The organism is Pseudomonas sp. COR18, assembly GCF_048568395.1.
Lineage (GTDB): Bacteria > Pseudomonadota > Gammaproteobacteria > Pseudomonadales > Pseudomonadaceae > Aquipseudomonas > Aquipseudomonas fuscovaginae_B.
Map to the genome: position 1 here is coordinate 115,344 of NZ_CP183808.1, position 909,199 is coordinate 1,024,542.

Below are 909,199 nucleotides of genomic sequence, written 5' to 3' on the forward strand. Positions count from 1 at the left end.
CTTTGATTTATAACGGGAGCATCACAATGGACGAAGAAACGATTCGGCTCACGGCTTATCGCATCTGGGAGCAGCAAGGCAAACCTGATGGCCGGGACTTTGTACACTGGCTACAAGCCAGGGATGAGCTGGGAGCGGCTGGCACTGACGAGTTGTCGGGCTCTGTAGAGAGCCGCGTCGCGCCACCTGAACCGGAACACTCAAAAAGCAAGGCACCCTCCTCGTCGCCCCCGCGCAAAGTACGCAGCAAAAAGACCGCAACCTGAACCCGCCTATCCGGGCATGGCGCGCTTGTTCAAGAACCTCCACCATCCGTCGGCAACCTGGAAAAACAATCGAGAAAGCTCAGGTTTTTTTAAATCTCAATAGTGAGTCTGGTCACTCCAGGCTGCTCATAAGCACTCCTGTCTTGCCCGTACTCAGTGCGGGCTTTTTTATGGATTTTATCTGGCCAATGCGCCCAGGCTGGCTCGGGCAAACGCCTGAGCCCATGCCCCCACACCTCAATACGCAAGGGCAGTATAGGGAGGTGGATTTCAGAGGTCTGTGCCGGTGTACGCTTTGCCTGACAACGACGGGATTTTCACCTGCCCTGGGTAGCCCTCTCCCAGGTTCACCGACCAGCGCGGTCTTGCGCCGGTGTCACTGAGCGTCAAGCACGGCACGTATCTTTCGGGGTAGATCAGCAGGCTGATAAGGCTTGGGAAGCACCTCGAACTCATGCACCTGGATATTGGCCCGCTCGAGCGCGTCTTTCGCGTAGCCTGTGGTAAGCAGGATCCTCGTGCGCGGATACAGGCGGGATATCTCACGCGCCAGTGCCGCGCCGTCCATGTCCCCCGGCATGATCAAATCGCTGAACACCAGGTCGTAGGCCTTGTTCTGGAGCAGGGCCAATGCCTGGGCGGCATCGTGCGCGGTGTCTATCTGATAGCCGTAATCCGACAGAATCACCTGGGCCAGCTCGGCCACCTCGGGCCGGTCCTCCACAATCAGGATGCTTTCACGACCTTGCAGCGACAGAGGCGCTGTCGGCGCCTGCTCGTCGCAGTACTCGCTGTCATCTGCAGGAAAATACAGGCGTATCGTGGTGCCGACACCGGGGTATGAATGGATGCGGGCCGTGCCCCCCGATTGCCTGGCAAAGCCGTACACCATCGACAACCCCAGGCCAGAACCCTTGCCCTCTTCCTTGGTGGTGAAGAACGGCTGCACGACTTTGTCCTGCAGCTCCGCCGCTATTCCCTTGCCATTGTCACTCACCGAAAGGCTGACATAGCGCCCCTCTGCCAACCCCTCCCGCTGAAGCTTGGCGTCGCCTGGAATCCGCACGTTGCAGGTTTTGACGGTCACTGTCGGATCGACGCGGCCCTCCAGCGCCTCCTGGGCGTTCGTCAGCAACTGCAGGACCGCCAGCTCAGCCTGACCAGGATCAATCAGGCAGTTCCACAGATCGTCGGCCAGATCAACCTGCAGGTGGACGTCATGCAGCGCACGCGCCATGACGCCGGGGCGGCTCAACAAGGTGTTCAGGTTGAACACACGACTCTCCAGCCGTTGCTTGCGCGAAAACGCCAGTAACTGCTGAGTCAGGGTTTGCGCCTTTTCGGCGGCGGCCCTGGCACGATTGGCGCTATTGAAAATACGCTGCGGATCGCTGCCAGGACGCTTTGCGCTCAGCTGAATCAATTCCAGATAGCCCACCATCACCTGGAGGAGATTATTGAAATCGTGGGCAATACCGCCGGTGAGCTGCCCCAGTGCCTCGAGGTCCTGGGCCCGACGCCTGCGCAGCGCCACATCGTGACGCTGGCTCACATCCAACTGGGAGGCGAAAAAATACGTCAGTCGGCCACGTTCATCGAAGAGCGGGAAAATAAAGAGCTCGTTCCAGAAGGAGGAGCCGTCCTTGCGGTAATTGATCACCTCCACACACACTTCATGGTGCCGCCCGACCGCCAACTGCACCTGCCGTCGGGTGTCCTTGCAGGTCTGCGGGCCCTGCAGGAACCTGCAATTGCGTCCGATGACCTCGTCGTGCTCATACCCGGTCAGGGTCAGGAATGCCTGATTGGCAAAAATGATCGGATTATCCGGCTGCGCCGGATCGGTCACGATCATCGCGCTGTGGCTGGCGTCCATGGCTGCGAAGAAGCGGTCCTTGCGGTTGGAAGAAAGCGTCGTCAAATGCATGCCATCGACGACGGGCTTTTTCTGTCTTGCCAAGGTTCACCTCCCACTCAACGATGCGTTTTACATGGACCGTGAAAATGCTTCGGAGTGCAGCTTGATTCGTTTCTCGGCCTGTTGCGCCATCGCAGGAGCATGGCGTAGGCCGTCGAGCAGGTTGCCGTGAGGGTCGATCCAGCGCTTTCGAAGCGCTCCCGGATGCCTCTCGACTTGGCCTGCTCACCCCCTCGGAAAAAAATTCTCCCGGTGTCGCTTGACCAGGGAGAACGATCGTTCTACATTAAACTCATGAACCCACCCATGACGGATCGCGTGCTTAATCCGTTCACGGCCGGTTCGAGTCGGAGGGTCTTTCTGGCTGTGGATGATCAACACTGCGGGAGAAGTTTGGGGATCCAGATGATCCCCATCCGCAAGTTTGCGAAAGTGCGCAGGCAGAAACGACTGAATTATACGCTTGGGCTGACCGGGCACTGAATATCGAGCAAACGCTGAGTTTAAGCCGGGCAGTCAATAATATTAATGGAAGGCGCAATCACTATGGCACCCGTGCTGGATGATTATCGCGCAGCCGACCATGCAAGGGAATTTGCATAGTTGTTGTTAGAGGCCTCCTCATAAGGGCCTGAGTTTCAAAAGACGTTACCCATACCGATTTATCCAACCAGACTGGAGGCACTACCATGTCCAATGCCCAAACTCGCCCGCCACTTCCTCCCTTCACTCGCGAATCGGCGATTGAGAAAGTCCGACTCGCCGAAGACGGCTGGAACAGCCGCGATGCCGAGAAGGTCTCGCTCGCCTATACGCTGGATACCCAATGGCGTAACCGTGCTGAATTCGCGACCAATCGCGAAGAGGCCAAGGGCTTTCTCACCCGCAAATGGAAGAAAGAGCTGGACTATCGCCTGATCAAGGAACTCTGGGCCTTTACCGATAACCGCATCGCCGTCCGTTACGCCTACGAGTGGCATGATGATTCCGGTAACTGGTTCCGCTCCTACGGTAACGAAAACTGGGAATTTGAAGCGGATGGTCTGATGCGCCGCCGATTCGCCTGCATCAACGACATGCCGATCAAGGAAAGCGAACGCAAGTTCCACTGGCCACTGGGGCGCCGTCCGGATGATCATCCAGGCCTGACAGAACTTGGGCTGTAAGTTGTCCCATCAATCCAGATCCATCTTTATATCTCAAGTTGGTCAACTGGATAGGGCGTGACGAAAACCATTCGTTCAATATGAACGCTCTATAACGCAAGTACGGCTCCAACCGTGATGACACTGCGCGGCGAAACTTCAGTTTCGAGGAGCCGTACGCCTGCACCATAGAGTTTTGATACTACTGGCGAGCGCGTTATTTACGACGTCAGCGTTGGGTAACAGCCGCGTCGTCAACGCAAGTAAAGTTGCGCCAATATCGCTTCAACGCGCCTTTCTCCAAGGCCGGCCATTCAATACAAGCCAGATTGACTTGAACATCCCGTTAACCCCCGCCAAGCATCCAGCAGACCTGACCCTTCTCAAGAAGGATCAGGTCTGCTGATAAGGCCGATCCCTGCCTCTGCGTCGCCCACTCGCTCACAGATACCGCAGCCGCACCCGCCCCAAGCAGGCTCCATGACTGCCGAACTCATCCTGTTCAACGGCAAAACCGCGAAACGCCTGGCGCCACTGCCGTTGCCAGCAAGGAAGGCCACGGGCAACGATGGCCGCTGCGCCTGCACCCCACTGATCCCACATCGATCACACGCCTGCCAGAACCTCATCCAGCATCTGCGGCCAGAAACTGATCCAAGGCTTGTTTATGATTGAGTCGAAGCGTGCCAGAAAAACGAGGAAGTCAACCGCGAGCATGCGGTCGAATGTGGACTTGGCGGAACTGATTCACACGGGGCGCAACGACCGCGTTGAAACGTCAGAACGCGGAATGAGGAAGGGTTGGCTCACGAGAACCGGGCCCCGCGACTGCGGCCAAGGTCCCCCGCCGCTGGCGCCGCATGATCGGGCGCCAGACAGGCTGACGAGCGGCATGATCAGTGGGTACAGCCAGTCCCCATGACGTGGTACGCGATGGTGTGCCGAATGCCCTTGGAGTCGTCATAGGTCATCTGCACAGGCACTACGCCGCAGACGTCCGGTATTTCGGTACTGGCGACCACGTGGGCGATATCCAGGTCCTGAGCGTCACGATAGGACTCGACGGTAACCTGCGGGGTTTGGGCAGTGAGCTCATCGGCTACTGCAACGGAGCAAAGACCACCCAGGAATAAAGCGAATAAATATTTCATGGCAACTCACCTGTATTGAGGGCGAAAAAAGGCCTGGCTTCACGCCGGGGTGGCGCAGCCTGAGATAAGGGGTTGGGGGGTAGCCCGGTCGCCGTCAGACGCCGGGCAGACTCACAGCAGGGTCAGAAAGGCTTGGTCGGCAGATACTTGCCATCCAGGGTGATCACGGCACGGGAACCGCCTTCCGGATCTTCGACCTTCTTGATGTCCAGCTTGAAGTTGATGGCGCTGATGATGCCGTCGCCAAACTTCTCGTGGACCAGAGCCTTGAGGGTGGTGCCGTAGACCTGCAGCATTTCGTAGAAGCGATAGAGGGTGGGGTCGGTCGGTACGCTGTTCTCGAAGCAGCCACGAACAGGGACGGTCTGCAGCAAGGCGATGCCGTCGGCGTCAAGGTCCAGCTTTTCGCCCACGACCTTCGCGGCGTTGGCAGGCAGCGGGTGCTGACCCAGCAGGGCTGCCGTGACGAAGGCTTCGGACAGGCCGGTACCCTCGGTGAGTTGCGCGTAGGACAGGCCTTTGCGGGCCTTGGCCATCACGATAATTTCGGTCAGGGCCTGGCGGAGGCTTTTGGTGGCTTGTGTCTGGATCATGGGGTTATCTCCTCGGTTGATATCGGGTTCAGGCAACTTGCCTGGCTGGTTGGGAAACGGCGTGGACTTGCGGGTGGTCGGCGAGGGACACAAAGGTCCCGGTGCTGCCATCGAAGGCGTCGATACGCCCGCTCTCGATGTCGTAGATCCAGCCGTGCAGGGTGACGCGGCCCTCTTCAAGGGCCAGGCGCACCGACGGGTGAGTCTGGATATTGGCCAATTGCGCAATCACGTTTTCGCGCACCATGGCCGCGACCTTGGTCGGCTGGTCCGGGTGTTGGCGGGCTTCATTCACTACCCGGGCGGAATCGGCGTAGCGCAACCAGCCCGCCACAGCGGGCATGTGGTCCAGGCACTTGCAGGTGGCAATGGCGGTCATCGCCCCGCAGTCGGAGTGGCCGCAGATGACAATGTCGGCAACCTGCAGCGCGGCGACGGCATATTCGACCGAGGCCGACACACCGCCCGGCTCAGGGCCATAGGAAGGCACGATGTTGCCCGCGTTGCGGATCACGAACAGATCGCCTGGTTCGCGCTGGGTGACCAGCTCAGGCACCAGTCGACTGTCAGAGCATGAGATGAACAACGCCCTTGGGCTCTGCTGCGTGGCCAGATCCTGGAACAGCTTGATCCGCTCGGGAAAGGCGTCCCTTTGGAATTTCAGAAAACCGTCAATGATGTCTTTCATGGCTTCGTCCTCGATGTCGCGGGTTGTTGAAGCCAAGATTAGGGGCGCTCTTACATAAGGTAAAAGTCTCATTTATTATGTGATTGATCAGATTATCTTATGGATAAATCCATGCTTGCCCGACATATCCAGTATTTCCTCGCCGTGGCGGAGCACCACAGCTTCACGCGGGCCGCTGCGGCGTTGCATGTCTCCCAGCCTGCGCTGTCCCAGCAGGTCAAGCTCCTGGAAGAAAGTCTCGGCGCCCAGCTGTTCGATCGCTCTGGACGCACGACCTGTCTGACCGATGCCGGGGAGGTCTATTTACAGTATGCGCGCCGGGCCTCACAGGAACTGCGCGAAGCCAAGCGAGCCATCCATGATGTGAGCGACCTCAGTCGCGGGTCGTTGCGGGTGGCGGTGACACCGACCTTCACGACCTACCTGGTGGGCCCCCTGGTCCAGGCATTCCACTCGCGTTACCCACAGATCACCCTGAACGTGCAGGAGATCTCCCAGGAGCGCATGGAGGACCTGCTCATCGCTGGAGCGTTGGACGTGGGGATCGCGTTCGATGAAATACACACCCCGGACATCGATTCCCTGCCCTTGCTGATCGAAACCCTCGCCCTGGTGGTGAACCGCACCCACCCCCTGGCGCAGGAAAGGTCCATTGGCCCTCAGGCCCTGAGCGGCGAGTCGCTGGTTCTACTCAGCACGGAATTCGCGACCCGCGAACAGATCGATCGCTACTGCCGCGAGCACGGAATACGCCCTGAAGTGCGGATGGAGGCCAATGCACTCGGTGCAGTGATCGAAATCGTTCGCAGGACCACGCTGTCGACGTTGTTGCCCGCCAACACCGCCTTCGCCCATGGCGACCTGGTGGCGATCGCACTCGAGCCCGAACGCTTGCAGCGCACCGCCGTCCTCATGCAACGCAAAGGCGCCTACCAGAGCGCTGCGGCTCGGGTTTTCATCGAGCTGGCGAAAGAAGTTTCTGCTCAACTGAACGAATGAGGGTCTAGAAGCCGCTGACCGGCTGGAGACGGCAGCCACGACAGGTCGGTTGAAGTCGAGGGTTCAGTCCCGAAAAATCAGGGTGCATTCAGGCGACCACCGGCCAGGGCTGCACATCTATCTGAAATCCACACTACTAGGCTCTGTCTGAAAAAAGCCGTCGCATACACCGCAAGACACAAGCCAGCGAGACCATCGCTGCATAACTTTTTGCGAGCTTGTCGAAGCGCGTGACGATTCGGCGGTTCTCTTTCAGCCAGCCAAACATGCGTTCGATGATGTTGCGCTGTCGGTATTTGGGCCGGTCGAACAGTCTGGGTAAGCCAGGCTTGGGCTTGCGCTTCATCGAACGCAGTGGGATGACGGGTTGCATTCGATATTGGTCGCAGTAGCGGCGTAGCGCTTCGGCGTCGTAGCCCTTATCGGCAAGCAGCCATTTACAGCGCTTGCGCGGGCGCCCACGTTGGCTCGATGGAATGCTGACTCCGTCCAACAGTGGTTGTGCGTAGCTGGTGTCACTGGCTTGACCGCCAGAGAGGAGAAAGCGCAACGGTATCCCGTTGGCGTCGCAGAGCATGTGGATTTTGGTTGTCAGGCCGCCACGACTGCGGCCTAGAGCGTGATCGGTAGGCTCGTCAGCCCCCCTTTTTTCCGCGCTCCAGATGAAGCACGGGTTGCTCTAACAGCGGTCGAATCGATCATCCAGGTGCGGGGGTCGATCAAGCCTTTGTCATTAAGTCTGAGGTGCAATCGTCTGAGCATCTGATCGAATGTTCCGCGGTTTCGCCAGACTCGGAAGCGGTGATAGACCGTCGCCCAAGACCCGAAACGCTCGGGCATATCTCGCCAGGCTGCTCCTGAACAAAGTACCCAGAGCACACCATCGAGCATCAAGCGATCACTGCTGCGGGGCCGGCCCCTGACGTGAGCTGCCGTAAAGAGATCGGCGACCACCGCCCACGCTTCATCCGAGAGCTCATAACGCTTTGCCATCACAGAATTCCTTTCCGTAGATGGTCGGCGACTGTACAGAGCCCAGGCTGTTCTGAGGCCACATTTCAGTTTCTTGGGATTTCAGACAGAGCCTAGGGTCTGTATGACAAAGCCTCTTCCGGGCCCTTACCCGAAGTGCTGTATCCGCTCCGATACATGAACCCCGTCCACCAACTAAAGCTCATTGGCGTCAATCAAGAACCCGGTTAGCCAGTCCAATTTTCCCACAAGAGAAATTGGCAAAAACCAAAAACCAGAATCCATGATGCTAGACAAAACACGACAGACATGATGGCATACAGGAGCATGTCACGTGATCAGTTGAGGTGAACCTTGGATCGAATAAAGCACGGCAAACGGTTCACCAAGAGAATCTACTACCCACGAATACTGGGTACGATATTGTGTGCGCCCATCATTTTAGAATCCATCATCCACCAACAGAATTTCCTGATCCTGGCGTCATTGCTTTTTATAAATGTTGCAATATGGCCCCATGTAGCCTATAGAATTTCCAACCGCTCAAAAAACCCTTACATGGCAGAAATACGAAATCTGGACGTCGACTCACTGCTGTGTGGCTTATGGATTGGCGCCATCGGATTAAACCCGATCTCTTCAATAAGCCTATCCGCAATGGTGGCAATGAACGCCATCAACACGGGCGGCTTGAAGAATCTGAAAAAAGGACTAACCCTGCAAGCATCAGGCATACTCGCGTGGCAGATTCTCGTCGGAATAGACTTACAACAAAGCTCAATTCTGTCGGCTTGGTCAAGCCTGCCACTGTTGACGCTATACCCTATCTCGGTAAGCTTTACCTCATATAAGCTTGCCTCAGAGCTATACAAGATAAAAAACACCCTGAACAGCCTTAGCATAACAGACGAACTAACCGGGCTTTTAAACAGGAGATACCTGGACGAAGAGCTGAAGAACATCGCCAGCTCCAACAACAGAAAAAACAACACGTTTCTCATAGTGCTTGATCTGGACAACTTCAAAGAAGTGAATGACCGTTACGGCCACCCGACTGGCGACTCCATTCTTTGCCTGCTGAGCAAAACACTCAGGTCCTCCTTACGCTCTGCCGACCTTATTGCCAGGTTCGGCGGCGATGAGTTCTGCATAATCATGGAGGGCGTTTCCCTGGAGCAGGCTGCAACGATAATCGAGCGCGCCTGTCAAAATTTCAAAATCAACAGCGCTCATATCGTAGCCCCTTCATTGAGCGTCAGCGTAGGCATAGCCAGTTGGCATGACGAGTTCGAAAGTGCAAAACAGTGGTTCGCCCACGCAGACAGCCTTCTCTATAAAGCCAAGAAAAGCGGGCGCAACCGGATTGTCACGGACAGCCCCCACTGCGCCCCGACGGTCGTTCAATAAAAGCGCCGGAAACAGCAGAACACGAGCCGCCGCCAGCACATCCGCGAACTCACCACGCGCCGCCACTACAGCGGCCACCATGCAGTGCACCTGCTGATCAATGGCGAGCGGCTGTGCAGCAGCGGTTTCGACATCCTCGACTGAGCCACGCGCGCCGTTGGGCGCTGGCGTCGTGAGAGCGGGCATGTCGAACCCGTTCCCACAGATAGTGCTTCACGCCCCAGGTCGTTGCAGTAGAATCGCCGCTCATTTTTGCCAGGGCACTTGCCATGACCTCTCACCAGACCCCGCCCAGCGCCCCCCAGGCCAATGAACTGATCCTTGGCCTTGAGGACCGCCCTCGCCTGCTGATCGGCCTGCTCGCCGCGCTGCAACACCTGCTGGCGATCATCGTGCCGATCGTCACCCCCGGCCTGCTGATCTGCCAGGCCCTGGGCGTGTCGGCCCGTGACACCAACCTGATCGTCTCGATGTCACTGGTGATCTCCGGCCTCGCCACCTTCGTCCAGTGCCGTCGTTTCGGGCCGTTCGGCGCCGGCCTGCTGATCGTCCAGGGCACCAGCTTCAACTTCGTCGGCCCACTGATCGCCGGCGGCGCCCTGATGGTCAAGCAAGGCACACCGGTGGAAGCCGTCATGGCGGCAATCTTCGGCGTGGTCATCGCCGGTTCCTTCGTCGAAATGGGCATCTCGCGCATCCTGCCCTTCGTCAAACGCATGATCACCCCGCTGGTGACCGGCATCGTCGTGCTGATGATCGGCCTGACCCTGATCAAGGTCGGCCTGATCAGCATGGGCGGCGGCTTCAGCGCCATGGGCAACGGCACCTTCGCCAACGGCGAGAACCTGCTGCTGTCCGGCGTGGTGCTGGCGATCATCGTCGTGCTCAACCGCATCCCGCTGGTGTGGATGCGCAGTTGCGCCATCGTCATCGCCCTGGCCGTCGGCTACGCTCTGGCCGGCTACCTGGGTCGCCTGAACTTCACCGGCATGCACGAAGCGCCTCTGTTCCAGGTGCCAACGCCGCTACACTTCGGCCTGGGCTTCTCCTGGTCGCTGTTCATCCCGATGCTGGTGATCTATCTGGTGACCTCGCTGGAAGCCATCGGTGACGTCACCGCCACCAGCAAGGTCTCGCGCCAGCCGGTCGAAGGCCCGCTGTGGATGCAACGGATCAAGGGCGGTGTGCTGGTCAACGGCGCCAACTCGCTACTGGCCGGGGTGTTCAACACCTTCCCCAGCTCGATCTTCGCCCAGAACAACGGCGTGATTCAGCTCACCGGCATCGCCAGTCGCCACATCGGCCAGTGGATCGCCCTGATGCTGATCCTGCTCGGCCTGTTCCCCTCCGTGGCCGGCGCGATCCAGGCGGTCCCGGAGCCGGTGCTGGGCGGCGCGGCCATGGTCATGTTCGGCGCCGTCGCGGCATCGGGCATCAACATCCTGGCGAGCATCACCCTCGACCGCCGGGCGCTGCTGATCATTGCCGTGTCCCTGGCCCTGGGCCTGGGGGTGTCGCAGGTGCCGGAGTTCCTCGCGCACATGCCGGCGGCGCTGCGCAACGTGCTCGAATCCGGTGTCGCCACCGGCGGTATTTGCGCCCTGGTACTGAACTGGTTCCTGCCGCCATCGCCGCAACACGGATGATTGCACGGGGCAACGCAAGGTTGCCCCACGTCCGGCCCGGCAGGCGCTGACGACCGCCCGGGCCCGGATGGACCGGCCCGGCCGTCGGGTCCGCACACCCCCTCTCAGGGCGAAAGCGTCAGCCGGCACTACACTCAGGGAAGACCCGGTAGTGCACAGGACGTCCGCCATGATGCAATGGAGCAGGTACAGAGGTACCGCGCTGATCACCCTGTTCGTCATTCTCGCCAGCCTCCTGGCATTCCTTCTGGTCAAGGCCTTCTCGGGCGAGACCTCAACCTACGTCGAATCCCGCGACCTGATTCGCCAGCTCAAGCAACTGGACGCCCGGCTCGATGCCAGGATTCTCAAGACCCGCATCAGCGACGAATACAACTACAACCTGCTGGCCGGCCCCGCCGCGGAATCGGGCAGGCGCTGGGAACAACTGGTCACGCTGAACAGCGCCCTGGACAGTTCCCCCATCTGGCAGGCCCGCAAGAAAGCCTACCTCGATGCCTCGGGGGAAAAGAGCAAACTGATCGAACAGTTCCAGGCGCACAACACCACGCTGCGTGATGACCTGGAAAGCCTGTCGGCGATCGAGGACGCGATCCAGGCCGACCTGCAGCCGTTGAGCACCAGCCACCCGGTGGAAACCCTCAGCGTGCTCTACAGCGCCTCGAAACTGACCCTGAGCACGATGGAATATGCCCACCACGTGACCAACGGCAGGGCCGAAAAGATCGAGCGCCAGATCCAGTACCTGACCTCGCAGAAAAACACCCTTCCCCCCGCCTTCGCCGCACCCATCGACAAACTGATCGAACAGGTCAACGTGGTGGTCAGCGAACAGCCCCAGACCAATGACCTGCTGGAACGCATCGGCTTCATTCCGGTGGCGGCGAACCTCGACGCCATCAACGAACTGCTCAATGAAAACCAGCGGCGCGCCGACCTGCAAAACCGCCAGTACCTGGTCTATCTGAGCCTGTGCGCGGCGCTCATGGTGCTGTGGGTGTTCTACCTGATCATCCGCCAGTTGCGCAGCCATGCCCTGATCAACCAGATGAACAGCGCGTTGCAGGCGGCCAACGAACGCCTTGAACAGCGGGTGGAAGAGCGCACCCGTGAACTGCGCGAGGCGCAGAGCGAGCTGATGAGCACGGCCCGGGCGGCAGGCATGGCGGAGATCGCCACCAACGTGCTGCACAACGTCGGCAACGTACTCAACAGCGTGAACATCTCGGCCGACCTGGTGACACGCCGGGTGCGTGGCAGCAAGGCACAGGGGCTCGGCAAGGCCGTGCAACTGATCAACGAGCGGGCCGATGACCTGGGCCATTTCTTCAGCCAGGACGAAAAGGGCAAGCTGCTGCCCGCCTACCTCAACCAGTTGGTCACCGCCATTGGCGCCGAACAGACGGAGATCGTCCAGGAGTTGGGACAACTGAGCAAAAGCGTCGACCACATCAAGGAAATCGTCAGCACCCAGCAATCCTACGCCGGCGCCCCCAAGCTGCTCGAACCCCTGAATATCGCCGATCTGATCGAGGATGCCCTGCGCATGAACACCGGTTCGCTGATCCGGCATCACGTCAAGGTCGTCCGGGACTACCAGCCGGTACCGATCTTCCTCGGCGACAAGCACCGGCTGTTGCTGATCCTGATCAACCTGCTCAGCAACGCCAAGCAGGCCGTGTCCGACCTGACGAACCGCGAACGCGAAATCACCGTGAGCGTGCGGGTGGTCGACGGCACGACCTTGCGTATCGGCGTGCAGGACGATGGCGAAGGCATCTCGCCGGAAAACCTGCCCCGAATCTTCACCCACGGTTTCACCACCCGCAAGAACGGCCACGGCTTTGGCCTGCACAGTTGCGCCCTGGCGGCGGTCGAGATGAAGGGGCGCATGAGTGTGCACAGCGACGGGCCGGGCAAGGGTGCGCTGTTCACCCTGGAGGTGCCCCTGGACGAACCGCCCCGCAGACCTGCCGACGTCAATGCTGCCGCCCCCACGAACCCGCAGTAGGCCGGCCCCTCGGCATGCCACCCGCCCAAGGCCGGAAGCACTGCAACACACCGAAAAAAGGCTGATAAATCAAGGCTGTAGACTGGGTGAAAGGTGCCTTTTCTAAATTTAATTTCATCCGCTGCACGCCGCATTTGACTCGGAACTGTCACATGGCCACCGCTTAATTGTTTCAAGAGTTTTCAGCTCTTATTTCAATTTCGTGACCAGGATCCGAACCAATGAACAAGCTGTACAGTCCCGTGATGGGGGCCGCCCTGGCGAGTATCATGATGTCTGCCCACGCCGACTTCATCGATGACAGCCACGCCGACGTGACCCTTCTCAACCGCTACCTGAACCAGCAGGGGCGCGACATCAGCGGCAGCAGTGCCAAGGCCCACAGCATTCGCGACTGGGGCCAGGGTTTTCAGTTCGACTTCAAGTCCGGCTACACCGAAGGCACCATCGGCCTGGGCCTGGACCTGCAGGCCTTCTACGGCCTGAAGCTGGATTCGGGCGGCGACCTCAACGACAAGAGCCACCAGGGCCGCTACCCCGGCAGCATGTTCCCTCTGGATGACGGCAAGTCCGCCGACCAGTTCGGCGTACTCAGCCCGACCTTCAAGGCACGTTTCCTCAAGGACGAGCTGCGCATCGGCACCCTGTACCAGAACAACCCGATGCTGGCCAATACCGACGGCCGCCTGTACCGCCAGACCAACACCGGCGCGCAACTGGTCTCCAGGGACCTGGACAACTTCACCTTCACCGTCGGCGACATCAACCAGACCAAGATCCGCAACGAAACCGGCGACACCGGCATGATCACCGCCGGCGGCACCCAAAAGAGCGACCGCTTCCTCTATGGCGGCGCGGACTACGCGGGCATTCCCGGCACCACCCTGAGCGCCTGGTACTCGAGCCTGCAGGACTACTACCAGCAGGCTTTCCTCGGTGCCAAACGCCATGATGCCCTGCCTGTCGGCGCCATCGACAGCGACTTGCGGGCCTACCGCAGCCTCGGCATCGGAGGCAACGGCGACGGTGACAGCGAGTACGCGGCGGCCGGCTACTACGGCAACGGTATCAGCAAGGGCCGGATCAACCAGTCGACCATCAGCCTGATGGAAAGCTACAGCCTGGCCGGCCATACCGTGGGCCTGGGCATTCAGAAAAACAGTGGCGACAGCGACTTCCCGTACCTGGACTCGGGCCTCAACAGCGGCGACAACCGCCAGGGCCCGGGCTCCGGTGCCGACACCCCGGCGCTGACCAACCTGCAATTGAACAAATTCCAGCACGCCGGCGAGCGGACCTGGATGGCCCAGTACAAGTACGACTTCGCCCAACTGGGCATCGACGGCCTGAAGTTCGCCGCCACCTACGCCCACGGCGACCAGATCCGCACCGCCGCCAACAGCGATGCCAGCGAATGGGAACGCGACCTGGCGCTGACCTATGAAGTGCAGACCGGCCAGCTCAAGGGCCTCGGGGTGAAATGGCAGAACGCCCACGCCGCCCCGGAAATCACCGGCCAGACCCTTCAGGACGAAAACCGCTTCTACGTGAGCTACGTCATTCCACTGTGGTAATCCACGCCCTGCTCCCAGGCCTCCGATCGTTCCCACGCTCTGCGTGGGAACGATCGGACAACACCACTGCCTCTCACCCGCCTTGCGCCAGCCCAAACCTGTAGGAGCGTGGCTTGTCGGGGCGCCGAACCGCCGCGAAAGGGCCCTCAAGTCCAACGGCTGATTCAGATACAATCTGTTCCCCCTCCCGCCGCACCGAGACCCCAAGCAACGTGGCCAAGCTCAACTTCAGGCACATGGAAATCTTCTGGGCCGTGATGACCACCGGCAGCGCCACCGCCGCCGCCGAACTGCTGCACACCTCGCAACCCACCGTGAGCCGCGAGCTGAGCCGCCTGGAGTCGATCACCCAGTTGGTGCTGTTCAAGCGGGCCAACGCCAAGCTGATTCCCACCGAACAGGCGCTGCGACTGTTCGAGGAGGTCGAGCGCGCCTATTTCGGCATGGAACGGATCGAACGCACCGCCGAAGCCATCCGCCAACACAAGAACGGCCAGATCGCCCTGGTGACCTTGCCGGCCTTCTCCCAGGCCCTGCTGCCGATGGTCTGCAAGCGCTTTCTGCGGCAATTCCCGGGTGTCGCGCTGACCATCACCCCGCAGGAACAGCCGCTGCTCAATGAATGGTTGTCCTCGCAACGCTACGACCTGGGGCTGATCGAAGACGCCACCCTTGCCCTCGGCACCGAAAGCGACTGCGTGTTCACCTCGGACATGGTCTGCGTACTGCCACCGGATCACCCCTTGGCAGCCAAGTCGGTGCTCGCCCCCGAGGACTTCGAAGGCGAGCCGTTCATCTCGTTTGCCGCCAACGACCCCTACCGCAAGAAAATCGATGCGTTGTTCGAGGAGCATGGCGTCAGCCGCCGGCTGCAGGTGGAAACCCATAGCGCGGCTGCGGTGTGCAGCACCGTCGCCCACGGTGTCGGGGTGTCGACCCTCAACCCGCTGACGGCGCTCTCCTATGTCAACCTGGGGCTGACCATTCGGCGCTTTGCCCTGTCGATCCCCTACTCCATCCGCGTGGTGCGTCCACTGCATCGTCCCCACTCCGTACTGGTCGATCGGTTCGTCGACGCCTTGCGCGATTGCTGTCGAGATCTCGAAGCCCAGCTCGCCGAGATTCCCTAGCCAGTGCACGGCCCACCAGCCATATCAGGAATGAATGGACACCCCGAAAACTGATATTTTTTATCCGGACACGGCAATGCTAAAAAGGCGTACCCACACCGGTACACCTCCTGACAACACTCGCGAGCCCCGGCGTGGCCTTATCCGACCTGGGAAACCCCAGGGAACATCGCCTTTCAGCCCGAGCTTGCCCCATGACCCTCGAACAGCATGCCGCACACGTCGCCAAGGAACATGGCACCCCCGTCTGGATCTATGATGCCGCCGTCATTCGCGAGCGTATCCGCACGCTGAAAACCTTCGACACCGTGCGCTTCGCCCAGAAGGCCCTGTCGAACCTGTCGATCCTCAGCCTCATGCGCGAGGAAGGCGTGAAACTCGACGCCGTGTCCCTGGGCGAAATCGAGCGGGCGATCAAGGCCGGCTTCAACCCGCGCAGCAACGTCGATGGCCCCTCGGACCTGGTCTACACCTCGGACGTGTTCGATCGCCCGACCCTGGCGCGTATCGTCGAGCTTGGCGTCGAGGCCAACCTCGGCTCGCTGGACATGATCGAGCAGTTGGGCGAGCTGTCGCCCGGGCACCGCGTGTGGCTGCGGATCAACCCGGGCTTCGGCCATGGCCACAGCCCCAAGACCAACACCGGCGGCCCCAACAGCAAGCACGGCATCTGGCATGAACAACTGGCCGAAGCCCTTGAGCTGCTGAGCCGCTACGACCTGCACCTGGTGGGTGTACACGTGCACATCGGCTCGGGTGTCGACTACGGTCACCTGGGCCAGGTCTGCGACGCCGTTGCCCAACTGCTGGAGCAGATCGATCGGCCGATCGAGGCGCTGTCGGCCGGCGGCGGACTCTCGGTGCCCTACCGCGAAGGTGAGGAACCGATCGATGTGGAGCACTACTTCTCGCTGTGGGACGCGGTGCGCCGTAATGCACAGACCCGCTATGGTCGTCCGGTACGTTTGGAGCTGGAGCCTGGCCGCTTCCTGGTGGCCGAGTCGGGCACGCTGGTCTGCGAAGTGCGTGCGGTCAAGCAACAGGGCGCCAACCCCTTCACGCTGGTCGACGCCGGCTTCAACGAACTGATCCGCCCGACGCTCTACGGCAGCTACCACCGCGTGTCGCTGGTGGCTCAGGCCCCGGAGCGGCCCTCGATCAGCACCCTCATCGCCGGCCCCCTGTGCGAATCCGGTGACGTCTTCACCCTCGCCGGCGACGGCGCCCTGCGCTTCGAAACCATGAGCCGGCCAACCACCGGCGACCTCATCCTGTTCCACAACGCCGGGGCCTATGGCTCGACCATGTCCTCGAACTACAACTCGCGGCCGCTGGTGCCGGAATACCTGCTCGATGGCGAGCACTCCCGCCTGATTCGGCGGCGGCAGACCTTCGATGAACTGCTGGGCCCGGAACTGGCCTGCCTGGGCTGATCCCCAAAAACCTCGCGGCGTCACCTTTTGCAGGGTGACGCCGCGTTGGCGTTACAGGATTCAGTGGGCTTCGCTACACGACGTTCCCGCCCCGCGCGTCCCCTCAATCCCCGGCACAACCGTTGCCCCAGGTCTTGTAGTCATATTCCTTGATCTGCCCGTCTGGCGTCTTGTAGGTCATCCTGGCGTTGGAAATCCCGCAGGCATACGGCTTGGAGTCCACGCGGATCACTTCGGCGACATCCTTCCGGTCCAGGGCAAACGCCTGGGCACTGAAAAGAACAGCGGCAACGGTCAAGCCCTTTACATAGATATTCATGGCAACTCTCTCACTAGGAAAAACACAAGCCGACCCGGCAAATCCGGTAGAAGACGCTGGGTGCAGACTCGCAACCGTTCGTTATCCGAGGATTAAGAAAGTTATGAAAAAGTTTAAATAAAACGTTATTAATCAATTAAACCAAAGTTAACCATTTAAAACTGCAAGTTGCATTTTATTCCATTAAAAATCATGACAAAAAGTTCATGAAACCTGTCATCATCCGGCTACCCGGAACAGCGGCCTGCTCTGGCTGATCAGCCGCTTGCCGTCCACCGTCCAGTCAGGAGCCCAGCGGATGCTTCCATCAGCCCCTCTTCTTTCCGGCAACCGTTTGCACCTGCGCCGTCTGCGCGGCCGGGTCGGACTGGCCCTGGTGGCCTGCCTGTCCTTTCTCGCCGGCATGACCGACGCCATCGGCTTTCTCGCCACGGGCGACTTCGTCTCGTTCATGAGCGGCAACACCACGCGCCTGGCGGTGGCCGTCAGCGAGGGGGACCTGTCGATGGTGCTGCGTCTGGTCGCGGCGGTGATGGCGTTCATCGCCGGCAACGTGCTGGGCGTGCTGGCCGGACGCGTCGGCGGCAGGCGCTCGCTGCCGTTGCTGCTGTGCGTTTCCACCCTGCTCTGCATCGCCGCGATACTGCCGTTCAACACTCGCGTGCCGGCCTTGCTGACCGCGATCATTGCCATGGGCATGCTCAATGCCGCCGTCGAACAGGTCAACGGCCTGCCGATCGGCCTGACCTACGTGACCGGCGCCCTGTCCCGCTTCGGCCGCGGCCTGGGGCGCCGGCTGCTCGGCGAAAAGCGCGATGGCTGGCGGGTGCAGCTGGTGCCCTGGAGCGGCATGCTGGTGGGTGCAGTGTTTGGCGCCATGCTGGAGCGCCAGATGGGCGTGCAGGCGCTGGTGGTCAGTGCCGCGATCGCCGCGGTGCTGGGGCTGATCGCGCTGAGGATTCCACATCAGTGGCAGAAGGATTTCATGCCGCGCTGAGGGCAGTCCGTAGACAATGAATGGCGGGTACGCTACAGCTATGCACTCACGGTCGAAATCATATTCCTGCCGGATGGGAAATCAGCGATCAAAGATGAGGCGAAGTTCTCGAATCTTGCGTCGGGAGAAGTCGATGAGTACTTCTCGCTGCTGCAATCTCACAGGGACGCCCTGTTCGAGCGCAACGGCCTGATCGACGACGAATCGACCTACGCCGCCCTCAACTCCCGCTCAACCAACGAAAGGCTCCATCAAGAGTTCCTGGAGAGCCTGAGGAACGACCCGCGAATGGCCGAGTTGACCGGCCGACTCGGCATCGCCCTTTCCTGACTTCATCGCCGCCAATCATCCAGCCATGCTCCGCGAGCCTGGCTGGAACTCCTTCACCGGGTTTCATCCCCTCACCGATCATCTTCGTGGATCGACGACGGATGCCGGCACAGGCCGTCAACCTCGATATCCATGTACGGGAACAACGGCAGCTGCATCAGCGTGTCATGCAGTGCCTCGACGCTGGGCACGTCGAACACGCTGTAGTTGGCGTAGTGCCCGGCGATACGCCAGAGGTGGCGCCAGGTGCCCTCGCGCTGCAGGCGCTGGGCCAGTGCCTTTTCGTCGGCCTTCAGTTGCGCGGCCCTGGCCGGGTCCATGTCCTGCGGCAGTTTTACGGTCATCTTCACGTGGAACAGCATGGTCGTTTCCTTCTTGTCTTAGCGGCGGGCAAAGCGCGACAGTTGCGTCTCGTCGAGGGTCAGGCCGAGGCCGGGGGTACGCGGTACGTGCAACTGGAAATCGCGATAGACCGGCGCTTCGCGGACGATTTCCTCGGTCAGCAGCAAGGGGCCGAACAGCTCGGTGCCCCAGGTCAAGTGGCGCAGGGTGAGGAAGGCGTGAGCCGAAGCCAGGGTGCCGACCGAGCCTTCGAGCATGGTCCCGCCATACAGGGCGATACCCGCCGCCTCGGCGATCTGCGCGGTGCGTAGCACGGCACGGGGTCCGCCGTTCTTGGCGATCTTCAGGGCGAAGATACTGGCGGCGCCGTCGGCGGCGAGGCTGAAGGCGTCCTCGACGCTTTCGATGGATTCGTCGGCCATGATCGGTGCCGGGCTGCGCTGGTTCAGGCGTACCTGGCCGGAGCGGTTGACCCGGGAGATCGGCTGCTCGATCAGGTCGATGCCGTTGTCGCCCAGCACCTGGCAGCCGCGGATGGCCTGGGACTCGTCCCAATACTGGTTGACGTCGACGCGCACGCTGGCGCAATCGCCCAGGGCCCGCTTGATCGCGATCACATGCCTGAGGTCCTGTTCCAACGGGTTGGCGCCGATCTTCAGCTTGAAGATGCGGTGCCGGCGCCGTTCCAGCATCTGCTCGGCTTCACCGATATCCCGGGCGGTGTCGCCGCTGGCCAGGGTCCAGGCCACTTCCAGGCTGTCGCGCACGCGACCACCGAGCAGTTCGCTGACCGGCAGGCCGAGGCGCTTGCCCTGGGCATCGAGCAAGGCACTTTCCAGGCCGGACTTGGCGAAGGTGTTGCCCTTGGCGATCTTGTCCAGCTTGAGCATGGCGGCGTTGATATTGTCCGCGGCCAGGCCGATCAGGGCCGGGGCCAGGTGGCTGTCGATATTGGCCTTGATGCTTTCCGGGCTTTCATAGCCGTAGGACAGGCCGCCGATGGTGGTGGCTTCGCCGATACCCTCGATGCCATCGCTGCAGCGCAGGCGCAGGATCACCAGGGTCTGCTGCTGCATGGTGTGCATCGCCAGCTTGTGGGGGCGGATGGTGGGCAGGTCGACGATGACCGCCTGTACCTGTTCGATCACTGCATTGCTCATTTGCCTGGGCACCTTGTGGCCGGCGGCGCCCCTGCGCCGCCGTTGTCGTTCAATGGGTGGGCAAAGGATTGCCTGTTGGCGGCGAGCAATCCAATATCGATTACCTCTGCCACCATACCCAGGAAGTCTGATGGAGCTTCGCCACCTGCGTTACTTCAAGGCGCTCGCCGAAACCCTGAACTTCACCCGCGCCGCCGAACGCCTGCATATGGCCCAGCCGCCGCTGAGCCGGCAGATCGGCCAACTGGAAGAAGAACTCGGCACCCTGCTGCTCGAGCGCGGGCGGCCACTGCGCCTGACCGAGGCCGGACGCTATTTCTATGAACAGACTGGCACCCTGCTCCAGCAACTGGAACAGATCGGCGCCACCACCCGGCGCATCGGCCAGGGGCAGCGACACTGGCTGGGAATCGGCTTTGCGCCCTCGACTCTGTATGGACTGTTGCCAGAGCTGACCCGAGCGCTGCGCAGCGACGCCGAGTTGCAACTGGACCTGGTCGAGATGACCACGCTGCAGCAGGTCGAAGCGCTCAAGGCCGGGCGTATCGATATCGGCTTCGGGCGCATTCGCATCGATGATCCGGCCATTGAGCAGCGGGTGCTGTACGAGGATCCGCTGGTCGCGGTGCTGCCGCGCGGGCATGCGCTGGGTGGCACGACGCCGAGCCTGGCGCAACTGGCCGGGGAGGCCTTCGTGCTGTATCCGGCCACGCCACGCCCCAGCTATGCCGACCATGTCCTGGCGCTGTTCGCCCACCATGGCTTGAGCGTGAAGGTCGGGCAGTGGAGCAATGAACTGCAGACGGCGCTGGGGCTGGTGTCTGCCGGGCTGGGGGTGACCCTGGCCCCGGCGTCGGTGCGCCAGCAGCATCGGGCGGATCTGGAATACACCGGGGTGAGCGATCGGGATGCGGTGAGCCCGATCATCCTCAGTCGACGCAAGGACGAAGCAAATCCTGTGTTGCAGCGTTGCCTGGAATTGATCGAGGCACTGCTCGCGGAACGGGCGCCATAACCTCGTCGTCACCTGCGTTCAATCCCCGCTCGCGCGACGATCAACATCCAGGTTGGTCTGTTCCTTGCTGAGAGAGGGATAAGCCGACGGTGATCGGCACCAAGGATCACACTGCCGCCCGGGCATTATCCGGACACTGCAACGACTATCCGGTTACTGCAGAAGCCGGTGCCCGAAAGCGTGCAGACGTGGTTGCCTGTGTAACGAGAGGTGACAATGATCTCCATCGAAGCAAGCCTTGCGAGCGGTGAGTGCTTCAGTGATTTGCAGCTTTTCACTGAACAGAACCAGTTGTTCCTGCATTACGACCTGGACAGCGTGCGGACCAGTGTCGGGCGCATCTTCAAGCCGCACGAGCTGGTTGCGGTGCACACCAGCGAGGCGGTTGGCGCCTGCATGCACCATGTGACCCGCGGCGGCCTGGCACTGAGCCGGCTGGAGTACGCCACGGAAGTGGATATCGACCCCGGACGCCTGGAGGATTTCTACCTGATCCAGATCCCCATCCAGGGCGGCGCGCTGATCCGCTGCGAGGGGCTGGAATTCGAATCCTCGCCGCTGGTGGCCTCGCTGCTATCGCCGACCCTGCCGGCGCGGATGCGCTGGCAGGGGCACTCGCCGCAGCTGACCCTGCGCATCGAGCAGGCCGACATGGCCTACCACTGCCGCCAGCACATCCCCCAGGCCAGCCAGCGCCTGCCGCAATTCGATCCGCGCCTGGATTTCTCGCGGCCCGGGGCCGCCTATTTCCTGCAGTTGCTCAACACCCTGGTCCACGCCATCGGCAGCGCGGAGCACCCGCTGCACCAGCCGCTGGTGCTCAAGCAGTTCGAATCGGCGCTGCTCAATTCCCTGCTCTACGGGCAGCCCCACAGCGCCCTGGACAATCTGGAGCGCCCGGCGGAAAAGAACATCTCGCCCTACTTCATCAAGCGCACCGAGGCCTACATCCGCGAGCACCTGCACGAGCCCCTCAGCGTCGAATCGCTGGCCGAGCAGGCCGGGGTCAGCGTGCGCACGCTGTTTGCCGGCTTCCGCAGTTTTCGCAATACCAGTCCGATGGCCTACATGCGCGAGCTGCGCCTGGAGCGGGTGCATGAAGAACTGACGCGCAATGAACAGGCGTCAGTGACGGATGTGGCGTTCAAATGGGGATTTGCCCACCTGGGGCGGTTCGCCCAGGAGTACAAGCGGCGGTATGGGGAGCTGCCTTCGGCGACGCGGCGGTTTCGGGTGTCTTGACCACCCGATGCTCTGGCGACCATCTTGAGAGCCTCCCTGCGAGGGCTCTCAAGACGGTCTGAAAGAGGGGCCTCAGCGCAAGCGCGCCAGGGTGCCGGACGGCGACTCCCCGAACGCCTTGCGGTAATCACTGGCAAACCGCCCCAGGTGCCCGAATCCCCACTCCAGCGCCAGACTCGACACACTCGCCGCCGCCCCGCCACTCAACAACGCGCTGCGCACCGCGGTCAGTCGGTAATGCTTGAGATAGGCCATCGGCGTCAGCCCGTGATGACGGCGAAACGCATCGTAGAGTTTCTCCCGCGAGACCCCGGCCACCTGCTCCAGATCGTCCAGGCGCAGCGCCTCGCGGGCATGGTCCTGAAGAAACTGCCGGGCACGCACAAGGTAGTGCGGAATCCGCTCCTGCCCGCCCTGCTCCAGTTCATCGGAGTAGTTGTTCGGCTGCGCCAGCAGCAGCGCGCGGATCAGCAGGCCTTCCATGTCCCGGGCCAGACGCGGCTGGGCGTACAGCGCGCTGAGCTGCGGCCAGTTGTCCAGCAACTGGCGCACGCTCAGCCACCAGGCCGCCACTTCCTCGCGGCCAATATCCATTTGCGCCCGAAAGCGGATCGGCTCGCGCAACGGCCGCTGCAGCATTTCCTCGGCCACTTCCTCCAGCGCCCGCCGATGCACCACCACCTGAAGCTTCTCGCAGTCGCCGCCCAGCTCCAGCGAGTGGGCTTCCAGCGGTGACACCACCAGCCCGCAGCCCGCATCGGAACGCACCTGGTCGCGACCGCTGCGCAAACGCTGCCGCCCGCGCAGCGGCAGGCTGATGCTGTAGGCGTCGAGCGAGCGGATACCGATATTCACCGCCGTGCCGTAGGCGATGCGCCCCAGCACCGTGCCCAGCGCCGGCAGGCGCGTGCCGAGGTGGCTGAAGCAGAGCTGTTCGGGGTGCCGGGAACGCAACTGGTGCGGGCCACAGATGGCGCTCATCCATTGCTGCGCCTGGGTCAGTTCGGCGCAGCGGTTATGCAGGGTGGCAATGGCGCGGTGCATGGGCGTCTCCTCGGCTCGGTGGACTGGCTCGATTGTCCGGCGACAACGCCCCGTCCCACTATCCATTTTGTGCAGCTATTTGCCCCGCCGTCATCCGCGCCCTGCAAGGGCGGAAGAAATGGCTGGTCAACGCCCACTAAACGGCTAGAGCGACCTCGCCGCCAGCGCTTCAATCCGGCACAGAACTCCAACAACGAGGACACGCCCGATGAGCGCCCGCACCCCGAGCCAATGGCAAGACTACGTCCAGGGCTGCCTGGACTTTCGCCCCGTCGAGGGCATCTACCGCGTCGCCCGCGATATCTTCACCGAGCCGCAACTGTTCGACCTGGAGATGGAGCTGATTTTCGAGAAGCAGTGGATCTACGCCTGTCACGAAAGCGAAATCGCCAACCCCAACGACTTCATCACCCTGCGCGCCGGGCGCCAGCCGATGATCATCACCCGCGATGGCAACGGCGAGCTGCATGCGCTGATCAACGCCTGCCAGCACCGCGGCGCCACCCTGACCCGCCAGGGCGCGGGCAACCAGTCCACCTTCACCTGTCCGTTCCACGCCTGGTGCTACAAGAGCGACGGCCGCCTGGTGAAGGTCAAAGCCCCCGGCGAATACCCGGAAGGCTTCGACAAGGCCACCCGCGGCCTGCGCAAGGCACGGATCGAGAGCTACAAGGGCTTCGTCTTCATCAGCCTGGACACCCACGCCAGCGACTCGCTGGAGGACTTCCTGGGCGATGCGCGGATCTTCTTCGACATGATGGTGGCCCAGTCGCCCACCGGTGAACTCGAAGTGCTGGCAGGCAAGTCCACCTACACCTACGACGGCAACTGGAAGCTGCAGAACGAGAACGGCCTGGACGGCTACCACGTGTCCACCGTGCACTACAACTACGTGTCCACGGTGCAGCACCGCCAGCAGGTCAACGCGCAAAAGGGCCAGGGTGACAGCACCCTGGACTACAGCAAGCTGGGCGCGGGCGATGCGGAAACCGACGACGGCTGGTTCAGTTTCCACAACGGCCACAGCGTGCTGTTCAGCGATATGCCCAACCCCACCGTGCGCCCCGGCTATGCCAGCGTCATGCCAAGGCTGGTGGAGGAATACGGGCAGGTCCGCGCCGAGTGGATGATGCACCGCCTGCGCAACCTGAACATCTACCCCAGCCTGTTCTTCATGGACCAGATCAGCTCGCAGTTGCGCATCGTGCGCCCGGTGGCCTGGAACAAGACCGAAGTGATCAGCCAGTGCATCGGGGTCAAGGGCGAGTCCGCGGCCGACCGGCGCAATCGCATCCGCCAGTTCGAGGATTTCTTCAACGTCTCGGGCATGGGCACGCCGGACGACCTGGTGGAGTTCCGCGAACAGCAGCGCGGCTTCCAGGCCCGCCTGGAACGCTGGAGCGATATCTCCCGTGGCCATCACCGCTGGACCGAGGGCGCCACGCCCAACAGCGAAGCCCTGGGTATCCGGCCGGTGCTGACCGGTCGCGAATTCACCCACGAAGGCCTCTACGTCAACCAGCACGGCACCTGGCAGCGCCTGCTGCTCGAAGGCCTGGCCCGTCGCGCCCTGCAACCGAAGGAAGTCCAAGCATGAACCTCTCCCTGCACTACACCATCGAGCAGTTTCTGTTGCGCAAGGCCGAGCTTTGCGATGCCCAGGACTGGGACGCCTACCTGGAGCTGTTCGACCCGGACAGCGTGTTCCACCTGCCGCAGTGGGAAAGCGAGCACCGCTACGTCGAAGACCCCAACCAGGGCCTCTCGTACATCTACTACGAGGACCGTTCCGGCCTCGAAGACCGGGTGTTCCGCCTGCGCACCGGCAAGTCCGCGGCGTCCACGCCGCACCCGCGCACCCTGCACCAGATCAGCAACCTGCGGGTGCGCGAGCTGGAAGACGGGCAGTTCGAGGCCCGCGTCGCCTGGCAGACCCTGTACGCCCGCCAGGGGCGCCAGGGCAGTTTCTTCGGCCACTGCTCCTACCTGCTGCGCCAGGACGGTACGGACTTGCGCATCCGCCGCAAGCACGTGCTGCTGCTCAACGACACCATCGATTCCGTGCTGGACTTCTATCACCTCTGAGGGCTGCCGCCATGACCCATAACGTTGCCCTCAGCTTTGCCGACGGCAAGACCTTCTTCATCGCCGTCAAGCCTGGCGAGCTGCTGCTGGACGCCGCCCTGCGCCAGGGCATCAGCCTGCCGCTGGACTGCCGCGAAGGGGTCTGCGGCACCTGCCAGGGCCGCTGCGAATCCGGGCGCTACGAGCAGGAATACGTCGACGACGAAGCCCTCAGCGCCCGCGACCTGGCCCAGCGCAAGATGCTCGCCTGCCAGACCCGCGTGCAGTCCGACGCCACGTTCTATTTCGACCACGACTCCAGCCACTGCCATGCCGGCGAGCCGCTGCGCTTGCAGAGCACGGTGCTGCGTGTCGAACAGGTTTCGGCCAGCACCGCCATCCTCCACCTGGACGCCAGCGCCCAGGCCGACACCCTGCAGTTCCTGCCAGGCCAGTACGCCCGCCTGCAGGTACCGGGCACCGACCAGTGGCGCGCCTATTCCTTCGCCAACCGGCCGAATGCCGGCAACCAGTTGCAGTTCCTGATCCGCCTGCTGCCGGACGGGGTGATGAGCAACTTCCTGCGCGAACACTGCGTGCCCGGTATGGCGATGCAACTGGAGGCGCCACTGGGCAGCTTCTACCTGCGTCAGGTGGAGCGGCCGCTGGTGATGGTGGCGGGCGGCACCGGCCTGTCGGCCTTCCTCGGCATGCTCGACGAGATCGCCGAGCGCGGCGACTGCTCGTACCCGATCCAACTGTTCTACGGGGTCAACCAGGAAGCCGACCTGTGCGAGACCGCGCGTCTGGAAGCGCTGTGCCAGCGCATTCCCGGCTTCGAGTTCACCCCGGTGGTGAGCCAGCCCGGCACGGACTGGAACGGCCGCCGCGGCTATATCCACGAGCACTTCGACGCCGCGCGCCTGAACGCCGAACCCTTCGACATGTACCTGTGCGGCCCGCCGCCGATGGTGGAGGCGGTGAAAGGCTGGGTCGCCGACCAGGCACCGGGCGAGGTGCAGATCTACGCCGAGAAATTCCTGCAAAGCGCAACGACCCGACGTTAACCCGAACAATCACAACAACAGAGGCAAACATCATGACCGTAGCCATTTCCCAGAACGCCGACGTGCAGCGCTTTTTCGAAGAAGCCGCCGGCTACCGCAACGACAACGGCAACCCGCGGATCAAGCGCATCATTCTGCGGGTGCTGCAGGACGCCGCGCGGTTGATCGAGGACCTGCAGATCAGCGATGACGAATTCTGGACCGCCGTGGACTACCTCAACCGCCTCGGCGGGAAGAACGAGGCCGGGCTGCTGGTGGCCGGGCTGGGCCTGGAGCACTTCCTCGACCTGCTCGCTGATGCCCGCGACGCCCAGGCCGGCAAGGTCGGTGGCACGCCGCGGACCATCGAAGGGCCGCTGTACGTGGCCGGTGCGCCGATTGCCGAAGGTGAAACGCGCATGGACGACGGCAGCGAGGACGGCCAGGCCACGGTGATGTTCCTCGAGGGCCGGGTGCTGGACCTGAACGGCGCGCCGATCGCCGGGGCCACCGTCGACTTGTGGCATGCCAATACCCAGGGCAACTACTCGTACTTCGACCAGAGCCAGTCGGAGTACAACCTGCGCCGGCGCATCATCACCGACGCCGAGGGCCGCTACCGCGCCCGCAGCATCGTGCCCAGCGGCTATGGCTGCAACCCGCAGGGCCCGACCCAGGAATGCCTGAACCAGTTGGGCCGTCACGGCCAGCGGCCGGCCCATGTGCACTTCTTCATCTCGGCACCGGGTTACCGGCACCTGACCACCCAGATCAACCTCTCGGGTGACCAGTACCTGTGGGATGACTTTGCCTATGCCACCCGGGACGGGCTGGTGGGGGAAGTGACGTTCAGCGAGAACGGCGTGCACGGCGTGAACGGGCGCTGTGCGCAGATGACCTTCGACTTCGCCCTGCAGGCGGCCACCCATGCCGATGACCAGGAGCGCAGCCAGCGGCCTCGGGCGTTGCAGGGGCATTGAGTCGCGGCACCGGTCCTCACAGCAGCGCGGCGGTTCGGCGGCCCGAAACGCCGCGCTCTACACAAGGGCGTCAGCGATCGAAGTAATGCGCCAGGCTCAACAGGCTCTCCGACTGCCGCGTCAACTCCCCGCTCACCCCCTCCACCCTCCTCGCCTGCTCCACGCTGCGCCCGATGGCCTCGACATTGCCCTGCAACTGTTCATCCAGCAGTTGCACCACCTGCTCCTGCTCATGCATGGCCACGGCGATCTGCTGCCCGAGGCTGTCCACACTCTGCAATTGCCCGGCGACCGCGCTCAGGGCGCTGGCCACCGCCTGCACCCGGCCGGCGCCGGCCCGGGCCAGTTCCTCGCACTGCCGGGCGACCTCGCGGTTGCGGCCGTTGGCCTGCTCCAGGCGCTCGAGCAACGGCCGGATGCGTGCCGTGGCCTCCTGGGTCCGCGCCGCCAGTTGCCGCACCTCATCGGCCACCACACTGAAGCCGCGCCCCGCCTCACCCGCACGGGCGGCTTCGATGGCGGCATTGAGCGCCAGCAGATTGGTCTGGCTGGCAATGGCATCGATCAGGCTGGTGAACCCGCCGATGGCTTCCACCTCCTGCGCCACCTCCCGGGCCGCGCGGGCGCTGGTACCGATCGCCTGCTCCAGCGTGCCCAGCGCCTCGCCCGCCTCCCGCGCCTGTCGCTCACCGCCGCTGGCCAGGCTGCTGGCCTCGCTGGTGGACTGGCTGGCGAACTGAACATTGCGCGTCACTTCCTGGATGGTCGCCGCCAGCTCATGCAGCGCCGTGGCCACCTGCTGGTTGGCCTCGCGCTGGCGATCCAATTGCAGCGCCTCCTCGCGGATCATCCCGGCCATGTCCCGGGCCTGTCCGCCCAGCCCGGCCCCGGAGCCAGCGATACGCACCAGCGCCGCCTGCAGGCGCCGCTCTTCGCTACGCAGGCCCCAGGCGACCCGGGCCAGGCTGCTCTCGCCGCAGAGAAAACCGGCCAACCAGGGATCGGCGCAGACTTTGCCGTGATCATCCAGCAGACCGGCAAGGCGTCGTCGCAGCAACCCCTGCGGCAGCAAGCCGCCAGCCGCCGCGGACAACCAGCGCCACCAGGACGCGCCGCCCGGCGCGCCATGCCGGGCGATACGCCGATAACCCCGACGCGCCTGCCCGATGCCCGCCTCGTCCAGGGGCAGGAAGACCGCCCCGTAACCACTGATACCCGTGGCCCCATGCACCGGCTTGATGTACAGCTCCAGCCATAGCTCGCCAGCGTCGCCGCGCCGGTGGCACAACGGCCCCAGCCAGGGCCGGCCGCGGCCAAGGGTCTGGTACAGGTGCTCGACCAGGCGCCGCGGCACCTGCGGATGCAGAAGGTCATCGAGGGACGCCTGCTGCACGGCGGTCAGGGTGAGCCCATGGGCCTGGCAGAAAGCCTCGTTGAAAAACACCAGCCGCCCCTGCAGGTCAGTCCGGCAGATCAATGCATCGAAATCCATGGCACTCCCTCAAACTCAAAAAAAAGGCCTGCCACTCAGGGCAGGCCAAACGCTGATGAAGACTGACGCCCAGGAGCCGATCAGAAGTGGTGGATATAACGCACCTGCAGCCGCGAGCCGTCGGGGCGGTTTTCCACGTCCTGTTCGAAATAGGCGTTGAACACCAGGTGATCGTCCTTGGAGAAGCTGTACATCGCCCCCGGCCCGATGGCCCAGACCTTTTCCCGGCGCCCGGAGACTTCGTGGCCGTCGACCCGGGTGTCGCTGATCTGCTTGAGCCAGTAGCCGTTGATGCCCAGGCGCAGTTGCGGGGTGACCGCGTAGTCGGTGGCGAAGTTGGCGTGCAGGGCCTGGCCGGCCTGGATATCGCTGGCATCGCCGAAGCCGTAGCCGGGGTCGTGGTTCTTGAAGTTGTACAGGTAGTGGGCACGCACCGAGGCCGTCCAGTTCGGGGTGAACCAGTAGGTCGCCGCCCAGTAGGGGTTGAACGACACCGCGTTGTTGCCGGGGTTGATGTCCTTCTTGTCGCTGTACTCGCCGGTGGGCAGGTTGACCTGCAGTTCGATGCGGTGCACGAACAGCGGACCGTCCTTGCCCATGATCGGGTCGAACTGGATGAACGGGCCGATCAGCCAGTCGCCGACCCCGCCCTGGTCCTTCAGGGCCGCGTTGTCGAGACCATCGTCGACCTTCATTTTGGTCACGATGGGCAACACGGTGTTCAGGCCGAGGCTGGCGTTGCCCAGGCGCAGGTCCGAGAGGTAGCTGACCTGGGTGACCGCGACCTGGTAATCCAGCTCGGTCCTGGGCAAGCCCAGCTTGTCGCCGTTCTTGTCCACCAGGCGGTTGGCGCTGTAGTTCTGGAAGTACTGCTGCAGGTACCAGCCCGGCCCCGCCGGCAGACCGCCGTCGAGAAAGCTGGTGAGGCCGAGGTTGACCACCGGCAGGTCATAGGCCTGGGCGGCACCACTGCCGAGCGCGAGGGCACAGGCCAGGTTACGGATGTTGTTCATGCAAGGCTCCTTGGCTCTGTAGGAAATGCATCTGCGCTCGCCCAGGCGGCGTTGAAGACATTTCGTACAGACCCGAATGTTGTTGTAAGAGGCAGGAGACTCAACGGCCGAGTTCGGGGTGCGCGACGGCGACCCGGTACTGCCCGGCGTGGAAGACCAGCGGTTCTCCGCCGCTGTGTCGGTAGTGCTCGATTTCACCGAGGAAGATCAGGTGGTCGCCGCCCTCGTACTGGGTCAGGTTGCGACACACCAGGGTGGCGATGGCGCCGTCCAGCAGCGGCACGCCCGCCGTGGCCTCGACATGCTCGATGCCGGCGAACTTGTCCGCCGCCGGCCGCGCAAAGTGCCCGGACAGGCCGTGCTGGTCGCTGCCCAGCACGTTGATGGCGAAGTGGCTGGCAGCGAGGAAGTCGCTCACGCTCGGCGCCGTACGCGCCAGGCTCCAGAGCACCAGCGGCGGGTCCAGGGACACCGAGGAAAACGAGTTGGCGGTCATGCCGACCTTGCGCCCGTCGGCGCCACGGGTGGTGATCACGGTGACCCCGGTGGCGAACTGGCCGAGCAGGTTGCGCAGGGCGCGTGGCTCGCTGCTGTCGGCGGCGATCAGGTCCAGAGGCAGGTGCATTGCGTTCATATCCATCACTCCTCAGGCGGCCACGGGCGAAAGCTTGGCGATGAAGGCCTGGCAGGCCTGGGCATCGAACCACCACGGGGCGAAGCGGCGCGGATCGTCGAAGTTGTTGGCGATGACCGAAGCCAGGGCCTGCGACTGCCCGGCGGCGCCGAGCAACTGCAACAGATGCTCAGGCGGTGGCAGCAGCATGCTGTTGGTCCAGCCGACCACGTGCTGGGCGTAGTCCCAGTAGCGCTCGAAGGTCTGCACCATCCACTGCGGGGTGAACGGCTGGTCACCGTGGGCGAGGATGGCGTCGAGGTAGACCTTGCTGCACTTGGCGGCGTTGTTGGACCCCTGCCCGGTGATCGGGTCGTTGACCACCAGGGCATCGGCCATGCCAAACACCGGCAGGCCCGAGGGCAGCTCCAGCACCGGCTTGCGCACCATCGGCGTGAAGCGCCCGGCCAGCACGCCGCCGGCATCGGTCAGCTCGACATGACGGCAGCGCTCGGCTTCCCACGGCACATAACGGCGCACGATCTCCAGGCTGCGTTGCAGATGCTGCTCGGGGGTCTGCACGTCCTGCCAGCAGTCCATCGGACCGCCGGGGACGCCTTCGAAAACCATGATTTCACACGGCCCGCTCAGGGTCAGCGCCGGGAACACGAAGTACTCGCCCACCCCGGGAATCAGGTTGAAGGCCACCCGCGAGTACGGCGACATCGGCGTCATGCCCTTCACATAGGTCAGGGCCAGGGCCCGTTGCGGCTGGTTGAAGCGGGTGCGCTCGGCGTCCTTGGGGAACTGGTTGACGATCTCGCCCTTGCCGGCGGCCAGCAGCACCAGGTCGTGGCTGGCGGCCAGGCGTTCCAGTTCGGCGATGCCGACGTCCTCGATCTGCAACTCGCCGCCACGGCGGACGAACTCGTCCATCCACGCCGGCATCTTCAGGCGCTGGTCCACCGCCTGGGCGTAACGCTCCAGGCGCGCGCTCCAGTCGATCAGCTTGCTGCCCGACTGCTGCGGGTTGGGCACGGTCAGGCCGATGCCTTCCACGGCGGGGCACTGTTCTTCCCAGAAGTTCAGGCCCAGGTCGCGTTCGGTCTGCAAGGCGGTGTTGAACATGCACTGGCTGGACATGACCTTGCCGGCGCGGATCTGCTCGGCGGTGCGGTTGGTGGTGATGCTCACCTGGTAGCCCTGGGCAAGCAGCCCGAGGCCCAGTTGCAGGCCGGCTTGTCCGGCCCCGACGATAGCGATGCGACGCATGGAGTGTCTCCTGTTGTTCGAATGTCTTGAAGAAAAAGCCCGCGCACCCGGCGCGAGCAAAACGGCTCTATTCGGCCAGCCGCGCAATGGCGGGCTGGTTGCGCTCCGGTCCCATCACCGAGTAGCCGCCATCCACCGCGTAGTCCGCGCCAGTGACGAAGCTGGCCGCCGGCGAACAGAGGAAGGCCACCACCTGGGCCACTTCGGCCGGATCGCCGAGGCGTCCGAGCAGGTGATAGTCGGCGGCCACCCGGTCGGCCTTGGCACGGTCGCCGCCGCTGACTTCGGCGATCACCCGCGACCAGGTCCAGCCCGGCGACACCGAGTTGACCCGGATGCCATCGGCGGCCAGGTCCATGGCCATGCACCGGGTCAGCTGCTGCAAGGCGGCCTTGGACACCGGGTAGAGCCAGCGCCCGGTCTGGGCACAGCCGGCGGAAATCGAGGTGAAATTGATCACCACGCCGCCGTTGGCCTTGAGGTCGGCATGCACCGCACGCACCAGTTGCACCGCCGACACCAGGTTGATGTCCAGGGCGCGCAGCCACTCGCCGCGGTCGGAGGCGATGCCCTGGTCGAGGTAGGTGCACGCCAGGTTGATCACCAGGTCGATCCGCCCCCAGCGTTGCCGGACCTGCCCCACCGCGTCGTCGAGGGCGGCATCGTCGGTCAGGTCCACTGCCACGAACAGGCCGTTGTCGGCCAGGCCCGCCGCGACCTCGGCGCCCCTGGGATCGATATCCAGCAGCGCCACCCGGGCACCGGCGGCGACCAGCGCCTCGGCGACGGCGGCACCGATCAGGGTCGCGCCGCCACTGATCAGCGCCACCTTGTCCTGCAGGTTCATGGACATGGCTCAACCCTCGATCGGCAGGTCGGCGCTGGCGGCCCAGCCGGGCATCAGCGTGTTCGACGGCAGGCTTTCATCGAGCAGCTTGTGCGCGGTCACCGCCCCGGCCACCGGCAGGCCGGTGGGGTCGAGCAGGCCGATCTGCACCAGCACGCTGGCCTGGTCCCAGTAGATGTGCTCGTGATAGAGCTTCGGCCCGCGGAACTTGACCACGCCCAGCATGGGGATCTCGACGAAGCGCCCGGTGGGGGCCACGCCCGGCAGCAGCCAGTCGATCTCGCGGTCGTGGGTGAAGCTCATGATGAACTCGTCGACGATCTGCGAGGCGCCCACGGTGCGCGAGATCGGCGTCAGGCTCATGTCCTGCGGGTTGCCATGCACGAAGTGGTAGCGATAGAAACGCGCCAGCTCGCGGTAGCCGACGCCACCGGTCATGGTCGGGATATGGTTGACGTAAGGCTGGGGCACCATGGTCGCCATGGTCGCGGGCACGTCACGGGTATCGAACTCGTGGCGGATATGTTCTTCCCACAGCGCCGAGAGGTTGTAGTCCGGGCCGATGGTACGGCGCAGCGCGGCGATGGTGCGCTCGTGGGCGAGCAGTGCCGAAGGCTTGTGAAAGTGATCGCCGGCAGGACGGGCGAAGGCATGATCGACATTCGGGTAGACATAGGCTTCGGTGCCCGGCGTCTGCTGCAACGCGGCGATGATCGACTCGCGGGCGCCGGCCTGGCAGAACTGATCTAGTTCGGCGAAGTGCAGGACCAGGCGACCACTCAGGCCTTCGAGTTCATTCAGGGCCTGCTCGATGCCCACCCCGTAGTAGCCGACGGCACAGGCCACTTCCGGCAGGCGACAGGCGGCGAGGTAGGCAAGCTTGCCACCCAGGCAGTAGCCGACCACGCCGAGACCGTCCGCGCTGCAGGCGTCCAGGCCACGCAAATGGCGCAGGCTGGCGGCGATGTCGCGGATGCCGTGGCCTTCGTCAAAGGCCTGGTAAAGGGCGAAGGCGCGTTGGAAATCGGCCTCGTTGTAGCCCAGATCCACCCCAGCCTCCTGGCGCCAGTACAGGTCCGGCACCAGCACCGTGTAGCCTTCCTCGGCCAACTGGTCCGCCACTTCGCGCATGGCGGCGTTGACCCCGAAGATCTCCTGGCAGAGCACCACGCCCGGGCCGCGGCCATCGATGGATGTGGCCAGGTAGGCCTGGAACTGCTCGCCGGAATCCGAGCGGACGTTGACGTAATGTCCCTTCATTGCGATGTCTCCAGTCGTTGACGTGGGGACATCTTCGGGCGGTTGCGCGAATGGGGCTGTCCGTTGGGTGCGTGAAAAGTCCGCTGGCTGCGAAAAGTTTTCGGCGGGTGCCATTCATCACGACGCGGTCGTGTGGGAGTGGGTTTAACCGCGAATGGGCACGTCAGCACACTGCAAGCACTTCAGGTTCGCCCCCTCCTCACTTTGAACTGAACCGCCCAGGTTGAGTTAAAGGACAAACCTGCCGTTAAAAACAGCAGGGCGCGGTGGCTTTTGACCTTGACGCGAGACCGGCTAATGGGCGTCCCCGTTTCTCCGCGCGTCGTGAACGCGCGGCGACGTTGGCGTGGAGCACATCGGTGGGGCTGTCAGCATCGATCAGCAGACTGAGGATCAGGCAGTCGATAGCTCTGCAAGCATGGGTACGAACCTAATAGTTCTGCCAGTAGGCAATGACCCGGAAAAAGCCCACACTCGGCACAGCAGTTTCGACCCTGCCTGGAGTCTGGCCAATGCTGACGCTCCCCCGCGAAACCCTACTGTGTCGCTATCACTACGATCCACTGGATCGCCTGATCGACTGCGCTGTATCAAACCAAGCCAATCTCCTGCGTTTCTACTGCGAAAGCCGCTTGGCCAACGAGATTCAGGGCGCTAAACAGACCCGTTTTTTTCAACACGACAACCAGCTACTGGCTCAGCAACAGCGCCAGGATAATGCCCAGAACACCTGGCTACTGGCCACAGACTCGCAACGCTCGGTGCTGAAAACCCTCCGAGGCGCCATTGACCACCCCATCGCCTATACCCCCTATGGTCATGGCAAGATAACAAGTCACCTGGGCAGCTTGCTGGGCTTCAAGGGTGAAAGAGCCGATCCGATCACTGGGCACTATCCGCTGGGTAATGGCTATCGTGTCTTCAATCCGGTATTGATGCGTTTCAATAGCCCGGACAGCTGGAGCCCTTTTGGTGCTGGCGGCATAAACAGCTATCTGTATTGCCTGGCTGACCCCGTCAATCGAGTAGATCGCGATGGACACATTTCAACTCCAAGCCCCCGCACGGTGCTTCCTGATCTCTGGCGAATAAAAAGCGCTAACAGCACAACAAAGTTCTACACCTCCAGACTGGGCGTCAATGCCTCCAACGAGAAGACGCTGAAGAAAACGATAATGCGCAACGAGACAGGCAGTGGCTGGACTGAGTTGACAAGTTGGCCCCAAAAAAATGGCGATGCAAGAACCAGAATGGCCGAAGGCAGTTGGCTAAAACCAGAAATCACCGTTACCGACAATAAAAGCATCCGGACAATAAAAAACAACAACCCGACCCTGCTGGAGCTGGCCTTCAATCAAACCCCCGGAAAACTATTGATAAAACGTAAGATACACAGAATCCCTTACGACGTCGACGACAGAAACTTGGAAAACTACAAACGTGCGCAAGTAGCAAAACTGCTGTCCAACTGGCCCAGCGCAGAGGAGCGCGAGGCCCTTTCAGCCCGCATCACTGAGCACATGGAAAAAGGCTTGGTTCTCGGTGTTCGCCCCAAGTCATCAAGAGATAACATCAGAGCCGACTGAACAACAGGAACACTTCCAGCAGCACAATCTTTAAACACTATTAAAAACGAAAAATGGGAACGGATTTATTTCCCGAGCCTCGCTTCTGCCGCTCCGGACCTCGGAAAAACGGGGACCGAAAAACGGGGACGGATTTATTTTCCTGACTCCGAGCCGGCCGCCCCGGACCTCGTTTCTCTATCCGTAAGCCAATAATCCTTTCCACCTCGTCCACGAAACGATCCGTCCCGGTCAACTGACTTCTTTGCAAAGCATCGCGGATCAGACTGATTTCATCAGTTGCAACAGCTTGTCGAACAAATGCCTCGTAACGCTGGCCACGTTCTTTCGCAGTATCACCCAAAGCAGCGAAGCAAGGATCAACATCCAGCAAACAGTCGTTTTCTACACCACTCATCCGAGCCTGATAGCTCGACCATGGGTAATCTACCGGATCAGCGACCATTCGAGCACGCACAGGATTCAGTTCGATGTAGCGACAACACGCCAGCAGATAAGCATCCGATTGCACGACACTGGACTTGTATCGGCTTTCCCACAAGGTGCCCGAACGACCCTCCAGCCGATTGCGATAACGTGTCGTCCGTGCTGCCAGCGCCTTCATCAACTGGCCCAACCCTGCAACCGCGTCACCGGGGGCCAGCAAAAGATGAACATGATTGGTCATCAGGCAATAGGCGTAGACCTTCACGCCGAATACTTCCTTGAGCTCCCGCAGATTTTCGAGATAACGGTGATAATCTTCCGCATCCGCAAACACTATCTGACGGTTATGACCGCGTTGTACTACATGGTGCGGGTAGTTTGGTAAAACAATACGTCCCATCCTGGGCATACCTGAAGCCTCCTTCCGTTGAAGGTTTCAGAGTAGCAGACGGTTCAGAAAATAAATCCGTCCCCGTTTTTGCTCGTCCCCGTTTTTGCTGAAGAGAAACAGCCTTTCGATGCCAAGCGCTGTTTCGTCTAAAGGACGAGTTAAGGTGATGGCCGGCCAACCAAAACGGGACTGGGCGTGAACCACAAAATCTGAGTGGAAGCCGGCTGTCACCGCCTGAGTGTGTTGTAACCGGGTCGTCTGCCAAGTGATCCCGTTGGGACTGGACATGTATTAGCACGAACCACAGTTCTGTGACACGTTTTGGACATCTTGGCGGCACCAACGTTTCTCTGGGGCAGTTAGCTGCCAGGGCGGCGCGCGCAGTATCGCGACCGCTTGATCCAAATGGGTGTCAGGCACGACTCGGTCGTAGCCAGACCATGAGAAAACGGGTTCGACGGGTTCAACCGATCAGGTTGAGTTGGAGGACAAACCCTGCCGTTAAAAACAGCAGGGCGAGGTGGCATTTGACCTTGACGCGAGACCGGCTAATGGGCGTCCCCGTTTCTGCAGACGCCCGTTTCTACGTCCCCGTTTCTACGTCCCCGTTTCTACGTCCCCGTTTCTACGTCCCCGTTTCTACTGCCGTTTCTATTGCAGAAAATAAACCCTAAAACAATCTGCCCCAGCTCCTCCGCCCTTCCCGGCCAGCCTAATTTGATTTTCCGCCAGACATTCGCTCGCTATTTACTCTAGCAATATCCATTTTCTCCTCAGCCGATAACTTACCCCACTCGCTATGCCACAACCTTTCTCTATATAAGTCATCTGCAACAAAAGGAATATTTTCATCCAACGCATCAATTGCAGAAATATATTCTACAGGAGGAAGATAACCATGAACCTCAATATAATGGAGAATCATCACAGGAGACGCATAGACAACTTCACGCCCAGGAATCCAAAGCCCAGAATCAGGTATTAATCTCCCAGAAGACCCAAACAGCTTAATCTCACCACATAATTCACAAACAGGAAATTCCCGAAGCGGCTCCACAAGAGGCTTAACACAACCAGCGCCATCGACAAGAGACTTCAATTTATTAAAAGTCGAAATCGGCATGTCTCCCGTCGAAAACTCAGATTCAACATCAATCCAACCAACATTTTTCACCCCTTTCAAAATATAAGGCGCTATCCCATAAGAATAGTCAGTCAAGTCTGGAAAAACATTGAATTTATTCATAATCACTACTTCGACGGTATGTATGGAACGGACAAAAACGGGACAAAAACGGGGACGGATTTATTTCCCGAGTCTCGCTTCGGCCGCTTCGGAATTCGTGTCAACAATACTCTCCACCTCGCCCACGAAACGATCTGTTCCTGTCAACTGGCCTCGTTGCAGAGCATTATCGGAGAAAATAAATCCGTCCCCGTTTCTGAAAATAAATCCGTCCCCGTTTCTGTTTTCACACCTTGAATTTTGCGCCACCTCCGTGAGGTGCGGAGGCCGGCCAGATGATCCTCAGATTCATTCCCCTAAAAATCAAAGGAGATCTTTCACCTCTATATTCACAGAAAAAATTAAAGGCAACACATGAATAACATCATTAATATTCCCAGGCAAATCACAAACCTTTCTATTTTTCTTAGGCCTAGCTATTAAATTGTACCCCCCATCATAATTAGCATCATAACTAAATAAACCTCTCCTGGCCATACCAACAAATGACCGTAAGTAGCGCTCACGCTGAGCACTATCACTAAACTCAGGGAGATTACCCTCAACAACCTCAACGTCAACATTATCTTCTATAGAAAAAAGTAATCATAAACATACTCATACACGGATATTGATTCCCTTACTGCCACTGGGACAAAACCTCGACCGCCCGTCGCAAAATGTGCGAGCCGGCCATCTTGACAAGAAGCAAACCAATCCAAATCATTGACTTCTAAAAACTCCTCATCCATTTCCAATTCCATTACTCAGCTCCAAATATGTTAGTGCAATTCTCACAACGAGGAACTACATCTCCCGTCCTCGGGCGAATCGCCGACGTGAACTTAATATCGCCCAGCTTGAGGCCAGGATTATTCAAAAGCAATTCATTAGCAGCCCTAAATTCAGCGCAGCGCCCCAACGTATTACCACACGCAGTTTTTACTCCCAACCCACCCAAACTCTCAGCATACGCCTTTAACTCAGGAGCAATTACATCCGGAATTGCTCCGCTGGATGCAGTTACGATCCTTCCTGTTAAAGGATCCACAGCACCAATAACAGTTGGCGGCTTATACTTACCAAAAGTCGCAATATACTCTTCCAACTGCCGACTTGCGTCTTCAAGAAGCTTACCGGCTTCCTCCGTCCCCTTTGCACCTTCCTTTAAGGCAACGCCAGCACCACCAAAAACCCCAAAAGCGGTACCACCTAACGCAGCATCCCCACCAGCAATCTCTGCCGCAATGATACCCACCTCATTGCACAACGCAGGAGAAAGCCCACACCCCATGGCTAACTCTGGGAGAGCCAAAGCAGCGCCAGCAGCTCCAGAAGCATACGCCCAGCCTTCAACAAAATCGTGGCCTGGCCCTCTGTAACCATCACCTCTCGCAAGCGCTCGTTGAGCTTCGCTTCTTTCCTCCGGAGTCGCTCCCTGCTGAACCAGATAGGTGTCCCAACTAGCTGCGGCCGCACCGAAGCTATCACTCAGAGGGAAAGATATTTCATTGTTCTCAACAGCGTTCTTCGCCGTGTTGCCTGCCACGACGGCACTGGCCGAGTCGCCACCAATCAGGCCCCCCACCAAACCACCGGCCAGCGTCGACAACGCCGAGATTTTCTGCTTTTCAACTTCACTCAGCTCACTGGCTTTCTTGCCTGGATAAAGCTGAGCTGCAAGCAATTCCCCTATACTGGCGCCAGCGGCTCCAGCCAACGCCGAACCATCCTGAGACTTAGCCAATACTGCGCCAAGAACCGCGTGGGCCATGATTCTGGCTTCGAGATTATCCCCCGTACTCTCCTTGATAATGCCGGCCAGATAGGGCGCCGATGCCCCCGCCAAAGCTTGAGCAATGTTGCCACCAGCCAGCCCCTGAATCGCGGCCGTAACAGCCTGCGCGGCACGTTGGTAGTTACCCCCCGTGCCGTAATCACGCATGACAACGTTGGTAATCTGGTTGGCAATTTGCTCGTTGGTGGGATTGGTGTTGCCCTTCTCGGCCAATTGCTGACGAGCCGCTTCGATCTTCTGAGGATCCTTCAGCGCCTTGGCTGTCTCAATTGCTCCTTGGGTTCGAATAATGTCTGCTGCCTGGGTACCGATCTCTCCGATCAGTTGTGCCTGGCGCAAACGTTTCTGCTCTTTTTCCTTGTCAAAAATCGGGCTCAGAGCATTGTTCGCGTGCTCGACATCACGGCTCAGCGTGGCGACATCCTGCTGCTGCTTGTCCTTGTCACGGATGTTGATCTCACCCGCCGAGACCGCCGAGTAGGTTGTACTACTGTCATGACCACTGTGGTTCGCTCCAGCCAACAGCATGCTGCCCATGTTGCCCATGAACATCGAACCGGTGTTGCCACCTGTCCCGCCGCTGATTCCTTGGTGCTGGCTGGTAAAGTCAGCCTTGTTACCGATATCGGTCCAACCCAGTGTTCCAGTGCTCAGCTTGTTTTGATCGGCAGTGGATGTACTCGCGATTGCCGCACCATTAAGCTGGGTATGCTCCCCAACAGAGACCTGATAGCCATCCTTACCGGCAAAAAGGCCGGTTTGCTCCTGAACGCTGTCGAAGTTCGACTTGATCTTGTCCTGGCTGATACTGAGCGATGCGCTGCCCGACATGGTGCCGAAAGTAAAGCTGGCACCGCCGCTGACGTTGGTCTGCTTGGAATCAAAACGATCGGAGTCTTGCAGACTGGTCAATGCCAGATTACGGCCAACATCGGCAACCACCTTCTGGGCTGTAGCCTGCGCGCCTTCCAACGTAGTATCCCGGCCACTTTTCAGGGTCAGTTGATTACCAGCGGTGACAGTGGTTTCTGTCCAGGCAGTCCCATTGCCGTTCTCCTTGCCGACACCACTGTTTCCGCTAGCAAAGATACTTAGCCCCGCACCACTGGAACTCACCCCCAGACTGATGCCAACCGCTCCACCACCACTCTTGTTGGAGCCTTCCTGCTTCTGGACATTACTTCCCGCACTCAGCTCAATGTCCCGAGCGGCAGTCATCGATACATCATGACTGGCCTGCAGCTTGCTGCCGACGACAGAAATATCTCCAGCAGTGGAACCCGGCTGCCCATTACCCGTCGCAATGATGGTCAGGTCTTTACCAGCCGTCAGGCTGCTTCCTTGACTGACGCTTTGCTCCTGAAGCTGCTTGGAGCTGGACTTCTGGGTTCCCAGTGACAAGGAGATACCCACAAAGCTACCAGTCTGTGCACCAGACTCCAGTGCCTGAGCGCCCTGCCAAGCCTGATACCCGGACAAGCCAGCCTTGATGCCCTGCAATGCCGCAAGACGGGAGTCGTCCTCCTGCTTGGCGGCCTGAACAGTTTGTACTGCGGTATTGACCGCTTCACCAACGACACCGGACAACGCTAACGTCAAACCGCTCTTGCTGCTGGTCTGAGCGGAACGAGTTGAGTTGGTATTGGCAGCATCAGTGATATGAACATTTTGCCCAGCGAGGTTGATATCTTTATCAGCGACCACATCGCTGGCCTTGATAGTCAGATCCTTGCCAGCAGTGATATTCACGCTGCCCAGCACACTGCCAACGGTACTGGCCTTTTCTGTTTTGGTTTCAGTGCTTTGCGTATAGGTATTCTTGGAGGAACCCAAGGTCACACCTATGCCACCAGAACTCATCAAGCCAGACTTCTTGGTCGACTGGCTATGTTGTGCACTGAAGCTTTCGGTATCACTCTCAATGCGGATGTCGTTGCGGGCTTGCAAATCGGTTTGTTCTGTAGAAACCACGTTGCTGGCGGAAACGACAAGATCATGCCCTGCCTGAATCAGCGTCGTATCCGCGCTAAGCGTTGCCCCTGTCAGCGATGTGCTGCTGGAAGAGTCACTGCTTTTCTTGCTCGTACTGGAGAATCCGAAACCACCCGACTTCGACTTGGCCGAAGCGTTGAACTGGCTGTTTTGCGCTGCGCTCAAGTTGACGTCGTTGCCAGCTTGAACAACCAGAGCACCCTTTTCACTATTAACGGTTGAGCCCGTGATATTTACGTCATTAACAGCGGCAATCGTGGTCTTCCCTTGCGCCTCGATAACCGAAGAAACAACCTGTTCACTACCGCTTTCCGTCATCGTCGATGACTTCTTGCCCCAAGAGCCTTTTTTGGTCTTGGAGTAGTAGGAGTAATCACTGTTTGCTGCCGTTTCCAGCGTCAGATCATTACCTGCGTAAACATAAGCATCATTACCCGATGTCACTCGGCTGGCCACCAACCTCAGATCGTTGCCCGCCGTCAGCATCAGGCTGCCGCCAGCATTGACCGAGCTGGAAACCTGGCTGCTATGGTTCTCCTCCCCCCGATACTTCTTATTCCAACCGCTGTAGCTACTTTCATTCACGGCTGAATGCAGTGTGAGATCATTGAGCGCGCCCATGGCAATATCGCGCTTGGCATCAATCTGGCTGGCAGTGCTCCTCAGATCGCGCCCGGCGCTGATGGACACATCCCGCCCGGAACTCAGCGTCGAACTCAACTGAGTCACCTGGGCACTGGCGTAGTTGTCATAGCGGACACTGCTGGCCTGCTCGGTCGAGGCGATGCTGACATCCCGCCCGCCCGTGATCTGTGTGTCGCGCCCGCTTTGCAGGACACTGCCCTGGCTGACGACATCACGACCCGCCTTGACGCTCAGGTCATTGCCCGCCTCGATACGCGCAGCACTGTCCGCAAAATCCTTGCGATCGCTGATCAGGCCGTCATGGCTCTGATGCGTGGTCACCGTCCGCTCGTTGCGCACATCGCCCGTGACGGCCGTCACGCTCACGTCGCGCCCGGCGATAATCCCGCCGGCCTTGTTGCTGAGGTTGTTGTTCGCCAAGGCGTCGAGACGATTGCCCGCCTCCAGCAGACCGCTGTTCACAAGGTCATTGTTGGCGGTCGCCTTCAGGTTGTTGCTGGCCCGCAGGGTGCCGGCGTTTTCCAGGTCCTTGCCGGCGATCAGGCTTACATCTGCGCCCTGGATCAGCGCGCCATTGTCCGCCAGGCGGTTATTGGCATTGGCCAGGTAAAGCACCGGAACCAGGACCTGCTCACCATTGATCGTCTGGTTTTCCATCCAGACGATGTCGTGGGTCAGCGCCGCGACCTGTTCGGAGGTCAGGGTTACGCCCAGTTGCAGATTCAGTTGCTGCTTGCTGGCGACGGCGTTGTTCATCAGGTACTTGAACATCGCGTCATCGGAGGTCTGCCCATCGATGAAACGCTGCCCGGTACGAGCCGTCACGGCCTGCTGGATCAGTTTCTGCTCATAGAAACCATCACCCAGGCGCTTGGCACTGGCGTCCGGGTCGTAGCCCAGGTTGGACAGCAGGTAGTCCGAACTCATGAACTGCTTGAGGTCGGTGAGCACCGGGTTGGTTTCGATCAGGTATTTCTGCGGGCTGGAGCGCCCCGAGGTATCCGGCAAGCCCGGTACATGCGGCGGGTTGGCGGCCTGGGCCGTACTGCCCTGCCCGCTCAGGCGGAACAGACCGTTCTGGCCTGTCGGCAAGCTGAAGCCGGGCAAGGTCACCGGGTTGATCTGCTGCTGGGCCAGGTCGGGCGGGAGCTGCGCGTTGATGTACACCGCCGTCGAAAAACCGTTACCCGTCCCCGTGTCGGCGGCGGTGCGGCCTGCTGCGACATACTCATAAAAAGGCCGGATGACGCTGTTGCTGATCTTGTTATCGGCATCGAGCGTGACATTGCCACCGGCCTGGATGATGGCGTCGTAGGACTTGTCACTGATGTTGGTGGTGACTGAAGTCCCCCCAGGTCGACGGTCGCCCAGCGGAAGAACGCACTCAGGTCCGAACCGTAGGAAGCCGAGGGCGTCGGGTTGTTTCTGGCGTTGAACGTCGCGGCAGCGCCGGCCGCGGCGCCGGTTTCGTTGACGAAACTCCAGTAGCGGCGCGTGGTTTTGATTTCCTGCGGTTGCAAGCCCTTGTTGTTGATCGTGCTGGCGTTGACCTGCACATTGCCCGTCGCGGCAATGATACTGCTGGTGTTGTTCAGCGTTTGCGTGTCGATCTGCAGGTCGGCGCCACTGGTCAGGCTGGCGGCCGCGGTGCTGCGGGTGACATTCAGGCGATCGGTTTCCGCCAGTTCCCACAGGCCGTTGATACGGCCACCACCCCGATCATCGCAGCCGGCCACGGGGATCAGCGTGCAGGAAAGCCGGGTAATGCCCGTGGCACTCTTTTCATGCTCGGTGTATTCCAGCACATCCATGATGTTGTTGACGGTCATCGCCGCAATCGTCAGCTTGCCGAGGCTCTCGATGTCCCCCGAGCGGTTATCCAGCAGATCGGCCTGGGTCCCCGCCCCGTCGCGGGCAATCAACGCCGTCCCCAGGCTGTAGACCTGCGCATAGCTATTGGTGAAGCGGCTGGCCAGCAACTGCAGGTCGCCGCCGCTGGAGATCAGGCCCTGGTCGTTGACCAGCGCCCCGGTGGTGACCAGCAGGTCCTTGCCGCTGCCCAGGGTGCCGGTGTTGGTCACACCGGCTGCGGTCAGTTTCAGGTTGTTGCTGGAGGTCACGCGCCCGGCGTTGTTGAGCAAGGCATCGAGGTTGATCGTGGTGTCGCCACCGCCGGCGATGCTCGCCGTACTCTCCAGATCGGCCTGCGCCGCGTGGAAGTCCAGGGTGCCGAGGCTGCTCAGGCGGCCCTTGCCGCTGTAGTGGCCGCTCAGGTCGATATCCAGGGCACCGTCGGTGCCGAACAGCCCATCGTTGCTCCAGTCGATCCCGCGGCCCTTCAAGTCCGACGTCGACAGAAGCTGGCCGCTGGCGGTCTGGGTCAGGCGGTTGACGTTGACGGTCAGGTGCTCGGCCTGAATCGAGGTGCTGTTGGTCCAGCTGTCGCCGTCGAGCGTCAGGTCGCCATGGGTGACCAGTCGGCCGCCGACGTCCTCGAGGTTGGCCATGGAGAGGCCGAAGATCCCGGTACCGACGTGCAGCAGGCTGCCGCCCTGGTTGCGGAAGCTACCGGCGTCGAGCGCAATATCGGTATTGGCGGTTTCCAGGGTGCCGTTGCTGTTGTCGAGCAAACCGCCGATGGCGAAGACGGTCTTGAGGCTACGGCCCAGCGAGCGCAGCTGGCCATTCTGGTTGTCCAGGCTGGCCGCCGTGGTCGACAGGGTGCTGCCACTTTCGATGATGCCCTGGCGGTTGTTCAGCTTGCCCAGCAGGGAGAAACTGATTTCGCTGGCGCTGATCTTGCCGCCCTGGTCACCGCTGTTGTCCAGGTCGTTGCCGCTGACCTGTACCAGGTTAGAGGCGTAGAGGCCGCCATTGCGGTTGTCGAGGTTGCCGTTGCGGGCATCGAGCACCGCGTCGCCGGCCTGGGCGGCGATGCGGCCACCGTTGTTGTCGATGCCGCCGAAGGCATTGAGGGCCAGGCGCTGCGCCTGGATCGTGCCGCCCTGGTTGTTGTCGCTCAGGTCATAGCCGTTTTTCAGTACGCCGACGATGTGGCTTTCGAACGCGCCCTTGACGCTGGACAGCAGGCCGCCGCGGCTGTCGAGGTTGGCGGCGGTGACGGTCAGGTCACCGTCCTGGGCGATGACCTTGCCGCTCTGGTTGTCGATATCGCCCGTGGCGGTCAGGCTAACCGCGCCCTTGCCCTGCAGCGAGCCCTTGGCATTGCCCAGGCTGTCGGCAGTGAGTTGCAGGTCGGCGTTACGGCTGGCGATCAGGCCGTCGGCGCTGTTGTCGACGTGGCCGCTGGCAGTGATCAGCAGGGTGTCGGTGGCGCCGATGGTGCCCTGCTGGCTGTTGTCCAGGCTGCCGGTGAGCAGGGTCAGCAGGCCCTGGCTGTTGATGCCGCCGTGCTGGTTGTTGATCTGTGCACTGCGCTGCACCCGCAGCGGTCCGGCGCTGGAGAGCTTGCCGTAGTGATTGGTCAGGGTGCCGAGCAGGTCGAGAGTGACCCCGGCATTGCCGGTGAAGGTGCCGTGGCTGTTGTCCAGATCGGTGCCGGTGAAGCTCAGTGCGTCATCGGCGCTGATCGTGCCGGCGTTGTTCAGGGTCATCGCCTGCAGGGTCAAGACGGCCGAGCTGGTGATGGCGCCGCCCAGGGTGTTGTCGAGCAGGCCAGTGATGGTGAGCTTCTGGGCATCGCCGCTGGAGAGGACGCCCAGGTCGCTGTTGTCGAGGCTGTCGGCCTTGACGGTCAGGGTTTTCTGGCTGACCACCGCACCGGCCTGGCTGTTGAGCAGCGCACCGCTGAGGGTGACTGCGACATCACCGTTGCGGCTGGAGACGGTACCGCTGTTGCGGTTGTCCAGGCGGGTGCCGGTGACGGTCAGGCCCTGCCAGCCGGAGATCACACCGTTCTGGTTGTTGAGCGCGCCGGTGGCGGTGAGGTTCAGGGTGTTCTCAGCCATCACCAGGCCGGTGAGGTTGTCCATCGTGCCGAGGATCAGCGTGCTGCTGGCCTTGCTGGAAACTTCACCGCCGTTGTTGTTCAGATGGCCGAGAGTCGCGGTCAGTTGGCCGACGCTGTTGATCAGGCCGCCCTGCCCGTTCAACGTCGTGTCGGCGGTCAGGTTCAGGCTGTCCGAACTCAGGACCCGGCCCTGGTTCTGGTTGTCGAGGGTGCCGGCGATGACCGTGACCTGGCGCTTGCCGCTCAGGGTACCGCCCTGGTTGGTCAGGGTCTGGGTGGTGGTGACCGTCAGGTCGCGGCTGGCGATGACGCTCTTGCCGGTGTTGCTGAAGTTCTGCGCGGTGACTTCAACGTCGCCTTCAGTATTGCGGCTGTTATCGGCATTGACCCCGGCTTCGATGATGCCGTTGTTGGTCAGTTGGCCGCCGCTGTTCACGGTGATGCGGTCCTTGGCCACCAGGTTGTTCTGGCTGGTCAGGTCGCCGGCGGTCTTCACGTCCAGGGTGGTGCCGGCATAGACCGGGCCCTTGGCTTCCAGGCTCTGGGCCTTGATATTGACCGCCCCGGTCGCGGCGGTATCGACCAGGCTCAGGTGGCCGTTGGCATCGAGCTGAATGTCACCGCCGCTGGCGACCATCTTGCCGTCGAGCTTCACCCCGACACCGGCTTCGGTGCCCACCAGTTTGATCGCGCCGGCGTACATGCCGCCCAGGGCCGAGGAGTCGATCGCCAGTTGCGGTGCAGTGGCCGGATCGGCTGCGCGCGCGGTCGCCTGCAGGGTCTTGGCATCAACGTCGTTGGCCCCGGCGACGAGGGTCAGGTTCTTCGCCTGGATCTCGGCATTGAGCTTGGCCGAGCGGGTGATGATCTCGAAGCGGTCGAGATTGTTGGCGTTCAGGCCCGCGCCTTCGATAGACACACTGCCCTTGTCCACTTGGTAACGGCTGACCTCACCGTTCTCGATCACCGGTTTGCCGGTGGTCAGCGTCGCCTGCGGCGTGTTGATGAAGCCGCAACCGTTGCAACTGATGCCATAGGGGTTGGCGACGATCACATGGGCCGACTGACCCGCCACTTCGGTGTAGCCGCGCAGTTGGCTCGGGCTACCACCGTTGACCTCGTTGAGAATGGTCGACGCGGCGCGACCGTTGAGGTTGCTGTTGCCGAGAATGATCCCGCCCAGTTGCGTCGACTGGGTGCGGCCGGTGGCGTTGTTGAGGATGACGCCGTTGCTGCCGACGTTGTAGTCCTGGAACTGGTTGTGCGACAGGCCGCTGGCATTGGGTGCGGCGATGTTGACGATGGGCACGCCATTGCCCGCCTGCCCCAGCGTCGTCCCCGGCGCACTGACCACGATGCCGTCGGCCTGGGCCCACAGGGGTTGCCAGAACATGACGTTCGCCAGCAGGAAGGCAATCCCGCGCTTGGGCAGCCCCAGGCAATGGTCACGGTTTTTCAGGGATGCAGAAGGCTGGCGCGCAAGGAAGGCGAACTGGCGAACGTCCATGTCAAAAATCTCGGCGTTCCACACAAAAAACGGGCCGCCTGATCTCTCTACAAAGAGACAGGCAGCCCGTTTTCTGCACGAATGATATTAATATGATGTCACAATATTAATTTGCCACTATCTTGACGTCAACGATCTCTCTGCTACGCGGGAGAGAACGGAGATCAGCAAAATCGCCTCCCCGCCCCACCTCACGGCTCTCCACTCACCGTCTAATGTTGTGGTATCCCGCCCAGGCCAGAGAGGGACCCGCTCATGAAAACCCGAGTCGAACAGGTGGTGCTGCTTGCGGACCTGGTCGGTACCGCCGTGTTCGCCGTTGAAGGTGCGATCAGTGCCATGCGCGCGGGCCTGGATCTGCTGGGGGTGATGGTGATTGCCTTCATCGTGGCCCTGGGTGGCGGCGTCACCCGCGACCTGCTGATCGGCGCCACGCCCCCCAACGCGATACGCGACTGGCGCTATCCGGCCCTGGCGTTTGCCATGGGGCTGCTGGCCTTTGTCTTTCATACCCAGGTGTTCAGCCTGTCGGAGTCGCTGCTGACCCTGCTGGATACCGCAGGCCTGGCCCTGTTCGCCATCGCCGGTGCACAGAAGGCACTGAACTTCGGCATCTCGCCCTTCGTCTCGATGCTGATGGGCACCATCACCGGCGTCGGTGGCGGGGTCATTCGCGATATCGTGCTGGCGCGCATTCCGATGGTGCTGCAGGCCGACCTGTATGCCAGCTCTGCCTTCACCGGCGCCGCCGCGCTGATCATCGCCCGGCGCCTGGGTGTACCGCCGGTGAGCGCCGCACTGCTGGCCGCAGCCGCCTGCATCGCACTGCGCCTGGCTTCGGTGAGCTGGGGATGGCAGTTGCCGAAGATCACGGTTTGAAACAGAAGGTGCGTGCATCCCAGCGACCAAAGCGGGACAACTCCCTTTCCCCTGAGTGAAATTTCCTAGAAAATCCCAAGCGCTTGTTTGCGCCTGATCCCGTGGCTAGGCTTCGGCTCGTCACTGCTCATCAGTGACCGGGTTTAGTCGCCCGCGAAACTAAGGCGCATAGCGTCATCCTTGAGACAGGCATTTTTGCCTGAGCTATATGGTGGCCGTGCGCAGGGCACCCTCGGGTGCGCCGGTTCCCTAGTTTCCGGTCGACTAACCTGCGTACGGCCGCCACCTTATCGTTTAGTCGCGGGCAGTGGCGGCTCCAGCCAAACTAGGGAGTCATGCTGCATGTTCAAGATTACCCCCAATCCCCCGGCCTCATCTCACGCAGAAACCGTCGCCCCGCACATCGCCGACCGAGCCTTGTCTCATTACGATCTCGGACCGTTACGCAATAGCCCGCCCGAATCCAGACATCAGGAAGACGCGCTGGTGACCGTCTACTCCATCCTGCAATCGGCAGCGGCCACCGCCTATGAGAACGCGGACAACCAGACCGGCTCGAACCGCAAGGTCGCCATGGGCGTGGTGCATCTGATCGAAATGGCTCAGATGTGGGTGGATTCCGTGCTGGATAAATCGGCACTGACAACTGATAGAGCTGAGGTAGTGACAACGGGAAGCCCGGCTTACCGTTGTCACTACCTCAAGCAGTATCTACCGATGATTTTGGCTTTGCTGGGCCTGCATGTACTGACGCAGCAGTTGGTTGATCCGAGTCTGATAGCCCGCACCTTGTCCCTTGAACCACTCGAGCACATCAGCATCCAGACGGATAGTCACCGCCTGCTTTACCGGCACGCGCAGTTCGGCACGACGAAAGAAGTCTTCACCCAACTCCGGCATATCATGGGTGTCGATGTCTTGATCTTCCTGTTTAGCCAGACGCTCCCAATCAGTTTTCGACATAGCGTTTAGCCTCCTGTTTAGTGGCTTTTCGGGCGGACAGGATACGAATCACATCCCCTCGTCGCTCGGTGTATACGACCACGCCCACCAGCGCCTTGATCCAGCCAAGGCCAATCCAGCGCTCCTCGCCATAGCCGTAGCGGTCATCGCGCAGGGCCAACATGGGGTGCTGGAACATGTCCGTGACATCATTGAAGTCGATGCCATGTTTGTGAATGTTCAGTTGGTTCTTGTCTTCGTCCCATTCAAACTGCATAGGACGCCCTGTATTTACGTACGTACATACACAATACGCTCCTGAGTAAAAAATCACAGCACCCATAGTGAGAATCTGACCGACACCTTTACCCCGCTTAATTGTCGGATAGCACTGAGACAAGCGTCCTGGCTACCTAATCTGCTGGTTCAGATGCAGCGGATAAACCTCAATGAGCCAGATGGGAAACAGTGGCAGACATGACCTTCCCATGATCCGAACGGTCAGTCAGGGAGGGTGTCGTCAAGCTTCAGATGGCAAAGGCGATTGCCTGTAGGGATCAGAGGCTAAAGAAAAAGCCCCCCCACTGGCATCCGAAATTCTGTGATCAATCTTTACTGCCTGGCGCACTAGCGCTGACGCTTGCGTCGTTGCCATCTGAGACTCCAGAGGCACTGGGATCAAGGCCGAATGACGCGCTGTGCTCGTCCCAATCGATGTGATAATTTTTAAAAACAGATAGCCGCTTCACCCAGGAAAAAATCAAAAAGGAAAGGATGAACACTAAAAAACTCACCGAAACCAGCAAGTTCCTCAGCTACGTTCTACGACACGAGCCCCAGTCCATCGGCCTTCAACTGGACAGCGAAGGCTGGGCGGATATCGACGCCCTGATCGCTGGCGCCGCCCAGTCAGGCCGTACTCTGGACCGCGAACTGATCCAGGCGGTGGTCAGCAGCAACGACAAAAAGCGCTTTGCTCTTTGCGAAGACGCACGCCGCATCCGTGCCGTGCAGGGGCACTCCACCGAAACGGTCAGCATCCAGCACATCGAGAAAGTGCCGCCCGAGGTCCTGTACCACGGCACAGCCACCCGCTTCCTGGAGTCGATCCAACAGAAGGGATTGATCCCGGGCTCTCGCCATCATGTGCACCTCTCCCAGGAAGTGAACACCGCCGTCGCGGTCGGACAGCGATACGGCAAGCCTGTGGTACTGGAAATCGATGCGCTGAAAATGCATCAGCAGGGCTTCAAGTTCTTCCAGGCCGACAATGGCGTCTGGTTGACGAACCATGTCCCGACCTCCTTCATCACCCAGCAATAGCCGCTGTTTTCGGACCACGCCGTTCTCCAGCGGCCAACTTGCGCAGCAGGCTTCCCGCCTCGGCTCAAACTGCGGCTCCTAGCCCTTCAGCCGCAACACCATCGCACACCGCAACCCCGCGTCATGGCCTAAGCCCACTTCATGCTGCAACTGCGCCACATGTTCCTCGCCCAGACTCGCCGCCTCGACCTCGACAAACCCCAGCCGCGCATAGAACGGCGCATTCCAGCGCAAATGCCGGTAGGTGGTCAGGCTCGCCGTTGCGAACAGTTCGGCCCGCGCATGGGCGAGCGCCGCGGCCATAAGAGCGGTACCCAACCCCAGTTTCTGATGCACAGCATGCACCGACAGCTCGACGATGAAGAACGAGCGATCCATGGTTTCCGCTGCCAGAAAGCCCACCGGCTGATCGTCGGCATCGGTTGCCACCCACAAGGTACGGTGACGACACAACTGCTCCAGATAATCCGCCGGCAACGGCTCGCCCTCGGCCACCCAGCCCAGTCCGACTTCGCGAAAAATGGACGCGGCGGAACGCTCGACCGCCGCCAGGGCGGGAATATCGTCAGGACGTGCGGGGCGAATGACAGGCATCGGGATCTCGGGCTCGCGAATAAAACGCTCACCATAACAAAACCCCACCCGACTTGACCCCCTACCCACCCGCCCCTGCAATCAACCTCGGCCCATCGTGGTAACCTCAGCCCCTCAAACTGTCTGCCGCCAAGGAGGCCCACTTGCCCGACTCCATTCACCTGGACGCCCTGCGCGCTCGCTTCAACGCCGGCGAAACCCTGAAGTACGTGTTCTTCTGGGGCCACCAGCGCAGCAAGGACACCCTCACCGCCAGTTGCTTCAGCCAGTGGTATAACGCCGAATTCACCGTCGACGGGCAACGCTACCTCACCGCCGAGCATTTCATGATGGCCGAGAAGGCCGCACTGTTCGATGATCAGGACATTCGCACCCAGGTGCTGCACGCCCCGACACCCGGCGCGGCCAAGGCCCTGGGTCGCAAGGTACGCGGCTTCGATGATCAGAAATGGCTGCAGCATCGCTACGGGATTGTCGTGAAAGCCAACCAGGCCAAGTTCTCACAGAACCCGGCGCTGGGCGACTTCCTGCGCGGCACCGGCTCACGCATCCTCGTCGAGGCCAGCCCGGTCGACAGCATCTGGGGCATCGGCCTGGCCCAGGACGATGCGCGGGTGAACGATCCCAACACCTGGCAAGGCCTGAACCTGCTGGGCTTTGCGCTGATGCAGGTCCGCGACGGACTGAACCCGGCGCAATAGCCCTATCGCTCAGCCCTGGCTGCCCGCCGCCAGGGCCGAACGCTCCAGCCCCCGCTGCACGACCCACACCAGCGGCAACGTCAGCAGCAGGATCGCCGCCAGGGTGATCACCGCCACCGGTATGCCGGTGAGATCGCCCAGTCGTCCAGACAGCATCGGCGCCAGCGCCCCCCCGCCGATCGTACCGGTGTAGAACAGGGCGAACGCCTGCTCGCGACGCCCCGCTGGCGAGACATCCGGCACCGCGCCATACAGCACCGAGGAGGTGCCGTTCAGGGCCAGCCCCAGCAGCGGCAACATCAGCATCAGGCCCGCCAACGGCAGGTACACCGCCAGGATGATCAGCAGTGCCGTGGCCGACTCCGTCAGCCAGACCGTCCTCACCATGCCGATGCGCGCCCCCAGGTAACCGCAGAGCAGCTTGCCGAAGGCACCGCCGACGAACAGCAGCGCCAACGCCACGCCGATGCCCGCCGTCCCGGCCCCCTTACTGGTCAGCAGGAACGGCAGGAAAGTGAGAAACCCCATGCGCACCGCACTGTCCAGCACGCCGGTCGCCAGCAGCGCCCGCAACCCGCTGACGGAGCCGCTACCGACACCGGCCTTGGCCTGTTTCTCCTGAGCAACTGCGCGATGCTCCCGCCTCGGAATCAGCCACCACAGCAGCGCAGCAGCCGCCAAGCCCAGCAGCCCGACCAGGCTGACACTGGTACGCCAGCTGATCAGTGTCAGCAGCAGACCGACCAGCGCCGGGATCAGCATCTTGCCGATGTCGCCGGCGAAGTTGTATTGCGACAGCGCCTCCTTCACGCCCCCTCCGGCCTCATGGCTGTCGGTGACCATCGAGGACGCCAAGGGGTGCTGGGTACTGGCGCCCAGTCCGCCCAACATCAGCGCCAGCAACAGTACCATCAGCCCACCGGCCTGCCCGGCCAGCAGATAGGCCACTCCCGCCAGCGCGGTCCCGCCGATCAGCAGGCGCTCGCGCCCCCAGCGCCGCGCAGCCCGGCTCGCCAGCAACTGCAAGCCGGCCATCACCCCGGAATAGGCGCCGCGCAGCAAACCGACCTGGGCGTAGCTCAAGCCGAACTGCACTTGCCAGATCGGCAGCAGGACATAGATCACATCAGTCAGGCCATCGTGCACTGCATGGGCGCCGCAAGCCGCCAGCAGCGAGCGGCGGCGCACCGAGGTCGCAGCGGTTGGGGGTTCGTTGAGGACAGCGTCTTCGTTCATGGTTTTCATTATTGGGAACGCCAGGCAGCAGGGTTGAAAACATCAGGCGTGGCTTGGACAAGCCCTGGGTCGGCGCCAGCCGACCAGGGCAAGCAGCAGCGACAGCAGTTGGAAGGCAATGATCAGCGCCACGCAGCCCGGCCAGCCCCACGGGCTCCAGATCAGCGCCGGCACGACGGCACCGCCACTGCCGCCCAGGTAATAACCGCTCAGGTACCAGCCGACCGCGCCGGCCTTGTTGTGGCGGGCAGTGGCCGTGATGAAGGCATTGGCGGCGGCCTGCGCCAGGAACACACCCGTGGAGCTCAGGGCCAGGCCCAGCACGATCAGCCACAACGACGGCAACAAGGTCAGCAGCGAACCCGCGCCCCCGAGCAGCGCCGCCCCCAGCAGCAGCTCGGACTGCGGCCGGGATCGGCTCAGGCGCCCCGCCAGCGGGATCACCACCAGCGCCAGCAGGAACACCATGTAGAGCGTGCCCAACGCCGCGCTGCCCAGTTCGAACGGTGCCTGGCCCAGATACAGGCCGGCATAGGTGAAGGTCGCCACCTGGGAGAACAGCACGCAGAAACCCACGCCATAGGCCGCCAGCAGCGGCCGACTGCGCAACTCGCGCCGGGCCGGCAGGCCATCCACAGCCTGGCGCACCGCCGGCCGCGGCTGGGCCGGCAACAGATAATGGATCGCCACCGCCACCAGCAGGCTGATCGCCGCCAGCAGCTCGAAGCCTTCACGCCAACCGATGTACTCGCTTATCACCCCGCTGACGAAGCGCCCGGCGAACCCGCCCAGCACCGTCCCGGCAACGTACAGGCTGGTGACCTCGGTCACGCTGCCACCGCTCCAGCGCTCGCCGATGTAGGCCACGCTGCTGGCGAACACCAGCGGAATCAGCATGCCCTCGGCGAACCGCCAGGCCAGCAATTCGGCAAAGCTGCCGGCATGGGCGGCCAGCCAGGCCGGCCCGCTGGACAGCAGCGCGGCCGCGACGATCACCGTGCGCCGCTCGAAGCGGGCGGTCAGCCGGCTGACGAAGGGCGCGGTGAGCGCCACCGCCAGGGTGGTCACCGTGATGCTCCAGCCGGCCTGCCGCGCGCTCACCTGAAAATCCACGGCCAACACCGACAGGATGCTCTGGGTGGCATAGAGGTTGAGAAAGGCCACGCAGCCGCAGAGAAACAGCGCGACACGGGCGGACAACGGACGGGAATGCATGGAGCCTCTCGTTTTCTGGCGTGAGGACTTTATAAGATAGGCGCATCGTCCAAGACCAATACCGAATTCGGACCGATCAATACCCAAGGATCAGGATGCTCGACCTCCGCCGATTGCGTTACTTTCTGACCGTGGCCCAGGAGCTGCACTTCGGCCGCGCGGCGCAACGCCTGCACCTGGCCCAGCCACCGCTGACCCGGCAGATCTCGGCGCTGGAAGCCGAGCTGGGCTTTCGCCTGTTCGACCGCACCAGCCGCTCGGTGACCCTCACCGCCCAGGGCCGGCATTTCCTGCCCTATGCCCGCGCCGCGCTGGAGCAGGTCGACCTGGCCGAAGTGATCGCCGGCAAGCTGGCCAAGGGCCTGGCCGGCCAGTTGAGCATCGGCTACGCCAGCTCCATCGCCCTCTCGGACCTCTTCAGCCAGGCGATCCAGGTGTTTGCCCAGCGTTTTCCAGAGGTGCAACTGGCCCTGGTGGAAGAGCCTTCCGGCGCCCACTGGTCGCAGATCGTCGATGGGCGCCTGGACATCGGCATGAGCCGCAAGGCCCTGCCCACCGGGCAGCGCGCGGTACAGTCATTGTCCCTGGGCGATGAACCGCTGGTGGCCGCCCTGCCCAGCGACAACCCGCTGGCAAGCATGAACACGGTGACGCTGGAACAACTGGGCGCCCACCCGCTCATTCTGTTTCCGGCCGACTACGGGTCGGGACTCAACGAAACCATCGAGCAGCTCTACCAGCGACACGGCGTGTCATTGCAACGCGGCCCGGCCGGACGTCAGATCACCTCGATCATCGCCCTGGTCGCCGCCGGCCGGGGTGTGGCCCTGGTGCCCGCCTGTGCCCAGGCCCTGGCGAAAAAGGGCGTGACCTACCGGCCGCTGTCCGATCCCCAGGCCTGCGCCCCACTGCTGGTACTGACCCGCACCCAGGAGCGCGGCCTGCTGGTGGAAGCATTCATGGGCGTCATCGACGAGTTGAGGCCGGTAGGCAAGTAGCGCACGGCGCGCAGGAAAGCTTTAACGCTACGGCGCGAAACCGTATTCGCATTGACGGTCGTGGCGCGGAGATTCATAGGTCTTTACCTGACGCACCGTTACGCGATAATAGCGCTTAGCTATCATCCTCCAGATTCTCCCCCTCGTAAGAATGCCCCGGCTAACAAGGAGTTGGCACCGTTGATGCCCCCAGCAGATTCACTTGCACCCCTGACCCGCACCCAGAAACTCGCTTCGCTGATCACCCGTGCCGTCGCCGGCCTCAGTGTGATCCTGGCCGCCCTGTGGGCCCTGATCACCTACGTGGTGCCCGACCCGAGCGTCTTCGGTTTCAGTTTCATCAGTTGGAAGAACGTGGTGCTGCTGGTCAGCACCTTCATCTACCTCGGCTCGCTGTCGCTCGCCTGGCAAATCCGCAACCGCAGGCCACTGCTGCGCGGCATCTTCCAGTTCTGCCTGATCAGCGTGCTGTCTTTCGGTTTCTTCATCCTCGGTACCGAATACGCCAAGCCTTCGTTCGAATTTGCCAAGGTGCAATCGAAGGTCGTCGAAAATGACAGCAGCAACCTGCTGGGCAAACGCCTGGAAGTCATCGATAACGTGCGCTTCGAACTGGAAGGCTGCGAAAACATCGGGCGCCTGCCCACCTGCACCTTCGAGTTGACCAACCTGAATGTGGACCGCCAGTTCCGCTTCAGCAGCGACACCCGCCTGTTCGACGAGATCGGCGGACCGCTGCGTTTCGAATCCCTGCGGGTCGGTCAGTCCGAAGGCTCCACCTGGCAAGCATTTCAATTGATTCGCAACGTGCCCACCCGGGTCACCCTGGTCTTCCAGCAGAGCAGCAGCAAGCTGAGCAGGACGCCGGCGATCCGCCTGCTGTTCAACGATGAACGTGGCGAAACCCATACGCTGAAATTCAGCGACATCGCCATGCAGTAGCCAAGCCGCCACACCATTGCCGCCAGCACGATGCTACTTAGAGTCAGGAAGCCCACGACATGCTACAGGCCTTCAGCCGCGGAAAGTCGCACCTTTACAGACGCTATCTCGGTCACCGGGAAGCTGATGAAGCCCGGGTGTGCGAAGAGGACGAGATCACCGCATTGATCATGGGGCCGCTGGATTACCTGCCCGCTGCCACCACCAGCCGGTTCTGGCGGGCCATGGTCGAGCAGGATAGCCGGAGCACCGCCCATGGATTTCCCGAGGGCCCCGCCCAGCACGTCGAAATGCACTTCTGGCCACGGCGGGCAATAGAACCGGACCTTCTGGTCGAGCTGCACTGGCCCGGCGGAACACGGCGCCTGCTGCTGATCGAATTCAAGTGGAACGCCGCCCTGAGCGGCAGCGATCAGTTGCATCGCCAGTGGGATGAGTTCCTCACACCGGGCGAGCGCGAAGATGCCTGGCACCTGTTCATTGCCCCGGAAATCAGCGCCGGCCTCAATGCGCTGGCCGAAGGCGATATCTGGGACGGTCGCCTGTTGCTGCGCACCTGGGCCGATGTCCTGGAGGTGCTCAGGCACCTGCGCGACCCCGATGTCCCTGGCCTGCAGAAATGGAAAAAACAGGTCAGGTCTTTCCTGGTAAAACTGGGGATCAATCGTTTCCGGGGTTTCAGGCACCTTACCCCACCCCGAACCGTCGATGATCCGGTCATTTTCTACAGCCCCATGAACGGCTTCACAAAGCTGGTGGCGCCACCCACCTTTCCCGAGGCGGATTCGCCCGCCTTTATCTGGAGTACCACACCGTGAACACCTCAGCCGATATTGGCAAGTCGATCAGGGACAGCTTCCACTTCGTGTCCAGGGTCGGCGCCGAATGCGATCACCTGGCAAAACTGATCCGGGAAGAGTTCAGTCGGCTGCTGTTGACCGCGGAAATCGCGAAACGCTACCGGGTGGCAGGCAAATGGATCGACAAATCCATCAATGACGCACATGGCTGGGTCTGCCTGGAGATGGGCTCTTCACTGCCCTTGATCATCAGGCCCAAGCAAAAAATTGGCGGCTATCTGTTCGTCCAGATCAGCCTGGCCGGACATGGCACCGATGCCAAAGATCCACAAGGCCCCTTGCTGCACGTTGGCTGGTGGCATGAACCCATTGACTTTGACGAGTACCATATGGGCTTCCCACTCGTAGCCAGCCCCTGCCTCACACTTGAGGAACAGCGTTTGTTCAAGTGGACCTACTCGGCCTCCGAGACCGAATGGTGCTACAGCCTGCGCCTGACAGACATCAACAGTCCGGCAGACGTACAGACCCACATCATCAGGCCGATGAAAGCTCTGCTGCTCGGCAAAGCGCCCGCGGACGCACTGTCAGGGACAGCAGCGGTGCGTTATGAATCGGTGAATGACAACACGGGGTACTACCGGATACTGGCTGAGTCGTAACGCCCCTCGCCTCATACCCGCCTTGAGGAAGGCACGCGCCCTACTCGTACACCGTCACACAATTACGCCCCGCCTTCTTCGACTGATACAACGCCTGGTCCGCCCAGGCGATCAGGTCGGCGTGGGTCACCGAGGGGCGGCTGAGGTCGGCCACGCCCAGGCTGATGGTGAAACGGATGGCCACGCCCTCGTGCACCACTTGCTGCGCCTCGATCGCCTTGCGCAGGCGCTCGGCAAAGAACCGTGCACTGGCCTTGTCGGTGTCCGAGAGCACCACACCGAACTCCTCGCCGCCATAACGCCCGGCCACGTCGCTGTCGCGCACATGCTCGCGCACCACCTCGGCCACCCGCTCGATCACCTTGTCGCCCGCCTGGTGCCCGTAGGTGTCGTTGACCCGCTTGAAGTGGTCGATATCGAACATCACCAGGCTGGTCGGGTTGCCATGGCGCTGGTTGCGCGCATAGGCCACCTTCAGGCTCTCCTCCCAATGCCCGCGGTTGTACAGCCCGGTCAGCCGGTCGGTGCTGGAGAGCTTCTGCAGTTGCGCGTTGACCGCCTGCAACTGGTTGCGGTTGGTGGCCACGTCGGTCACGTCGTAGATCACCAGGCAGATATGGTGGATCGCACTGTCGGTCGAGCGCAGCGCCAGCAAGGTGGTGTTCTGGTACATGAAATCTTCCTGGCCGGTGATCGGCTGGTAGTTCTTGAACCGTACCAGGTAGGGGCGCTGCTCCCAGATGGTGAAGCCCGGCGTGCCGAGGGTCGCGACACTTTCCACCTTGCGGCTGAACCACTCGCGGTCGACCTCGGGAAACAGCTCGAAGAACGAGCGGTTGTGCGCCTCGCCCGGCTGCACCCCGGAGCGGTTCTCCATGAAGGTGTTCCACACCTGCACGCGGTAGTCGCGGTCGAGCACCACCACGCCCACATCGATGCTCTGGACGATCGCCAGCAACCAGTGAAACTCGTTCAGATCGATGTGGTCGCTCATGGCTCAGCTCATCAGGTAGGCGAGTTTATGGGTCAGGCGCTCGATCGAGTCCTCGGTGAACAGCAACAGCAGGTCGAAGTGGATATCGTGACCTTCCAGGCTGTAGCTGATCTCCACCGCCAGGGTCTTCTTCCAGCGCTGGCTGTTGATCCGGATCAGGTCCTCGATGGCCGCGTGCTGCCCGAGAATCTGCGGGTGGCCCTGGGAGAACACCACGTCGATCTGCTCGGCGATGCTGCTCAGGCAGGCGCCGATCAGCACGCTGGACAGGTCCAGGAGCATTTCTAGGTCCGAATAGTCCGGACCCTGGCGCTTCATCAACTGGGCCATGTCGGCGATTTCCGAATCATGGAACATCAGCAGCGCCTCACCGGCGATACCGCCACCGATAAAGCCCTGGCAGATGGCGGTGAGCCGCTGGCAACTGCCGGCATCCGCCAGGGCCATGTGCAGCTCGCCGACTTCGAGGATGTTGACGTTCGGCACCGGCAACTGCACGAACACCCCGAGCACCTTGGCAATCAGCGCGGCCGCACGGCCAATGGCGACGTTGACCGTCTCGCGGAAGGCATCGCGAAAGCTGATCTGCGCGTCCGAGGTCGGGCGCAGCGGTGCCTCGTCCGGTGCATCGAGCAGGCCCAGTTCGCCCAGGATGCGCTGCAACTCCTGCTGGTCGAACGGTTTTTTCAGGAACGCCAGCGCACCCAGGGCGCGGACGCGGCGCACCGCCTCTTCCTGGACGTCGCCGGAGATCACGATGACCTGGGCCTGGAGCCCTTCGGCACGGATAGCCGCCAGTACCTGGTAGCCGTCCATTTCCGGCATGGTCAGGTCGAGCAGCACCACCTGCCCCAACCCCTGGCGAATCGCCTCCAACCCCTGGCGTCCGTCACTGGCCTGCGTGATCGAGACCGGCCAGTTCGCTGGCAGAGCGCGCAATATCTGCTTGCGCGCCATGCTGGAGTCATCACACACAAGTAGGGGAATCACTGACACAGACCGGCGCTCACGTGTTGGGCATCAGGGAAAACATTAGTGGCATGATGCCATAAAATTGACATAAAACACTGATCGCCGAGGAATTATTGAGAACCACGTCGAATAATCCGCCAGGGTATCGCCGATACGCAACTCAGGGAATGCCCTAGATCAAGGATACACCTGCCGGCTCCGGGCAGAGGGCCGACGACGCGGATTACACTCTTTGACATTTTTTCGACAAACCACTCACAGACCGGCAAGGCACTCGAGCCTAGGATAGGTGGCCCATTCGCCAGTTCGCCGGGTGCTCCATGTTCCGCTCGCTCTGCACGCTCCTCCTGATCGGCTTCCTGCTGGGCAGCACGGGGTGCAACGGCCAGCCGCCGGTGCCGCCGCCCACCCTGGAAAAGGGCGACTACAGCGGCATCATCCGCTATTTGCAGGAGCGGATTCCCGAGGAGATGGCCGAGCAGAACGTCCCCGGCCTGTCGATCGCCCTGGTCGCCGGCCAGGAGGTGATCTGGGCCCGTGGCTTCGGCTATGCCGACAAGGCCGGCGGTGTCAGGGTCACCAACCACACGGCGTTTCGCGCCGATGCCCTTTCCAAGCTGCTGACCGCCAGCGCCACCCTGCAACTGGTCGAGCAGCAGCGGCTGAAGCTGGACGCACCGCTACAGGACACCCTCCCGGAGTTCCATGTCCGCTCGCGTTTTCATGAGCGCCAGCAGGAGGCGGACCAGGCCGTCACCCTGCGTCGCCTGCTCAGCCATCAGGCCGGCCTGCCCGGCGAATACCTGCGCGACCTGCGTACGCCGTCGGCGCTCGACCAACTGCCGCAACGGGTTTCCGGCCTGTGGTTGAGCAATCCACCGGGCCGGCAGGTGGCCTATTCCAACCTGGGCTACGCCCTGGTCGGCGCAGCCATCGAACGCAGCAGCGGCGAAACCTTCGAGAACCAGTTGCAGAAAACCCTGCTGCAACCGCTGGGCATGACCCAGTCGAGCTTCATCGGCGACAGCGAGCTGCTGCCCTTCCGGGCCCAGGGCTACCGCAACGGCTCGCCCCAACCCGACAGCGCGATTCGCGACCTGTCCGCCGGCGGCCTGTGGACCAGCCCGCAGGACCTGAGCCACTACGTGCAGATGCTCTTCGCCGAGGGCACCTACAAGGGGCGGCGGATCATGGCGGCGCAGTCGGTGCGGGAGATGTTCCGCCAGCAGAACCGCGGCAACGCCCTGGATTTCGATTGCCCGATGGGCCTGGGCTGGTTCCTCGCGCCGTGCGGTGACGAGATGATCAGCCCGGGGGTGCGGACCTTCCAGCACAGCGGCTTCAGCGGCGACTTCGTCTCGCAGATCAGCCTGCTACCGGACCCGCAGTTGGCGGTGATCATCATGGCCAACTCCGACACCAGCGCCGACCTGGTCGCCTCGCTGACCACCCGTTCGCTGCGCATGATGCTCCAGGCCAGCGCCGGGCAGGCCGCCTGCACCGAGGCTTGCGAGGACGAGCCGCTGGCCGCCGGCGAGAGCCGCCGCCAGGTGCCCAGTGCCATCGACCGGCAGCGCCTGGCGGGGTTCTACGCCACCTATGCCGGCGTGCTGCGCATTCGCGACGAGAACCAGCGCCTCTACGCCGAGCTGGGCGGCGAACGCTTCGAGCTGCTGCGTGATGAACAGGGCTGGCTGCGCGCCGAACAGAAGCGCCTGGGCTTCTGGCCGGTGGACCTGGGCGAGTTGGGCCGGCTGCAACTGGACCTGACCACGGTGCAGGGCCGGCAGATCCTGCTGGCCCGCAGCCATGGGCAGTTGATTCCACTGGGGGAACGGATCGACCCGGTGCCCCTGCCCAAGGGCTGGCTGAAGACCGTCGGGGACTACCAGGTGATCAACTCCGACGAGCCGCAGACGGCCCTGAGCGGCGTGAGCATCCGCATCGAGGAGGGTTTCCTGCTGATTCGTGGACGGATCGAGGAAGAGGAACTGACGGAGTTCATCCTGCTGCCGGTCGACAATGCCCACGCGGTGGTCGCCGGTAGCGGGCTCGGCCTGGGTGACACCATCAGCCGCCAGGTGCTGGGCATCACGGCCTTGGGCTATCGCTTCAAGCGCGCCAGCAAGGCGCCACCCAACCTGGTCTTCTAGCCCAGGTGGCGGCGATCGCCCCCAGGTCTGGCGGTGCTATGAAGCGGCCTCGGCATGGGCCCAGGTCATGCGGAACGACGCCCCTCCCCACTGCGAATCGCGGACCTCGACCTGCCCGCCATGCCATTGGGAAACCCGCCGCACCAGCGCCAGCCCCAGGCCGAAGCCGCCGGTGCGACGGTCGCGGCTGGCATCCAGGCGCAGGAACGGTTCGAAGATCTTCAGGCGCCCCTCCGGCGGCACCCCGGGACCGTCGTCACAGACCACCACCTGGTAATCGTCGCCCTGGCGCGTCAGCGACACCTGCACCCGCCCCTGCGCATAACGGATCGCATTGCGCAGCAGGTTGATCACCGCCCGGGCCATGAAGCGCGGCTCGATGCAAACGGTTTCGACTTCGCAGGCCGCAATCATCAACTGCACACCCGCGGCCTCCGCCTCCAGAGCCACGCTGCCCACCACGCTGTCGAGCCAGCTCTGGGCCTGGATGATCTGCCGCCGGCTCTCCCCCGCGCCGTGTTCCAGGCTGGCGTAAGTCAGCAGTTCCGAGACCATGTCTTCCAGCTCGCCAAGGTCGGCATACATGTCGCCGATCAGTTCGCCGCTGAACTGCGGATCGACATGCTGGCGCAACTGGTCCAGCTCGAACGACAATCGCGCGATCGGCGTGCGCAACTCATGGGACACCGCATTGGTCAACTCGCGCTGATTGGCGATCAAGCCCTCGATACGCGCCGCCATCTGGTTGAAGTGCTCGGCCAACTCGTAGATGTTCGACCGTCGCGGCAGATGCAGCCGGGCGCCCAGATCGTTGTTGCCGAAGCGCTGCGCGGCCAGGCGCAGCCGCTCCAGGTCACGCCAGTGCGGCCGGACCCAGAAGAACAGCGTGATCCCCACCATCAGCCCGAGCAGGATGTAGGCCGCGATGGTGTACGGCACCGTCAGGCTGGGCTCGGGCGGCAGCTTGATCATCAACAGTTGCGAACCGTCGTCGATCCGCGAGATGAACTCGGTGAACTCGTCGCGCACCACCAGCTGGTTGGACGCCAGCAACGCCTGCTCCCGCGGGCTGAGATCGAGCGTATCGGTGTCCACCAGGCTCAGGGTCAAACCATAGTGCGGCTTCCACTCCAGCAGTTGCCGCTCCCGGCCTGCCCGATCCAACGGGCGCAGGTCCTTGACCAGTGCATAGGCCTGGCCACGCACCGACTCGCGGTTGAGCGCTTCGGTCGGGCCGTCGAGCAACTCGGTGAACATGTAGTCGACCGCGTAGATGGCCGCGCCGAAGCCCAGGGCCAACAGGAAGTAAAGACGCAGGAACAGGCGCAGCATCTACAGCTCCCAGCCAAACGGATTGAACAGGTAGCCCTTGCCCCAGATGGTCTTGATGCACACCGGTTCGCGGGGGTTGTCATGCAACTTGCTGCGCAGCTTGCTGACATAAACGTCGACGCTGCGGTTCAGGCCGTCGAAGGCGATCCCGCGCAGGCGGTTGAGGATGTCATCACGCGACAGCGTCTCGCCGGCGGCATTGGCCAGCAGCCAGAGCAGTTCGAACTCCATGGTGGTCAGTTCGATCACCTCGTCGGCCAGGCGCACCTCACGACAACTGCGGTCGATGCTCAGGCGGCCGAACTCCAGCGTACCGCGCGCCAGCGGGTCCGGCACCTGGCGCCGCAGCAGCGCACGCAGCCGGGCCAGCAGCACCGGCGGCTTGATCGGCTTGACCACATAGTCGTCGGCCCCCGACTCCAGGCCGAGGATGTGATCGAGGTCATCCTCCCGGGCCGTCAGGATCACGATCGGCGTATCGGCGATCGCGCGGATATCGCGACAGACCTGCAGGCCGCTCTGCCCCGGCAACATCAGGTCGAGCACGACGATCCGCGGCCGCCATTCCTGGAAAGCCGCCAACGCCACATCGCCGCGATGCACCGTGCGCACCTCGAAACCATGCTGTGACAAAAATTGCGCGACCAACGCGGCCAGCTTGAGGTCGTCTTCAACAAGCAAGACTTTGCTCAATGTCGAACTTTCCATAAGTGACAATCTGTAGATATATAAAGTGCGCGCATTATAAGCGCGCCATTGTGAATAAATTCCAGTTCCGCAACAAATAAATCGCTCAGCCAAAGTACCGCTATACAAACTTTTACAATCTGCAAACTTTTTAACAATTAGTCGGCTGATTCAATTAACGCCCCTCTCTGCAAAGCCTCGGCGAGACTTGCATCGGTGAGAAAAAATTGTTCAAATCCGCCCTCCTTCAATCCGGCAAGCCCTGTTGTCGTGTCGCCCAGGCGTTGATTCGCGCGGCGTCCGGCCCGGTGGCGCCAACTCGACCCGTCGTCGCCGGCTCTTGCGCACGCGCCGACTCCCCGTCTCCCGACCCCGATTGAATGACCATGACTATTCGACAAAGAGTCCCTCGCGACAACCTTGCCCTGAGCGAACTGTGGTTACGCTCGGTGCGCGCCACCCACACTTTCCTCGAAGAAGCCGATATACAGGCCCTGTATCCACAAGTACGCGATCTTTACTTGCCGGCGGTGCAAGTCTGGGTCGAAGAAAACCCCGACCGCAGCCCGGCCGGATTTATCGGCATCGACGGTGACAAGGTCGAAATGCTGTTCATCGAACCGGACCAGCGTGGCCAGGGTATCGGCACCCGGCTGCTCGATTTCGTGCGCCAGCGTGGCGGCCCGTTGAGCGTCGACGTCAACGAGCAGAACCCCGCGGCCCATGGTTTCTATCGGCACTATGGCTTTCGCGATATCGGCCGCTCGCAGACCGATGGCCAGGGGCGCCCCTTCCCCCTGATCCACATGGCCCTCGAGCCGCAATCGAAGCCCTGAAGCCCCTGACCGTTCTCCCGCTGCGCGGGGGGCGGTCATCAGGCCGGTTGCGCACGCACCGAAAAGCGCTCGCGATAGGCCTGCGGCGTGACCCCCACGGCCCGCAGGAAACTGCGGCGCAGGGTCTCCTCGCTGCCGAATCCGCAACGGGCGGCAATCCGCTTGATCGGCGTGGCGGTATCGCTGAGCAGCCGGCGGGCACTTTCCACCCGGATATTCTCCACCGCCCGGGCCGGCGTCTGGCCGGTTTCCTGGCGATAATGACGGACGAAACTGCGCTCGCTCATCCCGGCCTGCTGGGCCAGGATCGGGATCGACAGGTCCAGTGCCAGGTGCTCGGCGATCCACGCATGCAGGTCGCCAAAGCGGCTGGTGCTCTTTTGCAGCGACAGCGTGGCGCTGAACTGTGATTGCCCGCCCGGACGCTTGAGAAACACCACCAGGTGCCGGGCGACCTCCAGGGCCATCGGCCGGCCAAGGTCCTGCTCCACCAGTGCCAGGGACAGATCGATGCCGGCGGTCACCCCCGCCGAGGTCCAGACCGGCCCGTCATTGATGAAAATCGGATTGGGCTCGACCTGCAACTGCGGATAACGCTCGGCCAGTTGCTCGCAGCGGGTCCAGTGGGTCGCCACCCGCCGGCCATCCAGCCAGCCGCTGGCCGCCAGCAGAAACGCCCCGGTGCACACCGACGCGACCCGCCGCGCACACGCCGCCTGCTGGCGCACCCACGCCACCAGTTCCACGTCCTCGGCCGCCGCATAGGTGCCCCAGCCACCGGCAATGATCAGGCTGTCACAGGGGGTTCCCGCTGCGGGCAGCGGCTCGGCGAGCATGGCCAGGCCGGCCGAACTCATCACCGGCCCGCCCTCGGCGGCGATCACCCGGGGCGCATAGGGAGGCGGCAGGCCCTGGGAACGGGCCAGATCGTTGGCCGAGGCGAATACCTGCAGCGGCCCGGTGACATCGAGCAACTGCACGTTGGGAAAAGCCAGTATGTCGATACTGCGGGGCGTATTCATGGCGATTGGCGTAAAACGTGGGTGGTATGGCGTATTCGCCAGATCCTACGAAACTACAGTGAAGCCGTCTACAGACACCGCCCCGTCTTCTCAAAGGAGCTTCGCCATGACCCTGCACATCGGTTTCCTGCTGTTCCCCAACGTCCAGCAACTGGACCTGACCGGCCCCTATGATGTTCTCGCGTCGTTGCCAGGGGCCAGGCTGCACCTGATCTGGAAGGACCTGGAACCGGTGAAGTCGAGCACCGGCCTGGTGTTGACCCCGACCACCCGCTTCGACGATTGCCCGCCACTGGATGTGATCTGCGTGCCCGGTGGCGCGGGGGTTGGAGCATTGATGGAAGATCTCGAAACCCTGGGCTTCCTCGGGGAACAGGCGGCGCAGGCACGCTATGTCACCTCGGTCTGCACCGGCTCGCTGGTGCTGGGCGCCGCCGGTCTGCTGCGTGGCCGCAAGGCCACCACCCACTGGGCCTATCACGACCTGTTGGCCACCCTCGGGGCGATCCCCGTGCAGGACCGCGTGGTGCGCGACGGCAACCTGCTGACCGGCGGCGGCATCACCGCCGGGATCGACTTTGCCCTGACCCTGGCCAGCGAGCTGTTCGGCGCCGACGAGGCCCAACTGATCCAGTTGCAGCTTGAGTACGCCCCCGCGCCACCGTTCAACGCCGGCAGCCCGGACACCGCGCCCCAGGCCATACTCGACGTGGCCCGCGAGCGGGTGGTGGAATCGCGTCGCCTGCGCAGTGAAATCACCGCCCGCGCCGCCAAACGCCTGGGCCTGAACTGATCCTGTACTCCCATGGGAGCCGGCTTGCTGGCTCCTACCAGAGGGCTGCGCAACCGGGGCCCGCGTGTTGACAGGAAAAATGCCAAGGCGCATTGTCTGACAACCTGACTTTTGAGCCCGCACCGATGTTAGAACTCCAACGCCCCGATTCCCTGGTCGAACGGGTCGTCGCCGCCATTCGCAACGAAATCGACACCGGTCGCCTGGCGGCCGAGGCGCGCCTGCCCACCGAGCAGCAACTGGCCGACCAACTCAATGTCAGCCGTTCCGTGGTCCGCGAAGCCATTGCCCAGCTCAAGGCCGACGGCGTGCTGGTCGCCCGTCGCGGGCTCGGTTCCTATATTTCCAGCACACCGGCCGGCACGGTCTTCCGCTTCCCCAGGAGCGAAGGTCGCCACACCGACCTGGCGCAGATGTTCGAGATGCGCCTGTGGATCGAAACCCAGGCCGCCTCCATCGCCGCCCAGCGCCGCGACGCCGCCGACCTGCAGCGCATGCAGGAGGCCCTGCGGGAGATGCACGAAAAGCGCAGCGACTTCACGGCCGCCGCCAATGCCGACGTGGCCTTTCACCGGGCCATTGCCCAGGCCAGCAAGAATGACTACTTCGTCGCCTTTCACGATTTCCTGCGTGGCCAGTTGGCCGAGGCCCGCCGTACCGCCTGGGAGAACTCGGCGGTGCATTCGGTGGGTGGCCCGGCGGATGCCGGCCGCGAGCACCAGGCGCTGTTCCAGGCTATCGCCGATGGCGACCGTCAGGCCGCCGCGGCGTGTGCCGAAGCGCACCTGCGCGCGGCAGCCCGACGCCTGCAACTGGAGCTGCCGGCCATGAGTTGACCCGCAGCCAGCGTCCGAACCGTGTTTGCGCAAGGCTTGAGGGCCTTTCGCAGGCAAGCCGAGGGCCTACCGGGGCGTGTCGGGCGCAGTGGTGAGTGAGCACGAAGGGAAGGTTGCCCATGACATTCTTCAGGCACCTTAGGCTATGTACGAAATCGCTTGAAACTTGGTTATGCGGCGTTAAAAACCGGCTCGGAATGCTCATTTACTCCAGTAAACTCCGCTTCCTCGCCGGTTTTTGCCTTGCCTAACCTGCGTTTCAAACAATTTCGTACACAGCCTAGTCTGACAACCTGATAACAAGACACCGCAAAGACAGGGATAATCGAACCATGCTCTACGACTTCTGCATCATCGGCGGCGGTATCGTCGGTCTGGCCACCGCCATGGAACTGCTCAAGCGCCAACCCGGCGCCAGCCTGGTGATCCTGGAAAAGGAGGCCAGCCTCGCCCGCCACCAGACCGGGCACAACAGCGGCGTCATCCATGCCGGGATCTACTACGCGCCGGGCAGCCTCAAGGCCGACCTGTGCAAGCGCGGTGCCCAGGCCACCAAGGACTTCTGTCGCGAGCACGGCATTGCCTACGAGGTCTGCGGCAAGATGCTGGTGGCTTCCACCCCGCTGGAGATGCAGCGGATGAACGCACTGTACGAACGCTCGCAGCTTAATGGCCTGAAGGTCGAGCGCCTGGACGCCGAGGAACTGCGGCGCCGCGAGCCGAACATCGTCGGTCTCGGTGCGCTGTTTCTCGATGCGACGGGGATCGTCGATTACCGCCAGGTCTGCGAAGCGATGGCCCGGGTGATCACCGGCAGCGGCGGCGAAATCCGCCTGCAGCAGACCGTCACCGCGATCCGGGAAAACACCGACAGCGTCACCGTCAGCACCGAAGACGGTGTCTGGCAGGCACGCCGGCTGGTGGCCTGCGCCGGCTTGCAGTCCGACCGCCTGGCCACCCTGGCCGGGGTGCCCATCGACCACCAGATCATCCCGTTTCGCGGCGAGTACTTCCGTCTGCCGGCGTCGAAGAACGACATCGTCAACCACCTGATCTACCCGATCCCCGACCCCGAGCTGCCATTCCTCGGCGTGCACCTGACCCGCATGATCGACGGCAGCGTCACCGTCGGCCCGAACGCGGTGCTGGGGCTGGGCCGGGAGAACTACCGCAAGTTCTCGGTCAACTGGCGGGATGTCGCGCAGTACGCCCGCTTCCCCGGCTTCTGGAAAACCATTCGGCAGAACCTGCGCTCCGGCACCCAGGAGTTGAAGAACTCGCTGAGCAGGCGCGGCTATCTGGAACTGTGCCGCAAGTACTGCCCGTCGCTGGTGGTCGAGGACCTGCTGCCCTACGAGGCCGGCATCCGCGCCCAGGCGGTCATGCGCGACGGCAGCCTGGTGCATGACTTCCTGTTCGCCGAAACCGCGCGCATGGTCCACGTCTGCAACGCGCCCTCGCCCGCCGCGACCTCGGCGATGCCGATCGGCGAGATGATCGCCGAGCGGATTCTCGGGCCGCGTTGACCCTACTCGTCCAGCGGCATGTCCAGCAGTGCCGAACCCAGGCTCTTGCCATGGGCATCCAGCGCCAGGGAGCGGGTCACGCCACCGCGCAGGATGCCCGGCAGCACGAAGTTCAGCGCCTGCACACCGGGCAGTTCGTAGCGCCGCACCGGCGCGGCGGCCGGGTCACGCAGCTCGGCGAACCAGGCCGCGACCCGCTCCGCGGTCAGCCACGCGCACAGCCGCGGATAGTCTTCGGCGCGATAGGCGATCACCGAGATGTTCGAGGTGTCGCCCTTGTCGCCAGTACGCGAATGGGCCAGGGACCGCAGCTTCAAGGTACTCATTGCAGATCCTCCAGATGAACCCGGGCAACCAGGCTTTCGCGCGGCAGCAGCAACGACGCCACCGCCACCACCTGCCGTACGCCCTTGCTGGCACCACCGCCGCCGGAGGGGCCATTGGTGTACAGGGTTTCCACTTCATTGCCGACGCGCACCGCATCGGCCCGCCGGGCGCAACGGGCGGCCACCCGCAGGCGGACTTCCCAGGGCTCGGCCGCCGCGCGCTCGCCCAGGCGCTCGCCATGCAGCGAATCGACACCCATCAGTTCGGCCCGCACCTCCTCCATTTCAACGCCGATGATCCGCAGGCGCTCCAGCACCACCTCCCGCGCCAGCCGGGCACGGGCCAGTGCCCCGGGGCCGCCGTAGGACATCTGCCCCTCGCCGATCCAGCCGTCCAGGTAACCGACCGAGACCTTCAGCGACTGCGGCCGCGGCAGCCCGCTGGCGCCCTGTACCTGCACCCGGTCCGGGCCCTGCCCGGCAAAGCTCACCCGGGAAAAATCGGCGGTGACATCCGGGGTCAGGTAGGCCGCCGGGTCATGCACCTCGTAGATCAGCTGTTCGGCGCAGGTGGCACGATCCACCCGCCCGCCGCTGCCGGCGACCTTGGTGATGATCGCCCCGCCCTGCTCGTCGACCTCGGCCAACGGGAAGCCCAGGTAGGCCAGGCCCGGTACGTCCTTGATGCCTGGGTCGGCGAAGTAGCCGCCGGTGATCTGCCCGGCGCATTCGAGCAGGTGGCCGATCAGCGTGCCGCGCCCCAGGCGCGGCCAATCGTCCGCCGCCCAGCCGAACTCGAACAGTTGCGGGGCAAGGAACAGCGACGGGTCGGCGACCCGGCCGGTGATCACCACATCGGCATCCGCCGCCAGGGCCTGGACGATGCCCTCGGCGCCCAGGTAGGCATTGGCCGAAATCAGCCGCTCACCCAGTTGCGCCAGCCGCAGGCCATTGTCCAACTGCCGCTCGGGCTCGGCCTGCAGGGCCGCCAGCACGTCATCGCCGGTCACCGCCGCCACCTTCAGCGCCGGCAGGCCCAGCTCGACGGCGATCCGCCGCACCTCCCGGGCCGCGGCCAGCGGGTTGGCCGCGCCCATGTTGGTGATGATCCGCAGCCGCCGCGCATTGCCGGCCACATAGGGCAGCACCCGCTGCATGCGCTCGCGCAGCAACGGATCGTAGCCCGCCGCAGGGTCGCTCAGGCGGGCCTGCTGGGCCAGCGCGATGGTGCGCTCGGCCAGGCATTCGAACACCAGATAATCCAGCTCGCCCTTGGCCGCCAGTTCCACGGCCGGCTCGATACGGTCGCCGGAGTAACCGGCACCGGAGCCGATACGCAAGGTTTTCATCGCAAAGCCCTTCATTTCAAAAGACGCCCAGAAGCAACGCCGTCAGGGTCATCAGCACCGAGGCGGCAAACAGGAATGGAATGGTGAAACGCTGGTGGTCGGCCAGTTCGATCTTGCACAGGCCCACCAGCAGGAAGGTCGCCGGGGTCAGCGGGCTGACCGGAAACCCGGTGGTGTGCACCCCGAGCAGCGAGGCCTGGGCCACCTGCAGCGGTTCGACCCCCAGGGCCTTGCCGACCTCGGCGATCACCGGCATCACGCCGAAGTAGAACGAGTCCGGGTCGAACAGCAGGCTCAGCGGCATCGACAGCAGCCCGACCACCGTCGGGATCAGCTTGCCGTGCCCGGCGGGAATCTGCGCCACCGCCACTTCGGCCATGGCCTTGAGCATGCCGGTGCCCTGCATGATGCCGGTGAACACCCCGGCCGCCAGGAGAATGCTGGCCATGGTCAGCGCGGTCCTGGCGTGGGCATCGATGCGCTCGCGCTGGGCGTCGACGTTCGGGTAGTTCAGGCACAGGGCAACCACGGTGCCGAGCATGAACATCACCACCGGGTCGACCCAGCCGGCGATCATCACCACCATCACCAGCACGGTCAGCAGCAGGTTGGCCCAGAACAGCCGCGGACGCCGCAGACGCTCCTCTTCGGCGCTGATCACCCGGGTTGGCACGCTGTCCACCGCCGCCCCGCCCCCCAGACCGAGGCGACGCTCTTCACGCCGGCCCAGCCACCAGGCGCTGGCGAACACAAACAGCAGGCCGACGATCTGCACCGGGATCAGCGGCTGGAACAACTGCGCCACCGGCACGTGCAAGGCCGCCGAAGAGCGCAGCACCGGCCCGGTCCACGGCAGGAAGTTGACCCCGGCGGCCATCGCCGCGACGCAGGCCAGGATGCGCCGGTCGATGCCCAGGCGGGTATACAGCGGCAGCATCGCCGGCACCGTGACCAGAAATGTCACCGCCCCCGAACCGTCCAGGTGCACCAGCAGCGCCAGCAGGGCGGTGCCGACGACGATCCGGCTCGGCCGGGTACCGACGGTACGCAGAATGCGATCGATGATCGGGTCGAGCATGCCGGCATCGGTCATCACGCCGAAGAACAGGATGGCGAAGACGAACATGCCGACCACCGGGGCGACGTTCTTGATACCGGTAATAATGAAGCCACTGGTCTGCAGACCGAAGCCGCCGAGCAAGGCGGCAATGATCGGCAGGGCGATCAGGGCAACCAGGGGAGAGAGGCGCTTGCTCATGACAGCCGCAAGCAGACAGAGAATGGTGATGACACCCAGCGTGGCAAGCATGGGAAGACTCCAGTGAGCCGCTTCTTCAGGGAGCGGGCGGTTATTGTTTTCCCCGGAGTATTGAAAGGCGGTTAAGCTTTGTAAATTGGAATGTTCGCCGCCTTGTATTCGGAAAAACAGAATGAAGAATTCCATCCAGCATATTCGCGCCTTCCTCACCGTCGTGCGCGCCGGCAGCTTCACCCGGGCGGCGGATGAACTGCACCTGTCGCCGTCGGCGCTGACCGTGCAAGTGCAGCAGTTGGAAGACTGGCTCGGCGTCGCGCTGCTCGAGCGCAGCCCGCGTCAGGTCAGCCTGACCAGCGCCGGCCAGCAGGCCCGCGGGCCGATGGAGAAGCTGTTGCTGGACCTGGACAACATCGTCAACGGCTCCCGCGGCCTGGCCAGCCTGCAGCGCGGCGTGGTGACCATCGCCGCCCTGCCGTCGATCTGCTCCGGCGCCCTGCCGCCGGTGCTGCGAGCCTTTCGCGAAGCCTATCCGGGCGTCGAAGTGCGCCTGCGCGACGTGGTCGCCCAGCGCATCGATGCCCTGGTGCGCGACAACGAGGTCGATTTCGGCCTCGGCGTGCGGGCGCGGCTCAGTCATGGCCTGGACTTCGAGGTGGTGATGGTCGACCGGCTCTGCCTGTTCGTGCCCGAGCAGCATCCGCTGGCGCGCAGGAAACGGGTACGGCTGGCAGACCTCAGCGGCCAGCCGATGATCCTCACCGGGCGCGACAGCAGCGTGCGCGAGCGGGTCGAGCAATTGTTCGACGAGCAGCGCCTGACCCTGGTCCCGGGGCTGGAGGCCAACTACATGTCCACGGTGCTGGCATTGGTGCGCCAGGGGCTGGGCATGACCCTGTTGCCGGAGTCGGCGGACGACCGCCTCAGCGGCCTGATCCGCCTGCCGGTGGAACACGCCGGCGTCAGCCGCGAGATCGGCCTGATCACCCGCGCCGGGCAGACCCTGGGGCCGGCGGCGGCCCGCTTCAGCGCGCTGGTGCGCGAACGCTTCGCCCTCGGCTCAGAGCCGAGTGACGTTGTCGCCGAAGGTCCGGATCAGTTCCAGTAGCATCTTCACCCGCAGCGGCAGGTTGCCGGCCGGGTACACCGCATGCATCTGCGGGTTCTCGCCGCCGCTGGAGGTCAGTCGATACTCGGGAAACACCCGCACCAGCCGCCCCTGCTCGACCTCCGGCTCCGCCAGCCAGTCGGCCAGGCGGGCAATCCCCACCCCGGCCAACGCGGCCTGAAACACCGCGGCGCCCGAACTGAAGCGAAATTTCGGATGCACTCGGTAGCTGATGGCCTGCTGCTCATTGCGAAAATTCCACTCCTTAAGAATCCGCGGGGCGGTGTGCAGAATCAGCGAATGACGGTCCAATGCCTCGATCGAGTCGGGCGTGCCGCACCGCTCCAGGTAGGCGAGGCTGGCATACAGGTAGCGGGCATAGCTCCATAGCGGAAAACCGATCAGGTCGCTGGATTGCGGAAAGGCACCGCGGATCGAGAAGTCCAGCTTGCTCCTGGCCGGGTCGATGGTTTCGTCGGTGAAGATCACGTCGATGTTCACCTGCGGATAACGCTCGCAGTACTGGGCGATCAGCCTGGGCATGACCCCGTGACCGAGAAACTCCGGCGCCGAAAAGCGGATCCAGCCGTTGGCCAGGCCGCTGATACCGGCCAGGTCTTCGTCGGCCTCACGTTGCAGATCCAGCATTTTGTAGGCGTGGGGCAACAGCCGCTCGCCGGCCTCGGTCAGGCTCACCGCATTGGCCGAACGATTGAACAGCTTGACCCCGGCGCTCTCTTCGAGGGCCTGAACGGCACGGGTCACAGAGCTTGGCGAACGCCCCAGAGTCCGCGCCGCGGCGATGAAGCTGCGCTTGCGCGCCACCGTCGCGAAGGCTTCGAGTTCACCCAACAGATCCAGTGCCATCACTCACCTCGTTGCACTTTTCGCAACGTGGTATTGCAACACAAAAAGGTCCCTTCCGTTAGCCTTCGCGCTTAACCCACAGGGACGTAGGAATAGAGGAGCAAAGGACGTGTCAAAACTGGATGAGGCTGTCAGGCATTCGGCTAGCCGAATCAGCGAGCAAAGCCCGCACTGGCTGGTTCGAAATGCCCCGGCGCCCACTCTGCAGGCCCTGCCCGAAATCCATCTATCATTCACCGAGCAACGACAATTGCAGGCAGCGCTCACGCCCCTGGCCATCCGCGACAGCGCCTCGGGCATCGACCGGATGCCGGTGCTGCAACGTCTGCTGGAAAACGTCCTGAGTACCGAAAAACACCAGGTGCTGCGCGACTTCCCCCAGTCGGATGCGGTGGCGCTGATCGTCCGCGGCCTGCCGGTCGACCCGCAGTTGCCGGCCACACCCTACGACGACGAACCCGGCATCGAAGAGCTGCCGGTGCTGGCCGGTGCGATCCTGTCCGTGCTGGCGGCGTTGGGCACCCGCCCCGTGGGCTATGCCGGGGAGAGCGACAACACGGTGTTCCGCCACGTCTCGCCCAAGCAGGAGTGCGAGACCGAAGCCAGCTCCTTCGGCTCGCGCCTGGGCCTGGGCATGCACGTCGACAACCCGCACCTGCCGCTGACCTGCGAACCGGTCGACGGCCTCTCGGCCTGCCCCGAGTACCTGACCCTGACCGGCCTGCGTTGCGAACTGGACGTGCCCACGCGCATCGTCGCCATCCGCGACGTGCTGGACATCCTGCCGGACTTCGTCGAACAGGAACTGCAGCGGCCGAACTTCAGCGTTCGCCGGCCGGACTCGTTCGGCCAGGAGGGCAACGTGCTGGAAAACGTTCCGCTGCTCTACCAGCCGCCAGCCGGCGGCCTGCATTGCCGCTACAACAAGGCGGCGGTCAGCGCGACCACCGCCAACGCCGACTTTGCCATGCAACTGTTCTCGGCCACCGCCAACCACCCCGATGTCATCCGGCACATCCTGCTGCAGCCCGGCGACATGCTGATTTTCAAGAACCAGCAGACCCTGCACGCCCGGGATGGTTTCACCCCGCGCTACGACGGCCGCGACCGCTGGATGATCCGGGTGTTCGGGGTCGACGATCCGGCGCGCGTGGTACCGCTGGACCCGAACCAACCCTTTATCGTCAGAGCCTGATTTCATGTTTGATATCGTCATCCTTTGCTGCTTCGCCTTCGCCGCCGGCCTCATCGACGCGGCGGTCGGCGGCGGCGGACTGATCCAGATCCCCGCGCTGTTCAACGTGCTGCCCTCCGCCCCACCAGCCGCCCTGCTGGGCACCAACAAGGTCGCGGCCGCCTGCGGCACGACCTTCGCGGCGCGCTCGTTCGTGCGCAAGGTGGTGATCGACTGGAGCCTGGTGATCCCGGCGGCCGGGGCGGCATTCGTCATGTCGTTCTTCGGCGCGGCCACCGTCTCGGCGGTGCCGCAGTCGGTGGTACGCCCGGCGGTGCTGGTGATGATCGTGGTGATGGCGCTCTACACCTTCTGGAAAAAGGACTTCGGCGCCCTGCACAAGCCGATGCGGATCGGCACCCGGGAAAAACTGCTGGCGGTGCTGATCGGCGGCGCCATCGGTTTCTACGACGGCCTGTTCGGCCCCGGTACCGGCAGCTTCCTGATCTTCCTCTTCATCCGCTGCTTCGCCTTCGACTTCCTGCACGCCTCGGCCTCGGCCAAACTGGTGAACATCGCCACCAACGTCGCCGCGCTGGTGTTCTTCATCCCCACCGGCAACGTCCTGTACCTGGTGGCGCTGCCGATGGCGCTGTTCAACATCCTCGGCGCCCTGACCGGCACCTGGCTCGCGGTGCGCCGGGGCGTGCCGTTCGTGCGCGCGCTGTTCCTGGTCTTGCTGGTGATTCTGATCAGCAAGCTTTCGTACGACCTGATCAAGCCCTTCTGAGGAAAAGCCCATGCCTGCCGTTTTCGATCGACTGGTCAGCCTGCTGGACAGCCACGGCGCCCGCTACCGCGTCATGCAGCACGATGCCGAAGGGCAGTCGATGCGGGTCTCGCAAATCCGTGGCACCGAACCGGGCCAGGGGGCCAAGGCCATGCTCTGCGCCCTCAAGGGCCAGGGCGAACGCTATGCCCTGGCGATCCTGCCGGGCGACCACCGGCTCGACATGAAAAAGCTCGGTGCCGCCCTGGGGGGCAAGAAGGCCGAACTGGTGAAGGCCGAGACCGCCATGGCCCTGACCGGCTGCCGGATCGGCGCGATTCCGCCGTTCGTGTTCGACGAGCGGATCGAACTGATCGTCGACCCGAGCCTGACCCGGCGCTACGCCGAGATCGCTTTCAATGCCGGGCGCCTGGACACCTCGATGATTCTCGCCAGCGATGACTACCTGGCGATCACCCGGCCGCAACTGGTCGATATCAGCCAGGCCTAGGGCCGGGCGATTGGTACGGGTGTTTTCCCTGCAAATGGCCCTTGCCAAGGCGTGGCGGGCTGACTGTAATGCGCAGGGAACCACCGCCTGAGCCCTCGCCGTGAAAAACCTCCTGCTGACCCGTAGCCTGGAAGGCCAGCGCCTGCTACTGCGCCCGCTGCAAGCCGATGACGCCGACGCCCTGGTACGGGCCGCGCAAGACGGCGAATTGTGGAACCTGCCCTTCACCGTGGTGCCGTCGCAGGCCACCGTCGCGGCTTACATCGGCACGGCCCTCGCCGGCCGCGAAGCCGGCACGGTGATGCCCTTCGCCATCGTGCTCAAGGACACCGGTGAAGTCATCGGCTCCACCCGGTTCTGGAAGATCGACCGCCACTACCGCAAGCTGGAAATCGGCAGCACCTGGATCTCGACGCGCTGGCAGAAGAGCTTCGTCAACACCGAGGCCAAGTACCTGATGCTGCGCCATGCCTTCGAGGACCTGGCGTGCGTGCGGGTGCAGTTCACCACCGACGAAATCAACGCCCGCTCGCGCGCGGCGATCCTGCGCCTGGGCGCCCAGCAGGAAGGCATCGTGCGCAACGAGCGGATCATGCCGGACGGGCGCAAGCGCAACTCCGTGCGTTTCAGCATCATCGACGAGGAATGGCCGCAGGTGCGCGATCGGTTGCAGGCACGCCTGCTGCGCGACTAAGGGAGCAAATCACCTCCGGCCCGGTCTGATGAACACCGAGGCACACCCGAACAGCAGGCACCCGCATGAAGAAATCTTTAGGGGCATTGGCCGCCCTCCCCCTGTTTATCGCCACGGCCCAGGCCGCCAGCTTCGACTGCGGGCGGGCCAAGCAACCCACTGAAATCGCCATCTGCAGCGACCGCCAACTGAACGACCTCGACGTCGAGATGGCCACCACCTACCGCCTGCTGCGTGGCCTGTTCGCCATGGGAAACCGTGGCGCGATGCAGGATGAACAGGTGGCCTGGCTGCAGGAACGCAACGCCTGCGGCAGCGACAGCGCGTGTCTCCAGCGTCAGTACGATAAGCGCCTGACGCAGTTGAAAGCGCGTTATGACCGCATCGAAAAACCGCTCTGAAGCCTTGCCGGACGTGGCTTTGAGGTAAAACATCTTTCACTGTGCCAGATAGCCTGCCTGTTTATAGTGAACCCGCTCCTTTGATGAACCTCCCATTGAGCCCGCCCGCATGCGGGCTTTTTTTTCAGCGGTGCTGCCACTTCCGGCAACGTACCGCCAAGGCGAAACCAATCCGCCAGCGCAACGCTCAAACGCTCAACTCCCAGCCAGAGAGCGCCCCCTTGAAAGCACCCCGCGACGCCCTGTCCTGGTCATGGACCCGCGTGGTGCAACGGGTGGACAGTCACGCACAGGGGTATCTGGAGCATTGCCGGCGCTATGCGCTGGGAACGGGCCAATGACCCGGCGTCGCCTCAGGGCGGCGCCGGGGCATTGAATCAGGAGAGGAAACCCTGCTGGACGGCGACGATCAGGAAGATCCCGAGGGCCGCGCGGTAGATCACGAACGGCCAGGTGGAGAAACGCTCGAGGAAACGCATCAGGCCCCAGATCGCCACGAAGGCCGAGACGCTGGCGACCACGATGCCGAACAGCAGGTGGCCCCAGGCCTCGGCCGGAATCTGCGCGTGGTGCAGCACCCACAGCTCCTTCAAGCCGGCCAGGGCGATTGCCGGCAAGCCGAGCAGGAACGAGAAGCGCGCCGCCTCTTCGCGCTTGAAGTTGAGAAACAGCGCCGCCGTCAGGGTCGAGCCGGAGCGCGAAACGCCCGGGATCAGCGCGCCGATCTGGGCGATGCCGACGATCAGCGCATCACGCAGGCGCATTTCACCGACCACCCGCTGGTGCCGACAGGTGAACTCCGACACCGCCAGCAGCAGTGCCATCACCAGGCAGGACACGCCGATCACGGTCAGACCACGCAGGGGCGAATCGCAGGCGTTGAGCGTGGAAGACAGGGCCAGGCCGGCGATACCGATCGGAAGGGTCGCCAGGATGATCGCCACCGCCAGCTTGAACCACTGGCTGTCGAAGTCGCCCTGGCGAACCGCCGTGACACTGCCGCCCACCACGTCGCGCACATCGCGCCAGAAATAGCTGACCACCGCCGCCAGCGCCGCCAGTTGCATGGCCGCCGAGAACGCCGAGCCCGGGTCCTGCCAGCCGAGCACCGCCGGAACGACACGCATGTGGGCAGTGGAGGAAATCGGCAGCAGTTCGGTGATGCCCTGGATGATGCCGAGAATGCCGATCTGTAGGTAGTTCAGGGAAGCGAAGCCGATATCGAGGCCGGCGGAGCAGACGTTAGACAAGATGAGTTCCTGAAAAGGGCGAGGGGTTCACGGTCTTCGCACAGGCGCTCAGCAGAGCCTTGAAGCGCAGACACAGTGCGGCGAATGATGGGCCGGTTCTCGCCGAATTTCCAGTTAAAACAAAAGCAAAAAGGCAAGCAGTAAACTAATTCTATTTATGTCAAAGCCAACCCCAGGCGCTCCGCACCCTGGGGCCGGGACGTCCGGTCAGACCGCCGCCTCCTGCGTCGAATGGGCGACAGCGCCGTAGTAGCGCCAGCAGCAATGGTCCCGGTGCCCCGGCAGAATCACACAGCCGCTGAGGCTCAGCAGCAGGACCGCGGCAACGAGCAGCGAGAAACGACGAGACATGGTGGTATTCCTCAGGGTGCGGTGGATAGAGCCGCTGCACGGACGACGCCACAGCGCCTGTCGATGGTCAACGGTTACCGGTTGAACGCGGGCACCTGGAGAAATCCGTCGCACCCCTCGTACGATTTCATCAACGCCGTGGCCACCCTGGGTAATACTTCTTCCCGACACGGCGGAAAAGCCCGCGAAAAATTTTCGGTTTTGCCGCGACGGATTTTTTCGGCGTCCTGCGTTCAACCCATCAGCAGCGTTCACTTTCGTCCGCCGCATGAAGGAGTTGTCATGAGACCTGCACGACCTCTGGCCACATTTCGCCTTGCCCTGCTCATTCCCCTGGCATTCGCGGCCCTGACCAGCACCCCGACCTTCGCCCAGCCCGAGATCATTATTCGCGAGGCACCGCCGCCCATGCGCGTGGAAGCCATTCCTGTCGAACGCCCCGGCTACGCCTGGGATCGCGGGCACTGGCGCTGGGAAGGCCGCGGCTACGTCTGGGAGCCGGGCCACTGGCAGCGCATGCGCTACAACGCCCGCTGGGAACCGGGCCACTGGGCGCCGCGCGGGCCGAACTGGGTGTGGGTCGAAGGCCACTGGATCCGCTGAATGCAAGCCCCCGGCGGCGCGCACCGCAGCCGGGCCATCCGATCAATCCGAAGCTGAGCCACCGGACCGGGATTTGCCATATTGAAAGAAACTGATCCGGACGTTGAATTGCTGGCCCGCATCGGCAACAACGAACCGGCGGCCGTCAACGAGATGGTGTCGCGCAAGCTGCCCCGTCTGCTGGCGCTCGCCGCGCGGATCCTCGGCGATGCCGAAGAGGCGCGGGATGTGGCCCAGGAGAGCTTCCTGCGCATCTGGAGGCAGGCGGCGAACTGGCGCAGCGGCGAGGCGCGCTTCGACACCTGGCTGCACCGGGTCGCGCTGAACCTCTGTCACGACCGCCTGCGTCGGCGCCGGGAACGCCCTCTGGCCGACAATGAGGAGCCGATCGAGGTGCCCGACAGCACGCCGGCGCCCGACGAACAACTGGAAGCGGCCGCCCGCAGCGAACAGATGGCCGCGGCGTTGGCGGCGTTGCCCGAACGGCAGCGCGAAGCCATTGTGCTGCAGTATTACCAGGAGCTGTCGAACATCGAAGCCGCGGCCCTGATGAACATCAGCGTCGAGGCACTGGAGAGCCTGCTGTCGCGGGCCCGGCGCAACCTGCGCGGCCACCTTGCCGAGACGCTCGGCGATGCCGGACTGGGGAGGGAAAGACGATGACGCCCGAACGATTCGCCCAACTGGCCGAGGCCTACGGCGCAGACCTGCGGCGCTGGCCGGCTACCGAGCGGGCCGGCGCCGAGGTATTGCTCGAACAGCGCGACAGCAGCGCCCTCGCCGCCCTCGATCAGGCGCGCCTGCTCGACAACCTGCTGGACAGCCACCAACTGCCGGCACCGGACCCGGCCCTGATCCGCCGGATCCGTCTCTTGGCCGGCCAGAACCGCGCGCCCTCCTTCTGGCAGCGCTATGCCGGCTGGCTGTCTCCGGCCGGCGTCGTCGGCGTCGGCGTGGCCGGGATCGCCGCCGGCATCCTGGTGGCCTCCCTGAGCCTGCCGCTGCCCCTGCATTCCGCCGAAGTGCTGCCCAGTGTCTTCGACCACGGCGATGCCGACATCGTCTTTACCGTCAACGCCGAGGAAACCGAGCAATGACCCCACCCAAGTACCTGAAGCCGCTGCTGGCCGTGTCATTGCTGCTCAATGTGTTCCTGATCGGCGGCGTCGGCGGCGGCCTGTATCACTGGCTGGTCAACGCCCGGCCGGCCGAGGTCGCGGTCAACCAGCATGGCTTGCGTCAGGCGCTGATGCAGTTGCCCGAGCCGCGGCGCAAGCAACTGCGCCAACTGCTCAGGCAGAACCAGGCGAACAGCCAGCCGCTGGTCCTGGCCGGGCGTGAAGCGCGCCAGGACGTGATCCGCCAGCTGGAAGCCCCGACCCTGGACCGCAACGCGCTGCTGGCCGACCTGGCCCGGGCCCGGGAAGCGGACAACTCGCTGCGGGTGCTGATCGACAACACCCTGGCGGACTTCGCCGACAGCCTGCCGCTGGATGAACGCCAGGAACTGGGCAAGGCCTTGTACCAGCACGGGCAGGCCAAGGCGAAAATCGCCCGAAAGGAGTGATGACCGCGACGGATTGCGCAGGCCCATGCGTTTAACCGACAGAAGCCCGCCAACCGGGCGTCGGCCCTATCGTCACCCAGGAATCACGCCATGTCCCGAATACTCAAGAGCACCCTCGCCGCCGCCCTAGTGGCGGCCACCCTGTCCGGTTGCGTCGTCGAGCCGGTTCATCCACGCCGCCCGCCACCGATCGTCGAGGTCGTCCCGGTGGCCCCGGCGCCGGGCTACCACTGGGTTGCCGGGCACTACCGCTGGGGTCGCGGCCAGTGGGTCTGGGTGCCGGGGTATTGGCGGTACTGACAAGAGCTGGTGATCTAAAAACGAACAGCAAGACCTGACGACCAATGAGCGCAAGGCACTGCGAGCAATCATCGAACAGGGGAGAACGCCAGCCGGCACCGGGCCGCGTGGCTGCCGGCTAGAGGTCGTCCTGGCCCCCATCCCTGTGACCCGCTTCCAGGGCGGCGACCTCCTCCACCCGGTCCATCTCGCTGCGCACCACATCGCACAGGTCCTCGCAACAACGGAAGTAGGCACGCTCGGCAATCTTGACCGCCTTGAAGCCCTCCTCCAGCGCTTGCGGTTGCGTCTTGCTCAGGGAGGCCACCGTCAACCGCCAGGCTGCGCGGGCACTGTCCCTGGCCGCCAGATAGGGCTTCAAGCGTTCCGAGTCGATCATCGTCATGGGTGGCTCCTGCCGGGGGCGCTCAACTGTTGTCTGTCTGCAATCAATGTAGTGCGGATCAGGATTATTGCCTCCCTATTTGCGCCCCACCGCCGTCACCGCCAGGCGATCGACCGCACTGCCAATGTCTTACCAGAACCAGTACGGCAGAAACTTCGGCGTCGGCTCGTTCGCCAACTCCAGGTGATAGGTGATGGAGTTGAAGAAGAAGGCATCCAGCGCCAGGAACGTGGCGACACCGAACGACAGGATGATCAGTTCACGATGCCGATGTTCGGCGCAGTGTTTGCCAAGCAGATGACGGGCGACCAGCAGCACGGCCAGACTGCCGAGCACGGCGGGATAGTTGGGCAGGAGTGGATGCACCGCGAAGAAGTTATAGGCAAAGACAAACGCAACCAGTCCCAGGCCAATCCACGGCAGCCTCAGGCAAAAACGCAGCAAGCCGTTCTTCGCCCCCTCGAACAGACCGCTCCTGTCGACGAAGATATACGCCGCCAACAGGGAAATCGCTGGCGTGATCGACAGGATATAGCGGGCCTTCTTCGCGTTCGGGATGGTGAAAAACAGGATCAGCGCCATGAACCACGCCGCCAGGTAAAACAGCAAGGCGGTATCGCTCTTGCCAGGCGCGCGAAAGAACGTCTTGTACTTGCGCGCGACGACATACAGCGTGAAAAACACCGTCACGCCATAAGTCACCAGGCCGCTGCTGAAGTAGAAGTAATAGCGCGGCGCATGGCCGCCGGCGAGGCGATCCAGCCCCTGCATCATCAGCACGTCGTGCAGGAAATCCATTCCCCCCTGCACATAGGCGGCCCACGACAGCAAGGCGACTGCGGCGACCAAAATCAGCCCGGACAGCAGCGAAAACAGCCCCAGCGCACGCCACTGCCGGCTCAGCAGGTAGTAGCAGCCGACCACGATCGACGGCCCGATCAGGCCGATAGGCCCGCGAAACGCAAAGCCCAGCGCCAGCCCGAGAAACACCAGGGGCAGCCGTGAAGGGTCCTGTTTCACATCACCGCGATACACCAGGTAAAAGCAGATCAGCGTAAACAACGCCGGATAGACATCCAGTGCCAGCGAGTTGACGCTGTCGAGGAACGACCAGGTGAATAATGAAAAAAGTGCCCCGTACAGTCCCCACTTGCGGTCGTGCAATGCACCCAACTTGTAGATGAACACCAGTATCAGGGCGGCCGTGATGCAATAAGGCAGGCCCATCGACAACACCGAGACCCGACCGAAAGGCAGGGACACCAGATACATCAGCAGCGTATTGGCAATCGTGTAGTCGGGATAAGGCTTCAAGTCGTCGGCAATGGGAAACAGCGTCACGCCGTGATACAGCATGTATTCGGCGAAATCGACGAAGCGGGTGGTGTAATTGAGAATGGCGGGCTTGTACTGCAGGCCCATGAACACCATCAGCGAGAGCAGGAAAATACTCAGACAGGGCTTCTTCATGACCCGTCCGGTCAAGGCGTCCATAGCGTCAGGGCTTCCAGAAAAAGGCGGATGTTACAGCGGCCCTGGATGGAACACCATGAACATCCGCAGCGCCGGGCGCTGTCGCCATCATTCGACAGCCTGCTCAAGTGGCGGCGCCTGGGCAATGCGGCGTCCAGGCGTGCTGGCGCTCCAGCACGGCGTCGGCGGTTTCACCCAGCAACTCGGCGTACACCCCGGGAGCGGTGGCGCCTTCGGTGTTGATGATCAGCACCCGTGAGTTCGCATCGAGACCGACCGCCGCCGCACCACCCTCCTTGACCAGGCGTACGAGCCCGGCCAACCCGGCGACACCGGACTCGCCCGCTACCAGCGGGATGTCGCCGACACTGCCAGCCGCCAGCCGCCCCATGGCCGCCACCGCTTCGTCGTCCTCGATGGTCATGAAGAAATCGACACAAGGCTCAAGGAACCGCCAGGCCAGCGGCGAGGTTTCCCCGCAGGCCAGGCCCGCCATCACCGAGTCCACCGAGCCGGTGGCTTTCGCCGGCTTGCCCTGCAACGCGCTCTGGTACAGGCAGTCGGCCTGCTCCGGCTCGACCATGACAAAGCTCGGGCGCTGCGCGCCATACTGCTGCCACAGGTAGCTGGCGATGCCGGCGGCCAGGCCACCGACACCGCCCTGCAGGAACACATGGGTAAACGCCGGAACCTGCGCATCGGCGGTGGCCTCGACGATTTCCGCAGCGATGGTGCCGTAGCCCTGCATCACATCGCGGGGGATCACTTCATAACCTTCGTAGGAGGTATCGGAGACCACGGTCCAGCCATGGGCTCGCGCCAGTGCCGCAGCCTCCTGCACCGACTCGTCGTAGTTGCCGGCGATGCGCACGATGGTCGCGCCATAGGCGGCAATCGCCTGTTCGCGCTCGATGCTGACATGGGCATGCAGGACGATCACACAGCGGCAACCGATACTCTGCGCCGCAGCCGCCAGGCCCTTGCCATGGTTGCCGTCGGTGGCGCTGATCACGGTGAAGTCCGCCAGTGCCTCGGCGTACCGGCCGTCGAGCAGTTTGTGCGGTTCCAGGCGCCGTTCGGGAAAGGTGCCCAGGATCAGCCGCAGCAAGGCGACCGGCGCCCCCAGCGCCTTGAAGCTGCCCAGCGGCGACCGCACCGACTCGTCCTTGACCGACAGGTGCGCAATGCCCAGTTCCCGGGCCAGGTCGGGCAGCGAATACAACGGCGTGGCGCCGGCATTCAGGCGCTTCCAGGGCGCCAGCCACTGGCGACTCTCCCGGGCCTTGGCGATGCTCATGAGCGACTGGAGCGAATCGGGGTACGGCTGGCGGGTGGCCTTGGGGTTGGCGATCAACATCAGGAGCTCCTGTTGAGAGACAAAGGGGGACCGATACCGCTGGACGCGATGTTCAGCGGCTCGGCGTGACCGGGTGAAATCAGGCAGCGCCAAGGCGGCGACGGACGACGTCGAGCAGCACCTGGGCGCCCTGGATCAGTTGTTCGTCGTCGGTGTGCTCGCGCGGGTTGTGGCTGATGCCGCCACGGCTGGGGACGAAGATCATCGCCGCCGGCGCGATGCGCGCGATCATCTGCGCATCGTGGCCGGCACCGGAAGTCATGCGCCGATGGCTGAAGCCGAAGCGTTTGGCGCTGGCCTCGATCTCGTCGGCCAGCTCGGCGTTGAAGACCACCGGCTCGAACCGCACCAGGCGCTCGGTGGTGATGCTGACCCCTTCGCGTTCGGCAATCTGTTCGAGGCAGCGGCTCAGGCGCTGTTCGGCACGGACCAGGCGGGCTTCGTCGGGGTCGCGCAGGTCGACGGTGAAGGTCGCCCGGCGCGGGATGACGTTGATCACATCGGGCTCGAATTTCATGCAGCCGACCGTGGCCAGGGTCGAGCCGGCCTCCACGGCGATGTTGCGCAGCTCGGCGACGATAGAGCAGGCGACGAACCCGGCATCATGGCGCAGACGGGTTGGCGTGGTGCCGGCATGGTTGGCGTTGCCCCGGACCTCGACCTGCTGCCAGGAAATGCCCTGCAGGTTCTCGACCACGCCGATCAGGGTGTTCTCGGCTTCGAGGATCGGCCCCTGCTCGATGTGCAACTCGAGGTATTCATGGGGCACGATGGCACCCGGCTCCAGCGAACCGGCATAACCGATGCGCTGCAACTCGTCGCCCAGGCGCGTGCCGTCGGTGCCGATGCTGTCCAGTGCTTCCTCCACCGACAGGCCGCCGGCATGCACCAGCGAGCCCAGCATGTCCGGCTGGTAGCGCACGCCCTCTTCATTGGTGAAGGCGCCGACGCTGATCGAGCGCTGCGGCAGCAGGCCGGCCTCGCGAAAGGCGCGGATCACCGCCAGGCCGGCCAGCACGCCATAGCAGCCATCCAGGGCACCGGCGTTGGTCACGGTGTCGATATGCGAGCCCATCATCAGCGGGCGCTGATCGCCGCTGTCCTGGGCCGAACGCAGGGTGCCGAAGATATTGCCGATGCGATCGACCTGAACCTCCAGGTCGAGCTCACGCATCCAGCCGACCAACAGATCGCGGCCGGCCTTTTCCGCGTCGGTCAGGGCGATCCGGGTGCGCCCGCCCTGCTCGGCATCGACGCCGACCTGGCCCAGTTCCCGGATCTGCCGCAGCAGCCGCCGGCCATCGAGTTGCAGGGTTGTACTCGCCTTCATCCACCATATCCTCCGGGGCCGCGCGCGTCGGTGCGCCGCCCCCTGTTATCGATCATGGGAGAATCTTATTCGTTGCCGGCGTACGAAAAGCTTGATTTTCAGGTGATGAATGCAATTTTATTGCGCCACCACGGCACCACTCGCCGTTTGCCTACGGAGCGCTCCCCATGGACCTCGATCACTTCGACCTGGCCCTGCTCGATGCGGTGCAACGCGATGCCGACACCTCGCAACTGGACCTCGGCGCCCAGGTCAACCTGTCCAGCGCCGCCGTCAACCGGCGCCTGAAGAAACTCTGCGCACAGGGGGTGATCCAGGGCACGGTGGCCCAGGTCGATGCACGGGCGCTGGGTTACCCACTCACGGTCATTACCGAGGTGGAGGTGGAGAACGAGCGTCTGGACCTGCTCGACGACATGAAGAAGACCTTCCTCGCCTGCCCGCAGGTGCAGCAGTGCTACTACGTCGCCGGCGAGTGCGACTTCGTGCTGATCATGCTGGTGCGGGACATGGAGCAGTACACCCAACTGACCCGGCAGCTGTTCTTCGAGAGCAACAACGTCAAGCGCTTCAAGACGCTGGTGGCGATGAGCAACGTCAAGACCGGGCTGTTCGTGCCGACGCTGAGCGAGTGACCGCCGGATCGGGGAAAACAGCACAGGAGTCCAATCACGGATAGTTCTCACTCTCTATCCTGCGCTCATGTTTTCCCTGTGCGAGATTGCCTGATGCCGACCCAGACCGCCCCCCATGACATCGTGACACTCGTGGTCCGGCACCGCGTGCGTGCGCAGTACCTCACCGAGTACGAGGCCTGGCTCAAGACCTCGGTCCGCGCGGCCATGTCCCAGGACGGCCACCTGGGCGTCAACGTCATCCGCCCCGGCGAAGCCGACAACACCTTCACCACCATCGTCCGCTTCATCGACGCCGCACGCCTGCAGGCCTGGATCAACTCGCAACTGCGCGAGCAACTGATCCGCGAAGTCGCGCCGCTGCTGGAAGAGGAAGACCGCCCGGAAATCGAGACCCAGGCCGAGTTCTGGTTCACCCCCAACCACGCCGATTCCAAACAGCCGCCCAAGTGGAAACAGGCGCTGCTCAGCTACGGGGTGATCGCGCCGCTGTCCATGCTCATTCCGCAGCTGTGGGGCCCGGTGTTCCAGGCCAATCCCGTGCTGGGCGGGATCGTGCCCAGCAACCTGATCATCACCGCCTGCATCGTCGGCCTGGTCACCTACCTGATCATGCCCAAGGTGACCCGCTGGCTGGCGCCGTGGCTGGCCGCCAAATAAGCGATCCCCCTCGACGGACGGAGCGCTGCGCGCTCCGTCCCCGTCCCGAACTACCGCAACCCGATAGCCCTGACTCTCAAGCCATCCGAAACGTCGTGGCGCCCGCTACCCGACGAGGGCGCCCTTACTGTTCACCTCCAATTGAAAGGGTATTCAATGAAACATTCATTCAAGCCGCTCTCCCTGGCCCTGGCGCTGGGCCTCACCGCCTCGCTCCCGGCCCACGCCGCCACCTCCGCCAGCGTGGCCGTCGCGCCGCAATACGACACCAGCCACGTGTATGTCGCCCCGGGCGACGTCGATGCCTTCGTCAAGAGCTTCCTCGCCACCTTCGGCGGCAAGAGCACCCCGCAGGTGGTGGTCAACGTGCTGCCGGTGCCGAGCAGCACCACCTCGCAGTTGCTGCAGACGCCGGTCGGCACCGTGTCGCTGTTCGGTTTCACCACGCCGGTGCCGTACCCGTTCGGCGCCGAACGTAACGGCTACCTGGTCAAGGACCTCGATGTCGCCCTGGCCGAAGCCAAGAAGCATGGCGCCGACGTCATCGTCCACGACTTCCCCGATCCGATCGGCCGCGATGCCGTGGTGCAATGGCCGGGCGGCGTGAACATGCAGCTCTACTGGCACACCAAGACCCCGGATTACGCCCCGTTCCAGACCGTGCCGGAGAACCGCGTGTACCTCTCCGAGCAGCGCGCCGACGCCTTCATCAAGGGCTTCGTCGGGTTCTCCCACGGCAAGGTCGTGGCCGATGAAAAACGCCTGGACGGCGCCGTGGTCGGCGAGCCGGGCAAGCCGATCCGCCGGGTCAGGCTGGAGTCCGACTTCGGCAAGATGGTGGTATTCGTCACCGACGGCCACCTGCCCTACCCGTACGGTCGGGAAACCACCGGTTACGAGGTGAACGACCTGGCCGCGACCCTGGCCAAGGCCGAAAGCTCGGGCGCCCATCTGGTGGTCGAACCCAAGGCCGAGCCGGGCCGCCAGTCGGCCATCGTCGAGTTCCCGGGCGGCTACGTCGCCGAGATCCACCAGCCCGTCGCGGCCAAGTGATTGAAGAGAGGTGAACCATGAGCCGACGCCCTTCGCATAGTCGTTATGCCTGGGCTCTGGCCGTGCTGTGGCCGCTGGGAGTTTCCAGCGGCCATGCCGCCGAACCCGCCGAACGCCCCGTGCTGAAAACCAACCGCTGGCAGGAAGACTGGTCGGTGCTGCAGAACCCGGCCCTCAAGACCGCGCCGCTGGACGATCTCAAGTACATCCCCTTGTCCGCGGACAATCCGGACAGTTACCTGTCGTTCGGCGCCACCCTGCGCGAGCGTTTCGAACTCAACGATGCCGCCGGTTTCGGCATTGGCGGGCGCTCGCGCGACTCCTGGCTGATCCAGCGCCTGCAGGCGCATGCGGATCTGCACCTGAACGAACACTGGCGCGTGTTCACCCAACTGGAAGACGCCCGTGCCTTCGGCAAGGACGCCATCGGCGGCGCCGACCAGAACCACCTCGACCTGCGCCTGGCGTTTGCCGAGTACGTCGACCAGACGGCCGACCACACCTTCAAGGCGCGGGTCGGCCGCCAGGATTTCGCCTTCGACCTGCAGCGTTTCATTTCCTCGCGCGACGGCCCGAACGTGCGCCAGTCGTTCGATGCGCTGTGGGGCGACTGGGAAACCGAGAACTGGCGCTTCATCGGCCTGGCCAGCCACCCGGTGCAGTACCTGGACGGCCGCCACTTCGACGACAAGTCCAACGCGGACGTGGCGTTCCACATGCTGCGGGTCGAACGGCTGATCGGCGGCAAGAACGAGCTGTCCGCCTACTACGGCCTTTATGAAGAACGCGACGCGCGCTACCTCGACGCCCAGGGCGACGAACACCGCAACCTCTTCGACCTGCGCCTGGGCGGATCGTCCGGCCCCTACGACTGGGACGTGGAAGCGATGGTCCAGAGCGGCTCGGTCGGCTCCAAGGACATTCGTGCCTGGGGTGGCGGCAGCCGCCTGGGCTACACCTGGCAATCGACCCCATGGAAGCCGCGCCTGGGCCTGCAACTGGATGCGGCCTCGGGTGACCGGCACCCCGGCGACGGCACGCTGAACACCTTCAACCCGCTGTTCCCCAACGGCTACTACTTCTCCCTGGCGGGCTACACCGGCTACAGCAACCTGATCCACGTCAAGCCGTCGATCACCGTCAAGCCGGTCACCGACCTGTCGGTCCAGGCGGCGGTCGGCCTGCTGTGGCGCCAGACCACCGAGGATGCCGTCTACACCCAGCCCAACCTGCCGGTGGCCGGCACCGCCAGACAGGGTGGACGCTGGACCGGTTACTACGACCAGCTACGGCTGGACTACGCGTTCAACCGCAATCTGAGTGGGGCCATCGAGGCAGTGCATTACGAAGTCGGCCAGGCACTGCGCGATGCCGGTGGGGATGACAGCAACTACCTGGGGGTCGAGCTGAAGTTCATGTGGTAGGCCGGGCATGCTCGGGTATCCGCAAGTCTTCTGGTGAAGCCGGGGGCCTCTTCGCGGGCAAGCCCTGCTCCTACAGGTCTGCGTCGCACACAGAAGCTGCATACGACACACGTCCCTAGGAGCAGGGCTTGTCGGAACGCCGCACCGCCACACCACCGCGAAGCTCTTGCTTGTGATCTTGCTTTTGATCTACCCGCCCCGTTCCCAGCCGGCTGAGTGGAGGTTCTGTTTCGAGAGTCGCCCGGCAGGGATGCCGGGCGAGCCGTGTTGGGCCATGGATGGCCCGTCACGGCGTGCTCTCGAAACAGAACCGGAGCGAAGGAACCCTCGCGCAGCGAGGGCCAATGGAGGGGCAAGCGTTTTTTGGTTACTTTTTTTCGCGCCTGAAAAAAAGTGACTCGCCGTAAGGGCGAAACCCATACATCATCAAAACGCGCCACCGGATATACACACCATCCCCCGACAAAAAACGGCGCACTCGTGCTGCGCCGTCACTAAGCCAGTCATCTATCTTAGGGACGCTGTCTATACCCAGCCGAACCTGATGGTGGCCGGCACAATCACGATGAGAATGGGGATGACAGCACTACCTGGGGGTTGAACTGAAGTTCATGTAATCGGCTGCACCTAAAAGTGACTAAACCGCATTATCAGATTGATATTTCAGTGGAGTATCAAACCTGTTTTTCCACTTCACGAGCTCTATAGGAAACATGCCAGGCTTTGTTTAGAGACTGAAAGCCATTTCTCAACAACTGCTGTTGCTCTTCCTGCCCCTCCAACTCCGAGAAAAGTTCATTGATTGAGGAGCGAGTATCATTGAACATCGAGTTAAAGAAAGCATATTCACTCAGTTTGCCAACCTCATGCTTCGAGCTAAACAACTTGTCCAGTGGGCGGCAGATCTTTTCAAACGCAGCACTGCGTAAAGCGCGCGGCAGTTGCAGGAATTCACCATAGAACTGCTCCAGTTCGACAAGGCCCGGCGCGGTTTTCCGCACGAGGTAGGAGTTCTCCGAAAAACGAACCCCCAGCGTTTCAGCAACCATCGCGCGCCGCAGGACCAGGTCATTGAGAATCCCGTAGAAGGGCTCCACCTCCTTGTTCCCCGAGTAGAACAGGATCGAGTTCACCGTCAGCAAGATGACCTCCAGCGACTCCCTCAACGCATAGAGATTGATGCCGAGATTCACGCCCCTCAGCGAAATGTCCCCATCCACCGCATCGGGAAGATAAGCAACGTGCAGTTGCTGGCGAATCCGCCACATCATGTCGATGATTGAGAACCCCTGCCCATCCTGCAAAGGCCTGGCACGCAACAAGTCCCTGAGTTCAAGCAGATTGTCGTGCAACTGGCCCAATCCGGCTGCCTGCCCCTGTTCCGACGACAGATCGACGTCATAGCTGCAATGTGTGGGGCAGTTCCGAGGGAAGATCCACTGGTACAAGGCATCCTTGTTGGTGAAGCGCACGGTGTGGTTGAAGGTGGCTTCGAGGCTTTCCAACCGGTCGAAAAACACCTCGCGGTGCTTGAGGTACTGCTCGAAGGTCTGCGCCTCAAGCTGCCGGGAAATCACCTTGTCATGCTTGTCCTGAGCCTCCTGCCGTTGAGTCTCCTGCGCCCGCTGGCTCTCTTCGTTCCTGCGCTGCTGGATCAGCAGAAAAACCAGGGTGCCGAACGTTGTCACCGAGCCCAGCAAGGTGAATGCACCGGATAACACCGAACCGAAATTGCCCCAGTCGGCCGCTGACGAAGAAATCGCTCCCAGGTTCATGCCATAGGCCACCAGCACCCCCACGGTCACGGCCACACCCACAGCCAACGAGCCAACCATGAAGTAGGTAATCCACTTGTAATCCTTCAACGACATCTCCTTGGGGGTGAAATGAGCCGGCGACGATCGCAGCGGCGCACAAGCATAACGTGCTTCGGTGCGGGTACGTAGGCTGTTGGCGCAGCAACCGGCCCGGAAAAAAACGGCGCACTCGTGGTGCACCGTCACTGCAATCAGCCAGTCATCTATCGTGGGAGGCCGACAAGGCGCTTGTGACGCCCCACCGGATACGCCAGGCCGAACAGTGATCACTGCCCGACCCACGCATGCGTGCCCCGGGCGACTCTCCGGCCGCCCAGGCGTATTCAAATCAGTGCTGCGCAGCCAGTTGCCCACCCCCGGCGTCACGCCCCTTCACGGCAACCACAACCACCAGCCCACCGACCGCACAGACCACCGCCGCGACACCGAACGCCCCGCTGTACCCCCCGCCGTACTGCACCAGCAGCCCGGTCAGCGACGGCGCGATGATGCCCGCGATATTCGCCAGCAGGTGCACGAAGCCACCGGTACCCCCCACACGATTGCTCGGCACGATGTCCTGGATCAGCGCCCAGCAGATCTGCGGGGTGACGAACAGGAACACACTGGACACGGTGATGCAGGCCACCGCCATGTGCAGCGAGGTCACCCGCGTGGTCAGCAGCACGCAGGTGGCCGCCACCCCCAGCCCGACCACCAGCATGATCTTGCGGGCCCGAATGACGCTGCCCAGTTTCTTGCTCAACACATCGGTCAACACGCCGCCCCCGAGGAAGCCCACGGCCGCCCCCAGCCAGGGAATGACGCTGACGATACTCATGCTCTTGATGTCCAGGTGCTGATAGTCCATCAGGTAGCTGGGCAGCCAGGTCAGGAAAAAGTACAGCACATAGTTGAAGCAGAAAAACGCGGTGGCCACCGCCAGTACCGGTGCCGAGAAGATGCACGAGACCAGGCTGCGCTGCTCCTGCACACCTTCGACGGCGGAAGTGGCGCGGCTGCTGCGAATCAGCTCGCGCTCGGCTGCTGACACCTTCGGATGCTGGTCCGGCGTGTCCTTGAAGAACATCAGCCAGGCCGCCAGCCAGACCATGCCCAGCAGGGCAATCACCACGAACGAAATGCGCCAGCCGAAGTTCAGCGCCACGATCCCGACAATCGGACCAGCCAGCGCCGCCCCCAGCGGCTGGCCGCAGTTGGTCAGGCCCAGCGCGCGTCCCGCCTCTTCCCGTGGGAACCAGTTGGAAATCGCCTTGTTGGTCGTGGTGCCCATCGGCCCCTCGCCCATGCCGAACAGCACCCGGAACACCAGCAACTGGAAGTAGCCGGTGATCAGCGCAGTGGCGCCACAGAACGCCGACCAGGTGCCGGCCGCCAGCGCAAAAACCCGCTTGGGCCCGAACCGGTCAGCCGCCCAGCCGCCGATGAAGCAGAAGGCACAGTAGCCGATGAAGAAACTGCTGAAGATGAAGCCCATCTGGGCGTCGTCAATGTGCAACTCGGTCTTGAGCAGTGGCGCGACCACCGACAGCGCGGCTCGGTCCAGGTAGTTGAGGATGCCGGCGAAAAACAGCAGCCCGGCGATCTTCCAGCGGTAATTGCCCATCATGGTTGTAGTGCCTTTTATAGTTATTCGGACAGGTGATGCGGTGGCTCAGTCGATGACGGCCCTATCGATGCAGTAGGTTTCCAGTACTTCGAGGTCAGGTTTGAAGCCCAAGCCCGGGGTGGTGCCCAGGCGCAGACGCGGTTGGAACGCCAAGGCAGGGAACAACAGGCGTTCGAACTCGATGAAGGGCACTTCCACCGCCACCTCTTCCGGCAGCAGCGTGCACAGGTGGGCCACCGCCAGCAGTCCGGGCCCGTAGTAGAAACAATGCGGCACGGCTTTCACGCCGTATTGCTGGGCCAGCTCGAAGACCTCGAGCATGGCGCCGATGCCACCGATCTTGGCGACACTCGGCTGCACCACATCGATCGCATCCTGGTCGAGCAAGGCGCGCACGCCGTTGACGCCGGCGGCGTTCTCGCCCGCCGACAGCGGCACGCCCCTGGCGCGCACGGTCGCCAGGCCACGGGCATCATCGGGCGGCCACACCGGCTCTTCCAGCCAGGTCAGATCCAGCTCGCGCAGGCGGTCAGCCATGGCCCCGGCCTCCTCCACCGTCCACGGGCAATTGACGTCGACCATCAGCTCGCCCTCCGCAGCCGGCAGCGCCTCACGGGCGGCCGCGATGGAGGCGTAGGTGGTCTCGTGCAGCTTGATCTTGCGAAAGCCCAGGTCGCGGGCGCGACGGACCTGGCGAAAGACTTCCTCAGGGTCGCCCCCGTAGCTGACCAGGCTGGCGTACAGCTCCAGCTCGCGGGGCGTGCCGCCCAGGTAGTCGTAGAGCGGCTTTCCAGCGGCCTGGGCGGCCAGGTCCCAGAGGGCGATATCGATACCCGAGAGGGCGTAGAAGATCGGGCCGGTGCTGCCGAAACCATGCAGGGCGCGGCGGGCCTTCTCCATCTGCGCCCGGTGGTCGGCCACCGCACTGCCGATGAACTGCGGGGCGACCACATCGGTCAGCGCCTTGAAAGTGGCAGGGTTCGAGCCGTGGCCGAAGGCTTCGCCCCAGCCTACCCGGCCATCGTCGGTGGTGACCTTGATCGCCAGGCATTCCATGCGCCGATGGCGGGGCGAGGCGGCATTGAAGGCATCGTCATCCTTGGCCTGGCCCCGGGACTGGCGTTCGACCGTCCCGGCGCTGAAGGGAATACTCAGGCGGATGATCTCGATACGGCGGACTTTCACAAACACACGCTCCGGTAGCACTTATTGGGGATTTATTGGCTCGGCTTTGAGGTACGTTATCGTACAACTAAAGCAAGAGCTAGTCCCGAGTGCGGCATTCTAACGCACCTGCCCCGTTCTCCCGCCCACCAGAACCTCGTCGAGCCATCGCGACACTACCTTGAAAATGTCGTCGCAATTGCGCTCGTAGATCAGGCCGTGGCCGTTGCCATGGATGCCCAGTGCGGGCAGATCCAGGTGATCGACCCGCGCGCCGGCGGTACGCAGGAACGGCACGATGCTGCTGGCGAAAGAGGCGAACACCGACGTTTCGCCAGTCAGCAGCGCCACCGGCAGCCCCTCGAATGCCGGGACCCGCAACGTCGCCGGGTCGGCTGCACGCACCTCGTCAGCCGTCGCCCGGGGCGGGTCGAAGGTGATCGGCGCCGCGGTCAGCCCCCAGTCCAGGGCGCCGATACCTGGCGTTTCGCCGAACACCGGGCCCATCGGCTCGACCGTGACGATGGCCGCCACCCGTTCCGGCCGTCGATCCGCCAGCAACCAGCCATCAGGGCCCGAGGCGGAATGGGTGACGATGATGGCCTTGCCGATGCGGTCCAGCAATTGCGCCAGGCGATCCGCGTCGAGGGTCTGTGACGCCGCCAGGTCCGCCGGCATGGGGCCGTAGGCGGCGATGAAGGCATCGAAGGCGGCTTCGTCATCGGCCGCGAACGGCCACTGGGTTTCCTGCCCGCCCTCGGGAAAGTACACCTCCCGGGCCCGCTCGTAGGAAAACGCCGGGCCCATCGGCCCCATGATCTGCGAATGATAGGGCGAGCGCCCATGGCCCGGCCGGTCGACGCAGAACACCACATGGCCGGCCTCGACGAAACGCTGGGCCCAGCCCGGGCGCCCATCGGGGGTATCGAGCCATTCGGTGCCCTGCAATGTGCCGCCGTGCACCAGCACCACCGGGTATGGCTGGGTGATGTGCTCGGGTGCTTCCCAGGCAACGAACATCGGGCCCTTCTGGAAGTGCCTGCCCGCCTGGGCCACCCGCGGCCCGGTGACCCAGAAATGCCCACGCCGTGAAGTGGTGGGCGCGGCGCTGTACCAGGGGGCCCGGCGCGGATCGGCGGCGCCGGGTTGCAGGGGCACACTGGCGAAGGCTGACCAGTCCCGATCGCCCAGCCCCCCGGCCATGGCCGCCGACATCCTCGAACGCACGACGCTCGCCGCCGGCAACGACAGGCCCTGGTCGGCAGCGGCCGCCAACGCCAGATTGACATCCTTGAGGCCCAGGGCCAGCTTGAAACCCGGCTCGTACTGCTCGTGGACGATGTTCTGCCCGTAGCGTTGATAGCTGGGGCAGGCAAACAGCGTCTGGGTCATGAGTTCGATGAAGGCAGCGGCCTCCAGCCCATGGCAACGGGCCAACGCGCTGGCTTCGGCCAGGGACTCGATGGCCTGGGTGATCATCAGGTTGCCGGCGATTTTCGCGATACAGGCCTGCACCGGCTGTTCGCCGAGCCTCCAGGTTTTCTTCCCGAGCACATCGAACAGCGGCTGTACCCGTGCGATCGCCGCCTCGGCCCCTGCCGCCAGGATGTTCAACTCCCCCCTGGCCGCCACGGCCGGCACGCCGAACACCGGCGCGGCCACCAGCGCCAGGCCCAACTCGGCATGGCGGGCCTGCAAGCGCTCCACGAGCCGAGGCGACAGGGTCGACATCAGCACATGCGTGCAGCGTCCATCGGCCGCCTCCAATACCCCGGCGGCCAGCAGCACGTCCTCCACCGCCCGGTCATCCGCCAGCAGGCTGATCACCACGTCCACCTGGAACGCCGCCGCTGGCGAAGCCAATTCCACCACCCCTTCCAGCCCCTCCAGGGCCTGGGGGCTGCGGTTCCAGGCCGCCACCCGATGCCCCGCCCGAACCAGCCGCGGGATGATCGCCCGCCCCATGCTGCCCACGCCAATAAAGCCAATGTTCATCGCAGTGCTCTCGATTAGGTGCCTGGGCCTATTGTGCGAAGCGCGGGGTTGCGACGGGACTGCCATTGCTGCATCTTCGCCGTTCATTTTTGTACGAGGTGCGCCGTGGACTGGAACGACTTGCGCGTTTTTCTGGCGATTGCCCGCAGCGGCTCGCTGGGCGCGGCCGCCCGGCAACTGGGCGTCAGCCACCCGACCGTCGGCCGGCGCCTGCAGGTGCTGGAGCAGGCCAACGGCCAGGTGTTCTTCCGCCGTACCGGCCAGGGGCTGGTGCTGACCGCCGCCGGTGAGAGCATCCTGCACCTGGCCGAAGAGATGGAGCGCAGCGCCCTGGCCATCGAGCGACGCATCGCCGGCGACAGCGACCAGCCCGAAGGCCTGCTGCGGATCTCCTGCGCGGACTGGTTCGCCGGCTATGTCCTGGCGCCGGTCCTGGCCGAGCTGCAACAGCGCTACCCGTTGATCGTCGCCGAAGTGATCGCCGGCCACCGCCTGTTCGACCTGGCCCGGCGGGACGCCGACCTGGCCTTTCGGATCGTGCCATTCACCGAACCCGACATCGTGCAACGGCGCCTGACGACCCTGCGCTACGGGCTCTACAGCGCCCACCTGCCCGCTCCCACTGCCGCGCAGGGCGAGCAGCCCGGCCTGATCCTGATGAACACCGCGCAGGCGCATTATCCCGACGTGCTCTGGCTACAGAGCCGCTATCCCAGGGCGAAAACCGTCTTCACCAGCAGCAGCCGCACCGTGCAGGCACGGATGTGCGCCATGGGGCTGGGCCTGGCGGTGCTGCCGCGGGCGCTCGGCGACCAGTCGCCGTTGCTCAGGCGCCTGGATGTCGACGAAGAGCCGCCCACCCGCGATATCTGGATGGGCTACCACCGGGACATGCGCCAGATGGACCGACTGCGTGCTCTCGCCGACCTGGCCGTGGAGCGGCTCGGCGACGACTGACACGGCCGCTGATAGGCCATCGCGTACCACACCGCCGGTGTTCGCGGCGCCGTTGCAAAAGCCCCCAGCCGTGCTTCAGGGCTGGAGCGCCGCCAGTTCGGCCATGAGCACCTGGACCAGCGCGGCAGCGGGCAGCTCCCGGGCCAGCGGTGCCGCCTGCCCCGCCCATTGCGCCGCGAAGTCGTGACAGCCTTTCGCGGTGGCGGCGGCGTTCAGTTGCTTGTTCGCATCATAGGCATAGGGATAGGCGGCCACCGCCACCTCCCGTCCTTCCAACAGGGTGAAATTGCGGTTGACCAGTCCCCTGGCCGGCCGCCCGGAAATCACGTGGGTGACTTCGGTACGCTCGGCCGCGCTGCCCTTCAAGGCAGCACGGTAGGCCGCATTGGCCGACGACTCCGGGCAAAGAATGAAGGCCGTGCCCAATTGGACGGCCGACGCGCCCAAGGTCAATGCGGCACGGATACCGGCCCCGTCCATGATCCCGCCAGCGGCGATCACCGGCAGCGTGCTGCGGGCCACCAGCAGCCTCGTCAGCGCCAGGGTGCCCATCTTCGTATCCTCGCCGGGGTCGAAGAGGCCGCGATGACCGCCGGCCTCGTAACCTTGTGCCACCAGCGCATCGACGCCCGCCTGCTCGGCCAGCCTCGCTTCGGCCAGGCTGGTCACCGAGCAGAGCAGCGTCGCGCCGATGCCCTTCAATGCCGCGATAGTGGCCTGGGGCGGCAGCCCGAAATGAAAGCTGACCACGGCCGGCTTCTCCTCCAGCAGCATCTGCAACATCGGCGCATCGTCCAGGAACGAGCGATAGATCTCGCGCAGCGCCGTGGGTGGCTCGGCGCCAAACTCACGAAACAGCGGGCCCATGACCTGCAGCCAGCCCGTGTCCCTGGCCGGGTCGGGCAACGCGGGCTGGTGACAGAACACATTGACGTTGAACGGCTTGTCCGTGAGCGCCGCCGTCTCGCGGATCGCCTGGCGCGCCTGCTCGACACTGGAGGCGCCGATTCCCAGGGAGCCCAGCCCGCCGGCATTGGACACCGCCGCCGCCAACTGCGGTGTCGAGACACCGGCCATGGGCGCCTGGATGAGGGGAAGGTGCACATTCAGCAAGGACAGCAGCGTATTCGACATGGCATCACCTGAACGACTGGATGAAAAGAACCTGCATGACGCGCCTCACTCGCGCGTGACCGGGCCGACGGTCAAGGCCGCCGCCAGCCAAAGCGCCAGGGTCGCGGTCCACAGGGAGGGGTTGAAGGAATGGGTCCGCGCATAGAGGGCGCCAGCGATCAGCGGTCCGAGGATCTGGCCGATGCCGTGCGCGGCGGTCATCACCGCCATGATGTTCATCCGGAAGTCAGCCGAGACCCGCTTGGCCGCCGGCATCGCGATGGTCACCGTGCCCATGAACGTCGCCCCCACCACCAGGGCACTGGCGATATAGGCCGCGGGCGTCTGGCTGATGGCCGGAAGCAGCACACCGATGCCCTGCAGCAACAGGTTGCCGCGCAACGCCGCGCGCGTCCCGAAACGCCCGTGGGCCCGATGCCAGAGGTAACAGGACGGCGCCGCGCCGAGCCCGAACACCGCCCACAGGTGCACCGGGTTGATCGAACCCAATGCATCCTTGACCAGCAACGGCAGGTAGGTCGCGGTGATGATGTAGCCGAGCCCCGACAGGCCATAGAGGCCGATCAGGCGCCAGGCGGCCAGGGGCAGGTGATCGAGTCGCAACGTCGCTGCCTGCGTCGGTCGCGACGCCAGCGGTCGCCCGTCGAGCAGGAGCGCCCCGCCGCCGCCCAGGATCAGCGACGCGACCGCGAGCACGCCCCACAACTGGTAGGCATCGAGGGCAAACCGCTCGCCGACCGCCAGCAGCTCGGCGGACAAGGCAATCCCGACGCCCACCCCCGCATACAGAATCGGCGCGCCCTCCGGATGAGCCCGGTGCTGCAACAGCCAGAGCGAGGCGGCAATCATCGACAAGGCACTGAACACCCCCGCCGCGCCTCGGATCAGGATGATTGCCCAGGGACTGGAAACCCCACCCAGCAACCCCAGCGATATCACCGTCGCCACCACCGACACCAGTCCCCAGTGACGGGCACTCGGCGCCTGCAGCCGGGCCGCCAGCAAGGCGCCGATCAGGTAGCCCAGGTAATTGGCCGAGGCGGCGAGCGTGCCATCACTGACCGAAAGCACGCCCTCCCCGACCATGACCGGATACACGCCGGTAAAGGCAAAACGACCGAAGCCCATGCCCACCGCGATCACCGCGGCGGCAGCCAGGGCGGAGGTGAAAGGGCGATTCAGCGAAGCAGACGTGTCGAGCGGCGAAGCGAGCATGGCGCCCCCTTTATCTACGAGGCCAGGGCGAGATCCGTGAAGGCGCCGATAGCGGCGGTCCGGCTGCCCTTGCGGTACACCAGCCAGGTCGCCACGTTGGCGATCGGCCGGGTGGTGACCGCCGGCGACGGCGGCTGCAGGGCCAGCAGGCTGGTCGGCGCGATGCACAGGCTCTGCCCGGCCACCACGCAGGCGAACATGGCGTGATAGGAGGCCACTTCATGGGTCATGGACACGGCCAGCTCGCCCTGCTCGGCCAGCCATTGCTGACCGACACGACGATAGGTGCAGCCTGCGGCGAAGGCCGCCAGCGTCAACGGCGCCTTGCCCTGCCCCACCGGCATGACGGCCACCAACTGTTCCTCGAAGACCGGCACACCGGCCAAACCGCGATGGGCCAGATCCTCCTCGATGGGGGTGCCCTCCTCGCCCGTCAGCGCCACCAGGGCGCAATCGACCAGGCCATCACCGAGCAAGTCCAGCAGCGCCTGACTGGTACCGGTCCTCACCGCCAGGCGCACATTCGGCCAGCGTTGCTGGAAGGCCGTCAGCACCCCGGGCAAGCGGGCGGCCGCCGTGCTCTCCATGCTGCCGATGCGCAACGTGCCTTGCGGCTGCGCGGGATGCAGCACCTGCACCGCCTCCTCCGCCAAGGCCAGCAGGCGCTGGCTGTAGTCCAGGAACAGCTTGCCCTGGTCGGTCAACGACAAGCGCCGGCCTTCGCGAACTAAAAGGTCGACGCCCAGTTGCTGCTCCAGTGCCTGGATACGGGTGGTGACGTTCGATTGCGCACGGCCCAGGACGACGGCGGCCTTGGTCACGCTCAGTTCGGCGGCTACGGTCTGGAAGATTTCGAGGGAGGTTAGGTCCATTTCAATTCTCTAAAAGAGATTATTAAAAATACTATATTCTCAAATAAAGATTTAATGAAGACCAATCGTCGCAATCACTGCGCAGGTGCGGGATAGGGTGGCGGGGATAGTTGAAGCCATACCCGCATGGGTATACATTCTCTAGACCCGTATACTTTGTATACACCTACCAATGAGGACGCCACCATGGCATCGCCTGTGCTGTCATTCCGCGTGGAGGATGAGCTGGTTGAGCAACTCGATCGCTTGTCTGAAGCAACAGACCGTGATCGCCAATATCACCTGAAGCGCGCCTTGGCCCGCTACATTGAGTCCGAATCCTGGCATATGAACGCCATTGCCGAAGGCATCGCCGACGCAGATGCGGGCAACCTGACAGATCTGAAAGCCATCAAGGCCAAATGGGTGAACCGTGCCAAACATCGCGTTGACGGACAAAGCGGACAGTGATCTTGAAGCCATTCATGAGTACTACGAAGCGCGCCTAGGTACGGCATCAGCCGATGCGGTTATCGCCGAGATGATCGAGGCGCTTGAACGATTGGAAACGTTCACCGGTTTGGGCAGGCCCTCCCAGACGCCAGATGTCAGGGAGCTGATCTTCGCTCGCTATCCTTTCATCGCGCCTTACCGGTTGCGCTATGACGAGGTGCAAGTGCTTCGTATCCTGCACCAGAGGACGGAGCGGGCTGAGGAGTGGTGAGTCAGTTCTGATCAGTGTTGACGCCACAATGCGCCGGACTGGAATGCTGCCCAGCGCGACCAGCGTCACGTCCCTGCCCCGAGCAGAAAATAAATCTATTCCGTTTTCTCGACAGTTTTATTTTCTCGGTATGTCCATAGACAGGATAGTGGCTCATTAGTAGCATCCATGTTCAAGACCGGGGTCACCTACCGGGCAGCTTTACAAAACAAAGTCCATGGAGGCGCTATGCAGTACAGGTTATCCGTCGTTCTTATGACCATGCTGGCTTCAGGCTGTACTGCGACTTACGTTCAAAAGGATGTGACTACAAACCCTGGGAAGCTTGCCAGCAACCAAGCTGTCAGCATTGCTACCCCTGTTGATGGTCGCTACGAAACCACTACCTATAAAGCGTCAGGAATCATGACAGCAAGTGCTGTCCGTGCCGCGTTCGCCCAGTACTCCAACAAAGTAACAGTTTACGACTCGTGCGCTGACTTGGTCTGCATCCGAAAACAAGGCGGTGCTGGTTACTATGTCGTCCCGGAGATTCTGCATTGGGAGGACCGTGCTACTGAATGGTCCGGAATTCCAGACCGAATTGAGGTCAAGTTGGCCATCTACGGCCAAGAGGGTGAGGAGCCATTGGCATCGACCATTGTGTCAGGCAAAAGCAAGTGGGCTACCTTTGGTGGCGACCATCCGCAGGACCTATTGCAGAAGCCCATAGATGTATATTTGAGGGAGCAATATTGATATACAACAGGGGGACTTGCAGAAGTTTACTGCTTCGCCTCCAGTACGTGCCATGGTGCTATCTAGGGACCCATTAGTCACTCACGATTCACGAAAAGTTATTATGTTTTGGCTATCACCAGAATGATACCTTGGAGTAGTCACCCATTGAGCACAAGGGAAAAAATTTCAAAAAATCCGACTCATAAAAAACTATCAAGGACGCGCCCGGCATGGCAGTAGATATTTTAGTCACAACAGAAAGACTACAAGAAGACCCGCTCGGAAGAGATCTTATCGAGTCACTTAAAAGCTCAGACAGCGCTATCAGCTCTTCTCCCTCAGCACTCTACTATGATTTCCCCGTTTACTCAGACTATGATGGCGTAGATCATAAACCAGATATTCTGGTACTCAGTCGCAGCTGTGGAATTCTTGCCATCCGGGTAATCACTGCGGTGCAGGCAGATAGAGACAGTACCAATAGCCTCTTAGCAGTTGACGAGTCTCTTAATCAATTTTGTAGTATTCTCATAGGCCGACTACTAAAAAGCAAAACATTAAGAAAATCTCGCTCACAGCTTTCCCTGAGCGTCACCCCTGTAATATTTTGCGATAGTAATTTAGCAGGAAGAATTTTCGACCAAAGCGACTCAGAAATTGTCTCCTCAATGGACTCACTGAGAGATTTGATTCAGGATCTGGAAGATGAGCTTATAGATCCTGAAGCATATGATGAAGCTCGATCCGTAATTGAGGGTGCAAAGGCACTAACCAGATCAAACAAGCGTCTCGTTGAAAACCCTGAACAACAGCGCGCAGCTAGCGCATTGGCCGAGCTAGAATCTGAAATCGCAAACTTTGATCAAAAGCAGCGCTCCGCTGCTTTAATTACGATTAACGGCCCCCAACGAATTCGAGGTTTGGCAGGCTCAGGAAAGACTATCATTTTGGCTATGAAGGCAGCACACCTCCATATGAATCGGCCAAATGATAAAATCTTATTAACTTTTTATACTAAAAGTCTGAAGTCATCTATTAAAAACCTAGTCACAAAGTTCTACAGGCACTATAAAGAGGTTGATCCTAACTGGAACAACATTCAAATTTTACACGGCTGGGGTGGATCCAACACCAGCGGGGCTTATTCCGACGCCTGCCTGCGTGCTGGAAGATCACCTCTAACTTTTGGTACAGCTCGTTCCTCAGCACCTAACGGAATCGATCCGTTCGAGTTTGCATGCCAAGACCTGATGCTAAAAAGTGAAATTGAAGAGTATTATGATCACATCCTTATCGATGAAGGCCAGGATTTCCCTGCTGCGTTTTACGAACTAAGCTTTCGCCTTGCGAAAGGCCAACGTGACAAAAAAAATATTGTGTGGGCATATGATGACCTGCAGAATATTATGAAAATCAGAATGCGCAGCGCAGCTGAGCTTTTTGGCATAGATCAAGATGGCGAACCGCGCATATCACTTGAACGAGCAGCAAAAGGGCTCCCTTTCAAGTTCACTAACGACACTGTCCTTAGCAAATGCTATCGCAACCAAAGAGAAGTTCTCATAACTGCGCACGCACTTGGTTTTGGTATCTACTCAAATATAGTTCAATTACTCGAAAGCTCTGATCACTGGAAAGACGTTGGCTATGAGGTAACCTCAACTGACTATTCGACTAATGCTAAAATAGAGGTAGTACGCCCCGTCGAGAATAGCCCTGTTAGCCTCAGTGGGGAAAAGCTCCCCGAATTGATTGAGCATTACAACGCTCAATCCTTAAACGACGAGACAGACTGGGTCATAGCTTCGGTTTCTGACTTCTTGGAGCAAGGCCTAAACCCTGAGGACATAATAATTGTCGCTCTAGATGATCGCCACATGAAGGGCTATTTCAAAACCTTGTCTTCAAAGCTAGCAGACATAGGTATCGCCTCAAACAACATACATGCAGATCCATATTCGGACCCTCCCTTTACAATTGCCAACAAGGTAACTCTTTCCACAATTTATCGCGCCAAAGGAAATGAAGCTGCAGTGGTATTCGTCGTTGGTGTCGATGCGATCTCACTCAGAACGCGAGGAGACCGCAACAAGCTATTCACAGCCTTCACGCGAACTAAAGCATGGCTTCGCGTTTCAGGAATGCAAGGATCGACCGCTAAAATTGTTAAGGAAATGTCTGAGGCTGAGAAGAACTTCCCTGCCTTACGTTTCATCATGCCGGATCTATCAAAAATGGACATGATCCAGAGAGATCTAAGCCAACGATCAATTAAAGCTAAAAAGCTGAAAGCCGAGTATCTTGAACGTCTCGCTCGCGAAGGTCTTTCAGAAGAAGATGCAGAATGGGACGGTGACGATGAATAGGCACGACGTTCAGTCAGGCATCAATAAAAGCTGGGACTTAGCTGACAAACTTGGATTGGCTGCCGCTTTCAGCAATCCGAACCTCCTTCCATTGAGCATTGAATTTCGGAACAAAATTCTTTCGCCAGACAGCACGTATATCGAGGTCTATCTCAGCGCTATGAATTTGTCCCATCACAACATAATCCTATCTGATTACTCATACTTTCAATTCAGTATGGAGCGAGATGAATATGTACGCTACGCCTACTATCCTAACCCCTTCATCTCAGGGAAAGAGTCAGAGACCGAATCTTTCAAAAAGCTCACCGAGCTTCTTGAAAACGAATTTATTTCACACGAACAGTATTTAAGCCTACTTGACAGCAAGAAAAGCTTGAATGGTAAGCCCATGTGGAGATACGAGAACGCACCTGATCAACGCAAACGATTCTTCCACCCCTGCTCCCACTTTCATATCGGTTTTCACTCAGAAAATCGCTGGCCACTGAAGAGAACACTGACTCCACTCGCCTTCTCGATGTTAGTTTTTAAACAATATTATGGTGAGCAGTGGAGAGCATTCGGTGACGACGACAACCCCGAAATTGGGAATTCTTTTGAGCGTGCATTAATCCGGGAACGCCAAAACTGCCATGTCGTACCAGATGACTTATTTGAAAAAATAGAAGAACAGGCGTTCCACTTTTTATAAGCAAAACCTTGACTTTCTTCTACTCAGACACAGATCAAGGTGCTTCAGCAGATCGGATTTATATACTTACAATCCAAGATATTAAGGACGATTATGAGTTTACAGAAAGCGACCCCAGCAAAGCAGATTCCGCTAGATTTGGGGGTTGAGGTGCAAAAGGACATCAACGGCGTAGAAATGGGAATTCTGGAAAATGGAATCCCATATCTAACACAACGAGGCTTATCACTAATCACAGGAGTTGCCCGTAATGTTCTGCAGACCATCACTCAAGAATGGGAAGAGCACTACAACGACATCATTCTCGGAAAAGACAGGATCTCGTTCATAATAGAATATCTTCGAAAAAACGGTTACAACGACCCGAAGCTCTTCATTGAAACAAACAAAGACGGAAGAACTTATTACTGCTACCCAGACATTGTCTGCATGGCGCTATTAGAGTACTACGCCTTCGAATCGAAGAGCAACAACGACACCGCCCTCGAAAATTATAGAAAATTCGCAGCCTACGGACTGAGAAAATTCATCTATGAAGCCCTTGAATACACCCCAGGTGACAAGTGGAAATTTTATAATGACAGGGTTTCACTTCTAAAAAATTCCTGCCCCAACGGATACTTCGGCATCTTCAACGAAATCACAGGCCTTATCGTTGACTTAATTAACGCAGACGTATCCGTAAATCACAAAACCATCCCTGACATCAGTGTCGGAAAGCTCTGGAGCACCTACTGGACAGAGAATAATCTTGACGCAAAGTATGGAAATCGAACTCTATATGAGCACAACTATCCAAGCTATTACCCACAGGCAGCAAGCAACCCTCAAAAACCGAATGCCTACCCCGACGCAGCGCTACCAATATTTAGAGAATGGTTCAAGTCAGAATATCTTCCAACCAGATTCCCAAAATACATTCTGACGAAAGCGAACATGCTCCCCGGCGGTAGAGAGGAAGCGCTGACGATAGCTCACATGTACCAAGGACTATCTCTACCAAAAAAATAAAAGAAAACCATCTCACTTCTCCCTATGACATAAGAGCCTGCCCCAGCGGCGGGCTTTTTATTCCTCTCGGCCTTACCACTGCCTTGACCTGATCACTATCTGAGTAAAAATTTAAATTTGCGGATTAGACCACGATTTTTCTGCTACAAAAAATATGTTAAGCCTTGGTAATTGCAGGCCGCGATTAGCTAGAACGTTCCGCGCTGCTGGAAATGAGAGTTGCACCCCAAAAAAAACCTTCGTTGTACAGATTTTTTCGGCCTCTCACATCGAAGCGGAGACAGAACAGATTTATTTTTACGTCTGGCTTGTGAGAAAATAAGTCCGTCTCCTTAACCCTACACTACCACCTTAGCAAGCATCCCCTGCGTGAGATCATCGATGATCGCCTTCCCCATCTCACTCAAGTAATGCGCAGCCCAGGCATAGCGTTCACCATCGTTTTCCAGAGCGGCATCAAGAGCGAGCGCTTTGGCGCAATGGAGCAAGACAGAGGCATGCTCCATGGCTTCCAGCATGGGCACATCCGGGTTCACCCGAAATAACTCACGGCCCTGTGAGCCGCACTGGGAAAAAGTGGTGACACCGAGGGTTTTCAAGTGTTCGCTCATTGCACACCTCCCATGCCAGTCATGAGAAAGCTGTAGGGCTGAGAGGTATTGGCGATCGAGAGAAAAGCGGGATTGTTGCGTGTACTGAAAGCGTGCATGGATAAACGTCCCTATCAAATGAGGTCTGACTTCTCCTGTACCCATTCGAGTTTCCAAGCCCGGTCGCTGAATTGGCAGCGACGGGGAAAAGGTAACGCGCACCATCAGTCGCTGCAATGCAACTGGCCCGACGTATTTGAGTCGAGAGATTTCAACCATCGTAGGGACGCAATTGATAAACCAGGGAAACCTGCAAGTAAGTATCGTCAGGGAGAGAGCTACCGTTTCTGCACGGTTCTTGGTAGTTCGCTCGATAAATCCTGATTTCTGAGGAAATCGCCCAGTTTTTCTTAAGCACACCAAGAAAATCTTCAGAATCACTGGTTTCCTCAATTTTTTCTTAACCAGTCTGCTCTACCTAGCCGTTCATGAAGGCTCAATGCCCACCGACAACTAAATGGTCGCAAGATCTCCACATGGCCGTTCCTGCCAGTGCGGGGTACGCGGCCATTGCCGATCTGCGTCACAAAAGCAGACGCCGAGCGTCCTGAGAGGCATTCCCACGCGGAGCGTGGGAACGATCGGAGGGCGTGGGGTCTGCAACAAGCCGAATTGCCCCCTGCCCCGAATGCCTTCCGCAAACCACCTTCCATTGACCCACATCAATCCTCGACGCCCCCACCCCCCATTGTCTAAGATCGGACCTTTAACGTTTCAGCGTATTTCAACAAGGATCCCGATGTCTGTTCATGAGGCGCCACCCGCCACCTACTCGAAAAGCACCGTCGCCAAGATGGAGGCGGCCATGGCGCTGGGAAGCTTTGCCATTGGTACCGGCGAATTCGCCATCATGGGGCTGATGCCGGACATCGCCCACAACCTGCAATTGACCGAACCCCAGGTCGGCCATGCGATCAGCGCCTATGCCCTGGGCGTGATGGTCGGCGCACCGACCCTGGCGATCCTCGGCGCCAAGCTGCTGCGCAAGCACATGCTGCTCCTGCTGATGGCGCTGTATGCGCTGGGCAACCTGGCGACCGCGTTCGCGCCGTCGTTCAGCAGCCTGGTGGCCTTCCGGTTCATCAGTGGCCTGCCCCATGGCGCCTACTTCGGTATCGCCGCGGTCATCGCGTCGAGCATGGTGGCGAGCAATCAGCGCGCCGGAGCCGTGGCCCGGGTGATGATGGGCCTCACCCTGGCGATGCTGCTGGGCAACCCGATTGCCACCTTCCTCGGACAGTTCTTCGGCTGGCGCTCGGCGTTCGTGCTGGTGGGGGCGATTGCGCTGTGCACCATCGCGCTGGTCTGGCGCTTCGTGCCCCAGCCGCACGACGAGCCCCGTAGCGATCCGCGCAAGGAACTCCAGGCCTTTCGCCTGCCACAGGTGTGGATGGCCCTGGGCATCGCGTCCATCGGCTTTGCCGGGATGTTCTGCGTGTTCAGTTACCTGGCGCCGACCATGCTGGAGGTGACCCAAGTCTCGCCGCAGTGGATTCCGTTCGGCCTGGCGGCCTTCGGGGTGGGCGGCATCATCGGCAACATCGCCGGCGGCAAGCTGTTCGACCGCCTGCAGTTCCGCGCCGTCGGGCTGGTACTGCTGTGGTCGATCGGGGTGCTGCTGTTTTTCCCCTTCGCCGCCAGCTCGCTGTGGTCGCTTCTGCTGGGCATCGGCCTGGTCGGCACCATGGTCGCCCTGGCCGCGCCGCTGCAGATCCGCCTGATGGACATCGCCCACGAAGCGCCGAGCCTGGCCGCCGCCTCGAACCATGCCGCGTTCAACCTGGCCAACGCCCTGGGCCCATGGCTGGGCGGGATGGCGATCACCGCCGGCCTGGGCTGGACCAGCACCGGCTATATCGGCGCCGCCACGGCGCTGATCGGCCTGGGCCTCTACGGGGTGGCCCGGCGGATGAAGGGCGGGCACTGAGCCCGGACGGCGCCCTCCTCCGGGCGCTGCCGACAACCACCGACGAGCCGCCACAGTGCGGCCCGTCGGGGTCTCGCGGCGCCTCCAGGCGCGCCGCTCAGTCCGGGTTCACTTCCAGTACGAGCTTGCCCTGGGCCCGGCCACTCTCGATGAGGGCGTGAGCCCGACGCAGGTTGTCGGCGTTCAGCGGGCCGAAGTGCTCGCCCACCGTGGTGCGCAGGATGCCGTCATCCACCAGCAGGGCCACCCGTGTCAGCAGCGCCTGTTGCAGGGCCTGGTCCTCGGTGCGGTACATCGAGCGGGTGAACATGAACTCCCAGTGCAGCGAGATCGACTTGCGCTTGAGCGGCATGGCATCCAGCGACGCCGGGTCATCGATCAGCGCCAGCTTGCCCTGGGGCTTCAGCACTTCGATCAACTGCGGGTAGTAGTGCTCGGTATGGGTCAGGCTGATCACGTAGTCGACCTGGGCCACGCCCAATGCCTTCAGTTGGGCCTGCAAGGGCTGACCATGATCGATCACATGATGGGCCCCCAGCTCGCTCACCCAGTCGCGGGTCTGCGGGCGCGAGGCCGTGCCGATGACGGTGAGCCGGGTCAGCCGGCGTGCCAACTGCACGAGAATCGAGCCGACGCCACCGCCTGCGCCGATCACCAGCAGCGACTGGCCCAGCCCGCCCCCTTCCGCCACCCGCAGGCGATCGAAGAGCAGTTCCCAGGCGGTGATCGCGGTCAACGGCAGTGCCGCGGCCTCGGTCGCGCTGATGGATAACGGACGCCGGGCAGCGATGCGCTCGTCGACCAGCCCGTAGTCGGCATAGCAGCCCGGCCGGGTGATGTCGCCCGCATACCAGACCGGGTCACCGACCACGAAACCGCTGACCTCGACACCCACGCCCTCCACCACGCCGACGGCGTCCCAGCCGAGGATGCGCGGCGCAGCGGGCTGCACGCCCAGACGCAACTTGCTGTCCACCGGGTTGACGGCAATCGCCTGGATTTTCACCAGCAGGTCCCGCGGCCCGGGCACGGGCTTTTCCAGTTCGATTTCGTACAGCGCGCGGGGGTCGGCCAGGGGCAACCCGGCCTGATCGTAGACAAAGGCTTTCATTGACGTACTCCTGCGTTGGGCTCGCGGCTCATGAGCCGCAGGCGGCTGTTGGCTGATTCCTGGCCATCATCGTGCCGTCCGTTGACCCGAAAACAAATGACATATAGGGTCATGATTCTAGACATCAGGCGATTACGGACATGCATCGAATAGGCTACCTGCTGAGCGAGGGTTTTCAGGTGATGGCGCTGGGCACCCAGACGGTGTTCGAGTTCGCCAACGTGGTGGCCCAGGAGCCCATCTACCAACTGACCAATTATTCGATGGAGGGCGGCCAGGTCCGCTCCTCGATCGGCGCCGTCGTCGACACCGAACGCGCTGACGGCCAGGCCGCCGATACGTGGATGGTCTCCGGGGTGGTCGACCCGCTGGCGCATGAGGTCAGCGAGGCCCAGCTGCAATTCGTGCGCGAGTCCGCCGAACACTGCCGACGCACCGTGGGGCTCTGCACGGGTTCGTTCGTGCTGGCCGAAGCCGGGCTGCTCGATGGTCGGCGGGTCACCACCCACTGGGCGTATGCCGATGCGCTGCGCCAGCGCTACCCGGCGGCACGGGTGGAAGTCGACCGGATCTTCATCGAGGACAAGGGTGTCTGGACCTCGGCCGGCCTCACCGCGGCCATGGACCTGGCGCTGGGCATCGTCGAAAACGACCTGGGCCCGGAGTTGGCCACCCAGGTGGCGCGGGTGCTGGTGATGTATCACCGGCGCAGCGGCGGCCAGTCGCAGCATTCGCGCATGCTGGCGCTGGCGCCCAAGTCCGACCGCGTGCAGGCGGCCCTGGAGCACGCCCGCGCCAACCTGGCCGGCGACCTGACCCTCGAAACCCTGGCCGCTACCGTGCACCTGAGCCCGCGCCAGTTCAGCCGGGTGTTCCTCGCCGAAACCGGGCTGTCCCCGGCCAAGGCGGTGGAACAACTGCGGGTGGAGTCGGCCCGCCACATGATCGAGCGGGGCCGGCATTCACTGGAGGTCATTGCCCGGGAGAATGGTTTCCGTGACCGCCGACACCTGCGCGAGGTGTTCGTGCGCACGCTGGGCGTTTCACCCCTGTCGCTGCGGCGCGAGAAGGCCTGAACAGGGTTGCGGCGACCGCGGCCCCGCGTCAGAAATCGAAGCCGTGTCCCAGCTCCTTCTCCATCCACTGCAGGAAACGCCGCACCCGGGAGAAGTTCGAATGGGCTTTGGGGAACACCAGATGATGAGCCGCCACCGGGGCGCTCAGCGATTCGGGTGACACCTTCACCAGTTCGCCGGAGTCGAGGTACTTGCGCGCCAGCAAAGCGCTCTCCAACGCAAAACCCAGACCATGGCTGGCCGCTTCCAGGGTCATGTAGGAACGGTCGAAACTCAACGCGTAGGGTTTCTCCGGACGGGCCAGGCCGTGCTGGGCAAACCAGGCCGGCCATCTGAGCAAGGTGGCCTCGGAGAGAATCAGCTCGCGGTCCAGCAGGTCCATTGCACTGCTCACCGGGTGTCGCGCCAGCAGTTTCGGCGCCGCCAGCACCTCGAAGGTTTCGTTGCGCACCGTGCGCACTTCGTAGCTGGGCCAGTTGGGCTCGCCATGGCGGATGTCCACGTCGATCTTGTCGCGACTGAAATGCAGGGACTCGTAGGAGCACGACAGGTTGATCTGGATATCCGGATGCTCATCCCGGAACGCCTCCAGACGCGGCATCAACCAGAGCAGGCCGAAGCTCGGCGAGGAATGCAGGCGCAGGCAGTCCAGGCTGACATCGCTGCTGGCCCGTTCGGTCGCCACGGCCAGGCTGTGCAGCAGGCCGGACACCTCCTTCAGGTACTGTTCGCCCACCGGCGTCAGGGTCACGCCACGTGCCCCGCGCACGAACAGTTGGCGGCCGATCATGGCTTCCAGTTTGGCCAGTTGATGGCTGACCGCAGAGGGCGTGAGGTCCAGCACCTCGGCCGCGCGGGCGACGTTGCCGAAGCGCGCAGCCTGCTCGAAGGCCTGAATAGCCCTCAGCGGTGGAAGGGGCGGCGCCGTATCGTCGAGAGAGCGCATGGCAAGGGGTCCGCATGTTTTGTGGCTTTCCATTCAACCACCAAGCCGATCGGCTGACGAGTGCTGAATTTTCTTCAGCACTCAATGATTTTTGCGTTATTGCTCACGCTTCGGCCGAGGACCAAGCTGCGCCCATCGATCTCGCGGATCGACTCCATAAAAACAATCAGGGGTTCTCCTCATGCTGCTGCAAGACAAAGTCATCCTCATCACCGGTGCCGCCTCTGCCCGCGGTATCGGCCGGGCCACTGCCAAAACCTTCGCCGCCCACGGCGCCCGTGTCGTCATCCTCGATCTGGACGAAGCCGCCGCCCGCGATGCCGCCGCGCAACTGGGCGAAGGCCATCTCGGCCTGGCCGCCAACGTGGCCGACGAAGCCCAGGTGAACAAGGCCGTAGGCCGGGTCATCGAGCACTACGGCCGCATCGATGGCCTGGTCAACAACGCCGGCATCACCCAGCCGCTGAAAATCATGGACATCCGCCACAGCGACTACGACAAGGTGCTCGACGTCAGCCTGCGCGGCACCCTGCTGATGTCCCAGGCGGTCATTCCGCTGATGCGCGAACAGGGGTTCGGCAGCATCGTCTGCATGTCGTCGGTGTCGGCGCAACGCGGCGGCGGCATCTTCGGCGGCCCGCACTACAGTGCCGCGAAAGCCGGCGTGCTCGGCCTGGCCAAGGCCATGGCCCGCGAACTGGGGCCACACAACGTGCGCGTCAATTCGATCGCCCCGGGGCTGATTCACACCGACATCACCGGCGGCCTGATGCAGGACGAGCGCCGCCACGCGATCATCGAAGGCATTCCGCTGGGCCGCCTCGGCGAAGCCGGGGACGTGGCCAATGCCGCCCTCTTCCTGGTCAGCGACCTGTCGTCCTACCTGACCGGTATTACGCTGGATGTGAACGGCGGCATGTTGATTCACTGATGAGCCTCACGCCGGCCCGACGGCTGGCGTTGTTCTGAATCCAGGGCAGCCCCTCGCGGCCCATAACAACAAGAGATCAGACCCTCATGAGTACCCTCTCCCTGGAGGCGGCCGTGTCCGTCCGCTCCACTGCCTATCGCAAGACCGCCTGGCGGCTCATGCCGTTTCTCATGCTGTGCTACCTGTGCGCCTACCTCGACCGCGTCAACGTCGGGTTCGCCAAGCTGCAGATGATGAACGACCTGGCCCTGAGCGAAACGGTCTACGGCCTCGGTGCCGGCATCTTCTTCCTCGGTTATTTTCTCTGCGAAGTGCCCAGCAACCTGATCCTGCACCGTGTCGGCGCCCGCCGCTGGATCGCCCGGATCATGATCTCCTGGGGCCTCATTTCCGCCCTGTTCGCCTTCGTCGAAACCGCCTGGCAGTTCTACGCCCTGCGCTTTCTCCTCGGTGTCGCCGAAGCCGGCCTGGCCCCCGGTCTGCTGCTGTACCTGACCTATTGGTTCCCCTCCTACCGCCGGGCCAGGATGACCGTGCTGTGGTTCGTCGCCATCCCCCTGTCGGGCATGATCGGTGGCCCGCTGTCGGGCTGGATCATGAACCACTTCGCCGGCGTGCACGGCTGGGCCGGATGGCAATGGATGTTCGTCATCGAGGCGCTGCCGACCGTGATCGTCGGCCTGCTGGTGCTGAGCTACCTCAAGGACGGCGTGCACCAGGCGACCTGGCTCACCGACGAGGAAAAGGCCCTGGTCAACCGCGAACTGGCCGAGGACAACAGCCGTAAGGTCACCCACGCCTCGGCCCGGGAGTTCATTCGCGACCGCCGCCTGTGGCTGCTCGCGGGCATCTACTTCTGCGTGGTCATGGGCCAGTACGCGATTACCTTCTGGCTGCCGACGCTGGTGCGCAACGCCGGGGTTTCCGATCCCCTGCACATCGGCCTGCTGACCAGCCTGCCGTACCTCTGCGCCATTGTCGCGATGCTGCTGATGGGGCGTAGCGGCGACCGTCACCAGGAACGTCGCTGGCACCTGGTGCTGCCGATGATTGCCGGCGCCCTCGGGCTGACCCTCGCGGCCCTGCTGGGCGGCAACCTGCCGCTCTCGATGCTCAGCCTGTGCCTGGCCGCCGCGGGCGTGCTGTCGGCGTCCTCGCTGTTCTGGATGCTGCCCACCACGCTGCTGGGCGGAGTCTCGGCCGCCGCCGGTATTGCCGGCATCAACAGCTTCGCCAACCTCGCGGGCTTCTGCTCACCCTATCTGATCGGCTGGATTACCACCTCGACCGGGTCCAGCGCCCTTGGCATGTACCTGATCACCGGTGTGCTGCTGTTCGGCGCCACGCTGGTCCTGCGCATCCCGGCCGCCCAGGTCAACCGTTAAGTTCCCGGAGTCATCACCATGAGTGTGCATTCATCCTCTACCACGGCGCCCTCGCTTGCCGAACGCGCCTACAACATCCGTCGCCATGCCCTGCGCATGGGCCAGGTCCAGGGCCAGGGCTATGTCGGCCAGGCCCTGGGCGCTGCCGACCTGCTGGCCGTGTCCTACTTTCATGCCCTGCGCTATCAGCCCCAGGACCCCGAGTGGGAGCAGCGCGACCGTTTCTACCTGTCGATCGGCCATTACGCCATCGCCCTCTACGCGGCGCTGATCGAGGCCGAGGTGATTCCCCTGGACGAGCTGGAAACCTACGGTTCGGACGACAGCCGCCTGCCGATGTCGGGCATGGCGGCCTACACGCCGGGTATGGAAATCACCGGCGGTTCCCTCGGTCACGGCCTGGGCATCGCGGTCGGTGCCTGCCTGGGCCTCAAGCGCAAAGGGTCCGACGCGTTCGTCTACAACCTGCTGTCCGACGGCGAACTGAACGAAGGTTCGACCTGGGAAGCGGCCATGTCGGCCTCGCACTGGAAGCTGGACAATCTGATCGCGATCATCGACGTCAACAACCAGCAGGCCGATGGGCACTCCAGCGAAGTGCTGGCCTTCGAACCCATCGTCGATCGCTGGCAGGCCTTCGGCTGGTTCACCCAGCGGGTCGACGGCAACGATATCCCGGCGCTGGTCGCCGCCTTCGATGCCGCCCGCCAGCACACCGGGCCACAGCCGCGGGTGATCATCTGCGATACGCGCATGGGCAAGGGCGTGGACTTCCTCGAATCCCGGGAGAAAACCCACTTCATCCGCGTCGACGAAAACGAATGGGATCTGGCACTGCACAACCTTCAGGTCGGGAGAACCGCATGAGCACCGCAAACACCCCTCAAACCGGCAAGAAGCGCCTGACCACCTCGGCGATGATCGCGTCCATCGCCGCCGAAGGCCAGGCCACCCGCTCGGCGCCGTTCGGTCACGCGCTGGCGGCCCTGGCCGAGCAGCGCCCGGAGATCGTCGGCCTGTCGGCGGACCTGTCCAAGTACACCGACCTGCACATTTTCGCCAAGGCCCACCCGGAGCGTTTCTACCAGATGGGCATGGCCGAACAGTTGCTGATGAGTGCCGCCGCCGGCATGGCCCGCGAAGGCTGCATACCGTTCGCGACCACCTATGCGGTGTTCGCCTCGCGGCGGGCCTATGACTTCATCTGCATGGCGATTGCCGAGGAGAACCTCAACGTCAAGATCGTCTGTGGCCTGCCGGGGCTGACCACCGGCTACGGGCCAAGCCACCAGGCTACGGACGATCTGGCGATTTTCCGGGCCATGCCGAACCTGATGATCATCGACCCCTGCGACGCCCTGGAAATCGAACAGGCGGTACCAGCCATCGCCGCCCACCAGGGCCCGGTGTACATGCGTCTGTTGCGCGGCAACGTGCCGCTGGTACTGGACGAGTACGGCTACCGGTTCGAGATCGGCAAGGCCAAGACCCTGCGCACCGGCAACGATGTGCTGATCATTTCCACCGGGCTGATGACCATGCGTTCGCTGGAAGCGGCGCAAAAGCTGCAGGCCGACGGTGTCGACGTGGCCGTACTGCACGTGCCAACCATCAAGCCTCTCGACGAGCAGACCATTCTCGCCGAAGCGCGCAAGCCGGGGCGGCTGGTGGTGACGGCGGAGAACCATTCGATCATCGGTGGGCTGGGTGAAGCCGTGGCCGGCCTGCTACTGCGCAATGGCGTCACCCCGACCTTCCGGCAGATCGCCCTGCCGGATGCCTTCCTCGATGCCGGGGCCTTGCCGACGCTGCATGATCGCTATGGTATTTCCACTGACGCGGTGAGTGCCCAGATCAAGGCCTGGCTGTAGTCGTAAAGGCTTGCCCAAGGCTGCCTGAACCGGCGGCCTTGGGTGGCAAAACCATCCTCCCCGCCAGCGTCACGGCCTGTTCAGCGCCGACTCACCTGCGCCAGCGCGTCCCTTGCTCTCGCACCGGCCTCGACGCCGACGCGCTCGGCCAATACCTGGGTCAGTTGTGGTGCTGGAGCGGTTGCGCCTGCGCTGATGCGCGCTGCGGCGCTACGCCGAGGACAGGCGCTCGTGCACCTGCTTGGCCCGGGCGACGGTGACGGTATCGGGCAGCTCGATGCCATTCTTGGCGGCCAGAATCTCCGCCATCACGCTCACCGCGATCTCCGCCGGCGTCTTGCTGCCGATGTACAGGCCGATGGGCCCATGCAGGCGTTGGAGGCTGGCCTCGGTCTCGCCGAAATGCTCGATCAGGCGCTCCCGGCGCAACTGGCTGTTGCGCCGCGAACCGATGGCGCCGATGTAGAACGCCGGGCTGTGCAAGGCTTCGAGCAAGGCCAGGTCATCGAGCTTGGGGTCGTGACTGAGGGCGACGATGCCGGTGCGCAGGTCCACGGAGAAATCCCGCACGACATCGTCCGGCATGCCGACGAGGTGTTCCACACCCGGCACGGCCCAGGTCTCGATGTATTCCGGACGCGGGTCGCAGACCGCGACCTTGAAGCCGTTGAACAGCGCCATGGTCGCCAGGTACTCGGCCAGCGCACCGGCCCCGATCATCAGCAGCCGATAACCGGGGCCAAGGGTATTGAGCATCCGCTGGCCATCGAAGCTGAACTGCTCCGGCGTCGCGGTGGCGGCAAGGGTCACCGCGTTGGAAGCTACTGTCAGGCAGCGGCGCACCAGGCGACCGGCGTCGAGCTGCACCAGCAGTTCGTCCAGCGCCTGCCGGCTCGGCCGCAATTCCAGGACCAGTTCCAGCGTACCGCCACAGGGCAGGCCGAAGCGATGGGCCTCATCGGCCGTGACGCCGTAGCGCACCACCTCGACCGGCCCCTCGCCCATACCGCTGCCGCCATGGGCCGTGGTGTAGCGGTGGATCAGGTCGTCCTCGATACAGCCACCGGACACGCTGCCCACCACCCGCCCATCGTTGCGCAGCGCCATCATCGAGCCCACCGGCCGTGGCGACGAACCCCAGGTGCGCGCCACGGTGGCGAGCAACACGCGCTCGCCGGCGGCAAGCCAGTCCCGCGCCGTGCGCAGGACCAGCAGGTCGATGCTTTCCATCCGGGCCTCCTTCAGCGCATGTGCAGAATGATCGGGCTGCTGCTGGCCGGATCGGTGTGCCCGCGCAGCTTGCCCACCGCCTGCGCATCCACCGCCCCGGCCTGGTTGCCCCAGGTGCTGCGCACGAAGCTCAGCACCTCGGCGATCTGCTGGTCCGACAGTTGCTCGCGGAACGCCGGCATGCGGTAGGCGTCCGGCACACCGGCGGCGACCACCCGTTGCGAACCGTTGAGGGTGATGTTGATCGCCGAGGCGCTCTCCCCGGCCAACACGGATGTCGCGCCGGCCAGCGGCGGCATCGACTCGGGCTGCCCCTTGCCGTCCAGGCCGTGGCAGGACGCGCAGCGGGTCACGTAGGTCTGGGCCCCCGGTTTCTGTGGGGACGCCGCCGCCGAGGTCGCCTGGTACTGCCAGGGCTCGCCATCGCGCTGGCGGTCGCCGGGCAGCGAGTGGAGGTAACGGGCGATCGCCGCCAGGTCGTCATCGCTCATGAACTGCGTGGAGTTGTTGAACGCCTCGGTCATCGAGCCGAACACCACCGCGTGCCGGTTGCGACCGGTCTTGAGGAACTGCACGATCTCCGGTTCGCTCCAGCGGCCCAGGCCGGTGTTGTGATCGGCACGCAGGCTCGGCGCGTACCAGCCATCGAGCAAGGCGCCGGCGAGGAACGGCGCGCCGGACTCGTCCAGGGCCTTCTCGTTGAAGGCCAGGCCCCGTGGCGTGTGGCAACTGCCGCAGTGGCCGGCACCCTGGACAATGTAGGCACCGCGGTTCCACAGCGGGTCCTGGGCCGGTTTGTCGCTGTAGGGGGCTGAGTCGGTAAACACCGCGTTCCACAGCGCAATCGGCCAACGCAGGTTCAAAGGCCAGGGAATCGAGCTCTCGGCATTGGCCTGCTGCACCGGAGCCACGCCCTTCATGAAGAACGCGTACAGCGCACGCACATCGTCATCGCTGAGCTTGGCGTAGGACGGATAGGGCATCGCCGGGTACAGGCGCCGGCCGCCGGGCGCGACACCGTGGCGTACGGCGCGGTCGAAGTCCGCCAGGCTGTAGTTGCCGATGCCGGTGTCCCGGTCCGGGGTGACGTTGGTGGCATGGATCGCCCCCAGCGGCGTGGCCATTTCCAGGCCGCCGGCGAACGGCGCACCACCCGGCACGCTGTGGCAGGCCACGCAGTCGCCGAGGCGGGCGACATACTCGCCGCGGCTGACCAGCGCCGGGTCGATGTCGGCCACGGCCAGTGGCTGATGTTCCAGGGGCGAGGCGGGCTCGCGGGTGACGTACCAGGCCAGCAGGCCTGCCGCGACCAGGCACGGCACAGCCAGCCAGGCAGCGGTTCTTGCGAATCGACTGTTGTTCATGAAGGCTCCGCGCAGGTCAGGTGAAGGTGTAGCGGCTCAACGGCAGGCTACGGATGCGCTGCCCCGTCAACCTGGCCACCGCGTTGGCCACGGCGGGCGCCACCGCCGGCAATGGCGGCTCGCCAATGCCGCCCATCTTCTCCCCGCTCTCGACCACCCGTACGTGCACCCGGGCCATGCGCGAAGGCGACAGGATCGGGTACAGGTCGTAGTTGCGGGCCCTGGGCTTGCCGTCGAGCCACACCGCTTCCTCGACCAGCGTCTGCGACAGCCCCAGCGCCACGGCGCCGTTGACCTGCGCCTCGACGATGGCCGGGTTGACGATGTTGCCCGGGTCGATGGCCTGCCAGATGTCATGCACCTTGACCTGCCCGTTGTCGATCGAGACCTCGGCGATCACCGCCGTCTGGGTGCCGAACGGCGAGGCCATGGCGACTCCGCGGGCGCGCCTGCTGCCATCCTCGGCGGTGAACGGGCCACGCTTCCAGCCGCCGGACAACTCGCCCACCGCGTTGAGCAGCGTGGTCAGCCGCGGGTTGTCGCGCAGCAGGTGCAGACGCAGTTCGAAGGGGTCCTTGCCGCCCTTGTCCGCCAGCTCGTCGAGGAACGCCTCGTAGAAGAAGTCGTTGAGCGAGTTGCCCACCGAGCGCCAGTAGCCGAGCATGGCCGGGCCCTTGACGTAGATCTGCGCAATGCGCTTGTTGGCGATCGCATAGGACTTGCCCGCCAACCCTTCGACGGCGGTGGGGTCGATCTTGTCGCCCTGCTTGCCGGCCAGGGCCTCGGTCGGCCCTTCGGTCGCGCTGATCGCCTCGATGGCGACGGGGAAGCCGTTGTCGTCCAGTGCGCCACGGAACCTGACCGCTGCCACGGGCCGCAGCACATCGCGCAGGAACTCTTCCTCGCGGCTCCAGATCAGCTTGATCGGCCGCCCGACCGCCTTGGCCAGGGCAATCGCCTGGGGATAGGGGTTGGCCGAGCCATAGAGGAAATGCCGGCCGAAGAAACCGCCCAGCAGCGGCGAATGCAGGGTGATGCGCGAAGCCTCGAGCCCGGTCAGCTTGGCGATGTCGTTGCGGAACATGTCCGGTGCCTGGTTGGGCAGCCAGACCTCCAGCGAGCCGTCGGCGTTGAAGCGCGCCAGGGCCGAAGGCGGCTCCAGTTGGGCATGGTTGAGGTACTGGTTGTGGTAGCTGGCCTCGACGACATGCTTGGCGCCAGCCAATACCTTGGCGACATCGCCTTCGTTCTCGGCATCACGGGCTGGTCCCTGTTCGTTGGCCAGGCGCTGCACGTAGGCTTCGCTGGAAAAGTCCGCCGGCATCACCCGCAGCGGTGAATCGGCGGCCGCCTCCTTCCAGTCGACCTGGAGGGCTTCCACCGCACGCTTGGCGTGCCACCAGCGCTCGGCGACCACCGCCACCGCGCCCGGCAACTGATGCACCGAATGCACGCCCTTCATCGCCTTGACCTGTTCTTCGTTGCGCAGGCTGCCGACGCTCATGCCCAGGCGTGGCGCGTGCTGCACCGCGGCGTGGAGCATGCCGTCGACCTTAAGATCGATGCTGTAGAGCGCACGTCCCGTGGACTTGTCGTAGGCATCGACGCGCTTGACCGGCTTGCCGATCCAGCGGAACTGGCTGGGGTCACGCAGCTTGACGCTGCCCGGATCCGGTACCGGCAGGTCCATGGCGCGTTCCGCCAGTTCGCCATAGGCGAGCGAACGCCCGGAGGCTGCATGCAGCACCTTGCCCGGCTCGGTCGACAGCTCCGTGACCGGCACGCCGAGCTGCTGCGCAGCGGCCTGCAGCAACATCGCCCGGGCCAGGGCGCCCAGGCGGCGCATGGTCGGGTAGCTCATGCGCACCGACATGCTGCCGCCGGTGATGCGCATGCCGTTGTCCATGACCACATAGGCCTCGCCGGGCGGCGCGCTGTCGACCACGAAGGTCGCCGGATCGGCGTCCAGTTCCTCGCCGACGATCTGCGCCATGGCGGTGTAGGTGCCCTGCCCGCCTTCCATGAAGGGGCACAGCAGGCGCACGCTGTTGTCCGGACGAATCTCCAGGAACGCCGGCACCTGGGTGCCGCGTTCGACCGCCGCCGCAGCCGCCTGCAGCCGCGCCGAGCCCAGCGGCAGGCCGAAACCGAGGACCAGGGAGCCCACCGCCGTGCCAATCAGGAAGCGGCGCCGGGACAGGTTGACCGGGTCGGCCGACAGTTGGCTGAGGACCTCTTCGGCCCCTCGATACGACTGTTCATCAGGCTTCTCCCTTCTGCGCAACCAACTCGTGCACGGCGCTATGGATGGCGTTGTAGGTGCCGCAGCGGCACAGGTTGACCATCGCGGCCTCGATCTGCGCATCGCTGGGCTTGGGGTTCTGCTTGAGCAACGCGGTGGCGGCCATCACCTGCCCGGACTGGCAGTAGCCACACTGGGCGACCTGGTGCTCGACCCAGGCGGCCACCACACGCTTGCCCACGTCATCGGCCTCGATCGCCTCGATGGTGGTCACCTCCCGGCCGACCACGCCGGCCACCGGGGTGACGCAGGCCCGCACCACATTGCCGTCCACCAGCACCGAGCAGGCGCCGCACTGGGCCAGGCCACAGCCGTACTTGGTGCCGGTCATGCCCAGGTCATCGCGGATCACCCACAGCAGCGGCGTGTCGGCGTCGGCATCGACCTGATAGGTCTTCTGGTTGATTCGTAGTTCCATGGCTCACCCGCTCATCATCGGTTGATGTTTCTTCGTTATAGGCGGTGAGGCGCCGCAAGACGCTTCACCGGTCGGAACGCCCGCTCGCCAGCCGGGTCGTTCAGTAGGCCGGGGCCGCTTCGCCGGAGGGCGCGGTGTCGGGCACCTGGCCACGCAATAGCGCAATGTCCTGCCGAGGTGCGGCCCCGAACAGCCGGCCGTATTCACGGCTGAACTGCGAAGGGCTCTCATAGCCCACCGCAAACGCCGCCCGCGACACATCCAGCCGCTCGTTGAGCATCAGCCGCCGCGCCTCATTCAAGCGCAGCCACTTCTGATACTGCAGCGGACTCATGGCGGTGAGCTGGCGGAAATGGTGGTGAAAGGTCGGCGCGCTCATCTGCACCCGGGCCGCCAGTTCATCGATACGCAGGGGCATGGAGAAGTTCAACTTGAGCCAGTCGATGGCCTTGGCGATCCGGTAGCCCTGGCCATCGACGGCGGTGATCTGGCGCAACCGGGCCGACTGGTCGCTGTGCAATAGACGATAGTGGATTTCGCGCAGCACCAGCGGCGCCAGCACCGGGATCGCCTCCGGTTCATCGAGCAACGCCAGCAGGCGCCCGACGGCCATTTCCAGTGCCTCGGTCATGCTACCGATGCCGGCCCCCTTGCCCTGTACGCGGTCACGGGCCGGTGGCAGGCCAACCTTGGCAATCAGCTCGGCGAGGATCGAGACGTCGAGCTTGAGCACCAGCCCGATGCAGGGTTGCTCGGCACTGGCCACCACCACTTCGGAGTTGGCCGGCAGATCCAGCGACGTGACCAGAAAGCGCGAAGGGTCATAGGCATAGCCCTCCCCGCCGATCCACAGGCTCTTCTCCCCACGGGCGACCAGGATCAGGCTCGGCTCGACCATGCACACCGAGGGCGGCGCCACCTGATCGCGACGAAACAGCACCAGGCCGGGAATGGCGGTCGCACAATCACCCGGCTCACCGACATGTTGATCGATGACGGCGGCCAGGGGCGATGGGGGTTGGATATGGGCTGGGTTCATGGTCACGGACTCCTTCCACCAGACTCTAGCCCGCGCGCGAGGGCTTTCCTATCCGTGGCCCTGCAACTCCAGAGGATTAGGCAAGTATTCGATTGGATTGAGCTACGACGGCGGGGTGTCCGCCCAGAAAATGGGCCGCCCTCAGACAGGAGAGCCCTATGCAAGCCTTTGCCCATGGAGCCCGTATGGGCGCCCGCCACCTCGAACCGACCCCGTTTCACGTCCCCGCCAGCTCCACGACGCAGGCGACACGATGACTGACCGATCGACAGAGAGAAACCACTGGGGCGCGGTGCTGGCCATGTCTCTGGCCGCCTTCGCCCTGGTGGCCTCCGAGTTCATGCCGGTCAGCCTGCTGACCCCGATCGCGACCGACCTGCACATCAGCGAAGGTCAGGCCGGCCAGGGGATTTCCGTGTCCGGCGCGTTTGCCTTGGTCACCAGCCTGGTGATCGCCGCGATGGCCGCACGGGTCGAACGCAAGCGCCTGCTGCTGGGCCTGACGCTGCTGATGGTCCTCTCCGGCAGTGTCGTGGCCTTCGCCCCGGGCTATCCCTCGTTCATGCTCGGCCGCGCGCTGATCGGCATCGCCATCGGCGGCTTCTGGTCGCTGTCGGCCGCCACCGCCATGCGTCTGGTGGCACCGGCCCAGGTGCCGCGGGCGCTGGCCATCGTCAACGGCGGCAACGCCCTGGCCACGGTGATTGCGGCGCCACTGGGCAGTTTCCTCGGCGCGCTGATCGGCTGGCGCGCGGCGTTCTTCTGCGTGGTGCCGGTGGCCGCCCTCGCCGCGCTCTGGCTGTTACTGAGCCTGCCCTCGCTGCCGGCCGAACGGCACGGCCAGCGTGCCAGTGCGCTGGGCCTGATGAAGCAGGCGCCGATCGCGCTGGGCATGCTGGCGGTGAGCGTGTTCTTCATGGGCCAGTTCATGTTGTTCACCTACCTGCGGCCATTTCTGGAGGCGGTCACCCACGTTGACGCCACCCTGCTCTCGCTGATGCTGCTGGGCCTGGGCGCTGCCGGCTTCATCGGGACCTTCCTGATCGAGCTCTTCATCGGCCGGGGCCTGTACCGCACGCTGGCGCTGATTCCCCTGCTGATGGCGTTGATCGCCGTGGCGCTGGTGCAGTTCGGCGCCTCGCCCAGCCTGACGGCCATGCTGCTGGGCCTCTGGGGCCTGGTCGCGACCGCCGCGCCGGTGGGCTGGTGGACCTGGCTGGCGCGCACGCTGCCCCACGATGCCGAAGCCGGTGGCGGCTTGCTGGTAGCGATCGTGCAGTTGGCGATCAGCGCCGGCGCGATCGTCGGTGGCCTGGCCTTCGACCTGAGCGGCTATCGGGCGACCTTCGAACTCAGCGCACTGGTCCTGTTGCTCGCCGCCGTGCTCGCCGACCTCGCCGGGCGCGCGGCACGCCCGGCGGTGGAGTCGAACGTCGCGGCGTAGTCAGGCAGCGCCGCCCAGCAATACCGTGCGCTGGGCAGAGCGCTTTGGTAGATTCGCGCTACGAGCGGCAGCGGGCCGCCGATCGAACCTGTACGCGGAACCGGCATGGCGAAAAAATCTGGCGAGTCTTCCTCCAACCAACAGTCCGGCGTTGCGCCAAGGCCGCTCAACCCGACCCTCATTGATGTCGCCAAGGTCGCCGGTGTCTCGCCGATCACCGTCTCGCGGGCCCTGAACCGCCCGGAGGTGGTGAGCAAGGCCGCGCGCGAGAAGGTGCTGGCTGCGGTCCGCGAGGTCGGCTACGTATCGAACATGCTCGCCGGCAGCCTGGCGAGCAACCGCAGCCGGCTGGTGGCGATCCTGCTGCCGACCATCGCCAACTCGATCTTCGCCGACACCGTCCAGGCGCTGATGGACCGCCTGACCGCCGCCGGCTACCAGACCCTGCTGGGCCTGACCGGCTACTCGGCCGAGCAGGAGGAAAAGCTCATCGAAGCCCTGCTCGGGCGCCGCCCCGACGGTATTGTCCTGACCGGTACCCTGCACACCGAGGCCAGCCGCCAGCGCCTGGCGCAATCGGGCATCCCGGTGGTCGAGTCGTGGGACCTGGGCGACGACCCGCTGGACATGCTGGTGGGGTTTTCCCATGAGGCGGTCGGCGAAGCGATCGCCCGCCATCTGCTGGGCAAGGGGTACCAGCGCTTTGCCGTGGTCGGTATCGGCGACCCGCGCGGCATGCGCCGCTGCAACAGCCTGCTGGCCGAGCTGGCCCGGCACGGCCACCAGGACATCCCGACCCGCCTGCTGACCCCACCCGCCACCTTGGAAGTCGGGCGCACCGGCCTGTGCCAATTGCTCGACGAGGGGCACCAGCCGGACGTGGTGGTCTGCAGCTCCGACACCATCGCCCAGGGTGTGCTGGCCGAAGCCGCCAGCCGCGGCCTGCGCGTACCCGCGGACCTGGCGGTCATGGGCTTTGGCGACCTGAGCAGCGCGGCCCAGGTCCACCCGCCGCTGTCGACCGTGCGCGTGGACGGTACGCGCATCGGCGAGCAGATCGCCAAGGCCCTGCTCGAACGCTTCAACGCCCCCGCCGGCAGCGCCGATCCCGTGCGCATCGACACCGGTTTCAGCCTCATCGACCGCCAGAGCACCTGAGGTTTTTCCCGGCAGGCGACGAATGAACTCTTGAATGATTGCGCAATCATTGTAAGATCAACCCCACAGTCATCCACCCTGATCGGTGCATGGCTGTTTTTTCGAGCCGAAATGATTGCGCAATCATCCCAGCATTCAGCCTCGGCACCGAACATCACAACAAGGAAAACAACAGTGATCACTCCAGCCTCCGAGGTGGCCCGGACCAACGTCCGCTACCTGATCCTGGCGATGATTTTCATCGTCACCGTGTTCAACTACGTCGACCGCGCCACCCTGTCGATCGCCGCCCCGAGCCTGCGCGCCGACCTGGGTTTCGATGCCGTGACCATGGGCATCGCCTTCTCCGCGTTCGGCTGGGCCTACACCGGCATGCAACTGCCCGGCGGGGTGATCCTCGACCGCTTCGGCTCGCGCCTGGTGCTGGGCCTGAGCCTGGTCGTCTGGTCGACCTTCACCTTCCTGCAGGGCTTCGTCGACCTGTTCAGCTCGGCGTTCCTGGCGCTGTTCGTACTGCGCTTCCTGATGGGCGTGGCCGAGTCGCCGGCCTTTCCGGCCAACAACCGCCTGACCGTGATGTGGTTTCCGCGTCACGAACGCGGCCTGGCCACGGCGATCTTCCAGTCGGCGCAGTACTTCGCCCTGGCGGCGTTCACGCCGCTGATGGTGCTGCTGCTCAACAGTTTCGGCTGGCAGCACGTGTTTTTCTGGACCGGCGGCGCCGGCATCCTGATCGGCCTGCTGTGGTTCCGCTTCGTACACGAGCCACGTCGCGACAAGCGGGTCAACCAGGCGGAACTGGAGTACATCGAGTCCGGCGGCGGCCTGCCCGACATGGGCGAGATCAAGACCCCGTTCCACTGGGCCTCGCTGCGCAGCATCGGCGGCAACCGCATGATGAGCGGCATCTACCTCGGCCAGTTCTGCCTGACCTCGATCACCTGGTTCTTCCTCACCTGGTTCCCCACCTACCTGATCGAGGCCAAGGGCATGCCCCTGCTCAAGGTCGGCCTGGTCGCGGCGATCCCGCCGGTGGCCGGCTGCCTGGGCGGGATGATCGGCGGCGTGTGGTCGGACTGGATGCTCAAGAAGGGTTTCAGCCTCACCGCCGCCCGCAAGACCCCGATCATCTGCGGCCTGCTGGCCTCCAGCAGCATCGTCATTGCCAACTACACCCAGTCCACGGCGTTGGTGATCCTGGTGATGTCGGTCGCCTTCTTCGCCAAGGGCGTCGGCAACCTCGGCTGGTGCATCGTCGGCGACGTGTCGCCCAAGCACGCCATGGGCATCAGCGGCGCGATGTTCAACTTCTGCGGCAACATCGCCAGCATCGTCACGCCGATCGCCATCGGCCTGCTGGTCAAGCAGGCCTCGTTCGACGCCGCCCTGGTCTACGTCGCCGCCATGGGCCTGCTCGGCGCCTTCGCCTACCTGGTCATCGTCGGGCCGCTCAAGCGCCTGGACGTCGATGCCCCGCAGGCCCCGCCCTCTCCGGTCGAAACGGCCCCGACTGCGCCTTCCAACCCGGTTCGCTGACCCTTCATACCTCTTCAGACACAAGGAAAAACCCATGCACGCTCAAGCACCACAACGCCCCAGCGCCGACAACGACCGCATCGCCCACGTCAAGGTGTCCTCGGTGTTCCTGCCGCTGACCAACCCGATCAGCGACGCCAAGGTGCTGACCGGCCGGCAGAAACCGATGACCGAGATCGCCATCCTGTTCGCCGAGATCGCAACCGAGGACGGCCACAAGGGCCTCGGCTTCAGCTACTCCAAGCGTGCCGGTGGCCCGGGCCAGTTCGCCCACGCCCAGGAAATCGCCCCGGCGTTGCTCGGGGAAAATCCCAGCGACATCGCCAAGCTGTGGACCAAGCTGTGCTGGGCCGGTGCCTCGGTCGGCCGCAGTGGCCTGTCGACCCAGGCGATCGGCGCCTTCGACGTCGCCCTGTGGGACCTCAAGGCCAAGCGCGCCAACCTGTCCCTGGCCCGCCTGCTCGGCGCCCAGCGTGACTCGGTGCGCTGCTACAACACCTCCGGAGGCTTCCTGCACACACCACTCGACCAGTTGCTGAAGAACACCGACCTGTCCCGGGAAAAAGGCATTGGCGGGATCAAGCTCAAGGTCGGCCAGCCCGATTGCGCGATCGACCTGCAGCGGGTCAGCACCGTGCGCCAGCACCTGGGCGACAGCTTCCCGCTGATGGTCGACGCCAACCAGCAGTGGGACCGCCCCACCGCCCAGCGCATGTGCCGGCGCTTCGAAGAGTTCAACCTGGTGTGGATCGAGGAGCCGCTGGACTGCTACGACGCCGAGGGCCACGCCGACCTGGCCCGGCAGTTCGACACGCCGATAGCCACCGGCGAGATGCTCACCAGCGTCGCCGAGCACGCCGAGTTCATCCGCCTGCGCGGCGCCGACTACCTGATGCCGGATGCGCCGCGGGTCGGCGGCATCACGCCGTACCTGAAGGTGGCGGCCATGGCCGAACAGGCCGGCGTGATGATCGCCCCGCACTTCGCCATGGAACTGCACGTGCACCTGGCGGCGACCTACCCGACCGAGCCGTGGGTCGAGCACTTCGAGTGGCTGGAACCGCTGTTCAACGAACGCCTGGAAACCCGCGACGGTCGCATGCTGGTGCCGACGCGCCCGGGCCTGGGGCTGTCGTTGAGCGAGCGCGTCCAGGGCTGGACCGCGCAGGTCGCCGAGTTCGGCAAGCGGCCTTGAGCCAGGCCCGGCGAAACGTGATCAGCCGATGACTCTGCGCCGTTGGCGAGCCGTAAAAGCGCTCGTCGACGGCGTTGACACGCGCGGCAGGTGGCAAACGTAGTACAGCAGCCCAGCCAGCAGCAACCCGGCCATCCAGGTGATGTCCGCGCCAATCAAGCGCGCACCGTACCCCTCGAAAAACGAGAACTGCATGAACGGCACGGTGCCCAGGACCGAGACGGCATAGACGATCATGGTTTTGCGATTCCAGCGCCCGTACCGGCCCTGCGCATCGTAGAGATCGTCAATGTGGTACTCGCCTCGCCGCACCAGGTAGTAGTCCACCAGGTTGATCGCGCTCCAAGGAATCAACAGGTAGAGCTGGCCGATCAGGATGTCCGCGAAGAACGTGTCGAAATGGTATTGGGTCCGTACGGCGACGAGGCACGCCAGGATGGACAGCACCGCCATCACCAGGGTCTTGGTGCCCGGACGCACCCGCTGCAGCTTCGCAAAGCCGCTGAAGATGGTGGTGCAGGACATGTAGGCGCTGTACAGGCACAACACGTTGTACTGGATGACGCCGAGCACCACCACGATCAGGGCCGCCTTCGCCCAGGGGCCGAACAATTGCGCAATGGCATTGCCCGGGTCCAGGTTGAGCGCCGAAGGCACCACCACGGCGAGCAACGCGCCCAGGGCCATCATCCCCAACGAGCCCAACGCACAACCGAAATAGGTGGTCCAGAAGGTATCGCGGGTGCGCACGTCGGCCGGCAGGTAGCGCGAATAATCCGCCACGTATGGCCCATAGCCCAGGGTCCAGGACGCCGCCTGGGCGATCACCAGGTTGAACACCGGCATCGAGAAGCCGCCAGTCCCCGCGCCCAGGGCCCCCAGAGAGCTGGGACGCATCAGAATCAGCACCAGCGCGGTGCCGAACACCAGGCTCGACAGCAGTGTCATCCACGCGCCCATCCGGTGGATCAGCTCGTACCCGACCACGCCGATCAGGAATGTGCCGAGACCGATGATCAGGATCGCCTGGTCGTCCGTCACCGGTAGCAGCGCCTTGAGCGTGTCACGCATCAGCACCCCGCTGGCGGCCATGAACAATACCGCCGCCGTGACCATCACCAGCAACGGGATGGCCGCGCCGAACACGCCAAACTGCGCGCGACTCTGGATCATCTGCGGCACGCCCAGGTGCGGCCCCTGGGCCGAGTGCGCGGCCATGAACACCGTGCCGATCAGGCTGCCGAGCAGCAACCCGAACAGCGTCCACACCAGGCTGAGCCCGGCGGCGATGCCCAGTGTGCCGATCATCAGCGCGGTGACCTGCAGGTTGGAACTGAACCACACCGTGAACAGCCGCCGCGGCCTGCCATAACGCTCGGCATGGGGTACGAATTCGATGCTGCGTTTCTCGACTTTCATTTTTTATCCTTGTTATCAGTCAAGCCTCATCAAGGGCAAAGAAGCCCGGCCGGCTGGAACCGCTTGCCCAGGCCGGCACGGGCCTTGATCAGCGCTTGAGTGAGCGCTCAAACGCCTCGAAGCCAGGCTTGCCATCGAGGGTTTCGACCCCGTCGAACCAGGCCCTTACCTCTTCGGCATTGCTGCGCAACCAGGCCTGTGCCGCGTCCCTGGGTGACACCCGCTCGAGAATCGGCACCATCAGATGGCTGACCTGGTCACTCTTGAAGGACAGGTTCTGCAGCAGGCGGCCGACGTTGGGGCAGCGCTGCGCGTAGCCTTCACTGGTCATGACCGAAACGGTGGCCGCGCCCTCGTCGGGGCCGAAGGCATCCTGGCTGCCCGTCAGGTAGACCATGTCCATCTGCAGGTTCATGGGGTGCGGTTTCCAGCCGAAGAACACCACCCACTCCTGCCGGCCAATGGCCCGTTTTACTGCCGTGAGCATCCCCGCCTCGCTCGACTCCATGAGCGAGAAGCCCTTGAGGCCGAACTGGTCGCTGTCGATCATCTTCGCGGTGATGCGATTGGAGCCGCTTCCGGGTTCGATCACGTAGATCCTGCCGCCCAGCTTGTCCCGGAACCGGGCGATGTCGGCGAAGGTGCGCAGGCCACCTTCGTAGGCATAACGCGGTACGGCGAAGGTCGACTGTGCATCCGGTAACGCCGGGGGGGTGATGACCCGGATCTGCTGCTTGCGGATGTAGGGCTCGGCCACCGGCTGCATGGTAGGCTGCCAGTAGCCTAGGAAGGTGTCGAGCTTGCGATCGGTCAGCCCGGCCAGGATGATCTGCTGCGACGCCGTGGTGAGCTTGACCTGGTAACCCAGCGACTCCATGGCAAGCTGAGCCATCGCGCTGGTGGCGACCGTGTCCGACCAGTTGGTGGCGCCCAGCTTCACCAGCTTGCAGTCGGCCGGCTCGGCGGCCCAACCGCTGGCAGCGGACAGGGCCAGTGCGGTGCAGGCAACGCCCGCCAAAGTTTTCAACAGAAGGTTTTTCATGGCGCCACCTGCGCCTTGACCGTCGCCAGCCCAGGTTGCCCGTCCCAGGTCGTCACGCCCGCCAGCCAGCCCTCCAGCACCTCTGGGTGCTGCTTGAGCCAGGCCCTGGCCGCCGCCTCGGGTTCCATCTTCTGGTCGAGAATGGAGCCCATGATGTGGTTCTCCATGTCCAGGGTGAAACTGAGGTTCTTGAGCAACTGGCCGACATTCGGGCACTCGTCGACATAGCCCTTGCGGGTACTGGTGTAGACCGTGGCGTCACCGAAATCGGGACCGAAGTAGGCATCGCCACCGGTGAGGAACTTCATCTTGAAGCGGGTGTTCATCGGGTGCGGCTCCCACCCCAGGTAGACGATGGCCTGGTTGCGCCGCTGGGCGCGCTCCACCTGCGCCAGCATGCCCGACTCACTGGAGGCGACCACGCTGAAACCGGCGTCCTTGAGGCCGAAGGCGTTCTCGCTGATAGCCTTGAGTACCGCGTTGTTGCCCCCGTCGCCGGGTTCCAGGCCATAGATCTTGCCGTCCAGGGCGTCCTTGAAGCGTGCGAGGTCGGCAAAATCCTTGAGACCCTGGTCCCACAATGCCTGCGGCACGGCGAGCGTGTATTTCGCGTGTTGCAGGTTGGTGCGCACGATGTCGATGGAACCGGCATCGCGATAGGGCTTGAGGTCGGGCTCCATGGTCGGCAGCCAGGTGCCGAGGAACACATCCATGGTCTTGCCTTCGGACAGGGCCTTGAAGGTCAGCGGCACGCCGACCAGGGTCGACTTGGTCTGGTAGCCGAGGCTCTTGAGCAACGTGGTCGCCAGGGCCGTAGTGCTCTGGATGTCGGTCCAGCCGGGATCGGACATCCGTACCAGGCGGCATTGCGCCGGTTCGGCGGCCTGGCTGTGCAAGGACAGGGTATTGAGGGACAGTGCCAGGGTGCAGCCCAGCATGACGCGAAGTGCCTTGCTCATGACGCGGGATCCTCTCTAGTAGCAGCTATGGGAGCGGCAGTTTTTTGTTATTTCAGAGGCGAAGCAGTCTTGTTGTTGTATGCAGCGACAGCGTTGGGGGTTAACGGCGGATGCCGATCACGCGAGCGCAGTAGCCCGGTCGCGGTAACGACTGTTGAGACTCGAACAGGTGGCCGATCCTCTCCTCGACAGGGTTGGCGAACCTGACCGCACGGCCGGCCTCGATGGCGATGTTCATCAGCATCTGCTCGCTGACCGCCAGCAGTTGCCCGTCGGCGGGCCGGTACAGGTGATGGACGATGTGCAGGCGCTTGATGTCGTGGTCGACCAATTGGGTGAACACCTGAACTTGCTCACCCAGCCGGGTTTCGCTCAGGTAGTTGATATGGGCTTCCAGCGTGTACAGCGTATGCCCATGCTGGGCACGGCCGGCGGCATCCAGGCCGATGTGATCCATCAAGGCGTCGGTGGCCTGGCTGAACAGCAGAAAGTAGAACGCATCACGCAGGTGGCCGTTGTAGTCGATCCAGTCCTCGACGATGCGGGCCTGATGAATGAGCAGCAGATTGTTCACGAGCAAGTCCTTCCAGAAGTCGGGGATACGCTTCAGAGATCGAGTACGAGGCTTTCGGAAAACGCGCGGGAGACGCAGATCATCATCACGTCGTTCTTCCGGCGCTCGGCCGCTGTCAGTACGCTGTCGCGATGGTCGGGGGTACCTTCCAGGACGCAGATCTCGCATGAGGCACAGGTCCCCTCTCGACATGAGCTTTCCACCCGCAGGCCGTTGGCCTCGAGCACCTGAAGAATGCTTTTGTCCGCCGGTACCTCAAGGGACTTCCCACTGCGGGCCAGCTGGACGGTGAAGGGTTTATCCGTGGCGTCGTTCGCCGGCGCCTTGGGCGTGAACCACTCGAAATGCACCTGCTCCTCGGGAAAGCCGCTGGCCGCCGCCTCCACGGCCAGCATCAGCGGTGTCGGCCCGCAGGTGTAGAAATGCACATGGGACGGCTGTTGGCCGATCGCTGCGGCCACGTCGAACAGCCCACCGGCCTGGTCATCGGCGTGCATGGTGACCCGGTCGCCAAAGGCCTGCAGTTGTTCCAGGAACGCCGCGCGCTGGCGGCTGCGTACCAGGTAGTAGAGATGCCAGAGGCGGTGGTTGGCCTCGCACCACTGGATCATCGACCAGACCGGCGTGATCCCGATGCCACCGGCGAAGAACACGAAACCCGGCGCGTCCTCGTCCAGCGGAAAGTGGTTGCGCGGCGGGCTGACCGTCAGGGTGTCGCCCAGCCGCAGCGACTGGTGCACATGCCGGGAACCGCCGCGGCTGGTCGGCGACAGCCCGACACCCACGCAATAGCGGTGCCGTTCGCGGGCGTCGTTGCACAACGAGTACTGGCGCACGATATCGCCCGGCAGGTGCAGTTCGATATGGGCACCGGGCTTGAAGGGCGGCAGCGCCTCTCCCGAGGGTGCGCGCAGTTCAACGACCATGACGCCCTTGGCTTCGGCAATCAGGTCGGTGATCTGCAGGGTCAACGTTTCATCAGGCATGGCAAACCTCACGCAACAGCAATCAGGCCCGGGACGCGGCACGCCCCGGGCCGCCACTCAACCGCGCCGCAGCGGCGCAGTCGCCTTCAACATGCGGGTGATCAGTTCATCGCGCTGGCTGGCGAGCGAGGCCCAACTGCTATCGCCTGCCTCCTGGTGCACGCCTTCGACCAGTTGGGCCGCCGTCTCGCTGTCCAACCGCGGATCACCCAGGTCATCCCACCAGCCATGGAAGCTCTCGGTGTACTTCTGGCAGAACGAGGCCAGCCCTTCCGAGCCGCCGCCGAGGTGGAACAGCAGGGTCGGCCCCATGGCCGCCCAGCGCAGGCCAGGGCCGGCCCAGACCGCCTTGTCGACGTCCTCGACGCTGGCCACGCCGCTTTTGACCAGGTGAATGGCCTCGCGCCACAGCGCCGCCTGCAGGCGGTTGGCCACATGCCCACGCACCTCGCGGTTGACGCGGATGGTCACCTTGCCCACCCGTTCGTAGAAGCGCTCCGCCTGCTCGACCACGCCGGCTGCGGTCTTGTCATTGCCCATGACCTCGACCAACGGGATCAGGTGGGGCGGGTTGAAGGGGTGACCGAGGATGAAATGCGACGGGTTGCGCCAGCCGGCCTGCATCTCGCCCAGACGCAAACCGGACGCGGACGACGCGACGATGGCCCCGGGCTTGAGCGCCGCTTCCAGTTTGGCGAACAGCTCGTGCTTGATGGCGATCCGCTCCGGCACGCTTTCCTGCACGAAGTCGGCCTCGCGCACCGCGCTGGCGACATCCTCATGGAAGCTGAGCCGGCCCGGCTCGGACTCGGCCAGCCCCAGTTCTCGCAGGGTCGGCCAGGCATTGTCGATGTAGGCGCGGACATCGGCCTCCATCGTCGGCGAAGGGTCGTAGACCGCCACATGGCGGCCCGAGGCCAGGAACAGGGCGGCCCAACTGGCGCCGATGACACCGGCGCCGATCACGGCGACATTCTGGAATTCACTCATCAGGAGAACCTCGGTTGTAAGGGAAAAAGACGGTTGATCAGCCGTGCGCCAGCATCACGTGGCGCACGCTGGTATAGGCGTCGAGCGCGAACACCGACATGTCGCAGCCATGGCCCGAGCCCTTCATGGCGGCCCAGGGCATTTCCGGGGTGGCCACGCCATGGGTGTTGACCCAGGTGAAGCCGTAGCGCAACCGGCTGCTGGCCTCCATGGCGCGGCCGCTGTCACGGGTCCACAGCGACGAGGCCAGGCCATAGCGGGTCGCGTTGGCGATGGCGATCGGGTCCTGCTGTTCGCTGAAGCGCGAGACCGTGATCACCGGGCCGAACACTTCCTGGGTGGCGATCTCGGCGTGGTGATCGACATCGGCGATCACTGTCGGGCGATAGAAGAAGCCCCCGCCCGCCTCGACCGTGCCACCGCTCACCACCTCAGCATGGGCCCGTGCCCGATCGACGAACCCGGCCACACGCTGGCGATGCAGTTCGGTCACCAGTGGGCCCATTTCGGTACCTGCGGCCCTCGGCGCCCCCGTGCGAATGCTCGATGCCGCCTCGGCCAAGGCGCTGACCACGCGGTCGTAGACCTTGCTGGCCACCAGCAGCCGGCACGGCTGCGCGCAGTCCTGGCCGGCGTTGAAGAACGCCGTGGCGCGCAGGGTCGCCACCAGCCTGTCGATATCGGCATCGTCATAGACGATGACCGGTGCCTTGCCGCCAAGCTCCACATGAACCTGGCGCATTTCGGCGGCCGCGGCGCGCATGGCGGCGCTGCCGGTGGCCGGTGAACCGGTGATGCTCACCGCTTCGATGCCCGGTGCATTGATCAGCCGGTCCCCCGTCGAACGGCCCTCGCCATGGATGACGTTGACCACGCCCCTAGGCAACACATCGGCCAGCAGATGAGCCAGGTGCAAGGTCGATAGCGGCGTCACCTCCGAAGGCTTGAGCACCACGCTACAGCCGGCGGCCAACGGCGCCGCCAGTTTCCAGGCTGCCATCATCAGCGGATAGTTCCAGGGCGCGATGGCGGCCACCGGGCCGAGCGGATCGCGGCGGATCAGGCTGGTGTGCCCCGCAACATATTCCCCCGCCGCGACACCGGCCAGAGTCCGGGCCGCCCCGGCGAAGAAGCGGAACGTGTCGAGGGTCAGCGGCATTTCATCCGCGAGCGCCGATGGCCAGGGTTTGCCTACGTTGGCACTTTCGAGCGCGGCCAGTTCCTCGGCGTGCTGCTCGACGACGCCGGCGATGTCCATCAACAAACCGGCACGCTGGGCCGGCGTGGTTTTCGAATACGTCTCGAAGGCTTGCTGCGCGCTGCGGACCGCATGGTGCAGCTGGGCAGCATCGGCCTGGCGAACCTGGACGATTTGCTCTCCGGTCGCCGGATCGATCACCGCCAACGGTGCACCGGCCCCTTCAACGAGCTCGCCGTCGATCAACAATTTCGTGTGCATGGCATATCTCCCAGCGTGAATCACAGGGTGATCCTGTTGCGTCCCTTCAGCCCCAGGCGCACCCGCGCCTCGTCTGGCGTCGCGACCTTCAGACCGAGACTTTCCACGATCGAGCGAATTTTCAGCACCTGCTCGGCATTGCTTTTGGCCTTCTCGCCGGCCCCGATGAACAGGCTGTCTTCCAGGCCGACGCGCACGTTGCCGCCGAGCATCGCGGCCTGGGTCGCAAACGCCATCTGGTTCTTGCCAGCGGCCAGGACCGACCATTCGTAGTCCTTGCCGAACAGCTTCTGCGCCACGGTGTGCATGTGCATGAGGTTGTCCAGGTCGGCGCCGACGCCGCCGAGCACACCGAAGACGATCTGGATCAGGAACGGCGGCTTGACCCAACCCTGGTCGATCACCCACGCCAGGTTGTAGAGATGGCCCAGGTCGTAGCATTCGAATTCGAAGCGGGTGCCGTGGCCGTCGCCCAGCTCCTTGACGATGTATTCGATGTCGGCAAAGGTGTTGCGGAAAATGAAGTCGCGCGTGCTGTCGAGGAACGCCGGCTCCCAGTCGTGCTTCCAGTTGCTGTACTTGGCCTTCATGGGGAAGATGCCGAAGTTCATCGAGCCGACGTTCAGCGAAGCCATTTCCGGGCTGACGGCAAGAGCGGCACGCAGGCGCTCTTCACGGGTCATGCCCAGGCCGCCACCGGTGGAAACGTTCAGCACCGCATCGCTCTGGCGATGGATCTGCCCCATGAAGTCCTGGAACAGTTCCGGGCGCGGGTCCGGCTTGCCGGTTTCCGGATTGCGGGCATGCAGGTGGATAATCGAGGCCCCGGCCCGGGCCGCCTCGATGGAGGAATCGGCGATCTCCTGCGGGGTGATCGGCAGGTATTCGGACATGGTCGGGGTGTGCACGCCACCGGTGGTGGCGCAGGTAATGATGACGGACTTGGGCATGGTGAGACTCACTGTTCTGATTGTTGTGCCGGGGCGGTAGAGCCCGCGTTGCTCACGGTTTCACGCTACGGGCGTAGGCATCGAGTACCAGGCCGTGGAAGTGGTGCAGCGCATGCTCGGACTTGCCGGAGCCGTTCGGGTCGGTGACGATCCGGCCCTGCTCGAAGGCCGGGGTCTGCATCCCGCGCTGGACGTTCTCCACCAGCGAGATGTCCTCGACCTGCAACACTTCGTCCAGGTAGCGGATGGCCTCTCTTTCCATGTCGTCCGGCTCGGGCGTTTCCAGGAAAAAGTCGTAGGTTTCGAAGGTACGGTCCGGCCCCACCGGGACGATGTTGAGGACGATCATCGAGCTGCGTCCGGGGTAGCGCATCAGGCAGGTGTTGGGCCACAGCCACCAGACCGCATGGGTGCGCACACTGGCCTTGGACACGTCGTAGGCCGAGTTCTGGCCCTTGCCGGCTTCGGCCATGTGGCTGGAATAGATGCCATGGGTCTGCACCTTGTAGGTGTCCATGTCGACCAGGGTGCAGAAGTCCTTGTGCGCGGTCGGGCAGTGGTAGCACTCGAGGAAATTGTCGACCACGTTCTTCCAGTTCGACTTGATCTCGTAGGTCAGCCGGTGGCCGAAGGTCAGCCTCTCGATGTCGGGCGCCCAGTGCAGGATTTCCTTGGCCAGGTCACCGGACTGCACGTGCAGCGGCTGGGCGGCGGGGTCGAGATTGACGTAGACGAAACCGCAGAACTCCTCGACCTGCACCGGCGTCAGGTGGATCTCTTCCTTGTTGAATTCCTTGAGGCCGCCCACGTGAGGGGCGCCGACCAGGCTGCCGTTCAGGCCATAGCACCAGGAGTGGTAGGGGCAGACGATCCGGCGGGTCTTGCCCTCGCCTTGCAGCACAGGGTGGGCGCGATGCTTGCAGACGTTGTAGAAGGCCCGCAGAGTGCCGTCCTGGTCACGGACCACGGCGATCGGGTTCCCGGCGATGTCGACGGTGGTGTAGCTGCCCGGCTCGCGCACCTTCTCGACATGGCACACCCACTGCCAGCTTTTCGCGATGATTTGCTGCTGGTCGAGGCGGAACCACTGCGGGTCGACATAGGCGTCGGCACGCAGGGATTGGGACAGCAACGGGTCCGGATCGTAACCTTGCTTGATCGATTCGAATTGGCGGGGATGCAGCAACTCAGACATATCAACGGCCCTTTTCTTGTTACGAGCACGGGAGTCCTGCTCGTTTTCTGGGGTTGATAGTGGTCCGGGACCGAAGCGTTAAATGTGCAAAATCCGCCGTACTTTATTCTTTTCCAGCCATTGTCGTTTTTGGATATGGGATAGCCGCCCGCGACGGACGCTATGGATGCTTGCCGACCTGGTGCATGGGCCAGGCCCGATAATCAAAGGGCACGCGTCCTTCCAGACGATCCCGGCGCGGCGTCAGCCCGAAGCGTTCGCGGTAGATCCGGCAGAAGTGCGACTGGTTGGGAAAGCCCGAGGCCACGCCGACCTTGGTCAGCGCCAGGTCGGTTTGGGTGACCAGGCCACGTGCGCGGTCCAGGCGAATGTCGCGGTAGTACAGCGCCGGGCTCTTGTGCACCACCTGACGAAACAGCCGGTCGAGCTGACGCTGGGAAATACCGACCTGCTCGCAGAGATCCGGGATGCTGATGACCTCTTCCAGATGCTTCTCCATCAGCTTGATCGCCTGCTTGACCACCAGCGGGATGGTGTGCCCCAGGGGTTGCTGGCTTTCCGGATTCTGCTGGGTGCTGGCCGGCCTGAATTGCTGATGGAACACGTAGCGGGCGGCCTCGTTCGCCAGGGTTTCGCCGTGCATGTTGCGGATCAGTTGCAGGGCCATGTCGGTGGCCGCCGCGCCGCCGCAACAGGTGATCCGGTTCTGGTCGATGACATACAGGTCCTCGACGATGGTGACGTCGGGATAGAGTTCGAGCAGCGCATCGATGTGCTCGTAATGAGCGGTTGCCCGACGCCCGGAAAGCAGCCCGGCTTCAGCGAGCAGGAAGGTCCCGGTGTCGATCGCACCGAGCATGCAGCCCTTGTTCGCCCAGGTCCTGAGCAGGTTGTGCAAGGCCGGGCTGTAGTGCGACTCGGGTGACCAACTGCTGGACACGATGACCAGATCCCAGGTTTGCTCACGCTTGCTCAACAGTGACTGGGTGTAGAGGTCCATACCGTTGGATGCTCGAATGCCGCCGCCCTCGACCGAGGCGAAGTCCCAATGGAACCGGTTTTCCCCGCTCAGGTAATTGGCTGCACGGAAAGGGTCGACGAAAGCCGTGGTCGCGGCCGCATTGAAGTAGGGAAACACGATGACCAGAAAGTTGAACACGCGGACCTCCGAACAGCGGGCTGTGCCTTGATCATACCGGTCCTGGTTTCGCCCGTACCGCTCATTCACGCCATCTCGGGAATGCCCGGGACTCTTTGCGGTCTGTTCTGAGATCCCCGCTCAAGGAAGACCCGACCATGCGTATCTCCCCGTCCCTCTGGCTACTCGCCGTACCCCTGCTCGGCGGCTGTCAGTTCCTGCCCCATCACGATTTTTTCAAGGCACCGCAGAACGAGCCGAACCCGGCCTGGGTACGCATCGTCAACTACACCCAGCATTCGGAACTCTTCCAGTACGAAAACGGTGTGCGCTCCGGCGGGCTGATCCGCCGCAACGAGTTCGTGCTGGTCCATACCCAGGACAAGGGCATGCCCAAGGCCGGCCAGGACCTGACGTTCAACTACTACGAAACGCCGGTGCGACCGGGCCTGGAAACCGACGTGGACATGACCTACATCGGCGACCGTACCGACTCCTGCACCGTCTCGGCGAGGTTCACGCCCAAGGCCGAGCACTACTACCAGTTCCTGATGGAGTCGGGCTATGGCGTCGGCAAGTGTACGATGTACCCGACGTTGATCGAACGCGACAAGACAGGTCCGGGCTGGCACCTGAGCCCGAATCCCGACGTCACCTATGCCAAGGGCAGCAACGAGAGCAAGACCTCGTACTTCATGGAGCTCTACAAAGACCCCAGCTACAAGGGATTCAACCCTGGGCCCTGATGTCGGCGCCCTGCCTTTCCCCACAGGACAAGGCCTTGTCGTCCTCCAGCCAACGTCGGACCGGTCCGATAGCTGGCACCGCCCCGCACCACTACTGTAGCGAGCGTCAGGCCGACGCCTCCATGCAGGTGATCCGGCCTGTTCCTCAGATCCATTCATGCAGGCAATCATGTGAGTGTAGGAAGCATCATCGCGTCGGCCCCCTGGCTGATGCAGCACAGTGAGCAGGACATCCCGCAAACCGCATCGACACGCGAGTCGGAACGACAGCAGAGGCCGGCCAAGTCGACAGAAGGCCCAGGCGGGTATTCAGGATTTCGTGCACAACTCTCGAGCCCGACACAGGGCAACCTTACCTCGACGCTGCTACGCGAGCCAAAGATCGAAGCCCTCATCGAACCGTTGAAACAGGCCAACGCCGTATTCGCCAAGCTGCCGCGCCATAGTCCGCTGCAAGAGGCGCAGCAGGCATTCGAAAGGCGTTTCCCACAAGAGCCACGGCCGCTGGACCTGAACAACCTGCACCTGAGGGTGTACCGGTTGGCCGAGCCGCCGCAAGTCGTGGCCTCGCCCAGCGTTGCCGAGCTGATTGCGGCGCACTACGGCGGTCGTGATATCAGCGACCTGCTGGGCCGTTATCCGTTCGTACCCGGCCCCTTGTACTACGGCCCTGGCAACACCTACCGCACCGGTAGCGATCGCGAAACCCCATCAGTGCCGGGATTCATCAGCGCACAGGACGTCCTGCACTTCATCAGGCAACTGCCGTCGAACACGGCCAGGGACATGGCCGCGCGACAGGCGCGGGACTTCACCACGCCGGGCGAAGATGGCCGCAAGCCGCGCACGAAACTGGGCGAAATCCGCCAGCAGCAGATAGCGCTCGAAGCGCAACAGCAGGAGGAAGACAGGATTCTCGACAAGGCGGGCAAGGCGCTGGTCGACATGATCGTCAACCACCCATCGGCGACCGATCTCGAGCGGGCCTACCCCGATGAACGCACGCGTCCACAGGTCTACAGCCTTGCAGTCCGCGCCAACGGTGGGCACGACCGCTACCCTCCCCTGACGCTGCAAGGCCCCTTCGTCATGGTGCAGCCCGCCGTTGGTGACGATGACGAGCACCTGGTGCTTTACCTGCCGAAGCTGGGCCTGAAGGCATTCAATTCCAGGCAAGAGCTGTTGGCCTCCATCGCCCTCTCGCCGGCGCTTGGGAAGTTCCTGCCGGAGCAGGTGCAGGCACGCTTGCCGCAGGCGACCCGCTACGTGCTCGACACGCTCGAACCGATACCGGCCGACAGGAATGTCTTCGAACACAGCATCCGGCAGCAGATCGACAAGCAGGAGCGCGATACCCGCTATCGACTGGAACAGGCGGGCAAGCGCGGCGCGGATCTGGTGGAACTCGATGCGATCGCCGGCCATTCAACCCGCGACTTTCGCCGGTCGTTCGAGCCGCCCCGCTTCGTTTCACATCCTCCGCCCCCGCGCCAGCCGGACGTCAAGGCGTGGTTGACCACCTCCCTCCGGGCCTGACTAGCGCATCGCCGCCAGCTTGATGCCAAAGCCCAGCAGCGCCACACCGGCCAGGCGCTCCAGCAGGTTGCTGACCCGCGGGTTGGCGCGCATGCGTTCGGCCAGCAACTGCGTCAGCACCACGGCGATCAGGCCGTAGAGGAAGGTCACCACCGCCACGGTGGCGGCCAGGAAGCCGAAGGTCACCAGCCCCTGGTGCCTGACCGGGTCGACGAACAGCGGGAAGAACGCCATGTAGAACATGATCGCCTTGGGGTTGAGCAAGGTGATCATCATGGTCTGGCGCAGGTAGTGGCCGTTGTCCATCCGGCTCTGGCGCGGTGCGCCGCCCGGCTTGCTCATCACCATCCTCAACCCCAGATACGCCAGGTAGGCCGCGCCGACCCACTGCACCAGGTGAAAGGCCGCCGGGTAGGCGGCGAGCAGGGTCGCCACGCCGGCCACGGCCAGCCACAACAGCACCTGGTCACCGAGGATCACCCCGCAGGTGGCCGCCAGACCGGCCCTGATCCCACCCTTGCCGGTCGCCGTGATCAAGGCGAAGTTACCGGGCCCGGGGATGGCCAGGACGATGATGAATGCGATCACGAATGCGCCGTAGTCGGTTACGCCGAGCATCGGGGTAGGCTCCTGTATGAAAATGAGGCCGGGACATGATGCACCGTAATCCACCTACTTTCATACTCGTCGTGCTCCAGGAATGCCGCCCCCCTACTTGCCCGCCAAGGCCTCTTCCCGGTCACCCGGAAAATGCCAATGCTCCCATCCGAGCACTCTGCTACCTGAACATGCAGGATTCCTGCATGGAGCCGGTGCTTGCGGCCACTTTTGCCGACTTCGTGCAGGCATCACCCCTTAGGCTATGACCTATCGAATCCCTCGTGCACAACAGGAGTCTTGCCAATGCCCGCCCTGGATCTTTCGTTCATCCGCCGCCAGTTCCCGGCCTTTTCCGAACCCTCCCTGCAAGGCCAGGCGTTCTTCGACAACGCTGGCGGCTCCTACGCCTGCCACCCCGTGATCGACCACCTCGACCGCTTCTACCGCCGGCACAAGATGCAGCCCTACGGCGCCCACCCGGCCTCGCGCCAGGGTGGCGAGCAGATGGACCGCTCACACGCCGAAATCGCCGCCTATCTCGGCGTGTCGCCGGAAGAGGTGCACCTGGGCCCCTCCTCCTCGCAGAACACCTATGTGCTGGCCGAGGCCTTTGCCAATCGGCTCGAGGCGGGAGACGAAATCATCGTCACCAACCAGGACCACGAAGCCAACAACGGCGTCTGGCGGCGGCTGGCCAAACGCGGAATGGTCATTCGGGAATGGCAGGTCGACGCCACCACCGGCTCCCTCGACCCGAGCGAACTGCAGAAGCTGCTGAGCCCGCGCACCCGGGTGGTCGCCTTCACCCACTGCTCGAATATCCTGGGTGAGATCAACCCGGTGCGGGAAATCTGCGAGATCGTCCATGCCGCAGGTGCCCAGGCGGTGGTCGATGGGGTTTCCTACGCCGGCCATGGTTTCCCGGACGTGGACGCGCTCGGCGCCGACATCTATCTCTTTTCGCTGTACAAGACCTTCGGCCCGCACCTGGGGGCCATGGTCATTCGCCGCCCGTTGATGGACTGGCTCGGCAACCAGGCGCACTACTTCAACGAGGCCTACCTGGCAAAGTGGTTCGTCCCCGCCGGCCCCGACCATGCCCAGGTCGCTGCCGCCAGCGGCGTCACCACCTACTTCGACCAGGTGCATGCCCATCACTTCCCCGCCGCCGACCGCCACGAGCGCGCCGCCAACGTGCGCCAGTTGTTGCGCAGCGCCGAGGCGGCGCTGCTGCCGCCCTTGCTGGAGTTCTGCGCCGCGGATTGCCGCGTGCGCCTGCTCGGCCCAAGCGACGTACGGAACAAGGCCGCCACCGTCTCCCTGCAAACCCTGAACGCCAGCCCGCGCGAGGTCGCCGCCCGGCTGGCAACGCGAGGCATCATTGCCGGCGCGGGCCACTTCTACGCGGTGCGCCTGTTGCAGGCGCTGGATGTCGACCCGCAGGAAGGCGTGCTGCGCCTGTCCTTCGTGCACTACACCGCCGCCGAAGAGATGCAGCAGTTGATCCAGGCCCTGGACGCGTCGCTCTGACCAGCGACCCTCGCCGTCAGGCCTGGGCGCTGTCCACCAAGGCGCCCGGGCCGGCCATGCTGGTCAGCCCGCCCACCAGGTCATCCAGGCAGATGAAGGACTGCGTGCTGCTGATGTCCGGGTGGTTGTTCAGCTCGTCGATGAGGATTTTCGAGAAGTCGGCCATCCGCGGGGCGACGACGCGGATCATGAAATCCACATCGCCGGTGACGCCGGTGGCCAGCCGCACCCAAGGGCGGTTTTTCAGCAGCAGGGCCACCCGCTCCCTCGCCCCTGGACTGTTGCGCTGCAGTTTGACGATCACCCAGGCATTGATGTCGTTGCCGAGCCTGTTTTCATCGATGACCGCCGAATAGCCCAGGATCACGCCCTCCGCTTCCAGCCGTTTCACCCGGCGCAGGCATTGGGAAGGCGAAAGGCCCACTTTCAGCGACAGCTCCTGATGGGAAATCCGGCCGTTCCTGCGCAAGACGCCCAGAATCTTCGTGTCCATTCGATCCAGCTTCAGATCATTCATTGTCGCGCCCGCCTCAAGGTCCTGGGACTAACCTGCCATGAAATGCCTACAACCGCCCGGCAAGGACGGCATACAGGCCGCGAAAGGCCTCCAGGCGTCGGAAGTAGCCGTCGTCATTGCCGTAGATCAGCTCGACGTGGAGGCTGTCGATCACTGCCATGTAGGCCTCGACGAGCCAGTTTCGCATGTCCTGCGCGACCTGCGGGTGCGCCTGCACGAAGACCTCCTCGAAACGCCCGCGCAGAAACGCAAGGTAATCATTGAAGCCCCCCATCACCTTGTCCCTGAGCGAATGCGGCGGATAGAACGCCGCGCGCAGCAGGAAGCGCAGCGAGTCGTTCTCCGTATACCGGTCGCGCAAGCGGAACCAGTAATCCTCCCCCAGCAGCCCCGCGCTCCCCTGGCAAGGTTCGAACTGCGCACGGACATGCCGGGTCTCGGCCTCCAGGGCCAGGCCGAGCGCCGCCTGATACAGGTCATCCTTGCTGGCGAAGTGAGCGTAAAGCGAGGCTTTCTTGAGCCCGGCCAGTAGCGCAATGTCGTTCATCGAGGCCGCGTCATAACCGTACTCGGCAAAATGGCTGAGGGCCAGTTGCGCGATGCGCCCCGCTGCCGGGCTCAGATTGTTCGACGTCATACACTCCTCCATTCAATGTCCGGCCAGATTGTATGACTGTGAGGCGGCGCTGGGCACGCTGACTCCGGTCAATATGCAGACCAGCAAGGTACTGACCACCAGCAACCCCGCCCAGGCCATGGCACCGAACTCCAGAACCAGGCCGGCCAGCGGCGTGGCAGTGGAGGAAACCGACAGTTGGAAGGCCCCCAGCAACGCAGCCGTCGAACCCAGGGCCTTGCCTTGGGACGACATCACCAGCGACATCAGTGTCGACTCGGCAATGCCCAGGCCGAACAGCGCCACCGCCATGCCGGCAACGAGGCCGAACAGCCCGGACTCCAGGACGGTCGATGCCAGGGCGATCAGGGTACCGGCGGCCATGCAGCCGACCCCGAGCATCGACAGCCGCCCCAACCCCAGGCGGCTGACCCACTTGCCCGCCAGCATGGCGCCCAGCAGGATCGCTACGCCGGTCGCCCCGAAGACCAGGCCGAAGTCCTGTGGGCTCAGGCCATAGACCTCTTGGTAGACCAGTGGCGCCCCACCGATGTAGGCGAAGAGGAAAAAGAACACGGCGGCAACCGCCAGGGTCGGCAGCAGGAACTGGCGATCACGGGCGATCGCCAGGTAGGTCGCGCAGGCCGCCCGCAGGCGCAACGGCTCGCGCTTGGCGGCTGGCAAGGTTTCCGGGAGCGCCAGCCAACTGTTGCAGAATACGGCCAGGCCGAGGACCGCCAGCACCAGCATGACCGCCCGCCAGCCGTAGTGGGTGTCGATGAAACCACCGGCGGCCGGGGCCAGGATCGGTGCCAGCCCCTCGATGGTCATCAGCATGGCGAACAACCGGGCCGCCGTGACGCCGTGGCTGAGGTCACGCACCATACTCATGATCACCACCAGGGTCAGCGCGCTGCCGAGCCCCTGCACGAAACGCAGGCCGATCAACCACTCCAGCGTCAGAGCCGAGGCCGCCCCGAGCGAGCAGGCGGTGAAAATCGCCAGCCCGATCAGCAGCGGCTTGCGCCGGCCATAGGCATCCACCACCGGTCCGAACAGCAGTTGCCCGGCGCCCATCGCCAGCAGGAAGAACGTCAGGGTCAGTTGCACGCTGGCAAAGCTGGCCTGATAGGTTCTGGCGATTTCCGGCAGGCTGGACAGGTACATATCGACAGCTGACGGACCAAGCGCTCCGATCAGCCCCAGGGCGATGGCGACGCGCACCGGCACGGTATTCTCGTTGGAACCACTCATTTCAGATCTCCAGATCCAATAAACTACCGACCGGTCGGTAGTCATTGCTGATGATCCTAAAGCGGCCCCATGAGCACGTCAATACATTCAGGAGAAACCGGATAACGCGTCCAGGGGCAACGGCTGTGTGCAGAATCCCTAGCCCAGCTCGCGGGCCAACTGCTCCTGATCGAGCGCACCCTCCCAACGGGCAATGAACAGGGTCGCCACGCCGTTGCCGATGACGTTGATCAACGCGCCACCCTCGGAGATGAAACGGTAGACGCCAAGCACCAGGACCAGGCCGGCTGCCGGTATCACATCCAGCGAAGCCAGGGTGGCCGCCAGCGTGATGAACGCCCCGCCGGTGACACTGGCCGCGCCCTTTGACGTCAGCAGCAGGATCAGCAGCAGCGTGACCTGATGGTAGATCGACACCTCGATGTCCAGCGCCTGGGCGATGAAGATCGCCAGCACGGTCATGTTGATGCAACTGCCATCCAGGTTGAAGCAGTAGCCCGAAGGCACCACCAGGCCCACGGTCGACTTCTCGCACCCCAGTTTCTCCAGCTTGCCTACCAGCCGCGGCAGCGCCGATTCGGAAGAGGATGTGCCCAGCACCAGGACCAGCTCTTCGCGGATATAGCGAAGAAACTTCCACAGGCTGAAGCCGGCCAGGCGCGCCACGAGGTTGAGCACGACGAAGACGAACGCCAGGCCGGTGAGGTAGTAGCAGAGCAGCAGGTTGGCGTAGGCACCGAGGGACTGCACTCCGTACTTGCCCACCGTGAACGCCATGCCGCCGAAGGCCCCCAGGGGCGCGAGGTACATGACGATCCTGAGCATGCGGAAGAAGGCCTTCGCCACCAGGTCGATGGTCGCCAGCAGCGGCTTGCCGGCCTCGCCCAGCAGTTGCAGGCCAAAGGCGAAGAGCACGGAGATGAACAGGACCTGCAGGATTTCTCCATTGGCGAAGGCGCCAAACACCGTGTCGGGAACGATGTGGGTCAGGAACCCGACCACCGTCTGCTCATGAGCCGCCTTGCTGTAGCCGGCAATGGCGGAAGCATCCAGGCTTGCCGGGGCGATGTGCATACCGCTGCCCGGCTTGAGCACGTTGACGCCGACCAGACCGACCACCAAAGCCAGCGTGGTCAGGATCTCGAAATAGACCAGCGACTTGAAGCCGATGCGGCCGATGCGCTTGAGGCTCTGCACACTGGCGATGCCACTGACCACCGTGCAGAAGATGATCGGCGCGATCAGCATCTTGATCAGCCTGATAAAGGTATCGCCCAAGGGTTTCATCTGCTCGCCAAGACCAGGACTGTAGTGCCCCAGGAGCACGCCCAGCACGATGGCCGCGAGGACCTGGACGTACAGATGCTGGTAGAACGCCTTGCGCCGTGCCGGCGCGGCGGGCGTCATGTCGATCGTAGAGCTGATTGTTTTTGTCATGGCTCTGTCTTCCGGATGGTTGTCGGTTGGGGAACGGCGTCAACTGACGATGTGAATCGGCCTCCCGCCGGCAAACGCGGCGATATTGGCGTGCAGGACCGCCTTGAGACGCTCGACGCTGCCTTGACTGGCCCAGGCAACATGGGGCGTGACCAGCAGATTGGGGTGGTTGGTGTGCAACAGCGGATGGTCGGCGCGCGGCGGCTCGGTGTAGAGCACATCGAGGGCGGCACCCGCCACACGGCCACTGGCCAGGCCGGCGAGCACGGCGTTCTCGTCCACCAGCGGACCACGCGCCGTGTTGATCAACAGGGCCCCCAGCTTCATCCGGGCGATTTCGGCCGCGCCGATCAGGTAGCGCGTGGCGTGAGTCAGCGGGCAGTGCAAGGTCAGCGCATCAGCCCGGGCCAGCACCTCGTCGAAGGCCGTGTAGCCCTCGCGTACCGTGCGTGCTCCACGGTGCTCGGCGAACAGCACATTGATCTCCAGGGCCCTGGCCAGGCGTGCGACCCGGCTGCCGATGTCCCCGCGCCCGACGATGCCCAGGGTACTGCCGTGCAGGTCGCGGATCGGCGCGCCGTGCACGCAGAAATGCGTCGATGCGGGCCACTGGGTCGTGGCCGCCTCACGGTAGGCGAACAGCTGGCGCCGCAGGGCGAACAACGCGGCGATCACCGACTCGGCGACACTGATTGCGCTGTAGGCCGGCACGTTGCACACCGTGACGCCCTGGTCGCGACAGGCAGCGATGTCGATGCAGTCGTAGCCGGTGGCCGCGACACAGATCAGCTTGAGTCCGGGCAACTGCTCAAGCGCCGCGCGGTCGATGCGCACCTTGTTGGTGATCGCCACCTCGGCCCCTTGCAGGGCCGGCACGAGTTCCTCCGGGGACGTCTGTGGGCGAACGGTCCAGTTGCTGGCTTCCTGCGGGCGTGACAAGGCCGACGGCAGGCTGGCGCCGTCGAGAAATACGATATTCATGGTTGACCTCCTGGGGTGGGTTTCAGGCACTCAACGGTTCGGAAATCTCGATCAGGTTCAGGTCCGGATCGCGGACGTAGACCGAACGGATCGGCCCGGTCGCGCCGGTTCGCTGCACCGGACCTTCGATGATCGGCCACTGCTGTGCTTCAAGGTGCGCGATGACGGCTTCCAGGCCGTGACTGGCGATGAAGCACAGGTCGAGCGCCCCCGGCACCGGCAGATGGGCCTTGGGCTCGAACTCGCGGCCGCGCACGTGCACGTTGATTTTCTGGTTGCCGAAGCGGAACGCCAGGCGTCCCTGGCCAAAGGTTTCCAGGCTCATGCCGAGCACGCGAAGGTAGAAATCCTTGCAGGCCTCGACATCGACAGTGGTCAGTACCAGGTGGTCCAGATGGTCGATCATCACGCGCTCTCTCGTTCGGTGTGGGTCATCTGCCTGCTCAAGGTGTGTACGTGTTCCGGGATCGGGTGCAGGTCCAGGCGGCGCCCGGCCTTGATGATCTGGCTGGGCGTATCGTGGCCGATCAGTCCCGGCAGGCGGCTCGACGCCGCCAGGACGCGAGCCAGATCGAGGCCGGTGTCATGGCCCATCAATTCCAGCATGTGGGCGAGATCCTCCATGCACACGTTGCCGCTGGCACCCGGCGCATAGGGACACCCTCCCAATCCGCCCAGGGAGGCATCGAAGCGGTCGATGCCGGCTTCCAGCGCCGCCACCGTGTTGGCCAGGGCCATGCCCCGGGTGTTGTGAAAGTGCAGCGTCAGTTGCAGGTCGGGAAAGCACTCGCGCACGCACTGGCTCAAGGCCTGAACCTGAGTGGGATAGGCCATGCCCGTGGTGTCGCACAGAGTCACGCCACGTACCCCCAGCGCGGCGAAGCGTTCCACCCAGTGCAGGACCTCGTCGTCGGGCACATCGCCCTGCATCGGGCAACCGAACACCGTGGACAGCGAGACATTGATTGCAACCGGGCCCCGCCCGATGACCGTAATCACCTCCCTGAGCTGGGCGAACGACTGCTCACGGGTCATACGCAGGTTGGAGCGGTTATGCGGCTCGCTCACCGACATCACCAGGTTGGCCTCGTCGATATCGCAACCCAGGGCCCGCTCGGCGCCCCGCACGTTGGGTACCAGCACGGTGTACTCGACACCCGGCTGGCGGCGGATACCGCACATGACCGCTTCCGCGTCACGCAGGGCGGGAATGGCCTTGGGCGACGTGAAGGAGGTGACTTCGATCTTGGCATAGCCGCATTGGCTCAACGCATCGATCAGGGCAATCTTGTCCTCGGTGGCAATGAAAGTCTTTTCGTTCTGGAAGCCGTCACGCGTGGCGACTTCCTGCAAATACAGGCGTTTCATCAAGGTTCTCCCAAGTCATCAGATCAGGCCGCGCTCGCGCCATTGGCTGCGGGTCCGGGCATCGATGCCCAGTGTTTCAAGCACCTGGTCGGTGTGCTCGCCAAGCCTGGGCGCCGGCGAGCGAACCCGGCCTGGCGTGGCGCTCAGCTTGGGGACGATGCCCGGCAGGGTCACCGCCGTGCCATCGTCCAGGGTCGCCGGCAGCAGCATCTGCCGCGCCTGGTAGTGAGGGTCGCCGGCGATGTCGGCGGCGTCGTAGATCTTGCCGGCGGGAATGTTCGCTTCGTTGAGCGCGGCCAGCACCTCATCGAGTGACCGCTCGGCCGTCCAGGCACCGATCGCCGCGTCGAGCCGCGCCACATGTCGGACACGTCCGTCGTTCTCCGCCAGCTCCGGGTCATTAGCCAGGTCGAGCCGATCGATCCGCTCCATCAGGCGCCGGAAGATGCTGTCGCCATTGCCGGCGATCAGCGCGTACTTGCCGTCCCGGCAACGATAGGCGTTGGTCGGGACGATCCCGGGCAGGCTGCTGCCGGCCGGCTGACGTACCGTGCCGAACACCGAGTACTCCGGCATCAGGCTTTCCATCATGTTGAACACCGACTCGTACAGCGCGACATCGACCTGCTGCCCTGCCCCATTGTTCTGGTCGCGATGACGCAAGGCCAGCAGCACGCCGATCACCCCATGCAGGGCCGCCAGCGAGTCGCCGATGGACACCCCGACCCGTACCGGCGTACGCCCTGGCTCACCGGACAGATGCCGCAGGCCGCCCATGGCCTCGCCGATCACCCCGAAACCGGGCAAGTCGCGGTAAGGCCCGGTCTGGCCGTAGCCCGACACACGCAGCATGACCAGACGCGGGTTCAGGGCCGACAGCACGTCCCAGCCCAGCCCCCACTTCTCCAGGGCCCCGGGCCGGAAGTTCTCGATCAGCACATCGGCATCGGCCACCAGGCGCTTGACCACCTCATGGGCTTCGGCCTGGCGCAGGTCGAGCGTCACCGACTGCTTGTTGCGCGACTGGGCGGCCCACCACACCGACGTGCCGTTGTGCAGCAAGCGCCACTTGCGCAGGGGGTCGCCTGTTCCCGGCGGTTCGATCTTGATCACGTGAGCGCCGAACTCGGCGAGCAGCTTGGCGGCAAAGGGCCCGGCAATCAGCTGGCCCATTTCGATCACCTTGACGCCTTGCAGCGGTAGGCTCATGACGGTTCCCGTTCTTGTTGGAAGTGATGGGCGGATCATCACGCCAATCCGGGCGGGTGAAAATTTCAATTTTTTCCACTATGGTTTCCATTCTGGAAACCCTGGACCTCGATACGTGCACAATCTCCTGCAGCTCGACCTGCTCTCGCTGCGCCTGCTGGTGCTGGCGGCGGACAGTGAAAATCTCACCAAGGCCGCAGAACAGGCGCACCTCACGCTGTCGGCGGCGAGCAAGCGACTGGCCGAGCTGGAACGGGTGACCGGCTGCACGCTGTTCATCAGGCTGCCCCGTGGCCTGCAGATCACCCCGGCCGGCCATGGCCTTGCGCAACACGCAAGGCACATGCTGGACAACGCCCAGCGCCTGGCCCATGACGCAACCGACTTCGCCAGCGGGGTGCGCGGGCACCTGCGCCTGTTCGCCAATACCTCGGCGGTGATCCAGTTTCTGCCCCAGGACCTGGCCGATTTCCTGGGCCGCAACCCGGCCGTGCGCATCAGCCTGGAAGAGGCGCTGAGCGACATGACGATCGAGGCGGTGCAGGACGGCAAGGCTGACATCGGGATCTTTGCCGACAACGTGCCCACCGGCGGGCTGCAGGTACGCCCCTATCGCCAGGACCGGCTGGTGGTTCTCGCGCCCCTTGAGCACCCGCTGGCCCAGCGCGAGAGCGTTTCCCTGGCCGACACCCTGGAGTACGACTTCATCGCCCTGAACCAGGGCAGCTCACTGCTGGACCGGATCCGCCATGCGGCCGCCAGCGCCGGTGGGTTGCTCAAGGTGCGGATTCAGGTCAGCAGCTTCGATGGCATCTGTCGGATGATCGAGGCCGGGTTGGGCATTGGCATCCTGCCGTTGGGCTCGGTGCGGCCCGAAGTGCTGCAGAGCAGACTGCAGGCGATCCACCTGCGCGACGCCTGGGCCTCTCGGACACTGAACGTCGGCGTCGTGGACGCCACGAGGCTGTCACCGGAAGCGGCCAATCTCTTTCATTACCTCACCACGGTCCAGACGCAACACGGCCCTTGAAACGATTCTGCGCTCATGCCCAACCCAGCGTCATCAGGTACAACACACCATAGCGGGCAGCCTTGGCCAAAGTGACGATCGCCAGGAAGCTCCACAAGGGCTCTCGCATCAGGCCGGCGACCACCGTCAGCGGGTCACCGATCACCGGCACCCAACTGAGCAACAGTGACCACCGGCCATAGCGATGGTAGGTGCGCTGGACACTCTCCAGCCGTTGGCCGGACACCGGGAACCAGGCCTTGTCCCGCCAATGCTCCAGATAGCGCCCGAGCACCCAGTTCACCAACGAACCGGCGACATTGCCGACCGTGGCGACACACAGCAGGGCCAGGGCCGGGTGCTGCCCGGCCCTGAGCAGCGCGACCAGAACGGCTTCCGATTGCAACGGCAGCAGCGTGGCGGCGCCGAAAGCCGAAATGAAGAGGCCGAGGTATCCGGTCGTTTCCCACATGTTCTCAACCCGTCGGATCCGCAGCGCAGCCTGGCATTCGGCTACCCCATCGGCATTGGATGATTTGCCCGTGGAGACCCACTAGCCCTTGTTTTTCTTCTTGTTGATGCTTTTCATGCGGGCGCTGGCCCGCTGCACCGTCGCCATCTTTTCCGGGCGTTTCATGCCACGCCATTTGCGGATTTCCTCGCGGGTGCGCCCGCAGCTCACGCACATTTCGCTGTTCAACTGGCACAGCGAAACGCAGGGGTTTTCAATGTCCTTCGCCATGGATCAGGCAGCCCGGTATTCGACCGTGAGGTGAGTCACCTCGTGGACCGGCTTCAAGGCCTCGCGCACATCCTCGGCCGACAGCTCCGGGGAGCCCTGCACGCTGACGATCGCCGCTCGCGCCTCAGGCCCGACACGCCAGACATGCAGGTCGGTGATCCTGAGTTTGCCCGACTGGTCGAGCAACTCGCGGATCTCCTCGGCCACGTGCTCGTCGGTCCGGTCCAGCAGCACCGAAGCGGTGTCCTGCATCAGTACCCAGGCCCAGCGCGCGATGACGACGGCACCGACAATCCCCATGACCGGGTCGAGCCAGACCCAGCCCAGGTACTTGCCGGCCAGCAGCGCGACGATGGCCAGGACCGAGGTGACAGCATCCGCCAGCACGTGGACATAGGCGGAGCGCAGGTTGTTGTCTTCGCCGTGGGCGTGTCCGTGATGAGGGTCATGCCCGTGACGGTGCCCATGGCCGTGATCATGGCCGGCGGCGCCCGCCAGCAGCAGCGCGCTGACGATGTTCACCGCCAGGCCGATGACCGCGATCAGCGTGGCCGTGCCGAAGCGGACCTGGGTCGGCTCGAACAGGCGCATGAGCGATTCGATGCCGATCCCCAGCGAGATCAGGCCGAGAATCAGCGCCGAGGCGAAGCCGCCCAGGTCACCGACCTTGCCGGTGCCGAAGCTGTAGGCGGCGTTGCCGGCATGCTTGCGCGCGAACGCGTAGGCTGCCGCGGCGATGCCCAGGGCGCCGGCATGGGTCGCCATGTGAAAACCGTCGGCCAGCAACGCCATGGAGCCGGTGATGTACCCGGCGGCAATCTCACCGACCATCATCACGACGGTGAGGATCACCACCCAGAGGGTACGCCGGGCGTTGTCATCGTGGCCAGCGCCGAGGAAATCGTGGCTGTGCAGAGAGTTCGTGGTGCTCATGACGACCTCACTTCGAGTAACGGCGAATGGCTTCGAGCAGGTCTTCAACCCCCTGCGCCCGCTCTTCGTCAGTGAGCCCCGCCCGCGCGACATGCTCGCGGGCGTGGTCCTCGATGATCTCGTCGAGCAGCCCATTGATTGCCCCACGGGTCGCGGCCACCAGGTGCAGGGTCTTGGCGCACTCTGCATCGCCTTCCAGGGCACGTTCGATGGCCTGGACCTGGCCGGCGATGCGCCTGACCCGCTTGAGCAGGTCGTCCCGGTTGGATTTCATGTGCGACATAGCATACCCCCCTACCCTATATTGAGGCGTATGATGCCGCTCGGCTGTTCCCTTGGCAAGGCAACAATCCTCAAGGGGCGAGTGAAGCCCCTGATCCAGACCGACATGGGCGGCAGAACCGGTCTGCCGCCCCCCACTCAGTGGTTGTAGGCCCGCTCGTTATGCTCGGCCAGATCCAGCCCCATCTCCTCGACGTGTTCGTCGGCACGCAGGCCGACCAGCAGCTTGACCACCTTCAGAATGATCCAGCTGACCACGAAGCAATATATTGTGGTGAACAGCACGCCCTTGATCTGCGCGACCACTTGGCCGCCCAGGGTCACGCCTTCCACCAGGCCACCCAACGACGGCACGCAGAACACGCCGGTGAGCACCGCACCGATCATGCCGCCGATGCCGTGCAGGCCGAACACGTCCAGACTGTCGTCATAACCGAGGCGTTTCTTCAGCACGGTGACGCTCAGGTAGCAGAACACCCCGCACAGCAGGCCGATCGCCAAGGCGCCGCCGACGCCGACATAGGCACAGGCCGGGGTAATGCCCACCAGGCCGGCCAGGGCGCCGCTGGCCAGGCCCAGGGCACTCGGCTTGCCGACCTTGAACCACTCGGTGAACATCCAGCCGAGAATGCCGGCACAGGCGCCCAGTTGGGTGTTGAGCATGACGATGCCGGACAGGCCGTTGAGACCGCCACCCGAGCCGATGTTGAAACCGAACCAGCCGACCCAGAGCATCGCCGCGCCGGTCATGGTCAGGCTCAGGTTGTGGGCCGGCATCGGCGCGTTGGCATAGCCCTTGCGCTTGCCCAGCATCAGGCAGGCCGCCAGCGCCGCGACGCCGGCATTGATGTGCACCGCGGTGCCGCCAGCGAAATCCAGCACGCCCCAGTTGTGCATCAAGGCTCCCGCGCCACCCCAGACCATGTGCGCGATCGGGGCATAGACCAGGGTGAACCAGACGGCCATGAACAGCAGCGCCGCCGAGAACTTCATGCGTTCGGCGAACGCACCGGCGATCAGCGCCGGGGTGATGATGGCGAAGGTCATCTGGAAGGTCACGAACACCCCTTCCGGAATGTCGCCGACCAGGCTGTCCGGGGTCATGCCGGCGAGAAACGCCCGGCTCAGGCCACCGACGAAGCTGTTGAAACTGACCTGCCCCTCGACCATGTTGGTGGTGTCGACCACCATGCTGTAGCCGAAGATCACCCACAGCACGCCGACCAGGCCGGCAATGCCGAAGCACTGGGTGAACAGTGACAGCATGTTCTTGGCCCGCACCAGCCCGCCGTAGAACAGCGCCAGCCCGGGCAGGCACATGAACAGCACCAGGACCGCCGCCGTGACCATCCAGGCGGTACTGCCGGTGTTCAGGGTCGGGGTATCGGCGGCCTGGGCCAGGGGTGCGCACGCGCCAAGCGCGAGCAGTGCGAGAAGGGATTTGCCGGGTAGACGATTCACCATTTTCGAAGCTCCTGCAATGAGATGGAAAAGTGCCGGGCAGAAAGCGCTGTAAAGATGTGTCGGGCCCTGGAGGCCTCTCTTCGTTGTATGACTCGAAGCCTGGGGGAGGCTCCCGGGTTCCTGACCAGGCTCACGTGCCTGTTCGCGGATGAGTCCGACTCCCCGATCGTTCCCACGCTCTGTGTGGGAACGATCAAAGCCCCTATGGCTTGAACGCCTGTTCGCGGCGGTGCGGCGTTCCGACAAGCCATGCTCCTACAGAGGGAGCAGGACTCCCGTTTTGCGTTCGGCGCTGTCCCTGTGGGAGTCGGCCTGCTGGCGCGGCTACGCCAGCGTCTAGTACTGCTGCCCGGGAATCCACGAGGTCCCGGCCAGTGGCACCCGGGCCATGGCCGCGGACTCCACGGTCAAGGCCACCAGGTCCTCGGGGTCGAGGTTATGCAGGTGGGACTTGCCGCAGGCCCGGGCCATGGTTTGCGCTTCCAGCACCAGGACACGCAAATAGTTGGCCAACCTGCGCCCGCCTTCGACCGGGTCCAGGCGTTTCGACAGTTCCGGGTCCTGGGTGGTGATACCCGCCGGGTCACGGCCGTTCTGCCAGTCGTCGTAGAAACCGGCCGCCGAGCCGATCTTCTTCAACTCCTCGTCCAGCCGCGGGTGGTTGTCACCCAGGGCGATCAGCGCCGCCGTGCCGATGGCCACCGCGTCCGCGCCCAGGGCCATGGCCTTGGCCACGTCGGCCCCGTTGCGGATGCCGCCGGAGACGATCAACTGCACCTTGCGGTGCATGCCCATTTCCTGCAGGGCCTGCACCGCCTGCGGAATCGCCGGCAGAATCGGGATACCGACGTGTTCGATGAACACTTCCTGGGTCGCCGCGGTACCGCCCTGCATGCCGTCGAGCACGATCACGTCGGCGCCGGCCTTGACCGCCAGCTTGACGTCGTAATACGGGCGGCTGGCGCCGATCTTCACGTAGATCGGTTTTTCCCAGTCGGTGATCTCGCGGATCTCGGCGATCTTGATCGCCAGGTCGTCCGGGCCGGTCCAGTCCGGATGACGGCAGGCCGAACGCTGGTCGACACCGATCGGCAGGGTGCGCATGCCGGCGACCCGCTCGGTGACCTTCATGCCCAGCAGCATGCCGCCGCCGCCCGGCTTGGCGCCCTGCCCCAGGACGATCTCGATGGCGTCGGCCTTGCGCAGGTCGTCCGGGTTCATGCCGTAGCGCGACGGCAGGTACTGATAGACCAGGTGCTGCGACTGCCCGCGCTCTTCCGGGGTCATGCCACCGTCTCCGGTGGTGGTGCTGGTGCCGGCGATGGTCGCGCCACGGCCCAGGGCCTCCTTGGCGTTGGCCGACAGCGCGCCGAAACTCATGCCGGCGATGGTCACCGGAATCTTCAGGTGGATCGGCTTCTTGGCGAAGCGGTTGCCGAGAATCACATCGGTGCCGCACTTCTCGCGATAGCCTTCCAGCGGATAACGGGAAACGCTGGCGCCGAGCAGCAGCAGATCATCGAAATGCGGCAGCTTGCGCTTGGTGCCACCGCCGCGGATGTCATAGATGCCGGTTTCGGCGGCGCGCTGGATTTCCTGGATGGTCAGGCGATCGAAGGTGGCCGACTCGCGCAGCACCGGAGCGGCTTTCGGGGTAGTGGATTCACTCATGTTCTGGCTCCTGGATCAGTAGGCGCTGGCGTTGTCGACTTTGAAGTTGTACAGCTGGCGGGCCGAACCGTAGCGCTTGAAATCGCTGGCCTTTTCGTTGAAACCGGCCTGGTTCAGCAGGGCCTGCAGCTCTTCGAGGTGTTCGGGGCGCATCTCCTTCTCGATGCAGTCCGAGCCCAGCGACTCGACCTTGCCCTTGACGAAGATCTTCGTCTCGTACAGCGAGTCGCCCAGCGCATCGCCCGCGTCGCCGCAGACCACCAGGCGCCCGGCCTGGCCCATGAAGCAGCTCATGTGGCCGATGCTGCCGCCGACCACGATGTCGATGCCCTTCATCGAGATGCCACAACGGGCACCGGCGTCGCCCTCGATCACCAGCAGCCCGCCATGGGCGGTGGCGCCCGCCGCCTGCGAGGCACTGCCCTTGACCCGCACGTAGCCGGACATCATGTTCTCGGCGCAACCGACCCCGACGTTGCCATGCACGGTGATCGAGGCCTTCTGGTTCATGCCGGCGCAGTAGTAGCCGGCGTGCCCCTGGATATCCACGGACACCGTTTCGTTGATGCCGACCGCCAGGTTGTGCGCGCCGTTGGGGTGGGTGACCCGCCACTCACGCTCTTCGAGCTGCCGGGCCTGGTCGTGCAGGGCCTGGTTCAGCTCACGCACGGTGCTGGTGGAAAGATCGATGGTTTTCATGGGCGTGCTCCTTGAGCCGATTCGCGTTCCCAGACGTAAAGGGTGGCGGGAACAGGTTCCCAGACCCTGGCCTTCTCGATGCCCGGCAGGCTCGACAACGCCTGGTATTCCGAGGCCATGGCGACGTAGTCGGCGGTCTCGGCGAGGATCGCCGGCTTGCAGGCGATCGGGTCGCGGATCACCGCGAAGCCGTTGCGGGTGCCGATGGCGAAGGTGAAGAAGCCGTCGAGGTCTTCCAGGGACTTGTCCAGCGCGGTCTTCAGCGAGTCGCCCTGTTGCAGGCGCCAGGCCAGGTAACCGGCCGCCACCTCGGTGTCGTTCTCGGTCTCGAAGTGGATGCCCTCGCGGCGCAGGTTCTGGCGCAGGCGCGAGTGGTTGGACAGCGAGCCGTTATGCACCAGGCACAGGTCGGCCCCGGTGGAGAACGGGTGGCTGCCTTCCAGGGTCACCGCGCTTTCGGTGGCCATGCGGGTGTGACCGATGATGTGGCTGCCCTTCATCGAGGCCAGGCCGAAACGCTCGGAAATTTCCCGGGGCAGGCCCATGCCCTTGAGGATCTCGATGCTCTGGCCGACACTCATGATGCGCACCTGCGGTGCCAGCTCCGCCAGTGCGGCACGCACCGGCGCCTCTTCGGCACGGATCTTGAGGACAATGGCGCTGGCGTTCTGGAACCAGTCCAGCGGTGCCGCCAGGCGGGCTTGCAGCGCCTCGACCAGGGCCTTGAAGTCATAGCCGTCGCGGGTGGCCTGCAAGGTCAACTTGACCCAGCCCTCGCCCACTTCATCGCCATAAATGGCGAAACCGGCACTGTCCGGCCCGCGGTCGGTCATGGCTTCGAGCATCGGCTCGAAGAGCTGGCCGAGCCGGGATTCCAGCGCCGGATTTTTCAGGTAAAGCCCCACAATTCCACACATATCGCAAACTCCCGGGCAGAAGACGCCCTACCCACTTGCAGGGCGTCGGAAACGGTTGGTTGAAACGGCTGGATCAGAAGAATTCGGTGTAGCGCTGCACTTCCCAGTCACTCACATGGCGGCTGTACTCCACCCACTCCATGCGCTTGAGCTTGATGAACTCGCCGACGATCTCTGCGCCCAGTACCTCGGCGAACAGCGGATCGGCTTCCAGCGCATCGCAGGCTTCCTTCAGCGACTGCGGCAGGGTCTTGATGCCGCGGGCGGCGATCTCCTCCAGGCTCAGCTTGTAGAGGTTCTCGTTGCAGACGTTGTCGATTTCCAGCTTGCGGTCGATGCCATCCAGACCCGCGGCGATGATCGCGGCGCTGACCAGGTACGGGTTGCACCCGGCATCCGGCAGGCGGAACTCCAGGCGGCCATAGGGCACCCGGACCATGGCCGAGCGGTTGTTGGCGCCAAAGGCGATAAAGGCTGGCGCCCAGGTGGCACCGGACAGCGAGTTGCCGACCACCAGGCGCTTGTAGGAGTTGACCGTGGGCGCGGCGAACGCGCACAGCGCCGGGCCGTGGGCCAGCAGCCCGGCGGCGAAGTGATAGGCCAACTTCGACAGGCCCATGCCGCTCGGGTCGCTGGGATCGTGAAACAGGTTCTTGCTGGTCGCGCTGCTGATCGACAGGTGGAAATGCATGCCGTTGCCCGCCCGTTTCGGATCGGGCTTGGGCATGAACGAGCAGATCATGCCCATGTCGTTGGCGATCTCGCCGGCGGCCATGCGGAAGAAGGTGAAGCGGTCCGCCGACTCCATGGCATCGCTGTAGGTGTAGTTGATCTCGAACTGGCCGTTGGCGTCCTCGTGGTCGATCTGGTAGATGTCGAAGCCCACCGGTTGCAGAGCTTCGGTCAGGCGTTCGAGGAATTCGCGCGAGCGCGACAGGCCCTTGTAGTCGTAGCACGGCTTGTCCAGGGCATCGCTGGCGTCGACCAGTTGCAGGGCCCCGCTGGCGTCACGGCGAAACAGGCTGAACTCCGGTTCGAGGCCGGTGTTGAGCGTCCAGCCGCGATCGCTCAGGCGCTCGACCTGGCGCTGCAGCACGTAGCGGCTGTCGTAGGGCCAGGGCTTGCCCTCGACGTGGCCGATGCACACCACCCGGCCGTAGCCCTTCTGCCAGGGTACCGGGGTCAACGACGACAGGTCGCCCTTGGCCATGAAATCCGGTCCGTGAGGTTCCATGCCCATGCCACAGATGGCAAACCCGGCGAACCCCGCCCCCTCTTCGGCAACCATCTCCAGACCCGAAACCGGCACCGATTTGGTCTTGGACGAACCGTGGATATCGACGAACTGGGCCAGCACGTATTTGATCCCGTGCTCCGCGATCAGCCGCTGTGTTTCGGGTGGCAACATGAGCGTTCACTCCTGGCGAAAGGCAAGACGTTATGGTTTGAACCGTCGCTTGCTTCCTGGCCGGAACTTATTCCAATCAGGAAACTTACTTTCCCAATAGGAATGCAATGGCCTTGCCAAGTTTGTCGCTTGGGGTCTGCGGAGCCGCGATTGCGGCTTTTCCTCTGTATATATGGGAAACTCGTTTTCACCGAGGGAATATTCCGCCGCCGAACGAGCGGCCGAGGCCCGAATCGCACATTACTGGTGCGAATTTAAAATTATTGAACGGAAACCGTGCAAAGCCGATGAACACGCCTGACGAAGCACAACCCAAGCTCAAGCTCGAGCAGTACCTGGGCATCCAGATCAAGCGCCAGCGCCAGGCCCAGGAACTGAAACTGGCCGATGTGGCGCGCATCGCCGGGATCAGCCAGGGCATGCTGAGCAAGATCGAGAACGCCCAGGTGTCCACCAGCCTGGATATCCTCAGCCGCCTGTGCGACGTGCTCGGCATGCCGATGTCCAAGCTGTTCAGCCAGTACGACCAGCAAGGCGGCAGCGCGCTGCTGGTCAAGCGCGACGAGGGGCTGGAGGTGGTGCGCCGCGGCACCGAGAAAGGCCATACCTACCACCTGCTCAACCACACCCGCGGGCCGAAGAAGAGCTTCGAGGCGTACATGGTGACCATGGACGATGCCAGCGAGGAGTTCCCGACCTTCTCCCACCCCGGCACCGAGTTCCTGCATCTGCTCGAAGGCGAACTGGTCTACCGCCACGGCAACCAGCTCTACCCGATGGAAGCCGGCGACAGCCTGACCTTCGACGGCGAAATTCCCCATGGCCCGGAGAAGCTGGTGCAGGTGCCGATCCGGCTGTTATCGATCATGAACTACGGCACCTCCGGGGAGTAGAGCCGACCGCTCCCTCCACTGGCCCGCGACGGCCCCAGGGCCACACCGCAACGGTGCTCACGTCGCGGGCAACCACCCCAAAAAATTTCCCACCAGTTAAAAAAGTTTCCAGAAATGCTGGACGCGCCATCGCCTTTCGCCTATAAACCGCACAAAAGAATATTTAATTCCTAGTAGGAATTTTTATTCACCTACAACATCGCCGTTCCCCCCTGAATTTCGCCTTGCGCCGAGCTGCCGCCACTCTCCAGAGGACATGCCATGCAACACGAAAAGAACCCTTTCATTCTCAAGATCAGCTGTCCGGCGACCTCCGGCATCGTCGCGGCGGTGACCTCGTACCTGGCCGGCAATGGCTGCTACATCGGTGAAATGGCGCAGTTCGACGACGACTTCAGCGGCAAGTTCTTCATGCGTGCGGTGTTCCGCTTCAACGACGGCCACAGCGGCGACATCGCCCGGCTCAAGGCCGGTTTCGCCGAGGTCGCCCAGGCCTTCGACATGCACTGGGAACTGCACGACACCCGCGAGCCGATGCGCGTGCTGCTGATGGTCAGCAAGTTCGACCACTGCCTCACCGACCTGCTGTACCGCCACCACAAGGGCGAGATGGACATGACCATCACCGCCATCGTCTCCAACCACCTGGACCTGCGGCCCATGGCCGAGCGCGAGGGCATCCGCTTCATCTACCTGCCGGTGACGAAGGAAACCAAGGCCCAGCAGGAAGCGGCGCTGATGAAGGTGGTCGATGAAACCGGCACCGAGCTGGTGGTGCTCGCCCGCTACATGCAGATCCTCTCGGACGATTTGTGCAGGCAACTCTCGGGCCGGGCGATCAACATCCACCACTCGTTCCTGCCCGGTTTCAAGGGTGCCAAGCCCTATCACCAGGCCTACGAGCGCGGCGTGAAGCTGATCGGCGCCACCGCGCACTACGTCACCAGCGACCTGGACGAAGGGCCGATCATCGAGCAGGAAGTTCAGCGGGTCGACCATGCCTATCTGCCGGACCACCTGGTCGCCACCGGTCGCGACACCGAGACCGTGGCCCTGTCCAAGGCGGTGCAGTACCACCTGGAACATCGCGTCTTTCTCAACAACGACAGAACGGTGATCTTCCGGTGAATACCTCCAAGCTGATCGATGGCAAGGCCGCGGCGGCGCGGGTGCTGGCGCGGGTCAAGGCCGAAGTCCGGGAGTTGAAGCAGGCCGGCATCGAGCCTGCGCTCGCGGTGATTCTCGTGGGGCAGGACCCGGCCAGCCAGGTCTACGTGCGCAACAAGGTCCTGCGTGCCGAAGAGGCCGGGATCCGCTCGCTGGAATACCGGCTGGGCACCGACACGACCCAGGCGCAGTTGCTCAGTCTGATTGCCGAGTTGAACGAGGACGACAGCGTCAACGGTATTCTGCTGCAGTTGCCGCTGCCGGCCCATATCGAGGAAACCCGCGCCCTGCAGGCCATCGCCCCGGGCAAGGATGTCGACGGGTTCCACAGCGAGAACGTCGGCGGCCTGAGCCAGGGCCGCGAGGTGCTGACGCCCTGCACCCCCAGCGGCTGCATGCAGTTGCTCGAAGACGCCTGCGGCGACCTGAGCGGCAAGCACGCGGTGGTGATCGGCCGCTCGAACATCGTCGGCAAGCCCATGGCCGCCCTGCTGCTCAAGGCCCATTGCTCGGTCACCGTGCTCCATTCGCGCAGCGTCGATGCCCAGACCCTGTGCCGCCAGGCCGACATCGTGGTCGCCGCCGTCGGCCGCCCGCGGCTGATCGACGCCAGTTGGCTCAAGCCCGGTGCGGTGGTGATCGACGTCGGCATCAACCGCATCGACGACGGGAAACGCAGCCGCCTGGTCGGCGACGTCGACTTCGACAGCGCCCTGCCCCAGGTCTCGGCCATCACTCCGGTGCCCGGTGGCGTCGGCCCGATGACCATCGCCTTCCTGATGAAGAACACGGTGACCGCTGCCGTTCAGCAGGCCCACGCCCAACGCAGTCACCTGGAGGCCCTATGCCATTCCATCTATTGAAATACGGACTCGGTTCGCAGTACCCGGTCGAGGTCGACCTGCCGCCGCCGAAGGAGCTCAAGCCGGCCTACGACGTGGTCATCATCGGCGGTGGCGGCCACGGCCTGGCCACCGCCTACTACCTCTCCCGGTACCACGGCATCAGCAACATCGCGGTGCTGGAAAAGGGCTACCTGGGCGGCGGCAACACCGCGCGCAACACGGCGGTGATCCGCTCCAACTACCTGACCAGCGAAGGGGTGCGCTTCTACGCCGAATCGGTGCGGATGTTCGAGGGCCTGTCCAACGAGTTCGACTTCAACATCATGTACTCCCATCGCGGCCAACTGACCCTGGCCCACACCGACGCGACGGTGCGGTCGTTCCGCCAGCGCGCCGAGGTCAACAAGCACTTCGGCGGCCGCACCGAAATGCTCGACCGCCAGCAGATCCGCGAACTGGTGCCGACACTCAACCTCGACCCCGGCCACCTGCCGGTGCTCGCCGGCCTGTGGCACATCGACGGTGCCACCGCCCGCCACGACGCGGTGGCCTGGGGTTATGCCAAGCAGGCGGCCAAGCGGGGCGTGGAGATTCACCAGCTCACCGAAGTCCAGGAACTGGTGATCGACAACGGCACGATCACCGCGGTGAAGACCAACCGCGGCACCGTCCGCTGCGGCTGCGTGGTCCAGGCCGTGGCCGGCATGAGTTCGCAACTGATGAAGAAGGCCGGCATCCGTTCGCCGATCCAGACCTTCCCGCTGCAGGCCATGGTCACCCAGCCATTCAAGCCGTTCCTCGACCCGCTGGTGAGCTCCTCGGCCCTGCACTGCTACGTGCAGCAGACCAGCCGTGGCGAGGTGGTGTTCGGTGGCGGTTCCGACCCCTACCCGCTGTTCAATACCCGCTCGACCCTGGACCTGAAGGAAAGCCTGCTGGCCCACGCCATCGAGATGTTCCCGTTCCTGGCCAACGCCAGGCTGATGCGCCAGTGGGCCGGGATCACCGACATGACCCCGGACTACAGCCCGATCATGGGGCTGTCGCCGGTGAAGAACTACTACCTCGACGCCGGCTGGGGCACCTGGGGCTTCAAGGCCACGCCGATCTGCGGCAAGACCATGGCCGAGCTGGTCGCCAGCGGTGGCCGGGTACCGGAGCTGATCAGACCGTTCGGCCTGGAGCGCTTCGCCACCTTCCAGCAAGTCAACGAAATGGGCGCGACAGCGGCCAGCCACTGAGGAGCGGCACATGAAAGTGATGAATTGCCCGCTCAACGGGCCGCGCAACATCAGCGAATTCACCTACGGCGGCGAATTCAAGCGGATGCCCGATCCGCAGACCTGCAGCGATGCCGAATGGGCCGACTACGTGTTCAACAGCGAAGACACTCTCGGCGTGGTCCGCGAATGGTGGCTGCACAACCCGTCCAGCTACTGGTTCCTGGCCGAGCGTCACACCGGCAGCGACGAGATCCTGCGCACCTTCGACCCGCGGGAACTGTTCGACAGCCGCGTTGAATTCACAGCCGCGACCACCCAGGAGATCGTGCGATGAACCGCCTCCCCGTACCCATGGGCCTGCTGATCGACCGCAGCCAGCCCCTCGATTTCAGTTTCGATGGCAAGCCCTACCAGGGCTTTGCCGGTGACAGCATCGCCAGTGCCCTGCTCGCCAATGGCCGCTTCCTGCTCTCGCGCTCGTTCAAGTACCACCGCCCGCGCGGTCCGCTGACCATGGCGGGACAGGACGCCAACACCCTGGTGCAACTGCCGCGCGAACCCAACGTGCTGGCCGATACCCAGTTGCTGGAAAGCGGCGTGCAGGTGACCGGGCAGAACTTCAGCGGTTCGCTGGACCATGACCGGGATGCCTACCTCGGCAAGTTCTCCAGGTTCATGCCGGTGGGTTTCTACTACCGCTCGTTCTACAAGCCCCGGGGCGCCTGGAAACTGTGGGAGCCGATCATCCGCAAAAAGGCCGGCCTGGGCGTGCTCGACCAGAGCTTCCAGCCCGAGTACTACGACAAGGCCTACCTGTTCACCGACCTGGCGGTGATCGGGGCCGGCCCGGCCGGCCTGCAGGCGGCGTTGACCGCGGCGAATGCCGGGGCCAAGGTGCTGCTGGTCGAGCAGCAGCCGATCCTGGGGGGGTCACTGACCTACGCCCGCTTCGACCTCGAAGGCCGGCGTGCCGACAGCCTGCGCCAGGAGTTGGTCGATGCGGTGCAAGGCCACGCCAATATCCGCGTGCTGAAGCAGGCCACCTGCAACGCCTGGTTCACCGACAACTACCTGCCGGTGATCCAGGGCAAGCGGATGTACAAGGTCCGCGCCACCCAATGCCTGATCACCAGCGGCTCGTTCGACCAGCCGGTGATCTTTCGCAACAACGATCTGCCCGGGGTGATGCTCAGCAGCGCCGCGCAACGGTTGATGAAGCTCTATGCGGTCAAGCCGGGCCAGCGCGCCGTGGTCCTGACCGGCAACGACGACGGCTACCTCACCGCGCTGGACCTGGATGACCAGGGGGTCGAGGTCGCCGCCCTGGTCGACATGCGCCCTCATCCGGCCGATCGCGAGCTGCTGCTGGAACTGGAAAAACGCGGCATCCCCTGCCACTCCGGCAGCACCGTGTACGAAGCCCTGCACGAAAAGGGCCTGCGCCATGTCAGCGGCGTCGATATCCGCAAGATCACCGGGCAAGGCCAGGTCGCCCAGCAGGGGTTGATCCTGGACTGCGACCTGCTGTGCATGTCCGGCGGCTACATGCCGGTCTACCAGCTGTTGTGCCAGGCGGGTGGCAAGCTGGCCTACGACGACCCGTTGGCGGAGTTCACCCTCAGCGGCCTGCCGCAGAACCTTCGCGTCGCCGGCTCGGCCCATGGCTACCACGCCCTGGACAACGTGCTGGCCGATGCCATCGACGCGGCGGCGCAGATCGTCACCGCGCTGAACCTGGAACTTGTCGCCAAGCCCTTGCCGCTGCGTGCCGAAGCCCCGGTCAACTTCCCCTGGCCGATCTTCCCGCACCCCAAGGGCAAGGATTTCGTCGATTTCGATGAAGACCTGCAGGTCCGCGACATCGTCAATGCCACCCGCATCGGCTACCGCGACGTGCAACTGGTCAAGCGTTTCTCCACGGTCGGCATGGGCCCGTCCCAGGGCCGCCACTCGGCCCTGCCGACCGCGCGACTGGTGGCCTCGTCGACCCAGCGCAGCGTCAGCGAGACCGGCGTGACCACCGCCCGGCCGCCGTTCGAGGCGGAGAAACTGGCCCACGTCGCCGGCCGTGCCTTCGACCCGTACCGGCAGACGCCGATGCATCGGCGCCACCTCGAAGCCGGGGCGAAGATGATGCCCGCCGGGATCTGGCAGCGCCCGGCCTACTACGGCAAGCCCAGCCAGCGTGATGCCTGCATGCAGGCCGAGGCGCAACACGTGCGGCACAAGGTCGGCATCATCGACGTCTCGACCCTGGGCGGCCTGGACGTGCGGGGTCCGGACGCCGCCGAACTGCTCAACCGGATGTACACCTTCGCCTTTCTCAAGCAGCCGGTGGGGCGTTCGCGCTATGCGCTGATGACCAATGAACAGGGTGTGGTGATCGATGATGGCGTCTGCGCGCGCTTCGCCGACCACCACTTCTACGTGACCGCCACCACCAGCGGCGTGGAGCGCATCTACCAGCAGATGCTCAAGTGGAATGCCCAGTGGCGGCTGGATGTCGATATCGCCAACGTCACCGCGGCGATTGCCGCAGTCAACGTCGCCGGACCGGACTCGCGCAAGGTACTGGAGAAGGTCTGCAGCGACCTCGACCTGTCGGCCGAAGGCTTTCCCTACCTGGCGGTGCGCCAGGGCACCGTGGCCGGGATCAAGGCGCGCCTGCTGCGGGTCGGCTTCGTCGGCGAGCTGGGTTATGAAATCCACGTCCCGGCGCGCCATGCGCTGCAACTGTGGGACGCGCTGATGGCGGCCGGCAAGGCCCATGACATCCGCCCGTTCGGCGTCGAGACCCAGCGCCTGCTGCGCCTGGAAAAAGGCCACGTGATCATCAGCCAGGACACCGACGGCATGACCCACCCGGCCGAGATCGACATGGGCTGGGCGGTCAGCCGCAGCAAGCCGTTCTTCGTCGGCCGCCGCTCGATCGATATCCTCGAGGCCCAGCCGCAGAAGCGCAAGCTGGTCGGTTTCACCCTGCCCAGGACCAGCCCGCAACCGCTGGAGGGCCACCTGGTGCTCAAGGGCCCGGACATCAGCGGCAACGTCACCTCCTGCGAGTACTCGCAGACCCTCGACCGGATCATCGGCCTGGCCTATGCCGCCTTCGACCAGGCCACGCCGGGGCAGCAGATTCCGATCCGGGTCGAGGGCGGCGTGATCGTCCAGGCCACGGTGGTGAAGCTGCCGTTCTTCGACCCTGAAAACCAGCGCCAGGAGCTCTGACATGTCCACCCTCATCAGCGAACGTCCCCTCACGCCGGCCCGACTGGCCGAGGGCGCCTTGCAACAATGTGCCCTGATCGACCTCACCGACCTGCCGCGGGTCGGCTTTCGCGGCCCGCACAGCGCCGCCTACCTGCAGGCCCGCGGCTTCAGCCTGCCCGAGGCGCCCAACCGCGCCGTCACCCAGGCCGACGGCAGCCATGTGGCGCGCCTGTCGCAGAGCGAGTACCTGCTTCTCGGCAGCCTGGCCGATCGTGGCGCGCGCATCGCCGACGAAGAAGCGCGCTGGGTACTGGACCCCAGCGCCAACTACCTGCTGCCACGCCAGGACAGTCATGCCTGGCTGCAGTTGAGTGGCGTGTGCAGCGCCGAGGTCATGGCCAAACTGTGCGGCGTCGACCTGCGCGCCCAGGCCTTCGCCCCCGGCGCCGTGGCCCAGACCTCGGCGGCGCGGATCAACGTGATCGTGGTCAACCTCGGCGGCAGCGCCGAGCCGACCTTCCAGATCCTCTGCGACCGCGCCTCGCTGGCGTACTTCAGGGAGGCGCTGCTCGATGCCATGGCCGAGTTCGACGGGCAACTGCTGAGCCTGGACGCCCTGTAGCCGTCGTCCCCGGTGGGTGCCCGCCGGGATGTCGAACGGCTACCGGCCATGGCGCGCTGTCGAGGCGGGCGGCCGTCAGTTCAGCCCGCCCCTTCGGGAAACGGCAGGCTCAGCAGCCACTCGCTGAAGGCGACCAGCGACGGCAGGTTCTGGTAGCGATTGGCATACGCCAGGTAATAGCTCCTGCCGCTTTCCATGGGCTCGAACAGCACGACCAGGCTGCCCGCGCGGATCTCGTCCTGCACCAGCACCCGCGGCACCAGGCCGATGCCGATACCGGCGACCGCCGCCTGGATGAGATGGCTGGTGAGTTCGAAGCCGGGGCCCGGGCGCATCAGGCGATGATCCAGGCCGTTGTGCTCGAACCAATCCGACCAGGCATTGGGCCGGGAGACGACATTGAGCAGCGAATGGCTGGTGGCGATCTCGGCCGGCGTCGTCGTGCGGTATTCGGGCAGGGCCGAAGGACTGGCGACGACCACCAGTTCCTCGGTGAGCAGCTTGTGCGACATGAACCCCGGCCAGGAGCCGGAACCGGCGTAGATGATCGCGTTCATCTCGCCGGCGGCACTGGCGAGGTCGGCCTGGATGATCCGCGAATGGATGTGCACGACGATATCCGGGTGCCGGGTGTAGAAGTCATTCATCCGCGGCAACAGCCACTTGGAACCGAACGTCGGCAGCACGCCCAGGTGCAGCACGCCTTCCTGGGAACGAAAGGCGATGGTCTTCAGGGTCGCGCTGCGGATCCGCCCCAGGGCCGCCGACAGCTCATGCTGATACAGCGCCCCCGCCGCCGTCAGCTCGATGCGCCGGCCGTCACGCAGGAACAGCTCGACCCCCAGCAGCGTCTCCAGCGCCTGCACCTGCCGGCTGACTGCGCTCTGGGTCAGCAACAGCTCATCGGCCGCCTTGGTGAAGCTGCCGTGGCGGGCCGCTGCTTCGAAGGCCACGAGCACCGACATGGAGGGAGTGAGGCGTCTTGGGTTCATTCATAAAGCTCATGCAAAGGCTGCGTGTTTTACGTTTGTCAGCAGCGTGCCATCCGCGAATAATCGAAACTATACCGTTTCGCCCTGACGCTGGCTCAGCCTTGAGCATACGTTAAGCGAATATAAAAACGAATCAGCCTGCAGGAACCGCCACGAATGATCGCCCGCCTCGCCCCCACCCACGGTCAGACAGACGCCTACGACCGCTTCCTGAAACAACTGGCCAGCGAAGGCTTCGAGGGGGAAATCGCCGGCGACCTGGGCTCCCGGGCGGTGCTGGCCACCGACAACTCGATCTACCAGCGCCTGCCCCAGGCGGCGGTGTTTCCGAAAACCTACGCGGATGTCGAGCGGGTGGCGAAACTCGCCGCCCAGCCGCAGCATCGCGCCGTGGTGCTCACCCCGCGCGGCGGCGGCACCGGCACCAACGGCCAGTCGCTCACCGACGGCATCGTGGTCGACCTCTCCCGGCACCTGAACGGCATTCTCGAGATCAACGTCGAGGAGCGCTGGGTGCGGGTGCAGAGCGGCGTGGTCAAGGACCAGCTGAACGCCGCCCTCAAGCCCCATGGCCTGTTCTTCGCCCCCGAGCTGTCGACCTCGAACCGGGCGACCATCGGCGGGATGATCAACACCGACGCCAGCGGCCAGGGCAGTTGCACCTACGGCAAGACCCGCGATCACGTGCTCGCCCTGTCCACCATCCTGCTGGGGGGCCAGCGCCTGGACAGCCAGCCCCTGGCCGCCGAACAGGCCGACCGCGAGGCGGCCCGGCAGGACCTGGTCGGCAGTGTCTATCGCTGCGCCCGCGATATCGCCGACCGGCAGGCGCAACTGATCAGGGACACCTTTCCGCCGCTCAACCGCTGCCTGACCGGCTACGACCTCGCCCACCTGCGCGAAGAGGACGGCGGCTTCAACCTCAACAGCATCCTCTGCGGCTCCGAGGGTTCGCTGGGTTTCATCATCGAAGCCAGGCTCAATGTGCTGCCGATTCCCCGCCACAGCATCCTGGTGAACGTGCAATACGCCGGCTTCATGGATGCCCTGCGTGACGCCAAGGCGCTGATGGCGCTCAAGCCGCTGTCGATCGAGACCGTGGACTCCAAGGTGCTGCGCCTGGCGATGCAGGACATCGTCTGGCACGGCGTGGCCGAGTACTTCCCGCCGGTCCCCGGCCAGCAGACCCTGGGCATCAACCTGATCGAGTTCAGCGGCGATGACCAGCAGAGCCTGGAACGACAGGTCCATGACTTCATCGAGCACCTGAAAAACGACGACAGCGTGGTGCGCCTGGGGCATACCCTGGCCGTCGGCAGCGAGGCGGTGAAGCGCGTCTACGCCATGCGCAAGCGCTCGGTGGGCCTGCTGGGCAACGTCCAGGGCGAAGCCCGGCCGCAACCGTTCGTCGAAGACACCGCGGTGCCGCCGGAAAACCTCGCCGACTTCATCGCCGAGTTCCGTGCGCTGCTCGACTCGCATCAGCTCGAATACGGCATGTTCGGTCACGTGGACGCCGGCGTGCTGCACGTGCGGCCGATCCTCGACATGAAGGACCCGCACCAGGCGGCGCTGATCCGCCCGGTGTCCGATGGCGTGGCCGCCCTCACCCGCAAATACGGCGGACTGCTGTGGGGCGAGCATGGCAAGGGCCTGCGTTCGGAGTACTCGCCGGCCTACTTCGGCCCGCTGTACCCGTCGCTGCAGGCGATCAAGGCGGCGTTCGACCCGTTCAACCAGCTCAACCCGGGCAAGATCGCCACGCCTTCGAGCATCAGCGACGCCAGCCTGACCAAGGTCGATGGCGTGGTCCTGCGCGGCGAACTCGACCGGCAGATCGACGAGCGGGTCTGGCAGAGCTACCAGAGCGCCGTCCACTGCAACGGCAACGGCGCCTGCTACAACTTCGATCCCGACGATGCGATGTGCCCGTCCTGGAAAGCCACGCGCAACCGCATTCACTCGCCCAAGGGCCGTGCCTCGCTGGTACGCGAGTGGCTGCGCCTGCAGGGCGCCCAGGGCGTCGACCTGCTGGGCAGCGTCGCCACCCGCTTCAGCGTCGGCAACCTGCTGGCCAAGGTGCGCAATAGCCTGGGCAAGCGCCTGGGCGAGCAAGATTTCTCCCATGAGGTGTACGAGGCGATGGCCGGCTGCCTGGCGTGCAAGTCCTGCGCGGGCCAGTGCCCGGTGAAGGTCAACGTGCCGGACTTCCGCTCGCGCTTCCTCGAACTCTACCACCAGCGCTACCTGCGGCCGCTGAAGGACTACGTGGTCGGCTCGCTGGAGTACAGCATTCCCTACATCGCCCGCTTCCCGCGGCTGTACAACGCGATGATGAATGCACGGCCGGTGAAGTTTCTGCTCGAACACCTGGTCGGCATGGTCGACAGTCCGCTGCTGAGCCTGATGGACTTCCACCAGGTCTGCGCGCGCTGGAACGTGCAGGTGGCGACGGCGCACAAGCTGTCGCAACTGAGCGAAGAGCAGCGCCAGCGCAGCGTGATCGTCGTTCAGGACGCCTTCACCCGCTACTTCGAAACCCCGCTGGCGGCCGAGTGGATCGAGCTGATCGCCCGCCTGGGCTACACCCTTTACCTGGCGCCGTTCGCCCCCAACGGCAAGCCGCTGCAGGTGCAGGGCTTCCTCGGTGCGTTCAAGAAGGCCGCGAGCCACAACGCCAAGGGCCTGAAGGCACTCGAAGCCTACGGCATCCCGCTGGTGGGACTCGACCCGGCGATGACCCTGGTGTATCGCCAGGAATACGCCAAGACCCTGGAGCAGGATGCCGCGCCGCGCGTGGTGCTGGCCCAGGAGTGGCTGGCGACCGCCCTGCCGCAGTTGGAAAAACCGCAGGCGCCAGAGACCTTCCACTTCCTGCCGCACTGCACTGAGCGGACCAACGAGCCGGCGAGCGTCGAGCAGTGGAAGAAGGTCTTCGACGGCTTCGGCCTGAAGTTGCAGGTGCTGGCCAGCGGCTGCTGCGGCATGTCCGGCACCTATGGGCACGAAACCCGCAACGCGCAGACCTCGCAGGTCATCTACTCGCAGTCCTGGCAACCCCTGGTGGAGCGCTACCAGCCCAGCGGCCGCCTGCTCGCCGATGGCTATTCCTGCCGCAGCCAGGTCAAGCGCCAGGCCGGTGAAGTGGTGCTGCATCCGTTGCAGGCATTGCTGGGCCAGCTTCGCCAGCACGCGCCTATCGAGGCGTGAGGGCGTCCCAGGCGCCTTCGTTGACCAGATTGGCCGGGCGTTTCCCGGCCAGTGCCTGCAGCAGGTTCTCCACCGCACAGCGGGCCATCGCCTCGCGCGTCTCCCGGGTGGCGGAGCCGATGTGCGGCGTCGCCACGACGTTATCCAGACCGAGCAGGGGCGAATCCGGCGCAAGGGGCTCCTGGCTGAACACGTCCAGGCCCGCCCCGCGAATGCGCCGCTCGCGCAGGGCGTCGATGAGTGCGGCTTCATCCACCACGCGGCCACGCGCGATGTTCACCAGGATCGCTTCGGGCTTCATCAGGGCGAGTTCACGTCGACCGATCAGGCCCTGGGTTTCGGCATTCAAGGGCACGGTCAGGCAGACGAAATCCGCGTGACGCAACAGCTCATCGAGGCTGCAATGACGCGCTGCGTAACGGGCCTCCACCTCGGGCCTGGCGCCTCGACTGTGGTACAGCACGCGCATGCCGAAGCCCGCCGCGCCGCGCCTGGCCAGTGCCTCGCCGATGCGTCCCATGCCGACGATACCCAGCGTCTTGCCATGTACATCGCTGCCAAAATGGGCCGGCCCCAGGCTCGCCCGCCAATGGCCGTCACGCACCCAGCCGGCCAGTTCGACGACCCGGCGGGCGCTGGCCAGGATCAGGGCGAAGCCGGTGTCGGCGGTCGTTTCGGTCAGCACATCCGGGGTATTGGTCAACAACACGCGACGATGGCTCAGCTCGGCCAGGTCATAGTTGTCCACGCCCACCGACACGCTGGAAATCACCTCCAGCTGGGGCGCCAGGTCCAGCAGGCTGCCATCGATCCGCAGGCTGGCGCCGAGCAGGCCCCGGGCCCCGGGCAAGGCGTCGCGCAAGCGCGCCAGCCCATCGGGCTGGGCCATGTCGACCCAGGTCACTTCGACCTGCTCCTGCAAACGCGCCATCAGTTCGTCGGACAGCCGCTTGTACAGCACGATTCTCTTCTTCATTGCAGTATTTCCTAGAGTGTCACGGCGAGACGGGCACCACGGCGCCGCGTCTGCGCGGGGTTGAGCACGGCCGTCAGCACCACGGCGGTCAGCAGCGCACCACACATGAACAGGTAGGAGGCCCCCGGCCCGCCGGTGACCCCGTTGAGGTAGCCCACCAGCCACGATCCGCCAAAGGAACCCAGCGCGCCCATGCTGTTGATCAGCGCCATGGCGCCACCGGCGACGTTGCTGGGCAGGATCTCCGGCACGATGGCGAAGAACGGGCCATAGGGGGCGTACATGCAGGCCCCGGCGACCACCAGCAGCGCGTAGGACAGCCAGAAGTGCTCGGTACCCAGCGCGTAGGAACCATAGAACGCCAGCGCGGCGATCAGCAGCGGCGGCCAGACGAAGCGCTTGCGCTTCTGCAGGCGATCGGAGGCCCAGGAGACGCCGATCATCGCCAGCACCGCCGCCAGGTAGGGCACCGCCGACAGCCAGCCGGCCTGGACGATGTCGACCTTGGCCGCCTGCTTGAGAATGGACGGCAGCCAGAGCACGAAGCCGTACACGCCAATGCTCCAGCAGAAATACTGCAGCGACAGGACGATCACCTGCGGGGTGCGGAAGGCCTCACGGTAATTCTTCACCGGCCGGATGCCCTGCTGCTCGGCCGCCAGCGCCGCCTGCAGATTCGCCTTGTCCGCCTCGCTCAGCCAACGGGCCTGGGCCGGCCGGTCGTCCACCAGGCGCCACCAGAGCAAGGCCCAGATCACTGCGGGCAAGCCTTCGATGATGAACATCCAGCGCCAGTCGAAGTGCTGGATGAGATAGCCGGACACCACCGACATCCAGAGGATGGTGGCCGGGTTGCCGAGGATCAGGAAGGTGTTGGCCCGCGAGCGTTCCGCCCGCGTGAACCAGTGGCACAGGTACACCAGCATGGCCGGCATCACCGCCGCCTCCACCACCCCCAGCAGGAAGCGGATGGCGACCAGCATGTAGACATTGCTGACCATGCCGGTGAGGGTCGCCAGGCCACCCCAGAGGATGAGGCTGACGAAGATCAGTTTCTTCACGCTGCGTTTTTCGGCGTAGATGGCCCCCGGCACCTGGAAGAAGAAGTAGCCGAGGAAAAACAGCGCCCCCAGCAGCGACGACAGCGCCGGGGTGATGTGGAGGTCTTCGGCCATGCCCGAGGCAGCGGCGAAGCCGTAGTTGGCACGGTCCAGGTAGGCCAGGCTGTAGGTGATGAAGACGATGGGGATGATGTACCACCAACGGCGACGGGCGAGGCTTGTCGTTTGCATGATTCACTCTCCTGAGCTTGTTATTGTTGTCGCAACAGGTTTCGGCAATCCGGTCTGAATGGCTCAAGCGCTCCGGCGCTTGTCCCGATCGTCGAGTTCATGCCGCAAGGGCAGGCCCTCCATGTCTCCGCGGAACTGGACGGCGCGGCTGCCGCACCAGTTGCCACGCGCAACCGCCATCGGCAGCTCCAGCCCTTCGAGCAGGCCACTGAGCACGCCGACGGCAAATGCATCGCCGGCACCGACCGTGTCCACCACCTGCGGCACCGGCACGGCGGCGACCTGTCCCTCATCGCGCAGCGTACGGAAGTAGGCGCCCTGCTCTCCCAGCTTGATCACCACCCCTTGCGCGCCTCTATCCAGGTAGAACGCCGCGATGTCGGCAGGTTCGCGCTGCCCGGTCAGCAGGCGCCCTTCCTCCAGCCCCGGCAGCAGCCAGTCGGCCTTCAGCGCCAGGGCGTTGACTTCACGCACCATGGTGGCGGTGTCCGGCCACAGGGACGGACGCAGGTTCGGGTCGAAGGAGATGCTCCGACCGGCTTCACGCATGGCCTCCACCAGGGCATGGGAGAGCGCCCGGCAGGTCGGTGACAGCGCCAGGGGAATGCCGGTGGCATGCAGATGCCGCACCTGGAACCGTTGCCCGGCGATCATCGCCGGCGACAGGTGGCTGGCCGCCGAGTTGCGCCGGAAGTACTCCACGCTCGGGTCGCGGCCATCGTCGCGGCGCTCCTTGAGCTGGAAGCCGGTGGCGTGGCGCGGGTCAACCTCGACGCCTGCGCAATCCAGGCCTTCCTGGCGCAGGCTGTCGATGATGAAACGCCCCAGCGAGTCGTCACCTACCCGGCTCAGCCAGCGCACCTTGAAACCCAGCCGGGCCAGGCCGATGGCGACATTGCTGTCCGCCCCCGCGATCCGTTTGCTGAACTGGCTGACATGGGCCAGATCGCCAGGCTGTTGCGCGACGAACATCGCCATGGTTTCCCCGAAGCACAGCACATCGTGTTCAAACATGGCTGACCTCCGTCACCAGCCCGAGCCGGGCCAGGTTGTCGACCTGGGCCCGTGTGACCGCCAACAGGTCATCGCCCACCAGGGGGTACTCCACGGCCCGCACGACACCGGGGGTGAATTCGCCCAGCAGCGCGTCCCAGGCCATCAGGTCCGCCGCACGCGGCCTTACGGCGACCAGGCGCCCGGTGGGTTGGCGCTCCACCGCCTTGCAGTGCACATAGCGCACCCAGCGACCGAGCTGCCGGGCGGCCTGGGTCGCCGACTCGTTCTGCCACTGCCAGTTGCCGATATCGAAGGTCATGCCTACGGGAAGCGCCAGGGCCTCGACCTGTTCGAAGAACGCCAGCAGCGCCGCGATCCGCCCGCCTTGCGGGGTCTGGTCATTTTCCACCAGCAGCCTGGGGACGTCCCGAGACACCAGCCCGCGCAAGGCCGAGACATCGCAACGGGGTTGGTAATGCCCCAGGGACACCTTCAGCGCTACCGCCCCCAGTCGGCTTGCCAACGCCAGCTTCTGCGACAGCAGCGGGTTGAGTTCGCCCTGTTCGGTCCACAGTTCCAGCGGCGAGGAGAACAGGCACTCCAACTGCAGTGCGCCTATCGCGCCGGACAGGGCCGTGGTGTCCGGTACGCCATCGAACAGCTCCTCGCGCAGCTCGACACGCGCCACACCGGCAGCCGCCAGCAACTCAAGAAAACTCTCCTGGCCGGACTGCCGAACGAAGTCGGCACCATAGCTGGAGAGACTGATGGAAACGGGGTTCAAGCGCATTGTTGTGATCCTTTGAAACCGGTTTCATTTTTGGTCGGCAGGCAACCCCCTGCGCAACCGCTCACATACTCAGGTGGGTGGATCCTCGAACGATCAGTTCAGCCTTGAGGTCGATTCGCTTCGGCGCGTCGCCTTCTCCCCGCAGGCGCGCGAGCAGGCATTCGAACGCCGTCACGCCAATCGCCTCGGTCGGCTGGGCCAGAGCGGTGATGCCGCTGCCCACCAGCGGGTACCAGTCCAGTTCGTCCAGCGCCAGCAGGCCGACGTCGTCGAACAGCCGGCAGCCCCTGCTGTGCAGGGCACGCGTGACGGCCAGGGTGGCCACACCGTTGCAAGTGAAAATGGCTTGTGGGCCATGGCCGTTCGAGGCGAGGAACCTGGCCAGGTCCGCCTCGAGGTCCGCGCTGATCTCGAGGATCTGCTGGCGAATGCCCGCACGGCGCTGAAGGGATGCGCTAAAGGCCTGCACCCGCTCCAGGCGCGAGCTGGTGCCATCGAGGGGTTCGGTCACCGCCAGGATGTCGCGATAACCGCAAGCCTGCAGGTGATCCAGGGCCTGCTCGACCGCGTCGGCATTGTCCAGGCCGACCATGTCGACATTCAGCTCCGGCAACTGGCGGTCGATCAGCACCATGGGCACGTCCCGCTGCAGCTCGACCAGTTCACCCCGATGGTGCCCGAGGGTGTTCACGATCAGGCCTTCGATGTTGTACGACTGCAGCATCTGCAAGTGATGGCGCTCCTGCTCGTCGTCGCGGTTGGTGTTGCACAGCAACAGGGTGTAGCCATGCTGTCGGCAGGCTTTCTCGACGCCGCGCATGACCGCGACCGAATAGGGATTGAGGATGTCGGCCACCAGCATGCCGATCAACCGCGTCTGACCACGCTTGAGCCCCCGGGCCATCTGGTTGGGGCGGTAACCCAGTTGCTGGATGACGTCTGCGAGGCGTTGTGCGGTCGCTTCGGCCAGCAACTGACGATCGCCGCCGATATAGCGGGAAACGGTCGCTTTCGACACACCCGCGGCGCGCGCGACCTGGCTGATGGTGACTCGCTCGCGCGAGCTGGAAGGAAAATCCGTCATCGAAGGGCTCTTGTGATTGTGGTCCGAGACGATGAATGAAACCGGTTTCAATACATCAAAACTGGCTCCAAACGTCATCTACCGTTCGTCGGATGTTAACAAACATTCGCCGACCACAAGCCGCCCGCCTTCGCCGGACCCTCCCGGCAGCACCGCGCAGAACCCGGGCCGACCAGAGAGCACCGGCCGGCCCGGGTGGCCTGCTAGCGGTTGGCGTTCCCCGTGTCGCTGCCCGCGGTCCTGGCCGTTTCAGGCGTGCGCAGCCGGGCCACGTCGGCAGCCGTCACGGCAGCGCCGTGGTTGCCCCAACTGGAGCGGATGAAACTGACCACTTCAGCCACCTCCTGATCGCTCAGGCGCCAGCCGAAGGCCGGCATGCTGATGGTCGACGGCGCCGCGTGCGTCGCCGGCACGCTGCCACCGGCCAGCACCACGTGGATGAGCGAGGTCGGGTCCTGGGTCTGCAGCACCGGGTTGCCGGCCAACGCCGGGAAGAACCGGGTGTAGCCATGGCCGTCGGTGCGGTGACAGGCCGCGCAGTTGTCGATATAGATCGACGCCCCCGGCTGGCTGTCATCGCCCTTCCACAAGGCGTCCGCGACCTGCTTGTCATAGACGTGAGGCGCATCGTCCGCCCGGCTCGGCGGTAGCGTCTTCAGGTAGCGGGCGATGGCGGTCAGGTCGGCATCGGTCAGGTACTGCAGGCTGTGCTCGACCACGTCGCCCATGCCGCCGAACACCGCGCTGCGCTCACTGCGACCGGTCTTGAGGAACTGTACCAACTGCTCCTCGCTCCAGTTGCCCAGGCCATCCTTGTGGTCACCCCGCAGGTTCTTGGCAATCCAGCCCTCGAGCGGTGCACTGCCGGCCAGGAACTGCTCGCCGTCCTGCGGGTCGAGGGCCTTTTCCTGCATGGTCAACGCCCGCGGGGTATGGCAGGCACCACAATGCCCCAGGCCCTCGACCAGGTAGGCACCCCGGCTGACGACCGGATCGGTGTTGGCGGGAGCGACCCAGGCCTTGGCCTCTGGCGCGAACAGGCCGCGCCAGATCGCCAATGGCCAGCGCATGCTCAACGGCCAGGGGATGTCGGTGGCCCGGTTCGGCTTCGCGACCGGTTCGACGCCCTTCATGAAGTAGGCGTAGAGCGCCTGCATGTCTTCGTCAGTGACGCGGGCGTAGGACGGGTACGGCATGGCCGGGTACAGCGTGCTGCCGTCCTCGCGAATGCCCTTGCGCACCGCCTGGTCGAACGCTTCGAAGCTGTAGTGACCAATGCCGCTGGCATCCGGGGTGATGTTGGTGGAGTACACGGTGCCGATCGGCGTCGGCATCGCCAGGCCGCCGGCAAAAGGCTTGCCGCCCTTGGCGGTATGGCAGGCCACGCAGTCGCCGGCACGGGCCAGGTACTCGCCGCGCTTGACCAGTGCGGCGTCGGTTTCGGCAGCCTGGGCCGTAGCGCCGGCACCGAGCAGGAGGGCTGCGATCAACAGTCTCTTCATGTTCTCTCGCTCCTCAAGCCTGGACCAGCGGGCCGGGATTTTTCAGGTACTGCTCGCGAATGGCCCGGGCGGACCAGTAGGTCAGCGCCGCCACCAGGCCGGTCGGGTTGTACCCCAGCCCCTGGGGAAACGCCGAGGCCCCAGGGACGAACACGTTGTGCACGTCCCAGCTCTGCAGGTAGCGGTTCAGGGCGCTGGTCTTCGGGTCGGTGCCCATGATCGCGCCGCCGTTGAGGTGGGTGGTCTGGTAGCTGGCCGTGTTGAAGTGCTCCTTGACCTTCTTGCCGAGGATGGCAATGGACTTGGGGTTCATCGCCTGGGCGATCCTGCTCAGCTTGTCGACCATGAACCGGTTCATCCTGATGTCGTTTTCCTGCCAGTCGAAGGTCATGCGCAACAGGGGTTGGCCGTAGGCATCGCGGTAGGTCGGGTCCAGGTCCAGGTAGTTGCCGCGGTACGACTGGTGCGCGCCGTGGGCGTCCATCGAGACCTGGTGGGTGTAGTAGTCGGCGGTGGCCTTTTTCCAGGCACTGCCCCAGGCAGGGGTACCCGGCGGGTTGGCAACTCCGGCGATCGGCCGGCTGCCGGCCTGGTTCACCCACATCGGCGAGCCGCCGACGAAACCATGGGGGCCGTGGTCGAAGTTGTCCGCGTTGAAGTCATCGATCGCGATACCGTTGCCGCCAGCACCGATGAAGTTGTTGGTGTAGGTGTCCTTGTCGAAGAACGCCTTGACCGTGCCCATGTTCTGGTAGGCGAAGTTGCGCCCGACCACCCCCTCGTTGCTGATCGGGTCGTAGGGCTTGCCAATGCCGGAGAGCAGCATCAGGCGCACGTTGTTGAACTGGAAGGCGGCGAGAATCACGAGGTCCGCCGGCTGTTCGATTTCGCGGCCCTGGGCGTCGATGTAGGTCACGCCGGTGGCCTTGCGCTTGCTGTCGTCGAGGTTTACCCGCAACACATGGGCGTTGGCGCGCAGCTCGAAGTTCGGCACCTGGCGCAGCGCCGGCAGGATGTTCACGTTCGGCGAGGCCTTGGAGTACATGTAGCAAACATAGCCGCTGCAGAAACCGCAGAAGTTGCACGGCCCCATCTGCGCGCCGTAGGGGTTGGTGTACGGCCCGGAGGTGTTGGCCGAAGGCAGGTTGTACGGCTTGTAGCCCAGGTTATGCGCCGCCTGCTCGAACAGCCGGGCCGACACCACGTTCTTCTGCGAGGGCAGCGGGAACGGGTTGGAGCGGTCCGGCGCATAGGGGTTGCCGCCCTTGCCTTCGCCGACCACCTGACCGTTGACGGTCCAGGCCTGGCCCGAGGTGCCAAAGACCTTTTCCGCGAAGTCGAAATAAGGCTCAAGCTCCTCGTAGCTGACACCGAAGTCCTGGATGGTCATGCCTTCGGGAATGAAGCGCTTGCCGTAGCGTTCCTCGTAGTGGCTGCGCAGGCGCAGCTCGATCGGGTCAACGCGAAAATGCACGCCGGACCAGTGCAGCCCCGCCCCGCCGACGCCCTTGCCCGGCAGGAAGGCGCCCAGTTGTCGATTGGGCAGTGCCACGTCATTGACGCTGTGGCGGATGGTCACCGTCTCCTTCGAAACATCGACGAACAGCTTCTTGCGCACGCTGTAGGTCAGCTCATCGATGACCTGCGGGTAGCTGCCCTCCGGGTAGGTGTCCTGCATCGGTCCGCGCTCCAGCGCCACCACTTGCAGCCCGGCCTCGGTGAGTTCCTTGGCCATGATCGCACCGGCCCAACCGAAACCGACGATCACCGCGTCGACCTTTTTCATTGCGTTAGCCATGCCTTATGCCCTCTCGCCGCGAATCGAGACGGCCGGGAACGGGTAAGGCTCGTTGCGCTCGACCCAGTCCATGAAATCTGCCCGGGCACCGGGGAAGCCGATCTGCGTCCAGCCGACCATGCCGCGGTTGCCGCCGTGAATCGGGTCGCAGAAAAACCCTTCGCGAGTGTTCTGCACCAGCAGACTGAAAAACACCTTGGCCGGCACTGGCTCGAAAACGGCCTCACCAGACTCGATCTGGCGAAGAACATGGTCTCGGGTAGCGCTGTCTTGCTCGGCAAAATTTTTACCGGTGGTGGTTTTGCACCAGGCCTGCGCGGCGGCGATGCCCAGGCGGTAGATCTGCTGCGGACTGAGTTGCAACTGGTAGCCCAGCTCCGGGGCGGCGTCGGCCTTGAACGGGCCTTGCATGTACCACTGGGCACCCGTGGCGTAGGGCGTATTCATCTGCCGGTCGATGAACTCGGCAGCGCCCGCTTCCAGTGCCCCTGGACCGAGCTCGTCGGCCGGGATGATGCGTGACACCGCCGCCTGCAGGAATGCCCACTCTTCAGTGGTGAAAAAGGTTGGCTGGTACTGGCTGGGCGGCGGCGTCGCCGGAACCCGCGGCTCGCGCACGGGCGCCGCACTCAGCGGGCTGGAGCCGAGGCTCAGTCCGGTGCTCGCCACCGTCACGACGGGTATCAGGGTCAGCGTTTTGCGCAGGAAGTCCCTGCGCGGGTTATCGGGAGCATGCTCGGGCATTGTAATTCCTCATCGACTTCGGGCGACTGCTGAGCGACGCCTTCTGATTTTCGACTGGTCAGGGCTAAAGGGAGGGGGACTGCGTACAGCCGGCTAATTTAGCGTTTTTGCAGGGGCTTTGAAACCGGTTACATCAAGCCGCGCACCGCTCTCACTCCCTCACTGGCGCCGCAGCACGACATGGGTGGCCTTCGGCGAGGCCACGGATTCAACGCACCGGTAGCCCAGCGCCCGCAGGTCGAGCCCGGCGAACAGCGCCTCTCCCCGGCCGAGCAGCACCGGCGAGATCGCCAGGTGCAGTTCATCGATGAGGCCTTCGCGAAGATACTGGCGGATGGTGTCCGGCCCACCGCCGATCCGCACATCCATGCCGGCAGCGGCCTCACGGGCACGCTCGAGTGCCGCGTGAATGCCTGCGGTGATGAAGTGGAACGTGGTGCCACCCTTCATTTCGATGGAAGGACGCGCGTGGTGGGTCAGGACGAAGACCGGAACGTGATAGGGCGGGTTGTCTCCCCACCAGCCCTTCCAGTTCATATCCGGCCATTGCCCACGAATGGGCCCGAACATGTTCCGCCCCAGTATCCAGGCGCCGACATTCTGGAAGCCGCGGGCAGCGAAGTCGTCGTCCACGCCAAGGGTACCGTCGTCCTTGCCGAACAGATTCCGCTGGAAGGTACGGGTCGGGAGCAACCACTGGTGCAACTCCGTCCCGCCTCTACCGAGGGGGTTGTCGATGTCCTGGTCGGGGCCGGCTGCGTATCCGTCGAGCGAGAGGGTGAAGCCCTGAACGCGTACTCGTGTCATGGTTTGACGCCTCCTGGACGATGACCGGCCGGGAAGCGGCAACAGCCTTCGATACCCGCTCCAGCCCTTTGCCAAGCGTAGGCAATACCCGGGGCATGAGCCACCCGGAGTGTGCAACGCTGAAAGGTCACCTTGCTGGCTTGCCGATGTGGAACCGACCGCCATGCACTTATTCTGGCCGGCCGAGGATTCACCGATAAACCCAAATGGCATAGAACCATGATCGAAGTGACCGAACGCTCCATCGCCGAGCTGCGCGATGCCCTTGAATCCGGCAGAACCACTGCGGTGCAGTTGGTAGAAGCCTATCTGGCGCGGATCGACGCCTATGACACCCAGGACACCGCCACCGCACTGAACGCCGTGGTGGTGCGCAACCCTTACGCGCTGGACGAGGCGGCCGCTTCGGACGTGCGTCGGGCGCAAGGCAAGACCCTGGGCCCACTGGATGGCATTCCCTACACCGCCAAGGACAGTTACCTGGTCAAGGGCCTGACCGCGGCGTCGGGCAGCCCCGCCTTCAAGGACCTCGTCGCCCAGCGGGACGCCTTCACCATCGAGCGCCTGCGCGCCGCCGGGGCGATCTGCCTGGGCAAGACCAACATGCCGCCGATGGCCAACGGCGGCATGCAGCGTGGTGTCTACGGCCGGGCCGAGAGCCCGTACAACGCCGCCTACCTGACCGCACCCTTTGCCTCGGGCTCGTCGAACGGTGCCGGCACGGCGACCGCCGCGAGTTTTTCCGCCTTCGGCCTGGCCGAGGAAACCTGGTCGAGCGGCCGCGGGCCGGCGTCGAACAACGGCCTGTGTGCCTACACCCCGTCGCGCGGGGTGATTTCGGTCCGCGGCAACTGGCCGCTGACGCCGACCATGGACGTGGTGGTGCCGTACGCCCGGACCATGGCCGACCTGCTGGAAGTGCTCGACGTGGTGGTCGCCGACGACCCGGACAAGTCCGGCGACCTTTGGCGCCTGCAGCCGTGGGTGCCGATCCCGGCTGCCTCGACCGTACGTCCGGCTTGCTACCTGAAGCTCGCCGCCACTGCCGATGCCCTGGCTGGCAAGCGTCTCGGCGTGCCCCGCCTGTTCATCAACCGGGACCCCGAAGCCGGCACCAGCGAGAAGCCGGGCATCGGTGGCCCGACCGGCCAACGCATCCATACCCGCCCCTCCGTCATCAAACTGTGGGAAGCGGCCCGCCAGGCTCTCGAAGCGGCGGGCGCCACGGTGGTGGAAGTCGACTTCCCGCTGGTGTCCAACTGCGAAGGCGACCGCCCCGGCGCACCGACGGTGTACAACCGCGGCCTGGTTTCGAAAGCGTTCCTGCATGAAGAACTGTGGGAGCTGTCCGCCTGGGGTTTCGACAACTTCCTGCGCGACAACGGCGACCCGGCGCTGAACCGCCTGGCCGATGTCGATGGTCCGAGCATCTTCCCCCACGACCCCGGTACCCTGCCCAACCGCGAGGACGACCTCGCCGCCGGCATGGCCGAATACGTGCGCATGGCGCAACAGGGGATCAAGCCGTGGCATGAACTGCCGTCGTTGCCGGACGGACTGCGCGGCCTGGAACGGACCCGCCAGGTCGACCTCGAGGACTGGATGGAGGACCTGCAGCTCGACGCCGTGCTGTTCCCGACGGTCGCCGACGTCGGCCCGGCCGATGCCGATGTGAATCCGGTGTCCGCGGACATCGCCTGGAGCAACGGGATCTGGGTGGCCAACGGCAACCTGGCGATTCGTCACCTGGGCGTGCCGACCGTGACCGTGCCCATGGGCATCATGGAGGATATCGGCATGCCGGTCGGCCTGACCTTCGCCGGCCGCGCCTATGACGACAACGCGTTGTTGCAACTGGCCTCGGCCTACGAGTCGACCGGTTCGAAACGGCTCATCCCGCCACGCACCCCGCCGCTCAAACGCGGCTGACCCTGCCACGCCTCGCAGCAGGCTCATCGGTTGCCGATGGAGCCTGCTGCGAAGGACCTGCGCCCTCTTCTCAGTGCCTGGTCACCACCGACAAGGTACTGCCCAGGAAAAACGCCGGGGTCCGCCAACGGGCGAACAGCATCAGCACCAGGCCCAGCAGCAGGATGGTCATGGCGATGATGAACACCAGCCCCACGCCCGCGATATGCGAACCACTGCCGAAATCCGGGGAGATGCTGTCGAACGCCGTCTGCCAGAAGATCACCGAGAGCATCGTCGCCCCGAGCAACGGGCACAGGCCGCGCATGAGGAAATGCCGTAGGCTGAAGAACAGACTGTGGCGGAAATACCAGACGCAGGCGAACGCCGTCAGCGAGTAGTAGAAGCAGATCATCATGCCCAGGGCGGTGATGGTATCCGCCAGCACGTTGTCGCTAAGGGTGCGCATGGTCACGTAGAACGCCCCGGTGGCGATGCCCGCGGCGATCGTGGCGTAGCGCGGAGTGCGCGAGCGTGGGCAGATGCTGGCGAAACGTTGCGAAACCGCCCCGTAGTAACCCATCGCCAAGAGGGTGCGCGCCGGCGAGATGAAGGTCGATTGCAACGACGCAGCGGTGCTGGCCAGTACCGCCACCGACATCAGGATCGCCAGCGGCCCCATCACCGGACCGGCCAGGTGGGCGAAGACGTTTTCCTGGATCTGCGGATTGCCCAGGCCCCAGCCCGTCTCGCCAATGCCGGCGAACTGCAGGGTCGCGGCAGCGGTGAACAGGTACAACGCCAGGATCACCAGCACCGTCAAGGTGGCGGCACGTCCGGGCACCTTTTCGCTGCCGACCGACTCCTCGCTGACGGTCAGGCACAGGTCCCAGCCCCAGAAGATGAAGATCGACAACGACAGCCCCGCGGCGAAGGCCGAGAACGACTCGATGTTGAAGGGGTTGAACCATTCGGCGTGGAACACCACCGGTGCCGAGGGGGGCGCGGCCTGGAACGCCGCGATGGAGAAGCCGATCAGCACCAGCAACTGCAGGGCGACCAGGGCATATTGCACGCGCATGGTCATGCCGATGCCGCGGCAACTGATCCACACCGCGATGGAGATGAACACGCAGCAGGTGACGATGTTGACCAGCAGGTTTTCCCGCATCTGCGCCAGTTCCGGGATACCGGTGAGCTGGGCGAGGAACAGGTAGAAGAAGTCCACGGCCACGCCGGCGAGGTTGGACAGCACGATGGTGGTCGCCGTGACCAGCCCCCAGCCGCCGATCCAGCCGATCATCGGGCCAAACGCCCGGGCCGACCAGGTGAACGAGGTGCCACTGTCCGGCTCGGCCGCGTTCAGTTCGCGATAGCCCAGCGCGACCAGCAGCATCGGCAGGAAGCCGACGATGAACACCGCGGGCAGATACACGCCCACTTCCCGCACGGTGGGCCCCAGTGCGCCGGTCAGGGTGTAGACCGGCGCGATGGTCGATATGCCCAGCACCACACAGGCCAACAGCCCAACCTTGCCCTGGGCCAGGCCCTTGGCGTTCACGGAGTCGTCCGTGCCAGTTGTCTCGCGGCCCCGGGCGGCCTCGATGTATTCACTCATAAGCCTTTGTCACCTTTTGGAATTATTTTCAGTGCCGCTGGATCAGGTCCAGGCTCCCGTCAGCGCGCCGCACGTGCCTCGGCGTAGCGCTGGCAAGCCTCCCTGAATGCCTGGAACAGCGTGAGCGACTCGGGGTTGTCCTCCAGGCGCCACTCCGGATGCCATTGCACCCCCACGACAAAGCCTCGCGAGTCATGGACGGAAACGGCTTCGACCAGACCATCCGGGGCCAGCGCCTCGACCCGCAGGGCGGGCGCCAGGCGGTCGATACCCTGGCTGTGCAGCGAGTTGACGCGAAACTCGGCTGGCAGGCCAAGCTGCTCGAACACGCCGCCGGGTTGCACGTGGACCGCATGTTGCGGCGCGTAGTGTTCGGCCAGCGTTTCCCCTTGCGGTTCGCGGTGGTCGAGGAAACCGGGCAGCTCCTGCACGCGCTGGTGCAGCGAACCGCCCAGGCTGACGTTGAGTTCCTGGAAGCCGCGGCAGATGCAGAACACCGGGATGCCCCGGTCGATCGCCAGGCGCAGCAGCGGCAAGGTGTTGGCGTCGCGGGCCGCATCGTGGGCGGTGCCTTCCAGGCTCGGCTCGCCCTGGTAGAGGGAGGGATGGACGTTGGAAGGCGAACCGGTGAACAGCAGGCCATCGAGGTGTTCCAGCAGATCCCGCGGATCGCTGGGCCTGCTGCGCGCCGGCAGCAACACCGGCAGCCCGGCCTGGGCTGCGGCTTCGACATACTTGTCGCCGACGGTGTGGGAATCGTATTTACCGAGCAGTTGCCGGCAGGCGGTGACACCGATCAGGGGCACGCGGGACATGGTCAATCTCCAGAAAGATGCCGCCGGCGCAGGGCCGACGGCAGACACTCAGATACCCAGGCGATCACGCAACTGGTAGTAGGCGGCGCCCATGGCCGTGAACGGCACGCGCAGCAGTCGACCACCGGGGAATGGGTAGTGGGTCAGGCCCGCCAGGGCGTCGAAACGCTCGGCCTGGCTGCGCAGGGCCTCGGCCAGCACCTTGCCGGCCAGGTGGGTGTAGGTCACACCGTGCCCACTGCAGCCCTGGGAGTAGTAGATGTTGTCGCCCAGGCGACCGACCTGCGGCAGGCGCGACAGGGTCAGCAGGAAGTTGCCGGTCCAGGTGAAGTCGATCTTCACGTTCTTGAGCTGCGGGAAGGTCTTGAGCATTTTCGGCCGGATGATCGCCTCGATATCCGCCGGGTCACGCGCGCCATAGACCACGCCACCGCCGTAGATCAGGCGGCGGTCGGCGGTGAGGCGGAAGTAGTCGAGCAGGTAGTTGCAGTCCTCCACGCAGTAGTCCTGCGGCAGCAGGCTGCGCGCCAGGTCCTCGGGCAGCGGCTCGGTGGCGAGCACCTGGGTACCGCACGGCATGGACTTGGCAGCCAACTCCGGCACCAGCCCGCCGAGGTAGGCGTTGCCGGCCACCACGACGAACTTGGCCCGCACCTGGCCTTTCGGTGTGTGCACCACCGGGTGCTCGCCCCGCTCGATCCGGGTCGCCGGGCTCTGTTCGTGGATGGCGCCACCCAGCGAGGCGACGGCCGCCGCTTCACCCAGGGCCAGGTTGAGCGGATGGATGTGACCGCCGCTCATGTCGAGCATGCCGCCGACATAACGGTCGGTGCCGACCACCTCGCGGATCCGCCGCTCGTCCATCAGTTCGAGTTGGGTGTGCCCGTAGCGCTCCCAGAGCTTCTTCTGCGATTCCAGGTGAGCCAGTTGCTTGGGGGTGATGGCGGCGAACACACCGCCGTCCTTCAGGTCGCAGTCGATACCGTAGCGCGCGACGCGCTCACGGATGATCCGCCCGCCCTCGAAGGCCATTTCGCCCAGCAGTTGTGCCTGGCGGGCGCCGGTCTGGCGCTCGATGACATCGATATCGCGGCTGTAGCTGTTGACGATCTGCCCGCCATTGCGGCCCGAGGCGCCGAAGCCGACCTTGGCCGCCTCCAGCACCGTGACCCTGAAGCCGTGCTCCAGCAGGAACAGCGCGGTGGACAGCCCGGTGTAGCCCGCGCCGATGATGCAGACATCCGTCTCCACCGATTCGGTGAGGGCTGGATAGTCGGTGTTCAGGTTACGCGACGCCGCGTAGAAACTTGCAACGTGATTGTTCATAGCGAAATTCCTCGAACATGAAAGCGATGCCCGTCAGAGCTTGATCCAGGTCGCCTTCAGCTCCGTGTATTTGTCGAAGGCATGCAGCGATTTATCGCGACCGTTACCGGACTGCTTGAAGCCACCAAACGGCGCGGTCATGTCACCGCCGTCGTACTGGTTGACCCACACGCTGCCGGCGCGCAACGCCCGCGCCAGGCGATGGGCCCGCGACAGGTTCTGCGTCCACACGGCAGCCGCCAGGCCGTAGGGGGTGTCGTTGGCGATACGCACGGCTTCGGCCTCGTCGTCGAAATCGATGACCGAGAGCACCGGGCCGAAAATCTCTTCCCGAGCGATGCGCATGGCGTTGTCAACGCCGTCGAAGACCGTCGGCTCGACGTAGCTGCCACCGGTATCCTGCAACGCCCGCCGGCCACCACTGACCAGTTGCGCACCCTCCTGCCGGGCGGACTCGATGAAGCCCAGCACCGTTTGCAGGTGGCCGTCGTCGACCAGGGCACCGACGCGGGTGTCCGGGTCAAGGGCGTGGCCGGGTTTCCACTGTTGCAGCGCCTCGATCACCAGCGGCAGGAAGCGGGCCTTGATCGAGCGCTCGACCAGCAGGCGCGAGCCAGCGATGCACACTTCGCCCTGGTTGAAGGCGATGGCCGTGGCGGCGGCTTCGGCGGCGGCTTGCAGGTCCGGCGCATCGGCAAACACGATGTTCGGGCTCTTGCCACCGGCCTCCAGCCAGACCCGCTTCATGTTCGACTCGCCGGCATAGACCAGCAGTTGCTTGGCAATGCGGGTGGAGCCGGTGAACACCAGGGTATCCACGTCCATGTGCAGTGCCAGGGCCTGCCCGACGGTGTGGCCGAAGCCCGGCAGCACGTTGAACACACCCGCCGGAATGCCTGCTTCAAGCGCGAGCTGGGCGATACGAATCGCGGTGAGCGGTGATTTCTCGGAAGGCTTGAGGATCACCGAGTTGCCGGTGGCCAGCGCCGGGCCGAGCTTCCAGCAGGCCATCATCAGCGGGAAGTTCCACGGCACGATGGCCGCGACCACGCCGACCGGCTCACGGGTCACCAGGCCCAACTGGTCAGGGGGCGTCGGGGCGACTTCGTCATACACCTTGTCGATGGCCTCGGCGCTCCAGCGAAGGGCGTTGGCCGCCGCCGGCACGTCGATGCTCAACGAGTCGCTGATGGGCTTGCCCATGTCCAGGGTTTCCAGCAGCGCCAGCTCCTCGGCATGGGCCAGCAGCCGGTCGGCGAAACCGATGAGCACGCGCTTGCGTTGCGCTGGCGCCTGGTTGCGCCAGTCACCGCGCTCGAAACTGGCCCGGGCGGCCTGCACCGCCAGCTCGGCGTCTTCGGCCATGCAACTGGCGATGTCCGCCAGCAGCCGACCGTCCACCGGGCTGGACTTGGCGAATGAACCACCGGCCACGGCGTCCCGATAGCTGCCGTCGATGAAGGCCCGACCTTCGATGCTCAAGCCGTTGAAGCGCTGTTCCCACTGTTCACGTGTTGTCGCTTTCATGGTCGGCTTCCTCAGACGGTGTGCAGGTACCAGTTGTATTCGAGGTCCGAAATGGTGGTTTCGAACTCCTGCATCTCGGCCTCCTTGCACGCCACGAAGATATCGATGTACTCGGGGCTGATGTACTGGTTCAGCACCTCGCTGTCGTCCAGCTCGCGCAAGGCATCGCGCAGGTTGTTCGGCAGGCTCTGTTCCAGTTGCTCGTAGGCGTTGCCATCGATGGGGTCGGTGGGTTCGAGCTGGTGGGTCAGGCCGTGATGAATACCGGCCAGGATCGACGCCATCATCAGGTACGGGTTGGCATCGGCACCGGCGACGCGGTGTTCGATACGAATGGCATCGGCGCCACCGGTAGGCACGCGTACCGCCACGGTGCGGTTGTCCAGGCCCCAGCTCGGCGCGTTGGGCACATAGAACTGGGCGCCGAAACGGCGGTAGGAGTTGACGTTGGGGCAGAGAAAGGCCATCGACGCCGGCATGGTTTCCAGCACCCCGGCGATCGCGTGGCGCAACGGCGCGTGGGTCTGCGGGTCGTCGGTGGCGAAGATGTTCTTGCCGGTCTGCTTGTCGATCAGCGAGATGTGCACATGCAGGCCGTTACCGGCCTGGCCCGGATAGGGCTTGGCCATGAAGGTCGAGTCCATCTCGTGGTCGTAGGCGATGTTCTTCACCAGGCGCTTGAGCAGCACCGCGTAGTCGCAGGCCTTGAGCGCATCCTCCACGTGGTGCAGGTTGACCTCGAACTGCGCGGGGGCACTTTCCTTGACGATCGCGTCGGCCGGGATGCCCTGCTCCTTCGCCGCTTCGAGCATGTCCTGGAGGCAGTCGACGTACTCGTCGAGGTCGTCGATCAGGTACACCTGGGTCGACATCGGCCGCTTGCCGGAGATCGGCGAGCGTGGCGGCTGCGGCCGGCCGTTCACGTTTTCCTGGTCGATCAGGTAGAACTCCAGCTCGAACGCCGCGCAGATGGTCAGCCCCAGCGCATCGAACTTCTGCACCACCTGCCGCAGCACTTCCCGCGGGTCGGCGAAGAATGGCCGGCCGTCGAGCTCGTGCATGGTCATCAGCAATTGCGCGGTCGGGCGCTTCTGCCAGGGCTCGGCGCTCAGGGTGTTGGGGATCGGGTAGCAGATGCGGTCGGCATCGCCGATGTCCAGGCCCAGGCCGGAGCTTTCGACGGTGGAGCCGTTGATGTCCAGGGCGAATAGCGAAGCGGGAAGATTGATGCCTTTCTCGTAAACCTTGTGCAGGCTGCCGCGCTCGACGCGCTTGCCACGCACGACACCGTTCATGTCGGTGATCAGCAGGTCGACGAACTGAATGTCGGGGTTCTCCTTGAGGAAGATGTTCGCTTCATTGAGCTGCACGACACGAGGGGAGACTGGGGAATTCATGACGGGGTACATCCTTGGCGCTGACGGGCTCCAGCGAAACGGTTCGCGAGCCTGCACAGCGTATTTGTTATTTGGCCAACGGCGGGCGGTGGTCCTGCACAGACCTGCGCGCCCGTCCGTGTGCCATTGATTCGCAGTAGCACGCCGAGTATAAGGTGGCACCAACGCAAGCCACATCGGCAAACTGGCAAAGGAAGATTGCAACGATGCAATATCAAGTCACCCACAGTGACCTGCACCTGGTGCTGGCACTGGTGCGCGGACGCACCCTGGCCAGGGCCGCCGAGCAACTGCAGGTGGACGTCTCGACGGTGTTCCGGGCGATCCGCAAGCTGGAGGCCAACCTGGAAGTCGCGCTGTTCGACAAAAACCGCCGCGGCTACACCCCCACCGAAAGCGCCAAGGCGATCGCCGAGCAGGCCGAACGGGCCGAACAGGCGCTGGAGACGGCGCGCATCGCCCTGGCCCATGGGGAAAATGTCATCAGCGGCACGGTGCGCCTGACCTGCACCGATGCGGTGCTGCGCAGCCTGCTGCTGCCCGGACTCTCGACGCTGATGCCGCGCTACCCGGCCATTTCCCTGGAGATCGCCACCTCCAACAACTTCGCCAGCCTGAGCCGACGTGACGCGGACATTGCCCTGCGCCTGTCCAACTCGCCCCCCGAGCATCTGGTGGGACGGCGCCTGGGCAAGAGCTCCTACTTCGTCTGCGGGCACGCGAGTTTTCGCGAGGGCTATCGGCAGTCACCCACCGAGCAGCCCTGGATCGCCCCGAACGACTCCCTGGCCGAGCATATCTCGGTGGTATGGCGCCAGCAGGTCTACCCTGGCCTGGTGCCACGCTATCGTTGCAGCAGCATGTCCTCGGTCGGCGGCCTGGTCGGCGCCGGCCTGGGCGTGGCGGCCCTGCCCGACTTCATGGTCAACAGCCTGGAAGGCGTGGAACGGCTGAGCGGGCCGCTGGAGGGGTGTGATACGGATATCTGGCTGCTGACGCGGCCGGACAACCTGTCGTTGCGTTCGGTGCAGATTTTGTTCGATGAGATGGCCAACCTGCTCAGGGGCATGATCGAAACCGGCGGGGCGCAGTAGACAACTGGCCGGTCACGCAGATGGCGCGCAGCGCCTTACAGGTACTTGGTGATCTGCCGGAACTCTTCCAGCGGCGCCCTTTCGCCATCGGCCAAGGCACCGACGGCGTGCTCCAGGCAATGGTCGATATGATCCTGGATCAGCGTACGCTTGGCCTGGCAGACCGCCTTTTCGACCGCATGCAGTTGCTGGGCGATATCCACGCAGGCACGGCCATGCTCGATCATCGTGACAATGCTGCGCAGGTGACCTTCGGCGCGCTTGAGGCGCTTCACGATGGCCTCATGCGATTGATGCGTGTGGTCATGCGGCGGTGTGGGTTGGCTCATGGCACGGTCCGGCGGGAGTAAACACCCAGTATCCCCCAGGAGGGGTTGCTCTCCAAGCTCAAAGCAAGTCGATGCCGAATCGACGCAACACCAGGGCGAACAGCAGGAACGCCGCCAGGCTGATCAGGATCCCGACCAGCAGTGCCCACCAGAACCCCAGCCGCGCCAGCAGCAGCGGAAACACCAGGAACATCGGCAGCGTCGGCACGACGTACCAGAAGGTGTACCAGGCATGATTGGCGATCTTTTCCGGGCTCTGCTGCTCATAGTACAGCCAGATCAGCGTCAACAGCGTCACCAGCGGCAGCGCCGCAACCAGCCCGCCCAGCCTGTCACTGCGCCTGGCGAACTCCGACACCAGCACGACGATGGCGGAGGTGACGAAGTACTTGGTGAGTAGCCAGGTCATGGGCTTGGCGTCCGGGGGCGTAGTAGCTTGGGAATACCCTCATCCTATCCCCCAGGGGGGATACCTCAATACCTATCGACACTAATCGGGAAATTGGGACGGACTTATTTTTATAAGTACGGCAGGTGTAAAAGTAAGCCTTCTCCTATCTTCCAAATATATGCTACGCCAGGCTCTGAAAATGTATGCCGGAGGTAAGCTGCGATGAGTCCTTCCACCATGGTTGGCGATTGCGATGAGGTATTCACTGGCGTGCTCACGACACGGGAAGTCTGCCAAGTGCTGCGAGATGTCGTTCTTGGACGACGAACGATGGTGAAAGCCGGCAGACAAACCGAGAACGGGGCCGACACCGGCCACTTTGCGGTCGATGTCGAGGGGTGGCGAATCACGATTTGCAATGATGGCGATAAGCTCGACTATTGCGAGCAGACTCAGAGCCCGGATGGGAGAACGTGGCAGCTCGCTCCTGGAGATCGATACGGGACTGATCCCATTGCCCTGCTCAGCACCTGGGAGCACAGGGTGCTGGAAGGACTACTGAGAGCGCTTTGATCGCAATCCTGCTCTCTTATCCTACCCCCTTCCTCTGAGCCACCCCATATTCTGGTAAACTCCCCCATTCAGCCCCACGCCACTCAAGCCAGCGCCCTACCCATTCGCGCCGGCCGCGCCCACAGCGACCGATTTTCCATGCCCTTGAACGACGTTACCTCCTCCCGCCCCGAGCCCTCGCGCCGCTTCAGCGTGGCGCCGATGATGGACTGGACTGACCGCCATTGTCGGTACTTTCTGCGCCTGCTTTCCAGGCACACCCTGCTCTACACCGAGATGGTCACCACCGGCGCCATTCTCCATGGCGATCGTGAACGCTTCCTGCGCTACAACGCTTCCGAGCACCCGCTGGCACTGCAACTGGGCGGCAGCGTACCGGCCGACCTGGCCGCCTGCGCGCGGCTGGCCGAGGACGCCGGCTACGACGAGGTGAACCTCAATGTCGGCTGCCCCAGCGACCGGGTGCAGAACAACATGATCGGTGCCTGCCTCATGGGCCATCCGCAACTGGTGGCCGACTGCGTGAAGGCCATGCGCGATGCGGTGTCGATTCCGGTGACGGTCAAGCATCGTATCGGCATCAATGGCCGCGACAGTTATGAAGAACTCTGCGATTTCGTCGGCACGGTGCGCGAGGCCGGTTGCGGCAGTTTTACCGTGCATGCGCGGATCGCGATCCTGGAGGGGCTGTCACCCAAGGAGAACCGCGAGATTCCACCGCTGCGCTATGACGTGGCGGCGCGCTTGAAGCAGGACTTCCCGGAGCTGGAGATCGTGCTCAACGGCGGGATCAAGACGCTGGAGCAGTGCCAGGAGCACCTGCAGACCTTCGACGGGGTGATGCTGGGGCGCGAGGCCTATCACAACCCGTACCTGCTGGCTGAAGTGGATCAGCGGCTGTTCGGCAGCACGGCACCGGTGATTTCCCGGGCCGAGGCACTGGCGCAGTTGCGGCCTTATGTGGCCGAGCATATTGCCAGTGGCGGGGCCATGCATCATGTGACCCGGCATGTGCTGGGGCTGGGCACCGGCTTTCCGGGGGCGCGGCGGTTCCGCCAATTGCTGTCGGTGGATATTCACAAGGCGCAGGACCCGCTGGCGTTGCTGGATCAGGCGGGGGCTTTGCTGGAGGGACGGTGATTGCTGTCCTGGGAGTCAGTTGGAGCGGTGTTATCGTTCCCGACGCCTCGGTGAATCCTCCTCCCACAGCAGATCATCCCCCTGGAAAGCACGGACTAGCCTTTGACATGGCCAGCGCAAAAAGGGCGACATCCGTGGGGATGTCGCCCTTTTTTGTACGCCCTGAGGCGTCAGTGGCTCAACTGCGCTCCAGCGCGTTCACCAGGTCGTGAAACGCTTCGCGGTTGGAGTCGTTCAGCCCCATCAGGATCTTGTGCGCTTCCAGCACCTTGACCCGCACCACTTCTTCCGACTGGTCCTGCGAGGGCAGGTCGGTCAGGCATTCCGGGCACGGAATCGGGCGGTTGACGATGTTGAACACCTGGTCGAAGCCCATGGACTGCAGCAGGCGGGTAATGTCGTCGTGGACAGTCACCAGCGTCGGCAACAGGCCGACTTTCTGCCGCGACAGGATCGAAAGCTTGGCCAGCAAGCCCAGCGTGGTACTGTCGATGCTGCGGGTTTCGGTCAGGTCGATCACGATAGCGGTGAAGTTCAGCGCCGTGAAGATCTTCTCGATCGTGGCATCCAACGCCGAACACAGGGTCAGGCGCACTTCACCCACGAACTTCAGAACGAAGGTGCCATCCTGCTCGGCGAATTGGATTCTACCGGTACTCATCAAAGGTTCCTGCTCAACACTAACAGGGCGATATCATCCGGCATCTCCCCTAGCGTGGCCAATCCAAAAACCTGGCGCAAGCCATCCAGGCTGCCCCCGGCTGTTCTCACCAGTTCAGGCAAGGCAGCCTCTTTCTCTTTGAGTGTATCTTGTTGCAAAAGGTCCAGAATGCCATCAGACATCAGTGTAAGACTGAATGTCGGCGGCAGCTCCAGAATGTGATCCTCGTAGGCGGCCTCGTTGAACAGGCCGACCGGCAGACCACGCCCCTCCAGGTAACGCACGCTGTCCGGGGTGTAGAGCACCGGCAGCGGCAGGTGGCCACCGATGCTGTAGGTCAGCAGTCCGGTTTCCTCGTCGATCACGCCACCGACCATGGTCACGTGCTTGCCCAGCTTGCAGTTGATCAACCCGCGGTTGATATGGCCCAGCACCTGCGAGGGCTTGAACTCCGGCAGCGTGCCATTGCGCTTGGACTCGAACAGCAGGCGCGTGGTCATGAACTTCAACAGGACGGTGACGAACGCCGACGAAGCGCCATGCCCCGAGACATCCGCCAGGTAGAACGCCACCCGCCGCTCGTCGACCCGGAAGTAGTCGACGAAGTCGCCGGACAGGTACAGGGACGGGATGATCTGGTGGGCGAAGTGGAAATCGTCGATGCTCCACGGACTGACCGGCAGCATGTTCATCTGCACCTGGCGCCCGGCGTTCTGGTCTTCCTGCAGCAGGTGAAGGCTGGCTTCGAGTTCGCGGTTGGCGGCTTCGAGCTTTTCGCGGTAGCGCTGGTTCTCCAGCAGCAGGCGCGCCCGATCAAGGGCCCGGCGCACGGAGTGCTCCAGCACGGCGAGGTCTTCGAGGGGCTTGATCAGGTAGTCTGCCGCGCCCAAGCGCAGGGCCTCGACGGCATCGTTCATGACGCCAGCGCCCGAGACCACGATCACCGGTGTCTGCGGCGAAAGGTCGGAGACCTGGCGGATCAGTTCCAGGCCGCCCATCTGGGGCATGCGCAGGTCACAGATCACCAGGTCGGGCCTTGCTTGCTCGAATACCTGAAGTCCCTGCAGGCCGTTGCCGGCTTGCAGGACGCTGAATCCGCTGTCTTCCAAATAGGCCGCAAGGCTTGCGCGCACTACTTCGTCGTCATCTATTATCAGCAGCGTGGCACTGGTTTTCTGCATGTGGGCAAACGGCGCCAGAATTAGGTTGGCGTAGACAGCAGGGCCTGGACCCCGCTCGTACTACTGGATTCGCTTTCTAGCCTCTCCGGTTCGAGCCGACCGAACGATCAGGTCCGGTGCATCGGTATCAGAGGTGCCCTTCTAAGGCGCAGACGGTACTCCCATCCGCCGGGCGTTTCAAGCTCATGCCGATGGTCGCTTGAGGTCTTTACACCTTAAATCACCGGGAGTTATAAGAAGTGTGAAAACCACAACGGAATCGAAGGATGGAGTCGATGAGCCAAACCGATCGTGACTACGAGGAAAAGCGTGATTACATCCGGATGCGCGTCGATGCCGACGTGACGCTGATCCATGCCGGGCTGGAGATTTCGGCGGTGTGCGTGGACCTGTCCAGCAGCGGGATGCAGGTGGCGGCGCCGCGGGCGTTCAAGGCCGGCGATCAGTTGCTGGTGAGGATCGACTCCGATCATCCGTCGCTGAGGGGGCTGGAGGCGGAGACCGAGGTGGTTTGGGTGCGGGATCAGGATGGGGGGCAGCGGTTGGGGTTGCACATTCTCAAGATGAGTTGAGGCAGATCCCCGGGATCTCGGCGGTTCGCCGGCAAACCCGGCGCCCTCAAGGGCCAGCGGCGCTTGCGAAGCGGGTGTGTGTCTAGTCCTGAAATAGGTTTACACCTGTTCAGGTAGGCCCACAGGCCTCAAAACGCCCTATGCACCGCATCGGGCGTTTTGTTTTTCAGGGCCATGTGAGGCCGTTCTGTGTTGTAGATCTGCACTGCCTCATCGACCATCTTCCTCGCCTGCTCCAGATTTTCTGGGTTGCTCAACAGCAACTCTGTTTTGAGGATTCCGTTGATGCGCTCAGCAAGTGCGTTTTGGTAGCAGTCATATCCGTCAGTCATCGAGCACTGAACTCCGTGCCGTTGATGAAGTGACTGGTACAGCGCCGAGCAGTACTGGATGCCTCGGTCAGAGTGATGAACTAAGGGCTGACGACGACGCCGCTTGCGTAGGGCCTGTCTAAAGGCCTGGGCAACAGACTCCGCATGCAAACCTTCATGCACATGGTGCCCGACAATCTTTCTGGAATACGCATCCGTCACCAGACTTAGGTACAGTGGACCGCTACTGGCGGGCAGGTAAGTAATGTCCGCCACCCAGACGTGCTCCGGCCCTCCAGGGACCACCTGATTCGGGCCTGGCTTGAGTAGATTGGGATGCCGGTAGAAGCGGTGAAAGCTTTGCGTTGTCTTGTGGTACGCCCGCTTGGGCAACACCAGCAAGCGGTGCTCTCCCAAGACCTGAAATAGTCGGTCTCGGCCAATTCGGACCCGCCTATCCGGCTGGCAATGCAGCAGATAGTGCAGCTTCCTTGTACCCAGTCGTGGCTGACGCATCCGGACCTTTTGAACAAACTCAACGATCCGATCTGCCTGGTGTGCTTTGCTGTCAGCCGCTCGATTTCGCTTGTAGTAAGCCTGCCGGCTAATCCCCAGAAACCGACAAGTCCTGGCAATGCTCAGTCCTGCGACCTGACCTTGCGAGAGGACTTGCCGGATCGCTTTTTTACGACCGACACACCGTAGTCATTCTTCAGGACATCAACGACTTTCTCAAAGAACTGAGCCTTCTGGCTCATCAGCTCAAGCTGCTGCTCAAGCTCTTTGATCCGCTGCTCTGGAGTAAGCGTCTTGGGATCGGACATCACGCAGCTCCTCTCGGCTCGGATTGAGGCCCCCTGGCTCCAATCCTGCCGACCATGCTTACGCAACCATACCAGAACCGTCGACCGCCCCTGGATGCCATACCGCGCTTGGGCCTGCTTGTAGGTCAGCTCGCCTTTTTCGATCTGATCGACAACCGCCAATTTAAAAGACAGCGAGTAATCTCGCTGTGTGCGCTTTACACCTTGCTCCATCTGATTCTCCGGGATTTCGGGATGGAAGGTGTAAACCTTATTCAGGACGGGACAGTGAAATGAAAAAGGCGACTCCAGGAGTCGCCTTTTTGTTGGCCGGCCGACAACTAGAAGTCGTCGACGACCTTGCCGTCCTTCACCTTGAACTCGCGGTTCTGCAGGTAGGCGTTGCGGATGAAGATGTACTTGTCGCCGCTGATCAGCTTCTCGCTCGACAGCAGGCTGGCACGGGTGTCGATCACGTCCAGGCCCATGGTGATGTTGCGCGCCGGCACGTCGTGGATGTAGCGGTAGGGTTCGGTGTAGCTGTCGACCACCTTGGCCGGTGCATCGCGCAGGGTGCTCGGGCCGAAGAATGGAATGACCACGTAAGGGCCGCTGTCCAGGCCCCAATGGCCGAGGGTCTGGCCGAAGTCTTCGTCGTTGCGCTGCAGCCCCATTTTGGTGCCGACATCGAAGAAGCCGCCCACACCCAGGGTGGTGTTGAACAGCAGGCGCGCGGTATCGACACCCGCCGCCTGGGGCTTGAATTGCAGGACGTCGTTGACCAGGTTGCCGACGTCGCCGAAGTTGCGGAAGATGTTGTGGATGCCGTCTTCCAGGAACTGCGGGGTCACGGCCTGATAGCCCTGGGCCAAGGGTTTCAGGGCGTAGGTGTCCAGCGTATCGTTGAACTTGAAGATTGGACGGTTGACGCTTTCCCACGGATCTTCGTCGGCCGCGTGCGCGGCGAATGGCACCAGCGCCATGCTGGCACACAAAGACACCTGAGCTAGACGATCGATCCAGCGCATAAAAAGAAACTCCTTGGACGAGACGGGATGCGGGCGCCATGCCCTGACAATTGGGGTCAGTATAAAGCGGATACCTGCATTTAGGCAGTATGACCCAGACAAGTCCTACAAAGAATTACAAGTAGGACCGACAGCAAGGAGTCACTCAACTGTAATGGCAACGCCTTATTCTGCGAAGTTATTTCAAGGACGTTGCCATGCCACTCACCGCCGCCGCACCACTGCCCAACCCCACTGCCCTGCTGTTCGGCCTGACCGGCTGCCTGGTGGATTTCGGTGCCCGCGCCCGACATGGCCAACGCCCGGATGAACACAGCCACGCCACCCCTGGCGCACTGGAAGTGTTGCAGGATATGCAGCAGCTCGGCGTACCCTGCGCCTGGATGGATGAATTGCCCCATGAGGTCAGCACGCCCCTGGCCGCGACCCTGCCGGCCTGGGTGAAACCGGCTGGCGCCTGCCCTGATGCCCGTTGGCCATCGCCCAACGCCTGCTGGCAGGCATTGATGGGCCTTGGCGTGCCGCAACTGGAGGGCTGCGTGCTGGTCAGCGGCGAGCCGCGCCTGCTGCAGTCGGGGCTCAATGCCGGGCTGTGGACCATCGGCCTGGCCTCCTGCGGCCCGCTGTGCGGCCTGACCCCGGTGGAATGGCAGGCACTGAGCCGCCAGGAGCGGGAAAGCAAGCGCGGCAAGGCGACCGTGGCACTGTTCAGCCTCGGCGTGCATTCGGTGATCGACCACCTCGGCGAACTGTCCACTTGCCTCGCCGACATCGCCCTGCGTCGCCTCAAGGGCGAGAAGCCCTGATACGTGGCATTGATTGGGATCAGGCACGAATCGCCGCGGTGGATTACGCTGAAAGTCAGGCACCGACCTTTATCGCGTCACGAAGGTCTATGCCAGAGACTATCCATAGAAGGAAACCACCATGCCTGCCCGCGAACTGCAAGAACAACTCGACACCCTGCGCGAGCAACTTGAACAGAACCCGCCGCTGTCCGAGGCCGAGCGCGCCCATCTGCAGGACCTGATGCAGCAGATCGCACTGCAGTTGCAACTGGAAAGCGCAACCCAGGACACCAACCTGGCCGACGGGGTGAACCTGGCGGTCGAGCGCTTCGAACTCGAACACCCGACCATTGCCGGCACCCTGCGCAATATCGTGCGGACCCTGGGCGATATCGGTATCTGACCCTCCACCCGAACCCGAAAAAAAAGCCCCGACTCTCACGAGCCGGGGCTTTTTGATGACAGCTTGTTTCAGGCTATCACAGCCCTGATTGACCACTCAGGGCCAGGTCCATCAGCTCACGGTTGGCGACCGCGTACATGGCGTAGTCGGTGCCGCTGGCGGCACGGATTTCCACCAGCATCGCACGCCAGCGATCGGCCATGCTCGCGTTCTGCTCCAGCCACAGGGCCACACGGGCCTCCATGTCCTGCGGCGCATCGGCCAGCTTGAGCACCGAGATGGTGATCGCACGCTGCTGCCAGTCGACATCGTCGCGGAACGCCTCGCGGGCCTGGGCCTGCCAGTTGTTGGCCACGCGCAGGTCGCTGATCTGCTGGGAGTACCAGGTCAGGTCCAGGGCACTGCCCACCGCGAAGTAGGCCTTGGCCACTTCGGCAGCGTCGTGACCGGTGACGTCGGCAGCTTCGATGATCGGCAACAGGGTGTACAGGTGCGTGGTGCCGGCCACCATACGCGCCAGCAGTTCCGGTACGCCAGCCTTGACGTAGGCCTGGTAGCGGGTCTGCCAGACTTCACGGGTCGGACCTTCCAGCAGTTCGTCGAGCTTGAGGCCCAACGCCGCCAGGTGCGGACCGAAGTGCGCGACGTCACGGGCGGCGTCCTGCTCGTTGCGACGGCTGCGCAGGAACCAGCGGGTGGCACGACGGCCCAGGCGCATCAGCTCGTCCATCAGTTCCAGCTGGGTCTCGGCCGCGACCTTGTAGTCCAGGGCCTCGATCTGACGGAACCAGTGCGGCAGGTGGAAGATGTCCCGCACGATCACGTAGGCACCGGCGACGTTCGCCGGGCTCATGCCGGTGGACTCCTTCAGGCGCTGCACGAAGGTGATGCCCATGTGGTTGACCAGGTCGTTGGCGATCTGGGTGCTGACGATCTCGCGCTTGAGGCGGTGACGGCGCATGGCATCGGCGAACTTGCTCACCAGCATCGGTGGGAACGCGGTTTCCATGTCGCGGGTCAGGTAGTCGTCATCCGGTACCTTGGAGTCGAGCAGCGCGGCCTTGAGGTCGATCTTGCTGTAGGAGATCAGTACCGACAGCTCGGCACGGGTCAGGCCCTGGCCGGCGGCAACGCGTTCGGCCATCTGCTCTTCCGACGGCAGGAACTCGATGGCACGGTCCAGCTTGCCACGGCCTTCCAGGTCGCTCATCAGGCGCTTGTACTCGGCGATGCGGTCGTAGGCACGCCGCGCTGCCAGGGACAGGGCCTGGGTCTGCTTGTAGTTGTTGCCCAGCACCAGGCCGCCGACTTCGTCGGTCATGCTGCCCAGCAGTTGATTGCGCTGCTTCTCGGTCATATCGCCGGCCTGCACCACTTCGTTGAGCAGGATCTTGATATTCACCTCGTGGTCGGAGCAGTCCACGCCACCGGCGTTGTCGATGAAGTCGGTGTTGGAGCCGCCGCCATTGAGGCCGAACTCGACGCGACCGAGCTGGGTCATGCCCAGGTTGCCGCCCTCGCCCACCACCTTGCAGCGCAGTTCGTTGCCGTTCACCCGCAGGGCGTCGTTGGCCTTGTCGCCGACATCGGCGTGGCTTTCGCTGCTGGCCTTGACGTAGGTGCCGATACCGCCGTTCCACAACAGGTCCACCGGCGCCTTGAGCAAGGCGTTGAGCAGTTCGGTCGGGGTCAGCTTGTCGGCGCTGATGTCGAAGCGCTCTTTCATCTGCGGGGTGATGGTGATGCTCTTCGCGCTACGCGAGAAGATACCGCCGCCCTCGGACATAATGCTGGTGTCGTAGTCCGACCAGGCCGAACGCGGCAGGTCGAACAGGCGCTTGCGCTCGGCGAAGCTGGCCGCCGGCTCCGGGTTCGGGTCGATGAAGATGTGCAGGTGGTTGAACGCAGCGACCAGCTTGAGCTTGTCGGACATCAGCAGGCCGTTGCCGAACACGTCGCCGGCCATGTCGCCGATGCCGACCACGGTCACGCTGTCTTCCTGGACGTTGATGCCACGCTCGCGGAAGTGACGCTGCACGCCGACCCATGCGCCCTTGGCGGTGATGCCCATCTTCTTGTGGTCGTAACCGGCCGAGCCACCGGAAGCGAAGGCATCGCCCAGCCAGAAGCCGTAGTCGATGGCGATCCCGTTGGCGATGTCGGAGAAAGTCGCGGTGCCCTTGTCCGCCGCCACCACCAGGTACGGGTCATCGTCGTCATGCCGCACGACGTTGGCCGGCGGCACCAGCGCGCCGTCCTTCAGGTTGTCGGTGATGTCCAGCAGGCCGGAGATGAAGATGCGGTAGCAGGCGATGCCTTCGGCCGCGATCTCGTCACGGCTGCCGCCCAGCGGCAGGCGACGTGGCAGGAAGCCGCCCTTGGCGCCCACCGGCACGATCACCGAGTTCTTCACCTGCTGGGCTTTTACCAGGCCCAGTACTTCGGTACGGAAGTCTTCCTCGCGGTCCGACCAGCGCAGGCCGCCGCGGGCGACGTTGCCGAAACGCAGGTGCACACCCTCGACCCGTGGCGAATAGACGAAGATCTCGAATTTCGGCACCGGCTTGGGCAGCTCGGGGATCGCGTGCGGGTTGAACTTGAAGCTGAAGTACGACTTGTTCTGGCCGTTGGCGTCGGTCTGGTAGAAGTTGGTCCGCAGGGTCGCCTTGATCAGGTCGAGGTAGCGACGCAGGATGCGGTCTTCGTTCAGCACCTGGACGTCGTCCAGCGCGGTCAGGATCGCCTGCTCCAGGCGCTGCTGCTTATCGTCGAGGTCTTCGGCGCTGAGCTTGCGGGCCAGGTAGAAACGGGTCTTGAACAACCGGGTCAACTCGCGGGCGATATCGGTGTGGTTGTTCAGGGTGCTGGCGATGTAGCCGAGGTCGAAGCCCAGGCGGATCTGCTTGAGGTAGCGGGCGTAGGCACGCAACAGCGCCACGTCGCGCCATGGCAGGCCGGCGGTCAGCACCAGGCGGTTGAACGCGTCGTTCTCGACATCGCCACGAACGATGTGGACGAAGGCGTCCTGCAGGGTGTCATTGAGCTGCTGGATATCCAGGTCCAGGCCTTCGGCGGCGCTGAAGGCGAAGTCATGGATCCAGAACTCGCGACCGTTGCTGTGGCGCAGGCGGTAGGGGAACTCGCCCAGCACGCGCAGGCCGAGGTTCTCCAGGATCGGCAGCACGTCGGACAGCGCCAGCGGGGTATCGGCGTGGTAGAGCTTGCAATGCAGCTCACGCTGACCGACCTGGCCCAGCGGCTGGTAGAAGCTCATGACCAGAGGGTTGGCTTCGGTCAGGCTCAGCAGGTGCTGCATGTCGACCACCGCCGAGTGCGCGGCGAAACGCTCGCGATAACCGGCCGGGAAACCTTTCGGGAAGTCGGTCAGCACGTTGGTGCCATGGGCCTCGCCGAAGCTCTCGACCACCAGGCTGGCGTAATCGTCCTGCCAGCTGCGGCAGGCCTGGATCACTTCCTTCTCCAGCAGCACCGGATCGATGTCCAGGCGGTTCTTCGGGTCGACCCGCAGGATCAGTTGCACACGGGCCAGCACGGATTCGGAGAAGAAGGTCCAGAACTCGCAGTCGCTGGCCTTCAGGCGATCCATCAGCACCTGCTGGATCTTCTGGCGCACTTCGGTGGAATAGATGTCACGCGGCACATAGGCCAGGCAGTAGCAGAAGCGGCCGTACGGGTCCTTGCGCAGGAACACGCGGATCTTGTTGCGCTCCTGGATCTGCACGATCGACATCACGGTGCTGAACAGCTCGTCCACCGGGGTCTGGAACAGGTCGTCGCGCGGCAGCACTTCGAGTACCTGGGCCAGTTCCTTGCCCAGGTGGGCCTTGGACTGGAAGCCGGAACGGCGTTCGATTTCCTCGACCTTGCGACGGATGTACGGGATCACCCGCACGCTCTCGCCATAGACCGAGGAGGTGTAGAGACCGAGGAAGCGGCATTCCTTGATCACCTTGCCGTTGGCGTCGATCATCCGCACGGAGACGAAATCCGGATAGGCCGGACGGTGTACACGGCTTGGGTGCGCGGCCTTGGCGAACGACAGCGGGGTCGGTTCGGCCAGGTAGGCGACGGCGTAGTCCTCGATGCGCAGGTCTTCGGCGGTGAGGCCGGCGCGCAGCAGCTTGGTCAGGCCGAGGAAGGAATTGGGGTCATACTCGATGTGACCGCCGTCCTGGTCGCCGTGGACCACGAACTCCTCGTAGCCGAGGAAGGTGAAGTGGTTGTTCACCAGCCATTCGAGGAAGCTCTTGATTTCGGCCTTCTCATCGGCGGCGATGGCGAACTGGCTGTTGTCGATGCCCTGGATCAGCTCCTGGACCTTGGCCTTCATCGGCTCGAAGTCGGCGACCGCGACCCGGACTTCCGCCAGCACCTGCTCCAGCTCCTTGGACAGCACGTTCAGCTCGGCGGCGTTGGCGCAACGGTCGATCTCCAGGTACATCAGCGATTCGTTGAGAATCCCTTCGCCCTGGGTACCCTTTGGCAGAATCTCCAGCAATTCGCCCTTGCTGCCACGACGCACGCTGAGCACGGTGGTCTGCAGGGTATGGATGCTGTAGCCGCGGCGGTTGAGTTCGGTGCGTACCGAGTCCACCAGGAACGGCAGGTCGTGGTGCAGGACTTCCACGGCGGTGTGGGTCGATTGCCAGCCATGGCGTTCATAGTCCGGGTTGTAGACCCGTACTTGGGACTGGGCGTGGTCGAAGCGTTCGAGCAGGCGCCAGGCTGAGAGGGTGCAGCCGGCGAGATCGGAGAGTCGACGCTGGGTCAGTTCGTCCAGGGAAATGATGCCGAAGAACTGTTCAGCAAACAGCGCCACTTGTGGCAGTGCCTGCTCGCTGATGTGCTGCGCCAGTGCCGCTTGCAGTTGATGCTGGAAGTCGGCCTTGCTGGCTGCGGTGAAGAACGCCATCTGTGGTACTCCGCTTGGGCTTTGTTTTATATAGAGAGAAGCGTCGCGAGTTTCCCCCGCAAAAGGGGGGCCTTCATCACTGGGCAGGTGTAGCTTGGGCAGTGCACAGTGACAGGTTGATGATGCTGATCGCGACCCAGGGGTCACATCCACGTTCGAAGATTAGCCTCTTCCACGGCCACCGCCGGTTTTACAGGCCGGGGCCGGGGAAAAACTATCCGTTGCGAAGCTTAACGAGAGGGCCGACAGGCGTTCTTGCAACGCTGCGACATATTCGGACATTGACAGGTATACCAGCGTCAAGACACAGAAACACGCAACCCCAGGAATTGCGAGACGTTCAACTCGCCATTACCGCAAAAATCATCCTCGACCGTAAATTGGCGGGAGAACTTTTCGGGCAGAACGATACCGCCGCTGATCATCAACTCGAAGGGGTATTGCGCCGTCAACGGAGAAAAATCCACATCCAGCACCGATTCACCATAGGCATCGAGCAGCATGGAAAAATACCTGCCAATACCTTCCTGCAAGGCCTGAGCCAGGGTCTGCGCCGACTGATTCCTGTCAGAGAAAACGATACCTGCCGGGACGTAGCCGGTCACTTGCCCATGAGGAGCGGAAAAAACCGCCTCCAGCGCCAGGCTGTGAGCTTCGACCGGCTGTATGGACCTGTCCAGGCCGAGAGCATCATTGAAAAAGCCGTGGATCCGCCCTCCCCCGTCGACAACTTGCTGAGCGGCCTTATTCGTAACCATGTAGAAGCCATCCAGCGGGCATTGAAGAATCCTCTGCAAGCGATACTGAATGGTGCCGGCGTACCCCAGGTCGATCACCGCATAGCGTCCCCCGGAATGGATGCCCAGCCTGTCCAGGTAATGGGTGAACGCCAGCCTTTGCCCCGCACAGTAATGGGCGATGGCCTCACGATGCGCCGATACATACTGCCGAACGCGAGCCTCATCGCCCGGCAGAACAATGAGGTCACCACTATCCGAGGTTTCGAAACCCAACCTGGCCTTCAGCAAGGCGCTCATGCTGCCGCGGAAATGTCCACCGCTGAGCAAATCCTCGACGAGGATACCCCCTGCCCATAACACGGCAAGTAAAGATTGCCGCGAGCAAAAGAAGTACTCGGTTCTTTCCCTGTACACGCTGGAATAATACCGATTGAAAAGCTCCTTGAGGTAGAAGCCGTCCCTGGCCAGGAACAACACGCGCTCATAGCGTCCGGCAACCAGTTTTTTATCCAGCCAATTCAGAAAGCTCATGACCAGCGGGCCGTAGACCAGACACCCGACATCGACCAGGCTGTTCAGGACAAGAGGCCTGAAACCCTCCTCCAGTAATGGGTCATTGGCTATCACCTGAACCGCCGGCCCCAGAAGGATGCCATCACGCCAATCATGCTCGGCCTCACGCCAACCGGGCGGTAGCCTGAGTCCGCGCTCCTGGGCCAATACGGCCGGATTCAAGATCCCCACCGGCGACAAACCATTGCGCAATGCCTGCTGGATGTCCGACTGCTCGTTGTCACCGATATGCCGGATGGAAACGCCCTCGATACCGATCAGATAAGGCCAGATGTCACCACGATCCTTGCGACGCCCAACCTCACAGGACACGTACACTTCATCGACACAGTCCATGACCGCGAAGCGTTTCAACACGTCCAGGAGAAAGGTACGTTCGAAATAACTGTCACTGACAATGATTACCCGCTTACCCTGGCGCTTCAGCCGGACCAGCACATCCACCACCGCCTGACGCGGAACCAGGCAGCGCCTCTCGATTTCCAGTTCCAGAACCATGGCTGTCCTGGAGCACGCCGCGCCCCAGCCGAACAGGGAAAAACAATCGTAGATATCCGACAACCTGACATCGCCGGTTTTCGAGAGCTCGCGAGCTCGCGCCTCTGCCGCCCTTCGAACGGCATAGAAGCCCTGAGCGACAGGTGCCCCCAAACGCTGCTCCAGCTCAAAACCGATGTAATGCTGAACATCCTCGGGTGATACCGAAACCCTGGAGAACAGCGTATCGAAGAAGTCGAAAGACACTACCGGGAACCCACCGGCATCACTGATCCGCCTACTGGTAACCAGGTAATGACTCAACAGCTTGCTACCCGCTCCCCACAGAAATCGCCCGGCCTGCGGATTGATCTCGCCATAGATGTAGCCGGAGTGCTCCGCGATGACCCCGATGGCACGCTCGATCAGGTGGGGCAATGTACCATCGTCTGCGGCCGGCTCGACCTCAAAATCGTCGTACGTCCATTCAACCGCCAACAAAGGCCGCAGGGCATCAACACGTGCCCAGAACATGCCACCCACCGGAAAGTCGATTAGGCCACGTCGTGGATAGTGATCAATGCCCAATCGGGAGAAAAATCCCGGTAACAAGTGCCCTACGGATAACCAGTGATGAAACCAGTAGCTGGCTCCTCGCTCATAGGTTTCGGGAGCGATAACACCTGCTTGCGGTCGATCCCGATAGATCCCTCGGATCAGTTCGACAACCGTTGGGCTGCCAAGCAGGCAATCGAACAGGTGAGTCCGCCAGGCCTGCTGGTCCTCTCCAGTTCGTAGCGACTTCTTGGTATGCAGATGCAACATCAGGTCGTGAGTGCGGATCTGCTCGCGGTACTCCACCAGCCAGGGGGCAAAGTTTCGCCCACGGTTCCGACAGATCGTCAGTTCATAGCGTTCGATTCCCTGATGCCGCAGCGTCTGCATTACCTGGGTTCGACCCGCCTCATCCGCAACCGAGATGTAAAAGTGGCACTCATCACCCAAATGGTGAAAATAAGTTGCCATCTCCTGGAAGACATCCGGATAAAAAACATGAATCACCACCGCGACACTCTGCCCCCGGAGCATCGGAGCAGCCCGCGTGCGCTCCACTAACTCCCGATAGTCCAGGCTACACACAGGCTCTCTCGGCAAACCGGTCATGACAGGCCCGGGTCCACGCAACAGGTGCTCGCCGAAGAGCCTGAACGCGACCCGGAACAGGAATGGTCGTATCAGGGCAGGTGCGCGGTGATAGGCAGAACGCCCCAGCGAGCGCAACGTCTTCAATAACCGGCGTCTGAACGTAATGCTGGATCCCGATAGCCATTGCTTGACCCTGCGCAAGGGTGCCGTCAGGCGCCAGGACCTGGAAGCCAGCAACGCATCATGCAAGCCTTTCAGTTGAGAAACACGACTGCGCAGGACTTCGTTGGCCTGCTCCAGACCGCCGATTCGCCGTCCCAGGTCGACACATTGCCCCTGCAACCCGCTGACCTGTCCGTTCAGGGTGGCGTTGGCCTGCTCCAGCCCGAGGATATTCAACAGATCCTCAGGTTCACTGGGCTCGGCTTGCCAAACATCGACTCCGTAGCGCTGCAAATGCCTGACCTGTCCGGACTTTTCCGAAAGGCGAAAACCGAGATGCGAAACGCTGGCCGTAGTCTTGCCGAATACGCCCACATAATCACTCCAGCGCTGTTCGGGACGGTTTCCCATCTGAGCACCGATGAAGGATTCAATCAGTACTGGCGAGTAACCATTTCGCTGTCCCCACTGCACCAGCGAGCGGCCCGAATCCGGGTAGAAACGCCAACTGTCCACCGGGTGACGATGAACATAACCGTTGCTGGGGGTGTTCAGGTAAAACAGGCCATCGTCCTTCAATACCCTGAGAATCTCCAAGAACAATAGCCAGAACATGTCGGAGTGCTCGAAACAGGAACTGGCGATCACCACGTCGACAGAGTCGTCGGCAAAGGGTAGACAATAGGGATCCTCCAGGACCAGGTCGACATTGCTGCCTTCAACAAAATCACAGCCAGTGTAGTGATAGGTTTCAGGTATGAATGCCCTGAGCGACCCATTCACATCCTGGGAGCCCACTTCAACTATCCTGACCCGTCGGTTGTCCGGGTATTGGATCGACTCGATGAAATTTCTGCCGTGAAGCATGGCCGATGGGTGCATGGGTTTCCTTGATGCTCAGTAGCGATCGACGCTGAGGCTTATATTAAGAAAGGGAATGCCAATGATTCCGGTCGACACCGGATCGTGGTGCGACCTTATGAGCAGGCCCTCGTGGCACCAGTGCAACTGCTTGTGGTCATGCTGTTCGCCATTGGCGATAGCGACCTGAATGACGTAGTCGCCCTTGGCCAGCCAAGGCATGAAAAACTCGAACTCCGCAGTCAATGTCGACCCCGCCTGTGCGGTGCGGATGTTGCCCAGTTGACTGATGTAGGTGTTGTCGCCAAACAGCGTCTGCCCCAGACGATCCTTGACGAAGAAGCCGATGATGGGACGATCGAGAAAAACCGATGTCTGGGCCTCGATTCTGAGGTTGACCCGCTCTCCGCCCAGTACCCAGGTCAGCCCGGCGCCAGTGGAATCGGTCAGCCGCACCTCGGTGATGCGGGCTTCTTCCCCGCCGAATGCGCCAGGAGTCTGCGGATCGAAGCGGAATACCTCAAGGTCATTCCTGAGGTTACTCGAATTGATATAGTCTGCACGCTGATCGCGCCACTCCAGAGCAGCCTGACCGTGACGCTTCGTTGCACTGGCATGCCGAGGCCGAGATTGCCCGGCACTGATCGGATGATCGCCACCCACAGTGTGGAACAGGTCGTTCAGATAACGCTCACACACCCATCGCGCCTCTCCCAGCTCCCTTGGATGTCCCTGGTCCAGCCACAGCACCCGGTCACAGAGATTGATCACCGAAGCGGTGTCGTGACTGACAAAAATCAGCGAATGCCTTTCCTTGAACTGACGGATAAAACGCATGCATTTCTGTGCGAAATAGGCATCCCCCACCGAAAGCGCCTCGTCGATCACCAGAATATCGGCGTCGACATGAGCGACGACCGCAAACGCCAGACGCACATACATCCCACTCGAATAGGTCTTGACCGGCTGTTCCATGAAACCGCCGATATCGGCAAAGGCTGCAATGGCGGAAAAGCGCTGATTGATCTGCTCGACACTCAACCCGTATAGCGCAGCCGACATGTAGATATTTTCGCGGCCGGTGAACTCGGCATTGAAACCGGCACCCAGCTCCAGCAAAGCCGCCACCCGCCCCTGGACACGCAGGCTTCCCGACGTCGGCGCCAGGGTCCCGCAAATCAGTTGCAGCAGGGTCGATTTGCCAGAGCCGTTGCGACCGATGATGCCGAGGGACTCTCCCTTCTTCATTTCGAACGACACTCCGTTCAGGGCCCAGAACTCCCGACAACGGGACTGGTGCCGCTGAAACAGCATCTGCAACAGCCGATCGCTGGGTTTGTTGTAGATCGGGTAGCACTTGCAGAGCCCTTCGGCAGCGATGGCAATATCAGAGGACATCGGCAAATCCCCCACGCGTTTTCTGGAAAAATCTCAGACCAAGCCAAGCCACCAGCGCCCCGACCAGCAATGACAGGCACCAGACTCCGGGGTCCGGCAAGCGGCTCCAGATGCAAACCTGCCGGGTGTTCTCGATCACCTGAGCCAGGGGATTGAGCGTCATGAAGTATTGGAAACGCTCGGGCAGGGCCGTGACGGGATAGAAAATCGGAGAGAGGAACAGCAGCGCGGTCACCAGCACCCCGACCAGATGACCGATATCGCGCAGATAAGCCCCCAGTGATGCCAATACCCAGCAGACTCCCAGGGTGAACAGCAGCAACGGCAGAATCGCCACGGGCAACAGCACGGTCGTGAGAGGCGGAACCCGGAAAAACAACGCGCAGAACACCAGCCAGACCCCCAGGTTGACCAGAAACTGAAACATCGCTCCCAACAGCAGCACCACCGGCAGAATCTCCAGCGGAAAAACGATTTTCCTGACATAGCTGGCATGAGCCGAGATCACTCCCGGCGCACGGCTGACGGATTCGGAGAACAAGTTGAAAACTATCAGCCCTAGAAACAGCACCAGGGCGAACTCCAACGGCGAACTGTCACCCGCTCCCCAGTGCGACTTGAATATCCCACCAAAGACAAAAGAGTAGATAGCCAGCATCAATAGCGGATATATAAGCGACCAGACAACTCCCAATATCGACCCGCGATAGCGCCCGATAATGTCACGCCGCGCCAACATCAGAATGAGACTTCGATGGCGCCAGATCCCTCTCGACATATCACTCGATTCGTTCGTGAGTTCATACATTCAATCAGCACCTCTGAAGAAAAAATGACGCAATCGCCTCTCACCGTTTCCAATGAACAGGCAGTAGAAAACTGAAAATTTTTAGAAAATCAGATCTTTCGGAGCAGCGCTGCAAACAGCAATCCAAGATTGCCGCCCAGTGTCTGCCGATAGACACCGCACCGCCTGATACCGGATATTCGATGCCAAAGCGGCAGCTCACGGGCATTCTTGAATGCCGAAAGCAATTCGATGTTTTGCTGGTCCAGTCGATGGCTCATCAACTCCAGAGCCCTGATGTTCTGCCGGTTCCACTCATGGAAACGACCATGGATCAGCATGCGGATCCGATAGAGCCGGGCCAGCCACCCGGCATTGCTGCCGACCAGATTGGCCTTGTGCTGGCGATAGAGCGTCTTGGGCTGTGGGTCGTAGAAAACCACCCCGTTCCGGGCCCCGGACACCAGTTGGTAGGCCCACCAGTCATGGGAAGGAATGCGGACATCGGCCCCCGCTTCGCGCAGCAGTTCGCGTGCGGCATGGTTGAACACCATGGTGTTGCCGCCGCCGATGCTCTGGACCAGGGCATTGGCAAAATCCGGCGGCAGCGAGAAACGCGGGGATCGGCCGGTGCCGATCCCCAACTCCGAAATCAGTTGGGTACGCCCGCAATACAGCGCCGGCACATGCCCGGGTACACTCTGCAACCACATCAGCGCGGTTTCGAGCTTGTCTTCGTTCCAGATATCGTCCTGATCCGACCAGGCATAGAAATCCGCCTGAACTTCGGGACGAAAGGTCAATGACAGGAAGTTGGCGACAAAGCCCTTGCGCGGACCGGAAAAGACCTTCAGCCGTCCTGCTGGCCAATCACCGGTACAACTGTCGACTATTTCCAGTGTGGCATCACTGGAGCCATCATCGGATACCGCCAGGCTCCAGTTGCAATGACTCTGGCGTTCAAAGGAGTTGATCTGCTCGGCCAGAAATCGCTGGCCATTGTAGGTACACATCAGGATCGAGACTTTCAAGACCTTATTCCTCCGTAGAAGATTTTCGGGAAAATCTTGAACCGGACAACGCAGGAACTCGGCTTGGCGATGATTATCAAGACTTCGTCGCACATCGTCTACTGTCAGAAATGACAGGTCTATACGAGAACTCTGAACACAAAATGGAATGAGTGAAGTTAGAACTAAGACACTTCCTACATAATGCCTCCTGGCGGTCGGCGAAGCGAAACCGCGAGGCGATTGCCGGGCCGTCGCCATCGGTTCCTGAAAAATATTGCGGATACAGGCAAAATATCGCCTCTCCCCCGCTCCCCACAGGACACCAGCCCATGCCGTTCAGTACCGCCCACCTCATCGCCAACCCCTGCGACGATGAAGAAGACAACATGGCCATGCTCTGCTGCCACAGTGACAAGGGCGAGATGTTCCTGATGACCCGCTACCCGGACGAGGACGAGCTGGAAATCACCCTGGACGGCGAACCGTCGACCCTGGACGGGGTCAAGGTCACCTTCGGCGCCACCCGCCTGCTGATCGAAGTCGCACCGGGCGACGCCGATGCGCTCAATGGCGCGGACCACCTGGAAATCCTGCACCGCACCGACGCCGCGGAACTGGCCGAGATCGAGCAGACCCTCAGGAACATCCTGGAAGGTACCGGCACCTACGTCAGCGAACTGGGCTGAAAAGCGCAGGTGCGCTGCATCCGTGAGAAATGACTCTCAACAACGCAGGATTTTTCCCGAAAAATCAGAAAAATCCCGTTGTCCGTTAGTCGCCACGACCCTCGATGGATTAAAGTAACGCCCCCGGCGACGACATTTATCCGCATGCCGTCGCCCCCCTCTCCAGGAACACTCATCGATGGAACATCGTGAAGCGCTGCTGGCGCTGCGAACCTTTCTCTCAGCGCAGATTCTCGGCCAGGAAAAGCTCATCGAGCGCCTGCTGATCGCCCTGCTGGCCGACGGCCACATGCTGGTCGAGGGCGCCCCCGGCCTGGCCAAGACCAAGGCAATCAAGGAGCTGGCCGAAGGCATCGAAGCGCAGTTCCATCGCATCCAGTTCACGCCCGACCTGCTGCCCGCCGACATCACCGGTACCGAGATCTATCGGCCCGAAACCGGCAGCTTCGTGTTCCAGCAGGGGCCGATCTTCCACAACCTGGTGCTGGCCGACGAGATCAACCGGGCCCCGGCCAAGGTCCAGTCGGCGCTGCTCGAAGCCATGGCCGAGCGCCAGGTCAGCGTTGGACGCAGCACCTATGACCTGTCGCCACTGTTCCTGGTGATGGCGACCCAGAACCCGATCGAGCAGGAGGGCACCTATCCATTGCCGGAAGCCCAGCTCGACCGTTTCCTGATGCACGTCAAGATCGGCTTCCCGGATGCCGCCGTCGAACGGCGGATCCTGCAGCAGGCCCGCGGTGAAGCGCTCAACGGCGAGGCCAAGCCCGAACGCCGGGTCAGCCAGCAGGCGATCTTCGCCGCGCGCAAGGAAATCCTCGGCCTGTACATGGCCGACGCCGTGGAGGAATACCTGGTCCAACTGGTGATGGCGACCCGCAGCCCGGCCAAGTTCGACGCGGAAATGGCCGAGTGGATCGCCTACGGCGCCAGCCCCCGCGGCTCGATCGCCCTCGACCGCTGCGCCCGCGCCCACGCCTGGATGGCCGGACGCGACTTCGTCAGCCCGGAAGATATCCAGGCGGTGCTGTTCGATGTACTGCGCCACCGCATCATCCTGTCGTTCGAAGCCGAGGCGGCGGGGATCGACCAGGATCGGGTCGTCCAGCGGATTCTCGACGTCGTCGCCGTCGCCTGACCCCGACAATGATCACCCCGCTACCCGCCGAGCCCGGCATCCGTACCACTCTCGCCGAGTTGATCGAGATGCGTCATCGCGTGCGCGAAGTACGGCTGTTCTCGACGCCGAGCCAGCGCAGCCCGCTGATCGGCCTGCACCATTCGAAACTGCGCGGCCGTGGTGTGGACTTCGACCAGGTGCGGGTCTACCAGGCCGGCGACGACGTGCGCACCATCGACTGGCGGGTCACCGCGCGAACCCAGGAACCGCATACCAAGCTGTTCCACGAGGAGCGCGAGCGACCGATTTTCATCCTCGTCGAGCAGAGCCGGCAATTGTTCTTCGGCTCCGGGCAGATGTTCAAATCGGTGCTCGCCGCCCAGGCCGCCAGCCTGATCGGCTGGGCCGCGCTGGGTCATAACGACCGGGTCGGCGGGCTGGTCTACGGCGACAACGAGCACTATGAAATCAAGCCGCGGCGCAGCAAGCAGAGCCTGTTGCAACTGCTCAACCGGCTGGTGCGGGTCAACCATTCGCTGCACACCGACGTCGCCGCCGGCCAGGATACCCTGGGCCAGGCGCTGATCCGTGCGCGGGAAGTGCTGCGCCCGGGCAGCCTGGTGATCGTGATCTGCGACGAGCGCGCGCTGACCGATGCCGCCGAACGTCAGTTGAGCCTGCTGTCGCGTCATTGCGACCTGTTGCTGCTGCCGGTGTCCGACCCGCTCGACCACGCCCTGCCCGCCGCCGGCCTGCTGCGCTTCGCCGACCGTGGCGCGCTGCTGGAGCTCGACACGCTGAGCCCGGAACTGCGCCAGGCCTATCGTGCCCAGGGCGACGCGCGGGCCGCCCGCTGGGAACTGCTGGCGCAGAAGCTGCGGGTGCTGTTGATGCCCCTGAGCACCCAGGGCGAAATGGTCGAGCAGTTGCGCGAGTACCTCAACCCGCAACGGCCGGGAAAACCGTCATGAGCGGCCTGGACCAGTTGCAACCGCTGATCACCCCACCGGTACAGGGTTTCTGGCCGCCAGCACCGGGCTGGTGGCTGCTGATGCTGGCGATGCCGCTGCTGGGCGTCGGCCTCTGGTACCTGCGGCGCTGGCTGCTGGCCCGACGTCCGCTGCCGCGTGCCGAACAGCCGCTGGATCCGTTACGGCTGGCCGCGCTGGAGGAGCTCGCGCGCCTGCCCAAACCCTACGACGGCGCTCCGGCCGGCGCCTGGCTGCAGCAACTCAACGGGCTGCTCAAGCGCCTGTGCCGCAACCACTATCCGGGCAGCCAGAGTCATACGCTCAATGGCCGCCAGTGGCTGGCCTTCCTCGACAACCGCTGCCCGGCCGCCGGCCTGACGCGCTGGATGGTGCTGGTGGAGGGCGCCTACAAACCCGAGTGCAAGCTCGACGACAAGGCCATCGCCGGCCTGAACCAGGCCATCGACACCTGGATCCGCAAGCATGTTTGAGTTCGCCTGGCCGTGGATCTTCGCCCTGTTCCCGCTGCCCTGGCTGCTGCGGCTGGTGCTGCCGGTGGCCGACAGCGGCGAGGCGGCGCTGAAGGTCAGTTTTCTTGCCGATCTCGAAACCCTGGCCCGCCGTCGTGCCCGCCTCAACCTGCCCGGCTGGCGCCAGCAGGCGCGCTTCGTGCTGCTCTGGCTGCTGCTGTTGATCGCCGCCGCCCGCCCGCAGTGGCTGGGCGAACCCTTGCCGATCGCCGCCAGCGGCCGCGACCTGCTGGTCGCGGTGGACGTCTCCGGCTCCATGGAATATCCCGACATGCGCTGGCAAGGTGAAGACGTCAGCCGCCTGAGCCTGGTCCAGCACCTGCTGGGCGACTTTCTCGAAAGCCGCGAAGGCGACCGGGTCGGGCTGATCCTGTTCGGCAGCAAGGCCTACGTCCAGGCGCCGCTGACTTTCGACCGGCGCACCGTGCGGGTCTGGCTGGATGAAGCGAAGATCGGCATCGCCGGCAAGAACACCGCCATCGGCGATGCCATCGGCCTGGCCCTCAAGCGCCTGCGCCAGCGGCCGGCCCAAAGCCGGGTGCTGATCCTGGTGACCGATGGCGCCAACAACGGCGGCCAGATCGACCCGATCACCGCGGCCCGCCTGGCGGCCGAGGAGCAGGTGAAAATCTACCCGATCGGCATCGGGGCCGACCCGGAACAGAGCGGCAGCCTGTCGATGCTGGGACTGAACCCGAGCATGGACCTCGACGAACCGGCCCTCAAGGAAATCGCCCAGGTCACCGGTGGCCAGTATTTCCGCGCCCGCGACGGCCAGGAACTGCAAAGCATCCGCAGCACCCTGGACAAACTCGAACCGGTGGCCCAGCAACCGACCCAGGCCCGCCCCGCCCGCGCCCTCTATCACTGGCCGCTGGCCCTGGCATTGGCCCTGAGCCTGCTGCTGGTGGCCCGCGAGCAGTGGCCGGACAACCTGCTGCAACGCTGGCTGGCGCGTCGCCAGTTCCTCCCTCAGCACCCCGAGTGGCGTGAACGCCTCAAGCGCCTGCGCCTGCGGAGGCGCCGATGAGCGGCGAATTCCTCTCAGGCCTCTGGCCACACTGGTTCCGCCCCGGCTGGCTGGTGCTGTTGCCCCTGCTCGGCTGGTTGCTGTGGCGGCTCTGGCATCGGCAGAAACGGGCCGGACGCTGGCAGATGATCCTGCCGCCGGCCTTCCATCGCGTACTGCTCGGTGGCGGCAGCGGTCGCGAGAGCCGGCTGCCGTGGGTGGTCCTCGGCCTGGGCTGGGCCCTGGCCCTGCTGGCCCTGCTCGGCCCGAGCTGGCAGCGCATCGAGCAATCGACCCAGAAGCCCCAGGACCCGCTGGTGGTGCTGCTGGAGCTGACCCCGGACATGCTCGCCACCGATATCGCACCAAACCGCCTGGAACAGGCCCGGCGCAAGCTGTTCGACCTGATGCGCGCGCGCAGCGATGCGCAGACGGCGATCATCGTCTATGCCGGCAGCGCCCACACCCTGGTGCCGCTGTCCGATGACATGGGCACCAGCCGCAACCTGCTGGATGCGCTGAAGCCATCGATCATGCCCGAACCGGGCCATCGCGCCGACCTCGCGGTCGCCAAGGCGCTGACCCTGCTCGAACGCGGCGCCCAGGGCCAGGGACGGCTGCTGCTGATCGGCTCGTCCCTCAGTGAACAGGAACGCGAAGGCATCCGCCAGGCCCTGGCGCAACAGCCCCACAGCCTGCTGATCCTCGGTGTCGGTACGCGCGACGGTGCCCCGGTCGCCGAGGAGAATGGCGGTTTCCTCAAGGATGCCCAGGGCGCGATCCGCATACCGCGCCTCGACAGCCCGGGCCTCAAGGCCTTCGCCACGGAAGTCGGCGGCCGCTATCGCCAGAGCCGTGTCGACGAAAGCGACCTGCGCGGCCTCGGCCTGCTCGACGGGCCACGGCATCTGCGCGACGATGGCCAGCTCGTCCAGCTCGACAGTTGGGAAGACCAGGGCTACTGGCTGCTGCTGCCCTTGCTGGTGCTGGCCGCCTGTGCCGGCCGGCGCGGCTGGCTGTTCTGCCTGCCGCTGTTGCTGCTGTTCCCGCCACCGAGCCAGGCCTTCGAATTCACCGACCTGTGGCTGCGTCCGGATCAACAGGGCATGCGGCTACTGGAGCAGCAGCGCCCGCTGGAGGCGGCCAGGCATTTCGACGACCCGCAATGGCAGGGCCTGGCGCTCTACGAAGCCGGCGACTATACGGCAGCGGCCCGCAAGTTCGCCGAAGGCGACGATGCCAACGCCCATTACAACCGCGGCAATGCCCTGGCCCAGGGCGGCGAGCTGGAGGCCGCTCTGGACGCCTATGAACAGGCCCTGGAACGCCAGCCCGACCTGCGCCCGGCGCTGAGAAACAAGGCCCTGGTGGAGCAGATACTGGAAGAGCAACGCAGCCGCTCCGAACCCCAGCCGGTCAAGCCCGACGAAACCGCCGCCACCGGCGAGCCGTCCTCCACTCTGCACGACGCCTCCTCCAGCAGCGCCACACCCGCGCAGCCACAGGCTGCCGAGGCCGTGCCACAGACCCAGGACCCGCCGCCGAACACTGCATCGACCGATGCCTCGGCCGCGCCAACAGGTGATAATGAGGTACCGGGCAGCGAGCTGGACGACGAACGGACCACCCGCCCACCGCTGCGCAGCGCCGCGCAGAATATCGAGGGCGAACAGCGCCAGGCCCTCGAACAATGGCTGCGGCAGATCCCCGACGATCCGGGCGAGCTGCTCAGGCGCAAATTCTGGTACGAACAACAGCTCCATCAGGACAAGACCCGATGATCAACCGCTTTTCCGCCCTCTTGCTGTGGCTGCTCTGCTGGAGCCTGCCGGCCCATGCCGACGGGCTGCTCGCCAGCGTCGACCGCACGCGCGTGAATTCCGGTGAATCGGTGGAACTGACCCTGGAATCGCGGGATGTCACGCAGTTCGGCAAGCCGGACCTGGAGCCGCTGGCCGGCGAGTTCGAAGTGCGCGGCACGCGCCAGGTCAACCAGTTGACCACCCTGGGCGGCGACAAGCAGGCGACGACCCGCTGGATCATCACCCTGCTGCCACGACACAGCGGCGACGTGGTGATTCCCGCCTTGCAACTGGGCGAACTGCAGAGCCAGCCGATCACCCTGCAGGTGGTGCAGAGCGACCAGCAGGAACCGGCCAACAGCCTGGCCTCGGTGTTCATCGAAACCAGCCTTGACCAGGACAGCGTCTATGTCCAGGCCCAGGCGGTGCTGACCCTGCGCATCTACCATTCGGTGTCGCTGTATGACGACAGCAACCTCAGCCCGCTGCAACTGGGCGATGCACGTATCGAGCAGTTGGGCGAATCGCGCACCTACGAGAAGCTGATCAACGGCGTGCGCCATGGCGTGATCGAGCTGCGCTATGCCATCTACCCGCAGCACAGCGGCAAGCTGGCGATTCCGGCGCTGGTGTTCAGCGCCACCCTGGCGGAGACCGGCCAGGGCCAGAATCAGGGCCAGACACCGGCCGGCCCCAAGCCCGGCAAGCTGATTCACGTCAGTTCGGCCGAGATGACCCTCGACGTCAAACCGCAACCGGCGGCCTGGCCCGCCGATGCACCATGGCTGCCGGCGCGCAGCCTGAGCCTGGGCGAAAGCTGGAGCCCGGAGCCGGACCACAGCCAGGTCGGCGACTCGCTGACCCGCAGCCTCACCCTCAAGGCCGAAGGCCTGTCCAGCGCCCAGTTGCCACCGCTGCCGGCCACCAGTATCAGCGGCCTGCGCCGCTACCCGGACCAGCCGCAACTGAGCAACCAGAACAGCGAACGCGGCCTGATCGGCAGTCGCGAAGAACGTGAAGCCCTGGTCCCGACCCACAGCGGCACCTTTGAGCTGCCGGCGATCACCGTGGTCTGGTGGAACACCCACGAAGAGCACGTGGAGCGCACCACCCTGCCGGCGCGCAGCCTGCAGGTCACGAACAACCCGAGCCTGGCGGTGGATACGCCGGTCAACAGCGTACCGGCGAACATCGCCGCCGACGCGGCGAGCCTGTGGATCTGGAAGCTCAGCACGCTGCTGCTGGCCTGCACCACCCTGCTCGGCTTCGGCCTGTGGTGGCGCGCCCGCTCGCAGCCGGCGGTGCACCGCGCCGCCCAGGCCGGACCGAGCCCGCGGACCCTGCTCGACGACCTCAAGCGCACCTGCCTGGCCAACGATCCCCAGGCCACGCGCCAGGCGCTCGATGCCTGGGCCCGGCAGCAGCCGGAGACCCTGGCCGAGATGGCCGCGCGCTTCGTACCGCTGTCCGATGCCCTGGACGGCCTGAATGGCGCGTTGTACAGCGAGACCGGCCAGTACTGGCAAGGCGAGGAACTGTGGCGGGTGGTTCGCGCCATCCCGGCGGCCGAACGGGTCCAGGCCCCGGTCGGCGACAGCGGGCTGCCGCCGCTGTACCCCAAGTAAGCCCGGCTCCTACAGGGGGCAACGCGTAAAGGGGCGCCAATGCGAAATTTCCTGATGCCTCAAAACCCGTATCGCCACTCCCCACGGATTTACCAGTAGACTTGTCGGTCTTTCGCACCGCCACCTTGTCCTGAGCGGTCGCCACCGTCTTCGCGGAGTTTGCCTTGCGCCTGTTTCATACCTCCGACTGGCACCTGGGCCAGAACCTTCATGGCCAGGAACGGGATTTCGAACACGCCTGCTTCCTGACCTGGCTGCTCGCCCAGTTGGCCAGCCAACGACCGGACGTACTGCTGATCGCCGGCGATATCTTCGACACCGTCAACCCGCCGGTCAAAGCCCAGGAGCGCCTCTACGACTTCATCGTCAGCGCCCACGAGCAACAGCCGCAACTGACCATCGTGATGATTGCCGGCAACCACGACTCCGGCTCGCGCATCGAACTGCCGGCGCCGCTGATGCGCCGCCTGCGCACCCACGCCCTGGGCCGGGTGCTCTGGCTGGAGGACGGCCAGCTCGACAGCGAGCGCCTGCTGATCCCGCTGCCCGCCGCCAACGGCGAGATCGCCGGCTGGTGCCTGGCCCTGCCCTTCCTGCGCCCGGCCGAAGTCACCGGCGCGCTGCTGGGCGACGATTACCTGCGTGGCATCGGCCAGGTCCACCGCTGGCTGATCGAGGCTGCCAAGGCCAGGCGCCAGCCCGGCCAGGCACTGGTCGCCATCAGCCACGCGCACATGGCCGGCGGCTCGGTTTCCGAAGACTCCGAACGCAGCCTGATCATCGGCAGCGCCGAGGCCCTGCCCGCCAGTCTGTTCGATGCCAGCGTCAGCTACGTCGCCCTGGGTCACCTGCACAAGCCGCAGAAGGTCAACGGCGAAGAACGTATCCGCTACAGCGGCTCACCCATCCCGCTGTCGTTCTCGGAGATCGGCTACAAACACCAGATCCTCGATATCGTGCTCGACGGCGAAACCCTGGTCAGCGTCGAACCACGCCTGGTACCACGCGCCGTCGACCTGCAACGCCTGGGCCCGCTGCCCCTCGCCGAAATCCTGGAAAGGCTCGCCGAGCTGCCCGATGTCGACCTGCTGGCCGACCTGCAACGCCAACCCTGGCTGGAGGTGCGGGTACGCCTCGACGAACCGCAGCCGGACCTGCGCCAGCAGATCGAAAGTGCCCTGCAGGGCAAGGCCGTGCGCCTGGTGCGCATCGCCGCCGAATACGCCGGCCGCGGTGCACGCGAAGACGAGGAAGATAACGCACGCCTCGTCGAGCTCGACCAGCTCAGCCCCCAGGACCTGTTCAGCCGCGCCTGGCAGGACCACTACGGCAACGAAGTGGACGCGCAGACCCTCGATGACTTCGCCCTGCTGTTGCAGGAAGTGCAGCTGGAGGACGAGCAGCCATGAAGATTCTTGCCATTCGCCTGAAGAACCTCGCCTCCCTGGCCGGCCCGTTCGAACTGGACTTCACCGCCGAGCCGCTGGCCAGCACCGGCCTGTTCGCCATCACCGGACCGACCGGCGCCGGCAAGAGCACCCTGCTCGACGCCCTCTGCCTGGCACTGTTCGGCGCCGTACCCCGACTGAACACTGCCTCGCGCGATGCCAAGGTGCCGGATGCCGATGGCGAAATCAGCACCGGCGATCCCCGCACCCTGTTGCGCCGCGGTACCGGTGCCGGCTTCGCCGAAGTCGATTTCGTCGGGATCGACGGTCGCCGCTACCGCGCCCGCTGGGAAGCCAACCGCGCCCGGGACAAGGCCAATGGCAAGCTGCAGGCCAGCCGCCAGAGCTTGCGCGACCTCGACAGCGACCAGTTGCTGGCCAGCCAGAAAGGCGAATACAAGGCCCAGCTGGAAGCCTGCCTCGGCCTGAACTTCGAGCAGTTCACCCGCGCCGTGCTGCTGGCCCAGAGCGAGTTCAGCGCCTTCCTCAAGGCCGATGACAACGAACGCAGTGAACTGCTGGAAAAGCTCACCGACACCGCGCTCTACACTCGCCTCGGTCGCCGCGCCTTCGACAAGGCCAAGGAAGCCCGCGAAGCCCACAAGCTGTTGCAGGACCAGGCGGTGGGCCTCACCCCGATGAGCCCCGAAGCCCGCGCCGAACTCGACGAACGCTTCGACAGCGCGCAGCGACAGTTGGAACTGCACAAGGCCCGACTGCGCCAGCTCGAACAGCAGCACGGCTGGCTCAAGGAATTGCAGCAGTTGCAGGACGCCCGCCAGGCGGCTGCCGAACAACTGGAAAGCCTCCGGCAACAAGAGCAGGTACTGGCCGACGAGCGCCTGAAGCTGACACGGCTGGAGCAGTTGGCCCCGCAACGGCACCAGTTTGCCCGCAAGCTGGAAATCGATGGGCAACTGCCGCCCCTGGCCGAGCAGATCACGCAGCAGCGCCAGCAGCATGAGGCGCTGAGCGAACGCCAGGCACAACTGGAACAGGCTCTGACCACCGCCCAGGCCGCACTGAACAGCGCGCAACAGCAGCAGAGCGGCAGCGCCCCGCTGCTGCGCCAGGCCTTCGACGAGCAAGGCAACCTCGCCCGACTGGCCAGGGATGCGGCACTCGCCGCCCAGGCACAAGACACTGCGCAGCAGGCCCGGGACCAGGGCCAGGCGACCATCCAGGCCCTGCAGGAGCGGCAGCAGCAGATTGCCGAGCGCCTGCAACAGATTGCCACGCAACTGGAGCACAGCAGCGATCTCGCGCCCTTGAGCGAGGCCTGGACCGCCTACCGCGACCGCCTGCAGCAGTTGATGCTGATCGGCAACCGGCTCAACCAGGGCCAGGCCGAACTGGCCGGCCTCGAACGCACCGCCGGCGAAACCGCGCAGGCGCTGGGCACCCAGAAACAGCAACTGGAAGTCCTCTATCAGGAGGCTGCCGCTGAACCGGACGCCGTGGCCGAGCAGATCGGCATTCTCGGCAGCCTGCTGCAGGACAACCGCAAGCAGTTGCGGGCCGTCGAGGACCTGGCCCGGCTATGGTCCAGCCAAAAGGACCTGGACCAACGCGCCGCCCAATTGCAGCAACGCCTGAGCAGCGCCCAGCAGGAGCGCGAGCGCCTGACCCAGGACGGAGTCAGGGCCAAGGCCGAACTGGAGGTGGCCGAACAGACGCTCAACGTCACCCGCGAACTGCTCGAACGTCAACGCCTGGCCCGCAATGCCAGCGTCGAGGAACTGCGCGCACAGTTGCAGGATGACCAGCCCTGCCCGGTCTGCGGCAGCCACGAACATCCCTACCATCAGCCCGAGGCACTGCTGCAGAGCCTTGGCCGCCACGATGAAAGTGAACAGGCCAATGCCCAGGCTGCCGTGGACCGGCTCAAGGAACGGCTTACCGAACTGCGTGCCGAGGTGGGTGGGCTGATCGCCCAGCAGAAGGAACTGCTGGCCCAGCAGGAGCACTTGACGAGCCAGCAGCAGGCCCTGGCGCCCAGCCTGGAAGCGCATCCGCTGGCGGCCCAACTGCTGGACCAGCACGCCGACCAGCGCGATGCCTGGCTGGAGCGGCAAACCGGCCAGTTGAACCAGAACCTGACACGCGACGAGCAGCGCCAGAACGCCCTGCTCACCCTGCAACAGGACGCCGCGCGACTGACCCAGCAACTGCGCCAGGCCGAAGCCGCGCACCAGCAGGCCGCCCGGCAACTGGAGCAGCAGCAGCGCGAACTGGCCGGCGACCGCCAGCGCCTGGACGATGAACTGGCGGCCTTCGCCACCCTGCTGCCGGCCCCGACCCTGGAGGCCCTGCGCAACGAACCGGCGGCGACCTTCCTGCAACTGGACCGGCAGCTCGCCGAGCGCCTGCAGCAACGCGAACAGCAACGCGATGAACTGGCCGAACAGCAACAGCGCCAACAGGCCCTGGAGCTGGAACTGGAGCGCCAGCAAAGCCGCGAACAGCAGTGGCAAGGCGCAAGGCAACAGTTCGAGGCACTGGCCGCGCAGCAGCAGGCCAGCCAGCAGCAACTGAGCCAATTGCTCGGTGGACACGACAGTGCCGATCACTGGCAGCAGCAACTCGAGCAGGCGGTGGAACAGGCGCGCCAGGCCGAGAGCAGCACCACCCAGGCGTTGCAGGACACGCGCACGCAACGGGTACAAATCGCGACCGAGCTCAAGGCCCGGGAGGAGCATCAGCAGGCCCTGGAACAGGAGGCCAACGCGCTGGCGGGGAAGATCGCCGAATGGCGCACCGGCCACCCGGAACTGGACGACAGCGCCCTGCAGAGTTTGCTGGCACTGGACGACAGCCAGGTCGCCGAGCTGCGCCAGCACCTGCTGCGCAACGAAAAGGCCGTCGAACAGGCCCAGGTTCTGCTGCAGGAGCGCGAACAGCGCCTGCAGGCGCACCAGGCCCAGCACAACGGCAACCCCGACGCCGAGCAGTTGGCCAGCGCCTTGGCCGACTGTCAGCAGCAGTTCGCCGCCAGCGAACAGCACTGCGCCGAACTGCGGGCCGAACAGGTCGACGACCAACGTCGGCAGGATGCCAACCAGGCGCTGGCGCAGCGCATTGCCCAGGCCTATGCCGAGTACCAGCGCTGGGCGCGCCTGGATGCGCTGATCGGCTCGGCTACCGGCGACCGCTTCCGCAAGCTGGCCCAGGCCTACAACCTCGACCTGCTGGTCCACCATGCCAACGTGCAACTGCGTCAGTTGGTCCGGCGCTACCGCCTCAAGCGCGGCGGCAGCATGCTCGGGCTGCTGGTGCTGGACACCGAAATGGGCGACGAACTGCGCTCGGTGCATTCGTTGTCCGGCGGCGAGACGTTCCTGGTGTCGCTGGCCCTGGCCCTCGGGCTGGCCTCGATGGCTTCGAGCACGCTGAAGATCGAATCGCTGTTCATCGACGAGGGCTTCGGCAGCCTCGATCCGCAATCGCTGCAACTGGCGATGGACGCCCTCGACGGTCTGCAGGCCCAGGGGCGCAAGGTCGCAGTGATTTCCCACGTGCAGGAAATGCACGAACGCATCCCGGTGCAGATCCAGGTGCAACGCCAGGGCAACGGCCTGAGTACCCTGGAGGTGAAATGAAAACGGCGCTGCTCTACTCCTTCCGCCGCTGCCCCTACGCCATGCGTGCGCGCCTGGCGCTGCGCTACTCGGGCGTGGCGGTGCACATCGAGGAAGTCAGCCTCAAGGCCAAGCCGGCGGCGATGCTCGCGCTGTCAGCCAAGGGTACGGTGCCGGTGCTGGCCTGCGGCGATGGGCAGGTGATCGAACAGAGCCTGGAGATCATGCACTGGGCGCTGGCCCGGCATGACCCTGAAGATTGGCTGCTACAGGGCGACCCGCTGGCCGCCCGGGCCGCAATGGCCCTGATCGAGGAAAACGACGGCGACTTCAAGCGGCGGCTGGACCGCTACAAATACGCGGTGCGCTACCCGGCGTTTCCGATGGAGCACTACCGGGCCGAGGCCGAGCCGTTCCTGCGCAAACTGGAAGATCTGCTGCAACAGCGCGACTGGTTGCTGGCCGAGCATCGCAGCCTGGCTGACATGGCCCTGGCCCCCTTTGTCCGGCAGTTCGCCCATGTCGATCGGGAGTGGTTCGCGCAGACACCCTATCGGCGACTGCGGGACTGGCTGGAGCGGTTTCTCGCCTCACCGCTGTTTATCGCGGTAATGGCCAAGCCGGCTACAGCTGCCGACTGACCCGCTAGCGTCAGCCGTGAATCAGGCCCCGGCGTCGGCGTTGTGCGCGAGCACGCCGGCGGACTGGGTCTTGTGTTCGAGCGGAATGCTCGGCGTCGCCAACTGGATCGCCGCATCGTCCGAGCCGTGCAGCAGGCTCGACAGACTGATGACGAGCACCAGCGCCACATACAGGCCAATAGCCAGGTAGGCGCCGTGTCGGGCAGATGTCAGGAGGTTGCTGGCCATGGTGTTCTTTCTCCACAGGCGAATGTCATGCCTATAGGATCCATCATAACCGCATAACTAAGTAGGCAACTATTTAAATAGTCGTTATCAGCAATATTAATCGCCAAGAGTCAATAAGCCAGCGTCAAATTTAATCCCGGCTTATATGAATCCTGTTATCGGGTTGAAACAAAAACGGCAGAAACGACAACGCCGGGGCGAATTCACTCTCATGGCAGACGGTCAATGGACCCACTGCCGAATGAGTGCATTCGCTCCGGCGTTGCGGAGTGGTTCAGCGCTCAGTGTTGAGCCTTGTGATCCAGGGCAGCGTAGAAGTTGGCGCTTTGTTGCAGGTACTTGGGGGTGTAGCTCTGGGTATGGGATTTTTTCTCGCTGATCTCGACGCTGGCACTGGCTGGAAGGGCAACGCTGGCAGAGATGGCGGAAGCGGCGATGATGGAGAAGAGATTGAAGTTCATGTCGAAAATCCTCGAATGTCGGTTGGCTTGCTTGCCCTTTCAGGCCGTGAGTCCAAAGTACATCCGAGGGCTGTTCGGGTTGAAATTCATTGCAGCAGTAGCGGATATCAGCGTGATTAATAGAAGTGCAAGCCCCTTGTAAACCGGGGCCTGCGGTCTATTGTCGCGGCAGGAAGCCGAGGTAGCTCGGCGCCTCGAAGGGCAAGGTCTGCACGGTTTTGCCCAACAGGCCGGTGTCGGCATCGCGCTCGATCACCACGATCTGGTTGCTCTTCTGGTTGGCTACCAGCAGGAACCTGCCGCTCGGATCGAGGGTGAACTCACGCGGGTGATCGCCTTCCACCGAACGCCGTTGCAGTTCCTTGAGCTCGCCGCTGGCCGGGTCGATGGCGAACACCAGCAACTGGTTGGCGGTGCCACGGTTGCTGGCATAGAGGAACTTGCCGTCCTTCGAGGCATGCAGGGCCGCTGCGGCCTTGTCCGACAGCGGCTGCTGGTCAGCCAGTTCCACCCGCTGCTTCTGGGTGAGCTTGCCGTCCTGGTAGTCGAACACGGTGATCTGCGCGCTCATTTCGGTGCTCAGCCAGGCATGCTTGCCATCGGCGCTGAACAGCAGGTGTCGTGGACCACTGCCCGGCGGCAATTGCACGTAGGCCGGGTTGGCCGGGGTCAGCGGCCGTTCCGGGTTGGCCTTGGGGTCATACCGGTAGACGAAAATCCTGTCCGCACCCAGGTCGCTGGCGAAGACGAAACGCCCGTCCGGCGACGACACCACCGAATGCACATGGGCCGAAGCCTGCCGCTCCAGGTTGACCAGGCTGGCCGGGTGGCTGCTGAGCTGGACCGGCGGCGACAGCTTGCCCTTGGCATCCACCGGCAGTACCGCCAGGCTGCCGCCCGGATCTTCCAGTACCGAATAGTTGGCGACGAACAGGTAGCGCTGGTCGCCGCTCAGACTGGCATGGGTCGGCTCGCTGCCCAGGCTCTGCACCTGGTTGATCGGCTTGAGCTGGTGGCTCCTGGGGTCGACCGAGTAGCTGCTGACCCGGCCGACCGGGTCCTTCTGGCCGGGGCCGTTTTCATTGACCGCGTAGAGCCGACGCTGGTCGCCGGAGAGGGTCAGCCAGGAAGGATTGGCGGTCTTGATCACCTGCAGCGGCTTGGGGTCGAGCTTGCCGGTGCGGCTGTCGAACTGCAGGCGGTAGATGCCTTCGCTCCTGCCGGCGGTGTAGGAGCCGACCAGCAACTGGACGGTGTCGCCTGGGGCCGCCAGGACCGGCATCGAGCCGATGCTGCCGGCCATCAGCAGGGGCCAGAACTTACGCATCATCCTGTTCATCCTCCGCTTGCTCCCGGGCACTGAACGCACTCAGGCACACCAGGCGATGCTCGCCGGAGTCGCCGACCACGACCCAGCTCTGCAGGGTCTCGTCGAAGGTGGCCGCCTGCACCTGGGCCAGGCTGAAGCTCCAACGCTTGGCGGCGCGCCCGTCCATGCACTCGATCAGCAGGCCGGCATCGTCGAGGGTGAAATCGAAGGCGTGCAGGCCGTCGATTTCCAGCATGTCGCAGGCTTCAAGGGCAGTGGGCAAGGTGTCGGTCATGGCGGTTTCTATCATTTTTCGGGAAAGGGGCAATGATAGGCGATATTGCATCGCAGCGTGTGTCCGCCAGGGGCGGTTCGCGGGCAGGCCCGACGCCTACAGGTCTGTGCCAGGCACAAGACCGAGGTGCACACCGCCCTGTAGGAGCCGGCGGTGCGGCGATCCGACTTGCCCGCGAAGCTTTTCTGACGGTCTCAATGGGCCAGCAAGGATCCCCCCACCTTGCCCGCCAGCTTCTGCGGCTTGATCAGGAACCGCGCCAGCGCCGGCAGCAGCCACAGCGCCCCGAACATGTTCCACAGGAGCATGAAGGTCAGCATCAGGCCCATGTCGGCCTGGAACTTGATCGCCGAGAAGATCCAGGTGCAGACACCGATCGCCAGGCACAGGCCGGTGAACAGCACCGCCTTGCCGGTGGAACGCAGGGTCTGGTAGTAGGCCTCCTGCAACGACAGCCCGGCACGCAGGAAACTCTCCAGGCGGCTGTAGATGTAGATCCCGTAGTCCACGCCGATACCCACGCCCAGCGCCACCACCGGCAGGGTTGCGACCTTCACGCCGATCCCCATGAAGGCCATCAGCGCGTTGCCCAGTACCGAGGTCAGCACCAGCGGCAGGACGATGCACAGGGTCGCCGCCCAGGAGCGGAAGGTGATCATGCACATGGCCGCGACGCAGATGTACACCAGGATCAGAATGGTCAGTTCCGCCTGTTTGATCACCTCGTTGGTCGCTGCCTCGATCCCGGCGTTACCGGCCGCAAGCAGGAATTCCAGGCCCTCCCTGCTGTTCTCCTTGGCAAAGTCCTGCACCGCATGAACCGCCCGGTCCAGCGTGGCAGCCTTGTGGTCGTTGAGGAACACCAGCACCGGTGCCAGCGAGCAGTCGGCGTTGTACAGGCCATCGGCGCGGGAGATGGAGTTGTTCAGCACATCCGGGTTGCGCGACAGGGTCTCCCACTTCAGGTTGCCCTCGTTCATGCCCTTGATCATCTGCTTGGACACGGTCACCAGGGAGATCGCCGACTGCACGCCCTCGGTGTTCTGCATCTTCCACATCAGTTCGTCGATCGGGGCCATGGCCGTGTAGCGCGAGCAACCCTCGGACGCGGTCTTGACCATCACCACCAGCACGTCGGAGCTGGTGGAGTAGTTGTTGATGATGAAGCTGTTGTCCTTGTTGTAGCGCGAGTCGGGACGCAGTTCCGGCGCACCCTGGTCGAGGTCGCCGATCTTCAGGTTCTGGCTGTACCAGAGGCCGCCACCGAAGGCCAGCAGGGCCAGGAAAATCGACACCGGGGCCACCCTGGGGCTGGCGAAGTTCGACAGCAGGCGCCAGAACGGGTGTTCGCGGGTCGCGTCCTTCTTGCTGCGCTCGACCGCCTTGCCGCTGATGCCGACATAGGAAATCGCCACCGGCAACAGGATCAGGTTGGTGAACACGATCACCGCCACGCCGATCGACGCGCCGATCGCCAGTTCGCGGATCACCCCGATATCGATGATCAGCAGCGTGATGAAGCCCACGGCATCGGCCAGGATCGCGATCATCCCCGGCAGGAACAGTTGCCGGAAGGTCCGCCGCGCCGCCGTCAGGGCATTGTCGGCCTCACTGGACTGCAAGGCGATACCGTTGATTTTCTGCACGCCGTGGGAGATGCCGATGGCGAAGATCAGGAACGGCACCAGCATCGAGTACGGATCCAGGCCGAAACCGGCGGCATGCATCAGCCCCAGTTGCCAGATCACCGCCACCAGGGTGGTGATCAGCACCGCGATGGTGCTGCGGATACACCAGGTGAACCAGTACAGCAGCACCAGGGTGATGACGAAGGCCACGCCGAAGAACATCACCACCATGATCAGGCCGTCGATCAGGTCGCCGACCTTCTTGGCGAAACCGACGATGTGGATCTTCACGTTGGGGTTCTGCGCTTCGAACTTGTTGCGGATCTTCTCTTCGAGCTGGTGCGAGAACTTCTGGTAGTCGAGCTTGAGCAGCTTGCCCTGGTCCTGCGGGTCCGGGTAGGACTCCAGCAACGGGATATCGACGATGCTCGACTTGAAGTCGTTGGCCACCAGGCGCCCGACCTGGCCGGACTTGAGCACGTTGTTGCGCAGCTGGTCGAGACTGTCGGCTGAGCCGTTGTAGCTCTGCGGGATCACCTCGCCGCCGGCGAAGCCCTCCTCCGTCACTTCGGTCCAGCGCACGCTGGGGCTCCACAGCGACTTGAGGCCGGAACGATCGACGCCGGGGATGTAGAAAACCTCGTCGTGGATCTGGCGCAGGGTGTCCATGTATGCCTTGCTGAAGATGTCACCGTCCCGGGCCTCCACCGAAATGCGCACGGTGTTGCCGAGGTTGGCCAGATCGTTGCGGTGCTCCATCATCTTTTCAATGAACGGATGCTTGAGCGGAATCATTTTCTCGAAGCTGGTGGACGGACGGATCAGCGTCGCCTGCCAGAACAGGAAGATGCTGACCAGCAGGCAGATCACGATCACTGCCGGGCGGTTGTTGAAAATCAGGCGTTCGAGAAACGTCGCCTTGTCCTGATGATGACTGCTCATGTGAAACTCCCCGCCTTCTTGTTATTTGCCCTGCTCACTGCCGGTTGGCGAGGCGACATGGGCGCCCCCCTGGCCGACCAGGATCAGGTTGCCGTTGCCGGCCGTGGTGACCGCCGATAGGGAAATGCGGTCGGGACGATTGAAGACACTGAAGGTCACGCCGTCATCGGTGCTGCGGATCACACTGCCACCATTGCCGACGATCACCAGCGAACCGTCGGCCAGCAGGGCGCCGCCGGACAGACCGAACTCCAGCGCCCCGCGGGCGGCCTTGAGTTCGACCGGCTCCCAGTTGGAGCCGAAATCGCTGGAACGATAGAGGTTGCCGCGCAGGCCGTAGGCCAGCAGGGTGCCCGGTTCGGCGGTACCGAGCACGCCGAACAGCGAGCCCTGATAGGGACCGTCGAGGCGTTCCCAGGTCTGGCCCCAGTCGGCCGAGCGGAACATGCTGCCCTGCTCGCCGACGATGAACAGGCCGGAGTCCTTGACCGCGGCGATGGCGTTGAGGTGGTACTGGTCTTCGTTGTCGAGGCGGTCGCTGGCATCTTCCCAGTGCTGGCCGCCATCGGTGGTTTCGAGTAGGGCCCCATAGGCGCCGACGGCGAAACCGGTGTTGGCATCCTTGAACCAGACGTCCAGCAATGGCGCTTCGCGCTTGAGGTCTTCGAACTGCTTGCTCCAGGTGGCACCGCCGTCGTTGCTGGCGAGGATCTGCGCATCGTGGCCGACGGCCCAGCCGTGCTTGTCGTCGACGAAATAGACCGCCGTGAGCAGTTGTCGGGTCGGCACCCGGGCCTGGGTCCAGGTCGTGCCCTGGTCATCGGAAAACAGGATATGCCCGCGATCCCCCACGGCGACCAGGCGGGCACCGGCGTGGACCACGTCGAGCAACAGGCCCTTGGCGGCCTTGGAGGATTCGATGGAGTAGACGCCGTCGGCCGTGCCGGCCTCGGCGGCGCAAAGCGAACCGGCCGGCAGCCCCAGCCCGGACAGAGAGAGCATCGAGGTCAGCAAGACCGCACGCCGCCAGCTCGGCGGACGACGGGAACCCGTACTCTTCACAGGCTCATTCATAGACCTTTTCCCCCTTATTATTGTTAGGTCATCCAACCCTTCAGGGCGCCTTCGAGGGCGTTTTCAGCACTGCCGATCGTCTGAAACCGGCAATCTAGAGCCCCTTCCAAGGCTGGAACTATCCTATCGGGCTTTGGAATCGTCTGACAATCGACGCCACGTTATCTTTTGTTAACCCGGGGTATCGCGGGGGACATGAATATCGGGGCATCAGGAGGGATGATGAAGAAGGACTACGGATGATGCTTCATACGCTCTGCCTGGGAGCACAGCCGTGATGCTGTGCGTCACAAGAGCGGACGCCGAGCGTCCGGGGAGGCATTCCCACGCGGAGCGCGGGAACGATCACAGGCCAGGGGAACAGGATTCATCCGCGAAGGGGCCTTCCGAGCGCTAAAGGCTTCGCGGATAAATCCTGCTCCCACCCGGTACGGGTTAGGCCAGGCTCTTGCTGACCACCTCGAAGACGTCCGCCGACAGCTCGCCCGAAGCACGGATACGCTCCAGCTCGGCCTTCATCAACGCCTGGCGGGCCTTGTCGTATTTGCGCCAGCGGGTCAGCGGCGCCAGCTGGCGCGAGGCGATCTGCGGGTTCAGCGCGTTGAGCTGGATCACGATGTCCGCCAGGAAGCGATAGCCGGAACCGTCCGCCGCATGGAAGTTGACCAGGTTCTGCCCGGCGAACGCACCGATCAGCGCACGCACCTTGTTCGGGTTGCGCAGGGTGAACGCCGGGTGCTCCATGAGTGCCCTGACCCGCTCCAGGCCACCGGGCAGCGTGCTGCCGGCCTGCACGCTGAACCACTGGTCCATGACCAGCGGGTTGTCCTTGAAGTGCTCGGCGAACACCGCCAGGGCCTTGGCTTTCTCCGCCTCGAACGGCGAATTCACCAGCACCGCCAGAGCGGTCAGGCGTTCGGTCATGTTGTCGGCGGCGTCGAACTGCTCCAGGGTCGCGGCCAGTACCTGCGGCTGGCCACTGAGCATCAGGTAGGACAGCGCGATGTTCTGCAGCGCACGGCGGGCGAAATGCTCGTTCTCGGCGATGTAGGCGGTGTTCCTCGATACCTCGCGGTTGGCCTGGTAACGCTGCCACAGGCCGTCGAACAGTTGCTCGGCCAGTTGCCGGCGGGCAAATTCGCGGGCCGCGTGAATCAAGTCGACCTCGGCCACTTCGCTGATCTCGGTGAGGTAGGCTTCGCTCGGTAGCGACAGCATCTCGGCGACCATCGCCGGGTCCAGTTGTTCGTTGGCCAGTACGCTGCGCAGGGCCACGACCAGGCGCTGGTCGAGCACCAGTTCCTCGCCCTTGCGGTGCTGCCCGATCAGGTCCTGCAGCACCTGCACCGACAGTTGCTGGCCGGCATCCCAGCGGTTGAAACCGTCGCTGTCGTGCTGCATCAGGAACATCAACTGATCGCGGTCGTAGGGGAAGCTCAGCCTGACCGGGGCCGAGAAGCCGCGCAGCAGCGACGGCAACGGCTTGGCGGCAATGCCGACGAAGGTGAAGGTCTGCTCGGCTTCGCTCACCGAGAGCACGCGACTGGTGGCCCCCGGCACCGCCTCGCCCGCCAGTTGCAGGGCGATCTCGGCGCCCTGGGCATCCAGCAGGCCCAGCTCCACGGGTATCACGAACGGCAGTTTTTCCTGCTTGTCCGGTGTCTGCGGGCAGCTCTGGCGGAAGGTCAGGCTGTAGGTCTGCGCCTGCGCATCGTAGCTGTCGCTGACCGCCAGGCGCGGGGTGCCGGCCTGGCTGTACCAGCGCTTGAACTGGGTCAGGTCGACACCGTTGGCGTCCTCCATGGCCTTGACGAAGTCGTCGCAGGTCACCGCCTGGCCGTCGTGGCGCTCGAAGTACAGGTCGCTGCCCTTGCGGAAGCCTTCGGCACCGAGCAGGGTGTGGATCATGCCGACCACTTCAGAGCCCTTCTCGTAGACGGTCAGGGTGTAGAAGTTGGAAATCTCGATGAAGCTGTCCGGCCGCACCGCGTGGGCCATCGGGCCGGCGTCCTCGGCGAACTGGTGGGTGCGCAGGTAGGCGACGTCCTGGATGCGCTTGACCGTACGCGAGTTCATGTCCGAGGAGAACCCGGCATCGCGGAACACGGTGAAACCTTCCTTGAGCGACAGCTGGAACCAGTCGCGGCAGGTCACGCGGTTGCCCGACCAGTTGTGGAAGTACTCGTGGGCGACGATCGCCTCGACCCGCTGGTGCGCGGCGTCGGTGGCGGTTTCGGCACGGGCCAGCACGGCGCTGGAGTTGAAGATGTTGAGGCCCTTGTTCTCCATCGCGCCCATGTTGAAGTCGTTGACCGCGACGATCATGAAGATATCCAGGTCGTACTCGCGGCCATAGACCTCCTCGTCCCAGCGCATGGACTTCTTCAGGCTGTTCATGGCGTGCTGGCACTTGTCGATGTTTTCCGGTTCGACATAGATGCGCAGTGCGACATTACGCCCGGTCATGGTGGTGAAGCTGTCCTCGACGCACCACAGGTCACCGGCCACCAGCGCGAACAGGTAGGCCGGCTTCATGAACGGGTCTTCCCAGGTCGCCCAGTGCCGTCCGTCTTCCTGCGGGCCGCTGCCGACCGGGTTGCCGTTGGACAGCAGCACCGGGTACTGGTGCTGCTCGGCAATCACCGTGGTGGTGAATTTGCTCATCACGTCCGGGCGATCGAGGTAGTAGGTGATCTTGCGGAAACCCTCGGCTTCGCACTGGGTGCAGAACATGCCGCTGGATTTGTACAGGCCTTCCAGGGCGGTGTTACTCTCCGGGTGGATCTTCACGCTGGTATCGACGGTGAAACGCTCACTCGCCGGTTGCAGGGTCAGGTGATTCTCGTCCAGCTGGTAGTCCGCGGCGCCCAGCTCGCGGTCGTCCAGGCTGACCGACAGCAGTTCGAGCAACTGGCCATCGAGCACCAGCGGCGGCAGGCCCGCCCCGCGTACCGGGTTGCGGCGCATCAGCAGTTGCGCATGGACCAGGGTATGGTCCTCGAACAACTCGAAGGTCAGGTGCGTCTCGTCGATCAGGTACTCGGGGGCCTGATAGTCCTTCAGATAGATCATCTTCGGCTGTTCGGTGCGCATGGGTGCGTCCTTTTACTGATGCACGGCGAGCTGGTAGGCCGTGTATTTACGGATATTGATCACGCCGGTGTCGAAGATCAGGTATTGGCCCTTGATCCCCATCAGCGTGCCTTCGGCAATCGGGTTCTTGTCCAGGTTGAAGCTGACGATCTTGGTCGGGTAGGCCTCGATCGGGTAACGGATTTCCAGTGGCTCGACGTCCCGCACCGGCTGGATCGCCTGCAGGCCGAAACGCTCCTGCAGGGCCAGCAGGCCCTCGGCGCAGGACTCGAAGAGCTGGTCGCGCACCTGGCGCAGGTCCACCGCAGGCGCATCGCCCTTGAGCAAGGCGCGCCAGTTGGTCTTGTCGGCCACCCGGCTGCGAAACAGGTCCTCGACGAAGCCGGACTGCTGGCGGGTCGCCACGCGCATGATCGGCAACGCCTGGCTGGCGCCCTGGTCGAGCCAGCGGGTCGGCAACTGGGTGGCCCGGGTGATGCCGACCTTGATCCCCGACGAGTTGGCCAGGTAGACCACGTGGTCGGTCATGCAGAACTGCTCGCCCCAGGCCGGCTCGCGGCAGGTGCCGGCGTCATAGTGGCAGCGTTCCGGGCTCATGATGCAGGTGTCGCACTGCGCCAGTTGGGTCATGCACGGGTAGCAGTAGCCCTGGCTGAAGCTGGTCTTGGTCTTGCGCCCGCAATGGCTGCAGTGGATGGCGCCGAGGAACTCCAGACGCAGCTTCTGGCCGATCAGCGGATTGACCGGCACCTCGCTGTCGCCTAGGCGGAATGTATATTGCACGGTGGACGCGTCCAGACGCGTCGCCATCTTGCTGACTGCACCACGGCCGAGCTCGATCAATGGATGGCATCCGACTTGAACAGGATGTTCGGAATCGGCGCCGACTTCGACGCGCACTCCTGCGGGCCCATGTAGCCGGTGCGTTCCTCTTCCGGCAGGTTCTGGGTCTCCCAGGCGATCATCGCCTGCAACGACAGCTCCCGCTGTTCGGTGGTGAGCTTGCGGCCGTCGGACCATTTGCCGATTTCCACCGCCAGTTTCAGGCTCTGGTAGATATCGGGGGTGATGTTTTCAATCATTTCGATGAAAGAGGACATTGAAAGTCTCCAGACTTTTTCAAGACATTCGAATCAGGCGGCCAGTTTACGCCGGGACCACAGCCCACCCAACAGACCGGTGAAACATCCGATGAGCAGTCCACCGACGTGGGCGCCGTTGGCGATCTCGCCGAAACCGATGAGAGAGATCACTCCGGACAGGCACACCAGCAACCAGATCAGCATCATCGCCAGCACCCCGCGGGGCAGCCGGTAGACCGGGTTGGGCGCCAGCCACTGGTAGATCCAGCAATGCCCGAGCAGGCCGTAGAGCACACCGGACAGGCCGCCGAACAGGGTCGGGCCACTGACGTAGTATTGGGCGAAGTTCGACACCAGGCTGAACAGCAGGGTCAGCCCCAGCAGGTTGATGCCGCCCTGGCGCAGTTCGATGCGCTTGCCCAGTTCCCAGTACCACATGCCGTTCATGGCGATGTGCAGGAAACCGAAGTGCAGCAGCATCGGCGTCACCAGCCGCCACCACTGCCCCGCCGCCAGGCCATCGTCCAGGGGGGTGAACTGGATGTATTCGCCGCTCACGCGAAAATCGAGAAAGGTGAACCAGTGCAGCGTCGCCAGGCTGTCGCCCAGCCAGGTGATCGCGCCGACCACCAGGGTCAGCAACAGCACCAGTGCGGTGACCGGGCTGTGGCGCACCTGTTGGGCCAGGCTCGGCCGAACGGGCGTCTGCGCCACGGGCAGTGACGGCACCTCCAGTTGATTGTGCGGATCGCCGTCGGGGAAGCGCTGATAAAGCGCCAGCACATCGGCACTGACCGACTCCGGCACCCACAGCACCTGCTCCCCGCGTTCCTCGTTGACCCGATGCGGCACCTGCAGGCGTTGCAGCAATTGCACGAAGCCGCTGAGGTCGGTGCCCAGTGGCAGGCGCAGGACAGCGGTGGCGGTCATTTCGGAACCTCGGGGCGTTCGACGTCGACCCAGACGAACTTGTTCGGGTCGAGTCGGGTTTCCTGGTCCAGCCGATAGGCCGCCAGCTTGCCGTAGAGCACCGCGCTGTAGTCCAGGCAGGCCAGGTTGGGACGGATCGGCATCGGCCGGCCACTGCGCCAGTAGTGACCGACGAACAGCATCGGTTCCTCCAGGCCGTAGCGCAGCAAGGCGCTCTTTTCCCGCGGCGACAGCGGCTTGCGCGCCACCTGCTCGGGCAGGGCGTCGGGCTGGAAGACGATGTCGCCGTAGGTCTGCGGATCGTCCTCCCAGAATTTGGTGCGGAAGAACGCGCGGGTCAGGCCGTCGCCACCGGTCAGGGTCAGGCCGTCCGGCAGGCGCATGTCGGTGCCGCGCAGCAGGCGATCGAACACGGTGCAGGCAAAGCTGCCGGCCACCGCCGACGCCTGGACGAAGTGTTCGTCGATGCGGCCGTGCGGATACTGCGCGCGCAGCGGCTCGATCAGCCCGCCGTCCCAGCAGGCATGGACGACGCGGAAACGCCCGGCATCGAGAAACAGCGGCAACTCGTAGAACCAGCCGAGGAAATCGTGCCAGTCGGCCGGGTGCCCCTCGAACTGGGTCAGGGTCTCGTGCAGCAGCCGCGCATGGCGCGGCGTGTGCTCACGGACGAACTGCTTGCCACTCTCCGGCGGCGCCGGCGTGGTCCAGCCCAGGGCGTTGAACTCGTGGTTGCCCATGATGCACAGCGCCTGCCCGGCCTCGACCATGTCGTGGACGATATGCAGCGCCTCGCGAATGCGCGGGCCGCGGTCGATGATATCGCCGAGGAACACCGCCATGCGCGAGGCATGCCGCCAGACACCGCCCAGCTTGTGATAGCCGAGCATGTCCAGCAGATGTTCGAGAGTATGAGCGCAACCGTGCACATCACCGATCAGATCGTAGCCACGTGCGGGATCGAGCATCAGTCGCCTCCACCACCCAACCGGCTGCCCCAGCCGAGCTTGGTCCTGCAGACTTCGTAATAGTTGTGATCCAGCGGGTGGATCAGGCGCAGTTTCTGCGGCTTCTTGCTGATGGTCACCGTATCACCCGGCGCGCAGGTGAAATGGTTCTGGCCGTCGCAGGAGACTTGTGGGTAGATCTGCATGTCCCGGGATACCACGATTTTCAGTTCGCTGTTGCCATCCACCACGATGGGGCGGCTGGACAAGGTATGGGGGTACATCGGCACGATCACAATGGCATCGAGCTTGGGATGCATGATCGGGCCGCCGGCCGACAGCGCGTAGGCGGTGGAACCGGTAGGAGTGGCGACGATCAGGCCGTCGGCCTTCTGGCTGCAGACGAACTGGCCGTCGATGTACAGCTCGAACTCGATCATCCGCGTCGACTTGCCGGGGTGCAGCACCACATCGTTGAGCGCATCGCCCTGGCCGATGGCTTCCGCGTGGCGGCGCACCTCGGCCTGCAGCAGGAAGCGGTTCTCCACCAGGTAGTGGCCGTCGAGGACCTTGGCCACCTCGACCTCGAGGTCGTCCGGACGGATATCGGTGAGAAAGCCCAGGTTGCCGCGGTTGATCCCCAGCACCGGCACATTGTGCCGCGCCAGCGCGCGGGCGGCGCCCAGCAGGCTGCCGTCGCCGCCGACGACGATGACCATGTCGCAGACCTCGCCGAGCATCTTCCGGGAAGACGTCTGCAGGCCGTGGCCCGGCAGCACTTCGGCGATGGTGTCCTCGAGGATCACATGCATGTGCCGCTCGAGCAGGAAACGCTTGAGACGGCGAACGGTATCCAGCACCTGCGAACTGCCCAGGCGGCCAATGATGCCGATATTGCGAAATTGCTCCATGGGGCTCCTGAAAAAGGTTCTGCGGCAGGCAAAAGAACGATTATGGGCGAAACCCGGTCCGAGACAAAATCCTTTCAGCCTCGAAGCAAACGGCTATGCTCGCAGAATGATCCTGTTTCCCGGCTTGCTCAACCTTCCCCGGCAGTTGCGCCACCCCGAAGTGCGCGACCTGGCCTGGGTCATCCTGGCGCCGCCGATGCTCCTCGACACGCCCTGGCCCCAGCGCCACCCGCTGGCCGGCAGCGACTGGGTGCAGTCGCCCGCACAGCTGGAACACTGGCTGCGCGAACTGGATCGCGACAGTGCCGGGCTGCAGCACTGGCTGGCCCAGGCCACCACCCGGCGACTGGGGCTGTACTACGAGCGGCTCTGGCAGTTCGCCGTGCGCCACGCACCGGGTATCGAACTGATCGGCGCCAACCTGCCGATCCGCCGCGAAGGCCATACCCTGGGCGAACTCGACCTGCTGCTGCGCGACCGCGACGGCGTGCATCATCTGGAGCTGGCGATCAAGCTCTACCTGGGGCCGCAACAAGGTCGTGGCGAAGCGCCGGAGCGCTGGCTCGGCCCCGGCTGCCATGACCGCCTGGACCGCAAGCTGGCACACCTGAGCGAGCACCAGTTGCCGATCTCCGCCCGCCCGGAAAGCCGCGAAGCGCTGGCGGCGCTGGGAGTCGGGCACTTCAGTGCACAGCTGTGGCTCGGCGGTTATCTGCTGTATCCGTGGCCCGGCAATTCGTGTCCGCCGCGCGGGGTGCACCCACAGCATCTGCACGGGCGCTGGCTGCATCAGCGCGACTGGGCGGACTTTCGCGTGCAGAGCCCGCCAGGGCGCTGGCAGCCGCTGCCGCGCCACGCCTGGCTGGCTCCGGCGCACTACGGCGAGGAGCAGGCCTGGACCGAAGAGCGGCTGGATGACTGGCTGGACCAACTCGCCCCCCAGGCGCCGGCGCAACTGCTGGTACGCCTGACCCGCAATGGCGCGGGGGACTGGGAGGAAGCCGAGCGGCTGTTCCTGGTGGCCGATCTGTGGCCGAACGTGCCGGGGTCGGTTTGAGGGCCCTCGCGGCGATCTACACGGACAAGCGCAGGGCCAGCGCCGCCAGGGTCACCAGCAGCACCGGCAAGGTCAGCACGATCCCGACCCTGAAGTAGTACCCCCAACCGATGCGAATATCCTTGCGCTCCAGCACATGCAGCCAGAGCAGGGTCGCCAGGCTGCCGATCGGGGTGATCTTCGGCCCCAGGTCGCTGCCGATGACGTTGGCATAGATCATCGCATCCTTGACCACCCCGCCGGCATGGCTGGCGTCGATGGACAGCGCGCCGATCAGCACGGTCGGCAGGTTGTTCATGATCGACGACAGAAACGCGGTCAGCAGCCCGGTCCCCATGGCCGCGCCCCAGACCCCGTGCTCGGCGAAACGGTCGAGCCAGCCGGCGAGATAGCCGGTCAACCCGGCATTGCGCAGGCCATACACCACCAGGTACATGCCCAGGGAGAAAATCACGATCTGCCACGGAGCCTCGCGCAACACCTTGCGCGTGGAGATCCGGTGGCCACGGGCGGCGATCCCCAGCAGCAGCGCGGCGCAGACCGCCGAAATGGCGCTGATGGGAATCCCCAGCGGCTCGAGGGCGAAACAGCCGACCAGCAGGATACCCAGCACCCACCAGCCGGCAATAAAGGTTGCCCGATCGTGGATCGCGCTGGTCGGAGCCTCCAGTTGCTCGGGGTCGTATCGCGCCGGAATGTCACGGCGGAAAAACACCATCAGCACCAGCAGCGTCGCCGCCACGCTGACCAGGTTCACCGGCACCATGACCGCCGCATAGGCGTTGAAACCGATGTGGAAATAGTCCGCCGAAACGATATTCACCAGGTTCGACACCACCAGCGGCAGGCTGGCGGTGTCGGCGATGAAGCCGGCGGCCATGACGAAGGCCAGGGTCGCCGCCTTGGAGAAACGCAACGCCAGCAGCATGGCGATGACGATCGGGGTGAGGATCAACGCCGCGCCATCGTTGGCGAACAACGCCGAGACCAGCGCCCCCAGCAGGACGAAGGCGGCGAACAGGCGGCGTCCGCTGCCCTGCCCCCAGCGGGCGACATGCAGCGCCGCCCAGGCGAAAAAGCCGGCCTCGTCGAGCAGCAGGCTGATGATGATCAGGGCGATGAAGGTCGCGGTGGCATTCCAGATGATTTGCCAGACCAGCGGGATATCGCTGAGTTGGACCACTCCACTGAGCAGGGCCAGCAGCGCTCCGAGCATGGCGCTCCAGCCCACGCCGAGCCCCTTGGGCTGCCAGATCACCAGGGTAATGGTCAGCAGGAAAATCAGTACGGCTATCAGCATGAAAACAGGGTCCGTGGGTTCGGCGGGAGATTCGTGGAGGACGGTTCAGCAAACAGAGTGCCGGACCGGGGAGATAATTCCGCAGGCAGGCGATAAAACACCATCGCCTCTTCACGGGCAAGTCCGCGAAGGGAGCCACAGGGAAAAGTCATTTTCATTCACGAAACTTCGCAACGCCCCTGCCAATCTGCCTCAGGCAAAGGGCACGAAAGCGTATTAGAGTGTAGGAACGACTCCGCCGCTCAAGAACGGAGCGTCACGCCCTGATGAGTGAGGAACAATCCATGCCCTGGAAGAACACCGACAGCCGCTACAGCAGCATGTCGATCGCCCTGCACTGGTTGATGCTGGTGCTACTGGTCATTGTCTATGGCTGCATCGAGTTTCGCGGCCAGTTTCCCAAAGGCAGTGGTGGCCGGGCGCTGATCGTCGAATTCCACTACATGCTCGGGCTGACCGTGTTCGCCCTGGTCTGGCTGCGGCTGGTGGCCCGGGCCATCGGCGTGGCGCCGAAGATCGTACCGAACCCGCCGACCTGGCAAAGGCTGCTGTCGAAGCTGATGCACATCGCGCTGTACCTGTTCATGATCGCCACGCCGCTGCTCGGCTGGCTGGTGGTCAGCGGCCTGGGTCACCAGGTGATGTTCTATGGCATCGACCTGCCGACCCTGATCGCCGAGAATCGCCCGCTGGCCAAGGAAATCAAGGGCTGGCACGAACTGGCCGGCACCCTGGGCTACTGGTTGATCGGTTTGCACGCCCTGGCCGGGCTCTATCACCACTATGTGGTGCGCGATAACACCCTGGTGCGGATCATCCCCGGCCGCCCATCCTGAGGTACCGCGCCGGCGGCCGAAAGTGGGCCCTGCATGGCCCGCCCTGAACGGCTCCACACCAAATTCATGGCCCACACGCACCTGTGGGAGCCCGGATTGCCGGCGAAGGGGCCCTTCGATCGCCAGGAGGCTGGCAAGCCAGGCGCCTGGGGGTTCGCATGGCCCGTGGAGGGCGTGCCGCTACAGGATCAGACCCCGGCGGCCCTGCAGGCCACCGGTATGTACGAAGACCAATCGCGTACCCGCAGCGAAGCGTGCGGCCTCCACCTGTTCCCGCAAGGCCAGCAGGGCCTTGCCTGTGTACAGGCACTCCAGCGGCACGCCGCCTTGTCGCTCGCTCTCGGCGACAAAGGCCTGCAGGTGCGGGTCGACCCTGGCGAAACCGCCACGGCAGGCATCGACCAGTTCGTAGCCGCTGTCCGCCACACCGGCCTCGTCGAGGATCTTCGTCATCGAGGGCGCGACACCGTGGTCTGCCGGTACCGCCAGTGCGGCATGGACCCCTCGCCGGCCCGCCTCGGCCAGCACCAGTCCGGCGGCGGTGGTGCCGGTTCCGGCCGCCAGCCACCAGCCGTGGAAGTCATCCCAGCCGAGCCTTGGCAACTGTGCCTCGACCATGGCGGGCAGCACCGTGCAACCGCGCGCGCCCGCCAGTCCGCCGCCGCCCTCGGGCACCCCATGCAGGTGCGGGTAACGGCTGCGCCAGGTCGTCCAGAAGTCCGGCGCATGGCGCTTGCGATAACCCTCGTAGCCGAGCCAGTGCAACTCCATGCCAAAGGCCTGGAGATCGAGCACCGTCGGGGTTTCGACTGGATGACCACGCAGCAGCCCGACGGTGGCAAAGCCCAAGCGCTTGCCGGCGGCGGCCAGGGCGTGCAGGTGGTTGGAGTGGGCGCCCCCCAGGCTGATCAGGCCTGTGGCATTGACCTGGCGGGCGGCGGCAATGTGCTCGGTGAGCTTGAACCACTTGTTGCCGCTGATCAGGGGATCGATCAGGTCCAGGCGCAGGACCGCCACCTCGACGCCGGCCCGGGCGAGCCAGTCGAGGTGAAGGGGTTCAAGTGGCGCGTGGGGACGCCAGTCGGGCGGAGGCAACATCGGGGGACCGCAACCTGGAAAACGGCGCCCAGTCTATCAAACTGCCCCCCCCTCTGAAGTCAATTGCGGGACACGGCCGGGATCAGAGTTCGGCGGCCAGGCGCGAACCCTGGTTGATCGCCCGCTTGGCATCCAGTTCGGCCGCAACATCCGCACCACCGACCAGATGCACGTTCTGCCCTGCTGCCACCAGGCCTTCCTGCAGCTCGCGCAGCGGGTCCTGACCGGCACAGATGACCACGTTGTCCACCGGCAGCACCTGCGGCTCGCCCTCGCCGATACGGATATGCAGGCCTTCGTCATCGATCTTCAGGTACTCGACGCTGTTGAGCATCTGCACCCGCTTGTTCTTCAGCCCGGTGCGATGAATCCAGCCGGTGGTCTTGCCCAGGCCATCACCGACCTTGGAGGCCTTGCGCTGCAACAGGAACACCTGGCGCGCCGGCGCATGGACCTCCGGCTTGATCCCGGCGATGCCGCCCCGTGCCTCGAGCCCGGTGTCGATCCCCCACTCGTGCCAGAACGCCTGGCGATCCTGGCTGGTGGCAACGCCCTGGTGCACGAGGAACTCCGAGACGTCGAAGCCGATGCCACCGGCGCCGATCACCGCCACCTTGTCGCCCACCGGCTTGCGCCCGAGCAGCACGTCCAGGTAGCTCAGCACCTTGGCATGCTCGACGCCCGGAATGGCCGGCACCCGCGGGCTGATGCCGGTCGCGAGGATGATCTCGTCATAACCGCCGGCCACCAGTTGCGCGACGTCCACGCGGGTGTCCAGGCACAGTTCGACATGGGTGGTCTGCAGCTTGCGCTTGAAGTAGCGCAGGGTTTCGTAGAATTCCTCCTTGCCGGGCACGCGCTTGGCGACGTTGAACTGGCCGCCGATTTCGCCGGCCGCATCGAACAGCGTCACCTGGTGCCCACGTTCGGCCGCCACGGTGGCCGCCGCCAGGCCGGCCGGGCCGGCGCCGACCACGGCGATCTTCTTGATCTGCCTGACAGGCAGGTAGTTCAGCTCGGTCTCATGGCAGGCCCGCGGGTTGACCAGGCACGAGGTCAGTTTGCCGCCAAAGGTGTGATCCAGGCAGGCCTGGTTGCAGCCGATGCAGGTGTTGATCTCGTCGGCACGCCCGGCGGCGGCCTTGTTGACGAAGTCCGGGTCGGCCAGAAATGGCCGGGCCATCGACACCATGTCGGCATCGCCCTCGGCCAGCACCTGCTCGGCGACTTCCGGGGTATTGATGCGGTTGGTGGTGATCAGCGGGATCGACACCGAGCCGCGCAGCTTGGCCGTGACCTTGGTGAACGCGGCACGCGGGACCTTGGTGGCAATGGTCGGGATCCGCGCCTCGTGCCAGCCGATCCCGGTATTGATGAGCGTCGCACCGGCACCTTCGATGGCCTTGGCCAGTTGCACGATCTCGTCCCAGGTGCTGCCGCCTTCCACCAGGTCGAGCATCGACAGGCGGAAGATGATGATGAAATCGGTACCGACCGCCTCGCGCACCCGCCGCACGATTTCCACCGGCAGGCGCATGCGGTTCTCGTAGCTGCCGCCCCAGCGGTCGGTGCGGTGGTTGGTATGGGCCGCCAGGAACTGGTTGATGAAGTAGCCTTCCGACCCCATGATCTCGACGCCGTCGTAACCGGCGGACTGGGCCAGGCTCGAGCAGGTGACGAAATCGGCGATCTGCTTCTCGATGCCCGCCTCATCCAGTTCCCTGGGCTTGAAGGGGTTGATCGGTGCCTGGATCGCGCTCGGCGCCACCTGTTTCGGGCTGTAGGCATAACGCCCGGCGTGAAGGATCTGCATGCAGATCTTGCCGCCCGCCTCGTGCACCGCGCGGGTGACGATGCGGTGCTGCTCCGCCTCCTCGCGGGTGGTCAGCCGGGCCGCCCCGGAGTAGACCCCACCCTCCTCGTTCGGCGCGATGCCGCCGGTGACCATCAGGCCGACACCGCCACGGGCGCGTTCGGCGAAATAGGCCGCCATGCGCTCGAAACCACCGGGTTTTTCCTCAAGGCCGGTGTGCATGGACCCCATCAGGGTGCGGTTGCGCAGGGTGGTGAAACCCAGGTCGAGCGGGGCCAGCAGGTGCGGGTACGAAGTGGCGGTCATGGCAAACTCCAGGACAGGCTAGATCACGGAATGCGGGGGCTCTGCGGCTCCCGTCTGATGTATGACTGGCACATTAAAGAGCCGTCGAGGGCGGCTCAATGATCGAAACTGACAAGTTATTGATCCAAATGCGCAGTCCTGCTTGGCAACTGCCGCCATCAGCCCTACCCTAGTCGATGAATTCCGCCCACGGCCGCCAGCTTTACCCCATGCGCAAATTTTTCGTCGGTACCCTTCTCGTGGCCCTGATCGCCGCACTGACCAGCTACGGCCTCTGGACCAGGCAACGCAGCAGCGGCCACTACCTGTCCGACCTGCGGATCCGGCTCACGCTGAACCAGGGCGTGCCCGGCGAGCATGGCAACCTGCTGGGCATCCAGCCGGAACTGTTCCCCAGCGACTACCAGAGCCTGCCTCGCCTGCACCGCAAGCTCGCCGCCTACCTGCAACAGGCGCGCAGCCTGGGCCTGCTCAACGCCAGGACCGTGGTGGTATTGCCCGAGCATGTCGGTACCTGGCTGGTGCTGCGTGGAGAAAAGGACGACCTGTTCCAGGCCCTCGACCAGCAGGAAGCCATGAACTGGCTGATGGTCAGCAACCCGCTGAAATTCACTGGCACGCTGTTCAAGGCCAAGGGCCGCAGCCGCCCGGACGATGCCCGGCTGCGCATGAAGGCCAAGGCCATGGCCAGCGACTACCAGGCGCTGTTCGGCGGCCTGGCGAAGGAATTCGGGGTGACCCTGGTGGCCGGCACCATCCTGCTGCCCACTCCGTTCGTCGAGCAGGGCACGCTGAAATTCGGTCGCGGCTCGCTGTACAACGCCAGCCTGACCTTCGGCGCCGATGGCCTGCCCCTCGGCCAGCCACAACGCCAGCTGTACCCGACCTTCGAACAGCGCGGCTACGTGCTGGGCGCCGCCGACCAGGGGATGAACGTCGTCGACACCCCGGCCGGCCGCCTGGGCATTCTCATCGGCAGCGACAGCTGGTACCCGAACGCCTACAGCCAGCTCGACGCCCTGGGGGTCAAGCTGATCGCGGTACCGGCCTATGTCGCCGGCAAGGGTAGCTGGGACCGGCCCTGGCGTGGTTTCAGAAGTGCCGTCACCCCGCCCGAGATCAGCCTGCGCCCCGGTGAACTCAGCGAGGGCGAGGCCTGGCACCGCCTGACCCTGATCGGTCGGCCCGCGGCCAGCCAGTCCATCGCCGGCATCAGTGTGTTCCTGCGTGGGCAGCTCTGGGACCAGCGCAGCTCGGGGCAGAGTTTCATCAGCTATAACGGACAGACCTTCACCCAGGACGACGCTGCCGGTCGCGGCGCCCGCCTGATCAACCTGTGGTTGCCATGAAGCCGGTCGCCATGCGCCTCGGCGACCTGTCGGTGGGCTTCGTCCACAGCCTCGCCGACGCGGTGCGCGAGCTGGGCCGCGACCCCGGCGAGTTGCTGGAACAATATGGCCTGGACCCGGCCCGCCTGGCCGAGCCCGGTGCCCGGCTGTCGATCCCGCGCTACATGCGTCTGGGTCACGCCGCCATCCAGCTCACCGGCAACCCGGCACTGGGCCTGCACATGGGTCGCCTGAGCCGCCTGAGCCAGGCCGGCCTGGCCGGCATCACCGCGGCCCAGGCGCCGACCGTACGCGAGGCGGCCCGCACCCTCACCCGTTTCGAACCGCTCTACGGTTCCAACTACCGCGGCCAGTCGAGTTTCCACGAGGATGCCGAGGGTGCCTGGCTGCGTTTCTATTCCATCAGCCCGTACAACGCCTATAACCGCTTCGTGGTCGACTCGATCATCGCCGGCTGGCTGAAACAGCTGTCCAGCGTCGCCGGCCAGCCCTTGCGGGCCGCACGGATCGACATTGAATTCGGCGCCCCCGACTACGCCGCCGAGTACCACCTGCTTGGCGAGTGCCCGCTGCAGTTCGGCGCCGACATCAACCAGCTACGCCTGGACCAGGTCAGCCTCGGCCTGCGCAATCCGGAACATTGCCCGAGCACCTGGCGACAGCTGCTGCAACTGTGCGAACGGGAACTGGAGCAATTGACCCGCACCCGCAGCCTGCGTGAACGCATCACCCGGTTGCTGGGGCCGTTGCTCAATGGTGGCCGGGAACCCGACCTGGAAGAAGTGGCGGCACGCCTGAAGCTGCCGACCTGGACCTTGCGGCGCAAGCTGGCCGAGGAAGGCACGCAATTTCGCGCGATTCTCAACGACACCCGCCGCGACCTGGCGATGACCTACATCCGCGATACGGAACTGGCCTTTGGCGAAATCGCCTACCTGCTCGGCTTTGCCTCGGCCGAAGCCTTTCAGCGTGCCTTCAAGCGCTGGAACGGCCAGACGCCCGGCGAGTTCCGCCGCAGCCAGCGACATTCCGCCTGAGCAAAAAAAAACGCCACCGTTTACAGCTCGGTAGCGTCGTCTGCCGGTTCGACAGGGTCCATCTCGAAAGCGTGGAATTCCAGCAGTTCTTCTTGATAGTCATCCATTGTGAAGCTCCTTGTATTCGCAGGTAAAAGCGCTTGTATTACCGACCCGCCGGGCCAGCATAAGTTGCCCGTATGAAGAAAAAATGAAGCGCTCCCTTACCAGACGAACTCCTCCCTGAAAAAACTAGCAGATGGGTCAGGTTTTTTTCCAGTCATTTTTCATTCACGGTGCATTTGATTGCATTTGCAATCAAATGCACAACTGCCTTAGGGTAGAAGGCCCTCTTCCAGGCAGCCCCGACCATGAATGCACCCCCCAGCACCACCGAGACCGCCCGCGCCTGCATCGAGGCAGTGCAGGCCCTGCCCCAGGTCGGCGGCTCGCCGCTGTCCAGCGTGCTGGAGATCGCCGACCGGCTGGAGCATGACCTCGCCGCACCGCAGCGGGCCTGGGTGATCCGCAACCACCGACACCCCACGGCGACACCGTCGTCCCGGATCAGCGCCTGGTCGATCCGCTTTTCCCGCCAGCACGCTGAAAGGCCCCTGCTGTACCTGCTCAGTGTGGAGCATTCCGCCGGGCTCTGCGCGGTGGCCGAGGAAACCCGGCAGCGCGGCATCTTCTGCAACGATATCGAGACCCTGCCCTCGCGCTGGCCCAAGGGCGCGCAGCCTTCGCTGCCGTTGTGGCTGGCGGGCAATCCGCGCTGCCAGCCGTTCGATCCGGCGTCTGCGGCCGAGGCCAGGGCGATCGTGCTCGGCGCCCTGCAACGACTGTATGTCGAGGGGGATCCGGGTTTCTACTACCTGGCATTGCATGATCGCGAACAGGGGTCGGCGCTGACACCAGAGCAGGCACGGGATGCGTTCAACGGCATGTATTGCCTGGGCGAACGGCATTCTGCGCAGATCCGCCTGCTTGGCGCGGGTCGCGCACTTGAAGAAGTGTTGGCGGCCGCCCGCCTGCTGGAGCAGGACTGGGGCGTGACGGCACAGGTCTGGAGTTGCCCCAGCTATACCCGCCTGGCTCGCGATGCCAGTCGTGCCGAGCGCTGGAACCGCCTGCACCCGAGCGCCCGGAAGCGGCGCTCGCACCTGGCGGACTGCCTGGGAGACAGCAAGGCTCCGGTGATTGCGGTGACCGGTTATCCGCAGACCGTGGTTGCGCCGTTGGCCGGGCCTATCGGCGTGCGCTTCGTTGGGCTCGGCGCGGGATCGGTCGGGCCGGGGGCGCCGGATCGATACTGGATCACCGCCCTGGCCCTGGGGGCGCTGGCGGATGAGCGTCAGATTCCGGCGCAGGTCGTCAGGCAGGCGCACGAGCGTTACAGGCTTGAGTGAAGGCCGCGACCATGTACTCGATACTGTGGGAGCCGGAAGCAGTCAAAGGACCGGCGGGATCTCTCAGGCCTTGCCGCGCTTGCGCGACGCGCTACCGGCACTGCGCGCCAGCTCGGCGGTACGCTCCAGCGCATCGGCAAAGCCACGGCGCTGACCATCGTCGAGTTGCGACAGAAACAACTCGGCCACCGCCTCCTCGTAGATCGCCCACATGCGTTTGCGCAGCACCCGACCCGACTCGGTAATCGATGCCAGGGCCCCACGCCCATCGCCCTCGGAACGCGAGCGCTGCACCAGGCCATCCTTCTCCAGCCGGTCGACCAGCCGCGTGAGGTTGTAGCGCTCGATGGCCATGACATCCGCCAGTTCATGCATCCGCCGGCTGCCATCCGGGCCGCTCTCCAGCCCCCACAGGGCGTCGTACCAGGCATAGGGCGGCAGCCCGGCCTCGGCCAGGCGCCGCTCTATCTCACGGATGACCGTGCGGTGAGCCCGGACAAAGCGAAACCATACATCGGGCTCGTTGGAAGCCATGAATACCCTCCGGGGAAATCAGGAAGGTTGCAATGGTAGCGCATGACGGGATAAATTCGGACATGTAGTTGCAATTGCAATCATTTACGGCGACAGCGCGACACCACCCACCCGGTTCGAGCGTCACCTGCGCGCCGCCATCACGCTGCCCATCGGCAGCCTCCAGGAGCCCGGCATGACTCACCCCAACGCCCTGATTCTCGACGACGACCCACAGGAAACCCGCGAGTGGCTCGAATCGATCGAGTCCGTCCTGTCCACCGAGGGTCGCCCTCGCGCGCACTACCTGATCGACCAGTTGCTGGATTTCGATGTCAACCGTCATGGCGACTTCCACGGTCGGGTCACCACCCCATACGTCAACACCATCAGCCCCGAGCGGCAGAAACCCTACCCCGGCAACCTGGCCATCGAGCGCCGGCTGAACGCCTACATCCGCTGGAACGCGATGGCCATGGTGCTGCGCGCCGGCAAGCATTCGGGCGTAGGCGGCCATATCGCCACCTACGCTTCGGCGGCGGTGCTGTACGACGTCGGCTTCGATCACTTCTTCCGTGGCCGCACCGACAGCTTCGACGGCGACCTGATCTATATCCAGGGCCACTCTTCGCCAGGCATCTATGGCCGTGCCTACCTCGAAGGCCGGATCAGCGAAGCCCAGCTCGACAACTTCCGCCGCGAAGTCGGTGGCGACGGCCTGTCGAGCTATCCGCACCCGCGGCTGATGCCGGACTTCTGGCAGTTCCCCACCGTGTCCATGGGGCTCGGCCCGATCACTGCGGCCTACCAGGCGCGTTTCATGCGCTACCTGGAATATCGCGACCTCAAGCCGCACCAGGGGCGCAAGGTCTGGGCCTTCCTCGGCGATGGCGAGATGGACCAGCCGGAATCCCTGGCGGCGATCTCCCTGGCCGGGCGGGAAAAGCTCGACAACCTGATTTTCGTCGTCAACTGCAACCTGCAGCGCCTGGATGGCCCGGTACGCGGCAACGCCAAGGTGATCCAGGAATTCGAAAGCCTGTACCGCGCTGCCGGCTGGAACGTGATCAAGGTGATCTGGGGCAGCGGCTGGGATGCACTGCTGGAGAAGGACCGCAGCGGCCTGCTGCGCCAGCGCATGATGGAATGCGTGGACGGCGAGTACCAGAACTACAAGTCGCAGGACGGCGCCTATGTGCGCGAACACTTCTTCGGCAAGTACCCGGCACTGCTGGAACTGGTGGCCGACCTGAGCGACGACGATATCTGGAAACTCTCCCGTGGCGGCCACGACCCGGAGAAGGTCTACAACGCCTACGCCGCCGCGATGCGCCACAGCGGCCAGCCGACGGTGATCCTCGCCAAGACGGTCAAGGGCTTCGGCATGGGTGAAGCCGGTGAAGGTCAGAACATCAACCATCAGTTGAAGAAAATGGACCTGGACGCGGTCAAGGCCTTTCGCGACCGCTTTGGCCTGGAGGTCTCGGACGAACAACTGGCCGAGGAAATCCCCTACCTCAAGCCGCCGGTCGACAGCGAGGAAGCCCGCTACTTCGCCGCCCGCCGGCAGCAGCTCGGCGGTTACCTGCCGGCCCGCAGTTCGCGGTGCGCAAGCCTGCCGATTCCGCCGCTGGACAGTTTCGAGGCGCAGTTGAAAGGCACCGGCGAACGCGCGATCTCCACCACCATGGCCTTCGTGCGCATCCTCGGCACCCTGCTCAAGGACCGGCAGATCGGCAGGCTGGTGGTACCGATCGTGCCGGACGAGTCACGCACCTTCGGCATGGAAAGCCTGTTCCGCCAGATCGGCATCCACTCGGCCGTAGGCCAGCTCTACACCCCGCAGGATGCCGGGCAGTTGAGCTATTACAAGGAAAGTCGCGACGGCCAGATTCTCCAGGAAGGCCTCAACGAGTCCGGCGGCATTTCCTCGTGGATCGCCGCCAGCACGTCCTACAGCAACCACGGCCTGATGACCGTGCCGTTCTACATCTACTACTCGATGTTCGGTTTCCAGCGGGTCGGCGACCTGGCCTGGGCCGCCGGTGATGCCCGGGCGCGCGGTTTCCTGCTCGGCGCCACCTCGGGCCGCACCACGCTGATGGGCGAAGGCCTGCAGCACGACGACGGCCACAGCCACGTGCTGTCCGCGACGATTCCCTGCTGCGTCTCCTATGACCCGACCTTCGCCTTCGAGCTGGCGGTGATCATCCGCGAAGGCATGCGGCGCATGTACGTCGAGCAGGAAGATATCTACTACTACATCACCCTGCTCAACGAGAACTACCCGCACCCGGCGATGCCCGAGGGCATCGAGGACGGCATTCTCAAGGGGCTCTACCTGCTCGAACGTGGCGCCGAACCGGTCGACGGGCAGCCCCGCGTGCAGTTGATGGGCAGCGGTTCGATCCTGCGCGAAGTGCTCGCCGCGGCCCAGTTGCTGCGCAGCGATTTCGGCGTGACCTGCGATGTATGGAGCGCCACCAGCCTGACCGAGCTACGACGCGAAGGGCATGCGGTGGAACGCTGGAACCTGCTGCACCCGCAGGAGGAACCGCGCAGCAGCTACGTGGAAAGCTGCCTGGGCGGGCACGAGGGGCCGCTGGTGGTGGCGACGGACTACATGAAGATCTTCGCCGACCAGATTCGGCCGTTCGTCAACGACCGACGTTTCGTCGCCCTGGGCACCGACGGTTTCGGCCAGTCGGATACCCGCGAGGCCCTGCGGCAGTTCTTCGAGGTGGATCGCCACTTCATCGTTCTCGCTGCGCTCAAGGCCCTGGCCGATGACGGGCAGGTTCCGCGCAGCAGCGTGGCGCAGGCTATCAGCCGCTACGGAATCGAGGTCGACAAACCCGATCCCGCGGCGATCTGAAGCGACGCCTCACTGGGCCGGCGCAGCCGGCTCGGTGGTGGCCGGCGTGGTGGCCGGAGCGGACTCGGTGGCCGGCGGCGTCGTTGCCGGCTGGGCCGGTTTTTCATTGGCCGGTGCAGATTCGGCTGGGGCTGCCGGTGTGGCAGGCGCGGCTTCCGGCAGCGGCTTGATCTGCTCTGGAACGGCTGGAGCGGTCAAGGCAGGCGCGGCGGGGCTTGGCTCTACATGGGCAGGTTCTGCATGAGCCGGTGCCGCTTGAGCCGGTGCCGCATGGGCCGGCTCGGCCGCCTTGGCCGGTTCCGGCGCCGCTTCAGGCCGGGTCGCCGCGGCACTCTCCGGCACGCCGAGATCGGCCTTGGGTTTCTCGTCGGTGTGCTGCTCCTTCTTCACCTCGGGCGGCAGGAACAGCTCCACCAGGTTGAAGAAGCGGTCATAGAAAGTCGCCGAGGACACCGTCTCACTGGCCACCTTGACCATCGAATCATCCGTCGAGCCGATCGGCATCGACACCGAACCCAGCACGCCCACACCCAGGCTCGCCGAGTTGTTGAGCTTCTTCAGCGCGTAACGGTCCTGCAGGGCATTGGCGAACACCGTCGAACGCTTGCCACTGCTGCCATCGGCCGCACAGACGATGCTGAAACTGATCTGCAGGTGGGTATCGCCGGTCTGCTGGAAACTCTTGTTGCCGGTGATCAGCTTGGGGTCGGTGCTGGTGATGATATAGCCCTGGCTGAGCAAGGCGCGTCGGGCCGCCTCGCAGGAGGCCTTCTCGTTCACCGAGTAGTTGCGCGAGAAGGTTCCGGAATCGTCGAAATTCTCATGTTCATAAACGGCGGTCTTGGGCGAGGAGCAACCTGCGGCGCCCACCAGCACCAGGGCCAATGCCAGGGTACGCAAGTGGAATGATGTCGACATTGATAATCCTGAGTAAAACGGTCCGGGGCGTATTGTGCATCAGATCGCCATTCCAGAGCGCGCGCTTTTAGTGTCTTAAATACCTTACGACAGCGATTTTTCAGGAAAAAGACCTTCGCTCAGGTGGTCGATCAGTACCCGCAGTTTTGCAGAGGCATGACGACTTGACGGCCAGAGCATCCAGAAAGTTCCGCTGTGCTCCAGGTAATCGTCGAGCACCCGCACCAATCGTCCCTCGGCCACCGCCTCGTGGATCATGTAGTCCGGCAGGCAGGCGATCCCTAATCCTTGCTGGGCCACGTAACCCAGCACCTCGATCGGCGAGGAGATCATCAGCGTCTTCATCGCCGGCTCCGCCTCGCCCGGAGCCAGGCGCAGCGGCCAGGGTTCCAGCTTGCCGGTGGCGCAGAACTTGTGCCGCAGGCTGGCATGCCCGGCCAGGTCGGCCGGCACCCGTGGCGTGCCGTGCTGGCGAAAATAGTCGGGCGCCCCCACCAGTGTCAGTTGGTAGCGCCCCAGGGCGCGGGACATCAATCGCGAGTCCTGGGGCTGGCCGGTGCGCACCACGGCATCGAAGCCCTCCTCGATCACGTCCACCATGCGATCGGACAGGTCGACTTCCAGCTCGATCTGCGGGTAACGCCGCATGAATGCCACCAGCACCGGCATCACCAGCCCGCGCGACTGCGGCAGGCTGATGCGCAGCTTGCCATGGGGCTCGCGGGTGGTGTCGATCAGTTCCTGCTCGGCGGCCTCGGCCTCGGCCAGGATCCGCCGGCTGCGTTCCAGGAACAGTGCGCCCTCGGCAGTGAGCGTGATACTGCGGGTACTGCGGTGAAACAGCCGCACACCGAGCCGGGCTTCAAGACGGGCAATGCTTTTGCCCACCGCCGAGGAGGACACCCCGAGCACCCGGCCCGCCTCGGTGAAACTGCGGGTGTCGGCAACCTGCACGAACACCGAAATACTGCCCAGGCTATCCATCGTCTGGCTCTCCAGGATTACGGACATCAACGTCCGATAAGTTTGGAACTCTAGCCTGTTTTTCTCCCTGGCGCCGCTCTCTAACCTCGCAGCCTTGTCTCGCCCATCACCGACAAGGACTCCCATGAACACACAGCGCTGTAGCGCCACCTCTTCGGCAGAAACCGACCGCCTGCCGCTTTCCGGGCTGCTGGCCCTGGCCGCGGCCGGTTTCATCACCATCCTCACCGAGGCGCTGCCGGCCGGACTGCTGCCGCAGATGAGCACTGACCTGGGCGCCAGCCAGGCGCTGGTCGGACAATTGATCACCGCCTACGCCCTCGGCTCGCTGCTCGCCGCCATTCCCCTGACCCTGCTGACCCAGGGTTGGCGGCGTCGGCCGCTGTTGCTCGGCGCTGTCACCGGCTTTGCGCTGGTCAATGCGGTCACCGCGGTGTCGAGCCACTACTGGCTGACGCTGCTCGCCCGGTGGCTGGCCGGAGTGTTTGCCGGGCTGCTGTGGGCATTGCTGGCCGGTTATGCCAGCCGCATGGTGGCCAGCCACCTGCAAGGCCGGGCAATCGCCATCGCCATGCTCGGAGCGCCCTTGGCCCTGTCCCTGGGCATTCCCCTCGGCACCTTCCTTGGCAACAGCTTCGGCTGGCGCCTGAGCTTCGCGATCATGAGCGCGATGACCCTGCTGCTGATCGGCTGGGTCCGCTGGCAGGTGCCGGACTTCGCCGGGCAGAGCGCCAACCGACGCCTGCCGCTGCTGAAGGTGGCCAGCCTGCCCGGCGTGCAGGCGGTGTTGCTGGTGACCTTCCTCTACGTGCTGGGGCACAACATCCTGTACACCTACATCGCGCCGTTCCTGGCACCGGCTGGTCTGGTCGAACGGGTTGACCAGGTGCTGCTGGTATTCGGCCTCGCCGCCCTGTTCGGCATCTGGGGGACCGGCCTGCTGATCGATCGCTGGCTGCGGCAACTGACGCTGATCAGTTGCATGCTGTTCGGCGGCTCGGCCGTGGCACTGGGATTATGGAATGCCTCGGCCATCCCGATTCATGTCGCTGTCGCGGTCTGGGGGTTGTCCTTCGGTGGCTTGCCGGCGCTGCTGCAGACCGCCCTGGCGAAAACAGCCGCAGAAGCCGCCGACATCGCGCAATCGATGCTGGTCACGGTGTGGAACCTGGCAATTGCCGGTGGCGCCATGAGTGGCGCGTTGGCGCTCAATGGACTGGGCGTGCAGGCCCTGCCGTGGATAGTGGCCGGCTTGCTGGCCGTGGCGTTACTGACGACCGCCCAGGCCCGGCACAGTGGCTTCCCCGCCAGTGGCTGAAGCGTCGAAGGCGTTCTCGCAGGCAAAAAAAAGCCCCGATAAATCGGGGCTTCTTCTTTCGCTTCGAGGAGTTCAAGGGCCTCGAAGCCTTGTATGGCGCAGCGGACGGGACTCGAACCCGCGACCCCCGGCGTGACAGGCCGGTATTCTAACCGACTGAACTACCGCTGCGTATCGCTCGGACTTGCGTCCGTTTGAAACTTTCAAACCCGTGACAAGGAAAGCTTCGGTACCTTCCCTGTCGCAGATCGTTCGTTTGCTTACCAAACAATCGATCTGTACAAAATATGGCGCAGCGGACGGGACTCGAACCCGCGACCCCCGGCGTGACAGGCCGGTATTCTAACCGACTGAACTACCGCTGCGCGTCGGTTGGAGGTTCTTCACAGAACTTCCGATTCTCTTGCGAGATGCTTTCTTGCGAAAGACTCGAGAAGTGGTGGGTGATGACGGGATCGAACCGCCGACCCTCTGCTTGTAAGGCAGATGCTCTCCCGGCTGAGCTAATCACCCTTTGCTTCGTCGAGGCCGCGAAATTTACGCAGGTAGAGAACCTAAGTCAATAGCCTGCTTGAAGTTTTTCTGAAAAAGACACATTCATGTCAGTTCCGGTACCACGAAAACCTCATGCCAAGCGGGCTGCAGCGCCCTACTCGGCGTAAATCATCTTCCGGCTCATGCCGCCATCGACCACGAATTCCTGGCCGGTGACAAAACCCGCGCCCTTGGACAACAGCCATGCCACCATTGCCGCCACATCCTCGACCGTGCCGACCCGGCCCACCGGGTGCTGGGCATGGTCGCTCTCGCTCAACGGCTCGGCCCGACGCTGCGCCGGGTCACGAGCATCGATCCAGCCCGGGCTGACCACGTTCACCCGGATCTCCGGCCCGAGGCTCATCGCCAGCGCATGGGTCAATGCCAGCAGGCCACCCTTGCTCGCCGCATACGCCTCGGTATCCGGCTCCGACTGCGTGGCCCGGGTCGAGGCGATGTTGACGATGGCCCCGCAATGGGCGCGCAGATACGGCGCACAATGCTTGGCCAGCAGCATCGGCCCGCTGAGGTTGACCGCCAGCACCCGATTCCAGTGCGCCAGGTCGAGGCTTTCGAGGGTAATGTTGTGCGGATCGGCAATCGCCGCGTTGCACACCAGCGCATCGAGCCGGCCGAAGCGCCCGAGCACCTCGGCCACGCCCCGGGCCACTTGCGCCTCGTCGGAGACGTCCATGGCGATGAAGCAGGCGTTCTCGCCAAATACCTCGGCCACCTTGCCACCGCGCACCGGATCCACGTCCGCCAGCACCACCTGCCAGCCCTCGCTGATCAGCCAGGCCGCGATGCCCAGGCCGATGCCCCGCGCCGCGCCGGTCACCAGCGCGACGCGGCCGTTGTTGCCAACGCCCACCTCGAAACCCAACTCGATCACAGTGCAGCCAGGCCGCGCGCCAGGTCGGCCTGCAGGTCAGCCACGTCTTCCAGGCCGACCGCAACGCGGATCAGGCTGTCGCGGATCCCCGCCGCTTCTCGCTCCTGCGGCGACAGACGGCCGTGGGAAGTGGTGCTCGGGTGGGTGATGGTGGTCTTGCTGTCACCCAGGTTGGCGGTGATCGAGATCATCCGGGTGGCGTCGATGAAGCGCCAGGCGCCCTCCTTGCCACCCTTGACCTCGAAGCTCACCACCCCGCCGAAACCACGCTGCTGGCGCTGGGCCAGTTCGTGCTGCGGATGGCTCTTGAGGCCGGCGTAATGGACTTTCTCGATGCCATCCTGCTGCTCCAGCCATTCGGCCAGGGCCAGGGCATTGGCACAGTGGGCACGCATGCGCAGGTTGAGGGTTTCCAGGCTCTTGAGGAAGATCCAGGCGTTGAACGGACTGAGGCTCGGGCCAGCGGTGCGCAGGAAGCCGACGACTTCCTTCATCTGCTCGTTGCGACCGCAGACCACGCCCCCCATGCAACGGCCCTGGCCGTCGATGTATTTGGTCGCCGAATGCACCACCACGTCCGCACCCAGCTTCAGCGGCTGCTGTACCGCTGGCGTGCAGAAGCAGTTGTCGACCACCAGCAGCGCGCCCTTGGCGTGGGCGATTTCCGCCAGGGCGGCGATGTCCACCAGCTCGGCCAGCGGGTTCGACGGCGATTCGACGAACAGCAGCCTGGTGTTGGGCCTGATCGCCGCCTCCCAGCCGGACAGTTCCGCCAGCGGCACGTAGTCGACCTCCACGCCAAAGCGCTTGAAGTACTTCTCGAACAGGCTGATGGTGGAACCGAACACGCTGCGCGATACCAGCACATGGTCGCCGGCGCTGCACAGACTCATGACCACGGCCATGATCGCCGACATGCCGGTCGAGGTCGCCACGGCCTGCTCGGCACCTTCCAGCGCGGCAATGCGCTCTTCGAAGGCACGTACGGTCGGGTTGGTGTAGCGCGAATAGACGTTACCCGGCACATCGCCGGCAAAGCGCGCGGCCGCGTCGGCGGCGGTGCGGAAAACGTAGCTGGAGGTGAAGAACAGCGGATCGCTGTGCTCGCCTTCCGGGGTGCGGTGTTGACCGGCACGGACGGCCAGGGTGTCGAAGGCTACGCCGTCGAGATCGCTGTCCAGCCGACCGGCATCCCATTCCTGACTCATGCTGCCACTCCTTGCTCTCAATCTTTGGAAGATACGGAACCGGCCCCTGGAGAGACGCATATGACTGTAGGAGCAGGGCTTGCCCGCAAAGAGGCCGCCCAAGGCCGCCAAAAGCTTCGCGGGCAAGCCGCGCTCCTACAGGGATCGCGGCCTGCTCAAGGAACGCGGCATACCAGACGCCGCGCCACGGGGCCGGGTTCCAATCAGTTGTTGTACAGATCGATAATCGCGCTGACCGCCTGGGTCTTGGCCTTGGCCGCGTCGTTGCGCGCCTGCTCGATCCGGTTCAGGTAGTGCTCGTCGATATCGCCGGTGACGTACTTGCCGTCGAATACCGCGCAGTCGAACTGTTCGATCTTGATCTTGCCACCGCCCACGGCTTCGATCAGGTCCGGCAGGTCCTGATAGACCAGCCAGTCGGCACCGATGAGGTCGGCAACGTCCTGGGTGGTACGGTTGTGGGCGATCAGTTCGTGGGCACTCGGCATGTCGATGCCGTAGACGTTGGGGTAACGCACGGCCGGGGCCGCCGAGCAGAAGTAGACGTTCTTCGCCCCGGCTTCACGGGCCATCTGGATGATCTGCTTGCAGGTGGTGCCGCGAACGATGGAGTCATCCACCAGCATCACATTCTTGCCGCGGAATTCCAGCTCGATGGCGTTGAGCTTCTGCCGTACGGATTTCTTGCGCGCCGCCTGGCCCGGCATGATGAAGGTCCGGCCGATATAACGGTTCTTCACGAAACCTTCGCGGAACTTCACGCCCAGGTGGTTCGCCAGCTCCAGGGCCGCGGTACGGCTGGTGTCCGGAATCGGGATGACCACGTCGATGCCATGGTCGGGACGCTCGCGCAGGATCTTCTCGGCCAGCTTCTCGCCCATGCGCAGGCGCGCCTTGTACACCGACACACCGTCGATGATCGAGTCCGGACGCGCCAGGTAGACGTGTTCGAAGATGCACGGGGTCAGGCTCGGGTTGGTCGCGCACTGACGGGTGTGCAACTTGCCGTCTTCGGTGATGTAGACCGCTTCGCCCGGAGCCAGGTCACGGATGAGGGTGAAGCCGAGCACGTCCAGGGACACGCTCTCGGAGGCGATCATGTACTCGACGCCTTCATCGGTGTGACGCTGGCCGAACACGATCGGACGAATGCCATGGGGGTCGCGGAAGCCGACGATACCGTAGCCGGTGATCATCGCCACCACCGCGTAGCCGCCGACGCAACGGTTGTGCACGTCGGTCACTGCGGCGAACACGTCTTCCTCGGTCGGCTGCAGCTTGCCGCGCAGGGCCAGCTCGTGGGCGAACACGTTGAGCAGCACTTCCGAGTCGGAGTTGGTGTTGACGTGACGCAGGTCGGACTCGTAGATCTCCTTGGCCAACTGTTCGACGTTGGTCAGGTTGCCGTTGTGCGCCAGGGTGATGCCGTAAGGCGAGTTGACGTAGAACGGCTGGGCCTCAGCCGAAGTCGAGCTGCCGGCAGTCGGGTAGCGCACATGGCCGATGCCCATGTGGCCCACCAGGCGCTGCATATGGCGCTGCTGGAATACGTCACGGACCAGTCCGTTGTCCTTGCGCAGGAATAACCGGCCGTCATGGCTGGTCACGATACCGGCAGCGTCCTGGCCGCGGTGCTGGAGCACGGTTAGCGCGTCATACAGCGCCTGATTGACGTTCGACTTACCGACGATACCGACGATGCCACACATGCGACGCAACCCCTACTTAATGAATCTGAACTGAACGACTCTTACTGGGCGGGTTTGCCCGGCAAGAGATGCTCCTTGAACGGAATATCAGCGGGTACGCTGATTCCGCTGGCCAGCCACTGACTGCTCCACCCCAATATGAGGTTCTTTGACCAATCTGCAACCATTAAAAATTGTGGCACGAGCCGGGACTCCTGCCACCACGGATCCTGCTGTACCGGCCCGAGGCTGAGCAGCCCGACCGCGACGACCACCAGCAGCGCGCCACGCGCGGCGCCGAAGGCCATGCCGAGAAAGCGATCGGTCCCGGACAGGCCGGTGACGCGAATCAACTCGCCGATAAGGTAATTGATCATGGCGCCGACCAGCAGGGTCGCGACGAACATGATTGCACAGCCCGCGATCACGCGAGCCGAAGGTGTCTGGATGTAGTCGGTGAGGTACACGGACAGCGAGCCACCGAACATCCAGGCGACCACACCGGCGATGATCCAGGTGAGCAAGGACAAGGCTTCCTTGACGAAGCCGCGACTCAAGCTGATCAAAGCAGAAACGACGATTACCGCGATAATCGCCCAGTCAACCCAGGTAAATGGCACAGTGCAGCCTACAGACGGATAAGGCGGCGCATTTTAGCAGAGCGCCGCCTTGCTGGTAAGGCAGTTGTTCGGTGGATTTCGTACAACCCGGCGCTTAACCGCGCTCGGGTTGGAAACGAACGACAAAACCCTTCAGGTTCTGCTGGCGACCGAGCAGGTCGCGCAGGCGATCAGCCTCCGCACGCTCGATCAGGGGACCGACGAAGACCCGGTTCTTGCCATCGGCGGAACGGATATAGGCGTTGTAGCCCTGGCTGCGCAAGCTCTTCTGCAGGCTCTCGGCACCTTCCCGGCTCGACAGGCTGGCCAGTTGTACCGACCAACTGATCGGCAGACCGTTGGGGTCGACGCGATTCTGCGTGGTATCGAGCTTCGCCGGAGCCTGCGCCACCACCTGGGCCGGCGTCTGCGCGGGCACCGCGGCGGGCTTGGCCGCCGAAGCAGGCACGGACGCCGGGGTCGCCGGCTTGGTCGCCGCAACCGGAGCCCCCGGCTTGGTCGCAGGGACAACTGGAGCGACCGGCGTCGCAGTGGCCGGCTTGGCCGCAGGCGCTGCCGGAGCAGCCACTACCTCATCATCCTCTGGCGGCAAGGGGTCCTGGGGCAGGTTTTGCGGCTCCGGCACGGCCACCGGCTCGACATGCACCTGGGGCACCACGGGGGCCTGTGGCGCCGCTGGCGGGTCGACACGCACCTGGCGCTGTTCATCCTGACGGGAAAACAGCATCGGCAGAAAGATCACCGCCAGCGCCACCAATACCAGCGCGCCGACCATCCGCTGCTTGTACGCCCTATCCAGCAATGCCATCTGCAGCTTCCTCCGTGGCGCGCCGGGCCAGCCATTCCAGCGCCTCGGCTACGCAAAAGAACGATCCGAACAACAGAATCTCATCATCGACCGTGGCCTGGGCACACTGCCCTTCCAGCGCCGTGGCCACGCTTTCATACACCGTCACCGCCGCGCCGCGGGCCTGCAAGGCAACCTGCAGGTCCGCGGCCGGGCGGCTGCGCGGCGACTGCAGCGGCGTGACCGCCCAATGCTGCACATGGCCATCCAACTGCGCCACCACGCCGTCGAGATCCTTGTCCGCCAGCAGGCCGAACACCGCCAGGCGTCGTCCGGCCAGCGGCTGGCGTGCCAGACGCTGGGCCAGGTACTCGGCGGCATGCGGGTTATGCCCGACATCCAGCATCAGCCTGACCTGCCTACCCTGCCACTTGACGGTCCGCCGGTCCAGTCGACCCACGATCCGCGTCGCCTGCAGGGCGGCAACGATGCGCTCGGGCTGCCAGGGCAACCCCATCAGCGCATAGGCCTGGAGTGCCAATGCGGCATTCTCCATCGGCAGGTCCAGCAACGGCAGGTCGTGCAGTTCGAGCGGCAGGCCCTGGCCGTCGACACCGCGCCACTGCCAATGACGGTCGGTGGACGCGAGGTCGAAATCGCGGCCGCGCAGCAACAGCGGGCTGTTCAGCTCACGCGCCTTGTCCAGCAGCGGCTGGGGCGGATTCAGGTCACCGCACAGCGCCGGCCGGCCCGCACGGAAGATCCCGGCCTTCTCGTAGGCCACCGACTCGCGGGTGTTGCCCAGGTACTCGGCATGATCGACGCCGATACTGGTCACCAGGGCGAAGTCGGCGTCAACCACATTGACCGTATCCAGGCGCCCGCCAAGACCGACTTCCAGCACCACGGCATCCAGCTGTTCACGCTCGAACAGCCAGAACGCCGCCAGGGTGCCCATCTCGAAGTAGGTCAGCGAGGTATCGCCACGGCCGGCTTCCAGCGCGACGAAGGCCTCGCACAGCTGGGCATCGCTGGCCTCGACACCGTTGATCTGCACGCGCTCGTTGTAGCGCAGCAGGTGTGGCGAACTGTAGACGCCGACCTTGAGACCTTGCGCCATCAGCAGCGAGGCGACGAAGGCGCAGGTCGAGCCCTTGCCGTTGGTGCCCGTAACGGTCACTACCCGGGGCGCCGGCTTGCCCAGCCCCATGCGGTTCGCTACCTCTTGCGAGCGCTCCAACCCCATGTCGATGGCCGATGGATGCAGTTGCTCCAGGTAGGCGAGCCAGTCACCCAGGGTACGTTCGGTCATACTTTTGCCGGTGCCGGTGGAACAACGACAGGCTCGACAGGTGCCGCCACGTACACAGGCGTCGGCAGGCCCATCATCTGCGCCAGCAGGCTACCCAGGCGCGGACGCAGCTCCTGGCGTGGGATGATCATGTCGATGGCACCGTGTTCCAGCAGGAACTCGCTACGCTGGAAGCCTTCCGGCAGTTTTTCCCGTACGGTCTGCTCGATCACGCGCGGGCCGGCGAAACCGATCAGCGCCTTAGGCTCACCGACGATCACGTCGCCGAGCATCGCCAGGCTGGCGGAAACCCCACCGTAGACCGGGTCGGTCAGCACGGAGATGAACGGCAGGCCTTCTTCGCGCAGGCGTGCCAGCACGGCCGAGGTCTTGGCCATCTGCATCAGCGAGATCAGCGCTTCCTGCATCCGCGCACCGCCGGAAGCCGAGAAGCAGACCATCGGGCAACGTTTTTCCAGGGCGTAGTTGGCCGCACGAACGAAGCGCTCGCCGACGATGGCGCCCATGGAGCCACCCATGAACGAGAATTCGAACGCCGATACCACGATCGGCATGCCCAGCAGGGTACCGCTCATCGAGACCAGGGCGTCTTTTTCGCCGGTCTGCTTCTGTGCCGCGCTCAGGCGGTCCTTGTACTTCTTGCCATCGCGGAACTTCAGGCGGTCGACCGGCTCCAGGTCAGCCCCCAGCTCGACGCGGCCTTCGGCGTCCAGGAAGATATCGATGCGGGCGCGGGCGCCAATACGCATGTGGTGGTTGCACTTGGGGCAGACGTCCAGGGTCTTTTCCAGCTCCGGACGATAGAGCACCGCGTCGCACGACGGGCACTTGTGCCACAGGCCCTCGGGCACCGAGCTCTTCTTCACCTCGGAACGCATGATCGAAGGGATCAGTTTGTCTACTAACCAGTTGCTCATGCTTTCTTTCTCCAATTCGTTTTCGGCCCGTCGGACAACCGGGCCCGCCTGTTTTCTGTGGCGGTAAGCATGGACGGCGGCAGATTGCCGCCCGTCACATCGGCAATCAACTGGCGCGCACCGCCTGGATGAATGCCTTGATCTTCGCGGGGTCCTTGATGCCCTTGCTCTGCTCGACCCCGCCGCTGGTATCCACGGCATACGGCTTGACCTGGGCAATGGCCTGCGCCACGTTGTCCGCAGTCAGGCCACCGGCCAGGATGATCGGCTTGCTCAGGCCCTGCGGCACCAGAGACCAGTCGAAGGCCTCGCCGGTTCCACCCGGCACGCCTTCGACATAGGTGTCGAGCAGGATGCCGCTGGCACCGGGATAGGCCCGGCAGGCCGCGGCGATGTCGTCACCGGCCTTGACCCGCAGCGCCTTGATGTACGGCCGGTTGAAGCCCTCGCACTGCGCGCCGGTCTCATCGCCATGGAACTGCAACAGGTCCAGCGGCACCGCATCGAGAATCTCGCCCAGCTCGCAACGACTGGCGTTGACGAACAGGCCCACGGTGGTGACGAACGGCGGCAGTGCGGCAATGATGGCCCGCGCCTGCTGGAACGTCACCGCCCGCGGGCTCTTGGCATAGAACACGAAACCGATGGCATCGGCTCCGGCCTCGACCGCGGCCAACGCATCTTCAATGCGGGTGATTCCGCAAATTTTGCTGCGAACGGCGGACATGTCGTCAGAACCCCAAGGTTTTCCGGATAAAGGCCCGGATGGTAGCAAATGCTTTTCCAGGCGTCAGCCGGCAAGCTCCGAGAAACCGGTGAGGAAGTGTGGCCCGATATAACGCTCGGGCAACTCGAACTCGTCGCGGTACTCCACCTGCACCAGGTACAACCCGAACGGATGCGCCGTCACCCCACCCGTACGACGGATGCGACTCTCCAGCACCTCGCGCGCCCATTCGACCGGGCGCTCACCGGCACCGATGGTCATCAGCACACCGGCGATATTGCGCACCATGTGGTGCAGGAAGGCGCCGGCACGGATGTCGATGACGATCATCTTGCCGTGCCGGGTGACCCGCAGGTGGTGCACTTCCTTGATCGGCGACTTGGCCTGGCATTGCCCGGCGCGGAAGGCGCTGAAATCGTGGGTACCGACCAGGTAGCGTGCGGCCTCGGCCATGCGCTGCTCATCCAGCGGCCGATGGTTCCAGGTGATTTCCTCGTTGAGGTGCGCCGGACGGATCTGGTCGTTGTAGATCACGTAGCGGTAGCGCCGGGCGATGGCCTTGAAGCGGGCATGGAAATGCGCCGGCATGACCTTGGCCCAGGTGACACTGATGTCATGGGGCAGATTGATATTGGCGCCCATGGTCCAGGCCTTCATCGAACGCTCGGCGCGGGTATCGAAATGCACCACCTGCCCGCACGCATGCACACCGGCGTCGGTGCGCCCGGCGCACATCAGCGAGACCGGCGAGTCCGCCACCTTCGACAGCGCATCCTCCAGGGTTTCCTGGACCGACAGCACGCCCGAGGCCTGGCGCTGCCAGCCACGGTAGCGCGAGCCTTTGTATTCCACGCCCAGGGCGATGCGGAAAAAGCCTTCGGCCGCCATTTCGGCAGCCGGGTTATCTATATTTGCCAAGAACTTGCAGCCTGATGATTAACGCAAAGGCGTGCATTATAAGGCGCGCGCCCATAACGACAACGGCAGCCCGTGGGCTGCCGCTGTTTTTACCGCTATCGGATCGACTCAAGCCAGGCGCTTGAGCATCTCCCTGGCTTCGCTCTTCTGCGCATCGCTGCCTTCGCTGATGACCTCGGCCAGAATATCGCGGGCGCCATCCTTGTCATCCATGTCGATGTAGGCCTGGGCCAGATCGAGCTTGGTCGCCGCCTCGTCGGTTCCGGCCAGGAAATCGAACTCCGGCTCATCATCCCCCAGGGCGGCGTCCTGCTCGGTAAAGCTCGGCGTCGCCAGCGGCGGCTGCTCCAGGCTCTGGGACAGGCGATCCAGCTCGGCGTTGACATCGTCGAGCTCGTCGGTGAAAGCGTTCGGCCCGGTGTCGGCCAACAACTCGTCAGCCAGCAGATCATCCGCCGCCAGGTCGTCAGTCGCCAGGTCATCGGCCAGCGAAAGATCGAAGTCCGCCGGCAGCCCCAGATCATCCAGCGCGTCGAGGGTCGGCACCTCACCCTCCGGTGCCTTGGGATCATCGGCCAGCCCGAGCAGGAAGTCGTCATCGGCCTGGGCCGCAGCCACCGGTTCGTCACCGCCCAGATCCAGGTCGAAGTCGGAGAGATCGTCCAGACCGCTCAGATCATCCTTGGCTTCGGTCTGCTGCGCCAGTACCGACTCGAAGCTCAGATCGTCGTCGAGCTGCAGGTCATCCAGGCTTTCCTCGACAGTCGGAGCGGCGACTGGCGCCACCGACGGAGAGACGGCCTCCAGGTCATCCAGGCTGAGGTCGAAGTCGTTGTCGAATTCATCCACAACCGGCTCGGGCGCCGCGGCAACCACAGGCTCCGGCGCAGCGACCGGGGCCGGCTCGTCATCCTGCAGCAGTTCCTGGACGAACTGCTCGTCCAGTTCGGCGGCGGCAGCGGCTGCACCCAGGCCTGCCGCAGCAGCGGCGGCCACGGCCACCATGGCAGGGAAACGGCTCTTGAGCTGTTCGACCCGAGCCTGGTTATCGCCATTGGCCGGCAGTTGCCGCTCCTGGCGCACGAAGGCATCGCGGTCACCCTGGCGACCGTAGACTTCCATCAGCTTCAGGCGCAGATCGCTGCGCTGCGGCTCGAACTTGACCGCCTCCTCCAGCAGATCGGCGGCCTGGTTCAGATGACCGCGTTCGATGTGCAGCTCAGCCTGACCCAGGACATCGGTCGGACGTTCAGCGACGGGAGCCGGCGCCGGGGCCGGCGCCAACTTTACATTGGGCGCGGGTACCTCCAGGCCCTCGAAGCTGCTTTCCGGCATGTCCAGGTCGGCCGCGAAATCGGTCTCTTCCGACAACGCCTTGGCCATGCGCTGATGCTTCTCGGCTTCCTGCTGGGCCTTTCGACGACGAACCAGCAACAGCAGGAGCAGCAGCGCCACCAGCACCACGGAACCGGCAATCAGTCCCATCAGGATCGGGCTGGACAGCAGGTCGTCGAGCTTGCGCTCCTCGCTCGGTGCCGGCTGGACCGCTGGCTCGACCGGCTTGGCCGCCTCGGCGGGAGCCGGTGCAGGGGTGGCTACGACCGGAGCGGGCTCAGGCTTGGCCACCAGTTCGGCCGAGACCGCCGGCTGGGTCGGCGCAGGTGCCGGAGCGGCAGCGGCGGCCGCCCCTTCGGCCTGCAGCTTGGCCAACTGGTCGTTCTTCAGATCGATGAGGCGCTGCAGCTTGTCCAGCTGGCTCTGCAGGTCTTCCATACGGCTTTTCAGTTCGGCGTTGTCGCGACGGGTCGCGTCGAGGCTCTCCTGGGTCACCGCCAGCTTGTTGCTCAGGGCCTTGCTATCGCCGGCCGCACCCTTGCCGCCCTTCTTGCCGTTCTCGGCGGAAACCAGGCTCAGCTTGTCCTTGCGCTCGCCCGCGACAGGCGCGCCCTCCCCACCCTTGTGCCGGGTGGCGTCGAGCTGCTGCTTGCCAGCGGCATGGCCGGCACGACGCCCCTGGCGCCAGGCGGCGTTCTGCGCGGCCACCTCGGCGATCGCCTTGGACTGCGGCAGCGCAGTGCTTTGTACGGTATCCGGCAGACGCAGCACCTGGCCGGTCTTGAGCCGGTTGATGTTGCCATCGACGAAGGCCCCCGGATTCAACGCCTGGATCGCCAGCATGGTCTGCTGCACGGAAGCGCCATTACGCTCCCTGGCAGCGATTTCCCAGAGGGTATCCTTGGCCCCGGTGGTGTACTGCTTGGCCCGGGTCGGTGCGGTGACCGGCGCGTTCGGCGCGACAGCCGGCTTGGCGGCCTCGCCTGCCGGTGCGTATCTGGATGGATCGAGCAACACGCTGTAGTCACGCATCAGCCGGCCCTGGGGCCACTGCACCTGGACCAGGAAGCGTACGTAGGCCTCGGACAGCGGCTTGCTGGAGGTCACTCGAACCACGCTGCGACCGTTGGGATTGACGACGGGCGTGAAGGTCAGGTCATTCAGGAAATCCTGGCGGTTGACGCCGGCATCGCTGAACGCCTGGGGAGAAGCCAGGCTGGGCACGATATCGGAGGCGCTGAGGCCACCGACATCCTGCAATTCGATTTCCACCAGCAGCGGCTGGTTCAGGGTCGACTTGAGGGTCATCTCCCCAAGCCCGAGGGCATGCGCCATACCGGAAGACAGCGCCGAAGCGGCCGCTATTGCTAACACCAGTTTGCGAACTTGAACCATCAGCCTCTTCCTTTGTTTGTGCGTTCCTCGGCCAGCGAGAAGGTGGTGTAGCTGCCTTGCGGCATGGTGTGCGGCCGTGGAAATACGAGCGCATCACCCTGTTGTCGCCGATGCCCCTGCAAGTGCCCGTGGGGCAGCTCACCTTCAGCAACCAACCTGAGCATAGCGTCAGGCCAGAATCATTCTGCAAATTGTCGCCAAGTATCTTTTACAGCGGGTCTTTTATCAACAGCTCGGCCAGTTGCACGGCGTTCAGCGCGGCGCCCTTGCGCACGTTGTCCGTGGTCAGCCACAAGTTGAGCTGTGCCGGATCATCCACGCCATGACGAACCCGCCCGACATAGACCACATCCTGGCCCACGGCGTCACCGACCGCGGTCGGATAATCGTCGCCATCGACCAGTTCGATACCCTCGGCGGCCTCGAGCGCCACGTTCACCGCTTGCAGATCGACGTCGGCAGCGGCCTGCAGGGACACACTATAGCTATCGCCAAAAAATACCGGGGCTTGAACGCAAGTGACTGAAATTTTTAGTAAAGGTGCTTGCAGCAGTTCGCGCAACTCGTTGACCAGGCGTTTTTCCAGGGGAACATGGCCCCGGGCATCCGGCTTGCCGACCTGGGCCAGCAGGTTGAAGGCCACCTGACGGTCGAAAACCCGGGGTTCCAGCGGGCGCATGTTCAGTAGTTCGGTGGTCTGCCGGGCCAGCTCGCTGACCGCTTCACGCCCCTGGGTGGACATTGCCAGGCAGGCGGTCAGGCTCACCTGGCGGATGTCCAGCAAACCCTTGAGCGGTGCCAGGGCCACGGCCAGCGCGGTGGCCGAAGCGCTCGGGCTGCCGACCTGCAGCGGCCTAGCCAGGCCCGACAGCACCTCGGCATTGGCTTCCGGCACCACCTGCGGCGCCGGCAAGGCGCCCGACAGGTCGATCACCGTGCAGCCAGCCGCCGTCGCCCGTGGCGCAAAACTGAGGGTGACCGCCGGCCCCGCGGCAAAAAACACCAGCCGGGCCTTGGCGAAGTCGAACTCATCGACTTCGCGAACACGCACGTTCTTGCCCCGGAATGGCACCGATTGCCCGGCCGACTCGCTGCTGGCCAACAGATGCAGGTTGGCCACGGGAAAATCCCGCTCTTCGAGGATCTGCACCAGGGTTTCGCCGACCGTGCCGGTGGCACCGATCACGGCAATATCAAGGGACTGGCTCATGGGATTCTCCTCAGGCAAAACGGGGGGTGCGCACTTTACCCGTGACCGCGCGGTCAGGCAATTTGCCGGTACCTCGGCAGGAGTGGGCTTGCCCGCGAATACGCCCCTGAAAGACCGGAAGCTTCGCGGGCACGCCCGCTCCCACAGGGACCACGCCACCGTGAGCGCACCACAGGAAACAAAAAGCCCGCGACTCTTGCGAGTCGCGGGCTGTCTTCGAGCCTTCAGCGAATCAACGCTCCAGCAGGATCCGCAGCATGCGGCGCAGCGGTTCGGCAGCGCCCCACAGCAGCTGGTCGCCGACGGTGAACGCGCCGAGGAACTGCGAGCCCATGTTAAGCTTGCGCAGACGGCCCACCGGGATGTTCAGGGTACCGGTGACCTTGGTCGGGCTCAGCTCCTGCATGCTGATCTCGCGCTGGTTCGGCACCAGCTTGACCCAGGGGTTGTGCTGGCTGATCAGGCCTTCGATGTCGGCCATCGGCACATCCTTGTTCAGCTTGATGGTCAGCGCCTGACTGTGGCAACGCATGGCGCCGATGCGCACGCAGATGCCGTCCACCGGGATCGGGTTCTTGAAGCGACCGAGGATCTTGTTGGTCTCGGCCTGGGCCTTCCACTCTTCGCGGCTCTGGCCGTTCGGCAGTTCCTTGTCGATCCACGGAATCAGGCTGCCGGCCAGCGGCACACCGAAGTTCTCGGTCGGATAGGCATCGCTGCGCATGGTCTCGGCGACCTTGCGGTCGATGTCGAGGATGGCGCTGGCCGGGTTGGCCAGGTCATCGGCGACCGCCGCGTGGGTCGCGCCCATCTGGCGGATCAGCTCACGCATGTTCTGCGCACCGGCACCGGAAGCGGCCTGATAGGTCATGGCGCTCATCCACTCCACCAGGCCAGCCTCGAACAGACCGCCCAGGCCCATCAGCATCAGGCTGACGGTGCAGTTGCCGCCGATGAAGTTGCGGGTACCGGTATCCAGTTGCTGGTCGATGACCTTGCGGTTGACCGGGTCGAGGACGATCACCGCGTCATCCTGCATCCGCAGGCTGGACGCGGCATCGATCCAGTAGCCCTGCCAGCCGGCTTCGCGCAGCTTGGGGAAGACCTCGCTGGTGTAGTCGCCACCCTGGCAGGTCAGAATCACGTCGAGGGTTTTCAGCTCTTCAATGCTGTAGGCGTCCTTCAGCGGAGCAATATCCTTGCCCACGGCAGGGCCCTGGCCACCGACATTGGAAGTGGTGAAGAACACCGGCTCAATAAGATCGAAGTCCCGCTCTTCCAGCATCCGCTGCATGAGCACGGAACCGACCATACCGCGCCAACCGATCAGACCTACACGTTTCATCGCAACTACACCTTTTACAAAAGTGGGTCACCGCTTCCGGGGATGAAAGAGGCGGTGGGCCCGAGAGATTACAGATTCCGCAGCGCCTCGGCTACTGCGTTACCCATTTCCTGCGTTCCGACCCGGGTACAACCCTCGGACCAGATATCGCCGGTGCGCAAGCCGCGGTCCAGCACCAGGCTTACCGCCTGCTCGATGGCGGCGGCCGCTTCGTGCAGGTTGAAGCTGTAGCGCAGCATCATCGATACCGACAGGATGGTTGCCAGCGGGTTGGCAATGCCTTGCCCGGCGATGTCCGGAGCCGAACCGTGGCAAGGCTCGTACATGCCCTTGTTGTTGGCATCCAGGGACGCCGACGGCAGCATGCCGATCGAACCGGTGAGCATCGACGCCTCGTCGGAGAGGATGTCGCCGAACATGTTGTCGGTGACGATCACGTCGAACTGCTTCGGCGCACGCACCAGTTGCATCGCCGCGTTGTCGACGTACATGTGGCTCAGTTCGACATCCGGGTAGTCCTTGGCGACCTCCTCGACCACTTCACGCCACAGCTGGCTGGATGCCAGGACGTTGGCCTTGTCCACCGAGCAGAGCTTCTTGCCACGCACGCGGGCCATGTCGAAGCCGACCCGGGCGATACGGCGGATTTCGCTTTCGCTGTACGGCAGGGTGTCGTAGGACTGGCGCTCGCCATTCTCCAGCTCGCGGGTACCACGCGGTGCGCCGAAGTAGATGCCGCCGGTCAGTTCGCGCACGATCAGGATATCCAGGCCGGCGACGATTTCGCGCTTGAGGCTCGAGGCATCGGCCAGTTGCGGGTAGAGGATCGCCGGACGCAGGTTGCCGAACAGGCCCAGTTGCGCACGGATCTTCAGCAGGCCGCGCTCCGGGCGGATGTCCCGCTCGATCTTGTCCCACTTCGGCCCGCCAACGGCGCCCAGCAGCACCGCATCGGCAGCGCGGGCACGTTCCAGGGTCTCGTCGGCCAGGGGCACGCCGTGCTTGTCGATGGCCGCGCCACCGATCACGTCGTGACTCAGTTCGAAGCCCAGGTCGTACTTCTCGTTGGCCAGTTCGAGCACCTTGACCGCTTCGGCCATGATTTCCGGACCAATACCGTCGCCTGGGAGAATCAGAATCTGCTTGCTCATGCTTTCCTCATGTCATCTGTCGGCGCACCGGTGATACCGGGCGACCTGGAAAAAAGTCTATCGCTCGGCCCACAGCACCAGTACATCTGTACTGAACGAACCATCGGCCTCAATCTCAAAATATTCCCGCACTTCGGCGCCCATCGCCTGCTGCAGCTCGCGAATCGCCACCCGCAACGCTGCCGGGGTGCGCATGCGCTCGACCCAGGAGGTGTACTCCAGACGCAAGCGCTGGCGGCTGGTGCTGCGCACGTGCAGACCCGCCTCGCTGACCTGGCGCGCCCACTCGGCGGCCGAATAATCGCGCACGTGGCTGGTGTCGCGCAGCACCTCGACGGCCTGCAGGTAGGTGTCGAACAACGGGCTGCCAGGCGACATGACGTCAATAAAGGCTGCGACGCCACCGGGTTTCAAAACCCGCCGCACTTCCCGCAGGGCCAGGCCGAGATCGCTCCAGTGATGCGCCGAGTAGCGGCTGAAGACGAAATCGAATTCGCCATCGGCGAACGGCAGGCTCTCGGCCGCGCCGCGCACCGTCACGATGTTGTCCAGGCCACGCTCCGTGGCGGCCGCGGCGACCACGTCGAGCATCTGCTGCGAAAGGTCATAGGCCGCCACCTTGGCCACCAGCGGCGCAACGTGGAAGCTCACATGGCCGGCGCCGCAGCCCAGGTCCAGCACCCGCGCGTCGGCGCGCCCGGCCAGTTCGGCCTGGAGCAGCGCGAACTCGGCGCCCTGGGCGTGCACGGCGCTGCTCAGGTAGGCGGCGGCCTGCTCGCCGAACTGCATTTGTACCACTTGGCTGTGGGCATTGCTGGTCATGGGGTGGTCCTTCTGTCGGGTTGCCAGGGCGTTACAGGGGTTTGAGGGCCTCTTCGCGGGCAAGCCCGGCTCCTACAGGTTGGGTGCGTATATTCGGCACAACTCTGTAGGAGCCGGGCTTGCCCGCGAAGAGGCCCACCCCGCCTACATCGGATCAGGCGTCGCGAAACAGCCAAGGCTGGCTGGCACGATGCCTGGCCTCGAACGCCGCGATCGCATCGCCGTCCTGCAGGGTCAGGCCGATGTCATCCAGGCCGTTGAGCAGGCAATGCTTGCGGAACGCATCGACTTCGAAGTGATAAACCTTGCCATCCGGACGGGTCACGGTCTGGGCCGCGAGATCGACGGTCAGTTGGTAACCCGGGGTGGCCTCGACCTGCTGGAACAGTTCGTCGACTTCGCTGTCGCTGAGAATGATCGGCAACAGGCCGTTCTTGAAGCTGTTGTTGAAGAAGATGTCGGCATAGCTCGGCGCGATGATGCTGCGGAAACCGTACTCGTCCAGGGCCCACGGCGCGTGCTCGCGGCTGGAGCCGCAACCGAAGTTCTCACGGGCCAGCAGCACACTGGCACCCTGGTAGCGCTCGGCGTTGAGCACGAAGTCCTTGTTCAGCGGACGCTTGGAGTTGTCCTGGTAGGCATGACCGACGTCCAGGTAGCGCCACTCGTCGAACAGGTTGGGACCGAAGCCGGTGCGCTTGATCGACTTGAGGAACTGCTTGGGAATGATCTGATCGGTATCGACGTTGGCACGGTCCAACGGCGCGACGAGACCGGTGTGCTGGGTAAAGGCTTTCATGTGGTTTTCCTCAGATCAATTCGCGAACGTCGATGAAACGGCCATTGATGGCAGCCGCCGCGGCCATGGCCGGGCTGACCAGGTGGGTACGCCCACCGGCACCCTGGCGCCCTTCGAAGTTGCGGTTGGACGTCGAGGCGCAGTGCTCGCCGCTTTCCAGGCGGTCCGGGTTCATCGCCAGGCACATCGAGCAGCCCGGTTCACGCCACTCGAAACCGGCTTCGAGGAAAATCTTGTCCAGGCCTTCCGCTTCGGCCTGGGCCTTGACCAGGCCGGAGCCCGGCACCACCAGCGCCTGCTTGATGGTCGAGGCCACCTTGCGGCCCTTGGCGATCGCCGCCGCCGCCCGCAGGTCCTCGATCCGCGAGTTGGTGCAGGAACCGATGAATACCCGGTCCAGCTGGATGTCGGTGATCGCCTGGTTGGCGGTCAGGCCCATGTACTTGAGCGCGCGCTCGATGGAACCGCGCTTGACCAGGTCCGGCTCCTGGGCCGGGTCCGGTACGTTCTGGTCGACGGCGAGCACCATTTCCGGCGAGGTGCCCCAGCTGACCTGCGGCTTGATCTGGGCGGCATCGAGCTCGACCACGGTGTCGAACACCGCATCGGCATCGGACACCAGGTCCTTCCAGGCCTCGACGGCACGCTCCCACTCCGCGCCTTTCGGAGCGAACGGACGGTCCTTGACGTAGGCGACGGTCTTTTCGTCGGCCGCCACCAGGCCCACGCGGGCACCGGCCTCGATGGACATGTTGCAGATGGTCATGCGGCCTTCGATGGACAGGTCGCGGATGGCGCTGCCGGCGAACTCGATGGCATGGCCGTTACCGCCAGCGGTGCCGATCTTGCCGATGACGGCCAGCACGATGTCCTTGGCGGTCACGCCGACCGGCAACTGCCCCTCGACGCGGACCAGCATGTTCTTCATCTTCTTCGCGACCAGGCACTGGGTGGCGAATACGTGCTCGACCTCGGAGGTGCCGATACCGTGGGCCAGGGCCCCGAAGGCGCCGTGGGTCGAGGTATGCGAGTCACCGCAGACCACGGTCATGCCCGGCAGGGTCGCGCCTTGCTCCGGGCCGATCACGTGGACGATGCCCTGGCGCACGTCGTTCATCTTGAATTCGGTGATGCCGAACTCGTCGCAGTAGTCGTCGAGGGTCTGCACCTGGATACGCGACACCTGGTCGGCGATCGCCTCGATGCCGCCCTTGCGCTCGGGGGTGGTCGGCACGTTGTGGTCCGGCGTGGCGACGATCGAATCGACCCGCCATGGCTTGCGCCCGGCCAGCTTGAGGCCTTCGAACGCTTGGGGCGAGGTCACTTCGTGGATGATGTGACGGTCGATGTAGATCAGCGACGACCCATCATCGCGCCGTTTCACTTCATGGGATTCCCAAAGCTTGTCGTAAAGCGTTTTGCCGGCCATCAGACGTTTCCTCATCAGCTTGTTTCTATGCCCCGGGCTTATTGATGACTGTTCTCAATAACCCTTTGGCTTGTGAGGTCGATGCTATGAGGTTAGAGTGAATAACTCAAATTCATAATTTTTATGCTTTGGATAGCCATCTGGAATACCGATCATGGACCTGGCCAACCTCAACGCCTTTATCGCCATCGCCGAGACCGGCAGCTTCTCCGGGGCCGGCGAACGCCTGCACCTGACCCAGCCAGCCATCAGCAAACGGATCGCCGGCCTGGAGCAGCAACTCAACGTGCGCCTGTTCGACCGGCTGGGCCGTGAGGTCGGCCTGACGGAGGCCGGTCGCGCCCTGCTGCCCCGCGCCTACCAGATTCTCAACGTGCTCGACGACACCCGCCGGGCCCTGACCAACCTCACCGGCGAAGTCAGCGGCCGCCTGACGCTGGCCACCAGCCATCACATCGGCCTGCACCGCCTACCTCCGCTGCTGCGGGCCTACACCCGGCAGTACCCCAAGGTGGCGCTGGACATTCAGTTCCTCGATTCGGAAGTCGCCTACGAGGAAATTCTCCACGGCCGCGCCGAACTGGCGGTCATCACCCTGGCGCCGGAGCCCCATCACCTGGTCCGTGCCGTGCCGGTGTGGGACGACCCGCTGGATTTCGTCGTCGCCCCCGAGCACCCGTTGGCCAGCAACGACCAGGTCAGCCTGCGGGACATCGCCCACCGACCGGCGGTCTTCCCCGGCGGCAACACCTTCACCCACCACATCGTCCAGCGCCTGTTCGAGGCCCAGAGCCTGACGCCGAACATCGCCATGAGCACCAACTACCTGGAAACCATCAAGATGATGGTGTCCATCGGCCTGGCCTGGAGCGTGCTGCCACGCACCATGCTCGACGACCAGGTCGCGCGCATACCTTTACCGGGCATACAGCTCAGTCGCCAGCTAGGCTATATCCTGCATACCGAACGGACGCTGTCGAATGCCGCACGGGCCTTTATGGCTTTATTGGATGCGCAGACGGATTTGCCGACCCTTACGGCATAAGCCGGCTCGTCTCAGCCCAGGCCTCTTGCAGCAATAACGTGCCTTTCACCCAAGGACTGCCGTTGATGCCCAAGAACGCTAGCCGTATTCCGCCCTTGCCGCGCATCCATGCCCTCGACCCTCACGAGTCGGAAAAGAGCTGGGAAAGCGCCCCGCAGTTGCTGGCCGCCCTCAACGGTGCGCGCCTGGGAGCCTGGTCCTGGGACATCGAGAACGGCCAGGTCAGTTGGTCCCGCGGCACCCAGGCACTGTTCGGCTTCGACCCGCACCAGCCGTTGCCCAAGGATATCGACTATCTCGACCTGCTGCCGCCCGAGGACCGCGCCCGCACGCTGCGCGCCTTTCATGCGGTACTCGCCGGCGAGCCGGTGGAACAGGCCATGCACCACCGCATCCGCTGGCCGGACGGCAGCCTGCACTGGCTGGAAATCAGCGGCAGCCTGCTGCCGGACAAGAACGGCAAGCAGCGGATGATCGGGGTGATCCGCGAGGTCACCCAGCAGCGCCAGCGCGAGCAGGCCCTCAGCAGCTCGGAAAAACGCTTTGCCACCCTGTTTCACCTGAGCCCCAACATGGTGCTGCTGACCCGCGAGGAAGACGGCCTGATCAGCGAGGCCAACCAGTATTTCGAAAGCCTGTTCGGCTGGCCGGCGCTACAGGTGATCGGCATGACCACCCTGGAACTGGGTCTGTGGGTGCACCCGGAAGAACGGGCAAGGCTGGTCAGGTCCTTGCGCGGCAGAACCGACCCGGTCAGCCAGGAGGTTCAGTTCCGCGCCAGCAACGGCCAGATCCACGACGGCATTCTCAGCGCGCAGCGGGTCGAACTGGAGGGCCAGGCCTACCTGCTCAGCACCTTTCTCGATACCACCGAGCGCAACAACGCCGCCCAGGCCCTCAAGGACAGCCAGGAACGCCTCGACCTGGCCCTGGACTCGGCCCAACTGGGCACCTGGGACTGGCACATCCCCAGCGGCATGCTCTACGGCTCGGCGCGCGCGGCGCAATTGCACGGCCTGGAACCACACCCCTTCCATGAGTCCTTCGATGCCTTTTTTGACGGAGTCCCTCCCGAAGAGCGCGAAAACATGCGCGATGCCTATCGCAGCCTGCGCGAAGGCCCGGCGGGCAGCTATCAGGTCACCTACCGGGTGCAACTGGACAATGGCACCTCGCGCTACCTGGAAAGCCGCGCCAGGCTTTACCGCGACAGCGAAGGCAAACCGCTGCGCATGGCCGGAACCCTGCTCGACATCACCGAGCAGGTAGAGCGCGAGCAGCGCCTGCAGGCTTCGGAAGAAAAGTTCGCCAGCCTGTTCCAGGCCAGCCCCGACCCGATCTGCGTGACCCTGCAGGACACCGGCCAGTTCATCGAGATCAACCCGGCCTTCACCCAGACCTTCGGCTGGAGCCTGGACGAGATCCGCCACCGCAGCGCCGACCAGATCGGCCTCTGGGAAGACTCGGCCAAGCGCCTGCAACGCATCCAGCAGGTGATCCGCGACCAGGCGCTGAACAATGTCGCGGTGGTCGTGCACCACAAGAGCGGCCAGGCCCTGACCTGCGTGATCAGCAGCCGGCAGATCGAGGTCGAGCAGCGTCCCTGCATCGTCACCACCCTGCGCGACATCACCCAGCAGCAACGGGCCGAAGCCGCACTCAAGGCCAGCGAGGAGAAATTCGCCAAGGCCTTCCACTCCAGCCCCGACGCCATCACCATCATCGAACGCCAGAGCGGCCGCTATCTGGAGGTCAACGATGGCTTCTGCCGGCTGACCGGCTATTCCAACGCCGAGGTCATCGGCCGCACCGTGTATGAACTCGGCATCTGGGCCGACCACAAGGAGCGCACCTCACTCCTGGAGGAGCTCAAGGAACGCGGCCACGTTCCCCATCGCGACATGCTCGGGCGCAACAAGCGCGGCGACGTGCTGACGGTGGAGATCTCGATCGAACCGATCACCCTCAACGAAACCGCCTGCCTGCTGCTGACCGCCCGGGACATCAGCCAACTGAAGAACGCCCAGGCACAGATCCGTCACCTGGCCTACCACGACCCGCTGACCAACCTGCCCAACCGGGCCATGCTGACCGACCGCCTGAGCCAGCAGATCGCCCTGCTCAAGCGCCACAACCTGCGCGGCGCCCTGCTGTTTCTCGACCTCGACCACTTCAAGCACATCAACGATTCACTCGGCCACCCGGTGGGCGATACCGTGCTCAAGGTGGTCACCGCCCGCCTGGAGGCCAGCGTGCGCATCGAAGACACCGTGGCGCGGCTCGGCGGTGACGAATTCGTGGTGCTGCTCAGCGGCCTGGAAGGCTCACGCAGTGAAGTGACGCAAAAGGTTCGCGACCTGGCGGACACCATCCGCGAGCTGCTGGCCGAACCGATGTTCCTCGACGGCCAGCGCCTGCAGGTGACCCCGAGCATCGGCGTGGCACTGATCCCGGACCATGGCTCGACCCCCGCCGACCTGCTCAAGCGCGCGGATATCGCGCTGTACCGGGCCAAGGACTCCGGCCGCAACATCACCCAGATGTTCCACAGCACCATGCAGAAGGCCGCCAGCGAACGCCTGCGCATGGAGAACGACTTGCGCCAGGCGCTTTCCCGGGGCGAGTTCAGCGTGCACTTCCAACCCCAGGTGGACGCCCGCGACAACAGCATCGTCGGTGCCGAGGCGCTGGTGCGCTGGCACCACCCGGAACTCGGCGCACAATCGCCCACCGAATTCATCAAGGTCCTGGAGGACAGCGGGCTGATCCTCGAAGTCGGCACCTGGATTCTCGACCACGCCTGCGAGGCCTTTGGCGTGCTGTTGCGCGAAGGGTTGATCGCCCACTCCTTCAGCCTGTGCGTGAACATCAGCCCGCGGCAGTTCCGCCAGGCCGATTTCGTCGAACGGGTGGAGCGCTGCCTGCTGCAGCACAACGTGCCGTCCTCGATGCTCAAGCTGGAAATCACCGAAGGCATCGTGATCCAGAACATGGAGGACACCATCAACAAGATGCGCCGCCTGAACAAGCTCGGCGTCAGTTTCGCCATGGATGACTTCGGCACCGGCTATTCGTCGCTGACCTACCTCAAACGCCTGCCGGTGGATGCGCTGAAGATCGACCAGTCGTTCGTGCGTGACGCCACCCACGACCCCAACGATGCGGAGATCATCCGCGCGATCGTCGCCATGGCCCGCAGCCTGGGGCTGATGGTGATTGCCGAAGGGGTGGAGCTGCCGGAACAGCTGATGTTCCTCGAAGGCCTGGGCTGCCATCTGTACCAGGGTTACCTGCACAGCCGGCCGTTGCCGCTGGAAGACTTCAAAAGACTTTTGTGAACCCCGCAGCCCCCTTGCGGGAGACGGCCGGGCCGCCAACAAAAAGCCCCGCCGAAGCGGGGCTCTGTCCTGCAGGCTCGGGCTTAGTGCTGCAGGGCCGGTTGCTGCGTCCCACCGATCGGGATGCGCTTGGCTTTCGCCTCTTCCGGTACGACCCGCAGCAGGTCGATGTTCAACAGACCGTTGCTCAGGCCGGCAGCCTTGACCTCGATATGGTCGGCCAGGCGGAAGGACAACTTGAATGCACGCTGGGCGATGCCCTGGTGCAGGTAGCTGACGTGTTCAGCCTTGGCTTCGCGCTTGCCGCCACTGACGGTCAATACGCCCTTCTCGACTTGCAACTCCAGGTCTTCTTCCTGGAAACCGGCGGCCGCGACGACGATGCGGTACTGGTCTTCGCCGTGTTTTTCAACGTTGTAAGGAGGGTAGCTGCTGCCCGGCTCGTTGCGCAGCGCGGTTTCGAACAGATCGTTGAAACGGTCGAAGCCAACGGAGGAACGGAACAGTGGAGCCAGGGAAAATGCGGTAGTCATGTCAATCTCCTGAAATTCAGCGAGTGGTTTGATTCGCGACCCGAATTCGGCATCGCGTACCCCTTAGATAGGAACGCCCAAACGCATTTCAAGAGATTGTCGAAAAATTTTTCTGGCGCCCGCGTCAGGCCGCTTCGGACAGCGGCACCTGCAGCAGACGGCTGACCGTGTCGCAGTCGGTCTCGCGGCGCACATGGCTGAACAGCTCGACCGCCTCCGGGTAGTTGCGCGTCAACATCGCCAGCCACTGCTTCAGGCGCCCCGGCGCCTGGCGCGGCGTGAGCTGTGCCCGGGCCTGCAGCCAGAAGTCCTGGAGCAGCGGCAACAATTCGCCCCAGCTCATCTCGACCACTTCTTCACCGGCGCTCTCGGCCGCGATCTGCCGGGCCAGGTCCGGGCGCGACACCAGGCCGCGACCGAGCATGAAATCCTTGGCGCCACTGACCTCGCGACAGCGCCGCCAGTCTTCCAGCGACCAGATGTCACCGTTGGCGAACACCGGCACCTTGACCACATCCTGCACCCGCGCCACCCACTCCCAATGGGCCGGCGGCTTGTAGCCATCGACCTTGGTGCGCGCATGCACGACGATCTGCGCGGCACCGCCTTCGGCCAGGGCCGTACCACAGACCAGCGCGCCATCCGGGCTGTCGAAACCCAGGCGCATCTTCGCCGTCACCGGAATGTGCGCCGGTACCGCCCGGCGCACATGCTCGACGATGCTGTTGAGCAGTTCCGGCTCCTTGAGCAGCACCGCCCCGCCCCGGGACTTGTTCACGGTCTTGGCCGGGCAACCGAAGTTCAGGTCGATCACCTGCGAGCCCAGCTCGCAGGCCAGCGCCGCGTTCTCGGCCAGGCACACCGGATCGGAACCGAGCAGTTGCACGCGCAGCGGCACGCCGGCGGCGGTGCGGGCGCCGGTGAGCAGTTCGGGGGCGAACTTGTGGTAATAGGCCGGCGTCAGCAGCGAATCGTTGATACGGATGAACTCCGTGACGCACCAGTCGATGCCGCCGACGCGAGTCAGGACATCGCGCAGGATGTTATCGACCAACCCCTCCATGGGCGCCAGGGCAATTTGCATGGGTGACTCTCATTGAAAAAGGCGGATATCGAAAGGCGCGGCAGTTTACGGGGTTCCGCAGCAAACCGGTACACCCTCAGGCCGACTGCAGCGCCGGCCCGTATCCCTGGAGAAACTCCTCAGGCATGCGCTTGGGCTTGCCGCTGGACAGCTCGATGCAGACGAAGGTGGTCTGCGCACGCAACAGGGTCAGGTTGTCGCTGGGGCGTACCAGCTGGAAGCGTCGGGTCATTTTCAGGCGCTGGTCCCAATCGACGATCCAGGTCGCCAATTGCAGTTCATCACCTTCGTAGGCGGCAGCCAGGTAGTCGATTTCATGACGCACCACGGCCATCGCCCGGTCCAGTCGACGGTACTCGCTCAGGTCCAGCCCCAGGCGCTGGGAATGCCGCCAGGCACAGCGCTCCAGCCAGGTGACGTACACCGCGTTGTTGGCGTGCCCGAGGCCGTCGATGTCCTCGGCGGCCACCTGCAGGTCGAGGATGAAGGGTGTCGCCAGATCCCAGCTCATGTACCGCTCCCGGTCGATTCAAAGACCGGGCCAGTGTAACGGATCAGGCCGACTGGCGCTGCGCCATGCTACGCCCGGCCAGCAGCGCGAGCACGCCATCGATCAGCCGCGGATCGGCCAGCACCCGCTGATGGCCGCCGCTTTCCAGGCGCAACAGGCGGCTGTCGAACCAGGCTTCGTGAATACGTCGCGATTCATCCACCGCCACCAGTTGATCGTCTTCGGCATGCACGATCAGGCCGGGCATGTCCATCTGGTAATGCCCGATATCCAGGTGCTCGGCACGCATCCCGACATCCCGTTCGACTTCCCGGATAAACGCCGAACGCGCCCGTGGCGGCAAGCCGACATGCCGGGCGAAGCCCCGCAATACGCCCAGCACCCGTGCCGGAGCGGCAATGCTGACCAGCGCCTCGGTACGCAGCCCGAGCTGGGTGGCGAGCATCGCGCTGGCACCGCCCATGGAATGGCCGATCACCGCCTTGAGCGGCGGCAGCTCGGCGGCGGCCTCGAGCAGCGCGCGGGCAAACGCCACCACATTCGCTTCGTGCCCGGGCGACTGGCCATGAGCCGGGCCGTCGAGGGCCACGGCGGTGTAACCGGCGGCCACCAGCGCCTCGATCAGGCTCGCGAACTGCGTGGGTCGCCCTTCCCAGCCATGCATCAGCAGCACGGTGGGGCCTTGCCCCCAGCGCAGCGCGGAAAGACCGAAACGCAGGGTGATCCTTTCGGCCGTCGCCAGCAACGGCAACTCCCAATCCCGCGGCGAACGCTCGCGGGGCGTCATGAAAACCTGACGCATCCGGCTCGCGGCCACCCGCGGTGCCACTCGTCCCAAGGTGCCATTGATGCCACGTATCCAGCGCAAAGTGTTCATCGGGTATTACCTCAGGCCAGGTCGAAACCTTCAGCGCACCGCCGACTTGGCGGCACGCAGCAATCTGTCGGACAACTCTCCCGGGCCCAGCGCCCGGGCCACGGCCAGGCCACCGATCATCAGGGCGATATCGGCCAGGGCCTTGTCGGTGTCCTCGGGGCTGGCCGCCAGTTGCGCGACCATCAATTCCACATGTTCGTTGAGCGCCTCGCGAAAGCACTCCGGCAGGCTGCCGATCTCTCCCACCACCGCCGGCAGCGGGCAGGCATGGTCGACCGCATCGCGATGCTTGCGCGACAGGTAGAACGCGGCAAACAGGGCTCGCCGTTCTTCGCCGCTCAGCGCGTCGTCGACTTCATCCATTTTCGCCCGACGCTGCGCCAGCAACTGCTTGAATGCCTCGAGCATCAAGGCGTCCTTGCTCTCGAAATGCGCGTAGAAGCCACCCACGGTCAGACCGGCGGCGGCCATCACCTCACTGACACTCGGCTCGGCCGGGCCACGCTGGATCAACGCGGCACTGGCAGCCTGCAGGATGCGCTCACGGGTCTGGGCCTTTTTGTCGTTCATTGCCATCTCCAGATATTACATCGGAAATATTATTCTCATAATATTTTTTCGCAAGGTCTTCGCATGACCGCTGGTCTGACTGAAAAATGCGAAAAGGAATTCAGTGCGGAAAATAAAAATTTCGGAAAAAACAAAAGGGTCATTCAAAGATGAATGACCCTTAAAAATCCCGCAGAGCGGGTAATCGTGGCGTCCCCTAGGGGACTCGAACCCCTGTTACCGCCGTGAAAGGGCGGTGTCCTAGGCCACTAGACGAAGGGGACGCAAACCCTTCTTGCATTACAGGAGTCGGCTTGGTGGCGACTTTTACTGCCCGGTTACTCGATGCACCTGCAGTATCCTGCAACATCAGTTCAGTACCGGTGTGGCCAGGTGCTGAACCGTAAATTGGTGGAGCTAAGCGGGATCGAACCGCTGACCTCTTGCATGCCATGCAAGCGCTCTCCCAGCTGAGCTATAGCCCCGGATTTTTCGCCTCTCGGCGCAGCGACATCAAGCTGCAATGTCACTTGTGTGAAACTGGCGTCCCCTAGGGGACTCGAACCCCTGTTACCGCCGTGAAAGGGCGGTGTCCTAGGCCACTAGACGAAGGGGACGTAACCCTTGTGTACCCTATCGGCGCTGGTTCCGATTCGCGGTACAAACTCCAGATCAGTGTAGCGTAACCTGAAGCTTCTAATTTGGTGGAGCTAAGCGGGATCGAACCGCTGACCTCTTGCATGCCATGCAAGCGCTCTCCCAGCTGAGCTATAGCCCCACAGTGCCAGACTTCACTTCATCTCAGCGTTGTCGCTGTGTTTCCGTGTTGTCTTGTGGACGGGGCGCATATTAAGTGCGACCCACTCCCCTGTCAAACTTTTTTTGAACATTTTTCAAAAATTTTTTCCGCGATAACAATCACTTACCGCAATCCCCCGGAAAACCGGGGGTTGTCGGCCACGTCCACAACCGGCAAAGACGGCTATGACGTGGCCACTACCGGCTCAGGCGCCGATTCAGGCAATAGTGCCCAGCAGCTTTTCCCATTCCTTGTTTTCCTTCTTCGACACGCCACCCAGCAGTTCCAGGGCCTGGCGCAGACGGAAGCGCGTCAGGTCCGGGCCGAGGATTTCCATCGCGTCGAGCACCGACACCGAACTCGCCTGCCCAGTGATCGAGGCGAAGATCAGCGGCATGGCATCACGCAGCTTCAGCTCCAGGGCATCGACCACCGCCTGGATGGTCGCGGTGATGCTGTCCTTCTCCCACTGGCGCAGGCTTTCCAGTTTCCACAGGATCAGTTGCATCAGCTTGCGCACATCCTCCGGCGAGAGTTTCTTGTGCTCGAACAGCTTGGCATCCAGCGGCAGGCTGCCGGCGAAGAAGAAATTCGCCAGGGGCGCGACCTGGCTGAAGGTCTCGACGCGGCTCTGCACCAGCGGCGCGATCTTCATCAGGTACTCGGGGTTGAACGCCCAGTTCTGCACGCGGCGGGCGAACTCTTCCACCGGCAGGTCGCGCAGCCACTGGCCGTTGAGCCAGGACAGCTTCTCGATATCGAAGATCGGCCCGCCGAGGGAGACGCGGGACAGGTCGAAGTGGTCGACCATTTCCTGCAGCGAGAACTTCTCGCGCTCGTCCGGCATCGACCAGCCCATGCGGCCCAGGTAGTTGAGCATTGCCTCGGGCATGAAGCCCATGCGCTCGTAGAAGGTCACCGAGGTCGGGTTCTTGCGCTTGGACAGCTTGCTCTTGTCCGGGTTGCGCAGCAGCGGCATGTAGCACAGCTTCGGTTGTTCCCAGCCGAAGTACTCGTAGAGCAGGATCAGCTTGGGTGCCGATGGCAGCCACTCTTCACCGCGCAGCACGTGGGTGATGCCCATCAGGTGGTCGTCGACCACGTTGGCCAGGAAGTAGGTGGGCAAACCGTCGGTCTTCATCAGCACCTGCATGTCCATGCGATCCCACGGGATCTCGACATCGCCACGCAGCATGTCCGGCACCACGCAGACGCCTTCGGTCGGCACCTTCATGCGGATCACATGGGGTTCGCCGGCGGCCAGGCGACGGGCCACCTCCTCTTTCGACAGCAGCAGCGCACGACCGTCGTAGCGTGGGGTTTCGCCGCGGGCAATCTGCTCGGCACGCATCTGGTCCAGCTCTTCGGCGGTGCAGAAGCACGGGAAGGCATGGCCCATGTCGACCAGTTGCTGGGTGTACTTCCTGTAGATCTCGCTACGCTCGCTCTGCCGGTACGGACCGTGCGGGCCACCGACGTCCGGGCCTTCGGCCCAAGTGATGCCCAGCCAGTTCAACGCATCGAAAATCTGCTGTTCGGACTCGCGGGTCGAGCGCAACTGATCGGTATCTTCGATCCGCAGGATGAACTCGCCACCATGCTGCTTGGCAAAGCAGTAGTTGAACAGGGCGATGTAGGCGGTACCAACGTGGGGATCGCCAGTGGGCGATGGCGCGATGCGAGTGCGGACAGTGGTCATGGATGGTCTCGAAATAGAGATAAAACAAAGGGCGAATGGTAACAGGCCGACCGCCCTCGCCTCCAGCATGGGCGGCAGGCAGAGGGCATATAAGCCAAGCTTCGGTCGAAAAAGGGTCTCAGGCCACTAAAACCGGGGGTTTCTCAATTGGTGGCATTTACCCACTAAGGGCGCTGTGCCAGATTTATCTACCGAGAAGTTCACTAATTATTCCGACCGTTGCCTGCCCATGCCCGCCCAACTCAAACGCCGCCTGTTCGTGTTCCTGCTGCTCGTCCTGCTGATCGCCCTGGGTCTCTTCGCCGAGTGGTTCTGGCGCGGGCGCTTTTATGAAAGCACCGACAACGCCTACGTCCAGGGCGAGATCACCCGGGTTTCCAGCCAGCTCGCGGCACGCATCGACCAGGTGCTGGTGGCCGACAACCAGCCTGTCGAGCAAGGCCAGTTGCTGGTCCGGCTCGAAGCGGCCGACTTCCAGCTGGCGGTCGAGCGCGCCAACGCCACCCTCGCCACCCGCGAGGCCGAACGGCTGCAGGCGCAGAGCAAGCTGACCCAGCAGGCCAGCCTGATTGCCGCCGCCGATGCCCAGGTCGCCGCCAGCCAGGCCAGCCTGGGCCGCTCGCAGCTCGACCTGTCGCGGGCACAGACCCTGCGCAAGCCCGGCTACGTTTCCGAGGAGCGGGTCACCACCCTGTCCGCCGACAACCACATCGCTCGCTCCCAGGTCGCCAAGGCCCAGGCCGACCTGCAGAGCCAGCGCCAGCAGGTCAACGCCCTGACCGCCGAACTCAAGCGTCTCGACGGCCAGATCGCCAGCGCCCGCACCGAACTGGCCCAGGCCGAACTGAACCTGAGCCGCAGCGAAATCCGCGCGCCGATCAGCGGCCTGGTCGGCCAGCGCGCGGCACGCAACGGCCAGTACGTGCAGACCGGTGCCTACCTGCTGTCGATCGTTCCGGACCAGGCCATCTGGGTCCAGGCCAACTTCAAGGAAACCCAGATCGGCCACATGCACCCCGGGCAGAACGCCACGCTGCGGTTCGATGCCTATGAGGACACACCGATCCAGGGCCGGGTCGACAGCCTGTTCGCCGCTTCCGGCGCGCAGTTCAGCCTGCTGCCGCCGGACAATGCCACCGGCAACTTCACCAAGGTGGTGCAGCGCATTCCGGTCAAGCTGGTGTTCGCCGCCGACAACCCGCTGCACGGCCTGATCCGTCCGGGCATGTCGGTCACCGTCAAGGTCGATATCCGCGATAACGGCAATGGCCGGTGATGCCCTGATCCGCCCGGTCGGCGAACCGACCCGGCGCGACTGGATCGCGGTGATGAGCGTGATGCTCGGCGCCTTCATGGCGGTGCTCGACATCCAGATCACCAACTCCTCGCTCAAGGACATCCAGGGCGCCCTGTCGGCGACCCTGGAGGAAGGCTCGTGGATCTCCACCTCCTACCTGGTGGCGGAAATCATCATGATCCCGCTCACCGCCTGGCTGGTGCAACTGCTCTCGGCCCGGCGCCTGGCGACCTGGGTATCGCTGGGCTTCCTCGCCTCGTCGCTGTTGTGCTCGATGGCCTGGAACCTGGAAAGCATGATCGTGTTCCGTGCCATGCAGGGCTTTACCGGCGGCGCGCTGATCCCGCTGGCCTTCACCCTGACCCTGATCAAGCTGCCGGAACACCACCGCGCCAAGGGCATGGCGATGTTTGCCATGACCGCCACCTTCGCCCCGTCGATCGGCCCGACCCTGGGTGGCTGGCTGACGGAGAACTGGGGCTGGGAATACATCTTCTACATCAACATCCCGCCCGGCCTGATCATGATCGCCGGCCTGCTCTACGGTCTGGAGAAGAAGGACGCGCACTGGGAACTGCTCAAGAGCACCGACTACGCCGGGATCGTCACACTGGGCGTCGGCCTGGGCTGCCTGCAGGTGTTCCTGGAGGAAGGGCATCGCAAGGACTGGCTGGAATCGGAGTTGATCCTGGCCCTGGGCAGCATCGCCCTGCTGAGTCTGATCACCTTCGTCATCCTGCAACTGTCAAGGCCCAACCCGCTGATCAACCTGCGCATCCTGCGCAATCGCAACTTCGGCCTGTCGAGCATTTCCAGCCTGGGCATGGGGGTCGGTCTGTACGGCTCGATCTACCTGTTGCCGTTGTACCTGGCACAGATCCAGAACTACAACGCCCTGCAGATCGGCGAGGTGATCATGTGGATGGGCGTACCGCAGCTGTTCCTGATTCCGCTGGTGCCCAAACTGATGAAATTCGTGTCACCGAAGATGCTCTGCGCCGCGGGTTTCGGCCTGTTCGGGCTGGCGAGTTTTTCCTCGGGGGTACTCAACCCGGACTTCGCCGGCCCGCAGTTCAACCAGATCCAGATCATCCGCGCCCTGGGCCAGCCACTGATCATGGTGACCATCTCGCTGATCGCCACCGCCTACATCCAGCCCCAGGATGCCGGCTCGGCCTCCAGCCTGTTCAACATCCTGCGCAACCTCGGCGGCGCCATCGGCATCGCCCTGCTCGCCACCCTGCTGGATGCACGAACCCGGGAATACTTCGACTACCTGCGCGAAGCCATCGTCCCGGCCAACCCGCAAGTGGCCGAGCGCCTGGCGTTGCTGGCGCAGAAGCTGGGCAGCGATGCCGCGGCACTGGGCAAGCTCAGTGAAATCACCCACCAGCAGGCGCTGATCATGGCCTACAACGACGCCTTCCATTACGTCGGGCTGGCGCTGGGCATCAGCATGCTCGCGGTGCTGCTGACCCGGGCGCTGCCGGCGGGCGTCAAGGCCGGGGAGGCGCATTGATTTCCAGGGCCCCTTCGCGGGCAAGCCCGGCTCCTACAGGGGAGCGTCGTACACACCATTGGCGGACACCTCATCACTGTAGGAGCCGGGCTTGCCCGCGAAGAAGCCAACACAATCCCGCAGTAACTACAGAAGCGCCCCGCCGCGCTCGCGGATCAGCTCGATCAACGCCCGCAACCCCGCCGGCACGTGTCGGCGGCCCGGGTAGTACAGCGACAGGCCATCGAGCGCTGGAGTCCAGTCCTGCAGGACCGGGACCAGAGTCCCCGCCGCCACATCGGCCGCCGCGTTCCACTGCGAGATAAAGGCCAGTCCCAGCCCGGCCCGCGCGGCCTCCAGGACCAGGCCCGGCTCATCCAGGGTCAGCACACCCGGCACATCCACCTCCAGGCTCTGGCCGTGGCGCGAGAATTCCCAATGGTAGATCCGGCCGCTCGGCATGCGCAGACGAATGCAACGATGCTGGTACAGATCGGTCGGTGTCTGCGGCAGCGGATGCCGCGCCAGATAGTCCGGGCTGCCCAGCACCAGCAGGCGCAACGGCAGGCCCAGTGGAACGGCGATCATGTCCTGGGGCACACTCTCGTGCAGGCGAATGCCGGCATCGAAACCTTGCGCCACGATATCGATCAGCTTGCTCTCGGTGACGATATCCACATTCATCTGCGGATAACGCCGCATGTATTCGATGAACAACGCCATCGCCTGGTTCGCCGCCCCCACCGACGTGTTGATGCGCAACGTCCCGCTGGGCACACCGGCATGGCTGCCGGCCTGCTCCATGGCCTGACGGATGGTCGACAGTGCCGGCGAGATGCGCTCGACGAACTGCGCCCCGGCCTCGGACAAGGCCACGCTGCGGGTCGTGCGGTTGAACAGGCGGGTGCCGAGCCGCTCCTCCAGCGCCGACACCGCATGGCTCAATGCCGAGGTCGACACGTCCAGGTCGGCGGCCGCCGCGCGAAAACTGCGGTGCCGGGCCACCGCCAGCACCGCTTCCAGCTCACTGAGCCCTGATGTGCGCATTATCCCAAATCACTCACCAAGTCATGCCGATTTATCCCACTTATCAGGCCAATGCTAGTCGCTTACCGTATTCGACACCACCCGAACACGCTTTGGAGCCGCCATGCAACGCATTGACCAGATCTACATCAACGGCACGTTTGTCACCCCCCATGGCCAGGAATGGTTCGACCTGTTCAACCCGAGCACCGCCCGGGTCATCGGCCAGGTCCGTCTCGCCGACGAGCACGACGCCGATGCCGCCATCGCGGCCGCCAAGGCGGCCTTTCCGGCCTTCTCCCGCACCGGCAAGACCGAGCGTGTCGCCCTGCTGCTGCGCATGCATGCCGCCATCGCCGCCCGTGAAGAACAACTCAACGAGGCGATCATCGAAGAGTACGGTGCCCCTGCCTCGCGCTCGCTGTGGATGGCCCGGCACGCGGCGAACGTGCTGCAGGAGGCGGCCCGGGTCCTGCAGGACTATGACTTCATCCGCCAGGCCGGCAGTGCCCAGGTGAGCATGCAACCGCTCGGGGTCGCCGGCCTGATCACCCCGTGGAACAGCAACGCCGGCTTCATCTGCGGCAAGCTCGCCGCCGCCATCGCCGCCGGCTGCACGGCGGTGATCAAGCCCAGTGAAATGAGTGCCCTGCAGACCCGCATCGTCAGCGAGGCGCTGCATGAGGCCGGCCTGCCGCCCGGAGTCTTCAACATCGTCACCGGGCGCGGCGAAACCGTCGGTGCGCGGCTCAGCAGCCACCCGGACGTGGCGAAGATTTCCTTTACCGGCTCGACCGCCGTCGGCAAGCACATCCTGCGCTCGGCCGCCGACAGCCTGAAACGGGTCACCCTGGAGCTGGGCGGCAAGTCACCGGTGCTGATCCTCGACGATGCCGACTTCGACCAGGCCATCCCCCTGGCCCTGCAGGCCGGCTTCATGAACAGCGGCCAGGCCTGCATCGCCGGCACCCGGATCCTGGTACCGGAGCAACGCCTGGCCGAGGCCGAGGCGGCCGTGCTCAAGGCCATTGCCGGGATCCGTAGCGGCGATCCGCGGTCGGCGGACACCAGCATCGGGCCGATGGTCAGCGAGAAGCAGTGGCAGCGGGTGCAGCGTTACATCCGCATCGGCCTCGACAGCGGCGCGCGCCTGCTGAGCGGTGGCGAAGGCCTGCCCGAAGGTCTGGAAGCCGGCTGGTTCGTCCGGCCGACGGTGTTCAGCGCGGTGACCAACGACATGACCATTGCCCGCGAGGAAATCTTCGGGCCGGTGCTGTCGATCATCACCTACCGTGACGAGGAGGATGCCCTGCGTATCGCCAACGACACGCCCTACGGCCTGCAGGCCTATGTGCTGGGCCACGATATCGAACGGGCCCGCAAGGTTGCCGAACGGATCGAGGCCGGGCGCGTGCTGATCAATACCCTGGCCCACGAGCCGAAGGCTCCGTTCGGTGGGTTCAAGCAATCGGGGATTGGCCGCGAGTACGGTACCTATGGAATGGAAGCCTTTCTCGAACCCAAGGCGCTGCTCGGACTGCCTGCCTGAATGCGATCCCCGGCAGGAGCTTGGCTTGCCCGCGAACAGGTACTCAAGCCTTTCGCAACACCCGGGAATCGCCCACAAGGGCCAGGTGGCAATCAGAATCAACTGACAGGCTTGCCCCGGCGGTCTCTCGGCGTTAGGTTGGCCGACATTCACTGGCCAACGGGCGGAGAGCCGCATGTCCAACGTCGTACTGGTGTTGACGGAGACCGTCACCGAATACCTGCCGATCATCGAGCGCCATGGCTTCGAACTGATCCTCGCGCCCACCAGCGCCCTGCGCGCCGAAGCCATCGCCACCCAGGGCGCACGCATCAACGCCGTGCTGACCCGCGGCCCGCTCGGCCTGTTCGCCGATGAAATCGCCGCCCTGCCACTGCTGGAGATCATCTGCGTGATCGGCGCCGGCTATGAAAAGGTCGACCTGCACGCGGCCAGGCAACGCGGCATCGTCGTGACCAACGGCGCCGGCGCCAATGCCTCGTCGGTGGCCGATCACGCCCTGGCCCTGCTGCTGTCGCTGGTCCGTGATGTACCCCGGGCCGACGCCTCGGTACGTCGCGGCGAATGGCGCAAGCTGATGCGCCCGTCACTGGCCGGCAAGCGCCTGGGTATCCTCGGCATGGGCGCCGTGGGCCTGGAAATTGCCCAGCGGGCCGCACGGGGTTTCGGCATGTCGGTGAGCTACCACAATCGTCGTCAGCGCGAGACTATCGAATATGCCTACTGTGCAACGCCAGCCGGGCTGGCTGCCGCCTCGGACTTCCTGATCGTCGCCACGCCAGGCGGTGCCGCGACCAACGGCCTGATCGGCCGAAAGGAACTCGATGCCCTCGGGCCGGACGGTTTCCTCGTCAACATCGCCCGCGCCAGCGTGGTGCTCACCGACGAACTGGTCGCCGCCCTGCAGCAGGAGCGGATCGCCGGTGCGGCGCTGGATGTCTTCGACGACGAGCCGAACGTGCCTGACGTGCTCAAGGGCTTGCCCAATGTGGTGTTGACACCCCACGTCGCCGGCCTGTCGCCGGAGGCTTCGCAGGCGACGGTCAGCCTGGTGGCGCAGAATCTGCTGGCCTATTTCTCTGGCCAGCCGGTCCTTACACCCGTTGCCCTGCCCGAGTGATCGCCCCCCTTTCCCAACGCCCCAAGATCATTCCCGGCGATGGTGTCACCGTCCATGCCAGCACCGAGGACGGCTGGGCCCAGGTCATGTACGTTGCCCGGAACGGTGAGGATTTTACCGCCTGGATCGAGGAAGACCGCCTCAAGCTCGGCGATCACCTGGGTGGCAACCTGGAGCCGGATGACGCCCCTGAGCAGTAAGTCGCCCTCGGTCTGAACTTCCGTCGAGCCATACCGGTCAGCTCAGTGAGTGCCGCCAAGCCGCGCACTCAACCAAGCCTGTTCCTCGACCCGGAGTCCCGCGGCCATGACCGATCGTTCCAACGAACCCCAGAACCCAATCGAAGCCCACGGCATCATCGGCGACAGGGGCAGCGCAGCGCTGGTCAACGACCGTGGCAGCGTCGATTTCTTCTGCTGGCCGGCCTTCGACAGCCCGGCGATCTTCTGTGCCCTGCTGGACACGCCCGACGCCGGGATCTTCCAGTTGGCCCCGGACCTGCCCGACGCACGCCGCGAGCAGATCTACCTGCCCGACACCAATGTCCTGCGTACCCGCTGGCTGAGCGCCCAGGCGGTGGTGGAGGTCACCGACCTGCTGCCGGTCAGCGATGACCAGGACGACCTGCCGCTGCTGATCCGCTGTGTGCGGGTGGTCAGCGGCCAGGCGACGTTCCACCTGCGCTGCGCGGTCCGCCATGACTACGCCCGCGCCGCCACCACCGCCCGACCCGACGGCAACGACGTCTGCTTCGATGCACCGGGCCAGCCGAGCCTGCGCCTGTGCGCCGACCAACCCTTGCAAGTGGAACTCAATGCCGCCGTCTCAAGTTTCCAGCTGGGCCAGGGCCAGGAAGCCGAATTCCTTCTCGGCGCCCTCGACGACCCACGGGTCCGGCTCGGTGACAGCCAGTTGGCCCTGCAGCACACCCTGACGTTCTGGCAGCACTGGATCGGCCGCTCCACCTACCGCGGCCGTTGGCGCGAAGCGGTCAACCGTTCGGCCCTGGCCCTCAAGCTGCTGACCTCGCGCAAGCACGGCGCGATCCTCGCCGCCGCGACCTTCGGCCTGCCGGAAAGCCGTGGCGGCCAACGCAACTGGGACTATCGCTACACCTGGATCCGCGATGCCTCGTTCACCATCTACGCCTTCATGCGCCTGGGCTATGTCGAGGAAGCCAACGACTTCATGCGCTGGTTGCGCGGGCGTGTCGGCGACGGCTGCGAGCAAGCCACCAAACTCAATATCCTTTACGCCATCGACGGCACCCGGCAGTTGCCCGAAATCGAGCTGACGCACCTGTCCGGCTACGGCGACGCGCGCCCGGTACGCATCGGCAACCAGGCCTGGGAGCAGGTCCAGCTGGATATCTTCGGTGAGCTGATGGATGCGGTGTACCTGACCAACAAGTACGGCGAAGCGATTTCCCACCAGGACTGGCTGCGTGTCGGCCAGCTCATCGACCACGTCTGCGCCAACTGGAACAAGCCCGATGTCGGCATCTGGGAGATGCGGGGCGGCCCGCACCACTTCCTCCATTCGCGACTGATGTGCTGGGTGGCCCTGGACCGCGCCATCCGCCTGGCCTCCAAGCGTTCGCTGCCGGCGCCGTTCGCCCGCTGGGACAAGGCCCGCCAGGCCATCCACAACGATATCTGGAACAACTTCTGGAATGCCGAACGCGGACATTTCGTCCAGCACATCGGCGGCACCGGCCTGGACGGCTCGATGCTGCTGATGCCGCTGGTACGCTTCGTCGGCGCCACCGACCCGCACTGGCTGGCGACCCTGGACGCTATCGAGAAAAGCCTGGTACGCGACGGCCTGGTGTACCGCTACCGCAACGACGACCACCCCATCGACGGCCTGCCGGGCAACGAAGGCGCCTTCGCCGCCTGCTCGTTCTGGTACGTCGAATGCCTGGCCCGCGCCGGCCGCGTGGAGCAGGCGCACCTGGAGTTCGAACAGCTGCTGCGCTACGCCAACCCGCTGGGGCTGTATGCCGAGGAATTCGATCCCCAGGCCCGGCACCTGGGCAATACGCCACAGGCCCTGACCCACCTGGCACTGATCAGCGCGGCGTGCTTTCTCGACCGCAAGCTCAGCGGCGACGTCACGCCGTGGCAGCCTTGAGCGGCAAGGCTGGGGGCATTTGTATGAAGTTTGTAACGAAACTGAATATAGTTCATGGCCCGTCGATACACTGGTTTGGAATTCTTTCAATCACCCGACATTCGACAGGACATTTCCCATGGTTTTCTCACCAGAAACCGGGCAGGACGCCAAGGCCGCCAGCCACCTTAACGCTGGGGGTCGGGTATGAGCGTAGGTTCGATCACCGCGTGGGCTACCGAGATGCGCTCGCGGGTCCTCAAGCAGGGTACCGCGGCGGCGGAAAAGGCCGCCAAGCAGAAGGTCAAGACCGACGAGGTGCTCAAGGACATCAAGCCGGACCCGAAGGCACTCGACACGGCCAAGATGGCCAAGGACAAGTTGCAGTCGAAATTCCAGGGCTTCGACCCGAAAGCGGTCACCCCCGAGCAGTTGTCCAAATACAGCGACATTCTCAAGGAACAGGGCCTGATCAGTGCCTCCACGGCGAACCTGCTGTCCAGCGCCGGCACGCAGAAAAAGCCGAACGAGAAGTTCAACGCCCTGGACTATTTCGCCAACCAGATCAGCACGCTGCAGAGCGGGCCGAGCAAGAACGAGCCGTTCGCCAACGTCATGATCCCCGAGTACAAGCGGGCGATCAGCGTGATGCTCAACCTGCAACAGTTCGCCAACTCCGGCGCCAGCCTCTCCATCGACACCAAGGCCTGAGGGCCTTGTCTCCATCCGTGGCGCCAGGCGCCACGGGTTGCCTGCCGACAATCCCACCGCAGCTTTCGTGTACCCGTCTGCCTTCTCGCGCCGCGCCTGAAGCGCAAATGATCTTTATCTATCAATGCAAATGATTATTATGTAGATTGAAATCCGACCGATTCGCGCAAACTGGAGCACCCGCAAGATGCCAAGCACAATCAACCGGGCTTGGGCCGGAGCCTGCAAGCGTCTAAGCTGGGGACCCCATTCCTTCAGCCTTGGATCGCCGTGTGAAATTCAGCCTGCCGAAAGTTGCCACCGCCCCCTTCTGCCCTTCTGAAGTGAACGGCTCGATCGCAGTCGACAGCGGCGCGCCGTTCTTCAAGCGCGTGCTGCGCTTCGCCGGCCCCGGTCTGCTGGTCTCCATCGGCTACATGGACCCGGGCAACTGGGCCACGGCCATCGAGGCCGGCTCGCGCTATGGCTACAGCCTGCTGTTCGTGGTACTGCTGGCGAGTCTGGCGGGCATGGCGGTGCAGTGCCTGTGCTCGCGCCTGGGGATCGCCACCGGCCGGGACCTGGCGCAACTGTGTCGGGACCGCTACAGCCCGCGCTCGGCCAAGGCCCAATGGTTGCTCGCGGAAATTTCCATCATCGCCACGGACCTGGCCGAGGTGCTCGGCTGCGCCCTGGCCTTCCACCTGCTGCTGGGCTGCTCGCTGACCTTCGGCATCGTCCTGACGGCTTTCGACACACTGCTGATCCTGGCCTTGCAGAACCGCGGTTTCCGCCGCCTGGAAGCGATCATGCTGGTGCTGGTGGCAACCATCGGCGTGTGCTTCTTCATTGAACTGGTGCTGATCAAGCCCTACTGGCCGCAGGTGTTCGACGGCTTCAAGCCCTCGGTCTCGGCCCTGAGCGAAGCCGCTCCGCTGTACCTGGCCATCGGCATTCTCGGGGCGACCGTGATGCCGCATAACCTCTACCTGCACACCTCCATCGTGCAGACCCGCCTGGTCGGCCGGGACCTCGCCAGCCGCCGCGATGCGGTTCGCCTGGCGCGCTTCGACACCATCGGCTCGCTGGCCCTGGCACTGCTGGTGAACGCGGCGATCCTGATCCTCGCGGCGGCAGCCTTCCACCAGTCCGGACACACCGAGGTGGTGGAGATCCAGGACGCCTACCACCTGCTCGATCCGCTGGTGGGTGGCGCCTTCGCCAGCATCCTGTTCGGCATCGCCCTGCTGGCCTCGGGGCAAAGCTCGACCTTCACCGGCACCATTGCCGGGCAGGTGATCATGGAAGGCTACCTGAACCTGAAGATTCCCTGCTGGCAGCGCCGCCTGATCACCCGCGGCCTGGCCCTGATCCCGGCGTTCATCGGTGTCTGGCTGATGGGCGAAGGCGCCGTCGGCAAGTTGCTGGTGCTGAGCCAGGTGGTGTTGAGCCTGCAACTGCCGTTCGCCCTGTACCCGCTGATCCGCATGACCAGCGACGAACGCCTGATGGGCGAATTCGTCAACCGCTGGTACACCCGGGGCCTGGCCTGGATGCTGTTCGTGGCGATCAGCGCGGCGAACGTGTGGCTGATCGCCCAGGTGTTCAGCGAGTGACCGAACGGCGCGCAGACCTGATCGGGTCGCTAGCGGTTACACTGTGCTTCCCTTGCTCCCGGGACGATCCATGGATATCGACCTCGCCCGCACCTTTCTCGAAATCGCCCGCTGCGGCAGCCTGGTGGCTGCCGCCGAGAAGCTGCACGTGACCCAGACCGCGATCACCGCCCGGGTGCAGAAACTCGAAAGTCAGCTCGATGCCAGGCTGTTCGTACGCAACCGCGCCGGCGCCCGGCTGACCGCCGACGGCGAGGCCTTCGTGGTCTACGCCAACCAGCTGGTGCAGACCTGGGATGCCGCCCGCCGCAATCTGCCGCTGCCGGAAGGGTTCAACAACATGCTGCACATCGGTGGCGAAGTCAGCCTGTGCAACCCGCTGATTCTCAGTTGGGCGAAGGCCCTGCGCGAGCACATCCCCACCCACGCCCTGCGCACGGAAATCCGCGACGGCGAGCAGTTGCTGCGCCAGCTCGAACTGGGGGTGCTCGATGCCGCGCTGGTCTATCAGCCCACCTACTGGCCGGGGCTGCAGGTGGAACAGTTGCTGGAGGAAAAGCTGATCCTGGTGCGGCTGGTGGAACAGCCCGACCCTTACGTGTACATCGACTGGGGCGAGAGCTTCCGTCGCCAGCATGACGCCGCCCTGCCGGACAAGGCCCGGGCCGCCGCCAGCTTCAACCTGGGCCCGGTGGCCCTGCAATTCATCCTGGGCAATGGCGGCTCCGGCTATTTCCGCACCCGCGTGGTCCAGAGCTACCTGGACAGCGGCGTGATGGAGCGGGTGCCCAAGGCGCCGGAGTTCAGCTACCCGACCTACCTGGTGTATGCCCGCGAACGGGACTCGGCCGCTCTGCAGAAGGCCTTCGAGCTGCTGCGCGAAATCGTCAGGGCCGATACCGACTGGTCCCAGCGCTGGGACCCGACGACCTGAACCTCAGGCCGGGCTGACACTGGCACGTCGCCCGTGCCTGGCGAGCACGCTCTGGATGAGCCCCTCTTGCGCAGGCCTCCCCGCATCAACGCTCCCACAGGTTTCAGGCGGGTGCGAGATCCTTGTGCGGCACTGCCCCCAGGGTCGCGGCAGCGTCGAAGCGATCCGCCAGGAACGGCGTGATATCCAGCGGCAGTGGCTGCTCATTGACCAGGCGTTCGAGCATCACCCCGGTAATCGCCGAGGTCAGGATCCCGGTACGGAAATGGCCGCAGGCATTGAGGTAGCCCTCGACACCCGCCATCGGTCCGAGGATCGGCAGTTCATCGGGCGAACCCGGACGCAGGCCGGCCCAGCAGCGCTTGAGGTTGATGCCCTGCAGTTGCGGTACACAGCGCACGGCCCCCTGCACCAGCCCGGCCACTTCCGGGAAGGTGGTGCTCACGTCGAAGCCCTTGTCCTCGGTGGTGCTGCCGATCAGGATCTCGCCGTTGTCCTTCTGCGCCATGTAGCAGTCGCTGGTGGTCAGGCAGCCACGCAACAGGCCGGGCATGCGTTCGGTCAGGAGGATCTGCCCCTTGACCGGCTTGACCGGAATCGCGATCCCGGTGGCCTGCCGGCTCAGTTCGGCGGCCCAGGCCCCGGCGGCATTGATCAGCGTGGAGCAATGGAACTCGCCCTCCTCCGCCGTCCTTACACCACTCACGCGGCCGCCGTGGTGCAGCACGTCGGTGACGTTGGTGTTGAAAAACAGATCGACACCATTCTGCCGGGCGCCCTCGGTGTAGGCATCGGCCAGGCGGAACGGGCTGACCTGATGGTCGCAGAGAAACTCCAGCGCGCCTTGCGCCTCGCCACTCACCGCCGGCTCGGCTTCGCGCAGGGCGTCACGGTCCAGCCAGCGCAATTGGTCGGCCAGGTGCGGGATGTGCGAGACGATATGTTCGGCATAGAGCCGATCCTCCTCGTCATAGATCACATACTTAAGGCCGGTGCGTTCGAACTTGCAGTCCATGCCGTGACGTTCGAGCAGTTCGCGATGCAACTGCGGGTACAACGCATTGGACTGCAGGGCGAAGTCGAAGAACGACTGCGGCAGGATATGCGGGGTGCTGGAGTCCACCGCCACCGCCGCACCATGGGCCTCGCGACGGCGCCGGGCGGACATCATGCGAAAGAAGATCACCCCGCAGCCCAGTCCCACCGATTCGCCGATGGCCCACAGGCCGCCGGCTGATGCGCGGGTCGCGTTGCCCGGGCGCTTGGCATCGATCAGGGCGATCCGCAGGTTCTTCTCACGGGACAGGTGATAGGCGCAGGAAGCACCGATCACCCCACCACCGGCAATCACGACATCGTAGGTTCTGTTCATGGTTCAGGCGTCCTTGCCCAGTTGCTCGAAAGCGGAAAAAGGAATCGGCTCGATAGGAAAACGTGGTCGCAACCAGCCGACGTCGGCACGACCAGTGGCATCACGCAGGCGGTCGCTGCAGTAGCCGACACACATCCGTCCCTGGCAATCGCCCATGCTCACGCGGGTACGCATCTTCAGCGCGGCCATGTCCTGCACGCCCTGGGACAGTGCCAGGTCGATGTCGGCGCGGGTGGCGTGTTCACACCGGCAGATCACCGTGTCGGGCCTGGCCAGGTCGATCTGCCGGGTGCCGCGCCGGGTGTAGCGGTCGATACCGGAACGGAACTTGCGGATCTTCGCCAGGCGTTCGAGATAACCCTGGCGCAACGCCAGAGCCGCGTCGGCATCGAGCACATCCCGCTGCATCAGGATGGACACCGCGGCGATCCGTCCGGCCAGCATGGCCGCTTCGCCGCCGCGAATGCCGCCCATGTCGCCGGCCAGGTGAATGTGCGGCTCGCTGCTCTGCTGCCAGACATTGGTCTCGGCGCACAGGTAGCCGTCGGCATTGAAGGCGTGGGCCAGACCCATCTGCTGGCTGAGCTGGGTGCGTGGGATGAAGCCGTAGCCGACGGCCAGGGTCTGGGCTTCGAGCTGATGCGCCCGTGCCAGGTCCGGTTGCCAATCCTCGGAATACGGCGCCAGGGTCACGTGGGTCAGTTCGTCCTGGCCCCGTGCCTCGACCACGCCCCAGCCGTAGTGCATGGGGATGCCGTGCAGCTTCAGGTAGGCCAGCATGCTCAGGCCATCGAGGAACATCTGCGGCTTGTTCAACAGCACCAGGCTTTCCCGGGCAATGCGGCCAAAGGCGCTGGCTTCGTAGATACCCGCCACCGGCACACCCGCGGCATGCAGCTGGCAGGCCACCAGTGGCAGCAACGGCCCGGTGCCGGCAATCACGGTCGCGCCCAACGGCTTGACCACGCCACTCTTGATCTGCAACTGCAGACCGCCGAGCAGCATCACCCCAGGCAGGGTCCAGCCGGGAAACGGCACGTTGCGCTCATGGCAGCCGGAGGCCAGCAGCAGTTGCGGATATTCAACCGGATACAGGCATTCATCGGCATCCAGCGCCATCAGCGTCCGTGCGCCCTCGCCGCCGACGATGCGGGTGTTGAGGCGCACATCGACCCGGTCGGCACAGGTGGCGAATTCACCGTGCAGTTTTTCCAGGGTCGAACTGTAGCGCGCCCCCAGGTAGTCGAGATCGACGCCACTGCGCAGGGGCCCGCGATAGACCACCCCACCCAGGCGCGAGGCTTCTTCGAACAGTACGCTGGACACCCCATGGCGTGCCAGTTCGATGGCAGCCGACATGCCCGCCGGGCCACCGCCGACGATGACTGGAAGCTGGCTCATAGCACCTCCAGCGCGGCAAAGCGGCTGACGCCGGTTTCGATACGCATGCCGGGTTTGACCAGGGTCTGGCAGGCTCGGCGCTTGAGCCGGCCATCGATCGACACCAGGCAGCTCTGGCACACCCCCATGCCGCAGAAGGCACCGGCCACTTGCCCATGGTCATTACGCGAAACCTGGCGCAGGCCGACCGACTGCAGCACCGAAAGCACGGTCTCGCCTTCTGCCGCGGGCACATCCTGGCCATTGAGGTGGAGGGTCATATCCGCCCGGGGAAGCGGCTGAATATCGTATTTTCGATCCAGGTTCTGCATGTTCTGCATCATCCATGATTGACGTGAGTGGACTGCCACCCTGAGCCCGGCACTTCCTGGCCCGGCCACGACACACATATGGCGCATCGCGGCCACAGAGTGGTGGTTCGCCGCTGCGCGGGGAACCGATGTCCATCACGTTAAGGGGTTGTCCGAGACAAAACCTTGATCCAGGCCAGTAAAGGTGGGGAAAACCCTACCGGCCGTCAGGGCTGCACAGAGGATTGCAGTCCACAGCAAGTCAGTGCCACAAGCAGGGTTGGCACGCGACTGCCGCTTGCAGAAACGGCAGTCGAGGCATCAAAGCGGCCTGAGTATTACTCGGCGACCGCCTGCAGCAACCACTCGCCATCGCGCTCCACGATCAGGCCGCTGGCCAGCAGCAACGGGCGCAGGCGGATATGCAATTCGGGCTTGACGAATTCCCGCACCCGGGACAGGTCCAGCAGGCCCGGCACTTCCAGCTCGGCCTTGAAGAACGACAGCCAGGCTTTCTTCAGCGCCAGCAGTACGTCGCTCGGGGTGGTCCTGGCGAACTGGCGGTTGACCACCTTGCCCAGCTCGAAGGTGTGCTGGAAGGCATAGCCGGTCTCGACGCCCGAATTCTCCAGGCAGCGCAGGCACCGGCACGGACCGTCGGCGAACGCCTGGAGCAGGAAGGCGTTGAAGTCCATCACCGGCTTGAGGGAAAGCCGCTTGTCCACCTGAAACAGATCGTCCTGCTGGGCCATGTCCGCCATGCTGATTTCCTCGACTGTGGGCGACCGCCAGTCGCAGCCGCCTGAATTTCGGGCAAAAAAAAACCTGCATCGCTGCAGGTTTTTTCTTCTATCTGGCTCCACAACCTGGACTCGAACCAGGGACCCAATGATTAACAGTCATTTGCTCTACCAACTGAGCTATTGCGGAATGGCGCCTATGTTACTGATATAAAAAGAGAAGTCAACCCCTGGTCGACAACGGCCGGCCCCTGCCCCGCGACGGCCGTGTATCACAGTGTGTCTCCACGGCGTGGCGACACACGTCCTCAAGCATCCAGCGAATGCCGAACACATCCCGGATACATCGATGCGATGAACTATGCCGGTCCCCAGTCACCCACCGCGGGCGGCCTGGCTACCACAACACCGATTCATCCAGGAGGTCATCATGAGCATCACCCTTTACGGCTTCAGCGGCAGCACCTACGTCCGTACCGTCAGAATGCTTCTCGCCGAAAAAGGCGCGGACTATCGGCAGGTCCCGGTGGACGTCATCCAGGGCGAGCCCCATCACCCCGAGCACCTGCTGCGCCACCCGTTCGGCAAGGTACCGGTGATCGAACATGAGGGCTTCAAGGTGATCGAAACCGGCGCCATCACCCACTACCTGAACGAGGTCCTGCCCGGCCCGTCGCTGCTGCCGGACACCGCCCAGGGGCGCGCCCGTGCCAACATGGCGATCGGTATCTACGACGCCTACGGTTACAACGCCCTGGTGGCGGTGGCCGGTTACCACCTGTTCCCCGACTTCATCGGCGGCAGGAACGAAGCGGCTCGCGAGGCCGGTATCGAGAAAGGGCGCCAGGTGCTGCGCGAGCTGATGAAGATCAGGGGCCGGGACCGCTTCATTGCCGGACCGAACGCCTCCCTGGCGGACTTCTACCTGGTGCCGTTCTGCAGCTACATCTCGCAGACCCCGGACGCCGCGCGGCTGTTCGATATCGAGGGCTTTGCCCAGTGGTGGGAGCAGGTCCAGGCGCTGCCGAGCTTCCAGGCCACCCAGCCCTGACTCCTGCGCCGGGCCCGCTCAAGGAGCAAGCCTTTTGAGTGGGCCCGCCGTTCCAGCGCCTATCGCCGGCAAGCGGAGCGCCGTCCGGCCATCTCCCGCCCGGAGGCCGGGTGGAACACCTGACCGATCTACGACACAACGCCTGCAGGAGCCTGGCTTGCCAGCGAACAGGCCCTCAAGCCTTGCCCCCCCCGGATTTCTCCCTTCCCACACTCCTGTCCTTTCAGAGAATCCGCTTGCCGGTACGGTCCAGGCGCGGCATCCAGTGGTCGAGGATGTCGGCCGAGACCACGATGTGGTGGGCCCGGCCGATCAGCAGGCGGCGTGGCACGAAGCCGATGTAGCGCGAGTCGGCACTGTTGTCGCGATTGTCCCCCAGCATGAAATAACTGTCCGCCGGCACGGTGATCGGGCCGAAATCCCGGGCTGCCGCGACGCCGTGCAGGAACTGCACCCGACGCACGCTGTTGTCCGACGCCTCGGTCACCGACACGCCAGGAATGTCCACACCCTGACCGCTCGGCTCGGCGATCTCCCGGCTATCGCTGTAGTGCGCCGCCACACCGTTGATGTACAGCACCTCGTTGCGCATCTCCAGCACATCGCCCGGCACGCCGACCAGCCGCTTGATCAGCCGTATGCCGTCCTTGGGCGAGGTGAACGTCACCACGTCGCCGCGCTGCGGATTGCCCAGCGGGGCCAGGGAGATATCGCTCAGGGGCAGCTTGAGGTCGTAGGCCAGCCGATTGACCAGCACCACATCGCCTTCCAGCAGGGTCGGGCGCATCGAGCCCGAGGGAATCGGATTCCAGTCCGCCATGGACGTGCGGAAGATGCCGAAACACAGGAGAAAGATCAGCAGCCCACGGTTATTGACGATCCAGCGTTTCATGGCGACCTCTGAACAGGATGACGTTGCAAAGGTTCTTGTAGCACCCGGCCCCGGGCCGAGCCAAGCGCCTTGTGCAGCGGATCGCGAGTTTTCAGGATCGGTTCAGGCAAGCCGCCCGCCATCGCCCACTCGAGGGCGATGACGGCGACATTGTCCGGCTGGCGGGATCAGGTGCGCCACTTGCCGCCATGCACCAGGTCGGCCACCGCCTCGGCAAAGACCCCGGGCGCCTCCTGGGGCAGGTTATGGCCGACACCGGGAATCTGCCGGTGGCTGCGCGGGCCGCTGAAACGTGCTGCAGATGCCTGGCCATCGGTGGCGGCGATCACCCCGGCGGCCATGCCGGCGAGGGTGATGGTCGGCACACTGAGCGCCGGCAGCAGCGCGAGTTTCCGCTCGGCCTCGGCGTAACTCGGATCACCCTCGGCCAGGCCCATGCGATGCCGATAGGAATGGATGACCACATCGACATAATCCGGGTTGTCGAAAGCCTCGGCTGCCCGTTCGAAGCTCGGCTCGTCGAAATGCCAGGTCGGCGAATGGTTGCGCCAGAGAATTCGGGCGATATCGCGACGATGGGCGGCCAACCCGGCGCGGCCGCGTTCGGTCTGGAAGTAGTGCTGGTACCACAGGCCCCATTCGACTTCGGCCGACAGCGGGCTGGCAGCCCTGGCGATGTCCTGGATCAGGTAGCCACTGGTCGACACCAGCCCCACGCAGCGGCTCGGCCGCAGCGCCGCCGCGACGCAGGCCGCACGACCGCCCCAACCGTAGCCGGCCAGTACTGCCTCGGGGATGTGCAGTTCGTTCATGAGGTCCAGCACATCCTGGCCGAGGGCCGCCTGCTGGCCGGAACGCGGCGTCGCGCTGTCGAGGAAACGGGTGCTGCCGTGCCCGCGCAGGTGCGGCACGATCACCCGAAAACCCTGGGCCGCGAGCAGCGGCGCGACTTCGGCATAGCTGTGGATGTCGTAGGGAAAGCCGTGCAGCAGGATCACCGGGCGACCGTTTTCCGGCCCGGTCTCGTGGTAACCGATGTCCAGCAGGTCGGTACGCACCTGGCGAATGGGCAGGCGCGCCAGCGGCTTGCTCGACTTTCCGGCACGAGGCACGGCCTGCCCGGTCGACGCCAGCGCCGGGGCCATGTCGGCCAGGCCGATGGCGGCCGCACCGGCGGCGGCGGACAGCAGGAAGCGACGGCGATTGAACAGAGACTCGGACATGAGGCAGTTCCTTGGCAAAGAGAATGGGGTCAGTCGATCGCGACGATCAGTTCGCTGGCGAGCCAGCCGGCCAGCAGCGCACCCGCCCGGGCCACGCCCTCGGACTCGCCGAGACGCTCGACCAGCCACTGGCACAGGCCGGCGAAACTGCCGTTTTCCTGTACTCGCAGCAGCGCCTGGTACTCCAGGGACTCCAGCGGACGCAGGCGCGAGGTGAATTGCCGACGCCAGACGATCACCCCGCCCGGCTCGGCGAGCATTTCGCTCGCAGGCGGCGGCGTCTCCTCGCACAGCGCCGCCCAGATCGGTTCGGCATTGGTGGTCAGCGCATGGCTCCTGAAAGACGGCGTCAGGCACAGCCGCGCCGTGTCCCAGTCGATGCTCGCCAGCGCCTCCAGTGGCAGGGCCTGGGCATCCTCGGCGACGAAGGCATCGTTGAGCGCCGACTCGATCCAGGCCAGCTCATGCACATCGGGATTGTTTGGAAACAGCTCGACCAGGCTGGCATGGAAACCCTGCGGGTAGGCGTCCAGCGTCCAGGCGTGGGGCGGCTGCCGGTCGATATGGGCGATCGCCGCGGCGAGGAAGGCCTCGTCGCCGATCCACCGACGCACCTGGGCAAACGCCTGCTCCAGGCAACCCACCAGTTGTGCCCGGTAGTTGTTCTGGTAGACCGCCAGGCCGGCTTCCAGGCCCTCGCCGAGACGTCCTGCGGCTTCGTCGGCCCCAGTCACCAGCCATTGCCGGAACTGCTGTTGCAATTGCGCCAGGTTCATACCGCCCTCCGCAGGCCGCCACGGGCATTCGCCGCGCCGATGGCACGGGCGATATCCAGTTCCGCCAGCAGCTCGGCCAACGGCGGGATATGGTCGTCGCGCTCGATCATGGTCGCAGCGGTGCCGAAGCGCGCCACCGCCTCGGCATACAGCGCCCAGACCGCCTCGCAGACCGGGCTGTCATGGGTGTCGATCAGCAGGTGCTCGCCCTGGCTGTGCCCGGCCAGGTGCATCTGGCGCACGCGGTCGGCGGGCAAGCCGTCGAGAAAGGCCAGGGCATCGAAACCATGGTTGCTGGCACTGACGAAAACATTGTTGACGTCGAGCAGCAGGCCGCAGCCGGTGCGCTCGGCCATCGCGCCGATGAACTCCCATTCGGTCATCGAGGCACCGTCGAAGGCCAGGTAGCTCGACGGATTTTCGAACAGCATGGAACGGCCGAGGGCATCCTGGGCCATGGAAATATTGCGGCAGACGATCTCCAGCGCCTCCTCGGTGTAGGGCACCGGCAGCAGGTCGTGGGCGTTGAAGTGGCCGATACGCGACCAGCTCAGGTGGTCGGAAACGAACAGCGGGTCGATCTCGTCGACCAGTTGCCGCAAACGACGCAGGTAGTCCGGGTTCAGGCCGTCCGCCGAGCCGATGGACATCGACACGCCGTGCAGCACCACCGGATGCCGCTCGCGGACCTGGCGCAGGATGTGCCGGGGCTGGCCGCCTTCGACCATGAAGTTCTCGGAGATGACTTCGACGAAATCGACCGGAACCTCGGTCTCCAGGAAGTCCCGATAGTGTTCCTTGCGCAGGCCCAGGCCGAAGCCCGAGAAAACAGAAGTGGAAACCGACATCGCAGGTACTCGCTTGAGAGGGAAGCTTGGGTATCCGTGTGGATGCGTGGGGCCACAGGAGTAGCCCCACCACCGGCTTGCGCTTACTTCGGCTCGGTCAGGGTGCCGCCGGCCTTCAGGCACTCGCTCGGGGTTTTCACCACGACGCCCTGCCCCTTGCAGCCGTTCAGGCCCTTGCAGTCGTTCTTGGCGGTGGCGCAGAGGCTTTCGCCCTTGCAGCTGTTGACGCCGTAGCAGCGGCCCGGCTGCTCCTTGTCGGCGGCGCTGGCCGAAACGGTGAAGGAAGCGGACGCCAGGGCGATCAGGGCGGCGGCAGTGGCGAGGCTCAGGCGGGAAGCGGTAGTGGTCATGGTGTCTCTCCAGATAAACAGGGTTGTGGGTGAAGCAATGGGGGTCAGTGGACTTACTTGGCGTTCAACGCGGCTTGCTCGATGACTTTCGCCACCGCCTCAGGCTGCGAGATGTACACGGTGTGGCTGGCCTTGATCTCGGTGACCTTGGAACCGGCACGCTTGTACATCCAGCGCTGCAGGTCGGGGTTCAGGGCCTTGTCGTCGGTGGCGACGATTCCGTAGCTCGGTTTCTTGTGCCAGGCGGCCGCCCAGTTCTGCGTACCGAAGGTCGCGGCAGCGGCCGGTACCTGCGAGGCCGCCAGGAAATCGGTGCGGTTGGTGGTCTGGTCGGCGGCGAAGTCCTCGCCGAACTTGGCCCGGTCGACGAACAGCAGGCCGTCACGGGTGGCGTGGATGTCATTGCTCGGCGACGGCATGGAACCGAGCAATTGGCCCAGGGTCTCGCCGACCTCCGGTTGCAACCCGGCGACATAGACCAGTGCCTTGACCTTGTCCCGGTCGCCGGCGATACCGATCACCGCACCGCCGGAACTGTGGCCGACCAGCACCACCGGACCGACCTGCTGGTCGAGGATCTCCCGGGTGGCGGCGACATCGGCATCCAGGCTGGTGGCCGGCTGGTGCACCACGGTGACGTGGTAGCCCTTGTGGATCAGGATGTCGTGCACCACCCGCCAGCCGGAGCCGTCGACGAACGAGCCATGGACGATGACGATGTTCCTGGCACCCGCCGGTGCGGCCGGCTCGGCGGCGGCACTGGCGAACATCGGTGCCGCCAGGGCCAGGGCGCTGAAGGCCAGGATGGGTAACTTGCGCATGCTGCATCTCCTCAAGCCGTCATGGCTTGATGTTGTGGTTGAAAATCTTCAGTTCGAGAGGGCGTCGGACGGCGAGTCAGTTCGAGCCGCGGCGCAACAGCCCATCCAGCGACCACTTGCCGCCGCCGTAGGCGATCAGGGGCAACAACAATCCGGCCCAGGTCAGGTGCGTCGGCCACGCGTCGGGGTAGACGAACACCTCGATCACCGCCGTCATGCCCAACAGGGCCAGCGCCGCCGGCCGGGTCAGCAACCCCAGCACCAGCAGGATCGGGAACAGGTGCTCGGCATAGGTCGCCAGGTGAGCCGCCAACTCGGGCGAAATCAGCGGCAACGCATACTCCGAACGGAACAACACGTAGGTCGTCGGCTTGATCGTCAGCAGGCCTTCGACCTTGGTTCGTCCCGACAGGAAGAACACCGAAGCGATCCCGACCCGGGCCACCAGCAGCAACAGGGACTCGGGCAACAGCCGGCCGAGGCCGGCGGTCACCGCCCCGGCACTGCGGCTCATGGTTGCTCCGTCAGGGAACCGAAGCCCTTGGGTGTCTTGATCTGGGTGCAGGTGCCCTTGTCCACCAGGACCCAGGCGTTGCCCTGGTAGTCGGTCTTGGCGGTGCCCGCGCAGGACGTACCGGCACCGGCGGCGCAATCGTTCTGACCGGCCTTGGACACGCCGTAGCACTTTTCCTTGGGGGCCTGGTCATCGGCGGCATGGGCCCCGACCGCGAAGGCGCTGAGGGAAATGGCGAGGGTGGCGGCGAGGGCGGCGTATTTGCTCTTCATGGTGTTCTCCTTGATCAACGATGGGGTGAGCGAATCAGCGGCTCAAGCGGCTGCGCTGTTCGACAGGCAAAGTTAATCGCGGGCGTGTATCCCCTCTGTGTCGCACAACCGGCCAGGGCGTCGCCGGATGTATCAGTCAGCAGTGCGTACACACTGTGATACACAGCCGCGCGGCAGCCGCATCATTCGTTGGCGAAGCAGCGGGTTCGGGAGAGCAGACGAGAGATCGTCATACAAGCGTCATATTGGAGCGATAGCGTTGTGCCTTCACTTTGCCCGGCGATTCCCAGCATGCGTGCAGAAAGCTTCTCCTTCATGCGTCCACAACGCTCCCGAGATCACCGTTGTGCCGGAGATCTCTGCATGCAGATGCCGGCGATAGACGCCAGCAGCACCAACGCCCTGGTGATGGAAACCTTCAGTTCGCAGAAGGAGGTGGCCTGCCTGGCAGTGGTGGAAGAGGCACGGCCCATCGGCCTGATCAATCGCAACATCTTCCTGTCGATGATGAGCAAGCCGTTCCACCGCGAGCTGTACGACAAGAAGAGCTGCATCGCCTTCATGGACAAGGAGCCGCTGATCGTCGACGCCGGCATGAGCATCGAGGAACTGACCTTCAAGACCGTGGAATCCGGGGAAAAGGCCCTCTCCGACGGCTTCATCGTCACCCGCGACGGACGCTTCGCCGGGCTAGGCAGCGGCCTGCAACTGATGGCGGTGGTGGCGGCCATGCAGGCCGAGAAAAACCGCCAGATCATGCAGAGCATCGAGTACGCCAGCGTCATCCAGCGCTCCATGCTGCGCGCCTCGCGGGACACCCTCAAGGCGACCCTGGACGACGCGGTCCTGCTCTGGGAACCCCGGGATGTGGTCGGCGGCGATTTCTACCATTTCTGCGCCTACCCCGATGGCTGGTTCGGCGCGATCGCCGACTGCACCGGCCACGGCGTGCCCGGCGCCTTCATGACCCTGATCGCTTCCTCGTCGCTGACCCAGGCGCTGGCCCGGCTCGGCCCCCGCGACCCCGGCGCACTGCTGGCGGCGGTGAACCGCAGCGTCAAGGAACTGCTCGGCCAGGTGCACAGCAGCGATGGCACACCGGAATCCGATGATGGCCTCGATGCCGCGTTCCTCTGGTTCGACAACGCCAGCCAGACCCTGAGCTTCGCCGGCGCGCGCATGGCGCTGCACGTGCTGCCGCCGGCGGCCGAACAGATGGAAACCCTGGCCGGGCAACGGGTCGGCGTCGGCTACGTGGACAGTGCCATCGACTACCAGTGGCCGGTGAACCGCATCGCGCTGGCGCCGGCCAGCCTGGTGTTCATCGCCACCGACGGCCTCACCGACCAGATCGGCGGCCCGCGCCACATCGCCTTCGGCAGGAGCAAGGCCTTCAACACGATACTGGAGCAGCGCAATCAGCCGGCGACCGTCATCGGCGAAGCCCTGCAACGCACGCTGGCCGATTGGCAGGGAGAGCAGGCCCGGCGTGACGACCTCACCCTTTTCTGTGCGCGTCTTGGAAACGAACCATGATCAATTCGAATGCTGCCCACCCCGACTACCACTTCTTCGATCTGGCCCAACAGCGCAACGTGATCTTCTATCACATGGGCTATTTCTCCCACACCATCGTCAGCGCGATGGCCGAGGTGGTCCGGCTGCAGTTGGAGATCTCCGGGGTGAACGGGCCGACGCGGCGCAAGCTGTTCTCGTCCTTCGTCGAACTGTCGCAGAACATCATTCACTACTCCTCCGACTCGCTGCCCGGCGAGCCCGGCGAAGAGTCCGCGCTGCGCCAGGGTGCGGTGTGCATCAGCAGCGAAGGTGACCGCCACCTGATGCTCTGTGCCAACCCCATCGCTACCGGCGACGTCGAGCGCCTGCGGGAAAAACTCGAGCCGCTGCGCAACATGTCCCTGGAAGAGATCAAGCAGGCCTACAAGGTCACCCTGCGCGCGGAAACCCCGCTGGAAAGCAAGGGCGCGGGCCTGGGTTTCCTGACCATGGCGCGTGACTCGAGCGCACCGCTGGAGTTCGACTTCTACCCAAGGGCAGACGAGCCTGGCACCACGCTGTTCTGCCTCAAAGCAACTATCTGATCAGAGTGACACCATCACCATGGACAATTTCTACATCGAAGCAACCGCCACCTCACCGGAAGTCGACTTTCGTTTCGATCAGAACCTGCTGACGATCAAAGGCGAGTCCTACCCGGAAAATGCCGCCGCCTTCTATGCCCCTGTCCTCCAGCAACTGCGCAGCTACCTCGCCTCCCGCGAGGACACCGTGATCACCACGCACATTGCCCTGGCCTACTTCAACAGCTCCAGCACCAAGATGCTGTTCAGCATCTTCGATGCCCTGGACCAGGCGGCTCAATCGGGCAACGAGATGCAGGTGCACTGGTACCACGACGAGGAAGACGAGACCATTTTCGAGTTCGGCGAAGAATTGAAGGCCGACTTCACCGCGATTGTCTTCAACGACCACGCCACGTCCCCCCAATGATTCTCCGACAAGGATGATGAGCATGACCGCTTCAGTCACTCGCGCAGGCGCACAGGCACAGGACGAAGCCGAACCCGACCTGTTCCGCAGCGAAACTGACGCCCTCGAACACGCCCGTTCGATCCTCGCCCTGACTGAGGCCGACGCCCCGGTGTACCGGCAGGCGCTCGCCGACCTCACTGTCCACTTCGAGCGCCTGATGCGCGAGACGCGCCGCCTGATCCGCCGCAGCGACCGTGCCGAGCGCGAGATGAACACGCTCAACGCGCAGTTGCAGACCCTGGCACGCCAGCTCGAGTACCGCGCCACCCACGATGCCCTCACCGGTGTGCTGAACCGCGGCGCGGTCATCGACCTGACCGTGCAAGCCCTGCAGAAAACCGGAGCGGTGATGGTGGTGCTGGACATCGATCACTTCAAGCAGATCAACGACGAGTTCGGCCACCCCGCCGGCGATGCGGTGATCCAGGGCATCGTCGGTTGCCTGCGACAGATCGTCGGCAATGCCGGGTTCATTGGCCGGGTGGGTGGCGAGGAGTTCACCGTGCTGATTCCCGGCGGGACGCTCGAAGCCGGCCTGGAACTGGCCGAAAGCCTGCGCCAGACGGTTGCCACGCACGTCTTCGGGGCGCCGGTGAACCGGCAGATCACCGCCAGTTTCGGCGTCAGCGCCAGCCCCATGGGCACTCGCTTCGATTGCGCCTATGGCCGGGCGGATGCCGCGCTGTACCAGGCCAAGCGCACCGGCAGGAACCGTGTGGAAGCGGCGCGGGCGGACACGCCGCCACCGGCCGGAGCAACGCCCTCCTCCCCCGCCGCCTGATCAGAACACCGAGATCGGGTAATCGGCGATCAGCCGCAGCTCGTTGTTGTTGCCCTCGGCCTGGTCGGCGTTGCCGCGATGGAACGACTGGCGCAGGCGCAGGGACAGGTCCTTGGCCGGACCGCCCTGCACCACGTACTTGGCCTCGACATCGGTTTCATGGTGCTCGCCGTTGGCACCATAGCCATAGGCCCGGTAGGGGCTGTCCGCCGCCATTTTGGTGCCATCGATGTCATCACCGTGGACATAGCGGGTCATGAAGCTCAGGCCCGGCACGCCATAGCTCTGCATGTTCAGGTCATAGCGCGCCTGCCAGGACTTCTCCCCCGGACCGTTGAAGTCCGAGTACTGCACCGAGTTGGCCAGCAGGATCGAGTCGCCGCCGTCGCCGGGGCCGTTGGTGCCGAAGCCGGCATAGTCGAATGGCGTGTCACCATGCACTTTCTGGTAGGCCAGGGTCACCGTGTGAGCGGTCAGGAAGGTGTAGGCGGTAGCGAAGGAGAACGTGGTGTTGTTGATCGCGCCGGCCTTGGCCTGGCCCTCGTCGAGGGTACGGTAGAGGTTGAAGTCGAAGTTCAGCGACTGCCCCGGCGAGAGCGGCAGGGTGTAGTTGGCATTGGTGTAGTACTGGCGCCAGATGTCTTCGAACTCGGAGCCGTAGAGGGTGAAGTTCAGGTTGTCGCTGACGCTGTACTTGCCGCCCAGGAAGCTGACCGCGTTGGTCGGGACGTTGGCGTAGGTGGCATACAGATCATGGTCGCGGCTGGTGGTGACCACCCCGGTGCCGCTGGTGAAGTGGCCGGCCTCCAGGTCCAGCCCCTTGATCTCGCTGCTCTGCAGGTCGAAGCCGGTAGCGGTTTCCGGGATCAGCCGGGTGCCGCCGGCGGCGAACACCGGCGCGGTCGGCTGCATGTCGCCATAGCGCAGTTCGGTCTTGGAAACCCGCAGCTTGAGCGCACCGCCGGCCTTGGCATAGTCATCCTCGGGAGAACCATCGCGGCCGATCGGCAGGTTGCCGGTGCCTGCGGTACCCGGGCCGCCATCGAGCTTGATGCCCCAGTAGCCGAAGGCATCCACGCCGAAACCGACGGTGCCCTGGGTGAAGCCGGAGCTGTAGTTGCCGAAGATCCCCTGGGTCCAGTCCTTGAGATCGGATTTGCCATCCTTGCGGTCACGGTCGAAATACTGGTTCTTCAGGTGCAGGTTGAGGCTGCTGTCTTCGACGAAGCCCTTGGCGTCACTCTGGTCGGCGATGGCATCGGCCATCGCGACCTGGGCCAGGCCCAGCGATACCGCCAGCGTAAGCAAGTTGATCTTTACCGACATCGTTATTATCCCCTGGTCAATGAAGTTTCACTCTTTTGTTGAAGCGAACGGCAGCGCGCACGCCGTCATCCGCGCGGAGAGTGGAAACGCGAAACATGGAAAATGGCAGAGAGGCCCGAAGGCCAAGGACAATCTTCAAAAGTACGCAAGCGGGGGATCTGGCCGGGCTTTGTCTGTCGCGCTCCGAAGCACGCCGCTGGGGCGCCCTGGACAGGAACCGGAACATTTCAGAGTGCCGACCAGAGGCCTCTGTTGTTATTTTTCACTGCCGGTTTCTATATATATTTTTCCATTGATTCGAACCATGTTCGAGGCGTTAATTAGCCATGAAAGATTATTCATCGATCATTAACTCGACGCTGCACGGAACTCAGGACACGCGCTGATAACCGCCGATCACGCCCTGTTTCGACAGTACCCACTGCCATAGCTGGATGTCCCTGGCGCGGAACGCCCCGGCGCAGGACAACAGGTAGTAGCGCCACATGCGACGGAAACGCTCGCCCATCTGTGCAGCGAAGCGTGGCCAGGCCGCTTCGAAGTTCTCGTACCAGGCCATCAGGGTCTTGTCGTAATCGGCGCCGAAGTTGTGCAGGTCCTCGACGACGAACAGGCCATCGACGGCATCGCCGATCTGGCCGATGGAAGGCAGGTCGCCGTTGGGAAAGATGTACTTGTCGATCCAGCGGTCGGTGGTGGAATGGCGGCGGTTCTTGCCGATGGTATGCAGCAGGAACAACCCATCGTCCTTGAGGCAGCGCGCGGCGGTTTCCATGTAGACCCGGTGGTTCTTGCGCCCGACATGCTCGAACATGCCGATGCTGACGATATGGTCGAACTGCCCGTCGACATCACGGTAGTCCTGCAGGCGGAATTCCAGCGGCAACCCGGCATAACGCTGCTGCGCCCAGGCGGCCTGGTCCCGGGAAATGGTCACGCCGACGCACTCCACACCATAGTTCTGCGCCGCATAGGACATGAAGCTGCCCCAACCGCAACCGATGTCCAGCACGCGCATGCCCGGCTCCAGGCGCAGCTTGCGGCAGATCAGGTCGAGCTTGGCATTCTGCGCCTCGACCAGGTCTTCGGCTTCGCGCCAGTAGCCGCAGGTGTAGGTCATCCGCGGGTCGAGCATGCTCGCGTAGAAATCGCTGCCCAGGTCATAGTGCTGTTCACCGACCTGCCAGGCCCGCTTGCGGTTCTGCAGGTTGAGCAGCCTGACCCGGGCGGCGTGCAACAGCATCGCCATCGGGTTGACTCCATCCGCCAGCCCCGAGCGCAGCAGCCGGGCAAAGAACTCATCCAACTGGTCGGCGTCCCAGTCGCCGTCCATGTAGGCCTCGCCCAGCCCCAGGCTGCCTTCGGACAAGGCCCGCTCCGGCACACCCGGTCGATTCAGGCGCATATCCCAGGGTGCCCGACCGTCCAGGCGCAAGCCGGCCTTATCGAGCAGCGCTTCGGCCAGTCGATGGGAGCTGCTGGGCGGGGTACGGTCAGGGGAAATATCGGGAGTATCACAGGGCCGGGAGGCTAAAGAATCTTCGCACTTTGACTGCATCGGGAATCCTTACTTCTCAACTTGCACCGGAAGTGGACAACGAGGCCATTGTTCAAACCGTGGACGCAGGCGCTCAGGTTGACTATCGAAGCTCCAGGAAGCTTATGTCCGGGCTCTGGAGCCTGACAAACAAGGATTTGATAAAAGTGCTTTACCGAACTTGTAACAATTTATGAATCCACCGAAGGTGCGGCAGAGAGGCTGATACCTGGGAGTTTGCCGGTAACGCTTGCCCGCGAAGGGGCCGGTCGGGCGGGAAACGCAAACAGAAAAGCCCGCATCGCTGCGGGCCTTTCTTGCATCCGAAGAGCATGGCGGGAACGGCCCCGCCCCGCGATCAGATCACCTGGACGATGGCCTTGACCACGGTCTCGATGTTGCGCTGGTTCAACGACGCCACACAGATACGGCCGGTATCCAGGGCATAGATGCCGAACTCGCTCTTCAGGCGTGCCACCTGCTCCACGGTCAGACCGGAGTAGGAGAACATGCCGCGCTGACGACCGACGAAGCTGAAGTCACGCTTGGCGCCATGCTGGGCCAGCAGATCGACCATCTGCATGCGCATGTCACGGATGCGATCGCGCATCTCGGCCAGTTCCGCTTCCCACTGGGCACGCAGCTCAGGGTTGTTCAGCACGGTCGCGACGATGGTCGCACCGTGGGTCGGCGGGTTGGAGTAGTTGGTACGGATCACGCGCTTGACCTGGGACAGGACGCGGGCAGTCTCTTCCTTCGATTCGCTGACGATCGACAGCGCCCCGACGCGCTCGCCGTACAGCGAGAACGACTTGGAGAACGAGCTGGAAACGAAGAAGGTCAGGCCCGACTCGGCGAACAGGCGCACGGCGGCGGCGTCCTCGTGGATGCCGGCACCAAAGCCCTGGTAGGCCATGTCGAGGAACGGCACCAGGTCACGGGACTTGATCACGTTCAGCACGTCCTGCCAGTCGGAGGGGCTCAGGTCGACGCCGGTCGGGTTGTGGCAGCAGGCGTGCAGCACGACGATGGACTTGGCTGGCAGCGCGTTGAGGTCTTCCAGCAGGCCGGCACGGTTCACGCCGTTGCTGGCGGCATCGTAGTAACGATAGTTCTGCACCGGGAAACCGGCGGTTTCGAACAGCGCGCGGTGGTTTTCCCAGCTCGGGTCGCTGATGGCGACGGTGGCGTCCGGCAGCAGTTGCTTGAGGAAGTCGGCCCCGATCTTCAGTGCGCCGGTACCACCGACCGCCTGGGTGGTGAGCACGCGACCGGCGGCGATCAGCGGCGAATCCTCGCCGAACAGCAGGGTTTGCACGGCCTTGTCGTAGGCGGCGATGCCGTCGATCGGCAGGTAGCCACGGGAAGCATGCTGAGCCGCGCGCTGGGTCTCGGCTTCGACAACGGCACGCAACAGTGGGATCTTGCCACTTTCGTCACAGTAGACACCCACACCCAGGTTGACCTTGTCGGTACGGGTGTCGGCATTGAATGCTTCGTTGAGGCCCAGGATAGGATCGCGGGGTGCCATTTCGACAGCGGAGAACAGGCTCATTATTGCGGCGGCTCTGAATGGAGGGTGATCGGGGGTGACAACGCTCCAGCCGATTGCACTAGAGCGGTGCACAAACGGGGAGCTAGTATAGAGGCCATCACTGGCGACGGCGACCGGCTATTGTCGGATTCCGACAAGTTTTTTGGATTTATTTTACGCCCGACAGTCGAAATGTAACCCGACGTCCGACAGACGCCTGCCTTGAAAGCGATCGGACGAAACACCATTTCCAGGCTTATGATGCCTTTTTCCGCGACATGCCGTCGTGGACGATCCTTTTCGTCGCTGCGCGGCCTGCCGGGCAGCAGTGCCGGCGCGGCACATCAAGAGGTACGTTATGTCCCAATTCCAGCTCGTCACCCGCTTCCAGCCCGCCGGCGACCAGCCCGAGGCGATCCGCCAGATGGTCCGGGGCATCGAGGCCGGCCTGGCCCACCAGACCCTGCTCGGGGTGACCGGCTCGGGCAAGACCTTCAGCATCGCCAACGTGATCGCCCAGGTCCAGCGCCCCACCCTGGTGCTGGCACCGAACAAGACCCTGGCCGCGCAGTTGTACGGCGAATTCAAGACATTCTTCCCGAACAACGCCGTCGAATACTTCGTTTCCTACTACGACTACTACCAGCCGGAAGCCTACGTCCCCTCCTCCGATACCTTCATCGAGAAGGATGCGTCGATCAACGACCATATCGAGCAGATGCGCCTGTCGGCGACCAAGGCCCTGCTCGAACGCAAGGACGCCATCATCGTCACCACGGTGTCCTGCATCTACGGCCTGGGCAGCCCGGAAACCTACCTGAAGATGGTCCTGCACGTGGACCGCGGCGACAAGCTCGACCAGCGCGCCCTGCTGCGCCGCCTGGCCGACCTGCAATACACCCGCAACGACATGGACTTCGCCCGGGCGACCTTCCGCGTGCGCGGCGACGTGATCGACATCTACCCGGCCGAATCCGACCTGGAGGCGATCCGCGTCGAGCTGTTCGACGACGAGGTGGAAAGCCTGTCGGCCTTCGACCCGCTGACCGGCGAGGTGATCCGCAAGCTGCCGCGCTTCACCTTCTACCCCAAGAGCCACTATGTGACGCCGCGGGAAACCCTGCTCGAAGCCGTCGAGGGGATCAAGCAGGAACTGCAGGAACGCCTCGAATACCTGCGCAACAGCAACAAACTGGTGGAGGCCCAGCGCCTGGAGCAGCGCACCCGCTTCGACCTGGAGATGATCCTCGAACTGGGCTACTGCAACGGCATCGAAAACTACTCGCGCTACCTCTCCGGACGCGAAGCCGGCGCCCCGCCGCCGACCCTCTACGACTACCTGCCGCCGGATGCGCTGCTGGTGATCGACGAATCACACGTCAGCGTTCCGCAGGTCGGCGCCATGTACAAGGGCGACCGCTCACGCAAGGAAACCCTGGTGGAATACGGCTTCCGCCTGCCGTCGGCGCTGGACAACCGGCCGATGCGCTTCGACGAGTGGGAGGCGGTGAGTCCGCAGACCATTTTCGTCTCCGCCACCCCCGGCAACTACGAGGCCGAGCACGCCGGCCAGGTGGTCGAGCAGGTGGTACGCCCCACCGGGCTGGTCGACCCGCAGGTGGAGGTGCGCCCGGCGCTGACCCAGGTCGACGACCTGCTCTCGGAGATCAACAAGCGCGTGGCCCTGGAAGAGCGCGTGCTGGTCACTACCCTGACCAAGCGCATGGCCGAGGACCTCACCGACTACCTCGCCGACCACGGTATCCGGGTGCGCTACCTGCACTCGGACATCGACACCGTGGAGCGGGTGGAAATCATCCGCGACCTGCGCCTGGGCACCTTCGACGTGCTGGTGGGTATCAACCTGCTGCGCGAAGGCCTGGACATGCCGGAAGTGTCGCTGGTGGCGATTCTCGACGCGGACAAGGAAGGCTTCCTGCGCTCCGAGCGGTCGCTGATCCAGACCATCGGCCGCGCCGCGCGCAACCTCAATGGCAAGGCGATTCTCTACGCCGACAACGTCACCGGCTCCATGCAGCGGGCGATCGGCGAGACCGAACGGCGTCGTGACAAGCAGATCGCCTTCAACGAGGCCAACGGCATCACCCCCAAGGGCGTGGTCAAGGACGTCGCCGATATCATGGAAGGCGCCACCGTGCCCGGCTCGCGCAGCAAGAAGCGCAAGGGCATGGCCAAGGCTGCCGAGGAAAACGCCCGCTACGAAAACGAACTGCGTTCGCCGAGCGAGATCAGCAAGCGCATTCGCCAGCTGGAAGAAAAGATGTACCAACTGGCCCGCGACCTGGAGTTCGAGGCGGCGGCGCAAATGCGCGACGAAATCGCCAAGCTGCGTGAGCGCCTGTTGAACGTGTAGCCCTCGATCCCTGATCGCTCCCACGCTCTGCGTGGGAGCACAGCCCGTGACGCTCTGCGTCACCAGAGCGGATGCGGAGTGACCTGCAGGGGCTTGCCCGCGAACAGCCTCACGCTCGGCGCCTCGTCAGCCGAGCACCATCGCCAGCAGCACCAGCCCCAGCAGACCGATGTAGAACCCTGCATGCAGCCGGTCCGGGATACGCCCGATCAGGGGCGTCGCCAGGCGCATGCCGAGCAGCGAGCCGAGGATCAGCAGGGCGAATGCCGGAAGGTTCACGTACCCGGCGAACCAGGGCCCCAACCCCAGGGGATGGACCCCGGCCAGGAGCACGTAGGTCAACGTCCCGACCACCGCCACCGGCACGCTCAACGGATTGGCCATGGCCGTGGCCAGCGTCATGTTCAGGCCGCTGCGCCTCAGCAACGGCACGGTCATGACGCTGCCGCCCACCCCGAGCAAGGTCGCCACGCTACCGATCAAGACGCCACCCAGCACCGTCACGCCAGGCGTCAATGGCCGAACCGGACGGGACCCCGCCGGCCGGATGAAACCTTGCCGCGCCAGGCAGTCAAGCAAGGTCAATCCCAGGTAGACGATGAAGGCCCAGCGCAGCACCTCACTGCTGAGCCAACTGGCCAGCACCGCCCCCAGTAACGCGCCCAGGCCGATGAAGCCGGCGAACGGCCAGATCCACTCCCCGCGCAGATTGCCGGCACGCCGGTGCTTGCCGGTGGCGATCAGCGCATTGACGATCATCACGCAGGTCGAGGTCGCCACCGCGATCTGCATCGCCGCCCCGCTGACAGCCGGCTCCGGGCTGTCACGCAGGGCCCGGTACACCAGCGGTACCACCACGAAACCACCACCGAAACCGAACAGCACGCTGGTCACGCCGGCCAGCGCGCCCAACAACGCCAACAGCCCGTAAAGCATCATGTCAGGTCCTTTGAGGAACGAAGCCCGCATATTGCTCCGCCGGGGCTTGGCGCGCCTGCGCAAGTCAGCCAATATCATTCGTGATTCGGCCAGACCGCCATCCCCATGCTCAATAGCCCACTCGCCCTGTACGACCACCTGCCCCGGGCGGTGATCGCCATCGGCACCGACTATCCCGGGGCCACCTGCTGGCCCGCCATCAGCACCGGCGGGCGCAATTGCTCTACGGTGCCAGCGGGGTGATGCATGTGCTGACCGACGACGGCAACTGGATCGTGCCACCGCAGCGGGCGGTCTGGATTCCTCCTCAGGTGCCGCACCAGGTGCTGATGCTCGGCGTCAGCACCCGCAGCCTGTACATCGAGCCCGCTGCGGTCGCGACGATGAGTGCCAGTTGCCAGGTGCTGGAGGTCTCGCCGCTGCTGCGCCAACTGCTGCTGGCCGCCGTCGAGATGCCGGTGGAGTACGCCGAACAGGGCCGAGACGGGGCCCTGGTCAGCCTGTTGCTGCATGAACTGGCCGCCGCCGGCAGCCTGCCGCTGCATATCCCCCTGCCCCAGGACCCGCGCCTGCTGCCGCTATGCCAGGCCTTCGTCGAACAGCCGGATATCCGCCAGTCGCCCGAGGCCTGGGCGGCGCGGTTGCATATGAGCCTGCGCAGTTTCGGCCGGCTGTTCCACGGCCAGACCGCCCTGAGCTTTTCCCAGTGGCGCCAGCGGGTCTGCGTGGTCCTGGCCCTGGCGCGACTGGCCGAAGGTGAAGCGGTGACGCGCATTGCCCTGGATTTCGGCTACCAGAGCCCGGCAGCGTTCTCGACCATGTTTCGTCGCACCCTGGGCCGGGCGCCCACCGACTACTGAAACGGCAACGGGCCGGACCGACAGGTACACGACGCCAGAATGCCTGTGATATTAATGACCTACCGCGCCGCCGATGGACCGAGCATGAAATTCGACAAAGCCTACTGCGTCAGCCTCGACGAGAAACTGACAATCTACGATGTCCGCGACCTGAACTTCGACGAGACCGTACCCTTCGATTCGGACACGGAAATCTTCCAGTGCCCCAACGATGCCTGCCGCAACGCCTTCGACCGCAGCAACCACCTGACCACCTTCAATGCCCGTCGGGTCCGCTTCAAGCGCACCCCGCACTTCAAGAACACGCCCAGTACCCGGCACCTGGCGGACTGCCCCTACCTCAGCCCGGAAACCGCACCCGACCTGCTCGACCCGGACCAGGCGCCGGACGGGATCGAAGGCGAGCAGAATTTCCCGGTGGAGTTGCTGCTGAGCCGTCGCGTCTACACCCGCAAGCCCACCACGCCAGCCGACTCCGCCCACCCGGAGCCGAAGGAGGCAACCCGCCCGGCGGGCGACAGCAGCGCCACCAGCACGCCCAGGGCGACACCGAATCGCACCAGCGTGTTCGCCCACCCGGTGGAATGCTTCGTCTCCAACTTCGCCAACAAGGATCTGCTCAAGCGCATGCCGCTGACCATTGGCGAGCTGAGCCTGAACTACAACGCCTTCTTCAAGCGGGTCGAGTACTGCCAGGATCGCAAGGGGCTGATCTACTGGGGCAGGATCAAGGAGATCAAGGACTACAGGAGCAGCTTCAGCGTGGTCTTCGACAAGCCGGTCTGGGCCGACCGCAAGCGCTATTCGGTGAACGTCTACCTGAGCAAGAGCCTGATCGAAAACTACCGCCAGCGCACGGCGTTCCTCGAGGAGATCAAGAGCGTGATCGACCAGGCCGATGACCTGTACTGCTTTTTCTACGGGGTGACGCCGGAGCTGAAACAGGTGCCGAGCAAGAAGAACCCGGAGCAGACCTTCAGCGTGTTCAGCTGTGAAATCGAGAACCTGGATCACTTCCTGATTCGCGAAGCGTCAGCCCTCGATACGCCTTGACCGGATCACTCGGCCGCCGTGGCCCGGGTGACCGTGGCACCGGCCCACTGGTAGGTCTTGTGGGCCGCGCAACGGCTGTCGCTGGCCTTGGAGCGGTCGAAGATGAACTCGAAGGTCACCGCCCCCTGGTAGTCGGTGCGCACGATGCGGTTGACGTCCAGCAGATGCCAGTTGCCGTCCTGCTTGAGCGAATCCGGCGAGTGATAGACGTCGTTGCCCCTGACCACACCCTGGCGATTGAGCGTGTCCAGATGGAAATTGATATTGGCCTTGTTGCCACCGCCCTCGCCCCCGCTGCGCACGATGCGGTATCTCACCGTACTGACATCGAAATAGGCCGAACTGCCGGCGGAGGCGAAGGCCACCCTGGCCTCCAGCTCGCCCCGGAAACGCCCGACCGAGCAGGAGAAATAGTCGGTGCGGATTCCGCCCAGCACCTCCGCGGGACTCGGCTCGACACCGTCGGGGGCGGTGGAGGACGCCGCCAGTTGCTCGCCATTCGCCTGCCCACCCTGGGCCGCCGCCGCAAACATCAGCCCCGCACACAACAACGTACCGCATAAACCTCTGAGCGCTTTCATCGCAAATTCCATTTGATCGGGTTGAGAATCCGGGCCCGTTCTTGTGACCCGGTCCGGGAACGGCCGTTATCGGCCGGCGATCCCGTCGATTCATCAAGCCAAAAAGCGCCCGGGGCGGACAAGGGTGCAACGCCCCGGTGGCGAGAGAGGGGAATCCGAACAACACGTCAGCGGTGTTTGGTCGGGACGATCAGACCTGGCGCCGGGCCGTGCCGAACAGGTGCACGCCCTGCAGTTCGCCGCCCTGTTCCAGCAGGCGGATCGGCGCGGTACCGCCCGGCATTTCGACCCGAACCTCGCCCGCGGCGACCCAACCGACCCTCCAGGCCGCACAGGCCACCGCACTGGCGCTGGTGCCCGAGGACGCGGTCGGCCCCTCGCCGCGCTCGAACACCCGCGCCTGCAGGTGCCCCGGCGCCACGAGCATCGCCCACTGCAGGTTGACCCCGGCCGGGCACGGCTCGCCCGCCCCCATCGGTGGCGCAAAGGCAATCGCGGTCAAGCCCTGCTCCAGCGCCGTCTCCAGCATCTGTGGGTTGCTCGGCAATGCCGAGAGCTGCTCCACCAGGGTCACGCAATGGGGATTGCCGACCCGCACGAACTGGCTGCGCTGCCAGGCTTCGTTCAAGCGCGCCAGGGGCGCGACATGGCTCAGCTGACGGCCATTCAACCCGACCTCCCCGGTGCCGCAGGCAGCGACTGCCGCGGGGCCGAATTCCGGTTTGCCCAGCGCCAGCCAGAAGCCCGGCTGGCCCTCCACCTGCGCCGGTTCCACCGCCGTCGCGACAGGAGACGAACCGCCCGGTTGATCGTGATGGACCCGCAACAGGCTGCTGCCTTCGGCCGCCAGCAGACCCTGCTCGCTCAATGCCTGAGAAAAGATCGTCAGGCCGTTGCCACTGCGCTCGGCCAGGGTGCCGTCGGTATTGACGATCAGCAGATCGAACGGCGCCGCGCACTGGAACGGCCCGACCAGCAAACCGTCGGAGCGATGGTGCTTGCCTCCCCGTCCCGGCTCCTGCCCCGCCCAGCCGCACAGCGCTTGCACCGCCGCAACCGACCAGTCGCGCCGCTGCAACGCCGCCCGGGCGGCATCCACCGGTACGTCGAGCCCCAGTGCGCGCAACTCCTCAGGGCTCGCCACCGCATAGATGTTCCCGCGTGCATCATAAAACGTCGCCATGGTCCCGCTCCGGCAAAACCCTCACTTTAGCCGCGATCCCCGTGGGGAAAACACCCGGGCGTTAGCATTTTCCAGCGGATTGGCTAGGCTGCCAGCTGTCGATGTCCTGCTGTCGTCGACGCGCGAAGGATTCCCCGGATCGCCAATTAGGAGACAGCATGAACGACAAAGCCCCCATGGCCGAGCTCTACTGCGAAGGCCGCAAGCAATTCATCGACCTGGTGCCCAACGGCGGCGCCCGCCTGGATGCGCTGTTCCACACCACGCCCGCTCTCGGCGAGCTGGCGGTCGGCGTGGTCTACGGCCACCTGCACCAGCGCCCCGGCCTCGATCCCCGACTGCGGGAGGCCGCGACCTTCGCCGCCATCGTCGCGGCGGGGATGGTCGGCCCGCCCCTGAGTGTACACTTCAAGACCGGCCTGGCCTCGGGGCTGGCCCCGGGCGAATACACCGAACTGCTGTTGCAGGCCTCGGCCTTCACCGGCTTTCCCAGGGCGGTAACCACCGCCGAACGGCTCAACCAGTTGTTCGCCGAGGAAGGAATGACTTCACCACCCGCGCCGGCGCCACGCGCGGTAGTGCTGGAATTCTGCGACGCGGTGCGGGACAACAGCGAGCACTTTCCAGTCTCGCCACAGATACGCGCACTGTTGCGCCCGCCCCATCGGTTGCAAGTCACCGCCACGGCGGCGGACCAGGTGCTGGTGGAGAGTTATCAGAAAGGTCATCCGTTGCCGAGGGGGCTCTTGCTGGTGCGCGTCGACGGCGAGCGGATCGTCGCCGTGACGCTGTTCGACCCCGTATAGGGGCCTGTGTGGCCACTAGCAGTCAGCGCACCAGGCAGGGACGCTTGTTGTCGAACGACCAGCCGGGGATCAGGCACTGCATGGCCACGCTGTCGTCCCGGGCGCCAAGGCCCATGTGGCGGTAACACTCATGGGCGCGGGCCACCGCGTCCATGTCCAGTTCGATCCCCAACCCCGGCTTCTGCGGCACCTGGATGAAGCCGTCGACGATCTGCAACGGCTCGCGGGTCAGGCCCTGGCCGTCCTGCCAGATCCAGTGGGTGTCGATGGCGGTGATCTCGCCCGGCGCCGCCGCGGCGACATGGGTGAACATCGCCAGGGAAATGTCGAAGTGGTTGTTGGAGTGCGAGCCCCAGGTCAGGCCCCACTCATGACACATCTGTGCGACCCGTACCGAGCCCTGCAGGGTCCAGAAATGCGGGTCGGCCAGCGGGATGTCGACGGCGTGCAACTGGATCGCATGGCCCATTTCCCGCCAGTCGGTGGCGATCATGTTGGTCGCCGTCGGCAGGCCGGTGGCCCGGCGGAACTCGGCCATGACTTCGCGCCCCGAATAGCCGTTTTCCGCACCGCAAGGGTCCTCGGCATAGGCCAGCACCCGATGCTGGTCGCGACACAGGGCAATCGCCTCCCTGAGCGACCAGGCGCCATTCGGATCGAGGGTGATGCGGGCCGCGGGGAAACGCTCGGCCAGGGCCGTCACCGCTTCGATCTCGCGTGCGCCCTCGAGCACGCCGCCCTTGAGCTTGAAGTCGTTGAAACCGTAGCGCGCCTGGGCAGCCTCGGCCAGGCGGACGATCGCCTCCGGGGTCATCGCCTGCTCGTGGCGCAGGCGGAACCAGGCGTCCTCGGCCTCGGCCTCATTGCGGTAGGCCAGGTTAGTGCGCTGCCGGTCGCCGATGTAGAACAGGTAGCCGAGCACCTTGACCGCTTCCCGCTGCTGCCCCTCGCCGAGCAGCGCCGCCACCGGTACGCCGAGGAACTGGCCGAGCAGGTCGAGCAGCGCCGCCTCCAGGGCGGTGACCGCATGGATGGTGATGCGCAGGTCGAAGGTCTGCAGCCCGCGGCCGCCGGCATCGCGTTCGGCAAAGGCCTGGCGGACCTGGTTGAGCAGCTTCTGGTAATTGCCGATGGACTGGCCCAGCAGCAGCCCGCGCGCATCCTCCAGGGTCGCGCGGATCCGCTCGCCACCGGGCACCTCGCCGACGCCGGTGCGGCCGCTGCTGTCGGTGATGATGACGAGATTGCGGGTGAAGAACGGCCCGTGGGCGCCACTGAGGTTGAGCAGCATGCTGTCGTGGCCGGCCACCGGGATGACCTGGAAGCCGCTGATGACCGGGGTCTGGCCGGCAGTGCCGAGCGTCTGTGCATTCATGATGGGTACCTGTCTGGCGAAACTGTCGTTTCGAAAAAAGTGTCGTTTAGTGGGATTCGTTCAGGGCCGGGCCGATGCTCCCCGGCACGCCATGCCCGGGTTTGGGCCGAGTGCGGGCAAAGAACACCAGGATCGCCGCGATCACCGAGGTCGCCGCCAGGCCGTAGAGGCCGCCCTGGATCGAACCGGTGTTCTGCTCCAGCAGGCCGAAGGTGGCCGGTGCGACGAAGCCGCCGAGGTTGCCGGTGGAGTTGATCAGGGCAATCACCGCCGCCGCGATCCGCGCATCCAGGTAGGCCTGGGGGATCGGCCAGAACAGCGACGAGGCGGACTTGAAGCCGATGGCGGCGAAACACACCGCGACGAAGGCGAACACCGGCCCGCCGGTGGTCGACATGAACATCCCGGCCGCCGCCACCAGCAGCGCCGTGGCAACCCAGGCCTGCTGGTGCTTCCACTTGCCCGAGGCCGCCGCGAAGGCATACATGGCGATAATCGAGATCAGCCACGGAATGGAGTTGAGCAGCCCCACCTGCAAATCGCTGAGCGCACCCATTTTCTTGATGATGCTCGGCAGCCAGAAGGTCGCCGCGTAAATGGTCAGTTGAATGCAGAAGTACAGCAGGCAGAACAGCAGGATCTGCCGGTCCTTGAGCAGGCTCCAGGTCGACGGCCTGATCGGCATCGACGCCTCGCGGGCCCGCTGCTCCTCGTCGATCGCCTGCACCAGCGCCTCCTGCTCGGCACGGCCCAGCCATCTGGCGTCGCGCGGCGCGGAGTCGAGCCAGAACCAGGTGAAACCACAGAGCACCACCGAGGCCATTCCCTCGATGATGAACATCCACTGCCAGCCGTGCCAGCCCAGGCCTTCGATCTGCAGCAGGGCGCCGGACAGCGGACCGGAGATCAGCGAGGCCAGCGCCGAGCCGCTGAGAAAGATCGCGATGGCCTTGCCCCGCTCCACCCCCGGCAGCCAGCGGGTGAAGTAGTAGATCACCCCGGGAAAGAACCCGGCCTCGGCGATCCCGAGCAGGAAACGCAGGATGTAGAAATGGGTTTCGTTCTGGACGAAGGCCATGGCCGTGGCGACCACGCCCCAACTGAACATGATGCGGGTCAGCCAGAGCCGTGCGCCGACCTTCTGCAGGAGCAGGTTGGAAGGCACCTCGAACAGCGCGTAACCGATGAAGAACAGCCCGGCACCGAAGCCATAGGCGGCGGCACCGATGCCCAGGTCATGCTCCAGGTGCGTGCGCACGAAGCCGATGTTGACCCGGTCGATGTAGTTGACGATGAACATGATGACGAACAGCGGCAGGACATGGCGCTTGACCTTCGCCACGGCGACGGCCAGCAGTGAATCGTGTGCCGCTGACGCGGACGGATCGAGGGTGTGGTTCACGACGGTCTCCCACGGATTATTGTTGTGTGCGGGGTGCTGGCCAACTCAAGCCAGTCGACAGTCATCATACGAGTAGAAAAATCTGCTAACAAGCACTTCGATGTTGTGGCACGCCCTCAACGCTCAGGAAAACGCTCGGAATAAAAACCTAATTATTTGTTTTATAACAACTAATTTCCAATAAATATATTTTCTCTGGTGAGCCTTTTCATTTGAACCGGACGGGGCTGACCCGGCCTTCACGGGAAAAACACCTGAAAAACTGAACTTGTCATACATGTATCGCCGCCACTCACACCACTTGTCGTACAAGTGTTAAGCTTTCCCCCTCACACCCCCACGATACGACCATGAGCACTGACAGCGATCTCCCCACCGCGCGCCGCAAGCGCACGCCCAACCTGGCCACCGACCTGGTCAATCACCTGACTCAGCGGATACGCCTGGGCGAGTTGAAACCGGGCGAAAAGCTGCCGTCGGAAAGCGCGATCATTCGCGAGCACAAGGTCAGTCGCACAGTGGTGCGCGAGGCGATCTCCAAGCTGCAGGCCGCGGGCTGGGTCGAGACCCACCACGGCGTCGGCAGTTTCGTGCTGGAACGCGAGGAGGGCCACGGCCTGCGCCTGAGCGCCGACACGGCCATGAGCGTGCGGGGCCTTCTCGAATTGCGCCTGGGCCTGGAAACCCAGGCCGTCGCCCTGGCGGCCCGCCGACGTACCGATGAACAGCTGCGGCAGATGCGCGCGGCGCTGGACGAGTACCAGAGCCTGCTGGCCAACAACGACAGTTGCGTACCCGCCGACCAGCGCTTCCACCTGCTGATCGCCGAAGCCACCGGCAACCCGTATTTCGTCGAGATCCTGCTGCATCTGGGCAACTCGATGATCCCGCGGACCCGGGTGCACGCAGCCGAACGCGGCAATGCCGACCTGCAGGCCCTGGGCCGCTTGGCCAATCAGGAACACGAGGCGATTCTCGCCGCGATTCGCCGCCAGGATGCCGATGCGGCACGGGCGGCGATGTGGACGCACCTGAGCAACAGCCAGGAGCGTTTCGCCGGCGAGTAGACGGTCAGCCGGCCGGGATTCGCCGGCAGTCGTCCGGCCCGAGCAGGCGACCGTCCTCGGCGCGCAACTCCAGCGGCCTGAGCGGCAACCCCTGCTCGCGGTCGACCATGACCGAGTGCGGCTCCTGCGGCCCATAGCAATGCGCCTCGCCCCACTGGCGCAAACCGATGATCAGGTTGAACAGACCCCGGCCCTTTTCCGTCAACACGTACTCCTGGTACGCGCTGCCATCCGACGCCGGAACGATGTCCAGCACCCCCTGCCCGACCAGGCTCTTCAAGCGCGTGGCAAGAATGTTGCGCGCCAGCCCGAGGTTGCGCTGAAACTCGCCGAAGCGGCGAAGGCCGTCGAACGCATCCCGAATGATCAGCAACGACCAGCCATCGCCGATGGCCGCCACCGAGCGGGCCACCGGGCATTCGGCGGCTTCCAGGCTGGAACGTTTGACCATGGCAAGGGACTCCGGCAGAAAAATGTGGTTGCAATGTAAAACCAGCCTCTCTAGGGTACAAGTAGTTTTAAATTGAAACCATCTACTCGAGGAGCCTTGCCATGACACTTGAAGCCCCGGCCAGCACCGATATCGCGCAGACCGGCAGCCGACTGTCCAGGGTCACAGTGCTGCTGTTCGCCGTCGCCTGCGGACTGTCGGTAGGCAATGTGTACTACGCCCAGCCCCTGCTGGATGCCATGGCCGATACCTTCGCCATGGATCACGCCACGGTCGGCATCGTGGTCAGCCTGAGCCAGGTCGGCTACGGCCTGGGCCTGCTGTTGCTGGTGCCACTGGGCGACCTGTTGAACCGCCGACGGCTGATCGTCGGCCAGATGCTGCTGTCGGTGCTGGCCCTGCTGCTCGCGGCCCTGGCCCCGACAGTGCCTGGCTGTTGCTGGGCATGAGCCTGATCGGCCTGCTGGCGGTGGTGACCCAGACCCTGGTGGCCTATGCGGCACAACTGGCGGCGCCAGGCGAGCGCGGCCAGGTCGTCGGCAGCGTCACCAGTGGCATCGTCGTCGGCCTGCTGCTGGCCCGCACCGTCGCCGGGGGCATGGCCGACCTGGCCGGCTGGCGTTCGGTCTACCTGTTGTCGGCGCTGCTGACCCTGCTGATGGCCGTGGCACTCTGGCAGGTCCTGCCCCGGCATGAGCCGCCCAAGCCACGCCAGGGTTATGGCGCCCTGATCGCTTCGCTGTTCGGGTTGTTTCGCGAGGAGAAGGTACTGCGCGATCGGGCGGTACTGGCGATGCTGATCTTTGCCGCCGGCACCGTGCTGTGGACTCCGCTGGTGCTGCCCCTGAGCGCTCCGCCACTGTCGTTGTCGCATACCGAAATCGGCCTGTTCGGCCTGGCAGGGGCAGCCAGTGCGCTGGGCGCGGCGCGCGCCGGACACTGGGCGGACCGTGGCCGGGCGCAGTGGGTGAGCGGCCTGGCGCTGGCGATGATGCTGCTGTCCTGGCTGCCCATCGCCTTTACCCAATCGTCGCTCTGGGCCCTGCTGCTCGGGGTGATCGCCCTCGACCTGGGCCTGCAGGCGGTGCATGTGACCAGCCAGGCGCTGATCTACAGCGTCCGGCCCCAGGCGCAGAGCCGATTGGCGGCGGGCTACATGCTGTTCTATTCAGTGGGGAGCGCCGGTGGTGCCGTGGGGGCCACGGCGATGTATGCCTGGGGCGGGTGGACCGGGGTCTGCCTGTTGGGGGCCGCGATCAGTGCCACGGCCCTGGTGTATTGGGGGTGGTCCGTGAGGGGGTGAACTCAGTCCTTGCCCCGCAGCATGCTCTCCAGTACCCCATCCCGGCGGATCCAGCCATGGAACAGTGCCGCCGCCAGGTGCATCAGCACCGTCAGGAACAGCAGGTAGGCCAGGTAGCCGTGGGCCTTGCGCAACCAGGCAAAGGTCGCGGCATCCGCCGACAACAGTGCCGGCAGGCGGATCGAACTGCTCAGCATCACCGGATCACCCGCCGCGCCAATCATCGCCCAGCCCAGCAACGGCAGCACCAGCATCAGCGCATACAGCAGCACATGGGAGAGCTTCGCCGCCAGCACCTGCCACCCCGGCAGATCCGCCGGCAGCGCCGGCTGCCGCGTGCCGAAGCGCACGGCAAGCCGTACGATCGCCAGTACCAGAATCGCAATCCCCAACGGCTTGTGCAGGTGGATCAGCCACTCGTGCCGTGCCGACACCGAGGCCACCATCCCGGCGCCGATGAACAGCATCGCCAGGATCATCAGCGCCATCAGCCAGTGCAGCAGGCGCGCCAGGGGAACGAAATGTTTCAACGGGGCGCTCATGGACGGGACTCCTGTTGGGCGTGAGTGGCGGGCATCTGGCCGACTTCGCTGGTGCGACGCAGGTAGGAACTGGAATACGCCGCCGAACGCGCCGCCAGCAGCGGGTCGGCCGAGGCCTCGATGCCACTGGGCAGGACCAGCGGGTCGTAGTTGATGTCACGGCAATCGCCGCTGTCCTGCGGTTGCGTGCTCTCCAGCACCAGGGTGCCGGCGTTGAGCACCTTGTGCTCGCCGGTCCAGGCCTTGCTCGCATCGTCGATCGGGTCGCCGGGGTTGGCCAGGGTGATGCGCAGCTCCCATTTCAGCGGACCGGCCGCCAGACGCTGTACCAGATCCTTTTCCAGGAAGTCGGCAGCGGCCGGCGCCACCGCGCCGGGGGTGTCCTGATTCAACGGCACATAGCCCCAGCGTACCGCCTGGCGCTGGCCCGCGGCATTGACCAGGTAGAAGGCGTTCAGCGCGTTGTAACTCTCGGTGGCATAGCTGGCCGAAGGCTTGGCGGTCTTGACCCATTGCAGGAACGGACCGGTTTCCGGATGCGCGGCAAAGAACGCCGCCAGCGCCGCCGGGTTCGGCTTGCCGGTCGCCGGGTCCGGCGCGGAAGCCTTGAGCTGCTCGTAGAAGGCTTGCGGCGTACTCACCGGGAACACCGGCATGCTGTTCATCCCGCTGCGCCATTGCTGGCCGTTGGCGAGAATAAAGCGCAGCCCCAGGCTGCGGATCGGCACGCTGCTGTCCGCGGCGTAGGGGTTGCCCCCCGGCAGGGCGAAACGCCCTTCCACCGGCACGCTGCCTTCGGCGAAGACCTTGGCGATGGAGTACGGACGGGCTTCAGCGCTGCTTTCGAAGTAGCCCGCGACGCAGACGCCCTTGGCGTGGTTGCGCCGCAGCCCCGGATAGTGGCCGCTGTTGTTCTCCAGCGTATCGACGATGCGCGCGGGCGTCAGGCGTTGCGGATCGAGCCGGCCACCGACATAACCGAGGGCGCCGGCCAGCGCCGCCACGACCACGGCGATACCGGCCAGACGCAAGACCTTGCTCGTACCGCTCAGTGGCGGCGGGGTGTGATCTACCATGAAAAACTCCAGGGCCCTGGGCGGCCACACGGTTGGGGAGCGAGTAGGACGCAGGTCGTCAGGGGTTATTCCCGGGCGTCGATAATTTATTTCGATCAATATTTTTCCGCTGACTGGAATAACCTTCAGGCACGGACGTCTTCCTGCATCCAGCGTAGTGACTGACCAGAACCCTGCAGGTTTCCATGAACGATCTCGACGAACAGCTACGTGAACTGATCCCGCGCATGCGGCGCTTCGCCGTGTCCCTGACCGGCAACCCGAGCAGCGCCGACGACCTGGTCCAGGCCAGCCTGGAGCGGGCCCTGTCCAGCTGGGGCAGGAAACGCCCGGACGGCGACCTGCGCGCCTGGCTGTTCTCGATCCTCTACCGGCAGTTCCTCGACGCCCACCGGCGCCAGCGCCGTTATGCGCGAATGCTGGAATTCTTCACCGGCCGCGACGACAGCGAACCTTCGGCGGAACGCACGGTGATGGCACAATCGACCCTAGCCTCCTTCGAACGCCTGTCGGTGGAGCAGCGTGCACTGCTGCTCTGGGTCTCGGTGGAGGGCTTGAGCTACAAGGAAGTCGCCGAGATCCTCAACGTGCCCATCGGCACCGTGATGTCGCGTCTGTCCCGCGCCCGCCAGGCCCTGCGCCAACTCAGCGACGGCGAAATCGCCAGCCCTTCCCTGCGGATACTCAAATGATCAGCATGCCTCCCAGCGAACGCGACCTGCACGCCTATGTCGACCATCAGCTCAGCGATGCCGACCGGCAAATGATCGACAGCTACCTCGCCAGCCACCCGGAAGTGGCGCGTCAGGTCCGCGACTGGCAACGCGATGCCCAGCACCTGCGGGCGGCCCTCGGGGCGACCCTGCAACTGCCCGCCAACCCCGGACTGGACCCGGTCGCCATCCGCCAGCGCCTGCGCGCCCGCTCCCGGCACCACCTGGCCAGCGCGGCGGTGCTGCTGATCGCGGTGAGTGTCGGCGGCCTGGGCGGCTGGCAGGCCCGCCAAATGACCCTGCCGACGCCACTGCCGATGGCCGACGCGGTGCAGGCCTACCGCCTGTTCGCCACCCGGGACATCCTGCCGGCGGACTTCAAGGTCGAGGGCAACGGCGACCTGCAGGGCTGGCTCGACCGCTACTTCAGCCGGGCCAATCGCCTGCCCAACCTGGACAACGCCGGCTTCAGGCCGGTCAGCGCGCGCCTGCTGAGCACCGAACAGGGCGCGGCGGCGATGGTCCTCTACGAAGACCCGCAAGGCCGGCGGATCACCTACTACATGCGCCCGCCAGGGCCGCAGAACCACTTGCTGGAACGTGGCCACCGCCGGGACGGCGAATTGCAGGCCGAGTACTGGTCCAGCCCCGGCTACAACTACGCGATGGTGGCGCCGGCCGATACGCCGGTGGCGCAGGTGCTACGTCAGACCAGCCGGTTCTAGTCGCAGGCGCTATTCCGGCGCACCGAAGATCTGCGAAGGGCGTCGTAGCAGCGGATCGAACGGATTGATCCGCGGGCCGATCGCCGCCGCCTCGCGCTTGAGCAGCTCCACCACCGTCGGCAAACGGTCCGGCCCGAGACGGTCGCTGATGGTCGCCACGCTCAACGCCGCGACCGCCCGCCCATCGCGATCGAGAATCGGCACCGCCACCCCCGCCATGCCCTGCAAGACACCGGTGTTGCGCCCGGCATAGCCGAGCTTGCGCACGTTCTCGACTTCCGAGCGCAGGAACACTTCGTCGTACAGGTGAAAGTCCCGCAGCCGCGGCAGGTTGTAGCGGATCACCGTTTCCCGCTCGTCTTCCGGCAGGAACGCCAGGATCGCCAGGCTGCCCTGCCCCACGCCCAGGGCCACCCGGCCACCGATGTCGCCGGTGAAGGTACGGATCGGGAACGGCCCCTCGCTGCGATCCAGGCAGATTGCATCGAAACCGCTGCGCGCCAGCAGGAACAGCGAATCGCCGAGCGAAGCGGACAGCCGCAACAGCGCCGGGCGCACCAGTTCGCGCAGGTTGCCACTGCGCCCGGCACGGGCCGCCAGGGCAAAGAACTCCAGGCTCAGGCGATAGCGCTTGCTGCGCGCGTCCTGCTCGACCATGCCCTCGTCCATCAGGCTGCGCAGCAGCCGATGGGTGGTCGGCTGGGACAGGCCGATGCGTTCGGCCAGTTGCGTGACCCGCTCGCCCTCTTCCGGCGAGTCACCCAGACTGCGCAACACCGCAAACAGTCGGGAGACCGCACCGACTCCGACTTCATTCGATTTTTCATTCCGATCAGTGGAATTCATTTGGCTATTTCTCACCTAAAAATCTGCTGAATGAATTAAACTGAAAATAGTCATTCTTTCAGTGAAATTCACTCTTTCCCACATCCTAGGCTTCGTCCTACTCTGCGTCCACAAGGGGCGATTCGAACAACATCGGTAGCCGACAGACGTCGAGCACCACGCACCCACGCAATGCCCTTTCGTCTCTGCCCATGACAAGAAACGTGCGCCTCGCCGCGCACACCAACCAAAGGTGGAACGCAGTTATGGCCTTTCTACGACTTGAAGGCGTGTGCAAGCGCTATGGCGCCCTCGAAGCGGTGGTCGCCACCAACTTGGCGGTGGACAAGGGCGAGTTCGTCTCGCTGCTGGGCCCCTCCGGTTGCGGCAAGACCACGACCTTGCAGATGGTCGCCGGCTTCGTCGAGGTCAGCGCCGGACGGATCCTGCTCGACGACCGCGACATCACCCATGCCAAGCCCAGCAGCCGCGGCCTGGGCGTGGTGTTCCAGAGCTATGCGCTGTTTCCCCACATGACCGTCCAGGACAACGTCGCCTTCGGCCTGCGCATGCGCAAGGTACCGGCCGCCGACGTACAACGGCGAGTGGCGACGGTGCTGCAACTGGTGCGCCTTCACCAGCATGCCGAACGCTACCCCCGCGAGTTGTCCGGCGGCCAACGCCAACGCGTCGCCCTGGCCCGCGCACTGGTGATCGAACCGCCGGTGCTGTTGCTCGACGAACCCCTGTCGAACCTCGACGCCAACCTGCGCGAGGAAATGCAGTTCGAGATTCGCCGTATCCAGCGCGAGGTCGGTATCACCACCCTGATGGTCACCCACGATCAGGCCGAGGCGCTGTCGATCAGCGACCGCGTGGTGGTGATGCAGGCCGGCCGTATCACCCAGGTCGACGAGCCCTACCGCCTCTATGAACACCCGCGTACCCGCTTCATCTCCGGCTTCGTCGGCAAGGCCAACCTGTTGCCGGGCGACCGTGACGCCAGTGGCTGTCCGCAGGTCCGGCAACTACCCGGAGAAGGCTCGCTGACCCTCAGCCTGCGGCCGGAAAAGATCGACCTGCTGGCCGCCGGCTGCGGACGCCTGCAGGGGCGGATCCGCACGCGCTTTTTCCTTGGCAGCCAGTGGCTGTACCGGGTCGAGACCGCCCTGGGCGAGCTCAGCGTGGTTCGCCGCAACGACGGCTCGCCCCCCTTGGAGGAAGGCGGCCCGGTCGGCCTGGATTGGCCCGGCGAACTGCTGCGGGTCCTGGACACCGACGAGGTGTCGGCATGAGCCTGCTGGCGCGGATGCGCCAGGGCCGGCATGGCTACCTGCTGTCGGCACCGGCCCTGGCCCTGTATGTCGGCCTGCTGGTTCTGCCGCTGGGATTGACCGCCGTGCTGTCGCTCAACGTCTTCGACTACCAGAGCGGCGTGCGCAGCGACGCCTACACCCTGGAGCACTACGGCGCGCTGTTCAGCGATCCCTACTTCTACGAGATCTTCCTGCGCACCTTCTGGATCAGCGGCCTGACCACCCTGCTCTGCGTGCTGATCGGCGTCCCCGAAGCCTACATCCTCAGCCGCATGGGCCGTCCGTGGCGCTCGATCTTCCTGATCCTGATCCTCACGCCACTGCTGATCTCGGTGGTGGTGCGGGCCTTCGGCTGGAGCCTGCTGCTGGGCGCCGACGGCCTGGTCAACCAGAGCCTGCAGGCCATTGGCCTGGCCCCGATGAAGCTACTCTACACGCCGTTCGCGGTGGTGATCGCGCTGGTCCATGTGATGCTGCCGTTCATGATCATCCCGGTCTGGACCTCGTTGCAGAAGCTCGACCCGTCCGCCGAACAGGCCGCGCTGTCCCTCGGCGCCAGCCACGCCAAGGTGATGCGCCTGGTGGTGCTGCCGCAGGTCATGCCCGGCGTGCTGTCCGGCACGCTGATCGTGTTCGGCCTGTCCGCCAGCTCCTTCGCGATTCCCGGCCTGCTCGGCGGACGCCGGCTGAAGATGGTCGCGACGCTGGTCTACGACCAGTACCTGTCGGAGCTCAACTGGCCGATGGGCGCGGCGATCGCGGTGACGCTGCTGCTGCTCAACCTGCTGATCATGCTGTCGTGGAACCGCATGATCGAACGTCGCTACAAGAAATCCCTGGGGGCCGCGTAAATGTCCAGAAACGGCCCGTTGGCCCTGCTGTTCCACAGCCTGATCGTGGTGTTCATGCTCGCTCCGCTGGTGGTGGTGTGCCTGGTGGCCTTCACCCCGGAAAACACCCTGAGCCTGCCGACCACGGACTTTTCCCTGCGCTGGTTCCGCGCCGTGTTCGAACGGGCGGACTTCGTCCAGGCGTTCTACAACAGCCTGCTGCTGGCCTTCAGCGCCGCCAGCCTGGCGACGGTGATCGCGGTGCCGGCCGCCCTGGCGATGACCCGTCATCAGTTCCCCGGGCGGGACTTTCTCAATGGCCTGTTGCTCTCGCCGATCATCATTCCGCACCTGGTGCTCGGCGTGGCGCTGCTGAGGCTGTTCGCCCTGATGGGGGTCAATGGCAGCTTCAGCTGGCTGATCCTGGCCCACGTGCTGGTGATCACCCCCTATGTGCTGCGCCTGGTGCTGGCCGCCGCCATCGGTCTGGACCGCAGCGCCGAGCAGGCCGCCGAATCCCTCGGTGCCGGACGCTTGACGCTGTTTCGCCAGATCACCCTGCCGATGATCCTGCCCGGCGTCGCCGGCGGCTGGCTGCTGGCGTTCATCAACAGTTTCGACGAGGTGACCCTGTCGATCTTCGTCACCTCCCCTGCGACCCAGACCCTGCCGGTGCGCATGTACGTGTACGCCACCGAATCCATCGACCCGATGATGGCGGCGGTGTCGGCCCTGGTGATCGCGCTCACGGCATTGACGATGATTCTGCTCGACCGGGTCTACGGCCTCGATCGGGTCCTGGTAGGCAAACAATGAGGCCGCTATGGCGCTGCTGAAACGACTGGCCGAGGCACAACGCCCGGCCCTGGACTTCACCCTCGACGGCCAGCCGGCCCGCGGCCTGCAGGGCGATACCCTGCTGACCGCGCTGCTCACCGCCGGCGAGCACCTGCGCCACAGCGACTTCGGCGCAGAACCCCGCGCCGGCTTCTGCCTGATGGGCGCCTGCCAGGATTGCTGGGTCCGGCTGGCCGACGGGCGCCGGGTACGCGCCTGCTCGACGATGCTCGAAGCCGGGCAACAGGTGAATCGCGAAGGGAGGTCGAAAGCATGAAGCCCGTGCTGATCGTCGGTGCCGGTCCGGCCGGGATTCGCGCCGCCCAGACCCTGGTCGAACATGGCCTGCGGCCGATCCTGCTGGATGAATCGCCACGGGGTGGCGGGCAGATCTACCGGCGCCAGCCGGAAAACTTCCGCCGTTCGCCCGCACAACTGTATGGCTTCGAGACCGGCAAGGCCGAAGCCATCCACCAGGCCCTCGATGAGCTGCGCGAACAGCTCGACTATCGCCCCGACACCCTGGTGTGGAACGCCGAACACGGCGGTCTCGACACACTGCACCAAGGCCGCGCCGAACACCTCGAATACGCGGCGGTGATCGTTGCCACCGGTGCCACCGACCGCGTGCTGCCGGTACCCGGCTGGACCTTGCCGGGCGTCTACAGCCTGGGCGCGGCGCAGATCGCCCTGAAATTCCAGGGCTGCGCCATCGGCGAACGGGTGGTCTTCGCCGGCAGCGGCCCCCTGCTCTACCTGGTGGCCTATCAATACGCCAAGGCCGGGGCGAAGGTCGTCGCGGTGCTCGACAGCTCACCCTTCGCCGCTCAATGCCAGGCCCTGCCGGGGCTGCTCAGGCAACCGCTGACCCTCGCCAAGGGCCTGTACTACCGGGGCTGGCTGAGCGCCCACGGCATTGCCGTGCACCAGGCCGCGCAACTGCAACGGATCGATGGCGAACAGCGGGTAGGCGGGCTCAGCTGGCGCCAGGGCGAGCAGTCGCACACCCTCGACTGCGACGCCGTGGCGTTCGCCCATGGCCTGCGCAGCGAAACCCAACTGGCCGACCTGCTGGGGTGCCGGTTCAGTTGGAACCCCTTGAACCGCAGTTGGCTGCCGGAGCGCGATCGCGCCGGGCGCAGCAGCGTGGCCGGGATCTACCTGGCTGGCGACGGTGCCGGCATCATGGGCGCCGACGCCGCGGAAATCGCCGGCGAACGCGCCGCCCTGGCACTGCTGGAAGACCTGGGGTACAGCGTCGACCACGACCGTACTGCCGACCTGGAAAACCGCCTGGAACGTATCGGCCAGTTCCGCAGGGGCCTGGAGAACGCCTTCCCCTTTCCCGAACACTGGGCCCGCCAGGCGCCGGACGAGCTGATGCTCTGCCGCTGCGAGGAAGTGCGGGTCGGCGAAGTGCGCACGGTGGTTCGCGAAGGGCATTGGGAGATCAACCGGGTCAAGGCCCACTGCCGGGTCGGCATGGGCCGCTGCCAGGGCCGCATCTGCGGTGCGGCGGCGGCGGAGATCATTGCCTGCGAGAGCGGCCGGCCCCTGGAGGCCATCGGCCGTCTGCGGGCCCAGGCACCGATCAAGCCACTGCCGTTCGGGCTGGAGGTGGCGCCATGATCGAAGTCGAGGTGGCCATCCTGGGCGGTGGTATCGTCGGTTCCTCGGCAGCGCTGGCGCTCAGGCGCCAGGGGCGCAGCGTGGCACTGCTGGAGCGGGATTTCTGCGGCAGTCATTCCAGCGGCGTGAACTATGGCGGGGTACGTCGCCAGGGCCGGCCGCTGTCGCAGTTGCCCTTGTCCCAGCGCGCCCACGAGATCTGGAGCCGCCTGCCCGAACTGATCGGCATCGATGGCGAATACCAGCGCTCCGGCCATCTCAAGCTGGCCCGCAGCACGGCCGACCTGGCCGCCCTGCAGGCCTACGCCGACAGCAGCCAGGGTTTCGGCCTCGACCTGCAGATACTCGATCGTGCGCAACTGCATCGGCGTTTTCCCTGGGTCGGGCAGATCGCCGAGGGCGCCTCGTTCTGCCCCGACGACGGTCACGCCAACCCGCGCCTGGTGTCGCCGGCCTTCGCCCGGGCCGCACGCCAGCTCGGGGCGACCGTGCTGGAGCAGAGCGATGTCAGCCGGGTCGAACACGATGGCCGGCGCTTTATCCTGCACACCGGCCATGGCCAGGAAATCCGCTGCGCCTGGCTGCTCAACTGCGCCGGCGCCTGGGCCGGCAGCCTCGCCGCGCAGTTTGGCGAGGCGGTGCCGATTCACGCCGGCCACCCGGCCATGCTGGTGACCGAACCGTTGCCGCTGGTGATGGATGCCAGCACCGGCGTCGAGGGTGGCGGCATCTATGCCCGCCAGGTCAGCCGCGGCAACTGCGTGCTGGGCGGCGGCCAGGGTTTTGCCCTCGACAGCGCCCGGGCCCGACCGGGCCAGCAGGCGGTACTGGAAATACTCCGCCAGGCCGTCGAACTCTACCCGTTTCTCGAAGGTGCCCAGGCGATCCGCACCTGGAGCGGCACCGAGGGCTACCTGCCCGATCGCCAGCCGGTGATCGGCCCGAGTTCGACCCAGCCCGGTCTGCTGCACGCCTTCGGTTTTGCCGGGGCGGGCTTCCAGATCGGCCCGGCGGTGGGCGAAGTGCTCGCCGAACTGGTCTGCCAGGGCCAGTCCTCGACGCCGATCGAGGCCTTTTCCATCCACCGTTTCCACGCCATTCCCGCCGCTTGAGCGGGCCGTCAGAACCCAGAGGAAGATCGCGCCATGAACAATGCCCCACGCAATGCCCTGATCGGTTTGTCCTGCCTGCCGCTCGCCGCCCTGCTCCTGGCCACGCCGGCCCAGGCGGAGCCGACGCTGTACCTGGGCATGAACGGCGGGACCATGGAACGGCTGTACGCCGACAAGGTACTGCCGCCCTTCGAAAAGGCCAACAACGTCAAGGTGGTGATCGTGCCCGGCACCTCCGCCGACATCCTCGCCAAGGTCCAGGCGAGCAAGGACAACCCGCAACTGCACGTGATCTTTCTCGATGACGGGATCATGTACCGGGCGATCTCCATGGGCCTGTGCAGCAAGCTGCAGGACAACCCGACCCTGGCGCAGATTCCGGCCAAGGGCCGGATCAAGGACGAAGCGGTGGCGGTCAGCCTGGGCGTGACGGGGCTGGCCTACAACACCCGCCTGTTCAAGGCAAAGGGCTGGGCCGCCCCCACCTCGTGGATGGACATGGCCGACAGCAGATACAAGGACAAGCTGGTGTTCCAGTCGATGTCCTCCTCGACGTTCGGCCTGCACGGTTTCCTGATGTTCAACCGGCTCCAGGGCGGCAACGAGACCAATGTCGACCCGGGCTTCAAGGCCTGGCCGACGAGCGTGGGCCGCAACGTGCTGGAGTACATTCCCAGCTCGGCCAAGCTGTCGGAGATGGTCCAGACCGACGAGGCCGCGCTGTTCCCGCTGACGCCGACCCAGGTCACCGCGCTCAAGCTCAAGGGCATCCCGGTGGAGTACGCGCAGCCCAAGGAAGGCGCGGTGGTGCTGAACGTCGCCGAATGTGCGATTGCCAACAACAACCAGCCGGAGCTGGCGCAGAAACTCGCCGAGTTCCTGCTGACGCCCGAGGCCCAGGCGGCGGCGCTGGAGGATGGCGACCAGATCCCGTCCAACCCCAACACCCCGACCAGCGAGCGCACCCGTGGCCAGGTCGAGGCGATGAAGCAATACCTGGAAACCGCCGTGGCGATCGACTGGGATCAGGTCAACCTGCTGCGTCCGGAGTGGAACGCCCGCTGGAACCGCAGCATCGAACGCTAGAATCGTCGGGGCCCGCCGATGCCGTCCCGGCAGGTCGAGGATGCCGTTGCGGGCAACACCGTGCCGGGCCCCGCGTTCACCGCGTAACGTGCAGAACAAACGAGACAGTCATATGCCGGCACCGTTTTTCCGCGCCCGCCGGCACAGGGCATTCGTCGCCCCGGCAGCCATTCCCTTTAGAGATTGCTGGCCGCCTCATTTTCTATTGGTAGAATCGCGGCAGTCCCCGGCAACATGGCACTGCACCACCCAAGTTGTAGCGTTGCCCGGGAGACCAGCACCGCAACGCTCGGAATCTTCACGCAAGGGGACTTTCTCCGTTGGCCGCCACACCCCCTCACCGCCCAGGCAGCAAATCACGCTGGCCGGCACTGCGCCGTCTCTTCGGCAAGACGGCGTCGGGCAAGGCTGGCGTTGCCAAGCCACACCACGATGTCCATGAATACTTCCGGCGCAAGGCCAGCCACCAGGGCTATACCCTGAGCCATAGCCAGCAGCGGGTTATCGAACGCATGGCGCAACAGGCCACGACCCTGCTACAGGGGGCCCCCTCGCAGTTGCGCAGCCTGTACCTGCACGGTGCCGTCGGCCGGGGCAAGAGTTGGCTGCTGGACGGTTTCTTCCAGGCGGTGCCGGTCGCCGAGAAACAGCGGCTGCACTTCCATGATTTCTTCGCCCGCCTGCACCAGGGCATGTTCAGCCATCGCGAAAGCCCGGATGCCCTGGGCGCCACCCTGGATGAGCTGCTCGTCGACTGCCGGCTGCTGTGCTTCGACGAGTTCCATGTCCATGACATCGGCGACGCCATGCTGATCACCCGGCTGTTCAAGGCCCTGTTCCAACGCCAGGTGCTGCTGGTGGTGACGTCCAACTACCCGCCCGAGGGGCTGCTGCCCAATCCGCTCTATCACGCGCGGTTCAAGCCGGTCATCGACCTCATCAACGCACGCATGGAGGTGATGGAGGTTGGCGGCCCCCACGACTATCGCAGCCAGTCGCGCAGCCACACGCAGCAGCAGTTCACCCATGGCCAGTACATCTGGCCCGGCAGCGCCGAGCAGCGCCAGGCTTTGTGCTTGCCGGAACGGGGTGTGCCGGCCAGCCCGCTGACGGTCGGTGCGCGGCAACTCAAGGTGCGCCAGACCCACGACCGCTGCGTGCGCTTCGAGTTTGCCGACCTGTGCGAAGAGCCGACAGCGGTGATGGACTATCTGGAACTGTGCCGACGTTTCGACAACTGGATCATCGACGAACTGCCCAGCCTGGAAGACTGCCCGATCGCCAGCCAGCAACGCTTCATCAACCTGATCGACGTGCTCTACGACCAGGACAAGCGCCTGCAACTGATCGGCGCCGGGCCCCTGCGCGACAGCCTGGGTGGCAACGCCATCGACCTGGCGCGCACCCGCAGCCGACTGGGGCAACTGGTGGAGGTCGGCCCCTGAGCGCGACAACGAGCAAGGTCGCGCCCGGACGGCTATGATGGCGGCCTTTTTCGATGATCGTGACCCGTACGGAACGCCCGCTCATGCACACCCTTGATCAACTGCGCGCCGGCCAATTGGCCGGTATCCGGCGACTCGACCTGTCCTGCGGGCTGACCGAGTTTCCCCGGGAGATCTTCCAACTGGCCGACTCCCTGGAAATTCTCAACCTGAGCGGCAACCGCCTGAGCAGCCTGCCGGACGACCTGCATCGCCTGCCGCACCTGCGTATCCTGTTCTGTTCCGACAACCTGTTCACCGAACTGCCCGGTTGCCTGGGCCAATGCGCCCAACTGAGCATGGTCGCGTTCAAGGCCAACCGGATCGAACACGTGCCGGCAGCGGCGTTGCCGCCGTTGCTGCGCTGGCTGATCCTGACCGACAACCGCATCGCCGAACTGCCCGACGAGCTGGGACGCCGCCCTCGGTTGCAGAAGCTCATGCTCGCCGGCAACCGGCTGCGACAACTGCCGGCCACCCTGGCCGACTGCCACAACCTGGAACTGATCCGGATCGCCGCCAACCAGCTGGACGAGTTGCCGCCATGGCTGCTGACCCTGCCGAGCCTGGCCTGGATCGCCTATGCCGGCAATCCGCGCCTCGACCACACCGGCGAGGTACTGGCCGGTGATACCACGCCGAATATCGACTGGGCGCAACTGCAGCTCGAACAGCGGCTGGGCGAAGGCGCCTCCGGGGTGATCAGCCAGGCCCTGTGGAACCGTCCTTCGGCTGCGGCCAAGGCCGTGGCGGTCAAGCTGTACAAGGGCAGCATGACCAGCGACGGCTCGCCCCTGAATGAAATGAACGCCTGTATCGCCGCCGGCCTGCACCCCAACCTGATCCGGGTCGAAGGCCGCATCAGCGGTCATCCCGATGAGCAGGCCGGGCTGGTGATGGAACTGATCGATCCACGGTTCGCCAACCTCGCCGCCCTGCCCAGCCTCGACTCATGCAGCCGCGACGTGTATCGCGACGACACCCGCTTCAGTCCCGCGCAGGCGCTGCGCATGGCGCGCGGCATCGCCTCGGTGGGTGCACACCTGCATCGCCTGGGGCTGTGCCATGGCGACCTGTATGGACACAACATCCTCTACAACAGCGACGGCGATTGCCTGCTGGGGGATTTTGGCGCAGCGTCGTTCCATTCGCCGACCGATAGCCTGGAAAGCCGTGCGTTGCAGCGGATCGAGGTGCGGGCGTTCGGGATTCTGCTGGGGGAATTGCTGGAACGGGTCGACGGGGATTTCGAATCTGGAGTGTTGGAATCACTGCAGGGTCTGCAAGAGCGTTGCATTCAGCCGGATGTCTTGGCGCGACCGGGTTTCGAAGAGATTTGCGCGCAGCTCTAAGTAGTGCGGGCCCCTGTCGCGGATAAATCCTGCTCCCACAAGCTTTGCGGCGTCCACAAGATTTGTGGTCACCGCGATACAGGGTGGGAGCAGGATTTATCCGCGAACGGGCCGCAACAGGAATCAGCCCGCCAGGCCGACGAACATGTCCTGCACGTCGTCATGGTTATCCAGGCCTTCGAGGAAGGCTTCGACTTCAGCCATCTGCTCGTCGCTCAGGCCGCTGACCGGGTTCTTCGGCTGGTAGCCCAGCTTCGCCGACAGCACGGTGAAACCCTGCTCCGGCAAGGCCTTCTGCACCGCGTCGAGGTCGGTGGTCTCGGTGATGAACAGGGTCGCGCCGTCTTCACCCGGCTCGAAATCCTGGGCGCCGGCTTCGATGGCCGCCACTTCCGGATCGGCGTCCGGGCTGTCCGGCGAAGCCTCGATCAGGCCGACGTGGTTGAAATCCCAGGACACCGAACCGGAAGCACCCAACTGGCCCTTGCGGAACGCCACACGGATTTCCGCCACGGTGCGGTTGACGTTGTCGGTGACGCACTCGACGATCAGCGGCACCTGGTGCGGAGCAAACCCTTCATAGGTCACACGGTGGTACTGCACGGTTTCGCCCAGTTGGCCGGAACCTTTCTTGATGGCGCGCTCCAGGGTGTCGCGAGGCATCGAGGCCTTCTTCGCCTGCTCGACCACCAGGCGCAGGTGCGCGTTGGTGGCAACGTCCGCACCATTGCGCGCAGCGATGGTGATTTCCTTGACCAGCTTGCCGAACAGCTTGCCCTTGGCGTTGGCTGCCGCCTCTTTGTGTTTAACCTTCCACTGTGCGCCCATTACTCACTCTCTCGATCAGTGGCGTCGTGACATTTATTGGCCGACGCTTTGCGCGCAGTTTATACGGCAAAAAGTCACGGATCGACCAAAACCTGACAATCGCTACGACTCTGCGCAGATGATCGTAGGCAATTTCCCAAAAGCTGTTTTGCTGGGTCCCGATATCTCCGTCATTTCGTACCCTCTGCCACAACGTCCCCGACAAAAAGAGATGAAATGGCTCAGGACAAGGCACGACAGATCTCACTGGAAATCGCTTCCCTTCCCGCCCCCCTGCAGGTGATTCGCTTCAGTGGGCACGAGGCCCTGAACCAGCCCTATCGCTTCGACATCGAGCTGCTGGGCGATGACCCCGAGCGGGACCTGCAGACCTTGCTGCATCAACCGGCGTTCCTCGGTTTCGGCCAGCCAGGGGCAGGTGTCCATGGGCTGATCCATGAAATCGGCAGTTGCTACCTCGGCGCCAGCCGCTGCCACTACCAGGTGGTGCTGGGGCCACGCCTGGCGTTGCTCGAAAACAGCGCCAGGCGTCGGGTGTTCCATGACCTGAGTGTCCCCGAGATCCTCGAGCGACTGCTCGACAGCCATGGCCTGAAACCCGTCGACTATCGCCTCGAACTCGGCCAGGGGACCTACCCGCCCCGCCCGTACTGCCAGCAGCATGAGCAGGATGACCTGCAGTGGCTGAACCGGCTCTGCGAGGAAGAAGGTATCCACTATCACTTCGAGCACAGCCCCCGGCAGCATGTCGTGGTCTTCGCCGAGGATCCCCAGGCCTTCCCCGAACGGCCAGGCCTGCTGCGCTACAGCGAAACGCCGTTCAATGGCCAGCCGGCGGTCCACCGGTTGCATGAGCGGCATGCGATGCCTCGTCCGCTCGACAGCCGGCGATCGCCCGGGAGCGGCTGCTCGCCCTGGCCGTCCCCGGTCTGCCACGGGCCATCGGACCCTCATGGCGCAGCCAACCAGGCCGGGCCCTACGGCCTGCACTCGACGCCCGGCGATCCACGGCAGCGCCACGAACGGCAATGCAGCCGTCGCGCCCTGGAACGCCTGCGCTGTGACAGCCGACTGATCCAGGGCTGCAGCGACTTGGGCGAGCTGCACAGCGCCGATGTGCGCCATCTGGGCAACCATCCCCGCCAGGCATTCAACGACCAGTGGCTGATCACCGAAGTCCGGCACTGGGGTGAACAACACGTCGACGGCGAGCTGTCGGACGAGCTGTCCCAGACCCTGCCACACGACGCAGGCCTGCCCGCCCCTGGCTATCGCAACCACTTCCGGGCCATCCCCTGGGCCACTCCCTTCCGCCCGCCTCTGCGCCAGCCCCGCCTGCAACCACGGGGCTACCAGTTGGGAACCGTCCTCGGCCCCGCGGGACAGTCGGCCCGGCCCGATGCCCAGGGACGGCTGCATGTGCAGTTGCAGGATGCCCTGCACGCGCCGGACGCCGCTCCCGGCTGCTGGATTCCTCTCGGGGTCGCCGAAGGCAGGGCCCCGACGGTAGGCAGCCAGGTGCTGATCGGGTGTGTCGACCACGACCCCGAACAGTTGGTGATCTGCGGTTTCCTGAGCGATCGGCAGCCGAAACTCCAGGCGCCGCCCGAACCGCGGAGGGAGGACGAAATGCCCGGGGAAATCTACCTCTACGAACAGCCACGGCAGCCCGGCACCTGCCTGGGCAACAGCGTCTGGTACATCGTGCGCATGCCGCGGCCCGGGCTCGGGGAACTGGCACGCCTGAACCGCGAAGACATCCTGCTCGAAGGCAGCAGCGATGCCCGCGGCATGGCCATGCTGAGCCCTTGCCAGCGACATCGGCTGGCACTGGAACTGGCCGACACGCCGGAACAGCTCTGGCTGCTCTACCCCGGCCAGTGCCTGGCCGTGCACGAATACCTGCGCCAGCACTGGAGCCCCGCGCAGCGCCGGGCGTTTCTCCAGGCAAGCCTGAACAGCCTCTCCGGCAGTTGTGGGGCAGAACTGAACAGCGTCTACGAATGGCTGATCAGGCCCTCGGCACCGGACTGAAGAGCCTAACCGGGGATCACGCCAGCAGCCCGAGAAACGCCTGGATCAGGCGCAACTCGGTACGCCGCTCCAGGCAACCGATCATGTGCCGGTTGCGCAGGCCGTCGCCGATCAGCGGCACGGCCCTGACCCTCGGGTCGTGGCTGACCTCCAGCGAGGAAACGATCCCCAGCCCCAGGTCGGCGGCCACCGCTTCGGTCACCGCTTCACGACTGTCCAGCTCCAGCAGCACCCGCGGATGCACCCCGGCCAGGCCACACGCCTGGTCGAAGGTCCGCCGGGTGATCGACGAAGGTTCACGCAGCACCATGATCATCTGGTCCAGGCGTTGCAGCGCGATACCCTCGGGTTCGTCCTGCCAGGGATGACCGGCCGGCACCAGCACACAGATCCGCGATTCGTTCAAGGCCTGAAGATGCAGCCCCTTGCGCGGCTCGACTTCGGTCAGCACCGCGACGTCAGCATGTTCGGCGAGCAACGCCGCCAGGGTTTCCTGGGCATTGCCCAGCCGCAGGTTGACGGTGACCCCCGGATAACGCTCGCGCAGCCGGGCGAGCATCGGCATCACCAGGTGCGGCCCATCCGCCGCGACCTCCAGGCGCCCGGTCAGCAACTGGCGGTTGGCTTCGAGCATGACCCGCGCCTCTTCGGCCAGGCCGAACATTGCCCGGGTGATCGCCGCCAGCCGGGTGCCCTGCTCCGTCAACTCCACCCGCCGTGCCGTCCGGCGCAGCAACGTGACCTGGTAATGCTCCTCCAGAGCCTTGATATGCCCGGTGACCGCCGGCTGGCTGATGAACAGCCGGGCGGCGGCACGGGTAAAACTGCCCTCGCGGGCCACGGCATCGAATGCACGGAGTTGGAACAGGTTCATTGTTATCGGCCTCACTGATAGCTCGCATAACAACAAACAATTTGATTGATGACAAGGCAAACCGCAACGTATGCCGAGTATCCCGTCAATGATCAGCGCTGCAAGGAAATCCCCATGAGTACCGCCCCCCTCCTGCTGACTCCCGGCCCGCTCACCACCTCGGCCCGTACCCGCCAGGCGCTGTTGCTGGACTGGGGCTCGTGGGACGAGCGCTTCAACCGGCTGACCGCCAGCGTCTGCGAACGCCTGCTGGCCATTGTCAACGCTGCCGACAGCCATCACTGCGTGCCGTTGCAGGGCAGCGGGACCTTTGCCGTGGAGGCCGCCATCGGTACCCTGGTGCCCCGCGACGGCAAAGTGCTGGTGCTGGTCAATGGCGCCTACGGCAAGCGCCTGGCGAGCATCTGCTCGGTGCTGGGCCGGGCCTTCTGCACCCTCGAAAGCGCCGAGGACCAGCCGAGCGACGCGGCCGAGGTCGAACAGCGACTGCTCGCCGACCCGGCGATCACCCATGTCGCGCTGATCCACTGCGAAACCGGCACCGGCATCCTCAACCCGCTGGAGCCGATCGCCGAGGTCGTCGCCCGCCATGCCAAACGCCTGATCATCGACGCCATGAGTTCCTTCGGCGCCTTGCCCATCGACGCCCGGCTGGTGCCGTTCGATGCCCTGATCGCCGCCTCCGGCAAATGCCTGGAAGGCGTGCCGGGCATGGGCTTCGTATTGGCCCACAAGGCCAGCCTGGCCGAGGCCGGTGGCAACTCGCATTCGCTGGCGCTGGATCTGCATGACCAGCAGACCTACCTGGCACGCACCGGCCAGTGGCGCTTCACGCCGCCGACCCATGTGGTCGCCGCCCTGCATGAGGCCTTGCAGCAATATGCCGAGCAGGGCGGCCAGCCGGCGCGTCTGCGACGCTATGCCGACAACTGCCAGGTGCTGCTCGAGGAACTCGGCAAGCTCGGCCTGAGCAGCTTCCTGCCGGAGGCGATCCAGGCGCCGATCATCGTCACCGTGCATGCACCACAGGACCCGCACTATGAGTTCAAGGCGCTTTATGAGCGGGTCAAGGCCAAGGGCTTCATCCTTTATCCGGGCAAGCTGACCGAGGTCGACACCTTCCGCGTCGGCTGCATTGGCGACATCACCCGCCACCACCTGCAGGCCGCGGTCCAGGCCATCGGCGAGGCCCTGCGCGAGATGGGCGTGGCAACCTTGCGCGTGCCGGGCGTTGCCACGCCCACCCTGAACAGCCACTTCCGTGCTTGAGGCAACCACCATGAACTACACCCGACCAACCCGGCTGCAAGCGGCCATCCTCGACTGGGCCGGCACCGTCGTCGACTTCGGCTCGTTCGCCCCCACCCAGATCTTCGTCGAAGCCTTCGCCGAGTTCGACGTGCGGGTCTCCATCGACGAGGCGCGCGGGCCGATGGGCATGGGCAAGTGGGATCACATCCGCACCCTGTGCAACCAGCCACAGATCGCCGAGCGCTACCGCAAGGTGTTCGGCCGCACGCCCAGGGATGTGGATGTGACGCAGATCTACCAGCGCTTCATGCCCTTGCAGATCGAAAAGATCGCCGAGCATTCGGCGCTGATTCCCGGCGCACTCGAGACCATCGCCGAACTGCGCCGACAGGGGCTGAAGATCGGTTCGTGTTCCGGCTACCCGGCCCAGGTAATGGCCAAGGTGGTCGAGCTGGCGGCCAGCAAGGGCTATGTGGCCGACCATGTGGTGGCCACCGATGAAGTGCCCAACGGCCGCCCCTGGCCGGCCCAGGCATTGGCGAACGTGATTGCCCTGGGCATCGATGACGTCGCCGCTTGCGTGAAGGTGGACGATACGGTTCCGGGCATTCTCGAAGGCCGCCGCGCGGGTATGTGGACGGTGGCCCTGGTCTGCTCCGGCAACGCCCTGGGACTGGACTACGAGGCCTACCGGACACTGGATAGCGCCAGCCTGGCGGCCGAGCGCCAGCGCATCCACGGTCTGTTCGAAGGCTCCCGCCCGCACTACCTGATCGACACCATCAACGAGTTGCCGCACGTGATTGCACAGATCAACCAGCGGTTGGCGAACGGGGAGATGCCACAGGGCTGCTGATTTCCAGTAATGGCCTGAATCGCTAGACGCTTCGCGGATGAACCGGACCGCCGACACCCAGAGGGGTACACCCGGCCGGCCGACGCTCGGTTGCCCGCGAAGCTTCTGGCGCATTCAAGACCGCCTTCGCTGGCCCCATCGGGACTTGTGGCGTTCACCAGGTTTGCGCTCCCCCCAATACCCCGCGGGAGCCGGCGATCCGGCGCTCCGATTTATCCGCGAAAGGGCCCTGGAGCCATCAGGCCTTCTGGTGCTGCTCCACCCACTGCCCATAGGCATTGATGAAGCCCTGCAGGAACGGCCTGCTCTGCTCCGACAACTTGCCCGTCTCATCGAACGCACTGCCCGCCCCGCCGAAATAGGCCTCCGGCTGCTGCATGCAAGGCACGTTGAGAAACACCAGCGACTGGCGCAAATGGTGGTTGGCGCCGAAGCCGCCAATCGCCCCCGGCGATACGCTGATCACCGCCCCCGGCTTGCCGCTCCAGGCGCTTTTGCCGTAGGGCCGCGAACCGACGTCGATGGCATTCTTCAGCGGGGCGGGCACCGAACGGTTGTACTCCGGGGTCACGAACAACACCGCATCGGCCGCGGCAACCTGCTCGCGGAAAGTGGTATAGGCCGCCGGCGGCGTGCCATCGATATCCTCGTTATACAGCGGAAGGTCGCCGATCTCGACAATCCTCAGCTTCAGATTGGCCGGTGCCAACTCGGCCAGGGCCAGGGCCACCTTGCGGTTGATCGACTCTTTTCTCAGGCTGCCAACCAGCACAGCGACGGTATGGACATTACTCATGGGCACTCCTGATACGTGGGACAAGGGAGCTTTAGGTATAGATGATCAGCCGCAACCAATGTCAGATTTTTTCCCAGCACAACGCAGGATATGGCCCCTTGCCAACGCTGTAACCGGCAGGATCGGCCGACTATTTTTTTCCCGGGACAAAACTTCCCGGAGCCGGGCAAGGTCTACAGAACCGCAAATCGGCAGTTAATTTCCAGAGGTTCAATACAGATGGCTGCAGTACTCGTCGGACAATTTCATGCACGGGACGCGGAAGGACGCGTGTACTCCGTGCATGAGTTCCAGGAATCCATGCCTTCGGAGGGAGGCCTGGCCGGCACGGAGCCCGTCACCACCTACAAACTGGCCATTGGCGATCGGGTCAATAAACTCGACGACAACGAGTTCCTGCTGGTCCAGTCGGGCATCACCCTGATTCGCGAGCCCGATACCCTTCCCACCCCTTGATGGCGCATGGCTGAACGCACGGTGACCTGCAGTCTTGCAGGCCAACTTGGGGTAGGATCAGTCCACTGACCTCCTCCGTGCGGGACATGGACTTCAAGCATGCGTCTACGCCATATCGAAGCAATCCAGGCCATCCTGCAGACCGGCAACCTCGGCCCCGCCGCCGAGTTGCTGCAACTGCCGGCGTCCACGCTCAGTGCCACCCTGCAGGAGGCCGAGCAGCAACTGGGCTTCCTGTTGTTCGCCACGGTGCGCGGGCGGATGCAGGCGACGCGTGAAACCCGCGAGCTGCAACCGCAGATCAGCCACCTGTACCGGGAACTGGAACCGTTGCGGCGCCTGGCCGCGGAGTTGCGCCAGCACCAGGCGCCGCCCCTGCGGGTGACCTGCACCCCGACGCTCGCCCAGCATCTGCTGCCGCAAGGCATCGCCGCCCTGCGCCGACGCTTTCACGACACCCCTTGCACCCTGGCCAGCCAGCACACCCGCGACATCGTCCGCAGCCTGCTGTTGCGCGAGATCGAACTGGGCCTGAGCCTGCACGATCCCGAACATCCGCAGATCCGCTGCGAGGCGCTGGCCCAGGGCAAGCTGCAACTGCTCGCCCCCCACGGCTGGTTGCAACCCAGGCAGAAGTACATCTCCCTGCAGGATCTGGCGGGTCAATCGATGATCGGCCTGGAACAGCAGGACACCCTCAGCCTGCTGCTCGACAGCAAGCTGCAGGGGCTGCGCCCGCCCCCCAGGTGCAGACGCGGGTACAGACCTACCAGATGATGCGCAGCATGGTCGAAGCCGGCGAAGGCCTGGCGATCGTCGACCCGTTCACGGCGGTGGGGGCCAGGGATGGCGGGCTGGATGTCTGCCCGCTATCGCCGGCCATCCCCATCACCCTGTATGCCCTGACCCTCGAGGAGCGCGAGCCATCACCCGCGCAGAAGGCCCTGCTGGAAATCATCGGCGAAAAGGCCGCGGCCATGCTGGCGCCGACCTGACCGTCAGATCTGCGGCGCGAACAGCAGGTACCAGAACAGCGCCACTTCGCGGGTCTGGGCGTCGATCCCGCGGTAACGCAGGTGGTCCATCCCACCCAGCACGTAGCCGCAACGCTCGTACAGGCGACAGGCGCCCAGGTTGTTGTTCTGCGTCTCCAGCATCACCCCCGACAGGTTCTTCCTCTGGCTCCAGAAGCGCACCTCGTCGAGCAGGGCCCTGGCCACGCCGTGACGCCGCGCACGGGCATCCACCGCCAGTTCGTCGACATGGGCAAAGCCGTTCCAGTTGGTGCTGACCACCACATGTCCGGCAGGCCGGCCATCGAGGTAGGCCATGAAGATCGCACTGTCCGCCTTGCCGCGATAGCTGGCGAATTCCTCGGGATCGATGCCATAGCACTTGCGGTAGGGAGCCACGGTGCTCAGGGGCCACTGCTCGACCTTGCGGCCCATCTCGGCGCGGCCATAGGCCCTGACCTCGAAGCTGAAATCGCTGCCCCAGATGTACTCGGAGAAGCCCTCGCCGGCCACCCGGACCGAGACTTCAGGGTCTTTCGGGTTCATGACTAAATGCATAGGGCGAACTGTCCTGTCCTCATTCCTTGATGCAATCGACGGTATAGCAGCGGCCATCACCGTTGTCTTCATGTTGCAGGCCGTGCACATCCGCGACGAAACCGGGGAAACCGCTGTCGAACGCCCGGGCAAAGGCCAGGTAGTCGATGATCGAACGGGTCGCCTCGGTAAAACGCTCGCCCGGCATGATCAGCGGAATACCCGGCGGATAGGGTACCAGCATGACCGCCGCGACCCGCCCCTGCAACGCATCGATCGACACCGCCTCGACCTCGCCACGTACCAGCCGATCATAGGCATCGGCGGGTTTCATGGCGACCTCGGGCAGTACCGTGTACATGCGCTTGAGATGCCTGGCCGTGGCATTGCTGCGATAACAGCCATGCAGTTGGTCGCACAGCTCGCGCAGGCCCATGCCCTGGTAACGTTGCGGCCCCTGCCGGGCCACCGAGGGCAGGCAACTGGCCAGGCTGACATTGGCGTCGTAGTTGCGCTTGAACTCCAGCAACTCCGTAAGCAGCGTGCTCCATTTGCCCTTGGTGATCCCCATCGAGAACAGCACCAGGAACGAATAGAGACCGGTCTTCTCCACCACCAGCCCGCGCTCCCAGAGAAACTTGCTGACCACCGCCGCCGGAATGCCATGCTCGCCCAGGGCACCGCCGGCGGTGAGCCCCGGCATCACCAGGGTGACCTTGATCGGATCGAGCAGCACATAGTCCTCGGCAACGTCACCGAAACCATGCCAGTCGGCCTGCGGTTCGAGCAGCCAGTCGGCGGTCTCGACCCTGTCGATGCCTTCCACCCGCGGCGCCTGCCAGATGCTGAACCACCAGTCATCGGCGGCAATGTGCTGGCGCAGATTGGCCAGGGCGCGGCGAAAACTCAGCGCTTCATCGAACATTTCCTGGAGCAGCGAGCGTCCCGCCGGCCCTTCCATCATGGCCGAGGCCACGTCCAGGGAAGCGATGATGCTGTATTGCGGCGAAGTGGAGATGTGCATCATGAACGCTTCGTTGAAACGGTCGCGGTCCAGCTGTCGCGCCCCGCCATCCTGGACATGGATCATCGAGGCCTGGCTGAAGGCCGCGAGCAGCTTGTGGGTCGAGTGGGTGGTGAACACCAGCGGGCTGTCCGCAGTGCGCGTGGTGCCCATGCCATAGCGCCCGGCAAAGAATTCATGGAAAGCCGCATAGGCATACCAGGCTTCGTCGAAATGCAGGACCTCGACGCTGCTGCCCAGGCTCTGCTTGATCAGTTCGGCGTTGTAGCAGAGGCCGTCGTAGGTCGAGTTGGTCACCACCGCCAGCTTCACCCGGGGTAGGCGCCCACGGGTGAGCGGGCTGGCGTCGATCTTTGCCTGGATCGACTCGTGGCTGAATTCGCTCAGGGGAATCGGACCGATGATCCCCAGCTCATTGCGCTCCGGACACAGGTACAGCGGAATCGCGCCGGTCATGATGATCGAATGCAGCACCGACTTGTGGCAGTTGCGGTCCACCAGCACCAGGTCATCCCGCCCGACCATCGAATGCCAGACGATCTTGTTCGCGGTGGAGGTGCCATTGATCACGAAGAACGTGTGGTCGGCACCGAAGTTGCGTGCGGCACGGGCTTCGGCCTCGGCCAGCGGGCCGGTATGGTCCAGCAGCGAACCCAGCTCCGGCACGGAGACCGACAGGTCGGAACGCAGGGTGTTCTCCCCGAAGAACTGGTGAAACGCCTGCCCCACCGGACTCTTGCGGTAGGCCACACCCCCGCCGTGGCCGGGCGTATGCCAGGAATAGTTGGAATCGGCGGTGTGCTGCACCAGCGCCCGGAAAAACGGTGGCAGCAGGCCATCCAGGTAGTTGCGCGCCGCCCGGGCGACTTGCCGGGACAGAAACGGTACGGTGTCTTCGAACAGGTAGAGAATGCCGCGCAGCTGGTTGAGCTCGCTCATGGCATCGGCCGGCGCATTTTCCAGGGTGACCTGCTCGCCCAGGGCGAAGATCGGCAGGTCGGGAGCGCGGACCCGCGCCAGGCGGATCAACTCGACCATGTTCTGCAGCAGGTGGGTGTTTTCCCCGGCGCCCTCGGCGGCGATCAGCAGGCAGGCCAGGCCATGATGGGTCGAGGCGACCAGGCGGCCCTCGGCGTAATCGACAGCGCAGAAAACGCTGAAACCGTCCTGTTCGAGCTCTTTGGCGATTCCCCGTACCCGATCCCCGGCGACCGTGTCCGCCTTGATGTCGCGGTGCACGATCAGGATCGGAAACTTCAAATCCTTGTACATGGGTTTTTCAATCCTGAAGCGACGGGACACCGCCCGTCTGTTCCTTCAGGGTAGAAGCTGTTTGTCCTACATGTGAAGTTGAAACAGGAGAAAGGAGATCTCTTGTAACAAACAACCCCTACTGCGCTGCAGCTTCCGCCAGTTGTGTCCAGAGCGCCGGTGCGCCGGCGGACTTGGCAATGATCTCCAGGCGCGCCTGGTGCTCGGCCAGTTCGCTCTCGCTGGCACGGATGATCCGGCCCGGCTTGCGCTCGGCCGACAGCCGACGGATTTCACTGGCCTGGCCAGCTCCACCTTCGGCACCGTCGCCGCTGTTGCCGGCCAGGGACAGGCTGGTCTGGCCACCGGTCATGGTCAGGTAGACGTCGGCGAGAATCTCCGAGTCGAGCAAGGCGCCGTGCAGTTCACGGCCGGAGTTGTCGACGCCGTAGCGCTTGCACAAGGCATCGAGGCTGTTGCGCTGTCCCGGATGGCGCTCCCGGGCCATCAGCAGGGTGTCGAGAATGCTGCAATGCTGGCTGATATCGGCGCGGTCGTGCTGCCCCAGCAGGGCGAACTCGTTGTTGATGAAGCCAACGTCGAACGCCGCGTTGTGGATGATCAGTTGCGAGCCCTTGATGAACTCGAAGAACTCGTCGGCCACCTCGGCAAAGCGCGGCTTGCCGATCAGGAACTGGTCGGTGATACCGTGGACGCCGATCGCCCCCTCGTCGCTTTCGCGGTCCGGTTGCAGATAGACGTGGAAATGCCGCCCGGTCAGGCGGCGGCCGATGATCTCGACGCAACCGATCTCGATGATCCGGTGGCCGTCGGTCACCGGCATACCGGTGGTTTCGGTATCGAGTACCACACTACGCATGCTTGACTCCTCGCACTTCATCCACACCGCGGTTGGCCAGTTGGTCGGCGCGTTCGTTGCCCGGGTGGCCGACGTGCCCGCGTACCCATTTCCATTTCACGTTGTGGCGGCTGACCTGCTCGTCGAGCTGCTGCCACAGGTCGGCATTTTTCACCGGCTCCTTGGCCGCGGTTTTCCAGCCGCGCTTCTTCCAGTTGGTCATCCACTCGGTGATGCCTTTCATCACGTACTGGGAGTCGGTCACCAACAGCACTTCACACGGCCGCTTGAGCTCTTCCAGCCCACGAATCGCGCCCAGCAGTTCCATGCGGTTGTTGGTGGTATTGGCCTCGCCGCCCCAGAGTTCTTTCTCTACTCCCTTGAAGACCAGCAGTGCGCCCCAGCCGCCCGGGCCGGGGTTGCCCTTGCAGGCGCCATCGGTGAAGAGTTCAACGGTATCGCTCATTACAACCTTTCCATCGAAAAATGCCCTGTGGGCCATCGGCGACTGGCCGATGGCGCCCGGACCGGCAAGGCCGGCCCGCGAAAGAAAACTGCCCGGGTTGCAGGTGAAGGCCCGCGGTATCAGGGCTCGCTGGGCCGCCGGTTGACCTTGGCCAGCGGCAGCGGCACCAGTTTGCCGACCGGTTCGCGTCGGACCTGCTGGACCGGCCGCAGGCCGATCATGATCTTGCGGGCTACCAATAGATAGAAGCCGCCACCGGCCAGTTGCCAGCGACCGGCGACACGTTCCCAGCCCGCCAGCCGCGCCTGCCAGGCAGGTGAAGCCAGCGGCGGACGATAGCACCCGAAGCGACGTTTCTCCAGCGCGAAGCCCAGCAGGTTGAGCCAGTCGGCGACCCGCGAGGGCGAAATGCAGCGGGCCTGGCGCAGGGCATCGTGGGCGAACACATGCCGCAGCCCCCAGGCGCTCCAGGGGTTGATCCCGACGATCAGCAGGTGCCCGCCGGGGCGCACGCTGGCCGCCGCTTCGCGCAGCAGGCCATGGGGCGACAGGCAGAAATCCAGGCCATGCTGCAGCACCACGACATCCGCCGCGTGCTCGCTCAGCGGCCACGCCCGTTCGTCGCAAACGATCTCCACACCCGGCAACGGCGCCCCCAGGCGCACGTTGCGGCGCACCTGCTGCGCTTGCGGCGGGTTCTCGGCCGATGGCCCGTAATGGACCAGGTAACCGCCGAAGTAACGCCCGAGTTCCTCGTCGAGCATGCGCCGCTCTTCATCGAGCAGCAGTCGCCCCAGCGGCCCGGACAACCAGTCACGGGCCGCGCTGACCAGTGCCAGCCAGTCAGGATCGGCCTGAGCGAACGCTTTATCGGTCATTGTCTGCTCCAACTCGCCATGAGCCATACCAGCCTCTAAGATGCGCCAATGTTTTCCGCTTGGCGACCTCCAACATGATACAGATCGATGCACTGCCCGCCTTCACCGACAACTATATCTGGCTGCTGCGCGACGATGCGCAACGGCGCTGCTCGGTGGTCGACCCGGGTGACGCGGCACCGGTGCTGGCCTGGCTGGAAGCGCATCCGGGCTGGCGACTGGACGACATCCTGATCACTCACCACCACCATGACCATGTCGGCGGTATCGAACGCCTGAAGCAGGCCACCGGTGCCCGCGTGCTCGGCCCGGCCCACGAGAACATCCCGGGCCGGGACGTGGCGCTGCAGGACAACGACCGGATCAGCGTACTCGATCGGCCATTCCAGGTGCTGGCCGTGCCCGGCCACACCCTGGGGCATATCGCCTTCTATCAGGCGAATGAGGAAACGCCGCTGCTGTTCTGCGGCGACACGCTGTTCGCCGCCGGCTGTGGACGACTGTTCGAGGGCACGGCCGAGCAGATGCACGCGTCCCTGAGCCGGCTGGCGGCCCTGCCGGCCAACACCGCGGTGCACTGTACCCATGAATATACCCTGGGCAACCTGCGCTTCGCCCAGGCCGTCGAGCCGCAAAATCCGGATATCGCCGCGCGACTGGAACAGGTCGGCCAGTGGCGTGCCGAAGGGCGGATCAGCCTGCCGTCGAACCTGGCCCTGGAACTGCGCACCAACCCATTCCTGCGGGTCGGCGAAACATCTGTTAAAGAAAAAGCGGACGAACGGAACGGCCGCGACAACCGGTCGCCGAGTGAGGTTTTTGCTGCCCTGCGGGCCTGGAAAGACCAGTTCTGAGGCACGGCGGTGGGCGGTTCGGGCAGGCTCGATAGTTGACCGGACCCTGAGCGCTTTCTAGAATCGCCCGACATTTTTGCCCGGAACTAACTTCCAGCCAATGTCGTCACCTAACCGCAAACCCATCAATTCAGGCACATTGACGCGATTGGCTCAGGCGGTCGCCGTGGCTGTGTCCGCCACTTTGGCGGGTTGCCAGGGCTTTCATCATCCCTCGGACAACGGCAACGAACCGACGCCGAATCTCAACGTCCGGCTCAAGCAGAAACCGATATGGGCCGGCGAGAAAGCCAACCCGACGCCGCCACAGGATGTCTGGGAGCGCATGCGCCAGGGCTTCAAGCTGCAGGACGGCCTGGGCGTGAACCCACGCATCGAGCAGCAGCGGCTGTGGTTCGCCAGCAACCCGTCGTTCCTGGAAAACGCCAGCGAACGCGGCACACTCTATATCCATTACATCGTCGAACGTCTCGAAGAACGCAACATGCCGCTGGAGCTGGCGCTGCTGCCGGTCATCGAGAGTGCCTACAACCCGATGGCCTATTCCCGAGCCGATGCGGTCGGCCTCTGGCAGTTCATTCCCTCCACCGGGCGCAACTTCAACCTGCGCCAGGACCGTTTCTATGATGGGCGCCGCGATATCACCGCCTCGACCATCGCGGCGCTGAACTACCTGACCCGCCTGCACGACATGTTCAACGGTGACTGGCTGCTGGCCATGGCCGCCTACAATGCCGGCGAAGGCACGGTCAGCCGGGCCATCGAGCGTAACGAAAAGCTCGGCCTGCCCACCGACTACTGGAACCTGCCGCTGCCCCAGGAAACCCGTGACTACGTGCCCAAGCTGCTGGCCCTGTCCCAGGTGGTGATGTCGCCGGAAGCCTATGGCGTGAACCTCAACCCGATCGCCAACGAACCCTACTTCGCCAGCGTCGAGGTCAACCAGCCGTTGGACCTTTCCCGGGTCGCGGCACTGGCCGAGATCGACGAGGACGAAATGATCCAGCTGAACCCGGCCTACAAGCAGAAGGCGACCCTCGACGGGCCGCAGCACCTGCTGGTGCCGAGTTCCAAGGCGCAGTTGCTGACCGCCAGCCTGTCGAACCTCAAGCCCGAGGAACTGGTGAGCATGCGGCCGAAGAAGCCGGTTTTCGAGAACGTCGCCAGCAATGGCCCGGCTCGCCTGAACCGTCGCTACAAGGTCAGGAACGGCGACAGCCTGTCGTCGATCGCCAAGGCCAACAAGGTCGATGTCAAGGAACTGCAGCGTTGGAACAAGCTGTCCGGGCACAAGCTGAAGGTCGGCCAGACCCTGGTGATGGAGGACAACGTCCGCGCCTCGGTCAGCAGGAAGCCAGCGCCCCCCACGACCTACAAGGTGCAGAAAGGCGACTCCCTTTATATTGTCGCCAAGCGTTTCAACGTTGAAATGCAGCACCTCAAGCGCCTCAACCCGCGTACCGGCCAGGCCCTCAAGCCAGGGCAGATCCTCACGGTTTCCCAGCCGCGCTGACCATCCATCACCAAGACACCTGCGTATGAGTGAACTGTAGGCTGGGGGAGCCGGATTCATCCGCGAAGCTTCTAGCGGCCTCAAGGGCCATTCGCGGATAAACCGGGGCGCCGGACCGGCGGTTCCCACAGGGGTTTGTGAAGAGTCAACCATGGCGGATAGCCAGCAAGTCCGTTCCGACAAAAGTAGCGGCCTTTTTCCTGCCGATACAAGCTGTTAAGGTAAGATCCATAGAGCCCAAGCAGTCTGGACCGGATCCCTGAGCTGATGCGTCCCCTCCTCCCGTTCTTCATCAGCCTGGCCTTGAGCTTCCCCGCAAGCGCGACAATCAGCGAAAGCCACGGTTATGCGCAGTTCGGTACGCTCAAGTACCCCGCCAGGTTCACCCACTTCGACTGGGTCAACGCCGATGCGCCCAAGGGTGGCACCTTGCGGGTCATGGCCTTCGGTACCTTCGACACGCTCAACCCCTACACTTTCAAGGGCACCAGCCCGGTGTCGACGCCGAACTTCCTGCAGTATGGCGTCAACGAACTGAACGAAACCCTGATGGTCGGCACCGGCCAGTATGCGCCGTCCGGCGACGAGCCGACGTCCAGCTACGGGCTGATCGCGCAAACGGTGGAGTACAGCGAGGATCGCAGTTGGGTGGTGTTCAACCTGCGCCCCGAGGCGCGTTTTCACGACGGAACGCCGATCACCGCCTATGACGTGGCGTTTTCCTATCGACTCCTGCTCAAGGAGGGGCATCCGCAATACCGCACCAGCCTGCAGGAAGTGTCGCGGGTCGATGTGCTCGGGCCGCAGCGGATCCGCTTCGTCTTCAAGCGTTCAGGCAACCCGCTGCTGATCCTGCGCCTGGGTGAGCTGCCGGTGCTGCCGCAACACTACTGGCAAGGCCGCGACTTCAAGGCCACCACCTTCGAGCCGCCACTGGGCAGCGGCCCCTATCGCATCACCCGGGTCCAGCCGGGCCGGCAACTGGTATTCGAACGGGTGAAAAACTGGTGGGGCGAGAACCTGCCGGTCAATCGCGGCAAGTACAACTTCGACCGGGTCGAGGTCGAGTTCTACCGGGACAGCGATGTCGCCTTCGAGGCCTTCAAGGCCGGTGAATTCGATATCTACATCGAGCACCAGGCAAAGAACTGGGCCAGTGGCTACAGCTTTCCCGCCGTGCTGCGCGGCGACGTGATCAAGGCACAGATCGCCCACCAGATCCCGACGCAGACCCAGGGCCTGTTCATGAATAGCCGCCGCAGCGCCTTCGCCGAGGACAAGGTGCGCGAGGCCATCGGCCTGATGTTCGATTTCGAGTGGACCAACCGCACGCTGTTCAACAATGCCTATCAGCGGGCCATGAGCTACTACCCCAACAGCGAGTTTTCCGCCAGCGGGCTGCCGGTCGGGAAGGAGTGGCTGCTGCTCTCGCCCTATCGCGAGCAGTTGCCCGCCGCCCTGTTCACCCAGCCCTTCAGCCTGCCGCGCACCGACGGCCGCGGCATTCCCCGCGAAACCATGCGCCGCGCCCTGGGGCTGCTCGCGCAGGCCGGCTGGAAGCTGGACGGTCAACGCCTGGTTAACGGTGCCGGGCAGCCGCTGCACTTCGAAATCCTGCTGGTCAACCCGAATCTCGAGCGGATTCTCCAGCCTTATGTCGAAAACCTTGCCAGTATTGGCGTGGACGCCCACCTGAGAACCGTGGATCGTGCCCAGTACAAACAGCGCCTGGATCAGTTCGATTTCGACATGATCCTGATGACCCTCGACCAGACGCTCAGCCCCGGCCTGGAACAATGGCAGTACTTCCACTCCAGCCAGGCAACCGTCAAGGGCAGCAAGAACTACGCCGGCGTCGCCAACCCGGTGGTCGACCGCCTGCTCGAAGCCCTCCTGGCCGCACAGTCACGGGACGAGCAACTGGCCGCCGGCCGCGCCCTGGACCGGGTGCTGCTGTGGCAGCACTACATGATTCCCAACTGGTACCTCAACTATCACCGTCTGGCCTACCGCAACCGGTTCGCCTTCGTCACCACGCCGCCATACACCCTGGGCCTGAGCGCCTGGTGGATGAAAGCTTCGGAGAAAGCCCAATGATGCCCTTGCGCGCCCTGCTGCTCTGTGCCGGTGGCCTGCTGTCGATCGGTATGACCGGTTTCGCCGGCGCCGCCCCACAACATGCCCTGACCCTTTACGACGAACCGCCGAAATACCCCGCCGACTTCAAGCACGTCGACTTCGTCAACCCCGATGCGCCCAAGGGCGGTACCTTCCGCGAGTCGGCCTCCGGCAGCTTCGACAGCCTCAACCCGTTCATCAACAAGGGCGTGCCGGCCGACGGCATCGGCATGATCTACGACACCCTGGCCCGCCAGGGCCTGGACGAACCCTTTACCGAGTACGGACTGGTCGCCGGCAAGATCGAGAAAGCCCCCGACAATAGCTGGGTACGCTTCTACCTGCGGCCCGAGGCGCGTTTCCACGATGGCCATCCGATGCGCGCCGAGGACGTGGTGTTCAGCTTCGAGACCCTGATCAAGGACGGCGCCCCGCTCTACCGCGCCTATTATGCCGATGTCGCCGAGGTGGTCGCCGAGGACCCGCTGCGGGTGCTGTTCAAGTTCAAGCACACCAACAACCGCGAGTTGCCACTGATTCTCGGCCAGTTGCCGGTATTGCCCAAGCACTGGTGGGCCACCCGCGACTTCAACAAGGGCAACCTGGAGTTCCCCCTCGGCAGCGGGCCGTACAAGCTCGCCGAGGTCAAGGCCGGACGCTCGGTACGCTACGAGCGGGTCAAGGACTACTGGGCCAAGGACCTGCCGATCAACCGCGGGTTCTACAACTTCGATGTGATGACCACCGACTACTACCGCGACAGCAGCGTCGCCCTCGAAGCTCTCAAGGCCGGGCAGTTCGACTACTGGCTGGAAATGAGCGCGAAGAACTGGGCCAATGCCTACAACACCCCGGCCGTGGCCCAGGGACGGCTGATCAAGGAACAGATTCCCAACGGCAACCCGACCGGCATGCAGGGTTTCGTCTACAACCTGCGCAAGCCGATGTTCCAGGACGTGCGCGTGCGCGAGGCGTTGAGCCTGCTGTTCGACTTCGAGTGGAGCAACAAGCAGTTGTTCAACGGTGCCTATACCCGCACCCGCAGCTATTTCGAGAACTCGGAGATGGCCGCCACCGGCCTGCCGGACAAGGCGCAACTGGCAATCCTCGAACCGCTGCGCGGCAGGATTCCCGACCAGGTATTCAACCAGGCCTACCAGCCGCCGGTGTGCGACGGCAGCGGGATGATCCGCGACCAGCAACGCCGCGCCTACCAACTGCTGCTCGACGCCGGCTGGCATATCGTCGACGATCGGATGGTCGACACCGAGGGCAAGCCGGTGCGCATCGAGTTCCTGCTGGCCCAGACCGATTTCGAACGGGTGCTGCTGCCGTTCAAGCGCAACCTCGGCGACCTGGGGATCGACCTGGTGATTCGCCGGGTCGATGTCTCCCAGTACATCAACCGCCTGCGCTCGCGGGACTTCGACATGGTCGTCGGCAGCTTCCCGCAGTCGAGCTCGCCCGGTAACGAACAGCGCGAATTCTGGATGTCAGCCAGTGCCGACAAGCCCGGCAGCCGCAACTTCATGGGGCTCAAGGACCCGGCCGTGGACATCCTGGTGGAACAGTTGATCAATGCCGACTCAAGGCAGAGTCTGGTCGACCACGCCCGGGCGCTGGACCGGGTGCTGCAGTGGGGCTTCTACGTGATCCCGAACTGGCACATCAAGACCTGGCGTATTGCCTACTGGGATCATGTCGCCCACCCGAAAGTCTCGCCGACCTACGATGTCGGCACCTCCACCTGGTGGATCAAGCCGGACGCAAAACCGGTGGCTTCGCCGGAGAACACCAACGGCACCGGCGCGGGGCAACCATAAGATGCTGGCTTACATTCTACGGCGACTGCTGCTGATCATCCCGACCCTCTTCGGCATCCTCCTGATCAACTTCGTGATCATCCAGGCCGCCCCGGGTGGCCCGGTAGAGCAGATGATCGCCAAGCTCGAAGGTTTCGACGGTGCCACCAGCCGGATCGCCGGCGGCGGCTCGGAGGTCTCGGTGGCCGGTTCCAGCTATCGCGGGGCGCAGGGCCTGGACCCGGCACTGATCAAGGAAATCGAGCACATGTACGGCTTCGACAAGTCGGCGCCGGAACGCTTGTGGATCATGATCAGGAACTACGCGACCCTGGATTTCGGCGACAGCTTCTTTCGCGACGCCAAGGTCATCGACCTGATCAAGGAGAAAATGCCGGTATCGATCTCCCTTGGCCTGTGGAGCACGCTGATCATGTACCTGGTGTCGATTCCCCTGGGCATCGCCAAGGCGACCCGGCATGGCAGCCACTTCGACGTCTGGACCAGTTCGGCGATCATCGTCGGTTACGCGATCCCGGCGTTCCTGTTCGCCATCCTGCTGATCGTGGTGTTTGCCGGCGGCAGCTACCTGAACTGGTTCCCCCTGCGCGGGTTGACCTCGGGCAACTTCGACCAGTTGAGCCTGTTCGGCAAGGTCTGCGACTACTTCTGGCACCTGGCCCTGCCCGTCACCGCCCTGGTGATCGGCAACTTCGCGACCATGACGCTATTGACCAAGAACAGCTTCCTCGACGAGATCAACAAGCAGTACGTGATCACCGCCAGGGCCAAGGGCCTGACGCAACGTCGCGTGCTCTACGGCCACGTGTTCCGCAACGCCATGCTGCTGGTGATCGCCGGCTTCCCCGCGGCCTTCATCGGCATCTTCTTCACCGGCTCGCTGCTGGTGGAAGTGATCTTCTCCCTCGACGGCCTGGGCCTGATGAGCTTCGAGGCGGCGATCAACCGCGACTACCCGGTGGTCTTCGGCACGCTGTTCATCTTCACCCTGCTGGGCCTGGTGATGAAACTGATCGGCGACCTGACCTATACCCTGGTCGACCCACGTATCGACTTCGAACATCGGGAGCATTGAGATGCAGCTTTCCCCCCTCAATCGCCGACGCTTCGAGCGTTTCAAGGCCAACAAGCGCGGCTGGTGGTCCCTGTGGCTGTTCCTCGGGCTGTTCGTCATCAGCCTCGGCGCCGAGCTGATCGCCAACGACAAGCCGCTGGTGGTGCACTATGACGGCGGCTGGTATTTCCCCGCCCTCAAGCGCTACCCGGAAACCACCTTCGGCGGCGAGTTCCCGCTGGAGGCCAACTACAAGAGCCCGTACATCCGCGAACTGCTCAAGGCCAAGGACGCCTGGGTGCTGTGGGCGCCGATCCCCTTCAGCTACCAGAGCATCAACTACGACCTCAGGGTGCCGGCCCCCGCCCCGCCCTCGGCCGACAACCTGCTGGGCACCGATGACCAGGGCCGCGACGTGCTGGCGCGGGTGATCTACGGCTTCCGCATCTCGGTGCTGTTCGCCCTGACCCTGACGGTCCTCAGTTCGATCATCGGCGTGGTCGCCGGCGCCCTGCAGGGCTTCTACGGCGGCTGGGTCGACCTGGCCGGGCAGCGCTTCCTGGAAATCTGGTCCGGCCTGCCGGTGCTCTACCTGCTGATCATCCTCGCCAGTTTCGTCCAGCCCAACTTCTGGTGGCTGCTGGGGATCATGCTGCTGTTTTCCTGGATGAGCCTGGTGGATGTGGTCCGTGCCGAGTTCCTCCGTGGCCGCAACCTCGAGTACGTAAGGGCGGCCCGGGCGCTGGGCATGCAGAACGGCGCGATCATGTTCCGCCATATCCTGCCCAATGCCATGGTCTCGACCATGACCTTCATGCCGTTCATTCTCACCGGCGCCATCGGTACCCTGACCGCCCTGGACTTCCTCGGCTTCGGCCTGCCACCGGGGGCGCCATCGCTTGGCGAGCTGGTGGCCCAGGGCAAATCCAACCTGCAGGCGCCATGGCTGGGTATCAGTGCGTTCGCCGTGCTGGCGATCATGCTCAGCCTGCTGGTGTTCATCGGCGAGTCCGCCCGCGATGCCTTCGATCCGAGGAAATGAGATGAATCAGGACAATCTGATCGAAATACGCGACCTCGCCGTGGAGTTCGTCGTTGGCGAACAGCGCCAGCGAGTGGTCGAAAACGTCAGCTTCGATATCCGTCGCGGCGAGACCCTGGCCCTGGTCGGCGAGAGCGGCTCCGGCAAGTCGGTGACCGCACACTCGATCCTGCGCCTGCTGCCCTACCCGCTCGCGCACCACCCCAGCGGCAGTATCCAGTACGCCGGCCAGGACATGCTGACACTCAAGGAAAAGACCCTGCGGCACATTCGCGGCAACCGTATCGCGATGATCTTCCAGGAGCCGATGACCTCGCTGAACCCGCTGCACTCGATCGAGAAGCAGATCAACGAAGTCCTCGCCATCCACAAGGGCCTGACCGGCAAGGTCGCCACCAAACGCACCCTGGAGCTGCTGGAACTGGTCGGCATACCCGAACCGCACAAACGCCTCAAGGCGCTGCCACACGAGCTCTCCGGCGGCCAGCGGCAGCGGGTGATGATCGCCATGGCCCTGGCCAACGAGCCGGAGCTACTGATTGCCGATGAGCCGACCACGGCGCTGGACGTCACCGTGCAACTGAAGATCCTCGACCTGCTCAAGGAACTGCAGGCGCGCCTAGGCATGGCCCTGCTGCTGATCAGCCATGACCTCAACCTAGTGCGGCGGATCGCCCACCGGGTGTGCGTGATGCAGCAGGGGCGCATCGTCGAGCAGGCCGACTGCGAAGCGTTGTTCAGCCAACCGCAGCATCCGTATACCTGCGAACTGCTCAGCGCCGAACCGAGCGGCGCACCCGCAGCCAATCCGGTGGGTGCACCGCTGCTGGAAATCGAGGACCTGAAGGTCTGGTTCCCCATCCGCAAGGGTCTGCTGCGGCGTACCGTCGATCACGTCAAGGCGGTGGACGGCATCAACTTCAGCCTGCCCCAGGGCCAGACCCTAGGGATCGTCGGCGAGAGCGGTTCGGGCAAGTCGACTCTGGGCCTGGCCATCCTGCGGCTGATCGGCAGCCAGGGCGCCATCCGCTTCGAGGGCCAGGCGCTGGACAGCCTGTCCCAGCAACAGGTACGGCCGTTGCGGCGGGAGATGCAGGTGGTGTTCCAGGACCCGTTCGGCAGCCTCAGCCCGCGCATGTGCGTCAGCGAGATCGTCGGTGAGGGCCTGCGCATCCACAAGATCGGCACCCCGGCCGAACAGGAACAGGCGATCATCGCCGCCCTGAAGGAAGTCGGCCTCGACCCGCAGACCCGCCACCGCTATCCCCACGAGTTCTCCGGAGGCCAGCGGCAGCGGATCGCCATCGCCCGGGCCCTGGTGCTCAAGCCGGCGCTGATCCTGCTCGACGAGCCAACCTCGGCCCTGGATCGCACCGTACAGCGCCAGGTGGTCGAACTGCTGCGTTCGCTGCAGGTCAAGTACAACCTGACCTACCTGTTCATCAGCCATGACCTGGCGGTGGTCAAGGCACTGAGCCACCAGTTGATGGTGGTCAAGCACGGACAGGTGGTGGAGCAAGGGGATGCACGGGAGATCTTCGAGGCGCCGCAACACCCCTATACCCGGCAATTGCTGAAGGCTGCGTTTCTTACACCCGAGAAGGCCTCGTAGGCCTGCTCGGGCCCCTTCGCGGGCAAGCCCTGCTCCTACAGGATCAGTGTCGCTCTCAGTTTCCACATACGACACAAAACTGTAGGAGCAGGGCTTGCCCGCGAAGAGGCCGGACACCGCGCCACAGCATCTGGATTGACAGAAACAGGAAGGCCGCTCGATTGAGCGGCCTTCCTGTTTACGGCAGAACGGTATCAGCGACTTCAGAAGCGCTTGATCTCCGCCTCGCCTTCCAACTGCTTGCGATACGCGGCGAAGTCCTGCTGGCCGATACGCGAAGCGAGGAAGCGACGGTAGGACGCCTTCTCCTGATCGGTCGGCGCAGCACCTTCGTTGACGCCGCTCAGGCGCACGATGACCAGGTTGCCATCAGCGAGGGTCACGGTGTCGAAGGTCGGCTTGTCCTTGGCCGCAGGCTTTGGCATGCGGAACAGGGCCTGCAGCACCGCAGGATCGACACCTTCCTGGCCACGGGTGACGGCTTCCTGGACCTTCCAGGACTGACCGGCCGGCAGCGCCTTGCCTTCACGCAGGCTGGCGATCAGTTCGTCGGCCTTGACCTTCGCCGCCGCGGTGGCGTGCTCCTTGGTCAGTTGCTTGCGAATGCTCGCATCGACACTTTCCAGCGGCAGTTGCTCCGGCTTGCGGTGCTCCTTGGCGCGCAGGACGATGACAGTGTCCGGGTCCAGGTCGATGGCGCTGCTGTTGGCACCCTCATCCAGAACCTCCGGGCTGAACGCGGCGGTCACCACGGCACGGTTGGCCGCAATGCCTTCGCCGCCTTCACGACCGAACGGCGCGGTGGTCTGTACCTTCAGGTTCAGGTCCTGGGCTGGCTGGGCCAGGTCGGAAGCCTCGAACGACGAGTCCTCGAGCTGCTTGGTCGCCTCGACGAAACGCTGCTCGACCTGCTGGGCCTTCAGCTCGCGGGTCAGCTTGTCCTTGAGGCTGGCGAAGGTCGGCACTTCAGGTGCCTCGACGCCCAGCAGCTTGATCAGGTGGTAGCCGAACTCGCTGCGTACCGGGCCCGATACCTGCCCCTTGTTCAAGGCATACAGCGCCTTTTCGAAAGCCGGATCGTAGACGTCAGGGCCGGCGAAACCGAGGTCACCGCCATTGTTGGCCGAACCCGGGTCCTGGGAGAACTGCTTGGCCAGGGCCGCGAAGTCCTCACCCTTGGCCAGGCGCTGCTGAATCTCCTCGATCTTCGCCTTGGCCTGGGCATCGGTGACCTTGTCGTTCACTTCGATCAGGATGTGCGCCGCACGACGCTGTTCGGCCAGGTTCGAGGTTTCCTTCTTGTACAGGGCCTGCAGGTCCTCGTCCTTGACGCTGACCTGGTCGAAGAAGGAAGACTTCTTCAGCTCCAGATAGTCCACGACCACCTGGTCCGGCGTCATGAATTCCTTGGCGTGCTTGTCGTAGTAGGCCTTGACCTCGTCATCGGTCAGCTTGACTGCAGCCGGGTCGCTCTTGACGGTCAGGGAGGAGAAATCACGGGTCTGCTTCTCCAGGCGGGCGAACGCCAGCACCTGGTTGTCAGTCACGAAACCGCTGCCCGCCAGACCGGCGCGTACCTGGCCAATGAGCATTTCCTGAGCCAGCATCTGGCGGAACTGCATCCGGCTGTAGCCCAGTTGGCGAATCACCTGGTCGAAACGATCGGAATTGAATTTGCCATCCACCTGGAATTCAGGCGTCAGCAGGATGACCTGGTCCAGCGCCGCTTCGGAGAAGGCGAATTTCGATTTCTCGGCGCCTTGCAACAGCAGCTTGCGATCGATCAGCCCCTTGAGAGCCGATTCGCGGAGCATTTTTTCATCCAGCAGCGATGGGTCGAAATCCTTGCCCAGTTGCTGCATCAGCTGGCGACGTTGCATGTCGACGGCCTGGCTCAGCTCGTTCTGGGTGATTTCCTCACCATTGACCTTGGCCGCGTCCTGACTGGTGGAGGTGGCCCGGAAAATGGCATCGAAACCGGTCAGCGCCATCAACAGAACGATGACTCCGATAATGGTCTTGGCAATCCAGCCTTGTGAATTGTCCCTGATATTTTGCAGCATGCGTCCCCCAGAAACGGTTGAACCTCAAGAATGGGCAACCGTGGAGCGTGGGTAGAGTCCGGATAGAAGAAAGGCGCATCCGAGGATGCGCCTTCTCGTAACTGGCGGAGCGGACGAGGATCGAACCCCGGTATGACAGGTCAGCAGCCCTGGTGGGCCCGGCCAACCGCTTTACCGCTCCGCTGCCAGGTCGGGAGCGAGCCCGACCTGGTACAGGCAAAGGCGTTGAAGAAACTCAGTTGACCGCTTCTTTCAGTGCTTTACCAGCCTTGAAACCTGGCTTCTTGGCAGCCGGGATTTCCAGCGTCTTACCGGTCTGTGGGTTACGACCAGTGCGAGCAGGGCGATCGGTCACGGAGAAAGTACCGAAGCCAACCAGTACAACGGAGTCGCCGGCCTTCAGAGCGCCAGTGACGGATTCGATTACTGCGTCCAGCGCACGGCCAGCAGCGGCTTTCGGGAGATCAGCAGATGCGGCGATAGCATCAATCAGTTCCGACTTGTTCACTCTAAGTCCCCTTATATCTATTGAGTATGTTTCTAAGTTTTTGGTGAAAGCTAAAACAGGTGCTGAATGGCCTACAGCCACTTATAAGAGCCGCTTTATAACAAGGGCTCTAAAAAGCTGTCAAGGAAGCCCCCCAGGCAAGATCTCTACTAATGGGTACTGATTCTTTCCTTGGAATCCGAATCGCGTTTCTCATCCTTCGCGACGATCTCCGGAACCACATCTGGCAAGGGCTCCGGGGCGTATTGCAGCGCAATTTGCAGGACTTCGTCAATCCATTTAACCGGTTTAATCTGAAGATCCTGCTTAATATTGTCAGGAATTTCCTTCAGATCGCGCACGTTCTCTTCCGGAATGATCACGGTCTTGATCCCGCCACGGTGAGCGGCCAACAATTTCTCCTTCAGCCCACCAATCGCCAGCACCTGGCCACGCAGGGTGATCTCGCCGGTCATGGCGACATCCGCACGCACGGGAATACCGGTCAGAGCCGACACCAATGCGGTACACATTCCTACACCGGCGCTCGGACCATCCTTAGGCGTGGCCCCTTCCGGCATGTGGATGTGGGTGTCGCGCTTCTCGTGGAAGTCCAGCGGAATACCCAGGCTCTTGGCCCGGCTACGCACCACGGTCTGGGCGGCGGTGATCGACTCGACCATCACATCGCCCAGGGAACCGGTCTTGATCAGTTGCCCCTTGCCCGGTACCACCGCAGCCTCGATGGTCAGCAGCTCGCCACCGACCTGGGTCCAGGCCAGGCCGGTCACCTGCCCCACCTGGTCCTGCTGCTCGGCCAGGCCATAGCGGAACTTGCGCACGCCCAGGAAGTGCTCCAGCAGGTCGGAAGTGACCTTCACCGAGAAGCGTTTTTCCACGGCATGCTCTTTCACCGCCTTGCGGCAGACCTTGGCGATCTGCCGCTCCAGGCCACGCACACCGGCTTCGCGGGTGTAATAGCGGATGATGTCGCGGATCGCGTCCTCTTCGAACTCCAGCTCGCCCTTCTTCAGGCCGTTGGCCTGGATCTGCTTGGGCGACAGGTACTTGGTCGCGATGTTGATCTTCTCGTCCTCGGTGTAACCCGGCAGGCGGATCACTTCCATCCGGTCCAGCAGCGCCGGCGGGATATTCATCGAGTTGGAGGTGCACAGGAACATCACATCGGACAGGTCGTAGTCGACTTCCAGGTAATGGTCGTTGAAATTGTGGTTCTGCTCGGGGTCCAGGACCTCCAGCAGTGCCGAGGCCGGGTCGCCACGCATGTCGCTGCCCATCTTGTCGATTTCATCGAGCAGGAACAGCGGGTTGCGTACCCCCACCTTAGTCATTTTTTGTATCAATCTTCCCGGCATCGAACCGATGTAGGTCCGACGGTGACCACGGATTTCCGCTTCGTCGCGCACGCCACCGAGGGCCATGCGGACGAACTTGCGGTTGGTCGCGTTGGCGATCGACTCCGCTAGGGAAGTCTTGCCGACACCCGGAGGACCGACCAGGCACAACACCGGCCCGCGAATCTTCTTCACGCGCTTCTGCACGGCGAGGTACTCGAGGATCCGCTCCTTGACCTCTTCCAGGCCGTAGTGATCGGCATCGAGGATGTCCTCGGCCCGCTTGAGGTCCAGGCGCACCTTGCTCTGGGCCTTCCACGGTACCTGTACCAGCCAGTCGAGGTAGGAACGCACCACGGTGGCCTCGGCGGACATCGGCGACATCTGCTTGAGCTTGTTCAGCTCGGCCTGGGCCTTGGCCAGGGCGTCCTTGGGCAGGCCGGCGTCATCGATGCGCTTCTTCAGCTCCTCGATTTCGTTGTGGCCCTCGTCGCCATCGCCCAGTTCCTTCTGAATGGCCTTCATCTGCTCATTCAGGTAGTACTCGCGCTGGCTGCGCTCCATTTGTTTCTTGACGCGGCCACGGATGCGTTTTTCGACCTGCAGCAGGTCGATTTCCGCGTCCAGCAGCGCCAGCACGTGCTCGACACGGGCCGGCAGTTCGATGATCTCGAGGATTTCCTGCTTCTGCTCGATCTTCAGCGCCATGTGCGCGGCCATGGTGTCGACCAGGCGGCTGGGCTCATCGATGCTGTTGAGCGAGGACAGGACTTCGGCCGGAACCTTCTTGCCCAGTTGCACATACTGCTCGAATTGCGAGAGAAGGCTGCGCACGAACACTTCGGATTCACGATCCGGCGCCTCGGTTTCCTCGATCAGCGCCACCTGTGCACGGCAATGGCCGTCGATTTCGCTGAAATGCTCGACAGTACCGCGCTGCTCGCCCTCGACCAGCACCTTGACGGTGCCATCAGGCAGCTTGAGCAGTTGCAGCACGGTCGCCACGGTGCCGACCCGATACAGCGCGTCTTCGCCCGGGTCATCATCGGCAGGATTACGTTGGGCCAGCAGCAGGATCTGCTTGTCGCCCGTCATCGCGGCCTCGAGGGCTTCGATAGACTTCTCGCGCCCCACGAACAGCGGGATAACCATGTGCGGATACACCACGACATCACGCAATGGCAGGAGAGGCAATTCGATGGTCGTCTTCATGATTTCGCCTCTACGGCGGCCCTGAGGCCGGAAACAGGTGGAAAGAAAGCTTGGGACCAAGATGGGGGCTACCCGGAAAAAAAACAAGCGCCCCTCTTCGCAAAAGCCCGCGCAAAAGCAAAAGGGGGCCCTGAGGCCCCCTTTTTCGGGTCACGCACGTCAGCACTCAGGCGTCAGGTGCGGCCTTGGCGGTCGGCTCGCTGTTTTCATAGATGTACAGCGGCTGGGACTTGCCTTCTATGACGCTTTCGTCGATCACCACTTTACTCACGTCGGACTGCGACGGGATCTCGTACATGGTGTCGAGCAGGATGCCTTCGAGGATGGAACGCAGGCCACGGGCACCGGTCTTGCGCTCCAGGGCACGACGGGCCACGGATTTCAGCGCATCGGCACGGAACTCGAGGTCGACGCCTTCCATTTCGAACAGCTTGGCATACTGCTTGGTCAGGGCGTTCTTCGGTTCGGTGAGGATCTGCATCAGCGCGGCCTCATCCAACTCGTCCAGGGTCGCCAGCACCGGCAGACGGCCAACGAACTCGGGGATCAGACCGAACTTGACTAGATCGTCAGGCTCGACTTCACGCAGGGACTCGCCGACCTTCTTGCCCTCTTCCTTGCTGCGGACTTCGGCGCTGAAACCGATGCCGCCCTTGGTCGAACGGTTCTGGATGACCTTTTCCAGGCCAGAGAACGCACCACCGCAGATGAACAGGATGTTACGGGTGTCGACCTGCAGGAATTCCTGCTGCGGGTGCTTGCGACCGCCCTGCGGCGGCACGGAAGCCACGGTACCTTCGATCAGCTTCAGCAGGGCCTGCTGCACGCCTTCGCCGGAAACGTCGCGGGTAATCGACGGGTTGTCGGACTTGCGGGAAATCTTGTCGATTTCGTCGATGTAGACAATGCCCATCTGGGCCTTTTCCACGTCGTAATCGCACTTCTGCAGCAGCTTCTGAATGATGTTTTCCACGTCCTCGCCCACATAGCCCGCCTCGGTGAGGGTGGTTGCGTCAGCGATGGTGAACGGCACATTCAGCAGGCGTGCCAGGGTTTCGGCCAGCAGGGTCTTGCCCGAGCCGGTCGGGCCGATCAGCAGGATGTTGCTCTTGCCGAGTTCGACGTCGTCACTCTTCTTGTCGCGCTGGTTCAGGCGCTTGTAGTGGTTGTATACCGCTACGGCCAGAACCTTCTTGGCACGCTCCTGACCAATGACGTACTGATCAAGGATGCCGCTGATTTCTTTAGGCGAAGGCAATTTATGCGCGCTGCTCTCGGCCTGTGCCTCCTGCACCTCCTCACGGATGATGTCATTGCACAGGTCGACGCACTCGTCGCAGATAAAGACCGAGGGGCCGGCAATCAATTTGCGCACTTCATGCTGGCTTTTGCCACAGAAGGAGCAATAAAGCAGCTTGCCGTTGTCCTCGCCGTTGCGGGTGTCAGTCATTCGTTCGATCCAAATCCGATAGGCTTGCAACACAAGATGAAGGCTATTGCGGGCTTTTTCAAGCCCGCAGGTGATCGGACCGGCCGACCACCCCTGTTTTGTGCCGCTTATTTCACGCGGGACGCTTTTCGATCACTTCGTCGATCAGGCCGTATTCACGTGCGGCGGTGGCGCTCATGAAGTTGTCGCGGTTGGTGTCGCGCTCGATTTCTTCGAGCGTACGCCCGCTGTGCTTGGCCATCAGCGTGTTGAGGCGTTCGCGGATGAACAGGATTTCCTTGGCATGGATTTCGATGTCCGATGCCTGGCCCTGGAAACCGCCCAGTGGCTGGTGAATCATCACACGCGAGTTCGGCAGGCAGAAACGCTTGCCCTCGGCACCCGCGGTCAGCAAGAACGCACCCATGCTGCAGGCCTGGCCGATGCAGGTGGTCGATACGTTCGGCTTGATGAACTGCATGGTGTCGTAGATCGACATGCCCGCAGTCACCGAACCGCCTGGAGAGTTGATGTACAGATGGATGTCCTTGTCCGGGTTTTCCGCTTCAAGGAACAGCAGTTGCGCACAGATCAGGTTGGCCATGTAGTCTTCCACAGGACCCACCAGGAAAATCACTCGCTCCTTGAGCAGACGCGAGTAGATGTCATAGGCGCGTTCGCCACGAGCAGACTGCTCGACAACCATCGGGACCAGGCCGCCGGCGGCCTGGATATCAGAGTTCTGCTGAATATAAGAATTACGGAACATGCTCTGCACCCAAATAGTCATGTCTTGAATACGCATAAGCCAGCACGAGGCTGGCTTATGGTGTGTATTTCCAACGAGTCAGAAAATCAGTCGGCTTTTGGAGCTTCCGCCGGCTTGACTGCTTCTTCGTAGGAGACCGATTTATCGGTCACTTTCGCCTTCTGCAGAACAGTATCCACAACTTGTTCTTCCAGCACAACCGAACGAACTTCGTTCAGCTGCTGCTCGTTCTTGTAGTACCAGGACACAACTTGCTCGGGTTCCTGATAGGCCGAAGCCATTTCCTGGATCAGTTCGCGAACGCGCTCTTCGTCAGGCTTGAGGTCGAATTGCTTGACCACTTCAGCCACGATCAGGCCCAGAACCACACGGCGCTTGGCCTGCTCTTCGAACAGTTCGGCCGGCAGTTGGTCAGGCTTGATGTTGCCACCGAACTGCTGAACAGCCTGCACGCGCAGACGGTTGACTTCGTTGACCAGCAGAGCCTTTGGCACTTCGATCGGGTTGGCAGCCAGCAGGCCGTCCATTACCTGGTTCTTGACCTTGGACTTGATCGCCTGACGCAGTTCGCGCTCCATGTTCTTGCGAACTTCGGTGCGGAAGCCGTCCAGGCCGCTTTCCTTGATACCGAACTGGGCGAAGAAGGCTTCGTTCAGCTCAGGCAGGGTTGGCGCGGAAACAGTGTTCACGGTGACGGTGAACTCGGCGACTTTGCCAGCCAGGTCCAGGTTCTGGTAGTCCTCGGGGAAGGTCAGGTTCAGAACGCGCTCTTCACCGGCCTTGGCACCGACCAGGCCGTCTTCGAAGCCCGGGATCATGCGGTTGGACCCCAGAACCAGCTGGGTGCCCTTGGCGGAACCGCCAGCGAAGGCCTCGCCGTCGACCTTGCCGACGAAATCGATGTTCAGTTGATCTTCGTTCTGGGCAGCGCGCTCGGCCACTTCGAAACGGGTGTTCTGCTTGCGCAGGATTTCCAGCATGTTGTCCAGGTCGGCATCAGCCACTTCGGCGCTCAGGCGCTCGACGGCGATGGAGTCGAAACCGGCAACGGTGAACTCCGGGAACACTTCGAAGGTAGCGACGTATTCCAGATCCTTGCCTTTTTCCAGCACCTTCGGCTCGACCGAAGGCTGGCCAGCAGGGTTCAGCTTCTGCTCGACCACGGCTTCATAGAAGGAAGCCTGGATCACGTCACCTACCGCTTCCTGACGGGCATCAGCTTCGAAACGCTGACGGATCACGCTCATTGGCACCTTGCCAGGGCGGAAGCCTGCAATCTTGGCCTTTTGGGCAGTCTGCTGCAGACGCTTGTTGACCTGGGTCTCGATGCGCTCAGCTGGCACGGTGATGCTCATGCGGCGCTCAAGAGCCGATGTATTTTCAACAGAAACTTGCATGGATATTCCTCGTTGCACAGACGTTAGCCGGCCGTTTCCGACCTCAGAAGCAAGGGCATGCATTCTAGTGGGTCATACTCAAGAAGTCACCCCGCTGAAAACGAGCAGGAAACAGCCGGTAATTATTCGTCGGAACAGGCTGTTGGCATCCTTTTCCGACAACACGCAATCACTCGTGCCAGAGCCGTCGCCGCCCTTCTCCCCGATGGAAGAAGCAACCGGCCGACACCCGGGCCGGCAGCCTTGCGGACCTGCCGAGCGCTGAAACAAAAACGGCGCAGCCCTTGTTCAGGTGCTGCGCCGTCTTTTGTATTTGAAGCCAATCTGGTGCGGACGAAGAGACTCGAACTCTTACGCCTCGCGGCGCTGGAACCTAAATCCAGTGTGTCTACCAATTCCACCACGTCCGCGGGTCAAACCGTTAAAGCAAAGACGCCAGATGATTAATCTGGCGTCTTTATTCGAATATGGGGTGGACGATGGGGATCGAACCCACGACAACAGGAGTCACAATCCTGCGCTCTACCAACTGAGCTACGCCCACCATATTGCGTTACTTGTGCCAAAGCTGCCTCAATGGCGCACCCGGCAGGACTCGAACCTGCGACCATCCGCTTAGAAGGCGGATGCTCTATCCAGCTGAGCTACGGGCGCCTTATTAATTTGTACTCTACAATGACTACAAACTAAGAGCTTTCAATCTTGCTGAGCCAGACTGTAACATCCGCCTATTCAGCTCGACCTTCTCAACCAGTGCTAGGCTGTGCCCGACAAGTGCGACGAATGTTATAGACGAGTCGGAAGGTCGTCAACTCTTTTTTGAAAAAAATTTAGAAATATAAAGGAGTTAGGGGAATATCCAGACCAAGCGCCTTTGCCCTCGCGCCCTGGCGTGCGAGAATGTGCACTCTTTTTCCACCCCTTTCGATGGTTAATCACGCGTCATGACTGCACAACTAATCGACGGCAAGGCGATCGCCGCTCGTCTGCGCCAGCAGATCGCTCAACGTGTCGCCGAGCGTCGCCAGCAGGGTCTGCGTACGCCAGGCCTCGCAGTGATTCTGGTCGGCAGCGATCCTGCCTCCCAGGTATATGTCTCGCACAAGCGCAAGGATTGCGAAGAAGTCGGCTTCATTTCACAAGCCTATGACCTGCCTAGCGAAACCACGCAACAGGCACTGACCGAGTTGATCGACCGCCTGAATGACGATCCGAGCATCGACGGCATCCTGCTTCAGTTGCCACTGCCCGAGCACCTGGATGCATCCAGACTGCTGGAACGCATTCGCCCGGACAAGGATGTGGACGGTTTCCATCCTTATAACGTCGGCCGCCTGGCCCAGCGTATTCCGCTGCTGCGCCCCTGCACCCCGAAAGGCATCATGACCCTGCTGGAAAGCACCGGTGCCGACCTCTACGGAATGAATGCGGTAATCGTTGGCGCTTCCAACATCGTCGGCCGCCCGATGGCCATGGAACTGCTGCTGGCCGGCTGCACCGTGACCGTGACCCACCGCTTCACCAAGGATCTGGCCGGCCACGTCGGCCGCGCCGACCTGCTGGTGGTGGCCGCCGGCAAGCCGGGCCTGGTCAAGGGGGAGTGGGTCAAGGAAGGCGCCATCGTCATCGACGTCGGCATCAACCGCCAGGAAGACGGCAAGCTGGTGGGCGACGTGGTCTACGAGACCGCCCTGCCCCGCGCCGGCTGGATCACTCCGGTTCCGGGCGGCGTTGGCCCGATGACCCGCGCCTGCCTGCTGGAAAATACCTTGTATGCGGCCGAATCGCTGCATGCCTGACAGGTGATAGCAGTCAAGACAGGGCACCTTCGGGTGCCCTTGTTGTTTGTGGCGGCCCTGTTCGCGGATGAACGCGACGCACAAAGGGCTTGTGTTCAGTGGGAGCAGGATTCATCCGAGAACAGGGCCCTACCAGACACCCCAAAACACAAAAACCCGCACAAGGCGGGTTTCTGTTCACTCAGCGCAAGGCTCAGTCAGCCAGCCGCCAGGTCGTACCGCCCTTGCCGTCTTCCAGCACCACGCCCATGGCGGTGATCTGGTCGCGGATCCGGTCGGATTCAGCCCAGTCCTTGTTGGCCCGCGCAGCCAGGCGCGCCTGGATCAGTGCCTCGACCTGTGCCGCATCGACACGACCTTCGGCACCGGCCTGCAGGAACTCGTCCGCCTCCAGCTGCAACACGCCCAGCACGTCGGCCAGTTGCTTGAGACGCGCCGCCAGCCCCGCCGCCGCCTCGACATCGATCTCGCGCAAGCGGTTGATCTCGCGCACCATCTCGAACAGCACCGCACAGGCCTCGGGGGTACCGAAGTCGTCGTTCATTGCCTGGGTGAAACGCTCGACGAACGCCTCGCCACCGGCAGCCGGCACGTTCGGCAGGCCCTTCAATGCATGGTAGAAACGCTCCAGGGCGCCCTTGGCGTCCTTGAGGTTATCTTCCGAATAGTTGATGGCACTGCGATAGTGGCTCGCCACCAGCAGGTAACGCACGACTTCCGGATGGTACTTGTCCAGCACGTCGCGAATGGTGAAGAAGTTGTTCAGGGACTTGGACATCTTCTCGCCATTGATGCGGATCATGCCGCAATGCATCCAGGCATTGGCGTAGGTCTTGCCGGTGGCCGCCTCGCTCTGGGCGATCTCGTTCTCGTGGTGCGGGAACTCCAGGTCGCTGCCGCCACCATGAATGTCGAAGGTCTCGCCCAGGCAGCAGGTCGACATCACCGAGCATTCGATGTGCCAGCCCGGACGCCCGGCGCCCCAAGGCGATTCCCAACTCGGCTCACCCGGCTTGGCCGCTTTCCACAGGACGAAGTCCAGCGGGTCCTGCTTGGACTCGCCAACCTCGATCCGCGCACCGATGCGCAGGTCTTCGATCTTCTTGCGCGACAGCTTGCCGTAGCCCATGAACTTGCCGACACGGTAGTACACGTCGCCGTTGCCCGGGGCGTAGGCATAGCCCTTGTCGATCAGGGTCTGGATCATCGCGTGCATGCCGGCGATATGGTCGGTGGCCCGCGGCTCCATGTCCGGCTTCCTGATATTCAGGCGCGCCTCATCCTCGTGCATTGCCGCGATCATGCGCTCGGTCAGCGCTTCGAACGACTCGCCGTTCTCGTTGGCCCGGTTGATGATCTTGTCGTCGATGTCGGTGATGTTGCGCACATAGGTCAGGTCATAACCGCTGAAGCGCAGCCAGCGGGTCACCAGGTCGAAGGCGACCATGCTGCGGCCGTGGCCCAGGTGGCAGAAGTCGTACACGGTCATCCCGCAGACGTACATGCGCACCTTGTTGCCGTCCAGCGGCTTGAAGACTTCTTTGCTCTTGGTGAGCGTGTTGTAGATCGTAAGCACGTTAATTCCTTGACTGAATCACTGACCCCAGGAGTCGCGCAGGGTCACGGTACGGTTGAATACCGGGGCACCTGGTTTCGAGTCCTTGATATCCGCGCAGAAGTAGCCTTCGCGCTCGAACTGGAAACGGTCTTCCGGCTGTGCGTTGCCCAACGAGGGTTCGGCACGACAACCGGTGAGGACCTGCAGGGAATCAGGGTTGATGTTGTCCAGGAAACTTGCGCCGTCTTCGGCCTTCTCCGGGTTCGGCGAGCGGAACAGACGATCGTACAGGCGCACCTCGCACTCGACGCTGGCAGCCGCCGGCACCCAGTGGATCACGCCCTTGACCTTGCGACCCTCGGGGTTCTTGCCCAGGGTGTCCGGGTCATAGGAGCAGCGCAGCTCGACGATGTTGCCATCGGCATCCTTGATCGCCTCGTCGGCACGGATCACGTAGCTGCCGCGCAGGCGCACCTCACCCGCCGGTTCCAGTCGCTTGTAGCCCTTGGGCGGCTCTTCCATGAAATCGTCGCGATCGATGTAGATCTCACGGGCGAACGGCAACTGGCGCACCCCCATGTCTTCCTTCGGATGGCAGGGCAGTTCGAGGTTCTCGACCTGGCCTTGCGGGTAGTTGGTGATCACCACCTTCAGCGGACGCAGCACGCACATGGCGCGTGGCGCGCTCTGGTCGAGGTCGTCACGGATGCTGAACTCCAGCATGCCGAAGTCCACCACACCATCGGAACGGTTGGTGCCGACCATCTCGCAGAAGTTGCGGATGGATTTGGGCGTGTAACCGCGACGACGGAAGCCTGACAGGGTCGACATGCGCGGGTCGTCCCAACCATTGACGTGCTTCTCGTCCACCAGTTGCTTGAGCTTGCGCTTGCTGGTGATGGTGTAGTTCAGGTTCAGCCGCGAGAACTCGTACTGGCGCGGCTTGCACGGCACCGACAGGTTGTCCAGGAACCATTCGTACAGCGGACGGTGGCCTTCGAATTCCAGGGTGCAGATCGAATGGGTGATGCCCTCGATGGCATCCGACTGACCGTGGGTGAAGTCGTAGTTCGGGTAGATGCACCACTTGTCACCGGTCTGGTGGTGATGGGCATGGCGGATGCGGTAGAGGATCGGGTCACGCAGGTTCATGTTCGGCGAGGCCATGTCGATCTTGGCCCGCAATACACGCTCGCCGTCCTTGAACTCACCGGCCTTCATGCGCGCGAACAAGTCGAGGTTCTCCTCGACGGAACGCTCGCGGAACGGGCTGTTCTTGCCCGGCTCGGTCAGGCTGCCGCGGTATTCCTTGGCCTGCTCTGGAGTCAGGTCGTCGACATAGGCCTTGCCGGCCTTGATCAGTTCGACCGCCCAGTCGTGCAGTTGATCGAAATACTGCGAGGCGTAGCGCACTTCGCCGGCCCACTCGAAACCCAGCCACTTGACGTCACGCTCGATGGCGTCGATGTACTCCTGATCTTCCTTGGCCGGGTTGGTGTCATCGAAACGCAGGTGCGTGACGCCACCGAACTCCTGGGCCAAACCGAAGTTCACGCAGATCGACTTGGCGTGACCGATGTGCAGGTAGCCGTTGGGCTCAGGCGGAAAACGCGTGACGATCTGGGTGTGCTTGCCCGAATCCAGGTCGGCCTGAATGATCGGGCGCAGGAAGTTGACCGGGACAGCCGGGCCGGTCTTGGCGTTCGAAGTAGGGTCGACAGTGGGCTTGCTCATAAGATCCTTGGACGTAACAAGTGCGTGGCCCGGATAGGCCGGGTCAATCAAAACTCCTATCATAGCCGAACCTGTCAAGCCCCTGACAGGGCCAGCCGGAAAACCGCTGCTTTTAATACCGGCGGTATAAAAACCCTCGAAATGCCCGGCAAGCACGTTAAACTCCCCGCCCAGGTTGTGGCGCAGCCCCTTGAAGGGGCCGGCCACGTCCCACGAATTTCCTGAACAGAGCGATAGCTACCATGACTCAAGTCAAACTGACCACCAACCACGGCGAGATCGTTCTCGAGCTGAACGCCGAAAAAGCCCCGCTGACCGTTGCCAACTTCGTTGAATACGTCAAGGCCGGCCATTACAGCAACACCGTGTTCCACCGCGTCATCGGCAACTTCATGATCCAGGGCGGCGGTTTCGAGCCAGGCATGAAGGAAAAGAAAGACAAGCGCCCAAGCATCCAGAACGAAGCGGACAACGGCCTGTCGAACGACAAGTACACCATCGCCATGGCCCGTACCATGGAGCCGCATTCGGCTTCCGCACAGTTCTTCATCAACGTCACCGACAACGGTTTCCTCAACCACAGCGCCAAGACCGTTCAGGGCTGGGGCTACGCGGTATTCGGCAAGGTGATCGCCGGCACTGAAGTGGTCGACAGCATCAAGGGCGTTGCCACCACCATGAAGGCAGGCCACCAGGACGTACCGGCAGAAGACGTGATCATCGAGAAAGCCGAGATCGTTGAGTGATACTGCTGATTTCAGACTTGCATCTGGAAGAGGAGCGCCCGGACATCACCCGGGCGTTTCTGGATTTCCTCGCCGGACGCGCCCGTTCGGCACAAGCGTTATATATCCTTGGCGACTTCTTCGAAGCCTGGATCGGCGACGATGCCATGACCCCTTTCCAACGCTCGATCTGCGCGGCACTGCGCGAGGTCAGCGAGGGCGGCACCCCGATTTTCCTGATGCACGGCAACCGCGATTTCCTGCTCGGCAAGGCCTTCTGCAAGGCAGCCGGAGCCACGCCGCTCAAGGACCCGAGCGTGGTGCAGATCAATGGCGAGCCGGTGCTGTTGATGCACGGCGACAGCCTGTGCACCCGCGACGAGGCCTACATGCGCCTGCGTCGCTACCTGCGCAACCCCATCAGCCTGTTCATCCTGCGGCACCTGCCGTTGCGTACCCGGCACAAGCTGGCGCGCAAGCTGCGCAGCGAAAGCCGGGCGCAAACCCGGATGAAAGCCAACGACATCGTTGATGTGACCCCGGAAGAGATCCCGCGGATCATGCAGCAGTATGGCGTGCACACCCTGGTCCACGGCCACACCCACAGGCCGGCGATTCACAAGCTGCAGCTCGGCAGCCAGGCGGCGAAGCGAATCGTGCTGGGTGACTGGGATCGCCAGGGCTGGGCATTGCAGGTGGACGAGCAGGGATTCCACCTGGGCGAGTTCGAGTTTCCGCCACCGCCGGCGTTACCCCTGCTCCAGTAAAAAGCTTCGCGGGCAAGCCCTGCTCCTACAGACTCATGTCGTACACGACACCGAACCGTAGGAGCAGGGCTTGCCCGCGAATGGGCCTGACTCGGATCAATGCCCGGCCGACGCTGGCCCGGCCTTCGCCGCGAACGGCGGCTTGGCCAGCCAGACCAGCAGCATCAAGCCCATGAAGCCCCACCCGAGCAGCGTAAAGTAGTCCACGGTCGACAGCATGTAGGCCTGGCTGTTGAGAATCTGATCCAGCTGGCTGTAGGCCTGGCCCCCCGCGCCACCGAGATTGTTCAGCGCCTCGCGCGTCGCCGGGTCGAACGGCGTGATGCTTTCGCTCAGGTAGGCATGATGCTGGTCCGCCCGGCGAATCCAGATCCAGGTAGTCAGGGATGCGGCAAAACTGCCGCCCAGCGTACGCAGGAAGGTCGCCAGGCCGGCGCCATCGGCGATCTGCTGTGGCGGCAGGTCCGACATCAGGATGCTCAAGGTCGGCATGAAGAACAGCGCCACGCCGATCCCCATGAACAGTTGCACCAGCGCCACGTGCTCGAAGTCCACCTCATTGGTAAAGCCGGCACGCATGAAGCAACTCAGGCCGATGGCCAGGAAGGCGATCCCGGCCAGCAGGCGCAGGTCGACCCGGTTGGCGTACTTGCCGACGAAGGGCGACATCAGCACCGGCAGGATGCCGATCGGCGCCACCGCCAGCCCCGCCCAGGTCGCGGTGTAGCCCATCTGGGTCTGCAACCACTGCGGCAGGATCAGGTTGATGCCGAAGAACCCGGCGTAACCGAGGATCAGCACGATGGTGCCGATGCGGAAGTTGCGGTAGGCGAACAGCCGCAGGTTGACCACCGGATGCGCGTCGGTCATTTCCCAGATGACGAACACCGCCAGGGCGATCGCCGAAATCACCGCGCCGATGACGATGAAATTCGATTCGAACCAGTCCAGGTCGTTACCCTTGTCTAGGATCACCTGCAGCGCGCCGACACCGATGATCAGGGTCAGCAGGCCGACATAATCCATCGGCTGCCGACTGATCACCACCGGCCGCGCCTTGAGCTGCTGACGCACCACGGCGGCGGCAAAAATGCCGATCGGCACATTGATGAAGAAGATCCACGGCCAGCTGTAGCTGTCGGTGATCCAGCCACCGAGGATCGGCCCGGCAATCGGCGCGACCACCGTGACCATCGCCAGCAACGCCAGGGCCATGCCTCGCCTCGCCGGCGGATAGACGGCGATCAGCAGCGTCTGGGTCATCGGATACAGCGGGCCGGCCACCAGCCCCTGGAGCACCCGGAAGCCCACCAGTTCGGGCATCGAGGTGGAAATACCGCAGAGAAACGAGGCTAGCACGAACAGCAACGTGGCCCAGATGAACAGCTTCACCTCGCCGAAGCGCCGGCTCAGCCAGCCGGTCAACGGCAGGGCGATGGCGTTGCTGACGGCAAAGGAAGTGATGACCCAGGTGCCCTGCTCCGAACTCACCCCCAGGTTGCCGGAAATGGTCGGCAGCGCCACGTTGGCGATGGTGGTGTCGAGCACCTGCATGAAGGTCGCCAGCGACAGACCGATGGTGCTGAGCAACAGGCTCGGCGGGGAAAATGATGCGTTCGAACTCATCGCGAATCCTTTGGAACGGGGCAGGCGCTGCGACCGCGAGGGCCGCAGCGGGGGACTGGCGACTCAGCGCTGCGCGGTCTTGGCCGCCGTTGCGCTGTTCTCATGGATCAGGCGGTTGATCACCGCATCGGCGTCAGCCAACTGCTGCTGATAGACGTTGGTGCTGAACGAAGCCTTCTGGGGCGGCTGCTGTGCCAGCACCGGACCACTCTGGTCGTGCAGGTCGACCTCGACCTGGGTCGACAAGCCGATCCGCAGCGGATGCTTGACCAGATCCTCGGCGTTGATGTGCACACGCACCGGCACCCGCTGGACGATCTTGATCCAGTTACCGGTGGCGTTCTGCGCCGGCAACAGGGCGAAGGCGCTGCCGGTACCGGCGCCGAGGCTGTCGATGGTACCGCTGTATTTCACGTCGCTGCCGTACAGATCGGCCTCGATGTCCACCGCCTGGCCGATCCGCATCTGGCGCAGCTGGGTTTCCTTGAAGTTGGCATCGATCCACAACTGGTCCAGCGGAATCACCGCCATCAATGCGGCCCCCGGCTGTACACGCTGACCGAGCTGCACGGTGCGCTTGGCGACATAACCGGTCACCGGCGCGACCAGCGTGCTCCGGGCATGAGCCAGGTACGCCTGGCGCAACTGGGCAGCGGCCGCCTTCACATCGGGATGGTTGGACACCACCGTGTCGTCGACCAGTGCATTGCTGCTGTTGAGTTGCTGCTCGGCGTTGCTCAAGGCGCTCTGGGCCGAGGTCAGGTCGTCACGGGCGTGGGACAGTTCCTCCTGGGAGATCGCACCGCTGGCGGCGAGATTCCTGCGGCGGGTGTAGTTTTCCTGGGCCTTCTGCACGGCCGCCTTCTGCGCCACCACCTGGGCCTTCATGCCGTCGACGTTGCTGTACAGGCCGCGCACCTGGCGCACGGTCTTGGCCAGATTGGCCTCGGCGCTCTGCAGGCCGACTTCGGCATCGCTCGGGTCGAAGTTCACCAGCACCTGCCCCTCATGGACCAGGTCACCGTCATCGGCACCGATGCTGACCACCGTACCGGTGATCTGCGGCGTGATCTCCACCACGTTGCCATTGACGTAGGCGTCGTCGGTGCTTTCGCTCCAGCGCCCGTAGAGTTCGTGCCAGCCCCAGACCGCCGCGCCGCCGACGGCGACCACCAGGGCGAGGGCCAGGAGCATGATCTTGCGTTTGCCGGAGTTGGCGGCACCGGGGTTGTTTTCAACGGAGTTGTTTTGGGCAGGGTTAGCCATGACAAGTACCTTGAATTAGTGGGTCCGTGCAGCCGGGCTCGAATCGCCCAGGGCGATGTTCTCGGCGTGGAATCCGCCGCCCAGGGCCTGCATCAGTTGAATGGAAAGGTCGATCTGCTGGGCATTCAGTTCCGCCAGCTGGCGCTGGGCCTGCAACAGGGTCTGCTCGATGGTCAGCACGTCCAGGTAGTTGCCGATGCCGGCGCCATAACGCTGGACCACGGTGTCATAGGACTGCTGGGCGATATCCGCCGCATGCTGCTGGACAGCGATCTGCCGGACGATCTCGCGCAACTGCTGGATCGTGTCGCTGACATCCCCAAGCGCCTTGACCAGGCTCTTGTTGTACTGCGCCACCGCCAGGTCGTAGTCGGCATCCTTCGCATCGAGCCCGGCGCGCAGGCGGCCGCCGTCGAAGATCGGCAGCGAAACGGTCGGCGCGATGCTGAAGAAACGGCTGGCCGAACCGAACAGGGCGTCGCCCAGCAAGGCCTCGGTGCCGGCCGCGGCACTCAGGTTGAGATTGGGGTAGAAACGCGTCTTGCCGGCGGCGATATCCTTGCTCGCGGCCTCGACCCGCCAACGCGCGGCCACCAGGTCCGGACGCCGGCCCAGCAGCTCGGCCGGCAGGCTCGAAGGCAGGGCGACCACCGCAGGCTGGAGGATTTTCGGCCGGGCCAGCTCGTTGCCGCGGTCCGGCCCCTTGCCCAGCAAGACGGCCAGGGCGACCTTGGCGCTCTGCAGTTTCTTGCGTGCATCGATCACCTGCTCCTCGGAGCTGGCGGCCAGGCTTTCGGTCTGCTGATACTGATAGTGGCTGTCGATTCCGGCACTCAGGCGGCGCTGGCCCAGTTCGAGCATCTGCCGGGTGCGCTTGAGATCATCGTTGGCCAGGTCATAGACGATATGCGCCTCGCCCAGGTTGCTGTAGGCCCGCGCCACATCGCCGGCCAGGGTCAGGCGTGCCGCCTGCTGGTCGACCTCGGCGGCCCGCGCCTGACCGAGCGCGGCCTCCCAGGCGTCACGCTGGCCGCCCCAGAGGTCGAAGGTGTAGTTGAAGTCCAGGCCCAGCTTGCGCACGGTGTCGTAGTTGCCACCCTGCCCGCTCGGGTCCTGGTCACGAGGCAGGCGGGAACGAGTCACCCCGGCGCTGGCATCGAGGGTCGGCAGGCGGGCGGCATCGGCGGCATAGGCCGCGGCGCTGGCCTGGTGGGTCCGCGCACTGGCGACCTGCATGTCCGGGCTGTCGCGCAGCGCTTCCTGGATCAGCCCGTCGAGCTGCGGGTCGCCCAGGCTTTTCCACCAGTCGGTCGACGGCCAGGCCGCCGGCGACAGCCGGATACCCTTGAGCGACTGTTCGGCCTTGAGATCCTTCGCCTCCAGGCTCACTCCAGACGTCGTCAGCCCCTGGTAGCTGGCACAGCCCGCCAGGGCCATCGCCAGGAACATCAGACTGAAACCGCTGCGCAAGGTTTTACCGTTCATTTTTTTCACCCAGCCGCAACTGGGTGATCGAGTCCCCGGCTGCCAGCAAAATCTTCTTGAGAATGTCTTCCAGGGTCTGCAGCTCGTCCCGGGTGATCGCACCCGCCAATTCGTTCATGGCGTCGGCGCCGATTTCCGGCAGGCGGTCCGCCAGGGCCTGGCCCTGTTCGGTCAGTACCAGACGGACCTGACGCCGATCGCCCTCCGAACGCTGGCGCACCAGCAGTTCCTTCTGCTCCAGGCGATCGAGCATCCGCGTCATCGAGCCGCTGTCGATGGACAGGTGGCGGCACAGCTCGGCCGGCGAATCGACGCCGAACTGGGCCATGATGATCAGCACCTTGAACTGCGCCGCGGTAATGCCGTACGGCACCATGTGGGTATCGATGATCCGGTCCTTGAGCAACGCCGCGCGCCCCAGGAGCAGGCCGAGATGGCAGTTGTGAAAGTTTTCCGGAAGGAAATGCTTCATAGAGTCACCAGAAAGCTGCCTAGGCAGAGAGTTGCTCAGATATTACTGCCTAGGCAGTTAATGTCAAAGAAATTGTTAGCAAGCTTTTCAAACAACCGATGGAAGGCACCGACTGATAGCCGGCGGAAATAGGCAGCCTCCGGCTTGGACGAAAGCGCACTGAACGCCGGCCCTGCCACCTCGCCTCACCTGCCGGGAGACGAGTGGCGCCGACTTTCGAGAAATAACTCTGGGAACACCTTCGAAATCGCTGTCTGATGGAAGGACAGTCAGGCTTTCCTGAACCAGTTGGTCAGGGCTTCAAGGGTTGAAAAACAAGGAAACGGGCGGGCCTGCCATGAACCGGCTCACCCAGGAGGACATCATGCAATATCCCATTGCCATTGAATGGGGTGATGAACACACCGCCACCGGCGTACAGATCCCGGACATTCCAGGCGCCGTGACCGCCGGCGACAGCTTCGAGGAAGCCTATGACGCCGCCATCGAGATCGCCCACATCCGCCTGGAGGAAATCGCCTCGAGCGGCGAGCGGGTACCGATGCCGTCGCCATTGCTGGCCCACCGGCAAAACCCCGACTTTGCCGAAATGGGTTGGGGCCTGCTGGAAATCGATATTTCGCCCTACCTGGGCAAGACCGAGAAGGTCAACGTGACCCTTCCCGGCTTCGTGATCCAGCGCATCGACCGCTACGTGCGCGACCACCGGATCAAGAGCCGCTCGTCGTTCCTGGCCGAGGCGGCACTGGAAAAGCTGGTTCGCGCCTAGTGGCCTGTACGGTTAACTCGAATACTCAAATTCGGGTACAGGGGTTTGCCAGGCAAGGCGCCATGACGAGTCGTAGCCGAGCTACGGCCAGGAATGGCAACGCAGTCTGGCGAAGCCCTGGACCCGGCGTTGAGTGTGCGAATTAGCCACACAGGCCACTAGACAGCCGGGACACCGCTGTGGAAGCGAAACTCGACGTCCGGCGACTCGATCAGCTCCTGCTCCACCAGCCGGACCTTCTCGATCACCCGGGCGATATCCGCAGCGTCGCCATACTGGTAGGCCAGCTTCAGATAACCCTGGAAATGCCGGGCCTCGCTCTTGAGCAGGCCGAAATAGAACTTGCCCAACTCTTCATCCAGGTGCGGCACCAGGGCCTCGAAACGCTCGCAACTGCGGGCCTCGATAAAGGCCCCGACCACCAGCGTGTCCACCAGTTTCACCGGCTCGTGGTTGCGCACCACCTTGCGCAGGCCCGAGGCGTAGCGGCCGGCGGAAAGCTGGCGCAAGTCGATCCGACGACGCTTCATCAGGCGCATCACCTGCTCGTGGTGCACCAGCTCCTCCCGCGCCAGCCGCGACATCATGTTGATCAGGTCGACATGCGAATGGTACTTGGCGATCAGGCTCAGGGCCGTGCTCGCCGCCTTGAACTCGCAGTTCTTGTGGTCGATCAGCAGGGTTTCCTGATCGGCCAGCGCCGCCTGCACCCAGGCGTCCGGCGTGCGACAGCCGAGAAACTCATGAATTTCCGGCAGGTTCACAGGAAGGCTCCCGGCAGTGCGCAGCGAAGGGGGTCGAACAACGAAAGAATCGGCAACATGGGGCTCACAAGGGGTCAGGCAACTCAAGGCCGCCGATTATACGGGTCCCGGGGCGGACCACCAGCCATCGTCCTTGATATGCATCAAGTTCGGGGCGAACGCAGGGCAACTATAGTTAGGTCATGCCGCCTTCGAACCTCTGGGAGCACGCTGACCATGCAAGCCATTCGCAGCATTCTGGTGATACTCGACCCCGATCACGCCCACAGCCTGGCGCTCAACCGCGCCAAACTGATCGCCAAGGTCACGGATGCCCACCTGCATCTGCTGATGTGCGACCCGCGGCACGACCATAGCGCCCTGCTCTCGCTGCTCAAGAGCCAGTTGCATGACGACGGCTACAGCGCCACGGCGGAACAGTCCTGGGACAAGACCCTGCACGACACCATCATCGGCGTGCAACAGGCCGAAGGCTGCGGCCTGGTGATCAAGCAGCACCGCCCCGACAGCCCGCTGAAAAGGGCCCTGCTGACCCCTTCGGACTGGAAACTGCTGCGTTTCTGCCCTTGCGCGGTGCTGATGGTCAAGACCGAGACGCCCTGGGCCGGCGGGGTGATTCTCGCCGCGGTGGATGTCGGCAACGCCGACGAGGGCCATCGACACCTGCACGCGAACATCATCGATCATGGCTATGACATAGCCAGCCTGGCCAAGGGCCACCTTCACGTGATCAGCGCCCATCCCTCGCCGATGCTCTCGGCCGCCGATCCGGTGTACCAGTTGCGGGAAACCATCGAGGCGCGCTATCGCGAGCAATGCCGGGCCTTCCAGGCGGAATTCGACGTCGATGACGAACACCTGCACATTGCCGAGGGGCCGGCGGACGTCTTGATTCCGCACACGGCCCACAAGCTGGGCGCGGTGGTCACGGTGATCGGCACGGTGGCGCGGACCGGGATTTCCGGGGCACTGATCGGCAATACCGCGGAAGTGGTGCTGGACTCACTGGAAAGTGATGTGCTGGTGCTCAAGACCCAGGAGATCACCGACCACCTGGAGGAACTGGCCAGGGGCTGAGGCCTGCCGGCGTCCGGTTCAGGGGCCCAGCGCCTCCTTGAGAAACCCCGGCGCGATATAGCGCTCGTAGTGCGCCTCGGACAGCAGGAAGAACTCGCGATCGATGGCATCGCGCAACTCCGGCAGCCCCCAGTCACGAAACTCCGGCAGCAGCACCATGCCATAGGCCTCCAGCTGGTTGATCACCCGCGCTCCTCGCGCAATCAGCTGATAGGCCCAGCAATACTCCGACTGATGGGGCACGAAGCGGATCTTGCGCGCCTCCAGTTGCTGGCGCAGCCTGAGCGGGTCGAACACCTCCAGCTTGGCCACCATCACCTGCACCAGCAACTGTTCCAGACGCAGCCACACCGCACGCTTCTGCTCCTCGCTGTAGCCATTCCAGTGGATCACTTCATGGTGGAAGCGTTTGCAGCCGCGACACACCAGGTCACCGTAAACCGTGGAGCAGAGGCCGACGCAGGGGGTCTTGATAGTCTGATTGGGCATGGGCAGGACAAACGCGCGGAAGCAAAACAGGCCCGCATGTTAGCCCTTTGTCTAACAAGGGTCACCCCCGAACCTGTAGGGCTTACCTTACCTTTCTTTGGAATATGCCGTAGAATCGTTCTGCCTTTTTAGGCGCCAATGTCCGTTGGAAGCTGTTTTCAAAGCGTCACGAGCACAGTTTAGGGTGGAGCCGTCCCAGGGCGCTTCATCCGCCGGGTGTCAGTCACCCTCATCCTGAAGAACGACGTTGGCTCGGGAATTTCCGCCCGGAAGTTCCCGCGCCGACCCTCATCTGCTCCGTTCCGAAGGCGTAAAACTTTGAAAACAGCTTCTGTTGGAAATCGCGGAAACTCTGGCCAAGCGGCCCAAAAAGCCCCTACAGCGCATGAGTGCCGTGCATTTCTGGATGAGCGTCCCGGACACCCATTTGGGACCACTGATGAGGGTAATAACTGTGCTTGAAGCCTACCGCAAACATATCGAAGAGCGCGCAGCCCTGGGTATCGTGCCCCAGCCGCTTAACGCCGAACAAACCGCAGGCCTGGTCGAGCTGCTGAAGAATCCCCCGGCTGGCGAAGAAGCTTTCCTCGTAGACTTGATCACCAACCGCGTTCCGCCTGGAGTGGACGAAGCCGCCTACGTCAAGGCCGGCTTCCTTTCCGCCCTGGCCAAGGGCGAAGCCAAGTCCCCGCTGCTGGACAAGAAGCGCGCGGTTGAACTGCTCGGCACCATGCAGGGCGGCTACAACATCGAGACCCTGGTTGCCCTGCTGGACGACGCCGAGCTGGCGCCGGTTGCCGCCGAGCAACTCAAGTACACCCTGCTGATGTTCGACGCTTTCCACGACGTGGCTGAAAAAGCCAAGGCTGGCAACGCCCACGCCAAGGCCGTCCTGGAATCCTGGGCCGCCGGTGAATGGTTCACCGCCCGTCCGGCCATCGCCGAGAAATACACCCTGACCGTGTTCAAGGTGCCTGGCGAAACCAACACCGACGACCTGTCCCCTGCCCCGGACGCCTGGTCGCGCCCCGACATCCCGCTGCACGCCCTGGCCATGCTGAAAATGGCCCGCGACGGCATCGAGCCTTCGCAGCCAGGTTCGGTCGGCCCACTGGCACAGATCGAAGCGGTCAAGGCCAAGGGCTTCCCGGTTGCCTACGTCGGTGACGTGGTCGGTACCGGTTCCTCGCGCAAATCCGCTACCAACTCGGTGCTGTGGTTCTTCGGCGACGACATTCCGTACGTACCGAACAAGCGCGCCGGTGGCTTCTGCTTCGGCACCAAGATCGCCCCGATCTTCTACAACACCATGGAAGACGCCGGCGCCCTGCCGATCGAATTCGACTGCACCAACCTGGCCATGGGCGACGTCATCGACGTCTATCCGTTCAAGGGCGAAGTGCGCCGCCACGGCAGCGACGAGCTGGTCACCAGCTTCGAACTGAAAACCGAAGTACTGCTGGACGAAGTCCGCGCCGGCGGCCGTATTCCGCTGATCGTCGGTCGCGGCCTGACCGGCAAGGCTCGCGCCGAGCTGGGCCTGCCACCATCGGACCTGTTCAAGGCACCTGAAGCACCGGCGGCCAGCACCAAGGGCTTCACCCTGGCGCAGAAGATGGTCGGCAAGGCTTGCGGCGTCGAGGGCATCCGCCCTGGCACCTACTGCGAACCGAAGATGACCACCGTCGGCTCCCAGGACACCACCGGTCCAATGACCCGTGACGAACTGAAGGACCTGGCCTGCCTGGGCTTCTCCGCCGACCTGGTGATGCAGTCCTTCTGCCACACCGCGGCGTATCCGAAGCCGATCGACGTCAAGACCCACCACACCCTGCCCGACTTCATCATGACTCGTGGCGGCGTGTCCCTGCGTCCAGGCGACGGCATTATCCACAGCTGGCTGAACCGCATGCTGCTGCCTGACACCGTCGGCACCGGTGGCGACTCCCACACCCGCTTCCCGATCGGTATCTCCTTCCCGGCCGGTTCCGGCCTGGTGGCCTTCGCGGCCGCCACCGGCGTCATGCCGCTGGACATGCCCGAGTCGGTACTGGTTCGCTTCAAGGGCAAGCTGCAGCCTGGCATCACCCTGCGCGACCTGGTTCACGCCATCCCTTACTACGCGATCCAGCAGGGCCTGCTGACCGTAGAGAAGAAAGGCAAGAAGAATATCTTCTCCGGCCGCATCCTGGAGATCGAAGGCCTGAACGACCTGACCGTCGAACAAGCCTTCGAACTGTCCGACGCCTCGGCCGAGCGCTCCGCTGCCGGCTGCACCATCAAGCTGCCGGAAGAGGCGATCGCCGAATACCTGAAGTCGAACATCACCCTGCTGCGCTGGATGATCGGCGAAGGCTACGGCGATGCCCGCACCATGGAGCGTCGCGCCCAGGCGATGGAAGCCTGGCTGGCCAAGCCGGAACTGCTGGAAGCCGACAAGGACGCCGAGTATGCCGCGGTCATCGAGATCGACCTGGCCGACGTCAAGGAGCCTGTGCTCTGCGCGCCGAACGACCCGGACGACGCCCGTCTGCTGTCCACCGTTGCCGGTGACAAGATCGACGAAGTGTTCATCGGTTCGTGCATGACCAACATCGGTCACTTCCGCGCTGCCGGCAAGCTGCTGGACAAGGTCAAGGGTGGCATCCCGACCCGTCTGTGGCTGGCTCCGCCGACCAAGATGGACGCTCACCAGCTGACCGAGGAAGGCTACTACGGCATCTACGGCAAGGCCGGTGCGCGCATGGAAATGCCGGGCTGCTCGCTGTGCATGGGTAACCAGGCACGTGTGCAGACCGGTTCGACCGTGGTCTCCACCTCGACCCGTAACTTCCCGAACCGCCTGGGTGACTCCACCAACGTCTACCTGGCTTCGGCCGAGCTGGCGGCGGTCTCTTCGATTCTCGGCAAGCTGCCGACCGTCGAGGAGTACATGGAGTACGCGAAGAACATCGACAGCATGGCTGCCGACATCTATCGCTACCTGAGCTTCGACCAGATCGCCGAGTTCCGCGAAGCCGCGGCCAACGCGAAGATCCCGGTCGTTCAGGCCTAAGCGACAGCGCAATGGAAAAAGCCCCGACTCGTCGGGGCTTTTTCATGCCTGCTCACTTGGCCTGACCCGCTGCGCAGAAGCCGTCAGCTCTGAGGGGAACAGCCTCCCACAGGGGCGTACCAGAAGGGTTACTGGCGCACCAGCCGCCGGTTCTGGAACGCCACCACCTCGGTACTGCGGTACGGGTTGATATCCAGCCCGCCCCGGCGTACGTAGCGCGCATACAGCGTCAGTTTTTCCGGCTTGAGCAACCGCTGCAGGTCGAGGAAGATCCGCTCCACGCACTGCTCGTGGAAGTCCGAGTGCTGACGGAAACTCACCAGGTACGCCAGCAGGCTGGCATGGTCCAGCGCCGCCCCGCGATACTCCACCACCACGCTGCCCCAGTCCGGCTGGCTGGTCACCGGGCAGTTGGACTTGAGCAGATGGCTGTGCACGCTTTCCTCGACCACGCGCGACGGATCGCAACGCAGCAGCTCAGGACGCGGATGGGCGTAGTCACTGACACTGATATCCAGGTCATCGATACAGGTGCCCGGCAAGGCCACCACACCTTCTGCCTGTACGTCGCCCAGCCGACGAATACGCACCCCCACCGGCTTGCCCGCCGCCGCCGACAGATCGGCGCGCAGCACCGCCTCCAGGCTCGGGATATCGGCAAATGGCGTCTGGTTCAGGGAGTTGAGATACAGCTTGAACGACTTGGACTCGATGATGTTCGGCGAGTCGGCCGGAATGCTGAACTCGCCGATGGCCACCACCGGCTTGCCGGACGGCAGCAGCCAGGACAGCTCGAAGCAGTTCCAGAAGTCCACGCCGTGATAGGGCAAGGTCTCGGCACTCAACCCCAGCTCGGCCCATTTCGCGGCGCGCGGAATCGGGAACAGCAAGGAAGGCGTATAAGTGGCGATGTATTCACTGGACTTGCCCAGCGGCGAATGTTCGGCTGCGGGATGCATAACGAAAACCTGAAAGAATGAACCCGACAAGTCTATCGGGTTTACGCCCGGCTTTCAGCGTGCAAAGTCAGACGACCTGCCTCAGCGGTCAATTTTCAGCCGGCCAACCATGCCCGCCTGGTAGTGACCGGGGATATTGCAGGCGAACTCCAGGCTGCCGGCCTTGCTGAAGGTCCAGGTCAGTTCGGCGGTCTTGCCCGGCTCGACCAGCACGCTGTTGGGGTCGTCATGCTTCATCATGCCGTGATCCATGGCACCGCCCGCCATGCTGGAATGATCCATCGCCGGCATCTTCATGCCGGTCGGCGTCAACATGCCGCTCTGCTGCATCTTGAGCATTTCCTGCTGGTGCGCGGCATGCATCGCCGCCTCGCCCAGGTTGAACTCATGCAGCAATTGACCCTTGTTGACCAGCACGAAACGCACGGTCTCGCCGGCCTTGACCTCCAGCTCCTTGGCATCGAACGCGATATCGGTCATGGTCACTTCGATGGTACGGGTCGCCTTCGAGGCCGGCGCCGGCTGACCGAAGTCATAATGCCCGGCGGGCGAGGCCAGGGCCGCGGAACTCAGCAGCAGACCGGCAAACACGAGGCTGTTGCGCACAAACATGGTCACACTCCAATGGAATAGGTTTCACTCTGTGCAAGACTGTAGAACCAGAGCGCTGCCACCAGCCTGACCGGCAGATTACAACTTTGTCAGCTTGGGCCCGAAGCGCCGGACGACCTGTATAACGTTACCGTTCCATTTGCCACGAGTCATCCATGAAACTGCTGATCGTCGAAGACCAAGCGAAAACCGGCCAATACCTGCGCCAGGGCCTCAACGAGGCCGGCTTCAACTGCGAGCTGGTGGCGGATGGCACCAGCGGCCAGCACCTGGCGTTGACCGGCGACTACGACCTGCTGATCCTCGACGTCATGCTGCCCGGCCGCGACGGCTGGCAGATCCTCCAGACGGTGCGCGCCGCCGGCCTGGAAATCCCGGTGCTGTTCCTCACTGCCCGCGACGCGGTAGAAGACCGGGTCCACGGCCTGGAACTGGGTGCCGACGACTACCTGGTCAAGCCCTTCGCCTTTTCCGAACTGCTGGCCCGGGTCCGCAGCCTGCTGCGCCGTGGTGGCGGCAATACCCAGGACACCAGCCTGCAGGTTGCCGACCTGCGCCTGGACCTGATCCGCCGCCGGGTCGAACGGGCCGGCCAGCGCGTCGACCTGACCGCCAAGGAATTCGCCCTGCTGGAAATGCTCCTGCGCCGCCAGGGCGAAGTGCTGCCCAAATCGCTGATCGCTTCCCAGGTCTGGGACATGAATTTCGACAGCGACACCAATGTCATCGAGGTCGCCATCCGCCGCCTGCGCCTGAAAATCGATGATGCCCACTCCAACAAGCTGATCCATACCGTGCGCGGCATGGGCTACGTACTCGAAGAACGGGCCCTGTGATGCGGCGTCTGTCTCTCGCCGGGCGCCTGGCGCTGCTGTTCGCCGCCTGTACCGCAACGGTGTCGCTGGTGGCCGGCGTGCTGTTCAGCCGGGCCAGCGAGTCGCACTTCGTCGAACTCGACCAGCAGTTGCTGGATGGGCGCCTGGCCGAACTGCGCAGCCTGCTGGGCCAGGTGGCCGACCTCGGCGACTTCCAGCCGCTGCACGAGCGCCTGCAAGGCGAAATCAACCTGCGCCCCGACCTGGCCCTGAGAATCCACGGCGCCGACGGCCAGCTCTGGTTCGACAGCGCCCGCGCCCTGCCCGAGAAACTGCCCGCCCAAGCCGGACTGAACAGCCTGCTGAGCGGCACCAGCGCCTACCGGATCTTCAATGTACCGCTGACGCCGGGCCGGGCGGACTCCGCCGAACTGACGCTGATCCTCGACATCACCCATCACCAGCATTTCCTGCAGCGCATGCAGCAGTTGATCTGGCTGACGGTCGGCCTTTCGGCCCTGGCCACCGCCCTGCTCGGCGCCTGGGCCGCCCGCAGCGGCCTGCGCCCCCTGCGACGCATGAGCGAAGTGGCGGGCGGCATCTGTGCCCACTCGCTGACCCAACGCCTGGACATCGGGCAGATGCCGGCGGAGCTGGCCGAGCTGGGGCAGGCCTTCAACGCCATGCTCGGGCGCCTGGAGGACTCGTTCCAGCGACTCTCGGCGTTCTCCGCCGATATCGCCCACGAACTGCGCACGCCGCTGTCGAACCTGCTCACCCACACCCAGGTCACCCTGACCCGACCACGCCCACTCGAGGACTATCGCGAGGCGCTGCACAGCAACCTCGAAGAACTGCAATGGATGGCGCAACTGGTCAACGACATGCTCTACCTGGCCAAGGCCGACCATGGCCTGCTGAACCCGAGGTTCGAGCAGCTGGAACTGGCCGACGAGGCCGATGTGCTGCTGGAGTTCTTCGCACCCCTGGCCGAAGACAACCAGGTCCGCGTGAGCCGCAGCGGCACGGCGAAACTGCTGGGCGATCGCAGCATGTTGCGCCGGGCGCTGTCCAATCTGCTGGACAACGCGCTGCGCTTCACGCCGATGGGTGGTGAAATCCGGATCAATCTGGAGACGACGGCAGCAGGCCTGCGTGTCAGTGTGCAGAACAGCGGTGAAGGGATCGCGGCGCAAGCGCTGCCGCGGCTGTTCGACCGGTTCTATAGGGCGGATCCGGCCCGCCATGAAGGGAGCAACGAGCATGCCGGCCTGGGACTGGCGATTACCCAGTCGATCGTGCGGGCCCATGGTGGGCGGATTCATTGTGAATCGGAGGTAGGCTGGACACGGTTCATCATCGAATTGCCGTGCCAGGCTTGAGGGCCTCTTCGCGTGCAAGCCCGGCTCCTACAGTCCGGCGTCGTTCACCCATGATGCATACGACACCGATCTGTAGGAGCCGGGCTTGCCCGCGAAAACGGTATCCCGGCTTACGAGTAGCGCAACGCCTGCGCCGGCTCGGTCTTCGCCGCGCGATACGCCGGATAGAGCGTCGCGAGAAAGCTCATGATGAACCCGGCCGAACAGATCAACACCACATCCCCCCCTGCAACTGCGACGGCAGGTTGCTGACGAAGTACACGTCGGAACTGAAGATGTGCTGCCCGCTGATCCGCTCGATCCAGCCCACCAGCTCACTGACGTTCAACGCCGCGATCACGCCGAGCACACCGCCGATCAGGGTGCCGACGATGCCGATCACCGTGCCCTGGACCATGAAGATCGCCATGATCTGCCGCGGCGTGGCGCCGATGGTACGCAGGATGGCGATGTCCGCGCCCTTGTCGTTCACCACCATGATCAGCGTCGCGATGATGTTGAACGCCGCCACCGCGACGATCATCAGCAGCAACAGGCCGATCATGGTCTTTTCCATCTTCATCGCGCTGAACAGGCTGCCCTGGGTGTGAGTCCAGTCATCGGCCTTGTAGCCGGCGCCCAGGTCGCCGGCGATGGCGGTGGAGACCTGCGGCGCGGCATACAGGTCCTTGACCGCCAGGCGCACGCTCTGCACCTGGTTCGGCTGCCAGTGCTGGATCTGCGCCGCGTCGGCCATGTGGATCAACGCCATGGAACCATCCAGTTCGGCACCGACCTTGAACACGCCCACCACGTTCAGGCGCTGCATGCGTGGGGTGATGCCACCCGGATCGGCGCTCACTTCCGGAACGATCAGGGTCAGCTTGTCGCCGACATTGAGGCGGAAACGCCGGGCGGTGATCTCACCGATCACCACGCCGAACTCGCCCGGCTTCAGGTCTTCCAGCCTGCCCTGGACGATATGCTGGGCAACGATCGAGACCTTGCCTTCCTGGGCCGGGTCGACCCCGCTGATCTGGATCGGCTGCATCGCCCCCTTGTACGACAGCATGCCGTCCATCTCGGTGAACGGTACCGCCGCGGTGACCTGGGGATTGCGCATCGCCGCGGCAGCCACCGGCTGCCAGTCGTCGATGGGCTTGACCCCGACGATGGTCGCGTGGGGCACCATGCCGAGAATCCGCGACTGCATTTCCTTCTGGAAGCCGTTCATCACCGACAGCACCACAATCATCGCCAGCACGCCCAGGGCGAGGCCAATCATCGAGGTCATCGAGATGAACGAGACAAAACGGTTGCGGCGTTTGGCACGGGTGTAGCGCGTGCCGATGAAAATCGATAACGGTCTGAACATTCGCAGGCCACCGTAGAAAATAATCGAGCCGGCCACCGAGGACACCCACGGGGCCGGCCAGGGCGAATCAGATTGCGACCAGCTTGCCGTCGGTCAGGTGCAGCACACGGTCCATCTGGCGCGCCAGGTTCATGTCATGGGTCACCACCAGGAACGCGGTCTGCATCGAAGTGCTGAGCTCCAGCATCAGGTCCTGGATACCCTGGGCGGTATGGTGGTCGAGGTTGCCGGTCGGCTCGTCGAGCATCACCAGGCCGGGCTTGTTCACCAGTGCCCGGGCGATCGCCACGCGCTGGCGCTCACCGCCGGACAACTCAGCCGGCTTGTGCTCCAGGCGATGCCCCAGCCCTACCCGCTCCAGCAACGCCGTGGCGCGCTGACGCGCCTCGGGGATCGCCGTACGGCCGATCAGCAGCGGCATGCAGACGTTCTCCAGCGCGGTGAATTCCGGCAGCAGGTGGTGGAACTGGTAGACGAAGCCCAGCGCACGATTGCGCAGCAATCCACGGGCCTTTTCGCCCAGCGCCGACAACTCCTCGCCGGCCAGCCAGACACTCCCCTTGGACGGCGTATCCAGACCGCCCAGCAGGTTGAGCAAGGTACTCTTGCCCGAACCGGAACTGCCGACGATCGCCACCCGCTCGCCCGCGTACAGCTCAAGCTGCAGACCGGACAGCACCACCACCGACTCCGGGCCCTCCTCGTAGGATTTGCCCAGGTTGCGGCAACTCAGCACTGCTTTATCACTCATGCCCAACTCACTCATAACGTAGCGCCTCCGCAGGCTGGGTGCGCGCCGCACGCCAGGCTGGATACAGGGTGGCGAGGAAACTCAGGACCAATGCCGCGCCACAGACCATCAACACGTCCTCGGCCATCAGTTGGGACGGCAGGTAGTCGATGAAATACACGTCGGCATTGAGGAACTTGTGGCCGATCAGGCCTTCGAGGGCGGAGATCGCGGCACTGACATTCAGCGCGGCGAAGATCCCCACCGCCGCACCAATGAGTGTGCCGACCACGCCGATCACACTGCCCTGGACCATGAAGATCGCCATGATCTGCCCGGGCGTGGCGCCCAGGGTGCGCAGGATCGCGATATCGCCCTTCTTGTCGTTCACCACCATCACCAGCGTCGAAATGATGTTGAACGCGGCAACCGCGACGATCAGCAGCAACAGCAGGCCGATCATGGCCTTTTCCATCTTGATCGCCTGGTACAGGTTGCCGTGGGTACGGGTCCAGTCACGAGCGTAGTAATGGTTGTCGCCCAACTGCTGGGCGATCTCCCAGGCCGTGCGCGGCGCCTGGAACAGGTCGTCGAACTTCAGCCGCAGCCCCTGGACCTGGTCCGGCTTCCAGCGGTGCAGGCGCGCCAGGTCGTCGAGGTTGGTCAGGCCCAGGTAGCCATCCAGCTCGCCGGCACCGACATGAAAGATCCCGACCACGGTGAAGCGCTTCATCCGCGGGAACATGCCCGCCGGCGTCACCGAAACCTCCGGGGCGACGAAGGTCAGCTTGTCGCCAAGGCCGACGCCAAGCTTGGTCGCGGCCTTGTCACCGATGACGATGCCGAAGCTGCCCGGCGCCAGGGCATCGAGCTGGCCCTGCTGCATGAAGCGGTCGATGATCGACACCTTGCGCTCCTGCGCCGGGTCGATGGCGTTGAGCAGCACCTTCTGCACCTGGCCGTTGTTGGTCAGCAGCCCCTGCATCTGGGTGAAGGGTGCCACGGCGGCCACCTGCGGGTTCTGCCGGACCTTGTCCGCCAGGCTCTGCCAGTCGCTGATCGGCTCGCCCGATTCGATGGTGGCGTGGGGCACCATGCCCAACACGCGATCGCGCATTTCCCGGTCGAAGCCGTTCATCACCGACAGCACCACGATCATCACCACCACGCCCAGGGCGAGGCCGATGATCGAAGTCAGGGAGATGAAGGAGACAAAATGGTTGCGACGCTTTGCACGGGTATAACGCGTACCGATAAATACGAAGAGTGGTCTGAACATGTCGGGGGCTGGTTCGAAGGAAAAGAAGACGTCCATGTGGCGAGGGCGGGTCAGCAGCTTTACACTCAGACCATTGCCTCTGCCTTGGGTTCGCCATGTCGACATTAGATGAAGAAGATCGCCGCGAATACTACCGTATCGAGGACACGATCGCACTGGAAATCCGCCCCCTGTCCGCCGCCGACGCAGCGGGCAAGGATGTGTTGCAGGATGCGTCGCCGCTCTTCAACCTGTTGAGCGAACTGCACCTGAGCGAGTTCGAGTCGCAGCACCTGCTGCGCCAGGTCACCGAGCGCGACCGCGCCCTCTCAGCCTACCTGAAATCCCAGAACAAGCGCATCGATCTGCTGAGCCAGGTGATGGCCATGACCATCCTCGGCGAAATCGGCGAGCCGCAGTCGGTGGTCCTCTCCGAAGGCGGTATCGAGTTCGGCCATGACGTGGCCTACCCGGCCGGCACCCGACTGGCGATCAAGCTGGTGCTGATGCCGCAGGCACTGGGCCTGTTGCTGCGGGCCAAGGTCACCCATTGCGAACCGCAAAGCCTGGGCTCGTTCGAAATCGGCACCGAGTTCGAATCATTGACCGATGCCCAGCGCCAGTTGCTGGCCCGCTATATCTTGCAGAAACAGGCGCAGCAACGGCGCCTGGCCCGCGAGCAGAACGACCCCGAAGCCCATTGAGCCTCGGGTTCATCGTGCGCCCCCGATTACTTGCCGAATCATTTTTCCCTTGTAAGGAGCAGTCGTGACTCTGATTTATGGCCATCGTGGCGCCAAAGGCGAAGCGCCGGAAAACACCCTGACCAGTTTCCAGGAATGCCTCAAACACGGCGTCCGCCGCTGCGAGTTGGACTTGCACCTGTCCATGGATGGCGAACTGATGGTCATCCATGACCCGACCCTCAAACGCACCACCGACCGGCGTGGCAAGGTGGTCGAGCACACCGCCGCCGAGCTGGTGACCTACGATGCGCGCAAGGGTGGCCCCGGCTGGCTCACCGCCTGCCCGATCCCGCGCCTGGAGGAACTGTTCGAGCAGTGCGATTTCGAGCACTGGCAACTGGAGGTCAAGAGCGCCTCGCGCACCCGCGCGGCGACCACGGTACTGGCGATTCGAGAACTGGCACAGCGTTTCGGCCTGCTGGACAAGGTCACCATCACCTCCAGCTCCCGCGAAGTGCTCAAGGCCGCCCTGGAGCTGACCCCGGACCTCTCACGCGGCCTGGTGGCCGAATATGCCTGGCTCGACCCACTGAAGGTCGCCCAGAGCTATGGCTGCGAGTTCCTGGCACTGAACTGGACACTCTGCACCCCGGAACGCCTGCTCAAGGCCCAGCGTCAGGGTCTGCACGTGTCGGTGTGGACAGTCAACGAGCCGGCGCTGATGCGCAGGCTCGCCGACTTCGGCGTCGATAGCCTGATTACAGACTTTCCCGGTTTGGCCACGGCCACACTTGGGAAAGGCTGAAATCGGTCTCCCCGGCCGGCTCAGGCCACCGGCCGGAGCCGCTCAAAAAAGCCGGTTCAGGCCATCGTAGGCAGCTACCCGATAGGCTTCGGCCATGGTCGGGTAGTTGAAGGTGGTGTTGACGAAGTACTTCAGGGTGTTGTTCTCACCCGGCTGGTTCATGATCGCCTGGCCGATGTGGACGATCTCCGAAGCCTGGTAGCCGAAGCAGTGCACACCAAGCACTTCCAGGGTCTCGCGGTGGAACAGGATCTTCAGCATGCCTTGCGGCTCGCCGGCGATCTGCGCGCGGGCCATGCTCTTGAAGAATGCCTTGCCCACTTCGTACGGCACCTTGGCCTTGGTCAGCTCATGCTCGTTCTTGCCGATCGAACTGATCTCCGGGATGGTGTAGATACCGGTCGGCACATCGTTGACATACCGCCAGCTGCCGTTGTCGACGATGCTGCCCGCGGCCGAGCGGCCCTGGTCGTGGGCGGCACTGGCCAGGCTCGGCCAGCCGATCACGTCGCCGGCACCGTAGATGTTCGGCTGGCAGGTGCGGTAGTTCTCGTCCACCTCGATCTGGCCACGGCCGTTGACCTTGACGCCGATGTTCTCCATGCCCAGCTTGTCGGTGTTGCCGGTACGGCCGTTACACCAGAGCAAGGCGTCGGCCTTGATCTTCTTGCCCGACTTCAGGTGCAGGATCACCCCGTTGTCCAGGCCCTCGACCCGGTCGTACTCCTCGTTGTGGCGCACGGTGATGTTGTTGTTGCTGAAGTGGTAGCTCAACGCCTGGGAAATTTCCGAATCGAGGAAGCTCAGCAACTGGTCACGGTTGTCCACCAGCTCGACCAGTACCCCCAGGCCACTGAAGATCGACGCGTATTCGCAACCGATCACCCCGGCACCATAGATGATCAGCTTGCGCGGAGTGTGGCCCAGGCTGAGGATGGTGTCGCTATCGTAGATACGCGGGTGGTTGAAATCGATGTCGGCCGGGCGATAGGGACGCGAGCCGGTGGCGATGATGATGTGCTTGGCCACCAGTTTTTCGACCACGCCGTTGGGGCAGACCACTTCGACGGTCTGTTCGTCGGCGAAGCTGCCGGTACCGAAGAACAGGTCGACCCGGTTGCGGGCGTAATAGCCGGTGCGCGAGGCGACCTGCTTGGCGATCACCTTCTCGGCGCTCTTGAGCACGTCCGGGAAGGAGAACCAGCGCGGCTCGCCGATGGCCCGGAACATCGGGTTGGTGTTAAACTGCATGATCTGCCGCACGGAGTGACGCAAGGCCTTGGACGGGATGGTCCCCAGGTGGGTGCAGTTGCCACCGACCTGACGGCGGCTGTCGACCATCGCGACCTTGCGCCCTGCCTTGGCGGCGTTCATTGCCGCACCCTCTCCAGCGGGGCCGGAACCCAGTACCACTACGTCGTAGTTGTAGACAGCCATGCGTACTCCTCAGAACAGGCCGAGGCACCCCTCTGGCACCTGCGGCTAAATCACGTCGCGGCAGCGACATGAAGGATCAAATCTCGGTGTGCAGTCTATAGATGCGTGAACGCCGCGCACATTAACCCTTGGTCGCGTCGTAAGCCAGCTTTGCCTGCACTACATGTTAATGCGCAGCAGCCTTCGGCAATCTGTCAAACGCCGAATTCGTTCGTGTGACGAAAGCTTTATCGGCACGGATCACAAAAAAAGCAGCGATATCGTGTTTTTCCGCATAGTCCCAACCCCGCTCCGGGCCGAGGATCAGCAACAGCGTCGACAAGCCATCGGCCATCAGCGTCGAGGGATGAATCACCGTGACCGCCGCCAGGTCATGGGTGACCGGCGCGCCGGTCAACGCATCGAAGGTATGGGAATAGCGCTTGCCATCCTGCTCGAAATAATTGCGATAGTCACCTGAAGTGGACACCCCATAACCGTCGATGTCGACGATCCGTTGCGCGACCTGCCGATCGTCCCGCGGCGCCTCCAGGGCAACCCGCCAGGAACCGCCATCGGGCTTGCGCCCCACGGCCTTGAGCTCGCCCGTGACCTCGACGAGAAAACTGTCGATCCCCATCTGCGCCAGCCGCGTGGCAATCCGGTCCACAGTGTAGCCTGCGGCAATGCTGTCGAAATCGACCTCCACCGCGGCGTCCTTGCACAAGCGTTCGCCATCGACATGCAGATGGGAATGGCCGACCCGCTGGCGGGCCGCCGCCAGTTGCGCGGCATCCGGGACCTTTTCCACACGCCCCTGCGGGCCGAAGCCCCAGAGATTCATCAGCGGTTCGACCGTCAGGTCGTAGGCACCGTCACTCGCAACGGACAGCGCCTCCCCCGTGCGCACCAGTTCGAGAATCGACGCTGGCATGACCTGACAACGGTTGGCCGGCAAAGCATTGAAGCGGACGATGTCCGAGTCGCCGCGATAGGTCGACATCTGCCGGTCGACCTGGGCCAGGATCGCCTCGACCTCGTCCTTGACCCTGGCAGGCGCCGGCCCGCCAGCACGGCGCACATACTGGAGCGAGTAGCTGCTGCCCATGGTCGGGCCGCCAAAACGCTCCAGCGCGCCCTGCCCGTCGCAACCGGTCGACAGCGCCAGGACCGCACCCGCCAGCCATGGGCCGGGTGATCGCAGAACCATCCTGAAGAACTGAAGAGAGGGCATAGGCTCGCAGTCGGCACAATTCAGAGCTACCCATTATGCGCCAAATTAAAGCAGGCCCAGTATTCATCAGGGCAATGCATGCTTCCCACTTCCCTAAGATCCACGGCGAACGCTCTACCCCGTGGCTTATGCCATTTAGCCAGCAAGCTCGTTTTTTTGTTGCCCGACAACCTTAATACACATATCGTTACAAAACTGTTCTGCCAGCGTGTGCATGCTTGAAAGAGTCAGTAAGGACGAGCAAAACGAAGGATTGCTTATAAGACAGCCAAAGTGAGTGAATAAAAATGGCCTCGAATACGGGCAAGGGCAAGGCGATCTTTCGCGTTGTCAGCGGCAACTTCCTTGAGATGTTCGACTTCATGGTCTATGGCTTCTACGCCACGGCCATCGCTAAAACCTTCTTCCCCTCCGACAGCGCCTTCGCTTCCCTGATGCTCTCGCTGGCCACCTTTGGCGCCGGCTTCCTGATGCGTCCATTGGGGGCGATTTTCCTCGGTGCCTACATCGACCGCCACGGTCGCCGCCAGGGCCTGATCATCACCCTGGCCCTGATGGCCGCCGGTACGGTGCTGATCGCCTGCGTGCCGGGCTACTCGACCCTCGGCGTCGCCGCTCCCCTGCTGGTGCTACTGGGCCGCCTGCTGCAAGGCTTTTCCGCGGGCGTGGAACTGGGCGGCGTCTCGGTCTACCTGGCCGAGATCTCGACACCGGGCCGCAAGGGCTTCTTCGTCAGTTGGCAGTCCGCCAGCCAACAGGCCGCGGTGGTCTTCGCCGGCCTGCTGGGCGTGGGCCTGAACCACTGGCTGAGCCCCGAGCAGATGGGGGAATGGGGCTGGCGCGTACCGTTTCTGGTCGGCTGCCTGATCGTTCCGGCGATCTTCATCATCCGTCGCTCGCTGGAGGAAACGCCCGAATTCCAGGCACGCAAGCATCGCCCAACCCTGTCGGAAGTGATGCGCTCGATCGGCCAGAACTTCGGCCTGGTGCTGGCAGGCATGGCCATGGTGGTGATGACCACGGTGTCCTTCTACCTGATCACCGCCTACACCCCGACCTTCGGCAAGGCCGAACTGCACCTGTCGGATTTCGATGCTCTGCTGGTGACCGTGTGCATCGGCCTGTCGAACTTCTTCTGGTTGCCGGTGATGGGCAGCGTTTCCGACAAGATCGGCCGCAAGCCACTGCTGCTGGCGGCGACCATCCTGGCCATCCTCACCGCTTACCCGGTGCTGTCCTGGCTGGTGGCCGACCCGAGCTTCAGCCGACTGCTGATCGCCGAACTGTGGCTGTCGTTCCTCTACGGTTCGTATAACGGTGCGATGGTGGTGGCCCTGACCGAAATCATGCCGACCGAAGTGCGTACCACCGGCTTCTCCCTGGCCTACAGCCTGGCGACCGCGACCTTCGGCGGCTTCACGCCGGCGGCCTGCACCTACCTGATCCATGTACTGGACAACAAGGCCGCACCGGGCATCTGGCTCAGCGGCGCAGCGGTGCTGGGACTGATCGCGACGCTGGTACTGTTCCGTGGCAACAAGCATGCGCTGCGCACCGCGCAGACCGCGGCGTAAGATAAGAGAAGCTTCGCGGGCAAGCCCTGCTCCTACAGCCCGAAGTCGTACCTGAATCCAATGTACGACCCAAACCTGTAGGAGCGGGGCTTGCCCGCGAAAGATGCCCTGCAACTCCTCCTTGAATGCGCCTCAAAAAAAACGCCCCGACAAGTCGGGGCGTTTTCATTTGCAGTCGCTTAGCGTGGGAACGCTGGCGGGTTGACCCCGGCCATGTCTTCCATCACGCGGACCACCTGGCAGCTGTAACCGAATTCGTTGTCGTACCAGACGTACAGAACAACACGGTTGTCATTGCAGATGGTCGCTTCGGCGTCGACCACACCGGCGTGGCGCGAACCGACGAAGTCGGTGGAAACCACTTCCTGCGAGTTCACGAAGTCGATCTGCTTGTGCAGGTCCGAGTGCAGCGCCATGTAGCGCAGGTACTCGTTGATCTCTTCGCGAGTGGTGGCGGTGCCCAGGTTCAGGTTCAGGATCGCCATCGACACGTTCGGCGTCGGAACGCGGATCGCGTTACCGGTCAGCTTGCCGGCCAGCTCAGGCAGGGCCTTGGCGGCAGCGGTGGCAGCGCCGGTTTCGGTGATGACCATGTTCAGCGCGGCGCTGCGGCCACGGCGATCGCCCTTGTGGAAGTTGTCGATCAGGTTCTGGTCGTTGGTGTACGAGTGAACGGTTTCAACGTGACCGTTGACGATACCGAACTTGTCGTTGACCGCCTTCAGTACCGGAACGATGGCGTTGGTGGTGCAGGACGCCGCCGAAACGATCTTGTCCTCGGCCGTGATCTCGGCATGGTTGATACCGTGCACGATGTTCTTCAGCTTGCCCTTGCCCGGCGCGGTCAGGACCACGCGGTCGATACCCGGGCAGGCCAGGTGCTGGCCCAGGCCGTCGGCGTCACGCCATACACCGGTGTTGTCCACCAGCAGGGCGTCCTTGATGCCGTACTGGGTGTAGTCCACCTCGGTCGGGTTCTTCGCGTAGATAACCTGGATCAGGTTGCCGTTGGCGGTGATGGTGTTGTTTTCCTCGTCGATGACGATGGTGCCGTTGAACGAACCATGCACCGAGTCACGACGCAGCAGGCTGGCGCGCTTGGTCAGGTCGTTGTTGGCACCCTTGCGTACGACGATGGCACGCAGGCGCAGGCCGTCGCCGCCACCGGTCTTCTCGATCAGGATGCGGGCCAGCAGGCGACCGATACGACCGAAGCCGTAGAGCACCACGTCGGTACCCTTGCGGGCGGCCGCGTTCTGCTGGCCAACCACGTCGGCCAGTTCTTCACGGACGAACTGCTCGGCGCTACGGCCGTTGCCTTGTTCCTTGAATTTCACCGCCAGCTTGCCCAGGTCCACCGAAGCGGCGCCCAGCTTGAGCTCGCTCATGGCCTTGAGCAGCGGGAAAGTCTCGTGGACGGACAGTTCGGCATCGTCGCTCTGACGATGACGAGCAAAGCGGTGAGCCTTGAGAATCGCGATGACAGACTGGTTGATCAGGCTGCGGCCATAGATCGAGCTCACCACATTGTTGTTGCGGTAGAGCTGACCGATCAGCGGAATCATCGCTTCTGCAAGTGCTTCACGATCAATCCACTCACCAAGACACTGGTCGGGCTTCTGAGTCACGGGAACCTTCCACATGTAGGGGCTTAAAAAAGGGGCTACATTATGCCGCCGAGTCGCTCTGCGAGCAATGCGCGACTGTCGCCCTTCGTCATACAAAATTCCCTCGGAAAATTCACGACCCTCACGCAGGCCAGTAAACACGCGGCTTTCAGAGCGCCCTATTTTGGGGCGAAGGACATGACTTGTCTGTAACCCTCCGAAACACAGCTGCAATACCGCACTACATATTCAGGAAAAAACCACCTTTTTTTGTCATAGCCACTACATTTTCCTCGCCACGCAATAGACACAGTCTGCGACTGACAGCCGGCACCCGGGGCCGTTACAATTGATGAATTTGCCGCAACGCTTGGAGCTCAACCTTCCGTGCCCGTTCTGCGTCTACCGCTACTGCCTGCCGCGACAGGCAAACAACACTGGGGCAACCTCCCCGGTGCCGCCCTGAGCCTGGCCATTGCCGAGGCTGCCAGCGCCGCCGGGCGCTTCACCCTGCTCCTGACCGCCGACAGCCAGAGCGCCGAACGGCTGGAGCAGGAGCTGAGTTTCTTCGCCCCCGATCTGCCGGTGCTGCATTTCCCGGACTGGGAAACCCTGCCCTACGACCTGTTCTCGCCGCACCAGGACATCATCTCCCAGCGTATCGCCAGCCTCTACCGGCTGCCGGAACTGGAGCATGGCGTGCTGGTGGTGCCGATCACCACCGCCCTGCACCGCCTGGCGCCGACCAAATTCCTGCTCGGCAGCAGCCTGGTGCTGGATGTCGGCCAGAAGCTGGACGTGGAGCAGATGCGCACCCGCCTGGAGGCGGCCGGCTACCGCTGCGTCGACACCGTCTACGAACACGGCGAATTCGCCGTGCGCGGCGCCCTGGTCGACCTGTTCCCGATGGGCAGCAAACTGCCCTATCGCATCGACCTGTTCGATGACGAGATCGAGACGCTGCGCACCTTCGACCCGGAAAACCAGCGCTCCATCGACAAGGTCGATTCGGTACGCCTGCTGCCGGCCAAGGAATTCCCGCTGCAGAAGGAAGCACTGATCCGCTTCAAGGCGCGCTTTCGCGAACGCTTCGACGTCGACTTCCGCCGCTGCTCGATCTTCCAGGACCTCAACAGCGGGATCACCCCCGCCGGCATCGAGTACTACCTGCCGCTGTTCTTCGAGGAAACCTCGACGCTGTTCGACTATCTGCCCCAGGACACCCAGGTATTCTCCCTGCCGGGCATCGAGCAGGCCGCGGAGAACTTCTGGAACGACGTGCGCAACCGCTACGAGGAACGCCGTATCGACCCGACCCGGCCACTGCTGCCGCCGGCCGAACTGTTCCTGCCGGTGGAAGACTGCTTCGCCCGCCTGAAGAGTTGGCCACGGGTCGTCGCCAGCCAGCAGGACGTGGAAACCGGTGTCGGCCGCGAGCGCTTCGCCGCCCGCGAGCTGCCGAACCTGGCGATCGAAGCCAAAGCCAACCAGCCGCTGGCGGCGCTCTCCGGCTTCCTCGAGCAGTTCCCCGGCCGCGTGTTGTTCACCGCCGAATCCGCCGGTCGCCGGGAAGTCCTGCTGGAACTGCTCGAACGCCTCAAGCTACGGCCGAAAACCGTCGACAGCTGGCCGGAATTCACCGCCGGCAAGGAACGCCTGGCGATCACCATCGCCCCGCTGGACGAGGGCCTGGTCCTCGACGACCCGGCCCTGGCCCTGATCGCCGAAAGCCCGCTGTTCGGCCAGCGCGTGATGCAGCGCCGCCGCCGGGAAAAACGCGCCGACGCCAACAACGACGCGGTGATCAAGAACCTCACCGAACTGCGCGAAGGCGCACCGGTGGTGCACATCGACCATGGCGTCGGCCGCTATCTGGGGCTGGCGACCCTGGAAATCGAAAACCAGGCTGCCGAATTCCTCACCCTGGAGTACGCCGAGGGCGCCAAACTCTACGTGCCGGTGGCCAACCTGCACCTGATCGCCCGCTATACCGGCAGCGACGATGCCCTCGCCCCGCTGCACCGCCTGGGCTCGGAAACCTGGCAGAAAGCCAAGCGCAAGGCCGCCGAACAGGTTCGCGATGTGGCGGCCGAACTGCTCGACATCTATGCTCGCCGTGCCGCCCGCGAAGGCTATGCGTTCAACGATCCGAAGGCCGACTATGCGACCTTCAGCGCCGGTTTCCCGTTCGAAGAGACGCCGGACCAGCAGAGCGCCATCGAGGCGGTACGCGCCGACATGCTGGCGGCCAAGCCGATGGATCGTCTGGTCTGCGGCGACGTCGGCTTCGGCAAGACCGAAGTGGCCATGCGCGCGGCCTTCATCGCCGTACACGGCGGCAGGCAGGTGGCGATCCTGGTGCCGACCACCCTGCTCGCCCAGCAGCATTACAACAGCTTCCGCGACCGCTTCGCCGACTGGCCGGTGACCGTCGAGGTGATGAGCCGCTTCAAGTCCGCCAAGGAAGTCAGCGCTGCCGTCGCCGACCTCGCCGAAGGCAAGATCGACATCGTCATCGGCACCCACAAGCTGTTGCAGGACGATGTGAAGATCAAGAACCTCGGCCTGGTGATCATCGACGAGGAACACCGTTTCGGCGTACGCCAGAAGGAACAGCTCAAGGCCCTGCGCAGCGAGGTCGACATCCTCACCCTGACCGCCACGCCGATTCCGCGCACGCTGAACATGGCCGTGTCGGGCATGCGCGACCTGTCGATCATCGCCACGCCGCCGGCGCGCCGGCTGTCGGTGCGCACCTTCGTCATGGAGCAGAACAAGAGCACGGTCAAGGAAGCGCTGCTGCGCGAGCTGCTGCGCGGCGGCCAGGTCTACTACCTGCACAACGACGTGAAGACCATCGAGAAGTGTGCCGCCGACCTCGCCGAGCTGGTGCCGGAAGCGCGTATCGGCATCGGCCACGGGCAGATGCGCGAGCGCGAACTCGAACAGGTGATGAGCGACTTCTACCACAAGCGCTTCAACGTGCTGATCGCCTCGACCATCATCGAGACCGGTATCGACGTGCCGAGCGCCAACACCATCATCATCGAACGGGCCGACAAGTTCGGCCTGGCCCAGTTGCACCAGTTGCGCGGCCGGGTCGGACGCAGCCACCACCAGGCCTATGCCTACCTGCTGACGCCGGGTCGCCAGCAGATCACCGCCGACGCGGAGAAGCGCCTTGAGGCGATCGCCAATACCCAGGACCTGGGGGCCGGCTTCGTCCTCGCCACCAACGACCTGGAAATCCGCGGCGCCGGCGAACTGCTGGGCGACGGCCAGAGCGGGCAGATCCAGGCGGTGGGTTTCACGCTGTACATGGAAATGCTCGAGCGCGCGGTGAAGGCCATCCGCAAGGGCGAACAGCCGAACCTCGACCAGCCGCTCGGTGGCGGCCCGGAGATCAACCTGCGCCTGCCGGCGCTGATCCCCGAGGACTACCTGCCGGATGTGCACGCGCGCCTGATCCTCTACAAGCGCATCGCCTCGGCGACCGACGAGGAGGGCCTCAAGGACCTGCAGGTGGAGATGATCGACCGCTTCGGCCTGCTGCCCGAACCCACCAAGAACCTGGTGCGCCTGACCCTGCTCAAGCTGCAAGCCGAGCAACTGGGGATCAGGAAGATCGATGGCGGTCCGCAAGGAGGACGCATCGAGTTCACCGCGGACACACCGGTCGATCCGCTGGCACTGATCAAGCTGATCCAGGGGCAACCCAACCGCTACAAATTCGAAGGCGCCACGATCTTCAGGTTCATGGTGCCGATGGAACGTGCGGAAGACCGCTTTAATACACTGGAGGCGCTGTTCGAGCGCCTCACCCCGAAATCTGCCTGATAAGGACGCCGTATGCGCCTGATCCCATCGCTGGCCGTGTTGTTGGCCCTGCTCACCCCGGCCGCCTTCGCCGACGAGCCGTACCAGGTCGAAATGATCCTGGTACGGCAGAACCTCGAACAACCCTTCCAGAGCCAGCCGGCACCGGAAGACTGGGCGCGGGGGGCGAAAGCCATCACCGCCAGTGACGAGCGCACTCCCAGCCTGAACGACATGGCGGCCAAGCTCAGCGCCAGCGGCAACTATGAGGTGCTGCTGCACAAGGCCTGGCAACAGAACCTCGGAGACCAGCCGAGCGTCGTGTCGATCACCGCAGGCCAGGAGCAGTTCGGCCAGTTCCCGGTGGAAGGCACCCTGAGCCTGACCCTCAAGCGCTTCACCGAGGTGCAGGCGCAGTTCTGGGTCAACGGCTTCGACAGCAACGGCGTGGTCAATGCCAGCGAACGCCTGAACCAGACCAGCCAGACCAAGAACGGCCAGCTCAATTTCCTCGACGCCGGCCACCTCGGCCTGCTGCTCAAGGTGACCTCGCTGAACGCCTCCCGCCGCGAAGCGCCGTCCCAGAACCTCGACCAGTGACCGTCCGATGCCGTCGCCCGTGACGCCTGCCATGACCAAGCCGCTCGCCCCGTCATGGGCCAGCCGCTTCAAGGAACAGAGTCTGGAGCGCGGTCGCCGCTACGCGATCGAAAACCGGGTGAGGATCGTCGAGGCGGCCGACAGCACCATCACCGCCAGTTGCGAAGGCTCTGGCGGCAACATCTACCGGCAGACCATCCATCTTCGCGAGTCGGCCAAGGGCACCCTGCTGATCGTCGACGCGACCTGCACCTGCCCGGTGCGCAGCAACTGCAAGCATACGGCGGCGGTCCTGCTGAAGGTGCAGCAGACCCTGGCCTATCCGGCCGCGGAGAAAGACGCCGAACTGCTGGAAAAGCTCCAGGCGGTGCTCGACTCGCGCCCGCCACCCCCGCCCCAGGAGCTGCTTGAGGACGTGCAGCCGGTACCACGGCTATGGCTGGCCAGTGTCGAATTCAGCGCCTTCGAGCCACGCAATGGACGCATGCAGCGCTACATCCAGCACCGCGCGGCGCTGTCCTTCAACTACCTGGGCGAGTACGCCAGCGGCCAGAAGAACGCCGATATCCTCCTGCGCCAGGAACATCGGAACCTGCGCATCCGACGCCAGCCCGAGGCGGAAAAAGCCTTTCGCGAACAGCTGCGCCTGCTCGGCTTCAAGGTCGCCACCCGGCAAAGCAAGGCCCTGCCGGAAAGCGCCGGCGAGCTTTACGAGATGGTCAACGACAGCGCCTGGCTAAACTTTACCCTCAATGAACTGCCAAACCTGCGCGAGCAGGGCTGGGAATTGCAGATCGACGAAGACTTCGGCTTCGACCTCAGCCCCGTCGACGACTGGTACGCCACCGTCGACGAAGCCCCGGAACGTGACTGGTTCGACCTCGAACTGGGGATCATCGTCAATGGCGAGCGCCTGAGCCTGCTGCCGATCCTGCTCAACCTGATGCGTTCGCACACCGAACTGCTCAACCCCGAGCGACTGGCCCGACGCCGGGACGACGAACTGATCCTGGTGAACATTCCCGCCTCGCCCAGCGGCAGCCATGGCCCGCTGCAGGTGGCCCTGCCCTACGGGCGCCTCAAGCCGGTACTGAACACCCTCGGCGAGTTCTACCTGGAAGAACCCGGCACCACCACACTGCGCCTGAGCAACGCCGATGCCACCCGGCTCAACCCGCTCGACGGCCTGCCGCTGTTGTGGGAGGGCGGTGCCCAGGTCCGCAGCCTGGCCGAACGACTGCGTGATATCCGCGAATACAGCGCGAGCATTCCCGAAGGCCTCAACGCCACCCTGCGCCCGTACCAGCACGAGGGCCTGAGCTGGATGCAGTCGCTGCGGCAACTGGAGGTCGGCGGAATCCTTGCCGACGACATGGGCCTGGGCAAGACCCTGCAGACCCTGGCCCACATCCTCAGCGAAAAGAACGCCGGTCGCCTCGATCGTCCGTGCATGGTGGTGATGCCCACCAGCCTGATCCCCAACTGGCTCGACGAGGCCGCGCATTTCACGCCGCAGCTCAAGGTCCTGGCGCTCTATGGTGCAGCGCGCAAGAAGCATTTCGAACGGCTGGGTGAGTACGACCTGATCCTCACCACCTACGCCCTGCTGCCCAAGGACATCGACACGCTCAAGGCCCAGCCACTGCACGTGCTGGTGCTCGATGAAGCGCAATACATCAAGAACCCCGGGAGCAAGGCCGCCCAGGCGACCCGCGAACTCGAGGCGCGGCAACGCCTGTGTCTGAGCGGCACGCCGCTGGAGAACCACCTGGGCGAACTCTGGTCACTGCTCCACTTCCTGCTGCCGGGCTGGCTGGGCGATGCCAAAAGCTTCAATCGCGACTACCGCGTGCCCATCGAGAAACATGCCAGCGAAGTTCGCCTGCAACACCTGAACGGACGGATCAAACCGTTCCTGCTGCGCCGCACCAAGGAACAGGTGGCCACCGAACTGCCCCCCAAGACCGAGATCATCCACTGGGTCGAACTCAACGAGGCGCAACGCGACGTCTACGAGACCATGCGCCTGGCCATGGACAAGAAGGTCCGCGACGAAATCACCCGCAAGGGTGTGGCGCGCAGCCAGATCATCATCCTCGAGGCGCTGCTCAAGCTGCGCCAGGTCTGCTGCGACCTGCGCCTGGTCAACGACGCCACGCCACCGGCCCGCGGCAGCGCCTCCGGCAAGCTCGACAGCCTGATGGAAATGCTCGAGGAACTGTTCGCCGAGGGCCGACGGATCCTGCTGTTCTCGCAGTTCACCTCGATGCTGTCACTGATCGAGGCCGAGCTGAAGAAACGCCATATCGCCTACGGCCTGCTGACCGGCCAGACGCGGGACCGACGCGCGCCGGTGAAGGACTTCCAGAGCGGCAAACTGCAGATCTTTCTCATCAGCCTCAAGGCCGGTGGCGTCGGCCTGAACCTGACCGAAGCCGACACCGTGATCCACTACGACCCGTGGTGGAATCCGGCGGCGGAAAACCAGGCGACCGATCGGGCGTACCGGATCGGCCAGGAAAAGCCGGTTTTCGTCTACAAGATGATTGCCCGGGGTACGGTCGAGGAAAAGATCCAGCACCTGCAACAGGAAAAATCCGACCTGGCCGCCGGCGTGCTCGACGGGCGCCAGGCCGGCGACTGGCAGTTGCAGAACGAGGATATCGAGGCGCTGTTCGCGCCGTTGCCGGACAAGAAAGCCGGGCGTTGACGTCCTTTATAAAAGCTTCGCGGGCAAGCCCGGCTCCTACAGATTCGTGCCCTACACCTATCCGATGTACGACACATACCCTGTAGGAGCCGGGCTTGCCCGCGAATGGGCCCTCGACTATGACGCCACTCAATCGATGAGCTGAGCCTCGCGCAGCGCCCCAAGCGCCTCCAGCCACCGCGGCTCCTGGCGATAATCGGTCCGCGCAAACCCCTGCCCACGCATCCGCGCAATCCGCGACGATGGCGTCACCTTCAGACGCTGCGCCGCGCTCAGGGCCAGCTCCGCCGCCGCCCGGTCATTGCACACCAGCCCCATGTCGCAGCCAGCCGACAAGGCCGCCTCGATACGGCTCGCCGCGTCCCCCACCACATGGGCACCGGCCATGGACAGGTCGTCACTGAAAATCACCCCGTCGAACTTCAGCTCACCGCGCAGAATCTCCTGCAACCAGCGCCGCGAGAAACCGGCGGGTTGCGCATCGACCTGTGGATAGATCACATGGGCCGGCATCACCGCGGCCAGTTGCTGGCCCAGGCGGGCGAAAGGCACCAGGTCACGGGCGCGAATGGTCTCCAGGCTGCGCTCGTCGACCGGAATCGCCACATGGGAATCCGCCTCGGCCCAACCGTGCCCGGGGAAATGCTTGCCGGTCGCCGCCATGCCGGCTGCCTTCATCCCGCGAATGAACGCCCCGGCGAGTTGGGCCGCACGCTCGGGATCGCCCTCGAAGGAGCGGCTGCCGACCACAGCACTGCGCTGATGATCCAGGTCGAGCACCGGGGCAAAACTCAGATCGAGCCCAACCGCCAGCACCTCCGTCGCCATCAGCCAGCCACAGTGCTCGGCCAGGCGCTCGGCATTCGGGTTATCGGCAATCGCCCGCATCGCCGGCAGGCGCACGAAGCCCTGGCGCAAACGCTGCACCCGCCCACCCTCCTGGTCGACGGCGAGCAGCAGGTCCGGGCGAATCGCGCGGATCGCCGTGCTCAGCTCACGAACCTGGCGCGGGCTCTCGATGTTGCGCGCGAAAATGATCAGCCCGCCCACTTGCGGCTGGCGCAACAACTGGCGATCTTCGGCCGTCAGCCAGGTGCCGGCGATATCGACCATCAGGGAGCCTTGCAGGGCAGTACTCATAGGAAATCCTTGTGAAGAAAAGCCAGGCGCGTGAACGCCCTGCCGCGGAGGGCATCCGGCAGATGAACGGGAAAAAGGAAAAGAGGGGGAGGAAAGGAATCGCGCATGGGCGGCAAGCTTAGCCGATCAAGGCCAGCGCGCCCACCCGAATGCGTCAGGCCTTGACGACAGGTGCCGCCGACTTGCTGCGTGGACGCAATTGTGCCGCAGCCATGGCCTCGTCGGTCACGCCGCTGTCGGCACGCATGCCGGCCGCCAGAAAGGGCACCATCAGGCGCATCACCGTCTCGATCGAGGTATTGACGCCGAAGTCGGTCTCGGCGATCGCCCGCAACGCCTTGATCCCGGACATGCTGAAGGCGGCCGCACCGAGCATGAAGTGCACGCGCCAGAACAGCTCGATCGGTGGAATACGAGGGGCCGCTTCATTGACCAGCAGCATGTAGCGGCGAAACACCTTGCCGTACATGTCTTCCAGGTAACGTCGCAGGTGCCCCTGGCTCTGGCTGAAGGCCAGGCCCAGCAGGCGCATGAAGATCGACAGGTCGTTACCGCTGCGCGGCTGAACCACCAGGGCCTGTTCAACGAGGATTTCCAGCAGTTCTTCCAGGGTCGGCTTGACCTCCGGCTTGGCCTGGCGGCGCTCCAGCTCGCGATCGAGGCTGACACAGAACGGCCCGAGGAAACGCGAGAAGACCGCCTGGATCAGGGCCTTTTTCGAGCCGAAATGGTAGTTCACCGCCGCCAGGTTGACCCCTGCCTTGCTGGTGATCAATCGCAACGAGGTCTCGGCGAAACCTTTTTCCGCGAACAATTGCTCGGCAGCATCGAGAATGCGTTCAACGGTTTCCGACTGGGCCATGGCTACTCCGCCTGACAAACACTTGTTTGAAACATACGTTTCAGCCCACGGAATGTCAAGTCTGCCGGTCCATTTCCGGCCAGTCAGTCAGGTATTAAATCATAGAACCGGCCACCTGTAGCAGCACGCTCACGATGGCAGCCGACACCCTCCCCGACAACCGTCCGGCGGCCACCGTGAAAAGGAGGATTGCCAAGCGCATCCCACTGTATATAATTCCAGTCACTGTATAAAAAGACAGAGCCATCAAAATGCTAAAACTGACGCCCCGCCAAGCTGAGATTCTGGCTTTTATCAAACGCTGCCTGGATGACAACGGCTATCCGCCCACCCGTGCGGAAATCGCCCAGGAACTGGGCTTCAAGTCGCCGAACGCGGCCGAGGAGCACCTCAAGGCCCTGGCCCGCAAGGGCGCGATCGAAATGACGCCGGGCGCCTCACGGGGCATTCGCATTCCCGGCTTCGAAGCCAAGGTCGACGAATCCACCCTGCCGATCATCGGTCGCGTCGCCGCCGGTGCGCCCATCCTCGCCGAGCAGCATGTCGAGGAATCCTGCAACATCAACCCGACCTTCTTCCACCCCCGGGCCGACTACCTGCTGCGCGTTCACGGCATGAGCATGAAGGACGTCGGCATCTTCGACGGCGATCTGCTAGCCGTACACACCTGCCGCGAGGCCCGCAACGGCCAGATCGTGGTGGCGCGCATCGGCGAGGAAGTCACCGTCAAGCGCTTCAAGCGCGAAGGCAGCAAGGTCTGGCTGCTGGCGGAAAACCCAGAATTCGCCCCTATCGAAGTCAACCTGAAAGAGCAGGACTTCGTCATCGAAGGTTTGAGCGTCGGCGTCATTCGCCGCTGAAGGAGGCGTCATGCAATTCCAGACTCCACAACACGCCCAGCTGCCCCTGTTCGAAGCGTTCATGATGCAGCCGCTGGCCCCCGTCCTGAAGGACGCGGTCGAAACACCCTGGAGCACCGAGCCCGAGGCCTTCAGCGAATTATCGCTGCGCGGTGGGAATTGCCTGAGCCTGCTGGCTCCTATCCTGCGCGAACTGAGCCAGGACCAGGATGCCCGCTGGCTCACCCTGATCGCCCCGCCCGCCAGTGTCACCCAGGCCTGGCTGCGGGAAGCCGGGCTGAACCGCGAGCGGATTCTGCTGCTGCAGCCCGGCAGCGCACAGAACGCCCAGCAACTGGCTTGCGAAGCCTTGCGCCTGGGGCGCAGCCACACCGTGGTGAGTTGGTTGAACCCGCTGAACAGCAGCGCTCGTCAGCAACTGATCAACGCCGCGCGCAAGGGCGACGCACAGAGCCTGAATATTCGCCTGGGTTGAAGTGGACTTGAAGCGGGGCCAGGGACAGCCAGGAAAGCCAGGCAGGCTCTTTGTACCTACCCACGAGGCTTCTCCAGGGCAGAGAAGCCGATCAGGACCAACGACTCGTTACCGATAGGTGCCCGAGCCAGGCATGAGCGCTACTCAGTGAAGAACCCGCGGGCCGTCGTCTTCTTTCTCGAGTTCGCCTTCCACCAGACGCCCCGCCATCTGCACGCCAACACTCAGCATGGCCTTGGCCACTTCGACATGCTGGCCCTGCAGGAAAGCCTTGGCGTCTTCGGAGAAGTTCAGAGTGACCAGAGAACCTTCGTCCTCGGCGCGGCGCAGCTCGATACGGCCGTCCGGCAGCTCGACAATTTCTAGAAAGGACGTAGGCATAAAAGTCTGTTCTCCACGAAAGGCTGGTGGCCTGTAGGGTCAATTCGGATGGATGCACGCGAATTCAGCCAATAGGCCACTAATATCATACCAGTCATTCATGGCAACTCGCTCAAGATCTCAACAGCTTTCGTTACCGCCTGATGAACAACTGACAGACGGAACCTACATCCTGAGCGTGCGAATCAGCACTCGCTCAGCCCGTCACGGAATCGAATCGCCAGGGCCTTGAGGTTCTGCCGCCAGCTTTCCAGCTCCTCGCGTCCCAACTCCGGCGCGGCCTCCTCGTCCAGACTGACCGCCTCGATCAACGGCTGCAACACGTCACCCTTGGGCTTTCTTGGCGCCTGGGGCGGCAGGTAGAGCGCAGAGTGGGCAGCGATCAGTCGTGCCAGCCAGCTTTGCGGGCTGTGGGCCAGCTCCACCAGCTCGGCCATTTCCGGAATGGCGATGGATTCCAGCACCTCCCGGGTCAGCAACAGCTCGGCGCGCGGGGCACTGGCCTGGGGCAGGCGGTAGAAGCCGGCGATCTCATGGCACAGCCCGAGCAAGGCGCCGTAGAGATGGAATACCGCGGCTTCGCGCTCGGCCTGGGTCAGCGCCAGCGCGTTCATCGCCCGGCTCTCCTCGGCCTTGCCCAGGGCTTCCAGAGCGAGGCCGGCGTAGAAGATCTTCTGGTTGGTACGGGTATAGAGTTCGTTGGCCATGATGGCGCACTCCCAAAAAGAGATCACACAGGCCCTTCCGGCAGGAGCCGGGCTTGCCCGCGAATGCGCCTTCAAGGACGCCAGAAGCTTCGCGGGCAAGCCCGGCTCCTACAAGGGAGGGAGCACCGGGTTTTGCATCAGACCCGGCCCTGCGCGGGCCAGGGCCTCAACCGACAACCGGGTCAGGCGCCCTGACGCTTGTCTTCCACCTTCCACTTGCCACTGTCGTAGAACGCCTTCCAGCCGGTCGGCTTGCCGTCGACCTCGCTCTGCACGTACTGCTCCTTGGTCTTGCGGCTGTAGCGGATGACCGCCGGACGACCGTCCGGGTCCTTCTGCGGCGCTTCGCAGAGGAAGTGGTACTTCGGATCGATCTCAGCCTTGTGCGGGACGATCTCGAGCACCAGCGGCGCACGGGTCTCGCGGTTTTTCGGGAACTGGCTCGCCGCCAGGAACAGGCCCGAGGCACCGTCACGCAGGATGTAGGTATCGTCGACCTTCTCGCACTTGAGCTCCGGCATCTTCACCGGGTCCATCTTCGGCGGCGCCGCATCGCCGCTTCTGAGCAGCTTGCGGGTGTTCTTGCAGGTCGGGTTGGTGCAACCGAAGAACTTGCCGAAACGGCCGGTCTTGAGCTGCATCTCGCTACCGCACTTGTCGCACTCCAGGCTCGGCCCTTCGTAGCCCTTGATCCGGTAGTTGCCCTCCTCGATCTCGTAGCCGGCGCAATCCGGGTTGTTGCCACAAATGTGCAGCTTGCGCTTCTCGTCCAGCAGGTAGGCATCCATCGCCGTGCTGCAGATCGGGCAGCGATGCTTGCCGCGCAGCACCAGGGACTCCGACTCGCCCTCGTCGTCCGCGGCGATCTCGTCACCCGGGACCAGGTTCACGGTGGCCTTGCAACGCTCTTTCGGCGGGAGACTGTAGCCCGAGCAACCGAGGAACACGCCGGTCGAGGCGGTACGGATCTGCATTGGCCGACCGCAGGTCTGGCATGGGATATCGGTCATCACCGGCTGGTTGGCGCGCATGCCGTTTTCCGCGCCCTCGGCCACTTCGAGCTTCTTCTTGAAGTCGCCGTAGAACTCGTCGAGCACGTTTTTCCAGTCGCGCTCGCCCTGGGCCACGTCATCGAGGTTCTCCTCCATGTCCGCGGTGAAACCGTAGTCCATCAGGTTCGCAAAGCTTTCGGCCAGGCGCTCGGTGACGATGTCGCCCATCTTCTCGGAATAGAAGCGACGGTTGTGCAGCGCCACGTAGCCTCGATCCTGGATGGTGGAAATGATCGCCGCATAGGTCGAAGGACGACCGATGCCGCGCTTTTCCATTTCCTTGACCAGGCTGGCCTCGGAATAACGCGCCGGCGGCTTGGTGAAGTGCTGGCTCGGATCGAGCTGGATCAGCTTCAGCACCTCGCCCTGGGCCATGTCCGGCAGGACGTCGTCGTCGCCCGGCTTGCTCAATTGTGGCAGGACCCGGGTGTAGCCGTCGAACTTGAGGATACGGCCCTTGGCACGCAGCTCGAAGTCGCCGGCGGCGACGCTGACGGTGGTCGACAGGTACTGCGCCGGCAGCATCTGACAGGCCACGAACTGGCGCCAGATCAGCTCGTACAGGCGCTCGGCGTCACGCTCCATGCCCGACAGCTTGCTCGGATCGGTATTGACGTCGGAAGGACGGATCGCCTCGTGCGCCTCCTGGGCGCCTTCCTTGCTGCTGTAGACGTTGGGGGCGGACGGCAGGTATTTCGCGCCGAATTCGCTCTCGATATAGGTCCGCGCCATCGCCACGGCGTCGGCCGAGAGATTGGTCGAGTCGGTACGCATATAGGTGATGTAGCCGGCTTCGTAGAGACGCTGGGCCATCATCATGGTCTTCTTCACCCCGAAGCCCAGGCGGTTGCTCGCCGCCTGCTGCAGGGTGGACGTAATGAACGGTGCCGACGGCTTGCTGCTGGTCGGCTTGTCCTCGCGCTTGGCGATTGTGTAGGCCGACGCCTTGAGCTTCTCCAGCGCCGCCATGGCCTGGGCTTCGTTCAGCGGCTTGAAGGCCTCGCCGTTCTCGCGAGCCACTTCGAAGCGCACCTTGGCACCCTTGCCCGTGCCGAGGTCGGCATGCACTTCCCAGTACTCTTCGGGGATGAACGCACGGATCTCGCGCTCGCGCTCGACCACCAGCTTCACCGCCACCGATTGCACACGGCCGGCGGACAGGCCACGGGCGATCTTCGCCCACAGCAGCGGCGAGACCATGTAGCCAACCACGCGGTCGAGGAAGCGTCGCGCCTGCTGGGCGTTGACGCGGTCGATATCCAGCTCGCCCGGCGCCGAGAAGGCCTCCTGGATCGCCTTCTTGGTGATTTCGTTGAACACCACGCGCTTGTAGCGGCTGTCATCACCACCGATGGCTTCGCGCAGGTGCCAGGCAATGGCTTCCCCCTCGCGGTCCAAGTCGGTTGCGAGATAGATGGTGTCGGCATCCTTGGCGAGGCGGCGCAGTTCCTCGATCACCTTCTCCTTGCCGGGAAGTATCTCGTAGCGGGCCTTCCAGCCGTGGTCCGGGTCGACGCCCATGCGCGCCACCAGTTGCTTGCGCGCCTTCTCTTTCGCCGAGAGCGCAGGTGCCTCGCCGGCAGCGGCCTTGCCGCGCTTGGCGGCAGGCTCCTTGACGGCACTGGCCGAACCGCTGGTGGGCAGGTCTCGGATATGGCCGATACTCGACTTCACCACGTACTGGGTTCCCAGATACTTGTTGATGGTCTTGGCCTTAGCCGGGGATTCCACAATGACCAGCGATTTGCCCATGGATCGGAAAATTCCTGAATGCTAGAAGTGAGAGCGCAGCCCGCGCCTGGCGCGGCACCGCTATATATAGTGGCAACAAGGTGAGGTCAAGCACAGGGTGCTGCGCGACCAGCCCTCAAGCCCTGGAAAAAATACTCGGCTCGGCCTGCACCAAAGCAAAGCGTGGTACCCGTTCGCCGTCAACCTCGACCGACTCCAGGAACATGCTCAAGGGGCGTACCCAGAAACCGTATTCGCCATACAGCGCCTGGTAGAACACCACTTCCTCCTCGGTCTCGGAATGCCGTGCCACACTGAAAACGCGGTACTGCGGTCCCTTGTAGTGCTGATAGAGCCCGGGTTGCAAAGTCATGTATCGGCCCTCTTACAAAATAAAATAAAAAAAATCGGAAAAACAAAAACCGGGGCACCAGGCCCCGGTTTCCGTCATCGAAACGCTTAGACGCGTTCGAAGACGGTGGCAATGCCCTGGCCGAGGCCGATGCACATGGTGGACACCCCGAAAGTCCCGCCGTTCTGTTTCATCACGTTCAGCAGGGTGCCGGAAATCCGTGCACCGGAGCAACCGAACGGGTGACCCAGGGCGATGGCACCGCCGTGCAGGTTAACCTTCTCGTCCATCTTGTCGAGCACTTTCAGGTCCTTCAGCACTGGCAGGGCCTGTGCGGCGAAGGCTTCGTTGAGCTCGATGAAGTCGATGTCGGTGATCGACAGACCGGCACGCTTGAGCGCCTTCTGGGTCGCCGGCACCGGACCATAACCCATGATCGCCGGATCGACACCGGCCACCGCCATCGAACGGATCACCGCCAGCGGCTGGATACCGAGGTCCTGGGCGCGCTGCGCCGACATCACGATCATGCACGAGGCACCATCGGTGATCTGCGACGACGTACCCGCGGTTACGGTACCGCCCTTGGGGTTGAACGCCGGCTTCAACGCCGCCAGGCTTTCCAGGTTGGTTTCCGGGCGAATGGTCTCGTCGTAGTCGAAGACCTTCAGGAAGCCGGCCTCGTCATAACCCTGCATCGGGATGATCTCGTCCTTGAACTTGCCTTCCACGGTCGCCTTGTGGGCGAGCTGGTGGGAGCGCACGCCAAAGGCGTCCTGTGCTTCACGGGTGATGCCGTGCATCTTGCCGAGCATCTCGGCGGTCAGGCCCATCATGCCCGAGGCTTTCGCCGCGTACAGCGACAGGTGCGGGTTCGGGTCGACACCGTGCATCATGCCGACATGGCCCATATGCTCGACGCCGCCAACGACGAAAACGTCACCATTGCCGGTCATGATCGCCTGGGCGGCGGTGTGCAGCGCGCTCATCGACGAACCACACAGGCGGCTGACGGTCTGGCCGGCCGCGGTGTGCGGGATCTGGGTCATCAGCGAGGCCATGCGCGCGATGTTCCAGCCCTGCTCCAGGGTCTGGTTGACGCAGCCCCAGATCACATCCTCGACCTCGTTCGGGTCAACCTTGGTGTTGCGCTCCAGCAGCTTGCTGATCAGGTGCGCGGACATGTCCTCGGCACGGGTGTTGCGGTGCATGCCGCCCTTGGAGCGGCCCATCGGAGTACGACCGAAGTCGACAATCACGACGTCTCTAGGATTCAAGCTCATATAGTTCACTCTCGCTCTAGTGTGGGCGCTTAACCGAAGAACCGCTGGCCGTTCCTGGCCATTTCACGCAGCTTCGCGGTCGGGTGGTACAGCGCGCCCAGATCGGCGTACTGGTCAGCCAGGGCAACGAACTCGGCCACACCGATCGAGTCGATGTAGCGCAGCGCACCGCCACGGAAGGGAGGGAAACCGATGCCGTAGACCAGGCCCATGTCAGCCTCGGCGGCGGTGGCGACGATACCGTCCTCCAGGCAGCGCACGGTTTCCAGGCACAGCGGGATCATCATCCAGTTGATGATGTCCTCGTCGGTCACTTCACGCTGCTCGTAAACGATCGGCTTGAGCACTTCCAGCACCGACGGGTCGGCGACCTTCTTCTGCTTGCCGCGCTTGTCGGTCTCGTAGGCGTAGAAGCCCTTGCCGTTCTTCTGACCCAGGCGCTTGGCGTCGTACAGTGCGTCGACAGCCGAACGACGATCGTCCTTCATGCGATCCGGGAAGCCCTCGGCCATGACGTCGCGACCGTGGTGACCGGTATCGATACCGACCACGTCCATCAGGTACGCCGGGCCCATCGGCCAGCCGAACTTCTCCATGATCTTGTCGATACGGACGAAGTCCACGCCGGCGCTGACCAGCTTGGCGAAACCGCCGAAGTACGGGAACAGGATACGGTTGACCAGAAAGCCCGGGCAGTCGTTGACCACGATCGGGTTTTTGCCCATTTTCTTGGCATAGGCCACGGTGGTGGCGATCGCCTGTTCGCTGGACTTCTCGCCACGGATCACTTCCACCAGCGGCATCATGTGCACCGGGTTGAAGAAGTGCATGCCGACGAAGTTTTCCGGACGCTTGAGGGCCTTGGCCAGCAGACTGATGGAGATGGTCGAGGTGTTGGACGCCAGTACGGCATCCTCCTTGACCTGGGCTTCCACTTCAGCCAGCACCGCCTGCTTGACCTTCGGGTTCTCGACGACCGCTTCGACCACCAGGTCGACGTGGCCGAAGTCACCGTAGGACAGGGTCGGACGGATGCCATTGAGCACCTCGGCCATCTTCGCCGCGGTCATGCGGCCTTTCTCGACACGGCTGACCAGCAGCTTGGCAGCTTCGGCCAGGCCCTGCTCGATACCGTGCTCGTTGATGTCCTTCATCAGGATCGGCGTGCCCTTGGACGCCGACTGGTAGGCGATACCGCCCCCCATGATGCCGGCGCCGAGTACGGCGGCCTGCTTCACGTCCTGGGCGATTTCGTCGTAGGCCTTGGCCTTCTTCTTCAGTTCCTGGTCGTTGAGGAACAGGCCGATCAGGCTTTCGGCCGCCGAGGTCTTGGCCAGTTTCACGAAGCCCGCGGCTTCGATTTCCAGGGCCTTGTCGCGACCGAAGTTGGCGGCCTTCTGGATGGTCTTGATCGCCTCGACCGGTGCCGGGTAGTTCGGGCCAGCCTGGCCAGCGACAAAGCCCTTGGCGGTTTCGAAGGCCATCATCTGCTCGATGGCGTTGAGCTTGAGCTTGTCCAGCTTCGGCTGGCGCTTGGCCTTGTAGTCGATCTCGCCGGAAATGGCGCGCTTGACCAGGTCCAGGGCGGCCTGCTGCAGTTGCTCAGGCGCCACCACGGCATCGACGGCGCCGACTTTCAGGGCGTCTTCGGCACGGTTTTCCTTGCCGGCGGCGATCCACTCGATGGCATTGTCCACACCGATCAGGCGTGGCAGGCGCACGGTACCGCCAAAGCCCGGGTAGATGCCCAGCTTGACTTCCGGCAGACCGATCTTGGCGCTGCCGGACATGACCCGCAGGTCCGCGGCCAGGCACATTTCCAGACCGCCGCCCAGGGCGATGCCGTTGATCGCGGCCACGGTCGGAACGGCCAGGTCTTCGAAATCGCTGAAGATCCTGTTGGCTTCGAGGTTACCGGCCACGAGCTCGGCATCGGGCAACTTGAAGTTGTCGACGAATTCGGTGATGTCGGCGCCGACGATGAACACGTCCTTGCCGCTGCTGACGATCACACCCTTGACCGAGGCATCGGCCTTGATGGTGTCCACCGCCTGACGCAGTTCGTTCAGGGTGAGACGGTTGAACTTGTTGACGGACTCACCCTTGAGATCGAACTTGAGTTCGACGATGCCACTTTCAAGAGCCTTAACCGTGATGGCTTTACCTTCGTAAATCATCAACTGATCTCCACGATATGGAAGCTGAACAGTACACGTCGGTCGCTAACTTCCGGCCCGCATTGACGTCACCGTCACTGCCACGCCCAGCCGCCAGGCACACCCGCCGACGCGATAGTCGGGATTCTGTAAGAGCCGTCTGTCAGACAAACGCTCAATTCATACGCCCGTTTGATTTGGGTGTGGACACCTTCACGGAATTCGCGGCAATTGTCAATTGCCGAAAACACCCCGAAAAATACGACTTTCCGGTCACTTTCCAGGCGGCCAGGTGCCGCCGCAGCCGGTCTGATGAAGCTTCATTCATGAAATCAATAACAGGCGAAGCGACCAGATCAGGCATAAAACCAGGAACGGGCCTACCAGACTCCAAGAAAGAGCCTAGTGGAAAATATGGACACTTTTTATGAAGGGAAGGTGCCAGAGCGGTTGGGCCGATGAACTGCCCCCTGTCGGTCAGGCCAGCGCCTTGAGCACGGTGGCGATATCCTGGAGCACCTGCGCATCACCACGCTCGCCCCAGCAGAGCGCGATCATCTGTGTATCCGCCTCGACCTTGTAGACATTGGCCGGCAACGTCCGCAAATGCGCCAGCAGAGCCTCGTCCGTGAGCACTTCCCGCCACCGGTTGAGCCAGACTCCCGGCTCGCCCTGCCAGTAACACCAGCATTGCGGCGCCTTGCCGCGTCGCGGCCGATGGTATTGCGCACACGGGCTCGGCGGCTGCGGGGACAGCCAGTGCGGCCACTCCTGAGGCGCCAGCTGCATGCCCAGGCCGATACGGCGCGCTTCCATGCGCAGGGCCATCCGATCGCTCTGGCGGCGCGACGGACGCAACCATGCCAGAGGACTGAGAACCACCGCCAGGATTGACACCACTATCCAGACCGTCATATCTCTACTCCCCGAAGATTATTCATGAGCGATTGATTCAGGGCAGAACCAATCAGCTTGAAACGAGCCATAATCAATACAATTGCGATCCTCAGGAGGTGCCTGCAATGCCCTACAACCACATTCTGGTTGCCGTCGACCTGACGGAAGAGTGCGACCCGGTCATTCATCGCGCACGTGAACTGTCGGTCAGCAACAACGCCAAGCTCTCGCTGGTCCATATCGTCGAGCCCATGGCCATGGCTTTTGGCGGCGACGTCCCGATGGACCTGTCTCAATTGCAGCAACAGCAGTTCGACCAGGCCAAGGAGCGCCTGGAGCGGCTGATCAACAAGTACCCCGAGATCTCGAAAGACACCTGCCATCTGACCTACGGCCAACCGCGCCAGGAAATCCATCACCTGGCCAAGGAGCAGCACTGCGACCTGGTGGTGGTCGGCAGCCACGGCCGCCACGGCCTGGCCCTGCTGCTCGGCTCCACAGCCAACGACGTGCTCCACGGCGCCCCCTGTGACGTCCTCGCCGTGCGCCTGCAGAACAAGGGCTGAACCCCGACACCCCTTTGACAGGCACCCAAACCCCGTGGGAGCGGACTTGCCCGCGAAGCAGGCAACACCGTGCAACTGATTCCCAGCGAAAGACCATTCGCGGGGAATCAGCCCCACAAGGGCGACGCCCGGCAAGCCACGGGGCAGAAACGGCTCCTGCAAAAAGCCCGGCCTCACCTGATGAAGCCGGGCTTTTTTATCCCCTCACGATCAATCAGGCATCCAGCTCGGCCCAGCGCTCGACCATCGCATCCAGTTCGGTCTGCAGCGTTTCCAGCCTGGCCAGCACGGCGGTCGTTTCGGCAACCGGGCGCTGATAGAACCCCGCCTCGGCCATCTCGGCCTGCACGGCGGCGATTTCCTGCTCCTTGGCATCGATCTCGCCCGGCAGAGCTTCCAGCTCGCGCTGCAGCTTGTAGCTGAGCTTCTTCTTCGCCGCTGGCGCTTCGACCACCGGCGCCACCTGCGCAGGGGGCGCCGTGACGATCGCCGACTCAAGCTCGGCCTTGCCGGACTTGCTCTCGGTCACGCCCAGCAAACGTGGCGAACCGCCCTGGCGCAGCCAGTCCTGATAGCCGCCGACGTACTCGCGAACCTTGCCCTCGCCTTCGAACACCAGGGTGCTGGTCACCACGTTGTCGAGGAAGGCCCGGTCGTGGCTGACCATCAGCACGGTGCCCTGGAAGGTCAACAGCACTTCTTCCAGCAGCTCGAGGGTTTCCACATCGAGGTCGTTGGTCGGCTCGTCGAGCACCAGCAGGTTGGCCGGCTTGCTGAACAGCTTGGCCAGCAGCAACCGCGCCCGCTCGCCACCGGACAGCGCCTTGACCGGCGTGCGCGCCCGCTGCGGGCTGAACAGGAAATCGCCGAGGTAACTGAGCACATGGCGGCTCTGGCCATCGATCTCGATGAAGTCACGACCTTCGGCGACGTTGTCGACCACGGTCTTTTCCAGGTCCAGCTGATGGCGCAACTGGTCGAAATAGGCCACCTCGATGCGGGTGCCCTCCTCGACCTTGCCGCTGGTCGGTACCAGACCGCCGAGCATCAGCTTCAGCAGCGTGGTCTTGCCGGTGCCGTTGGCCCCGAGCAGGCCGATACGGTCGCCACGCTGCAGGACCATGGAGAAATCCTTGACCAGGAACGGGCCGTCCGGATGGGCGAAGCTGATGTTGTCGAGCACCATCACCTGCTTGCCGGACTTCTCCGCGGCTTCCAGCTGGATGTTCGCCTTGCCGGTGCGCTCGCGCCGTTCGCTGCGCTCGACGCGCAGTGCCTTCAACGCACGGACGCGGCCTTCGTTACGGGTACGCCGGGCCTTGATGCCCTGGCGGATCCACACCTCTTCCTGGGCCAGGCGCTTGTCGAACAGCGCGTTGGCAGTCTCCTCGGCCGCCAGCATGGCTTCCTTGTGCACCAGGAAGCTGGCGTAGTCGCCGTTCCAGTCGATCAACCCGCCGCGGTCCAGTTCGAGAATACGGGTGGCCAGGCTCTGCAGGAAGGAACGGTCGTGGGTGATGAACAGCACCGCGCCCTGGAATTCCTTGAGGGCATCTTCCAGCCAGGCAATCGCGCCGATATCCAGGTGGTTGGTCGGCTCGTCGAGCAGCAGCAGGTCCGGCTCGGCCACCAGCGCCTGGGCCAGCAGCACGCGACGACGCCAGCCACCGGACAGCTCGGCCAGGGTCTTGTCGGCCGGCAACTGCAGACGGCTCAGGGTGCTTTCGACCAGGGTCTGCAGGCGCCAGCCATCGCGGGCCTCGAGGTCATGCTGGACACGCATCAGCTTGTCCAGGTCGGCATCGGTGACGATGTTCTGGCTCAGGTGATGATACTGCGCCAGCAACTCCCCTACGCCGTCCAGCCCCTGGGCGACGACGTCGAACACGGTGCGCTCGTCGGCCACCGGCAGTTCCTGCGGCAGTTCGCCGATCTTGAGCGCAGGCGCGCGCCAGACGGAGCCGTCGTCGGGCTTCTGGTCGCCCTTGACCAGCTTCAACATGCTGGACTTGCCTGTGCCGTTGCGGCCGATGATGCACACCCGCTCACCACGGGCGATCTGCCAGGACACCTTGTCCAACAACGGCATGGCGCCGAAAGCAAGGGACACATCGCTGAATTTGAGCAGGGTCATGAGCTTCTCCAAAAACCGGGCGCGCATTCTACCCGATGTTGAGCGGCGAGGCGGCCGCGATTTTCGCCAGCGGTCGAAGCCCGCGTCACCTGCCACATGACATTTGGTATCAAGTTGCGTACACAAGGCCGGCAAAACTTTCGCCCCCCGCCGGCAAAAGGCTAAGCTACCCGACAATCAGCACCGGCCTTGCGGCCTGTGCTTGTCCGTTTTTTTGCCCGGAAGTCTCATGCGCAGCCGTCTTTTCAACTTCTTATCGTGTCTGCTTCTTTCCACCTGCGCCGTCCAAGCTGCACAGGCCGTCGACCTCGCCCAGCAACGTCAACTCTACGATGACGCCAAGCGCGCCCTGGCCAAGGGCGATTCAGGCCCGTATTTCCAATACCGCAGCGCCCTGCAGAGCTACCCGCTGGAGCCCTACCTGGCCTACGACGAACTGACCGCGCGACTGAAGACCGCCAGCAACGCCGAGATCGAGCAGTTCCTCGCCGAGCACGGCGACCTGCCCCAGGCCAACTGGATGAAGCTGCGCTGGTTGCGCTGGCTGGCCGAACGTGGCGACTGGGCCCCTTCGTCAAGTACTACGACCCCAAGCTGAACTTCACCGAGCTGGACTGCCTCAACGGCCAGTACCAGCTCAGCCATAACTTGCGCGCCGAAGGCTTCGCCACCGCAGAAAAGCTCTGGCTGACCGGCAAGACCCAGCCCAGCGCCTGTGATGCCCTCTTCGACAGTTGGGCCGCGCAGGGCCAACTGACCGAACAGAAGCGCTGGCAACGCGTCAAGCTGGCCGCCGAGGCCCGCAACTACGGTCTGGCCACAGCTCTGGTGAAAGGCCTGAGCACCCTCGGCCCACAGGGCCGGCTGATGATCGAGGTGGCGCAGAAACCCGATCTGCTGAGCCAACCGGCGCGTTTCGTACCCGCGGACGAGGCGATGTCCGACGTGGTCGGTCTGGGTCTGCGCCGCCTGGCACGCCAGGATCCGGACAAGGCCATGGCGCTGCTCGACGGTTATGCCACGAGCATGCACTTCTCCCGTGACGAGAAAGTCTCCATCGCCCGCGAGATCGGCCTGACCCTGGCCCGCCGCTATGACGGCCGCGCCCTGGAAATCATGACCCAGTACGACCCGGAATTGCGCGACAACACCGTCACCGAATGGCGCCTGCGCCTGCTGCTGCGCCTGGGCCGCTGGGAAGAGGCCTACCAGTTGACCCGCCGCCTGCCGCAGGACCTGGCCAGCACCAACCGCTGGCGCTACTGGCAGGCCCGCAGCCTGGAACTGGCCCAGCCGCAGAACCCGCAGGCGCAGGTACTGCTCAAGAACGTCGCCCGCGAGCGTGACTTCTATGGCTTCCTCGCCGCCGATCGCTCGCAGACCCCTTACCAGTTGACCAACCGGCCACTGGTCCTCAGCCAGCAGCTGATCAACAAGGTCCGCAACACCCCGGGCGTGCGCCGTGCCCTGGAATTGCACGACCGCGGGCAGATCGTCGATGGCCGCCGCGAGTGGTACCACGCCAGCCGCCACCTCAGCCGCGACGAAATGGTCGCCCAGGCCAAGCTGGCCTACGACCTGAAGTGGTATTTCCCGGCGATCCGCACCATCAGCCAGGCGCAGTACTGGGATGACCTGGATATCCGTTTCCCCATGGCCCACCGCGACACCCTGGTCCGCGAGGCCAAGCTGCGCGGCCTGCATTCGAGCTGGGTGTTCGCGATCACCCGCCAGGAAAGCGCCTTCATGGATGATGCGCGCTCCAACGCCGGGGCTACCGGCCTGATGCAACTGATGCCCGGCACCGCCAAGGAAACCGCGCGCAAGTTCAGCATCCCGCTGGCTTCGCCGCAGCAGGTGCTGGATCCGGACAAGAACGTTCAATTGGGCGCGGCCTACCTGAGCCAGGTGCACGGCCAGTTCAACGGCAACCGCGTACTGGCCACCGCCGCCTACAACGCGGGCCCGGGGCGGGTAAGGCAGTGGCTCAAGGGGGCGAACCACCTGAGCTTCGATGTCTGGGTGGAGAGTATTCCGTTCGACGAGACCCGCCAGTACGTGCAGAACGTGCTGTCCTACGCGGTGATCTACGGTCAGAAACTCAATGCGCCGCAGCCGCTGGTGGATTGGCACGAGCGGTTCTTCGACGATCAGTGATCCGTGGAACTTGAGCAGGGCTTGCCCGCGAATGGGCCGGTAAGCCCGCCACGAAACCCGGGCTCCACCGAGACTCAGAGGCTCACTCGAGAATCGTCACCGGCATTCCCACTTCCAGCCGCCCCACCCCGTCATTGACCAGGTTCTGCCCGAAAAACACATTCCCGTCCTTCTCCCGGTAGGTCTTGAGGGTGGTCAATGGCTCGCGGTCGGCGCTGCGCTCGCCGGACTGCGGATCGATGGTGGTGAGGATGCAGCGCGAACACGGTTTGACCAGCCGAAACTCGATCTCGCCAATCCGGATCCGCTTCCACTGGTCCTCGGCAAACGCCTCGCTGCCCTCGATGACCAGATTCGGCCGAAACCGCAGCATCTCCAACGGGCGCCCGACCCGCCGGGACAGGTCCTCCAGCGACGCCTGTCCGATCAACAGCAAAGGAAAGCCATCGGCAAACGCCACACGGTCATCATCGCGACCATAACCGGCCTCGGTGCTGCGCGCCCGCTGCTGTGGCACATGGACCAGCCTTACCGGCTTGCCGATGAAGCCGCTCAACCAGGCCGCGGCTTCATCGCCGGCATCGGGCACCCGCAGGGTATCGTTCCAGATGGTCACGCCACGCAATTGCTCGTCGGCGGCCGGCAACGCCACCTCCAGCGGCGCATGCCCCGGCGCGCTCAAGGTCAGCCCGCCCGCGGCACTGCACAACGCCGACAACTGGCTCATGCCGGACACGGCACGCTGGGTCAGGAAGCGTCCGCTGGCCTCGTCCACGAGCATCCAGCGTCGATCCCCCGCCAGCCCCAACTCATCGAGCGAGGCATGAGACAAGTGTTCGCCCTTGGCAGACTTGAGTGGATAACGATACAGCGCGCTCAGACGCAACATGAGAACCGGCTCCGGGATAAAAGACCACGATATACGAGCCGTTCGCCCAATCAAAGGCAACGCAACGATAACAACGACCAGGGGCAGGCCTTGCACCTGCCCCAGGTTCGGTCAGGCGCCGGGATGATCCAGCAGCAGGCGCTGGCGAACCACGTCCACCAGCTTGTCCGGCTGGAACTTGGAGAGGAAGTTGTCGCAACCGACCTTCTTCACCATCGCTTCGTTGAAGCTGCCGGACAGCGAGGTGTGCAGCACCACATACAGGCCACGCAGGCGCGGGTCGTTGCGGATCTCGGTGGTGAGGCGGTAGCCGTCCATTTCCGGCATTTCCGCATCGGTGAACACCATCAGCAGTTTCTCGGTCATCACCGCGCCGGAATCGGCCCAGGTCTTGAGCATGTTCAGGGCCCTGAGGCCGTCACTGGCGATATGCAGCTTCACCCCCAACTGGCCCAGGGTGTCGCGCAACTGCGACAGGGCCACCTTGGAGTCGTCGACCAGCAGCACCTCGCGCCCACGGGCATGCTCCATGATCGGATCATCGAGTTTTTCCCGGGAAACCTTGGCGTTGTACGGCACGATTTCGGCAAGGACTTTTTCCACGTCGATGATTTCCACCAACTGGTCGTCGACCTTGCTGATGGCGGTCAGGTAATGCTGGCGCCCGGCACTGCCCGGCGGCGGCATGATCGCCTCCCAGTTCATGTTGACGATGCGGTCCACCCCACCGACCAGGAACGCCTGCACCGAACGGTTGTACTCGGTCACGATAATGGTACTGTCGGGGCCCGGCACCAGCGGACGCATGCCGATCGCCTGGGACAGGTCGATCACCGGCAGGGTCTGTCCACGCAGGTTGACCACCCCGCAGACAAAGGGATGGCGCTGGGGCATCAGGGTCAGTTTGGGCAGTTGCAGGACTTCCTGCACCTTGAACACGTTGATCGCGAACAACTGGCGACCGGCCAGGCGGAACATGAGAATCTCCAGACGATTCTCTCCCACCAGTTGCGTACGTTGGTCTACCGTGTCGAGAATGCCGGCCATCAATCACTCCTGGGGCGCTGATACAAAGAACTTCATTATGAGAGTTATCGGCCGCTTTCGCCGGACCTTGACCCTCATGCAAAATGTCACGCAAAACGTTTGATGTCACATTAACATCATGCTTTACTGAGTGCACTGTCCGGACTCGACACGTCTCGCGCGAGGCTACCACCGGATCGGCTTTTTGTTCCCCTGCCTAGGGGAATCCCCTAGCAACAATCAGGTGCAACCTGATATTCGCAATATCCAATAGCCATTAATGTGACGCCATTCTCATTACATGAATGGAGTCAGGCTTTTGCTTTCAATCGCGGGACGGTGGCCGGAAAACCAGGCAAAACGCCTCACAGCTCTGGTTAAGACGCTCTGGATCGGTCCTCTTGGGCGATCTTTGCACTCGCCGCGAGTGGGCCTGTCGAACATCGACCGCACCTGCCTGAGAATTCTTCGCAATCACTCTGCACCGAAACAATCGGCAGCAGACTGCCGCTCCGCCCTGTTGACTGACATCAACTTAATGCCGTTCGCCAAGCGCGACCTTCTATCGCCTGCCGATGTTTCATGGAGATAAAGCATGCTGAACGGTAAAGAATGGCAGGCCAAACTGCCGGAATTTCTGGTGGAAGCAGAGCAACTGCAAACAAAGATGCAGGAGTGCTGCCAGCATCTGGCGCTGATCCGCAACGACAGGGATGCCATCGACTGCCTGCTGGCCGCCCTGCACAAGCTGAGCGGCCGGGCCGACGTACTCGGCGTGCACTGCATGGCGAACTTTTCCCGGCATGTGCACGACGTGCTGAACCACGCGCCCGAACGGCTCAACCTGCACGACGACGCCTTGCAGGCCCTGCAGGGCTGCCTGACCCTGCTGGCGTGGCAACTGGAACTGATCGACCCACATACCGGCCAGTTAGGCCTGGACGACAGCGAACAGGCCGAACTGATTGCCGACCTGGCGGCACAGGTCGAAGTCTCGACAACCCTGCTTGCCGAGGCGAAAGACTTCACGCTGATCACCTTTCCCGGGCCTTCCGCCTGAACCGCAGAGCCCTGGTCAAGCCTCTCGCCAGGCCCGGGCACTCCCCCCCAAACAAAGCCAAGACCAACTAACGAACAACTTTCGGTGTTTTGAGCCGGGCGTTCTTATGCGCGCAAATAACAGCGCGATAAACTGCAGCGATTTCAAACATAAACCGATAGCCAAAGCGGCTGGCGAGTCATCTGGAACCGGCGTGCAGAAAGTTGACCAAGCGGACATATATCAATAGGGACGACCAACCTTAAACGAAGTGCTACTATGCTGCCCGCTTGCTTATGTACTTGATGGCAAAATGAATTCCGGGACAACGGCATAGGATCCAAAAGGTAATAGCACTTAGCCACAACCCCTATATCAAGTTGTACATTAATATTGAACCGTAACGTTTTTTCAAACGGAGTCCTGCCACTGGTTACGGCCGGACTCTTCGCCCCGGACACTTATTTGGCTCCACACGCTATGTACGCCAGACTCAAGTCACTAAAGCCTTGGCTCACCTCACGCAAGAATGCCCGCCGGCTGACCGTCGTGCTGTGCGTCGCCTCGGCCATCGCCAGCCTGGCGCTTTACCTCAATGGCTCGCCGCTGTCCCTGGGGTTGCTGCTGTTGAACCTCGCCATGCTGGCCAGTCTCTGGCTGCAGTATCGCGATTCGCGCACCTCGATCAATTTCCAACCCCAGGAGCTGGCCGACCGCCTGCTGCAGGTGCAGGAGAACGAACGCCATCGCCTGAGCCGCGAGTTGCACGATGACATCGGCCAACTGCTGACCGCCGCCAGGCTGCAGACCCAGTGGCTGCAAGGACGACTGCCGGAGCAATTGCGCAGCCACTGCGCGGATCTGAACAACACCCTGGACGAAACCCTGGCCAAGGTGCGGGATGTCTCGGCCATTCTCAACCCACGCCAGTTGACCAGCCTCGGACTGGAGGCCAGCCTGCGCGCGCACCTGCTCAAGACCCTGGGCAACACCAGCCTGCACTGGAGCCTGGAATGTCATCAGCAGTTGACCGGGCTGCCCGAGGAGATGGCCGTGACCGCCTTTCGCGTGACCCAGGAGGCTGTCACCAATGTGCTGCGCCACGCCAGGGCCGACAACCTGCTGGTACGCCTCAAACGTCTTCCCGAAGGCCTGTCGCTGTACATCGCCGATGACGGACAGGGTTTTTCCCCGGCCGCCAACCCCGCCGAACAGGGGCAACGTGGCATGGCCGGCATGCTCGAGCGTGCCGAACAACTGGGCGGCCGATTGACAGTCACCAGCGGACCCGGCAAAGGTACGCAAATCGAAGCCCTTCTTCCCTGGGCCCCCCGCGCCCTCGAACGAGCCAGTACGAATAAGGTTCTATGACCTGCAACTTACTTCTTGTGGATGACCACTCACTGATCAGGGCCGGGGTCCGCGCCCTGGTGCTGGAGATTCCCGGCTACGCCGTGATCGGCGAAGCCAGCGATGGCGCGCAGTTGCTCGAAGCCGTCGAACGCCTGAATCCGGATATCATCCTGCTCGACCTGTCGATGCGCGACACCGGCGGGCTCGATGCCCTGCGCCAATTGCAGGCGGTACGTCCGCAGAGCAAGGTGCTGATCCTGTCGATGCACACCGACCCACAACTGATCATGCAGGCCCTGGAAATCGGGGCCCACGGCTACCTGCTCAAGGACACCACCGCGACCGAACTGGCCCAGGCCCTGGAGGCCCTGCGCAACAACGAGCGCTACCTCAGCCCGGCGATCGCCCATACGGTGATCAACCAGGCCCTGACCCAGGCCCAGCGTCATTCACCGGTACCGGCCCAGAGCCACAACCTGACCGGGCGCCAGCTGGAAATCCTCAGGTTGATCGTACGCGGCAAGTCCACCCGGGAAATCGCCCAGGGCCTGGGCCTGAGCATCAAGACCGTGGAGACCCACCGCGCACAGATCATGAAGCGCCTGCAGATTTTCGACGTCGCCGGCCTGGTGCTGTTCGCGGTCCGCGAGCGGATCATCAGTCTCGACGACTGAGCAGCGGCGAATCCACCGGCAGGTGCACCCGCAATGCACCGGGACGGGCCTCGAAACGCAGACTGTCGCTCTCCAGGGGCTCACCGTCGAGGTTCAGGTACAGGCCCTCGGCGACCTTGATCTCGACCCAGGGCAGGCGTGCCCGGACGAACATGTTGTCCAGGCCCCAACCGTCGCTCATCAGCCGTCGCAAGGTACCGACCACCTCCTGGGGAGCCGGCAGGATGCTGATGTCGAGCAGGCCGTCATCGACCAGCGCCTGCGGACACAACACATGCCCGCCACCGGCCTGGCGGCCATTGCCGATACCCAGCGCCAGCAGCTCGCCACGCCAGTGGAAATCCGGCCCCTGCAGTTCGCCGTAGGCGGCATGCAGCTCACCGAAGCGCGACAGCCCGGTGAACAGATAGGCCGCGCCGCCCAGCACCTTCTTCAGGTCCTCGGAGGTATTGGCCGTCACCTGGCTGCCGAACCCACCGGTGGCCATATTCAGAAACAACTGTTCACCTACCGCGCCGAGATCGATCGGCCGCGCCGGTACATCCAGCAACTGCAAGGCCGCGGCCGGCTCCAGCGGCACGCCGGCGGCACGGGCGAAATCGTTGGCGGTGCCCAGCGGCATCAACACCAGGCTGGCCTCGGTCCCGGCCAGCGCCTCGGCGATATCGCGCAAGGTGCCATCACCGCCACCGGCAATCAGCTGCCGGTAGCCCATGTGCAGTGCCTCATGGACCAGGCGTTGGGCATCGCCCGCTTCCCAGGTCAACCGAACGGCCAGCTCCCAGCCTTCACGGCGCCGGGCCTCGACCGCTGCCCTGACTTCCTCGTTGAGAGCCTGCTTGCCGTGCAGAATCAGCAATGCCTTGCGCTCGCTCATCGGCGTTTTCTCCTGTGTCGATGGCCTTGACAAATGTGGACCGCAGACGGATGAAAACGACTTGCCGTGACGGGGATTTATTTCATCGCCGGCCCCCGCGTCGGCTCTAGACCGGCCTCGACCGTCAATACAGCGGCGTCGGAAATTTTTTTCAGTGACAGGGTGTCATTCAATTAGCGACCGACTGTTTCATGAGCTTTACTCAAGCCTATACCCTGTACACAGGAGGAAAAAATGTACACATGTGTGGGTGAATACGACTAGAGCAGTCAGACTTGTCCTTGATTGGATGACAGTCAGGACCGGTTGCATCTGACAGAAGAACCGTCTACCAGGGATGGGGCAGCGCAATAAACCTGGAGCGTTGCTATAGGAATTACCTACCGAAGTGCTTCGTAGTTGCCATTTCGAGAGGGTAGAAAAGGAAGGGGGTCTCAATGCGCTTGCAACCAGTCGACAGTCTGTTCCTTACCCGGCCCAGCATGGTCGAGTACTTTCTGTTCGGCATTCGCCTGGTCCATGGGCTCACCGCCATCCTGCCCGGCCTGCTGCTCCTGGTTTACCTGCGCAAGCAAACCCCCGACATCACCGAGAGCTACCTGGCCATCCTGCTGTTCTTCGGTGTCATCAGCGTACTGATCTTCCAGGCACTGGGCGTCTACGCCGAAGCGATCTTCAGCAACATGCTGCGCTTCCAGATCACCCTGTTCGCCTGGTCCTCGGCGTTCTGCCTGCTGCTGTTCATGCACCATGGCCTGCAACTGTTCAACTACCTGGACAACACGCAACTGCTGGTCTGGTTCATCGCCAGCCTGACGTTGTTCGGCATCGAGCGGCTGATCCTGCTGGCGCTGTTCCAGCAACTGATGCAACGCGGCATTTTCCTGCAGAACGCGGTGATTCTCGGCGCCACCGAGAACGGCCAGCGCCTGGCCGAATACCTGTCCCAGCACCAGGACATCCGTTCCGGGGTGATCGGTTTCATCGACGACCGTATCGGCCGGCTGCCCAAGACCATGGTCAACCTGCCGCTGCTGGGCAACTCCAGCGACCTGGAACAACTGATCCGGGAGGAGAAGGTCACCCAGGTGCTGGTCGCCCTGCCCTGGTCGGCGGAAAACCGCATGGACTACATCATTCGCGAACTGCGCCGGTTGCCGGTCAACGTCTTGCTGGTGCCGGACATGGTCGCCTTCCGCCATGCCCACAACCGCATCACCGAAGTCGCCAACCTGCCGATGTTCAACGCCTCCGAAGTCCCCCTGCGCGGCTGGTCGCCGATGTTCAAGCGCCTGGAGGACATGGTGCTGTCGAGCCTGGCGCTGATCCTGCTGTCACCGATCATGCTGCTGGTGGCGATAGCGATCAAGATCGACTCGCCGGGGCCGGTGCTGTTTCGCCAGAAGCGCTACGGCTACAACAACCGGCTGATCGAGGTGTTCAAGTTCCGCTCGATGCACCAGCACCAGGCCGACGCCAACGCCGAAAAACAGACCACCCGTGGCGACCCGCGAATCACCCGGGTCGGACGCTTCATCCGCAGGACCAGCCTCGACGAACTGCCGCAACTGTTCAACGTGTTCGTCGGCAGCATGTCCATGGTCGGCCCGCGCCCCCATGCCACGGCGACCAAGGCCGCCGGCATCCTGTTCGAGGAAGCGGTGAAGGAATACACCTCGCGCCATCGGGTCAAGCCGGGTATCACCGGGCTTGCGCAGATCAACGGCTACCGTGGTGAAACCGATACCCTGGAGAAGATCGAGAAACGGGTGGAGTTCGATCTGGAGTACATCGAAAACTGGTCGATCTGGTTCGATCTCTACATTCTGTTCCGCACTGTCCCGGCAGTGCTCCTGACACGCGAGGCCTTCTGAAATGAGCCTGCTCATTCCCTGCATCATCGCCGGCGGTGCCGGTACCCGACTCTGGCCGGTTTCCCGCGAAGCGATGCCCAAGCCCTTCATGCGCCTGCCGGACGGCGAGAGCCTGCTGCAGAAGACCTTCCGCCGCGCCACCGGCCTGGCCGACGTGCAGCGCCTGCTGACCGTGACCAATCGCGAGGTGTTCTTCCGCACCCTGGATGACTACCGTCTGCTGAACAAGGGCGGCACGGCCCTGGATTTCATCCTCGAGCCCTTCGGCCGCAATACCGCGCCGGCCATCGCCGCCGCCGTCCTGCATGTCAGCCGGTTGTACGGCGAGGATGCGCAATTGCTGGTACTGCCGGCGGATCACCTGATCAAGGACCTGGAGGCCTTCGCCAAGGCCGTGCAGAGCGCGCGCAAACTGGCGGACCAGGGCTGGCTGGTGACCTTCGGCCTGGTGCCGACCCAGGCGGAAACCGGCTTTGGCTATATCGAGAAGGGCCAGGCCCTGGACGACGGCAGCTTCCAGGTCGCGCGCTTCGTCGAGAAGCCCGATGCGGCCACGGCCCAACGCTACGTCGACGGCGGCCTGCACCTGTGGAACGCCGGCATGTTCTGCATGCGCGCCGACGCGGTACTGCGCGAACTGCAGGAGCATGCCCCGGATGTGCTGGCGGCCATGAACGAATGCCTGTCCCACAGCCACAGTCGCGAAGGCAGCCAGGAATTGCAACTGGAACTGGACAGCAAGACTCTGGGGCTCGCCCCGGATATCTCCATCGACTATGCGCTGATGGAACGCTCGCGCAAGGTCGCGGTGGTGCCCTGCCAGCTCGGCTGGAGCGACATCGGTTCCTGGCAGGCGGTACGCGAGTTGACCCCGGCCGATGCCAACGGCAACCAGTGCAACGGCGAAACCGTGCTGTACGACGTGAACAACTGCTACATCGACTCGCCCAAGCGCCTGGTCGGCGGGGTCGGTCTCAAGGACCTGATCATCATCGACACCCCTGACGCCCTGCTGGTCGCCGACGGCAAGCGCAGCCAGGACGTGAGACTCATCGCCCAGGAGCTCAAGCGCCAGGGCCACGAAGCCTACCGCCTGCACCGAACGGTGACCCGGCCATGGGGACCTATACCGTGCTCGAGGAGGGCAAACGCTTCAAGATCAAGCGCATCATGGTCAAGCCCAACGCCTCGCTATCGCTGCAGATGCACCACCACCGCAGCGAACACTGGATCGTCGTCAGCGGCATGGCGCGGGTCACCAACGGCGACAACGAATTTCTGCTCGACACCAATGAATCGACCTTCATCAAGCCGGGCAAGACCCATCGCCTGGTCAACCCCGGGGTGATCGACCTGGTGATGATCGAGGTACAGAGCGGCGAATACCTGGGCGAGGACGATATCGTGCGCTTCACCGATATCTACGGGCGGGCTCCCGTCGAACCCGGCAAATCCTGAAGCGCGGCAAGCGCACCAACACCAAGCCCGTCAGGGAGCTGTAAACATGCACGACAGGACGACCGACCAATGAAAACCCCCTTGCTGATCTTCAGTGTTCTATTACTCAGCGCTTGCAGCATCCCGGCCAAGGTGGTGCTGCCGCAGAAAAACGTGCTGGAGGAAGGTCACAGGGCTGGCGAGGCGCTGGCCGGCAAGCCCCTGCCGGCACAGCGGATCCGTGCCGGCGATACCTTGCGTATCGTACGCAACACCGGCGAGGCACCCTCGATCTCCGCCTTCACCGCCAACTCCATCTATGAGTTGACGCTGTTCACCGTGATGAACGACGGCAGCTTCGCCTACCCCTACATCGGCAACGTCAAGGCCGCGGGCCTGACTCCGCAGGAACTGACCCTGTTCCTGCAGGACAAGCTCAAGAACATCTACCAGGACTCGGCGCTGACCGTGAACATTTCCACTTCACCGGGCAACACCGTGTTCGTCGGGGGGTCGGTGCGCAACCCGAACAACCTCTCGGTGACCACCGCCACCACCCTGGAACAGGCGCTGATCGGTGCCGGCGGCCTGCTGCCGGTGGGTGACAGCCGCAACGTCGCGCTGCTGCGTCAGGAAGACAACGGCCGCTACAAGACCTATTTCTTCGACTACCGCGACACCATGCTCGCCGGCGTCAGCAACCGCCCGCCGGTACTGCTGCAACGCGGCGACGTGATCTTCGTGCCCAAGTCCCACGTGGGCAACGGCATCGAGTGGGTCGACCTGTATCTGAACCAGCTGATTCCGTTCCAGAAATCGATTGGTATCGGGGTGAACTACAACCTGCGTGAAAACAGCAACTGATCGTTAAGGACAACAAACATGATCAATATCCGCTCCTTCCGCGATTTGTTGCGCCTGTTCTTCATCTTCAAGCACGAAGTGAAAATCACCGTGCTGGTGACGCTCATCATCATCCTGCTGGGCGCCTTCCTGCTGCCCAACCGCTACGAGTCCACCGCACTGCTGCTGGTCAAGCCGGGACGCGATACCAGCACCCTGCCGATCGAGATCTCCGATCGGCAGGCGACCATCATCCCCAGTGCCCAGCGTGATCCGATTCTCGACGAGGAGCGCATGCTCACCGGGCGCCCGATCGCCCGCCTGGTGGCCGAGCAGTACCTCAACGAGCTGTCCAGGATGCCGCCACAGGAAGGCTTCCTGGCGACGGTCAAGACCCTGGTCAAGAGCACCGTGCAAGCGCTGGCCGATGCCGGTCGCGGGCTCCTGCAACTGCTCGGGGTGGTGGAGAAGCAGACCCCGGTCGAACGCCTGGCCGACCAGTTGCTGAAGAACTTCAGCGTGACCCACGCCCCCGGCTCTTCGGTCATGGAAATCAGCTTCACCTGGAACAACCCGGCGGTGGCACAGACCATCGTCCAGAGCTGGATCGAGCAGTACGAGCAGGAACGTACCCGCAGCCTCGGACGCAAGAGCCTCTATACCTTCTATGAAAGTGAAAGCAAGGCGACCCAGGCGCGGATTCTCGACTACAAGAAAAAGATCGAGGCCCACCTCAACGAACTGGGGGCGGTGAGCATCTCCGAGCGCCTGAACGATATCTCACGCAATCTCAACAACCTGCGCGGCGAACACCTGAACACCACCCGTGCCGTGGCCTCGACCCGCAGCGGCCTGGAGCGGATCCAGGCGCAGCTCAACAGCATGAAGAAAGAAATCAGCATCGGTCGGCAGATGAGTATCAACCCCGACCGCCAGGACCTGCAGCAACGGATCAACTCCAAGCAGATCGAGCGTCAGGAAATGCTGCGCACCTTCAAGGAAGGCGCGCCACCGGTGAAGGCCATGGACACCGCCATCGCCAACCTGGAGAAGCTGCTCAAGGCGCAGAATGCGGTGGTCCAGCGCTCCGACAACCTGGCCCCGAACCCGGTCTACACCCGCCTGCAGAACAGTTTCGCCGACCAGCAGGCCAGCCTCAGCCGCCTGCAGACCCAGGCCGCGCAGCAGAAGACCCAGCTTGAACAACTGGAACAGGACCGCCGCCAGGCCCTGGCGCTCGAACCGGAGATGTCGCGCCTGCAACGCGAACTCGATGCCGCCGAGAAGAGCTTCGCGCTGTACAGCGAGAGCACCGAGAAAGCCCGCATCGACCGCGAACTGGACAAGAGCCGGATCAGCAACATCGCGGTGATCGAACAGGCCACCCTCAACGAAGCCCGGGTTTTCCCCAAGAGCCTGAGCATGATCCTGCTGGCAATTCCCCTGAGCCTGGCCGTCGGCCTGCTGGCGCTGTATTTCTTCTACCTGCTGGACCAGCGTATCCACGACGGCGACAAGATCGAGTCGCGCTTCGGGGTCAAGGTCTGGACCAGCCTGCAGGACATCAGCGACGACAATCCGCAGCGGCGTACCGCCTTCACCGCGAGCATGTACCGGCTCTACGGCGTGCTGCCGCTGGAACGGGTCGCCGAGCACGGCCTGAGCATCGGCCTGACCTCGGCCCGCCACGGCGAAGGGGTCACCTTCGTCATCGAGCACCTTGGCGAACTGCTGCGCCAGCGCGGCCACAACGTACGGGTCGAAGGCGATGGCCCGGCGCAACCGGGGGAGATCCTGCTGCTCAATGCCGGCGCGTTCTTCTCCAACCAGGAAGCCTTCGTGATCCTGCGCCAGGCCGACCTGATCACCCTGATCATCGAAGCGGAAACCACCACCGTGCCGATTCTGGAAAATGCCCTGACGACCCTCAACACTGCCTTCAAGCGGGTCGACGGCATCATCCTTAACCGGCGCCGCTTCGAGATTCCGGAGCGGGTCCTCAATACCTTGGCACGGTTGCGGAGTCACGCCTGATGCATATCGCTCTGCTCGCGCCCCTGCCGCCGGAACAGAACGGCATCGCCGACTATGCCGGCCACCTGAAGACGGCCCTGGAGAGCCAGGGCGTGCGCGTCAGCACACCGCTGGCCGGGCTGGGCAACGACCCGCAGCGGGCGGTCCGGGCGGTGGCCGACCACGACTGGCAGGGCATCGACCTGGTGCACGCGGAAATCGGTGGCGGCCGGCTCGCCGAGTTCAGTGCCCTGAAGGCCTTGCGTGCACGCTTTGCGCGGTTGCCACTGACGGCCACCATCCACGACCCGGAACGCCTGGTCTGGCGGCGCGAACGCCTGCCCTGGCCGCTGTCACTGGCCAGCCGCCTGCCCTCGCCCCTGCCGCAGGTGGCCACGGTGCTGGCCGACCCGCTGTGCCTGCGCGAGGAACGGCAACTGGCCCGCAGCCTGACCCGGCTGATCACCCTGACCCGATCAGGCAGCCAATGCCTGCGCCAGCGCATGGGCCTGCGCGGCGAGCAGATGGCGGTGATCCCCCACGGCAATCTGGCCATCGAACCCGCGCCGCTGCCACCGCTGGAGCCGCTGAAACTGCTGTATTTCGGCTTCATCTACCGCGGCAAGGGCATCGAGGACCTGCTCGACGCCCTGGCGATCACCCTCACCCAGCAACCCGAACTGCGCAGCAGGCTGCGCCTGACCCTGGCCGGCGGCAGCGAACCGGAAATGGCCTTCGGCCCGTCCGGCAGCTACCTCGATCAACTGCGCCAGCACATCCGGCGCCTCGGCCTGCAGGACAGCATCGACTGGCAGCTCGACCTGCCGGCCGCGGACATCCCCCAGGTGATCCAGGCCCACCACGTGATGGTGCTGCCCTATCGCGAGTCGAGCAAGCTCAAGCTGCTCGGCCAACTGCGTGGCACCAGCGGCGCCTTGTCCTGGGCCGCCGCCTGCGGGCGCGGCGCGATCACCTCCGACGCCCGCTCGTTCGCCGAGGAAGTCGCCCAGGGCAACGGCGTGATCTTTCCCCAGGGCAACGTCACCGCCCTGGCGGCCGAGATCAGTCACCTGTGCGCCAGCCCGGAACTGGCGATCCGCTGGGCCGAACACGCCAGCATGATCGGCAACCAGCGGGTCTGGAGCCAGACCGCCAACCGTTTCCTGCAGGTATTCGAGCAGGCCTGTCGAGGGCATGAAAATGTGGCGTAAACCGATTCTCTGGGTGCCGTTGCTGGTCGCTCTGGCCGGCGTCCTCAGCAGCCTGCAGTGGCGCGACACCGATGCCCAGTCCTCCTCCCAGGTGCTGCTCAAGGCGCCGCGGGCAATCGAGTGGAAGGACTTCCTCGGGGTCAATGTGCAGTTCCAGTATTTCGAGCCGGATATCTACCAGAAGCAGATGAGCCGGCTCGACGAGCTGGGCCTGAACTGGGTGCGCCTGACCATCCACTGGCCGATGATCGAGCCGCAGCAAGGGGTCTATGACATCGCCGCCCTCGATGCGGCGATGAAGCAGATGCAGGCGCACAACTACAATATCCTCGCCTACCTGGTGGGCTCGCCGGCCTTTGCCAGCAGCGCACCGGCCGGCGCCAGCAACACCGACCAGTACCCGCCCAGGGACTTCAACCTGTTCGCCGATCGCATGGCGACCCTGGCCGAACGCTATCCCCAGGTGAACACCTGGCAGGTATGGAACGAGCCGAACATCATCTGGCTGCCCAAGGAGGACCCCACCGCCTACTACCAACTGCTGACCACCACCGCCAGGGCGATCCGCGCGAAGGTCCCGGGCAAGCCGGTGGCCACCGCCGGCCTGGCCTACTACAGCCAGATGCACAGCACCCCGGGGCTGATGCTCGACAACCTGGTCAGCCAGGGGCTGGCCAGCCAGAACCTCATCGCCGCCTATCACCCCTATTCCGAGCTGCCCGAGGGCGACAGCGCCACGGCCAGGGACTTCCTGACCAAGGGCAACAGCCTCAACAAGTCGCTGCACGGCGCCGGGGTATCGCAGGTATGGGCCACCGAATGGGGCTGGTCGAGCTATGCCGGGCCCAGGGAAATGCAGGCGCTGATCGGCATCTCCGGCCAGCAGGACTACACCCTGCGTCGCCTGGCCCTGATGAGCGCGATGGACTACCAGCGGATCTTCCTGTTCAACCTCAGCGACCTCGACGCCCGGGCCACCCCGCGGGATCAGTTCTACGGCCTGGTGGACCTCGACGGCGAACCCAAGCCGGTCTATACCGCGCTGAAGAACTTCCTCGAAGTGACCGGCCCGAAACTGCAACCGGCCGACACGCCCAACCTGCGCAATGCCCCGACGACCTGTTCAGCGTCACCTGGACCCGCAACGACGGAGCGCGCGTGTGGATGTTCTGGAGCGCCAGCGGCAGCAGCCTGCAGTTGCCCGGGGTCACCCAGGCAGCCCTGTACGATCCACTGGCCGGCAGCCGTACCGACCTGAGCGACGGCCAGGCCGTCACCGTACCGCTGAAAACCAGCCTGCAACTGTTGGTGTGGTCGCCATGAAGATACTCTGGACTCTGCCCTACCTGCCCTGGCCCACCACCAGCGGCGGCAAGACCCGACAATTCCACCTGCTGCGCAGCCTGGCCGCCCGTGGGCACCGGATCACCCTGCTGGTGCAGTCCAAGAGCGCGCTCGACGAGGCCACCCGCCAAACCCTGCTGCCGCATCTGGAACGACTGATCGTGGTGCCGCGGCGGCCGCTGCGCAGCCTGCGCACACTGCTCACCGCGCTGCTCGCGCCCTACCCGATGCTGGCCGCCGTCAACGGCTCGGCGCCGCAGTTGCAGCAGCAGTTCCGCCAGTTGCTGGAGGAACACTGGGACGTGATCCAGATCGAGCACAGCTACAGTTTCCAGCCGTTCGAGCAACCACTGATCGACAGCGGGCGCGACTTCATCCTCACCGAGCACAATGTCGAGTCGGCCCTCGGTGCGGCCAGCTACGACCGGCTGCCCGGCTGGCTGAAACCCTTCACCCTGTACGATCAGTGGCGCTACCGACGCTGGGAGGCCCGGGTGTTCGGCCAGGCCACCGAGCTGGTCGCGGTGACCCACGCCGATGCCGATGTTCTGCACGGACAGACCGGCAAGCCGGTGGCCGTGGTGGTCAACGGCGTCGACACCGGCCATTACGCCGGCGTGACCCCTGACCTTGCGGCCCAGCGCCTGCTGTTCATCGGCAACTACGAATACAGCCCGAACCTGGATGCGGTGGAGTGGGCCCTGGAGGAAATCCTCCCGGCACTCTGGAAGCTCAATCCGCAGGTACGCTTCGCCATTGCCGGCTACGGCCTGCCGGACGCCTGGCGCCAGCGCTGGAACGACCCACGCATCGAGTGGCAGGGCTTCGTGCCCGACCTGCGCACCCTGCAAAGCCGCGCCTCGGTGTTCTTCGCCCCGTTGCGCCAGGGTGGCGGCTCCAAGCTCAAGGTGCTGGAAGCCATGGCCGCCGGCCTGCCAGTGGTCACCACCGACCAGGGCAGCTCGGGCCTGAAGGTCGAGAACGGCCGCCACTACCTGGGCAGCGAGGACCCGCAAGTGCTGGCCCGGATACTCGCCGACGCCCTGGCCGACCCGGCGCGCCTGCAACAGATCGCCGACGCCGGCCGGGCCTACGTCAGGGCCGAACACGACTGGGCCGTGGCCGCCGCACAGCTCGAAGCGGTCTACACCCGACTCCCACAGCTCAAGAAAGAAGAAGTGTCCGTATGCGCATAGGCCTGGATTACCGCCCGACGGCGGGCTACACCCAAACCGGCATCGGCCGTCAGAACCTGGCACTGGAAGAAGCCCTGCGGGCCAACCCCGCGGTGCAACTGCAACTGTTCGGTGTGGCGCCCTATGATCATCCGTTGCGCCGCCGCGTTCATTGCCCACGCTGGGAGGCGCCGCTGCAAGGCATTCACCGGCTGCCCCTGCGCCTGAAGTTCGAAGCCGGCTTCCTCCCCGGAGCCCTGCGCGAGGCCGGGGTGGAAGTCTATATCTGCAACTTCAACATGGGCCTGCCCCTGGGCCGCAAGCCGGCCGGCATGCGCTATGTGCTGCAACTGCACGACCTGTTCCAGCTGACGCTGCAGAACAGCCACGGCTCGCAGATCAAGAGACGGATCTATCGCGCCACCGACCGGCTGTCGATCGGTCACTCGGTGAAGGTCGCCGACCGGATCTGGACACCCTCGCAGTACACCGCCGACGAACTGGTCAAACTGTTCCCGCAGGCCCGTGACAAGATCCGGGTCCTGCCCAACCTGGTCGATGGTTTCAGCGGCGAGCCGGCCGACATCACCGACCTGCAGTTGCCGGAGCGCTACTGGCTGGCAGTCGGGACCCGCGAGCCGCGCAAGAACATCCCCTGGTTCGTCAGTGCCTGGCAGACCGCCCGCCAGCAATCGGACCAGGTCCCGGAACTGGTGCTGATCGGCGACCCCGAGCACCTGCCCTCGCCGCTGCGGCACCTGCCGGGGCTGCACTACCTCAGCGGTATCAGCGATGCCCAGTTGCACGCGGTGTACCGCCAGGCCCAGCGGTTGTGGCAACCCTCCTACGCCGAAGGGTTCGGCCTGCCGGTGGTCGAGGCGCTGAGCGTCGGCACGCCGGTCGCGGTCGCCAGCGGTTCGTCGCTGGATGAAATCACCCCGCCGCACAGCCCGCGCTTCTCGCCCACCGACAGTCCGGCACTGACCGCCCTGATGCTGAGCCTGGCCGATGCCCCGGCCGAAGATCCCGGCGCCTTGCGCGAATGGGCCGCCCGTTACGCCACAGCCGCCTACCGGGAACGCTTCAACCAATTGCTCGGAGAGCTGCAATAATGCCGATCGCGATGCCCATAGCACTGCTGTTCAGCCTGGTCTTCGGTGTGCTGGTCTGGCTGCTGCCGGCCTTCAAGGTGCTGATAGTGCTGGTCGGTATCGCCGGGATCGTGACGATCATCCGCCACCCGCTGTGGGGCCTGTTGCTGTTCAGCGTACTCGCCACCTTCCTGCCCTACTCGACGGTGCAGATCGGCATCCGCACCACGGTGTCCGAGGCGCTGATCCTGCTGGTCTGGGGCAGTGTGCTGGTGCAGGCCATGTTCAACAACCTGCCGGACAAGCCGCCGTTGCTGCGTACCGAGCGCCTGCTGGTGGCGTTGATGCTGTTCAGCGCCTTTCCCTTCGTCGTCGGCCAACTGACGGTGAACGCCGAAGGCAACGGCCCGGTGAACTGGATCCGCTGGTTGCTCAACCTCTCGGTGCTGTTCCTGGTGCCACGCCTGCTGAATACGCCGAAGGCCCGCGAACAGGTGGTGACCGGCCTGCTGCTGGGCACCCTGATGATGCTCTTGCTGTCGATCCCGGTGTTCCTCAAGAACGGTACCGCCACCAGCATGACGCCGATCCTGGAAAGGCTCGGTTATGGCGGTATCGCGGTGCTGGGCGACAGCCTCAGCGCGATGTCCAATCGCATGGGCTCGCCATGGATGCACCCCAACGTCACGGGCGGCGCCATGGCCCTGCTGCTGCCAGTGGCCTTCTGCTTCGGCCTGACCCGGCAGGGCTGGCCACGGGCGCTGGGCTTCGCCGTCGCCGGCCTGGGCGCGGTGGCCCTGCTGCTGAGCGGCTCGCGCGGCGCGCTGCTGAGCCTGATCGTGGTGCTGATCTGGCTGGCGCGCAAGCGCGTGCCCTACACCGGTCGCCTGCTGATGGGCGGCGTGGCCTTCGGCGCCCTCCTGCTGATGTTCTATCCGCCGCTGCAGGATCGCCTGCTGACCCTCTTCTCCACCAACGATGCCAGTACCAGCGTGCGCTTCGACGAGTACGCGCACTTCCCGCAGGCCATGGCGATGTTCCCCTTCGGTATCGGCTTCAAGACCGAGCCCCCAGTGCCCGGTACCGGCCTCTGGGGGATATCCAACCTGTGGCTGAACTTCATCTACAAGCTCGGCATTCCCGGCATGCTGCTGTTCGTCACGGTCATCTGGAGCTGGTGGCGGGAAACCCGCCCCCACCAGGAGACCATCCGCCTGACTGCGGACAATGCCCTCTGGCTCGGTAGCACCGCCGGCCTGGTGGCCGCCCTGCTCAGTGGTATCTTCGACCACTATTTCAGCTTCACCCAGGTACTGATCGCCCTGTTCTGGCTGCTGCTGGGCCTGAACCTGCACGAAGCCCGACGCCTCAAGCCCAAGGCCTCGAGCCTTTCTGGAGCCCACCCATGAAACACCGTATGTTGCACTCGCAGAACCTGCGAGAGGCCCTGCCCGAATACGCAGAGAAGATGGCCGTCAGCCTGGAGGAACTGCAAGCCGCCTATGAGTGGATGCTGGAAAACGATGTCTGCTTCGAACAACCGCTCAAGGGCAACGTGCTGTGCTTCATCAGCTACCTGAACATCGAACCACGTATCGAAAACCCGCTGGCCCGGCGTTTCTATGCCCTGCTCGGGCGCGAAATCAAGGGCGCGCTGATCCCGCTCTACGGCATCAACTGGCCGACCCTGCGCGACCGCATGCTGCGCTGGTGGGAACTGGCCTACAACATCCTCATCTGCAAGATCCCCAGCCACACCCTGCGCCTGCTCTGGCTGCGTCTGGGCGGGGCGAAAATCGGCAAGGGCTCGACGGTCTGGCGCAACACCGAGGTGCTGGGTGTCGACAGCCTGCGCATCGGCAACGACAGCACGGTCGGCTGGCACTGCCAGCTGGATGCCCGCGGCGGACTGATCATAGGCGACCACGTGACCATTGCTTCCCACGTACTGATCATCGCCGGCGGGCATGATGTCCACGCGCCGGAATTCTGGGCGGTCGGTGGGCCGGTGTATATCCGCGACTACGCCTGGATCGCCAGCCGTGCGCTGCTGTCCTTCGGTGCCGACATCGGCGAGGGCGCGGTGGTCGGCGGCCAGTGCGTGGTGTCCAAGCCGATTCCGGCCTACGCCATCGTCGGCGGCCCGGATGCGGCGATCAAGGGCGAACGTTGCCGTGGCCTCAACTACAAGGTGGGCGGCAAAGGCCTGTTCACTTTGTTCCACTGAGCCACGCCGATGTTCGGATCGACCCTCTGGCTGACCCTGGCGACCCTCACCGGCCTGGCCGCCGGTTTCGCCCGCGAGTGGCTGCTGGTGGCGGCCTGGGGCGCCGGTGGGCGCAGCGACAGTTTCCTCGTCGCGCTGTTCCTGCCGGAAGCCCTGCGCATGGCACTGGCCGCCGGCCTGCTCAGCGCGGCGGCACTGCCGCTGTACCAGCAACGCTCGGTTGGCGACCAGGCCAACTGGCTCGGGGCGCTGGCGCCGCGCCTGCTGCTGGGCGGCGTGCTGGTGGGCGGCGTACTCAGCATCGGCGCGCCGCTGTGGGTCCGACTGATCGGCCCCGGCCTCGACAGCCAGGGCTATCAACTGGCCAGCGGCAGCCTGCACTGGCTGGCCTGGTGCGCGCCGGGCTTCATCCTCCATGGGCTGTTCTGCGTGCCCTTGCAGGCGCGTTCGCGCTTCGTCCTGGCCGGGCTCGGCTCGCTGCTGTTCAACCTGCCGCCGGTGCTGTACCTGGCCATTCTGCGCCATGCGGCGACGCCGACCGGCCTGGCCGGCGCCTGCGTGCTGGGCAGCCTGCTGATGCCGACGGTGCTGCTGCCGTCGTTGTTGCGCAGCGGCTGGAAACCCTGGCAGGCGGCACACGCGCCCGGTGCCGGCCGCGAGTTGCTCAAGCAGATCGGCCCGCTGCTGAGCAGCAACCTGGCGAGCCAGGGCCTGGCCCTGCTGGAACGGATGGTCGCCTCGCTGCTGGGTGAAGGCGCGGTCACCTGGATCAACCTGGCGCGCAAGCTGATCAACCTGCCGCTGATCGCCCTGATGAGCCTGAACCAGGTACTGCTCGGACTGATGAGCGGCAGCGCCGGCAGCGAGCGTCTGTCGTTGCTGCGCAAGGGCCTGGCCAGTGCCACCCTGCTGACCCTGCCGGCCGTGGCCGGGTTGATCGGCGCCGCCGCCGCGCTGGTCAGCCTGCTGCTGCCCAACCAGGCCGCCGACAGCCCGCTGCCGGAACTGCTGGCGTGGTTCGCCGTACCGCTGATGTTCGGCGCCTGGAACGCCCTGCTCGCCCGCTACGCCTATGCCGCCGGCGATACGCGCATGCCGCTCAACTGCGAACTGGCCGGCAGCCTGCTCAACGCCCTGCTGCTGGCAGTGCTGCCGTATGTCTTCGGTCTGGTCGGAATCGCCCTGGCGGCCGTCTGCGGCGTGATCCTCACCGGCCTGCTGCTGATGCGCCGCCAGCAACTGCTGGCCGAAGTGCCCTGGCGCAGCCACTGGCTGCTGGGGCTCGGCGTGATGATCAGCGCCGCCCTGGTGCTGCACCCTCTCTCGGGGACCTGGCTGCAACTGGGCCTGAGCACCCTCTACAGCCTGGCGCTGCTGATCGCCCTGGCCTGCTGGTTGCGTCCCTGGCGGCCGGCGGCAATTCCTGGAGGCTGAACCATGTCGACTCCCAAAGTGGCCTGTGTGATCCCGACCTATAACGGCCGTCGGGACCTGGAACGCCTGCTCGACTCCCTCGACCGCCAGACGGCGGTGTTCGATACCCTGATCGTGGACTCCAGCTCCAGCGACGGCACCTTCGAGCTGGCCGAGTCCCGCTGCCCCAATGTCCTGCGCATCGACAGCAGGGACTTCAACCACGGCGGCACCCGGCAGATGATGGTCGAGCGCTACCCGGAGTACGACGTCTACGTGTTCATGACCCAGGATGCCTACCTGGAAGATCCCGAAGCACTGGCCAACATCGCCTGGCCGTTCACCGATGAACGCATCGGTGCGGTCTGCGGCCGGCAACTGGCACACCTGGACGCCAGCCCGCTGGCCGAGCACGCGCGGCTGTTCAACTACCCGCCCACCTCCCAGGTCAAGAGCCTGGAGGACGCGCCACGCCTGGGCATCAAGACCGCGTTCGCTTCCAACTCCTTCTGTGCCTACCGGCGCCAGGCACTGGTGCAGGTCGGCGGTTTCCCGCAGCACGTGATTCTGTCCGAAGACATGTACGTAGCCGCGAAGATGCTGCTGGCCGGCTGGAAAGTCGCCTACGAGGGCAGCGCCTGCTGCCGGCATTCGCACAACTACACCCTCTGGGAAGAGTTTCGCCGCTACTTCGATATCGGCGTGTTCCATGCCCGCGAACCGTGGATTCGCCAGGCATTCGGCGGCGCGGGCGGCGAAGGCTTGCGCTATGTGCTGTCCGAGCTGAAATTCCTCGGCCCCAGGCGCCTGGCGGCCTGGCCTGGCTCGCTGCTGCGCAATGCGGTGAAGCTGTTCGCCTACAAACTCAGCCAGCAGGAGCGCTACCTGCCCAAGGGCCTGAAGAAAAGCCTGGGCATGTACAAGCGCTACTGGGACAGCCCCTATGCCTGACCAGGCAAGCCACTGCCACCCTGGCGACTTTTCCGATAGATATCAGGGAATCGCCTCAATTGACCCGCCAGCCAAATAGAGCGAGTTTTTGAAGTGTCTTTTATCCGGGCGATGGCGCCCGGAGCCTGGACCTTCGAGGACGAAAAATCACATGGAAGTCGAGCTCAAGCGCTATGTCACACCGCACCTGCAACCGGCCTACCGGTGGCCGGACAACCACGATCCCGTGCAGCCATCCGCCGGTCCCGGCAGCCTGGCCAAGCAGAACGACCCCTCTGGAGGCAGCACCATGGAACCGCGAATCACCGAACTGGAAACCCGCTTCGAATACATCCACCGTGACCTTGGCGAAGTGCGCAGCGATGTAAGATCCATCCGTGCCCGTCTGGCCTACATGGCTGGCGGTGCGACCCTCCTGGGCACGCTGGTGGCTTGGGTGGCCAATACCCGCCTGGACCAGATCATGCTGTTGCTGACGTCCTGAAGCCGACAGCAACACCAGGCGTGTCGCCCCACATCGGGACGGCCGCTGCCCTTACAAGGTGATCGGTTTACGACCGGCGAACGAATGTGCCAGGGTGCCGCCGTCCACCAACTCCAGCTCGCCGCCCAGCGGCACGCCATGGGCGATACGCGAGGTGACCAGCCCCTTGTTGGTCAGCAACTGGGCAATGTAGTGCGCCGTAGCCTCGCCCTCGACCGTCGGGTTGGTGGCGAGGATGACCTCGGTGAAACTGCCCTGCTCTTCGATCCGCGCCAGCAGTTGCGGAATACCGATAGCCTCCGGACCGAGGCCGTCGAGCGGCGACAGGTGGCCCTTGAGCACGAAGTAGCGACCGCGATAGCCGGTCTGCTCCACCGCATAGACATCCATCGGCCCTTCGACCACGCACAGCAGGCTGTCGTCACGCCGAGGGTCGGCGCACTGCGGGCACAGGTCGTCCTCGGTCAGGGTGCGGCACTGACGGCAGTGCCCGACCCCGTCCATGGCCTGGGCCAACGCCTGGGCCAGGCGCGCACCGCCGCTGCGATCACGCTCGAGCAGTTGCAGGGCCATGCGCTGGGCGGTTTTCTGGCCGACACCGGGCAGAACCCGGAAAGCGTCGATCAGTTGGCGAATCAGGGGGCTGAAGCTCATGGGCGATAGGTCCGACAAAACTGCGAGAGGCGGTTTATACCCGCGGCTCCGGCCAGCGTCAAATACGCCGGCCGCGAGCCCCGGAAACGACGATGCCAGGCGTCAAGCCTGGCATCGTTCAACAGCAAGCGGCCTTAGAATGGCAGCTTGAAGCCCGGTGGCAGTTGCATGCCAGCGGTCATGCCGGACATCTTGTCGGCGCTGTTGGCTTCGATCTTGCGCACGGCATCGTTGACTGCGGCGGCAAACAGATCCTCCAGTACTTCACGGTCGTCATCGCTGACGCCTTCGAGCAGGCTCGGGTCGATGCTCACGCGCTTGACGTCATGACGGCCGGTCATGACCACGCTGACCATGTCGCCGCCGGCCTTGCCGGTGACTTCGGCGTTGGCCAGCTCTTCCTGCATCTTGGCCATTTTTTCCTGCATCTGCTGCGCCTGCTTCATCAGGCCGGCCATGCCACCCTTCATCATGGGAATCACCTCAAAGTTGCTTGGACAAGCGGTGCGAGGCGGTTGCCTCGCACCTTTCAGTTATTAGCCCTGGGTCACCAGGGCATCGACAGGTTCAATAGTATCGTCACGGACCACCGCGCCGAACTGTTGCATCATTTGCTGGATGAACGGATCGGCATGAATCGAGGCGATGGCCTCGTTCTGTCGCTCGTGCCGACGACGCGCGGCCGCCTGGGCCGGGGTTTCCTGCTCGGGCTTGACCAGCTCGATGCTCAGTTTCAGCGTGCGCCCGTGATACTGGTTCAGCGCTTCATTGAGGCGCCGTTGCTGCGTCGGGTTGAACAGGGCGCTGTGGGCCGGGTCCAGGTGCAACAGCCAGTCGTCACCGTCGACCGCGATCAGCGTGCAGTTGGCGGCGATGCTGCCGGTCATGCCGGAAATCGGCAGTTTCGGGAACAGCTGCAGCCACTCCAGGGCCAGGCCGGTTGCCGGTTGCGCCGCGGGCAGCGGTTCGGGCTCGGGCTGCGGCTCCAGCTCGGCGGCGTGTTCGGTCGCCAACTCATCCAGGTAGCTGTAGGCCGAATCCATGTCCGGCTCGATGTAGTCTTCGTCCAGCGGCGGCTCATCGTCGCGATCGGGGCCCGCCGCGCTGCTGCTCATCGGCGCTGGAATCGACTCGGGGATCGGCGCGGCCGCCCATTCCGGAGCCGTTGGCTGCGCATGCGGCGCTTCCGGTTGTTCGGCAACGACCTCCGGCACCGGCTCTTCGACCGGCTCGGGCTCGGGTGCCTGCGGCTGTGGCGCAGCCTGGGCAGGCTCATTCCACGGCAGGTCGATTTCCTCGACGGCCGCAGCAACGGGCTCGGGCTCCGGCTCGCAGGCAATCGGCTCGGGCTCGGGTACAGCCTCGACCACCGCAGCCGGGGCCGGTGCTGGCGGAGCCGAGGGGGCAACTGGCGCGGCAGGCGCCTCGACCACGGGAGCAACGGCCGCCGGCGCGGCAGTGGCCGGCCCAGCCACCTTGCTCGCGGAATCAACTGTGGCCTGGCTGATCCCCACTGGCTTTAGTGGCTGCCTGGGCGCCGCAGCGCTGTCGGCCGGGCGGAAGGCGAGCATCCGCAGCAGGACCATCTCGAAGCCACCACGCGGATCCGGTGCCAGCGGCAGGTCGCGCCGACCGATCAGCCCCATCTGGTAGTAGAACTGTACGTCCTCGGCCGGCAGCGCCTGGGCCAGGGCCAGCACCCGGTCGCGGTCGCCATGGCCGTTGTCGACACCCTCGGGCAGCGCCTGGGCAATCGCCACCCGGTGCAGCACGTTGAGGATTTCCGAAAGCACCCCGTTCCAGTCCGGCCCCTGCTCGGCCAGGTGGCGCACGGCTTCGAGCAGCGCCTTGGCATCGCCGTCGATCAGCGCATGCAGCACATCGTAGACCTGGCCATGGTCCAGCGTACCGAGCATCGCCCGCACATCACTGGCCAGGACCTTACCTTCACCGAAGGCGATGGCCTGGTCGGTCAGGCTCATCGCGTCGCGCATCGAACCGTCGGCCGCGCGCCCGAGCAGCCACAGGGCATCGTCTTCGAACGGCACGTTCTCGACCCCGAGTACATGGGTCAAATGCTCGACCACCCGCTCCGGGGTCATGTTCTTCAGGGAAAACTGCAGGCAACGCGACAAAATCGTTGCAGGGAGTTTCTGCGGGTCGGTGGTCGCCAGGATGAACTTGACGTAGGGAGGCGGCTCTTCCAGGGTTTTCAGCAAGGCGTTGAACGAGTGGCTGGAGAGCATGTGCACTTCGTCGATCAGGTAGACCTTGAAGCGCCCGCGGCTCGGTGCGTACTGCACGTTATCCAGCAGCTCGCGGGTATCCTCGACCTTGGTCCGGCTCGCGGCGTCGATCTCGATCAGGTCGACGAAGCGCCCTTCATCGATCTCGCGGCATACCGAACAGGTCCCGCAGGGCGAGGAAGTGATGCCGGTCTCGCAGTTCAGGCACTTGGCGATGATCCGTGCGATGGTGGTCTTGCCCACCCCGCGGGTGCCGGTGAACAGATAGGCATGGTGCAGCCGCTGGCTGTCCAGAGCATTGATCAGCGCCTTGAGCACATGGGTCTGGCCGACCATTTCGCGGAACGAGCGCGGACGCCATTTACGTGCAAGAACCTGATAACTCATCGATAACCGTCGCATCTGGAAAGCGGAAGACCGCTAATGCTAGCGGAGCAGGGGCGAAATTGCATCCAGCGCGGTTCTCTAATCTGTCCTGGCTGCCCGACCCGCAAAGCGACTATATATGAGGCGTGCCGCTGCTGATGCCTGCTGGCGATCCGCCGCAGGCGGCCAGCCAGTCAATTGCGTGGCCGTTATCGCCAGCAAGCCAACGCCTACACGATGTCGGGCGCTGCACGCCACAGTGGCGAGGGAACGAACCCGGCGACCCAACCCGGCACCGCCTGCGCCGCCATCGGTCGGGCAATGAATCCACCCTGCGCCACGTCGCACCCCAGGCTGATCAGCAGTTGCCCCTGCTCGGCCGTTTCCAGCCCCTCGGCAATCACCTCGCGGCCAAACGCCCGGGCCAGGCCGATGATCGCCGTGGTCAGGGCCAGGTCATCCTGGTCGTGGAGAATATCGCGAACGAAGGAACGGTCGATCTTGATGGTCTGGGTCGGCAGGCGCTTGAGGTGGCTCAGCGACGAATAGCCGGTGCCGAAATCATCCAGGGAAAAGCGCACCCCCAGCGCCTGGCACGCCAGCAGGCACTGGCTCACCCGCTGGATGTTCTCGATGGCCACCGATTCGACGATCTCCAGGTCCAGCATCTGCGCCGGCACCTCGGCATAACGGGCCAGCAATGCCTGCAGCCGCGCCACGAAATCCGCGCGCTGGAAGTGCCGCGCCGCGATGTTCAGGCTGACCGGCCAGTGGTAGCCCGCCCGCCGCCAGGCCTGTATCTGCGCCAGGACACCATCGATGACCCACTCGCCGATCTCGCCGATCACCTCCGTCTGCGCCACCAGCGGCAGGAACTCGTGGGCTTCGAGCAGGCCGCGTTGCGGATTCTGCCAGCACACCAGCGCCTCGAAACCGAGCACCTGGCCGGTGCGCAGGTTGACCTTGGGTTGATAGACCAGCCGCAGTTCATCGGCGGCCAGGGCCTGGCGTATCAGTTCAACGGTCTGGTAGGTGGCCCTGATCTCCTGGTCCAGCGACACATCGAACAGGTGGAAGCGGTTGCGCCCGCCCTGCTTGGCCATGTACATGGCCTGGTCGGCGTGACGCAGCAGGGTGTCGGCATCCTCATCATCTTCCGGGAACAGGGTCACGCCGATGCTGGCATAGACGTGGAGTTCCTGCCCGCGAATCGAGTACGGCGCCGAGATCGCCCACAGCACCCGCTGCAAGGCGGCGCGCAACGCCTGGCTGTCGTGCACGTAGCGCAGGATCAGCACGAACTCATCGCCCGCCAGGCGCGCCACCACATCCTCGCCGCGCATGATCCCGCGCAACCGCGCGGCGACTTCCACCAGCAACGCATCGCCGCAGGCGTGCCCGTAGCTGTCGTTGACCGCCTTGAAGCCATCGAGATCGAGCATGCACACCGCCAGGGGAATCCGCTCGCGCCGGGCGAAGTCCAGGGCCTGGTTCAGCAGTTCGGAGAGAAAGGCCCGGTTGGGCAGGCCGGTCAGCACGTCATGGCCTACGCGCCACTGCAAGGTCTGCAGCAAACGCTGCTTTTCACTGACATCGAAGCGGATCGACATGTACTTGCGCACCTGCCCCGTCACATCATCCAGCAGCGGCACCATGGTGCTGTCTAGCCAGAACAGCGAGCCGTCCTTGGCGCGGTTGCACACTTCGCCCTTCCATACCTGCCCACGGGTCAGGGTGCGCCACATGTCGTCAAAGAATTCGGTCGGGTGAAAGCCGGAATTGAGCATCCGGTGGTTCTGCCCCAGCAGCTCCTCGCGGCTGTAGCCGGAAATGGCACAGAACGGCTCGTTGACGTAGGTGATCCGGCCGTTCAGGTCCGTCTCGGAGAAAATCGCTGCTGCATCCACCACCTTGCGGTACGTCTCGTCCATGAGTCAGTTCACTTGGGCAATTCGGTTGAACCGCTCGACCGGGCATCCGCCCCCGCAGAGACAAGCACCCGTTCGCCACCACAGCCGAGCCCGCCCCCACAAGGGAGCAATGCACGCTGTTCGGCAGAACTTCGACGAAGATCAACTAGAGTTAAACCGAGGTTGTCAGCAGATCGAAGCATGGACCGCTGAAACCCGCAAAATAGACACCCGAAGGCTCGGTTCGGCGCTCCTGGCATGCCGCCCGGGGAAATACAAGGATTTCCCGGCTTGCAAAACGGCCGCTTCAAACCCGATCACCAAAAATCTGTCCGATCCACCGATTCTACGAATTACATCACATTATGCAATAGAAGGTGATGAATCATGGTGTTGCCTAATGCAAAGATTTATCGTTAAGTTCTTGATTCTAAATGGGAATTGAGCGATGGAAATTTCAAGTTTGGGTATGGCCATTAGACGCTATCGCAAGGTAGCGGGGCTGACTCAGGCTGAACTTGGCGAGAGAACCGGTTTTGACCCCAAAACCATCAGCCGCTTCGAAACCGGCAGCTACACCCCAAGCGTGGACGCGCTGTTTCTGTTCGCCGATGTGCTGGGGGTAAAACTGAAAGTGTTTTTCGCGGATATGGGCGACGAGGACGAGCAGCGTGCCTACCTGTTCGGCGTCATTCACAAAGCCCCCTCAAAGGACCTGGGAAAACTGATCGCCGCGGTCGATCTCGCCTTGTCCAAGCCCTGAATCACCTCACTTCAGGTCCGCCCCACGGGGCCGGACCTGGGGCACAAGCTCCTCCGACGCCATCCCACGGGCACCCTCGCCCCTGTGGGGACGGGCTTGCCGTGGCACCGAACCGCCGCGAATCGTGTCCCCCTTGCGCCCTTCCAACTGCAACGCCAGCACGCTCCCCAGCACGATCGCCCCACCCAGCAGCACCATCGGCGATACGCCAACCCCCAACACCAGCGCCGCCATCACGATCGCCACCGGTGGAATCAGGTACAACGCAACCGCTGAACGGCTGACCGCCGAATGCGTCAGCACATAGGCCCAGGCCAGGTAGGCCAGGGCGCTGGGAAAGATCCCCAGCACCAGCACCGCGACATTCACCCGCAGCGACGCCTGGGTCACCGCCTGCCCCAGCCCCGGCAGATAGACGCACAGCAGCAGCGTGCCGGCCCAGACCATGTAGCACACCGTGGTCAGCCCGTCGTAGTGATGGGCGTAGTGTTTCTGCAAGGCGAAATAGATGCTCCAGGACAGCGCCGCCAGCACGATCAGAAACCCCTGGGGATTGAACGTGCCAATCCCGCGATCCCCCCAGATCACCACCAATACCCCGACGAACCCGGCAAGCACGCCCAGCCAGCGCCAGCCGCTCACCGACTCCCTGAGCCAGAAATACGCGATCAGCGTACTGAACAACGGCGTCGACTGGGCCAGCACACTGCCCGCTCCCGGCGTGACCCATTGCTGGCCATAATTGATGCTGACGTGATGGAGGAAAATCGCGAAAAAACCCAGCACGAACAGCCACGGCAGATCGCGCAGGCGGGGCAAGGCGATGCCCTTTGCCAGCGCCACGCCGGCCATGAACAGCGAGGCGATCAGAAACCGCAGCAGGGCCAGGTGCCCCGGGCTGTAGTTTTCCAGGCCGATGTGGATACCGGTCGGCGAATAGGCCCAGCAGAGAATGACCGAGGCGGTGGCAAGGGAAACTTTTATCGAAGACAGGGCTTTCACGGCAGGACGACATCCAAGATGATCTAGGGAATGCCTCCAGTCTCGAGCGGCCTGGCGATCAGCACAATTGACGAATATTGAGACGAGAATTCACCGGGAGTGAATCATGGAACTGGCGCAAATGCGCATGGTTAAAGCCGTTGCCGAAACCGGCAGCATCGCCCTCGCCGCGCAACGGCTGCATTGCGTGCCGTCCAACATCACCACGCGCATCAAGCAACTGGAAGCCGAACTGGGCACCGAACTGTTCGTGCGCGCCGGGCGCGGCCTGAGCATCAGCCCGGCCGGACAGATTTTCCTGGAGTACTGCGCGAAGATCCTCAACCTGGTGGACGAAGCCAAGCGTGCCGTCGACGCCAACACCCGCCCTTGCGGGACCTTGCGCATTGGCGCCATCGAGTCCTGCGCGACCGTGCACCTGCCGGCGCTGCTCGCCGAGTACCACCAGTCCTACCCCGAGGTCAGCCTGGAGCTGATCACCGGCACCTGGACGCAGTTGATGGAGGACGTCCGCCAGCGCCGCCTCGACGGCGCCCTGGTGGCCGTCGACATACATCACCCGAAAATCGCCAGCGCTGCGCTCTACCGCGAGAACCTGGTGCTGATCAGCGCCGCCAGCAGCCCAGCGATCCACAGTGCCCATGACCTGCTGGGCCGCACCCTGATCATGTGGCCCAGCGGCTGCCCCTATCGCGCTGCGCTGAAGAACTGGATACAGGAACACGATCGCAACCCGCCGATCGCCAGCTATGGCAGTTGGGGCACCATCATTGGCTGCGTGAACGCCGGGGCCGGCGTATCGCTGGTGCCGGAAGGCATCCTGCGCCGCTTCGAGCAATCGACGGGGCTGGCGACCTATCGTTTCGACGAACTGACACCGGTGCAGAACAGCTTCATCTGGCACAAGGAAACCACCCGCCACCCAGCCCGAGAGGCCTTCGCCCGGCTGTTGCAGGAGCGCCTGGAGACCACGCCGCAGTAGGCTGTGGATACGACAATCTGGCGATTGACCAGTCCTTTCGGTTATCCTGCCCGACCAAATTAATTCAAAATGTAAGGGACTACGATGAAACACCTGCGCCAGTTGTTGGTGGCAGTGTTGCTCAGCGCGACCACTTTGCCCGCCATTGCCGCCAACACCCCCGCGCCTGCGCCAACCGCCAGCGAGCAGCCGCACCAGACCGCCGAACAATGGCTGGCCACCCTCAAGCAACAGCACGGCAACATCACCCTGCCCAGCGGCATCGCCACCCTGCAGCTCAACAACGAGTTCTACTACCTGTCGCCGGACGACACCGAGCGGCTGCTGACCGAAGCCTGGGGCAACCCGCCAGGCCACAAGACCCTCGGCATGATCATCCCGACCGCCGTCAGCCCGCTGGCCGACAATGGCTGGGGCGTGATCATCAGCTACAAGAACGACGGCCACATTTCCGACGATGACGCGGCCAAGATCGACTACGCCGACCTGCTCAAGCAGATGCAGGCCGATGACGAGGAAGACAACAAGGAGCGGCGCAAGCAGGGCTACGCCGGCCTGACACTGCTGGGCTGGGCCGAGCCCCCGAGCTACGACCAGGGCACCCACAAGATGTACTGGGCCCGCGAGCTGAAGGCCGACGACGCCGACCAGACCACCCTGAACTACAGCATCCGCGTGCTGGGTCGCGAGGGCGTGCTGGAACTCAACGCCGTGGCGGCGATGGCCGACCTGCAGACCATCAAGCAGGAAACGCCGAAGATCCTCGCCTTCACCAACTTCACCGACGGCAATCGCTACGCCGACTACGACGCCAAGACCGACAAGCTGGCGCCGTACGGCCTGGCCGCCCTGGTCGCCGGCGGCATCGCCGCCAAGGCCGGCCTGTTCGCCAAGATCGGCGTAGCCCTGCTGGCCTTCAAGAAGTTCATCATCCTGGGCCTGGTGGCCATCGCCGGCTTCCTCGGCAAGCTGTTCAAACGCAAATGATCCCTCCGGCAGCCCGCCTCCCGCTGTGGGAGCGGGCTTGCCCGCAGAAGCCCTCACCCTGACACTACCCGAGCGTTTCGGCACAACACCCGAGCGCCCCGGCACAACACCGGCTTGCGCCACCCCATAGACTCGCCTTTCCACCCAAAGACGAGACGCCCATGAAAATCCCCTTCCTCCTCGCCGCCCTCACCATGAGCGTTGCCGCCCAGGCCGCCGACTTCACCGTCAGCAGCCAGGACATCAGCGACGGCAAGCCACTGACCAGCCGCGAAGTCTTCCAGGGCTTCGGTTGCACCGGCGGCAACACCTCGCCGCAACTGGCCTGGCAGAATGCCCCGGCGGGCACCCAAAGCTTCGCCATCACCGCCTACGACCCCGATGCTCCGACCGGCAGCGGCTGGTGGCACTGGACCGTGGTCAACCTCCCCGCCACCACTCATGAACTGCCTTCCGGCGCCGGCAGCAAGGGCGGCCAGTTGCCCGCAGGCGCCGTGCAGGGGCGCACCGACTACGGCCAACCCGGCTTCGGCGGCGCCTGCCCACCGCCAGGCGATAAACCGCACCGTTACCAGTTCACCGTGTGGGCCCTGAAGACGGATAGACTGCCGGTCGACGAACAGTCCAGCGGCGCCCTGGTAGGCTACATGCTCAACGCCAACGCCCTGGGCAAGGCCACCCTCACCGCCACCTACGGACGCCCGTAACCATGCACGCACCTGCCGGCCCCCAGCATCGCGAAAGCCGCCTCGGCACCAGCGTAATCCAGGCCCGCCAGCCCCATGCGCTGCAGCGGGTGCCGATCTTCGTCACCACCCTGTGCCGGATTCGCCAGGGAGAAAAGCTGATGAGCTGGGACGACCGGCAGATGCGCGTAGGCTCCAGGCACCTGATCCTGCTGCCGGCGGGGCGTGAACTGGCGATCAACAACTTTCCCGGTACGCAGGGTTACTACATCGCCGACACGGTGAGTTTCCCCACGGAACTGTTACGCGCCTTCAGCGCCCGCCACGGCCAGCAGATCAACGCCCTGCCCGCCCAGGTCGGCCCGCAGGAACTCTGCGTACCACTGGACCGGCACATCACCGGTGCCTGGGAAAGCCTGCTGGAAGCCATCAACACCGACGCGCCGGAGGCCTTGCGCATTCATTACGCCGAAGCGGTGCTGCTGGCGCTGACCCTGGGCGGCTGGGCCGGCCCGGTACTGCTGGACCGCCGCGACCCGCTGTGCGAGCGCGTGCAGCAGATCGTCATGAGCGCTCCGGCACGGGACTGGACGGTGGCCGATGTCGCCGAACGCCTGCACCTGGGGGCCTCGACCTTGCGGCGCCAACTGGCGAACGAGGACGACAGTTTCAGCAATATCCTGGAAAACGTCCGGCTGGGCATGGCGCTGCACTGGCTGCAGACCACGCCAAGGCCGATTGGCGAGATTGCCGCGGCGAGCGGGTATACCTCGGCGTCACGCTTTGCGGTGCGGTTTCGCAAGCATTACGGGTTGTCGCCGAGGGAGTTGCGGGCGGCAATCTAGGCTATGTACGAAATCGCTTGAAACTTGGTTATGCAGCGTTAAAAACCGGCTCGGAATGCTCATTTACTCCAGTAAACTCCGCTTCCTCGCCGGTTTTTGCCTTGCCTAACCTGCGTTTCAAACAATTTCGTACACAGCCTAGACCGCCCTGGCCTCCGGCGCCCACTGCTCGGGAAAGCTGCTGGAACGGATCGCCGGCTCGCAGCAGCGAATGTCGAAAGTCACCAGTTGGTAAACAACGAACGGATCCTCGGCCAGCATCCGCTCGATATCGGAAACACCCTCTCCCTGCGCGAGGATGAACCCGCCGCCCTGCTGTTGCAGTGGCCCGGCCACCAGGATGCGGCCGGCCTTGATGAACTGCACCAGCCAGTCCTTGTGGGCTTCCAGATGGGCCTTGACCTGCTCGATCGGACGAATGTAGCTCAGCGTAATGGCAAATAGCATGGGTCTATCCTCATCAAGGTGTGGAGTCAGGCGGAAACCGGCAAACCGCTCAGCACATCGGCAATGGCCAACCTGGCCCGTGTGATCCCCTGCTGTCGTACCTGGTCGCCTTTCGACGCCCCTTCGGCACGAACAAACTGCACATCGCCAATCCCCAGGAAACCGAAGAACGCCTTGAGATAGTTCTCCTGGAAGTCCATGTGGGCGAAAGGGCCTTGCGCATAGAAACCGCCGCGCGCCGAAACCACGATCACCCGCCTGCCGGCCGACAGGCCAACCGGACCGTTTTCCGTGTACTTGAACGTGCGCCCCACCTGGGCAATGCGGTCCAGCCAGGCCTTCAACTGGCTCGATAGCGAAAAGTTGTACATGGGCGCGCCGATCACCAGCAGGTCGCTGTGCAGAAACTCGGTCACCAGCGTTTCGGAAACCTGGTGCTCGCGCACCGTGGCCTCATCCCACTCGCCGCCCCCGGCTGCCGGAACCCGGCGGCGATGGCACCGTTCAGGTGACGGACTTCGTGCTCGGCCAGGTCGCGGTACGTGACCCTGGCAGTGGGATGGCGGGCACGCAGTTGCGCCACAAGCTCGGCAGACAGCTCGCGCGTCACGGAGCCCTCGCCCAGGATGCTGGAGTCGATATGCAGAATGTTCATTCACACCTCACGTTCATCGGTTGGGTTATCCCGTTCTCCAGGTTTCCCTGAAACGGCTCACTGGCCGGCTTCCCTTGCCGCTCGATCGATCAAACCGGCCACTGCATCGGGGTGGGAAAGCAACGACAGGTGGCTGGAATCGACTGAAGTGATCCTGGCACCCATTCGCTGGGCGATGGCTTGTTGCACATCAGGGCGCAGGGCCTGGTCGCTTGTCGTCTTCAGGTACCAGCTCGGCTTGTCGTGCCACGCCGCATGCCGGACCTTGCCACCAAAGCTGGCGACGGCGATCGGTTGCTGGGTCGCGGCCAGCACCCGCACCTTATTCAGCGGCAGGTCAGCGGCCATCACTTGCTGGAACACCTGCGGATCCTCCAGCCAGATCAGCCCCTCGCTGTCCGGCGTCAGGCCATCCATCGGCGCCTTGAATTTTTCCAGCAGGTCCGCCACCGATTCGCCGCTGTCGGGAGCCAGGGCGGAGAGATAGACCAGGCCTTTGACATTGCTGGCATTACCCGCCTGGCTGATCACCGCGCCGGCCCAGGAATGCCCCACCAGCAGCACGTCGCCCTGTTGCCGCCGCAGGACGCGCACGGTGGCGCCGACATCGTCGGCCAATGAAGTCAGGGGGTTCTGCACCGCCGTAACGTGGTAGCCCTTGGCTTGCAGCCGGGAGATAACCTGCGACCAACTGGAGCCATCGGCAAAGGCGCCGTGCACCAGCACGATATTGCGCACACTCCCCGCAGCGGGTGCGGCGATGACCGGCGCGCCGCTGAAGAGCACCGTCAGCCCGACCGCGGCTGCCAGGCGCCCCAGCCATTTGAAAGAGTGAGGCCCATTGCCAACCTGAAGCCTGGTGGAACGATGTGAACACATGAACCCATTCATGACGCAGTGCCTTGATCCGTTGATGGGAGCCAGTCTATCGAGGCACTTGCAACGACAGCAGATGGCAAACAAGCCATGTTTCATGCAAAACTCGCCAAACCTGTCACCTCACCGAGCCACCTTTCCCATGCGCATTGCGATTGTCGCGGTAGAAGGCAGTTTGCTGTCTGCGATCACCGGCCTGGCCGATCTGTTCTGGATCACCAACCAGGCCCTGCGCTCACCGCCGGAGGGAACGGTGGCAAGCCTGCCGGATCCAGGCCGGATGGAATTCCAGACCACCATCGTCAGCGCGGATGGCCAGGCGCTGCGCGATCCCCAGGGTCGCCTGATTCCGGTGGACGGTTCATTCAATGACTTGGCCCGGTGCGATGTCGCCCTGGTCACCGGCATGGCGCTGGGTGCCGACAAGTTGCCGCCGCTCTCGGACTCGATTCGCCAGGCGGCGGGCTGGCTCAAGGAACGGCATGAAAATGGTGGGCTGGTGGGCGCAGCCTGTGCCGGCACCTTCGTGTTGGGCGAAGCCGGACTGCTTGATGGCCGACGCTGCACCACCACCTGGTGGCTGCACCATGCCTTCAAGCAGCGTTTCCCCAAGGCCCGGACCGTGTGGGGCACGGCGGTCGAAGAACAGGATGGCATCATCACCACCGGCGGCCCGTTATCCTGGGTCGACCTGGCGCTGCATGTCATCCGTCGCCAGGCCGGCCCGGCGGTGGCCAAGTTGGCGGCCGATGTTTCGGTGGCCGACAGCCTGCCGCTGCCCCAGGCCATCTATGCGCCGCGAGGTTTTATCAACGCGGCCGATCCCCTGCTGCTTCAGGCCGAACAGATCGTCCGCCATGCCCATCCGGGGATAACTGCCGAAGGCTTGGCCAATGCCCTGAACCTGAGCGAAAGAACCCTGCACCGGCGCCTCAAGGAACTGAGCAACGAGTCGCCCAAGACCTTTATCACCCGCGTGCGCATCGAAACGGCCTGCGTGCTGCTGGAAACGCCGGGGGCCAGCGTCAAGCAGGTGGCGCTCAAGTGTGGGTACAGTGAGGAAACCTCGTTCCGCCGAGCTTTTATTCAACTGACAGGGATGACGCCAGCGGATTACAAGCGCTGGGCGAGTGGGCGTTAAAACAGCCAGATGGCGCCCCCCACTGTGGCGAGCGAGCTTGCCCACGCTCGGCGGCGTAGCCGTCGTAAATCGGATTACGCCGAAACCGCAGGGATAGTCTCACCTTGAAACCCGGAAACGCAAAAGCCGCCATGATCGGCGGCTGTCTCCAGTTTCAATTCCGCGCGCAACGCAAAGAGGGTTTTCCAATGCCATTGCCTGGGAAGACTGGCGAGCCTCTGACCTGAATATCTGATATTTGTACTCATTACCACGATTCTTTGACATGACCAACCGACAAGAGCTTTCTGACTTTTATGATGATAGCGTCCTAAATCGCATTAATAGCCCAGAAAAGGATCAGAAACGTTACAGACCTCTAGCGGTCATTGAAGCACACCGAAACCAAAAAGAAGATTTTTTCAAACTTCTCTCTAGATCGTTTTTGCCACCCTTTTCTCAGATTATTTCAGAAAACCCCTACAATACTATAAGACAATAACTAGCCCTGATCTGGGCATATCAAGGCAACTTTCAAGTCCTGCTACTTAGCAACTGAGAAGTGAGGCCTTCAATGCAAATCGACAGAACATACAGGATAGTCGTTCATCGCGGCGTGATCTTCGACATCAGCGAATTCACCGTCAGGGAGGACAACCGCTATCAGCTCAACACGCTCCATTTTGCAGCCGTGAGGCGGCACAACTATCAGATTATCGAGAAAGTGAAAGAATTGTACGATCGCATGCAGGCCAGGCACCTAACTTGCGTCATGTCGGTCGCCATTTCAAAGCCTTTGAATCGAGACCAGGGCGATATGCTAAACGATCAGCGCTGGACGGTAACCGGCGTGATTTCCGGAACCGTCGGCTTCGCAATTGGAAAAATGACACACCCATTGGTAGCCCTACCAGCACAAGTGGGAACTGCCGCTTTCGTAGCCAATCGCCTGCCGCGCTATCACGCAGGTGATGTGCTGATAGCCCTGGACGCCAAGGTCCATGGGGGTATCGGGCCACAGCACTCGTCCATCACCTTGATAATCAAGAGTTGAGGTCCGCCATGCTCGCCCCCCCAGAGCAGCTCGCGTTGATGTTCGTGATAGCGTACGTAGTTGACCGGTGGATAAAACCACCTCGATGGCGCAAGTGGCTTGGCATCCTATTGGCGCTGGCAGGATTGCTGAGCGTTCTGTTCCCAACGGGCTGGCTGCCTCATAGCGATGTGCTGATCATGTGGAAGACTTTCGTCATGGTTACGGGGGCTTTGCTTTTTTCTCGCCGTAACCTTCATGTCGAGCAGCCATAGAGGCTACGACATGGGCCTGCCCGCGCCCTGGAATAAGTGATCGAGAAATAGATTAGTCGCGCTTTCGCGCATTTTCGCGTTGCCGCAGATCAGGACGCCCATTGCGTTTTTCAGGAAGCTCGCCCGCCCTCCAAAGCAACACCAACTTAACTGCCACCCTTTCTGACCAAGACCCACTAGTATCCAATGGGCATTATTTTAAAATATGTATTGCTTCCGTCCCCCTATCTAACCGCCTCAACTCAACCTGAGGTTCACGACCAAATTTATATATAAAATATTCATCTGCGCCCTCAACCTTGTCCATCTCGATGCACATAGCCACGCATCAAAATTCATCACTATAACTTAGGAGCGCAAGAGAGACAGACTGAAATGGGGAAATATTCATTTTGACTACCTGCCACAATGAAAACAAACCCTTACCGGTTCTATACTTAGCGCGGCAAAACGAATCGCGCTTCCAGCTTATGCAGCAGCTCAAATGTATTCATATAGGAGATACCAAAATGCTTACACACGTTTGGAATGATGAATTTGCGCTTGGCATCCAGGTTCAGGACTTCATGGGTAACTACAATGGCGCCAGTACATAGAGCTTTGGCAATCAGCCAAGGATCGGCACCAGCCAGAAACTCATCCAGGGCACCTACTTTCATCTTGGGCGCTTGATCTGCAACGTGTGTGGCGATCTGAATGTAAGCGGCCTGCGTAGGCTCGTCGCTGATGGCCTGGAAGAAACCTGAGTTACGGGCAGTCCACGTCGCCAGATCGTCGTTACCCTTGGAAAGCTCATCCTTGACGGAGGTTATGCTGGCTAGCTCCAGTGTTTGATGCTCTCGGAGCAACCAGTCCCAGAAAGCTGGGCAGATGCTCATGCCGTAGTATCGATTCTTGGCTTCGATGAGAGTATTTGCGTCAAGTAAATGTTTCATTCCGTGAGCTTATCGGCAAGTTTCCTTAGTTTGGCCGGTTGCACGCCGAGGAGAGAACCCGCATCGCGCAGCAGAAGTCGACCGCTTAGTGCTTCATTCACTACTGCCCTGCTCAGACGCGCGCTGTTCTTCGCAGTAGCGTTACGGTAGTAGTCTCCAGCACCGTCTTGCTTGTCCTGAAAGGCCTTGAGCACGAGCCGATAGTACGCACTGTACTGAAGAGCAGTGATGTAACCGAGATCAAGCGCTCGCCGGCCTATTGCCAATTTGCTTATGTGAAAGCGGGCCGATAGCGGAGCCAGGTTGTCCTCCCAGTCGATCTCTGTGTTCCACACGGTTCGAAACAGCTCTTCCGGAGCCAGGAACTCCCCGGCTACCGCGTTACAGAAGCGCTCTTCTTCTCTGCCGGTGAAGCTGTTTCCATCAGAGACGCCGCTGCTACCAGTCCAAATGTGCGCCAGCTCATGCATCAAAGTGAAGAGGCGTGCAGATGGGGCATCCGAGCTGTTGATGAACACCACAGGGGCATAGGCGTTGCTAATGGCAAAGCCTCGAAATTCACTGACCTCCAACTTTCGGTGAGTGTTGCCGAGAGCGATTCCACTGCGCATAACCAATATACCAATCCTCTCTGCGGCCTGGATCAGGGCACGACTGTACTTGTCATAGTCAAGGCGCGATGCGTCCGGGTTTACACCAAGCGTTGCGCGCATGTCTGCTACCACTGTGGTTACCGCAGATCGGTGGGTGAATCGACCCACAAAGGGCAGCGGCACATGTTCTTGGTCTTGAAGATACTCGAGATACCAGTCCTGCTTGCGGATTGCATCCTTTACGGTGTCCAACAAGTTGAGGCTAGGGTGTTCGGGCACCGAGCCTCCCACCGTTCGCAAGTCCGGTAGCGGCAGTTCTTCAACAGGTGGCTGCGGCAGGAACAGGAAACCAAATGGAATGTGAGCGACGTTTGCCCACTTCTGGGCCTGCAGAAAGGTGGGCTTTGCTTGGCCTGCCTCCCACTTCTCAACGCTCTCACGCTTCACTGGCAGCTTTTGCGCAACCTGCTCCGTGGACAGGCCAGCGCGCTGGCGAGACCAGGTAAGGAGATCGGGGTTAACCAGGGCAGCTTGGGTCATGGGGATGCAGGCAAATCAGGATTGGTTGAGGGGCGCTCTACATAACCATAGGCTAATAAATCTAGCCGTATCCGGTTGTGGCGATCTGGCATGCCTTTTCTCCTTGGCTCATCGCAGCGCTCTCTCGGGGGAGTTGAACTGTACGTTATTTGTAGATGACGTGTTCGTCAACGCGATAGGTGGCACGTCGCGGCGGACGGCGAGACAGCAGTAGATACCAAGGGGAGATCGGCACAGATCTATCAGTACCCGCACCACAAGCGTGGCAAGGTATGAAAGCCGTTGGGAGTTAGATATGCAGGGAACTGGAGGCAACCCCACCAGCCACACCCCGGCACACAATGTTCCCGCTGTGGCTGCTCCCTTCCGGGCCTGACCAGGTTGACGGGTAATCGTTGCGGGGGGACCGATGGGGTCACCATGACAACACTCGCCTGGCAGCGAGCCGCGCCATTGTACCTGGATAACGGGAAGTTACAACCGCCAGGTGCTGTAAAAATTCGATGGGGGTCAAGCACTTGTCTGTTTGGGGCAGGCCGGAAAGCATCGGCACCCGGACAGGCGGCAGAGATGTGGGAGGCTCCAGGGTCGTCAGCGGTACTTGAGGACCTATTCGCGGGCAAGTCGGGTCGCCGCACCGCCGGCTCCTACAGAAAGGTGTCGGGCCAACGCGTGTGAACGACGCGGTGCTGTAGGAGCGCGGCTTGCCCGCGAATGGGCCGGCAAGCCCTACTCCACCCTTGGAACCTGGCACCAAGGTCAGGTGGCTATCTGTTTTGCATCCAGAAGCTCGTCGACGCGGACCTGGGCCAGGTCGACCAGGTGCACGACGCCCAGGGCCAGTTTGCGGGTGGTGCCTTGCAGGTGATCCGCGCATTCGTAGGCGGTCGCGGAGGCGGATTGGAGGATTTCGTGGATTTGGGCCAGGGTGTCTTCGGCCGCCGGCGGTTCGCGTCGTGAGCGTCGCCTGGTCAGGGAGGAAAGTTCGTAGTGGGCGAAGGCTCGGTCGACGGCGCGTTGGCCGGCGGGGGATGACAGGTCTTCGGCTGGGGGGTTGGGGGTGATCTTGAACATGGTGATGCTCCTTAATGCCAAATGGAGCCACCACCGTTCGCTTGCACACGAAAGAAGGTGGCAGCTATACGCGGGTGTGCAAGACCGGTGGCAAAGGAGCATTCCCGGCAGATCCCGAAGATCTCCCACGTACAGCCGCCATAACACAAGACCCAGACACCGAGATGCCTGAAAACCCTGGATATGTGCTGCGCTCCACCAAACCGGACTTGCACGTCCGTATCACCGATTTTGCGGTGACAAGACGCAGACTAGAGCCCAGCCGGAACAGGCGCAACGGGTTGGGATTTTCTAGGAAACTTCACGCAAGTTAAAGAGATCTTTCGACAATTAGCACCTGGAAGAAGGCTCTGCGGCGCCCTTCTCTGCATTGGCGTGAATGGGTAGGAAAATCCGCTGCACTTGAGGATTTTTCTGACTGACAGGCAGTGAAAAATCAGCCAGGCAGAGTGCTGGTAACAGGGAGCCAGGCAGTGTTTGTGAAGGCGTATTCGCGGATGAATCCCACCAGTGCTCGCGCCGTGCATGAATCCGGCGAACGACGCTGGCACTGTGCCGATCATTCCCACGCTCCGCGTGGGAATGATCAATCGACAGGGCACTGCGGGCCGTCAGGGAGCCGGCGTGATCGTTCTTCGCGGGCAAGCCCGGCTCCTACAGGTGAATGCAAGCCACGGTACAGGCCGGTGCAGTGCCCAGGCGGGAGCAAGCCTGGCGCGACCTCAGGCTTCGATGCCGTGGGTTTTCAGGAGGGCGACAAACGCTTCCTCGTCCAACACCTTGAGGCCCAGTTCGTTGGCCTTGGTCAGCTTTGAGCCGGCACCGGGGCCTGCGACCACGCAATGGGTCTTGGCCGAGACAGAACCGGCGACCTTGGCACCCAGGCTTTCCAGCTTGTCCTTGGCAACGTCGCGGCTCATCAGTTCCAGCGAGCCGGTCAGCACCCAGGTCTGGCCGGTCAGCGGCAGGCCTTCGACGGTCTTTTTCTCACTCTGCCAGTGCATGCCGAAATCACGCAGTTGCGCCTCGATCGCCAGCGCCCGTTCGGCATTGCCCGGTACGTCGAAGAATTCCCGTACGGCCTTCGCCGGCTTTTCATTCAGGGCCTGGCGCAGGTCCAGCCAGTCGGCCTTGATGATGCCTTCGACCGAGCCGAACTTGGCCGCCAGTTTTTCCGCCGCGGTCGGTCCTACCGAGCCGATGTCGAGCTTGGCGATGAGCCCACCGAGGGTGGTGCTGGCGGCGAACTCGGCGCCCAGCTCGCCCTGGTCCTGCAGCACCAGGCCGCGTTCGAGCAATTGGCCGATCACCGTGCGGTTGTGTTCGTCCTCGAAGAAGCTGTGGATCTCGTGGGCCACTTCCAGGCCGATGTCAGGCAGGTAGGTCAGCACCGATGGCAGCGCTTGCATGACCCGCTCCAGCGTACCCAGGGAGCGTGCCAGGACCTTGGCGGTCTCCTCGCCAACGTCGGGAATGCCCAGGGCGTAGATGAAGCGCGCCAGGCTCGGTTGCTTGCTGTCGGCGATGGCTTGCAGCAGGTTGCTGGTCGACAGTTCGGCGAAGCCTTCGAGGTCGACGATGTCTTCGCGCTTGAGGGTATAGAGGTCGGCCGGCGAGGCGATCAGGTTTTCGTCCACCAGTTGTTCGATGGTCTTGTCGCCCAGGCCTTCGATGTCCATCGCGCGGCGGGAGACGAAGTGGATGATCGCCTGCTTGAGTTGCGCGCCGCAGGCCAGGCGACCGACGCAGCGGTACACCGCGCCTTCGCTGATGGTTTCGCGGCCCTTGCTGCGCTTGATCAGTTGGGTGCGTTCGACGTGGGAACCGCACACCGGGCAGCTCTCGGGAATCTGCACGGCGCGGGCGTTTTCCGGGCGGCGCTCGGTGACCACCTGGACCACCTGCGGGATGACGTCGCCGGCGCGGCGGATGATCACGGTGTCGCCGATCATCAGGCCCAGGCGCGCCACTTCGTCCATGTTGTGCAGGGTAGCGTTGGAGACGGTCACACCGGCGACCTTGACCGGTTTCAGCCGGGCCACCGGGGTGACCGCTCCGGTGCGGCCGACCTGGAATTCGACGTCGAGCAGTTCGGTGAGTTCTTCCATCGCCGGGAATTTGTGGGCGATCGCCCAGCGCGGTTCGCGGGCACGGAAGCCCAGCTCGCGCTGGGAGGCCAGGCTGTTGACCTTGAACACCACGCCGTCGATTTCATAGGGCAACGCATTGCGCCGCTCGCCGATGGCGCGGTAGTAGTCCAGGCATTCGTCGATGCCCTTGGCCAGTTTAAGCTCGTGACTGATGGGCATGCCCCAGGCCTTGAGCTGTTGCAGGTTGCCGATGTGGCTGTCGGCGATGTCGTGCGACACCTGGCCCAGGCCATAGCAGCAGAACTCCAGCGGGCGGCTGGCGGTGATCTTCGAGTCGAGCTGGCGCAGGCTGCCCGCCGCGGCGTTGCGCGGGTTGGCGAAGGTCTTGCCGCCCGCCTCCGCCTGCGCGGCGTTGAGGCGTTCGAAGCCGGCCTTGGACATGAAGACTTCGCCGCGCACTTCGAGGGTCGCCGGCCAGCCAGTGCCCTGCAGCTTGAGGGGAATGTTGCGCACGGTGCGCACGTTGACGCTGATGTCTTCGCCGGTGGTGCCGTCGCCCCGGGTGGCGCCGCGCACCAGCAGGCCGTCCTGGTAGAGCAGGCTGACTGCCAGGCCATCGAGTTTCGGTTCGCAGCTGTATTCGACGGCACCGCCGCCACCGAACAGGTCGCCGGCCGGCAAGTCGAGGCCTTCGCTGACCCGCCGATCGAATTCGCGCATGTCGACTTCTTCGAAGGCGTTACCCAGGCTCAGCATCGGGATTTCATGGCGGACCTGGGTGAACGCCGTCAGCGCGGCACTGCCGACGCGCTGGGTCGGCGAGTCGGCGGTGACCAGTTCCGGGTGCTCGGCTTCCAGGGCCTTGAGCTCGTGGTACAAGCGATCGTATTCGGCGTCCGGGATGCTCGGTTCGTCGAGCACGTGGTAGCGATAGTTGTGCTGATCCAGTTCAGCACGCAGCTCTAGAATACGGGTCTGGGCGGAGGTCATGGAGGTCTCTCGGAAAGCAAAAGAGCAGCCGGGGCTGCTCAATATGTTAGTGCGGTTTCGGCGGTGAGGTGGAGGGCCTCTTCACGGGCAAGCCCGGCTCCTACAGAATCTGGGCTTGCCCGCGAAAAGGCCGGCAAGCCTGTCCAACCAATCAGCGCTTCTGGGTCAGCGCGCGGCGTTCGAACTCGACGATGCGCTGGCGGTAGTGCTCGATGGTCTGGGCGGTCAGCACGCTGCGCTGGTCGTCCTTCAGTTCGCCATTGAGTTCCTGGGACAGCTTGCGCGCCGCAGCCACCATCACGTCGAACGCCTGCTTCGGATAACGCGGGCCAGGCAGGCCGAGGAAGAAGCTCACCGCCGGGGTGGTGAAGTGGTCGATGTCGTCGAGGTCGAACACGCCAGGCTTCACCGCGTTGGCCATGGAGAACAGCACTTCGCCGTTGCCGGCCATGCTTTCGTGGCGGTGGAAGATGTCCATCTCGCCGAAACGCAGGCCGCTTTCCAGGATGTTCTGCAGCAGGGCCGGCCCCTTGAAGCCGTTCGGGTCGCGGCTGATCACGCTGATCACCAGCACTTCCTCGGCCGCCGGCTGCTCCTTGTCGTGACGCTCCTTGTCCTGGCGCGCGGTCGGCTTGTGGTCGTCGACGAAGTCGTCATCACGACTGCTGAAGCTCGGGCCCTGTTCTTCGAGATCGAGATTCAGGTTCAGGTCGCCCTGGGTCGGCTCGCTGGCACGCTTGCCGCGCTTGGACGGTTTTTCCCGTGGCTCGCGCGCCGGCATGCTCACCGACGGCAGGTCATGCTCGTCCAGCTCGGGTTCCTTGTGGGTTTCCAGCACGCGGGCCGGGCCCAGCAGTTCGGGATTGGAGTCATCGTCCGGCAGGTTCGAGAAACTGCGGTCCAGACGAAACTTGAGCTTGCCCTTGCCACCGCGCATCCGGCGCCAGCCATCAAAAAGAATACCGGCGATGACAATGATGCCGATGACGATCAGCCACTCGCGCAGACCGATTTCCATGTATCCCGTGCCTCTAAAATAATGGTTCTATGAAGAAAGGGCGGAAAACCCTTTAAAGCGTGGTGCCAACTCTATGTTCTGACAGGCATTTTTTCCCACGCACAAGAAAATTGGACATTAAATTAACACGACCAAAGGCAACTTTACACCGTCTGTCGTACAGGGTATGCATTAATAAGTCCCCAATGATCGGTGCTAGTTCCCGCAAGGCATGAGGAAAGCACCTTGCGCCTTGAATCCGTTGCCCTCGCCGGCCGCCTCAAGCGTCGACCATTGCCATGGCCTCCTCGACATCCACCGCCACCAGCCGCGAACAGCCGGGCTCGTGCATCGTGACCCCCATCAATTGATCGGCCATTTCCATGGCGATCTTGTTGTGGGTGATATAGATGAATTGCACCGACTCGGACATTTCCTTGACCAACCGGGCATAACGTCCAACGTTAGCGTCATCCAGCGGTGCGTCAACTTCGTCGAGCATACAGAACGGTGCCGGGTTCAACTTGAAGATGGAGAACACCAGGGCCAGGGCGGTCAGGGCCTTCTCGCCACCGGACAACAGGTGAATGGTGCTGTTCTTTTTCCCCGGCGGCCGCGCCATGATGGTCACGCCGGTATCGAGCAGATCGTCGCCAGTCAGGTCCAGATAGGCGCTGCCACCGCCGAACACTTTTGGAAACAAAGCTTGCAGGCCACCGTTGATCTGGTCGAAGGTGTCCTTGAAGCGATTGCGGGTTTCCCTGTCGATCTTGCGGATGACGTTTTCCAGGGTCTCCAGGGCTTCGACCAGGTCGGCGTCCTGCGCATCCAGATAACGTTTACGCTCGGATTGTTGCCGATATTCATCGATGGCCGCGAGGTTGATCGCCCCCAGGCGCTGGATACGCCCGGCAATGCGTTCGAGCTCTTCCTCGGCGTCCTTCTCGCTGGCCCCGGCGACCAGGGTGGCGAGCACCCCGTGCAGGTCGTAGCCGTCTTCCAGCAACTGGTCCTGCAGGGCCTTGCGGCGTACCGTGAGGGCCTGCCACTCCATCCGTTGCTGTTCGAGCTGGCCGCGAATCAGCTGGGCCTGCTGCTCGGCCTGGCTGCGGCGCTTCTCGGCGTCGCGCAGTTCGCGGTCGGCATCTTCCAGGGCGAGTTGTGCGGTCTTGAGTTCGACATCGACGCTCATGCGCCGGTCGAGCAGCTCCTCGAGCTTGAGGCGCAGTTCCTCGAGCGGGGCTTCGCCCTCCTCCAGGTTCAGGCTCAACTGCTCGCGTTTTTCCGTCAGGCGCTCGGATTGCAACTCCAGGCGTTCGAGGGCCTGGCGGGTGGAGTCGTGCTGGGCCTTCAGCGACCCCAGGCGTACCGCCAACTGGTGCGCGTGATCCTTGTGCTGGCGGGCTTCCTGGCGCACCCGGTCGAGGCGTTCGCGCAGGCTGTCACGCTCGGCCAGCAGCAGCTCACGCTGCTCGGCATCCACCGCCATCGCATCGAGGGCTTCCTGCAACTGCAGGCGGGCCTCGCCGGTTTCTTCGTGTTCCTGGGCGCGCTGCGCGGCCAGCTCTTCCACTTCCTCATCGAGCCGGGTACGGCGCAGTTGCAACTGCTCGACCTTGGCCCTGGCGGCGGACAGTTTGGCTTTCAGTTCGCCCTGCTGGCGGGCTTCGTCCTGCAGCAGCCGGCGCAGGTGCTCTCGGCCGGTTTCCTGCTGACGCTGGGTAGCGCGCAGGGTTTGCAGCCGGGTTTCGAGGGTCGCCAGGGTTTCCTCCAGGCCTTCGCGATCGAGCTGCAATTGCTCGATTTCCTGCCCTCGGGCGAGCACGCCGCTTTCCGCTTCGCTGGCGCGGCGCACCCGCAGGAAATGCCGGCCAACCCAGTAACCGTCGCGGCTGATCAGGCTCTCGCCGACCGCCAGTTGCCCACGCAAGGCCAGGGCCTGTTCCAGGCTGTCGACCGGCTTGACCTGGCCCAGCCAGGGTGACAGGTCGATATCGGCCTCGACCTTTTCCAGCAGGCTGCCGGCAATGCGGATCCCGTCCGCCGCCGGGCTGAGCAGACGCAGGTCGCCCTGCTGGAAAGCGCCGAGGTCGAGCCCGGCGAAGTTGTCCACCAGCACCGCCTGCAGGTCGGCACCGAGCACGGTTTCCACCGCCAGTTCCCAACCCGGCTGCACCTTCAGCCCCTGCGCCAGGCGCGGGCGCTCGGCCAGATGCTGTTCACGCAGCCATTCGGCGGTGCCGGTACCGGGATCGAGTGCCGCCTGCTGCAAGGCCTCCAGCGACGCAAGACGGCCAACCAGCCGTTGCAGGTCGCCCTGGGCCTGTTGCTGTTCCTGGGTGGCGTTGTGCAGGTCCTGGCGCAGTTGCTCCAGGCGCTCGACCTGGCCCTCCTCGCTGGCCTGCAGGTCTTCCAGGGTCTGTTCGCTCTCGGCCAACTGCTCGGTGAGTTCGAGGATCGCCTCGTCTTCCGGGTCTGCCGCGAGCAACGCGCGTTCCTCGACCAGACGTCGCTGTCGCTCGCCCAGGCGCTCCATGCTCGCTTCCAGTTGCTGGATGCGCGACTGCTGGACTTCCGCCTGGCGCCGCGGCTCGGCCGAACGCAGGTTGAAACCGTCCCACTGTTCCTGCCAGGCGTGCATGGTGGTCTCGGACTCTTCCAGCGCGGCGGCGGCCTCTTCGGCGGCGGCGCTGGTCAGTTCCTGCTCGGGTTCGAGCATCGCCAGCTCTTCGCCGAGGGTCGCCAGCAGGGTGCGGTCATGCCCCAGGTGCGACTCGGTTTCCAGCCGCGAACGCTCGGCCTCGCGCAGGTCGTCCTGCAACTGGCGCAAGCGCTGCTGGCCGTGCTGGATGCTCTGCTCGACCCGGGCGATATCGCCACCGACCGAATAGAAGCGTCCCTGCACCTGGTTGAAGCGCTCCGACAGTTCATGGTGACCGTCACGCAGGCGCTCGATGCTGGCATCGGCGTTGCGCTGTTCGGCCACCAGGGCTTCGAAGCTGATTTCCTGGTTGCCGATGATCGACTCACGCTGGCCGACCTGGTCGTTCAACGCCTGCCAGCGCAAGGCCGACAGTTGTGCCTTGAGCTGGCGCTCCTCGGCCTTGTATTCCTGGTACTTTTCGGCGGCCTGGGCCTGGCGGTGCAGACGTTCGAGCTGGCGCTCGAGTTCTTCCCGCAGGTCGGTCAGGCGCGCCAGGTTTTCGTGGGTGCGGCGGATACGGTTTTCCGTTTCGCGCCGACGCTCCTTGTACTTGGAGATGCCCGCGGCTTCCTCGATGAAGTTGCGCAGGTCTTCCGGCTTGGCCTCGATCAGCTTGGAGATCATCCCCTGCTCGATGATCGAGTAGCTGCGCGGCCCGAGGCCGGTGCCGAGGAAGATGTCGGTGATGTCCTTGCGCCGACACTTGGTGCCGTTGAGGAAATAGCTGTTCTGGCTGTCGCGGGTGACCTTGCGGCGGATGGAGATTTCCGCGTAGGCCGCGTACTCGCCGACCAGCGTGCCGTCGGAGTTGTCGAACACCAGCTCGATACTCGCCTGGCTCACCGGCTTGCGGCTGGTGGAGCCGTTGAAGATGACGTCGGTCATCGACTCGCCGCGCAGGTTCTTCGCCGAGCTCTCGCCCATCACCCAGCGGACGGCGTCGATGATGTTCGACTTGCCGCAGCCGTTGGGGCCGACCACTGCCGCCATGTTACTGGGGAAGGTCACCGTGGTCGGGTCGACGAAGGATTTGAACCCCGCCAACTTGATGCACTTGAGCCGCACGTTTAGTCGACCGCCAGGGCAGACAGCACGATGTCACAGCTGCGCTGGGCGTAGCTGGCCAGCACCGAGCGGATCAGCGGCAGGTCGCGCGCCAGCACCGCCGCCAGCAGCCGGGCGAACAGTTCCAGGTACTCGCTCATCTCCGCCTTGCGCCGCTCCAGCGCCAGGTAATAGGCGCGGCTCATGGCCGGCTGCAGGTTCTCGACGGTTTCCTGCAGGTACGGGTTGTCGGCGAACGGGTACGCGGCGCGCATCACGTTGAAGCTGTCTTCGACGAAGGTGCGGATGTCCTGGCGCTCGTAGCTGTCGGTCAGGCGCTGCTGCAACTGCAGGAACGGCGCGAGGTCGGCCTGCTCCTGCCAACGCTGGGCCACGGCATTGCCGAGCAGGATGTACAGTTCGCTCATCAGGGTGCACAGGCTCTGCACCTTGTGGGCGGTCAGCTCGGTCACGTGCGCACCCCGTCGCGGCAGGATCGCGATCAGGTGGCGGCGCTCGAGAATCAGCAGCGCTTCGCGCACGGAGCCGCGGCTGACATTGAGGGCCAGCGTGACCTTCTGTTCCTGGATGCGCTCTCCGGGTTTGAGTTCGCCGCGAATGATGCGCTCGGCGAGGTGTTGAGCAATCTGCTCGGCGAGGCTGTCCGGCGCCTTGAACGTCATGGTTTTCCTTCAAAAATCTTTGGTCAGTGCAAGCGGCGCAGTGTAGCGCAATTGCCACATGATGGCGCAGAGCCAAATGGTCGGATTTGGCGGTTTGCCGGAGAACGGCACACCGTCATTGACAGCTGCATTTTCCGGGTGCTATGAAACACTTCTCCATACACCGCCGCGCGGTGTCGATTGGTAAGGTGGTCGATCGAACGTTGCGCCGAGAGGATGCCCGCAAGCTTCTCAGGTAGAGTCTGGTGCTGGAGGATCCTGCATCCGCCGTTCGATGAACGATCCGTCTCCCGCCCTGTGGACCACAGTCCGTCCGGTCCGTCGCAGTCGTCAAGCCATTCGTCCCTCAGTGCCCGTTGGAAAGTCCGTTCTCGGCTTTTGCAAGGGAGGCACCGGCCCATGCCAGGAGTCAAGCAAGCACCGCCCCGGGGCTACCTGGAGCAGCAATGGGGCGACGGTACGGCACCGCCGCTTTACTGCCCTGCCCGCCAGCGCGACGACGAAGTGCTGGCCGGCGCGCTCGACCAGCGCCTGGTTGCCTGGTTGCAGCAGGCCGGCTTCGCCGACGGCACCGTGACCGCCGTGCGCCGGATGAGCCTCGGACGCTTCGTCGCTTCCAGTTACGCCGGTGGCGACGACCTCGACCGCCTGCTGTTGTGCGCCCAGTTGAACGCCGCCTGGTGGATGGCCGACGACTACTATACCGACGACAGCAGCCTGGGCGCACAGCCCGAACACCTGTCCGAACGCCTGTCACGGGCGATGGCAGCCATGAGCCCGCTGGCACCAGTGGCGCACTACACGCGCCAACTCGAAGCGCAATGGACGAGTGACCCCGTGCTCATGGCCCTCAGGTCGGCCACCGACCACCTGCACCAACTGGCCTCGCCCACCCAGGTGGGACGGGTTTGCCACACCGCGTTCGGCATGTTCATGAGCTGGACGGTCTATGGCGAATGGAAGCGCCGGGGCGTATGCCCATCGACCCGGGAATACCTGGCCACCCGGCAGTTCGACAGCTTCTACACATCGCTGATCCTCATCGATATCGCCGGCGGCTATGAGCTGCCGCCGAATGTCTTCTACGACCCGCGAGTCCGCCAGGCCCTGTTTCAGGCCGGCCTGGCGGCGGTGATCGTCAACGACCTGTATTCGGCCCGCAAGGAAGCCGCGGATGGCGTCCCCATGGGTAACCTGGTGCTGGTGATGGCCGCCGAGCACCGCTGTTCACCCAGCGAGGCCGTCGCCATGGCGGTGGCCTTGCACAACAATCTCACCCGCGATTTCGAGGTCGCCTGCCGGGGGCTCGCAAACGAGCCGTCGGTAGAGCTGCAACGTTATCTGCAGGAAGTCCGAGCGTGGATGGGAGGTTCACTCGCGTGGCACGACTGGTGCCCGCGTTATCACCAACCGTGAAACCGCAAGGAATAGACAGATGACCAGAGACCACGCCATCAAGACGCCCTACCAGCAGTCGATCGCCGACTACTGGAACCGGGAACAGAACCCCGTCAACCTCCTGCTGGGTGACATCGACGGGCTCTACCATCACCACTACGGGATCGGCGACGTCGACACGACGGCCATCGGTGCCGATACCGCCGAGGACTATCCGCAACGCGTCATCGCCGAACTGCACCGACTGGAGACCGCGCAAGCCGATTTGCTCCTCGACCACCTGGGTGACATCCAACCCGGGGACCACCTGCTCGACTCGGGCTCGGGCCGGGGCGGTACCAGCCTGATGGCCCACCAGCGCTTCGGTTGCCGGGTCGACGGCATCTCCATTTCGCAGAAGCAGGTGGATTTCGCCAACCGCTGCGCCACCGATCGTGGCGTGGCGGACCGGGTACAGTTCCACCTGCGCAACATGCTCGACACCGGCTTCGGGACGGCCCGCTTCCGAGCGGTCTGGAACAACGAGTCGACCATGTATGTCGAGTTGGCGCCCCTGTTCACGGAGTACCGGCGCATCCTCCGCCCGGGTGGGCGCTACGTGACGATCACCGGCGCCTGGAACGACCGCTTCGGCATGCCGCCGGCGGCGGTGAGCCTGATCAATGCGCGTTATGGCTGCAACGTGCACTCCCGGGACGAATACCTGCACGAATTGAAGGCGTATGGCTTGCAGGTGATCGAGATGACTGACCTGACGACACGCACCCTGCCCTACTGGAAACTGCGCCGGGCCTCCGCGCTGGCCACCGGCGTGGAGGACGCCTTCATCGAAGCCTATGAAGAAGGCAGCTTCCATTACCTGTTGATCGCAGCCGACCGGTTGGCATGAAGGCCGACCTGGCACGCAATACGCATCTAGACTTCCCCGTAGGAACCGGCGCAGCAGCGTCCCGACCGTCGGAACGCTGCTGCGCCGTGAACGGGCTCTCAAGCCCGGCCCATAACCGCCGAACCACCCACAACCCGGAAACCCATTCGAATCGAACGTTTCATATCTGCCGCACAAAATCCTGACCTTTAGGTCAGAAATTTATTGACCGAAAAGTCAGATATCACTAGATTCCGCTCATCGGTCAATAACAATAACGAGTCTGCGAGGCCATCCGTGATCCAGTTTCTACTCAACCAGGAGCTCCGCCGCGAGCAGAGCCTGGACCCGAATCTGACGGTACTCAACTACCTGCGTGAACATCTGGGCCGCCCCGGCACCAAGGAGGGTTGCGCCAGTGGCGACTGCGGTGCCTGCACCGTGGTGGTCGGCGAGCTGCACACCGACGAGACAGGCACCGACCGCATCCGTTATCGCAGCCTCAACTCGTGCCTGACCTTCGTCGCCGCGCTGCACGGCAAGCAACTGATCAGCGTCGAGGACCTCAAGCACCAGGGCCAATTGCACAGCGTGCAACAGGCCATGGTCGACTGCCACGGCTCACAGTGCGGCTTCTGCACGCCGGGCTTCGTCATGTCGCTGTTCGCCCTGCAGAAGAACAGCGAAGCACCGGACACCCACAAGGCCCACGAGGCCCTGGCTGGCAACCTCTGCCGCTGCACCGGCTACCGGCCGATCCTCGCCGCCGCCGAACAGGCCTGTTGCAACAAGCCGGTGGACCAGTTCGATGCCCGGGAGGCACAGACCATCGCCCGCCTGAAGGCCATCGCCCCCCACGACACCGGCGAGCTGAACAGCGGCGACAAGCGCTGCCTGGTGCCCCTGACGGTCGCCGACCTGGCCGAGCTGTATGAATCCTATCCACAGGCCCGGCTGCTGGCCGGTGGCACCGACCTGGCCCTGGAGGTCACCCAGTTCCATCGGCCGCTGCCGGTGATGATCCACGTCAGCCAGGTCGCCGAGCTCAAGCGTATCGAGCGTTTCGACGACCGCCTGGAAATCGGCGCGGCCGTCCCGCTGTCCGATTGCTACGCCGCGCTCAAGGCCGAGTACCCGGATTTCGGCGAACTGCTGCAACGCTTCGCCTCACTGCAGATCCGCAACCAGGGCACCCTCGGCGGCAACATCGGCAACGCCTCGCCGATCGGCGACTCCCCGCCCCTGCTGATCGCCCTGAACGCGCAACTGGTGCTGCGCAAGGGCAACACCCGCCGCAGCCTGGCGCTGGAGGACTACTTTATCGACTACCGGGTGACCGCCCGCCAGGACAGCGAATTCATCGAGCAGATCGTCGTGCCAAGGGCCAGCGCCGCCTGGCAGTTGCGCGCCTACAAGGTGTCCAAGCGGCTCGACGACGATATTTCCGCGGTGTGCGCCGCGTTCAACCTGCGCCTCGACAACGGTGTGGTCGCCGAGGCGCGGATCGCCTTCGGCGGCATGGCGGCGATCCCGAAACGGGCTCGGGCCTGCGAAGCCGCACTGGTCGGTAAACCCTGGAACCAGGCCAGCGTCGAACGCGCCTGCACGGCACTGGCCGAGGACTTCACGCCGCTGTCGGACTTCCGCGCCAGCAAGGAATACCGCCTGCTCAGTGCGCAGAACCTGCTGCGCAAGTACTTCATCGAACTGCAAACGCCGCATATCGAGACCCGGGTGACCGCTTATGTCTAACCATCCTGTCGCGGAAAAAACCCAGGCCGAACTCGCCGAACTGTTCGCCCGGGACCTGAACAGCGGCGTCGGCCGCAGCGTCAAGCACGAGAGCGCCGCCAAGCATGTGGCCGGCGAGGCGGTGTATATCGACGACCGCCTGGAATTCCCCAACCAGTTGCATGTGTATGCGCGGCTCTCCGACCGTGCCCACGCGCGCATCCTGCGGGTCGACACCACGCCCTGCTACGCCTTCGACGGCGTACGCATCGCCATCACCCATGAGGACATCCCCGGCCTCAAGGACATCGGCCCGCTGCTGCCCGGCGACCCGCTGCTGGCGATCGACAAGGTCGAGTTCGTCGGCCAGCCGGTGCTCGCCGTCGCCGCGCGGGACATGGAAACCGCGCGCCAGGCAGCCATGGCCGCCATCGTCGAGTACGAGGACCTGGAGCCGGTGCTGGACGTGGTCGAGGCCCTGCGCAAGCGCCATTTCGTCCTTGAAAGCCACACCCACAAGCGCGGTGACTCGGCCAGCGCCCTGGCCAGCGCCGAGCACCGAATCCAGGGCAGCCTGCATATCGGCGGACAGGAACACTTCTACCTGGAAACCCAGATTTCCTCGGTGATGCCTACCGAGGACGGCGGGATGATCGTCTACTGCTCGACGCAGAACCCCACCGAAGTGCAGAAGCTGGTGGCCGAAGTGCTCGACGTACCGATGAACAGGGTGATGGTCGACATGCGCCGCATGGGCGGCGGCTTCGGCGGCAAGGAGACCCAGGCGGCCAGCCCGGCGTGCCTGTGCGCGGTGGTCGCGCACCTGACCGGGCAACCGACCAAGATGCGCCTGCCGCGGGTCGAGGACATGCTGATGACCGGCAAGCGCCACCCCTTCTACATCGAGTACGACGTCGGCTTCGACAGCCGCGGCCGGCTGCACGGAATCAATCTCGAACTGGCCGGCAACTGCGGCTGTTCGCCGGACCTCTCGGCGTCGATCGTCGACCGCGCCATGTTCCACGCCGACAATGCCTACTACCTCGGCGATGCGACCGTCAACGGCCACCGCTGCAAGACCCACACCGCCTCGAACACCGCCTACCGCGGCTTTGGCGGCCCGCAGGGGATGGTCGCCATCGAGGAGGTGATGGACAACATCGCCCGCCACCTCGGCCTCGACCCGCTGGCGGTGCGCAAGGTCAATTACTACGGCAAGACCGAACGCAACGTCACCCACTACTACCAGACCGTCGAGCACAATATGCTCGAGGAAATGACCGCCGAGCTGGAAGCCAGCAGCCAGTACGCCGAGCGCCGGGAAACCATCCGCCGCTACAACGCCCACAGCCCGATCCTGAAAAAGGGCCTGGCGCTGACCCCGGTGAAGTTCGGCATCTCCTTCACCGCCAGCTTCCTCAACCAGGCCGGCGCGCTGGTGCACGTCTATACCGACGGCAGCATCCACCTGAACCACGGCGGCACCGAGATGGGCCAGGGTCTGAACACCAAGGTCGCCCAGGTGGTGGCCGAGGTGTTCCAGGTGGAAATCGACCGGGTGCAGATCACCGCCACCAACACCGACAAGGTGCCGAACACCTCGCCCACCGCGGCCTCCAGCGGTGCCGACCTGAACGGCAAGGCAGCGCAGAATGCCGCCGAGACCATCAAGCAGCGGCTGGTGGAATTTGCCGCGCGGCAGTACAGGGTCAGCGAGGAGGATGTCGAATTCCGCAACGGCCACGTGCGGGTTCGCGACCAGATCTTCACCTTTGAAGCGCTGATCCAGCAGGCCTATTTCGCCCAGGTGTCGCTGTCCAGCACCGGTTTCTACAAGACGCCGAAGATCTACTACGACCGCAGCCAGGCCCGTGGCCGGCCGTTCTACTACTACGCCTACGGCGCGGCCTGCGCCGAGGTGATCGTCGACACCCTGACCGGCGAGTACAAGATGCTGCGCACCGACATCCTGCATGACGTCGGCGCTTCGCTGAACCCGGCCCTCGACATCGGCCAGGTCGAGGGCGGCTTCGTCCAGGGCATGGGCTGGCTGACTATGGAGGAACTGGTATGGAACGCCAAGGGCAAGCTGATGACCAACGGCCCGGCCAGCTACAAGATCCCGGCGGTGGCCGACATGCCAGGCGATCTGCGGGTGAAGCTGGTGGAGAACCGCAAGAACCCGGAAGACACGGTGTTCCACTCCAAGGCCGTCGGCGAGCCGCCGTTCATGCTCGGGATTGCCGTATGGTGCGCACTCAAGGACGCGGTGGCGAGCATCGCCGACTACCGGCTGCAGCCGAAGATCGACGCGCCGGCGACACCCGAGCGGGTGCTGTGGGGCTGCGAACAGATGCGCCAGGCCAGGACGGAGAAACCGGCCACCGAAGTGGAATTGATTTCTCCATGAAAAACTTCGCGGGCAAGCCTGCGCCCACAGGCAGCGTGCTCGCGGGTGGGAGCGGGCCTGCCCGCGAAAGCGGCCGAACAGACAACCCGGAGGTGTCTCCATGAACGATTGGCTCAGTGCCCTCGCCGACCTGCAGAACCAGGGCCACCCCTGCGTGCTGGTGACCATCATCGAAGAACAGGGCTCGACCCCGCGCAACGCCGGTTCGAAGATGGTCGTCAGCGCCACCGGCACCTTCGACACCATCGGCGGCGGGCACCTGGAATACAAGGCCACGCAGATCGCCCGCGACCTGCTCGCCAGCGGCCAGCAGGGCACCCGCCTGGAGCGCTTCAGCCTGGGCGCCAGCCTCGGCCAGTGCTGCGGCGGCGCCACCGTGCTGCTGTTCGAACCGCTGGGCCAGGTCCAGGCACAAATCGCCGTGTTCGGCGCAGGCCATGTCGGCCGTGCCCTGGTACCCTTGCTCGCCAGCCTGCCCTGCCGGGTGCGCTGGATCGACTCGCGCGAGCAGGAATTCCCCGCGCTGATTCCCCAGGGTGTGCGCAAGATCGTCAGCGACGAGCCGCTGGAGGAGATCGACCATCTGCCCGCCGGCTGCTACTGCGTGATCATGACCCACAACCACCCGCTCGACCTCGAACTCAGCGCCGCCCTGCTCAAGCGCAACGACTTCGCCTACTTCGGCCTGATCGGTTCGAAGACCAAGCGGGTGAAGTTCGAACACCGCCTGCGTGAACGCGGCTTCGACACCACGGCGCTGCAACGCATGCGTTGCCCGATGGGGCTGGCCGAGGTCAAGGGCAAGCTGCCGGTGGAAATCGCCATCTCCATCGCCGGCGAGATCATCGCCACCTACAACGCGAATTTCGGCCTGCACACCGCGAGCGCCGGCCCCATCGCCAAATTGCTGCCGGCCTCGCGCCGCAGCCAAGCCACGAATTGAGAAAGCCCATGCCTGCAAACCGCAAAGCCTATCGCGCCGCCCTTCTGCACAGCCTCGCCGACCCGGCCGAGGCCGGTATCGAAGCCTCCTACGAGTATTTCGAGGATGGCCTGCTAGTGGTCGAAGACGGCAGGATCAGCGCCATCGGCCACGCCAGCGAGTTGTTGCCGAGCCTGGCGGCCGATGTCGAGGTCAGCCACTACCGCGATGCGCTGATCACTCCCGGCTTCATCGACACCCACATCCACCTGCCCCAGACCGGCATGGTCGGCGCCTATGGCGAGCAACTGCTCGATTGGCTGAACACCTACACTTTCCCCTGCGAAAGCCAGTTCGCCGACCCGGCCCATGCCGCCGAGGTGGCGGATATCTTCATCAAGGAACTGCTGCGCAACGGCACCACCACCGCACTGGTGTTCGCCAGCGTGCATCCGCAATCGGTCGAGGCCTTCTTCGAGGCCGCGCAAAAGCTCGACCTGCGGATGATCGCCGGCAAGGTGATGATGGACCGCAATGCGCCGGACTACCTGACCGACAGCGCCGAATCGAGCTACACGCAAAGCAGGGCGCTGATCGAGCGCTGGCACGGCAAGGGCCGCCTGCACTACGCGGTGACCCCGCGCTTCGCACCGACCTCGACGCCGGAACAACTGACCCTCGCCGGCCAGTTGCTCGGCGAGTACCCGGACCTGTACATGCAGACCCACATCAGCGAGAACCTGCAGGAGATCGAATGGGTCAAGGAACTGTTCCCGGAGCGCAAGGGCTACCTGGACGTGTATGACCATTACCGACTGCTGGGCGAGCGCTCAGTGTTCGCCCACGGCGTGCACCTTTGCGACGACGAGTGCGCGCGGCTGGCCGAGACCGGCTCGGCAGTGGCGTTCTGCCCGACGTCGAACTTCTTCCTCGGCAGCGGCCTGTTCAACCTGCCGATGGCCGAGAAGCACAGGCTCAACGTCGGGATCGGTACCGATGTCGGCGCCGGTACCAGCTTCTCGATCCTGCACACGCTGAACGAGGCCTACAAGGTGATGCAGTTGCAGGGCGCGCGGTTGAGTCCGTTCAAGTCGCTGTACCTGGCGACCCTCGGCGGCGCGCGGGCACTGCGCCTGGAAGAACGGATCGGCGACCTGCGGCCGGGCAGCGATGCCGACTTCCTGGTGCTCGACTACCACGCCACGCCGCTGCTGAGCTATCGCCTGCAGCAGGCCCGCGACATTGCCGAGAAGCTGTTCGTGCTGATGACGCTGGGGGATGACCGCACGGTGCTGCAGACCTATGCGGCGGGGAGGCTGGTGCACCAGCGCTGATATCACGCCCGGCCCTGTGGGCCACACCATGCTGTGGGAGATCCGGCTCCCACAGGTTGCTCCAGTACACGCAGAATATGTGCCTGCCCCTTGTGCAGGAACCTCAGTTAAGACCTAGGGCCTTGCCGACGGCCGCTTGGTCTGCAGCAGGTGGGAAAACACCGCATGCAGATCATCCGATGCACTGTCGTCGTCGAGATTGAGCTTGCTGTCGATATGGTCCATGTGGTGCATCATCAGCTCCACCGCCTGCGCCGCATCCCGCGCCTCGATGGCATCGATCAGTTGGCTGTGCTCGTCATAGGAACAGTGCGAGCGATTGCCGCTTTCGTATTGAGCAATGATCAGCGAAGTCTGCGACACCAGGCTGCGCTGGAAGCTGATCAGCGGGGCATTCATCGCCGCTTCCGCCAGCTTCAGGTGGAACTCGCCGGACAAGCGGATCCCCGCCCCGCGATCCCCCCGGGAAAAGCTCTCGCGCTCGTCGCGGACCATCTGCCGCAGCTCGGCCAACTGCTCGGCCGTCGCATGCTGCACCGCCAGTTCGGTGATCGCCTTTTCCACCATGCGCCGGGCGAAGAACACCTGGCGGGCTTCCTCGACGCTCGGGCTGGCCACCACCGCGCCGCGGTTGGGCCGCAGCAGCACCACCCCTTCATGGGCCAGGCGCGAGAGGGCGCGACGAATGATGGTCCGACTGACCCCGAAAATCTCCCCCAGCGCCTCTTCGCTCAGTTTGGTGCCGGGCGCCAGGCGCTGTTCGAGGATCGCCTCGAAGATATGCGCGTAGACGATATCGTCCTGGGTCACGCTGCGGCCGGCCTTGCCTGCTCGCGGTTGTTTCTTGAGGGGCTGCAACTGTTCGTTCATGGGTGCTCGAGTCGAAAACGGGGCAATGGACTGTCATTAGCCACAATGGATCGCTGACAAGTATCGCGTAAAATCATGGCATATTGTACACAACCTGAAGCACCAACACGACTGTACGGCTGTTTGCGGTCACGGCTGTACTGCAATAAACAGTTACCTTTGCGTTTAGGCTGCAAGTGCCATCAACGCCCCGTTTTATCCGTACAAGGAAAGCCCCCATGACCGACCTCACTCACGCGCGATTGCGCCCGCTGGCCGACACTTCGCCTTCCGCGGTGGTCGCCGGCTTCATCGCGATGATGACCGGCTACACCAGCTCGCTGGTGCTGATGTTCCAGGCCGGCCAGGCCGCCGGCCTGAGTGCCGGGCAGATCTCCTCGTGGATCTGGGCCCTGTCGATCGGCATGGCGCTCTGCAGCATCGGCTTGTCCCTGCGCTACCGCACGCCGGTCACCGTTGCCTGGTCGACGCCCGGGGCGGCCCTGCTGATCACCAGCCTGTCCGGCGTCACCTACGGCGAAGCGATCGGCGCCTATATCACCTGCGCCGTGCTGGTCACTATCTGCGGCCTCACCGGCAGCTTCGAGCGCCTGGTCAGGCGCCTGCCCGCCTCGCTGGCCGCGGCGCTGCTGGCCGGCATCCTGTTCAAGATCGGCAGCGAGATCTTCGTCGCCGCCCAGCACCGCACCGGCCTGGTGCTGGGCATGTTCTTCACCTATCTGCTGGCCAAGCGCCTGTCGCCGCGCTACGCGGTGCTCGCCGCCCTGCTGGTCGGCACCGCCCTGTCCGGGCTGCTGGGCCTGCTGGACTTCAGCGGCTTCCAGCTGGAGGTGGCGACGCCGGTCTGGACCACGCCGTCGTTCTCCCTGGCGGCGACCATCAGCATCGGCATCCCGCTGTTCGTGGTGGCCATGACTTCGCAGAACATGCCCGGCATCGCCGTGCTGCGGGCCGACGGCTACAACGTCCCGGCCTCGCCGCTGATCAGCGTGACCGGTATCGCCTCGCTACTGCTGGCGCCGTTCGGCTCCCACGGCATCAACCTGGCGGCCATCAGTGCGGCGATCTGCACCGGCCCGCATGCCCATGAGGACAAGAGCAAGCGCTACACCGCGGCCGTCTGGTGCGGGATCTTCTACGGCATCGCCGGCATCTTCGGCGCCACGCTGGCGGCGCTGTTCGCCGCGCTGCCCAAGGAACTGGTGCTGTCGATCGCCGCCCTGGCGCTGTTCGGCTCGATCATCAACGGCCTGAGCATCGCCATGAACGAGCCCAAGGAGCGTGAAGCCGCGCTGATCACCTTCATGGTCACCGCCTCGGGTTTCACCCTGTTCTCGGTGGGCTCGGCGTTCTGGGGTATCGTCGCCGGCGTGCTGACCTTGCTGATTCTCAACGGGCGCAAGGCCTGACAGCAAGGGCACGCCGGTCCGCCTTCGACACCGCACCTGTAGGAGCAGGGCTTGCCCGCGAAAGGGTCCTTGAGGCCGCTAAAAGCTTCGCGGGCAAGCCCCGCTCCTACAAAAATTGCAGACAAGTCCTACTAAGTGCGGAAGTGCCCGACCATACCCTTCAACTCCATCCCCAACTGCGCCAGCTCGATGCTGGACGCCGCGTTGCCCTGCATCGCCACCGCCGACTGATCGGCACTGGCGCGAATGCTGGTCACGCTGCGGTTGATCTCTTCGGCCACCGAACTCTGCTGTTCGGCAGCCGCGGCGATCTGCTGGTTCATCTGCTGGATCAACGACACCGCCGAGGCGATGCTGCCCAGCGCGCTCTCGGTCTGCAAGGCATCGCTGACCGCCAGCTTCACAAGCTCGCCACTGCTGCGGATCTGCTCCACCGAGGACTGCGCGGCCGCCCGCAAGGCGCTGACCAGCCGCTCGATTTCCTCGGTGGATTGCTGGGTACGCCGCGCCAGGGCCCGCACCTCATCCGCCACCACGGCAAACCCGCGGCCCTGCTCACCGGCACGGGCCGCTTCGATGGCGGCATTGAGCGCCAGCAGGTTGGTCTGCTCGGCGACGCTCTTGATCACAGCGAGCACGGTGCCAATGTTCTGGATTTCCGCACTGAGGCTTTCGATGCTTGCGCTGGTCGAGTTGGCCGAGTCCGCCAACTGCTCGATGCGCTGCATGCTCTGGCGCACCACCTGCTGGCCACTGTCGACCTTGTCGTCGGCGGTCTGCGCGGCATGTGCCGCCTCTTCGGCATTGCGCGCGACATCGTGGACGGTGGCGGTCATCTGGTTCATCGCCGTCGCCACCTGTTCGGTTTCTTCCTTCTGCGTACTGACTTCCAGGTTGGTCTGCTCGGTGACTGCCGACAGGGAATGGGCCGAGTTCGCCAACTGTTCGATCCCGGCCTGCAGGCCACTGACGATGCTGCTCAGTCCGGCAGCCATCTGTTGCATCGCCTGCATCAACTGACCGATCTCGTCACGGCGCCGCACCTCGATCGTCGCGCTCAGATCACCCGCGGCGATCTGCTGCGCCACACGGATCACACTGCGCAACGGCGCGACGATCAGGCGGGTGATCACCAGCGCCGCCACCAGACCGACCAGCAGCGCCAACGCCGAGGAAGCGATGATCAACAGCGAGTTCTTCTTCAGCTCGGCCTGCATCGACTGGTCTTCGGCGACATAGGCCTGGTTGACCCGCTCGACCACCTGGGCCGCGCGCTCATGCAGTTGCTGGTAGACCTTCTTTTCCTGCGCCAGCAGGTCGGTGTATTCGGTGAGCTTGTCATTGAAGCTGGCGATATGCCCCCGACCTCGTTGAGCACCGTCTGGTAGCCGGCGTCCTTGACCGTGCCCTTGAGTTGCTCGACGCCAGCCAGTGCCTGCTCGGCCTGCTCGATCCTGCCCTGGTTCTGGTTGTCCTCATCGCCCTTGCGGCTCTGGTCGAGGCGTACCCGCGCCTCGTTCATCGCCTGCAGCATCAGTTGCGAGACGTGACTGACCTGCGCGGCCTGCTCGAGGAATTCATTGCCGTCCTGGCCCTGGGACTGCTTGAGGGTGTAACTGCCGTCATCGGCCAAGCCGGCCTGCAGCACATCCAGGTTGTTGGCCACGCTGGACACCGACCAACTGGCCATTTCCAGCGCCAGGTCCTTGGCCTGGGTCAGCCCGACGAACTCGTCGAAGGCCTTGCGATAGGCCGCCAGGGCCTGCTCGACATCATTCATCACCGCGACGTTGGCCGGCGACTGCGCCTTGAGCGCCTGTGCCTGGGTGGCCAGCGCATCGACGCCCTCATGCAGGGCATCCACCGTCTTGGGGTTGGAGTGCAGGGCATAATCCTGTTCGAGCAGACGCACCCTGAGCAGGCTGCTGTTGAGCGCCGACATCTGCTTGAGCCCGTCGAAGCGCAGGCTGACGGCCTGCAAGGACCAGACGCCGATTGCCGCCACTACCCCGGTCAGCAGCAACACGAGGGTAAAACCGATACCCATCTTCTTCGCCATACCGAGGTTGGCGAAATGTCCTTGCACGGCAGAAATCATGGGGCGTAATCTCCGGTCGAATGCTGAAGGCGCAAGCCATTCAAGATTCGTGCAGATTCGCAACCACGGCCAGTGAAACACAAGCCTTTGGCGCCGGAATAATGGCCAAAAGCTACATCTGCGTCGTTTTCAGAATCGTCGAGGTCGATCCGGTATCACCCAGCAACCGGAAGAATTTCCGCGCCCGGCAATCCATCGCATACGCCACGTTGATCCGCAACCAGCCGGCAGAAGTCGCCCGCGGTGTGAAGGCCGAGTCCTGGGCGAGCAACACCCCGAGCTGGCGGGCACCGGCCTGGACCTGCGCCGGGTTGTAGCGTCGGCTGCGGGCCCAGACGAACATGCCGGCGGAGGGTTCGCTGAACACTTCCCAGCCGCTTTCCTCGAGCACGTCCAGGGTCGCGGCCATTTCCGTGCCCAGGCGCTGGCGCAGACGCTGGACCAGTTTGCGATAGGCGCCATTGGCCAGCAACGTGGCAACGACGCACTCGGTGAACCGCGAAGCGCCCAGGCTGGTGATCATCTTCACTTCGGCCAGGCGCTGGATGAGCCCGGAATGGGCGCGGATGAAGCCGACCTTCAACGAACTGCTCAGGGTCTTGGAGAAACCACCGAGGTAGATGACCCGCTGTTCGCCATCCAGCGCCGCCAGTTGCACCCCCGGCCCACCCTGCAGGTCGCTGCAGACGCCATCCTCGACGATCAGGAAGTCCTCCTCCTGGGCCAGTTGCAACAGTTGCGTGGCGACCGGCAGGGTCAGGCTGCTGCCCGTGGGGTTGTGGCAAAGGCTGTTGATGAACAGGCACTTGGGCCGGTGCGTGCGCAGCAATGCCCGCAACACGTCGATATCGGGCCCCGAACGGGTGCGTGGCACTTCCAGCAGTTCGATGCCCTGCAGCGTCAGTAGTCGGTAGAGATTGCCATAGCCCGGCGTTTCCACCATGACGCAGTCACCCGGTTTGAGCAGCGTGCGCACCAGCAGGTCGAGGCCCTGGGTGACTCCCAGGGTAGTCAGTACCTCGCCGTCCACCGAATGGATGCCCTTCTGGGTCAGCCGCTTGTGCAGTTGCTGGCGCAAGGCCGGCAGCCCCAGCGGCGTGCTGTAGTGGAACAGGCCCTGCATCTGCGTACGACTGACCTCGCGCACGGCATAGCCGATGTCGTCGCTCTCGCGCCAGCCCTGGGGGATCCAGCCACACCCAAGTTTCAACTCGCCCAGAGGATGCTCGCTGAAGGTCCCCCACTTGGCCTCCAGCCCCTCGTACCACTCCGGCTCGCTGGAAGCCCGGGACGCGCCAGGCATTTCCGCGACGATGAACACCGAGCCGTTGCGTGACGCCAGTACTCCCTGGGTCACCAGGCGTTCGTAGGCCTCGCTGACATTGGCCTGGCTGAGGGAGTTTTCCTTGGCCAACTGTCGCACCGATGGCAGGCGGGTGCCCGGACAGGCCCTGCTCCGGCGGATCCATTCGACGATGGCGTTGACGATTTGCTGCACGACAGGCACCAGGGCCTGCCGATCGATTTCCAGATCCATTGTATGTGACGCTCCAACGCACGGTTATTTCCCGTTAAACAGTTAACCATACAAAGCCACCACCGCCGCTTGCACAAAAAGCCTCTCCAGGCCTCGCGGCAAGTCACGCCAATCGTGGCCTGCAGCATCCTCCCTGCATGAATGAGCGAATGCTCCGACGGCACGCGCAACATCGACGGACATAAAAAAACCCGCATGTGCGGGTTATTTTTACTCTGGAACTACAGCCATCGACGAACGATGCAACCGGTCAAATGGCCGTGGCGCCGCCGTCCACCGCCAGGGAGTGACCGGTGGTGAATGCCGCACCGTCACTGCACAGGTAAAGCACCGCACTGGCGATCTCCTCGACCTTGCCGATCCGCCCCACCGGATGCATGGCCGCGGCGAACTCGGCTTTCTTCGGGTCGGCCTCGTAGGCCCGGCGGAACATGTCGGTGTCGATCACCGCCGGGCACACGGCGTTCACCCGGATGCCCCGTTTGGCATATTCGATCGCCGCCGACTTGGTCAGGCCGATCACCGCATGCTTGGACGCGGCATAGATGCTCATCTTCGGTGCGGCCCCCAGGCCGGCCACCGACGCCGTGTTGACGATGGCGCCACCGCCCTGGGCCTGCATCAGCGGCAACTGGTACTTCATGCACAGCCAGACGCCCTTGACGTTGACGCCCATGATCGCGTCGAACTCGTCCAGGGTGCCATCGGCCAGCTTGCCCTTCTCGATCTCGATCCCGGCATTGTTGAAGGCGTAGTCGACCCGGCCGTAGGCGGCGACCGCCTGCTCCATCAGCTTCTGCACCTCGGCTTCCCGGGTGACGTCACAGCGTACGAAAACCGCCTCGCCACCCGCGGCCCGAATCGACTCGACGGTGCCTTCGCCACCCGCCACGTCGAGGTCGGACACCACCACCTTCAACCCTTCGGCTGCGAAAGCCTGGGCGGTCGCCCGGCCGATTCCGGCGGCCGCGCCGGTCACCAGGGCCACCTGGCCGGAAAACGTCATGCTCATGGTTCTTGTCCTCGCAGAGTGCGTGAGAGATCGTTCGGGCTGAGTCTAGCCAGAGGCCGGCATCACGGGGCAGCACTATCAGGAGGCCGGTTAGCGCTTCATGCACCGGAGTGATAAGTTGTGGTGATAAACGCCCGCGTATCACTATCAACGCAGTGGATCGCCCCCTATTCGCCCGACCGGCAAAACTTGCCCTGGCGGCGCTCAGGGTCTATCTACAAGGCTTCATTGACCTCATCGAGTACCTGCCATGACCACCCAGAACAATCGCCAATTCCTGCTGGCCAAACGTCCGGTCGGGGCCGCGACCCGCGAGACCTTTACCTACCAGGAAGTCCCAGTGGGTGAGCCGGGCGCCAACCAGATCCTGGTCAGGAACGAATACCTGTCCCTCGACCCGGCCATGCGCGGCTGGATGAACGAAGGCAAGTCCTACATCCCGCCGGTGGGCCTGGGCGAAGTGATGCGGGCACTGGGCGTCGGCCAGGTGATCGCCTCGAATCATCCGGGCTTCGCGGTCGGCGACTACGTCAACGGCGCCCTGGGGGTGCAGGACTACTTCCTTGGCGAGCCACGCGGTTTCTACAAGGTCGATCCGAAACTGGCACCGCTGCCGCGCTACCTGTCGGCACTGGGCATGACCGGGATGACCGCCTACTTCGCGCTGCTGGATGTCGGTGCGCCGAAAGCCGGTGAAACCGTGGTGATCTCCGGTGCCGCCGGGGCGGTGGGCAGCATTGCCGGGCAGATCGCCAAGCTCAAGGGCTGCCGGGTGGTCGGGATTGCCGGAGGAGCCGAGAAGTGCCGCTTCCTGGTCGACGAACTGGGCTTCGACGGCACCATCGACTACAAGAGCGAGGATGTCGGCGCCGGGCTGAAACGCGAATGCCCCAAGGGCGTCGACGTGTATTTCGACAACGTCGGCGGCGACATCCTCGATGCCGTGCTGACCCGTCTGAACCTCAAGGCCCGTGTGGTGATCTGCGGTGCGATCAGCCAGTACAACAACAAGGAAGCGGTGAAGGGCCCGGCCAACTACCTGGCGCTGCTGGTCAATCGCGCGCGTATGGAGGGGTTCGTGGTGATGGACTACGCCGCGCAGTTCGCCGCCGCCGGGCAGGAGATGGCCGGCTGGATGGCCAAGGGGCAGCTCAAGAGCAAGGAAGATATCGTCGAGGGGCTGGAAACCTTCCCCGAGACGCTGGCGAAGCTGTTCAGCGGGGAGAACTTCGGCAAGCTGGTGCTGAAGGTGTCCTGAGCCTGCCCGCCAAGGCGCAGAGCACCTTGCCTGTAGAAGCCGGCGATGCGCCGGCTTCTACAGAAACGCGGGGGCTGTGCTGATCAGGCCAGCTCGGCGACCACCGCAGCCAGCGCCTGCGCAGGATCGGCTGCCTTGCTGATCGGCCGGCCGATCACCAGGTAGTCGGAACCGGCCTCCAGTGCCTCACGCGGCGTCAGGATGCGACGCTGGTCGTCCAGCGCACTGCCAGCCGGACGAATCCCCGGCGTCACCAGTTGCAGGCCGGGATGCGCGCTCTTCAGCGCGCTGGCTTCCAGCGCCGAGCACACCAGGCCATCCAGCCCGGCCTTCTCGGCCAGGGCTGCCAGGCGCAATACCTGCACCTGTGGCTCGACGTCCAGGCCGATACCGGCCAGGTCTTCACGCTCCATGCTGGTCAGCACGGTCACGCCGATCAGCAGTGGCTTGGGCCCGCTGCGCTGCTCCAGTACCTCACGGCAAGCCGCCATCATGCGCAGGCCGCCGGAGCAGTGTACGTTGACCATCCACACGCCCATCTCCGCCGCAGCCTTGACCGCCATGGCGGTGGTGTTGGGAATATCGTGGAACTTGAGGTCCAGGAACACCTCGAAACCCTTGTCGCGCAGGGTGCCGACAATCTCCGAGGCGCAACTGGTGAACAGTTCCTTGCCGACCTTGACCCGGCACAGTTTCGGGTCCAGCTGATCGGCCAGTTTCAGGGCGGCGTCACGGGTGGGGTAATCCAGGGCGACGATGATGGGAGTCTGGCAGGCGGACATGGAGGGCTCTCAGGCAAGTCGAAATCGGCGCGCATTGTAGCGGAACGCGGGGACGATCGGGACCCGGTGATCGGCAAATGTGCCTAACACGCGCCATAAACGCCCGCACTTGCACCAATTAAAGTCGAAATCCGGGGCAACCTCGGCGAAATATCCTCGATACGACAGCCTTTCCGGCTTTGCGACACACCTTGCGTCACTGGCACGCCGGCTGCAATCACCTGATCCGAGCAGTATCCAAACGGTTCAGGGAGAAACACATGAACACTCGACTCAAACCCACGCTGGGCACGCTGCATCTATGGGGCATCGCGGTAGGCCTGGTGATTTCCGGCGAATACTTCGGCTGGAGCTATGGCTGGGGCGTGGCCGGCACGCTCGGCTTCCTGGTGACCTCGCTGATGGTCGCGGCGATGTACACCTGCTTCATTTTCAGCTTCACCGAGCTGACCACCGCCATTCCCCATGCCGGCGGGCCATTTGCCTACAGCCGACGGGCGTTCGGCGAGAAAGGCGGGCTGATCGCCGGCCTCGCGACCCTGATCGAGTTCGTCTTCGCGCCACCGGCCATCGCCCTGGCCATCGGTGCCTACCTGAACGTGCAGTTCCCGGCGCTCGATCCCCGGCATGCCGCCGTCGGCGCCTATATCGTGTTCATGGGCCTGAACATTCTCGGCGTCCAGCTGGCCGCCACCTTCGAGCTGGTGGTTTGCATCCTCGCGGTGGCTGAACTGCTGGTGTTCATGGGTGTGGTCGCCCCGGCTTTCAGCTTCAGCCATTTCGTCCTCAACGGCTGGGCCGGTGCGGACAGCTTCGGTGCCCCGGCGATTGCCGGGATCTTCGCCGCCATCCCCTTCGCCATCTGGTTCTTCCTGGCGATCGAAGGCGCGGCCATGGCCGCCGAGGAAGCCAAGGATCCGAAACGGACCATTCCCAAGGCCTACATCAGCGGCATCCTGACCCTGGTATTGCTGGCCATGGGCGTGATGTTCTTCGCCGGCGGCGTCGGCGACTGGCGCACCCTGTCGAACATCAACGACCCGTTGCCCCAGGCAATGAAAGCCGTGGTCGGCGACAGCTCGGGCTGGCTGCACATGCTGGTCTGGATCGGCCTGTTCGGCCTGGTGGCGAGCTTCCACGGAATCATTCTCGGCTACTCGCGGCAGTTCTTCGCCCTGGCCCGCGCCGGCTACCTGCCGGCGTCGCTGGCGAAACTGTCGCGCTTCCAGACCCCGCACCGTGCCATTATCGCCGGCGGCCTGGTCGGCATCGCCGCCATCTACAGCGACGGCCTGATCAACCTGGGCGGCCTGACCCTGACTGCGGCGATGATCACCATGGCGGTGTTCGGCGCCATCGTCATGTACATCATGAGCATGCTCAGCCTGTTCCGCCTGCGTCGGACCGAGCCGGCACTGGAACGCACCTTCCGCGCGCCAGGCTATCCGTTCGTGCCCGCCATCGCGCTGGTCCTGGCGGTGATCTGCCTGATTGCCATGGCCTGGTTCAATGCCCTGATCGGCCTGATCTTCGTCGCTTTCATGGCCGCCGGTTTCCTTTACTTCCTACTCACCGGCCAACTGCGCGCTGCTGCCCCGGCAGATGCGATGCTGACCGGACTGTGAGCATCATCGGGGCCTGACGGGTTTACAATTGAACCACTGAGAAAGCGCTTCACTCAAAGTGGCAAGGGCCGCCATCGCGCACGAACCGTTCGTGCCGGAGCGGCCCATCGAGGAGAACCCTATGCCCTGGTATGCCTGGTTGATCATCGTGGTGGCAGTCGGCTCCATCGTTGGCGGCCTGATGATGCTGCGTGACACCGCCAACAAGGTGGAACTGACGGACGAACAGCGCCGACGCGTCCAGCAACGCAACGCCGAGGCGGATGCCAAGGACGCGCAGAACCGCTGACAGCCGCTGCTTGAACAATATTGAACACTTCAACAAAAAAGTATGGCAATTCACCTCCAAGTCGCAGTTATCATTGACTGCAGATTTGGAGGCTCCGCCATGCGCTATTCGCAAGACCATAAAGCCCAGACCCACGAGCGCATCATCAAGGAAGCGGCGGCCCGTTTTCGCCGCGACGGCATCGGTGCCACCGGCCTGCAGCCGCTGATGAAAGCCCTGGGGCTGACCCATGGCGGCTTCTACGCGCACTTCAAGTCCAAGGATGAACTGGTCGAAAAGGCCTTGCAGGAAGCGGCGGCGGAACTGGACGTACATTGCGACATGCTGTTCAGCCAGGACAAGCCCCTGCAGTCGTTCATCGACAGCTACCTCTCCGAGTGGCACCTGACCACCCCCGAACACGGCTGCCCGATTCCGACCATGTGCTCGGAGCTGGGCCAGCGTGGCGAACCCAGCCCAACCACCGATACGGTGATCGAATCGCGCCTCAAGCAGGTGGAAACCGCACTGGGCTCGGGGCCGGATGCCGAAGAGCAAAGTATCGTCATGCTGGCGACCCTGGTGGGCGCACTGGTGATGTCGCGCAGTGCCGAAGATCCGGAGCTGGCGAAGAAGATCCTGGAAGTGACCAAGGCGCACCTGAAGGATCAGGTCGAATAGGGCTGCAAGCTCCCCATCGCTACAGGAGACCGGTCTTTCGACCAGCCTCCAGCCTCAGTCAAACAACGTCAATTGATATCCAGCTGGTCGCGATTCCTGTCGAGAATCGCCTTGCCGATGCCTTTCACCTCAAGCAATTCATCCACCGAAGAGAACGGTCCGTTCGCCTCCCGATGGGCAACGATGGCCTGGGCCTTGGCTTCGCCGATACCGGACAGCTCGCGCTGGATGGTTTCGGCATCGGCGGTGTTGAGATTGACCTTGCCGACCTTGGCCGCAGGCGCGGCCTGGCTGGGCACCGGGGTTTGCTGCTGAGCCGCCGGTGCGGCATTGACGGCACCGCTGGCGCCGAGCAGAAGGGTTAACAGCAGGGAAGGAAGAACGCCTGTACGCATAAATGTCACTCCATGGCATCGTAGGGGAAAAGCAGCTTTTCCGAAGCTGCCTTTCAAACCTAGGTGATGCCCGGAGCCTGTCAAAAGCCAGGCCGTTACCGGGTGTGTAGCTCAGGGCTCCATGCGGCGCTGCTGGTAGATCCAGTCGACGATCTCGCCATCCGGCGCATAACCACTGACCGTTTCCCGCAGCAATTGCCGGACCCGTGCGTAATCATCGTTTTCCACGGCCGCGAGCAGTTCGGCCAGGCGCAACTTGAGCACATCCCAGGGCAGCATGTCTTCATGGGCAGTCATGATCATCGGATGGGGGGTCGCCGCCACGTTGTCGCCAATCAGCAACTCTTCGTAAAGCTTTTCTCCCGGACGCAGACCGGAGAACTCGATGGCGATATCGCCATGGGGGTTCTTGTCGGAGCGGATGCTCAAGCCGGAAAGATGAATCATCTTCTCGGCCAACTCGACGATTCGGACCGGCTCGCCCATGTCGAGTACGAAGACGTCGCCGCCCTGCCCCATGGAGCCGGCCTGGATCACCAGTTGCGCGGCCTCGGGGATGGTCATGAAGTAGCGGGTGATCTTCGGATGCGTCACCGTCAGCGGGCCACCCGCCTTGATCTGCTTGTGGAACAGCGGGATCACCGAGCCCGACGACCCCAGCACGTTGCCGAAGCGGACCATGGTGAAACGGGTCTTGTTGACCCGCGATACGTTGCCCGAGTCACCGAAGAGCACTGGCGCCTGTTCGCGACTGAGAGCCTGCAAGGTCAGCTCGGCCAGTCGCTTGGTGCTGCCCATGACGTTGGTCGGGCGCACCGCCTTGTCGGTGGAAATCAGCACGAAGTTGGCCACCCCCGCCTGCAATGCCGCCTGGGCGGTGTTGAGCGTGCCAATCACGTTGTTCAGTACGCCTTCGGCGATGTTGTGCTCGACCATTGGTACATGCTTGTAGGCTGCGGCGTGATAGACCGTTTCGACATGCCAGGTCTTCATCACCGACAGCAGCTTGTCCTGGTTGCGCACCGAACCGAGGATCGGCAGCAGGCGCACGGACAGCGACTCACGATCCACCCGGCGCTCGAGCTCGGACAGAATGCTGTAGAGATTGAACTCGCTGTGCTCGAACAGCAGCAGCGTCGTCGGGCGCAGGGCCAGGATCTGCCGGCAGAGTTCCGAGCCGATGGAACCGCCAGCCCCTGTCACCAGCACCGAACGCCCCCTGATGCAATGTTCGAGCAGCTCGGCCTGGGCAGGCACGGCATCACGCCCGAGCAGGTCGGCGATGTCGACTTCCTGGATGTCATCGACCTTGACCCGCCCGCTGGCCAGGTCCATGAAGCCGGGCACGCTGCGCACGTGCAACGGAAAGCCCTCGAGAAGAGCGAGAATCTCCCGACGCCTGGCACGCGAAGAAGAAGGAATCGCCAGGAGGATTTCCTGAGCCCCGGTGGCGTCGATCATCTGCTGGATATGCTTGGGCTTGTAGACCTTCAAACCCGAGATACTGCGGTCGGCAATACTGTTGTCATCATCGATGAAAGCGACAGGCTGCATGGCCCGCCCCATCCGCAAGGCCGCAACCAGCTGGTTGCCGGCGGCCCCGGCGCCATACACCGCCACCTTCGTCAAACCGTTGTCACGGTTGGCAAACGGCATGTGCTGGGTGGTACCGAACCAGTCGCCAAGGAAATACTGGCGCATGGCCAAACGCAGGCCACCGATCATGATCAGGCTCAGCCACCAGTAGTTGAACATGATGGAACGGGGAACCAGCGTCTGGTGATTGCTGTAGAGGTAGACCACAACCCCGAGGATCAACGCGGACAGGCTCACGGCCTTGACGATGGCGATCAGCGCATCATTGCCGAAATAGCGCATCACGGCACGATACAGGCCGAACTTTATGAACAATGGAATGGACACAACGGGAGCGGAGAGAAACAACCAGCGGTGTTGAGCGAGCGGGTTGATCACATCGTCCAGCCCCAGCCTGACGACGAACGACATCCACAGGGCCAGCCAGACCAGGAAGATGTCGGCAATCACCTGAAGAATGCGCTTTTGCCGACGCGGGAGACCCAGCAAAAAGGCTCGAATCTTATCCATAATCCCTCTAAAGCCTATATCCGAAAAAGCAGCACATACCGCCATCAATACATTGAGCCACAACCTGGGAAAACCTTGGCTCAGCCCGCTTTCTCCAGCTCACCGGCATGAAACCTGAACGCCAGAAAGACCAGTGGCACATAGGCGATCAGCAACCCGGTGATACCGTCGAGTATCGACAGCCCGACGCACAAGGCGATCGGCAGCAACCAGCAAACGTTGATGGCTGCCACTGCCAGTGTCACCGGCAAATGGCTGCCCAACTGCCGTGACGCATACTGATAGGCATGGCTGCGATGAGCCTGGTAGACCTTGTCCCCACGCAAGAGGCGTCGCACCAGGGTGAACGTGGCATCGACCACGAAGACCCCCAACAGAATCAGCCAGACCCAGAGCAGTTGGGGTTTAACCCAGGCGGCATGAAGGGAAAGCCCTCCAAGCACCAGCCCCAGAAAACCACTGCCAGCATCACCCATGAATATACGGGCAGGTGGAAAGTTCCAGTATAGAAAACCACACACAGCCAGGGCCAACAGCAATGACGGCCAGACCAGGGCTGTCTCGCCACAGAGCATATGGACCAGACAGGCTCCCAGACAGGCTGTCACCGCCTCGACGCTGGCAATTCCGTCAATGCCATCCATGAAGTTGTAGAGATTGAGCATCCAGACCAGATAGAACGCCGCCAGAATCGAGCCTGCCACTCCCAGGCTGACCTGGACGCCAAAAATCTCCAGCGGTGGCAGGCCACCCAGCCAGAAAAGCAGCCATGCCGCACTGGAAAAGTGCGCCAGCAATCGCCAACGCGCAGCGATATGCCCATGATCGTCGAGAAAACCGACTACAGCGACGGCGCCGCCGCCCCCCAGAAATCCCCAGACCGTCGGCCAGGGCAGAATACCCATCAGCGCCAGAATCGGCAAAACCGCCAGGAAGCTGATGACAATCGCCACGCCACCACCGCGGGGAGTCGCAACGGAATGGGAACTGCGCTCGTTGGGAACATCCATCAGGCTGCGTGCCAATGCATAACGGCGAAGCGCTCCTGTCAAAAACAGCGACGCCGTCAAAACGATCAGACAGCACAAGAAAATCATCATCAGACTCAAGATCCCGGACACACTCAAAATAAGATATTCAGGAAAGCTCGCCGCCCACTCGACCCGACAAGTTCCAAACAAACGCAGGAAACATGAAATTACGCCCAGAAGGCGATCTGCCCTGACGCAAAGTCAATGGCATCGAGGTAACCGAGTGCAGTTCACCCGGCAGAGAAGCTTGCTTCATCAGCCAATCGCAGCCTCAGAAGCGGTGCATGCAAGGCCTGAACTCGGAGCAAGGGCGCATTCTACGCAACAACTCGATGCTTGCCATCATGAACAGGAAAAGCGGAAGACAAAAAGACAGGGACGAAACGCGAGGGGTATGGGCATTCCGGCCCGTCGCACTCCCCAAAACAGGATGCCAACCAGCCCAGGAAAAACAGCCCGTTCAGTATCGGGAGGAAAAACCAGCAATATACAACTCAATGGAGCAAGTCAGTATGGCGAAACTTCCTACCTCTATCAGAGCGCTAGCTCAGAGAGGCCTGAGTTCCAATTCTGATCGGAGAATATTGCCAACTACACCTTCAGGCGATCCAGGAACACACCGCTACCAAGCAGTCGTGATACGTACCGCCACAATCAACAGGCCATTGAACCTGGCAAGCTGATCAGTGATCGCTCTCCTCTTCTTCGTTCACCCGATCACGCAACTCCTTGCCCGGCTTGAAATGCGGCACGAACTTGCCGTCCAGGCTGACCGATTGACCGGTCTTCGGGTTACGCCCTACCCTTGGTGCGCGATAATGCAGGGAAAAGCTACCGAACCCACGAATTTCGATCCGATCTCCGGTCGCCAGGCACTGGGACATCTGCTCAAGCATGGTCTTGATGGCCAGCTCGACATCCTTGGACGAGAGCAGGCCCTGATGGGTGACAATTCGTTCGATCAACTCCGACTTCGTCATATTTTTCCCTTCTTTTTCAAGCAGCTAGGAAAAGCATTTCGAAGGTTGTAGCACGGCTGGATGGTTTTGAACAGCCCACCCATTGACTTATCTGCATACAAGATGCGTCGAGGTCCGAGAGGGCCCGTAGCGGTTAATTACAGATGACCAGCATGGTGCGGGTGACGGAGCCCGCAGGGTTCCAGCCGAACAGATAGTCGCCCTCCTCATCCTTTGCATCACTGGATTTGGTCACGACCTTGTAGCCCTGAGCCTTGCACTCGCGAGCAGCGCGCTTGTAGCACTTGTCCCAGCCGGAGCCGAGCCCCGAGCAATCGATCTCGATACCACTCACCCCATGCCTGACGTGAGTCTTGGTATTGGTGGTGCACCCGGCGAGCAACGCCAGGGCGATTACCGCTATGAGCTTGCTCATTTACATCCTTATCCAGGCAACGCCCTGAGAAAAGCCACTGACAACGAAACAACGACTGCCTCAGACACCAACATCTTTACACTTATAAATATGACAGTCGCAAGACCGATTTTGTTTCGCGCCGGATACAGGCAAATCCCAGGCACAAAAAAGGGCGACCGAAGTCGCCCTTTTTTTCAACAGTCAGACAGAACTCAGTTCTGTTTGGCCATTGCCTGACGCAGCAGAGCAGCCATGGTGGTGTCAGCTGCTTCACCTTCCGGAGCGGCTTTCAGGCTCTGGATGGCTTCTTTCTCGTCTTCAACGTCTTTCGACTTGATCGAGAGCTGGATTACGCGGCTCTTACGATCAACGCTGATGATCTTGGCTTCTACTTCTTCGCCTTCTTTCAGGACGTTGCGCGCGTCTTCAACGCGGTCACGGCTGATTTCGGAGGCTTTCAGAGTTGCTTCGATATCGTCGGCCAGAACGATGATGGCGCCTTTGGCGTCAACTTCTTTCACGGTGCCTTTGACAACAGCGCCCTTGTCGTTGACCGAGACGTACTCGGAGAACGGATCGCTTTCCAGCTGCTTGATGCCCAGGGAGATGCGCTCACGCTCTGGGTCAACCGACAGGATGACGGTGTCCAGCTCGTCGCCCTTCTTGAAGCGACGTACGGCTTCTTCGCCGACTTCGTTCCAGGAGATGTCCGACAGGTGAACCAGACCGTCGATACCGCCGTCCAGACCGATGAAGATACCGAAATCGGTGATCGACTTGATGGTACCGGAGATCTTGTCGCCCTTGTTGAACTGGCCAGAGAAGTCTTCCCATGGGTTCGACTTGCACTGCTTGATGCCCAGGGAGATACGACGACGCTCTTCGTCGATGTCCAGAACCATGACTTCCACTTCGTCGCCGACTTGTACGACTTTCGAAGGATGGATGTTCTTGTTGGTCCAGTCCATTTCCGAAACGTGCACCAGACCTTCAACGCCTTCTTCCAGCTCAGCGAAGCAGCCGTAGTCGGTCAGGTTGGTGACACGCGCGGTCACGCGGGTGCTTTCTGGGTAACGAGCCTTGATGGCAACCCATGGGTCTTCGCCCAGTTGCTTCAGGCCCAGGGAAACACGATTGCGCTCGCGATCGTACTTCAGAACCTTGACATCGATCTCGTCGCCAACGTTGACGATTTCCGATGGATGCTTGATGCGCTTCCAGGCCATGTCGGTGATGTGCAGCAGGCCATCGACGCCGCCCAGATCAACGAATGCACCGTAATCGGTGAGGTTCTTGACGATACCCTTGACCTGCTGGCCTTCCTGCAGGGATTCCAGCAGAGCTTCACGCTCGGCGGAGTTCTCGGCTTCCAGGACGCTGCGGCGGGAAACGACAACGTTGTTGCGTTTCTGGTCGAGCTTGATGACCTTGAACTCGAGCTCTTTGCCTTCCAGGTGCGTGGTGTCGCGCACTGGACGGACGTCAACCAGGGAACCTGGCAGGAACGCACGGATGCCGTTAACGTCGACAGTGAAGCCGCCCTTAACCTTACCGTTGATAACGCCCTTGACCACTTCCTCGGCTGCGAAGGCTGCTTCCAGAACGATCCAGCATTCAGCGCGCTTGGCTTTTTCACGGGACAGCTTGGTTTCACCAAAGCCATCTTCAACCGAATCCAGCGCCACGTGAACTTCGTCACCGACGTTGATGTTCAGTTCGCCAGCATCGGTGTAGAACTGTTCCAGCGGGATCAGAGCTTCAGACTTCAGACCAGCGTGGACAGTTACCCAACGAGCTTGGTAATCGATATCAACGATAACACCGGTGATGATCGAACCAGCCTGAAGATTCAGGGTCTTCAAGCTCTCTTCAAAGAGTTCCGCAAAGCTTTCGCTCATTTTAATTCCTGTTGATGAGGGCGAAGAATACGCCCATCTGCCACACCCCAGACGATGTGGGTTACGTTCATATGAAAGAGGCCATGCAGGACTATGACTGGTCCCCTGCACCCCTCTTGGTCACCCGGCGATATCGCGAATGGCGATCTCGCTCATGATGCGTTCCAGCACCTGCTCGATGGACAACTCCGTGGAGTCCAGCTGTATCGCGTCGGCCGCCGGCTTGAGCGGGGCCACCGCGCGCTGGGTGTCACGCTCATCGCGTGCACGTATCTCATCCAGCAGACTCGACAGACTAACATCATCGCCCTTGGCCTTCAACTGCAAGTAACGGCGACGGGCACGTTCCTCGGAGCTGGCGGTCAGGAAGATCTTCAATGGCGCATCGGGAAACACCACGGTGCCCATGTCGCGGCCGTCGGCCACCAGGCCGGGTGCCTCGCGAAATGCCCGCTGGCGTTGCAGCAGCGCATCGCGTACCGCCGGCAGGGAAGCGACCTGGGAAGCGCCGGCACCGATCGACTCGTTGCGGATGTCCTGGGTGACGTCATCCCCTTCCAGGATGATGCGCTCCGGCTGACCGTCGGTCGCACCGATGAACTGCACATCGAGATGCGCGGCCAGCAACTTGAGGGATTCCTCGTTGGTCAGGTCGACGCCATGATTACGCGCCGCGAAGGCCAGCAACCGGTAGAGCGCGCCGGAGTCCAGCAGACACCAGCCCAGACGCTTGGCCAGCAAACCGGCGATGGTGCCCTTGCCCGAGCCGCTAGGTCCGTCGATGGCGATGACTGGAGCTTGAATATTCACGACTGAGCCTCTTTCTGATCATCGTTGACGTTCATTGTGTCCTTGCGGGCCCGTCGGGCCAAGATCCTGCCGAAATGTTCGCGCGCCGCCCGGGCCCGCTTGAACACATCCAGCAGTTGATGCCCGTCACCTGCATCGACGGCATCGCGCAGGACGTCCAGGTCGCCGCGGAAGGTATCCAGTGCACGCAGAACCGCATCGCGGTTGGCCAGGAAGATGTCGTGCCACATGACCGGGTCGCTGCCGGCGATCCGCGTGAAGTCACGGAAGCCGCCTGCGGCGTAACGGAAGATCTCCAGGTTCTCGTTGCGCTTGGCCAGGGAGTCGACCAGACCGAAGGCCAGCAGGTGCGGCAGATGACTGGTCGCCGCCAGCACTTCATCGTGCCGCTGGACATCCATGTGCTCCACATCCGCCCCCAGCGCACGCCACAGCGCATCGACCGTCGCCAGCGCCTGCGCGTCGGTCTCGGCCAGCGGCGTCAGGATCACCTTGTGCCGCCGGAACAGCCTGGCATTGGAGGCCTCGACCCCGCTCTGCTCGGAGCCGGCAATCGGGTGACCCGGCACGAACCGCGTCGGCATGGCGCCAAACGCCTCGCCAGCGGCACGCACCACGTTACCCTTGGCACTGCCCACATCGGTAAGAATAGCCTGACCCAGGTCCATGCCCGCCAACAGGCCGAGCATCTTCTCCATGGCCAGGATCGGCACTGCCAGCTGGATCACATCGGCACCGCGGCAAGCGGCCGCCAGGTCTTCCTCGCAGCGATCGACCACCCCCAGTTCCACCGCCAGGCGGCGCGACTGCGGATTCAGATCGACCCCCACCACTTCCCGGCACAGGCCGCTTTCACGCAGCCCCTTGGCAAAGGAACCACCAATCAGCCCGAGACCGACCACCACCAGGCGGCCGATCATAGGGCTCACAGATTGCATCGGCATGACATCAACCACGGGCCAGAACCTTGCCCAGAGCCTCGAGCAAACGGCTGTTTTCACTGGCCAGGCCAATACTGACGCGCAGATGCCGCGGCAACCCGTAACCCCCGATCGGGCGCACGATCACGCCTTCGCGCAACAGATCCTGGTAGACCGGCCCGGCATCGCGACCAACGTCGACCGCGATGAAGTTGGCCCGCGAAGGAATCCACTCCAGGCCCAACTCACGGAAACCGGCTTCCAGCTGCCGCATGCCCGCCTCGTTCAACTCGCGACTGCGAGCGACGTACTGGACATCGTCCAGGGCCGCACGCGCGGCAACCAGGGCCAGGCTGTTGACGTTGAATGGCTGGCGCACGCGATTGAGAATATCCGCCACCGCCGGCGACGACAGCCCGTAGCCGACCCGCAGCGCCGCCAGGCCATAGGCCTTGGAGAAGGTACGGGACACCAGCAGGTTCGGATGGCGCGCCAGGTAGTTCAGGCCATTGGGCAGATCATCACCCGCGGCGTACTCGATATAGGCCTCGTCCAGCACCACCAGCACACGCTCGGGAACCGCGGCCAGGAAAGCTTCCAGCGCCTGCGGCCCGAACCAGGTCCCGGTCGGGTTGTTCGGGTTGGCGATGAACACCACCCGTGTGTTCTCATCGATCGCCGCCAGCATCGCCGGCAGGTCGTGGCCGAAATCCCTGGCCGGCGCCACACGGGCATCGGCAGACACAGCCTGGGTCACGATCGGGTAGATCGCAAAGGCATGCTCACTGAACACCGCGTTCAACCCCGGGGCCAGGTAGGCCCGGGCGACCAGTTCGAGAATATCGTTGGAACCGTTGCCCAGGGTCACCTGACTGGCCTGCACACCGCACAGCTCGGACAGGCGCTGCTTCAACTCGAAGCCATTGCCATCCGGGTAGCGGGTCAGTTCGGCCAACGCGTCGGCAATCGCCGCCAGCGCCTTGGGACTGGCGCCCAGCGGGTTTTCGTTACTGGCCAGCTTGATGATCTTCGCCGGATCGATATCCAGCTCGCGCACCAATTCATCCACGGGCTTGCCCGGAACGTAAGGCGAAAGTTTTTGCACGCCCGGCTGCGCCAGGGCGAGGAAGTCGCCACTCATGTTCAACGTCCTTACAGAACCGCTTTCGGGTAGGAGCCCAGCACCTTCAGCGCCACCGCTTCCTGACTGATCTTCTCCAGCACACCCTTGACCAGCGGGTCGCGGTGATGGCCGACGAAGTCGATGAAGAAGACATAGGTCCACTTGCCGCTGCGCGAAGGGCGGGTTTCGATTCGCGTCAGGTCGATGCCATTGTCGTGGAACGGCACCAGCAGCTCGTGCAGCGCACCCGGCTTGTTGCTCATGGAGACGATGATCGAGGTCTTGTCGTCGCCGGTCGGTGGTACCTCCTGGTTGCCGATCATCAGGAACCGCGTGGAGTTGTCCGGACGGTCCTCGATCTTCTCGGCCAGGCGGGTCAGACCATACAGGCCAGCCGCCATGTCCCCGGCGATCGCCGCCGAGTTCCACTCGCCCTTGACCCGCTTGGCCGCCTCGGCGTTGCTCGACACCGCCACGCGCTCGACATTCGGGTAATGGGCGTCCAGCCACTTGCGGCACTGGGCCAGGGACTGGGCGTGGGAGTAGATGCGACTGATACTGTCGGTCTTGGTGTTCTCACCCACCAGCAGGTGATGGTGAATGCGCAGCTCGACTTCGCCGCAGATCACCATGTCGTGCTCGAGGAAGCTGTCGAGGGTGTGGTTGACTGCGCCCTCGGTGGAGTTCTCCACCGGCACCACGCCGAAATTCACCGCACCGGCGGCAACCTCGCGGAACACCTCGTCGATCGCCGCCATCGGCTTGCTGATCACCGCATGGCCGAAGTGCTTCATCGCCGCCGCCTGGGTGAAGGTTCCCTCGGGGCCCAGATAGGCCACTTTCAGCGGCTGCTCCAGGGCCAGGCAGGAGGACATGATTTCGCGGAACAACCGCGCCATTTCCTCGTTGCCCAGCGGCCCCTGGTTGCGGTCCATGACGCGCTTGAGCACCTGGGCCTCACGCTCGGGACGATAGAAAACCGGCACTTCGCCCTCGGCCAGCGAGCCCATCTTCACCCGTGCGACTTCCTGGGCGCAGCGGGCACGCTCGCTGATCAGTTCGAGAATTTTCTCATCGAGACTGTCGATACGCAGGCGCAGCGCCTTGAGTTCCTGTTCAGCCATCAGCCGTGTTCCTTCTCGAACTCTGCCATGTACGCCACCAGCGCGTTGACCGCATCGATGCCCACGGCGTTATAGATGGAGGCACGCATGCCGCCCACGGAACGGTGCCCCTTGAGGTTCAGCAGGCCGCGAGCGTCGGCACCGGCGAGGAACGGCTTGTCCAGGCGATCGTCGGCCAGACGGAACGGCACGTTCATCCACGAGCGGTTGCTCTTGTTGACCGGGTTGCTGTACAGGCCGCTGGCGTCGATGAAGTCATACAGCGTGCGCTGCTTGAGATCGTTGAGCCTGCCGATGGCCTCGACACCGCCCTGCTCCTTGAGCCACTGGAACACCAGGCCCGAGAGGTACCAGGCCAGGGTCGGCGGGGTGTTGTACATCGAGCCGTTGTCGGCCGCGACCTTGTAGTCGAGCATGGTCGGGCAGATCGAACGGGCACGACCCAGCAGGTCTTCACGCACGATATTGACGACGATACCGCTCGGGCCGATGTTCTTCTGCGCACCGGCGTAGATCATGCCGAAACGGGAAACGTCCACCGCACGCGAGAGAATGTTCGAAGACATGTCGGTGACCAGCGGCACGTCGCCGGTTTCCGGAATCCAGTCGAACTCCAGGCCGCCGATGGTCTCGTTCGAGACGTAGTGAACATAGGCAGCGTCTTTCGACAGCTTCCACTCGTTCTGGCCAGGAATGGCGAAGTAATCGTAGGACTTGGCGCTGGCGGCGACATTGACGTTACCGAAACGCGAAGCCTCCTCGATGGCCTTCTTCGACCAGATACCGGTCTCGATGTAGTCGGCCTTGCCGGTTTCCGGCAGCAGGTTCAACGCAACCTGGGCAAACTGCTGGCTGGCGCCGCCCTGCAGGAACAGCACCTTGTAGTTCGAGGGGATATCCAGCAGATCGCGCAGATCCTGCTCGGCCCGCTCGGCGATGGAGACGAACTCATCGCTGCGATGGCTCATTTCCATGACCGACAGCCCCTTGCCTTGCCAGTCCAGCAACTCCGACTGGGCACGCAACAGGACAGCTTCAGGCAGCGCAGCAGGACCTGCGCAGAAGTTATAGGCTCGTTTGCTCACATCCACTCTCGCTATGCTTGAAGATATACATGCCGCCAGGCCTGCCCGGCACCCTGCAGGAACGACTCGCCGGCTTCAGCGAATCTCGATACTCCTGACACGACAAAGCGGTCCGACAACGACCGCTCCGCGTTCGATCACGACCCACCGTCCAACGATGGGTTGCCCTACAGTAGCTACAACGTCAGGCGCAGGCGTTTAATTAATCCTGCCGTTCAACTTCATCGGCCGCCTCGTCCGAAGACGAATCGCCGACCACGCCGTCGATTGGCATTTCGCCATCAACCTCGACGTCCGCCGCAACCTCCAGCTCCTCGCCCTCGACTTCCGACGGCTCCTGGACCCGTTCCAGGCCGACCAGCGTTTCGTCATTGGCCAGCTTGATCAGGGTCACGCCCTGGGTGTTACGACCCAGGCTGGAAACTTCGTCGACACGGGTACGAACCAGGGTGCCCTGGTCGGAAATCAGCATGATCTCCTCACCTTCCTGCACCTGGATCGCACCGATCAACTGGCCATTGCGGTCCTTGGTGACCATGGCGATCACGCCCTGGCCGCCACGACCACGACGCGGGAACTTGCTCAGCGGCGTACGCTTGCCGAAACCACGCTCGGAAGCGGTCAGGATCTGCGCACCCGACTCCGGAATCAGCATGGAGATCAGCTTCTGCCCCTTGCCGATCCGCATGCCGCGGATACCACGGGCACCACGCCCCATCTCGCGGACGCCGCTTTCGGCGAAGCGAATCACCTTGCCAGCATCAGAGAACAGCATGACTTCCTTGGCACCGTCGGTGATCGCGGCGGCGATCAGGGTATCGCCCTCCTTCAGCTTCAGGGCGATCAGGCCGCTGGTACGCGGACGGCTGAACTGGGCCAGCGGGGTTTTCTTGACCGTACCGAACGCGGTGGCCATGAAGATATAGGCACCGGTCGGCTCGGCCACCAGCTCGGCGGTATCACCGTCGACTTCTTCGGCGGCATCGGCAACGTCATCGGCCTCGATCACTTCGCCCTCGATCACCGAATCATCGGCATCGTCCAGTTCGTCATCGGCACCGGCGCTTTGCTGCAGAGCCTCCAGGTCGATCTGCAGCATGGTGGTGATGTACTCACCCTCATCCAGCGGCAACAGGTTGACCAGCGGGCGACCGCGGGCGGCGCGGGACGCCTCGGGAATCTCGTAGGTCTTGAGCCAGTAGACCTTGCCCTTGCTGGAGAACAGCAGGAGCGTGGCATGGCTGTTGGCAACCAGCAGGTGGGAGATGTAGTCCTCATCCTTGACGCCGGTCGCCGACTTGCCCTTGCCGCCACGACGCTGGGCCTGATAGGCCGACAGCGGCTGGGTCTTGGCGTAGCCGCTGTGGGAGATGGTCACCACGCGCTCTTCTTCAGGAATCATGTCGCCGAGAGTCAGGTCGAGGCGGGCATCGAGAATCTCGGTGCGACGCGCGTCGCCGTACTCGGCACGGATCACCTCCAGCTCTTCGCGGATCACTTCCATCAGGCGCACGGCGCTGTTGAGGATGCGGATCAGCTCGCCGATCTGGTTGAGGATCTCCTGGTACTCGGCCAGCAGCTTCTCGTGCTCCAGGCCGGTCAGGCGGTGCAGGCGCAGCTCCAGGATAGCCTGGGCCTGCTCCGGCGACAGGTAGTACTTGCCGTCACGCAGGCCGTATTGCGGATCGAGGTTCTCCGGACGGCAGGAATCGGCGCCAGCGCGCTCGACCATGGTCATCACCGCGCTGGACTCCCAGGGCGTGCTGACCAGCGCTTCCTTGGCTTCCGACGGCGTCGGCGAAGCCTTGATCAGGGCGATCACGGGGTCGATGTTCGACAGCGCCACGGCCTGACCTTCGAGGATATGGCCACGCTCACGCGCCTTGCGCAGTTCGAACACGGTACGCCGGGTCACCACTTCGCGACGATGGCGAACGAAGGCTTCCAGCAGGTCCTTGAGGTTGAGGATCCGCGGACGGCCGTCGACCAGCGCCACGATGTTGATACCGAACACGCTCTGCAACTGGGTCTGGGCGTAGAGGTTGTTGAGCACCACCTCCGGCACTTCGCCCCGGCGCAGCTCGATCACCACGCGCATACCTTCCTTGTCGGATTCGTCGCGCAGCTCGGTGATGCCTTCGAGTTTCTTTTCCTTGACCAGCTCGGCGATCTTCTCGATCAGACGGGCCTTGTTCAACTGGTAAGGCAGCTCGGTGATGACGATCTGCTGGCGACCGCCGACCTTGTCGATATCCTCGACGGTCGAGCGGGCACGCATGTAGATGCGCCCGCGACCGGTGCGATAGGCCTCGATGATGCCGGCACGGCCGTTGATGATGCCCGCGGTCGGGAAATCCGGACCGGGGATGTACTGCATCAGTTCGTCGACGGTGACATCGGGGTTGTCGATCAGCGCCAGGCAACCGTCGATCACTTCGCCGAGGTTGTGCGGCGGGATGTTGGTCGCCATGCCCACGGCGATACCGCTGGAACCGTTGACCAGCAGGTTGGGGATACGGGTCGGCATGACCGCCGGGATCTGCTCGGTGCCGTCATAGTTGGGCACCCAGTCCACGGTTTCCTTGTGCAGGTCGGCCAGCAGCTCGTGCGCCAGCTTGGTCATGCGCACTTCGGTGTATCGCATGGCCGCGGCGTTGTCGCCGTCGACGGAACCGAAGTTGCCCTGGCCGTCGACCAGCAGGTAGCGCAGGGAGAATGGCTGCGCCATCCGAACGATGGTGTCGTATACAGCGGTATCACCGTGCGGGTGATACTTACCGATCACGTCACCGACCACACGGGCAGATTTCTTGTACGGCTTGTTCCAGTCGTTACCCAGCTCGCTCATCGCGAACAGCACACGCCGGTGCACGGGCTTCAAGCCATCACGCGCATCGGGCAGTGCCCGTCCGACGATCACGCTCATCGCGTAGTCGAGGTAGGACTGTTTCAGCTCGTCTTCGATATTGACCGGGAGGATTTCTTTGGCCAGTTCGCCCATGAGAAGCCTGATTCCTTTTTCTGGTGAAACTTCGTCACATCCATATGGGACGAACGAAGCTTGTCGCTGCCGACCTGATGCCTGGCAGCGACTTACGACAAATCAACGAGTTATGCCATGGATCTGCGCAGTAAGGGCAGCCGGTTCGGGCAACCCTGGAAACCGCCGGATGTTATCACAATCGCCGCCACGCACCTATCCCCGGATACACAAGGAACCAGACAGGCGACCAACGAAACCCTCCGAGAGCGCATCCGGAGGGGCTTAGAAGCAAAATGCGGGCATTTATCGCCGGGAAAAGCCAGTTGGCCGGAAAAAAACCGGATCAGTGCAGACGCTTGCGGCACATCAGTTGTGCGATCTTGGCGGTGTCCGGCCGCTCGACGATACCCTTCTCGGTCACAATGACATCGATCAGATCCGCCGGGGTCACGTCGAAGACCGGACTGAAGGTCTCCATGGAGACATCGAGGCGCTTCCCGTCCGCCCCCAGCAACTCATCGCCGCCCTGCTCCTGCGGGGCGATTTCCTCGCCACTGGCCAACGCCAGGTCGATGGTCGAACTCGCGGCCACCACCATGAAGCGCACGCCGTGATGCATGGCGCAGACGGCCAATTGGTAAGTACCGATCCTGCTTGCCACATCACCATTGGCGGCAATGCGGTCGGCACTGATGACGACCCAGGTCACACCCCTGGTTTTCATGACCTGGGCGGCGGCGGCATCGGCGCTCACGGTCACCGGGATGCCTTCGCTGGCCAGCGCCCAGGCGGTCAGGCGCGAACCCTGCTGCCAGGGCCGGGTTTCATCGACATAGACCCGCTCGACCATGCCCTCGACGAAGGCGCCGCGAATCACCCCCAGCGCCGTGCCGAAACCACCGGTAGCCAGGGCCCCGGTATTGCAATGGGTAAGAATCGCCTGGGCATTGCCCTGATGCTTGCGAATCAGCTCGACGCCCAACTGCGCCATGGTCAGGTTGGCTTCGCGATCGCTGTCGTGGATGGCGACCGCCTCGGCCTCCAGCGCCGCCAGCGGATCGACGCCCTCGCGAAGCCGGCCCAGCCGCTCGCGCATGCGCCCCAGCGCCCAGGACAAACTGTCCGCAGCCGGACGTGAAGCGGCCAGCACGGCGAAATCCTCCTCCAGCGCCGCAGTCCAGTCGCCCCCTTCGGCAAGCCGTGCCCGCGCCGCCAGCACCACGCCATAGGCCGCACAGATGCCGATGGCCGGGGCGCCGCGCACGGCCATCAGCCGAATCGCCTCGGCGACCGCCACGGCGCTGCCGCAATCCAGCCAGTTCTGCTCGAACGGCAGAATGCGCTGGTCGAGCAGGCGCAAGGTCCCCTGGCACCAATCGATGGCCTTGACCTTTTCCGCTGCCAACAACCGATCGCGCATGACTCACTCCGCAGTGATGAAACAAAAGCCGTCGATTATAGCGATCACCCCGCCTGGACGCTCGGGTATACTTCGCTGTCTCAATATATGCATGAAGCCTGGAAGCCGCCCCCGATGCCAAACATCGCCGCCCCGCTCGACCTGCTGTTGTTGCCCACCTGGCTGGTACCTGTCGAACCGGCTGGCGTGGTCCTCAAGGAGCACGGCCTGGGCATCCGTGACGGGCGTATCGCGTTTATCGGCCCGCGGGCCGAGGCCTTGAAGCTGGCGACCGGAGAGGTCCGCGAACTGCCGGGGACACTGCTCGCTCCGGGCCTGATCAATGCCCACGGGCATGCCGCCATGACCCTGTTCCGCGGCCTCGCCGATGACCTGCCGCTGATGACCTGGCTGGAGCAGCATATCTGGCCGGCCGAAGGCAAATGGGTCAGCGAGGACTTCGTCCGCGACGGCACCGACCTGGCTATCGCCGAACAGATCAAGGGCGGGATCAGCTGTTTTTCGGATATGTACTTCTACCCGAAAGTTGCCAGCGAGTGCGTGCATGACAGCGGCATCCGTGCACAGATCGCCATGCCGATCCTCGATTTCCCGATCCCCGGGGCCGCCAGCACCGACGAAGCCCTGCGCCAGGCCATCGAGCTGTTCGGCGACCTCAAGCACCACCCCCGAATCAAGATAGCCTTCGGCCCACATGCACCTTATACCGTGGGTGACGAAAACCTGGAAAAAATCCGCGTGATCGCCGAAGAACTCGACGCGGCAATCCACATGCACGTGCATGAAACCGCCTTCGAGGTCCAGCAGGCGCTCGAGCAGCACGGTGAGCGCCCCCTCGCCCGGCTGGCCCGGCTCGGCCTGCTGGGACCGCGCCTGCAAGCCGTGCACATGACCCAAATCAGCGATGAAGACCTGGCTTTGCTGGTAGAAAGCAACACCAGCGTGATCCACTGTCCGGAATCGAACCTGAAACTGGCCAGCGGCTTCTGCCCGGTCGAACGCCTGTGGCAGGCCGGTGTCAACGTGGCCATAGGTACCGATGGCGCGGCGAGCAACAATGATCTCGACCTGCTCGGGGAAACCCGCACCGCCGCCCTGCTGGCCAAGGCCGTCGCCGGTTCGGCCAGCGCCCTGGATGCCCATCGCGCCTTGCGCATGGCCACCCTCAACGGCGCACGGGCCCTGGGCCTGGACAACGAAATCGGTAGCCTGGAGGTCGGCAAGGCCGCGGACCTCGTCGCCTTCGACCTCGGCGGACTGGCCCGGCAACCGATTTACGAGCCGGTGTCCACGCTGATCTACGCCGGCGGACGCGACTGCGTGCAACACCTGTGGGTCGGCGGCAGGCAACTGCTCGACGACCGGCGCCTGACCCGCCTGGATGAACAGCGACTGATCGCCGCGGCCCGGGACTGGGGCCAGCGCATCGGCGGACACGCCTGCTGAATTATCGTCCCGGGCGCCAACAGCCCGGGATCACCCTGATTTTCAAGCTTTGGAGAAGAACCCCATGAGCAACGTCGACCACGCCGAAATCGCCAAGTTCGAAGCCCTGGCCCACCGTTGGTGGGACCGCGAGAGCGAATTCAAGCCGCTGCACGACATCAACCCGCTGCGGGTCAACTGGATCGACGAGCGGGTCAGGCTGGCCGGCAAGAAGGTCCTCGACGTCGGCTGCGGCGGCGGTATCCTCAGCGAAGCCATGGCCCAGCGCGGTGCCACCGTCATGGGCATCGACATGGGCGAAGCGCCACTGGCCGTGGCCCAGTTGCACCAGCTGGAATCCGGTGTCGATGTCGAATACCGGCAGATCACCGCCGAAGCCCTGGCCGAGGAAATGCCCGAGCAGTTCGACGTGGTCACCTGCCTGGAGATGCTCGAGCACGTGCCCGACCCGTCGTCGGTGATCCGCGCCTGCTTCCGCATGGTCAAACCCGGCGGCCAGGTGTTCTTCTCCACCATCAACCGCAACCCCAAGGCCTACCTGTTCGCCATCGTCGGTGCGGAATACATCATGGGCCTGCTGCCGCGCGGCACCCACGACTTCAAGAAGTTCATCCGCCCATCCGAGCTGGGGGCCTGGAGCCGCCAGGCCGGCCTGGCGGTCAAGGACATCATCGGCCTGACCTACAACCCACTGACCAAGCACTACAAGCTGGCCGCGGACGTGGGCGTGAACTACATGATCCAGACCCTGCGCGAGGAGTGACCGATGCGCTTGAGAGCGGTTCTCTTCGACATGGATGGCACCCTGCTCGATACCGCGCCGGACTTCATCGCCATCTGCCAGGCCATGCTGGCTGATCGCGGGCTGCCGCCGATTGCCGACAAGCTGATCCGCGATGAGATCTCCGGCGGCGCCCGGGCGATGGTGGCGGTGACCTTCATGATGGACCCCGAGTCACCGGGCTTCGAGGAACTGCGCCAGGAATTCCTCGAGCGCTACCTCAAGGCCTGCGCGGTGCACAGCAGGCTGTTCGACGGCATGGGCGAACTGCTGGAGGATATCGAGAAGGCCAGGCTGGTCTGGGGTGTGGTCACCAACAAGCCGGTGCGCTTCGCCGAGCCGATCATGCAGCAGCTCGGCCTGGCCGAGCGCTCGGCGCTGCTGATCTGCCCGGATCACGTCACCCGGAGCAAGCCGGACCCCGAGCCGCTGATCCTCGCCTGCAAGATGCTCGACCTCGACCCGGCCAGTGTCCTGTTCGTCGGCGACGACCTGCGCGATATCGAATCGGGTCGGGATGCCGGGACCCGCACCGCCGCCGTGCGCTACGGTTACATCCATCCGGACGACAACCCCGATCACTGGGGCGCCGATGTGGTCGTCGACCATCCGCTGGAACTGCGCCGTGTGCTGGACAACGCCCTGTGCAGTTGCTGACCCTGCAGGAGCCGGCTTGCTGACGATCCAGACGCCGCGGTCGAACAGCCGCACCGCGTCAAGCGATCGCCAGCAAGCCGGCGCCTACCGGTAGCGCCCCTCCCCAATTTGTTGAGGTTTAGCCATGTTTGATTATTCCGCCCGCCCCGAACTGCTCAAGGACCGGGTGATCCTGGTCACCGGCGCCGGCCGCGGCATCGGTGCGGCCGCTGCCAAGAGCTACGCCGCCCACGGCGCCACGGTACTGCTGCTGGGCAAGACCGAAGCCAACCTGACTCAGGTCTACGACGAAATCGAGGCCGCCGGCCACCCGCAACCGGTGGTGATTCCCTTCAACCTGGAAACCGCCCTGCCACACCAGTACGACGAACTGGCGGCGATGATCGAGAACGAGTTCGGCCATCTCGACGGCCTGCTGCACAACGCTTCGATCATCGGCCCACGCACCCCGCTGGAACAGCTCTCGGGCGACAACTTCATGCGCGTCATGCAGGTCAACGTCAATGCGATGTTCATGCTCACCAGCACCCTGCTGCCACTGCTCAAGCTGTCCCGGGATGCCTCGGTGATCTTCACGTCCAGCAGTGTCGGTCGCAAGGGCCGCGCCTACTGGGGCGCCTATGGCGTCTCCAAGTTCGCCACCGAGGGCCTGATGCAGACCCTCGCCGACGAGCTGGACAACGTCGCGCCAGTGCGCGCCAACAGCATCAATCCGGGCGCCACCCGTACCAGCATGCGCGCCCAGGCCTACCCCGGCGAAAACCCGCTGAACAATCCGACCCCGGAAGAGATCATGCCGGTCTATCTCTACCTGATGGGCCCGGACAGTACCGGCATCAACGGCCAGGCCTTCAACGCCCAGTAGGCTCCCGCCCTGCGCACCGTGCCGGAATACCGGCACGGCACCTAATAAATCTCAAAAAGCCACTACGGCAAGTCAAGGAACTGCCGCCCCGCCTTGTCTTATTCCGCTCCCAAAAAACAAGTCACTGAATTTAAACGACTTATATTCAAGTGAACGGATTGGCACGACTTTCGCTCTAACTTCCTTCAGACACGCCAGGTGAACGCCATGGGGCATTCCATCGGCCAGGCCCGCAAAGCCCGGCCCGAGCGACTAGACTGATGCCAAAGGTCCTACGGGACTGATGGACCAGTACGCTGCGCAGCCCCAAGCCGCATTCGCCAGCCTGTAAGACTGCATGCTGAGCCCAGGGGGCCCGCTACCATGAAGACACCGATCCAGACCAACGCCATTGATTTCGATAGCGCCAAGCTGCAGCGCCTGGGTTTCGGCCAAGCCCCCTCCCTGTTCCACCGTCCGACCACACTGACGCAATTGCGCCAGCAATTGATGCTGCAATTGCAGACCAGCCTGGAGCCGGAGCGCATCCTCGGCCTGTTTTTCCGCGAGATCCAGCGCCTGGTGCCGCTGCAGTCACTGATCTACACGCACCAGCCGAGCGATTTGCGCCTGGAATTCGGGCAGCGCGGCCACCACACGGTGAGCTACAGCCTCAGCCATGAAGGCGAACACATGGGCGAACTGCTGTTTCGGCGCAACCAGCGCTTCACCGAACAGGAGCTGGGCAACCTCGAATCGCTGCTGTCCTGCCTGCTCTACCCGATGCGCAACGCTCTGCTCTACCGCGCCGCGACCCAGAGCGCCCTGCGCGACCCGCTGACCGAAACCGGCAACCGCATCGCCATGGACCAGACCCTGCAGCGGGAAATCGACCTGGCGCGCCGCCATAGCCAGCCGCTGTCGCTGCTGATGCTGGATATCGATCATTTCAAGCGCATCAACGACAGCCACGGTCACGCGGCCGGCGACCAGGTACTCAAGGCCGTCGCCGCCTCGATCAAGGAGCAATTGCGCAACATCGACATGATCTTCCGCTACGGTGGAGAAGAATTTCTCGTCGTCCTCTCCAACACCGGCCGGGAGGCAGCGGCGCTGGTGGGCGAGCGCCTACGACAGACCGCACAGTCCCGGGATTACGCCGCCAACGAGCAGACCATCGCACTGACGGTGAGCCTGGGTTGTGCCACCCTGCTGCCCGGGGAGTCGCTGCAGAGCCTGCTGCGCCGCGCCGACAGCGCCCTGTATGTCGCCAAGCGCGAAGGTCGCAACCGACTGGCAATGGCGGGCTAGCCCTCTGGCGTCGCTTGCGGGGCCAGCCTGCGGAACGGCCCGCCGTCCTTCATCGACTCAACTGCCGACGAGTTCTGCCACGCGCTCACGGGCGACCGGGGTCTTTTCCAGTTGCATGCACCGCTCCAGGAACAGGTACATGTAGTCGTAGCTCTTGCAGATGGCCTGACGCAGCTCGGTCTGCAACGCCTGGCTCGGATGGGTACCCGCCAGGGTGCAGACGATCTCCAGCGCTTCCCAGGGGTGGGCATCGTCATACTGGGCGTGCATCTTCAACCACTTCATCGCGCGCTTGCGCTCTTCCTCGGGGAACGCCGCCGCATAGACGCCGGTCGAGCAGACCAGTGCCGACCACTCGCCGGTGGCCCCCTCGATGGCATAGTTGGTGGCGGCAATGGCCACCACCAGCGAATCCGCCGAACTGGTATGCCAGCACCAGTGGCTCAGGGCATGCAGCTCCGGGGGCACCTGCTGCGCCTGCAGGTCTTCCAGTGTCACGCCATGGGCCCGGCTCCAGTGCACCCAGTAGTCGGCATGGTTCAGCTCCACACGAATGTTGCGCATCAGCCAACGGCGCGCCATGTCTTCGCCAGGATGACGGGCAAAGCGGGTCTTGGTGAGGTTCTGGGCCATGTACAACGCAAACTGCTCGACCACCGGCCAGCCACCGATCAGGTACTGGCGCATGGTTTTCGCGCTCAGCTTGTTGTCGCGCATCCGCTGGTAAAGTTCGTGTTCGACAACACGGCGCTTGCTCTCGCTACAGTCCCGAATGAGCTGTTGTGCCCAGGCCGGATAGCTGGTGGCTTCCATAAGCGGGCCGGTTCTGCTGAATGCGTCGATCACTGTTGAGCTCCTTTCCTTTTGAGTGGTGATTAGGCCGATCTGGAAGGGTTTCAGCGGAAAGTGCCGGGCGCCTTGAACAACAGCGGACGAGTCCGGGCAGGGCGACGCAACAGACTGTCGCAGGTGAACAACTGCGGGCGTTCGATCACGTAGCCCTGGGCATAATCGACGCCGATCTCCAGCAGTGCCTGCTCGATCTGCGGCGTTTCGACAAACTCTGCAATCGTTCGCTTACCCATCACATGCCCGATGTGATTGATCACCTCGACCATGGCCCGGTTAATCGGGTCGTCCAGCATATCCTTTACAAAACTTCCATCGATCTTCAGGAAGTCTACAGGCAAATGTTTGAGATAGGCGAACGAAGACATACCGGCGCAGAAGTCATCCAGCGAGAAGTGACAACCCAAGCCCTTGAGCTCATTGATAAAACGAATCGCACTGCCGAGGTTGGAGATGGCGCTGGTCTCGGTGATCTCGAAACAGATCATCTGTGGCGAAATACCGTGCAACGCAAATTGTTCATGGAGGAACTCCAGGAACCCCTCGTCGCCGATGGTCGTGCCTGACAGATTGATCGCACACATGGCCATCGGCTCCGTATGCCCCTGGGCGCTGCAGTCGGCAACCACCTTGAACACGTTCTGCACGACCCAGCGATCCAGCTGGCTCATCAGGCCGTAACGTTCAGCGGCCGGAACAAAACTGTCGGGCAGGATCATGCGCCCGGCTTCATCGTGCAGGCGTAGCAGGATCTCTACATGACCACCTGCGGGATCGGTCTGACCAAGCGGGGAAATTTCCTGCGAATACAGACAAAAACGGTTCTCCTCAAGCGCCATGTGCAGGCGCTGGACCCAGGCCATTTCCCCGAATCGCAGGGACAGCTCGGAATCGTCGGCGTGATACACCTGAATCCGGTTACGACCCTTTTCCTTGGCCATGTAGCAGGCCATGTCCGCCGCCCGCAGCGAGGCTTCGAGGGTGGCGGGCATCTGGTGCAGGTGCACCAGGCCAATACTGACGGTGGTCACGAAAGGTCGGCCCTTCCAGACGAAGTGCAGGTTCTGTACGGTCTGACGCAGGTTTTCCGCAATTTTTTCAGCCGCGTCTGGCGGACAATTCTCAAGCAAGATTCCGAATTCATCCCCACCCAGTCGCGCCAGGGTATCGCCCTCGCGCAGGCCGGACTGCAGCAGCGCGCAGATATGCCGCAACAGCTCGTCGCCGGCCGCATGCCCGCAGGTGTCGTTGACCAGCTTGAACTGGTCCAGGTCGAGGAACATCAGCACATGCCGAGCCGGCTGGCGCGTCAGGTTGTGCAGGGCCTGCTCCAGCCGGTATTCGAACTCGCGACGGTTGGCCAGGCCGGTCAGGGCGTCATGGGTGGCCTGCCAGGACAAGTTGGCGATGTACTGCCGCTCCTGGGTCATGTCATGCAGCACCAGCACTGCGCCACTGACCTTGCCGGCATTGCGGATCGGCGCCCCGACCAGGGTCACCGACACCGTACTGCCATCGAGGCGCTGGATCAGCTTGGAATGCTCGCTGCCACCGCCCAGCCGCCCACCGAGAATATGCTCGATCAGCATGAAGCCTTCGTCCTGGGCATTCTCGTCGAGCAGGTTGAACAGCGCTCCCAGCGGCAAGCCATAGGCCTGCCCGGCCTTCCAGTGGGTCAGTTGCTCCGCAGCCGGGTTCATGTAGACGATGGCCCCCTCCACATCGGTGGTGATCACGCCGTCACCGATCGATTCCAGGGTGATCTGCGCCCGCTCCTTTTCCACCTGCAGTGCATCGGCAAAGGCATGGCGCTGGGCCAGCAGTTTGTGGGTACGCAGCAAGGCCAGGATGATCAGAACCAGGGCCGTCGTGACGTTGGTGACCAGCAGCAGGCGCAGAATCACCCGCGAGCCCTCACCCAGAGCATCGCTGAACGCCTTCGCCGCCGGGGTCACGCCGTCGTTGATGGCGAAGATATGGTTTTTCCAGCGCTTGATGTCGGCCGTCGTGGCCCTGTTGGCGGAAATGGCCTGATGCATCTGCCGGGCGACTTCATCCAGTTGCACCAGGTAGCTGTCGCCCACCGTCCACTTCTCGATCGCCCGCTCGAGGTAGCTGAAGTGGCGAAAATTCAGATACAGCCAGATGATGCTGGAGACATCATCGGGGTGGTTGCCGCCCTGCAGGATGCCCCGGCGTGCCGCCTCCAGGTCCGGGATCGGCGCATCCAGGGCGATACGCAACTCATGCCCGCCCTGGGGGACGGCAATAGCCTGCTGGTACTTGAGGAAAATCGCCTCGTCGCGGCTGTCGGCATACAAATTGAGGTAGTAGATGGCGTCCTTCTGGCCCTTGGACCAGAGACTCTCGCCCGCCACATAGCCACGCACCGCCGAAAGCACATAAAGACTGAGGCAGCCCAGCAGTGCCTGCAACAGGACGACGGCGATAAAAGGCCAGACGATGCCCAACAGCCGGGGCGTTCCGAGAGTCTGCTTGCGCTTCATGGGTACCCTTGCACCAGTGCCGCCGGATGAACAGCCGAGAGTTTTCGCCCCTGAAAGCACAGCCTAGGCTAATTTCGACAACCTCGGATGGATTGTTGATCAGCTGGCTACCTGTGCTTTTGGCCGGTTGCGCGACCCTACCGGGAAAACTCGTTTATTGTCATTAATTCAACCACCGGGCATGGAAAATCGAGTCAAACCCGAGGGCGTCAAATTTTCTGCAGGTGCCCGTAGAGCTTGGCGTACAGGCCCCCGTCGGCAATCAGTTGCTGGTGGTCGCCATCTTCGGCGATTCGCCCGCCATCGAAGACCAGCACCCGGTCCGCCTGTTTCACCGCCGACAACCGATGCGCAATGATCAGCGTGGTACGGCCGTTGAGAAAGCGGCCCAGGGCCTGGTGCAGGTTGTATTCGGTCGCGGCGTCCAGAGCCGAGGTGGCCTCGTCGAGAATCACCACCTTGGGCTCGGCCAGGACCATCCGCGCGATAGCCAGGCGCTGGCGCTGGCCGCCGGACAGGCGCACGCCGGAACGCCCGACGATGCTGTCCAGGCCCTGTGGCAGGCCGCGAATGGTGCTCTCCAGCTGGGCGATCTCCAGCGCCTGCCAGCAGGCTTCGTCACTGCGCTCGCGGCCCATGGTCAGGTTGGCACGCACCGTATCATTGAACAGGGCCGGGTGCTGCAGCACCACGGCGACATGCTCGCGCACGGTTTCCAGGCCGATCTCGGCCTGGGTCGAACCACCGAAGCGGATGGTTCCGGACTGCGGCACGTAGAGCCCGAGAAGCAGTTGCACCAGGGTGCTCTTGCCGCCACCGCTGGCACCGACGATCGCCACCTTCTCGCCGGGCGCGATGGACAGGTCGAGCTGGTCGAGAACCGGCTCCTCGGTGTAGGCGAAGCTCAGTCCACGCACCTCGATGCCCACCGTTTCGCGCCCGACGAAGGGATCGACACCCCCCGGGTACGCCGGCTCGTCGGCCCGTGCCAGCAACTCGTTGATCCGCGTCAGCGCACCGCCGGCGGCGTAGTAGGCGTACTGCAGGTTCAGCAACTGCTCCACCGGACCGATCATGAACCACAGGTAGCTGAAGACCGCGAGCATCTGGCCGATCGACAGGTCCGAGAACAGCACGGTCAGCATGGCCGCGGCACGGAAGATGTCGATGCCGAACTGGAACAGCAGGCCACTGGCCCGCCCCGAGGCATCGCTTTTCCACTGCGAGGCCACGGCATAATCGCGCACCTCACGAGCCCGCTGTCCGAGACGGCCGAGGAAAAATCCCTGGCGATTGCCGGCGCGGACTTCCTGGATGGCCTCAAGGGTTTCCGTCAGCGCCTGGGTGAAGCGCGAGGTGCTGTCGTTCTCCAGTTTCTTCAGGTGTTTGACCCGCTTGCCCAACTGCACCGTGAAATAGATCACCAGCGGGTTGAACAGCAGGATCAGCAAGGCCAGCTTCCAGTGCATCCACACCAGGATGGCGGAGGTGCCGAGCAGCGTCAGCATCGCCACCAGGAAACGGCTGAGGGTTTCCCCGACGAACTTGTCGAGGGTGTCCAGGTCGGTGACCAGGTGAGTGGTCACCGTGCCGCTGCCGAGGCTTTCATACTCGCCGAGGGAGATCCGCTTCAGGCGCTCGATCAGGCGGATACGGATGCGATAGACGATGTCCTTGGCCAGGCCGGCGAACAACCGCGCCTGCAGGACGTTGAACAGCAGCGCGGCACAACGCAGGCACAGGGTCGCCAGCAACATCAGGCCGATGTAGCCGACGGCGGTCTGCCAGGGGCCGGGCAGCAGGTGATTCATCACCTGCAGTGCCGCGTCGCCGTGCTTGAGCAGGACCTCGTCCACCAGCAGTGGCAACAGCAACGGGATGGGCACGCTGCACAAGGTCGCCAACACGGCGACCGAGTTGGCGATCCACAGGGCCTTGCGGTGTTGCAGTGCCAGACGGCGAATCTCCGCCCAGCTCAGGCGGTCCTGCGCCGATGCCGCGTCAGGCACAGGCCGCGCGCTCCAGCCAACGGCCGAGCAGCGGCGACAACTCGGAAAGCGGCTGGTAGCCATTGGTCAGCAGGGCCAGTTGGCCATTGCGTTCGGCCAGCATCGTCGGGAAACCGGCGATACCCAGGTCCTGGACCCAGGTGAAATCGGCTGCGGTGGCCGCATGCTGCTCGGCGGTATCGAAAGCGCCGGCGAACTCGATGCGCGGCAGTCCGGCCTTTTCCGCCAGTTCCACCAGTACCGAGGCCTGCGTGACGTCACGCCCCTCGACATAGAAGGCCCGCTGGATCAGCCCCACCAGCGCCCACGCGCAGTCCGGCGCCAGGCTGCGGGCGGTGATCACTGCCCGGCAGGCCGGCTCGGTGTCGTAGACGAAACCGTCCGGCAGGGCCCCGTCGAGCGTGAACGGCTGGCCGGTGGTCTCGGTGACCGCCTGCCAGTGCTCGAGAATGTAGCGCCGGGTATTGGGCTCCAGCGCGGCACCGCTGCCAGTGCGCAGGCCGCCCATCACCAGGTGCAGTTCTACCCCGGCTTCCTGCGCCTGCCTGACCAGCGCCTCGGCCACCGGGGCGAAACCCCAGCACCAGGAGCACATCGGATCCATCACATAGAGCAGGCGCGCGGACATGGTTCAGGCCTCGGAAGCTTGACGGTAGTTATAGCCGATCGGGTGCGGTTGGTTGCGCGCCTTGGCCAGTTCGATCTGCTTCTGCCGGTCGATGGCACTGCGACGGGTCTTCTCGCTCAAGGTGTTCCAGCAATGCGGGCAACTGATGCCGGGCACATAGTGCTCCGAGGCGCGATCCTCGACGCTGACTGGGGTACGGCAGGCGTGGCACTGGTCGTAGTCGCCCTCACTCAGGTCGTGCCGCACGGTCACGCGGTTATCGAAGACGAAACAGTCACCGCGCCACTGGCTTTGTTCCTGAGGCACCTCTTCGAGGTACTTGAGGATGCCACCCTTGAGGTGGTACACCTCCTCGAAACCCTCGCCGAGCATGTAGCTCGAGGCCTTTTCACAACGAATGCCGCCGGTGCAGAACATTGCGACCTTCTTGTGCCTGGCCGGATCGAAGTTGGCCTTGATGTAGTCGGGGAACTCGCGGAAGCTGGTGGTCTTGGGATCGATGGCGCCTTCGAAGGTGCCGATCGACACCTCGTAGTCGTTGCGGGTATCGATCAGCAGCACTTCCGGATCGGCGATCAGGGCGTTCCAGTCCTGTGGCTCGATATAGGTACCGACCCTTTTGTTCGGGTCCACGCCTTCGACGCCGAGGGTGACGATTTCCTTCTTCAGCTTGACCTTGGTCCGATAGAACGGCTGCTCGTCACAGTAGGACTCCTTGTGATCCAGGTCCACCATGCGCGGGTCGTTCTTCAACCAGGCCAGCAGGCCGTCGATGCCTTCGCGGCTGCCGGAAACGGTGCCGTTGATGCCTTCTTCGGCGATCAGCAGCGTGCCCTTGATACCGTTGGCGAGCATCGCCTGCAGCAGCGGTTCGCGCAGGGCGACGTAATCTTCGAGGGTGACGAACTTGTACAGTGCCGCCACGACGACAGGTTGAGTCATGGGTATTTCTCTCCAGGTGGCTGCCCTCGCAAAGGGCGAACCGGATGCAAAAAAAACGCGCCGACGAAGCGGCGCGTTGCGGATTCTAACAAAAGGCGAGCCTAGTGTCCTCCGCCGGCGCAGGTCGGCGACGCCGGTGCCACGCCGATTTTTGCCCACTCCTCGGGGGTGTAGGTATGCAGGGCCAACGCATGGAACTGCCCCATCAGGTCACCCAGGGTGGCGTAGACCTTCTGGTGGCGCTTGACGCTGTTCAACCCGGCGAACTGCTCGCTGACCAGCACCGCCTTGAAGTGGGTCTCGGTCCCGCGACTGTGCATGTGGCTTTCATCCAGCACCTGCAGGTGCTCGGGGTGCAACGCGCCCAGGGCGGTCTCGATACGTTGTTGCATGCTCATCCCGGGCCCCGCTTACTTCTTCTTGGCCGGTGCGGCAGGCTTGGCCGGCGCCAGCTCGTTGGTCATGTCTTCCAGCAGCTTGTTGACCACCGGTACCGCGCTCTCCAGCTTGGCCTGGGTCATCTGGGCCGATTGCTGGGTCAGTTGCGGCATTTTCTCCAGGACTTTCTTGCCCAGCGGCGACTGGTAGAAGGCCACCAGGTCCTTGAGCTCCGACTCACTGAAGTTGCTGGTGTACAGCTTGACCATGTCGGGCTTGAGCTTGTCCCAGCCGATCGCCTGGTCCAGGGCGGCGTTGGCCTTGGCCTGGTAGGTGTCGAGCAGCGGCTTTTTCGAGTCCGGCGCCTGGGTCTGGGCAAAGCGCTGGGCGAACATCTGCTGCACTTGTGCGTAGACCGGGGTTCCGAGCTTGTCGGCGTGGGCCAGCGTCAGGAAAGCTTCGGCACTGGCGTTGTGGCTGGCGGTATCGGCGAAAACCTGGCCGCTGGCACATACCAGAGCAACCGCGGTACAGATGGCACGAAGACGGGTCATCGAGTTTCCTTTCTAGCAGGCGAGGTAAAACCCCAAGAACGCTCATTCTGCGCCTAACAAAGTGTGTCACTCAACCCCGACACCGATTGTGACAGTTTCCAGCGTCCCTGCTCCGGCAAAACCTGTATGGGGAACCTGGCCGGCAGATCACGGCCTAAACTTTACCAATCAGCCATTTAAGGAAGAGCGTGTCCGATGAGCCGTATCGAAACCGACAGTCTTGGCCAGGTGAATGTCCCGGAAGAAGCCTACTGGGGTGCACAGACCCAGCGCTCGCTGATCAACTTCGCCATTGGCAGCGAAAAGATGCCGCTGGCGGTGATGCACGCCCTGGCCCTGATCAAGAAGGCCGCGGCGCGGGTCAACGACCGTAACGGCGACCTGCCCGCCGACATCGCCCGACTGATCGAACAGGCGGCCGACGAAGTGCTCGCCGGCGAGCACGACAACCAGTTCCCGCTGGCGGTCTGGCAGACCGGCAGCGGCACCCAGAGCAACATGAACGCCAACGAGGTCATCGCCGGACGCGCCAACGAACTGGCCGGCAAGGGCCGTGGCGGCAAGTCGCCAGTGCACCCGAACGACCACGTCAACCGCTCGCAAAGCTCCAACGACTGCTTCCCCACCGCCATGCACATTGCCGCCGTCCAGGCGGTGCACCGGCAGTTGCTGCCGGCGATCGCCGAACTGTCCGGCGGCCTGGCCGAACTGGCGGCGCGGCACATGAAGCTGGTCAAGACCGGGCGCACCCACATGATGGACGCGACGCCGATCACCTTCGGCCAGGAGGTTTCCGCCTACATCGCCCAGCTCGACTACGCCGAACGGGCGATTCGCGCGGCCTTGCCGGCCGTCTGCGAACTGGCCCAGGGCGGTACGGCGGTGGGCACCGGGCTCAACGCGCCCCATGGTTTCTCCGAAGCGATCGCCGCGGAAATCGCCGCCCTCGCCGGCCTGCCCTTCGTCAGCGCACCGAACAAGTTCGCCGCGCTGGCCGGCCATGAACCGCTGACCAGCCTGTCCGGGGCACTGAAGACCCTGGCCGTGGCCCTGATGAAAATCGCCAACGACCTGCGCCTGCTCGGCTCCGGGCCCCGCGCCGGGTTCGCCGAGGTCAAGTTGCCGGCCAATGAACCGGGCAGTTCGATCATGCCCGGCAAGGTCAACCCGACCCAGTGCGAAGCGCTGTCGATGCTCGCCTGCCAGGTCCTGGGCAATGACGTGACCATCGGTTTCGCCGCCAGCCAGGGCCACCTGCAGTTGAACGTGTACAAGCCGGTGATCATTCACAACCTGCTGCAGTCGATTCAGTTGCTGGCGGACGGCTGCAGCAACTTCCAGGCCCACTGCATCGCCGGGCTGGAACCCGACCCGCAACAGATGGCTGCGCACCTGGAGCGTGGGCTGATGCTGGTCACCGCGCTGAACCCGCATATCGGCTACGACAAGGCGGCGGAAATCGCCAAGAAGGCCTATGCCGAGAACCTCACCCTGCGCGAGTCGGCGCTGGAGCTGGGCTACCTCACCGACGAAGAGTTCGACGCCTGGGTCCGCCCCGAAAACATGCTGGAGGCAGGCAAGAACGGCTGACCCGGCTCTGCCGCCGGCAAGCCCGGCGCATAACCTTTAGGTACCGGCTTGCTGGCGACCGGCCAACGGCGGCCATCCAGCACCTGCTGTGCTGTCGACAAGACCGCCATCGCCAGCAAGCCGGCGCCCTCGGCCTGCGGGGGTCACCGGCTACGAGGTGGACAACCCCCTGGCCCGTCGCGCCTTGAGCCCGGCAATCAGTGATGGCCCCAGGGCCACCAGCGCCGAACCGAGCACCACCAGCAATGCCCCGCCGTAACCCAGGCCATTGATGTCCTCGGCGTGCACGTAGTCCGGCCAGATCCAGGCGGCCAGGGCCACCGAGCCGAACGTGATCAGCGGCGTGATCGCCAGCGTCGCGCTGACCCGTGAAGCCTCCCAGTGCGCCAGCGCCTCGGCAAAGGCCCCATAGGCCACCAGCGTATTCAGGCAGCAGCCCAACAGCAGCCAGCCCTGCAACGGGCTCAGTTGCAGGATTTGCGCCGGATGCGCCCAGGGTGTCAGCAACAAGGCACAGCACAGGTAGATCACCATCATCACCTGCAAGGAGTTCCACGCCGTCAGCAGTTGCTTCTGGCTCAGGGCATAGAAGGTCCAGACCGTGGACGCCAGCAACACCAGCAGCACCCCGGCGGTGTAATTGCCCAGGGACGTCAACAACTCCTCCAGGCGCTGGTTGAAGAACAGCCCAAAGCCGATCAGCAGCACCGCCAGACCGATCCCCTGCCCCAGGCTGAAACGCTCCTTGAACACGAACAGGCTGGCGATCAGCAGGAAGATCGGCCCCATCTGCACCACCAGTTGCGCGGTGCCGGGGCTCAACAGACTGAGCCCCATCAGGTACAGGACATAGTTGCCCACCAGCCCGAACACCGCCAGCAGCACCAGCCAGCCGCCCCGTGGCCCCAGGGCGCGCCAGTTCGGCAGCCGTTTGCTGGCCGCCAGGTAGAAGAACAGAAAACCGCCGGAAACCATCAGCCGGCACCAGGTCACGCTGACCGGGTCCATCACCTGCAACACCTGCTTGAGCTTGATCGGCAGGATGCCCCAGAGCACGGCGGTGAGCAGGGCAAGAAACAATCCGTAGCCCCAACGGCCGGATGAAATGTGCATGGACAGTCCCGTGGAGCGATGGATTCGTGTCGCCATTCTAAGCGGCTCAGGCGCATTCCCACAGCCATCCACGCCGATTGAAAACGACATCGAGCAACGTCAGAACGGCGCCAACCACTTGACTTCTGCCGTTGATCGTTCGATCGAGCATCCTATCTGCAGAAGATTTATGCTGATTATCTGACACCATCCCTAGCGGAGTTTTTCTCCATGTTCGGCAAACGCGCCCAGGACAGCACCGAGGCCGTGCACTTTCGCAGCGACCGCGTCAGTGCGATCAATGGCCTGTACTTTTTCAGCACCCGCGAGAATACCCTGGAAGGGCCGTTTTTCAGCCGGACCGATGCGGAGCGCGGCAGCCAGCTCTACATCAAGCGCATGCAACTGGCGCAGGATATCCAGGACTTCCTCTGAGCTCGCAGATCCTGTGGGAGGTTCGAGGGCCGGGAGGGCAAGCCTTGCTCCCACCCCGGAATTTCCCCCAGAACCGTCAGCGTACAGCCTCGAACAGCCCCGTGGCGCCCATCCCGCCGCCCACGCACATGGTCACGATGCCATAGCGCAGGTTACGCCGCTGCAGCTCGCGCACCAGGTGCCCGACCTGGCGTGAACCGGTCATGCCGAACGGGTGGCCGATGGAAATCGAACCGCCATTGACGTTGTACTTCGCATTGTCGATCTCCAGCCGGTCGCGGCTGTACAGGCACTGCGAGGCAAAGGCTTCGTTGAGTTCCCACAGGTCGATATCCGCCACGGTCAGCCCCTTGGCCTTGAGTAACCTGGGGACCGAGAACACCGGGCCGATGCCCATTTCGTCCGGCTCGCAGCCGGCCACGGTGAAGCCGCGGAAGAACGCCTTGGGCTTGAGCCCCAGGGCCAGGGCCCGCTCCAGGCTCATGACCAGGGTCATCGAGGCGCCATCGGACAGTTGCGACGAGTTGCCCGCGGTCACCGAACCGTCCTCGGCGAACACCGGCTTCAGGCCGGCCAGGCTCTCCAGGGTGGTGTCCGGCCGGTTGCAGTCGTCCCGGTCGACCACGCCCTGTACCTGCTGGATCTGCCCGCTGGCCTTGTCCTCGACGGCATAGGTCACCGCCATCGGCACGATCTCGTCGACGAACAGCCCGGCGGCCTGGGCCGCTGCGGTGCGCTGCTGGCTCTGCAGGGCATAGAGGTCCTGCTGCTCGCGGCTGACCTGATAGCGCCGGGCGACGATTTCCGCGGTCTGTCCCATCGGGAAGTAGAGGCCCGGCACCTGCTCCTTGAGCAACGGGTTGATCAGGTTGTCGGTATTGACGCTCTTGAGGGTCAGGCTGATGGACTCGACGCCCCCGGCGACGATGATGTCGCTGCAGCCGGAAGCGATCTGGTTGGCGGCAATGGCGATCGCCTGCAGGCCCGAGGAACAGAAACGGTTGAGGGTCATGCCCGCCGTACCGGTCCCCAGTTGCGACAACACCGCCACGTTGCGGCCGATGTTGTAGCCCTGGGCGCCTTCGTTGGAGCCGGCGCCGACGATGCAGTCCTCGACACTCGCCGGGTCGATGCCGTTGCGCGCCAGCAGCGCATTGACGCAATGGGCGGCCATGGCGTCGGGCCGGGTCTGGTTGAACTTGCCGCGAAACGACTTGGCCAGGCCGGTACGCACGCTATCGACGATCACCACTTCACGCATGGGACACCTCATTGTCATTGTCGGTCCAGGAAAGCCTGAGCATAGGCTCGACTGATCCGGGACCGCGACAATCATTCATTCGGCGTATGCGCCACCATCGACCTACTTCGTCTTGCGGTCCTTCTTGCCCTTCTTGTCATGCTTGTCACGCTGGGCGAAGGCGTCCTCGATCGCCTGGTTGATCGTACGCAGCACCTTGACCCGTGCCCAACGCTTGTCGTTGGCCTCCACCAGGGTCCAGGGCGAAATCTCGGTACTGGTGCGATCGACCATGTCGCCCACCGCAGTGCGGTAGAGGTCCCACTTGTCGCGGTTGCGCCAGTCGTCCTCGGTGATCTTGAAACGCTTGAAGGGAATATCCTCGCGCTGCTGGAAACGCTCCAGCTGGGTCTGCTTGTCGATCGCCAGCCAGAACTTGACCACGATGATCCCGGCATCGCTCAACTGTTCCTCGAAATCGTTGATCTCGCCATAGGCGCGCATCCAGTCGTCGGTGCTGCAAAAGCCCTCGACCCGCTCCACCAGCACCCGGCCGTACCAGGAACGGTCGAACACGGTGAACTTGCCGCGCGCCGGGATCTGCCGCCAGAAGCGCCACAGGTACGGCTGGGCACGCTCGTCCTCGCTGGGCGCGGCAATCGGCACGATGCTGTACTGACGCGGGTCGAGCGCCGCGGCCAGACGACGGATCGCCCCGCCCTTGCCTGCCGCGTCGTTGCCTTCGAACACCGCGACCAGGGCATGCCGGCGCATGCGCTTGTCGCGCATCAGGCCCGACAGCCGCGCCTGTTCGGTGATCAGTTGTTCCTCGTAGTCGGCCTTGTCCAGTGCCAGGCTCATGTCCAGGCTGTCGAGCAGGCTCATCTGGTCGACGCCCGACGGCAGCGGCGCGGTATTCGGCACGGACGGGGTCCGGGCTCTCTTCAGCGCCGCCTGCAGGCCTTCGAGCAGGATCTTGCCCACGGTCAGGCTGCGGTAATGCGGGTCGGCGCCCTCGATCACATGCCAGGGCGCGTAGTCGCGGCTGGTGCGGCGCAACACCCGCTCGCCGAAATGCACGAAGGTGTCGTAGGTCTCCGATTGCTGCCAGTCCAGCGGGCTGATCCGCCAGCTGTGCAGCGGGTCGTCCTTGAGGGCCTTGAGCCGGGCCTTCATCTGCTTCTTGGACAGGTGGAACCAGAACTTGAAGATCAGCGCCCCTTCATCGCAGAGCATCTTCTCCAGGCGCTCGGCCCCGGCGATCGCCTGGTCGAGCACCGCGTCCTTGAACAGGCCGTGCACCCGGCCCTGCAGCATCTGGCTGTACCAGTTGCCGAAGAACACCCCCATCCGCCCCTTGGCCGGCAGCATGCGCCAGTAGCGCCAGGCCGGTGGGTGGGCCAGTTCCTCGTCGCTCTGCTGGTCGAAGGTGCGCACCTCGATCAGGCGCGGGTCCATCCATTCGTTGAGCAGCTTGACCGTCTCGCCCTTGCCGGCGCCCTCGATGCCGTTGATCAGCACGATCACCGGGAAACGCTTCTGCTGCTGCAATTCGAACTGGGCTTCGAGCAGGGCTTCGCGCAGGGCGGGCACTTCGGCTTCGAAGGTTTCCTTATCAATGGCGTGACCGATTTCAGCGGATTCGAACATGGGTGGCTCCTTCCAGAATTGCCCAAGATTAACGGATCGGACCGCACGGTGGGCGGCGAAATCCCCGACATTTGTCGTGGATCAATCCGACCCGGACCAATCGGCTAGAATGGCCGACTGTTTGCCGATGAGTTGCTCCATGAACCGCGTACCGCCACACGCCCAGCTCGACTGGGACGACCAGGGACGACCCCGCTCCCGGGTGTTCGATGATGTGTACTTTTCCGACGACTCGGGCCTGGAAGAGACCCGTTATGTCTTCATCGAGCAGAACCGCCTGCAGGAACGCTTCCAGGCCCTGCCGCCGGGTGGCCGGCTGGTGATCGGCGAGACCGGTTTCGGCACCGGGTTGAATTTTCTCTGCGCCTGGCAGTTGTTCGAGCAATGCGCACCGCAGGATGCACGGCTGCATTTCGTCAGCGTGGAAAAATATCCCCTGAGCCACGCCGACCTGCAACGCGCCCTGGCGCTGTGGCCGGAACTGGCGAGCTTCGCCACCGCCCTGCTTGAACAATACGTGGCGATCCACCCGGGTTTCCAGCGCCTGCTGCTGGACAACGGCCGGGTCAGCCTGACCCTGCTGGTCGGTGATGCGCTGGAACAGTTGCCGCAACTGGACGCCCGGGTCGACGCCTGGTTCCTCGACGGTTTCGCGCCATCGAAGAACCCCGAGATGTGGAGCCCCGAGCTGTTCGCCGAACTGGCGCGACTGGCCGCTCCCGGCTCGACCATCAGCACCTTCACCAGCACCGGCTGGGTCCGCCGCTCGCTGAACGCGGCCGGCTTCAGGATGAAACGCACGCCGGGCATCGGCCACAAGTGGGAAATCCTGCGCGGCGAGTTCCTCGGCTGGCCGGAGGACGCGGCCAGGCCGGCGCCGGTGCGGCCCTGGTTCGCCTACCCCGAGCAGTGGGTCAAGGAGCGCCGGGCCCTGGTGATCGGCGGCGGCCTGGCCGGTTGCGCCAGCGCCGCCAGCCTGGCCGCCCGCGGCTGGCAGGTGACCCTGCTGGAGCGTCGCGAAGCCCTCGCCCGGGAGGCCTCGGGCAACCCGCAAGGCGTGCTTTACCTCAAGCTGTCGGCCCACGGCACCGCCCTGTCGCAACTGATCCTCAGCGGCTTCGGGCATACCCGGCGCCTGCTCGAACGACTGCACAAGGGCCTCGACTGGGACGGTTGCGGCGTCCTGCAACTGGCCTTCGACGAGAAGGAAGCCGGCCGCCAGGCGCAACTGGCCGCGGCATTCAGCCCCGCCCTGCTGCACGTGCTGGATCGTCCGGCGGCCGAGGCGCAAGCCGGTATCGCCCTGGAGCATGGCGGGCTGTTCTTCCCCGAGGGCGGCTGGGTGCATCCGCCGGCCCTGTGCGGCTGGCAAGCCAGCCACCCGAACATCGAGGTACGCCCCCACAGCGACGCCGTCGAACTGCGCCGGGGCGACGATCAGTGGCAGGCCTGGAACGCCGACACCCTGCTGGGCAGTGCGCCGGTGGTCATCCTCGCCGTCGCCGCCGACATCAAACGCTTCGCGGCGACGGCGCCACTGCCGCTCAAGCGCATTCGCGGGCAGATCACCCGCCTGGCCCAGACCACCGGCAGCAGCACCCTGCGCACCGTGGTCTGTGCCGAAGGTTATGTCGCCCCGGCACGCCTGGGCGAACATACCCTGGGGGCCAGCTTCGCGTTCAACAGCGAGGACCTGATCCCGACCACGGCGGAACACCTCGGCAACCTGGAGCTGTTGCGGGAGATTTCCCCCGATCTGGCCGAACGCCTGCAGGTGGCCGCGCAAGACCCCGAGCAGTTGCAAGGCCGCGCGGCCTATCGCTGCACCAGCCCGGACTACCTGCCGATCATCGGCCCGCTGGCCGACGCCGGGCGATTCGCCGAAACCTATGCGGTGCTGGCCAAGGATGCCCGCCAGATACCGCCGCAGGCCTGCCCCTGGCTGGAGGGCCTGTACGTCAACAGCGGTCACGGCTCACGCGGCCTGATCACCGCGCCGCTGTCGGGCGAACTGCTCGCCGCCTGGCTGGAAAACGAGCCGCTGCCACTGCCCCGCGCCGTCGCCGAAGCCTGCCACCCGAACCGCTTCGCCTGGCGCGAGCTGACCCGCGGCAAGGCGCGAACCGGCCACTGAATCAACTGCCCGGTGCAGGCGCGGGATGCTCGTACATTTCCTGGCGGGTCAGGCTGGTGAGAAACATCTGCTCCTCGGCCCTGTGGCTGTCCATCAAGGCCTCCAGGTGCCGGAAGTAACGCTCGCTGTGCATGGTGGGAGACTCCCTGAGCAGTTGTTCCTCCTGATCGTGGAAGGGCTGGTTGAACCGGGAAAAATCCCGCGGGTATTTCTTTTTCAGATAATCGATCCAGAAATCGCGCCCGGCGATGAAGGTCGTCAGGCTCGGCGTCTGCTCGGCCTGCAGGATACGTGCATGCGCTGCCTGGATCTGCTCCTCGGTGACATGGGCGATGGACCTGAACAGCATTTCCCTCGGCTGCCCGGGCACGTGCATCAGGCGCGCCAGGCCAATCCGGTAGGCCAGGTTCACTTCGATTTCATCGACCGCGCTCGACGACGGCACCTCCGGGTTTTCCGCCAGTGCCCGGACATGACTCCGCGCGATGGCATCGATCTGCTCCAGCCGGAACAGGCCCCGTGCCAACTTCAGCAACTGCACCGGTTCATCGCCCTCTATCGCCAGTGCCCGTGCCTTGGCCAGCAATACGCGAACCTCCAGATGGCTGAAACTCTGCGCCGCACTGTCGACGCAGGTCAGCGGATTGGCCGCCAGGTCGAACAATTCCCGGCGCAGCCCACCGTCCTCACCCGCTGCCTCCAATACCTCCCAGACCCGCCGTGTCAGGTCGCTACGGGTCTTCAGGTAGTCCGCGCTGCCGCCCAGGCGCCCCAGCAGATCGAACAGTTCCTGGCTGCCCGGTTCATGCCACAGGCCCTGCCAGAGTGATTGCAGCTGGGCACGCCGCTCCCCCTCGACATCCGCCAGCCAACGCAGGCGCGAACTGTATTCGTCGAGTGCCAGTTCCGACTCCGGTATGCCAAAGGTGATGCCGGTGCGCAAACGATAGGCGGCCAGCGGACTCTGGTTGGCGGGCCCCAGCGGATTATGACGCAGGATGATGCGCCGAGTGATCGGCGACGGCGCATCGTAGAGTTCGGCGGGCAATTGCTGAATCAGGTTGCCACGCAAGTCCGCCGCGGACAGACTGGTACGGGTCAACAGCCCTTCCGGCAGGTGGTCGATACCGGTACCGCGCAAAAACAGCCGGCGCAGGTGCGGCATTCGCACGACATCCAGGCGGCCGACATCGGAGTTGCCGTTCAGGTTGAGCACTTCCAGTTGTTGCAGGTTGGACAGCTGGATGGCCGCGTCCCGGTCGAGCATGATGCGGTTATCCTGCAGATGCAATTCGCGAAGTTCGCCCATGTCGGCAATCGCCGCCGGCAGGCTGCGCAGCCGGTTATTGGCCATGTCCAACTTGCGCAGCTTGGGGAACAGCCGGAGAAAACCGGCCGGAATCATATTCAGGTCCATGCTCTTGAGGGACAGTTCGGTGACATGCTCGAAACCGATCGACTCCGGCAGGTCCGGCAGGCTGACCACCCGCAACCCCTCCAGGCTCAGGCCATAGCCGATCGCCGCACCGCTGTCGTCATAGGTTCTGGGGGTTTGCCGGCGCCAGCAACGCTCGAGAATCTGTGAGGCCTGCATGCGGCCTTCCTGCATGCCTCCGAGCCAGATGGACTGCCCCCGTTGCTCGAAAGACCGGCCATACCAACTGTTCAATAACGAGCGCAACAGTTCCAACTCCAGTTCCAGCGAGCGAATCCGGTTGCGCACCAGTGCCGAATCGTCACCCAACTGCAACATGAAGGCGCGAACCTCCGCCTCGCATAAATCGGGATACAGACGGGTCACCCGCCGCAACCCGCGACGAGTCGTCTCAATCCCGCCACGCCGGGTGCGTGAACAACCGGAGCGGTCCATCCGGCGCCAGGGTGCCGGCTCATGCTCAGCTTTTCGCGCTGCCAGGCCCAGCGTCGCCTCCAGTTCCTGACGAGGACGCGTCATGGCCGTGCTGAGCAACAGCTTATGCAGTTGGGCCTCCTCCTCCAGCCTCATGCCCATTGCCATGCGTTCACTGACGCTCAACGAGCCCAGCAGGGCCGCGCTCAAGGCGTCGTTGCCGGTCGCCCGTTGCCCGAGCGCACTGCCGCTCGCGTCGAAGGCCTGGTAGCCCTCTTCGGTCCTGACGAAAATCCGCCGTCTGGGCAGCCCGACGTTGCCCAACTCGGCCAGCAACGGGCCGCTGGCGGCGTCCTGGCGTAATTCGATCCGCAGATCGAGCGGCCATCCCAGCATCTTCTCGAGCACGGGCAACTGCAGCCTGGCGGTATCGGGATTCACGGTCGACTGCAAGAAGCCGCCTTCCAGGGCCCGATCGACCCGAACCTCGCGGGCGGCGTCGGTGAGGTCCTCGACCAGTTGCAGGGGCAGGCGCGAATCGACCAGCAGGCGATCCTTCACACTGACACTGGATTGCTCGGCCACCTCGCGCAGTACGGCACTCGGCAACTCGGGGAAGCGTTGGCGCACACTTTCCGGCAACCCATCGGCCAACAGCCAGCGCAGCCGGTAGACCCGCTCGAACAAGGCATGACGATGCGTAAGCACATGCTGCTGCAACGCACGTTCGAGCCCAGGCAGCTCCTCGCCAGGTTCCACCGGCTCGCCGAGCAGGGCCTGCCTGTGCGCAGGATCAAGCACGTCGATCAGTGCCTGCAGGCCGCTCGCCTCCAGATCCCTGGCCGCCACCTTGAGTGGCCTTGGCTGCGAGGTCAGGTCGACGCCGTACTCATACAGCGGCTTGTCCGCGGCATCCAGCAGCAGGATCGTGCGCCCCCGGGGCCAGCCCGGCAGGTCCGGCAGGATCTGCAGCTTCAGGTCCAGCAGGCGTCGCGCCGGCGGGGCATCGGCAGCATCGGCCAGCCAGCCGAGTTCGCGGTCCAGGCGAAAACGCCGGATCGAGTCGAGCACCGTCGCCGGGATTTGCGCCCTGTTCATGTGCAGACGATGCAACAGCGGCGCATCAAGACGGTGGATCGACAGAATCCGCTCGATGTCTACATCATCCAGCCAGGCGGCCTCGGGCCCCAGGCGGCGCAACAGGTAGGCCGGATCCTCCCAGCCAGGGGGCCATTCATGGGCCAGGCGCCAGGCCCCCGCGCCATTGTGTTCCAGCAGCGGTTCGTAGGCCGACGGGCGACTGCGATGGCGCAGGCGCCAGGCATCAGCGGCCTCGTCCCGATAGGCCCGATAAGGGCGGCCGGCGATATCCAGGTAACGATGCCCGTCATCGCTGACCTCCGGGTAGAAGCCCTGCGTGTCCGGGTCCTGCCGGGCGAGCAAGGGCTCGTCATGGGCATAGGGTTCCAGGCTGGGCTGCCAGAGCCGGTAGCGCCCATCGTCCGAGCGCACCGGCACCAGCTCATCGAAGAACGCCGACTCCTGGCGAAACAGGCCCTTGACCAGCTTGCCACCCACCTGCAGGGTCGCGCCCAGGGCAATCATCGTCGCGAGATCCTCGGCCACCGCCATCATATGGGTGATAGCCTGGTCATGATCACCACGCTGCCAGTCCTGGTAGCCCTCGTAGACTTCCGCCAGCATTTCCCCGACCGCCACCCCCATCATCAGCAGCCCCAGCCAGGGGTTGGCGAAGGAGGCCAGGTTCAGCAGGGTCATGCCCAGCCCCAGGCGGGCCTGGTAACGGGCGTTGCGGGCGTCCTGGTCGACATCCTCGGTCGGCACGGCAACCGCCCGGGCATCGTCCTGCAAGCGCTGCAATTGCTGTCGATGGAGCAGGGAAAACAGCTCGTCGTTCGACGGCAGCAAGCGCAACTTCAGGTCGGCCTGCCGATTGAGCAAGGCCTTGGCGCTCAGGGTTTCCCGGCTCAGGCTGCGACGCAACGCGGCAAGAAACGCCGGCAGATCGCGCTGCTCGACCAGACGACTGAAGAATGCCTCGTAGGACGGCTGCCACAGGCGCTCGCACAACTCGGCGCGAAAATCTTCGAGCGAGGGGTAGAACCTGAATCGGCTGAGCGGATCGTTGGGGATGTGAACCAGCAACCCGCGATCCCCATCCGACGGCCCCGTGTGCAGGGTGAACAGACGTACGCGCGACAGCGTCACGCCCAGCATCTGCAATTCGTTGGCCTGTATCCGCGCCCCATCGGCGGCAACGCTGACGTTCGATTCGATCAACCGGCAAAGCTGCGTATGGGCACTCTCGTCCAGTTCCTTTTTCATCAAGGCGATGGTGGCATCCACCAGCATGTCCGCCTTGGCCTGCTGCTGCATGGCGAACTCGATCCTGGCACCGTCAGCGTCCACTTCCTGCCCGGCTTCGAGTGGCAGATGCAAGACCCTGCACAAGTGCTGCTGATAACGTCCACCGAGGTCCAGTTCGCGTACCTGATCGATGAAGGCCTGTGGCGTGAACTCCGGCCTGGCGCTGCCGGAGAAGCGCAGGTACGTTTGCGGTGGAAACTGCTCATCCGCGGCGAAGTTCTGCAGCGCGGCATCCAGCAGGCCGTGCTGGGTGAAGGTCATCGGAAAGACAACGGGGGCACCAAGGGGAGACGGAAATTCGGGCCAGCGATCGGCGACGACCAGCATGTCCTTGTGCAGGTCCAGCCCCGCTCCGAATCGCTCCTGCAGCCTCTGTGCGAGCAACGGCTCACAGAACGCCCGGACCGGCTTCAGCTCCCTGAGCCAGACCGACACATCATCCTTGAACAATTGGCTGCGGCTCATGTACTCGCGCAGTTGTACGATCCTTTCCGGGCGGGCCAGCAACAACCAGTCGGGGGCATTGGCCCGGATCACCTCCTCGTTTTCACTGAACTCGTCCAGCCCGGGTGGCACCGGCAGTTTAACGGCTGACATTTCAACACTCCTTTTATCCATGAGCCTTGAAGGTATCAATCACGGCGTCCTGGAAAATCTCAAAAACCTGTTGCATATCAGCCTGTTGCATCAGGAATTCAGGGCTTTCGCATAACCCGCTGGCACCCTTGTGCGCGAGTGCCCATGGCCACGTCCTCACGCTTGGCCCGCTGTTCGGCGGATCGCTTATAACGGATTGATATAAAACTCCCCCGTCCTCAGCGAGTCAGTTTCAGAGTGACCCTCCCCAACGGATAACCGGTAAGGACTTATGTGCGCAATTGCTGGAGAACTACGTTTCGATCGACACCCCGCGGACCTGGCCGCCCTTGAGCGGATCACCCACCACATGGCCCCACGCGGCCCCGATGCCTGGGGCTTCCATAGCCAGGGGCCGATTGCCCTGGGCCACCGTCGACTGAAAATCATGGACCTGTCGGATGCCTCGGCGCAGCCGATGATCGACCCCGACCTGGGCCTGTCCCTGACCTTCAACGGGGCCATCTACAACTTCCCCGAACTGCGCCGGGAACTGGAGCAGTTGGGCTACGCCTTCTACTCCGGTGGCGACACCGAAGTGCTGCTCAAGGGCTACCACGCCTGGCGCGAAGCCCTGCTGCCCAAGCTCAACGGCATGTTCGCCCTGGCGATCTGGGAGCGCGATGCGCAACGCCTGTTCATCGCCCGCGACCGTCTCGGGGTCAAGCCGCTGTACCTCTCCCACAACGCCCAGCGCCTGCGCTTCGCCTCAAGCCTGCCGGCGCTGCTGCAAGGTGGCGACATCAACCCGCTGCTCGACCCGGTCGCCCTCAACCACTACCTGAACTTCCATGCCGTGGTACCGGCGCCGCGCACCCTGCTGGCGGGCATCGAGAAACTGCCACCGGCGACCTGGCTGCGCATCGACGCCAACGGCCAGCGCGAACAGCACACCTGGTGGTCGCTGAACTATGGTCCGGCGCCTGATGAACTCGACCTGGGCCTGGAAGACTGGCGCGACCGGGTGCTCGCCAGCACCCGCGAAGCGGTGGCGATCCGCCAGCGGGCGGCGGTGGATGTCGGCGTGCTGCTGTCCGGCGGCGTCGACTCGAGCCTGCTGGTCGGGCTGCTGCGTGAAGCCGGGGTGGAACAGTTGTCGACCTTCTCCATCGGCTTCCAGGATGCCGGTGGCGAGCGCGGCGACGAATTCCAGTACTCGGACCTGATCGCCCGCCATTACGACACGCGGCATCACCAGTTGCGCATCGACGAACGGGAAATCATCGAGCAGTTGCCGGCGGCGTTCCGCGCCATGAGCGAGCCGATGGTCAGCCACGACTGCATTGCCTTCTACCTGCTGTCGCGGGAAGTGGCCCGGCATTGCAAGGTGGTGCAAAGCGGCCAGGGTGCCGACGAACTGTTCGCTGGCTACCACTGGTATCCGCAGGTGGACGGTGCGGCCGACCCGTGGGCGGCCTACCGCGAAGCCTTCTTCGACCGCAGCTACGACGACTATGCCGCCACCGTGCAGCCGGCCTGGTTGCTCGGCGAGGATGCGGCAGGCGATTTCGTTCGCGAGCACTTCGCCCTGCCCGGGGCCAATGCCGCCGTGGACAAGGCGTTGCGCCTGGACAGCACGGTGATGCTGGTGGACGACCCGGTCAAGCGCGTCGACAACATGACCATGGCCTGGGGCCTGGAAGCCCGCACGCCGTTCCTCGACTACCGGCTGGTGGAACTGTCGGCACGCATCCCGGCCCGCTTCAAGCTGCCGGACGGCGGCAAGCAGGTGCTCAAGGAAGCCGCCCGCCTGGTCATTCCCAGCGAGGTCATCGACCGCAAGAAGGGCTACTTCCCGGTGCCCGGCCTCAAGCACCTGCAGGGTGAGACGCTGGCCTGGGTCCGCGAGCTGCTGCTCGACCCGAGCCAGGACCGCGGCCTGTTCAACCCGGCGATGCTCGACCGCCTGCTGACCGATCCACAGGGTCAGCTCACTCCGCTGCGCGGCTCCAAGCTGTGGCAGTTGGCGGCCCTCAACCTGTGGCTCAGCGAACAAGGGATCTGATCGGATGAAAGCTCACGCCACGACCTACAGCCAACGCCTGCTGCGCGGCCAGCCGCCCTCCTACGAACGCCTGCAGGCGCGCCTGGCCGAGGACGGCAACGAGCCGGCCCCGGAACCGGTGGCCGTGCACTGCGGCTGGGGCCGGCTGCTGGTCGGTCACACCTTCGCCGACCCGGCCGCGCTGGCCGAGGAACTGCTCAACGAGCAGTCCGGCGAACGCGATATCGCCCTGTATGTCGCCGCACCGCAGCAGGTGCTGGCCCAGGCGCCTCAGCAACTGTTCCTCGACCCGTCGGATACCCTGCGCCTGTGGTTCAGCGACTACCGCCCGGCCACCCGGGTGTTTCGCGGTTTCCGCATTCGCCGGGCACAGAGCCCCGAGGACTGGCAGGCGATCAACCAGTTGTACCTGGCCCGCGGCATGCTGCCGATCGACCCGGAACTGCTGACCCCGCGCCACGAGGGCGGGCCGGTGTACTGGCTGGCGGAGGACGAGGACAGCGGTGCGCTGATCGGCAGTGTCATGGGCCTCAACCATCGCAAGGCCTTCCACGACCCGGAGCACGGTTGCAGCCTCTGGTGCCTGGCGGTCGACCCGCACTGCAGCCGCCCGGGCGTCGGCGAGGTGCTGGTGCGGCACCTGGTCGAGCACTTCATGAGCCGTGGCCTGGACCACCTCGACCTGTCGGTGCTGCATGACAATCGCCAAGCCAAGAGCCTCTACGCCAAGCTCGGCTTCCGCACCCTCAGCACCTTCGCCATCAAGCGCAAGAACGGCATCAACCAGCCACTGTTCCTCGGTCCGGGGCCGGAAGCCGGGTTCAATCCCTATGCCCGGATCCTGGTGGAAGAAGCCCACCGGCGCGGCATCGACGTGCAGGTCGACGATGCCGCCGCCGGCCTGTTCACCCTCAGCCACGGCGGGCGCCGGGTACGCTGCCGGGAATCGCTGACCGACCTGACCAGCGCCATCAGCATGAGCCTGTGCCAGGACAAGAGCCTGACCCACCGGGTGCTCAGCGAGGCCGGCCTGAACGTACCACAGCAACAGCGTGCGGCGAGCGCCGAGGACAACCTGGCGTTTCTGCGCGCCCACGGGCGCATCGTCGTCAAACCCCTGGACGGCGAGCAGGGCCAGGGGGTGGCGGTGGACCTGCGCAGTGCCGAGGAAGTCGAACAGGCGATCAAGGCCGCCCGCGCCTTCGACAGCCGAGTGCTGCTGGAAAGCTTTCATGAAGGTCTGGACCTGCGCATCGTGGTGATCGGCTTCAAGGTGGTGGCCGCCGCGCTGCGCCACCCGGCCCAGGTGGTCGGCGATGGCCAACACAGCATCGGCGCCCTGATCGAGGCCCAGAGCCGCCGACGCCAGGCCGCCACCGGCGGCGAGAGCCGGATCCCCCTCGATGCGGAAACCCAGCGCACCCTGCATGCCGCCGGCTACGACTACAACACCGTGTTGCCCAGGGGCGAACAACTGGCGGTGCGCCGCACGGCCAACCTGCACACCGGCGGCAGCCTGGAAGACGTCACCGCGATCCTGCACCCGACGCTGGCAGAAGCCGCCGTGCAGGCCGCGCGGGCCCTGGACATCCCGGTGGTCGGCCTGGACCTGATGGTGCCGGCGGCGGACCAGCCGGAGTACGTGTTCATCGAGGCCAACGAACGCTGCGGGCTGGCCAACCACGAACCCCAGCCGACCGCGGAGCGGTTCATCGACCTGCTGTTTCCCCATAGCCGGCCCACGCAGTAGACAACCCCGGCCACTGTCCCATCGTGGAAGACGCCCGGCTCTTGGCCAAGGTCGACAGACATCTTCGCGGACAAACCCGGCTCCTACGGGTTACGGGTGCTCATCCGGCTTGATGCACCGCATTGCACTGTAGGAGCCGGACTTGCCCGCGAAAGCGCCCTCCAGCCTGGGCCAGGATCCCGGCCCACCACGTCCCCTGATACAAAGGAGTCGCCATGACCCATCCACTCCCCCATCCCGACCTCGACTACCTGCAACGGGTGCTGCTGGAAATGCTCGCCATCCCCAGCCCGACCGGCTTCACCGACACCATCGTGCGGTATGTCGCCGAACGCCTCGAAGAACTCGGCATTCCCTTCGAACTGACCCGCCGCGGCACTATCCGCGCCACCCTCAAGGGTCGCCAGAGCAGCCCGGACCGCGCCGTGTCGGCACACCTGGACACCATCGGCGCCGCCGTGCGGGCGATCAAGGACAATGGCCGGCTGAGCCTGGCGCCGGTGGGCTGCTGGTCCAGCCGTTTCGCCGAGGGCAGCCGGGTCAGCCTGTTCACCGATACCGGAGTGATCCGCGGCAGCGTGTTGCCGCTGATGGCCTCCGGGCACGCCTTCAACACCGCCGTGGATGAACTGCCGGTCAGTTGGGATCACGTCGAACTGCGCCTGGATGCCTATTGCGCGACCCGCGCCGATTGCGACGCGCTGGGCATCGGCATCGGTGATTTCGTCGCCTTCGACCCCTTGCCGGAGTTCACCGAGAGCGGCCACATCAGCGCCCGGCACCTGGACGACAAGGCCGGCGTCGCGGCCCTGCTCACCGCGCTCAAGGCGATCGTCGAAAGCGGCGTGCAACCGCTGATCGACTGCCACCCGCTGTTCACCATCACCGAGGAGATCGGCAGCGGTGCGGCGGCGGCCCTGCCCTGGGATGTCAGCGAGTTCGTCGGCATCGATATCGCCCCGGTCGCGCCCGGCCAGCACTCGAACGAACACGCGGTGAGCGTGGCGATGCAGGACTCCGGCGGTCCCTACGACTACCACCTGTCACGCCACCTGCTGAATCTGGCGGCAGCCAGTGAACTGCCGGTGCGCCGCGACCTGTTCCGCTACTACTTCAGCGATGCCCATTCGGCGGCGACCGCCGGGCACGACAGTCGCATGGCGCTGCTGGCCTTCGGTTGCGATGCCACCCACGGTTATGAACGCACCCATATCGACAGCCTGGCGGCCCTGAGCCGCCTGCTCGGCGCCTACCTGCTCAGCCCGCCGGTGTTCGCCAGCGATGCGCAGCCGGCCAGTGGCTCCCTCGACCGTTTCAGTCGGCAACTGGAACACGAGACCCAGATGGAAAGCGACACCCGGGTGCCGACGGTGGACAGCCTGATCGGCCAGCGCAACCCGCTCGATTGAGGGCAAACGCGGCTGCCGGCCGATTACCGGTAGCCGTGCCCGGCCAGTCGCAGTAGGATCACGGCGATTCCCGAAGAGAGCCTTTCATGCTGATTCCCCACGACCAACTCGAACCCGATACCCTGACCCGGCTGATCGAGGATTTCGTCAGCCGCGACGGCACCGACAACGGCGACGACACGCCTCAGGAAACCCGTGTGCTGCGGGTCCGGCAGGCCTTGAGCAAGGGCCAGGCGGTGATCTTCTTCGACCTGGAAAGCCAGCAGTGCCAGTTGCTGCCCAAGCACGCAGTGCCCAAGGAGTTCTTCGACTGAAGCGGCGACCCTAGCGCTGCGCCACCGGATCACGGACGGACTCGACCTTCGTCAGGATCCGGCGGTAGATCTCGGCACGATGGACATTGACGTTCTTCGGCGCTTCCACGCCAAAACGCACGTGGTTGCCATTGACCGCGAGAATCCGCACGGTGATGTTGTCGCCGATGGAAATCTTCTCGCCCACGACACGGCTCAATACAAGCATGGCACTTATCCTCAAGGGTTTATGAGTGCCCAAGACTGCCCGGCCGGTTCAGCGCCTTCAATGCAACAGCGGCAAATCAGCCCGCCCTTACCGACACGGCCGATTCGCCCTACAGAATCAGATTTCATACTGCGCCCCATCAGACTTTTCGCCACAGCGATGTCCGAGCGGAGCGCCCTGCCCGCCTACTGGCTGGACTGCCTGGCCTTGGCCCGCATCTTGTTGGCCATCACGGTCATCTCGTTATAGAGCAACTGCGGGTTCTTCTGCTTCAGGGCCCAGGCCATGCGGCCCTGCTCATGGGGCAGGATCAGGAACTCACCCTCGGCGACACGCTGGTAGATGTAGTCGGCGATGTCGCTGGCGGTGATCGGCGAACTCTCCAGCAGCTTGCCGACCTGGGCTTTCATGGCGGGCGTCGGGCCACGGAAGGAGTCCAGCAGGTTGGTCTGGAAAAACGACGGGCAGACCACGTGAACGCCGATTTCCTCCTGCGCTAGTTCCACCAGCAGGCTCTCGGACAAGGCCACCACGCCAGCCTTGGCGACGTTGTAGTTGCTCATCGCCGGGCCCTGCATCAGGGCGGCCATGGACGCGATATTGATGATCCGGCCCTTGCTCTGCTCCAGCAGCGGCAGGAACGCCTTGCAGCCCTTGACGACCCCCATCAGGTTGATCGCGATCTGCCACTCCCAGTCTTCCAGGGACAGTTCGCTGAAGAAGCCCCCGGAAGCCACGCCGGCATTGTTGACGATCACATCGATGCCGCCGAACTTGTCCTCACAGGCCTGGGCCAGGGCCGTCAATTGGCTGTAGTCACGCACATCGCAACGCTGGGTGAAGCCGTCGCCGCCCGCCTCGCGCACCCGCGCGAGGGTTTCCAGCAACCCGGCTTCGCTGACATCGGACAAGGCCAACCGCCAGCCTTCACGCGCCCAACGCAGGGCGATTTCGCGACCCAGGCCGGAGCCTGCGCCAGTGATCATGATGCGATTTTGCATAGGAGGATGCCTTGTGCGTTCGGAAGAAGTGAGCCGCAGTGTAGCGAAGGAATATCACCCACCCATGCACCATCAGATTGCTGAATACTGGAGGCAAAGTCGCGCCCGAGGACAACTTCCGGAGGTGCCGCAAGCGTCACGGGTGAACCGCCGAAAGTGCATCGACGACATGGAGCGAAGGCAATCGATGGCGGAAAAATACCTGAATAAAAAACTGAATTTTCCCTGCGACGTGCCAGTCGGAAATTTAAACCGGTTCGTTATTTGAATGATGAATCGAATCGTTTACTGACGGGACAACCAACAAGGAAAACACCATGGGTACTATTCTGATTGTCATCCTGATTCTATTGCTGATCGGCGGTCTGCCGGTGTTCCCGCACTCCAGGAACTGGGGCTACGGCCCATCGGGCGTCATCGGTACCGTGCTGGTGATTCTGCTGATTCTGGTTCTGCTCGGGAGGATATGACGCCAGCACCCGGCAATGAAAAACGCCCCGAAGTCTCGGGGCGTTTTTCATGTTGCGGGAATAACCGGCCAGGTGTTACTTGGTCGGTGCCACACCCGCGGTGTTATCCAGCAGGCTCTTGGTCGCGGTCTGGATGAAGGAACCGAGTTTCTGCTTCAGCTCGGCTTCGTCCGGCGAGTTCGGCAGCAATTCGCCACCTGGGGTGGCGCCCAGGTGGTAGCTCCACAGACGCGCCGGCACATCCTTGGGCTGCACCAGAACACGGTCGCCGGTGACCAGCGCCACGGTCGGCTCGCTGCCCGACGGCTTGATCATGCCGATACCGTGGTCGCCTTCCGGCAGGTTGAGCAGGTCACGCCCCCAGCACTGCTGGCGGAACTCGCCGCCCAGGCGGCCCATGATGGTCGGGACGATATCGATCTGGGTACCGACGGTGTCGCGGCGCGCGCCGAATTTCTCCTGGATGCCCGGGCCGATCAGCAGCAGCGGCACGTTGAAGCGTCCCAGGTCCATTTCGGTGATCTGCTCCTCGTTGCCGAAACCATGGTCACCGACCACCACGAACAGGGTGTCCTTGAAGTAGGGCTCCTTGCGGGCCTTCTCGAAGAACTGGCCCAGGGCCCAGTCGGAGTAGCGCATGGCCGTCAGGTGCTCGTTGAGCGTGCCACGATCGGTGACGCGCTCGACCGGCAGGGGCGTCGGCAGTGCGTACGGGGTATGGTTGGATAGGGTCTGCAGCAGGGCATAGAACGGCTTGCCGCTCGCCTCCCGGGCCTTCAACTCTTCCAGGCTGCGGTTGAACATGTCCTGGTCGGACACGCCCCAGGTCGGGTCGGAGAATACCGGATTGACGAAGTCGTTGCGGCCGATGAAGGTGGTCATGCCCTGGCTGCCGAAGAAGCCCGACTGGTTGTCCCAGGCGAAATCGCCGTTGTAGACGTACACGTCGTCATATTTGCGGGCGCTGAGCAGTTGCGGCAGGCCGGACAGCTTGTGGCTGCCTTCCGGCGTCTGCATCAGGTACTCGAAACCGGGCAGGTTCGGGAAGCACGCCATGGTGGCGAACATGCCCTGGTGGGTGTGGGTACCGTTGGAGAAGAACCGCTCGAACAGCAGGCCCTCCTTGGACAGCTTGTCGAAATAAGGGGTGATGTTGCCGGGACGGCCGAGGGCGCCTACCGAGTGACCGGCGAAGCTTTCCATCAGGATCACCACGACGTTTTTGATCGGCAGGGTGTTCTGCGCCGGTGGCAGGGTGTCGCGGCGGATCGCGGCGATATCGCTGTCGACCAGCTTGTCATTGGCGGTCAGCAGCATGTCGCGCACGGTCTGCTGGGCCAGCGGCTGTTGCAGGGTGGCTTTCCAGATATTGTCGCGATCATCGGACAGGCGACTCTGGGCCGCCGAGATCAGCGTCAGCGTCCCATTGAGGCCCAGCTGGTTGGCGAAGTTCGATTCGGTGGTGTAGGCATCGCCCCAGCGCAGTGGCGGGCCCTGGCGCAGGGTGCCGCGGGCGGCGACGACGCAGACCAGCAGCAGCACTACGAACAGCACGGCACGGGCATACCAGGGGGCGACGGCACGGCTGCCGGTGCTCGCCGCGAAACCGCCACGGGGACGGGTGATCCGGTCGGCGCCGCGGAACAGCAGGCTCAGCACCACGGTACCCACGGCCCAGGCCAGCAGGTAGCGGACCACCGGGAAACCGTACCAGAGCATGCTCATCACGGTTTTCGGGTCTTCCTTCACGTACTGGAACACCAGGCCGTTGAGGCGCTGGTGGAACTCGCGGTAGAAGTCCATTTCCATCAGGCCGAAGAACAGCGCCAGGCTCGAGGTCACCGTCAGCCAGAAGCGGAACAGGCCGCGTGCGGCCATGGCCCGGGCGCTGAGGAACGCCAGCGTCAACGGAATACAGAGGTAGACCACGATACGGATATCGAAACGCAGGCCGTTACCGAACGCCTCGAGGAAGGTCGAGGCCGGGGTGTCGAGGATCATCTCGCGGTTGTAGACCAGCAATGCCACCCGCAGCAGGGTGAACATCACCATCATGATCAATGCACACAACAGCGTGTAAGCCAGGTGAGACTTGACTGACGGTTGCGGCAGGCGCGTTGAGGAGCGCTGCGTGCTCAGGGCGTCCGGGTTTGCCATGTCGATTGGAGACTCGTTGGATTCAGGTTGAGAAGTCGGGTTCTGCGGCGCCCTGCCCTCCCTGTGACGCGAGAGGGGCGCGAAGCCGGCAAATGTTGCACGATCATCGGTGGTTTACCACCCATGTATCGTCATTAACCGTTGAAATTCTCTCTCACCAAAGGAAAAACCTTTTCAGAACAACGGATTGCAGTATGAGAGAGCGCTAAATCAAGCGAAGGAATTGTCGTAGACGGAATGTGAAAATTTCGTTGGACGCATGTTTTGACACACAAAAAGGAACGGCCTGCCGAAGCGCGCCGCGCCACTCCGGCAGGAAACGCCCGACCGCCACCCAGGCCGCTAGATCCGTACGTTGCCCCGTGGCCCCGCAATCGCCCAGATGATCAGCCCCAGTACCGGCAGCAGGGCGATCAGCAGCACCCAGAGGATTTTCATCCCGGTTTCGGCACCGCTTTTCAGGACGTTGAGAATGGCCCAGATATCCAGGGCCAGGATGATCAGGCCAACGAGGCCATTGAAGGTCGAACCCATGGTGCTGCTCCCGAATGATGAGGACTGGCATTAGTAGGATAGCCGGCCACGACCAGGGTTCCGTCCAATTCCCGCCTCAGACGTGCAGCGCGATCCGCAGGGCTTCCAGGGACGGTGCGGCGGCGATGCCGACCTGCTCGCACAACTCCAGCACCCGTGGCAGGTCATTACCGTAGACCAGCACCGCCTGCAGTTCATCATCCAGCAGTTGGCTGAAGTTCAGCAGCACGTAGCCCCCCATTTCCGGGTTCATGCTCGAAAGCTGGATCTGGATGCGGTTCAGTGCCGTCAGCGCCTCGACCTTGGCCAATTGCTTGGGCTTGATGTTGAACGGCACGTCCTTGCCGAAGGACGCGACGATCTGGGCAAACAGGTCCATGTAGGTGTCCGCCTGGAACAGCACGGTCTCCGGCAGGCTGCCGACCACGACCCACTCACCCAGGGGGATCGGGAAGCTGTCGTCGTAGTTGATATCCGGATTGGCCGCCAGGAAACCGGCCTCGTCCGCATAGGCCTGGGCGGCCTCGTCGGCGATCTGCAGGATCTCGGCTTCGCCCATGCAGCCGGAGCTGATTTTGGTGATGAGTTCGATAAGGGCGGTTTTCATGGAGACACTGCGACCTGGGGCTGTTCGGGGGCGCGAAGAATAGCGCAAATAACGGCGCCGTGCAGGTACAGGACCGGCACGACGCCGGCAAGCTCAGGCCTCCAGTTGCTGCAACTGCGCGGCCGTGTCCGTCGCGCCCATGGTCCGGGCAGCCGCCAGCGCCGTGACACCATTGGCATCCGTGGCCCGGGGGTCGGCTCCCTGGCTGAGCAGGTACTCGACGATCGCGGTGCGGTTGAACATCGCCGCCATCATCAAGGCCGTACGACCGTCCGCCGAAGCGCCCTCGACCTGCGCCCCGCCTTCGATCAGCAGCCTGACCATCGGCAGGTCGCCCTTGAAGGCGGCCCCGGCAATCGGGCTCTGGCCGTTGGCATTGCGGATTTCCGGATCGGCCTTGTGTTCGAGCAGCACCCGCACCGCATCGACATGTCCATGGTAGCTGGCGAGCATCAGCAGGGTGTCACCCTTGTGGTTGCGCAGGTTGACCGGCAGGCCGCTGCTCAGCAGCGCGGCCAGCATGGCGGCATCGCCCTTGCGCGCCACGTCGAACACCTGTTCGGCAAATTCGGCGGCTTCTTCTTCGGTCATTTGTCGGGCTTGATCGGACATCTCGGAACTCCCTGTGGCTGAACGGGAAACGGCTCATCTATGGAGCCAGTTTCCCGACCTTGAGTTTCCCTGTCATGCCTTATTTTTCAAGCCCTTCCATAGCCAGAATCAATAACGGAACTTGCCAGCATGAATCTCTTCGTGAATCCGCCCGGTCACCTGCACATAGGTGTCGGAGCCCGGCAGCCAGGCGTAGATCGGATCGTCGCCGACCTTGCCGGGGTCGAAGGCCTCGTCCCGCAGCCGACCCTTCTGGTATTTGAAGGTGCCGGTGGTTTCCATCTTCAGCTTCACCCGCAGGAACAGCGGAATCGCATAGCTCGGCATCTGCTGGCGGGCGAAACTCAGCAACTCGGCGAAATCCAGGGTGGCCAGCGACTCGGCAGGCGTGATCGCGGCCATTCCCGCCCGGCCGTTGGTGTTGCTGATTTCCACCCCGTAGGCCACCACTTCGGCGATATGCGGGTGTTGCAGCAGGATATTCTCCACTTCGGTGGTGGACACGTTCTCGCCCTTCCAGCGGTAGGAGTCACCCAGGCGGTCGACGAACTGGGCATGGCCGAACCCGATGTCGCGCAGCAGGTCGCCGGTATTGAAATAGCGGTCGCCCTTTTCGAACACGTCGCACAGCACGACCTTCTGGGTCTTGGCCGATTCGGTGTAGCCGTCCAGCGGCGCCTTGTCGTCGATCCGCGCCAGCAGCAGGCCCTGGCCACCCTTGGGCACCTTGCGCATGAAACCGTCGGCGTCGCGCAGCGGTGTTCCGCAATCCGGGGCGTATTCCACCAGGGCCCAGGACATCAGGGAAAAGCCGATGGTGTTGTTGAAGTTGAGCGCGTTGGTGAAACCGATGTTGCCATCGCTGGCGGCATAGAATTCGCTGATGTGGTCGATGTCGAAACGCTGCTTGAACTCCCGCCAGACGCTCGGGCGCAGACCGTTGCCGATCATCTTCACCACCTTGTTGTGCTTGTCCGCGGGGCTTGGCGGCTGGTCCAGCAGATAGCGGCACAACTCGCCCACGTAACCCAGGGTGGTGGCGTTGAAACGCCGTGCCTCGTCCCAGAACTGGCTGGCGCTGAACTTGCGCCGGAAGGCGAACCCCGACGCCCCGGCAATCGCCGAGCCCCAGCACACGCACAGGCCCGTGGCGTGATACAGCGGCAGGGTGCAATAGAGGACATCCTGCGGCCCCATGTCGAGGGCGATAAGGCCGAAGCTGGCGTAGGTCTTCATCCAGCGACCATGACGGAAGATCCCGGCCTTGGGCAGACCAGTGGTGCCGGAGGTATAGATATAGAAACAGGGGTCATCACAGAAGATCTGCTGGCTGCTGGCCGGGTTCGTCTGGTCCTGGCCGAGGCTGGCGCTCATCAGGTTGATCCAGCCCGCGGGCGCTTCACCCGGATCGGCATCGGTGTCCTGATCCGCCACGAAGTAGTGCCGGGCCGGGTCGATCGCCACCTGCTCGCGCACGGCCGAATAGGCCCCGAGCAGTTCCGCCCCGACGACCATCGCCACCGGCGACACCAGCGTGATGCTGTGGACCAGCGCCCCCTGGGTCTGGGAGGTGTTGAGCATCGCGCAGACCCCGCCCACCTTGGCCACCGCCAGGATCGTCACCAGCAACTCGATGCGGTTCTCGATCAGCACGCCAATCACATCGCCCTTGCCGATGCCCTGAGCGATCAGGTAATGGGCTATGCGGTTGGCCCACTGGTTGGTCTGCTGATAAGTCAGGGAACGGTTGCCATAGAGCAGCGCCGCTCCCGAAGGATTGCGAGCCACCGCCTGTTCGAAACTCCAGGCGAGCCCGCAGGGCTGGTCGGGGGCTTTCACCTTGGACAGCTTGAGCCCGCGGATGACACGCGGCAGCGCCTTGGCAACGGTGGGAAGCTTGCGGAGCATCATGCCCCAGGTGATCACGTCATCGGTTTGAACGTTCATGGGTCACATCCTGTCTTTTATTATTATCGAGCGAACGTCGTCCGGGCCGACAACCTCGCCCACCGTCCTTGTTGCAGCCCCGGGATTCGCAGCGTCGCCGGGGCCCCGCCTCCAATCGAAAATACGGCAACCCTGGCGAAGCTGTACACGAAGGTTTTGCAAAGTTTTGTATCCTCGCGCCCGCCAGGGGCGGCATCGGCCGGCGCTGGGCAAAATGCAGGATGCACGACGGCCGATCTTGCATTTTGCACGACACAACAAAACCAATAAAACCATAACCTATTGATTTTAAAGGGATTTATAAAAAAGGAATACTGGCACAATCACTGCACCCCTCACTCCATCCCTAGTCATTCACTAGCTGACGGAGTCGATCGACATGGACCTGATCCAGGAAAAATTCTCTTCTGTATTCTCCAATTACGAAGTCACCACCCAGCCACGCCCTGATGGCGGCGTGCTGCTCACGTTGCGTGACCGCGACGGCAAGCAGATGAAACGCTCGATCTCCTACGCCCAGTTGCACACCGCGGAACAGCTGACCTGGGTGATCAGCGCGATTCGCCGCGACCTCGCCGGCCAGCCCAGCGAACTGCCGGCCATTTCCCTGCTGCAGAGCCAGAACCGTTTTGCCCTGCCCTCCTATCATTGAGCCCGCGCGGCAGGTGAGCTAGACGAGGCCGCGATGGACGGCCTCGCCAACGGCGTGGGCACGGTTGCTCACCCCCAGCTTGTGATAGATATTGCGTAGATGAAACTTCACCGTGGCTTCGGACACGTTGCGGATCACGCTGATTTCCCACACCGTCTTGCCCGCCTTGGCCCACTTGAGCACTTCCAGTTCCTTCTCGCTCAGGGTCGGGGCCTTGGCGAGGCGATTGCGGCGATTTTTCTTCAGAGCCGGCAATAGCACCACCTGAACAACATCCTGTTTAAGCGGGTCCCTCGACTCCTTGATATCGGCCGGTCGAGGCCGGGCCATCTGCGCGACACCCGCCGCCGATAGAGTGGGAATGCTCATGTCTGTTCCTCCCTGTGACTTTCAACAGTTCGCACAGTTGTTGCCCGAACAACCGCCGAAAACAGAGAGTTACACAGAAGTGGGAATTAACAACCGACCACAAACATAAACAGGGATGGCCGACATTTCATTAGGCAGCATCCTACAAATTGAAACATTCACTTCCGACTCAAGTTTTAATCACTCAAGCCGTGTGGCGACTGTTTAATGTCGGCGCTCCAGACCTTCAGTCGTCCAGGCGGGGAAAATGCCCGGCGATATCGTCCTCGACCGGGCTGGCAACCCGCCCCTCGGTCTTGTCGAACAGCCGGACCGCCACGCAACGCGGCTCCTCGCCCAGGTCGAACCAGTACGACGTACCGGCCGCAATGGTGATCAGATCGTTCCTTTCGCACAGCACCGCATAAACATAATCACCAATATGCAGGCTGAGCAGCCCGCGCCCGCCAAGGAACCACCGCACCTCATTGGCCTGCTGGCGCTGCTCACGCAACAGCTGCGCACAGCGCTCGACCTTCTGCGGGTGACTGTTGTCGAGGCTGATGACCTCGACCGCGACACTGCCGTGCTCGCTCATCAGGGGATCGAGCTGGGCCCGACAGGCTTCGAGCACGTCTTCCTCAGGGGTGCCGGGGCGAATCGGCGTGGCGACGGACAAACGCTCGAAGCGAACACCCTGCTCCGCCAGGGTCGCAGTGATATCGTCGACGTGGGTCAGGACCTTGTTCGCAAGTTCCGGGCTGTTGACGGGGTAAACGGACAGAATGCTCATGGCTTCTATTTCCTCGGGAAAGGCTCAGGGCCGATCCTCTTGCATGCGGGTGGCAATGATAATCGCGGCGGCCAGGACCGCCAGGCTGGCGATACTGAAAGTCAGGGTCGGCCCCAGGGCATTCCAGCTGTAGCCGGCATACAACGCGCCCAGTGCCCCGCCGGTGCCGGACAGTGCGGCGTAGAGCGCCTGGCCCTGCCCCTGCTGGCGCGAGCCGAAACTGCGCTGGACAAAATGAATGGCCGAGGCGTGGAAGCTGCCGAACGTGGCCGCGTGCAACAACTGGGCGAACAGCAGCACCCCCAGGTGTTCGGCGAAGGAGCCCAGCAGCAGCCAGCGCAAGGCCGCCAGGAGAAAGCTCGCCAGCAGCACCCGGCGCACGGAAAACCGCGCGAGAATCCGGCTCATGCCGAGGAACATCAGCACTTCGGCCACCACCCCCAGGGCCCAGAGCATGCCGATCAGCCCGCGGCTGTAGCCGAGGTTTTCCAGGTACAGGGTCAGGAAGGTGTAGTAGGGACCGTGGCTCAGTTGCATCAATGCGACGCATAGGTAGAAGGCCAGCACGCCCGGGCTGCGCAACTGGCCGAGAAAGCCCTCGCCCGCGGGACGGCTTTCATGGCCGGCCGGTTGCGCATTGGGCACCCAGGCGGTGCTCAGGGTGATGCCGGCCATGATCGCCACGATCGTCAGCGGATAGATATCCAGGCTCAACCATTCGAACAGGCGCCCGATCAGCACCACGGCCAGGATGAAACCGATCGAGCCCCACAGGCGGATCTGGCTGTAGCGCCCGGGCTGGCCCTGCAGGTGCGCCAGGGTGATGACCTCGAACTGCGGCAGCACGGCGTGCCAGAAGAACGCGTGCAAGGCCATCACCAGCGCCAGCCAGGCGTAGCTCTTGTCGAGGAAGATCAGCGAGAACGCCAGCAGCGTACAGGCCGCGCCGCAGCGCACGATCAGCAGGCGCCGGCCGGTGTAGTCGCCCAGCCAGCCCCAGATGTTCGGCGCCACGCAGCGCATCAGCATCGGAATGGCCACCAGCTCGCCAATCCGCGCCGGGGCGAACCCCAGGTGATGGAAATACAGCGCCAGGTACGGCGCCGTGGCGCCGAGCAGGGCGAAGTAGAACAGGTAGAAACCGGACAGCCGCCAGTAAGGGAGCGGCGCTCCCGACATTACAGCTGGCCCAGCACCGGGGTGCTGACACGCACATCCGCATTCTGCGCGCGATGACGCAGCAGGTGATCCATCAGCACGATCGCCATCATCGCTTCGGCGATCGGCGTGGCACGGATACCGACGCACGGGTCGTGACGGCCCTTGGTGATCACGTCCACCGGGTTGCCGTGAATGTCGATGGAACGACCCGGCGTGGTGATGCTGGACGTCGGCTTGAGCGCCAGGTGTGCAACGATCGGCTGGCCGGAGGAAATGCCGCCGAGAATGCCGCCGGCGTTGTTGCTGAGGAAACCTTCGGGGGTCAGCTCGTCGCGGTGTTCGGTCCCACGCTGGGCGACGCTGGCGAAACCGGCGCCGATTTCCACCCCCTTGACCGCGTTGATGCTCATCAGCGCATGGGCCAGTTCGGCATCCAGGCGGTCGAAGATCGGCTCGCCGAGGCCGGGCATCACCCCTTCGGCCACCACGGTGATCTTCGCGCCGACCGAGTCCTGGTCGCGGCGCAACTGGTCCATATAGGCCTCCAGCTCCGGCACCTTGTCCGGATCGGGGCTGAAGAAGGCATTCTGCTCGACCGAGTCCCAGGTCTTGAACGGAATCTCGATCGGGCCCAGTTGGCTCATGTAGCCACGGACGACGATGCCCCGGCTGGCCAGGAACTTCTTGGCGATGGCACCGGCAGCCACGCGCATGGCGGTTTCCCGGGCGGAACTGCGGCCGCCGCCGCGGTAGTCGCGTTCACCGTACTTGTGGTGGTAGGTGTAGTCGGCGTGGGCCGGGCGGAACAGGTCCTTGATCGCCGAGTAGTCCTTGGACTTCTGGTCGGTGTTGCGGATCAGCAGGCCGATGGCGCAGCCGGTGGTCCGTCCTTCGAAGACCCCGGAAAGGATCTCCACCTCGTCGGGCTCCTGGCGCTGGGTGGTGTGCCGGCTGGTGCCGGGCTTGCGCCGATCGAGGTCGCGCTGCAGGTCTTCCAGCGACAGCTCCAGGCCGGGCGGGCAGCCATCGACAATGGCGACCAACGCCGGACCATGGCTTTCGCCAGCGGTGGTGACAGTGAACAGCTTGCCGTAGGTATTGCCGGACATGCAGGGCGCTCCGCGAATCAGATCTAGATAACCGAGCGGCCCAGTATACGCAGGCTGACCGACGAGTTCATCCTCGAACCTTATCGACGGTTGCGAGTCCAACCGGCACCTTGTCCATGATGGCCCGATGATGCTGCGTATTCTGCTCCTTACCTTGACCCTCTTCAGCGGCCTTGCCCAGGCCGGTGTCGTCCTGCAACGGCCGATCGAACTCGATACCGGCACCGGTGAACTGTTCGGCTCGCTGCTGCTGCCCAAGTCCGACCGGCCGGTACCGGTGGTGTTGATCGTCGCCGGCTCCGGGCCCACCGACCGTGATGGCAACAACCCCGATGGTGGACGCAACGACAGCCTCAAGCGCCTGGCCTGGATGCTGGCCCGCCACGGTATCGCCAGCGTGCGCTACGACAAGCGTGGCGTCGCGGCCAGCCTGGCGGCCACGCCCAATGAGCGCAACCTGAGCGTGCAGGCCTATGTCGCCGACACCGTGGCCTGGGGCGAGAAGCTCAAGGCCGATCCACGCCTGGGGCAATTGATCCTGCTCGGCCACAGCGAGGGCGCGCTGATCGCCACGCTCGCCGCACCGAAGCTGGCGGCCGCCGGGGTCATTTCCGTGTCGGGCAGCGGTCGCCCGGTCGACCAGGTACTGCGCCAGCAACTGGCCAGGCGCCTGCCACCGGCGCTGATGCTGCGCAGCAACGAACTGCTCGACAGCCTCAAGGCCGGACACCCGGACGCCAATATCCCGCAGCCGCTGGAGCCGATCTTTCGCCCCAGCGTCCAGCCCTACCTGATCAGCCTGTTCCGCCAGGACCCGGCGGTGGCCTTCAGCCACCTGACGATGCCGGCCCTGATCGTCCAGGGGCGCAACGACATCCAGGTCAGCGTCGATGACGCCAAGGCGCTGCAGGCGGCCAAGCCGGATGCGCAACTGGCGATCATCGACGGCATGAACCACATCCTGCGCATCGTGCCCGACGATATCCGGCAGCAGTTGGCCTCCTACAATAACCCGCAGTTGCCGCTGGCCGCCGGCCTGGAAAAGCCGATTACCGGCTTTATCGACGGACTTGCTCGCCATTGAGATGATTTTTGCCCTCCAGTCCTGGCAGAAGCGGCCGATAAGGCCATTGCCGGTATCGATATTGTGACTGGCAAGCTGGACACGGACAGGATCTCGCCGAATGACAGAAACTCAAGCGTCACCCGAAAGCAACGCCGAAGCCGTCGAACCCGCGCCGGTGGAACTGCCGTGGGCCGATGTGCAACCCGAGCACTTCAAGATGCTGCGCCTGGCCCCCCTGGCCACCGACCGCAACACCGGCGGACGGCCGCTGCGCTTTGTCCAGTTCGGCTACGCCGAGCGCAACGGCAAGGAACGCAGCCTGTTACGCATGAGCATCCAGTTGCCGGCGCAAAAGGTGCGCAAGGAACAGAACCAGCTCGACATGTGGGTCGACCACACCACCAAACGCGTGCACTTCGGGCCCGAGGGCGGCCTGCAGGTGGAACCGTGGAACCGTGGAATCGGACGCTTCCTGGTGGCCCAGGCGGCGATCTGGGCGCAGAAGAAATGGTCGCACTACCGCATCGACGGCGCCCCCCTGCAGAACAAGGACGCGCTGAACGAAGACACCCGCCTGCGCCGCGACCACTTCCTGCGGGTCCAGGGTTTCGACGTGGTCTACGCCGACCCGCAGCACCTCAAGGGCAGCTACAAGGACATGCAGGTTGGCGAACTGCTGGCCCAGTGGAACACCGAGAAAGTGCAGTTCGTGGAAATTCTCGAAGCCTCGCAGATGCTCCAGCAGGCCGAGCAGAATCTGCAGGAGCAGGAAGTGAAACTGCGCCAGCAGGAAGAACGGGTCAGCAAGCTCAAGCGTGAAGACAGCGGGCTGCGCTTCACCATCACCTGTCTGGTGGCCTTCGCGGTGTTCCAGGCCGGGCTGCTGATCTGGATCGCCACCCACCGCTAGCCAGGTGGATATCCCCCAGCCAGTTGGCTCCCACAAGTGCTCGCGCCGCGCATGAATCCTGCGAACAACGCTGACACTGAGGGAGCAGGGTTCATCCGCGAACGGGCAACCTAGATCTTCGAGGCGAACAGCGCCTGGTGCTCGCGGCACTGCTGCGCCGTCAGCATGAACACCCCGTGCCCGCCACGCTCGAAGTCCAGCCAGGCAAAGTCCACCTGCGGATACAACGCCTCGACATGCACCTGGCTGTTGCCCACCTCGACGATCAGCAGACCCTTCTCGGTCAGATGGTCCGCCGCTTCGGCGAGCATCCGCCGCACCAGGTTCAAGCCGTCGTCACCACAGGCCAGGCCCAGTTCCGGCTCATGGTGGTACTCCGCCGGCATGTCGGCGAAATCCTCGGCATCGACATACGGCGGGTTGGAGACGATCAGGTCGAAACGCTGGCCCGGCAAGCCATCGAAACCATCGCCCTGAACCGTGAACACCCGCTCGTCGACGCCATGGCGCTCGATGTTGCGGTTGGCCACTTCCAGCGCGTCGAAGGACAGGTCCGCCAGCACCACTTCGGCCTGCTCGAACTCATAGGCACAGGCAATCCCGATGCAACCCGAGCCGGTGCACAGGTCGAGGATGCGGGCCGGCTCCGCACCCAGCCAGGGGGCGAAGCGGTTCTCGATCAGTTCGCCGATCGGCGAGCGCGGGATCAGCACCCGCTCGTCAACGATGAACGGCAGGCCGCAGAACCAGGCTTCGCCCAGCAGATAGGCGGTCGGCACGCGATCCTCGATCCGACGCTTGAGCAGGTGCTGCAGATGTGTCAGTTCCTCGTCCTCCAGGCGGCAGTCGAGGTAGCTGTCGGCGATTTCCCAGGGCAGGTGCAAGGCGCCCAGCACCAGTTGCCGAGCCTCGTCCCAGGCATTGTCGGTACCATGACCGAAAAACAGCTCCGCACCGTGAAAACGGCTGACAGCCCAACGGATATGGTCGCGCAGGGTGCGCAGGCGGGAAGTGATCACGGGTAGACTCCTGAAAAAACGACTGGCAATTCTAACAGCCAAACGGACGCCGGGTGGAAACCCGGCAAAAAGACCTCGGCGCGGACCTTTCCGACCGTCGGCGCTCACCTCTTGACATGGCTGCAGGCCAGTAACCACGGCGCTTGCGTCGGTAGCGATTCACATAAACGCTCAGCCGGAGGACAATGGGTAAAAGCCCCACGCACAGGAGCCCCTCGAATGTCCGTTCCAAAGACGATGTTTCAACTCAGTGGCCGAGGTTATGCGGCAGCCAACCTGAGCCACGCCACCCTGTTGATCATCGACGCCCAGAAAGAATATCTGAGCGGTCCGCTCGCGTTGTCCGGCATGGCGCAAGCCGTCGACAACATCAAGCAACTGGTCGCTGCGGCCCGCGCGGCCGGCCGGCCGATCGTGCACATCCGCCACCTGGGTACCGTCGGCGGCCTGTTCGATCCACAGGGCGAACGCGGCGAGTTCATTCCCGGCCTGGAACCCCAGGGCGACGAAACGCTGATCGGCAAGCTGCTGCCCAGCGCCTTTCATGGCACCGGCCTGGAAAAGCACCTGCAGGACCTCGGCTCGCTGGACCTGATCGTCTGCGGCTTCATGAGCCACTCCAGCGTCAGCACCACCGTGCGCGCCGCCAAGAACCTGGGCTTTCGCTGCACCCTGGTGGAAGACGCCTGCGCCACCCGCGACCTGCCCCACAAGGGCGAGATCATCAGCGCGGCCCAGGTCCAGCGCACCGAAATGGCAATCATGGCCGACAATTTCGCCACCCTGGCACTGACCAGAGACCTCATCTGAGCCCGTCGGGATGGGCGCTCCAGGCGATCGCCCATCCCTTGGCGCCGCACTCATTTTCCGATTTCCCCTTCACGTCCGGAACAAGCCGACCATCTCCCGGTCGAACGGCCGATAATCAAAGAGGAAATCGGAATGAAGATATCCGATGATGGATTCGACGCCCGCCGGCTGCGCCCCAAGGGCGAGAGCAACTGGCGTTCGCGTCTGTGCGCCGGTTTCGCGGCGCTGTTGGCGACTTTCGGCGTATTGCTGGCCATGGCCGGCACCGCCAGCCTGCTGGGGCACGCCCCGGCCATGGGCGAGCTGAACACCAACCCCGGCGCCTCGGCGGCGATCCTGGTGGCGGGCCTGCTGGTGCTGTACGTCGGCGTCTGGCTGTGGCGGCGCTGCCGTCGGCGCAGACGCCGTGGCCAGGCGCTGAACATGGCCCCGCACCTGATGAAAAGGCACGACTGAGCCCGGCCTTCGAGGAATCGCCTGTGACGTGAAGCCCGGCACTTGGGTAAACTGGCGGTTCCTGCGGAGACTGACATGCAAGACGACGATTTTTCCCTGTTTCAAAGCGAGATCCGCGGCGTAAAGCCGATCAAGCACGATCGTGCCGATACCGGCAAACCCAAGTCCGACCGCGCCCAACTGGCCAAGCTGCGCCAGGCGGCAACCGTGCGCAGCGAAGTCGCCACGGTGGACGGCCTGTCCGACCAGTTCGTGATCGACGTCGGCCCCGAAGACGAGCTGTACTGGTCCCGCGACGGCGTACAGGAAAGCCAGATGCGCAAGCTCAAGGCTGGGCAGATCCCCTTCGAAGGCAGCCTCGACCTGCATGGCATGACCGTGGAAAAGGCCCGGGAAACCCTCTGGGCGTTCCTCGCCGAAGCGACCAGATTCGAGATCCGCTGCGTGCGCGTCACCCACGGCAAGGCCGTGCGCCTGGACGGCAAGCGCCCGATGATCAAGAGCCACGTCAACACCTGGCTGCGCCAGCACGCCCAGGTGCTCGGTTTCACCTCCTGCCAGGCCCGGCACGGCGGGGCCGGAGCGGTGTATGTGATGCTCAAGCGGACGATGATGGAAGGCCGCGACGAGTAACCGGACTGTCATCGAATTTGCAGGCGGCTGCCAGCCGCCGTATCCTTGGCCTTTGCGTAAACTCCCACAGGTAGATTCATGTCCCTGGAACAGAATTACACGGCGATCCTCGGTCAACTCGGCGAGGACGTCTCCCGCGAGGGTTTGCTCGACACGCCCAAGCGTGCCGCCAAAGCCATGCAGTACCTTTGCCGCGGTTATCAACAGACCCTGGAAGAAGTCACCAACGGTGCCTTGTTCAGCTCCGATAACAGCGAAATGGTGCTGGTCAAGGACATCGAGCTCTACTCGCTGTGCGAACACCACCTGCTGCCCTTCATCGGCAAGGCCCACGTGGCCTACATTCCGAGCGGCAAGGTGCTGGGCCTGTCGAAGGTTGCGCGGATCGTCGACATGTACGCCCGCCGCCTGCAGATCCAGGAGAACCTCAGCCGCCAGATCGCCGATGCGGTCCAGCAGGTCACCGGCGCCCTGGGCGTTGCCGTGGTGATCGAGGCCAAGCACATGTGCATGATGATGCGCGGTGTCGAGAAGCAGAACTCGTCGATGATCACCTCGGTGATGCTCGGCGAATTCCGCGAGAACGCAGCGACCCGCAGCGAATTCCTCGCCCTGATCAAGTAACATCGGGCGACCTGAAGAAACCGGCGTTCATCGCCGGTTTTTTTCGCCTGGGGAAAATCAGGTAAGCTGCCTGCCTCCTCCACCGCCCACGAGGCTATCGCGTGTTAGTCAAAGCCCTTCGAGTCGGCCTGGGCCAACTCATCATCCTCATCGACTTCCTCACCCGCCCGCGCAAGCAGCAACGCAGCGCCGAGAACCAGGCCAAGGTCGACGCCGCCGCCAAAGGCCTGACCCTGTATCAATTCCATGCCTGCCCGTTCTGCGTGAAGACCCGCCGTACCCTGCACCGCCTGAACGTGCCGGTGGCCCTGCGCGATGCGAAGAACAACGAACAGGACCGCCAGACCCTGCTCGAACAGGGTGGCAGGATCAAGGTGCCGTGCCTGCGTATCGAGGAAAACGGCCAGACCACCTGGATGTACGAATCCAAAGTGATCATCGACTACCTGGACAAGCGTTTCGCCGCGGCCTGAAAAGGCCGCGTCAGAACTTCGGCACCTGCAGGAACCTGTTCGCGGCGGTCACACCCTTTTCAGTTGGGGCACTGATCGTATTCGCCGCGGCACTCGGTATAGGCCTTCAACTGCGCGGCACGCTGGCGGGTCAGCTCGGTTCGGCACTGCAGGTCGCGCATCGGCCACATCGAGCCGCCCTCCTCCGGCTTGCCGACCCGATACCGGCAGTCGGCATCGCGGAAGGCCAGCCACTTGCGCTGGGCATCCCTGAGCGCCTCCTTGCCGGCCGAGCCTTTCAGATAGTCCATCTGCGCCTTGTAGTAGCGGTTCAGGTCGTCGTCGGCCCGCTTGAATGCCTGGGCCGTGCAGGTATTCATCGACGCCTGGCTGGCATCACAACCGTCAGCCGCCTGGGCGACAGCGGCCAGGTTCGACAGGGCGAACGTCAGGAAGGCTGCAAGCGGATATTTCATGGATGTCCCCATGTCGGTGGATAGGCCATCGAGTTTGCGCCAGGCCCTCGCTGCCGGCAAAAGAAAACCGGCCCTGGGGCCGGTTCAAGTGTTTGCAGACTTTTCGCTCAATCCAGCATACCGACATGCCGGGGATGGCTCGCCACCCGCTGCAGCCAGGCCTGGATCGCCGGATAAATGCTCAGGTCGAAGCCGCCCTGGTGCGCGACGTGGGTGTAGGCGTACAGCGCGATATCGGCAATCGAGTAGTGCTCGCCGACCAGGTAAGGGGTCTGCTGCAACTGCTTCTCCATGACCTTCAGGGCCTTGTGCCCGCGCTTCTGCAACTTGAGGTACTCCTCGCGCCGCTCTTCGGGCAAGCCCAGGTAGAACTCGATGAAACGCGCCACCGCGATGTAGGGCTCATGGCTGTACTGCTCGAAAAACTGCCATTGCAGCACCTGGGTACGCAGGCGCGGCTCGCTCGGCAGGAACTCGCTGCCGTCGGCCAGGAAGTTGAGGATGGCATTGGATTCCCACAGGCAGGTGCCGTCCTCCAGCTCCAGCACCGGCACCTTGCCATTGGGGTTCTTCGCCAGGAAGTCCGCCGTCTCGGTGTCGCCCTTGAGAATATCCACCGGGTGCCAACGGTACTCCTGACCCAGCAGATGCAGCATCAACTTGATCTTGTAGCAGTTGCCCGACTGGTAATCCCCGTAAACCTTGTACATGGCCCTCCCCTTAAGCCGCTCTTGCGGCCTGTGCGTGACGTACGACAGCAGCCAGTCGGCCCAGACCTTCGTCCAGGCGCTCCGGCGCGATATGGCTGAAATTCAGACGCAGATTACCCGGATTACGCTCCGGTTCGGCAAAAAAAGGCTCGCCGGGCATGAACGCGACATCCCGGGCCAGGGCGGCATCGAGCAGGGTCCGGGTGTCCAGCGGCTGCTTGAGGGTCAACCAGAAGAACAGCCCGCCCTGGGGCACCTGCCAGTCGGCCAGGTCGGCGAAATGTCGCTGCAGGGCCTCGGCGAACGCATCCCGGCGGGTCCGGTAGAAACTGCGCAACGCCTGCAGGTGCTGGCGATATTTTTCCGTGCCGATCCACTGCAGCGCCTGCCACTGCCCGACGCGGTTGGTATGCAGGTCCGCCGACTGCTTGAGCTTGAGCAGGTGCGGGAACAGGTCGGGACTGGCGATCAGGTAGCCAACCCGCAGGCCGGGGGCCAGGGTCTTGGAGACCGTGCCGGTGTAGATCCAGCTGGCCTTCTTCAGACGGGCGACGATCGGCACGGCATCGACCCCGTCGTAGCTGAGTTCACGATAGGGTTCGTCCTCGATCAGGGTCACGCCGAACTCGTCCAGCAACGCCGCGACACCGGCGCGCTTGGCCTCGCTGTAGCAGACGCCGGACGGATTCTGGAAGGTCGGGATCAGGTAGACGAACGCCGGCCGGTGTCGCTCCAGGCGGGCGCGCAACTGCTGCAGGTCGGGTCCGTCCGATTCCTGGGGAATGCTCAGGCAGTCGGCCCCGAACAACTGGAAGATCTGCAGGGCCGCCAGGTAGGTCGGCCCTTCCAGCAGGATCTCGGTGCCCTTGTCGATGTGCAGCTTGGCGGCCAGGTCGAGGGCCTGCTGGGAACCGCCGAGCACCAGCACCTGGCTGGCCTGGCAGTCGACACCCAGGGCCCGCGCCTGGGCCGCCAGCACTTCACGCAGGGCCGGCTCGCCCTCACTCATGCCGTACTGGCCCATGGCCCGCGGCATGCCCTCCCACTCCAGCGTCGGCAGCATCGCCTCGGCCGGCAGCCCACCGGCAAACGACATCACCTCGGGACGCTGGGCGGCAGCGAGGATTTCACGAATCAGCGAGCTTTTAAGACGCGTAACACGTTCGGAGAAGGCCATGACAGGTCACCGGTAGCGGAGTGAAAGGAAAATACGTCAAACTGCTTGACCGAAATTACGACGCCACGGACCAATACGTCAATATGCTTGACCTTAAAAATTCCAACACCCAACAGGACGCCATGGAGGCGTTTTTCTTCGGCTACCAGGCATTCACCGCCAAGGCCGACGAAATGCTCGAACGGCGTGGCCTGAGCCGGGTGCATCAGCGGATCGTGTTTTTCATCGGACGTTATCCGGACCTCAGCGTCAAGGAACTGCTCGATCGCCTGGGCGTCAGCAAGCAGGCGCTGAACATGCCGTTGCGCCAGTTGACCGAGATGGGACTGGTGCAAGGCGTCGCCTCACCGACGGACAAGCGCAAACGCCTGCTCTGCCTGACCGCCGACGGGACCAGCCTGGAAGAGTCGTTGCGCCGCGAGCAGGTCAAGCTGTTGCAGAAGGCCTTCGCCCAGGCGGGCGAGGCGGCGGTGGATGGCTGGATGGCGGTCAATCGAGCGTTGGGTGACAGCCGCCAGGCCTGACCACGCCGAGCGCTTCGCGGCAAGCCCGCTCCCACAGCCTTTGTAGCGGCTGTGTGGGCTTGCCCGCGAAGCCATCAGCCCTCTCAAGACCCATCTGCCCCTGCCGACCAGCAGCCCATATAGCCCGCCCCGCCGAAATATCGCACACACCGTCAAAAACATTATTTGCTTTCTTTGTATACAAAAGCATAATCCGCTTCGTGTAAGTTCCTGACCTTTCGGTCAACAAAATCCGCGCTCCCTCAAGGAGCCGCTGCCCACCATGACGTGTCCGGCCCTGGAAATAACAATAAAACCCTGAGGAGTAATCGCTGTGGAAAGCCGCAAATCCGAAGCACCCACTCTGGATCTCTCGCCGCCTTCGAGCACCGGCCTGCTGGAGCGCCTGTTCAGGCTCAGGCTGCATGGCACCACGGTCAGGACCGAACTGATTGCCGGGGTGACCACCTTCATCACCATGGCCTACATCATCTTCGTCAACCCCAACCTCATGGCCGATGCCGGCATCGACCATGGCGCCGCCTTCGTCGCCACCTGCATCGCCGCCGCCCTCGGCTGCCTGCTGATGGGGCTCTACGCCAACTGGCCGGTGGGCCTGGCGCCCGGCATGGGGCTCAACGCCTTCTTCACCTACACCGTGGTCGGCACCATGGGCTATCACTGGGAGACCGCCCTCGGCGCGGTGTTCATTTCCGGCGTGCTGTTCATGGCCCTGACCCTGTCCCGGGTACGCGAATGGCTGCTCAACAGCATCCCGGTCAGCCTGCGCCATGCCATGGGCGCCGGGGTCGGGCTGTTCCTCGGGCTCATCGGCCTGAAGACCGCCGGGATCGTCGTCGCGAGCCCTGCCACCCTGGTCCGGCTCGGCGCCCTGCATGAGCCTGGCCCGCTGCTGGCCGCCGTGTGTTTCCTGATGATCGCGATCCTCAGCTACCACCGGGTATTCGGCGCCATCCTGATCAGCATCATCAGTGTCACCCTGATCGGCTGGGGCCTGGGCCTGGTCGAGTACCACGGGATGTTCTCCACCCCGCCCAGCCTGGCGCCGACCTGGATGGCCATGGACCTGGCGGGCGTCTTCAACGTCAGCATGATCAGCGTGGTCCTGGCCTTTCTCTTCGTGCACATGTTCGACACCGCCGGAACCCTGATGGGCGTCGCCCAGCGCGCCAACCTGGTCAACGCCGACGGCCGCATCGAGAACCTGTCGCGGGCGATGAAGGCCGACAGCGTATCCAGCGTATTCGGTGCGGTGGTCGGCGTGCCACCGGTCACCAGCTACGTGGAAAGTGCTGCCGGCGTTGCAACGGGTGGTCGGACTGGTCTGACCGCTGTTACTGTAGGCATACTGTTCGTGGCCGCGATGTTCTTCGCGCCGCTGGCTGGCATGATCCCTGCCTACGCGACCGCAGGTGCACTGATTTACGTGGCGATGCTGATGATGGGCAGCCTGGCGCATATCGCCTGGGAAGAAGCGACGGAGAGCATTCCGGCGATCGTCACCGCGATCATGATGCCGCTGACCTTCTCGGTCGCCGACGGGATCGCCCTGGGCTTCATCACCTACGTGGCGTTGAAGGCGGGAACCGGCAAGTTCAGGGACATTTCCGTCAGTCTGTGGGGCCTGTGCGTCATTTTCATCGCCAAGTTCATCTTCCTGTAGGAGAAGACTGGCGGTAGCCGGCAACCAAACAACCGGCCCCATTGCGATGGGGCCCTTGCATGAGGAAGAAACCTGATGAGCCTGGAAACCTGGTTGTTGTTCAGCGGAGCCGCCCTGGTGGTGATCCTCATTCCCGGGCCGCTGTCGCTGCTGATGATCAGCAACAGCCTGAACTATGGATTGCGCCGTTCGTACCCGGCCTTCCTGGGCGGCGTCAGCGCCTCGATCTGCCTGCTCAGCGCCTCGGCCCTGGGCCTGGGGGCCCTGTTGCTGGCCTCGGAGCAACTGTTCAGCACACTGAAGGTCGTCGGCGCACTGTACCTGTTCTACCTCGCCTGGCAGAGCTGGCAGCAGTCGCGCCAGCCGGCACGGGCGGCGAACGTGCCCGAAGCTGCACCTGTGCCGCGCTTTCGTGCCCTGTTTGGGCGCGCTTTCGTGCTGGGGGCGAGCAACCCCAAGGACATCCTGTTCTTCGCCGCCTTCCTGCCGCAGTTCCTCAAGGCCGACCAGCCGTTCCTCGGCCAGTTGCTGGTGATGATCGCCACCTGGACCGTGCTCGACCTGCTGTGCAAGCTGACCTACGGCCTGGGCGCCCACGGCGCGGCGAAATACCTGCGTAGTGGCAAGGGGCAGAGCTGGTTCAATCGGGTCAGTGCCGGGTTGTTCAGTGGGGCGGGGGCGGCTTCCCTGTTGAGCCGGTAGAGCACAGGACGCGAAAGGGCCCGAAAATCCCACACAACAACCGGGCAAAAAAAGCCCGCAGTGTGGGCGGGCAAGAGGAACCGGAGAAGTGGTTGCGTAGTTCTTGAGGGGATCTAACTTCCTCTATAGGTCGAATAGCTGTAGGGCGAGATCAGCAAGGGAACGTGGTAGTGCTCCTGCTCGGCACTGATGCCGAAACGCAGCACCACCACATCGAGAAAGGCCGGCTCCGGCAGCGTCACGCCGCGGGCCCGATAGTAGTCACCGGCATGAAATTGCAACTGATAGACCCCGGAACGGTAGTCATCGCCCTGCAGCAGCGGTGTATCGCAGCGGCCGTCGCCGTTGGTCACGGCCCTGGCGACCAGCTCCAGCACGGTGCCTTCGACCCGATACAGCTCGACCTGGATCGAGCTGCCGGGGCAGCCATGCGCGGCATCCAAAACATGCGTAGTCAAACGTCCCATTGCTTCTGCGTACCCGCCCGCCTGCGGCAGACCGGGTCTCGCGCCTCCCGGAGTCAGTGGATGAAGGAGATGCCGGACCGGCGGGGAAAGCCCCGGAGATACGGCAATGAAATGATTAAGACACTTTTACGAAAAATTGTACACAATAAATTTCGCGCTTTTCCGGGTTTCCATCCGTCGACATGAATCTTGACAGAAGCCCAGTGAGTAGCCGACCTTTAACCCACTAACTGACCAATCAGACAGGTTTTCACTGGCGAACGGAACAGGTAGGATCGACAGGATCTGGAAAAAAACGGGCTTACAAACCGGCGATAAAGTTGTATACAATCAACGCATCGCCGTGACGCCACCCGACCAGAACGGGACGCCACGCAACCGTCACCACGAACAAGAAGGAAGACTGCAGTGAGCGCTGACTACCCACGCGACCTGATCGGTTACGGCAGTAACCCTCCTCACCCCCGCTGGCCGGGCAATGCCCGTATCGCCTTGTCCTTCGTGCTCAACTACGAGGAAGGCGGCGAGCGCAACATCCTGCACGGCGACAAGGAGTCCGAGGCGTTCCTGTCGGAGATGGTCGCGGCGCAACCCCTGCAGGGCCAGCGCAACATGAGCATGGAATCGCTCTACGAGTATGGCAGTCGCGCCGGGGTCTGGCGGATTCTCAAGCTGTTCAGGCAACTCGACATCCCGCTGACCATCTTCGCCGTGGCCATGGCCGCCCAGCGCCACCCGGATGTCATCCGCGCCATGGTCGAGGCCGGTCACGAGATCTGCAGCCACGGCTACCGCTGGATCGACTACCAGTACATGGACGAGGCGCAGGAGCGCGAGCACCTGCACGAAGCCATCCGCATCCTCACCGAAATCACCGGCGAACGCCCGCTGGGCTGGTACACCGGCCGCACCGGCCCCAACACCCGTCGCCTGGTGATGGAGGAAGGCGGCTTCCTCTACGACTCGGACACCTACGACGACGACCTGCCCTACTGGGAACCGAACAACCCGACCGGCAAGCCGCACCTGGTGATTCCCTACACCCTCGACACCAACGACATGCGCTTCACCCAGGTGCAGGGCTTCAACCAGGGCGACGACTTCTACCAGTACCTCAAGGACGCCTTCGACGTGCTCTACGCCGAGGGTGCCGAGGCGCCGAAGATGCTCTCCATCGGCCTGCACTGCCGGCTGATCGGGCGCCCGGCGCGCCTGGCCGCGCTGCAGCGTTTCCTCGACTACGTGAAGGGCTTCGACCAGGTCTGGTTCGCCCGTCGGGTGGACATCGCCCGCCACTGGCACGCTAACCACCCCTACCAGCCCGCCTATCAGGAGCCGGCGCAATGAGCGCGTTCCAGACCCTCAAGCCGTCGACCCTGGACCGCGCGGCCTTCGTCGCGGCCTTCGCCGACATCTACGAACACTCGCCATGGGTAGCCGAAAGGGCCTTCGACCTGGGCCAGGACGCGACGCTCGACCAGATCGAGACCCTGCACCAGCGCATGAGCGACATCCTGTTGAGCGCCGATCATGCCAGCCAGCTGGCCCTGATCAACGCCCACCCGGACCTGGCCGGCAAGGCCGCGATCCAGGGCCAACTGACCGCCGCCAGCACTCACGAACAGGCCGGTGCCGGTATTCACCAATGCACGGCCGAAGAGTTCCAGCGCTTCACCGAGCTGAACGAGGCCTACAAGGCCAAGTTCAGGTTTCCCTTCATCATGGCGGTAAAAGGCAGCAACCGGCATCAGATCCTTGCCGCGTTCGAAACGCGCATCCACAACCCGGTGGACACCGAGTTCCAGTGCGCGCTGGCCGAGATCAACAAGATCGCCCTGTTCCGATTACTGACCCTATAGCGCGCCACGCCCCGGCGCCGAGGAGGCCCGGGGTCCGGCGAACATCCCCAGCCACTTGTTCAAAGGCAGACAAGAAAAATGAAAGCTTACGCCGCACCTTTCGAAAAATTCGTCAACCTGGCCGACGCCCGCCTGGGCACCCGGATCATTTCCGTCACCGACGACTGGTTCGCCGATGCCAACCGCCTGTTCCAGCCAACGCCGGCCGTATGGAAGGAAGGCGTGTTCGATGACAACGGCAAGTGGATGGATGGCTGGGAATCGCGCCGCAAGCGCTTCGAAGGCTACGACAGCGCCGTGATCCGCCTGGGCGTACCCGGCTCGATCAAGGGCGTGGACATCGATACCTCGTTCTTCACCGGCAACTACCCGCCCTCGGCGTCGCTGGAGGCCTGCTTCCTGAGCGAAGGCGAGCCGGACGAAAACACCCGGTGGGTCGAAGTACTGCCGGCCGTCGAGCTGCAGGGCAACAGCCACCACTACCATGAAATCCACAACGAGCAGCACTTCAGCCACCTGCGCTTCAACATCTACCCGGACGGTGGCGTGGCCCGCCTGCGGGTGCATGGCATCCCGTACCGCGACTGGTCGGCCGTGGGCGACAACGAACAGGTCGACCTCGCCGCCGCACTGAACGGCGGCCGCGCCCTGGCCTGCTCCGACGAGCACTTCGGCCGCATGAGCAACATCCTCAACCCGGGCCGCGGCGTCAACATGGGCGACGGCTGGGAAACCGCCCGCCGTCGCACGCCGGGCAATGACTGGGTGATCGTCGCCCTGGGGCACCCGGGCGAGATCGAGAAAATCATCGTCGATACCCTGCACTTCAAGGGCAACTACCCGGACAGCTGCTCGATCCAGGGCGCCTACGTCAAGGGCGGTACCGACAGCCAGATCGAGACCCAAAGCCTGTTCTGGCGCGAACTGCTGCCGAGCCAGAAGCTGGAAATGCACGCCGAGCACACCTTCGCCGAGCAGATCAAGGCGCTGGGCCCGATCACCCACGTCCGCCTGAACGTGTTCCCCGATGGCGGTGTGAGCCGCCTGCGCCTGCTGGGCAAGGTCGCCAGACAAGGCTGAGGCAAACCCTGCAGGAGCCTGGCTTGTCGGAGCGCCGAACCGCCGCGAATGGGCCCGCAAGGCCGCTGAAAAAGCTTCGCGGGCCAGTCGGATCGCCGCATCGCCGGCTCCTGCGGGACCGTGCGGTAACGAACCAACGAATTAGAGAACAGAAGAACAGCATGCGCACACTGACGATTGAACCGCTGACCAAAGAAGCCTTCGCCCCTTTCGGTGACGTGATCGAAACCGACGGCAGCGACCACTTCATGATCAACAACGGTTCGACCCAGCGCTTTCATCGCCTGGCCACGGTGGAAACCGCGACGCCCGACGACAAGGCGATCATCAGCATCTTCCGCGCCGATGCGCTGGACATGCCGCTGACCGTGCGCATGCTCGAACGCCATCCGCTGGGCAGCCAGGCTTTCATTCCGCTGCTCGGCAACCCCTTTCTGATCGTGGTCGCGCCACTTGGCGATGCACCTGTATCAGGTCTGGTCCGCGCCTTCATCACCAATGGCAGGCAGGGCATAAATTACCATCGCGGCGTCTGGCACCATCCGGTCCTGACGATCGAAAAGCGGGATGACTTCCTGGTGGTTGATCGCAGTGGCAGCGGTAACAACTGCGACGAGCATTTTTTCACAGAGGATGAGCAGTTGATCCTCGCCCCCCACCAGCGGACGGAGTGAAAACCCTGTGCCAGGCAAGGCTGCGCTGAACACCGCCCCGGCTTGCCATCGCTCGCTGCGTTTTCACACCGTCTCCAATAAGAAAAGGCCTGATCGCCCTGCAAAAAGTGCGACGGGAGAGAGGTAAAGACTGTGGAAGCACATCTGTTGGAATGGCTGAACCTGAGCGTACGCTGGGTTCACATGATCACCGGCGTCGCCTGGATCGGCGCTTCGTTCTATTTCGTCTGGCTGGAAAACAACCTCAACCGGGTCAACCCCAGGACCGGCCTGGCCGGCGACCTGTGGGCCATCCACGGCGGCGGCATCTACCACCTGGAGAAGTACAAGCTGGCCCCGCCGAGCATGCCGGAGAACCTGCACTGGTTCAAATGGGAAGCCTACTTCACCTGGATGTCGGGCATCGCGCTGCTGTGCGTGGTGTTCTACTCCAATCCCCTGCTCTACCTGGTCGCCCCCGGCAGCGGCCTGAGTGGCGCCGAAGGCATTGCCATCGGCGTCGGCGCACTGGTCGCCGGCTGGTTCGTCTATGACTTTCTCTGCGACTCGCCGCTGGGCAAGCGGCCGGCCCTGCTCGGCCTGATCCTGTTCATCCTGCTGATCGCCGCGGCCTACGGCCTGAGCAAGGTGTTCAGCGGACGCGGAGCCTACCTGCACGTCGGGGCGATCATCGGCACCATCATGGTCGGCAACGTGTTCCGCATCATCATGCCGGCCCAGCGCGCGCTGGTGGCGGCCATCGCCGAGAACCGCACGCCGGACCCGGCCCTGCCGGCCAAGGGCCTGCTGCGCTCGCGCCACAACAACTACTTCACCCTGCCAGTGCTGTTCATCATGATCAGCAACCACTTCCCGAGCACCTACGGCAGCCCTTACAACTGGCTGATCCTGGCAGGGATCGCGGTGCTGGCGGTACTGGTGCGGCACTACTTCAACACCCGGCACAACAGCCAGAAGTTCGCCTGGACCCTGCCGGTCGCGGCGCTGGGCATGATCTGCCTGGCCTACGTCACCGGCCCGGCATCGAACCCGAGCGCCCCCGAAGTCGCCAGGACGCCGGCGAAGATCGAGTACCAGCCCTTGCCGGAAACCGCCCTCGGCGGTGGCCTCAAGCCGGCCCCGGCAGTGGAACCGAGCCCTCCCGCAACGGCGGCGACACCAGCCGCTGATGCCGTCGCCTTCGACAAGGTGCACAGCGTGATTCAGGAGCGTTGTGCGGTCTGTCATTCGGCCAAGCCCACCAGCCCGCTGTTCAGCAGCGCGCCGGCCGGGATCATGTTCGACACCCCGCAACAGATCCAGCAACTGGCCCCGCGTATCCAGGCCCAGGCCGTCGCGACCCAGATCATGCCCCTGGGCAACATCACCCAGATGACCCAGCAGGAACGTGACCTGATTGGCGCCTGGATCAACCAGGGGGCACACACCCCCTGAGGAGCACCAGGCCCCTGCAGGCTCAGGCGATGCGGCGATCCGACTTGCCCGCGAAAGGCCCCTCAAGGGCGCCAGGGACTTCGCGAGCAAGCTCGCTCCCACAGGTCAGCGGGCGACCTCGAGATCAGCGACCCACCGTGAAACGCCCGCCTTACCGACAACAGCAAGCGCTGTCGGCAACCACACAGCGCCAGAACCACAAGAATAAAAACATCCGAGGTGTTGCATGTCCGAGCTATCCGAACCGCGCATACCCGAAGCACCCGCCCTTGCCCGCCTGCCCCTGTTGCAGTTGCTGCTGGTGGGCCTGCAACACGTCCTGCTGATGTATGGCGGGGCCGTCGCCGTACCGCTGATCATCGGACAGGCCGCCGGCCTGAGTCGTGAGGAAATCGCCTTTCTGATCAATGCCGACCTGCTCGTGGCCGGCATCGCCACCCTGGTGCAATCCTTCGGCATCGGTCCGCTGGGCATTCGCATGCCGGTGATGATGGGCGCCAGCTTCGCCGCCGTCGGCAGCATGGTGGCCATGGCCGGCATGCCCGGCATCGGCATGACCGGGATCTTCGGCGCCACCATCGCCGCGGGCTTCTTCGGCATGCTGATCGCACCGTTCATGTCCAGGGTGGTGCGCTTCTTCCCGCCACTGGTCACCGGCACGGTGATCACCGCCATCGGCCTCTCGCTGTTTCCCGTGGCGGTCAACTGGGCTGGTGGCGGCAGCGCCGTGGCGCAGTTCGGCTCGCCGATCTACCTGACGGTCGCCGGCCTGGTGCTGGCGACCATCCTGCTGATCAACCGCTTCATGCGCGGTTTCTGGGTGAACATCTCGGTGCTGATCGGCATGGTCCTGGGCTACGTGCTGTCCGGCCTGATCGGCATGGTCGACCTCAGTGGCCTGGCCCAGGCACCGTGGCTCAAGGTGGTCACGCCGCTGCATTTCGGCCTGCCGCAATTCCACCTCGCGCCGATCCTCTCCATGTGCCTGGTGGTGGTGATCATCTTCGTCGAGTCCACCGGCATGTTCCTCGCCCTGGGCAAGATCACCGGCCAGGAAGTCACCCCACGGATGCTCCGCCGCGGCCTGCTGTGCGATGCCGGCGCCTCGTTCTTCGCCGGTTTCTTCAACACCTTCACCCATTCCTCGTTCGCCCAGAACATCGGCCTGGTGCAGATGACCGGCGTGCGCTGCCGTTCGGTGACCATGGTCGCCGGCGGCTTGCTGATCGTCCTCAGCCTGCTGCCCAAGGCGGCCTTCCTGGTGGCCTCGATTCCACCGGCAGTCCTCGGCGGCGCAGCCATCGCCATGTTCGGCATGGTCGCCGCCACCGGGATCAAGATTCTCCAGGAGGCCGACATCTCCGACCGCCGCAACCAGTTGCTGGTGGCCGTGAGCATCGGCATGGGCCTGATCCCCGTGGTCCGTCCGGAGTTCTTCGCGCACCTGCCGCAGTGGATGGGGCCGATCACCCACAGCGGGATCGCCATGGCGACCCTCAGCGCCGTCACCCTGAACCTGCTGTTCAACGTCCTCGGCGGAGCCGAACGGGCCGCCCTCAGTGGGCACGTGCACCCGCACTGAATGACCGGGGCGGCACGCGACAGGCTGCCCCGGTGCCAGCCTGAAACCTGTCGCCCAGCCCGGCGACGCTCTGTCGCGCGGGCTTGAGAGCACCGGCGTGCCTCTGTATCCTGCGCGCCCTCTCGTTTACAGCCGAAAAAAGGCGCCACACCAGAGCGCCGGACGACTTCGACGTCGAACTTCTTAACTTTGGGAGCAACCAGATGAAACGTACTTGCACGAGCCTGATGCTCGCGGCGACCCTGCTGTCGACCGGTGCCGCCGTGGCCGACGACCTGCTGCAGTGGCAGAACAACAGCCTGACCTACCTGTGGGGCAAGAATTTCGCGGTCAACCCGCAGATCCAGCAGACCGTCACCTTCGAGCACGCCGACGCCTGGAAATATGGCGACAACTTCTTCTTCCTAGATCGGATCTTCTACAACGGCAAGGCCGACGGCAATGTCGGCCCCAACACCTACTACGGCGAGTTCAGCCCACGCCTGTCGTTCGGCAAGATGCTCGACCAGAAGCTGGAATTCGGCCCGATCAAGGACGTGCTGCTGGCACTGACCTACGAGTTCGGCGAAGGCGACAGCGAATCCTACCTGTTCGGCCCGGGCTTTGACCTGGCGATCCCCGGTTTCGACTACTTCCAGTTGAACTTCTATCAGCGCCAGACCGAAGGCAACCGCCCTGGCGACAACGTCTGGCAGATCACGCCGGTCTGGTCCTACACCATCCCGGTGGGTGACTCCAATGTGCTGATCGACGGTTTCATGGACTGGGTGGTCGACAACGACCAGACCTCACGCGGCACCTACCACGCCAACCTGCACTTCAACCCGCAGATCAAGTACGACCTGGGCAAGGCTCTGCACTGGAGCGCCAAGCAGTTGTATGTGGGTATCGAGTACGACTACTGGAAGAACAAGTACGGCATCGAGGATTCCGGTGCATTCAAGACCAACCAGGACACCGCGAGCCTGCTGGTCAAGTACCACTTCTGAGGCAGAACGGGAGCCCGCCGGGCTCCCCGTTTACGGCATTGCCCCGGACGCCATCGCACAACCGCAAAAAGTACCGCCCCCTCTCCCGTCGAGCCCGACAGCTCCAACTCAAGCCTCCAAGCCAGGTTGCCCGCACTTCCTTGTGGCTTCCCCCTGTTTCCCGGCCTGCCTGCACGTTGACAAGGCGTTTTTCAGCTGTTGATAATCCGCTTAATGTTGTACGACGACGTATAACACCAATAACAATAAAAACCGCAGGAGCTTCACCCTCATGATGATGCGCCCCTCCCGATCGCTGTTACTGTCCGGCACTGCAAGCCTCGCCCTGACCCTACCCTCCCTGGCCTGTGCCGAGGGTTTCGTCGACGATGCCAGCGCCAACCTGAATCTGCGCAACGCCTACTTCAACCGCAACTTCACCAACCCGGCCTACCCCCAGGGCAAGGGCGAGGAATGGACGCAGAACTTCATCCTCGACGCCCGCTCCGGCTTCACCCAGGGCACCGTCGGTTTCGGCGTCGACGTGCTCGGCACCTTTTCCCAGAAGCTCGACGGCGGCAAAGGCACCGGCGGCACGCAACTGCTGCCGCTGGACCGTGACGGGCGCCCGGCGGACAACTTCGGCCGCCTGGACGTGGCGTTCAAGGCACGGATTTCCAAAACCGAGCTGAAGGTCGGCGAATGGATGCCGGTGCTGCCGATCCTCCGTTCCGACGACGGCCGCTCGCTGCCGCAGACCTTCCGCGGCGGCCAGGTCACCTCGAAGGAGATCGACGGCCTGACGCTGTACGGCGGCCAGTTCCAGAAGAACAGCCCGCGCAACGATTCGAGCATGACCGACATGTACATGCAGGGCAAAGCCGCCTTCACCTCCGACCGCTTCAACTTCGCCGGCGGCGAATACACCTTCAACGACAAGCGCACCCTGATCGGCCTCTGGAATGCCCAACTGAAGGACATCTACAGCCAGCAGTACGTCAATCTGGTACACAGCCAGCCACTGGGCGACTGGACCCTGGGGGCCAACCTCGGTTTCTTCTACGGCAAGGAAGACGGCAGCGCGCTGGCCGGCGACCTGGAGAACAGAACCTGGTCGGGCTTGTTCTCGGCCAAGTACGGCGGCAACACCTTCTACGTCGGCCTGCAGAAGCTCACCGGCGACAGCGCCTGGATGCGGGTCAACGGCACCAGCGGCGGCACCCTGGCCAACGACAGCTACAACAGCAGCTATGACAATGCGCAGGAAAAGTCCTGGCAGTTGCGCCATGACTACAACTTCGCCGCGCTGGGAATTCCGGGGCTGACCCTGATGAACCGCTACATCAGCGGTGACAACGTGCATGTCGGCGCGGTCACCGACGGCAAGGAATGGGGGCGTGAGTCGGAACTGGGCTACACCGTCCAGAGCGGCACCTTGCGCAACCTGAACATCCGCTGGCGCAACTCGAGCATCCGCAGGGACTACAGCACCAACGAGTTCGACGAGAACCGCCTGTTCATCAGTTATCCGATTTCGCTGCTGTAGCAGCGGTAGTCATTGTGAATGCATGACCTGTGGGAGCGCCGCCCGGCCGCCTCCCACAAGGGTCATGAATGAAAACCCAGACATGGGGAAACCTCGCCCCCTGAACTCGAAACATCTTGCAAAATCTACGACCGGCAATCACGACGAATCACTCACCCCATTACATTGACAAAGCCGTTTCGCGCTGACGATAATCCAGAAAAATGTCGTACGACAACGGACGACAGCACAACAATAAACCTCCGACCAGGGCCTCGCCATGACCCCAGCGACACCGACCCCGCCGCCCTTCAACCGTCTTCTGCTCACCGGCGCGGCCGGTGGCCTGGGCAAGGTACTGCGCGAGAGCCTGCGCCCCTACGCCCGTATCCTGCGCCTTTCCGATATCGCCGAAATGGCTCCGGCCATCGACGACCGCGAGGAAGTCCATCCCTGCGATCTCTCCGACAAGCAGGCGGTACATCATCTGGTCGAAGGCGTGGACGCGATCCTGCACTTCGGCGGCGTCTCGGTGGAGCGCTCCTTCGAGGAGATCCTCGGCGCCAACATCTGCGGCGTCTTCCACATCTACGAAGCCGCCCGCCGCCACGGCGTCAAGCGCGTGATCTTCGCCAGTTCCAACCATGTGATCGGCTTCTACAAGCAGAGCGAGACCCTCGACGCCCGCGCCCCGCATCGCCCGGACAGCTACTACGGGCTCTCCAAGTCCTACGGCGAGGACATGGCCAGCTTCTATTTCGATCGCTACGGCATCGAGACCGTCAGCATCCGCATCGGCTCGTCGTTCGCCCAGCCGCAGAACCGCCGCATGCTCAGCAGTTGGCTGAGCTTCGACGACCTGACCCAACTGCTCGAACGCGCCCTGTATACCCCGAACGTCGGCCACACCGTGGTCTACGGTGTCTCCGCCAACCGCTCCATCTGGTGGGACAACCACCTCGCCGCCCACCTCGGCTACCAGCCCAGGGACAGCTCCGAGCCGTTCCGCGCCGAGATCGAGACCCAGCCGGCACCGCCGGCGGACGACCCGACGCTGATCTACCAGGGCGGCGCCTTCGTCGCAGCCGGTCCCTTCGGCGACTGAGCAAGCCCCCATCTTCCGGCAAGGGAACCGCCATGGACGCTGAACTGATTCTCGACGCCCGCAACGCCACCGGGGAAAGCCCGGTGTGGAGCGTGCACGAACAGGCCCTCTACTGGGTCGACATCCCCGCCCGCCGCCTGCACCGCTGGAGCGCCGACAGTCGGCAGACCCGCAGTTGGCAAGCGCCGGAAATGCTCGCCTGCATCGCCCGCAGCCGCGACGGCAGCTGGATCGCCGGCCTGGAAAGCGGCCTGTTCCGCCTGCAGGTGGGCACCGAAGAACGCCTGCACAGCCAGCGGCTCACGGCAGTTCCCCATGCCCTTCCCAACATGCGCTTCAACGATGGCCGCTGCGACCGCCAGGGCCGCTTCTGGGCCGGCACCATGGTGATGGACATGGGCCTTGGCCGCCCCGCCGGTGCGCTGTATCGCTACGAGGCTGGGCAGACAGCACCGCTGGTGGCACAACTGGACGGGCTGATCGTGCCCAATGGCCTGGCGTTCAGCCCGGAGGGCAGGACGATGTACCTGTCCGACTCACACCCCGGCGTGCAATCGATCTGGGCCTTCGACTACGACCCGGACAGCGGCACGCCCTACAACCGCCGACTGTTCGTCGACATGCGGCAACATCCGGGACGCCCCGACGGCGCCGCCATGGATGTCGACGGTTGCTACTGGATCTGCGGCAATGACGACGGCCTGATCCATCGCTTCACGCCTGAAGGTCGCCTCGACCGCTCCCTCGCGGTGCCCGTGAAAAAGCCGGCCATGTGCGCCTTCGGCGGTCGCGACCTGGGCACCTTGTTCGTCACCTCGATCCGCCCCGGCGGCGATCTGCACGACCAGCCCCTGGCCGGCGGCGTGTTCGCCCTGCGGCCCGGCGTCCAAGGCCTGGAGGAACCTTTTTTCAACGCCTGATTCCCGGCGCCCAGCGGCGCCTGCAGCGAGTTTTGAACGAAGCAGCCAGACAATAACAACAAGACGGAGAATTGCCCCATGGACTTCAGACGCAAGCTTCTTGTCGCCGCACTCCCCCTCGCCTTCGGTTTCAGCCACCTGGCCCAGGCCCTGGAAATCAAGTTCGCCGACGTTCACCCGGCCGGCTACCCCACCGTGGTCGCCGAGGAAAACATGGGCAAGGCACTGGCCCGGCAGAGCAACGGCCAACTGACCTTCAAGATGTTCTCCGGCGGCGTGCTCGGCTCGGAAAAGGAAGTGGTCGAGCAGACCCAGATCGGCGCGATCCAGATGGCCCGGGTCAGCCTCGGCATCGTCGGCCCGGTAGTGCCGGACGTGAACGTGTTCAACATGCCCTTCGTGTTCCGTGACCAGGCGCACATGCGCAAGATCATCGACGGCGAGATCGGCCAGGAGATCCTCGACAAGATCACCCAGTCCGAATTCAACCTGGTGGCCCTGGCCTGGATGGATGGCGGCACCCGCAACCTCTACACCAAGAAACCGGTACGCAGCCTGGCCGACCTCAAGGGCATGAATATTCGCGTACAGGGCAACCCGCTGTTCATCGAAACCATCAACGCCATGGGCGGCAACGGCATCGCCATGGACACCGGCGAAATCTTCAGCGCCCTGCAGACCGGGGTCATCGATGGCGCGGAAAACAACCCGCCGACCCTGCTCGAACACAACCACTACCAGAACGCCAAATACTACGCCCTGACCGGTCACCTGATCCTCCCGGAACCGCTGGTGATCTCCAAAAGCACTTGGGAGAAGCTCACCCCCGAACAGCAGACCCTGGTCCGCCAGGCCGCCCGCCAGGCGCAGCTGGAACAGCGTGCCCTGTGGGATGCCAAGTCCGCCAGCAGCGAAGAGAAGCTCAAGGCCGCCGGCGTCGAGTTCGTCGAAGTCGACAGGAAACCCTTCTACGAGGCCACCGCCCCGATCCGCCAGAAATACGGCGCCCCCTACGCCGAGCTGATGAGCCGCATCGAAGCGGTCGAGTAACGCCCCCACCCACATGGAAGGCCCGCCGCCATGCGCGCCCAGCGCGGACCGGCGGGTAACGGTGAAATCCGATGAAGAATCTCGTGCTGCTGATCAACGATCGGCTCTACATGGCCTGTGTCTGGGTCGCGGGCCTGGCGATCCTCGCCATCAGCCTGATCATCCCCTGGGGCATCTTCGCCCGCTATGTCCTCGGCACCGGCTCCAGTTGGCCGGAGCCCACCGCGATCCTGCTGATGATGGTGTTCACCTTCATCGGCGCAGCCTCCAGCTACCGCGCCGGCGCGCACATGGCCGTGGCCATGCTGACCGACCGCCTGAACCCTGCCCTGCGCTCGGCTGCCGCGCTGGTCGCGCAGGTACTGATGGCGACCATCTGCCTGTTCATGACCGTCTGGGGCGCCAAGCTCTGCGCCTCGACCTGGAACCAGTTCATGAGCGCACTGCCGACCTTGCGGGTCGGCATCAGCTACATGCCGATCCCCGTGGGCGGTTGCCTGACCCTGGTGTTCGTCCTGGAAAAACTCCTGCTGGGCGACCAGAGCCAGCGCCGCGTGGTGCGTTTCGACCTGGTCGAAGAAAACGAAGGAGCCGTGTGAATGGACGCCGTGATCCTGTTGGGCAGTTTTATCCTGCTGATCCTCATCGGCATGCCGGTGGCCTACGCCCTCGGGCTCTCGGCGCTGATCGGCGCCTGGTGGATCGACATCCCGTTCCAGGCCCTGATGATCCAGGTCGCCGGCGGCGTGAACAAGTTCTCGCTGATGGCGATTCCGTTCTTCGTCCTCGCCGGCGCGATCATGGCCGAGGGCGGCATGTCGCGGCGGCTGGTGGCGTTCGCCGGGGTGCTGGTGGGTTTCGTCCGCGGCGGCCTGTCCCTGGTGAACATCATGGCCTCGACCTTCTTCGGGGCGATTTCCGGTTCGTCGGTGGCCGACACCGCCTCGGTCGGCTCGGTGCTGATTCCGGAGATGGAGCGCCGCGGCTACCCGCGCGACTTCTCCACCGCAGTCACGGTCAGCGGCTCGGTCCAGGCCCTGCTGACCCCACCCAGCCACAACTCGGTGCTCTACTCGCTGGCGGCCGGCGGCACGGTGTCCATCGCCTCGCTGTTCATGGCCGGGGTGGTGCCGGGCCTGCTGATGAGCGCCTGCCTGATGGTGCTGTGCCTGATCTTCGCGAAAAAGCGCGACTACCCCAAGGGCGAAGTCATTCCCCTGCGCCAGGCCCTGAAGATCTGCGCCGATGCGCTATGGGGCCTGATGGCCATGGTGATCATTCTCGGCGGGATTCTCTCGGGGTGTTCACCGCGACCGAGTCGGCGGCGATTGCGGTGCTCTGGTCATTCTTCGTAACCATGTTCATCTACCGCGACTACCAGTGGCGCGAGCTGCCCAAGCTGATGCATCGCACCGTGCGAACCATCTCCATCGTGATGATCCTGATCGGCTTCGCCGCCAGCTTCGGCTACATCATGACCCTGATGCAGATCCCGGCGAAGATCACCACGCTGTTCCTGACCCTGTCGGACAACCGCTACGTGATCCTGATGTGCATCAACGCCATGCTGCTGTTGCTCGGCACGGTGATGGACATGGCGCCGCTGATCCTGATCCTCACGCCGATCCTGATGCCGGTGATTCTCGGCATCGGCGTCGACCCGGTGCACTTCGGCATGATCATGCTGGTGAACCTGGGGATCGGCCTGATCACCCCGCCGGTGGGCGCGGTGCTGTTCGTCGGCTCGGCGGTGGGCAAGGTCAGCATCGAGAAGACCGTGACCGCACTGCTGCCGTTCTACGGCGTGCTGTTCCTGGTGCTGATGGCCGTGACCTACATCCCGGCGCTGTCGCTCTGGCTGCCGCGCCTGGTGCTGTAGAGCCGCCATTGCCGAGAGCCGCCGAAACGGGCGGCCGGGTGAAGAAAAACCACCTGCCATGCCCGCCTCGCCTGCCTTGGCGGGCGCGCGGGCAGGCAATCTTGGCCTGCCGCAGACCCGGTGCTACCATGCCCAACCGCCCGGACAGGCAAGGAATGACCCGCTTTATGAGCACCATCCGCGAACGCAACAAAGAACTGATCCTGCGCGCAGCCAGTGAAGAGTTCGCCGACAAGGGGTTCGCCGCCACCAAGACCAGCGACATCGCCGCCCGGGCCGGCCTGCCCAAGCCCAACGTCTACTACTACTTCAAGTCCAAGGACAATCTCTACCGCGAGGTGCTGGAAAGCATCATCGAACCGATCCTGCAGGCCTCGACGCCGTTCAATCCCGACGGCGTGCCGGGCGAGGTGCTGGCCGGCTACATCCGTTCGAAGATCCGCATCTCCCGCGATCTGCCGGCGGCGTCCAAGGTGTTCGCCAGCGAGATCATGCACGGCGCTCCGCACCTGAGCCCCGACCTGGTCGAACAGCTCAACGCCCAGGCCCGGCACAACATCGAGTGTATCCAGAGCTGGATCGACCGCGGCCAGATCGCCCCGGTCGATCCCAACCACCTGATGTTCACCATCTGGGCCGCGACCCAGACCTATGCCGACTTCGACTGGCAGATCTCGGCGATCACCGGCAAGGCCAAGCTCGATGACGCCGACTATGAAGCGGCGACGCAGACCATCGTGCGGCTGGTGCTCAAGGGATGCGAGCTCGACCAGTAAAACGAGGCGCCCCTTTCGCGGGCAAGCCACGCGCCTACAGTACGGGGCGAACAGCAGATTTGTGTGCACACGTTTCCTGTAGGAGCAGGGCTTGCCCGCGAAAAGGCGCTCACCTGAATCAGGCTGATACCCCCGCATCCGCCGTCAGCCCCAATGCCTCGATCGCACTGATCGCGCACTGCTCGTCGATATCCGACGTATCGCCACTGATGCCGATTGCCCCCACCACCTGCCCGGCCTGATCGCGGATCAGCACCCCACCCGGCGCCGGTACCACACTGCCCTGCCCCAACCCGTTCAAGGCGGCGATGAACGCCGGCCGCTGCTGCGCATCCAGCGCCAGCAGACGCGAGCCCTTGCCCAGGGCGATCGCGCCCCAGGCCTTGCCGATGGCGATCTGCGGCCGCAACAGACTGGCTCCGTCCTCCCGCTGCAAAGTCACCAGATGCCCGCCACCATCGAGTACCGCAATGGTCAGCGGCGCCGCGCACATCATCCGTCCCGCAGCGATCGCCTGACCGGCCAGGCTGACTGCGACTTTCAGGGTTAAAGCGCTCATGGGTGCCGTCCTCATTGTTTTGGAAAGTCTTTGGCGCTCCGCGCGGGAGCAATTCCGCATCACAAATAGAACACAATAAAATATGTTTTTGTATACAAAAAATTCAAATCACTGACAAAATGTCGCAAGCTCCGCGTTTTTTGTGATCCGGACGAATGCCACGCCGATTCAAGAAAATGAATTGACCTGCGCCATTGGCCGTGAATACACTCGATGAAAAGTCACTTGTATACAATTACAAAACCTAAGAGGCACAAAACAATGAGCAAAATGAGAGCAATCGAAGCTGCCGTGTGGGTGATGCGCCGCGAAGGGGTCGACACCGCCTTCGGCATTCCCGGCGCCGCCATCAACCCGCTGTACTCGGCACTACAGAAAGTCGGCGGCATCGATCACGTCCTCGCGCGCCACGTTGAAGGTGCCTCGCACATGGCCGAGGGCTATACCCGCACCAAGGCCGGCAACATCGGCGTGTGCATCGGCACCTCGGGCCCAGCCGGCACCGACATGGTCACCGGCCTGTACAGCGCCAGCGCCGACTCGATCCCGATCCTCTGCATTACCGGCCAGGCGCCCCGTGCCCGCCTGCACAAGGAAGACTTCCAGGCCGTGGACATCACCAGCATCGTCAAGCCGGTGACCAAGTGGGCGACCACCGTGCTGGAGCCGGGCCAGGTGCCCTATGCCTTCCAGAAAGCCTTTTACGAAATGCGTTCGGGCCGCCCCGGCCCGGTGCTGATCGACCTGCCCTTCGACGTGCAGATGGCCGAAATCGAATTCGACATCGACGCCTACCAGCCGCTGCCGCTGGTCAAGCCCGGCGCCACGCGGATCCAGGCCGAGAAGGCTCTGGCCCTGCTCGACCAGGCCGAACGGCCACTGCTGGTGGCCGGCGGGGGATCATCAACGCCGACGCCAGCGAACTGCTGGTGGAGTTCGCCGAGCTGACCGGCATCCCGGTGATCCCGACCCTGATGGGCTGGGGCAGCCTGCCCGACGATCACCCGCTGATGGTCGGCATGGTCGGCCTGCAGACCTCGCACCGCTACGGCAACGCCACTCTGCTCAAGTCCGACCTGGTGCTGGGCATCGGCAACCGCTGGGCCAACCGCCACACCGGCTCGGTGGAGGTCTACACCGAAGGCCGCAAGTTCATCCATGTCGATATCGAGCCGACCCAAATCGGCCGGGTATTCACCCCCGACCTGGGCATCGTCTCCGACGCGGCCTCGGCCCTGACCGTTTTCATCGACGTGGCCCGCGAATGGCAGGCCGCCGGCAAGCTGAGGAACCGCAGCGCCTGGCTCAAGGATTGCCAGCAGCGCAAGGCCACCCTGCAGCGCAAGACCCACTTCGACAACGTGCCGGTCAAGCCGCAACGTGTCTACGAGGAGATGAACCTGGCGTTCGACAAGGACACCTGCTACGTCAGCACCATTGGCCTGTCGCAGATCGCCGGTGCGCAGTTCCTCCACGTCTACAAGCCGCGCCACTGGATCAACTGCGGCCAGGCCGGCCCACTGGGCTGGACCATTCCGGCCGCGCTCGGGGTGGTCAAGGCCGATCCGCAGCGCAAGGTGGTGGCGCTGTCGGGCGACTACGACTTCCAGTTCATGATCGAAGAGCTGGCGGTGGGTGCACAGTTCAAGCTGCCGTACATCCACGTGGTGGTGAACAACTCCTACCTGGGGCTGATCCGCCAGGCCCAGCGCGGCTTCGACATGGACTACTGCGTGCAGTTGTCCTTCGACAACCTGAACGCGCCGCAACTGAACGGTTATGGCGTCGACCACGTGGCCGTGGCCGAGGGCCTGGGCTGCAAGGCGCTGCGCGTGTTCGAGCCGGACCAGATCCAGCCGGCACTGCGCCAGGCCCGGGAACTGATCGAGGAGTTCAGGGTACCGGTGGTGGTCGAAATCATCCTCGAGCGCGTCACCAACATTTCCATGGGCACCGAGATCAACGCCATCAACGAGTTCGAGGACCTGGCCCTGGTCGGCAACGATGCGCCGACCGCCATCGCGCTGCTCGACTGACTCCTCTGTGAATGTGGGAGCGGCCGGCCGACGCTCGGTTGCCCGCGAAGCGCCTGAAGGCCCGCGGCCCTCTTCGCGGGCAAGCCCGCTCCTACACCGCCTGAGTAGCCAGCAACCCGCCGTATCAACACCGGAGACCGCCATGCCACGTTTTGCCGCCAACCTGTCCATGCTGTTCACCGAACAGGACTTCCTCGCCCGCTTCAAGGCCGCCGCCGATGCCGGCTTCAGCGGCGTGGAATACCTGTTCCCCTACGATTTCAGTTCCGCCGAGATCAAGGCGCAACTCGACGCCCACGGCCTGACCCAGGTGCTGTTCAACCTGCCCGCCGGCGATTGGACCAAGGGTGAGCGCGGCATCGCCTGCCACCCGGATCGCGTCGAGGAATTCCGCGGCGGTGTCGACCTGGCCATCGACTACGCCCAGGTGCTCGGCAACAGCCAGATCAACTGCCTGGCCGGGATTCGCCCACAGGGTTTCGACGAAGCCTTCCTGGAGAAGACCCTGGTCGAGAACCTCAGGTACGCCGCGGACAAGCTCCAGGCCGCCGGCATCCGGCTGGTGATGGAAGCGATCAACACCCGCGACATTCCCGGTTTCTACCTCAACACCACGGCCCAGGCCCTGTCGATTCGCGAACAGGTCGGCAGCGCCAACCTGTTCCTGCAATACGACATCTACCACATGCAGGTCATGGAAGGAGACCTGGCCCGGACCCTGAGCAATCACCTGGGCGAAATCAATCACGTCCAGCTCGCCGACAACCCGGGCCGCAACGAGCCCGGCACCGGCGAGATCAATTACCGCTTCCTGTTCGAACACCTGGACCGCATCGGCTACCAGGGCTGGGTCGGCTGCGAATACAAGCCGCTGACCACCACCGAGGCGAGCCTCGGCTGGCTGAAGAGCCACAACGCGATCTGAACGCTTCCCCTCCTTTGGCACAGGTAACAAGAGGATTTTCTCATGGCTAAAATCGGTTTCATCGGCACCGGCATCATGGGCCACCCCATGGCTTCGAACCTGCAGAAGGCAGGCCACAGCCTGTTCCTTTCCCAGCACCACGCCAGCGCTCCGGCCGACCTGGTCGCAGCCGGTGCGGTGGCCCTGGCCAACCCCCGGGAAGTGGCCCAGGAGGCCGAGTTCATCATCGTCATGGTGCCCGACACCCCGCAGGTGGAAGACGTGCTGTTTCGTGCCGACGGGATTGCCGCCGGCGCCGGCCCGGGCAAGATCGTCATCGACATGAGCTCGATCTCGCCCAGCGCCACCAAGGCCTTCGCCGCGAAGATCAACGAAAAAGGCGCGCAGTACCTGGATGCTCCGGTGTCGGGTGGCGAGGTCGGAGCCAAGGCCGCGACCCTGAGCATCATGGTCGGCGGCGACAGCCAGGCCTTTGCCCGCGCTCTGCCACTGTTCCAGAACATGGGCAGGAACATCACCCTGGTCGGCGCCAACGGCGATGGCCAGACCGCCAAGGTGGCGAACCAGATCATCGTCGCCCTGAACATCCAGGCAGTGGCCGAGGCACTGCTGTTCGCGGCGAAGAACGGTGCCGACCCGGCCAAGGTGCGTGAAGCGCTGATGGGCGGCTTCGCCTCGTCGAAGATTCTCGAAGTCCATGGCGAACGCATGATCAAGGGCACCTTCAACCCGGGCTTTCGTATCAACCTGCACCAGAAGGACCTCAACCTGGCCCTGGCCGGCGCCCGCGAGCTGGGTATCAACCTGCCCAACACCGCCAACGCCCAGCAGGTGTTCAGCACCTGTGCGGCCATCGGTGGCAGCGAATGGGACCACTCGGCGCTGATCAAGGGCTGGAGCATATGGCCAACTTCTCGATCCGCGACCAGTAACTCCCGTTTCCCGCTCGGAACCTGCACCTGTGAAACGCCTGCTTCTGTGGGAGCAGGATTTATCCGCGAACAAGCGCCACCCGCTTCGCGGATGAGTCCGGCCCCCACAGGGGTGAGCCTCGACAGCATTCGGTCCCTAGAAGAATCTTGCCCGCCATTACATAACAATAAATCCGGGAGCCCGCCATGTCGGTCGATCCGCAAGAATTCCTGCGTCAGTTGTTTGCCACGGCCTTCGCCGCGCTGGACGCGCTGGTCGTCACCGAGCCGACCCGAACAAACGTCAACGACCTGCGCGCCATCCTGATTCTCGACAGCGCGAGCCAGGAGCGCACTGCACATGACGCCTGACAAGAAAGTCAAAATCCTCGCCACCCTCGGCCCGGCCACCTGCGACTGCCCCGACTGGGCCACCGCCCTGTTCAACGGTTTCAGTCAGATCGTCCTCCAGCGCCATCCGCTCTGCGGCCTGTTCTGCCTGCTGGCAATCCTCTGCGGCGCCCCGGGCCTGCTCGGCGGCGCCCTGCTCGGTGGTCTCGCCGGCCTGATCACGGCCCAGCGCCGTGGCTATCCCAAGGCCGAACGCCAGGCCGGCCTGTACAGCTACAACGGCGTCCTGCTGGGCCTGCTGATCGGCCTGCATCTCCCCTGGTCACCGCTGTTGCCGCTGCTGATCATCGCCGCCGGCGGCCTGAGCGCGATACTCGTGCGCCACTGGCCGAGGAGCCTGCCGACCTATACCGCGCCCTTTGTCCTGCTCGGCTGGACACTGCTGGCGTTCAGCACGCACCTTGCGCCAGAGGCAGCCCCGGCCGAAGCGGATCTGCCCAGGCTGCTGCAAGCGATCTCCAAGGGTTTCGGGCAGATCATGTTCCTCGACGAGCCACTGGCAGGCGGCCTGATACTGACCGGTTTGCTGCTGGCCAACCGGCGGGCGGCGCTGTGGGCAGTGCTCGGCAGTGGCATGGGACTGGTGTTCGGCCTTTGCAGCGAAGCCAGCCCGGCCCTGGCGGGACTGAACGGCTACAACGCCGCCCTCGCCGGACTGGCCCTGAGCCCATTGCAGCGCCGCCCCTGGCTGGCACTGGGCGGCATGCTCCTGGCGATCCTGCTGACACCGGCCCTCGCCAGCCTGGGCCTGTCGCCACTGACCGCACCGTTCATCCTCGCCTGCTGGCTGAGCCGGGCCGTGGCGCGGATGCGGCGTCCGCCCCTGTGAAAACGGCGACAGCCGGGACGGCACGCAAGGCCTGGGGCCGCCGTAGTGCGCGGTAACGCACCCACGCCGGTCCCGGCTTGCGGATTGCCCGCCCTTGCCCCACCCTTGCGGCATCGACCACTTGGGCAACACCTCATGAACAGCAACAACGACTGGCGCCAACGGCTCTACGTCATGATTTTTCAAACCGATACCGTCGCCGGCAGGCGCTTCGACAAGATCCTTCTGCTGATCATCCTCGCCAGCCTGGTGACGGTGGTCCTGGACAGCATCGAGAACATCCACCAGAACTACGCCGGCCTCCTCGCCGGGATCGAATGGGGCTTCACGCTGATCTTCGCCGCCGAGTACCTGGTGCGCCTCTACTGCTCGCCACGGCCGCTGCGCTATGCCTTCAGCTTCTATGGGCTGGTCGACCTGCTGGCGATCGTGCCGGGGATCCTCGCGCTGTACTACAGCGATGCGCAGTACCTGCTGATCATCCGCATCATCCGCATGCTGCGGATCTTCCGCGTGCTCAAGCTCGCACCCTATCTCAGGCAGGCCCACTACCTGCTCGACGCGCTGCGCGGCAGCAAGCAGAAGATCCTGGTGTTCCTGTTCGGCGTGTGCACCCTGGTGACCGTGTTCGGTACCCTGATGTATGTGATCGAAGGCCCCGAGCACGGCTTCACCAGCATCCCCAAGGGCATCTACTGGGCGATCGTCACCCTGACCACGGTCGGCTATGGCGATATCGTGCCCAGGACCGTGCTGGGGCAGATCATTTCGTCGCTGGTGATGATCACCGGTTACTCGATCATCGCCGTGCCCACCGGGATCTTCACCGCCGAACTGGCCACGGCCCTGCGCGGCGAACAGCTCAAGCATGCGTGCCCGGTGTGTCGCAAGGACAGCCATGAACCCGCGGCGGCCTTCTGCTCCCGTTGCGGCAATGCGTTGTTCAAGAAGCTGGAATAAGCAAAGTACTTTTTAATCTTTTAGCGACTATGCGCTCGCCGTTATAGTTGCTGGCAAATTGCCCTCTCTCTGACCCGAACAAGGAATGCGCAGTGAAAAAACTCTTTGGCGCCTCGCTCCTGGCCGCTGGCCTGGCCTTCGGTGGCATCGCCCAGGCCGCCCCGACCCTGCTGAACGTGTCCTACGATGTGATGCGGGACTTCTACAAGGACTATAACAGCGCCTTCCAGAAGCACTGGCAGGCCGAGCACAACGAAAACGTCACCGTGCAGATGTCCTTCGGCGGCTCCAGCAAACAGGCGCGTGCCGTGATCGACGGCCTGCCGGCGGATGTGATCACCATGAACATGGCGACCGACATCAACGCCCTGGCGGACAACGGCAAGCTGGTACCGGAGAACTGGGTCACCCGTCTGCCGAACAACAGTGCGCCGTTCACCTCGGCCACCGTGTTCATTGTGCGCAAGGGCAATCCGAAGGCATTGAAGGACTGGCCGGACCTGCTCAAGGAAGGCGTGCAAGTGGTCGTGCCGAACCCCAAGACCTCGGGTAACGGTCGCTACACCTACCTGTCGGCATGGGGCTATGTGCTGAAGAACGGCGGCGACGAGAACAAGGCCAGGGACTTCGTCGGCAAGCTGTTCAAGCAGGTGCCGGTGCTGGATACCGGTGGCCGTGCCGCCACCACCACCTTCATGACCAACCAGATCGGCGACGTGCTGGTGACCTTCGAGAACGAAGCGGAAATGATTGCCCGCGAGTTCGGTCGCGACCAGTTCGAAGTCATCTACCCGAGCGTTTCCGCCGAGGCCGAGCCGCCGGTGAGCGTGGTCGACAAGGTGGTGGACAAGAAAGGCAGCCGTGCGGCGGCCGAGGAATACCTGAAGTACCTGTGGTCACCGGAAGGCCAGGAAATCGCTGCGGCGAACTACCTGCGTCCGCGTGATCCGAAGGTACTGGCGAAGTTCACCGACCGCTTCCCGAAAGTCGACTTCCTCTCGGTGGAGAAGACCTTCGGCGACTGGCGCACGGTGCAGAAGACCCACTTCAATGACGGTGGCGTGTTCGACCAGATCTATGGCAAGTAAGTAATACCCCGCCCCCCGAGCATTCCCACGCTCCGCGTGGGAATACCTCTCTGGACGCTCGGCGTCCGCTCTTGTGACGCAGAACGTGTACGCCTTGCAGGCGCCGGGCGCCTAGAGGTTACTGCGCGAACTGCTTGCCCAACCCCGGCGGCACGCCATGGATGTCGGTTTCTTCCCAGGGCCCGTTGGGGCTGATCGAACGGCTCCAGCCGTTGTCCCAGCGATAGTAGGTGCGCTGGCGATAGAAGGTGTTGGGCTGGTTGTCGAGCACGTACACACCCATTTGCCCGTCCCAGTGGCTGCGACCGCCAGGCGGTGGGGCAAAGGTCGCCGAAGTGCTCGGGCGCGGCCTGGTCGCCGGAATCGGCTTGCCCGGTGTTGCCGGGGGATAGGGCTTGGTCGTCGGGACGGACGGCGGGATCGTCGGGCCCGTCGGCGCCGGCGGGCGCTGGACCGTACAGGCGCTCAACCCCAGGACCAGCGTTAACAGGGTGAGGCGAGCGATGGCGGTCATGGCGGGTTCTCTATTTGTCCGGGCTGTCGATGGTCAGGTTCTGTTGCGCGGCGGTACTGCTGGCCAGGGGCTGGCTACGTCCGATCCACTCGCCGGCCGTCGGCCGGCCGGCGCGGGAGATCCGTGCAACCAGTTGGACTTCAGGAAAGTTCGACAGTTTCAATTGCGGCATCATTGCGTCGGCATCGCCCAGCTCCACCGTGGCCGGCAGGTCGGCCACCGTCAGGCGCTTGGCCGCCAGCGGTGCCGGCGGCCCCTGGGTGGCACGGGCGAAGACGAACACGCTGTCGCCCGGCTGGACCTTGGCCTTGAGCTGCGCCGCCAGGTCGACACGCACCTTGAGCAGCGCGCCCTTTCCGACCGCGGCGGCAGGCGCCGCGGCAACCTTGCCGCCACTGGCGAGCAGCTTCTCGGTCGCCCGGTCGATCCCGCCCTGCAAGGCGGCGCGGGACGGATCCTGCGCCGGCAGTTGCACCAGCAGGCGCTTCCAGTGGTCGATCGCCTCCTGGTAACGCTCGCCCTCGAAGGCGGCGATCCCCAGCAGGCCGAGGCTGGTGACTTCGTTGGGATCGGCCTTCAGCGCCTCGTCGGTCAGCGCCTGGAGCTGCGGCGACCAGCGCTTGCCATCGGCGAAGTAGCGCGCCTGCGCCCACTGCCCGAGCAACTCGGGCTGGCGCCCGGCGAGCTTGACGGTACGCTCGAAGAGGTTCGCCGCGTCCGCCGGCCGGTCCTGGGCCATGTACGCCCGCCCCAGGAAGTACAGGCCTTCGGCCGAGTCCGGCTGGGCAGCGACCGCACGCTCCAGGCGGCGGGTCATGTCTTCCATCGATTGCGGAGCCTGGGCGAATTCGCGGGTCAGTTCGACCTTGTCGCTGGCACCGAAGTGCAGGTACAGCACCAGCCCGAGCACCGGCACCAATAGCGCCGCCAGCAGCGGCAGCGGCCTGCCCAGCCGCGAAACCGGCGCCGGGGCCAGGCCATCGGTATCGGCCAGCAACTCGCGAGCCGCCTCGGCACGGGCACTGTCCATCTGCTCGGCCGTCAGTACGCCGTCGTCGCGCTGCGCCTGCAGCTCAGCCACACGCTCCTGGTACAACGCCACGTTCAGCGCGGTGCGATCCTCTTCCTGGCGGACGCGGCGATCGCGCAGGATCGGGATCAGCAGGAAACTCAGGGCAATCAGTAACAACAGACCGGTAGCAAGCCAGAAATCAATCATTCGCGGTTCTTATCCAGCAGGTGGTCGAGGCGCTCGCGCTCCTCGGCGGAAAGCACGTCCGGGGTTTCGCTGCGCTGGGCGCGGCGCCGACGGACGATCACGGCGATCACGACCAGGCCCCCCAGCAGCAGCCCGGCCGGGCCGAACCAGAGCAGCGCGGTCTTGCCGGTCAGGGCCGGTTTGTAGCGGACGAAGTCGCCATACCGATCGACCATGAAGTCGATGATCTGCTGATTGTCCTTGCCCTCGCCGAGCATGCGGAAAATCTCCCGGCGCAGGTCGGCGGCAATCGGCGCATTGGAGTCGGCGATGTCCTGGTTCTGGCACTTGGGGCAGCGCAGTTCCTTGGTCAGGTCGCGGAAACGCTCGCGCTCAGCCTCGCTGGCGAACTCGTAGGTGTCGATGGCGGCGTGGGCCACGCCGGTCAGGGTCAGGCCCAGGGCCACGGCGGCCAGCCAGCGCTTCATGGTCGCGCCTCGTCCACCAGTGCCTGGTACACCGGCGCCAGTTGCTCGCGCCAGACCACTTCGTCGATCACCCCGACATACTTGTGGCGGATCACGCCCTTGGCATCGATGAAGAAGGTCTCCGGTGCGCCGTACACGCCCAGGTCCAGGCCCAGGCTGCCCTGCTCGTCACGAATATCCAGCTGGTACGGATTGTGGAAGTCCTTCAGCCACTTCAGCGCCTCGGCGTTGTCGTCCTTGTAGTTCACCCCGTAGATCCGCACGCCCTGCTGCGCCAGCTTGTTCAGTACCGGGTGCTCGACCCGACAGGAGATACACCAGGTGCCCCAGACGTTGACCAGCGCCGGCTGGCCATGCAGGTCGAGCTGGGTCAGGGTCTTCCCATCCTGCACATCGGGCAGGGAGAACGCCGGGAACGGCTTGCCGATCATCGCCGATGGCAACTCGGCCGGGTCCAGGTACAACCCGCGATACAGGAACACCGCCACCACCAGGAACACGGCCAGTGGCACTACCATTATCCAACGCTTCATGCAGTCGCTCCGCTCATGCCCAATGCTTCCCTGACCCGGCTCTTGACCTTGAGCCGGTAACGCCGGTCCAGCGCCGCCAGCGCACCACCGAGGGCGGTCAGCAGGCCACCGAACCAGATCCAGCGCACGAACGGCTTGACGTGCACCCGCACCGCCCAGGCACCATCGCCCAGCGGCTCGCCGAGGGCGACGTAGAGGTCACGGGTGAAACCGGCATCGATGCCGGCTTCGGTCATCATCGATTGCTGCACGGTGTAGAGACGTTTCTCGGGGTGCAGCACGGCCACCTCCCGGCCCTTGTCGAGCACCCGGATGGTGCCCTTGTCCGAGGTGAAGTTCGGCCCCTCGAAGTGCCTGGCGCCTTCGAAGACGAACTGATAACCGGCCAGCTCCATGGCTTCACCCGGCGCCAGGCGCAGGTCGCGCTCGGCGCTCTCCTGGCTCGACAGCACCACGCCGAGGGCGCAGACGGCGATGCCCAGGTGCGCCAGGTGCATGCCCCAGTAGCTGCGGGTCAGGCTCGGCAGGCCCTTGAACAGGCCCTTGTGACGGGTCTTGTCGAGGATGTCGCGCACCCCCGCCAGCACCACCCAGGCCGCCAGCAGGAAGGTCGCCAGCACCGCCCAGTTGAAATCGCCGTAGACCAGGCCGGCCACCGCCGCCAGCGCCACGCTGCCGAGCAGGACCGGGGTCAGCATGCCCACCAGCCATTTAACCGGGGTGTCTTTCCAGCGCACCAGCACACCCACCGCCAGCACCGCCATCAGCACCGCCATCAGCGGGATGAACAGCGCGTTGAAGTATGGCGGCCCCACCGACAGCTTGGCCCCGCTCAAGGCATCGAGCACCAGCGGATACAGGGTCCCCAGCAGGATCATCGAGGCAGCCACCACCAGCACCAGGTTGTTGGCCAGCAGCAGCGTTTCGCGGGACCACAGGCCGAAGCCGACATGACTCTTCACCACCGGTGCACGCAGGGCGAACAGCGTCAGCGAACCGCCGACCACGAACAGCAGGAAGATCAGGATGAACACCCCACGGGCCGGGTCGGAAGCGAACGCGTGCACCGAGGTCAGCACACCCGAGCGGACCAGGAAGGTCCCCAGCAGGCTGAGGGAGAATGCGGCAATGGCCAGCAGCACCGTCCAGCTCTTGAACACGCCGCGCTTTTCCGTGACCGCCAATGAGTGGATCAGCGCCGTGCCGACCAGCCAGGGCATGAACGAGGCGTTTTCCACCGGGTCCCAGAACCACCAGCCACCCCAGCCGAGTTCATAGTAGGCCCACCAGGAGCCCAGGGTGATACCGAGGCCGAGGAAGGCCCAGGCGACAATGGTCCACGGCCGCGACCAGCGCGCCCAGGCCGCGTCGAGGCGGCCGCCGAGCAACGCGGCGATGGCGAAGGCGAAGGCCACGGAGAACCCGACATAGCCCATGTACAGCATCGGCGGATGGACGATCAGGCCGATATCCTGCAACAGCGGGTTGAGGTCGCGACCGTCCGCCGGAATCTGCGGCAGGATGCGCGAGAACGGGTTGGAGGTGAGGATCAGGAACAGCAGGAAGCCGGAACTGATCATGCCCATCACCGCCAGCACCCGCGCCAGCATCGCCTGCGGCAGTTGCCGCGAGAGCACCGACACGGCGAAGGTCCAGCCACCGAGGATCAGCGCCCAGAGCAGCAGCGACCCTTCGTGGGCGCCCCACACGGCACTGAACTTGTAGTACCAGGGCAAGGCGCTGTTGGAGTTGTTGGCCACATAGCCGACGGAGAAGTCGTCGGTCATGAACGCGTAGGTCAGCACGCCGAAGGCGAAGGCGAGAAAGGCGAACTGCCCCCAGGCCGCCGGCTGCGCCAGGCTCATCCACAGGCGGTCGCCACGCCAGGCGCCAAGCAGCGGGACGCTGGCCTGCACGAGGGCAAAGCACAGCGCCAGGATCATGGCCAGGTGGCCAAGCTCGGGAATCATGATCAACCCTCCTTCGCAGGCGTCGGGGCGGCCTGGCCGCTGTCCTTGAGTGCCTTGGTCACTTCCGGCGGCATGTATTTCTCGTCGTGCTTGGCCAGCACCTCGTCGGCCACCACCACGCCCTGGGCGTTCAGCTTGCCGAGGGCGACGATACCCTGCCCTTCGCGGAACAGGTCGGGGAGAATGCCGCGGTAGCTGATGGTCACCGACTTGTTGAAATCGGTGACGACGAATTTCACGTCCAGCGAGTCGCTGGAACGCACCAGCGAACCTTTCTCCACCATGCCGCCGGCGCGGATGCGCGTATCCAGCGGTGCTTCGCCATTGGCGATCTGGGTCGGGGTGTAGAACAGGTTGATGTTTTCCTGCAGCGCACTCAGGGCCAGGCCGACGGCGGCACCGACCCCGACCAGGATCGCCAGGATGATGATCAGACGTTTCTTGCGCAGCGGGTTCACTGACTATTCTCCCGGCGCAGACGACGCGCCTCCTGTTGCAGGTAACGCCGACGGGCGAGCAGCGGCGAGGCGACGTTGATGAGCAGGACCGCCAGGCAGATGCCATAGGCCGACCAGACGTACAGGCCGTGATGGCCCATGGCGAGAAAATCGCCGAATGAAGCAAAACTCATCGGGCCGCCTCCAGTTCGTTCAGGACCTCGGCCTTGACCCAACTGGCCCGGGCCTCGCGCTTGAGCACTTCAAGGCGCATGCGCAGCAGCACCACGGCACCGAAAAAGCAGTAGAAACCGAGCACGGTCAGCAGCAGCGGCAGCCACATTTCCACCGGCATCGCCGGCTTCTCGGTCAGGGTGAAGGTCGCGCCCTGGTGCAGGGTGTTCCACCACTCCACCGAGTACTTGATGATCGGGATGTTGATCACGCCGACGATCGCCAGCACCGCACAGGCCTTGGCCGCGCTGTCACGGTTGGTGATGGCGTTGCCCAGGGCGATCAGGCCGAAATAGAGGAACAACAGGATCAGCATCGAGGTCAGGCGCGCGTCCCACACCCACCAGGCGCCCCAGGTCGGCTTGCCCCAGATGGCGCCGGTGACCAGCGCCACGGCGGTCATCCAGGCACCGATGGGTGCCGCGCACTGCAGGGCGACATCGGCCAGTTTCATCTTCCACACCAGCCCCACCACCCCGCAGACCGCCAGCATCACATAGCAGGACTGGGCGAGCATGGCCGTCGGCACGTGGATGTAGATGATGCGAAAACTGTTGCCCTGCTGATAGTCCGGCGGCGCGAAGGCCAGCCCCCAGACCACGCCGCTGCCGATCAGCAGTACGGCGGCGATGCTCAGCCAGGGCAGCAGGCGCCCGCTGATGCCATAAAACCATTTGGGCGAGCCCAGCTTATGAAACCAAGTCCAGTTCATCACGGTACATCCAGGGTCTTTGCTGGCCGGAAACCGGCCAGACCTCATTATTCGCCGACGCTGATCTTCAGGCCAGCCGCTATTGCAAAAGGTGCCAGGGTCACCGCCAGGGCGGCCAGGCTGCCGAGCCAGAGCAGATAACCCGTTGCCGGCATGCCCTGCAACGCGGCCTGCAGGGCCCCGCTGCCGAGAATCAGTACCGGGATATACAGCGGCAGGATCAGTAGCGCCAACAACAGGCCACCACGCTTGAGTCCCACCGTCAGCGCCGCGCCCACCGCACCGAGCAGGCTCAGCACCGGCGTGCCCAGCAGCAGCGATGACAGCAGCACCGGCAGGCAGGCCGTCGGCAAGCCGAGCATCAGCGCCAGCAAGGGTGACAGCAGAACCAGCGCCAGCCCGGAAAACACCCAGTGTGCCAGCACCTTGGCCAGCACCAGAAGGGCCAGGGGGTGCGACGAAAGGACCCACTGTTCCAGGGAACCATCCTCGAAATCACCGCGGAAAAGCCCGTCCAGCGAGAGCAGGACGGACAAAAGCGCCGCGACCCAGACCAGCCCCGGAGACAAGCTTTGCAACATATTCGTCTCGGGACCGACCGCCAGCGGAAACAGCGCGATCACGATGGCGAAGAACACCAGCGGGTTGGCCAGCTCGGCCGGACGGCGGAACAACAGCCGCGCCTCGCGGGCAAACAATAGACCGAAAACGCTCATACCGCCCACCGCCCGAGATCGAGGTCGCGGTAACCGGCCGGCACCCGCGTCAGGCTGTGGTGGGTGGTCAGCACGATCATGCCGCCCCGCTCGCAATGACCGGCCAGGTGCTCTTCCAGTTGCGCCACGCCCTGCTTGTCGAGGGCGGTGAAGGGTTCGTCGAGAATCCACAGCTGCGGGCTGTCCAGGTAGAGCCGGGCCAGGGCCACGCGGCGCTGCTGGCCGGCGGACAGGGTATGACAGGGCACATCCTCGAAACCGCGCAGGCCGACAGCGGCCAGGGCCTGCCAGATCGCCTCGCGCTCGGCCGGCCGGTGCAGAGCACAGAGCCAGCGCAGGTTCTCCTCGGCACTCAGCAAGTCCTTGATCCCGGCGGCATGGCCGATCCACAGGAGTGTGCGCGCCAGTTCGCTGCGCTGGCTGTTCAGCGGCTGGCCATTGAGGCGGATCTCGCCGCTGGTGGGCTGCATCAGGCCGGCCAGCAGGCGTAGCAGGCTGGTCTTGCCGCTGCCGTTGGGGCCGCTGATCTGCAACATGTCGCCGGGACTCAGGCGCAGTTCGAGGTTCTCGAACAGCATCCGCCAATCACGCTCACAGGCAAGCGCTACGGCTTCTAGAAGAGGGCTGGTCAAATGATCGAAGCCTTTTGCGGTTCTCAAGTCGGCCATGACGCGGCCGTTAACGTAAGGCAGCATAAATGCTTTTGCAGCCCGTTCCAGAGAGCTGGGTCAATTTATGCGATAGTTTGAACATTGTTTCGGGAGACGGCGCGGCATTATACATGCATCGCCCTACTCCCAAGAGGGCTATCTCGACAGGTTGCGACCCGATGACAGGCGAATTCAATATCCCTGGGCTGGCCCAGTTGATTCCGGCCGGCAGCCGCCCGGCAGTGCTCGCCGGCGAATTGCTGAAGCTGACACTGCCACAGGAAGGACTGATCGCCCCCGGGCAAAGCGCCAGGGCCGATGTGCTGTCGCTCAAACAGACCGACCAGACCTTCCAACTGCTGCTCAAGCTGACCACCGACAACGGCCGCCAGACCACCGTGCAGGCCAGCAGCAACCAGCCCCTGCCCCAGGGCGCCCAGTTGACCGTGACCCAGCCCTCGGCCGGCAACCTGGCGATCACCGTGCAACAGGCGCTCAGTGCCAGCGTCGCCGCCCTGACCCGCCTCGACACCACGCAACTGCCGGTCGGCACGCTGTTGCAGGGCAAGGTCCTGACCAGCCAGGCATTGCCACAGGTACCGGGCCAGCCCCAGGTCTATCGTTCGCTGGTGGGCCTGCTCAACACCGCCCTCAGCGGCACCACGCTGACCCTCGACAGCCCGCAACCGCTGCGCATCGGCAGCCTGCTCAGCGCCCTGGTCGAAGGCTCGCAGAGCCTGACCTTCGTACCGCAGGGCGCACGCCTGGACCAATTGGCGGTGACCCAACAGTTGCTCGCCCAGCAAGGCCGCCAAGGCTCGCTGGAAGGCCTGCTCAACAATCTGCAGAACCTGCCGGATAGCGTCAGGCTGCCGGCCGAACTGCGCAGCGCCATCGCCACCCTGCTCGGCGACCTGCCGGACATCAGCCAACTGAGCAATCCCAAGACCCTGGCCCAGCTCCTGCAGAACAGCGGGCTGTTCCTCGAGGCCAGGCTGCTGGCGGGCCAGAACCCTGCCATGGTGCCCGACCTCAAGGGCAACCTGCTGCGCCTGATCGCGCAGATCATGCCGCAGTTGCCGGACGGTGCCGCGAGCAACCCGGGCGCCAGCGCCGCGGTGCTCGCCCAGGCCCTGCCGGGCTTTGTCCGCAGCGCTCTGGGTGCGCTCGGCCAGGTCGGCGGCAAGCCACAGCCGATCAGCTTTCCGCTGCCCTCGCGGCTGCTGCAGAACCTGGCCGGCGAAGGCGACCTGGAGAACCTGTTGCGCCTCGCCGCGGCAGCCGTCTCACGCCTGCAGAGCCACCAGCTGTCGAGCCTGGAACAGACCGGCCGCACCCCTGATGGCAACCTGCAGACCACCTGGCAACTGGAAATTCCCATGCGCAACCTGCAGGACATCGTGCCCCTGCAGGTCAGGATCCAGCGCGAGGAACGGGAAGAACAGCCATCGTCCGAGAAGGCCGAGCCACGCGAACAGAAAGCCCAGTTGTGGCGCGTGGAGCTGGCCTTCGACCTCGACCCGCTGGGCCCGCTGCACGTCCAGGCACAACTGCTGAGCGGCAGCCTGTCCGGCCATCTCTGGGCCGAACGCGAGCAAACCGCAAGCCTGATCGAAAGCCAGCTGGACGCCCTGCGCGAGCGCCTGCTCGCCTCCGGGCTCAACGTCGGCGAACTCGACTGCCACCGGGGCACGCCGCCGCAGGGCAATCAAACCCGACTGGAACAACGCTGGGTCGACGAAACCGCATGAGAAACCCCACCCCCCCACGCCAGGCCATCGCCCTCAAGTACGACGGCCAGCAGGCCCCGACCCTGACCGCCAAGGGCGACGAGGCACTGGCCGAAGCCATCCTCAAGCTGGCCCGCGACTACGAAGTGCCGATCTACGAGAACGCCGAGCTGGTGAAACTGCTGGCACGCCTGGAACTGGGCGACAGCATTCCCGAGGAGCTCTACCGAACCATCGCGGTGATCATCGCTTTCGCCTGGAATCTGAAGGGCAAGGTGCCCCAGGGTTTCGAGCCGCTGCCGCAGCCGTTGGAAAAGGACGTGACCGAGCGGGGCGACGACTACTGAACGTGAAGGCAGGCCGGGAGGCCTGCCTGAACCCTGCCCTATCCGCCAGCCGACCACGGACGGAGCTGCGTCCGGCTCAACTGCGATGCAGCTTGCTCATCAGCTCGGCTTCGGCCTGGGTCAGCCCACAGGCCTGGGTCAGTTCATCGACGCTGGCCCCCATGCCGACCAGCCGGGCGGCCTGGGCGAAGGACAGGGTCGAGGGATCGCGCTGTTCCAGTTGGGCCAGCTTGTCCGGCAGGGGCGCGACCACCGCACGCAACTCGTGCAGATCCTCGCCCATGCGCACCGTGCCGTTCTGAAAGTTGTCGACCCGACGGGCCAGTTCCTTGATGCGCTGGTCTCGCAACGCATCACCCTCGGCCTGCTGTGCGGCAATCTTCTGCTGATTGCGCACGTGGATCAGGAACATCACCACTGTCCCGATCCACAACAGGACCAGGAGGATGACTACGACCTCAAGAATCAATCAGATGCTCTCCAGCTCGGACCATTCTTCTTCAGTCATCATCTTGTCCAGCTCGACCAGGATCAGCAGTTCGCCGTTCTTGTTGCAGACGCCCTGGATGAACTTGGCCGACTCTTCGTTGCCGACGTTCGGTGCGGTCTCGACTTCCGACTGACGCAGGTAGACCACTTCCGCCACGCTGTCGACCATGATCCCGACCACCTGCTTGTCAGCCTCGATGATGACGATACGGGTGTTGTCGTTGACCTCGGTCGGCATCAGGCCAAAACGCTGGCGAGTGTCGATCACGGTGACGACGTTGCCGCGCAGGTTGATGATCCCCAGCACGTAGCTTGGCGCACCCGGTACCGGGGCGATTTCGGTATAGCGCAGGACTTCCTGGACCCGCATCACGTTGATGCCGTAGGACTCATTGTCCAGCTTGAACGTCACCCACTGCAGGATTGGATCATCGGAACCCTGTGAAGACGCTGACTTATTCATACCCCTGCCCCTCGATTACCGTTGATACGGTGTGTGTGCTGTCTGACGCCCTGGCGCACTGGTCGCCCTGGGCTGTTGTTTATGTCGGCTTGTTCAACTGCATTTGCTTGACGGCACCGCTGGCGATCAACTCGGCCAGCTCGGAGACGTCGAGCAACGCACACATGTGTTCGATGACCGTGCCAGCCAGCCACGGCCGCTGCCCACGCTGGGTGCGCCATTTGATCTCGTTGGGGTCCAGGCGCAGCGAACGGCTGACCTGATGCACCGCCAGCCCCCACTCATAGCCCTGAACCGAAATAACGTATTGCAGCCCCTGGCGGAAGTCGTCGCGATAGCGATCGGGCATCACCCAGCGGGCGGTATCCAGCACCTTCAGGTTACCGGCCTGGCTCGGCAGTATGCCGAGGAACCATTCCGGTTGCCCGAACAGTGGCGTCAGCTCCTGGCCGGCCAGGGAATAGATCGACCCGAGGCAGACCAGCGGCACCGCCAGGGTCAGCCCGGCGACGTCGAACAACAGGCATTCGAACGGCTCCGCCGCCCAATACGGACGCGAATCGCCCGCCACCGGCGGCGGTGGCGTGTGCTCGGCGGGAGGCAGATGCACCTCGACCACCGGCTCCACCAGCACCGGCGCGACCGGCTCGGCCACCGGCACCTCGACCCGGGCCACTGGCACGTCGACCTTGGCCAGCGGCGCCGACGCAATCGCCAGCGCCTGGGCGGCCAGGGCATCGCGGGCCTGTTCCTCCAGCACCGCGGCCTGGAATTCATCCAGCTCGCTGACCGGCTCGGGTTCGACCGGCAGCGGGATCTCGACTGCCGGCTCGACCGCCAGCTCCACCGGCAGTTCTTCGGTCGCCTCCTGGAGCAAGGCGTCCAGATAGGACTGCAGCGCCAGTTGCGGACGGGTAGTGATATCGACGGGACGGATCATCTGAATGCCCATGAAAATGTCCCGCTACAGTGTCCTGTAGGAGTTATCGGCTGAAACGGCAGGTGACTTGAGTGCAACACGTCAGGCCACCTGCGGTACGAGCTGCTGGGCCAGCAGATGCTTGAGCAAGGCACGGTAGGCCAGCACGCCCCGGCTCTTGCCGTCGAACTGCGAGGGCGTGACCCCTGCCCGGCTGGCATCGCGCAGGCGTGTGTCGACCGGTATGTAGCCTTGCCAGATCGCCTCGGGAAACTTGTCGCGCAGTACCCGCAAGGTGCCCATGGAGGCCTGGGTACGTCGGTCGAACAGGGTCGGCACGATGGTGAACGGCAAGGCCTGGCGGCGCGATCGGTTGATCATCGCCAGGGTATTGACCATGCGCTCCAGGCCTTTCACCGCCAGGTGTTCGGTCTGGACCGGCACCACCAGCTGCTGGCTGGCCGCCAATGCATTGACCATCAGCACGCCCAGCAGCGGCGGGCTGTCGATCACCGCGTAGTCGAAGTCCTGCCACAGTTGCGCCAGACTCTTGGCGATCACCAGGCCAAGGCCGCTCTGGCCCGGCGACAGACGCTCGAGGGTCGCCAGCGCGGTGCTGGACGGCAGCAGGGAAATCCGTTCGTCACTGGTGGACAGCAGCAACTGGCCCGGCAGGCCCTCGGGCACTTGGCCCTTGTGCTGGAACAGGTCGAAGTTGCTGTGCTCCAGGGTGTCCGGATCGTAGCCGAAGTAGCTGGTCATCGACCCGTGCGGGTCGAGGTCGACGACGACCACACGCTTGCCCGCCTCGGCCAGCAGCCCGGCCAGAGCGATGGAGGAAGTGGTCTTACCGACGCCACCTTTTTGATTGGCTACTGCCCAGACTCTCATTCAGTGTGTTCCTCCCGGCCAAACCCCAGGCCCGCCGAGAAATAGCGCCAAGTTATAGAGCAGGTGCCGGAGAATTGACGGAGCTCTCGCGTACCGCTTGCTTTACCGCTGGCGGTGCAGTTTGTGTGCCAGCCCGCTTCAATGCCGCATCGGGTGTTGCATTGGCGGTGCCGGTACCGGTCAGGCTGCGTCGCACGTCGAGGTTGCGCGACACCACCAGTACCACTCGGCGATTGCGCGCGCGCCCTTCGGCCGTGGCGTTGTTGGCCACCGGCTGGAACTCGCCATAACCCACCGACGCCATGCGCTGCGGGTTGACCCCTTCCATCGCCATCATCCGCACGATGCTCGACGAACGCGCCGAGGACAGTTCCCAGTTGGTCGGATACTGCGCCGTGCGGATCGGCTGATCATCGGTGAAGCCCTCGACATGGATCGGGTTGTCGAACGGCTTCAGGATTTTCGCCACCTTGGCGATGATGTCGAACGCCTTGTCGCTGGGCAAGGCATCGCCGCTGCCGAACAACAGACCGGAATTGAGTTCGATCTCCACCCACAGTTCGTTGCCGCGCACGGTCATCTGGTTGGAGCTGATCAGGTCGCCGAACGCCGCACTGATGTCATCGGCGATGCTCTTGAGCGGATCCGCCGCGCCCTGCCCCAGGGCCGCATCGGTCTGCTCGGCATCCTTGATCAGCGGATCGGCCGGCTTGACGGTGACCGGGCGCTCGTCGCCGATAGGGATCGGCTTGATACTGCGGTCGGCATCGGTGAACACGCCGACCAGCGCCTGTGAAATGATCTTGTACTTGCCCTCGTTGATCGACGAGATCGAATACATGACCACGAAGAACGCGAACAGCAGGGTGATGAAGTCGGCATAGGAGACCAGCCAACGCTCGTGGTTCACATGCTCTTCGTGGTGGCGACGCCTGGCCATGACTACTCCATCAATCCATGAAGCCCTGGAGCTTCAGTTCGATGGAGCGCGGGTTCTCGCCTTCGGCAATCGACAGGATGCCTTCGAGCAGCATCTCGCGATAGCGCGACTGGCGTACCGCGATCGACTTCAGCTTGCTGGCGATCGGCAGCAGCACCAGGTTGGCACTGGCCACGCCGTAGATGGTGGCGACGAAGGCCACGGCGATGCCGTTGCCCAACTGCGACGGATCGCTGAGGTTGCCCATGACGTGGATCAGGCCCATCACCGCACCGATGATGCCGATGGTCGGGGCGTAGCCGCCCATGCTCTCGAAGACCTTGGCGGCTTCGATGTCACGGCTTTCCTGGGTGAAAAAATCCACCTCGAGAATGCTGCGGATGGCTTCCGGCTCGGCGCCGTCGACCAGCAGTTGCAGGCCCTTGCGCGAGTAGCTGTCGGGTTCGGTATCGGCCACGCCTTCCAGGCCCAGCAGGCCTTCCTTGCGCGCGGTGAGGCTCCAGTTGACCACCCGGTCGATACCGCCGGCCAGGTCGACCCGGGGCGGGAAAAAGATCCAGCCGAGAATCTGGATGGCACGCTTGAAGGCGCTCATCGGCGACTGCAGCAACGCCGCGCCGATGGTCCCGCCGAGCACGATCAGCGCCGCCGGGCCGTTGGCCAGGGCGCCGATATGACCGCCTTCGAGGAAGTTGCCGCCGATAATGGCGACAAAGGCCATGATGATACCGATGAGGCTCAACACATCCATCAGAGACAGGCCTCGACCAGGTGCTTGCCGATATCGTCCAGGCTGTAGACGGCGTCGGCCAGGTCGGCCTTGACGATCGCCATTGGCATGCCATAGATCACGCAGCTCGCTTCATCCTGGGCCCAGACCGCACTGCCGCCCTGCTTGAGCAGGCGCGCGCCTTCGCGACCGTCGGCACCCATGCCGGTCAGCACCACCGCCAGAACCTTGTCGCCGTAGGACTTGGCCGCGGAACCGAAGGTGATGTCCACGCAAGGCTTGTAGTTGAGACGCTCGTCGCCCGGCAGGATTTTCACCGCGCCGCGGGCGTCGACCATCATCTGCTTGCCACCTGGCGCCAGCAGGGCCAGGCCCGGACGCAGGATGTCACCATCCTCGGCTTCCTTGACGCTGATCCGGCAGAGCTTGTCCAGGCGTTCGGCAAAGGCCTTGGTGAAGGCGGCCGGCATATGCTGGATCAGCACGATCGGCGCCGGGAAGTTCGCCGGCAATTGCGTCAGCACGCGCTGCAGGGCCACCGGCCCACCCGTCGAGGTACCGATCGCCACCAGCTTGTAGGCCTTGCGCTTGGGCGTGCCGGAAGTGCTGGCGGTGGCGGCCGGTGGCGCGCTGCGGCTGGGCGGCGGCGCACTGCGTACCGGCGCGGGAGCCGGGGCATGGCTGCTGGAGAAACTGCTGGTGGCGGACGGTGCCGGAGCGGCAGTGGGCTGCGGCGCCGGGGCACTGTAGCTGCTGAAACGACGGTTGCTGCGCGAGATGCTGTGAACCTTCTCGCACAGCAGTTGCTTGACCTTCTCGGGGTTGCGCGAGATGTCTTCGAAGTTCTTCGGCAGGAAGTCCACGGCACCGGCATCCAGCGCGTCGAGCGTGACGCGGGCGCCTTCGTGGGTCAGGGAGGAAAACATCAACACCGGAGTCGGGCAGCGCTGCATGATGTGCCGCACTGCCGTGATGCCATCCATCATCGGCATCTCATAGTCCATGGTGATCACATCCGGCTTGAGCGCCAGCGCCTGATCAATCGCTTCTTTACCGTTGGTCGCCGTACCGACGACCTGGATGCTCGTATCCGCCGAAAGGATTTCCGAGACGCGGCGGCGGAAAAAACCCGAGTCATCCACCACCAGGACCTTGACTACCATAAACACTCCGTTAGACACGGCGCAGGACTCATGTCCTGTCGCCGTACCAGAATCAAATACGCCGCGCGGCGTAACGCTTGAGCATGCTCGGCACATCGAGAATCAGCGCGATGCGACCGTCACCGGTGATGGTGGCGCCCGACATGCCCGGGGTTCCCTGCAGCATTTTGCCCAGAGGCTTGATTACCACTTCCTCCTGGCCAACCAATTGATCGACGACAAAGCCGATGCGTTGGGTGCCGACGGAAAGGATCACCACATGGCCCTCGCGCTGCTCTTCATGAACAGCGGAACTGACCAGCCAGCGCTTGAGATAGAACAGCGGCAAGGCCTTGTCGCGCACGATCACCACTTCCTGGCCGTCGACCACGTTGGTGCGCGACAGGTCGAGGTGGAAGATCTCGTTGACGTTGACCAGCGGGAACGCGAAGGCCTGGTTGCCGAGCATGACCATCAGGGTCGGCATGATCGCCAGGGTCAGCGGCACCTTGATGACGATCTTCGAGCCCTTGCCCTTGGTCGAGTAGATATTGATGGTGCCGTTGAGCTGGGCGATCTTGGTCTTCACCACGTCCATGCCGACGCCGCGGCCGGACACGTCGGAGATCTCGGTCTTGGTCGAGAAACCCGGGGCGAAGATCAGGTTGAAGCAGTCGGTCTCGCTCAGGCGATCCGCCGCATCCTTGTCCATCAGGCCCTTCTTCACGGCGATGCTGCGCAGCACGTCGGCATCCATGCCCTTGCCGTCATCGGAGATCGACAGCAGGATGTGGTCGCCTTCCTGTTCGGCCGAAAGCACCACCCGGCCACTGCGCGGCTTGCCCATCGCTTCGCGGTCGGCCGGCTCTTCGATACCGTGGTCGACCGAGTTGCGCACCAGGTGGACCAGCGGGTCGGCCAGTGCCTCGACGAGGTTCTTGTCGAGGTCGGTTTCCTCACCCACCAGTTCCAGGTTGATCTCTTTCTTCAACTGCCGGGCCAGGTCACGGACCAGGCGCGGGAAGCGGCCGAAGACTTTCTTGATCGGCTGCATGCGGGTCTTCATCACTGCGGTCTGCAGGTCGGCGGTCACCACATCGAGGTTGGACACCGCCTTGGACATGGCCTCGTCGCCGCTGTTGAGCCCCAGGCGCACCAGGCGGTTACGCACCAGCACCAGCTCGCCGACCATGTTCATGATCTCGTCCAGGCGCGCGGTGTCGACCCGCACCGTGGTTTCCGCTTCACTGGCAGCCGGCTTGTCGCCTGCGCCCGCGGCGGCTGGTGCCGGGGCACGGGCCGGAGCCGGGGCCGCTGCGGCGGCAGCCGGGGCGGGTGCCGCTTTCGCCGCTGGCGCCGGTGAGGCCGCAGCCGCTGCCGCCGGAGCCTTGGCGGCCGGGGCGGAAGTGGCCGAGGCAGCGGCCGGTGCAGAGACGGCGGCCGGCTTGGCGACGGCCGGCGCGGCGGCACTGGCTGCCACATCGGTGAACTTGCCCTTGCCGTGCAGTTCGTCGAGCAGGGACTCGAACTCCTGATCGGTGATCAGGTCGCTGCCGGACGCACCGGTCACTTCCGCGGCCTGGGCCGCTGCCGCGGCGGTGTCGATCCCCTCGACCTTGAACGTGCCCTTGCCATGCAACTGATCGAGCAGGGCTTCGAATTCGTCGTCGGTAATGTCGCCGCTGTCAGGCTGCTCACCGGCCGCCTCGGCGGTCGGTGCCTGGGCCGAAGCCGCCACGGCGTCGGGCGCGAACTGGCCCTTGCCATGCAACTGATCGAGCAGGGACTCGAACTCGGCATCGGTGATTTCGTCGCTCTCGGCCTCGCCTTCGCTGGCGGCTTGTGGCGCATCGGCCTTGCCACCGTCGAGGGAGTCGAGCAACTGTTCGAATTCATTGTCGGTGATGTCGCCGGACGGGCTTTCGGCGACCGGTTCGGCCACCGGTTCCGGCTCGGCTGCCGCGACCTCGGCCACGGGCTCCGGCGCCGGTTCGGCACCGGCGGGTTCCGCCAGGCGCGACAGGGCCGCCAGCAGTTCCGGGGTCGCTGGAGTGATCGGGCTGCGCTCGCGCACCTGGCCGAACATGCCGTTGACCGCATCGAGCGCTTCCAGGACCACGTCCATCAGCTCGGCGTCGACGCGACGCTCACCCTTGCGCAGGATGTCGAACACGTTCTCGGCGATGTGACAGCACTCCACCAGCTCGTTGAGCTGGAGGAAGCCGGCGCCCCCTTTTACAGTGTGAAAACCGCGAAAGATGGCATTGAGCAGGTCCGCATCGTCCGGCCGGCTTTCCAGCTCGACCAGTTGTTCGGACAGTTGCTCAAGAATCTCGCCGGCCTCAACCAGGAAATCCTGAAGGATCTCTTCATCGGCGCCGAAGCTCATGTGTATGGGTGCTCCTAGAATCCAAGGCTGGAAAGCAAATCGTCGACATCGTCCTGGCCGGACACAACGTCTTCACGTTTATCGGCATGAATCTGCGGACCTTCACCCTTTGCCATTTGTTTTTGTGGATCTTTTTGCGCAAGGATCGCTTCACGGTCATGCTCGATGCCGGCAAAGCGATCCACATGGCTGGCCATCAGCACCAGCTTGAGCAGGTTGCTCTCGACCTCGGTGACCATCTGCGTGACACGCTTGATCACCTGGCCGGTCAGATCCTGATAATCCTGGGCCAGCAGGATGTCGTTGAGTTCGCTCGAAACCGCCTGGGTTTCCTGCTCGCTGCGCGTCAGAAAACTGTCGACCCGGCGGGCCAACGCACGGAATTCCTCGGCACCGACCTCGCGCCGCATGAACCGCCCCCAGTCGGCGCTCAGCGCCTTGGCCTCGTCATTCAGGCCATTGATCCGCGGGGTCGCGCTCTCCACCAGATCCATGGTGCGGTTGGCCGCAGCCTCGGTCAGCCTGACCACATAGGACAGGCGCTCGGTGGCATCGGTGATCTGCGAGACCTCCTCGGCTTGCGGCATGGTGGGATCGATCTGGAAATTGACGATCGCACTGTGCAGCTCGCGGGTCAGCTTGCCGACTTCCAGATACAAGCCGCGGTCACGGGCCTGGTTCAGCTCATGGATCATTTGCACGGCGTCGCCGAAGCGGCCTTTTTCAAGGCTGTCGACCAGCTCACGAGCATGTTTTTTCAGGGTCGATTCAAAATCGCCCAGAGAGGATTCGTAGTGCTCCATAGCGCCCCCGTGGCGGACTTCATCAACCGATGCGTTCGAAGATCTTCTCGATCTTCTCTTTCAACGCCTGGGCCGTGAACGGTTTGACCACATAGCCGTTCACACCGGCCTGTGCGGCCTCGATGATCTGCTCGCGCTTGGCCTCGGCCGTTACCATCAGGACCGGCAGGTGCTTGAGCTTCTCGTCGGCACGCACGTGGCGCAGCAGATCGATGCCGGTCATGCCGGGCATGTTCCAGTCGGTGACCAGAAAGTCGATGCTGCCACTGTTCAGCACCGGAATGGCGGTAGTACCGTCATCGGCCTCGACAGTGTTGGTGAACCCGAGATCACGCAACAGGTTCTTGATGATCCGCCGCATCGTTGAAAAGTCATCAACAATGAGGATTTTCATGTTCTTGTTCAATTCGACCTCCAAGCAGTCTTAAACGCGTTTCAGCACCTGGACGCGCTGTTAAATCAATTCGGCACAACACTCGACAAGGCTCTGTACCCTACTGCATGGAAACCACAACCGGCCGAGCCGCCGATACACCGTCACACGCTGCATCGGTCTCGTTCGCAGTGTCCCCACACACTGCCCCGTCAACGCGCTCGCCACTCTCCCAAACGCCCCCGCAAACGGGCTGCGCACTGGCTATGCAACTGGCTGACCCGTGATTCGCTGACCCCCAGGACCTCACCGATTTCCTTGAGGTTCAGCTCCTCGTCGTAGTACAGCGACAACACCAGCCGCTCACGCTCCGGCAAATTGGCGATCGCGTCCGCCAGTGCGGCCTGGAAGCGTTCATCCTCCAGATCGCGCGACGGTTCGAGATGAGCACTCGCGCCATCCTCATGCAACCCTTCATGTTCGCCGTCCTGCAACAGGTCGTCGAAACTGAACAGGCGGCTGCCCAAGGTATCATTCAAAATCCCGTAATAATCATCGAGACTCAACTGGAGTTCGGCTGCAACTTCATGATCTTTAGCGTCGCGACCGGTTTTCGCTTCAATTGCGCGGATTGCGTCACTGACCATGCGGGTGTTGCGGTGTACCGAACGGGGTGCCCAGTCGCCCTTGCGCACCTCGTCGAGCATCGCGCCACGAATGCGGATACCGGCATAGGTCTCGAAACTCGCGCCCTTGCCCGAGTCGTACTTGGTCGAAACCTCGAGCAGGCCGATCATCCCGGCCTGGATCAGGTCCTCGACCTGAACACTGGCCGGCAGCCGTGCCAGCAGGTGATAGGCGATGCGCTTGACCAGCGGCGCGTATCGCTCGATCAATTCATACTGGCTGTCACGCGAAGACTTGGAATACATGCGATAGCCACTTGCAGTCATAGCACCGGTCCCGCACTCGTTTGAAGTACCAGACGTTCGACGAAGAACTCCAGGTGCCCCCGCGGGTTGGCGGGCAACGGCCAGGTGTCGACCTTCTGCGCGATGGCCTTGAACGCCAGGGCACATTTCGAACGTGGGAAGGCTTCGTAGACCGCACGCTGCTTCTGCACGGCCTTGCGAACGCATTCGTCGTAGGGAACGGCGCCGACGTATTGTAGGGCCACGTCAAGGAAGCGGTCCGTGACCTTGGTCAACTTGGCGAACAGGTTGCGCCCTTCCTGCGGGCTCTGGGCCATGTTGGCCAGCACCCGGAAACGATTCATGCCGTAGTCGCGATTGAGCAGCTTGATCAGCGCATAGGCGTCGGTGATCGAGGTCGGCTCGTCGCAGACCACCAGCAGCACTTCCTGGGCCGCGCGGACAAAACTGACCACCGAGTCACCAATACCCGCAGCGGTGTCGATCACCAGCACGTCGAGATTGTCGCCGATATCGCTGAACGCCTGGATCAGGCCGGCATGCTGGGCCGGATTGAGATTGACCATGCTCTGGGTACCGGAGGCCGCCGGCACGATACGGATCCCGCCTGGCCCCTGCAGCAGCACATCGCGCAACTCGCAGCGGCCCTCGATCACATCGGCCAGGGTCCGTTTCGGGGTCAGCCCCAGCAGAACGTCGACATTCGCCAGGCCCAGGTCGGCATCCAGCAGCATGACACGCCGGCCAAGCTCAGCCAGCGCCAGGGACAAGTTCACTGACACGTTAGTCTTCCCGACGCCACCCTTGCCGCCGGTCACCGCAATCACCTGTACGGGATGCATGCTACCCATGTTCTCTTCTTACCTTGTCTTGCGTAGACGGAAGGCCACATAACTGGCTGCGCGCTCCCGAGGGAGACTAATGCCTGGCAGACCATCGATGTAGATGCGTTGCAACGTCTTCATGGTTACCTCACCCCACTCGTTTGGAGGGGCTGTGGTAGATGTCAGCGAACATATCGGCCATGGCCTCTTCGCTGGGTTCTTCCTGCATCTGCACACTCACCGCACGGCTCACCAGCTGGTGACGGCGTGGCAGATGCAGATCGTCCGGGATCCGCGGGCCATCGGTCAGATAGGCCACCGGCAGTTCATGGCTGATGGCCAGGCTCAGCACTTCGCCGAGGCTTGCCGTCTCGTCCAGTTTGGTCAGGATGCAACCGGCCAGGCCACAGCGCTTGTAGCTATGGTAGGCGGCGGTGAGCACCTGCTTCTGGCTGGTGGTGGCCAGGACCAGATAGTTCTTCGCCTTGATCCCGCGACCGGCCAGGCTTTCCAGCTGCATGCGCAAGGCCGGGTCGCTGGCCTGCAGGCCGGCGGTGTCGATCAGCACCACGCGCTTGCGCAGCAGCGGATCGAGGGCCTGGGCCAGGGACTGGCCGGGGTCGACATGGGTCACGGAGACATTGAGAATCCGCCCCAGCGTCTTGAGCTGCTCCTGGGCGCCAATGCGGAAGCTGTCCATGCTTACCAGCGCGATATTCTGTGCGCCGTACTTGAGTACGTAGCGTGCGGCCAGCTTGGCCAGGGTCGTGGTCTTGCCCATGCCGGCCGGGCCGACCATGGCGATCACCCCGCCCTCTTCCAGCGGTTCGATCTCGGGCGTGACGATCATGCGTGCCAGGTGCGCCAGCAGCATGCGCCAGGCCTGGCGTGGGTCCTGGATGTCGGTGATCAGTGCCAGCAGGTCGCGCGACAGCGGCCCGGACAGGCCGATGCGCTGCAGGCGCCGCCACAGGTTGGCCTGCTCCGGCTGGCGCCCCTGCAACTGGTTCCAGGCCAGCGAGCCGAGCTGGACTTCCAGCAGTTCACGCAGGCCGTTGAGCTCCGAGCGCATCGACTCGAAAACCCGCTGGTCCACCGCCGGGGCCGCTGCAGCCGGGGCCGGAGCCGGACGGCGTGGCTCGTCGAAGGTCGGTTCGATCAGCGGTTCCGCCGCGGTCAGCGGCAGGCCGGCGAACAACTGGCGGTTGGTGCCTGCATCGCTTTCACCTTCGCTGCGCAGGCTCAGTTCGGCCTGGGCGGTGACGATCCGCGACTGGGTCTTGCGCAACTCGTCCTCGAGCTCCATGTTCGGAACCCGTGGGGCCAGGGCCGAGAGCTTGTAGTCGAGCGCAGCCGTCAGCTCGACACCGCCGGCGATCCGGCGGTTGCCGATGATGGCCGCGTCCGAGCCCAATTCGTCACGAACCAGCTTCATGGCCTGACGCATATCGGCGGCGAAAAAACGCTTAACTTGCATAACCCACTACCTCAGCCGTTGGGCCCTACTGTCGCAACGATGGTGACTTGCTTGTTGTCCGGAATTTCCTGGTAAGCCAGCACATGCAGGCTGGGTACCGCCAGGCGTCCGAACCGCGAAAGCATCGCGCGAACCGGACCGGCTACCAGCAGGATCACCGGCTGCCCCTGCATCTCTTGACGCTGGGCGGCCTCAATCAGTGAACGCTGAAGCTTTTCAGCCATGCTCGGTTCGAGCAGAACGCCCTCTTCCGAGCCTTGTCCGGCCTTCTGCAGACTATTGAGCAATATTTGTTCCAACCTGGGTTCCAAGGTGATCACAGGCAGCTCGGAGTCAAGCCCTACAATGCTTTGGACGATTGCGCGGGATAAACCGACACGCACGGCGGCAACCAAAGCGGCAGTATCTTGACTCTTGGAGGCATTGTTGGCGATCGCTTCGGCAATGGTGCGGATATCGCGCACCGGCACGTGTTCGGCGAGCAACGCCTGCAGCACCTTGAGCAGGTGCGACAGGGAAATGATCCCCGGCACCAGTTCCTCGGCCAGTTTCGGCGAGTTCTTGGCCAGCAGTTGCATGAGTTGCTGGACTTCCTCGTGACCGATCAGCTCGCTGGAGTGCTTGTACAGAATCTGGTTGAGGTGGGTCGCGACCACGGTACTGGCATCGACCACGGTGTAGCCCAGCGACTGTGCCTGGGCGCGCTGGCTGATCTCGATCCAGACCGCATCCAGCCCGAAGGCCGGGTCCTTGGCGGTAATCCCGTTGAGCGTGCCATAGACCTGCCCCGGGTTGATCGCCAGTTCGCGCTCGGGATAGATCTCGGCCTCGGCCAGGATCACCCCCATCAGGGTCAGGCGGTAGGCGCTGGGCGCCAGGTCGAGGTTGTCACGAATATGCACGGTGGGCATCAGAAAGCCCAGGTCCTGGGACAGCTTCTTGCGCACGCCCTTGATCCGCGCCAGCAACTGCCCGCCCTGGTTGCGATCCACCAGCGGAATCAGGCGGTAGCCCACTTCCAGGCCGATCATGTCGATCGGGGTCACGTCGTCCCAGCCCAGTTCCTTGGTTTCCATGGCGCGGGCCGGCGACGGCAGCAGTTCCTGCTGGCGCTGGACTTCGGCCAGGGCCTGGACCTTGGCGGCGTTCTGCTTTTTCCAGAGCAGGTAGGCCGCACCACCGGCCAGCAGCGCCAGGCTGAGGAAGGAGATGTGCGGCATGCCCGGCACCAGCCCCATGATCGCCATCAGCGCGGCGGCCACGGCCAGGGCCTTGGGCGAGGCGAACATCTGCCGGTTGATCTGCTTGCCCATGTCTTCCGAGCCGGAGGCACGGGTCACCATGATGGCCGCGGCTGTGGATAACAACAGTGATGGCAATTGCGCCACTAAACCGTCACCGATGGTCAGCAGGGCGTAGACCTTGCCGGCGTCGGCGAATGTCATGTTGTGCTGGAAGATGCCGACCGCCATGCCGCCGATCAGGTTGATGAACAGGATCAGCAGGCCGGCGATGGCGTCACCGCGGACGAATTTGCTGGCACCGTCCATCGAACCGTAGAACTCGGCCTCCTGGGCCACTTCCGCACGGCGCGCCTTGGCCTGGGCCTGGTCGATCAGACCGGCGTTGAGGTCGGCATCGATCGCCATCTGCTTGCCGGGCATCGCATCGAGGGTGAAACGCGCGCTCACCTCGGAAATCCGCCCGGCACCCTTGGTGACCACGACGAAGTTGATGATCATCAGGATCGCGAAGACCACGATACCGACCACGTAGTTACCGCCGATCACCACCTCACCGAAAGCCTGGATCACCTTGCCCGCAGCGGCATGGCCTTCCTGGCCATGGAGCATGACCACCCGGGTCGATGCCACGTTCAGCGCCAGGCGCAACAGCGTGGCGACCAGCAGGATGGTCGGGAACACCGCGAAATCCAGCGGCCGCAGCGCATACACGCAGACCAGCAGGACGACGATCGACAGGGCGATGTTGAAGGTGAAGAACACGTCCAGCAGGAAGGCCGGCACCGGCAACATCATCATCGCCAGCATGACCAACAGCAGCAGCGGCACACCCAGGTTGCCCCGACCGAGGCCGGCCAGGTTGCTGCGTGCAGTGTTGATGAGTTGAGTGCGATCCACCGGTATTCCTCGTCACCTTGAAGCAAACTTTTGACGCCTGCGGGCGTCGTGGAGCTGCTTCTGCAAGAAGCTCTCCAACTATGACGAAGACGTTGAAAATGCGGGGGAAAGCAAGACTTGCGGGCCCATCAGGAATCGCGGCGCAACTCCGGCGGAATCGGCAGGTCGTCCTTGAGCGGGTCCGGCCGGCGACCCTTGCCCGCGCGGAACTGGCGGATCTGGTAGACGTACGCCAGCACCTGCGCCACCGCCAGATACAGCCCCGCCGGAATCTCCTGCTCCAGCTCGGTGGAGTAGTAGATCGAACGGGCCAGGGCCGGTGATTCGAGCAGCATGATCTCGTGTTCGACAGCGATCTCGCGGATCTTCAGGGCAATGAAGTCGTTACCCTTGGCCAACAGGATCGGCGCCCCGCCCTTTTCCGAATCGTACTTGAGCGCGACCGCGTAGTGGGTCGGGTTGGTGATGACCACGTCGGCCTCGGGAATCGCCGCCATCATCCGACGCTGGGACATCTCCCGCTGCAACTGGCGAATCCGCTGCTTGACCTCGGGACGCCCTTCCTGATCCTTGTATTCGTCGCGCACTTCCTGCTTGGTCATCAGCAGCTTCTTGTGGCTTTCCCACAACTGCACCGGCACATCCACCGCAGCGATCAGCAGCAGGCCGAGGGACATCCACAAGGCACTCCAGCCGACCAGTTGCAGACTGTGGATAATCGCCATTTCCAGGGGCTCATGGGCTATCCGCACCAGATCGTCGATATCCGACGACAGCACCGCCAGCGCCACCAGCAGGACGATGAAGAATTTCGCCAGGGCCTTGAGCAGTTCCACCAGGGCCTTGGTCGAGAACATCCGCTTGAGACCGGCCAGCGGATTCATGCGGCTGAACTTGGGTGCCATGCTGCCGGCGGCGAACAACCAGCCACCCAGGGAAATCGGCCCGACGAAGGCGGCGATCAGCAGAGTCAGCAGCAGCGGCTGCACCGCCAGGATCGCCAGCTTGCCCGACTGCATGAGGAAGATCGCCATGTAGCGCTGGTCGAGCACCACCTCGCGCGACAGGGTGAAGTTCAAGCGCATCAGCTCGGCCATCTGCTGCGCCAGCGTACCGCCGAAGACCAGCAGCCCACCCGCCCCGGCCAGCATCACCGCGAGCGTATTGAGCTCCTTGGAGCGGGCGATCTCACCCTTTTCCCGGGAGTCCTTCTTGCGTTTCTCCGTGGGCTCTTCTGTCTTGTCCTGACCGCTCTCGCTCTCTGCCATGCTCAGCGCGCCCGTGCCAGTTCACGTAAAAACTGCAGGGCCTCGACGACCAGCGGTTGATACTGATTGAGAATATCCCCGAGGCTGACCCAGAGGATCAGCATCCCCAACGCCAGGGTCAACGGGAAGCCGATGGAGAAAATGTTCAGTTGCGGCGCGGCGCGGGTCATGATGCCGAAGGCGACGTTGACCACCAGCAGCGCGGTGATCGCCGGCAGTACCAGCATCAGCGCCGCGGCGAGTACCCAGCCGAGCTTGCCGACGATCGTCCAGAAATCCGTGGTCGCCAGGCCACTGCCCACCGGCAGGGTGGTGAAGCTCTCGGTCAGCACCTCGAACACCACCAGGTGACCGTTCATCCCGAGAAACATCAGGGTCACCAGCATGGTGAAGAACTGCCCGATTACCGCCGTCGAGACACCGTTGACCGGGTCGACCATGGAGGCGAAGCCCATGCCCATCTGGATCGCGACGATCTGTCCGGCCACCACGAAGGCCTGGAAGAACAGTTGCAGGGAGAAACCGAGCAAGGCGCCGATGATGATCTGCTCGGCGATCAGCATCAGCCCGCTGAGATCGAGCGGGTGGACTTCGGGCATCGGCGGCAGGCCGGGCGCGATCACCACGGTAATGGCCAGGATGAAATACATCCGGATCCGTCGCGAAACCAGGGTGGTACCGAAGATCGGCATGGTCATCAGCACCGCGCCGACCCGGAACAGCGGCAACATGAAGCTCGCGACCCAGGTGCTGATCTGCGCGTCGGTCAGCGCCAGCAGCGACATGTCAGCCGATGACCTGCGGGATGCTGCCATAGAGCGACTGGATGTACTCCATGAACTTCTGCACCAGCCACGGCCCGGCCACGATCAGGGTAATCAGCATCACCAGCAGGCGCGGCAGGAAACCCAGGGTCTGTTCGTTGATCTGCGTGGCGGCCTGGAACATCGCCACGATCAACCCGACGATCAGGCTCGGCACCACCAGCACCGAAACCATCAGCGTGGTCAGCCAGAGGGCATCACGGAAAATATCAATGGCTACTTCAGGCGTCATGGCGCGCTACCCGTAAATATCTAGACACCACCAAAACTGCTGGCCAGGGTACCGATGATCAGCGCCCAACCATCCACCAGCACGAACAGCATGATCTTGAACGGCAGGGAAATGATCAGCGGCGACAGCATCATCATCCCCATCGCCATCAGCACACTGGCAACCACCAGGTCGATGATCAGGAACGGGATGAAGATCATGAAACCGATCTGGAACGCGGTCTTCAGCTCGGAAGTGACGAAGGCCGGCACGATGATGGTCAGCGGCGCCTGGTCCGGCGAGGCGATGTCGGTCCGCTTGGACAGGCGCATGAACAGCTCCAGGTCACTGCTGCGGGTCTGCGCCAGCATGAAATCCTTGAGCGGCCCCTGAGCCTTGAGCACCGCATCCTGGGCCGTCATCTTCTCGGCGAGATAGGGCTGCAGGGCCTGCTGGTTGACCTTGTCGAACACCGGCGCCATGACGAACAGGGTCAGGAACAGCGCCATGCCGGTGAGGATCTGGTTCGACGGCGTCTGCTGCAGGCCCAGGGCCTGGCGCAGGATCGAGAAGACGATGATGATCCGGGTGAAGCTGGTCATCAGGATGACGAACGCCGGGATGAAGCTCAGCGCCGTCATGATCAGCAGGATCTGCAGGCTGACCGAGTATTCCTGCTGGCCGTTGGCGCCCGTGCCGACGGTGATCGCCGGGATCGACAACGGATCGGCAGCGAACGCCAGCGGCGCGGCCAGCACCAGCGCCAGTGTCAGGATGAAACGCAACGCAACCATCACTTCTTGTCCTTACCCAGCAATTCCATCAGGCGTTGGGCGAACTCCGGGGCCGCCGGCTCGCCATTGGGCACCTGGACCGGCTCCTTGAGCACGTGCAACGGGGTGATCGTACCCGGCGTCAGGCCGAGCAGGATCTGCTCCTTGCCGACCTGCACCAGCACCAGCCGGTCACGCGGCCCGAGCGCACGGGAGCCAACGACTTCGATCACCTGCCCCTTGCCCGCCGGCCCCGCCTGCTGCACGCGGCGCACCAGCCAGGCGAGGACGAAGATCACCGCCAGCACCAGCAGCAGGCCCAGCACCAGTTGCGTCAACTGCCCGGCCATCCCGCCACCGACCGTCGGCGCAGGGCCCGCTGTCGCCGTGGCCGCGGGCTCGGCGGCCAGCGCAGAGACCGGCAGCCACAGGAGTGCGCCGAGGAACCTGCTCATTCAGCGCAGCTTCTTGATGCGTTCGCTCGGGCTGATCACGTCGGTCAGACGGATACCGAACTTTTCGTTCACCACCACCACTTCACCGTGGGCGATCAGCGTACCGTTGACCAGCACGTCCAGCGGCTCACCGGCCAGGCGGTCGAGCTCGATCACCGAACCCTGGTTCAACTGCAGCAGGTTGCGGATGTTGATATCGGTGCTGCCGACTTCCATGGAAATCGACACCGGAATGTCCAGGATCACGTCCAGGTTCGGCCCATCGAGGGTGACCGGGTCCTGGCTCCTCGGCATGCTGCCGAACTCTTCCATCGGCAGGCGGTTGGAGCCCGGCGCGGTGGCCGCATCGGCCGCCAGCAGGGCGTCGATATCGGCCTGGCCGGATTCACCGGACTCTTCCAGGGCGGCCGCCCATTCGTCAGCCAGGGCCTGGTCGTTCATATCGTGTTCGTCAGCCATGAGTCATCCTCGGCGGGCAGAAATTCAGTTAACGGTACATGCCTGATCGGGCGCTCAACGGCGCTCGATCGGCGAAATCACTTGCAACGCCAGGTTGCCCTTGTGGGAACCGAGCTTGACCTTGAACGACGGCACGCCGTTGGCGCGCATGATCATGTCCTCGGGCAACTCCACCGGAATCACGTCCCCCGGCTGCATGTGCAGGATGTCCCGCAGGCGCAGCTGACGGCGGGCCACGGTGGCACTGAGCGGCACGGCCACATCCAGCACGTCTTCGCGCAGGGCCTTGACCCAGCGCTCGTCCTGGTCGTCGAGGTCCGACTGGAAGCCGGCGTCGAGCATTTCGCGCACTGGCTCGATCATCGAATACGGCATGGTCACGTGCAGGTCGCCGCCACCGCCGTCGAGTTCGATATGGAACGTGGACACCACCACCGCCTCGCTCGGGCCGACGATGTTGGCCATGGCCGGGTTCACTTCCGAGTTGATGTACTCGAAGTTGACTTCCATGATCGCCTGCCAGGCTTCCTTCAGATCGACGAAGGCCTGCTCCAGCACCATGCGCACCACCCGCAGTTCGGTCGGGGTGAACTCGCGGCCCTCGATCTTGGCGTGACGCCCGTCGCCGCCGAAGAAGTTGTCCACCAGCTTGAACACCAGCTTGGCGTCGAGGATGAACAGCGCAGTGCCGCGCAGCGGCTTGATCTTGACCAGGTTGAGACTGGTCGGCACGTACAGCGAGTGCACGTATTCGCCGAACTTCATCACCTGTACCCCGCCCACCGCCACGTCGGCGGAACGGCGCAGCATGTTGAACATGCTGATACGGGTATAGCGGGCGAAACGCTCGTTGATCATCTCCAGGGTCGGCATGCGTCCACGGACGATGCGATCCTGGCTGGTCAGGTCGTAACTTTTGACGCTGCCGGGGTCGGCAACGTTTTCGGTCTGTACCAGACCGTCGTCGACGCCATGCAAGAGGGCATCGATCTCATCCTGGGACAGCAGGTCCTGCACGGCCATGTCGTGATCCTACTGCAGTACGTAGTTAGTGAAGAGCAACTGTTCGACCACGACCTTGCCCACCTCTTTCTGGGCCACTTCCTGCACGCTGGCAGTGGCCTTCTGGCGCAGCAGTTCCTGACCGACCGGAGTCGCGAGGGTTTCGTAGGTCTGCCCGGAGAACAGCATGACCAGGTTGTTGCGGATCACCGGCATGTGCACTTTGAGGGCATCCAGATCAGCCTGGTTGCGCGCCAGCAGGGTGATGCTCACCTGCATGTAGCGCTGGCGGCCGGTGGCGTCCTTGAAGTTGGCAACGAAGGCTGGCGCCATCGGCTCGTAGATCGCCGGCTGCTTGCCGGCCGGGGCCGCCTCGGCATGCGCCTCCGGTGCGGGCTTGCTCTGGGCACTGTGCATGAAATACCAGGTCGCCCCCACGGACAGACCGATGGCCAGCAACAGCGCCACCACGATCACGATAATCAGCTTGAGTTTGCTTTTCCCGCCTGGTTCCTTTACCGCTGCTGCTTCGCTCTTCGCCATGCCAATAATCCGTCACTATTCGGTTTTTCACAGTCGCACGGCTAGGCAGGAGCAAGTGTTATGCCAGAGTTGGCGAAAGAAAGGACGAGAGCGGCACCGGGCGGCAAAGACGCCCGCCCGACCGCTTCCATGAAGGCGTGCAGCTCCCGGCAGGAGCCGGCGGTACGGCACCTGCAAGGACAAGGCGCTGAAAGGCGCGGCCTCAGGCGTAGTAGTCGACCGCGCTGGAGCCCACCACGACGCTGGTGCCGGCCGCCGCCGCTGCGTCACCGACCGCTGCGACGGACAGCTCATCATCGCCACCATCAACGCGGGTGCCACCGTTGTTGTTGCCCTTCTGGGCCTGCTGTTGCTGCTGTTGCGGGTCCTGCCCCTGGCCGGCCCAGCCACGCGCCTGGTCGGACACGCTGACATCGGTCTGGCCCAGGCCCTGCTGCTGGAGCATCTCGCGCAGACGGAACAGGTTGCCTTCCAGCGCATCACGAACACCGGCATGGCCGCTGATGAAATTGATCTGCGTGGTCTGATCGGCCGCCATGTTGACCTTGATGTCCAGCCGCCCGAGCTCCGCCGGCTCCAGCTGGATATCAGCGGACTTGAGGTTGGCACTCGACAGGTACATGACCCGGTTGACCACTTCCTCGGTCCAGCCGCTCTGGTGCATGGCCAATGGCTGGTTGACCGGCAGGGCATTGGCGGTCTTGGGTACCGCTGCCTGGGTCAAGGCCGCCAGGCGATTGGCGAAATCATCGACACGGGTGTCGCTGGAAGCGCTTTTCAGATCCTTCAGGCCATCTTCGATCAGGCCCTTGAAGGACTTCTCGCCGCCCTGTTCGGTGGTACCGGTGTCGGTTTTCTGATCCACCAGCATACCCAGGTTACCGGCCAGGTTCTGCGCCTGGGTCGGATCCTGGTCGCCGTTGCCGGCGGTCTTGGGGGTGGTCGATTGGCTGGCGGCCGACACGTGACCGCTCTGCTCCATCGCCAGGCGCACGACCGGCAGGTTGTCCAACGGATCGGCGTTCGGGTCGAAGTCGTCGATGCTCGACGGTGTCGTGGCAGCCTGCGCCGGCGCTGCGGTCACAGCCGCCGCCAGCGGCGCCTCCACCACCGGTTGAGGCTGCACCGGCGCGGGCGGCGTTTGAGCAGCCGGCGGCGTGACGACGGCCTGGATCAACGCCGGATCGACAACCGGATCCACCGGAGCGGCATCCGCCACCGCAGCGCTGCCACTGGTGTCCTTGCCGCTGTCGTCGGTGCTCGCCTGGTCATCACTGCCAGCCTGAGCGGTATCGCTGCCGGTGGCGGTCTTGTCATCGGTCTTGCTGGCAGGCAAGGAATTGCCGCTATCGGCAACCGCCGGCTTTGCCGCATCGTCCTGCTTGCTGGCGATCGCGTCCTTTTTTGCCGGTACCGCGGCACTGCTGTCCCGAGTCGACTTGACCACGCTATCGGCTACTTTGGCCGGTTTGCTCTGGGTGTCCTTGTAGACCTGGGCAAAGCTGGACCCGTTGTCCTTGGGCTGCGCAGCCGGAGTCGGCTGGCTGCTCGCGAGGTCCACCTTGGACTTGGCCGCAGCGTTGGCCTGGAGAAAAGGATTGGGAGCGAGGGGCATAACACAGTCTCCGCTGCACAGGGATCGTGAATTCGATGCAGTGAGTGCAAGCAAGGTTCGGGCCAGCTTACCCGGCAACCGCGCGAACTACTGTTTGACCGGGAATCGCTCGCGCTCGCGCGCATACAAGTAACGCACCTGCTCGTACTCGCGATCGATCTGCCCGAGCAGAGCTTCGACCTCCGGCAACGGCAGCTGCGCCGCCTGCTCTTCCAACTGCCGGCAAAGGTCGGCCAGATGGAACGCGCCCATATTGCTGCTGCTGCCCTTGAAACTGTGGGCAACCAGGCCCAGCTCGGTCGGGTTGTCAGCCTGATGCAACTGGCCCAGGCGCTTTTCCGAATCGTCAAGGAAGGTGTCCAGCAGCACCGGATACTCGTCCTCCATGACTTCCTGCAATGCGCTGAGCACATCGTAGTCGAGGTGTTCTTCCTGATTGACGCTCACTGATTCGCTCCCTGATCAACACCCGTGAATTATGCCTGAGGCCCCCACGAAAACTCCACGTGGGCACACCGGCCACCCTTCGACCAGCGGGCGCTGTGGCCCAGTTGCCGGACCAGCCCAACCCCACGCCCCGACAACCGTTCAACCTCCGGCGGGCGCTCCATGACCCGTTCGAAGTCGAAACCGGCACCACTGTCCTCGACCTCGATGGACAGTCGTCCACCCGCTCCCTCCGGACTCACCCGCAGACTGACGCGGACAAACCCCTCGCTCAGGTCGAGCAGACGCTGGTTGCGCTGTTCATAGTATTGCGCAAAGCCGCGCACATCGCGCTTGAGGTTGGAGTCCAGGCCCAGCACACCATGCTCCAGGGCATTGGAATACAGCTCGGCGAGCACGCTGTACAACGCACCGCTGAGGGCACGCAGGCCATGCACCTCCATCAGCAGTTGCAACAGATAGGGTAATGGGTTGAAGCGCCGCAGCGTCGCGGCGCGGAACTCGAAGTTGACCGACCAGTCCAGCGGACAGGACTCGCCGCTGTCGGAATAGACCACCGCCGTCGGCAACTGCACGCCGATCTCGGGCAGGCCGATTTCGACCAGGCTGATATCGTCGCGGGCCACGCCACCGAACTGCCTGAGCGCCTCCTGCACCTCCTCGAACAGCCGATCCGGATCCCGGTTGCGCTCGAATACCTGGTGCAGGCGCTCCACACCGAACAATTGCTCATCGCCGTTGCAGGTATCGATGACACCGTCCGACAGCAGGATGATCCGGTCCCCCCGGGCCATGGGATAAACCTCGGTGCGGTCGTCGAAGGCCTTGGCCCCCAGCACCCCCAGCGGCAGGTGTCGGGCCTCCAGCGGGCGCCGTTCGCCCGAGGCGACATCGTGCAGATAGCCGTCGGGCATGCCGCCGTTCCACACTTCGACCGCCCGTCGCTGCGGGCTCAGGCGCAGAAAGGTGGCGCAGCAGAACATGTCCACCGGCAGGATGCGCTTGAGCTTGGCGTTCATCTCCCGCAGGGTTTCCGCCGGCCCATAACCCTTGGCGGTCATGCCATAGAAGACTTCCGCCAGCGGCATCGCGCCGACGGCGGCCGGCAGGCCATGGCCGGTGAAATCGCCGAGCAGGACGTGCATGTCGCCACCCGGCGTGTAGGCCGCCAGCAACAGGTCGCCATTGAACAACGCGTAGGGCGATTGCAGGTAACGGATATTCGGCGCCCGCAGGCAGCCGGAGTGGGCGACCTTGTCGAACACCGCCTTGGCGACCCGCTGCTCGTTGAGCAGGTAGTCATGGTGCCGGGCGATCAGGTCGCGCTGCTGCAACACGGTCGCCTGCAGCCGGCGCAGGCGGTCCATTGCCTTGATCTTGGCGGCCAGGATGATCTGGTTGTAGGGTTTTGCCAGAAAGTCGTCACCGCCCGCCTCCAGACAACGAGCCAGTGCGCTGCTTTCGGTCAGGGAGGTGAGAAAGATGATCGGCACCAGCGACTCGCCGGCCAGCCGCTTGATCCGACGCGCGGCCTCGAAGCCATCCATCACCGGCATCAGGGCGTCCATCAGCACCAGTTGCGGCCGCTGCGCCTGGAACACCTCGACGGCCTCGGCGCCATCGCTGGCGGTGAGCACCGTATGCCCCTGACGTCGCACGATGTTCGACAGCAACAACCGGTCCGCCGCACCATCCTCGGCAATCAGTACCGTCAGCGGCTCCTCGTCGGACTGCATGATCGTCAGGCGATGTCGAAGAGCTTGTCGAAATTGGAGATGGCGAGGATCTTGCGCACGTCCGAGTTGCTGTTGATCACACGGATATCGGCGCTGTCGCCGCCCGCATGATCACGCAACAGGAGCAGCATCCCCAGGGCCGAACTGTCGAGGTAGGTGGCATCCTTCAGATCGACGACCACCGAGTCGGGTTTGGTGTCCACCCGCTCGTAGGAATCGCGAAATTCCTGATGCTTGCCGAAATCGAAGCGCCCCTTGATGGAGATCGTCAATTTCCTGCCGTTGTCACTTACTGCAGACTCTACAGCCATGATCCAGCTTCCTTGTCAGTGGCAATGTGTACAAGGTTTAGCACCCCGCTGACGGCAGGGCAACCAAGACCGTCAAAATACCTGCGGTTGACCTGCGACCCCGCCTGGAATGTGGGGTTCAGGGTGCCTCACGCTCAGTAGGCGTCATGGCGCGGCAGGCGCTGGGACAGTTCGTCCAGCAGTTTCTGCTCGCGCTTGTCCTCCAGCATCCGCGCCTCTTCGATATAACGCTGGACCAGCTTGCGCAGGCCTTCGACACGGGCATAGGCTTCCTGCCAGGTCACCCGGCCCTTGTCGAGGTTGTTCTGATGCCAGGCCAGGCTCTGGCGCTGCTGGGCCACCGCGGTGTCCAGCTGGCTGAGAAACTGCTGGTAGCCCAGCAGCCACTGGCTGGACACACCGTGCCGGCCACGCTCGATCCACTGCTCCTGATACTGCAGGCGAAATCCCTCGAGGTCAGCCAGCTTGTTCTGCGCCAGTTGCACCTGCCCCTGGAAATACCCCAGGCGCTGGGCAGCCGTGCGCTCCTTGCTCTCGGCCATCTCCACCACCGGCGCCAGGCGCGCGGCACGACTCCGGGCCATGACCGGATCAGCCGCCCGGCGCCGGGGCGAAGATCGTCGACAGGTGTGCGTCGCTCTCGCCGAGGCTGACGTTGTCGTTGAGGCCCTGGCGCAGGTACTGGACCATCGACGGCTGCAGCGAGATCGCCGTGTCGGTCTCGCGGTCACCGCCGGCCACATAGGCACCGACGCTGATCAGGTCGCGGGCCTGTTGATAACGCGACCAGAGCTGCTTGAAGTATTGCGCACGCTTCATGTGTTCGGGACTGACCACCGCCGGCATCACCCGGCTGATGGAGGCCTCGATGTCGATGGCCGGATAATGCCCCTCTTCGGCCAGACGCCGCGACAGCACGATATGCCCGTCGAGCACACCCCGCGCCGAGTCGGCGATCGGGTCCTGCTGGTCGTCGCCTTCCGACAGCACGGTGTAAAACGCGGTGATCGAACCGCCACCCGCCTCGGCATTACCGGCCCGCTCCACCAGTTTCGGCAACTTGGCGAACACCGAAGGCGGATAACCCTTGGTCGCCGGCGGCTCGCCGATGGCCAGGGCGATTTCCCGCTGGGCCTGGGCGAAACGCGTCAGCGAATCCATCAGCAGCAGGACATTCCTGCCCTTGTCGCGGAAATACTCGGCGATCCGCGTGCAGTACATCGCCGCACGCAGGCGCATCAGTGGCGCATCGTCGGCAGGGGACGCGACCACCACCGAACGCTTGAGGCCTTCCTCACCGAGGATGTGCTCGATGAACTCCTTCACCTCGCGACCCCGCTCGCCGATCAGCCCCACCACAATGATGTCGGCCTCGGTGAAGCGGGTCATCATGCCCAGCAGCACACTCTTGCCGACGCCGGTACCGGCGAACAGCCCGAGACGCTGGCCACGACCCACCGTCAATAGTCCGTTGATGCAACGAATGCCCACGTCCAGCGGCTGGTGGATGGGGTCACGATTGAGCGGGTTGATGGTCGGGCCGTCCAGCGGCACCCAGTCCTCGGCCTTCATCCCGCCCTTGCCGTCCAGCGCCCGCCCGGCACCGTCCAGGACCCGCCCGAGCATGCCCATGCCCATCGGCAGGCGGCCGGTATCGGCCAGCGGCACGACCCGGGCCCCCGGCGCGATACCGGCGACGCTGCCCACCGGCATCAGGAATACCTTGTTGCCGGAAAAGCCCATGACCTCGGCTTCGACCTGCACCGGATGGTAGCTGTCGTCGTTGATGACCACGCAGCGCGCACCCATGGCCGCGCGCAAGCCCTCGGCTTCGAGGGTGAGGCCGACCATGCGCAACAGGCGCCCTTCGAGAATCGGTTGCCCCGGCAGGTTGATCGCATCGGCGTAAGTGCTCAAGCGCTTGCCGAAGCTGGTCCGTTCAAGACGCATCGGCGGGTTCCGGAGTGCCGAGCGGCACGTGGAATTCACCCAGGTCGACCTCGAGGTCAGGCTGGGCCGGATGCAGCGACTGTTCGTGCATCTGATCGAACAGTTGCGCGATCGCCTGTTCGATCCGCGTTTCGACGCTGGCATCGATCCGGCTATGCTCGGTCTCGACCCGGCAACCGCCCGGCAGCAGCGCCTCATCCTCGACGATGCGCCAGGACGCCTCGTGACGTTCGCGCAAGGCCTTGACCTGCTCGAAGTCCTGCGGATTGATGTACAGCCGCACGTTGTCGACTTCCAGCGGCAACAGTTTCAGCGCTTCGCGCAGCACATGCTCGATCTGGCTGGAATCGCTCTTGAGTTCGCGCTGGATGACCTGCCGGGTGATATGCCCGACCAGCCCCACCAGGGCTTTCTCGATCTGCTGATCCTGCTCGGCGATGGGCTGGAACAGGTTACTCATCAGCCGCTCGAGGTTGGCCAGCTTGACGCCCAGGGCCACCTCGGCCTCCTGGCGGACCTTGATCTGGGTGCTGTGAAAGCCTTCACGCTCACCCACCGCGAAGCCTTCGTTGTAGGCTTCCTGGCGAATGGTCTCGAGTTCCTCGAGGGTCAGCGGCTGGACTTCCTCCAGCGGCACCTCCTCGATCTCGGCCTGCGGCTCTTCCTCAGGTTCCGGCTCGGGCTCTTCGACATGCGGGTCGAAACTGGGCAGCGACCACAGGTCGAAGCCGCTGACGTCTCGCGCGCGGATCAGATCGGTTGGATCAGTCATGGCTTGATCCTTAGATCATCTCTTCGCCGCCCTTGCCGCCGAGCACGATTTCTCCGGCTTCGGCCATACGGCGGGCGATGGTGAGGATTTCCTTCTGCGCGGTTTCCACGTCGCTGACGCGGACCGGGCCCTTGGCCTCGAGGTCGTCGCGCAGCAGTTCCGCCGCACGCTTGGACATGTTCTTGAAGATCTTTTCCTTGACGTTCTCGTCGGAGCCCTTGAGCGCCAGCACCAGCACGTCCGAGGAGACCTCGCGCAGCAGCGCCTGGATGCCGCGGTCGTCGACGTCGGACAGGTTGTTGAAGACGAACATGAGGTCTTCGATCTGGGTCGACAGATCCTCGTCCACTTCGCGGATCGAATCCATGAGCTGGCCTTCGATCGAGCTGTCGAGGAAGTTCATGATGTCCGCGGCACGCTTGATACCGCCCAGGGTGGTACGGGCCGCGTTGGAGTTGCCGGAGAACTGTTTCTCGAGGATCTGGTTGAGTTCCTTCAGGGCCGCCGGCTGCACGGTGTTCAGCGAGGAAACCCGCAGGATGATGTCCAGACGCACCTTGTGGTCGAAGTTGTTCAACACTTCGCCGGCCTGGTCCGGGTCGAGGTAGGCCACCACGATCGCCTGGATCTGTGGGTGCTCGTAGCGAATGACGTCGGCCACGGCGCGCGGCTCCATCCACTTGAGGCTGTCCAGGCCGCTGGTGTTGCCACCGAGCAGGATGCGGTCGATCAGGCCGTTGGCCTTGTCCTCACCCAGGGCCTGGGTCAGCATCTTGCGCACGTAGTCGTCGGAACCGACGCCCAGGCTGGTCTGGTCGCCGACGATGTCGACGAACTCGCTCATGACCTGCTCGACCTGCTCGCGATGCACGTTGCGCATCTGCGCCATGGCCACGCCGACACGCTGGACCTCCTTGGGCCCCATGTGACGCAATACCTGTGCAGCATCGGCCGACCCCAGCGACAGCAGCAAAATCGCGGCTTTATCGACCCGGGTCAACTTCTGGGTGACGGCGGCGTTATTACTCATCGGCGTTAATCCACTCTTTGACGACCTGTGCCACACGGCCCGGATCTTCGGCTACCAGACTCTTGATGGCGTTCAACTGCGCGTCATAACCTTCGCTCGGGCTTGGCAGCAGGATGCTCTGAGGACCGCCGAGGCTCACGCGGTCGTTGGCCAGCTCGCCATCCAGGCCGCCCATGCCACCGAGCTCGACGTCGCCGAGACCGGCCAGTTGCTTGCTCTTGCCACCATTGGTGATGTTGTTCAGCACCGGACGCAGCACACCGAACACCAGGACCAGGATAAACAGCACGCCCAGCACCTGTTTGACCACATCCCAGAACCAGGGTTGCGAGTAGAACGGAATATCGGCGATCACTTCCCCGCGCTCGGCGGAGAACGGCACGTTGATCACACTCACGCTGTCGCCGCGGCTGGCGTCGAAACCGACGGCATCCTGCACCAGGCGGGTGAAGCGCGCCAATTCGTCGGCGCTCCACGGATTGCGGGTGGTTTCGCCGTTGGCCGGGTTGACCTTGACCTGGTCGTCGACCACCACCGCCACCGACAGACGGGTCAGACGACCCTGCTGCTGCTTGGTATGGCTGATGGAACGATCCAGCTCGAAGTTCTTGGTGGATTGTTGACGCTTGTCCGACGGATACGGCGCCAGCATCGGCTGGCCCGTGGCCGGGTCCATGATCTGCTGCCCGTTGGCATCGAGCAGTGGCTGGCCAGGCTGCACCGCGCCGGCCGAGGCGGTGGCGCCACCGGTGGTCTGCGGTGCCGAGGCCGGTGCCGGCGGCTGGTTGCTCAAGGCACCGGGCACGCCCTGCGGGCCGTTGCTGGCGGTGCGCTGTTCGCTGGTCGACTGTTCGCTGCGCAGCGCCGGCTGGTCCGGGTTGAACTGCTCGGAAGTCGACTCGACCGCGCTGAAATCGACATCAGCCGACACCTCGGCCTTGTAGCGATCGTTGCCGAGGATCGGTTGCAGGATGTTGTGCACCCGCTGGGTCAGCATGCTTTCCATGCGACGGCTGTAGTCGAACTGCTTGCCGGCCATGGTCAGTTCGGAGTTCTGTACCTGGTCGGAGAGCAGGTTGCCCTTCTGGTCGACCACGGTGATCTGCGACTTGTTCAGTTCGGGGACGCTGGTTGCCACCAGGTTGATGATCGCCACCACCTGGCCCGGCTCCAGGGAACGGCCAGGGTACAACTCGACCAGTACCGAGGCGCTTGGCTTGCGTTCGTCACGGACGAACACCGAGCTCTTCGGAATCGCCAGGTGCACACGGGCCGCCTTGACGTTGTTCAGGCTGGAGATGGTCCGCGCCAGTTCGCCTTCGAGGCCGCGCCGGTAACGGGTCGCCTCCATGAACTGGCTGGTCCCCAGCCCCTGGTCCTTGTCGAGGATTTCGAAGCCGATAGTGCCATCGGTCGGCGTGACACCGGCGGCCGCCAGCTTCAGGCGGGCGCGGGACACGTCCTCGGCCTTGACCAGCAGCGCGCCGGAATTAGGTTCAACGGTGTAGGGGATGTCCGCCGCCGCCAGGGTTTCGGTGACCTGCTTGGCATCCATCCCGGCCAGGCTGCCGTAAAGCGGCCGATAGTCAGGTTGCTGGGACCACAACACCACGGCAAAACCAATCGCCACGCTGGCAGCCAGGCCGACCATCAGGCCGACCTGACGCAGCATGGTCATCTCGGAAAGGTTTTCCAGAAAGGACAAACCGAACAGCGGCTTGCTCTCTGTCGCGCCGGCCTTGGCCGGTACGTTATCGGCGACTGCTTCTGCCATGACTCAATCTCGCCCTTAAACCGGCATCTGCATGATGTCTTGATACGCCTGCACCAGCTTGTTGCGGACCTGGGTCAGGGCCTGGAACGAGACGCTGGCCTTTTGCGAGGCAATCATCACGTCCGTCAGGTCGACGCCGCTCTTGCCGATTTCGAAGGCATTGGCCAACTGGCTCGAAGCCTGCTGGGTATCGTTGACCTTGTTGACGGCCTGGCCGAGCAGATCGGCAAAGCTGCTGCCGGCGACTTCTGGCGCGGCCACAGCCGACTTCGGCTGAGCCATGGCATCCATTTGCATGGCGCGCATGTCCAACATCAACCGATTAAATTCAATACCCTGGCTCATGAACTACTCTCTCCGGCAACCTGCAATTTTTTGACACTCGTGCAGCGGTTAGTGGAGGTGTTAGCAACAAGGGTGCCATCTCCTTATCGCCTCCGAATAAAAACCGATACACGACCGTATAACGGGTGAAGCGACTCAAGTGGCGAACAGATAGGCTTCCACATCCATGCCGGCATCGCGCATCTGCGCCAATTTGTAGCGCAGCGTACGCGGACTGATACCCAGCCGCTCGGCCGCCTCCTTGCGACGCCCGCGCTCGGCGCGCAGGGTGTCGATGATCATCTGGAACTCGCGTCGACGCAGGTCGTCGCCCAGCGCCCCGGCGGATTCCGCCACCGCCATTTCGCTGGCGTCCACCTCTACCGATGGTGCCCGCGCCGTCGGCAATGGCGCACAGCCGATCGGCCCGGCCAGGCAGAAGTCCTCGGCCTGGATCACACCGCCCTGTTGCAGAATCAACGCTCGCTGGATCGCATTGTCGAGTTCGCGAACATTGCCCGGCCAGGCATAGCCAACCAGACAGGCCTGGGCCCCAGGCGACAATCTGACGGCGGCATGTTTCATTTTCGCGCTGTGCTTGGCCAACAGGCGCTCGGCCAATGGCAGGATATCGGCAGTCCGCTCGCGCAGTGGACGCCAGGCCAACGGAAAAACCGACAGACGGTAATAGAGATCCTCGCGGAACCGCCCTGCCGCCACCTCGGCCGCCAGATCACGGTTGGTGGTGGCCACCACCCGGATATCTAGGGCAATCGGCTTGCGTGCACCGACCCGCTCGACCTCACGCTCCTGCAACACCCTCAGCAGCTTGGCCTGCAACCCCAGGGGCATCTCGGAAATCTCGTCGAGCAGGAGGGTGCCACCGTCGGCCTGTTCGAACTTGCCCGCCTGGGCCGCGATCGCGCCGGTAAAGGAACCCTTCTCATGACCAAACAGCGTAGCTTCGAGCATGTTGTCCGGGATGGCCGCGCAGTTGATCGCGACAAACGGTTGCCCCGCCCGCTGGGATTGCTGGTGGATGAAACGCGCCAGCACTTCCTTGCCGGTCCCCGACTCGCCGGAAATCAGCACCGTCGAATCGCTGCGGGCCACCCGCGCAGCCAGCTCCAGCAACTGCGCACTGGCCGGCTCGGCGGCGACCGGACCCTCGCTCTCCGCCGTACCGGACAACCCCAGCGCATGACGCTCCACCAACTCCAGCAGCGCCCTGGGCTCGAACGGCTTGACCAGATAGTCGGCGGCGCCCTGACGCATCGCTTCCACGGCGCGTTCGACCGCACCATGAGCCGTCATCAGCAGCACCGGCAGCAATGGCTGGCGGGCCCGCAGCAGGCCGAGCAACTGGTGCCCATCCATGCCCGGCATGTTCACGTCGCTGACCACCAGGCTGAACGACTCCTGCGCCACGGCCTGCAACGCCTCCTCGGCGCAGGCCACCGCGCGAAAGTCATGCCCGGCCAGCAGCAAGGTGTCCGCCAGCGCCTCGCGCAGCGCCCGATCATCCTCGACCAACAGAACCCTGATCCGTGCCGCCATCACTATGCCTCCGTGGCGCCGGGAATCAGCGGCAGGCACAACATCGCGCAGGTGCCACGCCCCGGACGTGAACGTAATTGCATGTCGCCCTGGTGCGCCCGGGCGACAGCCTTGACCACCGCCAGGCCGAGGCCGGTACCGGTGGTCTTGGTGGTGAAGAAAGGTTCGCCGAGGCGCGCCAGCACCTGCGGCTCGATCCCGCTGCCGTTGTCGCTGATGCTCAGGCGCAGGGTATTGCCCCGGCTGTACAGGTGCACCTTGAGGCGCACATCGGCACCACTGGCCTGCATGGCGTTTTCGATCAGGTTGAGCAGTGCGCCGACCAGGGTGTCGCGATTGCACAGCAACTCGCCGTCGTGACTGTCGCACTGCCAACGGATCGCCACACCCTGCACATGGGTCTGCGCCGCCGCCTGCAGGGTCTGCAGCAAGGTCGCGGGCGTCAGACGGTCGGTCAGCGGCAGTTCACCGCGGGCGAACACCAGCATGTCGCGCACCTGATGCTCAAGCTCATGCAGGCGCTCCTTCAGACGCCCGGCGAAACGCTGCTGGGTTTCCACCGGCAAGGCCTGTTCATTGAGATGGCTGGCGTACAGCAACGCCGCCGACAGCGGCGTGCGAATCTGGTGAGCCAGGGAGGCGACCATCCGCCCGAGGGAAGACAGACGCTCGTGACGAGCCAGTTGATCCTGGAGACGACGGGTTTCAGTCAGGTCATTGAGCAGCACCAACTGCCCCGGCTCGCCTTCCAGCGACCGCGTGGCGATCGACAGGCGGCGACCATCCTTGAGCGAGATCTCATGACCGTCGTCCTCGCGCGGCGCGAAGCAGCGGGCGATCACCTGGCGCCACAGCTCGCCTTCCAGCGGCTCGCCAAGCAAATCGCGGGCCGCCGGATTGGCCTCGCAGACGAAACCATGGGAATCGATGACGATGACGCCACCGGGCAGCAGGTCCAGAAGGTTCTGCAGACGGTTGGCCAAGCGCTCCTTTTCCGCCAGCTCAGCCATACGCTGGGCGCTGACCACGGCCAGTTCACCCTTGAGTTCGGTGACCCGCGCCTCGAGCATGCTGTAGGAATCGGTGAGTTGCGTAGACATCTGGTTGAACAGCGCAAACGCCTGCTCAAGGCCCAGCCGGCTTGCCTGCTCTACGGAAGGTTGCCCCGCGACATCGGGGACAGGAGGCATCTGGGCGGCTTGGGGCATCGTCATCTCTCGCTTGACTGACCGTCATTTAAACGGAAGGTTGCGGGAGACTTAGCAATACCCGTGCCTAAAAAAAACCGCCCAATTTTCAGTAACTTGAAAAACAGGCGTCAATCATCCGCCTGTTCATCACCTTCACGGCGGCTCATGCCGTACTTGCGCATCTTCTCCACCAGGGTGGTACGCCGAATACGCAGACGCTCGGCGGCCCGGGCGACGATACCATTGGCATCGTCCAGGGCCTGCTGGATCAACCCCTGCTCCAGGCCACCCAGGTAGTCCTTGAGGTCCAGGCCTTCGGGCGGCAGCATCGCCGAGGTGCTGAAGTCCGGCGTATGGCCGTTGATCGCCACGCGCTCCTCGAGGTCGCTGCGCAGGCTGTCGACCATCTGCTCGTCTTCGTCATCGACGTAGCGGAATTTCTTCGGCAGTTCAGCCACGCCGATCACCCCATAGGGATGCATGATCGCCATGCGCTCCACCAGGTTGGCCAGCTCGCGGACGTTGCCCGGCCAGCCATGACGGCACAGCGACATGATCGCGGCCGAGTTGAAGCGGATCGAACCGCGCTTCTCGTGCTCCATGCGCGAGATCAGCTCGTTCATCAGCAGCGGGATATCCTCGACCCGCTCGCGCAGCGGCGCCATCTCGATCGGGAAAACGTTCAGGCGGTAGTAGAGGTCCTCACGGAAACTACCCACCTCGATCATGCTTTCGAGGTTCTTGTGGGTCGCCGCGATGATCCGCACATCGATGCTCTGGGTCTTGTTGCTGCCCACGCGCTCGAAGGTACGCTCCTGCAGCACGCGCAGCAGCTTGACCTGCATCGGCAGCGGCATGTCGCCGATTTCGTCGAGGAACAGCGTACCGCCGTTTGCCAGCTCGAAGCGCCCGGCCCGGCTGGTGATGGCGCCAGTGAAGGCGCCCTTCTCATGACCGAACAGCTCGCTTTCCAGCAACTCGGCCGGAATCGCCCCGCAGTTGACCGGAACGAAGGGCGCGTCGCGCCGCTTGGAATGGTAGTGCAGGTTGCGCGCCACGACTTCCTTGCCAGTACCGGACTCACCGAGGATCAGCACGCTGGCATCGGTATCGGCCACCTGCTGCATCATCTGCCGCACGTGCTGAATCGCACGGCTGGTACCGACCAGACTGCGGAACAGGTTCGGTTCGCGCTGGCGACCACGCTCGCGGGCCTGGTCATACATCTCGCGATAGACCTGGGCACGGTGCAGGGAATCGAGCAGCTTGCTGTAGCTGGGCGGCAGTTCAAGGCTGGAAAGCACCCGGCGGCGCAGGTCTTCGGGCAGCTCGGCAGAACTATTTTCACCCAAAAGCAGAACAGGAAGGAACTCATCCCAGGTTCCGAGTGTCTTAAGCAAGCCCGATAGCCCCGCGCTCGCGTTGACAGTCCCGATCAGGACGCACAACACCTCGCGGCTGGACGCCAGGGACTCGGCCGCCTGCTGCCAGTCATTGCTGCCGCAGGACAGGTTGTCTTCGCCGAGAAAATTTAGAATCACCGCCAAATCCCGGCGGCGAACGCTATCGTCATCGATCAGCAGAATTTTGGTTTCACGCCACATGCAATAGCAACTTCCCTAGTCAACTCGATGCCCGGGATGGATGGGCAACACTTGACGCCCGAGGTGGGCTATCACCTTCAAAGACGACTGAAATCGGAAAAACAGCACTAGTTAAGTCAAAAAATCGTGCGTAGTCAAATTTATGGCGCAATACGTTTCGATTAACCCTGTGTCAACCGAACAAATGGTAAACCTTCGCCGCGTTCTGCGCCTGCTGCAGGTGCTGCATCTCGTCGACTATCGCCTGCCGTTCCGCCATCGCCGTCTCCAGCAACTGTCGATAGACGTGCAACAGTTCCTCCAGGCTATTACGCAAGGCATCCTCGTCGACCGACGCCTCGTTGAGCACATCCTCCATGCAGGCACGGCACGCGAGGTCCAGTTCGGCGATGCTCCCCCAGTCACGATCGGCCAGGGCCTTCACCAAGGCTTCGCGGGTTTCCTGGATACGCTGCAGTACGAGGCTCATGACGCTGTACTCCTTAGAACTGTGTGGCAGGCTCGCCAATGGCGTCCCATCCCTCTTTGACCGTGCTGAGCAGGCCTGCGACTTCATCGAGGATCTTCGGATCGGACTTGATGTTGGCCTCGGCCAGACGCTTCATCATGTAGATATAGAGGCTGTCCAGGTCACCCAGGGCTTCGGCCTGCTTCTCCAGATCCAGCCCCTCACGCAGGCCACCGATGATACCGACAGCCTTGCTGATCGCCACGCCCTTGGCGGCGATATCCTTGCGCTCGATCGCCCCCTTGGCCTGAGCAATGCGATCCAGGCCACCTTCCATCAGCATTTGCACCAGACGGTGAGGACTGGCCTCGGAGGTCTGTGCCTGGGCCCCCACTTTCTGATACTGCCGAAGGGCTAACATCGGGTTCATGTCGTACCTCGCTGCCACTCTAAAAGTTCGTATGATCAGTGTATCGCCTTCGAGTCAAAAAACTTTAACCCGAAAGGCAAAAACCCGGCGCGCCATTCAGCGTAGCCGGGTTTTTGGCGTCCACCCAAATTACTTGGCGGATTGCTGCGCGTTCAACGAGGTGAAGAACGAGGTGATACTGCTGGCCGTCGCCTTCAACTGACCAACCACGAGGTCCATGGCATTGTACTTGGCCGTCAGGGTCTTGGTCATGTTGGTGACCCGCAGGTTCAGGGCCGTCTGCTGATCCTGGAGCAGTTTGCTCTGGTTCTTCAGACTGGTACTGCGCTGATCGAGCAGACCACCGGTCTGCAGGTACGGCGTCATCGCCTTGTTCAGGCGCGCGATGAGGCCGTCGCTCGAACCGCTGCCGTTGAACAGCTGCTGCACCTGGCCACTCATGCCACTGGTGCCCATGGCCTTGTTGAAGGCGGTGGTATCCAGGGACAGTTGACCGGAGTTGGAAGCATCGTTGCCGGCAACCGTCAGCACGCCCAACTGCGACAGCACCGACAACGGCCCGCTACCTGGAGCAGTCAGCTGCCCACGGAGATCGGCGATCAGCGCGCGCGGCATGGAGTCGCCGGTGAAGGCCGCCGCTACGGTCAGGTTGCCATCAGCGTCCGCCGTCGCCTTGGACAGGGAGTTGATGGTGCTCATCAGGGTGTTGTAGGCATCGACGAACGACTGGACCGACTTCTGCAGGCCATCCTTGTTGGTTGCCACGGTGACGGTCGAAGTGGCGCCACCGCCCGCCACCAGGTTCAGGGTCAGGCCACTGATCGCACCGGTAACGGTGTTGCTCTTGCTGGTCACCGCCAGACCGTCGATGCTCAGCGAGGCATCCTTGGCAAGGGCGGTAACGGCACCCGAATCGGAAGCACCGGAACCCATCACCTGGGTGCCATCGATTTCCAGGCCCGAGATACCGCTGACCTTGATGTCAGAACCCGAACCGGTCTTCGTCGAACTGATGACCAGGCGCGACGCACCGGTACTGTCGGTGACGATGTTGGCCGAGAAGCCATTGACGTCCTGCGCCAGGTTGATAGCGTCCCGGGTGCTCTGCAAGGTGGCATTGGCAGGGATGGTGACGTTGTAGGGAGTGCCATTTTGAGTGATGGTCAGGGTCCCACTCGGAATGGCACTGCTCGGACCGCCGGCGAAGGAGGCACTGGCCACTTTCGAGCCGGTGGCGAGATTGTTCACGACAACATTGTAGACACCGGAAACGGCCGTGTTGTCGGAAGTGGCGGTCAGGGTCGCCGGGGTACCGGAGGTCGCCGAGTAGCCGGCGAAAGCCGTGCTGGTGGACGCGCCGAGATTGTTGAGGGTCGTCTGGAACGCCGACAGGGCGCTCTTGAGTGACGCGACACCGGAAATTTTCAGGGTGTTGCTTTTTGTTGCGGTATCGATCTGCGTCTGCTTGGCCGATTTGTCGGCGTTCACCAGCGCAGTCACGATGGAACTGATATCCAGACCCGAGCCTAGGCCCGTTCCCGGTAAAATTGGACTTGCCATGTGCCTCTCCCGTCGGTTGCTGCCGGTCTTTTGACCCTTACCAGCGGCCAAAGATCCAGCTCGCACTATTCATGCCAGTTGTCAGACTTTTCCATCGAACAGAACACTGCTCGCCGAACTCAGGCTGTCAGCCAACCTCATGGCCTCGGCGGTAGGAATCTGCCTGACCACTTCACCCGTATCGCTGGCGATGACCTTGACGATGACTTTCCCGGAATGCTCGTCAATCGAGAACTCCAGGTTGCGCTTGATCGACTGCACGAACTTTTCGATGTCCTGAACAGCCCGCTTGAGCCTTTCGGAGGAGTCCGCATCCTTGTTGGTGGCGTCGGTGTCCGGAGCAGCCTGCACCGTATCCGCCTGAGGCGCCGCAGCCGGCTTATCGGCCACAGTGGAGCTGTTGGAACTGGCCGGTAGAATCGCTGGGTAAGACAGATTAAGTTTTACACTCATGTCCATCTTCAACACCTCTCAACGTAAAAAGGCGAGAGAGTGTGACAAGCACACCCCCCGCCAAAACCCATTCCGAGATTACTGAAGCAGCTTCAGTACAGCGGAAGGCAGTTGGTTAGCCTGAGCCAGAACAGAGGTGGAAGCCTGTTGCAGGGTCTGCTGCTTGGTCAGGTTAGCAGTTTCTGCGGCGAAGTCGGTATCTTGTACGCGACCTTGTGCAGCAGTGGTGTTTTCCACGATGTTCTGCAGGTTGGCGATGGTGCTGGTCAGACGGTTCTGCGAAGCACCGAGGCTGGCGCGAGTGCTGTTGATGGTCGCCAGAGCGGCATCGATTGCAGTAATCGCGTTGTCGATGTTGGCCGACAGGGTGGCCGAAGTAGCACCGGTCAGTACCACGGTACCGCTGCCAACCGACAGGCTGACGGCGTCGAACTTGGAGCTCAGTACCAGGTCGATACGGTTGGCCGAACCGGTGTTCGCACCGACTTGCAGGGACATGGTGCCAGCGCTGCCGTCCAGCAGGTTCTTGCCGTTCAGGTTGGTGGAAGCCGAGATACGGGTCAGTTCGTCAGACATCTGAGCGAATTCGGCGTTGGTAGCGGTCTGGTCAGCAGTGGCGTTGGTACCGTTACGGGCTTTAACAGCCAGTTCACGCATACGCTGCAGGATGTCGGTGGAAGCCTGCAGAGCGCCTTCAGCGGTCTGGGCAACGGAGATACCGTCGTTGGCGTTCTGGATCGCCTGGTTGCCACCACGGATCTGGGAGCTCATGCGGGTAGCGATCTGCAGGCCAGCGGCGTCGTCTTTGGCGCTGTTGATTTTCAGGCCGGAAGACAGGCGCTGCATGGAAGTCGACAGGGCGTCGGTTGCGCGGTTGAGGTTTTTCTGAACACCCAGCGAAGTAGTGTTAGTGTTTACAGTTAAAGCCATGACGAAATCCTCGTTGGTTGGGTACTACGGCTTCCGGCCCTGGCATCCGCCGGGTGTGGCCTAGAGAACCTTCGTAATAGTTATCGTCGGTATGGCAGGTTGCTTGAGGGCTTTTTTCAAAAAATTTGCTAGCAACCTGCCACCCCTCTAAAAACAAAGGCTTAGCGCATAGCGCCAACAGGAAAAATGGCGCCAGAGAACCGCCCATGCCCAACCGTTCGTCACCAGGGCATCCTCACGCGCCCTGGACCGTCTCCAGCAGCTCGACCAATTCGTATTGCAGGGTATCGGCCAATCCGAGCCAGTCCTGGCGCTCCTGGCAGTCGAGCATCGACACCAGCAGTTGCGTCCATGTCTGTTGCACCTCGGCAGGTGCCTGCTGAAGCAGCGCCTGGATGCCGTCGAAGACCTCGACCATCACCAGCGCCGCCTCGACATCGCGACCGAAGCGGAACAATGCCGAGCAGCGCCGCGCTTCGCCGATACTGTATTCGAAGGGCTTCATTGCACGAACTCCTGGTCGAACCCGCTGCCGATAATCCGCGCGCCCGCCCGGCTGCTGTTGAGGAAACGCACCTGCGGATGCGCGGCGATATAACGCTCCAATTCGCAGAGATAGCGACGGAAATTCAACTGCGTGCGCACCCGCTGGCCATTGCCATCGAGCACCCAGTGCCGCGCCTCGTTGACCCCCGGACCGAGCTCGCCATCATTCCAGCCGGCGTGGGTCTTGTTCATCGGGAAGGCGAAATCGGCGCCAAACAGGGTAACGGTCGCGGCCCCCATCTTCACCGCCAGGTCCACGGCCGGGTGCAGCACGCTGCCGCCGACATACAGCATGCCCCGCTGGAACTGCTGGCGAACCGCCCCATAGACCGGGCTGGCGGAGTAGCCCCCATAGCGCGGCCCCTGCCAGGCCCGGAGCACCTGCGGATCGCTCATGGGCATGTAGACCAGCGGAATCCCCACGGACGCCTCGGGCGGCAGGTGCCTGAAGCCGATGCGCTGGTCGATGCTCACCACCAGGTCGGGCTTGATGCCCTGCTCCTGCAACGGCCGGTAGGCGGTATCGACACTGATGAACAGGGGGCGCTGCGCCTGGGCGCGAACCGCGCGCAACTTGTCGAACTGCTGTTCGAGGCTCGGCCCGGTGCCGATCACGTAGATGTGCTGCCCCGCTCGCGTTGCGAACAACTCGGCGACATCGCGATCGGCAGCGAAGATCTCGCGACTCTCATCCAGGCGCTGAAGTATCTCCGGGGATTGCGGGTCAAACTCGCGGTTGTTGAAACTCAGGTGCACTTCGGCCACCAGCCGGTCGCGCATCCGCGCATTGCAATCGTCGGCCAGGACCAACTCGGCCGGCAGCGCAAAAAACGGGAAGAGGATTTCCGGATGGTCGGCCGCATAACCCAGTTCGACCCGCGGATCGGCCAGCCAGCCATCCTGCTCCAGCAGCCCGAGCACCCGCTTGAACAACGCGCCATTGAGCACATGCACGTTCAGCCGCTGCAATTGCGGCGACTCCAGCAGCACCTGCTGCAGATCACCCAGCCCCGTGCCATAGACATGCAGCGTGGCACTGCCAGGCGGCAGGCAGGCGGCCTGCAGGCGCGCCTCGGCGATACGGTCATGCCGACTGGTCAGTTGCACGCCGCCGACACTCAGCGTCGAACCCAGCCCCTCGACCAGCTCGATGGCCAGCCGGTCGCTCTCCTCGGCCAGCAGGCGCTGCCACACCTGCGGCCAGCGCGCCTCAATGATCCGGGCATTCCGCTCAAAGCTATCGCTCATCCTGCCTCGCTCCGCGCAAAAAAATAGCGCTCAAGGTTAACTCACCCGGAGCGCCACTTTGCAACCCTGTGGAATCAGGGTCGATGAATGATCGCCGAGCCCCACGACAGGCCAACGCCGAAGCCACTGAGGGCGACGCGCTTCCAGGTCGAGTTGAGCACGTGCTTTTCCAGCAGCAGCGGAATGCTCGAGGACACGGTGTTGCCGGTCTCGGTCATGTCCTTGATGAACTTCTCCGGCTTGTCCTCGAAACGCCGCGCCACCGCATCGACGATCGCCGCACTGCCCTGGTGGATGCAGAAGGCGTCGATATCGCTCGGCTGCAGGCCCGAGTCCTCGAGCAGTTCATGCAGATGCGCCGGCACCTTGAGCAGGGCGAAGTTGAACACCTGGCGGCCGTTCATGAAGAACACCCCGTCGCTGACCTTCAGGTGCGGCGCGCCGGAGCCATCGGTACCGAACTTCGACTTGCCCAACTGCCAGGGCGCGTCTTCACCCATCCAGGTCGCGGTCGCGGCATCGCCGAACAGCATGGTGGTGTTGCGGTCTTCCGGATCGACGATCTTCGAATACGGGTCGGCGGTGATCAGCAGGCCATTCTTCAGGCCGGCAGCCTCCATGAAGCCCTTCATGGCATAGATGCCATAGACGTAGCCGGAACAGCCCAGGGAAATGTCGAACGCCGCCACGTGGGTCGGCAGGCCGAGCTTGTCCTGGACGATCGCCGCGGTATGCGGCAGGCCTTCCTCGTCACCGTTCTGGGTGACGACGATCAGCGCGTCGATGCTCTCGCGCTTGAGTTGCGGATTGCTGGCGAACAAGGCATTTGCCGCTTCGACACACAGGTCCGAGGTTTCCTGCCCGGCGTCTTTGCGCGGCAGGAAGGCGGAACCGATCTTGCCCAGGATGAACTCTTCATCCTTGGCGAATTTGGCACCCTGAGCGTAGTTGTCCACGCCGGCTGTCGGCACGTAACTGGCAATGCTTTTTATGCCAATCATTATGAATTCCCAATAATAAACAGCTGAATATCACCGCTCGCAGGCATCGAGGGGCGCCGATCAACAGGGATTTTCCGTCACCCCAAGACAGGGCGAAAACGGCGGATACAACGGGGCGATCACCGACCGAAAAGGCTCAGGCGCCCGCATCCCCGGAAAATACAATACTGTGAAGATGCACGTCATGACTCACAAGTCACGCCTATTTTGCCCGAATCGATGCCAAGGAGGCTATTGGATCAACGACCAGTCCAGGGGCGTACCGCGTTTCAGGGTCGCCCGGGCCTTGCGCCCGAGCACAGACTCGGCATGTTTGGGCGCCAACCCCAGGCCGGGGCGGATCGCCCGCACGTTCTGCACGGTGAAGGGCTCGCCCTCGGCGACGTCCTGCACCACGTACAGCGAACGCCGGTAGACCAGGGATTTGCGCTCCGCCTCGGTGGCGCCATAACGCACCTGGCCCAACGCCTGCCAGGCCCGCTCGGTCTCCACCACCAGGCTGGCCAGTTCGGCCGGTTCCAGGGAGAAACTGGCGTCCACCCCGCCGGCAGCACGATCGAGGGTGAAGTGTTTCTCCACTACCGTCGCCCCCAGGGCCACCGCCGCCACTGCGACGCCAACCCCCATGGAATGGTCGGACAGCCCCACCTGGCAGCCGAACAGTTGCTGCAGGTGGGCAATGGTGCGGATATGGCTGTTGAGCGGTGACGCCGGGTAGGTGCTGGTGCACTTGAGCAGTACCAGGTCCCGGCAACCGGCAGCCCGCGCGGCACGCACCGTTTCATCGAGTTCGGCGACACTGGCCATGCCGGTGGAGATGATCAGCGGCTTGCCCGTGGCGGCCACCCGACGAATCAGCGGCAGGTCGGTGTTCTCGAAACTGGCGATCTTGTAGGCCGGCACCTCGAGGCTTTCGAGGAAATCCACCGCCGTTTCGTCGAATGGCGTGGAGAACGCCAGCATGCCCAGCTCTTTCGCCCGGGCGAAGATCGGTGCATGCCACTCCCAGGGCGTGTGGGCCTTCTCGTAGAGTTCATACAGCGACGAGCCGGCCCACAGGCTGCCGGGGTCCTTGATGAAGAACTCGCCCTCGGCCAGGTCCAGGGTCATGGTGTCGGCGGTGTAGGTCTGCAACTTCAGCGCATGGGCGCCGGCCCTGGCCGCCGCCTCGACGATCTGCAGCGCCACCTCCAGCGACTGGTTGTGGTTGCCGCTCATTTCGGCGATGACAAACGGCGGTGCATCCGGGCCAATCACGCGCTGGCCGATCTTGAAACTAGTCATGGAGCTGATCCTTCACTACACGCTCGAAACGGCTGGCCGACTGGACATAACCGCTGTTGCGAAACAATTCGATCGATGCCGGGTTATCCGGCAGCACACGGGCGTCGATCACCGTCACCTGCGGCCAATGCTCGCGCAGGGCCCGTTCGCCACGGGCCAGCAGCGCCCTGCCCCAGCCCAGCCCCAGGCGGCCCTCGAACAGGTACAGGGAAACCTCGGCGCGCTCGCCCGCCAGGTCATAACGCAGCACGCCCACCGGGCCATCCGCCACCTCGGCGATCAGCAGCAGGCAGGTGCGATCGCGCAGCTTCGCCGCCAACCAGGCCTGATGCGCCGGCCACTCGATCGGCGCGCTGTTCAGCGACGCCCGACGGACCGGCTCATGGTTGCGGCCATCGAACAAGCGCCGTGAATCCTCCGGTGTCACCTGCCGCACGTCGAGGCCCGCCCCCAACAGGGCGACGGCAAAACGTCGGGCACCGAGCCCGTCGACCAGGCCACGCGAGCGCTCGGCCAGGCTGCGGCGCAAGCCGACATTGCCGAGCACGAAACCCACCGCCCGCTTCAGGTGATCGACATCCACCGCCTGGCTGGTACCCAGATAGATATGCGCACCCGCCGCCGCCAGCCGTTCGGCGTTGGCCTGCTGGTTCTCGGCCACCGCGATGCACAGGGTCGGCAAGCCCAGTGCGGCCCGCTCCCAACTGGTGCCGCCACCGGCCCCGATGAACAGATCGGCGCCGGCCATCAGCTCGGCAAAATCCTTGACGAAGGTCTGCACCCGCCACGATGGGCGATCCGCGGCCATCGCCTGCAGCTGTGCCAGCCGTGGGTTGGCCGTGCCGGCGACGAAATCCACCTGCAGATCGTGGAAATCCGCCAGGGCCAGCATGGCCTTCCAGGTCTCCCCGGCCCCGTCGAGCCCGCCAAAATTCACCAGCACCCGCCCGGCCTGGACGTTGATAGGCACCGGGGGGCGGCGGAACTCGTCGCGAATCAGCGCGTAGCGTGGGCCGAGCAGTTGCCGGCAAGGCGCCAGGGTCCGTCCGGCATACTCGGGGTCGCCGGCGGTGAAATTCTGGTCGAAGAGAAGGTCCACCTCATGCTGGCGGTTGTTCAGGTCATCGATCGCCGCGATCCGCCCTGCCCAGCGCCGAGCGGCAGTCTGCCAGCGATGGTCGAGGCCATAGTGGTCGACGACGATCCAGTCGAATGCCGGCTCCCCCGCCAGGCTGCACTCCAGGGCCTCGATATCGGCCTGCCAGGGCAACGGCGCCTCGATACCCAGGGCGGGCTCTTCACCCGGATAGGCACCCGGCAGGACCACACTGCGCCACCCCTCCCCGGCCAGCCGGGCCAGGGCATTGCCGGGCAGGTCCCGACAGGCGAACAGCACCTGGGCACCGCCGGCACGCAGGATCGCGGCCAACGTCAGGCAACGGGCAACGTGCCCGCTGCCAATGGCGGCCGAAGCGTCAGCCCGAAACAGCACTCTCACGACTGCAACTCCCCTGCGGCCTGCAAGGCCGAGTACAGGTACTCCGCCCGGAGCCAATCCTCAGGCGTATCGATATCCTGGACCAGATGGCGCGGCAGCCGCACGGGCAGGCTCCTTTCGGAAAACAGCACATCGCCGCGCAACCAGGCGGCGCTGCGCCCCCAATAGAACTGCCCGGCATCCTGGAATGCCGGCGGCAGATCCTGGGAACGGGTCTGGCGGTGCTCCGGGTAGAGCGCGGTCAACGCCCCCTCGTCCGTCAGGGTCAGTGCGCGCTGGATCGGAAAGCCGAACTCGCAGACGGAGAACGCGAAAGAGCGCTCGGGATGCCGCTCCAGCAACTCGAAGCCTTCGCGCAGGAAACGCCCCTGCAACAGCGGCGCCGTGGCATAGATGCAACAGGCATAGTCGAAAACCTGGCCCTGCTGCGCCAACGCCTCGACGGCATGGGCGATCACCGCCGCAGTGCCGGTGAAATCATCGGCCAGCGTTGCCGGCCGCATGAACGGCACGCGCGCGCCCTGCTCGCGCGCCACCTCGGCGATCTGCGCATCGTCGGTACTGACCACCACCTGCTCGAACAGCCCGCTGTTCAGCGCCAGCCGGATCGAGCGCGCGATCATCGGCTCGCCATGGAACAGCTTGAGGTTCTTGCGCGGGATCCGCTTGCTGCCACCCCGCGCGGGGATGATCGCCACGGCGCTCAAGGACGTTTTTCCAGCAGGAACCAGTTCAGATCGTCGACCGGGAACTGCCGGTCGCGGTGGTAACCGAAGCCATAGTCGAGCAACTGCAGGTCGCGGTAGCGATCGAGCATCTCGCCGGCGAAGTCGCGCTTGAACAACTTGCCACCGTGACCGCGATAGGACACCTCGACCGGCACCGGGTTGTAGTACTCGGCCAACAGGATGTAGCGCCCGCTCAGTTCGTAGAGTTGCTCATAGGCCGCCGCCAACAGCTCGGGCGCCAGATGGATCAGCACGCCCTTGCTCAGGGTCAGGTCGAAACGCTGCTCGCGCGGATAGTCGAACAGCGAACCGTGCCAGACCTCGGCGATGCCCAATCCGTTCGCCTGCTCGCAGGCCCTGGCGTTGATTTCCACGCCCTGCAACCGGCAGCCGGGCAGCAACTGGTGCAAGGCCCGCAGGTTGTTGCCGGTGTTGGTGCCCAGCTCCAGCAGGCTGTCGAGCCGGACCGTGCGTGCCAGCGCCTTGGCGAACAACGCCAGGTTGGCGGCGATCAGTTCATGGCCCTGGTTGCGCCCCAGGTACTCATCACCGAACTCGCCGCGCCAGAAGGCTTCCTGCTCGCTGAACTCACGCATGGCTGACTCTTTCCTCGAAGCAATGAACATCGTTTAACCGACAAGGTTTCGCAACTGCTCGACCACATAGTCCTGTTGTTCCTCGGTAAGCAGCGGGAACAACGGCAGGCTGACCGCTTCGCCGAAGTAACGCTCGGCTTCGGGAAAATCGCCATCCTTGAAACCCTGCTCACGGTAGTAGGGCTGCAAGTGCACCGGGATGTAGTGCAGGTTCACACCGATTCCGGCGGCCCGCAGGGTGTCGAAGACCTCACGTTGGCTGACCCGGATACGTTCCAGTTGCAGACGCACCACATACAGGTGCCAGGCCGACTCGGCCCCCGGCTGCGCCACCGGCAGGGTCAATGGCAGGTCGGCCAGCAGACGGTCGTAGCGCGCCGCCAGCTCGCGCCGCCGGGCGACGAAACTGTCGAGCCGGGCAGCCTGGGACAGCCCCAGTGCCGCGTGCAGATCGGTCATCCGGTAGTTGCAGCCCAGTTCCAGCTGCTGGTAATACCAGAGGCCCTGCTCGGGCACGTTCATCTGCGCCGGATCGCCCGTGATGCCATGGCTGCGCAGGCGGCGCAGGCGTTCGGCCAGTTCGGCACTGTTGGTCAGCACCATCCCGCCCTCGGCCGAGGTGATGATCTTCACCGGATGGAAACTGAAGATGGTCATCGCCGCGTAGTCGCCACAGCCCACCGGCCGACCGAAATAAGAGGCGCCCACCGCATGGGAGGCATCCTCGATCAGGGTGAATCCGTAGCGCTCGGCCAATTCGGCAATGGCGCGCATGTCGCAGCTCTGCCCGGCGAAGGCGACAGCCACCACCACCTTGGGCAGACGACCGGCCGTCGCGGCACTCTCCAGCTTGCGCGCCAGCAAGCCGGCATCGAGGTTCAGGGTCTGCGGGTCGATATCGACGAAGTCCACCTCGGCCCCACAATAGCGACCACAGTTGGCGGAGGCGACGAAGGTGTTCGGACTGGTCCACAGACGATCCCCCGGCCCCAACCCGGCCGCCAGGCAGGCGATGTGCAGGGCGGCGGTGGCATTGCACACCGCCACCGCGAAGTCGGCCTGGCAATGTTCCGCCAGCGCCGCCTCGAAGCGTGGAATCGTCGGCCCCTGGGTCAACCAGGGCGACTTGAGCACCTCGACCACCGCATCGATATCGGCCTGTTCGATACTCTGATGACCATAGGGAATCTGATAGGGCGTCATGGCTGCAACTCGCTCCGGACAGACCCTGGCGAGCTACGCCCGCAAGAGTCGTTGTCAGTGGGGATGAACATCGATCTGCCGTTGAACATGCCGTGATTCCTCCTGCCGTATACCGGCCTAGACCAGCAACTGCGCCCAGTCCAGGTCGCTGCCCGCCGCCAGAGTGAAGCCCTTGCCGACCAGGGACAGGTTCGGGTTGTAGGCCGGGTCGGCCTGGAACGCCGCCGGCCACTTCTCCCGCAGCGCCGCCAAGGCCTGGGGTGCCTCGGGCAGAATGCCGGGGTGGACGATCTGCACATGCGGTGTCCACGACACCAGATGACCGCTCTGGCCCACCTTGAGGCACAGGTCGACATCGGCGAAGGACTCGGCAAAGTCGCTCTCGTCCAGACCACCGAGCGCCTCGAACAGCGCCTTGCGCACCATCAGGCATACCGCCGACACGGCCGAATAGTTCTGCTCGACCACCAGGCGCTGCATGTAGCCCGTGGCATCCTTCTTCTCGCCGACAAACGGCGAGCCAACACCTTCATTCAGACCGAGAATCAGGCCAGCCTGGGAAATCTTCGCATCACGACCATAGAACTTGGCACCGACCACCCCGACTTCCGGACGCAGTGCCTGGTTGAGCAGGGATTCGATCCAGTTGGGGTTGACCACTTCGCTGTCGGCGGCGAGCAACACCAGGTATTCACCCTGCGCCTGTCGTGCCGCCGCGTTGCAGAAGCCCGCGCTGCCTGCCCCGCCGCTCTGCAGCAGGCTGACCTTGGCGCCCTGCGGTTGTGTCTGGAGCCACTTGGCCAACGCCTCGCCACGATCCGCGTCATCGGCCACCAGCACTTCGTATTTCAGATAGCGGGTACGCTGCAGGACGGCGCTGAGGCAACGCTCCAGCTCGGCAAAGTCCGCCGGGCCATGAACGATGATCGAGACCAGCGGCCGCTCGGTATGGCGGTAGTCGATCATGTAGGTGCCCGGCTCCTGCGAAGTGACCTGTGCCTTGTAGCCACGGGTTGCCAGGTGGCGCAGCAGAGTCGCACGCTCATGGGCATTCTCCGCCAATTCCGGGGCGGCCGAGATCAGCAGCGGCTCATCCAGATGCGCCAGGCCAGCCAGGTCGCCCTGTTCAATCAGGCGCAACAGCAGGTCGAACTCCAGCGCCTTACTGAAGTCGGCGTTGAAGCCACCGGCCTCCACCAGCACATCACGGCGAATCAGCCAGTGCCGGGCCATCAGCGCCGGCACACTCAGCAGCAGGTCGGGGTTGAAGCCGGGACGGAACACATCTCGCAAAGCACCATTGGCGTCACGGTGAATCTCATCGATGCACACCGCGCGGCAGCCCTCGGCGTGCTGCAGTTCCAGGCCGGCCCGGAGCAGGCCGCCCGCGGTGAACTCGTCGCCGACTTCCGCCAGCATCAACCAGTCGCAGGCCGATTGACGGGCGAACTGGTTCAGCTTGTCGACATAGTTGCTGCGGGTCACCCGCACGAAGTGCAGGGTATTCTGCAGCGTCGTCGCTGCCTGCGGCTCACCGCTGGTGAAGACCACGATCCGGAATGCCTTGCCATAGCCCTCCAGCAAGCTGTCGAGGGTCACCTGCAATTTGCCGATATCGTTATCCAGGTCCAGCAACATCAGGCCAAAGACCGGACCACTGCCCTGCTGTGCCTGATACTCGCCGATGGCGGCCAACTGGCCGGCGTCGGGCTCGCGCGCCTCCAGCCAGTTGAGCAGCCGGCCGGACAGCATGGCATCGAAGGTCGAACGCTGGTCCAGGGGAGACGCCGCCTCCAGACGCTCACCCCAGGCACGCACCTGACGCAGCTCATCGTCTTCCGGATCCAGCGCCTCCAGTTGCTGCACCAGGCGCTTGACGACTTCCCGGTTGAACAGGTTGCAGTCCTGGGCCTGCCACAGCCGATCGACCACACTCTCGGGCGTATCGTTGTTGTGGGGTCGCATCAGGGCGTGCTGGCGAGCCCAGACCCCCTCCAGTTCCTGCAACTGCACACGCCCCGCCGGCATCGCATGGAGCAGGAATTCGAAATGGCTCAAGTGATCGAAAAATGCCTGGTTGTAGTAAGGCATTTCCATGTACTGCTTGGGTCCGAAGCGCCGGTCCGGAGCCTCGATATTGCGCCAGTGCGATTCGAACAGCAGCTCGACCGTCAGTGCCCTGCCGGTGCGCAGGCTATCGGCCATGGCCTCGAAGCTCTCCAGGGCGAAGGCCTTGACCGCGGCCGGGTCCTCGGAACGGATATCGGTTGGCAGGGCCGCCAGAAACTCTGCAAAGGCATGCCGCTCGGCCACGGACTTGGCATCGGCGAACGTCAGCGAGTGATAGACCTCGGTGTTGTGTTCCGAAGCCCCATAGTTGAGTTCACGCACGACGTAGGGAGTCGGCAGGATACGCGCCTTGGCCCGGGCCAGCATGTAGTAGGCATGACCGATTTCCTGCCACTGGAAGATGGTGTCCTTCGGCATCACGGCGTACCAGTCGCGCAGCAACGCGGTACGGTGCACGGCATAGAAAGGCGGCACGTACTCGCTCATGAACTGCAGGATACGGTCCTGGGCATGCTCGCTGGCGTAATCCTCGGAAACCTTCTTGTCCCGCCGGTAGTAACTGACGCTATTGGCCAGCGTCAGGTACATCAGGCAGTAGCCATGGCACATGCCGTAGTCCTGGTTCGCCTCCAGGAAGGACACCGACTCGCGCAAGGCGTCATGCACGATGAAATCATCGTCCGCCGCGAACACCATGTAGGGCGTTTCCACCTGCTCAACGCCATACGCCAGCTTGCTCTGGATGCCCCAGTAACCGAACTGGGGAAGGTGCCGATAATCAACCGACGGGTACACGCCCTCGATGCCTTCGGTCACCTGGGCCGAAGAGTCGAGCACCAGAATCCGACAAGGCAGGGTGCTGTAGAAATGCGCCGCCCTGCGCGCGAAGGCAGGCCGGTTGTGGGTAATCAACACCACTGTCAACAGACTGCTCAACGACAGATCCTGTTCGTTACTGTACTTCCCTTGCATGACCTTTCCCCACAACCGGCAAATCGCCCAAAGAATTCAAGAATGATGTCGCTGCTCAACGAACTCGACGCAGATAGCCGTCGGGAGCCACGGTGATCAGCAACTTGCTATGGATTCGCGCATCAATCTCGAAATCGCGATTTTCCTCCAGGTACTTCCAGACCGCGGTCTTCGGGTTGTCGCCCTTGCCCCACGGACGATCCGGGAAGGCGTCCTCCGGCATGTCCTCGACCACGGTGTCCATGACCACGCAGTAGCTGCCCACCGACACCAGCGGGGCGTAGAGGCGCAACTCCTCGAGCACATGCTCGTGGGTATGGTTCGAGTCCAGGACCACCAGCACTTTCTTCCCGGCAACCCGCTCACGCACCTGATCGACGATGGCCGGATCGATGCTCGAGCCCTGGATCATGCTGATCCGGCGCGCCATCGGATGGGCCTCGATGGCTTCGCGATTGTGCTGGCGGATGTCGATGTCGACACCCAGTACTTCACCGTGGCCGATCAGCTCCAGCATCGACGCGTAGAACACCAGCGAACCGCCGTGGGCGATCCCCGTCTCGACGATGATGTCGGGGCGCAGGTCCCAGATGATTTCCTGCATGGCAACCATGTCCTGGGGGAACTGAATGATCGGACGCCCCATCCAGCTGAAGTTGTAGGTGTACTTGTGCCTGGCGGTCACGCCAACCCAGTTCAGGGACTCGGTCTGCAGGGCCTTGTCCTGGCTCAGGCCATCAATGTTGCCGCTGACTTCTGCGCGAAACTGTTCATGTGGATTCATGCAAACGCTCCGATACGAGGCTTTATTTGTTGAAAACCCGACCATCCCCATAGGGAACGGACTGGGTCTTGATAATTCTGGCGGGATTGCCCACGACTACCGCGTAGTCGGGAACGTCCCGGGTGACGACGGCACCGGCACCGACGATCGACCAGCGACCGATGCGCAGGCGCGGCAGGATGGTCGCGTTGGTCCCGATGAAGGCGCCATCACCCACCTCGACACAACCGGCGATGGCGACGCCCGGAGCCATGAATACCGAGTCGCCGATACGGCCTTCATGCCCGACCAGGCTGCCGTAGCTGATGCTGCTGTTATCGCCGATGACGACTTCGGCCTGGATGATCACGCCTTCCTGGAGATAGTTGCCCGTGCCCATGCGTGTCATCGACAACTCGATGCCCGGATGAACGAAATTGCCCAGTGTGCCCCCCGCCTCGACGAGTTGTCTCGTGGTTTCATAGCGGGTTCGGGTATCGCGGGTGATCAGATTCACGAAGCAGGCATCCGGCCCTTTCAGTTCGGCGACCTGCTCCCATCCGCCCAGCACCGGCACCCCATGAAACAGGGTCCCGTGCTTGGCCGGATCATTGTCGAGAAAGGCGAATCGGTCCTGGGGATTGGTCCGCTGCAGTGTGCGGATCATGCGCACCGCTTCCGGGTTCGCCGCACCGAGCAGATAAAAATTCACGCTGGGCTCCCCTGCCGGGACACGTCACGGATGACGTCGATCACCCGCTGCTGGTCAGCGTCGGTCATGTCGTGGTAGCTGGGAAGATTGATGGCCCGCCCGGACAGCGAAAAGGCCATCGGCGTATCCACGCTCACGCCCTCGAACATCGGCAACGAAGACAGGGGCCAGAAGAATACGCGGGCGTCGATATTCGCCGCCTGGAACGCTTCGATCAGCGTCTCCCGGGTGATTCCGGTCTCGGCGTCGAAGACGACGGTGGGCATCCAGTAGCCATTGCGCGAATGGGCCGGTTGCGGGTTCAGCGACACGCCCGGGACACCCAGCAAGCCGTCGGCATAACGCGCGAAAATCGCCCGCTTGCGGGCGATCAGTTCCTCGACCCGCTCGATCTGGGCGCAGCCGATAGCCGCCTGCAGATTGCTCATCTTGTATTTGAAACCAATGAAGTCGGGCCAGAACTGGCGCTTGCTGCCACTGACCCGACCATGATTGGAAAGGGTCAGGACGCGCTCGTAGAGCGCCTTGTCCGAGGTGACGAAGATTCCCCCTTCGCCGGTGGTCATGGTCTTGGTGCCGTGGAAGGAGAAGGCGCCGAAGGCCCCCAGCGATCCGGCGGCCTTGCCGCGCCACTGGGAACCGATGGCCTCGGCCGCGTCCTCGATGACCGCAATGCCGTGCCTGGCACCAATGGCCAACAGCGCATCCATGTCACAGAGGTTGCCATACAGATGCACCGCGACGATGGCCTTGGTCCGCGGTGTGATGGCTCGCTCGACCTGCTCCGGATCCAGGCACCAGCTGTCCGCCAGGACATCGACAAAGACCGGCGTGGCACCGAGGTAGTCGATCGGTGCGGCAGAGGCGATCCAGTTGGTGTTGGCCAGGATGACCTCATCGCCCGGACCGACCCCCAGGGCCGCCATTCCCATGTGCAGGGCACCGGTGCAACTGGAAGTGGCAATGGCGTAGGGCACCCCCAGGTGCTCGGCAAAGGACTTCTCGAAACGCGTGATGTATTCGTAGCAGCGCTCGCCCCAGCCATGCTGCACCGCGTCCAGCACGTATCGGGACTCCAGCTCGCCAACGCTGGGTTTGGTGTAATGAATTCGGCTCATCTGAAATTCAACTCCGGAATGGCAACCACAAAGCGAGCCCCCCATTCACGCACCATCGCGTACTGCTGGGTAATCTCGTCCAGAAGGTTCCATGGCAACACGAGAATGTAATCAGGCTTTTCGCTGGCAATGCGCTCGGGGGACACCACCGCAATCCGGCTGCCCGGCAGGAACTTGCCCTGCTTGTGCGGGCTGGCATCGGCGACCCAGGCCAGCAGGTCCGGACGCACCCCGGCGTAGTTGAGCAGCGTATTGCCCTTGGCCGCCGCGCCATAGCCGACCACGCGCTTGCCTTCGGCCTTGGCCTTGAGCAGGAAACGCAGCAGATCGTGCTTGATGCGTTCGGCGGCGGGCGCCAGGGTGGCGTAGAACGCCGGGGTCTTCACTCCGGCGGCCAGTTCGGCGTCCAGCACCTGGCGCACCACCGGCAGCACGTCGCGCCGCTCACCGTCGGCGCGCTGCACGAATACCCGCAGCGAACCGCCGTGGGTCGACAGGCCGCCGACGTCGAAGACTTCCAGGCCATTGCGCTCGCACAGCGCCTGCACGGCGGTCAGCGACAGGTAGGAATAGTGTTCGTGATACAGGGTGTCGAACTGGTGTCCGGCCATCAGTGCCAGCAGGTGCGGGAACTCGAAGGTCGCCACGCCCGTCGGCTTGAGCAGGGTTGCAAAGCCCTGGAGGAAATCGTTGATGTCCGGCACATGGGCCAGCACGTTGTTGGCCGCCATCAGGTCGGCGGCCCAGCCCTCCTCGCGCAACTGCCGGGCGGTGTCCCGGCCGAAGAACAGCTCGCGGATCTCCAGGCCCTTGTCCCGCGCCGCCTGGGCGGTGCTGCGGGTCGGCTCGACCCCCAGGCAGGGAATGCCGCGGCCGGCCACGTACTGCAGCAGGTAGCCATCGTTGGCCGCCACTTCCACCACCCGGCTGTCGCCGGTCAGGCCGAAGCGTTCGACCATCTCGGCCACGTAGCGCTCGGCATGGGCCAGCCAGGTGCTGGAGAACGAGCTGAAATAGGCGTAGTCGGCGTCGAACAGCGTGTCGGCGCGGGTGTAGTCCTCGGTCTGTACCAGCCAGCAGCTCTGGCACACCGCAACCTTCAGCGGTACCCAGGCCTCCGCCTGCTCCAATTGCTCGGCCCGCAGGTAGGCGTTGGACGGCGGCGACGTGCCGAGATCGATCAACGGCAGGACCAGTGGGGTGCCGCAACCTCGGCAGTTCATAGACGCACTCCAGGAAAAGACGCGTCGATCAGCGGATGGCTGGCATCCCTGGCCGACAGATTTTTGACAGCCTCGGGCCAGGTGATCGCCAGGCGCGGGTCGAGCACCGACAACCCGCCTTCACTCTGCGGCGTGTAGTCGGCACTGTGCAGGTACAGCAGCTCGGCATCGTCGCTCAGGGCCTGGAAGCCATGGGCAAAACCGGCCGGTAGCAGCAGGCTGCGGCCATCGCCGGCACGCAGGTGCTCGGCATGCCATTGCAGGAAGGTCGGCGACTCCGGCCGAAGGTCCACCGCGACGTCCCAGACCTCACCGCGCAGGCAGGTGATCAGCTTGGCTTCCGGGGCCTGGGCATTCTGGTAATGCAGGCCGCGCACGCTGCCGCGCTCACGGGTGCAGGAATGGTTGATCTGGCGGATGTGAAAAGGCTCGCCGAAGGCACTCAGGCTGCCCTCGCAGAACAACCGGGAGAAATGCCCACGCGAGTCGGCGTGGCGTTTGTGCTGCACGTTGAACAACCCCGCCAGCGGCAAGGCCTGGATCAGGAACTCGCTCACAGCGCCCCCCGATAGAGGTCCAGCTGGGCCAGGGTGATCGCCCGCATGTCGGCACCGCCCTGCCAGGCCAGGTGCCAGTCGAGGGTCTGCTCCAGGCATTGCTGCAACGACCAGCGTGGTTGCCAGCCGAGCAACTGCCGCGCGCGGCTGCTGTCCAGACGCAACAGCCCGGCCTCGTGCAGCTCGCTTGGCTCGACCCGCAGTCCGGGAGCCTGCGGCCAGCGCCCGGCGAGCCGTGCGACAACGTCGCCGACGCTGCACATGTCATCCTCGCCCGGCCCGAAATTCCACGCACCGGCCAGGTCCGGCCCGCGCTCATACAGCGCGGCGGCCAATTGCAGGTAGCCCGCCAGCGGTTCCAGCGCATGCTGCCAGGGCCGTACGGCCTGGGGATAACGCAGGGTCACCGGCTCGCCCGCCGACCAAGCGCGCAGCACGTCGGGAATCAGCCGCTCCGGCGAAAAGTCGCCGCCGCCAAGAACATTGCCGGCCCGCGCGGTTGCCACCGCCAAGCCATGCACGTCATAGCGCTCGGGCGGAAAAAAGGACGCCACGTAGGACTGCGCCAGCAACTCGCAGCAGGCCTTGCTGCTGCTGTAGGGATCATGACCGCCGAGGGCTTCGTTCTCGCGATAGGGCCAGGCCCATTCCTGGTTGGCGTAGACCTTGTCGGTGGTGATCAGCACACAGGCACTCACGCCGCCGACCTGGCGAATCGCCTCGAGCAGGTTGAGCGTGCCCATGACGTTGCTCGAGTAGGTGCCGAGCGGGTCGCGATAGGCCTCGCGCACCAGCGGCTGGGCGGCCAGGTGCAGGACGATCTCCGGTTCGGTTTCGGCAATCAGTTCCAGCAGCGCGCCGAGGTCGCGCAGATCGCCACGGCGATCGTCCATGCCCTCGCCGACCCGTGCCAGGTCGAACAGGTTCGGTTCGGTCGAAGGTGCCAGGGCGAAACCGCTGACCTGGGCACCCAGGCTCTGCAGCCAGAGCGCCAGCCAACTGCCCTTGAAGCCGGTGTGGCCGGTCAACAGGACCCGCTTGCCGTTCCAGAACGCCCGGCTCAGTCCCACTGCTTCCACGGGGCCTCCCCGCTCTGCCAGAGCTGTTCGAGGTGATTCTTGTCGCGCAGGGTGTCCATCGGGTGCCAGAAGCCGTCATGCTGGAAGGCATTCAACTGCCCATCGGCGGCCAGGCCCATCAGCGGCTCGGCTTCCCAGACGGTGGAGTCACCACTGATCAGCGGCAGGACCTTGGGCGACAGGACAAAGAAGCCACCGTTGATCCAGCCGCCGTCGCCACGGGGCTTTTCGATGAAACCGCGAACACTGTCGCCATCACGCTCCAGCGCGCCATAGCGGCCAGGCGGTTGCACGGCGGTGACCGTCGCCAGCTTGCCGCTGGCCCGGTGGAAATTCACCAGCGCACCGATATCGAGATCCGAGACGCCGTCACCGTAGGTGAAGCAGAACGCGTCCTCGTCCTGCAGGTAGCGGCCGGCGCGACGCAGGCGACCACCGGTCATGGTTTCCTCACCGGTGTCGATCAGGGTCACGCGCCACGGCTCGCTGTAGTTCTGGTGAACGTCCATGCGGTTGTTGCACATGTCGAAGGTGACGTCGGAGGTGTGCAGGAAGTAGTTGGCGAAGAAGTCCTTGATCGCGTAGCCCTTGTACCCCAGGCAGATCACGAAATCGTGGATGCCGTGGGCCGAGTACTGCTTCATGATGTGCCAGAGAATTGGCTTGCCACCGATCTCGATCATCGGCTTGGGCTTGAGATGCGACTCCTCGCTGATCCGCGTACCCAGGCCGCCCGCCAGAATTACTGCCTTCATCTTGTCCCCTCTCGTACGTACAAGGCCGGCTGAGGCCTTGTCGGACCACCCAGACTGCCGGATCAAATCGCGCTCATGGGGCCTGGCCGCTGGGCCACGCCGTCAAATGCACGATTTATGGCGATTTGGGGAGGGACTTGCAGGAAACGCGCCAGCTCCGCAGGACCGCTCCTGTCGAGAGCCGTCGACGAGGGCGCACCTGCCCTTGCCCTCGTCGGGTGAAGCGTGGCGGCGAATCAGTCCGCCAACCAGCCGTTTTCCCAGTAGCGCAGGTTGTCCCCACGCAGCATGTAGTCGCGCAGTACCGCTTCGCGCAACTCATCACCCATGCGATAGCTGGCATCGGGATCGGCCAGATGCATGCGAATGGCTTGCAGCCATTCCTCCGTGGTGTTGGTGCGGATCTTGGTGCACGGCAGATAGCCTTCATAGGCCCGGGTATCGGTGCAGATCACCGGATAGCCACAGGCGCCATACTCCAGCAGACGCAGGTTGCTCTTGCAGTCGTTGAAGATATGGAATTCCAGCGGCGCCAGCGCCAGGTCCAGATTCAGGCTGGCCAATTTGGCCGGGTAGAGATCGAGACCGATCACCCCATGGAACTCGTGCAGGTAAGGCCGCAGTTCCTCTGGACACATGCCGAAAAAGACCCAGTCCACTTCGTTGGCGAGCTCGCGGACGACATCGGCGATGATGGCCAGGTCGCCACCATGGCTGGTCCCGCCGCCCCAGCCTACGCGCGGCTTGGCCGAAGTGCGCCGCTGGCTGCGAAGCCCGGTCCACATGTGCGGCGCCAGCATGTTCGGCACCACGCGAATATCGTGATGCATCGACGACAGGGCTTCGGCCAGCGGCTGGGTCGAGACCACGACCCGGTCGCACAGCCCGATGCCACGCCGTACCAGCTCCTCCATTTCCGTACTGCCAGGCAGGTTGCGAATATGCCCGTTCTTGCTGGGGACATTGATCACGTAGTCATCCAGCTCATAGATGCGCCGGGCGTTGTTGTAGGTCTTCAAACCGATGATTTCATTGATCGGCTGCTCGGCATAACGCCCTTGCAGGACGATGACGTCGGGAGACTGACGCTCCACCTCAATGATCGACGGCAGGTTGTAGTAGGTTCGGCCCACCGCCCGCCCCGCCGCCTCCAACTCAATCATCGGCTGGGTGACGCGATAATGGCCAATTGCCGAGGCGTTGACCGGCAAGCCCATGATCGTCGGCAGATACCGACCGGCGAATGGCGTCCATCCCGAACGCAAACCGGGCTCGAGACTGAAACTGGCGCTGCCCAGACCATCCAGGGCCAGGTTCGGGTTATACGCCGGATCGTTTGCAACCACCGGCAGCCAGCGCTGATAGAACAACTCCTGCTCCCCGGCCTGGCGCTCCTGCCCGGCAGCATCCAGTTCGACCACCGGCTGCTTGCCCATGGCCACCTGGGCATAGGGCGTCCAGACCACCAGGTAATCACGCTGCACGACGTGCAGGCACAGGTCCACGTCGTTGAGCGTATGGGCCAGGTGCGCCTCATCGAGCCCGCCGATGTCCTCGAAAATCTCCTTGCGCACCATCAGGCAGTCACCGCCCACCGCACTCAAATCGTGGACCGCCTGCAACCGATACATGTACCCGGCAGCCTGCATCTTCTCGCCGTAGAACGGCAGGCCGGCCGGCCCCCGCAAACCGAGAATCAGGCCGGCATGCACGACATCGCCATCCGGGCTGAACAGCTTGGCCCCGACCACCCCGACCTCCGGGCGCTGGGCATGGTTGAGCAACTCGTCCAGCCATTGCGCATTGGTGATCACCGCAAAGGGATTGAGCATCAGCAGGTACTGGCCGCGCGCCTCGCGGGCCGCCGCGTTGCGCACGGCGGCAGGATTGCCGCGGGCAAGGCTCAACACCCGCACCCGCTCGCTGCCCAGCTCGCCCATCGCGGCAAACCAGGCCCTGGCTTCGGCACCTTCGCTGCCATTGTCCACCAGCAACAGCTCGTATTCGCTGTAGGCGGTCTTCTCGAACAGGCTCTCGATACAACGTTGCAGCGCCGCGCACTGGTCCTGGCTGACAATGACGATCGATACCAACGGACGGGTCTCGTGCAGATAGTTCACCCGGTTGATCAGGTCCGCACTACCAGTGCCGATCTCATGGGCCACGCCCAAGCGTTCCAGGTGCGCCCGCAGCAGGCCGTGGTTGAGTTCCACCAGCTCGGGCAGCGATAACCAGCTGGACAGCGCGAAGGTCGACTCCACCAGTATCTGCGCGACATGACCGACCGCACGGGTACCTTCGCTCTCGACCATGCGCCAGAGCATATCGTGGGGCGCCAGCTCACCATGGCTCGAATCGAAACCACCCAGTTCCAGGGCCATTGCCCGCTGGAACGCCAGGGTTCGACCGACATACGGGTAGCCGCGCATCAGGTCGAGGTTGAAGTCCGGCTTGAACACCGGCTCCGCCGACTCGCCTTCCCGTATGCCGCCTTCATCACTGTAGAAGCAGCGCACATTCGGCGAGATGGCGATACGCTCGGCCAGGATCAGCAGCGCCGGCTCGACCAGGCGATCCCCCGCGTGCAACAGGTAGAACCAGTCGGCCCCCTCCAACTGCGGCAGCACCTCGTTCAGTTGCTGCTGCCAATCCTCCTGCAATGGCAGGCGAAACACCCTGTCGCTCAGGCTCGGCTCGCTGCAGGCACTGGAGAGGATCAAGATCAGATCCGGCGGGTAGACCTGCGACTCGAGGCTTTCCAGGGTGAGTTCGAGAGCGGCGGCACTGCCCTGCTCATCGAAAACGATCGGAACGATTTTCGGCCGCGTCGTCCATCCCGCCAACGTATCGGGCAACAGCTTGCGTTGCACCTCGGTCAGCGTGCGACAGGCCAACCATTCGCTGTAGAGCTGACCGAAGCTTTCACTGGCAACCCCGACGCGCCAGCCCTGGGTGGTCTGTTTGGTGCCCAGCGTTCGGCTCAGAGGCAACTCTTCCCATGCCCTGGGCAGTGTGTCCGCCTGCGTCAACGGCACGTAGCGGACCCAGCCCTGGGCCGGGGCGGCCTCGCCACTGCGCGCCTTGAGCATTTGCAGCAGCCATTGCCTTTCGGTCTCGGCGGCCTCCAGCATGGCCTGCTGGCGACTCCAGCGCCCCGGATACAGGCGCTCGATGCCAAGGACATTGTTCAGCACCACCAGGTTGCCGCGCCGCAACAGGCAGATGTACAAGGCCAGGTCGAGGCTCGCGACAAAACAGTGATCGGGCTGGGTCAAGGCGGGCAGCAGTTCCAGCAGGTCCGCGCGACGAAACAGCGCGCAGCTCAGGCCGCCGAGGAAATTGGCCGGAAAGTTCTCGCAGATCGCCAGCAGGTCCTCACCCTTGAACACCCCGGAAACCGGCGACAGCGGACTGTTCTCCAGGCGCGAAGGCAACTGCAGGTCATCGGCGTCCCAGTACAGGCGCTGGGCCAATACCAGGTTGACGTCGGCATGCGCTATCAGCGATTGCGCCTGCTGCTCGATGCAACCGGCCAGCAGTTGGTCGTCATCGCAGAGAAACTTGACATACTCGCCCCGGGCCTGTGCCAGGCAGGCGTTCAGGTTGCCGACCACACCCAGTGTGCGCGGGTTGCGCACATAACGCACGGTAACGGCGGACTGCTCGCCCAGTGAGCGCACCACCTGTTCGATCTCATCGCCCCGACTGTCATCGCAGACAATGACTTCCAGGTGGCCATGGGTCTGCAGCAGCGCGCTGTTCAGTGCCTTGGCGAAAAAACGTGGATTGAAGGCAGGGATGAGAATACTGACAAGCGGAATGGCGTTCACGGCGGGCTCTCGAGCGACGGGAACCCCCATGGTCGCAAGGCTCCCTGAAACCGCTGGTGACAGCGGCGGGTATTCGACGGTCAAGTCATCGGGCGCTTGCGCGCCCGATAGCGTTTAGATCTTGTTGAACAGACCCAGCTGGCTGACCTTGCTGAAAGCCAGTTGAGCGGCCTGCAGCATGGTCTGTTGCAGGGTCAGGCGGGTCATCACTTCGGCAGGATCGGAATCGCGGATCGCCTGCTGGCTGCTGGTGTTGGCCAGCGTCAGGCTCTGGTTGGTCGCCGCCTGGTTATCCAGGGCTTGTCCCCGCGCGCCCACGGTGGTGATCGCCGCACTGGTCTGCTTGAACGCACTGTCGATGTTGGCGATCCCGGCGTTCATCGCTGCCGCCTGCTTCTGCTGGGCCGCCGCATTGCCATCGACCGGCGTGTTCAGGGCATTGATCATCGACGACAGGGTGTCGAGGATGTTCTGGGTCTGGTGGTTGTTGGACTGGACCATGAACTGGTCGCCCGCCGACGCCGCACCACTGAAGGTGAAAGTGACCCCGGCCGCAGTAATGGTCTGCGCCGCGGGTGGCGCAGCCATGGTGCCCGAAGAAATCGGCTGGCTATCCGAGGAAATCGGCGTGGCGTACACGTCATAGGCACCGCCAGCACCGAACTTGATGGTCGCCCCGCCATTGGGGAAAGTGCTGGTGTAGGCCGCCTGGTTGGTGGTGGTCGCCCCGGTGATCACCGTGGTCGACGGGTTGCCGGCACTGCGCGTGGTGTTGAAGGTGTCCGGCTGCGCGCTCAGGGTGAAGGTATGACCGGCAATCACGGTGTCCGGCACATCGCCCGACTTCAGGTTGATATTCAGGTTCAGATCGATGCCACGGAAGTTCACCGTCTGGTTGGCACCGTTGCTGTTACTGACGACACCGTTCTGGGTCGCTTCCGAGGTCACGTCGTTGCCGGCCCCATCAGTGATCTTCAACTGCGTGCTGCTGAGGAAGGTCACGGTATAGGGTTGGCCGGCGGTGAACTTGGCGTCGTAGGTGGCACTGTTGCTGACCAGGCCATTGGACAGGGTCACGCGGCCGTCGTCGACGGCCGGCGAGGTCATGGTGACACTGGTGCGCGCGGTATTGATCGACTGCTGGAAGGCATCCCAGCCGGTGACGTTGCTGCCCAGGGAGAGGTTTTCACCGACCTGCAGGCTCAGGGTCGACTGGTCGCCGTTGTAGCTGAAGGTACCGTCGGCGTTGGCGGTGTAGGGCGTGGTGCTGGTCTTCGAGCCGGCGAACAGGTAGTTGCCGTTGGAATCCTGGCTGTTCATCAGGCCGAGAATCGCCTGCTGCAATTGGCCCAGTTCCTGGGCGGTCGCCTTGCGGTCAGCGTCGGTCTTGGCGCCGTTGTTGGCCGACAGGGCCAGCTCGCGGGCACGCTGCATCGCGTCCTGGATCGACCCCAGCGCGGTTTCGCTCTGGCTGTACTGGGTCTTGAGCGAGTTGGCGTTGGTGGTGTACTGCACCAGCGCAGCGCTCTGCTGACCCAGTTGCAACAGGCGTGCGGCCCCGACCGGATCGTCGGCAGCGGTGTTGACCTTGGTCAGGCTGCTCGCTTCGGCCGCACTCTTGAGCATGCCGTCGTAGCCGCGCTGATAGTTGGCGGCGGTCGTTTCGTAATACTGGGCGGTGGAAATGCGCATGGATTACGACTCCTTAAAGACTGTTGATCAGCACGCTGAAGGTTTCCTGGGCCGCCTTGATGATCTGCGAAGAGGCGGTGTAGTACTGCTGGTACTTGACCAGGTTGCCGGTTTCCTCGTCGAGGTTGACCCCCGACAGCGAGTCCCGGGCGCCCTTGGCGGTCGTCAGCACGGTGGTGGTCGCCTCGCTGTCGGACTTGGCCTGGGCGGCCTTGGTGCCGACGTTGGAGATCAACTTGCCATAGGCATCCGACAGGCTGATACCCTGGCTGGCGGTGCCAGTGTCGACGGTCTTCTTGGTCTGCAGGGCGATCAGGGCTGCGCTGTTGCGGTTGTCCGAGGAAGCGGCACCGGTCATCGAGATGGTGTAGCTCTCGCCGGCTTTCGGGTTGCCACCCACGGTGGTCTGCACGGTGAAGGTCTTCTGCACCGCCGGCGTGACGCTGGTGTCCATCACCGGGTTGCCCGAGGCATCGACCATGTTGATCTTCAGGTTCAGGGTGTTGCCCTGGCCCGGCACGATGGTGCCGGTACCCATGACGTTGCCCTTGGCGTCGGTCAGGGTATAGCCCTGGGTGCCGGCAGCAGCGCCGGTACCGGCGGCGTCGAACACGAGTTTGACGGGTGTGCCGTACTTGATGGCGTCCTGCAGTTGCGCGTTGTTGGTCGCGTTGGGGGTACCCAACTGGTCGACCAGCACCGGCTGGGTGTAGGTCCCGCCGTTGTTGGCACTGGTTACGCCGGTCAGCGGCGCGGCGGCGGCGATGCTCTTGGAGTCGGTCATCACCATCTGGATGTCGCTGGCGCCGCTGCGGGTCGGCGTGACCTTGAAGCTGTCGCCGGCGGTCATCGCCGTGGCGCTGTTCGGGCTCAGGGTAAAGCCGTCGATCACCGGTGCCGGCGTGGTCGTGGTGCTGAAGGTGCCCATGTTGGTACCGTCGGAACGCTTGACGGTGTAGTCGGTACCACTGGTGAAGGTCACCTGGTAGTCATAGGTGGTCAGCGCGCCGGTGTTGCTGATGTTGACGTTCAGGTTGCCGGAAGCCGGGTTGTTGGTCGACTTGGCGATGCTGCGCTGGCTGACCAGCGCAGCACTGTTGATATCGTTGAAGATCGCCGTGCCGAAGTTGCCGTTCTTGTCGATGCCCTGGGCGTTCTGCTTGTTCATCTGGTCGGCGACGACCATGGCCACGCGCCCCAGCTCGTTGAGCGAAGGGTTCAGCACCTCGGTGCGATAGCGCAGCAGGCCACCGATCTCACCGCCACTCACCGTGTCGGTGATGTCGATGGTGCTGGAGGCGCGATCCAGTTGCAGCGAGTAGCGGCTCGGGTCGTCCTTGCTCGGTACGGCCGACAGGGTGTTGGTGGAGTTGCCCATGACCAGTGGCTGGCCGTTGGCCAGATACACATCATAGTTGGAACCGCGCTCGGTCACCGAGGTACCGACCAGTTCGGACAGTTGGCGCACGGCCTCGTTGCGCTTGTCCATCAGGTCGTTGGGCGCACCGGCGGACGGGGAGATCTTGGTGATCTGCTCATTGAGCTGGGCGATGCTGGTCGCCAGCTTGTTCACCTGGTCGGCCATGTCCGCCAGGTTGGTGTTGATCCCGGTATTCTGGTCGTTGAGCTGCTTGGCGATGGAGTTGAAGCGATCGCTCAGGGCCTTGGCGCTGCTCAGTGTGTTCTGGCGGGAAGCGTCATCGGTCGGGGTGGTCGAGACCGACTGCAGAGCGGTGAAAAAGCTCTGCAGGGACGCGGTCATGCCGGTGTTGGTGTCGGACAGCATCGAGTCGGTCGGCGTGACCTGGGCCAGGTACGACGACGCATCGCTGTTGAGCGAGGTCGCAGTGTGCAGTTGCGATTCCAGGTAGGCGCTGTAGACCCGGCGCACATCCGCCAGGGTGGTCCCGGTGCCGATGAAAACGTTGCCGTAACGCTGCGAGGCTGCAGTGGTCTGCACGGTTTGCTGACGCGAATAACCGGCCGTGTCGACGTTGGCAATGTTGTTACCCGTAGTCGTCAGGGCCGAGCTGGCAGCGTTCAACCCCGTCATCCCGATATTGAGCAAACTCATGATTCAGACCTTATAAATTCGTGGAAGCGCCCGTCACCGCAGCGTAGTTCTGGTAGCTCTTCATCTGTTTTGCTATTTGCGTGATCTTGCTGGCGTAATCCGGATCGGTTGCATACCCGGCCTTTTGCAGCTCACGCACAAACTGTTCAGGTTTATCGGCCGACTTCAGCACATCTTGATAGCGACTGTTGCTCTGCAGCAGGGTCACCAGGTCGTGGAAGCTGTCCTGATAGGACGCATAGGAACGGAAGTCCGCTGTTTCCTTGACCATCTGCCCGTCGCGGAACTCACTGGTAATGGCCCGCGCCTGCGGCCCCTGCCAACTGCTGCCGGCCTTGATGCCGAACAGGTTGTGACTGCTGCTGCCATCCTGCTGACGCATGACCGACTTGCCCCAGCCGGTTTCCAGCGCGGCCTGGGCCACCAGGTAGCGCGGATCGACACCGATACGCTTGGCGGCCTGCTCGGCCATCGGCAGCATGGTGGCGACGAATTCGTCAGGCGAGCTGAAGGCACGCTTGGCCGGCGCCAACGGCGGCTGGGCCACCGCGCGACCATAGATCTGCATGCGTGCCGCCGGCACGGCGATGCTGCGGGCCGCCAGGCTGTCGTTCTTCAGCGCCGCATCGGCGGAGGCAGTGCTGCGCTCCGGCACGGCGTAGCCGGCCGCAGCGACCTGGCTGGCGTCGGCGGACGGCACCAGGCCGGCCAACAGCCGGTCGGTGAGCTTGCTCGGCAGCGCCAGGCGCCGGGCATTGAGCTTGGCCACGTCATTGCGCAGGGTGCCATCGGCGGCATTGCCATGGGCAACCCGCGAGGCCCACAAGGCGTGCTGACCGTTGGAACGGGTGAAAGGCGAACCCGGCGTCGAAGTGACGGTACCCGCGGCGATCGGCGTCTCGACCGGTGCGGCAGGCGCTGCGGTCGTGCCGGCCGGCGGTCCGACCGTCAAGCCGCTGTCGGAGGGCCTGGTGTGCTTTTCCTTCGACATCTGGCGCATCAGCACATCGGCCAGGCCGATACCCCCCCCTGGCGGGACATGGTCACCGCCAGTTGCTGGTCATACATTTCCTGATACTGCTTGGCCGTCGGGGTATTGAGCGGGTTGTCCTGGCCCAGCACCTCGGTGGCCGAACGCATCGACTTGAGCATCTGGCTGAGGAACAGCGATTCGAATTCCTGGGCCACCTTGCGCAGGTTGCCGTCGCTGGTGCGATCGCCGACCTTCAGGTTGTTCAGGCGATTGAGGTCGGTGTACGCCCCCGAGTCACTGACGTTGACGATCCCGCTGTTACGAATATCGACCATGGAATCGACCTCAGATCACGATCAGGTCGGCCTGCAGCGCGCCGGCCTGTTTCAATGCTTCGAGAATCGCCATCAGGTCGCCTGGCGCCGCCCCCACCTGGTTCACCGCACGGACGATCTCGTCCAGGGTGGTTCCCGGGCCGAACTTGAACATCGGCTTGGCTTCCTGCTGGGCATTGACCCGCGAGCGCGGGACGACCGCCGTGGTGCCATTGGACAGCGGCCCCGGCTGGCTGACGATCGGGTCCTCGGTGATGGTCACCGTCAGGCTGCCGTGGGTCACTGCCGCTGGCGATACCTTGACGTTCTGGCCGATCACGATGGTACCGGTGCGCGAGTTGATGATGACTTTCGCCACCGCCTGGCCCGGATCGACCTCGAGATTTTCCAGGATCGAGATGTAGTCGACACGCTGGCTCGGGTCCAGCGGCGCGGTCACCCGTACCGAACCACCGTCGATGGCCTGGGCCACGCCTGGGCCGAGCATGTCGTTGACCTTGTCGACGATGCGCTTGGCGGTGGTGAAGTCGGAACGGTTGAGGTTCAGGGTCAGGCTGTTGCCCTGGTTGAAGCCGCTCGGCACAGCCCGCTCGACGGACGCACCACCGGGGATCCGGCCAGCCGACGGAACGTTGACGGTGATCTTCGAACCGTCACGCCCCTCGGCATCGAAGCCACCCACCACCAGGTTGCCCTGGGCGATGGCGTAGACGTTGCCGTCGATACCCTTCAAAGGCGTCAGCAGCAGGGTGCCGCCCCGCAGGCTCTTGGCGTTACCGATGGAGGACACGGTGATGTCGACCACCTGCCCCGGCTTGGCGAACGCCGGCAGGTCGGCACTGACCGACACCGCCGCGACGTTCTTCAACTGGACGCTGCCGGAGTTGGCCGGCACCTTGATGCCGAACTGCGACAGCATGTTGTTGAAGGTCTGCAGGGTGAACGGGGTCTGGGTGGTCTGGTCACCCGTACCGTTCAGGCCGACCACCAGACCGTAGCCGATCAGCTGGTTGGAACGTACGCCGGAGATACTGGCGATGTCCTTCAACCGTTCGGCCTGGACACTGAGGGCGGTCGACATCAGCAGCACGGCCGCCATCAGATGCTTGAAGTTGAACATGATCGTCGGCACCTAGAAAGGCCAGAGTGGGCTGAGGAAGAAACGGTCGAACCAGCCCGGCTGACTCGTATCGGCAAAGGAGCCGGTACCCGAATAGGTGATGCGCGCATCGGCCACGCGGGTGGACGGCACGGTGTTATCGGTGGCGATGTCGTCGGCCCGGACCAGGCCGGCGATCCGTACCAGCTCGTCGCCGGTATTGAGGGTCAGCCACTTCTCGCCACGCACGGCGATGATGCCGTTGGGCAGCACATCGGCCACGGTGACGGTGATCGAACCGGTCAGGCTGTTGCTCTGGCCGGCCTTGGCGGAGCCGTCGCTGGCACGGTTACCGGTATAGCCGGCATTCAGGGTGAGGTCGCCACTGCCCAGCGGGTTGTTGGTGTTCGGCACACTGCCAAACAGCGAAGTCAGGCCCAGGCTGTTGGAGCTTTTCTTCGACAGGTTGGAGTTGGCGTTCTTGCTGGCCTGGGTCGCTTCGTTCAGGGTGATGGTGATGATGTCACCGACCCGGAACGCCTTGCGGTCGCCATACAGGTTCTGTTCGAAACCGGCCTGGTAGATCGAGCCGTTGTTCGCCGCGGCTGGCAGCGGGGTCCGCGGCAACACCGGCGCATAGTACGGGTCATTGGGTTTGGGCGGCGGGCTTACGCACCCCGCCAGCGCAGCAATCCCACTCAGCGCGAGAATAGAAAACAACCGATTCATGACCCTTACCTCACGGTGTTGCCGGCGACCCCGGGGCCGCCACATAGACTTGATTACAGATTCTGCGCGACGAACGAGAGCATCTGGTCGGCGGTGGAGATCACCTTGGAGTTCATTTCGTAGGCACGCTGGGTGGTGATCATGTTGACCATCTCCTCCACGGTGCTGACGTTGGAGGTTTCCAGGGTGCTCTGCTCGGTGGTACCGAAACCGTTCAGGCCCGGCGTGCTGACCTGTGGCGCGCCGCTGGCGGCGGTTTCCAGGAACAGGTTGCCACCGATGGCCTGCAGGCCGGCCGGGTTGATGAAGTCGGCGGTCTGCAGGTTGCCGATCACCTGCGAAGCCGGGTTGCCGGCGGTGGTGATCGAGACGGTGCCGTCCTTGCCGACAGTGAAGGTCTGGGCGTTGTTCGGGATCACGATCGCCGGCTGCAGGGCGAAACCGGCGGCGGTGACGATCTGGCCGGTGTTGTCCAGGTGGAAGGTGCCGTCACGGGTATAGGCCGTGGTGCCGTCCGGTTGCAGGATCTGGAAAAAACCACGGCCGTTGACCGCGATATCCAGGGGCTGGTCGGTGGTCTGCAGGCTACCGGCGGCGAAGTTCTTCTGCGTACCGACGATGCGCACACCGGTACCCAGTTGCAGGCCCGACGGCAGTTCGCTGTCCTGGGTCGACTGGGCGCCAGGCTGACGCTTGATCTGATACAGCAGGTCCTGGAACTCGGCACGATCACGCTTGAAGCCGGTGGTCGAGACGTTGGCCAGGTTGTTGGAAATGGTGGTCAGGTTGGTGTCTTGCGCCGCCAAACCTGTTTTTGCAACCCATAGAGCCGGAAGCATTCTGTTCTCCTTCGCGCGCCTGTTTTACGGCGCTACGTTGTGGTGATTAGCTGATCTGCAAGACCCGAGCCATTGCCTGGTCATCGTCTTTCGCGGTGTTCATCATCTTGATGTGCAGTTCGAACTGCTTGGACAGGGCCAGCACCGCGGTCATCTCTTCGACGGCATTGACGTTGCTCGCCTCGAGGAAACCCGACTCCAGCTTGACGCTGGCATCGACGGCCGCCGGCTGCCCATCCTTGGTGTGGATCATGCCGTCCAGGCCCTTGGTCATGTTCTTGAGGTCGGGCTTGACCAGTTTGATGCGGTCGACCACGGCCACCACGCGTGGCCCCTCGCCCATCGAGCGGATGCTGATGGTGCCGTCCTGGCCCACTTCGATCTTCGACTCGGGCGGCACGGCGATCGGGCCGGCGTTGCCGATCACCGGCATGCCGTTGCCGGCACGCAGCACACCGAGCGCGTCAATATTCATGCTTGCGGTACGCACATAGGCTTCGCCACCGTCCGGGGTCTGCACCGCCATCCAACCGTCGCCGCCCACGGCCACGTCGAGATCGCGCCCGGTTTCCTGCATCGCGCCCGGCGAGAAATCGGTTGCCGGCCGCTCGCTCATGGCAAACGCACGCGCCGGAAAGACGTCACCGAACACCGGCATCGAACGGGCCTGTTCCAGGTCACGCTGAAAGCCGCTGGTAGAGATGTTCGCCAGATTGTTGGCATGCGCCTTTTGCGCCAGGGCGTTCTGGCTGGCGCCGGTCATTGCCACGTAAAGGTACTTGTCCACAGTCTTTCCTCTTGCTGACGGACGTTTGCCGCCCACCGCTGTACGGCGAGAGGCTTAGCAATTTCTGCACCAACATTGCTACAAGACCGGCAAAGCCCAGGCCGGACGGGCCCAAACGGACAATGGAGAGCTTTCGAGGCCGCCGGACAGAGACGAAAAAACGGCGGAGTCATGCCGCCAGCGGCAAGTATCGGTCGGCTTACACGGCACCCGCCCCTCCCAGGTTCGGGAACGGACCTTGCAAGACAAGCCGGCAAATGACTGATTTCAGTTTGTCGAGGTACGGCCGACACCTAAATCAGCCAAAGCATTCAGGAGGGCTAACGTGAACCTGTACATCAACCAGTTGCAGAAAAAGGCCGACTTCAGAGACGCGATCTATTCGGGAGCGGTATTCCTGGATACCAACCTGGAGACGGCCAGGCAGCTGTGCGCCTTCGCCCAGGAGAGCATCACGGTGGCCTTCGACGGTGAAACCGATCACCCGTCCCTGCACAAGATGATGCCGGTCGAGGAGTTCGTCGCCCGGGTGACCCGCCTCAAGGGTCAGTTCACCAACAGCCAGCGCGTCAAGGATCTGATCCAGGGCTTCGTGCATGAAATCGGCCTCGATCCGCGCGAATACATCTTCGACGTACCGCGCCTGCGCGTCGTGCCCCACTACAACTACCTGCACGCCGGCGTCAGCTATGCCTACAAACCGCATCGCGACACCTGGTACGGCGGCGTGGACTGCCAGATCAATACCTGGATGCCGGTCTACACGATCAGGCCGGACCAGACCATGATGATCAACCCCGCCTACTTCGACAAACCGGTGCAGAACACCTCGAAGGACTGGAGCCTGGATGACTGGATCAACAACCAGCGCCACAAGGCCAAGGAGAACCTGACCGAGGAGGTGCGCATGCATCCGGTACCGCTGGGTGACATCGATGCCTCCTCGGAAATACGTATCGCCGGCAACACCGGAGAGATACTGACCTTTTCCGGTTCGCACCTGCACGGCACCGTACCCAACTACACCGAACAGACCCGCTTCAGCGTCGACTTCCGCCTGATGCACCTAGACGACCTGCGGCACAAGCGCGGCGCGCCCAACGTCGACAGTGCCTGCCCGGATGTCGGTGCCGGTTTCAAAGACTACTTCCACGCCCACGACTTCTCGAACTTCCAAGGAATACAACAATGACCAAGCGCCGTATCACGCCTGCCGAAGCCCAGTACAACGAAACCCGCGCCGGCGTCCTCAAGCGGGTCGACGCCGAGTACGTGGCCGATGCGCCCTTCGTGTTCGCCAACCGCATCAACGTGACCGCCGCGCTGTCGCGCATGGAACTGTTCAAGAAGGTCATGGACGTACCGGGCGCGATCATCGAGTGCGGCGTGTACAAGGGCAACTCGCTGATGCTCTACATGCACCTGTCGATGATCCTGGAACCCTACGCGATCAACCGTTCGATCGTCGGTTTCGATACCTTCGAAGGCTTCACCAGCATCAACAAGGACGAGGATCCGTCCGACATCAACGAGAACATGTTCTCCGACACCGACCAGTCGCTGATCCAGGAGATGATCGACGCCAACGACCTGCTGCGCCCGGTCAACCGCATCCCGCGTTGCGAACTGGTCAAGGGCGACATCTGCAAGACCGTGCCGGAGTTCGTCAAGAGCCGTCCGGACCTGGTCGTGGCGATGCTGATCCTCGATACCGACCTGTACGAGCCGACCAAGGTCGCCCTGGAAACCTTCCTGCCGTACATGCCCAAGGGCGCCATCGTGGTCCTCGACGAAGTCGCCTACCGCAACTTCCCGGGCGAAACCAAGGCCCTGCGCGAAGTGTTCGACATGAACAAGATCGAACTCAAGCGCCTGCCGTTCGACTCGTGCGTGGGTTACTTCCACATCTGAGTGACACCGGCCCTGATGCGTCGCATCAGGGCCTCGTGGAAACCGGCTTGCCGGCTCCTGCAGAAATTCCCAGCTACTCCTCCTTGAGCACCTCGTAGGCCTTGAGCTTGTTGGCAATGGTGGTATGGGAAACCCCCAGGCGCTTGCCCAGCGACCGGCTGCTCGGATGTTCCGAATACAGCCGTTCCAGCACCGCCTTCTCGAACCGCCCGACGATCTCGTCCAACCCGCCCTCCAGGGAAAAATCCCCCAGTGGCTGGCGAACGCCGTAGTCCGGCAGGCGGATATGCTCGGCCTTGACCAGGCCGCCATCGCACAACGACACCGCCTGGAACAGCACGTTTTCCAGTTGGCGGACATTGCCCGGCCAGTGGTAATGGCTCAGCCGCTCCATCGCCGCCGGCGCCAGCTTCGGCAACGGGCAACCGATCTGCCGGCTGGCCTGGTCAAGGAAATGCTCCACCAGCGGCGTCAGGCCATCCAGGCATTCGCGCAACGGCGGAATATGCAGCGACAGCACATTGAGGCGGTGATACAGGTCCTGGCGAAACTCGCCGCGGGCGCACAGCTCCGACAGATCGACCTGGGTCGCGCAGATCACCCGCACGTCGAGGTAGACCTCCTCGTCGCTGCCGACCCGACGGAAGCCACCATCCTGCAGAAAGCGCAGCAGCTTGGCCTGCAGCCGCGGGCTCATCTCCCCCACACCGTCAAGAAACAGCGTACCGCCCGCCGTGAGTTCCAGCAGGCCGAGCTTGCCCTCGGCCCGCGCCCCCTCGAACGCGCCGGGACCGTAACCGAACAGTTCGGTCTCGGCCATCGACTCCGGCAGGCCGGCACAGTTGAGCGCCATCAAGGGCGCCTGACCACGCGGACTGGCCAGGTGGCAGGCACGCGCCAGCAACTCCTTGCCGGTGCCGGTTTCGCCCTCGATCAGCAGCGGCGCATCCAGGGGTGCCATGCGCCGGGCCTCGCGGACCACCGCCGCCATCACCCGTGAACTCTGGAAGATGCTGTCGAACCCGCGTAGCTCCTGCTTGCGCACGTTGTAGATCCGTTCGCCGACCTGGTCGGCCCGGTGCAGCGTCAAAACCGCGCCGGCCATGGCTTCGCTGTCCTCGTGCTCGGGCTGCAACGGGGCGATATCCGCCAGAAACACGTCACCCTTGACCTTGACCCGCAAGCCATTGATCCGCGACTTGTTGCTGCGCACCAGTTCCGGCAGGTCGAAATCCGGCGCATAGCGGGACAGGGCAATCCCCGGCACCTCGTCGACCCGCACCCCGAGCAACTGTGCCGCCGCTCGGTTCGCCGCGACGATGCAACCGCCCATATCGATGGACAACACCGGAAACTCCAGCGCGCCCAGCAAGGCATTGAGCTCCATGTGCCGACGCTCGCTGGGCATCAGCCCGACCCGTTTCACGCCGAAGACCCCGGCGATGGTCTCGAACCGCGGCCGCAGCGCCTGGAACTGCAGATTGATCAGGTTGGGACAATGCAGGTAGATCGCATTGCCCTGGTCGCCGCCGACCTCGCCCCGGGCCACGTTGATGCCGTAATCCACCAGCAGGTTGAGGATGTCGCGAAGGATGCCGATGCGGTTCTGGCAGTGCACTTTGATACGCATGAAAAAAGCCCGGGAAGGTGATCAGGACTGCTCGACGGGAACGAAACCTCCACCCAGACGGGTCTGGCGGGATCGATCCGAGAACTTTTTGGGTGGCGCCGCAGTTTTTCGTAAAGATTACGTGACACCGATCAACAAAACCACCCAGGAAAAATGCCGACCACCGGGCACAACGCGACATTTGTAACGATTACTTTACGGAAAAAGCCCACCTGCGCCACTTCCTATACCGGCCAGCCGGGTGCATTCGCGACCATGGCGGATCAACACTTAGGCACAACGCTGGACATAACAAGAACGATCCCTCTAGCAGGAGAGCTGTATGAAGCAGACGCAATACGTGGCTCGCGAGCCCGATGCGCAAGGGTTTATCGACTACCCGGCCGCCGAGCACGCGGTGTGGAACACCCTGATCACCCGGCAGATGAAAGTGATCGAGGGTCGTGCCTGCCAGGAATACCTGGACGGTATCGAAAAGCTCGGCCTGCCCCATGACCGGATTCCACAACTGGGCGAAATCAACGCCGTACTGGCCGCGACCACCGGCTGGCAGGTGGCCCGGGTGCCGGCGCTGATTCCCTTCCAGACCTTCTTCGAACTGCTGGCCAACAAGCAGTTTCCGGTAGCGACCTTCATTCGCACCGAAGAGGAGCTGGACTACCTGCAGGAACCGGACATCTTCCACGAGATCTTCGGCCACTGCCCGCTGCTGACCAATCCCTGGTTCGCCGAATTCACCCACACCTACGGCAAGCTCGGCCTCAAGGCCACCAAGGAACAACGGGTGTACCTGGCGCGGCTGTATTGGATGACCATCGAATTCGGCCTGATCGATACCCCGCAAGGCCGACGCATCTACGGCGGCGGCATCCTCTCCTCGCCCAAGGAGACGGTCTACAGCCTGTCCGGCGAACCCGAACACCAGCCGTTCGACCCGCTGGAAGCCATGCGCACCCCCTATCGCATCGATATCCTGCAGCCGGTGTACTTCGCCCTGCCGGACCTCAAGCGCTTGTTCGACCTGGCCCACGAGGACATCATGGGGCTGGTCGAACAAGCCATGCAACTGGGCCTGCGGGCCCCTAAATTCCCGCCCAAGGCCGCTTGACCGGCGACCTTCGGCCACCTCCCGAGAGCCCTCGCGCCGATGCCACCGACCGGTATCGCCGAGGGGCGTGCAACGAACAAGAACGACAGACAGGAATACACCATGACCACCCTCACCCAAGCCCACTGCGAAGCCTGCCGCGCCGATGCCCCACAGGTCAGCGACGAGGAACTGCCGGTACTGCTGCGGCAGATTCCGGACTGGAATATCGAAGTTCGCGACGGCATCATGCAATTGGAGAAGGTCTACCGCTTCAAGAACTTCCAGTTCGCGCTGGCCTTCACCAATGCCGTCGGCGCCATCTCCGAAGCCGAGGGCCATCATCCGGGCCTGTTGACCGAGTGGGGCAAAGTCACCGTGACCTGGTGGAGCCACTCCATCAAGGGCCTGCACCGTAACGATTTCATCATGGCGGCACGCACCGACGAGGTCGGCAAAACCGCCGAGGGCCTTAAATAATGCATTTCAACGCCATCGCGCGCGTACCCGGCGACCCGATCCTCGGTCTGCTGGAGGCTTATGCCCAGGACCCGAACCCGAACAAGTTCGATCTCGGTGTCGGCGTCTACAAGGACGCCCAGGGCCTGACGCCCATCCTGCAGTCGGTCAAGCTGGCCGAGCAGAAGCTGGTGGACGGGCAACTGACCAAGTCCTATATCGGCGGCCATGGCGACCTGCGTTTCGGCAGCCTGTTGTGCGAACTGGTGATGGGCGCGGATTCGCCGCTGATCGCCGAGCGCCGGGTCGGTGCCACCCAGACCCCGGGTGGCACCGGCGCGCTGCGCCTGAGCGCGGACTTCATCGCCCAGTGCCTGCCGGGACGCGGCATCTGGCTGAGCGACCCGACCTGGCCGATCCATGAGACCATCTTCAACGCCGCCGGCCTGAAGATCAGCCACTACCCCTACGTCGGCGCGGACAACCGCCTGAATGTCGACGGCATGCTCGCGGCCCTGGAACAGGCGCCCAAGGGCGACGTGGTGCTGCTACACGCCTGCTGCCACAACCCGACCGGTTTCGACCTGTCCCATGCCGACTGGCAGCGGGTGCTGGAGGTCGTTCGCCGGCGCGAGCTGCTGCCACTGATCGACTTCGCCTACCAGGGCTTTGGCGATGGCGTCGAGGAGGATGCCTGGGCGGTCCGCCTGTTCGCCAGGGAACTGCCGGAAGTGCTGATCACCAGTTCCTGCTCGAAGAACTTCGGCCTGTATCGCGAACGTACCGGCGCGCTGCTGGTCTGCACCGCCAATGCCGAGAAGCTGCTGGATGTGCGCAGCCAACTGGCGGCGGTGGCGCGCAACCTCTGGTCCAACCCGCCGGATCACGGCGCCGCAGTGGTGCTGACCATCCTCGGCGATGCGCAGTTGAGACAACTCTGGGCCGAGGAAGTCGAAGCCATGCGTGCGCGCATCGCCCAACTGCGCAGCGGCCTGGTCGAGGCACTTACGCCCCATGGCCTGGCGGAACGCTTCGCCCATATCGGTGTGCAACGCGGGATGTTCTCCTACACCGGTCTGTCGCCAAGCCAGGTACAGCGGCTGCGTGACGAGTACAGCATCTACATGGTCAGCTCCGGCCGGGCCAACGTCGCCGGCATCGACGCGACCCGCCTGGATGCACTGGCCGAGGCGATCGCGGCCGTCTGCAAGTAAGCCCATGCGCTCCCCCACCCGGGGGAGCGCACTGGCGGGCAGCATTTGTTCAATGCCCCGGCGACGAATGGCCGAGCCGCATGAAAGATAAAAAATCTTTCTGTCACCTGCAGTGCTGTATCCTGCCCAGGCTTTTTAAAAGCGCGGATCTACCCAGCGATTTAAAAACAGACTTTGCAAGGAGTGACGACGATGCACGAAATACCCAACTTCCCCTTCCCGAGCCTGCACGAAACTGAGCAGAAAACCCCGCAACAAGCCAGCGCCGAACAGCCTGAAACCCATGAGGCTGCCGACAGCCTGAAGGCCGACAGCAAGGACTGAGGCCTGTAAGAACTGACCGTGTGAAAAACCACCAGCTGATGTTTTTTCACACGGCCAGGCAGAACCCATCCTCCAGGAACACACCGTGACCGACACCTTCGACGAAACCCAGGCCAACCTGCTGATCGGCACCGCCGAACAGATGATCGCACTGTGGAACAACCTGTCCGAGGAAAAGCAGGCCGCCCTGCTCGCCCGCTTCGGCAGCCAGGAAAATGCCCTGGCCGCACTGGTGACCACCCGCTTGCTGGCACAGCCGCAATCCTGATGCCCTGTCCGACGTTTTTTTCGATTTAACGCCCTACAACTCTCTTAGCCTCGTTATCATAAGCAGCCTATCTTTACCCTTCGCTGCCATGGTGAGCCTTTGCCCACGTCAGATTCCCAGCGCCCCCTCGCGGTGACGCTGCAAGTCGTTTCCATCGTCCTGTTCACCTTCATCGGTTACCTGAACATCGGCATCCCGCTGGCGGTACTGCCAGGTTACGTCCACAGTGAGCTGGGTTTCGGCGCGGTTATCGCCGGCCTGGTGATCAGCGTGCAGTACCTGGCGACGCTGCTCAGCCGCCCTTACGCCAGCCGGATCATCGACAACCTGGGCAGCAAGCGCGCGGTGATGTACGGCCTGGCCGGCTGCGGCCTGAGCGGGGTGTTCATGCTGCTGCCGAGCTTCCTCCAGGGTGTGCCGGCCCTGAGCCTGGCCAGCCTGTTCATCGGTCGGCTGATCCTCGGCAGCGCCGAGAGCCTGGTCGGCTCCGGCTCCATCGGCTGGGGCATCGGCCGGGTCGGCGCGCAGAACACCGCCAAAGTGATTTCCTGGAACGGCATCGCCAGCTACGGCGCCCTCGCCGTCGGTGCGCCGCTGGGGGTGTGGCTGGTCAACCAGTTGGGTCTGTGGAGCATGGGTGTCAGCATCCTGCTGCTGGCGAGCCTCGGCCTGCTGCTGGCCTGGCCGAAGCAGGCGGCCCCGATCGTCGCCGGTGAGCGCCTGCCGTTCCTGCACGTCCTCGGTCGGGTACTGCCCCATGGCACCGGGCTGGCACTGGGCTCCATCGGCTTTGGCACCATCGCAACCTTCATCACCCTATATTACGCCACCCGGCATTGGGGCAACGCCGTGCTGTGTCTGACCCTGTTCGGCGCGAGCTTCATCGGCGCCCGGCTGCTGTTCGGCAACCTGATCAACCGCCTCGGCGGCTTTCGCGTGGCGATTGCCTGCCTGTCGGTGGAAACCCTAGGCCTGTTGCTGCTGTGGGTTGCGCCGGATGCCCACTGGGCACTGGCCGGCGCGGCGCTGAGCGGGTTCGGTTTCTCGCTGGTGTTTCCGGCGCTGGGCGTGGAAGCGGTCAACCTGGTACCGGCCTCCAGCCGCGGTGCGGCAGTGGGCGCCTATTCGCTGTTCATCGACCTGTCGCTGGGCATCACCGGCCCGCTGGTCGGCGCGATCGCCGCCGGCTTCGGCTTTGCCTCGATTTTCCTGTTCGCCGCGCTGGCCTCGGTTTCCGGCCTGGGCCTGAGTCTCTACCTGTATCGCCAGGCCCCTAAACGTCGCGAGCAGCGCGACCAGGCCTGAGCCCGACGCGGGAGGGTTCCGTGCAAGGCTTGTGGGCCCATTCGCGGGCAAGCCCGGCTCCTACAGGACATGCGGCAACCAAAAGTCTTGTGTACACCGCACATTCTGTAGGAGCCGGGCTTGCCCGCGAATGGGCCAGCATAGTCACCGCCGCCCCAAAGACTTTGACGAATGACATAGAGCGTCAGTAGTCCACCTTGCCGCGTCCGGCCTTGATCGCCCCGCGCTGGGACTTGCTGTCCAGGCGGCGCTTTTTCGAGCCCAGGGTCGGCTTGGTCGGACGGCGCTTCTTCTCCACCTTCGTCGCCGCCTGGATCAGCTCCACCAGGCGCAACAGGGCATCGGCGCGGTTCTGCTCCTGGGTCCGGTATTGCTGGGCCTTGATCACGACCACCCCGTCGCCGGTGATACGGCTGTCGCTCAGGGCCAGCAGGCGCTCCTTGTAGAACGGCGGCAGCGACGAGGCCGGAATGTCGAAACGCAGGTGCACCGCGCTGGAGACCTTGTTGACGTTCTGCCCACCGGCCCCCTGGGCACGAATCGCCGTCCACTCGATCTCGTGGTCGGGCAGTTGCACGTTGTTGGAAATCACCAGCATGGAAAAGACGTCCGCGATCAGAGCGTTCAGGATACAGAAATGACAAACCCGGCACAGGGCCGGGTTTGTCGGTGACAGGTGCCGTCTACTTCACGGCGGAGCCTGCAACCGGCAGGCCCTGCTGGGCACCGCGACGGTTCTTGATGCCGTAGCAGACCCACATGAACACCAGCCACACCGGAATCGCGTACACCGAGACCTGGATGCCCGGGATCATCAGCATGATGCCGAGGATGAACACCACGAACGCCAGACAGATGTAGTTGCCGTACGGGTACCACAGCGCCTTGAACAGCGGCGCCTGCCGGGTGCGATTCATGTGCTGGCGGAACTTGAAGTGCGAGTAGCTGATCATCGCCCAGTTGATCACCAGGGTCGCGACCACCAGCGACATCAACAGCTCCAGCGCATGCTGCGGGATCAGGTAGTTCATCAGCACCGCGACGAAGGTCACCAGCGCCGAGGCGAGGATCGACCACACCGGCACCCCACGCTTGTCGATGCGGGCCAGCAGCTTCGGCGCGTCGCCCTGCTCGGCCATGCCCAGCAACATGCGGCTGTTGCAGTAGGTACCGCTGTTGTACACCGACAGTGCCGCGGTCAGGACCACGAAGTTGAGGATGTGCGCCGCGGTGTTGCTGCCCAGCATCGAGAACACCTGGACGAACGGGCTGCCACTGTAGGCATCGCCGGAGGCGTTGAGGGTGGTGAGCAGGCTGTCCCATGGGGTCAGCGACAGCAGCACGACCAGGGCACCGATATAGAAAATCAGGATCCGGTAGATCACCTGGTTGATGGCCTTGGGAATCACGGTCTTCGGCTTGTCGGCTTCCGCCGCGGTGAACCCGAGCATCTCCAGGCCACCGAAGGAGAACATGATGATCGCCATGGCCATGACCAGGCCGCTGACGCCGTTGGGGAAGAACCCGCCGTGCGACCACAGGTTGCTCAGCGCAGCCTGCTCGCCGCCATGGCCACTGACGAGCAGGTAGCTGCCCAGGGCGATCATGCCGACGATGGCCGCGACCTTGATGATCGCGAACCAGAACTCGGCCTCACCGAAGACCTTCACGTTGGCCAGGTTGATCAGGTTGATCAGCACGAAGAAGCCTGCCGCCGACGCCCAGGTCGGCACGTCCGGCCACCAGTAGTGGATGTACTTGCCGACCGCGGTCAGCTCCGACATGCCCACCAGGATGTACAGGATCCAGCAGTTCCAGCCCGACAGGAATCCGGCGAAACCGCCCCAGTACTTGTGGGCGAAGTGGCTGAAGGAGCCGGCGACCGGCTCTTCGACGATCATCTCGCCCAGTTGGCGCATGATCATGAAGGCGATGAAGCCGCAGATCGCGTAGCCGAGGATCATCGACGGACCGGCGGACTTCAGCACCCCGGCCGAACCGAGGAACAGACCGGTACCAATGGCCCCACCGAGGGCGATCAGCTGGATATGACGATTTTTCAGGCCGCGTTTCAGCTCGCCCGAAGGAGGAAGGGTTCCACTCATTGGAAAGGGTCTCACGCAAGGTTGGATGATGTTCGTGGGCGTCGAGGTATCAGCGATAAGCGATAGACGAAACCCTGGGGACAAACACCAGGCCGCGGCGTGGACGCCAGGTATTCAGAAGGCAGTGATTGCGAGGATTGCTACAAGTCATGCGTCACCTGTTTGTTTTTATCTGTGACGAAATCGAACCCATCGTGCTTGTGACAGGATGGAGTGAACAAGGCGGATAACCTTGAGGGTATTGGCCTTCGGGGCGTCGCAAGGCAGCCACCGGACAGCACAAAATGCGCGAGTACGCAGTTGGGTCACAGTTAAAACGGCGCGCATTGTACACCGCCAGACCACCACCGGCAGGTATGGGGATATCAGACCGCCGCCGCTGGCGGCGGACAAGAGGCCTTGCCTGGGCAAAAACCAGGATCGCCCGACGCCTCGGAAACTATTCCTTACAGGGCACCGTAGCCAATGAATTCAGGGGGTTTGCCCGGATAACTCGTCAATTTTTTCTGACGACGCGTAACGAAAATTTTCCACTTCGCGCAGCGAAAAAATCTGCAAAAAAAAACGCCAATCGGACGATTGGCGTTTTCTCAAGACGCTTGGGCTTATTCAGGCTTGCGCCGACCGAAGCCGGGACGCTGGCCGGACCCGGCCGGTGCACCACGCCGCTTGCCCGAAGGCGTGCCGTTGTCCACCAGGCCAATGCCCGGGCGCTTGGACTTCGGCGCCGGCTTGCCCGGGCGCTTGCTGTCCGCCGGGCGCTCGGCCACCGGCGTCCCCCGGTTCGCCGGACCACGGCCAGCCGGGCGCGGTGCCCGCGGAGCCCGCTCGCCATCCTGACGGGACGGCTTGCGTGCCGGACGCTCGCCTTCGATCTGCGGCTCGCGACTCGGACGCTCGGCAGCGTCGCCGATCGCCGGACGCAGGGTCCGCACACGCTCGCTCCGGGCCATCGGACGCGAGGACTTGCGCTGCATGCGCTCCAGCTTGTCCTTGCTCTTGGCGTTCAGTTGCGGCATCGCCACCGGGGTCAGGCCGACTTCGGCACTGAGGATATCGACCTCGGACTGGCTCATTTCGCGCCAGCGGCCCATCGGCAGGTCGGAGTTGAGGAACACCGGACCGAAACGCACGCGCTTCAGGCGGCTGACCACCAGCCCCTGGGACTCCCACAGGCGACGGACCTCACGGTTGCGGCCTTCCATCACCACGCAGTGATACCAGTGGTTGAAGCCTTCGCCACCGGGCGCCTGCTGGATGTCGGTGAACTTGGCCGGGCCGTCCTCGAGCATGACCCCAGCCTTGAGGCGCTCGATCATTTCGTCGTCGACTTCACCCCGCACACGTACCGCGTACTCGCGGTCCATCTCGTAGGACGGATGCATCAGGCGGTTGGCCAGTTCACCGTCGGTGGTGAACATCAGCAGGCCGGTGGTGTTGATGTCGAGGCGACCGATGTTGATCCAGCGCCCGTCTTTCGGCCGTGGCAGCTTGTCGAACACGGTCGGACGGCCTTCCGGGTCGTCACGGGTGCAGATCTCGCCATCGGGCTTGTTGTACATGATCACCCGGCGCACCGACTCCGCGGCCTCTTCGCGCTTGATGACCTTGCCATCGATGGTGATGGCGTCGTGCAGGTCGACGCGTTGGCCGAGGGTGGCCTCGCTGCCATTGACCTTGATCCGGCCCTGGCTGATCCAGCCTTCCACGTCACGGCGCGAGCCCACGCCGATACGGGCGAGGACCTTCTGCAGTTTTTCGCCTGCGGGGCGGATGGGTTGGCTGTCCTGGTCTTGCAGATCGTTGTCACTCATCTGGGCACCTCCCGGTGTGTCGATTCAGGCCTGGCCTGATAGAGATAAAAAACTGTCGTGGACGAACGGGTTCGTCGAAGGGCCGAGAATCATACGCGGATCTTCGACGTTGCGCATCATGTAGGAGCCGGGCTTGCCCGCGAACCGCCGAAGGCGGCCTGCATGCGGGTGCCCTGGCATGCCCGGGCGCCATGGCGTGACCAGCCGATCCGACCGCTCATCGCAGACGGGCTAAAGACACTTGGCCCCCCCACACAAGGTTACCTCAATCCTCCCACTGGCGCCGTTCGTTCTCGATGGCTTCGGCCAGTGCCTGGGCCTCGGCTTCCTCTTCGCTCAGTTCGGTGGCCGGTTCAGGCGCCGACTTGCCGGCATCCAGCGCGGCAACCGCAGCCAGCAAACGCTCGCGGGCTTCGGCGGCACCGACCTGGTCCTCCTCCGGCTCGTCCTCGATTTCGTCTGGCTCCGATTCAGGCTCCGCCCCAAACCCGTCATCCAGCCCGGACTCCGCCTCCTCCTCCCGCTCCGGCAGGTCGAAGGCCCCAGGAGACGACAAACCGGGCTCGTCCGCAAACGCCCCCGTCGACGCTGGAGCCTCGCCATCCCGGAGCAGGTCGTCGAAGTCGGTCTTGATCCCCTCCTCCATGGAGTCCAGCTCCAGCAGCAGGGTATGGAAGCTGGTCTCCTCCTTCTTCGGCTCGTCTTCCGCGTCCGGATCGACACTGGCATCGGCCAGCGCCTGCAGCCCCTCGGGCACCGGCGCGTCGTCGAAGTCGAGCACCGGGTCCGGTTCCAGCTCGCGCAGTTCCGCCAAGGGTGGCAGGTCGTCGAGGTTCTTCAGGTTGAAATAGTCGAGAAAGGCCTTGGTGGTGGCGAACATCGCCGGCTTGCCCGGCACCTCGCGATAGCCGACGACGCGGATCCACTCGCGCTCCAGCAGGGTCTTGACGATCTGACTGTTGACCGCCACACCCCTTACATCCTCGATCTCGCCACGGGTGATCGGCTGGCGATAGGCGATCAGCGCCAGGGTTTCCAGCATCGCCCGCGAATAGCGCTGCGGACGCTCCTCCCAGAGCCGGCCGACCCACGGCGCGAATTTCTCGCGAATCTGCAGGCGGTAACCGGAGGCCACCTCCTTGAGCTCGAAGGCACGGCCCTCGCAGGACTTGGCGAGGATCGTCAGGGCTTTCTTGAAAACCGGCGGTTCCGGGCGCTCGCCCTCCTCGAACAACTCGTACAGGCGTTCCATCGATTGCGGCTTTCCCGAAGCCAACAGGAAGGCTTCAAGCAGCGGGGCCAGCTCGCGGGGTTCAGTCAGGTTCATTGATTAAGCTCGTTATTCGGCGCGGGCACGCACATGGATCGCCGCAAAGGGCTCATTCTGCACCAGCTCGACCAGGGATTCCTTGACCAGTTCGAGGATCGCCATGAAGGTCACGACCACGCCGAGCTTGCCCTCCTCGGCGCTGAACAGCTCGACGAAGGGCACGAAACCGCCACCCTTGAGACGTTCGAGCACATCGCTCATGCGCTCGCGGGTCGACAGCTGCTCACGCGTGACCTGGTGGCTTTCGAACATGTCGCCACGGCGCAACACTTCGGCCATGGACATCAGCACCTCTTCCAGGGCGACATCCGGCAGCAGCTTGCGCGCGCGGGCCTCGGGGGCGTCCAGTTGCGGCACGATGATCTCGCGGCCGACCCGGCTCAGGCCATCGATACCTTCGGCGGCATTCTTGAAGCGCTCGTACTCCTGCAGCCGACGAATCAGTTCGGCCCGCGGGTCCTCTTCCTCCTCCTCGACCTCGGCAGAACGCGGCAGCAGCATGCGCGACTTGATCTCGGCCAGCATGGCCGCCATCACCAGGTACTCGGCGGCCAGTTCCAGGCGCACCGATTGCATCAGTTCGACGTAGCCCATGTATTGGCGGGTGATTTCCGCCACCGGAATGTCGAGGATATCGATGTTCTGCTTGCGGATCAGGTACAGCAGCAGGTCCAGCGGGCCTTCGAAGGCTTCGAGGAAAACTTCCAAGGCATCCGGCGGAATGTACAGGTCCACCGGCATTTCCATGACCGCCTGGCCATAGACCATGGCGAATGGCAGTTCCTGCTGGGCTCCGGCCTGGCTGTCGACAGTTTCAACGGCGGACATTCAGGCCTCGACCATGAACGGTGCCGGGTCGCCGCAGCCAACCCGCACAACCTGCGGATCACCGTCGGCCAGGTTGATCACGGTGGACGCCTTGAGGCCGCCAAAACCGCCGTCGATGATCAGGTCGACCTGGTGCTCCAGCACCTGGCGGATCTCGTAGGGATCGACCATCGGCTCGCTTGCATCCGGCAGGATCAGGCTCACGCTCATCAGCGGCTCTCCCAGTTCGGCCAGCAGCGCCAGGGCGATCGGGTGGCTGGGGATGCGCAGGCCGATGGTGCGCTTTTTCGGGTGCAGCAACAGCCGCGGGACTTCCCGGGTGGCGTTCAGGATGAACGTGTAGGGCCCCGGTGTGTGCGCCTTGAGCAGGCGGAACAGGCCGGTGTCGACCTTGGCGAACAGGCCGAGCTGCGACAGGTCGGCACAGATCAGCGCAAAGTTGTGCTTGTCATCCAGTTGCCGCAGCCGGCGCACGCGCTCGACCGCGCTCTTGTCGCCGATCTGGCAACCAATCGCATAGGACGAATCGGTCGGGTAGATCACCACCCCACCCTTGCGGATGATTTCCACCGCCTGCTTGATCAGGCGCGCCTGGGGATTTTCCGGATGTATCTGGAAAAATTGACTCACGTTGTCTTCCTGTTCAGACGCGTGCGGTTGATGGCTGGTCATGTTTGAACCGACACCAGAGTGGCGGCAGATCGTCGGGAAGCGGGCGGTACTCACCGATCTCGGACCAGCCTCCAGGGCCATGAAAGTCGCTGCCGGCACTGACCAGCAGCCCGAATTCACGGGCCAGGATCGCCAGGCTGCCGACCTGCTCGGCCGGCTGGTGCCCGTTGACCACTTCGATTGCCTGGCCTCCCGCTTGAATATAGTCGGCAATCAGCTTGCGACGCTTGCTGCGGGTGAAATCGTAGTGCCAGGGATGCGCCAGGCTGACCCAGGCACCGGCGGCGCGCAGGGTCCCGACGGTGTCCTCCAGGGACGGCCAGTGCAACTTGACGTCGCCCAGCTTGCCGGCCCCCAGCCATTTGCGAAAGGCCTCGGCGCGGTCCTTGACGAACCCGGCGCGCACCAGAAAATCGGCGAAATGCGGGCGCGCCGGGGCGTTGCCGCTGTCACCCAACTCCTGCTGGATCGCCCGCGCGCCTTCCAGGGCACCGGGCATGCCCTTGAGGGCCAGCTTGCGGGCGATCTCCTCGGAACGCAGCCAACGGCCCTCATGCAGGCGGGCAATCGCCTCGACCAGCGGCGGCGCCTGTTCATCGAAGCCGTAGCCGAGCACATGGATGGTCGCTCCGCCCCAGGTGCAGGACAGCTCGACCCCGTTGACCAGTTGCATGCCCAGGGCCTGCGCCGCTTCGCGGGCCTCGGCCAGGCCTTCGAGGGTGTCGTGGTCGGTCAGGGCCAGAACCCGCACGCCTCTCTCGTGCGCACGGGCAACCAGAGCCGCTGGCGCCAGGGCGCCGTCGGAGGCCGTGCTATGGCAGTGCAGGTCGATTTCCACGGGAACTGAATAACCTCTGGGTGGCGCTTTCGCTGACAAGTATGTTTGTTATTATGCCGCTACATCCTGCTTCTGGCTGCCACTGTGAAACAATTCATCGATTTCATCCCGCTGTTCCTGTTCTTCATCGTCTACAAAATCGAACCCCGCCTCATCGACATCGCCGGCCACAGCGTGACGGTCGGTGGCATCTACAGCGCCACGGCGGTGCTGATCGTCAGCTCGCTGGTGGTCTACGGTGCCCTGTTCATCAAACAGCGCAAGTTGGAGAAAAGCCAGTGGCTGACGCTGATCGCCTGCCTGGTGTTCGGCAGCCTGACCCTGGCCTTCCACAGTGAAACCTTCCTCAAGTGGAAGGCCCCGGTGGTCAACTGGCTGTTCGCCCTGGCCTTCGCCGGCAGTCATTTCATCGGCGACCGCCTGCTGATCAAGCGCATCATGGGCCACGCCCTGAGCCTGCCGGAACCGATCTGGCTGCGCCTGAACCTGGCCTGGATCGTGTTCTTCGTGTTCTGCGGTGCCGCCAACCTGTTCGTCGCCTTCACCTTCCAGCAGTACTGGGTCGACTTCAAGGTGTTCGGCAGCCTGGGCATGACCCTGCTGTTCCTGGTAGGCCAGGGCATCTACCTGTCCCGCCACCTGCACGACGCCGATTCGACTACGCCCAAAACCGAGGACTGACATGCTCTACGCGATCATTGCCACAGACGTCGAGAATTCCCTGGAAAAACGCCTGGCGGCACGCCCGGCGCACCTTGAGCGGCTGCAGCAGCTCAATGCCGAAGGCCGCGTGATCCTGGCCGGCCCGCACCCGGCCATCGACAGCAACGACCCGGGCGCCGCCGGCTTCACCGGCAGCCTGATCGTCGCCGAGTTCGACTCCCTGGCAGCGGCCCAGGCCTGGGCCGAGGCCGATCCGTTCGTTGCCGCCGGCGTCTACGACAACGTCGTGGTCAAGCCGTTCCGCCGGACCCTGCCGTGATACCGGCCTGCACGACCCCCACTGGCCGGGTGTCGTGCAGGCAATCGCTCATTATTCCCGCCCGACAGCCGACAACATCCTGAATACCGATTGGAATCAGGAGTTTCCGATGCGTAAAGGTCCGTTGTGTCTGCTATTGATCACGTTGTCGCTGGGCGCGACCGCCCTGGCCGAGGAAGGCAGTGCGGGCAACGCCGTACCGCTGTCGCTGAGCGCCGCGAGCCAGATCAACGATCTGCAGCAGCGCCTGAAGGAAAGCGAGCGTTTGCGCGAAGAGCTGGGCAAGCAACTGTCCAGCGCCGATGCCGAACGCGAAAGCCCCCAACTGAGCCGCTTGCGCCAGGAGAACCAACGCCTCAAGCTGCAACTCAAGGAAGCGCTGGCCAACCCGGCTCCGCGCCTGCTGACCGACCAGCAGCAATGGTTCATCACCGGCGGTGGAGTTGCACTCCTGGCCCTGCTCTGCGGTATCTTCGCCAGTGGCGGACGCCGACAACGTCGGCAATGGTTGAATTGAGAGCGCCCGAGGGCGATCTGTTATCGAGAACTTCATGAGCGACCTGTTACTGATTGACGATGACCAGGAGCTGTGCGAACTCCTGAGCAGTTGGCTGAGCCAGGAAGGCTTCCAGGTACGTGCCTGCCACGACGGCCTCAGCGCCCGCAAGGCCCTGGCCGACAGTTCCCCGGCGGCGGTGGTGCTGGACGTGATGCTGCCCGATGGCAGTGGCCTGGAACTGCTCAAGCAGTTGCGCAGCGATCATCCGGAACTGCCGGTGGTGATGCTGTCGGCCCGGGGCGAGCCGCTGGACCGCATCCTCGGCCTGGAGCTGGGCGCCGACGACTACCTGGCCAAGCCCTGCGACCCACGGGAACTGACCGCCCGCCTGCGCGCCGTATTGCGCCGCAGTCATCCGACCGCAACCCCGAGCCAACTGGAGCTGGGCGACCTGTGTTTCAGCCCGGTACGCGGCGTGGTCACCATCGATCAGCAGGACTTTACCCTCACCGTCTCCGAAAGCCGCCTGCTCGAAGCGTTGCTGCAACAGCCGGGCGAGCCGCTGGACAAGCAGGAACTGGCGCAGATCGCCCTCGGTCGCAAGCTGACTCTCTACGATCGCAGCCTGGACATGCATGTCAGCAACCTGCGCAAGAAGATCGGCCCGCATCCGGATGGAAGGCCGCGGATTGTGGCGCTGCGTAGTCGCGGGTACTACTACGCACCCTGATGCGAGGGGTGGATGACCGCCTTTGGTGGCCATCCACCTCCAATGTCAGCTCCCCCACAAAACCTCTTTACCCAAGCTTTACCCTCCGCTGACCGCCGCTGACCTTGATCTCCTTAATCTGTACTCACCCGGACCGACCGGAACCGAGACAAGGAGAAACACCATGCGCAAGACCCTTATCGCCCTGATGTTCGCTGCAGCCCTGCCGACCGTTGCCATGGCCATGCCCGAAGGTGGTGGCCCGCTGGGCGGCCCTGGTGGCCCTCATGGCGGCGAGCCTCACTGGAAAGCCCCCTACGGCCAACTGGACCTGAGCCGCGAACAGCGTCATGCCATCGGCAGGCTGATGGGCGAACAGATGCACGCTCGCAAGGAACTCACCGAGAAATACCTGGCCAAGCTCTCGCCAGCCGACCAGGCGGCATTCCAGGGCGAGCTGGACGCCGCCCGCCAGAAAACCGACGGGGAAATCCGCGCCCTGCTCAAGCCTGACCAGCAGAAGACCTTCGACGATATCCAGAAAAAACGCGCCGAACGCCGCGCCGAATGGGCCGAATTCAAGGCCTGGAAAGCACAGCACGCGCAAAAGGCGCAATAATCCGCTGTACAGTGGCCTGTACGGTTGATTCCAGTATCCGAATCCGCCACACAGGCCACCCGCCCGACGGCCAACGCCGCCGGGCTTTGCCTGTTTCCACCGGATTGATTTGAGGACTTGCCGTGCGTTCACTGTTCTGGCGCATCCTGGCCAGCTTCTGGCTGGCCATTGCCCTTGTTGCGGGGTTGTCGATTCTGCTCGGGCACATGCTCAACCAGGATGCCTGGATTCTCAGCCGCCACCCGGGCCTGGCGACCCTGGCCGAGGACTGGACCCAGACCTACGAAGAACAGGGCGAGGACGCCGCCCAGGACATCCTCGAACAACGCAAGAAGCAGTACCACATCGACGTCCAGGTGCTCAACGAAAGCGGCGACCCGGTGGTACGCGGTACCTTCCCGCGCCGCGCGGCCGCCTTCGAGGCCCGCCAGCACAACGATGATCGACGCCTGCCCTGGCGCCGGCTGACGGTGGAGTACACCAGTCCGAAAAGCGGCGACACCTACCTGCTGATCTACCGTATCCCGCACCCGGAACTGGATGCCTGGCACCGCGGCAGCCTGCTCTGGCCACTCAGTGCCCTGGGGATCGCGCTGGTGGTGCTGACCCTGTTCAGCCTGCTGGTGACCCTGTCGATCACCCGCCCGCTCAGTCGCCTGCGCGGCGCGGTGCATGACCTCGGCCAGACCGCCTACCAACAGAACAGCCTGGCCAGGCTGGCCTCGCGTCGCGACGAGTTCGGCGTGCTGGCCAAGGACTTCAACCTGATGGGGGCACGGCTGCAGAGCCTGATCGGCAGCCAGCGGCAATTGCTGCGCGATGTCTCCCACGAACTGCGCTCGCCACTGGCGCGCCTGAAGATCGCCCTGGCCCTGGCGGAGCGCTCGTCGCCCGAGGAACGCGAGCGACTGTGGCCACGCCTGACCCGCGAGTGCGATCGGCTGGAAGCGCTGATCAGTGAAATTCTCGCCCTGGCCCGTGTCGATGCCGACCAGGCCAGCGCCGAACAGATCGACCTCAATCAGTTGCTGCAGGAACTGCAACAGGAAACCCTGCTCGGCAACCCGCAGCAACCGGTGCAGTTGCAGGCCGAGCAGGCGCTAAGCCTGCGAGGCTGGCCGACCATGATCGAACGGGCGGTGGACAACCTGCTGCGCAACGCCCAGCGTTTCAATCCCGACGGCCAGGCCATCGAGGTTCTGGCCCGACGCCAGGGCGAGCGGATCGAAATCAGCGTGCGTGACCACGGACCCGGCGTCGAAGCCGAGCACCTGGCGCAGTTGGGTGAGCCGTTCTTCCGTGCCCCGGGCCAGACCGCCGCGGGTCACGGCCTGGGCCTGGCGATTGCCCGGCGGGCGGCGGAACGCCACGGCGGCAGCCTGACCCTGGCCAATCATCCGCAGGGCGGTTTTATCGCCACATTGGACCTGCCGCTGGAGCCGGGAGCCGCAACGGCCTGAGGCGAAGGCCGGGGGATTTGGGGTGCTTTTGCCGGCCCTTTCGCGGGCAAGCCCGGCTCCTGCAGCGAAAGAGCCTGAAGGCCTCAGGCCGACCAGGCGCTGACGAATTGCGTCAGGTCGACCTTGGGCGCGGCCCGCAGTTCGTTCTGTGGCGTGCCGAGGTAGAGGAACGCGATCACTTCCTCGTCATCGCTCAAGCCCAGGCCCTTGGCCACATGCCGCGAGTAGGACAGCTCGCCGGTGCGCCAGACCGCGCCGATCCCCTGGGCGTGCGCCGCCAGCAGGATGCCGTGCGCCGCGCAGCCGGCAGCCAGCAGTTGCTCGGACTTCGGCACCTTGAAGTGCTCCTGCAGGCGCGCCACCACGACCACCACCAACGGTGCCCGCAGGGGCATCGCGTGGGCCTTGTCCAGCGCCGCCTGGGTCACCTCGCCCCCCTTTTCCTGCACGGCTTCGGCCAGCAGTTGGCCCAACTGCTCACGTGCCGCGCCCTCCACGGTCAGGAAGCGCCACGGCTGCAATTGGCCGTGGTCCGGCGCCCGCATGGCCGCCTGGAACAGCACTTCGCGCTGGGCCGCCGTCGGTGCCGGGTCGAGCAGGCGCGGTGCGGAAACACGGTTGAGCAAATTGTCGAGAGCCTCCATGGGCTACCTCCTGAGGAAAAATGTGCGGCTATTCTAGCCATATCTGCCCAGGCCCTGGCGGTTTACATGGACAGGTCCGCAGGTAGAATGACCGCCTTTCCCTGCCCAGAGCTCATTTCATGGCGTTGCCGACCCTGCGCATCATCGGTTTCATCATCGGCATATTCCTGATCACCCTCGCCATCAGCATGGTCGTGCCCATGCTGACCCTGGTGATTTTCGACCGCACCGGCGACCTGCCCTCGTTCCTCTGGGCCAGCACCCTCACCTTCGTGGCCGGCCTGGCCCTGGTGATCCCCGGGCGCCCGGAACAGGTGCACCTGCGTCCCCGGGACATGTACCTGCTCACGGTGTCGAGCTGGGTGGTGGTGTGCGTCTTTGCCGCCCTGCCGTTCCTGCTGACCCTGCACACCAGCTATGCCGATGCCTTCTTCGAAAGCATGTCGGGCATCACCGCCACCGGCTCGACGGTGCTCAGCGGCCTGGACGACATGTCCCCCGGCATCCTGATCTGGCGCTCGCTGCTGCACTGGCTGGGCGGCATCGGCTTCATCGGCATGGCGGTGGCGATCCTGCCGCTGCTGCGCATCGGCGGTATGCGTCTGTTCCAGACCGAGTCCTCGGACCGCTCGCAGAAGGTCATGCCGCGCTCGCACATGGTGGCCCGGCTGATCGTCACCGCCTATGTCGGCATCACCATCCTCGGCGCCCTGGCCTTCTGGTGGGCCGGCATGAGCCTGTTCGATGCGATCAACCATTCGATGTCGGCGATTTCCACTGGCGGCTTCTCGACCTCCGATCAATCCCTGGCCAAATGGCACCAGCCGGCGGTGCACTGGGTCGCAGTGGTGGTGATGATTCTCGGCAGCCTGCCGTTCACCCTCTATGTCGCGACCCTGCGCGGGCACCGCAAGGCCCTGATCAAGGATCAGCAGGTCCAGGGTTTGCTGGGGCTGCTGCTGGTCACCTGGCTGGTCCTCGGCACCTGGTACTGGTGGACCACCGACCTGCACTGGCTCGACGCCCTGCGCCATGTGGCGCTGAACGTGACCTCGGTGGTCACCACCACCGGCTTCGCCCTGGGCGACTACAGCCTGTGGGGCAATTTCTCGCTGATGCTGTTCTTCTACCTGGGTTTCATCGGCGGCTGCTCAGGGTCGACGGCAGGCGGGATCAAGATCTTCCGGTTCCAGGTCGCCTATATCCTGCTCAAGGCCAACCTCAACCAGTTGATCCACCCGCGGGCGGTGATCAAGCAGAAGTACAACGGTCACCGGCTCGACGAGGAAATCGTCCGCTCGATCCTGACCTTTTCCTTCTTCTTCGCCATCACCATCTGCGCCATTGCCCTGGCCCTGTCGCTGATCGGCCTGGACTGGATGACCGCACTGACCGGTGCCGCCAGTACCGTGTCCGGGGTCGGCCCGGGCCTGGGCGAGGTGATCGGCCCGTCAGGCAACTTCTCCAGCCTGCCGGATGGCGCCAAGTGGATCCTCTCGGTGGGCATGCTGCTGGGGCGCCTGGAGATCATCACAGTGTTCGTGCTGTGTATTCCGGCGTTCTGGCGTCACTGATCGGCACCACCGTGCCCTGCAGCCGCGCCCGGTACTCGCCGGGCGTCACCTCGAACCAGCGACGGAAGGCGCGGAAGAAATTGCTCGGGTCGGCAAAGCCGAGCAGGTAGGCAATCTCCAGCAGGGTCATGCGCGGCTGCGCCAGGTACTGCTCGGCCAGCTCGCGGCGGGTGTCGTCGAGCAGCGTCTGGAAACTCGTACCCTCCTCCTGCAGGCGCCGCTGCAGGGTACGCTGGGACAGGTGCAGGGTCTGCGCGACGATCTCGCGCTTGGGCTCGCCCTGGGGCAGCAACCGGCACAGCACCTGCCGTGCCTTGTGTGTCACCCGGCTCTCGGAAAAACGGGCCAGGTACTCACCGGCGAAGCGATCGTGCAACTGGGCCATGGCCTCATTGGCCGTCGGTAACGGCGCTTCCATGTCGGACTTCTCGAAAATCAGCGCGTCATAGGGCGCATCGAACACCAGCGGCGCGTGGAACGCCTGGCGGTAGGGGTTGATATCCTCCGGTTGCGAGCCCTGCAGCAGCACCTTGCGCGGCTGCAGGGCTCGCCCGGTCAGCCAACTGCATAACGACAGCGCACAGGCCAGTGAGGCCTCGGCACTCTGCCGGGTTGGCGGCAGATGATCACCGTGGACGGTCAGGATCAGCGCATAACCTTCAGGCAGCAGGCGAAAACTCAGGTCCGCACTCTCGGCGATGATCCGCTGGTAGCGCACCAGGCGCATGAACCCTTCGGCCAGGGTCCGGCTGGACATCAACGCATAGCCGGCGACATGGAAAGACGCCGGACGTACCACCTTGCCCATGTTCAGGCCGATCGCCGGGTTCCCGGAAAGCGCCACCGCACGCTGCCAGAGGCGCGTCATCGAGTCCTGGGGGAAACGTGCATCGGGGTCCTCCAGTGCGCTGTAATCGAGCCCCAGTTGCTGGAAGAGGGCCCGGCAATCCAGACCGTCCATTTCCAACGCCTTGACAATCCCCATCGCCCAGCTTGCAGAAGTGGTTCTCTCGCTCATGGCCTGTTCTTTACATGGTGTGCCGCATACAACGACTGATGGCCCAAGGATACTAAAGTGGCGCCTATTGTCACTGGTCGTCACCGCCACACAAATCTAGACTGAAACAGGCTCCCCAAGGAGCGACCCAACGCCGCCAATAAGAAGTACGGAGAGTACTCAATGGAAAACGTCAGGAAATTCAACAGCTTTAGTGAGTTTTACCCGTACTACCTGAACGAGCACGCCGACAGCACCTGTCGCCGCCTGCATTTCGTCGGGACCACCCTGGTGATCTTCATTCTCGCGCTGATCATCGGTCGCGGTGCCTGGGCACTCCTGCCCCTGCTGCCACTGGCCGGCTACGGGTTCGCCTGGGTCGGGCACTTTTTCTTCGAGAAGAATCGCCCGGCAACCTTTCAGCATCCTTTCTACAGCCTGCTGGGCGATTTCGTCATGTACCGAGACATGCTGCTCGGGCGGGTCCCTTTCTAGGGAAAAAGGGGTGTCGGGGGCTCAGCCGGGCTGAGTGACCTTCTGCAGGTCCAGCCTGAGCTGGGCCTCTTTCGCCTGGGCATCGGCCAGCCGATACAGCTCGATGGTACCGTCCCAGTGCTCGATCAGTGCCGTGCAGGATTCGACCCAGTCACCGCAGTTCAGGTACTCCACGTCGCCGACCTGGCGGATTTCGGCATGGTGGATATGGCCGCAGATCACGCCATCGAGCCCACGCTTCACGCATTCGTGGGTGATGGCTTCCTCGAAGTCGCTGATGAAATTCACCGCGGTCTTGACCTTGTGCTTCAGGTAGGCCGACAGCGACCAGTAGCCATAGCCGTAGCGGGCCCGCCAATGGTTCAGCCAGCGGTTGAGGGTCAGGGTGAACTCGTAGGCCGAATCGCCGAGAAACGCCAGCCAGCGGTGGTAACGGGTGATCACATCGAACTGGTCGCCGTGGATCACCAGCAGCCTGCGGCCATCGGCGGTCACGTGCACGGCTTCGTCCACCAGCTGGATATTGCCGAGGATCAGCTTCGAGTAGCGACGCAGGAATTCGTCATGGTTGCCGGTCACGTAGACCACCTCGGTGCCGCGCTTGCTCATGGTCAGCAGGCGGCGGATCACGTTGGTGTGCGCCTGGGGCCAGTACATGCCGCCCCGCATCTTCCAGCCGTCGATGATATCGCCGACCAGGTAGATACGGTCGGCATGATAGCCCTTGAGAAACTGCGACAGATGCTCGGCCTGGCAATCCCGGGTGCCGAGATGCACATCGGAAATCCACAGGGTTCGCACACGCTGCTTGCGACTGGGTTTGGCGAGCTCCGCACGGGTCATGGGCATTCTCCGGATTTTTCCTGAGCTTGCACCGGGGCAGTGAACTGACCATGACAGGCAAACGACAGTCTTGTGACAGCCGCCGAACCGGCCCAACCGGTGTAGACTGAACATCTGCCGAGGAGACCGCCATGGGCCCGTTCCTGACCCTGCGCCAATACAGCGAAGAACTGATCGTCCACAGCCACGCCCATGCCCAGCTGGTGTTCGGCCTGTCCGGCCGGCTCGATTTCGAGATCGAGGGCCGCGGCAGCCGGGTGGTGCAGCAGAGCGTCGCGGTGGTCCCCTACGATGCCCATCACACCTGCGGCAGCCCGGACGGCAGCCGCTGCCTGGTACTCGACGTGCCGGACGAGCACTGGCTGGTGCAATCGCTGGGGGAACACGCCGACGCCAGCCGACGGCTGATCGACCGGGCCGGTTCGCTGGCGCTCAATGCCAGCCAGGGCCGCCTGGTCGACTGGCTGGCGAACAGCCCGGTGCAGGATCCGCTGATCGCCCGCCAGGGCGCGGTGCTGCTGTTGGCCAGCCTGAACGCTCCGGCTGTGGTGATCGCCGACAAGCGCCTGCCTCTGGCGGCCCTCGACGCGCATATCGATCGCTACGCCGCCCGCCCGCTGGAGGTCGCCGACCTGGCGCGCATCGCCGGCTTGTCCAACGCCCGGTTGCATGCACGGTTCATGGCCGAGTGCGGGCAGACACCGATGGATTACATCCGCACCCGGCGGCTACGGCTCGCCCTCGGCCTGTTGCGCGAGTCCGCGCTGCCGGTCGGCGAGATCGCCGCGCGTGTCGGCTACAGCTCGCAGAGCGCCTTCTGCGCCGCCATCCTGCGCGAGTTCGGCGCTTCGCCGACAGCCTTGCGCCGCGAGTCTGGCGACAACTGACGCGAGTCCCGCGACAGACGGCGCCATACCCCGCGCCCTAGACTGCCAGCTCGTGCCCAAACGTTCTCAAGGATCGCCATGACTCCCCGCTCCGCCCTCGGCGCCCTGCATATCGGCGCACTGATGTTCGGCCTGACCGGTGTGTTCGGCAAACTCGCCACCACCTCCGCCACCCTCATCGTCTTTGGCCGCGCCGGCTTCGCCGTGCTCGCCCTCGCGGTGTTCGCCAACCTCGCCCGCAACAACGGCTGGCAGCGCCTGCCGGGGCGGGACTGGGGCCGACTGCTGGTCAGCGGCCTGCTGCTGGCCGGGCACTGGATCAGTTTCTTCCTCGCGGTGAAGGTCGCCGGCGTCGCCGTCGCCACCCTGGGCTTTGCCAGTTTCCCGGCGTTCACCGTAATTCTCGAAGGGGTGATTTTCCGCGAGCGCATCCGCCTGAACGAGATACTCCTGGTGCTGCTGGTCAGCATCGGCCTGGTGCTGGTCACCCCCGAGTTCGACCTCGCCAGCCAGGCCACCAGCGGGTTACTCTGGGCCGTGCTGTCCGGGCTGCTGTTCTCGCTGCTGTCGCTGAACAATCGGGCCGGCTCCGGGCGCGTCAGCGCGGTCCAGGCGGCGCTGTGCCAGAACCTGGTGGTCGCGTTCTGCCTGCTGCCCTGGGCGGCGCCTCACCTCACCGGGGTCCGCGCGCTGGACTGGCTGTGGCTCGGCCTGCTCGGCGTGTTCTGTACCGCCGTCGCCCACAGCCTGTTCGTCGCCAGCCTGGCGGTGATCAAGGCACGCACCGCCGCGGTGGTCTTCGCCCTGGAACCGGTGTACGGGATCGCCGCCGCGTGGTGGCTGTTCGGCGAAAACCCGAGCCCGCGCATGCTGCTTGGCGGTGTACTGATCATCGTCGCGATCGTGCTGTCGAGCCTGCTGAGCGGCGCGCCACGCCAAAAAAACCTGGAAGTTGCCGCCGCGCCGTGATTTTCCGCGACTGTCCTATACTTGCAGCATCCGCAACAGTCAGCCGTCGTTACCCGGATAACAGGGCTGCTCGGCGACGGCGGCAGTGATCCAGCAGTAGCTCGATGCCAGTTGCCCTCCAACTCACACTGTGGAGGGTTCATCCATGGAATTCATCAGTCTCCTGATTCAGCTGGTCAGCGGTGCGGTGGGTGGCAATATCGCCGGCGCCGCCACCGACAAGTACAGTCTCGGCCCCTGGTTCAATTCACTGGCGGGCGGCATTGGTGGCGTGGTGCTCAGCCAGGTGCTGTCAGTCATCACCAACGGCAGTTTCGGTGGAGACGTCGGCAACCTCGACCTGAGTTCGATTGCCAGCGGTATCGCCAGCGGCGGGGTCGGCGGCGCGATACTGAGCCTGGTGGCGGGCTTCATCAAGGCCAAGCTCAGCCGTTCCGAGTGAGTCCGGCCGGCATGACGTCGTTGTCAGTCAACAGGTGGCAATGACGTCAGCGCCTCTCAGCGAGCGTCGTTATGGCCCAGGTCGCGCTCCGGGTCGATCTGGTCGCGCACCCGTTGCTTGAGCACCTTGGCCTCGGGAAAACCGCCATCGGCCTTGCGCTCCCAGATCTGCACGGCATCGCAGGTGATGCGAAACACACCGCCGGTCCCAGGCTCCAGGGACACCTTGCCCAGGTCGTCGCAGAAGGTGCTCAGCAACTCCTGGGCCAGCCAGGCGGCCCGCAGCAGCCACTGGCACTGGGTGCAATAGGTGATGACGATTTCCGGTTTGCCTGCACTCATGATGCGCTCCTAGCGGATACTGGCCAGGAGGGTCCGGGCCGTCTGCTTCAACGGCTCATCCCCTTCCCTGAGCAGTTCATGCAACAGTTGGCTGGCATGATCCAGGTCGCCGACATTGATGAAGGTCTGCGCCTGCTCCAGCTTGCTGGCCGAGGCCTGCTCACGCTCCAGGCTGTCGAAATCCACTTCCAGCGGTTCGATATCCAGGGGCTGCTCATCGCTCATGAAGCTGTCGAGGAACTCGTCGTCCAGAGTGTCTGCGTCCAGCGACAGGCTCAGTTCGTTTGCCGCCGGCCGCTCGGGTTCCGGCTCGGCGAAATCGCTGAGAAACTGCTCGTCGGGCATCTCGAACACATGCGGCAGTTCGTTGAGGTTGCTGGCGAACTGCGGGTCGATGCCGGACAGCGTCGACGGCCCCTCGGCGGCCTTGCCCCGCTGCGGCAGGGCATTGTCGAACGGGCTGACCAGATCCCAGTCCGAATCCATCGACAGGTCGTCGAGGTTGAGCTGGAACTCGTCTTCCAGTGGCGCGGGCTCAGGCTCGGATTTGGCCTCGGGCTCCTTTTCCAGCCAGTCGGCGGCGAGCACCGGGGCGGCCAGCGTCGCAGCGGCTGCCACGGCGGCAGGAGCAGTGACCGGAGCCGGTGCAGGAGTCGTCGCAGTTGCCGCCGGAACGGCTGTCGGTGCCGCGGGTACGGCCTGCGGTGCTGGCGCCGCATGCAGTTTCGGATGCTTGGCCCGCAGGTCGCGCAGGGTCGACTCGCTGAACCCCGTGTCGAGCAGATGCTGTTCTTCAATCGTGTAGGCGTCGTTGTCCCCCTGCTGGGCCAGCACATCCAGCAGACGCAGGCGCAAGTCGGTGCGCTGCGGCTCCTTGAGTATGGCCTCGCGCAGAATCCCCGCCGCTTCCTTGAACCGTCCGTAGGCGATGTAGATGCTCACGCCTTCCAGGGCATCCGGGACCTCACTGGTCTCGCGGCGTGCCACCGTTGCCAGCGGCTCGGCCAACGGCTCGTTGTGCTCCGCCGGAGCAACGGCGGCGCTGGCGGGTAGCACACGACTGACCATGGGCGGGTCCTGGGGCAGCGGCGCGGGCTCGACCGGCAGTGGCGTCGAACGGCGCCGACGACGCACCACCAGGGCGGCCGCCAGCAACAGGAGCAGCACGGCCAGGGCGGCCAGGAGCAGCAGATTCAGGCCGCCGGACTGTTCGGCGACCACCGGAGCAGGAGCAACAGGAGGCGCCGCCGGTGCCGGCGCAACCACGGGAGCCGCCGGCCTGGCCTTGAGTTCCGCCAACTGGGCCTGCAACTCACCCAGCTGTTTCTGGTCGATGGCGATCTGCTCGTCCTGGGTCTTCAGGCGAGCCTGCAGCTCCTCGATGGTTTTTTGCAGTTGCTGGTTTTCCAGGGTCGCGGCGGCAAGTTGTTCAGCACCCTGCGCGGCGTTTTGCGCCGCTTCGGTCAACGCAGTCGCAGGCGCCGCGGCCGTCGCCGGTGGGCTGGCCGGGACCACGGCAACATCCGGCAGCAACAGGCTCTGGCCGACCGCCAGCCGCTCGCTGCCCGGATTGAGCGCGCGAATGCCCTGGGACAACTCATTGACACTGGCCTTGCTGCCCGCCTCGTTCAGGCGCCTGGCGATGCTCCAGAGGCTATCGCCCCTGGCCACGGTGTAGCGCTTGCCCTGGGTCGCCGGCGGCGGCACCCTATCGGCGACGGGCGCTGCCTGTTCCACCGAACTGTTGCGCGCCGGCGGGCTGTAGGTCCCGCTGTCCGGTGGATCGAGCAGCACCGTGTACTCGCGCAGCAGGCGGCCGTTGGGCCGGTTGACCTGGATCAGGAAATTCAGGAAGGGCTCGCTGACCGGCTTGCTCGACTGCACCCGGATGAAGCTGCGATTGCCCTGCAGGACCGGCGTGAAGCGCAGGTCGTTAAGGAAGAACAGCCGCTCGACGCCAGCGCGGGAAAACTCCTCGGGTGTCGCCAGGCTGACCGACAGTTCGCCTTCGCTCAGATCACCGGGATCGACCAGGGCGATTTCCGCATTGAGCGGCTGGCTGAGCGCCGAATGCAGGGTGATCTCGCCCAATCCCATGGCCGACGCCAGCGCCGGATGCAGCAATGACAGTGCCGCCACGGCCATCCAGCGCCGCCGGACCGCGGTCACCAGGGGCTTTTCAGTGGAACACCGCAACGCGGACTGCAAACTCTCGAGCATGAGTATCCCTTAAAGGCCCGACATCCCCCCACGGCCAGCGGGGTCCGAATGCCGACACAATACACAGAACCAGTAAATCTTATAGTCTGCCGGCCAGGGATTCTCCAAATCCGGCAGAGCGGGAATGCCTCAGGATTTTTCCAGGTTCGCCAGGATCCGGCTGTGAACCCGCATGCTGATGCGCAATTCCTCTTCGTCGACGCCCTCGAACAGTTCGTGACGCAAGGCGGTGGCGATGGTTTCGATCTGTTCGATCAGCGGTCGCGCCGGGGCACAAAGCACGATCTTCTTGGCCCGGCGGTCCTCCACGACCGAGTGGCGCTGGACCAGCCCCTGGGTTTCCAGGCTGTCGAGCAGACGGGCCAGGGTCGGCCCTTCCACACCGACGCTCTGCGCCAGTTCGCGCTGGGTCGGCGCCTCGGAAAAACGCGCCAGGTGCAGCAATACCAGCCAACGGGCCTGGGACAGCCCCAGGCCGGCCAGGCGGCGATCCAGTTCGGCACGCCAGCCACGGGACATTTGCGCCAGTTGCATGCCAAAACGGTGTTCATCGGTTAACGACATAAGGAACTCATGGTCAGACTTAAAAATAGATAAAACTAATTATTAGTCAGCTAAGCATGGAGCCTGGCCGGAGGCAAGGGCTCAGCTGTGTACAAACATGACTTGTCGCAAATAACCCAGAGATAGGCCGGGGAATATTCCATTTCCCTCTCCTCATAGTTCGAATTCGGCTTGCAGGGCCGCTCGCACGCAATACAGGACACCCTCGGGCACCCGTCCGGCGAACAGTTCGGCGACCTCGCTCACGGCAGGCAGTTCGCCCTCGCCATCGAGGAAGGTGTCCTGGATTTCCCCCAGCAGATCCTCGGGCAGGTCCAGGGCCTGCTCCAGCGACAACTGCTGGCGGCCAATCGCCTCGGCCAGCAGCGTATAGACGTTCTTCTCCGAGCACTGCAACTGGCCGGCGATCTGCAAGGGAGTCATGCCGGCACGGGCCAGGCTGATCAGTTCGTGACGAATGTCGACGACCGCCCTGGGCGTCTCGGCCTCGCCGGCCAGGACTTCGAGGAACGCCTCGCCATAGCGCTCCAGCTTGCGCGCACCGACGCCGCTGACCCTGGCCATCTCGGCCATGGTCGTCGGCTGGCTGCGCAGCATTTCCAGCAGCGTCGAGTCGGGGAAGATGACATACGGCGGCACCGCATGCTCCTGGGCCAGCTTGCGCCGTAGGGCACGCAGGGCCTCCCATTGCTCACGCTCCTCGCCACGCACCAGTTGGCTGGCCGGGCTGGCGGAAACGCTCTTGGCGGCGGCCTGCGGCTTGAGGTCGCGACGCAGTTCCAGGCTGACCTCGCCACGCAATAGCGGCCGGCAAGCGTCGCTCAGGCGCAGGCCGCCATAGCCCTCGATGTCGATATCGGCCAGGCCGCGCGCCACCAGCTGGCGGAACAGCGAGCGCCACTCGCCCTCGCTGAGCGCCTTGCCCACGCCGAACACCGCCAGGTGCTGGTGGCCGAAACTGCGGACCTTGTCGTTCTCCTTGCCTAGCAGCACATCCACCAGGTGGCCGACGCCGTAGCGCTGGCCGGTGCGGTAGATCGCCGACAGCGCCTGGCGTGCCGGCTCGGTGGCATCCCAGGTCTGCACGCCGTCGACACAGTTGTCGCAGTGACCACAGGGCTGTGGCAGGTCCTCGTCGAAATACGCGAGCAGCGTCTGGCGACGGCAGCGGGTCTCCTCGCACAGCGCCAGCATCGCGTCGAGCTTGTGGTGTTCCAGACGCTTGTGGCGCTCGTCGCCCTCGGAGTTCTGCAGCATCTGCTTGAGCATCACCACGTCCTGCAAGCCGTAGGCCATCCAGGCGTCCGCCGGCAGGCCGTCACGCCCGGCCCGCCCGGTTTCCTGGTAGTAGGCCTCCAGGGACTTGGGCAGGTCGAGGTGGGCGACATAACGCACGTTGGACTTGTCGATACCCATGCCGAAGGCAATGGTCGCGACCATGATCAGCCCTTCCTCGTTGAGGAAGCGCTTCTGGTTGTCCGCGCGGGTCTCGGCGGGCAGCCCGGCGTGATACGGCAGGGCCGGAAAACCCTGTTCGCAGAGCAGCGCGGCGACCTCGTCGACCTTCTTGCGCGACAGGCAGTAGACGATGCCGGAGTCGGCACGGCGCTGCTCGAGGAACGCCAGCAACTGCTTGCGCGGCTGTTCCTTGGGCACGATGCGGTAGAAGATGTTCGGCCGGTCGAAACTGGAGAGAAAACGCTCGGCGTTCTCCAGGTGCAGGCGATTAACGATCTCCTCGCGGGTGCGCTTGTCGGCGGTGGCGGTCAGGGCGATGCGCGGGACGTGGGGGAACATCTCGGCCAACTGGCCCAGTTGCAGGTATTCCGGACGGAAGTCGTGGCCCCATTGCGACACGCAGTGGGCCTCGTCGATGGCGAACAGGGCGATATCGAGGTTCTGCAGGAACGCCAGCATGCGCGGCTGCACCAGGCGCTCGGGCGCCAGGTAGAGCATCTTCACCTCGCCGCGACGAATCCGCGCCGCCAGTTCGCGCTGCTGCTCGGCACTCAGCGTCGAGTTCAGTGCCGCCGCCGCCACGCCGAGTTCCTCCAGCGTCGCGACCTGGTCGTCCATCAGTGCGATCAACGGCGACACCACCACCGCCAGGCCATCGCGCAGCAGGGCCGGGACCTGGTAGCACAGCGATTTGCCGCCGCCGGTCGGCATCAGCACCAGGGCATCGCCACCGCTGGCCACGCGCTCAATAATGGCACCCTGGCGACCGCGAAAGCTGTCGTAACCGAAGATGTCCTTGAGGACGCGTTGAGCCTGTTCGAGCATAGCCACTCCAAAAATCACCGAAACGCCCTGCAAAGGCTGGTCGAAAAGCCGCCGCCTTGACGGAAAAAACCGTAAGCGGGGATTTCTCCAGCCGTCGCGACCCGCAATGGGGCATCACAAAACGCGGCAGTATACCCGAGCGTTATCCGGCAGAGGGCCCTGCCGGTCGATCAATGACTATCCTTGTTGATGAGCAGAACCGCGCAAATCTATGTGTTTGCTGGCTTGCGAGCTCAAGAACGCCTAGAATTCAGCATCGTTTATTCCCAAGGTAGCCCCCCATGTCCTTCGCTGAGCAACTCACCCGCCTGCAAGCCTTCCTCGACGCCGACGAGCTGCACGAAGAAGCGCTGGACTACGTGGCCGCCCACGGCTACCTGACTGCGCTGTCGATCTGCTCCGAGGTGGTCCCCGATCGCGAATGGATCGACGCGCTGTTCGCCGAAGAGCCGCACTACAAGGATGCCGCCCAGCGCGAGGAAATCGAAGCCACGCTGATCCAGCTCAAGGCCCATATCTCCCGCCAGTTGGCTTCCGACGAGGAATTCGAGCTGCCCTGCGACCTCGACCTGGGCGACGACCCGGACGACTCCGAACTGCGCGGCTGGTGCATCGGTTTCATGGAAGGGGTGTTCCTGCGTGAGGAAGCCTGGTTCGAAACCGCCGAGGAAGAAGTCAGCGAAATGCTCCTGCCGATCATGGTCGGTTCGGGCCTGTTCGACGAGCAGCCGGAGTTCTCCGACATCGCCGCCGATGCCAACCTGATGGACGACATGATCGTGCAGATCCCGGAGGCGCTGACCGCCCTGTACCTGCTGTGCAATGCGCCCGACGAGAAGCCGGCGATCCTCAAGCCCCGCCACCACTGAGTCACGTCCGGTGGCGATGCGCCCCACGGGCAATCGCTCGCCACTCCTGCGCTACGCGCTGCTGGCCATCGGCTGGCTGAGCGTAGCGCTGGGGGTACTGGGCATTTTCCTGCCGGTCCTGCCGACCACGCCATTCCTGCTGCTGGCGGCCGCCTGTTTCGCCCGCAGTTCGCCACGCTTCTACCACTGGCTGGTGGAGCACCCGCGCCTGGGGCCATGGGTCCGTGACTACCTGGACGGCAATGGCATCCCGCTCAAGGGCAAGGTCTATGCCATCGGCCTGATGTGGCTGAGCATCGGCTTTTCCTGCTACCTGGTGCCGCTGTTCTGGGCACGCCTGTTCATGCTGACCAGCGCCGTGCTGGTCAGTGTCTATATCCTGCGGCAGAAAACCCTCGAGCCGCGGCGCTAGCGCTCGCCGTGGTTGCGCTGGTAGATATCGCGGCCCATGGCCTGGATCTGCCCCTCGATCAACGCTTCGAACGGCTTGAGCAAGGCCTCGAACGAAGCCGGCTGCTCCAGAGTTTCCAGGGCCCGGGCAATCGCTTCCACCGTCGACAGCGCTCCCGGCTCCGGCGCCTTGCGCAGGCGATAGCGCGATAGCGCGCCCGGCTCCAGGCTGACCCTCGGCAGGCTGGCCAGCAGCGGGTTGAGGTACAACAGCTTGCGCGCCTTGCGCCAGGTGCCGTCGGGGACCACCAGCAACAGTGGCCGTTCGTCGTCCACCGCTGCGTACGGTTGCAGCAGTTGTGCATCATCCGCCGGGAACAGCAACCGGGCCTGGTAACCCGACTGGTCGAGCAATGCCGGCAGGTCATCGAACACCTCGCCCACCCGCAACTCGGCATTGGTCAGGCCCAGGGTCGCCAGTCGCGCGGTATTCAGGGCATGACCGACCTCGCTCGGGTGCTGCAGCACCAGCACGCGGGTGCGGCTGTCGAGCTGCGGAATCAGCGCGCAAAGGCAGTGGCTCTGGGGACGCAGGCAGCGTTCGCAGCAGGCTCTGGACATAGGGTCGACTCCGATCAGGGCTGGTTGAGCTGCGCCTTGAGCAGGTCGCGGAAAGTCTGGATCAGCGGCTCGCGGCTACGGCCACGGCGCAGGATCATCGAAAAGGGCGCCTGGTAGCCAAAGGTCGCCGGCAGCAGCACGCGCAGGTCGCCCTTGTCCGCCCAGGGCTGGGCGTAGTGTTCCGGCAGATAGCCGATATAGGCGCCGGACAGCACCAGGATCAGTTGCGCTTCCATGCTTTCCACGGTCGCCGCACTGTGCTTGAAGCCGTGCCGGGCCAGTTCCGCCTGGCTCCAATAGCCGCGGCCGACCATGCGCTGCTGGGTGATGACCTGCTCGGGAATCCGCCGCTCGTGGTACAGCGGATGGCGGTTGCTGCAGTACAGCCAGTGCTGCTCGCGATACAGCGGCTGGTAGACCAGCCCGCTCATGCGCGTGGAGAAGGCTCCGATGGCCAGGTCCAGGCGGTTGTCCTGCACGCCAAGCTGCAGTTCGTATGGGCTCAGCACCGACAGGTGCAGGTGCACCCCCGGATGTTCCTGGCTGTAGGCACCGATGGCTTCGGCCAGGGGCAAGGCCGGCTCGCTGACGGTGGAGTCGATCACCCCGAGGTTCAGCGTGCCGCGCAACTCGCCCTTGAGAGCGGCGGCGTACTGTTCGAAGCCCTCGAGTTCACCGAGCAGGCGCAGGGTTTCCTGGTGGAACAGCTCACCCTTGCTGGTCAGGCTGAACCCGCCGCGGCCGCGGTGGCACAGCACCAGGCCCAGGGTCGACTCGAGCTGGCTCATGTAGGTGCTGATGGCCGATGTCGACAGGTTGAGTTCCTGCTGGGCGTTGGCGAAGCCCTGGTGACGCACCACGCTGACGAAGATGCGCAATAGTTTCAGGTCGGGTAAAGCGTTGGCCATGGGGGGTCCTGGGTAGGGTCAACGGTGCCGGAAGCCAGTCCGTCGGCACAGTGTCCCATTAGTTCAGAAAAATCTGAACTAAGTATTTGCCGACAGCGATTTTTCCCGCCCGGCGTCTTTCGCAGAATCGGTCCCCTGATAACCAGAACAAACGATGAGGCTTACCCGTGGACAAGATTCTTCACCAACCACTGGGCGGTAACGAAATGCCGCGCTTCGGCGGCATCGCCACCATGATGCGCCTCCCCCACCTGCAATCGCCCGCCGGCCTCGATGCCGCGTTCGTCGGCGTACCGCTGGACATCGGTACCTCGCTGCGCTCCGGGACCCGCTTCGGTCCACGGGAGATCCGTGCCGAGTCGGTCATGATCCGCCCCTACAACATGGCCACCGGCGCCGCGCCGTTCGACTCGCTGTCGGTTGCCGATATCGGTGACGTGGCGATCAACACCTTCAACCTATTCGAAGCCGTGCGCATCATCGAGCAAGCCTATGACGCCATCCTCGAGCACAATGTCATCCCACTGACCCTGGGCGGCGACCACACCATCACCCTGCCGATCCTGCGGGCGATCCACAAGAAGCACGGCAAGGTCGGCCTGGTGCACATCGACGCCCACGCCGATGTCAACGATCACATGTTCGGCGAGAAGATCGCCCACGGCACCACCTTCCGCCGTGCCGTCGAAGAAGGCCTGCTGGACTGCGACCGCGTGGTGCAGATCGGCCTGCGTGCCCAGGGCTACACTGCCGAAGACTTCAACTGGAGCCGCAAGCAGGGTTTCCGCGTGGTCCAGGCCGAGGAGTGCTGGCATAAATCCCTCGAGCCACTGATGGCCGAGGTTCGCGAGAAGGTCGGCAATGGCCCGGTGTACCTGAGCTTCGACATCGACGGTATCGATCCGGCCTGGGCACCGGGTACCGGCACCCCGGAAATCGGCGGCCTGACCACCATCCAGGCCCTGGAAATCGTTCGTGGCTGCCAGGGTCTCGACCTGGTCGGTTGCGACCTGGTGGAAGTCTCGCCCCCCTACGACACCACCGGCAACACCTCGCTGCTGGGCGCCAACCTGCTGTACGAAATGCTCTGCGTACTCCCAGGCGTGGCCCACCGCTGAGGCGTTACCATGAACGACCGTGACCAGGTTCTCAAGGCCGCCGCCGAACTGGTAGCCGCCTTTGCCGCCAACGACCGCGAAGCCTACTTCGGCGCCTTCAGCGCCGATGCCAGCTTCGTCTTCCACACACTCGAACAACCGCTGCTGTCGCGCGACGCCTACCAGGCGTTGTGGGACCAGTGGCGTACCAGGGATGGCTTCGAAGTGCTGTCGTGCACCTCGAACAACGCCTTCGTCAGCCTGCAGGGCGACGTGGCGATTTTCATCCATGACGTGGCCACCGAGCTGCGTCTGCAAGGGGAGCACCTCTTCAGCCAGGAACGCGAAACCATCGTGTTTCGCAAACAACAAGAACAGGGCCACTGGCTGGCCTGCCACGAACATTTGTCAGCGACCCCCCAAGGACTGCCCTCCCCTTAGCCAACAGCGGCAGCCCCCGCGGAAGATGGGGGCGCCGCAATGATCGGAGCGATCATGAATAACAACAACAACGACAAAAGCCTTAGCAGCATTGAAACCAACGGGGTCGAACAGATCCCCGACAACGAACGTGACGCCCGGCCCGGTGACCTGTTTCGCCTGATCTTCGGCGGCGCCAATACCTTTGCCACCGCCGTGCTCGGCAGCTTTCCGGTGCTGTTCGGCCTGTCCTTCCAGGCCGGTGTCTGGGCGATCGTCCTGGGCGTGGTGGTCGGCGCGCTGATCCTCGCGCCCATGGGCCTGTTCGGCCCGATCAACGGCACCAACAACGCGGTCTCCTCCGGCGCGCACTTCGGTGTCCACGGGCGTATCGTCGGCTCGTTCCTGTCGTTGCTGACCGCCATCGCGTTCTTCTCGCTCTCGGTGTGGAGCTCGGGCGACGCGCTGATCGGCGGCGCCAAGCGCCTGGTCGACCTGCCGGAAACCGACCTGACCCTGGGCCTGGCCTACGGCCTGTTCGCGATTCTGGTGCTGACGGTGTGCATCTACGGCTTCCGCTTCATGCTGTGGGTCAACCGCATCGCCGTGTGGGCGGCCAGCCTGTTGTTCCTGCTGGGCATCTTCGCCTTCGCCCCGGCGTTCGACAGCCGTTTCGCCGGCACCGTGGCCCTCGGCCAGGCCGGGTTCTGGGCGGCGTTCATCGGTTCGGCACTGGTGGCGATGAGCAACCCGATCTCCTTCGGTGCGTTCCTCGGCGACTGGTCGCGCTACATCCCGCGGGAAACGCCGAAGGGACAGATCCTGCTGGCGGTGATCGCCGCGCAACTCGCCACGCTGATCCCGTTCCTGTTCGGCCTGGCCACCGCGACTATCGTGGCGGTCAAGGCACCGGACTACATCGCGGCGAACAACTATGTCGGCGGCCTGCTGGCCGTATCGCCGAGCTGGTTCTTCCTGCCGGTATGCCTGATCGCGGTGATCGGCGGCATGTCCACCGGCACCACCTCGCTGTATGGCACCGGCCTGGACATGTCCAGCGTGTTCCCGAAGATGCTCTCGCGGGTCAAGGCGACCCTGCTGATCGGGATTCTGTCGATCGCCTTCATCTTCATCGGACGCTTCGCCGCGAACCTGGTGCAAAGCGTGTCGACCTTCGCCGTGCTGATCATCACCTGCACCACCCCGTGGATGGTGATCATGCTGATCGGCCTGCTGGTGCGTCGCGGCTTCTACTGCCCGGATGACCTGCAAGTTTTCACCCGTGGCGAAACCGGTGGCCGCTACTGGTTCAACCACGGCTGGAACTGGCGCGGCCTCGGGGCCTGGATCCCCAGCGCACTGGTCGGACTGTGCTTCGTCAACCTGCCGGGGCAGTTCGTCGGCCCGCTGGGCAACCTGGCCGATGGCATCGACATCAGCCTGCCGATCACCCTCGGGCTGTCGGCACTGATGTACCTGGTGCTGCTGAGCCTGTTCCCGGAATCGCCGGCAGTGTACGGCCCGGATGACCCACGCAGCCGAGGTTCCAGCTCGACGAAGAAGCCGGTCGCACAGCAAACGGCCTGAACCGAAGCCCCAACCGAACCTTGCATTCCGTGTGGGGGCAGGCTTGCCCGCGAAAGGGACCGGAAGCCGCCACAACGCTTCACCGGCCAGCACGCTCCCACAACCGACTGTTCCACCATAACAACTACAATCGGAGACACGCCATCATGGCCCTGGATTTATTGGTTGTACTCATTTATGCCGCTGGCATGCTCCTGCTCGGTTACTACGGCATGCGCAGAGCCAAGACCAACGAAGACTACCTGGTAGCCGGACGCAACCTCGGCCCGACCCTGTACATGGGCACCATGGCCGCCACCGTGCTGGGCGGTGCCTCCACCGTCGGCACCGTACGCCTGGGCTACGTTCACGGCATTTCCGGTTTTTGGCTGTGCGCAGCGCTGGGCCTGGGGATCATCGCGCTGAACCTGTTCCTCGCCAAACCGCTGCTCAAGCTGAAGATCTACACCGTCACCCAGGTGCTGGAAAAGCGCTACACCCCCCTGGCCCGCCAGGCCAGCGCGGTGATCATGCTGGCCTATGCCCTGATGATCGGCGTGACCTCGACCCTGGCCATCGGCACCGTGCTGCAGGTGCTCTTCGGCCTGCCGTTCTGGGTTTCGGTGCTGCTCGGCGGCGGCGTCGTGGTGGCCTACTCGACCATCGGCGGCATGTGGTCGCTGACCCTGACCGACATCGTCCAGTTCATCATCAAGACCGTCGGCCTGATGTTCATCCTGCTGCCGATCTGCCTGTACCGCGTCGGCGGCTGGGACGAGCTGGTGAGCAAACTGCCGGCGGCGAGCTTCAGCTTCACCACCATCGGCTGGGACACCATCATCACCTACTTCATGATCTACTTCTTCGGCATCCTGATCGGCCAGGACATCTGGCAACGGGTGTTCACCGCCAAGGACGAGAAGGTCGCGAAATACGCCGGCAGCGTCGCCGGGCTCTACTGCATCGCCTACGGCCTGGCCTGCGCACTGATCGGCATGGCCGCCCACGTGCTGATCCCGCAGTTGGACAACGTCAACAACGCCTTCGCCGCCATCGTCAAACTGTCGCTGCCGGACGGCATCCGCGGACTGGTGATCGCCGCGGCCCTGGCGGCGATGATGTCCACCGCCAGCGCCGGCCTGCTCGCCGCCTCCACCGTACTGACCGAAGACCTGCTGCCCAAGCTGCGCGGCGGCAAGCCTTCGAGCCTGGGCCTGAACCGCCTGTTCACCTGCCTGACCGGCCTGGTGGTGCTAGGGATCGCGCTGGTAGTGAGTGACGTGATCAGCGCCCTGACCCTGGCCTACAACCTGCTGGTGGGCGGCATGCTGATCCCGCTGATCGGTGCCATCTACTGGAAACGCGCGACCACCGCCGGTGCCATCGGCAGTATGGCCCTGGGCTTCGTCACCGCATTGGTATTCATGTTCAAGGACGGCCTGGACGCCAATACACCGATCTACTACAGCCTGGCCGTCGGCCTGGTCAGCTTCATCGTCATCAGCCTGATGTCACGGCGCCCGGCGACCGTGGCCAGCGCCATCTGATACTGCGTTTACTTCAGCGGGTGCGACGTCGGTTGTCGCATCCGTTTTTTTTGCCTCCAGCTCTCCGACCAATGGTTGGACGCATTTGAAGCAACCTGTGCTGTACTGGCACTTAGCGACTGCCTTTGGCATTAGCCAAAAGGTACAAGGATCGCTGGTGTCATGCTCATGACAGCTATCGCAATGCCCTGGGAAAGGGATCCATGACCCACATCCTTTCCTGTGAGGCAATCATGAACAGGCTCGAAATCCATCAGCAGATCTGCCACTCCATCGAACGGCAACTGGCGCTGAAATGGCTGCAAGACCCTTCCCAGGCTGAAGAAAACAGCTACTCCCTCGATATCGCCGCCCTGTTCCACGAACTGGAATCACAATTCCACGTGCAACTGGATCTCAAGCGAGACCTGCGCGGTATCAACACGATTGAGGACTTGAGCCGTTTTATCTACGCGAAAACCCGGGCCGCCTGATGCCCGGGCACCGGCTCAACGTGGATTTTCATTGCTTTCGAACAGGTCGGGACACGGACGTGTCCCGGTGTCGTACAGCCAGGGGCACCCGTGCCCGGCTCAGGAGGAAGTCGCGAGCCGGCGGGTTGCTTAGCGACGTGGCTGCGGCCGGCGGCGGCGGTCGTCGTCGGTGCGGATCGGCACCGGTTGCAGGGGAGGCTCGATCAGGCCGAGGGCGACACCGAGGTCGTGGAGCCAGGTTTGCAGTTTGTCTTTCATAAAGCCCCCTTCAGGGTAATGCGAGCGACGTGGTTCTTGGCCGCCTCACACAGATCATAGCTCCAAGTCCCAGGTAATGCTTGCTTTCCAAGACGTTGATTACGCTAAATCATGGCAAAAAGCTACAAGCTGACGCGCGGACAGCGATCAAGCTGACTGGCGGCACTCATTTCAGTTGATTGGCGAAGCGCCCTACCGCGCCCACCACCTGTTTGGCACCGTCCTGGATCTCGACGATCACTTCACCGGCCTGGTTGGCCAGGGACAAGCCCTGTTCAGCCTTGACGCGGCTGGTGGACATGTCCCGCACGGCCTCGTCCACCAGTTTCTGGTTCTGCTGGACCACCGTGACGATCTCCTCGGTGGCCGCACTGGTACGCCCGGCCAACTGCCGGACTTCATCGGCCACCACCGCGAACCCACGCCCCTGCTCGCCGGCCCTGGCGGCCTCGATGGCCGCATTGAGGGCCAGCAGGTTGGTCTGCGCGGCGATACTGCCGATGGTCTGGACCATCGAGGTGATCAGCATCGACTGCTTGCCCAGCGCCTCGATACCTTCCGAGGCCGACTGCATCTCCTCGGAAATTTCCTGCATGGTCGCCACCGTGTTCTTCACCACCGTGGCGCCACGCTGGGCCGTGGTGTCGGTCTGCTGCGAAATGCCATAGGCGATCACCGCCGCCTCGCCGACCTCTTTCTCGCGCAGCACCTGGTCGGTCACCACGTTGGCGAACTTGACCACCTTGTAGAGCTGGCCCTGGGCGTCGTGCACCGGGTTGTAGGTGGCCTCCAGCCACACGTCCCGTCCCTGGCTGTCGAGACGCTTGAAGCGATCGGCGACATACTCTCCGCGGTTGAGCCGGGCCCAGAATGCCTGGTACTGGCTGGAATTGGCCTCTTCGGTCGAACAGAACATGCGGTGGTGCTTGCCGACGATCTGCGCCAGCGAGTAGCCCATGGCCCGCAGGAACTGATCGTTGGCGGTGATGACCTCGCCATCGAGGGTGAACTCGATCACCGCTGTGGAGCGCAGCAGCGCCTTGATGAACGCCTCGTTCTCCTTCATGGTTTCGACCGTATGCGTGACATCGCGGGCGAAGCACTGGATATGCAGCAGGCCACCCTTCTCGCTTTTCACCGGCTGCCAACTGCCATGCAACCAGGCCAGGCTGCCATCAGCCCGCAGGAACCGGTAGTTGTCGCTGACCGAAACGCCCTTGGCCACCGCGGCCTGCAGGTTATGAAAGCAAGGCAGGTTCTTGACGTAGGCCGGGACGAAATTATCCAACGGGCGATTCCTCATTTGCTCGTCCTTGTAGCCCAACAGGTCGAGGAAGCGCTGATTGAAGTCGATGACGCGAAACTGCGGATCGAGCACCACTGAAATCATTTCAGCCGTCATGCCGTGGAACAACTGCTTCAGCTCGAAAAGCTCTTCTTCTTTGCTCTCTAGAATCTTCTTCAGATTAGAATTGAACATGACTGCAAGAATCCCTTTTTGCCTCGCTATTCCAAGGCTATCGGTTCCTTCAGGCAATCACTGATGACCATCCGTCGCCTGGAAACCGGCGCCGCAGATTGCTTGAAAAACCGACAGCCCCCCGTCACCGCCCCATACAGTTCAAGCGGGGTAACGAGAAACATAGCCGAGATCGGGAAGACTTGCTGGAAGAGAATAAAAGTGGACTTTCTCGGGGAAAATCCCACGTTTGCGCGTGCCCCCAAAGGCCTCGGCAGCTTCGCCGGGGCCTTGGCGGCAACGGTTCAGTTCAGCTCGATGCGATCGGCATGAATGACGATCTGGCCCTGCTTGTACAGCGCGCCGATGGCTTTCTTGAAATTGCCCTTGCTGACCCCGAACAGGTCGCTGATCAGCGCCGGGTCGCTCTTGTCGCTGACCGGCAGCACACCGTTGCTCTCACGCAGCTTGGCGAGGATCTTCGCATTCAGGCTGCCGGCGGCTTCTTCACCGACCGGCTGCAGGCTCAGGCTGATCTTGCCGTCGGCACGGATCTGCTTGATGTAGCCCTTTTCCCGTTTGCCGGACCGCAGGAACTTGAACACCTCGTTCTTGTGGATCAGGCCCCAGTGCCTGTTGTTGATGATGGCCTTGTAGCCCATGTCGGTGGTTTCGACCACCAGCAGGTCGACTTCCTGGCCGACCTTGTAGTTGGCCGGGGTCTTGTCCAGGTAGCGGTCCAGCCGCGCGGTGGCGGTGATGCGACGGGTGTGCTTGTCGAGATAGACGTGCACCACGCAGTAGTCGCCGGCATTCAACTGGCGCTTTTCCTCGGAGTACGGCAGCAGCAGGTCCTTGGGCAGGCCCCAGTCGAGGAACACGCCGATGCTGTTGACCTCCTTGACCTTGAGGCTGGCGAACTCGCCGACCTGGACTTTCGGCGTCTCGGTGGTGGCGATCAGCTTGTCGTCGCTGTCCAGGTAGATGAAGACATTCAGCCAGTCCTCGTCCTCACTGGGAACGTCCTTGGGGATATAGCGATTGGGCAGAAGAATCTCGCCATCCTGCGCACCATCCAGGTACAAGCCGAAGTTAGTGTGCTTGACCACTTGCAAGCTGTTGTAGCGCCCGATTAAAGCCATTTCCGATACCCTCATTGCGTGGCGGGCATTCTACCCGAGTTTGCCCGCGGCTGTTTCACGCCCTGCACGGCAGGCTGTGGGAACCGGCGGTTCATCCGCGAACCGGCTCACACCTTGCCCACACCCCGGGAGCCTGCCGCAAGGCCATGCATCTTTGCATTGAACCGCCGGGCCATACGGTGTTCTATGGGGAGAACGCCCCAGCAAGGATTCGCTCATGCCGTGCCGTCGCGCCCTACTGCTCTGCTGCCTGCTCCTGAGTCTGGCAATCGCCGCCTGTACCCGGATCGGCCTGGCCTATCGCAACCTCGATGTGATCATTCCCTGGACCCTCGGCGACTACATCGAGATGCATCGCGAGCAGAAAGGCTGGCTTAACGAGCGCCTCAAGGAGCATCTGCAATGGCACTGCACCACCCAGTTGCCCGACTACCTGCACTGGCTGGACCGCGTGCAGGCAATGATCGAGAACGGCCAGGTCGATGACGCCCACTTGCAGGCGCGCACCGCCGAGGCCCGGACGGCGATCGCCCAGGTGGCCCGGGAGATCACCCCATCGGCCGTCGAGCTGCTCAGGGGCCTGGACGATCGGCAAGTCGCGGAGATGAACGAAGCCTTCGCCAAGGAGCAGCGTGAGCGCCAGGCCGAATATGTCGCGCCGCCGCTGGAGGAACAGATCCGCGATCGCGGCGAACGGATGAGCAAGCGCCTGAAGGCCTGGATCGGCCCCTTGAACCTGAGCCAGCAGCAGCGGGTCATCGCCTGGTCGACGGCGCTCGGCGAGCAGAACCGTCTGTGGATCGCCAACCGGGCCTACTGGCAGGCGCAACTGAGCGAGGCGGTCGCCGAACGCCGCAATGCCGACTTCGAGCCGAGGATCGCGCAACTGCTGCAGCATCAGGACAGTCTGTGGACGGCGGAGTATCGCCAGGCCTACGAGCGCACCGAGCGGGCGACCCGCAGCCTGATAGTCGATCTGGTGGCCGAGAGCAGCCCGACCCAGCGGCAGTTGCTGCTCAAGCGGATCGCCGATCTGCGGCGGGACTTCAGCGAGTTGAAGTGCCTGAAGGAGGGTTGAGCCCCCTCCCCGAAGGCCTCAGGCAATCTGCGCCTTGGACGCCAGCTCGTCGAACACCCGCGGATCCAGCGCATCCTGCTGCTCATCCAGCACCAGCCGTGGATGGTCATTGCCGGGAATGCTGCTGTCGATCAGGCTCAGCAGGCTAGATCCCCTCGGCGTGAGGACAAAGTTCTCACCATTGCCCCCCTCCTCTTCCGGCCGCGGCGCGATGAAACCGTTCCTGAGCAGCACCCGCTCGTAATCGGCGGCCAGGGCCTTGAGCTCATCGAGATTGCCCGGCGGCTCACCCGCAGCCGCCTGGGCCGTGGCGTGTTGCTCGGCATAGGCCCGTGGCGCGAAGTTGTGGCCGGCACTGTTCTGCACTTCATGGAGCAGACGTTCGATCAGTTCCCAGTTGTAAGTCGTCATCCTGATGCAACCTCCCACTGTTGAAAGGAAAAATCTCCCTTGTCAGTAGTGGACAGGCGACAACCGTGGCCGTTCAGCCAGCCCTGGCCTCCCGCCGATGACCGGCGCCTACTCGCCGGTCGAGGCCTGTGGCTTGCGGCGCTTGAGTGGCGCCATGCCGTCCTGGCTGACCAGCGCCGGCGCATCGCTTTTCGGCCGGTTGGCAGTCTTGCGCCGGGTCGGTGTCTTGGCCGACGACTTCTTCTTGTCACCCTTGGCGTCGGTCTTTTTCTTCTTGGTGCCGGCGGCCTTGCCCGACGCCTTGACCTTCTTCGGCCCGCTGTAGGTGCCCTTGACCTCCTTGATGGTGCGGCGCTCGAAGTTCTGCTTGAGGTAGCGCTCGATGCTCGACATCAGGTTCCAGTCGTTGTGGCAGATCAGCGAGATCGCCAGGCCGTCGTTGCCGGCACGCCCGGTACGGCCGATGCGGTGCACATACTCGTCGCCGCTGCGCGGCATGTCGAAGTTGATCACCAGGTCCAGGCCATCCACGTCCAGGCCGCGGGCGGCGACGTCGGTGGCGACGAGGATCTTCACCGCGCCCTGCTTGAGGCGGTCGATGGCCAGCTTGCGGTCCTTCTGGTCCTTCTCGCCGTGCAGCACGAACGCCTTGTAGTGCTGGGCGACCAGACGGCCGTAGATACGGTCGGCCATGGCCCGGGTATTGGTGAAGATGATCGCCTTCTCGTAGGTCTCGTTGGCAAGCAGCCAGTTGACGATCTGTTCCTTGTGGTGATCGTGGTCGGCGGTGATGATCTGCTGGCGGGTGTTCTCGCTCAATTGGCTGACGGCATTGAGCTGCAGGTGCTCGGGGTTGTTCAGCACCTTGCCGATCATCTCGCGCAGGCCGGAACCGCCGGTGGTGGCGGAGAACAGCAGGGTCTGCTGGCGCTTGGCGCACTCGTCGACCAGGCGCTGCACGTCGTCGGCGAAGCCCATGTCGAGCATGCGATCAGCTTCGTCGAGCACCAGCACCTCGACTTCCTTGAGGTCCAGGTTGCCGGCGTTCAGGTGCTCGATCAGGCGCCCCGGGGTACCGATCAGGATATCCGGCACCTTGCGCAGCATCGCAGCCTGCACCTTGAAGTCTTCGCCGCCGGTGATCAGGCCGGACTTGATGAAGGTGAACTGCGAGAAGCGCTCGACTTCCTTGAGGGTCTGCTGGGCCAGCTCGCGGGTTGGCAGCAGGATCAGGGTCTTGATGCTGACCCGGATCTTCGCCGGGCCGATCAGGCGGTTGAGGATCGGCAACACGAACGCGGCGGTCTTGCCGCTGCCGGTTTGCGCCGTCACCCGCAGGTCACGCCCTTCGAGCGCGAGCGGAATGGCCGCAGCCTGCACCGGGGTAGGCTCGACAAAGTTAAGCTCGGCCACGGCTTTGAGCAGGCGTTCGTGCAGGGCGAATTGGGAAAACACGGGGGCTGACCTCGAAGAAATGCAAAATATCAGCTGCATAGGTTAACGGTTTCCAGCGCCAAGGCCGAGTTTCTTTGCACAACCCCCGATAAACAGTGACGTTTTTGTGAACGGACGTGTCTTCAACGGTCATCTTCACCCGGTTAAATGCTCTAATCCCTCTCGGCCATTTCCTGCAGAAGAATCCTCATCCCTCATGGATATGAAAAAGCTCTGGATCGGCGCCCAGGACCTCTGGGGCGCCCTCGATCAACATCCCCTGCTGCACACCGGGCTGGCCCTGGCGTTGCTGCTGCTCGTCGCGCTGGTGCTCGGCCGGCTGGCGCGCTACCTGATCCTGCACGCCACCCGCCTGCTGGGCCGGCAACCGGCAATGCACTGGCTCAACGACCTGCGCCAGAACAAGGTGTTCCACCGCCTGGCGCAGATGACCCCGTCGCTGGTGATCCAGTTCGGCCTGTACCTGGTACCGAACCTGGGCAAGACCGGCCTGCTGTTCCTCGGCAACCTGGCGCTGGCGGTGACCATCCTGTTCCAGATGCTGGTGCTGAGCGCCCTGCTCAACGCCCTGCTGGACATCTACGCGCGCACCGAACACGCCCGCACCCGCTCGATCAAGGGCTACGTGCAGTTGGCGAAGATGGTGCTGTTCGTGCTCGGCGCCATCGTCATCGTCGCCACCCTGATCGACCGCTCGCCGCTGTTGCTGCTGTCCGGTCTGGGTGCCATGTCGGCGGTGATCCTGCTGGTCTACAAGGATACCCTGCTGTCGTTCGTCGCCAGCGTGCAACTGACCAGCAACGACATGCTGCGGGTCGGCGACTGGATCGAGATGCCCCAGGTCGGGGCCGACGGCGACGTGGTCGACATCACCCTGCACACGGTCAAGGTGCAGAACTTCGACAAGACCATCGTCTCGATCCCGACCTGGCGCCTGATGTCCGAGTCGTTCCGCAACTGGCGTGGCATGCAGCAGTCCGGTGGGCGGCGAATCAAGCGCAGCCTGTTCATCGACGCCAGCGGCATCCGCTTCCTGCATGACGACGAGGAACAGCGCCTGGGCCAGGTGCGCCTGCTCACCGACTACATCGGTCGCAAGCAGGCCGAGCTGAAAACCTGGAACGAGGCCCAGGGCAACGTCGCCGCGATGTCAGCCAACCGCCGGCGCATGACCAACCTCGGCACCTTCCGCGCCTATGCCCTGGCGTATATCAGGAACCACCCGAAAATCCAGCAGAACATGACCTGCATGGTCCGCCAGATGCAGACCACGGCCCAGGGCGTGCCGCTGGAGATCTACTGCTTCACCCGCACCACCGTGTGGGCCGACTACGAGCGGATCCAGGGGGATATCTTCGACTACCTGCTGGCGGTGCTGCCGGAGTTCGGCCTGAGCCTGTACCAGCAGCCGAGCGGCGGTGACCTGCGCGCGGGCATGTTGCCGGCCTTGCTGGGGGCCAGCCATGTGCCGGAGCCGCAAAGCCGGGCCCTGTAGGAGCCGGCTTGCTGGCGATGGCGTCCCACCGGGACGCCAAGGTGCCCCCTCGGCAGCGGGCATAGACGAACGCTCTACGTGAAACAGAGCGCTCGGCGCAATGATCACCTGTCAGGCAAGGAAATCGGCAAATGCCTTGTCCTGTTCCAGCACCAGGGGCAGCTTGTCGAACAGCGCGTCGAGGTCGACGCCGTCGAACAACGGGCCGCCCAGGGCGTTGCGCGCCTCGGCATTCGGCCCGCCGTGCTGTTCCAGGGCATCGCAGATTTCCATGGCCTGGGCGGTGACCCGTGCGTAGGGCTGGCCCTCGGGGGCCAGGTGCGGCTGGGCCTGGTAGCGGATGGCCGACTGGAGGGTCAGCGGCAGGTTCCAGCGCTTGCCCAGTTCCGCGCCGACTTCCGGGTAGCCGAAGCCCAACTGCTGGGTTTCGCTGGCGGCACGGCTGGTGGTGCCACTGGCGCCCTTGATGCGCGCGGCGTAGTCCGGGGCGCCGGTCTGTATCAGCAGCTCGCCGATGTCGTGCATGACCCCGCAGGTGAACGCCACTTCAGCATCGAGCCCGGCCTGGCGGGCCAGCAGCCGGCTCACGCTGGCGACCTGGAAGCTACGTCCCCAGAAAACCTTGAGGTCGAAGCCCGGCGCCGACTTGAACGCCCCGGTCACGGCCGAAGCCAGGACCAGGGTGCGCAGCACGTTGAAGCCCAGGCGCATCGCGGCGTCTTCGATGCTGGCCGACTCGCGGGCACCCTTGAAGCGCGCCGAATTCGCCAGGCGCAGCACCTTGGCGGCAATGACCGGGTCGCGCTCGATGTTGCGCGCGACCTTTTCCAGGCTTTCATGGGGGTTGTCGAATTGCTGGACCAGTTCCAGGGCGACTTGGGGAATGCTGGGAAGGCTATGCAACTCCGCAAACAGCGTCTCGATATCCATGGCAAGGGTCTCTTCGTCCGGTGGAGACTCTTTACGATAGGCAATTTTTCGCTGTCTGCACGTCGCCTTCGAATACCGCCGCAAAGCCGAAAAAAAGGGTTCCCATCAGCAGATTCGGCAGCCCTGGGCGGTGACAGGCCATGGGAAACCATGCGCCTGCTGAAGTTTTGAAATAGTTTTTCCTTCCCTGGGCCGAATCCTGGATCGGGTTCGATGGCGGCTATAGCAGATTGCCAGCAAGTCGATTCCTACAAGGAGCGTTGCAGGCTGGCAGGCCGACGCACGCCCAGGCGGCTGATCCAGACGGCGGCCAGGATGACGCCGCCGCCCACGAACAGGCGCAGCAGGTCTTCCTGCAGGTTCCAGATCAGCAGGTTCATCAGCAGGCCCACCGGCACGTGCAGGTTGTTCATCACCGCCAGGGTGCCACCGTTGACCAGGCAGGCGCCCTTGTTCCACCAGTACATGCCCAGCGCGGTACTGATCACGCCGAGGAAGCCCAGTACCAGCCACTGCGGGGTACCGTCCGGCAGATAGCGGGCCTTGCCGAACAGCAGGAAGGCCGGCAACGCCACCGCCAGGGCACCGAGGAAGAAGTAGCCGAAATGCCGATAGTGCGGCTGGTCGCTGGGGTGGCGCGCCGCCAGGTGCTTGTACATGACCTGGCCGGCGGCATAGGTGAAGTTGGCCAGTTGCAGCAGCAAGAAGCCCATGAAGAAGTCCGGGTTGATCCGGTCGTAGCGAATCACCGCCGCACCGCTGACCGCCACCAGGGCCGCGACCAGCGCCCAGGGATTGAAGCGCCGGTTGAGCGCGTCTTCGATCAGGGTCACGTGCAACGGGGTGAGGATGGTGAACAGCAGGACTTCCGGCACGGTCAGTACGCGGAAGCTCAGGTACAGGCAGACGTAGGTGATGCCGAACTGCAGGGCGCCGATCAGCAGCATGCCGCGCATGAAGGCCGGCGGCACCTGGCGCCAGAGGGTCAGCGGGATGAAGATCAACCCGGCCAGCACCACCCGTACCAGCACCGCGAAGTAGCTGTCGACATGGCCGGCGAGGTATTCGCCGATCAGGTTGAAGGAAAACGCCTGGATCAGCGTGACGATAAGCAGGTAACCCATAAATGCCCCATAGATGTGGTGACCAAGCCCGATTCTTGTAGGAGCAGGGCTTGCCCGCGAAGGGGCCCCTGAGGCCGCTAGAAGCTTCGCGGGCAAGCCCGGCTCCTACAGGATCGGGGCGCCTTCGAGAAAGTCGTGCCATTGCTGAAAGGATCGGGAATGTCGCACCCAAAGAATGGCCGCGACCTTAACGGCTTTTGCGCCACGCGGCCATAAAAAAACCCGATCGGGCAGCGGGGCCGGATCGGGTTACATGCACTCAGGAGCAACCAGTGCAAAGGGAGGTTCGATGCGCAAACAACATGAAGGGGCTGTTTGATGAACTTGCAGACAGTTAACCCCTTCGCGATTAGCTGAAGATTAAGACCTCAGGCAATCTGGGCCAGACGGGCTTTCGCCTGGTTCAGGCCCTTCTCGTGGAGGTCGCCGCCCATGTTCAGGCCTTCGGCATGGATGAAGTCCACGTCATGGATGCCGATAAAGGCCAGCACCTGGCGCAGGTAGGGTTCCTGATGATCGTGGGTGCCACCGGCATACAGCCCGCCACGGGCGGTCAGCACGTAGGCTTGCTTGCCGGTCAGCAGGCCCTGAGGGCCGGTTTCGGTGTACTTGAAGGTCACGCCGGCACGCAGCACGTGGTCCAGCCAGGCCTTGAGGGTGCTGGGGATGGCGAAGTTGTACATCGGCGCGGCCAGCACCAGCACGTCGGCGGCCAGCAGTTCGTCGGTCAGTTCGTTGGAGCGCTCCAGAGACGCCTGTTCTATCGCATTGCGCTGTTCCTGCGGCTTCATCCAGCCACCCAGCAGGTTGATGTCCAGATGCGGCACCGGGTTCTGCGCCAGGTCCCGTACAGTGATTTCGTCGGCGGGATGCGCGGCTTTCCACTGGCTGATGAATTGCTGGGTCAGTTGACGGGAAACCGAGTCTTGCTGGCGGGCGCTGCTTTCGATGATCAGTACGCGGGACATGGGAAGTGCTCCATCGGTGAAGGCGTTAAGTCGATGGAGCAAAGATTAAACAGGACTATATCGATTAAAAAGCGGAAAAATCTGCTTCAATCTATCTATAAATTTGTTAATAGAAAGCGCATGCTTGTCGGTAACCCGCCCGTGCTTTCATTTCGCCGTGCAGCTGAGGTTCATTCGCAGCCGGATGATCTTGCGGTTGAACTTGGCGGTGACGTTCACGGTTTTCCCGGCCGATACCTCCACCTGGCGGGTCTTCGGCGCCTCGGGACCGTTGATGAAGACCACCTTGCACACCGCATCGGTCTTGCCGTAGTTGTTCAACTGGAGGGAGCCGATGTCCTGGTCGGTGTCATGGGCCGTGTAGTCGATGCTCAGGCCATTGAGCTGTTTCTCGACATCGATCGGGTAGGCAAGGGCACTGACCGGCAGCAGGGCCAGCAACACGCAACAGAACTTTCTCATTCGACGGTCTCCAATGTGGACCGCCAGCTTAGGACAAGAGGAACCCAACTTGAAAGCGCCCCGCGTGACCCTCGATCAATGGCGAACGTTGCAGGCCGTGGTCGATCACGGAGGCTTCGCCCAGGCGGCCGAAGCCCTGCACCGCTCGCAGTCGTCCGTCAGTTACACCGTGGCCCGCATGCAGGATCAGCTCGGCGTGCCGCTGCTGCGCATCGACGGGCGCAAGGCGGTGCTGACCGAAGCCGGCGAGGTGCTGTTGCGGCGCTCGCGGCAACTGGTCAAGCAGGCCAGCCAGCTCGAGGACCTGGCACACCACATGGAGCAGGGTTGGGAGGCCGAGGTTCGCCTGGTGGTCGACGCCGCCTACCCCAACGCCCGGCTGGTGCGGGCGCTGACCGCGTTCATGCCGCAGAGCCGCGGTTGCCGGGTACGTCTGCGCGAGGAGGTGCTGTCCGGGGTCGAGGAGGTGCTGCTCGAAGGCGTCGCCGACCTGGCCATCAGCAGCTTCAATATCCCCGGCTACCTGGGTACCGAAATGAGCGCGGTGGAGTTCGTTGCCGTCGCCCATCCGGAACACGCCCTGCACCGCCTGCAACGGCAACTGACCTTCCAGGACCTGGAAAGCCAGCTGCAGGTGGTGATCCGCGATTCCGGGCGCCAGCAGCCACGGGACGTCGGCTGGCTCGGCGCCGAACAGCGCTGGACCGTCGGCAGCCTGGCCACCGCCGCCACCTTCGTCGGCAATGGACTGGGTTTCGCCTGGCTGCCGCGCCATCTGATCGAGCGGGAAATCCGCGAAGGGCTGCTCAAGCAACTACCCTTGGATCAGGGCGGCAGCCGCCACCCGACGTTCTTCCTGTACTCGAACAAGGACAAACCCCTGGGGCCGGCAACGCAGATTCTCGTCGAGCTGCTGCGCACTTTCGACACCGCGCCGCTGGACGCACCGTTCGCCGCGCCCCTGCAAGCCTGACAGGACGTTGACCGATGGCCTATTTCGAACACGACGGTTGCCTGCTGCACTACGAAGAGCATGGCCAGGGTACTCCGGTGCTGCTGGTCCACGGCCTGGGCTCCAGCGGCCAGGACTGGGAACTGCAGGTGCCGGTACTGGCCGAGCACTACCGGGTGATCGTCGTCGACATCCGTGGCCACGGCCGCTCCGACAAGCCGCGCCAGCGCTACAGCATCGCCGGCTTCACCGCCGACGTGGTGGCGCTGATCGAGCACCTGGAGCTGGGCCCGACACACCTGGTGGGCCTGTCGATGGGCGGCATGATCGGTTTCCAGCTGGCGGTCGACCGCCCCCGGCTGCTGCGCAGCCTGTGCGTGGTCAACAGCGCCCCGGAGGTCAAGGTACGCAGCGCCAACGACTACTGGCAGTGGGCCAAGCGCTGGAGCCTGGCGCGCCTGCTGAGCCTCAACAGCATCGGCAGGGCCCTCGGCTCCATGCTGTTCCCCAAGCCGGAACAGGCCGAACTGCGCCGCAAGATGACCGAGCGCTGGGCCAGCAATGACAAGCGCGCCTATCTCGCCAGCTTCGACGCCATCGTCGGTTGGGGCGTGCAGGAACGACTGTCGGCGATTACCTGTCCAACCCTGATCGTCAGCGCCGACCGGGACTACACGCCGGTCTCGCTCAAGCAAAGCTATGTCAAACTTATTCCCGATGCCCGACTGGTAGTCATCGCCGACTCCCGTCACGCTACCCCACTGGACCAACCCCAGGTCTTCAACCGGACCCTGCTCGAGTTTCTGAGCGCAGTCGAAACCACCACCCAGGATCACTGAACCATGCTGAAAAAAATCGCCCTGTTCACCGGCTCCGTCCTGTTCGCCGCCAACCTGATGGCCGCCACCGAGGCGACCAAGGCGCCTCACGTGCAACTGGTGACCACCAACGGCACCATCGAAATCGAACTGGACCCGGTCAAGGCGCCGATCAGTACCAAGAACTTCCTGTCCTATGTGGACAGCGGTTTCTACAACAACACCATCTTCCACCGGGTGATTCCGGGCTTCATGGCCCAGGGCGGCGGTTTCACCGCGCAGATGGTGCAGAAACCGACCCAGGCGCCGATCCGCAACGAAGCCAGCAACGGCCTGCACAACGTGCGTGGCACCCTGGCGATGGCGCGGACCTCGGACCCGAACTCGGCCACCAGCCAGTTCTTCATCAACGTCAAGGACAATGACTTCCTCGACCCGGGCCGCGACGCCGGCTACGCGGTGTTCGGCAAGGTGGTCAAGGGCATGGAGGTGGTCGACATCATCGTCAACTCGCCGACCGCCAACAAGCAGGGCATGTCCGACGTGCCGGTGGACCCTGTGTACATCAAGTCGGCCAAGCGCATCGACTAACGGCAGCAGCCGGCCGCGGGCAGGAAGCCCCGGCCGGCGCGGCTTCACCTCCAAGGAGAGCCCGATCGACGGGCATCAGACCCCATGCTCTATCGTCGCTTTGAACAACTGATCGACATCTTCCGCGACGCTCCCACCGCCGCGCCACCCAACAAGGTCCTGCCCTTCTACCTGTATTACCTGCGCCAGGTCTGGCCGAGCTTCGTCGCCCTGCTGATCGTCGGGCTGTTCGCCGCCCTGATCGAAGTGGCCCTGTTCAGCTACCTGAGCCGGATCATCGACCTGGCCCAGGGCACGCCCAATACCGAGTTCTTCTCGGTGCACGGCGGCGAGCTGCTGTGGATGCTGGTGGTCGCGCTGGTGCTGCGGCCGATCTTCTTCGGCCTGCACGACCTGCTGGTGCACCAGACCATCAGCCCGGGCATGACCAGCCTGATCCGCTGGCAGAACCACAGCTACGTGCTGCGCCAGAGCCTGAATTTCTTCCAGAACGATTTCGCCGGGCGCATCGCCCAGCGCATCATGCAGACCGGCAACTCGCTGCGCGACTCCGCCGTGCAGGCGGTCGATGCGCTGTGGCACGTGCTGATCTACGTGATCAGTGCGCTGGTGCTGTTCGTCGAAGCCGACTGGCGCCTGATGATCCCGCTGCTGCTGTGGCTCGCCGGCTACTGCGGTGCGCTCTACTACTTCGTGCCGCGGGTCAAGCAGCGCTCGGTGGAGTCCTCCGACGCGCGCTCCAAGCTGATGGGGCGGATCGTCGACGGCTACACCAACATCACCACCCTGAAGCTGTTCGCCCACACCCATTTCGAGCAGCAGTACGCCCGCGAGGCGCTGGTGGAGCAGACCGAGAAGACCCAACTGGCCTCACGGGTGGTCACCAGCATGGACGTCGCCATCACCAGCATGAACGGCCTGCTGATCGTCACCACCACCGGCCTGGCGCTGTGGCTGTGGACGCAGTCGCTGGTGTCGGTCGGCGCCATCGCCCTGACCACCGGCCTGGTGATCCGGATCGTCAACATGTCCGGCTGGATCATGTGGGTGGTCAACGGCATCTTCGAGAACATCGGCATGGTCCAGGACGGCCTGCAGACCATCGCCCAGCCCATCACCGTCACCGACCGCGAACAGGCGCCACGCCTGGCGGTGAGCCGTGGCGAGGTGCGTTTCGAACATGTCGATTTCCACTACGGCAAGCGCAGCGGAGTGATCTCGGACCTCAACCTGACCATTCGCCCGGGCGAGAAGATCGGCCTGATCGGCCCTTCCGGGGCCGGCAAGTCGACCCTGGTCAATCTGCTGCTGCGCCTGTATGACCTACAGGGCGGGCGCATCCTGGTGGACGGCCAGGACATCGCCCAGGTCGCCCAGGAAAGCCTGCGCGAAAACATCGGCATGATTACCCAGGACACCTCGCTGCTACACCGCTCGATTCGCGACAACCTGCTCTACGGCAAGCCGGATGCCAGCGATGCGCAACTCTACGAGGCGGTGCTCAAGGCCCGGGCCGACGAGTTCATTCCACTGCTCTCGGATGCCGAGGGGCGAACCGGCTTCGATGCCCATGTCGGCGAACGCGGGGTGAAACTCTCCGGTGGCCAGCGACAGCGCATCGCCATTGCCCGGGTCCTGCTCAAGAACGCACCGATCCTGATCATGGACGAAGCAACCTCGGCGCTGGACTCGGAAGTGGAAGCGGCGATCCAGGAAAGCCTGGAAACACTGATGGAAGGCAAGACGGTGATCGCCATCGCCCACCGCCTGTCGACCATCGCCCGCATGGACCGCCTGGTGGTACTGGAGCATGGGCGCATTGCCGAAACCGGCAGCCATGCCGAGCTCTTGGCGCGCGGCGGCCTGTATGCGCGCCTGTGGCAGCACCAGACCGGTGGCTTTGTCGGGATCGACTGAGCGTGCCCTCGAGGGTCAGGCCTGCCGGTAAGGCAGCGCCGCCCTCGCCTGCTCGGCATATTCCAGGATGCCGACCCGCTCCCGTTCGAGGAAATCCGCCACCGCCGCCTTGAGGCCGGGGTGGCGCAGGTAGTGCCAGGAGTGGGTGATCACCGGTTCGAAGCCGCGAATCAGCTTGTGCTCGCCCTGGGCACCGGCATCGAAGCGTTTCAGGCCCTGGGCGATGGCGTAGTCCATGCCCTGGTAGAAACAGGTCTCGAAGTGCAGGCGGTCGAACTCCGCCAGGCAACCCCAGTAGCGCCCGTAGAAGCTGTCGCCGCCGATCAGGCTGAAGGCCATGGCCACCGGCCGCCCGCCCTGATGGGCCATGACCACCCGGATCGCCTCCGGCATGCGTTCGGCCAGCAGGCTGAAGAACGCCCGCGTCAGGTATGGCGCCTGGCGCCGCACCGCGTAGGTGTTGGCGTAGCAGGCGTAGACGAAGTCCCATTGCGCCTGCGTCAACGCCCTGCCCTCCAGCCACTCGAACTCGAAACCCTGGGCCAACACCTGCTCGCGTTCCTTGCGCATCTGCTTGCGCTTGCGTGAGCTCAAGGCGTCGAGGAAATCCTGAAAATCCCGGTAGTCGCGGTTCTGCCAGTGGTACTGGCAACCCAGGCGCTGCAGCCAGCCCGTTTGCCCGGCCAGGGCGGCATCGGCCAGAGCGTCGGTGAAGTTGATGTGAGCGCTGGACAGTTCCTCGATCTCCAGATAGCCCGGCAACGCCGACAGCAACTCGACACCGTCCTCGGCGCTGGCCGCCAGCAGCCGTGGGCCGCCGACCGGGCTGAACGGCACGGCGGTGAGCAGCTTGGGGTAGTAGGCGATACCGGCACGCTGGCAGGCGTCGGCCCAGGCATGGTCGAACACGTACTCGCCGTAGGAGTGCCACTTGCGATAGCTGGGCAACGCGGCGATCAGCCGCCCCTGCTCGATATGCAGCAGATGCTCCGGCTGCCAGCCGGAACGCTCGCCGAGGCTGCCGCTATCCTCCAGGGCGCTGAGGAAGGCGTGACGCAGGAAGGGTTGCCCCGACGGCACCAGCGCATCCCAATCCTCGGGCGCGATCTCGGCAAGGCTTTGCAGGCGTTGTAGCGGCATCGATATCCCCAGGGCAGGTGCATTCGCCGGGGCAGTATCGCGCAGGGAGAGGAGATTAAAAACTATTTCATTGGACTGGGGACGGGGGTGGGAACACCATGGTGCAACGAGTTCAGACAGACGTTGCAGAGATGATTTGCGGATGATGGGCTAACGGGACTTGTAGCGATTGTGGGGGGCCTCTTCGCGGGTAAGCCCTGCTCCTACAGGGCAGCGCCGTGTGCAGGACTCGTGCAAGACGCGACTCTGTAGGAGCAGGGCTTGTCGGGGCGCCGAACCGCCGCGAAGACGTCCGTAATGACAGCGCAAAAGGCAAAAAAACGCCCCGCCGGCAGTGTGCCGAGCAGGGCGTGAAGTGAAAAAGAGCTTACACAACAGTGCTTACAGCAGTGGAATCGAGTAGCTGACGATCAGGCGGTTTTCGTCCTGGGTGCTGGAAGCCACGGCCGAGTTGGTACGCCACATGGCGTTTTTCCAGGCAAAGCCCAGGTTCTTGAAGGTGCCTTGCGGGATCACGTAGGCCAGGCTGATGTCACGCTCCCACTCGCTCTGGTCACCCGCGGCGTTCTGGATGTTGTCGCCGTGCAGGTAGGTCACGCCGGCGGTCAGGCCAGGTACGCCAACCTTGGCGAAGTCATAGGCGTAGCGAGCCTGCCAGGTACGCTCGCCGGCACGGGCGAACTTCTGGATCTGGGCGTCGGTGATGGTGCTGTTGGACGAACCGTCACCCTGGTTCAGCCAAGGGAAGTCGCTGTCACCCTTGGTGTACTGGTAGCCGGCACCGAAGGTATGACCTTCGATCGAGTACAGGGCCAGGTAGCTGTACAGGTCGTTGTCGACCTTGCCCTTGGTCCGGCTGTTGGCTGGCTTGTCATCGTAGTAGCCCGTGGTGAAGTAGGCGCTGGTATCACCATTGGCACCGTTGTCACGGCTGCGGTAGTAGCGCAGGTCGCTCTTGAGTACGCCAGGGCCGATTGCCCAGTTGTGCACAAGGCCCAGGAAGTTCTGCGAGTAGAAGTCCTTCAGCTCGCCGTGGTAGAACGAAGCGGTCAGGTCCTTGGTGATCTTGTAGTCGGCACCACCGTAGTAGAACTTGTTGCTGCGACGGCCGCTCGAGGTCGGGCTGTTGGCACCGGCGAGGGACAGGCCTTCGTCGTTGCTGGAGTTACGGCCCTTGGCCGCTTCCACCTGGCCAGCGACCAGGGTCAGGTCCTTGATTTCGTTCGACTTCAGCTCGCCACCGGTGAAGGTCTGCGGCAGCAGGCGACCGTCGTTGTACTTGATGACCGGGTTGTTCGGCATCAGGGTACCGACTTTCAGTTCGGTCTGCGAAACGCGCACCTTGCCAGTCACGCCCAGGCTGCCGAAATCGTTGACGGCCTTGGCGTTCTTGCCATCGGTGGATTCGGCCGGGAACATGGTGGTGCCGTAGGAAGTGGTGGTGGCGCCGTTGGTGCCACGACCGGAATCCAGGCGAATACCTTCCAGAGCGATCACATCCAGACCGAAACCGACGGTGCCCTGGGTGTAGCCGGAGTTGAAACGCAGGTCGAAGCCCTGGCCCCATTCCGACACCAGGCTCTGGGCCGGCTTGCCGCTGCGGTTGTCGGTGTTGATGTAGTAGTTACGCAGACCCAGGGTCGACGTAGCACCTTCGATGAAACCTTTGGCGTCAGCCTGGCTCTCGGCAAATGCTTGTTGGGACAAAACCCCTACGGCCACTGCCAGGGCCAAGGTGCACTTGTTCATTGTTTCGCTCCTCTGGATTCAAACGCTTCGGGTCTTTTTTGCGACGTCCGCTGTCATCGTGCGGGGGCACGGCTGTTGCCGGGGACTGACCCGCTTTGTTGGGAGGGAATCTTGGCGTGGGGTTATTTCAGGACCGTTGCCTTTATATAAAGCTTTTATGACAGCGGAACTTTTTCGAGCCGACAGAAAAAAGCGCAAAGTCCCGGCTTACGGGGCTTTGCGCTTTCAGTAGTGGCTTTTTGAGACTATCGCGACGCTGTCTTTTTCCACATGCCGCCGCTCGATCAGCGCTTGCGCAGAATCACGCTGCCGATCGAATAGCCGGCACCGAACGAACTGAGCACTGCCAGGGAACCGGCCGCCAGATCGTCCTGGTTCTTGTGGAACGAGATCACGGAACCGGCCGAACTGGTGTTGGCGTAGGTGTCGAGGATCACCGGGGCTTCCTCTGCGGTGGCGTCGCGACCCAGCAGTTTCTTGACGATCAGATGGTTCATGCTGAGGTTGGCCTGGTGCAGCCAGAAACGCTTCACGTCGCCGACATTCAGCTGGTTCTCCTGCAAGTGCTCGCTGATCAGTTCCGCCACCATCGGGCAGACATCCCGGAACACCTTGCGCCCTTCCTGGACGAACAGCTTGTCGCGGGCGTCGATCCCCTCTTCTCCCGCGCGGTTGAGGAAGCCGAAGTTGTTGCGGATGTTGTTGGAGAACTGGGTCAGCAGCTTGGTGCTGACGATATCGAACTGGTGGGCCGAGGTGGCCAGGTCCGCCCGTTCGATGATCACCGCCGTCGCCGCATCGCCGAAGATGAAGTGGCTGTCGCGGTCGCGGAAGTTCAGGTGGCCGGTGCAGATCTCCGGGTTGACCATCAGGATCGCCCGGGCCTGGCCCAGTTGCACGCTGTTGCAGGCGTTCTGGATGCCGAAGGTCGCCGAGGAACAGGCGACGTTCATGTCGAAACCGAACCCCTGGATACCGAGGGCTTCCTGGACCTCGATGGCAATCGCCGGATAGGCGCGCTGCAGGTTGGAGCAGGCGACGATCACCCCGTCGATGTCCGCGGCGGTCCTGCCGGCCCGTTGCAGGGCCTGTTCGGCGGCGGCCACGGACATCTGGCAGAGGATCGACCACTCGTCATTGCTGCGCTCGGGCAGGCGCGGCTTCATGCGCCGCGGATCGAGAATGCCGTCCTTGTCCATGACGAAGCGGCTCTTGATGCCCGAGGCCTTTTCGATGAAGGCGGCGCTGGACTCGGTCAAGGCCTGAACCTCGCCGCGCTCGATGGCCGCCGCATTTTCTTCATTGAACTGTTGTACATACGTATTGAAAGAGTGCACCAGCTCTTCGTTGGAAATGCTGTTGGCCGGGGTGTACAGGCCGGTGCCGCTGATGACGACGTTATGCACGGTCGTTCCTCTATGTTCTGTTCAGGCAGAAGGCATTGGTACAGTCGTACCAACATGTAAAAAGGCCAACCCCTGACAACGGGGATGACGCCGGGTGGTTTTCTTGCGGCTCAATCGCTGAACCGGGCATTTATCCGCGAAGTGTGCCATAAACACGGGAGTTTGGCCCATTGTGAAGATCAATGGGCCTTTGCCCATGGTCAGGCTTCCACTTGACTCCACTGCTTGTTCAGGCGCTTGTCCGAGATCGGTGCCCTGGTCCCCAACTGCTGGGCGAAGAGCGAGACCCGGTACTCCTCCAGCCACCAGCGATACAGTTCCAGTTGCGGGTCGCGCTTGCCTTCCTGGGCATGCTTGGCCGCGCGGGCCTGGTACTGGCTCCACAGGCCGCCCAGCTCGGTACTCCAGACCCGATCCTTCTGCACCTGGGCCGGCAGCTTCTCCAGGCGCAACTCGATCGCCTTGAGATAGCGCGGCAATTCCTTCAGCCAGAGCCCCGGCGTTTCCCGGACGAACCCGGCGTAGACCAGGTGGCTCAGTTGCTGCTTGATATCGTTGAGCGCCACCGCCTGGGCCAGGTCGATCTTGCCCTTGAAGCGCTTCTGCAGGCCGTGCCAGAGCTTGAGGATCTCCAGGGTCAGGCGTGCCAGGCGCTCGGCATGCTCGGTCCAGTGGCCGCGCTTGCGCTCGGCCAGGGACGCCAGGCCGGCACCGTCGCGGGGCAGCGGGTCTTCACCGTCGAGGATGCAACTGTCGAGGCTGGCCAACAGGATGTCTTCCACCAGCGCTTCGACACGACCCAGCTCGCGATACAGCAGGCCCAGCTCGGTCAGGCCCGGCAGCTTGCCGCGCAGGAACTTCGCCGACTCGGCCAGTTGCTGCAGCAACAGCCGCTGCAACGCCCGACGATGCTGGAACTCGGCTTCGGCCGGGGTGGAGAAGCGCCCTTCCTTGACCGTACCCGCCTCTTCCACCAGTGCCGGATAGACCGTCATCGACAGGCCGGCGATCTTCTGCTGGGTGGTCTCGGCGACAGCGGCGAAACCCTTGGCTTCCACCGGCTGCTGGCTTTTCGCGGTTTGCGGCACGGCCAGCGCCGCCTGGCTGGCCTGGGCGAAGCGCGCGGTCAGTTCCGCCAGGTCACGGCCTTCGCCGAGGAACTTGCCCTGGGCGTCGACCACTTCGAGGTTCATCTTCAGGTGGCTTTCCACCTGCTGCGCCGCTTCGGCCCAGGCCTCGTCGCTGACCCGCGCGCCAGTCATGCGCAGCAGCTCACGCCCCAGCGCCTGGGGCAGCGAACCCTCGGCGAAGTCGATGCGTTGCAGCGCCGCCTTGACGAAGTCCGGCACCGGCACGAAGTTCTTGCGCAGGGCCTTGGGCAGGTTGCGTACCAGGGCGATGCACTTGGCCTCGATCAGGCCCGGCACCAGCCACTCCAGGCGCTCGGCGGGCAACATCGGCAACAGCGGCGCCGGCACGCGCAGGGTCACACCGTCGCGGGGGTGGTTGGGTTCGAAGTGATAGCTCAGCGCCAGGGTCAGATCGCCCAGATGCAGGGTGTCCGGGTACTGCGCGGCGGTGACTTCACTGGCCTCGCGGGCCAGCACGTCTTCTTCGCGCATGATCAGCAGTTGCGGATTCTTCTGGCTGTGGACACGGTACCAGCTGTCGAAGGTCGCGGTCTGGTGGATCTCCGCCGGCAGGCGCGCGTCGTAGAAGGCGAACAGGGTTTCCTCGTCGGCGAGGATGTCGCGCCGACGGGCCTTGGCCTCCAGTTCATCGAGCTGTTCGAGCAGGCGGGTGTTGGCGCCCAGACACTTGGCCCTGGACTGGATTTCGCCGCGCACCAGCGCCTCGCGGATGAACAGTTCGCGCGAAACCACCGGGTCGACCGGTCCGAAATGCACCGGCCGCCGGCCGACCACGATCAGGCCGAACAGGGTGATCTGCTCGAAGGCCACTACCTGGCCGCGCTTCTTCTCCCAGTGGGGTTCGAAGTGGTTCTTCTTGATCAGGTGCCCGGCCAGCGGCTCGATCCAGTCCGGCTCGATCTTGGCGACCATGCGCGCATAGAGCTTGGTGGTTTCCACCAGTTCGGCGGTCATCAGCCACTGCGGCCGCTTGCGGCCCAGGCCCGAGGACGGGTGGACCCAGAAGCGCCGCTGGCGCGCGCCGAGGTAGTCGCCTTCCTCGGTCTTCTGGCCGATCTGGCTCAACAGGCCGGACAGCACCGCCTTGTGCAGCTTGGGATAGTCGGCCGGCTCCTTGTTGATCGCCAGTTGCAGGTCGCGGCAGATCAGCGCCAGCTGTCGGTGGGAGTCACGCCATTCGCGCATGCGCAGGTAATTGAGGAAGTTCTTCCGGCACCAGTTGCGCAAGGCACTCGCCCCGAGGGCCTGGCGCTGCTCCTCGAAACCGCGCCAGACGTTGATCAGCCCGGCGAAGTCCGAATCGGCGTCCTTCCACTGCGCGTGGGCCTGGTCGGCGGCCTGCTGGCGCTCGGGCGGGCGCTCGCGCGGGTCCTGCACCGACATGGCACTGGCGACGATCAGCACTTCCTGCAGGCTGCCGAGTTTGGCCGCCTCCAGCAGCATGCGGCCCATGCGCGGGTCCACCGGCAGGCGCGCCAACTGGCGGCCGAGCGGGGTCAGCTGGTTGTCGCGGGTAACCGCCGAGAGTTCCTGCAGCAGGTTGAAGCCGTCGCTGATGGCCTTGCCGTCCGGCGGCTCGATGAACGGGAACGCGGTGATCTCGCCCAGGCGCAGGTGCAGCATCTGCAGGATCACCGCCGCCAGGTTGGTGCGCAGGATTTCCGGATCGGTGAACTCCGGCCGGCCGTTGAAATCCTCTTCGCTGTACAGACGTACGCAGATCCCCGGCTCGACGCGCCCACAACGGCCCTTGCGCTGGTTGGCGCTGGCCTGGGAGATGGCCTCGACCGGCAGGCGCTGGACCTTGGCGCGGTAGCTGTAGCGGCTGATACGCGCGGTGCCGCTGTCGATCACGTAGCGGATGCCCGGTACGGTCAGCGAGGTTTCCGCGACGTTGGTCGCCAGCACGACCCGACGCCCCGCGTGGGACTGGAAGATCCGCTGCTGCTCGGCCGGTGTCAGCCGCGCGTATAAAGGAAGAATCTCGGTGTGCTTGAGCTGGGCCTTGCGCAGCATCTCGGCGGCATCGCGGATCTCGCGTTCGCCGGGCAAAAACACCAGCACGTCGCCGGGGCTCTTGCGCTCATGGCGCTCATGGGCGGCGATCTCGTCGAGGGTGGCGAGGATCGCCTGGTCGACGGTGAGGTCGTCCTCGACCCGGTTGCCCTCCTCGTCCTGCTCGGAAGTCATCGGCCGGTACCAGGTCTCCACCGGGAAGGTGCGCCCCGACACCTCGACGATCGGTGCATCGTTGAAGTGCTTCGAAAAACGCTCCAGGTCGATGGTCGCCGAGGTGATGATCACCTTGAGGTCAGGGCGCCGCGGCAGCAGGGTCTTGAGGTAGCCGAGCAGGAAGTCGATGTTCAGGCTGCGCTCGTGGGCTTCGTCGACGATGATCGTGTCGTAGCGTTCGAGGTAGCGATCGTTCTGGGTTTCCGCCAGCAGGATACCGTCGGTCATCAGCTTGACCAGGGTGTTGGAATCGCTCTGGTCCTCGAACCGCACCTGGTAGCCGACCAGGCTGCCCAGCGGTGTCGCCAGTTCCTCGGCGACCCGGCTCGCCACGCTGCGCGCAGCGATACGCCGCGGCTGGGTATGACCGATCAGGCCATGCTGGCCGCGGCCGATTTCCAGGCAGATCTTCGGCAACTGGGTGGTCTTGCCCGAGCCGGTCTCGCCGGCGATGACCAGTACCTGGTGCTTGAGCAGCGCCGCCTTGATCTCGTCGCGCTTGGCGGCGATGGGCAGGCTGTCGTCGTAGCGAATCGTCGGCACGCTCTGGCGCCGCGCCGTGACCAGGGCGCAGGAAGCCTGCATTCTCTCGACCCACTGAGCCAGCCTGGCTTCATCGGGTTTCTTGCGCAGGTCGAGCAACTGCCGCCGCAGGCGGTGGCGGTCGGCGATCATGGCAAGGTCGAGGTTTTTCAGCAGTTGGTCGATAGTGGGCGATTCGTCGGTCATCGGCTCGGCAAGGGTCGTCTATGTAGGCAGGGGCGGATTGTCGCAGATTTGCCCCTCTCTGTGGCGAGCCCGCCTTGGCCAAGCCTACTCGTTGTCCAGTGCCCGCCGCCGATACGGGAACACGTCGATGACCTTGCCGGCGAGAATCGCCTCCTGCAGGCCCTTCCAGTAATCGGCGTCGTACAGCTCGCCGTGCAACTGGGCGAACAGCCGGCGCTGGCCGATATCGGCGAACAGGAAGGGCGGGAACTCCTCGGGGAATACGTCCAGCGGACCGATGGAATACCAGGGCTCGGAGGCCATTTCGTCCTCCGGGGTGCGCGGCGGCGGGATATGGCGAAAGTTGGCTTCGGTGAGGAAGCAGATTTCGTCGTAGTCATAGAACACCACCCGGCCATGGCGGGTGACCCCGAAGTTCTTCAGCAGCATGTCGCCGGGGAAGATGTTCGCCGCCGCCAGTTGCTTGATCGCCAGGCCATAGTCATCCAGCGCCTCGCGCACCTGGGCTTCGTTGGCGTTGTCGAGGTAGAGGTTCAGCGGGGTCATGCGCCGCTCGGTCCAGCAGTGGCGGATCAGCACCGTCTCGCCCTCGACCTGCACGGTGGACGGCGCTACCTCCAGCAACTCCTCGAGGCAGGCCGGATCGAACTTGCCCAGGGGGAAACGGAAGTCGGCGAACTCCTGGGTATCGGCCATGCGCCCGACCCGGTCGACGCTCTTCACCAGCCGGTACTTCTCGATCACCGTGGCCCGGTCGACGTTCTTCGAGGGCGAGAAGCGGTCCTTGATGATCTTGAACACCGTATTGAAGCCCGGCAGGGTGAACACGCTCATGACCATGCCACGCACCCCGGGCGCCATGATGAAACGGTCGTCGGTGTTGGCCAGGTGGTCGATCAGCGCCCGGTAGAACTCCGACTTGCCGTGCTTGTAGAAACCGATCGAGGTGTACAGCTCGGCCACGTGCTTGCCCGGCAGGATGCGCTTGAGAAAACCGACGAACTCCGCCGGCACCGGCACATCGACCATGAAATAGGAACGGGTGAAGGAGAAGATGATCGACACCTCGGCCTCGTCGGTGATCAAGGCATCGATACGGATCCCGCGGCCCTCGCGGTGCAGGAACGGGATCACCAGCGGCCACTGCTCGTCGTGGGTGTAGATGCGCCCCACCAGGTAGGCGCCCTTGTTGCGATAGAGCACCGAGGAAAACAGCTCGACGCTCAGTTCCGGGTCCTTGCACACCCAGTCCGGCAGGCTTTCGCGCAGTTGCGCTTCGAGGCGCCGCAGGTCGCCGGACAGGTCGGCGTAATCCTCGCTGAAGCGATAGTCGGTGAAGATCCGTTCGAGCATGCCCGACAGTTCGCCCTGCGGGCGATAGATCCGCGTCTGCGCCGACCGCGCGCGCCGCAGGGACGGCCGGGTGGTGTGGATGAACATGCAGCCGTCGCTGATCAGGTCGTGACTGAACAGGCTGCAGAAGGCCGAGTTGTACCAGGTTTCCGCCAGTTCATCGTCAAAGCGCACATCGATCAGGCTGATATAGGCGCTTTTCACCAGCGGCCAGATGCCCACATCGAGCAACGACTCGGCCTCGAACCCGGCCCGCAGCCGGGCATTGACCTCGGCGACCTTCTCTTCGTAAAGATTGATCCGCGCCGCCGATGCCGCCTGCGCCTCCTGCCAGCGTGCGCCCTCGAAGCGGGCACGGGCGCCATCGGTGATCTGGCGAAAATGCTCGCGATAGTTATCGAAGCCATCAAGGATCGTACGGGCGATATCGGCGGCCGGCCATTGCTGCGGCATAGTCAAACCTCTGCGGGATTTTTCGTTCGTTGTTCTGGTCGCGAGCCCGTTGAGCTTAGAAGCCTGTCATCGTGTTGTGCAACCTTGCCCTGAACGTAACATCCCGACACACTTGCTCGCCCTAGCCTGCCAAGGAAGCCCACCGTGAATCCCGCCGATATCGTCCGCATGTTCAGCCTGGCTGCCGTCTGGGGCGCCAGCTTCCTGTTCATGCGCATCATTGCCCCTGTGCTGGGTGCGTTTCCCACTGCGTTCTTTCGTGTCTCGATCGCGGCTGTCGGCCTGCTGGCGATGCTCGCGCTGATGCGCGTGAAATGGGACTTCAAGGGCAAGTTCAAGATCTGCCTGCTGCTCGGGGTGATCAACTCGGGGCTGCCGGCGACCCTGTATTCGGTGGCGGCCAAGGTGCTGCCGGCCGGCTACTCGTCGATCTTCAACGCCACCACGCCGTTGATGGGGGTGCTGATCGGCGGCCTGTTCTTCCACGAAAAGCTCACGCTGAACAAGCTGCTGGGGATTTTCCTCGGGCTGTTCGGTGTGGCGGTGCTGACCCGCGCCGGCCCGGTGACCTTCGACCTCGACCTGCTGCTGGGTGCGGGCGCCTGCCTGCTCGCCACCACCAGCTATGGCTTCGCCGGTTTCCTGACCCGGCGCTGGCTCGACCATCAGGGCGGGCTCGACCCGCGGCTGTCGGCCCTGGGCAGCATGTTCGGTGCGACGCTGGTGATCCTGCCGTTCTTCGCCGCCAGCGCCATCAGCCACCCGCCGGCAAGCTGGGGCGGCCTTGAAGTCTGGGGTGCGCTGCTGGGGCTCGGCCTGATCTGCACGGCGTTCGCCTACATCGTGTATTTCAAGCTGCTGAGCAATATCGGGCCGGTGAAATCGATGACCGTGACCTTCATGATCCCGGCCTTCGGAGTGTTGTGGGGGGCATTGTTTCTCGATGAGCCGCTGTCGATGGCGCATCTGTATGGCGGGCTGTTGATCGCGCTGGCGTTGTGGCTGGTGTTGCAGCCGGCGGTGGCGAAAGCCGGCGCCGTGGCGCAGCGGTAACGCTGTAGGGAATTTGAGGGCCCATTCGCGGGCAAGCCCGGCTCCTACAGATTGTGGATCGCACGGAGCGACGCCATCCTGTAGGAGCCGGGCTTGCCCGCGAATGCTCCGGAACAGGCACAACAGCACCAGGCTGCCGTACCCGTTCCAGAGACGCATCAACCCGCCTTGCGGAACACGAATACCAGGCCGACGATGATCAACCCCATCCCGAGCATGCTCAGCAACGCCAGCCGGTTACCGAAGATCAGGTAATCCATGACCGCCGTCACCGCCGGCACCAGGTAGAACAGGCTGGTGACATTCACCAGATTGCCCCGGGCGATCAGCCGGTACAGCAACAACGTCGCCAGCACCGACACCACCAGCCCCATCCACAGCACCGGAATGATGAAGCCACTGCCGGTCTCGACATGAAACGGCTGGAACGGCACGAACACTCCGCACAACAGCAGCCCGGCCAGGTACTGCACCGGCAGCGTGCCGAGGGGATTGTCGGTGATGCGCTTCTGCATGATCGAACCGAAGGTCATGCTCGCCAGCGCCAGCAGGCCGAAGAGCATCCCGGCCAGCGACATGCCCGCCAGGCCGATGCCCTGGTAGACCACCAGGATCAGCCCCGCCAGCCCCAACCCGAGGCCGAACATCCGGCTCCAGGAGCGCTGGCGCTCCATCAGCACCGCCGTGAGGATCGGCTGCACGCCCATGATCGTCGCCATGACGCCCGGCGTGACCTTCAGGTCCAGCGCCAGCAGATAGAAGATCTGGTAGGCGCCGAGCAACACCAGCCCCGTCGCCGCGGCATAACGCAGCGGCTTGCCGCCTTTGGGCAACTTGAACTTGAGCAGCGGGACCAGCAACAGCAGGCCCAGCAGGGCAATGGAAAAACGCACCAGCAGAAAGGCGAACGGCGAGGCATGGGCCAGGCCCCACTTGGAGAAGATCGCCCCGCTGCTCCAGAGCAGCACGAACAGACTCGTCGAAGCCGCCGCAGTCGCGGATTGCTTTGAAATGACCAACATGGATACCACCTGTGATTCAGGCAAATGCCAACTCAGCTGTGAAGCTGAAGATTCAGTAGGTTTTTTTCAGGCGGGCAGGCAGGAGAACAGCAACGCTTGCTGATCAGCCCCGAATGCCAACGACGCCTGGCGGTGATACGACGGCGCACACCGGCGTGCTACTGACAGGTGGTGGGTAATGACTGATCTGCAGCGGTTGCAGGCTTCCGCACGGCACTACGCCAGCGTTGAGCGCTGGAACGACGACCGCGTTGAGGGAGGAAGCTGGCATAGGCAGATCTTCAGTGAGGGGAAACGACGGTGAATCAGGCGATGCACCGAGCGCTGACTATAACCAGCGCTCGCCATCTATTGCAACAGATCAGCCGAACAGCCAGTAGCCGAGGGCCCAGGCCACCAGGACCGCCAGCACCGGACGCATCACGCGGTAGGCCTTGGGATGCTTGCGCTTCCACTGCTTGACCACGCTGCTGAAGTTGTCACTGAAGCGCTTGCTCCAGGCATAGGCCTGGTTGATCCCGCCCACGCGCTCGTCATCGACGTTCTGCGGTGCGGTGGCACGGCCCAGGAAGGCGCTGACCGAACGGTTGATCGAGGTCATCAGGCGGTTGCTCAACGGCCGTTCGACGTCGCAGAACAGGATGACCCGGGTCTGCTCGGTTTCGTTCTTGACCCAGTGCACGTAGGTCTCGTCGAACATCACGTCTTCACCGTCGCGCCAGGCGTAGACCTGGCCATCGACGAAAATCCGGCAATCGTCGGAGTTCGGCGTCGACAGGCCCAGGTGATAACGCAGCGAACCGGCGAACGGATCGCGGTGCGGGTTCAGGTGGCTGCCGCCGGGCAGCAGGGCGAACATCGCGCCCTTGACGTTGGGGATGCGGCTGACCAGCTCGACAGTCTTCGGGCAGAGCATTTCGGCCGACGGCAGCGGCTTGTCATACCATTTGAGGTAGAAACGCTTCCAACCCTTCTTGAAGAACGAACCGAAGCCGGCGTCGTTGTTCTTCTCGGCGGCCCGGATGTAGCCCTCGTCGAACAGGTGCATGGCTTCCTCGCGGATCACCTGCCAGTTGTCCTTGAGCACGTCCAGTTCGGGGAACTTGCTGCGGTCCAGGTAGGGTCTGGACGGCACCGCGGAAAACAGGTACATCAGGGCGTTGTACGGAGCGAACAGCGCCGAATGGTTGACGAACTGGCGCAATACCGGCAAACGCGCCTTGCCCCGCAGATGCACGTAGAGCGTACTGCCCACGAACAGCAGCAACACGGCGGCCTTGGCGGCGAAGGAAAAGGTCATTCAGCACTCCTTGAAAATGGGCGACGTCCGGGTAGGAAAAATCCACGAGACGTGGCAGCCGGCCATGATAAACATTACCGACCGCCGGAAAAACCCGCGCAACTCAACAATCAGCGTTAAGAACTGCGCAACAAAGCGTTAATTAGCATAAGGCGCCTGAAGGCGGACTGATGCAGGTCAGGTCAATCCATGATCGCCCACAGGCCGGCCCACCGGGAGCCGGCCTGTGGGGAAAAGGCCTGTGGGGAAAAGGCCGGCGTCGACCCGCCTGTTACTGCTGGTTTTCCTGCTCGGTGAACAGGTCGCTGAAGAGCATGCTCGACAGGTAGCGCTCGCCGGAGTCCGGCAGCACCACGACGATGGTCTTGCCCTGCATCTCCGGGGTTTCCGCCAGGCGCACGGCCACCGCCATCGCCGCGCCACAGGAGATGCCGCAGAGGATACCCTCCTCCTGCATCAGCCGCAGGGCCATGGCCTTGGACTCCTCGTCGGTCACCAGCTCGACCCGGTCGACCAGCGACAGGTCGAGGTTCTTCGGCACGAAACCGGCACCGATGCCCTGAATCTTGTGCGGCGACGGCTTGACCTCCTGCCCGGCCAGGGTCTGGGTGATCACCGGCGACGTCACCGGTTCCACCGCCACCGAGAGGATCGGCTTGCCCTGGGTCTGCTTGATGTAGCGCGAAACGCCGCTGATGGTGCCGCCGGTGCCGACGCCGGCCACCAGCACATCGACCGCGCCATCGGTGTCGTTCCAGATTTCCGGACCGGTGGTCTTCTCGTGGATCGCCGGGTTGGCCGGGTTGTCGAACTGCGCGGGCATGAAGTACCGGGCCGGATCGCTGTTGACGATTTCACCGGCCTTCTCGATAGCGCCTTTCATGCCCTTGGCCGGCTCGGTCAACACCAGCTCGGCCCCCAGGGCCTTGAGCACCTTGCGCCGCTCGATGCTCATGGACGCCGGCATGGTCAACAGCAGCTTGTAGCCGCGGGCGGCGGCGACGAAGGCCAGGCCGATGCCGGTGTTGCCGGAGGTCGGTTCGACGATGGTCATGCCCGGCTTGAGGCGGCCGCTGCTTTCGGCGTCCCAGATCATGTTCGCGCCGATCCGGCACTTCACCGAATACCCCGGGTTGCGCCCTTCGATCTTGGCCAGGATGGTCACGCCGCGGGGGGCGATGCGGTTGATCTGAACCAGGGGCGTATTACCGATGGAATGGGCGTTGTCGGCAAAAATACGGCTCATGACAGGTCCTATGTTCATTTGAGAATTAGCCCACAAGGGTATGCCCCGAGGTGACGGGCGTCCAGTCATGCGAACGTCTCGCGTTGCCGGGGGTCCATCGCCTATGGACAGTCTGCGGGGCACGTCGATGAAACGTCGTTACAGTTGGCCGTTGTGGGGCCTGGCAATTGTTGTTCTGCTGGTGGTGGCGGTGAACCTGGCCCTGCCCTACCTGGTACGCAACTACCTGAATGAAAAGCTCGCCGACATGGGCGACTACCGCGGCCAGGTGACGGATGTCGACCTGGCCCTGTGGCGCGGCGCCTACCGGATCAACGGGCTGGAAATCGTCAAGGTCGCCGGCAAAGTGCCAGTGCCGTTCCTCAAGGCGCCGCTGATCGACCTGTCGGTGAGCTGGAAAGCCCTCTGGGAAAACCATGCGGTGGTGGCCGAGGTGCAGTTCGTCGAACCGGAACTGAACTTCGTCGACGGCGGCGCGAACAATCGCCAGGCCTCGCAGACCGGTCAGGGCACCGACTGGCGCGCCCAACTGGGCAAACTGCTGCCGATCACCCTCAACGAGGTGCGCATCGACAACGGGCGCATCACCTTCCGCAACTTCACCTCCCAGCCACCGGTCAACCTGCAGGCCACCCAGGTCAATGCCAGCCTCTACAACCTGACCAACATCGTCGACCTCAAGGGCCATCGCGATGCGCGTTTCGAAGGCAAGGCCCTGCTGCTCGGCCACGCGCCCCTGGAAACCACCGCCACCTTCGATCCGCTGAGCAACTTCGAGGATTTCGAATTCCGCCTGCGGGCCACCGGCATCGAGCTGCGCAAGGTCAACGACTTCGCCGCGGCCTACGGCAAGTTCGACTTCAACGGCGGCAGCGGCGACGTGGTGATCGAGGCCCAGGCCGACAAGGGCCGGCTCACCGGCTATATCAAGCCGTTGCTGCACGATGTCGAAGTGTTCGACTGGCAGCAGGACGTCGAGAACCAGGACAAGAGCCTGCTGCGCTCGGTCTGGGAAGCCATCGTCGGCGCCGGCGAGACCCTGCTGAAAAACCAGAAGAAGAACCAGTTCGCCACCCGCGTCGAACTCAGCGGCAGCGTCCACCAGCAGGATATCAGCGCGTTCGCCGCCTTTTTGCAGATATTGCGCAACGGTTTCATCCAGGCCTTCAATGCCCGCTACGAGCAGCCCAAGCCCGGCACCGGCTGACGGGCCTGACCAGGTCAGGATGTGACGCTCCATTCAGAGACTGAATAAGCCGTCTGCGTTCACACTCGACCGGACACCGCGTTATAGTCGGAACATGGAATTTCCCCCGCCGCCCGCTGCCGGGCCGGCGCTACCGTTCGAGGAAGCACAGATGAAGTTCGAAGGCACCCAGGCCTACGTCGCCACCGCTGACCTGAAGCTGGCCGTCAACGCCGCCATTACCCTGGAGCGTCCACTGCTGGTCAAGGGCGAGCCCGGCACCGGCAAGACCATGCTCGCCGAGCAACTGGCCGAGTCCTTCGGCGCCAAGCTGATCACCTGGCACATCAAGTCCACCACCAAGGCGCACCAGGGCCTCTACGAGTACGACGCGGTGAGCCGCCTGCGCGATTCGCAACTGGGCGTGGACAAGGTCCACGATGTGCGCAACTACCTGAAGAAGGGCAAGCTCTGGGAGGCCTTCGAGTCCGAGGAGCGGGTGATCCTGCTGATCGACGAGATCGACAAGGCCGATATCGAGTTCCCCAACGACCTGTTGCAGGAACTCGACAAGATGGAGTTCTACGTCTACGAGATCGATGAAACCATCAAGGCCAGGCAGCGTCCGATCATCATCATTACCTCCAATAACGAAAAGGAACTGCCAGACGCCTTCCTGCGCCGCTGCTTCTTCCACTACATCGCCTTCCCGGACCGCGAAACCCTGCAGAAGATCGTCGACGTCCACTACCCGGACATCAAGAAGGACCTGGTCAGCGAAGCCCTCGACGTGTTCTTCGATGTACGCAAGGTGCCGGGCCTGAAGAAAAAGCCGTCGACCTCCGAGCTGGTGGACTGGCTGAAGCTGCTGATGGCCGACAACATCGGCGAGGCGGTGCTGCGCGAGCGCGATCCGACCAAGGCCATCCCGCCGCTGGCCGGTGCGCTGGTCAAGAACGAGCAGGATGTCCAGCTACTGGAACGCCTGGCCTTCATGAGCCGTCGCGGCAGCCGCTAGGCTCTGTCCGAAAGCTGCCTGCGCGTCGGCCAGTCTGCGTTAAAAGCGGGCTCGGACGAACGGAGTGAGAACGTCCGAAGGACGGCCCGAAGGGTGAACGAAGTGAATAATGCTCATTTACAACCAGTAAACTCCGCTTCCTCGCCCGCTTTTGCCTTGCCTGACCGCCGCTCGGCGATCTTTCAAACAGAGCCTCTTCAGATAAGAGGGCAATAGCCATGCTGCTCAACCTGTTCAATGAAATGCGCGCGGCCAAGGTGCCGGTGTCGGTGCGCGAGCTGCTCGACCTGATCAACGCGCTGAAACAGCGCGTGACCTTCGCCGACATGGACGAGTTCTACTACCTGGCGCGGGCGATCCTGGTCAAGGACGAACGGCATTTCGACAAGTTCGACCGGGCCTTCGGCGCCTACTTCAACGGCCTGGAAAAGCTCGACGACCACCTGCAGGCGCTGATCCCCGAGGATTGGCTGCGCAAGGAGTTCGAGCGCTCGCTGAGCGACGAGGAACGCGCGCAGATCCAGTCCCTCGGCGGCCTGGACAAGCTGATCGAGGAGTTCAAGAAACGCCTGGAGGAACAGAAGGAACGTCATGCCGGCGGCAACAAGTGGATCGGTACCGGCGGCACCAGCCCGTTCGGCTCGGGCGGTTTCAACCCGGAAGGCATTCGCGTCGGCGATGCCGGCAAGCGCCAGGGCAAGGCGGTCAAGGTCTGGGACCAGCGCGAATACAAGAACCTCGACGACCAGGTCGAACTCGGCACCCGCAACATCAAGGTGGCCTTGCGGCGCCTGCGCAAGTTCGCCCGCCAGGGCGCCGCGGAAGAGCTGGACATTGATGGCACCATCGACCATACCGCACGCGACGCCGGTCTGCTGAACATCCGGATGCGGCCGGAGCGACGCAACACGGTCAAGCTGTTGCTGCTGTTCGATATCGGCGGTTCGATGGACGCCCACGTGAAGATCTGCGAGGAACTGTTCTCGGCCTGCAAGACCGAGTTCAAGCACCTGGAGTACTTCTACTTCCACAATTTCATCTACGAGTCGGTGTGGAAGAACAACCTGCGCCGCAGCTCGGAGCGTACCTCGACCCAGGACCTGCTGCACAAGTACGGCGCCGACTACAAGGTGGTGTTCGTCGGCGATGCGGCGATGGCGCCCTACGAGATCACCCAGGCCGGCGGCAGCGTCGAGCACTGGAACGAGGAGCCGGGCTACGTGTGGATGCAGCGCTTCATGGAGAAATACAAGAAGCTCATCTGGATCAACCCGTATCCGAAGGACACCTGGGGGTACACGTCTTCGACCAACATCGTGCGCGACCTGATCGAGGACCAGATGTATCCGCTGACCCTGCGGGGCCTGGAAGAAGGGATGCGGTTTCTGTCCAAGTGAGGTGAAATCGCTTGATGGCCTATTCGCGGGCAAGCCAAGCCCCTGCAGGGCGCAGACGTTCATCGGACTTGTGAACGATCAACACCCTGTAGGAGCGTGGCTTGCCCGCGAAGCTTTTGGGGCCTCAGGCAAACCGGCTGATGAACTCGATGTGCTGCCGGTGCGCCGACTCCTGCACCGTCGGCACCAGTCGCACCCCACTGCCCGGCAGGCACTGCGCCAACCGCGCCAGCGACAATGGCGTCAAGGCGCCCAGGCGCGGATAACCGCCGATGGTCTGCCGATCGTTGAGCAGCACGATCGGCTGCCCATCCGGCGGCACCTGGATCGCTCCCAGCGGTATCCCCTCGGAAATCATCGGCCGCCCCTGGTACTTCAACTCCGCCCCGAGCAGGCGGATCCCCATGCGGTCGCCGCGGCTGTCGAGGGTCCAGGGACTGTTGAACGCATCGAACAGGCTCTGCCCGCTGAATTCGCCGATCTGCGCACCGAGCACCACCTGCAGCGTGGCCTCGGCCTGGAAGTCGGGGACCTGCGCGGCCGGCACCGCCGCTGGCGTCACCGCTGTCCCGGCATAGCGCAGGCTATCGCCCTTGTGCAACGGCTGCCCCAGGCCATCCAGGCCACCCAGTTCCTCACGAACCACACAGGCACTGCTTCCGAGCACCTGCGGCGCAAGGAAACCACCCGGCGCCGCGAGGTAGGCCCGTGCACCCAGCAGTGGCTGAGTAAATTGCAGGCGCTGCCCGGCCTCCAGGATAAAGCTGCGCCAGGGCGCCAGCGCCTGCCCGTCCACCTGGGCCCCGAGATCGGCCCCGGCCAGGGCCAGGCAGCAGGTTTCCCGCGCCACCACGGCAAAGCCGCCGAGGGTGATCTCCACCACCGGCGCATCCGGCGAGTTGCCCAGCAGGCGGTTGGCCCAGGCCATCGACACCCAGTCCAACGCCCCACCCTGGGTCACACCCAGATGACGCACACCGAACCGCCCACGGTCCTGCAACAGGCACAGCCGGGTGCTGGCCTCGATCGACAGATGACTCATGCCAGGGCCTCCAAAGGCGTATCGTCGCCACCCAGGCGGACGAACTCGGCATGCTCGACCGCCACAAAACGCACCGTATCACCCGGCTGCATCAGGCTGTAGCCGTCCCGCTCGCGGTCGAACAGCTTGCTCGGGGTACGCCCGATCAGGTTCCAGCCCCCCGGCGACACCACCGGATAGGCCGCGGTCTGGCGTTCGGCGATGCCGACGCTGCCCGCCGCCACCTTCTTGCGCGGGGTATCGAGCCGCGGCGCCGCCAACGGTTCGACCACCAGGCCCATGAAGGCGAACCCCGGCGCAAAGCCGAGGGCGAACACCTGGTACTCGCGCTCGCTGTGGCGGCGGATCACGTCACTCACCGACCAGCCGCTGCGCTCGGACAGCAGGCGCAGCTCCGGGCCGACACTCGGGTCATACCACACCGGAAGTACGTGGCATTGCCCGCCGGCGGTGGCGTTCGGCTGCAGATCGTCCAGCGCTTCGGCGATCAGTTCCCGGGCCTGGGCCGGGCTCAGTTGCGTCAGGTCGTAATGCACCATCAGGGTGGTATAGGACGGCACCAGGTCGATCAACTGACCGGCAAAACCGGCCCGCAGACGCTCGCTGGCGGCGAGCATCCACGGCATGTTGTCCTCGGCGATCACCTCGAACAGACGCACCATCAGGCAATCGATCGCCACCACTTCGATACGCGGCTTCATCGGCGCCGCGCTCATGGGTTCGCCTGCCGGTCGAGGGCCTCGCGAATGCGCTGAACAGCCTCGACCGAACTGGCATTGTCGCCATGCACGCACAGGGTGTCGGCGTGCAGACGCAGGGCACTGCCGTCGCCGGCGGTCAGAGGGTCGCCACGGGCGATGGTCAGGGCCTGCTCGATGATCCACTGCGGCTCATGATGCACAGCCCCCGGCAGTTGCCGGGAAACCAGACGCCCGTCGGGGTCGTAGGCGCGATCGGCAAAGGCTTCGAACCACAGGGTCACGCCGAACTCGTCGGCCAGGGCCTGGGCCGCGCTGTTGTCGCGCATCGCCAGCAGCATCAGGGGCAGTTCGCGGTCGTAGGCGGCGATCGCCTGGACCACCGAACGCAACTGCTGCGGGTTGGCCATCATGTCGTTGTACAGTGCGCCATGGGGTTTGACATAGCTGACCCGCGCGCCCTGGGCCCGGCAGATGCCGTCCAGTGCGCCGATCTGGTAATGCAGCAGGTCCTGGATTTCCTGGGGCGTGCAGGCCATGGAACGGCGGCCGAAGCCGACCAGGTCCGGGTAGGCCGGATGGGCGCCGATCCGCACGTCATTGGCCAGGGCCAGGCTGACGGTCTTGCGCATGATGCTCGGGTCGCCGGCGTGATAACCGCAGGCGATGTTGGCACAGTCGATGAAGGGCATGACTTGCGCATCCAGACCCAGGGTCCAGTTGCCGTAACTTTCACCGATATCGCAATTGAGTAGCAGGCGGCTCACGGTAGCTGCTCCTGTGGGCTGTGGGCATTGCCCTGGGGGTCGGCAATGCTTATGGTAATTCGTCGGCCTGGGCCATTCTCGAGGGTGCCCGCCCGGTGCGTCCAACTAATAAAAGCCGTTCCCAGACATAAGAAAAGTTGATTGCATGAATCTCAAGTTTCTCGAAACCTTCGTCTGGGTCGCCCGGCTCAAGAGCTTTCGCCTGACCGCGGACAAGCTGTTCACCACCCAGGCCGCCATTTCCAGCCGGATCGCCGTGCTCGAAAGCGAACTGGGGGTCAAGCTGTTCCTGCGCGATTCACGCGGGGTCAAGCTGACGCCCGAAGGGCTGAAGGTGCTCGACCACGCCGAACGCATGCTCGATACGATGCAGGCGCTCAAGCACGCCATCGAACCCGGCTCGACCAAGGTCGGCCGCCTGCGGATCGGCGTGATGGACACGGTGATCCACACCTGGCTCAGCCCGCTGGTGGCACAGATGACCGAGCGCTTCCCGCGGGTGGAGATCGAGCTGGTGGCCGATACCGCGCTGAACCTGGCCGAGCAGTTGCACAAGGGCTTCCTCGACCTGATCCTGCAGACCGACCCGCTGCGCCAGGAGTCCATCCGCAGCCTGGAGCTGGCCAGCTACCCGATGGGCTGGGTGGTGGCGAGCCATTCGCTCTACAACCGCGAGTACCCGAGCCTGGCGGATGTTGCGCAGGAGCGGATCGTCACCTTCTCGAAGAACTCCCGGCCGCACCAGGAACTGCTCGCCCTGCTGCAGGCCCATGGGGTTTCTGCGCCACGACTCAATTGCGTGAACTCGGTGTCGGCGATCACCCGCCTGCTGCGCGATGGCTTCGGGATCGGCGCCTTACCGCTGGCGCTGGTCAGCGAGGAACTGGCCCGGGACGAATTGACCCTGCTGGCGTTGCAGGAGCGCCCACCGAACCTGGAGGTGGTGGTGTCCTGGCGGGTCGGCGAAGAGCTGGTGGAGGAGATCGTCGCACTGTGCCAACAGGTGCTGCATGATTATGCCGACAAGATGGGGCAGCAGCATGTGATGCTGAAGAAGGCGTGACCGCCAGGGCTGCACAAGGCTCTGTAGGAGCGTGGCTTGCCCGCGAATGGGGCTTCAAGGCCGCTAAAAGCTTCGCGGGCAAGCCACGCTTCTACAGCGGCGGGATCACCAGCCCCGCTCGCGCCGCGCCAGGCGCTCACGCTGGCGCTTGCCGCCCAGCACCACCCAGTCCACCAGCCGGAAGAAACCTTCGATCACGAAGGAGAACAGCAGCGCGCCGCCCATGGCCCAGCCGATCGCCTCGGGCGACAGCAATACCTGGTAGGTGTAGCCCTGCAGGGTTTCCTGGCGGATCGCCGGGTCGGCGGCATAGGCCACCTGCAAGGCGCGCTTGTACCAGGGGCCCTGCATCGCCTGGAACTGGTCGTCCAGCAGGCGCTGGCGATTGAGCAGACCGCCGAGGCTGTCGGCATCGCTGCGGAACACCGGGTCGTCACTGGCACGGTAATGCGCCACCAGTTTCTGCAGGTCGCCGCCGAAGAACTGCTCGGCGGTCTTCTGGAAGCCTTGCAGGCTGGTCTGCGCCTCGATCAGGTGGGCTTCGACCCGCTTGGTGTAGTCACTGAGAAAGCCGGGCACCTGGACACCGAGCAGCAGCCCCAGGGTAAACAGTATCAAGCGCAGGTAACTCAACCACATGACGGGTGTCCTTGTTCAGTCCGGCCCTGGCTGACGCATTCGCCGCGTCGCCACAGGCTCCATTGCCCCGGCTCGTAGCGGGTCCAGGTCTCGTTTTCGGTCAGGGGTTCGGTGGCGATCACCGTGACCACGTCGTTGGGCGTGGTCTCGGCCTGGAAGTCGACGATCACGTCGACGTCCTTCAGGCGGGCCGGGCCGAACGGCGCGCGCCGGGTGATCTGCGCCAGCTTGGTCGAGCAGTAGCAGAACAGCCAGTCGCCGTCGCTGAGCAGGCAGTTGAACACACCCTTGCCGCGATACTCGGCGCAGGCGGCCACCAGCGATGGCAACAGTTGCTCCACTTCCACCGGTTCGGGAAAGGCTTCGCGGATACGGTTGAGCAGGTCGCAGAAGGCCGCTTCGCTGTCGGTGTCGCCGACCGGGCGGTAGAAGCTGTGCCGCGGCTGGAAGTCGGCCAACTGGCCGTTATGGGCAAAACACCAGTTGCGCCCCCACAACTCACGGACGAACGGATGGGTATTGGACAGGCAGACCTTGCCGACGTTGGCCTGGCGGATATGCCCGATCACCACTTCGCTCTTGATCGGATAACGCTGCACCAGTTGCGCGACTTCCGAATCGCAGCTCGCCGCCGGATCCTGGAACACCCGCAAGCCTCGCCCTTCGTAGAAACCGATGCCCCATCCGTCGCGATGGGGGCCGGTACGCCCGCCGCGCTGCATCAGCCCGGTAAAGCTGAAAACGATATCGGTCGGCACATTGGCGCTCATGCCCAACAATTCACACATGCTCGGACTCTCGCTTGAATGCTGCAACGCGCCTACAAGCGCGGCTCGACCCGCTGGCGGCCGGCACCAGCGGCAGGCGGCGGACGGCGTGGACGCTCCTGGCGCTCGGCGGCGAACGGCTGGTCGTCGGCCTCGATCTCGGCACGGGCCGCGGCGGCAGCGGCTTCGGCCTGCAGCTTGCGGGCCTTGCTCGAACGCTCGAGCGGCCAGCGGATCAGGACGAAGACCAGGTACACGCCGGCGGCGATGACCAGGTACATGAACAGGTCGGAGACCGCGCGCCAGGCGTTGTTGCCGACCTTGAACAGCAGGTCCAGGGCGGTAATGGCGACCGCCGGGGCGAACCGCTCCTTCACCGGGTCGAGAATGGTCGGGCTGAACAGCAGCACCGCCACCAGCAGGCGCAGCGGCTCGCGCAACCAGCGCCAGGTCCAGCGGGTCAGGCGAAACCACACCAACAGGCAGCCCAAGGCGGCAAAGGCGTAGCAACCCCAGGCGATCAGATAGTCGTTCTCGGTCATGGTGTCCATGGCAAGGCTGGCAATGAGGGGCTTATGATAACGGCTTTTCGCCGGCCCGGCTGCATCGCCGTCAGCGATCCTCAAGACAGAGAGTGCCCATGTCCCGCAAAGCCGCCATCAGCAGCGCCCCGATTGCCCGCAAGGACCAAGGTCCCGATCCCTACGCCTGGCTGCAGGAGCGCGACAGCGAGGCGGTGCTCGATTACCTCAAGGCCGAAAACAGCTACCAGAAGGCGCAACTGGCCGACCAGGCCGAACTGCGCGAAACGCTGTTCGAGGAAATCAAGGGACGGATCCTCGAAACCGACCTGTCCCTGCCCTCGCCCTGGGGGCCGTTCCTGTATTACACCCGCACCACCGCCGGCGACGAGTACGCCCGCCACTACCGCTGCCCACGCCCGGCCGATGGCAGCCTGACGGTGGATGAAGGTGCCGAGCAACTGCTGCTCGACCCCAATGTGCTGGCCGCTGGCGGCTTCCTGTCACTCGGCAGCTTCAGCGTCAGTCCGGACCACCAGCGCCTGGCCTACAGCCTGGATACCAGCGGCGACGAGGTCTACCGCCTGTACGTCAAGGAACTCGACAGCGGCAGCGTCAGCGAGCTGCCCTTCGACGACTGCGACGGCAGCATGACCTGGGCCAACGACAGCCGCACGCTGTTCTTCGGCGAACTGGACGACACCCACCGCCCACACAAGCTGTATCGCCATGTGCTGGGCCAGGAGGGTGCCGAGCAAGTCCTGCATGAGCCAGACGGCCGCTTCTTCCTGCACTGCTACCGCAGCAGCTCCGAACGGCAACTGGTGGCGATGCTGGGCAGCAAGACCACCAGCGAAGCCTGGGTGCTCGACGCCGACACGCCGGACCAGCCCTTCGCCTGCCTGGCGACGCGGGTCGAAGGCCACGAATACTCCGTCGACCACGGTCGCTACCAGGGCCAGTGGCGCTGGTTCATCCGCAGCAACCAGGACGGCATCAACTTCGCCCTGTTCCAGGCCGCGGACGATGGCATTCCCCGTCGCGAGGACTGGCAACGGCTGGTGCCCCACAACGACCAGGTGATGCTCGAAGGGGTCACGCTGAACGCCCGGGCCCTGTGCCTGAGCCTGCGCGAAGGCGGCCTGCCGATCATCGAGGTACGCCCCGAAGGCCTGCCGGCCTATCGCGTGCAACTGCCGGACGCGGCCTACAGCCTCTACGTGCAGGACAGCCTGGAGTTCACCAGCGACTGCATCCGCCTGCGCTACGAAGCCCTCAACCGCCCGGCCCAGGTCCGTCAACTGACCCTGGCCAATGGCGAACAGGCTGTACTCAAGCAGACGCCGGTACTCGGCCCGTTCGATGCCGACGCCTACGTCAGCCAACGGCTGTGGGCCCGCGCACCGGACGGCACCCGGGTGCCGATCAGCCTGGTGGTCAAGCGCGAGCTGCTGGGCCAGCCCACCCCGCTCTACCTCTACGGCTATGGGGCCTATGGCGAAAGCCTCGACCCCTGGTTCTCCCATGCCCGCCTGAGCCTGCTCGAACGCGGCGTGGCCTTTGCCATCGCCCATGTGCGCGGGGGAGGCGAACTGGGTGAAGCCTGGTATCGCGCCGGCAAGCAGGAGCACAAGCAGAACACCTTCGACGACTTCATCGCCTGCACCGAACACCTGATCGCCGAGGGCCTGACCACCTCCAGACAACTGGTGATCAGCGGCGGCAGCGCCGGCGGCCTGTTGATCGGTGCCGTGCTCAACCAGCGCCCGGAACTGTTCCAGGCGGCGATTGCCGAGGTGCCGTTTGTCGATGTGCTGAACACCATGCTCGACCCCGACCTGCCGCTGACCGTCACCGAATACGACGAATGGGGCAACCCGCAGGAACCCGAGGTGCATGCCCGGCTCAAGGCCTACGCGCCCTACGAGAACGTCCGCGCCCAGGACTACCCGGCGATGCTGGTGATCGCCGGCTACAACGACAGCCGCGTGCAGTACTGGGAAGCGGCCAAGTGGGTGGCGAAATTGCGCGCGACCCGCACCGACGAGCATCTACTCCTGCTCAAGACCGAGCTGGGTGCCGGCCATGGCGGCATGAGCGGGCGCTATCAGGGATTGCGTGACGTAGCGCTCGAATATGGCTTCGTATTCAAGGTTCTGGGCATCGCCTGAGGAACTCTGCCCGGCGCCATGGTCATAGACCATGACGCGGCGCCGCCGGGCCGGGAACGGACAACAACAATAGATCGTGAAACATGTCAGAACCGACTTCACTGAATAACGAAATTCGCGACATGCTGATGGACTGCGGTCTGTTCAGCCAGCTGCTGCCCGCCGACTGCCAGGCGGCCGCCGGCTACTTCAGCATCAGCAGCGTGGACAAGGGCGAGGAAATCTTCCACGAGGGCGATGCCGGCACCTTCATGTGCATCATCCACCACGGCAGCGTCAACGTGCAGAAACTCAACGAGGCCGGCCAGGCCGTGGTGATCGCCACCCTGCGTGCCGGCCGGGCCTTTGGCGAGATGGCGGTGCTCGACGGCGAGCGACGCTCGGCCAGTTGCGTCGCGGCCAGCCACTGCCAGTTGTTGAACCTGGGCAAGGACTCCCTGGAAAAGATGCTCAACGAAGCGCCGAAAATCGCCGCCAAGATCATTCGCGCCATCGCCATCGCGATGTCCAGGCGCCTGCGCATGGTCGACGGGCAGTTGCTCTCGCAGCAGGTTTAACTCGAACTCGGCTTGGCCTTGTCCGGCTTGTCGTTCTGCTCCAGGCCCGGCAGGGTCTGGTCCTTGGGCGGCGACGGCAACTCGATGCTCGGCAGGGCTTCGCCCGGCTTGGGTGGCGTGCGAGGGGTGACCTGCGGGTAGGGTGTCGGGGTCGCGGTGCCCGGGGAGCCCGGAGCGGGTGTCACGGGGGCCGGCGCAATGTCCTCGGCCCATGCCGACGTCATCGTCAGCGCGGCCCACACAACGGCCGCCAGGGTCATGCCTTTCATCGATAGCTCCAGCAATCTGTCTGCTACAGGCTACTCGCAACGCGAACATTTTGCCTCGCTCAATCACCTCCCGATGAAATCCATCCTCGCCGCGCCCCGTGCCGCACGGCGCCATTCACCGAAAAGCCGGGGAACTGCGCTAGACTTCACGGCATGACCGTCATCAATCCATTCGACAAGGTGAACCCATGAGTTCGACCAACCCTCCCTCCCCTACCGCCAAGCTGGACCGCATCCTCGCCGATGCCAAACGCGACAAGGAGATGGGCTATCGTGACAAGGCGCTGAAGATGTACCCGCACGTCTGCGGCCGCTGCGCCCGTGAATTTTCCGGCAAGCGCCTGAGCGAACTGACTGTGCACCATCGCGACCACAACCACGACAACAACCCGCAGGACGGCTCCAACTGGGAACTGCTCTGCCTGTTCTGCCACGACAACGAACACTCGCGCTATACCGACCAGCAGTATTTCGGCGACAGCTCCCTGAGCAGCCCGAAGATCGCCAAGGCCACCCACAACCCGTTCGCCGCCCTGGCCGGGATGTTGAAGAAAGACGAGTAAGCCCCGCACCGTAGCCCGTCACCCGGCGGGCAGCCTCCAGCCCTCGATCGCGACAGGCATCACGCCCGGCAGCGTTGCCGGTATACTCGCGTCTTTTTCCTGGAAGGCACCCGGCTCGTGGCAAACAAAAGGTACAGCTGCATCGGTTTGTATAACCCCAAGTCACCGGAGAACGTCGGTTCGGTGATGCGTGCGGCTGGCTGCTACGGCGTGGCCTCGGTGTTCTACACCGGCAAGCGCTACGAGCGGGCCCGGGATTTCGTCACCGACACCAAGAAGGTGCACCAGGACATCCCGCTGATCGGCATCGACGACCTGAAGAAGATCCTGCCCCTGGGCTGTATCCCGGTCGCCGTCGAACTGGTGGAAGGCGCCCGCCCGCTGCCGGAGTACACCCATCCCGATCGCGCGCTGTACATCTTCGGCCCGGAAGACGGCTCGCTGGACAAGGACATCCGCGACTGGTGCGAGGACGTGGTGTACATCCCCACCACCGGCTGCATGAACCTGGCCGCCACCGTCAACGTGGTGCTCTACGACCGCCTGGCCAAGGGCAACAACACCCGTTCGGGCCCCAGGTTCTGAGTACCTGGAGGAACCTGTCGCAGGTTCCGGCAGTCTGCAGTCTATCCACCCGCCACTTGAGGAGACAGATCATGAGCGACAGAAAAACCCTGCAGCGCATCGACTCCACGCCGTTCCAGTCCCCGGCAGCGCAACAGAACGTCCAGGGCTGGGAGCGGCTCGGCTCCCTCGCTGGCGGCGTGGTCATGGTCGGCAAGGGCCTGCGCCGTGGCGGTGTGTTCGGCCTGATCCAGGTAGCCATCGGCGGCGTCGCGCTGGCCCGTGGCATCACCGGTCACAGCTCGGCCAAGAGCCTGCTGGAGAAAGGCCGTCGCGACCTGGAAGGGGCGCGTGGCAAGGTCGAGCGGGCGGCGGACGAGCTGCGGCAGATGAAGGCCAGTGCCGAAATGGCGACGCGCACCGCGACGGTGACGGGCAACGATTCGCTGGAAACACCGAAGGCCTGATTCATGCGACGCGCCGTAAGGCCCTTTCGCGGATAAATCCGGCTCCCACAGCTTTGCATCGTTCATGGAATATTGATCGCTGCGATACCTTGTGGGAGCCGGATTTATCCGCGAACAGGTACTCAGCTTCGCCACAAACCCAAAAGGTTTACTTCAGCAGGTCGGTCGCCAACACCTTCGACGACCCACCCAGCACGCTTTCGCTCAACTGGATGAACTCCTCGGTGGTCACCGTATCCAGGCGCATCGCCGCCCGGCTCACGTCGTCCAGCGAGTGCCGGTTGTCGGTCTGCTGGCGAATTTCCCGGTCCAGTTCCTGCAGCAGCAAGACCGCCCGGGCCACCGTCGCCCCGCTCACCTGCTCGCCCCGCAAGCTGGCGACCTTGTGTCCGCTGCGCGCCAGCTTCGCCTGCACCGCCCGGTAGCGCTCCTCGCTCATGCCCCCGGCGCGTCGCACCAGCTCGATGGCGTAGTACTCCGCCAGGCCTTCGCCGATCCAGTCGCTGCGGTGGCTATCGTTGATCCGGCCAAAGACATGTACCAGCTCCCGCACCAGCGGGCTGGCCCCCGACTCGCCGATCAACGGCCCGGTGCTGTGCAGGTAGATCGAGTCATGGCTTGCGCGGGCACCCCGCACCATGGGTTCCCCGGCCCCGACCACCAGCAGTTTCGCCGGGTTGCGCGGAAACACCTCCTGCAGCTTGGGCCAGACGAAAGTCAGCAGCGTGAGCACATCCATCCGCCGCATGCCCTCGCCCCGCGGCGCAGCGACCGTCACCTCGGTTTCGCCCAGCCGTGTGCGCCGGCTGCCGAGATCGCCGGCCAGCAGCCAGCCGGTCGGGCGGTCGAACAGCCGCGAGACGTTATCGACGCGAAAGCGGTTCCTGCCGATCCGCGGCCAGGCGGTCTCGACGCTTTTCCAGCCGTTGGGCAGTTCCACGTCCAGTCGCGACACCAGCTCGGTACCGTCCTGCTGGTCCAGGTGCGCCGGTGGGACCAGTTCCTCGCCCCGCAGCAGGGCCCAGTGACTGGTCATGCGGGTATCGAAGGTGCCATTGCGGCGCGGGTGGCTGATGCTCACCCGATAGCTCAGGCTCGCCTTGCCGGCGGCCGGACGCCAGATGCCGCGACTGCTGGTGCCGGCCTGATCCGGCCGCGTCAGCCATTGGCCGTCGGCCTTGAAGTCGGTGTAGTAGCCCTGGGCGCCGAGGTCGAAATCCAGGCTGCGCACCGCCGCCCCCTGGGCCAGGGTCAGGCGCACTTCGACCTGGTCGCTCTGCGGCAACAGGCGCAAGTGGTAATCCAGGTCGACTTTCTTCCCGGCCCAGGCGGAGCCGGCCAGCATCAACAGCAGCGACCCCGCCAACAGTCGGCAACGCACCGGCATAAACACTCCCTCGGACCCGCCGATCAACCGGCGCGGAAAATCAGATGGTCTTCCCAGTCGTCCTCGGGCACGCTGCCCTCGGCCAGCATCCGGCCGGACTGGGAAATGCGCTCGTGGTGCACCGCGTCGCGATCACCGCAGACCAGATGGTGCCAGAGCGGCAGGTCCTTGCCCTCGCTGACCAGACGATAACCGCAGGTCGGCGGCAACCACTTGAACTCGTCGGCCTTGCCCGGCGTGAGCTGGATGCAGTCGGGCACCGAAGCGCGGCGGTTGCTGTAGTCGGTGCACTGGCAGGTCTTGAGGTCCAGCAGCTTGCAGGCGATCCGCGTGTAGTAGACGCTATTGTCCTCTTCATCCTCGAGCTTTTGCAGGCAGCACAGGCCGCAGCCGTCGCACAGCGACTCCCATTCTTCCTGATCGAGCTGATCGAGGGTCTTGCGTATCCAGAAGGGTTCGACTTTTGCGGCCATGGTTCAGACATCTGCATCGGGTAGTGAAAAGGTCGCCAGTCTAGTGCCCGGGCCGCAAAGGGCCAAGCATTGGCGACTGTCGGTTGATGAAAGCTTGTCAGCTGCGCCCGGGCGCAGTAGTTTTGATGGCCCCGAAGCCCGCTAGCCAACTGCCATTAGCGCTCCTCCGCGCCGCACGAAGCGGACTGTAGACGGGCCGGGCATCACGACCGGACACCGCGCCAGCGGCCAGGGTCGCCCCAACTCCCTTCACTTCGGACTCCAGTCAGGAATCGCCCATGAGTGCCAACCCACGTGTCGCCGACTATCCCATCGATGCCCAGTTCACCCAACGCTGGTCGCCCCGCGCCTTTACCGGCGAAGCCATCCCGGAAGAAACCCTGCTGAGCTTCTTCGAAGCCGCACGTTGGGCGCCATCGGCCTACAACTCACAGCCATGGCGCTTTCTCTACGCCCGTCGCGACACGCCGAACTGGGAACGCTTCCTCGGCCTGCTCAACGAGTTCAACCGCGGCTGGGCGCAGCATGCGTCGGCGCTGGTGATCGTGATCTCGAAAACCACCTTCAAGTTGCCTGGCGCCGCCGAGGAAACCCCGGCCCTGTGGCACACCTTCGACACCGGCACGGCCTGGGGCTACCTGGCCCTGCAGGCCAGCCAGAGCGGCTGGCACACCCACGGCATGGCCGGCTTCGATCAGGAACTGGCCCGCAAGGAGCTGAAGATTCCGGACGGCTACGCCCTGCACGCGGCGGTGGCGGTCGGCAAGCTGGGCGACAAGGCCAGCCTCGCCGAATACCTGCAGGCCCGGGAAGTACCGAGCCCACGCGAGCCGGTGAGCGCACTGGCGGCCGAGGGTGATTTCAGCCTGTAATCGGCAGTGAAAACGCTGGCTGACCGAGAGGGTTCTGACGCTTTTCGATCGTTCCCACGCTCTGCGTGGGAACGCCTCTCTGGGCGCTCAGCGTCCGCTCTTGTGACGCATGGCGTCACGGGCTGCGTTCCCACGCGGAGCGTGGGAACGATCAACTGTGGGAGATGGCAGTCGCAGGCCTAGTAACCGCGCTCGAACCGCACTTCGCCGCGCAGCGGCTGGCTCGCCTGGTACGCCCGCAGGTTCTCGACGAACAACTGCACCATCATCGGCGGGGAGGTCGGCGCCGAGCTGTGACCGGTCAGCAGCAATCCCCAGGCCGTCCAGAACGGGTGGCGCTGCGGCAACGGCTCCTGGCGGCAGACATCGATCACCGCACCGGCCAGATGGCCCTCCTTCAACGCTTGCACCAGGTCCGCATCGACCACCGACACGCCGCGCCCGGCATTGATGAACAGGCCGGTCGGCTTGAAGCGCTTGAACATCGCAGCGTCGTACAGGTCATGGGTCGCCGGCGTATTGGGCAGCAGGTTGACCACGTAGTCCACCTCGCCCACCCGCTCGCCCAGCGCCTCCAGGCCATCGACCCGGATGAACGGCGCCTGCTCGCGGGCCTCGCTGGCGATGCCGTACAACTCGACACCGAACGGCTGCAGGAACTGCGCCACGCTCTGGCCGATATCGCCCGCGCCGACAATCAGCACCTTGCGCCCCGCCAGCCCCAGGCCGGTGCGGTTATCCCACTTGCGCTCGACCTGGCTGACCAGCCGCGCCAGCACCTCGCGCTCATGGCCGAGCATGTAGGTCAGGACGTACTCGGCCATCAACTGGCCGAAAATGCCGACCGCCCGGGTCAGCCGGTAGTTGCGCGGCAGGCCTTCGGCCAGCAGCGGCGTGATCCCCGCCCAGGTCGACTGCAGCCACTGCGGCCGGTGCCCCTGGCGCAACAGGCTGGCCATCAGGTCCGGCTGGCCGAGCCAGACCGGGCAATCGGCCGCCATTCCCGACAGTACCGCCGAATCGCCGCTGGTCATGACTTCAAGTTCGGGCTGCGCCTGACGCAGCAGGCGGGCATACACGGCGTGGTCGTGTTCGGCAATCAGAACGCGCATGGTTCAAACCTTTCAAAAACGGTGCAGACGGCCGCCGATGAAGCGCTCTCCATCGTGCTCGGCGACCGCCGGAATGCATTCCATTGAAATGGAGCGCCCGGGTGCCCTGTATGGCTGATTCGCATCAACCCGTATAGGCCGGGACGTTCAGGGGTGTGGCTCAGACCGGGTCATTGCGCCGCAACAACTCTTCGGGCAGGTGCTCGATGTACTCGTCCTCGGCCGGTGGCATCTGCAGGTGATAACCCTGCTTGTCGAGGTTTTCCAGCACCTTGTGGATATCTTCGCGCGCCAGCTTGCGCTCGGGGGTCAGCACCAGGTCGAAGGCATGCTGCGGCTTGCCGAACACCTGCAGGAGGGTTTCCGGTACGCGCTCCAGGGCTTCGCTCTTGAGCACGTAGAGGTACATTTCGTTCTTGCGGGGGCTGCGATAGATCGAGCAGATATGTTTCAAGGCTGTTCTCCGGCAGTCGCCAGGCTGTCGAGCAGGGCCTGGCCCAGCAATTCGCGACGCCAGCCACGCAGCGAATCGGGCAATTGATAGGGTCCGTCAGGGAAGCCGCTCTTGATCAGCGCTTCCAGGGTTTTCTTGCGCAGCATCAGTTCCGGCACGATGTTCATCCGCTCGGCCGCCGCCTGGCCCACCGCGCGCAGGCGCTTGACCAGCGCTCCGGCCTCGATCGGCAGGGGCTCGGGCACCGCCGGCGGCCACTGGTCCATCGGCAGGCTGGCCGCGCGCCTGATCAGTTCGAGCAGGAACTCGCCGTCCTGGCGCACGGTGCGTGGGTGCATGTCTTCGATGCGGGCCAGGGTCACCAGGTTGTCCGGCTGGCTCTTGGCCAACGGCCACAACGAGTGCTCGCGGATGATCCGGTTGCGCGGCAGGTCGCGGGCACGGGCCTCGCGTTCGCGCCAGGCACAGAGTTCCCGCAGCACCGCCAGTTGCGCCCGGGACAGTTTCCAGGCGAGCTTGGCGTCGCGATAGATCTCGTTGGGGTCGACCTCGCGGCGCAGGTTGGCGACCAGTTCGGCACCATCCTCCAGCACCCAGGCATACTTGTCGTCGGACAGTTGCGGGCGCAGGCGGCTGTAGACCTCGGCCAGGTGCAGCGCATCCTCGGCGGCATAGCTGACCTGGGTGTCCGACAGCGGGCGTTGCAGCCAGTCGGAGCGGGTTTCGCCCTTGGGCAGCTCGATACCGAGAACTTCCTGGACCAGCCGCGAATAGCCCATGGAAAAGCCCAGGTTCAGGTAGCCCGCGGCCAGCTGGGTGTCGAACAACGGCGTCGGCAGGCTGCCGGTCAGGCGCAACAGGACTTCGAGGTCTTCGCTGCAGGCGTGCACGACCTTGACCACTGCCGGGTTGTCCAGCAGCGCGGCCAGGGGTTGCCAGTTGTCGATGGTCAACGGGTCGATCAGGTAAGCGCGCGCGCCATCACCGATCTGGATCAGCCCGGCGATGGGATAAAAGGTGTCGACCCGCATGAATTCGGTGTCGAGGGCAACGAAAGGTAGTTGCTGCCATTCAGTGCAATGCCGACCGAGGCTATCGTTGTCGCGGATCCAGTGAATATCGATGGCCACACGGCTCTCCCTTGAAGAATGGCGCGCAGTATATATCGCTGCAGGCGATTTCCGAGCATCCGCGCTGCAAGTGCGTGAGCGAATGCCTCGCTGCGCTGAAAGAATAGTCTTACTCGTCAAGTTCGCAGGGCCCGGAAGATGTCAGCTGTCCTTGCGCAGGACATAGACCCGACGCATGGCACACCCCGGCAGGAAGTCACGATGGCCGACGATCTCGAAACCGGCCTCGTGGAACTCGGCTTCGATCTGCGCCTTGCCCAGCAGCACCGGCTGGTTTTCCAGTTCCGGACGAACGGTCGCGTGGCGGTGGCGCCAGGCCATGAGATTGCCGCCCAGGCACACGGACAGAATCACCGTGTCGCGACTGACCCGGTGAAACTCGCCCAGGATCGCCAGGCGGTGCTCGCACTCGGCGATATGGGCAAACAATGGCACGCAGAAAATGCAGTCCACCGCATTTTCCGGCAGGCCGATGGCGAACGCCGAACTCTGGAAGGTCCTGACCCGCCTGAACAGCTCGGGCGGATGATGCACCGCGCAGTGTTCGAGCATTTCCCGCGACGAGTCCGCCGCCAGCACCACGCGGTTGCCACGCTTGGCCAACACCGGCCAGAAACGCCCGGCGCCACAGGGCAGGTCCAGCACCAGGCCCGGTTCACCGGCCATCTTCAGCGCCTGGCGTACCAGGCACTCTTCGCGCCAATGCCCAATGCGTGCCAATACGCCCTGGGGATGAGCATCACGGCACACCCGTGCATGCTCGCGCGCATGCTGGCGGGCGAACTCAAGCTCGACAAGTGAAGGCGATGGCGCTGACATGTCTGACGGACTCTGTTGCATTGACCGACGATCGGAAGCGCTGTCGCGAGCGGGGAAGCTTCTCCCGACAGCACTCGAACCTTAGTCAGGTGGGCATCAACATTTCGTGAAAAATACGCCGCGGCCGCATCAAGCCGTGACTTTCACGCCGGGTGCAGGTACCAGCGCCAGTCCTGCTCGCCCACCTCGCCCATGAATTGCCGATACTCGGCACGCTTGACCGCCAGATAAACGCCAAGGAACTCGTCGCCGAAGGTCTCGCGCGCCCAGCGGGAACCCTCCAGCGCCCGCAGGCTGGTCAGCCAGTCGGTGGGCAGGCGCTCGCCGGCCTGGGCATAGCCGTTGCCTTCGATCGGCGCGCCGGGATCCCGTTGCGCAACGATGCCGTGATGGATGCCCGCCAGGATCGCCGCGGCCGCCAGGTACGGATTGGCATCGGCGCCGCAGATCCGGTGTTCGATATGCCGCGACGCCGCCGGCCCACCCGGCACCCGCAGGCTCACGGTGCGGTTGTCGATCCCCCAGGTCGCGGCCAGCGGCGCGTAGCTGTTGCTCTGGAAACGTCGGTAGGAGTTGGCATGGGGACAGAACAGCAGCAACGAATCGAGCAGGGTCGCGAGCATGCCGCCCACCGCCTGCCTGAGCAGCGGCGTGCCCTCGGCCGCGTCGCTGGCGAACAGGTTGTTCCCTTCCCTGTCGGCCAGGCTCACGTGCATGTGCATGCCGGTACCGGCCTGGTCATCGAAGGGCTTGGCCATGAAGCAGGCGATCATCCCATGCTTGTGGGCCACGCCCTTGACCAATCGCTTGTAGCGCACCGCCTCATCCATCGCCTGCAAGGCATCGGCACGGTGTTCGAGGGTGATTTCCACCTGGCCGGGGGCATATTCGGAAATCGCCGTGCGCGCGGGAATGCCCTGCAGCTTGCAGGCCTCGTAAAGGTCGGCGAGAAATGGTTCGATCTGCTCCAGCTCGCGCAAGCCATAGACCTGCGTGGTCCGTGGCCGCCCACCATCGGCGTCGCGGGCCGGCTGCGGGCGGCCGTTGCTGTCGCGCTGCTGGTCGAGCAGGTAGAACTCCAGCTCGGCAGCCATCACCGGGTAGTAGCCTGCGGCCTGGAGTTGCCCGACCACCTTGGCCAGCAACTGGCGTGGATCGGCCACCGCCGCTGGCAGCCCCTCGCTGGGGTGCATGCCGACCTGCACCGCCGCAGTCGGTATCCGCCGCCAGGGCATGCGCTGCAGGCTGCCAGCGATGGGATAGGCACGACAGTCGATATCGCCGACGTCCCAGACCAGCCCGGAGTTTTCCACATCGTCGCCGTTGAGGGTCAGGCCGAGGATCGTGCTCGGCAAGGGCCGGCCGCCGGCATACACCGCCAGCAGTTCGTCCCGGTGCAGCAACTTGCCGCGCGGCACACCGTTGTTATCGATGATGAACAGCTCGAACATTTCGATATCCGGGTTCCGTTCCAGGAACGACCGGGCTTCTTCCAGCGCAGCGAAGGACTGACAGGCAACACTCATGGGGCGTTTTCTCCTATTCCGCGTCAGGCGGGCGCAACGACGCCCGCCATGTCGACCCGGGCGGCGGACAAGGGCCGCCCGCAGTCAGTGAAATGACTCAACGGGAAGGGAGAACATCCGGCGGACGCGCATGGCGGCAATGCCACAGCGCCCAGAAGGCCAGTTCGCAAGGCAGCGCGACCGCGCTGGGCAGGGCCGCCATCGACAGACCGGCAGCATCGATACCCGGCGCCTGGCCAACGGCCGACACGTCCTGCCTGATCGGGTTGATGCGCGCGTCCATGAGCCTGCCGCAGTGAACAGAAGAGCTGCAGACTCACACGCCGGAATCAGCCATTAAATACAGTTTTCATGATGCTCGGTTGCCCAGCGACTAAACAATGTCAGGTCAGAGCGTGATTTCTCCGTAAGACTCACGATCCAGGTCCACCAATTCCACCGACAGTTGCACTTCGACCGATGCCGGCCAATTGCCGAGTTCCTGCAAGCCGGCCAGCAGGTTCTCGGAAAGTTGTGCCTTGACTTGCGCAGAGCGCCCACTCAGCAGGGCCAGTTTCACATGCACGAAACCACGCACATTCAGGCCGGTGCCCACGCGAAAGCTCTCCACCCGGGTCGCCCGGCTCTTGATGGTGGACTCCGCCGCGAACTGGCCGGACGCCACCAGCACATGGTTGATCCGCAACAGGGCGTTGTCGGGCTCGAAATCGGTCAGGTTCGAGGTGTATTCCAGGAAAACGTGAGGCATGCGCTAGCTCCGAAAGGTCGGTGGACAAAGCCAAAGGTATAGCACGCGGCCTGTCGAAGCGGTCAGAAAAACCTCACGCAAGCGCCGGGGGCAGGCGGTCGCTCATGAATTGCTCCAGCCGCGAACGCAGCCAGCGTTCAGCCGGGTCGGTGTCGACGATGCCGAGCCAGACCATCGACAGGTCGAGGGTCGGCGTCTTGAACGGCAGCGGTTCGGCAAACACCGAGCCCGACGCGGCCATCGCCAGCGCCGCGTAGTCCGGCAGGCCGGCGATCAGGTCGGTCCCCGCCAGCAGGGCCGGCAAGGCGCTGTATTGCGGTACCGACAGCACCACATGGCGCTTGCGGCCGATTTCCGCCAGCCACTCATCGGCCAGGCTGCTGACGTTCGCCGTGTGGGACACCAGCACATGCGGGCGGGCACAGTATTCATCCAGGCTCATGGGCGTCGACGAGGCATCGGCGCGCAGCAGCATCGGCTGGATGTGCCGCAGCAGCTTGCGCTTGGCGTTGGCCGGCAGGCCGCGGGTCTGGCTGATGCCGACCGTGATATCGCCGGAGGCGAGCAGGTCCGGAATACGCCAGTAGTCGACGTGCTGGACCACGATCATCACATTCGGCGCCTCCTGGCGCAGGGCGCGCAGCAGGTTGGGCAACAGGCCGAATTCGACGTCGTCCGACAGCCCGATGCGAAAGGTCATGGTGCTGCTGGCCGGGTCGAAATCGTGGGTCAGGCTCAGGGCATTGGACAGCGAGTCGAGGGCCGGCGACAGGTACTGGATGAGCTCCTCGGCCCGGGCGGTCGGCTCCATGCGATGGCCGACGCGGATGAACAGCGGATCGTTGAACATCGCCCGCAGGCGATTGAGCGCCGAGCTGATGGTCGGCTGGCCCAGAAAGAGCTTTTCCGCCACCCGCGTGACATTGCGCTCCAGCATCAGCGCCTCGAACACCACCATCAGGTTGATGTCGGCCTTGCGCAGCTCGTTGCGATTCATCCGTTACTCCCCCTCTCCCCGGAACACCCCCCAGTGTACAAGGGGTGTTTCAGGAAATCCCGCCCAGTGACGGGGGGCACGCACCAGCCAGGACGCGCACAGCGAAAAAACCTACGAAGCAATAAGAGCCGCACGCGATGCTGCATAGCCGACGCCTGACTGTGAGGCTGAGTCCACCGGCGCTAGCCTGATTTCGTCACCGCTCCCTCGAGCCTCGTCCCTACGCCCCAAGCCCTTTCACGGCTACTCGGCGCTACCGATACGGGTGGCTACCTCACCCAACCAGCGAGATCCATACAAAAATCCAATCAACCAAATGTCTCTTTTAAGGTACATTCAGGATGTACGAGGTGGAACACTTACTGTCTGCCAATGGCGTGGATATCTACCAGGCCTGGCTCGATAGCGTGCGAGACGTTCGCACCAGGGCAAGAATCACCGCCCGGGTCGACCGTGCCTCTCTCGGCCATTTTGGCGTAACCGAGCCGGTGGGCGATGGCGTGTTTGAAATGAAGCTCGATTTGGGTCCTGGCTACCGTGTCTATTACGCCCTGGAAGGCCGAAAGGTCATTTTCCTGCTGGGTGGAGGCTCCAAGGACAGACAGCAGAACGACATCAATCAAGCCAAGGCTCTCTGGATAAACCACAAGGTGAAAGGAAAATGACGACCCGGACTCGTTCTCACGAAGACAGCGTTCTTGAAATGCTTCGAGACGACGAAGCATTTGCCCTTGAGTATCTGTCTGTCGCGCTCGAGGAAATCGACGAGGTCGGCGGGGAAGACGCGTTTCTTATCGCCATCCGTCGTCTTGTAGAAGCGAGGGGGGCATGAGCAGCCTCTCTCAAAACACCGGCCTGGCCAGGCCGAATCTCTACAGGTCCCTGGCGACCGGTGGCGACCCGAAACTGTCGACCGTGCTGAAGGTGCTCCAGGCCCTGGGAGTCGGCCTGTCCAAGGTAGTCTCCCATCGCCCCGTCTCGGGAACGGAAGCCGCAGCGCCCGATACGGCATGCAACGGACACCAGGTGAATCCGTAACGCGGTGAGAATATGCCCCTCAACCAAGGGCGCTGGCTTGCGCCCTCCGCTAAACGAAAAGTCCTACAAAACAATAAGACCCGCACTTCCATTGCGTAGCCGATACCTGACTATTAGATTGGCAGCGCCGCCACTAGCCTAGTCTTGCCGCAGTCAATCCTGTGGTCGGGTGTCGCAACCTGTTTCATGTGTCTGAGGCGCGGTTTAGCGCCATAGCTGTCTGGCTGGCGCTTCTGGTGTCCGGCTAGTGCATTTCTATGGCGGACCGTGCGGGGCAGGCTTCGGCCTGGCCGGTTTCCTCAGACGCCGGTTTGCGACCCTCGTACGGTCTGCCACCCTTTCCGTGTCGCAACGATGGATGGCAGTTCCTTAACCCGTCTGAGGAGATAAGGATAATGGCCTACCCCCCTTTTACGCACGGGCACCGCCCGCTACGTCCAGCTTCGTTGCATCACGATCACGGAGGCCCCCTCCATGATTGATCGCTCGCTACTGTCTCGCCTACCGCCGTCCGACCTGATCCGGCTGGCCTCTCTGAATCCTCTGGAAGCCGCCGCACATTTTCGAGTCGCCGCCAGGTTCTGCCTTGACGGCGCACGCTGCGTAGCCTTTCGTGACCCGGAACAGGAACGCCTGGCCCATCGCCTGATCGCCGATGGCATTGCGCTCTACACCCTGGCGCTTCAGCGACTGGAATCGCCCCAGCCCCGCGCTCTCCACATCCCGGCAACACGCCGCGCCGCCAACGACACCCATGAACCACCGACACCCTGGGACAGCCACTACGCCCGCCAACTCGCCGAGGGGGCCCGCGAGGCCGAGCGCTGGCTGCAGCAGGCCGATGGCTCGCCACTCTGGGCCGAACTGGCGCGACGGCGCCGGCTTTATCTTACGCAAACTGGTCGAGACGCATTCGAAGCCGGTTTTCTGCGGCGTATTCAAGGCTATCTGCAGGCCTGAGCCCAGGCATTCTGAAAACTCACATTTTCTCAAGGTTTGCGCCTGGCACTCCCAGGATTGACGGGGTTTGATGCCGATACAGTCGAATTGAGGATGGAGCAATCTGGACTGACAGCGGCTGACCTTGTGCCTGCCATTGGCCGGCAGAATAGAGTCTATGAGGTACTGAATGGTAAGCGAGCCCTGACGCTGCCCATGATCTGGAAACTGCATGAGATGTTTGGAATTCCAGCGGAGAGCCTGATCAGGCCAATGAAAGCAGTCGGATGAGGCGAGTTCAAACATGTAGCGACACCGCTCGCACTCGAATAGGTTATAGCCACATGAGAATCAAGCATAAACCAGAGGTCGAGCCGGTATCGCTGCAAGAGGCGTAAAAAATTGAGTGACGCCAATATGCAAAAAGCCCCTGGAGTCTCGCGACTTCAGGGGCTTTTCATGTTATGGCGGAGAGATAGGGATTCGAACCCTAGGTACCCGCGAAGGTACAACGGATTTCGAATCCGTCCCATTCGGCCACTCTGGCATCTCTCCAATGGCGCGCATCATACCAACACTTTTGCCGGAAGCGAACCCCCTGAAGCAAAAAAATTCCGTGCTATCAGATGCTTGCGTCGATTACAGCGGTACACCCAGGCGATGGGCGACTTCTTCGTAGGCTTCGATGACGTCACCGAGGCCCTGGCGGAAGCGGTCCTTGTCCATCTTCTTCTTGGTGTCCTTGTCCCACAGGCGGCAGCCGTCCGGGCTGAACTCGTCGCCCAGAACGATGGAGCCGTCGCTGAACACGCCGAATTCCAGCTTGAAGTCGACCAGCAGCAGGCCGGCGTCATCGAACAGCTTACTCAGGATCTCGTTGACCTTGAGCGACAGTTCCTTCATGCGTGCCAGTTGCTCGGCGGTGCCCCAACCGAAGGCCACGACGTGGGATTCGTTGATGAACGGATCGCCCTTGGCGTCGTCCTTGAGGAACAGTTCGAAGGTGTAGGGGTTGAGCTTCATGCCCTCTTCCACACCCAGGCGCTTGACCAGGCTGCCGGCCGCGTAGTTACGCACCACGCATTCCACCGGAATCATGTCGAGCTTTTTCACCAGCGACTCGTTGTCGCCCAGCAGCTTGTCGAACTGGGTCGGTACACCGGCCGCTTCGAGTTTCTGCATGATGAAGGCGTTGAACTTGTTGTTCACCATGCCCTTGCGATCCAGTTGTTCGATGCGCTTGCCGTCGAACGCCGAAGTGTCGTTGCGAAACAGCAGGATCAAGCGGTCGGCGTCGTCGGTCTTGTAAACCGACTTGGCTTTGCCGCGGTAGAGTTCTTCACGTTTTTCCATGATGGGCTCCGCTTGTTAAATTGTTGGGCCCGGCGATATGTCGCCAGTCGAGCCCTGAATCTTGATCGGCCAGTTGCAGCCAGTCCGGGTCGCACCCGAGGGTGTCGACAAAACATTGCCGGGCCAGCTGCGGCAGGTTGTTCTTGCTGCTCAGGTGGGCCAGCACCAGGTGTTGCAAGCCCTGCCAGCCCAGCTCGGCCACCAGGTTGGCAGCCTGGTGGTTGTTCAAATGTCCTCGTTCACCGCCCACCCGCTGCTTGAGAAAGTACGGGTAATGCCCCCGTGCCAGCAGGTCGCGGCAATGATTGGCCTCGATCATCAGTGCATCGAGGCCGCTGTAGCGGTCCATGACGGTCCCACAGTACGAGCCCAGGTCGGTCAGCAGACCGAAACGCCGCTGGCCGTCGCTGAACACGTATTGCGTCGGTTCCAGGGCATCGTGGGCGACGCAAACCACCTCGATCGCCAGCGAGCCGATCCGCAGCGTTTCGCCCCCCGCCACGAACCCCGCGGGCTCCACAGGCTTGCGCATCCCGCGCAAGGTGCCGCGACTGAGGTACACCGGTAGATTGTAGCGCCGAGACAGCAAACCCACGCCATGCACATGGTCGGCATGTTCGTGGGTTACCAGGATCGCGCTCAGTTGCGCCGGGTGTACACCCAGGCGCGCCAGGCGCCGCTCGGTTTCCCGCAGGGAGAAACCACAATCGACCAGTACACAGGTGTCGCCACTGGCTATCAGTGTGCCGTTCCCTTGGCTACCACTGCCGAGAACGGCAAAACGCATCGGCAATCAGCCCAGGTTGTCCTGAATCACACCCAGCACCCGACGCGCCACGTCAGCCGGCGCCACGGTGTTGATATCCTTCTCGACGGTGACCTGCACGCTGTCGCCGACCTTGCTCAGGCGAACCTGGTAGCGCTCGGCACGGGCTTCGATCTCTTCCTTGGCCGGTTTGCTGCCGAACAGCTTGCCGAAGAAGCCAGGCTCCTCGTTCTTGCGCTCGGCCTTTTCCGCCAGGTTGATGTAGTACAGGCCCAGGCTGCGGTTGATGTCTTCGACACGCCATTGGCCCTGCTCCAGGGCACGGCCGACGCTGGACCAGGCACGATCGAGGTCTTCGCCGACGTTCAGTACCGGGTTGCCGCTGCCGTCCTGGCTCAGGCTGACGCGGCTCGGGGTATCGAAGTCGCGGGCGGCCAGCAGGGACACCGAACCGCCCTTCTCGGCGCTGCGGCTCATGCTCGAGAGCATTTCGTCGACCAGGGCCGAATCCAGGCCGGTGTTGACCGAACGCGCGGTGAAGTCGACGTTGGCCGTGCTGCCCACCGGACGCTCGGCGCTGACCACGTAGATTTCGCTGGTATTGCGCTGCACGCCCGGCTCGATACGTACCCGCACGCGGGTTTCGTTGCCGGCTGCGCCGCTGCTGCCCAGGCGCTTGGCCAGGCTCGCCGAAAGCTCGTCGGAGTGCTGCCAGGCGGTGGTGAATTCACCGGTCTGCGGACGTTGCGAGTCGATACGGAAACCGTTGTCCTGGAAGAACTGCATGGCCACCGACCAGACTTCGGCCGGCGGGTGCTGGCCCAGGATCCAGCTCGAGTCGCCGCTCTTCTGCAGGCTGTAGTCGCTGGCACTGGCCGCGAGCTGCAACGGCTGCGGACGTGGCACCTCGTATGGGCCCTTGACGGTTTCGCTGGCGACGTTGCGCGGGATCGGCAACAGCGGGTCAAGACGCTTGCCCGTGGTGATGTCCGGCGGCAGCTGCATGGCTGGCGTCTGCTGCGCCTCCAGGTAGTCGCTGCCACGGTCGCGGAAATAGCCTTCCGGGCCCCAAAGCCAGCCACAGCCACTGGTGCTGGAGATAATCAAGGCAAGTGCGGAAAGTCCGGCCAATCGCTTCATGCGGTGTGTTTCCTCAATTAAACCAGGACGCCGGACTGGCGCATGGCCTGCCGCAGCGATTCGTGACAGGTGGCGCTGAGCCAGGTGAGCGGCAGACGGATACCGTCCGGCATCAGGCCCATCTCATGCAACGCCCATTTCACGGGGATCGGGTTGGATTCGATGAACAGGGTCTTGTTCAGCGGCATCAGTTTCTGGTGGATCGCACGAGCGGTATCGGCATCGCCACGCAGCGCGGCGGCGCACAACTCGCTCATTTCACGCGGGGCGACGTTGGCGGTCACCGAGATATTGCCCTTGCCGCCGAGCAGCATCAGCTCGACCGCGGTGGCGTCGTCGCCGGAGTAGACCAGGAAGTCGCCGCTCACGCCGGCCAGGATGGCCTTGGCGCGCTCCAGGTCGCCGGTGGCTTCCTTGATGCCGATGATGTTTGGCACGCTCGACAGGCGGATCACGGTCTCGGCCTGCATGTCGCAAGCGGTACGGCCCGGTACGTTGTAGAGGATCTGCGGGATGTCGACCGCTTCGGCGATCGCACGGAAATGCTGGTACAGGCCTTCCTGGGTCGGCTTGTTGTAGTACGGGGTCACCAGCAGGCAGGCATCGGCGCCGGCGCTCTTGGCGTTGCTGGTCAGCTCGATCGCTTCGCGGGTCGAGTTGGCGCCCGTGCCGGCGATCACCGGGATGCGCCCGGCAACCTGGTCGACCACACGACGAATGACTTCGATGTGCTCGTGCACGTCGAGGGTCGCCGACTCACCCGTGGTACCGACCGCGACAATGGCATTGGTGCCGTTTTGCAGGTGGAAGTCCACCAGCTTGGTCAGGCTGTCCCAGTCAAGATTACCCTGTGCATCCATGGGTGTGACCAGTGCCACCATACTGCCCGCAATCATGCAACCGCTCCTGCCGGAAAAAGAGAGCGGTAATGGTACTGGCGCCATCAGCCTTGTACAAGCGAAGTACTCGCCATGAGCATTCCCCTTGGCGCCGGTTTTCGCTACCCTTCAGACTTTGATCGGTACTGAGTCAGTCATGTGCCGGGTTCCAGACTCCCTTTTCGCCGCCCGAAACCCGCTCCAGCCTTGCCGCCGCCCGCTCTCGCCCGCACCTGAGAGGCCGATGCAAGGGTTTGACGCGTTTCCCGGCCGTCGAGCATCACGCGGGGCAGGAGCCGAACCATGACGCCCCGACGTACCGACCGCTCATCGCTTTAGGAATGCTGCATGTCCACCCCCACTGTCCGCGAACAATTCCTTGTCATCAGTGCCCTCGGCGCCAACCCCATGGAGCTGACCAACGTCCTGTGCCGCGCCAGCCATGAAAACCGCTGCGCCGTGGTGACCTCGCGCCTGACCCGCCATGGCGAGTACAGCGCGCTGGTCCTGCAGATTTCCGGCAACTGGGACGCCCTGGCCCGCCTTGAGGCCGCCCTGCCGAACCTGGCGAAGAAACACAACCTGACCGTCAACGTGGTGCGCAGCGGTGCCCTGGAGAACCGTCCCCAGGCCCTGCCGTACGTCGCCTATGTCAGCTCGGCCTACCGTTCGGACATCATCAACGAACTGTGCCAGTTCTTCATCGACCACAACGTCGACCTGGAGAACCTGACCTGCGACACCTACCTGGCCCCGCACACCGGCGGCACCATGCTCAACGCCACCTTCACCGTGACCCTGCCGCCCGGCGTGCAGATCAGCTGGTTGCGCGACCAGTTCCTGGACTTCGCCGACGCGATGAACCTCGATGCGCTGATCGAACCGTGGCGCCCACAGAACCCCATGTAAGGAGCCAGCATGGCCGTTGTCATCAATGAAGCCGTAACCGATTTCCAGGCACCTGCCACCAGCGGCAAGACCGTCAGCCTGTCCGAGTTGAAGGGCAAGCAGGTGGTGATCTACTTCTACCCCAAGGACAGCACCCCGGGCTGCACCACCGAGGGCCAGGGCTTTCGCGACCAGTACGCGGCGTTCCAGGCGGCCAACACCGAGGTTTTCGGCGTTTCGCGCGATGGTCTGAAGTCCCACGAGAACTTCAAGTGCAAGCAGGCGTTTCCCTTCGAGCTGATCAGCGACAAGGACGAGGCGGTCTGCCAGCTGTTCGACGTGATCAAGCTGAAGAAGCTCTACGGCAAGGAATACCTGGGCGTCGACCGCAGCACGTTCCTGATCGATGCGAAAGGCGTGCTGCGCCAGGAATGGCGGGGCGTGAAGGTGCCAGGCCACGTGGATGCAGTACTGGCCGCGGCGCAGGCGCTGAACAAGGCCTGACCGGCCTCGGCAGCTAAAAGCTTCGCGGGCAAGTCGGATCGCCGCACCGCCCGCTCCTACAGGCTGGTGTAGTACGTGAATGTTGTGATCGACACCGAACTGTAGGAGCAGGGCTTGCCCGCGAAGAGGCCCGCAAGACCGCCAAAAGCTTCGCGGGCAAGCCCGCTCCCACAAAAAAGCCAATCCTCCTACAGCAACGGTGCCACGATCGGCTCCCTACGCGGCCAGGCATCCAGCACGGCCTTGAACAGCGTCGCCAGCGGAATGGCGAAGAACACCCCCCAGAAGCCCCACAACCCGCCAAACAGCAGCACCGCGCAAATGATCGCCACCGGGTGCAGGTTCACCGCCCCGGAGAACAGCAGCGGCACCAGCACGTTGCCATCGAGGGTCTGGATGATCCCGTAGACCGCCATCAGGTAGATGAACTGGTCGCTCCAGCCCCACTGGAACAGCGCGATCAGGGTCACCGGCACGGTCACCACCACCGCGCCGACATACGGCACCACCACCGAGAGCCCCACCAGCAGGGCCAGCAAGGCGGCGTAATTGAGGCCCAGTGCGACGAAAGCGATGTAGGTGACCCCACCGCAGATGATGATCTCGATCACCTTGCCACGGATGTAGTTGGCAATCTGCCGGTTCATTTCCTCCGCCACCCGGGTGATCAGCGCCCGCTCGCGCGGCAGGTAGCCACGCACCCAGTCGCGGATCTTCGCCCGGTCCTTGAGGAAGAAGAACACCAGAATCGGCACCAGTACCAGGTAGATCATCATGTTGACCAGCAGCGGCAGGCTGGACAGCGAGAAGGTCAGCGCCCACTGGCCAAACTTGCCGATTTCGCCCCGCGCCACCTCGATCGCCTGCAACACCTGCTCGTCGGACACCAGGTGTGGATAACGTTCCGGCAGCAACAGCAGCAACGACTGCCACTTGGCCAGCATCCCCGGCAACTCGTTGAACAGCGTGATCAACTGGTGCCAGAGCAGCGGCACCACCACCAGCATGAACAGCAACAGGCAACCCATAAACAGCGCGAACACCAGGCCGACCGCAGCCGCGCCAGGCAGGCGCATGCGCTCCAGCCCAAACACCAGGCCCTGCATCAGATAGGCCAGAACCATCCCCGCCAGGACCGGCGCGAGCATCTTGCCCAGGGTCAGCACGGCCGTGAACGCCAGGAACAGCAGAACGGCCAATACCACCGCTTCCTCGTCGGAAAAGTAGCGCTGGATCCAGTCACGTAACACTTTGAACATCAATAATCCCTAACGATTTAAGTGCTGGACATTCAGGCCTTGCGCAGCCAATAGCGATAGACCCCGGCGTCTTCCTCCTCGCGCAACAGCGTATGCCCGGCCAGTTTGGCGAAGGTGCGGAAATCCCGCTGCGAACCGGCATCGGTGGCGATCACCTTGAGTACCGCGCCGCTGGCCAGGCGATTGAGTTCAAGCTTGGCCTTGAGCAGTGGCAGCGGGCAGTTCAGGCCGCTGGCATCCAGCTCGGCGTCGTACTCTACAGCGTCGGTCATTGCTTCACTCCTGGCGGCGTGTCGGATCGGAGGGTTCGAGCCGCCTAGGATAACCCAAGCGATACCACCTCTGGTCGTCGACGTGGTGTGCGGCTACAGTAAGGGCTTTGCCGAACTAGAGCCCTGTGCATGACATTTCTGCGCCCCACCCTGCTGACGCTCGCCTGCCTGCTCGCCTCCCCCGGCTTCGCCGACGACCTGCCGTCACTCGGTGACGCCAGCTCCGCCATCGTCTCGCCCCAGCAGGAATACCAGTTGGGCCGCGCCTGGCTGAGCCTGCTGCGCAGCCAGGTCAAGCAACTGAACGATCCGCAGCTCAAGGACTACGTGGAAACCACGGTCTACAAGCTGGTCGAAACCAGCCAGGTACAGGACCGGCGCCTGGAATTCATCTTGATCGACAGCAACCAGCTCAACGCCTTCGCCGCACCCGGGGGGATCATCGGGATCAACGGCGGCCTGTTCCTCAACGCCCAGACCGAAGGCGAGTACGCCTCGGTACTGGCCCACGAACTGGCGCACCTGTCGCAACGTCACTTCGCCCGCGGCGTCGAAGCCCAGCAACGCATGCAGTTGCCGATGATGGCAGCCCTGCTGACCGGGATCATCGTCGCTGCGGCCGGCGGCGGCGATGCCGGTATCGCCACCATCGCCGGGACCCAGGCCGCCGCCTTCCAGGAGAAACAGCGCTTCTCCCGCCAGAACGAGCAGGAGGCCGACCGGATCGGCATCCTCAACCTGGAGAAGGCCGGCTACGATCCGCGCAACATGCCGACCATGTTCGAACGCCTGATGCGCATCTACCGCTTCGATGCCAAGCCACCGGAATTCCTGTTGACCCACCCGGTCACCGAATCGCGGATCGCCGACACCCGCAACCGCGCCGAACAGGCCAAGCCCGGCGGTATCGAGGACAGCCTGCGCTACCAACTGATTCGCGCCCGGGTCATGCTCTCCTACGAGGATTCCCCGGGGCTGGCGGCCAAGCGCTTCCGCGCCCAACTGGACGAAAACCCCAAGTCCGAGATCGCCCGCTATGGCCTGGCCATCGCCCAGATCAAGGGCAGCCAGTTGAATGATGCGCGGGAGAACCTCAAGCCACTGCTGGCCAAGTCGCCCAACGAAATCATCTACAACCTGGCCCAGATCGAGCTCGACATCAGCAGCGGCCGCCTGCCGGATGCCGCGCAGCGCACCGAGCGGATGCTGGCCCTGTATCCGGGCAACTATCCGCTCAAGCAGCTCCAGGTCGACCTGCTGGGCAAGCAGAACAAGCCTGCCGAAGCCGAGAAGGTGCTGGTCGACCTGCTCAAGACCCGTGCGGATGACCCGGACATCTGGTACCAGATCGCCGAAACCCGTGGCCAGTCCGGCAACATCATCGGCCTGCACCAGGCGCGGGCCGAATACTTCGCCCTGGTTGGCGACTACAAGCAGGCGATCCAGCAACTGGACTTCGCCAAGCGCCGGGCGCCGAACTTCCAATTGGCCTCGCGGATCGACGCGCGGCAGAAGGAAATGATCGACCAGGAACGCCTGGTCAAGGACATGATGGGCGGCTGACGCAAGCGCTGGCGCTCACACCGGATCCGAGGGTGATGCCGGTGGCTTGGGGAGCGAGCCAGGCTTGCGACTGTATTCGCGGGCAAGCCGCGCTCCTACGGACTTGCGTCGTACACCGTTTGGCGCATGACACTATCCCTTGTAGGAGCGAGGCTTGCCCGCGAAGAGGCCGCTAAGCCCTACCCGGAACCCGCACACCTCGCAAAGCGAAAACGGCTCAGGCGTTGCCGCTCAGCTTCATCCGCGCCGCCTGGGTGAAATCCAGCATGCGCTTGAGCGGGCGCACCGCCCGGGGAACGATCGACGGATCGACGAAGATCTCGTTGCTGCCCTCACGCAGGCACTGCAGCGTACGCTCCAGGGTATTCATCGCCATCCAAGGGCAGTGGGCGCAACTGCGGCACGCCGCACCGTTACCTGCGGTCGGCGCCTCGATGAAGACCTTGTCCGGACACAACTGCTGCATCTTGTAGAAGATGCCGCGATCGGTGGCGACGATGAAGGTCTTGTTCGGCAAGGTCTGCGCCGCCTTGATCAACTGGCTGGTGGAGCCGACCGCATCGGCCAGGTCGATCACCGACTCGGGCGATTCCGGGTGGACCAGGATCGCCGCATCGGGGTACAGCGCCTTCATATCTTCCAGTTGCCGGGACTTGAATTCCTCGTGAACGATGCAGGCACCGTCCCACAGCAGCATGTCGGCGCCGGTCTGCTTCTGGATATAGCGGCCCAGGTGCTTGTCCGGTGCCCAGATGATCTTCTCGCCGTTGTCCATCAGGCTTTCGACGATTTCCAGCGCGCAACTGGAGGTCACCACCCAGTCCGCCCGCGCCTTGACCGCCGCCGAGGTGTTGGCATACACCACCACGGTGCGCTCCGGATGCTGGTCGCAGAAGGCGGAGAACTCGTCCACCGGACAGCCCAGGTCCAGCGAGCAGGTCGCGTCCAGGGTCGGCATCAGGATGCGTTTTTCCGGCGTGAGGATTTTCGCCGTCTCGCCCATGAAGCGCACACCGGCCACCAGCACGGTCTTGGCCGGGTGAGCAGCGCCGAAACGGGCCATTTCCAGGGAGTCGGACACGCAACCGCCGGTTTCCTCGGCCAGGGCCTGGATGATCGGGTCGCAGTAGAAGTGGGCCACCAGCACCGCGTCCTGAGCCTTGAGCTCGGCGGCGATTTCGGCACGGAGCGTCGCCTCCTGCTCGGCACTCAACGGTTTGGGTTGCTTGGCGTCGAGGTGGGCTTGAACCAGAAGGCGTTCGGAAATTTGCGTCATGTTCGCAAGACCTGCAAGCGCGTGAGCGCGAAAGTCGAGTATACCCCGGCCCCCGCCTCTTTCCGAAGCGGGATATTAGGCTATGTACGAAATCGCTTGAAACTTGGTTATGCGGCGTTAAAAACCGGCTCGGAATGCTCATTTACTCCAGTAAACTCCGCTTCCTCGCCGGTTTTTGCCTTGCCTAACCTGCGTTTCAAACAATTTCGTACACAGCCTAGGTGAAGCAGCGACCGGGAAGGTGAATCCATCAGGCATGGAGTGCTTTTCAGCGCCGCAAGGCTACAGAATATCCAATGGATTCAAAAGATTATTCTGACCTTCGGACAGACAGGGGCAACTCGTTGGATAATCAGCCGATCGAACAGGACGTGGAACAATAACCAATGACCGCTGATGACTATCTGGTAATGAGCCGCACGGAGTGGGCCGGACTGCGCGCCAACACCCCGCTGACGCTGTCGGAAGACGACCTGGCGGCCCTGCGCGGAGTCAACGAGGACATTTCCCTCGAGGACGTTGCCAACGTCTACCTGCCGCTGTCGCGCCTGATCAGCCTGCACGTCGGCGCGGCCCGCAACCTGGCCGGCATCAAGGACACCTTTCTCGGCCGCGCCAGCCCGCGCGGCCCCTACATCCTGGCGATCGCCGGCAGCGTCGCGGTGGGCAAGAGTACCTTCGCCCGCGTGCTGCAGGCGCTGATGGCGCGCTGGCCGGACCACCCGAACGTGGCCCTGGTCACCACCGACGGCTTCCTCTACCCCAACAGCAAGCTGGTCGCCGACGGCATCATGCACCGCAAGGGCTTCCCGGAAAGCTACGACCGCCGGCAGATGGTCAAATTCCTCGCCAACATCAAGGCCGGCGAAGACGAGGTGCGGGCGCCGATCTATTCCCACGTCAGCTACGATATCGTTCCGGACCAGTACCAGGTGGTGAATCGGCCGGACATCCTGATCTTCGAGGGGCTGAACGTGCTGCAGACCCATGGCAACGACGGCGCGCGGCCGAGCACCATCGTCTCCGACTTCTTCGACTTCTCGATCTACCTGGATGCCGACGAGCAGGATATCGAGCAGTGGTACGTCGACCGCTTCCTGCTGCTGCAGAAGACCGCGTTCCGTGCACGTGGCGCCTACTTCCGCAAACTGGCCGACCTGCCGCCCGAGGAGGCTCCGGAGGCCGCCCGGCAGATCTGGCACGACATCAACCGGGTCAACCTGCTGGAAAACATCCTGCCGACCCGCGAGCGCGCCGACCTGGTGGTGCGCAAGTCCCGCGATCATTCGGTCAGCGAGATCTGGTTGCGCTGAGCGGATTTGACAGTGCTCGAAATGGGGGGAGCCCTGCTCCCCCGGTTTTGCAATACCCCTCAGATCACACTGAAAGAGACCGGAATGCCCAGGTGCCGGACCGTGACCGGACCGAAAAGCAGGCAGCTCGCCAGCGCGGCGCTGGCAGGCGGCAACCCCGAGATGGCCATGGTCTTGCCTGCAGCATGCCCACTATTGATCAGAAAATTGGCCGCAAAAGGACCCGTCAACGGAAAGCTCGATGGACTGGAAGGGTCATAGGTCGCCGTGCCCGTCGTGTTGTCATCCCAGGTGATCGTCATGCTGGTTCCCGGACTCAGCGAGAAGCTGGTGCAAGAGCCGGAGCTCAGGTTCGCGTTCAACACCAATCTGGCCGGTTGAACGGTGGTACCCGCCAGGGTACAGGTCGGCGCAGAGACGATACTGACTTGCGCCTCTACGGTCTGAGCCGCAGCAACCGGAGTCAGGCCCGGGTCGATGGCACCATCCAGTGTGCCCGTGCATGACAAGATCACGGTAGCCGAAGCCGGTAATGCAAACAAAAGGCCCACCAGCAGAAAGACCGGGCCCACCACTTTCTTAATGATTGAGTTAGACATGATATCGCTCCTGCGAATCTGACCATCGACCGAATGGTCGAAGGAATGGAAACCAAAACTCCTCCATCCACGCCAAGCTATCCCTGCACCTGAAAGGCCGCCTACTGTCATTTCTGACAGTTCGGACCAATGGTCATGAGGCCTTGGCGGCATCCCAGAGCCCCCGACAAACCGACCAACGGTCAGCGGAACTGTCATTTCTGACAGTAGGCGCCCGAGGCCATCGGATTCATGCTGTACCCGAGGCATGGAGCCTGGAGAGCGCAGCATGAACGCCCTGATGTCCCCGAATCCGGACAGACTGGCCATCGACTGGCTGGTCAGCGAAGGTCGCCTGAAACGCATCGATATCGAGCGGACCCAGCAGTTGCAGGACGGCAACGCACGGCACGACTCGACCGAACTGCTCGCACGCCTGGGCCTGGTGTCCGAGCAGGACCTGGCCCAGGCCTGGTCGACCCTGCTGGAGACGCCCGTGCTGACGCTGGCGGACGCCCCCGCGCAGTTGGAGACGCCACCGGAGCTGGCACCGCGCTTTCTCAAGGAGCATTGCCTGGTCCCCCTGTCCTGCCCGGGCAGCGAGCTGCATGTGTTGATCGCCAACCCGAACCAGCCCGATGCCTTGCATGCCCTGGCCTATGCCTGCCAATGCCCGGTGCGCCTGTCCATCGGCCAACGCGGCGATATCGAGCAACTGATCGAGCGCTACTACGGACGAGGCCGCAGCGCGATGGGCACCCTGATCGAAAACCTGGAGGAAGACACCGGCAACCAGAAAACCGATATCGAACACCTCAAGGATCTCGCTTCCGAAGCCCCGGTGATCCGCCTAGTCAACCTGCTGCTGCAACGGGCCGTCGAACAACGGGCCTCGGACATCCATATCGAGCCGTTCGAGAACCAGCTCAATATCCGTTACCGCGTCGATGGCATGCTCCAACTGGCCGAGGCGCCCCCCGTCGGCTCATCGGCCGCGGTGATCTCGCGTATCAAGATCATGGCTCGGCTGGATATCGCCGAACGCCGCCTGCCGCAGGACGGCCGCATCATGCTGCGCATGCAGGGCAAGGAGCTGGACCTGCGGGTCTCCACCGTGCCCACCAGTTTCGGCGAGTCGGTGGTGATGCGCCTGCTCGATCGCCAGACCGTGACGTTCGATTTCCAGAGCCTGGGCTTCGATGGCGCGCGCCTGGACGCCCTGCTGGGCGTGCTCGAACGGCCCCACGGCATCCTGCTGGTCACCGGCCCTACCGGTTCGGGCAAGACCACCACCCTGTACACCGCCCTGTCGCGGCTCAATACCGCCGAACGCAAGATCATCACCGTCGAGGACCCGGTCGAATACCAGTTGGAGGGGATCAATCAGATCCAGGTCAAGCCGAGTATCGGCCTGGATTTCGCCAAAGTACTGCGTTCCATCGTGCGCCAGGACCCGGACGTGATCATGATCGGCGAAATGCGCGACCTGGAAACCTGCCGGATCGCCATCCAGTCCTCGCTGACCGGCCACCTGGTGCTGTCCACCCTGCACACCAACAGCGCCGCCGCCAGCATCACCCGCCTGCTCGACATGGGCGTCGAAAGCTACCTGATCGCCTCGACAGTCAACGGCATTCTCGCCCAGCGCCTGGTGCGCAGGCTGGACCCCGAGTGGCGGGAAAGCTTCGAGGCGCCAGCGGAACTGGTGGCCGAGCATCAACTGCAGCGCTTTACCGACGAACGTCCGATCCGCCTCTACCGCCCCCGCGCGGATGCCCCCGGCAGTGGTTATCGCGGACGCAGCGCCCTCAGTGAACTGCTGGTGATGAACGAAAGCCTGCGCTCGCTGCTCATGCGCCACGCCGATGCCGCGACCCTGGAACAGGCGGCCCGCGCTGGCGGACTGCGAACCCTGTACGAGGACGGCTTGCGCCAGGCCCTGGCGGGTATCACCAGCCTGGAAGAAGTCCTGCGCGTCACCCAGGGCGAATAGCCATGGAACACTATCGCTATCGCGCCCTCGACCCGAACGGCAACCCCCTCGACGGGGCACTCGATGCAGCGAACGACGACGAAGCCGCCAGCCAGTTGCAGGAACGTGGCCTGCTGATCCTGCAACTCGAACCGGCGCTGGCCGGCAGCGCCGTCAGCGGGTCGTGGTTCAATCGTGCCCCGCTGGCCGGCCAGGACCTGGAGCGGTTCACCCTGCAACTGGCCACGCTGCTCGATGCCGGCCAGCCGCTGGAGCGAGCGCTCACGACCCTGGTTCGCCAGCCGGGCAAACCCCAGGCGCGGCGCCTGCTCGAACGCCTCCATGAGGGGATCAAGGACGGCCAGCCGTTGTCGGCGGTCATGGCCGCCGAGGGCCCATCCTTCTCGCCGTTGTACCTCAGCCTGGTGCGCGCCGGAGAAGCCGGCGGTGCCCTGGGCGATACGCTGGGACACCTGGCCGCCTACCTGGAACGGACCCGGAAAGTCCGTGGCGAGGTGATCAACGCACTGATCTATCCGGCCTTCCTGCTGGTTGGCGTGCTGGGTTCGCTGGTCCTGCTGCTGGCCTATGTGGTGCCGCAGTTCGTGCCGATCTTCAGCGGCCTGGGCGTACCCGTCCCGCTGATCACCGAAGTGATCCTCGCCCTCGGCCAGTTTCTGGGCCACTACTTCCTGCCTCTGTTCGGGACCATGCTCCTGCTGCTCGCCTGGCTGGTCCAGCACCTGCGAACGACCCGGGGTCGCCTGCAATACCACCGCCTGATGCTCCGCGCACGGGTCATCGGCCCCCTGCTGTTACGCCTGGAAACCGCGCGGCTGGCCCATACGCTGGGCACGCTGCTGGGCCAGGGAGTCGCCCTGGTCGGCGCGTTCGACATCGCCCGCCAGGTCTGCCGCAACCAGGTACTGCGCGATGCGGTCGAGCAGACCATCGTCAAGGTCAAGGACGGCAGCCCGTTGTCGACCGCCCTGCACGCCACCGCGACCTTCCCGGAACTGGCGATCCAGATGATTCAGGTCGGTGAGGAGTCGGGGCAACTGGAACGGATGCTGCTCAAGGTCGCGAGCATTTTCGACGCCGAGGCCAAACGTCATATCGATCGCCTGCTCGCCGCCCTGGTCCCCGGCATGACGCTGCTGATGGCGGCGCTGGTGGGCGTGATCATGCTGGCGATCATGCTGCCGCTGATGAGCCTGACCAATAACCTCTGAAGGGAATCCACCATGCGTCGCAAGCATTCGCCGTACCGTCACCCCGGTTTCACCCTGCTGGAAATGCTCGCCGTGATCGTGCTGCTCGGGGTGATCGCCACCATCGTCGTACGCCAGGTCGGGGCCAATATCGACAAGGGCAAGTACGGCGCGGGCAAGGCGCAACTGGCCAGCCTGTCGATGAAGATCGAAGGCTACGCCCTGGACGTCGGCGCGCCGCCCAGGGAACTGCTCGACTTGACGAATGCGCCGGCCAATGTCCGCCACTGGAACGGGCCCTATGCCAAACCCAGCGACCTGCTGGACCCCTACGGTCATGGCTTCGGCTATCGCGCCCCCGGTGCCCATGGTGCCTTCGACCTGGTCTTCCTCGGCAAGGACGGACAACCCGGCGGCGATGGCTACAACGCCGACCTGGGCAACTGGGAATAGCCATGACCGGCCTCGGTGTCGCACGGGGGTTCACCCTGCTGGAAATGCTGGTGGTGCTGCTGATCATCGCGACCGGTGTCAGCCTGCTGGCCCATGGCGTTGCCGGCGGCCTGGACAACGCCCGCGAACGCCAGGCCAGACGCGAACTGGGCCTGGCCCTGCGCAGTGCCCGCAACCACGCCGTGCTGAGCGGGCAACCGGCCACCTTGCACGTGGATCTGCTGCGCAACAGTTATCGAGTCGACAACCAGGCCGAACAGCGCCTGCCCGAGGGCATGCACCTGCGCCTGACCACCGCCGCCGACCTGTCATCGTCCCGGGAGGGGGCGATCGAGTTCTACCCGGATGGCGGCTCCAGTGGCGGCAACATTTACCTGCAACGCGGTGCGAACAGTTGGCGGGTGGATGTCGCCTGGCTGACCGGCAAGGTCAGCTGGCAGGACGGGGCGCGGCCATGAACGGCGCGACCCAGAACGGTTTCACCCTGTTGGAGATGCTCGCCGCCGTGCTCCTGCTGAGCATCGGTTTTGCCGTTTACCTCAACGCCATGGGCACGACGAGCCAGGCCTTGCTGCACGACGAGCAGAGCACCCGCATGGCCCTGCTGGCCAGGAGTCTGTTCGACGAGCAGCGTCGCGACCCGCTCAAGCCGGGGCAGTGGCACGGCAGCCTGGCGCAGGTGCAATGGCAACTCACCGCTACTGTCCAACCCGGCGCTGCGCCGGTCGACCTCTATCGGCTGGAACTGGTGCTGGAACAGGATGGCCGCCAGGAGCGCTTCGTCACGTTGCGTGCCCAGGGCCAGGTCGCGGGAGCCCGACCATGACAGCACGCCAGCACGGCTTCACCTTGCTGGAAGTGCTGATCGCCCTCGGCCTGCTCGGGCTGCTGATGCTGCTGATCGCCTCGACGCTGACCGCCAGCAGCCGTACCCAGGAGCTGGGCGAACGTTATTCCAGCCGCCTGGACGAGATCCGCTCGGCCCAGGACTTTCTCAGAAGCTCAGCGCAACAGGCCTACCCCGCCGCGTTTCGCCGGGATGACACGAACAACGGCACAGTGTTCGAGGGTGAGCACGAACAACTGAGCCTGGTCGCCCCGCTGCCAGCGCGGCTGGCAGGCGGCCTGCCCCTGCAGGTGTTCTCGCTGATCCAAGACCGTAACGGATCGAAGAACCTGCAAGTGGCCTTCTTCCAGTTCGACGACCGTGGCCTGCATCCCTGGGCAGAACCGCAGGTCCTGCTGCACGATCTGGAGCACTGGCAGTTGAACTACCGCGGCCTGGACAATGCCTTGCACCCCACCGACTGGCTGCCGCGCTGGCCGTGGCCGGAGCGCCTGCCGCTGGCGCTGCGTATCGAACTGCAACCCGATGGCCCGATCAGTTGGCCGCCATTGGAGATCGCCCTGCGCCTCAGCGATGCCCAGGCCTCGCCATGAAGACCCCGAGCCTGCACGACACCCGCGGGGCTGCACTGGTCCTGGCGCTCTGGGCCCTGGCGCTGCTGAGCCTGATGATGGCCGTGGTGGTGGGTTCGGTGCGCCTGGAAAACCGCCAGAGCGCCTACGCCCTGCAGCGCACCCGTGCCCTGCTCGCGGCCGAGTCGGGGCTGGCCCGGGTGGTGCAGGATCTCTCAGGCAAAACGCCCACCATGATCGCCGATGGCCGCCGCTATCACCTGACGATCGAAGACGCCCAACTGAGCCTCGAACTGCACAGCGAACGCGGCAAGATCGATCTGAACCAGGTCAGCGCCGAAGACTTCGAGCAAGTCGTGCGGTACCTGGGGGCCAGCCCCGGGCAGGCTCGCCGGTTGAGTCGGGAGCTGGCGGAACGGCGCAGCGCCAGCAACCCGCCAAGGAGCGTCGAGGCGCTTCAGTTGTTCGCGGCGATGGATCGTCCGCTCTACGCCCGCCTGGCCCCGAACCTGACGCTCTGGACCGGCCAGGCGCGACCCGATCCGGACCTTGCCACCGCGCCGCTGCGAGCCGCGCTCAAGCTACCGCCCCCCGTACTCGAAAGCCCTGCCGGCCCCCTCTACAGCGCCCGGATAAAGGGCACGTTGCCCTCAGCGGTTTCGGCAACCCTGAGCGTGACCTTCCTGCTCAATCCCCAGGCAGGCGGCCTGCAGCTCTATCGCGTGTTGCGGTGGCAGGAATGAAGACACCCGAAAACCGCTGGCTCGGCCCACTGCGGCAGGCCACACGTCAGTTCTCGCAGCGCTGGCACGCTTCGCCTCTGCCACGGTTCCTGCGCTGGTGGCGACGGGAACTGCTGGGGTGCCTGCCCCGGCGCTGGCGCGAGCGCCTGGCCGCGGCGAACCGGGAACAGTTGCTGCATTGGCCCGAACAGGGTTTGCCTGGCCCCCGCACGGCCGATGAGTCGCTGGCGGGCCAGCGCCAGGTCCTGCTGATGCCCAACACGCAGGTCCTGCTCGCCCACGTGCAACTGCCCCATGCCGCCGCCCTGCAGGTGCATGCGGCCCTGGCCTTCGAAATGGACAAGTACACGCCGTTCAAGGCTGCCCAGGTCTATTTCGATGCCGTCTGCGATAGCCCGCCGGAGCGGACCCGAGCGGTGTTCGACCTGACCCTGGTGGCCGCCCTGCGCGAGCGGATCGACACGATCCTCGATGAAGCCGCACGACACGGCTGGCGCATCGATGCCATCGACGCTCTGGATCGCGACGGTTCGCGCCTGAACGTCAACCTGCTGGCACTGCACCGCCGTCCGCAGGCGCGCCACCCGGTCCGCCGGCTGCAATTCGGGCTCGCCCTGCTCGGCGCCGGGCTGGTGCTGCTCGCCATGTTGCTGGGGGTGCATGGCCGCCAATCGGCACTGGATGCCATGGGCGCCGAGGTCGACGCGCTGCGCAACGATACCCGACAGCTTGAAGTATTGCGCCAACAGCTCGATGAACTGCTCGACACCGGGCGCTACGTGCAGACCCAAAAAGCCCAGTCGCTGCCCAGGGCGGCCCTGCTGCAGGAACTGACCGACTGCATACCCGCCGACACCTGGCTGGAACAGTTGACCATCGATGCCCAGGATCGCCTGACCCTCAGCGCGCAAAGCAGCCGGGCCAGCGAGCTGATCGGCAGGATGAAGCACTGCGCGCACCTGCAGGACCTGCAATTCCAGGGCGTGATCCAGGCCGATGCGAACACCGGCCAGGACCGCCTCAATCTCACCGCCCGACTGCGTTCCCGGGAGGCACGACATGCCGCTACGCCTGACACACCGTGACCAGCGGGCGGCGGCCCTGATACTGGCCGTACTGTGCCTGAGCGCCGTCTATTTCATCGGTATCCACTGGTGGTTCACCGCCCCCCTGCAATCGATCGAGGCGAACATGGCGGCATTGCGCATCCAGCACCAGCGCTACCAGGCGCTTGAAGCCCATCGCCCACGGCTGCAGGCGCAACTGGCCCAGGCCCGGAGCACGCCGGCGGGCAACGACAGCCTGCTGCCGGATGCCGACGCCGGTACCGCCACCGCGCAGCTCATGCAGTGGGTGGTGGCCAAGGTCCAGGCGCTGCCGCCGGACAACGGTGGTTGCACGATGAACAACCGTATCCCGATGGCCGTCGCAGACAACGCGCCCTATCGCCAGGTCAAGGTCAGCGTCAGCCTGGACTGTGCGATTGCCCCGCTGGTGACGCTGCTCCACGGCCTGGAGAACCAGCAGGTGGCGCTGTTCGTCGAAACCCTCGACATACGCAGGAACCCGCTTGCGGCGACCGGGACCGCCCAGCGCCTGGCAGTACAACTGCAAATCAGCGCCTACCTGGGCAACCCGCCGGATAAAACCCTCCCCACCCGGAAAGGGGCGCCGTCCACATGAAAATCCCCGACCGACTCACGCTTTGCCTGGGCGCTTTCGTGGTGTCGATGGCGACCCTGTGCCTGGCCTTGTTCGAGGGGCTTGGCACGGGTATCGAGTGGGGCCCAGAGCCGGAGGCCCCGCCGCCGGTGGTGCCTGCGGCCACCGTGAAGCCCGAAGCGGCACCTGCGCTGTCGTCCTATGCCGGGATATGGCAGCGACCTCTGTTCAATCGCGACCGCCAGGCCGATCCGTCGGACCCGGCAGCCACTGGCGACCACGATACGCAAGCGCTTGCCGGCCTGTCGCTGAACGGCATCGCCGTTTCCACGAGCCTGCGCAAGGCGCTGTTCAAGACCTCCGACGGCAAGAGCCTGAGCGCCGCGCAGGGCGATGTCCTGCCCAACGGCTGGCGGGTCGAACGGATAACCGCTGAAAAAGTCTCGCTGAGCTTCAGGTCCAGCGAGCAGGAACTGAGCATCCCCGTTTTGAAATTGCCGGCCACCGCCGCGCATTAGGCGCTCTACAAGGATGAATCGATGTGATCGAACGAATCGCCCGACCCTGCCTGATCGGCGTCATCCTGCTCGCGGGCTGCACCTCGCCCGTGACCGATGAAGTTCAAGATGACCTGTTGCTGCGCCAGGGACTGGCGGGCACGGGCACGGATCGACCGCGCCAGGAACCCGCGACGGTACCTGCCGCGGTCCCCCTGGCGCCCTACCCGGCACCGCCGGTTTCAGGCCCGTCGATCATCCGCAGCAGCCCGGGTGTGGCCAGCCATGACCACGCGACCGCAAGGCCGCGCCCGTCCCCGGCAGACGATGCCGGAACGATGCTCAACTTCGCCAACGTACCGATCCAGGCGGTGGTCAACGTCATCCTCGGTGATGTGCTCAAGCAGAACTATGGTATCGGCCAGGGGGTGACGGGGGACGTGACCTTCTCGACCTCGAAACCGGTGGACAAGGCCCAGGCCTTTTCCATTCTCGAAACGCTGCTGTCCTGGACCAACAACGCGATCGTCCGCCAGGGCGAGCGTTATCTGGTTCTGCCGGCCAACCAGGCGGTCGCGGGCCAGCTCACGCCCAGCCAATCCATTGCCCCCCCAGGCAATGGCCTGAGCGCGCGTTTTTTCGTGCTGAACTACATCGCAGCGCTCGATATGCAGAAGCTGCTCAAGCCGTTTGCCCGCGAGAGTGCCTTTTTGGTCGTCGATACCTCGCGCAATGCGCTGGTGATGGCCGGCACCCCGGAGGAGTTGAACAACTACCAGCAGACCATCGACACCTTCGACGTCAACTGGCTCAAGGGCATGTCCATCGGCGTCTTCAATCTCAAGCGGGCCAATGTCACGCAACTGATGCCTGAACTCGATCGCCTGTTCGGCGCCCAGAGCGGTACACCGCTGGCGGGCATGCTGCGCCTGCTGCCTATCGAACGCACCAATGCGATTGTCGCCATCTCGTCACAACCGGAATACCTCAACGATGTGCGCCGCTGGATCGACACCATCGACCAGGGCGGCGGCGATGAGCCGCAGATGTATGTCTACGACGTGCGCAACATGAAGGCGACCGACCTGGCCCGTTACCTGCGCCAGATCTATAGCGACGAGCCGGTCACCGAGGATGCCGCGGCGCAGGTCGCGCCGGGGTTGCGCACCGTGACGCTGACCAGTAACGGTTTCGGCAACGGGCCGGGCGCAGCGGCCGGCAACGGCCTCGGGTTGCCCGGCAACACCGGTGGCAGCCAGAGCCTGCCGCCGCCAGTGAGAAACGACGCCGACACCCCTGTCTCGCCGGACCGGGCAGCGGACGACTTGCAACTGGGGCCACCCACTGCCGCGAATACCTCAAGGGCGAGGCCCGACGCCAGCAACCCGACGAACTCGGTACGCATTTCCGCGCAAAAAAGCAGCAACCAATTGCTGGTGCGCAGCCGGCCGAGCCAATGGGCCGAGATCCAGTCGGCCATTCAACGGCTCGACAACACACCGCTGCAGGTACAGATCGAAACGCGGATTCTGGAAGTCAGCCTGACCGGCTCGCTGAACCTCGGGGTGCAATGGTACCTGGGGCGCCTGGCCGGCAACGCCACCACCAAGGGCATCGAAAACGCCTCCGGCAGCCAAGGCGCGCTGGGCCAGGGCGGCGCGGCCCTGGGCAGCACCGACGCGCTGTTCTACTCGTTCGTCAGCAACAACCTGCAAGTGGCCCTGCACGCCCTGGAGACCGAGGGCAACACCCGCGTGCTGTCGGCCCCGTCGCTGGTGGTGATGAACAACCAGCAGGCGCAGATTCAGGTTGGCGACAACATCCCGATCAACCAGACCACCATCAACACCAACACCACCACCATCAGCACCAGCTCGGTGCAATACATCCAGACCGGCGTGATCCTCGACGTGGTGCCCCGGATCAACCCCGGCGGCCTGGTGTACCTGGATATCCAGCAACAGGTCAGCAACGCCAGCAGCACCGTCGATGCCAACGGCAACCCGACCATCTCCACCCGGGCGGTGTCGACCCAGGTGGCGGTACAAAGCGGGCAGACCATCCTGCTCGGCGGCCTGATCAAGCAGAACGAAAATGGCAGCGACAACAGCGTGCCGTACCTGGGTCGGGTTCCCGGCCTGCGCTGGTTGTTCGGCAATACCCGTCGCCAGCGTGGTCGCTCGGAACTGATCGTGCTGATCACGCCACGGGTGATCACCAGCAACAGCGAGGCCAGGCAGATCACCGACGAGTATCGCCAGCAGATGCAGTTGATGAAGCCCATTCAGGCCAAGGTCAGGTAGGTTCGCCAGCGCCCATGAATCGTCGGATCAGTTGGGACGGCTCGACACGCGGGCTGGGAATGGAGGGCCGGACTTGCCGCGCTACAGTTCTGCGGCGACGGTCTTGGCTTTCTTCGACGTGACGCCGTACCGTTGCTTGCAGGGCTTGATGAAGTGGGAGGTATTTTCATATCCCTACTTTGCGATCAGCTTGTCGTCGAAAAACAGCAGCACCGCCTCGAAGATATCGCTGCCAGTCACGTAGTCCGACACCGTATAAACGCCTTTGGAGAGGAAGATCAGATGATTCTCGTCGACGACATTGGCCACGCTGTCATAGTCGCGAATAATCTGCTTGCCCTGCTTGATGTAGACGATCAACGGCGTGGCGATATAGATCGCCTTGTTTTCCAGATTCGTTTCAAGTGTTTTATGGAGGATGGACGAGCCACCGTCAGCAAGAACAGGCTTTACGTTGCGCATCGAGTAAAGCGCTGCCGGTAAGACTTCGAGTGTCATTGCCATGGCTACTCGCAAGGGACAGCATCGCGTAGCGCGGCATAACGTTCCATTGACCGCTCGAGACCAACTGGTCGACGTGGATGCCATGCATTTCACGCGAATCCCAAACCTCCACCAGCGTGAACGCGAGCGAAGATGAGATTTTTAGAGCCAAAATCGAGTGTCTGTTTGCGAGGCGCCAAACCCAAGCACCGGACAATTCCCTTTTCCTTGCCTGAACACTCCTGGAAAGCCCTCTCGCCTTGTGCCTGCCGGGTCCGCTCACTAGTCTTCGCCTGTCGATATAAGGCCTGCGATCCAGGTCTGGAAACCTGAAATATCCCTGTGGCCGCACAAGCGCAAGATTGATCTAAAGACTAAATATTCGTATATTTCAATCTACAGACCAAGGAATCGGAGTGCTGAACATGAGCCAAGCCCCCCTGCACGGACACCCTCCACAAAGGATGCCGGCGCAGTTGCGCTGCGCACCGCAGTCACCATCATGGAACGCTGGAAAGCAACCCCCAAGGAGATCGAGAACACCCTTCGCATATCGCGCAGCACCTACTCGCGCGTCAAGGAACAAGGTCGCACCGTGAGCCTGGATGATGACCAGCTCGCCCGTATCAGCCTCATCCTGAACGTTCATGGTGCACTTAGAACGGTCTTCGACAACCCGGAAAACGTGTATGGCTTTCCACGGATGGCCAACGACAACGATTTTTTCGAAGGCAGAACCCCGCTGGAAATCATGGCCACCGGCTCGTTCATCAACCTGTACGAAACTTTCCGTCGAATTGACGCCTTGCGAGGCGCCCAATGGTAAACGCCGCTGATCTGAACGTGCTGCGCAGTGAGGGCGCCATCAAGTCGTATCGGCTGGTGAACTCCAAGTTTCCTCCTATCGCTCTGTTCGATGACGTGGCCAACGCTGACGAGTTCGATATTCTTTACCAAGTTCAGGCCTTGACCAATCCCCGCCTGCAGAACGAAGTGGGCACCATCAACCTGATTCCGCTCAGCGAAATCCCTTTTGGCATCACCGGCTGCTCCTACGCCACCGCGCCATTTACCCACGTGAACCCTGATGGATCCCGCTTCGGCGATGGATCGTTCGGCATGCTGTACCTGGCTGACACCATGGATACTGCCATCGCCGAGGTTCGCCATCACCAAGAGGCGTACTGGAGTAAAGTGCAAGGACTGAACTACGAGCGCTTCGTCTTTCGTGGTCTGACTTGCCAATTCGATGAGGTGGGTGTGCTGGACGCTACTGTGCTACCCATGACGCACCCGATTTACGCACCAGACGATTACAGCGCTTCCAGAGCGCTCGGCCGTGATGTGAAGAAGGCCAAGGCCTCAGGCCTGCGCTATCGCTCCGTTCGTTCGCCGGGCAATACCTGCTGGGCGCTGACCACCCCTCGACACGTTGCCTCGATCATCCAATCGAGCCATTACGAAATGATTTGGAACAAGCAAATCACCAGCGTGAATAAGCTCGTGTCAAGTGCGTGATGTCGAGTAGAAAATAAATACGTCACCTTTTCGCGGGTGTCAAATCGAGGCTGGGACCTATAGACAAATAAACATCGAGAGTTTCCAGAGAAACTTATTAACCATTTCGATTTAATGTATCCAAAAGCCTTTCAAATGTTTTAGGAAAAAGGTCTTTCTCCTCTGGAGAAAGCAAAATATTCATGACCTGCTCATCACGAGCACAGTCATATATATCAATTTCTATCCAACCCTCAGACCAGAATTCTATGGTCGCCAGCTTATTAAAGCCTTCCAGCTCTATCCGCTCAAGGCTACCAAAATCCCCATTGGCGAATTTTGAATACTCTACGGAGTAGCCTTTCAATAGAGGCCTAATCTCTTTATTAAAATGAAAAGCATCCATAACCCCTCTCATTCACTATCTAGCACAGTAATATTTTTTACCTCCGAAAAACGGGGACGGATTTATTTTCCAGCAGAAGCAGAAAAATCAGAAAATAAATCTGAGAATCATCTAGCCGGACTCCCCACCTCACAGAGGTAGCACAAGATTCAAGGTGCGAATATTGTTTTTTGCTACGAGGAGGCCGTGATGAAATTCTGTGGCATAGACCTGCATTCGAACAATAGCGTTGTGGGGTTACCGACGAAACGGATCGAGTCCTGGTCAGTCGACTCTGTCCCAACGAGTTAACGAATATGCTCGATCTGCTTGAGCCCCATCGCACCGAGCTGGTCGTGCAGTATACGCGTCAACCTACAACTGGTATTGGCGGGTGGATGGCCTCATGGCCGCTGGCTACGACGTCCGACTGGCCAATCCGGTCGCAATGAAACGCTACGAGGGTTTAAAGCATTCTAACGACAAGGATGCCCACTACCTCAGGGCGACGTTTGATCTCGGCGTTCAACCGCCCCATCGGGGTTGGTGCTGTGAAGCTGCTGCCAGTGGGCCTTGAAGGCCATGTGCGCCAGACCTTCATTCTCGCAGCCGTCCATCAGCATTGCGATCTTGGGGTATTTTTCGCGCAACTGATCGGCGACCAGGCACCACTGCTGGTGGCATTCGGAGCGGCTGTCCCGGGCGAAAGCCGTACGCAGAGCGCCGCCACCATGGTGCGCGCCCCTTTTGCAGACGAAAAAAAATCCGGAAATCCTCACTGTCGTGGGCCTTCCGGATTCTTCGAGTACTGCTGAATATGGTGGGTCGTGTAGGATTCGAACCTACGACCAATTGGTTAAAAGCCAACTGCTCTACCAACTGAGCTAACGACCCGCTGTGTGGTGGCGCGTATAATACTGATTTATAACGGGAATTCAACACCCTACGCGAAAAAAATCAAAAATATTTCGTGGGGTCGTCGATTGCGGCCGCGGCGAAGCCTTCCGCGCGCAGGCGGCAGCTGTCACATTTCCCACAGGCAAAGCCGTTGGCATCCGCTTGATAGCAGGACACGGTCAGCGAATAGTCGACCCCCAGGCGCACACCTTCACGCACGATATCGGCCTTGCTGAGGTTCTGCAGCGGTGCCTGGATCCGGAAGCCGTCGCCCTCGACGCCGGCCTTGGTCGCCAGGTTGGCCAGGGTTTCGAAGGCCTCGACGAACTCGGGACGGCAATCCGGGTAGCCGGAGTAGTCCACCGCGTTCACCCCGATGAAGATGTCCCGCGCACCCAGCACCTCGGCCCAGCCCAGCGCCAGGGACAGGAACACCGTGTTGCGTGCCGGCACGTAGGTCACCGGAATGCCCTCGCCCGGCGTCTCGGGCACGTCGATGGAACTGTCGGTCAGCGCCGAGCCGCCAATGCCGTTGAGGTTCAGGCCGATGACCTTGTGCTCCACTGCACCCAGGTCGCGGGCCACCCGCTCGGCGGCCTGCAGTTCGGCACGGTGACGCTGGCCGTAGTCGAAGCTCATGGTGTAGCAGCTGTAGCCCTGGGCACGCGCCATGGCCACCACGGTCGCCGAGTCGAGGCCGCCGGACAGCAGGATTACCGCTTTCTTTTCAGTGCTTGCTTGAGTGGTCATGTCAGCGCCCCGGCTCGTCGTTCCAAAGATATTTGTGCAACTGCATCTGCAAGCGCACCGGCAGGTTGTCCGCAACGATCCAGTCTGCCAGGTCGCGTGCCGGCAGGTCGTGGTGGCTCGGCGAAAACAGCACCTCCCCCGCCCGCTTCTCCAGACCGTACTGGATCAGCTTGGACACCGACCAGTCGTAGTCCTCACGGGAACAGATCACGAACTTGACCTGGTCGTTGCGGGTCAGCAGCTCGATGTTCTCATAACGATTGCGATGGACTTCCTTCGAGCCCGGGGTCTTCAGGTCGACCACCCGGCTGACACGGGTATCCACCGGCGAGATGTCCATCGACCCGCTGGTTTCCAGGGATACCTCGTAGCCGGCATCGCAAAGCCGCTTGAGCAGGGGAATGGCGTTGGGCTGGGCCAGCGGCTCGCCGCCCGTCACGCAGACGTAGCGCGGCCGGTAGCTGGCGACCTGGTCGAGGATGCTGTCGAGCGACAGGATACTGCCGCCGCTGAAGGCGTAGGCACTGTCGCAATACTGGCAGCGCAGGGGGCAACCGGTCAGGCGCACGAATACCGTGGGCAGCCCAGCAGTCCGCGTTTCACCCTGTAACGAGTAAAAAACTTCGGTGATTCTCAATGTGTCTTGCATATCCGCCACGGGCGTAACAGCTAAACAGGCTGTCCGCCTCCGTCAGGCACCGCAATGAACCTGCAATCGCATAATCCAGAACGGCGTGTTTCATAAAAAGGGCAACAATTCTAACGAAAAAACCCGCGGCAGGCGCGGGTTTCTTGATTCGGGTCGACAACGCCTTACATGCGCTGCAGGTCCCGCTGGGCCAATTGGGCTGCCGATGTCCCCGGATACTGGGAAACGACCTGCTGCAGAATGCCCTTGACCTTGTCGGTGTGACCCAGGCGACGCTCTACGTCAGCCAGCTTGTACAACGAGTCAGGCACCTTGGCATGCTTGGGATACAACTGGCTGACCTTGGCAAAGGCCTGGCCGGCACCTTGCAGGTCGCCCTTGGCCAGGTTCACTTCACCCAACCAGTACTGGGCATTGCCGGCGTACTGGCTGTTCGGGTATTTGCGCAGGAACGCGCCGAACGCCTGGCTGGCCTTGTCGAAGTCCTTGGCCTTGATCAGGTCGAAGGCCGCATCGTAGTAGAGCTTTTCCTTCGCCGGATCACCAGGTTCGCTGCTGGCCGCTGGGGCCTGGGCAGCAGGTGCAGCACCGGCGGCGGCATTCGTGTTGCCACCGCTGGAAGAATTGTCAGGCGTTGCAGCCGCCGGAGCGACGCCACTGCCTATGCGCCGATCAAGATCCTGGTATCGCTCCAGGTTTTCCTGCTTCATGCGCGCGATATCATTTTGCAAAACCTCGATCACGCCCTGTTGTTGCGCAATCTGGTCCTGCATGCGTTGCAACTGGTTGAACAGTTCGCCCTGTGCCGAGACAGGAGCCGCAGCCCCTGACCCGGCATAGGCGCCGTTCGTACCGTAACCCGCTGGCGGATAACTTCCACCGCTATTGTTATAGCCGGAGTTGTCATCGACCACAGGAACCGCAGCCCCAGCCGCAAGTGGCAGGAGGCTGAGAGCCAATACAGTTACAGCACGACGGCACGTTCGCATGACGAATTACTTACGCAGTTCGACGCGACGGTTTTGAGCCCAGGACTGCTCGTCGTGGCCGGTAGCGACTGGACGCTCTTTACCGTAGGAAACCAGTTCCAGTTGAGCTGGGGAAACACCTTGCAGAACCAGGTAGCGCTGAACGGCTTTCGCACGACGCTCGCCCAGTGCCATGTTGTACTCACGAGTACCACGTTCGTCGGTGTTGCCTTCCAGGACAACGCGGTTGCCGTTGGCTTTCAGGTCCTTGGCGTGAACGTCCAGAGCGCGCATGGCTTCTGGCTTCAGGTCCGAGCTGTCGTATTCGAAGTAGAAGGTGGTGATTGCGCGCAGAGCGGCTTCTTCGCTCAGGGAGCCGTCGACGGCACCGGTGTTTGCACCGTAGCCAGCGTTAGGATCAACAGCGCCTTGACCAGCGTTGTCGCCGCCTTTGGACGAGCAACCTACAGCTACAGCCATGGCCAGGGCCAGCGCAGCAAATTTACCAAACTTCAGCATTTCCATCGTGAAACTCCTAATGAACCCCAGTGTGTTAAGTAAAACGTATAGCGCCGCGTCAGTTCAGGTAAGGGGACCAGGAAGGTTCTCTGACTTCGCCTTGAGCGGTAGGAAGCGGGAGCCTTACGCGTCCGTTGATGGACACGAGCATCAAGACTCCCCGGCCCTGCTGGGCGGTGGCGTAGATTACCATGGTGCCGTTTGGCGCAACAGTAGCTGACTCATCAAGGTTGGTGTCTGTAAGGATTTTTACGCTACCGCGCTGCAAATCCTGAGCCGCCACCCGGAAGTTGGTGAAACCATCCTGGCGATGAATCATCACCAGCGTTTTTTCGTCAGCCGAAAGTTTCGGGTTGGCGTTGTAGTTGCCGATGAAAGTTACCCGCTCGGCACCACCACCATTGATGTTGGTCTTGTAGATCTGCGGCTTGCCGCCACGGTCGGAGGTGAAGTAGATGGTCGAGCCATCCTTGCCCCAGAACGGTTCGGTGTTGATGCCCTGGCCACTGGTCACGCGACTGATCTGGCGCGAAGCCAGGTTCATCACGTAGATGTCCGGGTTGCCGTCCTTGGACAGCACGAACGCCAGGCGGGTACCGTCCGGCGACCAGGCCGGCGCACCGTTCAGGCCTTCGAAGTTGGTCAGTTGCTCGCGGCGACCGGTATCGATGTGCTGGATGAAGATGCGCGGACGCTTCTGCTCGAACGAGACATAGGCGATGCGCTTGCCATCCGGTGCGAAACGCGGCGACAGGATCGGCTCGCGCGACTGCAACAGGGTCACTGCACGGGCACCGTCATAGTCGGAACGCTGCAGGGTGTAGCGCGTGTTGTTCACCGAGAAGCGTTCGGCCGTCACGTACAGCATGCGGGTGGAGAACGCCCCCTTGATGCCGGTGAGCTTTTCGAACGACTGGTCGGAGATGTAGTGCGCCATGTCGCGCAACTGGTCGACGCTGCCCGAAACGCTGCCGGTCAGTACCTGCTGCTCGGTGGCGACGTTGAACAGCGCGTACTGCACCTGCAGGCGGCCGCCGGCAGGGACGATACTGCCGACCATGATGTACTGCGCGCCCAGCGCCTTCCAGTCACGGTAGATGATTTCGCCGGCCTGGGTCGGCAGGCTGATCATGTTCTGCCGCGGGATCGGCGAGTAGTAACCGGAGTTACGCAGGTCGTCGCCGATGATCTGGGCCATGTCGTCCGGCAGCACGCTGCCGCCCTGGAAGCCGAACGGCACGACGGCGATCGGGGTCGCCCGATCGCTGCCGCTGGTGACCAGAATGTTCTTTTCATCTGCCACTGCCATCCCTGCCAGGCAGCAGATCAGGACAAGCATTCCTCGAAGAAGGTTTCTCACAAGGCTAGATCCTCAGGTGTAAATGTCATCTTGAACGAACGATAAGGAGCAAAGTCGCTCGGTTTCATTCCCTGCATTTCCGTCAGGCGACCAATGTTCTTGACCGCCGCTACCGCCGATGCGTCGAACGGACCATCGCCGCTGGACTTGGCTACCGAGACCGTGGTCACGGTACCGTCCGGCAACATGCCGATCTGCAGCACCACCGTCATACCCTTGCGCGCCGAAGGTGGACGAGCCCAGCCTTCCGCCGCCCGGGCGCGAATCAGATCGTCGAAACTGCCCGCGGTTTCCTCACCCTGCTCATCCGCCAGGGCCTGCTGACGCTGCGGCGTATCGGAAAGCAAGTCGGCCAGTGCCTGCGCCTTCTTCTCTTCGGCGGCCTTGCGTGCGGCGTCCTGCTTCTTCTTGGCCGCATCGGCTGCTGCTTTCTTCTTCGCGTCTTCGGCGATCTTCTTCTTCGCCTCTTCAGCTTCGGCTTTCTTCTTGGCGTCTTCCGCGGCTTTCTTCTTCGCGTCCTCGACTATCTTTTTCTTCGCTTCTTCAGCGGCCTTTTTCTTGGCCTCTTCTTCAGCGGCCTTCTTGGCTTCTTCCTCGGCCTTCTTCTTGGCTATATCAGCCAATTGTTTCTCTTCGGCCTTCTTGGCTTCGGCAGCCTTCTTCGCTTCGTCGGCTTTCTTGGCTTCATCAGCCTTCTTGGCCTCTTCCGCTTTCTTGGCTTCGTCGGCCTTCTTCGCTTCTTCGGCCTTTTGAGCCGCCTCTTCTTTCTTTTGTTCCGCCGCCTTTATCGCTTCCTGCTCGACCTTCTTCTGCTCCATCTGCTCGACTTCGGTCTGGCGCGCGGCGGATTTCTTCGCCTCACCCGCAATCTTCTGATTGGTCTGGGTGGTTGCCTGACTCTTCGATTTCAGTTGGTACAGGGTCGCCTGGACGATCGGTTTGGCCGGGGGCAGGTCGGGAGTCATGGCGAAGCTGACGAACAGCAGGCCAAAGATCAGGACGTGCAGGCCAATCGCCCAGACGCTGGGCCAGAAGTAGCTTTCCGAGGCGGACGGCTCTCTCTGTTGGTGCATCAGGGCGCCTCGGTAATCAGGCCGACGTTACCGACACCCGCTTTCTGCAGACCACCCATGGCACCCATCACGGCGCCATAGTCGACACTCTTGTCGCCACGAATGAAGACCTGGGTATGCTTGCCGGCTTCGTTGCCGGCACGAATGATCTTGGTGACGGCATCGGTCATCTGCGGCAAGGTCATCGCCTTGTCCTGCTGCTTGTCGGTGTCGACTTCGCTGCCAAGGTTCCAGTAGTAGGTCTTGTCAGCCTTGATCGAAATGGTCAGGACCTGGGTGTTGTTGTCCTGCGGCAAGGCTTCGCTGGAAACCTTGGGCAGATCGACCTTCACACCCTGGTTGAGCATCGGTGCGGTCACCATGAAGATAACCAGCAATACCAACATCACGTCGATGTATGGCACCACGTTCATCTCGGCGACCGGCTTGCGTTTGTGGCGAACTCGGGCCATGGGGTTCTACCTGCTCACTCTTCGCTGGTGTGCACTTTACGGTGCAGGATCGCCTGGAATTCGTCGGCGAAGGTGTAGTAGCGACCGATCAGGGTTTCCCCCCGGGCCGCGAAACGGTTGTAGGCGACAACGGCCGGGATCGCGGCGAACAGGCCGATCGCGGTGGCCACCAGGGCCTCGGCAATGCCGGGAGCCACGGTGGCGAGGGTCGCCTGCTGGACAGTGGCCAGGCCACGGAAGGAGTTCATGATCCCCCACACGGTACCGAACAGACCGACATACGGGCTGACGGAACCGACGGTGGCGAGGAAGGGCAGGCTCTGCTCGAGCTTTTCCTCTTCGCGGGAGATGGCCACGCGCATGGCACGGGCCACGCCTTCCATGACCGCTTCCGGCTCAACGCCCGGTTGCTGGCGCAGGCGGGAGAATTCCTTGAAGCCGGCGCGGAAGATCTGCTCGACGCCCGAATCCGGATCCGGGTTGCTGCCAGCCTGACGGTACAGCTTGGACAGGTCGATCCCCGACCAGAAGCGCTCCTCGAAGCTCTCCAGGGCACGACGACCGGCGCGCAGCAGATTGCTGCGCTGGAAAATCATGATCCACGAGGTGACTGAGGCAGCCACCAGGATCAGCATGACCAATTGCACCACGATGCTGGCATTGCTGACCAAACTCCACATGGAGGAATGGTCGACGACGTTAGCTTCCACGCTTTATCTCCTGCTCTAAGTGAGTACCCGCGCCGCTTGTGTCGGCAAAGGCCGACCGCAAGGCTTCTGGAATGGCCCGGGGTTTCAAACTGTCGGCGCGCACACAGGCCACCAGGAACTGCCCTTCGCAGAGCAGCGTTAAATCCGTTGCACGACGAACCTGCTGCTTGAAACGCAGGCTCGCACGGTTCAGTTCAATGACATCCGCACTGACCAACAGCTCGTCGTCCAGTCGCGCCGGCACGTGGTAGCGTGCTTCGCTGGAATGCACGACGAACAACAGGTTCTCCCCCACCAGCTCGGACTGGGCGAAGCCCAGTTCCCGTAGCCGCTCGGTTCGAGCCCGTTCCATGAACTTTAGGTAATTGACGTAATAGACGATGCCGCCGGCATCGGTGTCCTCGTAATAAACGCGACAGCGATGTGCGAACGACTGAAGCCCGTTTTGCGCGCGCATACTCTAGTGCTTACTCCTCAGGTTGCCAATCCGGCCAGGCAACTGTTTTTCATACTTATACGACTTTTTACATGAAGAATCGTGATGCCAGCCCGTAGGACAGCACGAACCACGAATAAATCAGTTCCGGCCGCCCGCTCAGCCATCCAACGCATCGAGAAACTCGTCTGCAACAGGCGTTTCGCCCAGCCGCGACGGCACGTTCAAACCGAAGTGCAGATACGCGTGACGGGTCACCACCCGCCCGCGTGGCGTGCGCATGATGTAGCCCTGCTGGATCAGGTACGGTTCCAGCACGTCCTCGATGGTATGACGCTCTTCACCAATCGCCGCCGCCAGGCTGTCGACCCCTACCGGGCCGCCGTCGAACTTCTCGATCATGGTCAGCAGCAGGCGCCGGTCCTGATGGTCGAAACCGTGTTCGTCGACATCCAGCAGGTTCAGTGCCAGGTCCGCCACGCCCTTGGTGATATGCCCCTTGGCCCGCACCTCGGCGAAATCGCGAACACGCCGCAACAGGCGGTTGGCGATCCGCGGCGTGCCGCGCGCCCGCCGGGCGACCTCGAAGGCGCCTTCGGCATCCAGCGGCAGGCCGAGAATGCCCGCCGAACGACTGACGATCGTCGCCAGGTCCGCCGTGTTATAGAACTCAAGACGCTGGACGATACCGAAGCGGTCACGCAACGGGTTGGTCAGCATACCCGCACGGGTGGTCGCCCCGACCAGGGTGAACGGCGGCAGGTCCAGCTTGATCGAGCGCGCCGCCGGGCCTTCGCCGATCATGATGTCGAGCTGGAAGTCCTCCATTGCCGGGTACAGCACCTCTTCGACGACCGGTGAAAGCCGGTGGATTTCGTCGATGAACAGCACGTCATGGGGCTCGAGATTGGTCAGCAGCGCCGCCAGGTCGCCTGCCCGCTCCAGCACCGGGCCGGAAGTGCTCTTGATCGACACGCCCATTTCCTGGGCGATGATGTTGGCCAGGGTGGTCTTGCCCAACCCTGGCGGGCCGAAGATCAGCGTATGGTCCAGGGACTCGCCACGCGCCCGGGCGGCCTGGATGAACAGCTCCATCTGCTCCCTGACCGTGGGCTGGCCAATGTACTCGGCCAGGCTCAGCGGGCGAATCGCCCGGTCCTGGACCTCCTCGCGGTCACGGCCGCCGGAAGCGGTTATCAAACGATCGGCTTCAATCACTTAAATCATTCCCCTCAGGGCGCGACGAATCATCTCTTCGCTGCTCAAGCCTTTTTCCTTGATGGCGGAAACCGCCTTGCTCGCTTCCTGTGGCTTGTAGCCCAGGGAGATCAGCGCACTGACCGCATCGGTCTCGGCGCTGGCGACCGGCGCCGCTGGCGCCCCGTCCGGCTGGTTCGGCACCAGGGCGAAGATGCTCGGCACGGTTTCCCAGGCCTTGAACCGGTCCTTGAGTTCGACCAGCAGACGCTCGGCGGTCTTCTTGCCGACCCCCGGCACCTTGACCAGCGCCGAGGCATCCTGGGCCGATACGCAACGCACCAGCTCATCGACCTCCAGGCTGGACATCAGCGCCAGCGCCAGCTTGGGCCCAACCCCATTGAGGCGGATCAGCTCGCGAAAGAAGTCGCGCTCGCGCTTGCCGACGAAACCATAGAGTAACTGGGCATCCTCGCGCACGACCAAATGCGTGTGCAGCGTCAGCGTTTCGCCGACCGACGGCAGGCGGTAGAGCGTGGTCATCGGGACTTCCACTTCATAGCCCAGGCCATTCACATCGAGGATAAGGTGCGGCGGCTGTTTTTCAGCCAGGGTGCCGCGCAAACGTCCAATCACGTATCAGGTCCTTATTGCCGGCCGGGCCGGTGACTGATGAACAGAACGATAGATTCGCCATCATCCGGCAGGAAGCTCTATCGACAAGCAAAATTGTTTAAGCTGATGATGCTATCAGAGACGCAGGCGACCGCCACGGGTCCTTGCCGCCCCCAATCCGTGGGGCAACAGGCTCGAACGGGTGTGGGCATGACACAGGGCGATCGCCAGGGCGTCGGAGGCGTCGACCTGCGGCTTGCTGGTCAGCTTGAGCAGATGCATCACCATCAGCATCACCTGCTCCTTGTTGGCCCCACCCGTCCCGGCAACCGCCTGCTTGACCTGGGTCGCGGTGTATTCGGCGATTTCCAGGTTTTCCTCGGCACCGGCAACGATCGCCGCGCCACGGGCCTGGCCGAGCTTGAGTGCCGAGTCGGCGTTTTTCGCCATGAACACCTTTTCGATGCCCATGGTCACCGGGCCGTAGGTCTGGATCACCTCGCGCACGCTGCGGTAGACCACCTGCAAGCGCTCATGCAGCTCACCGCTGCCGGTACGGATGCAGCCCGACGCCACATAGACACAACCACGCCCGGTATCGCGCACCACACCGTAACCGGTGATCCGCGAACCTGGGTCGATACCAAGAATAAGAGTCATAACGCCTGCGGTTCGATCGAGAAAGCCTGCCAATGACGCGCAGTATCTACTGTATATGCATGCAGGTCGATAGAGGACTGCCGGGAGGATAGCGCCCCGCTCCTCCCGGACAGCGGATCAGGCCCCTGGGGAACAGGGGCATGCAGCGGTCAGCCGAGCTGTTCCAGCACCGCCTGGGGAATGTCGGCGTTGGAATAGACGTTTTGCACATCGTCCAGGTCTTCGAGCATGTCGATCAGCTTCAGGACCTTTTCCGCCCCTTCGAGATCGAGTTCGGCGCTGGTGGTCGGCAACATGACGATTTCCGCGTCGCCCGCCTTGAAGCCGGCCGCTTCCAGGGCGTTGCGCACGGCATAGAAACCGGAGAACGAGGTGAACACGTCGATGGAGCCGTCCTCGTTGGTTACCACGTCGTCGGCATCGGCCTCCATGGCGGCTTCCATGAGCGAGTCCTCATCGATACCCGGCGCAAAGGAGATCTGCCCCTTGCGTTCGAACAGGTAGGCCACCGAACCGTCGGTACCGAGGTTGCCGCCACACTTGCTGAACGCATGACGCACGGCGGCGGCGGTACGGTTGCGGTTGTCGGTCATGCATTCGACCATCACCGCCACCCCGCCCGGGCCGTAGCCTTCGTAGCTCAGCTCGACCATGTCGTCGGTGTCGGCGTTGCCGGCACCCCGGGCGACCGCGCGATCAATGATGTCGCGGCTCATGTTGGCGCCCAGGGCCTTGTCCAGCGCCAGGCGCAAGCGCGGGTTGGAACCCGGATCAGCGCCGCCCTGGCGGGCAGCGACCGTCAGTTCACGAATCCACTTGGTGAAGATCTTGCCCTTCTTGGCATCCTGACGTTCTTTGCGGTGCTTGATGTTCGCCCACTTGGAATGACCCGCCATAACTCGCTCCGATGCTCTTTGAAATATTGCCGTGAAACATTGCCCGTCGCGCCATGGGCGCCGACCGGCAAACAGAAATTTCGAACCGTATAAAAGAAAGGGCGCATCCTAGGATGCGCCCGCAAGAGCCGGATTACTCGGCCTTGGGTGTTTCGCGCAGGCGAATGTGCAATTCGCGCAGGGCCTTGGCGTCCACCAGACCTGGAGCCTGGGTCATGACACAGGCCGCGCTCTGGGTTTTCGGGAAGGCGATCACTTCACGGATCGACTGGGCGCCGGTCATCAGCATCACCAGGCGGTCCAGACCGAAGGCCAGGCCACCATGGGGTGGAGCACCGTACTTCAGGGCGTCGAGCAGGAAGCCGAACTTCTCTTCCTGTTCCGCTTCGTTGATGCCCAGCAGACGGAACACCGCCTGTTGCATTTCCTTGCGGTGGATACGGATCGAACCGCCACCCAGCTCGGTGCCGTTCAGGACCATGTCGTAGGCACGCGACAGGGCGCCGGCCGGGTTGGCCTCCAGCTCTTCAGGGGTGCACTTCGGCGCGGTGAACGGGTGGTGCAGTGCGGTGAAGCTGCCGTCGTCGTTCTCTTCGAACATCGGGAAGTCGACGACCCACATCGGTGCCCACTCGCTGGTGAGCAGCTCCAGGTCGTGACCGACCTTGATCCGCAGCGCGCCCAGGGCCTCGCAGACGATCTTGGTCTTGTCGGCGCCGAAGAACACGATGTCGCCATCGACCGCACCCACGCGATCGAGGATGACGTTGAGGTTGGCCTCGGGGATGTTCTTGACGATCGGCGACTGCAGGCCTTCCACACCCTTGGCGCGCTCGTTGACCTTGATGTACGCCAGGCCCTTGGCACCGTAGATGCCGACGAACTTGGTGTAGTCGTCGATCTTGCTGCGCGGCATGCTCGCGCCGCCAGGTACGCGCAGTGCGGCGATACGGCACTTCGGATCGTTGGCCGGGCCACTGAAGACCTTGAACTCGACGTCCTTGAGCTGGTCGGCAACGTCCACCAGCTCCAGCGGGATACGCAGGTCCGGCTTGTCGGAACCGTAGCGGCGCATGGCCTCGTCCCAGGTCATGTGCGGGAATTCGCCGAATTCCAGACCCAGCACTTCCTTGAACAGGTTGCGGATCATGCCTTCGGTCAGGCCCATGATGTCCTTTTCATCGAGAAAGCTGGTCTCGATGTCGATCTGGGTGAATTCCGGCTGGCGGTCGGCGCGCAGGTCTTCGTCGCGGAAGCACTTGGCGATCTGGTAGTAGCGGTCGAAGCCGGCCACCATCAGCAGTTGCTTGAACAGCTGTGGCGATTGCGGCAGGGCGAAGAAGCTGCCGGCGTGGGTACGGCTCGGTACCAGGTAGTCGCGGGCGCCTTCCGGGGTCGCACGGGTCAGGATCGGGGTCTCGACGTCGAGGAAGCCGTTCTCGTCCAGGTAGCGACGGATGCTGGTGGTCATGCGCGAACGCAGGCGCAGCTTCTCGGCCATTTCCGGACGACGCAGGTCGATGAAGCGATAGCGCAGGCGGGTTTCCTCGCCGACGTCGGAGTATTCGTTGAGCGGGAACGGCGGGGTTTCCGCTTCGTTCAGCACTTCCAGCTCGTAGCCCAGCACCTCGATCATGCCCGACGCCATGTTGGCGTTGCCGGCACCGGCCGGACGCAGGCGCACCTTGCCGGTGATCTTCACCACGTACTCGCTGCGCACACGGTCAGCGGTGGCAAAGGTCTGGGCGCGATCCGGGTCGAAGACCACCTGGGCCAGGCCCTCGCGGTCACGGATATCGAGGAAAATCACCCCGCCATGGTCGCGACGACGGTGGACCCATCCGCAAAGGGTGACTTCCTGGCCTTCCAGGCTCTCGTTCAGTTGGCCGCAATAATGGCTGCGCATCATGGTCGTGGTTTCACTTCTCGTAATTCGAATTCGGTGGAGGTCTGGCACACCCCGGTGTCCCTGGCGTGTCAGAGCCCGCTCGTGTCGCTCATTTTCAGTCGGCTTTGTCGCCACCGGCCAGGTTTTTCTTGGCGCCGGTCTTGAAATCGGTCTCGTACCAACCGGTACCGCTGAGGCGGAAGCCCGGCATAGAAAGCATCTTCTTCAGCTCTGGCGCCTGGCAGGCAGGGCAATCGACCAGAGGAGGGGCGCTGATTTTCTGAATGGCTTCCAGCTGATGACCGCAGGAAGCGCATTGGTAGTCGTACATGGGCATGGGGCGTCTCGACAATCAGATAACGACATCACTGCTGCCCGAGCCCAGAGTCGGGCCATGCAGCAAAGAGCGGGATTATATCTGTTAAATCGAGGCTTTGCAGCCGTATGACCGGCCATCCCACTCCCTCCAGTCGCCTACCCCATCACGACCGGTGGCTGGCGGCACGGGAGAGACACCTTCAGGTCGAATGCTGCAAGCGGCCCAGCGTCAGCAGGTGCACCATGCAGACGACGCGTATCAGGCCACTGAAATTCTTTACCCCCCCATAACGCAGATGCACTTCCATATCGACATTGGACAGCAATGCATTGACCGTGCACTTGTTGATGCCGGCCATGTCGGCCAGCACTTTCCAGTACACCTCTTCAAGGCGCAGGCAGGTCGCAAAGCCGTTCAGGCGAACGGACCGCGAAACCGGCTTGGCCAAGCCGATATCAAACTCCAGCAACATGGGATCGGGCCTGGCCTTGCGAAACAGACCGGAGTCCCCCAAACACTGATTCAACTGCACCATCTTCCTCGCACTCCGTCGCTGCACGCCCTTGAATAAGGGCGCTCTTGGAAAATCTCACCTACATGAAACATTAGGCAAAATCCCTTATCCAGCAGACCGAACCATGGCCTGCGTAGGATGAAGCGACCAGAAAATGAGGAACGTCGGCGCCGTACCGCAAGAATGGCTGCCGCCCTGATCCATGGGCATGTTTCGCGGGGCCCGCACGAATGAGCCGGCGGCTCACCCGTGCGCCACGTATCAGTCTTCCAGCAGGGCCCGCAGCATCCAGGCGGTCTTCTCATGCACCTGCATGCGCTGGGTCAGCAGGTCGGCGGTCGGCTCATCGCTGACCTTGTCCAGCAACGGGAAAATGCCACGCGCGGTACGGGTCACCGCCTCCTGCCCCTGCACCAGCTGCCGGATCATCTCCTCGGCGCTCGGCACCCCTTCCTCCTCCTTGATCGAAGACAGGCGGGCATAGGTCGAATAGGTACCCGGAGCCGGGAAGCCGAGCGCCCGGATCCGCTCGGCAATCAGGTCCACTGCCAGCGCCAGCTCGTTGTATTGCTCTTCAAACATCAAGTGCAGGGTCCGAAACATCGGGCCGCTGACGTTCCAGTGGAAGTTGTGGGTCTTCAGATAGAGCACATAGGTATCCGACAGCAGACGGGAGAGCCCTTCGACGATGGACTTGCGGTCTGCTTCGCTGATACCGATATCAATAGCCATATGCATCCCCTTGACGTGATTGAAGTCACACCTTGAAGGTGTAGGACCACTCTAGCAAGACTCGCCGGCCCGTGCAGCACCGGGGAACTGCGCCCCAGAGCCCTTCAAGACCGCTCAAGCCGTTGATTTGAGAAGGCCCGGGCTTTGCTGTTAAATAGATAGCGTGTCGTCATGCCGCACCTTGGCACGACGCATAGGCTGGTAGAACACGTGCCCAACGCCTCACCTTTTTTTGTCAGAAGCGAACCGTGGGCTGCCAGCTCTTCCGTGTTATCAATCTTGAGTGAGTCAATCAAATGTTGAAAATCGTCCACCTGCTAACGGGCGCCGTCGCCCTGCTGCTTTCCTTTATACCCAGCCTGCGATCCGAAGCCCTGCCCTACCTGCAACAACCCGATGCGCTGTACCTGGCATTCTTCGGCTTGCTCAACCTGATCCTCGCGCCAGTGATTCCCTACTGGAACAAGGGTCCTCGCCATCAACTGCAAAACCTGGTCAGCGCCCTGCTGATCCTCGCGGTCGTGCTGCAGATCCTGGTACTGCTCGCGCCCCTGTCGATGATCGCCGGCCAGCCTGCCGTACTGCTGAGCCTGGCAGCCGCGGTGATTGCCGTACTGCTGCATCTGGCGGTCAGTTTCTACAAGAAGTCCTCGCCATCGACCGCTTCGCACAACTACGACATGAGCAACCGCGATACCGGCACCGTGAAGTGGTTCAACACCTCCAAGGGCTTCGGCTTTATCTCGCGGGACTCCGGCGATGATATTTTCGTGCACTTTCGCGCCATTCGGGGCGAAGGCCACCGCGTCCTGGTCGAAGGCCAGCGCGTGGAGTTCTCGGTGATGAACCGGGACAAGGGCCTGCAGGCCGAAGACGTGGTGGCGGCATCGCCGCGTCGCTGAGTCTTTTCCCGCTCGAAAAAAAACCGCGATGCCGTCAGACGGCTCGCGGTTTTTTCATGCCTGCCAACCCGGTCTGGCCAGCTTCAGTAATGGGGCGGTGGCGCCTCATCCTCGGCAATGCCGAATTGCCCCAGCATTTCCTCATGACGCTTGATCAGGGCGGCCATCTGCAATTGCAGACGCTCCACTTCCCGCTGCTGCCCCACCAGCACATCGTTGAGCGCCTGGATGGTGTCATCCTGGAACGCCAGACGGGTTTCCAGCTCGGTAACACGTTCTTCCAGATTCATGACTGCGCCTGCACAGAGGAAAAGCCGTCGGCCAGTACCGAACCCAGCCGCTCGCGGATCGCGGCAACCTCCGCCTCGGCATACGGCCTGGCCGGATGCTTGCCCCAGACTGGCGCAGGCCAGGCCGCATCGCCCCGATGACGAACGATGACATGCATGTGCAACTGGCTGACCACGTTGCCCAGGGCCGCGACATTCATCTTGTCCGCCTTGAAGGCCTGCTTGAGAGCCTGGGCCAGCGCGGCGGTTTCATGCCACAACTGCGCCTGGTCCGCTGCGTCCAGCTCGAACACCTCGCTGATGCCCGCACGCCGCGGCACCAGAATGAACCAGGGGTAGTTCGAATCGTTGGATAACAGCAGGCGACACAACGGAAAGTCGCCCATCGGCAAGGTGTCTTGTTGAAGACGCGAATCGAGAACGAACACCGTAAACACTCCTGCTTGACTGATTGGCCTGCCCGGGCCGGCAGTCCGACGACGACCGCCCCGCAGGCAAGACGCTCAGGATACCCGCGTTCGCCCGCCAGTTCACCGTACGGCTGCCGATAGCGGCGAATGATCCGGCCCACGAACGGGCCCCGACCATCACGCACCATTACGGAACCGGCCTGCACCGTTCTCGGCCGGCAGCAAAAAAATGCTGCGGCATAATCAAAGCGTCATCTTTTCCTGAAAACCTTTCCTGATCCGCCATGCCATCCTTGGCACAGCCTTTCACAGGAAAACGGTGACTGTACGATCGGCAACAGCCTACAGGCAGCTCTGCACCAAAAGCACACAGAGCGACTATTCTTGGTGCACCTTTTGCCCACCGGTTACCCCACAGACGGTGTGAACCGGTAACGCTTTTGGCTTTTTACAGGTAATCAATGGATTAGCAGCACAAGGGAAAGTAATACGTCAAGCACCACGAGCCACGGTGCTACCCCCAGGTTTCATAAGGGTTTCAGCGTGACCAGGCAGTCAGGGAAATATTTTCTGGCGATTTTTCGACTTTGTGCATGCTTGTTGCATTGAGTTACGACGCAGTCGCCACAGAGGGCCTGATCGGACGCTGAAGCTCCGCGACACGGTAACAAAGCAGTACAGTGCAACCAGGGACAGTTCGGAGCTTGAACATATGTGTTTCTTATCTATGCTCATGGGTTCGAAAACTGCGCTGAAGTTGCACAGCCAATAAAAGGCTGTGTATTTGCGACATGGAGCGAGCTTTTTGCGACACGCTCGTAAAGAAGCCGCAAGGATAGGTGAGCAAGTATCGCCAAGTTTGTCAGCGTGATATAAGTTTGCGCCGACACAAAAAGAAAGAGCCGCCCAGATAAAAATACAGGTGGGACGGCAGTACTCTTCCTAAAAACCAAAGGAGCAAATCACGATGCGCGTGATGAAGTGGAGCATGATCGCCCTGGCCGTTTCGGCAGCAGGCACTCAATTGGCAATGGCTGAACCTTTCGTGACCGACCAGGCCGATGCCAAGGGTTTCGTTGAAGGCGCTTCGGCAGGTGTGGTTCTGAAGAACTACTACTTCAACCGTGACCGCAAGGCCGGTGCCAACGACCAGGAAGACTGGACCCAAGGCTTCCTGGGCAAATTCAGCTCTGGTTACACCCAGGGTACTGTCGGTGTGAAAGTTGAAGGCTTCGGCGACGCCGGCTACCTGCTGAGCGGTAAAGACTCGGAGTCGGGTTCGGGCAACATCAGCCGTTCCGCCAATGGCGACAACAACAGCAGCTTCGGCAAAGCCGGCGCAGCCGTCGCTGTTCGCGTATCCAAAACCGAACTGAAATTCGGTGACCAACAGCCTAGCACCGCTCCAGTATTCGCAGTGGGCGGCAGCCGTCTGTTCCAACAGACCGCTCGTGGTTTCCAACTGCAGAGCAGCGAGATCAAGGATCTGGACCTGGAAGCAGGCCACTTCTACGCAGCCAGCAGCCAGGATAAAACCGCAATGGACGGTCGCCTCTGGACCCAGTATGCCGGTACCGAGGTTTCTGCAGCCGACTACGTAGGTGGCAAGTACGGGATCAACGAGAACCTGACCGTTTCCCTGTACGGTGCCAAGTTCAAGGACACCTGGAACCAGTACTACACCAACGCGAACTACACCCTTCCGTTGGCTAGCGACCAGTCCCTGAACTTCGACTTCAACCTGTACCGCACCACCGACACCGGTTCCGCCAAAGCAGGCAAGATCGACAACACCACCTACTCGCTGGCAGCCGCGTACTCCTTCCTGAAGGCGCACACCTTTACCCTGGCCTACCAGAAAGTCCACGGCGATACGCCATTCGACTACGTCGGTGTGGGTAACAACAACCGCGGCGGCGACTCGATCTTCCTGGCGAACTCGATTCAGTACTCCGACTTCAACGGTCCGGAAGAGCGCTCCGTCCAGGCTCGTTACGACCTGAAGATGGCCGAGTACGGCGTTCCTGGCCTGAGCTTCATGACCCGTTACGTCCACGGTGAAGGCATCGACGGCACCAAAATGGCCGCTGACAGCCCATACCGTGCTTATGGCTACGGCGAAGACGGTCACCACAACGAAATCAACCTGGAAGCCAAGTACGTAGTTCAGAATGGCCCGCTCAAGGATCTGTCCTTCCGCGCTCGCCAAGCCTGGCATCGTGGCAACGCCGACCAGGCTGAAGGCAACATCAACGAGTTCCGCCTGATCACCGAGTACCCACTCGACCTGATGGCTATCGCCAAGAAGTAATCAGCGATACTCGCTTGAAGAAAGGCCCATCCTCGTGATGGGCCTTTTTATTGCCTGTGGAAAAGAAAACCATCGCTAACTACTGAATAGCCAGCTAACAAAAACAACTCATTGAATGCACAGCTGTTTCCGGTACTTGTCTTCCCTCATACCACTCGGCGCCAGCTGGAACTACACCACCCGAAGCCTTCATTAAAATGCTAACAATAAAAAGGGACCCTCCTGGGGTCCCTTTCATTGATACCGGACTGCTCGCGCAGATATGGGCCAGCTTATTTAACCGGCGTTTCCTGCATCACCCGAATGACCCGCTGTGGAAACGGAATATCGATTCCGGCTTCCTTGAGGCGATCCCGTGCATGTTCATTGAACTTGAACATCAGGTCCCAGTAATCGGAGGTCTTCGTCCACACCCGCAGGGAAACGGTGATAGAACTGTCGCCCAACGCCGAGACCACCGCCGCCGGCGCCGGGTCGGCGAGCACGCGCTCGTCCTTGGCCAGCTCCAGCAACACTTCGCGGGCCTTCTGCAGATCGGCTTCGTAATCCACGCCCACATCGAACACCACCTTGCGCGTGGCCTGGCGGTTGATGTTGGTGATGATGCCGTTCGACAGGTTGCCGTTGGGCATGATCACCGTCTGGTTGTCGCCGGTGCGCAGGATGGTGTGGAAGATCTGGATGTTGTCGACGGTACCGGTAATGCCTTGCGCGGTGATCGTGTCACCGATGCGGAACGGCCGGAACATCAGGATCAGCACCCCACCGGCGAAGTTCGCCAGGCTGCCCTGCAACGCCAGGCCGATGGCCAGGCCCGCGGCACCGATCGCGGCCACGAACGACGTGGTCGCCACGCCGATCATCGACGCCACACTGATACTGAGCATGACCTTGAGGGCGATGTTCGAGAGACTGCTGATGAAGCCCTGCAACGCCAGATCCGCATTGCGCAAGGCCAGCAGCTTGCCCAGTTTGGCGGTCAGCTTGTTGATCAGCCACCAGCCCACGGCCAGGGTGACGATCGCCAGCAGCACCCGGCTGCCGTACTCCATGATCATCGGTATCCAGGCCTGGGAAGCCTTGATGAGATGATCCATTTCCGCGTTCAGATCCATTGTTCTCTCCTGTTATCGTGCGATTGCCCGGTAAAACGATCGATACCCCACGGGCTCAACCGTTTCTGCCGCGCCTGGGCCCTCCGACGCCGATAACTTCCAGAGGTTCCCTGGCGGACCGTATCAGTCGCGGAAGTTGTTGAATTGCAGCGGCAGGTCGAATTCCTTGGCCCGCAGGTTGGCAATGGCTTCCTGCAGGTCGTCACGCTTCTTGCCGGTGACGCGGACCTGCTCACCCTGGATGGCCGCCTGCACCTTCAGCTTGGAATCCTTGATGTGCGCGACGATCTTCTTCGCCATCTCCTTGTCGATGCCTTCCTTGAAGGTCGCTTCCTGCTTCATCACCTTGCCGGAAGCGTAGGCATCCTTGACCTCCAGGCATTTCACATCGATCTTGCGCTTGACCAGAGCCATGCGCAGGATCTCCAGCATCGCCTCCAGCTGGAACTCGGCCTCGGCCGTCATGCTGACGGTCTGTTCCTTGTCCTTGAACTCGAAGGAGCCCTTGCCCTTGAGGTCATAACGGCGGTCCAGCTCCTTGACGGCGTTCTCGACGGCGTTGGTGACTTCGTGTTTGTCCAGTTCGGATACCACGTCGAACGACGGCATGCGATTTCTCCAAATTTAATCTTGGCGCGCCCGATACCGATGGAGCGCGCCGGGTTTGACGGTTAAGATCCGCCAGCATTATAACGGTTCTTCCTCCCACTCATTCACTTAAGAGCCCCCCATGCCTAACCCGGACCTGAGCATTTTGCTGGTGAGTGATGATCATCTGGTGAGCAGCGCCTTTGGCAGCAGCCTCCAGCGTGCGGGATATCAGGACATACGCCAGGCCAACGACGCGATCCTGGCCCTGGAACAGATCGACCAGCGTGCCGCCAGCGTGGTGGTCTGCGCCGGCGAGTCCGGGCTGAAGCTGGCGGAAAAGGTCAGGCAGCGCGACGAGATGAACGATCACTACACCTATGTGTTGCTGATCAGTTCGCAAGCGCCGCTCGCTCTGCTCGATGATGCTTCGCCCAACGACATCGACGACCTGATCGCCCCGGAAGATATCGAGCGCCTGTTGTTGACCCGCGTACTGGCTGCCGATCGCCAGTGCAGCACCCTGCAGCGCCTGCGCCAGGAAAACCGCCTGCTGCGCCAGAACATTGCCAGCCTCGAACAGCGCAACCTCGTCGACTCCCTGACGGGCCTGGGCAACTCCCGCTACCTGCGCCAGAAGCTGACCGACAGCCTGCGCCAGGTGCAGGCCCGTGGCGGTGCCATCTGTTACCTGCTGATCGGTGTCCAGCAGGCGGGCGAGCTGCAGCGCGAGTATGGCATCGACTTCTACGACGAGCTGCTGCAAGGCATCGCCCGCCGCCTGCAGCAGCTGGTGCGGCCGCTGGATGTGCTGGCACGCCTGGATGACCAGCATTTCGTGCTCATGACCATGCCGCCCGACCTGCGCGATTGCGCCCCGAGCAGCTTCAAGCGCCTGTATGACGGCCTGAATCTCAAGCCGTTCATGACCAACGAGGGGCCGGTCGAGCTGAAGGCCGGCATCAGCCTGGTGGGCCTGGACAGCAAGTGCCTGCCCCTGGACCAGCAGACCCTGTTCGATGAAGCCGCGCAACTGCTGGCGCAGTCCTATGCCGACGGCGTAGTCAGCGCCAAGCGCCTGCCGGCCCGCGACTGATGGGCAGCCCCTGGCATGTCCTCGGTGCCGGCAGCCTGGGCAGCCTGTGGGCCGCACGCCTGGCACGGGCGGGGCTGCCGGTCAGGCTGATCCTGCGCGACCCGGCCCGTCTGGCAGCCTACGAGGCCAGCGGCGGCCTGACCCTAGTGGAACAGGGCCAGGCACAGTCGTTCGCCATTCCCGCCGAGACCGGCGACGCCAACGAACCCATCACCCGCCTGCTGGTCGCCTGCAAGGCCTACGACGCGCCAGCCGCGGTGGCCCGGCTGCTCCCGCGCCTGAGCGACAATGCCGAGCTGATCCTGCTGCAGAACGGTCTCGGCAGCCAGGATGCGGTGGCGGCGCTGGCTCCGGGCGTCCGTTGCCTCTTCGCCTCCAGCACCGAAGGCGCGTTTCGCGAGGAAGACTGGCGGGTGGTGTTCGCCGGCCATGGCTTCACCTGGCTCGGCGATGCGGCCCACCCCGAGCCGCCCCTGTGGCTGGAAGACCTGACCCGGGCGGGCATTCCCCACGAATGGAACACCCGGATCCTGACCCGGCTGTGGCGCAAGCTGGCGCTGAACTGCGCCATCAACCCGTTGACGGTGCTCTACGGCTGCCGCAACGGTGGCCTGCTCGAGCATCATTGCGAAGTGGCCACCCTCTGCGCCGAACTGACGGAACTGCTGGAGTGCTGCGGCCAGCCAGCGGCCGCCGAGGACCTGCACGCTGAAGTGCAGCGAGTGATACAGGCCACGGCCGCGAACTACTCCTCCATGTACCAGGATGTCGCCCACGGTCGGCGTACCGAAATCAGCTACCTGCTGGGTTATGCCTGCGCGGCGGCGGCACGCCACCAGATGAGCCTGCCGCACCTGGAACAACTGCACGAGCGGCTGACCATGCACCTGGCCAGCCACGGCTTGCCAAGCGACTGATCGACAGTCGGGCTACCCTCATATCGCTGCGAAGCGTTCAATCCGCGCCTTTGCAAAAGCCGCGGCAAAAATCGACGGTTTGATACACTCAGTGACGGTCAGGCCCGATCAAGGCCCGCCGCTTCCTTACCCTTGCCAGACAGGACCCGTGATGCCCCTGCGCCAGCGCCTAGAAAACCTCCCGGTCGGTCAGAAACTCCTCGCCGCGCTGCTGGTACTGCTGATCACCGTACTGCTGGTCGCCAACCTGACCTTCATCAGCGCCGCCTACTGGATCTCCCAGGAAAGCATGGCCCCCCAGGCGCTGCAGACCATTGGCCGGCTGGTATCGAACCCGAGCCTCGCCAGCCGGGCCCTGGAATCCCCGGACAACGCCGAAGCCCTGCTCAAGGAACTCAACACCTATTCACCCCTGCGGGCCGCCGCCATCTATGACGGCAAGGGCGAGCGGCTGGCCCAGCTGCAACACAGCGACCGCCTGAAATTGCCGGAACGCTATCGGCACGTCGAGGCCTGGCGCCTGACCGAGTTTCGCAGCAACCAGGTCATCGACATGCCCCGTCCCGGGCAAGCGCCCGGGCACCTGCTGCTGGTGGCCAGCAGCGAACTGCCGGTGGCCTTCTACACCGGGACCCTGACCGCCAGCCTCGGCATCCTGATCTTCAGCGTGCTGCTGTGGCTGATCATCGCCCGGCAGATCAAGCGACTGATCACCCGCCCCATCCATGAACTGGAGGAGCTGTCGCGCCAGGTCACCCGTGAGGAAAACTATTCGCTGCGCGCATCACGGGGCAACCACGACGAGATCGGCAGCCTGGCCGAAGCCTTCAACACCATGCTCTCGCGCATCGAAGCCCGCGAGCAGCAGCTCAAGCGCGCCCGCGACGAGTCCCAGGCGGCCTACGACCAGGCCCAGGGGCTGGCCGAAGAAACCCGCCATACCAACCGCAAGCTCGAACTCGAAGTCCAGGTCCGCAGCAAGATCGAGAAGAAACTCACGGGCTTTCAGAACTACCTCAACAGCATCATCGACTCCATGCCCTCGGCGCTGATCGCCCTCGACGAACAGCTGTACGTCACCCAGTGGAACCAGGAGGCCAGCGCGCTTTCCGGGACCCGCCTGGACGAAGCGCTGAACCAGCCGATCTTCCTCGCCTTCGAACCGCTCAAGCCCTTCCTCCCGCAACTCAAGGACACCGTCGAGCAGCACACCGTGGCGAAGATCGAGCGGGTCACCTGGATCAAGGACGACGAAGCCCGCCACTATGCGCTGACCTTCTACCCGCTGATGGGGGGTGCCGGCCGCGGCGTGGTGATCCGGATCGACGACATCACCCAGCGCCTGTCCCTGGAAGAGATGATGGTGCAGTCGGAGAAAATGCTCTCGGTCGGTGGGCTGGCCGCCGGCATGGCCCACGAGATCAACAACCCGCTGGGAGCGATCCTGCACAACGTGCAGAACATCCGTCGGCGCCTGTCCTCGGATTTGCCGAAAAACCTCGAATACGCCGAACAGGCCGGTATCGACCTGGGCACCGTCAACCAGTACCTCACCAGCCGCGAAGTGCCGCAGTTGCTCGACGGCATCCAGCAGGCCGGGGCACGGGCGGCGAAGATCGTCACCCACATGCTCAGCTTCAGCCGGCGCAGCAAGCGGGAAATGGCGCCTTGCGACCTGCCGGCGCTGATCGACCAGGCGGTGGAGATTGCCGGTAACGATTTCGACCTGGCCATCGGCTTCGACTTCAAGGGCCAGGCCATCATCCGCCAGTTCGATCCGCTGCTCGGGCCGGTGCCCGGTACCGCCAACGAACTGGAGCAGGTGCTGCTGAACCTGCTGAAGAATGCCGCCCAGGCCATCCACCAGCGTGACGACGACCGCGAACCGGGGCGCATCACCCTGCGCACCCGGCTGAATCCGCCCTGGGCGGAAATCCAGGTCGAAGACAATGGCATCGGCATGCCCGAAAGCATCCGCAAGCGCACCTTCGAACCGTTCTTCACCACCAAGGAGATCGGCCAGGGCACCGGCCTCGGGCTGTCGGTTTCCTATTTCATCATCACCAACAACCACAAGGGCCAGATGGAAGTGCAGTCGACTCCCGGCCAGGGCACCTGCTTCACCCTGCGCCTGCCGCTGGCCAGCAACCAGGCCCTGCTTCCCGAACTCAATAAAACGGAGTTGTAACCATGGGTTTTCGCCTGTCGAAGATTTACACAAGGACCGGTGACACCGGCGAAACCGGGCTGGGCGACGGTCGTCGCGTGCCCAAGAACCATCCACGGATCGAGGCCATCGGCGAGGTCGACAGCCTCAACAGCCAGCTTGGGCTGCTCCTGGCGGGGCTGGCGGAACTGGTGGTGATCCACCCGGAACTGGAGGAAGTGATCGAGGTGCTTGCGCCTTGCCAGCATCGGCTGTTCGACCTCGGCGGCGAGTTGGCCATGCCGGAGTACCAGGCGCTGGACAAGAGCGAAATCGAACGGTTGGAAGCCGTTATCGACCGCTGGAACGAAGAACTCGGCCCCCTGGAGAATTTCATCCTGCCAGGCGGGTCGATGCTGATTGCCCAGGCCCACGTCTGCCGCAGCCTGGCACGCAGTGCCGAACGCCGCTGCCAGGAGCTCAATGCCCTGGAACCACTGGGCGGCGTGGGCATGGCCTACATCAATCGACTGTCGGATCTGTTTTTCGTCACCGCCAGGCTGATTGCCCGACGCGAGAAGATTGCCGAGGTCCTGTGGGAAGCGGCCAAGAAGCCGGTTTCCCACTGACAATCCCCTCCCGATCTTCCTGTGAAAGCGGGATAACGGTGGAAGCCGGATTTATCCGCGAATGCGCCGGTGCTGCTGGAGCATGGCCTGAGGGCCATCCGCGGATAAATCCGGCTTGTGTCTTCAGGCCATCATTCCGGCCAGAACGCCCGAATGCCGGCCACACCCTGGGCACCGCTTTCCCAGGCACGCGACAAATCACCAGGGCCAACCCCACCCAGCAGATAAACCGGCCTGTTGAAACCGGCGATCAGTTGTCCGACCCGCTCCCAACCCAGAGGTTGCGCATCCGGGTGGGTCCGAGTTGGCTGCACCGGCGACAAGGTAACGAAATCCACGCCCATCTGCTCGGCCAATGCCAACTCCTCGGCATCATGGCAGGACGCCGCCAGCCAGCGCTCCCTGGGCAGCGGACGTCCGGCAGCCGCGTACTTGCGCAGTTGTGCGGAGGTGATATGCCAACCGGCCGAAGGGAAATCCCCCAGCCATTCGAACGGCCCCTTGAGCATCAGTTGCGCCTTGCCGGCACACAGCCCGACCGCATCGACCGCCAGATCGCGGTACTTGGGATCGAAACCATTCGGTGCACGCAACTGGACCAGCCTGATGCCGCCGGCAATCGCCTTCTGGATGCCCTGCAACAGTTGCGCAGTCTCCAGGCCATCCGGGGTGATCAGGTATTCGCCCGGCAAACGGGCAGCGGCGACGATCGGCTGGTTGGCCGCCGGGAACTCGTAGTTCGGCAATTCCCGCGCCGTCACCCAGGCCAGTGGCTGGCCCTCGGCACCGTGAGGCTCGCCGGTGAAGGCCGAAACCTCCCAGACATCCAGCAACACCTGCTTATCCGGATAATCGTGCTGCACCTTGATCAGCGGGCGGGCTTCGGTCACCACGATGCCCAGTTCTTCCTGCAGCTCGCGGGCCAGTGCCACCTGGACCGCCTCGCCCTCCTCGACCTTGCCGCCGGGGAATTCCCACAGGCCACCCTGGTGCTGGGAGTCGGCACGCCGGGCGATCAGGATCCGCCCATCGTTGCCTCGAATAACGGCCGCAGCCACATGTACGCGTTTCACGCTGAAAGCTCCTATAAATCTGCCATCCACCGAAGCTGAACAGCCTCGTCCGGCAAGCCGTGGGAGCCATTCGCGATGACTCCCACAGGGACGCGGGTACTTACGTACGGTATTCCGCGTTGATCTTCACGTATTCGTGGGACAGATCGGTGGTCCAGATGGTTTCGCTGCAGTCACCGCGGCCCAACTCGATGCGGATGGTGATTTCTTCACGGGACATAACCGCCGCCCCCTGCTCCTCGGTGTAGGTCGCGGCACGGGCGCCACGGCTGGCAATGCACACTTCGCCCAGGAACACGTCGATCTTGCTCACGTCCAGGTTCGGTACGCCGGCACGCCCTACCGCCGCCAGGATACGACCCCAGTTCGGGTCGGAAGCGAACAGCGCGGTCTTGATCAGTGGCGAGTGAGCCACGGTGTAACCGACATCCAGGCATTCCTGGTGGGTGCCGCCACCGTTGACTTCGACAGTGACGAACTTGGTTGCACCTTCACCATCGCGAACGATGGCCTGGGCCACTTCCATGCAGACTTCGAACACCGCCTGTTTCAGCGCGGCGAACAGCGGGCCGCTGGCTTCGGTGATTTCCGGCAGGTTGGCCTGACCGGTGGCGATGAGCATGCAGCAGTCGTTGGTCGAGGTGTCGCCATCGATGGTGATGCGGTTGAACGACTTGTTGGCGCCGTCGAGCATCAGGTTCTGCAGGACTTCGCGGGAAACCTTGGCATCGGTGGCGATGTAGCCGAGCATGGTCGCCATGTTCGGGCGAATCATCCCGGCGCCCTTGCTGATGCCGGTCACGGTGACGGTCACGCCGTCATACTGGAACTGGCGGCTGGCGCCCTTGGGCAGAGTATCGGTGGTCATGATGCCGGTGGCGGCAGCGGCCCAGTTGTCCACGGACAGGTCGTCCAGGGCCGCCTGCAAGGCACCCTCGATCTTCTCGACCGGCAGCGGCTCGCCAATCACCCCGGTGGAGTACGGCAGCACGGCCTCGGCATCGACACCCGCCAGTTCGGCCAGCTTGGCACAGGTGCGCGCGGCAGCGGCCAGGCCGGGCTCACCGGTGCCAGCATTGGCGTTGCCGGTGTTGGTCAGCAGGTAACGTACCGTGCCCTGCACGCGCTGCTTGGCCAGGATCACCGGCGCCGCGCAGAAGGCATTGAGGGTGAACACGCCAGCCACCGTGGAACCTTCGGCACAACGCATCACGACCACGTCCTTGCGCCCGGGGCGCTTGATTCCGGCCGAGGCGATACCGAGTTCAAAACCGGCGACCGGGTGCAACGTTGGCAAAGGACCAAGACCAACAGCCATGAATGCGCTCCTCTCAAGGTGATATGCACTGTCGCCACAACGGACAGTGTTTCAAATGGAAAAACGCCGCGACGGCTGATGCCGGTCGCGGCGCGGGTGTTTCAGTGTCCGGCAGAAACCTTAGTTGATCTGGCCGTGACAGTGTTTGTACTTCTTGCCCGAACCGCAGTAGCACAGTTCGTTGCGGCCCAGTTTCTGTTCGTTGCGTACCGGTGCGGTGGCCAGGGCGACATCGACCTCTTCACCCTGCTGCTCGGCTTCCGACGCTTCCAGGCCAGGCGCCTCGGCGTGCTGGAACTGCATGCGCTGGGCCAGTGCCTCGGCTTCGCGACGCAGGCGGGCTTCCTCTTCGGCCGGATCTTCGCGGCGCACCTGAACGTGGGAGAGCACGCGGATCGAGTCGCGCTTGATCGAGTCCAGCAGTTCGGAGAACAGGGTGAACGACTCGCGCTTGTACTCCTGCTTCGGGTTCTTCTGCGCATAACCGCGCAGGTGGATACCGTGACGCAGGTGGTCCATGGTCGACAGGTGGTCTTTCCACAGGTCGTCCAGCACACGCAGCACGATCTGCTTCTCGAAGGTGCGCAGGGCTTCGGCGCCGGCCTGATCTTCCTTCTCGTTGTACGCCGCCAGCAACTCGTTGAGCAGCTTCTCGCGCAGGGTTTCCTCGTACAGGTGATCGTCTTCGTCGAGCCATTGCTGGATCGGCAGCTTCACGCCGAAATCGCTCTCGATGGCCGACTCCAGGCCCGCCACATCCCACTGCTCGGGCAGCGACTGTGGAGGAATATGGGCGCTGACGGTGGCGTTGAGCACGTCCTGACGGAAGTCGGCGATGGTTTCGCCGATATTGTCGGCAGCCAGCAACGTGTTACGCATGTGATAGATCACTTTACGCTGTTCGTTGTTGACGTCGTCGAACTCGAGCAGTTGCTTGCGGATATCGAAGTTGCGGCCTTCGACCTTGCGCTGGGCCTTCTCGATCGCGTTGGTCACCATGCGGTGCTCGATCGCCTCGCCCGGCTGCATGCCCAGGGCCTTCATGAAGTTCTTCACCCGATCGGAGGCGAAGATACGCATCAGGCTGTCTTCCAGGGACAGGTAGAAGCGGCTGGAACCGGCGTCGCCCTGGCGACCGGCACGACCGCGCAACTGGTTGTCGATACGCCGCGATTCGTGACGCTCGGAAGCGATCACCTGCAGGCCACCCGCCTCGAGCACCTGCTGGTGGCGCTTCTGCCAATCAGCCTTGATCTGCGCGATCTGCTCCGGTGTCGGGCTCTCCAGGGAGGCGACTTCGACTTCCCAGTTGCCGCCCAACAGGATGTCGGTACCACGACCGGCCATGTTGGTGGCGATGGTCAGCGCGCCCGGACGACCGGCCTGGGCAATGATTTCCGCTTCCTTCTCGTGGAACTTGGCGTTCAGGACCTTGTGCTCGATGCCCTTCTGCTTGAGCAGGTTGGACATGTGCTCGGAGGTCTCGATGGTCGCGGTACCCACCAGCACCGGACGGCCCTGCTTGAGGGACTCCTCGATGTCGGCAATGATCGCCGCGTACTTCTCTTCGGCGGTCAGGAACACCAGGTCGTTGTAGTCCTTGCGCGCCAGCGGCTTGTTCGGCGGGATCACCATCACCGACAGACCGTAGATCTGATGGAACTCGAACGCTTCGGTGTCGGCGGTACCGGTCATGCCGGACAGCTTGGTATAGAGACGGAAGTAGTTCTGGAAGGTGGTCGAAGCCAGGGTCTGGCTTTCGGCCTGGATGTTCAGGTTTTCCTTCGCTTCGATGGCCTGGTGCAGGCCCTCGGACAGGCGGCGGCCCGGCATGGTACGACCGGTGTGCTCGTCGACCAGGACCACCTGGCCATCCTGCACGATGTACTCGACGTTGCGGTGGAACAGCTTGTGCGCACGCAGGCCGGCATAGACGTGGGTCAACAGGCCCAGGTTGTGCGCCGAGTACAGGCTCTCGCCCTCGGCCAGCAGGCCGACCTGGGTGAGCATTTCCTCGATGTACTGGTGACCGGCCTCGTTCAGTTCGACCTGGCGGGTCTTCTCGTCGATGGTGAAATGACCTTCCTGGGTCACCACGCCCTCGACTTCCTCGACGTGCTGGGTCAGTCGCGGGATCAGCTTGTTGATCTCGGTGTACAACCGCGAGCTGTCTTCGGCCTGGCCGGAAATGATCAGCGGGGTACGGGCTTCGTCGATCAGGATGGAGTCGACTTCGTCGATCACGGCGAAGTTCAGCTCGCGCTGGAACTTCTCTTCCATGCTGAACGCCATGTTGTCGCGCAGGTAGTCGAAACCGAATTCGTTGTTGGTGCCGTAGGTGATGTCGGCGGCGTAGGCGGCACGCTTCTCTTCCGGCGGCTGGAACGGGGTGACCACCCCCACCGTCAGACCGAGGAATTCATACAGTGGACGCATCCAGTTGGCGTCGCGGCGAGCCAGGTAGTCGTTCACCGTTACCACGTGCACGCCCTTGCCGGACAGTGCGTTGAGGTAAACACCCAGGGTTGCCACCAGGGTTTTACCCTCACCGGTACGCATTTCCGCGATCTTGCCTTCGTGCAAGGTCATGCCGCCGATCAACTGCACGTCGAAGTGGCGCATGCCCATGACACGCTTGCCGGCCTCACGGGCAACGGCGAAAGCCTCCGGCAGGATCTTGTCGAGGGTTTCACCTTGGGCTATGCGGGCCTTGAACTCTCCGGTCTTGGCGCGCAACTGCTCGTCCGAAAGGGCCACCATTTGCTCTTCGAAGGCATTGACGATCTGTACCGTCTTGAGCATGCGTTTGACTTCACGCTCGTTCTTGCTTCCAAAAAGTTTCTTTAACAAAGGCGCAAACATATCGGCAGGTTCTTCCACACATAGGGATGGAGGGCGGCCCCAAGAGTCGCCCGAGCAGCCCTCATGGCCGCATGCGAACGAGTATTCTACCCGGAAACGGTGGTGAGAAAAGTGGCGTTATTCCACGATACTGGCACAGCGCTTTTACGGGGCCACTCTAAAATAGGGTCTTTTTCCCGAACTTCAAGCCATCAAGCCCGGAACTTGGGTGCAGACTTTAGGGGCAAAGCCGGCCCGCATCAATGGGGACCGGCTGTGCAGGCGGTTTCTGCTACCATGGCGGCTCTGTTACCTAAGGTGTCCAAATCATGGCATTTCGCCCTCTCCCGGCCCGGGCGCCCGCCGTCCTGCTTCGCGAAGCCAAGCCGCTGAAGGCGATTTTCGGCCACGCCCAGCGCCTCGCACACCTGCAGCGACTGGTGGAAACCCAGTTGCAGCCGGCTGCCCGCGAGCACTGTCACGTGGCGTCGTGGCGTGAAGGCACCCTGTTGCTGATCGTCACCGACGGGCACTGGGCGACCCGCCTGCGCTACCAGCAGAAGCGTCTGCAACGGCAGTTGCAGGCCTTCGACGTGTTCAGCGGGCTGATCCGTATCCTGTTCAAGGTGCAACCACCGACCGTCCAGCAGGGCGCCGCCGGTCACACCCTGGACCTCTCCGCCAACGCGGCGCAAACCATCCAGGAGACGGCCGAGGGCATCAGCGACCCGAAACTGCGCGCCGCCCTCGAACGCCTGGCCAGCCACGCCCGCCCCAAGGCCTGAGTCGTCAGCGCCGCTTGCTGCCGCCGAGCAGCGAGCCCATCAAGCCGCGCACCAGTTGTCGCCCCAACTGATTGGCGGCCTGGCGCACGGCGGACTTGAGCGCCTGCCCGGCCACGGACCCGAGAAACTCGCCCGCCTTGTCCGCCAGGCTCGGGTCTTCGCCAGCCGGCTTTTCAACGGGAGACGCAGGCTCCGCCCCCGGCGTGTTGCGAGCCAGGAGGATTTCATAGGCCGACTCACGATCGATGGGCCGGTCATATCGACCGAGCAGTGGCGAGCCGGCGATCAGCGCCGCTCGCTCGGCCCCGTTCAACGGGCCTATCCGCGACTGTGGCGGCGCGATCAAGACACGCTCGACCATGGCCGGCGTGCCCTTGTCCTGCAAGGTTCCCACCAGCGCTTCGCCGATCCCCAGTTCCGTCAGCACCGACAAGGCATCGAACGCCGGATTGGGACGAAAGCCCTCGGCGACGGCCCGCAACGACTTCTGTTCCCGCGCGGTGAAGGCACGCAAGCCATGCTGGATACGCAAACCCAACTGCGCCAGGATGCTGTCGGGCAGATCACCCGGCGACTGGGTGACGAAGAATACCCCGACCCCCTTCGAGCGAATCAGCCGGACAACCTGCTCCAGGCGGTCCTGCAGGGCTTTGGGGGTTCCGGCGAACAGCAGGTGCGCTTCGTCGAAGAACAGTGCCAGCAGCGGCTTGTCGGCATCGCCACGCTCGGGCAACTGCTCGAACAATTCCGCCAGCAGCCACAACAGGAAGGTCGCATAGACCTTGGGGGCTTCATGCACCAGACGGCTGGCATCGAGCAGATGAATCCGCCCACGACCGTCGCCGTCCGGCTGCAGGATATCCTCCAGTTGCAAGGCCGGCTCGCCGAACAAGGCCTCGGCGCCCTGCTGCTCCAGGGTGGCCAGGCGCCGCAGCAACGCCTGGCTGGAGCCGGTGGTCATCAGGGCTGCGTCCTCACCCAGCAGTTGCGGGTGCTCCTTGAGATGATTGAGCAGGGCCTTGAGGTCCTTCAGGTCCAGCAACAGCAAGCCTTCGCGATCGGCCACCTTGAAGGCGGCGTACAATGCCGACTGCTGGCTGTCCGTCAGTTCCAGCAAGGCACCGATCAGCAAAGGCCCCATCTCGCTCAGGGTTGTACGCAACGGATGACCGGACTGCCCGTGGATATCCCACAAGGTCAGTGGGTAACCCCCAGCCTTATAGTCGAGCCAGGGCATGCCGGCGATCCGTTCGGCAATCTTGCCCTGGGGGTTGCCCGCAGCCCCGAGACCACAGAGATCGCCCTTGATATCCGCTGCGAACACCGCAACGCCAGCCTCGCTGAACGCCTCCGCGAGGCGCTGCAGGGTGACGGTCTTGCCGGTTCCGGTCGCACCGGCGATCAGGCCGTGGCGATTGCCCAGGCGCAAGGCCTGGCCGACGGCGAGACCATCGGGGCCGGCGCCGAACACAAGCTGCGAAGCATCATTCATGTCATCTCCCCCAATCGATTCTTGAGCCTGCCCAACTGAAAACGAGGGGATCGATCCGCAACCGCTCGACAGCACGAACCGCACGTCCCCTGGGGAGCAGAGGCCTTATCAGCTTAGGCTCAATCCGGCTCGGCGCACGCAACCTTCCATCGCATGCCTGGGCACTGGAATCCTGAACTCAGCATCGGGCTCGGTAGGGGGGATATCGGAAAGGGAACAGGCCTGGGCTCAGGATGCGGGCTTGTCGGTTGCAGGAGCTTCCTGCATCTGCCGCCAGAGTTCGGCGGCACCGGGAAACTCGGTGCCGTCCTCGCTGCTCATGGCCTCGGGGTCGTAACGGCTGAGGCAGCCTTCACCGAGGGTCGGCGGTGCCTTGGAGGTGGCCTTGTCGAGTGGGTCGCCCATGATCAAACCTCCAGGCCCGCCAGCGGGCTATCAAACGGCTATCAGAACACCACGGTCTTGTTGCCGTGCACCAGCACACGGTCTTCCAGGTGGTAACGCAGGCCACGGGCCAGCACCATTTTCTCGACATCGCGGCCGAAACGCACCATGTCTTCGATACTATCACTGTGGCTGACCCGAACCACGTCCTGCTCGATGATCGGACCGGCGTCCAGTTCTTCGGTCACGTAGTGGCAGGTCGCGCCGATCAGCTTCACCCCACGCATCGAGGCCTGGTGGTACGGCTTGGCACCGACGAACGACGGCAGGAAGCTGTGGTGGATGTTGATCACCTGGTGAGCATACTCCTGGCACAACTGCGGCGGCAGGATCTGCATGTAGCGCGCCAACACCACCACATCGGCTTCATGGTGCTTGACCAGGCGCGAGACTTCGGCGAACGCCGGCGCCTTGTCCTGCGGATTCACCGGCACGTGATAGTAGGGGATACCGTGCCATTCGACCATGCTGCGCAGGTCGTCGTGGTTGGAGATCACGCAGGCGATATCGCAGTCCAGCTCGTCGCTGTGCCAGCGGTGCAGCAGGTCGGCCAAGCAGTGGGACTCGCGGCTGGCCATCAGCACCACGCGTTTCTTCTGCTCGGTGTCGGTGATACGCCAGGTCATGGAAAACTCTTCGGCGATCGGCGCAAACGCCTCGCGGAAAGCCTCCAGGCCGAACGGCAGGCTGTCGGCACGAATTTCGTGACGCATGAAGAACCAGCCGCTCTGATTATCGGAATGATGGCTCGCTTCGGTGATCCAGCCGTTGTAGGACGCCAGGAAATTACTGACTTTGGCAACGATGCCAACGCGGTCGGGGCAAGCGATCACCAGCCGGAAAGTGCGCATGAGGGGGAAACTCCAGAACTTCGCAAAGGCGGCCATTCTAGCGATTGCGCGGCAAAACTGCAGTATTCCTTGCAAGAGCACGCCGGCCGGGCCTCACCGGATGCATACAGCTACAGGCCCCGTGGCAATTCCGATAGTTCAGCCCTCCCACGCGCCAGACTATTTTCAGGGGAGCCGGGCACAACATCTAACTGGCACACATCGGCAATCGACAAAGTTTAAAGTATCAAATGCAACAAACATTCTCTTACTTGTTTACTTAGGCAAATTGTCTGACTACTATTACAGCACTGTCCCTGTCATACACGAATCACATAAGGTAGTCCTCATGTCCCTGATCAACAAATATCGCGCCACTGAAGAAGCTATCAAAGAACTGCAAGCGCAGATGGCTGCGATGGAAAAAGACGGCGCCCTGAAAAAGGAAATGGAGTTCGAAGAGCAACTGCGCGCCCTGCTGGCCAAGTACGGCAAGTCGCTGCGCGACTGCCAACTGATCCTCGACCCACACGCCAAGGAAAAAGCCCCACGTGGCGGCGCGGTCAAAACTACCGGTACCAAGCGTGCGCGCAAGGTCAAGCAGTACAAGAACCCGCACAACGGCGAAGTCATCGAAACCAAAGGTGGCAACCACAAGACTCTGAAAGAGTGGAAAGCCAAGTGGGGTGGTGACGTGGTTGAAAGCTGGGCCACTCTGCTGGGCTAAGCGAAAGACCCGTCGTAGAGCCTCGCGCTCCGTCAGAAAAACGCCAGCTTGCTGGCGTTTTTTTATTGACTCGTTTTCCCCTGCCGGCCTGTTCAGTCCAGTGAGATGTTAAAACGAGCGCACAAATACTGTGCATGATGCTGCCATTCGTCGAGCACTTTTGCCTGCTCCGCCGTGGCATTGGAAAAACTGCTGGCGAGTGCCTGCCGAAATTGCCCCAGGGTATTCGGCGCGCCCCGGCTGGCGTCACTCAGGCGCTCTCGGCAAAACCTCTGCCAGCGCTGTTGCTCTTCTTCACTCAAGCTCCCGGGAAAGTTGCGCGCGCGATAACGGAAAAGTAATTCAGGCAAGCGCTCATCATCGAAAGGCCACTGATCGCGAGCCAGTTGCTCGGGCCCGGAATTGCGGACTTGTTCACATAAACGACGATCCCGGTCACCGAGAAAACCGTCGTATAACTGCTGCTCCGGGTCCTCGCTGGGCGTGAAATCCTCGGCCGCGTAAATCGCCTGGACTTTATCCCTCCAAACTTCCTGTGCGGCATTCAGTCGCAGGCTCCGGGATTCATAAAGCGCCATATCCAGTTGCAGGCGCTGCCGGTCCGGCTCGCGCAAAACATTCATCGGCGCCACTACCGGGCAGCGATTGACATGAATCAACTTGAGCGGTACCGGCAATTGCCCCTCGGCCATGTCCTCGCGGCGGGTATAAAGATGTCGACGCAACGACTCGGCATCGAGGTCCAGCAGCGGCTGCGGATCCTCATGCAGGTCACAGACGATCAATGCGTTGCGGTTGCGTGGATGCCAGGCCAGCGGCAGAACCACACCCAGGTAGCTGCGGGCGGCGGAAAAACGCCCGGAGATATGCACCATGGGCTGCAACAGGCGAATCTGATCGAGCACACGCTGCTTGCTGCGCAACTGGAACAGCCAGTCATACAGCCGCGGCTGCCTTTCCCGGATCAGCCGGGCCAGGGCGATGGTCGCCCGCACATCGGAGAGGGCCTCGTGGGCATGACCATGGTCGATGCCGTTGGCCGCGGTCAGCCGCTCCAGCCTGAGGGTCACCCGCCCGTCCTCCTGCGGCCAGACGATCCCCTCCGGACGCAGCGCATAGGCGGTACGCACCACGTCGATCAGATCCCAGCGGCTGTTGCCCCCCTGCCATTCGCGGGCATAAGGATCGAAGAAATTCCGATACAGGCTGTAGCGGGTCACCTCATCGTCGAAACGCAGGGTGTTGTAGCCGGCGCCGCAGGTCCCCGGCCGCGCCAGTTGGGCGTGCACCCGTGTCATGAAATCGGCCTCGTCCAGGCCCTGGCTGGCCAGCAGGCCCGGGGTGATACCGGTAATCAGGCAGGCCGCCGGATGAGGCAGGATGTCCTCGCTGGGCCGGCAATAGAGGTTGACCGGTTCATCGATCTCGTTGAGCTCGGCATCGGTACGGATGCCTGCCACCTGCAGGGCGCGATCGTTGCGCGGATTGATCCCGGTGGTTTCGTAGTCGTACCAGAAGATGGAGGTCACGGCGGCTTCCTGAACAAAAGACTGCAGCAGTCTAGGCGCTCGACCGTCCGCTGGGCCAGACGCACGGCACAACTTATCCATACAAGCGATTGCAGGGCCACGCAGCAAGAGTTCAGTTGCGCAGCCCGCCAGCGCTGGCTAGGATCGGCCCACATGCCGATCATGTGCCAGACTTCACGCCTGACAAGGAATGCACTGCTGCCAACGCCACTGGACACCCGTCACCAGGTCGAAACCCCGGAGGGTATCGACCTGCCCCTGCGCCCGGCCGGCCTGCCGGTGCGGGCGGTCGCCTTCGCCATCGACCTGGGCGTACGTGGCGTGATCCTCGGGGTGCTGCTGTCGGTCCTGGCGCTGCTGGACAAGCTGGGCGCCGGACTCGGCTCGATCCTGCTGTTCCTGGTCAGTTGGTGGTACATGGTGCTGTTCGAAGTGCTCAACCAGGGCCGTTCGCCCGGCAAGCAGCTGATGGGGTTGAGGGTGGTGCACGACGACGGTACGCCGATCGGCTGGTCCGCCTCGCTGACCCGCAACCTGCTGCGCTTCGTCGACATGCTGCCGTTCGGCTACTGCCTGGGCGCACTCAGTTGCCTGCAGCATCCGGCGTTCAAGCGCCTCGGTGACCTGGCCGGCGGCACCCTGGTGATCTACCGCGAACAGGCGTTGAAACGCCCCAGCCTGCCTGATGCCATGCCACGTACCGCGGCATTCGCCCTGCGCCTGCACGAGCAGCGGGCCCTGCTGAGCTTTGCCGAGCGCCAGGGCGAACTGTCCGCCGAGCGGGTCGAGGAACTGGCCAGCCTGCTGGCACCGGTACTGCGGGTGCCACCGTCGCTGGCGGTGAGCGAGCTGAACGGCATTGCCTGCGGCCTGTTGGGGCCGACATGAAACAGGGTCTGTTCGAAAGCCGCCACCAGCCGGAGTGGCAACGTTTCGGCGAACTGCTCGAGCAACTCGAGCGCGGCAAGGCCAAGGCCAAGGCCGATGCGAGCACGGCGTTTCCCGCAGCCTATCGGCGGCTGTGCCATCAACTGGCCCTGGCCCGGGAACGCGGCTACAGCAGTCACCTGGTCGACCCGCTGCAGCAACTGGCCCTGCGCGGGCACCAGCAACTCTACCGGCATCGCAGCCGCCTGGGCGGCCAGTTGCTGGGCTTCGTCCTTGCCGATTTTCCTCGACTGGTGCGCCAGCAATGGCCGTTCGTCCTGGCGGCCTGCCTGCTGTTCTTCGGCAGCCTGCTGCTGACCGGCGTCCTGGTCTACCTGTTCCCGGACCTGGTCTACAGCGTCGTCAGCCCGCAGCAGGTCGCCGACATGCAGAGCATGTACGATCCCGACGCCAGCCGACTGGGTCGCACCGCCGCCCGGGCCTCCAGCGAGGACTGGGCGATGTTCGGCTACTACATCATGAACAACATCGGCATTGCCTTCCAGACCTTCGCCGGCGGCCTGCTGTTCGGCCTCGGCAGCCTGTTCTTCCTGCTGTTCAATGGCCTGACGATCGGCGCAGTGGCCGGCCACCTGACCCAGATCGGTTTCGGTCAGACCTTCTGGTCCTTCGTCATCGGCCATGGTGCCTTCGAGCTGACCGCCATCGCCCTGGCCGGCGCTGCCGGGCTGCAACTGGGCTGGTCGCTGCTGGCGCCAGGCCGCCTGCCCCGCGGCGAAGCCCTGCGCCTGGCGGCGAAAAGCAGTATCCGCCTGGTTGCCGGGGTCATCCTGTTCCTGCTGATCGCGGCCTTCATCGAAGCCTACTGGTCCTCCCTGACCCGGCCGACGAACACGGTGAAGTACCTGGTGGGCGGCGGCCTGTGGCTGCTGGTCGGCGGCTATCTGCTCTGCGCCGGACGGAACCGCCATGCGCCTGACTGACGCCAGCGTCGCGATCCGCCCGCGCAGCACCTGGGAGGCCATGGACCTGGGCATCCTGCTCGCACGGCAACACCGTGGCCTGCTGATGATCAGTTGGGCGATCGTCACCCTGCCGGTCTTCGCCCTGCTCAGCCTGCTGTTCTGGGAACACCCGTCGATTGCCCTACTACTGTTCTGGTGGCTCAAGCCGGCCTTCGAACGCTTGCCGCTGCACATCCTGTCCAGGGCGCTGTTCGGCGACACCCCGACTTTGAAACAGGCGCTGCAGGCCTGGCCCCGACTGCTCAAGCCGCAACTGCTGGCGAGCCTGACCTGGCGCCGCCTGAGCATGAGCCGCAGCTTCACCCTGCCCGTGCAGCAGCTCGAAGGGCTCGGCGGCGAGGCCCGCCAGCAACGCCTGCGCGTCCTGCTGCCCCAGGCGAGCCGTGGCGCCCACTGGCTGACGCTGATCGGCGTGCATCTGGAAACGGTGCTGTGGATCGGCTGCATGGCACTCTTCTATCTCTTGCTGCCGCGCCAGGTCGAACTCGACTGGGACTGGCAGAAAGTGGTGTTCGCCGCCCAATTCGACTGGTGGTGGCTGGAGCACCTGACCAATCTGTTCTACGCACTGGTGCTGATTGCCTGGGAGCCGGTCTACGTCGCCTGCGGCTTCAGCCTCTACCTGAACCGGCGCACCGTGCTGGAGGCCTGGGACATCGAGCTGATCTTCCGCCAACTGCGCCAGCGACTGGCACCGGCCATTGCCAGCCTGATGATCGGCGGCCTGCTGCTGATCGGCAGTCCGAGCCCGAGCCTGGCCGCCGAACCGCCAGCACCGAACAGTCCGCGCCTGCTGCAACAACCGCTGAGCAGTCAGCAGGCCCATGACTCGATCACCCGGTTGCTGGACGCGCCCCCCTTCAGGAACCGGGAAACCATCACCCGCTGGCGATGGGCGCAACCTCCCGAAGAACCACACCCCAAGGCGGCTTCCGGCTGGCTGCAGAGCCTGCTTGGCCTGCTCGACAGCCACACTTTCGGCCGACTCGCCGATGGCCTGTCGGTGCTGCTCTGGGGCACGGTATTCGGCCTGACCGCCTGGCTGCTCTGGCGTTACCGCGACTGGCTGCAGACCTTCGTCAGCCGCCGCCCGAAGCCACCGGCCAAACCCCGGGGCGATGCCCCGGCGCAGTTGTTCGGTCTCGAACTGGGCGTCGACAGCCTGCCCGAGGACATCGCCGCCAGCGCCGAAGCCCTCTGGCCCAGCCAGCCACGCGAGGCCATGAGCCTGCTCTATCGCGGCCTGCTGAGCCGCCTGCTGCATGATTTCCAACTGCCGCTGAAAAGCGCCGACACCGAGGGCCAGGTCCTGGCACGGGTCGCGCAACTGCAGCAACCGGCACTCCAGGCCTTCAGCCAGCAACTCACCGACCACTGGCAGAATCTCGCCTACGGCCACCACCTGCCGCCGCCTCACCTGCAACAGCAGTTGTGCAACGGCTGGCGCGCGCTGTTCGGCCCGCAGGTGCGCCCATGAATCGCCGCTCCTGGTTGCTCGGCACCGGACTGATCGGCGGCCTGCTGCTGGGCCTGGGCCTGTACTTCTATCACCGGGTGGAACCCCATGAGGTGGTCATCGACCATGGCCCCTCGCCCGAGGCCCGCGCCTATCCCTATCTCGCCGCGGAAAGCTTTCTGCGCGAGCGGGGTCTCGCGGTCAGCCATGCCAACGATCTGCGCATCCTGCCGGACCTCGAGCCGCGCCACCACACCCTGATGCTGCTGGGCGATCGCTCGGACATGACCCCACGCCAGGCCGACCAGTTGCTCAACTGGGCACGGGCCGGCGGGCGCCTGCTGTTCGTCGCCCAAGCGCTGTGGGACCCGAAACTGGGACGCAGCGGTGACCTGCTGCTGGACCGTGTGCAACTGCGCCAGACCCTGAGCCGGGACCTCAAGGGCGACGGACCGGAACCCGAAGACCCGTACTACCCGAAACTGACCCGCATGTACCTTGAGGATGAAGAAGCCCCCGCCTACTTCAGCTTCGACACCGCCTTCCATCTGTCCGATCCGAAGAACCTGGTGCAATCCTGGGCCAACAGCGCCACCTCCACCCATCTGATGCAGATGAATTACGGCCTGGGCTCGGTCACCGTACTGACCGACGCCGACCTCTGGACCAACGCCGCCATCGGCCGCTACGACAACGCCTGGCTGCTCTGGTACCTGGCTCAGGACAGTGCCGTCACCCTGCTGTTCAACACCGCCCACGACAGTCTCTTCAGCCTGCTGCTGCGCTACTTCCCCCAGGCGCTGACGGCCCTCGCCGCGCTGATTGCGTTGTGGCTGTGGCATGTCGGCCTGCGTCATGGCCCCTTGCAGGCGCCGGCACCGAAAGCTCGTCGACAATTGCAGGAACACCTGCGGGCCAGCGCCGACTTCCTGTTGCGCCGCAGTGGCCAGCAGGCGTTGCTGCGGATCCTGCAACAGGACATCCTGCGCCGTGCCCGCAGGCGCCACCCCGGTTTCGAACGACTGGCCGTCGCCGACCAGTGGCAGGTGCTCGCCCGCCTGACCCGCCAACCCACCAGCGCCATCAGCCAGGCCTTGCGCCCGCGGCCGAAACAGCGGCTGTCCAGCGCCGACTTCAGCCGCCAGGTCGCCCACCTGCAAACTCTCAGGAATGCCCTATGAGCGAACATCCAACGGAACCGTCGACCCCGGTCGACGCCGAAGCCGAAGCCCATGCCCAGCAGCAGCGCCACCGCGCCAGCCAACTGGTCCAGGCCGTGCGCCATGAGCTGCGCAAGGCCCTGATCGGCCAGGACGCGGTGATCGACGATGTGCTCACCGCGCTGATCGCAGGTGGCCACGTCCTGCTCGAAGGCGTTCCCGGACTCGGCAAGACCCTGCTGGTGCGCGCACTGGCCCGCTGTTTCGGCGGCGAGTTCGCGCGCATCCAGTTCACCCCGGACCTGATGCCCAGTGACGTCACCGGCCACGCGGTCTACGACCTGCAGACCGAACAGTTCAAGCTGCGCAAGGGGCCGCTGTTCACCAACCTGCTGCTGGCGGACGAGATCAACCGGGCCCCGGCGAAAACCCAGGCGGCGCTGCTCGAAGCCATGCAGGAGCGCCAGGTCACCCTGGAGGGACGCGCACTGCCCATCGCCCAGCCGTTCATGGTGCTGGCGACGCAGAACCCGATCGAACAGGAAGGCACCTACCCGTTGCCCGAGGCCGAACTGGACCGTTTCATGCTCAAGCTGCGCATGGACTACCCCGATGCCGAGCAGGAACTGGAGATGGTCCGCCAGGTCGCCCGCTCGACCAGGGCCGACATGCTCGACGTGCAGCCGCTGCGCACCGTGCTGCAGGCCAAGGACGTGCTGGTCGTGCAACGTATTGCCAGCGACCTGCCGCTGGACGGGCAGGTCCTCGACTATGCCGTGCGCCTGGCCCGCGCCACCCGCAGCTGGCCCGGCCTGACCCTTGGCGCCGGCCCCCGCGCCTCGATCGCCCTGGTGCGCGGCGCCCGTGCCCGCGCCCTGTTGCGCGGTGGCGAGTTCGTGATCCCGGACGATGTGAAGGGCTGTGCCCTGGCCGTCTTGCGCCACCGGGTGCGTATCGCTGCGGAACTGGACATAGAAGGCCTGTCGGTCGAACAGGTGCTGCGGCAACTGCTCGACCAGGTCCCGGCACCACGCCTGTGAGCAGGCACCCGCGATGAAACCGTCACGACTGCTGCTGACCTGGCTGGGCGTGCTGCTCGGGCTCGGCATCCTGCTCGGCTCGCTCAAGGCCCTCGCCCTCGAACTGCCGGAAAGTCTCGACTCGATTGGCTGGGGACTGCTGCTGGCGCTGTTGCTGCTGGCTTCGCTCGATGCCGCGCGGCTGTGGCGCCTGCCGTCACCACGCCTGTTACGGCAGGTACCCGGCAGCCTGGCGCTGGGTCGCTGGGGCGAGATCCGCATCGAGCTGCAGCACGATTATCCGCAGGCACTGCGGCTGCAGGTCTTCGACCACGTCCCCGAAGGCCTGGGCTTCGAACACCTGCCGCAGTCCATCGTCCTGCGGCCGGGGGAAAGGGGCGAGCTGGGCTACCGCGTGCGCCCCGTACGCCGTGGGCATTTCACCTTCGAACGCTGCGAAATCGAGCTACCGAGCCCGCTGGGACTCTGGTCCGGGCGGCGTTATCTGGCGCTCGATGACGCCACCCGGGTCTACCCGGATTTCGCCCGCCTCTACGGCGCACGCCTGCTGGCGGTGGACAACTGGCTCAGCCAGCTCGGGGTGCGCCAACGCCAGCGCCGCGGCCTGGGCCTGGAATTCAATCAGTTGCGCGAATTCCGCGAGGGTGACAGCCTGCGCCAGATCGACTGGAAGGCCACCGCCCGGCAACGCACGCCGATTGCCCGCGAATATCAGGATGAGCGCGATCAGCAGATCATCTTCATGCTCGATTGCGGCCGCCGGATGCGCAGCCAGGATGGCGAACTGGCGCATTTCGACCACGCGCTCAATGCCTGCCTGCTGCTCAGCCATGTCGCCTTGCGCCAGGGCGATGCGGTCGGCCTGAGCACCTTTGCCGGCGACCAGCCGCGCTTCCTCGCGCCGGTCAAGGGCCAGGGCCAGCTCAACCTGCTGCTCAATGCCGTCTACGACCTGGACAGCAGCCAGCGCCCGGCGGATTACCAGGCGGCGGTGAGTCAGGTCCTGGCCCGACAGAAACGCCGGGCCCTGGTGGTGCTGATCACCAACCTGCGTGATGAGGACGACGAGGAGTTGCTGACGGCTGTCAAGCGTCTGGGTCGCCAGCATCGCGTGCTGGTGGCCAGCCTGCGCGAGGAAATCCTCGACCAGCTATGCCAGAGCCCGGTGCAGACGCTGGACGAGGCCCTCGCCTACTGCGGCACGGTCGATTACCTCAATGCCCGCGCCCACCTGCATGAGCGACTGAACGCCCACGGCGTACCGGTGCTCGATGCCCGCCCGGGCGAGCTCGGTGCCGAACTGGTCAGCCGCTATCTGAGCTGGAAAAAGGCCGGCACCCTCTGAGGCCGGGCCTGGGCATCGAGGCCACTAGGCCGAGGCCTCCAACGGATAGAAGCTGAAGTAGTGCTGCAACGCCTCCACCAGCTTGTGATACGCCTCGGGCGGCTCGTGCAGAACGAAACCGGAGTCGTAATAGCATGGCGTCGCCTCTTCATGAGACCACAGGCATCGGGCGTTCAGGTCAATGAGCTGAACAGTGTCGTCGGGACCGGGAAGTTTCAATTGCAGTTCGAAGTCCGCATTCACCAGCAATGGCAACTGGCTGATCAACATCAGCCCCTTGTCGGAAACATTGCCCAGATAGCCAATGGGCCTGTCGGTGAAACGGTTGAACACCCTGAGGAAGTACGGCAATTGGTGCCGCTCGATTCGACGCTCGGTAGGCATGTTGATAATCGCTATACAAGACCATTCAGCATGGCCGCGCTAGTGCTTCGGAGCAGGACTGGCCGCCCCGCTCTCCCTTGGCCTCGGCGCGACGACAGCCCTAGGCTGCGTTGCAAACCTCTACCGAGCCATGGTTTTCAACTCAAACGAATTGATAAAACTGAAACCATACACCCGAACTTTAGCTGAAAGCTGGCAGAGAGCCAGTTCATATTTCATTTGTCATCACAACGGTGCCGGCCGCGGCTGGGCGGGCACGGCCGCGTCAGTATGCCCCAGCTGGCGCAACGTCTCCAGGCGGGCCTGGGCGCGGTAGGCATACTCGCTGTACGGGTACTGGGTAATGATGAAACGATAGGTCTGCACCGCATCGACGAACAGTTTCTGGCGTTCCAGGCACTGGCCGCGCAACATCGAGACTTCCGGCTGCACATAAGGCCGGGTACGGCTTTCGCGATCCACCTGGGACAACTGCAGCATCACGTCTTCACAGTTGCCACGATCGTAGGACCGATAGGCATTGTTCAGGTGGCTGTTCATCGACCAGCGGGTGCAACCGACGACACTGGCTGCCAAGACTAAAACGAGCAAAATGCGCATGGGTATCTCCTGTTCTTGGCAGTGTATCGACCCGTTGGCGAAAATCTTCAGCATGTTCGCCAAACAACATATCCGAAAAAAACTTCTTCGCTGAAAAGTAGTGCAAATGAACAATGACTACAGCACGGGACCATAGTAGCCTCTTGTTGCGCTTGAACTCAGGAGTCTCTGCATGTCCGTTCGTCGTACAAAAATCGTCGCCACACTGGGCCCGGCCAGCAACTCGCCGGAAGTTCTGGAACAGCTGATCCTGGCTGGCCTGGACGTCGCCCGCCTGAACTTTTCCCACGGCACCCCCGACGAGCACAAGGCTCGCGCCAAGCTGGTCCGCGATCTCGCCGCCAAGCACGGGCGCTTCGTCGCGCTCCTGGGTGACCTGCAGGGTCCCAAGATCCGTATCGCCAAATTCGCCAACAAGCGTATCGAGCTCAAGATCGGTGATCAATTCACCTTCTCCACCAGCCATCCGCTGACCGAAGGCAACCAGCAGGTCGTCGGCATCGACTACCCGGACCTGGTCAAGGACTGCGGCGTAGGTGACGAACTGCTGCTCGACGACGGTCGCGTGGTCATGCGCGTCGATACCGCCACCGACACCGAACTGCGTTGCATCGTCACCGTCGGTGGCCCGCTGTCGGACCACAAGGGTATCAACCGTCGTGGCGGTGGCCTGACCGCTCCGGCCCTGACCGACAAGGACAAGGCCGACATCAAGCTGGCTGCCGAAATGGAAGTGGATTACCTCGCGGTGTCCTTCCCCCGTGACGCCGCCGACATGGAATACGCACGCAAGCTGCGCGACGAAGCCGGCGGTACCGCCTGGCTGGTGGCGAAGATCGAGCGTGCCGAAGCCGTGGCCGACGACGAGACCCTCGACGGTCTGATCCAGGCCAGCGACGCGGTCATGGTTGCTCGTGGCGACCTCGGCGTGGAAATCGGCGACGCCGAGCTGGTGGGCATCCAGAAGAAGATCATCCTGCACGCACGCCGCCACAACAAGGCGGTGATCGTCGCGACCCAGATGATGGAGTCGATGATCCAGAACCCGATGCCGACCCGCGCCGAAGTGTCCGACGTTGCCAACGCCGTGCTGGACTACACCGACGCCGTCATGCTGTCGGCCGAGAGTGCCGCCGGTGCCTATCCGCTCGAAGCGGTACAGGCCATGGCGCGTATCTGTGCCGGTGCGGAAAAGCACCCGACCAGCAAGACTTCCAGCCACCGTATCGGCAAGGTCTTCGAACGCTGCGACCAGAGCATCGCCCTGGCGGCCATGTACACGGCCAACCACTTCCCGGGCGTCAAGGCGATCATCGCCCTGACCGAAAGCGGCTACACGCCGTTGATCATGTCGCGGATCCGTTCCTCCGTACCGATCTACGCGTTCTCCCCGCACCGTGAAACCCAGGCGCGCGCGGCGTTGTTCCGGGGTGTCTACACTGTACCGTTCGATCCGGCATCGCTGCCGCCCGAGCAGGTCAGCCAGGCGGCGGTCGACGAGTTGCTCAAGCGTGGCGTGGTCGAACAGGGCGACTGGGTGATCCTGACCAAGGGCGACAGCTACCACACCATCGGTGGCACCAACGGCATGAAGATCCTGCACGTCGGCGACCCGCTGGTCTGATTGACCTCTCGCTGCACCAAAGCCTCGCCGCATTCTGCCGCGAGGCTTTTTAATGCCTGGAAAATGACGCACTGCAGGCTTTTGCTATTTCTCCTGTACTACCGATCCTGATCGGGCCTCATGCAGCCCAGGCGTCAGGCAGAACTGACCTGGCAAGGCCGGCACCCGGCTTCAGCGCCTGGCCAGGAATCCCGAAAGCGCTGCAATCGCTTCAGGCGAACGCAGGCGCTGGACGAACAGCTTGCCCTCGGCCTCCACCACCTGGCGCAACTGCTCGCGATCCGGTGACTTCATCAACGCCTTGCTGACCTGCACCGCCGACGGCGCCAACTGCTCGAAACGCAAGGCGGCTTCCCTGGCCTTGAGCAAGGCCTCGGCCCCGCTCGGCAAGGCCGCCGTCGCCAGCCCCCAGGCCGCCGCCTGTTCCCCGCTGAAACCTTCGCCCAGCAGCAGCAACTCGGCAGCCTTGGCATGCCCGACCAGGCGTGGCAACAGCAGGCTGGAACCGAACTCGGGGCACAGCCCGAGATTGACGAAGGGCATGCGCAAGCGGGCATCGGCGCTGACATAGACCAGATCGCAATGCAGCAGCAGGGTCGTGCCGATCCCCACTGCGGGCCCTGCCACGGCAGCGACCACCGGCTTGCGGCAATCGAGCAGGTTGCGCATGAAATGGAAGACCGGGCTGTCGAGATCGCTGGGCGGCTCCTCGAGGAAGTCGGCGATATCGTTGCCACTGGTGAAGCACTCGTCGCTACCACGAATCAGCACCGCCCTGACCGCCGGGTCCTCGTCGGCCAGTTGCAGGGCCTGGCCCAATTGACCGTACATGGCGCGGGTCAGGGCATTCTTCTTGTCGGCACGGTTCAGGCGCAGGGTCAGCAGGCCACCTTCGCGCTCTATCACAATCGCGTCAGTCATCTCGGCTCTCTTGTCATGGGCTCCACGTTCGCGCAAAGCAGGTTCCGCCCAACAGGGACTCAACCACGTGGCAGGAACACATCCGCCAACAGCTGGTTGCGCGGCAATCCGGCCAGGTACAGACGCCGGGCAAAGGCCTCGACACTGCTGGGGGCACCACAGAGTAGAGCCAGGGTCTGTCGGGAGACAAGCCGCAGTTTGGCCAGAAACTCCGGCAGTTCGGCAGCACTCAGGCATTCGACCGTGAGATGGGCGTGGCTTGCCGCCAGCGCGGTCAGTTCGGCAGCCAGGTAGTGCTCAGTGCTGTCATGGGCCAGGTGTACCAGACGAATCGGTCCCTCATGCCCCTGGCGCAACGCCTCGCGCAGTACGCCCCACAATGGCCCCAGGCCGGTACCGGCCGCCAGCAGCCAGAGCGGCCTGGCGTGCCAGTCGGGATCATAGTGCAGGGCACCACCACGCAACTCGCCGAGACGAATCGCCTCTCCCTGGCTGAACCCCCGGGCCGCATCGCAGAACTCGCCGGGCTGACGGCAATCGAGGTGGAACTCCAGGCAGCGATCCTCCTGCGGCAGGCTCGCCAGCGAGTAGGGACGTGCCACCCCCTGCGCCGTCCACAACACCAGATGCTGGCCGGCGCGATAACGCAAAGGCCGCTCCGGCAGGACGCGCAGACGCAATACCGTCGGGCTCACCCAGTCGAGCCCGGCAATATGGGCCAGGGCACCGTCGCGCAGCGGGTCGAACACTTCCAGGCACAAGTCCTCATGCACCTGGCACTGACAGGCCAGGCGCCAGCCACGTTCACGCTGCTCGGCCCCCAGGGCATCGGGCTGACGGTCCTGCGGCTCGCCCTGCAGGCAGTGCACCAGGCAGGCATGGCAACTCCCGGCACGGCAGCTGTAGGGAACCCTGACGCCGGCCTGGTTCAGGGCATCGAGCAGATTGCTGCCCGCCGCCACCGACCAGGCCCGCTCACCGACCCGCAACTCAGGCATCGCTGAACTCCCAGGCGGCACAACAACGATTGCGCCCATCCCGCTTGGCGCGATAGAGCGCCTGGTCGGCGCTCTGCAGGGCATCGTCGAGATCGTCGTCCTCACTGACCAGGGTCATGCCCACCGACAGGCTCAGGTTGCCGACCGCCAGTCCGACCAGTTCGACCTGGGTGAAGGCCAGGCGCAGGCGCTCGCAACAGGCCGTCAGGCGGTCGGGATCGGCATTGGGCAGCAGCAGCACGAATTCTTCGCCACCGTAGCGCGCCAGCACATCACCCTCGCGCACGCAGGCCCCGGCCACCCCGGCAAAGGCCTGCAACACCTGGTCGCCGGCCGCATGCCCGTGCACATCATTGATGCGCTTGAAATGATCGAGATCGATCAGCGCCAGGCCATGCACCGTGCCCGGCTCCATCAACTCCAGCTCACGGGACGCCAGGCGCAGGAAATGCCGTCGGTTGTACAGGCCGGTCAGTTCGTCGGTGGCCACCAGGTCTTCCAGCTGGCGCATCATGCCGCGCAAGGTGTCCTGGTGAGCCTGCAGGGCGAACCGACGCTGGCGCATGCGCAGGCGCGAGGCCTGCACGTAGCTCGCATACAGGCACAACCAGGCCAGCACCACGAACAGCACACCGACCTGCAAGGCCGCCAGCCCAGGGTCGGGCAGGCGGAACTGGTAGCCCTCCCAGAGGTTGAGCGCGGCAAAGCTGAAAAACACCAGCACCGCGCAACGCACGAATTTGCGACGCGGCAGATGAAACAGCCCGAACAGCAGGATCAGCGGGTAGAACACCAGGAAAGTGCCCCGGGCCTGCTCGAGGTTGGCCATCATCCAGGTTTGCCAGGCCAGCCCCAGCAATACCTGGAACTCGGTCAGGCTGGGATCGCGAAAACGCAGGTTGCGGCCGCTGAAGAACAGCCAGCCGAGCACACCCTGGCTGGCGACCACCAGGCCGGTGGTGACCAGGCCCTGGGTCACGCTGGCCCGGTAGTAACCGGCAAAAATCGCCGCCCAGACCAATAGCAATGCCAGCCCGTAGGTAGCGGCAGCCAGGGCGAAACGTTTGCGTAGAAGACTCTGTATGGCTTTATGGGTCAATCTATGACTCACCGTGCGCTGAGGGCTCATGGGACATCCTTCCCGTACAGGCCACTTGCCACTCTAGTGATCCGGATCAAAAATAACCATTCAATTTTCATAACTTGTACAGTTCTTGCTGTACCTGGACGCAAGAACAGTGCCGATCCCCCACCCGACCATGGTTTGACCACTGACGGATGTGTCCGGCTGCTGGCCGGGTTATACTGCCGCGCCGTTTTTGTGCCGGCCCCGCGTGCCCGGCCCGCCGCAAAAGATGTTTTCGACAGACCAGATGCAAAAAGGTCGCAAACACCTTACTTAAATGTTCCCGTCTTCATAGAGGAGCGCGACCCATGACCGTGATCAAGCAAGACGACCTGATACAGAGCGTTGCTGACGCCCTTCAGTTCATTTCCTACTACCATCCCGTGGACTTCATCCAGGCCATGCATGAGGCCTACCTGCGGGAAGAGTCGCCAGCCGCCCGTGACTCCATGGCGCAGATCCTGATCAACTCGCGCATGTGCGCCACCGGCCACCGGCCGATCTGCCAGGACACCGGTATCGTCACCGTGTTCGTCCGCGTCGGCATGGACGTGCGCTGGGATGGCGCCACCATGAGCCTGGACGACATGATCAACGAAGGCGTGCGTCGCGCTTACAACCTGCCGGAAAACGTCCTGCGCGCCTCGATCCTGGCCGACCCGGCCGGCAGCCGCAAGAACACCAAGGACAACACCCCCGCGGTCATCCACTACTCCATCGTCCCGGGCAACACCGTGGAAGTGGACGTGGCGGCCAAGGGCGGCGGCTCCGAGAACAAGTCGAAGATGGCCATGCTCAACCCGTCCGACTCGATCGTCGACTGGGTGCTCAAGACCGTTCCGACCATGGGCGCCGGCTGGTGCCCACCGGGCATGCTCGGCATCGGCATCGGCGGTACCGCCGAGAAGGCCGCGGTGATGGCCAAGGAAGTGTTGATGGAATCCATCGACATCCACGAACTCAAGGCCCGCGGCCCGCAGAACCGCATCGAGGAACTGCGCCTGGAACTGTTCGAGAAGGTCAACCAGCTGGGCATCGGCGCCCAGGGCCTGGGCGGCCTGACCACCGTGCTCGACGTGAAGATCATGGACTACCCGACCCACGCCGCCTCCCTGCCGGTGTGCATGATCCCCAACTGTGCCGCCACCCGTCACGCGCACTTCGTGCTCGACGGTTCCGGCCCGGCCGCCCTGGAAGCGCCTCCGCTGGACGCCTACCCGGAAATCGTCTGGGAAGCCGGCCCGTCGGCTCGTCGCGTCAACCTCGACACCCTGACGCCGGAAGAAGTGCAAAGCTGGAAACCGGGCGAAACCGTGCTGCTCAACGGCAAGATGCTCACCGGTCGCGACGCCGCGCACAAGCGCATGGTCGAAATGCTCAACAAGGGCGAAACCCTGCCGGTGGACCTCAAGGGCCGCTTCATCTACTACGTCGGCCCGGTTGATCCGGTGCGCGAGGAAGTCGTCGGCCCAGCCGGTCCGACCACCGCCACCCGCATGGACAAGTTCACCCGGCAGATCCTCGAGCAGACCGGCCTGCTGGGCATGATCGGCAAGTCCGAGCGTGGCCCGACCGCCATCGAGGCGATCAAGGAGCACAAGGCCGTCTACCTGATGGCCGTGGGTGGCGCCGCCTACCTGGTGGCCCAGGCGATCAAGAAGTCCAAGGTCGTCGCCTTTGCCGAACTGGGCATGGAAGCGATCTACGAGTTCGAGGTCAAGGACATGCCGGTGACCGTCGCCGTCGATGCCAAGGGCGAGTCGGTGCACATCACCGGCCCGGCGATCTGGCAGAAGAAGATCAGCGACAGCCTGGCGGTGGAAGTGCAGTAAGCGCTTTCGCTACAGGTGCAGTGGCAGATGCGAAAACGGCCCGGTTGATCCGGGCCGTTTTTTTTGCCCGCAAGAACCTCAGCCGGACACCTGCACAACCGCCTGCATCTGCTCCCGCAGCCACTTCAGCGCCGGGTCCCCTTCCCGACGCTGATGCCAGACAAAGATGAAATCGAACGCCGGAATCTCGAACGGCGGCGGCAAAACCACCAGCCGCTGTTGATCGATCTCCCGCAGGTTGCGCGAGGCCACGGTCAGGATCAGGTCCGTCCCGGCGATCAGTCCCGGCGCCACGCTCCAGTGCGGCAGGCTGATCGCCACCCGGCGCCGCTGGTGGATCGCACTCAGCGCCCGTTCGATTTCCGCGGTGCCGCTGCCACGCATTTCCAGCAACACATGGGGCCGTGCCAGATACGCCTGAAGCCCCAGCCCCTCCTCCCCCGCCACACTCTCCCGGTCCACCAGGCAGGCATAGCGCTCGCGAAACAGATGGACGCTGCGCAGTTGCGGCGACAGGTCGGGAAAGACTCCCGCCGCCGCATCGATATCGCCATTGAGCAGCAACTCCAGCATGCCTTCGCGACTGGCCTGGGTGATCTGCAGGTCGATGCCCGGCGCCTGGCTACGCAGCACCGGCACCAGCCCCGGCAAGAGCATCGCCGCACCGTAATCCGACATGGCCAGGCGAAAGGTACGGCGGGCCGAGGCCGGATCGAATCCCGGCGGCGCCAGCAGGTCCTGCACCCGTTCCAGGGTATCGCGCAGCGGCTGGGCCAACGCCAAGGCCCGTGCCGTCGGCACCAGCGTGCCACCGACCCGCACCAGCAGCGGGTCGCCGAGCAGGTCGCGCAGGCGAGCCAGGGCATGGCTGACCGCCGGCTGGCTCAAGTGCAGGCGCTGGGCAGCCCGGGTGACATGCTGCTCGGTGAGCAGCGCATCGAGAATCACCAGCAGGTTGAGATCGATACGACGAAGATCATTCATCTCGTGCATGCTCAGGATACTTTCTTTGAATTTAAATTTTCAAAACGAATACCCTAGCATGCTCTCTCGACAATAACCGCCCAATTCGGGCGATGCCTGTTGGAGAACGAACATGAATACCTTGAGTGGAATGGGACTGCTGGCCCTGGCCGCGATCGCCGGCGCGGTCGTGCCCTTTCAGAGTGCGATCAACGCCAATCTGGGGCGCGGCCTCGGCCATCCGTTGTGGGCGACCCTGGCCTCGCTGCTGGTCAGCCTGGCGGTGCTGCTGCCGGTGATGCTCGCCCTGCGCCTGCCCTTGCCAAACCTGACCTTCGCCGGCAAGGCACCGGCCTGGGTCTGGCTCGGCGGTGTGTTCGGCGTAGGCTTCGTGGCCCTGGCGGTGCTGCTGGTGCCGCGGCTGGGAGCCGGCGGCTTCGTGGCCCTGGCGCTGGCCGGGCAGGTCATCGCCTCGCTGATCCTGGACCATTTCGGCCTGTTCGGACTGGCGGCGCGTCCTGTCGACGGCGTACGCCTGGTCGGCGCCCTGCTGCTGATCGCCGGTGTGCTGACGGTTCAGCTCGGCCCGGGCATCGTCGCTGGCACGGCGGCCAGTGCACGGCTTTGAAACGCTTTCGCGGGCGAACCCGCTCCCACAATGGAACGCACGGTTCCCTTGTGAGAGCGGGCTGCCCGCGAAGAGGTGCTATCGGCTAGAACGCATTACGGAAGATCTCCTCGATCTGCCGCTGGTCCGCCGAACGCGGATTGGTCAGGCCACAGGCATCCTTGAGCGCATTGGCCGCCAGCACCGGAATATCCGGCAGCTTGGCCCCCAGCTCGCGCAGGCCGGCCGGGATTTCCACGTCCCCGGCCAACGAACGGATCGCCGTAATGGCCGCCTGGGCGCCCTCCTCGGGACTCAGGCCGGCGACGTCGGCACCCAGCGCCCTCGCCACATCGCTCAGCCGCTGCGGACAGACCGAGGCATTGAAGGCCTGCACATGGGGCAACAGCACCGCGTTGCACACGCCATGGGGCAAGTCATAGAAACCGCCCAACTGGTGCGCCATGGCATGCACATACCCCAGGGACGCGTTATTGAACGCCATGCCCGCGAGGAATTGCGCGTAGGCCATGTTTTCCCGGGCCTTCAGGTCGGCACCGTCACGCACCGCCAGGCGCAGGTTGGCGCTGATCAGCTCGATGGCCTTGATCGCACAGGCATCGGTGATCGGCGTCGCCGCCGTCGACACGTAGGCCTCGACCGCATGGGTCAGCGCATCCATCCCGGTCGCCGCCGTCAGCCCCTTGGGCATGGCGACCATCAACGCCGGATCGTTGACCGACAGCAGTGGGGTGACATTGCGATCGACAATCGCCATCTTCACATGCCGCGACTCGTCGGTAATGATGCAGAAACGGGTCATCTCACTGGCCGTACCGGCCGTGGTATTGATCGCCACCAGCGGCAACTGCGGCTTGGCCGAGCGATCGACCCCCTCATAGTCACGGATATGCCCGCCATTGGTGGCGCACAGGGCAATACCCTTGGCGCAGTCATGGGGCGAACCACCGCCCAGCGACACCACGAAATCGCACTTGCCGTCCTTGAGCGCGGCCAGGCCCTGCTCCACGTTGGCGATGCTCGGGTTGGGCTTGGCCCCGTCGAAGACCAGCGAGTCGATATCGCGCAGCGCCAGCGCCTCGGCGATCCGCGCCGCCACACCGGCCTTCGCCAGCCCGGCATCGGTCACGATCAACGCCTTGCGAAAGCCATGGTTGCGGATGGCGTCCATCGCCTCGTCCAGGCAATCGATGCCCATGATGTTCACGGCCGGAATGAAAAATGTGCTGCTCATGGCAAATCCTCTTGGCGTTGACCGGGGCTGCCTGCCCCGCGATGAGCACAGCATCGACCGCTTGCCCGTCAGGGTTGTTGATCTGGCTCAATGTCAGGTCGTGATAAAGTCGCCGCCTGTCCACCTTCTGCCCTTGAGACGACGAATAGCGATTATGGAATTCCAGGAATTTGATGCCGAACTTGAAGACTGGGACGCCGTGCGTGCCGACCTGCCCTTCACCGGGCTGTTGATCGGCAACGGCGCGAGCCTGGCGGTGTGGCCGGGCTTTTCCTATGACTCGCTGTTCGAGAACGCCCAGCGCACCAGGAACCGCCCGCTGGGGCTGAGCGAACTGGCGGTGTTCAAGACCCTGGAGACCAGCAGTTTCGAGCGGGTGCTCAGCGCGCTGAAGAGCACCATCAAGGTCAACGCCGCCCTGTCCATCAGTTCGTCCTCGCCGCGCAATCGCTACTTCGCGATCAAGGAAGCGCTGATCCATGCCGTGCGCGGCGTGCACATTCCCTGGAAGCTGGTGCGCCCCGATAGCCTGGCGCGGATCAACGCCGAACTGGGCAACTACCGCACGCTCTACTCCACCAACTACGACCTGCTCAACTACTGGGCGATCATGCAGGCACCGCAGCCGTTCAAGGACCTGTTCCAGAACGACGAGTCGACGTTCGACCTGGGCAACACCGACACCCAGGGCACGCGCATCCTCTACCTGCACGGCGGCCTGCACCTGGTGAAGAACATCGATGGCAGCACACGCAAGCTGCTGTCCTCGGAGAGCACCCTGCTGGGCAGCTTCGCGGTCAACGCCCTGGGCGACGTGCCGCTGTTCGTCAGCGAAGGCAATGCCGAGGACAAGCTCAAGGCGATCCGCAACTCCGACTACCTGTCGTATTGCTACGGCCAGCTGTGCCAGCACCAGGGCGCCCTGTGCATCTTCGGCCACAGCCTGGGCGAACAGGACCGGCACATCGTCCAGGCCGTGCAAGACGCCGGCATCCAGACCCTGGCGATCTCGATCTACCCGCGCAGCAAGGCGTTCATCCAGCACCAGAAACGCCACTACGCGAAGCTGTTCGTCGGTCACAACGTGGTCTTGCGTTTCTTCGACGCCAAGAGCCATCCGCTGGGCTGCCCGGAGTTGCTGGTCACGCCCGAGGCTTGAAGTCAGGGCTTGTGCCGGCCCCACCAGAAACTGCAGTGAACCTCAGAAGTACCGGTTCGCCACCCGCCGCAATCCAAGGTTTTCCCTCAGGCTGCGGCCCTCGTATTCACGGCGGAACAATCCCACCCGCTGCAACTGCGGCACCACTAGCTCGACAAAATCGTCGATGGCCCCCGGCAGATGGGTGAACAGCACATTGAAGCCATCGGCGGCTTCGGCCTCGTACCAGGCGGCCAGTTCGTCGACGATCTGCGCCGGCGTTCCCACCAGCACCTTGTGCCCACTGGCCGACAGGCTGCGCAGCAGTTGCGCCACGGTCGGCCGCTCGCGGCGGATCAACTCGATGACCAACTGCTGGCGGCTCTTGTGCCGCTCGGTCGACGGCAACTGCTCCGGCAACGGCACCGGGGCATCCAACGGCAATGCCGAAAGATCGAGGCCCAGATCGAGCAGATAGGACAGCCCCTTGAGCTGCGCCTGCGGATCGAGCAGTTCCTGCAGGGCCTGGTACTTCTCCTCGGCCTCACTGAGGGTACGCCCGATCGTCGGCGCAATGCCGGGGAAAATCTTCAACGCCGCCTCATCACGTCCGTAACGCGCCAGACGATTCCTCAGATCGGTGCAGAACGCCTGCCCTTGCTCCAGCGTCTGCTGGGCAGTGAACACCAGCTCCGCCGTCCGCGCCGCCAGCTCGCGGCCGGCCTCGGATGAGCCGGCCTGGGCAATCACCGGCCAGCCCTGCAACGGCCGTGGTGCATTCAGCGGCCCGTGCACCTGGAAGTGCCGGCCCTGATGCTCCAGCACCCGCATTTTCGTTACATCGAGCCAGATCCCCGAAGCCTTGTCCCGCACGAAGGCATCGTCGGCCCAACTGTCCCACAGCCCGCTGACCACATCGAAGAACTCCTGTGCCCGCTGGTAACGCTCGGCGTGCTCCAGGTGTTCGTCACGATTGAAGTTCTCGCCGCCGATCAGCGCGGTCACCAGGTTCCAGCCGGCCCGGCCGCCAGACAGGTGATCCAGCGAGGCGAAGGTCCGCGCCAGGTTGTAGGGCGCGTTGTAGCTGGTGTTGGCCGTGGCGACCAGGCCGATATGCCGGGTGGTCATCGCCAGCGCCGGCAACAGGGTCAGCGGGTCCCAGCGCAGGCTGTGGGAGCTGCGGGCCAGGACCTGCGGATCGAGGCTGCCGACCGCCACGTTGTCGTTGAGGAACAGCGCATCGAAGCGCCCACGCTCCAGGGCCTGGGCATAGTCGACATAGCGCTGCACGTTCAGCGAGGCATCGGCATCCGCCTCGGGATGCCGCCAGCTGGCGCCATGGGCACCGGAGCCCGACAGAAACCCGCCAAGGCGAATCTGCCCGGCTCGTCTAGCCACGGCTGGAACCCTCGGCCAGCGCCTGCGCCGCCGGCACCCGCAACAGGCCGCTGACCAGCGCCCAACCGGCCAGTACCACCAGTGCGAGGAACAGCATCACCGCACGGTAGCCCTGGATAAAGGCGCCTTGCACGTCATCCAGCGGCTGCCCGGAAAAAGCGTGATAGATGCCTACCCCGAGCGCCAGCCCGAGGCCGCCGCCGATATTGTGCAGGGTCATCAGCGAACCCATGGCCACCGACGAGACGTTCTGCGGCACCGAGGAAATGCCCAGAACCGTCGACGGGCCGAGAATGCTGGCCCACCCCAGGCCCATGACCACGAATGCGGCCAACAGGTAGGCCAGCGACGTCTGCCGGTCGAACCCGGCCTGCAGCAACGCCGAGAGCAGGAACAGCGACAGCCCGGCCTTGATCAGCAACGCCGGGCCTTTCCTGTCCACCAGCCGCCCCACCACTGGCGACAGCACCGCCACGCCCAGCGTCGTCGGCAACAGCAACAGACCGCTGGCCTGCACGCTTTCACCACGGACCAGCGCCAGGTACAGCGGCATGACGAAAAAGGCCACGCAGTAGAACACCGCCAGGCTGAAACTGGCGACCACCCCGGCGACGAAGCGCCGGTTGGCGAACAACTGCAGGTCGATGATCGGTGCCGCCACGCGTTTCTCCACCGCGACGAAGGCCGCCAGCGCCAGCACCGCCAGGGCGATCAGCCCCAGGGTCAGGGGCGAACTCCAGCCCCAGGCCGCGCCCTGGACGATCACCAGGACCAGGCTCGGCAGGCCGATCAGCAGCAGTGCCGCGCCGAACCAGTCGAGCCGGGCGCCCTCCTCCTGCGAACGCGATTCGCTGACGCTGAAACCGCTGATGCCCAGGCTCAGCAGGACGAAGGGCACGTTGATCAGGAAGATCCACTGCCAACCGAAGGCGCTGGTGATCAGCCCGCCGAGCACCGGTCCCACCGCCAGTCCCACCCCGTTGACCCCGAACAGAATGCCGAAGGCCTTGCCCTGCTCGGTACTGTCGAAAGTATTGGCGACGATCGCCCCCGAGGCGGTGTAGAGCACCGCACAGGCGGCGCCCTGGAGGATCCGCGCGGCGATCAGCAGATCGATGTCACTGGCCAGCCCGGCCCCCAGGGAGGCCAGCCCGAATACGCTCAAGCCGATGAACAGCACCCGCTTGCGCCCGTGCAGGTCGGCCAGCCGGCCCACCAGCACCATGAAACTCGACAGCGCCAGGATGAATCCGTTGATCACCCATTGCAGGCTGTCCACCGATGCCTGGAGATCGGCCTGCAGGGCCGGCAGCGCGGTGTTGACGATGGTGAAATCGACGCAGCCGAGAAAACTGGCAATGCTCACGCCGAGCAATGCCCACCATTTGCGTTGCTGTTGCGCAAAAACGCCCATGGGGAAACTCCTTTTTTCAGTTGAATATCGGGAGACCTTGTCGATGCCTTCGCGGGCAAGCCCGGCTCCTGCAGGCCAGTGCGTACGCAAACCTCATGTGCGACGCCAACCTGTAGGAGCCGGGCTTGCCCGCGAAGAGGCCCGCACGGTCCCCACACCAGGACTCAAATGGCAATCGCGCTACTGGACCAGTTCGGATGCACGATCCCCGGCAAGGTGAACGGAATCGGAATACCGCGCTTCTTGAATTTCAGCGGCAACCAGCGCACCCGGTCCGGGCTGTGGGGGGCGATCAGCAGGTCGCGGCTGGTCGCCATCGCCGCCGTCATCTGCTGCGGGTAAAGCACATAGTGATAACCCTCATCCGCCCACAGCGGCAGGATGATCGGGATCTCTTCGAGAATGTATTCGCGGCACTGGGCCGCGGCCTTTTCAAGGTCGGCGTGTTCGTCACGCAGGCGCAATCGCTCGGTGAACACGCTGATGGTCTCGTCGATGGCCGCGCGCAGTTCCTCGCGGGTCCGGTAGACCTCGTCCAGTTGCTGGCGCAGTTCGGCATAGCGGTCACTGGCCAGTTCCTGGTTCCAGCGGGTGACGTGATACGGCACCCGCAAGCCGTCGAGAATGCCCTGGTTACGGGCCAGCCAGGCATCGCCATCGCGGATCGATGCCGACAGCGCCTCGCCCGGCGACTTGCCGTGCTTGTTGTGGCGCTGCAGGGTGTCGGCCACTACCACCTTCACATGGCTGAAGCCGGACTGGTTGATCAGGTGGATGGTGGAACGCAGTTTCTGGTCCTCGTGGTACTCCTGGCCGACGCTGACCGCCAGCACCACGCGCTTGCCGTCGAACTCATGCTCTTCGCCGCCCTTGTTGAAATACGCCTTGAGGTTGATCTCTTGCACAGTGCTCATGGGTTTAGCTCCAGTAGGCCAAAGGCTGGTTTTCGCCGTAGTAACCGATAAAGACGCCGAGGGTGATCCGTGTACTGGTGGCCGACGGGCGCACCGCATGGATCAGCCGCGGGTTGAGCAGGATCAGGTCGCCGGGTTCCGGCTTGACCACGAAATCCGGCGGTGGCAGCAGGTGGCGCTCGATGCCGTAGGCACGTTCGCCACGCAGGCGCCTGTACTCCTCCTCGTCGGGCTCGATGCCCCAGATCTCCAGCTCGCCACCGTCCTCGGGGATCTGCAGATAGATGTTGGTGGACAGTTGGCTCAGCAATTGCCGGCCATGCCCCGGCGGCGTGTTGCGTTCCAGGTCGTCGGTATGCGGCGTGAGGTCGACCCCCGAGCCCTGGAAACGGGCAATGCCGACGAAGCATTTCTGCCCCTCGACCTGCAGCAGGTGCGCACCGCTGGGCCAGACCTCATCCAGCAGCAGGCGCAGTTCGTCGATGGGCGAGGCCAACGGTCGGAACAGGTTGCGGATCCTGCGGATGTTGGGCAGCGCCAGCGCGTGGTACTCGGCCCGGCTCTGCTCGTCGTCGATCTCGATATAGGCCTTGCCGACCCGGACGAACTCGTTCTGCCCACTGAAGGCACTCTTGAGACCGGCGAGCTTGTCCCTGGCCAGTTGCAGGGTGTCCGGCGGGCAGAAGCCCTTGAGCTGGACACCATAGGAGCGTTTCTCCACGACATCGACGATATGTCGGGCCTCGAGCTGTTCGGCAGTGGTCACGGTAAACATGAAACCCCCTTCAATTCCCTGAAAGTGATGGACTGGATACAGACGTGTTGAAGCGTTGATCGAAATGCTGGTCGGCCTTGAATGCGGCCTGAATGACGCCCTCCTCCCGATACAGGTCGGCGGTGTGTTGCACGTCGTCGATCACCGTCGGCCCGACATCGATGCGATGGGCCTGGGCGAAGCGATTGGAACGTTCGTGGATTTCCAGCGGCAGGCCGCTGTAGCCGGCCTGGATCGCGGAAAAGCCTTGCTGGTGGGCATTGGCCCAGTCGTAGGCACGGGCCAGGCGACGTAGGAAGTCGTCGATCTGCGCCGGCTTGTCGCGAATCGCCGCGTCATTGGCCACCAGCAGCATGTGCCCGGCGAACAGCCCGGCACCGCTGACCAGCACCCGCGTTCCGCCTTCGAGCCGGACCATGCTGGTATAGGGGTCCCAGGTCGACCAGGCATCGGCCTGGCCGTTGGCGAGCAAGGTCCGCGACTCGCCCGGGGCGAGGAAGATGAACTGCGCATCGCCCGCGTGCAGCCCCGCCGAACGCAGCGCCGCCAGGGCCAGGAAATGACCGATGGAACCGCGGGTGGTGGTGATGCGCCGGCCCTTGAGATCGGCGGCGTCCTTGAGCGGCGAGTCGTCCCTGACCACCATGGCCACGGCAGTCGGGGTGACGTTGACCTTGATCACCCCGACGGTTTTCAGCGGCGCGCCGGCCGCGGTGGCGAACACGAACGGCGCATCCCCCAGGCTGCCGAGGTCCACCGCGCCGGCCGCCAGGGCTTCGGCGGTAGGCGCGGCAGCGGCGAACGAGGCGAACTCGATCGGGTACGGCAGGTTGTCCAGTTCGCCGGCCGCCTGCAGCAGGATCTTCAGCGACTGCTTCTGGCTGGAGACCCGCAGCGGTTCGGCGGCCTGGGTCGCGCCGCAGAGCAGCAGCACCGCCAGCAAGCCGGCCAACCGTGTATCGGCGCGCAGATTCATCATCAGAACGCCAGGCTGATACGGCTGTAGTAGTACCCGCCACCCAGCCCGTACGGCGAAAACATGCCGTACTCGTAGGTGCCGGCCCAGGCCTTGAGGCCGATCTTGTCCGGGTACACGTCGAACAGGTTGTTCGCCCCCACCGCCACCGTCAGGTTCTGATTCACGTCATAGGCCACGTCCAGGTCGGTGATCCACTTGGCGCTGTAGGTACGGTCGTCCGAGGGTTTGTTCGCGCCCTCGGTGTACTCGCCGAAACGGGTCAGTTGCAGGTTGGTGGTCCAGTTGCCGAGCTTGTAGTTGCCGGACAGGATCCATTTGTCCTTGGGCGTCGCCTTGGTCAGGTCGATCTGTTGCTGGCGGTCGAACAGCACGTACTGCGAGCCCAGGCTGGCCAGCGCCGCCGGGGTGTCGGCAAGGCTGCGGATGGTGGTCTTGTTGCGGTTGTAGGCCACGCTCCACTTCGCCGCACCGTACTCGCCGAAGGATTGGCTGTAGTCCGCCACCACATCGAGCCCCTTGGTCCGGGTGTCGGCGGCGTTGGCGTAGTACTGCCCGGCCAGGTTCGGCGACAGGCCGTTGTTGACCAGGATCTGCGAGACCGCCGGGCCGCTGAGGATTCCGGTCTGCAGGATCCGCTTGTCGATGTCGATCAGGTAGAAGTCCGCCGTCAAGCGCAGGCGCTCCGCCGGCTCGGCGGTCAGGCCGATGCTGTAGTTGCGCGAGGTTTCCGGCTCCAGGTCCTTGGCCCCCAGCGCACGGCCTTCGGGCGAGTCCGGACGCATCTGCTTGGTGCGCACGTTGGTGGTGCTGCCGCTGGTGAACTGGGTCACGGTACTGGTGGTGGAGAACACGCTCTGGGCCAGGGACGGAGCCCGGAAGCCATTACTGACCGCCGCCCGCACGGCATAACCCGGCAGGAACTCGTAGCGGGTGGTGAGCTTGCCGCTGGCGGTTTCACCCACCCCGAGGTTGTACTTCTCGTAACGGGCGGCTGCGCCCACATACCACTTGGACGTGATGTTCAGGCCCAGGTCGATATAGGCCGCATCGCTGTGACGCTGCAACGAATAGGCGTCTTCCGGGGTCGTGCCGTTGACCGAGAACAGCCCCGGGTCCGGCACCCGGCCGGCAAACGGTCCGGTGGTCGGCACGTAGCTGCCGAAGTTGTAGGCGTTCGGTTCGCCTTCCTCCAGGGCATATTTCTCCCAGCGGTGCTCGATGCCGAAGGAGGTTTCCAGCGGGCTGCTCCAGCCGATGTCCAGCGCGCGGCTGAAGTCCAGGTTGGTGGTCCACTGGTCGAAGATCAGGTTGCCCAGGTGGAAGTCATGCTGGCTGTAGGGGCCGTTGGAGATGTTCAGGTTGTTGGCCGTATCCAGTACCGCGCGATCCTTGCCGTAGGTGCTGCTCAGGTCCCAGTCCCAGTCACCGACCAGGCCCTTGGCACCACCGGCGATCTGGAAGTCGACCTCGTGGATCTCGCGCCGGGCCTGGCCGCCGTTGGGGTACGGTGCGCCGGGAATGCCGGCCAGGCTGGTGATGTCGGTCGGCCGGCGGTGGCCGAGGTCCTTGTTGCTGTTGCGGTAGCTGAGGGTGGAAAACGAGTACAGCTTGAGGTCGTTCTCCAGCGGCAGTTCCAGGTTGTAGGCCAGGCTGCTGGTGCGGTCACGACCCAGGCCGTACTCGCCGCCCCAGCCGTGCCGGTTGCTTTCCCGCGGATCGGGCGAGCCGTCAGCCTGATTGAAGTACAACTGGCCGCTGGCGGCGGCGGCGCGCTCGTAGGGTTCCTGGAGCTTGCCGTCGAACGACAGATTGAAAAAGCCGCCGTTCTCGCCGAGGGTCGTCCCCCAGTTGACCGCTTCGTGGCCGGTGGCACCGTCACCGTCGTAGTACTGGCCCACGGTGGTGTCGGAAGTGAGGCCGTCGGCGTTGCGCTTGAGAATGATGTTGATCACCCCGGCGATCGCATCCGAACCATACTGCGCCGCCGCACCGTCGCGCAGCACTTCGATGCGTTCGATGGAGGCGGTGGGAATCAGGTCGAGGTCGACCGGCACCGAGGCGTTGCCGACCCGCGCGCCGTTGTTGATCAGCGCCGAGTTGTGCCGGCGCTTGCCGTTGACCAGGATCAGCACCTGGTCGCCGCCCAGGCCGCGCATGCTCACGCCGCGGACCAGGAAGGCGGTGCCGCCGCCATTGATGGTCGGGACGTTGAACGAGGGCAGCAGGCGCCCGAGCATCTCCTTCAGGCCGTTCTGGCCGATGGTGCGCAGTTGCTCGCCGCTGATCACGTCGATCGGTGCCGGGCTGTCGGTGACCGTACGCTGCTGGCTGCCGCGCACCCCGGTGACGACCACGGTGTCGAGGGTCGGATCAGCGGCGAACAGCGCCTGGGACGTCGCCAGGCTGAGCAGCGCGGCGCCGAACGGCGCGGCAAGGCGGGTGTTGCCAAAAGAACTGGAAACCATGACTCGAATATCCTTCCTGTGGATCGGCTCAGCGCGCCTTGGCGGCAACGGTCTCGACTTCGATCAGCGCACCGGGCAGCACCAGCCCGGCCACCTGCACCGTGGTGCGGGCCGGCTTCAGCGGCTGTTTGTCGGTCCCGAAGAATTCGCGGAAGGCGGTTTGCAGGCCGTCGAAATCCAGCTTGCCGCCCAATGCCGGGTCGCCCACCAGGTAGATGCGCAACTGCACCACATCGCCCAGCCCCAGGCCCTGGCTGGCGAGGATCGTCTCGACCTTGCGCAGCACCGCGCGGGCCTGGCTCTCGGTGTTGCCAGCGGCCCGGATCTGCTCCTTGGCGGCCTTGGGATCGACCGGGTCGGGCAGCAGCCCGGAGAGATAGGTGACTTCGGCGTTGCCCGGCAGGGTCACCGATTGCAGGATCGGCGAATTCGGATAGGTGGATGGCACCCGTTGGATCGAGGCGGCTTGCGAGCCGCTCGCGGCGAATAGGATCCCCAACCCCAGCAAGGCTTTCTTGAACGACATAAGGACACTCCAAGGTATGTTTTATGCCGGCCTCGGAGGTCCGCTACCCGGCAAATCGGTGTGACTGTTTGAGTGAGAGCGCGGCTTTTTCAGGCCGTTTGCTTGATGGGCGAGCTCTGTGCCCGCTCGAATAGATGGCGGACCACCCGCCGCGCCGCGCCGGCGGCGGCTTCCTGCCAGATCCCGACACCGCTGTGGGCCAGGCCGTCGCTGGTCAGGTAGACCCGGCCCTGGGCCTGGTTGAGCAGGCTGTAGTCCGGGTCGGCCACTTCGTGATTGATCCACGGGCCGAGGTTGTAGGGGATCTTGGCCCAGGCGATCGCCAGCGGTTTGCGCAGCTCCCGGGCGTGGCCGGGATGCAGCAGTTCCACCGCCTGGCGTGACAGTTCGATCTGTTCGGCCAGGGGCCTCTCGCCGAACCGGCGGGCGGTCTCGCCATTGTTGTAGGCCGCCACCAGCACCCCTTCAGCCTGGTTGAAACCGCCGCTGGGGTACCACAGGCCGGAGGACTCCTGGTTGATGAAGGAAAGCCCGCCGTAGATCTGGTAGTCGCGCTCCCAGAAGCGCCGGGACTGCCAGGCGACCTTGTTGGCGTAGCCGAACTGGACCGCGGCGATCGCCTGCTGTACCGGCCGGGCCAGGTTGTTCCTGACCTTGGCCAAAAGCGGCAGCGGCAGGCTGCTGATCACGTAGTCGGCCTTCAGCGCCTGCTTGCGCCCTGTATGACGGTCGAGGTAGCCGACCTCGACGACGTCCGTCCGGTTGTCGATCGACAGCACTTCGGCGCCCAGCCGCAGTTGCGCCTTCAGGTGCCGTTCGAAGGCTTTGGCGATGCGGTCCATGCCACCGACCGGCTGGAACATGGTCGGGGAGAACTCCGGGTATTCGTCGATCATCAGCGCGGTGGTCAGCGCCGGGTTGAGCAGGGTCTGCAGCGGCAGCGGGTCGCGTTTCTGCGCCAGTTGGTCGCCCGCTCCCGGCCAGACCTTGTAGCCGGAGCGGGCCGAACCGAGGTATTCGAGCTTGTCCGAAAGGTCGCCCCAGGTTCTCAGGAAGCTCAGCAGGTGCTCACGGTCGGCGGGGCTCAGTTCCTGGTCCAGCGCCTGGCGATTGACCGCCTTGGCCAGCAGCTCGGAAAAATGTCCGCGGCTGTCGTTGACCGCCTGGCGGATCTGGATGGCCGGCGCGTTGAGATCGGGGCGCACCAGGGCATTGCGGCTGGTGTTGACCAGCACCTCCAGCTCGACGCCAAGTTCGCGGCAGTAGCCGAGCATCAGTTGATGGTGGCTGGGCAAGCGACCGGGGCCGGCATTGAGGTAGAACCCCTGGTCGAAGTCGACGACCTGCACGCTGCCATCGGTGTACTCGACGCGATCGCCCTGGCGCACGGTCCAGTTGCGACCGCCGACGCGGTCGCGGGCTTCGAGCAAAGTCACCTTGAAACCGGCCTTGTTCAGCTCATAGGCACTGACCAGGCCGCCGATGCCGGCACCGATCACGATCACGCTGGCACCGCGGCCGACGGCGGCGGTCGGCAAGGCAGCGTAGTTTTCTTCACCGGCCGCAGCCTGGCGGTCCACTCCGAGCAGGCCCATCACCGCCGTTGCCGCCTGCAGGCCGCCAACGGCGGCGACGCGGGCGATCAGTTGTCTTCTGGTCAACGGCATGCAAGCGCTCCCTGCCTGTGTGGTGGATAGTTCATTCCGTTATAGCCCGCCGAAACATTCAGTTACTTCGGTCTATGGAGGCCATCCTAGAGAGCGCAACTTAATAAGAGAAATACATTTTAGGCATATGCAAATATTACTTTGTTTCATATTTTATGACGCGGATATTGCACGAAATGCATAGAGGAAGGGCGACTGCTACTCCCCGCGAGCCTGGGCCTCGGCCAGCACCCGCAGCAGGTTGCCACCCCAGATGTTCGCCAAATCCCGCTCCCCATAACCCGCCGCCAGCAGGCGCTCGGTGATCTTCGGCAATTGCGCGACATCCTCCAGCCCCTCGACCCCGCCACCACCATCCCAGTCGGCCCCGATGCCGACATGCTCCGGCCCGACCACCGCGAGGATATGCAGCAGGTGCTTGATGTAGTCATCAAGCGTCGCCCGCGGCTCGGGAAAGCGTGCCTCCACGGCGCGGATCCGCGCCGCCAGGTCCGCCACCTGCGCCGGCGTCATGCTCGCCGCCAGACGGAATTCCCGGTACAGCGGCCCCAATGCCTTGGCACGCTCCGGATCGGGCCGCTGGTCGATCAGGTCGCTGGGAAAGCTGTTCACCTGGATCACCCCGCCCTTGGCCGCCAACGCCTTCAGGCGCCGGTCATCCAGGTTGCGCGGGTGCGCGGTGATCGCCCGGCTGGAGGAGTGCGAGGCGATGATCGGTGCCGTGGACAGCGCCAGTACCTGGTCGAACACCTGGTCCGAGGCATGGGAAACATCCAGCAGGATCCCCAGCCGGTTGGCCTCGGCCACCAGCGCCTGGCCCTGGGGACTCAGGCCATGCCATTGCGGCAACGCGGTGGCCGAATCGGCGAAGTCGTTGTTCGCCGAATGCACCAGCCCGAGCATGCTCAGGCCCAGGCGTCGATAGGTCAGCAGCCGCCCGGGGTCGGCCGCCAGCGGTTCGGCATTCTCCATGCTGATGAACACCACCCGCTGGCGCCGGGCGACGATGGCCGGGACATCCTCGGCCTTCAGGGCCAGGGCGAACTGCTGCGGGTGGGCGGCGACCATGTCGCGAATCCGCGTGAGCACCGCCAGGCCGTGTTCGCTGGCCAGGGTACGACCTTCGGCAGTCAGCGGCCCCTGGGGCGTGAAGATGGCCCAGAAGCCCCCGTCCAGTCCACCCTCCTCCATGCGCGGCAGGTCGACCTGGGACAGATCGTCGGCGTAGCGGTGGCGCTCGGTGATGTCCCAGCCGGGACGCGCCAGTTGCATCGGCGTGTCGAGGTGGCTGTCGAGAACGGTGAGGCGCTGGTGCAGGGTGTCGGCGGCCTGAACTTGCGAGACCAGCAGCAACGCAAGGGCGAGGGTTTTCTTCAACATCGGGATCATCCATGACTACCTGGAGCCGGCCTGCTGCGCACGGCGCACTCTGCAGGAGCGTGGCTTGCCCGCGAAGAGGTCCTCAAGCCTTGCGCAAAACCAAAACGACATAAAGAGCAGAAGGGAGCAGTGCCTCAGGCCGGCCCCCAGCGAAAACTGCGATCCCACAACCCGCTCACGTCCAGCTTCTGCGGCAGCACCCCGGCCTCGAAGAACAGGTCGGCGACATCCTGCTGCGAACGCACCGCCGCATCGTCAACCGGCTGCAGGATCCGCGGTCCGCTCTGGGCCTTGTACTGTGCCAGAAACACCTCCCTCGGCATCCCGAGGATCTTCGAACTCTTGGTCGCCCATTCCTCGGGATGCGCGGCAATCCATTGCCAGGAGCGGTACTCGCGCAGGATGTAGTCAGTGATCGCCGCATGCTTGAGCGGGTCGGCGATGCTGTTCTGGTTGGCCGCAATCACGTAATTGCCCGACAGGTAGCCCTGCCCGGTCTTCAGCACCCGCGCCCCGGCGCGCAACTCGGCGAGCTGGATGAAGTAGCCGAAGCTGACCCAGGCCTCCACCGCGCCGTTCTGGAACGCGGCGAAGCCATCCTGGGGCGTCAGCGCCATCGGCACGATGTCGTCGAAGCCCAGCCCCTGCTCCTTCAGCGCCTTGAGCAGAAAGTAGTGGGAACTGGTGGAGCGGATATAGGCGATGCGCTTGCCCTTGAGCTCGGCCACCGACTGCACCGTCGAGCCCTTGGGCACGATGAACGCCTGGTTGTTGACGTCGCCGGTGAGCACCGCAATCAGCTTCACCGGCGCATGATTCCTGATACCGAAGATCGGCGGGATCTCGCTCATCGGCGAAATGTCCAGGGTACCGCTGACCAGCGCCTCGAAACTCAGGTTGCCGCCGTTGAACTCGGCATACCTGACCTTGTACGGCGCCGGGCCGATGCCGGCCTCGGGGAAAAACGATGGCGCCGCGCCCTTGTAGGTCGCGACATTCAGGGTCACCCCACTGAGGTCCTGGGCCCGGCCGAGGCTCGGCAACGCGGCGCCGAGCCCGGCCAGGGCCGAAAACTGCAGAAAACGACGACGGTCCATCAGGCTGACTCCTGTCACAGAAAGGCATCCGGCTCGTTGCGCAGAACCCGATCCCAGTAAGGTTGAAAACTGAACCAGCCGCCGAACTCGGTGCCGACCTGACGCGCGGTGTGACGCGCCACCTCGGGCGGAATCGGTCGCGGCGTGCCGGCGGCTTCGGCCAGCAGTTGGGTATGGGCGGCGTTGTCCATGGCGATAAAGCGCCAGACAGCGGCCTCGACCGTCTCGCCCACCGTCAGCAGACCATGGTTCTGCAGGATCAGCGCCTTGTGCTGGCCAAGCGTGCGGGCAATCCGCGAGCCTTCGCTGCTCTCCAGCACCACCCCGGAGAAATTGTCGAACAGCGCGTGCTTCTCGTAGAAGGCGCAGGCGTCCTGGGTCAGCGGATCGAGCAGGCGCCCCAGGCTCGACCAGGCCTTGCCGTGCAGCGAATGGGCATGGGCCGCCGCCACCACGTCCGGGCGCGCCTCGTGCAGGGCGGCATGGATGGCGAAGGCCGCCAGGTTCAACGCGCCCTCGCCTTCGACGATCTCGCCATGGGGATTGACCAGCAGCAGGTCGCAGACGCGGATATGGCCGAAGTACACGCCCACCGGGTTGACCCAGAAATGATCGGGGCGCTGTGGATCGCGCACGGTGATATGCCCGGCGCCGCCCATGTCGAAACCGAGCCAGGCGAACACCCGAAAGGCCGCCGCCAGGCTCTGCTTGCGGCGCAGCCTTTCCAGTTCGACGGTCGCCTGCTGCGGCGGGTGTTCCCAGCGGAACACGGTATGCCCGTCACGGGGCAGCCCGTAGGCACTCGGTTGATGTCTCGGTGATTCAATAGCCACGTTCGGCCTCCACGCGGTTTTCCAGGGGCAGGCCATTGGCCTCGCGGGTGATGTTGTCCAGCACCAGGCGGGCGAGGTTCAGATAGACCTGGGGTGAGTTGGCGCTGGTATGCGGCGACAGATGGATACGCGGGTGCCGATAGAAGCCATGCCCGACCGGCAGCGGCTCCGGGTCGCTGACATCCAGGCTGGCCAGGCTCAGTTGCCCACTGTCCAGCGCCTCCAGCAGGGCCTCCTGGTCGATCAGGCTGCCACGGGCGATGTTGATCAGGTGCAGGCCGGGACGGGCCGAACCGAGTACATCACGGTCAATCACACGACGGGTCAGTTCGGTCGCCGGCACCGCCAGCAGCAGGTGATCGCAGCGGGCGAACAACTCATGCAGATCGGCGACTCTCTGCACGCCGGGCACCTCGAAAGGCGCCGGCGAACGCCTCAGTGCCAGCACCTCCATGCCCAGGGCCAGGGCCTTGGGCGCCAGGGCTCGGGCAATGCTGCCGAAGCCGAACAGCCCCAGGGTGCTGCCCGCGACCTGCGCCAACGGCCGTTGCCGCCAGTGCGCCGCGTCGTCGATCCAGATCTGCGGCACCTGCTTGGCCGCCGCGAAGATGGCCGCCAGGGCGAACTCGGCAATGCTCTCGGCGGTGACGCCACGGGCGCTGGCCACCGGCAGGCTGTCGAACAGCCAGCGGGGAAAGTAGTCCAGCCCGGAGCTCGCCAGTTGCACGAAGCGCAACCCGAACGGCCAGCCCGCGGGCGCCTGGGGCGCATCGCGGAACTCGGCGTGGGGCGCCGCCAACAGCACCCGCACATCCGCCGGCAGCTCGCGCGGCAGGCCCCGGGGCAGTTCCAGCACCTCCAGTCCCAGGTTGCGCAAGCACACGTTGAACGAGGCGTCCAGTTGGCTGGCGATGCGTGCCCCGCTCACGCCTGGCCCCCACGAGCAGGCAGGGCGAAGGCGGCACGGCCGACCGCCGCGAGAATCGCATCGTTCTGCGGTGTATGAATCCGGCTGCACAGCACATCGCGGTAGTGCCGCTCGAGCGGATTGCCACGGGCCAGACCGGGATTGCCGATGGCCTCGATTCCCAGTTCCACCGCGCTGATGGCATTGCCGGTCACCAGGTACTTGATCTGGGTCGCCTCGCTCGCGGCGATCCGTCCCTCGGCGGCGGCATCGAGCAGGACCCGGTTGGCCAGCAGCAGCGCATCGATCCTGCCGATCAGCTCATGGAAACGCGGCAGGCTCGACAGCGGCGCCCCGAGGTTGGCCGGGGTCCGCTCGCCCAGCCAGACCACCAGCCAGTCACGGGCCGCCCGGGCCACGCCGTCGTAGATCGACGACAGCAGCACCGCCAGCCAGAGCACGCCACTGCTGTCCAGTTCGGACGGGCGCGGGGTGCTGGCCGGCTGGATATCCACGGCGAACTCGCTGGCGACGAACACATCCTCGAACACCACGTCATGGCTGCCGGTGGCGCGCATCCCGAGGTGATCCCAGGTCTGCTCGATGCGAATGCCCGGGGTGTCACGGTGCACCAGCCAGGTACCGACCCTGGGCTCGGGCTCGTCGCTGCGCGCCCACACCGACAGCCAGGTCAGCCCGGGAATGCCGGTGGAGTAGATCTTGCGGCCATCCAGCCGCCAGCCGCCCTCGACCCGCCGGGCGAGGGTGCCGGGCAGGCCGCCACGGGCCGGGGTGCCGAGGTCCGGTTCGACCCGCAGCGCATTGATCAACGCGCCCTGTTCCACCGCCTCGCGGGCGACCCGCTGGCGCAGGTGCAGCGGCCAGGCCTGGTTGCCCTGCAGGCGGGTGTGCTGCAGGTACTGCATCACCAGCACCAGTGCCGTCGATGGCTCGCCCCGGGCCACCGCACCGATGACCCGCCGTGCCTGGGCCAGGGTCGCCTCGCCGCCACCCAGCTGGCGCGGCACGGTCAGCGCCAGCAGGCCGTGCTCATGCAGCCGATGCAGATTGGCATGGGGGAACTCGCTGTGCCGGTCGTAATAGGCGGCGGTACCGGCGAACTCCTGGCTGAGCTGCTCCAGCAGGTCGGTGAAGGCCGGGGAATCGAGGTCGAGGCTCGCTCCGGCATGGGTCCTGGGCGATTGCACGGTGGTTGGGCTCATCGATGGGCGATCCTGCTGAGAAAGTGAAGGCGACCGTCATCGACGGCGGCCACGGGTTGTTCGACGCCGAGCAGCTCCAGCAGGCGCGCACGCAGCGTCTGGAAGGTCGGGGTGGCCACCTGGCGCGGACGCGGCAGGCGGATGGGAATCTGTTCGGCGATCCGGCCGTTGGCCAGGACCACCACCCGGTCGGCCAGCAGTACCGCCTCGTCGACATCGTGGGTCACCAGCAGCACCGCCGGCTCATGGGCGCGCCACAGGTCGACGATCAATTGGTGCATGCGAATCCGCGTCAGCGCGTCGAGGGCGGCGAAGGGTTCATCGAGCAGCAACAGCTTCGGCTCGCGGACCAGCGCCCGGGCCAGCACCACCCGCTGGGCCTCGCCGCCGGACAGGGTGTGCGGCCAGGCCCCGACCCGGTGCGCCAGCCCGACCTCCGCCAGCGCCGCCAACGCCCGGGCTTTCGGCTCGGTCCCCCGCAGGCCGAGGGCGACATTGCGCCAGGCGCGTTTCCACGGCATCAGCCGGGGTTCCTGGAACACCGCCGCCAGCGGCTCGGGCACGGCCAGCCTGCCTTCGTCGATACGATCCAGGCCGGCCAGGGCGCGGAGCAAGGTGGTCTTGCCCGAACCGCTGCTGCCCAGCAGGGCGACGAATTCGCCGGGAGCGATCTCAAGGTCGAGGGCATCGAGCACCGCCTGCCCGCCGAAACGGCGGCTGACCTGCTGGCATTCGACGGCCGGACGCTGGGAACGCGAAAGAGAGAGGCTCATGATCAGTTCCTGATGAAGGATGGCCGCCAGGCCAGGGACAGGCGCTCGAGCAGACGCACCAGGCCATCGATACCCAGCCCGAGCACGCTGTAGATCAGCAGGCAGATCACGATCACATCGGTGCGCATGAAGTCCCGGGCATCATTGACCAGGTAGCCGATACCGGCGCTGGCGTTGATCTGCTCGACCACCACCAGGCCCAGCCAGCTCAGGCCGAAGGCGTAGCGCAGGCCAACGAAGAAGGATGGCAGGGCACCGGGCAGGATCACGTGCCAGATCCGCTCGCGCCGGGACAGCCCCAGCAGGGTCGCCGCCTCCAGCAATTTGGGATCGAGGCCACGGATGCCGGCAAACAGTGTGAGGTAAACGGGAAACGTGGTGCCCAGGGCGATCAGGGCGATCTTCGGCGTCTCACCCACGCCGAACCAGAGGATGAACAGCGGCACGATGGCGAGAAATGGCAGGGTGCGCAGCATCTGCACCGGCGAGTCGATCAGCAGTTCCCCTCGCCGTGACAGTCCCGAGAGCAGGGCCAGCACGGTGCCGATGCTGACACCGATGGCCAACCCGCCCAAGGCCCGTTGCAGGGAAATCCACAGGTGACGACCCAGCTCGCCGCTGCCGAGCATCTGCCACAAAGTGCCACCGATGGTGCTGGGTGCGGCGATGATTCGGCTCGGCAGTAACCCGCTGCGCGATGCCACTTCCCAGAGCAGCAGCAACACCAGCGGACTGATCAGGCGCAGCGCCGGTTCGCGCCAGCCGGTCCAGCGGGCCAGCGCACGCAGGCCGGATCGAGGGGAGACAAGGTCTTGCGCGGGCATGCTGACGTCCTGTTCTGTAGCGCGTGGATGACCATGCTAACTACATAAAAAACGTCCGTGAAATTCGCTTTGGTTCTAATCTAATATACAAAAATTGCATTTATAAAAATAACAATTATGCAAACAATAGATTAACAGGCCTGCGCAGTGCCCGTCCGAGGAAGGCCAGGGGGCGGTCCCGGCTTCAGGACTTGCCGACCCGCTGCGCGACCATCTCGCCGAACGCGCTCACCGGCTCCTGCAGGTTGCCGAGGAAACGCGGGTGGATCAGCCACAGGTCGATCACCGGCTTGAAGTCCGTCACCGGCACGATCTCCAGCTTGTTGCGATGACCACTGTTTTCCAGCAAGGGGGCCGGCACCAGCCCGTAACCCAGGCCATTGGCGATCAGTCCCAGTTGCAGTTCGGTGCCGAAGGTTTCCAGGTTGATCTGCAACGACAGGCCCTGGGCACTCAGGGCCCGCTGCAAGCCGGCGCGAAAACCGCAGCCATCGGGGTTGAGCACCCAGCCGCGCTGGTACAGGTCGGCCAGCTTGCATGAACGGCGGGTCACCTCACCCTTCGCCGCCACCACCACCAGGTTCATGCTGCCCAGCGAGCGCCCGACCACCCCGTCGGGGAACACCTTGCCCGCCGGGAACAGCGCCGCCACCACGTCCAGCTCACCGTTCTCGACCTTGCCCAGCAGGTGGCTGCCCCAGCCGGTGGCGACCGAGGTCTGCAACTGCGGGTAGAGATTCTTCAACTGGCTCAGGGCATCGAGCAGCACCACGTCACCGATGGTCTGCGGCACGCCGATACGCAACGCCCCGCTGGGCGCGCCGTCATTAGCCACCAGTTCGCTGAGGCCATCGAGCGCGCGCAGCACTTCCAGGCACTGCCCATAGACCCGCAGGCCCATGCTGGTGGGCTTGAGCGGCTTGGTGTTGCGGTCGAGCAACTCCACCCCCAGCGCCTCCTCGAAATTCTGCACACGCCGGGTGATGGCCGGCTGGGTCAGTTGCAGCGAATCGGCGGCCTGGCTGATGGTCTGGCAACGGATCACCGCCACGAATGCATTGATATCATCTATCTTCATTCTTTATTCGCATAATAAATAAGTGGAAAAATGCCAGGAAAGAATAATACCTTTTAGCCCACTCGTGTAGTTCACGTCGTATCCGACTGTCCACGGAGGGACCTCAATGCCTCGACAATCCCATCGCCCCGTTGCCACGCCAGCGGCCCCGAACCTCGGCCGATTACGCCACTTCATCGACCAATTGGCCGCCCTGCTCGCTACCCAACCTGGCGAAGAACAGGTACTCGCGGATGGCAGCCGGCTGCTGCAACAACTGGTCGCCCATGACGACTGGCTGCCCGCGGCGTTCGCCCAGCCCGATCCGCAGCGCTACCAGCAGTTCCTGCTGCATGCCGATTCGCGCCAGCTGTTCTCCATCGTCAGTTTCGTCTGGGGCCCGGGCCAGAGCACGCCGATTCATGATCATCGGGTCTGGGGGCTGATCGGCATGCTGCGCGGCGCCGAATATTCCCAGGGTTTCGAACGCCGCGCCGACGGCAGCCTGCAGCAAGCCGGCCAGGCAATTCGCCTGGATCCCGGTCAGGTCGAGGCGGTCTCGCCGCGCATTGGCGATATCCACCAGGTATCGAATGCATTCGACGACCGGGTGTCGATCAGCATCCACGTCTATGGCGGCAACATCGGCGCGGTGAAGCGTGCGGTGTACCACCCGGACGGCAGCGAAAAACCGTTCATCTCCGGCTACTCCAACAGCCTGCTACCTAACCTCTGGGACCTGTCGAAGGAGCCCCCGCAATGACCGAGATCCGCACCCGCCATTACCAGGACATTCGTCAGGCCCTGCTGGCCCGCCAGGAACTGGCCCTGCTCGATGTCCGCGAAGAAGCCCCCTTCGCCGAGTCCCACCCACTGTTCGCCGCCAACATCCCGCTGTCGAAACTGGAACTGGAGGCCTATGCCCGGATTCCCCGCGGGGACACGCCGGTGACCCTCTACGACAATGGCGAGGGCCTGGCACAACGGGCCGCTGCCGTGCTGCATGAGCTGGGCTACAGCGATGTGGCCCTGCTCGAGGGCGGCCTGGCCGGTTGGCAGCAAGCCGGTGGCGAGCTGTTCAAGGACGTCAACGTGCCCAGCAAAGCCTTCGGCGAGCTGGTGGAGTCCGAGCGCCACACGCCATCGCTGGCCGCCGAGGAAGTCCAGGCGCTGCTGGATGCCGAGGCCGACCTGGTGATACTCGATGCCCGTCGTTTCGACGAATACCAGACCATGAGCATCCCCGGCGGCATCAGCGTGCCCGGTGCCGAACTGGTGCTGCGGGTCGCCGAACTGGCGCCCGACCCGCGAACCCGGGTCATCGTCAATTGCGCCGGACGCACCCGCAGCATCATCGGCACCCAATCGCTGGTCAACGCGGGCATTCCCAATCCGGTCGCCGCGCTGCGCAACGGCACCATCGGCTGGACCCTGGCCGGGCAGGCGCTGGAGCATGGGCAGGCACGGCGCTTTGCCGACGTCGGCGAGGACAATCGCCACGCCGCGCAGAAGGCCGCCCGGGCGGTGGCCGACCGGGCCGATGTGGGCCGCGCCAACCTGGCCGAGCTGCGCCAATGGCAGGCCGAACGCGGCCGTACCACCTACCTGTTCGACGTGCGCACCCCGGAGGAATTCGAGACCGGCCACCTGCCCGGCGCCCGCTCCACGCCCGGCGGCCAGTTGGTGCAGGAGACCGATCACTTCGCCAGCGTGCGCGGCGCCCGGCTGGTACTGGTGGACGACGACGGCGTGCGGGCGAACATGAGCGCCTCTTGGCTGGCGCAGATGGGCTGGCAGGTGAAGGTACTCGACGACCTCGCGGCGAGCGATTTCAGCGAACAGGGTCCCTGGCAGCCGCCACTGCCCGCGCGCCCCGAAGCCCGCTTCGTGGACGCCGCGACCCTGGCCACCTGGTTGCGCGAGCCGGGCACCCAGGTGCTGGACTTCACCGCCAGCGCCAACCATGTACAACGGCATATCCCCGGTGCCTGGTGGGCATTGCGCAGCCAGCTCGCCCAGGCGCTGGCACGGATTCCCCCGGCGGAGCGTTATGTACTGACCTGTGGCAGCAGCCTGCTGGCCAACTTCGCCATCCCCGAGGTCCAGGCCCTGACCGGTAAACCGGTGTGGCTGCTGAACGGCGGGACAGCGGCCTGGATCGCCGCCGGACTACCGGTGGAAAGCGGTGAACAGCGCCTGGCCGCGCCGCGTATCGACCGCTACCGCCGTCCCTACGAAGGCACCGACAACCCACGGGAAGCCATGCAGGGCTATCTCGACTGGGAATACGGTCTGGTGGCCCAACTGGGCCGGGACGGCACCCACGGGTTCTTCGTGATCTGATACCTGCATCCGTGGCGGGCAAGGCCGAAGAGGCGGTGCATTTCAGGCGAGACAAATAGCAATAATTCTCGATATCATTCACGACTTTCCAGCCCTGCCACCCGAAGTCGTGAAGGTTCCGCCATGTCTCGTCCCAAGCCCGACCCGCTGTCGGCTGAAACCTTTCGCGGGTTCTATGCGGACATCCTGCATTTCCTGCGCAAACGCACGGACAACGCCAGCGACGCGGCGGACATGACCCAGGACGTCTTCACCCAGTGGCTGGACTACGACCAGCAGGCCAAGGTCGAACAGCCACGGGCCTTCCTGTTCCAGATGGCACGCAATCTGCTGCGTGATCACTGGCGCAAGCAGAAGGTCAGGCAGGCGGTGCACAGCGAACAGGCCGACCCGGAGCAGGAACCGGTGGCCGACGAGCGCAACGACCCGTTGGCCGCCGCGCAGCGCCTGCAACGACTGGAGCAATTGAAAGAGGTGCTCGCCGAACTCTCGCCTCGGCGTCGAGAAGCCCTTATGCTTGCCCGTTTCGAGGGCTTGAGCCAGGCCCGGATCGCTGAACGCATGGGGATTTCCGTCAGCATGGTGGAAAAACATATCGCCTTTGCCTTGCTGCACTGCAAGCAGCGCCTGGAACAGGAGCAGGGCAAGGAGCAGCCGGAATGACCCGCGCCAACGATATCGAATTCGATGAAAACAGCATCGACGCCCAGGCTGCCAGCTGGTTCGCCCGCAATCGCGCCGAGCAGGCCCCAGGCACCGACAAGGACTTCGAACAATGGCGGGCCGACCCGGCCCACGCCAAGGCCTATGCCGAGTTCGAGGCCCTGTGGGCCGACCTCGTCGAACTCCAGCAACTGAACCGGCCGGTTCCCCTGCCCGCACGCCGCAAGAATCCCTGGCGCTCGGCCCTGGCCAGCGCGGCCGCCCTGGTCTGTGCGCTGTTGGCAAGCCATGTCGGTGCGCCCAACAGCGCCTACCACCACCAGGTCGCCGCCCATGCCGAAGGCACCCGCACCCTGAAACTGCCGGACGGCAGCACCCTGTACGTGAACGCCAACACGCGCCTGCGCATCAACTTCCGCAGCCTGCAACGGGACATCTACCTGGACCAGGGCCAGCTCTACCTGGAGGTCGCCGCCGACAAGGAACGCCCACTCTGGGTGCACGCCGGCAACGCGCGGGTGCGCGTGGTCGGCACCGCCTTCGATGTGCGTCGCGGCCAGAAGCAACTGGTGGTAAGCGTCGCCCACGGCCAGGTCGCCTTCGAACCCGAAGGCGATCCGGGCAAGGCGACTCTGCTCGAAGCCCGCCAACGCGGAATCTACGACTATGCCAGGGGCACCGTGCAGCAACAGCCGGTCAGTGCCGAGGAGGTCGCCGACTGGCGCAGCGGTCACCTGACCTTTCGCAATCGCGAACTGCTCAGCCTGATCGACGAATTGAACCTGTACCGCAGCAAGCCGGTGCAACTGGCCGATGGGCCGCTGGCGCATTTCAAGGTGTCCGGCAGCCTCGATGCCCAGGATCCGGATGCCCTGCTCAACGCCCTGCCGGTGCTGATCCCGGTGCGAACCGTGGCCCTGGACGACGGCCAGGTGCGGATCGAAAGCCGCAAATGAGCACACATGAGAATATTTTTCATTCGCAGGTGAGGTTTTCTTTCACTGCCGCGTCTTCCTCCCCGATTACGTTCTGAACGAACGCCTTTTTGGCCTTTGGCCACACCGGGGGATTCAATGTTTCGCGCCGCTCACGAGTTGTTCCATCACTGTTCCCGTCCAACCCTGATCGCCGCCTGCCTGATGGCCAGCCTGCCGGTCCAGGCCGCCGACAAGGTCGCCATGAGCCTGCCGGCGCAGTCGCTGGCGACCTCCCTCAGCCAGGTGGCACAGAAGACCCACATCCAGTTGCTGTTCGACGAGGAACAGTTGCACAACATCCAGGCCCGCGCGCTGGAAGGTCAGTTCACCGCCCAGGAAGCCATCGGCCTGCTGCTCAAGGGCGGCAACTTCAAACTGCTCATGGTCGGCAACACCTTCGTGATCCGCAAGGCCGACGCTGAGCCAACCCCCGACAAGGGCGCCATCCAGCTGGGCGCGGTGAGCATCCTCGGCGACGGCAAGGAAGTGGACTCCAGCAGCGTCGGCCGCTCGACCCTGACCAAGGACGATATCGAGCGCAGCCAGCCGGGCAACATCCCCTCGCTGCTCTCGACCCTGCCCGGCATCAGCATGGGCGGCTCGATGAAGCCCGGCGGGCAGACCATCAATATCTGGGGCCTGGGCGACGCCGAGGACGTGCCGCTGACCGTCGACGGCGCCACCAAGAGCAGTTTCGAGCGCTACCAGCAGGGCACCATTTTCATCGAGCCGGAACTGATCAAGAGCATCGAGGTGGAAAAGGGCCCGCACTCGCCCGAAACCGGCAACGGCGGCTTCGGCGGCACGGTGCACATGGAAACCAAGGATGCTCCCGACCTGCTGGAAAAAGGCCGCAACAGTGGCGCCATGGTCAAGTACGGCTACGCCAGCAACAACCATGAGCAGACCTACAGCGGCGCGACCTACGGCCGTACCGACGATGGCAAGGCCGACGGCCTGGTATTCCTGACCAAGCGTGACGGCGGTGACCTGAAACTGGCCGAAACGCCACCCAATCCCAACAACCAGTATCCGATCAATCCCAAGCGCCTTCCCAACAGCGCCCAGGACCTGGATGCGGTGCTGCTCAAGCTCAACCTGAATCTCACCGACGAGCAGAGCCTCAAGCTCTCCTACTCGCGCTCCAACAGCGAGCGCTGGACACCGTTCTCGGCTCAGAGCTACCCGACACCACCGACCGCTTCCAACATCCGCCAGTACGGCTACGAGGGCGCGTTGAAACGGATGCTGGCCAATCGTGAAACCATCGACACCACCTGGTCGGGCAAGTACGAATACAAGCCACTGGACAACCCGCTGGTGGACTTGCAGATCAAGTACTCGCAGTCCAACACCGACCAGACCGACGAGCGCAACGCCAGCGCCTTCTTCAGCCTGGCCACCGGCGGACGCAAGATGGACACCGAATACCGGGACCGCGAACTGGAGATCAAGAACACCAGCCTGTTCGACACCGGTTCCCTGCAGCACGCGCTGACGGTCGGCACGCAGATCCGCAAGCACGCCCGCGAAACCGAGATGTGGATGCCGGGCAGCACCTACAACACCGCCCGCTACAACTACGGCCACTTCCAGCCGGGTTTCATGCCCCACGGCAAGGTGGACGCCAATGCCTTCTTCATCGAGGACGCCGTGACCCTGGGCGACTTCACCCTGACCCCGTCGCTGCGCTACGACCACGTGCGCAACCGTGGCGAGGCCAACGACGCACCGTACTATTCCAACCCCGATCCGGCCATCGGCCACGACTACAGCGACCGCACCTACACCGGCTGGTCGCCACGCCTGGCGGCCTTCTGGCGGGTGACGCCGACCCAGGGCCTGTACGCCAACTACAGCAAGACCTGGCGGGCCCCGGTGATCGACGAGCAATACGAAGTCCAGGGGCTGGGCAGCCGCACCGCCACCAGTGTCGACCTCGACCCCGAGCGCATCACCGCGCTGCGTTTGGGCAGCATCAGCAACTTCTCCAAGCTGCTGACCGACAACGACGACCTGATGATCCGCACCACCTTCCTACACAACCGCATCGAGGACGAGATCTTCAAGGCCACCGGCGTGGGCTGCGCCAACCAGGCGATCAATGGCGGTACCATCAGCACCGCCTGCCCGCCGGGCCCGATGTCCAACTACCGCAACGTCGGCGGCACGACCATCAAGGGCTTCGAGGTCGAAAGTTTCTACGACTCCAGCTACCTGTTCGGTCAATTGTCCTATAGCTACCTGACCGGCAAGCGCGACAACCCGTACACCAACCCCTGGGGGCCATCGGTCTGGGCACGGGACATTCCGCCGGCCAAATGGGTGGTGCTGCTCGGTACCAAGATCCCGAGCCTGGATGCCCGCGTCGGCTGGCAGGGCGTCTACGTGCGCAAGACCGACCGGGTACCCAGCGACAAGTACAGCCGCGGCCCGGGCACCAGTGTCGGCGATGCCTTCTACGACCAGTACGAAAACGACAGTTACGTGGTGCAGAGCGTGTTCGCCCAGTGGAAACCGCAGCAGCGCTACCTGAAGGGCACGGAAGTGAACCTGACGGTGGATAACCTGATGAACCGCAACTACCGCCCGGAATTGAGCGGCGACCGGGCCTACAGCGTGGGGCGCAACCTCAAGGTCAGCCTGACCCGCTACTTCTGACCCTCACCTGACCTGGTGAAGGCAGCTTTCCTGTGGGGACTGCTTTCCTGTGGGAGCGGGCTTGCCCGCGAATAGGCCCTTGAGGGCGCCAAAAGCTTCGCGGGCAAGCCCGCTCCCACATAAAGCCAATGGGGCCGGCCATGGCCCCATCAGCCGGCGTTCGCCCGCACCACGCTCAACTCCCGGACCTGGGCCCGTTTCTGGCTCAGGTAACGGGTACAGCCGACCCGCAGGAACGAGGCGAAATTCACCACCTCGCCGCGATAGTCCATCACCTCCTCATACAGGCGGGTGATCATCTGGTTGGTGGTCACGCCCTCCCCCTCGGCCATCTCGCTGAGGATGTCCCAGAACTGATTTTCCAGGCGCAGGGTGGTCACCACGCCACCGATGCGCAGTGAGCGGGAACGCGACTCGTAGAGGATCGGATCGGCCTTGACGTAGAGTTCGCACATCGGCGCTGCCTCGCTTACAGGGTGATTTGGGTGCCCAGCAGGCCAAGGAACGCCGCCAGCCAGCTCGGATGCGCCGGCCAGGCCGGTGCGGTGGCGAGGTTGCCCTGGACATGGGCCTGGCTGACCGCGATATCGATGTAGCGGCCACCGGCCAGGCGCACTTCCGGGGCACAGGCCGGGTAGGCACTGCACTCGCGACCTTCAAGGATACCCGCCGCCGCCAGCAATTGCGCGCCGTGGCACACTGCGGCGATCGGCTTGCCGGCCTGGTCGAAGGCCTGTACCAGTTGCAGCACCCTGTCGTTCAGGCGCAGGTATTCCGGGGCACGACCACCGGGAATCAGCAGGCCGTCGTAATCGGCGGCATCGACCTGGGCGAAGTCGAAGTTCAGCGCAAACAGGTGCCCGGGCTTCTCGCTGTAGGTCTGGTCGCCCTCGAAATCATGAATCGCGGTGCGTACGGTCTGGCCGGCGGTCTTGTCCGGACACACGGCATGCACCTGGTGACCAACCATCTGCAGCGCCTGGAACGGCACCATCACTTCGTAGTCTTCGACGTAATCGCCAACCAGCATCAGGATCTTTTTCGCGGCCATGGGGTGAACTCCTCTGGGTGAACGCTTGGGCAGACAAGAGTAGCCAAGGTAGCCCCTGAGCACCCGGGCGGGTAATCGCCGGCTACTACGGTTGTCCGCCCCCGAACTGTACGGACAACTCTGTGCCCAGCTGTAGCAGCCCCCGCCGCAGGCTTTATGGCTGAATGAACACCCGTTCTCCAGCCTACTTTCGGTTCTCTCCCTATGTCTTCCCGTGAAAACACCGGCATGCTGCTCGGCCTGCTGGGCGTCGTGATCTTCAGCCTGACCCTGCCCTTCACCCGCATCGTGGTGCAGGAAATCAACCCGCTGCTCAATGGCCTCGGCCGAGCCCTGGTGGCGGCGATTCCGGCGGCGGCGCTGTTGTTGTGGCGACGGGAGAAATGGCCGACCTGGAGCCAGTTCAAGGGCCTGTGGCTGGTGATCGCCGGGGTGATCCTCGGTTTCCCGGTGCTTTCGGCGTGGGCCATGCAGAGCCTGCCGGCCTCCCACGGTGCGCTGGTCAACGGCCTGCAACCTTTGTGCGTGGCGTTGTATGCAGCTTGGCTGTCCCATGAGCGGCCATCGAGAGCCTTCTGGGCTTGCGCGGCCCTGGGCAGTGCGCTGGTGCTCGGCTATGCCCTGCTCAGCGGCGCCGGCAGCATCCAGGCCGGTGATCTGCTGATGCTCGGCGCCATCGCGGTCGGCGGCCTCGGCTATGCCGAAGGTGGGCGTCTGGCCCGGGAAATGGGCGGCTGGCAGGTGATCTGCTGGGCACTGGTGCTGTCGGTGCCGGTATTGATCGGACCAGTGCTGTACCTGGCGGTGCAACACCAGGGCGCGGTTTCCGCCAGGACCTGGTGGGCCTTCGGCTACGTGGCGATGTTCTCGCAGTTTCTCGGGTTCTTCGCCTGGTACGCCGGGCTGGCCCTGGGCGGCATCGCCCGGGTCAGCCAGATCCAACTGCTGCAGATCTTCTTCACCATCGCCTTCTCGGCGCTGTTCTTCGGTGAGCATGTCGAGCCGGTGACCTGGCTGTTCGCCGCCGGCGTGATCGTCACGGTGATGCTGGGGCGCAAGGCCGGGGTACGCCCGGCGCAACCGGGCCAGTTGCCGTCCGGGGTTCAGCTCAAGTAGCCATCGGCGCGCAGCAGGATTTCCAGGCAATGCTCCTGGATGGCATAGAACGCCTTGAGTTCCTCGATCTTCGCCAGCAGCCGGGCCGGGCCCTGGGGCTCGGCCCGCTTGACCGCGAGGATCATTTTGTTCTTGTTGGTGTGTTCCAGGGAGATGAACTCGAAGACCTTGGTCTCGTAGCCACAGGCCTCGAGGAACAGCGCCCGCAGGCTGTCGGTGACCATCTCGGCCTGCTGGCCCAGGTGCAGGCCGTATTGCAGCATCGGCTTGAGCAGCGCGGGGCTCTGGATCTGCTGGCGGATCTGCTTGTGGCAGCATGGCGAACACATGATGATCGAAGCCCCGGAGCGGATACCGGTGTGGATCGCATAGTCGGTGGCGATATCGCAGGCATGCAGGGCGATCATCACCTCCAGTTCGCTCGGCGCCACGCTGCGCACATCGCCGCACTTGAACACTAGCCCGGGATGTTCCAGGCGGGCCGCGGCCGCGTTGCACAGAGTGACCATGTCCTCGCGCAGTTCGACGCCGGTCACCTCGGCCACCGCCTGTCGGGTGTTGCACAGGTAATCGTGGATGGCGAAGGTCAGGTAGCCCTTGCCCGAACCGAAGTCCGCCACCCGTACCGGCCGGTCGAGCGGGATCGGTGAACTGCCCAGGGCGTGTGAAAACACCTCGATGAACTTGTTGATCTGCTTCCACTTGCGCGACATCGCCGGGATCAGCTCATGCTGGCGGTTGGTCACGCCCAGGTCGGCCAGGAACGGCCGGCTCAGTTCCAGGTAGCGGTTCTTCTCGCGATTGTGCTCGGCCGAGGGCACCTCGCGCTCCTGCCGGGCCTTGCCCTTGAACAGCGTGCTCTTGCCCTTCTTGCCGTATTCGAGCTGGATCTCGTCGGTCAGCGACAGCAGGTGGGCGTTCCTGAACGACGCCGGCAGCAGCGCCGCGACGTTCGCCACGCCTTCGGCCAGGGAGAAGTTCTTGGTGATGTCGCGGGTCTTGTAGCGGTAGACGAAGGACAGGCAGGGCTGGTCCCTGACCGTCAACTGCTTGATGATCAACCGCTGCAGGTCTGCCTCGGCGCCGACATGCCTGGCCAGTACCAGCTTGATGAAGGCATTCTGCGCCAGGCTGGTTTCGAGCAGTTCGATGAACTGGGCGTGATGGTCCGGCACGGACTGGGCGGGTTTTGCAGTGACTGACATGTAGGGAAACGCCTCGGGCGTGCGGAATCTGATCTGGGAATGCCGGGCATTGTATCAGCCCAGCACCACCAGGCGGTTCGGCAACTCGTTGCGCGTCTGGGTCAGGGGTACATGGGTGATCAGCAGCTTGCCGCAGTCCTCGATGCAGGAGAGAAAGCCCTGCAGCGTCTGCCCCTGCCTGACCTGCTCGGTGAACGCCTTGACGATGGGTTCCCAGACGCTGTTGTCCAGGCGTCGGGCAATGCCCTCGTCAACCAGGATCTCCACATAGCGCTCGGCCTCACTGACGAAGATCAGCACCCCGGTACCGCCAACCGTGTGGTGCAGGTTCTGTTCGAGAAACTGCCGCCGCGCCAGCCCCGAGGCGCGCCAGTGCCGCACCGAGCGCGGAATCAGCCGGCTGGTGACCGACGGGATGCGAAACAGCAGGCACAGCACGATGAAGCTGCTCCACTGCACCGCCAGCAAGGCGTGTCCGTTCAGCCAGCCGAAGACGAAGTTGATGACGCCCGGTACCAGCAGCGCCAACAGGCTGGCCCAGAGCAACGGGATATAGGCGTAGTCGTCGGCACGGCTGGCCAGTACCGTCACCAGTTCCGCATCGGTCTGCCGCTCCACCCGCGCGATCGCCTCGGCGACCTGGCGCTGTTCGTATTCACTGAGTAAGGCCATGGTTGTGCTGCTCTCTCATTATTATGGGTTACCAACTGCCCGACGATCCGCCGCCGCCAAAACTGCCGCCGCCACCGCTGAAGCCACCGCCGGAACGACTGCCACCGCCGCCGCCCAGGCCACCGGACCCGCCACCCCTGGGCCCATAGCCCATCAGTTGCATGATCGCGCAGAACAGCACGAACAGCACGCAGAGCAAGCCGACCAGGAACGGGTGTCGCGAACCGAAGTCCCCCTCCGGCTCGGGTTCGTCCTGTACCTTGCCGCCCAGGGTATCAAGCATCGCCTCGACCCCGGAGCGGATACCGCTGGAAACATGACCACGCTTGAACTGCGGCACGATCAACTGGTTGATGATCAGCGAAGCGCGGGCATCGGTCAGGCGTTCCTCAAGGCCGTAACCGACCTCGATACGCACCTTGCGCTCGTCACGGGCGACGATCAGCAGCGCACCGTTGTTGCGATCCTTCTGGCCGATGCCCCAGTGCCGGCCCAACTGGTAGCCGAATTCCTCGATGGTTGCGCCCTGCAGGTTCGGCAGGGTGACCACCACGATCTGCTCGCCCGTGGCCTTTTCGTGGGCCTGCAACTCCCGGCTCAGGTCCTCGGCCACCGCGGCGTCGATCATCCCGGCATTGTCCACCACCCGTCCGGTCAGTTCGGGAAACTGCAAGTCGGCCCTGGCCACCATTGCCAGCGTGCAGAGCAACAGCCACAGGGCGCTCTTGAAAATACGCATGCCTACCTCATCCGTGATGACACAGCGGTCAGAACTTCACTTGCGGTGCCTTGTCGGCATCCTGGGCGGTCGCCTCGAAGTTCGGCCGCAGCGGCAGGTCGCTGTACATCAGGCTGTGCCAGAGACGGCCGGGAAAAGTGCGGATCTCGGTGTTGTACTTCTCCACGCTGAGGATGAAGTCGCGCCGGGCCACGCTGATGCGGTTCTCGGTGCCTTCGAGCTGGGACTGCAGGGCGAGGAAGTTCTGGTTCGACTTCAGGTCCGGATAACGCTCCGACACCACCATCAGCCGGCTCAGCGCGCCGGTCAGTTGGCCCTGGGCATCCTGGTACTGCTTGAGCTTCTCCGGGTTGTCCAGGGTACTGGCATCGACCTGCACCGAGGTCGCCCGCGAGCGGGCCTCGATCACCGCGGTCAGGGTGTCCTGCTCCTGCTTCGCGTAGCCCTTGACCGTTTCCACCAGGTTCGGAATCAGGTCCGCGCGCCGCTGGTACTGGTTCTGTACCTGGGCCCAGTTGGCCTTCACCTGCTCGTCGTAGGTGGGAATGTTGTTGATGCCGCAGCCCGCCAGCATGCTGGCCAGCAGGGCCAGGGCGGCGATTCTCCAGCTCGAACGCAAACCTTGGAATGCATGCATGCTCGAAACGCTCCTTGAAACGATAAAAAGGGACAATGGCCAGGGCCCTGCGTAGGGCATAATCCGCCCCCGCCACTGGAATGTATGAAGCCAATCAGCTAAAAGATGCCCAGCGCGAAAAACAGTTCAGCAGTGTGCTGGATTTATTGGCACAACAATAGCCGCTCCCAATAACGAAACAGCCCGGCCGGCGCCCAACGAGCAGTCGCTGGATCGGACTCCCGAGATAATCATTCATGAAGAAGCTGTGTTTGCTGGGCCTTGCTGTCGGCCTGGCCAGTCTCCCGGTTGCGGCGGACACGAAGTCCGCTCCCATCGAAAACAAGGACGCCTTCATCGCCAACCTGATGAAGCAGATGACCCTCGAGGAAAAGATCGGCCAGTTGCGTCTGATCAGCATCGGTCCGGAAATGCCCCGCGAACTGATCCGCAAGGAAATCGCCGCGGGCAACATCGGCGGCACCTTCAACTCCATTTCCCGCCCGGAAAACCGTCCGATGCAGGACGCGGCCATGCGCAGCCGGCTGAAGATCCCGATGTTCTTCGCCTATGACGTGATCCACGGCCACCGCACCATCTTCCCGATCAGCCTGGGCCTGGCCTCCAGCTGGGACATGGACGCCATCGGCCGCTCCGGGCGTATCGCTGCCCAGGAAGCCAGTGCCGACAGCCTCGACATCACCTTCGCGCCGATGGTCGACATCTCCCGCGACCCGCGCTGGGGCCGTACCTCCGAAGGCTTCGGCGAAGACACCTATCTGGTCTCGCGCATCGCCAAGGTGATGGTCCAGGCCTACCAGGGCAAGAGCCCGAGCGCGCCCGACAGCATCATGGCCAGCGTCAAGCACTTCGCCCTGTACGGCGCGGTGGAAGGCGGCCGCGACTACAACGTGGTCGACATGAGCCCGGTGAAGATGTACCAGACCTACCTGCCGCCCTACCGCGCCGCCATCGACGCCGGCGCAGGCGGGGTGATGGTCGCGCTGAACTCGGTCAACGGCGTGCCCGCCACCTCCAACACCTGGCTGATGCAGGACCTGCTGCGCAAGGACTGGGGCTTCAAGGGCCTGGCGGTCAGCGACCACGGGGCGATTTTCGAACTGCTCAAGCATGGCGTCGCCAAGGACGGTCGCGAAGCGGCCAAGCTGGCGATCAAGGCCGGCATCGACATGAGCATGAACGACTCCCTGTACGGCAAGGAACTGCCGGGGCTGATCAAGTCCGGCGAAGTGCCGCAGCGCGAGCTGGACAACGCCGTGCGTGAAGTGCTCGGTGCCAAGTACGACATGGGCCTGTTCAAGGACCCGTACCTGCGTATCGGCAAGGCCGAAGACGATCCGGCCGACACCAATGCCGAGAGCCGCCTGCACCGCGCCGAAGCCCGCGACGTGGCCAAGCGCAGCCTGGTGCTGCTCAAGAACGAGAAACAGACCCTGCCGCTGGCGAAGTCGGCGAAGATCGCCGTGGTCGGTCCGCTGGCCAAGGCCCCGATCGACATGATGGGCAGTTGGGCCGCCGCTGGCCAACCCGCGCAATCGGTCACCCTATTCGACGGCATGAGCCGCGCCCTGGGTGACAAGGGTCAACTGGTCTATGCCCGCGGCTCGAATATCACCACCGACAAGAAGATCGTCGATTACCTCAACTTCCTCAACTTCGATGCGCCGGAAGTGGTCGATGACCCGCGTCCCGAGCAGCAGTTGATCGACGAAGCGGTCAAGGCCGCGCAGCAGGCCGACGTGGTGGTGGCCGCGGTGGGCGAATCGCGCGGCATGTCCCACGAATCGTCGAGCCGTACCGACCTGAACATCCCCGAGACCCAGCGCAAGCTGATCACCGCCCTCAAGGCGACCGGCAAGCCGCTGGTACTGGTGCTGATGAACGGCCGTCCGCTGACCATCGGCCAGGAACAGGACCAGGCCGACGCCGTGCTGGAAACCTGGTTCAGCGGGACCGAAGGCGGCAACGCCATCGCCGACGTGCTGTTCGGCGACTACAACCCGTCGGGCAAGCTGCCGATCACCTTCCCGCGCTCGGTCGGCCAGGTGCCGATGTACTACAACCACCTGACCATCGGCCGGCCGTTCACGCCGGGCAAGCCGGGCAACTACACCTCGCAGTACTTCGACGAGGAAAACACCCCGCTGTATCCGTTCGGCTACGGCCTGAGCTACACCGACTTCAGCCTGAGCAACATGGCACTGTCGTCGACCACGCTGAACAAGAGCGGCAAGCTCGACGCCAGCATCACCGTGCGCAACACCGGCAAGCGTGATGGCGAGACCGTGGTGCAGTTGTACATCCAGGACGTGGCCGGCTCAATGATCCGTCCGGTCAAGGAACTGAAGAACTTCCAGAAGGTGATGCTCAAGGCCGGGGAAGAGAAGGTCATCCACTTCACCATCGACGAGAACGACCTGAAGTTCTACAACACCCAGCTCAAGTACGTGGCCGAGCCGGGCAAGTTCAACGTGCAGATTGGCCTGGATTCCCGGGACGTGACGCAACAGAGCTTCGAATTGCTGTAACAGGGTTACCCGTGCCCTGAGGGCTCCCCACCGTGGGAGCCTGACTCTCCGGGAGCGGGCTGCGGCGCCCACCGCACCACCCGCCCCTTCTGCATCCCCCGCTCCATGGCGTGTTATCTTTCCCGCCCTCTCTCCAGCCTGTCATTGCCCGCATGCCGCCGATCCCTCGTTCCCTGCGCCTGCTGCTCCATACCCTGCTGATTCTCGCGGGCACCGTGCTGGCCGCCGGCTGGGCAATGCACCGTGCCACGCAGCAGGCACTGCTGGACGATGCCGTCCGCGGACGGGGGCAGCTGGCGCTGTACGCCAACTCCCTGCACACCCTGATCGAACGATACCGCGCCATGCCGGCCGTGATCGCCCTGGACCCGGAACTGCGCCAGGCCCTCAACGGACCGCTCACCGCGCAACAGCAGGATGCGCTCAACCGCAAGCTGGAACGCATGAACGGCGCCGCACGTTCCTCGACCCTGCAACTGCTCGATCGCAACGGCCTGTCGGTGGCCGCCAGCAACTGGCGCCTGCCCAGCAGCTACGTCGGCCATTACTACGGCTTTCGCCCCTACTTCAACCAGACCCGCAGCGAAGGCAGCGGGCATTTCTACGCGGTCGGGGTGACCAGCGGGATTCCCGGCTACTTCCTCTCCAGCGCGGTGCTCAACGACAACGGCGAGTTCATCGGTGCCATGGTGGTCAAGCTGGAGTTCCCCGAGATCGAACGCGAATGGGGCAAGGGCAGCGACATCCTGCTGGTCAGCGACGCCCGCGACATCGTGTTCATCTCCAACCAGCCGGCCTGGCGCTATCGCCTGCTGCGCCCACTGTCGGACAACGACCGCAGCGAAATCGGCCGTACCCGCCAGTACGACAAGCAGCCACTGAGCACCATCGAGCATCAGACCCTGCGGGTGTTCGACAGCCACAGTTACCTGAGCCGGGTGGCCACGCCCGATGGCAGCGCCGATCTGCTCTGGGAATCGCTGCCGCTGGACACCGAGAACTGGACCCTGCACCTGCTGCGCAAGCCGCAACTGGCCGCCGAGGAACGGCGCAATGCCGGGCTCGCCGGTGCCGGCCTGTGGCTGACCCTGGTGTTTCTCGTCCTGTTCCTCAGCCAGCGCTGGCGTCTGGCCCGCCTGCGCCAGCGCAGCCGCGCGGAGCTGGAGCGACTGGTGGAGGAGCGCACCCGCGACCTGCGCACGGCCCAGGATGGCCTGGTGCAGTCGGCCAAGCTGGCGGCGCTGGGACAGATGTCCGCCGCCCTGGCCCACGAGATCAACCAGCCGCTGACCGCCCAGCGCATGCAACTGGCGACCCTGCGCCTGCTGCTCGACCACGGTCGGCTCGACGCCGCCCGGGAAGCACTGGCCCCCTGGAGCAAATGCTGACCCGGATGGCCGCTCTCACCGGCCATCTCAAGACCTACGCCCGGCAAAGCCCCAGCGGCCTGCGCGAGCCGCTGGACCTGGCCGGCGTGGTCGACCAGGCGCTGCACCTGCTCGACCCGCGCCTGCGGGAGGACAACGTCAGCATCGCCCTGCACCTGACCCGGCCGGCCAGGGTCCGCGGCGATGCGATCCGCCTCGAACAGGTGCTGATCAACCTGCTGCGCAACGCGCTCGACGCCATGCGTGACAAGCCACTCAAGCGCCTGGAAATCCGCATCGAGGCCGACCAGCAACTGTGGCTGTTGACGGTGGCCGACAGCGGCGGTGGAATTGCCGAGGAACATCTGGCCAAAGTCTTCGATCCGTTCTTCACCACCAAGCCGGTCGGCGAGGGCCTCGGCCTGGGGCTGGCGGTTTCCTATGCGATCGTCCATGAACAGGGCGGCCGCCTGAGCGTCGTCAACCGGCACGACGGCGCCTGCTTCACCCTGGCCCTGCCAATCGCCGTGGAGGTCCGTGAACCATGTTGAACTCGGTAATCGTGGTCGATGACGAAGCCAGCATTCGCACGGCCGTGGAACAGTGGCTGAGCCTGTCGGGCTTCTCGGTCCGGTTGTTCAGCCGCGCCGAGGAGTGCCTGGCGCAACTGCCGGCGCACTTTCCCGGGGTGATCATCAGCGACGTGCGCATGCCCGGTCTCAGCGGCCTGGAACTGCTGGCGCGGGTGCGGGCACTCGACGCCGACCTGCCGGTGATCCTGCTGACCGGCCACGGCGACGTGCCGATGGCGGTCGAGGCGATGCGTGACGGTGCCTACGACTTCCTGGAAAAGCCCTTCAGCCCCGAAGCCCTGCTCGGCAGCCTCGGCCGTGCCCTGGAGAAACGCCGACTGGTGCTGGAGAACCGCCGCCTGCACGAACAGGCCGACAGCCGCTCACGCCTCGACGCCTGCCTGCTGGGCGTGTCCCGCAGCCTGCAGACCCTGCGCCGGCAAGTGCTGGAACTGGCGCCCCTGCCGGTCAACGTGCTGATCCGCGGCGAGACCGGCAGCGGCAAGGAACGGGTCGCCCGCTGCCTGCATGACTTCGGGCCGCGTTCGAGCAAACCGTTCGTCGCGCTCAACTGCGCGGCGATTCCCGAGCCACTGTTCGAAGCCGAGTTGTTCGGCCATGAGAGCGGCGCCTTCACCGGCGCCCAGGGCAAGCGGATCGGCAAGCTCGAATATGCCCATGGCGGCACCCTGTTTCTCGACGAGATCGAGAGCATGCCACTGGCCCAGCAGGTGAAACTGCTACGGGTGCTGCAGGAACAGAAGCTCGAACGCCTGGGTTCCAACCAGAGCATCCCGGTCGACCTGCGCATCGTTGCCGCGACCAAGCCCGACCTGCTGGAAGAGTCCCGGGCCGGACGTTTCCGCGAGGACCTGGCGTATCGGCTGACGGTGGCCGAACTGCGCCTGCCACCCTTGCGCGAGCGGCGCGAAGACATCCCGCTGCTGTTCGAACACTTTGCCCAGGACGCGGCCGAGCGCCTGGGGCGCCGTGCGACGCCATTGAGCGGGTCGCAACTGGTCCGGCTGCTGAGCCATGACTGGCCGGGCAACGTCCGCGAACTGGCCAACGCCGCCGAACGCTCGGTGCTCGGCCTGGGCGAGCCGGAACCGGTCAATATCGATCCGGGCCAGTCCCTCGCGGCGCAACAGGAGGCCTTCGAGGCGCAGTGCCTGCGCTCGGCCTTGACCCGGCACAAGGGTGACGTCAAGGCGGTGCTCGAAGAACTGCAACTGCCAAGGCGCACCTTCAACGAGAAGCTGCAACGCCACGGACTGACCCGCGAGATGTTCCTGTAGCAACGACGCAACCTGTAGGAGCCGGGCTTGCCCGCGAAAAAGATGACGCGGCCGCTCAGCCATACCCCGTCATCGTTCTTCGCGGGCAAGCCACGCTCCTACAGATAGCGTCGTTCGTATCGGCGGTTTTCCGCTCAAGCCCCACTCCGGCATAAGCGGATTTCCGCTCACCCAATCCTGCCAACCGCTCTGGAACGGGCCTTACAGCCCTGGCATGGCTCCTGCTATGGAGGGGTCAGGCTGCGCTCCCGCGCGCTCTACAACAACAATGACTCATAAGGTTCCCTAGATGGATAACTCCACTACCCTTCCCCTGGGGTCGGCGGTCGCGCCGGCACAAGAAAGAACCACCGCCAGCCGCCTGAAATCGATTTTCAGCGGATCGGTCGGCAACATGGTCGAGTGGTACGACTGGTACGTCTACGCCGCCTTCTCGCTGTACTTCGCCAAGGTCTTCTTCCCCAAGGGTGACACCACCGCCCAACTGCTCAACACCGCCGCGATCTTCGCCGTGGGCTTCCTGATGCGCCCGATCGGCGGCTGGCTGATGGGCCTGTACGCCGACCGCAAGGGCCGCAAGGCGGCCCTGATGGCCTCGGTCCTGCTGATGTGCGCAGGCTCGCTGATCATCGCCCTCACCCCCGGTTATGAAACCATCGGCATCGGCGCGCCGATCCTGCTGGTGGTTGCCCGCCTGATGCAGGGGCTGTCGGTCGGCGGCGAATACGGTACCTCCGCCACCTACCTCAGCGAGATGGCCACCAGGCAGAGCCGTGGCTTCTATTCCAGTTTCCAGTACGTGACCCTGATCTCCGGCCAGCTCATCGCCCTGGCAGTGCTGATCGTGCTACAGCAGGTTCTCAGTGTCGAACAACTGCAGGACTGGGGCTGGCGGATTCCCTTCGGTATCGGCGCCCTGTGCGCGGTGGTCGCGCTCTACCTGCGTCGCGGCATGGAAGAAACCGAGTCGTTCGTGAAGAAGAAGGAAAAGCCGAAAGAGAGCCTGATGCGCACGCTGCTGCGTCATCCCAAGGAACTGCTGACCGTGGTCGGCCTGACCATGGGTGGCACCCTGGCGTTCTACACCTACACCACCTACATGCAGAAGTACCTGGTGAACACCGTCGGCATGAGCATCTCCGACTCCACCACGATCTCGGCGGCAACGCTGTTCCTGTTCATGTGCCTGCAGCCAGTGGTCGGTGCGCTCTCGGACAAGGTGGGCCGGCGGCCGATCCTGATCGCCTTCGGGATTCTCGGGACACTCTGCACCGTACCGATCCTGAGCACCCTGCACACCATCCAGACCTGGTGGGGCGCATTCTTCCTGATCATGGCGGCGCTGATCATCGTCAGCGGCTACACCTCGATCAACGCGGTGGTGAAGGCCGAGCTGTTCCCCACCGAGATCCGCGCCCTGGGCGTGGGCCTGCCCTACGCACTGACCGTATCGATCTTCGGCGGCACCGCCGAATACATCGCGCTGTGGTTCAAGAGCATCGGCATGGAGACCGGCTACTACTGGTACGTGACCGCCTGCATCGCGGTGTCGCTGCTGGTGTATGTCACCATGAAGGACACCCGTCGGCATTCGCGGATCGAGACCGACTGATAACCTTTCCTCGTGTGGGCCTCCCATGACGGGCCGACACTGCTCTTGGCTGGGAGCCGGTTTGCCGGCTCCCACCCGTCCAACGCTCAAGACTCTTGGCAATTAATGGCCCGTTAATTCCCGCCCCTCATCCTGATCCTACGCCGAATCGACTTGCGCACCCGCCCTCCAGGCATCCAGTGACCGCCGTCTGATCGCGCCGCCAACAACATCGAATAATTCGATTTGTTTAAGCATTAATTTGCGCTTTTTAATCAAATTAACAAGCGTAATATCACTTCCACACCCACTGAGCAAAACCAAACCCAACTGGAGCAACCACCATGAACACCAAACTGATCCTCGCCCTGACCCTTTCCGTACTGGCCGCCAATACCTACGCCGCCGATGGCTACAGCCACACCCCAGCCGCCTATCGCGTGGCTGCCGACGGTTATGACAAGACCCCAGGTGCCAACGCTGTGGCTGCCGATGGCTACGACAAGACTCCCGGTGCCAACGCCATCGCGGCCGACGGCTACGACAAGACTCCCGGTGCCAACGCCATCGCGGCCGACGGCTACGACAAGACTCCCGGTGCCAACGCCATCGCGGCCGACGGCTACGACAAGACCCCAGGTGCCAACGCCATTGCGGCCGACGGCTACGACAAGACCCCAGGTGCCAACGCCATTGCGGCCGACGGCTACGACAAGACCCCAGGTGCCAACGCCATTGCGGCCGACGGCTACGACAAGACCCCAGGTGCCAACGCCATTGCGGCCGACGGCTACGACAAGACTCCTGGCGCTGCGGCAATCAGCTGACAGACCCGGATGGCATCACAGCCCGGCTCAAGCCGGGCTTAGTCATTTCTGGAGGGAAGGAAAATCCGCACGCCAGAGGCAACGTCCTGCGAACGGCCTATCGCCTTTGTCCGCGATGCCAAGCACACTATCGATCCCCGATTGTCCCTGCGGAACCCGCGAACCATGCCTGACGATATTCACTATTACGAACCTGCCAATGGCCACGGCCTGCCCCACGATCCGTTCAACGCCATCGTCGGCCCACGCCCCATCGGCTGGATCTCCTCACAGAGTGCCGAGGGCCGGCTGAACCTGGCGCCCTACAGTTTCTTCAACGCCTTCAACTACATCCCACCGATCATCGGCTTCTCCAGCGTCGGCCGCAAAGACAGCCTGAACAACATCGAACAGACCGGCGAATTCGCCTGGAACCTAGCCACCCGCCCGCTGGCCGAGGCGATGAACCAGAGCTGTGCCGCCGTACCGCCCGAGGTCGATGAGTTCCAGTTGGCCGGTCTGACGCCCGTGGCGTCGAAGGTGATCAGCGTACCGCGGGTGCAGGAAAGCCCGGTGTCCTTCGAATGCAAGGTCACCCAGATCATTCAGTTGCAACGCGCAGACCAGGCCCTGGTGCCGAGCTGGCTGATCCTGGGTGAAGTGGTTGCCGTGCATATCGCCAGGCATCTGCTCAAGGATGGGATCTACGATACCGCCGCCGCCGAACCGATCCTGCGTGGCGGCGGCCCGGCGGACTACTTCCAGCTCGGTCCGCAAGCCCTGTTCAAGATGTACCGTCCACAAGTGACGGGTTGATCACTGCGGCCCCATCACCAGGACAGTTCGCCCTCGGCGTCGACGTCGATCAGCCGCGCCAGTTCCTGCTCGGCGGCCTGATCGGCCTCGAGGGCGGTCTTGAATGTCTGCTCTGCAAGGATTTTATGAAAACGCGGTGGCTCGAAACCGCCCAGGGCCTTTACCGCAATCGCCGCGTTGTAGCCGGCTTCGCCGCGAACGGCTGCTGAAACTGCTTCGAACTGTGCAAACTCTCTACGTGCCATGCCTGTTATCCCGGCCAATTGATCGGCCGGCATTCTAAATCAGCTGGCCAGCCGTTGCAGGGAACCTGCGCTGGACAAATGATAGTCGCACTGGGCACGGGCGGCGGACACCTCGCTGAAAGTATGGAAATCCAGGCTGTCGACCACCAGGTCCTGCACCAGCTCACCGAACACCTGCATGGCCGGCGTGTTGAAGTAGGCGGTCATGGCCGGCTGGTTGGCCCAGAAACCGGACACCAGCCAGAGGTCGGCATCGGCCAGGGAGTGTTGCAGGGAGAACTGCAGGCAACCGGGTGCCTGGCGGGACGGTTCGATCAGGCTGCTCAGACGGGCGCCCAGCTCGGCGGAGCGCCCCGGGCGGGCGCGAACGAAGGCCATGTGACTGACGGGGATATGCTTGGACATGCTCGGCTCTCCCGAAAGGAATGTTGTGCTTGCACCATCAACCGCCGGGATGACGGCGACGAATGCATAGATTAGTGCCCACGGCGAGCGCTCGTTAGTCGATTCCTGTCAGCTTATTGCACAATCCTGCCGCAGCGCCTTGCCCCTCGGGTACAGCGCCAGGCCAACGCTCTGCTGGCGGGTCCGGAGTTTTAAGCAAGCCTGGTCTGCGGTCAGCGCAGTCATCCGGCGGTCATGAAGGGTCGCGGCAGGATCAGGCAAGAATTGCGCAGGATCCGGCTGGCGATCCCCCTTGCCCAAACTTAAGCTATGGCCCGTTGAAAGTGACTTTCCCGAGGGGATTCTGCATGCCACTGTCCGAACTGCCGCAAGAACCGATCCCCCCGGAGATGGAAAAACAGCGCCAGGAACTGGCCGACATCATTCGTCGCCACGCCACAGAAGACGGCAACTACCAGACCGCCGTCGACTCGCTGGTGCTGGGGCGCCACAGCCACCCCTATGATTTCGCTCCCGTGCTGGCGCAACCGGCGCTGTGCATCATGGCCCAGGGCCGCAAGGAAATACGCCTGGGCGACGGCCATTTCATCTATGACCCGCTGCATTACCTGGTGGTCTCGGTGTCGATGCCCCTCGCCGGGCGGGTGGTGAATGTCACACCCGAGTCGCCGATCCTGTCCTTGCGCCTGGATATCGACCCGAATGAAATCAGCGCGCTGATCGCCGAAGCCGGTCCCCTGGGTGTGCCCAGCCGACCGACCGGGCTGGGGCTGTATGTCGAGCGTGTGGATACCCCGATGTTCGACGCCCTGCTGCGCCTTTCGCGGCTGCTCGATGCGCCCAAGGACATTCCCATGCTCGCGCCGCTGGTGCGCCGGGAGATCCTCTATCGGCTGTTGCGCAGCCCGCAGGGATATCGCCTGTACGAGATCGCCATCGCCAACAGCCAGGGGCATCGGGTGAACCAGGCGATCAAGTGGTTGAACAGCAACTTCGAGCAGCCGCTGCGCATCGACGACCTGGCACGGGAAGTCAACCTGAGCGTTTCGACGTTGCATCACCGCTTCAAGGCGATGACCGCCATGAGCCCGCTGCAGTACCAGAAGCAGTTGCGCCTGCAGGAAGCACGGCGGCTGATGCTCGCCGAAGGACTGGACGCCTCGGCGGCGGGTTATCGGGTCGGCTACGAAAGCCCGTCGCAGTTCAGCCGCGAATACAGCCGGCTGTTCGGCGCTCCGCCGCTGCGGGATCTGGCGCGGTTGCGCCAGAGTGTCTGAAACGGGCCCAGTTCAGCGGGCCCGCACCACGTGCTTGATCTCCTGGAACGCCTGCAGTCCCCAGGGGCCCAGCTCCCGCCCCAGGCTGCTCCTCTTGTAGCCACCCCACGCCGTCTGCGGGAAGATCACCTGCGGTGCATTGATCCACACCAGGCCGGCCTGCAAGGCATTGGCGATGCGGTCCGCCGCCTCGCCGTCGGTGGTGACGACACTCGCCACCAGGCCGAACTCGCTGTCGTTGGCCAGGGCGATCGCCTCGGCCTCGCTGGCGAAACTGCGTACGCAGACCACCGGCCCGAAGATTTCCTCGCGCCACAATGGGCTGTCCAGCGGCACCTCGGTAAACACCGTCGGCTGCAGGAAGTAGCCGCGGGACAACGCCGGCGGCCGCCCACCGCCACAGACCAGCCGTGCGCCCATGCTCAGGCCACGATCGATGTGCCCCAACACCCGCTGATACTGCGCCTGGTTGACCAGCGCGCCCATCTCCACCTCGGGATCGAACGGATCGGCCACGCGAATGGCTTCAGCCCGCGCCTTCAGGCGCAACAGGAACTCGTCGGCGATCTCGTCGGCGACCAGCACCCGGCTGGTCGCCGAGCACATCTGCCCGGCGTTGAAGAAGGCGCCGCCACTGGCGACTTCGACCGCCAGGTCGAGGTCGGCATCGGCCATGACCAGCAGCGACGATTTGCCCCCCAGTTCCAGGCTGACGCCCTTGATGGTTTCCGCCGCCCGCTGCATCACCTGGACACCCACCGCATTGCTGCCGGTGAAGGAGATCTTCGCCACCCGCGGGTCGGCCGCAAGCGGCGCACCCACCGCCAGGCCGGTGCCGCAGACGAGGTTGAACACCCCGGCCGGCAGGCCGCTGTCGGCAATGATCGAGGCCAGTTCCAGCTCCGGCAACGGCGTCACCTCCGATGGCTTGAGCACCACGCAGCAGCCCGCAGCCAGCGCCGGCGCGAGCTTCCAGGCGGTGGTGACCATCGGGAAGTTCCACGGCACGATCAATCCGACCACGCCACACGGCTCGCGGCGCACGCGAGCGGCGAAGTCGTCGCTGGGCAACGCCACGTCCTGGTCCGGCCGCTCATCCAGGCCCTCGGCCAGGCCGGCGTAGTACTCGAAGGTGGCGATCACGTCCTCGACGTCGATCGCCGCCTCGAACAGCGGCTTGCCGTTGTTGGTCGATTGCAGTTGGATCAGTTTCTCACGACGTTCGCGTACTCCCTCGGCAATTCGCCGCAGTATCGCGCCACGCTCGGCGGCCCGGCTCGCCGACCAGCCGGCGAACGCCCGCACCGCCGCCGCCACCGCCTGCCCGACCGCCTGCTCATCGCCACCGGAAACGCTGCCGAGCAAGGCTTCGGTGGCCGGGTTGATCACGCGCAGCTGTTCGCTGCCGGAACGCCACTGACCATCGATGTAGAGGCCGTCCTGATTCATTTGCGCTTTCATCACTGCCCCCTTCCGTTCATCCAGAGTGCCTGGTCGACTTCAATCAGCGTGGGGCCCGAACTTCCTGCTGCAGCACGCAGGGCGCTGCGCAGGCTTTCCTCGCTGCTGGCGGCCTCGGCGGCACAGCCCAGGCCCTTGGCGACCGCGACGAAGTCCGGGGTATGGATATCCACGCCCACTGGCGTGATGGCGCGGTTGACCATGTATTTCTTGATCTCTTCGTACCCCTGGTTATTCCACAGCAGGACGATCACCGGCGTGCTCGCCTCGACCGCGCTGGCCAGTTCCGGCAGGGTGAACTGCAGGCCGCCGTCACCGATCAGGCAGACCACCGCGCCGCGCTCGTCACGCCGGGAGGAACGCCCGAGCCAGGCGCCGATCGCCGCCGGCAAGGCGTAGCCAAGGGTGCCGTAGCCGGTGGAGGCGTTGAACCAGCGCCGCGCCTGCCGCGGGTTGAGCGTCAGGTTGCCGGTGTACACCGGCTGGGTCGAATCGCCCACCAGCACCGCATCCGGCAGCACCTCGAGAATGGTTTCCAGAAAGCGCGTCTGGGCACGGGTCGGCGCATCCCACTGGCTGTCGAGTTCGGCACGCAGGGCCGCAGCGCGGCGGTGCCCCCAATCGTCGCGGCGCGCAGCCAGGCTGCGGCCATCGAGCGCGACGAGCAACGCTTCGGCCGCCACTTGCGAATCGGACACCAGGGCGACCTTGGGCGGGTAGTTGCGCACGGTCTGGTCCGGGTCGATATCGATGCGCAGCAGGGTACCGGGGATTTCGAAACCACCGGCGAAGGTGATGTCATAGTCGGTTTCCGCCAGCTCGGTGCCGATCGCCAGGACCACGTCGGCCTCGGCCACCAGGGCGCGGGTGGCGACCAGGGACTGGGTCGAGCCGATCAGCAGCGGATGCTCGCCGGGCAGCATGCCCTTGGCGTTGATGGTCAGGGCCACGGGCGCGTCGAGCCGTTCGGCGAGCCGGGTCAGGGCCGGCGCGGCGTCGATGGCACCGCCACCGGCGAGGATCAGCGGGCGTTTGGCAGCCGCGAGCCAGTCGGCCATTTGCGCCACGGCGGCGGGTGCCGCACCGGCCCGGGCAATGTTCACCGGCTGGCTGTCGAGCAAGGCGTCGGCGTTTTCCACCAGCACGTCGAGCGGGATCTCGATATGCACCGGACGCGGCCGCCCGGCCTGGAACAGGGCGAATGCCCGGGCCAGCACCGCAGGCAGTTCAGCCGCCGACATCAGGGTATGGGAGAACGCCGCCACGCCGGCCACCAGGGCGCTCTGGTTCGGCAGTTCATGGAGTTTGCCGCGCCCGCCGCCCAACTGGCTGCGCGACTGCACGCTGGAGATCACCAGCATCGGGATCGAGTCGGCATAGGCCTGCCCCATCGCGGTGGTGATATTGGTCATGCCGGGGCCGGTGATGATGAAGCATACCCCGGGCTTGCCGCTGGTGCGCGCATACCCGTCCGCCATGAAGCCGGCACCCTGCTCATGCCGTGGCGTGATGTGCTCGATGGTTGAGGTCGCCAGGCCGCGATACAGCTCCACGGTATGCACGCCGGGAATGCCGAACACCTGCTCGACCCCGTAGCCCTCCAGTAACTTGACCAATACTTCGCCGCACGTCGCCATCGCTTGCCCCCTGTTGTTCGTCTTGACCGTGGCAGCGCGGGCCACGGTGGTGGCGTTATTGGAGCGTCCGGGCGATGGCGGGCACAACGCAAAAATAGTCATACTAGCCATGTCCTGTCGTCATGCCTGAGTCCGCCATGAAACGTCTTCCACCCTTGCCGGCGCTGCATACCTTTCTGATCACCGCCCAGTGCTGCAACTTCACCCGGGCGGCCGAGCAGTTGCACATCACCCAGGGTGCGGTGAGTCGACAGATCGCCGGGCTGGAGCAGCACCTGGGTTATGCGCTGTTCCAGCGCCAGGCCCGCGGCCTGAGCCTGACCGCCCAGGGACGCGAGCTGTTTCCACGGATACAGGAAGTGTTCCGGCAGATCGAAGAGGCGGTGGACCACGTGGGCGCCGGGCATCCGGCGCTGAAGCTCAAGGCGCCGATCTGCATGATCCGCTGGCTGTTGCCGCGCCTGCTGCACTGGCGCAAGGAGCGTCCGGATGTGCCGGTGGAACTGACCACCAGCCTGCAGCACGGGGTCGATTTCCGCCGCGAGGACTTCGACGTGGCGGTGATCTATGGCGCCCCGCCGGGCCCCGCGGTGACCGCCCACCACCTGTTCGACGAGCAACTGACACCGGTCTGTTCACCCCAGTTGAGGCAGGGCGCGATCGCGCTGGAGCAGGTCAGTGACCTGGAGCACCACACGCTGCTGCACCCCACGCTGGACCAGCAGGACTGGCAGACCTGGCTCGAGGCGGCCGGTGTCAGCCTGGGCAATATCGGCCAGGGCCAGCACCTGGAAACCATGGACGTGGCGATGTCCCTGGCGTCCCAGGGCACGGGCGTGGCGATCGGCGACTGGGCGTTGATCGGCGAGGACCTGAGTGCCGGCCGACTGATGATGCCGTTCGATTTGCGGGTGCGTACCGGGCAGGCGTACTACCTGGCGTATCCGAAGCGCTCGGAGGGGTCGGCGGCGCTGCATGAACTGAGGGAGTGGCTGGTGGGGCAGGCGGCGCAGCGGACTGATCGGTAGGGTCGATGCAACGTTCCGCTATCGCCAGCAAGCCGGCTCCCGGAGTGTCTGCGTCGTCCACCCGTCTTGTGTACGACACACAACCTTTAGGAGCCAGCTCGCTGGCGCTCCGCCGAAGGCGGCCATTCTCCGGCCGCCAACGGACAGGATCAGTAACCGACGGCGAAACGCTGACGCGAGTGGGCGGGTTGCTCGATTTCGTCCAACAGGGCAATCGCATAGTCGGCGAAAGTAATCCAACTGCGCCCTTCGGCACTCACCAGCAGATGATCCTTGCCCAGACGGAAACGGCCGGTGCGCTCACCCTCGACGAACTCCGCCGAGGGCGAGAGGAAGGTCCAGTCCAGTTCCTTTTCCTGGCGCAGGCTCTCCAGGAATGCCGCCCCGGCGCTCGCCTCGGCCTTGTACTCCGGCGGGAAACCGGGACTGTCGATGACCCGGCTGTTGTCCGGCAGCAACAGCGAACCGGCCCCACCGACCACCAGCAGGCGCTTGACCCCGGCCTTCTTCACCGGGCCGATCACCGCCGCCGCTGGCAGCGTGGCGAAGTGTGCGGCACTGATGACCACGTCATGGCCGGCGACCGCCGCTTCCAGCGCCGCGGCGTCCAGCGCATCGACCGCCTTGCTGACCACACCCTCGCGATGGGCGATCTTGGCCGTGTTGCGGGCAATGGCCGTGACGCTGTGGCCGCGACGCAGGGCTTCTTCCAGCAGTTGGCTACCGGCACGACCGGTGGCACCGATGATTGCAATCTTGCTCATGACACTCTCCAGTTCCAATCGAATGACGCTGTGCGTCGAGGGAGTCGTCCTGTCCGGGAACAGGACGCCTGATCCGCGAACCCTTTTGTCAGTGGCCGCGCCGGCTCACCACTTCATTTCACCCTTGGCGACCTTGGCGCTGAGTTCCAGGGAGGATTCCTCGCCGAGGTTCGGATAACGCTGTTTCATCGCCGCGATCAGTTGCGCCGAGTCCTTGGCCTTGGCCGTTTCCTCGTCGAAGGCCTTGATGTAGTCCGCCGTGAATTGTGCAGCGGCCAGCGTATGCGGGCCGTCACCCAGGAAATGGCCCGGCACCAGGATCTTCGGCCGCAGCGCCTGGATCCGTTGCAGCGTCGCCAGCCAGTCCCGGTGGGACTGGGCGGACTGGGTGTCGGCCATCCACACGTGGATGTTCTGTGCGACCACCACGCCGCCGACCACCGCCTTGAGCGACGGGACCCAGACGAAGCTGCGATCCGGCTGCGGACCATCCAGGCCGATCACCTCCAGCTCGCGTCCTTCCAACATCAGACGATTGCCCTGGAGGACCTCCGGCACGATGGTCCTGGCGGGAACATCAGCTCCCATTTTCGGCCCCCAGAACGCCAGCTTGCCGTCGACCGTGGCCTTGATGTGCGCCACGGTCGGTGCCGACGCCAGCACCTTGGCCCGGGGGAAGGCCCTTGTGAGGGTGTCCAGGCCGAAGTAGTAGTCCGGGTCACCATGGCTGATGTAGATGGCGGTCAGTTGCTTGCCACTGGCGCGGATCTTCTCCACCACCTGTTCGGCCTGGGACTTGCCGAACTGGGCGTCGACCAGCACCGCTTCCTTGCTACCGCTGACCAGTACCGAACTGACCGGGAAAATCGCCGAGGTGCCGGGGTTGTAGACATCCAGGGTCAGCGCCGGCTCGGCGGCGGCCGCGTGGGCGGCAAAACCCAGCACCGCGCTGGCGAGCAGGAGGCGGCGAAGTGAGGTGAATCCAATCATGTAACGCTCCGGTATCTGTAGGCCGTGATAGGCGATGGACAGAGCTTAGTTGCCCGAACCGATACAAAAAATGCGATGCTGGGACATAGTTTGTTTCTCAAAGCGAGCAAATCATGGATCGTCTCACCGCCATGCGGGTGTTCGTCACAGTGGTCGACCTGGGCAGCCAGTCGGCGGCGGCGGACCATCTGGAAATGTCACGCCCGGTGGTTTCGCGCTACCTGGCAGAACTGGAGGACTGGATCGGTGCACGGCTGATGCATCGCACCACCCGCAAGCTGAGCCTGACTGCGGCCGGCACTGAAACCCTGCCGCGCTGCCGGCAACTGCTGGAGCTGTCCGGCGACATGCAGGCCGCCGTGAGCATCCCCGACGAGGCGCCGCGCGGCCTGCTGCGGATCAGCGTCAGCACCTCGTTCGGCCAGGCCCAGTTCGCCGACGCGATGACCGAGTACGTCCGCCGCTTCCCCGGCGTCAACATCGACCTGCAGATGCTCGACCGCACCGTCAACCTGGTGGACGAGCGCATCGACCTGGCCATCCGCGCCAGCAACGACCTGGACCCGAACCTCATCGCCCGGCGGCTGACCGTCTGCCGCTCGGTGATCTGCGCCTCGCCGGCCTACCTGCGCGAACACCCGGCACCGCAGCGGGTGGAGGACCTGAGCCGCCACAACTGCCTGACGCATTCCTACTTCGGCAAGAGCCTCTGGCACTTCGAACAGGACGGCGAGCAGGTGTCGGTCCCGGTGCAGGGCAATATCAGCGCGAACGAGGCCAGCACCCTGCTACGTGCCGCCATGGCCGGTGCCGGTATCTCGATGCTGCCCACCTACCAGGCCTGGGCATACCTGCGCAGCGGCGAACTGGTGCGCCTGCTGGCCCACGCCGAACCGCGCACCATGGACATGTACGCCGTGTATGCCTCGCGCAAGCACATGCCGGCAACGCTGCGCAGCATGCTCGATTTCCTGGTGGTGCGGTTTCCGGAAACACCGGCCTGGGACAAGGACCTCTGATCGAGGAAAAGCTGGCAAGTGGCGGCAACTGGCCTAATCTTGAACTCAGTACTTCTCGCGAACCGGGTTCGACAGTCAGAGGTCTGCGTCATGAATATTCTAAAAACAAGAACATGTGCCGCCGTACTTGCCATCGGCGCCGTACTGGCTCTGTACGCCACCGCTGCCTGGCGGGTCGAACAGATCAGGCAGGCGCCCCACGCCGTCGCCAGCTGCAACCTGGAGCACTGCGTGCCGCACACCGCGAGCCTCAGTGCCTTGAGGTAAGGCCCTAGCGGTCGATCCCGGCGCGAAAGGCGCTGGGCGAAAGCCCGGTCATGCGGCGGAAGAACCGGGCGAAGTAGGCCGGGTCGGCAAAACCCAGCTCGTCCGCCACCCGGCTGACGCTCATGCGCGTGTAGATCAGGCTGCGCTTGGCTTCCAGCAACAGCCGCTGGTGGATCAGTTGCAACGCTGACTGCCCCGCCCATTCCCGACAGATGCCGTTCAGGTGCGCCACCGAGATCCCCACCTGGTGAGACAACTGCTCGACCGTCGGATGCTCGCGAAAATGCGCCTCGACCAGCCCGTTGAAACGGCTCAGGTACTCGCGCCCTCGTCCGGCCGACTGACCGGCCGCCTCACGGCGGATCACCTGGCGACTGAGCCACACCAGCAACACGCTGACCAGCGAGCGCAGGAGCAGGTCCCGCGCCGGCTGGTTCGCCGCGTATTCGCTCTGCAAGGCACTGAACAAGCGGTTGAGGTAGGCCCGGTCGCGCCCCGCCGGGTAGCTGGCGGCCAGCGCCAGCGCGTCCGGCGAACTGCCCAGTTGCTGTTGCAGTTGCGCCACCAGCGGTGCGGCCAGGGTCAGCACATGGCCGTCGATGTTCTCGGAAAACTGAAAGCCGTGCACGCACAGGGGCGGCACAACCTGGATCGCCGATTCATTCAGGGTGGTGCGCTGCCCCTCGATATCGACCCGGGCCTGGCCCTTGTTCAGAAACAGCAACTGGCACAGATCGGCATGCCGGTGCGGCTGGATTTCCCAATGATGCAGGCGGCTGCGCTTGGGAATGGTCTCGCAGTGCAACAGGTCGGGGGCGATCCAGTCCTGGTCCTCTCCGTAGAGCTTGAACACCGGGATCGGTGCCGTCACTGGCTTTTCCATCTGTGCACGAGCCTTGGGCGATAATCGCCCTTATTGTTGAAAAGTACCGATAAAGGCGCAGTTTTCACCTTCTAAAGCGTATTTTTCAAGCGAAAAATGCAAGAACAAATCATAACAACCTACTCACCGGCCCGCCGCGTGAAGCTTGCAGAGAGAACAACAATGAAAACTCAAGTCGCCATTATCGGTGCCGGTCCGTCCGGCCTGCTGCTCGGCCAGTTGCTGCACAACGCCGGCATCGACACCGTGATCATCGAACGCCAGACTCCGGAGTACGTGCTCGGCCGCATCCGCGCCGGGGTGCTGGAACAGGGCATGGTCGATCTGTTGCGCCAGGCCGGGGTCAATCGCCGGATGGACGCCGAGGGCCTGGTGCATGGCGGCTTCGAGCTGGCGTTCGACGGACGCCGGGTGCATATCGACCTCAAGACCCTGACCGGCGGCAAGAGCGTGATGATCTACGGCCAGACCGAGGTCACCCGCGACCTGATGGCCGCCCGCGAGGCTGCGGGTGCCCGGACGGTCTACAGCGCCAGCAACGTCCGGCCCCACGGCATGAAGACCGACGCGCCCTGGCTGACCTACGAGAAGGACGGCCAGACCCACCGCCTGGACTGCGACTACATCGCTGGCTGCGACGGTTTCCACGGTGTGGCCCGGCAGTCGATTCCCGCCGAGGCGCTGAAGATCTTCGAGCGGGTCTACCCGTTCGGCTGGCTGGGGATTCTCGCCGACACGCCGCCGGTCAGCGAGGAACTGGTGTATGCCAATCACGAGCGCGGCTTCGCCCTGTGCAGCATGCGTTCACCGACCCGCACCCGCTACTACGTGCAGGTGCCGGCCGACGAGAAGGTCGAGGACTGGTCCGATGCGCGCTTCTGGGAGGAGCTCAAGGCGCGCCTGCCGAACAGCCTGGCCCGAGGCCTGGTCACCGGTCCGTCGATCGAGAAGAGTATCGCGCCGCTGCGCAGCTTCGTGGTCGAACCCATGCAGTACGGCCGGATGTTCCTGGTCGGCGACGCCGCCCACATCGTTCCGCCGACCGGCGCCAAGGGGCTGAATCTGGCGGCCAGCGACGTCAGCACGCTGTTTAATATCCTGCTCAAGGTCTACCGCGAAGGGCGCAGCGAGCTGCTGGAACAGTATTCGCGGATCTGCCTGCGGCGGGTGTGGAAAGCCGAGCGTTTCTCCTGGTGGATGACCTCGATCCTGCATCGTTTCCCCGATACCGATGCCTTCAGCCAACGCTTGCAGCAGACCGAACTGGAGTACTTCGTCAGCTCCGAGGCCGGGCGTCGGACCATCGCGGAAAATTACGTCGGCCTTCCGTATGAGGCTATCGAATAGCAAGCTATCGAGTAAACTGACACGCATTCCCGCACCCGGCGCAGCCGCCCGAGTGCGGGCCCACTTCCGCGTGCAGGTTATACCGTGACCAACCTCAATCAGCCCGGCCAGACGAAGCCGGCGATTCGCAGCCTACTGATCGCCCTGATGCTGGCGATCTTCCTCGGTGCCCTCGACCAGACCATCGTTGCGGTCTCGATGCCGGCCATTTCCGCGCAGTTCAAGGATGTCGGCCTGCTGGCCTGGGTGATTTCCGGCTACATGGTCGCCATGACCGTAGCCGTGCCCATCTACGGCAAGCTCGGTGACCTCTATGGCCGCCGCCGGCTGATGCTGTTCGGCATGGGCCTGTTCACCCTGGCCTCGCTGTTCTGCGGCCTGGCCCAGAGCATGGAGCAACTGGTGCTGGCGCGGATCATTCAGGGCATCGGTGCCGGCGGCATGGTTTCGGTCAGCCAGGCGATCATCGGCGATGTCGTGCCGCCGCGGGAACGCGGTCGCTACCAGGGCTACTTCAGCAGCATGTATGCGCTGGCCAGCGTCGCCGGCCCGGTGCTGGGCGGCTACATGACCCAATACCTGTCATGGCGATGGGTGTTCCTGATCAACCTGCCGCTGGGGCTGACGGCCTGGTGGGTCGCCCACCGGGTGCTGGTCGGGCTGCCGGTGCCGCAGCGCAAGCCGATCATCGACTACCTCGGCACGGTGCTGATGGTCATCGGCCTGACCGCCCTGCTGCTGGGCATCACCCGGATCGGCCAGGGCCACCACTGGAGCGACAGCGATGTGCTCGGGCTGCTGGCCATTGCCGCAGTCGGCCTGACGCTGTTCGTCCTGCACGAACGACGCCCCCTCGAACCCTTGCTGCCGATGCACCTGTTCCTCAACCGCAATGCCGTGCTGTGCTGGTGCACGGTCTTCTTCACCAGCTTTCAGGCGATCTCGCTGACCGTGCTGATGCCGCTGCGCTTGCAGAGCGTGACCGGCGCCGGTGCCGACAGTGCGGCACTGCACCTGCTGCCGCTGGCGATGGGCCTGCCCATGGGGGCCTACTTCGCCGGGCGCATGACCTCGGTAACCGGCTACTACAAGCCGTTGATCCTCAGTGGCGCGCTGCTGATGCCGCTGGCCATTCTCGGCATGGCCTTTACCGCGCCCCAGGCGGTGCTGCTGAGCGGCCTGTTCATGCTGCTGTGCGGCATTGCCGGCGGCCTGCAATTCCCGACCTCGCTGGTGGGCACCCAGAACTCGGTGGAACAGCGCGATATCGGCGTTGCCACCAGCACCACCAACCTGTTCCGCTCACTGGGTGGCGCCGTGGGCGTGGCGCTGATGTCGGCGCTGCTGCTGGCCCTGGTGCAGGGCTCGGGCCTGACCCATCTGGCCAGCGGCGCGGTGCTCGGCGAAGGCAGCGCGGGCAATGCCCTGCTCGACGGACTCAACGCCGCCGGTCCGGCCCGGCAAGCCCTGCGGGCCGAGTTGCTGCTGACCTTCCGCCATCTGCTGCTGATCAGCGCCGGGGTTGCCCTGCTCGGGCTGGCCGCGGCGATCGCCATGCCCAACCGGGTATTGCGTGGGCGGGAGGACAAGGCCCGCTGAAGGGGCTCTGGTATCGGCTTGTGGCGATGGCCTCTCCTGGGCAGGGCTTGAGGACGTATTCGCCGGCAAGCCGGGTTCCGAGCCGGACGCCAGTCCGGGGTCGCCCCGGGTGGGAGCCGGCTCCCACCCGGGTCAGTCGATAGACTCGACTTCAGGGGCGGTAGTACCCGACCGCCACCAGCACCTGCCCGACCCGCTTGAGGTAGGTGTGCTTGTTCTCGACCTTGCCGGTCACCGGGTTCTTCCAGCGATACTCGTACTCGCCCTCCGCCTGCCTGTTCATCAACGCCAGGATCGGTTCTCCCACCGGCTTGCCGTCGGGGTCCCGGACCTTGGCGAAATCGGTATTGACCAGACGCTGATTGGTGCCATGGGCCAGGTATCGACGGGTCTTGAGATCCACCACGAAGACATACAGGTCATCCTGCAGGAAACCGCCCGGCAGGGCGTTGATCTCATCGAGCAACCCCTGGCGGTCCCTGTCCAGTTCGGTCGCCGCCCGGGCCAGAAATGCCCTGGCCTCCTGCGCCGACGCCCGGGGCAGGTAGTAGCCGACCGCCAGGATGCGCTCGCCGACCCGCTGGTAGAACACCCGCTTGCGCTCGACCTTGCCATCCTTCCAGTTCCGCCAACGATATTCGGCCTCCCGGATTCCAGCGTTTTCCGGCGTGTTCAGCGCGGCCTTGAACGCCTCGCGCAAATCCGCACCGAGCACCTCGGAAACGTCCCGGCCGATCAGCGCCGAGGACGGTCCGCCACTGGCCAGCATCACCCCGTGGGTATCGACCACGAAGACATAACGATCCTGGTCGACGAACTCGCCCTGGCGGCTGAAGGCGGCAAACGCCTTGTCGCCCTGCTCGCGGTAATAGGCCAGGGCCTTTTCCAGCAGGGCCCTGGCCGCCGGCGCCTGATCGTCCGACGCGGTCGCCGCCAGCACCGGTCCCAGGCACAACAGCATCATCAGACAGCCCGACAAGGCCCGAATCAAACCCAACCCCATGGTGCAGTCCCCCTTCCTGTTGATCTGCCAGCAGCGTAGACCGTCGCGGCCTATAAGGAAGCATTCAGCAGACAGGGGTCGCCTCGACAGCCGCGGATAGCCGTCAAAATTGAGCGGTTATTTTCCAGAGGCCGCACTAGAATGCGTCCATCGCACACCCGCCGATGGAATCGTGATGCCGTTTCGCTCCGTGATCTACTCGCAACGCTCCCTGGTCGTGACACTGATCGCTCTGCTCGGCTGCGGCTTCCTGGCCACCTCACTGCTCAGCTACTACGCCTCGCGGGCCTCGATCCGCGACGGCATCATCAATACCGAACTGCCGCTGACCTCCGACACGGTCTACTCGGAGATCCAGAAGGACCTGGTGCGGCCCATCCTGATTTCCTCGATGATGGCCCGCGACACCTTCCTGCGCGACTGGGTCATGGCCGGTGAGCGCGACCCGCAGCAGATGACCCGCTACCTCAACGAGGTCATGACCCATTACGGCGCCTATACCGCCTTCTTCGTTTCCAACAGCAACCTGACCTACTACCAGGCCAAGGGCGTGCTGAAAAAAGTGCGCAGCAACGAGCCACGCGACCTCTGGTACTTCCGTGTGCGGGACATGAAGGAACCCTACGAGATCAACGTCGACCCGGACATGGCCAACCATGACAGCCTGACGTTCTTCATCAACTACAAGGTGTTCGACTACCAGGAAAACTTCATCGGCGCGGCCGGAGTCGGCCTGACGGTCGACGCGGTGGTCAAGCTGATCGACAAGTACCAGCAGCGCTATCAGCGCAGCGTGTACTTCGTCGACAACTTCGGCCGCCTGGTGCTCACCGGTGCCGACGGCGGCCCCGAGGGCGCCCGGGTCGGCCAGTCGCTGAACCATCTGCAAAGCCTGCAGAACCTGCAGGCCAAGCTGCCCAAGCCCCACGACGGCAGCTATGAATACGCCGAGCCGGACGGCAAGAAGCACTTCCTCAATGTGCGCTTCATTCCGGAACTGAACTGGTACCTGTTCGTCGACAAGCGCGAGGACGGCGCCCTCAGCGGCATTCGCCAGTCGCTGTACCTGAACCTGCTGATCTGCCTGGTGGTGACCCTGATCGTCCTGGCCCTGCTCAATCGCGTGATACATCGCTACCAGCGCAAGATCCAGGCCCTGGCCACCCAGGACAGCCTCACCGGCCTGCCCAACCGTCGCGGTTTCGACCTGCTGGCGGCCCAGGCCCTCAACGAGGCCCAGCGCGAGCCCAAGCCGCTGACCGCGTTGCTACTGGACCTGGACCACTTCAAGCAGCTCAACGACAGCCATGGCCACCTGGCCGGCGACGTGGTGCTGAGCGGCTTCGCCCGACACCTGGAAAGCTGCCTGCGCCAGTCGGACATCATCTGCCGCTGGGGTGGCGAGGAATTCATCGTCCTGCTCAAGGACACCGATAGCGCCAGCGCCCATCTGATCGCCGAGAAGATTCGCCAGCACATCGAACAGCAACGCTACGGCTACAACGGCAAGAGCCTGCACCTGACCGTCAGCATCGGTCTGACTTCACTGCACACCGACGATACCCTGCACACCCTGCTGGCCCGCGCCGACCAGGCGCTGTACCGGGCCAAGCAGAGTGGGCGCAACCGTGTCTGCAGCGACGTGGCGATCCCCGCCCATGCCTGACGCCAGCCTCTGCCCCGCCTGCGGTGCGCGCAATGACTGCACCCTGGCCGATCCGCGCACCGCAACCCGGCCCTGCTGGTGCTACAGCGTCAGGATCGACCCGGCCGTGCTCGAGGCCCTGCCCGCCGAACTGCGCAACGCCGCCTGCCTGTGCCCGCGCTGCGCCCAGGTGGATGAACAGCTGAAGCAGCAGCCGCCATCATGACGTAGAATGCCGGCCCGTTTTCCCGCGATCATCCCTCCATGCGCCTGGACCGATTCCTCAGCAACCTGCCCCGCTTCAATCGCCAGCAGGTCCGCCTGCTGCTGGCGGAACGGCGGGTACGGGTCGACGGACTGGTCACCGCTGATCCACACCACGAAGTGCGCGAATTCAGCCGGGTCGAGGTGGACGACGAGGTCCTGCAGGCCGGCCGCCCGGCACGCTATTTCATGCTGCACAAACCCACGGGGTGTGTCAGCGCGACCCGCGACCCGCAGCACCGCACCGTGCTCGACCTGCTCGAGGAACCGGATGTCGACGAGTTACACATCGCCGGGCGCCTGGACTTCAACACCACCGGCCTGATGCTGCTGACCAACGACGGCCAGTGGTCCAGGCGCCTGACCCGGCCAGAGACCAAGCTGCCCAAGGTCTATTACGTGGAAACCGAGCAGGAGATCGGCGCGCAGTACGCCGAGACGTTCGCCCGAGGCCTGTACTTCGCCTTCGAAGACCTCACCACCCAACCCGCCGAACTGCAACGACTGGGGCCGCGCAGCGCCCGGCTGAGCATCGTCGAAGGCCGCTATCACCAGGTCAAGCGGATGTTCGGCCACTTCGACAACAAGGTCCTGCGCCTGCACCGCGAACGCATGGGTCCGCTGGTGCTCGACGACGCGCTCGCCCCCGGGCAATACCGCCCGCTGACGGCCGAGGAAATCGCCCTGGTCTGAGTCACCTACCGTTGAGCAGAAGTGAGGCGCTTATGCCAAATCGCTCCTTGCGAAATCGCCGGACCACTGCTTGAATCAGTCCGTCAGCCAAAAAATGACTGACAGGTCACCGCCTAGCTGCAAAAAACTTTTCGTCGGCGCCAGGGCTTGCCAGCCGTGGCTTTCCGACCGATTGCCCGCCTATAACAACACCCGCCGGCCAGCGCGTCACCGGACCGGCATGGGCTGAAAATTCCAGGCAAATGCCTACCTGTCATATATCTCGTGCACAGTCAGTTGCGCGCATACCCGCTTGCCAGGAGTCTTTGACATGACGCCAGAAATCGCTGTGTTGGATATACAGGGTCAGTATCGGGTTTACACGGAGTTCTATCGCGCGGATGCCGCGGAAAAGACCATTATCCTGGTCAACGGCTCGATGGCCACGACTGCGTCATTTGCCCAGACCGTGAAAAACCTGCACCCGCAGTACAACGTCGTGTGCTACGACCAGCCCTACGCCGGCCGGTCCCGGCCGCACAACCACCACGAGAAGATGCTCACCCGGGCAATCGAGGGGCAGATTCTGCTGGAATTGATAGACCACTTCGCCGCCGAGCACGTGATGTCGTTCTCCTGGGGCGGCGCCGCCACCCTGGTCGCCCTGGCCGAACGGCCACGGCGCATCGAGAAGGCGGTGATCAGCTCGTTTTCGCCGGTGATCAACGAGCCGATGCGCGACTACCTGGAGCGTGGCGTCCAACACCTGGGAGCCTGTGACCGCGCCCAGGTCGCCCAACTGGTCAACAGTACCATCGGCAAACATCTGCCATCGCTGTTCAAGCGCTTCAACTTTCGGCATGTCAGCAGCCTGGCCGAGCATGAATATGGCCAGATGCACTTCCACATCCGCGAAGTGCTCGAAAGCGATCGCCAGGGCTGCCTGAAGTCGGCGAGCAGGATCGACATCCCGGTCCTGTTCGTGAACGGCGAATGGGACGAGTACACCACGCCCGAGGATGCCCGGCAGTTCGGCAGGCATGTGCGCCAGAGCCACTTCAGCACCATTGCCACGGCCGGCCATTTCCTCGACATGGAGCACAAGTCCGCCTGCCGTGACACCCGTCAAGCGCTGCTCGGCTTTCTCAAGCCCAGCCACCAGGAAAGCCGGGCGCGCTACTACCGGTACGTCCAGGAGCACCATGCGCAAGCCATGTGAGCAGGCCCGGTCACGGGCAACGGTCGGCCAGGAACACCCCGGCCTGCAGCCGTTTGCCCGTGATCAGCCCCGGTGCGGTTCGCAGCTGAAACATCCGCTAAAACACAGATTTTCAAAGAAAAACTTCAATTGCGCGGCAACATCTGGTACAAAGTGGCCACCCGAGCGGGTGTCATGAAATGGCATCACGCAAGCGGTCCGAACTGATAACCCCTGTTTTCGTTCGGACAAGCCGCTTCGGTGAGCAGAGAGACATGTAAAAAGCGGGTATAGTTTAGTGGTAAAACGAAAGCTTCCCAAGCTTTAGTTGAGGGTTCGATTCCCTCTACCCGCTCCAGATCGCATCAGGTCCGACGTTGCCCACAGTGGCGATGAAGACTGAAAACCGGCCCACAGAGGCCGGTTTTTTTATGGACAGATTTTGATCGCTGCTCCGGATTGGCGTTTAACCGCCTCATCCTCACCCACGATCAGTCTGTCGTAGTATTCTTCAGCCCAACCCTGATTTCACTTTGGCATTCACTGCGAATCCAGGGAAAATCGCTCCCACGTAAAACCTTTCTTCACCTGAGCCCAGGATCCGCTGAATGGACGCCCCTCAAATTGCAGCTCTTATTGTTGAACGCTTGAACGAGCTGAGCGCCGACATCCAAAGCCAATGGAGCAACCCGCAAGGTACCCAGACCCGTCATTTCATCATCGACGGGCTGCTCTCCGACGATATGGCTCAACAGATCTACGATGCCTTCCCGAAAAATGCCGATGGCTTCTTCGACAGACAGTCATTCCGCGAGAAAAAGAAAACCCTCGGCAACCTGGCCGAACATCCCGAGATACTCAGTTCGATCACCTTCGCGATACAGCATCCATCAGTCGTGGGCAGGATTGCCGAACTGGTGGGCATCGAAGGCATCCTGCCGGATCCGACCCTCTACGCCGGGGGCCTGTCGATGATGTTCAAGGGCGACTTCCTCAACCCGCATATCGACAACAGCCATGATGCCGCCCGAGCCCTGTACCGCCGGCTGAACCTGCTCTACTACGTGGCGCCGGACTGGTCTCTGGAGAACGGTGGGAACTTTGAACTCTGGGACCCACAGGTCAAGGTACAGAAAACCCTGGTTTCGAAGTTCAACCGTCTGGTCGTGATGGAAACGAACAAATACTCCTGGCATTCGGTGAGCAAGGTACAGGTGGAGGGGCCACGTTGCTGTGTCTCCAACTACTACTTCTCCAAGGAATCGCCTGACGACGATGACAAGGAATACTTCCATGTCACGTCATTCAACGGCCGCCCCGATGAACCGGGACGTCGTGCCCTTGGCGTCGTCGACAACACCTTGCGCAATGCCGTGTCCAAACTGTTTCGTATAGGTCGAGGCAAGGACCAGGCTGGAAAACCGAAGCCCTGAAGAGGCATCAAGCCTGAGAACGGCAGCCATTGCGCGCGCTCAGGCTTTGCTCCCTCGAACTGGACAGCCTCGCCAGGCCGAGATCCAAGCAGCGCTGTTCAGTGCACCCGCACTCCACGCTTCACCCCATACATCGCTTCATCCGCGTGCTTGAACAGCTGTTGCGCCTCCTCGCCGTTCTCCGGATACAGGGCAATGCCGATACTGGGCATGATGCTCAGTTCGCACTCGTCCCAGATCATCGGTTCGTTGAGCAGGCTGCGGATCTTGTCGGCGACCTGCGCCGCCGATTCGCCCAGGTGCAACTGTTCCAGCAGGATGACGAATTCATCGCCGCCGATCCGCGCCACGGTGTCGGTTTCACGCACGCATTGCTGCAGGCGCCGCGCGACCTCCTGGAGCAGAAGGTCGCCGACCGCATGGCCGAAGTTGTCGTTGACCTGCTTGAACTTGTCCAGGTCGACATACAGCAATGCCAGTTGCCTTTGTTCCCGGCGCGCCCTGCTCAGCGCCGCCTTCAGGCGCTCCTGCAGAAAGCCGCGATTGGGCAGGTGAGTCAGTTGGTCATAACGGGCCATGTACTGCAGCCGGGCATGCAACTGCTTGCGTTCGATGGCCGCCGCCACCTGGGCGGAGACGAATTGCAGCAGGTCCTGGTCGTGCCCGGTATAACGCTCCCCCGCCGAACTCCTGGCCAACAGCGCACCGATGATGCCGTTCTGCGAGGCCAGGGGAACACCGAGGCAAGGTGCTTCGGCTTCGTTGTACAGCAACGGCTGACCGCTGCGCACGATCTGCGCGCAATGACTATCGACGTTGCACGGCGTGTGGCGGTCGTCCATGTGGTAGGGAAAGCTCAACTGGTCACGCGCACCGTCGTACAGCGCCACACAGAAACTCTGCGCTGGCAGCCACTCGCCAACGATCTGGTGCACCCGCTCGAACAGCGCCAACAGGTCTTCGGTCGCATGGGCGGCCTCGGAAATCGCGTAAAGCGCCGCCTGCTTCGCCTCGGCCAGCTTGAGCTCGGTGATATCCCGGGCAACGGCGATGCGCAGTTGGTCGACCTCCGACCAGCGCGCTGACCACATGATATGCACCACCTGGCCATCCTTGCGCACGTAGCGGTTTTCGAAATGCGGCTTGGGCTCGCCGGCCATGATCTGCGCGGCGGCGTTGAGGGTGCGCTCACGGTCGGCAGGCAGCACCAGCTCGATCATCGAAGTGCCGATCAGTTCGGCCGGGGTGTAGCCGAAGATCCGCTCGCAAGCGGCGCTGACGAACACGAAGCGCCCCTCGACGTCGACGGCACACACCGCATCGAGCAGCAGGTCGAAAAAGCTGGAGACCGGTGTGACAGTTCTGCTTTCCATCAGGAAGACATCGCCCGAAAAATTAAGCGTCAGTATCTGTCCCTTGGAATATCCCGGCGTCCTGCCCCGCGCCGTCGACTCAAGCCCTGTTCGGCAACAACCCCGGCAACGCGTGAGTCAGTGCATTTATGGCAAAGCCGATGAACATCACCCCACACAAACGCGTGATCGTCAATTCATGTCGCTGGTACAACACCCGCACCCGTTGCGCACCGACGACACCGATGAGAATAGCGTATGCCGCGACCCCGCCCAGGAAACTGAGAAAAATCAGCCCCGGCAGCATCGACCAGGTCAGCAGTTCGGCACGGCTGGAAAGCAGCGCGGTAAAGGTCGCGACCGCCACCGGGTAGGCCTTGGGATTGGTCAGGCCGAACAGGATGCCGTGCCAGAACGGCTGCCGGGCCGCACCCTGGGGCGTTTCACCATTGACCCGGCGGCTGCGCAACGCCCGCCAGCCGAGCCAGAACAGGTAGAGGCCGCTGATGACACCGAGCACATCGAAGGCGCCGCTGCCGATTTCCCGCGCCCCGACGATCGCGACCAGAGCCGTGCCGCACCAGATCACGTCGCCCAGCAGATGACCGCAAAGGAACCCTGCCCCGGCCCGTCGTCCCCGCGCCGCACCGATGCCGAACACCGCCAGCACACCAGGGCCTGGAGTGATGCCATAAATGAAACCCGAGGCGAGAACGGCCATGAGCAACGAAGGGGTCATAGAAGGCTCCGCGGCAGGAGGAGGGATAGCCTGGAGTCTATCCCAGGTCAACCCGTCGCAATACCCCGAAGTGACAACGATCAGTTGCGTCGGTCCAGTACGTTCACCACCAGGCGGTCGATCCAGCCCCATACCCGCTGCTTGACCCGACGCCACAGCGGCCGCTTCTTCCAGTCGGCGAGACTGACCGGCTGGCTGAGGTCGAAGTCGGCGACGAAGCTGGCCGTGACCGCCGCGGTCAGGGATGGGTCAAGGGCCTCGAGATTGGCCTCCAGGTTGAAGCGCAGGTTCCAGTGATCGAAATTGCACGAGCCGATGCTGACCCAGTCGTCGACCAGCACCATTTTCAGGTGCAGGAAACAGGGCTGGTACTCGAAGATCCGCACGCCGGCCCTCAGCAGGCGCGGATAGTAGCGATGGCCGGCGTAACGCACCGAGGGGTGGTCGGTACGCGGCCCTGTCAGCAGCAGCCGCACGTCAACCCCGCGCTGGGCGGCCCGGCGCAGCGAACGCCGGACCTTCCAGGTCGGCAGGAAATACGGGGTTGCCAGCCAGATCCGCTGCTTGCCGCTGTTCAGTGCGCGTACCAGCGATTGCAGGATATCGCGATGCTGCCGGGCGTCGGCATAGGCCACCCGGCCCAGGCCCTGCCCGGCTGGAGGCAACCTCGGCAGGCGCGGCAGGCCGACATCGGCGAACGGTTTCCAGGCCGTGCGCTGTTCGTTGGCCAGCCATTGACGGTCGAACAGCAACTGCCAGTCGAGAACCAGCGGACCGCGGATCTGCACCATGACCTCATGCCATTCGAAACGGTCGTCCCTCGGGGTCCAGAATTCATCGGTGACGCCCGTACCGCCGACCACCGCCAGGGTGCTGTCCACCAGCAACAGCTTACGGTGATCGCGATACAGGTTACGCATCCCGCGGCGCCAGCGCAGGCGGTTGTAGAAGCGCAGTTCGACACCGGCCTCAACCAGCCGTCGGCGCAGGCTCAGGGTGAAGGCAAGGCTGCCATAGTCATCGAACAGGCAGCGCACCCGCACCCCGCGCTCGGCGGCCTGGCCCAGCGCCTGGACCATCGCATCGGCGCACTCGCCGGCCTCGACCAGATAGAGTTCCAGCTCGACCCGGGATTCGGCCCTGGCGATCGCCACCAGCATGCGCGGAAAAAACGCCGGCCCGTCGATCAACAGCTCGAAGGCATTGTCGCTGCGCCAGGGAAAGACCGCACCGGCCATGGTTCAGCGCGCCGTGAAAATCAGTACCGCACCCACCGGTACCGACAGACTGATGGCCGACAGGCCGGCGAGCTTGCGCAACTGCGCCAGGCCCGGCAGCAGGCCGAAGTCCTCGGCGTGCACCACCAGCGGCTCCAGGGTCACCACCTGGAAGCGGCGATCATCGAGACGGGTTGCCAGCAGTTCGGCGTTGTAGCTGTGCTCCTGGCCATGCAGGCGTACCACCAGCGGCAGACGCAGTTCCAGTTGGGCGCCGGGCGCCAGGTCGTTGATCGGCTGGACGTTGATCTGCGCAGTGACCTGCGCCTCGGGATACTGCCTGATCTCGAACAGCTCGCGCCGCAGGCGCTCATCACGCAGGGGAATCCCGGTGCTGACCGACTCCAGCTCGACATCGAGCGTTGCCACGCCCTGGCGATCGACCTTGCCGTGCAAGGTCAGGAAACGATGGACTTCAGAAATATCGGCATTCTTGGTGCTGACAAACGACAGGCGTGAGGACTCGTTGTCCAGATACCAGTTGGCGTGGGCCGGCAAGGCCAGCACCCCGAGCAGGGCCAGAAGAAGGCGGGACCGGTGCATGCAAGCTCCTGATTGAACGTAGGCGCCACCTTACCCGGCCAAGAGGGCGCCAGTAAACGGTGTTCAGGGTTTGAGCCGGCAGCCTTCGCGTTCGTTCACCCAGACGGCCGTGGCCTCGCGCCCCAGACCCTCGACGCTGACCCGGCGTTGGCGCGGGTCATCCAGCAGGCGACTGACCGGCACCGATTGCTTCACATAACCCAGGCAATAGTCGACGGTGTTGTCCATCACATACCGGCAGGAACAATACTCCTTGGCGGTATAGGCGCTGATGATCTGCGGGAACGCACGCAGGGCCACGCGCTCGTGCCAGATCCAGCCGAGCAGCGCCACCAGCAGCAACACCAGCAGGCTGATGAACGGGTGACGACGAACGAAGCGGGTGGACCTCATGGCAACACCTTCGGCCCGAAAGCCGCCATGGCCAGCCTGAGCAGTTCGTTGTGCCGATAACTGCCATCGCGGTCATCGCCGTACCGCACGATCACCAGGCCCGCGCTGGGAATGATGTACAGCGCCTGGCCCCAGTGCCCGAGGGCGGCGAAGGTGTCGGAAGGCGCATCCGGCCAGGGCTTGCGGGCGCCATCGATCGACCGATTGAGCCACCACTGGCCACCGCCCACCGCTTCATCCTGCCCCGGCTTGTAACCGGCAAACGCCCGGCGATTGAACTCCACCCAGGCCCTGGGCAACAGTTGCCGGTCCTGCCAGCGACCGTCGCGCTCCATCAGCAGACCGATGCGTGCCAGGTCGCGGGCCGTCAGATAGGCATAGGACGAAGCGACGAAGGTGCCGCTGCCATCTCGCTCCCAGACCGCCCCCCGGATGCCCAGCGGATCGAACAGCGCGGTCCAGGGATAGCCCGGGTAACGCTGCTCACCGACGATCCCGCGCAGGGCCGCCGCCAGGGCATTGCTGTCGCCGCTGGAATAACGGAAGGAGCGACCGGGCACCGCGTATTCAGCCTGCGCGGCGGTATAGCCGGCCATGTCGGCATGACCGAGGGTGTACAACATCGCCACCACCGAGGAATTGAGCGGGGCATATTCATAGTCTTCCTGCCAGTCGATGCCCGACGACCAGTTCAACAGATGCTCCAGGGTCACCCTGGGGTGCGCCTGGAACGCGGGGTAGAACCTCGCCACCGGATCGTGCAACTGGAACAGGCCTTCGCCATAGGCGACGCCCAGGACCGTGGCCATGATGCTCTTGCTGATCGACCAGGTCAGGTGCGGCGTATCGACACGGGTCGGCCCGGCATAACGCTCGTAGACGATCTGTCCGTGCCGGATCACCAGCAGGGCATCGGTGCGCACGCCTTTTCGGCTGCTGTCATCCCGTGCCGCAAAGGCATAGGCCTGCAGGGCCTCGACAGCAGGGCCGGCGGCCTGCGGACCTGACACCCATTGAGCACCAGGCCAGCTCTCGGCACGGGCGATGGCGGTGACACACAGCAGGAAAACCGCAAGAACGGTCGAACCCCTGGACATTGGGCGAACTCGCAGAAATAGCTTTGGACCAGTCTAGCGGAACCTGATGACAGTTCCGCTCACGCGCCCGCCCACGCCTTCGCCAGGCGCCTGGCCCGGGCGCCCGCGGCAATGTCCAGCACACCGCGATCGCGCTGCCACATCTCCCGCCACGCTGGCGGACCTGCCGCGAAGGCCTCATCCAGTTCGCCCTTGAGCCCATCGAACTGGGCGAACAGCCCGCCGAGCAGGACGTGCCCCGCCGTTGCCGCCGGGTTTTGCCGGCTGGCTTCGGACAACCCGGCCAACAGGCCGAGCAGGCGCAATTGCAGGGCCTGCGGCCAGTCGCCGTGCTGGCCGACACCCAGCAACCAGGCCGTCAGCGCGCCGAGCACATAGATGTCCTCCAGGGTGCGGAACGGTTTGACATAGGCCTCCCAGCCATCGCCGGCCAGACGCTCGCAGGCGGCCTGGTCGAAATGCACCCGGCCGTGGCCGATCTCCGGCATCAGTGGCAGGGCCGGCAGGCTCTCCAGGCGGATACCGGGTTCGCCGGGGTAGACGATCACGAGGCTCAGCCGTGGCGCCTCGCCCTGCTCCTCACTGCGCGCGGCCACCAGCAGCCAGTCGGCGGCCGTGCCGGCGGTGACGAAATCCTTGCGCCCGCAAAGCCGCAAGCCTTCGACTCGCGTCTGCATGTCGGCCGGACGCAGGCTGCGCTGCTCGGTGGCGCACAACGCGCCGAGGCTGCCCGGAGCGCTGGGCCAGAGCATGCGCAACGCGGCCTGGTACCCCACCAGGAACGCCAGGCCGGGGGTAGCCATGACATGACCGCCACGCACCGCCAGCTCGAACGGCGTCACCGTGCCCAGGGTGTCGAGCAACTGCGCGTAACCTTCCGCCAGATCGGTGGGCACGGGCTGGCGTTGAGGCGGGTCGAGCAGGAAGGACCAAGGCATGGCGGGCTCCTGGGAGGCTGTCATATAAGCATCACCAAAGCTTCATGGCGATGACACCGGGGCTACATAGCCTGACTTTGCACAACAAAGTCGACTGGCCGCAACCCTGGCCGGCAACCGGAGACGCGTCATGACTCAGATCGCCCGCATCAGCGACACCGGCAATGAACGCCGCCTGCAAGCCGAACGCCTGTTGGGCGCCGCGGCCTTGCAAGAAGCCCAGGCCTTGCGCTTCAACGTTTTCAGCGGCGAATTCAATGCCAAGCTGAAAGGCGCCGAGCTCGGCCTGGACATGGATGATTATGATGTGCACTGCAGCCACATTGGCGTGCGCGACCTGAACAGCGGCCGCCTGGTGGCGACCACCCGTCTGCTCGACCACAAGGCCGCCAACACCCTGGGGCGTTTCTACAGTGAAGAGGAATTCAGCCTGCATGGCCTCGGCCACCTGCAAGGCCCGATCCTGGAAATCGGCCGTACCTGCGTCGACCCGGCCTACCGCAACGGCGGCACCATTGCCGTGCTCTGGGGCGAACTGGCCGAAGTGCTCAACGAGGGTGGCTACAGCTACCTGATGGGCTGCGCCAGCATCCCGATGCAGGATGGCGGTATCCAGGCCCAGGCGATCATGCAGCGCCTGCGCGAACGCTACCTGAGCACCGAACACCTGCGCGCCGAACCGAAAAAACCGCTGCCGACCCTGGATATCCCCGGCAACGTCATCGCCGAAATGCCACCGCTGCTCAAGGCCTACATGCGCCTGGGCGCGAAGATCTGCGGCGAGCCGTGCTGGGACCAAGACTTCCAGGTGGCCGATGTATTCATCCTGCTCAAGCGCGACGAGTTGTGCCCGCGTTACGCCCGGCACTTCAAGGCGGCCGTGTAATGAGGCGGCTGCGGGTGTACGTTCGGATCGCCCGGGTCCTGCTGGTGGTGGCGCTGGGTTTGAGCATGGCCAGCGTGTTCGGTGCCTTCGAGCGCCTGGGGATTGCCAATTCGATGGCGCGTCGCCAGAGCTGGTCGCGGTTCTTCATGGCGCGGCTGAGTCATGCCCTGCCCTTTCGCGTGACGGTCCGCGGCAAGCTGCCGACGCAACCGATGCTGTGGGTCAGCAACCACGTGTCCTGGACCGATATCGCCCTGCTCGGCGCACTGGCCCCGCTGTCCTTCCTGTCCAAGGCCGAAGTCCGTACCTGGCCGGTGGCCGGCTGGCTGGCGGCGAAGGCCGGCAGCCTGTTCATCCGCCGGGGTTCGGGCGACAGCCAACTGGTGCGCAAGCAGATGACCCGTCACCTGGAGCAGGCCCATCCGCTGCTGATGTTCCCGGAAGGCACCACCACCGACGGCCGCTCCCTGCGGACGTTCCATGGTCGCCTGCTGTCGGCGGCCATCGATGCGGGCGTTTCGCTGCAACCGGTAGCGATCCGCTACACCCGCGATGGGCAGGCGGACAAGCTGGCCCCGTTCATTGGCGACGACGACCTGTTGTCGCATCTGATGCGCCTGTTCTCCAATGACCAGGGCGAGGTGGAAATCCAGTTGCTGCAGCCGATCCCCTGCAATGGCCAGGAACGTGCGTCCCTGGCCTTCCAGGCCCAGCAGGCGGTACAGATGGCCTTGTTCGGCGAGGCCGCCGAAGTGAAACGTCCGGTAGCGCGCCCAGTGGCCACCAGCGAGGCGGAAGCCGCCTGACCGTTCGGCGCCTTCGAAGACGCTTTCGCTGGGGTGACACCCGCCGTCCCGAGAACGCCAAACAACCTGTAGGAGCGGGCTTGCCCGCGAAGCTTTTGCCGTTCTCACGGTCGCCTTCGCGGGCAAGTCGGATCGCCGCACCGCCTGCTCCTACAGGATGGTGCCGATCCGATGCTCCTGCGCAAAGATCTGCAACTGGGGATAAAACAGTCGGAAGTCCTCGCTCAACGGTTCGTACAGCGCCTCCAGTTCCCCCATC

The 909,199-nt window shown here is 63.8% G+C and carries 817 protein-coding genes, 14 tRNA genes, 1 other RNA gene and 24 pseudogenes (1 of these 856 running past the window's edge); 354 read left to right on the forward strand and 502 right to left on the reverse strand.

The genetic code is table 11. From position 1 onward, the window contains the following. The first annotated feature begins 26 nt into the window (after positions 1 to 26). A complete protein-coding gene (locus tag ACM62G_RS00520; RefSeq protein WP_419736472.1) occupies positions 27 to 266 on the forward strand; it encodes a DUF2934 domain-containing protein in 240 nt (79 codons plus the stop codon). Positions 267 to 642: 376 nt separating this feature from the next. Here ACM62G_RS00520 and ACM62G_RS00525 read toward each other — a convergent pair whose 3' ends face one another. Then, positions 643 to 2,226 carry a histidine kinase famiy protein gene (locus ACM62G_RS00525; protein ID WP_419736473.1) on the reverse strand — a complete coding sequence of 528 codons (1,584 nt, stop codon included), beginning with the start codon at positions 2,224 to 2,226 and terminating at the stop codon, positions 643 to 645. Positions 2,227 to 2,873: 647 nt separating this feature from the next. Here ACM62G_RS00525 and ACM62G_RS00530 point away from each other — a divergent pair. Next, complete coding sequence (locus ACM62G_RS00530; protein WP_054056923.1) at positions 2,874 to 3,350, forward strand: DUF1348 family protein; 477 nt, start codon at positions 2,874 to 2,876, stop codon at positions 3,348 to 3,350. Positions 3,351 to 3,809: 459 nt separating this feature from the next. Continuing rightward, complete coding sequence (locus ACM62G_RS00535; RefSeq protein WP_416772804.1) at positions 3,810 to 4,004, forward strand: hypothetical protein; 195 nt, start codon at positions 3,810 to 3,812, stop codon at positions 4,002 to 4,004. Between the two features lie 221 nt (positions 4,005 to 4,225). Here the strand turns inward: ACM62G_RS00535 and ACM62G_RS00540 are convergent, their stop codons facing one another. The 3 genes from ACM62G_RS00540 to ACM62G_RS00550 form a co-directional block, all read right to left on the reverse strand. Continuing rightward, complete coding sequence (locus tag ACM62G_RS00540) at positions 4,226 to 4,480, reverse strand: DUF2790 domain-containing protein (protein WP_054056924.1); 255 nt, start codon at positions 4,478 to 4,480, stop codon at positions 4,226 to 4,228. A gap of 122 nt (positions 4,481 to 4,602) precedes the next feature. After that, positions 4,603 to 5,073 carry a cyanase gene (gene cynS, locus ACM62G_RS00545; protein WP_054056925.1) on the reverse strand — a complete coding sequence of 157 codons (471 nt, stop codon included), beginning with the start codon at positions 5,071 to 5,073 and terminating at the stop codon, positions 4,603 to 4,605. Between the two features lie 28 nt (positions 5,074 to 5,101). Beyond that, complete coding sequence (locus ACM62G_RS00550; RefSeq protein WP_273823397.1) at positions 5,102 to 5,761, reverse strand: carbonic anhydrase; 660 nt, start codon at positions 5,759 to 5,761, stop codon at positions 5,102 to 5,104. Between the two features lie 111 nt (positions 5,762 to 5,872). On the opposite strand from ACM62G_RS00550, the gene cynR reads away from it, so the two are divergent. Continuing rightward, a complete protein-coding gene (gene cynR / locus ACM62G_RS00555; protein WP_273823380.1) occupies positions 5,873 to 6,760 on the forward strand; it encodes a transcriptional regulator CynR in 888 nt (295 codons plus the stop codon). A gap of 136 nt (positions 6,761 to 6,896) precedes the next feature. Here cynR and ACM62G_RS00560 read toward each other — a convergent pair. Then, positions 6,897 to 7,753, reverse strand: a protein-coding gene (locus tag ACM62G_RS00560; RefSeq protein WP_419735755.1) for an IS5 family transposase whose coding sequence is annotated in 2 segments (ribosomal slippage) — positions 6,897 to 7,399 and positions 7,399 to 7,753 — 858 coding nt in all. Because the reading frame shifts where the segments join, the coding sequence is not laid out codon by codon here. 333 nt (positions 7,754 to 8,086) lie between these two features. Between ACM62G_RS00560 and ACM62G_RS00565 the strand changes: the two genes are divergently transcribed. The 7 genes and pseudogenes from ACM62G_RS00565 (at position 8,087) to lysA (ending at position 16,933) form a co-directional block, all read left to right on the forward strand. Continuing rightward, on the forward strand, positions 8,087 to 9,139 hold the full coding sequence (locus ACM62G_RS00565) for a diguanylate cyclase (RefSeq protein WP_273823379.1): 1,053 nt from the start codon (positions 8,087 to 8,089) through the stop codon (positions 9,137 to 9,139). 15 nt (positions 9,140 to 9,154) lie between these two features. Beyond that, a pseudogene (locus ACM62G_RS00570) lies at positions 9,155 to 9,283 on the forward strand (DNA alkylation repair protein); the annotation flags it as partial. 125 nt (positions 9,284 to 9,408) lie between these two features. Next, positions 9,409 to 10,785 carry a nucleobase:cation symporter-2 family protein gene (locus tag ACM62G_RS00575; RefSeq protein ID WP_054062767.1) on the forward strand — a complete coding sequence of 459 codons (1,377 nt, stop codon included), beginning with the start codon at positions 9,409 to 9,411 and terminating at the stop codon, positions 10,783 to 10,785. A 169-nt stretch (positions 10,786 to 10,954) separates the two neighbouring features. Beyond that, positions 10,955 to 12,796, forward strand: a complete 1,842-nt coding sequence (locus ACM62G_RS00580; protein WP_419736474.1) for a DAHL domain-containing protein — start codon at positions 10,955 to 10,957, stop codon at positions 12,794 to 12,796. A gap of 221 nt (positions 12,797 to 13,017) precedes the next feature. Next, on the forward strand, positions 13,018 to 14,370 hold the full coding sequence (locus tag ACM62G_RS00585; protein ID WP_419736475.1) for an OprD family outer membrane porin: 1,353 nt from the start codon (positions 13,018 to 13,020) through the stop codon (positions 14,368 to 14,370). A 212-nt stretch (positions 14,371 to 14,582) separates the two neighbouring features. Further along, a complete protein-coding gene (locus ACM62G_RS00590) occupies positions 14,583 to 15,500 on the forward strand; it encodes a LysR family transcriptional regulator (RefSeq protein ID WP_419736476.1) in 918 nt (305 codons plus the stop codon). Positions 15,501 to 15,694: 194 nt separating this feature from the next. Continuing rightward, complete coding sequence (gene lysA / locus ACM62G_RS00595) at positions 15,695 to 16,933, forward strand: diaminopimelate decarboxylase (protein ID WP_419736477.1); 1,239 nt, start codon at positions 15,695 to 15,697, stop codon at positions 16,931 to 16,933. A 103-nt stretch (positions 16,934 to 17,036) separates the two neighbouring features. Here lysA and ACM62G_RS00600 read toward each other — a convergent pair whose 3' ends face one another. Further along, positions 17,037 to 17,252 carry a DUF2790 domain-containing protein gene (locus ACM62G_RS00600; RefSeq protein ID WP_419736478.1) on the reverse strand — a complete coding sequence of 72 codons (216 nt, stop codon included), beginning with the start codon at positions 17,250 to 17,252 and terminating at the stop codon, positions 17,037 to 17,039. A 298-nt stretch (positions 17,253 to 17,550) separates the two neighbouring features. On the opposite strand from ACM62G_RS00600, the gene ACM62G_RS00605 reads away from it, so the two are divergent. Then, positions 17,551 to 18,249, forward strand: a complete 699-nt coding sequence (locus ACM62G_RS00605) for a YoaK family protein (protein WP_054062770.1) — start codon at positions 17,551 to 17,553, stop codon at positions 18,247 to 18,249. 401 nt (positions 18,250 to 18,650) lie between these two features. Here ACM62G_RS00605 and catC read toward each other — a convergent pair whose 3' ends face one another. After that, on the reverse strand, positions 18,651 to 18,941 hold the full coding sequence (gene catC / locus ACM62G_RS00610) for a muconolactone Delta-isomerase (RefSeq protein WP_054059448.1): 291 nt from the start codon (positions 18,939 to 18,941) through the stop codon (positions 18,651 to 18,653). Positions 18,942 to 18,959: 18 nt separating this feature from the next. Further along, entirely contained in the window at positions 18,960 to 20,081 is a 1,122-nt protein-coding gene (locus ACM62G_RS00615; protein ID WP_273823375.1) for a muconate cycloisomerase family protein, read from the reverse strand. Positions 20,082 to 20,211: 130 nt separating this feature from the next. On the opposite strand from ACM62G_RS00615, the gene ACM62G_RS00620 reads away from it, so the two are divergent. Next, positions 20,212 to 21,096 (forward strand): LysR family transcriptional regulator, encoded by an 885-nt coding sequence (locus ACM62G_RS00620; RefSeq protein ID WP_054059446.1) that lies wholly within the window; start codon positions 20,212 to 20,214, stop codon positions 21,094 to 21,096. Between the two features lie 216 nt (positions 21,097 to 21,312). Next, on the forward strand, positions 21,313 to 22,338 hold the full coding sequence (locus ACM62G_RS00625; RefSeq protein ID WP_054059445.1) for an AraC family transcriptional regulator: 1,026 nt from the start codon (positions 21,313 to 21,315) through the stop codon (positions 22,336 to 22,338). Between the two features lie 72 nt (positions 22,339 to 22,410). Here ACM62G_RS00625 and ACM62G_RS00630 read toward each other — a convergent pair whose 3' ends face one another. Continuing rightward, entirely contained in the window at positions 22,411 to 23,382 is a 972-nt protein-coding gene (locus tag ACM62G_RS00630) for an AraC family transcriptional regulator (protein WP_273823374.1), read from the reverse strand. 208 nt (positions 23,383 to 23,590) lie between these two features. Between ACM62G_RS00630 and antA the strand changes: the two genes are divergently transcribed. Genes antA through catA form a run of 4 tightly spaced genes read left to right on the forward strand, consistent with a single transcriptional unit; the run spans position 23,591 to position 27,472 of the window. After that, entirely contained in the window at positions 23,591 to 24,979 is a 1,389-nt protein-coding gene (gene antA / locus ACM62G_RS00635) for an anthranilate 1,2-dioxygenase large subunit (RefSeq protein ID WP_273823373.1), read from the forward strand. Further along, positions 24,976 to 25,467, forward strand: a complete 492-nt coding sequence (antB, locus tag ACM62G_RS00640; protein WP_273823372.1) for an anthranilate 1,2-dioxygenase small subunit — start codon at positions 24,976 to 24,978, stop codon at positions 25,465 to 25,467. The genes antA and antB overlap by 4 nt, the downstream gene beginning before the upstream one ends. Before the next feature lie 11 nt (positions 25,468 to 25,478). Continuing rightward, a complete protein-coding gene (gene antC, locus ACM62G_RS00645; RefSeq protein ID WP_054062773.1) occupies positions 25,479 to 26,513 on the forward strand; it encodes an anthranilate 1,2-dioxygenase electron transfer component AntC in 1,035 nt (344 codons plus the stop codon). Positions 26,514 to 26,545: 32 nt separating this feature from the next. After that, positions 26,546 to 27,472, forward strand: a complete 927-nt coding sequence (gene catA, locus ACM62G_RS00650) for a catechol 1,2-dioxygenase (RefSeq protein ID WP_054059440.1) — start codon at positions 26,546 to 26,548, stop codon at positions 27,470 to 27,472. Positions 27,473 to 27,542: 70 nt separating this feature from the next. On the opposite strand, the gene ACM62G_RS00655 is transcribed toward catA, so the two are convergent. The 6 genes from ACM62G_RS00655 to ACM62G_RS00680 form a co-directional block, all read right to left on the reverse strand. Next, positions 27,543 to 28,964, reverse strand: a complete 1,422-nt coding sequence (locus ACM62G_RS00655) for a methyl-accepting chemotaxis protein (RefSeq protein ID WP_419736479.1) — start codon at positions 28,962 to 28,964, stop codon at positions 27,543 to 27,545. Positions 28,965 to 29,044: 80 nt separating this feature from the next. Further along, a complete protein-coding gene (locus ACM62G_RS00660; protein ID WP_416772784.1) occupies positions 29,045 to 29,977 on the reverse strand; it encodes a SphA family protein in 933 nt (310 codons plus the stop codon). Positions 29,978 to 30,077: 100 nt separating this feature from the next. Beyond that, a complete protein-coding gene (locus ACM62G_RS00665; protein ID WP_273823369.1) occupies positions 30,078 to 30,611 on the reverse strand; it encodes a flavin reductase family protein in 534 nt (177 codons plus the stop codon). 12 nt (positions 30,612 to 30,623) lie between these two features. Beyond that, positions 30,624 to 31,862 (reverse strand): styrene monooxygenase/indole monooxygenase family protein, encoded by a 1,239-nt coding sequence (locus ACM62G_RS00670; protein WP_419736480.1) that lies wholly within the window; start codon positions 31,860 to 31,862, stop codon positions 30,624 to 30,626. 67 nt (positions 31,863 to 31,929) lie between these two features. After that, complete coding sequence (locus tag ACM62G_RS00675) at positions 31,930 to 32,715, reverse strand: SDR family oxidoreductase (protein WP_419736481.1); 786 nt, start codon at positions 32,713 to 32,715, stop codon at positions 31,930 to 31,932. 3 nt (positions 32,716 to 32,718) lie between these two features. Beyond that, positions 32,719 to 33,969 carry a dienelactone hydrolase family protein gene (locus tag ACM62G_RS00680; protein WP_419736482.1) on the reverse strand — a complete coding sequence of 417 codons (1,251 nt, stop codon included), beginning with the start codon at positions 33,967 to 33,969 and terminating at the stop codon, positions 32,719 to 32,721. 512 nt (positions 33,970 to 34,481) lie between these two features. Here ACM62G_RS00680 and ACM62G_RS00685 point away from each other — a divergent pair. After that, positions 34,482 to 35,555: an RHS repeat-associated core domain-containing protein gene (locus ACM62G_RS00685; protein ID WP_419736483.1), complete on the forward strand. Its 1,074-nt coding sequence runs from the start codon at positions 34,482 to 34,484 to the stop codon at positions 35,553 to 35,555. A gap of 40 nt (positions 35,556 to 35,595) precedes the next feature. Here ACM62G_RS00685 and ACM62G_RS00690 read toward each other — a convergent pair whose 3' ends face one another. From ACM62G_RS00690 to ACM62G_RS00710, 5 genes are all read right to left on the reverse strand, one after another. Beyond that, positions 35,596 to 36,390: a transposase gene (locus ACM62G_RS00690; RefSeq protein ID WP_419736484.1), complete on the reverse strand. Its 795-nt coding sequence runs from the start codon at positions 36,388 to 36,390 to the stop codon at positions 35,596 to 35,598. A 27-nt stretch (positions 36,391 to 36,417) separates the two neighbouring features. Continuing rightward, positions 36,418 to 36,660, reverse strand: a complete 243-nt coding sequence (locus tag ACM62G_RS00695; RefSeq protein WP_419736485.1) for a hypothetical protein — start codon at positions 36,658 to 36,660, stop codon at positions 36,418 to 36,420. Positions 36,661 to 37,084: 424 nt separating this feature from the next. Further along, positions 37,085 to 37,618 carry a hypothetical protein gene (locus tag ACM62G_RS00700; protein ID WP_419736486.1) on the reverse strand — a complete coding sequence of 178 codons (534 nt, stop codon included), beginning with the start codon at positions 37,616 to 37,618 and terminating at the stop codon, positions 37,085 to 37,087. A gap of 742 nt (positions 37,619 to 38,360) precedes the next feature. Beyond that, positions 38,361 to 43,199: a hemagglutinin repeat-containing protein gene (locus ACM62G_RS00705; RefSeq protein WP_419736487.1), complete on the reverse strand. Its 4,839-nt coding sequence runs from the start codon at positions 43,197 to 43,199 to the stop codon at positions 38,361 to 38,363. Continuing rightward, positions 43,142 to 47,509: a filamentous hemagglutinin N-terminal domain-containing protein gene (locus ACM62G_RS00710; RefSeq protein WP_419736488.1), complete on the reverse strand. Its 4,368-nt coding sequence runs from the start codon at positions 47,507 to 47,509 to the stop codon at positions 43,142 to 43,144. Before ACM62G_RS00710 ends, ACM62G_RS00705 begins: the two co-directional genes overlap by 58 nt. A gap of 255 nt (positions 47,510 to 47,764) precedes the next feature. Between ACM62G_RS00710 and ACM62G_RS00715 the strand changes: the two genes are divergently transcribed. Together ACM62G_RS00715 and ACM62G_RS00720 are read left to right on the forward strand one after the other, a co-directional pair. Beyond that, on the forward strand, positions 47,765 to 48,388 hold the full coding sequence (locus tag ACM62G_RS00715; RefSeq protein WP_419736489.1) for a trimeric intracellular cation channel family protein: 624 nt from the start codon (positions 47,765 to 47,767) through the stop codon (positions 48,386 to 48,388). Positions 48,389 to 48,730: 342 nt separating this feature from the next. After that, positions 48,731 to 49,009, forward strand: a pseudogene (locus ACM62G_RS00720) (DUF6124 family protein); the annotation flags it as partial. 90 nt (positions 49,010 to 49,099) lie between these two features. Here the strand turns inward: ACM62G_RS00720 and ACM62G_RS00725 are convergent. Together ACM62G_RS00725 and ACM62G_RS00730 are read right to left on the reverse strand one after the other, a co-directional pair. Further along, a complete protein-coding gene (locus ACM62G_RS00725) occupies positions 49,100 to 49,351 on the reverse strand; it encodes a BrnA antitoxin family protein (protein ID WP_273823396.1) in 252 nt (83 codons plus the stop codon). Then, positions 49,338 to 49,607 carry a BrnT family toxin gene (locus tag ACM62G_RS00730; RefSeq protein WP_416772765.1) on the reverse strand — a complete coding sequence of 90 codons (270 nt, stop codon included), beginning with the start codon at positions 49,605 to 49,607 and terminating at the stop codon, positions 49,338 to 49,340. Before ACM62G_RS00730 ends, ACM62G_RS00725 begins: the two co-directional genes overlap by 14 nt. A gap of 497 nt (positions 49,608 to 50,104) precedes the next feature. Here ACM62G_RS00730 and ACM62G_RS00735 point away from each other — a divergent pair, with 497 nt between their 5' ends. Further along, positions 50,105 to 50,653 carry an RNA 2'-phosphotransferase gene (locus ACM62G_RS00735; protein ID WP_273823358.1) on the forward strand — a complete coding sequence of 183 codons (549 nt, stop codon included), beginning with the start codon at positions 50,105 to 50,107 and terminating at the stop codon, positions 50,651 to 50,653. Positions 50,654 to 50,731: 78 nt separating this feature from the next. Here ACM62G_RS00735 and ACM62G_RS00740 read toward each other — a convergent pair whose 3' ends face one another. Continuing rightward, positions 50,732 to 51,247, reverse strand: coding sequence for a GNAT family N-acetyltransferase (locus tag ACM62G_RS00740; protein ID WP_273823357.1), 516 nt, complete (start codon positions 51,245 to 51,247; stop codon positions 50,732 to 50,734). 143 nt (positions 51,248 to 51,390) lie between these two features. Here ACM62G_RS00740 and ACM62G_RS00745 point away from each other — a divergent pair, with 143 nt between their 5' ends. Further along, complete coding sequence (locus tag ACM62G_RS00745) at positions 51,391 to 51,948, forward strand: NADAR family protein (protein ID WP_054056407.1); 558 nt, start codon at positions 51,391 to 51,393, stop codon at positions 51,946 to 51,948. A 9-nt stretch (positions 51,949 to 51,957) separates the two neighbouring features. On the opposite strand, the gene ACM62G_RS00750 is transcribed toward ACM62G_RS00745, so the two are convergent. Both ACM62G_RS00750 and ACM62G_RS00755 read right to left on the reverse strand, forming a co-directional pair. Then, positions 51,958 to 53,184: an MFS transporter gene (locus tag ACM62G_RS00750; RefSeq protein WP_419736490.1), complete on the reverse strand. Its 1,227-nt coding sequence runs from the start codon at positions 53,182 to 53,184 to the stop codon at positions 51,958 to 51,960. Positions 53,185 to 53,226: 42 nt separating this feature from the next. Beyond that, positions 53,227 to 54,399 (reverse strand): MFS transporter, encoded by a 1,173-nt coding sequence (locus ACM62G_RS00755; RefSeq protein ID WP_419736491.1) that lies wholly within the window; start codon positions 54,397 to 54,399, stop codon positions 53,227 to 53,229. Between the two features lie 95 nt (positions 54,400 to 54,494). Here ACM62G_RS00755 and ACM62G_RS00760 point away from each other — a divergent pair, with 95 nt between their 5' ends. From ACM62G_RS00760 to ACM62G_RS00775, 4 genes are all read left to right on the forward strand, one after another. Continuing rightward, entirely contained in the window at positions 54,495 to 55,397 is a 903-nt protein-coding gene (locus tag ACM62G_RS00760; RefSeq protein WP_419736492.1) for a LysR family transcriptional regulator, read from the forward strand. A gap of 183 nt (positions 55,398 to 55,580) precedes the next feature. Then, positions 55,581 to 56,339: a hypothetical protein gene (locus ACM62G_RS00765; protein ID WP_273823353.1), complete on the forward strand. Its 759-nt coding sequence runs from the start codon at positions 55,581 to 55,583 to the stop codon at positions 56,337 to 56,339. 59 nt (positions 56,340 to 56,398) lie between these two features. Continuing rightward, complete coding sequence (locus tag ACM62G_RS00770) at positions 56,399 to 57,157, forward strand: hypothetical protein (protein WP_419736493.1); 759 nt, start codon at positions 56,399 to 56,401, stop codon at positions 57,155 to 57,157. Next, on the forward strand, positions 57,154 to 57,801 hold the full coding sequence (locus ACM62G_RS00775) for a hypothetical protein (RefSeq protein WP_416772753.1): 648 nt from the start codon (positions 57,154 to 57,156) through the stop codon (positions 57,799 to 57,801). Before ACM62G_RS00770 ends, ACM62G_RS00775 begins: the two co-directional genes overlap by 4 nt. A gap of 40 nt (positions 57,802 to 57,841) precedes the next feature. Here ACM62G_RS00775 and ACM62G_RS00780 read toward each other — a convergent pair whose 3' ends face one another. Both ACM62G_RS00780 and ACM62G_RS00785 read right to left on the reverse strand, forming a co-directional pair. Next, entirely contained in the window at positions 57,842 to 58,795 is a 954-nt protein-coding gene (locus ACM62G_RS00780) for a sensor domain-containing diguanylate cyclase (protein ID WP_273823350.1), read from the reverse strand. Between the two features lie 3 nt (positions 58,796 to 58,798). Continuing rightward, on the reverse strand, positions 58,799 to 59,791 hold the full coding sequence (locus tag ACM62G_RS00785) for a response regulator (RefSeq protein ID WP_419736494.1): 993 nt from the start codon (positions 59,789 to 59,791) through the stop codon (positions 58,799 to 58,801). A gap of 296 nt (positions 59,792 to 60,087) precedes the next feature. Between ACM62G_RS00785 and ACM62G_RS00790 the strand changes: the two genes are divergently transcribed. After that, entirely contained in the window at positions 60,088 to 61,920 is a 1,833-nt protein-coding gene (locus ACM62G_RS00790; RefSeq protein ID WP_419736495.1) for a serine hydrolase domain-containing protein, read from the forward strand. 36 nt (positions 61,921 to 61,956) lie between these two features. Here ACM62G_RS00790 and ACM62G_RS00795 read toward each other — a convergent pair whose 3' ends face one another. Next, positions 61,957 to 63,252, reverse strand: a complete 1,296-nt coding sequence (locus ACM62G_RS00795; RefSeq protein ID WP_419736496.1) for an ATP-binding protein — start codon at positions 63,250 to 63,252, stop codon at positions 61,957 to 61,959. Further along, a complete protein-coding gene (locus ACM62G_RS00800; protein ID WP_054060011.1) occupies positions 63,253 to 63,960 on the reverse strand; it encodes a response regulator in 708 nt (235 codons plus the stop codon). 365 nt (positions 63,961 to 64,325) lie between these two features. Here ACM62G_RS00800 and ACM62G_RS00805 point away from each other — a divergent pair, with 365 nt between their 5' ends. Continuing rightward, a complete protein-coding gene (locus ACM62G_RS00805; protein WP_054060010.1) occupies positions 64,326 to 64,775 on the forward strand; it encodes a GNAT family N-acetyltransferase in 450 nt (149 codons plus the stop codon). A 38-nt stretch (positions 64,776 to 64,813) separates the two neighbouring features. Here the strand turns inward: ACM62G_RS00805 and ACM62G_RS00810 are convergent, their stop codons facing one another. After that, positions 64,814 to 65,797 carry a GlxA family transcriptional regulator gene (locus tag ACM62G_RS00810; protein ID WP_054064215.1) on the reverse strand — a complete coding sequence of 328 codons (984 nt, stop codon included), beginning with the start codon at positions 65,795 to 65,797 and terminating at the stop codon, positions 64,814 to 64,816. A 106-nt stretch (positions 65,798 to 65,903) separates the two neighbouring features. Here ACM62G_RS00810 and inhA point away from each other — a divergent pair, with 106 nt between their 5' ends. From inhA to lhgO, 3 genes are all read left to right on the forward strand, one after another. Beyond that, positions 65,904 to 66,590, forward strand: a complete 687-nt coding sequence (gene inhA / locus ACM62G_RS00815) for an isonitrile hydratase (protein ID WP_416772746.1) — start codon at positions 65,904 to 65,906, stop codon at positions 66,588 to 66,590. A gap of 125 nt (positions 66,591 to 66,715) precedes the next feature. Further along, complete coding sequence (locus ACM62G_RS00820) at positions 66,716 to 67,426, forward strand: FadR/GntR family transcriptional regulator (protein WP_419736497.1); 711 nt, start codon at positions 66,716 to 66,718, stop codon at positions 67,424 to 67,426. Positions 67,427 to 67,758: 332 nt separating this feature from the next. Next, on the forward strand, positions 67,759 to 68,952 hold the full coding sequence (lhgO, locus tag ACM62G_RS00825; protein ID WP_054064213.1) for an L-2-hydroxyglutarate oxidase: 1,194 nt from the start codon (positions 67,759 to 67,761) through the stop codon (positions 68,950 to 68,952). A gap of 2 nt (positions 68,953 to 68,954) precedes the next feature. Here lhgO and ACM62G_RS00830 read toward each other — a convergent pair whose 3' ends face one another. From ACM62G_RS00830 to ACM62G_RS00840, 3 genes are read right to left on the reverse strand one after another with little or no spacing between them, the layout of a single operon-like run. Further along, a complete protein-coding gene (locus tag ACM62G_RS00830; protein ID WP_193394233.1) occupies positions 68,955 to 69,269 on the reverse strand; it encodes a hypothetical protein in 315 nt (104 codons plus the stop codon). Between the two features lie 5 nt (positions 69,270 to 69,274). After that, a complete protein-coding gene (locus ACM62G_RS00835; protein WP_419736498.1) occupies positions 69,275 to 70,627 on the reverse strand; it encodes an acyclic terpene utilization AtuA family protein in 1,353 nt (450 codons plus the stop codon). A 16-nt stretch (positions 70,628 to 70,643) separates the two neighbouring features. After that, positions 70,644 to 71,936, reverse strand: a complete 1,293-nt coding sequence (locus ACM62G_RS00840; protein ID WP_054061575.1) for a CitMHS family transporter — start codon at positions 71,934 to 71,936, stop codon at positions 70,644 to 70,646. A gap of 121 nt (positions 71,937 to 72,057) precedes the next feature. Here ACM62G_RS00840 and ACM62G_RS00845 point away from each other — a divergent pair, with 121 nt between their 5' ends. Continuing rightward, positions 72,058 to 72,990 carry a LysR family transcriptional regulator gene (locus ACM62G_RS00845; RefSeq protein WP_054064210.1) on the forward strand — a complete coding sequence of 311 codons (933 nt, stop codon included), beginning with the start codon at positions 72,058 to 72,060 and terminating at the stop codon, positions 72,988 to 72,990. Here the strand turns inward: ACM62G_RS00845 and ACM62G_RS00850 are convergent. Then, positions 72,943 to 73,857, reverse strand: coding sequence for a LysR substrate-binding domain-containing protein (locus ACM62G_RS00850; protein WP_419736499.1), 915 nt, complete (start codon positions 73,855 to 73,857; stop codon positions 72,943 to 72,945). The two genes, ACM62G_RS00845 and ACM62G_RS00850, sit on opposite strands and share 48 nt — an antisense overlap. 109 nt (positions 73,858 to 73,966) lie before the next feature. On the opposite strand from ACM62G_RS00850, the gene ACM62G_RS00855 reads away from it, so the two are divergent. The 5 genes from ACM62G_RS00855 to ACM62G_RS00875 all read left to right on the forward strand — a co-directional run bounded on the left by ACM62G_RS00855 (position 73,967) and on the right by ACM62G_RS00875 (position 77,406). Beyond that, positions 73,967 to 75,052, forward strand: coding sequence for a TauD/TfdA family dioxygenase (locus tag ACM62G_RS00855; RefSeq protein WP_419736500.1), 1,086 nt, complete (start codon positions 73,967 to 73,969; stop codon positions 75,050 to 75,052). Positions 75,053 to 75,056: 4 nt separating this feature from the next. Further along, on the forward strand, positions 75,057 to 75,821 hold the full coding sequence (locus ACM62G_RS00860; RefSeq protein WP_054059104.1) for a sulfite exporter TauE/SafE family protein: 765 nt from the start codon (positions 75,057 to 75,059) through the stop codon (positions 75,819 to 75,821). Between the two features lie 10 nt (positions 75,822 to 75,831). Continuing rightward, the gene (locus tag ACM62G_RS00865; RefSeq protein ID WP_054059103.1) at positions 75,832 to 76,311 is read left to right on the forward strand and encodes a YbaK/prolyl-tRNA synthetase associated domain-containing protein; all 480 of its coding nucleotides are present in this window, start codon (positions 75,832 to 75,834) and stop codon (positions 76,309 to 76,311) included. A 115-nt stretch (positions 76,312 to 76,426) separates the two neighbouring features. Further along, entirely contained in the window at positions 76,427 to 77,005 is a 579-nt protein-coding gene (locus ACM62G_RS00870) for a GNAT family N-acetyltransferase (protein ID WP_054059106.1), read from the forward strand. A gap of 65 nt (positions 77,006 to 77,070) precedes the next feature. After that, a complete protein-coding gene (locus ACM62G_RS00875) occupies positions 77,071 to 77,406 on the forward strand; it encodes a lysozyme inhibitor LprI family protein (RefSeq protein ID WP_273823339.1) in 336 nt (111 codons plus the stop codon). Positions 77,407 to 77,783: 377 nt separating this feature from the next. Here the strand turns inward: ACM62G_RS00875 and ACM62G_RS00880 are convergent, their stop codons facing one another. Beyond that, a complete protein-coding gene (locus tag ACM62G_RS00880; protein ID WP_419736501.1) occupies positions 77,784 to 78,656 on the reverse strand; it encodes an undecaprenyl-diphosphate phosphatase in 873 nt (290 codons plus the stop codon). Between the two features lie 207 nt (positions 78,657 to 78,863). Then, the gene (locus tag ACM62G_RS00885) at positions 78,864 to 79,007 is read right to left on the reverse strand and encodes a hypothetical protein (protein WP_419736502.1); all 144 of its coding nucleotides are present in this window, start codon (positions 79,005 to 79,007) and stop codon (positions 78,864 to 78,866) included. A 282-nt stretch (positions 79,008 to 79,289) separates the two neighbouring features. Here ACM62G_RS00885 and ACM62G_RS00890 point away from each other — a divergent pair, with 282 nt between their 5' ends. The 5 genes from ACM62G_RS00890 to ACM62G_RS00910 all read left to right on the forward strand — a co-directional run bounded on the left by ACM62G_RS00890 (position 79,290) and on the right by ACM62G_RS00910 (position 81,477). Beyond that, positions 79,290 to 79,610: a YXWGXW repeat-containing protein gene (locus tag ACM62G_RS00890; RefSeq protein WP_419736503.1), complete on the forward strand. Its 321-nt coding sequence runs from the start codon at positions 79,290 to 79,292 to the stop codon at positions 79,608 to 79,610. An 81-nt stretch (positions 79,611 to 79,691) separates the two neighbouring features. Continuing rightward, positions 79,692 to 80,273 carry an RNA polymerase sigma factor gene (locus ACM62G_RS00895; protein WP_419736504.1) on the forward strand — a complete coding sequence of 194 codons (582 nt, stop codon included), beginning with the start codon at positions 79,692 to 79,694 and terminating at the stop codon, positions 80,271 to 80,273. After that, entirely contained in the window at positions 80,270 to 80,707 is a 438-nt protein-coding gene (locus ACM62G_RS00900) for a hypothetical protein (protein WP_419736505.1), read from the forward strand. The genes ACM62G_RS00895 and ACM62G_RS00900 overlap by 4 nt, the downstream gene beginning before the upstream one ends. Next, complete coding sequence (locus tag ACM62G_RS00905; RefSeq protein WP_054064204.1) at positions 80,704 to 81,177, forward strand: periplasmic heavy metal sensor; 474 nt, start codon at positions 80,704 to 80,706, stop codon at positions 81,175 to 81,177. The genes ACM62G_RS00900 and ACM62G_RS00905 overlap by 4 nt, the downstream gene beginning before the upstream one ends. Positions 81,178 to 81,267: 90 nt before the next feature. Next, complete coding sequence (locus ACM62G_RS00910; RefSeq protein ID WP_054060818.1) at positions 81,268 to 81,477, forward strand: YXWGXW repeat-containing protein; 210 nt, start codon at positions 81,268 to 81,270, stop codon at positions 81,475 to 81,477. Positions 81,478 to 81,595: 118 nt separating this feature from the next. Here ACM62G_RS00910 and ACM62G_RS00915 read toward each other — a convergent pair whose 3' ends face one another. The 4 genes from ACM62G_RS00915 to ACM62G_RS00930 form a co-directional block, all read right to left on the reverse strand. After that, entirely contained in the window at positions 81,596 to 81,862 is a 267-nt protein-coding gene (locus ACM62G_RS00915; RefSeq protein ID WP_054060819.1) for a hypothetical protein, read from the reverse strand. A 129-nt stretch (positions 81,863 to 81,991) separates the two neighbouring features. Beyond that, entirely contained in the window at positions 81,992 to 83,332 is a 1,341-nt protein-coding gene (locus ACM62G_RS00920) for an ArnT family glycosyltransferase (protein WP_419736506.1), read from the reverse strand. A 127-nt stretch (positions 83,333 to 83,459) separates the two neighbouring features. Next, the gene (locus ACM62G_RS00925; protein ID WP_419736507.1) at positions 83,460 to 84,692 is read right to left on the reverse strand and encodes a diaminopropionate ammonia-lyase; all 1,233 of its coding nucleotides are present in this window, start codon (positions 84,690 to 84,692) and stop codon (positions 83,460 to 83,462) included. A gap of 79 nt (positions 84,693 to 84,771) precedes the next feature. Further along, positions 84,772 to 86,022 carry a Zn-dependent hydrolase gene (locus ACM62G_RS00930; protein ID WP_419736508.1) on the reverse strand — a complete coding sequence of 417 codons (1,251 nt, stop codon included), beginning with the start codon at positions 86,020 to 86,022 and terminating at the stop codon, positions 84,772 to 84,774. Positions 86,023 to 86,189: 167 nt separating this feature from the next. Between ACM62G_RS00930 and ACM62G_RS00935 the strand changes: the two genes are divergently transcribed. From ACM62G_RS00935 to ACM62G_RS00950, 4 genes are all read left to right on the forward strand, one after another. Beyond that, positions 86,190 to 86,657, forward strand: a complete 468-nt coding sequence (locus tag ACM62G_RS00935; RefSeq protein ID WP_419736509.1) for an Lrp/AsnC family transcriptional regulator — start codon at positions 86,190 to 86,192, stop codon at positions 86,655 to 86,657. 93 nt (positions 86,658 to 86,750) lie between these two features. Continuing rightward, positions 86,751 to 87,317 (forward strand): antibiotic biosynthesis monooxygenase, encoded by a 567-nt coding sequence (locus ACM62G_RS00940; protein WP_054060824.1) that lies wholly within the window; start codon positions 86,751 to 86,753, stop codon positions 87,315 to 87,317. 156 nt (positions 87,318 to 87,473) lie between these two features. After that, positions 87,474 to 88,370 carry a glyoxalase gene (locus tag ACM62G_RS00945; protein ID WP_419736510.1) on the forward strand — a complete coding sequence of 299 codons (897 nt, stop codon included), beginning with the start codon at positions 87,474 to 87,476 and terminating at the stop codon, positions 88,368 to 88,370. A gap of 17 nt (positions 88,371 to 88,387) precedes the next feature. After that, positions 88,388 to 89,794 (forward strand): alginate export family protein, encoded by a 1,407-nt coding sequence (locus tag ACM62G_RS00950; RefSeq protein ID WP_419736511.1) that lies wholly within the window; start codon positions 88,388 to 88,390, stop codon positions 89,792 to 89,794. A 674-nt stretch (positions 89,795 to 90,468) separates the two neighbouring features. Here ACM62G_RS00950 and ACM62G_RS00955 read toward each other — a convergent pair. From ACM62G_RS00955 to ACM62G_RS00970, 4 genes are all read right to left on the reverse strand, one after another. Further along, positions 90,469 to 91,659 (reverse strand): hypothetical protein, encoded by a 1,191-nt coding sequence (locus ACM62G_RS00955; RefSeq protein ID WP_419736512.1) that lies wholly within the window; start codon positions 91,657 to 91,659, stop codon positions 90,469 to 90,471. Between the two features lie 280 nt (positions 91,660 to 91,939). After that, the gene (locus ACM62G_RS00960; protein WP_419736513.1) at positions 91,940 to 93,220 is read right to left on the reverse strand and encodes an MFS transporter; all 1,281 of its coding nucleotides are present in this window, start codon (positions 93,218 to 93,220) and stop codon (positions 91,940 to 91,942) included. Between the two features lie 45 nt (positions 93,221 to 93,265). Further along, a complete protein-coding gene (locus tag ACM62G_RS00965) occupies positions 93,266 to 94,405 on the reverse strand; it encodes a mandelate racemase/muconate lactonizing enzyme family protein (protein WP_419736514.1) in 1,140 nt (379 codons plus the stop codon). Positions 94,406 to 94,504: 99 nt separating this feature from the next. Beyond that, the gene (locus tag ACM62G_RS00970; RefSeq protein ID WP_419736515.1) at positions 94,505 to 96,379 is read right to left on the reverse strand and encodes an alpha/beta fold hydrolase; all 1,875 of its coding nucleotides are present in this window, start codon (positions 96,377 to 96,379) and stop codon (positions 94,505 to 94,507) included. 105 nt (positions 96,380 to 96,484) lie between these two features. Between ACM62G_RS00970 and ACM62G_RS00975 the strand changes: the two genes are divergently transcribed. Next, positions 96,485 to 97,336, forward strand: coding sequence for a LysR family transcriptional regulator (locus ACM62G_RS00975; protein WP_419736516.1), 852 nt, complete (start codon positions 96,485 to 96,487; stop codon positions 97,334 to 97,336). Between the two features lie 75 nt (positions 97,337 to 97,411). Here ACM62G_RS00975 and ACM62G_RS00980 read toward each other — a convergent pair whose 3' ends face one another. From ACM62G_RS00980 to ACM62G_RS00990, 3 genes are read right to left on the reverse strand one after another with little or no spacing between them, the layout of a single operon-like run. Next, positions 97,412 to 98,470, reverse strand: a complete 1,059-nt coding sequence (locus ACM62G_RS00980) for an NAD(P)H-dependent flavin oxidoreductase (RefSeq protein WP_419736517.1) — start codon at positions 98,468 to 98,470, stop codon at positions 97,412 to 97,414. Between the two features lie 45 nt (positions 98,471 to 98,515). After that, positions 98,516 to 99,685 carry a YbfB/YjiJ family MFS transporter gene (locus ACM62G_RS00985; RefSeq protein ID WP_419736518.1) on the reverse strand — a complete coding sequence of 390 codons (1,170 nt, stop codon included), beginning with the start codon at positions 99,683 to 99,685 and terminating at the stop codon, positions 98,516 to 98,518. A gap of 14 nt (positions 99,686 to 99,699) precedes the next feature. Further along, entirely contained in the window at positions 99,700 to 100,557 is an 858-nt protein-coding gene (locus tag ACM62G_RS00990) for a LysR family transcriptional regulator (protein WP_419736519.1), read from the reverse strand. A gap of 186 nt (positions 100,558 to 100,743) precedes the next feature. Here ACM62G_RS00990 and ACM62G_RS00995 point away from each other — a divergent pair, with 186 nt between their 5' ends. From ACM62G_RS00995 to ACM62G_RS01020, 6 genes are all read left to right on the forward strand, one after another. Then, on the forward strand, positions 100,744 to 101,007 hold the full coding sequence (locus ACM62G_RS00995) for a CopG family ribbon-helix-helix protein (protein WP_017903978.1): 264 nt from the start codon (positions 100,744 to 100,746) through the stop codon (positions 101,005 to 101,007). Further along, complete coding sequence (locus ACM62G_RS01000) at positions 100,970 to 101,260, forward strand: type II toxin-antitoxin system RelE/ParE family toxin (RefSeq protein ID WP_419736520.1); 291 nt, start codon at positions 100,970 to 100,972, stop codon at positions 101,258 to 101,260. Before ACM62G_RS00995 ends, ACM62G_RS01000 begins: the two co-directional genes overlap by 38 nt. 228 nt (positions 101,261 to 101,488) lie before the next feature. Beyond that, on the forward strand, positions 101,489 to 101,998 hold the full coding sequence (locus ACM62G_RS01005) for a DUF4823 domain-containing protein (RefSeq protein WP_419736521.1): 510 nt from the start codon (positions 101,489 to 101,491) through the stop codon (positions 101,996 to 101,998). Between the two features lie 212 nt (positions 101,999 to 102,210). Next, the gene (locus ACM62G_RS01010) at positions 102,211 to 104,346 is read left to right on the forward strand and encodes a DEAD/DEAH box helicase (protein ID WP_419736522.1); all 2,136 of its coding nucleotides are present in this window, start codon (positions 102,211 to 102,213) and stop codon (positions 104,344 to 104,346) included. Then, positions 104,339 to 105,040, forward strand: a complete 702-nt coding sequence (locus ACM62G_RS01015) for a DUF2290 domain-containing protein (RefSeq protein ID WP_419736523.1) — start codon at positions 104,339 to 104,341, stop codon at positions 105,038 to 105,040. Before ACM62G_RS01010 ends, ACM62G_RS01015 begins: the two co-directional genes overlap by 8 nt. A 93-nt stretch (positions 105,041 to 105,133) precedes the next feature. Further along, positions 105,134 to 106,051 carry a hypothetical protein gene (locus ACM62G_RS01020; RefSeq protein WP_419736524.1) on the forward strand — a complete coding sequence of 306 codons (918 nt, stop codon included), beginning with the start codon at positions 105,134 to 105,136 and terminating at the stop codon, positions 106,049 to 106,051. Between the two features lie 338 nt (positions 106,052 to 106,389). On the opposite strand, the gene ACM62G_RS01025 is transcribed toward ACM62G_RS01020, so the two are convergent. Next, complete coding sequence (locus ACM62G_RS01025) at positions 106,390 to 106,662, reverse strand: DUF3077 domain-containing protein (protein WP_419736525.1); 273 nt, start codon at positions 106,660 to 106,662, stop codon at positions 106,390 to 106,392. Between the two features lie 778 nt (positions 106,663 to 107,440). Between ACM62G_RS01025 and ACM62G_RS01030 the strand changes: the two genes are divergently transcribed. Then, complete coding sequence (locus tag ACM62G_RS01030) at positions 107,441 to 108,628, forward strand: MFS transporter (RefSeq protein ID WP_193394232.1); 1,188 nt, start codon at positions 107,441 to 107,443, stop codon at positions 108,626 to 108,628. A 97-nt stretch (positions 108,629 to 108,725) separates the two neighbouring features. Here the strand turns inward: ACM62G_RS01030 and ACM62G_RS01035 are convergent, their stop codons facing one another. Continuing rightward, complete coding sequence (locus tag ACM62G_RS01035; RefSeq protein ID WP_419736526.1) at positions 108,726 to 109,739, reverse strand: zinc-binding alcohol dehydrogenase family protein; 1,014 nt, start codon at positions 109,737 to 109,739, stop codon at positions 108,726 to 108,728. Positions 109,740 to 109,879: 140 nt separating this feature from the next. Between ACM62G_RS01035 and ACM62G_RS01040 the strand changes: the two genes are divergently transcribed. Beyond that, positions 109,880 to 110,815, forward strand: a complete 936-nt coding sequence (locus ACM62G_RS01040; RefSeq protein ID WP_419736527.1) for a GlxA family transcriptional regulator — start codon at positions 109,880 to 109,882, stop codon at positions 110,813 to 110,815. 28 nt (positions 110,816 to 110,843) lie between these two features. Here the strand turns inward: ACM62G_RS01040 and ACM62G_RS01045 are convergent, their stop codons facing one another. Continuing rightward, entirely contained in the window at positions 110,844 to 111,761 is a 918-nt protein-coding gene (locus tag ACM62G_RS01045; RefSeq protein WP_273820661.1) for a LysR substrate-binding domain-containing protein, read from the reverse strand. Positions 111,762 to 111,942: 181 nt separating this feature from the next. Between ACM62G_RS01045 and ACM62G_RS01050 the strand changes: the two genes are divergently transcribed. From ACM62G_RS01050 to ACM62G_RS01065, 4 genes are all read left to right on the forward strand, one after another. Beyond that, complete coding sequence (locus ACM62G_RS01050) at positions 111,943 to 112,692, forward strand: SDR family NAD(P)-dependent oxidoreductase (protein WP_273820660.1); 750 nt, start codon at positions 111,943 to 111,945, stop codon at positions 112,690 to 112,692. Positions 112,693 to 112,778: 86 nt separating this feature from the next. Further along, positions 112,779 to 114,077 carry an MFS transporter gene (locus tag ACM62G_RS01055; protein ID WP_419736528.1) on the forward strand — a complete coding sequence of 433 codons (1,299 nt, stop codon included), beginning with the start codon at positions 112,779 to 112,781 and terminating at the stop codon, positions 114,075 to 114,077. A gap of 18 nt (positions 114,078 to 114,095) precedes the next feature. Further along, entirely contained in the window at positions 114,096 to 114,944 is an 849-nt protein-coding gene (locus ACM62G_RS01060) for a transketolase (RefSeq protein WP_419736529.1), read from the forward strand. Continuing rightward, complete coding sequence (locus ACM62G_RS01065; RefSeq protein WP_054060735.1) at positions 114,941 to 115,948, forward strand: transketolase family protein; 1,008 nt, start codon at positions 114,941 to 114,943, stop codon at positions 115,946 to 115,948. Before ACM62G_RS01060 ends, ACM62G_RS01065 begins: the two co-directional genes overlap by 4 nt. 210 nt (positions 115,949 to 116,158) lie before the next feature. Here the strand turns inward: ACM62G_RS01065 and ACM62G_RS01070 are convergent, their stop codons facing one another. From ACM62G_RS01070 to ACM62G_RS01090, 5 genes are all read right to left on the reverse strand, one after another. After that, complete coding sequence (locus tag ACM62G_RS01070) at positions 116,159 to 117,178, reverse strand: XdhC family protein (RefSeq protein WP_273820657.1); 1,020 nt, start codon at positions 117,176 to 117,178, stop codon at positions 116,159 to 116,161. A gap of 11 nt (positions 117,179 to 117,189) precedes the next feature. Continuing rightward, on the reverse strand, positions 117,190 to 118,542 hold the full coding sequence (locus ACM62G_RS01075) for a c-type cytochrome (RefSeq protein ID WP_419736530.1): 1,353 nt from the start codon (positions 118,540 to 118,542) through the stop codon (positions 117,190 to 117,192). A gap of 16 nt (positions 118,543 to 118,558) precedes the next feature. Beyond that, entirely contained in the window at positions 118,559 to 120,763 is a 2,205-nt protein-coding gene (locus ACM62G_RS01080) for a molybdopterin cofactor-binding domain-containing protein (protein WP_419737586.1), read from the reverse strand. A 40-nt stretch (positions 120,764 to 120,803) separates the two neighbouring features. Continuing rightward, positions 120,804 to 121,262, reverse strand: a complete 459-nt coding sequence (locus ACM62G_RS01085; protein WP_419736531.1) for a (2Fe-2S)-binding protein — start codon at positions 121,260 to 121,262, stop codon at positions 120,804 to 120,806. A gap of 100 nt (positions 121,263 to 121,362) precedes the next feature. Then, the gene (locus ACM62G_RS01090) at positions 121,363 to 122,301 is read right to left on the reverse strand and encodes an AraC family transcriptional regulator (RefSeq protein ID WP_054057670.1); all 939 of its coding nucleotides are present in this window, start codon (positions 122,299 to 122,301) and stop codon (positions 121,363 to 121,365) included. 253 nt (positions 122,302 to 122,554) lie between these two features. On the opposite strand from ACM62G_RS01090, the gene ACM62G_RS01095 reads away from it, so the two are divergent. From ACM62G_RS01095 to ACM62G_RS01110, 4 genes are all read left to right on the forward strand, one after another. After that, positions 122,555 to 123,745, forward strand: a complete 1,191-nt coding sequence (locus ACM62G_RS01095) for an MFS transporter (protein WP_419736532.1) — start codon at positions 122,555 to 122,557, stop codon at positions 123,743 to 123,745. Between the two features lie 105 nt (positions 123,746 to 123,850). Next, the gene (locus ACM62G_RS01100; RefSeq protein ID WP_419736533.1) at positions 123,851 to 124,903 is read left to right on the forward strand and encodes a LacI family DNA-binding transcriptional regulator; all 1,053 of its coding nucleotides are present in this window, start codon (positions 123,851 to 123,853) and stop codon (positions 124,901 to 124,903) included. Positions 124,904 to 125,077: 174 nt separating this feature from the next. Then, positions 125,078 to 126,439: an MFS transporter gene (locus ACM62G_RS01105; RefSeq protein ID WP_419736534.1), complete on the forward strand. Its 1,362-nt coding sequence runs from the start codon at positions 125,078 to 125,080 to the stop codon at positions 126,437 to 126,439. Between the two features lie 34 nt (positions 126,440 to 126,473). Further along, positions 126,474 to 127,634, forward strand: coding sequence for an L-talarate/galactarate dehydratase (locus tag ACM62G_RS01110; protein WP_419736535.1), 1,161 nt, complete (start codon positions 126,474 to 126,476; stop codon positions 127,632 to 127,634). A 21-nt stretch (positions 127,635 to 127,655) separates the two neighbouring features. Here ACM62G_RS01110 and ACM62G_RS01115 read toward each other — a convergent pair whose 3' ends face one another. The 10 genes from ACM62G_RS01115 to ACM62G_RS01160 all read right to left on the reverse strand — a co-directional run bounded on the left by ACM62G_RS01115 (position 127,656) and on the right by ACM62G_RS01160 (position 138,367). Next, entirely contained in the window at positions 127,656 to 129,053 is a 1,398-nt protein-coding gene (locus ACM62G_RS01115) for a purine-cytosine permease family protein (protein ID WP_419736536.1), read from the reverse strand. An 88-nt stretch (positions 129,054 to 129,141) separates the two neighbouring features. Next, on the reverse strand, positions 129,142 to 130,095 hold the full coding sequence (gene choX, locus ACM62G_RS01120; RefSeq protein ID WP_419736537.1) for a choline ABC transporter substrate-binding protein: 954 nt from the start codon (positions 130,093 to 130,095) through the stop codon (positions 129,142 to 129,144). After that, positions 130,092 to 131,033, reverse strand: a complete 942-nt coding sequence (locus ACM62G_RS01125; protein WP_419737587.1) for a choline ABC transporter substrate-binding protein — start codon at positions 131,031 to 131,033, stop codon at positions 130,092 to 130,094. The genes choX and ACM62G_RS01125 overlap by 4 nt, the downstream gene beginning before the upstream one ends. Before the next feature lie 121 nt (positions 131,034 to 131,154). Next, complete coding sequence (locus tag ACM62G_RS01130) at positions 131,155 to 131,628, reverse strand: thioesterase family protein (protein WP_419736538.1); 474 nt, start codon at positions 131,626 to 131,628, stop codon at positions 131,155 to 131,157. Between the two features lie 32 nt (positions 131,629 to 131,660). Then, the gene (locus ACM62G_RS01135; protein ID WP_419736539.1) at positions 131,661 to 132,614 is read right to left on the reverse strand and encodes a PDR/VanB family oxidoreductase; all 954 of its coding nucleotides are present in this window, start codon (positions 132,612 to 132,614) and stop codon (positions 131,661 to 131,663) included. Between the two features lie 57 nt (positions 132,615 to 132,671). Then, positions 132,672 to 133,604 carry a 3-hydroxyacyl-CoA dehydrogenase NAD-binding domain-containing protein gene (locus tag ACM62G_RS01140; protein WP_419736540.1) on the reverse strand — a complete coding sequence of 311 codons (933 nt, stop codon included), beginning with the start codon at positions 133,602 to 133,604 and terminating at the stop codon, positions 132,672 to 132,674. A gap of 37 nt (positions 133,605 to 133,641) precedes the next feature. After that, entirely contained in the window at positions 133,642 to 135,063 is a 1,422-nt protein-coding gene (locus ACM62G_RS01145; protein ID WP_419736541.1) for an aminobutyraldehyde dehydrogenase, read from the reverse strand. A gap of 20 nt (positions 135,064 to 135,083) precedes the next feature. After that, on the reverse strand, positions 135,084 to 136,013 hold the full coding sequence (locus tag ACM62G_RS01150) for a 3-keto-5-aminohexanoate cleavage protein (RefSeq protein WP_419736542.1): 930 nt from the start codon (positions 136,011 to 136,013) through the stop codon (positions 135,084 to 135,086). 52 nt (positions 136,014 to 136,065) lie between these two features. After that, complete coding sequence (locus ACM62G_RS01155; RefSeq protein WP_419736543.1) at positions 136,066 to 137,208, reverse strand: aromatic ring-hydroxylating oxygenase subunit alpha; 1,143 nt, start codon at positions 137,206 to 137,208, stop codon at positions 136,066 to 136,068. A gap of 160 nt (positions 137,209 to 137,368) precedes the next feature. After that, entirely contained in the window at positions 137,369 to 138,367 is a 999-nt protein-coding gene (locus tag ACM62G_RS01160) for a GlxA family transcriptional regulator (protein WP_419736544.1), read from the reverse strand. Positions 138,368 to 138,504: 137 nt separating this feature from the next. Between ACM62G_RS01160 and ACM62G_RS01165 the strand changes: the two genes are divergently transcribed. Continuing rightward, positions 138,505 to 139,092, forward strand: a complete 588-nt coding sequence (locus ACM62G_RS01165) for a hypothetical protein (RefSeq protein WP_419736545.1) — start codon at positions 138,505 to 138,507, stop codon at positions 139,090 to 139,092. A 402-nt stretch (positions 139,093 to 139,494) separates the two neighbouring features. Continuing rightward, entirely contained in the window at positions 139,495 to 140,628 is a 1,134-nt protein-coding gene (locus tag ACM62G_RS01170) for a hypothetical protein (protein WP_419736546.1), read from the forward strand. Here the strand turns inward: ACM62G_RS01170 and ACM62G_RS01175 are convergent, their stop codons facing one another. Beyond that, on the reverse strand, positions 140,629 to 141,246 hold the full coding sequence (locus tag ACM62G_RS01175; protein WP_273820644.1) for a LysE family transporter: 618 nt from the start codon (positions 141,244 to 141,246) through the stop codon (positions 140,629 to 140,631). A gap of 285 nt (positions 141,247 to 141,531) precedes the next feature. On the opposite strand from ACM62G_RS01175, the gene ACM62G_RS01180 reads away from it, so the two are divergent. Then, positions 141,532 to 142,758 carry an aminotransferase class V-fold PLP-dependent enzyme gene (locus ACM62G_RS01180; RefSeq protein ID WP_419736547.1) on the forward strand — a complete coding sequence of 409 codons (1,227 nt, stop codon included), beginning with the start codon at positions 141,532 to 141,534 and terminating at the stop codon, positions 142,756 to 142,758. Between the two features lie 16 nt (positions 142,759 to 142,774). Here the strand turns inward: ACM62G_RS01180 and ACM62G_RS01185 are convergent, their stop codons facing one another. From ACM62G_RS01185 to ACM62G_RS01220, 8 genes are all read right to left on the reverse strand, one after another. Continuing rightward, on the reverse strand, positions 142,775 to 143,251 hold the full coding sequence (locus tag ACM62G_RS01185) for an Lrp/AsnC family transcriptional regulator (RefSeq protein ID WP_273820642.1): 477 nt from the start codon (positions 143,249 to 143,251) through the stop codon (positions 142,775 to 142,777). 70 nt (positions 143,252 to 143,321) lie between these two features. Beyond that, positions 143,322 to 143,912, reverse strand: coding sequence for a TetR/AcrR family transcriptional regulator (locus ACM62G_RS01190; RefSeq protein WP_419736548.1), 591 nt, complete (start codon positions 143,910 to 143,912; stop codon positions 143,322 to 143,324). Positions 143,913 to 143,924: 12 nt separating this feature from the next. Next, positions 143,925 to 145,145, reverse strand: coding sequence for a multidrug effflux MFS transporter (locus tag ACM62G_RS01195; protein WP_419736549.1), 1,221 nt, complete (start codon positions 145,143 to 145,145; stop codon positions 143,925 to 143,927). A 138-nt stretch (positions 145,146 to 145,283) separates the two neighbouring features. Continuing rightward, entirely contained in the window at positions 145,284 to 146,582 is a 1,299-nt protein-coding gene (gene dctA, locus ACM62G_RS01200) for a C4-dicarboxylate transporter DctA (RefSeq protein ID WP_273820639.1), read from the reverse strand. A 39-nt stretch (positions 146,583 to 146,621) separates the two neighbouring features. Continuing rightward, on the reverse strand, positions 146,622 to 147,563 hold the full coding sequence (locus tag ACM62G_RS01205) for a D-2-hydroxyacid dehydrogenase (RefSeq protein ID WP_419736550.1): 942 nt from the start codon (positions 147,561 to 147,563) through the stop codon (positions 146,622 to 146,624). Positions 147,564 to 147,585: 22 nt separating this feature from the next. Continuing rightward, a complete protein-coding gene (locus ACM62G_RS01210; protein ID WP_273820637.1) occupies positions 147,586 to 147,969 on the reverse strand; it encodes a VOC family protein in 384 nt (127 codons plus the stop codon). Beyond that, on the reverse strand, positions 147,969 to 148,931 hold the full coding sequence (locus ACM62G_RS01215) for a hydroxymethylglutaryl-CoA lyase (protein ID WP_419736551.1): 963 nt from the start codon (positions 148,929 to 148,931) through the stop codon (positions 147,969 to 147,971). The genes ACM62G_RS01210 and ACM62G_RS01215 overlap by 1 nt, the downstream gene beginning before the upstream one ends. An 18-nt stretch (positions 148,932 to 148,949) precedes the next feature. After that, positions 148,950 to 150,140 carry a CaiB/BaiF CoA transferase family protein gene (locus ACM62G_RS01220; protein WP_273820634.1) on the reverse strand — a complete coding sequence of 397 codons (1,191 nt, stop codon included), beginning with the start codon at positions 150,138 to 150,140 and terminating at the stop codon, positions 148,950 to 148,952. 115 nt (positions 150,141 to 150,255) lie between these two features. Between ACM62G_RS01220 and ACM62G_RS01225 the strand changes: the two genes are divergently transcribed. Next, the gene (locus tag ACM62G_RS01225) at positions 150,256 to 151,170 is read left to right on the forward strand and encodes a LysR family transcriptional regulator (protein ID WP_419736552.1); all 915 of its coding nucleotides are present in this window, start codon (positions 150,256 to 150,258) and stop codon (positions 151,168 to 151,170) included. 13 nt (positions 151,171 to 151,183) lie between these two features. Here ACM62G_RS01225 and ACM62G_RS01230 read toward each other — a convergent pair whose 3' ends face one another. From ACM62G_RS01230 to glnT, 9 genes are all read right to left on the reverse strand, one after another. Further along, entirely contained in the window at positions 151,184 to 151,621 is a 438-nt protein-coding gene (locus tag ACM62G_RS01230) for a YqaA family protein (RefSeq protein WP_419736553.1), read from the reverse strand. Positions 151,622 to 151,702: 81 nt separating this feature from the next. Beyond that, positions 151,703 to 151,891: a DUF1289 domain-containing protein gene (locus ACM62G_RS01235; RefSeq protein ID WP_054058039.1), complete on the reverse strand. Its 189-nt coding sequence runs from the start codon at positions 151,889 to 151,891 to the stop codon at positions 151,703 to 151,705. A gap of 3 nt (positions 151,892 to 151,894) precedes the next feature. Then, on the reverse strand, positions 151,895 to 152,824 hold the full coding sequence (dmeF, locus tag ACM62G_RS01240; RefSeq protein WP_419736554.1) for a CDF family Co(II)/Ni(II) efflux transporter DmeF: 930 nt from the start codon (positions 152,822 to 152,824) through the stop codon (positions 151,895 to 151,897). Between the two features lie 7 nt (positions 152,825 to 152,831). After that, positions 152,832 to 153,107: a metal/formaldehyde-sensitive transcriptional repressor gene (locus tag ACM62G_RS01245; RefSeq protein ID WP_273820629.1), complete on the reverse strand. Its 276-nt coding sequence runs from the start codon at positions 153,105 to 153,107 to the stop codon at positions 152,832 to 152,834. Between the two features lie 137 nt (positions 153,108 to 153,244). Continuing rightward, the gene (locus tag ACM62G_RS01250; protein WP_419736555.1) at positions 153,245 to 154,570 is read right to left on the reverse strand and encodes an ammonium transporter; all 1,326 of its coding nucleotides are present in this window, start codon (positions 154,568 to 154,570) and stop codon (positions 153,245 to 153,247) included. A gap of 336 nt (positions 154,571 to 154,906) precedes the next feature. Then, positions 154,907 to 156,241: an FMN-binding glutamate synthase family protein gene (locus tag ACM62G_RS01255; RefSeq protein ID WP_054058043.1), complete on the reverse strand. Its 1,335-nt coding sequence runs from the start codon at positions 156,239 to 156,241 to the stop codon at positions 154,907 to 154,909. 15 nt (positions 156,242 to 156,256) lie between these two features. Continuing rightward, a complete protein-coding gene (locus ACM62G_RS01260; protein ID WP_054058044.1) occupies positions 156,257 to 156,940 on the reverse strand; it encodes a protein glxC in 684 nt (227 codons plus the stop codon). Then, a complete protein-coding gene (locus ACM62G_RS01265; protein WP_273820627.1) occupies positions 156,937 to 157,857 on the reverse strand; it encodes a class II glutamine amidotransferase in 921 nt (306 codons plus the stop codon). Before ACM62G_RS01265 ends, ACM62G_RS01260 begins: the two co-directional genes overlap by 4 nt. A gap of 73 nt (positions 157,858 to 157,930) precedes the next feature. Continuing rightward, positions 157,931 to 159,265, reverse strand: a complete 1,335-nt coding sequence (gene glnT / locus ACM62G_RS01270; protein ID WP_054058046.1) for a type III glutamate--ammonia ligase — start codon at positions 159,263 to 159,265, stop codon at positions 157,931 to 157,933. A gap of 287 nt (positions 159,266 to 159,552) precedes the next feature. Between glnT and ACM62G_RS01275 the strand changes: the two genes are divergently transcribed. From ACM62G_RS01275 to ACM62G_RS01305, 7 genes are all read left to right on the forward strand, one after another. Further along, complete coding sequence (locus tag ACM62G_RS01275; RefSeq protein ID WP_054058047.1) at positions 159,553 to 160,158, forward strand: helix-turn-helix domain-containing protein; 606 nt, start codon at positions 159,553 to 159,555, stop codon at positions 160,156 to 160,158. Positions 160,159 to 160,419: 261 nt separating this feature from the next. After that, the gene (purU, locus tag ACM62G_RS01280) at positions 160,420 to 161,286 is read left to right on the forward strand and encodes a formyltetrahydrofolate deformylase (RefSeq protein ID WP_054058048.1); all 867 of its coding nucleotides are present in this window, start codon (positions 160,420 to 160,422) and stop codon (positions 161,284 to 161,286) included. After that, the gene (gene folD / locus ACM62G_RS01285) at positions 161,283 to 162,188 is read left to right on the forward strand and encodes a bifunctional methylenetetrahydrofolate dehydrogenase/methenyltetrahydrofolate cyclohydrolase FolD (RefSeq protein ID WP_419736556.1); all 906 of its coding nucleotides are present in this window, start codon (positions 161,283 to 161,285) and stop codon (positions 162,186 to 162,188) included. Before purU (ACM62G_RS01280) ends, folD (ACM62G_RS01285) begins: the two co-directional genes overlap by 4 nt. Continuing rightward, positions 162,170 to 163,411, forward strand: coding sequence for an FAD-dependent oxidoreductase (locus ACM62G_RS01290; RefSeq protein WP_054058050.1), 1,242 nt, complete (start codon positions 162,170 to 162,172; stop codon positions 163,409 to 163,411). The genes folD (ACM62G_RS01285) and ACM62G_RS01290 overlap by 19 nt, the downstream gene beginning before the upstream one ends. Positions 163,412 to 163,421: 10 nt before the next feature. After that, entirely contained in the window at positions 163,422 to 163,727 is a 306-nt protein-coding gene (locus ACM62G_RS01295) for a sarcosine oxidase subunit delta (protein ID WP_419736557.1), read from the forward strand. After that, positions 163,724 to 166,621 carry a 2Fe-2S iron-sulfur cluster-binding protein gene (locus ACM62G_RS01300; RefSeq protein ID WP_419736558.1) on the forward strand — a complete coding sequence of 966 codons (2,898 nt, stop codon included), beginning with the start codon at positions 163,724 to 163,726 and terminating at the stop codon, positions 166,619 to 166,621. The genes ACM62G_RS01295 and ACM62G_RS01300 overlap by 4 nt, the downstream gene beginning before the upstream one ends. Position 166,622: 1 nt before the next feature. Further along, the gene (locus ACM62G_RS01305; RefSeq protein ID WP_419736559.1) at positions 166,623 to 167,225 is read left to right on the forward strand and encodes a sarcosine oxidase subunit gamma; all 603 of its coding nucleotides are present in this window, start codon (positions 166,623 to 166,625) and stop codon (positions 167,223 to 167,225) included. 80 nt (positions 167,226 to 167,305) lie between these two features. On the opposite strand, the gene ACM62G_RS01310 is transcribed toward ACM62G_RS01305, so the two are convergent. Continuing rightward, positions 167,306 to 168,217 carry a LysR substrate-binding domain-containing protein gene (locus ACM62G_RS01310; RefSeq protein WP_152974489.1) on the reverse strand — a complete coding sequence of 304 codons (912 nt, stop codon included), beginning with the start codon at positions 168,215 to 168,217 and terminating at the stop codon, positions 167,306 to 167,308. Between the two features lie 156 nt (positions 168,218 to 168,373). Between ACM62G_RS01310 and ACM62G_RS01315 the strand changes: the two genes are divergently transcribed. Continuing rightward, complete coding sequence (locus ACM62G_RS01315) at positions 168,374 to 171,427, forward strand: FAD-binding and (Fe-S)-binding domain-containing protein (RefSeq protein ID WP_419736560.1); 3,054 nt, start codon at positions 168,374 to 168,376, stop codon at positions 171,425 to 171,427. Here the strand turns inward: ACM62G_RS01315 and ACM62G_RS01320 are convergent. The 9 genes from ACM62G_RS01320 to ACM62G_RS01360 all read right to left on the reverse strand — a co-directional run bounded on the left by ACM62G_RS01320 (position 171,414) and on the right by ACM62G_RS01360 (position 181,416). Then, positions 171,414 to 172,403: a 2-hydroxyacid dehydrogenase gene (locus tag ACM62G_RS01320; protein ID WP_419736561.1), complete on the reverse strand. Its 990-nt coding sequence runs from the start codon at positions 172,401 to 172,403 to the stop codon at positions 171,414 to 171,416. The genes ACM62G_RS01315 and ACM62G_RS01320 overlap by 14 nt on opposite strands. Positions 172,404 to 172,414: 11 nt before the next feature. Then, entirely contained in the window at positions 172,415 to 173,695 is a 1,281-nt protein-coding gene (locus ACM62G_RS01325; RefSeq protein ID WP_054061479.1) for an MFS transporter, read from the reverse strand. 63 nt (positions 173,696 to 173,758) lie between these two features. Beyond that, entirely contained in the window at positions 173,759 to 174,709 is a 951-nt protein-coding gene (locus ACM62G_RS01330; protein WP_419736562.1) for a sugar kinase, read from the reverse strand. Then, positions 174,702 to 175,481 (reverse strand): sugar phosphate isomerase/epimerase family protein, encoded by a 780-nt coding sequence (locus ACM62G_RS01335; RefSeq protein WP_419736563.1) that lies wholly within the window; start codon positions 175,479 to 175,481, stop codon positions 174,702 to 174,704. The genes ACM62G_RS01330 and ACM62G_RS01335 overlap by 8 nt, the downstream gene beginning before the upstream one ends. Positions 175,482 to 175,542: 61 nt before the next feature. Beyond that, complete coding sequence (locus tag ACM62G_RS01340; protein WP_419736564.1) at positions 175,543 to 176,565, reverse strand: LacI family DNA-binding transcriptional regulator; 1,023 nt, start codon at positions 176,563 to 176,565, stop codon at positions 175,543 to 175,545. A 203-nt stretch (positions 176,566 to 176,768) separates the two neighbouring features. Then, positions 176,769 to 178,067, reverse strand: coding sequence for a c-type cytochrome (locus ACM62G_RS01345; RefSeq protein ID WP_419736565.1), 1,299 nt, complete (start codon positions 178,065 to 178,067; stop codon positions 176,769 to 176,771). Between the two features lie 13 nt (positions 178,068 to 178,080). After that, positions 178,081 to 179,865 (reverse strand): GMC family oxidoreductase, encoded by a 1,785-nt coding sequence (locus ACM62G_RS01350; RefSeq protein ID WP_054056573.1) that lies wholly within the window; start codon positions 179,863 to 179,865, stop codon positions 178,081 to 178,083. A gap of 3 nt (positions 179,866 to 179,868) precedes the next feature. Further along, a complete protein-coding gene (locus ACM62G_RS01355; RefSeq protein ID WP_054056574.1) occupies positions 179,869 to 180,609 on the reverse strand; it encodes a gluconate 2-dehydrogenase subunit 3 family protein in 741 nt (246 codons plus the stop codon). Between the two features lie 159 nt (positions 180,610 to 180,768). Continuing rightward, complete coding sequence (locus ACM62G_RS01360; protein WP_273820613.1) at positions 180,769 to 181,416, reverse strand: dihydrofolate reductase family protein; 648 nt, start codon at positions 181,414 to 181,416, stop codon at positions 180,769 to 180,771. 219 nt (positions 181,417 to 181,635) lie between these two features. Between ACM62G_RS01360 and ACM62G_RS01365 the strand changes: the two genes are divergently transcribed. Beyond that, a complete protein-coding gene (locus ACM62G_RS01365; RefSeq protein ID WP_419736566.1) occupies positions 181,636 to 183,345 on the forward strand; it encodes an amidase in 1,710 nt (569 codons plus the stop codon). A 70-nt stretch (positions 183,346 to 183,415) separates the two neighbouring features. Here ACM62G_RS01365 and ACM62G_RS01370 read toward each other — a convergent pair whose 3' ends face one another. From ACM62G_RS01370 to ACM62G_RS01390, 5 genes are read right to left on the reverse strand one after another with little or no spacing between them, the layout of a single operon-like run. Beyond that, positions 183,416 to 184,942 (reverse strand): APC family permease, encoded by a 1,527-nt coding sequence (locus tag ACM62G_RS01370; RefSeq protein WP_419736567.1) that lies wholly within the window; start codon positions 184,940 to 184,942, stop codon positions 183,416 to 183,418. A gap of 59 nt (positions 184,943 to 185,001) precedes the next feature. Then, positions 185,002 to 185,757 carry a gamma-glutamyl-gamma-aminobutyrate hydrolase family protein gene (locus tag ACM62G_RS01375; RefSeq protein ID WP_419736568.1) on the reverse strand — a complete coding sequence of 252 codons (756 nt, stop codon included), beginning with the start codon at positions 185,755 to 185,757 and terminating at the stop codon, positions 185,002 to 185,004. Positions 185,758 to 185,805: 48 nt separating this feature from the next. Further along, positions 185,806 to 187,083, reverse strand: a complete 1,278-nt coding sequence (locus tag ACM62G_RS01380; protein WP_416772650.1) for an NAD(P)/FAD-dependent oxidoreductase — start codon at positions 187,081 to 187,083, stop codon at positions 185,806 to 185,808. Positions 187,084 to 187,116: 33 nt separating this feature from the next. Continuing rightward, the gene (locus tag ACM62G_RS01385; protein WP_419736569.1) at positions 187,117 to 188,610 is read right to left on the reverse strand and encodes an aldehyde dehydrogenase; all 1,494 of its coding nucleotides are present in this window, start codon (positions 188,608 to 188,610) and stop codon (positions 187,117 to 187,119) included. Positions 188,611 to 188,621: 11 nt separating this feature from the next. Beyond that, positions 188,622 to 190,007 (reverse strand): glutamine synthetase family protein, encoded by a 1,386-nt coding sequence (locus ACM62G_RS01390; RefSeq protein WP_054056582.1) that lies wholly within the window; start codon positions 190,005 to 190,007, stop codon positions 188,622 to 188,624. Between the two features lie 206 nt (positions 190,008 to 190,213). Between ACM62G_RS01390 and ACM62G_RS01395 the strand changes: the two genes are divergently transcribed. Further along, positions 190,214 to 191,101 (forward strand): LysR family transcriptional regulator, encoded by an 888-nt coding sequence (locus tag ACM62G_RS01395; protein WP_054056583.1) that lies wholly within the window; start codon positions 190,214 to 190,216, stop codon positions 191,099 to 191,101. Positions 191,102 to 191,136: 35 nt separating this feature from the next. Here the strand turns inward: ACM62G_RS01395 and ACM62G_RS01400 are convergent, their stop codons facing one another. Beyond that, positions 191,137 to 191,430: a metal-sensing transcriptional repressor gene (locus ACM62G_RS01400; protein WP_054056584.1), complete on the reverse strand. Its 294-nt coding sequence runs from the start codon at positions 191,428 to 191,430 to the stop codon at positions 191,137 to 191,139. A 58-nt stretch (positions 191,431 to 191,488) separates the two neighbouring features. Next, positions 191,489 to 191,839 carry a DUF3147 family protein gene (locus tag ACM62G_RS01405; protein WP_054056585.1) on the reverse strand — a complete coding sequence of 117 codons (351 nt, stop codon included), beginning with the start codon at positions 191,837 to 191,839 and terminating at the stop codon, positions 191,489 to 191,491. Positions 191,840 to 192,043: 204 nt separating this feature from the next. Between ACM62G_RS01405 and ACM62G_RS01410 the strand changes: the two genes are divergently transcribed. Together ACM62G_RS01410 and dusA are read left to right on the forward strand one after the other, a co-directional pair. Next, positions 192,044 to 192,394, forward strand: coding sequence for a DUF7693 family protein (locus tag ACM62G_RS01410; protein WP_419736570.1), 351 nt, complete (start codon positions 192,044 to 192,046; stop codon positions 192,392 to 192,394). Positions 192,395 to 192,532: 138 nt separating this feature from the next. Beyond that, positions 192,533 to 193,534, forward strand: coding sequence for a tRNA dihydrouridine(20/20a) synthase DusA (dusA, locus tag ACM62G_RS01415; protein WP_419736571.1), 1,002 nt, complete (start codon positions 192,533 to 192,535; stop codon positions 193,532 to 193,534). A gap of 178 nt (positions 193,535 to 193,712) precedes the next feature. Here dusA and rssC read toward each other — a convergent pair whose 3' ends face one another. After that, the gene (gene rssC, locus ACM62G_RS01420; protein WP_054056588.1) at positions 193,713 to 194,195 is read right to left on the reverse strand and encodes an anti-sigma factor antagonist RssC; all 483 of its coding nucleotides are present in this window, start codon (positions 194,193 to 194,195) and stop codon (positions 193,713 to 193,715) included. Next, positions 194,195 to 195,376, reverse strand: a complete 1,182-nt coding sequence (gene rssB, locus ACM62G_RS01425; protein ID WP_054056589.1) for a two-component system response regulator RssB — start codon at positions 195,374 to 195,376, stop codon at positions 194,195 to 194,197. The genes rssC and rssB overlap by 1 nt, the downstream gene beginning before the upstream one ends. Before the next feature lie 275 nt (positions 195,377 to 195,651). Here rssB and ACM62G_RS01430 point away from each other — a divergent pair, with 275 nt between their 5' ends. Then, positions 195,652 to 195,948 (forward strand): PilZ domain-containing protein, encoded by a 297-nt coding sequence (locus tag ACM62G_RS01430; RefSeq protein WP_054056590.1) that lies wholly within the window; start codon positions 195,652 to 195,654, stop codon positions 195,946 to 195,948. 128 nt (positions 195,949 to 196,076) lie between these two features. On the opposite strand, the gene ACM62G_RS01435 is transcribed toward ACM62G_RS01430, so the two are convergent. Both ACM62G_RS01435 and ACM62G_RS01440 read right to left on the reverse strand, forming a co-directional pair. Continuing rightward, positions 196,077 to 197,296 (reverse strand): IS3 family transposase gene (locus ACM62G_RS01435; protein WP_419736572.1). Its coding sequence is split into 2 segments (ribosomal slippage): positions 196,077 to 196,948 and positions 196,948 to 197,296, totalling 1,221 coding nucleotides; the frame shifts between segments, so codons are not numbered across the junction. Between the two features lie 107 nt (positions 197,297 to 197,403). After that, positions 197,404 to 198,090: a VacJ family lipoprotein gene (locus ACM62G_RS01440; protein ID WP_054056591.1), complete on the reverse strand. Its 687-nt coding sequence runs from the start codon at positions 198,088 to 198,090 to the stop codon at positions 197,404 to 197,406. A 197-nt stretch (positions 198,091 to 198,287) separates the two neighbouring features. On the opposite strand from ACM62G_RS01440, the gene ACM62G_RS01445 reads away from it, so the two are divergent. Further along, positions 198,288 to 198,896 carry an HAD family phosphatase gene (locus ACM62G_RS01445; RefSeq protein ID WP_419736573.1) on the forward strand — a complete coding sequence of 203 codons (609 nt, stop codon included), beginning with the start codon at positions 198,288 to 198,290 and terminating at the stop codon, positions 198,894 to 198,896. A gap of 121 nt (positions 198,897 to 199,017) precedes the next feature. Continuing rightward, positions 199,018 to 199,281, forward strand: coding sequence for a DUF4404 family protein (locus ACM62G_RS01450; RefSeq protein ID WP_054056593.1), 264 nt, complete (start codon positions 199,018 to 199,020; stop codon positions 199,279 to 199,281). A 76-nt stretch (positions 199,282 to 199,357) separates the two neighbouring features. Here the strand turns inward: ACM62G_RS01450 and ACM62G_RS01455 are convergent, their stop codons facing one another. The 5 genes from ACM62G_RS01455 to ACM62G_RS01475 form a co-directional block, all read right to left on the reverse strand. Further along, positions 199,358 to 204,214, reverse strand: a complete 4,857-nt coding sequence (locus tag ACM62G_RS01455; RefSeq protein ID WP_419736574.1) for an NAD-glutamate dehydrogenase — start codon at positions 204,212 to 204,214, stop codon at positions 199,358 to 199,360. A gap of 299 nt (positions 204,215 to 204,513) precedes the next feature. After that, positions 204,514 to 208,194 carry a rhamnan synthesis F family protein gene (locus tag ACM62G_RS01460; RefSeq protein ID WP_419736575.1) on the reverse strand — a complete coding sequence of 1,227 codons (3,681 nt, stop codon included), beginning with the start codon at positions 208,192 to 208,194 and terminating at the stop codon, positions 204,514 to 204,516. Between the two features lie 15 nt (positions 208,195 to 208,209). Further along, positions 208,210 to 209,571 carry an ABC transporter ATP-binding protein gene (locus tag ACM62G_RS01465; protein ID WP_419736576.1) on the reverse strand — a complete coding sequence of 454 codons (1,362 nt, stop codon included), beginning with the start codon at positions 209,569 to 209,571 and terminating at the stop codon, positions 208,210 to 208,212. Continuing rightward, the gene (locus ACM62G_RS01470; RefSeq protein ID WP_419737588.1) at positions 209,561 to 210,310 is read right to left on the reverse strand and encodes an ABC transporter permease; all 750 of its coding nucleotides are present in this window, start codon (positions 210,308 to 210,310) and stop codon (positions 209,561 to 209,563) included. The genes ACM62G_RS01465 and ACM62G_RS01470 overlap by 11 nt, the downstream gene beginning before the upstream one ends. Positions 210,311 to 210,468: 158 nt before the next feature. After that, on the reverse strand, positions 210,469 to 211,371 hold the full coding sequence (locus tag ACM62G_RS01475) for a glycosyltransferase family 2 protein (protein ID WP_054056601.1): 903 nt from the start codon (positions 211,369 to 211,371) through the stop codon (positions 210,469 to 210,471). A gap of 329 nt (positions 211,372 to 211,700) precedes the next feature. On the opposite strand from ACM62G_RS01475, the gene ACM62G_RS01480 reads away from it, so the two are divergent. The 10 genes from ACM62G_RS01480 (at position 211,701) to ACM62G_RS01525 (ending at position 224,781) form a co-directional block, all read left to right on the forward strand. Next, entirely contained in the window at positions 211,701 to 212,057 is a 357-nt protein-coding gene (locus ACM62G_RS01480) for a hypothetical protein (RefSeq protein WP_054056597.1), read from the forward strand. A 178-nt stretch (positions 212,058 to 212,235) separates the two neighbouring features. Beyond that, positions 212,236 to 213,195 (forward strand): AAA family ATPase, encoded by a 960-nt coding sequence (locus tag ACM62G_RS01485; RefSeq protein ID WP_054056598.1) that lies wholly within the window; start codon positions 212,236 to 212,238, stop codon positions 213,193 to 213,195. An 8-nt stretch (positions 213,196 to 213,203) separates the two neighbouring features. Next, positions 213,204 to 214,148 carry a DUF58 domain-containing protein gene (locus tag ACM62G_RS01490; protein ID WP_273820543.1) on the forward strand — a complete coding sequence of 315 codons (945 nt, stop codon included), beginning with the start codon at positions 213,204 to 213,206 and terminating at the stop codon, positions 214,146 to 214,148. Next, positions 214,145 to 214,639 (forward strand): DUF4381 domain-containing protein, encoded by a 495-nt coding sequence (locus ACM62G_RS01495; RefSeq protein WP_054063802.1) that lies wholly within the window; start codon positions 214,145 to 214,147, stop codon positions 214,637 to 214,639. The genes ACM62G_RS01490 and ACM62G_RS01495 overlap by 4 nt, the downstream gene beginning before the upstream one ends. Next, positions 214,632 to 215,708, forward strand: coding sequence for a vWA domain-containing protein (locus ACM62G_RS01500; RefSeq protein ID WP_054063803.1), 1,077 nt, complete (start codon positions 214,632 to 214,634; stop codon positions 215,706 to 215,708). Before ACM62G_RS01495 ends, ACM62G_RS01500 begins: the two co-directional genes overlap by 8 nt. Further along, entirely contained in the window at positions 215,705 to 217,468 is a 1,764-nt protein-coding gene (locus tag ACM62G_RS01505) for a tetratricopeptide repeat protein (protein ID WP_419736577.1), read from the forward strand. Before ACM62G_RS01500 ends, ACM62G_RS01505 begins: the two co-directional genes overlap by 4 nt. Then, positions 217,468 to 219,114 carry a BatD family protein gene (locus ACM62G_RS01510; RefSeq protein WP_273820674.1) on the forward strand — a complete coding sequence of 549 codons (1,647 nt, stop codon included), beginning with the start codon at positions 217,468 to 217,470 and terminating at the stop codon, positions 219,112 to 219,114. Before ACM62G_RS01505 ends, ACM62G_RS01510 begins: the two co-directional genes overlap by 1 nt. Before the next feature lie 164 nt (positions 219,115 to 219,278). Further along, positions 219,279 to 220,523: an exonuclease SbcCD subunit D C-terminal domain-containing protein gene (locus ACM62G_RS01515; RefSeq protein ID WP_419736578.1), complete on the forward strand. Its 1,245-nt coding sequence runs from the start codon at positions 219,279 to 219,281 to the stop codon at positions 220,521 to 220,523. Further along, positions 220,520 to 224,161, forward strand: coding sequence for an AAA family ATPase (locus tag ACM62G_RS01520; RefSeq protein ID WP_419736579.1), 3,642 nt, complete (start codon positions 220,520 to 220,522; stop codon positions 224,159 to 224,161). Before ACM62G_RS01515 ends, ACM62G_RS01520 begins: the two co-directional genes overlap by 4 nt. Further along, on the forward strand, positions 224,158 to 224,781 hold the full coding sequence (locus tag ACM62G_RS01525) for a glutathione S-transferase (protein WP_054063807.1): 624 nt from the start codon (positions 224,158 to 224,160) through the stop codon (positions 224,779 to 224,781). The genes ACM62G_RS01520 and ACM62G_RS01525 overlap by 4 nt, the downstream gene beginning before the upstream one ends. A gap of 21 nt (positions 224,782 to 224,802) precedes the next feature. On the opposite strand, the gene ACM62G_RS01530 is transcribed toward ACM62G_RS01525, so the two are convergent. From ACM62G_RS01530 to ACM62G_RS01585, 12 genes are all read right to left on the reverse strand, one after another. Next, a complete protein-coding gene (locus ACM62G_RS01530; protein WP_054059167.1) occupies positions 224,803 to 225,009 on the reverse strand; it encodes a hypothetical protein in 207 nt (68 codons plus the stop codon). Positions 225,010 to 225,290: 281 nt separating this feature from the next. Then, positions 225,291 to 225,470, reverse strand: coding sequence for a hypothetical protein (locus ACM62G_RS01535; RefSeq protein ID WP_054059168.1), 180 nt, complete (start codon positions 225,468 to 225,470; stop codon positions 225,291 to 225,293). Between the two features lie 157 nt (positions 225,471 to 225,627). Further along, on the reverse strand, positions 225,628 to 226,800 hold the full coding sequence (locus ACM62G_RS01540) for a lactonase family protein (RefSeq protein WP_419736580.1): 1,173 nt from the start codon (positions 226,798 to 226,800) through the stop codon (positions 225,628 to 225,630). Continuing rightward, positions 226,790 to 227,074 (reverse strand): DUF5629 family protein, encoded by a 285-nt coding sequence (locus ACM62G_RS01545; protein WP_054059170.1) that lies wholly within the window; start codon positions 227,072 to 227,074, stop codon positions 226,790 to 226,792. The genes ACM62G_RS01540 and ACM62G_RS01545 overlap by 11 nt, the downstream gene beginning before the upstream one ends. A 194-nt stretch (positions 227,075 to 227,268) precedes the next feature. Beyond that, on the reverse strand, positions 227,269 to 229,644 hold the full coding sequence (locus ACM62G_RS01550) for an efflux RND transporter permease subunit (protein WP_419736581.1): 2,376 nt from the start codon (positions 229,642 to 229,644) through the stop codon (positions 227,269 to 227,271). Positions 229,645 to 229,665: 21 nt separating this feature from the next. Then, positions 229,666 to 230,718 carry a WD40/YVTN/BNR-like repeat-containing protein gene (locus tag ACM62G_RS01555; protein WP_273820532.1) on the reverse strand — a complete coding sequence of 351 codons (1,053 nt, stop codon included), beginning with the start codon at positions 230,716 to 230,718 and terminating at the stop codon, positions 229,666 to 229,668. Positions 230,719 to 231,153: 435 nt separating this feature from the next. Then, positions 231,154 to 233,811: an aminopeptidase N gene (pepN, locus tag ACM62G_RS01560; protein ID WP_419736582.1), complete on the reverse strand. Its 2,658-nt coding sequence runs from the start codon at positions 233,809 to 233,811 to the stop codon at positions 231,154 to 231,156. Between the two features lie 12 nt (positions 233,812 to 233,823). Beyond that, complete coding sequence (locus tag ACM62G_RS01565) at positions 233,824 to 234,654, reverse strand: DUF2797 domain-containing protein (protein ID WP_419736583.1); 831 nt, start codon at positions 234,652 to 234,654, stop codon at positions 233,824 to 233,826. Beyond that, a complete protein-coding gene (locus tag ACM62G_RS01570) occupies positions 234,651 to 234,911 on the reverse strand; it encodes a YeaC family protein (RefSeq protein WP_054059175.1) in 261 nt (86 codons plus the stop codon). The genes ACM62G_RS01565 and ACM62G_RS01570 overlap by 4 nt, the downstream gene beginning before the upstream one ends. Positions 234,912 to 234,944: 33 nt before the next feature. Then, on the reverse strand, positions 234,945 to 235,823 hold the full coding sequence (locus ACM62G_RS01575) for a rhomboid family intramembrane serine protease (protein ID WP_419736584.1): 879 nt from the start codon (positions 235,821 to 235,823) through the stop codon (positions 234,945 to 234,947). Next, a complete protein-coding gene (locus tag ACM62G_RS01580; protein WP_419737589.1) occupies positions 235,820 to 236,794 on the reverse strand; it encodes a metallophosphoesterase in 975 nt (324 codons plus the stop codon). Before ACM62G_RS01580 ends, ACM62G_RS01575 begins: the two co-directional genes overlap by 4 nt. Then, positions 236,791 to 237,681: an NAD(+) kinase gene (locus tag ACM62G_RS01585; RefSeq protein WP_054063812.1), complete on the reverse strand. Its 891-nt coding sequence runs from the start codon at positions 237,679 to 237,681 to the stop codon at positions 236,791 to 236,793. Before ACM62G_RS01585 ends, ACM62G_RS01580 begins: the two co-directional genes overlap by 4 nt. Before the next feature lie 106 nt (positions 237,682 to 237,787). Here ACM62G_RS01585 and ACM62G_RS01590 point away from each other — a divergent pair, with 106 nt between their 5' ends. Then, the gene (locus ACM62G_RS01590) at positions 237,788 to 238,738 is read left to right on the forward strand and encodes a DUF1853 family protein (protein WP_054063813.1); all 951 of its coding nucleotides are present in this window, start codon (positions 237,788 to 237,790) and stop codon (positions 238,736 to 238,738) included. Positions 238,739 to 238,754: 16 nt separating this feature from the next. Here the strand turns inward: ACM62G_RS01590 and ACM62G_RS01595 are convergent, their stop codons facing one another. Next, the gene (locus ACM62G_RS01595; RefSeq protein ID WP_054061558.1) at positions 238,755 to 240,038 is read right to left on the reverse strand and encodes an arsenic transporter; all 1,284 of its coding nucleotides are present in this window, start codon (positions 240,036 to 240,038) and stop codon (positions 238,755 to 238,757) included. Positions 240,039 to 240,322: 284 nt separating this feature from the next. On the opposite strand from ACM62G_RS01595, the gene ACM62G_RS01600 reads away from it, so the two are divergent. Continuing rightward, positions 240,323 to 240,874: a cytochrome b gene (locus tag ACM62G_RS01600; RefSeq protein ID WP_054061559.1), complete on the forward strand. Its 552-nt coding sequence runs from the start codon at positions 240,323 to 240,325 to the stop codon at positions 240,872 to 240,874. Between the two features lie 180 nt (positions 240,875 to 241,054). Here the strand turns inward: ACM62G_RS01600 and ACM62G_RS01605 are convergent, their stop codons facing one another. Both ACM62G_RS01605 and ACM62G_RS01610 read right to left on the reverse strand, forming a co-directional pair. Continuing rightward, positions 241,055 to 241,972: a 1-aminocyclopropane-1-carboxylate deaminase/D-cysteine desulfhydrase gene (locus tag ACM62G_RS01605; protein WP_419736585.1), complete on the reverse strand. Its 918-nt coding sequence runs from the start codon at positions 241,970 to 241,972 to the stop codon at positions 241,055 to 241,057. 82 nt (positions 241,973 to 242,054) lie between these two features. Further along, positions 242,055 to 244,091: an NADPH-dependent 2,4-dienoyl-CoA reductase gene (locus ACM62G_RS01610; RefSeq protein WP_054061327.1), complete on the reverse strand. Its 2,037-nt coding sequence runs from the start codon at positions 244,089 to 244,091 to the stop codon at positions 242,055 to 242,057. Between the two features lie 209 nt (positions 244,092 to 244,300). On the opposite strand from ACM62G_RS01610, the gene ACM62G_RS01615 reads away from it, so the two are divergent. The 3 genes from ACM62G_RS01615 (at position 244,301) to ACM62G_RS01625 (ending at position 247,865) form a co-directional block, all read left to right on the forward strand. Further along, entirely contained in the window at positions 244,301 to 245,440 is a 1,140-nt protein-coding gene (locus tag ACM62G_RS01615; RefSeq protein WP_054061328.1) for a nitrilase-related carbon-nitrogen hydrolase, read from the forward strand. Next, positions 245,437 to 246,477 (forward strand): AraC family transcriptional regulator, encoded by a 1,041-nt coding sequence (locus ACM62G_RS01620; protein WP_419736586.1) that lies wholly within the window; start codon positions 245,437 to 245,439, stop codon positions 246,475 to 246,477. The genes ACM62G_RS01615 and ACM62G_RS01620 overlap by 4 nt, the downstream gene beginning before the upstream one ends. Before the next feature lie 350 nt (positions 246,478 to 246,827). Then, positions 246,828 to 247,865 carry a transketolase-like TK C-terminal-containing protein gene (locus ACM62G_RS01625; protein ID WP_419736587.1) on the forward strand — a complete coding sequence of 346 codons (1,038 nt, stop codon included), beginning with the start codon at positions 246,828 to 246,830 and terminating at the stop codon, positions 247,863 to 247,865. A 63-nt stretch (positions 247,866 to 247,928) separates the two neighbouring features. Here the strand turns inward: ACM62G_RS01625 and ACM62G_RS01630 are convergent, their stop codons facing one another. Continuing rightward, a complete protein-coding gene (locus ACM62G_RS01630; protein WP_054061442.1) occupies positions 247,929 to 248,399 on the reverse strand; it encodes a MarR family winged helix-turn-helix transcriptional regulator in 471 nt (156 codons plus the stop codon). 175 nt (positions 248,400 to 248,574) lie between these two features. On the opposite strand from ACM62G_RS01630, the gene aceE reads away from it, so the two are divergent. Then, positions 248,575 to 251,253 (forward strand): pyruvate dehydrogenase (acetyl-transferring), homodimeric type, encoded by a 2,679-nt coding sequence (gene aceE, locus ACM62G_RS01635; RefSeq protein ID WP_416772609.1) that lies wholly within the window; start codon positions 248,575 to 248,577, stop codon positions 251,251 to 251,253. A 9-nt stretch (positions 251,254 to 251,262) separates the two neighbouring features. On the opposite strand, the gene ACM62G_RS01640 is transcribed toward aceE, so the two are convergent. Beyond that, positions 251,263 to 252,171 (reverse strand): DUF2242 domain-containing protein, encoded by a 909-nt coding sequence (locus tag ACM62G_RS01640; RefSeq protein WP_273820522.1) that lies wholly within the window; start codon positions 252,169 to 252,171, stop codon positions 251,263 to 251,265. Between the two features lie 84 nt (positions 252,172 to 252,255). Then, positions 252,256 to 253,155 carry a LysR family transcriptional regulator gene (locus ACM62G_RS01645; protein WP_273820673.1) on the reverse strand — a complete coding sequence of 300 codons (900 nt, stop codon included), beginning with the start codon at positions 253,153 to 253,155 and terminating at the stop codon, positions 252,256 to 252,258. Positions 253,156 to 253,279: 124 nt separating this feature from the next. On the opposite strand from ACM62G_RS01645, the gene ACM62G_RS01650 reads away from it, so the two are divergent. Next, the gene (locus ACM62G_RS01650) at positions 253,280 to 254,473 is read left to right on the forward strand and encodes an MFS transporter (protein WP_419736588.1); all 1,194 of its coding nucleotides are present in this window, start codon (positions 253,280 to 253,282) and stop codon (positions 254,471 to 254,473) included. Between the two features lie 94 nt (positions 254,474 to 254,567). Here the strand turns inward: ACM62G_RS01650 and ACM62G_RS01655 are convergent. From ACM62G_RS01655 to leuC, 19 genes are all read right to left on the reverse strand, one after another. Then, positions 254,568 to 254,644 (reverse strand) — tRNA-Asp (locus ACM62G_RS01655). 117 nt (positions 254,645 to 254,761) lie between these two features. Next, a tRNA-Asp gene (locus ACM62G_RS01660) sits at positions 254,762 to 254,838 on the reverse strand. A gap of 72 nt (positions 254,839 to 254,910) precedes the next feature. Continuing rightward, positions 254,911 to 254,986: transfer RNA gene (locus ACM62G_RS01665), tRNA-Val, on the reverse strand. A gap of 136 nt (positions 254,987 to 255,122) precedes the next feature. Further along, entirely contained in the window at positions 255,123 to 255,881 is a 759-nt protein-coding gene (locus ACM62G_RS01670; RefSeq protein ID WP_419737590.1) for an SDR family oxidoreductase, read from the reverse strand. A 17-nt stretch (positions 255,882 to 255,898) separates the two neighbouring features. Further along, on the reverse strand, positions 255,899 to 257,110 hold the full coding sequence (locus tag ACM62G_RS01675) for an O-succinylhomoserine sulfhydrylase (RefSeq protein WP_054063821.1): 1,212 nt from the start codon (positions 257,108 to 257,110) through the stop codon (positions 255,899 to 255,901). Positions 257,111 to 257,313: 203 nt separating this feature from the next. Next, positions 257,314 to 258,819: an amidophosphoribosyltransferase gene (gene purF, locus ACM62G_RS01680; protein ID WP_017904424.1), complete on the reverse strand. Its 1,506-nt coding sequence runs from the start codon at positions 258,817 to 258,819 to the stop codon at positions 257,314 to 257,316. Between the two features lie 41 nt (positions 258,820 to 258,860). Beyond that, the gene (locus ACM62G_RS01685; protein ID WP_054058661.1) at positions 258,861 to 259,418 is read right to left on the reverse strand and encodes a CvpA family protein; all 558 of its coding nucleotides are present in this window, start codon (positions 259,416 to 259,418) and stop codon (positions 258,861 to 258,863) included. A gap of 94 nt (positions 259,419 to 259,512) precedes the next feature. After that, a complete protein-coding gene (locus tag ACM62G_RS01690; protein WP_416772604.1) occupies positions 259,513 to 260,226 on the reverse strand; it encodes an SPOR domain-containing protein in 714 nt (237 codons plus the stop codon). Continuing rightward, complete coding sequence (gene folC, locus ACM62G_RS01695; RefSeq protein ID WP_273820515.1) at positions 260,210 to 261,517, reverse strand: bifunctional tetrahydrofolate synthase/dihydrofolate synthase; 1,308 nt, start codon at positions 261,515 to 261,517, stop codon at positions 260,210 to 260,212. The genes ACM62G_RS01690 and folC overlap by 17 nt, the downstream gene beginning before the upstream one ends. After that, complete coding sequence (accD, locus tag ACM62G_RS01700; protein WP_054058351.1) at positions 261,514 to 262,434, reverse strand: acetyl-CoA carboxylase, carboxyltransferase subunit beta; 921 nt, start codon at positions 262,432 to 262,434, stop codon at positions 261,514 to 261,516. The genes folC and accD overlap by 4 nt, the downstream gene beginning before the upstream one ends. 106 nt (positions 262,435 to 262,540) lie before the next feature. After that, positions 262,541 to 263,161, reverse strand: coding sequence for a phosphoribosylanthranilate isomerase (locus tag ACM62G_RS01705; protein WP_054058350.1), 621 nt, complete (start codon positions 263,159 to 263,161; stop codon positions 262,541 to 262,543). 63 nt (positions 263,162 to 263,224) lie between these two features. Next, on the reverse strand, positions 263,225 to 264,049 hold the full coding sequence (truA, locus tag ACM62G_RS01710; protein ID WP_054058349.1) for a tRNA pseudouridine(38-40) synthase TruA: 825 nt from the start codon (positions 264,047 to 264,049) through the stop codon (positions 263,225 to 263,227). Between the two features lie 138 nt (positions 264,050 to 264,187). Beyond that, positions 264,188 to 266,809 (reverse strand): FimV/HubP family polar landmark protein, encoded by a 2,622-nt coding sequence (locus ACM62G_RS01715; protein ID WP_419736589.1) that lies wholly within the window; start codon positions 266,807 to 266,809, stop codon positions 264,188 to 264,190. 208 nt (positions 266,810 to 267,017) lie between these two features. Next, positions 267,018 to 268,019, reverse strand: a complete 1,002-nt coding sequence (locus tag ACM62G_RS01720) for an aspartate-semialdehyde dehydrogenase (RefSeq protein WP_419736590.1) — start codon at positions 268,017 to 268,019, stop codon at positions 267,018 to 267,020. Between the two features lie 232 nt (positions 268,020 to 268,251). Next, positions 268,252 to 269,364 carry an aspartate-semialdehyde dehydrogenase gene (asd, locus tag ACM62G_RS01725; protein ID WP_054059667.1) on the reverse strand — a complete coding sequence of 371 codons (1,113 nt, stop codon included), beginning with the start codon at positions 269,362 to 269,364 and terminating at the stop codon, positions 268,252 to 268,254. Positions 269,365 to 269,432: 68 nt separating this feature from the next. Then, positions 269,433 to 270,515 (reverse strand): 3-isopropylmalate dehydrogenase, encoded by a 1,083-nt coding sequence (gene leuB, locus ACM62G_RS01730; protein ID WP_054063826.1) that lies wholly within the window; start codon positions 270,513 to 270,515, stop codon positions 269,433 to 269,435. 57 nt (positions 270,516 to 270,572) lie between these two features. Further along, on the reverse strand, positions 270,573 to 271,337 hold the full coding sequence (locus tag ACM62G_RS01735) for a class I SAM-dependent methyltransferase (RefSeq protein WP_419736591.1): 765 nt from the start codon (positions 271,335 to 271,337) through the stop codon (positions 270,573 to 270,575). A 154-nt stretch (positions 271,338 to 271,491) separates the two neighbouring features. Continuing rightward, positions 271,492 to 272,136: a 3-isopropylmalate dehydratase small subunit gene (gene leuD / locus ACM62G_RS01740; protein ID WP_054059670.1), complete on the reverse strand. Its 645-nt coding sequence runs from the start codon at positions 272,134 to 272,136 to the stop codon at positions 271,492 to 271,494. A 10-nt stretch (positions 272,137 to 272,146) separates the two neighbouring features. Beyond that, positions 272,147 to 273,565, reverse strand: a complete 1,419-nt coding sequence (gene leuC, locus ACM62G_RS01745; RefSeq protein ID WP_273824973.1) for a 3-isopropylmalate dehydratase large subunit — start codon at positions 273,563 to 273,565, stop codon at positions 272,147 to 272,149. A gap of 154 nt (positions 273,566 to 273,719) precedes the next feature. Between leuC and ACM62G_RS01750 the strand changes: the two genes are divergently transcribed. Beyond that, on the forward strand, positions 273,720 to 274,610 hold the full coding sequence (locus ACM62G_RS01750; protein WP_419736592.1) for a LysR family transcriptional regulator: 891 nt from the start codon (positions 273,720 to 273,722) through the stop codon (positions 274,608 to 274,610). A gap of 65 nt (positions 274,611 to 274,675) precedes the next feature. Beyond that, positions 274,676 to 277,948: an EAL and GGDEF domain-containing protein gene (locus ACM62G_RS01755; protein ID WP_273824975.1), complete on the forward strand. Its 3,273-nt coding sequence runs from the start codon at positions 274,676 to 274,678 to the stop codon at positions 277,946 to 277,948. Positions 277,949 to 278,031: 83 nt separating this feature from the next. Here the strand turns inward: ACM62G_RS01755 and ACM62G_RS01760 are convergent, their stop codons facing one another. The 10 genes from ACM62G_RS01760 to gltX form a co-directional block, all read right to left on the reverse strand. Continuing rightward, positions 278,032 to 278,481 carry an Hsp20 family protein gene (locus ACM62G_RS01760; protein WP_054059674.1) on the reverse strand — a complete coding sequence of 150 codons (450 nt, stop codon included), beginning with the start codon at positions 278,479 to 278,481 and terminating at the stop codon, positions 278,032 to 278,034. A 124-nt stretch (positions 278,482 to 278,605) separates the two neighbouring features. Further along, a complete protein-coding gene (locus tag ACM62G_RS01765) occupies positions 278,606 to 279,565 on the reverse strand; it encodes a tRNA dihydrouridine synthase (protein WP_273824977.1) in 960 nt (319 codons plus the stop codon). Between the two features lie 76 nt (positions 279,566 to 279,641). Continuing rightward, on the reverse strand, positions 279,642 to 280,076 hold the full coding sequence (locus ACM62G_RS01770; RefSeq protein WP_273824978.1) for an acyl-CoA thioesterase: 435 nt from the start codon (positions 280,074 to 280,076) through the stop codon (positions 279,642 to 279,644). Between the two features lie 43 nt (positions 280,077 to 280,119). Beyond that, positions 280,120 to 280,953 carry an alpha/beta fold hydrolase gene (locus tag ACM62G_RS01775; protein WP_273824979.1) on the reverse strand — a complete coding sequence of 278 codons (834 nt, stop codon included), beginning with the start codon at positions 280,951 to 280,953 and terminating at the stop codon, positions 280,120 to 280,122. 30 nt (positions 280,954 to 280,983) lie between these two features. After that, positions 280,984 to 281,523 (reverse strand): TetR/AcrR family transcriptional regulator, encoded by a 540-nt coding sequence (locus ACM62G_RS01780; RefSeq protein WP_054057980.1) that lies wholly within the window; start codon positions 281,521 to 281,523, stop codon positions 280,984 to 280,986. Positions 281,524 to 281,710: 187 nt separating this feature from the next. Continuing rightward, positions 281,711 to 281,786 (reverse strand) — tRNA-Glu (locus ACM62G_RS01785). 125 nt (positions 281,787 to 281,911) lie between these two features. Beyond that, positions 281,912 to 281,987: transfer RNA gene (locus ACM62G_RS01790), tRNA-Ala, on the reverse strand. A 56-nt stretch (positions 281,988 to 282,043) separates the two neighbouring features. Further along, positions 282,044 to 282,119 (reverse strand) — tRNA-Glu (locus tag ACM62G_RS01795). A gap of 85 nt (positions 282,120 to 282,204) precedes the next feature. Beyond that, a tRNA-Ala gene (locus ACM62G_RS01800) sits at positions 282,205 to 282,280 on the reverse strand. Positions 282,281 to 282,518: 238 nt separating this feature from the next. Then, a complete protein-coding gene (gene gltX / locus ACM62G_RS01805; RefSeq protein ID WP_054057981.1) occupies positions 282,519 to 284,000 on the reverse strand; it encodes a glutamate--tRNA ligase in 1,482 nt (493 codons plus the stop codon). A 229-nt stretch (positions 284,001 to 284,229) separates the two neighbouring features. On the opposite strand from gltX, the gene ACM62G_RS01810 reads away from it, so the two are divergent. Then, positions 284,230 to 285,276: an HlyD family secretion protein gene (locus ACM62G_RS01810; RefSeq protein WP_273824982.1), complete on the forward strand. Its 1,047-nt coding sequence runs from the start codon at positions 284,230 to 284,232 to the stop codon at positions 285,274 to 285,276. A gap of 49 nt (positions 285,277 to 285,325) precedes the next feature. Beyond that, complete coding sequence (locus tag ACM62G_RS01815; RefSeq protein ID WP_419737591.1) at positions 285,326 to 286,816, forward strand: MDR family MFS transporter; 1,491 nt, start codon at positions 285,326 to 285,328, stop codon at positions 286,814 to 286,816. A gap of 126 nt (positions 286,817 to 286,942) precedes the next feature. On the opposite strand, the gene ACM62G_RS01820 is transcribed toward ACM62G_RS01815, so the two are convergent. Further along, positions 286,943 to 287,842 carry a LysR family transcriptional regulator gene (locus tag ACM62G_RS01820; RefSeq protein ID WP_419736593.1) on the reverse strand — a complete coding sequence of 300 codons (900 nt, stop codon included), beginning with the start codon at positions 287,840 to 287,842 and terminating at the stop codon, positions 286,943 to 286,945. 103 nt (positions 287,843 to 287,945) lie between these two features. On the opposite strand from ACM62G_RS01820, the gene ACM62G_RS01825 reads away from it, so the two are divergent. From ACM62G_RS01825 to ACM62G_RS01855, 7 genes are all read left to right on the forward strand, one after another. Continuing rightward, on the forward strand, positions 287,946 to 289,370 hold the full coding sequence (locus tag ACM62G_RS01825; protein WP_273824984.1) for an aldehyde dehydrogenase family protein: 1,425 nt from the start codon (positions 287,946 to 287,948) through the stop codon (positions 289,368 to 289,370). Positions 289,371 to 289,545: 175 nt separating this feature from the next. Then, positions 289,546 to 290,490: a 2-hydroxyacid dehydrogenase gene (locus ACM62G_RS01830; RefSeq protein WP_419736594.1), complete on the forward strand. Its 945-nt coding sequence runs from the start codon at positions 289,546 to 289,548 to the stop codon at positions 290,488 to 290,490. Further along, the gene (locus ACM62G_RS01835; RefSeq protein ID WP_419736595.1) at positions 290,487 to 290,690 is read left to right on the forward strand and encodes a hypothetical protein; all 204 of its coding nucleotides are present in this window, start codon (positions 290,487 to 290,489) and stop codon (positions 290,688 to 290,690) included. The genes ACM62G_RS01830 and ACM62G_RS01835 overlap by 4 nt, the downstream gene beginning before the upstream one ends. A gap of 106 nt (positions 290,691 to 290,796) precedes the next feature. Then, complete coding sequence (locus ACM62G_RS01840) at positions 290,797 to 292,623, forward strand: glycoside hydrolase family 15 protein (protein WP_419736596.1); 1,827 nt, start codon at positions 290,797 to 290,799, stop codon at positions 292,621 to 292,623. A gap of 186 nt (positions 292,624 to 292,809) precedes the next feature. Further along, positions 292,810 to 293,313: a hypothetical protein gene (locus ACM62G_RS01845; protein WP_054059833.1), complete on the forward strand. Its 504-nt coding sequence runs from the start codon at positions 292,810 to 292,812 to the stop codon at positions 293,311 to 293,313. A 335-nt stretch (positions 293,314 to 293,648) separates the two neighbouring features. Next, positions 293,649 to 294,908 (forward strand): Nramp family divalent metal transporter, encoded by a 1,260-nt coding sequence (locus tag ACM62G_RS01850; RefSeq protein ID WP_419737592.1) that lies wholly within the window; start codon positions 293,649 to 293,651, stop codon positions 294,906 to 294,908. A 70-nt stretch (positions 294,909 to 294,978) separates the two neighbouring features. After that, positions 294,979 to 295,842 (forward strand): LysR family transcriptional regulator, encoded by an 864-nt coding sequence (locus ACM62G_RS01855; protein ID WP_054059835.1) that lies wholly within the window; start codon positions 294,979 to 294,981, stop codon positions 295,840 to 295,842. Between the two features lie 103 nt (positions 295,843 to 295,945). Here the strand turns inward: ACM62G_RS01855 and hcnC are convergent, their stop codons facing one another. The 5 genes from hcnC to ACM62G_RS01880 form a co-directional block, all read right to left on the reverse strand. Further along, entirely contained in the window at positions 295,946 to 297,214 is a 1,269-nt protein-coding gene (gene hcnC / locus ACM62G_RS01860; RefSeq protein WP_419736597.1) for a cyanide-forming glycine dehydrogenase subunit HcnC, read from the reverse strand. 3 nt (positions 297,215 to 297,217) lie between these two features. Beyond that, on the reverse strand, positions 297,218 to 298,615 hold the full coding sequence (gene hcnB / locus ACM62G_RS01865; protein ID WP_419736598.1) for a cyanide-forming glycine dehydrogenase subunit HcnB: 1,398 nt from the start codon (positions 298,613 to 298,615) through the stop codon (positions 297,218 to 297,220). Then, positions 298,612 to 298,926: a cyanide-forming glycine dehydrogenase subunit HcnA gene (hcnA, locus tag ACM62G_RS01870; protein WP_054059842.1), complete on the reverse strand. Its 315-nt coding sequence runs from the start codon at positions 298,924 to 298,926 to the stop codon at positions 298,612 to 298,614. Before hcnA ends, hcnB begins: the two co-directional genes overlap by 4 nt. Positions 298,927 to 299,243: 317 nt before the next feature. Then, a complete protein-coding gene (locus ACM62G_RS01875; protein ID WP_054059838.1) occupies positions 299,244 to 299,666 on the reverse strand; it encodes a hypothetical protein in 423 nt (140 codons plus the stop codon). A 93-nt stretch (positions 299,667 to 299,759) separates the two neighbouring features. Further along, a tRNA-Asn gene (locus tag ACM62G_RS01880) sits at positions 299,760 to 299,835 on the reverse strand. Positions 299,836 to 300,075: 240 nt separating this feature from the next. On the opposite strand from ACM62G_RS01880, the gene ACM62G_RS01885 reads away from it, so the two are divergent. Then, positions 300,076 to 300,696 (forward strand): glutathione S-transferase family protein, encoded by a 621-nt coding sequence (locus ACM62G_RS01885; protein ID WP_054059839.1) that lies wholly within the window; start codon positions 300,076 to 300,078, stop codon positions 300,694 to 300,696. 223 nt (positions 300,697 to 300,919) lie between these two features. Here ACM62G_RS01885 and lepB read toward each other — a convergent pair whose 3' ends face one another. The 8 genes from lepB to ACM62G_RS01925 all read right to left on the reverse strand — a co-directional run bounded on the left by lepB (position 300,920) and on the right by ACM62G_RS01925 (position 306,392). Further along, positions 300,920 to 301,588, reverse strand: coding sequence for a signal peptidase I (gene lepB, locus ACM62G_RS01890; protein ID WP_273824996.1), 669 nt, complete (start codon positions 301,586 to 301,588; stop codon positions 300,920 to 300,922). 167 nt (positions 301,589 to 301,755) lie between these two features. After that, complete coding sequence (locus ACM62G_RS01895) at positions 301,756 to 302,811, reverse strand: alpha/beta fold hydrolase (RefSeq protein ID WP_419736599.1); 1,056 nt, start codon at positions 302,809 to 302,811, stop codon at positions 301,756 to 301,758. A 29-nt stretch (positions 302,812 to 302,840) separates the two neighbouring features. Next, positions 302,841 to 303,587 carry a putative DNA-binding domain-containing protein gene (locus tag ACM62G_RS01900; RefSeq protein WP_419736600.1) on the reverse strand — a complete coding sequence of 249 codons (747 nt, stop codon included), beginning with the start codon at positions 303,585 to 303,587 and terminating at the stop codon, positions 302,841 to 302,843. Continuing rightward, positions 303,584 to 304,435, reverse strand: coding sequence for a DUF692 domain-containing protein (locus tag ACM62G_RS01905; RefSeq protein ID WP_054057654.1), 852 nt, complete (start codon positions 304,433 to 304,435; stop codon positions 303,584 to 303,586). Before ACM62G_RS01905 ends, ACM62G_RS01900 begins: the two co-directional genes overlap by 4 nt. Positions 304,436 to 304,518: 83 nt before the next feature. After that, a complete protein-coding gene (locus ACM62G_RS01910) occupies positions 304,519 to 304,785 on the reverse strand; it encodes a hypothetical protein (protein ID WP_054057655.1) in 267 nt (88 codons plus the stop codon). Between the two features lie 53 nt (positions 304,786 to 304,838). Next, positions 304,839 to 305,606 carry an alpha/beta fold hydrolase gene (locus ACM62G_RS01915; RefSeq protein WP_054057656.1) on the reverse strand — a complete coding sequence of 256 codons (768 nt, stop codon included), beginning with the start codon at positions 305,604 to 305,606 and terminating at the stop codon, positions 304,839 to 304,841. A 76-nt stretch (positions 305,607 to 305,682) separates the two neighbouring features. After that, positions 305,683 to 306,120 carry a DoxX family protein gene (locus ACM62G_RS01920; RefSeq protein ID WP_054057657.1) on the reverse strand — a complete coding sequence of 146 codons (438 nt, stop codon included), beginning with the start codon at positions 306,118 to 306,120 and terminating at the stop codon, positions 305,683 to 305,685. Continuing rightward, a complete protein-coding gene (locus tag ACM62G_RS01925) occupies positions 306,117 to 306,392 on the reverse strand; it encodes a DUF2282 domain-containing protein (RefSeq protein WP_017906588.1) in 276 nt (91 codons plus the stop codon). The genes ACM62G_RS01920 and ACM62G_RS01925 overlap by 4 nt, the downstream gene beginning before the upstream one ends. A gap of 363 nt (positions 306,393 to 306,755) precedes the next feature. On the opposite strand from ACM62G_RS01925, the gene ACM62G_RS01930 reads away from it, so the two are divergent. From ACM62G_RS01930 to ACM62G_RS01945, 4 genes are read left to right on the forward strand one after another with little or no spacing between them, the layout of a single operon-like run. Next, a complete protein-coding gene (locus tag ACM62G_RS01930) occupies positions 306,756 to 307,928 on the forward strand; it encodes a SpoIIE family protein phosphatase (RefSeq protein ID WP_419736601.1) in 1,173 nt (390 codons plus the stop codon). Next, positions 307,925 to 308,494, forward strand: a complete 570-nt coding sequence (locus tag ACM62G_RS01935) for a SiaB family protein kinase (RefSeq protein WP_054063841.1) — start codon at positions 307,925 to 307,927, stop codon at positions 308,492 to 308,494. The genes ACM62G_RS01930 and ACM62G_RS01935 overlap by 4 nt, the downstream gene beginning before the upstream one ends. 19 nt (positions 308,495 to 308,513) lie before the next feature. Next, on the forward strand, positions 308,514 to 308,903 hold the full coding sequence (locus ACM62G_RS01940; RefSeq protein WP_054063842.1) for a DUF1987 domain-containing protein: 390 nt from the start codon (positions 308,514 to 308,516) through the stop codon (positions 308,901 to 308,903). A 22-nt stretch (positions 308,904 to 308,925) separates the two neighbouring features. After that, positions 308,926 to 309,726 (forward strand): GGDEF domain-containing protein, encoded by an 801-nt coding sequence (locus ACM62G_RS01945; RefSeq protein ID WP_054057660.1) that lies wholly within the window; start codon positions 308,926 to 308,928, stop codon positions 309,724 to 309,726. Here ACM62G_RS01945 and ACM62G_RS01950 read toward each other — a convergent pair whose 3' ends face one another. The 3 genes from ACM62G_RS01950 to ACM62G_RS01960 form a co-directional block, all read right to left on the reverse strand. Then, complete coding sequence (locus ACM62G_RS01950) at positions 309,727 to 311,052, reverse strand: OprD family porin (RefSeq protein WP_419736602.1); 1,326 nt, start codon at positions 311,050 to 311,052, stop codon at positions 309,727 to 309,729. It lies immediately after the preceding gene. A gap of 370 nt (positions 311,053 to 311,422) precedes the next feature. Beyond that, a complete protein-coding gene (cfa, locus tag ACM62G_RS01955; RefSeq protein WP_419736603.1) occupies positions 311,423 to 312,610 on the reverse strand; it encodes a cyclopropane fatty acyl phospholipid synthase in 1,188 nt (395 codons plus the stop codon). Positions 312,611 to 312,947: 337 nt separating this feature from the next. Further along, positions 312,948 to 314,144 carry an amino acid aminotransferase gene (locus ACM62G_RS01960; RefSeq protein WP_054057662.1) on the reverse strand — a complete coding sequence of 399 codons (1,197 nt, stop codon included), beginning with the start codon at positions 314,142 to 314,144 and terminating at the stop codon, positions 312,948 to 312,950. A 337-nt stretch (positions 314,145 to 314,481) separates the two neighbouring features. Between ACM62G_RS01960 and uvrB the strand changes: the two genes are divergently transcribed. After that, the gene (gene uvrB, locus ACM62G_RS01965) at positions 314,482 to 316,497 is read left to right on the forward strand and encodes an excinuclease ABC subunit UvrB (protein ID WP_419736604.1); all 2,016 of its coding nucleotides are present in this window, start codon (positions 314,482 to 314,484) and stop codon (positions 316,495 to 316,497) included. A gap of 126 nt (positions 316,498 to 316,623) precedes the next feature. Here uvrB and ACM62G_RS01970 read toward each other — a convergent pair whose 3' ends face one another. Next, positions 316,624 to 317,433, reverse strand: coding sequence for a sulfite exporter TauE/SafE family protein (locus tag ACM62G_RS01970; RefSeq protein WP_419737593.1), 810 nt, complete (start codon positions 317,431 to 317,433; stop codon positions 316,624 to 316,626). Positions 317,434 to 317,541: 108 nt separating this feature from the next. On the opposite strand from ACM62G_RS01970, the pseudogene ACM62G_RS01975 reads away from it, so the two are divergent. Together ACM62G_RS01975 and ACM62G_RS01980 are read left to right on the forward strand one after the other, a co-directional pair. Then, a pseudogene (locus ACM62G_RS01975) lies at positions 317,542 to 318,296 on the forward strand (AraC family transcriptional regulator). Positions 318,297 to 318,380: 84 nt separating this feature from the next. Beyond that, positions 318,381 to 319,349, forward strand: a complete 969-nt coding sequence (locus ACM62G_RS01980; RefSeq protein ID WP_054057669.1) for a hypothetical protein — start codon at positions 318,381 to 318,383, stop codon at positions 319,347 to 319,349. Positions 319,350 to 319,354: 5 nt separating this feature from the next. Here the strand turns inward: ACM62G_RS01980 and ACM62G_RS01985 are convergent, their stop codons facing one another. Together ACM62G_RS01985 and ACM62G_RS01990 are read right to left on the reverse strand one after the other, a co-directional pair. Continuing rightward, positions 319,355 to 319,930, reverse strand: coding sequence for a hypothetical protein (locus tag ACM62G_RS01985; RefSeq protein ID WP_273825007.1), 576 nt, complete (start codon positions 319,928 to 319,930; stop codon positions 319,355 to 319,357). 190 nt (positions 319,931 to 320,120) lie between these two features. Beyond that, positions 320,121 to 321,113, reverse strand: coding sequence for a diaminopimelate epimerase (locus ACM62G_RS01990; protein WP_273825008.1), 993 nt, complete (start codon positions 321,111 to 321,113; stop codon positions 320,121 to 320,123). Between the two features lie 158 nt (positions 321,114 to 321,271). Here ACM62G_RS01990 and ACM62G_RS01995 point away from each other — a divergent pair, with 158 nt between their 5' ends. Continuing rightward, on the forward strand, positions 321,272 to 321,919 hold the full coding sequence (locus ACM62G_RS01995) for a carboxymuconolactone decarboxylase family protein (RefSeq protein WP_273825009.1): 648 nt from the start codon (positions 321,272 to 321,274) through the stop codon (positions 321,917 to 321,919). A 22-nt stretch (positions 321,920 to 321,941) separates the two neighbouring features. On the opposite strand, the gene gudD is transcribed toward ACM62G_RS01995, so the two are convergent. Together gudD and ACM62G_RS02005 are read right to left on the reverse strand one after the other, a co-directional pair. Further along, positions 321,942 to 323,294 (reverse strand): glucarate dehydratase, encoded by a 1,353-nt coding sequence (gudD, locus tag ACM62G_RS02000; protein WP_419736605.1) that lies wholly within the window; start codon positions 323,292 to 323,294, stop codon positions 321,942 to 321,944. Positions 323,295 to 323,340: 46 nt separating this feature from the next. Continuing rightward, entirely contained in the window at positions 323,341 to 324,696 is a 1,356-nt protein-coding gene (locus ACM62G_RS02005) for an MFS transporter (RefSeq protein WP_273825012.1), read from the reverse strand. 350 nt (positions 324,697 to 325,046) lie between these two features. Between ACM62G_RS02005 and ACM62G_RS02010 the strand changes: the two genes are divergently transcribed. Further along, positions 325,047 to 325,763, forward strand: coding sequence for a FadR/GntR family transcriptional regulator (locus tag ACM62G_RS02010; protein ID WP_273825014.1), 717 nt, complete (start codon positions 325,047 to 325,049; stop codon positions 325,761 to 325,763). Between the two features lie 4 nt (positions 325,764 to 325,767). On the opposite strand, the gene ACM62G_RS02015 is transcribed toward ACM62G_RS02010, so the two are convergent. Continuing rightward, the gene (locus ACM62G_RS02015; RefSeq protein WP_273825016.1) at positions 325,768 to 326,214 is read right to left on the reverse strand and encodes a winged helix-turn-helix transcriptional regulator; all 447 of its coding nucleotides are present in this window, start codon (positions 326,212 to 326,214) and stop codon (positions 325,768 to 325,770) included. Positions 326,215 to 326,315: 101 nt separating this feature from the next. On the opposite strand from ACM62G_RS02015, the pseudogene ACM62G_RS02020 reads away from it, so the two are divergent. After that, positions 326,316 to 327,517: pseudogene (locus ACM62G_RS02020) on the forward strand (MFS transporter). Between the two features lie 2 nt (positions 327,518 to 327,519). Here the strand turns inward: ACM62G_RS02020 and ACM62G_RS02025 are convergent. Then, on the reverse strand, positions 327,520 to 328,059 hold the full coding sequence (locus ACM62G_RS02025; RefSeq protein WP_054061563.1) for a cytochrome b: 540 nt from the start codon (positions 328,057 to 328,059) through the stop codon (positions 327,520 to 327,522). Further along, on the reverse strand, positions 328,056 to 329,135 hold the full coding sequence (locus ACM62G_RS02030) for a catalase family peroxidase (RefSeq protein WP_273825018.1): 1,080 nt from the start codon (positions 329,133 to 329,135) through the stop codon (positions 328,056 to 328,058). Before ACM62G_RS02030 ends, ACM62G_RS02025 begins: the two co-directional genes overlap by 4 nt. 185 nt (positions 329,136 to 329,320) lie before the next feature. Here ACM62G_RS02030 and ACM62G_RS02035 point away from each other — a divergent pair, with 185 nt between their 5' ends. Together ACM62G_RS02035 and ACM62G_RS02040 are read left to right on the forward strand one after the other, a co-directional pair. Next, positions 329,321 to 329,827 carry an RNA polymerase sigma factor gene (locus ACM62G_RS02035; RefSeq protein WP_419736606.1) on the forward strand — a complete coding sequence of 169 codons (507 nt, stop codon included), beginning with the start codon at positions 329,321 to 329,323 and terminating at the stop codon, positions 329,825 to 329,827. Next, on the forward strand, positions 329,824 to 330,573 hold the full coding sequence (locus ACM62G_RS02040) for an anti-sigma factor family protein (protein WP_419736607.1): 750 nt from the start codon (positions 329,824 to 329,826) through the stop codon (positions 330,571 to 330,573). The genes ACM62G_RS02035 and ACM62G_RS02040 overlap by 4 nt, the downstream gene beginning before the upstream one ends. A 9-nt stretch (positions 330,574 to 330,582) precedes the next feature. Here the strand turns inward: ACM62G_RS02040 and ACM62G_RS02045 are convergent, their stop codons facing one another. After that, a complete protein-coding gene (locus ACM62G_RS02045; protein WP_419736608.1) occupies positions 330,583 to 331,419 on the reverse strand; it encodes an IclR family transcriptional regulator in 837 nt (278 codons plus the stop codon). Between the two features lie 245 nt (positions 331,420 to 331,664). On the opposite strand from ACM62G_RS02045, the gene ACM62G_RS02050 reads away from it, so the two are divergent. From ACM62G_RS02050 to ACM62G_RS02090, 9 genes are all read left to right on the forward strand, one after another. Continuing rightward, positions 331,665 to 332,693 (forward strand): ABC transporter ATP-binding protein, encoded by a 1,029-nt coding sequence (locus ACM62G_RS02050; protein WP_273825023.1) that lies wholly within the window; start codon positions 331,665 to 331,667, stop codon positions 332,691 to 332,693. Further along, positions 332,690 to 333,565 (forward strand): ABC transporter permease, encoded by an 876-nt coding sequence (locus ACM62G_RS02055; protein ID WP_054061316.1) that lies wholly within the window; start codon positions 332,690 to 332,692, stop codon positions 333,563 to 333,565. The genes ACM62G_RS02050 and ACM62G_RS02055 overlap by 4 nt, the downstream gene beginning before the upstream one ends. Beyond that, entirely contained in the window at positions 333,566 to 334,360 is a 795-nt protein-coding gene (locus ACM62G_RS02060; RefSeq protein WP_054061317.1) for an ABC transporter permease, read from the forward strand. Between the two features lie 7 nt (positions 334,361 to 334,367). Beyond that, on the forward strand, positions 334,368 to 334,658 hold the full coding sequence (locus ACM62G_RS02065; protein WP_273825025.1) for a (2Fe-2S)-binding protein: 291 nt from the start codon (positions 334,368 to 334,370) through the stop codon (positions 334,656 to 334,658). Then, entirely contained in the window at positions 334,655 to 336,010 is a 1,356-nt protein-coding gene (locus ACM62G_RS02070; protein ID WP_273825027.1) for an NAD(P)/FAD-dependent oxidoreductase, read from the forward strand. The genes ACM62G_RS02065 and ACM62G_RS02070 overlap by 4 nt, the downstream gene beginning before the upstream one ends. Continuing rightward, positions 336,007 to 337,122: an NAD(P)/FAD-dependent oxidoreductase gene (locus ACM62G_RS02075; RefSeq protein ID WP_273825028.1), complete on the forward strand. Its 1,116-nt coding sequence runs from the start codon at positions 336,007 to 336,009 to the stop codon at positions 337,120 to 337,122. Before ACM62G_RS02070 ends, ACM62G_RS02075 begins: the two co-directional genes overlap by 4 nt. A 33-nt stretch (positions 337,123 to 337,155) precedes the next feature. Beyond that, positions 337,156 to 338,208, forward strand: coding sequence for an ABC transporter substrate-binding protein (locus ACM62G_RS02080; protein ID WP_273825030.1), 1,053 nt, complete (start codon positions 337,156 to 337,158; stop codon positions 338,206 to 338,208). 320 nt (positions 338,209 to 338,528) lie between these two features. After that, positions 338,529 to 339,653, forward strand: coding sequence for a cell division protein ZapE (gene zapE, locus ACM62G_RS02085; RefSeq protein ID WP_419736609.1), 1,125 nt, complete (start codon positions 338,529 to 338,531; stop codon positions 339,651 to 339,653). Positions 339,654 to 339,736: 83 nt separating this feature from the next. Next, positions 339,737 to 341,044 (forward strand): leucine-rich repeat-containing protein kinase family protein, encoded by a 1,308-nt coding sequence (locus tag ACM62G_RS02090; protein WP_054063946.1) that lies wholly within the window; start codon positions 339,737 to 339,739, stop codon positions 341,042 to 341,044. Positions 341,045 to 341,167: 123 nt separating this feature from the next. Here ACM62G_RS02090 and ACM62G_RS02095 read toward each other — a convergent pair whose 3' ends face one another. Beyond that, positions 341,168 to 341,872, reverse strand: coding sequence for a YebC/PmpR family DNA-binding transcriptional regulator (locus ACM62G_RS02095; protein ID WP_054057399.1), 705 nt, complete (start codon positions 341,870 to 341,872; stop codon positions 341,168 to 341,170). Between the two features lie 216 nt (positions 341,873 to 342,088). Between ACM62G_RS02095 and ACM62G_RS02100 the strand changes: the two genes are divergently transcribed. Next, positions 342,089 to 343,906, forward strand: coding sequence for a type VI secretion system Vgr family protein (locus ACM62G_RS02100; protein WP_419736610.1), 1,818 nt, complete (start codon positions 342,089 to 342,091; stop codon positions 343,904 to 343,906). Positions 343,907 to 343,922: 16 nt separating this feature from the next. Here the strand turns inward: ACM62G_RS02100 and ACM62G_RS02105 are convergent, their stop codons facing one another. Then, the gene (locus tag ACM62G_RS02105; protein WP_273825038.1) at positions 343,923 to 344,780 is read right to left on the reverse strand and encodes a LysR substrate-binding domain-containing protein; all 858 of its coding nucleotides are present in this window, start codon (positions 344,778 to 344,780) and stop codon (positions 343,923 to 343,925) included. A 114-nt stretch (positions 344,781 to 344,894) separates the two neighbouring features. Here ACM62G_RS02105 and ACM62G_RS02110 point away from each other — a divergent pair, with 114 nt between their 5' ends. Next, the gene (locus ACM62G_RS02110) at positions 344,895 to 346,049 is read left to right on the forward strand and encodes a 2-aminoethylphosphonate--pyruvate transaminase (RefSeq protein ID WP_273825040.1); all 1,155 of its coding nucleotides are present in this window, start codon (positions 344,895 to 344,897) and stop codon (positions 346,047 to 346,049) included. A gap of 10 nt (positions 346,050 to 346,059) precedes the next feature. Further along, the gene (gene phnX, locus ACM62G_RS02115; protein ID WP_419736611.1) at positions 346,060 to 346,887 is read left to right on the forward strand and encodes a phosphonoacetaldehyde hydrolase; all 828 of its coding nucleotides are present in this window, start codon (positions 346,060 to 346,062) and stop codon (positions 346,885 to 346,887) included. A 238-nt stretch (positions 346,888 to 347,125) separates the two neighbouring features. On the opposite strand, the gene ACM62G_RS02120 is transcribed toward phnX, so the two are convergent. Beyond that, positions 347,126 to 347,683 (reverse strand): NADPH-dependent FMN reductase, encoded by a 558-nt coding sequence (locus tag ACM62G_RS02120; RefSeq protein WP_054057395.1) that lies wholly within the window; start codon positions 347,681 to 347,683, stop codon positions 347,126 to 347,128. Positions 347,684 to 347,902: 219 nt separating this feature from the next. Here ACM62G_RS02120 and ACM62G_RS02125 point away from each other — a divergent pair, with 219 nt between their 5' ends. Next, positions 347,903 to 348,139 carry a hypothetical protein gene (locus ACM62G_RS02125; protein ID WP_054057394.1) on the forward strand — a complete coding sequence of 79 codons (237 nt, stop codon included), beginning with the start codon at positions 347,903 to 347,905 and terminating at the stop codon, positions 348,137 to 348,139. A gap of 99 nt (positions 348,140 to 348,238) precedes the next feature. Next, positions 348,239 to 349,134: pseudogene (locus ACM62G_RS02130) on the forward strand (LysR family transcriptional regulator). Between the two features lie 3 nt (positions 349,135 to 349,137). On the opposite strand, the gene ACM62G_RS02135 reads toward ACM62G_RS02130, so the two are convergent. The 5 genes from ACM62G_RS02135 to ACM62G_RS02155 all read right to left on the reverse strand — a co-directional run bounded on the left by ACM62G_RS02135 (position 349,138) and on the right by ACM62G_RS02155 (position 354,167). Then, positions 349,138 to 349,710 carry a GNAT family N-acetyltransferase gene (locus tag ACM62G_RS02135; protein WP_419736612.1) on the reverse strand — a complete coding sequence of 191 codons (573 nt, stop codon included), beginning with the start codon at positions 349,708 to 349,710 and terminating at the stop codon, positions 349,138 to 349,140. A gap of 19 nt (positions 349,711 to 349,729) precedes the next feature. Beyond that, on the reverse strand, positions 349,730 to 351,985 hold the full coding sequence (locus tag ACM62G_RS02140) for an arginine/lysine/ornithine decarboxylase (protein ID WP_273825048.1): 2,256 nt from the start codon (positions 351,983 to 351,985) through the stop codon (positions 349,730 to 349,732). A gap of 118 nt (positions 351,986 to 352,103) precedes the next feature. Then, positions 352,104 to 352,844 carry a DNA polymerase III subunit epsilon gene (gene dnaQ / locus ACM62G_RS02145; RefSeq protein WP_054057390.1) on the reverse strand — a complete coding sequence of 247 codons (741 nt, stop codon included), beginning with the start codon at positions 352,842 to 352,844 and terminating at the stop codon, positions 352,104 to 352,106. Continuing rightward, positions 352,837 to 353,289 (reverse strand): ribonuclease HI, encoded by a 453-nt coding sequence (gene rnhA, locus ACM62G_RS02150; protein WP_273825050.1) that lies wholly within the window; start codon positions 353,287 to 353,289, stop codon positions 352,837 to 352,839. The genes dnaQ and rnhA overlap by 8 nt, the downstream gene beginning before the upstream one ends. A gap of 119 nt (positions 353,290 to 353,408) precedes the next feature. Further along, positions 353,409 to 354,167 (reverse strand): class I SAM-dependent methyltransferase, encoded by a 759-nt coding sequence (locus tag ACM62G_RS02155; protein ID WP_419736613.1) that lies wholly within the window; start codon positions 354,165 to 354,167, stop codon positions 353,409 to 353,411. A gap of 74 nt (positions 354,168 to 354,241) precedes the next feature. On the opposite strand from ACM62G_RS02155, the gene gloB reads away from it, so the two are divergent. The 7 genes from gloB (at position 354,242) to ACM62G_RS02190 (ending at position 364,183) form a co-directional block, all read left to right on the forward strand. Next, positions 354,242 to 355,021, forward strand: a complete 780-nt coding sequence (gene gloB / locus ACM62G_RS02160; protein WP_054057889.1) for a hydroxyacylglutathione hydrolase — start codon at positions 354,242 to 354,244, stop codon at positions 355,019 to 355,021. A 100-nt stretch (positions 355,022 to 355,121) separates the two neighbouring features. Beyond that, positions 355,122 to 356,534, forward strand: a complete 1,413-nt coding sequence (locus tag ACM62G_RS02165; protein WP_273825055.1) for a LysM peptidoglycan-binding domain-containing protein — start codon at positions 355,122 to 355,124, stop codon at positions 356,532 to 356,534. Positions 356,535 to 356,801: 267 nt separating this feature from the next. Beyond that, positions 356,802 to 358,631 carry an extracellular solute-binding protein gene (locus ACM62G_RS02170; protein WP_054057847.1) on the forward strand — a complete coding sequence of 610 codons (1,830 nt, stop codon included), beginning with the start codon at positions 356,802 to 356,804 and terminating at the stop codon, positions 358,629 to 358,631. Beyond that, the gene (locus tag ACM62G_RS02175) at positions 358,628 to 360,475 is read left to right on the forward strand and encodes an extracellular solute-binding protein (protein ID WP_419736614.1); all 1,848 of its coding nucleotides are present in this window, start codon (positions 358,628 to 358,630) and stop codon (positions 360,473 to 360,475) included. Before ACM62G_RS02170 ends, ACM62G_RS02175 begins: the two co-directional genes overlap by 4 nt. Before the next feature lies 1 nt (position 360,476). Next, positions 360,477 to 361,550 (forward strand): microcin C ABC transporter permease YejB, encoded by a 1,074-nt coding sequence (locus ACM62G_RS02180; protein WP_054057849.1) that lies wholly within the window; start codon positions 360,477 to 360,479, stop codon positions 361,548 to 361,550. Position 361,551: 1 nt separating this feature from the next. Beyond that, on the forward strand, positions 361,552 to 362,571 hold the full coding sequence (locus ACM62G_RS02185; protein WP_054057850.1) for an ABC transporter permease: 1,020 nt from the start codon (positions 361,552 to 361,554) through the stop codon (positions 362,569 to 362,571). Between the two features lies 1 nt (position 362,572). Beyond that, on the forward strand, positions 362,573 to 364,183 hold the full coding sequence (locus ACM62G_RS02190; protein WP_419736615.1) for an ABC transporter ATP-binding protein: 1,611 nt from the start codon (positions 362,573 to 362,575) through the stop codon (positions 364,181 to 364,183). 203 nt (positions 364,184 to 364,386) lie between these two features. Here ACM62G_RS02190 and ACM62G_RS02195 read toward each other — a convergent pair whose 3' ends face one another. The 9 genes from ACM62G_RS02195 to ACM62G_RS02235 form a co-directional block, all read right to left on the reverse strand. After that, the gene (locus tag ACM62G_RS02195) at positions 364,387 to 366,246 is read right to left on the reverse strand and encodes a SurA N-terminal domain-containing protein (RefSeq protein ID WP_416772527.1); all 1,860 of its coding nucleotides are present in this window, start codon (positions 366,244 to 366,246) and stop codon (positions 364,387 to 364,389) included. 235 nt (positions 366,247 to 366,481) lie between these two features. Next, the gene (locus tag ACM62G_RS02200) at positions 366,482 to 366,754 is read right to left on the reverse strand and encodes an HU family DNA-binding protein (protein WP_017906642.1); all 273 of its coding nucleotides are present in this window, start codon (positions 366,752 to 366,754) and stop codon (positions 366,482 to 366,484) included. A gap of 149 nt (positions 366,755 to 366,903) precedes the next feature. After that, complete coding sequence (gene lon, locus ACM62G_RS02205) at positions 366,904 to 369,300, reverse strand: endopeptidase La (protein WP_054057853.1); 2,397 nt, start codon at positions 369,298 to 369,300, stop codon at positions 366,904 to 366,906. Between the two features lie 166 nt (positions 369,301 to 369,466). Further along, positions 369,467 to 370,750, reverse strand: a complete 1,284-nt coding sequence (gene clpX, locus ACM62G_RS02210; RefSeq protein WP_017906644.1) for an ATP-dependent Clp protease ATP-binding subunit ClpX — start codon at positions 370,748 to 370,750, stop codon at positions 369,467 to 369,469. A gap of 112 nt (positions 370,751 to 370,862) precedes the next feature. Continuing rightward, a complete protein-coding gene (clpP, locus tag ACM62G_RS02215; protein WP_010445788.1) occupies positions 370,863 to 371,498 on the reverse strand; it encodes an ATP-dependent Clp endopeptidase proteolytic subunit ClpP in 636 nt (211 codons plus the stop codon). Between the two features lie 86 nt (positions 371,499 to 371,584). Beyond that, entirely contained in the window at positions 371,585 to 372,895 is a 1,311-nt protein-coding gene (tig, locus tag ACM62G_RS02220) for a trigger factor (RefSeq protein ID WP_419736616.1), read from the reverse strand. A 325-nt stretch (positions 372,896 to 373,220) separates the two neighbouring features. Further along, positions 373,221 to 373,305: transfer RNA gene (locus tag ACM62G_RS02225), tRNA-Leu, on the reverse strand. Between the two features lie 58 nt (positions 373,306 to 373,363). Beyond that, a tRNA-His gene (locus ACM62G_RS02230) sits at positions 373,364 to 373,439 on the reverse strand. 33 nt (positions 373,440 to 373,472) lie between these two features. Continuing rightward, positions 373,473 to 373,549, reverse strand: a tRNA-Arg gene (locus ACM62G_RS02235). A gap of 290 nt (positions 373,550 to 373,839) precedes the next feature. Here ACM62G_RS02235 and folD (ACM62G_RS02240) point away from each other — a divergent pair. Further along, positions 373,840 to 374,694 carry a bifunctional methylenetetrahydrofolate dehydrogenase/methenyltetrahydrofolate cyclohydrolase FolD gene (folD, locus tag ACM62G_RS02240; RefSeq protein ID WP_273826350.1) on the forward strand — a complete coding sequence of 285 codons (855 nt, stop codon included), beginning with the start codon at positions 373,840 to 373,842 and terminating at the stop codon, positions 374,692 to 374,694. A gap of 193 nt (positions 374,695 to 374,887) precedes the next feature. Here folD (ACM62G_RS02240) and cysS read toward each other — a convergent pair whose 3' ends face one another. Beyond that, entirely contained in the window at positions 374,888 to 376,270 is a 1,383-nt protein-coding gene (gene cysS / locus ACM62G_RS02245) for a cysteine--tRNA ligase (RefSeq protein ID WP_416772523.1), read from the reverse strand. Between the two features lie 18 nt (positions 376,271 to 376,288). Next, complete coding sequence (locus ACM62G_RS02250; protein ID WP_054059617.1) at positions 376,289 to 377,986, reverse strand: glutamine--tRNA ligase/YqeY domain fusion protein; 1,698 nt, start codon at positions 377,984 to 377,986, stop codon at positions 376,289 to 376,291. Positions 377,987 to 378,228: 242 nt separating this feature from the next. Here ACM62G_RS02250 and ACM62G_RS02255 point away from each other — a divergent pair, with 242 nt between their 5' ends. Further along, a complete protein-coding gene (locus ACM62G_RS02255; protein ID WP_054059618.1) occupies positions 378,229 to 378,732 on the forward strand; it encodes a peptidylprolyl isomerase in 504 nt (167 codons plus the stop codon). After that, positions 378,729 to 379,478: a UDP-2,3-diacylglucosamine diphosphatase gene (gene lpxH, locus ACM62G_RS02260; RefSeq protein WP_419736617.1), complete on the forward strand. Its 750-nt coding sequence runs from the start codon at positions 378,729 to 378,731 to the stop codon at positions 379,476 to 379,478. Before ACM62G_RS02255 ends, lpxH begins: the two co-directional genes overlap by 4 nt. Positions 379,479 to 379,574: 96 nt before the next feature. Here the strand turns inward: lpxH and ACM62G_RS02265 are convergent, their stop codons facing one another. From ACM62G_RS02265 to ACM62G_RS02280, 4 genes are all read right to left on the reverse strand, one after another. Next, a complete protein-coding gene (locus ACM62G_RS02265) occupies positions 379,575 to 381,104 on the reverse strand; it encodes a DHA2 family efflux MFS transporter permease subunit (protein ID WP_419736618.1) in 1,530 nt (509 codons plus the stop codon). A gap of 63 nt (positions 381,105 to 381,167) precedes the next feature. Beyond that, positions 381,168 to 382,370, reverse strand: coding sequence for an efflux RND transporter periplasmic adaptor subunit (locus tag ACM62G_RS02270; protein WP_419736619.1), 1,203 nt, complete (start codon positions 382,368 to 382,370; stop codon positions 381,168 to 381,170). Positions 382,371 to 382,385: 15 nt separating this feature from the next. Further along, positions 382,386 to 383,855 (reverse strand): efflux transporter outer membrane subunit, encoded by a 1,470-nt coding sequence (locus ACM62G_RS02275; RefSeq protein WP_419736620.1) that lies wholly within the window; start codon positions 383,853 to 383,855, stop codon positions 382,386 to 382,388. Further along, positions 383,845 to 384,327 carry a MarR family winged helix-turn-helix transcriptional regulator gene (locus tag ACM62G_RS02280; RefSeq protein ID WP_273826346.1) on the reverse strand — a complete coding sequence of 161 codons (483 nt, stop codon included), beginning with the start codon at positions 384,325 to 384,327 and terminating at the stop codon, positions 383,845 to 383,847. The genes ACM62G_RS02275 and ACM62G_RS02280 overlap by 11 nt, the downstream gene beginning before the upstream one ends. Before the next feature lie 364 nt (positions 384,328 to 384,691). Here ACM62G_RS02280 and ACM62G_RS02285 point away from each other — a divergent pair, with 364 nt between their 5' ends. Further along, the gene (locus tag ACM62G_RS02285; RefSeq protein WP_054060717.1) at positions 384,692 to 385,096 is read left to right on the forward strand and encodes a type II toxin-antitoxin system HicB family antitoxin; all 405 of its coding nucleotides are present in this window, start codon (positions 384,692 to 384,694) and stop codon (positions 385,094 to 385,096) included. A gap of 158 nt (positions 385,097 to 385,254) precedes the next feature. Here ACM62G_RS02285 and ACM62G_RS02290 read toward each other — a convergent pair whose 3' ends face one another. Continuing rightward, positions 385,255 to 385,860, reverse strand: coding sequence for a tRNA-(ms[2]io[6]A)-hydroxylase (locus ACM62G_RS02290; RefSeq protein WP_419736621.1), 606 nt, complete (start codon positions 385,858 to 385,860; stop codon positions 385,255 to 385,257). Positions 385,861 to 386,076: 216 nt separating this feature from the next. On the opposite strand from ACM62G_RS02290, the gene ACM62G_RS02295 reads away from it, so the two are divergent. Then, positions 386,077 to 386,937 (forward strand): universal stress protein, encoded by an 861-nt coding sequence (locus ACM62G_RS02295; protein WP_054060712.1) that lies wholly within the window; start codon positions 386,077 to 386,079, stop codon positions 386,935 to 386,937. 18 nt (positions 386,938 to 386,955) lie between these two features. Here ACM62G_RS02295 and ACM62G_RS02300 read toward each other — a convergent pair whose 3' ends face one another. Beyond that, complete coding sequence (locus ACM62G_RS02300; protein WP_054060713.1) at positions 386,956 to 387,426, reverse strand: DUF1289 domain-containing protein; 471 nt, start codon at positions 387,424 to 387,426, stop codon at positions 386,956 to 386,958. Positions 387,427 to 387,880: 454 nt separating this feature from the next. On the opposite strand from ACM62G_RS02300, the gene acnB reads away from it, so the two are divergent. Then, complete coding sequence (acnB, locus tag ACM62G_RS02305; protein WP_054060714.1) at positions 387,881 to 390,481, forward strand: bifunctional aconitate hydratase 2/2-methylisocitrate dehydratase; 2,601 nt, start codon at positions 387,881 to 387,883, stop codon at positions 390,479 to 390,481. 128 nt (positions 390,482 to 390,609) lie between these two features. Here acnB and queF read toward each other — a convergent pair whose 3' ends face one another. Continuing rightward, a complete protein-coding gene (gene queF / locus ACM62G_RS02310; protein ID WP_419736622.1) occupies positions 390,610 to 391,440 on the reverse strand; it encodes an NADPH-dependent 7-cyano-7-deazaguanine reductase QueF in 831 nt (276 codons plus the stop codon). Between the two features lie 81 nt (positions 391,441 to 391,521). After that, positions 391,522 to 392,052: a cupredoxin domain-containing protein gene (locus ACM62G_RS02315; protein ID WP_054060716.1), complete on the reverse strand. Its 531-nt coding sequence runs from the start codon at positions 392,050 to 392,052 to the stop codon at positions 391,522 to 391,524. Positions 392,053 to 392,207: 155 nt separating this feature from the next. Between ACM62G_RS02315 and ACM62G_RS02320 the strand changes: the two genes are divergently transcribed. Together ACM62G_RS02320 and ACM62G_RS02325 are read left to right on the forward strand one after the other, a co-directional pair. After that, positions 392,208 to 392,888: a heavy metal response regulator transcription factor gene (locus ACM62G_RS02320; protein ID WP_054063875.1), complete on the forward strand. Its 681-nt coding sequence runs from the start codon at positions 392,208 to 392,210 to the stop codon at positions 392,886 to 392,888. After that, the gene (locus ACM62G_RS02325) at positions 392,888 to 394,249 is read left to right on the forward strand and encodes a heavy metal sensor histidine kinase (RefSeq protein ID WP_419736623.1); all 1,362 of its coding nucleotides are present in this window, start codon (positions 392,888 to 392,890) and stop codon (positions 394,247 to 394,249) included. The genes ACM62G_RS02320 and ACM62G_RS02325 overlap by 1 nt, the downstream gene beginning before the upstream one ends. Before the next feature lie 110 nt (positions 394,250 to 394,359). On the opposite strand, the pseudogene ACM62G_RS02330 reads toward ACM62G_RS02325, so the two are convergent. The 3 genes and pseudogenes from ACM62G_RS02330 to ACM62G_RS02340 form a co-directional block, all read right to left on the reverse strand. After that, positions 394,360 to 395,603: pseudogene (locus ACM62G_RS02330) on the reverse strand (lipoprotein-releasing ABC transporter permease subunit). Between the two features lie 67 nt (positions 395,604 to 395,670). After that, the gene (gene lolD / locus ACM62G_RS02335; RefSeq protein ID WP_162491352.1) at positions 395,671 to 396,354 is read right to left on the reverse strand and encodes a lipoprotein-releasing ABC transporter ATP-binding protein LolD; all 684 of its coding nucleotides are present in this window, start codon (positions 396,352 to 396,354) and stop codon (positions 395,671 to 395,673) included. Positions 396,355 to 396,361: 7 nt separating this feature from the next. Then, a complete protein-coding gene (locus tag ACM62G_RS02340; protein ID WP_273826391.1) occupies positions 396,362 to 397,612 on the reverse strand; it encodes a lipoprotein-releasing ABC transporter permease subunit in 1,251 nt (416 codons plus the stop codon). 95 nt (positions 397,613 to 397,707) lie between these two features. Here ACM62G_RS02340 and ACM62G_RS02345 point away from each other — a divergent pair, with 95 nt between their 5' ends. After that, on the forward strand, positions 397,708 to 398,295 hold the full coding sequence (locus ACM62G_RS02345) for a PilZ domain-containing protein (protein ID WP_054060448.1): 588 nt from the start codon (positions 397,708 to 397,710) through the stop codon (positions 398,293 to 398,295). Positions 398,296 to 398,359: 64 nt separating this feature from the next. Next, positions 398,360 to 399,082, forward strand: a complete 723-nt coding sequence (locus ACM62G_RS02350; RefSeq protein ID WP_054060447.1) for a glycerophosphodiester phosphodiesterase — start codon at positions 398,360 to 398,362, stop codon at positions 399,080 to 399,082. Between the two features lie 42 nt (positions 399,083 to 399,124). Here the strand turns inward: ACM62G_RS02350 and sthA are convergent, their stop codons facing one another. Both sthA and ACM62G_RS02360 read right to left on the reverse strand, forming a co-directional pair. Then, entirely contained in the window at positions 399,125 to 400,519 is a 1,395-nt protein-coding gene (sthA, locus tag ACM62G_RS02355; RefSeq protein ID WP_054060446.1) for a Si-specific NAD(P)(+) transhydrogenase, read from the reverse strand. Between the two features lie 166 nt (positions 400,520 to 400,685). Beyond that, positions 400,686 to 401,708, reverse strand: coding sequence for an FAD:protein FMN transferase (locus ACM62G_RS02360; protein WP_419736624.1), 1,023 nt, complete (start codon positions 401,706 to 401,708; stop codon positions 400,686 to 400,688). A 311-nt stretch (positions 401,709 to 402,019) separates the two neighbouring features. On the opposite strand from ACM62G_RS02360, the gene ACM62G_RS02365 reads away from it, so the two are divergent. Then, a complete protein-coding gene (locus ACM62G_RS02365) occupies positions 402,020 to 403,306 on the forward strand; it encodes an MFS transporter (RefSeq protein WP_017906674.1) in 1,287 nt (428 codons plus the stop codon). Positions 403,307 to 403,485: 179 nt separating this feature from the next. Here ACM62G_RS02365 and ACM62G_RS02370 read toward each other — a convergent pair whose 3' ends face one another. Beyond that, the gene (locus tag ACM62G_RS02370; RefSeq protein ID WP_054057095.1) at positions 403,486 to 404,949 is read right to left on the reverse strand and encodes a glyceraldehyde-3-phosphate dehydrogenase; all 1,464 of its coding nucleotides are present in this window, start codon (positions 404,947 to 404,949) and stop codon (positions 403,486 to 403,488) included. A 351-nt stretch (positions 404,950 to 405,300) separates the two neighbouring features. Between ACM62G_RS02370 and mfd the strand changes: the two genes are divergently transcribed. From mfd to ACM62G_RS02385, 3 genes are read left to right on the forward strand one after another with little or no spacing between them, the layout of a single operon-like run. Continuing rightward, positions 405,301 to 408,750 (forward strand): transcription-repair coupling factor, encoded by a 3,450-nt coding sequence (gene mfd, locus ACM62G_RS02375; RefSeq protein WP_419736625.1) that lies wholly within the window; start codon positions 405,301 to 405,303, stop codon positions 408,748 to 408,750. 12 nt (positions 408,751 to 408,762) lie between these two features. Continuing rightward, complete coding sequence (locus ACM62G_RS02380) at positions 408,763 to 409,329, forward strand: CsiV family protein (RefSeq protein ID WP_054057093.1); 567 nt, start codon at positions 408,763 to 408,765, stop codon at positions 409,327 to 409,329. 31 nt (positions 409,330 to 409,360) lie between these two features. Further along, positions 409,361 to 412,039: an SNF2-related protein gene (locus ACM62G_RS02385; protein ID WP_419736626.1), complete on the forward strand. Its 2,679-nt coding sequence runs from the start codon at positions 409,361 to 409,363 to the stop codon at positions 412,037 to 412,039. Positions 412,040 to 412,168: 129 nt separating this feature from the next. Here the strand turns inward: ACM62G_RS02385 and nagZ are convergent, their stop codons facing one another. Both nagZ and psrA read right to left on the reverse strand, forming a co-directional pair. Beyond that, positions 412,169 to 413,167: a beta-N-acetylhexosaminidase gene (gene nagZ / locus ACM62G_RS02390; protein ID WP_193394224.1), complete on the reverse strand. Its 999-nt coding sequence runs from the start codon at positions 413,165 to 413,167 to the stop codon at positions 412,169 to 412,171. 166 nt (positions 413,168 to 413,333) lie between these two features. Further along, positions 413,334 to 414,041 carry a transcriptional regulator PsrA gene (psrA, locus tag ACM62G_RS02395; protein WP_054057091.1) on the reverse strand — a complete coding sequence of 236 codons (708 nt, stop codon included), beginning with the start codon at positions 414,039 to 414,041 and terminating at the stop codon, positions 413,334 to 413,336. 251 nt (positions 414,042 to 414,292) lie between these two features. Here psrA and lexA point away from each other — a divergent pair, with 251 nt between their 5' ends. Together lexA and sulA are read left to right on the forward strand one after the other, a co-directional pair. After that, entirely contained in the window at positions 414,293 to 414,901 is a 609-nt protein-coding gene (gene lexA, locus ACM62G_RS02400) for a transcriptional repressor LexA (protein WP_026145583.1), read from the forward strand. 10 nt (positions 414,902 to 414,911) lie between these two features. Further along, positions 414,912 to 415,376, forward strand: a complete 465-nt coding sequence (sulA, locus tag ACM62G_RS02405) for an SOS-induced cell division inhibitor SulA (RefSeq protein WP_419736627.1) — start codon at positions 414,912 to 414,914, stop codon at positions 415,374 to 415,376. A 144-nt stretch (positions 415,377 to 415,520) separates the two neighbouring features. Here sulA and ACM62G_RS02410 read toward each other — a convergent pair whose 3' ends face one another. From ACM62G_RS02410 to ACM62G_RS02440, 7 genes are all read right to left on the reverse strand, one after another. Beyond that, entirely contained in the window at positions 415,521 to 415,757 is a 237-nt protein-coding gene (locus tag ACM62G_RS02410) for a hypothetical protein (RefSeq protein ID WP_054057089.1), read from the reverse strand. 185 nt (positions 415,758 to 415,942) lie between these two features. Continuing rightward, positions 415,943 to 416,464, reverse strand: a complete 522-nt coding sequence (locus tag ACM62G_RS02415; protein ID WP_054063880.1) for a DUF6586 family protein — start codon at positions 416,462 to 416,464, stop codon at positions 415,943 to 415,945. A 182-nt stretch (positions 416,465 to 416,646) separates the two neighbouring features. Next, positions 416,647 to 419,268 (reverse strand): type I DNA topoisomerase, encoded by a 2,622-nt coding sequence (gene topA, locus ACM62G_RS02420; protein ID WP_054057087.1) that lies wholly within the window; start codon positions 419,266 to 419,268, stop codon positions 416,647 to 416,649. A gap of 115 nt (positions 419,269 to 419,383) precedes the next feature. Further along, positions 419,384 to 419,620 (reverse strand): DUF1653 domain-containing protein, encoded by a 237-nt coding sequence (locus tag ACM62G_RS02425; RefSeq protein WP_054057086.1) that lies wholly within the window; start codon positions 419,618 to 419,620, stop codon positions 419,384 to 419,386. 86 nt (positions 419,621 to 419,706) lie between these two features. Beyond that, positions 419,707 to 420,882 carry an acetyl-CoA C-acyltransferase FadA gene (gene fadA, locus ACM62G_RS02430; protein WP_054057085.1) on the reverse strand — a complete coding sequence of 392 codons (1,176 nt, stop codon included), beginning with the start codon at positions 420,880 to 420,882 and terminating at the stop codon, positions 419,707 to 419,709. A gap of 29 nt (positions 420,883 to 420,911) precedes the next feature. After that, a complete protein-coding gene (fadB, locus tag ACM62G_RS02435) occupies positions 420,912 to 423,059 on the reverse strand; it encodes a fatty acid oxidation complex subunit alpha FadB (RefSeq protein WP_054057084.1) in 2,148 nt (715 codons plus the stop codon). A 456-nt stretch (positions 423,060 to 423,515) separates the two neighbouring features. Then, positions 423,516 to 423,953: a hypothetical protein gene (locus ACM62G_RS02440; RefSeq protein ID WP_416772505.1), complete on the reverse strand. Its 438-nt coding sequence runs from the start codon at positions 423,951 to 423,953 to the stop codon at positions 423,516 to 423,518. Between the two features lie 107 nt (positions 423,954 to 424,060). On the opposite strand from ACM62G_RS02440, the gene ACM62G_RS02445 reads away from it, so the two are divergent. Continuing rightward, positions 424,061 to 424,501, forward strand: a complete 441-nt coding sequence (locus tag ACM62G_RS02445; RefSeq protein WP_054057082.1) for a universal stress protein — start codon at positions 424,061 to 424,063, stop codon at positions 424,499 to 424,501. Between the two features lie 214 nt (positions 424,502 to 424,715). Here ACM62G_RS02445 and ACM62G_RS02450 read toward each other — a convergent pair whose 3' ends face one another. Then, the gene (locus ACM62G_RS02450; RefSeq protein ID WP_054057081.1) at positions 424,716 to 426,635 is read right to left on the reverse strand and encodes an ATP-binding cassette domain-containing protein; all 1,920 of its coding nucleotides are present in this window, start codon (positions 426,633 to 426,635) and stop codon (positions 424,716 to 424,718) included. A 229-nt stretch (positions 426,636 to 426,864) separates the two neighbouring features. Here ACM62G_RS02450 and ACM62G_RS02455 point away from each other — a divergent pair. Further along, a pseudogene (locus ACM62G_RS02455) lies at positions 426,865 to 428,792 on the forward strand (transglycosylase SLT domain-containing protein). An 82-nt stretch (positions 428,793 to 428,874) separates the two neighbouring features. On the opposite strand, the gene ACM62G_RS02460 reads toward ACM62G_RS02455, so the two are convergent. Both ACM62G_RS02460 and ACM62G_RS02465 read right to left on the reverse strand, forming a co-directional pair. Further along, positions 428,875 to 429,681, reverse strand: a complete 807-nt coding sequence (locus ACM62G_RS02460) for an MOSC domain-containing protein (protein ID WP_419736628.1) — start codon at positions 429,679 to 429,681, stop codon at positions 428,875 to 428,877. 111 nt (positions 429,682 to 429,792) lie between these two features. Continuing rightward, on the reverse strand, positions 429,793 to 430,728 hold the full coding sequence (locus tag ACM62G_RS02465) for a chemotaxis protein CheV (protein WP_054057078.1): 936 nt from the start codon (positions 430,726 to 430,728) through the stop codon (positions 429,793 to 429,795). Between the two features lie 574 nt (positions 430,729 to 431,302). Between ACM62G_RS02465 and ACM62G_RS02470 the strand changes: the two genes are divergently transcribed. The 3 genes from ACM62G_RS02470 (at position 431,303) to ACM62G_RS02480 (ending at position 433,773) form a co-directional block, all read left to right on the forward strand. Continuing rightward, the gene (locus tag ACM62G_RS02470; RefSeq protein ID WP_419736629.1) at positions 431,303 to 431,767 is read left to right on the forward strand and encodes a hypothetical protein; all 465 of its coding nucleotides are present in this window, start codon (positions 431,303 to 431,305) and stop codon (positions 431,765 to 431,767) included. A 459-nt stretch (positions 431,768 to 432,226) separates the two neighbouring features. Continuing rightward, entirely contained in the window at positions 432,227 to 433,117 is an 891-nt protein-coding gene (locus ACM62G_RS02475; RefSeq protein ID WP_273824099.1) for a sensor histidine kinase, read from the forward strand. Continuing rightward, positions 433,114 to 433,773: a response regulator gene (locus ACM62G_RS02480; protein ID WP_054057075.1), complete on the forward strand. Its 660-nt coding sequence runs from the start codon at positions 433,114 to 433,116 to the stop codon at positions 433,771 to 433,773. Before ACM62G_RS02475 ends, ACM62G_RS02480 begins: the two co-directional genes overlap by 4 nt. On the opposite strand, the gene yegS is transcribed toward ACM62G_RS02480, so the two are convergent. Continuing rightward, entirely contained in the window at positions 433,757 to 434,650 is an 894-nt protein-coding gene (yegS, locus tag ACM62G_RS02485; protein WP_273824100.1) for a lipid kinase YegS, read from the reverse strand. The two genes, ACM62G_RS02480 and yegS, sit on opposite strands and share 17 nt — an antisense overlap. A 437-nt stretch (positions 434,651 to 435,087) precedes the next feature. On the opposite strand from yegS, the gene ACM62G_RS02490 reads away from it, so the two are divergent. From ACM62G_RS02490 to ACM62G_RS02550, 13 genes and pseudogenes are all read left to right on the forward strand, one after another. Next, complete coding sequence (locus ACM62G_RS02490; protein WP_054057073.1) at positions 435,088 to 436,524, forward strand: undecaprenyl-phosphate glucose phosphotransferase; 1,437 nt, start codon at positions 435,088 to 435,090, stop codon at positions 436,522 to 436,524. Between the two features lies 1 nt (position 436,525). Then, a pseudogene (locus tag ACM62G_RS02495) lies at positions 436,526 to 437,982 on the forward strand (mannose-1-phosphate guanylyltransferase/mannose-6-phosphate isomerase). Positions 437,983 to 438,051: 69 nt separating this feature from the next. Beyond that, positions 438,052 to 438,825 carry a polysaccharide biosynthesis/export family protein gene (locus tag ACM62G_RS02500; RefSeq protein ID WP_054057071.1) on the forward strand — a complete coding sequence of 258 codons (774 nt, stop codon included), beginning with the start codon at positions 438,052 to 438,054 and terminating at the stop codon, positions 438,823 to 438,825. 18 nt (positions 438,826 to 438,843) lie between these two features. Further along, positions 438,844 to 440,838, forward strand: coding sequence for a GumC family protein (locus tag ACM62G_RS02505; protein ID WP_054057070.1), 1,995 nt, complete (start codon positions 438,844 to 438,846; stop codon positions 440,836 to 440,838). Continuing rightward, positions 440,838 to 442,028 carry a glycosyltransferase gene (locus ACM62G_RS02510; RefSeq protein WP_416772490.1) on the forward strand — a complete coding sequence of 397 codons (1,191 nt, stop codon included), beginning with the start codon at positions 440,838 to 440,840 and terminating at the stop codon, positions 442,026 to 442,028. The genes ACM62G_RS02505 and ACM62G_RS02510 overlap by 1 nt, the downstream gene beginning before the upstream one ends. Continuing rightward, positions 442,018 to 443,351: pseudogene (locus tag ACM62G_RS02515) on the forward strand (beta-galactosidase). Before ACM62G_RS02510 ends, ACM62G_RS02515 begins: the two are co-directional and overlap by 11 nt. Continuing rightward, the gene (locus ACM62G_RS02520; RefSeq protein ID WP_419736630.1) at positions 443,348 to 444,568 is read left to right on the forward strand and encodes a glycosyltransferase family 4 protein; all 1,221 of its coding nucleotides are present in this window, start codon (positions 443,348 to 443,350) and stop codon (positions 444,566 to 444,568) included. The pseudogene ACM62G_RS02515 and the gene ACM62G_RS02520 overlap by 4 nt, the downstream one beginning before the upstream one ends. After that, a complete protein-coding gene (locus tag ACM62G_RS02525) occupies positions 444,559 to 445,659 on the forward strand; it encodes a glycosyltransferase family 4 protein (protein ID WP_419736631.1) in 1,101 nt (366 codons plus the stop codon). The genes ACM62G_RS02520 and ACM62G_RS02525 overlap by 10 nt, the downstream gene beginning before the upstream one ends. Next, on the forward strand, positions 445,659 to 447,047 hold the full coding sequence (locus ACM62G_RS02530) for an O-antigen ligase family protein (RefSeq protein ID WP_273824104.1): 1,389 nt from the start codon (positions 445,659 to 445,661) through the stop codon (positions 447,045 to 447,047). The genes ACM62G_RS02525 and ACM62G_RS02530 overlap by 1 nt, the downstream gene beginning before the upstream one ends. Next, the gene (locus ACM62G_RS02535; RefSeq protein WP_054059648.1) at positions 447,044 to 447,865 is read left to right on the forward strand and encodes an acyltransferase; all 822 of its coding nucleotides are present in this window, start codon (positions 447,044 to 447,046) and stop codon (positions 447,863 to 447,865) included. Before ACM62G_RS02530 ends, ACM62G_RS02535 begins: the two co-directional genes overlap by 4 nt. Before the next feature lie 9 nt (positions 447,866 to 447,874). Then, entirely contained in the window at positions 447,875 to 449,299 is a 1,425-nt protein-coding gene (locus tag ACM62G_RS02540) for a lipid II flippase MurJ (protein WP_273824105.1), read from the forward strand. Positions 449,300 to 449,302: 3 nt separating this feature from the next. Beyond that, on the forward strand, positions 449,303 to 450,229 hold the full coding sequence (locus ACM62G_RS02545; RefSeq protein WP_419736632.1) for a glycosyltransferase: 927 nt from the start codon (positions 449,303 to 449,305) through the stop codon (positions 450,227 to 450,229). Positions 450,230 to 450,380: 151 nt separating this feature from the next. Beyond that, positions 450,381 to 450,713: a hypothetical protein gene (locus tag ACM62G_RS02550; RefSeq protein WP_419736633.1), complete on the forward strand. Its 333-nt coding sequence runs from the start codon at positions 450,381 to 450,383 to the stop codon at positions 450,711 to 450,713. Between the two features lie 51 nt (positions 450,714 to 450,764). Here the strand turns inward: ACM62G_RS02550 and recR are convergent, their stop codons facing one another. From recR to ACM62G_RS02570, 4 genes are all read right to left on the reverse strand, one after another. Next, positions 450,765 to 451,367 (reverse strand): recombination mediator RecR, encoded by a 603-nt coding sequence (recR, locus tag ACM62G_RS02555; RefSeq protein ID WP_054060348.1) that lies wholly within the window; start codon positions 451,365 to 451,367, stop codon positions 450,765 to 450,767. Between the two features lie 134 nt (positions 451,368 to 451,501). Then, positions 451,502 to 451,840, reverse strand: a complete 339-nt coding sequence (locus ACM62G_RS02560; protein WP_054060347.1) for a YbaB/EbfC family nucleoid-associated protein — start codon at positions 451,838 to 451,840, stop codon at positions 451,502 to 451,504. A gap of 63 nt (positions 451,841 to 451,903) precedes the next feature. Next, entirely contained in the window at positions 451,904 to 454,000 is a 2,097-nt protein-coding gene (dnaX, locus tag ACM62G_RS02565) for a DNA polymerase III subunit gamma/tau (RefSeq protein WP_419736634.1), read from the reverse strand. A 209-nt stretch (positions 454,001 to 454,209) separates the two neighbouring features. Continuing rightward, a complete protein-coding gene (locus ACM62G_RS02570; RefSeq protein ID WP_273824110.1) occupies positions 454,210 to 455,910 on the reverse strand; it encodes a putative bifunctional diguanylate cyclase/phosphodiesterase in 1,701 nt (566 codons plus the stop codon). Between the two features lie 427 nt (positions 455,911 to 456,337). On the opposite strand from ACM62G_RS02570, the gene ACM62G_RS02575 reads away from it, so the two are divergent. Continuing rightward, a complete protein-coding gene (locus ACM62G_RS02575; protein ID WP_054056846.1) occupies positions 456,338 to 456,652 on the forward strand; it encodes a helix-turn-helix domain-containing protein in 315 nt (104 codons plus the stop codon). Positions 456,653 to 456,658: 6 nt separating this feature from the next. Here ACM62G_RS02575 and ACM62G_RS02580 read toward each other — a convergent pair whose 3' ends face one another. Then, positions 456,659 to 457,654, reverse strand: coding sequence for a DMT family transporter (locus tag ACM62G_RS02580; protein ID WP_054063894.1), 996 nt, complete (start codon positions 457,652 to 457,654; stop codon positions 456,659 to 456,661). Positions 457,655 to 457,760: 106 nt separating this feature from the next. On the opposite strand from ACM62G_RS02580, the gene ACM62G_RS02585 reads away from it, so the two are divergent. From ACM62G_RS02585 to ACM62G_RS02600, 4 genes are all read left to right on the forward strand, one after another. Further along, the gene (locus ACM62G_RS02585; RefSeq protein ID WP_419736635.1) at positions 457,761 to 458,636 is read left to right on the forward strand and encodes a LysR family transcriptional regulator; all 876 of its coding nucleotides are present in this window, start codon (positions 457,761 to 457,763) and stop codon (positions 458,634 to 458,636) included. Between the two features lie 84 nt (positions 458,637 to 458,720). Beyond that, on the forward strand, positions 458,721 to 459,623 hold the full coding sequence (locus tag ACM62G_RS02590) for a DUF2167 domain-containing protein (protein ID WP_054063896.1): 903 nt from the start codon (positions 458,721 to 458,723) through the stop codon (positions 459,621 to 459,623). A 161-nt stretch (positions 459,624 to 459,784) separates the two neighbouring features. Then, positions 459,785 to 460,330 (forward strand): kinase inhibitor, encoded by a 546-nt coding sequence (locus ACM62G_RS02595; protein ID WP_273824112.1) that lies wholly within the window; start codon positions 459,785 to 459,787, stop codon positions 460,328 to 460,330. Positions 460,331 to 460,332: 2 nt separating this feature from the next. After that, positions 460,333 to 461,154 (forward strand): helix-turn-helix transcriptional regulator, encoded by an 822-nt coding sequence (locus tag ACM62G_RS02600; RefSeq protein ID WP_419736636.1) that lies wholly within the window; start codon positions 460,333 to 460,335, stop codon positions 461,152 to 461,154. A 138-nt stretch (positions 461,155 to 461,292) separates the two neighbouring features. Here ACM62G_RS02600 and ACM62G_RS02605 read toward each other — a convergent pair whose 3' ends face one another. The 3 genes and pseudogenes from ACM62G_RS02605 to ACM62G_RS02615 all read right to left on the reverse strand — a co-directional run bounded on the left by ACM62G_RS02605 (position 461,293) and on the right by ACM62G_RS02615 (position 463,147). Next, on the reverse strand, positions 461,293 to 461,601 hold the full coding sequence (locus tag ACM62G_RS02605) for a YciI family protein (RefSeq protein ID WP_273824114.1): 309 nt from the start codon (positions 461,599 to 461,601) through the stop codon (positions 461,293 to 461,295). Between the two features lie 26 nt (positions 461,602 to 461,627). Then, positions 461,628 to 462,256, reverse strand: a pseudogene (locus tag ACM62G_RS02610) (FMN-dependent NADH-azoreductase). 57 nt (positions 462,257 to 462,313) lie between these two features. Continuing rightward, entirely contained in the window at positions 462,314 to 463,147 is an 834-nt protein-coding gene (locus ACM62G_RS02615) for an alpha/beta fold hydrolase (protein WP_419736637.1), read from the reverse strand. 127 nt (positions 463,148 to 463,274) lie between these two features. Here ACM62G_RS02615 and ACM62G_RS02620 point away from each other — a divergent pair, with 127 nt between their 5' ends. Next, complete coding sequence (locus ACM62G_RS02620; RefSeq protein WP_273824116.1) at positions 463,275 to 464,273, forward strand: GlxA family transcriptional regulator; 999 nt, start codon at positions 463,275 to 463,277, stop codon at positions 464,271 to 464,273. 553 nt (positions 464,274 to 464,826) lie between these two features. Next, positions 464,827 to 465,306 (forward strand): hypothetical protein, encoded by a 480-nt coding sequence (locus ACM62G_RS02625; RefSeq protein WP_419736638.1) that lies wholly within the window; start codon positions 464,827 to 464,829, stop codon positions 465,304 to 465,306. A gap of 691 nt (positions 465,307 to 465,997) precedes the next feature. On the opposite strand, the gene ACM62G_RS02630 is transcribed toward ACM62G_RS02625, so the two are convergent. From ACM62G_RS02630 to ACM62G_RS02665, 8 genes are all read right to left on the reverse strand, one after another. Beyond that, on the reverse strand, positions 465,998 to 466,495 hold the full coding sequence (locus tag ACM62G_RS02630) for a DUF4411 family protein (RefSeq protein ID WP_419736639.1): 498 nt from the start codon (positions 466,493 to 466,495) through the stop codon (positions 465,998 to 466,000). Beyond that, positions 466,492 to 467,628: an ImmA/IrrE family metallo-endopeptidase gene (locus tag ACM62G_RS02635; protein WP_419736640.1), complete on the reverse strand. Its 1,137-nt coding sequence runs from the start codon at positions 467,626 to 467,628 to the stop codon at positions 466,492 to 466,494. Before ACM62G_RS02635 ends, ACM62G_RS02630 begins: the two co-directional genes overlap by 4 nt. A gap of 315 nt (positions 467,629 to 467,943) precedes the next feature. Beyond that, positions 467,944 to 468,040, reverse strand: an RNA gene (gene ffs / locus ACM62G_RS02640) — signal recognition particle sRNA small type. A 347-nt stretch (positions 468,041 to 468,387) separates the two neighbouring features. Further along, positions 468,388 to 468,702: a DUF6124 family protein gene (locus ACM62G_RS02645; RefSeq protein WP_419736641.1), complete on the reverse strand. Its 315-nt coding sequence runs from the start codon at positions 468,700 to 468,702 to the stop codon at positions 468,388 to 468,390. A 722-nt stretch (positions 468,703 to 469,424) separates the two neighbouring features. Further along, positions 469,425 to 471,782, reverse strand: coding sequence for an NAD-dependent DNA ligase LigA (gene ligA / locus ACM62G_RS02650; RefSeq protein ID WP_419736642.1), 2,358 nt, complete (start codon positions 471,780 to 471,782; stop codon positions 469,425 to 469,427). Positions 471,783 to 471,933: 151 nt separating this feature from the next. Further along, complete coding sequence (zipA, locus tag ACM62G_RS02655) at positions 471,934 to 472,800, reverse strand: cell division protein ZipA (protein ID WP_419736643.1); 867 nt, start codon at positions 472,798 to 472,800, stop codon at positions 471,934 to 471,936. 259 nt (positions 472,801 to 473,059) lie between these two features. Next, on the reverse strand, positions 473,060 to 476,548 hold the full coding sequence (gene smc, locus ACM62G_RS02660) for a chromosome segregation protein SMC (protein ID WP_419736644.1): 3,489 nt from the start codon (positions 476,546 to 476,548) through the stop codon (positions 473,060 to 473,062). Between the two features lie 2 nt (positions 476,549 to 476,550). Next, a complete protein-coding gene (locus tag ACM62G_RS02665; protein ID WP_054056864.1) occupies positions 476,551 to 477,210 on the reverse strand; it encodes a GntR family transcriptional regulator in 660 nt (219 codons plus the stop codon). 399 nt (positions 477,211 to 477,609) lie between these two features. On the opposite strand from ACM62G_RS02665, the gene ACM62G_RS02670 reads away from it, so the two are divergent. The 6 genes from ACM62G_RS02670 to guaD all read left to right on the forward strand — a co-directional run bounded on the left by ACM62G_RS02670 (position 477,610) and on the right by guaD (position 485,873). Beyond that, a complete protein-coding gene (locus ACM62G_RS02670; RefSeq protein ID WP_419736645.1) occupies positions 477,610 to 478,626 on the forward strand; it encodes a terpene synthase family protein in 1,017 nt (338 codons plus the stop codon). Positions 478,627 to 478,645: 19 nt separating this feature from the next. Beyond that, complete coding sequence (locus ACM62G_RS02675; RefSeq protein ID WP_419736646.1) at positions 478,646 to 479,497, forward strand: geranyl diphosphate 2-C-methyltransferase; 852 nt, start codon at positions 478,646 to 478,648, stop codon at positions 479,495 to 479,497. Between the two features lie 276 nt (positions 479,498 to 479,773). Further along, entirely contained in the window at positions 479,774 to 481,228 is a 1,455-nt protein-coding gene (xdhA, locus tag ACM62G_RS02680; protein ID WP_419736647.1) for a xanthine dehydrogenase small subunit, read from the forward strand. Continuing rightward, positions 481,221 to 483,617 (forward strand): xanthine dehydrogenase molybdopterin binding subunit, encoded by a 2,397-nt coding sequence (xdhB, locus tag ACM62G_RS02685; protein ID WP_419736648.1) that lies wholly within the window; start codon positions 481,221 to 481,223, stop codon positions 483,615 to 483,617. The genes xdhA and xdhB overlap by 8 nt, the downstream gene beginning before the upstream one ends. 100 nt (positions 483,618 to 483,717) lie before the next feature. Next, positions 483,718 to 484,560, forward strand: a complete 843-nt coding sequence (xdhC, locus tag ACM62G_RS02690; protein ID WP_054056868.1) for a xanthine dehydrogenase accessory protein XdhC — start codon at positions 483,718 to 483,720, stop codon at positions 484,558 to 484,560. Positions 484,561 to 484,568: 8 nt separating this feature from the next. Further along, positions 484,569 to 485,873, forward strand: coding sequence for a guanine deaminase (gene guaD, locus ACM62G_RS02695; RefSeq protein ID WP_273824127.1), 1,305 nt, complete (start codon positions 484,569 to 484,571; stop codon positions 485,871 to 485,873). A gap of 114 nt (positions 485,874 to 485,987) precedes the next feature. On the opposite strand, the gene ACM62G_RS02700 is transcribed toward guaD, so the two are convergent. Further along, a complete protein-coding gene (locus ACM62G_RS02700) occupies positions 485,988 to 486,743 on the reverse strand; it encodes a GntR family transcriptional regulator (protein WP_054056870.1) in 756 nt (251 codons plus the stop codon). Positions 486,744 to 486,961: 218 nt separating this feature from the next. Between ACM62G_RS02700 and ACM62G_RS02705 the strand changes: the two genes are divergently transcribed. Beyond that, a complete protein-coding gene (locus ACM62G_RS02705) occupies positions 486,962 to 488,152 on the forward strand; it encodes a benzoate/H(+) symporter BenE family transporter (RefSeq protein ID WP_273824128.1) in 1,191 nt (396 codons plus the stop codon). Positions 488,153 to 488,283: 131 nt separating this feature from the next. On the opposite strand, the pseudogene ACM62G_RS02710 reads toward ACM62G_RS02705, so the two are convergent. The 3 genes and pseudogenes from ACM62G_RS02710 to ACM62G_RS02720 all read right to left on the reverse strand — a co-directional run bounded on the left by ACM62G_RS02710 (position 488,284) and on the right by ACM62G_RS02720 (position 492,799). Next, positions 488,284 to 490,250, reverse strand: a pseudogene (locus ACM62G_RS02710) (HAMP domain-containing methyl-accepting chemotaxis protein). A 112-nt stretch (positions 490,251 to 490,362) separates the two neighbouring features. Next, a complete protein-coding gene (locus ACM62G_RS02715) occupies positions 490,363 to 491,787 on the reverse strand; it encodes a PLP-dependent aminotransferase family protein (RefSeq protein WP_273824130.1) in 1,425 nt (474 codons plus the stop codon). Positions 491,788 to 492,037: 250 nt separating this feature from the next. After that, the gene (locus ACM62G_RS02720) at positions 492,038 to 492,799 is read right to left on the reverse strand and encodes an SDR family oxidoreductase (protein ID WP_419736649.1); all 762 of its coding nucleotides are present in this window, start codon (positions 492,797 to 492,799) and stop codon (positions 492,038 to 492,040) included. Positions 492,800 to 493,049: 250 nt separating this feature from the next. Here ACM62G_RS02720 and ACM62G_RS02725 point away from each other — a divergent pair, with 250 nt between their 5' ends. After that, positions 493,050 to 494,057: an NADP-dependent oxidoreductase gene (locus ACM62G_RS02725; RefSeq protein ID WP_054056875.1), complete on the forward strand. Its 1,008-nt coding sequence runs from the start codon at positions 493,050 to 493,052 to the stop codon at positions 494,055 to 494,057. An 83-nt stretch (positions 494,058 to 494,140) separates the two neighbouring features. Here ACM62G_RS02725 and pyrF read toward each other — a convergent pair whose 3' ends face one another. Further along, positions 494,141 to 494,839, reverse strand: coding sequence for an orotidine-5'-phosphate decarboxylase (pyrF, locus tag ACM62G_RS02730; RefSeq protein WP_054063910.1), 699 nt, complete (start codon positions 494,837 to 494,839; stop codon positions 494,141 to 494,143). A gap of 260 nt (positions 494,840 to 495,099) precedes the next feature. Here pyrF and eat point away from each other — a divergent pair, with 260 nt between their 5' ends. From eat to ACM62G_RS02745, 3 genes are all read left to right on the forward strand, one after another. After that, entirely contained in the window at positions 495,100 to 496,464 is a 1,365-nt protein-coding gene (eat, locus tag ACM62G_RS02735; RefSeq protein ID WP_054056877.1) for an ethanolamine permease, read from the forward strand. A 121-nt stretch (positions 496,465 to 496,585) separates the two neighbouring features. Beyond that, positions 496,586 to 496,753, forward strand: coding sequence for a DUF2897 family protein (locus ACM62G_RS02740; RefSeq protein ID WP_081005883.1), 168 nt, complete (start codon positions 496,586 to 496,588; stop codon positions 496,751 to 496,753). Positions 496,754 to 496,852: 99 nt separating this feature from the next. Continuing rightward, positions 496,853 to 497,413, forward strand: a complete 561-nt coding sequence (locus ACM62G_RS02745; RefSeq protein WP_017906749.1) for a TetR/AcrR family transcriptional regulator — start codon at positions 496,853 to 496,855, stop codon at positions 497,411 to 497,413. A 68-nt stretch (positions 497,414 to 497,481) separates the two neighbouring features. On the opposite strand, the gene ACM62G_RS02750 is transcribed toward ACM62G_RS02745, so the two are convergent. The 13 genes and pseudogenes from ACM62G_RS02750 to mtnA form a co-directional block, all read right to left on the reverse strand. Then, complete coding sequence (locus ACM62G_RS02750; protein ID WP_054056878.1) at positions 497,482 to 497,808, reverse strand: ComEA family DNA-binding protein; 327 nt, start codon at positions 497,806 to 497,808, stop codon at positions 497,482 to 497,484. A gap of 111 nt (positions 497,809 to 497,919) precedes the next feature. Beyond that, the gene (locus ACM62G_RS02755; RefSeq protein WP_054063913.1) at positions 497,920 to 499,914 is read right to left on the reverse strand and encodes a polysaccharide biosynthesis protein; all 1,995 of its coding nucleotides are present in this window, start codon (positions 499,912 to 499,914) and stop codon (positions 497,920 to 497,922) included. An 80-nt stretch (positions 499,915 to 499,994) separates the two neighbouring features. Continuing rightward, on the reverse strand, positions 499,995 to 501,014 hold the full coding sequence (locus tag ACM62G_RS02760) for an MraY family glycosyltransferase (protein WP_419736650.1): 1,020 nt from the start codon (positions 501,012 to 501,014) through the stop codon (positions 499,995 to 499,997). A gap of 614 nt (positions 501,015 to 501,628) precedes the next feature. Further along, positions 501,629 to 501,925, reverse strand: coding sequence for an integration host factor subunit beta (ihfB, locus tag ACM62G_RS02765; RefSeq protein ID WP_054056881.1), 297 nt, complete (start codon positions 501,923 to 501,925; stop codon positions 501,629 to 501,631). Between the two features lie 133 nt (positions 501,926 to 502,058). Further along, on the reverse strand, positions 502,059 to 502,340 hold the full coding sequence (locus ACM62G_RS02770) for a hypothetical protein (protein WP_054056882.1): 282 nt from the start codon (positions 502,338 to 502,340) through the stop codon (positions 502,059 to 502,061). Between the two features lie 194 nt (positions 502,341 to 502,534). Beyond that, positions 502,535 to 504,220, reverse strand: a complete 1,686-nt coding sequence (gene rpsA / locus ACM62G_RS02775; RefSeq protein ID WP_010449734.1) for a 30S ribosomal protein S1 — start codon at positions 504,218 to 504,220, stop codon at positions 502,535 to 502,537. Between the two features lie 120 nt (positions 504,221 to 504,340). Next, positions 504,341 to 505,030, reverse strand: coding sequence for a (d)CMP kinase (gene cmk / locus ACM62G_RS02780; RefSeq protein WP_017906411.1), 690 nt, complete (start codon positions 505,028 to 505,030; stop codon positions 504,341 to 504,343). Between the two features lie 20 nt (positions 505,031 to 505,050). Beyond that, a pseudogene (locus ACM62G_RS02785) lies at positions 505,051 to 505,968 on the reverse strand (prephenate dehydrogenase/arogenate dehydrogenase family protein); the annotation flags it as partial. A 10-nt stretch (positions 505,969 to 505,978) separates the two neighbouring features. Beyond that, positions 505,979 to 507,091: a histidinol-phosphate transaminase gene (gene hisC / locus ACM62G_RS02790; RefSeq protein ID WP_419736651.1), complete on the reverse strand. Its 1,113-nt coding sequence runs from the start codon at positions 507,089 to 507,091 to the stop codon at positions 505,979 to 505,981. A gap of 11 nt (positions 507,092 to 507,102) precedes the next feature. Then, positions 507,103 to 508,197, reverse strand: a complete 1,095-nt coding sequence (gene pheA, locus ACM62G_RS02795) for a prephenate dehydratase (protein ID WP_186677285.1) — start codon at positions 508,195 to 508,197, stop codon at positions 507,103 to 507,105. Beyond that, the gene (gene serC / locus ACM62G_RS02800; RefSeq protein ID WP_054056887.1) at positions 508,197 to 509,282 is read right to left on the reverse strand and encodes a 3-phosphoserine/phosphohydroxythreonine transaminase; all 1,086 of its coding nucleotides are present in this window, start codon (positions 509,280 to 509,282) and stop codon (positions 508,197 to 508,199) included. Before serC ends, pheA begins: the two co-directional genes overlap by 1 nt. 202 nt (positions 509,283 to 509,484) lie before the next feature. Then, positions 509,485 to 512,283, reverse strand: coding sequence for a DNA gyrase subunit A (gyrA, locus tag ACM62G_RS02805; protein WP_054056885.1), 2,799 nt, complete (start codon positions 512,281 to 512,283; stop codon positions 509,485 to 509,487). 325 nt (positions 512,284 to 512,608) lie between these two features. Then, positions 512,609 to 513,685: an S-methyl-5-thioribose-1-phosphate isomerase gene (gene mtnA / locus ACM62G_RS02810; RefSeq protein ID WP_419736652.1), complete on the reverse strand. Its 1,077-nt coding sequence runs from the start codon at positions 513,683 to 513,685 to the stop codon at positions 512,609 to 512,611. A 114-nt stretch (positions 513,686 to 513,799) separates the two neighbouring features. Between mtnA and ACM62G_RS02815 the strand changes: the two genes are divergently transcribed. From ACM62G_RS02815 to ACM62G_RS02835, 5 genes are all read left to right on the forward strand, one after another. Beyond that, positions 513,800 to 515,131: a TRZ/ATZ family hydrolase gene (locus ACM62G_RS02815; protein WP_273824136.1), complete on the forward strand. Its 1,332-nt coding sequence runs from the start codon at positions 513,800 to 513,802 to the stop codon at positions 515,129 to 515,131. Between the two features lie 64 nt (positions 515,132 to 515,195). Then, entirely contained in the window at positions 515,196 to 515,894 is a 699-nt protein-coding gene (gene ubiG, locus ACM62G_RS02820) for a bifunctional 2-polyprenyl-6-hydroxyphenol methylase/3-demethylubiquinol 3-O-methyltransferase UbiG (RefSeq protein WP_054060540.1), read from the forward strand. A 3-nt stretch (positions 515,895 to 515,897) separates the two neighbouring features. Continuing rightward, a complete protein-coding gene (gene mupP, locus ACM62G_RS02825; protein ID WP_054060541.1) occupies positions 515,898 to 516,569 on the forward strand; it encodes an N-acetylmuramic acid 6-phosphate phosphatase MupP in 672 nt (223 codons plus the stop codon). Positions 516,570 to 516,693: 124 nt separating this feature from the next. After that, complete coding sequence (locus ACM62G_RS02830) at positions 516,694 to 517,434, forward strand: YciK family oxidoreductase (protein WP_054060542.1); 741 nt, start codon at positions 516,694 to 516,696, stop codon at positions 517,432 to 517,434. A gap of 363 nt (positions 517,435 to 517,797) precedes the next feature. Further along, positions 517,798 to 518,724, forward strand: a complete 927-nt coding sequence (locus tag ACM62G_RS02835) for a GGDEF domain-containing protein (RefSeq protein ID WP_273824138.1) — start codon at positions 517,798 to 517,800, stop codon at positions 518,722 to 518,724. A gap of 57 nt (positions 518,725 to 518,781) precedes the next feature. On the opposite strand, the gene ACM62G_RS02840 is transcribed toward ACM62G_RS02835, so the two are convergent. From ACM62G_RS02840 to ACM62G_RS02870, 7 genes are all read right to left on the reverse strand, one after another. Next, entirely contained in the window at positions 518,782 to 519,537 is a 756-nt protein-coding gene (locus ACM62G_RS02840; protein ID WP_416773450.1) for a TenA family transcriptional regulator, read from the reverse strand. Between the two features lie 83 nt (positions 519,538 to 519,620). Beyond that, positions 519,621 to 522,080, reverse strand: a complete 2,460-nt coding sequence (locus tag ACM62G_RS02845; protein ID WP_273824139.1) for an EAL domain-containing protein — start codon at positions 522,078 to 522,080, stop codon at positions 519,621 to 519,623. Positions 522,081 to 522,289: 209 nt separating this feature from the next. Continuing rightward, positions 522,290 to 524,089 (reverse strand): ABC transporter ATP-binding protein, encoded by a 1,800-nt coding sequence (locus tag ACM62G_RS02850; protein WP_416772421.1) that lies wholly within the window; start codon positions 524,087 to 524,089, stop codon positions 522,290 to 522,292. Continuing rightward, positions 524,082 to 524,684, reverse strand: a complete 603-nt coding sequence (locus tag ACM62G_RS02855; RefSeq protein WP_192842784.1) for a DsbA family protein — start codon at positions 524,682 to 524,684, stop codon at positions 524,082 to 524,084. The genes ACM62G_RS02850 and ACM62G_RS02855 overlap by 8 nt, the downstream gene beginning before the upstream one ends. Positions 524,685 to 524,720: 36 nt before the next feature. Further along, positions 524,721 to 525,659, reverse strand: a complete 939-nt coding sequence (locus tag ACM62G_RS02860) for a rhodanese-related sulfurtransferase (RefSeq protein WP_419736653.1) — start codon at positions 525,657 to 525,659, stop codon at positions 524,721 to 524,723. Positions 525,660 to 525,760: 101 nt separating this feature from the next. Further along, on the reverse strand, positions 525,761 to 526,057 hold the full coding sequence (locus tag ACM62G_RS02865; protein ID WP_054060549.1) for a BolA family protein: 297 nt from the start codon (positions 526,055 to 526,057) through the stop codon (positions 525,761 to 525,763). A 12-nt stretch (positions 526,058 to 526,069) separates the two neighbouring features. Then, positions 526,070 to 526,591, reverse strand: coding sequence for a DUF2059 domain-containing protein (locus ACM62G_RS02870; RefSeq protein WP_017906393.1), 522 nt, complete (start codon positions 526,589 to 526,591; stop codon positions 526,070 to 526,072). 195 nt (positions 526,592 to 526,786) lie between these two features. Here ACM62G_RS02870 and ACM62G_RS02875 point away from each other — a divergent pair, with 195 nt between their 5' ends. Next, complete coding sequence (locus tag ACM62G_RS02875) at positions 526,787 to 528,181, forward strand: class II fumarate hydratase (RefSeq protein ID WP_054060550.1); 1,395 nt, start codon at positions 526,787 to 526,789, stop codon at positions 528,179 to 528,181. Positions 528,182 to 528,331: 150 nt separating this feature from the next. Here the strand turns inward: ACM62G_RS02875 and ACM62G_RS02880 are convergent, their stop codons facing one another. Beyond that, positions 528,332 to 529,294 carry a DMT family transporter gene (locus tag ACM62G_RS02880; RefSeq protein WP_419736654.1) on the reverse strand — a complete coding sequence of 321 codons (963 nt, stop codon included), beginning with the start codon at positions 529,292 to 529,294 and terminating at the stop codon, positions 528,332 to 528,334. Here ACM62G_RS02880 and ACM62G_RS02885 point away from each other — a divergent pair. Then, the gene (locus tag ACM62G_RS02885; protein WP_416772414.1) at positions 529,293 to 529,478 is read left to right on the forward strand and encodes a hypothetical protein; all 186 of its coding nucleotides are present in this window, start codon (positions 529,293 to 529,295) and stop codon (positions 529,476 to 529,478) included. The two genes, ACM62G_RS02880 and ACM62G_RS02885, sit on opposite strands and share 2 nt — an antisense overlap. Positions 529,479 to 529,504: 26 nt before the next feature. Beyond that, the gene (locus tag ACM62G_RS02890; RefSeq protein WP_017906389.1) at positions 529,505 to 529,708 is read left to right on the forward strand and encodes a DUF6316 family protein; all 204 of its coding nucleotides are present in this window, start codon (positions 529,505 to 529,507) and stop codon (positions 529,706 to 529,708) included. A 76-nt stretch (positions 529,709 to 529,784) separates the two neighbouring features. On the opposite strand, the gene ACM62G_RS02895 is transcribed toward ACM62G_RS02890, so the two are convergent. Next, a complete protein-coding gene (locus ACM62G_RS02895) occupies positions 529,785 to 530,969 on the reverse strand; it encodes a thiolase family protein (protein ID WP_419736655.1) in 1,185 nt (394 codons plus the stop codon). Positions 530,970 to 531,071: 102 nt separating this feature from the next. Then, positions 531,072 to 532,598: a polyphosphate:AMP phosphotransferase gene (gene pap / locus ACM62G_RS02900; protein ID WP_419736656.1), complete on the reverse strand. Its 1,527-nt coding sequence runs from the start codon at positions 532,596 to 532,598 to the stop codon at positions 531,072 to 531,074. Positions 532,599 to 532,737: 139 nt separating this feature from the next. Between pap and mnmC the strand changes: the two genes are divergently transcribed. Next, positions 532,738 to 534,732 (forward strand): bifunctional tRNA (5-methylaminomethyl-2-thiouridine)(34)-methyltransferase MnmD/FAD-dependent 5-carboxymethylaminomethyl-2-thiouridine(34) oxidoreductase MnmC, encoded by a 1,995-nt coding sequence (gene mnmC, locus ACM62G_RS02905; RefSeq protein ID WP_419736657.1) that lies wholly within the window; start codon positions 532,738 to 532,740, stop codon positions 534,730 to 534,732. A gap of 1 nt (position 534,733) precedes the next feature. On the opposite strand, the gene ACM62G_RS02910 is transcribed toward mnmC, so the two are convergent. Further along, positions 534,734 to 539,566 carry an NEL-type E3 ubiquitin ligase domain-containing protein gene (locus ACM62G_RS02910; protein ID WP_419736658.1) on the reverse strand — a complete coding sequence of 1,611 codons (4,833 nt, stop codon included), beginning with the start codon at positions 539,564 to 539,566 and terminating at the stop codon, positions 534,734 to 534,736. Between the two features lie 271 nt (positions 539,567 to 539,837). On the opposite strand from ACM62G_RS02910, the gene ACM62G_RS02915 reads away from it, so the two are divergent. The 4 genes from ACM62G_RS02915 (at position 539,838) to ACM62G_RS02930 (ending at position 545,083) form a co-directional block, all read left to right on the forward strand. Further along, on the forward strand, positions 539,838 to 541,610 hold the full coding sequence (locus ACM62G_RS02915) for an N-acetylglutaminylglutamine amidotransferase (RefSeq protein ID WP_419736659.1): 1,773 nt from the start codon (positions 539,838 to 539,840) through the stop codon (positions 541,608 to 541,610). Between the two features lie 4 nt (positions 541,611 to 541,614). Beyond that, positions 541,615 to 543,360 carry an N-acetylglutaminylglutamine synthetase gene (gene ngg, locus ACM62G_RS02920; protein WP_054063923.1) on the forward strand — a complete coding sequence of 582 codons (1,746 nt, stop codon included), beginning with the start codon at positions 541,615 to 541,617 and terminating at the stop codon, positions 543,358 to 543,360. A gap of 215 nt (positions 543,361 to 543,575) precedes the next feature. Continuing rightward, positions 543,576 to 544,769, forward strand: coding sequence for an osmoprotectant NAGGN system M42 family peptidase (locus ACM62G_RS02925; protein WP_054057769.1), 1,194 nt, complete (start codon positions 543,576 to 543,578; stop codon positions 544,767 to 544,769). A gap of 86 nt (positions 544,770 to 544,855) precedes the next feature. Then, entirely contained in the window at positions 544,856 to 545,083 is a 228-nt protein-coding gene (locus tag ACM62G_RS02930; RefSeq protein WP_017906378.1) for a YheU family protein, read from the forward strand. Positions 545,084 to 545,093: 10 nt separating this feature from the next. On the opposite strand, the gene csrA is transcribed toward ACM62G_RS02930, so the two are convergent. Next, on the reverse strand, positions 545,094 to 545,291 hold the full coding sequence (gene csrA / locus ACM62G_RS02935) for a carbon storage regulator CsrA (RefSeq protein WP_273826117.1): 198 nt from the start codon (positions 545,289 to 545,291) through the stop codon (positions 545,094 to 545,096). 185 nt (positions 545,292 to 545,476) lie between these two features. Beyond that, on the reverse strand, positions 545,477 to 546,292 hold the full coding sequence (locus ACM62G_RS02940) for an SDR family oxidoreductase (RefSeq protein WP_419736660.1): 816 nt from the start codon (positions 546,290 to 546,292) through the stop codon (positions 545,477 to 545,479). 13 nt (positions 546,293 to 546,305) lie between these two features. Between ACM62G_RS02940 and ACM62G_RS02945 the strand changes: the two genes are divergently transcribed. Both ACM62G_RS02945 and ACM62G_RS02950 read left to right on the forward strand, forming a co-directional pair. Continuing rightward, entirely contained in the window at positions 546,306 to 546,560 is a 255-nt protein-coding gene (locus tag ACM62G_RS02945; RefSeq protein WP_419736661.1) for a hypothetical protein, read from the forward strand. Between the two features lie 49 nt (positions 546,561 to 546,609). Further along, positions 546,610 to 546,762 carry a DUF3309 family protein gene (locus ACM62G_RS02950; RefSeq protein ID WP_081005919.1) on the forward strand — a complete coding sequence of 51 codons (153 nt, stop codon included), beginning with the start codon at positions 546,610 to 546,612 and terminating at the stop codon, positions 546,760 to 546,762. Between the two features lie 75 nt (positions 546,763 to 546,837). On the opposite strand, the gene ACM62G_RS02955 is transcribed toward ACM62G_RS02950, so the two are convergent. The 5 genes from ACM62G_RS02955 to ACM62G_RS02975 form a co-directional block, all read right to left on the reverse strand. Beyond that, complete coding sequence (locus ACM62G_RS02955) at positions 546,838 to 548,919, reverse strand: LTA synthase family protein (protein ID WP_273826116.1); 2,082 nt, start codon at positions 548,917 to 548,919, stop codon at positions 546,838 to 546,840. A gap of 342 nt (positions 548,920 to 549,261) precedes the next feature. Beyond that, on the reverse strand, positions 549,262 to 549,453 hold the full coding sequence (locus ACM62G_RS02960) for a PLDc N-terminal domain-containing protein (protein ID WP_010449788.1): 192 nt from the start codon (positions 549,451 to 549,453) through the stop codon (positions 549,262 to 549,264). A gap of 76 nt (positions 549,454 to 549,529) precedes the next feature. Continuing rightward, the gene (locus tag ACM62G_RS02965) at positions 549,530 to 550,060 is read right to left on the reverse strand and encodes a hypothetical protein (RefSeq protein ID WP_054057773.1); all 531 of its coding nucleotides are present in this window, start codon (positions 550,058 to 550,060) and stop codon (positions 549,530 to 549,532) included. Between the two features lie 93 nt (positions 550,061 to 550,153). Further along, the gene (locus ACM62G_RS02970; protein ID WP_054057774.1) at positions 550,154 to 550,672 is read right to left on the reverse strand and encodes an ankyrin repeat domain-containing protein; all 519 of its coding nucleotides are present in this window, start codon (positions 550,670 to 550,672) and stop codon (positions 550,154 to 550,156) included. Between the two features lie 108 nt (positions 550,673 to 550,780). Further along, positions 550,781 to 552,619: a long-chain-acyl-CoA synthetase gene (locus ACM62G_RS02975; protein WP_419736662.1), complete on the reverse strand. Its 1,839-nt coding sequence runs from the start codon at positions 552,617 to 552,619 to the stop codon at positions 550,781 to 550,783. A gap of 379 nt (positions 552,620 to 552,998) precedes the next feature. Between ACM62G_RS02975 and ACM62G_RS02980 the strand changes: the two genes are divergently transcribed. Beyond that, the gene (locus ACM62G_RS02980; RefSeq protein WP_017906369.1) at positions 552,999 to 553,271 is read left to right on the forward strand and encodes a DUF3509 domain-containing protein; all 273 of its coding nucleotides are present in this window, start codon (positions 552,999 to 553,001) and stop codon (positions 553,269 to 553,271) included. An 18-nt stretch (positions 553,272 to 553,289) separates the two neighbouring features. Here the strand turns inward: ACM62G_RS02980 and ACM62G_RS02985 are convergent. The 4 genes and pseudogenes from ACM62G_RS02985 to aroC all read right to left on the reverse strand — a co-directional run. Next, positions 553,290 to 553,469: pseudogene (locus ACM62G_RS02985) on the reverse strand (helix-turn-helix domain-containing protein); the annotation flags it as partial. A gap of 397 nt (positions 553,470 to 553,866) precedes the next feature. Further along, on the reverse strand, positions 553,867 to 554,412 hold the full coding sequence (locus tag ACM62G_RS02990) for an acireductone dioxygenase (protein ID WP_419736663.1): 546 nt from the start codon (positions 554,410 to 554,412) through the stop codon (positions 553,867 to 553,869). Positions 554,413 to 554,436: 24 nt separating this feature from the next. Then, positions 554,437 to 555,591 carry an MFS transporter gene (locus ACM62G_RS02995; RefSeq protein WP_419736664.1) on the reverse strand — a complete coding sequence of 385 codons (1,155 nt, stop codon included), beginning with the start codon at positions 555,589 to 555,591 and terminating at the stop codon, positions 554,437 to 554,439. Further along, entirely contained in the window at positions 555,591 to 556,682 is a 1,092-nt protein-coding gene (aroC, locus tag ACM62G_RS03000; protein WP_054057779.1) for a chorismate synthase, read from the reverse strand. Before aroC ends, ACM62G_RS02995 begins: the two co-directional genes overlap by 1 nt. A gap of 82 nt (positions 556,683 to 556,764) precedes the next feature. On the opposite strand from aroC, the gene ACM62G_RS03005 reads away from it, so the two are divergent. Continuing rightward, on the forward strand, positions 556,765 to 557,766 hold the full coding sequence (locus ACM62G_RS03005) for an alpha/beta hydrolase (protein WP_192842685.1): 1,002 nt from the start codon (positions 556,765 to 556,767) through the stop codon (positions 557,764 to 557,766). Positions 557,767 to 557,866: 100 nt separating this feature from the next. Continuing rightward, positions 557,867 to 558,658 (forward strand): hypothetical protein, encoded by a 792-nt coding sequence (locus tag ACM62G_RS03010; protein ID WP_054057781.1) that lies wholly within the window; start codon positions 557,867 to 557,869, stop codon positions 558,656 to 558,658. A 110-nt stretch (positions 558,659 to 558,768) separates the two neighbouring features. Here the strand turns inward: ACM62G_RS03010 and prmB are convergent, their stop codons facing one another. Next, on the reverse strand, positions 558,769 to 559,677 hold the full coding sequence (gene prmB / locus ACM62G_RS03015) for a 50S ribosomal protein L3 N(5)-glutamine methyltransferase (RefSeq protein ID WP_054063930.1): 909 nt from the start codon (positions 559,675 to 559,677) through the stop codon (positions 558,769 to 558,771). Between the two features lie 219 nt (positions 559,678 to 559,896). Here prmB and ACM62G_RS03020 point away from each other — a divergent pair, with 219 nt between their 5' ends. From ACM62G_RS03020 to ACM62G_RS03040, 5 genes are all read left to right on the forward strand, one after another. Next, positions 559,897 to 560,487 (forward strand): cysteine hydrolase family protein, encoded by a 591-nt coding sequence (locus ACM62G_RS03020; protein ID WP_054057783.1) that lies wholly within the window; start codon positions 559,897 to 559,899, stop codon positions 560,485 to 560,487. Positions 560,488 to 560,619: 132 nt separating this feature from the next. Next, the gene (locus ACM62G_RS03025) at positions 560,620 to 560,943 is read left to right on the forward strand and encodes a hypothetical protein (protein WP_054057784.1); all 324 of its coding nucleotides are present in this window, start codon (positions 560,620 to 560,622) and stop codon (positions 560,941 to 560,943) included. 75 nt (positions 560,944 to 561,018) lie between these two features. Next, a complete protein-coding gene (locus ACM62G_RS03030) occupies positions 561,019 to 561,576 on the forward strand; it encodes a Smr/MutS family protein (RefSeq protein ID WP_273826109.1) in 558 nt (185 codons plus the stop codon). 78 nt (positions 561,577 to 561,654) lie between these two features. Further along, entirely contained in the window at positions 561,655 to 562,200 is a 546-nt protein-coding gene (folE, locus tag ACM62G_RS03035) for a GTP cyclohydrolase I FolE (RefSeq protein WP_010449813.1), read from the forward strand. A 101-nt stretch (positions 562,201 to 562,301) separates the two neighbouring features. Then, positions 562,302 to 562,673, forward strand: coding sequence for a glutathione S-transferase N-terminal domain-containing protein (locus tag ACM62G_RS03040; RefSeq protein WP_054057786.1), 372 nt, complete (start codon positions 562,302 to 562,304; stop codon positions 562,671 to 562,673). Between the two features lie 59 nt (positions 562,674 to 562,732). Here the strand turns inward: ACM62G_RS03040 and ACM62G_RS03045 are convergent, their stop codons facing one another. The 3 genes from ACM62G_RS03045 to ACM62G_RS03055 all read right to left on the reverse strand — a co-directional run bounded on the left by ACM62G_RS03045 (position 562,733) and on the right by ACM62G_RS03055 (position 565,015). Next, a complete protein-coding gene (locus ACM62G_RS03045) occupies positions 562,733 to 563,128 on the reverse strand; it encodes a lysozyme inhibitor LprI family protein (RefSeq protein WP_419736665.1) in 396 nt (131 codons plus the stop codon). 107 nt (positions 563,129 to 563,235) lie between these two features. Beyond that, the gene (locus ACM62G_RS03050) at positions 563,236 to 563,838 is read right to left on the reverse strand and encodes a glutathione S-transferase family protein (RefSeq protein WP_273826107.1); all 603 of its coding nucleotides are present in this window, start codon (positions 563,836 to 563,838) and stop codon (positions 563,236 to 563,238) included. Positions 563,839 to 563,848: 10 nt separating this feature from the next. Next, positions 563,849 to 565,015 carry a PLP-dependent aminotransferase family protein gene (locus ACM62G_RS03055; RefSeq protein ID WP_419736666.1) on the reverse strand — a complete coding sequence of 389 codons (1,167 nt, stop codon included), beginning with the start codon at positions 565,013 to 565,015 and terminating at the stop codon, positions 563,849 to 563,851. An 83-nt stretch (positions 565,016 to 565,098) separates the two neighbouring features. On the opposite strand from ACM62G_RS03055, the gene ACM62G_RS03060 reads away from it, so the two are divergent. The 3 genes from ACM62G_RS03060 to ACM62G_RS03070 all read left to right on the forward strand — a co-directional run bounded on the left by ACM62G_RS03060 (position 565,099) and on the right by ACM62G_RS03070 (position 567,904). Further along, positions 565,099 to 565,539 (forward strand): MarR family winged helix-turn-helix transcriptional regulator, encoded by a 441-nt coding sequence (locus ACM62G_RS03060; RefSeq protein ID WP_273826105.1) that lies wholly within the window; start codon positions 565,099 to 565,101, stop codon positions 565,537 to 565,539. A gap of 313 nt (positions 565,540 to 565,852) precedes the next feature. Next, entirely contained in the window at positions 565,853 to 567,202 is a 1,350-nt protein-coding gene (locus tag ACM62G_RS03065; protein WP_419736667.1) for an NCS2 family permease, read from the forward strand. Between the two features lie 75 nt (positions 567,203 to 567,277). Continuing rightward, positions 567,278 to 567,904 (forward strand): LysE family translocator, encoded by a 627-nt coding sequence (locus ACM62G_RS03070; RefSeq protein WP_054057792.1) that lies wholly within the window; start codon positions 567,278 to 567,280, stop codon positions 567,902 to 567,904. Positions 567,905 to 568,017: 113 nt separating this feature from the next. Here ACM62G_RS03070 and uraH read toward each other — a convergent pair whose 3' ends face one another. Beyond that, complete coding sequence (uraH, locus tag ACM62G_RS03075) at positions 568,018 to 568,371, reverse strand: hydroxyisourate hydrolase (RefSeq protein WP_054057793.1); 354 nt, start codon at positions 568,369 to 568,371, stop codon at positions 568,018 to 568,020. A gap of 408 nt (positions 568,372 to 568,779) precedes the next feature. Here uraH and puuE point away from each other — a divergent pair, with 408 nt between their 5' ends. The 14 genes and pseudogenes from puuE (at position 568,780) to ACM62G_RS03145 (ending at position 583,223) form a co-directional block, all read left to right on the forward strand. Next, entirely contained in the window at positions 568,780 to 569,718 is a 939-nt protein-coding gene (gene puuE, locus ACM62G_RS03080) for an allantoinase PuuE (RefSeq protein ID WP_054057794.1), read from the forward strand. Continuing rightward, positions 569,715 to 570,230 (forward strand): 2-oxo-4-hydroxy-4-carboxy-5-ureidoimidazoline decarboxylase, encoded by a 516-nt coding sequence (gene uraD, locus ACM62G_RS03085; protein WP_054057795.1) that lies wholly within the window; start codon positions 569,715 to 569,717, stop codon positions 570,228 to 570,230. The genes puuE and uraD overlap by 4 nt, the downstream gene beginning before the upstream one ends. A gap of 78 nt (positions 570,231 to 570,308) precedes the next feature. Further along, positions 570,309 to 571,310 (forward strand): allantoicase, encoded by a 1,002-nt coding sequence (gene alc / locus ACM62G_RS03090; RefSeq protein WP_054057796.1) that lies wholly within the window; start codon positions 570,309 to 570,311, stop codon positions 571,308 to 571,310. 161 nt (positions 571,311 to 571,471) lie between these two features. Beyond that, on the forward strand, positions 571,472 to 571,984 hold the full coding sequence (locus ACM62G_RS03095) for an ureidoglycolate lyase (protein WP_054057797.1): 513 nt from the start codon (positions 571,472 to 571,474) through the stop codon (positions 571,982 to 571,984). A gap of 132 nt (positions 571,985 to 572,116) precedes the next feature. Continuing rightward, a complete protein-coding gene (locus ACM62G_RS03100; protein ID WP_273826102.1) occupies positions 572,117 to 573,418 on the forward strand; it encodes a urate hydroxylase PuuD in 1,302 nt (433 codons plus the stop codon). Between the two features lie 226 nt (positions 573,419 to 573,644). Further along, positions 573,645 to 575,000, forward strand: coding sequence for a nucleobase:cation symporter-2 family protein (locus tag ACM62G_RS03105; protein WP_054057799.1), 1,356 nt, complete (start codon positions 573,645 to 573,647; stop codon positions 574,998 to 575,000). A 203-nt stretch (positions 575,001 to 575,203) separates the two neighbouring features. Further along, a complete protein-coding gene (locus ACM62G_RS03110; RefSeq protein WP_419736668.1) occupies positions 575,204 to 575,989 on the forward strand; it encodes an outer membrane protein OmpK in 786 nt (261 codons plus the stop codon). A 271-nt stretch (positions 575,990 to 576,260) separates the two neighbouring features. Further along, entirely contained in the window at positions 576,261 to 577,514 is a 1,254-nt protein-coding gene (locus tag ACM62G_RS03115; RefSeq protein ID WP_419736669.1) for an OprD family porin, read from the forward strand. A gap of 259 nt (positions 577,515 to 577,773) precedes the next feature. Then, positions 577,774 to 578,598, forward strand: a complete 825-nt coding sequence (locus tag ACM62G_RS03120) for an NAD-dependent epimerase/dehydratase family protein (RefSeq protein WP_419736670.1) — start codon at positions 577,774 to 577,776, stop codon at positions 578,596 to 578,598. Positions 578,599 to 578,630: 32 nt separating this feature from the next. Beyond that, a complete protein-coding gene (locus ACM62G_RS03125; protein ID WP_419736671.1) occupies positions 578,631 to 579,518 on the forward strand; it encodes an SMP-30/gluconolactonase/LRE family protein in 888 nt (295 codons plus the stop codon). Positions 579,519 to 579,596: 78 nt separating this feature from the next. Continuing rightward, on the forward strand, positions 579,597 to 580,568 hold the full coding sequence (locus tag ACM62G_RS03130) for a TRAP transporter substrate-binding protein (RefSeq protein WP_419736672.1): 972 nt from the start codon (positions 579,597 to 579,599) through the stop codon (positions 580,566 to 580,568). 71 nt (positions 580,569 to 580,639) lie between these two features. After that, complete coding sequence (locus tag ACM62G_RS03135; protein ID WP_054059547.1) at positions 580,640 to 581,167, forward strand: TRAP transporter small permease; 528 nt, start codon at positions 580,640 to 580,642, stop codon at positions 581,165 to 581,167. Next, positions 581,168 to 582,447: pseudogene (locus ACM62G_RS03140) on the forward strand (TRAP transporter large permease). Between the two features lie 167 nt (positions 582,448 to 582,614). Continuing rightward, entirely contained in the window at positions 582,615 to 583,223 is a 609-nt protein-coding gene (locus ACM62G_RS03145; RefSeq protein WP_419736673.1) for a TetR/AcrR family transcriptional regulator, read from the forward strand. 118 nt (positions 583,224 to 583,341) lie between these two features. On the opposite strand, the gene ACM62G_RS03150 is transcribed toward ACM62G_RS03145, so the two are convergent. Next, the gene (locus ACM62G_RS03150) at positions 583,342 to 583,782 is read right to left on the reverse strand and encodes a GlcG/HbpS family heme-binding protein (RefSeq protein ID WP_054059550.1); all 441 of its coding nucleotides are present in this window, start codon (positions 583,780 to 583,782) and stop codon (positions 583,342 to 583,344) included. Between the two features lie 261 nt (positions 583,783 to 584,043). Between ACM62G_RS03150 and gcl the strand changes: the two are divergent. The 7 genes and pseudogenes from gcl (at position 584,044) to ACM62G_RS03185 (ending at position 590,942) form a co-directional block, all read left to right on the forward strand. Then, positions 584,044 to 585,818, forward strand: a pseudogene (gene gcl, locus ACM62G_RS03155) (glyoxylate carboligase). Positions 585,819 to 585,960: 142 nt separating this feature from the next. After that, the gene (gene hyi, locus ACM62G_RS03160) at positions 585,961 to 586,743 is read left to right on the forward strand and encodes a hydroxypyruvate isomerase (RefSeq protein WP_419736674.1); all 783 of its coding nucleotides are present in this window, start codon (positions 585,961 to 585,963) and stop codon (positions 586,741 to 586,743) included. A gap of 42 nt (positions 586,744 to 586,785) precedes the next feature. Next, a pseudogene (locus tag ACM62G_RS03165) lies at positions 586,786 to 587,675 on the forward strand (2-hydroxy-3-oxopropionate reductase). Between the two features lie 234 nt (positions 587,676 to 587,909). Next, positions 587,910 to 588,026, forward strand: a pseudogene (locus ACM62G_RS03170) (hypothetical protein); the annotation flags it as partial. After that, positions 588,016 to 588,894 (forward strand): urea transporter, encoded by an 879-nt coding sequence (locus ACM62G_RS03175; RefSeq protein WP_419736675.1) that lies wholly within the window; start codon positions 588,016 to 588,018, stop codon positions 588,892 to 588,894. The pseudogene ACM62G_RS03170 and the gene ACM62G_RS03175, both read left to right, overlap by 11 nt. 135 nt (positions 588,895 to 589,029) lie before the next feature. Beyond that, positions 589,030 to 589,854 carry an ion transporter gene (locus tag ACM62G_RS03180; protein WP_416772378.1) on the forward strand — a complete coding sequence of 275 codons (825 nt, stop codon included), beginning with the start codon at positions 589,030 to 589,032 and terminating at the stop codon, positions 589,852 to 589,854. 92 nt (positions 589,855 to 589,946) lie between these two features. Continuing rightward, entirely contained in the window at positions 589,947 to 590,942 is a 996-nt protein-coding gene (locus ACM62G_RS03185) for a sulfate ABC transporter substrate-binding protein (protein WP_054064095.1), read from the forward strand. 118 nt (positions 590,943 to 591,060) lie between these two features. Here ACM62G_RS03185 and ACM62G_RS03190 read toward each other — a convergent pair whose 3' ends face one another. The 10 genes from ACM62G_RS03190 to ccmA are packed head-to-tail and all read right to left on the reverse strand — an operon-like array spanning position 591,061 to position 598,412. Beyond that, positions 591,061 to 591,456: a hypothetical protein gene (locus tag ACM62G_RS03190; protein WP_419736676.1), complete on the reverse strand. Its 396-nt coding sequence runs from the start codon at positions 591,454 to 591,456 to the stop codon at positions 591,061 to 591,063. A gap of 10 nt (positions 591,457 to 591,466) precedes the next feature. Beyond that, complete coding sequence (ccmI, locus tag ACM62G_RS03195) at positions 591,467 to 592,675, reverse strand: c-type cytochrome biogenesis protein CcmI (protein ID WP_419736677.1); 1,209 nt, start codon at positions 592,673 to 592,675, stop codon at positions 591,467 to 591,469. Further along, positions 592,672 to 593,142, reverse strand: coding sequence for a cytochrome c-type biogenesis protein (locus tag ACM62G_RS03200; protein WP_273819364.1), 471 nt, complete (start codon positions 593,140 to 593,142; stop codon positions 592,672 to 592,674). Before ACM62G_RS03200 ends, ccmI begins: the two co-directional genes overlap by 4 nt. Further along, the gene (locus ACM62G_RS03205; protein ID WP_419736678.1) at positions 593,139 to 593,675 is read right to left on the reverse strand and encodes a DsbE family thiol:disulfide interchange protein; all 537 of its coding nucleotides are present in this window, start codon (positions 593,673 to 593,675) and stop codon (positions 593,139 to 593,141) included. The genes ACM62G_RS03200 and ACM62G_RS03205 overlap by 4 nt, the downstream gene beginning before the upstream one ends. After that, a complete protein-coding gene (locus ACM62G_RS03210) occupies positions 593,672 to 595,645 on the reverse strand; it encodes a heme lyase CcmF/NrfE family subunit (RefSeq protein WP_054060536.1) in 1,974 nt (657 codons plus the stop codon). Before ACM62G_RS03210 ends, ACM62G_RS03205 begins: the two co-directional genes overlap by 4 nt. Before the next feature lie 2 nt (positions 595,646 to 595,647). Beyond that, the gene (ccmE, locus tag ACM62G_RS03215; protein WP_054064092.1) at positions 595,648 to 596,103 is read right to left on the reverse strand and encodes a cytochrome c maturation protein CcmE; all 456 of its coding nucleotides are present in this window, start codon (positions 596,101 to 596,103) and stop codon (positions 595,648 to 595,650) included. Further along, the gene (ccmD, locus tag ACM62G_RS03220; protein ID WP_186677524.1) at positions 596,100 to 596,276 is read right to left on the reverse strand and encodes a heme exporter protein CcmD; all 177 of its coding nucleotides are present in this window, start codon (positions 596,274 to 596,276) and stop codon (positions 596,100 to 596,102) included. Before ccmD ends, ccmE begins: the two co-directional genes overlap by 4 nt. Continuing rightward, positions 596,273 to 597,031 carry a heme ABC transporter permease gene (locus tag ACM62G_RS03225; RefSeq protein WP_192842782.1) on the reverse strand — a complete coding sequence of 253 codons (759 nt, stop codon included), beginning with the start codon at positions 597,029 to 597,031 and terminating at the stop codon, positions 596,273 to 596,275. Before ACM62G_RS03225 ends, ccmD begins: the two co-directional genes overlap by 4 nt. A gap of 44 nt (positions 597,032 to 597,075) precedes the next feature. Beyond that, complete coding sequence (gene ccmB, locus ACM62G_RS03230) at positions 597,076 to 597,744, reverse strand: heme exporter protein CcmB (RefSeq protein ID WP_273819362.1); 669 nt, start codon at positions 597,742 to 597,744, stop codon at positions 597,076 to 597,078. After that, a complete protein-coding gene (ccmA, locus tag ACM62G_RS03235) occupies positions 597,741 to 598,412 on the reverse strand; it encodes a cytochrome c biogenesis heme-transporting ATPase CcmA (RefSeq protein ID WP_419736679.1) in 672 nt (223 codons plus the stop codon). Before ccmA ends, ccmB begins: the two co-directional genes overlap by 4 nt. Before the next feature lie 161 nt (positions 598,413 to 598,573). Here ccmA and ACM62G_RS03240 point away from each other — a divergent pair, with 161 nt between their 5' ends. After that, positions 598,574 to 600,145 carry a flagellar hook-length control protein FliK gene (locus tag ACM62G_RS03240; RefSeq protein ID WP_419736680.1) on the forward strand — a complete coding sequence of 524 codons (1,572 nt, stop codon included), beginning with the start codon at positions 598,574 to 598,576 and terminating at the stop codon, positions 600,143 to 600,145. Continuing rightward, a complete protein-coding gene (locus ACM62G_RS03245) occupies positions 600,142 to 600,471 on the forward strand; it encodes an EscU/YscU/HrcU family type III secretion system export apparatus switch protein (protein ID WP_273819360.1) in 330 nt (109 codons plus the stop codon). The genes ACM62G_RS03240 and ACM62G_RS03245 overlap by 4 nt, the downstream gene beginning before the upstream one ends. A gap of 76 nt (positions 600,472 to 600,547) precedes the next feature. On the opposite strand, the gene ACM62G_RS03250 is transcribed toward ACM62G_RS03245, so the two are convergent. The 64 genes and pseudogenes from ACM62G_RS03250 to ACM62G_RS03565 form a co-directional block, all read right to left on the reverse strand. Next, the gene (locus tag ACM62G_RS03250; RefSeq protein ID WP_054060529.1) at positions 600,548 to 600,940 is read right to left on the reverse strand and encodes a DUF2802 domain-containing protein; all 393 of its coding nucleotides are present in this window, start codon (positions 600,938 to 600,940) and stop codon (positions 600,548 to 600,550) included. Next, entirely contained in the window at positions 600,941 to 601,423 is a 483-nt protein-coding gene (locus ACM62G_RS03255; protein ID WP_010449884.1) for a chemotaxis protein CheW, read from the reverse strand. It lies immediately after the preceding gene. 79 nt (positions 601,424 to 601,502) lie between these two features. Then, on the reverse strand, positions 601,503 to 602,375 hold the full coding sequence (locus tag ACM62G_RS03260) for a CheW domain-containing protein (RefSeq protein WP_419736681.1): 873 nt from the start codon (positions 602,373 to 602,375) through the stop codon (positions 601,503 to 601,505). Positions 602,376 to 602,444: 69 nt separating this feature from the next. Continuing rightward, positions 602,445 to 603,233, reverse strand: coding sequence for a ParA family protein (locus ACM62G_RS03265; protein WP_054061402.1), 789 nt, complete (start codon positions 603,231 to 603,233; stop codon positions 602,445 to 602,447). 52 nt (positions 603,234 to 603,285) lie between these two features. After that, complete coding sequence (gene motD, locus ACM62G_RS03270) at positions 603,286 to 604,173, reverse strand: flagellar motor protein MotD (RefSeq protein WP_273819359.1); 888 nt, start codon at positions 604,171 to 604,173, stop codon at positions 603,286 to 603,288. 10 nt (positions 604,174 to 604,183) lie between these two features. Next, entirely contained in the window at positions 604,184 to 604,924 is a 741-nt protein-coding gene (locus tag ACM62G_RS03275; protein WP_054061400.1) for a flagellar motor protein, read from the reverse strand. Further along, on the reverse strand, positions 604,924 to 606,066 hold the full coding sequence (locus ACM62G_RS03280; RefSeq protein ID WP_273819358.1) for a protein-glutamate methylesterase/protein-glutamine glutaminase: 1,143 nt from the start codon (positions 606,064 to 606,066) through the stop codon (positions 604,924 to 604,926). The genes ACM62G_RS03275 and ACM62G_RS03280 overlap by 1 nt, the downstream gene beginning before the upstream one ends. 52 nt (positions 606,067 to 606,118) lie before the next feature. Continuing rightward, entirely contained in the window at positions 606,119 to 608,434 is a 2,316-nt protein-coding gene (locus ACM62G_RS03285; RefSeq protein WP_054064088.1) for a chemotaxis protein CheA, read from the reverse strand. Positions 608,435 to 608,448: 14 nt separating this feature from the next. Next, the gene (locus tag ACM62G_RS03290) at positions 608,449 to 609,237 is read right to left on the reverse strand and encodes a protein phosphatase CheZ (protein ID WP_419736682.1); all 789 of its coding nucleotides are present in this window, start codon (positions 609,235 to 609,237) and stop codon (positions 608,449 to 608,451) included. A 22-nt stretch (positions 609,238 to 609,259) separates the two neighbouring features. Beyond that, entirely contained in the window at positions 609,260 to 609,631 is a 372-nt protein-coding gene (locus ACM62G_RS03295; protein ID WP_003183998.1) for a chemotaxis response regulator CheY, read from the reverse strand. Between the two features lie 191 nt (positions 609,632 to 609,822). Further along, positions 609,823 to 610,563: an RNA polymerase sigma factor FliA gene (gene fliA, locus ACM62G_RS03300; protein WP_054064087.1), complete on the reverse strand. Its 741-nt coding sequence runs from the start codon at positions 610,561 to 610,563 to the stop codon at positions 609,823 to 609,825. Further along, complete coding sequence (gene fleN / locus ACM62G_RS03305; protein ID WP_017902274.1) at positions 610,560 to 611,393, reverse strand: flagellar synthesis regulator FleN; 834 nt, start codon at positions 611,391 to 611,393, stop codon at positions 610,560 to 610,562. Before fleN ends, fliA begins: the two co-directional genes overlap by 4 nt. Before the next feature lie 121 nt (positions 611,394 to 611,514). Beyond that, complete coding sequence (gene flhF, locus ACM62G_RS03310; RefSeq protein ID WP_054061320.1) at positions 611,515 to 612,843, reverse strand: flagellar biosynthesis protein FlhF; 1,329 nt, start codon at positions 612,841 to 612,843, stop codon at positions 611,515 to 611,517. Between the two features lie 11 nt (positions 612,844 to 612,854). Then, positions 612,855 to 614,984, reverse strand: a complete 2,130-nt coding sequence (gene flhA / locus ACM62G_RS03315; RefSeq protein WP_273819357.1) for a flagellar biosynthesis protein FlhA — start codon at positions 614,982 to 614,984, stop codon at positions 612,855 to 612,857. Between the two features lie 128 nt (positions 614,985 to 615,112). Beyond that, positions 615,113 to 616,252 (reverse strand): flagellar biosynthesis protein FlhB, encoded by a 1,140-nt coding sequence (flhB, locus tag ACM62G_RS03320; protein ID WP_416772364.1) that lies wholly within the window; start codon positions 616,250 to 616,252, stop codon positions 615,113 to 615,115. Positions 616,253 to 616,254: 2 nt separating this feature from the next. Then, on the reverse strand, positions 616,255 to 617,037 hold the full coding sequence (gene fliR / locus ACM62G_RS03325) for a flagellar biosynthetic protein FliR (RefSeq protein ID WP_054061323.1): 783 nt from the start codon (positions 617,035 to 617,037) through the stop codon (positions 616,255 to 616,257). 1 nt (position 617,038) lies between these two features. Continuing rightward, a complete protein-coding gene (gene fliQ / locus ACM62G_RS03330; RefSeq protein ID WP_054061324.1) occupies positions 617,039 to 617,308 on the reverse strand; it encodes a flagellar biosynthesis protein FliQ in 270 nt (89 codons plus the stop codon). Between the two features lie 20 nt (positions 617,309 to 617,328). Continuing rightward, positions 617,329 to 618,081 (reverse strand): flagellar type III secretion system pore protein FliP, encoded by a 753-nt coding sequence (gene fliP / locus ACM62G_RS03335; RefSeq protein ID WP_054064086.1) that lies wholly within the window; start codon positions 618,079 to 618,081, stop codon positions 617,329 to 617,331. Further along, positions 618,081 to 618,515 (reverse strand): flagellar biosynthetic protein FliO, encoded by a 435-nt coding sequence (fliO, locus tag ACM62G_RS03340; protein WP_273819355.1) that lies wholly within the window; start codon positions 618,513 to 618,515, stop codon positions 618,081 to 618,083. Before fliO ends, fliP begins: the two co-directional genes overlap by 1 nt. Further along, positions 618,516 to 618,974, reverse strand: a complete 459-nt coding sequence (gene fliN, locus ACM62G_RS03345; protein ID WP_054061282.1) for a flagellar motor switch protein FliN — start codon at positions 618,972 to 618,974, stop codon at positions 618,516 to 618,518. Positions 618,975 to 619,028: 54 nt separating this feature from the next. Further along, positions 619,029 to 619,997: a flagellar motor switch protein FliM gene (gene fliM, locus ACM62G_RS03350; RefSeq protein ID WP_054061283.1), complete on the reverse strand. Its 969-nt coding sequence runs from the start codon at positions 619,995 to 619,997 to the stop codon at positions 619,029 to 619,031. A 9-nt stretch (positions 619,998 to 620,006) separates the two neighbouring features. Next, entirely contained in the window at positions 620,007 to 620,519 is a 513-nt protein-coding gene (gene fliL, locus ACM62G_RS03355) for a flagellar basal body-associated protein FliL (protein ID WP_054061284.1), read from the reverse strand. Between the two features lie 202 nt (positions 620,520 to 620,721). Further along, the gene (locus ACM62G_RS03360) at positions 620,722 to 622,134 is read right to left on the reverse strand and encodes a flagellar hook-length control protein FliK (RefSeq protein ID WP_419736683.1); all 1,413 of its coding nucleotides are present in this window, start codon (positions 622,132 to 622,134) and stop codon (positions 620,722 to 620,724) included. Between the two features lie 87 nt (positions 622,135 to 622,221). After that, complete coding sequence (locus ACM62G_RS03365; protein WP_081006041.1) at positions 622,222 to 622,581, reverse strand: Hpt domain-containing protein; 360 nt, start codon at positions 622,579 to 622,581, stop codon at positions 622,222 to 622,224. A gap of 29 nt (positions 622,582 to 622,610) precedes the next feature. Then, positions 622,611 to 624,317 carry an ATP-binding SpoIIE family protein phosphatase gene (locus tag ACM62G_RS03370; RefSeq protein ID WP_273819353.1) on the reverse strand — a complete coding sequence of 569 codons (1,707 nt, stop codon included), beginning with the start codon at positions 624,315 to 624,317 and terminating at the stop codon, positions 622,611 to 622,613. Positions 624,318 to 624,322: 5 nt separating this feature from the next. Beyond that, positions 624,323 to 624,628: an STAS domain-containing protein gene (locus tag ACM62G_RS03375; protein WP_054059747.1), complete on the reverse strand. Its 306-nt coding sequence runs from the start codon at positions 624,626 to 624,628 to the stop codon at positions 624,323 to 624,325. Between the two features lie 134 nt (positions 624,629 to 624,762). Further along, positions 624,763 to 625,212 (reverse strand): flagellar export protein FliJ, encoded by a 450-nt coding sequence (fliJ, locus tag ACM62G_RS03380; protein ID WP_419736684.1) that lies wholly within the window; start codon positions 625,210 to 625,212, stop codon positions 624,763 to 624,765. Between the two features lie 7 nt (positions 625,213 to 625,219). Beyond that, positions 625,220 to 626,578: a flagellar protein export ATPase FliI gene (fliI, locus tag ACM62G_RS03385; protein ID WP_054059745.1), complete on the reverse strand. Its 1,359-nt coding sequence runs from the start codon at positions 626,576 to 626,578 to the stop codon at positions 625,220 to 625,222. Then, on the reverse strand, positions 626,568 to 627,350 hold the full coding sequence (gene fliH, locus ACM62G_RS03390) for a flagellar assembly protein FliH (RefSeq protein ID WP_054059744.1): 783 nt from the start codon (positions 627,348 to 627,350) through the stop codon (positions 626,568 to 626,570). Before fliH ends, fliI begins: the two co-directional genes overlap by 11 nt. Before the next feature lie 10 nt (positions 627,351 to 627,360). Further along, positions 627,361 to 628,380, reverse strand: coding sequence for a flagellar motor switch protein FliG (fliG, locus tag ACM62G_RS03395; RefSeq protein ID WP_017902256.1), 1,020 nt, complete (start codon positions 628,378 to 628,380; stop codon positions 627,361 to 627,363). Then, positions 628,373 to 630,154, reverse strand: coding sequence for a flagellar basal-body MS-ring/collar protein FliF (gene fliF, locus ACM62G_RS03400; RefSeq protein WP_054064082.1), 1,782 nt, complete (start codon positions 630,152 to 630,154; stop codon positions 628,373 to 628,375). Before fliF ends, fliG begins: the two co-directional genes overlap by 8 nt. 15 nt (positions 630,155 to 630,169) lie before the next feature. After that, a complete protein-coding gene (gene fliE, locus ACM62G_RS03405) occupies positions 630,170 to 630,499 on the reverse strand; it encodes a flagellar hook-basal body complex protein FliE (protein ID WP_054060745.1) in 330 nt (109 codons plus the stop codon). A 135-nt stretch (positions 630,500 to 630,634) separates the two neighbouring features. Next, a complete protein-coding gene (gene fleR / locus ACM62G_RS03410) occupies positions 630,635 to 632,035 on the reverse strand; it encodes a sigma-54-dependent response regulator transcription factor FleR (RefSeq protein WP_419736685.1) in 1,401 nt (466 codons plus the stop codon). 2 nt (positions 632,036 to 632,037) lie between these two features. Next, positions 632,038 to 633,225 carry a sensor histidine kinase gene (locus ACM62G_RS03415; protein WP_419737482.1) on the reverse strand — a complete coding sequence of 396 codons (1,188 nt, stop codon included), beginning with the start codon at positions 633,223 to 633,225 and terminating at the stop codon, positions 632,038 to 632,040. Positions 633,226 to 633,353: 128 nt separating this feature from the next. Next, positions 633,354 to 634,829, reverse strand: a complete 1,476-nt coding sequence (locus ACM62G_RS03420) for a sigma-54 dependent transcriptional regulator (protein WP_054060748.1) — start codon at positions 634,827 to 634,829, stop codon at positions 633,354 to 633,356. A gap of 172 nt (positions 634,830 to 635,001) precedes the next feature. Then, positions 635,002 to 635,298 (reverse strand): flagellar protein FliT, encoded by a 297-nt coding sequence (locus ACM62G_RS03425; protein WP_419736686.1) that lies wholly within the window; start codon positions 635,296 to 635,298, stop codon positions 635,002 to 635,004. 13 nt (positions 635,299 to 635,311) lie between these two features. After that, positions 635,312 to 635,707, reverse strand: coding sequence for a flagellar export chaperone FliS (fliS, locus tag ACM62G_RS03430; protein ID WP_419736687.1), 396 nt, complete (start codon positions 635,705 to 635,707; stop codon positions 635,312 to 635,314). Between the two features lie 129 nt (positions 635,708 to 635,836). Further along, entirely contained in the window at positions 635,837 to 637,267 is a 1,431-nt protein-coding gene (fliD, locus tag ACM62G_RS03435) for a flagellar filament capping protein FliD (protein WP_419736688.1), read from the reverse strand. An 81-nt stretch (positions 637,268 to 637,348) separates the two neighbouring features. Next, positions 637,349 to 637,726 (reverse strand): flagellar protein FlaG, encoded by a 378-nt coding sequence (locus tag ACM62G_RS03440; RefSeq protein ID WP_419736689.1) that lies wholly within the window; start codon positions 637,724 to 637,726, stop codon positions 637,349 to 637,351. A gap of 72 nt (positions 637,727 to 637,798) precedes the next feature. Then, entirely contained in the window at positions 637,799 to 638,650 is an 852-nt protein-coding gene (locus tag ACM62G_RS03445) for a flagellin domain-containing protein (RefSeq protein ID WP_419736690.1), read from the reverse strand. Positions 638,651 to 638,885: 235 nt separating this feature from the next. Further along, a complete protein-coding gene (locus tag ACM62G_RS03450) occupies positions 638,886 to 639,155 on the reverse strand; it encodes a hypothetical protein (RefSeq protein ID WP_054064079.1) in 270 nt (89 codons plus the stop codon). Further along, a complete protein-coding gene (locus ACM62G_RS03455) occupies positions 639,152 to 640,444 on the reverse strand; it encodes a motility associated factor glycosyltransferase family protein (RefSeq protein ID WP_419736691.1) in 1,293 nt (430 codons plus the stop codon). The genes ACM62G_RS03450 and ACM62G_RS03455 overlap by 4 nt, the downstream gene beginning before the upstream one ends. Positions 640,445 to 640,518: 74 nt before the next feature. Next, the gene (locus tag ACM62G_RS03460; protein WP_054060755.1) at positions 640,519 to 641,445 is read right to left on the reverse strand and encodes a ketoacyl-ACP synthase III; all 927 of its coding nucleotides are present in this window, start codon (positions 641,443 to 641,445) and stop codon (positions 640,519 to 640,521) included. A gap of 231 nt (positions 641,446 to 641,676) precedes the next feature. Then, on the reverse strand, positions 641,677 to 642,729 hold the full coding sequence (gene pseI, locus ACM62G_RS03465) for a pseudaminic acid synthase (RefSeq protein ID WP_273819348.1): 1,053 nt from the start codon (positions 642,727 to 642,729) through the stop codon (positions 641,677 to 641,679). Beyond that, positions 642,722 to 644,227 (reverse strand): UDP-2,4-diacetamido-2,4,6-trideoxy-beta-L-altropyranose hydrolase, encoded by a 1,506-nt coding sequence (pseG, locus tag ACM62G_RS03470; RefSeq protein WP_419736692.1) that lies wholly within the window; start codon positions 644,225 to 644,227, stop codon positions 642,722 to 642,724. The genes pseI and pseG overlap by 8 nt, the downstream gene beginning before the upstream one ends. Continuing rightward, complete coding sequence (gene pseF, locus ACM62G_RS03475; protein WP_419736693.1) at positions 644,224 to 644,934, reverse strand: pseudaminic acid cytidylyltransferase; 711 nt, start codon at positions 644,932 to 644,934, stop codon at positions 644,224 to 644,226. The genes pseG and pseF overlap by 4 nt, the downstream gene beginning before the upstream one ends. Beyond that, positions 644,931 to 645,551: a pseudaminic acid biosynthesis-associated methylase gene (locus ACM62G_RS03480; RefSeq protein WP_054060556.1), complete on the reverse strand. Its 621-nt coding sequence runs from the start codon at positions 645,549 to 645,551 to the stop codon at positions 644,931 to 644,933. The genes pseF and ACM62G_RS03480 overlap by 4 nt, the downstream gene beginning before the upstream one ends. A gap of 33 nt (positions 645,552 to 645,584) precedes the next feature. Then, a complete protein-coding gene (gene pseC, locus ACM62G_RS03485; protein ID WP_419736694.1) occupies positions 645,585 to 646,754 on the reverse strand; it encodes a UDP-4-amino-4,6-dideoxy-N-acetyl-beta-L-altrosamine transaminase in 1,170 nt (389 codons plus the stop codon). A 117-nt stretch (positions 646,755 to 646,871) separates the two neighbouring features. Continuing rightward, positions 646,872 to 649,796, reverse strand: coding sequence for a TIGR00180 family glycosyltransferase (locus tag ACM62G_RS03490; RefSeq protein WP_419736695.1), 2,925 nt, complete (start codon positions 649,794 to 649,796; stop codon positions 646,872 to 646,874). Positions 649,797 to 649,851: 55 nt separating this feature from the next. Then, positions 649,852 to 650,580, reverse strand: coding sequence for a cephalosporin hydroxylase family protein (locus ACM62G_RS03495; protein ID WP_419736696.1), 729 nt, complete (start codon positions 650,578 to 650,580; stop codon positions 649,852 to 649,854). A gap of 22 nt (positions 650,581 to 650,602) precedes the next feature. Next, positions 650,603 to 651,271 carry an acetyltransferase gene (locus ACM62G_RS03500; protein WP_419736697.1) on the reverse strand — a complete coding sequence of 223 codons (669 nt, stop codon included), beginning with the start codon at positions 651,269 to 651,271 and terminating at the stop codon, positions 650,603 to 650,605. After that, the gene (locus tag ACM62G_RS03505; RefSeq protein ID WP_419736698.1) at positions 651,268 to 652,389 is read right to left on the reverse strand and encodes a DegT/DnrJ/EryC1/StrS family aminotransferase; all 1,122 of its coding nucleotides are present in this window, start codon (positions 652,387 to 652,389) and stop codon (positions 651,268 to 651,270) included. The genes ACM62G_RS03500 and ACM62G_RS03505 overlap by 4 nt, the downstream gene beginning before the upstream one ends. Beyond that, positions 652,386 to 653,612, reverse strand: a complete 1,227-nt coding sequence (locus ACM62G_RS03510) for a methyltransferase domain-containing protein (protein WP_419736699.1) — start codon at positions 653,610 to 653,612, stop codon at positions 652,386 to 652,388. Before ACM62G_RS03510 ends, ACM62G_RS03505 begins: the two co-directional genes overlap by 4 nt. Continuing rightward, on the reverse strand, positions 653,609 to 654,169 hold the full coding sequence (locus ACM62G_RS03515) for a dTDP-4-dehydrorhamnose 3,5-epimerase family protein (RefSeq protein WP_273819340.1): 561 nt from the start codon (positions 654,167 to 654,169) through the stop codon (positions 653,609 to 653,611). The genes ACM62G_RS03510 and ACM62G_RS03515 overlap by 4 nt, the downstream gene beginning before the upstream one ends. Next, positions 654,166 to 655,248: a CDP-glucose 4,6-dehydratase gene (rfbG, locus tag ACM62G_RS03520; protein ID WP_419736700.1), complete on the reverse strand. Its 1,083-nt coding sequence runs from the start codon at positions 655,246 to 655,248 to the stop codon at positions 654,166 to 654,168. Before rfbG ends, ACM62G_RS03515 begins: the two co-directional genes overlap by 4 nt. After that, entirely contained in the window at positions 655,230 to 656,003 is a 774-nt protein-coding gene (rfbF, locus tag ACM62G_RS03525) for a glucose-1-phosphate cytidylyltransferase (protein WP_054060591.1), read from the reverse strand. The genes rfbG and rfbF overlap by 19 nt, the downstream gene beginning before the upstream one ends. A gap of 236 nt (positions 656,004 to 656,239) precedes the next feature. Continuing rightward, the gene (locus ACM62G_RS03530) at positions 656,240 to 659,833 is read right to left on the reverse strand and encodes a glycosyltransferase (protein WP_419736701.1); all 3,594 of its coding nucleotides are present in this window, start codon (positions 659,831 to 659,833) and stop codon (positions 656,240 to 656,242) included. Positions 659,834 to 659,947: 114 nt separating this feature from the next. Then, a complete protein-coding gene (locus ACM62G_RS03535) occupies positions 659,948 to 661,525 on the reverse strand; it encodes a flagellar hook-associated protein 3 (RefSeq protein WP_419736702.1) in 1,578 nt (525 codons plus the stop codon). A 13-nt stretch (positions 661,526 to 661,538) separates the two neighbouring features. Further along, positions 661,539 to 663,599 carry a flagellar hook-associated protein FlgK gene (gene flgK / locus ACM62G_RS03540; RefSeq protein ID WP_419736703.1) on the reverse strand — a complete coding sequence of 687 codons (2,061 nt, stop codon included), beginning with the start codon at positions 663,597 to 663,599 and terminating at the stop codon, positions 661,539 to 661,541. Positions 663,600 to 663,609: 10 nt separating this feature from the next. Continuing rightward, positions 663,610 to 664,907, reverse strand: a pseudogene (flgJ, locus tag ACM62G_RS03545) (flagellar assembly peptidoglycan hydrolase FlgJ). Between the two features lie 10 nt (positions 664,908 to 664,917). Continuing rightward, positions 664,918 to 666,027 carry a flagellar basal body P-ring protein FlgI gene (locus ACM62G_RS03550; protein WP_017902224.1) on the reverse strand — a complete coding sequence of 370 codons (1,110 nt, stop codon included), beginning with the start codon at positions 666,025 to 666,027 and terminating at the stop codon, positions 664,918 to 664,920. Positions 666,028 to 666,039: 12 nt separating this feature from the next. Beyond that, positions 666,040 to 666,735: a flagellar basal body L-ring protein FlgH gene (gene flgH / locus ACM62G_RS03555; RefSeq protein WP_054061206.1), complete on the reverse strand. Its 696-nt coding sequence runs from the start codon at positions 666,733 to 666,735 to the stop codon at positions 666,040 to 666,042. A 53-nt stretch (positions 666,736 to 666,788) separates the two neighbouring features. Continuing rightward, on the reverse strand, positions 666,789 to 667,574 hold the full coding sequence (gene flgG, locus ACM62G_RS03560) for a flagellar basal-body rod protein FlgG (RefSeq protein WP_010449983.1): 786 nt from the start codon (positions 667,572 to 667,574) through the stop codon (positions 666,789 to 666,791). A gap of 46 nt (positions 667,575 to 667,620) precedes the next feature. Next, positions 667,621 to 668,361: a flagellar basal body rod protein FlgF gene (locus tag ACM62G_RS03565; RefSeq protein ID WP_054061204.1), complete on the reverse strand. Its 741-nt coding sequence runs from the start codon at positions 668,359 to 668,361 to the stop codon at positions 667,621 to 667,623. A 325-nt stretch (positions 668,362 to 668,686) separates the two neighbouring features. Between ACM62G_RS03565 and ACM62G_RS03570 the strand changes: the two genes are divergently transcribed. Further along, a complete protein-coding gene (locus ACM62G_RS03570; protein ID WP_419736704.1) occupies positions 668,687 to 669,553 on the forward strand; it encodes a hypothetical protein in 867 nt (288 codons plus the stop codon). Beyond that, positions 669,550 to 670,272 carry a TylF/MycF/NovP-related O-methyltransferase gene (locus tag ACM62G_RS03575; protein ID WP_054061202.1) on the forward strand — a complete coding sequence of 241 codons (723 nt, stop codon included), beginning with the start codon at positions 669,550 to 669,552 and terminating at the stop codon, positions 670,270 to 670,272. Before ACM62G_RS03570 ends, ACM62G_RS03575 begins: the two co-directional genes overlap by 4 nt. 73 nt (positions 670,273 to 670,345) lie before the next feature. Here ACM62G_RS03575 and ACM62G_RS03580 read toward each other — a convergent pair whose 3' ends face one another. After that, positions 670,346 to 671,902 carry a sigma-54-dependent transcriptional regulator gene (locus tag ACM62G_RS03580; RefSeq protein WP_054061201.1) on the reverse strand — a complete coding sequence of 519 codons (1,557 nt, stop codon included), beginning with the start codon at positions 671,900 to 671,902 and terminating at the stop codon, positions 670,346 to 670,348. A gap of 322 nt (positions 671,903 to 672,224) precedes the next feature. Between ACM62G_RS03580 and phhA the strand changes: the two genes are divergently transcribed. The 6 genes from phhA (at position 672,225) to ACM62G_RS03610 (ending at position 676,559) form a co-directional block, all read left to right on the forward strand. After that, positions 672,225 to 673,010, forward strand: coding sequence for a phenylalanine 4-monooxygenase (gene phhA, locus ACM62G_RS03585; RefSeq protein WP_419736705.1), 786 nt, complete (start codon positions 672,225 to 672,227; stop codon positions 673,008 to 673,010). A 102-nt stretch (positions 673,011 to 673,112) separates the two neighbouring features. Then, positions 673,113 to 673,469, forward strand: coding sequence for a 4a-hydroxytetrahydrobiopterin dehydratase (locus ACM62G_RS03590; RefSeq protein ID WP_017903286.1), 357 nt, complete (start codon positions 673,113 to 673,115; stop codon positions 673,467 to 673,469). Then, complete coding sequence (locus tag ACM62G_RS03595) at positions 673,469 to 674,662, forward strand: amino acid aminotransferase (RefSeq protein ID WP_054064059.1); 1,194 nt, start codon at positions 673,469 to 673,471, stop codon at positions 674,660 to 674,662. Before ACM62G_RS03590 ends, ACM62G_RS03595 begins: the two co-directional genes overlap by 1 nt. A 192-nt stretch (positions 674,663 to 674,854) precedes the next feature. Beyond that, the gene (locus tag ACM62G_RS03600) at positions 674,855 to 674,986 is read left to right on the forward strand and encodes a hypothetical protein (protein ID WP_275044058.1); all 132 of its coding nucleotides are present in this window, start codon (positions 674,855 to 674,857) and stop codon (positions 674,984 to 674,986) included. An 85-nt stretch (positions 674,987 to 675,071) separates the two neighbouring features. Beyond that, positions 675,072 to 675,254 carry a hypothetical protein gene (locus ACM62G_RS03605; RefSeq protein ID WP_054061197.1) on the forward strand — a complete coding sequence of 61 codons (183 nt, stop codon included), beginning with the start codon at positions 675,072 to 675,074 and terminating at the stop codon, positions 675,252 to 675,254. 99 nt (positions 675,255 to 675,353) lie between these two features. Then, on the forward strand, positions 675,354 to 676,559 hold the full coding sequence (locus ACM62G_RS03610) for an MFS transporter (protein WP_081006113.1): 1,206 nt from the start codon (positions 675,354 to 675,356) through the stop codon (positions 676,557 to 676,559). A 184-nt stretch (positions 676,560 to 676,743) separates the two neighbouring features. On the opposite strand, the gene arfB is transcribed toward ACM62G_RS03610, so the two are convergent. The 7 genes from arfB to ACM62G_RS03645 form a co-directional block, all read right to left on the reverse strand. Continuing rightward, positions 676,744 to 677,157 (reverse strand): alternative ribosome rescue aminoacyl-tRNA hydrolase ArfB, encoded by a 414-nt coding sequence (arfB, locus tag ACM62G_RS03615; RefSeq protein ID WP_054061196.1) that lies wholly within the window; start codon positions 677,155 to 677,157, stop codon positions 676,744 to 676,746. 85 nt (positions 677,158 to 677,242) lie between these two features. Further along, positions 677,243 to 678,664, reverse strand: coding sequence for an amino acid permease (locus ACM62G_RS03620; RefSeq protein ID WP_054061195.1), 1,422 nt, complete (start codon positions 678,662 to 678,664; stop codon positions 677,243 to 677,245). Positions 678,665 to 679,269: 605 nt separating this feature from the next. Beyond that, entirely contained in the window at positions 679,270 to 680,478 is a 1,209-nt protein-coding gene (gene rluB, locus ACM62G_RS03625) for a 23S rRNA pseudouridine(2605) synthase RluB (protein ID WP_054064058.1), read from the reverse strand. A gap of 265 nt (positions 680,479 to 680,743) precedes the next feature. Then, complete coding sequence (gene scpB, locus ACM62G_RS03630) at positions 680,744 to 681,805, reverse strand: SMC-Scp complex subunit ScpB (RefSeq protein WP_273819330.1); 1,062 nt, start codon at positions 681,803 to 681,805, stop codon at positions 680,744 to 680,746. 12 nt (positions 681,806 to 681,817) lie between these two features. Continuing rightward, the gene (locus ACM62G_RS03635) at positions 681,818 to 682,516 is read right to left on the reverse strand and encodes a segregation and condensation protein A (RefSeq protein WP_192842678.1); all 699 of its coding nucleotides are present in this window, start codon (positions 682,514 to 682,516) and stop codon (positions 681,818 to 681,820) included. A gap of 120 nt (positions 682,517 to 682,636) precedes the next feature. After that, entirely contained in the window at positions 682,637 to 683,266 is a 630-nt protein-coding gene (locus tag ACM62G_RS03640) for an L-threonylcarbamoyladenylate synthase (protein WP_054057593.1), read from the reverse strand. A 13-nt stretch (positions 683,267 to 683,279) separates the two neighbouring features. Further along, entirely contained in the window at positions 683,280 to 684,146 is an 867-nt protein-coding gene (locus ACM62G_RS03645) for a PHP domain-containing protein (protein ID WP_054064055.1), read from the reverse strand. Positions 684,147 to 684,230: 84 nt separating this feature from the next. On the opposite strand from ACM62G_RS03645, the gene ACM62G_RS03650 reads away from it, so the two are divergent. The 6 genes from ACM62G_RS03650 to ACM62G_RS03675 all read left to right on the forward strand — a co-directional run bounded on the left by ACM62G_RS03650 (position 684,231) and on the right by ACM62G_RS03675 (position 688,415). Beyond that, positions 684,231 to 684,827 carry a septation protein A gene (locus tag ACM62G_RS03650; protein WP_054057595.1) on the forward strand — a complete coding sequence of 199 codons (597 nt, stop codon included), beginning with the start codon at positions 684,231 to 684,233 and terminating at the stop codon, positions 684,825 to 684,827. Between the two features lies 1 nt (position 684,828). Beyond that, the gene (locus tag ACM62G_RS03655; RefSeq protein WP_054057596.1) at positions 684,829 to 685,128 is read left to right on the forward strand and encodes a YciI family protein; all 300 of its coding nucleotides are present in this window, start codon (positions 684,829 to 684,831) and stop codon (positions 685,126 to 685,128) included. A gap of 109 nt (positions 685,129 to 685,237) precedes the next feature. Continuing rightward, entirely contained in the window at positions 685,238 to 685,645 is a 408-nt protein-coding gene (locus ACM62G_RS03660) for a translation initiation factor 2 (protein ID WP_273819329.1), read from the forward strand. A 34-nt stretch (positions 685,646 to 685,679) separates the two neighbouring features. After that, entirely contained in the window at positions 685,680 to 686,357 is a 678-nt protein-coding gene (locus tag ACM62G_RS03665) for a response regulator transcription factor (protein ID WP_054057598.1), read from the forward strand. 163 nt (positions 686,358 to 686,520) lie between these two features. Next, positions 686,521 to 686,955: an LTXXQ domain protein gene (locus ACM62G_RS03670; protein WP_419736706.1), complete on the forward strand. Its 435-nt coding sequence runs from the start codon at positions 686,521 to 686,523 to the stop codon at positions 686,953 to 686,955. Between the two features lie 122 nt (positions 686,956 to 687,077). After that, complete coding sequence (locus ACM62G_RS03675) at positions 687,078 to 688,415, forward strand: ATP-binding protein (protein ID WP_419736707.1); 1,338 nt, start codon at positions 687,078 to 687,080, stop codon at positions 688,413 to 688,415. Positions 688,416 to 688,498: 83 nt separating this feature from the next. On the opposite strand, the gene ACM62G_RS03680 is transcribed toward ACM62G_RS03675, so the two are convergent. Continuing rightward, complete coding sequence (locus tag ACM62G_RS03680; RefSeq protein WP_054064053.1) at positions 688,499 to 689,059, reverse strand: NAD(P)H nitroreductase; 561 nt, start codon at positions 689,057 to 689,059, stop codon at positions 688,499 to 688,501. 119 nt (positions 689,060 to 689,178) lie between these two features. Here ACM62G_RS03680 and ACM62G_RS03685 point away from each other — a divergent pair, with 119 nt between their 5' ends. Beyond that, on the forward strand, positions 689,179 to 690,633 hold the full coding sequence (locus ACM62G_RS03685; RefSeq protein ID WP_273819327.1) for a TrkH family potassium uptake protein: 1,455 nt from the start codon (positions 689,179 to 689,181) through the stop codon (positions 690,631 to 690,633). Here ACM62G_RS03685 and ACM62G_RS03690 read toward each other — a convergent pair. Next, complete coding sequence (locus tag ACM62G_RS03690) at positions 690,590 to 691,651, reverse strand: AraC family transcriptional regulator (RefSeq protein WP_273819326.1); 1,062 nt, start codon at positions 691,649 to 691,651, stop codon at positions 690,590 to 690,592. The two genes, ACM62G_RS03685 and ACM62G_RS03690, sit on opposite strands and share 44 nt — an antisense overlap. A 162-nt stretch (positions 691,652 to 691,813) precedes the next feature. Here ACM62G_RS03690 and ACM62G_RS03695 point away from each other — a divergent pair, with 162 nt between their 5' ends. Then, the gene (locus tag ACM62G_RS03695; RefSeq protein WP_054061177.1) at positions 691,814 to 692,125 is read left to right on the forward strand and encodes a DUF962 domain-containing protein; all 312 of its coding nucleotides are present in this window, start codon (positions 691,814 to 691,816) and stop codon (positions 692,123 to 692,125) included. A 21-nt stretch (positions 692,126 to 692,146) separates the two neighbouring features. Here ACM62G_RS03695 and ACM62G_RS03700 read toward each other — a convergent pair whose 3' ends face one another. Then, positions 692,147 to 692,968 carry a UDP-2,3-diacylglucosamine diphosphatase gene (locus ACM62G_RS03700; RefSeq protein ID WP_054061176.1) on the reverse strand — a complete coding sequence of 274 codons (822 nt, stop codon included), beginning with the start codon at positions 692,966 to 692,968 and terminating at the stop codon, positions 692,147 to 692,149. 131 nt (positions 692,969 to 693,099) lie between these two features. Between ACM62G_RS03700 and ACM62G_RS03705 the strand changes: the two genes are divergently transcribed. From ACM62G_RS03705 to ACM62G_RS03715, 3 genes are all read left to right on the forward strand, one after another. Next, a complete protein-coding gene (locus ACM62G_RS03705; protein WP_273819325.1) occupies positions 693,100 to 693,855 on the forward strand; it encodes an AraC family transcriptional regulator in 756 nt (251 codons plus the stop codon). A 78-nt stretch (positions 693,856 to 693,933) separates the two neighbouring features. Then, entirely contained in the window at positions 693,934 to 694,824 is an 891-nt protein-coding gene (locus ACM62G_RS03710; protein WP_419736708.1) for a DMT family transporter, read from the forward strand. 145 nt (positions 694,825 to 694,969) lie between these two features. After that, positions 694,970 to 695,266 carry a hypothetical protein gene (locus tag ACM62G_RS03715; RefSeq protein ID WP_054061538.1) on the forward strand — a complete coding sequence of 99 codons (297 nt, stop codon included), beginning with the start codon at positions 694,970 to 694,972 and terminating at the stop codon, positions 695,264 to 695,266. 56 nt (positions 695,267 to 695,322) lie between these two features. Here ACM62G_RS03715 and ACM62G_RS03720 read toward each other — a convergent pair whose 3' ends face one another. The 4 genes from ACM62G_RS03720 to recQ all read right to left on the reverse strand — a co-directional run bounded on the left by ACM62G_RS03720 (position 695,323) and on the right by recQ (position 700,674). Further along, positions 695,323 to 695,607 carry a SelT/SelW/SelH family protein gene (locus tag ACM62G_RS03720; RefSeq protein ID WP_054061539.1) on the reverse strand — a complete coding sequence of 95 codons (285 nt, stop codon included), beginning with the start codon at positions 695,605 to 695,607 and terminating at the stop codon, positions 695,323 to 695,325. Between the two features lie 9 nt (positions 695,608 to 695,616). Next, positions 695,617 to 697,827: a FimV/HubP family polar landmark protein gene (locus ACM62G_RS03725; protein ID WP_419736709.1), complete on the reverse strand. Its 2,211-nt coding sequence runs from the start codon at positions 697,825 to 697,827 to the stop codon at positions 695,617 to 695,619. Positions 697,828 to 697,956: 129 nt separating this feature from the next. Next, on the reverse strand, positions 697,957 to 698,391 hold the full coding sequence (locus ACM62G_RS03730; protein WP_054058297.1) for a MarR family transcriptional regulator: 435 nt from the start codon (positions 698,389 to 698,391) through the stop codon (positions 697,957 to 697,959). A gap of 153 nt (positions 698,392 to 698,544) precedes the next feature. Continuing rightward, positions 698,545 to 700,674: a DNA helicase RecQ gene (gene recQ / locus ACM62G_RS03735; protein WP_419736710.1), complete on the reverse strand. Its 2,130-nt coding sequence runs from the start codon at positions 700,672 to 700,674 to the stop codon at positions 698,545 to 698,547. A gap of 281 nt (positions 700,675 to 700,955) precedes the next feature. Here recQ and ACM62G_RS03740 point away from each other — a divergent pair, with 281 nt between their 5' ends. Together ACM62G_RS03740 and ACM62G_RS03745 are read left to right on the forward strand one after the other, a co-directional pair. Next, positions 700,956 to 701,543, forward strand: a complete 588-nt coding sequence (locus ACM62G_RS03740; protein WP_054058299.1) for a YecA family protein — start codon at positions 700,956 to 700,958, stop codon at positions 701,541 to 701,543. A 16-nt stretch (positions 701,544 to 701,559) separates the two neighbouring features. After that, the gene (locus ACM62G_RS03745) at positions 701,560 to 701,955 is read left to right on the forward strand and encodes a YbaN family protein (protein ID WP_273819381.1); all 396 of its coding nucleotides are present in this window, start codon (positions 701,560 to 701,562) and stop codon (positions 701,953 to 701,955) included. Here the strand turns inward: ACM62G_RS03745 and ACM62G_RS03750 are convergent. Together ACM62G_RS03750 and ACM62G_RS03755 are read right to left on the reverse strand one after the other, a co-directional pair. Then, the gene (locus ACM62G_RS03750) at positions 701,952 to 702,554 is read right to left on the reverse strand and encodes a tRNA-uridine aminocarboxypropyltransferase (protein WP_273819322.1); all 603 of its coding nucleotides are present in this window, start codon (positions 702,552 to 702,554) and stop codon (positions 701,952 to 701,954) included. The two genes, ACM62G_RS03745 and ACM62G_RS03750, sit on opposite strands and share 4 nt — an antisense overlap. Positions 702,555 to 702,568: 14 nt before the next feature. Next, positions 702,569 to 703,462: a LysR family transcriptional regulator gene (locus ACM62G_RS03755; RefSeq protein WP_054058302.1), complete on the reverse strand. Its 894-nt coding sequence runs from the start codon at positions 703,460 to 703,462 to the stop codon at positions 702,569 to 702,571. Between the two features lie 167 nt (positions 703,463 to 703,629). Between ACM62G_RS03755 and speB the strand changes: the two genes are divergently transcribed. The 5 genes from speB (at position 703,630) to ACM62G_RS03780 (ending at position 708,565) form a co-directional block, all read left to right on the forward strand. Then, complete coding sequence (gene speB / locus ACM62G_RS03760; RefSeq protein ID WP_419736711.1) at positions 703,630 to 704,580, forward strand: agmatinase; 951 nt, start codon at positions 703,630 to 703,632, stop codon at positions 704,578 to 704,580. Positions 704,581 to 704,589: 9 nt separating this feature from the next. Then, positions 704,590 to 705,000, forward strand: coding sequence for a YybH family protein (locus tag ACM62G_RS03765; protein ID WP_054058304.1), 411 nt, complete (start codon positions 704,590 to 704,592; stop codon positions 704,998 to 705,000). Between the two features lie 54 nt (positions 705,001 to 705,054). Next, on the forward strand, positions 705,055 to 706,566 hold the full coding sequence (locus ACM62G_RS03770) for a purine-cytosine permease family protein (RefSeq protein ID WP_419736712.1): 1,512 nt from the start codon (positions 705,055 to 705,057) through the stop codon (positions 706,564 to 706,566). Positions 706,567 to 706,712: 146 nt separating this feature from the next. Beyond that, on the forward strand, positions 706,713 to 708,092 hold the full coding sequence (locus ACM62G_RS03775; protein ID WP_054058306.1) for a sodium:solute symporter: 1,380 nt from the start codon (positions 706,713 to 706,715) through the stop codon (positions 708,090 to 708,092). Between the two features lie 233 nt (positions 708,093 to 708,325). Continuing rightward, positions 708,326 to 708,565, forward strand: coding sequence for a hypothetical protein (locus tag ACM62G_RS03780; RefSeq protein WP_054058307.1), 240 nt, complete (start codon positions 708,326 to 708,328; stop codon positions 708,563 to 708,565). Between the two features lie 129 nt (positions 708,566 to 708,694). On the opposite strand, the gene ACM62G_RS03785 is transcribed toward ACM62G_RS03780, so the two are convergent. The 4 genes and pseudogenes from ACM62G_RS03785 to ACM62G_RS03800 all read right to left on the reverse strand — a co-directional run bounded on the left by ACM62G_RS03785 (position 708,695) and on the right by ACM62G_RS03800 (position 711,424). Next, on the reverse strand, positions 708,695 to 708,823 hold the full coding sequence (locus tag ACM62G_RS03785) for a PA1414 family protein (protein ID WP_273819320.1): 129 nt from the start codon (positions 708,821 to 708,823) through the stop codon (positions 708,695 to 708,697). 166 nt (positions 708,824 to 708,989) lie between these two features. Next, positions 708,990 to 709,547, reverse strand: coding sequence for a methyl-accepting chemotaxis protein (locus tag ACM62G_RS03790; protein WP_419737483.1), 558 nt, complete (start codon positions 709,545 to 709,547; stop codon positions 708,990 to 708,992). Next, positions 709,533 to 710,303, reverse strand: a pseudogene (locus tag ACM62G_RS03795) (PAS domain-containing protein); the annotation flags it as partial. The gene ACM62G_RS03790 and the pseudogene ACM62G_RS03795, both read right to left, overlap by 15 nt. A 284-nt stretch (positions 710,304 to 710,587) precedes the next feature. Next, the gene (locus tag ACM62G_RS03800) at positions 710,588 to 711,424 is read right to left on the reverse strand and encodes a S1 RNA-binding domain-containing protein (protein ID WP_416772306.1); all 837 of its coding nucleotides are present in this window, start codon (positions 711,422 to 711,424) and stop codon (positions 710,588 to 710,590) included. Between the two features lie 217 nt (positions 711,425 to 711,641). On the opposite strand from ACM62G_RS03800, the gene ACM62G_RS03805 reads away from it, so the two are divergent. Further along, entirely contained in the window at positions 711,642 to 712,502 is an 861-nt protein-coding gene (locus ACM62G_RS03805; RefSeq protein ID WP_419736713.1) for a DUF6279 family lipoprotein, read from the forward strand. Between the two features lie 18 nt (positions 712,503 to 712,520). Here ACM62G_RS03805 and ACM62G_RS03810 read toward each other — a convergent pair whose 3' ends face one another. After that, the gene (locus ACM62G_RS03810; protein WP_054058311.1) at positions 712,521 to 712,913 is read right to left on the reverse strand and encodes a hypothetical protein; all 393 of its coding nucleotides are present in this window, start codon (positions 712,911 to 712,913) and stop codon (positions 712,521 to 712,523) included. Positions 712,914 to 713,021: 108 nt separating this feature from the next. Then, positions 713,022 to 714,368: a DEAD/DEAH box helicase gene (locus ACM62G_RS03815; protein ID WP_416772302.1), complete on the reverse strand. Its 1,347-nt coding sequence runs from the start codon at positions 714,366 to 714,368 to the stop codon at positions 713,022 to 713,024. 196 nt (positions 714,369 to 714,564) lie between these two features. Between ACM62G_RS03815 and ACM62G_RS03820 the strand changes: the two genes are divergently transcribed. After that, entirely contained in the window at positions 714,565 to 715,863 is a 1,299-nt protein-coding gene (locus ACM62G_RS03820; protein WP_419736714.1) for a mechanosensitive ion channel family protein, read from the forward strand. A gap of 111 nt (positions 715,864 to 715,974) precedes the next feature. Here the strand turns inward: ACM62G_RS03820 and ACM62G_RS03825 are convergent, their stop codons facing one another. The 4 genes from ACM62G_RS03825 to ACM62G_RS03840 form a co-directional block, all read right to left on the reverse strand. Then, entirely contained in the window at positions 715,975 to 716,793 is an 819-nt protein-coding gene (locus ACM62G_RS03825; RefSeq protein WP_054058314.1) for an HDOD domain-containing protein, read from the reverse strand. Between the two features lie 248 nt (positions 716,794 to 717,041). Further along, positions 717,042 to 717,917 carry a carboxylate/amino acid/amine transporter gene (locus ACM62G_RS03830; protein WP_419736715.1) on the reverse strand — a complete coding sequence of 292 codons (876 nt, stop codon included), beginning with the start codon at positions 717,915 to 717,917 and terminating at the stop codon, positions 717,042 to 717,044. Positions 717,918 to 718,285: 368 nt separating this feature from the next. After that, positions 718,286 to 718,885: an FMN-dependent NADH-azoreductase gene (locus ACM62G_RS03835; protein ID WP_054058316.1), complete on the reverse strand. Its 600-nt coding sequence runs from the start codon at positions 718,883 to 718,885 to the stop codon at positions 718,286 to 718,288. Positions 718,886 to 719,032: 147 nt separating this feature from the next. Continuing rightward, positions 719,033 to 719,347, reverse strand: a complete 315-nt coding sequence (locus tag ACM62G_RS03840) for a hypothetical protein (protein WP_054058317.1) — start codon at positions 719,345 to 719,347, stop codon at positions 719,033 to 719,035. Positions 719,348 to 719,396: 49 nt separating this feature from the next. Here ACM62G_RS03840 and ACM62G_RS03845 point away from each other — a divergent pair, with 49 nt between their 5' ends. The 4 genes from ACM62G_RS03845 to ACM62G_RS03860 all read left to right on the forward strand — a co-directional run bounded on the left by ACM62G_RS03845 (position 719,397) and on the right by ACM62G_RS03860 (position 723,625). After that, entirely contained in the window at positions 719,397 to 720,320 is a 924-nt protein-coding gene (locus tag ACM62G_RS03845) for a LysR family transcriptional regulator (protein ID WP_054064042.1), read from the forward strand. Positions 720,321 to 720,334: 14 nt separating this feature from the next. Continuing rightward, positions 720,335 to 721,138: an alpha/beta fold hydrolase gene (locus tag ACM62G_RS03850; protein ID WP_054058318.1), complete on the forward strand. Its 804-nt coding sequence runs from the start codon at positions 720,335 to 720,337 to the stop codon at positions 721,136 to 721,138. Between the two features lie 3 nt (positions 721,139 to 721,141). Further along, positions 721,142 to 721,708 carry a peptidylprolyl isomerase gene (locus ACM62G_RS03855; protein WP_054064041.1) on the forward strand — a complete coding sequence of 189 codons (567 nt, stop codon included), beginning with the start codon at positions 721,142 to 721,144 and terminating at the stop codon, positions 721,706 to 721,708. Between the two features lie 84 nt (positions 721,709 to 721,792). Further along, positions 721,793 to 723,625 (forward strand): ABC transporter ATP-binding protein, encoded by a 1,833-nt coding sequence (locus ACM62G_RS03860; protein WP_419736716.1) that lies wholly within the window; start codon positions 721,793 to 721,795, stop codon positions 723,623 to 723,625. 15 nt (positions 723,626 to 723,640) lie between these two features. Here ACM62G_RS03860 and ACM62G_RS03865 read toward each other — a convergent pair whose 3' ends face one another. The 5 genes from ACM62G_RS03865 to aceK all read right to left on the reverse strand — a co-directional run bounded on the left by ACM62G_RS03865 (position 723,641) and on the right by aceK (position 733,838). Continuing rightward, positions 723,641 to 724,765, reverse strand: a complete 1,125-nt coding sequence (locus tag ACM62G_RS03865) for a GNAT family N-acetyltransferase (protein WP_419736717.1) — start codon at positions 724,763 to 724,765, stop codon at positions 723,641 to 723,643. A gap of 381 nt (positions 724,766 to 725,146) precedes the next feature. After that, positions 725,147 to 726,514: an OprD family porin gene (locus tag ACM62G_RS03870; protein ID WP_054058322.1), complete on the reverse strand. Its 1,368-nt coding sequence runs from the start codon at positions 726,512 to 726,514 to the stop codon at positions 725,147 to 725,149. Between the two features lie 284 nt (positions 726,515 to 726,798). Further along, the gene (locus ACM62G_RS03875; RefSeq protein ID WP_054064040.1) at positions 726,799 to 727,920 is read right to left on the reverse strand and encodes a beta-ketoacyl-ACP synthase III; all 1,122 of its coding nucleotides are present in this window, start codon (positions 727,918 to 727,920) and stop codon (positions 726,799 to 726,801) included. A 200-nt stretch (positions 727,921 to 728,120) separates the two neighbouring features. Next, the gene (gene hrpA, locus ACM62G_RS03880) at positions 728,121 to 732,032 is read right to left on the reverse strand and encodes an ATP-dependent RNA helicase HrpA (protein ID WP_054058324.1); all 3,912 of its coding nucleotides are present in this window, start codon (positions 732,030 to 732,032) and stop codon (positions 728,121 to 728,123) included. An 84-nt stretch (positions 732,033 to 732,116) separates the two neighbouring features. Further along, a complete protein-coding gene (gene aceK / locus ACM62G_RS03885; RefSeq protein WP_273819311.1) occupies positions 732,117 to 733,838 on the reverse strand; it encodes a bifunctional isocitrate dehydrogenase kinase/phosphatase in 1,722 nt (573 codons plus the stop codon). 144 nt (positions 733,839 to 733,982) lie between these two features. On the opposite strand from aceK, the gene ACM62G_RS03890 reads away from it, so the two are divergent. After that, entirely contained in the window at positions 733,983 to 734,891 is a 909-nt protein-coding gene (locus ACM62G_RS03890) for a DMT family transporter (protein ID WP_419736718.1), read from the forward strand. A gap of 158 nt (positions 734,892 to 735,049) precedes the next feature. On the opposite strand, the gene ACM62G_RS03895 is transcribed toward ACM62G_RS03890, so the two are convergent. From ACM62G_RS03895 to cysK, 3 genes are all read right to left on the reverse strand, one after another. Next, positions 735,050 to 735,913, reverse strand: coding sequence for a DMT family transporter (locus ACM62G_RS03895; RefSeq protein WP_054064038.1), 864 nt, complete (start codon positions 735,911 to 735,913; stop codon positions 735,050 to 735,052). 361 nt (positions 735,914 to 736,274) lie between these two features. Further along, positions 736,275 to 737,213 carry an aspartyl/asparaginyl beta-hydroxylase domain-containing protein gene (locus ACM62G_RS03900; RefSeq protein WP_054058327.1) on the reverse strand — a complete coding sequence of 313 codons (939 nt, stop codon included), beginning with the start codon at positions 737,211 to 737,213 and terminating at the stop codon, positions 736,275 to 736,277. Positions 737,214 to 737,484: 271 nt separating this feature from the next. Continuing rightward, on the reverse strand, positions 737,485 to 738,459 hold the full coding sequence (cysK, locus tag ACM62G_RS03905; protein ID WP_054058328.1) for a cysteine synthase A: 975 nt from the start codon (positions 738,457 to 738,459) through the stop codon (positions 737,485 to 737,487). A 127-nt stretch (positions 738,460 to 738,586) separates the two neighbouring features. Between cysK and ACM62G_RS03910 the strand changes: the two genes are divergently transcribed. From ACM62G_RS03910 to ACM62G_RS03920, 3 genes are all read left to right on the forward strand, one after another. After that, positions 738,587 to 739,666 carry a DUF748 domain-containing protein gene (locus ACM62G_RS03910; RefSeq protein WP_273819309.1) on the forward strand — a complete coding sequence of 360 codons (1,080 nt, stop codon included), beginning with the start codon at positions 738,587 to 738,589 and terminating at the stop codon, positions 739,664 to 739,666. A 151-nt stretch (positions 739,667 to 739,817) separates the two neighbouring features. Then, on the forward strand, positions 739,818 to 740,663 hold the full coding sequence (locus tag ACM62G_RS03915; RefSeq protein WP_054058329.1) for an AAA family ATPase: 846 nt from the start codon (positions 739,818 to 739,820) through the stop codon (positions 740,661 to 740,663). Positions 740,664 to 740,881: 218 nt separating this feature from the next. Next, a complete protein-coding gene (locus ACM62G_RS03920; RefSeq protein WP_054058330.1) occupies positions 740,882 to 742,060 on the forward strand; it encodes a vWA domain-containing protein in 1,179 nt (392 codons plus the stop codon). A gap of 124 nt (positions 742,061 to 742,184) precedes the next feature. Here the strand turns inward: ACM62G_RS03920 and ACM62G_RS03925 are convergent, their stop codons facing one another. The 3 genes from ACM62G_RS03925 to ACM62G_RS03935 are packed head-to-tail and all read right to left on the reverse strand — an operon-like array spanning position 742,185 to position 744,567. Further along, positions 742,185 to 743,102, reverse strand: coding sequence for a biotin-dependent carboxyltransferase family protein (locus ACM62G_RS03925; protein WP_273819308.1), 918 nt, complete (start codon positions 743,100 to 743,102; stop codon positions 742,185 to 742,187). Next, a complete protein-coding gene (locus tag ACM62G_RS03930) occupies positions 743,099 to 743,803 on the reverse strand; it encodes a 5-oxoprolinase subunit B family protein (RefSeq protein WP_419737484.1) in 705 nt (234 codons plus the stop codon). The genes ACM62G_RS03925 and ACM62G_RS03930 overlap by 4 nt, the downstream gene beginning before the upstream one ends. Before the next feature lie 11 nt (positions 743,804 to 743,814). After that, a complete protein-coding gene (locus ACM62G_RS03935) occupies positions 743,815 to 744,567 on the reverse strand; it encodes a 5-oxoprolinase subunit PxpA (RefSeq protein ID WP_419736719.1) in 753 nt (250 codons plus the stop codon). Between the two features lie 145 nt (positions 744,568 to 744,712). Between ACM62G_RS03935 and ACM62G_RS03940 the strand changes: the two genes are divergently transcribed. Beyond that, complete coding sequence (locus ACM62G_RS03940) at positions 744,713 to 745,630, forward strand: LysR family transcriptional regulator (protein WP_419736720.1); 918 nt, start codon at positions 744,713 to 744,715, stop codon at positions 745,628 to 745,630. A gap of 105 nt (positions 745,631 to 745,735) precedes the next feature. On the opposite strand, the gene ACM62G_RS03945 is transcribed toward ACM62G_RS03940, so the two are convergent. Genes ACM62G_RS03945 through ACM62G_RS03955 form a run of 3 tightly spaced genes read right to left on the reverse strand, consistent with a single transcriptional unit; the run spans position 745,736 to position 747,587 of the window. Further along, positions 745,736 to 746,269: a DUF2937 family protein gene (locus ACM62G_RS03945; RefSeq protein ID WP_419736721.1), complete on the reverse strand. Its 534-nt coding sequence runs from the start codon at positions 746,267 to 746,269 to the stop codon at positions 745,736 to 745,738. After that, on the reverse strand, positions 746,260 to 747,057 hold the full coding sequence (locus ACM62G_RS03950) for a class II glutamine amidotransferase (protein ID WP_054064033.1): 798 nt from the start codon (positions 747,055 to 747,057) through the stop codon (positions 746,260 to 746,262). The genes ACM62G_RS03945 and ACM62G_RS03950 overlap by 10 nt, the downstream gene beginning before the upstream one ends. Positions 747,058 to 747,089: 32 nt before the next feature. Further along, complete coding sequence (locus tag ACM62G_RS03955; protein ID WP_054064032.1) at positions 747,090 to 747,587, reverse strand: hypothetical protein; 498 nt, start codon at positions 747,585 to 747,587, stop codon at positions 747,090 to 747,092. Positions 747,588 to 747,676: 89 nt separating this feature from the next. Between ACM62G_RS03955 and ACM62G_RS03960 the strand changes: the two genes are divergently transcribed. Both ACM62G_RS03960 and ACM62G_RS03965 read left to right on the forward strand, forming a co-directional pair. Further along, positions 747,677 to 749,728, forward strand: coding sequence for a S9 family peptidase (locus ACM62G_RS03960; protein ID WP_419736722.1), 2,052 nt, complete (start codon positions 747,677 to 747,679; stop codon positions 749,726 to 749,728). Between the two features lie 83 nt (positions 749,729 to 749,811). Then, entirely contained in the window at positions 749,812 to 750,285 is a 474-nt protein-coding gene (locus ACM62G_RS03965; protein ID WP_054061379.1) for a cyclic nucleotide-binding domain-containing protein, read from the forward strand. Here ACM62G_RS03965 and ACM62G_RS03970 read toward each other — a convergent pair. Continuing rightward, entirely contained in the window at positions 750,282 to 750,554 is a 273-nt protein-coding gene (locus ACM62G_RS03970; protein WP_419736723.1) for a hypothetical protein, read from the reverse strand. The two genes, ACM62G_RS03965 and ACM62G_RS03970, sit on opposite strands and share 4 nt — an antisense overlap. 188 nt (positions 750,555 to 750,742) lie before the next feature. On the opposite strand from ACM62G_RS03970, the gene ACM62G_RS03975 reads away from it, so the two are divergent. From ACM62G_RS03975 to ACM62G_RS03985, 3 genes are all read left to right on the forward strand, one after another. Then, positions 750,743 to 751,117 (forward strand): YajD family HNH nuclease, encoded by a 375-nt coding sequence (locus ACM62G_RS03975; RefSeq protein WP_054061381.1) that lies wholly within the window; start codon positions 750,743 to 750,745, stop codon positions 751,115 to 751,117. Positions 751,118 to 751,234: 117 nt separating this feature from the next. Next, positions 751,235 to 751,702, forward strand: a complete 468-nt coding sequence (locus ACM62G_RS03980; RefSeq protein WP_054064031.1) for an RNA methyltransferase — start codon at positions 751,235 to 751,237, stop codon at positions 751,700 to 751,702. Positions 751,703 to 751,773: 71 nt separating this feature from the next. Further along, positions 751,774 to 752,148, forward strand: a complete 375-nt coding sequence (locus ACM62G_RS03985; RefSeq protein WP_273819303.1) for a YgaP family membrane protein — start codon at positions 751,774 to 751,776, stop codon at positions 752,146 to 752,148. Between the two features lie 148 nt (positions 752,149 to 752,296). Here ACM62G_RS03985 and ACM62G_RS03990 read toward each other — a convergent pair whose 3' ends face one another. Further along, the gene (locus ACM62G_RS03990; protein WP_273819302.1) at positions 752,297 to 753,535 is read right to left on the reverse strand and encodes a hypothetical protein; all 1,239 of its coding nucleotides are present in this window, start codon (positions 753,533 to 753,535) and stop codon (positions 752,297 to 752,299) included. Between the two features lie 23 nt (positions 753,536 to 753,558). Beyond that, positions 753,559 to 754,008 carry a YcgN family cysteine cluster protein gene (locus ACM62G_RS03995; protein ID WP_054061384.1) on the reverse strand — a complete coding sequence of 150 codons (450 nt, stop codon included), beginning with the start codon at positions 754,006 to 754,008 and terminating at the stop codon, positions 753,559 to 753,561. A 278-nt stretch (positions 754,009 to 754,286) separates the two neighbouring features. On the opposite strand from ACM62G_RS03995, the gene ACM62G_RS04000 reads away from it, so the two are divergent. Further along, positions 754,287 to 754,880 carry a nitroreductase family protein gene (locus ACM62G_RS04000; RefSeq protein ID WP_419736724.1) on the forward strand — a complete coding sequence of 198 codons (594 nt, stop codon included), beginning with the start codon at positions 754,287 to 754,289 and terminating at the stop codon, positions 754,878 to 754,880. 179 nt (positions 754,881 to 755,059) lie between these two features. On the opposite strand, the gene ACM62G_RS04005 is transcribed toward ACM62G_RS04000, so the two are convergent. The 8 genes from ACM62G_RS04005 to ACM62G_RS04040 all read right to left on the reverse strand — a co-directional run bounded on the left by ACM62G_RS04005 (position 755,060) and on the right by ACM62G_RS04040 (position 761,666). After that, positions 755,060 to 755,992: a D-2-hydroxyacid dehydrogenase gene (locus ACM62G_RS04005; protein ID WP_273819301.1), complete on the reverse strand. Its 933-nt coding sequence runs from the start codon at positions 755,990 to 755,992 to the stop codon at positions 755,060 to 755,062. Positions 755,993 to 756,152: 160 nt separating this feature from the next. Next, positions 756,153 to 756,446: a YcgL domain-containing protein gene (locus tag ACM62G_RS04010; protein WP_054061387.1), complete on the reverse strand. Its 294-nt coding sequence runs from the start codon at positions 756,444 to 756,446 to the stop codon at positions 756,153 to 756,155. Further along, a complete protein-coding gene (gene rnd, locus ACM62G_RS04015; RefSeq protein ID WP_054064028.1) occupies positions 756,443 to 757,576 on the reverse strand; it encodes a ribonuclease D in 1,134 nt (377 codons plus the stop codon). The genes ACM62G_RS04010 and rnd overlap by 4 nt, the downstream gene beginning before the upstream one ends. A gap of 141 nt (positions 757,577 to 757,717) precedes the next feature. Beyond that, on the reverse strand, positions 757,718 to 758,395 hold the full coding sequence (locus ACM62G_RS04020; protein WP_273819300.1) for a class I SAM-dependent methyltransferase: 678 nt from the start codon (positions 758,393 to 758,395) through the stop codon (positions 757,718 to 757,720). 143 nt (positions 758,396 to 758,538) lie between these two features. Beyond that, entirely contained in the window at positions 758,539 to 759,921 is a 1,383-nt protein-coding gene (locus ACM62G_RS04025) for a glutamine synthetase family protein (protein WP_416772270.1), read from the reverse strand. A 97-nt stretch (positions 759,922 to 760,018) separates the two neighbouring features. Then, on the reverse strand, positions 760,019 to 760,204 hold the full coding sequence (locus ACM62G_RS04030; RefSeq protein WP_054060237.1) for a hypothetical protein: 186 nt from the start codon (positions 760,202 to 760,204) through the stop codon (positions 760,019 to 760,021). A 105-nt stretch (positions 760,205 to 760,309) separates the two neighbouring features. Beyond that, the gene (locus tag ACM62G_RS04035) at positions 760,310 to 760,669 is read right to left on the reverse strand and encodes a 5-carboxymethyl-2-hydroxymuconate Delta-isomerase (protein ID WP_419736725.1); all 360 of its coding nucleotides are present in this window, start codon (positions 760,667 to 760,669) and stop codon (positions 760,310 to 760,312) included. A gap of 73 nt (positions 760,670 to 760,742) precedes the next feature. Further along, a complete protein-coding gene (locus ACM62G_RS04040) occupies positions 760,743 to 761,666 on the reverse strand; it encodes a LysR substrate-binding domain-containing protein (RefSeq protein WP_419736726.1) in 924 nt (307 codons plus the stop codon). A 341-nt stretch (positions 761,667 to 762,007) separates the two neighbouring features. On the opposite strand from ACM62G_RS04040, the gene ACM62G_RS04045 reads away from it, so the two are divergent. The 4 genes and pseudogenes from ACM62G_RS04045 to ACM62G_RS04060 all read left to right on the forward strand — a co-directional run. Then, positions 762,008 to 762,331, forward strand: a complete 324-nt coding sequence (locus tag ACM62G_RS04045) for a type II toxin-antitoxin system RelE/ParE family toxin (protein WP_054060234.1) — start codon at positions 762,008 to 762,010, stop codon at positions 762,329 to 762,331. Next, positions 762,328 to 762,704 (forward strand): annotated as a pseudogene (locus ACM62G_RS04050) (addiction module antidote protein). The gene ACM62G_RS04045 and the pseudogene ACM62G_RS04050 overlap by 4 nt, the downstream one beginning before the upstream one ends. A gap of 474 nt (positions 762,705 to 763,178) precedes the next feature. Continuing rightward, entirely contained in the window at positions 763,179 to 763,664 is a 486-nt protein-coding gene (locus ACM62G_RS04055; protein WP_419736727.1) for a LasR-specific antiactivator QslA, read from the forward strand. Between the two features lie 75 nt (positions 763,665 to 763,739). Continuing rightward, positions 763,740 to 763,934: pseudogene (locus ACM62G_RS04060) on the forward strand (helix-turn-helix domain-containing protein); the annotation flags it as partial. Positions 763,935 to 764,108: 174 nt separating this feature from the next. On the opposite strand, the gene ACM62G_RS04065 reads toward ACM62G_RS04060, so the two are convergent. The 5 genes from ACM62G_RS04065 to dapA all read right to left on the reverse strand — a co-directional run bounded on the left by ACM62G_RS04065 (position 764,109) and on the right by dapA (position 767,798). After that, positions 764,109 to 764,198 (reverse strand) — tRNA-Ser (locus ACM62G_RS04065). A gap of 84 nt (positions 764,199 to 764,282) precedes the next feature. Further along, positions 764,283 to 764,996: a phosphoribosylaminoimidazolesuccinocarboxamide synthase gene (gene purC, locus ACM62G_RS04070; protein WP_010450180.1), complete on the reverse strand. Its 714-nt coding sequence runs from the start codon at positions 764,994 to 764,996 to the stop codon at positions 764,283 to 764,285. After that, a complete protein-coding gene (locus tag ACM62G_RS04075; RefSeq protein ID WP_273819295.1) occupies positions 764,983 to 765,783 on the reverse strand; it encodes an MBL fold metallo-hydrolase in 801 nt (266 codons plus the stop codon). Before ACM62G_RS04075 ends, purC begins: the two co-directional genes overlap by 14 nt. 6 nt (positions 765,784 to 765,789) lie before the next feature. Further along, positions 765,790 to 766,902, reverse strand: coding sequence for an outer membrane protein assembly factor BamC (bamC, locus tag ACM62G_RS04080; RefSeq protein ID WP_054060231.1), 1,113 nt, complete (start codon positions 766,900 to 766,902; stop codon positions 765,790 to 765,792). Between the two features lie 17 nt (positions 766,903 to 766,919). Beyond that, on the reverse strand, positions 766,920 to 767,798 hold the full coding sequence (dapA, locus tag ACM62G_RS04085; RefSeq protein ID WP_054064023.1) for a 4-hydroxy-tetrahydrodipicolinate synthase: 879 nt from the start codon (positions 767,796 to 767,798) through the stop codon (positions 766,920 to 766,922). A gap of 330 nt (positions 767,799 to 768,128) precedes the next feature. Between dapA and ACM62G_RS04090 the strand changes: the two genes are divergently transcribed. Further along, positions 768,129 to 768,689 carry a glycine cleavage system protein R gene (locus tag ACM62G_RS04090; RefSeq protein ID WP_054060229.1) on the forward strand — a complete coding sequence of 187 codons (561 nt, stop codon included), beginning with the start codon at positions 768,129 to 768,131 and terminating at the stop codon, positions 768,687 to 768,689. 9 nt (positions 768,690 to 768,698) lie between these two features. Then, entirely contained in the window at positions 768,699 to 769,172 is a 474-nt protein-coding gene (locus ACM62G_RS04095) for a peroxiredoxin (protein WP_054064022.1), read from the forward strand. 188 nt (positions 769,173 to 769,360) lie between these two features. Here ACM62G_RS04095 and ACM62G_RS04100 read toward each other — a convergent pair whose 3' ends face one another. Both ACM62G_RS04100 and ACM62G_RS04105 read right to left on the reverse strand, forming a co-directional pair. Further along, positions 769,361 to 770,431 carry an AI-2E family transporter gene (locus ACM62G_RS04100; RefSeq protein WP_054060227.1) on the reverse strand — a complete coding sequence of 357 codons (1,071 nt, stop codon included), beginning with the start codon at positions 770,429 to 770,431 and terminating at the stop codon, positions 769,361 to 769,363. Positions 770,432 to 770,463: 32 nt separating this feature from the next. Next, positions 770,464 to 770,703 (reverse strand): sulfurtransferase TusA family protein, encoded by a 240-nt coding sequence (locus ACM62G_RS04105; protein WP_054060226.1) that lies wholly within the window; start codon positions 770,701 to 770,703, stop codon positions 770,464 to 770,466. 129 nt (positions 770,704 to 770,832) lie between these two features. Between ACM62G_RS04105 and ACM62G_RS04110 the strand changes: the two genes are divergently transcribed. Further along, positions 770,833 to 772,266, forward strand: a complete 1,434-nt coding sequence (locus tag ACM62G_RS04110; protein ID WP_054060225.1) for a M48 family metalloprotease — start codon at positions 770,833 to 770,835, stop codon at positions 772,264 to 772,266. 217 nt (positions 772,267 to 772,483) lie between these two features. On the opposite strand, the gene nadA is transcribed toward ACM62G_RS04110, so the two are convergent. Further along, positions 772,484 to 773,542, reverse strand: coding sequence for a quinolinate synthase NadA (nadA, locus tag ACM62G_RS04115; protein ID WP_273819294.1), 1,059 nt, complete (start codon positions 773,540 to 773,542; stop codon positions 772,484 to 772,486). A 386-nt stretch (positions 773,543 to 773,928) separates the two neighbouring features. Here nadA and coaA point away from each other — a divergent pair, with 386 nt between their 5' ends. Further along, the gene (gene coaA, locus ACM62G_RS04120) at positions 773,929 to 774,855 is read left to right on the forward strand and encodes a type I pantothenate kinase (RefSeq protein ID WP_054060223.1); all 927 of its coding nucleotides are present in this window, start codon (positions 773,929 to 773,931) and stop codon (positions 774,853 to 774,855) included. A 59-nt stretch (positions 774,856 to 774,914) separates the two neighbouring features. On the opposite strand, the gene ACM62G_RS04125 is transcribed toward coaA, so the two are convergent. Continuing rightward, complete coding sequence (locus ACM62G_RS04125) at positions 774,915 to 775,454, reverse strand: hypothetical protein (protein WP_419736728.1); 540 nt, start codon at positions 775,452 to 775,454, stop codon at positions 774,915 to 774,917. Between the two features lie 268 nt (positions 775,455 to 775,722). Here ACM62G_RS04125 and gspE point away from each other — a divergent pair, with 268 nt between their 5' ends. Genes gspE through gspD form a run of 11 tightly spaced genes read left to right on the forward strand, consistent with a single transcriptional unit; the run spans position 775,723 to position 785,693 of the window. Beyond that, the gene (gene gspE / locus ACM62G_RS04130) at positions 775,723 to 777,426 is read left to right on the forward strand and encodes a type II secretion system ATPase GspE (RefSeq protein ID WP_419736729.1); all 1,704 of its coding nucleotides are present in this window, start codon (positions 775,723 to 775,725) and stop codon (positions 777,424 to 777,426) included. Positions 777,427 to 777,428: 2 nt separating this feature from the next. Further along, the gene (locus ACM62G_RS04135; protein ID WP_273819293.1) at positions 777,429 to 778,637 is read left to right on the forward strand and encodes a type II secretion system F family protein; all 1,209 of its coding nucleotides are present in this window, start codon (positions 777,429 to 777,431) and stop codon (positions 778,635 to 778,637) included. Positions 778,638 to 778,649: 12 nt separating this feature from the next. Continuing rightward, positions 778,650 to 779,069, forward strand: a complete 420-nt coding sequence (gene gspG / locus ACM62G_RS04140; RefSeq protein ID WP_273819292.1) for a type II secretion system major pseudopilin GspG — start codon at positions 778,650 to 778,652, stop codon at positions 779,067 to 779,069. A gap of 2 nt (positions 779,070 to 779,071) precedes the next feature. Further along, positions 779,072 to 779,527: a GspH/FimT family pseudopilin gene (locus ACM62G_RS04145; RefSeq protein ID WP_054060218.1), complete on the forward strand. Its 456-nt coding sequence runs from the start codon at positions 779,072 to 779,074 to the stop codon at positions 779,525 to 779,527. Then, positions 779,524 to 779,895, forward strand: a complete 372-nt coding sequence (locus tag ACM62G_RS04150; RefSeq protein WP_054064015.1) for a type IV pilus modification PilV family protein — start codon at positions 779,524 to 779,526, stop codon at positions 779,893 to 779,895. Before ACM62G_RS04145 ends, ACM62G_RS04150 begins: the two co-directional genes overlap by 4 nt. Beyond that, positions 779,892 to 780,509 (forward strand): prepilin-type N-terminal cleavage/methylation domain-containing protein, encoded by a 618-nt coding sequence (locus ACM62G_RS04155; protein ID WP_419736730.1) that lies wholly within the window; start codon positions 779,892 to 779,894, stop codon positions 780,507 to 780,509. The genes ACM62G_RS04150 and ACM62G_RS04155 overlap by 4 nt, the downstream gene beginning before the upstream one ends. Further along, entirely contained in the window at positions 780,506 to 781,231 is a 726-nt protein-coding gene (locus ACM62G_RS04160) for a general secretion pathway protein GspK (RefSeq protein ID WP_273819288.1), read from the forward strand. Before ACM62G_RS04155 ends, ACM62G_RS04160 begins: the two co-directional genes overlap by 4 nt. Beyond that, positions 781,228 to 782,316 carry a PilN domain-containing protein gene (locus ACM62G_RS04165; protein WP_419736731.1) on the forward strand — a complete coding sequence of 363 codons (1,089 nt, stop codon included), beginning with the start codon at positions 781,228 to 781,230 and terminating at the stop codon, positions 782,314 to 782,316. The genes ACM62G_RS04160 and ACM62G_RS04165 overlap by 4 nt, the downstream gene beginning before the upstream one ends. Further along, a complete protein-coding gene (gene gspM / locus ACM62G_RS04170) occupies positions 782,291 to 782,914 on the forward strand; it encodes a type II secretion system protein GspM (protein WP_054056486.1) in 624 nt (207 codons plus the stop codon). Before ACM62G_RS04165 ends, gspM begins: the two co-directional genes overlap by 26 nt. Beyond that, a complete protein-coding gene (locus tag ACM62G_RS04175) occupies positions 782,911 to 783,411 on the forward strand; it encodes a general secretion pathway protein GspN (RefSeq protein WP_273819286.1) in 501 nt (166 codons plus the stop codon). The genes gspM and ACM62G_RS04175 overlap by 4 nt, the downstream gene beginning before the upstream one ends. A gap of 23 nt (positions 783,412 to 783,434) precedes the next feature. Beyond that, on the forward strand, positions 783,435 to 785,693 hold the full coding sequence (gene gspD, locus ACM62G_RS04180; protein ID WP_301601559.1) for a type II secretion system secretin GspD: 2,259 nt from the start codon (positions 783,435 to 783,437) through the stop codon (positions 785,691 to 785,693). A 174-nt stretch (positions 785,694 to 785,867) separates the two neighbouring features. Here the strand turns inward: gspD and ACM62G_RS04185 are convergent, their stop codons facing one another. Further along, positions 785,868 to 786,197 (reverse strand): hypothetical protein, encoded by a 330-nt coding sequence (locus ACM62G_RS04185; RefSeq protein WP_419736732.1) that lies wholly within the window; start codon positions 786,195 to 786,197, stop codon positions 785,868 to 785,870. Positions 786,198 to 786,633: 436 nt separating this feature from the next. Between ACM62G_RS04185 and ACM62G_RS04190 the strand changes: the two are divergent. Both ACM62G_RS04190 and ACM62G_RS04195 read left to right on the forward strand, forming a co-directional pair. Continuing rightward, positions 786,634 to 787,002, forward strand: a pseudogene (locus ACM62G_RS04190) (antitoxin Xre-like helix-turn-helix domain-containing protein); the annotation flags it as partial. Then, positions 786,996 to 787,694, forward strand: a complete 699-nt coding sequence (locus ACM62G_RS04195; protein ID WP_054064006.1) for an RES family NAD+ phosphorylase — start codon at positions 786,996 to 786,998, stop codon at positions 787,692 to 787,694. The pseudogene ACM62G_RS04190 and the gene ACM62G_RS04195, both read left to right, overlap by 7 nt. Before the next feature lie 97 nt (positions 787,695 to 787,791). On the opposite strand, the gene ACM62G_RS04200 is transcribed toward ACM62G_RS04195, so the two are convergent. From ACM62G_RS04200 to ACM62G_RS04295, 20 genes and pseudogenes are all read right to left on the reverse strand, one after another. Continuing rightward, positions 787,792 to 788,079, reverse strand: coding sequence for a hypothetical protein (locus ACM62G_RS04200; RefSeq protein ID WP_419736733.1), 288 nt, complete (start codon positions 788,077 to 788,079; stop codon positions 787,792 to 787,794). Between the two features lie 466 nt (positions 788,080 to 788,545). Next, a pseudogene (locus tag ACM62G_RS04205) lies at positions 788,546 to 788,806 on the reverse strand (transposase); the annotation flags it as partial. 70 nt (positions 788,807 to 788,876) lie between these two features. After that, a tRNA-Lys gene (locus tag ACM62G_RS04210) sits at positions 788,877 to 788,952 on the reverse strand. 63 nt (positions 788,953 to 789,015) lie between these two features. After that, the gene (gene queC / locus ACM62G_RS04215; RefSeq protein WP_273819281.1) at positions 789,016 to 789,705 is read right to left on the reverse strand and encodes a 7-cyano-7-deazaguanine synthase QueC; all 690 of its coding nucleotides are present in this window, start codon (positions 789,703 to 789,705) and stop codon (positions 789,016 to 789,018) included. Between the two features lies 1 nt (position 789,706). Further along, positions 789,707 to 790,354: a 7-carboxy-7-deazaguanine synthase QueE gene (gene queE / locus ACM62G_RS04220; RefSeq protein ID WP_273819280.1), complete on the reverse strand. Its 648-nt coding sequence runs from the start codon at positions 790,352 to 790,354 to the stop codon at positions 789,707 to 789,709. Positions 790,355 to 790,518: 164 nt separating this feature from the next. Continuing rightward, positions 790,519 to 791,343 carry a tol-pal system protein YbgF gene (ybgF, locus tag ACM62G_RS04225; protein WP_054056493.1) on the reverse strand — a complete coding sequence of 275 codons (825 nt, stop codon included), beginning with the start codon at positions 791,341 to 791,343 and terminating at the stop codon, positions 790,519 to 790,521. Positions 791,344 to 791,349: 6 nt separating this feature from the next. Then, positions 791,350 to 791,847, reverse strand: coding sequence for a peptidoglycan-associated lipoprotein Pal (gene pal, locus ACM62G_RS04230; RefSeq protein WP_010444246.1), 498 nt, complete (start codon positions 791,845 to 791,847; stop codon positions 791,350 to 791,352). Positions 791,848 to 791,899: 52 nt separating this feature from the next. Beyond that, positions 791,900 to 793,150, reverse strand: a complete 1,251-nt coding sequence (gene tolB / locus ACM62G_RS04235; protein WP_301601556.1) for a Tol-Pal system beta propeller repeat protein TolB — start codon at positions 793,148 to 793,150, stop codon at positions 791,900 to 791,902. Between the two features lie 47 nt (positions 793,151 to 793,197). Beyond that, on the reverse strand, positions 793,198 to 794,274 hold the full coding sequence (gene tolA / locus ACM62G_RS04240; RefSeq protein ID WP_273819277.1) for a cell envelope integrity protein TolA: 1,077 nt from the start codon (positions 794,272 to 794,274) through the stop codon (positions 793,198 to 793,200). Further along, positions 794,274 to 794,726, reverse strand: coding sequence for a protein TolR (gene tolR / locus ACM62G_RS04245; RefSeq protein WP_010444249.1), 453 nt, complete (start codon positions 794,724 to 794,726; stop codon positions 794,274 to 794,276). Before tolR ends, tolA begins: the two co-directional genes overlap by 1 nt. A gap of 14 nt (positions 794,727 to 794,740) precedes the next feature. Further along, positions 794,741 to 795,436: a protein TolQ gene (tolQ, locus tag ACM62G_RS04250; RefSeq protein ID WP_054056497.1), complete on the reverse strand. Its 696-nt coding sequence runs from the start codon at positions 795,434 to 795,436 to the stop codon at positions 794,741 to 794,743. Further along, complete coding sequence (ybgC, locus tag ACM62G_RS04255) at positions 795,426 to 795,893, reverse strand: tol-pal system-associated acyl-CoA thioesterase (RefSeq protein WP_054056498.1); 468 nt, start codon at positions 795,891 to 795,893, stop codon at positions 795,426 to 795,428. The genes tolQ and ybgC overlap by 11 nt, the downstream gene beginning before the upstream one ends. 138 nt (positions 795,894 to 796,031) lie before the next feature. Further along, a complete protein-coding gene (gene ruvB / locus ACM62G_RS04260) occupies positions 796,032 to 797,090 on the reverse strand; it encodes a Holliday junction branch migration DNA helicase RuvB (RefSeq protein WP_054056499.1) in 1,059 nt (352 codons plus the stop codon). Beyond that, positions 797,091 to 797,705, reverse strand: coding sequence for a Holliday junction branch migration protein RuvA (ruvA, locus tag ACM62G_RS04265; RefSeq protein ID WP_054056500.1), 615 nt, complete (start codon positions 797,703 to 797,705; stop codon positions 797,091 to 797,093). 114 nt (positions 797,706 to 797,819) lie between these two features. Continuing rightward, positions 797,820 to 798,344, reverse strand: coding sequence for a crossover junction endodeoxyribonuclease RuvC (gene ruvC, locus ACM62G_RS04270; RefSeq protein ID WP_054056501.1), 525 nt, complete (start codon positions 798,342 to 798,344; stop codon positions 797,820 to 797,822). A gap of 149 nt (positions 798,345 to 798,493) precedes the next feature. Next, positions 798,494 to 799,240: a YebC/PmpR family DNA-binding transcriptional regulator gene (locus tag ACM62G_RS04275; protein ID WP_054056502.1), complete on the reverse strand. Its 747-nt coding sequence runs from the start codon at positions 799,238 to 799,240 to the stop codon at positions 798,494 to 798,496. Between the two features lie 133 nt (positions 799,241 to 799,373). After that, positions 799,374 to 801,149 carry an aspartate--tRNA ligase gene (gene aspS, locus ACM62G_RS04280; protein ID WP_054056503.1) on the reverse strand — a complete coding sequence of 592 codons (1,776 nt, stop codon included), beginning with the start codon at positions 801,147 to 801,149 and terminating at the stop codon, positions 799,374 to 799,376. A gap of 94 nt (positions 801,150 to 801,243) precedes the next feature. After that, on the reverse strand, positions 801,244 to 801,465 hold the full coding sequence (locus ACM62G_RS04285; RefSeq protein ID WP_026145498.1) for an FmdB family zinc ribbon protein: 222 nt from the start codon (positions 801,463 to 801,465) through the stop codon (positions 801,244 to 801,246). A 181-nt stretch (positions 801,466 to 801,646) separates the two neighbouring features. Next, a complete protein-coding gene (locus tag ACM62G_RS04290; protein ID WP_054056504.1) occupies positions 801,647 to 801,982 on the reverse strand; it encodes a ribbon-helix-helix domain-containing protein in 336 nt (111 codons plus the stop codon). A gap of 240 nt (positions 801,983 to 802,222) precedes the next feature. Beyond that, positions 802,223 to 802,693 carry a Dps family protein gene (locus ACM62G_RS04295; RefSeq protein ID WP_054056505.1) on the reverse strand — a complete coding sequence of 157 codons (471 nt, stop codon included), beginning with the start codon at positions 802,691 to 802,693 and terminating at the stop codon, positions 802,223 to 802,225. 296 nt (positions 802,694 to 802,989) lie between these two features. Here ACM62G_RS04295 and ACM62G_RS04300 point away from each other — a divergent pair, with 296 nt between their 5' ends. Beyond that, positions 802,990 to 803,595, forward strand: a complete 606-nt coding sequence (locus tag ACM62G_RS04300) for a cold shock domain-containing protein membrane protein (RefSeq protein WP_419736734.1) — start codon at positions 802,990 to 802,992, stop codon at positions 803,593 to 803,595. A gap of 83 nt (positions 803,596 to 803,678) precedes the next feature. Here ACM62G_RS04300 and ACM62G_RS04305 read toward each other — a convergent pair whose 3' ends face one another. Next, the gene (locus ACM62G_RS04305) at positions 803,679 to 803,885 is read right to left on the reverse strand and encodes a SlyX family protein (protein ID WP_054056507.1); all 207 of its coding nucleotides are present in this window, start codon (positions 803,883 to 803,885) and stop codon (positions 803,679 to 803,681) included. Next, positions 803,882 to 804,313 carry an HIT domain-containing protein gene (locus ACM62G_RS04310; RefSeq protein ID WP_419736735.1) on the reverse strand — a complete coding sequence of 144 codons (432 nt, stop codon included), beginning with the start codon at positions 804,311 to 804,313 and terminating at the stop codon, positions 803,882 to 803,884. The genes ACM62G_RS04305 and ACM62G_RS04310 overlap by 4 nt, the downstream gene beginning before the upstream one ends. 949 nt (positions 804,314 to 805,262) lie before the next feature. Between ACM62G_RS04310 and ACM62G_RS04315 the strand changes: the two genes are divergently transcribed. Further along, positions 805,263 to 806,606, forward strand: coding sequence for an OprD family porin (locus tag ACM62G_RS04315; RefSeq protein ID WP_273819274.1), 1,344 nt, complete (start codon positions 805,263 to 805,265; stop codon positions 806,604 to 806,606). A 272-nt stretch (positions 806,607 to 806,878) separates the two neighbouring features. Here ACM62G_RS04315 and ACM62G_RS04320 read toward each other — a convergent pair whose 3' ends face one another. Together ACM62G_RS04320 and ACM62G_RS04325 are read right to left on the reverse strand one after the other, a co-directional pair. Next, positions 806,879 to 807,721, reverse strand: coding sequence for a mechanosensitive ion channel family protein (locus ACM62G_RS04320; protein WP_054056510.1), 843 nt, complete (start codon positions 807,719 to 807,721; stop codon positions 806,879 to 806,881). Between the two features lie 123 nt (positions 807,722 to 807,844). Then, positions 807,845 to 808,330: a YajQ family cyclic di-GMP-binding protein gene (locus ACM62G_RS04325; RefSeq protein ID WP_054056511.1), complete on the reverse strand. Its 486-nt coding sequence runs from the start codon at positions 808,328 to 808,330 to the stop codon at positions 807,845 to 807,847. 121 nt (positions 808,331 to 808,451) lie between these two features. Here ACM62G_RS04325 and ACM62G_RS04330 point away from each other — a divergent pair, with 121 nt between their 5' ends. The 4 genes from ACM62G_RS04330 (at position 808,452) to ACM62G_RS04345 (ending at position 813,097) form a co-directional block, all read left to right on the forward strand. Next, on the forward strand, positions 808,452 to 809,405 hold the full coding sequence (locus ACM62G_RS04330) for a diguanylate cyclase domain-containing protein (RefSeq protein WP_054056512.1): 954 nt from the start codon (positions 808,452 to 808,454) through the stop codon (positions 809,403 to 809,405). Beyond that, positions 809,405 to 810,322 (forward strand): putative 2-dehydropantoate 2-reductase, encoded by a 918-nt coding sequence (locus ACM62G_RS04335; protein ID WP_419736736.1) that lies wholly within the window; start codon positions 809,405 to 809,407, stop codon positions 810,320 to 810,322. The genes ACM62G_RS04330 and ACM62G_RS04335 overlap by 1 nt, the downstream gene beginning before the upstream one ends. A 151-nt stretch (positions 810,323 to 810,473) precedes the next feature. Beyond that, on the forward strand, positions 810,474 to 812,510 hold the full coding sequence (locus ACM62G_RS04340; protein ID WP_054063999.1) for a sensor histidine kinase: 2,037 nt from the start codon (positions 810,474 to 810,476) through the stop codon (positions 812,508 to 812,510). Positions 812,511 to 812,512: 2 nt separating this feature from the next. Then, on the forward strand, positions 812,513 to 813,097 hold the full coding sequence (locus ACM62G_RS04345) for a cob(I)yrinic acid a,c-diamide adenosyltransferase (protein ID WP_054061139.1): 585 nt from the start codon (positions 812,513 to 812,515) through the stop codon (positions 813,095 to 813,097). A gap of 131 nt (positions 813,098 to 813,228) precedes the next feature. Here the strand turns inward: ACM62G_RS04345 and ACM62G_RS04350 are convergent, their stop codons facing one another. The 3 genes from ACM62G_RS04350 to secA all read right to left on the reverse strand — a co-directional run bounded on the left by ACM62G_RS04350 (position 813,229) and on the right by secA (position 818,350). Beyond that, positions 813,229 to 814,170, reverse strand: a complete 942-nt coding sequence (locus ACM62G_RS04350) for a Nudix family hydrolase (protein WP_419736737.1) — start codon at positions 814,168 to 814,170, stop codon at positions 813,229 to 813,231. A gap of 100 nt (positions 814,171 to 814,270) precedes the next feature. Continuing rightward, a complete protein-coding gene (argJ, locus tag ACM62G_RS04355) occupies positions 814,271 to 815,488 on the reverse strand; it encodes a bifunctional glutamate N-acetyltransferase/amino-acid acetyltransferase ArgJ (protein ID WP_419736738.1) in 1,218 nt (405 codons plus the stop codon). Positions 815,489 to 815,608: 120 nt separating this feature from the next. Next, positions 815,609 to 818,350 carry a preprotein translocase subunit SecA gene (secA, locus tag ACM62G_RS04360; RefSeq protein WP_419736739.1) on the reverse strand — a complete coding sequence of 914 codons (2,742 nt, stop codon included), beginning with the start codon at positions 818,348 to 818,350 and terminating at the stop codon, positions 815,609 to 815,611. 308 nt (positions 818,351 to 818,658) lie between these two features. Here secA and ACM62G_RS04365 point away from each other — a divergent pair, with 308 nt between their 5' ends. Then, positions 818,659 to 819,114 (forward strand): DUF721 domain-containing protein, encoded by a 456-nt coding sequence (locus ACM62G_RS04365; RefSeq protein ID WP_054061135.1) that lies wholly within the window; start codon positions 818,659 to 818,661, stop codon positions 819,112 to 819,114. Positions 819,115 to 819,118: 4 nt separating this feature from the next. Here ACM62G_RS04365 and ACM62G_RS04370 read toward each other — a convergent pair whose 3' ends face one another. The 3 genes from ACM62G_RS04370 to purU (ACM62G_RS04380) all read right to left on the reverse strand — a co-directional run bounded on the left by ACM62G_RS04370 (position 819,119) and on the right by purU (ACM62G_RS04380) (position 821,901). Beyond that, positions 819,119 to 820,606: a helicase HerA-like domain-containing protein gene (locus ACM62G_RS04370; RefSeq protein ID WP_273819269.1), complete on the reverse strand. Its 1,488-nt coding sequence runs from the start codon at positions 820,604 to 820,606 to the stop codon at positions 819,119 to 819,121. Between the two features lie 228 nt (positions 820,607 to 820,834). After that, positions 820,835 to 821,011 carry a hypothetical protein gene (locus ACM62G_RS04375; RefSeq protein ID WP_192842815.1) on the reverse strand — a complete coding sequence of 59 codons (177 nt, stop codon included), beginning with the start codon at positions 821,009 to 821,011 and terminating at the stop codon, positions 820,835 to 820,837. Positions 821,012 to 821,052: 41 nt separating this feature from the next. Continuing rightward, positions 821,053 to 821,901: a formyltetrahydrofolate deformylase gene (purU, locus tag ACM62G_RS04380; RefSeq protein WP_054061143.1), complete on the reverse strand. Its 849-nt coding sequence runs from the start codon at positions 821,899 to 821,901 to the stop codon at positions 821,053 to 821,055. A 328-nt stretch (positions 821,902 to 822,229) separates the two neighbouring features. On the opposite strand from purU (ACM62G_RS04380), the gene mvaT reads away from it, so the two are divergent. Further along, entirely contained in the window at positions 822,230 to 822,607 is a 378-nt protein-coding gene (gene mvaT, locus ACM62G_RS04385; protein ID WP_054061133.1) for a histone-like nucleoid-structuring protein MvaT, read from the forward strand. 92 nt (positions 822,608 to 822,699) lie between these two features. Here mvaT and sbcB read toward each other — a convergent pair whose 3' ends face one another. Further along, positions 822,700 to 824,136, reverse strand: a complete 1,437-nt coding sequence (gene sbcB, locus ACM62G_RS04390; protein WP_419736740.1) for an exodeoxyribonuclease I — start codon at positions 824,134 to 824,136, stop codon at positions 822,700 to 822,702. A gap of 162 nt (positions 824,137 to 824,298) precedes the next feature. Between sbcB and ACM62G_RS04395 the strand changes: the two genes are divergently transcribed. Genes ACM62G_RS04395 through ACM62G_RS04420 form a run of 6 tightly spaced genes read left to right on the forward strand, consistent with a single transcriptional unit; the run spans position 824,299 to position 831,050 of the window. Beyond that, complete coding sequence (locus tag ACM62G_RS04395) at positions 824,299 to 825,024, forward strand: RDD family protein (RefSeq protein WP_419737485.1); 726 nt, start codon at positions 824,299 to 824,301, stop codon at positions 825,022 to 825,024. After that, on the forward strand, positions 825,021 to 826,007 hold the full coding sequence (locus ACM62G_RS04400) for a stage II sporulation protein M (RefSeq protein ID WP_419736741.1): 987 nt from the start codon (positions 825,021 to 825,023) through the stop codon (positions 826,005 to 826,007). The genes ACM62G_RS04395 and ACM62G_RS04400 overlap by 4 nt, the downstream gene beginning before the upstream one ends. Further along, positions 825,994 to 827,526 (forward strand): DUF4129 domain-containing protein, encoded by a 1,533-nt coding sequence (locus ACM62G_RS04405; RefSeq protein ID WP_419736742.1) that lies wholly within the window; start codon positions 825,994 to 825,996, stop codon positions 827,524 to 827,526. Before ACM62G_RS04400 ends, ACM62G_RS04405 begins: the two co-directional genes overlap by 14 nt. Further along, positions 827,523 to 828,686, forward strand: coding sequence for a DUF4350 domain-containing protein (locus ACM62G_RS04410; RefSeq protein ID WP_419736743.1), 1,164 nt, complete (start codon positions 827,523 to 827,525; stop codon positions 828,684 to 828,686). The genes ACM62G_RS04405 and ACM62G_RS04410 overlap by 4 nt, the downstream gene beginning before the upstream one ends. Continuing rightward, positions 828,683 to 829,705, forward strand: a complete 1,023-nt coding sequence (locus ACM62G_RS04415) for an AAA family ATPase (RefSeq protein ID WP_419736744.1) — start codon at positions 828,683 to 828,685, stop codon at positions 829,703 to 829,705. The genes ACM62G_RS04410 and ACM62G_RS04415 overlap by 4 nt, the downstream gene beginning before the upstream one ends. Before the next feature lie 13 nt (positions 829,706 to 829,718). Continuing rightward, entirely contained in the window at positions 829,719 to 831,050 is a 1,332-nt protein-coding gene (locus ACM62G_RS04420) for a DUF58 domain-containing protein (protein ID WP_419736745.1), read from the forward strand. Between the two features lie 24 nt (positions 831,051 to 831,074). Here ACM62G_RS04420 and ACM62G_RS04425 read toward each other — a convergent pair whose 3' ends face one another. Both ACM62G_RS04425 and ACM62G_RS04430 read right to left on the reverse strand, forming a co-directional pair. Next, positions 831,075 to 831,434 carry a PilZ domain-containing protein gene (locus tag ACM62G_RS04425; RefSeq protein ID WP_273819260.1) on the reverse strand — a complete coding sequence of 120 codons (360 nt, stop codon included), beginning with the start codon at positions 831,432 to 831,434 and terminating at the stop codon, positions 831,075 to 831,077. A 225-nt stretch (positions 831,435 to 831,659) separates the two neighbouring features. Further along, on the reverse strand, positions 831,660 to 832,034 hold the full coding sequence (locus ACM62G_RS04430) for a tetratricopeptide repeat protein (RefSeq protein WP_054057268.1): 375 nt from the start codon (positions 832,032 to 832,034) through the stop codon (positions 831,660 to 831,662). 172 nt (positions 832,035 to 832,206) lie between these two features. Between ACM62G_RS04430 and pyk the strand changes: the two genes are divergently transcribed. Beyond that, entirely contained in the window at positions 832,207 to 833,658 is a 1,452-nt protein-coding gene (pyk, locus tag ACM62G_RS04435; protein ID WP_054057267.1) for a pyruvate kinase, read from the forward strand. A gap of 171 nt (positions 833,659 to 833,829) precedes the next feature. On the opposite strand, the gene ACM62G_RS04440 is transcribed toward pyk, so the two are convergent. Genes ACM62G_RS04440 through ACM62G_RS04450 form a run of 3 tightly spaced genes read right to left on the reverse strand, consistent with a single transcriptional unit; the run spans position 833,830 to position 836,676 of the window. Then, positions 833,830 to 834,579, reverse strand: coding sequence for an enoyl-CoA hydratase-related protein (locus ACM62G_RS04440; RefSeq protein WP_054057266.1), 750 nt, complete (start codon positions 834,577 to 834,579; stop codon positions 833,830 to 833,832). A 59-nt stretch (positions 834,580 to 834,638) separates the two neighbouring features. After that, positions 834,639 to 835,577 (reverse strand): iron-sulfur-binding ferredoxin reductase, encoded by a 939-nt coding sequence (locus ACM62G_RS04445; protein WP_419736746.1) that lies wholly within the window; start codon positions 835,575 to 835,577, stop codon positions 834,639 to 834,641. Next, a complete protein-coding gene (locus ACM62G_RS04450; RefSeq protein WP_054057264.1) occupies positions 835,570 to 836,676 on the reverse strand; it encodes a sensor domain-containing diguanylate cyclase in 1,107 nt (368 codons plus the stop codon). The genes ACM62G_RS04445 and ACM62G_RS04450 overlap by 8 nt, the downstream gene beginning before the upstream one ends. A gap of 335 nt (positions 836,677 to 837,011) precedes the next feature. Here ACM62G_RS04450 and ACM62G_RS04455 point away from each other — a divergent pair, with 335 nt between their 5' ends. Continuing rightward, positions 837,012 to 838,535, forward strand: coding sequence for a fumarate hydratase (locus ACM62G_RS04455; RefSeq protein WP_054057263.1), 1,524 nt, complete (start codon positions 837,012 to 837,014; stop codon positions 838,533 to 838,535). 78 nt (positions 838,536 to 838,613) lie between these two features. On the opposite strand, the gene ACM62G_RS04460 is transcribed toward ACM62G_RS04455, so the two are convergent. Then, positions 838,614 to 839,528 carry a LysR substrate-binding domain-containing protein gene (locus ACM62G_RS04460; protein ID WP_419736747.1) on the reverse strand — a complete coding sequence of 305 codons (915 nt, stop codon included), beginning with the start codon at positions 839,526 to 839,528 and terminating at the stop codon, positions 838,614 to 838,616. Positions 839,529 to 839,631: 103 nt separating this feature from the next. On the opposite strand from ACM62G_RS04460, the gene ACM62G_RS04465 reads away from it, so the two are divergent. Then, a complete protein-coding gene (locus tag ACM62G_RS04465) occupies positions 839,632 to 840,126 on the forward strand; it encodes a DMT family transporter (RefSeq protein ID WP_419736748.1) in 495 nt (164 codons plus the stop codon). Between the two features lie 85 nt (positions 840,127 to 840,211). Here the strand turns inward: ACM62G_RS04465 and yiaY are convergent, their stop codons facing one another. Beyond that, on the reverse strand, positions 840,212 to 841,360 hold the full coding sequence (yiaY, locus tag ACM62G_RS04470) for an L-threonine dehydrogenase (RefSeq protein WP_054063985.1): 1,149 nt from the start codon (positions 841,358 to 841,360) through the stop codon (positions 840,212 to 840,214). Positions 841,361 to 841,514: 154 nt separating this feature from the next. On the opposite strand from yiaY, the gene ACM62G_RS04475 reads away from it, so the two are divergent. Then, positions 841,515 to 842,519, forward strand: coding sequence for a DUF4917 family protein (locus ACM62G_RS04475; protein ID WP_419736749.1), 1,005 nt, complete (start codon positions 841,515 to 841,517; stop codon positions 842,517 to 842,519). Positions 842,520 to 842,561: 42 nt separating this feature from the next. Here ACM62G_RS04475 and ACM62G_RS04480 read toward each other — a convergent pair whose 3' ends face one another. The 16 genes from ACM62G_RS04480 to ACM62G_RS04555 form a co-directional block, all read right to left on the reverse strand. Beyond that, positions 842,562 to 843,896, reverse strand: a complete 1,335-nt coding sequence (locus ACM62G_RS04480) for an LLM class flavin-dependent oxidoreductase (protein ID WP_419736750.1) — start codon at positions 843,894 to 843,896, stop codon at positions 842,562 to 842,564. Further along, the gene (locus tag ACM62G_RS04485) at positions 843,889 to 845,310 is read right to left on the reverse strand and encodes an MFS transporter (RefSeq protein WP_419736751.1); all 1,422 of its coding nucleotides are present in this window, start codon (positions 845,308 to 845,310) and stop codon (positions 843,889 to 843,891) included. The genes ACM62G_RS04480 and ACM62G_RS04485 overlap by 8 nt, the downstream gene beginning before the upstream one ends. A gap of 164 nt (positions 845,311 to 845,474) precedes the next feature. After that, complete coding sequence (locus ACM62G_RS04490; RefSeq protein WP_419736752.1) at positions 845,475 to 846,224, reverse strand: tRNA-dependent cyclodipeptide synthase; 750 nt, start codon at positions 846,222 to 846,224, stop codon at positions 845,475 to 845,477. Between the two features lie 4 nt (positions 846,225 to 846,228). Further along, entirely contained in the window at positions 846,229 to 846,999 is a 771-nt protein-coding gene (locus ACM62G_RS04495) for a 2OG-Fe(II) oxygenase (RefSeq protein ID WP_054061370.1), read from the reverse strand. Positions 847,000 to 847,009: 10 nt separating this feature from the next. Beyond that, complete coding sequence (locus tag ACM62G_RS04500; protein ID WP_273819245.1) at positions 847,010 to 847,978, reverse strand: aliphatic sulfonate ABC transporter substrate-binding protein; 969 nt, start codon at positions 847,976 to 847,978, stop codon at positions 847,010 to 847,012. Next, positions 847,978 to 850,443, reverse strand: a complete 2,466-nt coding sequence (locus tag ACM62G_RS04505; RefSeq protein WP_273819243.1) for a TonB-dependent receptor plug domain-containing protein — start codon at positions 850,441 to 850,443, stop codon at positions 847,978 to 847,980. The genes ACM62G_RS04500 and ACM62G_RS04505 overlap by 1 nt, the downstream gene beginning before the upstream one ends. Positions 850,444 to 850,471: 28 nt before the next feature. Continuing rightward, positions 850,472 to 850,969, reverse strand: coding sequence for a RidA family protein (locus ACM62G_RS04510; protein ID WP_054061367.1), 498 nt, complete (start codon positions 850,967 to 850,969; stop codon positions 850,472 to 850,474). A gap of 89 nt (positions 850,970 to 851,058) precedes the next feature. After that, positions 851,059 to 852,636 carry a flavin monoamine oxidase family protein gene (locus ACM62G_RS04515; RefSeq protein WP_419736753.1) on the reverse strand — a complete coding sequence of 526 codons (1,578 nt, stop codon included), beginning with the start codon at positions 852,634 to 852,636 and terminating at the stop codon, positions 851,059 to 851,061. Positions 852,637 to 852,834: 198 nt separating this feature from the next. Continuing rightward, positions 852,835 to 854,016 (reverse strand): dipeptidase, encoded by a 1,182-nt coding sequence (locus ACM62G_RS04520; protein WP_419736754.1) that lies wholly within the window; start codon positions 854,014 to 854,016, stop codon positions 852,835 to 852,837. A gap of 134 nt (positions 854,017 to 854,150) precedes the next feature. Beyond that, positions 854,151 to 855,113 carry an ABC transporter substrate-binding protein gene (locus ACM62G_RS04525; RefSeq protein WP_273819241.1) on the reverse strand — a complete coding sequence of 321 codons (963 nt, stop codon included), beginning with the start codon at positions 855,111 to 855,113 and terminating at the stop codon, positions 854,151 to 854,153. Between the two features lie 14 nt (positions 855,114 to 855,127). Then, the gene (locus tag ACM62G_RS04530) at positions 855,128 to 855,946 is read right to left on the reverse strand and encodes a class II aldolase/adducin family protein (RefSeq protein WP_241494427.1); all 819 of its coding nucleotides are present in this window, start codon (positions 855,944 to 855,946) and stop codon (positions 855,128 to 855,130) included. Further along, the gene (locus ACM62G_RS04535) at positions 855,936 to 856,874 is read right to left on the reverse strand and encodes a D-isomer specific 2-hydroxyacid dehydrogenase family protein (protein WP_419736755.1); all 939 of its coding nucleotides are present in this window, start codon (positions 856,872 to 856,874) and stop codon (positions 855,936 to 855,938) included. Before ACM62G_RS04535 ends, ACM62G_RS04530 begins: the two co-directional genes overlap by 11 nt. Further along, on the reverse strand, positions 856,871 to 858,076 hold the full coding sequence (locus tag ACM62G_RS04540; protein ID WP_054063977.1) for an acyl-CoA dehydrogenase family protein: 1,206 nt from the start codon (positions 858,074 to 858,076) through the stop codon (positions 856,871 to 856,873). Before ACM62G_RS04540 ends, ACM62G_RS04535 begins: the two co-directional genes overlap by 4 nt. Beyond that, a complete protein-coding gene (locus ACM62G_RS04545) occupies positions 858,073 to 858,849 on the reverse strand; it encodes an ABC transporter ATP-binding protein (protein WP_419736756.1) in 777 nt (258 codons plus the stop codon). The genes ACM62G_RS04540 and ACM62G_RS04545 overlap by 4 nt, the downstream gene beginning before the upstream one ends. A gap of 2 nt (positions 858,850 to 858,851) precedes the next feature. Next, on the reverse strand, positions 858,852 to 859,673 hold the full coding sequence (locus ACM62G_RS04550) for an ABC transporter permease (protein ID WP_419736757.1): 822 nt from the start codon (positions 859,671 to 859,673) through the stop codon (positions 858,852 to 858,854). A 184-nt stretch (positions 859,674 to 859,857) separates the two neighbouring features. Then, positions 859,858 to 860,751 carry a LysR family transcriptional regulator gene (locus tag ACM62G_RS04555; RefSeq protein ID WP_054061348.1) on the reverse strand — a complete coding sequence of 298 codons (894 nt, stop codon included), beginning with the start codon at positions 860,749 to 860,751 and terminating at the stop codon, positions 859,858 to 859,860. A 106-nt stretch (positions 860,752 to 860,857) separates the two neighbouring features. On the opposite strand from ACM62G_RS04555, the gene ACM62G_RS04560 reads away from it, so the two are divergent. From ACM62G_RS04560 to ACM62G_RS04580, 5 genes are all read left to right on the forward strand, one after another. After that, complete coding sequence (locus ACM62G_RS04560; RefSeq protein WP_419736758.1) at positions 860,858 to 861,493, forward strand: cysteine dioxygenase; 636 nt, start codon at positions 860,858 to 860,860, stop codon at positions 861,491 to 861,493. Next, positions 861,490 to 863,073, forward strand: a complete 1,584-nt coding sequence (locus ACM62G_RS04565; protein WP_419736759.1) for a rhodanese-related sulfurtransferase — start codon at positions 861,490 to 861,492, stop codon at positions 863,071 to 863,073. The genes ACM62G_RS04560 and ACM62G_RS04565 overlap by 4 nt, the downstream gene beginning before the upstream one ends. 123 nt (positions 863,074 to 863,196) lie before the next feature. Further along, complete coding sequence (locus tag ACM62G_RS04570) at positions 863,197 to 863,736, forward strand: RNA polymerase sigma factor (protein ID WP_273819235.1); 540 nt, start codon at positions 863,197 to 863,199, stop codon at positions 863,734 to 863,736. Beyond that, a complete protein-coding gene (locus ACM62G_RS04575; RefSeq protein ID WP_273819234.1) occupies positions 863,733 to 864,692 on the forward strand; it encodes a FecR family protein in 960 nt (319 codons plus the stop codon). Before ACM62G_RS04570 ends, ACM62G_RS04575 begins: the two co-directional genes overlap by 4 nt. A gap of 117 nt (positions 864,693 to 864,809) precedes the next feature. Next, positions 864,810 to 867,374, forward strand: a complete 2,565-nt coding sequence (locus tag ACM62G_RS04580; RefSeq protein ID WP_273819233.1) for a TonB-dependent receptor — start codon at positions 864,810 to 864,812, stop codon at positions 867,372 to 867,374. 149 nt (positions 867,375 to 867,523) lie between these two features. On the opposite strand, the gene ACM62G_RS04585 is transcribed toward ACM62G_RS04580, so the two are convergent. Both ACM62G_RS04585 and ACM62G_RS04590 read right to left on the reverse strand, forming a co-directional pair. Beyond that, positions 867,524 to 867,829, reverse strand: coding sequence for a ribbon-helix-helix domain-containing protein (locus ACM62G_RS04585; RefSeq protein WP_017905997.1), 306 nt, complete (start codon positions 867,827 to 867,829; stop codon positions 867,524 to 867,526). A gap of 14 nt (positions 867,830 to 867,843) precedes the next feature. Beyond that, positions 867,844 to 868,425 (reverse strand): DJ-1/PfpI family protein, encoded by a 582-nt coding sequence (locus ACM62G_RS04590; RefSeq protein ID WP_054058276.1) that lies wholly within the window; start codon positions 868,423 to 868,425, stop codon positions 867,844 to 867,846. A 204-nt stretch (positions 868,426 to 868,629) separates the two neighbouring features. Here ACM62G_RS04590 and ACM62G_RS04595 point away from each other — a divergent pair, with 204 nt between their 5' ends. Further along, complete coding sequence (locus ACM62G_RS04595) at positions 868,630 to 869,541, forward strand: DMT family transporter (RefSeq protein ID WP_273819232.1); 912 nt, start codon at positions 868,630 to 868,632, stop codon at positions 869,539 to 869,541. Here ACM62G_RS04595 and ACM62G_RS04600 read toward each other — a convergent pair. The 4 genes from ACM62G_RS04600 to ACM62G_RS04615 are packed head-to-tail and all read right to left on the reverse strand — an operon-like array spanning position 869,529 to position 872,794. Then, on the reverse strand, positions 869,529 to 870,746 hold the full coding sequence (locus ACM62G_RS04600; protein ID WP_419736760.1) for a class I SAM-dependent methyltransferase: 1,218 nt from the start codon (positions 870,744 to 870,746) through the stop codon (positions 869,529 to 869,531). The two genes, ACM62G_RS04595 and ACM62G_RS04600, sit on opposite strands and share 13 nt — an antisense overlap. A 54-nt stretch (positions 870,747 to 870,800) precedes the next feature. Next, positions 870,801 to 871,418 (reverse strand): TPM domain-containing protein, encoded by a 618-nt coding sequence (locus tag ACM62G_RS04605; protein WP_054058279.1) that lies wholly within the window; start codon positions 871,416 to 871,418, stop codon positions 870,801 to 870,803. A gap of 28 nt (positions 871,419 to 871,446) precedes the next feature. Next, a complete protein-coding gene (locus tag ACM62G_RS04610) occupies positions 871,447 to 872,157 on the reverse strand; it encodes a TPM domain-containing protein (RefSeq protein WP_054063972.1) in 711 nt (236 codons plus the stop codon). A gap of 28 nt (positions 872,158 to 872,185) precedes the next feature. Beyond that, positions 872,186 to 872,794, reverse strand: coding sequence for a LemA family protein (locus ACM62G_RS04615; RefSeq protein ID WP_054063971.1), 609 nt, complete (start codon positions 872,792 to 872,794; stop codon positions 872,186 to 872,188). Between the two features lie 236 nt (positions 872,795 to 873,030). Here ACM62G_RS04615 and bglX point away from each other — a divergent pair, with 236 nt between their 5' ends. The 6 genes and pseudogenes from bglX (at position 873,031) to ACM62G_RS04645 (ending at position 881,772) form a co-directional block, all read left to right on the forward strand. After that, entirely contained in the window at positions 873,031 to 875,322 is a 2,292-nt protein-coding gene (gene bglX / locus ACM62G_RS04620; RefSeq protein ID WP_054058282.1) for a beta-glucosidase BglX, read from the forward strand. A gap of 152 nt (positions 875,323 to 875,474) precedes the next feature. Then, positions 875,475 to 877,240: pseudogene (locus ACM62G_RS04625) on the forward strand (sensor histidine kinase). Beyond that, positions 877,234 to 878,559 carry a sigma-54-dependent transcriptional regulator gene (locus ACM62G_RS04630; RefSeq protein WP_273819224.1) on the forward strand — a complete coding sequence of 442 codons (1,326 nt, stop codon included), beginning with the start codon at positions 877,234 to 877,236 and terminating at the stop codon, positions 878,557 to 878,559. The pseudogene ACM62G_RS04625 and the gene ACM62G_RS04630 overlap by 7 nt, the downstream one beginning before the upstream one ends. Before the next feature lie 289 nt (positions 878,560 to 878,848). Beyond that, entirely contained in the window at positions 878,849 to 880,171 is a 1,323-nt protein-coding gene (locus ACM62G_RS04635) for an MFS transporter (RefSeq protein ID WP_054060843.1), read from the forward strand. 323 nt (positions 880,172 to 880,494) lie between these two features. After that, positions 880,495 to 880,977 carry a hypothetical protein gene (locus ACM62G_RS04640; protein ID WP_419736761.1) on the forward strand — a complete coding sequence of 161 codons (483 nt, stop codon included), beginning with the start codon at positions 880,495 to 880,497 and terminating at the stop codon, positions 880,975 to 880,977. A 165-nt stretch (positions 880,978 to 881,142) separates the two neighbouring features. Further along, complete coding sequence (locus tag ACM62G_RS04645; protein WP_054060845.1) at positions 881,143 to 881,772, forward strand: flavin reductase family protein; 630 nt, start codon at positions 881,143 to 881,145, stop codon at positions 881,770 to 881,772. A 14-nt stretch (positions 881,773 to 881,786) separates the two neighbouring features. Here ACM62G_RS04645 and ACM62G_RS04650 read toward each other — a convergent pair whose 3' ends face one another. Together ACM62G_RS04650 and ACM62G_RS04655 are read right to left on the reverse strand one after the other, a co-directional pair. Continuing rightward, a complete protein-coding gene (locus ACM62G_RS04650; RefSeq protein ID WP_054060846.1) occupies positions 881,787 to 882,017 on the reverse strand; it encodes a hypothetical protein in 231 nt (76 codons plus the stop codon). 39 nt (positions 882,018 to 882,056) lie between these two features. Continuing rightward, on the reverse strand, positions 882,057 to 882,422 hold the full coding sequence (locus ACM62G_RS04655) for a putative quinol monooxygenase (RefSeq protein WP_054060847.1): 366 nt from the start codon (positions 882,420 to 882,422) through the stop codon (positions 882,057 to 882,059). Between the two features lie 347 nt (positions 882,423 to 882,769). Between ACM62G_RS04655 and ACM62G_RS04660 the strand changes: the two genes are divergently transcribed. Continuing rightward, the gene (locus ACM62G_RS04660) at positions 882,770 to 883,699 is read left to right on the forward strand and encodes an AraC family transcriptional regulator (RefSeq protein ID WP_054060848.1); all 930 of its coding nucleotides are present in this window, start codon (positions 882,770 to 882,772) and stop codon (positions 883,697 to 883,699) included. A 12-nt stretch (positions 883,700 to 883,711) separates the two neighbouring features. Here the strand turns inward: ACM62G_RS04660 and ACM62G_RS04665 are convergent, their stop codons facing one another. Next, positions 883,712 to 885,160, reverse strand: coding sequence for an aldehyde dehydrogenase family protein (locus tag ACM62G_RS04665; protein WP_419736762.1), 1,449 nt, complete (start codon positions 885,158 to 885,160; stop codon positions 883,712 to 883,714). Then, positions 885,160 to 886,797 (reverse strand): 5-guanidino-2-oxopentanoate decarboxylase, encoded by a 1,638-nt coding sequence (locus ACM62G_RS04670; protein ID WP_419737486.1) that lies wholly within the window; start codon positions 886,795 to 886,797, stop codon positions 885,160 to 885,162. Before ACM62G_RS04670 ends, ACM62G_RS04665 begins: the two co-directional genes overlap by 1 nt. 137 nt (positions 886,798 to 886,934) lie before the next feature. On the opposite strand from ACM62G_RS04670, the gene ACM62G_RS04675 reads away from it, so the two are divergent. Beyond that, positions 886,935 to 887,825: a LysR substrate-binding domain-containing protein gene (locus ACM62G_RS04675; RefSeq protein ID WP_419736763.1), complete on the forward strand. Its 891-nt coding sequence runs from the start codon at positions 886,935 to 886,937 to the stop codon at positions 887,823 to 887,825. Between the two features lie 149 nt (positions 887,826 to 887,974). On the opposite strand, the gene ACM62G_RS04680 is transcribed toward ACM62G_RS04675, so the two are convergent. Both ACM62G_RS04680 and ACM62G_RS04685 read right to left on the reverse strand, forming a co-directional pair. Continuing rightward, on the reverse strand, positions 887,975 to 888,589 hold the full coding sequence (locus tag ACM62G_RS04680) for an NAD(P)-dependent oxidoreductase (protein WP_054057988.1): 615 nt from the start codon (positions 888,587 to 888,589) through the stop codon (positions 887,975 to 887,977). Between the two features lie 105 nt (positions 888,590 to 888,694). Further along, positions 888,695 to 889,579 (reverse strand): MBL fold metallo-hydrolase, encoded by an 885-nt coding sequence (locus ACM62G_RS04685; protein WP_419736764.1) that lies wholly within the window; start codon positions 889,577 to 889,579, stop codon positions 888,695 to 888,697. Positions 889,580 to 889,692: 113 nt separating this feature from the next. Here ACM62G_RS04685 and ACM62G_RS04690 point away from each other — a divergent pair, with 113 nt between their 5' ends. Together ACM62G_RS04690 and ACM62G_RS04695 are read left to right on the forward strand one after the other, a co-directional pair. Continuing rightward, entirely contained in the window at positions 889,693 to 890,598 is a 906-nt protein-coding gene (locus tag ACM62G_RS04690) for a LysR family transcriptional regulator (protein WP_054057986.1), read from the forward strand. Between the two features lie 90 nt (positions 890,599 to 890,688). Next, the gene (locus ACM62G_RS04695) at positions 890,689 to 890,865 is read left to right on the forward strand and encodes a hypothetical protein (protein ID WP_193394226.1); all 177 of its coding nucleotides are present in this window, start codon (positions 890,689 to 890,691) and stop codon (positions 890,863 to 890,865) included. 4 nt (positions 890,866 to 890,869) lie between these two features. Here the strand turns inward: ACM62G_RS04695 and ACM62G_RS04700 are convergent, their stop codons facing one another. Next, positions 890,870 to 891,748, reverse strand: coding sequence for a helix-turn-helix domain-containing protein (locus tag ACM62G_RS04700; RefSeq protein ID WP_273826203.1), 879 nt, complete (start codon positions 891,746 to 891,748; stop codon positions 890,870 to 890,872). A 162-nt stretch (positions 891,749 to 891,910) separates the two neighbouring features. Between ACM62G_RS04700 and pobA the strand changes: the two genes are divergently transcribed. Both pobA and ACM62G_RS04710 read left to right on the forward strand, forming a co-directional pair. Further along, positions 891,911 to 893,095, forward strand: a complete 1,185-nt coding sequence (gene pobA / locus ACM62G_RS04705) for a 4-hydroxybenzoate 3-monooxygenase (RefSeq protein WP_419736765.1) — start codon at positions 891,911 to 891,913, stop codon at positions 893,093 to 893,095. Positions 893,096 to 893,179: 84 nt separating this feature from the next. Beyond that, positions 893,180 to 894,694 (forward strand): MDR family MFS transporter, encoded by a 1,515-nt coding sequence (locus ACM62G_RS04710; RefSeq protein WP_419736766.1) that lies wholly within the window; start codon positions 893,180 to 893,182, stop codon positions 894,692 to 894,694. 151 nt (positions 894,695 to 894,845) lie between these two features. On the opposite strand, the gene ACM62G_RS04715 is transcribed toward ACM62G_RS04710, so the two are convergent. Then, positions 894,846 to 895,697, reverse strand: coding sequence for a cache domain-containing protein (locus tag ACM62G_RS04715; RefSeq protein ID WP_054058931.1), 852 nt, complete (start codon positions 895,695 to 895,697; stop codon positions 894,846 to 894,848). A gap of 175 nt (positions 895,698 to 895,872) precedes the next feature. Between ACM62G_RS04715 and ACM62G_RS04720 the strand changes: the two genes are divergently transcribed. The 6 genes from ACM62G_RS04720 (at position 895,873) to ACM62G_RS04745 (ending at position 900,909) form a co-directional block, all read left to right on the forward strand. Next, positions 895,873 to 897,363 carry a sensor domain-containing diguanylate cyclase gene (locus tag ACM62G_RS04720; protein WP_054058930.1) on the forward strand — a complete coding sequence of 497 codons (1,491 nt, stop codon included), beginning with the start codon at positions 895,873 to 895,875 and terminating at the stop codon, positions 897,361 to 897,363. Then, the gene (locus tag ACM62G_RS04725; protein WP_273826207.1) at positions 897,356 to 897,568 is read left to right on the forward strand and encodes a cysteine-rich CWC family protein; all 213 of its coding nucleotides are present in this window, start codon (positions 897,356 to 897,358) and stop codon (positions 897,566 to 897,568) included. The genes ACM62G_RS04720 and ACM62G_RS04725 overlap by 8 nt, the downstream gene beginning before the upstream one ends. A 38-nt stretch (positions 897,569 to 897,606) precedes the next feature. Next, entirely contained in the window at positions 897,607 to 898,299 is a 693-nt protein-coding gene (locus ACM62G_RS04730; protein WP_054058928.1) for a pseudouridine synthase, read from the forward strand. Positions 898,300 to 898,609: 310 nt separating this feature from the next. Further along, a complete protein-coding gene (locus ACM62G_RS04735; protein WP_419736767.1) occupies positions 898,610 to 899,497 on the forward strand; it encodes an alpha/beta fold hydrolase in 888 nt (295 codons plus the stop codon). Between the two features lie 263 nt (positions 899,498 to 899,760). Then, a tRNA-Gly gene (locus ACM62G_RS04740) sits at positions 899,761 to 899,834 on the forward strand. 250 nt (positions 899,835 to 900,084) lie between these two features. Further along, positions 900,085 to 900,909, forward strand: coding sequence for a 2OG-Fe(II) oxygenase (locus ACM62G_RS04745; RefSeq protein WP_054058926.1), 825 nt, complete (start codon positions 900,085 to 900,087; stop codon positions 900,907 to 900,909). Between the two features lie 98 nt (positions 900,910 to 901,007). On the opposite strand, the gene ACM62G_RS04750 is transcribed toward ACM62G_RS04745, so the two are convergent. From ACM62G_RS04750 to ACM62G_RS04780, 7 genes are all read right to left on the reverse strand, one after another. After that, positions 901,008 to 902,282, reverse strand: coding sequence for a diguanylate cyclase domain-containing protein (locus ACM62G_RS04750; protein ID WP_419736768.1), 1,275 nt, complete (start codon positions 902,280 to 902,282; stop codon positions 901,008 to 901,010). Between the two features lie 79 nt (positions 902,283 to 902,361). Further along, positions 902,362 to 903,000: a LysE family translocator gene (locus ACM62G_RS04755; protein ID WP_419736769.1), complete on the reverse strand. Its 639-nt coding sequence runs from the start codon at positions 902,998 to 903,000 to the stop codon at positions 902,362 to 902,364. 80 nt (positions 903,001 to 903,080) lie between these two features. Then, entirely contained in the window at positions 903,081 to 904,238 is a 1,158-nt protein-coding gene (locus ACM62G_RS04760; RefSeq protein ID WP_419736770.1) for a phospholipase D-like domain-containing protein, read from the reverse strand. Positions 904,239 to 904,241: 3 nt separating this feature from the next. Further along, a complete protein-coding gene (locus ACM62G_RS04765; RefSeq protein ID WP_419736771.1) occupies positions 904,242 to 904,820 on the reverse strand; it encodes a YceI family protein in 579 nt (192 codons plus the stop codon). A 63-nt stretch (positions 904,821 to 904,883) separates the two neighbouring features. Next, positions 904,884 to 905,213, reverse strand: coding sequence for a hypothetical protein (locus tag ACM62G_RS04770; RefSeq protein ID WP_054058921.1), 330 nt, complete (start codon positions 905,211 to 905,213; stop codon positions 904,884 to 904,886). After that, the gene (locus ACM62G_RS04775) at positions 905,210 to 906,310 is read right to left on the reverse strand and encodes a serine hydrolase domain-containing protein (RefSeq protein ID WP_419736772.1); all 1,101 of its coding nucleotides are present in this window, start codon (positions 906,308 to 906,310) and stop codon (positions 905,210 to 905,212) included. The genes ACM62G_RS04770 and ACM62G_RS04775 overlap by 4 nt, the downstream gene beginning before the upstream one ends. A gap of 59 nt (positions 906,311 to 906,369) precedes the next feature. Then, complete coding sequence (locus ACM62G_RS04780) at positions 906,370 to 907,248, reverse strand: acyl-CoA dehydrogenase family protein (RefSeq protein WP_054063956.1); 879 nt, start codon at positions 907,246 to 907,248, stop codon at positions 906,370 to 906,372. A 130-nt stretch (positions 907,249 to 907,378) separates the two neighbouring features. Here ACM62G_RS04780 and olsB point away from each other — a divergent pair, with 130 nt between their 5' ends. Both olsB and ACM62G_RS04790 read left to right on the forward strand, forming a co-directional pair. Then, complete coding sequence (gene olsB, locus ACM62G_RS04785) at positions 907,379 to 908,134, forward strand: L-ornithine N(alpha)-acyltransferase (protein WP_054058919.1); 756 nt, start codon at positions 907,379 to 907,381, stop codon at positions 908,132 to 908,134. Further along, positions 908,134 to 908,940: a lysophospholipid acyltransferase family protein gene (locus ACM62G_RS04790; RefSeq protein WP_054058918.1), complete on the forward strand. Its 807-nt coding sequence runs from the start codon at positions 908,134 to 908,136 to the stop codon at positions 908,938 to 908,940. Before olsB ends, ACM62G_RS04790 begins: the two co-directional genes overlap by 1 nt. Positions 908,941 to 909,090: 150 nt before the next feature. Here the strand turns inward: ACM62G_RS04790 and ACM62G_RS04795 are convergent, their stop codons facing one another. Then, on the reverse strand, positions 909,091 to 909,199 hold the 3' end of the coding sequence (locus ACM62G_RS04795; protein WP_273826216.1) for an ACP phosphodiesterase. 479 nt of this gene lie beyond the right edge of the window; only the last 109 of its 588 coding nucleotides appear in the window; its start codon lies off the right edge, out of view — the gene reads right to left on this strand; the stop codon is at positions 909,091 to 909,093.

Bases quoted from the DNA above. Each gene is read 5' to 3' on its own strand.
- glnT (WP_054058046.1), bottom strand. From the start codon at position 159,265: ATGTTGCCACCCGAAACACAGCGGCTGATCGCGGAGCACGGGATCAAA.
- ACM62G_RS01555 (WP_273820532.1), bottom strand. From the start codon at position 230,718: ATGAATGAGCCTGTGAAGAGTACGGGTTCCCGTCGTCCGCCGAGCTGG.
- mnmC (WP_419736657.1), top strand. From the start codon at position 532,738: ATGAACCGCGTACCGCCACACGCCCAGCTCGACTGGGACGACCAGGGA.
- ACM62G_RS02270 (WP_419736619.1), bottom strand. From the start codon at position 382,370: ATGGCTAACCCTGCCCAAAACAACTCCGTTGAAAACAACCCCGGTGCC.
- bamC (WP_054060231.1), bottom strand. From the start codon at position 766,902: ATGAAGCGATTGGCCGGACTTTCCGCACTTGCCTTGATTATCTCCAGC.
- flgK (WP_419736703.1), bottom strand. From the start codon at position 663,599: ATGAGTTTGCTCAATATCGGGATGACGGGGTTGAACGCTGCCAGCTCG.
- ACM62G_RS04295 (WP_054056505.1), bottom strand. From the start codon at position 802,693: ATGGCTATTGATATCGGTATCAGCGAAGCAGACCGCAAGTCCATCGTC.
- ACM62G_RS01445 (WP_419736573.1), top strand. From the start codon at position 198,288: ATGCCACTCACCGCCGCCGCACCACTGCCCAACCCCACTGCCCTGCTG.
- ACM62G_RS03685 (WP_273819327.1), top strand. From the start codon at position 689,179: ATGGCGTTGCCGACCCTGCGCATCATCGGTTTCATCATCGGCATATTC.
- ACM62G_RS00715 (WP_419736489.1), top strand. From the start codon at position 47,765: ATGAAAACCCGAGTCGAACAGGTGGTGCTGCTTGCGGACCTGGTCGGT.
- tolB (WP_301601556.1), bottom strand. From the start codon at position 793,150: ATGGCAGTGGCAGATGAAAAGAACATTCTGGTCACCAGCGGCAGCGAT.
- ACM62G_RS03780 (WP_054058307.1), top strand. From the start codon at position 708,326: ATGAACAGGCTCGAAATCCATCAGCAGATCTGCCACTCCATCGAACGG.
- folC (WP_273820515.1), bottom strand. From the start codon at position 261,517: ATGACCGAACGTACCCTGGGTGACTGGCTCGCCTACCTGGAGCAACTG.
- ACM62G_RS03045 (WP_419736665.1), bottom strand. From the start codon at position 563,128: ATGAAATATCCGCTTGCAGCCTTCCTGACGTTCGCCCTGTCGAACCTG.
- ACM62G_RS03240 (WP_419736680.1), top strand. From the start codon at position 598,574: ATGACAGGCGAATTCAATATCCCTGGGCTGGCCCAGTTGATTCCGGCC.
- ACM62G_RS02100 (WP_419736610.1), top strand. From the start codon at position 342,089: ATGGCTCAGGACAAGGCACGACAGATCTCACTGGAAATCGCTTCCCTT.
- ACM62G_RS04405 (WP_419736742.1), top strand. From the start codon at position 825,994: ATGCGCCTGACTGACGCCAGCGTCGCGATCCGCCCGCGCAGCACCTGG.
- ACM62G_RS00885 (WP_419736502.1), bottom strand. From the start codon at position 79,007: ATGTCTCGTCGTTTCTCGCTGCTCGTTGCCGCGGTCCTGCTGCTGAGC.
- ACM62G_RS03370 (WP_273819353.1), bottom strand. From the start codon at position 624,317: ATGCAGTCCGACGAGGAGCCGCTGACGGTACTGATTGCCGAGGATGGT.
- ACM62G_RS04630 (WP_273819224.1), top strand. From the start codon at position 877,234: ATGTTGAACTCGGTAATCGTGGTCGATGACGAAGCCAGCATTCGCACG.
- ACM62G_RS01010 (WP_419736522.1), top strand. From the start codon at position 102,211: ATGGCAGTAGATATTTTAGTCACAACAGAAAGACTACAAGAAGACCCG.
- ACM62G_RS00860 (WP_054059104.1), top strand. From the start codon at position 75,057: ATGTTTGATATCGTCATCCTTTGCTGCTTCGCCTTCGCCGCCGGCCTC.
- rnhA (WP_273825050.1), bottom strand. From the start codon at position 353,289: ATGAGCGATACCGTTGAACTCTTCACCGATGGCGCCTGCAAGGGCAAC.
- pobA (WP_419736765.1), top strand. From the start codon at position 891,911: ATGAAAACTCAAGTCGCCATTATCGGTGCCGGTCCGTCCGGCCTGCTG.
- ACM62G_RS01910 (WP_054057655.1), bottom strand. From the start codon at position 304,785: ATGACCACTACCGCTTCCCGCCTGAGCCTCGCCACTGCCGCCGCCCTG.
- ACM62G_RS03260 (WP_419736681.1), bottom strand. From the start codon at position 602,375: ATGGGCATTCAGATGATCCGTCCCGTCGATATCACTACCCGTCCGCAA.
- uraH (WP_054057793.1), bottom strand. From the start codon at position 568,371: ATGGGACGTTTGACTACGCATGTTTTGGATGCCGCGCATGGCTGCCCC.
- ACM62G_RS01485 (WP_054056598.1), top strand. From the start codon at position 212,236: ATGGAACATCGTGAAGCGCTGCTGGCGCTGCGAACCTTTCTCTCAGCG.
- ACM62G_RS01475 (WP_054056601.1), bottom strand. From the start codon at position 211,371: ATGTGTACCTACAATGGCCAGCGATTTCTGGCCGAGCAGATCAACTCC.
- ACM62G_RS03105 (WP_054057799.1), top strand. From the start codon at position 573,645: ATGTCCGAGCTATCCGAACCGCGCATACCCGAAGCACCCGCCCTTGCC.
- ACM62G_RS02830 (WP_054060542.1), top strand. From the start codon at position 516,694: ATGTTTGATTATTCCGCCCGCCCCGAACTGCTCAAGGACCGGGTGATC.
- ACM62G_RS03375 (WP_054059747.1), bottom strand. From the start codon at position 624,628: ATGGCTGTAGAGTCTGCAGTAAGTGACAACGGCAGGAAATTGACGATC.
- ACM62G_RS03450 (WP_054064079.1), bottom strand. From the start codon at position 639,155: ATGAAGCCCTTCGAATACAGTATCGGCGAAGCGCGGCGCTGCTCGGCA.
- ACM62G_RS00520 (WP_419736472.1), top strand. From the start codon at position 27: ATGGACGAAGAAACGATTCGGCTCACGGCTTATCGCATCTGGGAGCAG.
- ACM62G_RS04285 (WP_026145498.1), bottom strand. From the start codon at position 801,465: ATGCCCATGTACGACTACCAATGCGCTTCCTGCGGTCATCAGCTGGAA.
- ACM62G_RS02895 (WP_419736655.1), bottom strand. From the start codon at position 530,969: ATGCGTGAAGTGGTGATCGTCGATAGCGTGCGTACCGGCCTGGCCAAG.
- ACM62G_RS01540 (WP_419736580.1), bottom strand. From the start codon at position 226,800: ATGATGCGTAAGTTCTGGCCCCTGCTGATGGCCGGCAGCATCGGCTCG.
- ACM62G_RS04765 (WP_419736771.1), bottom strand. From the start codon at position 904,820: ATGCACCGGTCCCGCCTTCTTCTGGCCCTGCTCGGGGTGCTGGCCTTG.
- ACM62G_RS00625 (WP_054059445.1), top strand. From the start codon at position 21,313: ATGATCTCCATCGAAGCAAGCCTTGCGAGCGGTGAGTGCTTCAGTGAT.
- ACM62G_RS02860 (WP_419736653.1), bottom strand. From the start codon at position 525,659: ATGACTCAACCTGTCGTCGTGGCGGCACTGTACAAGTTCGTCACCCTC.
- ACM62G_RS01115 (WP_419736536.1), bottom strand. From the start codon at position 129,053: ATGAAAGTCGAGAAACGCAGCATCGAATTCGTACCCCATGCCGAGCGT.
- ACM62G_RS01525 (WP_054063807.1), top strand. From the start codon at position 224,158: ATGAAAACGGCGCTGCTCTACTCCTTCCGCCGCTGCCCCTACGCCATG.
- ACM62G_RS03030 (WP_273826109.1), top strand. From the start codon at position 561,019: ATGCAAGACGACGATTTTTCCCTGTTTCAAAGCGAGATCCGCGGCGTA.
- ACM62G_RS04760 (WP_419736770.1), bottom strand. From the start codon at position 904,238: ATGGCCGGTGCGGTCTTTCCCTGGCGCAGCGACAATGCCTTCGAGCTG.
- ACM62G_RS03950 (WP_054064033.1), bottom strand. From the start codon at position 747,057: ATGTGTGAATTGTTGGGCATGAGCGCCAATGTGCCGACCGATATCGTT.
- ACM62G_RS00580 (WP_419736474.1), top strand. From the start codon at position 10,955: ATGATGCAATGGAGCAGGTACAGAGGTACCGCGCTGATCACCCTGTTC.
- ACM62G_RS01520 (WP_419736579.1), top strand. From the start codon at position 220,520: ATGAAGATTCTTGCCATTCGCCTGAAGAACCTCGCCTCCCTGGCCGGC.
- ACM62G_RS04650 (WP_054060846.1), bottom strand. From the start codon at position 882,017: ATGGCACGTAGAGAGTTTGCACAGTTCGAAGCAGTTTCAGCAGCCGTT.
- ACM62G_RS03690 (WP_273819326.1), bottom strand. From the start codon at position 691,651: ATGAGCGAGAGAACCACTTCTGCAAGCTGGGCGATGGGGATTGTCAAG.
- ACM62G_RS01970 (WP_419737593.1), bottom strand. From the start codon at position 317,433: ATGCTTTACGGGCTGTTGGCGTTGTTGGGCGCGCTGGCCGGCGTGACC.
- ACM62G_RS01640 (WP_273820522.1), bottom strand. From the start codon at position 252,171: ATGTCGACATCATTCCACTTGCGTACCCTGGCATTGGCCCTGGTGCTG.
- ACM62G_RS02975 (WP_419736662.1), bottom strand. From the start codon at position 552,619: ATGAACGTTCAAACCGATGACGTGATCACCTGGGGCATGATGCTCCGC.
- ACM62G_RS04460 (WP_419736747.1), bottom strand. From the start codon at position 839,528: ATGCACGAGATGAATGATCTTCGTCGTATCGATCTCAACCTGCTGGTG.
- dnaQ (WP_054057390.1), bottom strand. From the start codon at position 352,844: ATGCGTAGTGTGGTACTCGATACCGAAACCACCGGTATGCCGGTGACC.
- ACM62G_RS04550 (WP_419736757.1), bottom strand. From the start codon at position 859,673: ATGCCCGCGCAAGACCTTGTCTCCCCTCGATCCGGCCTGCGTGCGCTG.
- ACM62G_RS02155 (WP_419736613.1), bottom strand. From the start codon at position 354,167: ATGACCGATAAAGCGTTCGCTCAGGCCGATCCTGACTGGCTGGCACTG.
- fleN (WP_017902274.1), bottom strand. From the start codon at position 611,393: ATGGGTAGCATGCATCCCGTACAGGTGATTGCGGTGACCGGCGGCAAG.
- ACM62G_RS02720 (WP_419736649.1), bottom strand. From the start codon at position 492,799: ATGAGCATGACGTTTTCCGGCCAGGTGGCCCTGGTGACCGGCGCGGCC.
- ACM62G_RS00845 (WP_054064210.1), top strand. From the start codon at position 72,058: ATGAAGAATTCCATCCAGCATATTCGCGCCTTCCTCACCGTCGTGCGC.
- ACM62G_RS01465 (WP_419736576.1), bottom strand. From the start codon at position 209,571: ATGTCCTCTGATATTGCCATCGCTGCCGAAGGGCTCTGCAAGTGCTAC.
- rssB (WP_054056589.1), bottom strand. From the start codon at position 195,376: ATGCAGAAAACCAGTGCCACGCTGCTGATAATAGATGACGACGAAGTA.
- ACM62G_RS00805 (WP_054060010.1), top strand. From the start codon at position 64,326: ATGACTATTCGACAAAGAGTCCCTCGCGACAACCTTGCCCTGAGCGAA.
- ACM62G_RS02960 (WP_010449788.1), bottom strand. From the start codon at position 549,453: ATGGGTTCGACCTTCAATGGCCTCGTTGGCCTGATCATCCTGGCCCTG.
- ACM62G_RS03720 (WP_054061539.1), bottom strand. From the start codon at position 695,607: ATGAGTGCAGGCAAACCGGAAATCGTCATCACCTATTGCACCCAGTGC.
- ACM62G_RS01945 (WP_054057660.1), top strand. From the start codon at position 308,926: ATGACCGCTTCAGTCACTCGCGCAGGCGCACAGGCACAGGACGAAGCC.
- ACM62G_RS02120 (WP_054057395.1), bottom strand. From the start codon at position 347,683: ATGAGTAATGTCCATACCGTCGCTGTGCTGGTTGGCAGCCTGAGAAAA.
- ACM62G_RS03125 (WP_419736671.1), top strand. From the start codon at position 578,631: ATGGACGCTGAACTGATTCTCGACGCCCGCAACGCCACCGGGGAAAGC.
- queC (WP_273819281.1), bottom strand. From the start codon at position 789,705: ATGACCACTCAAGCAAGCACTGAAAAGAAAGCGGTAATCCTGCTGTCC.
- aroC (WP_054057779.1), bottom strand. From the start codon at position 556,682: ATGTCCGGCAATACCTACGGCAAGCTGTTCACTGTCACCACCGCTGGC.
- ACM62G_RS03835 (WP_054058316.1), bottom strand. From the start codon at position 718,885: ATGTCCCGCGTACTGATCATCGAAAGCAGCGCCCGCCAGCAAGACTCG.
- ACM62G_RS03135 (WP_054059547.1), top strand. From the start codon at position 580,640: ATGAAGAATCTCGTGCTGCTGATCAACGATCGGCTCTACATGGCCTGT.
- ACM62G_RS01690 (WP_416772604.1), bottom strand. From the start codon at position 260,226: ATGGCATTGCTGGATAGGGCGTACAAGCAGCGGATGGTCGGCGCGCTG.
- ACM62G_RS04685 (WP_419736764.1), bottom strand. From the start codon at position 889,579: ATGATTGGATTCACCTCACTTCGCCGCCTCCTGCTCGCCAGCGCGGTG.
- fliS (WP_419736687.1), bottom strand. From the start codon at position 635,707: ATGAACCCGATGTTAGCCCTTCGGCAGTATCAGAAAGTGGGGGCCCAG.
- asd (WP_054059667.1), bottom strand. From the start codon at position 269,364: ATGAAACGTGTAGGTCTGATCGGTTGGCGCGGTATGGTCGGTTCCGTG.
- ACM62G_RS01015 (WP_419736523.1), top strand. From the start codon at position 104,339: ATGAATAGGCACGACGTTCAGTCAGGCATCAATAAAAGCTGGGACTTA.
- ACM62G_RS01060 (WP_419736529.1), top strand. From the start codon at position 114,096: ATGAGTGTGCATTCATCCTCTACCACGGCGCCCTCGCTTGCCGAACGC.
- ACM62G_RS01335 (WP_419736563.1), bottom strand. From the start codon at position 175,481: ATGCGCTTGAACCCCGTTTCCATCAGTCTCTCCAGCTATGGTGCCGAC.
- ACM62G_RS01750 (WP_419736592.1), top strand. From the start codon at position 273,720: ATGGACCTGGCCAACCTCAACGCCTTTATCGCCATCGCCGAGACCGGC.
- ACM62G_RS04375 (WP_192842815.1), bottom strand. From the start codon at position 821,011: ATGGGCGACCCACTCGACAAGGCCACCTCCAAGGCACCGCCGACCCTC.
- ACM62G_RS02745 (WP_017906749.1), top strand. From the start codon at position 496,853: ATGCGCTATTCGCAAGACCATAAAGCCCAGACCCACGAGCGCATCATC.
- ACM62G_RS00810 (WP_054064215.1), bottom strand. From the start codon at position 65,797: ATGAATACGCCCCGCAGTATCGACATACTGGCTTTTCCCAACGTGCAG.
- ACM62G_RS01575 (WP_419736584.1), bottom strand. From the start codon at position 235,823: ATGACCGCCACCGCTGTCCTGCGCCTGCCACTGGGCACCGACCTCAGC.
- ccmB (WP_273819362.1), bottom strand. From the start codon at position 597,744: ATGAGCGTTTTCGGTCTATTGTTTGCCCGCGAGGCGCGGCTGTTGTTC.
- ACM62G_RS01150 (WP_419736542.1), bottom strand. From the start codon at position 136,013: ATGCCCAAGTCCGTCATCATTACCTGCGCCACCACCGGTGGCGTGCAC.
- ACM62G_RS02910 (WP_419736658.1), bottom strand. From the start codon at position 539,566: ATGTCAGCCGTTAAACTGCCGGTGCCACCCGGGCTGGACGAGTTCAGT.
- ACM62G_RS02875 (WP_054060550.1), top strand. From the start codon at position 526,787: ATGAGCCGTATCGAAACCGACAGTCTTGGCCAGGTGAATGTCCCGGAA.
- ACM62G_RS04200 (WP_419736733.1), bottom strand. From the start codon at position 788,079: ATGGATGCTTTTCATTTTAATAAAGAGATTAGGCCTCTATTGAAAGGC.
- ACM62G_RS02570 (WP_273824110.1), bottom strand. From the start codon at position 455,910: ATGGACGAGACGTACCGCAAGGTGGTGGATGCAGCAGCGATTTTCTCC.
- ACM62G_RS00980 (WP_419736517.1), bottom strand. From the start codon at position 98,470: ATGTCGAATACGCTGCTGTCCTTGCTGAATGTGCACCTTCCCCTCATC.
- fliG (WP_017902256.1), bottom strand. From the start codon at position 628,380: ATGAGTAATAACGCCGCCGTCACCCAGAAGTTGACCCGGGTCGATAAA.
- rpsA (WP_010449734.1), bottom strand. From the start codon at position 504,220: ATGAGCGAAAGCTTTGCGGAACTCTTTGAAGAGAGCTTGAAGACCCTG.
- ACM62G_RS03700 (WP_054061176.1), bottom strand. From the start codon at position 692,968: ATGACCCGTGCGGAGCTCGCCAAACCCAGTCGCAAGCAGCGTGTGCGA.
- ACM62G_RS01265 (WP_273820627.1), bottom strand. From the start codon at position 157,857: ATGTGTGGAATTGTGGGGCTTTACCTGAAAAATCCGGCGCTGGAATCC.
- ACM62G_RS01895 (WP_419736599.1), bottom strand. From the start codon at position 302,811: ATGTCCGAGTCTCTGTTCAATCGCCGTCGCTTCCTGCTGTCCGCCGCC.
- ACM62G_RS01370 (WP_419736567.1), bottom strand. From the start codon at position 184,942: ATGAGTGAATACATCGAGGCCGCCCGGGGCCGCGAGACAACTGGCACG.
- hyi (WP_419736674.1), top strand. From the start codon at position 585,961: ATGCCACGTTTTGCCGCCAACCTGTCCATGCTGTTCACCGAACAGGAC.
- ACM62G_RS02600 (WP_419736636.1), top strand. From the start codon at position 460,333: ATGCACGCACCTGCCGGCCCCCAGCATCGCGAAAGCCGCCTCGGCACC.
- ACM62G_RS03960 (WP_419736722.1), top strand. From the start codon at position 747,677: ATGTCCCGCAAAGCCGCCATCAGCAGCGCCCCGATTGCCCGCAAGGAC.
- ACM62G_RS04040 (WP_419736726.1), bottom strand. From the start codon at position 761,666: ATGAATCGCAACGAGCTGCGCAAGGCCGACATCAACCTGATGGTGGTG.
- ACM62G_RS04680 (WP_054057988.1), bottom strand. From the start codon at position 888,589: ATGAGCAAGATTGCAATCATCGGTGCCACCGGTCGTGCCGGTAGCCAA.
- ngg (WP_054063923.1), top strand. From the start codon at position 541,615: ATGAAAGCTCACGCCACGACCTACAGCCAACGCCTGCTGCGCGGCCAG.
- ACM62G_RS02855 (WP_192842784.1), bottom strand. From the start codon at position 524,684: ATGTGCTCCTGGTGCTGGGGTTTCGCCCCGGTGGCCGAGGCGCTGGTC.
- ACM62G_RS04615 (WP_054063971.1), bottom strand. From the start codon at position 872,794: ATGCATGCATTCCAAGGTTTGCGTTCGAGCTGGAGAATCGCCGCCCTG.
- ACM62G_RS01900 (WP_419736600.1), bottom strand. From the start codon at position 303,587: ATGAACCTGGCGCAATTGCAACAGCAGTTCCGGCAATGGCTGGTGACT.
- ACM62G_RS04290 (WP_054056504.1), bottom strand. From the start codon at position 801,982: ATGGTGCAGTTGAATCAGTGTTTGGGGGACTCCGGTCTGTTTCGCAAG.
- ACM62G_RS00770 (WP_419736493.1), top strand. From the start codon at position 56,399: ATGCTACAGGCCTTCAGCCGCGGAAAGTCGCACCTTTACAGACGCTAT.
- ACM62G_RS01705 (WP_054058350.1), bottom strand. From the start codon at position 263,161: ATGTCCGCCGTTCGCAGCAAAATTTGCGGAATCACCCGCATTGAAGAT.
- ACM62G_RS01780 (WP_054057980.1), bottom strand. From the start codon at position 281,523: ATGAACGACAAAAAGGCCCAGACCCGTGAGCGCATCCTGCAGGCTGCC.
- pal (WP_010444246.1), bottom strand. From the start codon at position 791,847: ATGGAAATGCTGAAGTTTGGTAAATTTGCTGCGCTGGCCCTGGCCATG.
- ACM62G_RS02950 (WP_081005919.1), top strand. From the start codon at position 546,610: ATGGGTACTATTCTGATTGTCATCCTGATTCTATTGCTGATCGGCGGT.
- pseC (WP_419736694.1), bottom strand. From the start codon at position 646,754: ATGACGCCCTATCAGATTCCCTATGGTCATCAGAGTATCGAACAGGCC.
- ACM62G_RS00820 (WP_419736497.1), top strand. From the start codon at position 66,716: ATGTTAGAACTCCAACGCCCCGATTCCCTGGTCGAACGGGTCGTCGCC.
- ACM62G_RS04445 (WP_419736746.1), bottom strand. From the start codon at position 835,577: ATGCCTGAGTTGCGGGTCGGTGAGCGGGCCTGGTCGGTGGCGGCGGGC.
- pap (WP_419736656.1), bottom strand. From the start codon at position 532,598: ATGTTCGAATCCGCTGAAATCGGTCACGCCATTGATAAGGAAACCTTC.
- ACM62G_RS01185 (WP_273820642.1), bottom strand. From the start codon at position 143,251: ATGGACACGAAGATTCTGGGCGTCTTGCGCAGGAACGGCCGGATTTCC.
- ACM62G_RS02530 (WP_273824104.1), top strand. From the start codon at position 445,659: ATGCCGATCGCGATGCCCATAGCACTGCTGTTCAGCCTGGTCTTCGGT.
- ACM62G_RS02585 (WP_419736635.1), top strand. From the start codon at position 457,761: ATGGAACTGGCGCAAATGCGCATGGTTAAAGCCGTTGCCGAAACCGGC.
- ACM62G_RS03850 (WP_054058318.1), top strand. From the start codon at position 720,335: ATGGCCTATTTCGAACACGACGGTTGCCTGCTGCACTACGAAGAGCAT.
- ACM62G_RS03945 (WP_419736721.1), bottom strand. From the start codon at position 746,269: ATGTGGTTGAGTTACCTGCGCTTGATACTGTTTACCCTGGGGCTGCTG.
- ACM62G_RS00835 (WP_419736498.1), bottom strand. From the start codon at position 70,627: ATGAAAACCTTGCGTATCGGCTCCGGTGCCGGTTACTCCGGCGACCGT.
- ACM62G_RS03070 (WP_054057792.1), top strand. From the start codon at position 567,278: ATGAGCCTGGAAACCTGGTTGTTGTTCAGCGGAGCCGCCCTGGTGGTG.
- ACM62G_RS03190 (WP_419736676.1), bottom strand. From the start codon at position 591,456: ATGACCGCCATCGCTCGCCTCACCCTGTTAACGCTGGTCCTGGGGTTG.
- ACM62G_RS01990 (WP_273825008.1), bottom strand. From the start codon at position 321,113: ATGGCGACGTTTTATGATGCACGCGGGAACATCTATGCGGTGGCGAGC.
- ACM62G_RS01065 (WP_054060735.1), top strand. From the start codon at position 114,941: ATGAGCACCGCAAACACCCCTCAAACCGGCAAGAAGCGCCTGACCACC.
- ACM62G_RS02030 (WP_273825018.1), bottom strand. From the start codon at position 329,135: ATGGTAGATCACACCCCGCCGCCACTGAGCGGTACGAGCAAGGTCTTG.
- ccmI (WP_419736677.1), bottom strand. From the start codon at position 592,675: ATGATTGATTTCTGGCTTGCTACCGGTCTGTTGTTACTGATTGCCCTG.
- ACM62G_RS03025 (WP_054057784.1), top strand. From the start codon at position 560,620: ATGAAGATATCCGATGATGGATTCGACGCCCGCCGGCTGCGCCCCAAG.
- ACM62G_RS01275 (WP_054058047.1), top strand. From the start codon at position 159,553: ATGAACACGCCTGACGAAGCACAACCCAAGCTCAAGCTCGAGCAGTAC.
- ACM62G_RS03510 (WP_419736699.1), bottom strand. From the start codon at position 653,612: ATGAACTGCCGAGGTTGCGGCACCCCACTGGTCCTGCCGTTGATCGAT.
- aspS (WP_054056503.1), bottom strand. From the start codon at position 801,149: ATGATGCGCAGCCATTATTGCGGCCAACTGAACGAGAGCCTGGAAGGC.
- ACM62G_RS00630 (WP_273823374.1), bottom strand. From the start codon at position 23,382: ATGCACCGCGCCATTGCCACCCTGCATAACCGCTGCGCCGAACTGACC.
- csrA (WP_273826117.1), bottom strand. From the start codon at position 545,291: ATGCTTGTATTGAGCCGTGTCGTGGGCGAGAAGATTTCCATCGGCGAC.
- ACM62G_RS04045 (WP_054060234.1), top strand. From the start codon at position 762,008: ATGTACGAGGTGGAACACTTACTGTCTGCCAATGGCGTGGATATCTAC.
- ACM62G_RS02835 (WP_273824138.1), top strand. From the start codon at position 517,798: ATGAAGACACCGATCCAGACCAACGCCATTGATTTCGATAGCGCCAAG.
- ACM62G_RS02550 (WP_419736633.1), top strand. From the start codon at position 450,381: ATGGAAGTCGAGCTCAAGCGCTATGTCACACCGCACCTGCAACCGGCC.
- ACM62G_RS04370 (WP_273819269.1), bottom strand. From the start codon at position 820,606: ATGAATGATGCTTCGCAGCTTGTGTTCGGCGCCGGCCCCGATGGTCTC.
- ACM62G_RS03785 (WP_273819320.1), bottom strand. From the start codon at position 708,823: ATGAAAGACAAACTGCAAACCTGGCTCCACGACCTCGGTGTCGCCCTC.
- ACM62G_RS01155 (WP_419736543.1), bottom strand. From the start codon at position 137,208: ATGTCTGAGTTGCTGCATCCCCGCCAATTCGAATCGATCAAGCAAGGT.
- ACM62G_RS01455 (WP_419736574.1), bottom strand. From the start codon at position 204,214: ATGGCGTTCTTCACCGCAGCCAGCAAGGCCGACTTCCAGCATCAACTG.
- ACM62G_RS03425 (WP_419736686.1), bottom strand. From the start codon at position 635,298: ATGAGCCTCGTACTGCAGCGTATCCAGGAAACCCGCGAAGCCTTGGTG.
- ACM62G_RS00530 (WP_054056923.1), top strand. From the start codon at position 2,874: ATGTCCAATGCCCAAACTCGCCCGCCACTTCCTCCCTTCACTCGCGAA.
- ACM62G_RS02740 (WP_081005883.1), top strand. From the start codon at position 496,586: ATGCCCTGGTATGCCTGGTTGATCATCGTGGTGGCAGTCGGCTCCATC.
- ACM62G_RS04155 (WP_419736730.1), top strand. From the start codon at position 779,892: ATGACAGCACGCCAGCACGGCTTCACCTTGCTGGAAGTGCTGATCGCC.
- ACM62G_RS04520 (WP_419736754.1), bottom strand. From the start codon at position 854,016: ATGTTGAAGAAAACCCTCGCCCTTGCGTTGCTGCTGGTCTCGCAAGTT.
- ACM62G_RS02645 (WP_419736641.1), bottom strand. From the start codon at position 468,702: ATGTTCAAGATCACCCCCAACCCCCCAGCCGAAGACCTGTCATCCCCC.
- ACM62G_RS04695 (WP_193394226.1), top strand. From the start codon at position 890,689: ATGAATATTCTAAAAACAAGAACATGTGCCGCCGTACTTGCCATCGGC.
- ACM62G_RS02040 (WP_419736607.1), top strand. From the start codon at position 329,824: ATGATCAGCATGCCTCCCAGCGAACGCGACCTGCACGCCTATGTCGAC.
- ACM62G_RS01085 (WP_419736531.1), bottom strand. From the start codon at position 121,262: ATGGAACTACGAATCAACCAGAAGACCTATCAGGTCGATGCCGACGCC.
- ACM62G_RS03490 (WP_419736695.1), bottom strand. From the start codon at position 649,796: ATGCAAGGGAAGTACAGTAACGAACAGGATCTGTCGTTGAGCAGTCTG.
- ACM62G_RS04515 (WP_419736753.1), bottom strand. From the start codon at position 852,636: ATGCCGTTGACCAGAAGACAACTGATCGCCCGCGTCGCCGCCGTTGGC.
- ACM62G_RS03505 (WP_419736698.1), bottom strand. From the start codon at position 652,389: ATGAGCCGAATTCATTACACCAAACCCAGCGTTGGCGAGCTGGAGTCC.
- arfB (WP_054061196.1), bottom strand. From the start codon at position 677,157: ATGCTGGTGATTTCCAACAACGTGCAACTGCCCGACCACGAGATCGAG.
- ACM62G_RS04580 (WP_273819233.1), top strand. From the start codon at position 864,810: ATGTTTCGCGCCGCTCACGAGTTGTTCCATCACTGTTCCCGTCCAACC.
- ACM62G_RS01310 (WP_152974489.1), bottom strand. From the start codon at position 168,217: ATGAACCCAAGACGCCTCACTCCCTCCATGTCGGTGCTCGTGGCCTTC.
- recR (WP_054060348.1), bottom strand. From the start codon at position 451,367: ATGAGCTTCAGCCCCCTGATTCGCCAACTGATCGACGCTTTCCGGGTT.
- ACM62G_RS01145 (WP_419736541.1), bottom strand. From the start codon at position 135,063: ATGCACACGAAATTGTTGATCGACGGCGAGCTCGTTGAAGGGGCCGGT.
- ACM62G_RS02070 (WP_273825027.1), top strand. From the start codon at position 334,655: ATGAAGCCCGTGCTGATCGTCGGTGCCGGTCCGGCCGGGATTCGCGCC.
- ACM62G_RS02365 (WP_017906674.1), top strand. From the start codon at position 402,020: ATGGCCTCGAATACGGGCAAGGGCAAGGCGATCTTTCGCGTTGTCAGC.
- ACM62G_RS04125 (WP_419736728.1), bottom strand. From the start codon at position 775,454: ATGTCTAACTCAATCATTAAGAAAGTGGTGGGCCCGGTCTTTCTGCTG.
- ACM62G_RS04150 (WP_054064015.1), top strand. From the start codon at position 779,524: ATGAACGGCGCGACCCAGAACGGTTTCACCCTGTTGGAGATGCTCGCC.
- leuC (WP_273824973.1), bottom strand. From the start codon at position 273,565: ATGGCCGGCAAAACGCTTTACGACAAGCTTTGGGAATCCCATGAAGTG.
- ACM62G_RS03775 (WP_054058306.1), top strand. From the start codon at position 706,713: ATGGCCCTGGATTTATTGGTTGTACTCATTTATGCCGCTGGCATGCTC.
- ACM62G_RS01885 (WP_054059839.1), top strand. From the start codon at position 300,076: ATGAGCATCACCCTTTACGGCTTCAGCGGCAGCACCTACGTCCGTACC.
- nadA (WP_273819294.1), bottom strand. From the start codon at position 773,542: ATGACGCAAATTTCCGAACGCCTTCTGGTTCAAGCCCACCTCGACGCC.
- ACM62G_RS01135 (WP_419736539.1), bottom strand. From the start codon at position 132,614: ATGCCTGATGAAACGTTGACCCTGCAGATCACCGACCTGATTGCCGAA.
- ACM62G_RS04610 (WP_054063972.1), bottom strand. From the start codon at position 872,157: ATGCGTATTTTCAAGAGCGCCCTGTGGCTGTTGCTCTGCACGCTGGCA.
- ihfB (WP_054056881.1), bottom strand. From the start codon at position 501,925: ATGACGAAGTCGGAGTTGATCGAACGAATTGTCACCCATCAGGGCCTG.
- ACM62G_RS04095 (WP_054064022.1), top strand. From the start codon at position 768,699: ATGGCCGTTGTCATCAATGAAGCCGTAACCGATTTCCAGGCACCTGCC.
- fliA (WP_054064087.1), bottom strand. From the start codon at position 610,563: ATGACTGCAAGTGGCTATCGCATGTATTCCAAGTCTTCGCGTGACAGC.
- ACM62G_RS03280 (WP_273819358.1), bottom strand. From the start codon at position 606,066: ATGGTAGTCAAGGTCCTGGTGGTGGATGACTCGGGTTTTTTCCGCCGC.
- ACM62G_RS01070 (WP_273820657.1), bottom strand. From the start codon at position 117,178: ATGGAAAGCATCGACCTGCTGGTCCTGCGCACGGCGCGGGACTGGCTT.
- ACM62G_RS00675 (WP_419736481.1), bottom strand. From the start codon at position 32,715: ATGTCCATGAACCTGCAGGACAAGGTGGCGCTGATCAGTGGCGGCGCG.
- ACM62G_RS01620 (WP_419736586.1), top strand. From the start codon at position 245,437: ATGAAGCCGGTCGCCATGCGCCTCGGCGACCTGTCGGTGGGCTTCGTC.
- ACM62G_RS00800 (WP_054060011.1), bottom strand. From the start codon at position 63,960: ATGGAAAGTTCGACATTGAGCAAAGTCTTGCTTGTTGAAGACGACCTC.
- ACM62G_RS03010 (WP_054057781.1), top strand. From the start codon at position 557,867: ATGACAGAAACTCAAGCGTCACCCGAAAGCAACGCCGAAGCCGTCGAA.
- fadA (WP_054057085.1), bottom strand. From the start codon at position 420,882: ATGAGCTTGAATCCTAGAGACGTCGTGATTGTCGACTTCGGTCGTACT.
- antB (WP_273823372.1), top strand. From the start codon at position 24,976: ATGAACCTCTCCCTGCACTACACCATCGAGCAGTTTCTGTTGCGCAAG.
- ACM62G_RS01215 (WP_419736551.1), bottom strand. From the start codon at position 148,931: ATGAAACGCCTGTATTTGCAGGAAGTCGCCACGCGTGACGGCTTCCAG.
- ACM62G_RS02300 (WP_054060713.1), bottom strand. From the start codon at position 387,426: ATGCCCAATCAGACTATCAAGACCCCCTGCGTCGGCCTCTGCTCCACG.
- dnaX (WP_419736634.1), bottom strand. From the start codon at position 454,000: ATGAGTTATCAGGTTCTTGCACGTAAATGGCGTCCGCGCTCGTTCCGC.
- ACM62G_RS04645 (WP_054060845.1), top strand. From the start codon at position 881,143: ATGCCTGACGATATTCACTATTACGAACCTGCCAATGGCCACGGCCTG.
- coaA (WP_054060223.1), top strand. From the start codon at position 773,929: ATGACCGCTGATGACTATCTGGTAATGAGCCGCACGGAGTGGGCCGGA.
- ACM62G_RS01590 (WP_054063813.1), top strand. From the start codon at position 237,788: ATGATCCTGTTTCCCGGCTTGCTCAACCTTCCCCGGCAGTTGCGCCAC.
- ACM62G_RS02170 (WP_054057847.1), top strand. From the start codon at position 356,802: ATGCGTCCCCTCCTCCCGTTCTTCATCAGCCTGGCCTTGAGCTTCCCC.
- ACM62G_RS03120 (WP_419736670.1), top strand. From the start codon at position 577,774: ATGACCCCAGCGACACCGACCCCGCCGCCCTTCAACCGTCTTCTGCTC.
- ACM62G_RS01845 (WP_054059833.1), top strand. From the start codon at position 292,810: ATGAGCGTAGGTTCGATCACCGCGTGGGCTACCGAGATGCGCTCGCGG.
- ACM62G_RS03495 (WP_419736696.1), bottom strand. From the start codon at position 650,580: ATGAATCCACATGAACAGTTTCGCGCAGAAGTCAGCGGCAACATTGAT.
- cynR (WP_273823380.1), top strand. From the start codon at position 5,873: ATGCTTGCCCGACATATCCAGTATTTCCTCGCCGTGGCGGAGCACCAC.
- ACM62G_RS04425 (WP_273819260.1), bottom strand. From the start codon at position 831,434: ATGCCTACCGAGCGTCGAATCGAGCGGCACCAATTGCCGTACTTCCTC.
- ACM62G_RS02890 (WP_017906389.1), top strand. From the start codon at position 529,505: ATGTTCGGCAAACGCGCCCAGGACAGCACCGAGGCCGTGCACTTTCGC.
- ACM62G_RS04345 (WP_054061139.1), top strand. From the start codon at position 812,513: ATGGGTTTTCGCCTGTCGAAGATTTACACAAGGACCGGTGACACCGGC.
- ACM62G_RS01930 (WP_419736601.1), top strand. From the start codon at position 306,756: ATGCAGATGCCGGCGATAGACGCCAGCAGCACCAACGCCCTGGTGATG.
- fliJ (WP_419736684.1), bottom strand. From the start codon at position 625,212: ATGGCCCGGAGTCGTGCCGCGCGCCTGGCGCCGGTGGTGGAGATGGCC.
- ACM62G_RS03665 (WP_054057598.1), top strand. From the start codon at position 685,680: ATGAGCGACCTGTTACTGATTGACGATGACCAGGAGCTGTGCGAACTC.
- ACM62G_RS03670 (WP_419736706.1), top strand. From the start codon at position 686,521: ATGCGCAAGACCCTTATCGCCCTGATGTTCGCTGCAGCCCTGCCGACC.
- aceK (WP_273819311.1), bottom strand. From the start codon at position 733,838: ATGCCGCAGCAATGGCCGGCCGCCGATATCGCCCGTACGATCCTTGAT.
- recQ (WP_419736710.1), bottom strand. From the start codon at position 700,674: ATGCTCGAACAGGCTCAACGCGTCCTCAAGGACATCTTCGGTTACGAC.
- dapA (WP_054064023.1), bottom strand. From the start codon at position 767,798: ATGATTGCGGGCAGTATGGTGGCACTGGTCACACCCATGGATGCACAG.
- ACM62G_RS04315 (WP_273819274.1), top strand. From the start codon at position 805,263: ATGCGCGTGATGAAGTGGAGCATGATCGCCCTGGCCGTTTCGGCAGCA.
- ACM62G_RS00890 (WP_419736503.1), top strand. From the start codon at position 79,290: ATGAGACCTGCACGACCTCTGGCCACATTTCGCCTTGCCCTGCTCATT.
- scpB (WP_273819330.1), bottom strand. From the start codon at position 681,805: ATGAACCTGACTGAACCCCGCGAGCTGGCCCCGCTGCTTGAAGCCTTC.
- ACM62G_RS02255 (WP_054059618.1), top strand. From the start codon at position 378,229: ATGACTCAAGTCAAACTGACCACCAACCACGGCGAGATCGTTCTCGAG.
- ACM62G_RS01110 (WP_419736535.1), top strand. From the start codon at position 126,474: ATGCACGCTCAAGCACCACAACGCCCCAGCGCCGACAACGACCGCATC.
- ACM62G_RS01500 (WP_054063803.1), top strand. From the start codon at position 214,632: ATGTTTGAGTTCGCCTGGCCGTGGATCTTCGCCCTGTTCCCGCTGCCC.
- ACM62G_RS04075 (WP_273819295.1), bottom strand. From the start codon at position 765,783: ATGCGTTTTGCCGTTCTCGGCAGTGGTAGCCAAGGGAACGGCACACTG.
- ACM62G_RS01230 (WP_419736553.1), bottom strand. From the start codon at position 151,621: ATGTGGGAAACGACCGGATACCTCGGCCTCTTCATTTCGGCTTTCGGC.
- dmeF (WP_419736554.1), bottom strand. From the start codon at position 152,824: ATGAGCACCACGAACTCTCTGCACAGCCACGATTTCCTCGGCGCTGGC.
- mupP (WP_054060541.1), top strand. From the start codon at position 515,898: ATGCGCTTGAGAGCGGTTCTCTTCGACATGGATGGCACCCTGCTCGAT.
- ACM62G_RS02715 (WP_273824130.1), bottom strand. From the start codon at position 491,787: ATGGATCTGGAAATCGATCGGCAGGCCCTGGTGCCTGTCGTGCAGCAA.
- ACM62G_RS04185 (WP_419736732.1), bottom strand. From the start codon at position 786,197: ATGGCAATGACACTCGAAGTCTTACCGGCAGCGCTTTACTCGATGCGC.
- ACM62G_RS04090 (WP_054060229.1), top strand. From the start codon at position 768,129: ATGTCCACCCCCACTGTCCGCGAACAATTCCTTGTCATCAGTGCCCTC.
- ACM62G_RS00970 (WP_419736515.1), bottom strand. From the start codon at position 96,379: ATGAACATTGGCTTTATTGGCGTGGGCAGCATGGGGCGGGCGATCATC.
- ACM62G_RS04775 (WP_419736772.1), bottom strand. From the start codon at position 906,310: ATGTCCAGGGGTTCGACCGTTCTTGCGGTTTTCCTGCTGTGTGTCACC.
- ACM62G_RS02845 (WP_273824139.1), bottom strand. From the start codon at position 522,080: ATGAAGCGCAAGCAGACTCTCGGAACGCCCCGGCTGTTGGGCATCGTC.
- ACM62G_RS03860 (WP_419736716.1), top strand. From the start codon at position 721,793: ATGCTCTATCGTCGCTTTGAACAACTGATCGACATCTTCCGCGACGCT.
- ACM62G_RS04110 (WP_054060225.1), top strand. From the start codon at position 770,833: ATGACATTTCTGCGCCCCACCCTGCTGACGCTCGCCTGCCTGCTCGCC.
- ACM62G_RS03940 (WP_419736720.1), top strand. From the start codon at position 744,713: ATGAATCTCAAGTTTCTCGAAACCTTCGTCTGGGTCGCCCGGCTCAAG.
- ACM62G_RS01450 (WP_054056593.1), top strand. From the start codon at position 199,018: ATGCCTGCCCGCGAACTGCAAGAACAACTCGACACCCTGCGCGAGCAA.
- ACM62G_RS02675 (WP_419736646.1), top strand. From the start codon at position 478,646: ATGACCAGAGACCACGCCATCAAGACGCCCTACCAGCAGTCGATCGCC.
- ACM62G_RS03715 (WP_054061538.1), top strand. From the start codon at position 694,970: ATGGAATTCATCAGTCTCCTGATTCAGCTGGTCAGCGGTGCGGTGGGT.
- ACM62G_RS00995 (WP_017903978.1), top strand. From the start codon at position 100,744: ATGGCATCGCCTGTGCTGTCATTCCGCGTGGAGGATGAGCTGGTTGAG.
- ACM62G_RS01605 (WP_419736585.1), bottom strand. From the start codon at position 241,972: ATGTTGCCTCCGCCCGACTGGCGTCCCCACGCGCCACTTGAACCCCTT.
- ACM62G_RS00780 (WP_273823350.1), bottom strand. From the start codon at position 58,795: ATGAGCGACCACATCGATCTGAACGAGTTTCACTGGTTGCTGGCGATC.
- ACM62G_RS04675 (WP_419736763.1), top strand. From the start codon at position 886,935: ATGAAACGTCTTCCACCCTTGCCGGCGCTGCATACCTTTCTGATCACC.
- ACM62G_RS00660 (WP_416772784.1), bottom strand. From the start codon at position 29,977: ATGAACAACATCCGTAACCTGGCCTGTGCCCTCGCGCTCGGCAGTGGT.
- cfa (WP_419736603.1), bottom strand. From the start codon at position 312,610: ATGCAGTCAAAGTGCGAAGATTCTTTAGCCTCCCGGCCCTGTGATACT.
- yiaY (WP_054063985.1), bottom strand. From the start codon at position 841,360: ATGAGCAGCACATTTTTCATTCCGGCCGTGAACATCATGGGCATCGAT.
- ACM62G_RS04395 (WP_419737485.1), top strand. From the start codon at position 824,299: ATGTGCCAGACTTCACGCCTGACAAGGAATGCACTGCTGCCAACGCCA.
- ACM62G_RS02045 (WP_419736608.1), bottom strand. From the start codon at position 331,419: ATGAATTCCACTGATCGGAATGAAAAATCGAATGAAGTCGGAGTCGGT.
- ACM62G_RS03055 (WP_419736666.1), bottom strand. From the start codon at position 565,015: ATGGCCTTCTCCGAACGTGTTACGCGTCTTAAAAGCTCGCTGATTCGT.
- ACM62G_RS02480 (WP_054057075.1), top strand. From the start codon at position 433,114: ATGACCTGCAACTTACTTCTTGTGGATGACCACTCACTGATCAGGGCC.
- ACM62G_RS01735 (WP_419736591.1), bottom strand. From the start codon at position 271,337: ATGACCAGCAATGCCCACAGCCAAGTGGTACAAATGCAGTTCGGCGAG.
- ACM62G_RS03655 (WP_054057596.1), top strand. From the start codon at position 684,829: ATGCTCTACGCGATCATTGCCACAGACGTCGAGAATTCCCTGGAAAAA.
- ACM62G_RS04330 (WP_054056512.1), top strand. From the start codon at position 808,452: ATGCCTAACCCGGACCTGAGCATTTTGCTGGTGAGTGATGATCATCTG.
- ACM62G_RS01535 (WP_054059168.1), bottom strand. From the start codon at position 225,470: ATGAACTTCAATCTCTTCTCCATCATCGCCGCTTCCGCCATCTCTGCC.
- ACM62G_RS00600 (WP_419736478.1), bottom strand. From the start codon at position 17,252: ATGAATATCTATGTAAAGGGCTTGACCGTTGCCGCTGTTCTTTTCAGT.
- ACM62G_RS01630 (WP_054061442.1), bottom strand. From the start codon at position 248,399: ATGGCTTCCAACGAGCCCGATGTATGGTTTCGCTTTGTCCGGGCTCAC.
- lexA (WP_026145583.1), top strand. From the start codon at position 414,293: ATGCTAAAACTGACGCCCCGCCAAGCTGAGATTCTGGCTTTTATCAAA.
- ACM62G_RS01490 (WP_273820543.1), top strand. From the start codon at position 213,204: ATGATCACCCCGCTACCCGCCGAGCCCGGCATCCGTACCACTCTCGCC.
- ACM62G_RS01390 (WP_054056582.1), bottom strand. From the start codon at position 190,007: ATGAATTCCCCAGTCTCCCCTCGTGTCGTGCAGCTCAATGAAGCGAAC.
- ACM62G_RS00605 (WP_054062770.1), top strand. From the start codon at position 17,551: ATGCTTCCATCAGCCCCTCTTCTTTCCGGCAACCGTTTGCACCTGCGC.
- ACM62G_RS03095 (WP_054057797.1), top strand. From the start codon at position 571,472: ATGCGCACACTGACGATTGAACCGCTGACCAAAGAAGCCTTCGCCCCT.
- ACM62G_RS01190 (WP_419736548.1), bottom strand. From the start codon at position 143,912: ATGACGTCGAACAATCTGAGCCCGGCAGCGGGGCGCATCGCGCAACTG.
- ACM62G_RS00905 (WP_054064204.1), top strand. From the start codon at position 80,704: ATGACCCCACCCAAGTACCTGAAGCCGCTGCTGGCCGTGTCATTGCTG.
- ACM62G_RS03210 (WP_054060536.1), bottom strand. From the start codon at position 595,645: ATGATTCCCGAGCTTGGCCACCTGGCCATGATCCTGGCGCTGTGCTTT.
- ACM62G_RS04485 (WP_419736751.1), bottom strand. From the start codon at position 845,310: ATGGGCGTTTTTGCGCAACAGCAACGCAAATGGTGGGCATTGCTCGGC.
- ACM62G_RS03810 (WP_054058311.1), bottom strand. From the start codon at position 712,913: ATGACGACTTACAACTGGGAACTGATCGAACGTCTGCTCCATGAAGTG.
- ACM62G_RS01615 (WP_054061328.1), top strand. From the start codon at position 244,301: ATGCGCAAATTTTTCGTCGGTACCCTTCTCGTGGCCCTGATCGCCGCA.
- ACM62G_RS01205 (WP_419736550.1), bottom strand. From the start codon at position 147,563: ATGAATATCGTATTTCTCGACGGCGCCAGCCTGCCGTCGGCCTTGTCA.
- ACM62G_RS03895 (WP_054064038.1), bottom strand. From the start codon at position 735,913: ATGTTGGTCATTTCAAAGCAATCCGCGACTGCGGCGGCTTCGACGAGT.
- ACM62G_RS02445 (WP_054057082.1), top strand. From the start codon at position 424,061: ATGCCCTACAACCACATTCTGGTTGCCGTCGACCTGACGGAAGAGTGC.
- ACM62G_RS01950 (WP_419736602.1), bottom strand. From the start codon at position 311,052: ATGTCGGTAAAGATCAACTTGCTTACGCTGGCGGTATCGCTGGGCCTG.
- ACM62G_RS03855 (WP_054064041.1), top strand. From the start codon at position 721,142: ATGCTGAAAAAAATCGCCCTGTTCACCGGCTCCGTCCTGTTCGCCGCC.
- ACM62G_RS01480 (WP_054056597.1), top strand. From the start codon at position 211,701: ATGCCGTTCAGTACCGCCCACCTCATCGCCAACCCCTGCGACGATGAA.
- ACM62G_RS02295 (WP_054060712.1), top strand. From the start codon at position 386,077: ATGCAAGCCATTCGCAGCATTCTGGTGATACTCGACCCCGATCACGCC.
- ACM62G_RS04305 (WP_054056507.1), bottom strand. From the start codon at position 803,885: ATGAATCTGGAAGAACGTGTTACCGAGCTGGAAACCCGTCTGGCGTTC.
- ACM62G_RS02940 (WP_419736660.1), bottom strand. From the start codon at position 546,292: ATGCAAAATCGCATCATGATCACTGGCGCAGGCTCCGGCCTGGGTCGC.
- ACM62G_RS01315 (WP_419736560.1), top strand. From the start codon at position 168,374: ATGATCGCCCGCCTCGCCCCCACCCACGGTCAGACAGACGCCTACGAC.
- ACM62G_RS02035 (WP_419736606.1), top strand. From the start codon at position 329,321: ATGAACGATCTCGACGAACAGCTACGTGAACTGATCCCGCGCATGCGG.
- ACM62G_RS00725 (WP_273823396.1), bottom strand. From the start codon at position 49,351: ATGTCGAAAACTGATTGGGAGCGTCTGGCTAAACAGGAAGATCAAGAC.
- ACM62G_RS03150 (WP_054059550.1), bottom strand. From the start codon at position 583,782: ATGAGCGCTTTAACCCTGAAAGTCGCAGTCAGCCTGGCCGGTCAGGCG.
- hcnB (WP_419736598.1), bottom strand. From the start codon at position 298,615: ATGAGCCAGCTTCCAGTCATCGTCGGCGGTGGCCCGGCGGGCATGTCG.
- ACM62G_RS01430 (WP_054056590.1), top strand. From the start codon at position 195,652: ATGAGCCAAACCGATCGTGACTACGAGGAAAAGCGTGATTACATCCGG.
- ACM62G_RS02465 (WP_054057078.1), bottom strand. From the start codon at position 430,728: ATGGCCGGCATTCTCGACACGGTAGACCAACGTACGCAACTGGTGGGA.
- ACM62G_RS04440 (WP_054057266.1), bottom strand. From the start codon at position 834,579: ATGACTGACGCGATTGTGATAGAGCGCGAAGGTGGCCTGCTGACCCTG.
- choX (WP_419736537.1), bottom strand. From the start codon at position 130,095: ATGAAAAACCTTCTGTTGAAAACTTTGGCGGGCGTTGCCTGCACCGCA.
- ACM62G_RS02490 (WP_054057073.1), top strand. From the start codon at position 435,088: ATGCGCTTGCAACCAGTCGACAGTCTGTTCCTTACCCGGCCCAGCATG.
- ACM62G_RS01995 (WP_273825009.1), top strand. From the start codon at position 321,272: ATGAACGACAAAGCCCCCATGGCCGAGCTCTACTGCGAAGGCCGCAAG.
- fliI (WP_054059745.1), bottom strand. From the start codon at position 626,578: ATGCGTCTTGAACGGACCAGCTTCGGCAAGCGCTTGAGCACTTACGCC.
- ACM62G_RS03255 (WP_010449884.1), bottom strand. From the start codon at position 601,423: ATGAATAAGTCAGCGTCTTCACAGGGTTCCGATGATCCAATCCTGCAG.
- ACM62G_RS00695 (WP_419736485.1), bottom strand. From the start codon at position 36,660: ATGTCCAGTCCCAACGGGATCACTTGGCAGACGACCCGGTTACAACAC.
- lepB (WP_273824996.1), bottom strand. From the start codon at position 301,588: ATGAAACGCTGGATCGTCAATAACCGTGGGCTGCTGATCTTTCTCCTG.
- ACM62G_RS01405 (WP_054056585.1), bottom strand. From the start codon at position 191,839: ATGACCTGGCTACTCACCAAGTACTTCGTCACCTCCGCCATCGTCGTG.
- ACM62G_RS02995 (WP_419736664.1), bottom strand. From the start codon at position 555,591: ATGTCGGGAGCGCCGCTCCCTTACTGGCGGCTGTCCGGTTTCTACCTG.
- gloB (WP_054057889.1), top strand. From the start codon at position 354,242: ATGATACAGATCGATGCACTGCCCGCCTTCACCGACAACTATATCTGG.
- ACM62G_RS04420 (WP_419736745.1), top strand. From the start codon at position 829,719: ATGAAACCGTCACGACTGCTGCTGACCTGGCTGGGCGTGCTGCTCGGG.
- ACM62G_RS02470 (WP_419736629.1), top strand. From the start codon at position 431,303: ATGCTGAACGGTAAAGAATGGCAGGCCAAACTGCCGGAATTTCTGGTG.
- ACM62G_RS02285 (WP_054060717.1), top strand. From the start codon at position 384,692: ATGCAATATCCCATTGCCATTGAATGGGGTGATGAACACACCGCCACC.
- guaD (WP_273824127.1), top strand. From the start codon at position 484,569: ATGCCTGCAAACCGCAAAGCCTATCGCGCCGCCCTTCTGCACAGCCTC.
- ACM62G_RS02095 (WP_054057399.1), bottom strand. From the start codon at position 341,872: ATGGGCGCACAGTGGAAGGTTAAACACAAAGAGGCGGCAGCCAACGCC.
- folE (WP_010449813.1), top strand. From the start codon at position 561,655: ATGTCCCTGGAACAGAATTACACGGCGATCCTCGGTCAACTCGGCGAG.
- ACM62G_RS04585 (WP_017905997.1), bottom strand. From the start codon at position 867,829: ATGTGCGAACTCTACGTCAAGGCCGATCCGATCCTCTACGAGTCGCGT.
- motD (WP_273819359.1), bottom strand. From the start codon at position 604,173: ATGGCCAGGCGTCGCCACCACGAAGAGCATGTGAACCACGAGCGTTGG.
- flgG (WP_010449983.1), bottom strand. From the start codon at position 667,574: ATGCTTCCGGCTCTATGGGTTGCAAAAACAGGTTTGGCGGCGCAAGAC.
- ACM62G_RS04325 (WP_054056511.1), bottom strand. From the start codon at position 808,330: ATGCCGTCGTTCGACGTGGTATCCGAACTGGACAAACACGAAGTCACC.
- ACM62G_RS03995 (WP_054061384.1), bottom strand. From the start codon at position 754,008: ATGGCCGCAAAAGTCGAACCCTTCTGGATACGCAAGACCCTCGATCAG.
- ACM62G_RS02425 (WP_054057086.1), bottom strand. From the start codon at position 419,620: ATGACTTTGCAACCCGGGCTCTATCAGCACTACAAGGGACCGCAGTAC.
- ACM62G_RS00985 (WP_419736518.1), bottom strand. From the start codon at position 99,685: ATGCTCGCTTCGCCGCTCGACACGTCTGCTTCGCTGAATCGCCCTTTC.
- gudD (WP_419736605.1), bottom strand. From the start codon at position 323,294: ATGAATGCACAGACGCTCGGCACTGCCGGCCAGACCCCGGTCATCAGC.
- ACM62G_RS04780 (WP_054063956.1), bottom strand. From the start codon at position 907,248: ATGCCTTGGTCCTTCCTGCTCGACCCGCCTCAACGCCAGCCCGTGCCC.
- ACM62G_RS01440 (WP_054056591.1), bottom strand. From the start codon at position 198,090: ATGCGCTGGATCGATCGTCTAGCTCAGGTGTCTTTGTGTGCCAGCATG.
- ACM62G_RS02125 (WP_054057394.1), top strand. From the start codon at position 347,903: ATGGCTGCAGTACTCGTCGGACAATTTCATGCACGGGACGCGGAAGGA.
- ACM62G_RS03440 (WP_419736689.1), bottom strand. From the start codon at position 637,726: ATGGACATGAGTGTAAAACTTAATCTGTCTTACCCAGCGATTCTACCG.
- ACM62G_RS01210 (WP_273820637.1), bottom strand. From the start codon at position 147,969: ATGATCGACCATCTGGACCACCTGGTACTGACCACTGTCGATGTCGAG.
- ACM62G_RS00795 (WP_419736496.1), bottom strand. From the start codon at position 63,252: ATGCTGCGCCTGTTCCTGCGTCTTTACTTCCTGTTGGCCCTGGGCTTC.
- tolA (WP_273819277.1), bottom strand. From the start codon at position 794,274: ATGCACCAACAGAGAGAGCCGTCCGCCTCGGAAAGCTACTTCTGGCCC.
- ACM62G_RS03180 (WP_416772378.1), top strand. From the start codon at position 589,030: ATGAACAGCAACAACGACTGGCGCCAACGGCTCTACGTCATGATTTTT.
- gspM (WP_054056486.1), top strand. From the start codon at position 782,291: ATGCCGCTACGCCTGACACACCGTGACCAGCGGGCGGCGGCCCTGATA.
- ACM62G_RS01305 (WP_419736559.1), top strand. From the start codon at position 166,623: ATGTCCACCCTCATCAGCGAACGTCCCCTCACGCCGGCCCGACTGGCC.
- ACM62G_RS04455 (WP_054057263.1), top strand. From the start codon at position 837,012: ATGACCGTGATCAAGCAAGACGACCTGATACAGAGCGTTGCTGACGCC.
- hrpA (WP_054058324.1), bottom strand. From the start codon at position 732,032: ATGACCGACGAATCGCCCACTATCGACCAACTGCTGAAAAACCTCGAC.
- fliP (WP_054064086.1), bottom strand. From the start codon at position 618,081: ATGGTTGCGTTGCGTTTCATCCTGACACTGGCGCTGGTGCTGGCCGCG.
- ACM62G_RS00740 (WP_273823357.1), bottom strand. From the start codon at position 51,247: ATGCCTGTCATTCGCCCCGCACGTCCTGACGATATTCCCGCCCTGGCG.
- ACM62G_RS03770 (WP_419736712.1), top strand. From the start codon at position 705,055: ATGAATAACAACAACAACGACAAAAGCCTTAGCAGCATTGAAACCAAC.
- ACM62G_RS01625 (WP_419736587.1), top strand. From the start codon at position 246,828: ATGAATGCACCCCCCAGCACCACCGAGACCGCCCGCGCCTGCATCGAG.
- ACM62G_RS01610 (WP_054061327.1), bottom strand. From the start codon at position 244,091: ATGACCGCCACTTCGTACCCGCACCTGCTGGCCCCGCTCGACCTGGGT.
- ACM62G_RS02535 (WP_054059648.1), top strand. From the start codon at position 447,044: ATGAAACACCGTATGTTGCACTCGCAGAACCTGCGAGAGGCCCTGCCC.
- ACM62G_RS01470 (WP_419737588.1), bottom strand. From the start codon at position 210,310: ATGTTGGCGCGGCGTGACATTATCGGGCGCTATCGCGGGTCGATATTG.
- ACM62G_RS02815 (WP_273824136.1), top strand. From the start codon at position 513,800: ATGCCAAACATCGCCGCCCCGCTCGACCTGCTGTTGTTGCCCACCTGG.
- ACM62G_RS00735 (WP_273823358.1), top strand. From the start codon at position 50,105: ATGAACACTAAAAAACTCACCGAAACCAGCAAGTTCCTCAGCTACGTT.
- ACM62G_RS02755 (WP_054063913.1), bottom strand. From the start codon at position 499,914: ATGGATAAGATTCGAGCCTTTTTGCTGGGTCTCCCGCGTCGGCAAAAG.
- ACM62G_RS01905 (WP_054057654.1), bottom strand. From the start codon at position 304,435: ATGTCGGTTTCCACTTCTGTTTTCTCGGGCTTCGGCCTGGGCCTGCGC.
- ACM62G_RS03800 (WP_416772306.1), bottom strand. From the start codon at position 711,424: ATGGCTTTAATCGGGCGCTACAACAGCTTGCAAGTGGTCAAGCACACT.
- ACM62G_RS01595 (WP_054061558.1), bottom strand. From the start codon at position 240,038: ATGCTGATAGCCGTACTGATTTTCCTGCTGACCATTACCCTGGTGATC.
- ACM62G_RS01855 (WP_054059835.1), top strand. From the start codon at position 294,979: ATGGATATCGACCTCGCCCGCACCTTTCTCGAAATCGCCCGCTGCGGC.
- uraD (WP_054057795.1), top strand. From the start codon at position 569,715: ATGAGCGCGTTCCAGACCCTCAAGCCGTCGACCCTGGACCGCGCGGCC.
- ACM62G_RS04590 (WP_054058276.1), bottom strand. From the start codon at position 868,425: ATGGCCGCGAAAAAGATCCTGATGCTGGTTGGCGATTACGTCGAAGAC.
- ACM62G_RS01195 (WP_419736549.1), bottom strand. From the start codon at position 145,145: ATGAGTGGTTCCAACGAGAATACCGTGCCGGTGCGCGTCGCCATCGCC.
- inhA (WP_416772746.1), top strand. From the start codon at position 65,904: ATGACCCTGCACATCGGTTTCCTGCTGTTCCCCAACGTCCAGCAACTG.
- fliF (WP_054064082.1), bottom strand. From the start codon at position 630,154: ATGGCAGAAGCAGTCGCCGATAACGTACCGGCCAAGGCCGGCGCGACA.
- ACM62G_RS03415 (WP_419737482.1), bottom strand. From the start codon at position 633,225: ATGCCTCCTGTCCCCGATGTCGCGGGGCAACCTTCCGTAGAGCAGGCA.
- ACM62G_RS04670 (WP_419737486.1), bottom strand. From the start codon at position 886,797: ATGGCGACGTGCGGCGAAGTATTGGTCAAGTTACTGGAGGGCTACGGG.
- ACM62G_RS04770 (WP_054058921.1), bottom strand. From the start codon at position 905,213: ATGAGGTCCACCCGCTTCGTTCGTCGTCACCCGTTCATCAGCCTGCTG.
- ACM62G_RS02575 (WP_054056846.1), top strand. From the start codon at position 456,338: ATGGAAATTTCAAGTTTGGGTATGGCCATTAGACGCTATCGCAAGGTA.
- ACM62G_RS01775 (WP_273824979.1), bottom strand. From the start codon at position 280,953: ATGAACACTTTGCGCTGGATACGTGGCATCAATGGCACCTTGGGACGA.
- ACM62G_RS03660 (WP_273819329.1), top strand. From the start codon at position 685,238: ATGCGTAAAGGTCCGTTGTGTCTGCTATTGATCACGTTGTCGCTGGGC.
- ACM62G_RS00765 (WP_273823353.1), top strand. From the start codon at position 55,581: ATGCCCCCAGCAGATTCACTTGCACCCCTGACCCGCACCCAGAAACTC.
- ACM62G_RS03870 (WP_054058322.1), bottom strand. From the start codon at position 726,514: ATGAACAAGTGCACCTTGGCCCTGGCAGTGGCCGTAGGGGTTTTGTCC.
- ACM62G_RS03460 (WP_054060755.1), bottom strand. From the start codon at position 641,445: ATGATTGGCATAAAAAGCATTGCCAGTTACGTGCCGACAGCCGGCGTG.
- lysA (WP_419736477.1), top strand. From the start codon at position 15,695: ATGACCCTCGAACAGCATGCCGCACACGTCGCCAAGGAACATGGCACC.
- ACM62G_RS01570 (WP_054059175.1), bottom strand. From the start codon at position 234,911: ATGTCCTCTTTCATCGAAATGATTGAAAACATCACCCCCGATATCTAC.
- ACM62G_RS01365 (WP_419736566.1), top strand. From the start codon at position 181,636: ATGATCGAAGTGACCGAACGCTCCATCGCCGAGCTGCGCGATGCCCTT.
- ACM62G_RS02885 (WP_416772414.1), top strand. From the start codon at position 529,293: ATGGACAGTCCCGTGGAGCGATGGATTCGTGTCGCCATTCTAAGCGGC.
- gltX (WP_054057981.1), bottom strand. From the start codon at position 284,000: ATGACCACTGTCCGCACTCGCATCGCGCCATCGCCCACTGGCGATCCC.
- cysK (WP_054058328.1), bottom strand. From the start codon at position 738,459: ATGAGCCGTATTTTTGCCGACAACGCCCATTCCATCGGTAATACGCCC.
- ACM62G_RS01765 (WP_273824977.1), bottom strand. From the start codon at position 279,565: ATGCAAATTGCCCTGGCGCCCATGGAGGGGTTGGTCGATAACATCCTG.
- ACM62G_RS02475 (WP_273824099.1), top strand. From the start codon at position 432,227: ATGTACGCCAGACTCAAGTCACTAAAGCCTTGGCTCACCTCACGCAAG.
- ACM62G_RS03925 (WP_273819308.1), bottom strand. From the start codon at position 743,102: ATGAGTCATCTGTCGATCGAGGCCAGCACCCGGCTGTGCCTGTTGCAG.
- ACM62G_RS04565 (WP_419736759.1), top strand. From the start codon at position 861,490: ATGACCGAGATCCGCACCCGCCATTACCAGGACATTCGTCAGGCCCTG.
- ACM62G_RS00730 (WP_416772765.1), bottom strand. From the start codon at position 49,607: ATGCAGTTTGAATGGGACGAAGACAAGAACCAACTGAACATTCACAAA.
- ACM62G_RS01715 (WP_419736589.1), bottom strand. From the start codon at position 266,809: ATGGTTCAAGTTCGCAAACTGGTGTTAGCAATAGCGGCCGCTTCGGCG.
- ACM62G_RS02195 (WP_416772527.1), bottom strand. From the start codon at position 366,246: ATGCTGCAAAATATCAGGGACAATTCACAAGGCTGGATTGCCAAGACC.
- ACM62G_RS03550 (WP_017902224.1), bottom strand. From the start codon at position 666,027: ATGTTCAACTTCAAGCATCTGATGGCGGCCGTGCTGCTGATGTCGACC.
- ACM62G_RS02865 (WP_054060549.1), bottom strand. From the start codon at position 526,057: ATGAGCATGCAACAACGTATCGAGACCGCCCTGGGCGCGTTGCACCCC.
- ACM62G_RS01400 (WP_054056584.1), bottom strand. From the start codon at position 191,430: ATGAGCCAACCCACACCGCCGCATGACCACACGCATCAATCGCATGAG.
- ACM62G_RS01220 (WP_273820634.1), bottom strand. From the start codon at position 150,140: ATGAGCCTACCGCTGCAAGGCGTCAAGGTGATCGAAATGGGCCAGCTG.
- ACM62G_RS01020 (WP_419736524.1), top strand. From the start codon at position 105,134: ATGAGTTTACAGAAAGCGACCCCAGCAAAGCAGATTCCGCTAGATTTG.
- ACM62G_RS01040 (WP_419736527.1), top strand. From the start codon at position 109,880: ATGCATCGAATAGGCTACCTGCTGAGCGAGGGTTTTCAGGTGATGGCG.
- mvaT (WP_054061133.1), top strand. From the start codon at position 822,230: ATGTCCCTGATCAACAAATATCGCGCCACTGAAGAAGCTATCAAAGAA.
- ACM62G_RS01830 (WP_419736594.1), top strand. From the start codon at position 289,546: ATGTCCAACGTCGTACTGGTGTTGACGGAGACCGTCACCGAATACCTG.
- ACM62G_RS01650 (WP_419736588.1), top strand. From the start codon at position 253,280: ATGAACACACAGCGCTGTAGCGCCACCTCTTCGGCAGAAACCGACCGC.
- ACM62G_RS03840 (WP_054058317.1), bottom strand. From the start codon at position 719,347: ATGAGAAAGTTCTGTTGCGTGTTGCTGGCCCTGCTGCCGGTCAGTGCC.
- ACM62G_RS04735 (WP_419736767.1), top strand. From the start codon at position 898,610: ATGACGCCAGAAATCGCTGTGTTGGATATACAGGGTCAGTATCGGGTT.
- ACM62G_RS04660 (WP_054060848.1), top strand. From the start codon at position 882,770: ATGCCACTGTCCGAACTGCCGCAAGAACCGATCCCCCCGGAGATGGAA.
- ACM62G_RS03445 (WP_419736690.1), bottom strand. From the start codon at position 638,650: ATGGCTTTAACTGTAAACACTAACACTACTTCGCTGGGTGTTCAGAAA.
- ACM62G_RS04605 (WP_054058279.1), bottom strand. From the start codon at position 871,418: ATGGCCTTACTCAGTGAATACGAACAGCGCCAGGTCGCCGAGGCGATC.
- ACM62G_RS04715 (WP_054058931.1), bottom strand. From the start codon at position 895,697: ATGGGGTTGGGTTTGATTCGGGCCTTGTCGGGCTGTCTGATGATGCTG.
- ACM62G_RS03990 (WP_273819302.1), bottom strand. From the start codon at position 753,535: ATGCCGGTGCGTTGCCGACTGTTGGCGGGGTCGCTGCTGTTGATGCTG.
- ACM62G_RS00685 (WP_419736483.1), top strand. From the start codon at position 34,482: ATGCTGACGCTCCCCCGCGAAACCCTACTGTGTCGCTATCACTACGAT.
- ACM62G_RS02015 (WP_273825016.1), bottom strand. From the start codon at position 326,214: ATGGTCAAACGTTCCAGCCTGGAAGCCGCCGAATGCCCGGTGGCCCGC.
- ACM62G_RS02525 (WP_419736631.1), top strand. From the start codon at position 444,559: ATGCGCATAGGCCTGGATTACCGCCCGACGGCGGGCTACACCCAAACC.
- ACM62G_RS01875 (WP_054059838.1), bottom strand. From the start codon at position 299,666: ATGGCGGACATGGCCCAGCAGGACGATCTGTTTCAGGTGGACAAGCGG.
- fliM (WP_054061283.1), bottom strand. From the start codon at position 619,997: ATGGCCGTGCAGGACCTGCTGTCCCAGGATGAGATCGATGCCCTCTTG.
- ACM62G_RS02590 (WP_054063896.1), top strand. From the start codon at position 458,721: ATGAAACACCTGCGCCAGTTGTTGGTGGCAGTGTTGCTCAGCGCGACC.
- ACM62G_RS00915 (WP_054060819.1), bottom strand. From the start codon at position 81,862: ATGACGATGATCGACTCGGAACGCTTGAAGCCCTATCTGGCGGCCAGG.
- ACM62G_RS04545 (WP_419736756.1), bottom strand. From the start codon at position 858,849: ATGAGCCTCTCTCTTTCGCGTTCCCAGCGTCCGGCCGTCGAATGCCAG.
- ACM62G_RS02280 (WP_273826346.1), bottom strand. From the start codon at position 384,327: ATGAAGCATTTCCTTCCGGAAAACTTTCACAACTGCCATCTCGGCCTG.
- ACM62G_RS01770 (WP_273824978.1), bottom strand. From the start codon at position 280,076: ATGAGCTGGGATCTGGCGACACCCTTCATCCTCGACCTGCAGGTGGCC.
- ACM62G_RS03680 (WP_054064053.1), bottom strand. From the start codon at position 689,059: ATGGAGGCTCTCGACAATTTGCTCAACCGTGTTTCCGCACCGCGCCTG.
- ACM62G_RS04510 (WP_054061367.1), bottom strand. From the start codon at position 850,969: ATGTCGTTCAAGAAAGCCTTGCTGGGGTTGGGGATCCTATTCGCCGCG.
- ACM62G_RS02620 (WP_273824116.1), top strand. From the start codon at position 463,275: ATGCGCATTGCGATTGTCGCGGTAGAAGGCAGTTTGCTGTCTGCGATC.
- lon (WP_054057853.1), bottom strand. From the start codon at position 369,300: ATGAAGACGACCATCGAATTGCCTCTCCTGCCATTGCGTGATGTCGTG.
- ACM62G_RS02025 (WP_054061563.1), bottom strand. From the start codon at position 328,059: ATGAGCGCCCCGTTGAAACATTTCGTTCCCCTGGCGCGCCTGCTGCAC.
- ACM62G_RS01095 (WP_419736532.1), top strand. From the start codon at position 122,555: ATGACTGACCGATCGACAGAGAGAAACCACTGGGGCGCGGTGCTGGCC.
- ACM62G_RS02955 (WP_273826116.1), bottom strand. From the start codon at position 548,919: ATGGCAAACCCGGACGCCCTGAGCACGCAGCGCTCCTCAACGCGCCTG.
- ACM62G_RS02930 (WP_017906378.1), top strand. From the start codon at position 544,856: ATGCTGATTCCCCACGACCAACTCGAACCCGATACCCTGACCCGGCTG.
- ubiG (WP_054060540.1), top strand. From the start codon at position 515,196: ATGAGCAACGTCGACCACGCCGAAATCGCCAAGTTCGAAGCCCTGGCC.
- xdhB (WP_419736648.1), top strand. From the start codon at position 481,221: ATGTCTAACCATCCTGTCGCGGAAAAAACCCAGGCCGAACTCGCCGAA.
- ACM62G_RS02320 (WP_054063875.1), top strand. From the start codon at position 392,208: ATGAAACTGCTGATCGTCGAAGACCAAGCGAAAACCGGCCAATACCTG.
- topA (WP_054057087.1), bottom strand. From the start codon at position 419,268: ATGGGCAAATCGCTGGTCATTGTGGAATCCCCGGCTAAGGCCAAGACC.
- ACM62G_RS03200 (WP_273819364.1), bottom strand. From the start codon at position 593,142: ATGAAGCGCTGGCTGGCCGCCGTGGCCCTGGGCCTGACCCTGACCGGC.
- ACM62G_RS03955 (WP_054064032.1), bottom strand. From the start codon at position 747,587: ATGGACACCATGACCGAGAACGACTATCTGATCGCCTGGGGTTGCTAC.
- dctA (WP_273820639.1), bottom strand. From the start codon at position 146,582: ATGACAAAAACAATCAGCTCTACGATCGACATGACGCCCGCCGCGCCG.
- ACM62G_RS04105 (WP_054060226.1), bottom strand. From the start codon at position 770,703: ATGACCGACGCTGTAGAGTACGACGCCGAGCTGGATGCCAGCGGCCTG.
- ACM62G_RS03975 (WP_054061381.1), top strand. From the start codon at position 750,743: ATGAGTTCGACCAACCCTCCCTCCCCTACCGCCAAGCTGGACCGCATC.
- ACM62G_RS02670 (WP_419736645.1), top strand. From the start codon at position 477,610: ATGCCAGGAGTCAAGCAAGCACCGCCCCGGGGCTACCTGGAGCAGCAA.
- ACM62G_RS04025 (WP_416772270.1), bottom strand. From the start codon at position 759,921: ATGAGTGTTGCCTGTCAGTCCTTCGCTGCGCTGGAAGAAGCCCGGTCG.
- ACM62G_RS01760 (WP_054059674.1), bottom strand. From the start codon at position 278,481: ATGACTACCGCATTTTCCCTGGCTCCACTGTTCCGTTCCTCCGTTGGC.
- ACM62G_RS03020 (WP_054057783.1), top strand. From the start codon at position 559,897: ATGTCCGTTCCAAAGACGATGTTTCAACTCAGTGGCCGAGGTTATGCG.
- ACM62G_RS03590 (WP_017903286.1), top strand. From the start codon at position 673,113: ATGACCACCCTCACCCAAGCCCACTGCGAAGCCTGCCGCGCCGATGCC.
- ACM62G_RS04560 (WP_419736758.1), top strand. From the start codon at position 860,858: ATGCCTCGACAATCCCATCGCCCCGTTGCCACGCCAGCGGCCCCGAAC.
- ACM62G_RS01385 (WP_419736569.1), bottom strand. From the start codon at position 188,610: ATGAAAGCGACAACACGTGAACAGTGGGAACAGCGCTTCAACGGCTTG.
- ACM62G_RS03825 (WP_054058314.1), bottom strand. From the start codon at position 716,793: ATGGATATCGAGACGCTGTTTGCGGAGTTGCATAGCCTTCCCAGCATT.
- ACM62G_RS02520 (WP_419736630.1), top strand. From the start codon at position 443,348: ATGAAGATACTCTGGACTCTGCCCTACCTGCCCTGGCCCACCACCAGC.
- ACM62G_RS01545 (WP_054059170.1), bottom strand. From the start codon at position 227,074: ATGACCGACACCTTGCCCACTGCCCTTGAAGCCTGCGACATGCTGGAA.
- leuB (WP_054063826.1), bottom strand. From the start codon at position 270,515: ATGAGCAAGCAGATTCTGATTCTCCCAGGCGACGGTATTGGTCCGGAA.
- ACM62G_RS01395 (WP_054056583.1), top strand. From the start codon at position 190,214: ATGCAATATCAAGTCACCCACAGTGACCTGCACCTGGTGCTGGCACTG.
- ACM62G_RS03920 (WP_054058330.1), top strand. From the start codon at position 740,882: ATGCTGCTCAACCTGTTCAATGAAATGCGCGCGGCCAAGGTGCCGGTG.
- ACM62G_RS04635 (WP_054060843.1), top strand. From the start codon at position 878,849: ATGGATAACTCCACTACCCTTCCCCTGGGGTCGGCGGTCGCGCCGGCA.
- fliN (WP_054061282.1), bottom strand. From the start codon at position 618,974: ATGGCTGACGAACACGATATGAACGACCAGGCCCTGGCTGACGAATGG.
- psrA (WP_054057091.1), bottom strand. From the start codon at position 414,041: ATGGCCCAGTCGGAAACCGTTGAACGCATTCTCGATGCTGCCGAGCAA.
- ACM62G_RS02770 (WP_054056882.1), bottom strand. From the start codon at position 502,340: ATGAGCAAGCTCATAGCGGTAATCGCCCTGGCGTTGCTCGCCGGGTGC.
- ACM62G_RS02190 (WP_419736615.1), top strand. From the start codon at position 362,573: ATGAATCAGGACAATCTGATCGAAATACGCGACCTCGCCGTGGAGTTC.
- tolR (WP_010444249.1), bottom strand. From the start codon at position 794,726: ATGGCCCGAGTTCGCCACAAACGCAAGCCGGTCGCCGAGATGAACGTG.
- ACM62G_RS01050 (WP_273820660.1), top strand. From the start codon at position 111,943: ATGCTGCTGCAAGACAAAGTCATCCTCATCACCGGTGCCGCCTCTGCC.
- ACM62G_RS02180 (WP_054057849.1), top strand. From the start codon at position 360,477: ATGCTGGCTTACATTCTACGGCGACTGCTGCTGATCATCCCGACCCTC.
- fliH (WP_054059744.1), bottom strand. From the start codon at position 627,350: ATGACTGATCCAACCGATCTGATCCGCGCGCGAGACGTCAGCGGCTTC.
- flgH (WP_054061206.1), bottom strand. From the start codon at position 666,735: ATGAATCGGTTGTTTTCTATTCTCGCGCTGAGTGGGATTGCTGCGCTG.
- ACM62G_RS03755 (WP_054058302.1), bottom strand. From the start codon at position 703,462: ATGGCCAACGCTTTACCCGACCTGAAACTATTGCGCATCTTCGTCAGC.
- ACM62G_RS02165 (WP_273825055.1), top strand. From the start codon at position 355,122: ATGTCGTCACCTAACCGCAAACCCATCAATTCAGGCACATTGACGCGA.
- fliL (WP_054061284.1), bottom strand. From the start codon at position 620,519: ATGGCGAAGAGCGAAGCAGCAGCGGTAAAGGAACCAGGCGGGAAAAGC.
- phhA (WP_419736705.1), top strand. From the start codon at position 672,225: ATGAAGCAGACGCAATACGTGGCTCGCGAGCCCGATGCGCAAGGGTTT.
- ACM62G_RS02340 (WP_273826391.1), bottom strand. From the start codon at position 397,612: ATGTTCAGACCACTCTTCGTATTTATCGGTACGCGTTATACCCGTGCA.
- ACM62G_RS02265 (WP_419736618.1), bottom strand. From the start codon at position 381,104: ATGAGTTCGAACGCATCATTTTCCCCGCCGAGCCTGTTGCTCAGCACC.
- lolD (WP_162491352.1), bottom strand. From the start codon at position 396,354: ATGAGTGATAAAGCAGTGCTGAGTTGCCGCAACCTGGGCAAATCCTAC.
- ACM62G_RS04005 (WP_273819301.1), bottom strand. From the start codon at position 755,992: ATGCGCGTTCTGATTGCCGAACACGACCACGCCGTGTATGCCCGCCTG.
- ACM62G_RS04745 (WP_054058926.1), top strand. From the start codon at position 900,085: ATGGACGCCCCTCAAATTGCAGCTCTTATTGTTGAACGCTTGAACGAG.
- ACM62G_RS04400 (WP_419736741.1), top strand. From the start codon at position 825,021: ATGAAACAGGGTCTGTTCGAAAGCCGCCACCAGCCGGAGTGGCAACGT.
- ACM62G_RS02075 (WP_273825028.1), top strand. From the start codon at position 336,007: ATGATCGAAGTCGAGGTGGCCATCCTGGGCGGTGGTATCGTCGGTTCC.
- ACM62G_RS04300 (WP_419736734.1), top strand. From the start codon at position 802,990: ATGTTGAAAATCGTCCACCTGCTAACGGGCGCCGTCGCCCTGCTGCTT.
- ACM62G_RS00665 (WP_273823369.1), bottom strand. From the start codon at position 30,611: ATGAACGCAATGCACCTGCCTCTGGACCTGATCGCCGCCGACAGCAGC.
- ACM62G_RS01030 (WP_193394232.1), top strand. From the start codon at position 107,441: ATGTCTGTTCATGAGGCGCCACCCGCCACCTACTCGAAAAGCACCGTC.
- ACM62G_RS04505 (WP_273819243.1), bottom strand. From the start codon at position 850,443: ATGGTTTCCAGTTCTTTTGGCAACACCCGCCTTGCCGCGCCGTTCGGC.
- ACM62G_RS03865 (WP_419736717.1), bottom strand. From the start codon at position 724,765: ATGCCGCTACAACGCCTGCAAAGCCTTGCCGAGATCGCGCCCGAGGAT.
- rfbF (WP_054060591.1), bottom strand. From the start codon at position 656,003: ATGAAGGCAGTAATTCTGGCGGGCGGCCTGGGTACGCGGATCAGCGAG.
- zipA (WP_419736643.1), bottom strand. From the start codon at position 472,800: ATGGAAATCGGTCTGCGCGAGTGGCTGATCGTCATCGGCATCATTGTC.
- pyrF (WP_054063910.1), bottom strand. From the start codon at position 494,839: ATGTCCGCCTGCCAGACTCCCATCATCGTCGCCCTGGATTACCCCACC.
- ACM62G_RS03130 (WP_419736672.1), top strand. From the start codon at position 579,597: ATGGACTTCAGACGCAAGCTTCTTGTCGCCGCACTCCCCCTCGCCTTC.
- eat (WP_054056877.1), top strand. From the start codon at position 495,100: ATGAACACTCGACTCAAACCCACGCTGGGCACGCTGCATCTATGGGGC.
- ACM62G_RS01495 (WP_054063802.1), top strand. From the start codon at position 214,145: ATGAGCGGCCTGGACCAGTTGCAACCGCTGATCACCCCACCGGTACAG.
- hcnA (WP_054059842.1), bottom strand. From the start codon at position 298,926: ATGCAGAACCTGGATCGAAAATACGATATTCAGCCGCTTCCCCGGGCG.
- ACM62G_RS03115 (WP_419736669.1), top strand. From the start codon at position 576,261: ATGATGATGCGCCCCTCCCGATCGCTGTTACTGTCCGGCACTGCAAGC.
- ACM62G_RS00710 (WP_419736488.1), bottom strand. From the start codon at position 47,509: ATGGACGTTCGCCAGTTCGCCTTCCTTGCGCGCCAGCCTTCTGCATCC.
- ACM62G_RS02345 (WP_054060448.1), top strand. From the start codon at position 397,708: ATGTCGACATTAGATGAAGAAGATCGCCGCGAATACTACCGTATCGAG.
- ACM62G_RS01165 (WP_419736545.1), top strand. From the start codon at position 138,505: ATGCGTATCTCCCCGTCCCTCTGGCTACTCGCCGTACCCCTGCTCGGC.
- ACM62G_RS03620 (WP_054061195.1), bottom strand. From the start codon at position 678,664: ATGAGTGGAACCCTTCCTCCTTCGGGCGAGCTGAAACGCGGCCTGAAA.
- ACM62G_RS00940 (WP_054060824.1), top strand. From the start codon at position 86,751: ATGCCGACCCAGACCGCCCCCCATGACATCGTGACACTCGTGGTCCGG.
- fliE (WP_054060745.1), bottom strand. From the start codon at position 630,499: ATGAGCCAGGGTATTGAATTTAATCGGTTGATGTTGGACATGCGCGCC.
- ACM62G_RS04035 (WP_419736725.1), bottom strand. From the start codon at position 760,669: ATGCCTCACGTTTTCCTGGAATACACCTCGAACCTGACCGATTTCGAG.
- ACM62G_RS00760 (WP_419736492.1), top strand. From the start codon at position 54,495: ATGCTCGACCTCCGCCGATTGCGTTACTTTCTGACCGTGGCCCAGGAG.
- ACM62G_RS03600 (WP_275044058.1), top strand. From the start codon at position 674,855: ATGCACGAAATACCCAACTTCCCCTTCCCGAGCCTGCACGAAACTGAG.
- ACM62G_RS02325 (WP_419736623.1), top strand. From the start codon at position 392,888: ATGCGGCGTCTGTCTCTCGCCGGGCGCCTGGCGCTGCTGTTCGCCGCC.
- ACM62G_RS04575 (WP_273819234.1), top strand. From the start codon at position 863,733: ATGACCCGCGCCAACGATATCGAATTCGATGAAAACAGCATCGACGCC.
- ACM62G_RS04000 (WP_419736724.1), top strand. From the start codon at position 754,287: ATGAGTGCCAACCCACGTGTCGCCGACTATCCCATCGATGCCCAGTTC.
- ACM62G_RS04030 (WP_054060237.1), bottom strand. From the start codon at position 760,204: ATGGACGCGCGCATCAACCCGATCAGGCAGGACGTGTCGGCCGTTGGC.
- dusA (WP_419736571.1), top strand. From the start codon at position 192,533: ATGCCCTTGAACGACGTTACCTCCTCCCGCCCCGAGCCCTCGCGCCGC.
- ACM62G_RS01530 (WP_054059167.1), bottom strand. From the start codon at position 225,009: ATGGCCAGCAACCTCCTGACATCTGCCCGACACGGCGCCTACCTGGCT.
- ACM62G_RS01245 (WP_273820629.1), bottom strand. From the start codon at position 153,107: ATGTCGCACATGAAATCCAACCGGGACGACCTGCTCAAGCGGGTCAGG.
- ACM62G_RS01025 (WP_419736525.1), bottom strand. From the start codon at position 106,662: ATGAGCGAACACTTGAAAACCCTCGGTGTCACCACTTTTTCCCAGTGC.
- ACM62G_RS02185 (WP_054057850.1), top strand. From the start codon at position 361,552: ATGCAGCTTTCCCCCCTCAATCGCCGACGCTTCGAGCGTTTCAAGGCC.
- ACM62G_RS02055 (WP_054061316.1), top strand. From the start codon at position 332,690: ATGAGCCTGCTGGCGCGGATGCGCCAGGGCCGGCATGGCTACCTGCTG.
- ACM62G_RS04525 (WP_273819241.1), bottom strand. From the start codon at position 855,113: ATGGACCGTCGTCGTTTTCTGCAGTTTTCGGCCCTGGCCGGGCTCGGC.
- ACM62G_RS01320 (WP_419736561.1), bottom strand. From the start codon at position 172,403: ATGAAGAAGAGAATCGTGCTGTACAAGCGGCTGTCCGACGAACTGATG.
- ACM62G_RS01600 (WP_054061559.1), top strand. From the start codon at position 240,323: ATGCCCTGGAAGAACACCGACAGCCGCTACAGCAGCATGTCGATCGCC.
- ACM62G_RS00655 (WP_419736479.1), bottom strand. From the start codon at position 28,964: ATGGATTTCGATGCATTGATCTGCCGGACTGACCTGCAGGGGCGGCTG.
- ACM62G_RS03730 (WP_054058297.1), bottom strand. From the start codon at position 698,391: ATGTCGTTAACCGATGAACACCGTTTTGGCATGCAACTGGCGCAAATG.
- ACM62G_RS02415 (WP_054063880.1), bottom strand. From the start codon at position 416,464: ATGGCCAACGAACTCTATACCCGTACCAACCAGAAGATCTTCTACGCC.
- purC (WP_010450180.1), bottom strand. From the start codon at position 764,996: ATGGAAAAACGTGAAGAACTCTACCGCGGCAAAGCCAAGTCGGTTTAC.
- truA (WP_054058349.1), bottom strand. From the start codon at position 264,049: ATGGCGGCCGAAGGCTTTTTCCGCATCGCCCTGGGCGTGGAATACAAA.
- ACM62G_RS02360 (WP_419736624.1), bottom strand. From the start codon at position 401,708: ATGGTTCTGCGATCACCCGGCCCATGGCTGGCGGGTGCGGTCCTGGCG.
- gyrA (WP_054056885.1), bottom strand. From the start codon at position 512,283: ATGGGCGAACTGGCCAAAGAAATCCTCCCGGTCAATATCGAAGACGAG.
- ACM62G_RS04665 (WP_419736762.1), bottom strand. From the start codon at position 885,160: ATGAAAGCGCAAATGAATCAGGACGGCCTCTACATCGATGGTCAGTGG.
- ACM62G_RS04135 (WP_273819293.1), top strand. From the start codon at position 777,429: ATGGAACACTATCGCTATCGCGCCCTCGACCCGAACGGCAACCCCCTC.
- ACM62G_RS01255 (WP_054058043.1), bottom strand. From the start codon at position 156,241: ATGAGTGAATCCACTACCCCGAAAGCCGCTCCGGTGCTGCGCGAGTCG.
- ACM62G_RS03580 (WP_054061201.1), bottom strand. From the start codon at position 671,902: ATGCGTATCAAAGTGCACTGCCAGAACCGCATCGGCATCCTTCGCGAC.
- ACM62G_RS02250 (WP_054059617.1), bottom strand. From the start codon at position 377,986: ATGAGCAAGCCCACTGTCGACCCTACTTCGAACGCCAAGACCGGCCCG.
- ACM62G_RS02635 (WP_419736640.1), bottom strand. From the start codon at position 467,628: ATGACCCAAGCTGCCCTGGTTAACCCCGATCTCCTTACCTGGTCTCGC.
- mtnA (WP_419736652.1), bottom strand. From the start codon at position 513,685: ATGCGCGATCGGTTGTTGGCAGCGGAAAAGGTCAAGGCCATCGATTGG.
- ACM62G_RS01340 (WP_419736564.1), bottom strand. From the start codon at position 176,565: ATGACGGATTTTCCTTCCAGCTCGCGCGAGCGAGTCACCATCAGCCAG.
- clpP (WP_010445788.1), bottom strand. From the start codon at position 371,498: ATGTTCCGTAATTCTTATATTCAGCAGAACTCTGATATCCAGGCCGCC.
- ACM62G_RS01035 (WP_419736526.1), bottom strand. From the start codon at position 109,739: ATGAAAGCCTTTGTCTACGATCAGGCCGGGTTGCCCCTGGCCGACCCC.
- ACM62G_RS00550 (WP_273823397.1), bottom strand. From the start codon at position 5,761: ATGAAAGACATCATTGACGGTTTTCTGAAATTCCAAAGGGACGCCTTT.
- ACM62G_RS04335 (WP_419736736.1), top strand. From the start codon at position 809,405: ATGGGCAGCCCCTGGCATGTCCTCGGTGCCGGCAGCCTGGGCAGCCTG.
- ACM62G_RS03110 (WP_419736668.1), top strand. From the start codon at position 575,204: ATGAAACGTACTTGCACGAGCCTGATGCTCGCGGCGACCCTGCTGTCG.
- ACM62G_RS02700 (WP_054056870.1), bottom strand. From the start codon at position 486,743: ATGAACGAACAGTTGCAGCCCCTCAAGAAACAACCGCGAGCAGGCAAG.
- ACM62G_RS04410 (WP_419736743.1), top strand. From the start codon at position 827,523: ATGAATCGCCGCTCCTGGTTGCTCGGCACCGGACTGATCGGCGGCCTG.
- ACM62G_RS00690 (WP_419736484.1), bottom strand. From the start codon at position 36,390: ATGCCCAGGATGGGACGTATTGTTTTACCAAACTACCCGCACCATGTA.
- ACM62G_RS04690 (WP_054057986.1), top strand. From the start codon at position 889,693: ATGGATCGTCTCACCGCCATGCGGGTGTTCGTCACAGTGGTCGACCTG.
- ACM62G_RS03985 (WP_273819303.1), top strand. From the start codon at position 751,774: ATGAGCGACAGAAAAACCCTGCAGCGCATCGACTCCACGCCGTTCCAG.
- ACM62G_RS04160 (WP_273819288.1), top strand. From the start codon at position 780,506: ATGAAGACCCCGAGCCTGCACGACACCCGCGGGGCTGCACTGGTCCTG.
- pepN (WP_419736582.1), bottom strand. From the start codon at position 233,811: ATGCGCACCGAACAGCCGAAGATGATCTATCTGAAGGACTATCAGGCC.
- ACM62G_RS01460 (WP_419736575.1), bottom strand. From the start codon at position 208,194: ATGCACCCATCGGCCATGCTTCACGGCAGAAATTTCATCGAGTCGATC.
- pseI (WP_273819348.1), bottom strand. From the start codon at position 642,729: ATGACTAGTTTCAAGATCGGCCAGCGCGTGATTGGCCCGGATGCACCG.
- ybgC (WP_054056498.1), bottom strand. From the start codon at position 795,893: ATGCGCGCGCAAAACGGGCTTCAGTCGTTCGCACATCGCTGTCGCGTT.
- hisC (WP_419736651.1), bottom strand. From the start codon at position 507,091: ATGAGTGGCGACTTCCTCGCCCTGGCGCAGCCGGGCGTGCAAAAACTT.
- ACM62G_RS03830 (WP_419736715.1), bottom strand. From the start codon at position 717,917: ATGGGTTACCTGCTTATCGTCACGCTGATCCAGGCGTTTTCCTTCAAC.
- ACM62G_RS04175 (WP_273819286.1), top strand. From the start codon at position 782,911: ATGAAAATCCCCGACCGACTCACGCTTTGCCTGGGCGCTTTCGTGGTG.
- fadB (WP_054057084.1), bottom strand. From the start codon at position 423,059: ATGATTTACGAAGGTAAAGCCATCACGGTTAAGGCTCTTGAAAGTGGC.
- ACM62G_RS01960 (WP_054057662.1), bottom strand. From the start codon at position 314,144: ATGAGCCTGTTCTCCGCTGTCGAAATGGCACCCCGCGATCCTATCCTG.
- ACM62G_RS03175 (WP_419736675.1), top strand. From the start codon at position 588,016: ATGACGCCTGACAAGAAAGTCAAAATCCTCGCCACCCTCGGCCCGGCC.
- ACM62G_RS01840 (WP_419736596.1), top strand. From the start codon at position 290,797: ATGACCGATCGTTCCAACGAACCCCAGAACCCAATCGAAGCCCACGGC.
- ACM62G_RS03900 (WP_054058327.1), bottom strand. From the start codon at position 737,213: ATGACCTTTTCCTTCGCCGCCAAGGCCGCCGTGTTGCTGCTGTTCGTG.
- ACM62G_RS01355 (WP_054056574.1), bottom strand. From the start codon at position 180,609: ATGCCCGAGCATGCTCCCGATAACCCGCGCAGGGACTTCCTGCGCAAA.
- ACM62G_RS00850 (WP_419736499.1), bottom strand. From the start codon at position 73,857: ATGGCACTGGATCTGTTGGGTGAACTCGAAGCCTTCGCGACGGTGGCG.
- ACM62G_RS02965 (WP_054057773.1), bottom strand. From the start codon at position 550,060: ATGAAAACCGCCCTTATCGAACTCATCACCAAAATCAGCTCCGGCTGC.
- fliR (WP_054061323.1), bottom strand. From the start codon at position 617,037: ATGTCGCTGCTGGCGCTGACCGACGCGCAGATCAGCACCTGGGTCGCG.
- ACM62G_RS02970 (WP_054057774.1), bottom strand. From the start codon at position 550,672: ATGTCCGATCAAGCCCGACAAATGACCGAAGAAGAAGCCGCCGAATTT.
- xdhC (WP_054056868.1), top strand. From the start codon at position 483,718: ATGAACGATTGGCTCAGTGCCCTCGCCGACCTGCAGAACCAGGGCCAC.
- ACM62G_RS02505 (WP_054057070.1), top strand. From the start codon at position 438,844: ATGATCAATATCCGCTCCTTCCGCGATTTGTTGCGCCTGTTCTTCATC.
- ACM62G_RS01250 (WP_419736555.1), bottom strand. From the start codon at position 154,570: ATGGTGAATCGTCTACCCGGCAAATCCCTTCTCGCACTGCTCGCGCTT.
- ACM62G_RS02540 (WP_273824105.1), top strand. From the start codon at position 447,875: ATGTTCGGATCGACCCTCTGGCTGACCCTGGCGACCCTCACCGGCCTG.
- ACM62G_RS03725 (WP_419736709.1), bottom strand. From the start codon at position 697,827: ATGCTCGAGAGTTTGCAGTCCGCGTTGCGGTGTTCCACTGAAAAGCCC.
- ACM62G_RS03765 (WP_054058304.1), top strand. From the start codon at position 704,590: ATGAACGACCGTGACCAGGTTCTCAAGGCCGCCGCCGAACTGGTAGCC.
- ACM62G_RS02080 (WP_273825030.1), top strand. From the start codon at position 337,156: ATGAACAATGCCCCACGCAATGCCCTGATCGGTTTGTCCTGCCTGCCG.
- antA (WP_273823373.1), top strand. From the start codon at position 23,591: ATGAGCGCCCGCACCCCGAGCCAATGGCAAGACTACGTCCAGGGCTGC.
- ACM62G_RS02370 (WP_054057095.1), bottom strand. From the start codon at position 404,949: ATGTGGAAGGTTCCCGTGACTCAGAAGCCCGACCAGTGTCTTGGTGAG.
- ACM62G_RS01375 (WP_419736568.1), bottom strand. From the start codon at position 185,757: ATGTCCCGCGTGCCCCTGATCGGTGTCACCGCCTGCCGGCAACTGCTC.
- ACM62G_RS03455 (WP_419736691.1), bottom strand. From the start codon at position 640,444: ATGAGCGATAGCTTTGAGCGGAATGCCCGGATCATTGAGGCGCGCTGG.
- ACM62G_RS04725 (WP_273826207.1), top strand. From the start codon at position 897,356: ATGCCTGACGCCAGCCTCTGCCCCGCCTGCGGTGCGCGCAATGACTGC.
- ACM62G_RS04655 (WP_054060847.1), bottom strand. From the start codon at position 882,422: ATGTCCAAGCATATCCCCGTCAGTCACATGGCCTTCGTTCGCGCCCGC.
- gspE (WP_419736729.1), top strand. From the start codon at position 775,723: ATGAACGCCCTGATGTCCCCGAATCCGGACAGACTGGCCATCGACTGG.
- ACM62G_RS01915 (WP_054057656.1), bottom strand. From the start codon at position 305,606: ATGCGCAAGTTACCCATCCTGGCCTTCAGCGCCCTGGCCCTGGCGGCA.
- fleR (WP_419736685.1), bottom strand. From the start codon at position 632,035: ATGGCGGCACGGATCAGGGTTCTGTTGGTCGAGGATGATCGGGCGCTG.
- ACM62G_RS04430 (WP_054057268.1), bottom strand. From the start codon at position 832,034: ATGCGCATTTTGCTCGTTTTAGTCTTGGCAGCCAGTGTCGTCGGTTGC.
- ACM62G_RS01810 (WP_273824982.1), top strand. From the start codon at position 284,230: ATGCCCGCCCAACTCAAACGCCGCCTGTTCGTGTTCCTGCTGCTCGTC.
- ACM62G_RS01175 (WP_273820644.1), bottom strand. From the start codon at position 141,246: ATGCTCGGCGTAACCGACTACGGCGCATTCGTGATCGCATTCATCATC.
- ACM62G_RS03915 (WP_054058329.1), top strand. From the start codon at position 739,818: ATGAAGTTCGAAGGCACCCAGGCCTACGTCGCCACCGCTGACCTGAAG.
- ACM62G_RS01075 (WP_419736530.1), bottom strand. From the start codon at position 118,542: ATGAACAACAGTCGATTCGCAAGAACCGCTGCCTGGCTGGCTGTGCCG.
- ACM62G_RS02595 (WP_273824112.1), top strand. From the start codon at position 459,785: ATGAAAATCCCCTTCCTCCTCGCCGCCCTCACCATGAGCGTTGCCGCC.
- ACM62G_RS04540 (WP_054063977.1), bottom strand. From the start codon at position 858,076: ATGAGCCCAACCACCGTGCAATCGCCCAGGACCCATGCCGGAGCGAGC.
- ACM62G_RS02840 (WP_416773450.1), bottom strand. From the start codon at position 519,537: ATGGAAGCCACCAGCTATCCGGCCTGGGCACAACAGCTCATTCGGGAC.
- ACM62G_RS00930 (WP_419736508.1), bottom strand. From the start codon at position 86,022: ATGAAGGCGAGTACAACCCTGCAACTCGATGGCCGGCGGCTGCTGCGG.
- ACM62G_RS01055 (WP_419736528.1), top strand. From the start codon at position 112,779: ATGAGTACCCTCTCCCTGGAGGCGGCCGTGTCCGTCCGCTCCACTGCC.
- ACM62G_RS04365 (WP_054061135.1), top strand. From the start codon at position 818,659: ATGGCATTTCGCCCTCTCCCGGCCCGGGCGCCCGCCGTCCTGCTTCGC.
- ACM62G_RS00950 (WP_419736511.1), top strand. From the start codon at position 88,388: ATGAGCCGACGCCCTTCGCATAGTCGTTATGCCTGGGCTCTGGCCGTG.
- antC (WP_054062773.1), top strand. From the start codon at position 25,479: ATGACCCATAACGTTGCCCTCAGCTTTGCCGACGGCAAGACCTTCTTC.
- tig (WP_419736616.1), bottom strand. From the start codon at position 372,895: ATGCAAGTTTCTGTTGAAAATACATCGGCTCTTGAGCGCCGCATGAGC.
- uvrB (WP_419736604.1), top strand. From the start codon at position 314,482: ATGTCCCAATTCCAGCTCGTCACCCGCTTCCAGCCCGCCGGCGACCAG.
- ACM62G_RS04720 (WP_054058930.1), top strand. From the start codon at position 895,873: ATGCCGTTTCGCTCCGTGATCTACTCGCAACGCTCCCTGGTCGTGACA.
- ACM62G_RS04055 (WP_419736727.1), top strand. From the start codon at position 763,179: ATGATTGATCGCTCGCTACTGTCTCGCCTACCGCCGTCCGACCTGATC.
- ACM62G_RS02090 (WP_054063946.1), top strand. From the start codon at position 339,737: ATGCACACCCTTGATCAACTGCGCGCCGGCCAATTGGCCGGTATCCGG.
- ACM62G_RS04495 (WP_054061370.1), bottom strand. From the start codon at position 846,999: ATGTTTACCGTGACCACTGCCGAACAGCTCGAGGCCCGACATATCGTC.
- ACM62G_RS04145 (WP_054060218.1), top strand. From the start codon at position 779,072: ATGACCGGCCTCGGTGTCGCACGGGGGTTCACCCTGCTGGAAATGCTG.
- ACM62G_RS03970 (WP_419736723.1), bottom strand. From the start codon at position 750,554: ATGAAAGGCATGACCCTGGCGGCCGTTGTGTGGGCCGCGCTGACGATG.
- ACM62G_RS00540 (WP_054056924.1), bottom strand. From the start codon at position 4,480: ATGAAATATTTATTCGCTTTATTCCTGGGTGGTCTTTGCTCCGTTGCA.
- ACM62G_RS02065 (WP_273825025.1), top strand. From the start codon at position 334,368: ATGGCGCTGCTGAAACGACTGGCCGAGGCACAACGCCCGGCCCTGGAC.
- olsB (WP_054058919.1), top strand. From the start codon at position 907,379: ATGACTCAGATCGCCCGCATCAGCGACACCGGCAATGAACGCCGCCTG.
- ACM62G_RS02315 (WP_054060716.1), bottom strand. From the start codon at position 392,052: ATGTTTGTGCGCAACAGCCTCGTGTTTGCCGGTCTGCTGCTGAGTTCC.
- ACM62G_RS02010 (WP_273825014.1), top strand. From the start codon at position 325,047: ATGAGCACTGACAGCGATCTCCCCACCGCGCGCCGCAAGCGCACGCCC.
- purF (WP_017904424.1), bottom strand. From the start codon at position 258,819: ATGTGTGGCATCGTCGGTATCGTCGGTAAGTCGAACGTCAATCAGGCG.
- ACM62G_RS01350 (WP_054056573.1), bottom strand. From the start codon at position 179,865: ATGGCTAACGCAATGAAAAAGGTCGACGCGGTGATCGTCGGTTTCGGT.
- ACM62G_RS04755 (WP_419736769.1), bottom strand. From the start codon at position 903,000: ATGACCCCTTCGTTGCTCATGGCCGTTCTCGCCTCGGGTTTCATTTAT.
- ACM62G_RS03265 (WP_054061402.1), bottom strand. From the start codon at position 603,233: ATGAGAGTCTGGGCAGTAGCCAATCAAAAAGGTGGCGTCGGTAAGACC.
- purU (WP_054061143.1), bottom strand. From the start codon at position 821,901: ATGCGCACTTTCCGGCTGGTGATCGCTTGCCCCGACCGCGTTGGCATC.
- ACM62G_RS04415 (WP_419736744.1), top strand. From the start codon at position 828,683: ATGAGCGAACATCCAACGGAACCGTCGACCCCGGTCGACGCCGAAGCC.
- fliO (WP_273819355.1), bottom strand. From the start codon at position 618,515: ATGAGCAGGTTCCTCGGCGCACTCCTGTGGCTGCCGGTCTCTGCGCTG.
- ACM62G_RS04275 (WP_054056502.1), bottom strand. From the start codon at position 799,240: ATGGCGGGTCATTCCAAGTGGGCGAACATCAAGCACCGCAAAGAACGT.
- ACM62G_RS04700 (WP_273826203.1), bottom strand. From the start codon at position 891,748: ATGGAAAAGCCAGTGACGGCACCGATCCCGGTGTTCAAGCTCTACGGA.
- cynS (WP_054056925.1), bottom strand. From the start codon at position 5,073: ATGATCCAGACACAAGCCACCAAAAGCCTCCGCCAGGCCCTGACCGAA.
- ACM62G_RS02760 (WP_419736650.1), bottom strand. From the start codon at position 501,014: ATGATGATTTTCTTGTGCTGTCTGATCGTTTTGACGGCGTCGCTGTTT.
- ACM62G_RS02460 (WP_419736628.1), bottom strand. From the start codon at position 429,681: ATGTTGCGTCTGAGCGCGCTGTATCGTTATCCACTCAAGTCTGCCAAG.
- flhF (WP_054061320.1), bottom strand. From the start codon at position 612,843: ATGCAAGTTAAGCGTTTTTTCGCCGCCGATATGCGTCAGGCCATGAAG.
- ACM62G_RS04165 (WP_419736731.1), top strand. From the start codon at position 781,228: ATGAAGACACCCGAAAACCGCTGGCTCGGCCCACTGCGGCAGGCCACA.
- ACM62G_RS02050 (WP_273825023.1), top strand. From the start codon at position 331,665: ATGGCCTTTCTACGACTTGAAGGCGTGTGCAAGCGCTATGGCGCCCTC.
- aceE (WP_416772609.1), top strand. From the start codon at position 248,575: ATGACTCACCCCAACGCCCTGATTCTCGACGACGACCCACAGGAAACC.
- ACM62G_RS02560 (WP_054060347.1), bottom strand. From the start codon at position 451,840: ATGATGAAGGGTGGCATGGCCGGCCTGATGAAGCAGGCGCAGCAGATG.
- ACM62G_RS02450 (WP_054057081.1), bottom strand. From the start codon at position 426,635: ATGACCCTGCTCAAATTCAGCGATGTGTCCCTTGCTTTCGGCGCCATG.
- ACM62G_RS00840 (WP_054061575.1), bottom strand. From the start codon at position 71,936: ATGCTTGCCACGCTGGGTGTCATCACCATTCTCTGTCTGCTTGCGGCT.
- ACM62G_RS03965 (WP_054061379.1), top strand. From the start codon at position 749,812: ATGTCAGAACCGACTTCACTGAATAACGAAATTCGCGACATGCTGATG.
- ACM62G_RS00575 (WP_054062767.1), top strand. From the start codon at position 9,409: ATGACCTCTCACCAGACCCCGCCCAGCGCCCCCCAGGCCAATGAACTG.
- ACM62G_RS04320 (WP_054056510.1), bottom strand. From the start codon at position 807,721: ATGGATCTGAACGCGGAAATGGATCATCTCATCAAGGCTTCCCAGGCC.
- ACM62G_RS00680 (WP_419736482.1), bottom strand. From the start codon at position 33,969: ATGAAGGGACATTACGTCAACGTCCGCTCGGATTCCGGCGAGCAGTTC.
- ACM62G_RS01360 (WP_273820613.1), bottom strand. From the start codon at position 181,416: ATGACACGAGTACGCGTTCAGGGCTTCACCCTCTCGCTCGACGGATAC.
- ACM62G_RS03480 (WP_054060556.1), bottom strand. From the start codon at position 645,551: ATGCGTGAGTTCAGCGAGCAGGAAGCCTTCTGGCGCGGCGAGTTCGGT.
- sthA (WP_054060446.1), bottom strand. From the start codon at position 400,519: ATGGCTGTCTACAACTACGACGTAGTGGTACTGGGTTCCGGCCCCGCT.
- phnX (WP_419736611.1), top strand. From the start codon at position 346,060: ATGAACTACACCCGACCAACCCGGCTGCAAGCGGCCATCCTCGACTGG.
- hcnC (WP_419736597.1), bottom strand. From the start codon at position 297,214: ATGAACAGAACCTACGATGTCGTGATTGCCGGTGGTGGGGTGATCGGT.
- lhgO (WP_054064213.1), top strand. From the start codon at position 67,759: ATGCTCTACGACTTCTGCATCATCGGCGGCGGTATCGTCGGTCTGGCC.
- ACM62G_RS04475 (WP_419736749.1), top strand. From the start codon at position 841,515: ATGGAATTCCAGGAATTTGATGCCGAACTTGAAGACTGGGACGCCGTG.
- ACM62G_RS00700 (WP_419736486.1), bottom strand. From the start codon at position 37,618: ATGAATAAATTCAATGTTTTTCCAGACTTGACTGACTATTCTTATGGG.
- sulA (WP_419736627.1), top strand. From the start codon at position 414,912: ATGCAATTCCAGACTCCACAACACGCCCAGCTGCCCCTGTTCGAAGCG.
- ACM62G_RS01125 (WP_419737587.1), bottom strand. From the start codon at position 131,033: ATGCTGGGCTGCACCCTGGCACTGTCCCTCAATACCCTGTCCTTGCAC.
- ACM62G_RS03930 (WP_419737484.1), bottom strand. From the start codon at position 743,803: ATGAAGCCGCGTATCGAAGTGGTGGCGATCGATTGCCTGATGGTGCGT.
- ACM62G_RS02175 (WP_419736614.1), top strand. From the start codon at position 358,628: ATGATGCCCTTGCGCGCCCTGCTGCTCTGTGCCGGTGGCCTGCTGTCG.
- ACM62G_RS00945 (WP_419736510.1), top strand. From the start codon at position 87,474: ATGAAACATTCATTCAAGCCGCTCTCCCTGGCCCTGGCGCTGGGCCTC.
- ACM62G_RS01235 (WP_054058039.1), bottom strand. From the start codon at position 151,891: ATGGCGAAGGACATTGAAAACCCCTGCGTTTCGCTGTGCCAGTTGAAC.
- ACM62G_RS04500 (WP_273819245.1), bottom strand. From the start codon at position 847,978: ATGATGAATCTGCGCGCCGATACACGGTTGGCCGGCTTGCTGGCGGTG.
- ACM62G_RS04730 (WP_054058928.1), top strand. From the start codon at position 897,607: ATGCGCCTGGACCGATTCCTCAGCAACCTGCCCCGCTTCAATCGCCAG.
- ACM62G_RS02105 (WP_273825038.1), bottom strand. From the start codon at position 344,780: ATGAACCTGTTCCAACTCCGTGCATTCGATGCCGTGGCCCGCGAGGGC.
- ACM62G_RS01140 (WP_419736540.1), bottom strand. From the start codon at position 133,604: ATGAGTGAATTCCAGAATGTCGCCGTGATCGGCGCCGGTGTCATCGGC.
- ACM62G_RS04195 (WP_054064006.1), top strand. From the start codon at position 786,996: ATGGTAAACGCCGCTGATCTGAACGTGCTGCGCAGTGAGGGCGCCATC.
- ybgF (WP_054056493.1), bottom strand. From the start codon at position 791,343: ATGCGAACGTGCCGTCGTGCTGTAACTGTATTGGCTCTCAGCCTCCTG.
- ACM62G_RS01645 (WP_273820673.1), bottom strand. From the start codon at position 253,155: ATGGATAGCCTGGGCAGTATTTCGGTGTTCGTGCAGGTTGCCGACACC.
- ACM62G_RS02140 (WP_273825048.1), bottom strand. From the start codon at position 351,985: ATGTACAAGGATTTGAAGTTTCCGATCCTGATCGTGCACCGCGACATC.
- ACM62G_RS03820 (WP_419736714.1), top strand. From the start codon at position 714,565: ATGGATATGAAAAAGCTCTGGATCGGCGCCCAGGACCTCTGGGGCGCC.
- flhB (WP_416772364.1), bottom strand. From the start codon at position 616,252: ATGGCAGAGAGCGAGAGCGGTCAGGACAAGACAGAAGAGCCCACGGAG.
- ACM62G_RS02615 (WP_419736637.1), bottom strand. From the start codon at position 463,147: ATGAATGGGTTCATGTGTTCACATCGTTCCACCAGGCTTCAGGTTGGC.
- pheA (WP_186677285.1), bottom strand. From the start codon at position 508,197: ATGGCTGAACAGGAACTCAAGGCGCTGCGCCTGCGTATCGACAGTCTC.
- ACM62G_RS01920 (WP_054057657.1), bottom strand. From the start codon at position 306,120: ATGAGCCGCAGTGCCGGGGCGGTGACCGCCGGCCTCGGCCGGCTGTTG.
- ACM62G_RS03910 (WP_273819309.1), top strand. From the start codon at position 738,587: ATGAAACGTCGTTACAGTTGGCCGTTGTGGGGCCTGGCAATTGTTGTT.
- ACM62G_RS01550 (WP_419736581.1), bottom strand. From the start codon at position 229,644: ATGAGCAGTCATCATCAGGACAAGGCGACGTTTCTCGAACGCCTGATT.
- ACM62G_RS01925 (WP_017906588.1), bottom strand. From the start codon at position 306,392: ATGAAGAGCAAATACGCCGCCCTCGCCGCCACCCTCGCCATTTCCCTC.
- pyk (WP_054057267.1), top strand. From the start codon at position 832,207: ATGTCCGTTCGTCGTACAAAAATCGTCGCCACACTGGGCCCGGCCAGC.
- ACM62G_RS02510 (WP_416772490.1), top strand. From the start codon at position 440,838: ATGCATATCGCTCTGCTCGCGCCCCTGCCGCCGGAACAGAACGGCATC.
- ACM62G_RS03595 (WP_054064059.1), top strand. From the start codon at position 673,469: ATGCATTTCAACGCCATCGCGCGCGTACCCGGCGACCCGATCCTCGGT.
- ACM62G_RS02385 (WP_419736626.1), top strand. From the start codon at position 409,361: ATGACCAAGCCGCTCGCCCCGTCATGGGCCAGCCGCTTCAAGGAACAG.
- ACM62G_RS04465 (WP_419736748.1), top strand. From the start codon at position 839,632: ATGAATACCTTGAGTGGAATGGGACTGCTGGCCCTGGCCGCGATCGCC.
- ACM62G_RS01045 (WP_273820661.1), bottom strand. From the start codon at position 111,761: ATGCGCTCTCTCGACGATACGGCGCCGCCCCTTCCACCGCTGAGGGCT.
- gspG (WP_273819292.1), top strand. From the start codon at position 778,650: ATGCGTCGCAAGCATTCGCCGTACCGTCACCCCGGTTTCACCCTGCTG.
- ACM62G_RS01505 (WP_419736577.1), top strand. From the start codon at position 215,705: ATGAGCGGCGAATTCCTCTCAGGCCTCTGGCCACACTGGTTCCGCCCC.
- yegS (WP_273824100.1), bottom strand. From the start codon at position 434,650: ATGAGCGAGCGCAAGGCATTGCTGATTCTGCACGGCAAGCAGGCTCTC.
- ACM62G_RS00925 (WP_419736507.1), bottom strand. From the start codon at position 84,692: ATGTTGATCGCCAACCCCAAGGCCACCCGCCAGCCGTACCCCGATTCG.
- ACM62G_RS03750 (WP_273819322.1), bottom strand. From the start codon at position 702,554: ATGTCCAGAGCCTGCTGCGAACGCTGCCTGCGTCCCCAGAGCCACTGC.
- ACM62G_RS00670 (WP_419736480.1), bottom strand. From the start codon at position 31,862: ATGCGTCGCATCGCTATCGTCGGGGCCGGACAAGCCGGCCTGCAACTG.
- ACM62G_RS00620 (WP_054059446.1), top strand. From the start codon at position 20,212: ATGGAGCTTCGCCACCTGCGTTACTTCAAGGCGCTCGCCGAAACCCTG.
- ACM62G_RS01345 (WP_419736565.1), bottom strand. From the start codon at position 178,067: ATGAAGAGACTGTTGATCGCAGCCCTCCTGCTCGGTGCCGGCGCTACG.
- ACM62G_RS01940 (WP_054063842.1), top strand. From the start codon at position 308,514: ATGGACAATTTCTACATCGAAGCAACCGCCACCTCACCGGAAGTCGAC.
- ACM62G_RS03295 (WP_003183998.1), bottom strand. From the start codon at position 609,631: ATGAAAATCCTCATTGTTGATGACTTTTCAACGATGCGGCGGATCATC.
- ligA (WP_419736642.1), bottom strand. From the start codon at position 471,782: ATGACCTCCGCCCAGACCCGTATTCTAGAGCTGCGTGCTGAACTGGAT.
- argJ (WP_419736738.1), bottom strand. From the start codon at position 815,488: ATGGCTGTTGGTCTTGGTCCTTTGCCAACGTTGCACCCGGTCGCCGGT.
- fliQ (WP_054061324.1), bottom strand. From the start codon at position 617,308: ATGACGCCTGAAGTAGCCATTGATATTTTCCGTGATGCCCTCTGGCTG.
- ACM62G_RS00585 (WP_419736475.1), top strand. From the start codon at position 13,018: ATGAACAAGCTGTACAGTCCCGTGATGGGGGCCGCCCTGGCGAGTATC.
- ACM62G_RS02135 (WP_419736612.1), bottom strand. From the start codon at position 349,710: ATGCATTTAGTCATGAACCCGAAAGACCCTGAAGTCTCGGTCCGGGTG.
- ACM62G_RS02925 (WP_054057769.1), top strand. From the start codon at position 543,576: ATGACCCATCCACTCCCCCATCCCGACCTCGACTACCTGCAACGGGTG.
- ACM62G_RS01820 (WP_419736593.1), bottom strand. From the start codon at position 287,842: ATGCGCACATCAGGGCTCAGTGAGCTGGAAGCGGTGCTGGCGGTGGCC.
- ACM62G_RS03710 (WP_419736708.1), top strand. From the start codon at position 693,934: ATGACTCCCCGCTCCGCCCTCGGCGCCCTGCATATCGGCGCACTGATG.
- ACM62G_RS02605 (WP_273824114.1), bottom strand. From the start codon at position 461,601: ATGCTATTTGCCATTACGCTGAGCTACATTCGTCCGATCGAGCAGGTC.
- ACM62G_RS01980 (WP_054057669.1), top strand. From the start codon at position 318,381: ATGAAATTCGACAAAGCCTACTGCGTCAGCCTCGACGAGAAACTGACA.
- ACM62G_RS02725 (WP_054056875.1), top strand. From the start codon at position 493,050: ATGACCACCCAGAACAATCGCCAATTCCTGCTGGCCAAACGTCCGGTC.
- ACM62G_RS04100 (WP_054060227.1), bottom strand. From the start codon at position 770,431: ATGTTCAAAGTGTTACGTGACTGGATCCAGCGCTACTTTTCCGACGAG.
- ACM62G_RS00935 (WP_419736509.1), top strand. From the start codon at position 86,190: ATGGACCTCGATCACTTCGACCTGGCCCTGCTCGATGCGGTGCAACGC.
- ccmD (WP_186677524.1), bottom strand. From the start codon at position 596,276: ATGAGTTTTGCTTCATTCGGCGATTTTCTCGCCATGGGCCATCACGGC.
- ACM62G_RS01005 (WP_419736521.1), top strand. From the start codon at position 101,489: ATGCAGTACAGGTTATCCGTCGTTCTTATGACCATGCTGGCTTCAGGC.
- ACM62G_RS03745 (WP_273819381.1), top strand. From the start codon at position 701,560: ATGCGCCCCACGGGCAATCGCTCGCCACTCCTGCGCTACGCGCTGCTG.
- ACM62G_RS00535 (WP_416772804.1), top strand. From the start codon at position 3,810: ATGACTGCCGAACTCATCCTGTTCAACGGCAAAACCGCGAAACGCCTG.
- accD (WP_054058351.1), bottom strand. From the start codon at position 262,434: ATGAGCAACTGGTTAGTAGACAAACTGATCCCTTCGATCATGCGTTCC.
- ACM62G_RS03805 (WP_419736713.1), top strand. From the start codon at position 711,642: ATGCCGTGCCGTCGCGCCCTACTGCTCTGCTGCCTGCTCCTGAGTCTG.
- ACM62G_RS03060 (WP_273826105.1), top strand. From the start codon at position 565,099: ATGCTTGACCTTAAAAATTCCAACACCCAACAGGACGCCATGGAGGCG.
- ACM62G_RS02750 (WP_054056878.1), bottom strand. From the start codon at position 497,808: ATGCGTACAGGCGTTCTTCCTTCCCTGCTGTTAACCCTTCTGCTCGGC.
- ACM62G_RS03245 (WP_273819360.1), top strand. From the start codon at position 600,142: ATGAGAAACCCCACCCCCCCACGCCAGGCCATCGCCCTCAAGTACGAC.
- ACM62G_RS03740 (WP_054058299.1), top strand. From the start codon at position 700,956: ATGTCCTTCGCTGAGCAACTCACCCGCCTGCAAGCCTTCCTCGACGCC.
- ACM62G_RS00750 (WP_419736490.1), bottom strand. From the start codon at position 53,184: ATGAACGAAGACGCTGTCCTCAACGAACCCCCAACCGCTGCGACCTCG.
- ACM62G_RS02880 (WP_419736654.1), bottom strand. From the start codon at position 529,294: ATGCACATTTCATCCGGCCGTTGGGGCTACGGATTGTTTCTTGCCCTG.
- purU (WP_054058048.1), top strand. From the start codon at position 160,420: ATGCAACACGAAAAGAACCCTTTCATTCTCAAGATCAGCTGTCCGGCG.
- ACM62G_RS00615 (WP_273823375.1), bottom strand. From the start codon at position 20,081: ATGAGCAATGCAGTGATCGAACAGGTACAGGCGGTCATCGTCGACCTG.
- catA (WP_054059440.1), top strand. From the start codon at position 26,546: ATGACCGTAGCCATTTCCCAGAACGCCGACGTGCAGCGCTTTTTCGAA.
- ACM62G_RS04640 (WP_419736761.1), top strand. From the start codon at position 880,495: ATGAACACCAAACTGATCCTCGCCCTGACCCTTTCCGTACTGGCCGCC.
- rluB (WP_054064058.1), bottom strand. From the start codon at position 680,478: ATGAGTGACAACGATCTGCAAGACCAGGACAGCCAACCCATCCGCCCC.
- ACM62G_RS03705 (WP_273819325.1), top strand. From the start codon at position 693,100: ATGGGCCCGTTCCTGACCCTGCGCCAATACAGCGAAGAACTGATCGTC.
- ACM62G_RS02545 (WP_419736632.1), top strand. From the start codon at position 449,303: ATGTCGACTCCCAAAGTGGCCTGTGTGATCCCGACCTATAACGGCCGT.
- ACM62G_RS01180 (WP_419736547.1), top strand. From the start codon at position 141,532: ATGCCCGCCCTGGATCTTTCGTTCATCCGCCGCCAGTTCCCGGCCTTT.
- ACM62G_RS02110 (WP_273825040.1), top strand. From the start codon at position 344,895: ATGAGTACCGCCCCCCTCCTGCTGACTCCCGGCCCGCTCACCACCTCG.
- ACM62G_RS00865 (WP_054059103.1), top strand. From the start codon at position 75,832: ATGCCTGCCGTTTTCGATCGACTGGTCAGCCTGCTGGACAGCCACGGC.
- ACM62G_RS03205 (WP_419736678.1), bottom strand. From the start codon at position 593,675: ATGAAGCGTTGGATAATGGTAGTGCCACTGGCCGTGTTCCTGGTGGTG.
- ACM62G_RS01380 (WP_416772650.1), bottom strand. From the start codon at position 187,083: ATGAACAATCACGTTGCAAGTTTCTACGCGGCGTCGCGTAACCTGAAC.
- folD (WP_273826350.1), top strand. From the start codon at position 373,840: ATGACTGCACAACTAATCGACGGCAAGGCGATCGCCGCTCGTCTGCGC.
- ACM62G_RS03290 (WP_419736682.1), bottom strand. From the start codon at position 609,237: ATGGAGCACTACGAATCCTCTCTGGGCGATTTTGAATCGACCCTGAAA.
- alc (WP_054057796.1), top strand. From the start codon at position 570,309: ATGAAAGCTTACGCCGCACCTTTCGAAAAATTCGTCAACCTGGCCGAC.
- ACM62G_RS00920 (WP_419736506.1), bottom strand. From the start codon at position 83,332: ATGAAGAAGCCCTGTCTGAGTATTTTCCTGCTCTCGCTGATGGTGTTC.
- ACM62G_RS01585 (WP_054063812.1), bottom strand. From the start codon at position 237,681: ATGGAGCAATTTCGCAATATCGGCATCATTGGCCGCCTGGGCAGTTCG.
- ACM62G_RS04555 (WP_054061348.1), bottom strand. From the start codon at position 860,751: ATGAAGATAGATGATATCAATGCATTCGTGGCGGTGATCCGTTGCCAG.
- ACM62G_RS00910 (WP_054060818.1), top strand. From the start codon at position 81,268: ATGTCCCGAATACTCAAGAGCACCCTCGCCGCCGCCCTAGTGGCGGCC.
- ACM62G_RS04790 (WP_054058918.1), top strand. From the start codon at position 908,134: ATGAGGCGGCTGCGGGTGTACGTTCGGATCGCCCGGGTCCTGCTGGTG.
- ACM62G_RS03050 (WP_273826107.1), bottom strand. From the start codon at position 563,838: ATGTACAAGGTTTACGGGGATTACCAGTCGGGCAACTGCTACAAGATC.
- ACM62G_RS02380 (WP_054057093.1), top strand. From the start codon at position 408,763: ATGCGCCTGATCCCATCGCTGGCCGTGTTGTTGGCCCTGCTCACCCCG.
- ACM62G_RS02440 (WP_416772505.1), bottom strand. From the start codon at position 423,953: ATGACGGTCTGGATAGTGGTGTCAATCCTGGCGGTGGTTCTCAGTCCT.
- ACM62G_RS03575 (WP_054061202.1), top strand. From the start codon at position 669,550: ATGACCAAGCGCCGTATCACGCCTGCCGAAGCCCAGTACAACGAAACC.
- catC (WP_054059448.1), bottom strand. From the start codon at position 18,941: ATGCTGTTCCACGTGAAGATGACCGTAAAACTGCCGCAGGACATGGAC.
- ACM62G_RS04020 (WP_273819300.1), bottom strand. From the start codon at position 758,395: ATGTCAGCGCCATCGCCTTCACTTGTCGAGCTTGAGTTCGCCCGCCAG.
- ACM62G_RS00875 (WP_273823339.1), top strand. From the start codon at position 77,071: ATGAAGAAATCTTTAGGGGCATTGGCCGCCCTCCCCCTGTTTATCGCC.
- ACM62G_RS03360 (WP_419736683.1), bottom strand. From the start codon at position 622,134: ATGCCCCTCGCTCCCAATCCTTTTCTCCAGGCCAACGCTGCGGCCAAG.
- fliD (WP_419736688.1), bottom strand. From the start codon at position 637,267: ATGGCAAGTCCAATTTTACCGGGAACGGGCCTAGGCTCGGGTCTGGAT.
- ACM62G_RS02665 (WP_054056864.1), bottom strand. From the start codon at position 477,210: ATGACGTTCAAGGCGCCGGACAGCCTCGCCGAGCAGATTGCTCAACAC.
- ACM62G_RS00790 (WP_419736495.1), top strand. From the start codon at position 60,088: ATGTTCCGCTCGCTCTGCACGCTCCTCCTGATCGGCTTCCTGCTGGGC.
- ACM62G_RS01755 (WP_273824975.1), top strand. From the start codon at position 274,676: ATGCCCAAGAACGCTAGCCGTATTCCGCCCTTGCCGCGCATCCATGCC.
- ACM62G_RS02980 (WP_017906369.1), top strand. From the start codon at position 552,999: ATGGACCTGATCCAGGAAAAATTCTCTTCTGTATTCTCCAATTACGAA.
- ACM62G_RS01290 (WP_054058050.1), top strand. From the start codon at position 162,170: ATGCCATTCCATCTATTGAAATACGGACTCGGTTCGCAGTACCCGGTC.
- bglX (WP_054058282.1), top strand. From the start codon at position 873,031: ATGAAGAAGCTGTGTTTGCTGGGCCTTGCTGTCGGCCTGGCCAGTCTC.
- ACM62G_RS04340 (WP_054063999.1), top strand. From the start codon at position 810,474: ATGCCCCTGCGCCAGCGCCTAGAAAACCTCCCGGTCGGTCAGAAACTC.
- ACM62G_RS00900 (WP_419736505.1), top strand. From the start codon at position 80,270: ATGACGCCCGAACGATTCGCCCAACTGGCCGAGGCCTACGGCGCAGAC.
- ACM62G_RS01410 (WP_419736570.1), top strand. From the start codon at position 192,044: ATGAGTCCTTCCACCATGGTTGGCGATTGCGATGAGGTATTCACTGGC.
- ACM62G_RS02275 (WP_419736620.1), bottom strand. From the start codon at position 383,855: ATGAACGGTAAAACCTTGCGCAGCGGTTTCAGTCTGATGTTCCTGGCG.
- ccmA (WP_419736679.1), bottom strand. From the start codon at position 598,412: ATGGCCGACTTGAGAACCGCAAAAGGCTTCGATCATTTGACCAGCCCT.
- ACM62G_RS04595 (WP_273819232.1), top strand. From the start codon at position 868,630: ATGTCTTCCCGTGAAAACACCGGCATGCTGCTCGGCCTGCTGGGCGTC.
- ACM62G_RS01300 (WP_419736558.1), top strand. From the start codon at position 163,724: ATGAACCGCCTCCCCGTACCCATGGGCCTGCTGATCGACCGCAGCCAG.
- ACM62G_RS02630 (WP_419736639.1), bottom strand. From the start codon at position 466,495: ATGAAACATTTACTTGACGCAAATACTCTCATCGAAGCCAAGAATCGA.
- ACM62G_RS03275 (WP_054061400.1), bottom strand. From the start codon at position 604,924: ATGGATGTGTTGAGCCTCATCGGTATCATCATGGCCTTTGTCGCCATT.
- ACM62G_RS01295 (WP_419736557.1), top strand. From the start codon at position 163,422: ATGAAAGTGATGAATTGCCCGCTCAACGGGCCGCGCAACATCAGCGAA.
- ACM62G_RS00755 (WP_419736491.1), bottom strand. From the start codon at position 54,399: ATGCATTCCCGTCCGTTGTCCGCCCGTGTCGCGCTGTTTCTCTGCGGC.
- ACM62G_RS01720 (WP_419736590.1), bottom strand. From the start codon at position 268,019: ATGAGCCAGTCCCTTGATATTGCCGTGATCGGTGCCACCGGCACGGTC.
- ACM62G_RS02705 (WP_273824128.1), top strand. From the start codon at position 486,962: ATGACCGACCTCACTCACGCGCGATTGCGCCCGCTGGCCGACACTTCG.
- queE (WP_273819280.1), bottom strand. From the start codon at position 790,354: ATGCAAGACACATTGAGAATCACCGAAGTTTTTTACTCGTTACAGGGT.
- ACM62G_RS00990 (WP_419736519.1), bottom strand. From the start codon at position 100,557: ATGGACCTAACCTCCCTCGAAATCTTCCAGACCGTAGCCGCCGAACTG.
- ACM62G_RS02060 (WP_054061317.1), top strand. From the start codon at position 333,566: ATGTCCAGAAACGGCCCGTTGGCCCTGCTGTTCCACAGCCTGATCGTG.
- ruvC (WP_054056501.1), bottom strand. From the start codon at position 798,344: ATGACTCTTATTCTTGGTATCGACCCAGGTTCGCGGATCACCGGTTAC.
- ACM62G_RS02990 (WP_419736663.1), bottom strand. From the start codon at position 554,412: ATGAGCATTCTGTCCGTTTACCCCGTCAACAGCCCGGAACTTGCGAAC.
- secA (WP_419736739.1), bottom strand. From the start codon at position 818,350: ATGTTTGCGCCTTTGTTAAAGAAACTTTTTGGAAGCAAGAACGAGCGT.
- ACM62G_RS04490 (WP_419736752.1), bottom strand. From the start codon at position 846,224: ATGAGCACTGTGCAAGAGATCAACCTCAAGGCGTATTTCAACAAGGGC.
- ACM62G_RS04600 (WP_419736760.1), bottom strand. From the start codon at position 870,746: ATGTCAGTCACTGCAAAACCCGCCCAGTCCGTGCCGGACCATCACGCC.
- queF (WP_419736622.1), bottom strand. From the start codon at position 391,440: ATGCATCCCGCAGCCGAACATTCGCCGCTGGGCAAGTCCAGTGAATAC.
- ACM62G_RS01325 (WP_054061479.1), bottom strand. From the start codon at position 173,695: ATGCAAACGACAAGCCTCGCCCGTCGCCGTTGGTGGTACATCATCCCC.
- ACM62G_RS03535 (WP_419736702.1), bottom strand. From the start codon at position 661,525: ATGCGCATTTCCACCGCCCAGTATTACGAAACGACCGCCGCCAACTAT.
- ACM62G_RS04570 (WP_273819235.1), top strand. From the start codon at position 863,197: ATGTCTCGTCCCAAGCCCGACCCGCTGTCGGCTGAAACCTTTCGCGGG.
- ACM62G_RS00960 (WP_419736513.1), bottom strand. From the start codon at position 93,220: ATGATGGGCAATTACCGCTGGAAGATCGCCGGGCTGCTGTTTTTCGCC.
- ACM62G_RS02500 (WP_054057071.1), top strand. From the start codon at position 438,052: ATGAAAACCCCCTTGCTGATCTTCAGTGTTCTATTACTCAGCGCTTGC.
- ACM62G_RS01825 (WP_273824984.1), top strand. From the start codon at position 287,946: ATGCAACGCATTGACCAGATCTACATCAACGGCACGTTTGTCACCCCC.
- ACM62G_RS04750 (WP_419736768.1), bottom strand. From the start codon at position 902,282: ATGGAAAGCAGAACTGTCACACCGGTCTCCAGCTTTTTCGACCTGCTG.
- ACM62G_RS01985 (WP_273825007.1), bottom strand. From the start codon at position 319,930: ATGAAAGCGCTCAGAGGTTTATGCGGTACGTTGTTGTGTGCGGGGCTG.
- clpX (WP_017906644.1), bottom strand. From the start codon at position 370,750: ATGACTGACACCCGCAACGGCGAGGACAACGGCAAGCTGCTTTATTGC.
- ACM62G_RS01330 (WP_419736562.1), bottom strand. From the start codon at position 174,709: ATGTTTGAACACGATGTGCTGTGCTTCGGGGAAACCATGGCGATGTTC.
- ACM62G_RS02410 (WP_054057089.1), bottom strand. From the start codon at position 415,757: ATGCCTACGTCCTTTCTAGAAATTGTCGAGCTGCCGGACGGCCGTATC.
- rssC (WP_054056588.1), bottom strand. From the start codon at position 194,195: ATGAGTACCGGTAGAATCCAATTCGCCGAGCAGGATGGCACCTTCGTT.
- ACM62G_RS01260 (WP_054058044.1), bottom strand. From the start codon at position 156,940: ATGAAAACCATCGATCTTTCCACCAGCACCGTGCGTGAGCTGAACCAG.
- ACM62G_RS02625 (WP_419736638.1), top strand. From the start codon at position 464,827: ATGCAAATCGACAGAACATACAGGATAGTCGTTCATCGCGGCGTGATC.
- leuD (WP_054059670.1), bottom strand. From the start codon at position 272,136: ATGAAAGCCTTTACCCAGCACACCGGTCTCGTCGCGCCGTTGGACCGT.
- ACM62G_RS02870 (WP_017906393.1), bottom strand. From the start codon at position 526,591: ATGACCCGTCTTCGTGCCATCTGTACCGCGGTTGCTCTGGTATGTGCC.
- ACM62G_RS02915 (WP_419736659.1), top strand. From the start codon at position 539,838: ATGTGCGCAATTGCTGGAGAACTACGTTTCGATCGACACCCCGCGGAC.
- ACM62G_RS03285 (WP_054064088.1), bottom strand. From the start codon at position 608,434: ATGAGCTTCGGCGCCGATGAAGAGATCCTTCAGGATTTCCTGGTTGAG.
- ACM62G_RS03145 (WP_419736673.1), top strand. From the start codon at position 582,615: ATGAGCACCATCCGCGAACGCAACAAAGAACTGATCCTGCGCGCAGCC.
- ACM62G_RS01935 (WP_054063841.1), top strand. From the start codon at position 307,925: ATGATCAATTCGAATGCTGCCCACCCCGACTACCACTTCTTCGATCTG.
- ACM62G_RS01090 (WP_054057670.1), bottom strand. From the start codon at position 122,301: ATGAACCCAGCCCATATCCAACCCCCATCGCCCCTGGCCGCCGTCATC.
- ACM62G_RS01100 (WP_419736533.1), top strand. From the start codon at position 123,851: ATGGCGAAAAAATCTGGCGAGTCTTCCTCCAACCAACAGTCCGGCGTT.
- ACM62G_RS03695 (WP_054061177.1), top strand. From the start codon at position 691,814: ATGGAAAACGTCAGGAAATTCAACAGCTTTAGTGAGTTTTACCCGTAC.
- ACM62G_RS03420 (WP_054060748.1), bottom strand. From the start codon at position 634,829: ATGTGGCGTGAAACCAAAATTCTGCTGATCGATGACGATAGCGTTCGC.
- ACM62G_RS01675 (WP_054063821.1), bottom strand. From the start codon at position 257,110: ATGAGTCAGGAATGGGATGCCGGTCGGCTGGACAGCGATCTCGACGGC.